Source organism: Bradyrhizobium sp. BLXBL-03, from assembly GCF_051853015.1.
GTDB classification, from domain to species: domain Bacteria; phylum Pseudomonadota; class Alphaproteobacteria; order Rhizobiales; family Xanthobacteraceae; genus Bradyrhizobium; species Bradyrhizobium manausense.
Genome location: NZ_CP182470.1, coordinates 2648788 through 3559584, shown reverse-complemented (window position 1 = coordinate 3559584; position 910797 = coordinate 2648788). Strand labels below are relative to the sequence as shown.

Here is a 910797-nt window from a genome sequence, read left to right as displayed (position 1 = left end):
GTGATCGTCGACAGCCAAGTGTCCATTCCCAACGTCTCCATGATATTCGTCATCCCAGTGATCGTCGCGGGCGTCGGTCTCGGCTTGGGTCCTTCGCTTTGCTCGGCGATACTCGGCGCTTTGGCCTTCAACTTCTTCCTCACTGAACCTCGCTACTCGCTGACCGTCGACGACCCCGCGAACGTCTGGGCGATCGGGCTGCTGTTCGTGGTCGGTCTTATCACGAGTGGCGTCGCGTTTACCTCAGGGCGGAGAGCGACCGAAGCGGCGCTGCTGAGGCGGCAGGCGACGGTTCTGCAGGGCTACAGCCGGGACGTCGCAGCGGCCGACGGCGTCGACGCGATCCTCGCGATCTCGTCCCAGGCTCTGGCTGCGCTTTTCCAAGTTCCGGCGGTCGTGATGCTTGTCAGGCAGGGCAGCGTGGCGTCCATCAAGCGAGTTGGCAACCTAGCTCCGAAGGAGGCCGAACTGGACGCGGCACTTTCGTCGCTGGAGACTGGATCCGCCGCGCCCAGCGGCGTCTATCCGAACCTCACCTCGCGATTTGATTTCTGGCCCGTGAGGACGCCCGAAGGCCAAAGCGCCGTCATCGGCCTCGCGTTCGACCGGGACGAACGTCCCTCGGAGCCGGACACGCCGGTCAAGATCGCAGCGGGTCTTCTGGCGCTGGCGCTCGATCGTCAAGACTGGCGGGATAGGGCCCCTCCGGATTAGCTCGGACGCTCTCAGGGAAGAATTCAGCGCTAAATGCCGCCGCAGACGGCCGGTGCCCAGATGCGATTGAGGCGCCTGAAAGAACGTCCCGCAGGCGTGCTGCAGGTCTCCGCACTCGCGAGCGAAGCTAGTCTAGATAGCTAGATCTCGCCGCTTCGCGTCGAAACGAGCCTGATCGATGCCGAGCCCTCTACGTGGCTGTTGATGTAGGTCCGAGCCGCCGAAATCAGATTGTCCACGGCGGCGCGGTCGTAGGAGGGATGCTTCGGATTGAGGTGTAGACCGGTCTCGATGATCATCACGTGAGTGATCCCCGCCGGCAAGACGTCGACGGCGAACGAGACGAAGGATACGTGCGGAGCTTTGAATGCCATGAGAGACGCTTTCAACGGTGACGAAAGAACGCGACGCCCCAGCCCAGCCCGAGGCAGCCCGCACCCAGCGAACCCAGGAGCACGCCCAGTTTGGCCGCAATCAGTGATTCCTGCTCGGGGAAGGCGAGCATCGAAATGAAGATCGACATGGTGAATCCGATTCCCGCCAGCAGTCCGACCAGGCAAACGCCGCTCCAGGTCACTTCGGGAGGAAGGCGACACCAACTCAGCTGCACGGCGGCCCAAGTCGCGCCGACCACGCCGAGCGGCTTTCCTGCGATCAAGGCGAGCGCCGTGCCGGCCACGATGGAAAGGCGGCCGCCTGACAGGTCGGTGCCGACCAAGCCGACGCCGGCATTCGCCAGCGCAAAAATCGGCATGACGCCATAAGCGACCCACGGATGCAGCACCATCTGCACCCGCGACACCGGCGGCAACATCTCGCGATGAGCATGGCGGAGATCCCGCAACGGCCGGGCCAGATGGCGCGGACCGCCCGCCTCCGCAGCATCTCCCCTTCGCAGCTGCCTCAAGACACGCGACAACACTTGCAGTGGAGGTTCTCGCATCGGAAGGGCGCGCGGGGGCGTCATCAGCCCCAGCAGCACGCCGGCAAGGGTCGGATGAATTCCTGCTACGGCAAACCCGATCCAGACCAGGAAGCCAGGAAACACATAAAGAGGCGCCGAACCGATCCCGATCCGCTGGAATCCTAAGACCGCGAGGACGCCGATCGACGAGATGGCGAAGCCCTCGACCTGAAGGTCGGCGCTGTAGAATCCAGCGATCACCGCCACCGCGATGACGTCGTCGATGATGGCCAAAGCGAGCAGGAAGACGCGCACGTTGCGCGGGATCTTTCGCCCGAGCAGAGCAAGGACACCGAGAGCGAACGCGATGTCGGTTGCAGTAGGCACGGCCCATCCCTGCCCCCTCTCCGGATCTGCGTTGAAGCCAAGATAAATAAGCGCCGGCACTAGGACCCCTCCGGTCGCCGCGATCAGGGGCAGGACGGCTTGGTCCACTCTGCTCAACCCGCCTTCCGAAGCCTCGCGCCGGATCTCCATCCCGACGACGAGGAAGAAGATGGTCATGAGACCGTCGTTGACCAGGAAGTGCAGCGACTTGGAAAAGTTCAGCGTCCCAAGGCCGACCGTTAGCTGAAGTTCCCAGAAGGCGTGATAGCCCTGGGCGAACGGAGAGTTTGCCCAGACGAGTGCGGCGGCCGCGACAATCAGCAGCACGGCGCCGCTCACTGCCTCCACATGGAGAAAACGCTGGAGGGAATCGAAGGCCCGATCGGCAAGGCGCTGGGCTCGGGGAAGTTCGTTCAGAATCGGGCTGTCGGTCACTGGGCACGCATGCTCCGCGTGGCGGCCCGACCATCGCTAAGACCTGTCGCCGCTTTATGCGGCGATCACCCGGCTGCGGTTATACTTAGCGAGTGCGGTAATTCAATCCGTATCGGGCGACGGCATTTAGACGCATGCACAGAATTGAGAGCAACCTCTCCGGAACTCTCTGTCAGACGCCGGGTTTCGCCGTGCCAGCGTGGGTCTTCCTCGCCACCTGGCCGAGGTCGATCCCGGCACGATAATGCTGAACAGGACGACGGCTGGGGCTGGCGCTGCTGCAGGTGACCGCTCGCAAAGTCACTCTGCCGGTTTGGGCGGAGCAGACCGCTTTCGAGCTCAAGGAGTCCCTCGAGAAGCGCGGCTATGGCTGGACGACGGCAGCGACGGGCGACCCAAGCCCTGGTTCAGGGATGTAGACGAGCCCGCCAAGAGACGACGAGATCGCGTTCATGCGGACCCAAATCTGCAGGACGTCGAGCCCAGCGTGCGGAGCTCACTGCCTTCACCCGTCATCTGAGGGGCCCCGCTCATTAAGGGCCGAGCCGCTTCTCAACCCGCTTGCGGCTGTTGCCGACCTTCTTGACGCTTTCTTCACGGCTGACGCCGAGCGACCGGTCTTTTTCGCTTCATACCGGACTTCGTGTCCGATCCCTTGGCCACGCGGGCGCGGTCCTGCTTGCGTCCACGCGCGGTCTGCTTCTTCGCTGCGGCCATCGGGCCTCCTCAAGGGGAATATTGATGACGATGCAACGCCGCAAGGAATCGAGGGTTCCCAGCTCCGCCTGCACCTTCAATGGCCGCAAGAAGTATGAATGATGGGCTCCCATCCGTCGAGCAAAGGCCCGCCCCAGGCTATGACACCCTCATCCCATCTCGACGCGTGCTCGCGGTACATCGAAGCCATTGAGGGCTCCATTCGACGATCTCGTCATTGAGACCGTCGTGAACGCGACACGGCGTGACGGGGCGAACGTGTCCATGGATTTCATGCCGTATGCCCGGGATCGACCTCCTTCGGCGTCTTCTTCTTCCGCTGTGGCGTCATCTTCGCGGGGCTTTCCTTTCCAGGTACGCCGCGAGGACCGAGCTCTTCACGCTGGATGTCATCCTCGGACCGTTCGGGCTCCACGCCGTTGATCGGCTTCTCGGGCATCATTCCATCCGAGCCTTGTCTTTGAGGTCGCGGATCCGGATCTCGGCTTCCTCCTTCGAGGTCACGATCTCCGATTCATCCGGCACCCGTGCGATCGCGCTGAGCCTCTTGAGCTCGGCGAGTTGTTCCGCTGTGGGCTTTTCCATTTTCATTCCTCCACCGCCTGCGCGACGGCCTTGTCATCGAGCACGTCCAGCAGCTGGTTTATGGTCTGCTCGCAATTCCTGGGACCGGGCTCGACATACCGGGCCGGAATGCCCTGCGCCTCTGCGACGGCTTTCATAACTCGCTTTTCCGGATCCATGACCGGTACTCCACATACTCAAGGGAAAACGCCGCTATGAACGGCGCGTTCCTTTGCTCAGGCCCTTGAACGAGCTGGCCCGCAGCAGACCTTCGGAGGTGATGTCGCGATACTCGATCTCAGCGTAGAACCTGGGTTCGACCCACGTGGCCTTCGGCTTTCTGATGGACTTGGTGAGCTTCTGCTTCGGGCTTGCGACGGTGTCGAGCGCCTCTTGCCCAGATACAGCGCGGCCACGCCGGATGGATCCTTGATGAAGCCGACCACGGGAAACTTACCCCTCTGAACGACCTTGATCTTCTGCCAGGCTTCAACGCGATCTGAACGGTATGGCGCATCCACGCGCTTGGAGACGATGCCCTCATAGTTCAGCTTGCTGGCGGCGACGAACAGCGCCTGCCCGTCCCCTTCATGGTGTTGGCTGAACAAGATGGGCTCCTCGAGCTTTGCTCCTCGATCAGCTCCTTGAGCAGTCTCTTCCGCTCTATCAGCGGCTCCTTGCGCAAATCCTTGCCGTCCAGCCACAACAGATCGAATGCGAAGTAGATCAGGCGGTCCTGATCGCCTCTGCCGAGGTCTGCCTGCAGCTCGGAGAAATTGGTGCGGCTCTCATAAATGACGACGACCTCGCCGTCGACGATGGCCTGACCTTCGATATCGAAGGCCTCAGCAATCCTCGAAACTTGCTGATCCAGTTGTAACCTTTGCGGGTATAGGCGCGACGATCGTCGCCATCGATCCTTAGCTGGATGCGATATCTCCCTTATTCCGGCGCCCCCCGTGAAGCGTGCGATCACTCGATATGTACGGCAGAAATGCTAGCGCATCATCGACGAGCCAGAGATTGTGCTCGAAATCGCTTGTGTTGACGCTGTCCGAAAATCTGCGAAATACCAAATCATGTATCGCATCCTCCGGCGCGTGCTTGCCGTCACCTTGGAATTTCCTCGCCGACTCGACCAGTGAAATGATGTTGCGCCGATAAATGACATACTCGGCCAGCGCTTCCTTCTTGCCTGCATCGATGGTGTCAACGATCTGCTTTATAGTCGCTTCGTAGTTCTCGGCGTTGCTCGATGCCGCAACAATCTTCCTTGTTAAATCCGCACCGGCACGGAATCTTTCTATCGTCAAGTCAGATACAAATTCTTCCGACGACCAGTTGTTGGGCTTTGTAGCGACATACTCCAGCACAGATTTCCCTTTAAGACCTAGCCGGAGAATTGGATTTTCACGAAGAGCTTCACTTACATCGGCGGATTGATCGGACTTGATCTTGTCAATCTGTGCATGCTCTTCCTTCTGGATTACGTCGCTTACGAGCGAAACGATCTGTTCGACCACCTTAGGCCCAAGATTAATGCCGGTACGGGCATTTAGGCGATTGGAGCAGATCGGGTTTGTGGAAGGCAAAAACCTGATCGTAGATCGCTTTGCTACCGACGGACAGCCCGAACGATATGCTGAAGTTGCTCGCAGCATGTTGTTACGAAAGCCTGACGTTATGGCGCTTTGGTTTGATCATCAATTCATCCTTCAGGCCGCGAAAGAAACAACCACAATTCCGATTATTGCGACATTCGGCGATCCAGTCGCTGCTGGGATTGTGCAAAATCTGGCCCGACCCGAGCGTAACATTACCGGCGTTTCGCTGGATGCCGGAATCGAGATGCAAGGGAAGCATCTCGACCTTCTTCGGCAAGCCGTCCCTACGGCAGAGCGCGTTGCCTATCTCTCAAACCGTGCAGAATGGGAAGGTGCATGGGGACAGGCTGTGAAGGACGCGGGCAAGCGGTCGGGAGTTTCAATTATCGGCGCGCCTTTGGATCGCTCGGCACAAGAACCGGATTATAGGCATGCCTTTGAAATGATGGCGCAGCAAAAGGTTGATGCACTTATGGCAAACGGCCTTCCTCCCAACTCCGAACACCGAGAACTGATTTAGAATTGATAGTCAAGCATCGCTTGCCATCCATAACGTGGTGGACGGATATTGCCGACAGCACAGGAGTCCTTTTGGCTTATGCGCCAGATTATCCATATTACTTCGGTGTCTGGGCGGAGGAAGTAGGCAAGGCCCTAAACGGCGTGGCTCCTAGGGATATCCCTATTCAGCAGGCGACGAAGCTCACGCTTATGGTCAATCTAAAGACTGCAAAGGCAATTGGTGTGGATATACCCGTGGGTTTCCTTCACACGGCTGATGTTGTGATCGAATGATCAAGCGAGCGTGCCGCGCGTGTAACAGGCCGAAAGGCGCCGGACATCATTACGCCAACCGATCAATAGTGCATGCCGTAACCACAGATAGGACCAAGTCAACAACTTATCCGATTCATGACCCGCCGCGTACACGGGCAATTGCACGCAACACAAGGGCAGCCGGTAGAGCTGCCTTTTTTATTGGAGTGATGATGACTGACTATTTCAATCCCCGACACCACCTGCGAGCCAATTGGGACCGCGTAAACGGCAAGGAAGCCGTTCGAACGCGCCCCATGGACCCGGTCTTAGCGAATGCGATCAAGAACCCGCGCGAATGCCGAAGTCATATGGTGGCGGGGAGGGCGACTACGAACCCGCAAAACAGTTCGCGGCGTCGATACGTTCGTCAAGCTGAACCGCAACGGCGACAAGCGAACAATCCTAGCTGCGACGTCGTAGCGTGTTGGCGGTTGGTTCGACGCAGATTCATTTCAACAATTTATTGAGAACAAGTCGGGTCGCACAAGCGGCCCGTGAAAGGCAATTTCCAAATGGAAGGCGATATCGTTCGCAGAGTAACAATCACTGCGACCGGCGAAGGTATCGACAGTACAACAAATTCTGTCGAGTCCCTTAGCGATGCAATTTCGAAAGTTGGTCCGAGTGCGGACCTATACCAAATCGTCTTTGAAGCCATTGCGAAATCTTCCTGTATTGTCCAACTATGCAACTGCGCCTGAGCGCTATGCGTTTTCGGAAAGGGCGAACCGCCCTATGCTCGTGTCCGAGTGGCAGCCGTAGCGCCGGGGACGAAGAGAATCTATGGTGACTACATGAAGCGTAGCCCGGCCCAGCGCGAACTAATCAACTGCCACGACTGCGGCGGCCCGGTCTCTTTTTCTGCTCTCGCTTGCCCAGCCTGCGGTTCGCGCGAGCCTGCAGGGCCATACGTTCAGAGCCGCGCTGAACGGCGGCGTCATCGCGCCGAGGAGAAGAACGATCAGACGTTATTAGCCATGGCGGTGCTGTGCTGCGGGATTGGGTTCTTCTACGGCAGCCTAATGGTTGGTCCGTGGGGAGCCATAGGGTACGGGCTCATCGGCGCGATTATTGGTGTCCCGGCAGGCTTTATCGTCAACGTCAGTCGACGGCTGTTCGGCTGAGCCGTTCACCGTCCTTTCGGCCGGCTTGGGGGAACGGCGTCCGACCAGATGCCAAAGCTGACAATTCCGCTTTGTTCTTGTCGGCTAAATTGCGCAATCCCCTCAGCCGGCACCAGCGCGCGATGCGCATCCCTCAGCTCGAAGTCTTCGTTAGGCTGCCGTGCTGCAGATGCTCGACGTCCGTGCCGTCGATATTGACCCATGCATGCTTCGACCGCTCGAACACCGATTTGATCGGCGCCGGGAAATTGGGGTCAGCGATTGCACCAACGGCAACGCCTATCATCGACGGTAATTTGTCCGGCTTCCAAAAGACCGTTGAGCCGCAATCGGAACAAAAATAGCACCGGACCCTGCCGCCGCTCTCGCCGGCGCGAACATATTCCTTCGGCGCTCCTGAGATCTTGACCCGTTCGACCGGATAGAAAGCACCAACGCCGAACGGCGCGCCGGTCCGCCGCTGGCATTCGAGACAGTGACAGGCCGCGACCAGGTTGGTCGGTCCCGGAAGCGACAGCGCAAGCGCGCCGCAGCTGCATCTGGCGTCGATCATAGACTCCACTCCTTGCATTCATTGCTTCGATGTCCGCTTAAGCCGCGGCGATGATGGCCGGGCGTCAGGCGCGCTCAGCTGGCGGGCAACTCATCCAGCCGCCAGAGCCCGAGGCTCTTGTCGCGCCAGCCGCCACCGCCCTCGCCGCAGCGCTCGTTGATCAATTCGCGCGGCGGCGGCCAGCCGAACGGCGGCTTCGTCATGTTGAGCGCCCGCCAATCGCCGTCCTCGCAATCGCTGTTATCGTCCCATTCCGGAAAGGTCGTGACCAGTAGGAATTGCGCGCCGCTGGCGCGAAAGCAGGATATAGCGCGCGCGATGTTCTGAAAGCTCAGATGCACGAGACAGTCGCGGCACAGGATCACCTCGCAGCGCGGCAGGGAATCGCGCGTAATGTCGGCGACGAGAAAACGGCCGCGCAACTCGCCTCGCGCGACGCGGGCGCCGTTGGCTGCGATCAGCGATGGCACGATATCGATGCCGATATAGTCGACATCGAGCTGCATGCTCCCGATCCAGCCGGCATCCCCGCAGGGCGCATCGAGCAGCGAACGCGCGCCCAGCCGATGCAGCAGGCCAGGCAGAGCATCGCCGATCGCCGCGGTGGCAGGATCTTCCGACCCGAGGCCCGAGACCGAGGTCGCAGCTCCCCACAAATTGGTCCGCGCGATCCTCTCAAAACGCGCGGCGAGGTCGAGACCTGCAAAATTCTCACGGTCGGCAACGAACCGCTCATGGGCGAGCACAGCGGGACGATGGGAGATCATCGGATGGGACTCGCGTCAAGATTCCGTCGCAAGCATACTATAGGGGCACGGCATTCAATCCGAAATCTCCCGCGAGCGAGTTCGCTGATGATCACCCGACGAACCGCTGCAGCCGGCCTCGTCACCCTGCTAGCGCCCATCGCCGCACGCGGCACTCCCGGCGAAGAGCTCAATGTCACCTCCGGCGGGGACAGCCTCTCCGTGTCGCGCTATGCGGCGGCCGGATCGGACAGGCGTCCCGCCGTGATCGCGCTGCACGGCGCCCGCGGCATCGAGCTCAGGACGCGCGCCTATGAGCGATATGCGGGTTCGCTGACGGCGCGGGGTATCGACACCTATTTTCTCCGCTACATGACGACAGCCGACATGGCTGCGTTGACGTCGACCTCACACGAGGTCCGTGAGGCCTATGAAACGAAGCGGTTCGACGGCTGGGCCGACACGGTCGCCGCCACCGTGACTGATGTCCTCGGCCGATCCGACAGTTCGGGACGCATCGGCCTCCTCGGCTTCTCGCTCGGCAGCTACATCGCCGCCGAAGCGGCCGCGCGTGACAGGCGCATCGCAGCCCTCGCGGTGCTCTATGGCGGCATGCCTCACGCCATGGCCACGAAGATCAAGCACCTGCCGCCGCTGATCGTGCTGCACGGCGAGGCCGACAAGAACGTCCCGATCGAGGAAGGCCGGCAGCTGGTTGCGCTCGGCAAGTTGGCCGGCGCCGACACCGAATTCGTGCCCTATCCCGGCAGAGCCCACGGCTTTGATTTCTCGGACACAGACCCGATGACTCGGGATGCGATCGATCGGGTCACGAAATTCTTCCAGGCACGGCTCGCCACCTGACCGCTTCAGGGTGGCTTCAGCTACCCATGATGTGGATGTTCTTCGCAGGAAAAGCGCGGGGACGGCGAGCGACCACAGATTGGATCAACAGTCTGAATGAGGTAGCATGCGCACCGCATGCCTTCCTACACCAACCGAGAAAACGCCAAAATCATCGCCGGAGCCGTCACGGCCGTCGTCGCAACGTTCTTCCTTTTCGCGATCGCGATGGCGTTCCTGCTGCCGCAATAGGAGCAGCGGCGCGCCGGCGGCGCGGGGCCGCCGGCCGTGGTCGCGCGGGATCAGGCCGCGCGCACCGTCCGCAGGAATTTGCCGACTTCGTCCTTCAGGCGGGTGCTGTCCGTCGCCAGCATCTTCGCGGTCGAGAGCACCTGCGAGGAGGCCGAACCGGTCTCAGCGGCGCCGCGCTGCACGTCGGTGATGTTGGCCGAGACCTGCTGGGTGCCGTGAGCGGCCTGCTGAACGTTGCGCGAGATCTCCTGGGTCGCGGCGCCCTGCTCCTCGACGGCGGCGGCAATGGTCGAGGACACTTCAGACAGCCGCTCGATGGTTGCGGAGATATCGCGGATCGCCGTCACGGAGTCCTGGGTGGCGGTCTGGATGCCGGAGATCTGCTGGCTGATCTCGCCGGTCGCCTTCGCAGTCTGCTCGGCGAGCGTTTTCACCTCGGAGGCGACGACGGCAAAGCCGCGGCCGGCCTCGCCTGCCCGTGCCGCCTCGATGGTGGCGTTCAGCGCCAACAGGTTAGTCTGGCCGGCAATGGTGTTGATCAGCTCGACGACGTCGCCGATGCGCGTGGCGGCAATGGAGAGCTCGCTGACGCGTTCGGTGGTGGTGCGCGCCTGGTTGACAGCTTCGCTCGCCATCCGTGCGGATTCCTGCACCTGCCGGCTGATCTCGTTGACCGAGGACGACAATTCCTCCGTGGCGGTCGCAACCGATTGAACGTTGCCCGTGGCCTCGCCCGAGGCGACCGCGACCACCGAGGTCAACTCCTGGGCGCGCTGCGCCGTCGTAGCGAGCGTCGAGGACGAGGCTTCGAGCTCGGTGGAAGCGGAGCCGACGGTATCGATGATCTCGCCGACCGCGCGCTCGAAGCCATCGGCGAGGTTGAACATGTCACGGCGGCGCTGCTCGGCGGCCTGTTGCTCGGCTTCCACCTGCGCGGCCTTGAGGCGCTCGACCTCGATCGCGTTGGTCTTGAACACCTCGACGGTCTTGGCCATCTCGCAGCCGCCTTCAAATACCCGGTTCCTGCGCCGGAACTGTCCCAGCGGCCGCATTGGAACCGGAGGAAATTAACATTTGATAATAAGCGTCGTGAATGAGGTTACGGAAAAATACCCAATCGCGCCTGGTCGTAAGCCCTGCGTAAGCTTGAGCCTCCTTTCAAGGCGTTCCGCGGGCTAGCGAACGGGCATCCGCGCCAGCACTAGTGATCCGGGGAGGCCTCCCGGCAGTCATCTGGTCGGACATGGGCACGCACGAGATCCTCGACGAACGCAATCACCTGCGCCCGCTTCTCGGGCGGCAGCGACAGGAAGGCGCGCACAAGGCGCAAGCCCTGCACTTCGCCCGACGGGTCAGCGCTGGAATCCATCCGCCTAATGTCAGGCGATTGGGAAAAATATGCAACCCCCGGTCAACCTTCTTGATTCGGTGCCCCGGCTTTGGTGGAATGGGTCAAACAGGGTGGTGGATCATGAAGTGGATCAGGGAGCGCGACGCTCTGATCGCGCAGACGCTGGCCTTCGTGCAATCGGTTGCTGGCAAGAAGGACGATTTCCGTCAGCCGGATACCGCTGCAGCTGCTCCGGTCCTGGCAACGGAGAGCGTTTCCGTCCGGGCCACGACCGTGACGCCTGAACAGGCGCAGGCCGATCCGCCCCCGCAGATCAACCCTCCGGCGCCCCAGCCCCTGCTCACCCCCGCACCGCGAATGGGTAGCGACTTCCGCAGCGAGATGCAGACCCGCATCGCCAATTTCAGGAAGCATCAGGAGCGGTTCGAGCGCGAACGCGAGGAATATTGTGTGGCGACACTGACCAAGCTCCGCGCCGCCATCCGCGATACCGACGCGTCTCCGACGGCTCGCAAGTAGGATCGGACCGCCCGCCTACAACCAGGACCACACCAGCCAAAGATTGGCTGCGCAGGCGCCGATCAGTGCCAGCGTCAGTGGCAGGAGCAGGTGCCCACAGCAGGTTTTAAGGTCGGTCGTCATGGCCGGAAACATCCGCTGATTCCGCCAAACGAGTCCCAAGGTTTCTTTTTTGGAGGATTCAGGACTCGTTAAGGACTCAGGTCCCGCCTTGCATCCAAGTACCCATCGCCGATCACGGGCCCGTGATAGCTCAGGAACCGGCCGCGCCCGTAAGCCGTTAACGCGTTTTCCGGGAGCGGGAAGCATGCCCTACGCCCTGTTCTGCAACGACAGCCAGATCAGCAAGGCCTATCCTGATGAAGCCGACGTCTGGAAGCTCGCGCAACGTAGCGGGCTGGTCGTGGACGTCGGGACCGACGACGAGCGGCCCGGTCCGCGCCGGGTGCTCGACAACGACTACGAGATCAAATCCTGCCGGGCCGCCCAAGGCGAGGATCCCGCCAAGAACAAGGCGGACGCGGAGCGGGAATCCAGGATGGAGCTTCAGCTCGGTTCGTGAGCCCCGGCTAAGACGTGCTTCGGTGCAAAGCGCGCTTCAGGGTGTCGCGATCGCCAGCGATGCCTGCTCACCGGCGAGCGACACGCAAGCCTTGCGGCGATGCAGCCCGCGGATTGCTCCGGTAACCTTCAGCACCTTGCCGGAGGGACAGGAGGCGTCTTTCACGAAGGCGACCTCGTAAGGTGCCAACATCAGAGGCTCGGACTTGAGGATTGTTTGGGCAGCGCAGGGGAGCGCGGCGAAGCAAGCGACGACCACCACCGACGCCAAGATACGCATGTTCGTCATCCCACCAGCCCGGTTATTGCTCTAATCCGCGTACCGGAGCACGAGTTCCGTAAGTCGCAAAAATTATTTTTGCTTTACCCGATGCCCGTGACACGCGAGAGAAGCGCCCGCAAGACCGTTGGCTTGCAAATGACGCGCCAGATGGTTCACACAATGAAAACAACAGGCGCCGACAAACAAAAGGCCGGCGGAAAGCCGGCCTTTGTCGGATCGTGATCGTGGTTGCTCCGGGCGGCTCAGTAGCGCGAGGCCGGGCCACCCCAGCCGAAGCGGTAGTTCACACCGACCTTGACGGTATGCTCGTCGTCCCGGCCGCGGACGCCGACGACGTCGGCCGGACCTGAGGTGATCGTCGTGCTACCGAAATTGTAATACTGGTACTCGGCCTTGGCCGACCAGTTCGGCGCGAACATGTATTCGAGGCCGGTGCCGACGGTGTAGCCGTCCTTGCTGTTGCCGCTGGCGGTGAAGGGCTGCGGCACGCCGGCGACGTTGACGCCGAGGCCGCCATTGCGCCAGGCGTAGCCGCCCTTGGCATAAAGCAGGGCCGGGCCCCAGGTGTAGCCGAGGCGGCCCGTCACCGACCCGATCTGGTCCGTGTTCGATGTCACCTGCGTCCCGAGCGGGAACGTGACACCCTTGTTGTTGGTCGGCAGCCAGGAATATTGGGCCTCGACACCCACCACCCAATTGGGCGCAAACTGGTAGTCGAAGCCGCCCTGCACGCCACCCAGGAAGCGGGCGTCGCTCGACTGGAAGGTGGTGTCGCCTGCGAAGGCGCCGCCGACGTGGCCTCCAATATAGAAGCCGGTCCAGTTGTAGATCACCTGCGGCGGCGTGTAGGCCGGAGCCTTGGTGTAGGGGCGCGGCTGCATGTCTGCAGCGGCCGCCGGTGCGGCCATCGCCAGCAGAGCTGCTGCGCCCAGCAAAAACCTCTTCATGATCATCCCCGTTCTTTCAAATTCGACCCTCGGGAAACAACGTGGCGTGAATTTGGTTGCTTCGCGGCGATGCCGGAACGTTGATCGCTCGTTACTGTGACGGGACGGCAACATCGCGATTTTGTTCCGTCACGTCCGCTTGCCGCGACCGATTTTCGTTCGCGCAAAACTTGCCGTAACGATTTGTCGCAAGGCAAACCCGCCCCGTTCAAAGCTCGCCAAAATGTGATCCAGCAGCTCCGGCAGCTCTTGATCTAGCAGTCCGCGATGAAGGCGGGCTTTGCGCTACCGCGTCATCTTTTCCAGTTCTGGAAAGGGTGCGTAAACCGCGCCGGCGCAGAGCTCGCTGGCGCGATCGACGACACGGTCGGCCCTGCCATTGACATAGACGACGGCGCGCTCGCGCATGGCCTTGTAGCTGCCGTCAGTCTCCCGCGGCGTGAAGTGCAGGCAGCTGATGTAGAATTGCCGTCCACCGATCTCACGCAGCACCGGATCCGCCATGCTGGCGTCGCGCACGCCGACGGGATTGTTGAGATAGGCGTGAATCAGAGCGAGTGCATCGCCGCGAAAATTGTCGGGAAACGGCTGCGGGCCGCCGGCCTGGGCCCCTTCCATCAGGGACGGACGGTCACCATCGCCAAAGCAGGCCGCGAGCGCCAGAGGCAGCAACAGGACCATCGCGCGTTTCGCCAATTGCCCCAAGGTATCAAATTCTCCAGTCAGTCGGTTCGGCAGACGTTCTAGCCCCAAGGTTGCGCAAAGGGAATTCGCTTCCGCAAACGGCGCACCGGCCCGCCGTCAGCACCTCGCGCTATGACGCGAAGCATGACGAACGGGCCGGGCCTGAACTCCGCGCGAGACGACGGGGCAACGCCAGGGACGCCGCCTCGCTGGGGTCAGTCGTTAGCTGCGCTTCTCGGTCGTCACCGGCTTGGTGAGGCCCGACTGCGTCTTCAGCGACTTCTTGGCCGACAGATGCTTGTGGTGATGACGATGCGTGCGCACGGTCTTGTGCTCGTCCGGCGTGACCGCGGCGTTGGCGTTCATCGCCTTGGTCTTGGTATCGACCTTGGCAGGCGACTTGATGTCGGCAGTCTTGTCAGCCGTCTTGGCATCGGCCTTGACGCCGGCGTCGGGCTTGGCAGCGGGGGTCGAGACCTTGCTCTGGGTCCGGTCCGCCTTGATCACCGGGGCAGTCGCGGTGGTCTTGGCGGCATCCTTGGCGAAGGCCGGAGCGGCGATGACGGAAGCTGCGAGCAAGGCTGCGGAAATGGTCTTCAACATGGTGGTCTCCTCTTGGAAGGATCTTGAGGCGGCGCCCTCTCGCCAACTCTTCGATCATGGGGGAGAGCCTAGACGGCGCGCGCTGAACCCGTTCTGAAGCGCGTAGCAGGCTTCCGTTCATCTGGATGACAAGTTTGTCATCTTGCGGCCGCCGAACCGCCCAGAGGCGGCAGGGAATGTTTTTGCCGCCCGGGTGTTCCGGTCTTTAGGCAATCGTGTAGGATCGCCACGTTCCATTCGGGAGAACTTAGATGCGCAGACTCGCAACGCTTCTTGTGCCGGGACTTGTCGCCATGAGCTTGGCGGCCGGACCGGCTCTGACCAGCGCCTATGCCGCCGGCAGTGACGAGCCCTCCTCGCCGCCGAAGTCCGATACATCGACCAAGAAGGGCAAGAAGAAGAGCTCTTCCGTCAGCGATCCGAAATTCCTCGCGGCGTACCGGACCGCGTACACCACGATCTACGAAAAGCACGACTATACGGATGCGATCGGCCAACTGAAGCAGCTCAAGCGTGACGACGTCGCCGACGTCGCCAACCTGATCGGCTACTCCTATCGCAAGCTCGGCGACTACCAGTCGTCGAAGCTCTATTATGAGATCGCGCTGAAGGACGATCCGAACCACGTCCGCACCTGGCAGTATTACGGCCTCTGGCAGCTCGAGCAGGGTAACCGCGAACAGGCGCAGTATCACCTGAACAAGATCGCCTCGCTCGCCGGCACCGACAGCTCCGAATATCGCTCGCTAGCTGCCGCGCTCGACAAGCCGACCGGCGCGACGCTCGTCTACTGAGAGATCGCATCTTCTGAGGACGCGAACGGGCACAACCTTCCAGGTTGTGCCCGTTCTGCGGCTAACCTTCGCACACCCATCCTCCCTCACAAACCGGTAGAGTAATGGACACGTGGCTGCGATCCGCGATCGACTACATCGGCTCCTGGATCGAATTCCAACAGACGACCTTCCAGCAGCCAGGCGTCCTGCTCGCCTTCGCCCATCGCGGCGAGGTCGTCGCCGAGCATGCATTTGGGCTTGCCAATCTCGATACCGGCGAGAAGCTCACCCCGCGCCATCGCTTCCGCATCGCTTCGCACTCCAAGAGCTTTACCTCGGCGGGCATCATGAAGCTGCGCGAGCAGCGCAAGCTCCGGCTCGACGATCCCGTCGGCCAGTATGTCGGCGGTCTGCATCCGCGCGTCGCCGAGACGACGATTGCGCAGGTGCTCTCGCACAGCGCCGGGCTGACGCGGGACGGCGTCGATTCCGGCCAGTTCATCGACAGCCGCCCCTATCTCAACGCCAAAGAGCTGCTCGCCGAGCTGAAGCAGCCGACCGCGATCGAGCCAGGCACGCGTTTCAAATATTCCAACCACGGCTTTGCCCTGATGGGCCTCCTCATCGAAGCCGTGACGAAGGAGCCTTACTCCGCCTGGATCAAGCGCGAGATCATCGAGCCTGCGGGCCTTCGCGAGACCGAGCCGAATACGCCGCTTCCCAGGGGCGCGCTGTTCGCGCGCGGCCATACGCGCAAGCTGCCGCTGGGCGAACGCTGCGTCATCCCGGGCGACAATCCGGCCCATGCATTGGCGTCAGCCGCGGGCTTCGTTGCCACCGCCGCGGACACCGCGCGATTCTTTGCCCAGCTTGCCCCCAACGCGAAGAAAAGCGTTCTGTCGGTCGCGAGCCGCCGCGAGATGACGCGGCATCATTGGCGCGTGCCGCAGAGCTTCGAGGCCTATTACGGCCTCGGCGTCAACGCCGGCAAGACCGACGGATGGGACTGGTTCGGCCACGGCGGTGGCTTCCAGGGCTATATCTCGCGGACCTGCTCAATTCCCGAATGCGAGCTCGCGATCAGCATTTTCAGCAATTCCATCGACGGCGCCGCACCGTTCTGGATGGACGGCGCGATGCAGATCCTGCGCGTCTTCAAAACACGTGGCGCACCCGATCGAGGCGTGCGCGACTGGACCGGCCGCTGGTGGACGATCTGGGGCGCGACAGACTTCGTGCCGGCCGGCAATCGCGTGCTGGTCGCCAACCCGCAGTTCAACAATCCCTTCATGGACGCCGGCGAGATCGAGGTCACTGGCCGCGATACCGGCAAGCTCGTCTGGGCAGCCGGCTATTCCAGCCATGGTGAGCCGGTGCGTCGCGATCGCGACAAGCGCGGCAAGATCCGCGACGTCTGGCTTGGCGGAGCAAACCTCAAACCCGGAAGCGTCGTGGCGCGCGAGATCGCGCGGCGCTATCCGCCGCGGAAACGACGGCCTACTCCCTGACCAACGCCTCGACCTCGCCGCGAAGCGCCTGCCGCGAGCCGTCGCGCGAATAGAACATGTGACCGCCGGGATAGACGACGAATTTCACGCGCGCTGTCGCGAAGGCCGGCAATTGGTCGAGCGCCCGCTTCGTACCGAAATAGGGCGTCGCGAGATCGAACAGACCGTGCGCGACCAGCACGTTCAGCTTCGCATCGGTGGCGAGAATCTGGCGCAGCTCCGACAGCGATTGCGGTGGGTTGATGCCGCCGCCAAAGTCCCAGTTGTGCTCGACCGAGCCATTGAGGACTTCATAAGAGCCGTCGGGCCGCCAGTTGAGTTTTTGCGTGAGCACATCGACCGCGGCGCTCGTCAGCGGCGCCTGCAGCGCATCGCCGGAAGGGTCGCCAAAGCGCGAGCTGCCCGAATCCGGATACGGATCGAGACCACGCACCGAGCCGTCGTAGCGCCCGGTCACCATGCCGTTCTTGCGATCGAGCTCGCGACGGAATTCGCCGACATCGAAGCGGCCGGCGAGCCTGCGGCTTACTGCCTGGTCGATGCCGGTGAGTTCGGCAACCTTGTCGGCGAGGCGATTGGTGGCTTCCTTGTCCGCCTCGCCCTTGACGAGATCAGCCAGAAACTCGCCGCGCGCATAGGCCTCCACGTCGGCGAGATCAGCGCGCTTGACCGGTCCCTTGGCTTCGCGCGCCACCGCCACGTAGCTCGGCAAGCTCGCGACATATTGCAACAGGCTGGTGCCGGCGAACTCGCGGAAATCGAGCAGCGGTGACACCAGGATCAAGCCTCTGACGCCCACGCCATGCTGAATCTGCAACTGACGCACGACCTTCGGCCCGCGAATACCGCCATAGCTTTCGCCCGCGACATATTTCGGCGAGGTCAGCCGGTTGTGCTTTTCGAGCCAACGGCGAATGACGAGCGCGATCGAGTTGACATCCCCGTCGACCGAGTAGAACCGCTTGCGCGCATCCTCATCGCTCGCGATGACGCGGCTGTAGCCGGTACCGACAGGATCGATGAAGACGAGATCAGTAAAGTCGAGCCAGGTCTCCGCGTTCGGTTTCACCTCGGGCGAGGCCGACGGCGACAGCCCCTCGCCGTCAAGCGGCAGCCGCCATGGCCCGACCGCGCCGAACTGGAGCCACGCCGAGGATGCGCCGGGCCCGCCGTTGAAGAGGAACGTCACCGGACGCGTGGCGCGGTCGGCGCCGTCGAGCTCGTAAGAGGTGACGGCGACGTCGGCGAGCGGCTCGCGCTTCTCATTGAAGACCCGGATCGAGCCGGCGGTCGCGGCGAAGTTGAGGGTTCGGCCCGGCAGATCGAGGGTCTGTTTGGTGGTCGAGTCATCCGGGAGGCGACGATCGGAAGCCGCTGGCGAAGCCTGCGCCGCATTTTGTGCATTGCCGCCGCGCCCAGTCTTCTGTCCGGCGGGCGTTGACGCCTCGTTGCGTGGCTGCGGCGGATCGTCCGCCCGCGCCGGGACCGCGAGCGCGAAAGCAACGACCGCAAGCACCAGCCCCGCACGGCGCTGCATGGACAAGCTCATAAACATGATTGTTCTCCCTGCCCCCGCTCGCTGCTTTCAATCCCGGAAATAGCCGCCAATTGCGACGGTTTGGGGGATCGGAGCCCCTGGATTGGCTTTCCGGGGCCGATGAAGTCGGCTTTTGCCCTCAGACGGGACGTCCGGTCAGCCTCCCGCGTTTGCCTTGCCAACCGGTCATCCTCGACAATACGGGCCCAGGTCGTATAGACGACCTCGGCGGACCTTTCTCGAGCCAGCGGCACCTGCCTGGAAGCCATGACCAAGCCATCGCGATACGAACGGATCGCCTTCGTCGCCAGCCCGGGCAGCGAGGCCGCGGCCGCCTTCCACCAGCTTACGGCGCAATACGGCAATTGCGATCCTGACGAGGCCGACGTCGTGGTCGCGCTTGGCGGCGACGGGCTGATGCTTCAGACGCTGCACCACCACATGCGCTCCGGCAAGCCGATCTACGGCATGCACCGCGGCACGGTCGGCTTCCTGATGAACGAGTACTCGACGCATGATCTGCGCGCGCGGCTTGAGGCGGCGCATGAATCCGAGATCAATCCGCTGCTGATGCGCGCGACCGACGTCAACGACCGCGTCCATCTGCACCACGCCATCAACGAGGTCTACCTGTTCCGGCAGACCTCCCAGGCGGCGCGCCTGCGCATCCTGATCGACGAGCGCGAGCGCATGCCCGAGCTGATCGCCGACGGCATCATCGTTGCGACGCCGGCGGGCTCGACGGCCTACAATCTCTCCGCCCAAGGCCCGATCCTGCCGATCAATGCGGCGCTGCTGGCACTGACGCCGATCAGCGCCTTCCGGCCCCGGCGCTGGCGCGGCGCCCTGCTCCCCAACACCGCCTATGTCGTGATCGAGGTGCTGGAGGACGACAAGCGCCCGGTCGCGGCGGTCGCCGACCATGAGGAGGTGCGCAGGGTCCGGCGCGTCGAAGTCCTGTCCGACAAATCCATCTCGATGCGCATGCTGTTCGACCCCGGCCACAGCCTGGAAGAGCGCATCTTGCGCGAGCAGTTCGGCTATTGAGGCCCCCTCCCGGGCGCCCGATGGCAACGCTTCGTTAACCCGAGCCACGATATGGTTAACGAAGGTTGACCGCTTTGGCCCGGGCGTCATGTTCCGCATCGACTTCAACAAGCTGCGCTTTCTCGTCTGCGACGACAATCCCCATATGCGCCGCATCCTGCGGACGCTGCTGCATTCATTCGGCGCCCGCGAGGTCTATGAGGCCGAGGACGGCGCCACTGCGCTGGAAATGTACAGCCACTACGTGCCCGACATCGTCATCACCGACTGGGCGATGCCGATCTTCGACGGGCTCGAGCTGGCACAGATGATCCGGCAGCCCGAATCCAAGGGCAATCCCTACGCACCGATCATCATGCTGACGGGGCATTCCGAGAAGCGCCGCGTCACGGTCGCGCGCGATGCCGGCGTCACCGAATTCCTCGCCAAGCCGATATCGGCCAAGGGCCTCTACCAGCGCATCCTCAACGTCGTCGCCAGCCCCCGGCCCTTCATCAAGACCAAGACCTATTTCGGCCCCGACCGGCGCCGCAACACCAATTCCGCCTATATGGGTCCGGAGCGCCGTGTCGGCGAAAAGCACGAGGTGCTCCAGCAGCCCTCACTGCTCGACAAGGCCCGCTCCACCATCTAGCGCAACGTCTCATCAGGCGAGGCAGGCATCATGGCGAAGAACAGCGCAAAGGACATCGAGGTCAAGGCCTTTGCCACGCATCAATTGATCACGCAGCCCAATCCGCTGCGCAAAGTCCTGCGTCGGGTCGAGGAAAAGGACATGGATGATCCGATCGGCCGCGCCGAGCAGGCGCTGGCCGGTTTATCCGGCGAGTTCAAGAGCTGGATGACGACCGAGGTCAACCGTCTCTCGACTGCCTACGTCGCAATTCGTAACGACGGCTTCAGCAAGGAACGACGCGACGAACTGTTCCACGCCGCGCATGATATCAAGGGCGACGCGGCGACGTTCGGTTTTCCGGCCGCGGCGGGAGTTGCCGAGAGCCTGTGTCGCATCATCGAGCATGCCCCGGACCTCGAGAAGGTTCCGGCCGAGCTGTTCACGCACCATATCAACGCCATCCTCGCCATCGTGCACGAGAACACCAGGCTCGACAGCATCAGCGTCTCCGCCGAGCTCAGCCGCCGTCTGCGCAAGGTAGCCGACGACTATCTCACAGACGTCAACCGCGACCGCCCCGAGCATCTCGAGGTGATCCTGGCGCCGAGCATCGTGCCGGTGGAGTAGTACGCGCTCATCATTATGAAGATTGTAGTATCGTAGGGTGGGCAAAGCGAAGCGTGCCCACCAAACTTGATTGTACGGATAAAAATGGTGGGCACGGCGCTATGCGCCTTTGCCCACCCTACGGCATCTCGTTACGCCGCGATCAAATCGTCATACATCGGATCAATCGCGTCCTCTGCGACCAGCTCGTCACAGAACAGCCTCGCCTCTTCGCGCGCTGATTCGGTGGCGAAGCGGCGCAGCAGGACCATCAGCGGCTCGGTGGCGCCGCGGTCGCTCTCGCAATGGGTGAGCACGCGCTCGACCATGCGCCGGCGCAAGCGCGCCGCGGTGTCGTCGGTATCGACATAGCCCTGCTCGTGGCAGGCATCGAGCGCGACCTGAAATGCAGCGAAGGTTGCTTCCGGCAACCCGGCACGACGGAGCAGCGCATGCAGGCTGTTGCCGCCGCGATCGTGCAGCAGAGCCGAGACGCGCGCCAGCGGCAGGTCGGCGAGCTCGGCCAGCGCTGCATCAAACAGGTCGAGATTGCTCGACAGCAGCGCGCGCAGGATCAGGCCCGCGGTGAGCTGGCCGGTGACGCGCAGGTGCTTCACCAGGCCCTGCATGTCATCGCCGCGCGAGCGCGCCGCGATGTTGATGGTGGAGCGGTCACGGGCCTCGATCGTCATGCGCTCGGCGCGATCGGCGCTCAGCCAGTTGCGCGCGACGACGAACTGGGCCAGCGTATCGGAGAGTTTTGCCACCAGCGCGGCGCGCGTTGCGGCCGGAATATCATCCAGCACCAGCATCGCCTCGCGGATCGCGGCGAGATGGCCGTGGCGCTCGACGATGCGCGTCCAGGAGAACGGGGCGAGCTCGGCATGGGGATTTTCGATCAGCTCGAGGGCCGCAGCCGCGCAGCCGACCTCGGCGATGGCGGCGCAGACCGAGACCGGCAGGTTGATGCGGCGGGCGACCGCGCACTGCACCTCGTCATTGCCGGTCGCGACGATGTCGACGAGATCGGCATCGATCAGCAGCGGCGAATGTTCGAGCACGGGGAGCGCCACGGTCGGCTGGTCCGCCGACAATGCCCGCACGATCGACGCCGGAGCGTCCGTGCTGCGCGCAAAAGCCTCGGCCATCGCCTGCCGCACCAGCGGCGAAGGATCGTCGAGCAGCATCAAGAGCGCGCCTTCAGCGGCGACGCGGTCGTCATGGGAAAGATCTGAGATGAGCCAGGCCCGGGCCAACGCCCGCGTTGCCTCCGCCCGCTCACCGGCGGGCGCGGTCCTGATCCAATTGATGAACTGCCGAACAATCATGTTGCTTCCGGCTTACGCAACGAAAAACGAAGCGGTGACTGGATGTCGCCTGCAACACAAAATAAACCACGACGCTTAACAAAGCGTTCACCATAACTCGCTGGTTTTATTGATGATTTGTTAAGGGCTGAAACTCGCCGAGCGGGCGCGGCCGCGCTAGCTGGAGTATGCGCCGCTGCGATCGCTGAAGAGATCGAGCGGTTGCGGGGGGCGCACGTCCGGTGTTGCCGAGGCGACTGACGTGAGCGAGGCGTTGTTGCCCCACAATTTCTGCACCGTCGTCGAGACCGGCTGCGTCGCATCGCCGGGCTGATAGATCGAGCGGAAAGCCGGCGTGACCGGCGTGTTGTCGGCGACGCTGGCTGCCGATGTTGCGCTCACCGGTGTCACGCCGCGCGCCTCCGGAAAGGTCTGGAGATAGGCGGCACTGTTGACCATCGGCTGCACGCCATTGGCGGCGGCGACCTGCGCGGTCGAGGGCGTGTCGCCATACATCGCCATCGCGCTGCGCGTCGATTTCGCGTTCGAAGCGCTGGCGTAGCGCGCATTCAGCACCGAATAGACTTCAGAGACGCTGCGCGCGCGGCCGTCCCTGGCGTAAAAGATCGAGCGGTTGGCGGATGCCGCATTGGGAAAGAGCCGCGCACCGACCGCTTGTGGATTGTCTTCGGCATTGGCGATCAGTTTCGCCGCGCCGCCGACACCCATGAAATGCGCCATGTAGAGCTCGCTGTCGGATGGCCTGCGGCCGAGCAGACCGGTGAGCTTGAAGCTGTTCGACTGCGTCAGCGCCGCCGCCATGCTGGATGCGGCCTCTGGATCGTCACGCAGCTTCATGATCGAGCGCTTCATGAAGGGATCGTCGACGGTGTAGCTGCCCGACGAAGTCTTGGTAATGGCATCGGCATAGTTGCCATAGCCGAGCTGGGGACCCGCCTCCTTCACCGTGCCGAGCCAGGTCTGATCGATGAACTGATAGAGGCCGTGGGCGGATGACGTGGTGGCGCCAGCCGATGGATCGAAATCCGATTCCATCTTGGCTGTGGTCAGCATGTATTCGAAGCTGACGCCGGTCTGGTTCGAGCCCTGCTTGATCGCACCAGCGACACGCTTCAAGCCGTCGCTCGCGGCTATCTGCGTGGCACTGGAATTGTCGACCGACATGATGTAGCGCCCGCCCCGCGCGGCGTTTGAGCGGCGCCGGCAATTCGGACGCCCGATCGTCCCACCGTGGGACATGTATGGTTAATGCGGGGTTAATTCCGGAGGCACCGTCATTCCGGGGCATCGCGCAGCGATGAACCCAGAATCTCGAGATTCCGGGTTCGCCCCTTCGGTGCGCCCCGGAATGACGGGAGGCTATTTCTTGTAGACCGCGTTCGGATCGAACAGCCTGTCCGCCTCGACGAACACCAGCTTTGCGCCCCCGCCTTCGGCCTCGACCTTGCGATAGAAGCAGGACCTTCGGCCGGTGTGACAGGCCGCGCCGATCTGCTCGACGCGAATCCAGACCGCGTCCTGGTCGCAATCGGTGCGGATCTCGACCACGCGCTGGGTCTGACCCGAGGTCTCACCTTTCCGCCACAAGGCATTGCGCGAACGGCTGAAGTACCAGGCTTCACCGGTGGCAATGGTCTTGCGCAACGCCTCCTCATTCATATGCGCGACCATCAGGACGTCGCCGGTGGCGATGTCCGTCGCCACGCAGGTCACGAGGCCATTCGCATCGAACTTGGGCAGGAAAGCCAGGCCTTCCTCGATCTCATGGGAGTGAGCTGACACGACAAATCTCGCCAGTTGTTCGCGAGGTCAGCGCGTCATGCCTCGCACCATGGACAGGAACCGGGCCTGCTCCGCAGGATTGTCGCGGAACATGCCGGTGTAGCGGCTGGTGAAGGTCGAGGCGCCATGCTTGGCGACGCCTCGCACCGACATGCAGGTATGCTCGGCCTCGATCAGGACGGCAACGCCGCGCGGTTTCAGGATCTCGTCGATCGCGGCTGCGATCTGCGCCGTCAGATGTTCCTGGGTCTGGAGCCGGCGGGCGAAGATGTCGGTCAGGCGGGCAAGCTTGGACAGTCCGACGACGCGCTCCACCGGCGTATAGGCGATGTGCGCCTTGCCGTAGAACGGCATCATGTGATGCTCGCACTGCGAGGTGAACTCGATGTCCCGCACCAGCACGAAGTCGTCATAGCCGGCGGTCTCGCCGAAGGTGCGATCGAGCACCTCGGCCGGGCACTGGTGATAGCCCTGATAGAGCTCGTCGAAAGCCTCGACCACGCGGCGCGGCGTGTCGAGCAGGCCCTCACGCCCGGTGTTCTCGCCGATATAGGCGAGCAGCGTCTTCACCGCCGCTTCCGCCTCGGCACGCGCGGGGCGCGGCTGGTCGGCGCGGACAGCGGCCGCGAGGAATTCAGCGGGGTCAAGCTCGGCCGGCCGGCTCTCGGGCTGCCGGTCGGAAGGCTTGTTCGGGCGGATGGATTTGATCGTTGCGTCCATGTCTACTCCGTTCGACGGCCTTGCGGCCGGAGTGTCACCGGCAGACGGGGCGGACAAGCCGCCGGACGCCTGAAGAGAGCGGTTTTGACGAAAAAGGCCACTCGGCACAACGCCGGCTGAGCGGATATGGATCACCGCCGACGCACCGCCGGACTGTTTTTCCGCCAGTTCCGCCCCTATATAAGACCCTGGACCGCGCCAGCCAAGGCCGATCCGGCAGGTAAGTGTTGGACTCCATCACATGCTGAACGACATCTACAATAAACGGATTATCGAGCTGGCCGGTAATATTCCGCGCCTCGGACGGTTGCCGGACCCCGATGCCACCGCGACCGCCCATTCCAAGCTGTGCGGCTCGACCGTGAAGATCGACCTCAAGATGGAGGGCGACACCGTCACCGACTTCGCGCATGACGTGAAGGCGTGCGCGCTGGGACAGGCCTCTTCATCCATCATGGCAAGTCACGTGGTCGGCTCGACTGCGAGCGAACTCCGTGAGTTACGCGAAACCGTTCGCAAGATGCTCAAGGAGAACGGCGCTCCTCCTGAAGGCAAATGGGAAGAGATTAAATTCCTCGAGCCGGTCCGTGACTACAAGGCGCGTCATGCCTCGACGCTCCTCACCTTCGATGCCGTGGTCGATGCGATCGGCCAAATCGAGGCCAAGGCGAAGCACCCGGCCACTGTGCAAGCCTGATACTGAGGCTCTTACTTCTGCGGCGCCGCGGCCGGCGTCGCCACGCCCCCAGTCGGGACCAGCGCTTCCGCCGTCTTGGTCGACTTGGCAGGCTCCGGTTCCTCGCCGAACCTTGCCTGCGTCTTTGGCGCAAGGTCCGCCATTGCAGGCGCAGCAACGTCCACATGCGGCAGGACGTCGGACACCAGATCGGTCGTGACGAGATTGGTCAGCTTCAGCTCAGACGCATCGAGCTCATGCAGATCTTCCCACGGCGGCACGTTCAGAGCGAGCGACAGCAGATCCCCCGCCCCGCCCATGTCGAAGGTGTATTTGGCGAGCCGGCCGATGTCGCGTTCCACGATCATCAAATCCTGCGCGCTGTAGCTTGCTGCCTTGGCGTCGTCGGCGCGATCGCCCATCCAGATCTGATGGACGCGGACATGGGCCGCATCAGGCACGTAGCGCTTCTTGCCGGCCAGCAGCAGGAACACGCACATGGATTCGCAATAGGCCTCCGAGGCGATCCTCGGACGGGCGCCCTTCCCGCCGCCGTTCTGCTGCGTGATCCCAACGGTGGTCAGGAGACCGAGATTGCGGAAGCGCCGGCCCAGCGTGATCGCGTCGTTGACAGAACCGCCGCTGGAGTCGAGCACCACTGTAGCGCCGCCGAGCTGCCGGCCGCGGGCGAAATCGTCAAAGTCCTTCGGAGTATCTGCGGTGATAATGCCGACCGCGCTGACCCAGCCGCGGCAATTGGGCTCGCAGGCAACCCAGCCAAACTTCATCGGCAGCTTGCGCTCTTCGAGCGAGGCGCCAGCGCTGGCCGGCGAGCCAAGGGTCGCGATGGCCCCCGACAACACGACGCCACAAGCGGCGGTTCCCACCAGCAACCAGCCACGAAGATTGAATGACTTCAGAACTTTCAAACTGGTTCCTTCCCCAAGCCCCAAGGCGATTCAGGCAAGCCCCGTATCGATGTTCCCGCGAGTCTACACATGGACGTCACAAAAATGGTATCCGGGGGAATACAGATCGTCCATAGGTACTTGCTGCACTGCTCCCTGAAAGCAGGCAAAATATGGCGCGCGTACAACAGCTCGCTGTTCCCTGCGCTGGAACCGAGCATTGGTGCGCACAGGACGTCGGCACATCGCACATGAAGCACTCAGCCTGCGAGCATTGTTCCGCACCCGTTGCCCAAGCCCTGCGGCTGCCGCGCAGATTCGGTCGCGCGCTGATCTGGCTCTACCGGCATACGCTGTCGCCGCTGGTCGGCTATAACTGCCGACACCTGCCGACCTGCTCCGTATACGGCGACGAAGCCATCGAGCGCTTCGGACTCTGGGCCGGTGGTTGGATGACAATCGCCCGGCTGTTGCGCTGCAATCCCTTCGGCACATCAGGCATCGACAACGTGCCTCTCGCTGCCCCGCAAAGCGCACGCTGGTATTTGCCGTGGCGCTACGGCCGCTGGCGCGGCGTCAACGCCCCGTAACCATACTGCGGTGCTTCACGCATCGCTGCCCTGAGCGGAACCGGAACTTCCCCCTAGCGTTGTCGTGATGCTCCCGCGGGAGGAAACAACAATGCGCTGGAAAATCAGCCGTCATTTTCATTTCAGGCCTGGTCTGCATCTTAGCTTCAATCCCAGGGATCACGATCCGCGTACCGTCGACATGATCGCGATCGTCGCATTGCTCGTGCTGGTCATCGGCTCCGGGTGGTATCTGGCAACATCTCTTGCAACGCCGCCAAGCACCACGGCATTCATCGTGCCCAGCCAGAGCGTGCACTGGTAGCTAACGAAACCAGAAAAAGCGTCCGGGCGGCGGTGGAATCGGCTCGGGCGGACGCGGCCGCTTCGGGCGCAGCGGCTTCGGCTGCGGCTCGGCGAACGAGGACGTCTCCGCGGCAGGCAGCGCATCGCCCCCCGCGACCTTCACCGACAGCAGCAAATTCGACTCGTGCATGCGCCAGCGATAGCCGACGCCGAAGTCGATGGGCTGCGCGCGCGTGAACAATTCGGCGTAACGCTCCTGATAGCGGCCGGGGAATTCGTTGATCGGACCGAGATAGCGGCCGAACGGGAAAAAGCGCCATTGCCGCGGATTGTAGTTGGCGAGCGGAATGCCGGAATCGTCCTGGATGATGGTCGCGCTGTTGGCAAGCAGCCAGTCCCGCGCGACGGTGAAGTTGCCGGAGTGCAGCAGATAGGACGCGCTCTTGATCAGGCTGTTGCCCGGGCCGAGTGTCTCGCAGAATTTCAGGAAGCCTGCGGCGCGTGCCCCAGGATTGGAGAGATCCGTCGAGAAATAATACAGCGTGCGCGCTTCCCCGTCGCTGCCGGCAAATGTGATGCGGACGCCGCGCGTGGCGCTCGGCCCAGGATTGTCATTGCCGACGTGTACTCCGCCCTTGTCGTCGAGCGCGACCATCTCGACGTTGCGGATGATTTTGCCGGAGCGCGCCAGGAAAACGTAGAGGATCGGCAAGGTGCCGTTGACCTGATTGGTGTGCAGGTCGACCTTCATCTGCTTGGTGATGAAGAAGGAAAAGCTCAGGATCGAACCGAGCGAGCGCTCGACATTGTACACCGCGGCGTCGACCGAGCCGCGCGACAGCCTGCTCAAATCAGGCACCGCGCCAACAGGTTCGAGCGCGCCCAGCACATAGGTGCTGGCCTTGGAATAGAAGGCGTTGGCGTAAAGGAAATCCGGCCCACTGAACAAATAGAACATCGTCGGCCGCGGCGCGGCGAGATTGACGTCGGCCCAGCTCCGGATCTTCGATAGTTGCCGCTGCTCGAGCTGGGCGAAGGCGCCGTCGAAGAATTTTGCGTGATGCTGCCAGGATGGGTCCCTGGTCAGCGCCATCAGCGGCGAATCCGCCGAAGGCTGCATGCCCGCGAGGAAGCGCGCGGTGTCGTCATAGGTGACCTCGGCCGCACGCACGGACGAGATGGTCGCGGCCAGCAGGGCAAGAGCGACGGCCGCAAATCTCATGGGTCGAAACATGTCTATTCGCGATTGTGTGAATTGGCTGCGGCGACCGGCCGCCTGCGGAAAACAGCATAAATCAACAGGCCCGCGAGCATGACGAGCATCCCCGATAGCGACTGCACGGGCCGCTCGGTCAGGAGGTAGTACATCATGAACGCGGTCACGAGCAGGAAAATGAGCGGCGTGAACGGGTATCCCCAGGCGCGGTAAGGCCGCGGCAAATCAGGATCGGTGATGCGCAGCTTGATGACGCCGGCCACCGTGAAGAACGAGCAGAACAAGAGCGCGAACTGGATGAAGTCGAGCACGGCCTCGAAGCTGCGCGTGAACAGCAGCAGGTTGGCGACCGCGAGCTGAAACAGGATGGCGTAGGCAGGCGCGCCTCTCACCGATCGCTTCGAGAACACGCGCAGCGCGGGAATGTCCTCCCCCATCGTCATCATCACGCGCGGGCCGATCCACATCATCGCGCTGATCGAGGAGATCAGGCCGACGCAGATCATTGCCCCGACGATGCGGCCGCCAAGCGCGCCGAAGATAGCGCTGCCGGCGACGCTTGCGACATCGAGCTGGCCCGCCAGCGCGCTGATCGGCGTCGCATGAAGGAACACCGCATTGAGCGCGACATACAGCACCAGGACGATCAGCGTACCCGCAAGCAGCGCGCGCGGAAGGCTCTGCTGCGGCGTGTTCATCTCGCCGATGATGTAGGTTGCGGCATTCCAGCCGGAGAACGAGTACATCACGAAGACGAGCCCGATCGCGAAAGGCGCGCTCACGATATGGGCGAGATCGCCAGCGTGCGGAGCAAAGGAGATCGGCTGCGGCGTACCGATGACGAAGCCGGCGATCAGGAAAGCGATGATCAGCACGACCTTGAGAATGGTCGAGATCAACTGAAAGGTCGACGAATGCCTCACGCCGGTCAGTTGCACGATCGAGACCAGCCAGACGACGCCGATGGCAAGGGGGATCGGCGGAAGATCCGGCATCACCGACTTGGCGTATTCGCCAAACGCCATGGCCGCGAGCGCCACGGGCGCTGCGAAGCCGACCGTCGCCGAGACCCAGCCGGCAAGGAAACCGAAGGCCGGGTGATAGGCGCGACCGAGGAAATTGTACTCGCCGCTCGAGCGCGGAAACATCGCGCCCAGCTCGCTGTAGGAAAACACGCCGCACAGCGCGACGATGCCGCCGACCGTCCATAGCGCGAGGATGGAGAAACCCGAGGGGATATCCTTGACCTGGAAGCCGAGGCTGGTGAAGACGCCCACCCCGATCATGTCCGCAACCACGATCGCGGTTGCGACCAGAACGGAAACGCCGGAGCCGCCGGTCAGTCGCCCGCTCCAGGGCGCAGTTCCCGCATCTGATGCCGTCATCTGGTCCTTGAGCCTCAGGCGTCGAGCCTCGTTGGAGGCATCGTGCAGATTGGTTCAGTCAATTCAAGCAGGGTTAACAAGGGTTAAATGAGGCGGCCAAAATCGGTAACCAGCCACCTTCTCTCCCCGCTTTGGCCCAACAAACCCGCAGTCCGCCGCGCTGATGCGCCTGTCTCTCCCACAATCGCGACACGATTGCGTGGCAATTTTCGGTCATTCCGGAGGTGGGGAAGTTTCTCCGGACGCTTAACGTCGCCTAAACGCCAGTCGGCTCAATGGTCTTAAAGATTGCTGATGGTTCGTGACTTGGATGGGGTCATGCTTGGGGTCATGGGTGGATGGTCGGGGCCGTTCCTGAATTGAGGGCAGACATGCGCGCTGACCGGACCTGGGGGTCCGGGGCGCGCGGTCGCGCGCTTCGGATCGCCCTGACCTCAGGCTTGGTGCCCCTGTCGCTCACGCTGGTTCAATGCGGTCAGTCGCCCAATCCGACAGCGCTTGCGGCAAGCTCGCAGGCCAACGTCCAGGTCGTTGCGAAGACCAACCCGCAGGCCGCCAATCAGCGCGTCGCAAGCGGCGACACGTTCGAGGATCGCTTCCCTGCCCCGCAGTTCAAAGAGCGCTTTCCCTCGGCGAGCGAGAGTTTCCTGCAGCGGCAGATGTCGGACTTCTCGCCCAAGCGCGCTGTCCGGCAGCAGCCGGAGCAGGCGCCCTACAAGGTCGCCTCGCTCGCGCCGCAGGTCCCCTTTCAGCGTCCGCCGCGCCAGGATCTGACGACCCTCGTCAGCATGAAGACCTCGGCCTTCCCCTATTTCGGCAACAACCCCGCCTCCGACGCGCCCTTCCTCAACATCTCCAAGGGCGACCGTCGCGGCCATCGCAGCTATTCGGGCCGCGTGTTCTGGCAGGACGAGACCTACAACGACAGCCGCGTGCTGGTGCACGTCCCCGAACATTTCGACGTACGCAAGCCTGGCGTGATCGTGGTGTTCTTCCACGGCAACGGCGCGACGCTCGAGCGCGACGTGCGCGACCGCCAGCTGGTGCCGCAGCAAATCACCGATTCCGGCGCCAACGCCGTGCTGCTGGCGCCGCAGATGGCCGTCGATGCCGCCGATTCCAGCGCCGGAAAATTCTGGCAGCCCGGCGGCCTCAAACGCTTCATGGAAGAATCGGCGAGCCACCTCGCGCAGCTGACCGGCGATCCCAACAGCGCGCGCGCCTTCGCCAACATGCCGATCGTGATCGTCGGCTATAGCGGCGGCTTCCTGCCGACCGCGTGGAGCCTCGAGGTCGGCGGCATCAGCGATCGCGTCCGCGGCGTCGTGCTGCTCGATGCGGTCTATGGCGAAATGGACAAGTTCGCGTCCTGGATCGAGAGCCACCGCTCCGGCTTCTTCGTCAGCTCCTACACCCACTACACGGCAAGGCGCGACCGCGAGCTGATGAGCGTGCTCAAGCAAAAGGGTATCGGTGTCTCCGAGGACATGGACGGCCCCTTGCGTCCGGGCAGCGTCGTGTTCGTCGAAACCGGAGAGGGCATCACCCATCGCGACTACGTCAACCGCGCGTGGACGCAATACCCGCTCAAGGACGTCTTGGTGAAGATGTCGGCAACGCCGGCGCTGGCACTGGCGCGCGTTGCGGCTGCCAGCTCATCGGCACCGAGCCGCTAGCCCGGACACGAGCGACCGGGCGCTCAGCTCTTCGGTAGCTTCGGAATGCTCTCGGCAAAGCCGTTGAAGCAGGCCAGCCGCTCGTCCTCTTCCTTGAAGAATTTGCAATCGGCGTAGCCCTTGGCCTTGGGCGGCTTCGGCTTGGGCGCGGGCGGGATGATGGCGTCGTAGCAATTGAGCCGGTCCTTTGTGCCATCATCCACGTCGAGGCAGGCCTGGAGCCGCGCCGCGACCGATTGCGGCTTGCCCTTCGCTGCCGCAGCAGCGGCCGGCTTGGCAGCCGCTTCCTTGGTCCCACCCTTGGTCCCCTTGGGCTTGACCTGCACCAGCGGCTTGTCCCCCACCATCGGTGGCTTGTCGGTTTGCGCAAGTGCGGAGGCTGAATAGAGCACCGCGGCAATCGCCAGAATCATCCTCATTTCAGTCAACTCTCTTTGGTCCCCACCTCTGGCCTTCTAGCGCCCTCCCGCGCCGTTTGCCAAGCGCCTTGCGCAAGGCAAACACAGCCATCAGACCGAGGCCACAGCGGCCGGCCGGGGCCGGCTCAGGACCACCAGGACCAGCGCCAGGACGACAAGACCGACCGCCACGAAGCCTGTGCTGTGCAGCAGGTCGCGGGCAAACAACAGCCCGCCGACGGCGGAGCCGATGGCCTGGCCGATATAGAGGACCGACGTATTGAGCGCGACGGTTGCGGGCGCGAGCGGCGGGGCGGCGGCGACCAGGCGCACCTGCTGCATCGAATTGGTCGAGGCAAAGCCCAGCCCCCAGATCGCAACCGCGGTCGCCATCAACACCAGGCTGCCCGCGCCAATCGCCCACCCCGAGATGCCCGCCAGCAACAGGCACGTGAACAGCAATGACGTCCGATAAGGGCCCCAGGTATCGACGATGCGGCTCGCCACCACGACGCCGAGGAAGCCGCACACACCGTAGATGCCGAACACGAGGCCAATCGCGTCCGGGCTTGCGTCGGTCAGCTTCTTGAGCAGCGGGCCCATGAAGGTGAACACCGCGAACTGTCCGGACATTTGCAGCATCGTGATCAAAAGCAGCAGCAGGATAGACCTGTTGCGGCCAACCTCGCTCCACGTCCTCAGGTCGACCGGCGCACCCTTCAGGCCGGCCGGCAGCCGCACCAGCAGCATCAGGAAGCTCACACATCCGAGCGCGCCGATCGTGCCGTAGGCGGCGCGCCAGCCATAGCGACTGGCGATGAAGGTGATCAGCGGCAGGCCGACGGCGGCCGCAAGCGACCAGCCGAGGAAGAGATAGGCGATCGTGCTGCCACGCCGCTCCGCCGGCACGATCAGCGCCGCCGTGCCAGCGGCCTGCGGCGTGTACAGCGCGCCGACGGCGAGCATCACCAGGCGGATGAGGAGGAGGCTCGTGTAGTCGGGTGCAAAGGCCGAGGCGAGATTGCCAAGGGCCAGCACCGCAAGCGTGGTCGTGAGCAGCATCCGCCGTTCGATGCGGCTGGTCAGCCACGCCGTCAGCGGCGAGCCGATGCACAGCGTGATCGCACCATAAGTGATGAGCAGCCCGGCGGCGTGGATGCTGATGCCGAGCCCGGTCGACATCTCCGGCAGCATCCCCGCAGGAGCCAGCACCGAGCAGCCGGTCACGAGATTGCCAAGCATCAGGGCGGTTGCCGTAAAACGGCCGGCGCGGGGAGTTTCCATGCAGCTGCATGTAGAGCGGCTGGCGGCCCGTTAAAGGGCGCGGCTCGAAATAGTTGACGCGCCGCCTCCGCTTTTGCGCGCCACTTTCTTGGAAATGCCGGATTGCACGGGCCGAATCGCCTGTTATATCGCTCGTTCCCGCTTACCTGCGCTCGTTCGCAGGAGTGAGCCTCAGGAGAAAAGCAATGTCCGACCAGCCCAAATCCGAATCCGGCTTCCAATATTCCCTCAGCAATCTGAAGCCCGTGTCCCCCGCAGCCAAAGTCACCCTCACCTTCCCCGACGGCGCCCAGCGCCAATATGACAAGAGCATCACCGGCCTCGACATCGCCAAGGGCATCTCGCCCTCGCTCGCCAAGCGCACCGTGGCGATGATGCTCGACGGCGTGCTCGCCGATCTCAACGACCCCATCGAGGCCGATGCCAAGCTCAGGCTGATCTCGCGCGACGAGCCGGAGGCGCTGGAGCTGATCCGCCACGACTGCGCCCACGTGCTCGCTGAAGCCGTGCAGACGCTGTGGCCGGGCACGCAGGTGACCATCGGCCCCGTGATCGAGAACGGCTTCTATTACGACTTCTTCCGCAATGAGCCGTTCACGCCGGAAGACTTTGCCGCGATCGAGAAAAAGATGCGCGAGATCATCGCGCGCGACAAGCCTTTCACGAAAGAGGTTTGGGATCGCGAGAAAACCAAGCAGGTGTTCCGCGACAAGGGCGAGGCCTTCAAGGTCGAGTTGGTCGACGCCATTCCCGGCCACGAGCCGATCAAGATCTACTACCAGGGCGACTGGTTCGATCTCTGCCGCGGCCCGCACATGACCTCGACCGGCAAGGTCGGAGGCGCCTTCAAGCTGATGAAGGTGGCCGGCGCCTATTGGCGCGGCGACAGCAACAACCCGATGCTGACCCGCATCTATGGCACGGCCTTCGCCAAGCAGGAGGACCTCGACGCTTATCTCAAGCAGATCGAGGAAGCCGAGAAGCGCGACCATCGCAAGCTCGGACGCGAGCTCGACCTCTTCCATTTCCAGGAGGAAGGTCCCGGCGTCGTGTTCTGGCACCCCAAGGGCTGGACGATTTTCCAGCAGCTGATCGCCTATATGCGCCGCCGCCTGACCGGCGATTACAGCGAGGTCAACGCGCCGCAGATCCTCGACAAGGTGCTGTGGGAGACCTCTGGCCATTGGGGCTGGTACCGCGAGAACATGTTCGCGGCGCAGTCGGCCGGCGACGAGGCCGAGGACAAGCGCTGGTTCGCGCTGAAGCCGATGAACTGCCCCGGCCACGTCCAGATCTTCAAGCATGGCCTGAAGAGCTACCGCGACCTGCCCTTGCGCCTCGCCGAGTTCGGCGTGGTGCATCGCTATGAGCCGTCCGGCGCCATGCACGGGCTGATGCGCGTGCGCGGCTTCACCCAGGACGATGCGCACATCTTCTGCACCGAGGACCAGCTCGCCGAGGAATGCCTGAAGATCAACGATCTGATCCTGTCGACCTATGCCGATTTCGGCTTCACCGGCGATCTCACGGTCAAGCTCTCGACGCGGCCGGAAAAGCGCGTCGGCACGGATGCGATGTGGGATCACGCCGAGCGCGTGATGGCGACGGTGCTGCGCGAGATCCAGGCGCAGAACAACCACATCAAGACCGAGATCAACCCGGGCGAAGGCGCCTTCTACGGGCCGAAGTTCGAGTACGTGCTGCGCGACGCCATCGGGCGCGACTGGCAGTGCGGTACCACGCAGGTCGACTTCAACCTGCCGGAACGCTTCGGTGCGTTCTACATCGACCATGACGGCGGCAAGAAACCGCCTGTCATGGTGCACCGCGCAATCTGCGGCTCGATGGAGCGCTATATCGGCATCCTGATCGAGCACTATGCCGGCAACTTCCCGCTCTGGCTCTCGCCGGTGCAGGCCGTCGTCACCACCATCACCTCGGAAGGCGATGAATACGCCAAGGTGGTGCTGGAGCAGGCGCGACGCGCCGGGTTGCGGGTCGAGATCGACCTGCGCAACGAAAAGATCAACTACAAGGTCCGCGAGCATTCGCTGGCCAAGATTCCGGCGCTGCTCGTGGTCGGCAAGAAGGAGGCCGAGACGCATTCGGTCTCGGTCCGCCGGCTTGGCAGCGACGGCCAGAAGGTGATGACGACGGAGGAGGCAATCGCCGCCCTCGTCGACGAGGCCACCCCGCCTGACGTCCGGCGGGCGCGCGGCGCGGTCTGATCGTTGAAATCGGTCTAAAATCGCTTTCGGTTGCGGGCGTGCATGCCTATCTCGGCATGGCACGCCCGTCGTCCATCCGAAGAGGCCATCGCAATGCCTGATGCCATCGAACTCCTGAAAACCCGCCGCTCGGTCAAGCCGCGCGAGATGACCGGCCCCGGCCCCTCGCCGGCCGAGCTCGAGACCATTCTCACGATCGGCGCGCGCGTGCCTGATCACGGCAAGCTCACGCCCTGGCGCTTCATCATTTTCGAGGGCGATGCGCGCCAGCGCGCCGGCGAGGTGATCGCAAGAGTCTTCGCCCGCAAGAATCCCGGCGCCCCCGCAGCCGATATCGAGACCGAACGCAAGCGCCTGACCGATGCGCCGCTGGTGATCGGGATCGTCAGCTTCACCAAGCCGCATCCCAAGGTGCCGGCGTGGGAGCAGGAGCTGTCGGCGGGCGCCAGCGCCATGAACATCGTCACGGCCGCCACCGCGCTTGGCTACGGCGCGGCCTGGCTGACCGGCTGGTTCGCCTTCGATCGCGACGTGCTTGACGGACTCGGCCTCAAGGCGGACGAGAAACTCGCAGGCCTCGTGCATATCGGCAAACCGACCAAGCCGAGCGAGGATCGCCCGCGCCCGGTCCTTTCCGAAATCGTGACCCGTTTCTAATCGGAGTTTTATTGACGCCCCTGATGTCTTGCGGCTTGCTCCCGGCGAGGGAGGAAGCCCGGATGAAGCGTCGTGAATTTCTGGTCGGGGCCGCGATGCTGGCCGGCACGATGGCGCAGAGCCGCGCTGGCGACGTCCCCGCTCCCGCGCCCGACAGGCTGCGAGGCATCACCGCATTCTTCGAAAACGAGGTGACCAGCGGCCGCTTGGCGGGCGCGATCGTGCTGATCCAGCAGCACGGCAAGCCTGTCTATTTCAAGATGTTCGGCGTGCGCGACGTCAGGACCCGGCTGTCGATGACGCCGGACACGATCTTCGCTGTCCATTCGATGACCAAGCCGATCACCAGCCTGGCGGCAATGATGCTGATCGACGAGGGCAAGCTGGCGCTCACCGATCCCGTGTCGAAATACATCCCGCTCTTCGCTGCCACCAAGGTGGGAATGGAAATCACCAAGCCCGATGGCTCGATGGCGCTCGAGGTGGTGCCGCCGCTCCATGCGGTGACCATCAGGGATTTGATGCGGCACACCTCGGGCATCACCTACGATTATATCGGCGGCAGATGGGTCGAGCTCGCCTACAAGGCGGCGCATATCTTCGAAGGCCCCTTCAACAACCGGGAATTCGCCGACCGTATCGCCCGGCTGCCGCTGGCGCGCCAACCGGGGACGCTGTGGCGCTACGGTCATTCGACCGACGTGCTCGGGGCCGTCATCGAGATCATCACCGGGCAGACGCTGTACGATGCGCTGAAGCAGCGCATCTTCGATCCGCTCGGCATGACCAGCACCAAATTCCTGCTGTCGACACAAGACGAGATCGAGCGGTTGGCCCGACCGCTGCCGAGCGACCAGATCCTGCTCGATGGCGAGCGCGAACGCCTCGACCATCCGGAATGGCAATCCGGCGGCGGCGGCCTGCTCTCGACCATCACTGACTATCAACGCTTCGCGCAAATGCTGCTCAAGGGCGGCGAGCTCGGCGGCAAGCGCTGCCTCAGCCCGGCCGCCTTCAAGGCCATGACGAGTGATCAGATCGGGCCCGGCTCCGGCGTGGAACGCGACTATTTCTATTTCCCCGGCGATGGCTTCGGTTATGGCTACGGCCTTGCGGTCCGAACCGACCCCGGCAACGCCAAGCCGCCGCCGGCGGGCTCGATCGGCGAATTGAAATGGGACTCGGGCAGCGGCACCTATTTCGGCGTCGATCCCAAGCTCGATATGGTCTACCTCCTGATGCAGCAGACCCAGAACGAACGCGGCCGCATCACGCCCGCCTTCAAGGAACTGGTCTATGGCAGCTTTCCCCCCGAGCTAAGCCGCCCGTGAGGCGCACTTATCGAACTTCCGGCTTCCATGGGCACGCGATTGAAGTTTGGTGCGAAACTCTCTCCACATCGTCATTGCGAGCGCAGCGACTTGTCCGCCGAAGCCTTGGCGAAGGCGGAAGCAATCCAGAGTCTTTCCGCGGAGGGATTTCTGGATTGCTTCGCTGCGCTCGCAATGACGGCGTGTGCGGAAGCATGGTCGCTTCATCAATTTGTATCTTCATCGCAGACACACTTTCGCATCCTCGCGGCTCATCTCGCCCGAGTTCTGCTTGTCGCCTCACCCTCAAATGAAAGAGGGCGCAGGGAAGACCGGGTGCCCGACTGGCACCCGCGGTCCACTGTGCGATAGTCTGCGCTACAAGAGGCTGCACAGCGGCATACAGGTGAAGCCGAAACATCCGGCCTTCCCTGCGCAGTGGTTGGAACGGCTTATGTCGTGATCTCCCCGGGGAGCGATGCACTATTGCCCCCGTCGTCTCGCAGATGGCTGATGCAAGGACCCGGTCGGGTCACACGCATCACCACGAGACTTGGCGCACAGGCTCCGGGCGCCAGGACCACACGATTTTGCCGTACGCGGCAATCACACCGGTCGTTTGCGCGATGCCTTCGCTCACGGTTGCCCGCCCTGCAAAGCCTGATCGCGCCGATGTGGCCTGCGCCCACCGCCGTCCGGCCCGCGTCGTGACGATCGCGATACGCCCCTCTTCCATGGGCCGGGTTGCGCGATACATACGCCATTTCCGAATTTCGGTAAAGGGGAATATTCTTGCATGCAGATATTGCCCCACGCCTTGGGTGTTTTGCCCGCCAGGCAACGCAAGAGATTGTAAATGCGTAGGGTGGTTAGCCCTGCGATTGCGCGAAGCGTAATCGCCCGGCGTAACCCACCTCTTCTGCGTCCCGCGGAGACGAAAGTGGTGGGTTACGCCCTCCAGATACGCTTCGCGTATCTGCAGGGCTAACCCACCCTACAAGATCGGGCCCCTAATCCTCGCTCGACGCCGCCGAGCGGTTGCGCAAATAGGCCTGCGACAGCAGGAAAAATAGGGCGCGCTCGCCGTGATATTTGGCTGACGGACGCGTGCGCTCGAAGCCACCGGCAAAAACCTTGCCGGACTGGTCGCAGACCTGCCACCGCCAACCGAGCCGTTTGCGCCTGGTGAGGATCACTTCGAACATGCCGACGCGCTTGGTCCCCTGCTCCTTGCCGGCCACGCAGCCTACCCGAGGCCGCGCCGGCGTCCCCATTGGACGGATGCCCGACATATAACCCAGCAGGACGGAAAGCGAATGAAATTGATTATCGGAAATGCGTATCTTGCAAAGGTGTGACGACGTCGCGGTGAGGCTGGAATAAGCCGATGCCGCCGGTGTTTCCAAATCCTTCGACGGAGCTTGGTAGCGCTTACAGCGGTATGCAAAGCGAAACACAGTGGGGAATGTCTAGTAAGCAAACGCTCACCGGACGTTCGCAACAAATGTTAGGTCCGTCTCGCGTCTGGAGATGCGCTGGATGAGAAGCGCGGTGCGATGTTGCGGAGGCCGCAACTACCGCGCCACGACCTCGACCTCGCCGTCGACGCCGTTGACGACGTTGAAGCCGCGCTCGTAGACCTTGCCCTCGTTCTTGGCGATGGCGCGGTATTCGCCTTCGGAGAGCACGACGCGCGGGAAGGCGCCGATTGATTCCTTGATGACGTCGCCGCCGGGCGTCAGCACCGACCAGGCGGTGTTGGCGAGCGCCTCGCCGCCCTTGTCGCTGACGAGCTTGAGCGTGATCACGGCAGCGCGGTGGGTGATGGTGACGTCGGTGAGCTTGCCGGTCTGGACGCGGATGTCCGAGCGCACCACCGAATTGGCGTCCCCGTAATTGGAGATGATGTAGTAGGTGCCTTCCGGGATCAGCACGACGTCGCCGGCGGCGACGTTCGGCACCAACGCGGCGCGCTCGCCGGATTCGAACTGGCTGCCCTTGTAGATCGCAAACGAGATCTGGTTCTGCGGAATGCGGCTGGTGCCGACGCGGCCCTCGATGCGCAGGCCCCCGGCCGGCAGCACGAAGGACTCGCGGTCCGTCTCGGCCTTCAGGCTGACGGTGCGCACCGCGCTGACGAGGCCGAAGGCGACGTGCACGACGTAATTGCCGGGCGGCAGCACGATGCTGGGGGTGGCGCTGCGGTCCTCCTTGATCAGCCTGAAGGTGCCGTTCTCGTCGGGACGGTCGGAAAAGACGCGCCAGACCAGGCCGCCGTTGATCGCCGGAGAATCCTTGCCGTATCTCGCGGTCAGCGACAGCACACCCTGGCCCGGCACGGCCGCGCTGAGCGGCGCGGACGGCGGCACGGTCGACACCGCCGGTGGCGGCATGCTCGGCGTATTCGGCTGGGTCAGGGTCGGCGGCAGGCTCGGGGGACCGGCGCCGGGACCGGACGGCGGGGCGAGGCTGACGGCGCCGCCGGGATCGGGCACCGAGGCTGGCGGCACTGGCGGCGGACGATCGGAGAAAAGCTGCGCCCGCGCAGCGTTTTGGCCCGAGGTAACGAGGCACGCGGCCACGGATGCGGCAAAGACAAGCGCCGGCAGCAGCCTGCCGCCGCGCCGCCATCTGATGATGCCGTCACCCCCTGGAGTCATGCTTCCTGCTTTTCACCGAAAACGCGGCAAATTCAAGCCTCTGAAATCCCATGGATTACGGTTCTGTGGAACCCGGTTGACGCCTGCGTGATTAGATCTCAGGCAACGGGCTCTCGCCACACTCCTGCCCCCTGCGTCCCGAACGCTATAAACCATGCTTTGCCCTGTTTCTGGCGAAGCGGAAGCGCGGCGCCTACTCTGGAGTGAGGAAGGCCCGGAGTAGGAGAGTTTCGGTGCTGGATATGTTGAGAGGTCGGGGTGTGAACGGCGCAAATGGCGAGAAAGTCGGTCTCGGCAGTATCCGCCGGCCCGTTATCGGTCTTGCCCTCGGCGGCGGCGCGGCGCGCGGTTTTGCCCATATCGGTATCATGAGAACGCTGCTGGCCAACGGCATCGTGCCCGATGTCGTGGTCGGCACCTCGATCGGCGCCGCGGTCGGCGGCGCCTATGCGGCCGACCGGCTCGACGCGCTGGAAGACTGGGCCCGCAGCCTGCAGGGCGTGCGCAACATCCTCGGCTATCTCGACATCCGCCTCAACGGCTCGGGTCTGATCGGCGGCGAGAAGCTTGCAAGCCGGCTGGAGCAATCGATCGGCCAAACCCTGATCGAGGACCTGCCGATGAAATATGCCTCGGTCGCGACCGAGGTCCGGACCGGCCATGAGATCTGGCTGACACGCGGCCGTCTGGTCGAGGCGATGCGCGCCTCGTATGCGTTGCCCGGCATCTTCGCGCCCGTGATGGTCGGCGATCGCTGGCTGGTGGACGGCGCGCTGGTGAACCCGGTGCCGGTGTCAGCGGCGCGGGCGCTCGGCGCCGAAATCGTCATCGCGGTCAATCTGTCCACCGACATCTTCACCCATTCGACGACGATCCATGCGCATGGGGCGATGCCCGTGCCTGTCGCCAGCCCTGTCACTGAAGAGACCCCCGCCAAGCGGCGTTTTCCGCGCATCTTCTCGGCGGAGAGAACCGTCAAGCGCGAGTTTTTCGGCACTGCCGGCCGTCCAGGCATCTCGTCGGTCATGATCGATGCCTTCAACATCATGCAGGACCGCATCACCCGGGCGCGGCTCGCCGGCGATCCGCCGGATTTTCTGATCACGCCGCGGGTCGGCCAGTTCGGCTGGTTCGACTTTCATCGTGCCGAGGACCTGATCGCGCTCGGCGCGCGCGCCGCCGAGCGCGCGCTCGAACAGATCCAGGAAACGATCCAGGTGCTGGCGCCCGCGCCCGAAGGCGCCGCGCCGAAAGCGGTCGAATAAGACCCGACGCGCGTTGAGATCAGGGATCGTCATCGCGCTTCAGGTTATTGTTTGAGCATGATCTTTTCGGAAAACCGCTGCGCACTTTTCCGGATCAAGCTCCTCAAGCCGTCTTGATGTAGTCGCGCAGGGCTTCCTGTTCGGACTCGTATTCGCGCACGCGCCATTTGACGACGTCGCCGATCGAGATCAGCCCGACAACCTTGCCGTTGTCGACGACCGGCAAGTGGCGGAACTTGCCTGTGGTCATCATCTCCATCAGCTCGGCGACCGTGTCGGTCTCCTTGCAGGTCACGACCTTGCGCGTCATGACCTGGGAGACCGGCTCGTCCAGCACGCCGGCACCGCGCTCGCCGAGCACGCGCACGATGTCGCGCTCGGACAGGATGCCCTCGAGCCGGCTCTGGTCCATCACCAGCACCGCGCCGATCTTCTTCTCGCCGAGCAGCTTGACGGCGGCGGCGAGCTTGGCGTCGGGCGCGACGCTCATGATCTGGTGGCCCTTGGTATTGAGAATGGAACGTACCGTCATTGTTGCCTCCCTGAATCGGATCCGTCCGCTTTGCGCGGTCCGGACTTGTTCGCGAGTCTTCAACTAACAGTTTCAGCGCCGGTTGCAGGCTCGAGCGCTTTGCGAAGTGCAGCCTCCATCAGCTTGCTGCTTCGGGACATTCTTCCCGCAAATGATGGATGAATTCGGGCTGCGCCGCAAGCGCCGCTTCAAATACCGTCTGAAATGTCCTGTGATGACGCATCCGCAGCATCATGGCTTCGCACGCGCGGCACCGGATCGAACAGCGTGAACAGCAACAAGCCTGCGAAGAAGCCGCCGATATGCGCTTCCCAGGCGACACCTGCGCTGTCGCCTTCGACGCCGATCCCGCCGACGCCGAAGATGATGTTGAGGGCGAACCAAACGGCGAGGAAGCCGACGATCCGTCGATCGCGCAGCGCCCGAAACAGCGGCAGCGCCGGAACTTTTGCGGCGGTATCGGCGTCCGAACGGCTGAACGACAGGAAGCTGCCGCGCACGAAGGCGAAGCGGATCGCCGCCGCCATGGCGCCCGAGACCGAGGCCGAGGCGCCGATCATCGGCACCACCGCATGCTCGTGGGTGACGAGATGGGCAAGCGCGCCGGCCGCCGCCGTCACCGCCAGGAACACGAAGAAGCGCAAAGCCCCGAAGCGCCGCGCCAGCGCGCTGCCGAACGGCAGCAGCCACAACACGTTGAAGGCGAGATGGGTGAGATTGGCGTGCAGCAGCGAATAGGTGACGAAGGTCCAGACCTTGGCGCCGGCGCCGCCCTCGAACTGCAGATTGACCAGCGAGGAATCGTAGCGCTTCGGAATGAAGCCGAAGACGTCGATAGTCCAGTTCTCCAGCTCCGGCGGCAGCAGCACCCGCAGATGGATCAGCGCCAGCAGGGCGACATAGGCCGTCAGCGGCCACGGCAGGGTCAGGATCGGCTCGCGCGGGGCCTCTTCGACGACGACCTGATGGTCCGGCGGGGGTTGTGACGGGGAATCCAAGGCGGTTTCGCTTTCAGGCGCGATCGAGGCAGCGGGCTTCTCGAAGCAAGGGATCTGGAGATAGTCGCCTTTACCGGCCTTGCGCAAGTGCACGAAAGGAAAAGGCAGGGCCCTGGGAAAGCCCTGCCTGTCCGTGTCGGCCTTCCGATGCGACGGGAGAGCAAGGTGTATCCCCACCCCTCCCCGCGGCCAGTGACCAAACTGTTTGACGCCCGTGTACAGGCCTCACCGAGAACCTGGAGAAAGCGGCGAGGCTTGCGACCGGGATCACCATAGCAGGCGTGCCCGACAGGCAAAGCGCATAGTTAATTTAACGTTAACGGCGCAAAGGCAGCGCTGGCGATGCCAAAAACGCGTCCGCGGCATGGACGCTGCAATTCCCCTCCTGCACAACATCAAAGGGATCTCAGGTGCGCTGAAGCGGGACAGCTTTGTCCCATGAGGTTGCGCCGAGGGTAAGCGTCGAACATGAAACATCCATCGAGCCGCGCATTCTTCGCATATTGGGACAACAAGCGCGGCAGCGCGCGTGCCCCTGCCCGGGCCGATATCGACCCGGCCGCGGTGCGCGAGCTGCTCGGCGACATCTTCGTGCTGTCTTGTGAGCAAAAACTCGGCTTTCCGTTCCGCGTCGCCGGCACGCGGGTCTGCGCGCTGGCCGGCCGCGATCTCAAGGACCAGGGCTTTGCCGCGCTGTTCACCGACGCGAGCCGCAGCGAGATCGAGGAGATCACGACCATTGTCGCCGACGAGACCTTAGGCGCGATCGCAGGTCTCACCGCGCAGCGCGAGGACGGCAGCAAGGCGCATCTCGAGCTGCTGCTGCTGCCCTTCAACGCCCGCCCGCATACGCCTGTCAGCGTGACCGGCGTGCTCGCGCCGTTCGACGATGAATGCGGCGCGCTCGGCCCGTTCACCGTCACCTCCTGGCGCTACCTGCACCAGCCGGAGAAACTGCTGCCGCGCGCGATCCGCAAACTGCAGATCGCCCGCGGATTGATGGTGTATGAGGGGCTAAGGTAGAGCAACGATCGCGCCGTGCGCGCAGCGTGTGAAAACGGCCTGACGATCGTTCTGAATCAGATGACGATCGGAGACGAAGGCTCAAGGCCCAAGGCTTGCGATCGATCAACGGAACCTTACCTGCTAGGATACGTTTGTCTGTTTCGCCGCGCGAGTATCTGCGCGGCAACGCGGCTCGGCTGAGACGATGCGTTTCCCAGCCGCTTCCGTCGAGGGATAATCACCCGTGATGGAGCGCGCGACCAGAGTTGGTAATCGCCTGCTAGCTGCGTTACCGCCAGCCGATTTTGCTTTGCTTGCGCCGCATTTGCGGAAAGTACCGCTCCAGCACGACGAAGTCCTGGTTCGATCGGGCGACCGGATCGATCACATCTACTTCCCCTGTAGCGGCGCAATCGCCCTCATCATGGAGCTGCCGAACGGACAGACCGCCGCAACCGCCGTGGTCGGCAACGACGCCGCCATCGGCCTCATGACGGCGCTAGGGCCGCTCCGCTCACCCATGACCGCGGTCGTGCGCGTCGCCGGCGCGGCGTTGCAGATATCACCCACGCGATTTCAGACGGCGCTCGAACGCAGCCCCGCTCTCAGAGGTTTGGTTCAGCTTCTCTCCAGGGCGCTGATGACGCAAATCCAGCATGTCGCAGCCTGCAACGCGCTGCACTCCGTCGAAGCCCGCCTAGCCCGCTGGCTGCTTCACATCCACGATCGGACCGATGGCGGTGACGTCCTGCCCTTGACGCAAGAGACGCTGTCCGAATTGCTCGGCGTCCGGCGTACCACGGTCACGCACGTCATTGGGGCCCTTCGGACGTCAAGGGCGCTGAAATCCAGCCGGCGCGGTCAACTCGAGATCGACAGGCGGCGCCTCGAAGTCGTCGCATGCGAGTGCTACAAGGTGATGAGCCGCAGGATCGACCGGATCGTTTCGCAGGATGCCTTGAAGGTGCTTCACGCCGCGCCGCCGCCGAACGATTCCCTGCCGCCGGACGTCCCGTTCGCCAAGGCCGACTCGTAGACCCAGGCTTCCTTGGCGAACCACTCGTGCGTCGCCGCGCACATCTTGCAATAGGTCCGCGAAAAGAACACTGCAGTGCACCGAAACCTTTCGCGATCCATCTCGATGCCCGTCGAAATGACCCTTCCCGTTTCCGGGCACTTGATCACCACCATACCCATCCCGATTTCCTCCAGCTTGGCATCACCTCGACTATGAGGGGGCCGCAACCGGCTGGATGGCATCTTTTCTTGCGAAGACGCTCACCCAGCCGGTCCGCGCGGCCAACCGCTTCGATTCAAGCAGCGCTACGCAATACGCGATCCAAGCTCTGCTTGATCGGCTCAGCCGTTTCGGTCGCAACCCTCTGGGCGAGGTGCCATAGCTCGCGATTCTGGGCCGAAGCCGTTTCAAGCATCTTGCGGCTATGAGCGGTGGAGAGATCTACGAGATCGGCAAACGACCTCGCATCGACAAGCTGGGAAAAAAATTCCAGCGTGGACGTGGTGTTGGCGTGGGATATCTCGATGACCTTGGTGCGGTAGTCGGCGGCCCGCTGGGCGTTGGTCGAGCAGGCATCGCAGAGAGCTGCGGTCATCTCCTCCGAGGTCGACTTGATCTGCGCAAAATTTGCCTGGGCCCGTGATGCGCCCTGTTCGGCGAGATTGCCGAAGATCGTCTGCATGTTGAAGAACGGGACGCCGAACTGGAGCTTTGCACTTGCGTCGGTTCCTCCGTTTTGCAGAGCAGCATTCGTTTCGGCGTTCAGATTGGCATCACTCACGGGCTTTCATCCTTTCAAGCGAAACTAGATAACGGATTTAAGACTCCCCGACGCGTCCAGGTGCTTGCTGCACCAGGACACCAGTACCCTTGCTCTCATGTTGGTGGGATGCCACTGCGGATGGACCGCCGTCGCCCCCCTGCTGAAGCCAACTATGGCCAACAACAGTGGAAGCTTCGGTTCGCTTTCAGACTCTTCGCTTGATTTTATTCGAATCATGCGGCGAAGCGGCGCATCACCGCATCGCGCCTCTTTGAAGTTGCTGCAATCGCATGCGCCAACTTGAGATCGGCGCAAGCTTGCGCCGGACATCGCCCGCACAAGCGATGCCCGGCCGCGTCATCGATCCATCACGGCATCGCCAGATGCCAGGCGCCATTCAGAAAGCCGTCGCCGGTGACGTCGCCGGGCTTGGTGTCCTTGGCGAAGGTGTAGAGCGGCTTGCCCTTGTACGCCCACTGCTTCGAGCCGTCGTCGCGGGTGATGATGGTGTAGCCATCGCCGGGCGTGTCGTTGGCCTCGGCCTTCAGCGCCGGCCAATTCGTCGCACAGGGGCCGTTGCAGGCCGACTTGCCGTCCATGTCCTTGTCGAACGTGTAGAGTGACATGCCCTTGGCGTCGGTGAGCACGCTGCCTTTGTCGGTCTTGCCGGTCTTGGTCGGCGGCGCGGCGAGCGCCGCAGAGGCGAGCGCGAGCGTTGCCGCGAACGCGAGCACGAGGCGGATCGAGGATGTCGTCATGGTGTCTCCTGTCATGCAGATGGCTTGCACGAGGTAGGACGCCGCGGCCCGCGCACTATTCCTCGAAAGCGGGCCAAGATATTTTTGGCTGCGCGCATCAAGGCGGCGGAATAAATTGCGGTTGACGATACGGAGCACACAGATGAGCAAGCCTCGATGGCGCCGCGCGCACGCCACCGATCTCGCAGCGATCAGTGCGATCGCGGCGCGGATCCATCCCGATCTGCCCGAGCGGCCGGAGGTGCTCGCGGAAAAGATGCGGCTCTGTCCGGATGGCTGCCGCGTGCTCGCCGCAGGCGACGGGATCGCGGGCTATGGCCTGGCGCATCCCTGGATGCAGCAACAGATCCCGCCGCTCGACGGTTTCCTCGGCCAATTGCCTGAACATGCCGACTGTCTCTACATACACGACGTCGCCGTGCTGCCCGACGCCCGCGGCGGCGTGGCGCGCGGCTATGTCGCCGACATTGAACAGCTCGCGCGATCATCCGGCATCACGATGCTTGCGCTGGTCTCGGTCTACGATACGCGCGTGCTGTGGGAGCGTCTCGGCTTCCACGCCGTCGGACCGGATGCGGCCTTGCGCGACAAACTGACGTCCTACGGCGCGGGCGCAACCTACATGCTGCGCGAGCTTGCCGAGCAGCCGCCCCTCCCCGCACGCGGCCTCACGCGGGCGTGAAGCCAACCCTCGAACTGGTTTCGATCAGCCTCCGTCGAAGGATCGAGCGAGCCGTTCCGGTCTCGCCGAACCGAGGCTGGAGATTTCCGATGAAACTCACATTGCCCAAACTTGCTTTGACAGCGTTCGTTGCCACGACCGCGTTCACTGCAACCAGCGCCCATGCGGTGCAATTCCATACCTATCGCTGCGACGTCGATTTCTTCGGAGGCTGCGGCATCATCCCGCTGCCGGACCCACCGCCCGCCCGGCGTCACGTCGTTCGGGTCGACCGCGATACGTCGCCGACCTACATGAAGCAGATCGACCCGCGCTACAGCTCCTCCATGCGTGATGCCGGCGGCGGAGGTGGTGGCGGTGGAGGCGGAGGTGGCGGCGGGGGTGGCGGCGGCCGCTGAGCCCACGGCCAACTTTTCAGACGATGTCGCCGGTGCAATCCGGCGGCATCTCGCTGCCTGCGCCATCGGCGGCCGCTCAGCCGCGGCGCTTCTTCTTGTTCTTCTTGCCCGACGCGCCCGGCCATTCGGTGACCGACGGCGCGTATTTGGCGTCACCGGATTTGTTTCCGAATGTCTTGTTCTTCTTCCCGAATGCCGGCTTGCCGGATTTGCCGCCGTCGTGCGGCTTTGCGTGAGGCTTTGCGTACGGCCTCCCCTGGTGCTTCGCGTCAGGCTTTCCCCGCGGCCTGTCGTGCTGCTTCGGCTCACCCACGTTCCAGGGATCGTCGCTGCGGCGAACGACATGAGCATCGTCACCGTCATCGCGCTGCGGAGCGCGTGGGCGCTTCTCCCCTGCTGCCGCCGCCTGCGGCGCCGCCGTCACCAGCTCGATGCGGATGCTGTCTTCCTTGTCCGGTCGCTTGACCTTGGCTGCAAAACTTTCCGCGACGCGCTCGGAGATCTCGAACTCGGTGGTGGTGTCGCTGATCTTGATCGCGCCGATGTCGCGCTTGTCAATGCCGCCTCGGCGGCAGATCATCGGCAGCAGCCAGCGCGCCTCCGCATTCTTGCGGCGGCCGATGGCAGCGCGGAACCAAACCGTCGGCTCCGTCATTTCATGTTTTGATGACCCTTTCGCCGATTTGGCGCGAGGGCGCTCGGAGCGATCGTCGCCGCGCGGGGCGCGATCGTCGCGGCTGCGATGCTCGCGCCGTCCGCGCTCCTCGCCGGGATCGATGATGTCCTCAGGAGACGGCAGCCGGGCGCGATAGAGCCGCGCAAGCGCGGCGGCGATATCCTCCGCCGACCGCTCGGCCAGCAGAGCCTTCGCCAGCTCCAGATCGTCTGATGTCGTCTCCTCGGTGAACAACACCTCCTTCATGCGCTCATGATCGAGCTTGCGGATTTCATCCGCCTGCGGCGCCGTGCCCCAGACCGCCTCGGTGCCCGAGAGATTGAGCAGCAACTCTGCACGACGCCGTCGTGCCGGCGGCACCAGCAGCACGCTTGTGCCCTTGCGGCCCGCGCGACCGGTGCGGCCCGAGCGATGCTGCATCACCTCGGGGTCGTTCGGCAAATCGGCGTGAATGACGAGATCGAGGCTCGGCAGGTCGATGCCGCGCGCAGCGACGTCGGTCGCGACGCAAACGCGGGCGCGACCGTCCCGGAGCGACTGGAGCGCCAAAGTGCGCTCGTTCTGCGTCAACTCGCCCGACAGCGCGACCACGGAGAAGCCGCGCTCAAGCAGTGCCGCCTGCAAATGCCTGACCGCATCGCGCGTGTTGCAGAACACCAGCGCGCTCGGTGCCTCGTAGAAGCGCAGCACGTTGACGGCCGCATGCTCGACATCACCGGGAGCGACCCGGATGGCACGGTACTCGATGTCGGCGTGACCGCCCTCGTCGCCCGCGACCTCGATGCGAAATGCGTCCTGCTGGTACTGTTTCGCCAGCGCCACGATGCCGCGCGGGAAGGTCGCCGAGAACAGCAGCGTGCGCCGCGTCTCCGGGGTGGTCTCGAGGATGAACTCCATGTCCTCGCGGAAGCCGAGATTGAGCATCTCGTCGGCCTCGTCGAGCACGACGACCTTCAATTCGGAGGTGTCGAGGCGGTTGCGCCTGAGATGATCGCACAGGCGGCCGGGCGTGCCGACCACGATGTGGGCGCCGGCGGCGAGTTCGCGCTGCTCGCGGCGCGGATCCATGCCACCGACGCAGGAGACGACACGCGCCCCGGCATGCTGGTAGAGCCAGGTCAGCTCGCGCTGGACCTGCAAGGCGAGCTCGCGGGTCGGCGCGACGATCAGGGCCAGAGGCGCCGCGGCCTGCGCGAACCGCTCGGCATCGCCCAGAAGGTCCCTGGCCATGGCCAGCCCGTACGCAACGGTCTTGCCCGAGCCTGTTTGCGCCGACACCAGGAGGTCGCGGCCGACAGCATCCTCGCCGAGTACGGCGAGCTGGACAGGTGTCGGTGAATCATAATTGCGCTCGGCCAAAGCACGGGCGAGCGGCGGGGTCAGGGCCGGAAAAGACACGGAATGGAAAACCTTGGTTGGTCCGGGCGCGGAACGGAAGAGCCGAGGGACCTTGACGCTGCAATCACTGCAGAAGGCCCGATCACACCCTTGATGATTTCGATTTGGACGCTCTTTACGCCAGAAGCTGTCAAATCACCATGGCTTTGATGCATGGCATTGGCGACAGGGTGAACAGGTGCGGGATGCTGGCCCTGCCCCAAACGCGATTTCGGGCCGGAATGGCGGACTTTTGCGCCCATCTCGCTTAAATTGCCGACGTTTGGACGTACCGGAATTGGACGCATGGCCTCGTCGGACGAACGCCAGTGCGGCGAATGCACGCTTTGCTGCAAAGTGATGGCTATCGAGGCGCTCGCCAAGCCGGCAGGCAGCTGGTGCGCGCATTGCAATCCCGGCCGCGGTTGCATGATCTACGTCGAACGGCCTACCGAATGCGGCAGCTTCGGTTGCCTCTGGCTCATCAACGACCTGCTCGACGAGCGCTGGAAGCCGAGCCGCTCCAAGCTGGTTCTGACCACCTCGGAGGACGGCATCGAGATCCGCTGCGACCCCGGCGCGCCCCATGCGTGGCGCAGGGAGCCCTACGCCAGCGAGATCCGCGCCTGGGCCGAGGAAGGCGAGCGCGACGACATGACGGTCGTCGTCATCGTCGGCCAGCGCATGATCTTGATCACGCCGGAGCGCGAATTCGATCTCGGCATCGTCGGACCGGATGACCGCATCGTGCGCGAGCTGGAGGGCGCGAAGGTCGTGGGCGCAACGGTGGTGAAGGAGCTTAACGCCGCCTCAGATTCCGTCGACGATTGACCGATGCATGCCCACTGGTCCCTACGGCATAGCAAGCGCGGCCCTAGTCCCTTGATGTCACGGGCCTGCCGAAGCTTTCGGCCAGCCTTGCTCTGGCCCGCGCGACACAGTCTTTGGCCGCCAGACTTAAGGCGCGGATCGCGCGCCAGGCTTCGGTCGCCTGCAGCCATGCCTTCATCTCGGTGAACTTGCCGTAAACCCACGCGAACGCCGGGATCCGCATCAGCTTGTCGCGCGTCAGGTGAAACAGGCGCTCGACCAGCACAAGCTTGAGCAGCTCGCAGCCGACGAACGCCGCCACGCCGCTCAGGAACTGACCTGTTGCAACGAGGTAAGCCGCCACCGGCTTGATCGGCTCCAGAATGAGCACGGGCACGGAAAACAGCGCCAGCGACGGATAAGGCGGCAGCGATCTGATCCAGGCGCGGAGCCGCTTGAACTCGAAATGCCGGGCAATCCAGCGCGAGATCGGCATCGCCACGGCCATAAACACCGCATCCACCAGGAAGTAGACGGCGGCCAGGACGTAGGTGATGGGTTCCAGGATTCGCTTCACGATATACTCTCCCGCAAACTCAAAGCCGGAACCCGGGCTTAAGTTTCACGCCCAAGTGGATCATTCGCGGATTCTCTATGGAGCTTTTGCGGCATTCGGTTCAATCCACCTCAGATTTCGGCGAAGATTTCCAGCAGATTGCCGTCGGGATCCCTGAAAAACAACGTGCGATGTCCGAACGGCTGGTTCGTCGGCGGCGACAGCAGCGTCACGCCCTGCCGCACGAACTCCTCGGCGCAGGCATCGACCTCCGCCGGAGAGACCTTGAAAGCCAGTTGCAGCGAAGCACTGCCCACCGGCGTCGGCACGTCTCCGGCGGTACGGCTCGGCCGCGCCAATGCGAGCGTGTTGCTGCCGATCCCGTATTCGATCCAGTTCGGCGACAACTCGCGCAACAGCGACAGAGCGAGCACGTCCTCGTAGAAACGGCGCATCGTGTCCATGTCGCGCACGAAGATGACGGTGTAGTCGATCGCGCGGATGGCGCTAAAGGGGGAACGGGCGCGGCTTGGTTGTTCGTTTGTCATCGCAGCTTTCATTTCAAATTCTGACCCGTAGCCCGCATCGAGCAAGGGAATGCGGGACCGGCGGACCCCGGATTACGCTTCGCTCCATCCGGGCTACGAGATTTCTTACTCCACCAATTCCGGCCACGGCACGATGGTCGACTTCACCGTCTTCATCGCCATCGCATCCTTTACGGCTCGCGCGACGCCCGCTTCCGTGAACGGATAGATCGTCTGCATCTTCAGCCAGGGATATTTATCGCGGGTGCGGTAGAGCATGTCGACGCCGAGCGGCAGATCGTTGCCGGTAAAGCCCCAGGAGCCGAGCACGTTGAGGTCCTTGGTGCAGATGCGATGCCAGGAGGTCTCGATCGAGCCGGCGTCGGTGAACTGGCCCATCTCGACATAGGTGCCGCCGTCGCGCAGCATCTCGATGCCTTCGGGGCCGGCAGAGGGATGGCCCGAGCAATCCATCACGAGATCAGCGCCGAAGCCGCCGACGATGTCGCGGACGCGCGCGATGCGCTGTTGCGGAGATGTGATCTCTTCGATGTTCACGGTCGCCTCCGCGCCGAACTCGCGCGCGAGCTTGAGCCGCGGCTCCTCCGGCGCGCCGACGCAGATGACGCGCCCTGCTCCCATCTCCTTCGCCGCTGCGACCGCCAGAATGCCGATCGGACCCGAGCCCTGGATCACCACCGTGTCGGCCCAGCTAAAGCCGCCGGCGCGGCTGGCGCGGTTGAACGCGCGGATGCAGGAGGTCAGCGGCTCCGACAGCGCGCCTGATCGCAGCGACATGTCGTCGGGCAGCTTGTAGATCTTGGTGCCCGGCAGCATGTCGAGATCGACATAGACATATTCAGCCCAGCCGCCCCACAGATGCGGCGCCTTGTCGAAGCCGAGATAGCGGCCGTAATAAACCGGCGTCAGGCATTTGTTGGCCGTTTGCGGATAGTGAATGCAGTAATAGCAGCGGCCGCACGGCATCAGCGGCGGAATCATCACCTTCGAGCCGACCTTGAGCGGCTTGCTCATGAAGTCCTCGGTAAATTCATCGCCGCATTCGACAATGACACCGCCGAGCTCGTGGCCGAGCGTGAACGGCCATGGCAGCGGCTTCGGCCAATGACCTTTCAGGATGTGCAGATCCGTGCCGCAGACACCACACGCCCCGATCTTGATCAGCGCACCCTTGCGGCCCACCTTCGGCCACGGCACGGACTTGATCACGGGCTCCGAGCCTGGTCCTGCGTGGGTGCAGACGCGGATTGAATCCATGGCTGTTTCCTCGCGGCCCGCTTGTGTTGAATAATGGAGCGGGCTCGGACAGAGCGTATGTGAGGTTCGGCGAGATGCCAACCGCGGCAACGGTCGTAGCCCGCATGAAGCGCAGCGTAATGCGGGAGCAGCGACCCCGGATTGCGCTACGCTCCATCCGGGCTACGGCGTTGCTACAAGCACCGCCGTCATCCTGAGGTGCTCTCCTTGCGATGCGTCAGGATCGCAAGGGGAGCCTCGAAGGGGCCACGGCCGCCCGCAATTCATTCTTCGAGGCTCGCTTCGCTCGCACCTCAGGATGACGGTTGAGCACGCGGCGGCATTGCATGGCTGATGTTCGAGAACGCGTAAGTATCTTGAGCACCAGTCGCCGGACGTGTAACTCCCCAACAGTCCCGACCCGTGGTGCCCGCTTGAACCCCCTTCCCCAAAATCCCATGGCCGCGTCCGGATCGTTCGCGGCGATGAAGTCCGTGCCGTACCGGCTGCAGTTCATCGCCTATGTGCTGGCGATGATGGCTGACAATATCGAGCACGTGATCAGCTATTGGGTGGTCTTCCAGAAATTCCACTCGCCGACGCTGGGCGGCTTTGCCGTGCTGTCGCACTGGCTGCCGTTCCTCTTGTTCTCGGTCGTGGTCGGCGGGCTCGCCGACCGGTTCGATCCGCGCCGCATCATCCAGTGCGGCATGCAGTTGTTCATATTGGCATCAAGTGGTTGGGGCTTCTTCTTCATCACCGACACGATCCAGATGTGGCACGCGATGCTGCTGCTGGTGATCCATGGCTGCGCCGGCGTGCTCTGGCAGACGCCGAACCAGCTGCTGCTGTACGATCTCGTCGGTCCTGCGGACCTTCCGAGCGCGGTGCGGCTGAACGCGATGGCGCGCTATCTCGGCATTCTGGTCGGCCCCGCGGTCGGCGGAATCATCATGCTGACGCTCGGCCCCTCGCACGGCATCATCTTCAACACGCTGTTCTATCTGCCGATGCTGCTGTGGCTGTTCAGGGCGCCGGTGCGCGACGGCAGCGTTGCCGTGCGGCGCTACGCCGTGCGCGGCCTCGCCGACATCCTGCTGACCATCCGCGCCATCGGCAGCCGGCCGGTGCTGACGGCGATGACATCGCTTGCCGGCCTCACCTCCTTCATGATCGGCAACGCCTATCACGCGCAGATGCCGGGCTTTGCCGGCGATCTCGGCCATGGCGATCCCGGCGTGTCCTACAGCGTGCTGCTCGCGGCCGATGCCGGCGGTGCATTGCTCGCCGGCATTGCGCTGGAATCCTGGGGACGCCTCAAGGGCACGGCGCGCACCGCGATCATGCTGGCGATGCTCTGGAGCGTGGCGCTGCTCGGCTTTGCCTCCGTGCGGATCTATCCGGTCGCGATCGTGCTGCTGTTCTGCGCCGGCTTCTTCGAGCTGTCGTTCAACACCATGGCGCAGGCCCTGGTGCAGCTGAATGCGCCCTCCGACATCCGCGGCCGGGTCGTCGGTCTTTATAATATGGCGGGACTTGGCATGCGGGCGTTCAGCGGCATCACCGTCGGCGTCTTTGGTGCGGCGATCGGGATTCACTGGTCGCTGGGCCTTTCGGCCGCAGTGTTGCTGGCCGTGCTTTGCCTGCTTTATGGGCGTGCGACCAGGACAGCCTAGGGGGCAGCCGGTGGGGCCGCCGGGGACCAGGCCGCCGCTGATATGGTTTTTTGAACGCATTGTGCCGCTCCGTCATCGCCGCGCCAAATCATAACGTGGCATTAACCCTATGCACCTTAGGGTCGTGTCGGACTCCGCCCGGGCGGGGGCTCGGGTAGTGAAAATGGCGTTGGCGAACAAAAAATTTCTTCCGGCCGCCGAGGAACGTCGGCGTTTCCAGCGGGTGAAGGTGCACCTGCTCGGCCGTTACATGCTGCCGGATCGCCGTGAATTCCCCTGCCAGGTGATCAACATGTCTCCGGGGGGCCTTGCGCTGCTCGCGCCCGGCATCGGCAATGTCGGCGACCGCGTGGTCGCCTATCTCGACCATATCGGCCGGGTCGAGGGAAAGATCACGCGGATCATCGACAACGGCTTCGCCATGACGGTGGGCGCGACGCCGCGCAAGCGCGACAAGCTCGCAGCCCAGCTGACCTGGCTGGCCAATCGCGACATCCTCAACCTGCCGGAAGACCGCCGCCACGACCGTATCGTGCCGCGCAACCCGATCGCCGTGCTGACGCTCGAGGACGGCACCAAGATGACCTGCCGCATCATCGACCTGTCGCTGTCGGGCGCGGCGATTGCGGCTGAGAACCGTCCGCCGCTGAAATCGACCGTCCTGCTCGGCCGGGTCCAGGGCCGCGTGGTGCGAAACCTCGAGGACGGCTTCGCGCTCGAGTTCATGCACGAGCAGCCGATCGAGACACTCGAAGAGAGCGTTACCGCGCGGTAAAGCGCGACGGCATAAAGACCCCCGTTTTTCCCGCTCCGAAGGCGGTCTCTGCGATGCAGACGCCGCCTTTTTCGCGTCTCGCTGCCCGCTGCAGGCGGTTAACGCCCGGCCTGTCCCCCCGCTCAAGCCGCGGTTCCCTCAGGGTTTCCGCGTTAATTGCTACAATTTGAATCAATTGCAGTATTCTCAAATTTTAGTCGAGATCTATTCAAGTATAGAGCGAATTCGCTGCCGGTTTTACTTGAATTCGTCTCGACTTGACTTGGTCGACTTAGCGGCAACGCAAAAGCTCCGTGCGAAATGTGGTCCCAACAAGAAACGGGGGCCGCAATGTTGGATTTCAGGGGACAGGGAAAGGCATTGGCGCTCGGCGCCATGCTGTTCGGAATGAGCGCGGCGGTGCAGGCCGGCGAAAGCCGCCTGCTTTACGCGAGCCTCGGCGACACCACGCGCGCGCCGATCGGCTGGGTCGAGTTTTGTGCAGAGAACGCCGCTCAGTGTCAGGGCGGACCGACGCAACCACGCGACATCGTGATGTCGCAGGCCGCGTGGCGCGACCTGACCAAGGTCAATCGCTGGGTCAACGAGACGATCAAGCCTCTGACCGACGAGGAGCACTGGGGCGTCGTCGAGAAATGGTCGTTGCCGACCGACGGCTACGGCGACTGTGAGGATTACGTGCTGTTGAAGCGCAAGATGCTGATGGATGCCGGCTGGCCGCGCGAGGCCCTGCTCATCACCGTCGTGCGAGACAAGAAGGGCGAAGGACACGCGGTGCTGACGGTAAAGACCGACAAGGGCGAGTTCGTTCTCGACAATCAGAACGAGAACGTCGTCGCCTGGACGGAGACCGGCTACCGCTTCGTCAAGCGCCAGTCGCAAAGCGATCCCAACGTCTGGGTCTCGCTTGGCGATACCAAGCCGGCGGTCTCGACCGCCAGCGCAAGAGACCAGTAGTTCGATCATTACAGCCAAACAAACGAGTTACGCGACCCGGTCACATCCCCACCCCTCCCCGTCCCAGACCGGTTCGCGCGCGGCCAGGCTTCCCCCAAAGCCTGGCCGCAACTTTTTAGGACGCGGTTGTCAGCGCGGCAGGATGTTCTTGTAGATCCTGCCGTCCTTCATGATCACCACGAAGCTCTTCGCGGGATCCTCGACGAGGCTGATGTTGTCGAGCGGATTGCCGTCGACCAGCAGAAGATCGGCAAGCGCCCCCTCTTCGACCACGCCGAGCTTGCCGGGATAAGGATTGCGTGGGCCGGACAGGCTCAGCAGTTCCGCATTGCTCGACGTCGCCATGGCCAGCGCTTCCGCTGGGGTGTACCAGCGCGTCAGCGCGGCCAGCATCGAACCCTGCTTTTCAGCGAGCGCCTGCGAGAACAGGACGTCAGTGCCGAATGCAGTCTTGATGTGATATTTCTTTGCCAGCTCATAGACACGGTCCGTGCCGGCAACCACCTGCCGCAGCTTGTCCTGCTCCGACGGCCCGAGCCCGGCTCCCAACGACATATCCAGGAACGGCTGGGTGCTGAGCCAGATTCCCTTCTCCGCAATCAGCTTCGCACTCGCTTCGTCCATGAGATGGCCGTGCTCGATGCATCTGACCCCCGCCGCGATCGAGCGCTGGATCGCGACCGGCGTATAGGCGTGCGTGGCAACATAAGTGCCCCAATTGTCGGCAGCCTCCACGGCGGCGCGCAGCTCGGGCTCGGTGAAGGTCGAGACGTCGAGCGGACTGAAGGGTGAGGCCACACCGCCGCCCGCGGTGAGCTTAACCTGCGAGGCGCCCTGCATCAGCTGCTCGCGCGCGCGCACGCGCACTTCGTCCGGGCTATCGGCGACCATGCTGCCGCCGATCCGCTCCATGCGGCTGAGCATGCCGCCGAGGGTGCGCGGCAGGTCGGAGAGCTGGCGGAAGTCGCCATGGCCGCCGGTGATGGTGATGATCGCCCCCGACGGATAGATGCGCGGTCCGGCGACGAGATCCTCGTCGATAGCCTGCTTGAGGCCGAAGGTCGGTCCACCCATGTCGCGTATGGTGGTGAAGCCGCGCATCAGCGTTGCGGTCGCCTCGCTGGCGGCGAGCAGGTTGTTGTAGCCGATATCGCCGGCAAGCGCCGCCATCGGCGTCGGGCGCACCAGCATCGCGTGCCAATGCGCATCGATCAGTCCCGGCATCAGCACCCGGCCGCCGCCGTCGACGACCTGGCCAGCGGCCGCGATCTCGGCGGTCGAGATCTTCTCGATCTTGCCGTTCCTGACGAGGACATTGGATGGCGCCGAGAGCGTCGCGTTCTTGCCGTCGAAGATCTTGACGTTGCGGAACAGGACGGCATTGTCCTGCTGTGCCGGCGCAGGCGATGCGGTGCAGACGAGCGTTGCGAGCAGAGCCGTGAAGCCGGCTAGCCTGGACAATCCCGACATGTTCGATCTCCCGGTGGGGTGCCGCTGTACGGCCGCCGCGACAGCTCGCCAGGCCGCCGTACCGTTCCGCTCTTCGACGGCCGAATGCGACGCCATTGCACCAGCTCCGCAGAGCGGATGGGCTATTGCCGAAGCAGCTCCAGAACCCGTTGCGCGGACGAGAGTTGACGCCCGCCACCGGACGGAGTCAATTTACAACTATAGGGCGATTTAGTATTGCAGCCATACGAGTCCAAAGGAGATGCGATGGCAGAAACATCTCTCGGGAAAGTTCAGCACATGAGTAAGCGAGACTGCCTTGCTTGCATCGAATTCTGATCAAAACCGAGCAACGCAGTTGACCTATGATCACACGCAAGATTGCAACCGGTCACGGACAGTCGTGCGTAACGAAAAATCTTCGTTGCCTTGACCGAGCAATGCGGCTCGCCTACGCGCCGAGCACGTCGGCAAGCCGCAACTCGTCCGCGGCGGGGTCCTTCAGGAACAGCTCGGCCTCGATCTCGTTCAGGTGCGACAGCATCCGCATGCACGCGGCCTGCTTGTCGCGCCTGTGGATCGCAGTGACGATCTCGGCATGATGATCGGTGCCGCAGGCGGGCGTATCGTGACGGCGATAGAGCAGGATGATCAGCGAGGAGCGCGCGATCAGTTCTTTCAGGAAGCCGAGATAGATGCTGTGGCCGCTCATCTCGGCGATGAGCCGATGAAAGTCGCCGGAGAGCCGGACCGAGGCGCGCGCATCACCGCGCAGCTCCGCTTCACGCTCCTCAGCAAGGTGCTGCTGAAGGCGCTCGATCCACGCGGGAGAAACGGCATCAACGGCGTGATCGACGATGGTGGGCTCGATCAGGCGGCGCGCCTCGAACACCTCGCGGGCATCCCCAGGCGTCGGGCGGGCAACGAATGCGCCGCGGTTCTTCTCGATGTTGACGATGCCCTCATGCGCGAGCTGCTGCAGCGCGGTGCGGACCAGCGTCCGGCTCGCGCCATAGATCTCGCCGATCTCATCCTCGCCGAGCTTGGTGCCCGGCAGCAGGCGATGCTCGAGGATCGCCGCGGTCACACCCTCCCTGATCCGGCTGACGCGATCGCTCGCGTCGGGCGCATCGGGTTTCGGGCGGGATTTGGCGGCCATCAGCTCGAAGTGTTGGGTTTGAGGACGCGATCGGCGTTTGGTCTTCGATGGTAATCGACGAGCTGTATCCAATCACAGGCGAAACTTTATACAATCCTCGCCCATTTTGTGTGCATGCTCCTGCCGACCCGAGGCGGCGCACAAACACGCTGGATTCGATCTAACGATCTGACTCCACTGCACAGTTTTCGAATTCGTCGATTTTGGCGCTGTTGGCACGGACCTTGCGGAGAGAGGCGGAGCACCGCCCTCCTCTCGGACACGCCATGGCCACTCCTGCCGCTCTCGAACTGGTTGCCGTCACCAAGCGCTATGACGCGACGGTAGCGGTCGACAATGTCAATCTGAAAATCCCGGCCGGCACCTATTGCTGCCTGCTCGGTCCGTCCGGCTGCGGCAAAACCTCGACGCTACGCATGATCGCCGGTCATGAAGCAGTCAGCGAGGGCGACATCATCCTCGGCCCGCAGAACGTCACGGATCTCGAGCCTGCCAAGCGGGGCACGGCCATGATGTTCCAGTCCTACGCATTGTTTCCGCACCTCACTGTGCTCGACAATGTTGCGTTTGCCCTGAAAATGCGCGGCATCGACAAGCCGACGCGCCACAAGCGTGCCGGCGAGCTGCTCGAACTCGTCGCGATGAGCCCCTATGCCAGCCGCCTGCCGGCCCAGCTCTCCGGCGGCCAGCAGCAGCGCGTGGCGCTCGCGCGAGCGCTGATCACCGAGCCGCAGATCCTGCTGCTCGACGAGCCGCTGTCCGCGCTCGATCCGTTCCTGCGGGTCAGGATGCGCGGCGAGCTGAAACGGCTGCAGCGCGAGCTCGGCATCAGCTTCATCCAGGTCACCCACGGCCAGGAAGAGGCGATGGCCCTCGCCGACCACATCGTGGTGATGAACCAGGGCAAGATCGAGCAGCAGGGCACGGCCCGTGACATCTTCCACCGTCCCCGCACCGAATTCGTGGCGCGCTTCATCGGCGGCCACAACGTCCTCAGCGACGCCGGCAAGCTCATCGCCGTGCGCGCCGATCAGCTCGGCATCGTGCCGTTCGTTGACGGCGCATTCGGCGCGCCGGCGCTGCTGACCCAGACCGAGTACCAGGGCTCCTATGTTGCCGTCTCGCTCACGCTCGACGACGGCACCGCCCTGTTCTCCCATCTTCCCGAGTCCACCTTCGACGTCCATCCGTTCCGGCCGGGCGATCGCGTGCTGGCCACCTGGGATCCCGCCAAGGCGCAACGTCTGCAATAGCGCCGTCATTTTAGAAAATGCGCAACACAGAGGAGTGACTGGAATGACAGAGACGACCAAGAAGACAGGCGTCAGCCGCCGCACGCTACTCAAGGGCACCGCGGGTCTCGCGGGCCTCGCCGCTGGCTCCGGCGCCATCACCGGCTTCCCCTACGTGATGTCGGCCGAGCCGAAGGTGCTGCGCTATCTCGGCACTGCCGTGAACGAGGGCGACGACATCTCCAAGCAGTGCCTGAAGGACACCGGCATCAAGATCGAATACATCACCGCGACGACCGACGACGTCACCAAGCGCGTGATGACCCAGCCGAATTCCTTCGACGTGCTGGACACCGAATATTTCTCGCTGAAGAAGCTGGTGCCGTCGGGCAACATCCTTGCCCTCGACGCCAAGAAGATCAAGGAATTCGACAACATCACCCCCGTCTTCACCAAGGGCGAGACGCCCGGCGGCAAGAAGATCGGCGGTCAGGGCACCGCGCCCTGGAAGGTGCTCTATCTCGAAGGCAAGGACTCCAAGACGTTCTCCAAGACGGCGACCGAGTTCGTCACGCTGATCCCGACGGTCTACAACGCCGACACGCTCGGCATCCGTCCCGACCTGATCAAGCGCCCGATCTCCTCGTGGTCGGAGCTGCTCAATCCCGAGTTCAAGGGCAAGGCCTCGATCCTCAACATCCCCTCGATCGGCATCATGGATGCCGCAATGGTCGTGGAAGCCACCGGCAAGTACAAATATGCCGACAAGGGCAACATGACCAAGGAAGAGATCGATCTCACCATGAAGGTGATGACCGAAGCGAAGAAGGCCGGCCAGTTCCGCGCGTTCTGGAAGGACTTCAACGAGAGCGTCAACCTGATGGCCTCGGGTGAGACCGTCATTCAGTCGATGTGGTCGCCGGCGGTGACCAAGGTGCGCTCGATGGGCATCCCCTGCACCTTCCAGCCCCTCAAGGAAGGCTATCGCTCCTGGGCGTCCGGCTTCTGCGTCTCCAAGGGCGTGTCGGGCGACAAGCTCGACTGGGCCTATGAGTTCGTCAACTGGTTCCTGTCCGGCTATGCCGGCGCGTATCTCAACCGCCAGGGCTACTACTCGGCCGTGCTCTCGACCGCGAAGGCCAACATGGAGCCCTACGAGTGGGCCTACTGGATGGAAGGCAAGCCCGCCGAGAAGGACATCAAGGCGCCCGACGGCTCGCTGCTGGAGAAGGCCGGTGCCGTGCGTGACGGCGGCTCCTATGAGGACCGCATGGGCGGCGTCGCCTGCTGGAACGCGGTGATGGACGAAAACGACTACATGGTCCGCAAGTGGAACGAGTTCATCGCCGCGTGATGGATACGTCAGAAGACATCCTGCAACAGGCATCCCCGGACCTCGTCCGGGGATCCCAGACGAGGCGCGCGGCGAAATCCGCGCGCTTGTCGCCGTCTTTCGTCTCCTGGCTCCAGGCCGGGCCGATGATGCTGGTGTTTCTCGCCTTCTTCCTGATCCCGCTGGTCTTCGTCGTCATCGTCTCGTTCTGGGACTACAACGAATATCAATTGCTGCCGGCCTTCTCCGGCCGCGGCTACACCGACACCTTCGAAGGCTGCATCGCGCAGCTCCCGGATCTCTGCACGATCGCAAAAACCTATCTGAAGACGCTGAAGCTCTGTTTCCTGGTCTGGGCCATCACGCTCTTCATCGGCTTCTGGGTCGCCTATTTCCTCGCCTTCCATGTCAAGTCGAAGACCTGGCAGATGGGACTGTCGCTGCTCTGCACGATCCCGTTCTGGACCTCCAACGTCATTCGCATGATCGCCTGGATCCCGCTGCTCGGGCGCAATGGCCTCGTCAACTCCGGCCTGATGAAGACCGGCCTGATCAACCAGCCGCTGGAATGGCTGCTGTTCTCCGAATTCTCGGTGGTGCTGGCGCTGGTCCACCTCTTCACCTTCTTCATGGTGGTGCCGATCTTCAATTCGATGGTCCGCATCGACAAATCGCTGATCGAGGCGGCCTACGACGCCGGCGCCTCCGGCCTCCAGACGCTGGTCAACGTCATCATTCCGCTGGCCAAGCCCGGCATCGTGATCGGCTCGATCTTCGTCATCACCATCGTGATGGGCGACTTCATCACCATCGGCGTGATGGGCGGACAGCAGATCGCCGCCGCCGGCAAGATCATCGAGACCCGGGTCAACGCGTTGCAATTCCCGGCTGCGGCCGCCAATGCCGTGATCCTGCTCGTCATCACCTTCCTGATCATCACCATGATGTCGCGCATCGTCGACATCAAGAAGGAGCTGTAGGCGATGAAGGAAGGACGCCCGCGCTCATTCTACGTGCTTGCAATCTTCTTCGCGGCCTATGTGCTGTTTCTCTACGGCCCGATGATCGCGATCTACGTGCTGTCGTTCCAGGGGCCGCAAGGCGGCCTCACCTTCCCGATGAACGGCGTGTCGACCTACTGGCTGACAAAGCTGTTCCAGGGCACCGGCATCGTCGATCTCGGCGCGGCCTTCCGCCGCTCGCTGCTGCTTGGCGTCATCGTGATGGCCGTCACCGTCGTGCTGTCGGTTGCTGCCGGCATGGCCTTCCGCAGGAAGTTCAAGGCGCAGAGCATTCTGTTCTACTCGGCGATCGCGAGCCTGATCGTGCCCTCGATCATCACCTCGCTCGGAATCTCATTGGAGTTCCGCATCATCGACGATCTGATCAAGGCGCATTGGAACGGGAATTTCGAGACCTCGATGGGCCTGCTCACCTCGGGTCTCGGTGCGCACCTGACCTGGACGCTGCCGTTTGGTCTCTTGATCATGTTCGCGATCTTCAACCGCTTCGATCCCAGGCTCGAGGAAGCGGCGCGCGATCTCGGCGCGACGCCGTGGCAGGCCTTCCGTCATGTCGTGCTGCCGATCATCCTGCCGTCCGTGATCGGCATCGGCCTGTTCGGCTTCACGCTGTCCTGGGACGAGCTGGCGCGCTCCAGCCAGGCGATCGGGGCGGTCAATACATTGCCGCTCGACCTCCAGGGCCTCACCACGACGGTGACGAACCCGGATATCTATGCGCTCGGCACCATCATCTCCGCGGTGTCCTTCGCGGTGATCACGCTTGCGCTGTGCACCATCCACATGCTCAACAAGCGCCAGGCGGCCAAGGGGTCGGACGCCGGCAAGGGACTTGTCTAACTGCAATGCGACTGCACGTCGTCAATCCCAACACCACGGCGACGATGACGGCGAAGATCGCCGCGGCGGCGCGCGCCATCGCACTGCCCGATACGGTGATCGACGCGCGCCAGCCCGCGATGGGGCCGGTTTCGATTGAGGGATTCTACGACGAGGCTTTCGCGGTGCCCGGCATGCTCGGTTGCATCCGCGAGGCCGATTGCGACGGCGCGGATGCGCACATCATCGCCTGCTTCGACGACACCGGCCTCGATGCCGCACGTGCCGTGGCGAAAGCGCCGGTGATCGGCATCGGCGAAGCCGGCTTTCACATGGCGAGCCTGGTCGCGGCACGCTTTGCCGTGGTGACGACGCTTGGCGTCTCCATCGTGCCGATCGAACATAATTTGCGGAAATACGGCCTGGCCGAGCGCTGTGCCCGCGTCCGTGCCGCCGAAGTCCCGGTGCTCGCGCTCGAGGAGCGCAATACAGAGGCGCTCGGCAAGATTTCCGCGGAGATCACGGCAGCGATCCGCGACGACCGCGCCGAGGCCATCGTGCTCGGCTGCGCCGGCATGGCCGATCTTGCGGCAGAACTCGCCGGCACCCACGGCCTGCCCGTGGTTGATGGCGTTGCCGCCGCAGTGACGCTGGCGGAAGGACTGGTCCGGCTCGGGCTCGCGACATCCCGGCTTGGGCCTTACGCGGCGCCGCGCGCGAAGGCATACTCAGGCCCGTTTGCACCGTTTCAGCCCTGAGCGTCTGCTGCGCACTGACGGCGCGGACCTTCGACGGTGTACCGCGTTCATCGTCTATCGCATGACGATCCAGCCGTCGTTGAAGGCAGCCCGTCCTTAAGCGCTGCCGAAGCTCCAGCGGATCCTCGGTTTTTCCTCAAGTGGCCACCTTTTTGTCCCAATTGTTGCTGAAAAGTAACACTTTCGGACGCCCCGGCCGCCTTGTTCTGAGTTCTTGTGCTGCCGCTCTTCGCCACTCACCAAGTTTCAATTTGGGTCTTGTCAGCGATGATCGATCTCGCAGAGGACACACCGTCCACACCCCTTCTTCGTCTTGGCGCCCAGCCGATCGCGTTGACGGCTGCCGCGCTGCTGCTCCTGATCGCCGGCGTCACCTCGATCGCGATCTGGCGCGCCTATACCGGCGCTGCGCCTGAGACCGACCGCGTGGTCGCCTCGCGGCAGCTTCAGGTGCGCGCGGCGCAGGCGTCCGAACAACTGGTCGAGAAGACCAAAGGACTGGAGGCGACTCAGCAGGAATCGATCGATCAACTCCAGGTCGTGCAGGACCAGCTCCAGAGCATGAAGAAGCTGCTCGCCTCGCAGCAGGCCGACACCAAGCGCCTGTCGGATCAGGTCACCAGTCTGAACGAGTCCATCGACGGGCTGCGGCAATCCTTTGCCAGCGTCCGGTCCACCGAGGCCGACACGCCGTCGGTTACTCCGAGGAAACCGGCGCGCCACCGCGTCCATGCCAGCGCCCGCAAACGCGCGAGGGGCTGATTAGATCCCGCGTCGCGACCCTTTATTTTCTCCGGATGTGAAATGGATCACATTTGTCGGTGTGATTCCGGGCCATGTTCGGCTCTACCGGATGGCGTGAGCCGATTTCAATATCCGGGGCTGGCAAGGTCGTTGACGGTATACTGCGTCAACGGCCTTGTTTTTTGATCCGAGGTAATTTGGTGCCTCGGCCAGGCAGCGCCCTCATAGCAGCTGCTTCTATTCACAGACTTGAACACGGCGGACGCGCCAGCCCCATTGCGTCATCACGCCCTGCGGCACCAGGTAGCACTGCGCACCGTAGTCTTCGTAGCCGACGCCGTAGTATTCGCCATAGTACGGGTAGCCATAGCCATAAGCGCCATAATAGCCGGCACCCGCAATGCCAGCGCCGATCGCGACACCCGGCCAGAAGCCGCCGCCGTGCCAACCATGGCCCCAGCCTCCGTGGCCCCAGCCGCCACCACCCCAATGGCCGCCGCCACCGAAACCGCCACGCGCCTGCGCCGCCTGGGGCGCTGCGAGACCAACCGCCGCGATGGCCAGTGCGGCCACGATCAACTTGCGCAACATCAACTCACCCTCCGCGTGGAAACGCTCCACACTGCAAAACAGGAGCAAGCTAATGTCACTTGATCGTCGATGACAGCAGGACCGGCTCACTTCCGCGCGAGCGTCAGCAGCCGCGGCAGATGCTCTTCATCTTCTTGTCAAGCAGGCGGTTCTCGGCGCTTACCGTGGCATCGGCGTCGGGGTTCGTGCCCGAGGCTGCGCCGGTGGTGACACCCGGCGCGGCGTTCGCGCCGGAGGATTGCGCCGTACCCAGACTGTTGGTGCCGGGCGGCGGCGCCGGCGCATTGGCGACACCGCCGGTCGATCCGGTCGCACCGCCGGTGGTCTGTGCGAACGAGACAGCGGGGAGGCCGATGATGACGACGACCAACATCTTGATCGAAGCGCTTGCGGACGTCTGGGCCATTGGAAAATCTCCCTGCCCGATCAACGGTTGCAGCAAAAACAGGTTCCGGAACAAATCCCGTCACATCAGCTTGAAACTCGACCGCGCAGCGACCAAGGCGGCGGCGCGCGAGACTGTGAGAGGCAAAATCATGATGACGGATCGCGATCCCTTTGCAGAAGGCGAGCGCGCGGCGCGCGAAAACATTCCGGCCGAAGCCAACCCTTACACCGACGGCAGCGACGAGCACGCCTTGTGGGCAGCCGGGCATGAGAAGGTCGCCGGCACAATCGAAGCGCGGGAATCCGAGGGAAACTGACGCTCCTCCGGACGGCCGCTAAGCGGCGGCGCGGCCGTCGTTCAGGTCGATCTCATAGGCGATCCGAAGCCCGGATCAGCCGATCCGCTTCAGCCCCTTCTGGAAGCGCGGGCCGTTGGCGACATAGAATCTTGCGGCGTTGCCCATCTTCTGCACCTGGGCATCGTCGAGCGTGCGGATGACGCGCGCCGGCGAGCCGATGATCAGCGAGCGTTCGGGGAACTCCTTGCCCTCGGTGATGACGGAGCCGGCGCCGACGATGCTGTTGCGGCCGATCCTGGCGCCGTTCATGACGATCGAGCCCATGCCGATCAGCGCGCCTTCCTCGACGGTGCAGCCGTGCAGGATGACGTTGTGGCCGACGGTGCAGTTCCTGCCGATGACGAGCGGAAAGCCGAGGTCGGTGTGGCAGGTCGAGCCGTCCTGCACATTGGCGCCCTCGCCGATCTCGATCCACTCATTGTCGCCGCGCAGCACCGCGCCGAACCAGACGCTCGCGCCCGGCTTCAGGCGCACCTTGCCGATCACGGTCGCGGTTTCCGCGATGAAGTAGTTGCCGTCGGAGGGAAGATCGGGCGCCTGCCCGTCGAGCTCGTAGATCGCCATGGAGGTCTCCTGTCACGTCGACCCAAGCCATAGCGAAACGACGCCGTGGAGGCAAAGGCCTGCCGCGCAGCCCTGCAAGGCGTCAGCCAATGACGCCGGTCGCGCGCAGCGTCATCAGGAAGAAGGTGCCGCTCATCATGCTCCAGAAGCAGGCGATGACGGTCGCCATCATCACGAACTCGAAGCGGCGGCTTTCGAGCCGCATGCCGCGCAGCGTATTGCGCATGATGATGAAGGGCGCCGCGAACACCAGGAACGGCACGGCCGCAAACGTCTTCGGCGCCACGCCCTCCTGCAGCAATCCGAAGCCTGCGGGGCGCTGCGACAGCGCCTGGTAACCATTGGCGAGCGCGCCCGCGAGCGCAAAGCCGATGCAGATCGAGAAGAAGGTGTTGAGAGCTTCAGGTGTCATCGGAACAGTCCGCCCATACGCAACGCGAGGACCCTTCCTGTGACAAATAGTGCCGGTTAACGCTACATTATCCTTAAGCGAAGGTTAACGCCGCCGCCCGGCCTGCGCAGAGCCCCCGCCGCTCCCGGCAGCCCGGAGCCTTCCGTCAAATCGCCGCCACGTGGCATATTCGCCGGTGATTCGTCGGCCATCGGCCGACCGGCCCCGGATCCCTTTGCGCGACCTCATGACGGTGTTTTCGGCAACCTCCCCACGCTCTTCCAGGACGAATGCCAAGATGAGCGCCAAGATGAGTGCAAAGGCGCGTGCCCGGACCCATCTCGTCCCGCTCGCGCTCACCGGTGTGTTCGCCGCGAGCGCGATCGGGCTGGTGGCCTATCTGTTGTGGCCGACCTGGAGCACGGGCGGCACTGACGCGCCGGACAAGCTGCCCGTCAGCGTCGGCGGCACGCTGTTCAACCTGCCGATCTCCGCGATCCGGATGAAGATCCAGCGGCACTCCGGACCGCAGGAGCGCATCGACCTCGACTTCCTCTATCCCTCGCTGGAGGCACCGAGCGGGCCGACGCATGTCACCGCTGATACCGTCGACACGGCGATGCAGCCGATCGACCGCATCTTCCTGTCGATCGCGGCGCATCACGATGCGCTCTCGCCCGAGCAGCGGACGACGACGATCTATCCGCGCTATCTCGACCCGTCAGCGAGGATGCCGGACGACGGGTTGACGATGCGCTCCTTCCGCAGCGACACGCCCTATGACGGCGAGGATCTGTATTCCGCTGGCTCCCCCGCACTCACCGCGCGATGCATGCACGATGCAGCCACGCCCGGCATGTGCCTGTCCGAGCGCCGAGTCGGCGGCGCCGACCTCACCTTCCGCTTTCCGCGCAGCTGGCTGTCGCAATGGCGCGGCGTTGCGGAAGCGATGGACAAGCTGACCGCGCAGCTGCGCGGGCCGAAGGGCTGAGCGCGGCCGCCGCGACACGAACTCGAAAACAACCCCATGCACAGTAGCCAGGCGGCTGTCCCCGGCTTCTGATTTTCAATATTTCGCATTTTTCGAAATTTCCCTTGACGCCGTCGCCCGAAACAGGGCATGATGGGCATCATGGAGAAATTGATTTCGATGGCGCGGTGACCGGCAATGTGACTGATGTCACAGACCGCAAATTGCATTTCGCCATGCTGCGGATAATCTGAGACTATTGCATTCGGGGGCTGGAATGCAGATTCGGCTGTTCGGTTGGTTAATTGCTGCGGCTTGGCTTGCGACCTCGTTTGGGACCGGCTCTGCGCTGGCCGCCGAAAAACGCGTCGCGCTGGTGATCGGCAATTCGGCCTACAAGAGCGCCCCGCGGCTCACCAACCCGGTGAACGATGCCACCCTGGTCGGTGGCATGTTCAAGACGGCCGGCTTCGACAATGCCGATGTCAGGCTCGACCTCAACGCCTCCGACATGCGCAGGGCGCTGCGCGAGTTCGCGAGCCGGACCCGCGATGCCGACGTTGCCGTCATCTACTATGCGGGGCACGGCATCGAGCTCGACGGCACCAACTACCTGATCCCCACCGACGCCGCCTTGGAGACCGATACCGACGTCCTTGATGAGGCCTTCCCGCTCGACCGGGTGCTGTTTGCGATCGAGCCGGCCAAGCAACTGCGCCTCGTCATCCTGGATGCCTGCCGCGACAATCCCTTCGCCAAGACCATGAAGCGGACGGTCGCCTCGCGCGCGATCGGCCGCGGCCTTGCCAAGGTCGAACCGACCAGCCCGAACACCATGATCGCGTTCGCGGCGAAGGCGGGCTCGACCGCCTCGGACGGTGATGCGAAGAACAGCCCGTTTGCCACCGCGCTGGTCGAACGCCTGCCGACGCCCGGGCTCGATCTGGGCAAGGCCTTTCGATTCGTGCGCGACGACGTGCTCAAGGCCACCGGCAACAAGCAGGAGCCCTTTGTCTATGGCTCGCTCGGCGGCGATGACGTGTCGCTCGTTCCGGCGAAGCCGATCGCGGCTGGACCGCAGGCAAATCCCGACAGCGAAATCCGGCGCGACTACGAACTGGCCCTTCAGATCGGTACCCGCGACGTATGGTCCTCTTTCATCAACCGCTACCCAAGCGGCTTCTATACCGACCTTGCCAAGGGCCAATTGAGCAAGATTGTCGCCGAAGAAACCCGGGCCGCCGCCGCGGAAAAGGCGAGGCAAGCCGAGGACGAGAAGTCTCGGCTTGCCGCCGAGCGGGCCAAGAAAGCCGAACAGGACAAGGCCGCTGCGACCGCTAAGGCCGCCGAGGACGCACGGCTAGCGGCGGAGAAGGCCAAGCAGATCGAAGAGGCCAAGGCGGCCGCAGCGGAACAGCGCAGAAAGGATGCCGAGGCGGCCGTTGCCAAGGCACTGGCCGACAAGCAGGCCGCCGAGAAGGCGCTCGCCGACAAGATCGCGAGCGAAAAGGCCGCTGCCGAGCTGGCCGCGAGGCAGGCTGCGGAGAAGGCGCAGCGCGACGGCGAGCAGAAGGTCGCGGCCGTGGCCCCAACCCAATCGCCCTCCTCTCTCTCGCCGCAAGAGACCGCAAAACTGATTCAGTCCGAGCTGCGTCGGGTCGGCTGCCTCGCGGCCGCGGCCGATGGCGACTGGAATGCGTCGTCGCAGCGCTCGCTGACGCTGTTCAACAAATATGCCGGGACGAAGTTCGATGCCAAGCTCGCGAGCTTCGAGGCGCTCGACGCCATCAAGGCCAAGCCGGGCCGGGTCTGCCCGCTGGTGTGCGATCACGGCTTCAAGGCCGATGGCGATGCTTGCGTGAAGATCGCGTGCCGTGCCGGCTATCGCGTCAATAACGATAACGAGTGCGAGAAGGTGCCGGATAAGAAGCCCGTGGCAACGCGCGATGATGCCAAGCCGCGGGACGATGAGAGAAAAAAGAGCGAGGCCACACCCGCTAAGCCGCAGGCAACCGGGCAGATCTACTGTGGCCAGGGTGGTTGCAGGCCGGTCCGGCCCGGCTGTCACCTCGAAGTCCTAGGTGGGCCTGCGGTCCTCGCTCGGGGCTCCAACAATGCAGGCGGCGCTGCCGGTTCCAGCGTCGAAGTTTGCAATTGAGAACGAGGGCTGCAATGGGCGCGCTCCGGTTTCTTGGTTTGCTCGTCCTCTCTGCCTGGCTCGGGTGCGGCTCGGCGCACGCCGAGAAGCGCGTCGCGCTCGTCATCGGCAATTCGGCCTACAAGAACGTGGCGAAGCTCGCGAATCCTGCGAACGATGCCGCTCTGGTCGGCGGCATGTTCAAGAAAGCCGGCTTCGATGCGATCGACGTCAAGCTCGACCTGAACGTCGTCGACATGCGCAAGGCGCTGCGCGAATTCGGCAGCAAGGCCCGCGAGGCCGACGTCGCGGTGGTCTACTACGCCGGCCATGGCATCGAGCTCGACGGCACCAATTATCTGATCCCGACCGATGCCGCCTTGGAGACCGATACCGACGTCCTTGATGAGGCCTTCCCGCTCGACCGGGTGCTGTTTGCGATCGAGCCGGCCAAGCAACTGCGCCTCGTCATCCTGGATGCCTGCCGCGACAATCCCTTCGCCAAGACCATGAAGCGGACGGTCGCCTCGCGCGCGATCGGCCGCGGCCTTGCCAAGGTCGAACCGACCAGCCCGAACACCATGATCGCGTTCGCGGCGAAGGCGGGCTCGACCGCCTCGGACGGTGATGCGAAGAACAGCCCGTTTGCCACCGCGCTGGTCGAACGCCTGCCGACGCCCGGGCTCGATCTGGGCAAGGCCTTTCGATTCGTGCGCGACGACGTGCTCAAGGCCACCGGCAACAAGCAGGAGCCCTTTGTCTATGGCTCGCTCGGCGGCGATGACGTGTCGCTCGTTCCGGCGAAGCCGGTCGCGGCTGGACCGCAGGCAAATCCCGACAGCGAAATCCGGCGCGACTACGAACTGGCCCTTCAGATCGGTACCCGCGACGTATGGTCCTCTTTCATCAACCGCTACCCAAGCGGCTTCTATACCGACCTTGCCAAGGGCCAATTGAGCAAGATTGTCGCCGAAGAAACCCGGGCCGCCGCCGCGGAAAAGGCGAGGCAAGCCGAGGACGAGAAGTCTCGGCTTGCCGCCGAGCGGGCCAAGAAAGCCGAACAGGACAAGGCCGCTGCGGCCGCTAAGGCCGCCGAGGACGCACGGCTAGCGGCGGAGAAGGCCAAGCAAATCGAAGAGGCCAAGGCGGCCGCAGCGGAACAGCGCAGAAAGGATGCCGAGGCGGCCGTTGCCAAGGCACTGGCCGACAAGCAGGCCGCCGAGAAGGCGCTCGCCGACAAGATCGCGAGCGAAAAGGCCGCTGCCGAGCTGGCCGCGAGGCAGGCTGCGGAGAAGGCGCAGCGCGACGGCGAGCAGAAGGTCGCGGCCGTGGCCCCAACCCAATCGCCCTCCTCTCTCTCGCCGCAAGAGACCGCAAAACTGGTTCAGTCCGAGCTGCGTCGGGTCGGCTGCCTCGCGGCCGCGGCCGATGGCGACTGGAATGCGTCGTCGCAGCGCTCGCTGACGCTGTTCAACAAATATGCCGGAACGACGTTCGATGCCAAGCAGGCGAGCCTCAACGCGCTCGATGCCATCAAGGCAAAGTCCGGCCGCGTCTGCCCGCTGGTGTGCGACCACGGCTTCAAGGCCGATGGCGATGCTTGCGTGAAGATCGCGTGCCGTGCCGGCTATCGCGTCAACGACGGCAATGAATGCGAGAAGGTGCAGGACAAGAAGCCAATCGCGACACGCGAGGACGCCAAGCCGAGGGACGCTGATCGCAAGCAAAAGGAGAGCGCACCGACCGCCCCGCAAGCGAAATCTTCCGGTCAGATGTACTGCGGACCAGCAGGATGCCGTCCAGTCAGGAGCGGATGCAGATTGGAAGAGGACCGACTTGGCCGTAACACTGCACTAAGTTCTGGCCGCATGCTTGAGGTATGCAACTGATGGCCGGCCTTGTCGAGCCGGACACGGCATGGAGCCTGCTTGATACGCTTCCTGGTGAAGACGGCCGTGACCGATATGAGCGATGCAACTGCCAACATGCCACCACGCCGAGCTGCTTGGACGCGAATGGCTCGGCTTCGACGACGCCGGGCAAGCGTTGATCCGCTTTCAGGCGCAGGTCGCGTTCACCAACAGGCACGGCACCATTCAGGGCGGATTCCTGGCGGCGATGCTGGACTCCGCGACCGGAGTTTGCGCTCTTGCAAAGCTCTCGCCTGACCTGACCGTGGTCACCAGCAGTCTGGATACGCGCTTCCACGGCGCGGCTGCGCATTCTGGCAAGGAAATAGGCTATGGGGCCGCAGAGCCCACGGCTTCAGATCTATCATCCGTCATTGCGAGCGCAGCGAAGCAATCCAGAATCCCTCCGCGGAAAGACTCTGGATTGCTTCGCTGCGCTCGCAATGACGATGTGGAGAAAGCGTGTGCCCCCGAACACCATCAGCGCGTCTACGCGCGTCTTCGACGCGCTATGGCAGCGTCCCTACGACGGTGCGCTGCAGAGCCGGGGCTGGGGACGGGGATAGTGGGACTCGCAGAGAGTCCCCCTCACCTGAAATCCGCGCTGCGCGCGCATTTCGACCCCTCCCCGCATCCGCCTTCGCCCGAAGGCGGGCTTCGGCGGACAAGAGCGGGGCGAGGTGAAGGAACAACGACTATTCCTGGTCGACCAGATCGTCCTCGAGGATCGCCATCTGGAACTGGAACGAGCGATCATCGTCCTCGTCGTCGACGAAGAGGACGCCGATGAACTCTTCGCCGATATAGACCTCGGCGGAATCGTCCTTCTTCGGCCGCGGCACGACGCGGATCTTGGGATTGCCGAATACGCGCTTCAGATACGCGTCCAGCTTTCTGACTTCTTTGACGTCCACGGCAAGTCTCCGATCGAAATTGGTCGGCCGCGTTTTAGGACGAGACGCGGCGAACCGCCAGCATGAATTGCCAAAGAATGTGGGGACGAAAGGGCCGGCGAATCCGACCCTCAGGAAACGCAGGCTTAAAGTCCCATCGCGTTGATCATCTGGTCCATGGTCCGCGACGGCTCGGCGCAGCCGGCCTCGCCGACGATCTTGGCCGGCACGCCGGCGACCGTGACGTTGTGCGGCACGGGCTTGACCACGACGGAGCCTGCCGCAATGCGCGCGCAATGGCCGATCTCGATATTGCCGAGGATCTTTGCGCCGGCGCCGATCAGCACGCCATGACGAATCTTCGGGTGACGGTCCTCGTTCTCCTTGCCGGTGCCGCCGAGCGTGACGCCGTGCAGGATCGAGACGTCGTCCTCGATCACAGCCGTCTCGCCGCAGACGAAGCCGGTGGCATGGTCGAGGAAGATGCCGCGGCCGATGCGCGCGGCTGGATTGATGTCGGTCTGGAACACCGCGGAGGCGCGGCTCTGCAGATAATATGCAAAGTCCTTGCGGCCCTTCAGATAGAGCCAGTGCGCCAGGCGATGGGTCTGGATCGCATGAAAGCCCTTGAAGTAGAGCAAGGGATCGATGAAGCGCGAGGTCGCGGGATCGCGGTCGTAGACGGCGACGAGATCGGCGCGGAAGGCGTTGCCCAAATCAGGGTCCTCGCGCAGGGCCTCGTCATAGGTCTGGCGCACCAGGTCGCCCGACAGCGCCGAATGATCGAGCCGGTCGGCGAGACGGTGGATCACGGAATCCTCGAGGCGGCTGTGATGCAGCACGGTCGAGTAGATGAAGGTCGCAAGCTCGGGCTCGCGGTGGACGATGTCCTCTGCCTCGCCACGGATCCGGTCCCAGATTGGATCGAGCGAAGCGAGCTTTCCTCCCGGATTGACCTGATGCACTGCCATGATTTTCTCTTTGGGATCTGCTGTTCGAATAGGCTGGTTTTGTTGGCCTTATAGCACAGTGTAGGCGACAAAGTCCTGACGGGCTTGCCTGAGAGTGAACTGCGCCTTGCTTCGCGGAAGCACGCCAACGCATTGAAACACAACAGATTCTTCTGGTGCCCCCAGGCCGCAAGGTCGGCTTGAAATGGTCAGAGTCTTGCCAAATTCAAGCCTGACGGCGTCAAACTATTGGTGAATTTCGTCCCGACCCTCATCGCGGGCATGGTCCTGACGACCACGGAGCCGTTTTGAGCATCATCACCGAACAATCGCGCGCACGCGCCGCAGGGACGCTTTGGCTGCGGCTGGCGGCGGTGGCTCTGCCCCTGCTCATGATCGCGCCGGCGTTCTGGAACGGCTATCCGCTGTTGCAATGGGATACCGGCGGCTATCTGGCGCGCTGGTACGAGGGCTATCTCGTCCCCAGCCGCTCGACTGTGTTCGGCCTCTATCTCCACTATGGCGAGAGCTTCGGATTCTGGATCAACCTTGCGATCCAGTCGCTGGTCACATTGTGGCTGTTGCAACTTACCTTGCGCGTCCTCTCGATGATGCAGACGGCCCGCTTCGTCGCCATCAGCCTGCTGCTGATCGTGTCGACGGCGCTGCCCTGGCTCGCCAGCATGCTGCTCACCGACATCTTCGCCGGGCTGTCGGTGCTGTCGCTGTTTCTGCTGATCGTCGGCGGCAGCCGCATCTCGGGGTTCGAGAAGGCCGCGCTGTTCGTCTTCACCGCTTTTGCGGCCGCAACCCATAGCGCCACGCTCGGCGTGCTGCTCGGGCTCTGCGCCGTCGGCTGGATGGTGCGGCCGCTTCTTGGGCCCCGTCTGCCGATGTCAGGTCTTGCCCAGGCGAGCCTGACCATCGTCGCGGGCAGCCTGATGCTGATCGCGGCCAACCACGCGCTATCAGGCAAATGGGCCTGGACGCCCGGCGGCACCGGCGTCGCCTTCGGCCGCATGATGCAGGACGGCATCGTTGCGCGCTTCCTCAACGACCATTGCCCGCGCGAACACTTCAAGCTCTGTCCCTATCGCAACGAATTGCCTGATACCGCCGACGAATTCCTGTGGGGCAAGAGCATGTTCAACACGCTCGGCCGCTTCGACGGGCTGGGCGACGAGATGGGCACCATCGTCGAGCGATCGCTCGCCGACTATCCGGCCTGGCAGCTAGGCGCCGCGCTGCGGGCGATGGGCCGGCAATTGCTGCATGTGGCGACCGGCGAAGGCGCCAGTGTGTGGATCCCGCACACCTACGGCATCATCGAGCGCTATATCCCGGCGCAGGTCGCGCCGATGCGGGCGGCGCGCCAGCAGAACTGGGAGCTCGATTTCGACACCATCAACCGGCTGCACGTGCCCGTCGCGCTGGTCTCGATGCTGGGGCTGCTCGCGCTGCTGGGACACGCGCTCGCCTGTCGCCGGCTCGACGACCTGACGCTGCTGGCGGCGACCGTGACGCTGGCCCTGCTCGGCAACGCCTTCATCTGCGGCGTGATCTCGGGGCCGCACGATCGCTACGGCGCCCGCATGGTCTGGCTTGCGACCTTCGTGGTGCTGATGGCGCTGTTTCGCGCATTCGGCGACGAGGAGACGTCACCCTCGGCGTGACAGGAAATCCAGCACGCCCGATTTGTAGACCTTGTCGCCGACCGCGCGCATGTGATCGCGGCCGGGAATATCAAGCACTTCCGATCCCGGGATGATCGCACCTAACGCGCTGGCAGAACCCGCAACGTCATCGGTCGAGCCGACCGCGATCAGCACGGGCACGTCGATCCGTGCGGCCTCTTGCCTCGTCATGAGATCGCGCGTGCCACGCAGGCAGGCGGCCAGCGCCACGCGGTCGGAGCGGGTCTGGTCCGCAAACGCACGAAAGGTGCGGCCGACGGGATCGCTGACGTCGTCGAGCGAGGGCGCCTCCAGCGCCTTGGCGACGTTCTCGCCAGGACCTGTGCCCTCGATCAGGCCGCCGATGCCGATGCCACCGAGGATCGCCGAGCGCAGGCGCTGCGGCTCATTGAGGCCGAGCCAGGCCGTCATCCGCCCGCCCATCGAATAGCCCATGATGTCGGCCTGCGGGATGGCGAGATGATCCATCAGCGCCAGCACGTCGCCGGCCATGGTCGGAATCGAATATTGCGCGGGATCGTAGAGCTTGGCGCTCTCGCCATGGCCGCGATTGTCCAGCGCAATGACCCGGCGGCCGTTCTTGCGCAGCTCCGAGACCCAGGTCGGATAGACCCAATTCACGTTCTTGCTGGAGGCAAAGCCGTGCACCAGGATGATCGGGTCGCCCTCGCCTTCGTCGAGATAGGCAATTTCAACGGCGCCGTTGTGAAAGCTCGGCATCAGCAGGTCCACAATGTTGCAGGGGAAGTTCGATCTTAGGCGGTCGGGACCGCGCTGGCCAGAGCAGCCTCGGCTGCAATCTGCGCCCGGCGAAGCCGCCGGGCCCTCTTCCGATCGCACCATGCCTGCGTCAGGCGCTCCGTGGTCGCCTTGATCGAGGATATTAGGCCGAACAGCGTCAGCGCCGCGCCGAACAGCCACAGCGTCAGATCGAACGCGCCGCCGACGAGCAGCAATGCACCACGCCCCAGCACCTTCATGATCGCGCGCGTCTTGCCGCCCTGCGCTTCCGCCAGCCGCGCCGCGCGCGCGACATCCTTGGGCCCTTCGGCGATGCGCAAGCTCTCCATGGCACCGCGCGTGCCTGATTTCTCGGCGACGCGCGTGACGTCCTTGCCGAGCCGGACCAGCGCACCGGCCTTCTCGACGCGGAATGCGGCCTTGATTGCGCTCACGGTCTCACCCGGGCGGAACACCGAACCCTTGGCGACCGCGTTCTGCAGCATCGGTGCGTCGACCACCTCGCGCGCGGACCGGCCGGCCCATGCGGCGAGACCCTCGCCGAGCCGCCCGACCTTGCGGGCATCCTTCACCAGCGTCAGCCCGGCACGAACGGGCGCGGCGCCGCCGGCGGACACGTAGGTCACGGCGGTGACCGCAAGACCTGCGGTGGCAAGCCCGAGCACCAGGCGATCGGTATCCTCACCCATCGCAAGATGCTTGCCCTCGCGCACGACGTCCCTGATATCGCCGATCACGAAAAGATCGCCCGCGACCGTCCCTGACAGGCTCGCGACATCATCGGCATTGCCGGTGACGAGACCGCTGGCGAAGCGCTTGGCGAAATGCGAGGTGGAATTCTCGATCTTGACCGCGTCGCTGACCCTGCTCAGCACATCGTCGGGCAGCGCGATGTTGCGATCACGCGCGAGCGCGACAAAGCTGTCGGCGAGATCGGCATCACCAGCCCTCAGCGCAGCCTCGATATTGTCCTGAACCAGGCGATCGTTATGCGCGAGGGCCTCATCGAGCTTGAGCTCGGACAGCGCCGCGGGATCATCCTGTGCGGCGAGAATGGCGCCGGCCTGCCGTGCATGCGGTGCTACCTGCGCGAGCACAAGGCTGCATGCAGCAATTCCTGCCAATGCGGAGCTGATTCGCAGCCACTTCATGCTGAAAGCCGGGACATTGGCAGAATCATTTTGCGCCTGACGGTTCGTCTTTCGTCGCAATTTCGCGTGTCCGAGAGAGATAGTATGCCAAAATTGCGACACAACGTCCCCGACGAAAGAAGGGCTTCTCTGAGGCGACAAGATTGTGTCGAATTTGCATGAGCAAATGAGCATGGGGCAATTGCGAACCTTTCGGTTCCGTCGGGCTAGCAATCACTTGCACCCATCAGTATGGTCCGCGGCGTCGATAATATGCCGCGTCACTGCTGATTGTGTCTGCCGCCATTGCCACTCCAGGATGAACTACGATGTCCGACCATGTCGTCCCGCACTTCCATAACGATGCCGGTGTCCCCGTCATCGAGATCGGCTCGCAAGAGTTCATGTGCGTCGGCGCCAACCCTCCGTTCGATCATCCGCACGTGTTCCTGGACCTCGGCAACGACAACGAGATCATCTGCCCGTATTGCTCGACGCTGTACCGCTTCGCCGCCGACCTGAAGGCAGGCGAAGCCCGCCCGCCCGAATGCGTCTTGAAGGACAAGGTGGCCTGACCGCTTCCTTCGGTCAGGGGTGGCCCTCCCGCGAACGATCGTCATTGCCGGTGCCGGGATCGGAGGATTGACGGCTGCGCTTGCGCTCGCTGAGCGCGGGTTTCGCATCGTCGTGCTGGAAAAGGCCGAGCGGCTCGAGGAGGTCGGTGCGGGCCTGCAGCTCTCCCCCAATGCCAGCCGCGTGCTGGTCGAGCTTGGTCTCGCCGACCGGCTCAAGCTGCGCGCCGTGGTTCCGGAAGCGGTCTCGATCATGAGCGCGCGCGCCGGCGGCGAGCTGTTGCGGATGCCACTCGGCGAAGCAGCATCAGCGCGCGCCGGGGCCCCCTATTGGGTGGTGCACCGCGCCGACCTGCAATCGGCGCTCGCGGGTGCTGTCGCCGATCATCCCGATATCGATCTGAAGCTGGGCGCGACCTTCGAGGATGTCGCCCCCCACGCCAAGGGACTGACGGTCGTGCATCGCAGCGGCACCATCAGGCGCAGCGATCTTGCCAGCGCGCTGATCGGCGCCGACGGCATCTGGTCGACGGTGCGCCAGCATCTGTTTCCCGAGGTGCAGCCGCGCTTCGCCGGGCTAATCGCCTGGCGCGGCACGCTGGATGCCACGCAATTGCCGAAGGATTTTACGGCGCGGCGGGTGCAGCTCTGGATGGGCGCGAATGCGCATCTGGTCGCTTACCCCATCGCGGGCGGCCGCCAGCTCAACGTGGTGGCGGTGCTGCCGGGCACCTGGAACAGGCCTGGCTGGAGCACGCCGGGCGATCCCTTCGAGCTGATGGAGGCCTTCGCCGCGCCGCGCTGGCCGGCGACGGCGCGGATGATGCTGGCCACCGTCGACAGCTGGCGCAAATGGGCGCTGTTCGGCGTGCCCGACGGATGCCCCTGGAGCCGGGGCCCGGTCGCGCTGCTCGGCGATGCCGTGCATGCGATGCTGCCATTTGCCGCGCAGGGAGCCGGCATGGCGATCGAGGATGCGGCCGTGCTCGCCCGGCATCTGAGCCTCGAGGGCGCCGAGGACGCGGGCAGCGTCGCCGCAGCGCTGACGCAATATGGCGAGGCGCGTCAGGCCCGTGTCAGGAAAGTGCAGCGGACCGCGCGGCAGCAGGGCCGCATCTATCATCTGGGCGGTGCCTTCGCGCTCGCGCGTGATCTCGTGATCCGCGCGCTGGGACCCGAGCGCATGCTGGCGCGGCAGGACTGGATCTACCGCTGGCGTCCGTGATGCGAACGCCGCGGCACGTTAGCGCTTCGGCGCGGGCTTGATGTCCGGCCGCTGAGGTGCGGTGGTCGCCGGCGTCATATTGGGCGGCGTTTCCCGGCACCGGTTGCGGCGCCAGGCGTCTTCGGCCAGCTGCGCCGAGCCGCGGACCGCGACGTAGTCATTGCGATAGGCCAGCTCGGACACCACAGCGCCACCGGTCCCGGTCTCGGCCTTGTCCATCAGCCTCTGCAAATCCGCGGTACGGGTGGCGAGCAACTTGCGCTCCGCCTCGAGCTGCTTGCAGTCGTACAATTCGTATTTGGCGGGATCGGCGAAGGCCGGAGCGATGGTCTCGCTCATGCCGGCACAGCCTGATAGCGCGAAGCCGGCCACGACCAGCGCGGCAACCGCGCAGGGCGCGCGCAAGGAAGAGAAAGGCGAAGCAGGCATGGGTCGCAAAATAGTCCTTCGTGAATTGAGAATGCCTAAAGCAGGGCCAGATGTCCGGATTGAGGCTTTGCCTTGTGCCCCGGCTCGCTCAAGGAAGCCCCCTGTGCGGCCGAAGCGCCAATTCCAGACGGCTGGACGGGGCTTAAATGTTTGATCTCGTTGGATCAAGCGGCATGGCGGAATTGGTGGACGCAAGGGATTTAAAATTCAGCACGATCCGAAAACAGCCCGGCACATTGTCGGCGCAGCCGGCACCGATCTCGCCCTAGCACCCCGTCTTTAGAACGTGCCCGATTTCGATTGGTGTGCAGTCCTCTTTGCTCGCAGCCCTGATCTCGATCACCACCAAACACGTAACCAGGGCGAAGAGAGCCACGCCCACAACAAACACTTTCATTGCATTCCAAATCCTGCATTCCGGCGCGGCTTCTGCCGCAACCCTTGGGCGAGCGCCATCCTGCCGCTGGTACGGTGGTAAACGAGCCGCATCACGTTGACGTGTATTCGACGCGCAGGCCGTACGCCAAACAGGGGACGACGCTACCTATCGGGACTTCGACGCTCGCCAATCAAACCGGCACAACGACAAGGCGCAGCTCTACGCGTTCGACTGCCTGGCGCTTGATTGCTGGCGCGCAACGTCGGCCTGCGCGGGCAGACCAATTTCGACAGCAGTGCGCTATCGCGCCCGCAAGAACAGCAAATGGGTGAACCTGTGTCTAACCGGAGGGTTTTTCCGTCGAACGGGTTGCCCTCCGCGCCGAAACATCGTTATAGATCAATCATGCGGGCATGGCGGAATTGGTAGACGCAAGGGACTTAAAATCCCTCGGCGCGCAAGCGCTGTGCCGGTTCGATTCCGGCTGCCCGCACCACCTGCTCCGGCTTTGCCGGCTGCGCCTGCAGCATGATCCAGAAGCACACGAGCGCGATTCCCAGCTGATCAAAGCCATCTATGAAGACATAACCCGTGATCGACGCCAGCGCCGGGAGGCCGATCGCGATCGTCAGGACCACGGCAAGCCCGACCGTGGGAAGATCGACAACGAGAATGGCGGCGTAGAGCGCGACATCGAAGAAGGCATATTCCTTCAGCCGCGGCGCGCAGAGGTAGAGCGCATACATCGCCAGCACGACGAGGCGCATGGCCGCGACGGGATGCTCAATCAGCCAGCGGTCGAACCCCTTCAAGGCTGATCTTGCGTCGGCCGGCCGGCGCGCAGCAACCATGCGCCAGACCGTAACGGCGAACGGCGCGATCACGAGCGCCACCGCAGCGAAGCCATAAAGCAAGGCGACGACCAGCTTGCTGCCGACGAGTCCGAGATGGTCCGCGAGAGTGAGCGCGAGGAACAGGAGCGACGGATTGACGTCGTTACCTGGCGAATGTTGCCCCGGGATCTGGCCGGAGATCGCGCTCAGCCAGCTCGGAAACAGGTTCGCGTAAAACACCGCCGAGATCAGAATCGGCAGCGCGAACGCGCCGGCCGCAACCGCAATCAGCAACAGCTTGCGCGAACGCCGCAGCGGCAAGAGATAGAGCGCAGCGAGGATCGGACAGTAGACCAGCTTGAACGAGGTCAAAAGGCCGAGCAGCGCAGCCCCGGCAAATTGCAGCAGCAAGCTCTTGTTCCCCTGCCCGTTGCAGCGGGCCGGACGCAGCAACAGCGCCAACGCCACCGAGGTCAGCAGGCCGCTCAGAATCGCAAAATTGCCGGTCGCCAGAATCCATTCCAGCCCAACGAATCCGCCCAGCACGAAGATGAGCCGTAACGCGCTATCGCGGAGGCTTCGGCGGCTCCCGCCGAGGCCGGGCAACGCCAACGCGCACAGGATGGCAAGAACGACATAGATGGCCTTGTAGTGGGCAACCAGGACGCCGCCGGCACAGAGCGGACGAAACGCGTCCAGCGTCACGGGCAGATAGGGATAGGAATACTTCGTGTCCTTGAGGTTCTTGATGAAATAGGGATCAAGCCCGGCGATATACGCATCGACGGCGGCGCAGTTCACCCGCGCGTCCCAGCCGAAGGTCTCGTCCATGCCGAGATAGATCGCGGTGGCGGCAGCAACCAGCATGGCCGTGATCACGATGAGGCGGGTCAGCCAGTTCGCGCCTGGCGCGCCTGTCGCATGTGGCCGCCCCGTGGCGGCGATGGATGTAGCACCGCCGCTGTTCATGGCACCAACTCTTCCCGATCGTCGCGCGCCGGCATGCCGTGAAAATCGAACAGCATGGTCCAAAAGCAAACCAGCGCGATGGCGAGCAGAGCGAAGCTGCCCTCGAACGCAATGCCGGCAATCGATGCCAGCGCGGGGATGGCTATGGCGACGGTCAAGACCATGGCGAGCGCCGGCGTCGAAAGATCGACGACGAGGACGGCAAGATAGAGCGCCAGCTCGAAGAAGGCATATTCCTTGATGCGCGGCGAGCACAGATAGAGCGCGAACATCGCAAGCACGGTGACGCGCATGGCCGCTTGCGGGTGATTGATCAGCCAGCGGTCCAGCTCTGCCAGGAATGATGCTCTCACGGCGGCAATTCCAATCCCGAGCGCGCGCAGCAACACCAGGACAAACGGTGCGATCACGAGCGCGCATGCGGCAAGCGCGTAGATCGCGAACTCGATCGGCCTATCGTCCGCGAGCCCGATATGGTCCATGAGTTTCCGCGCAACCAGAAGCAGCGATGGATTGATCTCCTCCAGATGGACCGAATGCTGGTTCGGAATCTGTCCCTTAATCGCGAGCAGCCAGCTCGCGAACAGCTCCGGATAGAACACCACCGAGATCAGGATCGGTAGCACGAAACCGAAGCCGGCCACCGCGAGAAGAGCGAGTTTCCGGGCCCGTCGCAGCGGCAGGAAGTAAACTGCAGCCAGGACGGGGCAGAACACCAGCTTGAACGACATGACAAGACCGAGCAGCGCAGCGCCGGCGGCGCGCATCTTGAAGCGCCTGTTGTCACCCACTCCCGCATGGAGCAACAGCGCCAGCGCGACCGCCGTCAAGACGCCGCCCAGAACCGCAAAATTGCCGGAAGCCAGCACCCATTCGAAACCAACGAATGCACCGAGCGCACAGAGGACCTTGAGGCCGACATCGCGCAAACAGGCACGCGAGCTGCGTAGTCCAGGAAGGAGCAAGCCGCAGAGCGCCGCGAGGACCAGATAGAGGCCCCTGTAGTGATCGACCAGAAGGCCGCCTGCGCAGAACGGACGGAACGCGTCGAGGGTCGCCGGGAGATAGGGATAGGAGTAGGAGGTGCCCTTCAGGTTCTTGACGAAATAGGGGTCGAGCCCCGCGACATGCGCATCGACTGCCGCACAATTGACGCGGGCGTCCCAGCCGTAGCCCGTACCCAGCGCCGTGTCGTTGGCAAGATTGTAGAGCGCCAGCAGGGTGACGATCGCGATCAGCGAACCAAGCCAGACATTCCGCTTCGCCGCCGTGTCGGCCGACGGTCCGAACCATCGTGTCGCACCTGTGACGTCGGACACCGCAAAACCTGTCTGCTGCTCGAGTTCTCCGGCGCCTGATCCGGCGTCCAGTCAGCACACAGTGGACAGCATAGTGTTGCCGATTCATCTCCCCAGACGGTTGTCGCCGCTGTTATGGTGAATCCCTGGTTTCCAACTTCGGCAGCGGACGGCAGCTCAATCTGAGGCTGGTCCATCGCGATCTCGATTATGTCGAGACCGCCGGCCTGATGGAGCTGGACCTCGTCGAGCGGGCCCGGCGCCCGCGCTGACGCCGGCCGCAGCCACCCGCGCCGTCTTCACCATTTATTGTCCGTCTGGTTGTCAGTTTCCCTGCCCGCCGGACAGCCATCCCAAAACATGGGTTGTGCGACGCAGCATGGGCTTTAGATATGGCCTCTGAAATCAGAGGTGAACTGCTTGTCCGACGTCAATGCCGACGAATGGGTGTCCTCGGGACACCGTCCGATGGGTTTTCCCGAATTTGTCATCGTGATCGCGTCCATCATGGCGCTGAATCCGCTCGCGATGGACATGATGCTGCCCGCGCTGCCCAATATCGGGGCCGCCTTCAGCATTCCCAACGCCAACCATCTCCAGCTCGTGCTGTCGACCTTCCTGATCGGCTTCGGCGCCGGCCAGTTCATCATGGGCCCGCTGTCGGACCGGTTCGGACGCCGGCCGGTGCTGCTCGGCGGCATGGCTGTTTATGCGGTGGCGAGCGTGCTGGCGGTGGCCGCACCCACCTTCGAGACACTGTTGCTGGCCCGCGCGCTCCAGGGGCTCGGCACTTCGGCGACACGCGTGATCGCGACCTCGATCGTGCGTGACTGCTATGCCGGCCGCCGCATGGCCAGCGTGATGTCGCTTGCGATGATGATCTTCATCGCCGTGCCCGTGATCGCACCATCGTTCGGACAGGCGGTGCTGCTCATGACGCATTGGCGCGGCATCTTCGTCGTGCTGATGCTGTACGGCGTCATCGCGCTGGCATGGAGCGTGTGGCGGCTTCCGGAGACGCTGCCCGAGACGGAGCGCAGGTCGCTCGCCCCTGCCGACGTGCTCTCGGCGTTCCGCCAGACCGTCACCAACCGCCAGACCATCGGCTATGCGGCGGCGGCCGGCAGCGTCATGGGCGCGCTGTTCGCTTTCGTGTTTTCCGCGCAGCAGGTCTTCACCGGCATCTATCATCTCGGCCATTACTTCCCGCTCGCCTTCGCCACGATCGCGGCCGGCACCGCCGTTGCAGGGTTTCTCAATTCCAAGCTGGTCGGGCGGCTCGGCATGCGCGTGATCTCGCACGGCGCGCTCTCGCTCTATGCTGCGGTCGCGGGCGTCATGCTGCTGACCGAGATTCTCGGCGTGCTGCCGCTGCCCCTGTTCATGGTGCTGTCGGCGCTGATGATGTTCTCGTTCGGCATGATGGTTGCCAATTTCACCGCGCTCGCGATGGAGCCGCAGGGCCACATCGCCGGGACCGCCTCCTCGCTCTACGGCTCGATCACGACGCTGATCGGCATCGCAGTCGGCACCGCGATCGGCCAGAGCTTTGACGGCACGTTGCTGCCGTTCTCGACCGGCTTCTTCCTGTCGACGCTCGCCGCGCTCGCGATCGTGCTCGTCGTGGAGAAGGGACGGCTGTTCAAGCCGCATCATCGCCCGATCGTGTGAGGAACTTCGAAGCCGTCTCGATGTTGTCCTGCAGCAATTCGAGAGGCTTCAATGGAACTGGAACAGCATGACGAACGTCACGAGTCGAACCGGGAGCACACCGCACCCGTGGCGTCGCCCGCTGAACAAGCCGCAGTCGACCCGCCCTTCGCCAGCGAGGGGCTCGAGCAGGTCCGCGACAGCCACTGCTGAGAGGCTCTAGTCGGGACTGCGCTTGCTCGCACCAAACTCCTCTGCGGAAATCTCGGGCGGTGCCTCACCGCTCGCGCGTGGCGGCACCATCAACACGACCACATCCCGAGACAGGCCGGGCCGGCCCCACAGCGAGGCCTGCACGGTGAACTCCCGCCGGACGAAGGTCCCGGCGCGCGAGGACACCCATTCCATCCAGCGACCGCAATAATCCTGGCCCTTGAAGCAGAGTGCGGCCCAGCCGCGATCCAGCGTCGTCTTGCGCGGCAGCCCCCAATCGTACTGATGCTCGAACGGCCGCGCGTAGTGCGGATGATCGGGACTGTAAAAGGCTGTGGCGAAGGCGAGTGAATCGTCGCCATTGACGGCCCTGAGCGATTCGCCGGTCAGCTCGTGCCATTGCCGGGTGAGCTCGCTTGCGGCTTGCGCGTAAAGATTCCGCGCCTCCTCGTAGCCGTTGACATTGCGATAGGCGGCATGGATGGGAGCCGCGACCAGGACGGCGACCAACGCGACACCTGCAACAATGACCGTGACGTTGACGGTGTAGAAGCGCTCAATCGGGTAGCGGGCGCCGCAGACGATGAGCACGACGAACAGGAACAGCCCCTGCAAAGCCCATAGCGACGGCAGATCGGTGCCCATCGCGAGCGAGGTCGGCACCGGCAGAGCGATGGTGCCGATGGCGACGTAGAACAGCAACCGAAGGCCGGAGCTCATCGCAACGAAGTCGGCCGGAAACTGCTTCAGGCGCGTGCCTGATATCAGCACCCAGATCACGGCCGCAACGCTGATGGCCGCGATCAGCCCAAGCAGGAAATTCTTCACTTCATCGATCGAACTGAGGGCATTGCCGTTGGCATGGGCCAGCGCGTAGTCGAAGGTCGACGCCCCCGTGGTCGCAAGCCAGTAGATGTGCGGCGACAGCACCGCGAACCCTGTCGCGACCGAGATCCAGGGCGAGGCCGAGGTGAGATAGTCGCGACGCGCCGGGTGCGCGAGCGCAGCCAATGCAAAGCTCGCGACCAGGAAGATCGAGTAATACTTGCCGACCATGGCGAGCGCCGTGGCGCATCCGGCCGCGACCGCCCAGAACACGGACCGTGTTTCGAACGCGCGCAGGAAACACCATGTAGCCAGCGGCCAGGTCGCCAGCAGCACGGCGTTGGCGTTGAAGCGCTGGGCGTGGAATTGATAGGCCGGCGTCAGCATCAACAGCAGCAGCACCAGGATGCGCTTGTGCCCGGTGACGAATTGCCGCGCGATACAGTCGACGAAGAACAGCGCGAGCCCGGCATTCACCATCGCCATCAGCTGCAGCGACACGTCGCTGACCGGGAAGATCAAGGTCCAGCTTGCGGCGACCCATCCCATCAACGGCGGATGCTTGTGATAGCCGAAGGCGAAATTCCGCCCCAGCGTCCAGGCCTCGAGCGTATCCGGGTGCAGGCCGCCACCGGCATAGGCGATGGCAAGATAAAGCGTCCAGCTTGCGACGAAGCACGCAATGAGAAGCGGCACGGCCCAACCCGCCTCCACACCATCGAGCCAGCGCAGCAATGGGCGCCGCCAGCGCGCCGGCGCGCGATCCGATCGTTCGGCCATCGCCTGGAATGCAAAATCGATCGGCACGAGACTCAAATCAAAAGGAAGCAAGCAGTATTGGGCGGCAAATCACTTACTTCATATTGGAAACAAATAGCAACAATTGGAAATGGGGAAGAGTTAAAGGCGCTGCTTTAAGCGATGGCTCTCGCCGAAGGCGTACGGCAAAAGACGTGTAACGGCAAAAGACAACGGCGCCGCTCATGACAGCGGCGCCGCGTGTTGATGGGATGAAGGTGCAGGACGCGCCTCATCCCTTGCCTACGTTACTCCGACTTGTCGATGTTCCAGAACACCGGCGTTGCCGGACCGTCGAGCACGCCGGACAGCGACTTCCGCCAGGCGCTCGGCGCCAGATACTGGCCGAGCGGAATGTAGATCACCTGGTCATAGGCTTCCTTCTGGATCTCGGTCGCGATCTTCTTCTGATCGTCGAGCGAGGCAGCGTGGACGAAGTCGTTTTTGAGCTGCTCGATCTTGGCGTCCTCCGCCCAACCGAACCAGCCGCCCTTCTTGCCCTGGCCGCCGATCGAGAGATTGGAGATCGGGTTGGACACGTCGGCGCTGACCCAGTTGGTGAAGAACATGTTCCAGCCGCCCTCCTTCGGGGGCTTCTGGCTTGCCCGGCGGCTCACCACCGTCTGCCAGTCGGTCGCCTGCGCATCGACCTTGAAGCCGGCTTCGCGGAGCAGCTGCACCGCGACCGTCGGCTGCGCCTTCAGCGTCACGACGTCGCCGGGCACCATGACGACGACGGGTGTGCCGTCATAACCGGATTCAGCGAGCAGCTTCTTGGCTTCCGCCATGCCGTTGCCCTTGACCAGCGATTCCGAGCCGACATCGGTCGCGAACGGCGTGTCGCAGATGAAGAAGGCGCCGCAGATCTTGTAATATTTGGGATTGCCGACGAGCGCGTCGAGCACGTCCTTCTGGTTCATCGCCAGCAGCGCGGCGCGGCGGATCTTCGGATTGTCGAAGGGCGGATAGAGGAAGTTCATGCGGCCGAGCGTCTGATAGCCGAACTTGTTCAGCGTCTCGACCTTGAGGTCGGGATTGCCTTCAAGCACGGGCAAGAGATCCCACGGCGGCACTTCCATGAAATCGATGTCGCCCGATTGCAGCGCGTTCACCGCGGTCTGCGGGTCCGGCATGGTGATCCATTCGACCCGGTCGACCTTCACCACCTTGCCGCCAGCGGTCCAGCTCGCCGGCTCCTTGCGCGGCACGTAATCCGGATTCTTCTCGTAGACGGCCTTTACGCCGGGCTGGAATTCGCCCTGCACGAACTTGAACGGGCCGGAGCCGATCTGCTCGGGGATCTGCTTGTCCGGAGGCGTCTCGGCGAGCCGCTTCGGCATCATGAACGGCACGCGCGAGGACGGCTTGCCGATCGACTCGAGAACGAGACCGTAGGGCTCCTTCAGCTTCAGCGTGATGGTCTTGGCATCGGTCGCCTCGATGCTGGCGGTGAAATCCATCAGCTTCTGGCCCATGCCGTCGACGGCGGCCCAGCGCTTCAGCGAGGCGACGCAGTCTTCCGCCGTCACCGGCGTGCCGTCATGCCACTTCAGGCCGTCGCGCAGCGTGAAGGTGTAGGTGAGCTTGTCGTCGGAGATCTTCCAGTCCGCCATCTGCGGCTGGATCTTGAAGTTCGCATCCGTCGTGATCAGCGTGTCGTAAACCATGTAGCCATGGTCACGCGTGATGTAGGCGGTGGTGAAGATCGGATCGATGATGCGCAGATCCGAATGCATCACCGCGGTGATGGTCTTGCCGGCCGCAAGCACTGGCGAGGCCAGTGCGGTCGAAAGCGCGAGGACCGACAGCGCAAGCTTGGAGGCGAACGCGCGACGCCCCATGCGCATCAAGTGGAACATATAAAGTTTCTCCTGACGTGAAACTGTTCAAAGGCGGATTATTGGTTGAGCATTCGGTGCGTTCTTTAGGCGAACTAACCTCATGCAATGCCTTTGTCTTTTCGAGACTTGCAGACAGTCTTGAGCGCGTCAATCCGGTTTCGGTGCAGGCCCTTGCGGCGCAGCTGCGGGCTCCACAAAGACCGGATTGGCTCTACAACTCAACTCCGCCAGTCCTGCCTGCTCGTCTCGCCTGCACCTTGCAATGAGCGTTCCATCTTTCGAAGCCTGAGAGACATCAAGATGAATCCAGCCAATCTTCCCTTCGATTCCGAGGCCATGCTCGAGGGCCTGCGCACCTGGGTGGAATGCGAGAGCCCGACCTGGGATGCGAGCGCGGTGAACCGCATGCTCGATATCGCGGCGCGCGATATGGCGATCATGGGTGCGACCATCGAACGCATCGCCGGCCGTCAGGGCTTCGGCGGCGCCGTTCGCGCGCGTTTTCCCCATCCGAGGCAGGGCGAGCCGGGCATCCTGATCGCCGGACACATGGATACGGTCCACCCGGTCGGCACCATCGAGAAGTTGAAGTGGCGGCGCGAGGGCAACCGCTGCTACGGCCCCGGCATCTTCGACATGAAGGGCGGCAACTACCTGTCGCTGGAAGCGATCCGGCAGCTGGCGCGCGCGTCGTTCACCACGCCGCTGCCGATCACCATCCTGTTCACGCCGGACGAGGAAGTCGGCACGCCCTCGACACGCGACCTCATCGAGGCGGAAGCCGCGCGCAACAAATATGTGCTGGTGCCCGAGCCCGGCCGCGCCGACAACGGCGTCACCACCGGACGTTACGCCATCGCGCGCTTCAATCTGGAAGCGACCGGACGGCCGAGCCATGCCGGCGCGACCTTGTCGGCCGGACGTTCCGCCATCCGCGAGATGGCGCGGCAGATTCTTGCGATCGACGCGATGACGACCGAGGACTGCACCTTCTCGGTCGGCATCGTGCATGGCGGGCAATGGGTGAATTGCGTTGCCACGACCGCCACCGGCGAAGCGCTGTCGATGGCCAAGCGCCAGGCCGATCTCGACCGCGGCGTCGAACGCATGCTGGCGCTGTCGGGCACCACCAATGACGTCACCTTCAAGGTGACGCGCGGCGTGACGCGGCCGGTGTGGGAGCCGGATGCCGGCACCCTGGCGCTGTATGAAAAGGCGCGCGGCATCGCCAAATCTCTCGGCGCGGAGCTACCCCATGCGAGTTCCGGCGGCGGATCCGACGGTAACTTCACCGGCGCGATGGGCATTCCGACGCTCGACGGGCTTGGCGTGCGCGGCGGCAATGCCCACACGCTGGAGGAGTATATCGAGGTCGAGAGCCTGGTTGATCGCGGCCGGTTGATGGCGGGACTGCTGGCGACGCTGGAGTGATCCAGACGCCGTCCTGTAGGGTGGGCAAAGGCGCGCTTGCGCCGTGCCCACCATCGGTCTCCAATCGAAAAAGGTCGTGGGCACGCTCCGCTTTGCCCACCCTACGGGACCAGCGTCAAACACGTGGCCGCACTGCGAAATCTGTGGCCTTGATGGCACGGGAATTGCTGAAATGTTAGGCTGATGGCAGAACGGGCCATGACCGTTGCCGACGATTTGACTCTCATCTGACGGATCCAACTTGCTCGGATATCTCCTTCGCCGAATCTTCGCCGCCGTGCCCGTGATGGGCGTCGTCGCGCTTTTCGTGTTCCTGCTGCTGCGGCTGACGCCCGGCGATCCCGCCGCGATCCTCGCCGGCGACAATGCGACGCCGGAGCGGCTGGAGCGCATCCGCACCTCGCTCGGCCTCAACGAGCCCCTGATCGTGCAGTTCATCACCTGGGTGAACAAGCTGCTGCATGGCGATCTCGGCACCTCGCTGATCTCCAACCTGCCTGTCATGAAGATGATCGGCCAGCGCGTCGAGCCGTCGATCTCGATCGCGCTGTCGACCATCATCCTCGCCGTCATCGTCGCAGTGCCGCTCGGCGTCATCGCAGCCTGGAAGCACGGCACCTGGATCGACCGCTTCGTGATGGGTCTGTCGGTGCTCGGCTTCTCGGTGCCGGTGTTCGTGGTCGGCTATCTCCTGATCGAAGTCTTCGCGATCGACCTGCGCTGGGTGCCGGTGCAGGGCTTCAAGAGCATCAGCGCGGGATTCGGGCCGTTCTTCGAGCGCATCATCCTGCCGACCTGCGCGCTCTCCTTCATCTACATCGCGCTGATCGCGCGCATGACGCGCGCGGCCATGCTCGATGTGCTGGGCGAAGACTATGTGCGCACGGCGCGCGCCAAGGGCATCAACGAGGTCGCGGTGATGCTGCGGCACGCGTTGCGCAACGCCGCCGTGCCCGTGATCACCGTGATCGGCACCGGCTTTGCGCTGCTGATCTCCGGCGTCGTCGTCACCGAGAGCGTGTTCAACATTCCCGGCATCGGCCGCCTCACCGTCGATGCGGTGCTGGCGCGCGACTATCCGGTGATCCAGGCGATGATCCTGCTGACCTCGCTGATCTACGTCGTCGTCAACCTGCTGATCGACGTCGCCTACACGCTGCTCGATCCTCGCATCCGCTACTAAGGCTAAGGACAAGAACAACGATGACGGTCGATAGCCTTCCGCAGTCCTCGATTCCGATCACGTCGCCGCTGCGGCCGCGCCTCGGATTCCTCACCTCGACGCCGATCATCGCGACGGCCACGATCTGCCTTGCGCTGATCGTGCTGATCTCGATCCTGGCGCCGCTGATCGCGCCGCATGATCCGATCCAGCTTGCGCCCTCGCTGCGCCTCAAGCCGGCGTCGGCGCAATTCCTGCTCGGCACCGATGCCTATGGCCGCGACCTGCTGTCGCGCGTCATCTATGGCGGCCGCATCTCGCTCCTGATCGGGATCGGCTCGGCGATCCTCTCGATCGCCATCGGGCTCGCGATCGGTCTCGTCTCCGGCTTCTTCAAGCTGGTCGATTCCGTGATGATGCGCGTCATGGATGGCCTGATGGCGATGCCGAGCATCCTGCTCGCGATCGCCGTGGTCTCGCTGTCGGGCGCGAGCATCTGGACCGTGCTGGTCGCGATCACCATCCCCGAGATCCCGCGCGTCGCACGCCTGGTGCGCTCGGTCGTGCTGTCCGCGCGCGAGGAGCCCTATGTGGAGGCCGCGATCTCGGTCGGCTCGTCCTTGCCGAAAATCATGTGGCGGCATCTGATGCCGAACACGATCGCGCCGCTGATCGTCCAGGGCACCTATGTCTGCGCCTCCGCCATCCTCACCGAGGCCATCCTCTCTTTCCTCGGCGCCGGCATCTCGCCGGAGACGCCGACCTGGGGCAACATCATGGCCGAGGGCCGGCAGTACTTTCAGCTCAAGCCGACGCTGATCTTCTGGCCGGGCCTTTTGCTCTCGATCGCCATCCTCAGCATCAATTTGATCGGCGACGCCGCCCGCGACGCCCTCGATCCCCGCATGAAGCAGCGGGAGGGGAAGTGATGGGAATGACGCTGTCATTCCGGGGCGCGACGAAGTCGCGAACCCGGAATCCATTTCACCTCTTGAGTTGCGGCCCGATGGATTCCGGGTTCGCGCTACGCGCGCCCCGGAATGACGGCGGAGAGAAATGACGTGACCAACACCATCCTCGACATCAACAATCTCGTCGTCTCCGTCGGCAAGAAAACGGGCGGGCCGAAGATCATCGACGGCATCTCGATAAAGGTCCACGAAGGCGAGACGCTGTGCCTCGTCGGCGAAAGCGGCTCGGGCAAGTCGGTGACCTCGCTCACCACGATGGGCCTGCTGCCGAAGGGCACGCTGGTTCCATCAGGCGGCAGCGTGAAGCTCGTCGGCGAGGAAATCCTCACCGCGACCGATCGCCGCCTGCGTCAGCTGCGCGCCACCAAGATGGCGATGATCTTCCAGGAGCCGATGACCGCGCTCAATCCTGTCGTGCCGGTCGGCCGCCAGATCGACGAGGTGCTGCGCGCCCACACCAGGCTCGACGCCAGGGCACGCAAGCGGCGCATCCTCGACATGATGGAGCAGGTCCACCTGCCCCAGGTCGAGCGCATCTTCGCCTCCTACCCGCACCGGCTCTCCGGCGGCCAGCGCCAGCGCATCATGATTGCGATGGCGCTGGTGCTGGAACCGAAGCTGCTGATTGCGGACGAGCCGACCACCGCGCTCGACGTCACCACGCAGAAGCAGATCCTGTCGCTGATCCGCGAGCTGCAGCGCGATCACGGCACCGCGGTGCTGTTCATCACCCATGACATGGGCGTGGTCGCTGAGATCGCCGACCGCGTCGCGGTGATGCGGCAGGGCCGGCTGGTCGAGACCGGCCCGCTCGACACCGTGCTGCGCAATCCCACGATGGAATACACCCGCAATTTGCTGGCCTCCGTGCCGAGCCTGGTGCCACGGCCGCCGCGTGAGGACAGCCGTGAGCCCGTCGTGCTCGAGGCCAACGATCTCAGCAAGGTCTACAAGGAGCGCGCCTTCTTCGGCAAAGGCCGCGAGGTCGTCGCCGCCGACAAGGTGACGCTGACGCTGCGCAAGGGTCGCACCCTCGGCATCGTCGGCGAGAGCGGCTCGGGCAAGTCGACGGTGGCGCGCTGCATCGTCCGCCTGATCGACCCGACCTCGGGCGGCGTGCGCCTCGCCGGCCGCGAGATCTCCGACATCTCGCGCCGGCTGCTGCAGCCGCACCGGCAGAAGATCCAGATCGTGTTCCAGGATCCTTATCGCTCGCTCAATCCACGCGTCAGCGTCGGCGAGAGCATCGCGGAAGGCCCGATCAATTACGGCGTCTCGCATGCGAACGCCATGAAGCGTGCCCGCGAGCTGCTCGAGCTGGTCGGCCTCCCCGCCGACGCCGTCTCGCGCTATCCGCACCAATTCTCCGGCGGCCAGCGCCAGCGCATCGCGATTGCGCGGGCGCTTGCGCTCGACCCTGACGTGCTGGTCGCGGATGAAGCGGTCTCCGCGCTCGACGTCTCGGTGCAGGCCCAGGTGCTGGACCTGCTCGACGAGATCCAGAAGCGGCTCGGCATCGCCATCCTGTTCATCACCCATGATTTGCGCGTCGCCGCGCAAATCTGCGACGAGGTCGTGGTGATGCAGCATGGCCGCGTGGTCGAACAGGGTCCTGCCGCAGAGGTGCTGACGCATCCGCAGGAGGCCTACACCAGGGCACTGCTGGATGCCGCCCCGGGCCGCCACTGGGATTTTGCGAATTTCCGGCCGGTGTCGGAGGGCGTGGGAGCGAGCGCCTAAACTCTCTCCCCGCGTCATTGCGAGCGCAGCGAAGCAATCCAGACGGTTTCCGCAGAGCGATCCTGGATTGCTTCGCTGCGCTCGCAATGACGGTGTGCGCGGCAAGCATTCCCAAAACAGCTTGAGCCCATGCGTGGCGCGATTGTCTCGTTGCTTGCCCTTGCCGCGAAGGCGGGGCTAACGTCGCGCGCTTCCACTCGCTGACGGAAAAGGACCACATGCCCACCATCGACCGCATCGACGGCTATGCCGACGAACTGACCGCTATCAGGCGCGACCTCCACGCCCATCCCGAGATCGGCTTCGAGGAGGTGCGGACGTCCGGCATCGTCGCCGACAAGCTGGCAAGCTGGGGCATCGAGGTGCATCGCGGTCTCGGCGGCACCGGCGTGATCGGCGTCATCAAGGGCAAGGGTTCGGGCAGCAAGCGCATTGGCCTGCGCGCCGACATGGACGCGCTGCCGATGGAAGAGAACACCAATCTGAAATGGAGCTCGAAAATCCCCGGCCGTTTCCACGGCTGCGGCCATGACGGCCACACCACCATGCTGCTCGGCACCGCGCGCTATCTCGCCGAGACACGGAATTTCGACGGCACCGTGCACCTGATCTTCCAGCCGGCCGAGGAAGGCCTCGGCGGCGCCCGCGCCATGATCAAGGACGGCCTGTTCGAGAAGTTTCCGTGCGACGAGCTCTACGGCCTGCACAACGCGCCCGATCTCAACCACGGCGAGATCGCGATCCTGCCGGGCCCGGCCATGGCCAGCGCCGATTTCTTCGATCTCCGCATCACCGGCTATGGCGCGCATGGCGCGATGCCCGAGCGCTCCAAGGACGCGGTGATCATCGCGACCACGCTGGCGCAGGCGATCCAGACCATCGTCAGCCGCAACGTCGAGCCGCTCCAGGCCGCCGTCGTGTCGATCACCCAGATCCATGCCGGCTCCGCCTACAACGTCATTCCCGGCGATGCGCATCTGTGCGGCACCATCCGCACCTTCTCGAAGGAAGTCCGCACTCTCGTCAGCGAACGCATCCGCACCATCTGCGCCGGCATCGCCAGCGCCTATAATTGCGTGATCGACGTCGACATCCGCGACACCTTCAACGTGCTGGTCAACCAGGTCGAGCAGTCCAAGGTGGTCGAGGAGGTCGCGCGCACCGTGGTCGACCCCGCCAAGGTGATCACCCGCAGCCAGCCGAAGATGGGCAGCGAGGATTTTGCCGACATGCTGGAGACCATTCCCGGCGCCTATTTCTGGGTCGGCCATGACGGCTCCGTGCCCGTGCACAATCCCGGCTTCGTGCTCGACGACAAGATCCTGCCGATCGGCGCCAGCATGTTCGCCCGGATCGTCGAAACGCGCATGCCGGTCGGTTAGCAATGCAGAAGAAGAGTGCTGAGGATGCGATCACCTCGCTGCACGATCTCTCCGCGGTCGATCTGATCGCGGGCTATCGGGCAAAACAATTCTCGCCAAGCGAGGTGCTGGAGGATCTGCTCGCGCATGTCGCTGCGTGGGAGCCGCATCTGAAGGCGCTCTATGCGTTCGATCCTGACAGCGCGCGCGAGGCCGCAAAAGCCTCGACCGCGCGCTGGACCGGAGGCGAGCCGTCAGGCCCGCTCGACGGCGTGCCTGTCACGATCAAGGACAACATCGCGACCAAGGGCGTGCCGGTGCCGCTGGGCGCTGCGAGCGTCAAGCTGGTGCCGGCCGAGAAGGACGCGCCGCCCGCCGCGCGCTTGCGTGAGGCAGGCAGCATCATCTTCGCCAAGACCACCATGCCCGATTACGGCATGCTGTCTTCGGGGCTCTCTTCGTTCCATGCGCTGGCGCGCAATCCCTGGGACCTCTCCAAGAATCCGGGCGGCTCCAGCGCGGGCGCAGGTGCGGCCGCCGCAGCGGGCTATGGCCCCCTGCATCTCGGCACCGATATCGGCGGCTCGGTGCGGTTACCCGCCGCTTGGTGTGGCCTTGTCGGGTTGAAGCCGAGCTTTGGCCGCGTGCCGATCGATCCCCCCTATGTCGGCCGCGTCGCCGGCCCGATGACCCGCACGGTCGATGATTGCGCGCTGATGATGAGCGTGATCGCCAAGCCCGATCGGCGCGACGGCATGAGCCTGCCGGCGGAGCCGCTGAACTGGAAGGGACTTGAGAAGTCGCCGCGCAAATTGCGCATCGGCCTGATGCTCGATGCCGGCGTCGGCCTGCCGGCGGAAAGGGCCGTCCGCGAGGTCGCGGTGACGGCCGCAAAGGCATTCGAATCCGCAGGCAGCGTCGTCACCGAGGTCAACGGCATCTTGACGCGCGAGATGCTCGACGGCCTCGACAATTTCTGGCGCGCGCGGATGTGGGACGATCTGTCGAAACTGACGCCGGCCGACCAGGCAAAGGTGCTGCCCTACATTTTCAAATGGGGCGCTTCAGGCGCAAAGCTATCGGGCGTCGATGTTGTCAGAGGCTTCAACCAGACCATGGCGATCCGCGCGGCGGCGTCAAAACTGTTCTGCGAGCTCGACTATGTGATTTCGCCGACGGCGCCGAACGTGAACTACCCGGCTGACTGGGCCTCGCCCACCAACGATCCGATGCGGCCGTTCGAACACATCGCCTTTACCGTGCCGTGGAATATGTCGGAGAACCCGGCCCTCACCATCAATGGCGGCTTCGACGCCAGCGGTTTTCCCATCGGCGTGCAGATCGTCGGCCGCCGCTTCGACGATATCGGCGTGCTCGGCCTGGCCAAGGCGTTCGAAGGCCTGCGCGGCCCTCAGAGGCCGTGGCCGAGGCCGCCGGCGAAGTAGCGACACGCACGTAGCGCCTCAGCACAACTCGTCATGCGCGGGCTCGACCCGCGCATCCATCGTCATCAAAAAAGATGGATTGCCGGGTCAAGCCCGGCAATGACAGAATTGATTCAAGAACGACAGGAAGGAAACCATCGATGGCGTATCAGACGATCAAATACGAGGTCGCCGAGCAGATCCTCACCATCACGCTGAACCGGCCCGACAAGCTCAACGCCTTCAACGCACAGATGCAAGGAGAGCTGATCGACGCGTTCGACGCCGCCGACAAGGACGACAATGTCCGTGCCATCATCGTCACAGGCGCCGGTCGCGGCTTTTGCGCGGGTGCGGATCTGTCGTCGGGCGCCGATACATTCGATCGCGACGCGCGGCGCGGACCGGTCAAGCGTTTCGCGGACGGTAGGGTCGATTACAGCGACCCGCAGGTGCGCGACGGCGGCGGCCAGGTGACGTTGCGCATCTTCAAGTGCCTCAAGCCCGTGATCGCCGCGGTGAACGGTCCCGCGGTCGGCATTGGCGTCACCATGCAGCTCGCGATGGACATCCGCATCGCATCCGAGGCCGCGCGCTTCGGCTTCGTGTTCTCCCAGCGCGGCATTGTGCCGGAGGCGGCCTCGAGCTGGTTCCTGCCGCGCATCGTCGGCATCTCGCAGGCGCTGGAATGGTGCTATTCGGGCCGCGTCTTCCCGGCCCAGGAGGCCCTCGCCGGTCGCCTCGTCAGCAAGGTCGTGGCGCCCGACGATCTCCTGCCGACCGCCCGCGCGCTCGCCAAGGAATTTTGCGCCAAGACCGCGCCGGTGTCGGTCGCGCTGATCCGCCAGATGATGTGGCGCATGATGGGCGCGGACGATCCCATGGAAGCGCACAAGATCGACAGCCGCGGCATCTATGCCCGCGGCCGCTCGGACGATGTGAGGGAAGGCGTGGTGTCGTTCTTGGAGAAGCGGCCGGCGCAGTTCAAGAACAAGGTGTCGAGCGACATGCCGGATTATTTCCCGTGGTGGACGGAACGGGAGTACAAGTGACGCGAAGCGTCATCCCGGGGCGATGCGAAGCATTGAACCCGGGATCTCGAGATTCCGGGTTCGCCCTTCGGGCGCCCCGGAATGACAGTGATGAAGGTCAATCCATCACCAGCGCCACCCGCCCGATCGCCTTGCGGTCGAGCAACAGCCGCATCGCCTTGGCGCAATCCTCCAGCGGCAGGCGGTGCGAGATGTTGGGGCGCAGCTTGCCCTCCTCCGCCCATTCCAGCAGCGCCCTCAGCCTGATCTCGCCAAGCTCCGGGTTTTTCCGCACGGCTTCACCCGCGCGGACGCCGAGCACGCTGGCGCCCTTGATCAGCAGGAGATTGGTCTTGGCCGAACCGATGCCGCCGGTAAAGCCGATCACCAGGAGCCGTGCGCCCCAGGCCATGCAGCGCATCGAGTCTTCAAAGACCTGACCGCCGACGGGATCGAACACGACATCGGCACCGCGGCCGTCGGTGATGCGCTTGACGGCATCGCGAAACGGCTCGCGATCGTAGCGGACGAGATGATCGGCGCCGCGCGATTTCGCAATCGCCAGCTTCTCGTCGCTGGACGCCGTCGCGATCACGGTTGCGCCCAGCATCTTGCCGATCTCGACGGCGGCAAGGCCGACGCCGCCGCCGGCGCCATGCACCAGCAGCACCTCGCCCCGCTCGACCCGGCCGCGGTCGATCAGCGCGTGATAGGCGGTGCCATGGCCGGCGAGATAGGTCGCGGCTTCCGCGTAGTCGAACGTCGACGGCATGGGCGTGAGTTGCGAACGCGTCACCACCGCTTCGTCCGTGAAAGCACCGTAACGCATCTTCACGATAACCTTGTCGCCGATGGAGACGCCCCTCGCCTCCGCGCCGACCTCGGTCACATCGCCGGCAGCTTCCACGCCGGGCGTGAACGGCAGCTCGGGCTTGAGCTGATACTCGCCCGCTGTCATCAGCACATCAGGAAAGTTCAGACCCGCAGCGCGGATCGCGACGCGCACCTCGCCCGGCTTCAGGGCGCGCGATGGAAACTCTTCCAGTCGCAACGTTTCGGGCGCGCCGAGCGTGCGGCAGACCACAGTGCGCACCATCAGGCCGCGCTCGCCTTGCTGCGCAGCAGCGCCTCCCGGATCAGCGGCAGGCGGTCGTTGCCGAAGTACATGTCGGTCCTGTTGACAAAAATGGTCGGCGAGCCGAACCCGCCGCGGGCGACGACCTCCTCGGTGTTGGCCTTGAGCTGATCCTTGATCGCCTGCTCGGAGATGCCGGCAAAGAATTTCTGCTCGTCGATGCCGACTTTCCTGCAGATCTCGGCGAGCACCGCGTCCTGCGAGATGTCCTTGTCGCTGCCCCAATAGGCCTCGAACACTGATGTCGCGAACGGCACCATGTCTTTTCCGAGCCAGATGCAGCCCCGCATCGCCTTCACACTGTTTACTGGGAACACCGTCGGCGGCATCTTGATCGAGAGCCCCGCCGAGCGCGCCCAGTCGGCGAGATCCTTCTTCATGTAGCGCGCCTTCAGCGGCACCGGCTTCTCCCGTTGCGCGTAGACGCTGGGGTTGACCGTGTTGAAGATGCCGCCGACCAGGATCGGTCTCCAGGTGATCTCGGCCCCAAGCTCCTTCACAAGCGGCTGGATGTTATGGAAGGCGAGATAGGTCCAGGGGCTGGAACAGTCGAAGAAGAATTCGATCATGGCGCGTTTCCTTGTGTCTTGTCGCGCTCCATCCTCGTCATTGCGAGCGAAGCGAAGCAATCCAGAATCCTTCCGCGGAACCAGTCTGGATTGCTTCGTCGCAGGGGCTCCTCGCAATGACGGGGAGAGAGCGGTGGAATAGAGGGCGACTTTTGTTGTTCTGTACCTCGACGTTAAGACATGGCAGGAAGGGGCGCAACAACCCGCCGGGAGGGCCGCCATGCTGTTTCCAACCACGATCGCCGGCTCCTTGCCGAAGCCGGAATGGCTCGCCGAGCCCAACATGCTCTGGGCGCCCTGGAAATCTGGCGGCGACGAGCTGCTACGTGCCAAGCGCGATGCGACGCTGATCTGGCTCAAGGTCCAGGAGGACGCCGGCATCGACATCGTCACCGAGGGCGAGCAGGCCCGGCAGCATTTCGTGCACGGCTTCCTGGAGAAGATCGAAGGCATCGACTTCGCCCACAAGGTCGAGATGGGCATCCGCAAGGATCGCTACAAGGCGATGGTGCCGCAGGTGGTCGCGCCGCTGCGGCTCAAGGGGCGGGTGCACGACTTCGAGGCGCGCGTGGCGCGGACGCACACCCAGAAGAAGCTGAAATTCACCCTGCCCGGTCCAATGACGATCATCGATACCATTGCGGACCGTTACTATGGCCACCGCGTCAAGATGGCCTTCGCCTTTGCCGAGCTCTTGAACGAGGAGGCCAAGGCGCTTGCCGCCGACGGCGTCGATCTCGTGCAGTTCGACGAGCCGGCTTTCAACGTCTACATGGACGAGGTCAACGATTGGGGGATCAAGGCGCTGGAGCGCGCCGCGCAAGGGCTCACCTGCACCACCGCCGTGCACATCTGCTACGGCTACGGCATCAAGGCCAACACGGACTGGAAGCAGACGCTGGGCAGCCAGTGGCGGCAGTACGAGCAGATCTTTCCGGCGATCGACGCCAGCCCGATCCAGCAAGTCGCAATCGAGTGCCGCAATTCCAAAGTGCCGCTCGACCTGCTGGCGCTCCTGACGAACAAGATCGTGCAGGCCGGCGTCATCGACGTCGCCAGCGATACGGTGGAGACCGCCGAGGACGTCGTACAAGTGATCGACGCTGTCTCGAAATTCGTGCCCAAGAGCAACATCATGGCCACCACCAATTGCGGCATGGCGCCGATGCGGCGCGAGATCGCCGAAGCCAAGCTGATGGCGCTCGGCGCCGGCGCGGCGCTGGCGCGCGAGAAGCTGGGGTGATGACGAGGATTCGACGCTAGAGCATGATCCGGAAAAGTGTGAAGCGGTTTTCCGAAAAGATCATGCTCAAACAAAGAGCTAAAGCGCGATGACGATTCAACCCAATCTCATCGCGCTTTAGGCCTGCGCTGAGGGGTGCAGCACCGGTCGATAGCCGGCGTGCAGCGTGCGGAGTGTCGACGGCGGCGTGAGCAGCATTGCGTCGTCGGCGAAATGCTCCGCCGCAGAGTATCCCGCCGGCGACCACTTTAGCGCCCTGCCCTGCGTGACGAGATAGCTGGCCTCGCTTTGCTGAACCATCGCGCCCTCGGGCAATTGGTCGAGCGGCACCAGCAGGGCGTGCAGCCGCTTCCTGCCGTGATCGAGCCGCTCGTGGTGCAGCACGGCGTCGATGTCGTGCATGCGGACATCGTGCACACGGTTGCCCTTCTCCCATGCGCCGCGAAAGCGATTGGCATCGTCGCGGCGGCAATAGAAGCAGGGGCGATGCCCGGCGGCGAGCGCGGTAGCCTCGTCGAGAAAGAACAGCTCGGTCCAGCTGCGCTGCGCCATCACCTCGCGGCGGCGGCCGCGGAATTCGCAGGTGCAGGTCAGCCAGGCCGGCGACGACCAGCGCTTCTTCAAAAGCGTCTTGGTCGCGGGATCATGGATGATGCCGCGATTGCCGGTGAACATTCCGCGGTGTGGCGTTGCGATGATGTCGCCGGTCGGCGTGACGCGGTTTTGCAGGGGCATGGTCCCACCGCGCGTCATTGCGAGCGAAGCGAAGCAATCCAGAGATGCGTCCACGGAAGCAGTCTGGATTGCTTCGCTTCGCTCGCAATGACGGGGATGGTCACGCCGCACCGTCGCGAAGCGGGGGGTGATAGGACAGCGCGGTGTCCCAGGGGAAGAAGATCCAGGTGTCCTGCGAGACCTCAGTGATGAAGGTGTCGACCAGCGGACGGCCCTTCGGCTTGGCGTAGACGGTGGCAAAATGCGCATCCGGCAGCATTTCGCGAACCAGCTTGCCGGTCTTGCCGGTGTCGACGAGGTCATCGACAATCAACAGCCCCTTGCCGGTGCCGCCGCCAAGCTTCATCGCCTGTTCGGAAATGCCCTTGAGGACCTGGAGATCGCCCTGCTTGTCATGGTCGTAGCTGGCGATGCAGACCGTATCGATCACGCGCACGCCTAGCTCGCGCGCCACAATCGCCGCCGGCACCAGGCCACCGCGGGTGATCGCGATCACCGCGTGGAACGGCCCGACCTCGTTGAGCCGCCAGGTCAGTGCCCGGCAATCCCGGTGGAACTGGTCCCACGACACTGGAAAGGGCCTGCCTGCCCGCTCCTGCGCGCTCAGTTCCGGTGCTTCACCAGCCATCGTCGTCTCCTGCTTTGGTCTGCCGGCATTTGCTACCGGGCGGCGTTCAATCCCGCCAGCATTTCCTTCACCGCCGCCATCGCTGCGGCGAGCTTATCCGCATCGCGCGAACGCACCACCAGATTGGTGTTGGGCTTCTGCTCCTCGTCCATGAAGGGATAGCTGCCGATGATGGTGTCGGGGTGGGCGGCGGCGATGGCCCTTAAGGGGCTGCCGATATCGCCCTCCCGCGCGTTGGCGCGGACCGATTCGGACAGCATGCGGACACCGGATTTTAATTTGGGTGAGACGATGTCCATCATCGCCTGCATGATCGAGGGCACCCCGGCCATGACGATGACATTGCCGATCTTGAAGCCGGGCGCGAGGATGGTCGCGCTCTGGATCAGCTCGGCGCCATCGGGGATGCGGGCCATGCGCAGCCGGGCTTCGTTGAGGTCCTGCTCGCTCCAGCGCTCCCTGAAACGGGCGACCACTTCGGGGTGGTGGTCAATGCCGACACCGAACGCCTTGGCGACGCTGTCGGCGGTGATGTCGTCGTGGGTCGGCCCGATGCCGCCGGTGGTGAAGACATAAGTGTAGCGATGCCGCAGTGCATTCAGAGCTGCGATGATATCGTCCTCGTCGTCGGAGACGATCCGCACTTCCTTCAGGTCGATGCCGATATTGGTCAGGTATTCGGCGATGAAGCCGATATTCTTGTCCTTGGTTCGGCCGGACAGGATTTCATCCCCGATGACCAGAATGCCCGCCGTGACGATCTCGCTCATGCCTTAAGTCCCTCACCTGTAGTCCCGAATTTGCCGGGGTAACGCGTTGAAGTCACGCGCTTTTGCTGCCGAAATAAGCAGTCCTCAGCCATTTTTTCAGGCAGGCCGCCGACTAGCCCCGGCAAATGCCCTCTCTCAATGCTTATCGCGCTGGCCCGCCCCTTGCTACCACCTGAAAGTCATGCACTCTTGCCGCATGGCCAGGACGTTGCGGTCTTCACCAAGGCCAGACGACCTGCCACATGGCGCAACGCCTTGCGGAGACAAGTCGGGATCTATGGCAGTCGCGTTTGATGAAATGAATATTCCCGGCGGGGACCTTCGCCCCGCCTATCAGGAGCTGGCGCGCTGGCTCAAGGAGACGCCTCCCGAGGCGCTCGAATATCGCCGCCAGGAGGCCGAGCTCCTGTTCCGCCGGATCGGCATCACCTTCGCCGTCTACGGGGACTCCGAATCCACCGAGCGCCTGATCCCGTTCGACGTGATCCCGCGCATCATGTCCGGCAGGGAATGGACGGTGCTGGAAAAGGGACTGAAGCAGCGCGTCAAGGCGCTGAACATGTTCCTGCGCGACATCTATCACGGCCGCGACATCCTTCGCGCCGAGGTCGTGCCCGAGGATCTGATCTTCCAGAATCCGGTCTTCCGTCCGGAGATGAACGGCCAGCAGGTGCCGCACGACGTCTACGTGCACATCGCCGGCATCGACATCGTCCGGGTCGACGCCGAAGACTTCATCGTGCTTGAGGACAATGCGCGCACGCCCTCGGGTGTGTCCTACATGCTGGAAAACCGCGAGATCATGATGCGGCTGTTTCCGGATCTGTTCGCCCGCCACAGGGTGGCGCCGGTCGAGCGTTATCCGGATGAGCTGCTCGCCGCGCTGCGCTCGGTCGCACCGCACAGCGCTTCGAGCGAGCCGACGGTCGCGCTGCTCACGCCGGGCGTCTACAACTCCGCCTATTACGAGCACTCCTTCCTTGCCGACAAGCTCGGCGTCGAGCTCGTCGAAGGCCGCGACCTCGTCGTCAGGAACAACGAAGTGTTCATGCGGACGACGGAAGGGCTGAAGCGGGTCGACGTGATCTACCGGCGCGTCGACGACGATTTCATCGACCCCCTCACCTTCCGCCCGGACTCCGTTCTCGGCGTACCTGGATTGATGTCGGCCTACGCGGCCGGCAACATCACGCTCGCCAACGCGGTCGGCACCGGCATCGCCGACGACAAGGCGATCTACTCCTACATGCCCGACATCGTGAAATTCTATCTCGGCGAGGAGCCGATCCTGAAGAACGTGCCGACCTGGCGCTGCCGCGAGCCGAAAGATCTGGCCTATGTGCTGGACAATCTCAGCGAGCTCGTCGTCAAGGAGGTGCACGGCTCAGGCGGCTACGGCATGCTGATCGGCCCCGCCGCCACCAAGGCGACGATCGAGGCCTTCCGCGAGAAGCTGAAGCGCGAGCCGGAAGGCTTTATCGCGCAGCCGACGTTGGCGCTCTCGACCTGCCCGACCTGCACGGCCTCCGGCCTTGCCCCGCGTCATGTCGACCTTCGCCCCTTCGTGCTGACCGGCAGCAAGAGCACGACCATCGTGCCGGGCGGGCTGACACGTGTGGCGCTGAAGGAAGGCTCGCTCGTAGTGAATTCGAGCCAGGGCGGCGGTACCAAAGACACCTGGATTCTGGACGAGTAGAGAGATGCTGTCGCGTACCGCCGAAAACCTCTATTGGCTCGCCCGCTATGTCGAACGGGCCGAATATCTCGCACGCACCATCGATGCGACCCTGCGCGTCACCGCGCTTCCCGCCACCTATATCGGCAAGACCAACGAATGGGATTCCGCGCTGCTCACCGCCGGCGTCGCGGAGAGCTTCTATCAGACCCATGAGGAAGCCAACGAGCACAACGTCGTCGACTACCTCTCGTTCTCGGCCGACAACCCCTCTTCGATCAGGAACTGCATCGAGGCGGCGCGGCTGAATTCGCGCTCGGTGCGCACGGCGCTGACCAGCGAGATGTGGGACACCATCAACTCGGCCTGGATCGAGTTGCAGGAGGTCTGGAGCAAGGGCACCTCGACCCGCGAAGAGCTCGCAAAGTTCCTGCGCTTCGTGCAGGAGACCTCGCTGCGCTTCGACGGCTCGGCCTACCGGACGATGCTGCGCAACGACGCCTACTGGTTCTCCCGCCTCGGCCTGCATCTGGAGCGCGCCGACAACACCGCGCGCATTCTCGACGTGAAGTATCACGTGCTGCTGCCGGAGGAGGAGCATGTCGGCGGTCCGCTCGACTTTTATCAGTGGAGCTCGATCCTGCGCTCGGTCTCGGCGCTAACGGCCTATCACTGGGTCTATCGCGAGACGCTGAAGCCGTGGCTGGTCGCGGACCTGCTCATCCTCAACGGCACGCTGCCGCGCTCGCTGGCGAGCTGCTACGAGAATCTCGTGCGCAATCTCGACCAGATCGGCGTCGCCTATGGCCGCCAGGGCCCGGCCCAGCGCCACGCCCGCGGCATCCGCAACCGGCTCGAACACAGCAACATGAACGACATTTTCCAGCATGGCGTGCATGAATTCATTCAGGAATTCATCGCGGACAATTCCAGGCTGGGCGAAATCATCACGAAGCAGTATTTGATTTGACATACGCCGTCATTCCGGGGCGCCCGAAGGGCGAACCCGGAATCTCGAGATTCCGGGTTCGGTGCTGCGCACCGCCCCGGAATGACGCAAGAAAAACGGTCCACCATGCGCCTGCGAATCCAGCACACCACGACCTATCGCTACGAGCCGGCGGCGACGAGCGTGATCCAGATCCTGCGCATGACCCCGTGCAGCCATGACGGGCAATATGTGGCGGAATGGCAGATCGACGTCTCCACCGACACCAAGCTCGACATGCACGAGGACGCGTTCGGCAACGTCACCCATGTGCTGTCCTGCGGGCCCGTCAGCGACATCCAGATCACCGCCGAAGGTCTGATCGAAACCCACGATACCGGCGGGGTGCTGCGCGGTGCCGACGAGCGCTTTCCCACCGACATGTTCCTGCGCACCACCGACCTGACGACCGTCAATCCGGCGATGGCGGCGGTCGCGCGTCAGTTGCGCAGCGAGGCCGAGAGCGACACGCTCGGCTTCCTGCACACGCTGATGAGCGAGATCAGCGATCACATGACTTTCGACGAGGATCCGACCAACAGCGGCACCTCGGCCGCCGAAGCATTCACGCTGAAGCGCGGCGTCTGCCAGGATTATGCGCATATCTTCATCGCCTGCGCCCGCACCGGCGGGGTGCCGGCGCGCTTCGTGTCCGGGCATTTCCTGCGCTCCGACGGCACCGTGCATCAGGACGCCGGCCACGCCTGGGCTGAAGCCTATGTTCCTGATCTCGGCTGGGTCGGCTTCGATCCCGCCAACAGCATCTGCACGACCGACGCCCATGTCCGCGTCGCAATCGGGCTCGACTATCTCGGCGCGGCCCCCGTGCGCGGCACCCGTTACGGCGGCGGCGCGGAGACGCTGACCGTCGCAGTCAAGGTCGAGCAGGCCGGCCGCGGCGGGCAGTCGCAATCACAGTCGCAGCGGCAGGGATAGATTGTCATTCCGGGGCGATGCGATGCATCGAACCCGGAATCCATCGGGCCGCGGAGTTAGAGGAGAGATGGATTCCGGATTTCGCGCTTACGTGCGCCCCGGAATGACAGCCATCCCCGGGGAATCGGGGGTTGGAGCGGGCGGCGAAATTGGCTAGTAAGTCCGCGCAAACGCGTTCGGGGACTGGAAATGACCTATTGCTGCGGAATCCTGGTTCGGGACGGTCTGGTGATGATCGCCGACACCCGCACCAATGCCGGCCTCGACAATGTCTCGACCTTCCGCAAGCTGCATATCTTCTCCAAGCCCGGCGACCGCATCATGGCGATCGCCAGTGCCGGCAACCTCGCCATCAGCCAGTCGGTGCTGTCCACGCTGACCGAAGGCCTCGAAGACCCCAACACGGGCGAGATCGAGACGCTGATGAACGCGCCGACCATGTTCCAGGCCGCCCAGCGTATCGGCCGGGCGATCCGGGCCGTGCACGCGACCGAAGGGCCGGCGCTGAAGTCCGAGGACGTCTCCTTCGACGTCTCCTTCCTGTTCGGCGGCCAGATCAAGGGCGCGCGCATGCGCCTGTTCATGGTCTACACCGCCGGCAATTTCATCGAATGCACCACCGACACGCCCTACTTGCAGATCGGCGAGCACAAATACGGCAAGCCGGTGCTTGACCGCGCCATGCATTACGACGTCGAGCTCTACGAGGCGCTGAAGACCGGCCTGATCTCGATGGATTCGACCATGCGCTCGAATCTCGGCGTCGGCCTTCCCATCGACGTGCTGGTGGTGCGCACGGACGCCTGCGAGGCCGATCTCAACCACCGCATCGAGGCGGGCGAGCCCTATTTCCACGACCTGCGCTCGCGCTGGTCGGCGGCCTTGCGCGCCGCGCACCAGAACATTCCGCGGCCGCCTTACAAGAACGAAAAAGAACCCAAAACCTGACAACAGAAAGAAAAGGCAGGAAACGATGAGTGAAGCAAAAAAGATCGCCCTGGTGACGGGCGCAGGCACCGGTGTCGGACGCGCGGCGGCACTGGCGCTGATGAACACCGGCTTCACCGTGGTGCTCGCCGGCCGCCGCCTGGAGATGCTTGAGGAGACCGCCAAGCTCGGCCCCGCGGGCAAGAGCCTCTGCGTCACCGCCGACATGACCAAGCCTGACTCCATCGCCGCGCTGTTCGACAAGGTGAAGGCGACCTACGGCCGCCTCGACGTGCTGTTCAACAATGCCGGCATGGGCGCACCCGCCGTCAATTTCGAGGACCTCAGCCTCGAGCAGTGGCAGGCGGTGGTGAACACCAACCTCACCGGTCCGTTCCTGTGCACCCAGCACGCCTTCCGCATCATGAAGGACCAGAGCCCGCGGGGCGGCCGCATCATCAACAACGGCTCGATCTCGGCGCATGCACCGCGGCCGTTCTCGGCGGCCTACACCTCGACCAAGCACGCCATCACCGGTCTCACCAAGGCCAGCAACCTCGACGGCCGCATGTATGACATCGCGGTCGGCCAGGTCGACATCGGCAATGCCGCGACGCCGATGACGGATCGCATGGTCAACGGCCCCGGCGTGCTGCAGCCGGACGGCACCACCAAGCACGAGCCGCGCATGGACGCGAAGGCGGTCGGCGATGCCGTCGCCTACATGGCCGGCCTGCCGCTCGACGCCAACGTGCTGTTCATGACCGTCATGGCGACCAAGATGCCGTTCGTCGGGCGGGGCTAGCGCCAAACTGCGAAAACAACCCCATGCACAGTAGACGCCGGAAGGCGTCTCCTGCCGGGGTGACGCGACGCAAGTCCGCGCGCTATCTCAACAATCGTCGTTGCGGGCGCTCAAACATCCGCCCGCGCCGCACGGATTGATCGGCCGACCTGCTGCAAGGCCTCGAAGGCTGCGAAGCGCTTCTCGTTCCAGCCTGCCAGGGCTGCGTGGGGCGTATGTATTTCTCCCAGAGCCGACATCGCCTCCATCGCCTCGGCAACGCTCACGTGATCGCCGGACGCAACCGCCCCCAGCATCGCGGAGCCGAGCAACACGGGCTCGGGGGATGCCGAAGCAGCAACGGTCAAGCCGGTCGTATCGGCGAGCACCTGCCGCACCAGGCGGCTCTGGGCCGCGCCTCCGCTGACGACGATCGTATCGATGGCGATGCCTTTGTCCTGCTGGGCGCGCACGATCTGCCTCGCGCCGTAACCAAGGCCGCACAGGCCGGCAAGATAGAGGGCGAGCAAGCTCTCCAGGTCCGCGCGCATATCCAGTCCAGCGATCAGCGCGCGCGCATCGGGATCGGCGAAGGGCGCGCGGTTGCCGAGAAATTCCGGCACGACATGAAGTTCGCCGACCAATTCCTTGATCATCCCCGCGCCGCCGCGCACCTCCACTTCCGAAGCGAGCCAGTCGGAGGGCAACCGCTGATCCCGACCTGCCGCCTCTGAGGCCTGCGCGGAATAGGGATGCATCTGGATGAGATGGTCAATGGCTGCACCGGCGACTGACTGTCCGCCCTCATTGAGCCATAGGCGCGGCACCATGGCCGAGAAATAAGGCCCCCAAACGCCGGGAACGAACGTCGGCTCCGTCGTTGTTGTCATGGTGCAGGCGGACGTTCCGAACACGTAGGCCATCCGCGTGAGTACCGTCCCGGCAGCTCCGCGGGCGCCTACCGTGCCGACACCGCCGGCATGGGCGTCGATGAGACCTGCCGCAACTGATGTGCCCGACGTCAGGCCAAGGTCGCTCGCGGCCTCCGCCGTCAGGCCGGCGCCGAGCCGTGTCCCGCCGGGCACGATCTCGGTGCCGATCCGACGAAACTGCTCGTCTGCCAGCGAGCCGAGCCCGATCGCACGAAAGAAGTTGGCGTCCCAGCGGTTTTCGTGGCCGAGATAAGTCCACTTGCACGTGACGGTACAGGTGGAGCGAGCAAGGCTCCCGGTTGCGCGCCAGGTCAGGAAATCGGTCAGGTCCAGAAACTGCCAGGCGTCCGCAAAGCTGCGCGGCATGTTCTCGGCAAGCCATAGCAGTTTCGGCGTCTCCATCTCGGGTGAGATCGTCCCCCCGACATAGTCCAAAACTTTCGCGCCAGTGCGGTTGATCCGGCGCGCTTGATCGACGGCGCGGTGGTCCATCCATACGATGATATTGCGGGCCGGATCGCCGGACGGACCCACGGCAAGCGGCGCGCCGCCACTGCCTAGCACCACCAGCGAGCAGGTCGCGTCAAAACCAATTCCGGCAATACTGTCAGGCGCGATGCCGGCCTTTCCGACCGCGCCGCGCACGCTGCGGCATACGGCGCGCCAGACGTCCTCGCTCGATTGCTCGACAATATCGCCAGCCTCGCGCCAAAGCGTGATGTCGGCCCTGTCGGTGGCGACAAGCCTGCCGGAGCGATCAAAGATTCCGGCTCGCGCACTGCCCGTGCCGACGTCGATACCCAGAAAATGACGCGTCATCGCGGAGACCCTCACCATGAAGCAACGTTCGGATCGCAGATGCGGAAGCGCTATAGATCGTTGCTCTGCGGCAGGATCACGAGGTCGCGGATCGTGACGTTTCTCGGACGGGTCAACATGAAGAGCACCGCCTGCGCTACTTCCGTGGGCTGGATGAGGCCCCCTGCCGCCATCTCTGCGTCGAGCTTCTCCTTTGGCCAGTCGCTGATGAGCGCGGTCACGACCGGGCCCGGCGCCACGGCGCCGACGCGCAGGCCATATTTCGCGACCTGCCGACGCACGGTATGGACAAAGGCCTGCACGGCATGTTTCGAGGCGGTGTAGATCGGCTCCCAGACGACGGGAACGAGACCGGCGATCGAACTGGTGACGATGATGTCACCGCTCTTGCGCTCTACCATGTGCGGCAGCACCGCGTGGATGGAACGAAACAGCGCGTTGACGTTGAGGTTGAGCATGCGGTCCCACGCCTCGGGGTCGCCGCCAAGCACCTCGCCGCCGACATAGGTACCGGCATTGGCATGGAAGATGTCGAGCCGGCCCGCTTTTTCCAGCACTTGCGGCATCATGCATGCCATGCTCGCATGATCAGTGAGGTCGATACGCAGCGGGATCGCGTTCTCGCCAAGCTCGGAACAGACCTTGTTCAGCGCCTCCTCTGCCCGATCGACCAGCACGACACGCGCACCAGATTCGATCATCGTCCTGGCGCATTCGAGACCGATGCCAGAGGCGGCACCGGTGATGGCGGCAACTTTTCCTGCAAGTTCCTGGCCCACGGTCGGTCCTCTTGTTGGAGTTTGTTTAGGCTCGGCCATGGGAGACACGCGAGCGTCGTGCGAGCGAGTCGACGATGACCGCAACGGCTAGCACGGCGCCGGTGATCATGTACCGGAGCGACGAAGAGAGATCGAGCAGCGTGAGGCCGCTGGCAATCGACTGGATGACGATGATGCCGAGCAGTGCGGAATAGGCGCTGCCGCGCCCCCCAAACAGGCTGGTGCCGCCGATGACCGCGGCTGCGATGGCGTTGAGGTTCACGTCGCCCGTACCAGCCTGCTGGCTGGACGATGCGAGCCTGGCGGCGGCGAGGATACCGCCGGCGGCCGCGAGCGTGGAGCACAGCATGAAGGCGCTTGCATAGATCCGGCGAACATTGATGCCGGCACGACGGGCGGCCTCGCGATTGCCTCCGACCGCGCTCATCGAGCGGCCCCATTTGGTCCGCTTCAGCGCGTAGTTCATGACCACGCACAAGCCGACGAACAGGCCGAACATCCACGGGACGCCACGCGCGAGATTGAGATAGTAGACGATGAATTCGAGCACGATGATGACAAGCGCAGCCTTGAGCAGGAGGTGGCCGAGCGTGCTTGCAGACAGTCCCGCCGCGCGCCTGCGCGCGGCCATGCGGTAGCCGGCCGCGAACACGACCACGCCGGCAAGTGCCGCCAGCGTGTAGGATACGATCGGCGGCATGACCAGCATCTGCCCGAAATTGACCAGCGGCGATCCATAGGGAAGGTTGATCGAGCCGGACGAGCCGAGCAGATAGAGTTGCAGGCCGAGCCATGCCAACAGGCCTGACAGCGTCGAGACGAAGCTCGGCATACCCAGCCGATTGAACAGGAAGGCATAGAGGGCGCCGATCGAGGCGCCCAGCACCAGCGCCGTGATAACAGCCACCGCCACGGGCCAATCCTGGTTGACCCAGAGCACGCCGATCAACGCAGAGGAGAAGCCGCTCACCGAGCCGACAGAGAGGTCGATCTCGCCGACCATCAGGATACAAACGATGCCGAGCGAGATGACGCCTACGGTCGAGCAATCGAACAGCAGATTGACCAGATTGTCAGGCGCCAGGAAGACCGGGTTGAGGCTCTGGAATGCGGTGCAGATGATCAAGAGGCCGACCACCACCGGCAGAGAGCCGAGGTCGCCCGATCGCACGCGGTCGACAAAGGCGCCGATCGTGCCGCGGAGCGTATCAGCATGCGCGACGCGCTCGTCGCGACGGTCCAGCAACCGCGCGGTCGAGACCCGTTGCGTGTCGTCGGTCATATCAGCACCTCCCGCGACGGCTCCGCGCCGCGTCGGCTGGCACGCCGGGAGACCGAATTCTCGTCGGCCCCCGTGATGGCCGTGACGAGATCCTGGTTGGACACATCGGGTCCGAACTCGCCGTTGTTGCGGCCGAGGCGCAGCACCACGATGCGGTCGGCAACGGCGCGCACGTCCTCCATGTTGTGACTGATCACGATGACACCGAGGCCGCGGGCGCGCACGCGCTCGATCAGGTCGAGCACCTCTGCGGTCTGCGCGACACCGAGCGCTGCGGTCGGCTCGTCGAGCAGAATGAGCTTCGGCTCGGTCAGCAGCGAGCGCGCGATCGCCACGGTCTGGCGCTGCCCGCCAGACAGCGACGCGACCGGTTCGCGCACGCTCGGAATGCGGGCCGACAATTCGTTGAGCAACGTCCAGGCCCGGATCTCCATGGACACCTCATCGAGCCTGACAGGATTGAGCTCGCGGCCGAGGAAGATATTGGCGACCACGTCGAGGTTCTCGCAGAGCGCCAGATCCTGGAAGACGGTGGCGATGCCAAGGCCGAGCGCCGTGGCCGGATCGGACAGGACGACCTGTTCGCCATCGAAGTCGATCGTCCCAGACGTAGGCTGGTGCACGCCGGCCAGAATCTTCACCAGCGTGGACTTCCCGGCGCCGTTGTCACCGACAAGCGCCACGACCTCGCCGGCATGGACGTCGAGGTCGACATCGGCAAGGGCAGACACCGCGCCGAAATTCTTCGAAATGCCGCGAAGCCTCAGCACCAGTTTGCCTGGCCCCTCCTGCGGGTGGTCGACATCCGGAATCGTGGACATGTCCGCTTACGCTTTCTCTTCGTTCGTCCCGGCCGCATTGAGCGGCCGGGACGCTGCTTCGCTCACTGCGTGATGCCGAGCTTCTTGCATCCGGCTGCATATCGGCCGGTGCAGAGCTGATCGGCGGTCTGGATCTTCTTGTCGATGATCTCCGCCTTCAGGTTCTGCTCGGTCACGACAGCCGGAATGAACAACTTTGATGGCGTATTAAAGAGCGTGGTTTCCGGCTTGGGCGTGCCGCCCGAGAGGAACTCCACCGCCGCCTGGGCCGCGGCGGCTGCAACGATCTCGCTGGGCTTGGAGATCGTGTTGTACTGATCGCCGGCGATGATGAGCTGAAGCGCGGCGATCGTCGCATCGTTGCCCGTCACCGGTGGCACCGGCTCGACACCGGCGGCCTTGAGCGCGGCAATCGCGCCACCGCCCGTACCGTCGTTGGCAGCGACGACGCCAAGGATCTTCTTGCCGAAGCGGGTGACCTGGCCGCTTGCCCATTGCTGCGCCTTGGGCGGCGCCCAGTCGGGCGTGTCGTATTCGGCGAGGATCGGATAGCCGCTGTTGTCCAGGCCCGCGTGGATGCCCTTCTTGATGAGCCCCGCGGCGGCATCGGTAGGCGATCCGTTGATCTGGAGCACGCCCTCACCTTCCTTCGGCGTGACCTTGGCGTCCTTCAGATGCTTGACCAGCGATTCCGAGATGGCCTTGCCGATGCCTTCATTGTCGAAGGAGACGTAGAAGTCGGCCTTGGCGTCCGGGATCGGGCGATCATAGGCGATCACCTTGATGCCCTGGGACTGTGCCATCTTCACCAGCGAAGCGGCGGCGGCCGAGTCGACCGGATCGAGCACGATCACCTTGGCGCCCTGCGAGATCACCGAGTTGAACTGCTGTTGCTGGCGCGCGGCGTCCGCACTGGCATTCTGGTAGACGACCTTGCAGCTGGCGCAGAGCTTCTTCATCTCGGCAGCAAAGCCTGGATAGTCGTGCTGTTCGTAGCGGGTTGAGGCCTGGTCGGGCATCAGGAACGCGACGGTCGCATCCTTCACCTCCGCGGCACGCGAGGACATGGCCGTTGCGCCGAGTAGCGACAGGGCGAGAGCGGCCGAGCAAATAGTCTTGAGCGAGGGCTTTGTCATTCGGACTTCCCTTTCGGAAACTGGGTGTTAAAGTGCTGCTCGTTGATGTCTTGGAGACAAGCCATCCCTGCTTCCGCAGCCGGATGAGAACGGCGGTCAGCGCCGATAGCCTCCGAAGCCACGCGGAATTTTCGGACAGACGATCTCCTTCGCAGGCCGCCATCGGCGCGCCCGCGTCATTCTTCCCGTAATCGTCCTCCTCCCTTGCTCCTCCCGGTTAGGCGGCGCGTGCCGCGTTGATGTTGTCCGCCAGCAACCGCCTGAAGCGCGAAGGCGGCATGCCCTTCTCGGCCAGGAACTGGCGATTGAAATTGGAGAGATTGTTGAAGCCGACCTGGAAGCAGATGTCGGTGATGGACGCGTGTTCGTCGCTCATCAGGATCTGGCAGGCGAGATTGATGCGGAGCCGCTTAACATATTGCACCAGCGACATCCCCGTGTGGCGGCGGAACGAGCGAGAGAACGCGCTTTGCGACTGGCCCGCGATCGCGGCGAGATCGGCTTCGCTGAACGGCTGCGTGAGGTTCTCGCGGATGAAGGCGAGCGCCTTGTTCATCCCCGCCGACATGTAGCCGGACGGATCGGGCAAATAGTTCGGGCTGGACAGCGGCAGTGCACCACGGGCGCGCGAGAGCGTCCCCAGGATCATCATGAAAAGTTCGATCCGGCGCACGCCCTTCGCCGCCACGATCTCCTCCATCAGCGGGGCAAGCTCCTTGCTCGTGCTGCCGGCAAAAAGGACGCCGCGCCGGGAGGATTCCAGCAGCGCGCCGAGACCCGACAGCTCAGGCATCAGCCTCATCGTGTCGCCGATGAATTCTTCGCTGAACTGGATGATGCGTCCGCGCAGCGGGATGGTCATGTCCGCCGGCAGGTCGCTCACCCAATTATGCGGCAAGTTGGGTCCCGTGAGCACGAGGTTGCCCGGCTCGAACTGGCCGATGAAATCGCCAACGAAGTAGCGACCGCTGGTCGCGACGACCTGATGGATTTCGTATTCCGGATGAAAGTGCCACCTGACCGTGTGGAAGGGATACCCGTGCGACCAAGCCTTGAACGACTCGCCGCGCCGTATCTGGACGACTTCCAGGTCTGGTTCCATATCCGTTCCCTCCTGGGCCGGCCCGGTTTGTAAACGTCTGGGCTCGACCCGATGGCTGAATTTGGCTCAGCTCTCTCTATTGCTCGAAACCGTATCGGGTGACCGCCGCTGCCGCCACCACGATTCAGATGCTGAACCGATACTCTTTTGACATTCGTTCGGTGGGCGCTGCAATATGCCTTCAGGCTCCGACGGGCTTCCCTACTCCAGGTTCTCCACCTTCCGCAGACTCGGAAACAGCTTCATCCAGAGCAGCGCCACGGCAACCGTGCAGACGCCGCCGAGCACGGCCGCCGGCATGGCGCCGAACAGTGCTGCCGTCAGGCCGCTCTCGAACTGGCCGAGCTGGTTCGAGGCGTTGATGAACAGGAAGTTGACGGCGCCGACGCGGCCGCGCATCTCGTCGGGGGTCGCCAGTTGCACCAGCGAGAAGCGGATCACGACGCTGATCGTGTCGGCAGCGCCGAGGATCGCGAGCGACAACACCGACAGCCACATCCAGGACGACAGCGCGAACACGATCGTGGCGATGCCGAACACGATCACCGCCTGGAACATGCGCAGGCCGACATGCCTGGAGATGGCGTGGCGCGCCAGCACCATGGTCATCAGCAGCGCGCCGACCGCGGGCGCAGCCCGGAGCACGCCGAGCCCGACCGGGCCGGTCTGGAGGATGTCGCGGGCATAGATCGGCAACAGCGCGGTGACGCCGCCGAACAGCACGGCGAACAGGTCGAGCGAGATGGTGCCGAGGATCGCCGGATTGCTCCTGATAAAGCGGACGCCGGCAAAGATATTGTCCTCATCCGTTCCTTGCCTGGCGACCGCCTGCGGACGCGGCTGGATGAAGCCGGTCAGGATCATCCCGAAGATCCAGAACAGCAGCATCATTGTGTAGGCGAGATGCGGTGCGATGGCGTAGGCAAAGCCGCCGAGCGCAGGCCCGGTGATGGTCGCGACCTGAGCCGCCCCGCTCGCGACCGCCGTCGCACGCTGGAGCGAGCCCTGCGGCGCGATCAGCGGCAGCAGCGCCGCGGTGGTCGGGCTCTCGAAGGCGCCGGCAATGCCGAGCACGAAGGTCGCGATGAAGATCTGCACTTCGCTGACCGCGCCGAGATAGGTGATGACAGCGAGATAGAGCGCGGTGGCGGCCTCCACGAGCTGGCAGAGCTGGACCACGCGCTTGCGCTCGAAACGGTCGGCGGCATGGCCGGCGACGAACACCAAAAGCGCGGTGGGCGCGAATTGCACCAGCCCGACCATGCCGAGGTCGAAGGCCGAGCCGGTGAGATCATAGATCTGCCAGCCGATCGCGACCGCCGCGATCTGGCTGGAGAAGCGCGACAGGCTGCGGGCGAGCAGGAAGAACAGGAAGGCGGGATGGCGGAGGAGCTCACCGGCGGTGGCCGGCGGACTGACGGATCCTGACTGCTCTGGCATCGCCTGTTCGGTCACGCGCGGATGATCGGCCCTTGATATCGACGCGCCGGGGGTGGCTGACCGGGACCCGGATGTCAACAGCAGGACGGCCCGCACCATTCCCGGCATTGCGTTTGCAACGCAGGCGCGGCCATAATGATTGAGGGTTTGGGGACATCATGCTGCGGCTGCAATCGACACTCGGCGTTTTCGCATTGCTGCTGATCGCCTTCGCACTCGCGGAGAATCGCCGCGCGGTCTCGTTGCGCCAGGCGCTGATCGGCCTCGTCGTCACCTTCGTCACCGCGATCGTGCTTTTGAAGGTACCTTTGGTGGCGCACGCTTTCGGGGCCATCAACGACGCGGTCGGCGCCATCTCGGCGGCCTCGCGCGCCGGCTCCTCCTTCGTGTTCGGCTATGTCGGCGGCGGCACCCTGCCCTTCGAGCTGAAGGTGCCGGGCGCCGATTTCATCCTGGCGTTCCAGGCGCTGCCGATCGTGCTGGTCATGAGCGTGCTGACGACGCTGCTGTTCTACTGGCGGGTGCTGCCGCCTGTTGTGCGCGGCATGGCCTGGCTGCTGGAGCGCACGCTGGGCGTCGGCGGCGCGGTCGGGCTCTCCACCGCCGCCAACATCTTCCTCGGCATGGTCGAGGCGCCGCTGTTTGTGCGGCCGTATCTTTCGCAGATGTCGCGCAGCGAATTGTTTCTGGTGATGACCGGCGGCATGGCCGGCATCGCCGGCACCGTGCTGGTGCTCTATGCGACGCTGCTTGCGCCTCTCATTCCTGACGCAGCCGCGCATTTCGTCATCGCCTCCGTGCTGGGCGCGCCGGCCGCAATCCTGGTCAGCCTGATCATGATCCCTGAGACGTCGGACAAGCGCACCGGCGGCGCGCTTGAGGATCCGGAGATGGCGGTCTCCGGCACCATGGATGCGATCGTGAAGGGCACCAGCGCCGGCATCGAGCTGTTGATCAACATCGTCGCGATGCTGCTGGTGCTGGTGGCGCTGGTCTATCTCGCCAATGCGGTGCTGGGGCTATTGCCTGCCGTGGGGGGCGCCGCGATCTCGCTGCAGCGGGTGCTGGGATTGATCATGGCGCCGGTGTGCTGGCTGATGGGACTGCCCTGGGACCAGGCGATCACCGCCGGCAGCCTGATGGGCACCAAGACCGTGCTCAACGAGCTCGTCGCCTATGTCGACTTCTCGAAGCTGCCGCCCGACACGCTCGATCCGCGCTCGCGCCTGATCATGCTCTATGCGATGTGCGGCTTCGCCAATTTCGCCAGCCTCGGCATCATGATCGGCGGCCTCGGCGTGATGGCGCCGGAACGGCGCGAGGAGATCAACGCGCTGGGGTTGAAGTCGATCGTATCGGGGACGCTGACGACGTGCCTGATGGGGGCGATCGTCGGGGTGTTGACGTGATGCCGTAGCCCGGATGGAGCGGAGCGCAATCCGGGAACGTATCTCCGTTGCAGGCACCCCGGATTTCGCTTCGCTCCATCCGGGCTACGAACCTACGAACTACCCTTTCTCACCGCACAATTTCGACTGCTCCAGGAGCCGTCGCACGTCACCCAGCTTGGCGCGGCACACCTCGGCCGCCTGGCCTTCGCCTCGGTGGTCCGTCCCCGCGCGAGCAGCAATTGCGCCAGCAAGGCCCGCGCCACCGATCGCACCGGACCGCCCGCCACATCCGACGCAGCGAGCGACATCGCGGTTTGCACTTCCGCCTCGGCGGCACTGAGGCTGTTCCGTTCAGCGAAGTAAATCGCACGGAACAGGTGAGCGCGCGGGTCGTTCGGATAGCGGTTGACGAAATCAGCGGAACGGCCGGCCATCTCGCGCGTGCCCGCCGGCATTTCCGAGGCGCGGATATACTGCCCGGCATCGGCCATGTAGGACCGATAGTGAATGGCGGCGAAGCCGGCGCAAATCAGGGATCCCACAAATCCTCCGAGCAACACCATGCCAGCGCTTCGCGGCAGGCTGTCATAGGACCAGAAAGCGATCCACGGCGTGATGGCAAGCGCGCCACCGGCTACCGCACCGCCTGCATGCGTAATAGTTGACGTTGCCGGAGGCGCCAAAGGCCAGCGGCAGCAGTGCCGGAAAACCGAAGAAGAGCGACGTCTTCAGTCGCGACATCGTCGTCTCGGCGTCCGCCTCGGGCTCGAAGCTCGCAACGAACAGCGCGGCGATGAGCCCGGTAATGGCGCCTGACGCGCCGACGGCTGGGTTTCGCGGATCGGGGGCTTTTTAAGGATCGCCGCGATGCCGTAGCCCGGATGGAGCGCAGCGCAATCCGGGACCAGCTTCGCTGCGGAGAGGCTTTCCCGGATTTCGCTCCGCTCCATCCGGGCTACGAAGCAAGCTTTCTCCGCCGTCATTGCCGCGTGGAGAGAGAGTGCCTACGCCTTCAGCTCCACCGTCTTGAACTCCGCAGGCAGGATCACTTCCAGCAGCTCCACATCGTCGGAATAATCCAAAATCATGTGCTTGATCTTCGGCGGCTGGGTCCAGGCGCTGCCTTGCTGCATCATCGTCTCGCCTTGCCCATCCATGTAGGTCTTCACCCAGCCCTTGAGCACATAGACCATCTGGAAGTCGACGTCATGGAAGTGCAGTTTCGACACCTCGGCGGGATCGCAGGGGCCTTGCAGGCGGATCACGTGCGCTTGCGCGAGGCCGTGGGTCGCGTTGGCGATGCCGAGATCGCGGTACTTGGCGTAGGCGCGCAGGCCGTCGGCTTTGAAATCTTCCTCGCGGTGATGGCTGATGGCGATGCGCTGCTTGGGGCGGGCGGGTTTTTTCGCAGCGGCCGTGCGGGCTTTTGATTTCACCACCTTGCGCGCGGAAGATCGTGCGGCGGACTTGGCGGCGCTTCGTTTCTTCCCCACAGTCTGGGCTGCGCTGCGCGATTTTGTTGTCTTGGCCATGGGTGGCCTCCCGTTGTTGTTATGACGAGAGGCTAGCATGGAACAAGTTTCGTAGGGTGGGCAAAGCGAAGCGTGCCCACGTTCTGCATGCGATCACGGAGAGAGATGGTGGGCACGGCGCGCGAAGGGCGCGCTTTTGCCCACCCTACAAGAGCGGTGCTCTATCTCAATTCAACCGGAACACGCCGTCCACGGCGCGCAGCTCGGCCGGCTTGATCAGCTTGGAGTGCGCGACGGTCACCGAATGCAGCGGGCCGTCGAGCTTCTCGGTCCAGAACGCCAGGAAATCGGTCAGCGCCGGGAATTTCGGGAACATGTCGTAGTTCTGCCAGACGTAAGTCTGGAGCAATGACGGATGATCCGGCATCCGGTAGAGAATTTGGGCCGTTGTCAGCCCGTAGCCCAGCATCTGTTTCCTGAAGTCCTCGGAAACGCCCCCAACGCGCAGTCCCATGCCAAACCTCCTTTGCAGGAGCGCATACAGGGGGTGGCTTGATCCGTGCCCCGGGAGCCACCCGGAAACGATGCGCTCACATGAGAGAAATGTGACGCAAACTGACAATCCATCTCAAGCCCAAAAGTTTAACAAGCTGTTGAAATTCAATGCGTTAGCAGCAGAGCGGGCACCGTGCTAATACGGTCACCGCGGCACCCTCGAAGGTGCTCCGAAATCGGTTAACGATGGGAAAGGTTTCTGGCACTTGGGCCTTCAGAGTGCCGAATTTTCTGCTAGAAGCCCTTGCCCCCGCAAAATTCCTGTCCTATTTCAGCTGCACCTGTGCTGGCACTCGCTGGCGCAGACTGCTAACATCTTGAAATCCTCAACTCGTGCAAATGCTTAGGAGGACTGCATGAAATTCCGTCCGCTTCACGACCGCGTCGTGGTCAAGCGCATCGACGCAGAAGAGAAGACCGCCGGCGGCATCATCATTCCCGACACTGCCAAGGAAAAGCCCTCCCAGGGTGAAGTCGTCGCCGTCGGCCCGGGTGGCCGCGATGAGGCCGGCAAGCTGGTTCCGATCGACCTGAAGGTCGGCGACCGCGTGCTGTTCGGCAAGTGGTCCGGCACCGAAGTCAAGATCGACGGCCAGGACCTGCTGATCATGAAGGAGAGCGACGTGATGGGCGTTCTCGAAGTCACCGAGTCCAAGAAGAAGGCGGCTTAAGAGCCCCTCTCCTCCCTCCAATCAACATTCCTAAGGAAAATTCCAGATGGCAGCCAAAGAAGTCAAATTCGCGGTTGAAGCGCGCGACAAGATGCTGCGCGGCGTCGACGTTCTCGCCAACGCGGTGAAGGTCACGCTCGGCCCGAAGGGCCGCAACGTCGTGCTCGACAAGTCGTTCGGCGCTCCCCGCATCACCAAGGACGGCGTCACCGTCGCCAAGGAGATCGAGCTCGAGGACAAGTTCGAGAACATGGGCGCGCAGATGGTGCGCGAAGTCGCCTCCAAGTCCGCTGACGCGGCCGGCGACGGCACCACCACCGCCACCGTGCTGGCCCAGGCGATCGTGAAGGAAGGCGCCAAGTCGGTTGCCGCCGGCATGAACCCGATGGACCTCAAGCGCGGTATCGACCTCGCGGTCGAGGCCGTGGTTGCGGACCTGCAGAAGAACTCCAAGAAGGTCACCTCGAACGACGAGATCGCCCAGGTCGGCACCATCTCGGCGAACGGCGACCAGGAGATCGGCAAGTTCCTCTCCGACGCCATGAAGAAGGTCGGCAACGAGGGTGTCATCACCGTCGAGGAAGCCAAGTCGCTCGAGACCGAGCTCGACGTCGTCGAGGGCATGCAGTTCGATCGCGGCTACATCTCGCCCTACTTCGTCACCAACGCCGACAAGATGCGCGTTGAGATGGACGACGCCTACATCCTCATCAACGAGAAGAAGCTCTCCTCGCTGAACGAGCTGCTGCCGCTGCTCGAGGCCGTGGTGCAGACCGGCAAGCCGCTGGTCATCGTCGCCGAAGACGTCGAAGGTGAAGCGCTCGCAACCCTGGTCGTGAACCGTCTGCGCGGCGGCCTGAAGGTCGCGGCCGTCAAGGCTCCGGGCTTCGGCGATCGCCGCAAGGCCATGCTGCAGGACATCGCGATCCTGACCGGCGGCCAGGCGATCTCGGAAGACCTCGGCATCAAGCTCGAGAACGTCACGCTCAACATGCTCGGTCGCGCCAAGAAGGTGATGATCGACAAGGAGAACACCACGATCGTCAACGGCGCCGGCAAGAAGGCCGACATCGAGGCGCGCGTGGCCCAGATCAAGGCGCAGATCGAGGAGACCACCTCGGACTACGACCGTGAGAAGCTCCAGGAGCGTCTCGCCAAGCTCGCTGGTGGCGTCGCGGTGATCCGCGTCGGCGGCGCGACCGAGGTCGAGGTGAAGGAGCGCAAGGATCGCGTTGATGACGCGATGCATGCGACCCGCGCGGCTGTCGAGGAAGGCATCGTCCCGGGTGGCGGCGTCGCCCTGCTCCGTGCTTCCGAGCAGCTCAAGGGCCTGCGCACCAAGAACGACGACCAGAAGACCGGCGTCGAGATCGTGCGCAAGGCGCTGTCGGCTCCCGCTCGCCAGATCGCGATCAACGCCGGTGAAGACGGCTCGGTGATCGTCGGCAAGATCCTGGAGAACAAGGCCTACAATTACGGCTTCGATTCCCAGACCGGCGAATATGCCGACCTCGTCAAGAAGGGCATCATCGACCCGACCAAGGTGGTCCGTACCGCGATCCAGAACGCCGCCTCGGTGGCCGCGCTCCTGATCACCACGGAAGCCATGGTCGCCGAGCTGCCCAAGAAGGGCGGCGCCGGCCCCGCAATGCCCCCGGGCGGCGGCATGGGCGGCATGGACTTCTAAGGTCCACCCACCTCAAGGACTTGCGAAACCCCGGCAGCGATGCCGGGGTTTTTGTTTTGGCCGTAGCCCGGATGGAGCGCAGCGCAAACGGTGTCCCGGATTTCGCTGCGCTCCATCCGGGCTACAACGAACCCTCCTATTGCACCTTCCCCAGCCGCTCGGCGCGCAGTTCGCCGCTGGAATCGAGCGACCAGAAGATCCGCGTCACCTTGCCGATGAGATTGTCCATCGGGACGAAGCCCATCACCGACTTGAAGCGGCTGTCGGTGGAGTTGTCCCTGTTGTCGCCGAGTGCGAAGAAATGGCCCGGCGGGACGGTGTAGAGCTCGGTGTTGTCGGCGTAGCCGTTGTCGACGCAGTCATAGGTGATGTAGCTCACCCCGTTCGGCATCGTCTCGCGCCAGCGCTTGACCCTGGTGCCGGTGTCGCCGCCGCAGGCGGAGCCTGCCGCGACATCTTTCAGCGCGACGCGCGTCACCTGGATGTCGTTGAGGAAGAGTTGTCCATGCCGCATCTGGATGCGATCGCCGGGCAATCCGACAACGCGTTTGACATAGTCGATCTCATTGTCCTTCGGCGACCGGAAGACGACGATGTCGCCATAGGCAGGATCAGCAGCGCCGACGCGGCCGGAGATAAAGGATGGCGTGAAAGGAAACGAATAGCGGCCGTAGCCATAGGCATATTTCGCCGCGAAGACGTAGTCGCCAACCACCAGCGTCGGGGCCATCGAGCCGGACGGAATGTTGAGGGCTGGAACAGCACGTAGCGAAACAGGATCAGCGGCGACCACAGCACGGGCACGAGCAGGATCAGGATGATAATCGCTTTCCATTCGCGAGGTCTGGCCCTTGGCCGGACGGTGTCCTGAAGCGTGGTCATCGCATTCCCTGCCCGAGATTGTCGTCGCCACGGATTGCGCAACCTGTAGGCGCGCACAATCCCTGACCCGTCCGACTTGGTCGTCCCGCTGCCGGGCTGCGTTCGAAGCGGCCGCCGGCCGCCGATCAACTCTGCGCCATCTCCTGAAAACACGCCCGCACCCAGTCGATCGTCACGCGCGTTGCGGCGTCGCGCTTGAGGTGGTTTTGCACCAGCAGCCAGACGTCGCGCCGCTTCGGCAGCAGGCTGGCGCGCAGGCGGCGATCGCCGAGCAGGTCCGCGCAGACATATTCCGGCAACACGCCGGCGGCCCGATGCGCGCGGATCAGATTGCGGATGACCCGGACGTTGTCGGTGACGCAGCGCGCGCGGGCCTTCTTCGTGCGCAGGAATTGCATCTCGGGAATGGCGCCGAGCTCGTCCGGATAGGTGCATAGCATCGGCTCGCCTTCGGTCGCGGCAGGCTCGAAATAATAGAGCTTGATGTCCCCGAGCCTGGAGATCGCAAAGTCGCCCTTGTCGGGCTTGCGCAGTCGGATGGCGAGATCGGCTTCCCAGCGCGAGAACCTGACGTTCTCGCTGGAGGTGAGGAATTGCAGCGTGAGGCCCGGATTGGCGCGCAGGAAGTCGCTCGCGCGCGGCGACAACACCGTCTCGGCGACCGTGTTGGTGGAGGCGATGCGCAGGCGCCCGACCGGCCCTTCCAGGCTCTCGCTGAGGCGGCCGATCTCGGCCGCATGCGCGGCCATCGCCTCGACATGCGCCAGCACCGCCTCGCAGCTCCGCGTCGGCCTGCGCACGCCGTCGGCGGCCTCGAACAGGCGCAGGCCGAGCGCTCGCTCGATCCGCGACAGCCTGCGCCCGACCGTGGTCTCGTCGATGCGCAGCCGCGCGCTGGCGCCGGCATAGGTGCCCTCGTCCCTGACGGCGGCGATGATGCGCAGATCGTCCCAGTTCATGAGGCGAAGGTATATCGGCCGGGAGGCGCCTGCAATATCGCAGCCACCGGCTGCAATATCCCTGCATATCGGCAGGCGGCTCCGGCGTTATGCTGGCCCGGCCTTTCGCCCTGGAGATTGCCTGACCATGACGACCGCAAAGACCCTGCTCGAGCTCGCCGGCGCCGACCTCACCCCGCCACGCCTTGCCGATGCCGCGCTGGTGCTGATCGACATCCAGAACGAATATCTTGCAGGCCCCCTCGCCCTGCCCGACGCCAAGCCCGCGATCGCGCGGGCGGCTGCGCTGCTGGCACGGGCACGCGAGGCTGGCGGGGCGATCATCCACATCGCCCATCGCGGCAAGGCCGGCAGCCTGTTCGATCGCGGCAGCGAGCGCGGTGCCATCGTCGCCGAGCTCACGCCTCGTGCCGGAGAGCTGGTGATCGAGAAGGAGCTGCCCAATGCGTTTGCCGGCACCGATCTTAGGTCGCGTCTTGCCGCAACCGACAGGAAGAACATCGTGCTGGCCGGCTTCATGACGCATATGTGCGTCAGCTCCACGGCGCGCGCCGCGCTCGATCTCGGCTTTCGCACCACCATCGATGCCGATGCCTGCGGCACGCGCGACCTGCCTGATGGGCGCGGCGGCACGCTGGACGCGCGCACCATCCACGAGGTTGCGCTCGCCGAGCTTTCCGACCGCTTCGCGATCATCGCGCGCGGCGATGCGCTGAGATAACGGAGCAACATGATGCTGCAACTCTATTTCTCGCCGATGGCCTGCTCGCTTGCGAGCCGTATCGCGCTGATGGAGGCAGGTCTCGAGGCGCGCTATCACCAGGTGCATCTTGCGACCAAGACGATCGCGGACGGCGAGCGCGATTTTCGCGGCATCTCCGCAAAGGGCGCCGTGCCCGTGCTGGTGCTGGAGAACGGCGAGCGGCTGACCGAGAGCGCGGCGGTGCTGCAATACATCGCTGACCTCAGGCCCGAGCGCGGCCTTGCGCCGCGGCCGGGAGATCTGGATCGCTACCGCCTGCAGGAATGGCTGAGCTTCGTCGGCACCGAGATCCACAAGGCGTTCCTGTTTCCGACCTTCTGGTACAAGGACGACGGCTCGCTCGCCAAGCCGCGCGCGCGGATCAGCCAGACGCTGTCGGTGCCATCAGCGCATCTGGCGGACCGCGAATTCCTCGTGGGCAACAGATTCACTGTCGCGGACGCGCATCTTGCCTGGGCTCTGCTGCTGCTTCGCCCCGCCGGCGTCGACGTCGCGCAATGGCCCTCGCTCGCTGGATATCTCGAACGCATGCAGGCACGGCCCGTGATGCGAGAGGCGATCGCCATCGAGATGGCATTGCGCAAGTCCGTCCCGGTCGATGCGGCGTAGAGGTCACTCTGGAAGCAGAAAATCAAAAAGGGCCGCAGCGAGCGGCCCTTTTGCATGATCTCGAATTGACCAGGCCTAGTCGACCCGCGCCAGCACCGCCAGCTTGCGGATCCCCTTGTTGCGATAGGCGTCGAGGAACGCGTAATAGTCCTTGAACGAGACGCAGCCGTTGGAATCGCCGTTCGGCCCGAGCATGAAGGTGTGTGCCAGCAGGCCGTCGCGGCCGTAGATCGCGCTCTCGCCGCCGATCGGCGTGAGACGCAGCGCGGGCACGCCATGGAACAGCGCCTCGCGCGGCTTCAGCGTGTAGATGTGCGGCGGGGTGACGCCGCGCATGCGCACGCGCTGCGAGTGCGGATCGTCGAGGTTGGAGCCGAGGCCGGAATGCGCCTCGAGCCTGGAGCCATCGGGCAGGTAGACCGTCTTGGCGGTGATGTCGTAGACCGCGGTGTCGCGATCATAGGGCGGGGCACCGCCGAACATCGGGTTCTGCTCCTTCGGCGCAATCGCCGAGGTCACGCTGGCATCGGCCGAAGCGTAGGCGAGCAGGCCGCCGGAGGACTCGCGCTTGCCCCACAGCTTCTCCACCATCGACTGGCGCGGGCCAGTGATCGACATCACCGCAGCCTTGGCGCGATCGGCAAACGACTTTGGCTTGGCTTCCGGCGCCGGCACGATCTGGGCCGGATCGGCGGAGGCGAGTTGCACCGGCGCGTCCGAGCGCTTGCCCTTCGCGACGTCAGCGACCTTGTCAGCGACCCGCTCAGCCACCCTGGCGGGGTTGAGCGGCTTCAGCACTTCCGCGACCTTCGCGACAACGGTCGGCTTCGGCGTGGCTTCCGCGACCTGAGCCGCAGGTGCGGCGCTCGCCGCGTTCGATTCGACACCCTGCGTCGCCGCGGCGGCAAAGCGCTCGTTGAACTGTTCGCGTGAAATCGGTTTGGCCACCTGCAGCCGGTCGGGCAGCAGTGCAAAGGTTTCCCTGATGGCCTCGCCCGCCTCGCGCAGCGCCACCTTGGGCGCGCGCTTGACCACGGGCTCGTCGTAACCGGCGCTGCCGACGGTCGGATAGACGCTGGCGGCGAAGATGTTGTTGTAGACGGTCCAGCCGGCAAGCAAGACGCAGCCGGCCACGGCCGCGCCAAGCAGGTTTTGGGTGGTCATTTTCCGGGAAGGCTTCCGATAGGAATTTTTCTGCTTCCGTGCCGCGTAACTCGGCGCAGCGATACTCGTACTCATTCGCCTTGCGTCCAGGACGGTGTCACTCAGTCCCCCTTCGAAGCGCCGCTGGTCACGTTCCGGAACCAGCATCTCGCAGAGGGTCGGAGCGTCATTAAGGCGACTTTTAGTTAAATGCAGATTAAGTTCAGGCGGTTGTAGGGCAGCTCGTTAACGCTGTGCCATTTTGAGAAAAAGGCCCGCGGAACTACGGACTTAGGCGACACTGTTAACCATAATTCTCGGCCGGTTCAGCACACTCAGAGGGCCTCGCCGACCGCACCTTTGGACCCACCAACCAAGTCATTTTCGTGGTCATCCATGTCCGCAAGATAGCGGGCAAGCGTTGCGCGAGGCTGATGCCTGGCGGCGTCATTTCACCTCACGCCGCCGACGTCGCTGGGTGCCCTGACCGAAAGTTGATCGCCCCAATCTGGAAATGGCCGCGGCGGCAAAATAGCTACACGCTCCGGCACTTTTCAGCAGCCTCTGCGCATGATACGGTACCGTATCAACATCGCCTTGAACTGTGCCGAGCACGTCAAACGGAGGCTGGCATGAGTGGGTTTTCGCGCGCGGGGTGTTGCGCCCTGGCGTGGTCGTTGCTGTTGATCGGATCTGCGACCGCACAGCCTGCCACGGACGTGGGCTGCACCGCGTCACCCTCCGCCGCCGGCACGCAAGTGTGGCGTTGCGACAACGGCATCACGATCGTTGCAGAAAACGGCGCGAGATTTGAACTGAAGGACGTCAACCGCGACGGACATATAGACACCGTCGAGTTGAGCGGCAAAGCGCTGCTGGTCGAGGTGCCCAGGAAACCCGGCGGCAATCCCTTCAAGGTGCTGACGCCGCAAGCGATCGCCGCGGTGCGCGGCACCAAATGGGCGGTCGATGTCGCAGAGACCAAGACCTCCGTGTTCGTCGCCAATGGCCGTGTTGGTGTGACCCGGAGGGTGGCGCGCGGACGCGGCGCCGTGCTAGGTCCCGGCGAAGGCGTCGACGTGGAAGCGAGCGGTCCGCTGACTGTCAAGACTTGGGGCCAGCCGCGCGTCGATGCGCTAATGGCGAGATTGGGTCAATAAGGCCCGTACACATCAATAAGACCCGCGCACGAGCGCGGAAAGACAGATTGTAGTACGACGTAATGAATAGACGTTTTCAGATCCTGCTCGCCCTTGTCCTTGCGGCCCTGTGGGGCGGCGGCATTTTTGCCGCTCACACCTACGGCCATCTCGCCTTTCTCGATCGGCTCGAGGCGACGCTGACAGACCTGCGCACGCTTGCGCGCGGCGTGCAGGCCCCGCCCGATCTCGTCACCATCGTCGCCATCGACGACACCGTGGTGAAGCGCGGCGGCACCTATCCGCTGCCGCGGGCCGATCTGGCGCGCGTGGTCGACGCCATTGTGCAGTTCAAGCCGAAGGTCATCGCCATCGATCTGCTGCTGGTCGATCGCAGCGCTGCGATCGGCGACGCCACGCTGGCGCACACGCTCGCAACCGGTCCCATGGTGCTCGCGGCCGCGGCGATCTTCCCGAACGAGAGCGAAACCGTTGGCCCCGGCAGCGCCGGACCGCTCGCCATCCTGCCCCAGGCCGAGCGCTTCCTGTTGCCGTTGCCTGCTTTCGCCGATCACGCCGATGTCGGCATCGTCAACGTCGCGACCGGGCAATCCGGCTCGCCGCTCTCGGTGCCGATGCTGTTCCGGACCGGCGACAAGGTCGAACTGTCGTTGCCGCTGCGGGTCGCCAGCCGCGCGCTCGACAAGAAGCTGACGATCGCGCCCGATCGTCTCACGCTCGGCGATCGCGTCGTGCCTGTAGACAGCGACTTTTCGCTGCCTATCACTTACTACGGCCCGCGCCGAACCATCCGCACCGTCAGCGCGCAGAGCATTTTCGACGGCACGCTCGATCGCAAGGCGGTCGAGAACCGGATCGTCGTGATCGGCGCCGCGGTTGCCGGCGGCGGCGACTTCTTCCCGACGCCGTTCGATTCCCTGATGCCCGGCGTCGAAGTCATCTCGACCGCGATCACGCATCTCGTCGCCGGCGACAGCATCGTGCGCGACCGCAAGGTTCACATCGCCGACGCGCTCACAGCGATCCTGCTGCCGATGCTGCTGATCGGCCTGCTGGCGTGGCGGCGCAGCGCGCTCGGCTTCGTCGCCGCAGCCGCCGTGATGATCGGCTGGGCCGGGCTCAATCTGTTCGCGTTCACGCATGGCGTCTGGCTCGACGCTGCGACCACGCTCGCGGCCGCGATCCCGCCGGTCGCGGTGTTCATCGGCGTGCAGACCTGGGCGGGAGCCCGCCGCACGCAATACCTTGCCGCCAGGAGCCGGTCGCTGGCGCAATTGCAGGCGCCGGCGGTGCAGGAATGGCTCGCGCGCGATCCCGATTTCCTGGCCAAGCCGGTCCGGCAGGATGCGGCCGTCGTCTTCATCGATCTGTCGGATTTCACTGCACTGAGCCAACAGCTCGATCCGGACCAGCTTCAGGACGTTCTGAAGGCGTTTCACGCGCTGATCGACAAGGCCGCGGTCGATTGCGGCGGCATGATCACGAGCTTCCTCGGCGACGGCGCCATGATCCTGTTCGGCCTGCCGCGCGCAATGCCTGACGATGCGGCGCGCGCGCTGAAATGCGCGATCGACCTGCATCGCGGCGTCGCGCGCTGGATCGCATCGCTGCCGCCTGCGATCGGTGCCCGGCTCGGCTTCAAGATCGGCGCGCATTGCGGTCCGATCGTCGCCTCGCGGCTCGGCGAGAGCCATCAGCACATCACGGCCAATGGCGACACCGTCAATCTCGCGAGCCGGCTGATGGAGGTTGCCGCGCAAAACGGCGCGCGGCTCGCCGTGACCGATAAGCTGCTGGACGCTGCCGACTTCCACGGCGCACCCGACGGCGTGCTGTCCGGTCCCCTGCTGACGCAGGTCCGCGGCCGTTCCGGCGTCGTGACCGTCTGGTTCTGGCGCGACCAGCACAGGCCGAGCCAGGCCGCCACACGGGCCGAGATGATCGACTGAACTCCGCTGTCGTTCCGGCGAAGGCCGGGACGACAACGTAGAGAGTAGCCTGCTAGGGCCTGCGCCTGAGCACGCCGAGGCCGCCGAGCAGGCCGCGCGACATCAGCTCGCGGAAGCTGTCATTGACGAGGACCTCATCGACCTGGTCCGAGATCAATTTCGCCTCGGCCCCGGTCATGACGTTCGACGTGAACGCACCGCCCTGCTTCATCGCGTTGAGCACATCCTTGACCAGCGGCGCCCCACCCGACGGAATCTCCGGCGGCTGCCAATCCAGACCCTCGATGACGAAGAGGCCGCCCGGCTTCAGCGCGGGAAACAGCACGCCGAGCGTCAGGTGCTGATGCACCGAGGCGTGCGAGCCGTCGTCGATGATGATGTCGAGCGGCTTCTCCTTGCGCGCGAGCTCTTCCAGCATGCCGCGGTCGCCCTGGTCGAGGCGATGGATCCTGACGCGCGGATGCGAGAACCAGCTGAAATCCTCGATGTCGACGCCGATGATCTCGGCGTTCGGGAAGTAGTCCAGCCACATCTGCAGCGACGGCACCTGATCCCGGGCGCAGCCTTCGACCCGGCCGCGGCACAGGCCGATTTCAAGGATCCTGATAGGCTCGAGCGCCTTCGACCGGAACAGCTCGTGATAGACGCGCGTGTAGTGATGGGCCACATCGCCCTTGCAGGCCGCGCCCTTGTCCGAGTCGTATTTCGCCGCGAGCTGCGTCAGCCAGTTCGGCTCGAGCACCAGCTTCTTGAGATAGCCCGCAACGCTCTCTTCGGGGACGGCATCGAAGCGCAAGCCCCGCTCGGCCCACATCCTGCCCCAGAGATGGACACCGGTCACGCGCGGGTCGCTCAGTAACTCGAAGCCCGCACGGCTTTCGGCGGCGAACAGCTCCACCTCGCGCCGGTCGATCGCGTTGAAGCTCGTCGGCGGCAGGATCGACGATTGAAGCTCCTCGCCGCCTGCGACGAGCAGATATTCGCTGAGCAGCAACGGTCCCACCGCGCCATATTCGACGCGATTCTCGCTGAACATCCGCTGCAGCGACAGCGCATAGAGGTTGGCCATGTGAACCGAGCCCCTGGGCGCGCGCATCGCATCGCCGACGCAGACATGCCCGTTCTCGACGCCGGACCATTGCGTGGAGAACACGTGCTCCCTGCCGAAATCCAGCGGCTTGACCAGGACGATGTCCGTGTCGAGCCACCAGCCGCCGAGCTCGTAAAGAACGGCATAGCGGAAGATGTCGCTGAAATAGCGGATATCGCTGTTCAGGACGGCATGCTGGTAGATCGCAGCAGGCACGAGGCTTGCCGCATCCACCACCATCACCCCTGAAGGCACGCGCGCCTGCATCGCGGCGACGTTGTCATAGGTGTAAAGCCTGACCGGATGGCCCTGGCGGACCATCGACTGCAGCGACAGGCGCGACATATCACTCAGCGGCGCGTTCGACCAGAAGCAGTGAATCGGATCGCGCGCTTCACCCGATCTCGCGCGGGTTCGAAGATGCGGATTGAACTCCGCCGTCAGGGCATTCCATTCGTTGCGGGGAACGGAACCGCACTCGCCGAGGAACGGCAGTTTCTGATAGGCCCGCGCGATCAGGAAGCAGAGGCTCGCCTGATCGGCTTGCCCCATCCTGCTCAAGGCGTTGCCGAAATTCTCCCAGATCGACGGATCGACGGGATCGAGCGCCACCGCACGCTGAAACGCCTCGAACGCCTGCGCCTGCATCCCCTTGCCCAGCAGCGCCGTTCCGAACGTCGCAAGATAGGTCGCCTTCATCTCGCTCGTGAGCGCACGGCCGGCCCAGTTGATGGCGGCATCGTAGTCGCCGTTGAGCAGAGCGACGCCGGCCATCAGATGAAGCAGGCCGGCATGGTTCGCGTCCGAAGCAAGGCCTTCCCGACAACGGGCCGCGGCCTGCTCGAGCTCGCCTGACTTCAGATGTCGAAGGCAGATCTGGTAAACTTCATCGCGCGTCAGCAACGACGGCCCCGTCGAAGTCTCATCAGCCCTTGCGAGAGTGCCATCGTGATAATTCATGGAGAACCTTCCGGATCATGGGACAGCGGGCAGCAACCCGCTTCCCAAATCCTGGGAAGCTCGCCGCATCTCGACTATCCCGCTCGTAGCTTGTTCGAAGCTTGCCTGAAGCTTGACACCGCCTTCGCTTCGCCGCGCCCGCGCGTGGCGAATCAAATGGGCCGTTGATAAGCGTGAGATCGGGCGTCCGATGGCGCATCGAACCAGGGGAAAGAGAGCCCATGAACAGTCGGCTGGATGTCCATGTCGCCGCCTACGAGGGCAAAAGCGTCTACGATTTCGACAACGAGATTTCGTTGACCTGGTATCCGAAGCGCATTGCTCGTGTCGTCAAGGATCCGGGCGCCGTCCTGGACCTCGGGCTGGGACACGGCTTCGCCACCGAACTCTTTTCGGACTGCTGCGAGCGTCATGTGGTTCTTGAAGGCTCCCCCGCAGTCATCCAAAACTTCAAGCTGCGGTTCCCGGAGAACAGAAGCGAGGTCATCGAAACCTACTTCGAGGAGTTCGAGACGGACGAACAATTCGACCTCATTGTCATGGGGTTCATTCTCGAACATGTCGACGACCCCCTTCTGATCTTGAACCGTTTCAGGAACTTTCTGGCCCCCACGGGCAAACTCTTTGTGGCGGTCCCCAACGCCGAGGTCATGAACCGAAGGCTCGGACATCTTGCCGGAATGCTGCCGGATATGGAGGCTCTTTCGGAGAACGATCTGGTTCTTGGGCACCAGCGGTACTTTACGGTCGGCTCCCTCACCAAGCTGGTGACCGAAGCCGGCTACAAAATAGAGAGAATGGAAGGCATCTATCTCAAGCCCTTCGCGACTAGCCAGCTCCTGTCGTTGCATCTCGACACCAAGATCATCCAAGCCTTGTGCGAGATGGGCGTTGACTACCCGGAGCTGTCCTGCGGGCTGCTGGCGCAGCTCACGCCAGACGGTTCGGCGCGATCATGAGGGTGTTGATCGTAGGCCGAACCTCGGCATGCGCGCAGGCGCTGATCCCGCTGCTTCGTGAACGGTACGACGTGCTGACGGCCGGGCGCAGCGGTTGCGATGTCGAGCTGGACCTATGTTCGAACGATGTACAGATTCCCGGCGGGATCGACTGCGTGGTGAATATGGCGGCCGCCTTCGGCGGCAAAGAATTGCCCGACACGCTGCAAGCCATGAATGTCAACGTGCTCGGCCTGATGAAGCTCTGTCACGCCAGCTCCAGGGCCAACGCGAAGCACTTGGTGCATATCTCAAGCATTTTCTCGGATCTCGCCAACGATTCTCCCTTCTCCGGAGCTTACGCCCTTTCAAAAAGGCATTCCGAGGACGTTGCGCGGTTCTGCGGCAGAGAGCTTCGGCTGCCTGTCGCGGTACTCAAACCCTCCCAGATCTATGGCGTGGGAGAGTCGTTTCGAAAACATCAGCCTTTCCTCTACACCATGATGGACAAGGCCGAGAGAAACGAAGACATCGACATCTTCGGCTCGAATGACCCTCTGAGAAACTTCATTCACGCTGACGACGTGGCCAAGATTCTCTCGGCCGTCATTGCGATGCGGATCGAGGGCATCTATCGCTGCGTGAATCCCGACAACGTCAGATATTCGCAGATTGCGGCGGCGGCGATTACGGCTTTTGAAAGCAAGAGCAAGGTCAGGTTCCTGAGGGATAAGCCCGACATCCCGGACAACGGCTTTTCTTGCGACGACACGTTGTTCCGGATGATCGATTATCTTCCCCGCATATCCACCGAGCAAGGCATGCAGATGGAAGCGGCTCATCGAAGGCTGGCATCGTGACGACAGTCCTGGTTTCCGGCGCCGCCGGAATCGTCGGCTACGGAATCCTGCGCTCCCTCAGACTGTCGAAGCGACCGATGACGCTCATCGGCACCTCGATCTATGCCGACTCGGTCGCGCCGGGATTTTGCGACATCTTTGAGATCGTCCCCAGGACCGATGCGCCTGACTACATCGACCGGCTTGCCGCGCTGCTGCGCAAACATCGGGTCGACGTCGCATTCCCCGGCATCGATGCCGACATGTACAAATGGGCAGATCACGTCGCCGAACTTGAAGCGACCGGAACCAGGGTCGTTCTCAATTCGCGCGAGCTGATTTCCCTCTGCTCCGACAAATGGGCCTTCTACCAGCGGCAGCAGGAATTGATGCCGCGCTACGCGATCCCGAGCTATCTGGACATCGACTTCGATGTCCTCAAGGCGAATTGCGGCTTGCCATTCCTGCTGAAACCTCGCCGCGGCTTTGGCTCCAAGGGCATCGTGACGGTCGAGACTGCGGAGCAGCTTGCCAGGATTGCTCCCGCGACAAAGACAATTTTGATGGCCCAACCCATCGTCGGACGAGACGACGAGGAATTTACCGTGTCCGCGTTCTGCGACGGACAAGGGGGCTTTTCCGCCTGCATGGCGCTTCGCCGAAAACTCTCCAAGGATGGATTCACGGAAAAGGCCGAGGTCGTCGACCACGCCGAGTTCTCCGACGCGATCCGGGATCTGAGCAAGGCGTTTTCGCCAATCGGGCCAACCAATATCCAGTTCCGCAAGACTGACACGGGCCTGAAGCTGCTCGAGATCAATCCGAGGATTTCGTCATCGACGTCGATCCGCGCCGCCTTTGGCTACAACGAGGCGCTCATGGCGGTCGACATGGCCATCGAGCAACGACTGCCGGTGCAACCAGACATCAAGCGCGGCAGAGCCGTCCGCTATACCGAGGATTTCATCTTCCATGACCATAGCGTTCATCTCTGACATCCACGGAAATTTCGAGGCGCTGAAAGCGGTTCTTGCCGAGATCGACCGCATGCGCGTCGAGGAGATCGTCTGCGTGGGCGACGTGGTCGGCTATTATTCCCAGGTGAACGAATGCTGCGATGAGCTGAGAAGGCGCGGCATCCCAAGCGTTCTCGGCAACCATGACTGGTATCTCGGCTACGGTGGGTTCTGCACCAGATCCAGGAGCGTGAACGAGTGTCTGGTCTATCAGCGTAAGGTCATCACGTCCGAAAACGTGAACTGGCTGAGGGCCTTTCACCTGCAAATGCAAATGGACACTGTCCGGATCGTCCACGCCGGCTGGAGCGATCCGATCGACGAGTACCTGACCAATCCGAGCGAGGACTATTTCGCGCGCCTGTCCGGCACACATTTCGTAAGCGGTCATACCCACGTGCAAAGCATCCACCGCTTCGGCGGAAAGACCTATTGCAACCCGGGATCCGTCGGACAGCCGCGCGACGGCGATCCACGAGCCGCGTTCGCAACCTTCGACGGCGAGACCTTCGCGCTGCACCGGGTCGCGTACGACATGCAAAAGGTCTTTGACCGGATGGAGGCCGCGGGATTCCACGACTACTACTATGGCGGACTGAAGACTGGCGCGAAGAATCTCAGGCGGCTCGCAGATTGACCCTCGCGAACCCGGCGTTGTCCGCTCCTCTCATCAACATGAAAACGTGCGAGCACAAATCATGACATCAAACGACCTAGAGGACGCGCAGAACTTTACCTATGCTGCCCGGGACGAAGTGGCCGCTTACAGCCGGCTGCAGGAGCTGATGAAGACCTCGCCGCTGCCTCCGCGTGAATTCCACGCAAATCTCGGCCTGTTCCTCAATCGCCCGTCGCTGGCGCGCATCCTCTTCATGCATGACCTTTATTCGATGACCCTGCGCACCCATGGCGTCATCATGGAATTCGGCGTTCGCTGGGGCCAGAACATGGCGCTGTTCACGACCATGCGCCACATCTACGAACCCTACAACATGAGCCGCAAGGTTGTTGGCTTCGATACGTTCGAGGGCTTCCCGTCGGTGGCGCCCCAGGACGGCGATTTCGACGGGCTGAAGGTCGGCGGGCTCAGCGTCACGCCCAATTACGAAGACGTGCTGGCAGACATCCTGTCGGCGCAGGAGAAACTCGCACCGCGCAGCCACCTCCGCAAGTTCGAGCTAGTCAAAGGCGACGTGACCAAGACCCTTCCCGCGTATCTTGAGAAGCACCCCGAGACGATCATCTCGCTGGCCTATTTCGATCTCGATCTCTACGAACCGACCAAGAGATGCCTCGAGCTCATTCGCCCCTATCTGGCGAAGAACAGCATCGTCGGGTTTGACGAGCTGGTCCTCGCCGAGAATCCGGGCGAAACCCTGGCGCTGCGCGAAGCATGGGGCACCCAGGGCTATCGCATCTGCCGCAGCACGATCTCGCCGCAGCAGAGTTACGTCGTGTTCGAATGAGGCGTCGATCTCGACGCCTGGTCGTTTCGGATCGACGCACCTTGACGGCCTACGCGTCCTGTTCAACCAGATCGTAATTTTCGGCGATGATCTCGCTCAACTTCGACACCGGGTTGAACATCAAGAGATCGACGATCGACAGATATGGCACATGGGGCTGCCCGAACTGCTCATAGGGAAACGGCCTGGATCGCAGCGCCCTGAATTCGATCCCGCGGGCCCTGAAAGCATCGGCATCATAGAGCTCCAGGCCGCCGATCGCGTTGATGTACTTTTGCGTGCCTTCCGCTTCGCACAATGCGAGCACCCTGTCCTGGAACTTGAGGGAATGATCGATCGGCACCTCGGACGAAATCTTGAAGGCGGTCTTCAAACCGAGATGCGCGCAGGTCATCCGCAGCGAATTGAAGAGATAGCGAAATAGATTTGGATCTTGAAAGCCGACAATCTCTTCCAGAAGCGGGAAGGTCTGCTTGAAGAAGGGAGCGGTTCTATAGGCTCCCCGCCATTGATGAAGCAGCTTTGGACGGTCGAACTCGGCCGCCAACTCCCTGTCGCGGATATCAAGCGCGTCCGAGGCCTTCTTCAACGGCAGCGAGAACAACGCGTCTTTGCCGTTGACCAGCATCCGGTTGCGATTGACCCAGCCCTTTTTTACATATTTGACGTTATCATAGACGATGAAGAGATCGACCGCACCGATGAGCTGATAGTAGCCGATATAGGGCAGAAAATACGGCTGCATGATCGCGAGTTTCATCGTGTGACGCCCTGCTGGCCCCAAACGCGCGCATCGTGGGTATAGGTCGTCGACGTCGCATTGTTGTTGCGCGGCACCACAAGCGGCGCGAAACAGGCGTACGCCTGCATGAAGCGATAGACGCTGTTTCCCATCCCGTCCAACCCGGTCGTCCGCAGCATGCGATTGCCGAGCGCCTCGATTTGGACCGGCCGATTATCCATCGGATAGCACAGCTCCAGGAGCCTGGTCGCCCCGGCCGGAGATATCAGGTTTCCGGCTGGCCCGAAGCAAGTGTTCAGCCGGAGCGCGGCAACCTGGGAATTCGCGCTCTGGAAAGCGGCATCACTCCGGTCGTCCGGATGCGCAGGCCGAAAGACCATCATCGACTTCATGCCCTGCGCGAGCTCGAGATCGAGCACTGAATCCGTGTTGCAACCAAGCACCAGGAGGTCCCAGTTTCCAAGAGTCGGAAGCAAATTCTCCAGACGCGCGATGATGTCGTGGCGGATGGTACAATCGTCCTCGAAGACAAGGGCGGGCTCGTTCTGCCCGGCGATCCAGTTCAATATCCGCCACAGCGAAGCGGCACCGCCAACGGCTCCCCTGGTGAACTGCGAACCGGGCGCAACAAGCCGCATCGCCATCACCTCCTGATCGGTCAGCTCCAGGCCATTCGTCGCGGGGAAACGCTCGAAGGCGATTCCGCAGTCTGCATTCCGCTTCACGAAGTTTTCGAATTTCTCTGGATGGCGATCGAGATTGATGACGAAGTTCTTCATTTGCCAAAAAGCCCGTTAGCGGATGGACGCCGGAGAGCGCCACTAGAATATTGATTCGCCAGCCGCGGCTAGTGCAAACGCGCCTGTCAATCGCGGACCCCGTCGCGCACGAATGCTCCACACAAGTCTCGACCTATATCGATAGGCCGTCACAAACTTGCATCGACAATCAGGACTCGAGATGACTGCCGCAGTCCCGCTTGAATCTCTCACGCCGCTGGCCCTGAGCCCGCTTCATATCGTGCGTCCCAGCTTTCCGAGAACCGAACAGTTCTTGGCCGCTTTCGAGACAGCGCTGGAGACCGGCCAGGTCACGAACAATTCCCGCTGGGTCGTCGAATTCGAGAGGCGCTTGAGCGAGTATCTGGGCGTCCCGACGCTGGTTTTCTGCAACGGCCAGATCGGGATGATGACCATGCTGAGGGCCGCGGGGATCACCGGCGGCGAAGTGATCGTGCCGTCGTACACGTTCAGCGCAACACCGCATGCCATCAAATGGGTCGGCGCCGAACCGGTCTTTGCCGATATTCTCGACGACCAGACCATGCGTCTCGACCCTGATGATGTCGAGCGCAGGATCACGGAGCGAACCGTCGCCATCCTCGCCGTCGACGCTTATGGGATCCCCAGCGATTATGCTTCGCTCGCCGGGATAGCCGAACGCCACAAGCTGAAATTTCTGGTCGATAGCGCCCCCTCCTTCGGAACGCGCATCAACGGGCAGCTGGTGGGAGGGTGCGCGGACGCGCAGATGTTCAGCTTCCACGCCACCAAGGCCTTCGCGACGATGGAAGGCGGTTGCGTCTGCAGCCACGATGCGGACTTGCTCGCGCGCGTCAAGGCGATGCGGAACTTCGGGCAAGTTGACGGCGCTGATTGTCACGAGCCGGGCCTGAACGGGAAAATGCTGGAGATAGCGGCCCTCATCGGCCTCGAGCAACTCAAGACGTTCGAGCAGGCCATTGCGACACGCCGACAGGCTGTCGAGCGCATGCGGACCGGGCTTTCCAAGATTCCAGGTTTGCGCGTGGGGCGAGAGCCAGCAGGCGCGCAAACGAACTGGCTCTATCTTCCTGTCGTCGTCGACGCCAGTGAGTTCGAGCTCGACCGGGATGCGCTGGCGTCGGCGCTCGAGACGCACAATGTGTTCGTCCGCAAATATTACAGCCCGCCCTGCCACCACATGACGGCCTACACGACGCAGAGGGACGTGAATTTGCCGGTGACGGAAAGGGTCGCTTACAACGTCATCGCGCTTCCGGTCTACAACGACATGACCGACGAAGAATGCGATCTCGTCGTTTCCGCCATCCGGTACGCGCGCCAACAGGCGCAAAACAGACCGAAGCCTTAGTCGCAGAGCAGCAACCGACCCGAGACCCTCAAGAACAAAGAAGTCTAGGACATGCAGAAAGTTCTCGTCACTGGAGCCGGAGGCTATATCGGCATTCCTCTGTGCCAGATGCTGGCGCAAAAGGGCTATTCGGTGACTGCGCTCGATCGATGCTTTTTCGGACGAGATCGATTCACGCAGGCGGCTTCTCACCCGAATATCAAGATGCTCGTCGACGACATCCGCACCGTCGACCCCCAGCGGTTCGAGGGGATGGACGCCGTCATCGATCTGGCCGGACTGAGCAACGACGCCTCTGCCGAAATCGACCCCGAGCTGACGGTCTCGATCAATCACCAGGGCGGCGTTCGCCTGGCTCGCGCGGCCAAGCGGGCCGGCGTGCGCCGCTATGTCTATTCGAGCTCGGCGTCGGTCTACGGCCACGGCCAGGAAGTGTCGCTCAACGAGCACGCCGTCTGTCGCCCGCAGACGCTTTATGCCGAAAGCAAGCTTCACGTCGAGGACGAGCTGCGCAAGCTGCAAAGCGACACGTTCGAAACGGTCATTTTGCGCAACAGCACGGTGTTCGGCCTGGCTCCGCGCATGCGCTTCGATCTCGCCATCAACGTCATGACCCTCCGCGCCTGGAAGGAGCGGGTGATCTACGTCATGGGAGGCGGCGAGCAGTGGCGGCCGTTCATCCACGTTCATGATGTCTGCCGCGCCCTCATGATGGGCATCGAGAGCGAAGCGTCGGTCGTATCAGGTGAAACGTTCAACGTCGGCAGTGACGATCTCAACTACCAGATCAAGCAGCTCGCGAACTTCGTCAAGGACATCATTCCGAATATCGTCACCCACACGATCCCAGATGCGACGGACAAGCGAACCTATAATTTGTCCTTTGCCAAGATCATCCAGCGCCTGAAATTCGATCCATCCTCCCGCGTCCATGAAGGCATCGTGGAGATCAAGCAGGCGCTGGAGCGGGGCACGGTCAGTGGCGACGATCCCACCACCCATACGCTGGGATGGTACCGGTCCCTGATCGACTGGGAAAAGCGGATCAAGGAGTTGTCGTTCAACGGCAAGATCTTGTGATCGCTCAGGGCACAAGTTCAGGCGGCGGCGAGCGGTCGAGCACGTCGCCCTTAGGCCGCTCAAGCAGATCGATACCATAGGTCTCGACCACGAGCGGCCCGCGCTTGCGCTGCAGCTCGGCGACACGCGTCACGTGCGTGAAGAGATCGTTGAGGAAGGGATGGCCTCCGGGCCTGATCTCGTCGACATAGAGCAGCTTGCCCGCGAGCAGCTTCGGATCGGGCTCGGGCATGTTGACCCAGCGAATGCGCTGGTTCTGCTGCACCACGCAAGCCCCGCGCGGCAGATAGAAGGCGAGCCAGCCCGTGGTGCCGTAGTCAGGCGTGAGCACGCAGGTTGCGCCATTGCGGACGCGTTCGGCTTCGATATTGGCTGCAAGCTCGCGCCAGCCGACGCCGACGCTGCGCACGGTCGCGTCGCGGCGATAGCCTGAAAGCCAGCCGGTATTGGCCTGCAGGATCAGCGCGGCAAACATCACGATGCCAACAGGGGCGGCCCAGCGCAGGCAGAAATCCACCAGGCGGCGCGCCCGCGGCTTCCACTGTGCAAGGCTGGCGGCGGCCGCGGCGGCGACAATGAACGGCGGATAAACCGGCGCAAACCAGTTGGCCTCGACGCGGGCATGGAGCGAATGCCAGACGAAATAGACCACAATGGTCCAGAACATCGTCTCGATCAGCACGCGCGAGGCCAGCGCGCCGGCCCGGCGCCAGGTCAGCGCATGCAGACCCATCGCACCGAGGATGAAGACCAGTGGCGTTGCGAAAGCGATCTGGGTCGGGATCAACTCGGCAATGAAGACCGGGCGGAAATCCTCGATCCTGGCGCGCCCGAGCTGCTTGACGAACGAGACCCAATGATGATCCGCATTCCACAGGATCACCGGTGAGAACAGCGCCAGCGCGACGAGGCCGCCGAGATAGGGCCAGGGCGAGAGGAACCAGCGCCGCAGCTTCGGCACCGCCGCAAGCCAGATCAGGATCGCAGCACCGAAGAACATCGCGGTGTACTTTGACAGCAGCGCCGCGCCGACGGCAGCGCCGACTGCCAGCCACCAGGCACCGCGGCCGGTCTCGAGCACCTTGGCGAGGAAGAACAGCACGAAGCTCGAGGCAACCAGCAGCGGCGCATCCGGCGTCACGATCAGCGTGCCGACCGAGGCCATCATGGTGACGTTGAGCAGGATGGCGCTGGTCGCCGCCACGCGCGCACCGCCAAACAGGATCGCGGCGGTGCGATAGATCGCATAGCTCATCGGCAGCGCGAGCAGGATCGAGACCAGGCGGACGCCCAACTCGGTATCGCCGGCGATCATGGTGCCGGCGCGGATCACGTAAGCCACCATCGGCGGGTGGTCGTAATACCCCCCCGCGAGGTTCTTCGACCACATCCAGTAATAGGCTTCGTCGAAGGTGATCGGGGTATACGCGGCCGCAACCAGCCGCAGGGCGACCAGCGCAAGGATCACCAGCGCCGTGTTGCGGACGATCCGCGCGTCAGCCCCGCCCATAGCGGCGCACTATTTCTTGCGCCAGACGAACAGTCCGGACATCGCATAGTTCCACACCACGCCCATCAGTGCGCCGGCAAGGCCCGCCAACCACCAGATCGGCTCCTGATCGTAGACCGAGAAGGCGACGCCGACATTGGCGAGCAGGCCGACGCTGCAGACGATGTAGAACATGATCAGGCCGCGCAGGATCGCAAAACCCTTCAGCCGCTGGTCGCGATAGGTGAGGAAGTTGTTCATGATGAAATTGCTGGTCATGGCGACGATCGCGCCGGCGGCCTGCGCCTCCGCGAACGACACCTTGATCAGCTGAAGCGCGATGAACAGCGTGGCCAGATGCACGATGAGGCCGATGCCGCCGACCATCGCGAACAGGATGAAGCGCAGCGAGACGATGTCGTTGGTCAGCTTTGCCAGGACGAGGCCAAGGAAGTCCAGCGCGACCATCGAATCGAGCTTGCTCTCGCCGTGCTGGCGGGCGCCGAAGGTGTAGGGAATTTCGACGGCGCGCAAATTGCCGTGCGCGGTGGCAACGAGGTCGAGCAGGATCTTGAAGCCGTGCACCGACAGTTTCGGCGCCAATTGCTCGAAACGGTCGCGGCGGACCATGAAGAAGCCGCTCATGGGATCGGCGATCTCGACCCGGAGCATCTTCCTGGCGACTTCGGTCGCCAGCGCGCTGGCGCCGGCGCGCTTTTTGTTGAAACCTTCGCTCTTGTAACCCTCGATGTAGCGGCTGCCGACGACGAGGTCGGCCTTGTCGCTTGCGAGCAGCAGCAACATCTTCGGCAGCTGCGTCTCGTCGTGCTGGAGGTCGGCATCGATCACGGCCGCATAAGGCGCGCTCGAGGCCAGGATGCCCTCGATGCAGGCGCCGGAGAGGCCGCGGCGGCCGATACGGCGGATGCAGCGCACGCGGCTGTCTTTCTGCGCCAGCTCGCGCACGACGTCCCAGGTGCCATCGGGCGAATTGTCGTCGACGAACACGACCTCCCAGGCGACGTTAACGAGCGTCGCCTCCAGGCGCCGGTACAGCACGGTGACGTTGTCGCGCTCGTTGAAGGTCGGGACGATAACCGACAGTTCGGGCCCCTCTTGGGCCTGGCTGTGGGCGTCCGGTCTGATCGCTTCATTCATGACGGCATGCGTATATCCGCCGCGTCCAGCGATGCCAAGTTCTTGGGCTACGAGTTCTTGGGCTACAAGCCGAGGTTTTTCAGGGAAACCGCCCCAAAGGGGCCCAAAAATGCCAACGACCCCGGAACGGCGGACCGCGCGTACATCCGGCGCACGCCCAAGCTATTCCAAGGTCGTCCCAGCGCCGGAGCTTTTGGCTCAACGTCGCCGTTAGGGGCTAGATGGGAACGGAAAAGCCTGATTTCAAGAGGCCGAACCCGCCCTTTTTCAGGCCATCATTGATTCGGGACTTCCCGGATCACTGGGCCCCGAGGCGCGGGGGCCACAGGGGCCGCAGGCGCCATGGCGGCGGGGGCCTCGACCTTGGCCGGCTTCGGAGGCTTGCCGTACTGGCCGATCGGCCCGAAGACGACGGCGACCGCCAGCACGACTGCGGCGACGATCGCGCCAAAAATGCCACCGACCGACTCAGACGACATACCAACCCATCCCCGTTCCAGATGAGCCCTGTCATATCACGGATGAATGCACGGTCGGAAGGGCCAGGGGGCGAGTTGCGAATAGCGAATGGCGAGTAGCGAATGAAGTAAACCAGGCCTTCCCGCCCTATTCGTCATTGGCCATTCGCCACACCCCTACTTCGCCGGCGGCCGGTGCTTGACGTAAGCAGTCACGATGTCCCTCTGCGCCGACTCCACCGCCCTGTTCGCGGTCGCGAGATGGGCGCCGGAATCGATATCAGGATATTGCGTGGTGAGATAATCGAGCAGCGCGACCCGGTAATATTGCCGCTCCGATGGACAGGCCCCCGCAACAGAGCGGCCGAACTCCTGCTCCGACAGGCCCTGATTGGAGTCGCGCGAATACTCGCGCGCCAGGCAATGCCAGTAATCGTCGCGGCCCTGCATCGCGAGCTTCTGTGCGCCCTTCGCATCGTCATCATCCGCCCTCACGGAATGTGTGGCAGCAGATGTCATCATGACGAGCGCCGCTCCCAGCATCAGCATCCGCATCTTGTTCTCCTTTTTGTGCAGATCGCGGGGCAAGCTTAGACGGGATGCAACAACTGGCCAATCACTTCTGGTTTGAATAGGATGCAGCTCTCCCCTTCCCGTCGAGCGAGATCCTCCCGTGGCCAAAGCAAAAACCGCGACCAAAAAATCCGGCAACATCTACATCGGCATCGGCGGCTGGACCTTCGAGCCCTGGCGCGGCGTGTTCTATCCGGAGAAGCTGACGCAGGCGAAGGAGCTGTCCTACGCCGCCTCGAAGCTGACCTCGATCGAGATCAACGGCACCTATTACGGCTCGCAGAAGCCGGAGAGCTTTCGCAAATGGGCGAGCGAAGTGCCTGAGGGCTTTGTATTCTCGGTGAAGGGGCCGCGCTTTGCCACCAACCGCCGCGTGCTGGCCGAGGCCGGCGATTCGATCAAGCGCTTCTATGATTCCGGCGTGCTGGAACTCGGCGACCATCTCGGCCCCGCGCTGTGGCAGTTCGCGCCGACCAAGAAATTCGACGGCGCCGATTTCGGCAAGTTTCTGGAGCTGCTGCCGCGCAAGCTCGAGGGGCGCGCGCTGCGCCACGTGGTGGAAGTGCGCCATGACAGTTTTTGCACGCCTGACTTCATCGCCCTGATCCGCGAGTTCGAGACGCCCGCGGTGTTTGCCGAACACGGCAAATACCCCGCGATTGCCGATGTCGCCGGCGATTTCGTCTACGCCCGGCTTCAAAAGGGCAATGACGAGATCAAGACCTGCTATCCACCGAAGCAGCTCGACGCCTGGGCCGCACGCTTCAAGGCCTGGGCCCAGGGAAGTGAACCCGACGACCTGCCGAAAGTTGACAAGACCAAGCCGAAAAAGGAACCGCGCGACGTGTTCGCCTATGTCATCCACGAGGGCAAGGTACGCGCGCCGCACGGCGCCATGGAACTGATCGCGCGGGTGAGTTGAGGAGCCTCCATGGCCAAGGCGAGGAAGCTCTTCACCATCGGCTACGAGCAAACGCCGCCGAAGGCCGTGCTGGATGAGCTCGAGCAGGCCGGCGTCAAGCTCGTGGTCGACGTGCGCGCGGTGACGTCGTCACGGCGGCCGGGCTTTTCCAAGAAGCAGCTCGCCGCAGGCCTCGATGAGCGCGGCATCGCCTATGTGCATCTTGCCGCATTGGGCACGCCAAAGGAAGGCCGCCTCGCTGCGCGCAGTGGCCAGTACGATGTGCTGGAGAAAATCTTCTCGAAGCACCTGAAGACGCCGGAGGCGAAAGAGCAGATGGATGAGCTCTCGGCCCTCGTGAAGAAGGCCGGCCCGGTCTGCCTGCTGTGCTATGAGCGCGACCACGCCCATTGCCACCGCCAGATGATCGCGGAGATCATCGAGGAACGCGACGGGGTTGCGGTGAAGAATTTGGCAGGGCGGCAGGTGTAGCAGCAGTTGTAGTCCGTAGCCCGGATGGAGCGAAGCGCAATCCGGGACCTTCGTTCCGCGCCGGCAGTCCCCGGATTACGCTTCGCTCCATCCGGGCTACGAAGGTCCTACCCCTCCCCCGCCAGGTTGAACGTCCCCTCCATCATCTGCACGCAGGCACCGCCGACATGGGCGGAGACGATCTTGCCGTCGCGCTTGACGACGCGCGTCTGCAGGATGCTGGGGCGACCCATGTCAAAGCCCTGGCCGACGGTGAGCTTCAACTCGCCGTCCCCGACAGGATCGAGATCGGCGAACAGCGCGGCTGCGGCGACCGTTGCGCTGCCGGTGGCGGGATCTTCGGCGAGACCGCCGGCGCCGCGCATGAACATGCGCGCCTGCCGCTCGCACGGCGCCTCCGAGGCGGGCACATCACGCGTGTAGAACCACACCGAGCGGGCGTCGTCGCGCGGCAAGATCCTGCCGAACGCGGCCGCGTCGGGCCTTGCCCGCTTGAGCGCCTCACGCGACACCACCTCGGCCACCAGAAACGGCGTTCCGACGCCAACGACTTGCGGTGCATGATGTTCGATCCTGATGTCGTCGGCCGCGAGCGAGATGCAGGCCGCAACATCAGCGGCGGACACTTCCGCCCATCGGGACAGCGGCTGCGGCGCGGTCAGCTCGGTGCCGATGACCCGCCCCTGCTCGCGAAAAATATCGATCGGCACGAGGCCGGCCTTCTCCTCGAACCGCAAACGCGACTTCGGCTCCCTCGCAAGGCTCGCCAGCACGAAGGAGGTGCCGACATTGGGATGCCCCGCGAACGGCATCTCCCTCACCGGCGTGAAAATGCGAACCTCGGCGTCGTTATCCCGGTCGCGCGGCGGCAGCACGAAGGTCGTCTCGGAATAATTGAACTCGGTCGCGATCGCCTGCATCTGCTGCGTCGAGAGCCCGGCAGCATCGAGCACCACGGCGAGCTGGTTGCCGCCGAAGGCGCGATCGGTGAACACGTCGACAGTGATGTAGCGGCGCTGCATGGTGCTTCCTCACGCTAATGGCGGCGGCAACCCGCGCCGCTTCGCGCAACACTCTACAAACCGCCGACATCGTCCGTCATGCCCTAAAATAGAGAGCAATCGGAGCAATCGCGCTCGCGCCTCAGAAGCGGAAAAGGGGTCGCGGCGATGCCAGCACCTGCGCGCGCTCGCGCTCGTCGACGATGAGCGTGTCGAGAAATTGCCGGTTCTTGGCGTAAGTCTGCGTCGCCTCGAACTGCGTGTGCGGCCAGTCGCTGCCCCACAGCAGGCGATCGAGGCCGTAGGCATTGCGAAGCAGCGGATAGGCCTCCTTGGCAAAGCTCTCGCCTGCCGCGCCGTTGCGATACGGCGCAGAGATCTTGACCCACACGTTCTTCGTCGCCCCTAGCTTCAGCACGGATTGGAAGCCGGGATCCGCGACGCCGGCCTTGGGATCCGGCAGGGCAAAGTGATCGAGCACGACGGTGACGCCGAGCTCGAGCAGACGCGGAGTGAGCACGGCGAGATCGGACGCGTTGCGCTGGATCTCGACCTGCCAGCCCATCGCCTTCACGTTGGCGAGCAGTCCCTTCCATTCGCTTGCCGAAAGATCAGGCAAGGGCTGGCCGACGAGATTGAGGCGGATGCCGACCACGCCGGCCCGATCGAGTTCACGCAGTTCTTCGGCGGGCACGGCAGGATCGACGACGGCAATGCCGCGCAGGCGGCCGGCCGTCTGCTTGAGGCAATCGACGAGATAGGAATTGTCGGTGCCAAGGAAGCTCGGCTGCACCAGCACGCCATTGCTGATGCCGTTGTGGTCGAGCTGTTCCAGATACAGCGACAGCGGCGCGTCGTAGTCGGGCGCATAGCGCCGGCCCGGCGCGAGCTTCAGTCCGTGGTGGAAGACATGGGCGTGGGTGTCGATCACAGGCATCGTCGCCTCACCTGCCGCTTTGCCCGCAGCCGCGATGGCCGCCAGGGCTGCGGCGCCCGCGCTGAATTGGCGGCGCGTCATGCCGCGATCGGTTATCTTCATGTTGATTACCCCTCATTCCCGTCAAACGCGCGCGGCCGCAGTCTGCTCGAACACCTTGCCGCGGGTTTCGGGCAGCAGCAGAACCGCGATCAGCACCAGCGAATAGGCGAACGCGGCGTCGATGCCGATCGCGGGCCCAAGGCCGATGTGATCGCTGAGAAAGCCGACCAGGAAGGGGAACGCGGCGGAGACCACGCGGCCGAAATTGTAGCAGAAGCCGACACCGGTGCCGCGGACGCCGGCCGGATAGAGTTCGCTGAACAGCGCCGCCATGCTCGCTGGGATGCCGGCCGAGAAGAAGCCGAGCGGAAAGCCGAGCACCAGCATCTGGCCGTTTGTCAGCGGCGCAAAGATATAGACCAGCACGGTGGCGATGCAGGCGCTGGCGAAGAACGCCACGTTCGCGCGGCGGCCGATCCGGTCGCTGACGATCCCGCTGGCGACGCAGCCGCAGAAGAAGGCGATGATGATGACAGCGAGATATCCGCTGGACCCGAGCACCGAGAGGTGCCGCACTTCGCGCAAGTAAGTCGGCAGGAACGTCGTCAGCGCGGCATAGCCGCCATGGGCGCCGATGCCGAACAGACCGCCGACCAGGGTCGAGCGCAGCACGTCGCGGTGGAAGATGCCGGCGAGCGTCGCGAAGAATGGCGCCTCTGCGTCCCGGGCGACAGCGCGCGGCGGCTCCTTCAGCCCGCGGCGGATGAAGACGATGAGCAGCGCCGGCAACAATCCGATCGCGAACAGGATCCGCCAGGCGATATCGGCCGGCGCATAGGTGAACACCAGCGCGGACAGCAGCACGGCCGCGCCCCAGCCCACGGCCCAGGCGCTCTGCACCGTGCCCAGCGCCTTGCCCCGATGCTCGGGGCGGATGATCTCGGCCATCAGCACCGCGCCGCAGGCCCATTCAGCGCCGAAGCCGAGGCCCTGAATCGCCTTGAGCACCAGGAGCTGGGTGTAGCTCATCGCGAATGCTGATGCGAAGGTCGCAAGCGCGAAGGTCGCGACCGTGATCTGGAGCGCCTTGACGCGACCGAACCGATCGCCGAGCGCGCCGCCGAGCCAGCCGCCGAACGCGCCGAAGAACAGGGTGACCGAGCCGAGCAGGCCCGCATCGGCCTTGCTGATGCCGAAGGCGGCGATCAGCGCGGGAATGGCAAGACCGAACATCTGGACGTCGAGCGCATCCAGCGCCCAGCCGCCAAAGCTTGCCCAGAAGGTGCGCCGCTCCAGCGGCGAGCTTTCACTGTACCAGTTCGACATGTTTCCTACCCCTGTACGCGTTTATTGCTTGGTGTCGTTGAAGGCCGCCATCACCGGATCTCGGCGTGGTAGCGGAAGCGATCCGCCGGCCCGCGCGAGCGGCGCCATTCGATCGGCCGCCGTTCCAGATCGAGTGCGAGGCGCTCGATCACGATCAGCGGTGCGTGCGCCTCGAGGCGCAACAGCCGGGCCTGCATTTCGTTGGCTGTCTCGACCGTCAAAACTTCTTCGGCGGAAACCACGACCTCGCCGCAGCGCTCTTCGTAGAGCGGATACAGCAGGTCGCCGAACTCGGCGGTGTCGATTTCGAGAATTGGCGCAAAGCGCGATTGCTGAAGCCAGATTTCCTCGGCGAGCAGCGGCACATCATCGAGCAGCCGCAGGCGCGACAGGCTGATCACGGGTTCGCCGACGGGAATGCGCAGCGCTGAGGCGACCGCCGTCGTCGCTGGCACGCTCTTGCGCCTGAGGATGCGGCTCTTCGGCACCCGCCGCTCGCCGCTTTGGGACTGGAAACGGAAGAAGCGGAACAGCGAGGAGTTGAAGCGGGCGCGGCGCACGAAGGTGCCGCGGCCCTGCTGCCGCTCCAGCACGGCATCCGCGACGAGTTGGTCGATCGCCTTGCGCACCGTGCCGATGGCGACGCCGTAATGCGCCGCCAACTCGGCCTCCGATGGGATGGGCTCGCCCGGCCGCCATTCATTGCGGTTGATCCGCGCGGCGAGGTCGTCGCGCAGGCGCTGGTAGCGTGGCAGGCGGTCGTCGCGCGGGGCCGGATTCATATAGTCATATAGATGACTAGATGAGATAGGAGTCAAGCGCTACTAAAATACCGCATGCAGCAGATACGAAGCCGGGCTGGATATTTCAGCACACGCCTGCAAAGAAACGCGAGCGATCCCCTCACCCCAATTGAAACACGACGACCGGCTGTTCATAGCCGCGCACCGTGACCTCGCCGAGCGCGACCGCATCCTCGCCGTCTTCACCCAGCGCCTCGCGCACGGACGCTGAAATCAGGAGCTGCGAACCAAACTCTTTATTGAGCGCCTCGAGCCGCGATGCGAAGTTCACGGTGTCGCCGATCACGGTATATTCCTTGCGCCTGGGCGATCCGATATTGCCCGCGACGACCTCGCCGAAATGGATGCCGATGCCGATGCGCAGCGGCCAGCTCGTCTGCGCGTTGATGTGATCCATCGCGGTCAGCATGTCGCGGCCTGCGGCGACCGCACGATGCGCGGCATCGGAGGCCTCGAGCGGCGCGCCGAACAGCGCGAGGAATCCGTCGCCCAGAAACTTGTTCACGATGCCGCCATGGCGGTCGAGAATATCGACCAGCACGGCGAAAGCGCCGTCGAGCCGGTCGACGACCTCCTGCGGGGTGCGCGACTGGGCGCCGGCGGTGAAGCCGCGGAAATCGACGAACATCACGGCGACGCGCCTGATATCGCCGGCGACGCTGGTCCCCTCCGCCATCAGCCGCTCGACCACCTGCGGCGAGACGTGCTGGCCGAACAGGTTGGTCACCCGGTCGCGCGCGGTCGCCGCCGCGATGCTCGCGCCAAATTGCCGCCGCAACTGCGCGCCGACGGAGCCCGCGAGCACGCCGCAGAGCAGGATGACGGCGCTGCGCACGGTGTGGAAGTAGATCAAGGGTTCGCCCGCGGCGTTCGCCGAATCGAAATACAGCGCGACCGCCAGCAGTTCGCTTGCTGCGACAAATCCCGTGAAGGTGGACAGCCAGAAATCGAGCCGCAGCGTCGAAAGAATGACGAAGATGAAATAGACGAACGGCAGCACGAAGCCGAGCGCGGGCCCAGCGCCCATGCTGCGGATCTGCAGGATCAGGATCAACGTCGGCAGCGACGTTTCGATGAAGGCCCCGATATAGCGCCTGACCACCGGCAGGTCGCGATCGAGCTTGAGGTTTCGCCTGATCTGGCTGTGGACCCAGACCTCAAACAGCAGGAAGCCTGCAACAAGGACATATTCGCGGACCATGCCGTCCGTCCCGCGCCAGATCCGGTTCGCGATGGCAGGGTCGATCAGGAAAGTCGCCGTGAGCAACACCAGCATGACGAGGCCCGTGGCGATCAGCGCCTGCACCCGCAAGAGCTCGGTCCGCAGCACTTCGCGCGTCAGCTCGCGCTCGAACTCCTCCGACAAGACGGCCCTCTGCCGGGCTCTTAAGAAGCTAACCATTATTCCCCCGGGTCATTCCGGGGCGATGCGACAGCATCGAACCCGGAATCTCGAGATTCCGGGTTCACGCTTCGCGTGCCCCGGAATGACCTCAGCTATTGTGCCTCAATCCAGCGTGCGGCGGAAGCGCGTCACGGCGATGGTCATGGCGACCAGCATCAAGATGGCCAGCGCCAACGTATCGAACCGCAGGTTCGGCATGGTGGCGCCCTTCAGCATGATGGCGCGGACGATGCGAATGTAGTGCGTCAGCGGCAGGCATTCGCCGATATATTGGGCCCAGGCCGGCATCCCCGCGAACGGGAACATGAAGCCGGACAAGAGAATGCTCGGCAGGAAGAACATGAATGACATCTGGATTGCCTGCAGTTGATTCTGCGCGATGGTGGAGAACGTGTAGCCGATCGCGAGATTTGCAGCGATGAAAAGGGTCGAAAGTCCCGCCAGAAGGAACAGATTGCCGAGCACCGGCACGCCGAACAGGAACACTCCGATATTGACGATCAGGAAGGCCTGGACGAAGCCGACCAGGATGTAGGGAACGATCTTGCCGATCATCACCTCGACCGGCTTGATCGGCATCGACAGGAGGCTCTCCATGGTGCCGCGTTCAATCTCGCGCGTCACCGACAGCGCCGTGAAGATCAGCATCGTCATGGTGAGAATGGTGCCGACAAGTCCCGGCACGATGTTGAGCCGCGATTCCGCCGCCGGATTGTAGCGCGCATGGGCGCGGATCTCGAACGGCATCGCCGGGGGATCGCCGATATAGAGATCGTGCGCGAGTGCGGTCTGCACGATCATGCCGAGCGAGCCGAGTGCGGAGCTTGCGGCGACCGGATCGGTCGCGTCGGCTGCAACCAGCAGCGCCGGCTTGTCGCCGCGCCGCACCGCGCGCTCGAAGCCTCGCGGGATCTCGACGCCGAACAGCACCTTGCCGGACTTCAGCAAATTGTCGAACTCGTCGACGTCGTGCACTTCGTAGACGAAGCGAAAATAGGCGGTATTCTCCAACGCCTTCAGGATCGAACGGGCAAGGTCCGAGTCCTCCTGCAGCAGCACCGCGCTCGGCAGATGGTGCGGCGTGGTGTTGATGGCATAGCCGAACAGGAGAAGCTGCATCACCGGGATGGCTATGATCATCGCGAACGAGACGCGGTCCCGCCGAAGCTGAATGAACTCCTTGGCCATCATGGCATAGGAGCGACGCCAGAAGCCGAAGCGGTCGCGGATCTCCCGTGCGGGGCCGGTTGTCTGGACAGCGCTCATTGGAAATTGTCCTTGGAGCGGCCCATCAACTCGATGAAGACGTCCTCCAGCGAGGGCGCCGATTTCTGCCAGTGCAGCTCACCTTTCTCGCGCCACGGCGCGATGCTGGCTTCGAGGGCGGCGATGTCGCGGCCCGAGACGTGCAGCGAGGTGCCGAACGGCGCCACCATGTCGATCCCGGGCTTGCCGGCAAGCTGGGCCGCGAGGCCGTTCAACTCGCCGGTGACAGTGTAGGTCACTAGCGCGGACTTCGCGATCACCTCGTCGACCGTGCCGTGCGTCAGGAGGTGGCCATAGGCGATATAGGCGATCTCGTGGCACCGTTCGGCCTCGTCCATGTAATGGGTCGAGACCAGCACGGTGAGGCCACCGGCGGCGAGCGCATGGATCTCGTTCCAGAAATCGCGCCGCGCCTTCGGATCGACGCCGGCGGTCGGCTCATCGAGCAGCAGCAATTCCGGATTGGGCAGCGTGCAGGCTCCCAATGCAAGGCGCTGCTTCCAGCCGCCGGAGAGCTCGCCTGCGAGCTGCTCCTCGCGGCCCGAGAGGCCGAGCCGCTTGATCATGTCGCGCGCAGCCCCGCGCGCGTCGTCAAGGCCATAAAGCCGCGCAACGAATTCGAGGTTCTCGCGCACGGAGAGATCCTGGTAGAGGCTGAAGCGTTGCGTCATGTAGCCGACCTTGCGCTTGATCTTTTCGGCATCGCGCAGGATGTCGTAGCCGAGACAGGTGCCTTCGCCGCTGTCGGGCGTCAGCAGGCCGCAGAGGATGCGGATGGTCGTGGTCTTGCCCGAGCCGTTCGGCCCGAGGAAGCCGTAGATCGAGCCGCGCTTCACCTGCATCGACAGGTCGTGCACGACCTCGCGGCCGCCAAACGACTTGGTCAGGCCCTTGACGTCGATCGCGATGTCGTTCGCATCGTTCATCGCTTGTCCGCCACCGGAGTTTTCGGGTTGAGATAGACGTCGATCGGCTGCCCTACCCGCAAGGCATCGGGTCGCGACGGCCGCGCCTGGATCAGATAGACGAGCTTGTTGCGCTCTTCGAGGCTGTAGATCACGGGCGGGGTGTACTCGGCCGTGGTCGCGATGAAGTAGATCTTGGCGGTGAGATCGGCCGCGCAATTGTCGCAGGCGATGCGCACCGTGTCGCCGATCGACAGCTTCGGCAGCTCCGTTTCCGGCACGAAGAAGCGCAGCTTCATGTTGCCGGGCGGCATGATCGAGAGCACCGGCCGCTGCGCCGCCACCATCTCCCCTTCGCGGAAATAGATCTGCTGGATGGTGCCTGCAACAGGCGCAAAACCCTTGCGGCGCGCTAGTCGCGTCTCCGAGGTTGCCACCCGCGCTTCCGCGACACGCAGCGACGACACGGCGGAATCGAGATTGGCTTGCGTGCCCGAACCGGTCTTGCTCAGCGAGGCTGCGCGATCATAGGTCTGCTGCGCATTGGCCAGTGTCGCCTTGTTCTGGTTGAGATCAGCGAGCTGGAGATCATCATCGACGGAATAGAGCTGCTCGCCGACCCTGACCTCGTCACCCTCCCGGACGTTCAGCTTCGTTACCCGCCCGGCCTCATCCGGGCTGACATAGATCATGTCGGCCTCGACCCAGCCCTGGAAACCGGGATCGCGCTTCTCCTTGCAGCCGGCAAGTCCGGTTGCGAGCACGGTGGCCAATGCGATTGCAAAAATCCTTTGCGACGACGTCATGTCGTCCTCCGCTCACCAAAAATCAAATCGAGATGGACGCGCAGCATGTCCTGCGCGTCGAGCGGCGCGTGCCGCGCAAACAGGCTTTGCCAGATCACCGCGATCATCGCCGGCGCGATCAGGATCTGCGGATAGCGCGCAAGCTTTGCCTGTTGGATCTCGCCACGGGCAATGCCGAGCTCGATCAGCGCGCGCATGCCGGCCATCCCCCGCGAGACCACCTCGCGGTAGTAGAAGTCCGCCACCGCCGGAAAGCGGGGCCCCTCTGCCACGATCAGGCGGACGAGATCGCCGCGCCTTGTGCCGATCACCTCTTTGAGAAAATTGCCGGCAAAGGTTTCGATCAGATCGCGCACCGAGCCCGTCGGCGGCGGCAGCGCGTTCAGCTTCGCCACCACCGGGACGATCACGGTGCGCACCAGCTCCTCGAACATCGATTCCTTGTCCTTGAAGTGCAGGTAGATCGTGCCCTTCGCCACGCCGGCGCGCCTGGCGATGTCGTCGAGCCGCGTCGCGGCAAAGCCGCGCGTGATGAACTCCTCCATCGCCGCCGCGACGATCGCATCGCGCCGCTCCGCCGCGCGCGTGGCCCGGTTCGACACCGGCGCGGCTTCGTCGCCGGCTTCCGCATTGCGCGTCTCTGTTTTGGCCGTAGCCGCTTTGCTGAACTTCTTTGTCATGCTGTATTTATGACTGACTAGTCAGTCAATGTCAATGAGACTTGGGCCATTCCCCGGCACAACGAATTAGTATTGACTAATGCATTAGCGCCCGCTAATTGATTGACATGATCGAAGCCGCCCCCCATCCCGTCACCGCCGTGATGCGCGCCCTCGCCGATCCGACCCGACGCGCGGTGTTCGAGCGGGTGTTCGACAGCAAGGAGATCAGCGTCGCCGAGCTGACGCGCGGCAGCGGGGTGACGCAGGGCGCGATCTCGCAACATCTGAAATCGCTGAAGCAGGCGGGCCTCGTCGCCGAGCGCGCCGAAGGCCGCAACGTCTATTACCGCGCTGCGCCGCAAGGACTCGAACCGCTTGTGACCTGGATCGATCATTACGGTGTCTTCTGGCGCGAGCGCCTCCAGAACCTGCGTGACCTCTTGAAGGAGATCGACCCGTGAATGCAGCCGCGTTGAAAGCCGAAACCAAAGATATCGTGATGGACGAGGTGCTCCCTCACGCGCCGGAGACGGTCTGGAAGGTGCTGACATCCGCCCAGTTGATCGCGCGCTGGCTGATGCCGCCGACCGGCTTCGAGGCTGTCGAAGGCAATGTCTTCACCTACCAGACCAAGCCGGGCGGCCACTGGGACGGCGTCATCCATTGCCGCGTTCTGGAAGTCGTCCCTAACAGGCGTCTGGTCTACGCCTGGAAGGGCGGCGACGAGCGTAACGTTGGCTACGGCGCGCCGCTCGACACTGTCGTGACCTGGTCCCTCACCCCCGTCGAAGCCGGCACGCGCATTCAGCTGGTTCATGCCGGCTTCGTCATGCCGAGGAACGACAGTGCTTACACCGTCATGAGTGGCGGCTGGAAGAAGGTGATCCGGCAGCTCGACGAAATCAGCGGCGAAGACAGTTGAGGAGTTATTGCGATGACCAAGCCCTATACCGGCGGCTGCGCCTGCGGCGCGATCCGCTATTCTGTCGTCGGCGAGCCCATGTTCTCCAATCATTGCCAATGCCGGGACTGCCAGCGCGAAAGCGGCACCGGCCACGGCTCCTACGCCACCTTCCCGCGCGCCGGCGTCACGGTGACGGGCAAGGCCAAGACATGGGACATGACCGGCGACAGCGGCAACGTGAAGACGCGCGCCTTCTGCCCTGAATGCGGCGTCGCTGTCTACATGACCTTCAAGGCCATGCCAGACATCTTCACCATCCGCGCCACCAGCCTCGACGAGCCCACCCGCTACAAGCCGCAAGCGGTCACCTACGCCGTGCGTGCGTATGACTGGGATCCTCTCGATTCCGGCCTGACGAAATTCGAGAGGATGCCGCCCGGTTGAGGCGCTCGAACACGCTTTAGCCAAAGTCGAGCACCATGCGGCCCTCGATCTTGCCGGCCTTCATCCGCTCGAACACGTCGTTGATTTGCGAAAGCGGCACTTTCGTCACCTCGGCTTTCACCTTGCCGTCGGCAGCGAACGCAATGGCCTCGTCGAGATCCCTGCGGGTCCCGACGATGGAGCCGCGCACGGTGATGCGCTTGAGCACGACATCGAAGATCGGCGTCGGGAATTCGCCCGGCGGCAGGCCGACGAGGCTGACGGTGCCCTTCCGCCGCACCAGCTTCAGCGCCTGCGCGAACGCGGCAGTCGACACCGCCGTGACCAGCACGCCGTGAGCCCCTCCGCCGGTCGCCGTCAGCACCTTGTCCACGGCGTCTTTTGCGAGCGCGTTGACCGCAAGATCGGCGCCAGTCTCGCGCGCGAGCTTCAGCTTGTCCTCGGCGATATCGACGGCCGCGACCTTGAGCCCCATCGCCTTGGCGTACTGGATCGCGACATGGCCGAGCCCGCCGACGCCCGAGATCGCAACCCACTCCCCGGGTCGCGCGTCCGTCTCCTTCAATCCCTTGTAGGTGGTGACGCCGGCGCAGAGGATCGGCGCGACGGCCGCGAAATCGATCGTCGGCGGCAGCTTCGCCGCGAAGGCCGCCGAGGCGATGACATATTCGGCAAAGCCGCCATTCACGCTGTAGCCGGTGTTGTGCTGATGCTCGCACAGCGTCTCCCAGCCGGTCTCGCAATATTCGCAACTCATGCAGGCGTCGTGCAGCCAGGCGACGCCGACGGCATCGCCGACCTTCAGATTTTTGACGCCGGGCCCGAGCGCCGCGATGATGCCGGCGGCTTCATGGCCGGGAATGAACGGCGGCACCGGCTTGACCGGCCAGTCGCCCGAAGCGGCGTGCAGGTCGGTGTGGCAAACGCCGCAGGCCTTTACCTTGACCAGGACTTCACCGGGACCGGGCTGCGGTACCGGTACATCCTCAATCAACAGCGGCTTGCCGAATTGTTTGACAACAGCGGCTTTCATGGTCGGCATTGCTCTGCTCCATTGCATGACGCAAGTAGACTAGCAATGCCGCACAGCTCTCACTTGATTGGAGTCAAACAACGCAGGTTTATTGGTCGCGCTGCGGAGCGCAGAGCGCGCGTGGCAGCGCAGAGCGCGCCTGGCAGCGAAGAGCGCGCCTGGCAGCGCAGAGCGCAGAGCGCGCTTGGCGTCAGCTATGGAACTTCAATCCGTCGACGATCTTATCGATCAGCTTCCGCTCGGCGCGCATTGCGATGCCGACGAGATTGAGATCGCCGCGCGCGACCGCCCTCACGACTTCGCGATTGGCGGCATCATGCGTGGTCTTGAACATGTCCTCGGTATAGACCGCCGGCGTGACGTTGCGCGTGAGTGCGCGATCGAGTGCGCGCGACAACGCCGGACCATCCGCACCATAGATCAGGATCGGCTGGCCGATCAGCGCAAGATACTTCGTGCTTGAAGCGTCCTCATAGGCCTCGCCGATGCACTCCGGAAAGGCAGCCGCGACGCCGCTTGTCAGGAACGACGCAACATTGAGCTTCTGCCAGGCCTGGAGGTCGTTGCGAATGACAACGGCGATCTTGGTATCGAACTGCATGAATTCTCCCCGCGCACATCCAAGCATCTGGCAAGCGTCTGGAAAGAAAAGAAAATCCCGAGCGCTGCGACTGCTGATGAAATGTAACGCGAATTCTCCGAGCGATCACAGCGCAGAAATTTCAATGCGGGATGCGATCGGCTATGCTTCTCTCCGCCGGTCAAGTCGGATATACGTCGATGCCCAGTCACTGAACTGACATAAAGCTACCAATGTCCGAAACCGGCGCCATCAAGCGAGCACTCGAACCGGTGCGGCGTCTCGCCGGGTCAAACAACCAGCACGTTGCAATCAAGGACGCCCGGGCTTCCGCTGCGGAACAAAAACCTGGTTCCAAAATCTCCGACATCGAGCCCCCGCGCAGTGAACCACGTCCCGCCGGCCTGCCGGCCGAGGATATCGGCGCCGAAGCGACGACGCCGGATGTCTCTTCGCCCCGCGATGTTGCGCCTCACGCGAGCGAAATCGAACTCAAGCTGCTCGTGGCTTCCGATCGTCTGGCGGATTTCAACAATGCGCCGATCATCGCAGCGAATGCGCGCAACAAGGGGACGCGCAAGCATCTCAAGGCTGTCTACTACGATACGCCCAAGCGCGCGCTTCGGCGTGACGGATTCAGCTTCAGGGTGCGCCAAAGCGGCACGCGATTCACGCAGACCGTGAAAACGGAATCCAGCAACGATCCGCTGCGACGTGGCGAGTGGGAGGCAGCCGTGCCGTCGATGGCGCCCGACATCGCGCTGGCCATGCCGCTGGTGTCGGACAAGCTGCGCACTGAGCTGGAGCGTCACCCGGTCGAAGCCGTCTTCAGCAGCGACATCCACCGGCATCAGCGCCTCATCGACTTGCCGTCGGGCACGGTCGAACTCGCCTTTGATCATGGCCATCTGACCGCAGGCGATCGCTCGTTGCCGGTCAGCGAGATCGAGCTGGAGCTCAGGAGCGGCAGCCCGTCCGCGATCTGGGAGCTCGCACTGCGGCTCGCCGAGCATGGTTCCGTGAAACCGTCGATCCGGACAAAATCGGCGCGCGGATTTGACCTCGCGGTCGATGCGCCGCCGCGGACCCCGAAGCCGCCTAAGCTTCGTCCCGATCCATCGATCGCCCTCGACGACGCCTTCGCCGAGATCCTGCGATCCTGTCTGTTGCATTTGCTCCAGTCGTTGCCCCCAGCCGAGGACGGTCGCAACCCCGAGGGGATGCACCAGCTTCGCGTCGCGCTGCGCCGCCTGCGCTCCGCGCTCGACCTGATGCGGTCGGTGGTATCGCTTGCCAAGCTCGACCTGATGCGCGCTGAAGCAAAATGGCTTGCGGGACGTCTCGCCGGCGCGCGTGACTGGGACGTGTTCCGGCAGGAGACGTTGCGAACCGTCGCGGACGGCTGTCCGTCGGTCACCGGCTTCGACACGCTCGGCGCGCTCGCAGACGAACGTCGCGCAGCCTGTTACGATGCGGCCCGCCTCGCCCTCGCCGACCGACGCTGCCAGTATTTCGTGATCCGGCTCGGCGCCTTTATCGAAGCGCGCGGCTGGCGCAGCGACGTTGCTCCCGAAGGCCTGGCGCGACTGGCGGAGCCGGCGATCAACTTCGCACGCAACATCCTGTCGGCGCAGCATGCCAAGGTGCTGAAGCGCGGCCGCAGATTCAAATCGCTCACGACCGAGCAACGGCACCGCGTCCGCCTCGCCGCGAAGAAGCTGCGCTACTTCGCCGACTTCCTGCTGCCGCTCTGCGGGCACGGCAAATCCGCAAAGCGCTTCTCGCGCAAGCTCGCGGATCTGCAGCAGGAGCTCGGAATCTACAACGACATGGCGACGACGTCGTCGCTGCTCGCCGACGTCAATGCCGGCGCGATCGGTAGCAGCATGGCCGCGGCGGCGATCACGGGCTGGCAGGCCCATGCGACGGTCGGCGTCGAAGCGCGGCTGCTAAAGGCCTGGTCGGAATTCGCTGGAGCCAAGGTGCCCTGGTCAGTGGACGCGGCGGAGCAGCCGATCAAGCTGGTACAAACCAGCGCGGGCTGGCTGCGCTAACGGCAGTTCGACCCTTGATTAGCCTTTGGCGTCGCACGCCCAGGCCCGGATCACGCATTCCTTGCCGCCATATTTGTAGCATTCGCGGGTCGCGGCATTGAGCGAGGCCGAGATCTTCGGCTTCACGGCGTAGCCATAGGCGCCACAGGGATTGGTCATGTCGACTGACATGGCCGCACAGGCCCGCCTCATCGTCACTGTCGTGCATTCGCCCTTGCACTGCTTTTGAGCGGCGGCACGTGCCTCGTGCTCGGCGCCGTAATCATAGGCCTGGCCATACGCGCCGCACTTGCCAACGGCAAGGGCGCCGGCCGCATGAGCCTCGGTTATATGACGGGCGCCGGCGACACAGACCGACAGCGCAAAGAAAAACATCGCGCAACGGCGCGCGACGACGGTCGTAACCATGGAAAAAAACCCTCACCCCCAAGGCAAGCGGCGGCAACTCTAAGCGGCGGTCGTTTCCAGATGGTGAATGGGTGGTTGAAAGCATAACGGAATAGTGACGCCGCCTAACACACTTTATAGTAGTAATTTTTCATAGCGTTATTTAAGGTCGTATAGCGTCAAGCAGACAGGCAGGGAAACGCTCATGCGTCCAATCAATTCAATGCTGTTCGGAATCGCTGCGGCGGCCTGTCTGATCGGACCCCTGCCTGCGCGTGCGCAGTCGGTGAACTGGACCTGGACCAACCAGTATGGCTCGACCCTGGCCATCACCAGCTTCAACCAGAACACGGGCGCGATCGCGGGGACCTACACCAACAATGCAGCGAGCAGTTGCGATGAAGGCAAGCCCCAGGGCGTGACCGGCTGGCTGGCCTAAGGCAATACGGGCACCGCGATCAGCTTCTCGGTGAATTACCTCGGCTGCGGGTCGACCACCGTCTGGACCGGACGGCTCAACAACTCGGCCGGATTCCAGGGACTGTGGTATCTGTCCCTCGGCGAGGCCGTCGCATGGAACGGCATCAGCGCGGGCGCCGACACCTTCACCTTCAGCAGCGGCGACAAGACCCTGCTGACGAAGAGCGGCGTCGATATGAAGGCCGCCAGCGAGAAGCTGTCGAACACCAAGAAATAGGCAAGCAGGGACCCGCAGGGTGGATTAGCGAAGCGTAATCCACCAATGTGTCATCGCAGAAAAGGAAGTGGCGGGTTACGCCAGCGGACCGCGCTTCGCGCAGCCGCTGTCTAACCCACCCTACGAGACTGTGAATCTTTTGTACCGCCTGTCGGGCGAATGTGATTCTCTAGGCAGACTGATCTGCTGGAGAGGATGATGGCTGACGAGGGACTTTTTGGCGAATTGCCGGATCAGTCGGCGCCACGAACCGAAGCGGTGCCGCGGGGTGCACCTCGGCTGCGCGAGCCCGTGCGCAATCAGGTCGAATTGCGGGCGGTCGATATCGACAGCCTGATCGGGCAGGATCATCTGGCCCGGGTGATCTGGGCTTATGTCGAGGGGCTCGAGCTGAGCGAGCTGGAAGATCGGGTTAAGGCACGGGAAAACAGGCCGGGCCATCCGGCGCCATCACCCCGGCTGCTGCTGGCGCTTTGGCTGTACGCCACGAGCGATGGCGTTGGCAGCGCGCGGGCGTTGGATCGGCTCTGCGACAGTCACGACGTCTACCGCTGGCTCTGCGGCGGCGTGTCTTTGAACTATCACACACTGTCGGATTTCCGGGTCGGCTGCGCGGACCTGCTGGACCGTTTGCTGGTCGAACATCTGGTGGCTCTGAATGAGGCAGGGCTGATTGATCTGGAGAAGCTGACCCAGGACGGGGTGCGGATACGGGCGAATGCGGGGGCCGGCTCGTTCCGGCGGGAGGCAACGCTCGACCGGCAGATGGCCCAAGCGAAGGCTGTGGTGGAAGAGCTCAAGCGCGAGGTCGATGCGGATCCGGAAGCCAGCAACCGGCGTATCAGGGCGGCCAGAGAGCGCGCGGCACGCGAACGCAGTGAGCGGGTGCAGGCTGCGCAGAGGGCTTTGGACGAGATCAAGCGGAAGCGCAAGCAACTCGACGAAAAAGGCGGCAATGGCAAAAAGCCGAAGGAGCCCCGGGCCTCCACCACCGACCCCCAGGCAAGGGTGATGAAGATGGCAGATGCCGGCTTCCGCCCCGCCTACAATGTGCAGGTGGCCAGCGCGGCCGGCGAACTGATCGTGGTCACGGTCGACATCGACAACAACGGATCAGATCGCGGCTTGATGCGGCCGATGCTGGAGCGAACGCGCACTCGGCTGAAGCGCTTGCCACGTCGCTACCTCGCCGATGGCGGGTTCTGCAGCGGCGAGGACATCGAATGGGCGCACGGTGAAGGCGTCGAGGTCTACTGTCCTCCGCCCAACTCCAGGAGCGGTGTCGATCCCTTTTTACCTCGGAGCAGCGACGGTCCTGGCGTCGCGGCCTGGCGGGCTCGCATGGCCAGCGAAGCCGGCAAGGCACAGTACAAAGCCCGCACGATCTGCGAATGCATCCATGCCCGGTGGCGGAACTGGGACCTCAGGCAATTGACCGTGCGCGGCATCGAGAAGGTCCGTGCCGTCGTGCTCTGGTACGCCCTCACCAACAACATCCTGCAAGGACACCAACTGGCAAAAGCATAGACAGCACAGCCATCCCCCGGCGGTTCGACATCGACGGCCCCCGACATCAGCGCGGGCGCTACCCACTCTTTAATATCGAATGCGGAAATGACTCACAGGCTCTACGAAGTTACAGCACCTTCAACCGCGCCTTGCCGCTTCCAGAGCCTGCGGCGTGTCGATGTCGAGGAAGGCACGCTCGCCGTCGACGGGCACTTCGGCGACCGCCTCGGTGTGTTTTGCGATCAAATGCCGCGCGCCGACGTCGCCGTCGAGCGTCATCAATTCCTTGAAGAAGCGACGCGACCACAGCACGGGATTGCCGCGGCGGCCTTCGCTGACGGGCACGACGATCAGATTGCCACGATCAGGCGCAAAGCTGTCGATCAGGCGATCGATCAGGCCGGCATCGATCAGCGGCATGTCGCCGAGGCAAATTACGGCGCCGTCGCTGGCGTCGGGCACGGCCGCAATGCCTGCTTTCACGGAGCTCGCGATGCCGCCGGCGAAATCAGGGTTCTTGACGAACCTTACGTTTAGGCCTTGCAGCGCCTGCTCGACCAGCTCGGTCTGATGTCCGGTGACGACGATCACCTCGGATGCTTTGGAGGCCAGCGCCTGTTCGGTGGCGATCCGCACCAGCTTCTTGCCGTCGAGCTCGGCGAGCAGCTTGTTCGGCCCGCCCATGCGGGTGGAGCGGCCGGCCGCGAGCACGATGGCCGCGACCTGGCTGTTGCCCTCGATCTCGGGCTTTGCGCGCGGCTGCGGCCGCGTCACGATCTCCATCAGCAGGCCGCCGACTCCCATGCCCATCAGCTCGGAGCGTGTCACCTTGATGCCGGCGAGCAGACGCATCAGCACCCAGTCGAATCCGTTCTCCACCGGCGAGCGCGCGCAGCCCGGCGCGCCCAGCACCGGCACGCTGCCGGCGCGCGCGATCAGCAGCAGATTGCCGGGATCGACCGGCATGCCGAAATGTTCGATCTCGCCGCCGATTCCGGTGACGGCAGCCGGAATCACATCGCGGCGGTCGGCAATTGCGGAAGCACCAAACACGATCACGAGCTCGGCGCCAAGCGCGAGCAATTCCTTGATCGCCGCCGACAGCGCGCGCTCATCGTGCGGAACCCGCCGTTCGGCGACGATGCTGGCACCGGCCGGCGCTAGGCGCTCGGCGGTGACGCGCAAGGTCTTGTCGACCACCTTGGACGACAAGCCCGGCAGCAGCGTCGAGACCACGCCGACACGCTTGATGACATAGGGCGCGATTTTCAGCACGTCCTTGCCGGCCGCCTTCACCGCGGCATCGCGCAAGCCGCCTTCGACACCGAACGGGATGATCTTCACCGTGCCGACCATCTCGCCTTCGACCACCGGCTTGTAGGCGGCGAGCGTGGCAAAGGTGATGGCCTCGTCGACATTGTTGATGCGGTCGACCGCGGCGCGGTCGATGACCAGCACGCCCGGCCGCGCGGCGAACAAATTGGCGCGGCCGGTAAAGGCGCGCTCGACATGGATGCCCTCGCCGCCGATGGCAAGCGCGATGCTGGCGGCCGCGACGTCCTCGGAAACGTCGCCTTCCTCCATGCGCACCACCACGATGTCCTTGATGCCGGCGCGCTCCAGCTGCTCGACCTCGGCAGGCCCGATCGTCGTGCCTTTCTTCAGCACCAGCGGTCCCTGGCGCAGGGTGTGGACGGTCACCCCGCCGATCGCATCCCTGGGGCTCGCGGGGCCGAACTTCATGCCGCTTCTTCTTTTTCCTTGGGCGGCAGCCGCAGCACCGCCGTGATCTCGGCCATGATCGCCACCGCGATCTCGGAGGGCGAGACCGCGCCGATCGCAAGGCCAATGGGCGCGTGGATGCGCGCGATGTCGCTTTCCTTGGCGCCCTGCGCCCGCAGCCGGTCAGCGCGCTTGGCATGCGTCTTTCGCGAGCCCAGCGCGCCGATATAGAAGCAGTTGCGCTCAAACGCATGCAGCAGCGCGGGGTCGTCGATCTTGGGATCGTGCGTCACTGCGACGAAGGCGGTGTAGGCATCGACATTGAGCGGCGGCAGCGCGGTCTCGGGCCATTCGGCGACCAGCGGAATGTCGGGGAAGCGCTCGGGGCTGGCAAAGGCCGTGCGCGGATCGACAACGGTGACGTCATAACCGAGCGAGCGCGCCAGCGGCGCCAGCGCCTGGCTGATATGGACCGCGCCAATGATGACGAGCTTCGCAGTCGGCGCGTAGACGTTGAGGAACAGTTTTTTACCGCCGGCCTCGACATTGGCGCTCTTGCCCATGCGAAGCTGCTTGTCCAATTCAGTACGCAGCGGGTCCTTGGCGAAGTCTGCCGCCTTCACCAAGCGCTGCTCGCCGCTCTCGGTGTCGGTCACCAAAATCACCGGCCGGCGCGCGGCGCGCTCGGCATTGAGTTCGTGCAGAATTGAGAGCTTCACGGTCAGCCGACCTTCTCGACGAAGACGCGGATGGTGCCGCCGCAGGACAGACCGACATTCCAGGCGGTCTCGTCGGCGACGCCGAACTCCAGCATCTTCGGCTTGCCGCTCTCGATCACATCCATGGCCTCGGTGACCACGGCGCCCTCGACGCAGCCGCCGGAGACGGAGCCCAGGAACGTGCCCTCGTCATTGATGACAAGGCTCGAGCCCGCCGGGCGCGGGGCCGAACCCCAGGTTTCGACAACGGTGGCCAGCGCGACGCCGCGCCCGGCCTTCTGCCAGTCCTCCGCCGCCTTCAGGATGTCCTCGTCGCGATCGAGCATGGCTAGCCTCTCAAGCTGCGGAACGGATCAGGCTGCGGTGATGCGGCGGCAGCGGCCGGGAGAGCGTCGTGATCAGCTCCTGGATCGAGCTCAAATTATGTACCGGGCGGAATTCGTCAACGTGCGGGAGCATCATTTTAATTCCCTGGGCCTTGGCCTCGAAGCCCCCGAACCGAAGCAGCGGGTTGAGCCAGATCAGCCGCCGGCAGGAGCGGTGCAGCCGGTCCATCTCGAAGGCCAGCCTGGAGTCGGCCTCCCGCTCCAGCCCGTCGGAGATCAGCAGGACGATCGCGCCCTGGCTCAGCACCCGCCGTGCCCATAATTTGTTGAAGTTATGCAGCGAGGCCGAGATCCTCGTTCCGCCGGCCCAGTCCTCGACTGCCGCCGAGCAGCTCGCCAGCGCCTCGTCGGGATCGCGCTGGCGCAGCGCGCGGGTCACATTGGTCAGGCGGGTGCCGAACAGGAACACCGAGACGCGCTTGCGCGCATCGCCGATGGCATGCAGGAAATGCAGGAACAGGCGGGTGTACTCGCTCATCGAGCCGGAGATGTCGAGCAGGGCCACGATCGGGGCCGGTTTCTCGATCCGCCCGAGGCGATGGATGTCGATGATATCGCCGCCGGTGCGCAACGACGCCCGCAGCGTTCGGCGCATGTCGAGCCGCAGGCCACGCGGATCGGGCAGATAGCGGCGCGTCAAAAGCTCCGCCTGCGGCAGGTGCATCATTTCGATGGCGCGGAGCGCCTCTGCGATCTCGGCCGCACTCATTTGCGCAAAATCCTTCTTCTGAAGGATCTCCTTGTCGGAGACCGACAGGCGCAGATCCTGCTCCTGGTGCTGCGGCGTCTCGGTCATGTGCGGCTGCGACATCGCCTCCTGGACGCGGCGCGAGCCGGCCTGGGGCTTCTTCTTGGCCTGCTCCGGCAGCGGCACCGAATCGAGCAGGTGCTTCCACTCTTCCGAGGCGCGGAAAAACAGGTTGAAAGCCTGCTTGAAGATCAGCGCATGCTCATGGCGCTTGACGAAGATCGCCTCCAGCGTGGTGAAGACGTCGGCGCGGTTGCCGATGTCGATCACCTGCAGCGCGCTCATGGCATCGATCACCGCGCCGGGGCCGACCGGCATTCCGGCCGCGCGCAGCGCGCGCGCAAAGCCGACGATGTTGTCGGCGAACTGCTCGGTCTGCTCCGGGGCAAGATGGTTGATGGCCATGCTGGTACTCATCTTCTCGTCATTCCGGGGCGCGAGTGAAACGAGCGAACCCGGAATCTCGAGGTTCCGGGTTCGATGCTTCGCATCGCCCCGGAACGACGACGACTAATTCTCGCTCGTCGCTTCCTTCAGCACCTTCTGCAGGGTGTCGCCCTGCATCCGCGTGATGTCGTCCTGGTATTTGAGCAGCGCGCCCAGCGTGTCGCCGACCACTTGCGGGGTCAGCGAGCGGGCATCGAGCTCGGACAAGGCGGTGGCCCAGTCGATGGTCTCGGCGACACCGGGCGACTTGTAGAAATCCTGGTTGCGCAGCGCCTGCACGAAGCGGACGACCTGCTGCGAGAGCTTGACCGAGATACCGGGCACGCGCGTCTTGACGATCGCAAGCTCGCGCTCCGCGGCGGGATAGTCGACCCAGTGATAGAGACAGCGCCGCTTCAGCGCATCGTGAATTTCGCGGGTGCGATTGGAGGTGATGATGACGATCGGCGGATGCGGCGCCTTCACGGTGCCGAATTCGGGGATCGTCACCTGGAAGTCGCTGAGGATTTCCAGGAGATAGGCCTCGAACGCCTCATCGGCGCGGTCGAGCTCGTCGATCAGCAGCACCGGCGGTCCGGCAACGTCAGGCTCCAGCGCCTGCAGCAGCGGCCGCTTGATCATGTAGCGGTCGGCGAAGATGTCGCTCGACAGCTGCTCGCGATCGGTGTCGCCGGCGGCTTCCGCCATCCGGATCGCGATCATCTGCGCGGCGCTGTTCCACTCATAGACTGCGGAGGAGACGTCGAGGCCCTCGTAGCACTGCAGGCGGATCAGCTTCCGCCCCAGCGCCGCCGAGAGCACTTTTGCGATCTCGGTCTTGCCGACGCCGGCCTCGCCTTCCAGGAACAGCGGCCGGCCCATGCGCAGCGACAGATACGTCACCGTCGCCAGCGACCGCTCGGCCAGATAGCCGCGCGAGGTCAAGAGTTCGAGCATCGCATCGACCGATGCCGGCAGGGTCGCTGAAGTCATGAAAGTGCCAGTCTCGTTACGCCCTCGCTAACGGGCAAGTATCGCGCCAAGGCGTGAGGTCCACTCACTCCTTGGCATTGGCCGCGTCGACGGCTCGCCGTGTCAGCACGCCGATCAGATGCGCGCGGTATTCGGCGCTGCCGTGGATGTCGCTGTTGAGCCCTTCCGCCGGCACGTCGATGCCTTCAAGCACCTTGGACGAGAACCGCTTTTTCAGTGCTTCCTCGAACGCATCGACGCGGAACACGCCGTCCGAACCAGCACCGGTGACGGCGACGCGCACGTCAGACGGACGCCGCGCCACGAACACGCCGACCAGCGCGTAGCGCGAGGCCTGGTTGCGGAACTTGATATAGGCGGCCTTCTTCGGCAGCGGGAACATCACCTTGGTGATGATCTCGTCGGCTTCCAGCGCGGTCGAGAACAGGCCCTGGAAAAACTCCTCGGCCTTGAGGCGGCGCTTGTTGGTGACGATGGTGGCGCCGAGCGCGAGCACCGCGGCCGGATAGTCCGCCGTCGGATCGTTGTTGGCGAGCGAGCCGCCGATCGTGCCCTTGTGGCGCACCGCGGGATCGCCGATCTGGCCGGCGAGATTGGCGAGCGCCGGAATGGCTTCACCGACGACAGCCGACGTCGCGACCTCGGCATGCCTGGCGGTGGCGCCGATCACCAGCGAACGGCCCTTCATCTCGATCGTGTTCAGCCCCTCGATATGGGAGAGGTCGACCAGATGCGGCGGGCTTGCGAGCCGCTGCTTCATGACCGGAATCAGCGTGTGACCGCCGGCGATCAGCTTGGCGTCCTCGTTCTTCACCAGGAGATTGGCGGCCTGCCGGACGGTGCCGGGGCGGTGGTATTTGAATTCGTACATGGGGGTATCCTGGGGGTGTCCTGATCGCGGAGGGCGCGCGGTTACGCGAGATCGGATTTCGCCATCGCCTTCGCGCCGGCGGCGATCGAGGCGACGATATTCTGGTAGCCGGTGCAGCGGCAGAGATTGCCTTCCAGCTCTTCCCTGATGGTATGGTCGTCGAGCTCGTGGCCCTTGCGATGGACGATGTCGATCGCGGTCATGATCATGCCGGGCGTACAGAAGCCGCATTGCAGGCCATGGTGCTCGCGGAAGGCTTCCTGCATCGGATGCAGCGGCGCGCCGTCGGCGGCCAATCCCTCGATCGTCTTGACCTCGTGGCCGTCGGCCATCACGGCGAGCGTCGTGCAGGACTTCACGGCCTTGCCGTCGAGATGCACGACGCAGGCGCCGCACTGCGAGGTGTCGCAGCCGACATGGGTGCCGGTCAGGCGCAGATTCTCGCGCAGGAACTGCACGAGGAGCGTCCGCGGGTCGACATTGCCGGTAACAGGATTGCCGTTCACGATGAGGGAGATTTTTGCCATAAGCACTCTCTGTCAGCGCCCCGACGGGTCCCGTCGAAGCGGTTCTTTCTTATAATTATTCCAACCCATCATATGGGCCATTATGGCCGGGGGCAACATTGCCCCAAGCGCAAGGTGCCATGACGGAAAGCGAGGGCGATCAGCCCTGTACCGCCTTGGCGAAATTCGCGAAAAACTCGTCGGCCAGCTTCTTGGCGGTGCCGTTGATCAGGCGCTGCCCGAGCTGCGCCAACTTGCCGCCGATCTGCGCCTCGACGTCATAGGAGAGCAGCGTGCCGCCATCCTTCTCCGCGAGCTTCACTGCGGCGCCGCCCTTGGCAAAGCCGGCCACCCCGCCCTCGCCCTCGCCCGAGATCTTGTAGCCGTTCGGCGGGTCGAGATCGGAGAGCATCACCTTGCCCTTGAAGCGCGCCGAGACCGGACCGACCTTCATTTTTGCCGTTGCACGGTAGCCGCCGTCCTCGGTCTTCTCCAGCTCCTCGCAGCCGGGGATGCAGGCCTTCAGCACCGCGGGATCGTTGAGCTTCTCCCATACGGCCTCGCGCGGCGCCGCAAGCTGGACTTCGCCGTTCATTGTCATGGCCATGGGGCGCCTCCGGGGTCGCAAAAGGTGGGATGCTCAAGTAACGCAGGGAGACCGCAAAGAAAAGGGTCACCCATGGTCACGTGGAATGCATATTCGCACCTGCAAAAAGTCTTGTGCCGATCGTCAGGGATTGGCAGAGCCTGATCATGATGATTAGGTCTCTTTACCGGACTTGCGCAACATGAGCACAGCCCTCTCCCCCCTGCTTGCGCCGATGCTGTCGAGCGCAGCCATGCGCGCCGTCTGCGACGACCGGACCACGCTGCAGAACATGCTCGATTTCGAGGCAGCCCTGGCCCGGGCCGAGGCCGCCACCGGTGTGATTCCCGCATCCGCAGTGGGCCCGATCGAAACGGCCTGCAAGGCCGATGCCTTCGACATGACCGCGCTGGCCATGGCTGCGACCCGGTCGGGCAATCTCGCGATCCCGCTGGTCAAGATGCTGACCGCCAATGTCGGCAAGGCTGACGTGGAGGCCGCGCGCTACGTGCATTGGGGCGCGACCAGCCAGGACGTCATCGACACCGCGACCATGCTGGGCTTGCGCGCCGCCATCGATGCGCTGGATGCCGACCTCAGCCGCGCCATCAAGGGCTTCGCCGCACTCGCGCGCGCCCATCGCAACACCGCGATGGTGGCGCGGACCTGGCTCCAGCACGCCCTGCCGATGCCGTTCGGATTGAAGGCCGCTGAATATGCCTCGAGCCTCGCCCGTGCCCGCTGCCGTCTGCGGCGGCTCCGCCGCGAGGGTCTCGCCCTGCAATTCGGCGGCGCCGCCGGCACGCTCGCAGCCCTCGGCGACAACGGCCTCGCAGTCGCCGAACGATTGGCGCAGGAGCTCAGCCTGCCGCTGCCCGAGGCGCCCTGGCACACCCATCGCGACCGCATCGCCGAAGCTGCATCAACCTTCGCGATCCTCGCCGGAAGCTGCGGCAAGATCGCGCGCGACGTCTCGCTGATGATGCAGACCGATGTCGGCGAAGCCTTCGAGCCCGCCGGCGAAGGCCGCGGCGGCTCCTCGACCATGCCGCACAAGCGCAACCCGGTCGCGGCCGCAAGCGCGCTCGGCTGCGCGACCATGGCCCCGCAGCTCACCGCTACGATTCTGGCCGCGCAAGTGCAGGACCACGAGCGCAGCGCCGGGCCCTGGCATGCGGAATGGCCGACACTGCCGCAATTGATGCTGGTCACCTCGGGCGCGCTCGCCGCGATCGTCGACATCGCCGAAGGCCTCGAGGTCGATGCCGCGCGCATGCGCAGCAATCTCGATACGACGCACGGGCTGATCATGGCGGAAGCCGTCACCTTTGCGCTCGCCGACAAGATCGGCAAGAGCGATGCGCATCATCTGATCGAGGCCGCGAGCAAGCGCGCGGTCGCCGAGAAGAAACACCTGCGCGACATCCTCTCCACCGATTCGCAGGTCACCGCGCATCTGATGCCGGAAAAAATTGCGGCATTGTTCGAGCCGATGGCCTATCAAGGTGCGTCACAGGCCCTGATCGATCGCCTGCTCGCTTCGTTGGATCTCTCCTGATGTCATTGCCAGGCTTGACCCGGCAATCCATCATCCAGGATAGATTCACCTTCTAGATGGATGCGCGGCTCAAGCCCGCGCATGACAAGGAACATGCAATGCCGATGATCGATGCCGACGGTTGCCTGATCAACGTCTCTGTCGAGGGCCGTGACGGCGGGCCGACCCTGATGCTCTCCAACTCGCTCGGCTGCACGCTGCAGATGTGGGAGCCGCAGATGAAGGCGCTGACGCAGGTGTTCCGCGTCATCCGCTACGACCGCCGCGGTCATGGCAAGTCCAACGTCCCGCCCGCCCCCTATACGATGGAGCGCTTCGGCCGCGACGTGCTCGCGATCCTCGACGACCTCAACATCGAGAAGGTACATTGGTGCGGCCTGTCGATGGGCGGCATGGTCGGGCAATGGCTCGGCGCCAACGCGCCGGAAAGATTCGGCAAGATCATCCTCGCCAACACCTCCTGCTACTATGCCGAGCCGACCAGATGGCTGGAGCGCATCGACGCCGTGAAGAAGGGCGGCATCGCGGCGGTCGCCGATGGCGTGATCGCGGGCTGGCTGACGCAGGATTTCCGCGAGCGCGAGCCCGAGATCACCGCCAGGATGAAGGCGATGCTGCTTGCGACCCCCGTCGAAGGGTATCTGGCCTGCTGCGAGGCGCTGTCGACGCTCGACCAGCGCGCGCTGCTGCCCAAGATCAAGAGCCCGACGCTGGTGATCGCCGGCCGCCACGATCAGGCCACTCCGATCTCCGCGGGCGAGCTGATCCGCTCGAGTATTCCAGGCGCCAGCATGACCATCATCGACGCCGCCCACATTTCCAATGTCGAGCAGCCGCACGCGTTCACCGACGCGGTGGTAGGATTCTTGACGCAGCGTTAGCAACAACCGTCATTGCGAGCGCAGCGAAGCAATCCAGAAATTCCTCCGCGGTGACAGACTGGATTGCTTCGCTACGCTCACAATGACGGAGAGGAGGACAGCATGGACGACCAGAAGCGCCGCGATGCCGGCATGACCGTACGCCGCAAGGTGCTGGGCAATGCCTGGGTCGACAAATCGATCGCGAACCGCAACGCCTTCAACACCGATTTCCAGGACATGATCACGCGCTATGCCTGGGGCGAGATCTGGACCCGGCCGCATTTCGACGAGCGGACGCGGCGCGTGCTTGTGATCGGCACCATGGTCGCGCTCGGACAATGGGATGAATTCCGCCTGCACGTGCGCGCGGCGCTGGCCGAGGGCGGCTTCACCCCCGACGACATCAAGGAAATCCTGCTGCAGCAGGCGATCTATTGCGGCGTCCCGGCGGCGAACCACGCCGTCAAGGAAGCCTCAGCGATTGTGCAGGAGCTCGGCCTTATCAAAGGCTAGCGCCGCGGTATCCGGAACGGCAACCGTCTTCGGCGCTCCGTCCGGCCGCTCGATCAGCAGCACGATCGCGGCGCCAAGCAGCAGCAGCAGCTCCGTGGCGTGCAACCGAAGGGCGGCCATCTCGCCGACCTTGGAGGCCATGACCATGCTTGCGAACGAGATCAGGCTGCCGATTGCGAGCGCAATGCCGAGCGCCTCGTCGCTGGCCCCGCTCCTGCGGGTGCGCGGAATGACCAGAAGCGCAAGATAGATCGCAAAGAACGCCACCACGGTCAGCCGTCCCAGCGCCAGCAGCCAGGCGGCGCGCACCGTGCTCAGGCCGGACATCTGCAGTTGGTCGCTGAGGAACAGCGCCACCGCGACGCTCGGCCGCTCGTAGAGACCATGCACCGGCGCGACCATGATGTTGAAGGCGACCATCGTCCAGGCCGGGATGAAATAAGCCGCCAGCAGCGCGCCGTTGACCGAGCCGATCCGCCAATTTTTGAACATGCCGCTTCCCGCTTCGTCTACTCGCCTTCGAGGTAAGGCTTTGCCGGGAGCTAACTCGCACCGGACTGCGGCGGCAATTTAAACCCTTTGTTTACCTTAACTGGCCTGTTGACGGGCCGTCGTTCCGGGATGGTGGGTGAGCACCACACCTCAGGTGCGCGATTGCGCACCGGGGAACCTGGAGATCGCGGGCTCGGCTGTTCGAGCGCCCCGGAATGACGCCAGACGAAAAAAAGGCCCCGCCTCTCGGCGGGACCACGTTGCGCTACTCCCTGGGGGTCAATCCAGTCTGTTGTCCTGCTTGCCGCCCTGCTGCTGGCCGGGCTTGTCGCCCTGGCGCATCGGATCGTGCTGCTGCTGCTGTCCGGGTTTCTGGCCGCCGCCCTGCTGCTGCCCTGGTTGCTGGCCCGGGCGCTGCTGGCCGGGGCTTTGGTTCTGCTGGCCCGGATTCTGGTTCTGCTGCTTCGTCATGGGGGAAAGCTCCCTTGTTGGACGTCAGTTGAGAGATAACCGCCGGTGTGGATTTTGGTTGCCTTGCGGAACCGGTTCCTCGCAGGTGCGGAACCGGGAGCCGGCATCCGAAGCCGAAATCAACTCTGTACAAGCCCTTATGCCCGGGCATCCCCAGTTGCAGCCGCCAGTTCCCTCCTGTTACAAAACGGGGAGAAGACGGGGCTGCCGGGGCCCGAGAAGAAACCAAGCAACTCTCTCGAATAGCTCCCTTTCAATGTCAGGTTCGGTAGCGGCAGCCCATGGATTATTTCGCCCAGCAGCTCATCAACGGCCTCGTGCTCGGTTCCATCTACGGTCTGATCGCGATCGGCTACACGATGGTCTACGGCATCGTCGGCATGATCAATTTCGCCCATGGCGACATCTTCATGATCGGCGGCTTCATCGCACTGATCACTTTCCTGCTCCTGGTCTCGCTCGGTCTGACTGCGATCCCGCTGATCCTGCTGCTCGTCCTGCTGGTCGCGATGGCGGTCACCGCACTCTATGGCTGGACGGTCGAGCGCATCGCCTATCGGCCGCTGCGGCACTCCTTCCGGCTCGCACCGATGCTGTCGGCGATCGGCATGTCCTTCGTGCTGACGAACTATTCGCAAGTCGCGCAGGGCGCCCGCGTCAAGCCCGTGCCGCCGATCATCACGGGCGGCTACACGCTGCATGAAGGCGCCGAGGGGTTTGCGGTGCAGCTCTCCAACATGCAGATCATGGTCGTGCTGGTCACCATCGTGCTGCTGGCCATGTTCACCTGGCTGGTCTCGCGGACACGGCTCGGCCGCGACATGCGGGCCTGCGAGCAGGACCAGACCATGGCGGCGCTGCTCGGCGTCGACGTCGATCGAACCATTTCCATGACTTTCGTGATCGGCGCGGCGCTCGCCTCGGTCGCGGGTATGATGTACCTGCTCTATTACGGCCAGGTCGATTTCAACATGGGCTTCGTCGCGGGCATCAAGGCCTTCACCGCGGCCGTGCTGGGCGGCATCGGCTCGCTGCCCGGCGCGGTGCTGGGCGGGCTCGCGATCGGCCTGATCGAGACCTTCTGGTCGGCCTATTTCTCGGTGGAGTACAAGGACGTCGCCGCCTTCTCGATCCTGATCATCGTCCTGATCTTCATGCCGACCGGCCTGCTTGGCCGGCCCGAAGTCGAAAAAGTCTGACGGGCCCTCGCGTGACAGCTCTTTCAACCGAAACTATGCAGGCCAGCCGCACGGCGGGCATTCCGTTCATTCTGAAAAAAGCTTTCCTCAGCGCATGCGTTGCGCTGGTGCTGTTCTCGCTGATGATCGGCATCCGCACTGAGGCCGGCCCCGACGGGCAGCTGACCTGGTGGACGCGTTTCGGCGATCTCGCCTCCATCGTCGGCCTCGTGTTCGGCGGCTCCATCATCATTGAGCTGCTGCGGCAATGGCTCGGACCGATCGGCGCGGAAAAGCTCGTGCCAGCGCCGGTCCAGCGCGGCCTGTCACTGGCGGGCCGCTTCCTGGGTCCGGCTCTGCTCGTCTTCACCCTGCTCGTGCCCGTCATCTTCTACAATCAGCGCTATATCCTCGACCTCGCCATCCTCGTGCTCACCTATGTGATGCTCGGCTGGGGCCTGAACGTCGTGGTCGGGCTCGCCGGCCTGCTCGACCTCGGCTATGTCGCCTTCTACGCGGTGGGTGCCTATTCCTATGCGCTGCTTGCCACCAATTTCGGCTGGTCGTTCTGGGTCTGCCTGCCGCTCGCCGGCATGCTCGCCGCGATCTGGGGGGTCATGCTCGGCTTTCCGGTGCTGCGGCTGCGCGGCGACTATCTCGCCATCGTGACCCTCGCTTTCGGCGAGATCATCCGGCTCGTCATCCTCAACTGGCAGAGTCTGACCGGCGGACCCAACGGCGTATCCGGCATTCCCCGCCCCACCTTGTTCGGCATTCCGCTCGACAACAGCGATGACGGGCTCGCCGCCAAGCTCGGTATCGACTACTCGCCGACCCATCGCATCGTCTTCCTGTTCTATCTGATCCTGGCGCTCGCGCTGCTCACCAATTGGGTGACGATCCGCCTGCGGCGCCTGCCGATCGGCCGCGCCTGGGAAGCGCTGCGCGAGGACGAGGTCGCCTGCCGTGCGCTCGGCATCAACACCACGACCACCAAGCTCACGGCCTTCGCCACCGGCGCGATGTTCGGCGGCTTTGCCGGTGCGTTCTTCGCAACACGCCAGGGCTTCATCAGCCCGGAATCGTTCACCTTCCAGGAATCGGCGCTGGTGCTCGCCATCGTCGTGCTCGGCGGCATGGGCTCGCAGCTCGGCGTCGCGCTCGCCGCCCTCACCATGATCGGCGGCTTCGAGCTGTTCCGCGGCCTCGAGACCTACCGCATGCTGGTGTTCGGCATGGCGATGGTGCTGATCATGATCTGGCGGCCGCGTGGCATCATCGGCCATCGCGCGCCGACCGTATATCTGACCAAGGCGCAGGCGATCTCCTCCGACCTCGTCAAGGAGGGCCACGGATGAGCGGCGAACCAATTCTCAGTGTCGACGGGCTCACCATGCGCTTCGGGGGCATCGTCGCCGTGCACGACCTGTCGTTTGCAGCCGAACGGAAGCAGATCACCGCGCTGATCGGACCGAACGGCGCGGGCAAGACCACGGTCTTCAACTGCATCACGGGCTTCTACAAGCCGACCGGCGGTACCATTCGTCTCACCCAGGACGACGGCAGGCAGACCGCGCTGGAGCGGCTGAACGATTTCCGCATCGCCAAGCAGGCCAAGGTCGCGCGCACCTTCCAGAACATCCGCCTGTTTCCCGGCATGACGGCACTCGAGAACCTGATGGTGGCGCAGCACAACACCTTGATGCTCGCATCGGGCTTCACGGTTCTCGGCCTGATCGGGGTCCCCACCTATCGCGACGCCGAAAAGCGCGCGATCGCGCTCGCGACCGACTGGCTCAAACGGATCAACCTGCTCGACCGCGCCGACGATGCCGCAGGCAACCTCGCCTATGGCGACCAGCGCCGGCTCGAGATCGCGCGCGCGATGTGCACCGAGCCCGCCCTGCTTTGCCTGGACGAACCCGCCGCCGGCCTCAATGCACGCGAGAGCGCCGCGCTGAGCGAGCTGTTGCAGTCGATCCGCGGCGAGCTCGGCACCTCGATCCTGCTCATCGAGCACGATATGTCGGTGGTGATGGAGATCTCGGACCACATCGTGGTGATGGACCATGGCGTGAAGATCGCGCAAGGAACGCCGCGGGAGGTGCGCGACGACCCGAAGGTGATCGCCGCCTATCTTGGCACCGACGAGGAAGAGGCTGCGGCCGTGATGGAGAGCGGATCGTGACGGCTGCCACCCCCTTGCTCGCGATCCGCGGCTTGCGCGCCGCCTACGGCAAGATCGAGGCTCTCAAGGGCGTCGATGTCGAGATCAATGCCGGCGAGATCGTCGCGCTGATCGGCGCCAACGGCGCCGGCAAGTCGACGCTGATGATGACGATCTTCGGCAAGCCGCGCGCCCGCGCCGGCCAGATCCTGTTCGACGGCAAGGACATCTCCGCTGTCCCCACCCATCAGATCGCGCATTTGCGCATTGCTCAGTCGCCGGAGGGCCGCCGCATCTTCCCGCGCATGAGCGTCGCGGAAAACCTGCAGATGGGCGCCGACGTCACCGACAGCACGGAGGCGGAGCGAGAAAGCACCCGGGAGCGCGTGTTCGCACTATTCCCCCGGTTGAAGGAACGCGTCATGCAGCGCGGCGGAACCCTGTCGGGCGGCGAGCAGCAGATGCTGGCGATCGGCCGGGCGCTGATGAGCCGCCCGCGCCTGCTGCTGCTCGATGAACCCTCGCTGGGGCTCGCGCCCCTCATCGCGCGGCAGATCTTCGATGCGATCCGCGCCCTGAACCGCCAGGACGGCCTCACCGTCCTCATCGTCGAGCAGAACGCCAACCATGCACTGAAACTCGCCCACCGCGGCTATGTCATGGTCAACGGCCTGATCACCCTGGCCGGAACCGGCGCCGAGTTGCTGCAGCGCCCCGAGATTCGCGCGGCCTACCTGGAAGGCGGCCGGCACGCCTGACGGCCCTGGCGCGCCCGCCGAATACGGCGAGATATCTTTGCAACTGCCCGTATTTTGCCGGTGACTTCTCGAAAAATTCATTGAACAATGGCGCCGGTTTGAACCGGGCTTGCCCGGCAACTCCCACAGACGATCACCCGCGAGGTATCTCATGAAATCACTGAAACTCATCGGTCTGGCATTCGGCGCTTCCGTTGCGCTGTCAACGGCGGCGTTCGCAGACGACCTCACCATTGCAGTCGCGGGCCCGATGACCGGCACCGAATCCGCCTTCGGCCGCCAGATGAAGAACGGCGCCGACCTGGCGGTGGCCGACCTCAATGCCGCCGGCGGCGTTGCCGGCAAGAAGCTGGTCCTCGATGCCGAGGACGATGCCTGCGATCCCAAGCAAGCCCGCTCGGTTGCCGAAAAGATCGCGGGCGCGAAGATCCCGTTCGTCGCCGGCCACTTCTGCTCGTCGTCGTCGATCCCGGCTTCGGAAGCCTATGCCGACGGTAACGTCCTCCAGATCACACCCGCCTCGACCAACCCGCTGTTCACCGAGCGCAAGCTCTGGAACGTGGCGCGCGTCTGCGGCCGAGACGATCAACAGGGCCTGATCGCCGCGCAGTACATCGCGAAGAACTTCAAGGGCAAGAACGTCGCGATTCTCAACGACAAGACCACCTACGGCAAGGGTCTGGCGGATGAGACCAAGAAGGCGCTCAACAAAGCCGGCATTACCGAGAAGCTCAATGAGTCCTACAACAAGGGCGACAAGGACTTCAACGCGATCGTCTCGCGCCTGAAGAAGGAGAACATCGACCTCGTCTATGTCGGCGGCTATCATCAGGAGGCAGGCCTGATCCTGCGCCAGATGCGCGACCAGGGCATGAAGACGATCCTGATGTCGGGCGACGCGCTGGCCGACAAGGAATACGCCTCGATCACGGGCCCGGCCGGCGAAGGCACGCTGTTCACCTTCGGTCCCGATCCGCGCAACAAGCCGAGCGCGAAGAAGATCGTCGAGGCCTTCAAGGCCAAGGGCATCGATCCGGAAGGTTACACGCTCTACACTATGCCGCGATGCAGGTCTGGTCGCAGGCGGTCAAGAAGGCCGGCACCACCGATGCCAAGAAGGTCATGGAGACCATCAAGGCCGGCAAGTGGGACACGGTGCTTGGGCCGCTCGAATATGACGCCAAGGGCGACATCAAGCAGATCGACTATGTCGTCTACAAGTGGGACGCCAAGGGCGGCTACGCCGAGCTCAACGCCAACGGCACGTAAGACAGGGCGCCTGGACTTTTAACAGCTTGACGTCAACGCCCCGGTTCGCCGGGGCGTTTTGTTTTCGCAAGCCGGTCAAACGGCAGCAGACAATTCGCCGCCAGCCGCTGTCTGCGCCTTCCGGAGCGCTTGCAGCAGACCGTTCGGCCGAAACGGCTTTTGCACGCAGATCACGCCGGCGAGACCCGGCGCCTCACTGATGAAATCCAGTGTCGTCATCCCCGATACCGCCACAATCGGAAATCCGGGAACACGCTCGCGAATGGCGGCCATGACCTCGATACCGCTGATGTCGGTCAGGAAGATGTCGACAATGGCCGCGTCGAAAGCCTCTTCGCCAAAGGTCTTGAGGCCAGCCACACCGCTCTCGGCTTCAACCACGTCAAATTGGTTGACCCGAAGGACGATCGAGACCATGGCGCGGACGTCCTTCTGGTCATCCACAACAAGGACACGGGGCATGGGAACAACTCCCGGATTCGCATCATTAATTGGTTCAATTCAAACGGCGACGCACGGCAAGGCAGTATGACCCCGTCCAGTAAAGCCAACCTTACCGATTTCCTATTCCGATTCCCCGTCCGAGTTAAGTAAGCTGTAACCCTCGGTTGAGTCGTGGGCATATCCCCTCGGGACACGCGTCCAGAGCGGGTTACCATGGAGGCCAGGGCCGAGACGCCAGGGCCAGTACCCGAGGCGGCCGGCCGATCAAGTCACGTGGACTACCCATGCTGTCCCTACGAGAGGTCAACGTGCACGCCAGAAACGACCGAAGCACATTCCTTTCGACCTTGCCGGCCATGCAGAGCGATCGCACCGCAGCGTTGGCGATCGTCGGGATCTCCGCGATCCTGTTCGCGCTGGCTGTCCCCTTCGCGGGGACTCCCCTGGTCCAGATGCCGGCCTTCGTGGCCAGCTACCAGTCGGCGCTGGCCGTCAGCGATATCATTACCGCTGTTCTGCTGCTGTCGCAATTCTCGGTCCTGCGCAGCCGCGCGTTGCTGCTGCTGTCGACAGGGTATCTGTTCACCGCAGCGGCGGCGGTGACACACGCCCTCACCTTCCCCGGACTGTTCGCGCCGACGGGATTGCTGGGCGCCGGCACCCAGACCACGGTCTGGCTCTACATGATCTGGCACAGTGGATTCCCGTTGTTCGTGCTGGCCTATGGCTGGTTGAAGGACGGCAACGGCGGCAACAAGATCGAGGGACCGACGCAGCGGTCGATCGTGGTCGCCGTGCTCGGCGTCATTGTCGCGATGATCGTCATCGGTTGGATCGTCACGGCGCGGCACGATTTGCTGCCGGTCCTGCTGAGGGACGGCCGCTACACCACCGCCATGATCGGCGTGGTGTCTTTTGTCTGGTCCTTGAGCTTCGCGGCGCTGATCACGCTCTGGCTCCGCAGGCCGCATACGGTGATCGACATCTGGCTGATGGTCACGATGTGCGCCTGGCTGTTCGACATCGCGCTGTCGGCGATCGTCAATGTCGCCCGCTACGACCTCGGCTTCTACGCCGGCCGCATCTACGGCCTATTCGCCGCGAGCTTCGTGCTCGCCGTGCTCCTGATCGAGAACGTCCGCCTGCAGGCGAGCACGATGGGCCTTGTCGGCCGGCTGCGCGAGCAATCGGCCTTCGAGCGCGACTATTACGGCAAGCGTCTCGCGCTCTATGGCGCCGTGGTCGAATCCTCCAACGATGCCATCATCACCGAATCGCTCGACGGCCGCATCACGGGCTGGAACAGAGCTGCCGAGCGTCTGTTCGGCTATTCAGCCAATGAAGCCATCGGCCGATCGATTGATCTCGTGGTGCCGGAGGACCGTAGGGCCGAAGCCAGGGGTCTTCTCAACCGCATCAGCAGCAACGAGTCGATCGCCCAGCACGAGACCGTTCGCATCCACAAGGACGGCCGGCAGATCGACGTCGTCCTGAACGTCTCGCCGCTGCGATCCGACAATGGCGAGATCATCGGCGCCTCCAAGATTGCCCACGACATCACTGAGGAGAAGCAGGCGCGGGAGAAGCTGCGCCGCGAGATCGAGGAGCGCGAGCGCATCTTCGAGACCTCGCAGGACCTGATCCTGGTCACCGACGGGTACGGTAATTTCATCCAGGTCAGCCCGAGCGTGAAGGACATTCTCGGCTTCAACCCGGAGGACATGATCGGGCACAGCGCGATCGAATTCATCCATCCCGACGATCTGGACAGGACGCGCGAAGAGATGCGCGCTGCGCGGCGCGGTCAGACCAAGCGCAGCTTCGAGGCGCGCTATTACCACTATGACGGGCACGAGGTCTCGCTGAACTGGGTCGGAAACTGGTCGGAGCCCGTCAAGCGCCATTTCTTCATCGGCCGCGACCTCACCGACAAGCAAGCCGCAGAAGCCCAGCTGCGGCAGGTCCAGAAGATGGATTCCATCGGCCAGCTGACCGGCGGCGTCGCCCACGACTTCAACAACGTGCTCACCGTCATCACCGGCACGATCGGCATTTTGTCGGATGCGGTCGCCGACCGGCCCGAGCTTGCCGCCATCACCAAGCTGATCGACGACGCCGCCGAGCGCGGTGCGCAGCTGACCAAGCATCTGCTCGCCTTCGCCCGCAAACAGCCGCTCCAGCCCCGCGAGATCGACGTCAATGCGCTGGTGCTGGAGGCCGCAAAGCTGCTGCATCCGACGCTCGGCGAGCAGATCACGATCATGCCGCAGCTTACCGAAGACGCCTGGCCTACTCTGGTCGATCCAGGCCAGCTTTCGACTGCGATCCTCAATCTCGCCCTGAACGCGCGCGACGCCATGCCCGATGGCGGCACCCTGGTGCTGGAGACCCGCAACATCTTCCTCGACGACGGCTACGCCAGCATGAATCCCGATGTCGTCGCCGGCAATTACGTGATGATCGCGGTCAGCGACACCGGCTCGGGCATTCCGGCCGCGCTGCTCGAGCGGGTGTTCGATCCGTTCTTCACCACCAAGGAGGTCGGCAAGGGCACGGGCCTTGGCCTCAGCATGGTGTTCGGCTTCGTCAAGCAGTCCGGCGGCCACATCAATATCTACAGCGAGGAAGGCCACGGCACGAGCGTGAAGATCTACCTGCCGCGGTCCACCGGCATGCAGGAGACCGAGTACGAACAGCCTCAGAACGTGCCCATCACCGGCGGTAACGAGAAGGTCCTGATCGTCGAGGACGACGCGCTGGTGCGGCAATATGTCGTGACCCAGGTCAAGAGCCTCGGCTATGCCGCGCTCGAGGCCGCCAACGCCGCCGAAGCCCTGGTCATCATCGATGCCGACAAGGACATCGACCTGCTCTTCACCGACATCATCATGCCCGGCAACATGAACGGCCGCCAGCTCGCCGATGAGGCGACACGGCGGCGACCGCAGCTGAAGACGCTGTTCACCTCGGGCTACACGGAAAACGCCATCGTCCATCACGGCCGGCTCGATTCCGGCGTGCTGCTGCTGGCCAAGCCTTACCGCAAGTCGGAGCTCGCCAAGATGCTCAGGACCGCGCTCGCGAGTTGAGCCCGCCGCTCGCGTACGCTATCGCTGGGACCGTGCCAGCTGCATGGGAGTGCCGTCCTTGAAAAACCTGCTCACCGATATTGCCGGCGTCCGCGTCGGTCATGCCGATGACGCAAAACTTGCCTCGGGCGCAACGGCCATCGTGTTCGATCAGCCGGCGGTCGCGGCGATCGACATCCGCGGCGGCGGACCCGGCACGCGCGAGGACGCGCTGCTTGGCCTCGCCAATACCGTCGAGCGCGTCGACGCGATCGCGCTGTCCGGCGGCTCTGCCTTCGGCATCGAGACCGGCGGCGGCATCCAGGCCTGGCTTGCCGAGCAGGGCCGTGGCTTCCGCGTCCGCGAGGCCCTGATCCCGATCGTGCCGGGCGCCATCCTGTTCGATCTGCTCAACGGCGGCGACAAGGCCTGGGGCCGCTTCGCGCCCTATCGCGATCTCGGCTATGCCGCAGCCGCCTCAGCCGGGAGCGAGTTTGCGCTCGGCAGCGTCGGCGCCGGCTTTGGCGCCACCACAGCGACGTTCAAGGGCGGCCTCGGCTCGGCATCCGCCGTCACCAGCAGCGGCGTCAAGGTCGCGGCGCTCATCGCCGTCAACGCCGTCGGCAGCGCCACGGTCGGCGACGGACCCTGGTTCTGGGCGGCGCCGTTCGAGCTTGGCGGCGAGTTCGGTGGCCGCGGATGGCCCGACAAGTTCACCGACGACATGCTCAAGCTGCGCATCAAGGGCGGCCCCGCCGCAACCGAGCGCGAGAACACCACCATCGGCGCCGTCGTCACCGATGCAGTGCTGAGCAAGCCCCAGGCCAAGCGGTTGGCGATGATTGCGCATACCGGCTTTGCGCGTGCGATCTATCCGGTGCATGCTCCGACCGATGGTGACGTGCTGCTCGCCGCCGCAACCTGCGCAAAGCCGATTGATCCGATCGTCGGCCTCACCGAGCTCGGCATGGTCGCCGCCAATGTGGTTGCCCGCGCCATCGCCCGCGGCGTCTACAACGCGACCGCGCTGCCGTTCCCGGGCGCGCAGCCCGCGTGGAAGGATCGGTTCGGAGTGTAACGAGAGCGCCTCTCTCCCCACGTCGGGTGGCATCGCCCGGCGAAGACCGGGCGATGCATTATTCCAAAGACGATTGCGATTGAATGAGAGGCCGCGGCGTACTGGATGCCCCGGCCCCGGCTCCGCTAGGCTACGCCGGGCCTACAAGGAGCTCGGCCGGCGAAGCTTCAGCGAAGACGGCAAGCCGGGGCATGACAGCGGATGCGCCCCTTACACGCTCATGGACATCGACGAAGCCGCGGAACCGGCCGCGGTCTGGGCCTGGCGCTGCATCATCTGGCCGAACCAGTCATAGGGCGAATTGGCGCTGGAGGCGCCCGGCACCACTGTCGTCATCTTGAAACCGTCAGCATAGGTGACGGTTGTGGTGGTCGAGCCGTCGGCGGCGGTCGTGGTGGTCGAGGTCGACCCGCCGCTCGGCGATGACGAGGAATCCGAGCCGTTGCCCGACGCACCGCCCGAGCCGCTCGGCGCGTGCGCATGGTGGTGGCCGCCATGATGGCCGGCGCCCTTCAGCGCCTTGGACATCTCGTCCAGGCTGACGCCGCCGTCCGAATTGGTATCGAGCTTGGAGAACACGTCGTCGGCCTGCGCCAGATTGGTGCCGCCGGCGCCGAGCGCGTTCTCGAACTCCGATTGGGTGATCTTGCCGTCGCCATTGGCGTCGATCTGCGAGAACAGGTCCTTCAGCGCTGCGTCGCGGCTGGTCGAAGTCGCGTTGCCCGTGCTGGCGGACTGGTCCGTCGACTGGCTTTGCGCGGCGAACAGCGCATTCATCGTCTCCGGCGAGATCTGCGGATAATGGCCAGGATTCGCCGACGGAGCTGCATTGCTTGACGTGCTGCTGGTGCTGCTGTCGATCACGAATGGGTTGGCCGCGCCTTGCGACGAGCCAGTCTGCGGCGTCGAGGACGATTTCGAGCTCGTCAGCGATTGAATGGCATCAAGCGCAGTCGAGACGGCACCAAGCGCAAACAACATTGCACAACTCCAAACCATGCGGCATGCCGCGGCCAATGTTCTGGCCGTGAGGTCAGCAAGCGACGTGCCAGCGCGAAAAGCTCAATGAAATCCATATCCGCCGGGCTTTGCGGGGTGCGGGAACATCGGCAATTCATGCCCGCTGGCGGCAGAAATTTCCGCCCACAGGAAGCTCAACCTCCCTGCATTGCCCGGCCGGGAGGCCCATGTTAGGCGAGGCCAACACCCCCCATGCCGCCCCGGGAAACAGCGCCATGATTCAAGCCTTCGCCCCCCGCCCCCTGGCCATCGCGCCCTCGATCCTGGCCTCGGATTTCTCGAAGCTCGGCGAGGAGGTCCGCGCGGTGGATGCTGCCGGCGCCGACTGGATCCATCTCGACGTGATGGACGGGCACTTCGTGCCCAACATCTCCTACGGCCCTGACATCATCAAGGCGATGCGCCCGCACACCAGGAAGGTGTTCGATGCGCATCTGATGATCTCGCCCTGCGATCCCTATCTGGAGGCCTTCGCCAAGGCCGGCTGTGACCACATCACCGTGCATGCCGAGGCAGGTCCGCATTTGCACCGCTCGCTCCAGGCCATTCGGGCGCTCGGCAAGAAGGCGGGCGTCTCGCTCAATCCGGGCACGCCGATCAGCGTGCTCGAATACGTGCTCGACCTGGTCGATCTCGTGCTGGTGATGTCGGTCAATCCCGGCTTCGGCGGCCAGGCCTTCATCCCCTCCGCCATCGGCAAGATCCGCGACATTCGTGCGATGACGGCGGGGCGTCCGATCGATATCGAGGTCGATGGCGGTGTCGGCCCCGATGTCGCCGGCGCGCTTGCGGCCGCCGGCGCCAACGCCTTCGTCGCCGGCACGTCCGTGTTCAAGGGCGGCACGCAGGATGCGTACAAGAACAATATTGCAGCGATCCGCAACGCGGCGCTCGCGGCGCGCGGCGAGGCGATCTGACCGGCGCTACGCCCGCAAAACTGCGGCCTTTACGGGCATTGCGACGCGCAATGACTAAAATTGCAACCTAAATCCGTACTCCTCCGGACTTCCCTGATTCGTGCAAATCATCGCTAGTGATTCCTGCCTGATTTGACAGGAGCACATCATGACGACGACCCTGGTTTGGACTGGCGTGGCGTTGTGGATCGGTTTTTGTGCGTTCGTTGTGTTCGGCCCATCGGCCGGACCGGTGCAGGTCCCGGCGCGTTCGACCCGCGTCATCGGTCGCCGCCGCTATCCGGGCTGACGCCATGCAGATCGCCCTCGTGAAGCGTCAGCCGAAACGCAGGTGCCGCATCCCGCGCCGCCCGCATCCGAACCTCGACTATTTCTTCGGTCGGCTCGAACGCACCGAAGGCAAGATGCGCGACGATCCGGGCGCCGAGACTGTAGACCTGGACCACTCGTTCCGGTCACCGCGCCGGCATTGAAATCCTTTTCCGGACTCAACCAATGAAACCGCACTGCCCGAACTGCCTGAAGGAAATGACCAAGGCGTCCGCGTCGCGTAACCTCTTCAACTGCGAGCCCTGCCGCGAGATCATTCAGTACTTCGGCGGCAGCGCGGATCACGGCGAGGCCGGCCCGCACTTCACCTGGCCGATCCGTCGCAAGCGTTCGATGCACACCGCGCACGCGGCGTGAATCTTTCCTAGCCCCACACCACGCCGGCGTCCGGTTTGGCAACAGCCATGCGCGGCGGCCGCACCACGGTAACGGTGCAGGTCGCCTCCGCCGCCACCTTGGCCGAGACGCTGCCAAGCAGCGTGCGCCTGAACGAGCTCTGCCGCGCGCCGATGACGACATGGTCGACCTGGTTGACCTCGGCGAATTCCAGCAGCGCCGTGGCGGGATCGACCGCCTCCAGCACGTGAACCGACAGCCGGCTTTCATCCAGCTTCAGCGGCGTCGCCCAATGCCGGAGCGCGACCAGGCGGTCGATATGCTTGTTGGAGCCCAGCTCGTCCAGCGTCTTGTCGATGGCGATGCGGTTGAGCTTCAGCACATTGACGCAGGCAAGCCGAGCTGACGGCAGCGTCGCGAGAATGCGCTCCGTGGTCACACGCAGCGCCTCGTTCAGCTCCGGCTCACCTTCCACCGTGTCAAGCGCGACCGCGAGGATCGGGCTCGAGGCAATCTGCTCGGCAACATCCGCCTTCGCCCGCGGCTGCATGGCGTCCTGGTTGAACCGGCGCCGCCAGGCCACGCTCAAGGGATCGCGCTTGATCCGCTCCGACCGCGCAGTCAGCCTGACCTGGTTCGGATGGGCGAGATCGAAAGCGAGCTGGGTCGCGGTCGGGTAGCGCCGGACCGGCTCGATCTCGAGACACCGCAGCACCACTTCCTGGAGCCAGGGCGGATAGTCGGCGCGCAAGCTTCGCGGCGGATGCGGATCGCGCCACAGCCTCCGCCGCATCGCGCGCAGTGTCTCGCCCTCCCCGAACGGGCGTTCGCCGGTCGTGAAGAAGTACAGCAGCACACCGAGCGAAAACAGGTCGCTGCGCGGATCGTCGCGCACACCCAGCAGCCGTTCCGGCGCCATGTAGGGCGCTGTGCCGTAAGGCAGACGAAACTCCGCCTGCAGCAGGTCGGGCAGATGATCGTGGTGCGACAGGCCGTAGTCGATCAGCACGGCCTCGCCGCTCTCGCGGAACATGACGCTGCTTGGCTTGATGTCGTGATGGATCACGCTCTGCCGATGCAGATCGGCGAGCGCAGCCGCGATCTTGGCAACCAGCAGCCGCGCCTCCTCGTAAGGTAGCGGCAGATCGGGCAGCCGCTTGTAGAGCGTTGTGCCCGGAATGCGCTCGATCACGGCATAGGCCTGGCGGGCAAAATCGCCGGTGCCATAGCAGTGCGGCACGTGCGGGCCGGCCAGCCGCGGCAGGATCATCATCTCCATCTCGAACGAAACGATCGCCGCGGGGTCCTCGCCTTCCGACGCCCGCGGGACCTTCATCAGCAGCGGCACCTCGATGCCGGGACGGGTGACGGTCCACAGCGTCGCCATGCCGCCGGCATGGACGCATTCGCCGATCGTGTAGCCGTCGATGACAGCGCCTGATTTGACCAGGGATTTGGGCATCGGCCTCTAGCGCCCCTGCGACAGCCGATCGGCGAGCCAGGGCGGCAGGCCGTTCTCGCGGATCTTGCTTGCCGCGCTCGCGATGTCATAGGGCACACGGCAATAGGTGATCTGGCACGAGACCGTGTCGAACAGCACGAAAGATGCCGACGGATCGCCATCGCGCGGCTGGCCGACCGAGCCGAGCACGGCGAGCCATTGCCGGCCGCGCAGGAGCTGCACCGGCACATCGGTCTTGGGCACGAAGCTCGTCATCTTCGCCGTCACCGACATCGAATAGAGCGCGGGCCGATGAATGTGGCCGCAGAACGTAACGTGAGCCGGCGTTGCGATCAGGCTCCTGGCGGCATCCGCCGTCGAGCGGACATAATGCCAGCGCTTGGGGCTCGAGGCTTCCGAATGCACGAACAGCCGATCGCTGTCGTCCACCAGCATCGGCAGTTCGGCCAGGAACCGCCGCTGTGCCGCATCGAGCCGCCCGCGCGTCCACTCGATCGCGATCTGCGCCTCGTTGTTCATGTTCTCGGTGGTGGTGTTGACGGCTTCGTCATGGTTGCCGCGCACGGCCACGGCACCATGGGCGACCAGATCCATGGCGGTGTCCACGACCCATTCCGGGTCGGCGCCATAGCCGACGAAATCGCCGAGCAGGATGAACCGCTCCGCAGCCCTGGCGCGGGCCACCTTCAGGCACGCCTCGAACGCCTGCCGGTTGCCGTGGATATCCGAGAAGACAGCGAGAAGCACGCACCCTCCACCCTGGTCGTCTTATTGGAAGCCGATAAAGCCAATTTGAGGGAGGTCAACAAGATGCGCCAGCGCAAGGCGGTTGACCAGCTCCACGCGGCCGCAATGGTGAAGAGCCTATTGCTCGTCCTTGGGCGGCATCCGAGGTGGCGGCAACGGCGTGAAGACGGCGCCTTGCGCGCCCGATGGCGGGGCATTGAACTCCCCGGTCGAGGAATCGCCGCCGTTGGTCTCGAGGATGGCCTTGGGCGTCACATACTCCCTGACCATGTCGACCAAGCTGCCCTCGCCGCCGCCAAAGTCCGCCGCACGCCCGCCTTGCGGATGGCCCGCCGCGATCTCGTTCTCCGCCGCATGGGTCTTGTCGGCCAGGGTTTCGTTGTAGGGGACGCGGAAGGCCCGTGGAATGCCGCTCGGACGATGATCCGCATCGAGTTCCTCCACCCAAAGATAGATCGAACCGGGATCGCCCTCCAGCGAATGCGGCTCGACGATCCGCGCCGCCAGCAGCTTGAAGGACGCAGGGAGCCTGTCCGTGCTGGCCCAGCCGAGCAACCCGCGCATGTCCGTGAAGCTGACGACGTAGAAGGCGCTGGTCACGACGACGGCGACCGCCTTCAGCGACCAGTGCAGCCGTGCATAGACCAGCACGACCAGCAGCAGCGCGCCGATCACGGCATAGGCGACCGACAGCGAGAGGATGACCGTCTGCTGATTACTCACGGCGCACCCTTACCCGCGTGTTCGGGTCGATATCGGCGCCATTGCGCCAGGTGCTGCGGAAGGTCTCCATCAGCGATTTCGGCCGCTGGCTCACATCGATAACCTTGCCCTCGGCATCGAGCCGGAACCGCACCGCGGTCTTCTCGTCACCGGTGTGGTCGAGCGTGAACTTGTTGTCGAAGACCACCTGCGCGGTCGGATTGAGCTTCTGCACCTTCACATTGGCCGTCACGGGCTCGCCGGTCGTGGCCACGAAGTGCGAGACGTTGACGGTGTATTCGCCGGGGACGATTCCGCGCAGCGTGACGATCTCCTCACGGATGGGGGAAGCGATCTTCCTACCATTGACCATGATGAAGTCGTTGGCCCCGCCCCGGTCGTCGCGGTCGAGCGTGAGGAAGCCGGCCTCCCGGTGGCGATACCAGGCGATGTTGCCGGCGGGATCCTGCACGAACAGGTCGAGATCGTCAGGATGATTGTCCGGCCAATCCAGCGTGATCATGAACTCGGCCTTGGAGTCGATCTTGCCGTCCTTGGCATCGGGAGAGACCGCAAGCAGCGCGAGGAAGAACAGGAAGGCGACCACCTGAAGCGCCTTGAACAGCATCACGCCCAGGGGATCGAACGGTTCCTCGCGCGGATAGAGGCCGAAATCATCCATCATGCGTTCCAGCACCTTTACGCTCGAGAACCGGCGTCACATAGGTCTCGGTCAGCACCACCGCATCCGAGAACACCCGCTGGGTCGCGGCATCGAGCATGTAGTACTGGATCCGGACCAGGATGGAGCCGACGAGGCCCGCGAGCGTCGTGTACATCGCGACCGCCATGCCGTCGCTCATCAGTCCCATCGAGGAGCGCATCGCGACCTTGTCGGCGGCGTCCAGTCCCGCGATCGGCGCCAGCATGATGATGAAGCCGATGATGGTGCCGAGCAGGCCGAGCTTCATCAGCGTGTCGGAGACGAACGCACCGAACCCGTTGGAGCCGCGCAGGCGGTCCGCGAGCGTCCGCAGCAGCAGCGTCTGGTCGACCGGACGGTAATCCTGCGCCGCCGCTTTCGTCACCAGGCTTTCGATGTGATCGCGCACCAGCCCGCGCGGCAGCGCGGTGGCGCGCGCATCGAGCACCTTGCTGCCCTCGGGCGCCGCCAGCACCGCGCGGCAGCGCCGGGCCGCCGCACCTTCACGGGCAATCGCTCGCGTGCGCAGGAAGCAGTGACCGCAGGTGACGAGATAGAGCGCCGCGATCACGCTCGAAATGTAGGTCCGGTCTGATGTGAGCATCAGATGGATCAGGCCGAAACGCCACAGCAGCACCACGGCGAAGATCGACAGTCCCGTGAAGATCATCCAGAACAGCAGAGCGCTGCGCTCGGATGGGTCGGCAGTCGAGCCCGCGATCGGTCCAATCGTCATCGAACTCATGCTGCACCGCTCCTCACCTTGCAGGGATTGGCCTGCGACGTTTCCACCCCGATCAGATCAAAGCCGCCGCTGCAGGTCCAAAGAGCGATGCCCAATCGGGCTTAGGAAATTTGCCCGAGCTGCAATCGCGCCCAATCCCTGCAATTGGCAAGGCGCGGCGGCGTTGTTAGGCTGAGCTTATCAAACTTTGGGGTGATCGCATGCGCCCCGTGCTTCAGAACTGTCCAGAACTACCACTATCTGATCAAGACCAAGACCGGCGCGCGCACGGACGCGCAGCTGGTGCCGCTTGCCGCGGCTTGCGAGTTGACGCGGATTTAGCAGCGGCCCTGCCGCAATGCCTCGAATGAGATGAAATTTCTCATTCTGCCAAGCGGATAGGAACGGAGGCTATTGTGTTCCAGTTAGCAGGGTGAAGGAGTAGAAGTCATGAGTAAGGGTCATCACAAGGCAGTCGCCCATCCCCCCGTCATCACGGTGGGCGATCTCATCGACGAACTCTGCCGCCTCCCCGATACCGCCGTGGTCCACTTCCGCTGTCCTGCCCTCGATCAGGAACTGACATTCGAGCGCCTTCGAAAGCGATCGAAGGACGACGTCGAAATCGCGATCAGCGCCTATCCGGAGAGTCCACCGGTCGTCCCATCGTCCGACGGCGCTTTCCGCGCACGTACGTCCACGCCATCGGTCCGCAATGGCGTCATTCTCAACAAGGTTAGAAGTTGATTGGCCGGCGCGTGTATCGAACGGCCACCGCGGTCTAGCAGGCCTTCAACCCGCGCAGCAGCAGCGCGAGGGTGGCGTCCACGCGCGCCGGCAGATCGGCATCCTTCCACTCGTCGGCATGGGCTGGATGATGGAAGCGGCAGGTCGCGTCGAACAGCGCGCGCGCCGTCGTCTTGACGTCGTCCACGGCGAACTCGCCCTGCTTGACACCGTCGGCCAGTATCGCCGCGATCTGGTCGATCATGGTGTCCTTGTGGCACTTGACGGCCGCGCACGCTTCGCGCGCCAGCGTCAGATAGGTCTCGAACATCTCGGGGTCCTCGAGCACACGGGAGCGCTTGGCCGCGAACAGCGTGCGCAGCCAGCGGTCGAGCCTGTCGGGCGCCGGCCCCTGCTCATTGGCGATCGCCAGCAGCGGCGCGTCGATCCGGTCGAGCCAGCGTTTGGCGACGGCCTCGCGCAGCGAAGCCTTGCTTGGGAAGTGGCGATAGACGCTGCCGTGGCTCACATCGAGCGCACGGGCAACGTCGACCACGGTGGCCTTGGCAAGTCCGTAGCGCCGCAACACGTCCTCGGTCACTTCGAGGATTCGCTCCGGCGTCAAGACAACAGCTTCGTTCATGCCAGCACCATGTTCCCGTTCAGGGTCCAGTTCCCCGGCGAAGGATGCTTACCGAAGCGCCCTTGACCGGTCGTTTCGGAAAGCTCTCGCCCTAATGAGGCAGTTTTGCAGCTTGCGCCGCGATCTGGCGCGCAACCAGCAAATTGAGCCAATGCCCAATCGTGCCGGTGAAGTTGATGATTTCGGTCGTCATTGTCGTAAGTCTCCATTCGTCCGCGGTTCCCACCCATTACGCGCCCCGATCCGCAGGCATTTCGGACCTCAGGCTCCGGGAAGGGAATAACCGCGGGACGCCCAACCGGAGCGTCCGGGAACGGATATACATGTCTCGCTGACAGATTTCAATATCTGTCAGTCAAAGATCCGTGAATGACAGTTAATTTTTGAGGGAGGCCCGCCTTTCGCCCTGCCCTTGCGGCGGGCTACGCTGCGCTGATTGGCCCCACCAAGAAGAAACGGACCCAACACTCATGCCCATCGTCAACCGCATCGCCGCCCTCTCCGACGAAATGGCCGCCTGGCGCCATGACTTTCACGAGAACCCGGAGCTGCTTTACGAGGTCCACCGCACGGCTGGCATTGTCGCCGACAAATTGCGCGAGTTCGGCTGCGACGAGGTGGTGACGGGCATCGGCCGCACCGGGGTCGTCGGCGTGATCCGTGGTCGCAAGTCCGCCTCAGGCAAGGCCATCGGCCTGCGCGCCGACATGGACGCGCTGCCGATCATGGAAACCGCCGAGGTGCCCTACGCCTCGAAGATCCCGGGCAAAATGCACGCCTGCGGTCACGACGGCCACACCGCGATGCTGCTGGGCGCGGCAAAGTACCTCGCCGAGACGCGCAATTTCGACGGCACTGCGGTCATGATCTTCCAGCCCGCCGAGGAAGGCGGCGGCGGCGGCAAGGCCATGGTCGAGGACGGGCTGATGACGCGCTGGAACATCGACCAGGTCTACGGCATGCACAACATGCCGGGTCTCGCCGAAGGCCATTTCGCCACCACGCCGGGCCCGATGCTCGCCTCCTCCGACAACATCCAGATCACCGTTCGCGGCAAGGGCGGCCATGCCGGCGCCACCCCGCACCAGGCCATCGACAGCGTCCTGATCGGCTCGCAGATCGTGGGCGCGCTGCAATCGATCGTCGCCCGCAACGTCAATCCGCTGCAGTCGGCGGTGGTCTCGATCACGCAATTCCACGCCGGCACCGCTTTCAACATCATCCCGGAGACCGCCGAGCTCTGCGGCACCGTGCGCACGCTCGATCCCGAGGTGCGCGATCTCGTCGAGCGCCGGATCGGCGAAGTCGCCGACAGCGTCGCTCGCGCCTATGGCGGCTCGGCGGAGACGAAGTACACGCGGATGTATCCGGTGACCTTCAATCATGCGCGCGAGGCCGGCATCGCCGCCGACGTCGCCCGCGACATCGTCGGCGCCGAGCGCGTCAACGACAAGCTCATCCCGATGATGGGCGCGGAGGATTTCTCCTTCATGCTGCAAGAGCGCCCCGGCGCCATGGTGCTGGTGGGCATGGGCGAGAGCCCTGCGTGCCACCACCCGGCCTACGTCTTCAACGACAACATCCTCGGCCACGGCGCCTCATTCTGGGTGCGCCTGATTGAAACCGCGATGCCGGCGTAAAACGTCTGCCGCGTGGGCGAGGCTACACCTGTACCACCTCGTGCCGCATCACGAACGGCGCGAGCAGCGTGTGCACCTCGCCGGCGACGCTGTCGCGCTGGTCGGCCGGCAAGCCCGTCAGTGTCACCGTCGCGATCGAGCCGTGGCTGCCATGGGCGCCGACTTTCACCTTGCAGTCGATACCGCGCTCGACGAGTGGCCGCAGCACGTTGGTGAACACGCGCTGCGCCGCGTCCCAGCGCAATTGTGGCTTGAAGACCTTGCCGACGCCGGTCACCGGCATCGGGTCGATCGGAATGACCTGGACCGGAACGGCGGCGCGCTCCGGCGTGCGCTCGCGCACCCACGCTTCGAGCTCGCCCGGCTCGACGGACGCGCCGGGCTTCAACTGCACGTAACCGACCGGCAGCTCGCCGGCATAGGCATCGGGCTGACCGACCACCGCGGCAAAGCCGACGGCGGGATGGCGGAACATGATCTCCTCGATCGGAGCCGGATCGATATTGTGACCGCCACGGATGACGAGGTCCTTGGCGCGCCCGGTGATCCAGAGATAACCGGCGGCGTCCAACCGGCCGAGGTCGCCGGAATTGACCCAGATCTTGTCAACGAAGGCGCCATTGTTGTGGGCCTCATTGAGATAGCCGCCGAACACGCCGGGGCCGGCCATGATGACGACGCCGATCTCGTCCACCTTGCAGTCGCGGATCAAATTGCCGTCGGCATCCAGCTGCACAATACGCACGCGGGAATACGGCATGGGAAGGCCGACCGAGCCGAGCCGGATCGGCCGTGACGGATAGGCCAGCGTATGCACGCTCGAGGTCTCTGTCATGCCGTAGACTTCGACGACCGGCAGCTTGAGTTTGTCCTGGATCGCAGATCCCACCGCGACAGGGATCGCCGAGCCGCCGCCGGCGGCATATTTCAAACTGGAGATGTCGGCATTTCCCGGCGGCACCGCGAGTGTTGCGGCGAGCACCGTCGGCACGCTGGACAGGGCCTCAGGCCTGAAGCGCTCGACCAGGCCCCAGATGTTCTTCACGGCGTTGGGATTACGCCAGCCGCTCGGCGACAGCACGACCAGCGAGCCGCCGGCTGACAGTGTTCCGAGGACCTGCGTCAGTGATCCGCCGACATGAAACAGCGGCATGCCAAACAGCAGGTTGGCGCCGGGCTTCGCTTTCAGCAGCAGGTTCAGCGCCCAGGCCTGATAGACTTGGTTGGCATGGGTGTGCCGCACCAGCTTTGGCGTGCCTGTCGTGCCGCCGGTGTGGAAATAGGCGGCGATGTCGCTGCCGAGAATCTTGCGCCCGCTGACAAGCCGGTCCGCCGGCTGCTGCTTGACCAGATCGTTGAACGCAAAGATGCCCTTGTCCGGATCGCCGCCGCCAGCCACCTGCACGATCGCCTTGAGGTGCTTGAGCTGCGGGCGGATCTGCTCGACCTTCTGCCAGATGTCGGTACCCGGCATCGGCCCAAGCGCCACCAGGATCTTCGTGTTCGCCGCTTCCAGGATTTCCGCGATCTGATGCGGCTCGAGCAGCGGGTTGACGGGATTGGCGATGCCCGCGGCTTCGGCCCCGAACAGCGTCACGAAGGCATCGGGCAACAGCGGCAACATGAACGAGATCACATCGCCCTTCTCCGCACCGAGCGCGTGAAACATGTTGGCCGCCTGCGTGACCCGCGCGATGAAATCGCGGTAGGTGACCACGACAGCCGGGTCGGCAGGATCGGCATTTTGCAGAAACTGGATCACCGCGCCGTCGGGGTTGCGTGCGGCCCCAAGCCTGATGGCGTCATAGGTGCTCTCGGCCGCGACCCGGTCGGCATAAGGGACCTGCTCGAAGGCCCGGACCTCCTCGTCCGTCAAGAACTCCGGATAGTTGTCGCCAATAAGCCGATCGAGCGTGTGGATGCCCGCCATGGAATTCCGTCCTCCCTCAGGTCGTCCCTCGCCGCCTGTCTTTTGACATTTGGTGCGGCGGGTCCTCCCGGCCGATTGGCCGGCCGGGCGGGACTACAATGATGGATGATTTGGCCTTCGTCCATCGCCGACCGGCTACGGCGATAGACCTCGCCCGAGCGGTTTTTGAACCTTCCTGGCCGATCCAGGTACCAAGATCAGGCACTGGACTCTTCTGCCAGCGTCCCGCCGATGGACTTGAGGTGATGATGACCACGCCCCTGCGGGACCGCGCCACACGGCTGATCCTCGCCTTCGCCTTGGCGTCGATGATCGTCCCGCCGCGCGCGGCGCTCGCCGATAGCCAGCTCGACAAGATGCGCGCCAAGCTCGCGGCCTTCGTCGTCGACAAGATGGAAAAGCTGGGCGGGTCTCGGATCATCTACAAGGTGGACGGCGACGCCCTGCGCGAGAGCGTTGTCACCGATCTGCGCGACGACGTCTACAAGGCCTTGCACGACGGCCATATCGCCTTCTCCAATCTCGCGATCCGTGACGGTGGCGTCGATGTGAAGATCGCCGACGCCAAGGCACGCGACCAGCTTGCACGCAAGCTCGCCGCGGCCGCGGACGGACTGCCGTCGCATGCCATTTCCGTGACCGATAGTGGCGACGGAGCCGTCCGGCTCGCGCCGACCGATGCCGCATCCGCGGCACGGCTGCATGAGCTCGTCGAAGATTCCATCGCCATGATCGAGCAGCGCCTCAAGGACGCCGGCATCAAGCTTGTCAGCGCCGTCCCTGACGGGACTGACCGCATTCGCATCTTCCTGCCCGGCGTCACCGATCCCGAGCCCATCACCGCGATCTTCGCCCGGAGGGTCAAGGTCAGCCTCCGCCAGGTCGATGTATCGATGCCGCCGGAGCAGGCGCAATCCGGCAAGCCGCCCGAGGGCACGGAGGTCTTGCTCGGGTTCAAGGACAAGCGGCCCTATTTGGTCGCCAAGGAAAGCACGCTCGACGGCGAGGACATCAGCGATGCCGCGCCAAGCTTCGCCGCCGGGACGAAGGATTCGGTTGTCTCCTTCCGCTTCAACGGACGCGGCGCGCGGCGTTTTGCCCATCTCACGGAAGAGAATATCGGCAAGCCCATCGCCATCGCGCTTGACGACACGGTGATCTCCGCCCCCGTGATCCGCGAGCCCATCACCGGCGGCTCGGTTCAGATCTCGGGCAATTTCACCCTGGAGGAGGCCAACAGCGTCGCCATGCAGCTGCGCGCCGGCTCGCTGCCCGGGCACCTGACCCTCGTCGAGCAGCAGGTCGTCCAGCCTGGCGTCAAGCCATAGGCCCACCTTCTGTCCCTTTTGGCGCCCAGCGCCACTTCCGGACGCTGAAGTCCACCGGGGCCGTCCCCGAATCACGGGGGCGGCCGGACCATGCGCGCAACGAACGGGCAATTGCCGAAACGACGGTTCGGGCTAAAATTTGCCTGTTGCGGAACGGCGACCGAAGGTTTCATTCAAGCGGTCGTCGTTCCATTTCGGCTATAGGTGTCGAGCCTACCGCCCAGGACTGAAGGCCTTACGCAGGGATAGTACCATGCCGTCCGGCAGCGCAGACGTCTCCTCGATCCTTGACCGCATTCTCGATGCGGCCACGGACAATCTCAGGATCGCGAAGATCCTGGTCCAGATGGGCCTTGACCCCAACAACGTCACCTGGGACGCGATCTTCAACCGGCTGCTCGAGATCTTCGTCCACAACATCACGCTGGCCAATCTATTTGCGACGATCGGCGCCGGATTCTTCGTCGCCACCCTCCTGATGCGGACGATGGTGCCCTTGCGCGTCGCCAACATGATCGGCTGCGCCTTCTTCGCCATTTTCGGCGCGCTCTCCGCCAATGTCTCGACGTTCCTGCTCTATCTCCTGATGCTTCCGATCAACGCCCTCCGACTTCGTCAGATGCTCAAGCTGGTCAAGAAAGCGCGGCACGCCGCCGAAGGCGACATGTCGATCGAGTGGCTCAAGCCATTCATGACCGAGCGCAAATATCGGCGCGGCGACACCCTGTTCAAGCTCGGCGATCCGGCCCAGGAGATGCTTCTCACCGTGACCGGCAAGTTCCTGGTCAAGGAGATCGGCGTCGAGATCGGGCCCGGCGCGCTGATGGGAGAGCTCGGCTTCCTCACGCCCGACAACCGCCGCACCGGAACGATCGAATGCATCGAAGACGGCCAGGTGCTCACGATCACCTATGACCGCCTGCTCGAGATCTACTTCCAGGATCCGCAGTTCGGTTATTATTTCCTGGTGCTGACCAGCCAGCGCCTGCTGCAGAACATCGATCGCCTGCAGAAGCAGCTGGCCGCAGCGCGGACGGCGACCACGAACAAGATCGCCTGATCGTCCGCTCAGCTGAGCAGCAGCGCCATGCCGGGGTCGCCCTTCTCCATCGCCCGACGATAGGCCGGACGCGCACTGACGCGGCCGAGATATTCGACCACGTTCGGACAACGCTGGAGATCATAGGGCTGGAAATAACGCATCGTGGTGAGCGTGAAGACCGTCATGATATCGGCCGTGGTGAAGTTGCTGCCTGCCAGATATTCGGCTTCGCGCATGCGCGCGTCGACAAGGTCGAAGGCACGGTCGACACGCGCCCTGATCGCGACCAGCATCGGATTGTCGGGAGTGAGCTTGAGCCGGTTCAGCAGCATCAGCCGGCCCATGCCGGCCTGCAAGGTGCCGTTGGCAAAGTGAAACCAGTACAGGAACTGCGCGAAGTGGGGATCATCGGCGCGGAGCACGAGGCGGCCGTTGCCATATTTGGCGATGATGTAGTCGACGACGGCGCCGGATTCGGCCAGCACCAGATCGCCGTCGGTGATCACGGGCGCAGCGCCAATCGGATGCAGCGCCTTGTAGTCGGGCGGCGCCAGCATGGTGACGGAATCGCGCGCATAGCACTTCAGCTCATATGGGATCGCGAGCTCCTCGCAGAGCCAGACGATGCGTTCGGATTGCGATTTGCCGAGGTGGTGGACGGTGAGCATAGCGTCTCCTGAAGAGATGAAGCAAAACTGGCGCCACATCCTACCCTGTCATTGCGACCGCAGCGAAGCAATCCGGACTGCCGCCGCCGTGGCTGACGCGGCTGCGATCTTCTGCCAGCGCAAGGACTCGGCCGGCAGCGCCGGGGTCGCGTTGACGACGCGCCGGCCAATCGCAACACCGTGAGCAGCAGGATCACGTAGCCGATATCGGCGTGGATCGAGCGGTAGAAGAACTTGTCGGCGCGCGCCGGGATGTGATTCACCCACCAGCCGAAGCCGATCGTGCCGATGATCGCCAGCGCCAGGCCCCAGTGAAACCACCGGGCAACATTCCCAGTGTTTCTGATCATGTCGGCTCCCGAAAACTTACGGATATCCCAATCGCAGCGCAGCACGGCTGATAGCGGGTCCAGGCGGCAGAGGTGAAATTGAATCGTTCCAAACTCTCCGCCGGCCGCCCCCGCCGCAAAACCGCCCCAAAAACCGAATGGTAACCATGGGGTCTTAAGGTAGCGACGTGACCAATTCCCCGACGATCCTGGTATTCGATTCCGGTCTTGGCGGCCTCACCGTGCTGCGTGAGGTAGTGGCGGCGCGCCCGGATGCGCATTATACCTACGTCGCCGACGACGCCTTTTTCCCCTATGGCCATCACAGCGAGGACGAGATCATCGCCCGCGTCGTGCCGCTGATGGGGGAGCTGATTGCCACGCACAAGCCCGACCTGGTGGTGATCGCATGCAACACCATGTCCGTTTCAGTCATGAGCCATTTGCGCGCCGCTTATCGCGTGCCGTTCGTCGGCACGGTGCCGGCGATCAAGCCGGCCTGCGCGCAGTCGAAGACCCGCCGCGTCTCCGTGCTCGGTACGAAAGCGACCGTCAAACGCGAGTACACCCAAGCGCTGATCCGGGATCACAGCCAAGGCTGCGAGGTGACGCTGGTCGGTTCGCCCGAACTCGCCACGCTCGCCGAGGCTGCGCTCAGCGGCACCACAGTCGACGACAGCGATATTTTCGCTGAGCTGAAACCTTGCTTCGTCGGAAACCCCGAGGATACGACTGCGCGCACCGACACGATCGTGCTGGCCTGCACTCATTATCCGCTGCTGCTCGACCGGATGGAGCGGCTGGCGCCCTGGCCGGTCCAATGGATTGATCCGGCGCCTGCGATCGCCCGCCGCGTTTCCGACCTTCTCGGCCCGTACGGCTGCGGCATCGCGCAGACGGGCGCTGAGATGATTTTCACCTCGAACCGCGCGCATGGCCTTTCCGCCACGCTGACACCGTTCTTCGGCGGGCGCGCGGTCGCCTGACTTTGCGCCCCGGCGGCGTGCTGCTAGGCTTCGCGCATCGTTACCCACGCGCAGGTCTTCACATGTCGGTCCCCGCAAAGCCGCTCAATCGCGTTCGCCAGATGTGGAGCGAAGGCCGCCCCGCCTTCGGCGCGATCGCAACGATCCCGAGCGTGCAGATGGTGCAGATCATGGCGCGCTCGCTCGACTGGATCATCGTGGATCTCGAGCACGGCCCGATCGGCCTCACCGAAGCGCATGCCATGATCGCCGCGACGACGGGCACGCCGTGCACGCCGCTGGTGCGGATCGCCGCGAACGAGCCGTGGCTGGCCAAAGCACCGATGGATATCGGCGCCTTCGGTATCAATTTCCCGATGATCACCAATCGCGACGAGGCCGAGAAAGCGGTGCGCAGCGTGCGCTATCCGCCGCGCGGCGACCGGCTCTGGGGGCCGTTCCACGCGCCGTTCCGCTGGGGCCAGTCAATGCCTGACTACATGGCCTCAGCCGATGACGAGATGATCTGCATGATCACGATCGAGCATGTCGATGCCGTCAACCGCATCGACGAGATCATGGCGACCCCAGGCATCGATGTCGCGGTGATCGGCCCCGGCGATCTTGCCACGTCCATCAACAAGCGTGGTCAGATGGACGATCCGGAATTGCTGGCGCTGATCGCGCGGGCCGAGGCCGGCATCCTCAAAAGCGGCGTGCCGATCGGCGGCGTGGCGCGCACCGCCGACCAGGCCAACCGGCTCATTGACCGCGGCTACCGCGCCATCGCACTCGGCTTCGACTGGTCGCTGTTCCAGCGCGGCATCATGGCGGCGTTCGACGGGATCAGGCGCTGAACCGCCCGCCGCTTGCCGGGGCCCGGGGTAGGCCGAGCCAGACGGAACAATGCTCAAGAAATGCTCGTTCTCGCCTTCAGCCGTCGCGGCGTGCTAGAGCAGGCGGCGCGCGGGGCCCCCCCGCCGCCAGTCCCATGTGAGTCCGCGGGAACCGAAGGAACGATGCGCGGTCAACCCAAGAACATTTCCCTGCCGCGTCGCCTGATTATCGACCTGATGCACGCCTCGAGGGGCGTGCCGTTCGTGTCGCTCTCCCGCGCGCTCAATATCCGCCCCCTGCTGGACGCCCGCGCGGGCGCGAGGGCGCCGGCCGGCTGGGCGGCCATGTTCGTCAAGGCGTTCGCCCTGGTGGCAAGGGATGAGCCGGTGCTGCGCACCGTCTACGCCAAATGGCCCTGGCCGACGCTCTATGAGCTCCCCAATAGCGTGGCGTCGGTGGCGATCGCCCGGCTCGAGAATGGCGAGGAATGCGTCATGCCGCAGCGGATCGCGGCGCCAGAGGCGATGACGCTGGTCGCGATCGATACCGAGATCCGGCGCGCCAAGACGGCCCCGGTCGCTGATATCCCCATGTTCCGCAAGGTCATGCGGGTCACCGGGCTACCGCTGCCGCTGCGGCGCCTGTTCTGGGCGGTGGGCCTGAATTTCGGCCGGCAGCGCGGCAATTGGTTCGGCAGCTTCGCGGTCAGCTCGGTGGCCGCCTATGGCGGCGGCGAGCTTCATCCCATCACACCCGGCCCGTTCATCGTCAGCTACGGCCTTGTCGAGCCGGACCAGACCATCCATGTCGTAATCCGCTGGGACCACCGGGTGACGGACGCTGCCCCCATCGCCCGGGTCCTGACCCGGCTGGAACAGGTCCTGAACACTGAAATTGCTGCGGAATTGCGCGCGGCGGGCGCCAAGCCGATCCGGGCGGTTGGGACTTAAGGCCCGTCATTCCGGGGCGGTGCGTAGCACCGAACCCGGAATCTCGAGATTCCGGGGTCGATGCTTGCGCATCGTCCCGGAATGACGGCGTTGAGAATTGACAGAACGGCCCAAACTCCCCTAAAAGCCGCCTGCTCGCGGGCCGGTTTCGGCCCGCGAAGCGTTTCGCGACCCGTGGTCTGGTCCCTTAAGCTTTGGGGATCGGACCTGTCGGTGCCGGGATCATCCGGGCACACAGGAGGGCGCGTTTCCTCAAACCATGCAACCGAAGAGGACGCGATGACTAAGCGCAGTGAGGCGAAGTATAAGATCGATCGCCGTATGGGCCAGAACATCTGGGGCCGCCCGAAGAGCCCCGTGAACCGCCGCGAGTACGGCCCCGGCCAGCACGGCCAGCGCCGCAAGGGCAAGCTCTCGGACTTCGGCGTGCAGCTGCGCGCCAAGCAGAAGCTGAAGGGCTACTACGCCAACATCTCTGAGCGCCAGTTCCACGGCATCTATGTCGAGGCCAGCCGCCTCAAGGGCGACACCGGCGAGAACCTGATCGGCCTGCTGGAGCGTCGTCTCGACGCGGTCGTGTATCGCGCCAAGTTCGTCTCGACGATCTTCGCCGCGCGCCAGTTCATCAACCACGGCCACATCAAGGTGAACGGCCGCAAGGTCAACATCTCGAGCTACCAGGTCAAGGTCGGCGACGTCGTCGAGGTCAAGGAAGCCTCCAAGCAGCTCGCCCACGTTCTCGAAGCCAGCCAGCTCCCCGAGCGCGACACCCCCGACTATCTCGAAGTCGACCACGGCAAGATGACCGCGAAGTACGTGCGCATCCCCGCCCTCTCCGACGTGCCGTTCCCGGTGCAGATGGAGCCCCATCTGGTCGTCGAATTCTATTCGCGCTAAGATTTGAATGTCGAAAGGCCCCGGTTCGCCGGGGCCTTTTTGCTTAAGAGCCACATTTCAGTGGCCGCATCGCTTGAGGAGCCGTCGCATGCTCTACACCCCTCCCCCCGTCGATCCCAAGGCGCCCCCGGTGCGCATCAATCTGCTCTCGGATACGCAAACCAGGCCGACGGCTGCGATGCGCGAGGCGATGGCGCGGGCCGAAGTCGGCGACGAGCAGGTCGGCGACGATCCGACCGTGAATGCGCTGTGCGAGCGCGTCGCCGCGCTGATGGGTAAGGAAGCGGCGGTCTACCTGCCGTCAGGGACGATGTGCAACGTCACCGCGACGCTGGTGCATTGCCGCCCCGGCGACGAGATCCTGGCGCACGAGACCGCGCACATCATCGCCCGCGAAGGCGGCGCGCATGCCGCGATCGGCGGCTTCCAGGTCACGCAGCTCAAGGGCCCCGACGGCCAGTTCACGCCGGAGACGTTCCGCAAAGCCCTGCATCCGCGCACGCGCTACCAGCCGACGCAGCGGGTCGTCAGCGTCGAGCAGACCGCCAATATCGGCGGCGGCACGATCTGGAAGAAGGCCGCGCTCGACGAGATCGTCGCGATCGCCAAACAGCACGGCCTTGTGACGCATATGGACGGCGCGCGCCTGCTGAACGCGACAGTGGCAAGCGGCATCTCGCCGCGCGACATGACCGCGGGCTGGGATTCGGCCTGGATCGATTTCTCCAAGGGCCTCGGCGCACCGATCGGCGGCGTGCTCGCCGGCACCCGCGAATTCATCGACGCGGTCTGGCAGTGGAAGCAGCGCCTTGGCGGCTCGATGCGGCAGGCCGGAATCTGCGCGGCCGCCTGTATCTACGCGCTCGACCATCACGTCGAGCGCCTCGCCGACGACCACGCCAATGCGCGTGCGCTCGCGCGCGGCCTGTCGCAGATCGCCGGCATCGAGGTGCAGGAGCCCGAAACCAACCTCGTGTTCTTCAAGCCCGACGGCGCCGGCATCCCCGGCGACAAGATGGTCGCGGCCCTCAGGCAGCGCGGCGTGACGCTCGCGATGATGGACGGCCGCATCCGCGCCTGCACCCATCTCGACGTCGATGCGGCGATGATCGAGGAAGCCATCGGCTACGTGCGCGAGATCGTGCGCGCGGCGTGAGGCCTGGTTGGCCCCGTAGCCCCGTAGCCCGGATGGAGCGCAGCGAAATCCGGGACAGTGTTGCAGCGGCGAGAGTTCCCGGATTGCGCTGCGCTCCATCCGGGCTAGGGCAGCGGCGAAACGATCGCCGCCCCATCGCCCGATAGATTAGTGGTCTTCAGAGAGCGAGCGCCGCGACGAGCGCGCGGCACGCGCGCATGTCAATTCTCCATGGCCTCATAGACCAAAAGCTTCAATGTCCGTTGGATGCGCTGGCGCTCGGTCGGGGTCTGCTCCAGCAGCACAAAGAACATGTCCTGCTTGCGATCGACCACCAGATAGCAACCGCTGGCGCCGTCCCACTTCAACTCGCCGAGATCGCCGGGCGGCGGCGGCTTGGCATTACCGGGATCGGTGCGCACGGCAAACCCAAGTCCCATGCCAAAACCGTCACCGGGGAAATAGAAGTAGTCCCGCTCAACGCCGGAGTCCTTGCCGGCATGGTCCGATGCCATCAGCTCGAACGTCTTCGGGCTGAGATAGGTCTTGCCTTCGAACGTTCCTCCATCGACCAGCATCTGCGCAAAGCGCGAAAAGTCCGCCATGGTCGAGACCATGCCGCCGCTGGCGGATTCCCACTTCTGGCGAACCTCAGTCCTGTACTCGCGGCCGACCCGGAAATTGCTGTCGTTCGGCAGCGGCTGGGCGAGCCGTTTCAGCCTCTCCGGTTCGGTGACGAAGAAGCCTGTATCGGTCATGCCGAGCGGATCGAGCAGCTTTTCCTTCTCGAGTTCGAACAATGTCTTTCCGGACACGATCTCCATGATCCGCGCCAGAATGTCGGTGGAATGGCCGTACTGCCAGAGCGCGCCGGGTTGATTGTGCAGCGGCAGCTTGGCGATCCGCTCGGCAAACTCGGCGAGATCGAATTCGCCCGCGTAGATGTTGGCGTCGCGATAGGCCTTGCGAACCAGACTGTCGCCGTAGAAGCCGTAGGTGATCCCGGAGGTATGGCGCATCAGGTCGAGAATGGTAATGGGCCGGACCAGTGGCACCAGCTCGAGCGTCTTGGTGCCGTCTTCGGCCTTCTTCTCCTCACCGACCTTCACATTTGCAAAGGAGGGAATGTATTTCGAGACGGGATCGTCGAGCTTGATCTTTCCGTCCTGGATCAATTGCATCGCCACAACGGAGGTGATCACCTTGGTCAGCGACGACAGGCGGAAGATGGTCTTGTCGGTGATCGGCGCCTTGCTGACCACGTCCTGCACGCCGAAGGCTTCGTGATAGACGGGCTTGCCGTGCTGCTGGATCAGCACGGTCGCGCCGGCGATCTTGCCGGTCGCGACCTCGTTCTTGAAGAACTCGCTGACCTTGGCGAGCTTGTCCTGATTGAAATGTGCGCCGGCCGGAATCTCGTAGGTGCCCTCCGCGCGTGCCGACATCGTCCCAAACGAGACAAGCGCACCGCAGGCCAATGCAAATCGTATAAAACGTGAAATCATATCCCCTCCCCGGAACATGGCTGGCGGAGTGTACCGACCGCGTCGTCAGGCACAAGGGCTGCCGTGCCGGGCCAGGACGTCCGCATGCAGGGCGGCGCTTGCCTCCGAGAAGCAGCAAAATATGACGTGGCCGACTGAGGGTGCGGCCGGCAGGGCTTCAATGGTTGTTTCGATCGCAATCTTCGCGGCCCGGTCGGCAGGAAAGCGGTAAATGCCGGTCGAAATCGCGGGGAAGGCCGCCGACGACAGCTCGTGCTGGCCGCACAGTTCCATTGAGCGGCGATAGCAGGAGGCGAGCAGATCGTCCTCGCCCAGCGTACCGCCGATCCAGACCGGTCCCACGGTGTGAATCACGTGCGCGGCCTTGAGCCGGTAGCCTTTGGTGATCTTCGCATCGCCCGTCTTGCAACCGTGGAGCATGCGGCATTCGGCCACCAGCTCCGGGCCGGCCGCGCGATGAATCGCACCATCGACGCCGCCCCCACCAAGAAGAGACGAGTTGGCGGCGTTGACGATGGCGTCAACGCCGAGGGTCGTAATGTCGGCGACGATGATTTCGAGCTGGACGCCGCCGATCCGACGCGTCAGCACTGTCACGGATCAGGCCGCGACGACGACGCCCTTCTCGGAGAAGAGCTGCTGCAATTCGCCGGCCTGGAACATCTCACGCACGATATCGCAGCCGCCGATGAACTCGCCCTTCACATAGAGCTGCGGGATCGTCGGCCAGTTCGAATATTCCTTGATGCCGTTACGCAGCTCGGCGGATTCGAGCACGTTGAGGCCCTTATAACCGACGCCGATGTGGTCGAGGATCTGCACGACCTGGCCCGAGAAACCGCACTGCGGAAATTGCGGCGTCCCCTTCATGAACAGAACCACGTCGTTCGACTTCACTTCGTTGTCGATGAATTCCGCGATGCTCATATCCGTGTCCTTCTGGGGCAGAGCCCTCATTTATCAATCCGGGCCGGCTCAGCCGAGTTAACCCGATACCTGCCTATATATGTAGCCCAAACCGTTGTGCATCCAAAGTAAAATGGCAAAGAGCAGTCCCTGGACATCAGGCCAGGGCGGCCCCGGCGCCATTGCATGATGACACGAATATCATCACCGGGGAGGACTTTCATACCGTAACGGAGCCCCTATCTAGGACGAACCTTGGTTTTGGAACCTGGGTGCGCCAACAACGTTCTCTTGTCCTGTCTGGAGAAAAACGTGACGAAACAAGCCTCCGCTACGGCCGATCAGCCGCTTTCGTCACCCCCGGCCACCCCTGATGGCCTCGCGCAGGCGCTGGAGAGCGCGTTTCTGGCCGTTCGTGCCGAGACTGAGCGGCGCGCCGCTCCGCTCTCACCCGAGGACCAGCAGATCCAATCCATGCCGGACGCGAGCCCGGCGAAATGGCATCGGGCCCATACCACCTGGTTCTGGGAGCAGTTTCTGCTCGGCGAGCACGCGCCCGGGTACCGCCCCTTCCATCCCGACTTCGCCTTCCTGTTCAATTCCTATTACGTCAGCGCCGGCCCGCGCCACGCCCGCAATCATCGCGGCGACATCACGCGGCCCAGCGCCACCGAGGTCGGTGCCTATCGCAGCTATGTCGATGCCGCGATCGTCCAATTCTTCCGCAAGGCCGGCGAGGACAAGCTCCGCAAGATCGCGCCCCTGGTCGAAGTCGGGCTGAACCATGAGCAGCAACATCAGGAGTTGATGTACACCGACATCCTGCACGCCTTCGCGCAGAACCCGGTCTATCCGACTTACGACAAGGACTGGCGGTTTCCGGCCGGGACGCGCGCTGGCGAGGACTGGCTGACGCTCACCGAAGGCATCCACACCGTCGGCCATGTCGACGACAGCTTTCATTTCGACAACGAGAAGCCGGCGCATCGCGCGCTGGTCGGCCCGGTCAAGATCGCCCGCAATCTCGTCACCAACCGCGAATGGCTCGCCTTCATGCGCGACGGCGGCTACCGGCGTGCGACGCTGTGGCTGATGGACGGCTTCGCCGCGGCCAGCAAGGAAGACTGGCAGGCTCCGGGCCATTGGCGCGAGGCCGATGGCGGATGGCAGGTGATGACGCTCGCCGGCCTCAAGCCGGTCGATCCCGACGCGCCGGTCTGCCACGTCAGCTATTACGAGGCCGATGCGTTTGCGCGCTGGGGCGGAAAACATCTACCGACCGAGATGGAATGGGAGGTCGCGGCGCGCGCGGGCCAGCTCAACGATGCCTTCGGCATCGTCTGGCAATGGACGCGGTCGTCGTATTCGCCCTACCCCGGCTACCGCGCCGTCGAAGGCGCGCTCGGTGAGTACAACGGCAAGTTCATGGTCAACCAACTGGTCCTGCGCGGCTCCTCGCTGGCGACACCTGACGGTCACAGCCGCGTCACATACCGCAACTTCTTCTATCCGCACCACCGCTGGCAATTCACGGGGTTGCGGCTCGCCGACTACGACTAGTTCTCATCCGACGACGAATACGCGCCGGACAGCGCGTTCAGGAGAGTATCATGAATGTGCACGCCAGCGCTTTGGCCGAAGCCCATCTCCCCGACGAGCAGACGACCGCATTCGCCCGCGAGGCGATCGAGCAGCTCTCGCAACAGCCGAAAAAACTGTCGCCGAAGTATTTTTACGACGCGACCGGATCGGAGCTGTTCGAGGCGATCACGCGTCTGCCGGAATATTATCCGACGCGCACCGAGCTATCGATCCTGAAGGAGCGCGGCAGCGAGATCGCGAAGATCATCCCCGAGAATGCCGCCCTGGTCGAGTTCGGCGCAGGCTCCACCACAAAAGTCCGCCTGCTGCTGAACCAGGCCAAATTCGCCGCCTATGTTCCGGTCGACATCTCCGGCGATTTCCTGCAGGCGCAGGCCAATGGCCTGAAGCGCGACTTTCCCTCGCTCGGCATCTATCCGGTGGCCGCCGACTTCACCACGCCGTTCGAGCTGCCGAAGGCGGTCGCATCAATGCCGAAGGTCGGCTTCTTCCCGGGCTCGACCATCGGCAATTTCGAGCCGCATGAAGCCCAGGCGTTCCTGAAGAGCGCCCGCCAGATTCTTGGCCAGGGCGCGCAGATGATCATCGGCGCCGACCTGGAGAAAGAGGAGCGCCTGCTTCACGCCGCCTATAATGATGCGGCCGGCATCACCGCGCGGTTCAATCTCAACGTGCTGGTGCGGATCAATCGCGAGCTCGGCGGCAATTTCGACCTCTCGGCGTTCACCCATGGCGCGATCTACAATCACGACCGGCACCGCATCGAGATGCATCTGATCAGCAAGAAGAGCCAGACCGTGCGCCTGCTCGGCACCAGCTTCTCGTTCCGGCCCGGCGAGAGCATTCACACCGAGAACAGCTACAAATACAGCCTGGAGCGGTTCGCCGCGCTGGCGCGAGGCGCCGGCTGGCGCGTGCGCGAGAGCTGGACCGATGCGGCGAAGATGTTCTCGGTGCACGCGCTGGAGGTCGCGGAGTAAAGCTGCGGCGCCTCAACGCTCCTCGGCCTCTTCCACCTTCGCCCCGAGCGACACCGATTCCCACACCGCGACCACGATCATGATCACGCTGGTCGCGACCGACAGCCAGAGCGGCGACAGGTCCGCCGCGAACCACCACAGCGCCAGCAGCAGGATGATGCCGACGCCGTGGGAGAGCTGGAGGAAGCCGCGGATCGAGTGCTTGAACAGAATGGTGCCGACCAGAAACACCAGGGGACCGCCGATCGTGCTGACGATGGTGCGGACATCGGGATGCCCGGCGGGGTGCTTCAGCACCAGCTCGTCCGAGACCGCGGTGAGGATGATGCCGGCGACGATCGGCATGTGCAGATAGGTGTAGGCAAGCCGCGCCACCCGGCCGGATTCGGCCGCTTTCGAGATCACCTCGGAGCCGGCTTCGGCGCCCTTGTGGAAATAGATCCACCACATCGCGATGCTCCCGACCAGGCACGTGACGAAAGCCAGGATATTGTCCGCGCTCCAAGTCAGCTCGGCGAAGGTCGCGCCATTGACGACGACGGCCTCGCCGAGTGCGATGATGATGAAGCCGGCACAGCGCTCGGCCATGTGGCCGCCCTCGACGGCCCAGGCCTCGACCGACGAGAAGCCGAGCTTGGGGACCCAGAAGCGGACCGCGGGCGAGACGTATTCGATTCCGAGCGCCACGATCCAGAACCACAGCCTCTCCTCGCCATGGGCAAGACCGCCCAGGATCCAGAACACCGCAGAGCCGCAGAGCCAGACCAGAATGCGGATCGCATTGTGCCGCACGGCGGTACGATGGCGAGGAGTCGCAAACAGCCAGAACGCGGTACGTCCAACCTGCATGGCCGCATAGGCGATGGCAAACCACAGGCCGCGGCCATCGAAGGCGGTCGGGATCGTGGTCGACAGCACGAGGCCGCCCAGCATCATCAGGAAGATCACGATGCGGACCGGCGTCAGGTCGGGGTTGAGCCAGTTGGTGACCCAGGCCGTGTAGACCCACACCCACCACACCGCCAGGAACAGCAGCGTGACCTCGACCGCGCCAAGCGGCGTGAAGTGGTTCAGCAGCGTGTGCGAAACCTGCGTGACGGCGAAGACAAAAACCAGGTCGAAGAACAGCTCGGCATTGGTGACACGGCTCGGCTGGTTCGGCACGATGACGCGAAACATCGCGCCGCGCGGATTGTCCGCAGCCATCAGCGTCCCCGTCGCGCGATCAGGTCAGGTGCAGTCTATTCAAGCACTTGGTACGCCGGTTTGCAGCGCCAGCGCATGCAGCACGCCGCCCATCTGGCCCTGCAGGGACCGATAGACGATCTGGTGCTGCTGGACGCGGGACTTGCCGCGGAAGGATTCCGAGATCACGGTCGCGGCATAGTGGTCGCCATCACCGGCGAGGTCACGGATGGTCACCTCGGCATCGGGGATCGCTGCCTTGATCATCGCCTCGATATCGTGGGCGTCCATGGGCATTCGGGTCTTGCTCCTTATGTCGGCTTACAGCGTGACGGCTTGCAGCCTTGGCGTCGAATCATTTGCCGGGGTCCGGATCCGCAAAGCCGAACTTGCCGGCAGGACCAAACTTAGCGTGAACGGCCTTCTACGTCACGCTTTCCGGCACTATATCCCTGATCCCATCAGGATAAAGGCACGACAAAGTGCCGCGCGCGGCAGATTGATCGAAAAGGCGTGAAATCATGAAGCTTCCAGGCCCCGACCACCCCATCACCATCACCCAAAATCCCCGCCGCGTCCGCGTGACGGCGGGCGACATCGTGATCGCCGAGAGCACCAAGGCCCTGACGCTGAAGGAGGCCAGATATCCGGCAGTGCAATATCTGCCGCGCGAAGACGCCAACATGGCGCTGCTGGAGCGCTCCGAGCGCACCACCCACTGCCCTTACAAGGGGGACGCCAGCTATTACAGCATCAAGGCCGACGGCAAGACGCTCGACAACGCCATCTGGACCTACGAGACGCCCTTCCCCGCGATGGCGGAGATTACGGGCCATCTCGCTTTCTATCCGGACAAGGTGAAGATCGAGGAAGTGGGGTAGCGGTTTGGTGGCGTCATTCCGGGGCGCGTCATAGACGCGAGCCCGGAATCTAGAGATTCCGGGGTCGATGCTTCGCATCGCCCCGGAATGACTCCTGTAGCTACGCCCTGAACACCGTAAGCCCGAGTATCAGCAGCACCAGGAAGATCACGACGAAGACGTAGAACAGGAAGCGGGCGATGTCGGCGGAGGCGGCAGAGATGCCGGTGAAGCCGAGAACACCGGCTACGATCGAGATCAGCAGGAATATCAGGGCCCATTTCAGGATCGTCATCGCCAGCTCCGCAAGATTGGTGACCGCAATCGGCGGCCGCTCACCGTTTCGGGAACGCTAACTGCGTTGCGCGGAACTGGTTCCTAAGGCACGATGGAAGAATGTCGCGGCGCAAACTGCGCTTGCTGAATCGGGGTCCCGGCGCTAGGTCCGGCCGGGACGGAAACGCGACTGGGGCTGCCATGATGACCATGTCAACTTCTGCGACGATCGGCGCGGAAACGTATGCCGAGCCGAAGGCCAAGACGCGGAATTTATCGCTCGATCGCGCTCGCACCTTTCTGACGCTGGTGGTGCTGCTGCACCATGCCGTTATCCCCTACACCTATTTCGGTCATACCGACCCGAAGTTCTTCTTCGGCTTCGACATGATCGTGCTGGCGACCGACAGCTTCTTCATGGCGATGTTCTTCTTCCTGTCGGGCCTGTTCGCCTGGTCGGGAATCGCTCGCAAGGGGCCGGCGAGTTATCTGGCCGACCGTATTCGCCGGCTCGGCATCCCGTTCGTGATCTGCGCGTTCACGGTCATTCCGATCGCCTACTACGCCATCTCTCTGCGGAATGATCCCGAGATCGGCTTTTCACAGTTCTGGTGGACGACGATCACGAAGGGCCCGTGGCCATCAGGGCCGATCTGGTTTCTCTGGGTCTTGTTCGCCTTCGACCTGATCGCATGCCTGCTGTACAGTCTGCGGCCCAACCTGCTCGACCCGATCAACCGCCTGTCGGTGCGCGGACGGCGGCGACCCGCGGAATTCTTCGCGGTCATGCTGGCCGTGAGCGCCGCGTTCTACGTCCCCGGGCTGATGTATTTCGGACCCAGCAGCTGGTTCGAGTTCGGGCCGTTTTCGGTCCAGCACGGGCGCGTGATGCTCTATGCGACCTATTTCTTTTTCGGTGCCGGCATCGGCGCTGCCAATATGGATCGCGGGCTGCTCTCGGCTGAGGGCCGGATGGCGAAAGTGAGCTGGGAATGGCTGGTGCTGGCCATCGTTCCGTATTGCCTGCTGTGGACGCTGATCTTCATCAAGCGAGAGATCCTCGGCAATCCGTCACCGCTGCCGAACTGGTATGAAGGACTTTACGCGGCCAACGTCACCGTCTTCAGCGTGGCCATCATGTTTCTGATCCTGGCCTTCTTCCAGCGGTTCAAGCAATCCGGTTCGGCCAGACTGCTCGATCCGATGCAGCGGGACGCCTTTGGCATGTTTTTGGTGCACTACCCGATCGCGCTTTGGCTGCAATACTGGCTGTTCGACTATGACCTGCCAGCGATCGTCAAGGCGATGGTGGGATTCGTGCTGACAGTCGCCTTCAGTTGGGCGCTGACGCGCGCCTTGCGCCAAATCCCCGGGGCATCGAAGGTGCTGTGACCTTGTAGCCCGGATGGAGCGCAGCGCAATCCGGGTCTTGCCACAAACGACGATGGTCCCGGATTACGCTGCGCTCCATCCGGGCTACGGGTCCGAGGCTAGGATGGCGGTCTCAGGCCGCCTTCCCGCCCATATACTCCGGCAGCCAGCGCTCGAACGAGGCGCGCAGCGCATCGATCGTGACAGGCGTCTCTCCCGAGATCGCGATCGCATCGCCGCCGGTGGTGCCGATACGCACGCAAGGCACCTCGCAGCCGCGCATCTTGGCGAGCACGCGGCCGGCTTCGGTTTCCGGCACGGTGACGAGATAGCGCGCCTGGTCCTCGCCGAACCAATAGGCCTGCGAAACCAGCGAGGTCGGCGCTGCCAGCAGCTTTGCGCCGATGCCGCCCGCCATCGCCATTTCGGCCAGCGCAATCAGGAGCCCACCGTCGGAGAGGTCGTGCACCGCGGTCGCGGTGCCCGCATGGATCATGCCGCGCACGCAGTCGCCGTTGCGCTTCTCGGCAGCAAGGTCGACCGGCGGCGGCGCGCCCTCCTCGCGACCGCAGATGTCGCGCAAATAAACGGATTGGCCGAGCCAACCATGGGTTTCGCCAACCAGCAGGATCGCCTCGCCCTCGGCCTTGAACGCCAGCGAGGCCGATTTGGTGAAATCGTCGAGCAGGCCGACGCCGCCGATCGAGGGCGTCGGCAGGATCGCGCGGCCATTGGTCTCGTTGTAGAGCGAGACGTTGCCCGAGACGACCGGGAAGTCGAGCGTGCGGCAGGCTTCCGAGATGCCCTTCAGGCAGCCGACGAACTGCCCCATGATCTCGGGCCGCTCAGGATTGCCGAAGTTGAGATTGTCGGTGATCGCGAGCGGCTTGCCGCCGACCGCGGTGATGTTGCGCCAGGCTTCCGCCACCGCCTGCTTGCCGCCTTCGAACGGGTCGGCCTCGCAATAGCGCGGCGTGACGTCGACGGTCAGCGCCAGCCCCTTCGGCCCGTCCTGCACGCGCACGACGGCGGCATCGCCGCCGGGACGCTGCATGGTGTTGCCGAGAATGACGTGGTCATACTGCTCCCAGACCCAGCGCTTGCTGCACATGTCCGGTGTGCCGATCAGCTTCTCCAGGGCGGCACCAAGCGCCATCGGCGCCGGCACCTCGCGCGCATGCACGACCGGCAGCGCCGCGGACGGCACATGCGGCCGGTCATAGACCGGCGCCTCGTCGCCGAGCTCCTTGATCGGCAGATCGGCCATGACGTCGCCGCCATGCTTGACCACGAAGCGCTTGCTCGGAGTCGTGTAGCCGACCACGGCGAAGTCGAGGCCCCACTTCCTGAAGATGGCCTCGGCTTCCTTTTCCTTCTCGGGCTTGAGCACCATGAGCATGCGCTCCTGGCTTTCCGAGAGCATCATCTCGTAGGCGCTCATGCCGGTCTCGCGGGTCGGCACCACGTCGAGATCGAGATCGACGCCGAGGTCGCCCTTGGCGCCCATTTCCACTGCCGAGCAGGTCAGGCCCGCGGCGCCCATGTCCTGGATCGCGATGACGCAGCCCTTCTCCATGATCTCGAGGCAGGCTTCCAGCAGCAGCTTCTCGGCGAAGGGATCGCCGACCTGCACGGTCGGGCGCTTCTCCTCGGACTTGTCGTCGAACTCGGCCGAGGCCATCGAGGCGCCGTGGATGCCGTCGCGGCCGGTCTTGGAGCCGAGATAGACGATCGGCATGTTCACGCCGGAGGCTGCCGCATAGAAGATCTTGTCGGCGTCGGCGAGGCCCACGGCCATGGCGTTGACGAGGATGTTGCCGTCATAGCGGGTGTGGAAGCGGACCTGGCCGCCGACGGTCGGCACGCCGAAGGAATTGCCGTAGCCGCCGACACCGGCGACCACGCCGGAGACGAGATGCCGGGTCCTGGCGTGCTCGGGCGCACCGAAGCTCAGCGCGTTGAGGCAGGCGATCGGGCGCGCGCCCATGGTGAAGACGTCGCGCAGGATGCCGCCGACGCCGGTGGTCGCGCCTTGATAGGGCTCGATATAGCTCGGGTGGTTGTGGCTCTCCATCTTGAAGACCACGGCCTGGCCGTCGCCGATGTCGATCACGCCGGCATTCTCGCCGGGGCCCTGGATCACCCACGGCGCCTTGGTCGGCAGGCCGCGCAGATGGATGCGCGAGGATTTGTACGAGCAGTGCTCGTTCCACATCGCCGAGAAGATGCCGAGCTCGGTGAAGGTCGGCTCCCGCCCGATCAGCTTCAGGATGCGCTCATACTCGTCGGGCTTGAGCCCGTGGGCGGCAACCAGTTCGGGGGTGATCTTGGGTTCGTTCTTCATGGCTTCAGGAGCTTTCGGCGGCGGTTTGGCCGTTCTTAGGAAGATCGGACGGCTTCGAAAAGCCCTTTATGGCGCATTTTCCCGCTGTCCCACGTTTTGGAGGGCGGGCGTCGCGGGAACAACAATTGCACGGCGTGGACGGATCGGATTTAAGGGCTAAAGACCCGCAATTGAAGGCCCATTTCCTTGCACGAATTGACCAAAACGCCCCCGCCCCACCGTCCCGACCTCCATGTCGCGACCGAGGGGGAATTCGCGGGCTGGCAGACCTGGATCCGCGACAGCTTTGAGAATCATATCGGCCCCTTCTGGCACCGCTTTGAGGCGGACGGCCGGGTCCGCTGCGCCTTCCGGGTCGAGAAAAAGCACCTCAACGGCTCCCAGAACGTCCATGGCGGCTGCTTCATGGCGTTCGCCGATTACTGCCTGTTCGCGATCGGCCGCCACGCGCTCCAGGGCAAGGGCGTGACCGTCAATTTCGCCTGCGAATTCCTCGATGCCGGCCATGAGGGCGAACTGATCGAGTGCACCGGCGAGGTCACCCGTGCCGGCGGCTCGCTGATCTTTCTGCGCGGGGAGATGATATCAGGGGAACGCCGCCTGTTCACCTTCTCCGGCACGATCAAGCGGGTGAAGCGGAAGCCGGCAGCGCCGCGGTGACCGTGCCGGCGGCAACGGCAACTGCGCTCGCGCGGACTGCTATTGCTTGGCGTCGTCCGCCAGCATCTTGCGGTACTTCTCGACGTCGCGCGTCACGAGCTTCTGAAGCATCTCGGGGGTGTGCTCGTCGGAGTCAGGTGCGACGGTCGAGAGGTCCGCAAAGCGCTTCTTCACCGCCTCGGTTTCCACCGCGGTGCGCGCCGCCGCATTCAACCTGGCGATGATATCAGGCGGCGTGCCCTTGGGCGCGAACAGGCCGTTCCAGCCCTGCGCCTCGAATTCGGGCAGGCCCGCTTCAGTTGACGTCGGCAGATCGGGCAGCGTGGCAAGCCGCACCGTCGAGCCGACCACGAGCCCCTTCACCAGCTTCTCGTTGATCGACTGCGACACCGAGGCGGCCGCATCGCAGACCCCGTCGATCTGGCTGCCGATCGCGTCCGTCAGCGCGGGCGAAGCGCCGCGATAGCCGACCAGCGTCGCGTCGATCCCCGCCGCCGTGACAAAACTCTTGCAGATAAGGTAGTTCGACGAACCGACCCCGGCATGGCCGAGATTGATCTTGCCCGGATTGGCCTTGGCGTAGGCGATGAACTCCTTCAAATTCGTCGCAGGGAAATCCTTGCGGAGTGCGATGATGCCGAAGGTCTTGGCCACCATCGCGATCGGCGCGAACGATTCGGGTGTAAACGGCAGCTTGGGATAGATCGTGTAGGTCGCAGCATTCGTGCCGGCGTTGCCGATGGCAATGGTGTAGCCGTCAGGCTCGGCGCGGGAGGCGCGCGCCAGCGCGGTCGAGCCACGGCGCCCGCGACATTCTCGATCACGATGGAGTGGCCGAGCGCCACGCTCATCTGCTCGGCGACGGTGCGCGCGATCACGTCCGACGTGCCGCCGGCCGCGAACGGCACGATCATGGTGATCGGACGCTTCGGAAAATCCTGCGCGAATGCCGCAGGCGTGAGCGCGAGCGCCGCAATCGCGGCGAGCGCACGCTTCACCATCACAGCAATCACGCGGCCTTTTCCAGATGCGCCGTGAGGCCTGCAAACAGCCCGCGGCCGTCGGTGCAGCCCATGATGTCTTCGACGTGGTTTTCCGGATGCGGCATCATGCCGAGCACGTTGCCCTTGTCGTTGAGAAGGCCGGCAATGGAATGCGCCGCACCGTTGATGTTGTTGGCCTCGTCGACCACGCCATCAGCCGAGCAGTAACGATAGAGCACCCGCCCCTCGCCCTCGATGCGCTTGATGGTCTCTTCATCCGCCTCGTAATTGCCCTCGCCGTGGGCGACCGGCACGCGGATGACCTGGCCGGCATTGTAGCCGCGCGTAAACGGCGTGTCGGAACGCTCGACGCGCAGATGCACGTCCTTGCAGATGAATTTCAGCCGCGCATTGCGCATCAGCACGCCCGGCAGCAGGCCGGACTCGCAGAGGATCTGGAAGCCGTTGCAGACGCCGAGCACGAGGCCGCCCTTGGCCGCATAGTCGCGCACCGCATCCATCACCGGCGCCCGCGCCGCGATCGCGCCACAGCGCAAGTAATCGCCGTAGGAGAAGCCGCCTGGCACGACGACGAGGTCGGTGCCCGCAGGCAGCGAGGTCTCGGCATGCCACACCATCGCCGGCTCATGGCCCGAGATCAGCCTCAACGCCCGCGCCATGTCGCGCTCGCGGTTGATGCCGGGGAAGACGAGGATGGCGGCTTTCATGCTTCGGGTTCCGACGATGGCTGGAATCGGTGGCCTGGCGGCCAATTCGTCAGGAGACATAGCCATTTGACGGGAATTTTACCAGTGCTAGCCTTGCGCAATGGCCTTGTACACAGGCCATAGCCAGGGCGGGTGAGCCCAACGATTTGCCCGGGATCGATGCCATGAATGTCCCGTCACGGCCCACCTCTGCTGCCGAACCAGTGCCCACCGAGGGCGTCGTCGCTGCCGGCGCCTATGTCGACGGCCGGCGCGTCGCCAATATCGCCATCAGCGAGGCCTCGAGCTGGCGGGCCAAGCCCGGCCACGTGGTCTGGATCGGATTGCACGAGCCCGACATGGCGCTGCTTGCCGCCGTGCAGAAGCAGTTCGACCTGCACGAACTCGCCATCGAAGACGCCAACCACGCCCATCAGCGGCCGAAGATCGAGCAATATGGCGAGGCCCTGTTCATCGTCGCGCGCACAGCGCAACTGATCGAGGGCCGGATCGCCTTCGGCGAGACCCACATCTTCGTCGGCGAAGGCTATCTGGTCTCGGTGCGTCATGGCCCTTCGACGTCCTACACACCGGTGCGCGAGCGCTGCGAAAGCTGTCCGCGGGCGCTCGCCCGCGGCGAGGACTACATCCTCTATGCGATCCTCGATTTCATCGTCGACAATTACTCGCCCGTGCTCGAGAGCATTCACGACGAGGTCGAGGGCATCGAGGACGACGTGCTCTCCAAGCCGATCACCAAGGCGCAGATCGAGCGCCTCTACATGCTCCGCCGCGACCTCTTGCGGCTTCGCAACGCGATCGGGCCTTTGGTCGAAGTCTGCCGCCGGCTGGAGCATGACGAGCTGTCGATGGTGCGGCAGGCCATGCAACCGCTGTTCCGCGACGTCACCGACCACGTCCGCAACATCCAGGAGCGCATCGATTCCATGCGCGAGGTGCTGGCCTTCGCGTTCGAGGCGAGCCTTTTGGTCGGCCAGGCGCAGGAGACGGCGGTGTCGAAGAAGCTCGCCTCATGGCTTGCGATCCTCGCCGTCCCCACTGCCGTCGCCGGCATCTACGGGATGAACTTCAAATACATCCCCGAGCTGCAATGGGAGTACAGCTACTTCGTCGTCATGGGGCTGATGGCGCTCGCCTGCGCCGGCCTGTACTGGCGCTTCCGCCGCGTCGGCTGGCTGTGAGGCGAGCAGCTTGGTAGCCCGGTAGCCCGGATGGAGCCAACGGGTCGGCGCGAAGCGCCGCCCGATGACAGGCTCCGCGCAATCCGGGGGCTCCATCGCCGATAGCCCCGGATTTCGCTTCGCTGCATCCGGGCTACGGGTGCAGCATCACTCAGACGATCTCGACGCGGTAGTTCTCGATCACGGTATTCGCCAGCAGCTTGTCGGCGGCGTCCTTCAGCGCTGCTTGGGCCTTGGCCTTGTCGGCGCCGGCGAGCTCGATGTCGAACACCTTGCCCTGGCGGACGCTGGCGACGCCGTCGATGCCGAGCGACTTCAGCGCGCCTTCGATGGCCTTGCCCTGCGGATCGAGGATGCCCGTCTTCAGGGTAACGGTAACACGTGCCTTCACGTCGATATTCCTCTTAGCTCTTCACCAGCACGGGACCCGTGCCCTGCGGACGTTCGTTCTCCATGAGAATGCCGAGGCGCTTTGCCACTTCCGTGTAAGCCTCGAGCAGGCCGCCGAGATCCCTGCGGAAACGGTCCTTGTCGAGCTTCTCGTTCGACTTGATGTCCCACAGGCGGCAGCTGTCCGGCGAGATCTCGTCGGCGACGATGATGCGCATCATCTCGTTCTCGAACAGGCGCCCGCACTCCATCTTGAAGTCGACGAGGCGGATGCCGATGCCGAGGAAAAGGCCGGTGAGGAAATCGTTGACGCGGATGGCGAGCGCCATGATGTCGTCGATCTCCTGGGGCGTGGCCCAGCCGAACGCGGTGATGTGCTCTTCCGACACCATGGGGTCGTTGAGCTGGTCGTTCTTGTAGTAGAACTCGATGATCGAACGGGGCAGCTGGGTGCCCTCCTCGATGCCGAGGCGCTGCGACAGCGAGCCGGCGGCGACGTTCCGCACCACCACTTCCAGCGGCACGATCTCGACCTCGCGAATCAACTGCTCGCGCATGTTGAGGCGGCGGATGAAGTGGGTCGGCACCCCGATGTCGTTGAGGTGCTGAAACAGGTACTCCGAGATCCGGTTGTTGAGGACGCCCTTGCCCTCGATCACCTGATGCTTTTTCGCGTTGAACGCGGTGGCGTCGTCCTTGAAGTGCTGGATCAGGGTACCGGGCTCGGGACCTTCGTAAAGAACCTTTGCCTTGCCTTCATAAATGCGACGCCGACGGCTCATTGGGATGTACCGTGTTTTGTTGAAATCCATGTATTTGGTGTGCTCCGGTTACCAGGTTACGACCCACAGCGGAGCTGCCGTGAACGGCTGGGAACCCATCTATAACCCAAGGAAAACCTGAGGAAACAGAACGGGAACCAAGCCTTCAGGCAACCTATCCGATTGGCTGTCTCAGCACAATCGATCCGGCCCATCCGACGCTGACTTATACCGCCTTGCCTGCGGCTTTACGGCTCGTTGTTTCGCCGATCCTGCCCTTTATCTAGGCATGCGCAGGGCCCCTCGCAACGAGGGCCGCCTCGAATCGCTGGCTGGGTGACGGCCACGGTCCGGGCGGCGAAATTGGCCATGATCTTGCGCAGGACGTCGCGCCGGGATGAGCGATCTGGTCGCGGTCGCGGCGGCCGAAGTGAAGGCCGGCAAGTAAGCTTAACAGCGAGCGGCGGGCTGCTGGTCCTCCCGGGCTTGCAGCCGGCCCCCGGCGGTGCCAAATGGGCGGCATGTCTCAGGATCACATCTCCAACGTCCTCGCCCAACGCTACGCCTCGCCTGCCATGCGCGCCATCTGGAGCGGCGAAGGCAAGGTGCGCCTCGAACGCGACTACTGGATCGCCGTGCTGAAAGGCCAGCGCGACCTTGGTATCCCGGTGCCAGATGGCGTGATCGAGGCTTATGAGCGCGTCAAGGACCAGGTCGACCTCGACTCCATCATGCGGCGCGAGCGCATCACCCGCCACGACGTCAAGGCCCGGATCGAGGAGTTCTGCGATCTCGCCGGTCACGAGCACCTGCACAAGGGCATGACCAGCCGCGACCTCACCGAGAATGTCGAGCAGCTCCAGGTCTATCGCGGGCTCCAGCTGATCGAGACCAAGAGCATCGCCGCCCTCATTCGCTTTGCCAAGCACGCCAAGCACTTCCGCGACATGCCGTTCACGGCGCGCACGCACAACGTCGCCGCACAGGTCACCACGCTCGGCAAGCGCATCGCCATGTTCGGCGAGGAGATGCTGGTGGCGCATCAGAGCCTCGTCAGCGTGCTCGACAGCTATCCCGCGCGCGGCCTGAAGGGCGCCGTCGGCACCAGGCTCGACCAGATCACTTTGTTCAACGGCGATGCCGGCAAGGCGCGCGCGCTCGAGCAGCGCATTCTCGTCCATCTCGGCCTGCCCAGGAATTTTGACGCAGTCGGCCAGGTCTATCCGCGCAGCCTCGACTTCCGCGCCGTCAGCGTGTTGACCGAGCTTGCCAGCGGTCCCGGCAATTTCGCCAAGACGCTGCGCCTGATGGCGGGCCATGAGCTCGCCAGCGAAGGCTTTGCCAAGGGCCAGGTCGGCTCGTCCGCGATGCCGCACAAGATGAACAGCCGCTCCTGCGAGCGCATCAACGGCCTGCATGTGGTGCTGAAGGGCTATCTCGCGATGGCCGCAGGGCTCGCCGGCGACCAGTGGAACGAAGGCGACGTCTCCTGCTCCGTGGTCCGCCGCGTCATGCTGCCCGATGCGTTCCTGGCCATGGACGGCCTGCTCGAGACCCTGCTCTCGGTGCTCGACCAGATGGAAATTTTCGACGCCGTCGTCGCCACCGAGCTCAACCGCTATCTGCCCTTCCTCCTCACCACCACGGTGATGATGGAAGCGGTGAAGAAGGGCGCGGGCCGCGAAGGCGCGCATGAGGCGATCAAGGAGCACGCGGTCGCGGCCATCAGAGACCTGCGCACCGGCAAGGTCGTGCAGAACGATCTGCTCAAGCGTCTCGCCGCCGACCAGCGCCTCGGCCTCAGCGAAGCCGAGCTCGCCCGCGTGCTCGAGCACGGCCGCGGCAATTCCGGCGACGCCGGCGCCCAGGTCGACTATTTCGCCGAGCAGGTCGACGCACTGGCCAAGGCAAAGCCTGAAGCCGCCAAGTACATGCCGGGTTCGATTCTCTAGCGAATAGTGAGTAGCGAGTAGCGAATGGTTGGAGTCCATTCGCCACTCGCAATTCGCCACTCGCCCCCTCAACCCTCCTTGAACCCGTACTCCGGCACGTTGCCGCTGGCGCCGTAATATTTGTACGGCAGGAACTTGCCTGACATCGTGATCTTGACGCGATCGCCCTTCGGGTTGGCGACGCGCTCGATGCCCATGTCGAAATCGATCGCCGACATGATGCCATCGCCGAACTCTTCCTCGATCAACGCCTTCCAGGCCGGACCATTCACCATCACCATCTCGTAGAAGCGGTAGATCAAGGGATCGGTCGGCGGCATCGTCGTGCCGGTGCCGCGCATCGGCACCTCGTTGAGCATCGCGATCTCGGCCTTCGACAGGCCGAACAGCTCGCCGGCGTTCGCGGCCTGCGGCTTGGTCAATTTCATCTGGCCCATGATCGCGCCGACGATCAGCACCTCGGAATAGCCGCCGATCTTCTCGCAGATGTGCTTCCAGCTCCAGCCCTTCTCGCGCTTGATGTCGAGCAGTTTTTCGGTGAGGTCTTCGCGTTTCATGTCGGTCTCCTTGTTAGGCGCTCAATCCGGGATTGGTCCCGGGTGTCCGGATCTGTCGTTGCTGCTCTTCACTGCCCGAGGCGATCGTCAGTCCGGGCTTGCCGATGTGCACGGTCGGCACGTTGCGCGGATCGTGATCAGGCTGCTCGGCCACAAAGGTCTTGCTGCGCGTCACCAGGAAATCGATGATGTGGTTGCGCAGCGCGTAATAGAGCGGATGGCGGTGCAGGTCGGTGCGGGCACGATCCCTCGGCAACGGGTTCTCGACGACCTCTGCCAGCATTGCACCCGGGCCATTGGTCATCAGGAAAATCTTGTCGGCGAGATAGATCGCCTCGTCGACGTCGTGGGTGATCATGAATGCGGTCTGCCCGGTCTGAAGGCAAATCCGCCGCACCTCGTCCTGGAGCGTGCCGCGCGTCAGCGCATCGAGCGCCGAGAACGGCTCGTCCATCAGCATCATCTTCGGCGTGATCGACAGCGCTCGCGCGATGCCGACGCGCTGCTTCATGCCGCCGGAGAGTTCGGACGGTCGCTTGTGTTCCGAACCCGTCAGGCCGACGAGATCGATAAAGGTCTGGGCATGCGTCTTGACCTTGGCGCGGTCCCAGCTCCGCCATTTCGAGCTCACGGCATAGGCGACGTTGCCGAGCACGGTCCGCCACGGCAGCAGCGCGTGGCTCTGGAAGATCACGGCGCGGTCGAGGCTGGTGCCCGATATCGCCTGCCCATCGACGATGACGGCACCTTCGCTCGGCGCATCCAGGCCGGCGAGGATGTTGAGCACTGTGGTCTTGCCGCAGCCGGAATGGCCGATCACGCAAGCGAACTCGCCGCGCGCCATCGACAGCCAGAGATTTTCGAAGATCGTCGTCGTGGCACCGCCCGAGCCTGGATAGCGCTTCGCGATGCCTTCGATGGAGATGAATTTGTCGGTCACAGCCTACTCCGGAAACGTAACCATGCGCGTGAAGCGCGCAAGGATCTGGTCGAGCAGCATGCCGACGATTCCGATCAGGAGGATCGCGATGATCACGTTGGTGATCGAGAGATTGTTCCACTCGTTCCACACGAAGTAACCGATGCCGGTGCCGCCGACGAGCATCTCGGCGGCGACAATGACGAGCCAGGCAATGCCGATCGAGATGCGCATGCCGGTCAGGATGGTCGGCGCCGCCGCCGGCAGGATCACCGTGAAGGCCCGCCTGATGGTGCCGACCTCCAGCGTGCGCGCCACGTTGATCCATTCCTTGCGCACGCTCGCGACACCGAAGACGGTGTTGAGCAGCATCGGCCAGATCGAGCAGATGAAGATGACGAAGATCGCGGAGATCGAGGAATCCTTGATGGTGTAGAGCGCAAGCGGCATCCAGGCGAGCGGCGAGATCGGCTTCAGCACCTGGATGAACGGGTCGAGTGCCCGGCTCAGCAGTGGCGACATGCCGATCAGGAATCCGAGCGGAATGGCGACGAGCACCGCCATCAGGTAGCCGGTACCGACGCGCGCGATGGAATAGGCGAGTTGGATGCCGAGCCCCTTGTCGTTCGGCCCGTTGTCGTAAAACGGCCGCTTGAGGTGCTCCCACAGCTTGGCGCCGACGTCGAGCGGGCCGGGCATCGCCGACTTTCCTTGTGTCGCCGTCAGGCCCATCAGCTTGGCGTATTCAGGGCTCATGGTTGCAACGGATGCCGTCGATCGTGTGGCGAGGTGCCAGATGCCGAGGAACGCAGCCAGCAGCGCGATCGAGACGAGGCCGGCGCGGAGGCGGAGGTAGGATGTCATCGTGCAAGCCCTCTCCCCACGTCGTCCCGGCCTAGTGCGCATGATCACGATGCCTTCCTGATCTTGAAGCTCGCGACGTAATCCTCCGGCTTTGCCGGATCGAAATTCTTGCCCATCACCGCGAACGATTTGTAGCTGCTCCCCGGCGGCGTAAGCCCCATCTCGGTCATCAGCTTCTTTGTGTCTGTCGCCAGATACACCTGCTCGGCCACCGCCTTGTAGTCGACATCGCCCTTGATCTGGCCCCAGCGCTTCATCTGCGTCAGCATCCACACCGCGAAGGACTGCCAGGGGAAAGGATCGAAATCGACGCGCTTTGCGTCGGTCTTCACCCCGCCGAGACCGTCGGCATAGGTGCCGGTCAGCACCTGTTCCAGCACCGTCACCGGCGCGTTGATGTAGTTGGCGGGTGCGATGGCTTCGGCGATCTGCTTGCGGTTCTCCGCCTTCGACGCGTAAGCGGTGGCATCGACGATGGCTCGCGTCAGCGCCGCAAAGCTGTTCGGCGCCGTCGTGATGAACTCGCGGCTGGCGGCAAAGCTGCAGCAGGGATGGCCGTCCCAGATCTCCTTCGACAGCAAATGCATGAAGCCGACGCCGTCATAGATTGCGCGCTGGCAGACATTGTCGGGCGCGAGGAAGCCGTCGATGTTGTCGGCGCGGAGGTTGGCGACCATCTCCGGCGGCGGCACCGAGCGAAGTTGCACGTCGGTATCAGGATCGAGCCCGTGCTCGGCGAGATAATAGCGCAACAGGTAATTGTGCATGGAATAGTCGAAGGGGATCGCGAACTTCAGCCCCTTCCAATCCTTCGGGTCGCGCTTGTCCTTGTGCTTGGTCGCGAGCACGATGCCCTGCCCGTTGATGTTCTCGATCGCGGGCACGGCAAAGGGAATGGCGTTGGCACCAAGGCCGAGCGAGATCGCAATCGGCATCGGCGCCAGCATGTGTGCGGCGTCGTATTCCTTGTTGATGGTCTTGTCGCGGATCACGGCCCAGCCGGCGGTCTTGACCACCTCGACGTTGAGACCGTGCTTTGAATAGAAGCCGAGCGGCGCCGCCATGATGATGGGCGTCGCGCAGGTGATCGGGATGAAGCCGACCTTGAGGTCCTTCTTCTCGGGCGCACCGGTGTCGGCGAACAGCTCCGTTGCGGTCTTCAGCGGGAAGAATTGCGACAGTGCGGCAAGCGCGGTGGAGGCGCCGACCGATTTCAGGAAGGCGCGCCGCGCCGCATCCTGCGGAAACATCGCGCGCATCACCGCAGACGCAACGACACCCTCGTAGCGCTTCTCCTCGCTCTCGACCGGGTCGCAAGCCAGCGCTGCCGCCTGCTCGTGCTCTGCCGCGGAACGATGCTGGCCACAGGCGCAACCGGCCCGAAGCTTGCGATCGGGATCAAACGGGTTGTCGAAAATGGACATCGGACCTCCTGCGCATCATTGCGAGCAAGAGTTTAGCAAGGAGCATGCCATGCCCTCGGCAGCGGCCAGCACCTTGATAACGCAGCGGTTTTCCCCTGACTTGGTCATTACGAAAACTCGTGATAAACGAGATTTCGTAGTACAATTACGAGATTTCGCAATGGCAACGACGCCAATGCTCGCCCACGATGATGTGGCTCCAGCCATCGACCCACGCGTCGCAGCCTTCGAATCTTCGGTCGAAGCCACGCTGCTGGTCGATCCCTATGGCGATGAGATCATCGATGCCAATCCGGCCGCCTGCGCCCTGCTCGGCTATGACCGCGCGCTGCTGCGACAGACCAGAGCCAGCACCCTCCACGCCGGCGAGCTTCCGGCCCTCACCGTGTTCACCCAGGCCGTGCTTCACAAGGGCGCTTATTGGACCACGTCGCTCACCCCGCGCCATGCCACCGGGCAAACGCTCAGGCTAGAATATGCCGGCTGCCTGCTGCCCCATGACGGCCGCACGCTGCTGCTGCTGACGCTGACCGATCTCGAAGCGCGCCGCCGCCGCAATGTCGATGCCGCCGCCGAAGATCACATGCGCAGCGGCATCGCCACCTGGCAGCGGGTCGAGCGCGTGTTCCAGGACATCGAGCGCGAGAACCAGCTGATCCTGCGCGCCGCCGGCGAAGGCATCTATGGCGTCAATGCCGAAGGCAAGACCACCTTCGTGAACCCCGCGGCCGAGCGGATGCTGGGCTGGACGGCCGAGGAGCTGGTCGGCAAGGAGATCCATCCGATCGTCCACCACACCCATCACGACGGTCGGCACTATCACAACCATGATTGCCCGATCTATGCGGCGTTCCGCGACGGTGCCGTGCACCAGGTCGACGGCGAGGTGTTCTGGCGCAAGGACGGCTCGCCGGCCTGGGTCGAATACACCTCGACGCCCATTCGCGACCGCGGCGTCGTGGTCGGGGCGGTTGTGGTGTTTCGCGATGTCAGCCAGCGCCGCGAGGCCGACGAGAAGCTGCACGCCGCGCTCACCGAAGTGGATCGCCTGCGCGAACGGCTGGAGCTGGAGAACGCCTATCTCCAGGAGGAAATCCGCATCGAGACCAATCCGCGCGGCATCATCGGTCAAAGCGAGGCGATCCAGAAGACGCTGCGCCAGGTCAAGCTGGTGGCACCGACCACGGCCGCGGTGATGATCACCGGCGAGTCCGGCACCGGCAAGGAGCTGATCGCGCGCGCCATCCATGAGGATTCCACGCGCAGCGACCGGCCGCTGATCCGCGTCAACTGTGCGGCGATCCCGCGCGAATTGTTCGAGAGCGAGTTCTTCGGCCATGTCCGCGGCGCCTTCACCGGCGCGACGCGCGACCGCATCGGCCGCTTCGAGCTCGCCGATGGCGGCACGCTGTTCCTCGACGAGGTCGGCGAGATCCCGCTGGAATTGCAGGGCAAGCTGCTGCGGGTGTTGCAGGAGGGAAATTTCGAGCGCGTCGGGCAGGAGCGCACGCGCACGGTCGACGTCCGCGTCATCGCCGCGACCAACCGCGATCTCAAGCAGGAGGTCCAGCGCGGCCGTTTCCGCGAGGACCTCTATTTCCGCCTCAACGTATTCCCGATCGAGACCGTCCCCTTGCGTGATCGGCGCGAGGACATTCCGCTGCTCGCCCAGCATTTTCTCAACCGCGAGGGCAAGGCGCTGAAGTCGAATTTGCGCCTGTCGGAGGGCGATGCGCGGCGGCTCGCCCGCTACGACTGGCCCGGCAATGTCCGCGAATTGCAGAACGTGATCGAGCGCGCCGCGATCCTGTCGCAGAACGGCCGCCTGCGCATCGATTTGCCTGATGCCTCGGGCACACAAGCTGCGACCGGCACCGCGCGCCAGAAGGCCGAGGCACGGCCGGCCGTCATGACATCATCCGAAATGCGCGACCACGAGCGCGCCAACATTCTGGCCGCGCTAGAGGCCTGCGCTGGAAAAGTGTTCGGCCCTGGCGGCGCAGCCGAGATGCTGGACATCAAGCCGACCACGCTGGCCTCGCGGATCAAGGCGCTGGGCATCGCGCCTCGTCCGCGGAAGTGACGGCGCGTTCATAGGGTGGATTAGCCCCGCAGATGCGCGATGCGCATCTGCGGGGCGTACCAACTTCGCCCCCGCATGAGCTCAGGCAGGGTGGATTACGCCTTCGGCTAATCCACCCTGCGAACCGCCAGCTAACTCATCCGCCCTACGGGCTGCGCTTCGCGATGAAGGTGCCGTTCGGCTGGTGGTACACGAGTTCCTCGATCGCACCGGACGGGCCGCGGCGGAATTCGGTGCGATAGCCGTCGAGCTGAACGATGCCGAACGTCGCGCCCTGGTAGGGCCGCAACCGGTAGAGCGGCACGAACGGAATTTTCAGCGTCAGCTCGCCCTCGGCATCCTCGGTGACCACGTGGGTCTGATCGCCGCGAACATATTCGCCGACGCAGGCCGACCGGAACACAGGGTCGATACATTCGCCGGCGGCGGCGCGCGTGAAGACGATATCCGGCACGAGCGCCTCGAGTTGGGCCGAGAGGCTAGCAATGTTGCCGTCGCGGTCGGTTGCAAAGCTAATCACGAGATCGTCCGGATTGAGCTCTCCGAAAACGTAAGGCAGCTGGAACGAATCGTAATGCCGGTGCACGAGCTTCGCCTTGGTGCCGCGCCAGGCCCAATGCAGGCTGTCGCCGTCTTGGGTGATGACCACCCGGCCATAGGCCGGGTGCTCATAGGCGCCGCAAAAATCCGCGAGATCATGGCTGGGCTTCGTGTTCGGCTTGCGCGCCGTGGGCTTCGCCGCCTCGTCGCTTTTCTGCTGCGCCAGCGCCTTGCGGCGCATGTCGCGCAGGCGGTCCAGCCACGGCACGGGTTCGTTGCCGGCAAGATGATCGTGAACGCGGTTGATCAGGATGCTGGACACCGGGTTGGCGCCGGTGTTGGTGAAGACGGCGACGCCGGTGTTTTGTGCCGGCATGAGGCGCATCAGCGTGCTCCAGCCGAGCCAGCCGCCGGAATGTCCGACCACGCGCTCGCCGCGGTAGGTGGTGTTGTTGAAGCCCAGCCCGTAATGCGAATGGCCGAACTCCTCCCACTCAGCAGCGCTTGCGAAGACGAGCGGCGATTGCATCTCCCGGACCCGCGTGGACGACAGCAGGCGCTCGCCGGCGAACTCGCCTTCGGCCAGCAAGAATTTCATCCAGTTGGCAAGGGCGGCAACCGAGGTGACGATGGCGCCGGCGCCCGTCGTGGTGATGGGAAAGAATTTGCTGCGCGAGCGCACGTCGCCGCGTTCCACCAGATAGGGAACGGCGGCGTCGGTGGCAGCGGCGTGCTCCTCGGCCGAAAAGCCGACCGGCATCCGCAATTTGTCGGTCAGCCGGGTGCGGATGAAATCTTCATAGCTCTGACCACTGATGCGCTCGACGACAAGGCCGGCGACATTGTAGGCGAGATTGTTGTATTGAAATTCGGTGCGGATGTCCCGGGCCGGCTCGAGGTAACGCAGCGCCGTCATCATCTCGTTGCGTGAGAGATCGGCTGGAATCCAAATCCAGTCGTGGCGGGGCAGGCCGGAATGATGGCTGAGCAGATCGCGCACGGTGACGCGCTCGGTCGCGATCGCGTCATGCAGGCGGAATTCGGGAATGACGTCGCGGACCGGCTTGGTCCAGTCGAGCCGTCCCTCGTCCACCAGCAGCGCCAGCGCCGTGGCGGTGAACGTCTTGGTGATCGAGCAGATCAGGAACTGCGTCTCCGGCGTCGCGGGCAGCCCGGACTCGACGTCGCGCTGGCCCCATGCCCTGAGCAGCACCGTCTCGCCGTCCTGCACGACGGCGAGCGTCACCGCCGGCACCTGCCACTCCGCCATCGCCTCCGCGGCCAGCGCGTCGAGCCCGGGGATGAGGGTTGTGATGGTCGTATCGCTTTGGGCAGATCGACTGGACATGTCACATTCCCTCTTCCGCTCGCCGCCACAACCGCTGGATGACGACGCGCAATGTTACGAACCGTAGCATTGGCGACCGACCGATTGCAAGCTGTAGGCGAAACGACGCGAGTCATCGCTTCCGCCTTCGCTCGTCGAACGTAGGTCGGATTGGCGGCCGTAGTCTGTGCCTTTCTTTTGGCGCAGATCGTTACCCTCGCTACAAGGGAGGTCTCGTAGGGTGGGCAAAGGCGCCCTTGCGCCGTGCCCACGATCTCTCAATGATGGATGGAAGCCGTGGGCACGCTTTCGCTTTGCCCACCCTCCGAGACCTTGCCCAGCCTACGCGCTCTGCTCGACCATCCCCTGCAGTCGCACCAGCTCCGCCTCGAGATCCCGCTCCACATCGGCGGCCCGGATCTCCAGCACGCGGTAATCCCGCGCCTCCAGCCACGCCCGCCGCGACGCGCGATCAGCGGCAATTGTGTCGCTTTCGCCCGGATTGACCAGCTCGATCGCGATCCGGTGCGGGAATGATACGAAGTCCGGGATGTGGCGGCCGACCGGCGTCTGGCGCTTGAACTGGCCTGCGAAGCGGCGGTCGCGGGTCAGTGCCTGCCAGAGCAGTCGCTCCGCATCGGTCGGGTTGCGCCGGAGCAGGCGTGCAAGGCCGCGCACGGTCGAGCCGCTGTCGGGCGCCCCGCCAGCCTGCCCGTGCTCGGCCAATAGCGCGCGCAGGCGCGTCGCCTGCTCGCCGTCGAGCACGCCGCCCTTGGCCGGGCCCTTGCGCCCTTCCGCGATCGCCATCACAACACCGTGGAGCGTGTGCATGTCCTGCTTGGTCGGCTCCATGCGGGTGAAGATGTTGCGCAGGTTCACCAGCATGGTGTCGCGCTTCTCGGCCGGGCGCAGGAATTCGACCTTGTCGAGCTCGCGCACGAGATTGTCGAAGAAGGCGTTGATCTGGTGCTGAGAGGCGCGCTCGGAACGTTCAGGCATGCTGTGAGGCAGCTCGCCCGCCGTCATCAGCTTGAACCATTCATAGCCGACCAGCAGCACCGCCTGGGCGAGGTTGAGCGAGGCAAAGCCCGGATTGACCGGGAAGGTGATGATGCGGTTGGAGAGCCCGACCTCCTCGTTGGTCAGCCCCCAGCGTTCGCGGCCGAACAGGATACCGCACCTGCCGCCGGTCGCGACATGCCCGGCGATCTCGCTGGCTGCCGACTCCGGCCCGACCACGGGCTTGGCCTGGTCGTGTGGGCGCGCGGTGGTGGCGAACAAGAGGTCGAGGTCCGCAACCGCCTGCTCGACGGTGTCGAACAGTTCGACCTTTTCCAGGATGTGGTCGGCGCCGGCAGCTGCCCGCTGCGCGGCGATGTTGGGCCAGCCGTCACGTGGGTTGACGATGCGCAAGGCACCCAGCGCGAAATTGCCCATGGCGCGCGCGGCCATGCCGATGTTTTCACCGAGCTGCGGCTCGACCAGGATGACGATGGGACCGTCGAGGGAAAGGCCCGTCTTGCTCTTGTCAGTCCCCGACATCTGGCTTCGCTTTCACAACTGTCTCAAGGCCTTGGCAAGGCCCGCTTAGGAAATGATTCAAGGCGGCAACCGGCGGGCCGGCGCTGCCCGCCTGTCGTTTGCCTGTCCTAATAAAATTCTCAAGGGAAATAACGGCTTGGATTCGACTTTTGAATCTCGCTTGAAACCTCACCCCCGCCCCGGGGCCCCGCTCCCCGTCTGTGGAAGCTGGATGGGCTAAAAGTGCATAATCGCTTGGCTTTCGCCCGCCGCGATCCAGTGCTAAGAGGCGGCGGATATTCACGCTGGCGCCAATGGCGCCGTTCCCAAGAGGGCTTCCCCGATCATGGCAAAAATCAAGGTATCCAATCCCGTCGTCGAGCTCGATGGCGACGAGATGACCCGGATCATCTGGCAGTACATCAAGGACAAGCTGATCAACCCGTTCCTGGATGTCGAGCTGCTCTATTTCGACCTGGGCATGGAGTACCGCGACAAGACCAACGATCAGGTGACCATCGACGCCGCCGAGGCGATCAAGAAGGTCGGCGTCGGCGTCAAGTGCGCCACCATCACCCCTGACGAGGCCCGGGTGAAGGAGTTTGGCCTCAAGCAGATGTGGAAGTCGCCGAACGGCACCATCCGCAACATCCTCGGCGGCGTGATCTTCCGCGAGCCGATCATCTGCAAGAACGTGCCGCGCCTGGTTCCGGGCTGGACCAAGCCGATCATCATCGGCCGCCACGCCTATGGCGACCAGTACCGCGCCACCGACATCAAATTCCCCGGCAAGGGCACCCTCTCGCTGAAGTTCGTCGGCGAGGACGGCACCGTGATCGAGAAGGAGGTGTTCAAGGCTCCGGGCGCCGGCGTCGCCATGGAGATGTACAACCTCGACGACAGCATCATCGACTTCGCCCGCGCCTCGTTCAACTATGGCCTCTTGCGCGGCTATCCGGTGTACCTGTCGACCAAGAACACCATTCTCAAGGTCTATGACGGCCGCTTCAAGGACATCTTCCAGGAGATCTTCGACAAGGAGTTCAAGAAGGAGTTCGACGCCAAGGGCCTGACGTATGAGCACCGCCTGATCGACGACATGGTGGCCTCGGCGCTGAAATGGTCCGGCGGCTATGTCTGGGCCTGTAAGAACTACGACGGCGACGTGCAGTCCGACACGGTCGCGCAGGGCTACGGCTCGCTCGGTCTGATGACCTCGGTGCTGCTCACCCCGGACGGCAAGACCGTCGAGGCCGAAGCCGCCCACGGCACCGTCACCCGCCACTACCGCGAGCACCAGAAGGGCAAGGAGACCTCGACCAACTCGATCGCGTCGATCTTCGCCTGGACGCGCGGCCTCGCCCACCGCGCCAAGCTCGACAACAACCCTGAGCTGGCGAAGTTCGCCTCGACGCTGGAGAAGGTCTGCGTCGACACCGTCGAGGAAGGCTACATGACCAAGGACCTCGCGCTGCTGGTCGGCGCCGACCAGCGCTGGCTCTCGACCACCGGCTTCCTCGACAAGGTCGCTGACAATCTGGTGAAGGCACTGGCGGCGTAAGCTGCCCTGCGCATTATTTTCGCCCGATCGGGGTTAGACATCATGATGGGCCGCGCGCAGGCGCCGCCCATTCGTTTTGACACCATCGGGCGGAGGTCTCTCATGTCGATCACCAATTTCGCCGTCGCCTGCCTGCTGCTCGCCATGGCCGGGCCGGCCGCCGCGGAGACGCTGCCAGATGCCATCGCCGCTCCCGGTGAAACCGTCGTGCTCAGCGTCCACGCCGAAGGCGCGCAGGTCTATGAGTGCAAGCCGGGCACCGACGGCAAGCTCGCCTGGACCTTCCGCGAGCCGGTCGCGACACTGCTCTCCGAGGGCAAGACCATCGGCCGCCACTATGCCGGCCCGAACTGGGAGCTCGCCGACGGCAGCGCCGTGGCCGGCAAGGCCATCGGCAACGCGCCGGGCGCGACGGCTGCCGATATCCCCTGGCTGAAGCTGGAGATCGCCTCCCGCCGCGGCAGCGGCGCGCTGACGCCGGTGACGACAGTCCAGCGCATCAACACCCATGGCGGCAAGCTCGACGGGACCTGCGACAAGGCCGGCGAGTTCAGAAGCGCGCCCTACTCGGCCGACTACATTTTCCTGAAGAAAGGCTGACCGCTCAGCGGTCGGTCCCCTCGCGCTCGGCCTGCGCCAGCTCCGTCGCCGCGAGATCGCCGGTCTCCTCGAGCCGCGCTTTCGCGGTGGTGTGGACATGGGCGGCGAGCGTCGGCATGCGCTCGATCAGGGCGTGAAAATGCTGCGCGTCCAGCACCAGCAGCCGCGTCTTGCGCGTCGCGGTCACCGTGCCGCTGCGTTTTGTTTTGTGCAGCAGCGCGATCTCGCCGAAGAAGGTGCCGTCGGCGAGCCTGACATGCTGGTTCGGCAGCGTGATCTCGACCTCGCCCGCGGTGATGAAATACATCGACGAGGCGGGATCCCCCCGTCGCACCAATATCTCGCCCTGCTCGATGGTGCGGGCGCGCAAGAGCCGCATGATATCGGCGATCTCGGCGGCCGACAGATGCGAGAACAGCGGCACCCGCGCCAGCATGCCCCAGGTGACGACGAAGTCGCGCCGCTTCACCTCTTCGGCAAAGGCGGTCGAGATGATCGCGACCGGCAGCGCGATCATGGCAAAACCCGAGATGATCGCGAACACCGAGATAAATTTTCCAAGCGCAGTCACCGGCACGACGTCGCCATAGCCGACGGTGCCGAGCGTCACGATCGCCCACCACATCGCATCCGGAATGGTGCCGAGCTTGGTCGGCTGCACGTCGCGCTCGATGGCATAAAGCAGCGAGGCGAAGGTCAGCACCACGCCGATCAGGATGACGACGCAGCCTATCAGCGCGCGCCGCTCGGCATGCACAGCCGCGAGCAGCGAGCGCATCGCCGGCGAATACCGTATCAGCTTGAAGAACGGCAGCACGCCAAGCGCGGCCAGCGTCGCGTGGCGCCCCATCACCAGCACGATTGCAGCGGGCAGGAACGCCATGAGGTCGATGATGCCGAGCGCCGAGAAGGCGTAGCCGAGCCGGTCTGACAGCGCCGAGCCCTTGCGCGGCGTGTGGCCCGCGACCGTCCACAGCCGCGCCGCATATTCCAGCGCGAACACGATCACGGCCAGAATCTTGATCGCCGAAAAGAGCGTGCCGTACCGCGCGTCCAGCTCCGGCACCGAGGCGAGGATCATCGCGACCACGTCGAGCACGATGACGCTGATGACCAGCTGGATGAAGCGCGACCCGACCGAGTAGGCCAGGGGATCGTGCTCCAGCAATTCGTAGAGGCGATCCCTTAGGTTCGGATCGCGAAGCCCACGTCCTCGCGGAACGAGGCGCATGGCTTCACGCAGCCCCCATCGCTTTTTCGATCGCCGCGAGCGCCTCGGTCGTCTTGGCGCCGTCGGGGCCGCCGGCTTGCGCCATGTCGGGACGGCCGCCGCCGCCCTTGCCGCCGAGCGCCTCGGAGGCGACGCGCACGAGGTTCACCGCGTTGAAGCGCGCAGTGAGATCGGCAGTGACGCCGACCACGACCCCCGCCTTGCCGTCCTCGGTGACGCCGACGATGGCGACCACGCCGGAACCGATCTGCTTCTTGGCCTCATCGGCGAGGCTCTTGAGATCCTTCATCTCGATGCCCTCGACCGCGCGCGCCATCAGCTTGACGCCACCGACCTCACGCACGCCGGAGGCTGCGCCGCCACCGGCCGCCGCGCCGCCGCCCATCGCCAGCTTCTTGCGGGCATCGGACAGCTCGCGCTCGAGCTTCTTGCGCTCCTCCATCAGCGCGGTGATGCGCGCCGGAACGTCGTCGAGCGAGGTGCGCAGCTCATTCGCCGCGGTCTTCGCCAGCGCCATGGTGTCGTTGGCATGCTTGCGGGCGTAATTGCCGGTCAGCGCCTCGATGCGGCGCACACCGGAGGCGACCGCGCTCTCGCCGGTCAGCGTGATCAGGCCGATATCGCCGGTGCGCCGCACATGGGTGCCGCCGCAGAGCTCGACCGACCAGCCGAGCGCATTGGCGCCGCGCTCGCGCGCGGTCTTGCCCATCGAGACGACACGCACCTCGTCGCCATACTTCTCGCCGAACAGCGCACGCGCCCCGGCCTCGCGGGCCTCGTCCACGCCCATCACGCGCGTCGTGACCTCGTCATTCTCAAGCACCACGTCGTTGGCGATGTCCTCGACGCGGGCAAGTTCTTCCGGCGTGATCGGCTTCGGATGCACGAAGTCGAAGCGCAAACGATCAGGCGCGACCATCGAGCCGCGCTGGGCGATGTGATCGCCGAGCACCTGGCGCAGCGCCTCGTGAATGAGATGCGTCGCCGAGTGATGCGCGCGGATCGACGAGCGCCGCGCATGATCCACCTCGAGCTGCAGCGCCGTGCCGACCTTCAACTCGCCGCCCTCTACGGTGCCGACATGCACGAAGAAATCGCCGAGCTTCTTCTGCGTGTCGGTGACGCGGAATTTGATCCCGCCCTCGCCCGTGAGCACGCCGGTGTCGCCGACCTGGCCGCCCGATTCCGCGTAGAACGGCGTCTGGTTCAGCACGATCGCGCCCGTCTCGCCAGCCTTGAGGCTGGCAACTTCAGCGCCGTCCTTCACCAGCGCCGAGACCACGCCTTCCGCGCTCTCGGTCTCGTAGCCCAGAAATTCGGTCGCCCCGAGCTTCTCGCGCAACGGGAACCAGATCGCCTCGCTCGCCGCCTCGCCCGATCCCTTCCACGACTCGCGCGCCTTGGCCTTCTGCCGCTCCATCGCGTCGGTGAACGCGGCCTGGTCGACGCCGATGCCGCGCGACTTCAGCGCGTCCTGCGTCAGGTCGAGCGGGAAGCCATAGGTGTCGTACAGCGTGAAGGCGACGTCGCCGTCGAACATGTCGCCCTTCTTCAGGGACGCGCTCTTCTCGTCGAGAATCGCCAAGCCGCGCGAAAGAGTCTTGCGGAAGCGCGTCTCTTCCAGCCGCAGCGTTTCCTCGATCAAATTCTCCGCGCGCATCAAATCAGGATAGGCCTGGCCCATCTCGCGCACCAGCGCCCAGACCAGGCGATGCATCAGCGGCTCTTTCGCCCCGAGCAGCTGCGCATGGCGCATGGCGCGGCGCATGATCCGGCGCAGCACATACCCGCGGCCTTCATTGGAAGGCAGCACGCCATCTGCGACCAGGAAGGCCGAGGAGCGCAAATGGTCGGCGATGACGCGGAACGAGGCCGCGTTCTGCTCGGTCGGCCCGCTGCCCAGCGCCGACGACGTCGCGTCGATCAGATGGCGGAACAAATCGGTCTCGAACACGCTGTCGACGCCCTGCAGGATGCAGGCCATGCGCTCCAGGCCCATGCCGGTGTCGATCGAGGGGCGCGGCAGATTCACGCGCTCCTCCTTCGTCACCTGCTCATATTGCATGAACACCAGGTTCCAGAATTCGAGGAAGCGGTCGCCATCCTCTTCCGGCGAACCGGGAGGGCCGCCCCAGATATGGTCGCCGCGGTCGATGAAGATTTCCGAGCACGGGCCGCAGGGGCCGGTGTCGCCCATCGCCCAGAAATTGTCCGAGGTCGGGATGCGGATGATGCGGTCGTCGGAGAAGCCGGCGATCTTCTTCCACAGCCCGTGCGCCTCGTCGTCGGTGTGGTAGACGGTGACGAGCAGCTTGTCCTTCTTCAGGCCGAAATCCTTGGTGATGAGCTTCCAGGCCAGCTCGATCGCGCGCTCCTTGAAATAGTCGCCGAACGAGAAATTGCCGAGCATCTCGAAGAAGGTGAGATGGCGTGCGGTATAGCCGACATTGTCGAGGTCGTTGTGCTTGCCGCCGGCGCGCACGCATTTCTGCGACGTGGTGGCGCGCTGGTAAGGCCGCTTCTCGACGCCGGTGAAGACGTTCTTGAACTGCACCATGCCGGCATTGGTGAACATCAACGTCGGATCGTTGCGCGGCACCAATGGCGAGGACGACACGATCTCGTGGCCGTTCTCGGCAAAGAAGTTCAGAAAGGTCGACCTGATCTCGTTGACGCCGCTCATGTTCATCCAATCGGGTGTGCTGGAGCATGATCCGGAAAAGTGTGAAGCGGTTTTCCGGAAAGATCATGCTCAAACAAGGAGCTAAAGCGCGATGACTCTCGGCGCGCTTTAGGACCCGCCAATTTGCCATCCAAACCTGGCGATTTGGGCTGATATCTGCGGGCCAAAGCGCTTTTAGACAAGGCCAGCTTTCCTGTCCAGAAACTGTGCAGAGAGATCAGAGGGTTGCCGCAGTCGCGTCATCCCCCTGCAATCCCGTTGAAAGCCGATAGTCCTGCGTTGACAGGCTTGGCTGGCCTGTGGTCTTTACCCATCTATATCGTACGGCCACGTCGGGAGAGACCGGCATTGGGTGCCGGCGCCGAAGGAGCAACCGCCCCGGAAACTCTCAGGCAAAAGGACCGCGTGGCTTTGACGACATCTGGAAAGAGGCGCTGGCGGGCTTAGGACCCGGATAGCGTCCGCCGACGGGATAATACTCTCAGGCACAGCGACAGATGGGGCTTCGACTGGTTTGTCCCGGGGAATCGTCCCCGGGGAACCGCCGAGGGCCCCCGTGATGTCCGTGCGTGACGACAAAGACTCCCTGAAACGTACCCCTCTTTACGACCTGCACCTGTCCCTTGGCGGCAAGATGGTGCCGTTTGCGGGCTATGACATGCCCGTGCAGTACCCCGCGGGGGTGCTGAAAGAGCACCTCCATACCCGCAATTCCGCCGGCCTGTTCGACGTCTCCCATATGGGCCAGATCGCCCTCCGGCCAAAGTCGGGCAAGGTCGAGGACGCCGCCCGCGCGCTGGAGCGGCTGGTGCCGCAGGACATCGTGGCGATCGCACCTGGCCGCCAGCGCTACGCCCAGTTCACCAATGCGGACGGCGGCATTCTCGATGATCTCATGGTCGCCAATTTCGGCGACCATTTGTTCCTGGTGGTCAACGCCGCCTGCAAGGCCGAGGACGAGGCGCATCTGCGCGCGCATCTCTCCGACACCTGTGTCATCGATTCGCTGGCCGATCGCGCGCTGATTGCGTTGCAGGGCCCGAAGGCGGAGTCGGCGCTGACGAAATCATGTGCAGCAGCGCCGGCCATGAAGTTCATGGATGCCGGCCCGCATATTGTCGCCGGCCTCGCCTGTTTCGTCTCGCGCTCCGGCTACACCGGCGAGGACGGGTTCGAGATTTCAGTGCCTGCGGCGGATGCCGGGCGCCTCGCCAAAACGCTGCTCGAAAACCCCGATGTGATGCCGATCGGCCTTGGCGCCCGCGACAGCTTGCGGCTGGAAGCGGGGCTCTGCCTCTACGGCCACGACATCGACACTGCGACGACGCCGGTCGAAGCCGCGCTGGAATGGTCGGTGCAGAAGAGCCGCCGCAGCGGCGGCGCGCGCGCCGGCGGCTTTCCCGGCGCTGAAAAGATCCTTGCGCATTTCGATCACGGCGCATCCCGCCGCCGGGTCGGCCTGCGGCCCGAGGGCCGCGCGCCCGTGCGCGAGGGCGCACTGTTGTTTGCCGGTAGCGAAGGTGGCGAGCCGATTGGAAAGGTCACTTCGGGCGGCTTCGGCCCGAGCCTGAACGCGCCTGTTGCGATGGGCTACGTGCCCACGCGTCTGAGCGCGCTCGACACAAAGCTCTTTGCGGAAGTGCGCGGGCAACGCCTCCCGCTCGCCGTCGCCGCCATGCCCTTCGTGAAAAACACCTACAAACGCTGAGGACTAAGACAATGACCACGACGCTGTACACCTCCGACCATGAATGGCTCGCGATCGACGGCGATGTCGCCACCGTCGGCATCACCGATTACGCGCAGTCCCAGCTCGGCGACGTCGTGTTCGTCGAATTGCCCAAGGTCGGCCGCAGCCTGAAGAAGGCGGAAGCCGCCGCCGTCGTGGAATCGGTCAAGGCCGCCTCCGACGTCTACGCGCCGATCTCGGGCGAGGTGGTCGAGACCAACGACGCGCTCGCCGCCGAACCCGCGCTGGTGAACTCGGACGCGCAGACCAAGGCGTGGTTCTTCAAGATGAAGATTGCCGACAAGAGCGAACTCGGCGGCCTGATGGATGAAGCCGCCTACAAGGCACACACGGCGTGAGATGAAGCGCGATCTTTCCACATCGTCATGGCCGGGCTTGTCCCGGCCATCCACGACCTTCTCACGGCGCGAAGAACGTGGATGCCCGGGACATAGGCGAGCGAAGCGACGCCGTCCTTCGGACGGCTATGCCCGGGCATGACGGCAACGACAGATGACCTAAAGCGAGGACCCATGATGACCGCGCACCGCAAATCCAATGGCGACACCGCCAGTTTCGTCCGCCGCCACATCGGCCCCTCCGCGCGCGATGTCGCCGCAATGCTCGAGACGGTCGGCGCGAAGAGCGTCGACGCGTTGATGTCGGAAACGCTGCCGGCCGCGATCCGGCAGGCCGCCCCGCTCGATCTCGGCAAGCCGCTCAGCGAGACCGAGGCGATCGCGCATATGGCCGAGCTCGCCCGCCAGAACCAGGTCTTCACCTCGCTGATCGGCCAGGGCTATTCCGGCACGATTTTGCCCGCGGTGATCCAGCGCAACATCCTGGAGAATCCGGCCTGGTACACCGCCTACACGCCCTATCAGCCCGAGATCAGCCAGGGCCGGCTGGAGGCGCTGTTCAACTTCCAGACCATGATCTGCGACTTGACTGGCCTCGACGTCGCCAACGCCTCGCTGCTCGATGAGGCCACCGCCGCCGCCGAAGCCATGGCGCTCGCGGAGCGGCACTCGAGGGTCGAGGCGAAAGCTTTCTTCGTCGACAAGGACGTGCATCCGCAGACGCTCGCCGTGATGCGCACCCGCGCCGAGCCGCTCGGCTGGAATCTGGTCGTCGGCGATCCCCTCACCGATCTCGACAAGGCGGACGTGCTGGGTGCGCTGCTGCAATATCCGGGAACCTCGGGCGCATTGCGCGACCTCAGGCCGGCGATCGCAGCGCTGAAGGCCAAGGGCGCGCTTGCGATCGTCGCCGCCGATCTGCTGGCGCTGACGCTGATTGCTTCGCCCGGCGAATTAGGGGCCGACATCGCGATCGGTTCGGCCCAGCGCTTCGGTGTGCCGATGGGCTATGGCGGACCGCACGCGGCCTATATGGCGGTGCGCGATGCGCTGAAGCGCTCGCTGCCCGGCCGCATCGTCGGCCTCTCCGTCGACTCCCGCGGCGCCCCCGCCTATCGCCTCGCGCTGCAGACCCGCGAGCAGCACATCCGCCGCGAGAAGGCGACCTCCAACATCTGCACCGCGCAGGTGCTGCTCGCCGTGATCGCCGCGATGTATGCGGTCTATCACGGCCCCGAGGGCCTTGCGCAGATCGCGCGCAATGTGCATCGCCGCGCCGCCGTGCTCGCGGCCGGCTTGCGCAAGCTCGGCTTTGCGCCCGAGAGCGAAGCTTTCTTCGACACGTTGAGCGTCGATGCCGGCGCCAAGCGCGCCGAAATCATTGCGCGCGCGACCGCCGAGAAGATCAATCTGGGCATCGGCGATACCGCGCTTCGCATTGCGCTCGACGAGACCACGACATCAGCAACGGTCGAAGCCGTCTGGCGCGCCTTCGGCGGCACGCTGTCCTATGCCGAGATCGACGCCACCACGCGCGAAGCTCTGCCGGAAGCGCTGAAGCGCGCCACCGCGTTCCTCACCCATCCGGTGTTCCACGCGCATCGCTCGGAAACCGAGATGCTGCGCTACATGCGCAAGCTCTCAGATCGCGACCTCGCCCTCGACCGCGCGATGATCCCGCTGGGATCCTGCACCATGAAGCTGAACGCGACCACTGAGATGATGCCGTTGACCTGGCCGGAGTTCGGCTCGCTGCATCCGTTCGCCCCGCGCGAGCAGGCGGCCGGCTATCACGCGCTGTTTGCACGGCTGGAGAAGTGGCTGTGCGACATCACCGGCTATGACGCGATCTCGCTGCAGCCGAACTCCGGCGCGCAAGGCGAATATGCCGGGCTGCTGGCGATCCGCGGCTATCATGCGGCGCGCGGGGAGAGCCATCGCAAGATCTGCCTGATCCCCTCCTCCGCCCACGGCACCAACCCGGCCTCGGCCGCGATGGTCGGCATGGACGTGGTGGTTGTGTCTTGCGAGAAGAACGGCGACGTCGACGTCAATGATCTCCGTGCCAAGGCGGAGAAACACTCGAACGATCTCGCCGCTGTGATGATCACCTATCCCTCGACCCACGGCGTGTTCGAGGAGCATATCCGCGAGATCTGCGACATCGTCCATGGCCATGGCGGCCAGGTGTATCTCGACGGCGCCAACCTCAATGCGCAGGTCGGCCTTAGCAGGCCCGGCGATTACGGCGCCGATGTCAGCCACCTCAATCTGCACAAGACCTTCTGCATCCCGCATGGCGGCGGCGGCCCCGGCATGGGCCCGATCGGCGTGAAGGCGCATCTCGCGCCGTTCCTCCCGGGTCACCCGGCAACCAAGGCGGATGCTGCGGTCGGCCCGGTCTCGGCCGCGCCGTTCGGCTCGGCCTCGATCCTGACCATCTCCTACATCTACATCCTGATGATGGGCGGCGAAGGATTGAAGCGCGCCACCGAGGTCGCGATCCTCAATGCCAATTACATCGCCGCACGCCTCGATGCGCATTTCCCGGTGCTCTACAAGAACGAGAAGGGCCGCGTCGCGCATGAGTGCATCGTCGATCCCCGCCCGCTGAAGACGACCTCGGGCGTCACCGTCGACGACATCGCAAAGCGCCTGATCGATTACGGCTTCCATGCGCCGACCATGAGCTTCCCGGTGCCGGGCACGCTGATGATCGAGCCGACCGAGTCGGAATCCAAGGCCGAGCTGGATCGTTTTTGCGATGCCATGATCGCGATCCGAAAAGAGATCGCCGAGGTCGAGGCCGGCCGCTTCAAGATCGAAGCCTCGCCCTTGCGCCACGCTCCGCACACCGTGCACGACATCGCCGACGATGCGTGGGCTCGTGCCTACACCCGCAGCGAAGGCTGCTTCCCCGACGGCGTCTCGCGCACCGACAAATATTGGTGCCCGGTGGGCCGCGTCGACAACGTCTATGGCGACCGCAATCTGGTGTGCTCCTGCCCGCCGGTGAGCGACTACGCGCAAGCTGCGGAGTAAGCCACAACGGCGGTCTCGTAGGGTGGGCAAAGCGAAACCGTGCCCACCACCACCCGCCACGTTGGAAGATGGTGGGCACGGCGCAAGTGCGCCTTTGCCCACCCTACGGCACTGAATGCGCTTCTAGGGCGCCACCAGCGAACGGGTCTCTCCATCGCACCGCCACAGCCGTTCATTTGTGAGCAGCGTACCGCCCCACCAGCGCCTGATCGGGTTGTGACGGCGAAAATCTCCCGGCCGCCAACGCACAAAAGAAACGGGCACTGACGACGTCGGCAACTCAACGTCCTCAGCGCCCGCTCCTCGCGAAAACTTTTCGCTTTAAGGCTTACTCGTCCGCCGGCTCCTCGCCGTCGGCGTCGCTCTCGGGCGTGCCGGCCAAAATCTGCTCCGAGATCAAGCCGGAGTTCTGGCGGATCGCGGTCTCGATCTTGGCGGTGATGTCCGGGTTGGACTTCAGGAACGCCTTCGAGTTCTCACGGCCCTGGCCGAGGCGCTGGCTGTCATAAGAGAACCAGGCGCCGGACTTTTCGACGATACCGGCTTTGACGCCGAGATCGAGGATCTCGCCCATCTTGGAGACGCCCTCGCCGTACATGATGTCGAACTCGACCTGCTTGAAGGGGGGCGCCAGCTTGTTCTTCACCACCTTCACACGCGTCGTATTGCCGACCACTTCGTCGCGCTCCTTGATCGCGCCGATGCGGCGGATGTCGAGGCGGACCGAGGCGTAGAACTTCAGCGCGTTGCCGCCGGTCGTGGTTTCCGGCGAGCCGTACATCACACCGATCTTCATGCGGATCTGGTTGATGAAGATCACCATGGTGTTTGACTTGTTGATCGAGGCCGTCAGCTTGCGCAACGCCTGGCTCATCAACCGCGCTTGAAGACCCGGCAGCGCATCGCCCATCTCGCCTTCGAGCTCAGCCTTTGGCACCAGCGCCGCGACCGAATCGACCACCAGCACGTCCACCGCGCCCGAGCGCACCAGCGTGTCGCAGATTTCCAGCGCCTGCTCGCCGGTGTCGGGCTGGGAGATCAAGAGCTCGTCGATGTTGACCCCGAGCTTGCGGGCATAGACCGGGTCGAGCGCGTGCTCGGCGTCGATGAAGGCGCAGATGCCGCCCTTCTTCTGGGCTTCCGCCACCGTGTGCAGCGCCAGCGTGGTTTTTCCTGAGGATTCCGGCCCGTAGATCTCGACGATGCGCCCCTTGGGCAGGCCGCCGATGCCGAGCGCGATATCGAGCCCGAGCGAGCCTGACGACACTGCCTCGATGTCCATCGAACGGTCGTTCTTGCCGAGCTTCATCACCGAGCCCTTGCCGAACTGACGCTCGATCTGGGAGAGCGCGGCAGCCAGAGCTTTACTCTTGTCCATGGAAGATCCTTCGACGATACGCAGGGCAGTGGTGGACATTGGGTCGTGCTCCTTATGGCGAGGATTCGGGTGCGGGACAAACGATTGGCGCGGCGGATCGTCGATAAAAACAATGTACACTATTTGTTCTAGGTTCGCAATATGTTCTTTGCAGATTTGGCGGGGGCTGCCCGTATTAGGACAGCGCCAGATTTGGGGCTGCCCTCATCCGCCTTGGCGAATGTCGGGAATCGAAAGGGGCCACCTCGCGGTGGCCCCTTGCCGGTTGCAATAATTGTTCGGGATCAAATTCCAGCCCCGGCCCACGTATTTCTACCGAGATCGTGGAGGATGTGAAGTCCGTTAAACTGCGGTGTTCCGGCAGGGGAACGTTGGATGTCCTTATTTCCCGAAATGAGCTTTCGGCGCTCTTCTGACACATGATGTGTATCAAAGACGGAAGAGCCGTTCTGCCGTCATAATTTCGCAATGCTTCGGCACAGAACTTTTCTGTGGCCGCGGGCGTTTCCTGGAGAACGGCGCTGCCACAGTCGGGGATCGGGTCATGACGGAAGATGCGCACCACGATGCGAACAGGCGCAATCAGCTGCGCGCGGCCGCGCTCGAGGAGATGCTGAAGTTCGAGCGCAGGGAAAGCGAGTTCCGCAAGAAGGACCGCGAGGAGCGCGCCGCCGATCTGCATCTGCCCCTGGACGAGATCAAGGTGCACTAACGATAAAGGCCACGCGAAACGAGTCGCTGCCTACTGTGCATGGGGTTGTTTTCGCAGCTATGGCGGCGCGTGCCGCTCGGTCCCTACATCAGCGCCAGTAGCACGATGCCGATCACCAACACCACGAAGCCAGCCGCCGTCGCGGCGGCGAATGACCGCTCAACCTTGTCCATGATGCCACCCCGCTATCGGCGCGCCACGTATCCCCCATGGCTTCGCCGTGCGCGGAAAGTGTCGCCAACGCTTGTGTCTGAAGTTGTGCGCGGAGATGTCTGAATTGGGACGCGACTGCTCCAGCGTCGGTTTGCCCGGTGGACCAACAGTGAGCCTCCAACCCAGTCGCCGATCCATTCTGTCAGGCTGTCGTAAGCTGAGCGGGCTACGGTCATTTGGCTATGGTGTTGCAGCCCAGCACCTCAGCCTCCAATAACCTTCTACCCGCCCGGCTCTCCCCTGGCGGGTTTTTTTTCGCGCGTGAGCGCATGTCGCGCGCTTCCGTGGTTCTCCTGCCATGAACAGAGTTCCTGGTCGTAAGGCTGATGACCTGGCAGGCGGGTGCGCGGCCTTGAATCGCGGTACCAGCTCCGCATGCAACGCGACCGTCGGCCTCCAGTTTCGGAATCTGATTTCGCATGCTTCGAGCTGCGCGCGCTTTCAGGATCTTCGTGAATTTTCCTCCACTTAACGCAAATTTCGCTTGTCGGCGGAATATTCTCACGCCCAACATGTTTGCGCACATGGATAGGTGAATCGTGGAGGTGACCATGAATCACAGGGGCGTAGAGTTCACGGTTGCAAAGACGGCGATCCCGGGTGTGTGGCAATGGCAGTTCCGGATCGGCGACGAGACCAAGACAGGTAAGACCGAGACGAAGATCGACCTCTTGGCCATCCGTCGGGTGCAGTTACGCATCGATCGGGAACTGAAGGCGATCGGGCAAGACGGCGTGAACCGGCCGGGTTGACCGAAACCGAGACGACTAGTCCGCGCTGGGCAACCGCCGCATGGTGAATTCGATGTCGCCGCCGGGCAATTCGCGCCAGGTTTCGACCTCGCTCATGTAACCGGCTTTCGGATAGCGCGCGAAAAAGGCCTGCGCCCTTGCTCTTGCCGCGGCGCGCGGCAGGGTGAAGCTCTCGCGCAGATAGCCGTCGCCGGCCGGTTCGCTCGCTCTGGCGGCCGGTTTGCGCCGGCGCGCCATCCGCTCGGCGAGGTCCCGCGGACGATCCGCCATGTCCTGCCTCCTCAACGCTACACTGCGAAGGATGTAGGATCGCTACCAGGCAAAGGCGAGTCCCGCCGGAGGCGCCAACCGCCTCCGGGAGCGCGGTCAGTTGGCGGCCGTCCCGGCCTTGGGCTTCTTGGGCGCGCTGGTGACGGCCGAAGTCTTCGGCGCGGGCTGCTTCGGCGGGTCGGCGCGCATCCCGCCCCAGGGATCGTTGGACGCCTTGGCATCCGGAATCTTCTTCAGCGTTTCCTTGTAGGCCTTCTCACGCGCAGCATCCGCAGCCTTCTCATCATCGGTCTTGGGCGGGCCATCAGCCATCAGATTGATATGGGGTGCCGCCCCATCCTGCGCGAAGGCCGGTCCAGCCACCAGCGCCAGCACCGCCGCCATACGGAAAAGCTTCATCACTCACTCCTTGATCGTGGATGGAGGGCGGATACCACACCCTGCCCCTCTGCGCAGCGCCGGGCCCCGCTTCAGCCCGCTAGAGCCGATCCGACCTGCACGATTTCGGCTCATGGAGCCAGTCGTCCCAAATCGGACCGCATTTGGTGCAGCCGTTCAGCGCCAGGCCGAGCGCGGCCAAGCAAAATATCAGGACACATCGACGCAACATCGTCCACCCGCTCCCAAGCATGGCATCATATCGGGCGAAGTCAGGCATTTTCAAGCCGACCGCAGCAGTGACGTCACCGCGCCCAAGCGCGCAGAGTGGACGAAACATCGGGCAACACAGGAGGAAACGAACGCAATGCCATCACAGCCTGAAGCCGAGTTCGGCATCGCCGAGGCCAGACGCATCCTCGGCGAGGTCTTTGCGCCCTGGGTCCAGGATCTCAACCTCTCCGTCGAGCGCATCGAGCACACGCCACCGGCCGATGTGCCGGACTGGCAGCCTGGCGCGCTGCTCCGCATGCCGTTCTCGGAGAAGCTATGCCGCAACGGGGGCGTTGTCTGCGGCCAGGCCTTGATGGCGCTGGCCGACACCGCGATGGTGATCGCGAACCTCGCCGCCAACAAGGGCTATCGTCCGATGACGACGGTGGACCAGACCACGCATTTCATGCGCGCGGTCGCCTCGTCGGATGTGCTGGCGGATGCGCGCGTGGTGCGACTGGGACGCACCATGAGCTTCGGTCGCGTCACCCTGCTCTCCGCCAGCGACAACAAGCAGGTCGCGATGGTGTCGAGCGCGTTCGCGATGCTGCCGGGCTGAGCATCATCCGAAACGAAGAGAGCCGCGTGCGCGCAAGGCGCACCGCGGCTCTCCGTGCCAATGATATCGAAGCGAGAGCCGAGGCGCGATCGCAATCACGCCTCGGCCCGCTCGCTTCAAGAATTACTTCAAGGATTACTTGCCGAGAATTTCGTCGGCCGCGGTGACGACGCTGACGGTCGGATTCTTTCCGCAATAGGCTCCGAACTTCTTGGCGTTTTCGATGAAGACCTCGGTGTCGATGATGGCGTTGTCCTCGTCGCCCTTGTACCAGCCGTCCATCCAGGTCAGCACGACGGCGATGTTGTCCTCGCCGCTCTCGAGGAACTGCTTGCAGGTCATGGTCGAGAGATCCCACTTGACGGCGTGGGCCGGCATCGATGTCAAAGAGAGCGCTGCGGCGAACAAAAGGAAAAGCTTGGTCTTCATTCGGAATCTCCATGGGCGCGTAACGCCATAAAGGAAAGGCTTGCGGGATAAACACGGCGGAGTAACTCGCCGCCTCAACGTCGTAAACGAAATCTTAAGCGCCCTGCAAGTAGCGCCAGTATTGAGTTTAGATCAACGCAATTTCTATGCGCTATTTCACAATCGTCACTATGGACCAACGCGGATGATCGAGAAGCGTGCAACGCAACGTCATCGGGTTTTCAAGGGTGGTACGGTCACCTTTGAAGGCAGCGGCCTGGCTTGCACGGTGCGCAACATCTCGGACCGCGGTGCCGCGATCGACCTTGAAAATCCTGGTTTATTGCCGCCCTCGTTCACGCTGTCGATTTCATGCGACAATTTCGTGCGGCATTGCCGCGCGGTGTGGCGAAACGGCAGGCGTGTCGGCCTCGCCTTCGTGCAATAGCGCGCAGGATGTGAATGACGGTTCGCACGACCCGCACGCAAGCATCAATTTGTGATCCGGACTTCGCCGGGCCATTCCAGCGGCATCGAGCGCGATCACCTAGCTGAAGGGCAAGGCCTGAACCGCCGGGGTCTCTACCCCAGCTTGGGCCTTTCGTCGGCCTCGTTCGAATGGCGCTGGCCGCCGCCCATCTGCGCCTGCGACGAATCATAGCTAACGCGGCGCACCCCAGCCCTTCAGCAAATGTTGATCGGGCAGGACTTCGTTCCGTTCGAATTCGCGCCTATCTGTTGGCCCGCGGGGGACCTTCACGAATGTTGCGGATTGTTGCTCATGTGCCGCTGCTTGCCTGCGTGCTCGCGCTCGGTGCGTGCGGCTTTGCCGACAGCCGCGCGCCAGTGCCCGAGTTCATGCGCATCAAGGAGGCCGAACAGCCGCCGCCCGAGCCGCCGCCGGATGTCAAGCGCGTGGTCCGCGAGCAGATTGACGTGGTCTTTCTCAACACATCCTATCCGCGCGAGGTACAGGTCGCCCTGCCCCATCACGAGGTCCGCGGATCGGGCTGGACGGCCTGCGTCCGCGCGAACCTCACCTCCGCCACCGGCTCGGCACTGGGCACCCAGACCTACATCGTCACGATATCGGGCGGGAAGATCATCGACCGGCGGCGCGCGGAAGCAGATGATATCTGCGGGTCGGAAGCCTACCAGCCGATCTAGCGAAACTTCACGCCGCACGACAATCCGGTTCCGGGAAAAACCTGAAATTCAGCCGGAACGATCGCGGTCTCTCATTCTTGTTACCGCCGAGGGCAGTTTCGGAGGAGGACAGGATGAGGATGATCACGATTGCACTGCTGGCCGGTGTCGGCGCTCTGGCGGCGGGGAGCGGCGCGAAGGCTGCGGATCTCTATACGACCAGCGAATACACCAGCCCCGATCTCATTCAGGAGGTCCGGCTCGTCTGCGATGACGCCGGCAATTGCTACCGCACCCACGGCGGCGCTCGCGTGATCGTGCGCGACTCCTACGCGCGCATGCCGCGCGAACGCTATTACGAGCGCCGCACCTACCGTGATTGGGATGACGGCCCGCGCGCCGGCGTCGGCATTCGCGCGCCCGGTGTCAGCGTGGGCGTCGGAGTCGGCGACGATCGCTGGTAAGCAGCGCAATAGGACGGGACGGGACCGGGCGAACAACTTCGCCCGGTCTGTTCGCTCGACTTGACGCCGGATCGGATCAGGCAGCGACCATCTGCTGCTGAAATTGTTCATATGCGGCGATCGCATCCGCAGCATACATCAGCGATGGCCCGCCGCCCATATAGACGGCCATGCCCAGCACTTCCTCGATCTCTTCGCGTGACGCAGCGAGCTTAACCAGCGCTTCGGCGTGAAAGCCGATGCAGCCGTCGCAATGGGCGGCAACACCGAGCGCAAGCGCAATCAGTTCCTTGGTCTTCTTGTCCAGCGCGCCGTCACGCGTGGCCGCCTGGGCGAGCGCGGCAAATCCCTTCATCGTGTCGGGAATGTCGTTGCGGAGCTTTTTCATATTGGCGGAGATCTGCCTGGTGATCGCGGGATAATTCTTGTCCATGACGCTACTCTCTGTTGATTTCAGGTTTCGAGCGGATCGGCTGGCGTGGCGTAGCGCGTCAGCGACGGCAAATGAGCGATGAAGCGGGCGAGCACCATGCCGGCACACATCGCCGCGACGAAGATGAAGGCAGACGCCGAGCCGAAACCGAGCGCGGTCAATGCCGGCCCGGGGCAGAAGCCTGCCATTCCCCAGCCAATGCCGAAGATGGCGGGACCCGCGACAATTCTGGGATCGATATCGGTCCGCGTCGGCACATAGAAGCGAGCGGCAAAAAACGGCCGCGCACGCTTCAGGACGCGATTGAATCCGACGAAGGTCACTGCGACCGCACCGGCCATCACGAACGCAAGGCTCCCGTCCCACGTCCCCGCGGGGATCCCGCCGACGTCCAAAAAATTCAAGACCTTTGCCGGGTTCGCCATGCCGGACACGATGAGACCAAGCCCGAAGACGAGGCCGATCGCGAATTGAACGAGAATGGCCATCGTCTCAGCTCCAGTGCCGTATCACGAAAACAGTGGCCATGCCGGCCGCCATGAAGGTCGCGGTCGCCACCAGCGAGCGCACCGAGAGTCGCGACAGGCCGCAGACACCATGGCCGGACGTACAGCCGCTGCCCCACACCGACCCGAAGCCGGTCAGCAGCCCCGCAACGATCAGCGCCGGCACCCCCGCGGCGATCGTTTGCTCCGGCAGACTTCCGGTCACGAGCCGCACCACCAAGGGTGCAGCAATGAGGCCGGCAACGAAAGCGAGCCGGCCGGCGAACTCACGGTCTTCGTAGGGCGGGAACAACCGCGCCGCGATGCCGCTGACGCCGGCGATCCGTCCCGTCGCCCACATCAAGAGCACGGCGGACAGACCGATCAGCGCGCCGCCCAGCAGCGAGGCGACCGGCGTGAAATGGGTGACGCTCATTTTGATCCTCCGGAATCGGTGTGAGCCCTATGGCATGGGCACAGGATATCTCTTAATTCCGTTGCTTCTTATTTTCGAATATACTAATATATAGCGCAGCCATGGCACGCAAGCCCCGAAATCAGGAATTGGTCGCTTTGGAGGAGAAGGCTGACGAGGCCTCCCGCCTCCTCACCGCCATGGGCAATCCGAAGCGGCTCCTGGTTCTTTGCAACATGCTGGACGGCGAGAAATCCGTCGGTGAGCTCGCCGACATCGCCGGCCTTTCCTCGGCGGCACTATCCCAACATCTCGGAAAGATGCGCGCTTTGAGCCTGGTCAAAACCAGGCGGGAGGGACAGACGATATATTACAGCCTTGCGAGCCGGGAAGCACGCCTGGTGCTGGAGACATTGTACCGCCTCTTCTGCGCACCGGACTGAGGCGTTTCGCAAACGCGACGCGGGGAGGCTGCCATGACTGACGATACCTTCATCGAAGGGCCTCTCTACGAAAAGCGCAAGAAGGTCTATCCGCAATCGGTGCACGGCCTGTTCCGCCGCATTAAATGGGCGATCCTCTGCGTCACGCTCGGAACCTACTACTTGCTACCGTTCGTGCGCTGGAATCGCGGGTCCGGCCTGCCTGACCAGGCCGTGCTGATCGACCTTCCGCATCGCCGCTTCTATTTCTTCTTCATCGAGCTGTGGCCGCAGGAGGTCTATTATTTCACCGGTCTCCTCATCATCGCGGCAATGACGCTGTTCCTGATGAATGCCCTCGCCGGCCGGCTGTGGTGCGGCTACATGTGCCCGCAGACGGTGTGGACCGACCTGTTCTACGCCGTCGAGCGCTGGGTTGAGGGCGACCGGCGCGAGCGCATGCAAGGTGACAAGCGCTACTGGTCGCTCGCTCACATCCGCAAGGTCGCGCTGAAGCACTTTCTCTGGATCATGATCGCCTGGTGGACTGGCGGCGCCTGGGTTCTGTATTTCGCCGACGCTCCGACGCTGGTGAAGGATCTCGCCACCTTCCAGGCCCCGTTCGTCGCCTATCTCTGGATCGGCATCCTGACCGCAACGACCTACCTCTTCGCCGGGCATGCCCGCGAGCAGGTCTGCATCTATATGTGCCCATGGCCGCGCATCCAGGCGGCGCTGACCGACGAGTGGGCCCTCAACGTCACCTATCGTCGCGACCGCGGCGAACCGCGCATGTCAGTGAAGAAGGCCGAAGCCGCTCGCGCCCATGGCGATCTCGCCGGTGACTGTGTCGACTGCCACCAATGCATCAATGTGTGCCCCACCGGAGTCGATATCCGCCACGGCATCCAGCTCGGCTGCATTCAGTGCGGCCTGTGCATCGACGCCTGCGATAACGTCATGCGTGAGATTGGCCGGCCTACGGGCCTGATCGGCTACGACACCGACATCAACATGCAGCGCCGCCGCGACGGCAAGGCGCCGATCTACCGCTTGATCCGCGCGCGCACTCTGATCTATGCCGCAGCCATCGCCGTCGTCGGGAGCGTCATGCTCTATACCCTCGCCACGCGCGCAACGATGGACGTCAACGTGCTGCATGAGCGCAATCCGCTGTTCGTTCAGCTCTCGGATGGCGGTGTGCGCAATGACTACACCGTGCGCATCCTCAACAAGGGCGCAGCGCGATCGTTCGCACTCGATGTTTCGGGTTTGCCGGGCGCGACCGTTCGCGTCGCCGGCATCGCAGCCGGCCCCGATCACAGGCCGGTCATCGAGGTCGGGCAGGATCAGACCCGCGAGATCCGCCTGTCGGTGCAGGTCGACCCGGCCCACCTAGCGCAGACCTCGCGCGACATCGATATCGCCATTACGGACACCGCCGATGGCGGCCGCGCAAGCGCTCGCGATCACTTCATACCCCGCGACCAGTGACACTGACGCCCTCGGCGCGACCCTCGATGGTGAATGAGAGGTTAACAATACCGCTCGAATTGAACGCGTTTCCCAACGGTATTTTCCAATCTTTGCGCTAAGCATGACCTCTAACGCCGGCTGAGCCAGCGTGAACGGGGACGACGTGACGTGGTCGACATCGCGCACCAGGCTGCGATCAATCCGGCATCGGCAGAGGATGCAACGGCTGCGCTCGTCCCGCTCACAGCCATCGAGCCCGGCCAGTGGCGCGCGCTTGCGCAGCGGGCGGTCGAGCCGAACGGCTATTATTTGCCCGCTTGGGAGCTCGCCGTCAGCGCAACCGCGCGCGGCCGTATCGGTGCCTCGGCCTTGCCCGTACGCGCCGGCGCCTCGAGGCGACTGATCGGCTTGATGCCGGTGGTCTCGCTCTGGCGGGCCTGCAAGATCCCCCTGCCCGCACTGGTGAACGCGCATCCCTATGGCACGCTGTGCAGTCCGCTGATCGACCGCGACGTCCCGGCCGAGGCCGCGACAGGCCTACTGCAGCGGGCACGCGAAGCTGGTGCGCATGCGCTGGTTCTGCGCGACGTTGCGCTTGATGGCGCCGCGATGGGCGCGATCAAGGAAGCGCTCGGCCGGGCCGGCCTGAGGCCGCGCGTGCTCGGCTCCCATGTCCGTGCCAGTCTCGATGCAACACAGGATGGCGACAGGCTGCTGCACGCGGCGCTCGGTGCCAAGCGGCTCAAGGAGCTGCGCCGGCAGCGTCGTCGCCTGGCCGAACATGGCGCGATCAGCTTCGACGTCGCGCGCAAGGTCGAGGAGATCGGGCCCGCGCTCGAAATTTTCCTGCAACTCGAGGCCAGCGGCTGGAAGGGCAAGCGCGGCACCGCTCTGCTTCAGGACACGGGCGATGCGGCCTTCATCCGCCGCGCCGTCCCTGCGCTTGCCGAGACCGCGCAATGCGAGATCGTCAGCTTGCGCGCCGGGACAATTCCGGTGGCGGCCGGCATCGTGCTGCGCCACCAGGACCGCGCCTTCTTCTTCAAGCTCGGCATCGACGAGCGCTTCGCAAAATATTCACCGGGCGTGCAGCTCACGCTCGATCTGACTCGTCATCTCTGCGCAGATCCGACCATCGCAAGTGCGGATTCGACCGCGAGCGCCGACCATCCCATGATCAACCCGATCTGGCGCGACCGCCTTGCGATTGGCGACGTGCTGATCCCGCTGCGACGACATGGTCCGATGGTGCCGCTCATTCATGCGGCGCTCAGCACACGCAGCTATGCGCGCGAGGTCGCGCGCCGCGCGGTCCATCTGCTCCGCAACCGAGCCGACGCTACTCCGCCGCCTGCGCGTTGATCTCCGCCGACACCTGGCGAATGGCGCGGGCGAGCAGGTTCGGATCCTGCGCGCCGGAAACGGCGTATTTCTGCGCGAAGACATAGGTCGGCACGCCGGAGATGCCCTTGTCGGCGGCCTCCTGCGCATCGGCCGACACACGCGCGACGTCCTCGTCGGTGGCAAGGCGCTTGCACACGTCGTCGGCATCGAGGCCGACATCGGCGGCCGCCTGGATCAGGACGTTCACATCGGTGAGATCGCCGCCATCGCGGAAATACAGCTCCATCAGCCGCTGCTTCATTTCCGGCGCCTTGCCGATCGCCTCCGCCCACAGGATCAGGCGATGGCAATCGGTCGTGTTGGGCTGACGTGCGACCAGCTCGGGCTTGTAGACGAGGCCCTCTTCGCTTGCCGCAGCGACGACGCGCCCCGCTATGCCCTTATAGGCCTCGACCGAGCCGAATTTGGTGGTGAGATAATCCTCGCGGCTGATGCCCTCGCGCGGCACCCAGGGATTGAGAAAGAACGGACGGAAGTTCAGCTTGACCGGAACGTCGGGCACAAGCGCGAGCGCGCTCTCGATCCGGTGCTTGCCGATATAGCACCAGGGGCACACCACGTCGGAGACGACATCGATCTGGAGCGGTTTGAGGGTGCTCATGAGCGCCTCCTTGGGCGGTGCGGGTTTGCTCCAAGATAAGCCGAACCCGCCCCGAGGCAAGGGTCACGCATGAAGGCAACTAGGTCATGGCCGCGGCCATCTGCCTGAGCCGCTCCGCGGTGCGCTCGTCTGCCGGGAAGAACGTCTCCAGCGCCAGCTCCGACAGGGTAATGTCGACGGGCGTACCGAACACCATGGTGGTGGAGAAGAAACTTAGTATCTCTCCATTCTGGCGCAGCTTGAAGGGAATGGCGACATTGTCGCCGGACAGCGGCCCCGAGCGCGCCGGAATGGGATAGCTCTTGAGGTCGTGATAGAGCTTGATGAGCTCGGGATCGGCCGTCGCCTCGCATTGCCGGTGCAAACGCTCGAGCAGATGCGCGCACCATTCCGCGAGATTGACCGTGCGTGGCGCCAGTCCCTCCGGATGAAAGGCGAGCCGGAGCACGTTGAGAGGCTGCGCCAGCAGCCGCTCCGGAACGCCGGCGAGCAGCGGCGCCACCATGCGGTTGGCGGAGACCAGGTTCCAGTGCCGGTCATAGGCCAGCGCCGGATTTGGCTCATGCGCCTTCAGGACGAGGTCGATCGCCTGGCGGGCTGATTTCAAGGCGGGATCCTCCAGCGAGCGCTGCGGAAAGGCCGGCGCAAAGCCTGCGGCGACCAGCAGCACGTTACGTTCGCGCAAGGGCACATCGAGGCGCTCGGCGAGCCGCAGCACCATGTCGCGCGAGGGCGCGGCGCGGCCGGTTTCGACGAAGCTCAGATGCCGCGCCGAAATCTCCGCCTCGCTGGCGAGGTCGAGCTGGCTCATGCGGCGGCGCTGCCGCCATTCGCGCAAATGATCACCGATATGGATCGGCTGGCTGGATTCGGCGCGTGCCGTGGATGCATGTGCGTTCATGGTCCAAAACCTACCATGCGTATTTCACCCGTTCCATTACCCGCGAGGTAATCGAATTGGGCCGCCGGCCAGCGCATCTTCCCGAGCACAGGAGAATGACCATGATCGCGCTGCTGCTCTACCGCACCCTTGCAGACCACCTTCTTCCCTGGGCGATGACGCTCGCGACCCGGATGCTGGCGCGCAGCCTCAACATGCCGGAGCCGCTGGTGCATTCGACCGGCGACTATGTCGTCGCACATGTCACGGCCTTCGAGCACAGCGTCGGCAGGAGCCTCTGCCCGTCCCGCCTCGCCCGCCTGCTCCGCGCCTGGTGGCGCTGCAGGCATTGAGTTCCCCAAGCCACCCCAACCTAGGAGACTTCTGATGATCGACGCATCCACCTTCCTGCGCCGCGCCCTGCTCGCCGACGCCGTCTTCAGCGGCGTCGCCGCACTCGGCTTCACTTTTGGTGCAGGCGCATTTGCCACCCTGTTCAACCTGCCCGAGGCGCTGCTGCGCGAAACCGGTCTGTTCCTGATCGCCTACACCGCGCTGGTCGGCTGGCTCGCCTCGCGCACAGCGGTCCTGAGGCCGCTGGTGTTGCTGGTCGTGGTCGGCAACGCCGCCTGGACAGTCGGCAGCATCGCGCTCTTGTTCTCGGGCGCGGTGTCGCCGAACCTTCTCGGCGAACTCATGGTCGTGGCGCAGGCGATCGCGACCGGCGTGTTCGCCGAGCTGCAATATCTGGGGCTGCGCAAGAGCGGCGGTGCAGTGGCGGCGTGAAGCGCTCGTGTCCCGCACGCGCTGCAACGTGCGATGCCGTAGGGTGGGCAAAGGCGCAAGGCGCCGTGCCCACCACTCCGGTTGTCGTGGGCACGCTTCGCTTTGCCCACCCTACGATATCCGCGCGTGTGGCAAGCTGCTCCCCGCCGTACGTCGTGTCGATCGGGAAACGCCCTTGAAGGCGCGGCTCGACAGGGTGTTTTGCCCGACGGGCTGGCAGCTCACGTAAATGTCCTCGCCACTGCGGATGGAGCAGTTGCAGCCTGAGGACCAATCAGGGGAACTGATGTGAGAGCCAGCCGCCCGGCGGTAACTACGCCTTCGCGCGGCCGACCTTGCCGGCAAAATGCTTGCCGTTCAGCTTCTTCTTTTTCGCCGCGGTGGTTTTTGCACCGGCCTTCTGCGCCTTGCGCTCCGCGCGCGCCTTCACCTTGGCGCGTTCGGCCCGGGCTTCGGCGCGCTGCTTCTTGCGTTTGTTTTCGCAGGACGGGCACTTGCAGCCGATCGGCTTCAAATAGGCTTTGAAATAATCGGTGCCGTAATCGTAATTGATCTCGTCGCCCGGCTCGATGTTCTTGATGGCGCGGATGTACACTTTCCGCTCGCGCGGGCGCACGTCGGATTCGGCGTTGGGCCGGCAGGAATGGTTGATATAGCGCGCGAGGTTCTTGCGCACCGAGCCGTCGATGGTCCAGCGGTTGTTGAGCTCGAACAGATATTTGTTCTCGATCTCGTCGTGCTCAGGGATGCGGGAGTCCAGGATCGGACCGAAATAACGGATGATCCTTGTGCCCTTCTTGATCGGCATGGTGGCGAAGAGGCCAAGTCCGGTCTTGGAACGGCCGACGCGATAGGCTTTGCGGGGAGCGATGACTGGCATGATCAGGTGTCAAGAGGACGCGGACGAGGCTGCTTGAGCCCGAGCGAAGCCGCTCTTCTAGAACGATTCCGCCCCGCTGTCAGGCCTATCCCTGTATCGTTTGATGCTTGCCCACAGTGAACAATGTGCAGCGCCGCGAGTTCCGTGGCATCGAACGTTTCGCTCGATCAGGTGCCTGAGGGCATCCTGGCAGCCACCGTCGACTTCAGGATCGCTTCCAGAAGCTGCTCTGCCGTGGTGCCTGCGGGCAGCCGCTCCAGGATATCCTCGAGCCGCCCGTCCAGCAGCAGCATGGTGAAACCATGCACCATCGACCAGGCCCGCGCGATCGCGGCACCCTGCTCGATAGTCAGGGCGTTGCCGCTGATCGGCTCCTGCCGCATCGCGCTGATGGCATTGGCAAGCCCGGCAAAGGAGGATTCCGCAGCCTCGTGCAACGAGGGCCTCGAATAGTCGAGCCGCTCGGTGCGGAACATCAACCCGTACATGCCGGGATGCGCCTGGGCATAGGCAACATAGGCTTTTGGCCGCGCCAGGGCCCGCTCCAGCGGCGAGGTGGCCGTATCGCAAGCCGAGGCCATCGCTGCATTGAACTGGCGAAAGCCGATCGCCGCGAGCTCGCTGACGAGGCCGGTGAGATCTCCGAAATGATGGGTCGGCGCGGCATGCGAGACGCCGGCCTCGCGCGCCACCGCGCGCAGCGTCAGGCCGGCGAGCCCATCGCGCTCCAGCACCCGTTCGGCCGCCTGCAGCAGTGCCTCGCGCAAGGCGCCATGATGATACGGCGTCTCGGTCTTCGCTGCTGCCGGGCGGCGCGCGGCACGAGATGCCTGTGATGTCCGTTGGGGGCTGCGCGGCCTACGTGCCGTTCCGCCCTTGGTGTCGCCCCTGGTATCGCTCTTGGCCATTTGCAAGCTATATGACGCAATATTGACAGTGTAAAGATTTCACTTGACGGAAGCCGCGCCTGGCTCTATGCATCTTTACGATGTAAAGATAGCGAGGGATACGCCGTGCATCATGACGTGACCGCCGAGCGCCGCAACAATATCGCTCCCATCCCGTTCGAGGCGGACGCGCCTTTTCTCAAGATCGTCGGCGAATTGCCGCGCGAGCTGAACGGCACGCTCTATCGCAACGGGCCCAATCCGCAGTTCGATTCCCCCGGCGCCCACTGGTTCGTCGGCGACGGCATGCTGCACGCCTTCCATCTGGAGGAGGGACGCGCCTCCTACCGCAATCGCTGGGTCCGCACCCCGAAATGGCTCGCCGAGCACGATGCCGGCCGCGCGCTGTTCGGCGGCTTTGGACGCAGGTTGCCGGATGCGCCCACGAACCTGACCGACGGCGGCGTCGCCAACACCAACATCATCTTCCATGCCGGCAAGCTGCTCGCGCTTGAAGAAGGACATCTGCCGACCGAGATCGAGCCGGGCACGCTGGCGACGCGCGGCTATTGCAATTACCAGAGCCGCATTGCCGGCCCTTTCACCGCGCATCCGAAGGTCGATCCTGTCACGGGCGAGCTGGTGTTCTTCGGCTACAATGCGGCGGGCCCGCTGACCCCTGCCCTCTCCTACGGATCGATCGACGCGGGCGGCAAGGTCACGCGCTTCGAGCGCTTCGAGACGCCCTATGCCAGCATGGTGCACGACTTCATCGTCACCGAACATCACGTGCTGTTTCCGATCCTGCCCCTCACCGGCAGCACGGAGCGCGCGATGAGCGGCAAGCCGCCCTATGCCTGGGAGCCCGAGAAAGGCGCCTATGTCGGCGTGATGAAGCGCAACGGCACGGCAAAGGACATCGTCTGGTTCCGCGCCCAGGCCTGCTACGTCTTCCACGTCATGAACGCGTGGGAGGACGGCGACCGCATCATCGCCGACGTCATGCAATTCGAGCAAGCGCCGCTGTTTCCCCATCCCGATGGACGGCCGACGGATCCGGAGAAATCGCGCGCCCGCCACTGCCGCTGGAGCTTCGACCTCTCTGGCGATACCGACCGCTTTCAGCAAACTTATCTGGACGATCTCACTGGCGAATTTCCGCGCATTGACGATCGGCGCGCCGGCTTGAAGAGCCGTCACGGCTGGTACGCCTGCGCCAATCCGCGTCTGCCGATGTTCGGCGCGCTATCGGGCATCGTTCATGTCGACGGTGCCGGCAAGCGGCTCGGGCAGTATCTGCTCCCGGCGGGCGACACCGTCTCCGAGCCTGTGTTCGTCGAACGATCGAGGGATGCTGCGGAAGGCGACGGCTGGCTGCTGGCGGTGGTCTGGCGCGCACGGGAGAACCGCAGCGACCTCGCCGTGTTCAACGCCACCGACATCGAGGCCGGCCCCGCCGCGCTGGTGCAGCTCGGCCATCGCGTGCCCGACGGCTTCCACGGCAATTGGGTGGGAGCGGATTAGCGCACCGGCCTGTCATTCCGGGGCACGCGAAGCGTGAACCCGGAATCCATTTCGCCACATAACTTGCCGCCCGATGGATTCTCAGGTGCGCAATTGCGCACCGCAGTTCGACGCTTCGCGCCGCCCGGAATGACGGGTAGAGGAGATCTCGCATGCATATGCCTTCGATCACCGCGAACTATCTCGCCATCCTCGCGCTGATCTACGCCGCACTCGCGCTGCAAGTCATTCGGCTGCGATGGAGCAGCAGGGCCGCCTTTGACGATGGCGGCAACGAAAACCTGCGCAGCGCGATCCGGGCCCATGGCAATTTCATGGAATACGTCCCCATCATCACGCTGATGGTCGCGCTGCTCGAAATGTCAGGCGCATCGGCCTTGCGCATTCACGTATTGATGGGCGTGCTTCTGCTGTCGCGGCTGCTGCATCCGCTCGGCATGTACGCAAAGCCGGGCTCGCGCAAATTCACGATCTGCCGCGGCGGCAGCATCTACCTGACCATCGGCGTTCTGATCGCCTCCGCGCTGACCATCCTGTCGCGCCTCCCCTGGGCCGCCATGGCGGAGGAGATGTCAGAACAAGCCATTGCGACAATTGAGTTTTTACAGGTCATTCACGTCATTTTGACACTGTAAAGATTTTGCTTGACCCGGCGCCGGCGCTGAACTATCAATCTTGACACCGTAAAGATTGGTGCGACCGAGGCGACCATGACGATCTTCCTGATCCTTGCCCCCTATGGCGTCTACACTTTCCTGATGTTCATGACGTCGGCCACGATCAGCGTGTTCGCGGGCTCCGCGATCTGTCTCGCCACGATCGCGATCGATGTTGCCCGCGGCCGCTCGGTGAAAATCCTGGCCGCGGGCTCGGCGATCCTGTTCGCCGGCATCGGCCTCTTCCTCGTGCTGCACCCCACGCTCGGCACGCTCGGCGTCAAGCTCTCGGTCGATATCGGCATCTTCGTCATCTCGCTCGGCTCGATGCTGGCGCGCCGGCCCTTCACGCTGCAATACGCGATCGAGTCCGTTCCGGCCGAGACGGCGGCAATGCCCGGCTTCCTCACCGCCAACTACGTCATCACCGCGGCATGGACCGTGGCCGCGCTGCTGATGATGGCCGCCAACATCGCGCTGCTCTACTTCCCGGGCCTGCCGGTGTGGTCGGGCCTCGCGGTCGCCTTCGCCGCCCGCAACAGCGCGATCTATTTTACCAAATGGTATCCCGAATATCGTCAGATCAAGTATGGTGCGCAGGCCGCCGCGCTGCCGGAAGCCCCGTGAGACAGGACCGACGATGAAGGACGTATTCGCCCGCCTCGCCTCCGACTTCCTTTCGGCTATCGTCTTCCTGGTGATCTATCTGATCACCGACAACGTCATCGTGGCGACGTCGGTGGCGGTCGCCGGCGCGATCGCCCAGGTGATCTTTGCCCGCGTCAAGGGGCGCGAGCTCGGCTACATGACCTATGCGAGCGTCGCGCTCGTCGTCGTGCTCGGCACGGTGACGCTGCTGACCAACGATCCCCGCTTCATGCTGGCCAAGCCCGCGATCGCGCATTTTGCGATCGGCGCGATCATGCTCAAGCGCGGCTGGATGCTGCGCTACATGCCGCCGATGGTGGTCGAGACCGCGCCGGATTATGTCACCGCTGCGGGCTATGCCTGGGCCGCGCTGATGTTCGCCCTCGGTGCCGGCACGATCATCGTCGCCTCGACCGGCGATCTGAAGCTGTGGGCGTTCTATATCTCGGTGATCGCGGGCGGCGCCAAGGTTTTGGCCTTTGCCGTGCAGTACGTGGTGTTTCGGCTCGTCGTCACCAATCGCCGCCGCGCCGCCGCCCGCGCCTGATTGCCGCTGACACGACGTTAGGCGCGCGAGCCGAGTTGCGCTATAGGCTCGGCCCGGGACTGGTTGCGGATCGTCGCAACCGGCCGCGACAATGTTCGGGAGACGCGAATGGCCGTGGACGGCAACTGGAATCTGACCATGACGACGCCGATGGGCGAGCGCCAAGCAACGCTGAGCCTGAAGCAAGGCGGCGGCACGCTCACGGGCACGCTGGACGCGGACGGCAATACCGCCGAGATTTTTGACGGCACCGTCAGCGGCGACAACGTCTCCTGGAAAGTCTCGATCACCAATCCGATGCCGCTGACGCTCGAATTCACCGGCACGGTCTCCGGCGACAGCATCAACGGCGAGATGGGCATCGGCCCGATGGGCAGTTTCCCGTTCACCGGAGCACGGGCGTAGAGCTACTCCACCTGCCTGTCATTCCGGGATGCATGCGCAGCATGCAGGCCCGGAATCCATTCTTCCACCAACATTGAAGCCCGATGGATTCTCAGATGCGCAATTGCGCATCATAGCTCGCGCCAAGAGGCGCGCCCCGGAATGACGGCGCCAGAGTGCCGCCTCAGCCCAGATTCAACTCCTTGAAGAAGTCGTTCCCCTTGTCATCGATGATTGTGAACGCCGGGAAGTCGACGACCTCGATGCGCCAGATCGCTTCCATGCCGAGCTCGGGATATTCGAGCACCTCGACCTTCTTGATGCAGTGCTCGGCGAGGTTCGCCGCCGCGCCGCCGATCGAGCCGAGATAGAAGCCGCCATATTTTTTACAAGCTTCGCGCACGGCAGGTGCGCGGTTGCCCTTTGCGACCATTACCATCGAGCCGCCGGCGGCCTGGAACTGGTCGACGAAGGAATCCATGCGGCCCGCCGTGGTCGGACCGAACGCACCGGAGGCGTAGCCCTCGGGCGTTTTGGCCGGGCCGGCGTAGTAGACCGGATGGTTCTTGAAATAGTCGGGTAGCGGCTCGCCCTTCTCCAGCCGCTCGCGCAGCTTGGCGTGTGCAGAGTCGCGCGCGACGATCATGGTGCCGGTCATCGAGACCCGCGTCTTGATCGGATATTTCGAGAACGTCGCCAAAATGTCCTTCATAGGCTGGTTGAGGTCGATCTTGACCACCTCGCCGCCGAGCGCCTCTTCGACCTCAGGCAGGTACTGCGCCGGATTATGCTCGAGCTCCTCGAGATAGACGCCGTCTTTGGTGATCTTGCCGAGCACCTGGCGGTCGGCCGAGCAGGACACGCCAAGCCCGATCGGCAGCGAGGCACCGTGGCGCGGCATGCGGATAACTCGCACGTCGTGGCAGAAATATTTTCCGCCGAACTGCGCGCCGACTCCGAGCGACTGCGTCATCTTGTGGATTTCGTTCTCCATCTCGACGTCGCGGAAGGCGTTGCCATCGGGCGAGCCGTGGGTCGGCAGCGCATCGAGATAACGGGCGGAGGCGAGCTTCACCGTCTTCATGCAGAGCTCGGCCGAGGTGCCGCCGATCACGATGGCGAGGTGATAAGGCGGGCACGCGGCGGTGCCGAGCGTCAGGATCTTCTCCTTCAGGAAAGCCAGCAACCGGTCCTTGGTCAGCACCGAGGGCGTGGCCTGGAACAGAAAGCTCTTGTTGGCGGAGCCGCCGCCCTTCGCCATGAACATGAATTTGTAGGCGTCGTCGCCCTCGGCATAGATCTCGCACTGCGCCGGCATGTTGTTGGCGGTGTTCTTCTCCTCATACATCGACAAGGGAGCAACCTGCGAGTAGCGCAGGTTACGGCGCAAATAGGCATCGCGCGCGCCTTCCGACAGCGCCGCCTCGTCCTCACCGTCGGTGATGACGTTGCAGCCCTTCTTGCCCATGATGATCGCAGTGCCGGTGTCCTGGCACATCGGCAGCACGCCGCCGGCGGCGATGTTGGCGTTCTTCAGAAAATCCAGTGCGACGAACTTGTCGTTCGGGCTGGCCTCGCCGTCCTCCAGGATGGCGCGGAGCTGCTTCAGATGGCCCGGGCGCAAATAATGATTGATGTCGCCGAAAGCCGCCTCCGACAGCGCCCGCAGCGCCTCGCGCGAGACTACCAGCATGTCCTTGCCCAAGACCTTCTCGACCCTGACGCCCTCGGACGAAATCTTCTTGTAGGGCGTCTCGTCCTTGCCCAGCGGAAACAGCGGGGTGTGCTTGTAGGGCGGGACGGGCTTGGACTGGTCGGGGAAGGCGGTGGGAGCGTTCATGGGGCGATCTCGGGTTTTGCAGCCCTGGCGGGCCTCTCAGCATGGAAGCGTTCTAAGCTTTTTTGCCACAAAGGGAAGGCGTCCTGGCGCGGCCGGGGCATCCCGATTCGGTGCTTTATTTGGGTGCCATGACGGCCATTTTTGCCGCCTGCCTGCAATAGCTGGAGTTGTGCCCGGTCGAGCCGGGTTGCACCCCTTGCGCTTCGCGCGCGGCGACGGTTGAATGCGCGCCCTCAAGGGGCTTTTCATCATGATTTCCAGACTGCACGTCCGCGGCGCGATTATTGCCGCCACTGCAATCACCGGCCTTGTGACCCTGCCTGCGCCTGCGCGCGCCGACCAGTGCGACGACATCGCCAAGCAGCTTGCCGGCGGCATCGACGGGCTGAAGGTCAACTTCAAGGCCGCCAACATCATCTACCTCACCCATCCCGCGGCGAAGGAGCTGTCGCTCGGCTGCCGTTCTCAGGGACAGGCCTATTCCAACGAGCTCTACGCCAAGGGCGACCGCAAGCCGACGCCGCAGTTCTATGATCTCGTGGCCTCCGCGGCCGCGATCATCTTCACAGTGACCAAGGACGACACCACGACCGGCGCCACGCGCTGCCTGAAGCGCATGGGCCTGCTCCGCGGCGACAAGATCACCATGCGCTACAAGCGCCTCAACATGGAATGCACCCGCACCAAGACGGAAGCCGCGATCGCGATCACGCGGCCCAAGGACGAGTAGGCCGGGCTGCCTTCACTCCTTCCCCGAGTGCAGAGGGCATCGCGACGCTGCCCACCACGTACTCCGTCATTGCGAGCGCAGCGAAGCAATCCAGCGTCTTTCCACGGAGGGATTCTGGATTGCTTCGCTGCGCTCGCAATGACGAGGAGAGGCCACTGGCTCGCCGGGACATCGGGACGATTGGCGCGAGAAAACGTCATTCAACCCACCAGATCCCTTCGCATTTTAACGATTGGCTTGACGGACCATTCGTCCCTCGCAGGGCAGGGTCATCAGGTTCAATCTGTGAGGATCCGTGGATGAGCGTTTCCAGCGTTGCGCCGCCGCCTGTCACGATCGTGGTCCCGAGCTACGACACGACCAAGCAGCCGGACGACCAGACCAAGACCCAGGACAACGACCCGACCTACCAGCCGACGCCGCCGGCGCCGCTGCCGCCGGGTCAGGGCACCCGGATCGATCAGCTCGCCTGATCGAGCTTTTCTGCAATGGATCGCCCGGTCCCGACGACCGGGCCTTTCGCGTGCCCGGCCGCAACTTTGCCGGATAGCGCGACCTAGGCGTCCAGCTCGCGATAGCGCCGGAAGATGCCCTGCTCGTTGAAGGGAATGCGGCGATCGCTGGCGAGATAGGCCTTGATGTTCGGCCGTGCGGCGACGCGGTCATGCAGGCCGACGAGACCAGGGATATTCTTCTCGAACGCTTTCATGCGCCTGGGAAAGGCATAGCGCAGTCCGGCGACGATCTGGAACAGCGAGAGATCGACGTAAGTCAAGCGTCGACCGGTGACATGGGCACCGCCGTTGCTGTCGAGAAGCCCTTCGAAATAGCCGAGATATTTCGGCACGCGCTCGTCCCAGAACGCGGCCGTGCGCTTCTTGGCCGGCGGTTTCTGGTCCTCATAGTAGAGCGATGGCCCGAGCGGATGATGGGTGTCGTGGATCTCCACCACGAAATCGGCGATGGTGAGCTGAAGCTGGTGCACCCAGAGTTTACCCGCTTCCGTCTTCGGCGCGAGCCCATGTCGCGCGCCGAGATAGAGCAGGATGTTGGCGGTCTGGCCGATGACGAGCTTGCCCGCTTTCAGGAACGGCGGCGCAAAGGGCGGCGTGCCCTTGCGGGCCTCCATCATCTTCATCATGGCGCCGCTGCCGCGCGGGCCGCGTGCGACGTCGACGTAGGCCGCACCCGCCTCCTCCAGCGCCAGCCGCACATATTCGCCGCGGCCCTGGATCTCGGGCCAGTAATAGAGCTCGTATTTCATGGGAGGGGTCCGTGAGCGTGGGAGCGACGGGCCCAATGTAGCATGCGGTCGGATGTTCCGTCAGGATGAGACGGCGCCGCCTTGCTGACACTCCAACACGCCGGTCCCCGAACGTCGTGTCGATTAATTGCTTCCCGAGATCGTGGCGCCGGGCGAGCATGCCAACATAGGCCGATCCTCAAGCGACCGGCCGGGAGGACGCGGGAGTCTGTGGCGGGACCGTTCAGGGCGGTCTCCGCGGTCGCATCGGGGCTGCCGCCGGGCGCGGCACGAGGGAGATCGTCATGCACTGGAACACCGTCCGCCCAATCGCAGCACTTGCGCTTTGGTGCCTTGCCATCAGTCCAGGCTGCGCCTCGGCCGCGGAATTGCTCAAAGCCCGGCTTGCGCAAAACCTCGGACCGATCTCCGGCCTTGCGATCGTCGCCAAATCGAAGGGAATCTTCGAAAAGAACGGACTGGACGTCACGGTCGCGAACTTCACGTCCGGCAAGCAATGCCTGGACACCGTGATCGGAGGCGGCGCCGACATCGCGACGACGGCCGAGGCGCCGGTCACCGCTGCAGCGATGGCTGGCCAGCCCATCGCCTTCGTCGCCGGCATGGAATATTCCGACCTCAAGACGGTCGTCACGGCCAAGGCCGCCATCAAGACCAGGGCGGATCTTCGCGACAAGCGAATCGGATTCACCGCCGGCACCGGCAGCGAGGTTTACACGGCGACCTTGCTGAAATCGGCGGGATTGACGGCCAAGGATGTCACCCTCGTCAACCTGCGGCCGCAGGAGATGCTGCCGGCGCTCGCAGCCGGAAGCATCGATGCGATCGACACCTGGGAGCCCCACATCGCCAACGCGAAGAAGGCCCTGGGCGAAGCCGTCGCCGAGCTCGATACTTCAGGCACTTATTCCGAGACGTTCAACATCGTCGTCATGAGGCCTTATCTGGACGCCAACCCCGCGCTGATCGAGAAGTTCATCGCCGCACTGATCGATGCGGAGGTCTGGATGAAGGCACATCCGGATGACGCGATCACGGTCGTGGCGGACGCCGTCGGCATGAAGCGGGACGAGCTCGCCCCGATCTGGACCGATTATGTTTACCGGGTGCGTCTCGACGACCGGCTGGTCGAGATTCTCAAGACCCACTCCGCATGGCGCCTCGAGAGCGGCAACCATCCTCCGGGCGCTGTGATGCCCGACTTCAGCAAGGTCGTCGTCAGCGAGCCGCTGAAAAAAATGGCCCCCGAACGGGTCACTCTTTCGTGGAAATAGGCACCCGCACAGCCATGCAGGATGGCACGTCAGCGCCACAGCGGATTGCTGTTCGCAGTAGCGGCCGCAACCGGCGGCCGGATTCAGCCCGTCTTCGCCGCCTCAATATTCTGGTCGGGGCGCTGTCGCTGCCGCTGTTCGTCGGCCTCTGGGAATTGGCGTCCCGCTCCGGGGCCGTCAACATGGTGCTGTTTCCGCCGCCGACGGTGGTTGCCGCGGCCGTGCTCGAGTGGATACGAAGCGGACAATTCCTCGTCGATCTCACGGCCAGCCTCTATCGCGTCACCACGGGCTTCATGGTGGGCGGCGCCCTCGGCATCCTGTTCGGCATCCTCACCGGCCAATTCCCGGTCATGTCGAGCCTGCTGTCCCCGCTCTTCCATATCCTGCGGCCAATTCCGCCGATTGCTTTCGTGCCGATCGTCATTCTCTGGTTCGGCCTGTCGGAGGCCGGCAAACTCTTCCTCGTCGTATGGGGCGTGTTCTTCACGGTCTGGCTTTCGACCCATATCGGCGTGCAGAAGGTCGACCGCGGCCTGATCCGGGCGGCCTTGATGCTCGGCACGCCGCGGCGGCAGATGCTGCAGGAGATCGTGCTGCTGGGCGCGCTGCCCTACATCGTGGTGGGCTTGCGCACCGCTGTCAGCATCTCCTTTTACACGCTGGTCGCGGCCGAGCTTGCCGGCACTTTCGCCGGCATCGTCTACAGGATCGAGATTGCGCAGCAGAACATGCAGACGGGCCAGGTCATGGGCGGGCTCGCCGCGCTCGGGTTGATTTCGTTCATTGCCGACCGGCTGTTTGCGGTTCTTGCCGAACGTACCGTCTGGTGGCGCTGATGTCGGGATCTCGATCGATCGTGAAACTGGCGCTGGCAAGCTCACCGGCCTCCGTGGACTCGGCTCGGAAGCAACCGGCCATTCAAGTCTCGAACCTGAGCATCGTGTTCGACACCCATCGCGGGCAGACCGTCGCGGTGGATCGCGTGTCCTTTGACGTCGCGCCTGGCGAATTCGTCTGCGTCGTGGGGCCCTCCGGCTGCGGCAAATCGACGGTGCTCAACACGATCGCCGGACTGGAAGTGCCTTATGAAGGCGACATCCTGGTGGAAGGCTCGCCTGTTGGCGGCCCGCGGCCCGATGTCGGCATGGTGTTCCAGCAGCCGCATCTTTTCCCCTGGAAGTCGGTCCGCAGGAACATCGCGCACGGCCCCAGGATGCATCGCAAGTCCAGGAAGGAAGCGAATGCCATCGCCGACGATCTGATCGCGATGATCGGTCTCAAGCGTTTCGCCGACGCTTATCCGAACACGCTGTCCGGCGGCATGCAACAGCGCGTGGCGATCGCGCGGGCGCTGGCCAACCAGCCCCGCGTGCTGCTGATGGACGAACCCTTCGGGGCCCTCGACGCGCAGACCCGGGCGGTGATGCAAGACAATCTGCTGGAGCTGCGCGACCGGATCAAGGCGACAATCGTGTTCGTCACGCATGACATCGATGAAGCCATCGTGCTCGCCGACCGCGTTCTCATCATGAGCGCGGGACCTGGCCGCATCCTGCGCGAGGTCGCGGTCAAGCTGCCGCGTCCGCGGTCGAGCACGATCATGGTCGAACCATCATATCTTTCCCTCAAGAAGGATTGTCTCGACGTCATCCGCGCCGAAGGAGCGCGGGCGTTCAATCAGTCGGACTCGAACTGATCGCCTCGACCTCGAAAATCGAGAGGAGAATCGCATTGCGCTGGCATGGTTCTTGAATCGTCGACGCCGGGTCTCATGGTGGAGCCGGCGATGCACAGGGCGAACAGCGCGATAGCGGCAGGTGTGATGCTGGCCGAGTCGGACGACCTCGTCAGGCCGCTGCCTGGCCTGCTCGATGGCCTCAACCGGGCCGATCGCAATCGCCTGCGTGCGATCGGACGCGAGAAGACGCTGGAAGCCGGCCAACTGGTCTGGTCTCAGGGCGACGCACAGGTCGGGATCTACCTGATCAGCGAGGGGCGCATCCGCAGCTATTATGCGGCGCCGTCAGGGCGCGAGGTCACCCTCGCCTACTGGTTCCCCGGCAACTTCGTCGGCGGCCCCGACATGTTCGGAACGGGCCCACATATGTGGACGTCGGTTGCGGCCGAACGCAGCCAGCTGACGTTCATGCCCGGCCCGGCGCTGCGGCGGCTTGCGCTGGAATCGGCGGCGATCGCCGTCGCCTTGCTGGATGCCCTGGCGTTCAAGGCGCGATGCTATTCGGCGATGGCCCAGATGCTTGGGACGCGCTCGGTGACCGAGCGGCTGCACAGCCTGCTGATCTTCCTGTCGCACGTCTACGGCGTGAAGCGCGACAACGAGATCGTCGTCGGCATGCCGTTTACCCACGGCGATCTCGCCAATCTCATCGGGTCCACCCGCCAATGGGTGACCGTGCAGCTCGCGCGGCTCCAGGAGGAAGGCGTGATCCGGTACGACAGATCCGTGATTTCGATCCTGGATCTTTCGATGCTCGCGCAGGAGATGGAATAATCTCCGCCTTTCAGGCGCTGGGCTTCAATGCGAACGCCGCTCGGTCTGCACCAGCCTCGAATCGCCGCGCCAGTCCGATCAGCGCGCGATCGTGCCAGGCCGGCGCCAGCAGGGTCACGCCCATCGGCATGCCATCAGGCAATGTCGCATTCGGAACCGCTACGCCGCAGAGATCAAGCAGATTGGCAAAGTACGAATAGTAGCCGAGGTGATTGTTGAGGGTGATCGGATCGACCAGCATCTCCTCCAGCGTGAAGGGCCGCGGTGCGGTCGGGACCACCAGTGCATCGATCCCCGCAAAGATCGCCTCGGCGTCGCGGCGCAGCCGGTGCAAACGGTGAATCGCGCCGAACGTGTCGATCGCCGAATAGCCGGCGGCTGAAGCCAGCACGGTCCTGGTGACATCGAGCAGGGAGCCGGACTCGATGTCCAGGAGCGCAGCGATTGCCGAGTGCCGCTCGGCGACCCAAGGTCCGCTGAACATCAACTCCCCGGCCTGCCGGAACGGGGTGAAGTCCACCTCAACAGCCGTTCCGCCGATCTCGGTGAAACGCGCGCAGGCGCGCTGATAGAGCTCGCCGCATTCCGGCATGCCGAAGCATTCGAGATCGGCGGATGCAATGCGGCCGAACCGGAACGATGACAACGATCCTCCCGCGAAGGAAAACGCCCTTGGTCGGCGGCTGTAGGGATCTTCGAAGTCGAATCCTTCGATGATGTCGAGGATCGCCTCGCCATCGCTGACGGTATTGCAGAACACCGAAACGCAATCGATCGTCGGGCAATTCGGCACCAGCCCGCGTGACGACACAAGCCCAACGGTCGGCTTGATTCCGACGATGTTGTTGAAACCGGCGGGGATGCGGCCGGACCCGCCGGTGTCGGTGCCGAGCGCGAACGCCACGTGCCCTGCCGCCACGGCGACCGCAGACCCGGAACTTGAGCCGCCCGAAACATAGCGCGCGTCGGCGACCGACGCGCAGGGGCCATAGGGGGAACGCGCGCCGGACAAGCCTGTGGCGAACTGATCGAGATTGGTCTTTCCGAGGCAAATTGCGCCGGCCGCGCTGAGGCGTTCGACGCTGCGCGCGGAATGCCACGGCGTGTAGCTGAACGCCGGGCAGGCGGCGGTGGTCGGCATTCCCTCGACGTCGATATTGTCCTTCACGCCAAAGGGAATGCCGAGCAGCGGAAGATGTTCACCCGTCCGCGCGCGCGCCACGAGCTTGCGGCATGCTTCGAGCGCCTCCTCGCGCGGGCGGACATAGATCCAGCAATTGCGGTCGCGCTCGGCCTCGATCCGGTCATAGGCAGCTTCAATCGCCTCCAACGGCAAGGACGAATTTCTGGCGGGGTTGTCGTGATGTGTCCTGGAGTGCGCGACGGACTGGCTCACCGAATATCTCCTTCTGCACCTGGCTGGCGCGAAGTTGCGGGAGCTCGGCGCAGGCAACAAGCAATTAAGTGCTTCCCGCAAAATGCTCGGCCGTATCAGGGCATCGGCGGCTCAACGAAAAAGGGCGCCGTGCTTGAGGCACGACGCCCTCGTTTGTTGCTCTGCGTGCGATCAGTTGGTCTGCTGGATCGCCGACAATTCCCAGGGGCTGCCCGGGCGGCGCGCGAAGGTCCAGACTTCGGTGACCTCGCCAGGCTGCTCACTGCCGGCGACGATCGCGCCGGTGTTGCGGTCGACCGTCTTGTCGGTGAGCGAAAAGCGCATCGCCACGGTCGCGTAATCAGTCTCGCCTTCACGCCAGGCTTCCGCGAGGTCGCCCTGCAACAGCTTGACGTTGGTCACCTTGTTGACGACGTTGCGCGCGCGGTTCTGGGCAAGGTCCTGCTCGAAATAGGAGACCATTTCCGGCGTCGCGAGCGTGTGCAGCTTTGCAACGTCCTCGTTCGACCACGCCGACTGGATGTCGCCGAGCAGGCGCTCGAACGCCTCATAATCAGCAGGCTTGATCTCGAGCGGCGCTTTGTTGGCGCCGAAGCCGCCGCCCAGACCAGAGCCAAGACCGCCACCAAGACCGCCACCGAGACCGCTGCGATAGCTCGTCTGCGGTCCCGCACCGGCATAGGCCGCCTGCGGCGAATTGCGGCGCTGCCACCAGGACATCGCCAGCCGCACCACGAACACGACGAGCACGATCTGGATGATCAGGCCCAGGAACGAGGACAGGCCGCCGAGACCGCCGAACAGGCCGCCACCGAACAGCATGCCGAGCAACCCGGCGCCGAGGAAGCCGGCCGCAAGACCACCCAGGAAGCCGCCGCCGCGGTTGAAAAAGCCGCCGCGCGAAGGCGCGGTTGTGCTCATACCCGCGCCCGGCTGGCTATAGGTGCGGTTGAATTGCGAGGTCGAGCCCGGCGCGGTCGTGGTCGACGGCGGGGCCGAGAAGGTCCGCGAACCGCGCGAACCCGACGAGAAGCCGCCGCCGACGCGGGCGTCAGCGGACGAGATCGCCAGCGCCGTCGGCAGCGCGAGCGCCAGAACGACGGCAATCGTCTTCACGAGACTGCGGGACCATTGCGAGAAATTCATGTTCGTTTCCCAAATCCCCGGCATGGGGACGTGCCAGTAACATGGGCAGACTTCACCAAAAAGGAAGCCGGTTTCGGAACCCGCGGCTGCGGCCCTCGGTCGCGGGGACACGGTAAAAGTCCATATTTGACGGGGGGTTGGCCGGATACAGGCGGGAACTGTGGTCGCGGGTTACCGGCGGGGAAATTCCGCTCCCTCCCCGTCATTGCGAGGAGCCCTTGCGACGAAGCAATCCAGAATTCCTCCGCGGTAGCAGTCTGGATTGCTTCGCGGAGCCTGTCATCGGGCCGCGCTTCGCGCGGACCCGGTGGCTCGCAATGACGGAGTCTGAGCCGTCTCCGCCCCTACCTCACTCATCCCTGCTTCGTCATCGTCTCCTTCACCGCCGCCACGAGCTGGCTGAGCGTAAACGGCTTTGGCAGGAAGTCGAACTGCTGGCCCTCGGGCAGGCTCTTCTCGAAAGCGTCTTCAGCGTAGCCGGAGACGAAGATGAAGCGGATATCCGGGTTCTTCTCCCGCATCGCCTTGAGCAGCGTCGGCCCATCCATTTCCGGCATGACGACGTCGGAGACGACGAGATCGATCGCGCCGCTCTGCTCGTCCAGCACCTCCATCGCCTCGACGCCGTTCTCGGCCTCGACCACGGTATAGCCGCGCGAGCGCAGGCCGCGAGCGTTCAGCGCGCGCAGACCCTCTTCGTCCTCGACCAGCAGAATGGTGCCCTGCCCGGTGAGATCGGTGCGAGGCTTGCTCTCCACAGCGGCGGACGCAGCGTCCTTGGCAGCGCCGTTGGCCGCAGCGGCGACAACGGCGGGCTGCTCAACCGGCACCTCAGCCTCGGCGTGGTGACGCGGCAGGAAGATGTGGAACGAGGTGCCCTGCCCCGGCTCGGAATCGACGTAGATGAAGCCGCCGGTCTGCTTGACAATGCCGTAGACGGTTGAAAGGCCAAGGCCAGTGCCCTTGCCGACTTCCTTGGTCGAGAAGAACGGCTCGAAGATCTTGTCCCTGATATCAGCGGGAATGCCGGTGCCGGTGTCGGCAACTTCAATCCGCACATAATCCGCCGCCGGCATGCCCTTGTAGGCGAGCTTGCCCGCCTCTTCCGTCGCGACGTTGGCGGTACGGATGATCAGCTTGCCGCCGTCGGGCATGGCATCGCGCGCGTTCACCGCGAGATTGACGATGACCTGCTCGAACTGGGAGACGTCGACCTTGACCGGCCATAGGTCGCGGCCGTGGATCAGGTCGAGCTTGACCTTCTCGCCGATCAGCCGGCGCAGCAGCATGGTGAGATCGGACAGCGCATCGCCGAGATCGAGCACCTGCGGCCGCAGCGTCTGCCGCCGCGAGAAGGCGAGCAGCTGCCGCACCAGGGTCGCAGCCCGCGTCGCGTTCTGCTTGATCTGCATGATGTCCTGGAACGACGGATCGGTCGGCTTGTGCGCGTTCAGCAGGAAGTCGTTCGCCATCATGATGGCGGAGAGCACGTTGTTGAAGTCGTGAGCGATGCCGCCGGCGAGTTGGCCGACCGTCTCCATCTTCTGCGACTGGTTGATCTGATTCTCCAGCGCACGCCGCTCGGTGGTCTCGAGCATGTGCACGATCGCGGCTTCCGCATCGTTCTCGGCGGCATCGACGGGCGTGACGAAGAACTGGCCCCAGCGCTCCTTCGGTCCTTCCAACGCCACCTCGACCGGCGCGATGTCGGCCTGGTTTTCGGCCGCTTGATTGATGGCTGCAATCAAAAGGTGCCGATCGCGCGCATTGACCGCACGGAAGATCGACTTGGAGGCGCTGTCGAGCCCGAGGCCCTGCGCGAGCTTGGCGTAGCGCGCATTCGCGCGCACGACGTTGCCGCCGCGATCCACGGTGGCGATCGCCATCGGCGTGTGGTCGAAGAAGCGCATGAAGCGCACTTCGGCCGCACGATCAGGATCGCTGCGCTCGTCACGGGCGCGGCTGATGACGAGCGTGCGCGAGGGTCCCGGCGCGCCGTCGGCGCCGAAGGCGAGCTTGTGATAGAGCCGGACCGGCATGGTCTTGCCGGTGCGCATGCGCAGATCGATGTCGAAGACCTCGGTCTTCACCTCGCCCGGCACCGCCACGATCGAAGACAGCAGCGAAGCGCCGTCGCCCGAGACGATGTCGGCGAGCTTCAGGCCGCCCGAGCCGATCTCGGCGAGATCATAGTCGAGCCAGTTGGCCAGCGTCGCGTTGACATAAGCGAGCTCGCCGGCGGGATTGACCGAGAAGAAGCCGCACGGCGCGTGATCGAGATATTCGATCGCGTGCTGGAGTTCCTGGAACACGTCTTCCTGGCGCTCGCGGTCGCGGGTGATGTCGGCGATCGACCACACCGCATATTTGGCCTCGCGCTTGCCGGTGCCGAGCGGACGCACCCGCATGCGCAGCCAGCGCCCGTGGCTGCCGTCCTGGCCGGAAATGCGCACCTCTTCCTGCTGCCGTTTTCCTTCGCGGGCGGCTTTCAGCAGGCGGAACACGGCTTCGGAAACGTCAGGATTGCCGATGAAGACGCGCTCCACGGGGCGCACGTCCTGCGGGCCGGCGGCGCCGGTCAGCGTCAGATAGGCCGCGTTGGAATAGACCACATGGCCGCGCGGATCGGTCACGGCCAGGCCGTCGAAGGCATGGTCGGAGATGCGGCCGATGATGGGATCGTCGAGATTGCGGTCGGCGAAGCGGATGATGCCGGCGGCGAAGGCGAACAGGTTGAACAGGCCGATCATCGCCAGCACGGCGAGGATGCCGAGAATGTAGGGCTGCGCCTGCGCACGCCCGAGCGTCATCAGGCCGACGGCGACCACGACGAGGCCGGTGGCAACCAGCAGCACCAGCGCAATGCTGCCCGAGCGCGGCGACGGCTCATGCGCCGCAACGGGCTCGCGTGACAGATTGTGGTCGGTCTCGGCGGTCATTTCACGCTAGGGCAGCCTGTCGGCAGAGAATCAACGCGCCACAGGGCACGTCGGGTCCTCCCTGCCTGAATCGGACCCGCGGACGCAAGGGCGACAGGGGCGAAAGGTACGCTGATTCCCAGTTTACAGCCATTTCCGGTACTTTTCCGGGGTTTTATTGCCGCGCGGCACTGAAACCGCGCTTCAGCCGGATGACATAGCCGATGACTTCGGCGACCGCATGGTAGTGCTCGACGGGGATTTCCTTGTCGATTTCTGCGGTCGCATAGAGCGCGCGGGCCAGTGGCACGTTCTCGACGATCGGGATGTCGTGCTCGCGCGCGATCTCCCGGATCTTGAACGCGAGGTTGTCGACGCCCTTGGCGACGCAGATCGGCGCCGACATGCCGCGTTCGTAGGATAGCGCCACCGAATAGTGGGTCGGGTTCGTGATGATCACCGACGCCTTGGGAACCGCCGCCATCATGCGCTTCTTGGAGCGCTGCTGCCGCAATTGCCGGAGCTTGCCCTTGATGTGCGGGTCGCCTTCGGACTGCTTGAACTCTTCCTTGATCTCCTGCAGCGACATCTTCTGCCGCTGGAACCAGCTGCGATACTGGAAGAAATAATCCCCGATGGCGATGATCGCGAGCGCTGCGACCACCGCGCCGAGCAGATGGACGGTCAGGCCGGTGGAGGCGCCCAACATGGCCATCGGATCAAGCTTGACCATCGCCTCCATGCGGTGCCGCTCCGGCCACAGGATCGTGGTCATGACCACACCGAGCACGACCAGCTTGCCGATGCCCTTGAGAAAATTCACCCCCGCCTGCTTGCCGAAGATGCGCTTGAAGCCGGCAGCCGGCGAGAGCTTGCTGAATTTGGGAATGAGGGATTCGGTCGACCACACCAGCCTGTGCTGCAGCATGTTGCCGGCAATCGCCGCGATCACCAGCATCAAGAGCGGCACGCCGACCGCAGCCAGCACCGCGACCTCGATCTGCTGCATCAGCGCGAGCAGATTGCCGGAATCGGTTTTGATCATCCAGGAATTGGCGAGCAGATTGCGCAGCGGCGTCAGCAGGCCGCTGCCGACCGAGCCCGAGAAGGTCGAGACCACCAGCGTGCCGCCCGCGATCATGAACCAGGTGTTGATCTCCTGGCTTTTGGCGACGTCGCCGCGTTCGAGCGCCTGGTCGAGGCGCTTTTGCGTCGGGTCTTCTGTTTGACTCTCTGGATCGTTGTCTTCGGCCATCGATCACCCGTCACTTGAGCGGCAGCATCTGGTGCATGACGCCGATGAAGTAGTCGAGATAGGTGCCCATCATCGCCGTGAGCACCACGGCCAGCACCATGAAGCCCGCGAAGATCGACAGCGGCACGCCGACGAAATAGACCTGCATCTGCGGCATCAGGCGCGCCAGCACCCCAAGTCCGATGTTGAAGACGAGGCCGAACACCAGGAACGGCCCCGACAACTGCAGGCCGAGCAGGAACGCGGCGGAGAAGGCGCGCGTCGCCAGCGAGGCGACGTCGCCGCTCGAGACGGTCTCGCCCGGGGCAAAGATCGAATAGCTGTCGTTCAGCGCCGCGATCACCAGATGATGGCTGTCGGTGGCGAACAGCAAGGTCACGCCCAGCATGGTGAGGAAGTTGCCGACAAGAACGCCCTGCTGCCCCTGGGTCGGATCGACCGAGGTGACGAAGCCAAGTCCCATCTGCTGCGCGATCACCGCGCCCGCGACCTGGAGCGCCGCGAGCGTCACGCGCGCGGTGGCGCCGAGCACGATGCCGATCACGATCTCATGCAGCATCAGGACCAGCATCGGCGCGAGCGAGCCCATGTCGACCTGATAGGCGTTGCGATGCAGCGGCAGGATGATCAGCGTGAGCAGCAGCGCAATCGACAGCTTCACCCGCGTCGGGATGTTGGTCTCGCCGAGCCCCGGCAGCAGCATCACCATCGCGCCGACCCGGGCGAAAGCGAGCATGAAGGCCGCGGCAAGTGCCGGCAGCAGCGAGACGTCGATGCGCATGGTGAGCGCATTGTGCCTCAGCCACCGATGATTCGCGACGAGATCCGCAGCATGTGGGAATGCAGCGCGTCGGCCATGAACGGCAGCGCCAATAGCATTGTGGCAAAGATGGCCAGGATCTTCGGCACATAGACCAGCGTCTGCTCCTGGATCTGCGTCAGCGCCTGGAACAGCGACACGATCACGCCGACCACCAGCCCGACCACCATCAGCGGCGAGGACACGATCACGATGGTCCAGATCGCATCGCGGGCGACGTCGAGGGTCTCGGGTCCGGTCATTTACAGAATTCCTCTATTCATTCCTCGCCTCCCCACCGCCATCCCGGGCGATACGAAGACCTATCCCCTCGTCATTGCGAGCGAAGCGAAGCAATCCAGACTGGCGCGTGCGGAACGACTCTGGATTGCTTCGCTACGCTCGCAATGACGGCTGGGCGAGCGCCAGCTCCAGAAATCAGATCGGCATCTTCATGATGTCTTCATACGCCGCGATCACGCGGTCGCGGACGGAGACCAGCGTGGACACCGCGACATCGGTGTCGGCGACCGCCGTCACCACGTCCATGACGTTGGCCTTGCCGTTGGCCATCGCCACGGTCTGCGCGTCGGACTTGCGGCCGGATTCCATGACGCTGCCGACGGCGTCTTTCAGCAGCGCGGCAAAGGACTGCCCGTTCGGCTCGCTGCCCTTGCCCGCGCCGGTATTTTCCAGCACACGCGCAAGATTGGCGTAGGCGTTGGCCGCGATTGTCGGTGTTGCCATGGCTTAAAATTTCCTGTTCAGGCCTTGAGGATGTCGAGCGTGCGCTGGATCATCCGGCGCGTTGCACTGATGATGTTGACATTGGCCTCGTAGGACCGCTGCGCATCGCGCATGTCGGTCATCTCGACCACCGAATTCACATTGGGATATTTGACGTTGCCGCTGGCGTCCGCCGCCGGATTTGTCGGCTCGTATTTGACGCGAAAGTCGGACTGGTCGGGCTTGATCCTGCCAAGCGTGACCACCTGCGCGTCGAGCGTGCGGTCGAGCGCGGAGGAGAACGTCGGCACCTTGCGCCGATAGGGATCGCCGCCCGCGGTGGCCGAGGTCGAATCCGCATTCGCGATGTTCTCGGAGATCACCCGCATGCGCCCGGCCTGGGCCCGCAGGCCCGAGGTCGCGATCGCCATCGAGCGGGCAAAGTCACTGCTGTCGTTGGCCATGATCTAGCTCCTCTGGTTCTCTATCTTTGAGCATGATCTTTTTGGAAAACCGCTTCACACTTTTCCGAGATCATGCTCTAGCCTTTGCCGATCGCGGTCTTCAGAAGATGCAGGCTCTTCGAGTAGAGCGAGGTCACCGCCGCGTAGTCCATCTGGTTGTTGGCGGACTTCATCATCTCCTCTTCGAGATTGACGGCGTTGCCTGCGGGGCGGGTCTCGAAACCCGCGTTCTTGTTCTGGTCGAAGCTCGAGGCCGCCCCCGACGGCGTCATGTGGGAGGCGCTGGTGACGGTCATGGCCAGGGTCCCCATCGAGCCTGTGGTGGCTCCGTTCTTGTCGAACTTCGGCTCGACCAGCTCGCGTGGCCGGAAATTGGGGGTGTCGGAATTGGAGACGTTCTCGGACAGGACGCGCTGGCGTTCCTGGTGCCACTGCATCTTGGTGCGAAGCGCCGACAACACCGGTAGATCGTTGATGGACATCGTCGCGGCTCCTTCCGCCTCTTGCGGACCCTGAGATCCGAAGCTAGGCAGAATTTGCCGCGTGTATGGTTAACAGGTGGTTAAGGCACGGCGGATCCATGTTTCCGATTGAGACATGTAATCCCGCCCCCTGATTCGACCCGTTCCAAAAGCCGCATTAACCCAACCGCTTGGCGACGCATGCGCAGGCCAAGAAGTCGTTTTGGATCGGGCGATTCATGGGTTATTAAGAGTTGGGGACGGCAGAACTTGCCGCGGGACGTTAAGAAATCACAGGTTTGGGGCATCGCAGGCCGATGGTCGGGATCCGACTATAGGCAGGACAGAAGCGCCATTTACCGGGGACAGGTATGAACGGTAGTCCTATCACCTTCATCGTCGCGTTCATCGTCGTTCTGGCGTTGATCGGCGTCGCGGCGTGGCTGGTCCGCCGATTCGCGACCACCCGGCTCGGCGCCAACACCCAGCGCGGCAGGATGCCCCGGCTCGCCGTGATCGACGCGGCCGCGGTCGACGGCCGCCGGCGCCTGGTGCTGGTCCGCCGTGACAATGTCGAGCATCTCCTGATGATCGGGGGCCCCACCGACATCGTCGTCGAACCGAATATCGTGCGCGCCGCCGCGGGCCGTGACCAGATTCCGCAGCGTCCCAGCGCCGCCGAGCCGCCGCGCCTCGCTCCGATGCCCGATGCCGGCAGCTGGGCCGACGAGGCGCCGCGCCCCGAAGTGCTCGACCATCCCGAACCGCAGATGCCCGAGCCGCCGCCCCGGCCCGCGCGTCCGTCGTTCGCCGACGAGGTCCGCCGGCCGGCGCCTGCACTGGCCGAGCGCCGCAGTGAGCCGCAGCTCGGCGGCTTCCCGCCTGAACCGATGCCGCGTCCCGAGCGTGAGTCTCGTCACGAGCCGATGCCGCGCGTTGCACGCAACGAACCGCCGCTGATGCCGCGCCCGCCGCGCCAGAGCGATCCGGCGAAAATGCCGCCGGTGCGCGCCGAGCGTGCAGCTGCGCCGCCACCTCCTCCCCCGATACCGCAGGCCGCTCCCCCCGTTCCGCCGCCCGCCCCCGCTGCCGCCGCGCCGTCGAGCGCCGAGCAGAATCTCGCCGAGATGGCCCAGCGCCTCGAGGCTGCCTTGCGCCGTCCGGCCGGCGAGCCCATCGCCCCGCCGGTGGCACCGGATGCGCCTGCGCCGCGCGCTGCCCGCGCCGAGCCGCCCGTACCTCCGGCTCCGCCGGCAAGGCCGGCTCAGGAGAAGACCAGCTTTGAAAATCTCGAAGACGAGATGGCCTCGCTGCTCGGCCGTCCGAAGCCGTCTTCGTGAGGCTGCCGTCCTTCCCGCGTAGAGTATTCTTTTTTTCTGTCCTGATCGCCGCGACGTCGCTCGCAAGCCCTGCGCATGCGCAGGACATCAGCATCAATCTCGGCGGCGGGGCTGGCGGTGGCGGCGTCACCGAGCGTGCGATCCAGCTGATCGCGCTGCTCACGGTGCTGTCGATCGCCCCGTCGATCCTGATCATGATGACGTCGTTCACGCGCATCGTGGTCGTGCTGTCGCTGCTGCGCACCGCGATGGGCACGGCGACCGCGCCGCCGAACTCCGTGATCCTGGCGCTGGCGATGTTCCTCACCTTCTTCGTGATGGGACCAGTGCTGCAGAAATCCTACGACGACGGCATCCGCCCGCTGGTCGCCAACCAGATCAGCGTCGAGGACGCGTTCCAGCGCGCCTCCGTTCCGTTGCGCGGCTTCATGCAGAAGAACGTGCGCGAGAAGGATTTGAAGCTGTTTCTCGATCTCTCCGGCGAGCCGCCACCGGCGACGCCCGACGACCTCGCGCTGCGCATCCTGGTCCCGGCCTTCATGATCTCCGAGCTGAAGCGCGCCTTCGAGATCGGCTTCCTGCTGTTCCTCCCCTTCCTGATCATCGACCTCGTCGTCGCCTCGGTGCTGATGTCGATGGGCATGATGATGCTGCCGCCCGCGACGATCTCGCTGCCGTTCAAGCTGATCTTCTTCGTGCTGGTCGACGGCTGGTCGCTGGTGGCGGGGAGCCTGGTGCAGAGTTACGGGGGATAGTGGGCGCCGGGCGCAACATGTGGCGCATCCACCCGGCGCCAATGATTGCCACCGACCTTTGCCCGTCATTGCGAGGAGCCCTTGCGACGAAGCAATCCAGACTGCCTCCGCGGAAAGATTCTGGATTGCTTCGCTGCGCTCGCAATGACGAGTGTGTGGCGACGCCTCGGGCCGCGCGTCGCGCGGAGCGACGCTCCTACTTCACGTCGTATTGCTTGCTGAGGTGATCGCCGATCTGCACCAGCATCGCGACGCTTTCGGGGAAGCCGGGCTTGTCGCGTGTGGCCTGGTCGGCGTCGGCCCGGAACTCCCAGCTGTCGCCGTCGCGGACAACAGAGATGACGAGGCTGTCAGGACCGTTGGCATGGACCTTCAATTCGGCCCGCGCCATGGCGATGAGTTCGGCTTCGGTCTTGGCAGGCTTGCTCATATCGTCGCTCTCCCGGCATGAAGGTGGGCAGGTTGCCGCCTCGGCCGGCACCTGTCGAGAGGCCAGAAGTAGCAGAATTTCTACCGCGTCATCTTGATCTGCCGCACGACGGGGATCGTCGGCAGCGAGCCGGTATGCTCGGTCTCGTCCTTGGCCTGCGGCGACGCCGGCGCGCGGGCGGTCGCGTCGGGGAAGCGCTGCTTCATCTCGCGCAGGAAACCGTCGAGCGTGTCGACGCTTGCGGCGAGTTTTGCGATTTCGGCGAATTCGGCGCTGGAGGCGGCGGCCGGCTTGCTGGCGATGTCGAAGGCGATCCGGTCGGCGCTCTCGCTCATCAAGGGCGCGTATTTCTCGCGGAAACGCGACAGTCCGATCGAATCGTCGGCAAGCGCATAGCCGACGGCGGCGCGGATGATGTCGCTCTTCTCGACCGCGTTGAGCGGCTTGAAGTCGCGGAAGCGATCGCCGTAATAGAGCTCGATCTGCTCGGCAGACTCGCGCCAGCGCCGCGCCGCCCAGAAAATATCCGACCGCAGCCGCAGCACTTCACGCCCCGATACGTTGGAAACGATGTCGAGCGCGAGGTCATGCCGGCCGACGTCGCTCTGCGCCCGCGCCTCGAGCAGCAGGCGCTGCTGCCGCAGCTCGCCGGAGAGGTCGCTGATGCGGCTGGCGCGCAGCGCCGTGATCGCCATGTCCGGCTTGCGGTTGGCGAGATAGATCATGGCAAGGCGCGCGGCGACCTGCGCGCGTGCTGCGCCTTCGAGGCGATGGTCGACCTGGTATTGCAGGAGCTCGGCGGCCTGGTCGAGCAGGTCGATCGAAGCGAGACGATCGGCAAGACGGCGGATCAGCTCGTCGCCGCGGCGGCCGATCGGCGTCAGCTCGCGAAACTCGTAGAACATTCCGAGCGCCTCGACCGGCGGCAGTTCATCGCCTTTGGGCCCCAGGAAGATCTGCGTAAACAGGTCCGACGCCAGATCCTGCGCCTGGCGCGAAGCTTCCGAGTTCGGCTGCATCTTCGTCGCGGTGCGCGCCGCGGTGAGCGCGTCGCGGTAGCGCCCGTTCTCCGAATAGAGCTGCGATAGCATCTGCAGCGTCTTGACCTCGATCGAGTCGCCGCGCCAAGTCATCGACAGCGTCTCTAGCTCCTTTAGCGCCTCTTCCTTGCCGATCTCGTCGCGCTTCTGGCGCAATGCGACCTCGAGCTGCTTGGCTTCGGCGGCGGCCTGCCGATCGGCCGAGGCAACCGCGAATTTATAGTCGTCGAGTGCGTCCTTGTCGTGCCCGAGCGCTTCGGCGAGCCGGCCGCGCAGCACCGCAAAGCCAGGCGCCGCCTCCGGCGGCACGCCGACCACTTCGATCTCGCCGCGGCGCTTGGAGGCGCCGGCATAGTCCTTGACCTCGAGCGAGGCGCGCATCGCATCCATCGTCACGATGCGCTGGACGTCCAGCGGCAGCGAAGCGATGGCGAATTCGACGTTCTTGAATTTTTCGCGGGCGTCCGCCCATTTGCCCTGGCGCGCATAAGCGAGCGCCTTCCAGAGCTGGGAATCGTGGCTGTTGCCGATCACGGGGTTGGCGAGATCCTTCAGGCCCTGGGTCGTGCGCCCGATCAGGATGCTCGCGATCGCGTGGATGATCAGCGCGCTGCTCTCCTCCTTGTTGAGCGGATCCGAAAGCATCACCTCGGTCACGGACTTGGCTTCGTAATACATCGCGCGCGACATGTAGAACTGGGCGAGATCGAGCCGCGGCAGCGAGCGCTGCGCCGGCTCGACGGCCGAGATCGCCGTGATCAGATCGCTCTGGCGCGTCCAGAAATCTTCCGACTGGCCCTTGCGCCAGCTCTCGGGACTGAAGACCGGCCGCACCGCAGTCGGTGCGCGCTCCGCAGAGACGTCGACCGGCGACAGCGTCAGGCCGCCCTTCTTGCCGAGAATGACCTTGTCCTGTCCGACCTCGACGCCGACATCGTCGGAATTCGGCCGGATCGCGATGCCGTGCGCGGATTCCAGCAGCGAGAGATCGACGAGATCCTGTCGCTTGATGAAGCCGCGGACCGGCCGCTGCGCGGTGACGACGTAGAGCATGTCACCGGCGTCAGGGTCGGTAAGCTTGTGCAGCTGGCCTGGATTGGCAAAGGGGATGGCGATGTTGGCGAGTGCGGGATCGGTGATGTTGCGAGACATCATCAGCGGCAACGGCGGCGCCTGGATCTTGTCGGCGAGCGTCAGCAGCCAGTTGGTCTCCTTGCCGACCTCCTCGCTGGTCAGCGAATAGACCAGCGGACGGGTGAGACGGATTCGCACCGCCTGTCCCCTCTCGAGTGGCATGCGGCTGACCTCGCCGATCATCGCACCACCCCGGGCGCGGATCGCTTCGACATCGATGGGCTTTGGCGAGTCGAACACCAGCCACACCGTGTCGCCGCGGCGGAACGCTGCGGCCGGCGTTGCAACGGAAAGCGGGAACGCCACGCGCAAGCCGTCGCTGTCGCGCCGCGCATCGACGCTGGCAACAGGGGGCGGCGAGCCGGCTTGCGCCTCGACCGGAGCCGGTTTGGGCGCGTCCTTTGCTGCTTCCTTGACCGTCTCCTTGGGCTGTTCCTTGACCGGCTCCTTCGCGGATTCCTGCGCGACCTCTTTAGGCGCTTCGGCAGCCATTGGCTTGGCAGGCGCAGCGGCTTCCATCGCGGGCGGCGCGGGCTTGGGCGCGTCCGTGACATGGGGAGCTTCGGTCGAGTTGACGGCAGCAGCAGGTTTCGGCGCTTCGGCTGCCGGCATCGCGGCAGGCGCTTCGGGCTTCACTTCGATCTTGGCTTCGCGCGCGATCACCTCCGAGGTCGGCGGCTTGATCTCGCTATGAGCCTCCTGCGGCTTGGCGGCCGCCGGCTTTTCAGCCGCCGGCGCCGGTCCGTGACTGCCGGCCTCAGCCTTTGCGATCGCGGCCTCCGCCGTCGCCGCGGTCTTGCCCTTGTCGGGCTGGAAGGCGATGTCGACGACATAGTTCTTGTCGTCGCGGAAGGAGTGCACGTCGGAATCGCCGATCAGCGCGATCTCGACGCTGGTCGTATCGATGTCAGCCTTCTGCTTGATCGAAGCGACGTTCGGCGGCGCGGCGACGATGGCATCGGCGAGATCGAAGTTGAGATTGGCATTGAAGACGAGCGTGAGCTTCTGCTCATTGAGCACGGAGGAGACGCCGACGCCGTCGGGCATCTCGAACACGAAGCGCACGAAGGTCGGCTGTACCGAGGCGCGCACGCGGATCGGCGGACGCTTCTTGCTTTCGGCTGCGGCGCGCTGGGCGCGCAGTGCGCGCTCGGCAACACGGGCGCGCTCGGCGAGCTCCTTCACCACATCCATCGGCAGGCTCGGTGGCGGGCCCTTCCATCCCTCCGGCAGCAGGTCGATGAAGGTGCGCTCGCCCGCATTCATGGTGTTGACGGTGACGCGCCGCGCCAGCGACAGCCTGATGGCGCTGCCATCAGGGTCGCGACGCGCGGAGTTGATATAGTCGGGCGCGCCCTCCGGCACGCGATCGACGGGAACGTCGACCGGGCGGTCGAAGCGGATGACGAGAATGGAGCCGGCGGTCGTCACCTCGGAGGGAACATCCTCGCCGAGCTTGATGACGAGACGGGCAAAGCCGCCACCGGCCGAGAAAGTCGCCTCGCCCCGGATCGGATCGGCGGCGCGGGCAAAAGAATTAAAAATGACCAGCGCGCAGGCGCCCAGCAAGACGGCCTTGCGGACATGGCGCGACAGCCCCAGCGCCAGGGCGCGGCCTCGCGACACAAATCCAGCGGCAGCCTCTCGCGCCATTGGCGGCATTTCTTCCGGTTCGACGGGTCCACGCCGGCGCTAAGGCCGGCCCATGCCCTCGAATGTAGGTTTTGCCAATTAAGGACTTCTTAAGTATGAGCCCTCAATTCGGCTTTTGCGTCGGCTTGCCGTCGATCTTGGGGAGATCCCCGGCGGAAGCAGCCTGATCCCCGCCGCCATTGGCACGGCGCGCCATCTCGACCGTCAGCCGCTCGGCGGCTTCCGACGACATCAGTCCCAGGATGTCGGACATCTTGCGGGGGGCGATCGCCGAGGCGATCTCGATCAGCACGCTCATCTCGAGCCGGTCGAACACCCGCGCGGCGTCCTTGGGCTTCATGCCTTCATACATGGTCACGAGGCCCTTGAGGCGCTGGGCCTCAGCGGCCTTCTGCTCGGCCTGGGTCGCGCTGATGCGGGACTCCACGGCCTTCATTTCCTCGACCTTGCCTTCGATGCGCTTTTCGGCCGACTTCAACAGGCTCTCGCGGATGTCGATCTCGCGCTGGCGGGCCTCGATCTCCTGGCGGCGCGATTGCAGCCGTTCCAGGATCGCCCGCTCCGAGGCCGAGACCTGCGGCTGGGCTTCGTCCATGTTGACCGAAGTGCCCTCGGGCTTGCTCTCGGGTGCGGCCGGCTTCGGCGCTTCCTTCGGCTCGCCATGCGTCGAGCCGGTGATGTCAGGGTCCTCTCGCCCGGTCGGGAAGTTCAAATTCTGCTGTGCCCAGGACTTCTTCAACGTGTTCGGCTGGTAGTCGAACACGTAGCCGCCATTGATTACGAGCCCCGCCACTTTCAGCGTGGCGAGACCTGCGACCGCAACCAGCACGACCGGAATGACGCGGATGTTACGAAAGGACTTCATACCCTGACTTTATGCGGCGATACCGTTGGACCTGCGGCGCTCCGAGAAGGCTTCAGCGGCGGCGGCCACCGCTTTCGCGGGCGACGGCTTGGCGACGGGGGCAGCGGCAGCTTCCGGATTGGTCACGGGGCGCGCCGCGATGGCGATCTTGGAGAGGCGGCGCACCACATGGTCGGCTTCGCCGAGCTGCTTGTAGAGCTGGTCGGACATTTGCGTCGCGGCCGCGAGCTGGCTGCCGAGATTCTCGTTGACGTCGCGCACGGCGAGCTTGAGCCCGCCGATCGCGCGTTCGGCGATCTCGGTCGCGGTGATCAGCTCTGCGATCACGGCCTTCAGCGAATGCTCGTCCGCCTTCAGCCGCGTCAGCCGCTTGTTGAGCAGGATGCAGTAGCCGATCGTGAGCATCAGCAGGATGGCCACCAGCGTCTCGATCGCCATTCCTAGGGAGTGGTTCATGGGGCCTCCATCAGCTTATTCTGTTCGTCCACCTTCTCGAACATCGCAAGTGTCGTACTTGGCTTGCGCAGGGGTTTCGTCACGCGGATCGCAACGCGCTCTCCGACCCGGCCCATGCGTCCTTCGGTGATGGTGACGTCGCCGCAGCGCACGGTGACGTTGGCATCCGCGCGCATGTCCAGCGGCAGCGTGTCGCCGACCTTGAGCCGCATCAGCTGCTTGAGCGGAATCTCGGCCTCGTAGAGCACGGCATCGACGGAAATCTCGGCCTGGGCGATCTCGGTGGCGAAATGGCCTTCCCAGATCGGATCACGGCCGAACTTTTCGCCCATGAACATCTGGAGCAGAACGGGCCGGATCGGTTCGATGGTCGCGTAGGGAAGCAACAGCTCGATGTTGCCGCCGCGGTCTTCCATGTCGATGCGCAGGCGCACCAGGATCGCGGCGTTGGCGGGACGGCTGATCGCGGCGAAGCGCGGATTGGTCTCGAGCCGGTCGATCGTGAAGGTCACCGGCGACAGTGGCCGGAACGCCTGCTCGGCATCGGTCAGCACCACCTCGACCAGGCGCTTGACCAGCTCGGTCTCGATCGTGGTGTAGGGCCGGCCCTCGATGCGCAGCTGGCTCGAGCCGCGGCGGCCGCCGAGCAGCACGTCGATCATCGAGTAGATCAGGCTGGAATCCACCGTCGCCATGCCGAAGTTTTCCCACTCCTCGGCCTTGAACACCGAGAGCACGGCAGGCAGCGGGATCGAGTTCATGTAATCGCCGAAGCGCACCGAGGTGATGCGGTCGAGCGAGACTTCGACGTTGTCGGAGGTGAAATTGCGCAAGGAGGTCGTCAACAGCCGCACCAGGCGGTCGAAGACGATTTCGAGCATCGGCAGACGCTCGTAGGAGACCATCGCCGAATCGATGATCGCGCGAATGCCGCTGTGATCGTCGAGCGTGACGTCGCCGACGGTGAAGCCGAGCAGATTGTCGATCTCCTCCTGCGACAGCACCCGCTCGCCGGAATTCTTGCCGTTGCCGAGATCGCGGCTGCCGTCCTCGACCATGGCCGCCCATTGCAGGGCCATGGTCTCCGAGAGTTCGTTTTCGGCAGCGGCCTTCGCGGCCTCCGCGGGATCCTCGGAATCGAGCGACGCCTCCCATTGGGCGGCAATCGCATCCTGGTCCATCTGCTCGTTGCCGGCCATGACGCTAGCCTGTACCCTTCCGCTGCATCCTCACTGGAGCACGACTTCCTTGAACAGCACCGCGCTGACCTGGATCGGCGCGACCGCGGCGTTGACGCGCTTGGTCAGCTCTTCCTTGAGGCGGAAGATGCCGGCGGAGCCATTGAGGTCGGAGGAGCGGAGCTCGCGCACATAGGTCTGGAAGATGTCGGTGACCCGCGGCATCGACGGCTTGATCGCCTCGATCTGCTTCTCTTCCTTCAGCTCGAGCACGATCTTGAGCTTGAGATATTGCACGCGCTCGCCGGGCGCGCCGGCGAGGTTGACCATCATGTCCGGCACTTCGACGAAGGCCGGCGGCTTGGGCGGCGGCGCGACCTCGGCATGGTGCTCGTCGTCGCCATGACGGAAGAACAGGAACCAGGTGGCGGCACCGCCGCCGAGCACGACCAGCACGCCGACGATGATCAGGATCAGCTTGAACTTGCTCTTGGGGGCAGCGGCTTCCGCGCCTTCGGCGGCTGCGCCGCCTTCCGCTTCATTCTCTGCCATGATCGTCCGGGCCCGCTCATCTCATAAAGGGTCGAAAGGGCGAAGCCTCCTGGCAGACAGTGACGCGATACAAATGCCCCAGCGCAAAGCGCTCCTCTCACACGCAAACGCTACGGTAATAATGGTTAACGGAACCTTTCAATCGGCCCTCCGCTAGGAAAAATCTGCCGGGCAAACATGGCTAACAGAACCTTTCTGCCCCCTGCTTTCTCGGCCGAAAAATAAGCAAGCAACTGTAATTGCACATCTTTGCGACTTGGCACGGCTTTCGCTGAGAGAGGGGCGAGACCGGATGGTTTGGGAGAACCCGACGGCCTCGTTCACGGGATCGGCCAAGGCGCTTGGGAGAGCGAGATGGCAGGTCTCACGCAAGGGGAGATTGACCGATGCAGAATGCGCTTCTGATCGGATTGTCACGGCAGATGACGTTGGAGCGGCAGATGGATGTCATCGCCAACAACGTCGCCAACGTCAACACCAACGGCTTCAAGGCCGACCATTCGCTGTTCGAGGAGTATCTCCGCTCGAACGCGCATGAGGACAATTTCATCGGCTCCGACCGCCGGGTCTCCTATGTGCAGGACCGCGGCACCTATCGCGACGTCGGCCAGGGCCCGATGGAGGCGACCAGCAACCCGCTCGACATGGCGATCAGCGGCAACGCCTTCTTCGCCGTGCAGGCCAACGGCGCCGAGCGCTACACCCGCGACGGCAAGTTCGCGCTCAGCAGCACCGGCCAGCTCATGACCTCGGACGGCAACCTCGTGCTCGGCACCGCCGGCCCGATCGTGTTCCAGCCGACCGACCACGACATTAACGTCGCCCCCGACGGCACCGTGACGGTGCTCGAGGGCACGGCCAAGACCGACACGATCCGCGGCAAGATCCGCATGGTGACGTTCGACGATCCGGCCAAGCTGACCAAGCTCGGCGCCAATCTCTATGACACAGGCTCCGCGACCCAGCAGCCCGACGCCAAGTCCACCCTGCAGCAGGGCTACATCGAGAAGTCGAACGTGAATTCGGTCGGCGAGATGAGCCGCATGGTCGAGGTGATGCGCAGCTACACCGCCATCGCCAACCTGCTCCAGCAGCAGAGCGACCTCCACAAATCGGCGATCGAAAAGCTCGCCGACGTTCCGGCCTGATTGGGAGAGAACTGACATGCAGGCGCTTCACACCGCAGCGACCGGAATGGCGGCACAGGAACTGAACGTTCAGGTGATCTCCAACAACATCGCCAATTTGCGCACCACCGGCTTCAAGAAACAGACCGCGGCGTTCGAGGACCTGATCTACGAGCACGTCCGCCGCGTCGGCGCCCAGGCCTCGGACCAGGGCACCATCCTGCCCGTCGGCGTCGACATCGGTGGCGGCGTCAAGACCGTCGGCACGCCGCGCAGCATGACGCAAGGCACGCTGTCGCAGACCGGCAACGACCTCGATCTCGCCATCTCGGGCGAAGGCTTCTTCAAGATCCTGATGCCCGACGGCACCTTCCAGTACACCCGCGACGGCACGTTCCAGATGGACAATCAGGGCCGCGTCGTCACCGCCGGCGGCAACCCGGTGCAGCCGACCATCACGATTCCGAACAACGCCTCGGGCATCACCGTCAACGAGCAGGGCCAGGTGACCGTGACGCTGCCGGGCTCGTCGACCAACACCGTTCTCGGCCAGATCGGCTTGACCCGTTTCATCAACAAGGCGGGCTTGCAGCCGGTCGGCAGCAACCAGTTCATTGAGACGACGTCGTCAGGCACGCCGCAGGACGGCATCGCGAATTCGGAAGGCTACGGCAAGATCACCCAGGGCAGCCTCGAGCAGGCCAATGTCGACGTCGTCTCGGAAATGAGCGACCTGATCGCCGCGCAGCGCGCCTATGAGATGAACGCCAAGGTGATCAGCGCCGCCGACCAGATGATGCAATCGACCACGGCGCTGTTCCGCTGAGGTGATGATGATGATCCGCACCGCACTTGTCACAATCTCCGCCATGCTCGTGCTGGCCCTGCCGGCGCAGGCCGCCGACGACGGCATCACCGCGCCGAAACTGCGCGCCAGCGTCACGGTCAGCTCGGACGTGGTGCGGGTCGGCGACCTCATCGACAATGCCGGTTCGGCCGCGCAGGTTCCGGTCTATCGCTCGCCCGATCTCGGCACCACCGGCGCGCTGCCGGTCGCCCAGGTCCTGAGCGTGCTCCGCGCCAAGCAGGTGATCGGCGTGATGACCGGCGACATCAAGGAAGTCCAGGTCACCCGGCTTGCCCGCACGCTCGCCAACAAGGACCTCGAAAACGCGGTCACTTCCGCGCTCGAGCGTCGCTTCGGCCTGGGCGACGCCGCCAACATCACCGTCACCTTCGACCGTGGCATTTCCGACATCAGGCTGGAAGCCTCCAACACTGGCACGCTGCAGCCGGTTGCGACCCGCTACGATGCTCGCGGCGGCCGCTTCGACATCTCGTTCGAGATCAACAACGACAGCAACCCGGCGCCGACCAAGCTGCGCCTGACCGGCACCGCGATCGAGACCATCGAGGTCGCTGTCCTGACCCGCGACGTCGATCGCACCGAGATGCTGAAATCCTCCGATGTCGCGCTGGAGCGACGGCCCAAGGCCGAAGTGACGGGTGAGCCCGCGCAGCGCGACCGCGCCATCGGCATGCAGCTGCGCCGGCCGATGCGCGCCGGCACGCCGATCCGCATCGCCGACATCGCCAAGCCCGAATTCGTGTCGCGCGACCAGAGCGTCACCGTGATCTACCAGGTCCCGGGGATCTACCTCACCACCCGCGGCAAGGCGATCGAGGGCGGCGCCGAGGGCGACACCGTGAGCGTCCTCAATCTGCAGACCAAGCGCACGCTGACCGGTGTCGTCACCGGCCGCGGCCAGGTGACCGTGCAGGGCGCCAGCCAGTCCGCGCCGATGGAACCTGCGGTCGAACACACCTCCTCGCTCAAGCGGGACGAAGCGCCCGCCCCTGTCGACACCGCAGCCCTCCTCCGCAACCTGGTCCAGGCGCCGAATTCGCCGGCCCGGATCGCAGATGCCCAGATCCCGCAAGCTCGCGCCTCGCAAGCACAAGCAAAGTAAGAGTTCGTCATGTCCGCTTTCAGTTCGGCTTCCCGTCTTCGTCGCATCGCGATCTCTGCACTGTTGCTGACAGCGAGCGCGCTGGGCGGCTGCTCCTCGATCGACCGCCTGTCCCAGATCGGCGAGCAACCGAAGCTGTCGGCGATCGACAATCCGACGACGCAGCCCGGCTACAAGCCGGTGCAGATGCCGATGCCCAAGCCGGAAGTCGCCTCCTACAATCCGAACTCGCTGTGGCGCAACGGCAGCCGCGCCTTCTTCAAGGACCAGCGCGCCCATCAGGTCGGCGACCTCCTGACCGTGACCGTGAACATCACCGACAAGGCCAATATCGAGAACGACACCCAGCGCAGCCGCAGCAACAAGGAAGATTCGGGCATTACCGATTTCATCGGCGCCAAGACGATCACGCAGGCCAACAAGATCCTGCCCGGCCGCATTCTCACCGCCGACTCCACCGCGTCCAGCGAGGGCAAGGGAAGCGTCGACCGCAAGGAAGCCTTGCAGACCAACGTCGCCGCCGTCGTGACGCAGGTGCTGCCGAATGGCAACCTGGTGGTCGAGGGCAAGCAGGAGATCCGCGTCAACTACGAGATCCGCGAACTCATCGTCGCCGGCATCGTCCGCCCCGAAGACATCCAGAGCGACAACACCATCGATTCCACCAAGATCGCACAGGCCCGCATCGCCTATGGCGGCCGCGGCCAGATCATGGATGTGCAGCAGCCGCGTTACGGCCAGCAAGTCATGGACGTGCTGCTGCCCTTTTAAGCTTCTCCCGAGCTCCCACATCGTGCTCGCGAACCTAGGCGCGAACGACGATGTACGACGCGGCCCTCGCTAGCTCCCCTGGCGAGGGCCGCATGTATTTTTGGTTGTGATGCCTTGAGGCCAAGGGTCGAGTCCGCGCAATCGTAGCGACGCCGCAACCTCAATTTCCGTCATTGCGAGCGTAGCGAAGCAATCCAGACTGTCGCGGTGCAAAGACTCTGGATTGATTCGTCGCAAGGGCTCCTCGCAATGACGGCGGAGAGAGATCAGCTAAACTCCGCCTCCACCGCGCCAAGCCCATCCAGTTCCATCCGCACCTTGTCGCCGGCTTTCAGCCACAGCGTCTTCACCAGGCTCCCCGTCAACACGAGCTGTCCGGCATGCAAGCCCTTGCCTTCGGCGGCGAGATGGTTGGCGAGCCAGGCGAGTGCGTTGTGGGGATGGCCGAGCACGTCGGCGCCGGTGCCGTGGCTGACTTCCTCGCCGTTGACGATGGCGCGACCCTTGACGGCTTTCAGGTCCGGCACCGACGAGCGCGGGACGGCGGGGCCCAGCACGCAGCCGGCGGCGAAGAAATCGTCGGCAATCAGCGTCGGCGCGCCCATCGTCTCCCACTTCACATAGCGGTCGTCGACGATCTCGATGGCGGGATGGTAGGCCTCGACGGCCTCACCGACCCATTCCGCCGTGAACGGCGCCTCGCCGGCGGCAAGGTTCCGCTTCAAGCGCACGGCGATCTCGCATTCGACGCCGACGCGGACATAGTCGGAAGCCGCGAGCTTGACGCCGCTGTCGTGCACGCCCTTCTGGAACACGCCGCCGCCGCAGGGGTGCGGGATGCCGATGTACTCCTGCATCACCTGGCTGGTACAGCCGATCTTGTAGCCGACCAGCGGACCTGCATGCGGCAGCAAGAGATCATGCAGCGCGCGCTGGACCTGATAGCCCTCGGCCTCGTCACCAGGCGGATGTTCTAGCGCCGCGAGTGGCGCATGGTTCCGGCGCGCCAGCGCGATCGCCTTTGCGGCTTCGAGTATCTTGTCCATCGGCGCCGCCTCTCCCACGCTACGCAAATCAAGGGCGGCAGTGGAGCATCCCCGCCCGGGCCTGACAAGCGCGGCCGGCGTGCGGCCTCAAGCCTTGACGAGGCCGAGCCGGATCAGGCTTTCGGCAGTGGCGAGGATCGCCGCGTCGGATGCCGACGAAACCGGCCCCGCCGCTGCTGCCGGCGTTTAAGGAAATTTTGAGCTGGTCCGGGCTTTATGGGGATGCGCGCCTTGCCGCGTCGCAGAAAGCCTGATTGCAGCGAAACTTGATGCTGCTGGCTCAGCTTCACAGCATCCGGGCCGATCCCGTTGATGCGACTCGCAAAACCGCCCGCACCTGAAGTGAAGGCTGTTTCTCATGTGAACTCACGTGAGCTCGCAAGAGTGGACTCCAGGTCATTGATCGCGATTCACTTTTCGCGATCGCGCCCACACCTCGAGGCGCTTGGCGGCAAGCGACAGGCAAAACGCTGATCATGGCGCCAAACGGCGCCTTGCGTCCCAAAAACAAAGAGCCGCATCGCTGCGGCTCGGACTCTATTCGTCGCGATAGACCTTCTCGCGTTTCTCGTGGCGCTCCTGCGCTTCCACCGAGAGCGTCGCGATGGGCCGGGCTTCGAGCCGCTTCAACGAGATCGGCTCGCCGGTATCCTCGCAATAACCGTAGGTGTTGTCCTCGATGCGCTGGAGCGCGGCGTCGATCTTGGCGATCAACTTGCGCTGGCGGTCGCGGGCGCGGAGTTCGATGGCGCGGTCGGTTTCGGACGATGCCCGATCGGCAAGATCGGGGTGGTTCACGTTCTCCTCCTGCAGGGCTTGCAGGGTGAGCTTGGACTCTTTGAGGATCTCATCCTTCCAGGCGAGGAGCTTCAAACGGAAGTACTCCTTCTGCCGGTCGTTCATGAAAGGCTCTTTTTCGGTCGGTCGGTAGTTTTTCAACTTTTCCAAGGGCGGCCTATCTTCTTAAGCAACGACTCAAGAACGGAACGGGGTCCGTTGAGCCGGGGCTTATATAGCTACCACTTGTGACAGACAATATTTCCTTAATGGCGCGGTTACCGCCCCCAAGCCCTTGCACAGGAAGGTTTATCCGGCAGAAGCCCGGGGGCGGCCAAAAGCCTAGTACCCGACCGTAAAACGCTGCCTCTGATGGGCCGGCTTCTCGATCTCGTCGGCGAGCGCGATCGCGTAGTCGGCGAAGCTGATCCAGCTCTTGCCGTTCGCATCTGCGAGAAGCTGGTCGGTGCCGAGCCGGAACTTGCCCGTCCGCGCCTCCTCGACGAACAGTGCCGAGGGCGAGATGAAGGTCCAGTTCAGCTCCTTTTCCTGCCGCAACAGGTCGAGGAACGCAGACCCCGCCTCTGCCTCGGCCTTGTATTGAGCCGGAAAGCCGGGAGTTGTGACCAGTTTGACGCCGGGAGCGACCTCAAGGCTTCCGGCGCCGCCGACAACCAGATAGCGTCCGACGCCGGAAGCCTTGGCCGCGCCAATCAGCTTGTGCGGGTCGCTCGCCAGGAAGTGCACGGAACTCACCGCAACGTCGTGGCCGCTCCAGAGTTTCGTCAGAGCGGCCTGGTCGAGCACGTCTCCCTTGGTCGGGGTGACGTTCGGCAGGCCTGCAATCTTCTCCGGATTCCGGGCAATGGCGGTGACCGTGTGCCCCCGGCGGGACAGTTCCTTGGTGATCTCCGACCCGGCCCGGCCCGAGGCGCCGGCAACTGCGATTTTCATGAAAGGCTCCTTTGCGCCTGAAGTAACTATCAGTGACTAGATATCGCAAAGAATGCTAGTGTTAAGAGCGCACTTTGTGCTTACCTGATTACGCAGGAGTAACCGGAACAATAGATGCGAGCCAAGCGCGAGAAACCGAGATGAAACCCAATGTCTATGCCGCCGAGTGCCCAACACGCCAAATTCTCGATCGTGTCGGCGACAAATGGGCCGTGCTGATCCTGTTGCTGCTGCGCGAGGAGCCGATGCGCTTCAATCAGTTGCGCCGCACGATTGAGGGGATTTCTCAGAAGATGCTGAGCCAGGTTCTCAAGTCGCTGGAACGCGACGGCCTGCTCAAGCGCCGAGCCATCGCGACCGTGCCGGTCACGGTCGAATATTCGATCACGCAGCTCGGCGTGACGCTCGCCGCCGCTGTCGATCCGCTGCGCGATTGGGCCGAGGAGAATCTGAAAGACGTGCTCGCCGCCCAGCGCCGCTACGACGCGCAGCAGAAGGAGGAAGCGGCGTAGCGACTGCGCGTGGAAGACTCATAGGGGTCCCGTCATCCTGAGGTGCGAGCGGCGCGATGCGAAGCATCGCGCCGGGAGCCTCGAAGGACGAACGGCCGAGACGCATCAGCGGGGCCGTCGCCCTTCGAGGGCCGCTGAAGAAGCGGCCGCCTCAGGGTGACGGATCACGTTCTTAAGCCTGCCTGACTAGCCCTGCCCGGCCTTGGCCAGCTCGACCTCGACCCGCAGCTCGATCTCGGCCAGCACGGAATCCAGGCCAGGATCGCCGGAGGACGATTTCAAATTCGCCGCCGCATCACGCAACCGCATCACGGTCGACTTGTCGAGATTGCCCGACAACAATCCCATCTTGAGGTCGTCGAGCACGTCGAGCGCGGTCTTGCCGCGGGCGACCGAACGCTTGCGGCGCTCGATCGGATCTTCCTCGATACCTTGCAGCGCGAGCAGCCCGTCGATGTTGGCGGTGGCTTTCGGCGCAGCCGCGCTCCGCGTCTCCTGCGCCGATGAGGTGTCCGGCAACACGAAGGTGCCGGAGCTCGTCCGCCTGGCCTGGCTGGCCGGCGTCCCAAGCGTGGTGCCATTCGGTCCGTAGATGCGCATCGAAGCAATCCGGGTGATCGATGCGCCACATTCGCCGCATTATGGTTAACGAGGCGTAAACGGCCCGGCAAAATCTGCCGACACGCGGCAGTTTCGCTCCTTAGCGGCAACAGCCGCTGACATCGGAGCAAACAAATTTACTCAACCTATTCAACCATCTAGGCCCTCTGCACCGCGTTGGCACAACGCTCGCAAGGACAGCGTCGGACCAGCTCGTCATGGGAGTGTCGCAGGTGGTCCGAGACGTGAGGAGGCTTTTCGGAAGGCCTTAGGGAGCACAGGATGCCAGGGGTTCGTTGGGTGAGGATTTTTGGGGTGGCCTTTGCCGCGCTGTCAGCGCTGGCGCTATCGGCCGCGTCCGCAAACGCGACCTCGCGCATCAAGGACCTCGCCAATATCGAAGGCGTGCGGCAGAACCAGCTCATCGGCTACGGCCTCGTGGTCGGCCTCAACGGCACCGGCGACACCCTCAACAACATCCCCTTCACCAAGCAGTCGCTGCAAGCGATGCTGGAACGCATGGGCGTCAACATCCGCGGCGCCACGATCCGGACCGGCAACGTCGCCGCCGTGATGGTGACCGGCAACCTGCCGGCCTTCGCCACGCAGGGCACGCGCATGGACGTCACCGTCTCCGCCCTTGGCGATGCCAAGGATCTGCGCGGCGGCACCCTGCTCGTCACCCCCCTGTTAGGTGCCGACGGCAATGTCTATGCGGTCGCGCAGGGCTCGCTCGCGATCTCCGGCTTCCAGGCCGAGGGCGAAGCGGCGAAAATCGTGCGCGGTGTCCCGACCGTCGGGCGCATCGCCAACGGCGCCATCATCGAGCGCGAGATCGAGTTCGCGCTCAATCGCCTGCCGAATGTCCGGCTCGCGCTGCGCAACGCCGACTTCACCACGGCCAAGCGCATTGCCGCGGCGATCAACGACTATCTCGGCGTCAAGAGTGCCGAGCCGATCGATCCGTCGACGGTGCAGCTGACGATCCCACCCGAGTTCAAGGGCAACGTCGTCGCCTTCCTGACCGAGATCGAGCAGCTCCAGGTCGATCCCGATCTTGCCGCCAAGATCATCATCGACGAGCGCTCCGGCATCATCGTGATGGGCCGCGACGTCCGCGTCGCCACCGTCGCGGTCGCGCAGGGCAATCTCACGGTGACGATTTCCGAGAGCCCGCAAGTGAGCCAGCCCAACCCGCTGTCGCGGGGGCGGACCGTGGTGACGCCGCGCTCCAGCGTCGGCGTCACCGAGGACGGCAAGAAGTTTGCCGTCGTCAAGGACGGCGTCTCGCTGCAACAGCTCGTCGACGGCCTCAACGGCCTCGGCATCGGCCCGCGCGACCTCATCAGCATCCTGCAGGCGATCAAGGCCGCCGGCGCGATCGAAGCCGACATCGAGGTGATGTGATGCAGACCGGCACGATCAACACCGCGCGTCTCGCCACCGCTGCTGTTTCCTCGAACCCCGCCTTCGCGGTGGAAAGCCGCAACGGCCGGCCCGACTTCGAGCTCGCCGCAGCGCTCCAGAAGGTCTCGCCGCAGCAGCAGGCCAAGGCGCAGAAGACCGCCACCGATTTCGAAGGCATGTTCCTCAACAGCATGTTCGCGCAGATGACTTCAGGCCTGAAGGGCGAAGGTCCGTTCGGCGACACGCCCGGCACCGGCGTATGGCGCTCGATGCTGACCGAGCAATATTCCAAGAACTTTGCCAGCGCCGGCGGCGTCGGCGTCGCGCGCGACGTCTACCGTACCCTGATCATGCAGCAGGCCAAAACCACTCTTCGTACGGCATAAGGTCAAACGAGATGAACCACTTCAACGCGTCACGTCAGCCGATGCCAGCGCAGCGCCCGAACAACACGCCCGGCAGCGCCGAGGCGCGCAAGCTCGCCGAAGATCTGATGGATGCGATGAACGCCCTGCTCGGCCTGATCGAGCGCGAGACCGAACTGGTCCGCGCCGGCAAGGTCCGCGAGGCGATGACGATGGAAGGCAAGAAGCAGGAGCTGTCGAAGCGCTATGTCGCCGCCGTCGGCCAGTTGAAAGCGAACCAGGACAAGCTTGCAAAATCGGCGCCCGAGCTGCTATCGACACTGCACCGGCACCACGACGCCTTCCGCGCCATGCTCCAGGTCAACCTTACCGTGCTCGCGACCGCGCATGCGGTCTCGGAAAGCGTCGTGCGCGGCGTCAACGCCGAGATCCAGAAGCGCAATGTGCCGAACACCTATACCGCAGCAGGCCGCCGCGCCGCGCCGGGGCCCCGTCACATCACTCCGCTCGCGGTTAGTCGCACGCTCTAGGCACACACCAAAACCGCTTCAAATTTTACGAAAAACCGCGCGGCAAAAGCGTCGCGCGGTTAGGCACGTTTGCTAACCGGGTCTTCAATCCTGGTGTTCCATGGTTGCGCATTGAGAGGGGTTGGGATTTGACTCACGCAAGGCAACCAGGAGGCTGCCATGAGTACAGATTTCAGCATCCGGCCGGTGGGGATCCCGGCCCCCGTGCAGTTCGTAACGACGTCGAATTCGGCGGCGAACGATGCCGTGCAAACCGATCTGCCGCTGAGCCAGACGGTCGCCGCGAGCGACACGAGCGCGCCCGCGAGCAATGATCTGCAGAGCAATGCGAACATCTCGCGTCAGGTCGTGTTCGACCAGGCCGCTGCATCCATGGTCTTCCAGGTCGTCAACGAAAAGACCGAGGCAGTGGTCACTCAATTTCCCGACGAGGCGATCCTGCGCCGGCGAGCCTATTTCCACGCACTGGATTTGAAGTCGGAGCCCACGCGCCCGCTCAACACGGACCTCAGCGCTTAATCGGCCACTCATTTGTCGAGCGTGGCCGGGCTCGTTCCGTCACGGCCGGCCGGACAGACCGGCGGCGATGTTGCGGTTGATCTCGATCAGCGGGCGGAAGTGATCGAACTGCGGGCTCATCTGCAGCGCCGCGGTCTGGCTCAGCACGAACACGCTGATATTGGCGATCTTCTGCCGGACCTCGAGCGGCTGCGGGTTGTTGTCGCGCATCGCCTCGCTGAGGAAGATGGTCCAGAGCTTGCGATTGAACAACAGCGCCTGCGTGGTCTGCTCGCTGAACGGATCAGCGGCGTTGACGGCATCCTGGAGCTTGTTGGCAGCCTTCAGCAGAGTCTGCGCTTCGATGTCGCGAGGAGATGCGGTGGTGGTTGCGACACGCGCGTAGGCCGAGGCAGCGGAATTCGACATCAATCACACCTTGGAAGCTTCCTAGTCCGTTGAACGGACTTAAGGATTTCTTTCCCAACCCTATGCAGCAGCGCTTAAGATTTGCTTACATGTGCGCTTGGAAGGACTCCGGATTATTACGGGTCACGAGTGCTTCATGAGCGCGATGATAGTTGCGCAAGATGCAAGCTGTAAATCTCCACTGCATCATGCGCATCGATCGCAGCTAATCCCGTCTTAGCGAACTCCCTCAAAACAACGGCGGAGCATTAGCCCCGCCGCGCCGTCTCAAACTTCGTATTTGCGCTTTCGAACTAGCGGAGCAGTTGCAGCACGCTCTGCTGCGACTGGTTGGCCAGCGACAACGCGGAGACCGCGATCGACTGGCGAGTCGACAGCGCCTGGCTGTTGGCCGCCTCCTCGTTGGTGTCGGCGAGCGTCAGGTTGGACGAGCCGGTCTGCAGCACGTTGATCAGGTTCTTGGAGAAGTCCTGGCGCACCTGCACGATCGAGAGATTGGAGCCGAGCGCGGACGCTTCCGAGCGCAGAGTGCTCGAGGCCGCGTTGAGACTGGTGAGTACCCTGTTGGTGGCCCCGTTATCGATGAAGTCGATGCCGCTGACGAGGTTGCTCAGGCCCAGGCCGGCCGCGTTGAACACACACCGTTGATATTGAGCGTGGAGCTGCCGGTTTCGTTGAAGATGAGCTTGAGCGTATCGCCATTCAGCAGGTTGACGCCGTTGAACGAGGAGTCCTGCGACGTCGTGTCGATCTGGGCCAGGATATTGTTGAACTGGCTGACGAGATTCGAACGCGCGGTTTGCGCGACCGGGTCCTGAATCGGCGGCTGCGCGGTCGTGAAAGAGGCCACGCCGGTGATCGTGCCGCCGACCACGCCGCCGGCCGTGTTTGAGCCGAGCGTCGAGGAGGCGTACTCGTTGACGGTGGTGATCGTGAGCAGCCCGTTGGCGTCGACCGTCGCAGTCAGGTGGTTGGCCTGAAGCTGAGCGTTCAATTGATCGAGCGTCTTGACGGTACCATGGGTGCCGTCGCCGAACGTGACGTTGACGGGTGTCCCGCCGTTGAACGAGGTGAAGGTCAGCGTCTTGCCCGAGATGCTGCCCGTTCCCGGCGCGCGGGTCGCAGTGAAGGCGGTGCGGTGCCCGTGGATCCGGTCAGTCCGAATGCGGAGAGGGCATTTCCCGTCCCGGTGATCGACAGATCCGCCGAGGTGCCGGTTGAGAGCTTGAGTGCACCGTTAACGACCGACGACAGCGACGAGCCGCTCGCCGCAACCACCGCGCCGCCGCTGATCGTACCTGCCCCAGTCGCCAGGTCGATTGCATTTAGCGTGTCCTGGATGTTGCCACCCTGAAGATACACCACCGTGTTGCCGGTCGTGTTGTCGGTCACGAGATTGCCGATCTTGGTGGACCCCGCCGGCGCGGCGGCCGGCACGACGGCGTTCTTGAAGCTGATGGTCTTGCCGTCCACGTTGAGCGTGGAACCGTCCTGGACGAGGCTCCCCAGCGTCGCCGACGTGGTCAGACGAGTCTTCGTGACGGTCGTGTTGCCGGAACCCGTCGCGGTCGTCAGACCAAGTGCGTTCAGAAGATCGGACTTCCCGGTGATGCTGAGGTCGGAGCCCGTGCCAGTCGTGAGGGTCAGAACGCCGCCGGCGATGGCCGCGTTTGTGCCGGACGAGTTGGATAGTGTGGCAAGGCCTGCCGAGATGGCCGCCTTCTGCACGCCGCTCGCCAGGTCGATTGCATTCATCACGTCCTGAACGGTGGCGGTCGGAGTGCCAGGCGTGCCCATGTAAATGGTCGAATTGCCGTTCCCGTCGGTGACCATGTTTCCGTTGAGGCCCGAGCCTGCGGGAACTGCACCGGCCGCAGGCGTTGGACCGGCGCGGAAAGTGATCGTCTTGCCGTCCACCACCAACACGTCACCGTCTGCCGGCGCGCCATTTGCGGCGATGGTGCTCGCAGCTGCCGGCGAGCCGTACAGGAACAGCCCGGGGGCGAGACTTGCGGCCGTCCCGGCACCGTTCGGAGCCGCAGCTCCGACCAGAGACTGCGAAATGCCGCCCAGCGTCGTCGCCGTCGTGATCGGGGTCGTGCCGCCGGCGGTGCCGTTGGTAACGACATTGCCGGTCGCGGTTGCGTTCGTATAGCTGGTGGTGCCGCGCAGATCCGCCGGCGTCGCACCGGGAATCGTGGTCGAGATGTTCGACTTGGTCGAATAGCCCACCGTGGTCTGCAGCGCCTGGTTGGCGATCGATTTGGCGCTGTCGATGAGCTTCTGCAGCGAGGTGATGCCGGTATTCGCGGCCTGCAGCACCTGCACACCGTTGTTGATGCCATCGAGCAGGTTGCTGATGTCGCTCGCCCGGTTGTCCAGCCCCTGCGCGGTGAAGAAGTTGGTCGGGTTATCGAGCGCGGTGTTGACCTTCTTGCCGGTCGACAAACGCGACTGGGTGGTGGCGAGCAGATCGGCCGTGGATTGCAGCGACAACAGGTTCTGGCGAACTGACGCCGAGAGAACGATGTTGGACATTGGCGGTCTTCCTCTTGAACCGGATACGAATCGGGCTCGCCGATCTGGAACGTGCTTTGGTGGAGTCTTAGGGGCTGTCCTTTAAAGTATGGTTAACGGCGACTTAAGGGATAGGGTTAATGCGGGGTTGACGGCTCGCAGGCCCTCCAGAACGACAAAAAAGGCGGCGGGGCCGAAGCCCCGCCGCCCTATTTTATTCTGCGATATCAGCTGCTTATTAACGGAGCAGCTGGAGCACGCTCTGCTGCGAAGTATTGGCCAGGGAGAGCGCGGAGACCGCGATCGACTGGCGGGTCGACAGCGCCTGGCTGTTGGCCGCTTCCTCGTTGGTGTCAGCCAGCGTCAGGTTGGACGAGCCGGTCTGCAGCACGTTGATCAGGTTCTTGTTGAAGTCCTGACGCACCTGCACCACCGAGAGGTTCGAACCGAGGGTCGAGGCTTCCGACCGCAGCGTGCTCGAAGCCGCATTCAAGCTGGTGAGCACCCTGTTAGTCGCGGCGTTGTCGATGAAGTCTGTGCCCTGCACGAGGCCTGCCAGACCCAGACCCTTCGAGTTGAAGGTCACGCCGGTGATGTTCAGGTTGGACTTGCCGGTTTCGTCGAACACCAGCTTGAGCTGGTCGCCGTTCAGCAGGTTCACGCCGTTGAAGGACGAGTCGACCGAGGTCGTGTCGATCTGCGACATGATGTTGTTGTATTGGGAAACCAGGTTCGAACGAGTAGCCTGAGCAACCGCATCGACCGTCGGTGTGGTCGCATTCGTCCACGTCAGGGCCGTAGTAATCGTGCCGCCGATCGCGCCACCGGCGACAGCCGAGCCGATCGTCGACGATGCATAGTCGTTGATCACGGAGACGGTGAGCAGGCCGTTGGCGTCGATCGTGGCCGTCAGGTTGTTCGCCTGAAGCTGCGTGTTGAGCTGATCGAGCGTCTTGACCGTGCCGCCGGTGCCGTCGCCGAAGGTGACGTTGACCGCCGTGCCGCCGTTGAAGGAGGCGAAGGTCAAGGTCTTGCCGGAGATGCTGCCGGGAGCTGCGGCGCGGCTCGCCGTGAACGCCGTGCCCGTTCCGGTCGAGCCCGTGAGGCCGAGCGCAGACAACGCGTTCCCCGAACCGGTGATGTTCAGTCCGAGTTCGCACCGGTGGAGATGTGCAGTGCACCGGCAACCAGCGAAGAGGCCGTCTGACCGGTCGCGGTGGTCAGCGTCGCCGTACCGCCGGAGTTGGACGCGGTCTGCACGCCGGTGGCGAGATCGATCGCGGTCAGCACGTCCGCGACCGTACCCTTGTTGAGGTAGACCGTGGAGTTGCCGCTGCTGTCGGTGACCACGTTGCCGGTCACGCCCGAGCCGCTCGCAACCTGCGCAGCGGCCGGGGTTCCACCGTTCTTGAAGGTGATGACCTTGCCGTTGACGTTCAGGGTCGAGCCGTCCTGCACGAAGGTGCCGAGGCTGCCGCCCGCGGTAACACGAGCCGCAGTGACCGTGGCACTGCCCGTGCCGGTCGCGGTGGTCAGGCCGAGCGCCTTCAGGATGTCGGCCTTACCCGACACGCTCAGATCGGCACCGGTCGAGCTCTTGAGGAGCAGCGCGCCCGAGCCGTTGACGCTCGAGGCCGTCTGGCCGGAGTTCAATGTCAACGTACCAGCGACGTTGCTCTGCGCGCCACTGGCAACATCGATTGCAGTCAGCACGTCGCCGATCGAGGCCTTCGTCGTGGAGCCGAGATAGACGAGCGAGTTGCCGTTTGCATCGGTGAACACGTTGCCGGTGGTCACGCCGGCCGAAGCAGCGACCTGGGTGTAGCCGGTCGGCGCCGTGGTCGGAGCGTCGCCCGAGGCGAAGGTGATGGTCTTGCCGTCGACGGTGAGGGTATCGCCCGCGACAACACCGGCGTTGGCGTCGCCCGCAGCTGCACCGTTCAGGAGCTTGGCTGCAGTGGTCGCCGCGTTGATCGCCGAGCCGGTAAAGGTGGCAACTGCTGCGCTGCCGAGCGTGGTCGTCGAGGTCGCCGCCGTGGCGCCACCGGCGGCGCCGGTGAACAACACGTTGGAGAGCGCAGTCGCGCTCGAATAAGTCGTGGTGCCGCGCAGGTCGGACGCGGTCGCGCCGGCAATCGTGGTCGAGACGTTCGACTTGGTCGAATAGCCGACGGTGGTCTGCAGCGCCTGGTTGGCGATCGACTTGGCGGAGTCCAGCAACTTCGACAGCGAGGTGATGCCGGTGTTGGCGGCCTGGAGCACCTGCACGCCATTGGCGATGCCATCGAGCAAATTGTTGATGTCGCTGGCGCGGTTGTCGAGCGACTGTGCGGTGAAGAAGTTGGTGGGGTTGTCCAGAGCCGAGTTCACCTTCTTGCCGGTCGACAGGCGCGACTGGGTGGTGGCGAGAAGATCGGCGGTGGACTGGAGAGAGAGCAGGTTCTGGCGAACCGACGCAGAGAGAACGATACCGGACATGACTCTTACCCTTCTGGTTTACGCGTCTTCGTTCGATCGCTTCGGATCGAGTGACGGGCACAGCCTGATGGAACATGGCTAACAAAGGGTGAAACCTGCTTGCGAGCCGTAAGCGCCGGTTCACCATAAGGCCGTGCGAGCGCGCCGAGATCGGTGACGATCGATCTGAAACTCTTCAGGTTTTTTCGGCGTTTGCTCGCCGTTAACCATAACCAACGGTTACTTTTTCAGTCTCGCCAGATCACCTCTCGATCGCTCCAGCAAAAAGAAAGCGGCGGGGCCGAAGCCCCGCCGCCATGACTTGCTTGCGATGTCGTCAGCTATTAGCGGAGCAGCTGGAGCACGCTCTGCTGCGACTGGTTGGCAAGCGACAGCGCGGAGACCGCGATCGACTGGCGGGTCGACAGCGCCTGGCTGTTGGCCGCTTCCTCGTTGGTGTCGGCCAGCGTCAGGTTGGACGAGCCGGTCTGCAGCACGTTGATCAGGTTCTTGTTGAAGTCCTGACGCACCTGCACCACCGAGAGGTTCGAACCGAGGGTGGAAGCCTCCGAACGCAACGTGCTCGACGCCGTGTTCAGATTGGCCAGCACCTTGTTGGTGGCCGAGTTGTCGATGAAGTCTGTGCCCTGCACGAGGCCGGCCAGACCCAGACCCTTCGAGTTGAAGGTCACGCCGGTGATGTTCAGGTTGGACTTGCCGGTTTCGTCGAACACCAGCTTGAGCTGGTCACCGTTCAGCAGGTTGACGCCGTTGAAGGACGCGTCCAGCGAGGTCGTGTCGATCTGCGTCAGGATGTTGTTGTACTGGGACACCAGGTTGGTACGGGTGGCCTGGGCAACAGCATCAGCAACCGGCGCAGTCGGGTTCGTGAAGGTCAGCGCCGTGGTGATCGTGCCGCCGATGGTACCGCCAGCGGCGGCAGATCCAATCGTCGACGAGGCGTAGTCGTTGGTCGCGGCGATCGTGAGCGTGCCGTTCGCATCGATCGTGGCCGTCAGGTTGTTGGCCTGAAGCTGCGTGTTGAGCTGATCGAGCGTCTTGACCGTGCCGCCAGTGCCGTCGCCGAAGGTGACGTTGACCGCCGTGCCGCCGTTGAAGGAGGTGAAGGTCAAGGTCTTGCCGGAAACGCCGCCGGAGGCCGCGCTGCGGCTCGCCGTGAACGCCGTGCCCGTGCCGGTCGCACCGGTGAGGCCCAGCGTGGACAGCGCGTTCCCCGTGCCCGTGATGTTCAGATCCGAGTTCGCACCGGTGGAGATGTGCAGCGCACCGGCAACCAGCGAAGAGGCCGTCTGACCGGTCGCGGTGGTCAGCGTCGCCGTACCGCCGGAGTTGGACGTGGTCTGCACGCCGGTGGCGAGGTCGATCGCGGTCAGCACGTCCGCGACCGTACCCTTGTTGAGGTAGACCGTGGAGTTGCCGCTGCCGTCGGTGACCACGTTGCCGGTCACGCCCGAGCCGCTCGCAACCTGCGCAGCGGCCGGGGTTCCACCGTTCTTGAAGGTGATGACCTTGCCGTTGACGTTCAGGGTCGAGCCGTCCTGCACGAAGGTGCCGAGGCTGCCGCCCGCGGTAACACGAGCCGCAGTGACCGTGGCACTGCCCGTGCCGGTCGCGGTGGTCAGGCCGAGCGCCTTCAGGATGTCGGCCTTACCCGACACGCTCAGATCGGCACCGGTCGAGCTCTTGAGGAGCAGCGCGCCCGAGCCGTTGACGCTCGAGGCCGTCTGGCCGGAGTTCAATGTCAACGTACCAGCGACGTTGCTCTGCGCGCCACTGGCAACATCGATTGCAGTCAGCACGTCGCCGATCGAGGCCTTCGTCGTGGAGCCGAGATAGACGAGCGAGTTGCCGTTTGCATCGGTGAACACGTTGCCGGTGGTCACGCCGGCCGAAGCAGCGACCTGGGTGTAGCCGGTCGGCGCCGTGGTCGGAGCGTCGCCCGAGGCGAAGGTGATGGTCTTGCCGTCGACGGTGAGGGTATCGCCCGCGACAACACCGGCGTTGGCGTCGCCCGCAGCTGCACCGTTCAGGAGCTTGGCTGCAGTGGTCGCCGCGTTGATCGCCGAGCCGGTAAAGGTGGCAACTGCTGCGCTGCCGAGCGTGGTCGTCGAGGTCGCCGCCGTGGCGCCACCGGCGGCGCCGGTGAACAACACGTTGGAGAGCGCAGTCGCGCTCGAATAAGTCGTGGTGCCGCGCAGGTCGGACGCGGTCGCGCCGGCAATCGTGGTCGAGACGTTCGACTTGGTCGAATAGCCGACGGTGGTCTGCAGCGCCTGGTTGGCGATCGACTTGGCGGAGTCGAGCAGCTTCTGCAGCGAGGTGATGCCGGTGTTGGCGGCCTGGAGCACCTGCACGCCGTTGGCGATGCCATCGAGCAAATTGTTGATGTCGCTGGCGCGGTTGTCGAGCGACTGTGCCGTGAAGAAGTTGGTGGGGTTGTCCAGAGCCGAGTTCACCTTCTTGCCGGTCGACAGACGCGACTGGGTGGTGGCGAGAAGATCGGCGGTAGACTGGAGGGAGAGCAGGTTCTGGCGAACCGAAGAGGAGAGGACGATACCGGACATACTGTTACCTTTCTGGTAGCTACGCGTCCTGTTTGACCGACATTGATCAAACGACCGGCGGACGGTGCCTCCGAGCCTCTAACAATCCGTGAAATGAAACCGGTGGTTTCTCCGCGTCGGACGGAAACGCCTCGCCGCAAAGGTTCTGACCGGCGTCGTCGCAGTGGCGCAACGCATTGGCGCCGCTTGATTTTTCGGCTGCCGCGAAAATGTTAACGACTCGTTAACCACATTCAGCAAGGATTGGACCCAAATCAGGGCGGGCAGCCGTTATTCGGGAAGGGTGCGCCGCTCGTTACTAAAGCGTTGATGGAGAACAGGCATGGCCCTCAAGGTCGAGCTCAGACCGCACGAACGCATCATCGTCGGGAACTGCGTCATCACCAACACCGACCAGCGCGCCCGCCTTCTGATCGACGGCGACAACGTGCCGATCCTGCGTGAGCGCGACATCCTCACGCCCGAGACCGCCGATACCCCGGCCAAGCTCGTCTATCTGGCGGTCCAGCTCATGTACATCTCGCCGGACCCGCAGACCCAGCACGGCACCTATTTCAACCTGGTACGCGACATCGTCACCGCCGTACCGAGCTCCTGGCCGATCATCGAGGGCATCAACAACAACATCCTGAACGGCGACCTCTACAGGGCGCTGAAGGACGCTCGCAAGCTGATCGCCTATGAAGAGAAGCTGCGCGACCAATACAACGCTGCGCATCCCGAGGGTCACGTCAGCACGGCGGCCTGATCTCCGCAAGAAGTTCGCGCAAACGACAACGGCCCCGGATCATCTCCGGGGCCGTTGTCGTTTCAGCTGATCACGAACACCGCGCCGCGAGCGGCGGCGCCTCGACCTCGATCAATCCGCCGGTCCGCTGCATACCGAACCTGATCACGGCCGCCACCAGCGCATCGATATCGCTCTCGGCGGTACGATGATTGACGATCGCGGCGCGGATCGCGAACCTGCCGTCCAAAATCGTGCTCGATGGCGCAGCGATGCCGGATTCCTGGACATCGGCGACGATCTCGCGATTGACCGCATCTGCGGCGCGGTAGCGGAAGCAGACGATATTGAGATTGACGGGCGCCAGCAGCTCGAGCCGAGGCTCGGCGAGAACACACGTCTCCAGATATCTTGCGAGCGCACAGCTTCGCGCGATCACCTCGCCAAGTCGGTCAGTGCCGAACGTCTTCAGCGTGAACCACGTCTTCAGCGCACGGAAGCCGCGCGACAGATCGGGGCCGAGATCGCAAGGCCAGACAGTGCCGGCCGCAAGCCCCCTCGCCTCGCGGCTCAGATAGGCCGCCGGCTGCGCAAACGCCTGCCTGTGACGTTCGCCGTCGCGCACCAGCAGGAAGCCGGCGTCGTAAGGCACCTGTCCCCATTTGTGGAAGTCGAGTGCGATCGAATCCGCAAGCGCGATGCCATCAAGCAACGGCGCGAGTTCCGGCGACAGGATCGCGAGCGCACCGAAGGCGCCGTCGACGTGAAACCAGATGCCTTCCTCGCGACACAGCTCCGCGATCGCCCTGAGATCGTCGATCGCACCGATGTCGACAGTGCCGGCCGACGCCGTGACCAGGAACGGCTTGAAACCGACTTCGCGATCAACAGCAATCCGTGCGCGCAGAGCAGCGACATCGATCCGATGATCGGCATCGACTTCGATCTTGCGCAGCGCATCGGTGCCGAAGCCGGCAATGTCCATGGCGCGAGAGATGCAGCCATGCGCGGCCTTCGACGCGTAGGCCGTGAGCAGCGCACCGTCGCTGCCGATGCCGTGCTGCCGTGCCAGCGTGCCGAGCGCATTCGTGCGCGCCACCAGCACCGCCATCAGATTGGCCACCGACGTGCCGGTGACGAAGATGCCGCTCGCACCTTGCGGAAAGCCAAACAGGCCGCGCATCCACTCCACGATCTGGCGCTCGACCTCGATCGGCATGTGATCGCGCCCGCCGAGATTGGCGTTGAGGCCAGCTGCAAGCATCTCCGCGACCATGCCAACGGCGGTGCCGCCGCCGTGCACCCAGCCCATGAAGCCGGGATGAACGTTGCCCGTCGCGTAAGGGGCGACGTGCTCGGAGAACTCGCGATAGACGTCAGCGAGATCGGTTGCCTCGCGCGGCACGTCGGTTCGAATGGCCGCACGGACCTCGTTGGGGATCGGCTGCCAGACCGGCCGCGCGCGGACATTGGCAATGTCGTCGATCGCCTCGTCCAGCATACGATGGGCGAGGTCGCGAAACGCGCTCCAGTCCTGTGGATCGAGCGACCCGTTCGTGGCGCCGGCCTTCGGATGGCGGATGATCTCGTTCATGCTGCGCTTCCCACGCCCGCCGTTGCGGTCCCCTCGGCATGCCGCGACAGCATCGCTGTGAATGCGGCAAAGATCTTGCGCATCTGCGGCGGCTTGTATGGAAACACGGCAGGCGAATCCATGTTGTGCACGACGGCGGTGTTGTCGGCTTCGAACACCAACAGCTCGCCTTTCTGATTCTCGGCGCAATCGACGATGAAGTAATCGAGCCCGACGCGCCGGCTCATTTCGTCAAGCGCGGATCTGTGGCGCGCCGCGAAAGCGCGATCGAAGTCCTGCATGAAGATGGCCTCTTCAGCCCGCTTCTCTTCGCTGAACGCCATGTAGGCGTTGAGATACCAGATGTCCCAGCGATCGGCGATCGCCATGTGGCAGGCATAGGGCTTGCCGTCGACCACGGTGAGCCGGATTTTTCGATAGAGCCCGTCGGGGCTCACGTAGTTGACAAAACGCGCCACGAAGAAGTCCTGCTCCTGTCGCTCGGCGAGATAGGCCGCGAGCGCGGCGGCATCGTCGAGCTTGGCAAGTCCAACGCCGGCATGCGTACCGCGCGGCCGCGCAATCATCGGAAAGTGCAACTCGCCCGTGATCTCCGAGCAGGCAATCCGGCCTTCCGCCAGAGCGGTCAATTGTGCACGGGTCGCATGGGCGGTCACGGGAATGTCGAGACCGGGAATACCGGCGAGCAGCCGGAATAATTTGTCGCGATCGAGATTGCCGATCAGCTCGGGGCGATTGAGCAACGGCCGCGGCCAGTTCGGCGCAGCCTTTGCGATCAGCGCAAGCGCTTCGCGGCATTCCTCGGAATCGGATGCGACCACGATGGCAACGTCGTGCTCGGGCAGCGTTTCCGGCAGGCCTTTGTCCTTGGTCACATAAAGCGTCAGGAGCTCGATGTCGGAACCTTCGAGCAGGAATTCGATCGGCGTGTTGCCGCCCATGTCGATGTCCGCTGCCAGAGCCAGCACGCGCAGACCCGGCTTCGGTGCAGCGGTAGGAGTCCGAAACAGCTGGTGGAACGAGAGCACCTCGGACTGGATGACGAGCCCGGCTTCCTTTTCCCCCATCAGCTGGGCGATCAGGGACAGATCCAGGCCCTCGCCAGCCTGCGCCGTCCCTTCGGCAATTCGCGCCAGCAGATGCTCGCGCAGCGGGTGCAGGTCGACACCCTCGAAGGCCTGGCGCGTTAAATGCGCAAAGCCGATACGGTCGGCATAGTCGGGCGCGGCAAGCGGATGCAACATTTCACACCTATACGGGCTACGCCGGCACAGCGGCGGTACGGTCAAGCAGCAGCTCGATCTTCACCAGGACGTGGGCGATGCGATCGAGAATGTGCTGCACATTACGTTGCGCTTGCGCGCTGTCGGCCGACCAGGCCTCGGTGACGTCTCGCGCGCCGACACAGAGCCGCAACGCAGCCTGCGGCGCACCGTCCGGCTGCTGCAGCCGCACCGGCTGGCCGACGAGGCAGCGTTGCGCCGCGACCTGCCGGTCCGCGGCGCTGCCGCCGATGTCATCGTTCATGGCGCGCGCGAGCGCGCGATGGACGGTGCTGGTATCCGAGATCGACACCGGCCTATTGTGGCGCACCAGGGTGAACGGAAAGATCGATCGCTGCATAAATTCTTCATCATCGGCATCGGCAGTGCCGACGGGTTGCGGGACGGCACGCAGCGACGGCGACAGCGCGATCATGCTGTCGATGCCGGCTGCCAGCTCGGCCATCGCCTTGGTGCGGAAGGCGCCGGGCACAGCATAATAGGTGCCGATCTCGGCCAGGGCCGCTTCCCAGCGCAGCCATTGACCGAAATTCGGACGGCGTTCGAAGCGCGAGCGCAGCGCCGTCCACGCCATCGGCCAGTCACAGCGGCCGGCATAATCGAAGAAATCAGGCGCGATCCGGTCGATCCGGTCGAGCGCCCGCGACAATCCCTTCGGCAGCAGCAGCGCGCCGCTGAAGGCGGGGCCGCCCAAGAACTTGGAGCCTGTTATCAGCACCATGTAGCCGCGATCGAGATAGAGGCGCAGCCGGCGGCGGCCGAGTCGCGCCTGGCAGGCATCGACGACGATCTGAACCTCGCGCGGCCAGCGCCGCGCGATCTCGTTGAGACAGGCGAAACTTGGCGCGCGCCAGCCGAACTTTGACGAATCCATGATGTGCAACAGAACGCGCCTGCCTTGCGCGAGGCTGGCTTCGATTGCACGGATGACAGCATCATCCGCGTCAGGACGCATGGCGAAGCCGGAAGCGGCGTCAAGCAGCGGCACCGCGATCGTGTCGCCGGCAAGGCCCGAGATCGCCGCGTCCTTGCGCACCGCAACGCCACTCGCCGTCACCGTGCTGAAATGGTGCCCGCGCGCGGTATGAACAGTGCCGCTGCCGGTCTGGTCGGCACCCACCACGATCGTCACCGGCGGCGCGCCGAGCACCGCGTGGGCAAGGAACAGAGCGTGCAGCTGGGAATCCGTACCCGATGGCGAGAACACGACATCGACGCTCGGCGCGAGCAGGAAGTGCCCGCGCAGCTCCTCGCGCATGTCCTCGCAGCGCCGGTCGAAGGCGATCTCGACCTCGTCGAACAGCGATTTGTGGACCAGTTCCTCGCGCGCCAGCGCGGCGCGGTCATAGGCTCCTTGCGAGATCGTCGATGCGGTCGAAGAGGCGAAATTCCAGATTTCGGGCTCAGGCGAGGATCCGCAGCCATAGGCGTTGACGCACTGTTTCGAGTCAAGCGCCAGCCGCCCGTCACCGCCGGAGACGAGCAGCGTATCCAGCGGTGTGAACAGATCGCGCAGACGATAGCGCGAGCCGCGCTCGGATGCGCGCGCGATGTCTGACGGGCGGGATGCGCCGACGCTCATCCCGACAAGCTCACGCCGCGTCGGCCGCCGCAGGCACGGCAGCGAATTGCGAGGCGATGTCGCCGTGGAACACCGAGGGACCAACATGATCGAGCGAGCTCTGGATGTCGGCCCAGATCTCGCCACCGATATCGGTCCAGCGCTTGCAGAAGGCGAAGTCCTCGGAGAGGTAAGTGCCGCTCGCCGGATCGATCATGCATTCGAACAGCGCGAACCGGTTCCGGCTCGCGGCCAGCGTATCGTGCGAATGCTCGCGGAAGAACTGCAGATTGGCGTAGTCAGGATGGCGGCACATCGCCTCCAGCGCCTGGCGGCGGATCATGAGGAAGCCGGTGCCCGCATAGCGCACGCGGGTAAAACCGTTGACCACCACGATGCGATCGGGGTCCTCGATCTCGAGCACATAATCGAGCGAGGCCGCCGTCACGTCGGTCCGGCCGGCCTGGATCGCCCGCCTCGCCTTGTCCCAGTTGACCCGCTTGATCGGATAGCAGCCGGCAACAACGTCGGCGCCGCATTCGATCAGCCGGAACACCTGCTCGGCTTTGAAGCCGATGTCGGCGTCGATGAACAGAAAATGCGTGGCCTGAGGGTCGTCCAGGAACATCGCGACCAGATTGGCCCGTGCGCGCGTGATCAGCGCATCGCCGTCCCGCAACAGCACCTTGAGCCCGAGGTTGGACATGCCGTGCACGGCGCGCTGGAGCGCGAAGATGGAGCTCGCATAGATGCTCGAAACCTGCCCGCCGAAGCAGGGCGTCGCCACCACCAATTGCATCTTGTCCGACATTGACGGCTCCGCCCGCTCCAATCCTCTCCAAGAGGTAAACAGGCATGGTTAACGGCGCCTTAATGCGCCGTTACAGGAACTTGACCAGCGAGAGCTCCGCGAGCTTGGCGGTCGTCTGGTAGGACGCCTGTAGCGCGTTCTGGAGCGACAGGATCTCGCTCGCGACCTGGTCGGGCGAAGCCGATTCCGCCTGGTCGACGATGGTCTGGAGTTGCGCCTTGGCCTGGGTCTGGCGCGTGGTCGCATCCTTCATCGTGTTCTGGGCCATCGCGATGTCGGTCTGGATGTCCTCGATCTTCTGTTGCCCCGGCTGCGGCGTCAGAGCCTGCGTGGTGCGCAACGCCAACGCGGCCACCTGCCCGCCCGCATACTGCCCGGTCGGCGAGGTCGAGAACGTGCCGAACACGGCGATCGCCTGCAACTGCTTGCGGATCGCGGTCTCGTCGGCCTGCGCGCCATATTGCACCGTGACGGAATCGTCCACCCGCGCCACTGCGGTCGAGCGCGCCGATCCCGGCCCGTCATTGCCGGTGTACCATTTCACTGTGGTGGCCGAGCCGTTCACCAGCGTCGTCGCCGAGCCTGATGGCGAAGAGCCGACGCGCAGCGGGGCCTTTGCAGCCGTGACCGGGGAGGTCGTGAAGCCGAGCGCCGCGAACGCCGCGCTGTTTGAGCTCGTGATGTTGAGGCTGCCGGGATCGTCCGTGTTGATCGTGATCACGCCGCCATGGATGGTCGACGGCTTCGTGGTGCCGGTGAGCTGATCGATCTTGCTGAGGAGAGTTGCGACGTTGTCGGTAATGTTGATCTGGTTTGGCCCGCTGGCGCCCGAGGCGACAAAAGTCAGCGTCTGACCATTCACCGTGATGGTGTCGGCAGGCGGCCCCGCCTGGAACGCCGATTGGAGGACTTCCGGGCCGCCCGGGGTCGCCGTGCCGCTCAGCACGGTTGAACCGGTGATCGGAGGCGTCGACGGCGTGTTGACGCCTCGCATCACGCTGCTGAGACCGAGCGCCGTGGCCGCCGGGCCGGCGGTGACCGTCACGTCTGTGGCGGTGCCGGTCGCGATCTGGGTATTGCCGCTGGCGCTCAGGGTCACGTTGGCGGGGGGGATGCCGGCGGCCGTCGCGATCGCATTCAAGATGTCGGACACTTTCGCGGTGCTGCCCGACGCCAATCCGATCGTGGTATTGCCGCTGGCCGTCGTGACCGTGGTGACGTTGGGGTCGAAGGTGATCGTTTGGGCGCCGCTCGCGCCGGTGATGGTCAAAGTAGTACCGGTCGGAGCGTTGGCGAGCGCGCTGAGAACGGCCCCGTTGAGATGGGGTGTCGCCGAAGCATCGAGCGACGTCGTCGTTGTGGCAGCCGCCGATGCGCTGTCCTGCAACGCGACCGACCCCGTCCCGGTCGTCGAGGTATAGGGTGAGACCAGATTGCCGAGGGCCGCACCATTCGCGGTGGCGGATCCCGCCGTATTGAAGAAGTTGTCGCCGGCGGCGACGGCCGATGCGGCCACCAGCGAGGTGCCCGCCAGCTTCTTGATTGCGGTGTTCAGCGCGGTGTTGAGGTTCGCCGAGGTGATGGCCGGGTTGGATGGGACCGCTGGAATGATATTGGGATTGCCGGGATCGATCGCAAAGCTCCCGACCGGCGTCGGCGTCGCAGTGGACGCGGTCAGGTCGATCTGCTCGGTCGAACCATCGGGCAGCGTGAACTGCACGCTGAGCTTGTCGCCATTCTTTGGATTGACGCCATTGAGATTGACCGAGAACGATACCGGCGAGCCGCTCGGGCCGGTGACGGTCGCGCCCGTCAGCGTCGAGGACACCGCCGCGATCTTCAGCCCGAACGGCGACGTCGGCGAATCCTCCTGCACCTGGATCGCGCCGGATGGCAACGTCGACTGCACCAGCCGTCCCATGCCGTTGGCGCCGAGATCGGCGGCCTGGCGCTCTGCCATGACGGTCTTCAGGCCCGCTTGCATCGTGGTGCCATTGATGATGTCGCCGGCATTGGCGACGGATTGCGTGTTGTAGGCGGTCCCGGAGAACAGGTAGCGGTTGCCCGACTGCGTGTTGAGGACGCCGACCATCGAGCCGAACTGCGCGGCCGCCGTGTTCTGCGCCACCGTCTGGCCGTTGACGTTGAGATCCTGCGAGGTGCCGGCCGAGCCTGTCTGCACCGTGTTGCGGATCGTCGTCAGCGACTGCAGCGCGGTGTTGGCGAGATTGATGTTGACGTTGACGTTGGTGATCGTGTCGGTATAGGCGGCAATGTTCGAAAGCTGCGCGCGCGAGGCGATCGCAAAGCCTTCGTTGGTGCCCATGCCGGAATAGTTCTGCGACAGCTTGCCGGTCGAGAGCTGCGTCGACAGGTCGGTGAGCTGCTGGTTGATATTGCGGATCTGCGCGCCGAGGACTGACGAGCCGTAATTGATGCTGCTGATCGACATGTTTCAGAGCCCTACTGATTACCCTTGAGCCTGGATCAACGTGTTCATCATGCTCTGCACCACCGACATCACGTGGGCGTTGGCGGCATAGGCATTCTGGAGCTGGATCAGGTTCGACATCTCCGAGTCCAGATTGACGCTGGAGGTCGAGTTGAACTTGGCCTGCAGCGTCGAGACCACGACGCTCTGGCCCTGCTGCAGCTGGGTCGCCTGGGTCGAGGCGTTGGCCTGCACGCTCAGGAACTGCTGGAGGTAGTTCGAAACGCTGCCGGTGAACGGCTGGCTGGCCGAGCCGAGACCGGTCTGCGGCGAATAGGAGTACACCGCGCTGGTGAGCTGCGAGTACAGATAGTCCGAGCGCGTGGTGTCACCGGTGGGCGTCAGCGGCGAGGTGCTGTAGATCGACAGCCGGGTCGGGTCAGCGGTGAGCTGCGTGTTCACGGCGATGCGGCCGGCAAGGCCGGTCATCTGCAAGCCCGTCCCCGTGATTGCGCCGGTGTAGAGCGCCTGGCCACCGTCGGTGAACAGCGGCAGCTGCGGACCGCCCGAGGTCAGCGAGGAGACCGTCTTGCTGCTCGACGCCGCAGTGACCTTGGCGAGGCCGCTGTTGTCGTCAGTGACGCGCAGCGTCGTCGCGGTCGCCGGCGACGGCGCTGCGGAGAACGACAAATGCGAGCCCGACAGCGCGGTGTTGAGCGCGGAGGCGATCGCGCCCATGCCGCTGGAAAAATCGACGCCGATCTGCACCGGATTGGCATTGGTGGCGTTCTGGAGCGGCAGCGCCGTCGGATCGGTCACGTTCACCAGCGTCACCTGGCGCTGGGTGTTGGTGGAGTCGGTATAGGTGATGTTGACGGTGTTGCCCGGCAGCGCGCCGGCAAGATCAATGTCGAAGCCGGCGGGCGGGCCGGAGACGGGAGTGCCCGCCGTGGTCTTGTCCGACAACGCGCTCGACATCGTCGCGGCGAGCTGGTCGACCTGGTTCTGCGCCTGCACCAGCGTCTGGTCGCGCAGCTTCAAATCGGCCGCGATCTGGCCGGAGGAAACGACGTTGTTGCCGGCGACGTCGATGGAGGAGCCGTTCGGCAGCTTGATGGCGAGCGCGCCAACGCCTGATTTGGCGGGATCAATATTATAGAGCGATGTCGCACTCAGCGCGCCCACGGACGCGAACGAGAATTGCGAGGCGAGGCCCGCACCGACCAGCTGGATGCCTGTCGTGGTGTAGATATTGGCCTGGTTCGATCCGTCGGTGGTGACGCGGACGTCGACATATTTCGACAGGCTATTGATGGCCTGGTCGCGCTGGTCCATCAGGTTTGCCGCTGACGGATCGGTCGGCGCCAGGCCTTGCAGCTTGATGTTGATGTCGGCGATCTGGTTCAACGCCGCATTGGCGGCTTGCGAGGAGGTGCTGAGATCCTGCTCGACGTTCGAACGCAGCGACTGGATGCCCTTGGTGGTGACATTGAGCTGCGTCGCCAGCGCCTGCGCGGCGCCGAGCGCAACGCGCTGTGCCGACGAAGAGCCCGCATTGGTCGAGAGCGCCTGGAGCGAGGAGGTGAAATCGTTCAGCGCGTTTTCGAGCGTGCCGCTGTTGCCGGGCGTGCCATACACACTCTGAAGCTGCTTCAGAATGTTGGCCATCTGGTCGGCATAGCCGCTACCGCCGGTCTCGGTGCGCAGCTGGTTCTGCACATAGCTGTCGATGTCGCGGCTGACGCCTGTCGTCTTCGCCGTGGCGCCGAAGTCACCGGTGGAGACTTCGATCTGGTTCGGCGTCTGGGCGACGTAACCCGGCGTCTGCGAGTTTGCGACGTTCGACGAGACGATCGAGAGCGCGGCCTGGTTGGCACGCAGGCCGCTCATCGCACTGGCAAGGGCTGAACTCAAACCCATCTTACTTGCCGCCTTTGGTTACGTTGGGCGCCGATCAGCGCAACACGTTGAGGAGATCCTGGACCATCGAATTCGCCGTCGTGATCACCTTGGTGTTGGCCGAATAGGCCTGCTGGGTCACGATCAGCTTGGTGAACTCGTCCGCGATGTCGGTGTTGGATCCCTCCAGCGACGAGCCGCTGATGGTGCCCGAGGCGCCGTCGATCGCCGGACCCGACTGGTCCGTCGCCGCGTAGGCGCCGCCGTCGAGCGCCTTGAGGTAGTTGGTGCCGTTGAAGTGCGACAACGACACCTGGGCGAGGTCGAGGTTCTGGCCGTTGGAGAAGGTGCCGACCACAAGGCCGTTATTGTTGACGGCGACCGAGCGGAGCTGGCCGGCGGCGTAGCCGTTCTGCGTGATGGTGTTGATGGTCACCGCGCCACTGGTCGAGGCATATTGCGTCAGCCCGCCGGAGGAGATGTTGAAGGCGACCGAGCCGAGCGATTGACCACCGACGCTGACATTCGGGATTGTGATGCCGGAGCCGCTCGGCGACGTCAGCGAGCCGTCGGCGGCGAAGGTGAACGCCTGCCCGGTATTGACCCAGCCGACCGCCGTACCGGTGGCGTTCGGGTCGGTCTGGTAGAACAGGTTCCAGCTGTCGGAATGACCGGGCCCCAGCGAGGCGCTATCCGTTTTGGCCCAGCGCAATTGCAGGTTCACCGGCGTGCCGGCGGCGTTGTAGGCCGTCACCGCACCGCCGCTGATCGATTCCTTGGTGAATGTCGCGATATCGTTGCCGATCACGCCGCCGGTTCCTGCGGTGCCACCTCCGTTGCGATTCTTGGTGATGGTCGAGGTGAAGCCGAGCGCGGCGAAGGCGGCGCTGTTGGAGCTCGACACCGACAGGTTCGAAACGGTGCCGGTGTTCAGCGTGATCACGCCACCGGCGCTGACCGATGATCCCGACGCACCGGAGAGAGCGTCAATCTTTCCGAGCAGGGTCGTAATGTTGTCGGTGACGTTGATCTGGTTCGCGCCGGCCGCGCCCGACGCCATGAAGGTCAGCGTCTGACCGTCGACCGTGATCGTGTCGCCCGCAATAAACCCCGATGTGAGCACCTCGGCGCCGCCGGCGGTCGCGGTGCCGCTCAGCACCGTGGCACCGGTGATCGCTGGAGAGGACAACACGTTGCCGCCGCGCGTCACGCTGCTGAGGCCGAGCGCGGTCGCCGCCGTACCACTGCCGACCGCCACGTCGGTGGTCGTGCCTGTCGAGATCTGAATGTTGCCGCTCGCCGTCAGGGTCGCCGTGACACCGGCGCCGCCTGCGGTTTGAATCGCGGTCAGGATACTCTGAACCGTCGCCGTCGTGCCGGCGCCGAGACCGATCGTGGTGTTGCTGCCCGCCGTGGTGACGGTGGCGCCGCCGTTGAAGGTGATGGTGTTGCCGTTGATGGTCAGCGTCTGGCCGCTCAGCGCGGTGAGGATGCTGGAGGCGAGATGGGTGCCCACCGTGTTGTCGAGCGACGTGGAGGTCGATGCAACCGCGGCCGAATTGTTCTGGAGCGCAACCGTCCCCGTCCCCGTCGTCGACGAGTACGGCGATCGCAAATTGCCGGTTGCGGCTGCGCCGGATACCGTCGCGTTGGTATAGGGTGCGGGCGGCGTGCCGACCGGCAGCGGGTTCGCGGCGAAATCCGATGGGTTGATACCGCCGGCTGCCAGAAGAGTACCGGTCGCTGCGGTCGAGCTCGCCACCGTGTTCGGCACGCTCGGCAAGTTGGCGGCGTACTGGATTGAGGTGGTTGCCTGCGCCGGGATGAAGTTGTTCTGGAATTTCAGGACGCTCGCAACGTTGCCCTGCGGGTTGCCGGTCTTCGGATCGACCGTGACGCCCATCAGATAGTAGCCGGCGCCGTTGACGAGGTTGCCGTTGGCGTTGAGCTGGAAGTCGCCGCGCCGTGTGTAATAGGTCACGCCGCTGAACTGCGGCAGGTTGTCGACGATGCTGGTGGCTTTCTGGATGGAGAAGAAGCCGTCACCGGTGATCGCCATGTTGGTGGCGACGCTGGAGGACGAGATCGTGCCCTGGGTGGTGATGGTGGCCTTGGCGTTGGCCGTCACCCCGCCCGCGACCTGCTTGCTCGGGACCGAGGCGTCGGGAATGAGATCGACAAAGCTGGTGCCGATGCCCTTGTAACCGGTGGTGGACGAGTTCGCGATGTTGCCCGAGATGTTCTGAAGCGCGTAGGACTGCGCCTGCAGGCCACCCACCGAGGTGTTCATTGCATCGAAGATACCCATAACTTTGTCTCCAAATCCGGTCTCGGCGGCCGGTCGACCATGGCCGCAGTCGAAGGAGACAGTCGCAAGGCCTATGCCAATGAGGGTATCTTCACAAAATCAATGACTTAAATAGAGATGCCCCGGTCGATGGACCGGGGCATAATTGCCGGACCGGCAACAATTGCCGGGGCTAAAGTCGTTCCGGAGCGATGCGTCAGCATCGAATCCGGAACCTCGAGATTCCGGGTTCGGTCCTGCGGACCGCCCCGGAATGACGAGGAGAAAGCCCTATGTCGCCGACGGCGTCGCCGGGTGGAAAACCAGTCCGAAACCGTCGATGCAATAGCGCAGTCCGGTCGGCTTCGGACCGTCGTCGAAGACGTGGCCGAGATGGCCGCCGCAACGCCGGCAATGCACCTCGGTGCGCACCATGCCGAAGCTGCGGTCCTCGGTCTTGCCGACATTGCCCTCGATCGGCTGGTAGAAGCTCGGCCAACCCGTGCCGCTCTCGAACTTGGTCTCCGAGCTAAACAGCGGCAGGTCGCAGCCGGCGCAGGCGAAGACGCCCTTGCGGTGCTCATTCAGCAGCGGGCTGGAGCCCGGGCGCTCGGTGCCTTCCTTGCGCAGGATCTCATATTGCTGCGGCGTCAATTGCGCACGCCACTCGGCGTCGGTCTTCTCGATCTCGAACTTTTGCGCGGCCTTCTCTCCGGCCTGCGCCGGTGTTGTCCTCAGCCAGCGGAAGGCCGAAAGGCCAAACAGGCCGGCGACTGTCGTTAGCAGGATGCGGCGGTCAAACATCTCATTCTCCGTACGGGAGCGTCTACGCCCTGAGCTACGGGCTCTGACGGACAATGTTACACGTCCAGTCGGGATTTTTCGCGCCCTTATTGCGAGACGCCCTGCTCCCGCGCGGCCGGTTCCGCCCCCTCCGTAGCAGGCGGTTGCGGTGGCGCTGGAGCCAGTCGCGGCCGAACCCCGGGCGGCTGGCGGGGCGGACCGGTGCCGGCGGCCCGGTTGGCCTCGGCGAGGCGCGCCTCGCGCTGCCTATCCTTCACCCGCGCCCGCTCGCGGTAGCGGGCCAGCGTCCCCGCGGCCGCGGAACTCGCCCTGCCCCAGAGGCCGACCAGCTGCCCTGCGACCCGCCCCGTCGTGCCGCCAGCCCAGACCAGCTCGAACGGCGAAAACAGCTTCCAGCGCTCCTCCCCCCACAGAATGCTGCGCGCGATCAGTTGCCCGGCCATGGCCGACGTGTTCATGCCCTGGCGGCCGAACCCGCTCGCCACCCACAGACCTTTGCGCAGCTGCCCGATCTGCGGCATGCCGTGCACGGTCTGGCCGGTGGCGCCGCCGAATGTCTCCGATATCTCGACATTGCCGAGCTCGGGGAAGATCGACCGGATCCGACGCTTGACGCTGCCTGCAAAACGCTGCGGTCGGGCGGCCCAGGTGGTCTCCGGGCTCTCCCACATCAGGCGGTCGCCATCGACGATGCGGAAATGATCGACGCCGTCGTCATCCATCACCGATCCCTTGAAGCCGATGATGTCATGCACGCGCTCGCCGAGCGGCGCGGTGATGCCGGCATAGCGCGAGACCGGCAGCAGCGTATCCGACAGCCGCCGCAATGGCGCACCGAGATGAATGTTGCCGGCCAGCACGATGTGGGAGGCGCGCAGCCGCGCCGAAGGCGTGACGATGCGCTTGCGGATGCCGGAATGATCGATGCTGACGACCGGCGTATCCTCGAAGATGCGCGCACCGGCGCGCCGCGCCAGCGCGGCGAGACCATGCACATATTTGCGGCCGTCGACCTGGAACGCTTTGGGATAATAGACCCCGTGGAAGTAGCGATCGGTCTTGAGCGCCGCGCGCACGCGATCGACCTGCCAGCCTTCGACCTCGGTATCGAAATCCTCGTACAGCATCTGGAGCCGGCTGATCAGCCGGTCGCCGGCATCGACGTTGGAGACCTCGAGCACGCCCTCGGTGAGGCCGATATCAGGCATGTTCTCTTCGGTAGCGTTGGCCCGGACGAGCTCGGCGCCCTCCTTCGAGAGCGCCCACAGCTCACTGGCATCCTCGAAGCCGATGCGCTCGATCAGATCGGTGAGCGGCAGCGCGAAGCCCGGCATCACGGTGCCGAGCTGGTTGCCGGAGGCGTTCCAGCCGATGTGACGGCCCTCGAGCACCGCGACGCTGGCCCCCAGCCGTGCCGCCTCGAGGGCCACGGAAAGGCCGGCAAGCCCTGCCCCGATCACGCAAATATCGGCATCGAGATCGAACGACAGCCGGGCACGCTCGCGAAGGCCGGCTTCTTCCTGGGACGCGCTTGTGAAAGTCTCGCTCATGTCGTTTTCTTAGAGCATGATCCGGAAAAGTGCGCAGCGGTTTTCCGACAAGATCATGCTCCAAACAACAACTTGATACCGAGCAGGCGCTTGTCACCTTGTCCTCAACAGGCACCTGTAGATTATCCTGGACGTGGAACGATTCGAGAATGCCATGCGCCGTTTGATGCTGCTGCGTCACGCCAAGACCGAGACCGACGCGCCAAGCGGCCGCGACCAGGACCGCCGGCTCGACCATCGCGGCCAGCGCGACGCCGCCGAGATGGGCGACTGGATGGCCACCCATCCGCCGGTCCCCGAGACCGTGCTGGTGTCGCACGCCGTCCGCGCTAGGCAGACCTGGGACCTCGCCTGGGAAGCGATGAAAGACCGCGTCGCAGCGCCGCGGGTTGAGGTTCTGCCGGAACTCTATGGCGCCGATCCCGCGCAGATTCTCGAAACCATTCGCACTGCAACGATCCCGGCCAATCCCAAGCGGCTCCTGCTGGTCGGGCACAATCCCGGCATGCACGAGGCGGCGCTGATGCTCACGGGCAGCGGCGACAAGGCCAGTGCCAAGGCGCTCACCGACAATCTGCCCACGGCGGGGCTTGCGATCCTCGACTTTGACGTCAAGGATTGGGGCGACGTGGCCTACCGCCGCGGCAAACTGGTGCTGTTCGTCAGCCCCAAGCTGCTTCGACTGGGATGATCGCGCGACGTACCGGGACAACGTGCTGACCGGAAGATTTGGAGGCGCAGATGTTCAAGTCCATTCTCGTGCCCATCGACCTCGCCGACACCGATCTGGCAAAGCCTGCGATCGCGACCGCGACGACGCTGTCGCAGAACTGGAGCGGATCGGTCCGGCTGCTCAACGTGCTGCCGATGACGCCGGTGATGCTGGCCGAATATGTCCCTGCCGACTTCGACGAACAGCAGCGCCAGACCTCCGAAGAGGCGCTCGCCATCGTCGCCCGCGAATCCGGCATCGACCCCGCCCACATCTCCACCGTGGTGCGCCAGGGCGGCATCTATCACGAGATCCTGGAGGAAGCCGCGCAGATGAAGGCCGACCTGATCGTCATGACCTCGCACCGGCCGGCGATGCGCACCTATTTTCTCGGCTCCAATGCCGGGCATGTGGTGCGTTATGCCAAATGCTCCGTGCTGGTGGTGCGGCACTAAAACATTCCGACGTAGCCCGGATGGAGCGCAGCGCAATCCGGGACCCGTCCATCGATCGGCAAGAATCCGGATTACGCTACGCTCCATCCGGACTACTCAAGGTACTGAGCTCGGAGCCGGGTCTAAACCCTTACCAAGCCGTTATTGCGAGCGCCGCGAAGCAATCCAGACTTGTCTCAGCCGATGGGCTCTGGATTGCTTCGCTGCGCTCGCAATGACGGGGATGATGCAGGTGTGCCCAAAACACACACTCGTGCCCCGACGTGGCGCAGCACGGAGTGATGCGCTGCAGAGCCGGGGCCCATGTATCAGCGCACCGCGTCGCCGCCTGGGTCCCGGCTCTGCGCGGCAGCGCAAGAACGCTGCAGCGCGTCCGGGACGCAGGCGAGCAAGATCACAGAAACCGGGTCAGCTCGGCCTTGAACTGCCCGTACACGGCGTCCTCGATCTGGCTGCGGTTGATGCCGATGTCGCGCAGGGCGCGGTCGTCGAGCTCGTTCAGCGTCTTGACGGCGGAGCGGCGTTCCAGGCGGTCGAACAGCGCGTAGGCAGCATTGACGAGCGTGGCAAAAAATCCGCTCGAGGTGGATGGGCGTAAGCTCCGCCCGGCAGTTTGCGAGATCGTGGTCATGTTTCTTCTCCGGCCATTGGTCCTACGCGGCGAAGCGCATGCCGTTGGCGCAAACGCTGGAAGCGCCTGCACCTCATGTGCCGTCGGATTGCTCTCGCTCCCCTCGGCTCCATCGCGGACCTTGATGGAACTTAAATGCTCCAGTACATTTCTCGGAGCAACAAAAACATTGCTCTCGGTGCAATAATGTCCAAGTTCGAGTACGTGAAGCTTGCGGATGCCATTGCCGCAGATATCGCTAAGGGGACGTTAAGACCCGGCGACCGGCTGCCGCCGCAGCGCAATTTTGCCTATGATCGCGGCATTGCCGTTTCGACAGCCAGCCGCGTCTATACGGAGCTGCTGCGCCGTGGGCTCGTGGTCGGCGAGGTCGGTCGCGGCACCTTCATCTCCGGCGACATCAGGCGCGAGGTCGAGACCATCGCCGAGCCGGCCGACGCGCGGATCAATTTCGAGGTCAATTATCCGTTATTGCCGCAGCAATGGGCGATGATCGCCAAGAGCCTCGCCGGGCTCGAGCGCGTCGATACGCTGGAAGCCGTGCTGCGCTCATCGACCAGCACCGGCACCAAGAGCGCGCGCGTTGCGGCCGCCGCCTATCTCGCCCGCAAGGATTTTGCGCCACAGGCCGAGCAGATCCTCTTCACCGCCAACGGCAAGCAATCGCTCGCCGCCGCGCTGGCAGCGCTGGTGCCGACCGGCGGCCGCTGCGGCGTCGAAGCGCTGAGCTACCCTTACGTCAAGAGCATCGCCGCGCGGCTCGGCATCACGCTGGTGCCGATTCCGATGGACGAATTCGGCGCGCGGCCCGATGCGATCCAGAAGGCGCATCGCGAAGCGCATCTGTCGGCGCTGTATCTGCAGCCGATCATCCAGAATCCGCTCGGCGTCACCATGAACGCGACGCGGCGCGCCGACATCATGCGCATCGCCGAGAAGCTCGATCTCACCATCATCGAGGACACCGTCTACGGCTTTCTTGCCGACGATACCCCGCTTGCAGCGCTCGGGCCGGACCGCTGCATCGTGCTCGACAGCCTCTCGAAGAAGGTTGCACCGGGCCTGGCGCTCGGCATCCTGGTTGCGCCGCCGCACTTGCGCGAAAGCATGATGAGCGCGGTGCGCACCGGCGGCTGGATCGCCTCCGGCCACGCACTCGCCGCCGGACAACGGTTGATGGCCGACGGCACCGTCGCCGAGCTGACGCGGCTGAAGCGCATCGACGCGGCGCGGCGCCAGCAGACCGCGGCACGACTGCTCGCCGGCTACCAGCTTTCGGCCGATCCGCGCTCCTATCATCTGTGGCTGACGCTGCCGCCGCATTGGCGCTCGCAGACCTTCGTCGCCGCGGCGGCCCGGCGCGGCATTGCATTGACGCCGTCCTCGACCTTCGCGGTCGCGCACGGCCATGCACCGAATGCGGTGCGACTCGCGCTTGCCCCGCCCTCGTTCGAGCAGCTCGATTCCGGCCTGCGTACGATCGTGTCGCTGCTCGGCACCAAGGAAGAGGATTTCGACTCGACCGAGTAATCCCGCCCCGTCAGGGCTCCGGCCATTGCGCGATAAAGCCCTGCGCCTTGTACGGCTCGATCTTGTCCCATTCGTGCAGGACACGGCGGCGAAATTCGGCATCGACATGCCAGAGCGTGCGCGGCGTGGCAAAGCTGTCGACCGTGAGCAGCAGCTTGGTCACCTCGGGCCAATGCCGGTGCAATGTCATCGGATAGCGCCGCGCCGTCCAGGTGTTGCCGAGACAGATCACGCTGCGGATGTTGCGCAGGCCCAGCGCCGCATCGATGATCGGCAGCGAGAAGATCACGTTCTCGCCGGTGTTCATCGCGCGGTGCTCCTCCAGGATCCGGTCCGCCGGAATGCCCGCTGCGACCATCGCCGCCTTGATGATGGCGCACTCGGATTGCTCCGAGCCCGGGGTGACCCCGCCGCTGACAATCGACCAGCGGTAAAAGCCTTCGCGCCACAGCCGCGCGGCGGTTTCGACGCGCAGCGCAACATCCTCGCGGGTGCCGAACAGAAACAAGAGATCGGCCGGCACAAGCGGCGTGTCGATCAGATGGATGCGATTGATCTCGGCGATCTCGTCCGCCGTCGGCAGGCGCGTGCTGCGATTCATTGACGTCATCGCGGCACGATGCGGGAAGCGCGCGCGACAGCGAAGTCAATTTTGATTGCGGCGCATTGCAGACGTCAGAGCATGATCCGGAAAAGTGTGAAGCGGTTTTCCGGAAAGATCATGCTCAAACAAAGAGCTAAAGCGCGACGACGATTCAACCCAATCTCGTCGCGCTTTAGGGCAGCAAGGAGCGAGGCAGTTGATCAAAACTGTAGCTGCGCGGCCGGTTGCGCCGGACGAAGCCGCCGACCTGCCAGACGAACAGCGCCGCAAAGCCGAGGATGAACAGCACGCCGGCAAACTCGCCGATCAGCAGTGCGCGGATCAACAGCCCGGCCATGGCCAGGGCCAGCAGCGCCAGGAAGGCCAGCACGGCGGCATAGGTCTTGCAGCCGAGGCCGGCGGTCAGCTCGACCCGGCTGCCGGCCTTCGCCATCCGCGCGTGCAGCGCGACGATGAAGTCGCGAAAGCCATTGTCCTGCGGCGCCATCAGCGCCGCGGTCTGCCAGCTCGTCGACAGGATCGCGATGCGACCGCCCTTGGCATGGCTGAGATCGGCGCGAAAGCGGTGCTGCTGCATCGAGACCGGGCGGAACGACAGCCTGATGGCACTGATCTCGTCATAGCGCCAGAGGCCGGAGCGGCCGGCGATGTGCCAGGACAATCCTTCGTCCGTCAGCTCGAAGCGATGCGCCGAACCGATCAGCGACGCCTTGTAGGCGTAGCTCGTGACCGATCCGCCCTGCCCGTCCGACATCTGCATCACCCGATCCGCCTGCGATCCGCTTGCACGATCGCCCTTCCCCATCCTACAAGCGAGGCATGGCTGAGACGATCTATTTTCCGCGCCGCCTGATTCTCGGGGCTGCTGCGATCGCGGGCGTACTGCTTGCGCTCGCGGTCCACATGCTGGGTGCGCGCTACGGGCTCGACCTCGGCGGCCTCTGGCGCTCCGACCCGCACGAGTTCATGCCGACGGGTGCTGCGATCGCCTGGTGGCTGATCGCGACGGTCGGATTTTCCGGCGGCTATTTCACGGCGACGTTGATGCAGAGCGCCGTCTCCGGTCAGATCCCGCAGCGGATGCGCCAGTTCCTGATCGTGGTCGGCGTGCTGCTGCTCGCCGGCGCCGGGCAAGCGGCCTCGGCGCCGAGCCCGCTTCCGACCGTCTCCGGCGTGCTCGCGGGCCTCGCGGCGCTGTGTCTCGGTGCCGTGATGGCCTTCTGCGGCGCGCATTTCGCGCTGCGCGGCGGCAAGCCCAACTAAGCCGAAGCGCGCAGCCGCGGCCGATCCAGCATCATCCCGACTTCGCAGGCGGGCCGCGGCTGGCTGAACAGATAGCCCTGCGCCTGGGTGCAGCCCTCGCGCCGGAGCAGCTCGAGCTGCGCGTCGTTTTCGACCCCCTCCGCCGTGGTGACGATGCCGAGGCTGCGGCCAAGGCCGGTGACGGCGCGGATGATCGCGACGGAATCCTCGCGCGTGGCAAGCTCGGACACGAAGGAGCGGTCGATTTTGATCTTGTCGAAGGGAAAGCTGCGCAAATAGCTCAGCGAGGAATAGCCCGTGCCGAAATCGTCGAGCGAGATCCGCACGCCCATGGCGCGCAAATCGTGCAGCGTGGTCAGCGTCGCCTCGCTGTTCTGGAGCAGTACGGATTCGGTGATCTCGAGCTCGAGGCGACGCGCTGCGAGCCCCGAATTCCTCAGCGCCTCCGTCACCGATGCAATCAGGTTCGGACTCTTGAACTGGACCGGCGACAAATTGACGGCGACGCCGATATCATCCGGCCAGGTCGCGGCATCCGCACAGGCACGGTGCAGCACGAGCTCGCCGAGCTGGACGATGAGGCCGGTCTCCTCCGCGAGCGGAATGAAGTTGATGGGCGAGATCAGGCCGCGCTCCGGATGATTCCAGCGCAACAGCGCTTCGAAGGCGACAACGCGATCGCTGACGACGTCGCGGATCGGCTGATAATACGGCTGGAACTCATCGCGCTGCAGCGCCGCGCGCATATCCATGTCCAGCAGGCGCCGGGCCTGCGCGCGCGCATCCATGCCGGTTTCGAAGAAGCGATAGGTGCCGCGGCCGTCGGCCTTGGCGCGATACAGCGCCAGGTCGGCGTTTTTCAGCAGCTCATCCGGATTGCTGCCGTCCTGCGGCGACAATGAGATGCCGATCGAGACGCCGATCACGATCTGATGGTCCGCGATCTCGTAGGGCGCGGAGATCACCTCGACGATGCGTCTTGCGAGCGCCCGCGCTGCAGCCTCCTCCAATCGGCCGATCTGGACCACGGCGAACTCGTCGCCACCGAGACGGGCCACGGTGTCGTGCTCGCCGACCGTCGCCTTCAGCCTTTGGCCGACTTGCTTCAGCAGCGCATCGCCAATGGGATGGCCGAGCGCATCGTTGATATCCTTGAAGTGATCGAGGTCGAGACAGAACACCGCGAGCTGGTCGTTCGCGGCCGCCCGGCGCAGTCCCTGCTCGAGCTGCTCGTGGAACAGCACGCGGTTCGCCAGATTGGTCAGCGCGTCATGGCGCGCCATGTGCGAGATCTTGGCCTGCGCGTCCAGCCATTCGGTGATGTCCTCGAAGGTTGCGACCCAACCGCCGCCCCGCATCGGCTGGTTGACGACGCGGATCGAGCGCTCGAACCGGCGAACGACATCCGTCGTTGTCCATCCCTCCCGGGCATCCTCGACGAGGCGCGCGAAGAATTGTTCGGCATCACCGTTCCACTGGCCCTTGGCCGCCTCCTCGCGGAGAATATCGAGCAGGAGGCGGCCGGTCAGCTGCATGTCGGAGCGGCGGAGCATCGCCGCGTAACGTTCGTTGAACAGGATGATCTTGCCGTCGGCATCGAACATGCACAGGCCCTGCGACATGTTCTCGAGAGCCGTGTCGAGCACGATCTGCTGGCGCCCGATCTCGCCCTTGGCGCGACGGTCGAGCACGGCGGCCGTGAGCGCGATAGCGATGATGGCAACGGCCGCGCTGGCGGTCATGATGGACAACGATGCCGGCGGGATCGCAAGGCCGCTGATTGTAAGCGTCGGATCGGGCGTCAACTGCAGTGCGCCCATCGCGGTGAAATGGTGTGAGACGATGGCAGCGGTGAGCAGGATCGTGGCGCCCAACGCGTTGGACAGGCTGTCGCTCCGCCCGGCGACGAACAGGGCGGACGATCCAAGGACAATGCCCAGCAGAATCGATACCGCGACGGTGCCGGCGGTCCAACCGACATGGGCAGGAATCTCGAACGCCATCATGCCGGTGTAATGCATGGCTGCCACGCCGCCACCCACGACAGCGCCACCAAGCGCGACCAGAGCGCCGCGCCTCGTCGAAACCGAAATACTGAGACCGATGAAGGTGACCGCAATCGCAAAGATCAGCGAAAGGATCGTCACGGGGATGTTGTAGGCGCCACCGGCGCCGGGCCCGTAGGCCTGCATCGCGATGAAATGGGTTGCCCAGATGCCGCAACCCGTCACGACAGCATCGAGCGTGATCCACACGAGGCGAGCACCGCCATTCGCCGCTCGCGCCCGATGAAAAAGACTGATTGCCGCCGCGCTTGCCAGCAGGCACACGGCGCCGCCGAGTGCGACCAGACGCCAATCATGCTGGTCCGTGAGACAAAACAGAACTTGATACATCGCCGGCCCCTGTTCCATCAGGCACTACAGCCGGCAGAGATGGACAGTCGGTAACCGGCGCGGCGCCGGTTGCCGGATTGGTGAATAGAGAATGTGTGTGGCCCCTCACATTTCCCGCTCCTGCGCGATGACGCCAAGGCCGATCACGTAGGCGGCCAGCAGCAGCACCGCAGCCGATATGATTAGCGATTGGTGAAGGCCGGTCATGAACGCGCGATCGGATGCCACCAGCGAGCCGAACAGCGCAACGCCAAGGACGCTGCCGGTTTGCCGTGTCGCGTTGAGGACGCCCGCAGCGACACCCGAGCGCGCCTTCTCGACGCTGCCGAGCGAGCTCGAGGTCAGCGGCGGCACCAGGAGGCCAAGCCCGCCGCTGATCGCGATCATCTGCACAAAGATCGCAGGGTAGCTCGTTCCGGCCTCGATCCAAACCAGGCCAAGACAGCCGAGCGCAGAGATGCAGGCACCTGCCACGATGGTCGGGCACGGGCCGATACGTTCGGCCAGGCGCGGCGCCAGCAGATTGACCGGGAGCACCGCTCCCATCATCGGCACGAAGGCGAGCCCGGTCCACCAGGCCGATAGACCGTTGATGCGCTGGAAGTAGAGGCTCAGCACGAAGATCAGACCATAGATCGCGACGTTGACGAGCAGGCCAACGATCGTGGTCAGGCTAAACAGCCGATGACTGAACAGAGACAGTGGCAGCATTGGCTGCTCGGTGCTGGCCTCGCGCCAGACAAATAGCGCTGCGAGGACGGCGGAAGTGACGAAGGCGGCGATCACCGCCGGATGGCCCCATCCAAGCGCGCCAGCTTCGATGATTGCACCGGCGAGCGCGCCCAAGGCTCCGATCGCAGCAAGCTGACCGGGTAGATCGATCTCGCGTGAGCGCGCGCGCGTGGTCTCGGTGGCATAGCGCCAGCTCAGCCACAGGCCTGCAAGGCCGATCGGCAGATTGACGAGGAAGATCGCGCGCCACCCGACCAGCGTGATCAGCGCGCCAGCGACGAAGGGACCGGCCGTCAGCGCCAGGCTCGCACCTGCCGCCCAGACCGCAACGGCCCGACCGCGCGCAAGATCGTCCGTGTAAGCGTGATTGAGCAGCGCCAGCGAATTCGGCACCAGGATCGCCGCCGCCAGTCCCTGCACCAGTCGCGCGCCGATCAGCACGATGGCGTTGGGCGACAGCGCACAGGCCAGCGAAGCGGCCGTGAAGATCGCGAACCCCGCCATGAAGATGCGCTTGGCGCCGATGCGATCGCCGAGTGCGCCTGATGTCAGGATGAAGGCGGCAAAAGCGATGGTGTAGGCGCTGACCACCCATTGCAGCTCCGCGACGCCGCCGCCGAGCGTCTTGCCCATGGCGTCGAGCGCCGTGTTGACGATGGTGACGTCGAGCTGCACGACGCCATAGCCGAGGCTCATCGCAGCCAGCGTCAGCGAGGTTGCAAGGCGCGATGCGGTGCGCGGGGCACCACCCGCGTCGAAGGTTTCATGTTTGACGGTGTTGGCTCGCATGCTGCCATCTCGGTTGCAGCCCCATGCGAACTCTACGCCGCGCTCCCGTTGTCATGTTTCGACAACGACCGAATGATGTACACCCGAAACGCAAGCGCCGCGCGGGAGAACCGCGCGGCGCTCTTGAGGGCTACTCCGGCTTAGCTCGCCGCTCGCAAGTTCACCTTGCTCTCGGCCAGCGTGGTCAACTTTTTGTCGGTTGCCTTCTCTTCCTCGAGCGTCTTGGCAAGCACGGCGGCGCAGTCACTGCGGCCGAGCTGCTTGGCCCAGGCGATCAAACTGCCATAGCGGACGATCTCGTAATGCTCGGCGGCTTGTGCCGCGTTGATCAGGGCCGCATCGAGCACTGCCTTGTCGGCGACCTCGCCCGCGGTTTCCTCCGCCTCTTCGATGATGCCGTCGATGGCCGGGCAATCGACCGCCTTCACCGAAACGCCGTGCATCTTGAACACTTCCTCGAGCCGTGTGACGTGCTGCCTGGTTTCTTCAAGGTGCGTCAAAAAGCCCTGCTTCAGCTGCGGATCTGTGGCCTTATCTGCCATTTTCGGCAGCGCTTTGGTGAGTTGCTGCTCGGCGTAATAGATGTCCTGCAGCTGATGCACGAACAGGTCGTTCATGGTCTTGATGTCTTTGGTGAACAGTCCCATCGTTCCAATCCTCGAGAAGTCTTGGGGAACACGACAGCGTCGGCTTGAACAAAAGCCGCGATTTCGCCGTGTTCGATTGCTGATGGAGCCCTAACCGGTGCGCAGCGCCGTCGTTCCAAAAAAGTCTGCGTCGTTTGCGCCGGAACAATGCTTGCGAGCGCAGGATTTGAGACCATTTGCAAACACGGGCGCAGTCGAGGCGTGGCCCTCGACTCATATGCCTAACGCGCCGGCCATGTGAACCACGTATGACAAAACGGCGGGTCCGGCCCAGAACCTGTTGTTGTCAAGGGCTGCACAAGTCGGTGTTTTTGCCTTAAATGGGCTACATCATGCCTAGTGATCCACGCCCGCCTCGGGCAAGTGATCGCAACCGACCGGCCAATCTCTGGCCCGGCCGGCCTTGCCCCCCGCCGGGAGGATGAATGCACGGACTGCTGCCCGCGCTGAAACGCGGCTTCAAGAGATGGATCGGCTGGCGACGGCTGGGGGTTGCCGCGAGCGTGATGATCATCGCCTTCGCGGTTACGACGCTCGTGCGGACCCTCAAGGGCATCGATACCGGCGTCATCCTGACCGCATTGGCCGATATTCCCCGCGGACATATCGGGCTCGCCGCGATCTGCGTTTTCTTCGCGTTCTGTACGCTGACCTTCTACGACTTTTTTGCACTGCGAACGATTGGCAAGAAACACGTGCCGTATCGCATCGCAGCGCTGTCGAGCTTTACGTCCTATTCGATCGGCCACAACATCGGTGCCACGGTATTTACCGGCGGTGCGATCCGCTTCCGAATTTATTCGGATTACGGGCTGAACGCGATCGACGTCGCCAAGATCTGCTTCCTCTCCGGCCTGACCTTCTGGCTCGGTAACATTTTTGTGCTGTCGATCGGCATGGCCATCCATCCGGATGCGGCGTCCTACATGGACCAGCTGCCATCGTCGATCAACCGGCTGATCGCGTGCGGCGGCCTCGCCTCGATCGCCGCCTATCTGATCTGGCTCAGCGTGGGCGAGAAACGCCGCGAACTCGGCCAGAAGGGCTGGAAGGTGGTGCTGCCGTCGGCGCCGCTGACGCTGGTCCAGATCCTGATCGGCGTGGTCGATCTCGGCTTCTGTGCCTTCGCGATGTACCTGCTGATTCCGGCTGATCCGCCGATCGACTTCCTGTCGCTTGCGGTGGTGTTTATCCTGGCGACGCTGCTGGGCTTCGCCAGCCACGCACCCGGCTCGATCGGCGTGTTCGACGCCGCCATGCTGGTGGCGCTGCCCGAATTCGGCCGCGAGCAACTGCTCGCGACCCTGCTGGTCTTCCGTATCCTCTATTTCGTGATTCCGTTCGGTCTCGCCATTTCCATTATGGGCACAAGGGAGCTCTGGATGAACGTGGTGCGGCCCTGGCAGGAACGGCGACGACTGGCGGAAGCTTGCGCGCAGGCCAACCTGCCCAAGGAGGTGACGCCGATGGAGCGCGAACGGTTGGTGCGCCAGGCCAGCAAACGGTAAAGTCGGCCAGCGGCCGCGCCGGAAGCCCGCAAAGGCCACAGCGAGAGGATTGCAGGCCAGGGACTATGCTCTCTTATTTCCGCCTCAACTTTGCCGTTGAAGACGCGGGCCATGATCCCAGTTTCCCCTCGCCGTTTCCTTGCGGGTGCCCTGCTTTTGGCCGGGCTCCTCACCGTTCTGCCGCTTCAGCGCGTCCTCGCGCAGGATGCCGGCGCCATGCAGATCAATTGGGAGGTCCGCAACCGCTTCCGACTGTTCCGCGAGGAACGCGACTTCCTGCTGCATGTCGAAAATGCTCGTAACCGCAGCATTCTCGCCGCCGAGCAGTCGCTGGAGCTGCAAAGCGAAGGCCGTGGCTGGGCCCGCAACATGGTCAATCGGCTCTGCATCGATTTGCAGGGCCGGGTCAACCAGCCCTGCACCCGTGACAACGTCAAAGAGAACTACCTCACCCCGGTCGACCACCCCATCACCGTGCGCCTGGCCGGCGCGGTGCCGGTCGGCGCCACCTGCGCCTGGTCGTTCGACGACGGTGACGGGCCGCAATCCTCCACCTTCGACTGCGCCGAACCGGTCAATCTGCGGGTCCGCTACGGCAAGCAGACGGTCGCAACCGTCGACGTCTCTTCCGGCTCCGATCCGACCCGGCGCCTTCAGACCGAGATCCAGGTCCGCGACATCTTCATCGCCGGCCTTGGCGACAGCATCGCCTCCGGCGAGGGCAATCCGGACCGGGCGCTGGCGCTGTCGGACGAGGGCTTCTGCTTCCGCTCCTATCTCGGCACCGGCGGCGGACAGTATTACCGGCCGAGCCGCGCCGGCTTCAAGGGCGGACGCGCCTGCGAGGCGCCGGATACGCTCGCCAACTGGCAGCGCTATGGCGCGCTCTGGTTCAACTCGCCGTGCCACCGCTCGCTCTACAGCTACCAGGCCCGCACCGCGCTCGCGCTGGCGGTGCGCTACACCCATATCGCCGTCACCTATCTGCCGCTCGCCTGCACCGGCGCCAGCATCAGCGACGGGCTGCTCGGCTCGCAGCGCGCCCGCGAGTGCCCGCCCGGCAAGTCCGGCGTCTGCAACACCAGCGTGAATGCGCAGGTCGCCGAATTGCGCGAGGCACTGACCGCCGCGAAGAAGCGTCAGCCGGATCGCAATCTCGATCTGGTGCTGCTCTCGATCGGCGCCAACGACGTCTACTTCTCCGGCCTGGTCGCCGACGTCATCGTCGACACCGCGACCGAACGTGCCCTGTTCCGCCGCTCCGGCGTGATGGCGAGCGTCGACGATTCCCGTGACGCGCTCCAGCGCGAGCTGCCGCAGAATTTCGTCCGCTTACGCGAGGCGCTGAAGCCGCTGCTCGGCGGCGATCTCTCGCACGTGGTCTATGTCTCCTACGCCAATCCGGCGCTCGCCGACGGCGGCGTGCCCTGTCGCGGCGGCCGCAGCGGCTTCGACATCCACCCCGCTTTCAGCGCCGATCCGCAGCGCCTCGCCCGCGTCTCGACCTTCGTCGACACCGAGTTCCTGCCGCAGTTGAAGGGGCTGGCCACCTGCACGCAGGGTGCGCTGTGCCGCGATCCCGAGGCCGACCGCATGACCTTTGTCGATTCCCACCAGGCCGCGTTTGCCGATCACGGCTTCTGCGCGCATGCCGGAGGCGATCCCGAATTCGACCGCACCTGCTTTGCCGAGAACGGACAGAGCTTCAATCCGGACATCGTGTCGGCGGCGAGCCAGCCGATGCTGTGCGGCCGCGGCGCCTCGGAGTATCGCGCCTATCTACCGCGCGCCCGCTGGATCCGCGATGCCAATGACAGCTATTTCGCAGCGATGACCTATCCGCAAGGATTGCCGGCGGCGAGCCAGCCGAATGACATCCACGACGCGACCTGGGGCGTGCTCTCGGCGGTTTACGGCGGCGCCGTGCATCCGAGCGCCGAAGGCCACGCCGCGATGGCGGATGCCACGCTGCCCGCCGCAAGCGCCGTGCTTGGCCTGGACGCGGTGCCGCCGGGTGTCACGCGCGGATTGCTGCCGCCGCTGCTGGGCGGTACGCAGCAGTAGAAGCAAAGCAATCTCCCACCGCGCCGTGTTGCGAACTCGCACTCTCCACATACGCGGTGTCATCGCCCGCAGGCGGGCGATCGAGTACTCCACGGCAGGCTGATTGAATCGAGGAGCTGCGGGATTCCCCGCCTGCCGCCTACGCTAAAGCTTCGGCGCCCCTGGACCTCAACGGCGGCGAAGCCTTGGCGTAGCCGGGTCGCGGGGAACGACAGTGGTGTGCGTGACGCAAGCTCGTCACCCTCAACATCGCGCCTGCATTTTGGCAATTTCACGCTCGTTTCCACTCCCCGTCGTTCCATCAATTCAAAACCGGCATCAATCGATACCCCCTTCAACTTGGACACTTTCCCACGCGCGCCTCTAGGAGTCGCCGTGAGGAAACATTTCAAGTTCTAAGGAGCGCCTGATGAGCGCAGTGGTGTCCACAACGGACGTGAAGAGGTCTCGCGTCAGGCTATTCATCGTGACCATGCTGTTCCTGGTCACCACGGTCAATTACGCCGACCGCGCCACGCTCTCGATCGCAGGTCCCGCCCTCTCCAAGGAACTTCATCTCGATCCGGTCGCCATGGGCTGGATCTTCTCGGCCTTCGGCTGGTCCTATGTCGTCGCCCAGGTGCCGGGTGGCTGGCTGCTTGACCGCTACGGCTCGCGCCTCGTCTACGCCTTCAGCATCATCGTCTGGTCGCTGTTCACGATGATGCAGGGCTGGGTCGGATTCCTCAGCGCCGGCGCCGCCGTCGCCGTGCTGTTCGCGCTTCGCCTCCTGGTCGGCGTCGCGGAGGCGCCGTCCTTCCCCGCCAATGCCCGCATCGTCGCGGCCTGGTTTCCCGGCAACGAGCGCGGCACCGCGTCGGCGTTCTTCAACTCAGGGCAATATTTCGCGACAGTGATCTTCGCGCCGCTGATGGGTTGGATCGCCCATGATTACGGCTGGCGCTACGTATTCTTCGTGATGGGCGGTCTCGGCGTGATCATGGGCCTGGTCTGGGTCAAGACCGTGTACGGACCGAAGGAGCACCCCGGCATCAACGAGGCCGAGTTCGACTACATCAGAGATGGCGGCGCGCTGGTCGATCTCGATGCGCCCAAGGACGATCTGAAGCGGGCACGCGCGCCCGAGGCCGGCTCCGGCTGGGACCACATCCGCCAGCTGCTCTCCAACCGCATGATGCTCGGCGTCTATCTCGGCCAGTACTGCATCAACACGTTGACCTATTTCTTCCTGACCTGGTTCCCGGTCTATCTCGTCAAGGAGCGCGGCCTGTCGATCCTGCAAGCCGGCTTCGTCGCGACGCTGCCGGCGCTGTGCGGCTTCATCGGCGGCGTCCTCGGCGGCATCATCTCCGATGCGATCCTGCGCCGGACCGGCTCGCTGACCATGGCGCGCAAGATTCCGATCGTCGGCGGCATGCTGCTGTCGATGTCGATCATCGCCTGCAACTATGTCGACGGCCAGGCGCTGGTGGTCGGTTTCATGGCGCTCGCCTTCTTCGGCAAGGGCATCGGCGCGCTCGGCTGGGCTGTCGTCTCCGACACCTCGCCGAAGGAAGCCGGCGGCGTCTCCGGCGGCCTGTTCAACACTTTCGGCAATCTCTCCTCGATCACCACGCCGATCGTGATCGGCTACATCCTCGCCGCGACCGGCTCCTTCAACGGCGCGCTGGTGTTCGTCGGCGCCAACGCGCTGGTGGCGGCGTTCGCCTATCTCGTCATCGTCGGCAAGATCGAGCGGGTGACGCTCAAACGTTCCTCCTGAGGGCTCCCATGGGAGCTTGACCAGGCAACTCAACGGCGGCCCTCAAAAGCCGCCGTCTTTGTTTTTGGAGGTGATCGATGCTAGAAGTGCCGGGGAAACGCCTTATTCATCTAAGGCATGTATCGATGTTCGACCTCAACCAGCTCCGCTGTTTCGTCACGGTGGCGGAGGAACTGCATTTCGGCCGCGCCGCCGCGCGACTGAACATGACCCAGCCGCCGCTGTCCCGGCAGATCCAGGTGCTGGAGCACATCATCGATGCGCCGCTCCTGGAGCGCACCAGCCGGTCGGTGCGCCTGACCCCGGCGGGCCGCAGCTTCCTGCCCGAGGCACGCCGTATCCTGAAGCTTGCCGAAAGCGCCTCGCAAGTGGCTCGCCGCATCGCGCTCGGCAAGACCGGCTCGGTCAAGATCGGCTTCACCGCCGCCGCCGCCTACGGCTTCCTGCCTGAGCTGATCGCGGCCTGCCGGGCCAGGCTGCCGGAGGTCGACTTCTCGCTGAAGGAGATGGTTTCCGGTGACCAGTTCGAGGCCCTCACCTCGGGCCAGATCGATGCCGGCCTGCTGCGGCCGCCGATCGCGCGGCCCGAGCTTGCCAGCCGCCGCGTCGTCGCCGAGCCCCTGCTCGCCGCCATTCCGAAGAAGCATCCGCTGGCCAATGCCGAGAACATCACCATCAAGGACTTCGACGACCAGCCCTTCGTGATGTATTCGCCCTATGAAAGCCGCTACTTCCACGACCTCTTGGTTGCGCTGTTCACCCGCGCCGACATTCTGCCGCGCTATGTCCAGCACCTCAGCCAGATCCATTCGATCCTGGCGATGGTGCGCGCCGGCCTTGGCCTTGCCATCGTGCCGGCCGCGGCCGCCGGCCTCAAGATCTCCGACGTGCGGCTGCGGCCGCTGAAGCTGCGCAACCGCGTCCCGGTCGAGCTCTTCATGGTCTGGCGCCGCGACGACGAGAACCCGCTGCTGTCGGCGCTGGTCAAAATCGCCAGCGAATTATCGTCCGCGGAGATCGTGGAGGATTGATGCTCAATCCGCATCGGTCGATATAGGCTTTGGCTTGGACGCGCATCGAACGGTCTCCTAAACAGCGGCCCATGGACGCGTGCCTCAGTGCCTCAGTGAGCGTCCCGGACACACACGAGAGCAGGGAGCAGCGCCCCGTGAGCAAGATGACCCCGCAGGAAATGGCCCAGAAGATCGGATCGGGCCTCCTGTCCTTCCCCGTCACGCCGTTCAAGGCGGACTACTCCTTCGACGAAGCGACCTACCGCGCCAACATGGACTGGTTGTGCGGCTACGAGGTTGCAGGCCTGTTCGCCGCCGGCGGCACCGGCGAGTTCTTCTCGCTGACCCCGACCGAGGTTCCTGAGGTGGTCAAGGTCGCCGTCGACGAGACCAAGGGCCGCGTGCCCGTGCTCGCCGGCACGGGTTATGGCACCGCCATCGCCCGCGAGATCGCTGTTGGCGCGGAAAAAGCCGGCGCGGATGGCCTCTTGCTGCTGCCGCCCTACCTCACCCATTCCGAGCAGGACGGCCTTGCCGCCCATGTCGAGGCCATCTGCGCCGCCGTGAAGATCGGCGTCATCGTCTACAACAGAGACAACGCCATCCTGCAGCCCGACACGCTCGCTCGCCTCGCCGAGCGTTGCCCGAACCTCGTCGGCTACAAGGACGGTATCGGCGACATCGAGCTGATGACCCGCGTCTACACCAAGCTCGGCGATCGCCTGACCTATGTCGGCGGCCTGCCGACCGCTGAAACCTTCGCACTGCCCTATCTCGACATGGGCGTGACGACCTATTCTTCGGCCGTGTTCAATTTCGTGCCGGAGTTCGCCACCAATTTCTACGCCGCCGTGCGCAAGCGCGATCATGCGACCATCCACGCCGGGCTGAAGGATTTCATCCTGCCGCTGATCGCGATCCGCAACCGCAAGAAGGGCTATGCGGTCTCGATCATCAAGGCCGGCATGAAGGTGATCGGCCGCGATTCCGGCCCGGTCCGTCCGCCACTGACCGACCTGACCGAGCAGGAGATGGCGGAACTGACCGCGCTGGTGAAGAATCTGCCCGCCATCCCATCGTCACAACAGGCTGCAGAATAACAGGCAACAATAGGGAGAAGCGCGCGATGGCCCAGACGGATATATCTGGCGCACCGATTGTCACGGCGATGCAGGTGATTCCGGTCGCCGGCCGCGACAGCATGCTCCTCAATCTGAGCGGCGCGCATGCACCGTTCTTCACCCGCAACATCGTCATCCTCACCGACAATGCCGGCCATACCGGCGTCGGCGAGGTGCCGGGCGGGCAAAAGATCTGGCAGACACTGCAGGACGCCCGCGAACTCGTGATCGGCAAGACCGTCGGCGCAATGAACAACATCCTCGCCGATATCAGAACCACCTTCGCCGACCGCGACGCCGACGGCCGCGGCAAGCAGACGTTTGACCTGCGCGTGATGATCCACGCCGTCACCGCCGTTGAATCCGCCCTGCTCGATTTGCTCGGCCAGCACCTCAATCTGCCGGTCGCAGCTCTGCTCGGCGAAGGCCAGCAGCGGAGCAGCGTCGAGACGCTCGGCTATCTCTTCTTTGTCGGCGATATCAGCAAATCCAAGCTCGACTACGTCAAGGGCGAGACCGGCAAGGCGGAATGGTTCAACCTCCGCCATCAGGAGGCGATGACGCCTGAGACGGTCGTCCGGCTCGCGGAGGCCACGCAGGACCATTACGGCTTCGCCGACTTCAAGCTGAAGGGCGGCGTGCTGCGCGGCGAGCAGGAGATCGAGGCGGTCACCGCCATCGCCAAGCGCTTCCCCAACGCCCGCGTCACGCTCGACCCGAACGGCGCCTGGTCACTCGATGAGGCCATCAGCCTCTGCAAGAACATGCACGGCATCCTCGCCTATGCCGAGGACCCCTGCGGTGCCGAGGCCGGCTTCTCCGGCCGCGAGATCATGGCCGAGTTCCGCCGCGCAACCAGCCTGCCGACTGCGACCAACATGATCGCGACTGACTGGCGCCAGCTCAGCCATGCGCTACGCCTCGGCGCGGTGGACATTCCGCTCGCCGATCCCCATTTCTGGACCATGCAAGGCTCCGTGCGCGTCGCCCAGACCTGCCGTGACAACGGTCTGACCTGGGGCTCGCACTCCAACAACCACTTCGACATTTCGCTCGCCATGTTCACCCATGTCGGCGCCGCCGCCCCCGGCAAGGTCACCGCGATCGACACCCACTGGATCTGGCAGGATGGCCAGGCGCTGACCAAGGAGCCGTTGCTGATCCGCGGCGGCAAGATCGCGGTTCCGGATCGTCCGGGCCTCGGCATCGAGATCGACCGGGCGGCCATCGAGGCCGCGCATGAGCTCTACAAGAAGCATGGACTCGGTGCCCGCGATGACGCTATTGCCATGCAGGATTTGATCCCGGGCTGGACCTTTGACGACAAGCGTCCCTGCCTCGTTCGCTAAGAAACTGAGGCATGGTCCCGGAAAAGTGGGTACCGGTTTTCCGACCTGGATCATGCCCCCTTAAATGACTTGGAGGACTGTATGACTGCGATCCTGAAAAACTTCATCGGCGGCGAGTGGGTCGATGGCTCCGGCGTCACCAGGAATATCAACCCCTCCAACACCAATGATCTCGTCGGCGAATATGCCAAGGCCGACAAGGCGCAGACCGAGAAGGCGATCGCCGCCGCGAAGGCCGCTTTCCCGGGTTGGGCGCAGTCGACGCCGCAGGTGCGCTACGACGCGCTGAACAAGATTTCCACCGAGATCCTCGCTCGCAAGGAAGAGCTTGGCCGCCTGCTCGCCCGCGAGGAAGGCAAGACGCTCCCCGAGGGCATTGGCGAGGTCGCCCGGGCCGGCCAGATCTTCGCGTTCTTCGCCGGCGAGGCCCTGCGCCTGATCGGCGAGAAGGGCGCCTCGGTGCGTCCCGGTCTCGATGTCGAGATCACCCGCGAGCCGGTCGGCGTCGTCGGCATGATCACGCCCTGGAATTTCCCGATCGCCATTCCCGCCTGGAAGATCGCGCCCGCGCTCTGCTATGGCAACACGGTCGTGTTCAAGCCGGCCGAGCTGGTGCCCGGCTCGGGCCACGCGCTCGCCGAGATCATCACCCGCTCCGGCATCCCCGCCGGCGTCTTCAACCTCGTGGTCGGCTCCGGCTCCGTCGTCGGCCAGACCCTGCTTGAGCATCCGGATGTCGCAGCGATCTCCTTCACCGGATCGGTGCAGACGGGCCGCAAGATCGCGCAGGCCTGCGTGCTCTCGAACCCGATGAAGAAATTCCAGCTCGAGATGGGCGGCAAGAATCCGCTGGTCGTGCTTGACGACGCCGATCTGAAGACCGCCGTCGAGGTCGCCGTCAATGGCGCCTATTTCTCGACCGGCCAGCGCTGCACCGCCTCGTCGCGCCTGATCGTGACCGAAGGCATTCATGATCGCTTCGTCGCCGCGGTGGCCGAACGTCTGAACAGCCTGTCGGTCGACGATGCGCTCAAGGCCGGCGTGCATATCGGCCCGGTGGTCGACCAGAGCCAGCTCGACCAGGACCTGCGCTACATCAAGATCGGCCAGGACGAAGGTGCCAAGCTCGCCTTCGGCGGCGAGCTGCTCAAGCGCGAGAACCCCGGCCATTACCTGCAGCCGGCGCTGTTCACCGAAGCCAGCAACAACATGCGCATCGCGCGTGAGGAAATCTTCGGGCCGGTCGCCGCCGTCATCCGCGCCAAGAACTACGAGGAGGCGCTTGCGTTCTCCAACGATACCGAGTTCGGCCTCGCTTCCGGCATCTGCACCACCAGCCTGAAATACGCCTCGCACTACAAGCGCAACAGCGAGTCCGGCATGGTGATGGTCAATCTGCCGACCGCCGGCGTCGACTATCACGTGCCGTTCGGCGGCCGGAAGGGCTCGAGCTACGGCCCCCGCGAGCAGGGCTCCTATGCGCGCGAGTTCTACACGACGGTGAAGACGGCCTATACCTATCCAGGTTGAGACCTCGATCGTAGGGTGGGTTAGCGCAGCGTAACCCACCTCTTCAACTTCCGCGGAGAGAGACAGTGGTGGGTTACGCCGAGTGATTGCGCTTCGCGCAATCACGGGGCTTGCCCACCCTACAAATCCGGAGTCCTTCATGGACCAGCACGTCGCAGCGAAAGAGCAGCCCCGCTACATCAAGCTCAACGCGCGCGACAATGTCGCGATCGTGGTCAATGATTTCGGGCTTCCTGCCGGCTCTCGCTTTGCCTGCGGACTGACGCTGCGCGCCTTTGTGCCGCAAGGACACAAGACGGCCCTGGTCGACATCGCCCAAGATGAGCCGATCATCCGCTATGGTGAGGTGATCGGCTACGCGCTGTCGCCGATCCTGGCCGGCGAATGGGTCGATGAAGCCCGCATCCGCATGCCGGAGGCCCCTGCCCTCGACAAGCTCGAGATTTCGACCGCCGTCCCCGCGCCGCTGCCGCCGCTCGAAGGCTTCACCTTCGAGGGATACCGCAATGCGGACGGCTCGGTCGGCACCAAGAACATCCTCGGCATCTCTTCCTCCGTACAATGTGTCAAGGGCACGATGGAATACGCGGTAAAGCGCATCCGCGCCGAGCTGCTGCCGAAGTACCCTGGTGTCGACGACGTCGTGCCGCTGACCCACGCCTATGGCTGCGGCGTCGCCATCACCGCGCCGGATGCGGTCGTGCCGATCCGCACGCTGCAAAACCTCGCGCTGAACCCGAATTTCGGCGGCGAGATCCTTGTCGTTGGCCTCGGCTGCGAAAAGCTTGCACCCGAACGGCTGGTGCCGGAGGGCGTGAACGATGCCATCGTCCGCATGCAGGACGAGGCCTTCGACGGTTTTGGCGCCATCGTCGACGCGATCATGACCCAGGCCGAGGCGCGGCTGAAGGTGCTCAATTCCCGCAAGCGCGAGACCTGTCCCGCTTCCGACCTCGTCATCGGCCTGCAATGCGGCGGCAGCGATGCCTTCTCCGGCGTCACCGCCAATCCTGCCGTCGGCTTCGCCGCCGACCTCTTGGTGCGCGCCGGCGCCACCGTGATGTTCTCCGAGGTCACCGAGGTGCGCGACGCCATCCAGCTGCTCACCCGCCGCGCCATCAACGAGGATGTCGGCCGCGCGCTGGTGCGCGAGATGGCCTGGTACGATTCTTATCTCGCCCGTGGTGGCGCCGATCGCAGCGCCAACACCACGCCCGGCAACAAGAAGGGCGGCCTCGCCAACATCGTCGAAAAATCTTTGGGCTCGATCGTCAAGTCCGGTTCGTCAGCCATCACCGGCGTGCTCTCGCCCGGCCAGAAGGCGACGCAGAAAGGCATGCTGTTCGCGGCAACGCCGGCGTCCGACTTCATCTGCGGCACGCTCCAGCTTGCCTCGGGCATGACGCTGCAAGTGTTCACCACCGGCCGCGGCACGCCTTACGGCCTGGCCGCCGCGCCCGTGATCAAGGTCGCGACCCGCACTGAGCTTGCGCGGCGCTGGAAGGACCTGATCGATTTCGACGCCGGCGGCATCGCCACCGGCGCCAAGACCATCGAGGAAACCGGCTGGGACCTGTTCCGCCTGATCCTCGATGTCGCCTCCGGCCGCACCAAACCGTGGTCGGATCGCTGGGGCATCCACAACGATCTGACGCTGTTCAATCCAGCGCCGGTGACGTGAACCGGCGCCATCCGGTGAAACCGGCCTGAAACAAAGGCGCGAAAAGCTTCGCCTTCGCTTCATGATGGTCGCGCCACGCAACCAAATAACTCCATCATGGAACACGAATGTTCGCACACAAGCGAACCTCTCGCCGCACTGCCGCGACCAAATCTGCGATTGTCATTTTCTCACGGAGATTTCGAAATGCGTATTCTCTTGATGATTGCCGTGACCGGCGCGATGATTGCGAGCACGGCCAGCGCATTTGCCGGCGAACTCCCCTCCTACGAAGTGAAGTCGTTTCCGATCTCGGCGGTGCAAGTGCAGGTGCTCGGCGGCGCCGGTGTGGAGGAACAGTCGACCGCGCCCACGATGATCGTCGCCGGAATGCCCGCCTCGCCCGTACAGATGTCGGTCCTGACACCACGCGTGAAGCGGCTCGCCAGCACGACCTCCGACAGCGAAGCGCGCTAGATCATCCGCAATTCGCAGCGCTCGCATCCCGTGCGGGCGCTGCAAGCATTTTCAGGTCATGCTGCCCGGCATGAAGCACCGCACATGCGGGTGGCCGTCGAGATAATGCTTCCACACCATGGTGCGGCCGATCTTGTTCGGCTCGGTGATCACGGCGCCATCGGGAACGATGACCCACTCGTCGTCGAGATGGACACGGTAGTGTCCCTTGTCGGACTCCCAGTCCACATCGGCGACCACATAGCCGTCGGCGTCCGAGCAGCACAACCCATACTCGCTGCGCAGGCTCTCGAACCACGGCTTGAGCGGTGAGTTGGCATAGCGGCCGTCATCGCGCGCGAGCGCCGATGTTGCCAGCAGCAGGAGCAGTCCAGGCACCATCGCCGGACACGATCTTGCAAGTCTCATATGGTCTTCTCGCGGATCGAATTGCGCCACGAGGCACAGACGAGGCCGCTCACGCCTTTTGAACAGGCGCGAAACGACGACTCGTTCCCCCAAGCGGCTTTGCGACAGCTATGCAAATCCGGCGCCAGGGCGCATTCCGGGGAACTACTGGCGCAGTCGTAGGCGGCATTGGCCTTTCGACGAATGCGCTCGCCTGCAGAAATAGCAGTGCTGTGTGAGGCGGCGGCCGCAACGGCCGCGCGGCAGCCTACTTCTTCGCCGCCGGCGCCATCATCATCGCACCGCCCTTCTTGGTCGCGGACGGCGGTGTCTTTGCGGCGGCGGCTTGCGCGGGAAGATATTTGGCGATGATCGCGGGATCGACCTCGGCCAGATTGGCATCAGGCAGGCGCTGCCAGGTCTCGTCCTTGCCGAACAGCGAAATGCCGAGGAAACCACGCATGGTCAGCGTTTGCCCGTCCGGGCTGACAGTCATCTTGGCTTTCCAGATGTTGCCGTCACGCGGATTGACGACGTTGCCGCCCTCATATTTCAGCCCATCGCGCTTCATGTCGCGAATGAAGGAGAGCCCGAGCACCGGCTGATTCTTGCGATCGTCAGTGCATTTCGCGCAGACCTCGTTCGGATCATCGCCGGGACGGGGAAAGGTCTTGGCGATGACGCCTTCGAAGATGCCGTTGTGATCGACGAAGAGAAACCAGCCCACCGGCCTGCCGTCTTCGACCTTCTGCCAGAGCCCCGCTGCGGTCGGCTGCTGAGCCGGCACTTGCGCCGCAGCCGGCTTCGCCGCGCCTATCGACAGGGCGAGGGCGAGCGTCAGAAGCGAGAGCAGCCGAAAGCTCGAAAAAGGATTCCGCATCATCATCACCTTGCTAAGCCAAACACCTTGCTCGTCAAGACCGGATTGGCCGCAGACTACGGCGATTTCGCGAACGATTCCAGCACCAGAACCATGGGACGCTACGCGCCCGACACCGGCGCCACTAATTGACACCAAGCTTCTTTTGCAGGCTGGAGGAGGAGGTCGTGTACTGGAACACGAGCCGCTTCTCCGGATAGACATAACGGTGGGCTTTTTGCGACATCAGTGCGCCTTCATGGAAACCGCACAGGATCAGCTTGATCTTGCCGGGATAGGTGTTGATGTCGCCGATCGCGAAGATGCCTGACACGTTGGTCTCGAACGCACTGGTCTCGACCGGCACCAGATTATTCTCCAGCGCGATGCCCCAGTTCGCAACCGGACCGAGCTTCATGGTCAATCCGAAGAACGGCAGCATGGTGTCGCAGGCGATCTCGCTGACATTGTTGTCGTTGCCCTTGACCGTGGCGCCGGTCAGCTGGCCGTCAGCACCTGACAGCGCGGTGACCTGGCCGAGCCGCAAATCCATCTTGCCGGCGGCAACCAGCGCGCGCATCTGCTCGACGCTGTGGGGCGCGGCGCGAAAATCGTCGCGACGATGCAGCAGCGTGATGCGCTTCGCGAGCGGATGCAGATTGAGCGTCCAGTCGAGCGCGGAATCGCCGCCGCCGACGATCAGCACGTTCTTGTCGCGGAAGGTTTCCATCTTGCGCACGGCGTAGTGCACCGAGGTGCCTTCATAAGCTTCGATCCCCGGCACCGGCGGACGCTTGGGCTGGAACGAGCCGCCGCCGGCCGCGATCACCACCACCTTGCATTCGAACACCTTGCCGGTGTCGGTGGTGCAGCGAAACAAGGGATCGCCGATCTTCTCGACCGTCTCGACCATCTCGCCGAGATGGAAGGTCGGGTGGAACGGCTTGATCTGCTCCATCAGCGCGTCGGTGAGCCCCTGCCCCGAAACCTGCGGAATGCCGGGAATGTCGTAGATCGGTTTTTCCGGATAGAGCTCGGCGCACTGGCCGCCGACCTTGTCGAGGATGTCGACGAAATGCGCCTTCATGTCGAGAAGGCCAAGCTCGAAGGCGGCGAACAGACCGCAGGGGCCGGCGCCAATAATCAGCACATCGGTTTTGATCATGTCGCTCATGTCGTCTCTTTATCGGTCGTTATCGGTTGGACGGCGCCCGGCGGGCAGAGGTGACCCCGCCTGTCTAGCCAACGGGGATGGATCAGGGAAGGCATAAAAGCGGGAGGGCCCCGCAGGCACACCCACTTGCCGGGCCAAGATAACTGGGCTGTAACGAGGCTGGATTTGACGGAGATCATCAGGTGAACGCACCAAGCCGCCTCGACACGACGCCGCGCCTGGAAGACTTCCCTTTTCGCCTCAGCGACAATGTCCGCTTCGGCGATCTCGACCCGAACCAGCACGTCAACAACGCGGTCTATGCCACCTATTTCGAGACCGGCCGCGTCACCTTGATGAAGCTTCCCGAATACGGGCTGACCCCGCCGGGCTTCGCCTGGATCATGGTGCGGCTCGACATGCATTTTCGCGCCGAGCTGCACTGGCCGGGCACGATCGAGCTCGGCCTCGGCGTGGTCAAGCTAGGACGCACGTCGGTGACCTTCGAGCAGGTCGTGTTCTCGAATGGAACGTGCATCGCATCGGCGACGTCGGTCGGCGTCCTGCTCGACGAGGCGACGCGGCGGCCGGCGCCGCTGACTGCGGAGGTGGTCGAGAAATTCAAGCCCTGGCACAAGCGCGGCATCGAAGTCGCGCCGCCGGCCGCTTAGCGCATGATCCGGACCCGCAGGGCCGCGTTAGCGCAAAGCGCGTAGCGGTTTTCCGGAAAGATCATGCGCTCTTAAAGAGGAAGATCAGGCCTGACGTTCCGGCGTCGACACCACGAGCCCGTCGAGGTCGTCGGAGACCTTGATCTGACACGACAGGCGCGAGTTCGGGCGCACGTCGAAGCCGAAGTCGAGCATGTCCTCTTCCATCGGCGTCGGGCTGCCGACCTTCTCGCGCCAGGCTTCATCGACATAGACATGGCAGGTCGCGCAGGCGCACGCGCCGCCGCACTCGGCTTCGATGCCGGGAATGCTGTTGCGGATGGCGGCTTCCATCACGGTCGCGCCGTTCTCAATTTCCACCGTGCGGGTTTCGCCCTTGTGGTCGACAAAGTGAATTTTGGCCATGTGTTCTCGTGCTGCCGCGATCTGGGGGAAAAAGGAGGTCTGGGCTGTCCTATAACGGGTCGCTCAGGGCCGCGCCATAGCGTTTTCAAGCGAAGTGGGGACCTGTTCGCCGGAGAGAAAGAGCGCCGAAACAAAGCACTGCGGTGAGCAGACCAGGGCCCTTTGGAGACCCCGGCTTTAGTGCTTGAGGATCGTCGCGATCGCGGCACGAACCTCGGCCACCGCCTCTTTCAGGGCAGCAAAGGCCCTCGGCGGGTTGTCGCCGGTCCTGATCGCCGTCTCGAGGCCGGCCGCCGCATCGGCGACCGCGAACGCGCCGATCCCGCGTGCCGAGCCTTTGAGCTTGTGTGCCAGCGCGCCGGTCTCGGCCGGCAGCGAGGCCATAGCCGCGATCAGGCGGACCGCCTGCTCGGCAAACATCGCCAGCACCTCTTGCTCAAGCTCGGCATCGCCCAGCGTCATGCGCGAGAGGTGGTTGAGGTCGAGCGGGCTGTCGATGGGCGCAAGCGGGGGCGAGGGCATCCAGTCCATCCGTTGCAGTTCAGGCGTCATGGCGCAGGCCCCGGCATCACGCGATGATCCGCCGGTCCGGCGGATCTCGCAACCGAAGCACGGAAATGGTTAACAAAGTGTTTGGGTCGTTTTACTCAAATCCGCCCGTTTCTTGACGAAAAGTTGCCGCAATCCGCGGAGTCCAGTGGAGAATTTCATTTAGGCCTAAGGTGTTACGGCCCATTCCTGTTAACGATGATTAAGAATGTCTTAATCGCGGGCATTTCATTCGCGACGCTCTGCCAATAGGATGTTGCGGAAATTGGCGGACAAGCCGTCCGGGTGGGGACGGCTTAGAGATCCGCGCAAGCGGCATGATCCGGTCTGTGGGCTTGCGCCGCGCGCAGGGCTCGCGGGGGACGCGTACAAGTAAGTAACGAGGGCTCGGACTGAACATGGCCAATACTCCCAAAAAGGTCAAAGACCCCACAGAAGTTGCGCTTTCTGCGATCCAGGAAGCCCTCAACATCAGCGACACGGCTGCCGACACCAGCCGGAACGCATCGATGCGCAACGAAACGGTGCCGCCGGTCGCACCTCCCGCGCCGCCCGTGTTCGACGATCCGGCCTTCGAGCCGCGGCCCGCCGCCGATGAACGCGCCGTGTTCGATTCCATCGAGGAACCGCGGACCTCGCGCCGCGCCGCCAATGATGACCGCGAGACCATAGGCCAGTTGCTGCAGTCGCTGCAGACGGGCCGCCCTGCCCGCAACATCTACACCGGCGCCACCATCTTCACCGTGGTCTGGCTTGCAGCCTGCGCCGCGCTGACGGTCGGCTTCCTGCCCTCGATTCGGGCCGCCATGGGCGAGAGCGGCGGCGTGCTGGCGATCGCCGGCCTCGCCACCATGTTCTTTGCGCCGATCATGCTGTTCTATTTCCTCGCGAGCCTGGTCTGGCGCGGCCAGCAGATGAGCCAAGTCGCGCAAGCGATGGCGCAGGTCGCGATCCGCTTCTCCGAGCCAGAAGGCTCGGCCTCCGATTCCATGGTTACCGTCGGCCAGGCCATCCGCCGCGAGGTCGCGGCGATGGGCGACGGCATCGAGCGCGCCATCGCGCGTGCCGGCGAACTTGAGACCCTTGTCGCCAACGAGGTCGCCGCACTCGAGCGCGCCTATTCCGACAACGAGGTGCGCATCCGCGCCCTGCTGCAGGACATCGCCCACCAGCGTGACAACCTGGTCGGCCAGGCCGAGCAGGTCCGCAGCGCCATTTCCGGCGTGCAGATCGACCTCCGCCACGACATCGCGCTGATCTCGGATGCGATCGCTTCGCGCGTCGACGAGGTCGCCAAATCCATCACCGGCGCGCTGGAAGAGCGCGGCGCCCACATCACCGGCGCGCTGAGCCATGCCGGCGACAACATGATCCTGGCGCTCGGCGAGCGCGGCGGCGACCTGCTCGACCGCCTCGAGGAGGCCAGCGCCGAGACCACGCGCGCGGTGCTCGACGCCAGCGAGCGGCTGACCACCAGCCTCAACTTCAAGACCGGCCACGTCCACGACGAGTTCGTCGACCTCGCCGACCGCGTCCACGAGATGCTGAACGAGCGCATCGACCGCATCACCGGCGAGTTCGAGCAGCGTTCCGCCGCGATTGTCGACGGCATCTCCGAGCGCACCGAGCTGGTGCACGACAGCCTCAAGAACTCGTCGGACTCGCTGCTGCTCGAACTCGAGCTGCGCTCCAACGATCTTTCGGCCAAGATCGACGACGCCGGCAACCGCCTCGCCGGCCAGATCATGACCTCCGGCGACAAGGCGAGCGAAGCGCTCGAGGCCACGGTCAACACCCTCGTCGCCAAGGTCGTCAGCCAGACCGAGACCGCGCACGATTCGCTGTCGCTGCAGATGAGCGCGTTCGACGAGCTGGTGAAGAACCAGGGTACCGAACTGGTCGAGAGGTTCGCCCGCGATTCCGGCACGCTGGGCGCCCTGATCACCCGCCACATCTCCGAGTTCGACCGCACCGTGAAGACCTTCGGCGGCGAGATCGTCGAGCGCATGGGTCAGCGCACGCAGGACATTCATGACTCGCTGAAGACCTATGTCGAGAATTTCGACGCCCAATTCACCGCCAACGGCGGCGAGATCACGGCCATTCTCGACCAGCGCCTGGTGCAGTTCGAGACCACGATCGGCGAGCGCGTGTCCAATCTCGACGCCTCGCTGAACGGCAAGATCGCCAGCCTCGACGGCACGATCGAAGGCCAAATCAAGACCTTCGACGAACAGCTCGGCGGCCGCGTCGGCGCGCTCGAGCAGTCGTTCGATGCCCGCGCGAAGTCCGTCACCGAGACCATCGACGGCCGTCTCAACGCGCTGTCCACGACGCTGACCGACGGTGCGACGCAGGCGATCCAGTCGATCGATGCGCGATTGACCAACCTCACGACGACGCTCACCGGCGGCGCGGCGCAGGCGCTCGAATCCATCGACTCACGCCTGATCAACCTCACGACGACGCTGACCGACGGCGCATCGCAAACCATCCAGACAATCGACAGCCGCCTGACCCATCTCACCACCACGCTCACCGGCGGCGCGTCGCAGGCCCTCGAGACCATCGACACCCGCCTCACCTATCTGAACACCGCCCTGACAAACGGCGCCTCGCAGGCCCTGCAGTCCATCGATGTGCGCCTCGGCCTCCTGACATCCACGCTCACCGACGGCACCGCACAGGCGATCGAGGCGGTCGATCACCGCATCACCAGCGTTGCCGACCTCATCGACGGCCGCAGCATGCATCTGACCGATACGGTCACGGCGCGCTTCCAGGACATCCAGCAGGCGATCGAGACCAAGGTCGGTTCGGTCGCGAGCGACATCGACGTCCGCGTGGCGCAATTCGAGGATCTGCTCGGCTCGCGGGTCGAGGCCGTCGCCGGCCGCATCGAGAGCAGCGGCCGCCAGGCCAGCGAGGACATGATGTCCCGCGCCGAGATGATCTCGACCGCGATCCGCTCGCATGTCGAGGATGCCGAGCGCTCGCTCACCAACCTCGTGGTCAACACCAGCGAGACGATCCAGACCGGTGCGCGCACCGCGCAGCAGTCCCTGATGACGGTCTCCTCCGACGTCAACGCCCAGCTCAAGATGACCTCGGCCGAGGTCGAGCGCGCGCTGACTGCGGTCGGCACCGGTGCTGCGAACTCGATCCTGACCAGCGCCCGCGAAGCGCAGTCGTCGCTGGTTGCAGCCTCAGGCGATGCCTCCAACCAGATCAAGGGCCTCGCGGCCGACGTCGAGCGCACGCTGTCGGCAGCCGGCTCGGCGACCGCGGCCTCGATCCTGGCCGGCGCCCGCGAGGTGCAGACCACGCTCGTCACGGCGTCCTCGGACGCGGCCAACCACGTCAAGACGCTCACCGCCGAGGTACAGCGCTCGCTCTCGATGGCCGGCACCTCGACGGCGGAATCGATCACCGCGGGTGCCCGCGATGCGCAGAGCACGCTGATCGCGGCCTCGACCGAGACCGCCAACCAGATCAAGGCGCTGTCCTCCGACGTGCAGCGCTCGCTCTCGATGGCGGGCACCGCGACGGCCGAGACCATCATGACGGGTGCGCGCGAAGCCCAGAGCACGCTCGTCGCCGGATCTGCGGACGCGGCAAACCAGGTCAAGGCCCTCACAGCCGACGTGCAGCGCTCGCTTTCCATGGCCGGCACTTCGACGGCGGAGAGCATTCTGGCTGGCGCCCGCGAAGCTCAAAGCACGCTCGTGAATGCGTCCTCGGAGGCCGCAAGTCAGGTCAAGTCGCTCGCGGTCGAAGTGCATCGTTCGCTGTCGCAGGTCGGCCAGACGACCGCCGAAACCATCACGGCCAGCGCCCGCGACGCCCAGAGCACCCTGCTCTCCGTCTCGGCCGAACAGACCAGCCAGGTCCGCTCGCTCGCCGCCGAGATGCAGCGCGCGCTGGCAACCGCGGGCGGCGCCACCATCGAAGCGCTCACCAGCGGCGTGCGCGAGGCCCAGGGCACGCTGATCTCGGCCTCGACCGACGCCGCGACCCAGATCAAGTCGCTGACGACGGATATCGAACGCACGCTGACCGCGGTCGGCGCCGACACCGCCTCGACCATCCTGAGCAGCGCGCGTGAGGCCCAGATCTCGCTGACCTCGACCTCTGCGGACGCCGCAAGCCAGATCCGCACGATCTCGACCGAGATCGAGCGCGCGCTCAGCACGGCCACGGCGAACGCGACCAACGACATCCAGACCAGCGCGCTCAATGCCCAGAACGCGCTGATCTCTGCCTCCAACGAGGCGAGCTCGCGTGTCAAGTCGAGCTCGGCCGACGTCGAGCGTTCGGTGCTCGCCGCCAGCTCGAGCTTCGGCCAGGCCATGACCGGCAAGACCGACGAGATCGTCACCTATGTGCAGCAGCAGGCCGACCGCCTCTCCAACATGATCGACGCCAAGCGCGGCTCGCTCGTGGACGCGATCGGCTCGAAGACCAGCCAGCTCACGCTCGACATCGACCGGGTCACCTCCGACGCGCTGAAGTCGATCGAGACGCGCGGCCAGGCCTTCTCGCAGAGCATGATGGGCAACGGCAACGAAGTCGCCCGCACCATCAACGCGGCGAGCGAGATCGCGACCAGCGCCGTCGGCAAGTCGCTCAAGGACCTCGAAACAGCCTCGCGCGCGGCGATCGACCAGTCGCGCCAGGTCTCCATCGCTGCGGTCACCGAGATGCAGGAGACCAGCAAGATCCTGCGCACCGACACGGTCGCCCTGTTCGAGCGTCTGCGCGAAGGCAACATCCTGCTCCAGGAGGTGCTGACCGGTGCGCACGACAACCTCAACTCGCTGGAGCGGGCGCTGGTGACGCGCGTCGCCGACTTCGTCTCGGCGATGAACGATGTCACCTCGCGCAACGGCGCGGCGACGCAGAACCTGGAAGACCAGCTCAATGTCTTCAATACGAAGACCACCCGGGCGCTGCAGGATCTCGGCGAGCTGTCGACCCAGTTCGACAAGCACGGCCAGGCGCTGGTCGAGGCCGCACAGGTGGTCGAGCAGAGCAACAAGAACACCACCGCCTCGCTTGCCGAACGCAAGGCGGCGCTGGAATCGCTGGTCACCACCATCGACCTGCGCACCGCCGATCTCGACCAGCGCCTGTCGCGCTTCACCGGGCTGCTCGATGAGTCGCTCGCTGCGGCCGAAGAGCGCGCCCGCGACATCGCGCGCGTGGTCGCCGAGACCGCCGGCGCAGGCTCGGCCGCGATCACCCGCCAGTTCGAGGCGGTGCGCGCGGCGTCCGAAGAGGAGCATCGCCAGACCATCGAGGCCATGCACGACATCTACCGCCAGACCACCGACGAGGCGGATGCGATGTTCAAGCAGTCGACCGAGAAGTTCGGCAACCTGGTCGCCAGCATGAAGCAGATGGCGTTCGAGATGCACAACGAGCTCGAAGCCACCCGTAACGAGCTGCGCCGCGGCGTGCTCGAGATGCCGCAGGAGGCCGCCGAGAGCACCGCGCAGATGCGCAAGGTGATCGTCGACCAGATCGAGGCGCTCGCCGAGCTCAACCGCATCGTGGCCCAGCACGGCCGCGGCCTCGACGTCACCACGGCGGGCCGCGCCTCCGTCGCCGTCCAGCGCCAGGAAGAGCCGGTGATGGCAAGCGTGGGCGGTCGTGGCACCGAGACCCGCATGCGCGACACCGGCAGCGCCTCGACGCTGCCGCCGCCGGACCTCGGCATGCCCGCCGCCTCGCGTCGCACCGAGGCCCCCCCGGTCGCCCCTGGTGGCAACGACCAGGGCCGCGACGGCTGGCTGTCGGATCTCTTGAACCGCACGGACGCGGGCCAGGCGGCTTCGACCGGTCGTGAGGCCCCGCGCGGCCGCCAGGCTGCCCCCGCTCCGCAGCCGCAGGCCCCGCAGGCGAGCAGCAATCCGCTGGAATCGCTGTCGCTCGACATCGGCCGGCTGATGGACCGCAACCTCGCCGCCGAGATGTGGGACCGCTACCAGCGCGGCGAGAACAAGGCCTTCACCAAGCGCCTGTACACGCCCGCCGGCCAGAAGGCCTTCGACGAGGTCGCCCGCAAATATCGCGCCGACCGCAACTTCAAGGGCACGGTCGACCGCTACATCGGTGAGTTCGAACGCCTGCTCGACGAAGTCGCCCGCGACGGTCGCGGCCCGCAGGAGCTGCGCAGCCACCTGACCTCGGAGACGGGCCTGGTCTACACCCTGCTCGCACATGCGGCGGGGCGGTTGGGATAAAGCGGCGAGGCTTAAGCGCGATGAGATTAGGTTCAATCGTCATCGCGCTTTAGCTCTTTGTTTGAGCATGATCTTTTCGGAAAACCGCTCCGCACTTTTCCGGATCATGCTTTAGCGACTATGAATGAGAACGGAGGCAGTACCGCCTCCGTTTTGTTTTTTGACCTTGCGAGATCAGGCCCCGCCGGGCTGCCTGAACGACAGCCGCTCGGCGAGGACCGCAGCCTGGGTCCGCGAGCCGACACCGAGCTTGCGCAGGATCGTGGAGACGTGACCCTTCACGGTCTGCTCGGCGATATCGAGCTCGCCGGCGATCTGCTTGTTGAGCTTGCCCTCGACGATCATCGTGAGAATGCGCAGCTGCTGCGCCGACAGCGAGGCCATGCGGGCGGCAAGCTCGACATCGGCGCTCTGGATCGAGCCGCGGCCGCCGACATTGGGGGGCATCCAGATTTCGCCGGCCAGGATCTTCGTGATCGCCTCTGCCATCTCGGGCAGGCTGAGCGATTTCGGGATGTAGCCGGATGCGCCATAGGCGATGGCGCGACGGATCGTGGCCGCGTCCTGCCGCGCCGAGATGATCGCAACCGGCACCATCGGAAATTGCGCCGACAGGATGAATAGCGCGGCAAATCCCTGGATCCCCGGCATCGTCAGGTCCCATAGGATGAGGTCGATCTCGTCCGATTGCGCCGAGAGCACGCTCACCGCCTCGTCGAGGGACTGGCAGGCTATGATGTCGAGGTCGGGCAGCACGGTCGACAGCGCGCTGCGGAGCGCAGCCTGCACCAGCGGATGATCATCGCCGATAAGGATGCGCATGGTCACAATGATGAGGCTCCCTGTTGGGTCCCGAACTGCCGGCTCAAGGCCTCACCCCCGAGGAAGCGACGCAGCGCCGCGGTCTTGAGCGGCTTGGACAGTACCTCGCAGCCACGTGCCTTCGCCGCTGTCCGGACGGCCTCGCTGCGATCTCCGGTGACGACCAGCGCGCAGGCGCCGCGGCCCGATCTCTGCCTGAGATCGTCGAGAAAGTCCAAGCCGGTACGCTCGCCATCAAGATGATAATCGACCAGCACGACGTCGGGCGGGCTTGCCGCGGCCGCCGCCATCGCGTTGGCGGCATCGGTTGCGACCAGGACGCGATGACCCCAGCCGCCGAGCAGCGCCGTCAGACCATCGAGGATCGTTGCATTATTGTCCAGGCACAGGATCGTCAGCGCACGCTCCGTCACATCAGGCGCCGCGTCGGCCGATTTGCGCTGGAGCGACGTTCCCGGCCCGTGCGCGAGCGGCACCGTGACGGCAAAGCAGGAGCCGTGTCCGGGGCGCGAACGGAGGTCGACGGGATGACTGAGCAGCCGCGAGATGCGATCGACGATCGCGAGCCCTAGGCCCAGCCCTTTCTCCGATCCCGGTGCCAGGCGTTGGAACTCCTCAAAAATGCGCTTCTGATCCGCCGCGGCGATGCCGATCCCGGTATCCCAGACCTCGATGCGCAAGTCGCCGCCGCGTCGCCGGCAGCCAAGCAGGATGCGTCCCTTGAAAGTCTCCTTGGGCGTGTAGCGTAGCGCATTCGAGAGCAGGTTCTGCAAGATCCGTCGGAGCAAATGCGGATCGCTGCGCACAGCGAGCCGGCAATCGACGACGCGGAGGACGAGCCCACGCTCGCGCGCCATCGCGGAGAATTCCACGTTCAGCTGCACGAGCAGATCCGCGATCGGAAAGTCGATCGGCTCGGCACGAACGGCACCGGCATCATAAGAGGAGATGTCGAGCAGCCGATCGAGGACATGCTCGGTCGAGCGCAGCGCCGTGATGGCGCTACCGGCGAGAGTTCGCTCCTTCCCCGCGGCACCAGCGTGCGAAGAAGCATGGAGGCTCTCGTCAAGCGCGGACAGGAACAGACGCGCCGCGTTCAGCGGTTGCAGCAGATCGTGGCTGGCCGCCGCCAAGAAGCGGGTCTTGCCGAGATTGGCCTGCTCGGCCTCCGCCTTGGCCTGCTCAAGCGCCTCGGTCCGCTCGCGGACACGCAGTTCGAGATGCTCGTTGGCGCGCCGCAACGCTTCCGCAGCGCGGTGACGCTCGGTCACGTCGGTGTAGGTCGAGACATAACCGCCCTCTGCGGCGCGATTGTAGACAATCTCGAGCACCGTGCCGTCCGGCCGCTTGCGCTCGTACAGATAGGGCCAGCTCTGGGTCGCGACGTCGCGATTGACCAGGAGCGCAGCGAATTCGGACGCGGCGTATTCGCCGCGCTCGACATTGAAGGCAATGAGCTCGGACAGCGGAAGGCCGACGCGCACGAAATCCGGCGGCAGGTCGAGCAGCGCGATAAACCGCCCGTTCCAGGCCGTGATGTTGAAATCGGCGTCGAACGCGCAGATGCCCTGTGGCACGCTTTCGAGCGTGCTTTGCAGCAGGCTGCGATTGAAGCGGAGGGCTTCTGAAGCCTCGTCAAGCATCGCCATCGCCGCCCGCCGCGACAGCGAGTGCCCTTCCAGCGAGGCTGCAATCACCACGCGCGCCGACGCAGCACCGATCGCGCCAGCGAGAAGATTCTCGGTGAAGCGGATCGAGTCGAGATCGACGAAGTCGGACGGATCGAGGCGCGGCCCGGTGCCCGCCATACGCGATGTGAGATAGCCGTCAAAAGCCGCCTCGCCGCGCTCCGCACCGACAAAGCGCCGGGCGAGCGCGCGGAGATCCTCGAGCCGGACCACCACGCGCGATGACAGTTTTGGCACCGTGTCGCGGACGACACCGTCGGCAAATGCCGCAGCCTGATTGCGCTCGACGGTGGTTTGCCGCCCCAGCAGCGAAAACGCAACGAAGCAGATGATGTTGGCGGCAAGGCTCCACAGCGTCGCGTGCGAGATCGGATCGAGCCCGCCGAGGTCGAACAGTGCGTTCGGCTTGAGGAAAGCGAGCTGCCACGGGCCGTGGCTAACGATCTCCTCGAAGGCGGGCCATAGCGGTGCGGCCGAGGGAAGCAGCAGCGTATAAGCCCAGATCAGGAATCCGGCGGCGATTCCCATCGAGGCACCGATCTTGTTGGCACGCCGCCAGAACAGGCCACCGACGAACGCTGGACCGAATTGCGCGACTGCGACGAACGACAACAGGCCGATGACGGTGAGCGGATAGGCCTGGTTGACCAGGCGGTGCATCAGGTAGGCCAGCAGCAGAATGCAGAGGATCGAGAGCCTGCGCACCGTCATCAGCACCGAAGTCACCGGCCGGCTTTGGGCGCGCAGGCCGAAGAAGCGCGAGCGCAGCAACAGCGGCATGATGACGTCGTTGCAGAGCATGGTGCTCAGAGCGACGGAAGTCATGATCACCATGCCGGTGGCGGCCGACAGTCCACCCAGGAAGGCGATCAGGCTGATGGTGCCCGCATCCGCTGCGATCGGCAGCGAGATGACGTAGGTGTCGGGGTCCGTCATCGCACCGAACCTTGCAAGGCCGGCGGCCGCGATCGGCAGGATCAGCAGGCTGAACAGCGCAAGATAGGCTGGATAAAGCCACGCTGCGGTGCGCGTATGGCCAGGGCTCTCGTTCTCGACGACGACGACGTGGAACGCCTGCGGCAGACAAAGGAAGGCAATCGCCGAGATGATGATCGTCGAGGGCCAGACCGGCTGGGCGGGATCGAAGGCGAGGATCCCAGCCAATTGCGGATCCGAAGAGAACTGCGACAGCAGCGCGGCTGGTCCTCCTGAGAGCCCAAACAGCACGAACACGCGACGACAAGGAAGGCGATCAGCTTGACCACGCTCTCGAACGCAATCGCCAGCATCAAGCCGCGATGATGCTCGCTGGCATGGACGTGGCGAACGCCGAACACGATTGCGAACAGCGCCATCGACGCCGCGACGCCGAAGGCCGAGTCCTGCCAGAACCGCAGCGCCTCGCCGCTGGCGCGCTCAGGCTGTAGGATCAGATAGTCAAAGCTCTTGCCGACGGCCTTGAGCTGAAGCGCAATATAGGGAAGCACTCCGAGCAGCGAGGCCAGCGTCACGAAGGCGGCGAGTACTTGGCTCTTGCCGTAGCGTGCGGCGATGAAGTCGGCAATCGAGGTGACGTTCTGGGCCTTCGCAATGGCGATCAACTTGCCGAGCAACTTCTGGCCGAACAGCAGCACCAGCGTCGGACCGATATAGATCGTGGCGAAGTCCAGCCCGCTGGTGGCGGCGCGGCCGACCGACCCGTAGAAGCTCCATGAGGTGTTGTAGACCGCAAGCGTCAGGCAATAGCTGATCGCCGCCGCCCAGGACTTTGGCGAGACCAGCGGTCCGTCCGAGCTCCGCCGATCGCCCCACCAGGCAATCAGGAACAGCGTAGTCACATAACCGGCCGCGACCGCGAGAACGAACCACGCCTGCAAGATATCCTCACTCCAGACCGATCCGCCCACTCATGAGGGCTCGGAACGCGGGCGGATACTAAAGCGTTTTCAATCGCATGGAAGGCACTTTGGATCGGCGGCCGGCTGTCCAGCCGCCGATCCAGTCTTGACGTCAGGCCGCCTCGCGCGACAAGCGAGCCTGCGGAAGGCCCTTGAGCACGAGGTTGACTACGACCGCGACCACGATGTTGAGCACGAGCGCCAGCAGACCGGTGTAGATCGCGACCTTGCCGGCGCCGAAGTCCATGCCGTGCAGCGGCTTCAGCCCATCCGACCAGGCCAGCCACGATCCGCCCGCAAGGCCGACGGCCCAGCCGGCCAAGAGCGCCGTGCTCGAGAACCAGGTCAGATAGAGACCGAACACCAGCGCCGGCAGCGTCTGCAGGATCCAGAGGCCTCCAAGCAGTTGCAGGTCGAGCGCAAACTGCGTCGGCATCAACAGGATGGCGAGCAGCGCGCCGACCTTTACCAGCATGGAGGTGATCTTGGCGACCTTGGCTTCACCTGCCGGCGTCACCTTCGGATCGACCCACACCTTCCAGAAGTTGCGGGTGAACAGATTGGCCGCGCCAATGCTCATGACAGCTGCCGGCACCAAGGCACCGACCGCGATCGCCGCGAAGGCAAAGCCTGCGAACCAGCTCGGGAACAGCGTCTTGAACAGCTCCGGCACGACGTCATTGTTGCTCGCAAGCTTCAGCCCTGCCGCGTGGCCCATGTAGCCGAGAAGCGCCAGCAGGCCGAGCAGCAACGTGTAGGCCGGCAGCAGCATCGCATTCTTGCGAATGGTGTTGCCGCCTGACGAGGCGAAGATGCCGGTCAGCGTGTGCGGATACATGAAGGCGGCGAGCGCCGAGCCGAGCGCCAGCGAGGCGTAGGGCACGATCTGCGCCGGCGACAGCAGGATGCCGCCCGAGCCCTTGGCCGCAAAGGCTGCATCCGCCGCGGTGAAGATCGCGCCGTAGCCGCCGAGCTTGGACGGCACGATCGCGATCGCGGCGATCACCACGATGTAGATCATGATGTCCTTGACGAAGGCGATCAGCGCAGGCGCGCGCAGGCCCGACGAATAGGTGTAGAGCGCCAGCACCAGGAAGGCCAGGACGAGCGGCACCTCGCCGCTCAGCCCGAGCGCCTTGATCGCGACTTCCATGCCGATGAGTTGGAGCGCGATGTAGGGCATCGTCGCCAGCACGCCGGTCGCCGCAACGGCAAGCTCGAGCCCGCGTGAGCCGTAGGCACCGCGAACCACATCGCCCGCGGTGACGTAGCCGCGCTCCTTGGCGATCTTCCACAGCACCGGCATCACCGCGAACACGAAGGGATAGACGATGATGGTGTAGGGCAGCGCGAAGAAGCCATAGGCGCCGACCGCATAGACGAGCGCGGGAACGGCGATGACGGTGTAGGCGGTGTAGAAATCGCCGCCGACCAGGAACCAGGTGATCCAGGTCCCGAACTTGCGGCCGCCGAGGCCCCACTCGTCGAGGTGAGCTAGCGTCTCAGGCTTGCGCCAGCGCGCAGCGACGAAGCCCATGCCGGTGACGAGGATGAACAATACGAGGAAAACGGCGAACGCCGCGCTATCGACATTAGCCAGCACGACGCACGCTCCTGTAGACGATGTAGGTGAGCAGCGAGGTCAGCGGCACCCAGGCGAGCTGGTACCAGTAGAAGAACGGGAAACCGAACAGATAGGGCTCCCGGATATTGTAGAACGGCACGATCATCAGGCCGATGAACGGCAACAACAGCAGCAGACGTATCACGCTCTCTCCTCCCTATGAGTGAAGTCGACGCGCTTTTCGTGAAGCGCGCCTTGAGCGCGATATAGCGGAGATCACCGCCAGCCCCTCCCCCTACCTTGGCGCGGCCAGCCCCCATACTTTCGTATGGGCGCGGCGGCCGATAGGTCGCCACTGCAAGAAGCCCGCGACAAAATTGCGTCGCAATTTTGCGCAGGCGATGAAGTAATGACGGAGTAGGGAGACGCCTATTGCCGCTTGCGCTCGTTCGCCGGTGCCGGCTTCGGCGGCTCGGCCGGAGGCGGCGCTGCGGCTGGTGCGCTGTTGCTGGCGCCGAACAGCACGCGGGTCGGGTTGCGATCGAAATTGTTCACGGCACGGCTGATGTCGCCGAGGGTGCGGCGACCGTCGGTCATCAGCGCACCGGAGCGCTTGTCGAAATCCTCGGCCAGTTCGCGGATCGACTTCACCGTCAGGAACAGCTCGCCGCCATCCTTGCCGCCGGCAAGCGTATTGAGGCCGAGCATGAGGTTGTCGGCCTTCAGCATCACGCCGTCGACCTTGGCCATTACGCCATCGATCTTCTCAGAATTGCGCGCGAGCGAGTTGGTGAAGGTCTCGAGATTCTTCAGCGAGTTCTTCACCGACTCCTGATTGTCGGCGACGATCTTGTTGATGTTCTGCAGCGTGCCGCGGATCGCCTCGGTGACGTCCTGGAGCTTGTTCGGATCCGCTGTCAGCGTCGGAATGCCGTCCTCGTCGAGCGGCGGCGGCGGCGCGGCCTCCTCGCCGCCCTTGAGCGAGATCGCGGCGACGCCGGTCAGGCCCTGGAATTCGAGGCCGACCAGGGTGTCCTTGCGCAGCGGCGTGTTGTTCTCGATCATGGCGAGTGCGACAACCCGCCGCGGATTGTCGAGCTTCACCGAGACCACCTCGCCGACCCGGATACCGTTGAAATTGACGCTGCCGCCGTTGCGCAGGCCTGCCGCCGGGCCCTCGAACACGACACGGAAGGGGCTGCGCTGCTTGGTGGTGTGCAGCGACTGGAACCAGAGCACGAAGCCGATCGCAGCCGCGATCACCGCCAGCGTGAAGGATCCGATCAACACATAATTCGCCCGCGTTTCCATCAGGTGCTCCGGCTACTCAACTCATCACTGCGCGGGCGCGCTTGCCATGGAAATACTGCCTCAGCCAGGGATGCTGCGAGGCCTGCATGTCGGCAATCGACCCTGCCGCAATGATCTTACCGTTCCCTAAAACGGCGATGCGGTCGCAAGCTGTGTAAAGGCTGTCGAGGTCGTGGGTTACCATGAAAACGGTCAGCCCCAAAGTCCGCTGCAGCGTCCTGACCAGCTCGTCGAAGTCGCCGGCGCCGATCGGATCGAGGCCCGAGGTCGGCTCGTCGAGGAAAACGAGATCAGGGTCGAGCGACAATGCGCGGGCGAGCGCGACGCGCTTGATCATGCCGCCGGACAGTTCCGAGGGGAAACGCTCGGCCACCTCAGACTTGAGGCCGACCATCGCGAGCTTGGCCATGGTGATCTCGTCCATCAGCCGCTGCGAGACACGCAAATACTCGCGCATCGGAAACTGGATGTTCTGCCTGACGGTGAGCGAGGAGAACAGCGCGCCTTGCTGGAACAGCACGCCCCAGCGCCGCTCGACATTGCGGCGCTGCGCGGTGTTGGAGGAATCGAGGTCGACGCCGAACACTTCGATGGAGCCCGCGATCTTCGGTACGAGGCCAACGATGGTCCGTGTCAGCACCGACTTGCCCGCGCCTGAAGGACCGACAAAGCCGAGAATCTCGCCGCGCTTGACGTCGAGGTTGAGCCCGTCGAGCACGCGCGTTGCGCCGAACTGCACGGTGATGTCGCGGACGCGGATGATGGGGTTTTGAATCGCGCTTTGCGTGTCTTGCGCCATCGTCACATCCCGATCGAGGCGAAGAAGATGGCGAACACGCCGTCCATCACGATGACGAAGAAGATGCCCTTCACCACCGAGGCCGTGGTGTGCTGTCCGAGCGATTCCGCGCTGCCCTGCACCGCGAGGCCCTCGACGCAGGCGACGATGCCGATCACCGCGGCCATCACGGGCGCCTTGACGATGCCGACGATGAAATGATCGATCGAGATGGCATCGCGCAGGCGCAGCAGAAACGCTTCGGGATCGACGCCGCCATAGAGCCAGGCGACGAGGCCGCCGCCGTAGAGCGCGGCCATGGCGCCCAGGAAGGCGAGGATCGGCAGCGCCAGCACCAAGGCCAGCATGCGTGGCAGCACCAGCACCTCGATCGGATCGAAGCCCATGGTGCGCAGCGCGTCGATCTCCTCGCGCATCTTCATCGAGCCGAGCTCGGCGGTGTAGGCGCTGCCCGAGCGGCCCGCGACCATGATCGCGACCAGGAGCACGCCGATCTCGCGCAGCACCAGGACGCCGAGCATGTCGACGACGAAGATGTCGGCGCCGAAGCGGCGGAAATGGAAGATGCCTTGCTGGGCGATGATGCAGCCGATCAGGAAGGTGATCAGCACGATGATCGGCACCGCGCGCCAGCAGACCTGCTCCATGTGGTGCACGGTCGAGGTCAGGCGGAGCGAGCGGGGATGGATCAGCACATGAACGCCCGCCGCAAGCACGGCGCCCAGCATGTCGATCAGGCCGGCAAAGGTGCCGCCGACACCGGCTACGGCGCGGCCGATCTGCTCCAGCATGCCGGTGATGGTGATCCTCGACGTCTCGGCCACGGGGCTCGCACGGACCCGGCGCACCTCGTCGACGAGGCTCGAATAGTTGGCGGAGAGCCCCGCGATCTGCGCCTCGACGGCGCCTTTCGTCAGGCTGCGGCGGAGCCGCTCGATCAGCCAGGCCCCGAAGGTGTCGAGCTTGGCAACCTCGGAGACGTCGATGAAGATGTTTTGCGGGCTGCCGGCGAGCTTCTCGGCATCTGCGACCATCCGCTCCAGGGCCGGCGCGAAGCTCGCGGTCCAGGTCCCGGTGGCGCAGAGGGCCAGCGCATTGCCTTTGGCAATCCGTTCCAGCTTCGGATCGCCGCTCAAGGTGTCCGCTCCCATACGACCAGGGCGGAGGAAATCAGATTGTTGCGCACACGCCCGTACCCGGAAAAGGTATCCCCATTTGGTTAATATTAGTTGCTAGAGGTAACCGCCAGGTTCAGATTTCGCCAGAGTTCAAAATGACTTCCAGCAAAGTTCCTGCCTTTGCCGCGCGAATCGAGCGGTTTCCGATCGCCGGCAGTTTCACCATCAGCCGGGGCGCCAAGACGGAAGCGGTGACCGTGGTGGCCGAAGTGAGCCAGAACGGCCTCGTCGGCCGCGGCGAATGCGTGCCCTATCCGCGCTATGGCGAGACCCCGGAGGCAGCCCTTGCGGCCATCGAGGCCATGCGGGCGCCCGTGGCGGGCGGGCTGACGCGGCAGGCCCTCCAGGCCGCCATGCCGCCGGGAGCCGCCCGCAATGCGCTGGATTGCGCCCTGATCGACTTCGAGGCCAAGGCGGCCGGCCAGCGGGCCTGGAACCTGCTGGACCGCCCGGAGCCGGGGATGCGCACCACCGCCTATACGATCTCGCTGGGCACGCCCGAGGCCATGGCGGCGGCAACCGCCAAGGCGGCGCACCGGCCACTATTGAAGATCAAGCTCGGCGGCGACGGCGATGCGGAGCGGATCGCGGCGGTGCGCAAGGCCGCTTCCGAATCCGAGCTGATCGTCGATGCCAACGAATCCTGGACCGAGGCCAATCTGGAGGCCAACCTCGCGGCCTGCGCTGCCGTCGGCGTCACCATGGTGGAGCAGCCGCTGCCGGCGGGCAAGGACGAGGCGCTGGCGCGGATCAAGCGGCCGCTCGCGGTCTGCGCCGACGAGAGCGTGCATGACCGCAGCTCGTTGGCACCGCTCCGCGCGCGCTACGACGCGGTGAACATCAAGCTCGACAAGACCGGCGGCCTCACCGAAGCGCTCGCCATGGCCGATGCGGCGCAGGCACTCGGCTTCGAGATCATGATCGGCTGCATGGTCGCGACCTCGCTCTCGATGGCGCCTGCCATGCTGGTGACGCCGCAAGCGCGCTTCGTCGATCTCGATGGTCCCCTGCTGCTCGCCCGCGACCGCGATCATGGGCTTCGTTACGACGGCAGCCTGGTCTATCCGCCTGATGCCGCATTGTGGGGCTGATCCTTCAGCCGATGCCGCGCCGACCAGATCAGAAGCGCGCCGGCCGCGGCCATCCCCGCCATGACGTAGTACAGCCCCTCGCCATAGCGTGCGTAGATCGCGCCTGAGATGATCGACGTCGCCGAGCTCAACAACCCGGTGGTCGCCGCGTAGTATCCCTGTGCCCGCGCCATTTGACGGGGCGGCACGTGATGCACCAGGAGAGTCATCACGCCAACCTGAGTCAGGCCGAAGCTCAGGCCATGTCCGAGCTGCGCGATCGCAAGCAGGCCGATCGGCGGCTCATGCGCGGTGATCGACCAGCGCATCACCGCACTCAAGCCTCCGATCACCACCAGCAGCGCGGGATGCAACGAAAAGCGCGGCGACACCGCGAAGACGACAATCTCGGCACACACGCCGAGCGCCCACAGCCCCGCGATGGTCAATCCGCCAAGACCATGGCTCTGCCAGTTGATCGAGGCGAACGTGTAGTAGGCGACGTGGCTGGACTGGATCAGCGCGGACGAGACGATGATGGCGAGGAAGCCCGCGTCGCGCAGCAGAGGCCTGCCGCCCTCCGCCACCCCAGACGTTCGCGGCACCTCCTCCAGCGGCTGCAGCGAAAGCCCTGTCAAGGCCGAGATCGTCGCCATGGCGACAATGATCCAGATCAGCTGGCGCGCTGCAATCAATTCGATCAACAGTCCGCAGGCGAGCGCACCGAGGATGAACGCGACCGATCCCCAGAGTCGCACGGGTCCATAGTCGAATTTGTAGCGGGCGACGCCGCGCAAGGCGTAGGCATCGGTGAGCGGCGTCAGCGGAGTCCAGCAGCAACAGGTCACGATGTAGAGCACCAGCACCGGCAAGGGCTGCTGCTGGGTGCCGACCAGCATAAAGAGAAGCGCGGTGGCGGACGCCGTCAGGATCATCGCGCCGCGCAATGCGCGGCGCCGTTCGGCAAGGCCGGTCACGAGGGGCAGCGTCGTGAAGCGCGTGACGGCGGGGACGGCGCTGATGATTCCGATCCAGCCCGGCTCGATGCCGATGGCCTTCAACCACACCGTGAAGAACGGCAGATGGGTGCCCAGGACACCGTAGGACGTGCCGTAGAACAGCGCGAGACTCACGGCGAATCGCCGCTTGACCGCCGCTGGCGTGGGGATTTGTGATTCGCTCTGCATCAAACCAATTGCGATTCGGTCGATATCGTGGTGATCGTTACAGTAACGCGCACTGATTTGCGCGACGAGATTGTCATGGCCAACGAAGCATTCGCCCTCTCGCCCATGTCTGCCCGCGCGGCCGAGCCGAACGAGCAGGATTACGACGCGATCCGCGAAGCCTTCATGGAAACGGCGCGCGGCCGCTGGTTCCTCGGCGAATACGCCAAGCGCAACCGCAACGCCGACACAAGCATGGTGCTCGATGCGGTCGCGAAAATCGAAGAAGCCCTTGCGGCACAGCGACAACCCGTCGTCGAGGATCGCCTGCCGGAAGCGCTGGTCGCGATCCGCCGCGCGGTCGAGGACGCGGAAGGCGCCGTCGCCAAGGCGTTCGATCCCGCTGCGATCGAAACGAGCCTTGCGCCTGTGACGCGCGGCGTACGCATCATCAAGGAGATCTCCTGGCGCTGGCGCGAGATCGGCGCCGACGGGCGAATCTGCGACCTGATTGATTCGCAGCTCGCCTCGATCGAAGCGGCCTGCGCCCAGGTGTCGGGGATCGATCCGCGCGGCGACCTCAAGGCCGCCTTCGATCTGCTCAGGGACCGGATCGAGCAGACGGACGCTGGGGGCGCTGCTGCACAGCAGGCGACGGCGCGACCTGCGCCCGAGCAGCCGGCGCCGACGGCGGCTGAGGCACCTGTTGACGAAGCGCGACCGGCGAGGGCGAGCGAACCACCCGTGGCTCTTATGGAGATGCCGCAGGAGATCGCTCCCGAGCCCGAGGCAGTCGCCGACATCAGTGGCATCGCCGAGGACGCGATGACGGACGTCGCGATCGCGCCCGAGATCGTTGAAAGCCACGCTCCCGCCGTCGAGGAGAGCTTCGCCGCGGTCGAGGACAACCTCGCCGGTCCCGCAGACGTCGCCGAGATCACCGACGAATTCTCCCTTCACGCGGCCGCTGAGGCCGAGGACGACGCCATCCTCGACGCCATCGCGCTGGAGATGGCCGCGCCCGATCCGGAGTTCGACGCGATCGTCGAGCCCATGGAGATGGGTGCAGCAGTTCCCGAGCCGATGCCGGAGCAGATGCCCGCGGAGATCGCGGAACCGGTCGCCGAGCAGCCGCCGATCGCGCCCCATATTGAGGAGCCCGAGGTCGAGGAGCCCGTCGTCGAGGCGCCGATCGCGATGGAATCGCTCGCGCGCTTGACCGATGCCATCGCGGAAGCCGCCGCCGAAGTGATGGAGCAGCCGGCCCCCGCCATGGCGGCCGCAGCATTCTCTGGCGGAGCCCCCAGCGCAACGCTGCCGTTGCCGTCGCCCCTGCCCGAGCCCTCGCTCGGCGCCACCATCCTCGCCAGCGGCATCGTGCAGAAGCCCCGCCCCGCCGCCAACGACGCGCTCGCCCCGATCCGCCGCATGACCCAGGCCGAGAAGATCGCGTTCTTCTCGTAGCGGCGTTTGACGCACCCCTGCACCACTGCCGTAGGGTGGGCAAAGCGAAGCGTGCCCACGCATTGTCCGTGATCGAAAGAGATGGTGGGCACGGCGCTTCGCGCCTTTGCCCACCCTACAATTTCCAAGCACTTGGCGAGTAGCTGAGACCAGCGTGATCTAGATCACGCCCCGTCCAGGGTGATCGCGATCACGGACCACGCCTTCGAACGCGACCTAGTCTCCTCGCAACCAATCTCGCATCGAGATGAGTGCCAAAGGAGCACGCCATGTTCCGCCTGAAATCCGCCGTGATGACTGTTGGCCTGCTGGGAAGCCTGTTCGGCTTCGCCTGCGGGCCTGTTTCTGCGCAAGTTGCCCCCGTCACGCCCGCCCCGACCACGCTGCAAGGCCCGGAGCAGCGGGTGGCGCTGGTGATCGGCAATTCGAACTACCAGAACGCGCCGCAGCTTGCGAACCCCGACAATGACGCCCAGTCGATGGCGCAATTCCTCAACTCCGCCGGCTTCGAGGTGATCTCCGCCACCGATCTCGGCCAGAACGACATGCTGCGCGTGGTGCAGGATTTCTCCGCGAAAGTGTCCGCGCGCGGACCGAACACGGTGGCAATGGTCTATTACGCCGGTCACGGCGTGCAGCTTGCCGGCGAGAACTATCTCGTCCCCGTCGATGCGAAAGTCTCGAACCAGACCGATCTCGTCAACGACTCCGTTCGCCTCGTCGACGTGATGTCGACGCTGGAGACGATCCCGAGCCGGATGCGCATCGTCGTTCTCGACGCCTGCCGCGACAACCCGTTCCCCAACGTGAACGACGCCGGCCGGGGCCTTGCCATCGTCGATGCGCCGAACGGCTCGATTGTCGGCTATTCGACCGCGCCGGGCGCCGAAGCCCTCGACGGCACGGGCGGCCACAGCCCCTATACGCAGGCCTTCCTGAACGTCGCGCGCGAGCCCAACGTGCCGATCGAGCAGCTGTTCAAGCGCGTGCGGCTCGCGGTGAACCAGACGACCAGCGGTGCGCAGGTCCCCTGGGAGAGCTCCTCGCTGACCTCCGACTTCACCTTCTTCGGCGACACGGCCGTGGCCGCGAGCCGTGCGCCGGTGCATGCGCCGGTGGTGCAGATGGCCTCCAACCTGCCGAGCCGCTCGGCACGCCAGGCCTATGATTACGTGCTGTCCGAGGGCAAGCCGGAATATTATCAGGAGTTCGTCGCGATGTATCCGCACGACCCGCTATGCGATCACATCCGCTGGCTGCTGGCGAACCTGCTGATCTCGCAGGCCTGGCACGAAGCGGTGCTCGCGAACTCGCCGATCGGCTACCAGACCTTCTACAGCCACTACAGCAACAGCCCCTATGCACAAGCCGCGCTGAAGCTCGAGGCGCAGCCCAAAATTATCCCGCTGCTGCAGGCGACGAAGTTCCTGGCTCCGCAGAACATTGCCCCGACCTTGAAGATCGGCAATCTCGGTCAGCCCAAATACATGCCGCTGATCCAGCAGCAGGGCAATGGCGGCTCGCCGACGAACGGCAACCTGCCGATCGTGCAGAAGCCGGTCGATGGCAGAGTGATCAGCAAGATCGTCACCCTGCCGGCGCCGACCAAGACCACGACGAACAATACTCCCATCGGCAAGATCGTGACCCTGCCGGTGACCAACACCACGCCGAACACCGGCAACAACAATGCCGGCCCGGCGGGCAAGATCGTGAGCATGCCGGTGAATATCGGCAAGGGTGGTTCGACAGTTGACGTCAAGAGCACCGACGTGAAGCCGACGAATGTTCAGCCTCAGAATCAGCCGATCCGCGTCAACAACGGCAACACCGGCATCGTGAAGCTCAACAACAACCCGGTGAACAAGGTGCAGGTGCAGAACGGCCAGGTGAACAACCGCCCGCAGTTCAATGCGATCGGCAACGGCGGCGGCAACAACAACTTCCGCCAGTCGATGAACCAGTCGCCCGCGATGAACGGCGGCAACAACCACCGCGGCTTCATGCATTGATCGCGATCAGGGAAACGACAAAGGGGCAGAGCGGCAACGCTCTGCCCCTTCTTCCTGTCAACAAGTGCGAAAAGTATGTGAGGCTAGCTTCACCTCTCCCCTCGGGAGAGGTGATCTGAGTTCCCTCGCTCGCACCGTTCAATCGGAATCAAGCCACCAGCTCGGCGAACAGATCCGCATCGACATTGCCGCCCGAGAGCACGATGACGACGCTCTTGCCGGCGACATCGAGACGTCCCGCCAGCAGCGCGGCAAGGCCGACCGCGCCGCCCGGCTCGACCACGAGCTTCAGCTCGTGATAGGCGAAGGCAACCGCCGCGCCGACTTCCTTGTCCGACGCGGTCACGCCGCGCGCCAGCAGCTTGCTGTTGATCGCAAAGGTCATCTCACCGGGGATCAGCGCCATCAGCGCATCGCAGATGGTGCGGCCGGCGGGCGGGTGCGGCTCGCGATGGCCTGCGGTCAGCGAGATGCCGTGATCGTCGAACGCTTCCGGCTCGGCCACCACGATCTGGGCCTGCGGATAGCGCGCCTTCACGGCGGTGGCGACGCCCGCGATCAGGCCGCCGCCGGAAGCCGGCGCCACCACGATATCGGGTGAGAGGCCGAGCGCTGCCATGTCCTCCGCGATCTCGCGGCCGGCGGTGCCCTGGCCGGCAATCACGAAGGGATCGTCATAGGGCCGCACCAGCGTCGCGCCGCGCTTCTCGGCGATGCCGCGCGAGATCGCCTCGCGGTCGTCGTTGTAGCGGTCGTACAGCACGACCTCGGCGCCATAGGATTTGGTGCGCTCGCGCTTCGACAGCGGCGCGTCCGCCGGCATCACGATGGTCGCGTGCATGTCGAGGATTTTTGCCGCCGCCGCCACGCCCTGGGCGTGGTTGCCGGAGGAGAATGCGACGACGCCGCCGGCGCGCTTGTCCTGCGGGATCGAGTACACCTTGTTGAAGGCGCCGCGGAACTTGAAGGAGCCGGTGCGCTGGAGCATCTCCGGCTTCAGGAACACTTTTGCACCGACGCGCTCGTTGAGCACCGGAAAAGACAACAGCGGGGTGCGGACGGCGAAGGGCGCGAGCACGCGCGCTGCGGCGTCGATATCGGCGGGGCCGATCGGAAGGGGCTGTTCGGACATGGCGGGATGTTATCGCGCCCGGCGCGGCACGGGCAAGACACCTCCGCGCGAGGATTTTTCCCCAAAGCGTTTTCGAGCGAAGTGGGTACCGCTTCGCGTGAAGAAAACGCGTCAAAACAAGAATCTAGGCCACGAAGCGCGGCTGTTCCGCCCTGTCCAGGCCCGGCAGCACGGCGCCGACGGCGCGGATGCTGTCGATGAAGGCCCGCGCCGAGGCCTCCCAGGTGTAGGCGGCGGCAAATTCGACGCAGGCCTGCCTGGAGATCTCGAGTGCGGCAAAACAGGCGTTGCGCAGATCATGGTCCAGCGCGCCGACCGGCGCATCGCCGATGACGTCGCGCGGACCCTTGACCGGGAAGGCCGCCACCGGCAGGCCGCTCGCCAGCGCCTCGAGCAGGACCAGGCCGAACGTATCGGTCTTGCTCGGAAACACGAAGACGTCGGCCGCCGCATAGATGCCGGCCAGTTCCTCGCCGTGCTTTTCCCCGAGGAAAATCGCCTCGGGATAGGCTTGCTCCAACGCGTTGCGCGCCGGGCCGTCACCGACGATCACCTTGGTGCCGGGCAGATCGAGATCGAGGAACGCTTCGAGATTCTTCTCAACCGCGACGCGGCCGACCGAGAGGAATATCGGCGCCGGCAGGCAGAGATCGACAGCGCGAGGATGGAACAGATGGGTGTCAACGCCGCGCGGCCACAGCACGACATTGTCGAAACCGCGCTCGTCGAGCTCCCGCGCCAGCGCCGGCGTCGCCGCCATCACGGCCCGGCTCGGGCTATGGAATCGGCGCAGCGCCCGCCAGATCAGCGAACCCGGCACCGGCACGCGGGCGCGGACATATTCAGGAAAGCGGGTATGGAAGCTGGTCGTGAACGGCAGCTTGCGCTGGCGGCAATAGCGGCGGACCATCAGGCCGATCGGCCCCTCCGTCGCGATATGGATGCTGTCGGGCCGCGCGTCCTCGATCAGCTTTGCAATGCGGGCCGGGCGCGGCATTGCCAGCCGAACGTCGCGATAGCTCGGCATCGCGAAGGTGCGGAACGATTGCGGCGTCAGGAACGTGAACTCGAGGTCGAGCGATTTGGCGGCATCAGCGAGCTTGGTCAGCGTCCGAACCACACCGTTGACTTGCGGGTGCCAGGCATCGGTCGCGACCAGGATGCGCATCAAGCTGCCCTTGCTGCCACTTGCTGCACTTGTGCGGGTTTCTGCAGATGATCCGCCCAGGTGATGATCTCGAAATGGCCGTCGTCGTGCTCGACCAGCGCGGTGCAGCTTTCGACCCAGTCGCCGCAATTCATGTAGCGGATGCCGTTCTCGTCGCGGATCACGGCATAGTGGATGTGGCCGCAGATCACGCCGTCGGCGTCATGGCGCCGCGCTTCGGCCGAGAGCGCCTGCTCGAACGCGCCGATATAATTGACCGCGTTCTTGACCTTCTGCTTGGCCCATTGCGACAGCGACCAATAGGGCACGCCGAACAGGCGGCGGAAGAAGTTGACGAAGCGATTCATCTGGATCGCGAAATCGTAGGCCTTGTCGCCGAGATGGGCGAGCCAACGCGCGTTCTGCACCACGAGGTCGAAGATGTCGCCGTGGATGACGAGATAGCGCTTGCCGTCCACGCCGGCGTGCACCGTGTTCTCGACGACGTCGATACCGCCGAAATGCGTGCCATAATAGTTGCGCAGGAACTCGTCGTGATTGCCGGGCACGTAAATGATCTTGGCGCCCTTGCGCGCCTTGCGCAGCAGCTTCTGCACCAGGTCGTTGTGCGATTGCGGCCAGTGCCAACTCGATTTCAGCGCCCAGCCGTCGACGATGTCGCCGACGAGATAGATCGTATCGGCGTCATGGTAGCGCAGGAAGTCCAGCAAAAGATCGGCCTGAGAGCCGCGGGCTCCGAGATGAACGTCGGAGATGAACAACGTGCGAAAGCGCCGCTCCGGGCTCTCGTCACTCACATCGTAACTTCCCATGCGCCAGCCTGTAACCGTGTCCCGTGACAGGGGGATGACCGATTGAACCCTTGAGGCCCCTCAAATACGAATCGAACCTTGCCTCGCCCTCCGCGCGAATATCAGTCGCATGCGACAATCAGGCGACATGGTCGGGCAATGATGGCCCGCAAGACCGCAGACCCCCCGGCCTCATTGGTTAATATCGGGACAGACGGCGCCAGCAGGACCCCGGCGTCAGTAAAACTTGTGGAAATGATGGATCGGCCCGTGGCCATGACCGACGCTGAAACGGTCGGCAGACCCGATCGCCGCGCTGATCCAGCCTTTGGCGTTGCGTACCGCCGTCGCGAGATCCTCGCCCTTGGCGAGGCCCGCCGCCACCGCTGACGACAGCGAACAGCCGGTGCCGTGGGTGTTGCGGGTGGCGACGCGCGGTGCGGCGAGCGCCAGCGTGGTGTCCGCAGCGACGAGATAATCGGTGCTCTCCGCGCCCTCGCCGTGCCCGCCCTTGATCAGAACCGCGCGGCAGCCAAGCGACAGCAGGCGGCGTCCCTGGCTTTCGATCTCGGCCTCGCTTCGCGCGATCGGTTCTTCGAGCAGCGCGGCCGCCTCCGGCAAATTGGGCGTGATCACGGATGCGAGCGGCATCAGTTTTGCGCGCAACGCCGTGACGGCCTCTGCGGCGAGCAGGCGGTCGCCTGATGTTGCGACCATCACGGGATCGAGCACGACATGGCGAGGCTTCCAGCGCGCCAGCGCAGCAGCGATCGCATCGATGCTCGCGGCCTGCGCCACCATGCCGATCTTCACCGCGGCGACATCGAGATCGGAAAACACGGCATCGATCTGCGCTGTGACGAACGCTGCCGGCACCGCGTGAATGCCGGTGACGCCCTTGGTGTTCTGTGCCGTGAGCGCCGTGATTGCGGATGCGCCGTAGACGCCGAGCGCAGCAAAGGTCTTCAGGTCGGCCTGAATCCCGGCCCCGCCGCTCGAATCCGAGCCGGCAATGGTGAGCGCCACGGGCGTCGTCATCGCATATTCCTGCTCGAAAAGGACATTGGCCATCGCCTGTCCTAGCGCGCCGGCGCAGCCCCAGCAAGCCGGCGAATCAGGCGGAGCCGGCGCTGCGCGGGATTGTCGTCCCGTAAGCGTGCATATCCTGAGAAAATATGACCATGGCATCGACCGGCCTTGGCGCCCGAGTGTGCAAATGACACGTTAGTGAGTGGATTCGTTCAGCGACGCCAAATTGCGGTCCGGCTTCGGCCGCAATCCTCTCGGGAAGAAATCATGTGGGCCTTTTTTCAACGTCTGCTCGATTCGTCGACGCTTTCACCGCACGGCATCTGCCTGTTGTGGGAGCCCGAGCTGATCTGGCTCCACGTCGCCTCCGACGCCGTCATCGCCGCCGCCTATTTCTCGATCCCGTTCGCCCTCACCATTCTCGTCACCAAGCGGCGCGACCTCCAGTTCGGCTGGGTCTACTGGGCGTTCGCGATCTTCATCATGGCCTGCGGCCTGACGCATGTGCTGTCGATCTACACGCTCTGGGTTCCGATCTACGGCATTGAGGGCATGGTCAAGGCGGTCACGGCCGCGGCCTCTATCTTCACCGCCGGTGCACTATGGCCGCTGCTGCCGAAGATCCTGACGATCCCCTCCCCGTTCGAGCTGCAAAAGGTCCAGGCAGCGCTCGAGGAGGAAGAGATCAAGAGCCGGGACGCGGCGCTGCTGCTCAAACAGGTGGGGGAGGCCCAGCGCGCGATGCGCGAAAGCATGACGCGACTCACCGCTGTCGTGGAGACTGCGGTCGACGGCGTCATCCTGTTCGACGCGCAAGCCCGCATTCTCCTGTTCAACCCTGCCTGCGAGCGGCTGTTCGGCTATCGCGCCGACGAGATCATGAATTGCGACATCGGCATGCTGATGTCCAATGAGGAAAGGCCCTCCTCCGCAGCTCATGCGCGGCGTTTCGCAACCGGCGAAGCCGTCGGCCTGCGCAAGGATGGCTCAACGTTTCCGATGAACCTCTCGGTGGGCCAGGCATGGCAGGATGGCGAGCTGATCCACGTCGGCATCATCCACGATCTGACCACGCGCAAGCTCACCGAGCAGCAGCTCCAGCAGGCACAGAAGATGGAGACGGTCGGCCAGCTCTCGGGCGGCATCGCCCACGACTTCAACAATCTCCTCACCGTCATCATCGGCAACGCCGAGCATCTCAGCGAGCAGCTCAAGGCGCGGCCCGATCTGCGGCAATTTGCCGACGACATCTGCGAATCAGGCGAACGCGGTGCGGAACTGACGCAGCGGCTGCTGGCGTTCAGTCGCCGCCAATTGCTCCAGCCGCGTGCGATCGATTGCGGCGAGCTGATCCTGTCCATGCTGAAACTGCTCAAGCGCACCTTGCGCGAGAACATCGAGATCAGGACGACGGTCGGTCCCGGCACCATCCAGGCCTTTGCGGACCGCGCCCAGCTCGAATCCGCCGTGCTGAACCTTGCGCTCAACGCGCAGGACGCGATGCCGTCAGGCGGACATCTGACGCTGAGCACGGAGATCGCCGCGATCGACGACGACTATCGCGCCCTTCACCCGGAGGTCGCATCCGGAAGCTATGCGCTGATCTCGGTCACCGACGACGGCGAAGGCATGCCGCCTGAGGTCATCGAGCGCGCGTTCGAGCCGTTCTTCACCACCAAGGAGGTCGGCAAGGGTTCCGGCCTCGGGCTGAGCATGGTCTATGGCTTTGCCAAGCAATCCGACGGCCATGTCTCAATCTATAGCGAACAGGGCCTGGGGACGACGGTCCGGATCTACCTGCCCCGCCCCGGCGGCGGACAAGGGCTGGCCGACATGCCCGAGACTGACGAGGCTGCGCCGCGCGGCCGTGAGACCATCCTGATCGCGGAGGACGATCCGTTCGTACGCTCCTCGGTGATCCAGCGGGTGGAGGCGCTGGGCTATCGCGTCGTCGCCGCCGTCAATGGCAAGGAGGCCTTGCACCGGCTGCGCGCGGATCCGGGCATCGACATGCTATTCACTGACATCGTCATGCCCGGCGGCATGAGCGGCTGGGAGCTCGCCGAGCAGGCCCGGCGTATCAGGCCCGGCCTGCCGGTGCTGTTCACCTCGGGCTATGCGCTGGAGACCCTGGTCGAGCAGGGCCGCGCGCAGGCTGAGGCCGTGGTCCTGACCAAGCCCTATCGCAAGGCCGAACTGGCCCAGCGGCTCAGGGATGCCTTCGCAGCAGCGGTGGTGGCGTCGTAAACCCCGGACGGCTCTCTGGCGGTCGGCCGGCCCGCTTGCTAAATCGCGCCGGTTTTGGCCTATTAGCCGCCAAGACATGTCTTCGGAGTTGACTGCAATGGTTCCTTTCTTTGTCCAGATCAAATGCAAGCTTGGTCAGTCCTACACGGTGGCCAATGCGCTCGCCGAAGCCGAGATCGCCTCCGAGATCTACTCTACCGCCGGCCAATACGATTTGCTGGTGAAGTTCTATGTCGACAAGGACACCGACATCGGCCACTTCGTGAACGAGAAGGTTCAGGTGCTGCCCGGCATCCAGGACACGCTCACCATCATCACCTTCAAGGCGTTCGGCACCGGCTAGAGCATGATCCGGAAAAGTGTGAAGCGGTTTTCCCTCGCGACATCAGCGGAACGCGTTTGCGCGGAGATCATGCTCAAACAAAGAGCTAAAGCGCGATGACGATTCAACCCGATCTCATCGCGCTTTAGCCGCACGCGCTCAGCCGCCGCCCTCCTTGCGCTTGGGCGGCGTCGGGCCATCGACCGGGGGCAGCGACTTCAGGTACGCCGCCATCGCGGCGCGATCCTCCGGCTGCAACTGCGCGAGGTTCTTGATCACCGGCCGCATCGCGCCCGATGCGCTGTCACCCTCGGGCATGTCGCCGGTCTCGAGGAAGTCGGCGATATCCTTCTCGCTCCAGCTACCTAAGCCCTTCTGCGTGATGTTCGGCACCCAGCCCTCGCCTTCGGGATTGGGACCGCCGGCAAAGCGCTGCGAGCTGATGACGCCGCCGAGAACATTGCGCGGACTGTGGCATTCGGCGCAATGGCCAAAACCATTCACGAGGTAGGCGCCGCGATTCCACTGCGCGGAGCGCGTTGCGTCAGGCAAGAACGGCCTGACATCCATGAACAGCAATTTCCAGATGCCGACATTGCGGCGGATATTGAAGGGAAACGGCAGTTCGTGGTCGCGCACGCGACCCGAGACCGGCGGCAGCGTCTTCAGATAGGCAAAGAGATCGCGGACATCGTCGACCTCAGCAAGATGATAGGACGTGTAGGGAAATGCCGGGAAGTAGTGCCTGCCCTCGGGCGAAATGCCGCGCATCACCGCATTGACGAAATCAGCCTCGCTCCAGCGGCCGATGCCGTCGGTGGGGTCAGGCGAAATGTTCGGCGCATAGAACGTCCCGAACGGCGAGCCCAGCGCGAGCCCACCGCCGAGCTTCAAGCGATCCGGCTGGTTGGGCACGGCATGGCAGGAGGAGCAGCCGCCCGCATTGAACAACTCCTGCCCATTGGCGAGATCAGGCTTGCGCGTCGGCGCCGGCAACGCCAAGGCGCTCGGCGCGGTCAGCCACCAATAGACGGCAAAGGCTGCGACAGCAGCGATCAAAGTAACGTAAATTGTTCGTCGCAGCATGAAGAATCCCGTTGAGCTCAAGCGTATTTACGGGTCATCCCGCCGCAGCTCCAGCCACGAATAATTTAGATGGTGTGACTGTAATCCGGGAATAAAATCGCAGTCGCACTGTTTGCAAGGTGACAGCAATCGGGCGTCAACAGGGAGAGACCCATGAACAAAGCGCTTTTTGCCACGCTGGCACTCGGAGCTGCCGTCGCATTCGCAGGCCCGGCCAGCGCGGAGAAGCTGAAGGCGACACTGGACGGGAAGTCCGAAGTGCCCGCCACCACCACCAGTGGCACCGGCACCGCCGATATCGACTATGACGCCCCAACGAAAAAGCTGTCCTGGAAGGTGACCTATTCCGGCCTCTCCGGCCCCGCCACTGCCGCTCATTTCCACGGCCCTGCCGAGGTCGGCAAGAACGCCGGCGTCGCGATCCCGATCCCGGGCATCGCCAACAGCCCGGCCGAAGGTTCGGCGACGCTGACCGACGCGCAGGCCTCCGATCTCCTGTCCGGCAAGCTCTACGTCAACATTCACACCGCGGCCAACCCGGGCGGCGAAATCCGCGGCCAGGTGACGAAGTAGAAATCATCAAGACCTCATCGTTGAAGGCCGGGCGCGAGCGTCCGGCCTTTTGATTCCGAAACGACAGGTGATGCCCGTGCACTCAAGCCGCACTCAGCGCATGCTCGAGATCGGCGATCAGATCGGACGGATTTTCGATGCCGATCGACAGGCGGATGGTGCAATCGAGCACGCCGATCTTGCGGCGGATATCGGCGGGAACGCCGGAATGAGTCATCGTCGCCGGCAGGCTCGCCAGCGATTCCGTGCCGCCGAGGCTGACCGCGAGCTTGAGGATCTGCAAGCCGTTGAGAAACTTCTCCGCCGCCGCCTGGCCGCCGACGATGTCGAACGAGAACGTCGATCCCGCGCCTGAGCATTGCCGCGCGAACACGCGCCCCGAGGGCGAGGTCTCCTCGTAATGGCCGAGATAATGAACCTTCGCCACCTTGGCGTGATCGCGCAGGAAATCCGCGACGAGACGCGCATTGCTGTTGGCCTTCTCCATGCGCAGGCTGAGGGTCTCGAGCGAGCGGTTGATCATCCAGCAGGAATGCGGATCGAGCTGGGTGCCGATGGCACCGCGCAGCGCCTTGATGCCCTTCATCACCGCCTTGGTGCCGAGGGCTGCGCCCGCGATCAGATCGGAATGGCCGCCGACATATTTGGTGAGCGAGTACAGCGAGATGTCGGCGCCATGCTCGATCGGCCGCTGAAACACCGGGCCGAGCAGCGTGTTGTCGCAGGCGATGATCGGCGTGGTGCCCTGGGCCTTGCCGATGCTGTCGGCGACGCGGCGCATCAGCGCGATGTCGACGAGCCCATTGGTCGGGTTGGCCGGCGTCTCGACCAGGATCATCGAAACCCGCCCTCGACGCATGGCCTCCTCCGCGGCCTGGTTGACCACCGCCTCATCGACGCCGTCGGCAAAGCCGACCGCGCCGATCGAGAAGCGCGACAGTGTGTTCGTCAGCAGGGTTTCGGTGCCGCCATAGAGCGGCTGCGAGTGGAGAATGACATCGCCCGGGCGGACGAACGCCAAAATCGTCGTCGAGATCGCCGCCATGCCCGAGGAGAACAGCGCGCAGCTCTCGGTCCGCTCATAGACCGCGAGCCTGTCCTCGACAATCTCGCTGTTGGGATGGTTGAAGCGCGAATAGACGAGCCCGGCGCCCATCCCCTCCGGCGGCTCGCGCCGGCCGGCGACGTAGTCGAAGAAGTCCTGCCCGTCCTCGGCCGTTTTGAACACAAAGGTCGAGGTCAGGAACACCGGCGGCTTGATGGCGCCTTCCGACAGCTGCGGATCATAGCCATAGGTCAGCATCAGCGTTTCCGGATGCAGCATATGGTTGCCGATATGGGTTTTCGACGGGAACGGTTTTGCCATGGCCTGTCTCGCTGTTGCCTGCGATCGCCGCCCGCGGCGCAACTCTCGATAGCGTCAGGCATCAACGCCGCGGCGGCGCGAGCAAACATAGTCCTTCTGACGGCCATGCGTCAGGGCAAGCGGACAGAATTTGGCGATGTGATCGAAAAAGGCGCGAGCCCAGTAGCCCGGATGGAGCGCAGCGCAATCCGGGACAGGGCTATCCGCATCGACGGCTGCCCCGGATTTCGCTTTCGCTCCATCCGGGCTACGAAGTCAGCGAGCTGCTCGCCTTACTTCAGCTTCAGCCGATACGTCTCGTGGCAATCATTGCAGCGGTCGTTGATGGTGGTGTAGGCCGCCTTGAGGCTGGCGACATTGTGGATCTTGCCCTTGACGTCGGCGATCGCCTTCTGCACCGGCGGGATTTTTGATTCGAAATCAGCCTTCTGCTGCCACACCTTTGGCGACGAACCATAGGTGGCGTTGACCACGTCCTGCTTGGGGTTGACCTCGAAGGTCTTGGCAATCTTGGCGACGTCCGTCTCCAGGCTGGCGATTGCCTCGTCGACTTGCTTCTGGTTGTAGGGAATGTCGCCCTTCGTCATCTTGAGGATCACGCCGTACATGCTCTTGGCCTGCGAGCGCATCAGATTGTCCTGCTGGACGGCGACCTCCTGCTGCGCCATCACGGCGCCTGCACCCAGAAACAGGGTGCCCGCGACAACAAACATTCGTTTCATGAGTCTTCTTCTCCGGCTCGCAAGTCGGTTGGGGGAACAGGCCATTGATGGTTAGAACCCGGCCGCGGGCGATTATTCCCACCGCGAGCCGGGCGCGACGCCTTACAGGCTGTGGCGGCGGTGGTGCTCGTTGATCGCGATCCACACCCGCTCCGGCGTGGCCGGCATGTCGATGTGATCGATCTTGTATTCGCGCCAGAGCGCATCGACGATGGCGTTGACCACGGCCGGGCAGGACCCGATCGCGCCGGCCTCGCCCGCGCCCTTCACACCCATCGGATTGGTCGTGCAGGGAATGTTGTGGGTCTCGAACACGAAGGACGGGCCGTCCGCCGCGCGCGGCAGCGCGTAGTCCATGTAAGTCGCGGTGATGAGCTGGCCATCGGTCGCGCCATAGACCACCTGCTCCATCAGCGCCTGGCCGATGCCCTGCATGGCGCCGCCATGCACCTGGCCCGCCAGCAGCAGCGGATTCAGCGTCTTGCCGAAATCGTCGACGATCACGTAGTTGACGATTCTGATGATGCCGGTGGCCGGATCGATCTCGACCTCCGCCAGATGCGTGCCGTTCGGGTAGGTGCCGTCAGCGCTGGCGAAGGTCGCGCTGCCATTCAGCTTCGACGGATCGACGCCGGGCCGCTTGGCGAGATCCGCGAACGAGATCGAGCGGTCGGTACCGGCGATCTTGATGATGCCGTCGGTGATCTCGAGGTCACCGGCGCTGGCTTCCAGCGCCTGCGCCGCGATCTCCTTGAGCTTTTGCCCGAGCTCGCGCGTGGCGCGCTCGACGCTGACGCCGCCTGATGGAATCGAGGCCGAGCCGCCGGTGCCGAGGCCCGTGGCGATCTCTGCCGTGTCGCCCTGGCGGACGTGGACGCGCTCCGGCGCAACGCCGAACTGCTCGGCGACGATCTGCGCATAGGCGGTCTGGTGGCCCTGCCCGCTCGACTGCGTGCCGATCAGGACGGTGACGTCGCCATTGGGGTCGAGCCGCACATTGGCGGTCTCCTCGCCCATCACGCCGCAGATCTCGACATAGCTCGCAAGGCCAATGCCGCGGATCAGCCCGTGCTTCTTCGCCGCCTTGGCGCGTTTTCCGAATTCCTTCCACTCGCCGATTTCCATCGCGCGCTTCAGATGCGCAGCGAAATCGCCTGAGTCGTAGACCTTGCCGGTCGCGGTCTTGTAGGGCAGCGCCTTCGGCGGGATGAAGTTCTTGCGACGAATCGCATCCGGCGTCATCTCGAGCTTGCGCGCACAGGCATCGACCAGGCGTTCGATGACGTAGGCGGCCTCAGGCCGGCCCGCGCCGCGATAGGCATCGACCGGCACGCTGTGGGTGAAGATGGTGCGCACCCGGCAGTGGAAAGCCTGGATGTCATAGAGGCCCGGCAGCATGCCGGCGCCGCCGTGCGGGATATAAGGCCCGAAGGTCGACAGATACGCGCCCATGTCGCCCATCAGGTCGCAATCCATCGCCAGGAACTTGCCGTCTTCAGTCAGCGCCATCTTGGCGGTGGTGACGTTGTCGCGGCCCTGCGCATCGCCCATGAAGTGCTCGGAGCGATCGGCCGACCATTTGACGGCCTTCTTCAGCTTGCGCGCGGCGACCGCCATCAACGCGTATTCGCGGTACGGGAACAGCTTGGTGCCAAAGCCGCCGCCGACGTCGGGGCAGATCACCCGCATCTTGTCGGTGGGGATGTTCAGCACGTTCTGGCAGAGGATGTCGCGCAGACGGTGGCTGCCCTGGCTGCCGACCGTCAGGGTCAGATGATCGGCCTTGGCGTCGTATTCGCAGACCGCCGCGCGCGTCTCCATGAAGCTCGCAACCACGCGCGGATTGACGATGGAGATTTCGGCAACCGTATGCGCCTTGGCGAAGGCGGCTTCAGTCGCTTTCTTGTCGCCGATCGAGACGTCGAACAGCACATTGCCCGGCTTGTCCGGCCAGACCTGCGGCGCGCCTTTCTTGACGGCGTTGACGACGCCGGTCACCGCCGGCAGCGGGCTCCATTTGACCTCGATCGCCTCGATCGCGTCGCGGGCCTGGTCGATGGTCTCGGCAACCACGAAAGCGACGGCGTCGCCGACATGCCGCACCTCGTCCTTGGCCAGGATCGGGTAAGGCGGGCCGGTGAACGGATCGGTCTCCAGATTGAACAGGCAGGGCAGATTGCCGAGATCGCCGACCTCGGCCGCGGTGAGAATCAGTGCGACCCCAGGCAGCGTCCGGGCGCGGCTCGCATCGATGGTGAACTTGGCATGGGCATGCGGCGAGCGCAGCACCAGGCACCGCAGCGCAGCCTGCGGCGTGTAATCGTCGGTATAGCGGCCCTTGCCGCGGATCAGCGCGTCGTCCTCCTTGCGCAGCACGCTTTGGCCTACGCCGAATTTGATGGGGGCTGCCATTGTCTTGTCCCGTCCTATGGTTGTTTTGCCGGCATATTGCCGTGGAAAAAGAGGCAGTGCAAACGGGTTTAGGCAGGCGGGCCCCGCGAAAAAACGACCCGTGCCTTGCGCCTCAGAGCGGGATCGGACGGAACGGCCGCAGTGCAGTCATTTCCCTGTGGGAGTCAGGCCCCAATGGAAGCCGGGCTGTCGGGGCCGGCGCTAGCGCTGAATTTCCTCATCATCAGGTAATGGTCATAGGTGGCATCACCGATGCGAATGACACTGGGATCGGTGCCATAGATCTCGAAACCATTTCGCTGATAAGTCTTGATGGCAGCAACCGCCGTCGATCCCACGGCAAGGTGCACCTGCTCGACACGCGCCTCGGCTCGGGCAAGAAGCTCCTTGACGAGCCGATTTCCGACACCCTTGCCGCGTTCGTTCTCCCGCACATAGACCGAGAAGATATGTCCCCTATGCTGCGATTTCCTGTATCGCGAGACATAGAAGCCCGCCACTCCGATCAGACCCTCACAGCCAAACGCGCCAAGGATCGTCTCGCCGAGCCATTGGCGATAGGCCACCATCATCACCTCGCCGCCTTCGTCCTCTTCAGGAGAACCAAACGTCTGAGGATGCGCCCGAATTGCCTCCGCGCGAATCTCGCGAAGGCTTTCCAGATCATCGACAGTCAATCGCCGGATTTCACAATCCGCCTGAGGAATGACCGTATTTGAGACCATGATATCGGCCTTTCTCTTGTCTTGGCGCGGGATGGTCATTCACATCCCACGGCCGCTCCATAGATACTTCGTGCTATCCCTCAGATTATCGATGGCACGCTGAGGCGAGAGGTAGTCGACCTCGCCGCGCGTCAGGCCGATATCCATCAGCTCCCTGTCGCTCAGATCCTGCAAGGCAGGCTGCGGGTTCTGGCGCCGCGCCAGAAACGCAAGCCAGGCTCGCTTGAGCAGACCGAGGAGGCCAGGCGTCGATGCGGCCGTTGGTCCGGCAGCATCCAGCACAGCGCCGTCCAGCGCAGACGCAGACGCCTTGAGGCGCTCCGCCAACGCCTGGTCGATCGCGCTCTTTGCCTGGACGATCGAGAGCGTGAGGCCGCGCCTTGCGGCCTCGCCCTCAATTCCCGGCGAGATATCCGTGAGTTGTGGTGGCATCGTATGCTCCTGCTGTTGTGCCGGCAGGGAGCGTGGCCAAACAAAAGGCCCCGTCCGATGCCGGCGGGGCCTGGTGGAAGAGATGTCGTCGTCGAATTGCTAGCGCACGACTCCTTCCACGGCCCAACCGAAGCGGGTCATGTTCCAGAACTTGATTTGGCGCGAGCATTTCATCATGAGCAGCCAATAGCACGACAACCGCGCATAATCAAGAGATGTGCGGAGGCTGACTGCACCCTGGAGGCGAACCCTTCCCGCGACGACTTCCGAGCCTCTGCTGACGTGCCCCAAATTTGCCGATTGGCGCAGAACCAGCACACAGGCATTGGTCGTTGGCCGCACCGGCCGTCAACCCGATGGCCGCATCAAGGTCGAGTTTCGGCTTTGGGACGTCTCCAGCGGCAAGCAACTTACGGGCTGGCGGTATATCGGCAGTCCCGGCGATGTCAGCGGCGTCGGCCATTTGATTTCCGGCGAAATCTACCAGAGCATCACGAACGAGAAACATACATTTGAGCAGAGCTTTGCAGGATGCGCATTTGGTTTTCTTTATTTGCAGGCATCATCATTTTGGTCGGTGCATCTCTGCGATCTGGCGCAGAACAACTTCAAGCGCTCACTCCATGCACAATCAGGCTTCCTTTCCGCGGCTACACGCCGCGGAAAAAAGATCGCCGGACGATCAGACGGCCGCTCTCCTGTTAAGAAGTTCAGCTGAGGTCATGAAGGATTCCGGCCATGGACAAGATCAGCGCGATCAACGTCCAGACCAGGGGGCTATTCAGAAACGGCGACACCTGAGCCTCCGAATTCGGCGGGAAAATCCTTCAGTTTCGGCAGGCCGTCCCTGATCGGCAACACCGTCTCGGAATAATTGACGTGCACGCCCGGCGCGAACTTCAGCGTCGGCAATGTGGCTGCGTAGACGTCGACGAGCCCAAGCGGCGGATGGTCGCACATGAGATGCCCCCCGCAGCCCTTGCAGTATTGCCGATGGCTGAGCTCCGATTGTGCGTAGGTGGCGACGAATTCGGCGCCCTTGGTCACCCGCACGTTCTGCGGCTTCCACAATGTGAATGCGTTCACTGGGGCGGCCGACCAGGAGCGGCACGACGAGCAATGGCAATATCCCATGGCTTCCGGTGCTCCCTCCGCTTCGATTTCAACCGCGCCGCAAAAGCATTTGCCGCTGTAAATCGTCATGATGTCGATCTCCTTGATCTGATCTGTTGAACGTCTGAAGCTTCGGACCTATTTCGCGAATCTTGCCTGGATTTCAGCGAGGCCAGCTTCATAGACGCCGAGCAATGCTTCGCTCGCGGCCTTCTCCTGCCCTGGCTCGGGCGTATAGGAGCCATTCCAGGTAATGGTGGAAGCGCCATTGGCTTTCGAGGTCACCTTGATCGTTGCGGTGTAGTTCGAGACGGGCAGCGGGCTCGTCAGGAACTTGTAGGAGTAGCTGTACTCGGCCTCATTCCGGGCGACTTGCGTCTCGACGAAAGCGGCTTTTCCGTCCTTCGTGACGAGAATGCGCGTTGATGGCGCCTTGCCGTCCTCGATGCACTGACCCACCGGGGGCAGCCAATCCTTGATCGCGCAGAACGGCCCGATCAGCGACCAGACGTCCCGGGCAGCCGCCTTCACGTCAACGCTGCGGCTGATCGTGGCCACAGCGGCGGATGCTGTGCCCGAGTGGAGCAACACCGTGCCGAACATCGCAACGCTCGCCATGGAGAGCCTGGGCCTGCAGAAAATCCTTGTCATCGTAATTACCCTGTCATTGTGAATTGATGCCATGAGGCTCTCGGCCGGCGCGTCGCGACGGTCCTTCAAGCCCGGTGGAGCGGTCCAAATCCGCATGCTGAGAGGTAGCAAGGGCCCTCTGCATGCCACTAGTTCACGAACTGAATCGATGCCGGTACAGATTTTGAACTGGAAGCCCCTGCGAATTCCGCAGTACGTTCGCAAATGGTCCACCAGGAGAGAGAACATGGCTGCTGGCAGCTACAAGCAGTTCTGTCCCGTCGCGATGGCCGCCGAGGTTCTGTGTACACGCTGGACTGTGGTGCTGCTGCGGGAGCTGATGGCCGGCTCGACGCGCTTCAATGATCTGCGACGTGGTGTTCCCCGGATGTCGCCCGCGCTGCTATCGCAGCGGCTCAAGGATCTCGAGTCGGCGGGGATTGTCGCGCGGGAAGCATTGGCTTCGGAGCCTGGCCTCTATGAATATCGGCTGACCCCGGCGGGACGTGAACTCACTCCCATCGTCGAAGGATTTGGAATCTGGGGCCAACGCCGGATCAAGGCCGACCTGTCGCTCCAGCACCTCGACGTTCAACTGCTGATGTGGGATATGCGGCGAAATCTGAATCCGACGCCGATGCCCAGGCGGCGAAACATCATCCAGTTCGTCTATCCCGAGCTTTCAGCGACCCAACGACACTGGTGGCTGATCGTCGATCCCGAGGAAGGCGTCGACCTGTGCTCGGTCGATCCCGGATTTGACGTCGACCTCTATGTTTCCGTCGATCTGCGCAGCATGACTGCTATCTGGATGGGGCTCGACACCGTCCGTGCGGCCGTGGACAGTCGCCGAATGATTCTGACCGGCGATCGGCAAATCGCATCCTCGATGCAAACTTGGCTTGGTCTCAGCCCGTTCGCCAAGGAGAGAAAACTGGCGAGTTGAATGCCGACCATTCGCTCGGGTCTAGCCGCGTACCAGCGAGACCAGCCAGCGGCGCCCGAACAGAACGAGGATCGCGAGCGCGTAGACGATCGTGCCGCCGACGGCGAGCAGGACCAGCGTCACTTCATCGTGAAAGCGCATCGCGCCCAGCGCAGATCCGGTGAATCGCGCGATCAGCCAGAAGGCGGCCGCAAGGATGATTCCGGTCAGCAGGAATCTGCCGAGCGACATCAGCCACGCCCGATCCAGCACGAGAAAACCGCGCCGCACGGCGAAGAACAGCACCAGCAAGAGATTGGTCCAGACGCCGACGGCGGTCGCGAGCGCCAGGCCGATCTGAGCCAGCGATCCCATCAGGGCGACCTTCAGTGCGACGTTGACGGCGATGCCGGTCAGCGAAGCGCGCACCGGCGTCGCCGTATCCTTGCGGGCGTAGAAGGTCGCGACCGCGCTGCGGATCAGCACGAAGGGGATCAGGCCGATCGCATACGCAGCGAGCGTGCCGCCCGCTGCAATCGCGTCAGATTTGGAGAACGCGCCGCGGGCGAACAGCGCACGCATGATCTCGTCGGGCACGGTGAGGAACGCCGCGACGAACGGGATCGAGAACAGCAGCGTGAAATCGAAGGCGCGGCGCTGCGCCTTCATCGCGCCGTCATGGTCGTTGGCCGTGATGCGTTTTGACATTTCCGGCAGTAGCACCGTGCCGATGGCGATGCCAATGACGCCGATCGGCAATTGATTGAGACGGTCGGCGTAGTACAGCGCCGACAGCGCGCCTGCCGGCAGGAAGGTCCCGATGATGGTGTCGGCGAACAGCGCGATCTGCGTCCCCATCGAGCCCAATGTGGCCGGCCCGAGCGCCTTGAAGAAGCTGCGGACGTCTTCGTCGAGCCTCAGCGGCGCGAAGCGCGGCAGACCGCCATGGCGAGCGAGATCGCCGGCGAGCAGGAAATATTGCAGGAAGCCCGAGATGAGGACGCCCCAGGCCGCAGCATGGCCGGCGGTCGGAAACCAGACGGCGACCGCAAGCGTCATCATCATCGCGACGTTGAGGAAGATCGACGCGGCGGCGGCACTGGCAAAGCGCTGCATCACGTTCAGCATACCGCCATAGAGCGTCACCAGCGTGATCAGCAGCAGATAGGGAAAGGTGATCCGGGTTAGTTCGATCGCGAGCTTGCGCTGCTCGGCGTCCTCCGAAAAGCCCGGCGCCAGAATGCTCATGGCCTGAGGCATGAACAGCCAGGCGACGATCAGCAGCACAACTTGAGAGGCCAGCAGCAGCGTGAAGATGCGGTCGGCGAAAAGGTGTGCCGCCGCCTCCCCCTTCTCGCCATGGACATGTGCATAAGCCGGCACCCAGGCAGCGTTGAAGGCACCCTCGGCGAAGATTGCGCGGAAATGATTGGGCAGTCGCAGCGCCACGAAAAAGGCGTCGGCCACAGGGCCGGCGCCAAGGATCGCCGCGAGCATGATGTCGCGGGCAAACCCCGTCAGCCGCGAGAGCAGCGTATAACCCCCAACCGTGAAGATGCGTCCGAGCATGCGGACTGTTCTAGAGCATGGCGCGATTAGGTCTAGATGCAAACCGCAATGGAAGTGCGCCCCCTCCCCTGCTTGCGGGGGAGGGTTGGGGAGAGGGTGTCTCGACAACGAAGACTCCCCCAGAGGAGAGAACCCTCACCCGCGCCTTCGGCGCGACCTCTCCCGCAAGCGAGAGAGGTGAAGCAAAAAAATCACCCCGCGAGCGCGCCGCAGACGGCAGCGATGATTCGCTCCTGATCGGCTTCGGTCAAATAAGCGTGCATCGGCAGGCTGATGACGTCTTGCGACAGGCTCTCGCAGGCAGGCAGGCCGCCCTCGGCGACCGGATATTGCTTGTAGGCGGACTGCTGATGCATCGACTTGCCGTAATAGACCGCGGTCGGCACGCCCTGTGCCTTCAGCGCGGCGGCGAAGCCGTCGCGGTCGGTGCCTTCAGGCAGGCGGATGGTGTACTGCGCCCAGACCGAGGTATTGCCCGGCGCCAGACGCGGCACGGTGACCACATTGGAGAGGCCGCGCGCGTAGCGCTCGGCGACCTTGTTGCGAGCGGCGATCTCGTCGTCAAAGATCTTCAGCTTCTCGATCAGGATCGCGGCCTGCATGGTGTCGAGCCGGCCGGTGAGGCCGAGGCGGATATTGTCGTATTTGTCGACGCCCTGCCCATGCACGCGGATGCTGCGCAGCGTCGCCGCGAGCTCGTCGTCATCGGTCAGAATCGCGCCGCCGTCGCCGAAGCAGCCGAGTGGCTTTGCCGGAAAGAAACTGGTCGTGGTGGCGAGCCCGAAGGTGCCGAGCTTGCGACCCTTGTAGCTTGCGCCAAAACCTTGCGCGGCGTCATCGATGATGAAGAGGCCTTCGGACGCGGCGATCTCGGCGATGGCATCGTGGTCGGCCGGCTGTCCGAACAGATCGACCGGAATCACCGCCACAGGTTTCAAGCCGGCCTTGCGCGCGGCCGCAATGCCGCGCTTGAGCGATTCCGGATCCATGTTGAAGGTCGTCTCATCGACGTCGACATAAACAGGCGTCGCGCCGGTCCGTGCCGCCGGCGAGGCGGTCGCAATGAAGGTGAAGGACGGACACAGCACGGCATCGCCGGGCCCGACGCGCTTTGCCATCAGCACCATCAGCAGCGCATCGGTGCCGTTGGAGCACGCCACCACGTGCTTGGCGCCGCAATAAGCCGCAAGCTGCTTCTCGAGCTCGAAGACCTCGGGACCGTTGACGAATTGGCAATGGTCCATCACGCGCTTGACCGCCGCATCGAGCGAGGCGCCGAGCCGCACGCGCTGCGAGGCGACGTCGATGAAGGGAATCGGTTCGGAACGAAGATGCTGGTTCATGGCCTGGTTCTTGGCGCCTTCTTGCCTGGTCGACATGGAGGGATTTAGCCGGCGACGCGGCGCGGGCCCTTGCGGGCGGGCGACGTCGCTGCGGGCCGCGATGGCGTCTCGAGGCACTGCGTCGCGATCTCGAGGCTGGCGACGCCTTCGTCGCCGGTGACCGCAGGGGTCTCGCCGTTGCGAACGGCCTTGAGGAAGGCGATCAGCTCGGCTCGCAGCGGCTCGTCATGGCCGACAGGCAGATGCCGCATCGAATAGCTGCCGTCAGGCTTGAAGCCGAAGCATTCGGTGACCTGGCGCGTCAGAAGATCGCCCATCACGTATTTGCCGCGGGTCGCGACCGTGACGCTGCGCGCCTTGAACGGCGTCAGCCAGTTGGTGTTGATGTGGGCAAGCACGCCATTGGCGGTGCGGAACTGGAGCAGCGCGATGTCCTCGCGCTCGGCGACCGCGCTCGACAGCTGCGGCTGCACCTCGACGATGTCGGATTCGGTGAACCAGCGGATCAGATCGATGTCGTGTACGGCAAGGTCGATGACGACGCCGACATTGGACATGCGCGGAGGGAATGGGCCGACGCGGGTGATCGCGATGGAGAGAATGTCCTCGCCCGCGATCGCCTGCTTGACCGCGGCAACGGCCGGATTGAAGCGCTCGACATGGCCGACCATCAGCGTGACGCCGGCCTTTTGCGCGGCGGCGACGATCTCGCGACCCTCTTCCACCGTGGAGGCGATCGGCTTCTCGACCAGCACGTGGATATTCCTGGCGATGCAGGCCAGCGCGACTTCGTGATGCAGATGCGTCGGCGCCGCGATGGTGACGGCATCGACGCCCTCGGCGAGGAGCTGGTCGAGCGTCTCGAAGCTGTTGCAATTGGCGAGCTCCGTCGCGCGCGCCCGATGCGCGGGTGAAGGATCGACCACGCCGACCAGGGTGACGCCGGGCAGACCGGCGAGCACTCGCGCATGGTTGCTGCCCATCACACCGGCGCCGATGACACCGACGCGCAGGCCGGCCTTTGCCGGCTGTGATCCCATGGAACTCATCTGAGCAAACCCCGATTCAGCGCAAATCCCCGGGCTGCTTCTAGCACGGGCGCCACAGATGTGGCGAATGCCGGGCAAATTGGCCGGACACGATTTGATTCAAAAAGTTACACGTTCTCCGGGCCTTAGCCGCCGAAAGCGGGCTTTTGGGGCCCGGATCGCGTGATTCGGAGTTCGCTGGTTACGACCTTTGATAGTCGTCTTCAATCCGGATGATGTCGTCTTCCCCGAGATAGGACCCGGTCTGGACCTCGATCAGTTCCAGCATGATTTTACCGGGGTTCTCCATCCGGTGCACCGCGCCCATCGGGATGTAGATGGACTCGTTCTCATGCACCGTCTTCACCGTCTCGTTGACGGTGACGCGGGCGGCACCGCGGACCACGATCCAGTGCTCGGCGCGATGGTGATGCTTCTGCAGCGACAGCCGTCCGCCCGGCTTCACCACGATGCGCTTGACCTGGTGGCGCTCGCCATTGTCGACCGACTGATAGCTGCCCCAGGGGCGGTGCACCTTGAGATGCTCCTCGGTGACCTTGGGCGCGACCGCCTTCAGCTTGGTGATCAGGCGCTTCAGCCCGTTGGCGTCCTGCTGGCGCGAGACCAGCACGGCATCCGCGGTCGCGACCACGACGAGATCGTCGACGCCTTCGAGCGCCACCAGCGCATGATCGGTCGTGACGTTGCAGTTGCGCGAATCCTCGAACACGGCGGTGCCGTGCGCCGCATTGCCTTGCGCATCCTTGTCGGACAATTCCCACACCGCGCGCCAGGAGCCGACATCGGACCAGCCGCACGACACCGGCACCACGGCCGCGCGCGAGGTCTTTTCCATCACGGCATAGTCGATCGAGATCGCCTTGGCCGCACCAAAGGCCTGCGGCTCCAGCGTCACGAAGCCGAGATCGCGACCGGCATTGTTCACCGCGGCGGACACCGCATCCACGCTCGCCGCATCGAGCTTGCGATATTCGTCGAGCAAGAGGCTTGCGGGAAACATGAAGTTGCCGCTGTTCCAGAGATAGCCGGAATTGACGTAATCCGAAGCCTTCACCGCATCCGGCTTCTCGACGAAGCGCGCGACCGCATGCACCTCGCCTGAGATCACCTCACCCGGGCTGATATAGCCGTATTCTGTCGCCGGCCGCTCCGGCTTGACGCCGAAGGTGACGATGCGTCCCGTGCTCGCAGCGCTGAGGCCCTCGCGGCATGCCGCGATGAAGGCGGCATTGTCCCGCACCACATGGTCGGCGGCGAGCGCCAGCACGATCGCTTCACTGGTGCGGTTTTGCGCGAATGCCGCGCCGGCGGCGATCGCAGGACCGGAGTCGCGGCGCATCGGCTCGAGGATCACGTCGGCCTCGATGCCGATCTCGGCGAGCTGCTCCAGCACCATGAAGCGGTACGCCGCATTGGTGATGACAACAGGCCGGTCGAACAGCGACGCATCGGAGACCCGCAGCAGCGTGTCCTGGAAGGTCGAGCGCGGGCCGAACAGCGGCAGGAACTGTTTTGGCCGCACCTCGCGCGAAGCCGGCCACAGCCGCGTGCCGGCACCACCGCACATGATCAGGGGGATAATGCGTTTGTCCATCGTCGTTTCAAACCTTGTAGTGGTCGCGATACCAGGTGACAAAATTGTGGACCCCGTGCTCGATCGGCGTTGACGGTGCAAAGCCGGTGTCGCGCATCAAATCCTCGACATCCGCGAACGTTTCCACCACATCTCCCGGCTGCATCGGCAGCAATTCTTTGATCGCCGTCCGGCCCAGCTCCCGCTCCAGAAGCCCGACGACATGCATCAGCTCTTCGGGGCGGTGATTTCCGACATTGTAGGTTCGAGAGGGCGCATTTGCGGCAGCCGGATTGTCCGCAGGCACAAGATCGATCAGTTTGGACACGACACGGGTCACGTCGTCGATATAGGTGAAGTCGCGGCGCATCCCGCCATGGTTGAAGAGCCGGATCGGCTTGCCGGCCAGGATGGCGTTTACGAACAGAAACATGGCCATATCAGGCCGTCCCCACGGGCCGTAGATGGTAAAAAACCGCAAGGCCGTGACCGGCAGCCGGTACAGATGGCTGTAGGACTGCGCCATCACCTCGTTCGCCTTCTTGGTGGCGGCGTAAAAGCTCACGGGATGATCGGTCCGGTCCTGCACGGAAAACGGCAGTTTCGTGTTCGCGCCGTAAACGGAGGATGACGAGGCGTAGACGAGATGACGACAGCCATTGTTCCGACAGCCCTCCAGCACGTTGAGAAAGCCCTGGAGGTTGGAATCGACGTAACTGTGAGGCTGGTCGATCGAGTAGCGGACGCCGGCCTGGGCCGCCAGATGCACAACTTTGGCAAATCGATGTCGCGCAAACAACGCCGCCATCGCCTCGCGATCGGCAAGATCGACCTGCACGAAGGAAAAGCCGGCCTCGCTCCGCAGCAGCGCCAGCCTCGCCTGCTTCAGCGCCGGATCGTAATAGGTGTTGAGATTATCCAATCCGACGACAGGCCTGCCCTCGGCCAGGAGCTGCCGGGCGAGGTGAAAGCCGATGAAGCCCGCGGCTCCCGTGACCAAAATCGCCTGATCCGTCATCCTGTTCCCAAGGTAATCCGCGAAGGCAAATCCGAGGACATGCTTCGCCACACTGGCCATGCCAGTCTCTTTAGACGGCGTCCCAAGGGGGCCGCAATAGCCAGCCATTTTAACAGTAAAGACCCCCCGCAAGGGCTTAAGAGCCATTGCAAGAGAGCCTCAAGAGAGCTTCAAGAGGGCTATTGCAAGATCGGCGCCAAAACCATACCAAAGCGGCCGAATTCGGCGCCTGGCGTCGGGTGACCTCAACCTTCGCCAACCCAGTTCATGCGGACGAGATGCGCCGAATCCTGCTGTCGACGGCCAAAATCCTGATCTCCGCGGCCCTGCTCTATCTGGCATTGCGCAAGGTCGATCTGACCGAGCTGGTCTCGCGCTTCACCGTATCCAGCCTGCTCTGGTTCGGCCTGGCGATTGCGGTGACATTCCTGCAGATCTTCATCGGCGTGTTGCGCTGGCGCGATGTCAGCGCCGCATGCGGCGCGCCGCTCGAGCTCACCCGCGCCATGCGCTACAACGTGATCGGCTCCTTCTTCAACCAGACCCTGCCCTCCGCGATCGGCGGCGACGCGGTCCGGCTGTGGCTGGTCGCGCGCGCCGGCGCCGGATGGCGTGCGGCGACCTATTCGATCTTCGTCGATCGCGCGATTGGCCTGATTGCGCTCGCGATTCTCATCGGCGCGAGCCTGCCCTGGAGCTTCCAGCTCATCACCGATCCGAACGGGCGTTCGGCGCTGCTGCTGATCGATCTTGCGGCCCTCGCCGGCGGCCTCGGCTTCCTGGTCTTCGGCGCGCTGAAATGGCGCTGGCTGAAGACCTGGTGGGCGACCCATCACCTCCACGCCTGTGCCGTGATCGCCAATCGCGTGATCTTCAGCCGCAGGCACGGACTTCCCATCGCCATCCTGTCCTTCGTCATCCACGCGCTCGCCGCCGTCATCGCCTGGTGCGTGGTGCAGTCGATCGCCGCGCCAGTCAGCTTCGGCCAGGTCTTCCTGCTGGTGCCGCCGGTCATGCTAATCACCTTGATGCCGATCTCGATCGCCGGCTGGGGTGTGCGCGAGGCGACCATGGGGCTCGCCTTCGGCTTTGCCGGGCTCGCCGCCAATGAGGGCGTCAACGTCTCGCTGCTGTTCGGCGCGGTCTCGTTCACCGTCGGCGCGGTCGGTGGCCTCGTCTGGATCCTCAGCGCGGAGAAGGCCGCGCAGGGCTCGGCGCCGATCGGAGTGCCGGAGTGAGCCTGGCCGCGATGCCCGCGCTGCTTGCCGTCGCGATCGCCGCGCTGATGTCGGCGCTGATCACCTGGATCAGCCGTCCGCTGCTCCAGCGCTATGCGTTGGCGCGGCCGAACGCGCGCTCCTCGCATCGAATTCCGACCCCGCAAGGCGCGGGCATCGCGGTCATCGCCGCGACGCTGCTGGTCGCATTGCCGTGGGCCGCCTGGGCCAACGTTGCGATCCCGCTGGCGCTCGTCATTGCAACGGTCGTGATCGCAATCGTCGGGTTCGCCGACGACATCGTGTCGCTGCCGGTGCTGGTGCGGCTCGCGCTGCAAGCCGCCTGCGTTGGTGCCGTGGTGTTCACCGCGCCCGAGACTGCGCGTGTCGTGTCGGCGCTGCCGCTCTCGTTGGAGCGCGGGCTCATCCTGCTCGCCGGTGTCTGGTTCGTGAATCTCGTCAATTTCATGGACGGGCTCGACCTGATGACGGTTGCCGAGGTGGTGCCAGTCACCGCCGCGCTACTGTTGCTCGGATTGCTTGGCGATTTGTCCTGGCCGGCGGTGCTGATCGCAACGGCGCTCTGCGGCGCCATGCTCGGCTTTGCACCGTTCAACAAGCCGGTTGCAAGAGTGTTTCTGGGCGATGTCGGCAGCCTGCCGATCGGCCTTCTGCTCGGCTGGTGCCTGCTTGAGCTCGCCTGGAGCGGACAAATCGCGGCGGCGCTGCTGCTGCCGGCCTATTACCTTGCGGATTCCACCATCACGCTGTTCCGGCGCATCGCAAGACGCGAGCAGTTCTGGTCGGCGCACCGCGCGCATTTCTACCAGCGTGCCACCGACAACGGCTTCACCGTCCTCCGGATCATTGGTGAGGTGTTCCTGGTCAATCTCGTGCTCGCGGCGCTCGCCGTCCTCACCGTTCGCTCAGGCTCGGCAATGGTCACGCTGCTGGCGCTGTTGGCGGGCGCGCTCACGGTCACCTTCGAGCTGCGGCGGTTCTCCCGCCCTCAGTCATCCTGAGCTGTCAGCGCCAGCCGCAGGCCCTCGTCGAGCGACACATCCGGCTGCCAGCCGGTCGCAATTGCCTTGGAAATATCGAGTTCGAGGGAGCCGATCAAGCTGTCATGTGTGTCCTGACGGCCGAGCACGACGAGCAGCGAGCTCAACAATTTCGGCGACATTCCGAACAGACGCGGTCTCTTGCCAGACGCCTTGGCCAGACGCTCAATGAATTCCGGCGTCGAGACCTGCTCCTTGTCGGCCACCAGGAACACATCGAAATTGCTTGCCGAGTCGGGATTGCCGAGCCGGCGCAAGATGAAGGACGAGAGATTTTGCACAGCCAAGAAGGCGCGGTGGTTGCGGATCGCCGCAAAGGGCAGCGGCAATCCAAGGTTCACCGCGCGCGTCAGCAGCGCAAAATTGCCTTTGGCACCCGCGCCATAGACCAGGGGCGGCCTGATCACCGAGATCTTCATGTCGCTCTCGCGCGACAGCGTCCTCAGGCCTGCCTCAGCCGCGGCCTTGGACATGCCGTAAAGGCCGCGCGGCGTTAGGATTTCGTCCTCGCTGAACGGAGCCCGGCCCTCGTTGCTGCGGCCATGGACGAGAACTGTGCTGACGAAGATGAATTGGCGCACGCCCGCCTTGGCCGCGGAACGCGCCAGGTGCAGCGTGCCCGCAATGTTGACGTCGCGGTAGAGCTGGACGGCATGCTCCTCGTGCTTGTGATGCACGCGCGCTGCGAGATGGAGGACGGCGTCGACGCCGTCCAGCACCTGTGTCCAATCGGTATCGGGACCGATCGATTTGATCACGATCTCGTCGTCCATGCCGATAGGCCCGCGGACCGCACGACGAACCGACCATCCCTCGCGCATGAGCGCGGGCGCGACGTGACGGCCGACGAAGCCGCTCGCCCCCGTGACCAGCACGATCCGTTTTTGCGCGCTCATTGTTGCTCCGAAAGAACAGGGTTGCGCAACAACTCGTCGATCACACCGGCATAGGCGTTCATCGCAACGCCGCGATCGAATCGCGCTGCGGCCTTCACAGCCCGCGCCGCCATGGCGCCGTCATTCGAGCGCGACGCTACCCGGATCGCGTCTGTGAGCTGATCGGCACGGCCCGGTGTCACGACCCAGCCGAGCCCATTCTCCACCACCGTCAGGGCCGCCTCGGCTTCGGGCTCGGACACCAGCACGACCGGGCGGCCGACCGCCAGCAGATTATAGAAACGGCTCGGCACCGACACCCCGGCCACATCCTTCCGGTACGGGATGATCCAGAGGTCGGCAGCGGCCAGGAATGCCTCGAGCTCGCCATCCGCCACGCGTGCCACGAAGGTGACATTTGATAGGTTGGCATCCCTCTGCAACTGCTTCAGCCGCTCGAAGCCAATGCCCCAGCCCGAGAGGAGGAAACCAATCTCCGGCTCGTCCTTCATCAGGCGCGCCGCCTCGAACACGATCTCCGGATCGTGGGTGAAGCCGAGATTGCCTGATAGGCCGACGATGAAGCGCGCCGCAAGCGCTTTGCGGAACGGATTGTCCGATGTCGCCGGCCGCACCGCCGGCACCAACGTCGCCCAGTTCGGGATGAAGCGGATCTTGTTCCGCGTCATGCCGGAATAGCTGAGCAGCGGCCGCTCGGCGTCGCGGCCGATGGTGATGACGGCATTGAGCGCGCGGAACATCAGGCTGTTGGCCGCGCGCATCACGCCGGCCACGATCGAGCGCGGCTTCAAGAGGCCCGCCATCACCAGCACGTCGGGAAAGAGGTCGTGCATGATCAGCGCCGAGCGCGCGCCCTTCAGCCGCGCCGCCGCCGCGACCGCATAAGGCAGCATGAACGGCGCCGTGACGGTGAGCACGACATCGCCGCGCCGCAAGCACCGGAGCAGTGCGATGAAGATGCGCAGCACGAACAGCAGCTCGGACAGGCCGCGCCGGACCAGCGCCGCCTTTCCCGCGATCTGATTCTTGACCGCAACGACGCGCGGCCTGCCCGGACCGGTCTGGGAGGCCGGCACCGCGCCGAGCGAGCCCGACAGCACCACGACCTCGTGCTCGGCGGCGAGGCGGCAGGCGATCTCGGCCATGATCGCGGCCGTCGTGCTCGGATCCGGCGGATAATGCTGGCTCGCGACGACGATCTTGCCGACCATTTTGTCTCCGGTCTTGTCCTGCGGCTGCATGGTCAGGCCGCGGTCGACCCGAATTCGGGGACGGCATCCTTCAGGATGGTCCTGATCGTCGCGCGATCGTCGCGGGCGATCGCCTGGTCGAGCGCCGCAATCCATTTGCGCAGGGTCTGCATCGGCGGCTCGTTCGGCTGCGCGGCCATGATGCCGGCAACGCCGATCTCGCGGGTCGGCTCTTCGGACGCAAACAGGATCTCGTTCAGGCGTTCGCCCGGCCGCATCCCCGTGAACACGATCTCGATGTCGTAACCGGGCTGCAGGCCGGAGAGACGGATCATGCGCTCGGCGAGATCGACGATCTTCACCGGCTGACCCATATTGAGCACGTAGACCGAGACGTCACGACTTGCCGTGCCGAGCGCGTGCGTGGCAGCCGTAACGACGAGATCGCAGGCCTCGCGGATTGTCATGAAGTAGCGGACCATGTCGGGATGCGTCACCGTCACCGGGCCGCCTGCCTCGATCTGGGCCTTGAACTTAGGCACCACCGAACCGTTCGAGGCCAGTACATTGCCGAACCGGACCGAAATCAGCCGCATCGGCGGCTTGGCGCCGGCGCCACCTGCCGCAAGGTCATGATCGAGCGCCTGGCAGTACATCTCCGCGAAACGCTTGGTGAGGCCCAGCATCGACACCGGCTCGATCGCCTTGTCGGTCGAGATCATCACCATGGCCTCGGCGCCGGCGGCAAGCGCCGCATCGGCGACGTTGATCGAGCCGAAGATGTTGGTCTTGACGCCCTCGCTCCAGTCGCGCTCGAGGATCGGCACGTGCTTGAGGGCAGCCGCGTGGAACACGATGTCGGGCTTGAACTCGGCCATCAGGCGCATGATGCGCTCGCGGTCGCGGATATCGGCGATCCGACCCTGGATCGCAGCCCCGGTGTCGTGCGCGGCGAGCGCCTCGGTGACAGCGTAGAGCGCCGGCTCCGAATTCTCCAGGATCAGGAGGCGCGCGGCGCCGAAGGCGACGACGCGCTCGCAGATCTCCGAGCCGATCGAGCCGCCGCCGCCGGTGACGATCACCGCCTTGCCCCGAATCAGGGCTTCCAGGCGCGCATAGTCGATCTTCTCGCTCGGCCGCAGCAGGAGGTCCTCGACTGCGACGGCGGTGAGCCGCGGCCTGTCGCCGCTCTCGAGCGAGGGCATGCGATTGACCATCACCCCCAATTTGCGCGCCCGCATCAGGATGGATTCCGGATGCGCCTCCGGCTCGAAAGCCGACGGCGTCATGACGAGGCGCGCGATCGGCTTGTTGCGCTTGGCGAAGTCGGCGATGACGTCCTCGACATCATCGATGCCGCCCAGCACCGGAACGTTGCGGATGAACTGGCCGCGATCCGAGCTCGACGGCGACAGCACGCCGACCGGCCAGATCCGCTTGATCGCCCCGCTCTCGATGCCGCGCAACAGGACTTCGGCATCCGCAGCGCGGCCGATCAGCAGCGTCGGCGCGGCATCCCCCGCGCGGGCGTGACGCCGCACCCGCGTGTAGCGGAAGTAGCGGTAAGCCATGCGCAGCGCGCTGAGGAAGGCGATCTCGAGGAACCAGTAGAGGACGATGGTCACCTTGCCGAGGAAGAAGGCGCCGCGAACGTTGGGAGCAACGAAGATGTAGTCGAGCACCAGCAGCGCGACCGTCAGCACGGACGCGACGCGGATGATGTTCAGCGCATCCGGCAGCGAGATGAAGCGCCATTTCGTCGTGGTCAGGTTGAAGACGAAGAACACGACCACGCTGAAGGCGAGGAAGTAGGGCAGGATCTGGAACAGCAGCGGCAGGCGGTCGTAGAAGCCGTCGCCGCCCTCGAAGCGCAGATAGAAGGCTGCGAACAGCGCCGCCGTGGTCGCCAGCAGGTCGTGGAGCGCGATCATGAAATTGCGCAAGGTAAGATGCGAAAGACGCGTCATCCGCCGACCGATGAATATCCCGTTAAGTGCAACCTGCCCGCGCTGATAGCCCATCTGGACAAGAGTTGCCAGCCGCGCGAACGCTTAGGAACCCGCTGCCCCCACCTTGGCCGCCCGCTGTTGTTCCCGGATCACCATGCCGCCAGCGACGCCGACGCCGATGACGTACATCCAGCCCTCGTGGAAGTCGAACAGATGGGAGTTGAACAGCGATGTGAAGATGTTCTGCACCACGACCAAGAGGCCGATCCAACAGGCGAGTCCGTCGCCGCGAAACAGCAGCAGATGCAGGATCCAGATCGCTAAGAGAACGGCGATTCCGATGACGCCCCATTGCACCGCCACGTTGAGCGTCTGGTTATGCGGATTGCCGATCACCTCGGCCGAAGCCCGGTAGCCGCTTCCCGTCTTCGCCTGCTCGAACAATCCGCGCGTCGAGCCCGTGCCGTGGCCCTTGATCGGCGCCTCTGCGAAGAAGCCGAGGGATTTCCGCCAGAATTCGAGCCGCAGGCCCATCGAGGTCGGCTCGCCCTTTTCCACGTAGCGCGTGTAGTCGCTGACAAAGGTGTCAGTGGTCTTGCGCAATTGCGGCGAGGCCTGCCAGGCGATCGCGGCGCCGGCGAGCAGCGCGACGGAGATGATCGCGATGTGGCGCCATCGCAAATGAAGCAGCGCGAACACGCCGAACATGATCGGAATGGTGACGAGCGCGGTGCGCGACACCACCACGAAGACCATGTTGACGAAGAAGCTCAGCGCCAGCGCGGTCAGCAGCGCGGCGAGCCGGTAGCGCTTCTGGCGCAGCAGCAGCACGATCGGATAGGCGAGCGCGACCGCGCAGAGCGCGAACTCCTGGCTCTGGTCGATGTAGTTCTTGACGAAGATGCCGCGCTCGAGGTGATCGGCCTTGAGCGTCAGATCGGGATAGAAGGCGACCAGCCACGACATCACCGACAGCAGCGCGCAGGACACCAGGAAGGCGATGAACATCCAGTGCCCGCGCGGCGAACGCTGGAAATGATAGAGCAGCACGGGCAACACGAGCAGCTTGACGGTCGGACCAACGGCATAAAGGCGCGCGCCCCAGGCCGCGTCCGACCACAGCGTTCCCGCCAGCGCGAGCAGGAACAGCCCGATCGGCGCCGCACAGATCGGGCGCGTCAGCGATTGCAGGAACGCCTTCCAGTCGAGGAACGGCACCATGCAGATCAGGAACGCGGCGTTAAAGATCGCCGTAAGCGAGGTCGACCACGGCAGCGAGGCCACCGTGAGGATGGCGAACAGGTCGGCGGTCTCGCCCCACGCTGTCGGGCTGTGGACCCGCCGCCACAGCATCTGGGCGGTCGTCTCCCGCGCAAGTGTCGTCACTTGATCTCTCCACGCGCGCGCTGGACCAGCGCCGTCGTGCTGAAGCCCTGGAGGATGTCGACCAGCACGACCACCCCGCCCGCACCCTCGACGACCTCGTGACCGACCACCTGCTCGCGGGTGTAGTCGCCGCCCTTGACCAGCACGCTCGGCGTAATCCGCCTGATCAGGTCGATCGGCGTGTCCTCCTCGAAGACGACGACGAGATCGACGGCCTCGAGCGCGGCCAGCACCTCCGCGCGCGCCCGCTCGTCCTGGACCGGCCGATCCGCGCCCTTCAGCCGTTGCACCGAGGCGTCGCTGTTCAGCCCGACGATGAGACGGTCGCAGGCGGCGCGCGCCGCGGTCAGCACCTTGACGTGACCGGGATGCAGGATGTCGAAGCAACCATTGGTGAAGCCGATCCGCAGCCCCTCCCGCTTCCATTCGGCGAGCTGGGCCTCGAGCTGACCTTGCGCGCTGACGACCTTCTCCTCGGCCGCCAGTGTCGCGTGCGGGAGGATCTTCCGGCGCAGCTCGCCGGCGCTGACGCTGGCGGTGCCCTGCTTGCCGACCGCGACCGCTGCCGCGGCGCTGGCAATGCGCAGCGCCGTGTCCCAGTCCGCGCCCGCTGCGATCGAGACTGCGAGCGCGGCGGCGACGGTGTCGCCGGCGCCGGAGACGTCGCGCACCTTCACCGGGAAAGCTGGAACGTGGATCGCCTCGCCATGACGCGGCACCAGTGTCATGCCGTGCTCGCCCTGCGTGACTAGAATGGCCTCGCAATCGGCCAGCCGCATCACGTCCTCGCTGGCATCGACGATGCTCTGTGGCGTGTCGGCGCGGCTGCGGGTGGCTTCCGCAAATTCCTTGCGATTGGGCGTCAGCAGCGTCGCGCCGCGATAGATCGCCCAGTTCAGGCTCTTGGGATCGACGATCACGGGCTTGCCGGCTTGTCGCGCGGCATCAATCGTATGGCGGATCACGCGCGCGGTCAGCACGCCCTTGGCGTAGTCGGACAGGAGCACGATATCGGCGCGCGCGATCTGCGGCAGGATCGCCCCGATCAGCCTGGTCTCGACCTCATCGGAGGCGGCTTGCGCCTGCTCCCAATCCGCGCGCAGCATATGCGTGGAAAAATGCTCGGAGACGAAGCGGACTTTTCTCGTGGTCGGCCGTGACGGGTCACACACCAGCGCACTTTCGATCCCGGCATAGTCTGCCAGCGCGGAGGCGAGCTGCCTGCCGGCCTCGTCCTCGCCGACAAGGCCGACGAAAATACAGCTCGCACCGAGCGAAGCGATATTGCGCGCGACGTTGCCTGCGCCGCCGATATGGATCTCGCTGCGCTGGGCCGCGATGACGGGTGTCGGCGCTTCCGGTGAGATCCGCGACACCTCGCCATAGACGAACTCGTCCAGCATGATGTCGCCGATGCACAGCACCGTGCGGCCTGAGATGGCTTGCGCGAGGGCATCGAAATCGAGAATGGGCGTCGCCATGATCAACAAAGCCTCAGCGGAAACGGTCGGGCCGGTCGAGATAATCCCCGACATAGGCTTTCACCGCGTCCTCAAGCATCGTGAAGCCGCCGTTGTAACCGGCACGGTGGAGACGATCGACCTTGCTCTCGGTGAAGTACTGGTAGCTGCCGCGAATCTGCTCGGGCATGTCCATGTATTCGATGTTGGGCCTGATGCCGAGCGCGGCATAGGCAGCTAACATTAGCTCCCGGAAGCTGCGCGCCTTGCCGGTGCCGACATTGAAGAGGCCCGACACTGAGGGCGTCGCCAGCAGCCACAGGATGACGCGCACGACGTCGTCGACATAGATGAAATCGCGCCGCTGCTCGCCGTCGGCGATGCCGTCGCGATGCGACTTGAACAGCTGCACCACGCGGCCCGCCTTGACGTCGTCGAAGCGGCGCGCCAGCACGCTCATCATCGCGCCCTTGTGGTATTCGTTGGGGCCGAACACGTTGAAGAATTTCAGGCCGGCCCATTGCGGCGGCAATTTCTCGCCGCGCGCGATGCGCTCGGCAACCGCAATATCGAACAGATGCTTGCTCCAGCCGTAGAGATTCATCGGCCGCAGCTTCTTCAACGCAGCCAGCGAGGCATCGTCGTCAAAACCTTCCGCACCGTCGCCATAGGTCGCGGCCGATGACGCGTAGATCAGCGGCACCGCAGCCGCCGTGCACCAGTCCAAGAGGCGCATCGAGAAGCGGAAATTGGTCTCGATCACGAGATCGCCGTCGGTCGCGGTGGTCTCGGAAATCGCCCCGAGATGGATCACGACATCCAGCTTGCGGCCCTTCAGCCAGTCAGCGAGCTCGGCCGGCGGCACGATATCCACAAGCTGCCGCTTGGCGAGGTTGCGCCACTTGCCGTCGCTGCCGAGGAGATCGCAGACCACGACGTCGCTGCGGCCGGAATCGTTCAGCGCAGCCACGACATTCGATCCGATAAAACCGGCCCCGCCGGTCACCAGCAACATTCCAACCACCCTGCCCGATCTTGTACGTCCCGATACCTGCCGTAGCGCATCATCCGCCAAAGTGTAAGCATTTTGGGCCGCCCCTTTTGGAGTAGCGCATTTGCCGCCTTTACCTGTCGGCCCGGAGCGGCTAACCGAACCGCCGTCTGGAGCATTGCGGTCCAAATAACGAATGAATATTGATTCGCATCTTGGCGGGAATGGGGAACGCGGCGACACGCGCCCGATTCTGATCGTCCCCTACATGTGGATCGGCGATTTCGTCCGGAATCATACCGTGGTCCGGGTCCTGAAGGAGCGATGGCCGAACCGGCCGGTCGATCTCCTCACCACCACCCTTTGCGCCCCCCTGGTCGACTACATGCCCGGCGTGCGCGCGGGAATCGTCTGGGACCTGCCCCGCAGCCGCCTGGCGCCACGCCGCCAGTTTGGCCTCGCCAAGCTTCTGCGCGAGCGGAACTACGGCACGGCCCTGGTGCTGCCGCGCACCTGGAAGGCAGCCATTGCGCCGACCCTGGCCGGCATCCCCGAACGGGTCGGCTGGGTCGGCGAGTTCAGGTTCGGATTGATCAACCGCTGGCGCTGGGGCGAGAGCAAGCTCCCCCGCTTCATCGATGAGAACGCCGCCCTGGCCCAGCCCGACGGCGCGCCGCTGCCGCCGGAATGGCCGGTGCCCCAATTGCGGGTTCCGCCTGAGGAGATCGCCCGCTGGCGCCAGGCCAACGGCCTCAGCGCCGGCGCGGCCGTGGCGCTCGCCCCCGGTTCGGTCGGAGTCTCCAAGCGTTGGACCTGGTATCCCGAGGCGGCCCGGCTGCTGGTCGAGCGCGGCCTCGAAGTCTGGGTGGTCGGCGGCCCCGCGGAAAAGGGTCTCGCCCAGGAGATCGTGACCGCTGGCGGCCCGGGGGTGCGGGACCTCACCGGTAACGACTTACGCAACGGCGTCCTCGCCATGGCCGCGGCCGGCGTCGCCATCTCCAACGATTCCGGCCTGATGCATATCGCGGCCGCGCTGGGCACGCCCACCATGGGCATTTTTGGCCCGACCAGCCCATATCTCTGGGCGCCATTGAACGGCCTTGCCGCGACCGTGGTCCAGAACAAAAGCGTCCTCTCGTGCCAGCCCTGCCAGAGCACGGTCTGCAAGATGAATGACCACCGCTGCATGCGGGATATTGCGGCCGAAGAGGTGGTGGCGATTGCGCAGCGGGTGCTGGGTGAGGCTGCAGCACGCGCGACGACCTGAGTGGCGCCACCGTGCATGGCGCTTGACCTAACATATGTTGCTTACACCTTCGGGAAGGCTTGGCATCCTCTCGCTTTCCGGGGGATACAGCCGATGGACGAGGACTTCATCAAAGAACGCGCTCAAGACATCCGCGAGCTCGCGACGAAAGCGGACCCGTTCACCAGAAAACGCCTGCTCGATCTCGCTGACACCTACGAGCGCAGGCTTCACCCGGCGCCCCATGCCGCGCCAAGACTCGCAGGTCGACATTCGCAGCCGCAGATGAAGCGCTAGCCATGCCCAAGGAGAAGGAGCGCGAGAGCCAGCGTGTTTCGTTCGAGCGGCCGCTGCCGGCGCAGATGATGGCGATCGACGGCACCTGGCGTCGCCCCTGCCTGGTCAAGGACGTATCGGAGGGCGACGCAACGCTTCGCGTCGAGACATCGATTGAGGGTCTGGCCCTGACCGAGTTTTTCCTTCTGCTCTCCTCGACCGGACTTGCCTATCGGCGTTGCCAGCTCGACCGCGTCAACGGCGACGAGCTCGAGGTCAGCTTCCTGCGTCAGAAGGCCCGGAAGAAGTCGAGCCGCGAGACGACGGCTTGATGAAGGCGTGACCATTGGGTTCGCCGAATTCAGTGACCAGCCGGCACTCCCCGAAATGTCGTTGGTGAGTTTGGGATGATGCCAATCTACACCTGTTTTGCCCGACGCTTCAAGCAAAATTCGTAAAATCCGCATTCTGGCCGTATGCCCCTGGCAAGCCGTTGATTCGGCTGGGACGGGCTACTGTGCATGGGGTTGTTTTCGCGTTTCGGAAAACAGCTCAGAGCAGCGGCCGATAGACCTCGCCAATCCGGGCCGCCTCGGCTTCGAGGCTGAATTTCTCGAGCACCCGTGCCCGACCGCGCTCGCCCATCGCGGTTGCCAGAGCCACATCCCGCATCAGCGGCTCGAGCGCGGCCGCCAGCGCCTCCGCATCACCTGTCGGGATCAGCACGCCGCTCACGCCGTCCTCGACCACCAGCGTCGCGGCTCCTGCGCGCGCGGCAACCAGCGCGCTGCCGGCGGCCATCGCTTCGATCAGCGTCAGGCCAAAACCTTCATTGCGCGAGGTGAAGGCGTAGATCGTCAGCCGCTGGTACCAGCGCTGCACCTCGTCGATCGGCAGCTCGCCCGTCATGACGATGCGCGATTGCAGGTTTGCCGCCTCGATGCGCTGCTTCAGATCGTTGGCAAACGGTGTCTGCTCGGCCGTGACCTGACCGACGATCACGGCAGTGAAGTCAGGATAGCGCGGCAGCAGCCGGCACATCGCATCGACGAACACGTCGGTGCCCTTCTGCGCCCGGACGCGACCGAAGCAGCCGATGGCGTAACGGCCCGGCAAGCCGCTTTCCGCGAACGCCGCGGCGCGATCGACCGGGGGCGCGTAGACGTCGGTGTCGACGCCGTGCGGGATCACCGTCGATGGCACTTTCAGAAACGAGGCGGAGATGTCTGATGTCGCGATGATCGCGTCCATCCGGCGGATCAGCCAGCGCGTGATCCAGGTGTGGTGGCGCTGCCCCGCCGAGGTGAAGACCAGCTTGAGCGGCCAGCCCAGTGCGCGCAGCGCAACGCCTGCGATCATCTCGTTGTTGCGCCGCGCGTGCCAGATCACAGGCCGCTTGCGGCGCCACAGTTTCAGGACATCACCGACGGCGAGCCGCACAATCCCCTCCGGCGCATCCGAGCCGAACCAGCCAGCGCGATAGAGCTTTGCCAGAAGCGGCGCCACCATCCGGTTGGTCGCGGTGACTCCGGAATAGCGCCTGTGCAGATTTGGCACGATCACGTCGAGATCGTCAGGGGAATTCGCCACGTCACGCTCCGTTGGTGGGTCCCCTATACGCAACATTAAGCATAGTGACCAGTTCAGGGCTGCCGAAACCCCCTCTTCACCGCGCAAACGTTAACTTGGCGCGCTGATCGAGGACGGGTGAGATCATGACTGTGCTAGTCACCGGCGGTGCCGGCTATATCGGAAGTCACACGGTTCTGGCGCTGGCGGAAGCCGGCGAGGACGTCGTCGTGATCGACGATCTCTCCACCGGTTTCTCCGCCTATCTGCCCGAGGGCGTGCCGCTGTTCATCGGCGATGCGGGCGATGAGAATTTGCTCGAGGGCGTGATCGCCCAGCACGACATCGAGAGCATCATCCATTTCGCCGGCTCGGTGGTCGTGCCGGATTCGATGCGCGATCCGCTCGGCTACTACCGCAACAACTTCACCACCACGCGCAATCTGCTCAACGTCGCAGTCAAGCGCGGCATCAGTCGGTTCATCTTCTCCTCGACCGCCGCCGTCTACGGCAATCCGGATCAGGTGCCCGTGCCCGAGCACGCGCCGACGCGGCCGCTGTCGCCTTACGGCTCGTCGAAGCTGATGACCGAGATCATGCTGCACGATGTCGCCGCCGCCTACGGCATGCAGTACGTGACCTTGCGCTACTTCAACGTCGCCGGCGCCGATCCGCAGGCGCGCATTGGCCTTGCCACCGTCGGCGCCACGCATCTGCTCAAGATCGCGGTCGAGGCCGCGACCGGCCAGCGCGCCAAGATCGACGTGTTCGGCACCGACTATCCGACCCCGGACGGCAGCTGCATTCGCGACTTCATCCACGTCACCGACCTGTCGCAGGCGCATCACTCTGCGCTGACCTATTTGCGCAACGGCGGCGCCTCGACGACGCTGAATTGCGGCTATGGCCGCGGCTATTCGGTGCTGGAGACCATCGACGCCGTGCGCCGGGTGTCGGGCCGCAGCTTCGCCGTGCAATACGCCCCGCGCCGGCCCGGCGATATCATGACTATGGTCGCCGACACCGGCCGTATCCGCGGCCTGCTCGACTGGAGGCCGCAATACGAAGACCTCGAGACCATCGCGGCCCACGCGCTGGCCTGGGAGGACAAGCTGTTCCGGGAGCGCCACGGCGAGCTCCGCCACGCCGTCTCGGCCTAAATCACATCCTGTGCAAGCCCTTAATTGGGCTTGAAAAGCGGAGCTTTAGCGGGCACAGAGGCCATTCGATCCCTGACGCGCGGGCAGGCTTTTCCCAGCGCCGTCAATGGACACCGGATGGCCCAGTTTCCAAAGAAAATCACCGACGATCCCTATGCGGCGATGGTCCTCATTCGCCGCCTGGTCATGGAACAGGGGGTCGTCTACTGGCGGCGCTACCTCGTTGCCTTCACGCTGATGGCGGCTGCCGCGGGTGCGACCGCGGGGGCGACCTATGTGCTCGGCCAGGTCATCAACCAGGCCTATGTCGACAAGAACATCCCGGGCATCGCGATGTTCTCCGCCATCACGGTGATCCTGCTGTTCATCAAGGGCGTGGCGACCTACGGCCACATGGTGATCCTGACCAAGATCAGCAATGCCATCCTCGCCACCAACCAGCGCCAGCTGTTCGCAAAGCTGATGCGCGAGAGCATCGGCTTCTTCTCCGAACGGCATTCGTCCGAATTCCTGGCGCGGCTCACGGCCGGCGCCAAATCGATTACCGACGTGCTCAACATGCTGGTCAACGCCATCGGGCGCGACCTCATGATGCTGCTCGCCATGATCGGCGTGATGGTGTGGCAGGACCCGCTGATGTCGTTGATCGGCCTCGTCGCGGTGCCGCCGGCGATGCTGGTGCTGCGCAAGCTGGTCAAGCGCATCAAGGGCCTCGCCTTCAACCAGTTCACCGGCACCGCCGACATCATGGAGACGATGCAGGAGTCGCTGCAAGGCATCCGCACCGTCAAGGCGTTCACGCTCGAAGACGCGATGCAGAAGCGCATCGACGAGAACATCGCGATCGTCGAGCGCAACGCCAACAAGATGGCCCGCGTCGCCAACCGCTCCAATCCGCTGATGGAGATGCTCGGCGGCTTCGCCGTCGCCGGCTGCCTGCTGTACGGCGGCTACAGCGTGGTCGCGCTCAACGCCACGCCAGGCGCGTTCTTCTCGTTCATGACCGCGTTCCTGATGGCGACCGAGCCGGCCAAGCGGCTGGCGCGGCTGAACATCGACCTCAACAGCCAGCTCGTCGGCGCGCGCATGTTGCTCGAGGTGGTCGACAGCCCGGCGAGCGAGCATTCCGACGACGACAAGCCGGCGCTGAAGCTCACCGACGCGCGGATCGAGCTGCGCGACGTCAGCTTCTCCTATCGCTCGGGCGAGACAGTGCTCAACCGCATGAGCTTCACGGCCGAGCCCGGCAAGGTCACCGCGCTGGTCGGGCCCTCCGGCGGCGGCAAGTCGACCGTGCTGGCGCTGCTCCTGCGCTTCTACGAGGTAACGCAAGGCGACATCTTGATCGACGGCCAGTCGATCGGCGCGGTCTCGCGCAAATCGCTGCGGGCCCAGACCGCCTATGTCGGCCAGGATGTCTATCTGTTCCGCGACACCATCCGCAACAACATCGCCTTCGGCAAGCCGGGCGCAAGCGAGGACGAGATCATCGAGGCCGCGAAGGCCGCTTGCGCGCATGATTTCATCACGAGCTTCCCGCTCGGCTATGATACGCCGGTCGGCGAGCACGGCACCCAGCTCTCCGGCGGCCAACGCCAGCGCATTGCGGTGGCGCGCGCGCTGATCAAGAATGCGCCGATCATTCTGCTCGATGAAGCAACCGCCGCGCTGGATTCCGAGTCCGAGCGCCAAGTGCAGGAGGCGATCGAGCATCTTTGTCAGAACCGCACCACCATCGTAATCGCGCATCGCCTGCACACCATCATGCACGCAGACAGCATCCTGGTGGTCGAGGGCGGCGAGATCGTCGAGCAAGGCCGGCATGACGAGTTGCTGCGCCGCTCCGGGCGCTACGCCTCGTTCTTCCGCCTGCAACATCACGACGCCGGCGCTCTGGCGCCGATCAGCGCCACCGCCTAGAGTTCCCTCCACCTCAAGAGCAGCGAGACCGCCTCATGAACGCCGCCTCCTACGTGATCCCGCTTCCGCCCCAGGCTTCGCTTCCCGTAGTCGGCGAGAGCGGCCGTTATCCGGTGCGTCGCATCTGGTGCGTCGGCCGCAACTATCTCGAACACATCCGTGAGATGGGCAATGACGAGCGCGCGCCGCCGTTCTTCTTCGCCAAACACGCCGACATGCTGGTGCCCGATGGCGCCACCATCCCCTATCCGCCGCTGACCAAGGATCTGCATCACGAGGTCGAGCTCGTGGTCGCGATGAAGAGCGGCGGACTGAACATCCCCGCCGACAAGGCGCTCGACCATGTCTACGGCTACGCCGTCGGCATCGACCTGACGCGCCGCGATCTCCAGATCGCCTCGCGCAAGAAGGAGCGCCCGTGGGAGATCGGAAAGTCGTTCGATGGTTCGGCGCCCTGCTCCGCGGTGCAGCCGGCGTCGAAGATCGGCCATCCCTCCAAGGGCAAGATCTGGCTCACCGTCAATGGCAAGGAAGCGCAGAAGGGCGACCTCACCGAGCTGATCTGGAACGTGCCGGAGATCATCTGGCAGCTCTCGCAGCAGGTGAAGCTCGCCGCCGGCGACATCATCATGACGGGCACGCCGGCCGGCGTGTCGCAGCTCCAGCCCGGCGACAAGCTCGAATGCGGCGTCGACGGCGTCGGCACGCTGAAGGTCTCGATCGGCCAGCCGGAGTAAGCCTCCAATAGCCCGAAATCAAAAAGGCCCCGGACCAGTCCGGGGCCTTTTCTGTTTCGACGTCTACCAGGCCTTCACCGGCCGATTGGCGTGGCTTGCCTGCGGCACACCGCGATTGAGCGACATGTGCGAATGCACGCACAGCCACCCATCGCCATTCCTTGAAAACACCATGGTGGCCCGGCCCGGCCGCACAAACGCGCTGCCATCGGGATGATAGCCCGTGCTCGTCCATGGCGCGATCACGGTCACCATCTCGCGATCGCGTGACGCCAGTATAGCGGTCTTATCGAGAACGAAACGGAAGCCGGTCGTCCTGGGCCAGACGTTATTCCATTGCGTCGTGACCCATTGGTCGAGGCCCGGGATGACATCGTTGTGCGTGCCGAAGGCAAGCACGTCAGGGTGAAAGAGCGGCCGCGCCGAGGCATAGTCGACCTCGCGGACATAGCCGGCGAATGTTTCCAGCCAGCCGTGGAAGAACTCCACGACATCGGCGCTCGCCGTCGGCAAGGGCTCCATGGCCATTCAACGCAGCGCCGAAAACACGATGAGTCCGAGCACCAACGCTGTCAGCGAATATTTCAGCGTGTAGTAGACGTTGCGGTTCCACTCCTTGACCTTGCGGCTGCCGAGATGGATCTCGTAGAGCTTGCCGAACACCTTGTTGAGCGCGCCGACATGCTCGCCATCGACGTTCTGGGTCGCCGACGCCTTGACGATGTGATGGCTGACCCAGCGGTTGATCGCGGTCATGAAGCCGTACTTCATCGGGCGCTCGACGTCGCAGAACAGGATGATGCGATTGACGTCGGTCGCATTCTCGGCGCTATGGATGAAGGTTTCGTCGAACATGAAGGCTTCGCCATCACGCCAGACACATTCGACGCCGTCGACGAGGATGCGGCACTTGTTCGAGTTCGGCGTGACGAGGCCGAGGTGGTAGCGGAGCGAGCCCGCGAAGGGATCGCGGTGGGCACCGAGCTTGCCGCCCGGCGGCAGCATCGCAAACATCGCACCATGCACGCTCGGGATCGACTTGAGCAGCTCCACCGTCTTCGGACACAGCGCGTTCGCCGAAGGCAGGAAGTCGTCGTACCATTTCAGGTAAAACCGCTTCCAGCCGCTCTTGAAGAACGAATAGAAGCCCCAGTCATTGTTCTTGGCAGCGGCGCGGATGAAGCCCTCGTCGAACAGGCGCACCGCCTCGTCGCGGATGGTCTCCCAGTTCTCGCTGAGCGGCTTCAGCTCTGGAAACTGCTCGACCGAGATCACCGGCTTGTTCGGCACCGCCGAGCCCGCATACATCAGCACATTGTAGGGCGCGAGGTAGGTCGAGTGATCGCCGAGCTGGCGCGCAAAGCGCAGCCGCTGTTTGCCGCGGAAGTGAACGTAAATCGTCGATGCCACAAGCACGTACAGAATGACAAGTTGCGGCGCAAAAAGCTGTTTCAGCATTTCCCCAATCCCGAGTGACCCAGCCGGGGTGTCGTGTAACCCGCGGGGCCCCCGGCGGCAAGATACTCACCGGGGGTTGCGGTCACGCTCGGGAGAGGTTCGGGATGAAACCGGGGCGAAAACGGACCGAAACCAGCCGAATCACGCCCGAGACAGCGCCTGCAGACCTTTGAAAGTCAGGCGCTTGGGATCGGTGACGCCGGCAAGATAGAGCCGGCGGATGAATGCAATGACGGCGTCGCGGTCACAATCGGTCAGCGCCACAACGGCGTCGACCGCGATCTTCTGGGCTTCCATTGGGCTCACCTCGGTCTTGCGAGTAACCCCGGCCGAGAGAGGCTAGGACCCATCCGTTAAATCGGCGTTAACCGTTCGGGAACCATCGCCGATTTAGCCGGGCGGCCGTATACGCAAAACAACGCATTGGCAGTCGCGGCGTGGCCGCGATCTCTAGCGCGCACCGAGACTCTTCTTGAGCAGTGCAAACTGCTTCCTGAGCCGGGGGACTGCGAAGTCGGTGAAGGCCCGCACCTTCGGCACCGAGAGGCGCCCCTGCGGACAGATCAGGTGAACCGGCATCTCGGGGTCCTCGTCGCCAGCAAGCACGATCTCGAGCTCGCCGCGCGCGACCTGCTCGGCGACCTGATAGGAGTACATCCGCGCCACGCCGCGCCCGGCGACGGCGGAAGCCACGGCGGCATAGGTGCTGCTGACGGTGAGACGCGGAGTGAACCGGACCGTGCGGGCTGCTGACGGGTTTTTCGGGGGCTTAAAGGTCCATGAATTGGGAAGATGGGCCATCGCCACGATCTGATGCTTGGTAAGGTCGCCGGGTTCTTCGATCCGCGGATGTTGCATGAGATAGCGCGGAGCTGCCACGACGACACGGCGGACCTCGCCGATCCGCGTCGCCACCATCGCCGAGTCCGCGAGCGGACCGATCCGAAGCGCGACATCCACGCCTTCGTCGATGAGATTGACCGCGCGGTCGAACAGCAGGAGCTTCGCCGACACGGTCGGATAGGCGTCCAGAAACGCATCCAGGATCGGTCGCAGCACCATCTCGCCTGACACCACCGGAGCGGTGATCGTCAGCAGGCCGCGCGGCGCGGTGCGCGGGCCAGCTGCGATGTCGTCGGCTTCTTCCAGCTCGACCAGCACGCGGCGGCAGACCGCGACATAGCGCTCGCCCTCCTCGCTCAGCTTGATTGATCGCGTGGTCCGATGCAGCAGCTCGGCGCCGACCCGCTCTTCCAGAAAGGCGATGGCGCGGCTGACCGCCGCCGGCGAACGACCGAGCTTTCGCCCCGCGGCGGCAAGGCTGCCCTCATCCACCGCAAGGACGAACACCTTCATTGCATCCAGACGATCCATGCTTTCCCGCGGTCCTCCTGAAATCCCCGGCAAGCTAGGCGTTTGCCCCAACCCCGACAACTGCCGCGAGGCGCCGGCGCGGCATTCGTACGCGCCGCGAAAGAGTGTCTGCCGGACAGCGCGTATTCGCAGCCGGGCCGAGGCGGCGTACCTCGACGGGCAAGCCAGCCAGTGCTGGCACGGATCAACAACAGGAGCCCGTCATGGGTATCGAGCAGAAGGTTGCCATCATCACCGGTGCATCGCAGGGCATCGGCGCCGCCCTGGTCCAGGGTTTTCGCGATCGCAATTATCGCGTGGTCGCCACGGCGAGGTCGATCAAGCCGTCAGGCGACGACGATATCCTCGCCGTCGCCGGCGACATCGCCGACCGCAAGACGGCCGAGCGCGTGGTTGCGCAGGCCCTCGCGCGCTTCGGGCGCGTCGACACGCTTGTCAACAACGCCGGCATCTTCGTCGCCAAGCCCTTCACGCAATACACGGCCGAGGACTACGCGGCCGTGATGGGGACCAACGTCGCCGGCTTCTTCAACATCACCCAGCTCGCGATCGCCGAGATGGAGAAGCAGGGATCGGGCCATGTCGTCCAAATCACAACCACGCTCGTCGATCATGCCAATTCGAACGTGCCCTCAGTGCTGGCCTCGCTCAGCAAGGGTGGGCTGAACGCCGCGACCAGGTCGCTCGCGATCGAATACGCCAGCCGCGGCATCCGTGTGAACGCGGTGGCGCCGGGGATCATCAAGTCGCCGATGCACCCGATTTCGACGCACGCCCAATACGGCGCGATGCACCCGGTCGGCCACATGGGCGAGATGTCCGACATCGTTGATGCCGTGCTCTATCTGGAGGGTGCGTCCTTCGTCACCGGCGAGATCCTGCATGTCGACGGCGGCCAGATCGCCGGCCATTGAGCCCGCCCACGAGGATGACAATGACCGAACTCAATGCAAATCCTGGACGCCACGCCCGGCCGCATCAGCGGCCGAACGCGGCGTCAGAGCCGACCTGGCGATATGCCGTCGCCGGCCTCTCCGCATCGCTGGTCGGGCTTGGCCTTGCCCGCTTCTCCTACACGCCGCTGATCCCGGCGCTGATCGCAGCAAAGTGGTTCAGCGCTTCCGAGGTGGTCTATCTGGGCGCTGCGAACCTTGCCGGCTACCTCGCCGGCGCGCTCGCAGCGCGAGCAGTCGCCGCCCGCATCGGCGCAGTCCGCGCGCTGCGGGCGATGATGCTGCTTGCAACCCTCTCCTTCTTTGCCAGCTCTGCGCCGGTGTCGTTCATCTGGTTCTTCGCCTGGCGCTTCCTGTCAGGTCTCACCGGCGGGATCATCATGGTGCTGGCTGCTTCCGTTATTCTTCCGCGCACCTCGCCCCGCCGGCGCGGCATCGTCGGCGGCGTGATCTTTGCCGGCGTTGGCCTCGGCGTTGCCGCATCGGGCACGCTGGCGCCGCTGCTCCTGCAACAAGGCTTGCAGCAGAGCTGGTATGGGCTTGGCGCGCTCTCGGCCGTGCTCACTGCGACGAGTTGGTGGAGCTGGCCTGGCGAGGCCAATTCCCATGTCGCACCCTTGCACCAGGCGAAGCAGCATCACGCCTCGCCTGCCGCCCGTGCACTGCTGATCCAGTACGGCCTCAATGCCGTGGCGCTGGTCCCGCACATGGTCTTCATGGTGGACTTCGTCGCGCGGGGCCTCGGCGAAGGCATCGCAGCGGGATCGCGCTATTGGGTGCTCTACGGCCTAGGCGCGATCGTCGGCCCGCTCGTCACCGGCCATCTCGGCGACCGCTCCGGATTCGGACCGGCCTTACGCGCTGCGTTCCTGATTGAAGCGGCGGCCGTACTGCTTCCGACCATCAGCACCGCACCGGTTTCGTTGATCGTATCGAGTGTGGTGATCGGGGGCTTCACGCCGGGCATCGTGCCGCTGGTGCTCGGCCGCATCCATGAGCTCGTCCCGCACTCCGGCGAGCAGCAGCGCTCGACGTGGAGCCACGCCACCACCAGCTTTGCGCTGTTCCAGGCGGCCGCAGCTTACGGCTTCTCCTGGATCTATGCGCAGACCGGCGGCGACTATCTCGTCCTGTTCGCTCTCGGCGGTGGCGCCGTGGTGCTGGCGCTCGCGATCGATCTCGGGGTCGCCCCGGTCGTCCCGCACAGATCCTGAGCGCGATGATGGCAGGCGAGCGGCATTACCTGGCGCTGGGCTTGGTCATCCTTTGAGCAACTGACCTCAGCAACTCGGTTTGCTCGAGGACCAACTCACATTGTTTTCGCGCATGCGTGGCCGACAGCTCCACCAACTCCGCCAGCGTTTTTGCGCGGCCCAGCTCCTGAGCATACTCCAGGGTCGCGCCCGCATTGACTTTCATCAGTTCGAGCACGACGGCGCGCCACTCAGCTGCCGTTCCAATCGCGTCGATGATCTCGCTTCCCACGATGGCCGTTCCATTGGCCTCCGATGTCACACCGACCAGCCGTGACTTTGCGAGGTCATTGGCGTAGTTGAACGTAGCGCTCATGCCGTCCAAGGTGCGGGCTTGATACGCCTTGGCCATATCGACAATGAGATCAGTGGTGGTACTGCCCGGAGGTTGAGGACTTGCAAGGGCGACGCCGGCTTTTCCTTGTACCGGAACGGTCATCGGAGCAGGCTCTTCTTGCACGATCTGCGGCGCATCTTGGGCGACGGCGACCGAGCCCGGCGGCATGGCCAGACCCTCATCGACCGCACGGCTCACTTCCGCCGCCAATTCCAGCAGCGAGCGACGCCCGGCGCGTGCAACTTCAGCAGGCCGCTTTGAGCGTGCCTTTCCCATGATCATCCAACTCTTCCAAGTGCCCCGCGATCCAACCCCACAAACTGCCAATTTCGTCCGAAGCTTTGCCCGCGGGTGCGAACTCAGTGACGCCCAACCCCGCTCCGAGCGCATCCTGGTGATCGTTACGCTGCGCAATAAACGGGAGCGCAAGCGCACCGATCGAGCTCAGCGATGTCGCAGCTTCGCTCAGCCGGCAGCCCCGCGTCGGCGTCTGATTGAGGATGAAGGCAAAGCGGCGGTTGAGCCTGCGAATGGCGATCAGCGTAGGGATTGCGGCTTCGATATCGGCCGGGCTCGGGCGCGCCGGGATGAGACAGAGATCGGCGCAGGCGATGACGCGCATCGCCAGGCTGTTGGTCGTCGCAGCTGTGTCGATGATGGCGAGCCAGACCCCTTCGGCGCTCAGGCCCGCGATCAACGGTTCGATCTCGGCAGGATCGGTAACGCGCTCGACGCAAGGATAGGGATTCTCGCGGCGCGCTTTCCATTTCGAGATCGTACCTTGCGCGTCCGCCTCAATAAGAGCGACGCGCTCGGCGCGCTGCATTGCTGCCACCGCCAGTCCAACGGACAGCGTACTCTTGCCGCTTCCGCCTTTTTGCGTGACCAGGGCAAGGACGTGCATGTCCTGCGCTCCCTAAGGACGGCAACGACGTGGAACTCGGGTGCTGTCGGAAACGAACCTGTTGCAGCGCAAGATACTACCACAAGTTCGCGATTCGTCTCAAGCGAACGCGAGACCATCCCGCTATCCTGCGTGGCACGATCAGGAATACCGCATCACGCCGTCGTCGATTTTGCCGAAGCGCAAGGAAACGATGTCGAGCGCATAGTTCTGATACAGCCGCCACGGTCGCTTCGAGCCCTGCTTTGGCATTTTTGCGACAGAGCGCTGCACATAGCCCGAGGTAAAATCCAGCGACGGCTGTGCGGTGATATCAGGATCGTCATTGTGCGGCATGGCTTGCCGGAAATTGTGCCGGTCCATGTAGTTGATGAGCCGGCAGACATATTCACAAGTGAGATCGCATTTCAGCGTCCAGGACGCATTGGTGTAGCCGAAGGCCGACGCCATGTTGGGCACGTCTGCATACATCATGCCCTTGTAGGTGAGAGTTTTGGCAAAATCGATGGGACGGCCATCGACGCTGACCTCGAGGCCCCCGACGACCTGGAGCACCAGGCCCGTCGCGGTCACGATGATGTCGGCGGCAAGCTCGCTGCCGTCCTTGAGGCGGATGCCATCGTGCGTAAAGCTGTCGATCTCCTTGGTGACCACGGCGGCGCGCTTCTCGCGGATCGCCTTGAAAAGATCGCCGTCCGGCACGAGGCAGAGCCGCTGGTCCCAGGGATTGTAGCGCGGCGTGAAATGGGTTGCGATGTCGTAATCCGGCCCGAGCGCGGCTCTCACGCCCGTCAGGATCAAGTCCTTCACCTTCGCCGGCTTGCGCCGGCTGAGCTGGAAGAAGAACATCCCCCACATCACGTTGCGCCAGCGGATCAAATGATAGGCCAGCCGCGCCGGCAAGTTGCGGCCCAGTTTGTTGGCGAGGGGATCCTGCGCCGGACGCGACACCACATAGGTCGGCGAGCGCTGCAGCATGGTGACCTGCGCCGCCGTCTTGGCAAGCTCCGGCACCAGCGTCACCGCGGTCGCGCCGGAACCGATCACGACGACGCGCTTGCCGGCGCAGTCGATATCCTCGGTCCATTTCTGCGGATGCACGATCCGGCCGGCGAAGTCAGCAGCGCCCGCGAATTCTGGCGTGTAGCCCGCTTCGTATTTGTAGTAGCCCGCGCACAGAAACAGGAAATTGCAGGTGAAGCGCACGAGCTCCGCCGCGCCCTCGCCTCCCGCGCGCTCGGCCTCGATGGTCCAGCGCGCGTCGCTGGTCGACCACGCCGCGCGCTTGACGCGATGATGGAAGCGGATGTGCTTGTCGATACCGTTCTCGACCGCGGTCTCGCGCACATAGCTCAGGATCTGCGGCCCGTCGGCGATCGCCTTCGGATCGGTCCACGGCTTGAAGGAATAGCCGAGCGTGAACATGTCGCTGTCGGAGCGGATGCCGGGATAGCGGAACAGGTCCCAGGTGCCGCCGATGCATTCGCGCCCCTCCAGAATGACGTAGCTCTTGCCCGGGCACTTGCTCTGAAGATGATAGCCCGCGCCAATGCCTGATAGCCCTGCCCCGACGATCAGCACGTCGAAATGTTCTTGTTGCATGGTTTCCTCCGCCGCGCGAGGATTGTCCGCTCGACACCGCTGGGCGTCAATCGGCAATCGGGGCGAGCGGAAGCCGCCAAACGGGTCGAATTCCACCAGCCGAAACAACAAAGCCCCGGATCGCTCCGGGGCTTCGCGTTGTTGATCGACAGGCCTGCCGCTCAGTAGCGGTAGTGATCGCTCTTGTACGGGCCTTCCGGCTTGACGCCGATATAGTCGGCCTGGTCCTTGCGCAGTTCGGTGAGCTTGACGCCGATCTTGGCGAGGTGGAGACGCGCGACCTTCTCGTCGAGCGTCTTCGGCAGCACGTAGACTTCCTTCTTGTATTTGCCGTCCTTGTTGTTGGCGAACAGCTCGATCTGCGCCAGCGTCTGGTTGGTGAAAGACGCCGACATCACGAACGACGGATGGCCCATCGCGTTGCCGAGGTTCACGAGGCGGCCTTCCGACAGGAGGATGATGCGGTGCTTGTCCGGGAATTCGATCTCGTCGACCTGCGGCTTGATGTTGGTCCACTTCAGATTGCGCAGACCAGCGATCTGGATCTCGTTGTCGAAGTGACCGATGTTGCAGACGATGGCGCGATCCTTCATCGCGCGCATGTGGTCGATGGTGATGATGTCCTTGTTGCCGGTCGCGGTGACGAAGATGTCGGCGCGGGGCGCGGCGTCTTCCATGGTCGTGACCTCGTAGCCTTCCATCGCGGCCTGCAGCGCGCAGATCGGATCGACTTCCGACACCATCACGCGGCAGCCGGCCTGGCGCAGCGAGGCCGCCGAGCCCTTGCCGACGTCACCGAAGCCCGCGACCATCGCAACCTTGCCCGACATCATCACGTCGGTGCCGCGGCGGATGCCGTCGACCAGCGATTCACGGCAGCCATAGAGGTTGTCGAACTTCGACTTGGTGACGCTGTCGTTGACGTTGATGGCGGGCCACAGCAGCGTGCCGGCCTTCTGCATGTCGTAGAGACGATGCACGCCCGTGGTGGTCTCTTCCGAAACGCCCTTGATGCTCTCCGCGATCGCGGCGAAGTAGCCCTTCGGCTTCTCCTTCAGCTGCTTCTTCAGAAGCGCGAAGAAGACTTCCTCTTCTTCCGAGCCCGGCTTGTCCAGGAACGCGGTGTCGCCCTTCTCGGCGCGCAGACCGAGATGGACGTACATGGTGGCGTCGCCGCCGTCATCGAGGATCATGTTCGGATGACCGCCGCCATGCCAGTCGAACAGTTTTGCGGTGTAGTCCCAGTAATCCTTGAGCGTTTCGCCCTTGACGGCGAAGACGGGAATGCCGGCGGCCGCGATCGCCGCGGCGGCATGGTCCTGCGTCGAATAGATGTTGCAGGAGACCCAGCGGATATCGGCGCCGAGCGCTGCCAGCGTCTCGATCAGGACGCCGGTCTGGATCGTCATGTGCAGGGAGCCGGCGATGCGCGCGCCCTTCAAAGGCTGTTTGGGGCCGAACTCCTCGCGGGTGGCCATCAAGCCGGGCATCTCGGTCTCGGCGAGCGAGAGCTCCTTGCGGCCGAACTCGGCGAGCGAAATGTCCTTGACGATGTAATCGGTGAAGCCGGGCTTCGCGTTCATTGGGGGTTCCTGTCTGTTTGGCTCGTCATTCCGGGTTCGCCGCTGTGGCGGCGCCCCGGAACGACGCAAGAGAACTAGAGCGCGCGCTTCAGCTGCTCGACGAGGTCGGTCTTCTCCCAGGAGAAGCCGCCCTCGTTGTCGGGCGTGCGGCCGAAATGGCCGTAGGCCGAGGTGCGCGCGTAGATCGGGCGATTGAGGTCGAGATGGCTGCGGATGCCGCGCGGGGTCAGGTCCATCGCCTTGGCGGCGGCCTTCTCGAGCTGATCCTCCGACACCTTACCGGTGCCGTGGGTGTCGATGTAGATCGACAGCGGACGCGCCACGCCGATGGCGTAGGCGAGCTGCAGCGTGCAGCGATCGGCAAGACCGGCGGCGACGATGTTCTTGGCGACGTAGCGCGCGGCATAAGCGGCCGAACGATCGACCTTGGTCGGATCCTTGCCGGAGAACGCGCCGCCGCCGTGCGGGGCGGCGCCGCCATAGGTGTCGACGATGATCTTGCGGCCGGTCAGGCCGGAATCGCCATCGGGACCGCCGATGTAGAACTTGCCGGTCGGGTTGATGTGCCAGATGGTCTTCGGCGTGATCCAGTCCTTCGGCAGGGCGTCGCGCACATAGGGCTCGACGATCTCGCGGACCTGGTTCGAGGTGAGGTCCGGAACCAGGTGCTGGTGCGAGACCACGATCTCGCGCACGCCGACCGGCTTGCCGTTCTCGTACTGCACCGTGACCTGGCTCTTGGAGTCGGGGCCGAGCACCTTCTCCTTGCCGGAGTGGCGGGCTTCCGAGATCAGGCGGAGGATCTTGTGGGCGTAGAAGATCGGCGCCGGCATCAGATCGGGCGTCTCGTTGGTGGCGTAACCGAACATGATGCCCTGGTCGCCCGCGCCCTCTTCCTTGACCTCGCCCGGCTGCAGCGCATCGACGCCCTGCGCGATGTCGGCCGACTGCGGGTGCAGGAGGATCTCGATGTCGCAGGTCTTCCAGTGGAAGCCTTCCTGCTCGTAGCCGATGTCCTTGATCGCGCCGCGCACGACGCTTTCGATCTGCTCGTTGGTGACCGACTTCGGACCGCGAGTCTCACCGGCGATCACCACCTTGTTGGTGGTCGCCAGCGTCTCGCAGGCGGCACGGATCTGCCAGGGATCGATGCCGGCTTTCGGCCCTTCGCGGTAGAACAGGTCGACGATTTCATCCGAGATCCGGTCACAAACCTTGTCCGGATGGCCTTCGGAGACGGACTCGCTGGTGAAGAGATAGGACGCGCGCATCAAGAAACCCCTTGTTCCACCGCTACCGGCGGACGTTTGCGATGTTTACAGTTGGATTATGTCAATCACGCCGGCGCGAGATGACGTAGGATTCGTCAAGAAACCAGAGCCCGTTGTACTTCCGCAGCACATCTCTGGCGGCATCCAGAGTGCGGCCGTTTTGAGTCATATCTGTCAACCGGTCGTCCTCAATCTGAGCGACATACACCGCCGCATTCCACGCTGCAAAGGCCGTCGAGGTCCCGATGGTACCCGTCACCTCGTTGGGCAGCGCTTCCATATCATACCTGAAGATCGAACGGTTGTCCGCGTAAGCATTAAAATTTAGGTCGCGGCCCAACGATCCGAGTTCATACTTAACGGCGCGCAATAGCTCATGACGGCTCACCGAGAAAGGGTTTTCTCCGGGCCAGATGGCCTGGATCATTTCCATGCCGGGATCGTGGCCATGAGAGTGGATTCCGATCAGGCGGCCGCCCGGTCGCAACGCCCGCGCCAGTGGTGCAATGATCCGCTTGGCCCGAAAATTGACCGAGGACAGGGCCCGGTATGGCTGGGATGCGATCACGAGGTCGAAATTGGCCTCGGTCTGCCCCGGCCGGGGAATGGTCGAATCGAGCAGGAATCGATGGTCGTCGCGGTAGAGCACGAGCACGACCGGCCGCTCGTAGAGCGGCATCGCGGTACGCGGGCTGATCGCCGCACGCCAATTCTGCTCCAGGAACGGCCGTAGCTCGGCGATCTGCTGCTCGAACTCGCCGGACGAGGCCCCCCTCAGCGGGACCTCATGCCAGACGGTGGCCGCGGCTGCAGCAGGCGAGGCCGGCGTCAGCCACGGCGCCTCCGAATAGAACATGTTGGTGAAGACGAAAACCGATGCCGGATGCTCGAAAATGCGGTCCGGCACCTTCTCTAGCGTCAGCCGCAGATCCTCGAGACTAAGCTCCTTGCCGGCAACATAGAACGGCATATGCGGGTAGCGCTGATGCGTGGCGCGCAGCACGCGCGCCAGCACCGTGCCGTCGCCGACACCGGCATCGAAAATGCGCAGCGCCGGCGGGCGCGGATGGATGGTGGACAGCTCCAGCGCCACCCGGTCGGCGATCACCCGCTTTTCGCTGCAGGTGTGGACGAACAGCAGATATTTCTGCCGGTTCTCGAAGAAGCGGAAATTGCCGCGCGGATCGCGCTTCTCCGGGGGGACCTGGAGCCCCCGCGGCGGCGGCAGGCCACCGGTCGTCGACGCCGCGATATAGGCCTGAATCCGCTCCAGCGTGTCGATGGTGATGCGCTTGCCCTCGCGCAGGCGCTGCACGAGCTTCCCATCGTTCACGGCCCGCCGGCCAAACGTCGATTCCGCCATGTCCGCCTTGCGGCAGAACTCGGTGATTTGGCTCAGGATTTCGTCGTTCTTCATCGATGGGAAGGCGGTGGGCAGAAAAGTTGGGACTAACCTCGTAGCAAATTCTGCCCACCGAGGGAATACCGCTGCCTGCGTTACCCCACAGGCGATGACATGCGCGTGAACCCCGACCGGCTGCCGGACAACAAACAAGCACGTCTCCTCGAGGAAACACCCCATGAGCCGCCTGCTCGTCGTGCTCGCTTTGCTCGCCGCGACCCTTTGGTCGGCGCCCTGCTCCGCCCAGTCGCGCAGCCAGCTGGGGCCGCTCTGCACCACCGAGACCACGCCGGCGGACCAGATGGTCGACGCCTGCACCAAGATCATCGCCCTGAAGGTCTTCAAGGGCGGGCAGCTCGCGACCGTCTATTTCTGGCGCGCGGTGGGCTGGAACAAGAAAGGCGACTACGCCAAGGTCATTGCCGACACCAGCGAGGCGATCCGGCTGCAGCCGAGCCAGGCGGTCTACAATCTCAGGGGCTCGGCCTATTTCGACAAGGGCGACTACGACATCGCGATCGCCGATTTCGATGATGCGCTAAAGCTCGGCCCGCCAAGTGGCATCATCTTCCACAACCGCGGCAATGCCTGGCGCGGCAAGGGCGACTACGCCAAGGCGATCGCCGACTACGACATGGCGACCAAGGCGGATCCCAGGTCGGCGTTCTCATTCCAGAATCGTGGCATCTCCAAGGAGGCGCTCGGCGATCTGGACGGTGCGCTCGCCGACCTCAATCAGGCGATCCGGATCGACCCGACGCTGCCGCAGCCGCTGATCCAGCGCACCGCGATCTGGCGCGCCAGGGGCGATCTGGATCGCGCGATCGCCGATGGCAGCGAGGCGATCCGGCTGGCCAAGGACAAGCCCCCAGCCAACATCATGACGCCGCCGAACAGCGTGCTGATCTCCGGCTATGCCCATCGCGCGCTCGCCTATGAGGCCAAGGGCGACTACGCGCATGCCCGCGAGGACTACAACGCGTCACTGGCGATCACGGCCTCCGACGCCGGCAGCAAGGCGGTCCAGGCGACCGCAAAGGTGCGGCTGTCGCTGGTGAGCGACGCAGCCGCGCCGATGCCGCGCGACGCGCCACCGCCGGCGACGCAACCGGCGGCAGCGCCAGCCCCGCAGCAGACGGGCGCGGCACCGGCGCCTTCTCCTGCGCCCTCGCCTGCACCGGCCGTTCGCGGCAGCCGCATGGCACTCGTCATCGGCAACGGGGCCTATGCTCATGTGAAGGCGCTGCCCAATCCGCCCAACGACGCGCGCGCGGTCGCAAAGAGCCTGCGCGACATCGGCTTCACGGTATCGGAGGGCGTCGACCTCGACCGCGCCGCGATGCAGAAGATGACGCGCGACTTCCTACGCGAGGCCGCGCGGGCGCAGGTGGCCCTCGTCTACTATGCCGGCCACGGCGTGCAGATCGACGGCCGCAACTATCTCATTCCCGTCGATGTCGCGCTGAAGCCGGGCAGCAGCATGACCGAGGCCATGATCGACATGGACACGATCATGGCGGGGCTGGACGACCAGGTTCGCACCAACATTTTGATCTTCGATGCCTGCCGCAACAACCCGATGGCGCAGCAAGTCGCAAGCGCCGGCAGCAGTCGCGGCATCGAGGGCGCGTCGGGCCTCGCCGCACCGTCCAGTCTCGGATCCGGTGCGACGCTGGGGGCCGGCACGCTGATCGCGTTCGCAACCGCGCCGGGACAGGTCGCGCTCGATGGCGAAGGCGCCAACTCGCCCTTCTCCGCGGCGCTGTCCCGTCATCTCGGCACGCCGGGCCTCGAAGTGCAGCAGATGCTGACGCGGGTGCGGGCCGAGGTGGTGTCGGCCACGAAGAACAAGCAGGTGCCGTGGTCGAACTCGTCGCTGCTGGGCGAGGTCTATCTGGCGGAGAAGTGACGACGCGCCTCCGCGTCGTCATCCCGGGATGGTGCGCAAGCACCAGACCCGGGATCTCGAGATTCTCAGGTGCGCAATTGCGCACCATAGTTCGCGCCAAGCGCGCCCCGGAATGACACTCGCCGTCAGTTGCCCCACACTTCCTTCGCGATCTCGACCGCAAGGCTCAGCTTGGCCCACTGCTCTTCCTCGGAGAGGATGTTGCCCTCTTCGGTCGAGGCAAAGCCGCACTGCGGCGACAGCGCGAGCTGCTCCAGCGGCGCGAACTTGGCGGCCTCTTCAAGTCGACGCTTGATGTCGTCCTTTTTCTCGAGCTCGCCGAACTTCGAGGTGATGACGCCGACCACGACGACCTTGTTGCCCCTGGGCAGGAAGCGCAGCGGCTCGAAGCCGCCGGCGCGGTCGGAATCGTACTCCAGGAAATAGCCGTCGTAATTGGTGCCGGCGAGCAGGGTCTCGGCCACGGGCTCGTAGCCACCCGAGGAAATCCAGGTCGAGCGGAAATTGCCGCGACAGACATGCGTCGTCACCACCATGTCGGCAGGCTTCTCGGCCAGTGCATAGTTGATGATGCGGGCGTAGATCTGCTGGAGGCCGTCCGGATTGTCGCCGCGCTCACGCGCCTTCTGCAATTCGTCCTGCGAGCAGAGATAAGCCCAGACGGTGTCGTCGAACTGCAGATAGCGGCAGCCCGCGTCGTAAAATGCCTTCACGGCCTTGCGGTAGGTCTTGCCGAGATCCTCGTAGAAGGGCTCGAGATCGGGATAGACGTCCTTGGAGATCGACTTGCGGCCGCCGCGGAAGTGCAGCACGGCTGGCGAGGGGATCGTCATCTTGGCGGTGACGTGGGCCTGGTCGGCAACCTTCTTCAGGAAGCGGAAATGGTCGAGCATCGGGTGATTGTCGGGGAAATCGAGCTTGTCGATCACGCGCACCGCGTCGTGACGGGTCTGCACGCCCGCGAACTGGATGCCGGTATCGGGGTGGAACAGCTCGCAGCCGGTGAGCTTGGCCAGGAAGTCGAAATGCCACCAGGAGCGGCGGAATTCGCCATCGGTTGCGAGCTTCAGGCCGATCGAGGCCTGCTTGTGCACGACCTTCTCGATCTCCATGTCCTCGATCTTGCGCAGATCGTCGGCCGAGATCTCGCCCTTCTCGAGTTTCGCGCGTGCGTCCTTGATCTTGGCAGGGCGCAGAAGGCTGCCGACCTCGTCGGCACGGAAGGGGGCTTTGGTTCGCTGCATTCTTGAACTCCCGAGGATTTTCTAGTGAGCCGCCGCCCCAGCGACACCGAGGTGACGCTCCAGGACCGACGGGTCGGCCTTCAGGGCGGCGCTCGGGGCGTCGTGGACGATCGTTCCGCGCTCCAATATCACAACACGGTCGGCGAGCCCCAGAATCTTTTGCGCGTTCTGCTCGACGATGATCGAGCAGATGCCGCCGGCCCGGGTGATGGTCCCGATCGCCCTCAGCAGCTCCTCGACGATGATGGGGGCGAGGCCCTCGGTCGGCTCGTCCAGCAGCAGGACCTTCGGGTTGAGGGTCAGCGCGCGGCCGATCGCCAGCATCTGCTGCTCGCCGCCGGAGAGCTGGTTGCCGAAATTGCTGCGGCGTTCCTTCAGCCGCGGGAACATCTCGTAGACCTTCTCGACGGTCCAGGGACCGGGCTGGGCCACCGCGGTCATGTTCTCCTCCACCGTCAGCGAGCGGAAGATGTTGCGCTCCTGCGGCACCCAGCCGATGCCGGCACGCGCCCGCTGGTCAGGCCGCAAGCTCGTGACGTCGGTGCCGGCGAGCGCGATCGAGCCCCAGAAGCGACGGGTGACGCCGACGATGGAGTTGATCAGCGTGGTCTTGCCGGTGCCATTACGTCCCAGCAGCGCCAGCACCTGCCCCTCGGCGAGGCCCAGCGACATGTTGGGCAGCACCACCGCCTCGCCATAGCCGGCGCGCAGGGACTCGATTGCGAGCAGGTCAGACATTGACCGCCTCCTCGCCGAGATAGACCGCCTTCACCTGCGGATCGCGCGCGACCTGCTCGGGCGCCCCTTCGGTCAGCAGCGCGCCGGAGACCAGCACCGAGATGCGGTCGGCAAAGGAGAACACGAGGTCCATGTCGTGCTCGATCAGCAGCACCGTGACGTCGCGCGGCAGGCTGCCGACGACAGCGAGAATGTCGTGGCGCTCGCTCTCCGGCACGCCGGCCGCGGGCTCGTCGAGCAGCAGCACGCGCGGCTTGGCAGCGATCGCGACCGCGATCTCGAGCAGGCGCTGCTTGCCGTAGGGCAGCGTCACGGTCTGCTCGTTCATGACGTCGAGCAGGTGGAAGCGCCTCAGGAGATCGGCGATCTCGCCGTTGACGTCGCTGCGCGTGCCCATCCGCCGCCACCAGTCGCCGCCATGGCCGAGGCGCTCGGAGACGGCAAGGCCGATGGTCTCGAGCGGGGTGAGATCGGGATAGAGCTGGTTGATCTGGAAGGTGCGCGACAGGCCGCGCAGCACGCGCTTGTGCACCGGCAGATCGGTGATGTCCTGGCCTTCGAGCAGGATGCGACCCGAATTCGGCTTGAGCACGCCGGTGAGCTGGTTGATCACCGTGGTCTTGCCGGCGCCGTTCGGGCCAATCAGCGCGTGGCGGGCGCCCTGCTCGATCCTGAGCGACAGGTCGCGCGTGACACGCAGACCGCCAAAGGTCTTTTCGAGATTCTTGGTTTCGAGCGCGATAGTCATGCGTCGCTCTCCGGCACTGTCACGACCGCCTTGCGTCCCGCAATCTGCTTGATCAGCAAATTGGGCAGGAACAGCACGCCGTAATGCAGCCGCTGCCGGCCGACCAGCACGATCACGACCAGCACGAGCCCGATCCAGAACTGCCAATATTGCGGGGTGATGGTGGAGAACACTTCCTGGAGCATGCGGAAGATCACGGCGCCGATCAGCCCGCCATAGAGATAGCCGGTGCCGCCGATGACGAGCACCAGCATCAGGTCGGCGGAGCGGTCGAAGGCGAACACGTCGAGCGAGGCGATCGCGGTGGTCTGGGTGAACAGCGCGCCCGCAATGCCGGCGTAGAACGCCGCAAGTGTATAGATCGCGATCAGGCGGCGGTTGACGGGGATGCCGATGGCAGCTGCCCGCAGCGGGTTGTTCTTGATCGCCCGCAACGACAGGCCGAACGGCGAATGCACGATGCGCCGGGCCAGCAGGAACAGCACGAACAGCACGGCCAGCGAATAGAAGAAGCCGGCCTTGCCGAACATGTCGAACGGGATCTCGCCAAGGATCGGCTGCATCTCGATACCCTGCAGGCCGTCGGTGCCGCCGGTGATGTTGGAGAAGCGTTCGGCGAGCGCCTCCAGCAGCAGCGCGATGCCGAGCGTCACCATCAGGCGCGTCAAGTCGGCGCCGCGGATCACCAGGAAGCTGGTGGCAAAGCCGAGCACCATCGCGGCAAGGCCCGCCGCGATCAGCGCCAGCACCGGCTCGTTGATGATGCCATGAAGCGCAAGAAGTCCTGCAGCATAGGCGCCGACGCCGAAGAAGGCGGCGTGGCCGAGCGAGACGATGCCGGCATAGCCGAGGATGAGATCGAGCGAGATCGCAAACAGCGCCAGCCGCAGGATGTCGGTCATGATCAGATAACGCGAGGGAAACAGAAAGCCGCAGGCGAGCACGACGAGCCAGAAGACGGCCTCGCCATAGTGCCAGCGCGCCTGCCGCTGGGCGTGATAACCGACGTCGGACGAAGCGCTCATCGGCAAGCTCAACGCGCGGCCGTGCGGCCGAACAGGCCGTTCGGGCGCCAGATCAGGATCACGATCATCATGGTGTAGATCACGAAGGGTCCCATCTTCGGCACGTAATATTTGCCGGCGACGTCGCCGATGCCGAGCAGCAGCGAGGCCAGGAACGGGCCTGTTATCGAGGAGGAGCCGCCGACGGTGACCACGATCAGGAAGTAGATCATGAATTTCAGCGGGAAATACGGATCGAGTCCGAGGATCTCGGCGCTGAGCGCGCCGCCAAGGCCGGCAAGCCCGCAGCCGAAAGCAAAGGTGAAGGCGAACACCTGCGGCACGTTGATGCCGAGACCGCTCGCGGCACGGGGATCATCGACGGCGGCGCGCAGACGGCTGCCGAAACGCGTCTTGGCCAGCACCATCTGCAGGCTGATGGTCAGCAGGCCGCAAATCACGATGATCATCAGCCGGTAGCGGCCAATGCCGACGCCGAATAGGTCGAACTGGCCCTGCAGCGCGGCCGGCAGGTTGATAAAGACACGGGAGGAGCCCTGGATGTAGTCCACGGCCGCGACCGACATGAATGCGAGCCCGATCGTAAACAGCACCTGATCGAGATGGCTACGCGCATAGAGGTGGCGATAGAGCGTGCGCTCGAGCACGATGCCGATCACCGCGGACGAGACGAAGGCGAGCGGCAGGGCCGCGAAGAACGGCCAGCCATGCTGGTTCACCAGCAGCATGCAGACATAACCGCCGGCCATGGCGAAGGCGCCATGGGCGAGATTGACGAAGTTCATCAGACCCAGCGTGACCGCAAGCCCGCAGGCGAGCACGAACAGCAGCATGCCGTAGGCCACGCCATCGAACAGGTTGGTGAGGATTGAGGTCATCGCGCGTCGAATATCATCTCAGATGTGGCCAGGTGCCGTGCTGCGCTCCCTCTCCCGCTTGCGGGAGAGGGTTGGGGAGAGGGTGCCTCCGCAAAGGGACAGTCCGCTAGTGGAAAGAACCCTCACCCGACGCTTCGCGATAGCCGAGGCTTCGCCTCGGCGTCTCTTGAAGTACGGCCGCCGAAGGGGGCCTATGCTCTCCCGCAAGCGGGAGAGGTGAAGCAAGCGCGTCACTTCTTGGTCTTGCCGAGATCCTTGACGGCCTCGAAGACCTGGAACTCGACATTGTAGAGCTCGCCGTCAGACTTCGACCTTGCGACCCTGCGGATATAGATATTCTGGACGATGTCGCGGGTCTCCGGATCGATCGAGATCGGGCCACGCGGGCTCTCCCATTTCTGGCCCTTCATGGCTTCGACCAGCTTGGTGCCGTCGGTGTCGCCACCCGTCTTCTTCAGTGCCTCGTAGATCAGGTGAATGCCGTCATAGCCGCTGACCGCCATGAAGCCGGGACGGCTGTTGAAGGCCTTCTTGTACGCCGCCACGAAGTCCTTGTTCATCTGCGAGGGATGGGCCGCGGAATAGAGATGTGCGGTCACGGTGCCGATCACGGCGTCGCCCATGTTGTTGAGGAGATCGTCGTCGGTGACGTCGCCCGGCCCGATCACCTTGATGCCGGCCTTGTCGAGGCCGCGCTCGGCATATTGCTTCATGAAATTGCCGCCCTGACCCGCCGGCACGAACACGAAGATCGCGTCGGGCTTGGCGTCCTTCATGCGCTGGAGGAACGGCGCGAAATCAGGATTTTGCAGGGGCACCTTGACCTCTTCGACCACCTCGCCGCCACCGGCAGTGAAATTCTGCTTGAAGAAGTTCAGCGCATCGTTGCCCGGCGCGTAGTCGGAGGTCAGCGTCGCCACCTTCTTGATGCCGTTCTGCACGGCCCAGTCGCCGATAATGGTGGAGGATTGCGCAAGCGTGAAGCTCGTGCGCACGATGTAAGGCGAGCGCTCGGTGATGATGGAGGTGCCCGCCGCCATCACGATTTCCGGAATCTTCGCTTGCGTTGCAAGCGGCGCCGCGGCGAGCGCCGCCGGCGTGACGCCGAAGCCGGCGATCAAGTTGACCTTGTCGTTGACGATCAGCTCCTGCGCGGCGGTCTTGGTCTTGTCCGGGATCGCCGCATCGTCCTTGACGATGATCTCGACCTTCTTGCCGGCGACGGTGTCGCCGTTCTGCTGCATGTAGAGCTTGATCGCGTTCTCGATCTGCTTGCCGGTCGAGGCCTGGCCGCCGGTCATCGGCAGGATCAGGCCGATCTTGACGGTGTCTTCCGCCCTGGCCGGCGAGAGGCCCGCAAGGCCCGCGATGGCGGCAATGGCAGCCGCCCGAGAAAACGTCTTGTGTTCGAACATCAGATGTCCCTCCCCTTCATTCCTGCGATGGACCGAGTGCCCCGATCCTTGCCTCACTTTAGCCCGCGCATGCGCGATATCGCGCGCCACATGGCGTCTTTCGGGCCGTCATTGTCAATCGGACGTTTGGCGACCATTCGGCGCAACGCCCGCGCGTTCGGTTAACCAAGATTGGAAGCGATGTCGCGGTCAGGTCGGGGTAACCCGAGCCCCCGAGTTCGGTCCATTTCATTTGTACGATTGTACAAATGAAATGGAGCTGTCAACGAAAAAGCCCTCGCGCCGGCCAAGCAGATTGCCGCGAGCCGACGGCTGCAGTCTAGGAATGCGTCCGCCGGCGTGGATGGAGAATTTCGTCTTTCACTTGGAGAATCCGGACATCGGGGAAAGCCGATCCGCCGATACCATCAAGGTGTTATGATACCTATCTCGAATAAGCCTATTTTACCTTGTTGAAGGCTACGGTTCCGGCAGCGCCGCTCGTCCGGCGCCCGGTCCCTCGTCCCGATTGCTGCACCCGACCATGTCCAGACGTTTCCGTTTCATCGTCTCCCTGCTCGCGCTCGCCGCGGGCCTGTCCGGCTGCGGCACGGTCAACGAAAAGCTCTCGGCCGGCATGGGCGACTACATCCCGCAATGGGCCGGCGGCCTGCCGGCGGATGCCCCGCCCCGGCCGGGCACGCCGCAATACGACGCCTACATGAAGGAACGCGAGCGCAAGCGGCTGATGCCGGCGGCGGATCGCGACAAGGAAGAGCAGGCGCAGAAGGGCGCGACCGGATCCACGTCGGGCGAGGCGGTGCACTGAGGTGGCGAATGGCGAATAGGGAGTGCGAATATGCCCCCTTTTCTATTCGCTACCCGCCACTCACCATTCGCTAATCCACGAACACCACGGTCTTGCGGCCGTTGAGGATGACGCGGTCGTCGAGGTGATAGCGGATCGCGCGCGCGAGCACGCGGCGTTCGATGTCGCGGCCCTTGCGAACGAGATCCTCAGGCGTGTCGCGATGACTGATGCGCTCGACGTCCTGGTCGATGATCGGGCCTTCGTCGAGGTCGCGCGTGACGTAATGGGCGGTGGCGCCGATCAGCTTCACGCCGCGCTCATGGGCCTGGTGATAGGGCTTGGCGCCCTTGAAGCCCGGCAGGAACGAGTGATGGATGTTGATGCAGCGTCCGGACAGTTTTGCCGACAGATCATCCGACAGGATCTGCATGTAGCGGGCGAGCACCACGAGATCGGTCCCGGTCCTGGCGACGAGATCGAGGATCTGGGCCTCCTGCTCGCGCTTGGTCTCCTTGGTGACTGGCAGATAATGGAACGGTATCTCGCCGAAATCGAGCCCGGCATAGACCTCGCGCGGGTGGTTGGAGACGATCGCGGCCAGGCTCATCGGCAATTCGCCGGTGCGCCAGCGGTAGAGGATGTCGACCAGGCAATGGTCGGACTTCGACACCAGCAGCATCACCTTGCGATGCGCGGCGCGGTCGCGCATCAGCCACTCCATGCCGAAACGCTCGGCGATCGCGGCAAAGCCGGTCTGCAGCGCCGCCAGTTCCACGGCGAGATCAGCCGCGGTGAACACCACGCGCATGAAGAATTTCTTGGTCTCGACGTCGTCGAACTGCTGGGCGTCGAGAATGTTCTGTCCGGAGTTCGCCAGGAAGGTCGACACCGCCGAGACGATGCCGGGACGATCCGGGCAGGACAGGGTCAGAACGTATTGATGATCGGGCATGGCTGTTGAAGAGATGGCTCTTGACGAAAGATTGGGCAGCGGCGCGGAACGACCCGCGATTTGCGCCCTGCTCTAGCACTGTGGCTGGCCTTGCGCCAATCCCGACGACGGAGTCAGGATGAACGGACGATTGCGAAATTGGACTGACCGGAGCACGCCCATGGCCGACCGCTTGAACGGCACCCGCATCCTGATCCTGGAGACCCGCGAGGAGGCGCAGTTCTCGAAGCTCCTGGCCGAGCAGGGCGCCGAGGTCGTGCAATGCCCGATGTTCACCATTCAGGATGCGCCGGACCCGGCCCCGGTCGAAGCCTGGATCCACCGCGCCATCGACAAGCCGTTTGACGACCTCGTGCTGATGACCGGTGAAGGCCTGCGGCGGATCATGAAGCTCGCGCGCACGCGCGGGCTCGACCAGGCCTTTGTCGCGGCACTGGCCAAATCGCGAAAATTTACCCGCGGGCCGAAACCCGGCAAGGCGCTGCGTGAAATCGCGCTCGAGGCGCAGCAGACCACCGAGAAGCCGACCACCGAAGGCGTGATCGAGATGCTGGGCAAGCTCGACTTGAAGGGGCACCGCCTCGGCCTCCAGCTCTATCCGGACAAGGACCACAGCGCGCTGACCGGCGCACTCGCGGCGCAAGGTGCGGAGGTCGATACGGTGCTGCCTTACGTCTACGACTCCAAAGCCGCGGACGGCAATATCGTCGCCGCCATCGACGAGATGGCGGAGGGACGCATCGACTCCATCGCGCTGACAAATCTTGGCCAGGTCCGCCGGCTGATCGAGGCGGCCAAGGCGCATGGCAGCGAAGCGAAGCTGCGCGCGGGGTTTGAGCGGACCTTGATCGCCTCAGTCGGACCGGCCGTCTCCGGCGAACTCGCCGCGCATGGTTTGCGCACCGACGTTTCGCCGGCCGATGAGGCCTTCTTCATGCGCCCGCTGATCTCGGCGATGGCAGCGGCGTTGGCGGAAAGGCAGCCGAGGACGGCGAGCTGACCTTCCTTGCCTAGCTTGCCACCTGCGAGGCGGCCGACATCAGTTCCTGATGGCTCGGCGCGCCGAACATGCGCCGGCCGCCATCCGGAACCTCGGTGAACGTCCAGCGCACGATCCCTTCCCGATCGAGCAGGAATTGGCCGAACAATTGGCCTGTGCCGCCTGCCGCCATGCGCTGGTCGGCTTCGGTCATCTCATAGCCGTCCTTGTTGTTGAGGTACTCGGCGGCCGCCGGACGCGCCATCGGCCCAGGCAATTCGCCGGGCATATCGACTGGTGGCATGCTCATGAGCACATCCATGCCGACCTTGCGCGGCCAATCGGTCTCGTTTTCCGTGAACTCGAGATTGGGCAAACCGAACGCTCGATGCGAGACCCTCTCGGGGTCGGAGGCAGCGAGCAAGTTCGGCAGGGGATGATAGCGGAAGTAGAGCCGCGCCCGGTCGGCCGGCGTATTGACGATCGTGAGACTTTCAATGCCCCTTCCGCGCAGCGCACCGTCGAGCTGGGCCTGCGCCGCGATGTGGCGCCGGCAGAATGGGCAGTGCAGGCCCCGAAACAAGCCGACCAATATCGGACGATGCCCGCGGTAATCCTCGAGCGCGATCTTCCCTTCGCGTGTGATGGCCTCCAGCACGACGTTCGGTGCGCGATCACCCGGTTGCAGCGGTCCATCGACATGACGATCTGACATGGTTGAACTCCCTCACATTGGCTAGTCAAGAAACGGCAGTACGATCAGCCCAGCAGGATCGAGCCCATGCCGCTCACAGACATCATGGGCCAGCGCGAAATAACGCTCGGCCTCCGGCAGGTCGCCTCGATCAAGATTCAAAGTCGCAAGACCATCATAGCATGGAAAGAGCTGCTGCGGCTCACCGGTCTCACTCGCGACCTCGATGGCCTCGTGGTAGCAGCGCACGGCAAGGTCAGGCCGGAAATGGCACTGATGGATCTGCCCGAGCACGATCAAAGGAACCGGGAGATGCTCGCGCTGATCGAGCGCACGGTCGATCTCGATCGCCTTTTCGGCAGCCGGCACCCCCTCATCGGTGCATCTGTCCGTGAAGGTGCAACAGGCGACGGAAAAGTTGGCGAGAAGGCGCGCCTGGAAGCCGAGATCGCCGATGCGATGAGCGACATCGAGCCCACGCCGGCATACGTCGATGGCTTGCGCCGGGTCGATGATCGTGTAGAGCACTCCGAGGTTGGTGTAGCCGCGGCACGCCACATTGAGGAGGCCGGCGGCTTCGGCAGACGCGACACTTTGCTCCACCTCATGCACTGCATCCTGGTGTCGCCCAAGCCGCGCCAGCGCAACCCCTTTGGTATTGAGCGCCTCCGCAATGGCGCGCGCCGCCTCGATGCCGGCCTGACCGTCCGCGTCCACCGACACAGAGCGCGCGTGACCGAGCGCCTCGTCGGCCCATCGCGCGGCAGCGACGTGATCACCCACGCGAAACGCGAGGCGGCCGCGCTCCTGCAGGAGGTGTGCCCACTCGATCGGCGCGTCGACCCCCGCAAGCCGCTCTGCCGCCTCGGCATAGTGCGCCTCCGCGTTGACGCGCTTGCCGGCGTCCCACAACAATCGGCCGAGATTGCGAAGAATTCGCGCCTCGCCGACGCGGTCCTCTGCCGCGCGGTATCGCTCCAGCGCGCATCGATAATGCTCCTCGGCCGTGCTTCGGCGGCCAGCCACGCGACAGAGGTCGGCAATGCGCTCGTGCAGGACGAGGCGTTCCGGCTCCCATTCGCTGCCGGTCGACAGTACTTCGAGCGACTGCTGGTAGAATCGAAGGGCATCGTCATTGGCGTAGCTTGCGCGTGCGCGATCGCCGGCGGCGCGCAGATAGCGCGCCCCTTTCGGCCTGCTCGCGCTCAGACTGAAGTGATGTCCGAGCAGTATGAGATCTTCGAGGCGCTCCGGCTCATCACCATAAAGCCGTTCCAGCGCGGCACCAATCCGTTCATGAAGCTCGATCCGGCGCTGCAGGAGCAGGTTTTGATAAATCACATCCTGAAGCATGGTTTGCGTAAAACGGTAGGTCCGCAGGGAAATCGAGTTCGAGCCCGCGATCTCCTCGATGATCTCAACCTCGCACAGAAGTTCGAGCCCTGCATCAACCCTTGCCGGATCGGTTGCCGCAGCGCCGAGAACAGCCGCATCAAAGCGCGGGCCGATCACCGCTGCCTCCTGTGCCAGGCGGCGCACCTGGTGCGGCAAGCGGTCGAGGCGCGCTAGCAATAAAGCCTGGATGCTCGCCGGAATGTCCGCGGCGGCTTCATCCGACTTCACCCGCCATAGCGCGCCGTCACGCTCCAGGGCGCCGGCTTCGATCAGGCCGCGGATGATCTCCTCGAGGAAAAGCGGATTGCCGCCGGCGCGATCGAGGATACGACTGAACAGGCGTCCCGGCGGTTCACGCCAACCGTGAACGAAATAGGCCGCGAGCAATCTTTGTCCGTCAACCTCGCCAAGTTGGGGTAGCCGAAGGGTTGCGTGACTGATTTTGCTCGAACCGAACTGGTCCAGTTCCAGCGTCGGCCGATGCGTGAACAGCAGCATCAGCCGCGTCCGCTCTAAACGGTCCATCAGGAACCGCAACGCTTCAAGGGACACCGCGTCGGCCCAGTGCAGGTCCTCGACGACAATCAGCAGCGGCGACAGTGCCAGGCGGCGTTCAAAGATGGTGCGGATCGCGAAGAATATCTGCCGGCGGAGCTGTTCGGGCTCGACGTGCCTCAGCACGGCACCGGGGTCGCCGAGGCCGAGCACGTGCAGATAGAGGGGCATCAGGCGGTGGGCCTCGTCCGTCGCGAGGCCAAGCTCCGACAGCGCTTGCGCGACTTTCGCCTCTGCCTCCGCGGCGCCGGCCTTCTGCGCGATGCCATAGGCGCTGCGCAGCACTGCGGCGAGCGTGCCATAGGATTGTTCGCCGAGCGGCGAGCAGGCCGCCTGCCGGATCGCCACGCCTGCGAAGCGATCGTCATCGCGGATGCGGGCTACGAATTCGCTGACCAGGCGGGTTTTCCCGATGCCGGCTTCGCCGACCAGGCGCACCAGTTGAGCCGCGCCGCCGCACGCCAGATCAAGGCTGCCGATCATGCGCGCAAGCTCTGCGTCGCGGCCGATCACCGGCGCATTGAGGCCCAGCGCGTCGAGGCCTCGTGCCGCACGCGGCGTCTCGAGCGGCTCCTTCAGACGATGGATCAGAACGCTGCCCATCCTGCCCTTGAGCGAGACCTCGCCAAGCGAGTCGTAGGAGAACGCGTGCCGCGTCAGGCGGTGGGTCAACGGGCCGACCAGCACCTCGCCCGGCGCCGCCATCGACTGCAGTCGCTGGGCGGTATTCACGGTGTCGCCGGTCACCGAATAGGATTTGGCAGCGCCCACACCGAGCCCGCCCGCGACGACGTGCCCGGTGTTGATGCCGACATGGAGCAGCAGGGGTGAGCCGGCATATGCCTTTGCGCGTTCGCTGAGACGCGCCGTCCGGCCGATCATATCGAGGGCAGCGCGGACCGCCCGCTCCGGGTCGTCCTCGTGTGCGGCCGGTGCACCGAACAGAGCAAGCAGCGCATCGCCGATGAATTTGTCCACGAAGCCGCCGAAGCTTTGCACCGCGGCCGTCAACTCCTCGAACAATTCGTTCTGAAGGGTCTGCATAACCTCCGGATCGAGCCGCTCGCTCATTGCAGTAAAGCCGCTGAGATCGGCAAACAGCACGGTGATGGTGCGGCGGTTCGCTTCGCTCTCGACCTCGCCCGAGAGAGGTCGAAATGCGGCTTGAGCTTCGGCCGTCGGCGCGAGCGGCGGAGAGGAGGACCGGATCGGCACCGTCCTCGGGCTCGCCCGCGCCGATGCCTGCCCGCTGCCCGCGGAGACCTCACAGACGAGGACGCCGCACTTCGGGCAATAGGCGAAATCCGGCGCGCATGGAAAGCCGCAGCCAGGGCATGCGTTCGGCTGCTTCGTGCCGCACTTCGGGCAGAAGGCAAAGCCGGCCTGGACCTCGAAACCGCAACCCGAGCACGTCATGGCTCAAGACCTCGCGTAAGCCGCGATGGTGTGATCTGGTGGCCCTGCGAGGATGGGCCTCAGGATGCAAACCAGAATGGGCTTTGCATGCCGGAAGAGCAAGCGGTGGCTAGTCCGTGGGGCCGTATTGGCCGGACAACCGATGCCGCTGGCGCGTTGGTGCACCGCACGTCGTCGCCAAACATGGTGGCATGCGGTAGCGCCAATTGACAGCCGGGGCGCCGGGGCTACCCTGCCGAACAGAACAACAAATAATAAGGACCGGGAATCGCCGTGAAACCCGTCAACGCATCTTGAGCACACCCACAGGACCTTCCGCGCTCGCACCATTCCGGATCCGCAACTATCGCTTTCAGTGGCCGTCGGACCTGCTCACCTCCTGGGCATTCGAGATTGAGACGCTGGTGCTCGGCTGGTACATCCTGGTCGAGACCGGGTCTGTACTGCTGCTCACCATTCTCGCCTCGCTGCAATATGTGGGAACGCTGATTGCTCCGGTGCTCGGTATGGTCGGCGATCGCATGGGTCACCGCGATCTGCTAGTACTGCTGCGCCTCACCTATACGGTGCTTGCCTCGACCATCATGGTGCTGGCGCTGACCGGGAATCTGGCGCCGCTCAAGGTGATGGTCATCGTGACGATCATGGGCCTCATCCGCTCCTCGGATCTCGGCCTGCGCAGCGCGCTGCTCGCCGACATCATGCCGGCCGAGCTGCTGGTGGGGGCGATTAGCCTGTCGCGCACGACCCAGGATAGCGCGCGCATCGCTGGCGCGCTGACGGGAGCCGGACTGTTCGCGACCTTCGGCATCGGCAAGGTCTATATGGTGATCGCCTGCCTCTATGTCGTCGCCGCCATTCTCATGTCTTGCCTGACCCGCCCCGCAAAGTCCGCCGAGCATCGAGCGTTCGAGAGCCATTCGGGCTCGCGGCTGCTGCGCGATCTCAAGGAAGGCCTTGTCTATTCCTGGAACGGTCCGGCCATGCTGGCCGCGCTTTGCGTCGCATTCCTGGCCAATCTGACCGCCTTTCCGCTGACGAATGGATTGCTGCCCTATATCGCGCGGGACATCTTTCATACCGACCAGACCGGCCTCGGTTATCTCTCGGCGAGCTTCGCGCTGGGCTCGCTGATCGGCTCCATCACACTCAGCCTGATCAGCGGCCTGCGCATTGCCCGGCTCCTGATCGGCGCGACACTGGCCTGGTACACGCTGCTGCTGGTGTTTGTCGAAATCCGGACTATACCCGTGGCGATGGCCTGTCTCGTGCTGGCCGGCATCGCCCAGAGCATGTCGATGATCTCGGCGGCCGTGATCCTGATGCGCACAGCCAGCGCGCATCTGCGCGGCCGCGTGATGGGCGTGCGCATGATGGTGATCTACGGCCTGCCGATCGGATTGCTCTGTGCCGGCAGCCTGATCGATGTCATCGGCTTTTCTGCAACGGGCTCGTTTTACGCCGCTGCCGGCTTCATCGCGATGCTGGCCATCGCCATCCGCTGGCGCGCCGACCTCTGGCCGGCGCACGCGCCCGCCAATGCGCGTTAGTCCCCGTATCCACGCAGCCGCTCAACATTGAGGATGGTGACACCGCCATATTCGAGCCGCAGCAGTCCCTCCTTCTCGAGCCGGTTCAATGCGCGGTTGGCATTCTGGCGCGACATGCCGGAGAGCGCCCCGATCTCCTCCTGGGTGATCTCCAGATGCGCGGTCGATTCCGGATAAAGGATCGGGTTGAACAGCGAGGCAATGCTGCGGGCAAGGCGGGAGGTCGCATCGAGCGTGCGGTTGACCTCGAGCATCCCGATGAACTGGCCGAGCCGCTCGTTGAGCTGGCGTACTAGGAAACGGTTAAAGCCGACGCTGTTCTCGAACAGCCACATGAAGGCCGAGCGTTCCATCAGCGCCACGCGGCTGTCGCGCAGCGCGACCACGTCGTAGCGGCGCAATTCGTTCTTGAGCACGCTGCCTTCGCCGAACCAGGCGCCTGCGGTCAGCCCTGCAAGGCTGGTCTCCTTGCCGTCGCGCGACACCCCACCCATGCGGGCAAGGCCGCTCACCATGCCGGCCCAATAGTCGAATTTGTCACCGCGCATGAACACGGTCTCGCCGGTGCCGTAGGACCGCTCCGTGATCCCGGCGCGGGCGACCTCGGTCTCCGCCGGCGAGAGCTCGCGCGACCAGGCTGCGACGCGCCTCAGTTGATCCTCTGAAATCATGATCGCGAGGCCAGCCGCACCGTTTAGTCACTCCATCCTTCTGCTGCATTGCAGCATGATCATTCCGACCACCATCCGACGAAAGATGTAAGCCGCGGCCGCCCGAAAAAACTTTGTCGCAGAATTGTCAGGCCGGAGACATTTCAAAATAGCGCTTTCCCCTATTGAGAACCACCTCGGGCGATGCGGCTTTTGATCCCAAACGGGACAAGAGCGGCGCGGCTCCGGTCGGGACCATCTGCTGCATGGCCTCACCGGCAAGGCCGTATTAGGATCGCCCGGTACGAACCGACGAAGAGCGCCGCAGAATGCGCCATCACCGGGAGGGATTTGTTTGGTGGCTACCAGTCTCGAAGTGCGCGGCGTGTCCTTGCGGTTCGGCGGCGTTCGCGCGCTGACCGACGTCAGCTTCGCCATCAACGAGGGCGAACTGTTCTCGATCATCGGCCCCAATGGGGCCGGCAAGACCTCGATCGTGAACTGTATTTCCGGCCGCTACAAGCCGACCGAAGGCCAGCTGTTCTACCAAGGCCGCGACATCACGGGGCTGACGCCGAATGCGCGCCCCAAGCTCGGCATCGGCCGCACCTTCCAGAACCTGGCGCTGTTCCACCACATGAGCGTGCTCGACAACATCATGGTCGGCCGCCATCACCTCCTGAAGAATAACTTCCTCACCGGCTCGCTATACTGGCTCACCGGCGCGCGCAAGGAAGAGCTTGAACACCGCCGCAAGGTCGAGGAGATCATCGACTTCCTTGACCTGCAGTCGGTGCGCAAGGCGACCGCCGGCACCCTCCCCTACGGCCTGCGCAAGCGCGTCGAGCTCGCCCGCGCCATGGCGCTGGAGCCGCGCCTCATCCTCCTCGACGAGCCGATGGCCGGCATGAACTTCGAAGAAAAGGAGGACATGGCCCGCTACATCGTCGACCTCAACGAGGAGTTCGGCATGACCGTGGTGATGATCGAGCACGACATGGGCGTGGTGATGGATATCTCCCATCGCGTCATGGTGCTGGATTTCGGCCGCAAGATCGCTGAGGGCGATCCGGCCGCCGTGCTCGCCGATCCCCACGTCAAGCGCGCCTATCTTGGCGAGGAGGACGAGGCGCTCGTCGACCCAGACGATGCCCCGCCGGCGCAGGAGAGCGCGGCATGATGGATTACGCAGCCCGCGTCGCCCAGGCCGACACTTATCCGAAGATGCTCCGGCTCAACGCGAAGGAGCACGGCAACGAGATCGCGCTCCGCGAAAAGGATCTCGGCCTCTGGCGCCCGTTCACCTGGAACGATTACGAGACCCGGGTGCGCGATTTCGCTCTTGGCCTCGTCGAGCTGGGGCTTGGTCGCGGTGACGTCATCGGCATCATCGGTGATAACCGGCCGGATTGGGTCGCCGCGGAAGTGGCGACCCATGCGATCGGCGGATTGAGCCTCGGGCTCTATCGCGACGTCCTGAATGAAGAAGCCTCTTATCTGCTCAATTATGGCGAAGCGCAGCTCGTCTTCGCCGAGGACGAGGAGCAGGTCGACAAGCTGCTGGCGCTGGCCGAACGCGTGCCCAAGCTCAGGCACATCATCTACTCCGATCCGCGCGGCATGCGGAAGTATGACGACCCGCGGCTGATGTCGGCGGAGAAGTTCGCCGAGCTCGGCCGCGCTCGCGCGACCCGCGAGCCGGAGCTTTACGATCGCCTGGTCGATGCCACCAAGGGCGAGGACGTCGCCATCCTCTGCACGACGTCAGGCACGACCTCGCATCCAAAGCTCGCGATGCTCGCCGCCGGCCGCGTGCTCGGCCATTGCGCGACCTATCTCGCTTTCGACCCGAAGGGGCCGGACGACGAATATGTCTCGGTGCTGCCGCTGCCCTGGATCATGGAACAGGTCTATGTGCTCGGTAAAGGCCTGCTTTGCCGGATGAAGATCAACTTCGTCGAAGAGCCCGATACGATGATGAACGATCTGCGCGAGATCGCGCCGACATTCGTGCTCTTTGCCCCCAGGGTCTGGGAAGCGATCGCCGCCGATGTCCGCGCCAAGGTCATGGATGCGACGCCCTTCAAGCAGCGCCTGTTCGACATCGGTATGAACAGCGGACTTGCCGCGCTCGAACAGGGCAAGCGCTCCGGCTTCGCCGACGCGGTCCTGTTCCGCGCGCTGCGCGACCGGCTCGGCTTCACCCGCCTGCGCTCGGCGGCCACCGGCGGCGCGGCCCTCGGGCCCGATACCTTCAAGTTCTTCCAGGCGATGGGCGTGCCGCTGCGCACACTCTACGGCCAGACGGAGTTGCTCGGCGCCTACACGCTGCATCCCGAAGGCAAGGTCGACCCCGACACCACGGGCGTGCCTATGGCCGACACCATCGAGATCCGCATCGACAATGCCGACATCCACGGCGTCGGCGAGATCGTGGTGCGACACCCCAACATGTTCCTGGGCTACTACAAGAACCCGGAAGCGAGCGTCGCCGATATCAGGGACGGCTGGATGCTGTCGGGCGATGCCGGCTATTTCAACGCAAACCATCAGCTCGTCGTCATCGACCGCATCAAGGATCTCGCCGAGACCTCGCGCGGCGAGCGCTTCTCGCCGCAATTCATCGAGAACAAGCTGAAATTCTCGCCCTATATCGCCGAGGCCGTGGTGCTCGGCGCCGGACGTGACGCGCTCGCGGCAATGATCTGCATCCGCTATTCCATCATCTCGAAATGGGCGGAGAAGAACCGCCTCTCCTTCACCACCTACAGCGACCTCGCCTCGCGCCCCGAGGTCTACGCTCTGCTCCAGAAGGAGGTCGAGACCGTCAACGCCACGCTGCCGCCGGCGCAACGCATCTCGCGCTTCCTGCTGCTCTACAAGGAGCTGGATGCCGACGACGGCGAGCTCACCCGCACAAGAAAGGTGCGCCGCGGCGTCATCAACGAGAAATACGCTGAAATCATCGACGCGATCTACCGCGGCGATCCCGACATCCCCGTCGACACCGTGATTCGCTTCCAGGACGGCACCACGCAACGCGTGCGCACCACGCTGCGCGTGGTGGATCTGGGCGGGCATGGTCCCTTGGCGGAGGCCGCCGAGTGAATTCACTTCCAGCCCAGCCCGCCGCTATCCTTCGCCTCTCCCCGCTTGCGGCAAGGCTTTGCTACACGCACTGCGTCATTGCGAGCGCAGCGAAGCAATCCGGACTGTCTGCGCGGCAAGATGCTGGATTGCTTCGCTGCGCTCGCAATGACGATGAGAGTGCGGCAGGAGACCATAAATGAACACCGCCTTCCTCATCCAGCTCCTGGTCAACGGTCTCGTGGTCGGCACGCTCTACGGCGTGGTCGCGATGTCGTTCGTGCTGATCTACAAGGCGACGCAGGTCGTCAATTTCGCGCAAGGTGAATTGCTGCTGGTCGGCGCCTGGGTGTGCTGGGCGCTGCTCGCCAAGTACCAGGTGCCGTTCTGGATCGGCATGCCGATCACGCTGGTGTTCATGTTCGTGTTCGGCATCGCGATCCAGGTCCTGATCCTGCGTCCGATGATCGGCGAGCCAATCATCTCGGTGATCATGGTGACGATCGGCCTCTCCACCGTGCTCCAGGCGACGCTGAAATGGATGTTCGGCGTCAATCCGCAGCCGTTCCCGCGCGTGTTCGAGAGCCAGTCCGTCGGACTGTTCGGCCTCCAGATCCAGACCGTCTATGTCATGAGCCTCGTCGTCTCGCTCGCAATGATGATCGGCATGGCCTGGTTCTTCCGCGCCTCGAAGTACGGCCTTGCGATGCGCGCCACGGCGTTCAATCAGCAAGTCGCGCAGTCGCTCGGCATTTCCGTCAAGAGCGTGTTCGCGATGGCCTGGGCGATCTCGGCCACCGTCTCGGCGGTCGCAGGGGTCGTCGTCGCCGTGGTGAACGGCGTGTCCTCGGGCCTTGCCGCCTACGGCATCAAAGTGTTTCCGGCGGCGATCCTCGGCGGGCTCGATTCCGTCGGCGGCGCGGTGCTCGGCGGCATCATCATCGGCCTGCTCGAGAACGTCGCGCAATATGTTGACAGCCAGTACCTGCACTGGGGCAATCTCTACGAGATCGCACCCTTCTATGTCCTCATCATCGTGCTGATGATCAAGCCTTACGGCCTGTTCGGCACCCACGACATCGAGCGGATCTGACCCATGGCCGGCCCTGCCCTCATCCCTGCTGGTGATTTCCGCACCTCCTACGCGGCCGACACCACGATCTTCCCGACCACGACCAGCCGCAACTTCGCGATTCTTGGCGTGCTGCTGCTCTGCCTCGTGCCGCAGGTCCTCGGCGGATACTGGCTCAGCATCCTGATCCAGATCGGCATCTTCTCGATCGCGGCGCTGGGCCTCAACATCCTGGTCGGCTTCACCGGGCAGATCTCGATCGGGCACGCCGCCTTCTTCCTGCTCGGCGCCTTCACCTCGGCCTATCTCTCCAACAACGCGCCGATTCCGGTGTTCTTCGCGATCCCGCTCGCCGGTGTCGTCACCGCGATGGTCGGCTTGATCTTCGGCATCCCCGCGGCCCGATTGAAGGGACTCTACCTCGTCATCGCGACCCTGGCCGCGCAATACATCCTGCTCGACTTCTTCTCCCGCGCGGAATGGTTTTCGGGCGGCTCGGTACCTGCGAGCGCCGAGCCGTTCTCGATTCTGGGCTACACGCTGCGCGGCGACAGGCAGTATTTCTACGTCGTGCTGGCCTATGTGCTGGCGAGCTACATCCTCGTCACCAACCTGATGCGCACGCGCGACGGCCGCGCGCTGGTGGCGATCCGCGACCACTATCTCTCCGCCGAGATCATGGGCATCAACCTCACCAAATACCGCACGCTGTCGTTCGGTCTCGCCGCCTTCTTCGCCGGCATCGCCGGCGCGCTCTACGCGCACTACCAGCTCGTCGTCTCCCAGGAAGGGTTCGGCATCGAGCGCTCGATCCTGTTCCTCGCCATGATCATAATCGGCGGCACCGGCTCGATCATGGGCACGCTGATGGGCACCGCCTTCGTGGTGCTGCTGCCGGAATCCATGGAATTCATCAGCCTGCACTTGAAGGGCGGTGCGATCGACAAGGCGCTGTCGCTCAACAACAACGTCACCTTCCTGCGCGAGATCGCGATCGGGGTGATCATCATCGCATTCCTGATGTTCGAGCCTGACGGGCTCGCGCATCGCTGGCGGCAGATCAAGGCGTACTGGAAACTCTACCCGTTCTCGCATTGAGCACGGGCAACTTCACTTAAACAATAAACAGGAGGAACCGACCCATGAAGTTGATGAAGTCTCTTTTGAGCACCGCATCGCTCGCGCTCGCGATTGCCGCATACTCCGCGGGCGCACAGGCGCAGATCGCGATCGGGCATCTCGCCGATTATTCCGGCGGCACCTCCGACGTCGGCACGCCGTTCGGACAGGCCGTCGCCGACACCTTCGCCTGGGTCAACAAGAACGGCGGCATCGGCGGCAAGCAGGTCAACCTCGACACCAACGACTATGGCTACCAGGTGCCCCGCGCGATCGCGCTCTACAAGAAATGGTCGGCACCGGACGGCAAGGTCGCCGCGATCATGGGCTGGGGCACCGCCGACACCGAAGCGCTGACCGGCTTCCTCGCCCAGGACAAGATCCCCGACATGTCGGGCTCTTATGCCGCGGCGCTGACCGATCCCGAAGGCACCAGCGGCAAGGCCAAGCCCGCGCCCTATAATTTCTTCTACGGCCCGAGCTATTCGGACTCGCTGCGCGCGATGCTGATGTGGGCGGCCGAGGACTGGAAGGCCAAGGGCAAGCCCGGCAAGCCGAAATTCGTGCACATGGGCGCCAACCACCCCTATCCGAACGCGCCGAAGGCCGCCGGCGAAGCGATGGCGCAGGAGCTCGGCTTCGAGGTGCTGCCGCCACTGGTGTTCGCACTCGCCCCGGGCGACTACAGCGCACAGTGCCTGAGCCTGAAATCCTCGGGCGCCAACTACGCCTATCTCGGCAACACCGCGGCCTCCAACATCTCGGTGATGAAGGCCTGCAAGACTGCGGGCGTCGAGATCCAGTTCCTCGGCAATGTCTGGGGCATGGACGAGAACGCCGCCAAGACGGCCGGCGACGCCGCCGATGGCGTGATCTTCCCGCTGCGCACCGCCGTAAGCTGGAACGGCGATGCGCCCGGCATGAAGACGCTGATGGAGATTTCCAAGATGTCGGACCCCACCGGCAAGGTCTATCGGCCGGTGCACTACGTCGCGGCGGTCTGCTCGGCACTCTACATGAAGGAGGCAGTCGACTGGGCCGCCAAGAACGGCGGCGCCACCGGCGAGAACGTCGCCAAGGGCTTTTATCAGAAGAAGGATTGGGTGCCGGCAGGGATGGAAGGCGTCTGCAATCCCTCGACCTGGACCGACAAGGACCATCGCGGCACGCTCAAGGTCGATCTCTATCGCACCAAGATATCAGGCGCGACCGACGCCGATCTCAACGACCTCATGGCCAAGGGCACGATCAAGCTCGAAAAGGTCAAGACGGTCGAGCTGCCGCGCAAGCCGGAATTGCTGGGGTGGTGAGCCTCGCCGTCTCCACACCCACGACTGTCATCCCCCGCGAAAGCGGGGGATCCAGTACGCCGCGGCTCCTCGAGGAACCTCAGGCGTCTCTGGAATACTGGGTCACCCGCCTTCGCGGGTGACGACACCGAGAAAGCAACTGACCATGAGTGAAACGGCTCACATCGAGCGCCCCTCGCCCAGCATCGTCCCCGCACCGCCCCTCCTCGCCGTGCGCAACATCGAGGTCGTCTATGACGACGTCATCCTGGTGCTGCGCGGCCTCAGCCTCGACGTGCCCAAGGGCGCCATCGTGGCGCTGCTCGGGGCCAACGGCGCCGGCAAGTCGACGACGCTGAAAGCGATATCGGGTCTGCTCAAGACCGAGGATGGCGAGGTCACGCGCGGCCAGATCCTGTTCGAGGGCGAGCCCATCGCCGGCATCGATCCCGACAAGATCGTCCGCCGCGGCATTTTCCAGGTGATGGAGGGCCGGCGCATCGTCGCCGACATGACGTCGCTGGAAAACCTCAGGCTTGGCGCCTTCACCCGCAGGGACCGCGAGGTCGACGCCGATCTCGACATGGTCTTCAATTATTTCCCGCGCCTGAAAGAGCGCACGGGCCTTGCCGGCTATCTCTCCGGCGGCGAGCAGCAGATGCTGGCCATCGGCCGCGCGCTTATGGCACGCCCGAAGATGATCCTGATGGACGAGCCGTCGATGGGCCTGTCGCCGCTGCTGGTGAAGGAGGTGTTCTCCATCATCCAGAAGATCAACCGCGACCTCGGCGTCACCATCCTGCTGGTCGAGCAGAACGCGCGCGCCGCGCTGTCGGTGGCGAGCCACGGCTATATCATGGAGCAGGGCAAGGTCGTGCTCGACGGCACCGCCGAGGAATTGCGCGACAACGAGGACGTCAAGGAATTCTATCTTGGCGGCGCCGGCGACCAGCGCAAGAGCTTCAAGAATCTCAAGAGCTTCAAGCGGCGCAAGCGCTGGCTGTGACAAAGCGTTTTCGAGCGAAGTGGGAACCGGTTCGCGTGAAGAAAAGGCGTCAACACGAAAGAGTCTCAACCGAGCACCTGCTCTGCTTCCATGATCGCACAGAGAACATGATAGAACGAGGACGCAGGAATGGTGTCGATCAGCGATTTGCCGTCGCCGTCGAACTGGTCGTACCAGCCGCCGCGCACGGGATGGCTGAGATAATGTCGTTCGAGCCGCACCAGCGCCGCGCGCGCTTCCTCCGCCGCGCCCGCCTCGCCGGACTCGGCCTGCGCGATCCACGCTTTCGCAATCTCGGTTTGCGGCCACAGCCGGCGCGTCGCGCGACGGATGTTGCCGGCATCGTCACCCTCATCGACGAGACAGCCGGTGGCCGCATCGCGATAGCGCAGCGCGGTCGCGAGCAACTCGGCGCGCCGTTGGCCGGTCGGACAGCCCGTGATGCGCTCAAACCCTTTCAGCAGCCAGACCCACTCCGCCTGGTGGCCGGCCTCGACGCTGACCGGCTCGATCTTCGACCAATCCTCCTCGAAATATTCCCCGAGCACGCACCTGCGCTTGTCGTAGAGATTGGCAAGGAAGAGCGCGAAGAATTCGCCGGCTCTGTTCTGGAACGACAGATCGTGAGTGGCGTCGAAACACGCGATCATCGCCTCGAACAGATGCATGTGCGGGTTCTGCCGGCGCGGCAGCGAGACCGGCAGGCCTTCGTGCACGCCGCCGTGCGGCGAGCGCAGATGGCCGTCGAGGAAAGCAAGCAGCGCGTCGATCTCGGCGCGGACCTGCGCGTCCTGGTCGAGCGAATAGACAGTCGCCAGCGCAAACAGGATGAAGGCGTGATCATAGGCATCTCGCCGCGCATCCAGCACCGCGCCATCAGGCGTCAGCCGGTGCACATAGCCGGGCTTGCCGTCGGGCGCCTTCGCTTTTGCCAAGAGGTGTTCGAGTCCCTTCAGCGCGATGGCGCGGCCTTGCGGATACCACCCCATCTGCGCCGCCTTGGCGTAGCAATAGATTTGCCGCGCCTGCACGAACACGCGACGCGGCGCGGCCGCGTCGGCTGTGCCGTCGCGGTGCAGGCGGTCGATGAAACCGCCGGTCTGATGATCCCAGCCAACGGTCGACCACAGCGGGATCGCATCCTCGATCATGCGGCGCTTCAGGCGCGCGACGACCTCAGCCGTCTCCTCCACCGGAATAATGCTCTCGTCCGCCATCGCGTTCTCTCCACGCCCAACCAATGGCCGTCTGATACCCATGCGAGCGGCGGCGTGCAACGGATGCCAACCCGGAAAGATCTGCCATGACCGCCCATTACGACGCCCTCGAGACGCGCGAGCATGCGGCGCGCGAGGCCGATTTGTTCACCCGCCTGCTGGACGTGCTGCGCAGCGCCATGGCCGCACCGGCCTATGCCGAGCGTTTCAAGGGCATCGATCCCGCCACCGTGACCTCCAGGACGGCGCTGGCGCGCCTGCCGGTGCTGCGCAAATCGGAACTGCCGGGCCTGCACAAGGCCTCCCAGCCCTTCGGCGGCTTCGTGGCGGCGGCCCCGGGATCGTTCGCGCGTCTGTTCACCTCCCCGGGCCCGATCTTCGAGCCGGAGGGACGGCAGGCCGACCCCTGGCGCGGTGCCCGAGCGCTGTTCGCCGCCGGGTTCCGCCCCGAGGACATCGTGCTCAACACATTCAGCTACCACCTCACCCCTGGCGGCTTTATCTTCGATTCCTCCGCACGCGCGCTTGGTTGCGCCGTGATCCCGGCCGGTCCCGGCAATACCGAGCAGCAATTCGAGCTGATCGAGGCCTACAGGCCCATTGGCTACAGCGGCACGCCTGATTTCCTGAAGATCCTGCTCGATGCAGCAGCGACAGCTGGCCGCGACGTCTCCTCGATCAAGCGCGCACTGGTCTCGGGCGCAGCATTCCCGCCCTCGCTCCAGGCAGAGATCAAGGCGCGCGGCATCGACGCCTACCAAGCGTTCGGCACGGCCGATCTCGGCCTCATCGCATTTGAGACCGAGGCGCGCGACGGCATGGTCGTCAACGAGGATCTGATCATGGAGATCGTCAAACCGGGCACCGGCGACCCGGTGGCGCCGGGCGATGTCGGCGAGATCGTGGTGACATCACTTGATCCGCATCATCCCTGGATTCGGCTGGCGCTCGGCGACCTCACCGCTTCCCTATCAGGTACGAGCCCGTGCGGGCGCACCAATATGCGGATCAAGGGCTGGATGGGCCGCGCCGACCAGACCACCAAGGTCAAAGGCATGTTCGTCCGCCCCGAGCAGATCGCCGAGATCGGCAGGCGCCATCCCGTGCTTGGAAAGCTGCGCCTTGTCGTCACCCGCCAGGGCGAGACCGACGCGATGACGCTGAAGGCTGAGGCGGGTGCATCAGACGATGCGCTGCGTGAAGAGGTCGCCAGCAGCCTGCGCGCCGTGACCAAGCTCGGCGGCGCAGTCGAGCTGGTCAGCCCAGGGGCGCTGCCGAACGACGGCAAGGTGATTGCGGACGAGCGCTGAGGCTCTCGAAAACCGCGCCGCCAGCTGATGATACTCCCAGCCGGCCGCGATTGAACATCAGGGCGCGGCTGCCTTCTCGATCGTGATGACGACCTAAATCACGGCGCTGTTTACCTCATGGAGGCGCCCAAGCGCGGGCGATGGACAGAGCGCGCTGCCAATCTTGCCCGCCTGTCAGCGCAGTAATTCCTGCAACCGTGGTCCCGTCAGGAATTTCGCCGCCGCCTCTCGCCGAACCCCTATGATCTGCCTGATCGGCGCCGGAAAAACAAGGCGAAAGCGCGGATCGGGCATCAGTGCGAGCGTGATCTGTGACGCACCCGCTTCCAAGTCCGCCGTTATCGCCAACCCATCATCTCCCAGTAGACGCGGCTCAACAACCGCGGAGCCGAGTTGGATGTGCTGAACGCGCTTGGTTATCGACCTACCAGCAAGAACGACGAGATATTTTCCCGCCTGCGGCGCGACAACCGGAAGCGAGAGGACGGGGTCGGCGTAGGACGCTGCGCCAAAAGAAAGCCGATCGGGATCCGGCTTGGCCAAGCTTTGCCAAAGCATGCCGCCGTCTGCGTCATAGATCGGCCTCATGCCCAGAGCCGCGGCTCGTTCAGCGAGGTAGCTATCTTGCCGACCACGAAAGAATGCAAGCAAATTTATGTTGTAGAGTGAAAGTACGTCGAACCCGGCATTAGCAAAGATCAGGTTCGGCCCGATTTCCCTTGGCGTTTCGTCGCACAGCCGCAACGACGTGTGCGCGTCGAGATGTTGATAGGCAGGGAAAAGGCTGCAGAACACGGCAACTCGATCCGCATAGAGATCCCTCCACATGATGTATCGCGGATCGGGAATAAAGCTTGGAAATCGTGAAACAGCGAGGAGCAAGCCGTTTCTGTAGGCTTGCTGCGGATACTCGTATTCCGGTGGCAAGAGCAGACGGCTCCCTGTCGGCAATTCCGCTGTTTGAGTCCGAACACGGTCCAGCAGCGCCGAAGCTCCCTCTGGCAACGGAATTGCGCGACCAAGATATGTGAAGGCTCCTACCGATTTGCCAACCAGATCTGGCAATGTGCCCGCCGTCGCCCACAGATTGCGGAGCACGCCCAGCATGAGAAGGGGCAATAGCGCAACAATTGCGATCCTGCGGCTGGCTGACGGCTGAATGATCAGGATGAAACCAGAGACGACCGCCAATGGGAGAATGGCGTTGGTTAGAAAACGGTATTCATGGCTCTGAAACCCAAAGATCTTGCCGTAACCCATCCCGATCGAGACGATCAACATTACGGCAATCCAGATTAAGGCATCGGAACGCTTGAGCCGTGACGCGTTCAGGAAAACGAGCACGGCACAAAGGATGTAACCGAGATGGAACAGAACGAATTCAGTTTTGGGCAAAGGCGAATCGTAGGACTGGAATGCACCGCCCTGCAATCCGAGCTGCCAGACCTGAAGCAGATAGGGAGACGCAACGGCCAGGGCTGCAAAACCATAAACGGCGGCAAAGCTCAGACTTCTCAAATCAGTCAGCGAGATGATAAAGCAAAAGAACCAATAAACCGCGAAGTTAACCATCGATACGCCGGTTCTCTGGCTCACAAGAGCGATACCAGTTGTAAGCACCAGCATTGCCGCAATTCTCAAGAGGGCATTGATCGGTCGCCCCTCTCTGATACGGGCTGCGATCGTAGCGGACGCGACGTAGACACTTGCCGTCGTCGCGACCTGCAGAAAGGTCAGCGTGTGGGCGAGACAGCAGACGCCAAGCAACGCTCCTGCGAACAAAGTCAGCAACACTCCGCCTTGTCGTCTGGCGCAATAGAGCGCTGCGAGCGATGGAAGAAACATGCCCCAACCGAAATCTTGCGAAGAGGCAATGCCGATCGCTTGCGCTGGCGGTATCAACGTTTCGGTGGGCGCGTGCAGCCCCGAGAACGGTTCAAGCAAAGCATAGAGATAGTGAACGAACGGGGTTTCGGCCGACGCAAGGGCAAGAACGGCTGACAGCAACGCAACTCCCCGGTCGCCTACAACTGCGCGGACGGAGAAGTAGGTGCCAAGAAACATGAATGCGATCAGAAACGGAACGTAAATCAGGGCCTGAGTTGAATAGGTTGGAAGGCCAGTCGCCCACGCAACCGCATTTATCAGCCAGTCGGATAGAAAGTTATAGTAGGTCGGGAACTCGCCGGAGTAGGCGTCCGTCACGAGGGCGACGCCATGAAAACGACCATACAGAGAGAGCGAAACCGACTCGATCTGGCCCACGGTGTCTACTTGTCCGTGCCACAGATCCACGAACTGACGGCTAGCGAAAACGCCGATGAGGCTGATCAGGCAAAGTAAGACCAGAGCGGGATGACGATTGTCACGGTTGGCTTGCATGCCCATTATTCGCCTGTCTGTAATTCTCTAGTATACAAAGGATTTTGCTCTTCCACGTCCACGACCTCGACGTACGAGGAATCCTATTGGAAGAAGCCGGATTTGTGTGCCAGCGCGGGTCAGCGTGCCCCTACATCCGCGTTGTTCGATTGCCCGTTGCCTGTTGGGAGCACCGGATGTTCTTTGCTTTCCCGGTGCCCTTCGCGAACGACGCCATTGGCCCGTTCAGCCAGGATCGGACCGATCCATTCCCGATGGCTTCGACAGCCGATAGGGCCCGAGATACAGCACGTCCAGACCGGAGCAAAAATAGGTATGCAGAGCTTCCAACGGTGCATTCACCGTCGGCTGCTCGTTGATGTTGAGGCTCGTGTTGATCAGCACGGGCAGCGATGTTGCTTTCGCGAACTCGCCGATCAGGCGGCTGTAGAGCGAATTGCTATCGGCGTGGACGCTCTGGATGCGTGCGGTGTTGTCGACGTGAACGACTGCGGGCATGGTCTCGGCGACCTTCTCGTTGACCGGGAAGGTCACGACCATGAAGGGCGCGTCGAAGGCGTCGTCGAAATAGTCGGCCTGGCGCTCGTACAGTACCGACGGGCAAAATGGGCGGAACTCCTCGCGATATTTGATCGTGAGGTTGATGCGGTCCTTCATGCTGGCCTGGCGCGGATCGGCGAGGATCGAGCGATTGCCGAGGGCGCGCGGGCCGTATTCCATGCGTCCCTGGAACCAACCCACCGTCTTTTGCTCCGCCAGATCGGTGACGCAGCGCGCCACGGGATCGTCGAGCAATTCGAAGCGGGCGCCGATCTTGTCTAGCGTCTCCCGGATCGTATCGTTGGAATATTCCGGGCCCCAATAGGCGTGGGTCAGCGGCGCGATGGCGTGGCCGGCCTCGGCGCATTTCATCATCGCGGCGCCCAGAGCCACGCCCGCATCGTGCGGCACCGGCGGTACGTAGAGACGCTTTACGGACGGCTCCGCCGCAATCTCCATGTTCATCTTGCAGTTCAGCCCGACGCCGCCTGCGATGCAGACGTCACCGCAACCTGTCTCGGCGATCGCTGACCTGATCACCTCGGTGGTGACAATCTCAAGCTGCTTCTGGCCGCTGGCCGCGATGTTTGTCATGCGTTGGTCGAGCGGCGCGCCGCGCAGGCGCCGCGGCCCGAGGATCTTCTCCATCTTCTCGGTGAAGATGCGCTCCTGCCGCGTCGAGAAATCGCTGGTGAAAATGTCCGCATCGCGCCGGCGCTTGTCGAGCTCCGGATCGAGCTCGTAATTGATGCCATTCGGGCGCAGCAGCTTGGCGAACTTGTCGAGATATTCGGGGCTGCCGTAGGAGGACAGACCCATGACCTTGTACTCGTCATTGGTCATCTGATAGCCGAGATACTGGGTCAGCATCCCGTAATAAAGACCGAGACTGTTGTGGCGGCCGAACCGCGTCAGCACGCGAAAGTCGTTGCCGCGCGCATGTGCGACGAGGCCGGAGCTGGAGTCGCCGGAGAAATCGAAGCACGCAACCGTCGCCTCCGGGAAGCCGGATCCATAGAACGAGCTCGCGGCATGACAGATGTGATGGTCGTAGAGCTCGATCCTGGGACTATGGCCAAACTGATATTTGAAGTACTCGGTCAGGCGCTGCGTGTAGTTTGTGTAGGTCTTCAGCGGCGAGCAGATCCAGTCGACGTCGCGCATGGTAATACCGGCCTGCTTGAGGCAGAAGCCGATCGCGCCGCGCGGTAGCTCGCCCCGCGCGTGCTTGGCCAGCGTGAAGCGCTCCTCCTCGGCGGCCGCGATCAACTCACCATCGCGCAGCAGGACGGCGGCGCCGTCATGATGGCCGTGCTTGATGCCGGAGCTGATCCCAATTACGTACATTCGTGCATACCTCCGTCTGGCCTTCTATAGAAACTGAGGGCAATGTAAATCGCGGATCACTGTCGCAGCGCCACGTCCGCCCGCAATCGGCACCCACGACAACCGCCATACCGTCAGCTGCCGCAATCGCCCAGATCTGCATAGCTACGGCACGGCTGGCGGGCAACCGCTTGCTTCTAGCGAGGTCAGAGTCCGCCGAAAAGGGGCGGAATCATCCCATAGCATGGGAAAAATTTCGAGATCGGCTTCTCGCTACCATCGACACGACGACGCCCCGAGCTATGAACCTGCGGTGTCGTCGATGCCAAAATAACCAGCGTCACTCACGCGGACAGTCGATCTTGCGCGCGACGGTCGGGGCCCCCAGGACGATTACCGTTGTCAGTTTCGATTTGGCAGCCCTCAAGCAGAGCTGGATGTCCGTCGTTGGGGCAGAGCTAGCATCAGGTGCATAAACGGGAGGAGAATAAAGGCCGCATTTGAGAGCAGATGGAGTGAGACCCTTTAGCAGCGGCACGCCGATTATCGCGGAAACAAAAAAGGGATCGCCGCGGCAATCCTCATAAGTGCTCCAGTAGGCCGAATTGTCGGGAGGTACGAATACGGCGGCATGGCGATCCTGCGCCAGCCCTACGGACAATAATGTCTGCTTCGCCTGCGCTCCGGATGTCCGCTTTACGTCGTCCGCCAGCGCTGCGCGCGCGGGATGGCCAGGAGCCAGGAGTTCAAGAAGGCCTTGCCATGTCTTTATGTCCGTGCCGACACCTTCTCCGTTCAACGTCCGCACTCGCGTTCGGAGGTCTTCGAACTGGAGCGCAACCTTCTTGAGGCTACTCCTCTTTTCGCCGGTAGCCAGCGCCACGAGAACGATAGCCGGAATGACAATGCCAGGCGTCAGAAGGCGAAGCCCGCGTTCACCAAAAATGACCGGGCCGTAGGCGCTTACAAATACGATGCAACCCCATGTCCCTACATTTACGAAATAGTAGGCGGTATCGTAGATGTCGAGCAGCAGGGCCGGCAGAAGACAACCGACCATGATGATGACAAACGTCTCCGCGATTTTCCTATCGCGCGCAGAGCCCGATAACCATACCTTCGCTGCAGCACATAGTAGCACGAGATGTGCCGCGATGTTCGGCCATGCGCCGCGCGGATAATCCACGACGAAACGAATGGGGCTAAACCCGCGAGAATATGAGCCTGCATCCGGCGAAAAGATCGCGGCGAGCGGCGCGACGAGCAGGAGAATTGGCAGAGCCAGCTTGATCAGGGCCCGAAGTGTCAAGCCCTGCTGCCGCCAGAGCAAAAAACCGGTACCACCCCAAAATATAACACCTACGGAAACCTTTGAGAGCTGGATCAGGATTCCGGTGATGACGAGTCCCGAGATCTGTAAGCTGGGACGCAACCGAAACTCGTCCGCGGCAATTTCTGCCAACAACGGCAACGCGAGCAAAAGCAGGATGATCGACACAAAGTAAGACTCTGAGACGAGATAGGACGTCCATCCCCAAAGGTCGGCGGCGAACAGGAGCAAAAGTGGAACCAACGTGATGAGCGCGCCATCGTCCGATCCGGTTTTCCGTGGCCGCAGCAGGTGGACCGCCAACGCCAGACTGAAAAGCAACATCGGAATAGCAACGATCTGAGCGCCGATATAATAGACGTCGAGCGTGGGGACACGAAGCCATATGCCGAGACAGCCCAGCCATATGTGTGAGAGCACATGGTATTTGATCGGAGTTAGCCCATCGAGCCCGAAGCTCAGAGCGCCATACTTGAGCAGCATGTTGGCGATCGCAGCGTGGAAGAGCGTGTCGAGATGCTGGGTACCGACCACGGCCTGCTCCGGCGTAAGAACAGTCGCATAGCCCTTTGAATTCACCACGAAAAAATAACCAACGCCGGCGACACAGCCGCATGTCAGCGCCAGCATGAATCGACTGCCCGGCATATCGCGGGCGGCTATGACCTGTCGCGCTCCGAATGCCACCAGTCCTAACAGCAAGGGGTAGGCGACGATGTCGGTCGCTGCTCCGATCAACCAGGCCAGACATGGCAGGAAAATCACCGCGAGCGTGGACAGGAGCACCGGAGCATAGCCACTGCGCCGCTGTTCGACGCATCTGATGGTCAGGACGGTTGCGCAGGATATGATCGCGGCAGCCAGCAGGAACGCCTTGACGAAGACGGACCAATGAGGGCCGCCCAACGGCATGCGCACGACGGCGCACATGACCGCCGAAACCGCCGACATGCTCCACCCGAAAACAGCCGAGAAGTAAATGGGACTCGAGGTCAGCGTGATGTGCGACTCGTCTCCACCAAGCTTCGAAGCCGACGCCTCGATCAACCGTTGAGTGATCAGCACGTTCGCGAGCCCATTCCTCATCTTCGCCGCGAGCGCCAGCCGGCGTAGCGCATGAACGCTGCCTTGCTCAGTACCGTCTTATGGGTTTGCAGCCGTTGCAGCAATCGCTCAGTCCGGGACAGCTTGATGCCGAAGTCGTCGGCCAATGCATTGAACTGCAGCAAGCTCAAACGATAGAGCTTGCCGGTCGCATTGCCCCCCGAGTATCGATTGTGAATGAGCTGTCGCGGCAAATGAAACAGTGAACCATGCTCGGCGCATTTGGCCGAATGATACACGTCCGCGAGGTAGCTGAAATGTTCGGGATAGGTGATGGCACCTCCTGCTGACCGGCGGTGTAGCAGCGGAATACCGAATAGATTCCTGCCCGAGATAATCGAGGCCTTCAGCGTGGCGGCTGTGTCGAAGCGGCCGACGCGGTCGAAGCGCCGTGCCGCCAGCGTCCTACCCAGGCCATCGATGTAAAGCATGTCGCAATACACCGACACGACGTCAGGCGCATCCATCATTACCTTGAACGCGCTGCTCAGTGCATCAGGCGCGCCGAGGCGGTCGTCACTGCAAAGAAACATGTAATAATCGGCAGTGACCAACTCGCCAAGGCGATTGATGTTGTTCATCATCCCCTGGTTCTCACGATTGCGGTGAACCACGAGGCGAGGCTCGGTCGAGGCTGCGTTTGCCAGCCATTCCGACGTCCCATCGGTGCTTGCATTGTCGCTGACAATCACCTCGACGTCGACATCCTGCTGCATCAAAACGGATGCAACAGCGTCAGGCAGGAAGCGAATATCGTTGTAGACCGGAATATAGACCTGAATAGTCTTGTTTGATCCAGGCATCGCTAAACGATCTCAAGCTCAGGTACGGCGAACACGATTTTGGTGCCTTGCTCACGACGTGCCGCGAACAGCCGCAACAATTCTTCCCGGAGATTCCACGGCAACACCAGCACGAAGTCCGGGCATTCACTGTCGAGAATGCTCGGCGCAAAAACCGGTACATGGACACCCGGGATGAGCAGTTCCTGCTTGCTGGGATTACTATCGACGGTGAACGGCAGCAGGTGCCTTGTAATCCGCGCGTGATTCAGCAGCGTGGTCGCCTTTGCGGGCGCACCGAAGCCGGCAACCTTGCGTCCTGAGCGACGCGCGTCGATAAGGAAGCGGCGTAGATCATCGCTGATGCGATCGATGCGATCCCGAAAGGCGGCGGCGCCCAAAATTGCCGCAGAGAAATCGGTGCGCTCACGCGACAGCGTCTCGGACAGCTGCCGAGACTGCGCAAAGGACGCCGCCTCGCGGCAGACGTACAAGCGTATCGAGCCTCCGTGCGTCGGCAGAAAGTCGACGTCATAAACGCGAAGACCGTGCCGGTTGAAAAGCTCCACCGCAGCGCGGACAGTATAGTAGCTGTAATGTTCGTGGTAAAATGAATCGAATTGCGAGTTCTTGATCAGCGAAAGAAAGTAGTGCACCTCAACTGTTAGCGCACTCTCGCCCTGCAAGAGCCGGGCAAAGCCTGCAGCGAAGTCATTCAGGTCGGGAACATGCGCAAATACGTTGTTCGCCACCATCAATTTGGGTTTCAGCCCACCGGCTGCGAGCCGCTCAGCGGTTTCTAATCCGAAAAACGCGGTCTCGGTCGGGATGCCCTTCTGACGTGCCGCGTTGGCAACATTTTCCGATGGCTCGACGCCAAATACCTGCATCCCCCGGTTCTTGAAGAAATTCAGGAGATAACCGTCGTTGGAGGCAACTTCGGCGACGACATCTCCTTCCTGCAGGGAAAAGCGTCGAATGGCCTCATCGGCGAAGGCCTCGCAATGCGCCAGCCATGAATTAGAGAAGGATGAGAAATAAGCGTAGTTGCCGTGGAAGTGAGTATCGGCCGGCAGGTCTTCCGCGAGCTGGACCAAATGGCATGCCTCACAAGCCATGACTCGCAGTGGATAGAATCTTTCACCCGCAGCGACGTCCTGCGGACGCAGCAGCGCATTGGAGATCGGCATCGCGCCAAAATCGATGATTTCCTGGCGCAGTTCCGCGCCGCAGGAGCGGCAATGGCTAGATCGAAGTACGGACGGGGGCAAGTCGATGCTCAATCTGTTGTTGGCAAAGCTCGTATGGGTCGCTGCCGGAATGGACGGCTTTATACCAGGATATGCTTTCAATGACCGCCTCGCGGGAGGACATGCGAGGCTGCCATCCCAAGACGTCGACCGCTTTGCGGGAGTCGAGCTGCAAGAGCTTGCTTTCCTTCATTGCACTATTGGCGGCGACGACGTTCCAGCTGAAGCGCTCGGGCCAGATCTCGGCAATCCAGCTGCAGACCTCCGAGACCGCCGCGCTTGGTTGATCGGGCAGCGGGCCGAAATTGTACGCAGCGTCGTTGGGATCAGCGATTATCTGCTTTTGTCGGGCGCCAGTTTCGATCAGCATTAGGTAGCCGACCAGAGCATCGAGCACAAACTGCCAAGGCCGGGTCGATGACGGGCTTCGAACGCTCAATGGAGTGTGGCTAAAAGCGGCGCGAACGGCGTCCGGGATCAGGCGGTCGTGGGCCCAGTCGCCACCGCCGACGATGTTGCCGGCCCGCGCCACCAGAGAAATCACGCCATTAGGCTGCTGATAGGAGGCGCGATAGGCGGCGATGACCGCCTCGGTGGCAGCCTTGCTCGCGCTATAGGGATCGTGGCCGCCCAAGCGGTCGCTCTCGATGAAATGCCGCCCAAGCTCTTGGTTATGATAAACCTTGTCGGTCGTCGTGGTCAGAACTGTTTGCACCGATTTCTGCGCACGTAATGCTTCGAACAGATTGACGGTGCCCATCACATTCGTGTCGAAGGTGACGGCAGGGAATCGATATGCGAAGCGGACCAGCGACTGGGCGGCGAGATGGATGACGATTTCGGGCCGCTCTGCATCCACGATGGCCTGGATCTGCTTTAAATCCCGCAAATCGGCCACGTGATGAGCTTCGATGCGTTTTGCCAGCCCAGCCTGTTCAAACAGGCTCGGGTTTTCGGCCTCAAGCGACACCCCTGCAACGCGCGCTCCGAGCCTGCGGAGCAACATGGTCATCCACGCGCCCTTGAAGCCCGTGTGCCCCGTCAGCAGTATCTTTTTCCCGTTCCAGAAGCGGCGATCCAGAACCTCACCGGCTTCGGTCATGACTTCCACATGCGCCAGGCGGCCCGATCTTCCGCCCACAACTGCTCGAGCAATTGCATCTCGCGAAAGGTGTCCATGCATTGCCAAAAACCGCTGTGTCGATACACGCTGACCTGGTTTTCCCGGGACAGCGTTTCGAGCACAGACGTTTCGAGAGGATCGTTGCCGTCACTCGCGAGCATTTCGAACGCCGACCGCTCGAAAACCATGAAGCCACCGTTGATCCAGCCGGACCCCACTTGCGGCTTCTCGACGAAGCTGCGCACGGTATCCCCCTCGAGATCGAGTTCGCCGAACCTTGAAGACGGTCGGACCGCTGTGACCGTCACCAGCCTGCCCGAAGCGAAATGATGCTCGAGCAGGCGATCAACATCGATGTCGGCCACGCCGTCGCCATAGGTCAGAAAGAAGCGCTCGCCGTCGAGAACGCCAAGCGCGCGTTTCACGCGCGTTCCCGTTAAGGTCTCGATACCGGTATCAATCAAGGACACTCGCCAGTTCTCCACCCGCTCCGGTGAGCCGAGGTGTTCGACGTGATTGTCGGCCAGGTGGACGCGATAGCTGCCGGTGTTCGATCGATAGTTCAGGAAGTAGTTCTTGATGATTTCGGCCTTGTAGCCCAGGCAAAGATGGAAATCGTTGCAGCCGAAATGATTGTAAATCCGCATGATGTGCCAGAGGATCGGGCGCCCCCCGATGGTTACCATCGGCTTCGGTTTGAACTCGGTCTCCTCGCGCAGGCGCGTACCCTGTCCGCCACAGAGGATTATAACCCCAAGGTCACTGCTCTTCCCCGAACGCTTCATCGATCCTCCTATGAAGGCATACCTTGACGTCAAAGGCAGTCCTCTATAACCATTTCCCCGGTCGCTCAAGCAAAACGCGCATTTTTGGGCACGGTCCCGGGGGGACTCGCAAGGCCGGATTGATCCAAGGGTGACATGAACGGCGCCAATCGCAACGCTGTACTGATTGGACACTCGGGTTTTCTCGGTACTGCGCTAAGAGCCGCAATCGAGGCGCGGTCAGGAACTCGCGTCGAGCTTGCGACCGGTGGCTTCGTCAGCCAAGTACTGGAAGGAAACGGGCATCAAGCCGTTTCATCGTTGCTCGTACCTGGCGTCGCGCAGGATTGGATTTGCGCGGCAGGCATAGTCGATCCAGGCGCCGATCCCGCCATTATCGAGGCCATCAACGTCGAGTTTCCACGGCGCCTTTATGCTCTTCTGGGCAACTTGGCACCGCCAGGCAGGGTACGCTTGGTGACGATCGGATCGGTGCTCGAAAGTCATGGTGCGCTGGCGTCATCCAATGCCTATCTGGCGTCCAAGTCCCGTATGTTTGAGGCCCTCTCCGGTGCAGGCAACGCATTGCACTGGCACCATATCCGGCTGCACACGCTCTATGGTGGAAGCAAGAGGCCCCATCCCTTCATGTTCGCCGGTCAGATGTTCGAAGCGCTTCTTCGGAAGGAGCGGTTCAGGATGAGCGGCGGAACGCAGCTGCGCGAATATCATCATGTCCAGGATATCGCGGAGAGCATCTGCTCGTTTCTCTCCGGGGGCGGTCGGGATAGAATGATCGAATTGAGCTCCGCGGAGCCGATCCGCCTGCGTGACCTCGCCTCTGCCGTCTTCAAATACTTCAACGAAATTGATCTGCTGGAAATCGGTTCCAAGATCCATTCTCATGGCGAAGTGTTCGAAAGCATCTATCAGCGCAGCCCTTATCTTGCCGCGAGTCGCGATCCGATTGAGGGAGTCATTTGCTGGTTCAAGAAGCTGAACGTGGTGAGGTCGTGATGGCCGGTCTGGTCTCCATTATTGTTCCAGCCCTGAACGAGGAAGGGAACATCGAACCCTTGTTCAAGCGGCTATCCGCGCTGGCCCGGCGCATCCGCGAAGAGTTCGATATGGCAACCGAGATCGTGGCCAACGACAATTGCTCTGCCGACAAGACGCTTGAAGAGCTCAAGCAGCAGGCGCTTCAGATCGATCCCGGCGTACTCACCATTCGCATCTTTCGCTTCTCGCGCAATATTGGATTCCAGAAGTCTATTCTCGTCGGTTACCACAAGGCACGAGGCAATGCGGTCGCGCAAATCGATGCCGATATGCAGGATCCGCCCGAGCTTCTGCTCGAGTTCCTTGGGAAATGGAAAGAGGGGTATCACATTGTCTATGGTGTGCGGCGGCGCCCCGAGGAAGATCTGCCGACGAAAACCGCGCGGATGGCTTTTTATCGTCTCATAAATCATCTGAGCGATGATGCCCTGCCGCACGACGCCGGTGATTTCCGTCTACTGGACCGACAAGTCGTGGACGTGGTCTGCGCATTGCACGACAATGATCCCTATCTGCGCGGCACGATCGCCAGTCTTGGCCTGAAGCAGATCGGAATAACATACGAGCGCTCGTCGAGAGCACATGGGCAATCGAAATTCGGTCTTTCACAGCTCTTCAAATTGGCAATCGACGGCATCACCAATCACACTACCATTCCGTTGCGGCTCTCAAGCTATCTGGGGCTGTTGCTGGTGGCTGCAGCAAGCGTGCTGGTGTGTGTCTATCTATTCGCCTGGATCACAAGCGACAGGCCAATGCCGCTCGGATTCATGACACTGGCACTGCTTCAGCTAGGAACGATGGCCACCGTGTCGTTTCTATTTGCAATTCAGGGATTCTACGTGCAGCGGATCTACAATCAGGTCAAGGATAAGCCACTGGCCATTATCGAGCACTCGATTCAGCAAGGGACCGATGGCGGTGCCACAGCCGTGAGCGGCCAACCGATCGAGGTTCTCTGGACCGGAAACCATGACAGGCCTCATTATGGCAGGTCTTAGCCGAGAGGTAACGTGATGATCCATTGGCCCGCCGGCCCCAATGACAAGCACGCATCCGATCGACCCGATCCTGTCTTCGTTCTTCAGAACCGGCTCTGATGGGTCGCATTTCGGAGCAAGCCAGCATGGATACAACCAAGCCATCGCGTATTCTCTACACCAAACCCTCCATTACCGAGCTGGAAGTCCGATACGCTACGGACGCCGCCGCAAATGGTTGGGGCGAGCGCTGCTATGACTACATCAATCGCTTCGAAGCCGCCTTTAAGGCCCACCTAGGCACATCGTATGCGATTGCTACGTCCAGCTGTACCGGCGCGCTGCATATGGGGATGGCAGCGCTTGGGATTGGCCCCGGCGACGAAGTCATCATGGCCGACACCAATTGGATCGCGTCAGCCGCGCCGATCATTCATCTCGGCGCCAAGCCGGTGTTTGTCGATATCCGACCGGACAGCTGGTGCATTGATCCCGATCTGGTAGAGGCTGCGATTACGCCGAAGACGAAAGCTATCCTGGCCGTCCATCTTTACGGCAACCTGTGCGACATGGACCGCCTCCTCGTGATTGGCGAGAAACACGGCATTCCCGTGATCGAGGACGCTGCGGAAGCGATCGGCTCCATATATTTCGGCAAACGCGCAGGCAGCATGGGCGCCTTCGGGGCGTTCTCCTTTCACGGCACGAAGACGGTTACAACTGGCGAGGGCGGCATGTTCGTGACGAACGACGGCGCGCTTTACGAGCGGGTGCTGACGCTCTCAAACCACGGCAGATCGCGCACGCAATCCAAACAGTTTTGGCCCGATACCGTCGGATTCAAATACAAGATGTCAAACGTGCAGGCCGCCATGGGTTGCGCTCAGATGGAGCGTATTGCCGAGTTGACCGGTCGCAAGCAGCAGATCTTCCACTATTACCGTGACCGCCTGCAGGGTCTGCCCGGTGTGCGGATGAACCCGGAGCCAACCAACATCATCAACGGCGCCTGGATGCCCACCGTTGTGTTCGACCCATCGAGCGGAGTCACACGCGAGAAGCTGGTTGCGGCGTTCGCGGCGAACAATATCGACGCCCGCGTGTTTTTCCATCCTCTGTCGTCACTGTCGATGTTCGACGACGTGCCGGACAACAGACATGCGCACGACATCCCCCACCGTGCGATCAACCTGCCGAGCTATCATGACATGACGCCAGAGGACCAGGATCGCGTGATTGCGGTGGCGCGCGGAATGTTGCGAGAGGAGTGAGACATTGATCAAGCTCTTGCTGTTTGCCGATGGCCATGTCGGCTCTGAAGTTGCCCTCTGGCTTGTTGCCCATCATAGGAGCGATATTGCGCTGGTGGTCACCACGAACGACAACGATATCGCTGCGAGTGCCCGCAATGCGCAGCTGCGCACGCTGGTGTTTGAGTCCTCCGAGCAGGTCTCGCGCTTTGCCGCAAGCGAAGGACTCACCTTCGATCTAGGTCTGCTTGCGTGGTGGCCGAAACTCATCCGGCAGCCGCTGCTCCGGCTGCCACGACGCGGCTTTATCAATACCCACCCTAGTCTGCTGCCTTACGGCAGGGGCAAACACTACAATTTCTGGTCGATCGTCGATCGCGTGCCCTTCGGCGTTAGCCTGCACATGGTCGACGAAGGGGTGGACAGCGGCGATATCGTCGCGCAGCTCGAAATTCCCTACGATTGGGAAGATACCGGCGAATCGCTGTACCGCAAGGCGACGGATGCGATGTTGACGCTGGTTCAGGAAACCTATCCCCGGCTCCGCAGCCTGGATTTCGAGACACGGCAGCAGAACCTGGCGATCGGCACGTTCCACCGCGGATACGAGCTGGAGCCGGCGAGCTCGATCATTTTGGACCAGACCTGCGAGGCGCGCGATCTGCTGAACCGGATCCGCGCCCGTACGTTTCCAGGCTATCCCGCATGCACTTTCACAGACGGCGGTGACGTGTATGAAGTCCGCGTCGATATCAAAAGGAAGTCGCGATGAGCGAGCATGAGAAGTTCAAGCGCGAATGCGCCGATGAGATTGCCCTGATGGGCACCGATCCCGAGCTTGCCGCTGCGACGAGATCGTGGATGGATCGCGCCAATCGTGCAAAATATTCCTACCATTTTGAATGGATGGGACGTCCCGTCATCCAATATCCGCAGGACGTCCTTGCCCTCCAGGAGATCATCTGGTCGGTCAAGCCTGATCTTGTTATCGAAACCGGCATCGCCCACGGCGGCTCGCTGGTTTTATCCGCGTCGCTATTGGAGCTGAACGCGATTTCGGGCGGACCGCAAGATGCGCAAGTGCTGGGCATCGACATCGATATCCGCGCGCACAACCGCGCGGCGATTGAAGCCCATCCGTTGGCACGACGAATATCCATGATCCAGAGTTCTAGCGTCGCACCCGAAGTGGTTTCTGCGGTCAAAGCGAGGGCTGCCGGCAAACGCAGCGTGCTCGTGATCCTCGACAGCAACCACACGCACGACCACGTGCTTGCCGAGCTGGAGGCCTACGCAGACCTGACGACGGTTGGAAGCTACTGTATCGTGTTTGATACCGTCATCGAGGATATGCCGGAGGACGCCTTCGCTGATCGTCCCTGGAGCAGAGGCAACAATGCAAAGACTGCGGCGTGGGATTTCCTTGCACGTCATCCGGAGTTTGAAATCGACAAAAGCATCCAGCACAAGCTGCTGATCACCGTGGCCCCAGACGGGTACCTCAAGCGGATTCGCTGAGCTCCAAACGGCCGGATGGCGGCCCACCGCCACTGTCAGCATACCGATCCTCGATCGCCAGAACGCGTGGCGCAGAAGAGTCGCGATTTTCGCTTAGCCTGCGTCGCGCCACGTCTTCAATGTCGGCAGCGAGCGATCCTTCGCTGAAATGACGATCGGCTCGAATGGCCAGCTGATTTCGAGATCGGGATCATTCCAGACGATGCCTGCCGCCGATTCTGGAACGAAAGGATCGGCCATCTGATAGAGCAGCTCCGTTTCGTCCACCAGGGTCATGAACCCGTGCGCGAAGCCGGCGGGGACATAGAGGCTAATTCCGTTCTCCTCGCTCAAATGCACTGCATGCCACCGGCCATAGCTGGCTGAACCAGCGCGAACATCGGCGATGACATCATAGGCTTGGCCGCGAACGCAACGAATCAGCTTGGTTTCACCGTGGGGGTCGCGCTGCAAGTGTAGTCCGCGGAGGGTACCGCCGCGCAGATTAAACGAGGTCGAACACTGCAGACTGCAATCTTTCAAGCCCTGAGCCAGAAATGTTTCCCGGCAGTAGGTCCGCGCGAAGTAGCCCCGCTCGTCGACGTGACGATCCGGACGGATCAGGAGCGCACCATCAAGTGTCAGTCGTTCGAATATCATCGGGCTGGCCCTCACTTCAACAACGGTTGTCATTCTTCAACTTGGGCGGCGCAATAGGTTCGCTATCAAGAGCTGTATTAGTAAATTGGGTTACAGCCCCACCATTCGCGGAAAGCCCGATCGGGAAACCTTAATCAAAAGGTGGCGCTAGAACCACAGATTTGCTACCTGCCTTAGAGTTCAGCGCTGTTTCGCGAATTCGAAGAGCGGGCTTTAGAACCAGTTTTGACGCCAGGACGAGGAACGTGACCCGCTGCAATCAACCTAACCTTGTTTGGGCTTGCCTGTTTGCTCTCATTTGTCTCTTCATCTACATCTTCGCCGGGCCGCAAATCGCGGACTTCTGGCACGGCAACCCCGATACCGTTCGACACATTGAATCGGTCTCCCTATCGCTCTACGGACGTTTCCACGGCGCCGCCCTTGTGACCGACGCGTATTCGGGAGAATTTCCGACTTACTACAATTTTCTCTCCGACTGGCTGATCAATCTAATTGCTCATGTGACTGGCCTTCCTCCTTTTGAGGCACAGGCGGTAATTTATGTTCCGCTTCTCTTAACGCTGCTGTTTCTCGGAGCCTACTTGTCCATGCGCGCGCTCGACATCGAGCGTGGCGTTGGGTTGTTCATGGCCCTGCTGGTGGTCGGAGCTGGAGAAACGCCATTCGTCCACTACCTCTATCCTGTTCTCGCGCCTTTTTCCGGCGTGTCACAGGCGAGCGGCAACTTGATTCCGCCTGCGGAGAGCATGGGAGTAGCGTCCTCTCAGGATTTCGGATGGACGTTGTTTCTTCCAGTGCTAGCATCTCTTTACTGCGCGAAGAGAGGTGACCGCGCAATCGTTACCTTTTTCGCCGGCGCTCTGCTCGGCATGGCCTGCCTTGCCCACACACTCACCTTTCTTCAGCTCGCGACCACCGTAAGCGTCTACGTCGCCGCCGACGGGATCGCCAGTCTGATCCGGGCCGGACGAATTGGTAACGCCACGGCTCGGGCCAGCTTGATCCTCATCGTCCTGATCTTGATGATCGTGCGAGGCGAGATGGTCGGGCTCTCCATGCTCAGCTTCGTGATATTCTGGTCCACTTGTTTCCTGACCTCCTTGGTGGATGCGCGCAGTATGCGATTCACCGCCGTTTATGGCGTCGGCGCGGCAATCGTGGCGTCGCCATATGCGCTTCAAATTTGGCAGCTGTCGCTTCAAGCCGGACGCTTTGAGGAGGTCGACTCCTACGCCAGGGTCCCGACGACTGAATTTATCCTGTTTCATCTCGTCTATATCGCGTCAGTTGTGATCGTCCTTCTGAACGCTCGCAAGCTTGGCGGGCCGGACAGGCTGATCTGGTTGTCCGTCATGTTGCTCGTCTCCGTGGGCATGGGGCTCGGAACGTTCGGACTCAACAGCCATGCCTACCGATTTTGGACCAACGCCATTATCCCGTTTGCCCTATTTGCTGGCTTTTCGCTTGCCGTTCGATCCTCACTAAGCCGCAAGATTGTGATTGGCCTGGTCGTACCGCTTTTGCTGATCGGGGTTGTCAGGAATTTGTGGGTCGTGCGTTATCCGTTACCTCAGGCAATCAGCCAAACAGTCGGCTCCGTCGAGAGCTACAGCGGAGCACGTTCCTTGCCGCCGGGGGCATCGGCATTTCTCGATCAGCTTCGAGAACAGACCGCCTTGCTTCCGTCTGGCAGCCGGTTGCTTGTTCCCCCGGAATACGACTACCCGCAGCAAGCTTACAGAAATGGCTTGATGTTGGCGGTATCGAGCGTTCCCAGCTTCGTACCAGACCCGCGCTATATTATGTGGCATGATCTTTACGCGGATCGTGTCGCCGTCTTCTGCAGTCTGTTTCCCGCCTATCCGCAATTCGACATGCACACGAAGGCAAAACTCTGTGACGAGACGCCGAAACAACTTGCTCCGGGGCACCTCGACCTGATCGACGCCTACGCCGCTACCGATGTGCTGGCGCTCTATCGCATCAAACTGCTTGCCCTGCTTCAAGGCCCTCCGGCCGATACGATGGTTGAGCAAGCCAAGCGGCTCGGCCTGAAACTGATCTACGACCGAGGCGGCAGCATGCTTTGGGACACCACTTCCCGGTCGGATCCTGACAGAATTGGCTTCGGCGCGGCGACATATCGTGAGCCCAACTTTTCGATCGCAATGGTGGCGCCTCAGGCGGGACGCTACATCGTCGTTTTGGCCGGAAAAGCAATTGCGACCACCGTTCGTCAACTCCGGTCGGACTATGCACCGGTTGAAATTCATACGCTTGGAGCAGATGCCATCTCTGCAACAATGGATTTGCCAGCTGGATCATCTGAGATGACGCTCACCTTGACGCCCGATAGCCGCTTCCGGAGTGTGTTTCCCACTCCGATCCGATTGATCGTGGGGGTCAAACAAGAGGTCGCCGAGAAGGTAATCACCGGCCCGTCCCTCCAACAATTGTTGCGGTGACAATTCATAGCCACGAGCAGCGAGACGCCGGGGGCCTTGGCGCGGCATGGCCGGCCTGACATTACGCCGGTGCCGTCCCTCTACACCCTAATACCGGCGGGTTGCTCAACCGTGCGTGGCACGATAGGGATTCTCGCAACAGCCAGTTCTGGTCTCTGACCAAGGCGCACCCTGAATCGGGTTGCATTTTGCTGCCTCCGCGGGATCCCGCGGTTCCAGACCGAACGATCGACAATTTTGACCCGAACGGGCTCAGCATGGCTTTGAATCAACCCTTTGGTGCGCGAGAAACTTGCATCATCTGTCCCCCTGCCGTATCTAACGAAATCAACCGCTCGCCGCCCCCGGTAAGGGCCGGAATTACCTGCACTTTTTGGACCCGAAACCTTGGCGGACAAGAGCCACGTCACCATCGCGGAGACCGAAACGATTGAGGAAGCCTTCCGGCGCCTGAATGCGAATATGCTCGGCATTCTCTTTGCGCAGGACGCGGGCGGGCGAATTGTCGGCGCGGTAACCGACGGCGACATCCGTCGACGGATGCTGACAGGCGTCACGATCCGCGACCAGGTGGCAGCCTGTGTCAACCGCAACTTCGTCTGGGCGCGCTCCGGAGGACCGCGCGAGCAGATCCTCAAACTGCTCGATCAGCGTGTGCACGTGGTTCCGATCCTCGACGCCCAAAATCGGCTGGTCGACGTATTCAGCCGCGAGTTGTTCAACCTGTCGGAGGAGAGCGAGGTTTTCGCGCGCGCCCGCTCGCCGGTCCGCATCTCCTTCTCCGGCGGGGGCACCGACCTCACGCACTATTTCGTGGCGAATGATGGCGGTGCGGTGATCAACGCCACGATCAAGATCTACGCCCACGCAACACTGAGGCGCCGCAGCGATACTCGCATCCGAATCTATTCGCACGACTTCCGCCGCACGGTCGAGGCTGGCGATCTCGTCGAGCTCGGGACCGGCGGTGATCTTGCACTGATCAAGTCGGTGGTGCGCCTGATCAAGCCGGCTTATGGGTTCGAGCTCGAAGTCTCCGCAGATTTTCCGGTCGGCTCCGGCCTCGGCGGCTCGGCGGTGGTCTCGTCGGCCATCATCGGTTGCTTCAACGAATTCCGTTCGGACCAATGGGATCGCCACGAGATCGCGGAGATGGCATTCCAGGCCGAACGGCTGATGCTGAACATCCCCGGCGGCTGGCAGGATCAATACGCCACCGTGTTCGGTGGCTTCAACTACATGGAGTTCTCCTCCGACCAGAACACCATCGTGCCGTTGCGCCTCGACCCCAACATCATCGCCGAGCTCGAGGAGAGCCTGGTGCTCTGCTACACCGGTTCCGGCCACGACTCTGGTGCGATCCATCGTGACCAGAAGGCGCACCACGAGACGACCGACGCAATAGCCGCCGCCGGCAAGCAGAAGGAGGTCACGCGCGAGATTCGCAAGCATCTCCTTCGCGGCCAACTCCTCAATTGCGGCCGGCTGATCGACGAAGCCTGGCAGGCCAAGCGCAAGTTCAGCTCCAAAATTTCATCAAACGAGCTCGATGAGATCTATGACTTTGCCAAGTCCCACGGCGCCGTCGGCGGCAAGCTGCTGGGTGCCGGCGGCGGCGGCTACTTCCTGTTTTTCGTGCGCCCATTCGAGCGCTATCCGCTCATCTCCGCGCTGGAACAAAGGGGTCTTCGCTGCGCGCGCGTAATGTTCGAGGAAAGCGGCCTGAGGACATGGAAATCGCGCTTTCCTTCCCGCGCGGCCGATGAATGAGACGAGACCGTTGATGACTTTGTCCGACAAGACTGCTGCTACGATCCGCATCGGCGATCGCCTCGTCGGAGACGGTGCACCCTGCTATGTGATCGCCGAAGTCGGCAACAACCACAATGGCGATTTCGATCGCGCCATCGCACTGATCGATGCGGCGATCGCGGCCGGCGCCGATTGCGCCAAGTTCCAGATGCGCAAGCTCGACGAGGTCTACCGCGCCTCCTCACTTTCCGGAAAGGACGACGACCTCGCGGTCGAATACACGCTCGACCTGTTGCGCCGCTTCGAGCTCACTACCGAGCAGCAGAAGAAGATCGCCGACTATTGTGCCTCGAAAGGCATCGAGTATCTCTGCACGCCATGGGACGCCCGGAGTGTCGCGGTGCTCGAAGGTTTTGGCGTCTCCGCCTACAAGGTCGCCTCCGCCGACCTCACCAATCTTCCCCTGCTCGCCAAGCTCGCCGCGACCGGCAAGACATTGATCGTCTCGACCGGCATGAGCACGACCGAGGAGATCAAGACCGCCGCGAGCTTCCTCGACGAACGCAAGGCAGGCTACGTGCTGCTGCATTGCCAGAGCACCTATCCGGCCGCGCTTCACAACATCCATCTGCGCTTCATGGAGACGCTGCGCGAGATCCACCCGCTCGTCGGCTATTCCGGCCATGAGCGCGGCACAGCGGTCTCGACCGCGGCAGTCGCTCTCGGCGCCGCCGTGATCGAACGCCACATCACGCTAGACCGCGAGATGGAAGGCCCCGATCATGCCGCGAGCCTGGAGCCGGAGGAGTTCAAGGCCCTCGTCACCGGTATCCGCGAGGTGGAGGCGGCGCGCGGCGAGAAGCTCGCCGAGCGCGCGCTCAGCCAGGGCGAGCTCATCAACCGCGAGAACCTCGCCAAGAGCCTGGTCGCGGCGCGCGACATCGAACCAGGCACGGTGATCTCCGACGACGACATCGCCGTGAAGAGCCCCGGCCAGGGCCTGTCGCCCCTGAAAATGCCGGCGCTTATCGGCAAGACGCTGAAGCGGAGGATGGCGGCCGACGACTATTTCTTCCAGAACGACCTCGACGAGGGCGCTGCGAAGGCGCGGCGCTATCGTTTCGACCGGCCCTGGGGCGTGCCGGTGCGCTATCACGACACCGAGCGCTTTCTCGAGATCTGCGAGCCTGACATCATCGAATTCCATCTCAGCTACAGCGACATGGAGCGCGATCCGGCGGCCTATCTGTCCGGCACCTACGATCTTGGCTTCGTGGTGCATGCACCGGAGCTGTTTGCCGGGTCCAAGCTGATGGACCTCGCAACGCCGGACGAGGCGCTGCGACGCTATTCGCTGGAGCAGACGCAGGCGGTGATCGACATCACGCGCGGCCTGAAAAAATTCTTTCCCAAGACGAAGCGCCCGCCGATCGTCGCTAATATCGGCGGCTTCACCATGGACGAGCCGCTGCCGCCGGACGAGAAGGCCGAGCGCTATCGCATCTTCGCGCAGAGCCTGAAGGAGCTCGACATGGACGGCGTCGAGCTGACGCCGCAGACCATGGCGCCGTTCCCGTGGCATTTCGGCGGCCAGCGCCACCAGAACATTTTTATCTTCCCCGAGGAGTCGTCCGCATTCTGCGCAAAACACGACCTGCGCATGTGCGTGGATATCTCGCACACAAAGCTCGCCGCCAACCATTTCGGCTTCGATTTCGCGCAAGGTCTCGCCCAACTCGGGCCGCACACCGCGCATCTGCATTTCGGCGACGCCAAGGGGCTCGACGGCGAAGGCTTGCAGGTCGGCGAAGGCGAGATCGACTTCGACGAGGTCGGACGGGTGTTGCGCAAGCATGCTCCCACCGCGTCCTTCATTCCCGAGATCTGGCAGGGCCACAAGAACATGGGTGAAGGCTTCTGGACCGCGCTCGAACGGCTCGAGGGGCACATCTGATGCCGCGCAAGACGCTGGCCGTGATCGCCGCGCGCGGCGGCTCCAAGGGCATCCCGCACAAGAACCTGCTCGACATCTGCGGCAAGCCGCTGATCGCCTGGACCGTCGAGCAGGCGCGCGCGGCACGTGGCGTCGATGTGGTGGCGGTGTCCTCCGACAGCGACAGGATTCTGCAAGCGGCCGAGGCCGCCGGCGCGGTCGGCGTGCGGCGTCCGGACGACATTTCGGGCGACCTCGCCTCCTCCGAATCCGCCTGGCTGAACGCGCTCGACGCCATCGATGAAAAGTTGGGCCGGTTCGAGCGCATCGTCGCGCTTCAGGCAACATCGCCGATCCGCGAACCCAGCGACATCGAGCAGGCGCTCGACACGTTCGATCGCGAGCATCTCGACAGTCTGCTCTCGGTTTGCGAGGTCGAGGATTATTTCAACTGGCGCATCGGCCAAAGCGGTCCGGAGCCGATCAACTACGACTATCGCAACCGCCGCATGCGGCAGCAGATCGAGAAGCGCTACCTGGAAAACGGCTCGTTCTACGTCCTGATCCCCTCACTCCTGCGCGAACAGAACAATCGTCTTGGTGGCAAGATCGGTTTTCACGTGATGGAGCGTCACAAGATGTTTCAGATCGACCGCCCGGAAGACGTCAAGCTCTGTGCCGCCATCATGCGCAGTTACGGCTATGCCTGATCTCAGCGCCTTCTCCCTCGCGGACAAGATCGCCGTCGTCACCGGCGCCTCGCGCGGTATTGGCGCGGCGATCGCTGAGGGCCTGAATCACGCCGGCGCCACGGTGTTCGGCCTCAGCCGCTCGGGAAGCGCGCCGCAGGGCGTGACCGCCATGGCCTGCGATCTCTCCGACGATGGCGCGATCTCGCGCGCTTTTGCCACCATCGCCGCACAAGGCGGACGCATCGACGCGCTGGTCAACGCGGCCGGCATAAGCCTTCCGGCCCAAAGCGCCGAAAGCGAGCTCGCGCGCTTTCGTGCCACCGTCGCGACCGACCTCACGGGCGTCTACGCCACCATCCTGGCCGCCTATCCGCTGCTGAAGAACGCGGGAGCAGCTGCGATCATCAACGTCACCAGCATCAATTCGATCCGCGGCTTTCCCGGCAATCCCGGCTACGTCGCGGCGAAGGCTGGGCTCGCCGGCCTGACGCGCGCGCTCGCCGGCGACTATGCGCCCGACGGCATCCGCGTCAACGCGCTGGCGCCAGGCTATGTCGCAACCGAGATGACCGCGAAGAGCTTTGCCGACCCTGTTATGCACGAGGAGCGGCGCCGCCACACCATGCTCGGCCGCTGGGGACAGCCGGCCGACATGGTCGGAGCCGCCATCTTCCTCGCCTCGGACGCATCAGCCTATGTGACCGGCCAGGAAATTTTCGTCGACGGCGGCTGGATCGCCAAAGGCCTTGCCATCAGCACGGATAACAAATCGTGACCGCAACGCTGCAACGCATCGGCTTCATGCAGGGGCGCCTGTCGGCTCTCGTCGACGGCAAGATCCAGGCCTTCCCCTGGAGCGAATGGCGCGAGGAATTTCCCCGCGCGAAAGCGCTTGGCCTGACGCGGATGGAATGGACCATCGACCAGGACCGGCTGCGGGAGAATCCGCTCACGACCGAAGCCGGCCAGAGCGAGATCGTCACACTGGCGCGCGCCAACGGCCTGCGCATTCAAAGCCTCACCGGCGATTGCTTCATGCAGGCGCCGTTCTGGAAGGCCGATGGCACCGCGCGCGATGCGCTCGTTGCCGATCTCGATCTCCTGATTGTGGCCTGCAGCCGGATCGGCATCGAATTCGTCGTGATCCCGCTGGTGGACAACGGCAAGATCGAGCGTGACGGCGAGAGCGATACGCTCAAGCGCGTGCTGATCGCGCGCCGCGATCAGCTCGCAAGGCAGAACGTCAAGGTCGTCTTCGAATCCGACCTTCCGCCGCGCGAGCTCGCCCGTTTCATGGAGGCCTTTCCGGCCGACACATTCGGCATCAATTACGACAGCGGCAACAGCGCCTCGCTCGGCTATGACAGCACTGAAGAGATCGAGGCCTATGCGCCGCGGATCCTCAATGTGCACATCAAGGATCGCCTTCGCGGCGGCACCACGGTGCCGCTTGGCACCGGCAACGCCGATCTCGCCAAGACGATCCGGCTGATCGAGCGGTCCGGCTACAAGGGACAATACATCCTGCAAACCGCGCGCGCCGCGGACGGCGACCATTCTGGCGCGCTGGCAAGGTATCGCGACATGACAGTGGGCTGGATCGAGGACGCTGCGCAATGAAGCTCGGGCTCGACGATCGCGTCGCCCTCGTCACCGGCGCGAGCCGCGGCATCGGCCTTGCCATAGCCGCAGGCCTTGCCGCGGAGGGCGCCAGGGTCGCGCTGGCGGCACGCGGCGCCGATGGCCTGAATGCGGCGCGCGCCGTGGTCGGCCCGGACAGTTCGGTTCACATCGCTGACGTCACCGATCCGGCCGCTGCCGCGGCTCTTATGCAGGACGTCGAAAGGCAGTGGGGCCGGCTCGACATCCTTGTCTGCAATGTCGGCAGTGGAGCCTCCGTGCCGCCGGGCAAGGAAACCGCGGCGGAATGGTCGCGGGTCATGGGCCTCAATTTCTTCGCGACGACCAACACTATCGAAGCGGCCCGGCCGCTGATGGCGCGCGGCAGCGCCGACCGCGCCATCGTCTGCATCTCCTCGATCGCCGGCATGGCGGCGCTTGGCGCGCCGGTCACCTATTATGCCGCGAAGGCGGCATTGAACGCGACGGTACGCGGCCTGGCGCGGCCGCTGGCGCTGGAGGGGATCCGCATCAATGCCGTCGCCCCCGGCAACATTCTGAGCCCGGATGGCACCTGGGCGCGCAAGATCGCCGAAAACAAGCAGACCGTCGACGACATGCTTCAACGCGAAGTGGCGCTGCGGCGGCTCGGCCGGCCGGAAGAGATCGCCGACCTCGTCGCGTTTCTCGCCTCGCCTCGCGCCGCCTTCATCACCGGCAGCGTGATGGTGGCCGACGGTGGCCAGTTGCGCAGCTGAACAGGAGCCTTCCGATGGCAAGCCCCTCCTCACGTTATGACCTGACCGGACGCACCGCGCTCGTGACCGGCGCCGGCGGCCTGCTCGGGCGACAGCATGTCGCTGCGCTGTCCGAGGCGGGCGCGCGCGTCGTCGTCACCGAAATCGGCCTAGCGAAGGCCGAGGCAGCTATCGCTGCGCTGAAGCAGAGCACGCCCTCCGTCGATCTGATCGCGCTTGCGCTCAACGTCACCTCGCAGGACTCGGTGCGCGCCGCCAGCGAAGAGCTTGCGGGCCGCGGCGTCACCGTCGACATTCTCGTCAATAACGCCGCCATCGATCCGAAGGTGACGTCGAGCCCCGGCGTCATGCACTCCTCGCGCTTCGAAGCGTTCCCGGTGCCGCAATGGCAGACCGAGATCGCCGTCGGCCTGACCGGCGCGATGCTGTGCGCGCAGGAGTTCGGCGGCCAGATGGCCAGGCGCGGCCGCGGCGTGATCCTCAACATCGCCTCCGATCTCGGCGTGATCGCGCCTGACCAGCGGCTCTACCGCCAGCCGCATGTAACGCGCGAAGAGGAACAGCCGGTGAAGCCCGTGACCTACTCAGTGATCAAGCACGGGCTGATCGGATTGACGAAATATCTGGCGACGTACTGGGCCGACCACGGCGTGCGCGTCAACGCGATCTCGCCGGGCGGTGTCTTCAACAACCAGGATCCCGCCTTCGTGGAACGTCTCACCCGCCTGATTCCGATGGGCCGCATGGCTGATGTCGACGAGTATCGGGCCGCAGTCCAGTTCCTGTGCTCGGATGCCTCGAGCTACATGACCGGACAGAACCTCGTCATGGACGGCGGCAGAAGCGTGTGGTAACCAGCGCCATTCCTCCTTTCCTGCAAACGACGGTCCGACGCAAGAGCGAACATGTTCAACGAAAAGTCCATTCTGATCACCGGAGGCACCGGATCGTTCGGGAAGAAGTTTGTCGGCTGCCTCCTGAAGAACTTCAAGCCGCGTCGCGTCGTGGTCTATTCGCGCGACGAGCTAAAGCAGTACGAGATGCAGCAGGACTTCGATCAACCCGAGATGCGCTATTTCATCGGCGACGTGCGAGACGGCGAGCGCCTGCGCACGGCCATGAAGGGGATCGACTTCGTCGTCCATGCGGCTGCGTTGAAGCAGGTGCCGGCCGCCGAATACAATCCCATGGAGTGCATCAAGACCAACGTTCATGGCGCGGAGAACGTGATCCAGGCGGCGCTGGAGGCGGATATCGAGAAGGTGATTGCGCTGTCGACGGACAAGGCCGCGCAGCCGATCAATCTCTACGGCGCAACCAAGCTCGCCTCCGACAAGCTGTTCATCGCCGCCAACAACATGGCGGGCGGCCATCGCACTTCCTTTGGCGTGGTTCGCTACGGCAATGTCGTCGGCTCGCGTGGCTCGATCGTGCCGCTGTTCAACAAGCTGATCGCGGAAGGTGCGGACCATTTGCCCATCACCGATCCGCGGATGACGCGGTTCTGGATTTCGTTGCAGCAGGGCGTCGACTTCGTCATCAAGAGCTTTGAGCGCATGTCGGGTGGCGAGATCTTCGTTCCGATGATCCCTTCGGTGCGCATCCCTGATCTCGCAGCGGCAATGGCCCCGACGCTGCCAACCCGGGTGATCGGCATCCGTCCGGGCGAAAAGCTCCATGAGGTCATGTGCCCGACCGACGACTCGCATCTGACGCTGAAGTTCCATGATCACTTCGTGATCAAGCCGACGATCAAGTTCTTCCGGCGCGACGTGGACTACCTCTCGAACCAGATCGGCGAGCGTGGCGAGCCGGTGCCTGACGGATTCGAGTATAATTCCGGCAGGAACGACCACTTCCTGAACGCTGCCGAGATTCGAGAATTCAACAAGATTGCCATCCAATGATTCCCTACGGGCGTCAGGACATTTCCGCCGAGGACATCGACGCGGTCACGCAGGTGCTGCGGTCGGACTGGCTCACCCAGGGACAGGCAGGCCCGCGCTTCGAGCAGGCGCTGGCCGGATATTGTGGCGTGGCCCACGGCATTGCCGTGTCGAACGCAACCGCCGCGCTTCACATCGCCTGCCTCGCGCTCGACCTTGGACCCGGCGACATTCTGTGGACGGTGCCTAACACATTCGTAGCCTCCGCCAATTGCGCGCTCTATTGCGGCGCGCACGTCGACTTCGTCGACATTGATCCGCGGACCTACAACATGTGCGTCGCGGCATTGGCCGAAAAGCTCGTGCAGGCAGATGCAGCGGGCCGCTTGCCGAAGGTCGTGGTGCCCGTGCATTTCGCCGGGCAATCCTGCGAGATGGTCGAGATCCACGCGCTCGCCGATCGCTATGGCTTTCGTATCATCGAAGACGCCTCGCACGCTGTCGGCGCCGACTACCGGGGACGCAAGGTCGGCGCCGGCGATCGCAGCGACGTCACGGTGTTCAGCTTCCATCCGGTCAAGATCATCACGACCGGCGAAGGCGGCATGCTGATGACCAATGCGCCGAAGCTCGCCGAACGGCTCTCCTATCTACGCACCCACGGCATCGTTCGCCCCGTACAGGCGCCCGCGCCGGCCGACGAACGGCGCTCCAACGAGGACCAGCAGGGTCCCTGGATGTACGAGCAGATCGAGCTCGGGCTGAACTACCGCATGACGGACATCCAGGCAGCGCTCGGCACCAGCCAGCTCGGTCGCCTCGATGCTTTCGTCGCACGCCGGCGCGAGCTCGCGGCACGCTACGATACTCTGCTTGCGAAGCTGCCGGTGACCTGCCCGTGGCAACATCCTGACACGAATTCGGCCTGGCATCTCTACGTGATCCGGCTGCGGCGCAACGAGATCAAGCTCAGCCGGCGCCAGGTATTCGAGGCGCTGCGCGCCGCCGGCATCGGCGTCAACGTGCACTACATTCCCGTGCACACCCAGCCCTATTATCAGCGCCTGGGCTTCAAGGTCGGCATGTTCCCGGAGGCCGAGAGCTACTACCAGGACGCCATCACGCTGCCGCTGTTCTCGAAGATGACGGACGCCGAGCAGGACACCGTCGTCGCGGCGCTTGCGAAGATCCTCTCGTGAAGATCGCGGTCATCCCGGCACGCGGCGGAAGCAAGCGGATTCCCCGCAAGAACATCCGCCCGTTCTGCGGCAGGCCCATTATCTCCTACCCGATCGATGCTGCACGCGAGAGCGGCCTGTTCGACGAGATCATCGTGTCCACGGACGACGAGGAGATCGCTGCCGTAGCGCGCCAGCTCGGCGCAACGACGCCCTTCGTGCGGCCGAAGGAGATCTCCGACGATTTCACCGGCACCAATGCGGTCGTCAAGCACGCCGTCACGTGGTTCACCGAACGTGGCAGCGAGATCTGCCACGCCTGCTGCATCTATGCCACCGCTCCGCTGATCCAGTCGCGCTATCTGCGCGAGGGCTATGATGCCCTGATCGGCTCGGACGCGGCCTTCGCCTTTTCGGTAACGAGCTACGCATTTCCGATCCAGCGGGCCGTGCGCATCACCACGTCGGGGCGGGTCGACTCCTTCTATCCTGAACACCGCCTGACCCGCTCTCAGGACCTCGAGCCGGCCTACCACGACGCCGGCCAATTCTACTGGGGAACGGCCGCCGCGTTTCTCGACAACGTACCGCTGTTTTCCGAGCAATCGATCGGCATCGTCCTGCCGCGGATGTATGTGCAGGACATCGATACGCTCGAGGACTGGGAACAGGCGGAATACATGTTCCGCGCGATCAGCCGCGGCTAGAGCATGAGCCTCACGAACCGGCTTGCTTCAGGTGCACGATGACGAGGCCCGTGACATCGCTCACCATCACGCGTCCGATATTTGTCCATGAAGTTTATATCGAGCGGAATGCTAAGCACGCAACCGAAGCTTGGTTTTAGCTGCTTGAGCCGGACGTCCCGAGGCGGACCGCACCTCTAGGACGTCGGTGGGGCCTTGAGCAGCGGACGAAGGAACATCGCCAAATCGCCCTCCCTGTACAAGTACCCCGGCAGCCCCGCGGCGAGCGCCGCTTCGACGTCGCGATCATTGTCACCGACGAGCAGGCTGCCCTCAGCCTGCACCGGCCATGCTTTCATGCAATCGAGGATCATACCCGGCGCAGGCTTGCGCCGGTCGCTGACGCGCCGAAACGCCTCGACCGTGCCCTCCTCATGATACGGACAATATTGGTAGTCATCGATGTGAGCGCCGACCGCCGCGAGTTCGCTGGTCATCCACTCATGCAGCCGGTGAACGTCGTCGACACCGTAATAGCCGCGCGCAACCCCCGACTGATTGGTGACGACGAAAGCGTAGTAGCCGAGATCGTTGCAGAGCTTGATGGCCTCGCGTGCACCGTCGACCCACTCGAAGTCCTCGATCCGGTGCACATAGGCCGTGTCGACGTTTAGTACGCCGTCACGATCGAAGAACACTGCAGGGCGGCGCAGCCTCGCGGGAATTTCGTGCTGGACCCGCTCGAAGTCCGATGGAATGCCGATGTCGATGAAGAAGCCGTCGTAGAGATCCGCCTCGAGTTGTCCCTCGGCGACCAGCCTCGGAAACACCTGCTGCTCGAGCGAGCATGGCAGTTCATCGATGTATCGGAGGATGGCCCGATCGATACAGTAGACGCCCGTATTGATCGGGCCGTTCGGCTGGGCACCGGCAGCGAGAAAGCTTTTGACGCGGCTCCCTTCGAGCAGAACGCGGCCATAGCGATCTCCTGCCTGGTCCCGCTTGAGCGCCATATGAACGATCGCGGAGGAGGTCTGCGCGCGCAGGGCGAGATCCAGCAGGTTGAAATCGAACCAGGAGTCGCCGTTCAGAAGAAAGAAGCGATCCTGCAGCGCTCCGGCAGCATGCTTCAACGCGCCGCCGGTACCGCACGGCGACGGCTCGCACACGACCGTCACCGAGGCACCGCGCCAGCGCTTGCCATGATAGGCCTCGACGACGGCCTCAGCGCGATGGCCGGCGAGCAGCACGATCTCCTCGATGATCGGGTAGCGCGTCAACTCGTCGAGCAGATAGTCGAGAAAAGGCCTGCCGCGGACCTCGAGCAGCGGCTTGGGAACAAACCGCGTTCGCTCGCCGAGCCGTGTCCCGAGACCTCCGACCAGGATTACGGCCTGTCTCAACATAATTCGCGCTGCGCTCCTAATCCGCGCGGGCTGGGCCCGGCATGCGGATCATGCCGTACAGGAGCAGGGCCAGCAATGCAATCGCTCCGGCAAAGATCGCATGTCGGACCGGCCGAGGCGATGACTGGGCAGTTGTCACATCGTCGCTCAAGGACGCCGGGTAGGTCTTCGTGGGCCCCAACCTGCTCGCCAGTGCGCGTCGCTCTACTTTCGCGGCAGCCAGTCTTTCTTCGTTTCTCGTCGCCAGATCCAGCAGCCACAAGCGCCGCAACGCCAGCGCCGCTGGGTCGCCGGATGCCGAAGGCGCGATCGAATCGCTCGTCGCCAGGGATTCCCGAATTCGCGTCAGGCTGGCAATGTTTGCATCTGCCAAAGCAAGTTGGGCGTCGAGTTCCGAGACCAGAGGAGCGCGCAGCCTCTCCTGTTCCTTGTTCAGCTGGTTGACGCCAGCCTCCAATGCATCGCGGGCCTGCGTCTCGCTCGCCGCCGTCACGACGAGCGTCAATGAATCGGCTGTATTCGGACGTGCGTTGAAGCTCTCCAGGATAAGACTCCGGCCCCGGTCGTCGCGGCCCACCGCCGGGCCTGCGGCATCCAGAGCCTGGGTCAGGAACGTCCGCAGGTTCATCTGGATGGCCGTCGCCTGTGGTGTCATCAGATCCGCGCCATCGACGCGAGCCAGGCGAACACCGGCCGTTGCACTGTAGGTCGCCGGCATCATTTGACTGACGAGAAATACGGCGAACATCGCAGCCAGCGTACCCAACGCAATCGTGCTTAGCCGCTTCCGGATCGAGCGAGCGAGAAACGTGGACAGTCCGCCGACATATTCGGCGACTGATATTCGCGGCTGTACCTCACTCATACTGCAGCTCCTTCTGGTCACGCACGATAGGGCGGTCGCGAACCGACGCCGCACCCGCGATCAAACTCCGGCGCCACCTGTCCTCTAGAACATACGCGAAAACGACAGCGGCGATCTTTATTATAAATGTGAGCTGTATAAACGAATTGACCATCCCGGATACGAGGAAGATCGAAATCGCATACAAGATCGGGGTCAGGAAAACGCACGTGACGTAACGCTCCTCCACGAGGCAGCGCGTCAGCAAGAACATGAATTCGGAAAACAGTATGGCCGAGATGGCGACGAGACAGAAACCCTCGACCGGACCTCCCAGCTCGAAAAGGACTTCGGGCCAACCGCCGGTGTAAGCCGATCCTTGCTGAAGAATGAAATGGGCACGCTCAAGCGGCAATCCCATTTCCATCAGGAACTGCATGGTCGAGTTCCGGTTCGGATTAAATGGGGCCACGAACAACTTGAAGACTGCAAGACCGCCATCCCAGTCGTTGCGCAGAAAGACGCGCTCGTAAGTCATCCACCACATCTCGCCTTGCTGGACCAAGATGCGCTGGACGAGTTTGGTTTCGACGGCGCCCACTTCACTGCCGCGAACGACCACATAGGAATAGATCAGCGCAAGTCCGACCAGAATGACAAAGCCGAGCGCCGGCAACCAGATGCTGCGCAACAATTTCGGCAGGGAGATTTGACCGGTGAACTGCCTGCCGAGCAGCACGGCCCCCATCGGTATCATGAAGAACGAGACGTAGAGATAAAACGACGAAAAGCGATGCCCGACCACAAACAGGTACAGCATCAATGCGGCAAACAGTGCGCCAAATCGCCTGTCCAGAGGTTTGCCGTGGAGCGCGGGCAGTGACAGGAGAACGCCGAGCTGAAATGCCAGCATCGGTCCCCATTCCAATAGAAGCTGATGCAAGAGGCCGCCGTATAGGCGGGCATAGTCGAACCGCTCGAGCCCCGCGAACAGCGGAACATGCCCGCGGACGAGCAGCTCAACCCAGAGCGCAAGTACGAACAACCCGGCAACGCAAAAGGCCAGGTCAGTCAAATTCCAATTGCCCGGCTTCAGCAAGGCAGAGAGGCGGATGACGGATTTGTCCGAAAGCGCACGCAGGCGTTGCGGGCGAAAGGAGAAGAGTAATGCGGCGATGACGAGCCCATGTGACGCCGCGACCGGCAGCACGGCGAGACCCGGACCGATCTCTCTTTCCAGTTGCTCGGAGTAGATCGGCCCGAGCACGTCAATGTAGAGAACGGAGAGAAGGCGCCAGGCAAATGCAAAGAAGAAAAAGAATACGACGAGCAGGAGTCCGGGCCGGCTTATCGCGATGCGTCCCATGGCTGCGAGCACGAGGCCAGCCGTGGTGACGCAAAGCATTGCTGGTAACAAGCCCTCCAAGCTCCACCAAGAGACCTGCATCTCTTCCCCGTCCTACCCAAGCGCCCCTTCGAAACCCGGGCAAGCTCCCGATCAGTCTGAAGCGCCTAGCGGCTCCCAAGCATACAACAATCCATCATTGTGCAGCGTGGGCGCGAAATTCATGCGTTGCCTCGCGGTCACACGAATGCGGCCCTTGCGATCCAATTCGTCTAGCAGTGTCCACAGCCGCGTTTGATAGTCCATGGATCGAATGTAGATCCGACTGGCGATATCCCGCGGATCGGAAAGGTCCAACATATCGACCGCAGGCTCGATGTTGATGACGCGCGCCGGTCGTGCCTTCAGGATATGATCCACCACGGACTCGACCGCGTGGGGAATCTGCTCGATGCAGAAATAGGTCAGGATCGTCCCGCCCGTGAGTTCCCTAAAAGCGGGATCGGCAGAATCGGTCAGGTCGATGCGACCGAAGCTGATCCGATCATCGAGGCCAAAATGGCCGGCGATCTGCCGGCCAGCCTCGATCCCGTTCGGGGCGATGTCGAGACCGCGCAGCCTGGTCCAGCGCGGGTCGATGCACAGCGAGAATAGATTGTATCCAAAGCCTGAGCCGAGCTCGACGAGCGAGGTCGCTTCGCCGGCGTGTCGCGCGACCAATTGCGAGAGCGCACCCAGCCGATATCGATAGTAATCGCTCGTAGAAATCCGGACGATCTGGCCATCGACCTTGGCGAGGCGCGGCGCCTCGTTACGGCCAACCAGAAAATCCTCGATCGAACGCTCGCGAAGCCAGGCACGCTCGGATAAGATCCGCCCCCACTCCCCGGAATTGTATTCGGCATCGACGATGTCGTGCGTTCGCCTGACATTCTTGAACGCGATCCGGCGAAGGCTACGCGCGATGTCGACGGCATAGGCTCTCGACAGCTCCAACCGCGAAGCAGGCTTGAGATCAGGGCTAAACGTCACCAAACGCTCTTTCGAAGATCGTTCATGAGATCGGAGTGCCTACCATCACAGGCCAAGGAGGAGCTTCTCGAAGGCCGTCGTGTTCGGTGTCGGGAAGAATGGCCGGTTCTTGGCACCGGGGAACATTCGCGGAAAGGAGAAAAATGTCGCGGTGTAGAGCAGCCGCCCATGCCCCGGGCCCATTCGGCTCCCCATGTGCAGGCATCTGGTCGTATCCACCATGAAGGACGCAAGCCGCGGTGCCTTCATGACCTTGATATCGCTGCGCGGGACCTTGTTGAACACCTGCTCGTCCGGGAAATGACTCCCGAGAAGAGGATAACCGAACCTGTCCGTCGACTGCTTCGGCAGGAACGTGAACGGACCGTCGGCATCGTCCTCGACGTCGGTCAGATAGCTGAAGAACTTGATCACCCTGACGTCGTCATGATCACGATGCCAAAGCTGTGACGAGGCCAGACTCTCACCGGTGTAGCGGGAGTAAGACAACAGCACATAGTCAAGCCATGGAATCTCACCGAGCGCGGTCGCGATGACGTTGACGACCGATCTCTGCATCGCATAGCGAACGAAGATGTTGTCCGCACTGAGCTGGCCGTTCTGCATCTCCGCATCAAGCAGACGCACCCAGAACTTCTTCCAGGTCGAACTCTGCTTTGCCTCGAGCCCCTCGATATCCTTCAGCCTCACCTTCCCCGCATCCGCGAAGGCCTGCTGGATCGACGGGTCCATCAGCTCGGTGACGACTGCATAACCGTCCCGGTTCAAGTCCTCGGCCTTGGTTTTCTCCAGCGCAGACACGGTCAGGAGCTCGGCCTGGCGCCGCCGTTCCTGCTTCTCGCTCAGATGCCAGGTGCTAACGCCCGTCTTGACCGCCCATCGGAGCGGCGAACGGTTCACGTGCCAAAGCGCCCTGGACATCAATCCCATTTTGCCGCCCCCGACCCTGCCGGATTTAAAATTCGCGCTGTTCCCAAAGGGGTTCAGTCAGCCGGTTTGGCCTTAGCAAATCCACCAAACCCGAGCAACTGCAGAGTGTCAGTCCGGAACTTCACGACGCCATGGGGCGCAGGCTCCATCAGCGCTGCGTCATCGCACGTGCGAACTTGCCGACCATTGCCCGATCGCTGCGCGACAGTATCAGGCCGATGCTCAGTGCCCATGCGGCGATGCATGCAATTGACCCCACGATGAACAAGGCCGGCAGGGTCGTCGGTGTGGCGTACATCTTGTAGCCGGCCGCCATCGCCGCGAGGATCGCTGCGACCACCACTTGCCTGCCGAGCTGCTGCCAGAACAGCGAATTCGGCAGGCTCATGAAAGACAGCATGCGGTGGGCGATCACCGGTGCAAAGACGATGTAGGATATTACCCAGCCAAGGATGAAGGCACGCTCGTGCAACCAGGCCGCCGTGAGCGCGGTGACGATGTATTGCGTCAGCACCTGCAAATAAAGGAAACGCGTGTTGATCCGAAGAAAATCCGACCGGACCATCAACGCGGTTTGCCCCGCCCCCAACATGGCGGTTACAGCAGGAACGAACAGCGCCGAGGCAAGCCATGGCCATTGATCCGCATGCTGCGGGCCGACCCACACCTTCAAGATTTCTTCGGAGAACAGTCCGACGACGACGAGGATCGGGATGATGATCGCGGCCGGCAGAACCAGACCGTTCCGCCCGAGCAATTGCAGCCGCCGAATGTCGGTTTTCTCATCGAGATGAGTGGAGATGGGAAGGATCGCCGAGTAGAGAGGACTCATCGTGGTTTTCAGAAACCGCGGCAGCCGCGTGAGCAGGTCAAAGGCCCCGACTTCGACAGGACCGTACAATGCGCCAATCATCAACGGAATGATGGATTGCTGCAGGGTGCCCGCTATCCTGTTGTTGAACATAAGCCAACAGCGATAAGCGACGTCGTGCCGGCTCGCAGGCGTCCAGTAACTGAAACGCATCGGAGTGCCACGTACCGCAATGTAGATCACCAACGCCAGCACAAGGTACTTTACAACCATAGCACCAAGATACGCATAGGCGATCCATTCAAAGGCAGCGCTTTGCCAAAAGGCGAAATAGATCGAGCCAACGTACAGGACGCTGCTCCCGACTTCCGTCAACCGAAGCCAGCTATATTCCTCGAAGCCTTTAAGCGCGCCTTCTGCCACCAGACCGGCGAAGGCGATCGGCAAGACAAGCGCGGTGATCCGGAGGATCGACACGAAGGCCTGCGCCTGCTCCGGCGCCACCTTGAAAACGAGGGCAAGGCTGGTTGCGGCAAGCCACAGCACGACGCCCGAGGCGACCCCGGCAACAAGCGCGATCAGGGTCAGGAGCGATATCTTTTCGCCGGCCGCTGCCCAATCCCCAAGCCGCCCGCGAGCGATCGCCTGGGTCGCGACCTCCGACACGCCGAAATCGATGAGGACCAGAAAGCCGCTCGGAAGAAAGCCTCGCACCAGGACGATCAGGCCAAGAACAGCCAGTCCGTAGGACTTCGCGATCAACCCGACCGCAAACAGTCCCAGCACACCGGCAAGGCCGTAGGCGACGGCCGAGATCGCTGTGTTATGCAGAAAGCGGCGCAGCACGGGTCAGTTCAATTCCGCGAGCTGCAGGCTCGCTCCGCTCATCATTCGCTTCATCTGGACGTTCGTGGGCGGCTGCGCGACAAAGCGGCGGCGGTCCACCGAAGCCGCATCGAGGCGCTGCAATATCGAATTCACGGTATCGACACCGAACGCCTTGCCGTCCCGGCGACGCTTGCTTTCGGCGGAGCTGTAGGCACGACGCAGGAACGAACTTGTCCTGTGGCCCAACCTTCGACGAACCGCACCGGCTACCAACCCGCGCAAGGAAGGCCGCGGCAACGCATGCGTAGGCGCTTCGCCCCGCCGGGCAGCAGAGATTGTCGCGAGCACCGCCTCGGACACGCGGGCAGAGCTCGCACCGTCCACGGCGGTATAGAGGTCGCTGAGAATTTCGCGGCGAAACGTTGCGGTCTCGGCTGGCAGCGGCGGCATGCGGCCCTCGAGCCCCTGCCGGACCAGCTCGAGCATTTCGGCCTCCTTTGCCGCGCCGCGACTGACCTTTGTCGCTGCATCGAGGCGCAGCGCCGGCGTGTTGAACCATTCCATGCTCAACGGCTCGACGTTCAGCATGGTCGCTTCGATCGCGGTGGAGCAGTTCTGATGGATAAGCAGACTCGCACCGCTGATCCATTCGAGCGACGTTCCGCTCTGAATGACCTTGGCGTTCGGCAGAGCGGCAAATGCATCATACGAGCCGATATTCTCGAATGGATGCGGCCGCAGGACGAACTGCACGTCGGAAAAGTGCTGCGCGAGCTTGATGGCCATGTCCAGAGTGCTGCGGTAGGCATGGGCGCCATCGGCGATGAACTGCCGGGCGAATTCGCGCGAAAAGCCCGCTTTGACCATCGACTCTTCCTCGTGAGAGGTGCTGCCGGAGAAGCGCGGGTTTACTGTCGGGAAATTCGTGTTGATGAGAACGTAGCCCGAGCCAATGGACGGCTTCGGCAACGCCGCGCGCCAGGGAGGCGCGCAGAAATCATAGCGCGGACAACCGGTGGCGTGCAGCAGATTCGCCGCGACCGTGCCCTGCCGGAGGAACGCTGCGTACTGCGATTGACCCCAGACGCAGTAAAGGTCGATAAGATCGGGACAGCCCGCACTCTTCACCATGTTGGCAAACTGGTCCGCGTTCTTGCCCCCAATTCCTTCCGTATCGAGAACGCCGACAAGGATTCCGGCGCTCTTGTAGGACTTGATCAGGTCGGCATTGTTGGGACGCGTATAGTTCACCAGCACGAGATCAGGCCGCAGCGCCGGAACGTCGAAACCCTGCTCGTACATCGGCACGAGCGTGGCGCGCACGCCGCGCGTTGACAGCTGCCGTGCGAGCAGCACCAGCCCTTCGAGGTCGCGAAGCGGATTATCGACGACCAGACAGACGTGCGGCTGATCAGCCACGGTCGCTCCTCGCCATGCCCTGCGGCGTCGGAGCGGCGTCATCCGCGGACGAGAGCAGATCCCAGCTCATCGGGGTTCCTCGGAGAACCGCGCGCCCGACACGTTTGCCGAGCAAAGTCTCGAAATATTTCGGTGGCAGGCCCAGGCCGGGCCGGATGATGCGCAGGTTTTGCTCGGTCAACACGTCACCAGGGGCGAGATCCTCGGCCACATACAGCGAACGGCGGAACACGAGCGACTTGCTCTCCTTCTCGGTCAAACCATAATAAACCTGTCCAAGAGCAAGCCAGGCCCGCTTGGTCTCGACTACGAGGGCCGCCATCTCCTCGGGCTCCATCGAAAAGGTGGAATCGACGCCGCCATCGGCGCGGGCAAGCGTAAAATGCTTCTCGATCACGCTCGCCCCGAGCGCAACACTGGCGATCGACGCGCCGATCCCGAACGTATGATCGGAAAGCCCGACCTCGCAGCCGAACAGCGCCCGCATATGGGGAATCGTCAGCAGGTTGGTGTCGGAGGGCGTCGCCGGATATGTGCTCGTGCACTTCAGCAGGACGAGCTGCTTGCAGCCCGCCGCTCTCGCCGCCCGCACCGTCTCGTCGAGATCGGCCACCGTGGCCATGCCCGTCGAGATAATCATGGGCTTGCCGGTGGCCGCGACCTTGCGAATGAGCGGCAGATCGGTGTTCTCGAACGATGCGATCTTGTAGCAGGCTACGTCCAGGCCTTCGAGAAAATCGACGGCGGTGGCATCGAACGGGGTCGAGAACGGAATCATGCCGAGCGACCGCGCGCGGTCGAAGATCGGTCCGTGCCATTCCCAGGGCGTGTAGGCCTGCTGGTAAAGCTCGTGCAGCGAACGGCCCTTCCACAGGCTGTCGGGATCATCGATGAAGAACTCGTCGCGCGCGAGCGCGAGCGTCATCGTGTCGGCCGTATAGGTCTGCAGCTTGAGGGCGTGGGCCCCGGCCTTGGCGGCCGCATCGACGATCGCCAGCGCCCGCTCGAGCGACTGATTGTGATTGCCGGACATCTCGGCAATGATGAATGGCTCGTGAGACTGGCCGATCGCCCGCCCGGAGATGGTCATCGTGTCAGTCATCGTTTGCTCCAACCTTTTCAAGGCGCACCGTATAGCGGTAGCCGCGAAGATCGAAGAACGCGGGAAAGCGCTCAGGATCGGCCACGCGGAGGAGATCGAATTGCTCGCCGAGCGGTTTGCCGGGATCGAGCCTCGAATCATCCGGGGAACGGCGTGGGTAGTAGGTCGGCGCCCGGTCATCCTGAGGCGCAGGCGCCCTCACCCCGATGCTCGCCAGCGCCTCGCTCATGAGATCGAGCTCGATCGCAAACAGCTTAGCATTGATCTCATCGTATAATTCGTGGCCTTCGAGGATCATGTGGCGCTGCGCCCATATGGCCCCGGTGTCGACCTGATCCTCGGCCTCCAAGAGGGAAACGACAATATCGCTCTTCCCCTCGAGGATCTGCCAGATGTGGGGAGACCAGCCGCGTCCCTGCGGAAGGTCGCTCGCATGAATGACAAGGGTCTTACCGTATCGCGCGCGATCTTTTGCCGAGATGATCTCATGACATGAAATCAGGAACAGGATGTCGCCGCCCGAAAGCTCGGCCTTCTTCTGCACGAGCTCGATCGCGTGGGCAGCGCCGTTGACCTGCCCCCAATGCTGAAGATGCGGGTAGATCGGATGCGACAAGCTGGAACAGAGTATCGAGATCTTCATCTTCAATCGACAGACAGGACCACGGAATTCCCAAGTTGAGCCCAGCGTTTAGCACAAAAGTCCGGCTGCGCACCAAATAGCTGCCCCGATGGAGCGGGAACCTGGAGCTTCTCAAAACCGTCCCAGCCGGAAGGATTTTGCCCCCGAAATCAACGACCTACCGCATCGAGGCTGCAACCCGGCTCCGACCCTCGCCATCGACGAGCGCAAAGGCGGCCTCCCCCAGCGCTCTGACCCGGCCCGAATCGTCCAGTAGTCTCCGAACCGCACCGGCAAGCGCGTCGGCGGTTAGAGATGCGGCTGTTCCGAGATAGACCACCGCCCCCTTGTCAGCCAGCGCCGTCAACGCGCCCACCTGATTGGCCGCAATATCGACGACAACGGCCGGCAAACCCAGACAGCAACGCTCCCAGCTCATCACGCCGCCGGCGCCGATTGAAAGATCGGCCCGTCGCATCAGCTCGGCTATGTTATTTGCACCCCGGTGCACCACCGCCCGCGGCAATCCGCTGCAAAGGCGCGCGATCGATTCGACATGCGGATTGCTCATACCGATGACAATGTCCACCGCGATCGAGGGAACCGCGAGGCTCGTGAGCGCCTGCACTGCCTTGGCAGTCTCATTGGTCGGATCGGATCCGCCATAGCAAACCAGTATGCGGTGAACCTCGCCGGTGCGGCCCTTCAACAGGCGACGCTGTGCCGCGAAATCCGGCCGAAGCAACGCGTAGCGCGGCCCGAGAAGCTGCGTACAATCCTTTGACAACCTGCCGCGATAGCGCGTGTCCAACTGTCGAACAAGGTTCTGATCGAGAAGGATATCGCAGTCATGCGCCCGATCGGCGAGATCGTCGATTGCAAGAATTCGCAAGCCCTCGCGGCGACATGCTGTCTCCCAACGAGCATCGAGGGCATAGTGGTCGACAATCAGCCAATCGACAGAGCCGCGCTCATCCATGGCCCTGGACGTCTGATCCGCGTCATTTTGCCATGTCGTCGGCAGCCAGGCGGCATAGGGGCCCCCATCACCGTTGGGCCCGGAGCTCCGCACATCCGGATCGGGTAGAAGCTGCATGTCATGTCCGTCGCGCTCTACCAGCCAAGCCAATCCGGCCGCGTGACCGCGCATCAAAAAGCACGACCTCGCGCCGCGCACGGCGAGCGCGCCGGCCAGCGTGAGACATCGTGTCAGATGGCCCATTCCCATCTCGACCGCGGCGTCGACGCGAAAGATTACCCGATCATTTTTCATCAATTCGAGCCAGCGTGTCCTGCGCGGCAGGAGCTTTCGTTCCAATGGGCCGTCCACTACCACAATTCCGGCGGCGAAACTTCCCCTAATCCAACTTGAGCTATCGCGATGACTTCTATATTGCGGGAGCAGCAACCGAGCCAGCCGCCCCGATAATGAGCTTCTCCGAGACGATCCTGATCACGACGCTCGCGGAATACCAGACCCGGTTCTGGATTCCGGTGGCACAGCGGTTGCGCGCGGCCGGCAACGAGGTCGAGCTGCTCGCCTTCGACGATCGCAGCGCCGAGATGTCGCTTGCCGAAGGCGTGCCGGTCACCAACATGTACCGTGAGGGCCTCAAGACCGGTCCCGCACCCGAGCAGCGACAGGCATTCGACGTGCGGATCGAAGCCTATGGCCTCGATGGCTCCAACTTCCTGTTTAGCCACGAACGCTTCACCTTCGGCATCCGCGATACCGCCGCGCTGCGCCGGCGTTTCATGATCTATGCCAACGCCATGGAAGCACTGCTCGACCGGCTCGAGGCCCAAGGCAGGAGTGCCGTGCTGGTGCAGGAGCTCGGCGGCTTCCTCTCGGTGATCGCCAGCTTCTACGCCGCCAAGCGTCGTGGCATTCGCAACTGGTTCATCGAGCCGTCGTTCTTCCGCGGACGGATGTACTTCACGCCGGACAGCTTCGCCGCGCCGCAGGTGATGGCAAAGCCCGCCGACACGATCTCGCCCGAGGTGCGCGCCTATCTGGACAACACGCTCAAGCAGCAGGCCATCGTCATCCCCAAGAAGGATCAGCATCACTATTCGGCGGCCTTCAAGAAGGTGCTCAATTTGCGCAACTCGCGCCGCCTTGCCGAAAAGTTGTGGGACCAGTTCGCGCTCGGCAAGCACCAGGAGTTCGGGCACAATTTGCGCCATGCCCGCGTGCACGCCGCAATGGCCGTCAACGCGACCCGGCTGAAGAAGCTCTATCGTCCGCTTCCCGACACGCGCTTCGTCTACTATCCCTTCCACGTACCGGCCGACATGGCGCTAACGCTGCGCTCGCCTGACTATCTCGACCAGGTCGCGACCGTCGATTTCCTGCTGCGCACGATTCCGGATTCGCATGTGCTGGTGGCGAAGGAACATCCCGCCCAGATCGGCGCGATCTCGGCCGAGCGCCTGTTCGAGCTCGCGCGGCGCTTCGACAATTTCGTGCTGCTGCCGCCGCAGACCAACAACTACACCGTGCTGAATCGCGCCGATGCGATCATCTCCGTCAACAGCAAGTCCGGCGCAGAAGCGCTGCTGCTCGGCAAGCCGGTCGTGGTGATGGGCGATGCCTTCTACAGCTCCTGCCCGCTGATCACCACCGCGGATCGCCTGCGCGACGTGCCCGCGCGGCTGCGTCAGGCGCTTGCCGCCGGCGCGTTCGACCCGGCCGCGACGGCGCCCTATTTCGAGGCGGCCTGGCGGCGGTCATTCCCAGGCGAGCTCTACATCAGCGATCCCAAGCTGCTCGACACATTCGCAGCCTCGTTGCGCGCAGCGGTCATCGAGACCGCGGCCGTGGATTGAACGGATCACGCGATGCCCCTCGTCTCCGTCATCATGCCGTCCTGGAATGTCGAGCGCTTCATCGAGGAGACCATCCATTCGGTGCAGGCGCAGACTTTTGCCGATTGGGAACTCCTCATCGCAGACGACTGCTCGACCGATCGCACGCCCGCAATCATCGCAGAGATCGGCAAGCGCGACCCCAGGGTCAAGCTGATCCGGATGCCGAGGAATGGCGGTCCGGCACTGGCGCGTCAGGCCTCGATCGATCAGGCGCAAGGCCGCTACCTCGCCTTTCTCGACAGCGACGATCTGTGGCTGCCCGCCAAGCTCGAACGCCAGCTCTCCTTTGCTCGCGAAAAGCGGGCCGCGCTGAGCTACACCGCGTTCCGCCGCATCGACGAGGCCAACACCATGTCCGGCCGCCTGATCGAGGTGCCGGCGTCACTGAGCTACAACCAGCTCCTGAAGAACACCTCGATCGCGACCTTGACGGCTTTGGTCGACCGCGAGATTTCAGGCCCCGTCGCAATGACGGACGAGGGCTATGACGATTTCTGCCTGTGGCTCTCCATCCTCAGGCGCGGTCACCTTGCCCACGGACTCAACGAGGATCTGGCGCGCTACCGCGTCAGGGGCTCCTCGGTCTCCAGCAGGCCGATGCGATCGGCCAAATGGGTCTGGAACATCTACCGCAACGTCGAGAAGCTGCCGCTCGTCAAATCGGCCTGGTGCTTCGGCCATTGGGGCGCGCGGGCCTGGCTGAAGCGGCGGGAATTCTAGTCAGCTATGCGATCCCGCTGATTCACCACACATCATATTTGATCCGTCAGTCTCCCGATATGCGAGGCGCAATGACCTTTGCGAGCCATTGAACCTCGCGGGCTCAGATGGTCCTGATCGATGTAAAGCGCCGTCTCTTGGTCGTCGGTGAGCAGGCACCCGGCGGGCGGGCACGCGGTCTCCTTAATCGGTACATAACTCACGCGCGGATCGAAGTTGCTGGCGGGCCAGTTCGACGGATTCAGGATCGATGTCAATGCCTGTGTAGCTACCGTGATCACACAGCACAGTGGCATAACTGCCGTGGCCAACACCGATTTCCAGGATGGGGGCGCTCACGTAAGTCGAGAACGAATCGAGGATCCAGGAAATGTAGTTCTTCGCGTCCGCCTTCGCGGAGGAATAGGTCTCCGCACCCATGGGAGACGTGGCTGTCTCAAGAGCAACCTCGTTCATCATTCAATCTCAACTAGAGGAGCAGGTCGCTGCTTACCGCAATAAGGTCGCCGCGCTAAGCCTGCGCCCGGTTCCGGTTAGGGCGCACGTCATGTTGTCATGCTCATCGAGGTTTCTGTCACGCCTGGTCCGAAGAGCTTTGATCCCAAATCATTCGTTCGGGATCCATCCGGAGCCAGCCACCCTGGTCCGCTGGTCGTTGACGGCACTGCAAGCCGCCGTCAATGCGTCGTTCGACTGCGTCAATTCGGGCAAGGCCTGCTATCGGAAATTCTCGACAAATGAGGTATTTTAATGCCTATCAACAGGTGAGGGTTGGCGATCTCGTTCGTTCTCGCTACCACTCAGCTTCTTCCGGACGCCATCCCGAGATCACCCTGGAACCGATCATGCCGTTTGAAAGCTACAAGACGAGCCGCATCCTCGTGACCGGAGGCGCCGGCTTCATCGGTTCGCATCTCTGCGAGCGGCTGCTCGCGACCGGCGCCGAAGTGGTATCGGCGGACAATTACTTCACGGGCAGCCGGCGCAACATCGCCCATCTGATCGCAAACCCGCTGTTCGAGGCCGTCAGGCACGACGTCACCTTCCCGCTCTACATCGAGGTCGACGCGATCTTCAACCTGGCCTGCCCGGCTTCCCCGATCCACTACCAGCGCGACCCCGTGCAGACCACCAAGACCTCGGTGCATGGCGCCATCAACATGCTGGGCCTCGCCAAGCGGCTCAAGGCGCGGATCTTCCAGGCCTCGACCAGCGAGGTCTATGGCGATCCCCTGATCCATCCCCAGACCGAGGATTACTGGGGCAACGTCAACCCGATCGGCATCCGTTCCTGCTACGACGAGGGCAAGCGCTGCGCCGAGACGCTGTTCTTCGACTATTGGCGCCAGCACGGCCTGCCGATCAAGGTCGCGCGCATCTTCAACACCTACGGTCCGCGCATGCAGCCCAATGACGGACGCGTGGTGTCGTCCTTCGTCGTCCAGGCGCTCAGGGGCGAGCCGATCACAGTATTCGGCGATGGCGGCCAGACCCGCTCGTTCTGTTACGTCGACGATCTCGTCGAGGCCATCATGCGGCTGATGGCGACGAACGAGGATGTCACCGGCCCGATCAACCTCGGCAACAATTCCGAGTTCACGATCCGCGAGCTCGCCGAGAAGGTCATCAAGCTCACCGGCTCGCGCTCCAAGCTCGAATTCAAGCCGCTGCCGCAGGACGACCCGCGGCAGCGCCAGCCCGACCTCACCAAGGCGAAGGCGACACTAAACTGGGAGCCGAAGGTCGCGCTCGAGGACGGCCTGAAGGAAACGATCGCCTATTTCAAGCACTCCCTTGAAATCGCCTGATCCCCCTCGTAACCTGCTTCCACCGCGAGTTCGTCCGCCAAATGAGTGAACGTAGCGGCATGAGCAAGGATGCGCGAGGCCGACTGGAGTCGAAGTGGACGATCGCGATCCTTGTCCTGCTGCACTCCGCGCTCACCTGCCTGTCGCTGATCAAGGTCGCGGCCCATCAATCTAATATTCATTTCAGCGACGACCGCGTCGTCTTAGCGGTCGCAGTCGCGGCCGCCTTCTCTCTCGTATCGCTGCTGTTTGCTGTCGCCCGCTTCAGCTTTGGCTATTTCGTCGGATTCTTTCTCTACACTATGATCCTGGGCTTCCTGTGGATCGACGTTTTCTCGGAATACGACTATCCGCACCTGCTTGCAGGTATCTCGGCGGCACTGTCGCTTCTGCTCTTTCTGGTGCCCGTGCTGTTCATTAACGCGCCACTCCGCCCCGTTGTCGTCCTGTCGAAGGCGGACTTCGAGCGTCTTCTCACGCTGATCCTGGTCGTCTCGGCTGCCACCATCGCCGTCGGTGCGGCCTACAATTTTCGCCTGGTCTCTCTCGCGCACATCTACGACTATCGCAATGAACTCGAGATTCCCCGGGCAGTCCAATATCTCACGGGCGGCGTCTCCAGCACGTTATTGCCATTTGCGTTCGCCTGTTACTGGTTGCTCGGATATCGATGGCGGGTGGCGCTCGTCCTGGTTCTGCTTCTGCTGTTCTATCCGATCACCCTGACCAAATTCGCCTTCTTCACGCCGATCTGGATCATCGCACTCGCCGTCATCTCACGAATGTTCGCGGCGAGGACTTCCGCGCTCCTGACGCTTTCGCTTCCAATGCTGGCCGGCGTCATCCTGATATCGATCAGCAGCGCGACCTTCTATCAAACGGCCCTCTATCCGATCGCGGACGCAAGCCGCATCCGGATCTTCGACATCATCAACATCCGGATGATCGCGACGGCATCGAGCGCGCTCGATTTCTACAACGACTTTTTCGCTCACCATCCGCTGACCTGGTTCTGTCAGATATCCTTTCTGAAGACGGCGATACATTGCTCCTACCAGGAGCCGCTGGCGATCGTGATGCAGAACACCTACGGCACCGGCAATCTGAATGCGTCGCTGTTTGCGACCGAAGGTATCGCTTCGGTCGGCCTGTATCTTGCGCCACTGACCGCTCTGGCATCGGGATTGGTGCTCGCGCTCGGCAACCGCACGTCCGCGGGGCTTTCGCCACGCTTCGTCCTGATGTCATCTGGCGTGCTACCGCACGTGCTGCTCAACGTGCCACTGTCCGTTGCCATGCTGACTCACGGCACCATTCTGCTGTTCTTACTCTGGTACGTGATGCCCCGCAGTCTGTTTGAACGGAAGTCGTGACGCCGTGCGCATCCTGATCCTCAACGCCGATTATCCGCGCTTCCTCTCCTGGCTGTACCGGCGCCATCCCGGCCTCGAGAACGAGCCCTATGCAACGCAGATGGCGGCGCGGAACGCCAGCCTGTTCGGCGTCGCCGATTTCTATTCGCGTAATTTCGCGAAGGCAGGCCACGTCGCCGCCGATATACACGTCAACAATCCCTGGATGCGGACCGCCTGGGCAAAAGAGCATGGTCTCCCCATCACAGCACCGCAACCAACCGGCGCGCTCGCCGCGCGCGATGCCATTCCCGGCTGGTTGCAGCGCGCGGTGGCGCCTTTCAAGCCGGTGCTGCGGCCGCTGGCGCGCAAGGTCGGGCTCAGCCCGCGCCTCGATGCGGAAGCGGAACAGGTGCTGCTGGCGCACATCGAGGACTTCAAACCGGATCTCGTTCTCAACCAGGACCTGTTTCACGTCGACACCCGCTTGGCGCGCCGCATCAAGGGGATTGGCCGCCCGATCCTGATCGGCCAGGTCGGCGTCTCGCCCTCGCGCGGCGAGGACTGGTCGGTCTACGATCTCATGATCTCGCAGATGGGAGCCGTGGTCGATTTCTTCCGCGCCCACGGCGCGCGCGCCGAAGTGGTCCATCTCGCCTTCGAGCCAGAGATCCTCGATGTGTTGCCTCCGCCGCCGTCGCAAAGCTACGACGTCACCTTCGTCGGAGCCGTGTCGGCCGATCACCAGGCTCGCGTCGCGCAGCTCGAGGCGGTGGCGCGGCGTTACGATCTCAAACTGTTCGGCAGCGGCCTGCACACGCTTCCCGCCTCCTCGCCCTTGCATCGCTGCTACCAGGGCGAGGTCTGGGGCGTGGAGATGTACCAGGCACTTCGCGCCTCGCGCGTCACGCTGAATTCGCATATCGATATGGCCGGCCGCGAAGCCGGCAATGCACGGCTGTTCGAGGCGACCGGCGTCGGCGCATTCCTTCTGACCGACTACAAGGACAACCTCCACACCCTGTTCTCCGAGCGCGAGGTCGCGGCCTGGCGCACGGTCGAGGACTGCCTTCCGATGATCGAGTGCTATCTCGCTGACGAGGCCGCGCGCCTGTCCATCGTGAAGGCGGGACAGGCCAGAACGCTCGCCGCCCACACCTTCCGCCGCCGCGTCGAAGAAATCCTCGCCTTCGCCGGCTAAAGACCGAAGCGAGGGCCGCTTCGGCTGCCGTTTGCGGTACACCCTTGACGGTCCCGGCCAAAATGGCCAAAGTGCTGGAAACTGACGCTATGTCACTCTAATTACAGCGATTTTTGTTGAGGCTTGGAATGGAACACGTCGAACATGTTCGATTCGGCGATCAGCTCTATGCGATCATCGTCCGCGCCTCGTTTCGCGAGCCGGGTATCCACTTCTTTTCCTCGCCGGAATTGTCGCAGCAGCTGGCCTATATGAGCCATCCTAAGGGCAAGAGCATCGAACCGCATCGCCACAACAAGGTGACGCGGGAGGTGCACTACACCCAGGAAGTGCTGCTGATCCAGAAGGGCAAGCTGCAGGTCGACTTCTACACTACGGACGAAAAATATCTGGAAAGCCGCGTGCTCGGTGCCGGCGACATCATCCTCTTGTGCAGCGGCGCCCACGGCTTCCACGTGCTCGAGCCGCTCGAGATGTTCGAGATCAAGCAAGGCCCCTATTCCGGCGAGAACGACAAGACCCGGTTTCCCGAGGCCGCCCCGTCCGACATCCGGATCAAGGGCCCCAATCAGTGACCAAGCCTGTGAGCGCGCCGTTCATTCCCGTCAACACGCCGCTGCTCGACGGCAACGAGGCCGACTATCTCGCCGAATGCATTCGCACGGGGTGGATCTCCTCGGAAGGACCGTTCATCAAGCGCTTCGAGGAGGCAATGGCGGAAGCGGCCGGGCGACGCCACGGCATCGCGGTGACCAACGGCTCGGTCGCGCTCGACATCACCGTCCATGCCCTCGCCCTCGAAGAGGGCTCCGAGGTCATCCTCCCGACCTTCACGATCATCAGCTGCGCTGCGGCCGTGGTGCGCGCAGGTCTCGTGCCCGTCGGCGTCGACTGCGATGCTGCGACCTGGAATATGACGGTGGAGGGAGTCGAGGCCGCGATCACGCCGCGCACGCGTGCGATCATGCTGGTGCACATCTACGGCCTGCCGGTCGATCTCGAACCGATCCTCGCGCTTGCCCGCAAGCATGATCTGAAGGTGATCGAGGACGCCGCCGAGATGCACGGGCAGACCTATCGCGGCGCGCCCTGCGGCAGCTTCGGCGATGTCTCGACCTTCAGCTTCTATCCCAACAAGCATGTCACCACAGGCGAAGGCGGCATGATCCTCACCGACGACGATGCGCTCGCCGACCGGCTGCAAGGCTATCGCAATCTCTGCTTCCAACCGCAGCAGCGCTTCATCCATGAGGAGTTCGGCTGGAACGCACGCATGACCAATTTGCAGGCGGCGCTCGGCGTCGCCCAGGTCGAACGTCTGTCGCGCACGGTCGAGCTGAAGCGCCGGATCGGCCGGCTCTACGACGAGCATCTCGGGGGCCTCAACAACATCCGCCGTCCGGTCGCCCGTACCGCCTATGCCGACAACATCTACTGGGTCTACGGGGTCGTGCTCGGCGACGACGTCCCGTTCGATGCCAAGGAGGCCATGCGCCGCCTCGGCGAAAAAGGCATTGGCACCCGGCCGTTCTTCTGGTGCATGCACGAGCAGCCGGTGCTGCGCAAAATGGGCCTGATGCGCGACGCGAGCCATCCGAACGCGGAATACATCGCCCGGCGCGGCTTCTACCTGCCGAGCGGGCTCGGCTTGACCGACGACGAGATCGCGCGCTCCGCAGAAGCGTTCAAGGAGATTCTGGCGTGACTGTCTTCGCCGACTACGCGCCCTGGTACGACCTGCTATATCAGGACAAGGACTACACGGCGGAGACGTCGTTTGTCGAAGCGCGCCTGCGCGATCACGGCGTCTCCTCGGGCAGACTGCTCGATCTCGGCTGCGGCACAGGCCTGCACGCGGTCGCGTTCGCCCGCCACGGCTGGCACGTCGCCGGAATCGACCTCAGCCACGAGATGATCGCAAGTGCCAAGGCGCGCGCCGCGCAGGCCGGACTCTCTATTCCATTCCGGCAAGGTAATGCCTGCGAGACTGGCCCCGAGCGCGACTTCGATGCAGTGGTGTCGCTGTTTCACGTCGCAAGCTACCAGACCAGCCGTGAGGCACTGACCGCGATGTTCCGCACGGCGCACGCCGCGCTGAAGCCTGGCGGCGTGTTCTTCTTCGATTATTGGTACGGCGGCGCCGTGCTGGCGCAGGGCGTCGAGACCCGCGTCAAGGTGATCGAGCAGAAACCGCTGCGGCTCACCCGCATCGCGCAGTCCGACCATGACGAGCAGGCGGCGACCGTCACTGTGAACTACACGCTGTTCTGCGAGGACACGGATCGTGCCACGATCCGCCGCGTCGATGAGGCGCACCACATGCGCTACTGGTTTCCATTCGAGATCGACGCGGCGCTCGCGGCGAACGGGTTTCAGCCCGCCAGCCATGCCGCATGGCTGACGCAGGGCGCGCCGAGCTCGAAGATTTGGGCGGCTTATGCGGTCGCCAGAAAGAGCGAAAAGCCGTGAGAGCGCTGCGGCTCGCGGTCATGCTGGAGCAGGCGCTCGAGGTCGGCGGCGGCTTTCAGCAACCGCTCAACGACATGCTCTGGCTGCGCGACTGGGCGGCCGAATCCGGCAACGAGATCGTGGTCTACTCACCCTATCCGAAGACGCTGGAGATCCTGAAGGAGTTTGGCGTCACGGCCCGCCTGCTCAAGTTCGGCGCGCTCGACCACGCCTACCTGTTTCTCAAATATTGCGGGCCGTTCGACCTCGTCCAGATTGCCCTGGAGCTGAAATCGGCTTTTGAGCGCGCGCTGATCCGCGACGGCATCGACGTTGTGCATTTCACCTCAACCTCGAAGCGGCACCTGCTGCTCAACCAGCTTCCGTTCATCATCACGATCTTCGACGGCTGCCACCGCGACGCGCCGGAGTTTCCCGAAGTGAGGAGCTTCGGCGAATTCGAGCGCCGCGAGATATTGTTCGGACTCGCCAGCACCAAGGCGGCGGTGGTGATCGTGAACGCACCTTCGCTGATCGACGATCTCTCCCGCCGCTATGCCATGGAGCGGAATCGCGCGGTCTGCATCCCGTTCTCTCCGTCGACCTATGTCACAAAGTCTGCACCGGATGCCGCTACCGACGGGGTTGTGCTGGCGAAATACCGGCTCCAGCCGGGCTATTTGTTCTATCCCGCTCAATTCTGGCCGCACAAGAATCACATGACGTTGCTCGCCGCGCTCGCGCACCTGCGCAAACGGGGGGTCACCGAACGGCTGGTGCTGTGCGGCTCGGATCGCGGCGGCCGCGACAAGATCAAAGCGGCGATCCGCACTTTCGGATTGTCGGATCAGGTCTCGATCGTCGGCTTCGTCGAGTCCGCCGAGCTCGGCGCGCTCTATCGCGGCGCCTCGGCGCTGGTGATGCCGAGCTATTTCGGCCCGACCAATCTGCCGCCGATGGAGGCCTGGGCAGTCGGCACGCCCGTGATCTACCCCGAGGCATTCAAGGCGCAGGGCGGCGATGCCGCGATCCTGTTCGACTATGACGACCCGCATTCACTCGCCAACGCCATCGTCAGTCTCCGCACCGAGGGCACGCGCGAGCGCCTGGCAGCGGCCGGACAACAGCGGCTCGCGCAGTTTACCCAGGAGACCAAGGCCGGCCACCGCGAGTTCGCCCGCCATCTCGAACGGTTGAAGCATCGGCTGGCGCTGACGGCGCGCTAAGACGTCAGCTAGGGCATGATCCGGAAAAGTGTACAGCGGACTTCCGGAAAGATCGTGCGCAAACAGTAACCTAAAGCGCGATGACGATTCATCCTAATCTCACCGCGCTTTAGGCTGGCACCAGCTCCCGCAGGCGCTCGCGGAGCGCCTTGTTCAGAAGCGGACTCGCGAGGGCGCCAATTACGATCAGCCAGGCCACGCATTCCGCGATGAAATGCGCGGGCCCGCTCCCCGGCACGAGCGCGGTGATCGCCATTCCGATCAGCCAGCCGAACGCCACGATCGCGACGGCCATCGCGGACAGAAACGCAATGTGCCTGAACGGCCGGCGCAGGGTCTGTCGCATGATCATCCATCCGAGCAGGCCGAACTGAATCAGGATGTCGCTCGCGACCACCGCGAACGCGGCGCCGAGCGGTCCGAGCCGCGGGATCAGCACGAGCGAGAGAGCCAGGAAGACGACGAGCTGAAGCCCTTTGGTCCGGATCAGAAGCTCGCCGCGATTGCTGTGACTGGCAAAGACCAGCGCCAGCAGAGACGGCGCGACCGCGGCCGAGCCCAGCAGCAGCGTCACCGCAAGCGGACCGTCATAGGGAATGCTGCCATGGGTCCACAGTGCGAAGAAGTCGGGCCAGAACGGCAGCATGCCCGAAACGACGAGGCAGGCGAGCCCCGTCACGAAAACCGATCCATAGGCGTAGTGGCGGCGCAGCCGCTCGATGTCGCCGATCGCATAGTCGTGGCCGAGCTCGGCGCCGAACGGCAGGGTGACCAGGAGACAGAGGCCGCGTACGAGGCCCGCTATCACGCGCATCAACCCCCATTGCGCCACCGCGACCCGGTCGGTGACGAGGGCGGAGACCAGCAGGACCGGAACGTTGAAGAGCGCGAGCTCGGTGATGTTGGCCACCGCAAAGGGCAGCGCGCGACCGAGCTGTCCGACGCTCCAGCGCCATGATAGCGCGATGAAAGCCGGCTTTCCGGCACCGCGCAGGAACGGAAATAGACTTGGTGCATCAAAAGCCACGACGAAGACCGTGAACAGCAACTGCGCCGACACGCAGGCGACCGCCACCGCGAACAGGCTTCCGAACTTGAAAAGCGCGACAAGCTGCGCGATCTGGCCGAGCAGCAATGCGGCGTTTTGCAGCCAGATGATCCGGCCATATTGGCCCCGCACGCGATAGAGACCGGCGGCGAGGTTGGCGGGCAGGCTGAGCAGCATGCCGAGCGTCATCACCAGCATCGCGGCATCGAAGGCCGGCGTTGCGTGAAAGCCAAGCACCGACGAGGGCGGCGCGAGATAGATGGCCGCGCACAACAGCACGCCGAGACCTGCGACGATGGCAAGATAGATCCGCAGCATCGCGCGATAGAAGCTCGCCGTGCGCCCGTCGCAATCGGCGCAGGACCTGAAGACCAGAAACCGGTTGATCGCGCGAAGCTGCAATCCCGCATCGGCCACGACGACGAGGCCGCCCGCGGCAAAGATCGCGAGCCAGGCCGCAAGGACGTCGCCGCTCCAGACGTGCAGGAACGCCGGGACTAGGAGCAATTGCTGGGTCAGCCCCAGCCCCATCTGCACCAGGTTTGCCGACCAGCCGTGAATGAGCCGTCGGGCCCGCCCGGCATCGCCGATAGCACTCGGACCGTCGGCCTTGCCGGGCGCGTCAGTCTGCGTGTAGATCAAGCCGCATCCTTCCCGGCGATTAGGGCGTTGAAGTCGCGTCTTAAGGCGGTTGAACGGCTTAGGCAATGGCGTCCGAATTCGTCCCCATTACGTCGGCTGACCAAGCGCTCAGAGCCCAATCAATCGCTATTCTGCGATCGCCCTACCTGAACGTCACCTCGAGCGGCTGGACCGAGGTCAGCGACCAGCCGCCAAGCGACTCACTTTGCTGATGCAGACGACCTTCCCTCGACCAGCATCAGCGGCGGCACCGCTGCGAGCGGCTTCGGCGACGGCAGGTGGCCCTCTTCGACCGGGGCGGCTGCGACCGCGCGCGGCGCCGGCCGGCCGCATGGCCGAGAAGATCGGGCGCTTCCGGATTACGGTCGGCGCCTACTTGATCAGAGGATCGCCGCGGGGCGCCGTGCGAATACCTTTGCCACCGTCCGCAAAAAGCTCGCTCGCTCTAGGTCACGGCAGCAGGTCGTGACCAGCCAAGTTTACCAGATGATTGAGGTGGGCCGAAAGGAGATCTGCGAGATTGCCGTCGGCGTGGGTCACGGCCTCCTGCAGCAGCTTGGATGGGCCGAACGAAGGCACGCTTGCCCCCTCGCTGCCTGTGTTCAGAAGCTCGCCTTGAGAAGCTCCGGAGAAGACATGGTCCCCCAATAGAGTCGCATTAGAAACGTGCTCAAGGTTGTTGGATTCGAAACCGAACTTAAAGGAGTCGCTGGCGATCGTTGCAACTGATGAGCCGGCAGCGGAACCGCTGCTTGCTGGGATCCCAATAGCTCCATCGCTATTCAAATCTTGATGGAATGTGGGCTCAAACGATTGTAGCGCCGTGCTCGTTCCGGAAACAAAACTGAGGAGGTTTGTGACGTAATTGCCATTCGAGTCGGTGCTCCAGATGTTGTACTGGCCTGTGCTCGCATTCTTCCAGGCCACATCATAGCCACTACCGGTCTGCTCTGCCCCAATCGGCGCCCAGCCATTCCACATGCCGACCGTGACGGGCGCGCCCGAAAACATGAGCTCGGGTCCGGTTCCGCCTGCCACGGGATTAAGGAGATAGCTGTTTCCAACCTGCACCAAGCCCGTCGAGCCGGCCGTCTCGATCGCTATCGACGGTGCACCAATCAAACCGTCGCCATTGAGATCCTGATGGAACGTGGTCTCATACGATTGTAGTGCCGCGCTCGTCCCGGGAGCGAAACTGAGGAGGTTTGTGACGTAATTGCCATTCGAGTCGGTGCTCCAGATGTTGTACTGGCTTGTGCTCGCATTCTTCCATGCCACATCATAGCCACTACCGGTCTGCTCTGCCCCGATCGGCGCCCAACCCGTCCACATCCCGACCGTGACCGGCGCGCCCGAAAACATGAGCTCGGGCCCGGTTCCGCCCGCCACGGGATTGAGAAAATAGTTGCTTCCGGCTTGCACCAAGCTCGTTGAGCCGGCCGTCTCGATCGCTATCGACGGTGCACCAATCACACCGTCGCCATTGAGATCCTGATGGAACGTGGTCTCATACGATTGTAGTGCCGCGCTCGTCCCGGGAGCGAAACTGAGGAGGTTTGTGACGTAATTGCCATTCGAGTCGGTGCTCCAGATGTTGTACTGGCCTGTGCTCGCATTCTTCCATGCCACATCATAGCCACTACCGGTCTGCTCTGCCCCGATCGGCGCCCAACCCGTCCACATCCCGACCGTGACCGGCGCGCCCGAAAACATGAGCTCGGGGCCAAGTCCGCCCGCTACAGGATTGAGGAGATAGTTATTCCCAACTTGGACCAAGCTCGTTGAGCCCACTGACTCGATCGCTATCGTTGGCGCACCAATTACACCGTCGCCATTCAGGTCCTGGTGGAAGAGTGGTTCATACGATTCCAGCGCAGCGTTAGTACCCGAGACAAAACTCAATAGATTCGTGACGTAATTGCCATTCGAGTCGGTGCTCCACATGTTGTACTGGCCTGTGCTCGCATTCTTCCAGGCCACATCGTACCCACCACCAGTTTGCTCCGCCCCGATTGGGGCCCAGCCCGCCCACATGCCGCTCGTAACCGCGGCCCCCCCATACTTCAACATCGGTCCGGTGCCGCTGCTGATGCTGTCAAGGAAATAATTGGCGCCGACCTGGACCAGGCTTGTAGCGCCAGCCTGCTCGATCACCACGGGACTGTTGTTCGTCAGATGAAAGCCGAGCGCGTCCAGCTGCTTCAGATCGATAGCCGTGAGGCCTTGATAAGTGGTACCGGTATAGAACTCGTTGAACGGGTCGTTGGGTCCTTGCACGCCGCTGTTGAGGAAGTCGCTCGGGTCGGAGCTCTGGCCGTAGTCAGCGAGCTTGGTCGTCCCATTGTCGAGCGAGAAATACGCCGCGGGCGCGGTGGCGCCGCCCTGGAACAAATGGACGCCCGGGCTCGTGAATCGGAATAGATCGAAGACGTCCGGCGCCGATCCATAGGGCACCCGGCCCATTGCGTGTGTGAGCTCGTGAAGCGCCACTCCGACCAGCAGGTTAGGATTGATGTCCGTGGAGAAGTTCGCGCTTGCGTCGTCCGTCGTGGTGTCGTTAGCGCTGATGACGCCCCAAAGCTTGAGCTGCGCATTCCAGACCGCGACATTCGACTGTCCCTGAATCGTGGCTCCCGTCGGCAGGCTGTTGAACGTGATGTCGCCGGCGCTCGCGTTGTTGACGAGTTCGGAGCGCACCCACGAGTAGCTTTTGTAATATCCGGAATCCGGGCCAGCTGCCGCACCTCCTCCGGTCCCGCTAAAGTCGATGTTAATGTTGACGGTGATCTTGTCGGTGATGTTGGCGGCCAGGATGGCAACCGCCTGCTGCAAACCGTCCTTGAAGCTTGTCGGTGCGGCCTGGGCCGCCGCATCGAGGACCAAGTTGATCGCAATGCCGCCTGAGGTGACCGACATGACGGAACCGGACGTCGAGCCACCCGTCGAGCCACCAGATGTCGCCGGAATATAGCTTCCTTGAATGCTGTTGCCGGCGACCGTGTAAAATGGATCGTCAGAGAGCAGCTCGTCCCGAGGAGATGTCGTCATCGTGTTGCCTCGAGCTGATCTTCGTGGACTGTTCCGCAAGGCGAGCCATGGGCTGTCGCAGCTCTGGGCGCCGGCTCCATCTTGCTTGGGGCACCAAGGATTGGTCCCACGCGTTAATTTGTGGTTTCGCCGGAACCCATAAGGTCAATCGCCGGCAAAAATACTCTTTTGTTTTGTCCACAAGCCCCTGCGATTCAACCCGGGCAACTACCGGCCAAGAGCGATACATTTTGAACAAAACCTCCAATTCTGCGGCAGGGCGCCTCTGGGCTGCCTTGGCCATTGAATTCCCGGTCAAATTGACCGATCAAAGCGAGTAACCGCGCCTCGCTTTTCCCACCCAGTATACCCTTTCCGCGTGCCTCGGAAGCCCTGTCGCGCTTCACCGTGCTCGATCTGAACCGCGTAGGCTCCCGGTCCACCTGCGTGAGGCAACTCGCCTATTGTGGTGCGATCAAGGTCGACGCGCTGACCGAGGATGCGAGCAGCCGGCGATCGGCTGTCGTACGGGAACGCACCGTGCGGGCGGGACGCTATTCAACGGGTGAACTTGCGGGTTCAACCTTCCGCTGCAGTGAGTAAAGTCCCTTGCAACCGCGACTGGCCGCGGCGCTCCCGAGGCAATGGGCCTCGCCATCAACCCGTTCCGCCGGCTTCACTCCCTCGTCGTGTTGCAACGCACCGAAATGTTGCCCAATGGCCACGCTTATTGAAATTGCAAAGGAAACGGGCGGGGACTTTAGGCAGATTTGACGCCCGTTCATTGCAGCCCGTTCCCACGCCATGGGATCATCGCTTCAGGGCGCCGCTGCCGGCTCGCCCCGATGGCGCTCGTTTGCTTTAGCGATTTGTGAAGGGCCGATGGCTAATTCGATCATGGCGCCCGTACGGATGGATGGCCGGCTGCGCGCCGTCATCACGCATTCGCTGGCGACCCTGTGGCGACCGCGGCGCTTGGCGTCATAGCCGCGCATGCGGTCGACGGCACCTGGACGGGCGCCAGCAGCGACTGGACCGCTCCGACCAACTGGTCGAGCCTCACCGTGCCGGACGGAACCGCAACCTTCGGCAACACCGGAAGCGCCGCCGTCGACAACAACAACGGCATCGTCGCCATCGGTACAATCCTGTTCAACGGCACCGCTCAGCCCTATTCGGTCACCGTCGGTAAGCCGTTCACCGTCAACGGGACAGGCATTATCAACAATTCCGGCAATACCCAGAATTTCGGAGTCACCTCCGGCAACAATCTGGTGTTTCAGCAAAGCAGCACCGCGAGCGGCGGCACCGGCGCAGTGACGATCACCACCAACGGTGGCGGCATCACGAGCTTCACCGGCACGAGCAGCGGCGGCAACGCGCGCTTCGTCACCAATATCGGCGGCACGGTCATCATCTCCGGCCTGACCAATGGCGGCACGACGACGGGCTCGATCGAAGGCGCGGGCAATTACGTACTCGGCGCCAACACGCTGACCACCGGCAGCCTCAACACCTCGACCCTGGTCGACGGCTCGATCTCCGGCACCGGCGGCAGCCTGACCAAGGTCGGCACCGGCACGCTGACCCTGACCGGCGGCAACACCTACACCGGCGCGACGACGGTCTCGGCCGGAACGCTGGCGCTGTCGGGCTTCGGCAACATCTCGTCATCGAGCGTCGTGACCGCGAATGCGATCTTCGATATTTCCGGGATGAATCCGGGAATTTCCGCCGTGATCACCACGGTCGCCGGCAATTCGAGCGGCGCGGTCAACATGGGCAACACGAACCTGATTATCACGAGCGGCTCGACCGAGCTCGCCGGCATGATCCAGGGCGCGGACGGGCTCGAGGTCTTCGGCGGAACGCAGACGCTGTCCGGCGTGAACACCTATACCAACGCGACGCAGATCGACGCGGGTGCGACGCTGGCTCTGAAAGGCAGCGGATCGATCGCGAGCTCGGCCAGCGTCACGTTCACGCCCGGCTCGGGCGGGACATTCGACATCTCGCAGACGACCTCCGGCGCGTCGGTGAACGCGCTGCTTTCCGCCACTGGCGGCAGCTTCGTTTCGCTGGGATCCAGGACGCTGACAATCACCACGGGCAGTCTTTACGGTGGCGTAATTCAGGACGGCGGGAGCGCTGGCGGCACCGGCGGCAACCTCGTCATCGCGAGCGGCGCCACGCAGCAGCTCTACGGCGTCAACACCTATACCGGCACCACGACCATCGCGGCCGGTGGCGAGCTGGATCTCGCCAATGGCGGCAGCGACGGCAGCATCGCCACCTCGCGCAATGTCATCGTCAACGGCGTGTTCGACATCTCGGCCCTGGCCGCCGGCACGTCGATCAAATCGCTGTCGGGCACCGATGCCACCGCACGCGTCAATCTCGGCGCCAACACGCTGACGATCACGAGCGGCAACGGCAGCTTCGCCGGCATCATCGCCGACGGCGGCGCCGGCGGCGGCCTCACCCTGCCCGGCGGCACGGAAATCCTGACCGGCGCCAGCACCTATACCGGCGCGACCACTGTCAACGGCGGCAGGCTGGAGGTCGACGGCTCGATCGTCAGCGCGACCACCGTCAATGCCGGAGGCACGCTCGCCGGCGGCAGCACGTTCGCAGGCTCCGGCGCGGTCGGCAATGTCACCGTCAATGGCAGCACGCTCGCACCGGGCAGCACCGCCAATCCGTTCGCGCCGCTGACGGTCACTGGCAGCCTGAGCTTCACCGCCGCCTCGACCTATCTGGTGCAAGTCTCCTCCAGCACTGCCAGCCTCACCAACGTCGCGGGCGCGGCCACGCTCGGCAGCGCGAGGGTGAGTGCGATCTTCGGCGCCGGCAGCATCAAGAAGCAGTATACGATCCTGACCGCAGCCGGCGGCCTCGGCAGCACCACCTTCAATCCGGCCGTCACCTCCAACATATCGACGATCAACGCGACGCTGAGCTACAACGCCAACAACGTCTTCCTCAACATCGGCGTCAACTTCACGCCTGCGAGCGGCGGCCTCAACACCAATCAGCAGAACGTCGCGAGCGCGCTGACGAACTTCTTCAACACGACCGGCAGCATCCCGACGGCCTTCGCCGCGCTGACGCCTTCAGGGCTGACCACCGCCTCGGGCGAGCTCGGCACCGGCATCATCCAGTCCGCGATCAATGCCGACGGCCAGTTCCTCAACCTGATGCTCGATCCGACCATCGCGGGCCGCTCGAGCGGCTTCACCAAGGCGGGCAGCGTCGCGCAATTCGCCGAGAGCGATGACACTGAAGCTTATGCCTCAATGCGCCCGGCCACTGCGCGCGAGCGCGAGGCCTTTGCGATGGCGACCAAGGCGCCGCTGCTGTGGTCGCAGCCGGTCAATCGCTGGAGCGTCTGGACGGCCGGCTATGGCGGCTCGGCCCAGGTCGGCGGCAATGCCGCGATCGGCTCGCAGGACCTCACGGCGCGGGTCTGGGGCGGCGCGGCCGGTGCCGACTACAGGGTTTCGATGGATACGCTGGTCGGCTTTGCGCTTGGCGGCGGCGGGCTGAACTACTCGCTTGCCAATGCGATGGGCACGGGCTCGGCCGACCTGTTCCAGGCCGGTGTCTACGGCCGGCACAATTTCGGCCCGGCCTATCTTTCCGCCGCGCTCGCCTATGGCCGGCACGACGTCACCACCAACCGCACCGTGATCGGCGCCGACCGGCTCCAGGGCCGCTTCAAGGCCGATACCTTCTCCGCGCGCTTCGAGGGCGGCTATCGCTTCGCCACGCCGCTGGTCGGCATCACGCCCTACGCGGCCGTCCAGGTCACGAACGTCAACCTGCCCAACTATTCCGAAGTCAGCCTCAGTGGCGGCGGCCTGTTTGCGCTGAATTACGCCTCGCAATCGCTGACCGATAGCCGCTCCGAGCTCGGCCTGCGCACCGACAAATCCTATGCGATGCAGAACGGTGTGCTGACCTTGCGCGGCCGCACCGCCTGGGCGCAGACTACAATCCGAGCCGCGCCGTCACGGCGCTGTTCCAGACGCTGCCCGGCACCAGCTTCGTCGTCAACGGCGCCAGGGTCGACGCCGATTCCGCGCTGGTGAGCGCCAGCGCCGAGATGAAATGGCTGAACGGCTTCTCGATCGCCGGCACCTTCGACGGCGAGTTCTCCGGCAACGTCACCAGCTATTCCGGCAAGGGCGTGTTCAAGTACAGCTGGTGAGTTACCTTCCGACTTCCTGGGCGGCTGGCCCGGCTAAAGCCTGGGGCACGCACGCTGAATTGGCGTGACCGCGCAGGCGCGCGGCCCCCGACGTCTACTGTGCATGGGGTTGTTTTCGACTTTTTGCCTGGCCCCGGCCGATGTGACGGAATCCAGAGCGCGGGCTTCGATGAGGAGCGTGCGCAGAGGCTCGTTCCACGAGATGTTCTCAAACTCGGCGCATGGCTGGCTGCGCCAGCCGACGTTTGCCGCATGATCTTTCGGCATTATGGTGGGCGCGCAGTTTGTTCCCGGAGCCATCCCATATGCCCTTTCCTCACGCTTCCGAAGCCCTGTCGCGCTTCACCGTGCTCGACCTGACCCGCGTCCGCTCCGGGCCGACCTGCGTGCGTCAGCTCGCGGATTGGGGCGCCACAGTGATCAAGATCGACGCGCTGACGGAAGATGCCGGCGGCGAGCAGCCGGGGGGACCGCGGCGCGGCTCCGACTTCCAGAACTTGCACCGCAACAAGCGGGCGATGACGCTGAACCTGAAGGACGAGCGCGGGCTTGCCGTGTTCAAGCGCCTCGCGGCCAAGGCCGACGTCGTGGTTGAGAATTTCCGGCCAGACGTGAAGAAGAAGCTCGGCATCGACTATGAGAGCCTCGCCGCGATCAACCCGCGCATTGTCTATGGCAGCATCTCCGGCTTCGGCCAGGATGGCCCCTATCACAAGCGGCCTGGCTTTGATCAGATCGCGCAGGGCATGGGCGGGCTGATGTCGATCACGGGCGCGCCGGGAGAAGGCCCGATGCGGGTCGGCATTCCCGTCGCCGACCTCACCGCGGGCCTGTTCTGCGCCATGGGCATTCTCACCGCGCTGCTCGAGCGCGAGGTCTCCGGCAAGGGCCAATGGGTGCAGACCTCGCTGCTGCAGGCCCAAATCTTCATGCTCGACTTCCAGGCGGCACGCTGGCTCATGGAAAAGGAAGTGGCAAAACAGGCCGGCAACAATCATCCGACCAGCATCCCGACCGGCGTGTTCAAGACCTCGGACGGTTACATCAACATCGCGACGACAGGCGGACGGATCTGGGAGCGCTGCGCGCAAGCGATCGGCGCGCCCGAGCTCTACAGCCACCCCGACTATGCGACCGCCCCTGCACGTTCCGCGAACCGCGACGCGCTCAACGCCGAGATTGAGAAGCGCACCGTGACCAAGTCGACCGAGACCTGGGTGCGCGAACTCAACGACGCCGGCGTACCCTGCGGGCCGATCTACGCTATCGACCAGATGTTCGAGGACGAACAGGTCAAGCATCTCGGCATCGCGCAGGATGTGCCCAATGACGAGGGCCGCCACATCCGTCTGGTCGGCCAGCCGGTCGCGCTGTCGCGTACGCCAAGCAAGATGGTGGCACGCCCGCCGGAGTACGGCGAGCAGACCGATGAGGTGCTGAAGGAATTCGACTTCAGCGCCGACGAGATCGCCGCCCTCAGGGCCGCCAACGTCGTGTGAGCGAAGGCCGGCCCGCACAGGCACCCACCATAAGAAAAGCCCCGGAAAACCGGGGCTTTTCCAATCCGAAACTGCCTGCCGATCAGTACTTGGCGACGACCGGGCCGGCCGTGAACTGGTAGTTGAACCCAGCGCGCAGAATATGGTCGTGGAAGCGGACGTCGATGTCGTTCCCTGTTCCACTGAAGTAGGTCTTGGTGCCGAGATCGACATAGAGATATTCGAGCTTCGCTGACCAGTTGGGAGCGAACTTCTTCTCGAGGCCAGCGCCGAGCGTCCAGCCGACCCGCGTCTGGCTCTCCGACACCGTCGCACCGGTGGCCGATATGGGACCACCGATCGGTGTGTTGCTGTTGCCGTCGAACCGCTGAATCGTAACCGTCGGCGTGGTCGCGAACTTGACCTCGCCGACCGCCAGACCGCCGGTGGCATAGAGCAGCAAGCTCGGATCGACAAGGAAGCCGCCGCGTCCACGGAAGGTTGCGAACCAGGGGAAATCGGTGCTGGTGGCCGAGGACTGCGTGATACCGAAACTGCCGATTCGGATCGTCCCAAACGTGTCGTTCGACCGGCCGCGCTCGCCGGTGCCTTGGATGTCGGCCTCAACCCCGACGACCCATCTCCGGTCCACCTGCCAGTTATAACCGACCTGGGCGCCGCCGAGGCCGCCATCCACGTTGTGCTTGACCGTGGCTATGGATCCCGCAGGAAAAAACCCGCCGATGTCAGCTGTCGCGCTCGATCTGCCCCAGCTATAGCCGCCGTTCAATCCAGCGTAGAATCCCGTCCAATTGTATCCAGGATCGACGATCGGGGGCGCCTTCACATATGGCTTCGCTGCCAGGTCGGCCGCCATGGCGTGCGTCGTAAGCAACGAGGCCGCCGCCAATCCCATCACAATCCGCTTCATACTCGCCCCCGCGATCAAAATAAAAGCTGCAATCTGGGTGGAACCATACGCGTTTCGAACAGGCGCCGCTGTCGCGCGGCAGCAACATTTGGAAATAATCGGTCAGCATCAGGACTTGGACCAGGACGTCATGGATGGACCAAGCCATTGATATTACGTCGATTGGTCCCGAACTCACTCTGCCGCGATTTTCGCCCGCCCCCTCCATCCGACGCGGGCGAGCAGACCGTCAAGGAGGGGCCAAAACAGCAGAATGATCGCTAGCGTCGTAAGCGAACCGACCAGACCGTTCGACCAGAACACTCCGAGGTTCCCGCCGGCGCCGATCATCGACAGGCGGAAGGCGTCTTCAGCGCGGTTGCCGAGCACGAGCGCCAGCGTGAACGGCGCCAAGGGAATACCGATCTTCTTGAAGACGTAGCCGACAACACCAAAGCCGAGCATCAGCCAGATGTCGAACATCGCGTTCTGGATCGCGTAGGCGCCGATGGCGCAGGACACCACGATCATCGGCGCGATGGCTGCGAACGGCACGCGCAGGATCGAGGCGAAGATCGGCACCGTCGTTAGCACCAGCACGAGGCCGACGACATTGCCCAGATACATCGAGGCGATCAGGCCCCAGACGAAATCCTTGTGCTCGACGAACAGCAGCGGGCCCGGATTGAGCCCCCACACCATCAAACCGCCGAGCAGGATCGCAGCGGTGCCGGAGCCGGGAATGCCGAGCGCCAGCATCGGCAGCAGCGCCGAGGTGCCGGAGGCATGTGCCGCCGTCTCCGGCGCGAACACGCCTTCGATGCGGCCCTTGCCAAAACTCTCGGGATCCTTGGCGAAACGTTTTGCCAGATTGTAGCCCATGAAGGACGCAGCGATCGCGCCGCCCGGCGTGATGCCGAGCCAGCAGCCGATGAAAGAGGAGCGCAACAACGTCACCCAGTATTTCGGCAGGTCCTTCCACACGCTCAGCACCACGCGCAGCGAGATGCTCGCCGCGTGACCGCGCAGCGCCAGCCGTTCCTCCATCGTCAGCAGAATCTCGCTGATGCCGAACAGGCCGATGACGGCGACCAGGAAGTTGATGCCGCGCAAGAGCTCGGCCGAACCGAACGTCATGCGCAGCTGGCCTGACACCGTGTCCATGCCGACGCCGGCGAGCAGAAGGCCGAGCGACATCGAAATGACGGTCTTGTGCCTGGCTTCGCGGCCCAATCCGACGAAGGAGCAGAACGTCAACAGATACACCGCGAAGAACTCGGGCGGACCGAACTTCAGCGCAAAGGACGAGATCATCGGCGCAAGGAAGGTCATCAGCAGCACTGCGACCAGCGAGCCGATGAAGGAGGACGTGAACGCCGCGGTCAGCGCCTCGGCCGCCCGGCCCTGCTGCGCCATCGGATAGCCGTCGAACGTGGTCGCGACCGACCAGGCTTCGCCGGGAATGTTGAACAGGATCGAGGTGATGGCGCCGCCGAACAAAGCACCCCAATAGATGCTGGACAGCATCACGATCGCCGAGGTCGGATCCATCGTGAAGGTCAGCGGCAACAGGATGGCGACGCCGTTCGGCCCGCCAAGGCCGGGCAGCACGCCGACAAAGATGCCGAGCACGAGGCCGAGCATCATCAGCACGAGCGTCTTCCACGTCAGCAGGACGGCGAAGCCGTGAAGCAGGAGACCAAGAGCTTCCATCGCGCAAGTCCGCCTAGTAGCCGAAGGCCGCTTCGAGCGGGCCCTTCGGCATGATGACGTCGAAGGCGACGTCGAAGGTGACGAACATGATCGCCGTGAACACGAGGGCGGTGAGCAGCGACTTCCAAAGCGCGATCTTGCCGATCGCCCGCATGAAGCCGGCGATCAAAAGGAAGCTCGCGACATAGAGGCCGAGGAACTGCGTCACCAGGCAGAACAGCAGCGTCGGCACGAACACCGCCAGCACACGGCGCGCCTGTGCGCGCGTGACGAAGGTTTCGGATATCGTGCGCCGCGCCAGCAACGCGACGATCAGGCCATAGAAGCTAGCGCCGCCGAGGACGAGGGAGAGATAGAACGGGAAATAGCCAGGCTCCGGCCCGGTCGAATCCCAGGATGCACCGGTGCGCCAATTGTCGTAGCCGAGGATGGCGGCGAGCGCGAGCAGCAGCAGCCAGACGATCAGTTCGACGGTGCTGGTCGGCGTGACGGACGGGGAGTTCTCTTCAGGCGCGGTTGGATCGTCGACGACGATTTCAAGATCGGTTTGGGACATGCTCTGCCAGATCAAGTTGCGCCGTCGTCATCCGTGAAGGCGGATGATCCAGTACGCCGTGCAGAAGCCGTCTTTCGTCGCATTCTGTGCCATACTGGATGCCCCGCCTTCGCAGAGCATGAGGTGGGGGTGTGATTACTTCGCGACGAAACCGGCTTCCGTCATCAGCGATTTGTTCTGGGCGTCGTCCTCCTCGAGGAAGTGCACCATGTCCTTGCCGGTGAGGAAGATCGGCTTCAACGCCTGCTTCTCCATGTATTCCCTGTATTCGGTGGTCTGCGTCACCTTGTGGAACAGCTCGACATAGAACGCCTGCTGTTCCGGCGTAACCTTGCCTGGCAGGAACATTGCGCGCAGCATCAGGTACTGGACGTCGACGCCCTCCTCCTTGCAGGTCGGGATATCGGCCCAGGACTGCGTGTCCGTGACCTTGGTGGTGTAGGAGATGCGCTCCTTGTCGAACACGCAGAGCGGACGCACCTGGCCGGCGCGCCAGACTTCGAGATTTTCGGATGGATTGTTGACGTTGGATTCGGTGTGGTTGCCGACGAGCTGCGTGGCAGCCTCTCCGCCGGACTTATAGGGCAGATAGGAGAACTTCGCGCCGGTCTTCTGCTCAAGGAACACGGTCAGCACGTGATCCTCGCGCTTGGACCCGGTGCCGCCCATCTTGAACGGCGAGCTCGCTGCCTTCGCAGCCGCGATGAACTCCTTCACCGTCTTGGGACCGGCGGCATTGTCCCACAGCACGAACTGGTCGAGCGCGATCACCGAGACCGGGGTCAGCTCGCGCCAGTTGAACGGGATCTTGGTCGAGAGCGGCAGCATGTAGATCAGCGAATAGGCGATCAGCACCTTGTTCGGGTCGCCCTCGCTGGACTTCATGTACATCAGCGCTTCCGCGCCCGACGCCCCGCCCTTGAGCGAAACCACCATCGGCTGCTTCATCAGATTGTTCTTCTGGATCGCGGCCTGCATCATCCGCGCCATCTGGTCAGAGGCGCCGCCCGCGCCTGCCGCCACCACGATCTCGACGGGTTTGGTCGGTTCCCAGCCGGCGACGGCCGGCGCACTGAACAACAAGGCCGTCGCAGCCCCGACGGCTTTCACTGGAATACGCACGAGTATCGTCCCCTGACTATTATTGGCTTTGTGATGCCGGGAAATTTATCGAAGCATTATGCGGGTAAGGGTTTCGAGTTCAAGCCGGCGGACATTGGGTCACATATGACTTTCGGCTGACGAAGCACGCGCTACCTGCCCTTCCAGTTCGGCGTGCGCTTGTTGAGGAAGGCGTCCATGCCCTCGCGAAAATCTTCGCTCATATAAGCCTTGAGGATCAGGTCCTCGCCCTGTTCGCGCGACAGCGTCGGACGGATGCGACGCACCGCCTCCTTGGTCGTTTCCAGCGTCAGCGGCGCATGGCTCGCGACGAGCTTTGCGGTTTCATCCGCGCGGCGCTGAAGAGTCTCGACGTCAGGCACGATTTCGGTCAGGAGGCCGAGCGCGAGCGCTTCCTGCGCCTCGACCAAGCGCGCCCTGAAGATCAGATCTTTGGTGCGCGCAGGTCCGACCAGCGCGACGACGCGGCTGATGTTCGACATCGACAGGCAGTTGCCGAGCGTGCGTGCGATCGGAAAGCCCATGCGCGTCGTTTCGGTGCCGATGCGCAGATCGCAGCAGGCCGCGATGCCGGCACCGCCGCCGGTGCAGGCGCCCGCAATGGCCGCGATCACGGGGACGCGGCACTGTTCGAGCGTGCCGAGCACGCGGTCGATCCGCGCTTCGTAGTCGAGCGCATCCTGCGCCGTCTTGAAGGCTCGGAATTGCGAGATGTCGGTGCCCGAGGCGAACGCCTTGTCGCCGGCGCCGGTGAGGATCAGCGCCTTGATCGAACGATCGGCGTTGATCTCCTGGCAGATCTCCGCCATGCGGTCATACATGGCGAAGGTCATGGCGTTGCGCGCCTGGGGCCGGTTGAAGGTGATCCGCGCGATGCCGTCCGTGACGGAGTAGAGCAGGTCTTCGTTGGCAGTCGCAGGTAGGTTCATCGCGCTATCACTTTCCAAGTTAGTTCAGGCCACTTGGGCCTTGGCCATCGGCACCGCGTCACGTCCCTTCAGGACGTCCATGGCTGCCAGCACGCCGCCGCTCCGATGCGGAATCTCTGCAAGATCGAGGCCCATCTCGACGCCGGCGAGCGTGCCCATCAGCATCAGGTCGTTGAAATGACCGATATGGCCGATGCGGAACACCTTGCCCTTGACCTTGTTGAGGCCGGTGCCGAGCGACATGTCGAAGTTTTCCAACACCACCTTGCGGAAGGCGTCGGCATCAAAGCCGTCAGGCACACGCACGCCGGTCAGCGCCGGCGAATGCGCGGCGGGATCGACGCACTGCGTCTCCAGGCCCCACACCTTCGCCGCCGCGCGCGTCGCCGCGCTGTGGCGCTTGTGGCGAGCCCAGACGTTCTCGAGGCCTTCTTCCTCGAGCATCTTCACCGCTTCGCGCAGGCCGTAGAGCAGATTGGTGGCGGGCGTATAGGGGAAGGTGCCGAGCTTGTTGAAGCTGATCACTTCCTGCCAGTCCCAATAGGAGCGCATGCCGGGATTGGCTTTGGCGACGTTGAGCGCCTTCTCCGAGACGGCGTTGAAGCCGAGACCGGGCGGCAGCATCAGGCCCTTCTGCGAGCCGGCGACCGAGACGTCGATACCCCAGGCGTCGTGCTCATATTCCATTGAGCCGAGGCCGGAAATGGTGTCGACCATCAGCAATGCCGGATGCTTGACGCGATCCAGCAGCTTGCGCACTTCGAGCGGCGGCGTGACGCAGCCGGTCGAGGTCTCGTTATGAACCACACAGACCGCCTTGATCGCGTGCTGCTTGTCGGCCGTAAGGCGCTTCTCGATCTCGGCGAGGTCGGCACCATGGCGCCAGTCGCTCGGGATGAAGTCGACCTCGAGCTTGAACTTGTCGGCGATGCCGCGCCACAGCACGGCGAACTGGCCCGTCTCGCACATCAGCACCTTGTCGCCGGGCGCGAACACATTGACCATCGCCGCCTCCCAGGCGCCGGTGCCGGACGAGGGGAAGATGATCACAGGCTGCTTGGTGCGGAACACCCGCTGCATCGAGGCGAGGACCGCAAAACCGAGCTCGGCGAACTCCGGACCGCGATGGTCCAGCGTCGGCATGTCCATCGCCCGCAGCACGCGGTCGGGCACGTTGGTCGGTCCTGGAATCTGTAAGAAATGCCTTCCAGTATGCACGGTCATAGGCGTCCTTCCCGGTCTTTGAGGCTGTCTAGCTCGAGCGTGGCCCGCATTGAGGGCTCCGGCGAGCCGCTCGCATATCACTATTCGCCGGGCTTGTCCCTCCCGCGGCGGGGTCCGTCAATGCACAAGAAGCAGGGGTCGCTTGCCAAGGGCCCTGCCGGAAGGCAAGACGGTGCCCGCGAACAGGCGAGAGCGGATCATGGCGACGGAAGTGGCTGGAAAATCACCGGAATCGGTCCAAACGGAGCGTCTGGCGGCACGTCTTGCCCGGGACATCACCGGCGACGTCCTGTTCGATCGCTTTAGCCGGGGCCGCTACGCCACCGACGCCTCATTCTACCAGATTATGCCCATGGGCGTGATCGTGCCCAAAACCATAAACGAGGCCTTGCTGTCGCTGGCAATCGCCCGCGATGAGGGGGTGAAGGTCACCCCACGCGGCGGCGGCACCTCGCAATGCGGCCAGACCGTCAATGACGGGCTCGTGGTCGATCTCTCAAAGCACCTCAACAAGATCCTGTCGCTCGACGTCGCCAGCCGCACCTGCGTGGTCGAGCCAGGGATCGTGCTCGACGATCTCAACCGCCAGCTCAAGAAGCACGGCCTATGGTTTCCGGTCGACGTCTCCACCGCCTCACGCGCCACCATCGGCGGCATGGCCGGCAATAATTCCTGCGGCGGCCGCTCGCTTCGCTACGGCACCATGCGCGACAACACGCTGTCGATGGAGGCAGCGCTCGCCGACGGCACGCTGAGCCGTTTTGGCGAGGTGTCGCGCGATCTCTCCGACGTAAATGCCAGCGACAATTTGCGCGCCCTCGTCCGCGACATGCTCGATCTCGGTGCGCGCGAAGCCGACGAGATCGCCGCGCGCTTTCCCAAGGTGCAGCGCCGCGTCGGCGGCTACAATCTGGATGCCCTGGTGCCGCGCAACGCGCCCAACAACATGGCGCATCTGCTGGTGGGCTCCGAAGGCACCCTCGCCTTCACCACCAAGGTCGAGCTGAAGCTGTGGCCCGTCATCCGCAACAAGGCGCTCGGGGTCTGCCATTTCGGCAGCTTCTACGAAGCGATGGATGCGGCCCAGCATCTCGTCAAGCTGAAGCCGATCGCAGTCGAGCTGGTCGATCGCACCATGATCGCACTCGGCCGTGACATCGCGATGTTCCAGCCGATCATCAATGCCGCAATCAAGGGCGACCCCGACGCCGTGCTGGTGGTCGAGTTTGCGGAAGAGGATCAGGCTGACAACCTTCTGCGTCTCAAGCAGCTCACCGAGCTGATGGGCGATCTCGGCTTCGGCTGGAATAACGACACGCGCAAATGGGGCGGCGTGGTTGAGATAACCGAGCCGGCATCGCAGAGCGGCATCGCCGATTTCCGCGCCGCCGGCCTCAACGTCATGATGTCGATGAAGCAGGAGGGCAAGCCGGTCTCCTTCGTCGAGGACTGCGCCGTGCCGCTGCCGCACCTCGCCGATTACACGGCGCGGTTGAACGAGGTGTTTGCGAAGCACGGCACCAGCGGCACGATGTATGCCCACGCCTCCGAGGGCTGCCTGCATGTGCGTCCGGTGCTGAACCTCAAGCTGGAGAAGGACGTCAAGACGATGCGCGCCATTGCCGAGGAGGCCTTCGCGCTGGTGCGCGAATACAAGGGCTCGCATTCCGGCGAGCACGGCGACGGCCTGGTCCGCTCGGAATTCCACGAGAGCATGTTCGGGACACGCCTCGTCGCAGACTTCCGTGAGGTGAAGAGGCGCTTCGACCCTGAAGGCGTGCTCAATCCCGGCAAGATCGTCGACCCGCCCAGGATGGACGACCGCTCCCTCTTCCGCTTCAAGCCCGACTATCGCGTCGGCGAGCTGAAGACCAAGCTCGACTGGTCCGCCTGGCCCGGCGCCGGCGGCGGTTTCCAGGGCGCGGTCGAGATGTGCAACAACAACGGCGCCTGCCGCAAGCTCGAGGGCGGCGTGATGTGCCCGTCCTATCGCGCCACGCGCAACGAGAAGGACGCCACGCGCGGCCGCGCCAACAGCTTGCGGCTCGCGATCTCAGGCCAACTGGGTCCCGATGCGCTTGCCTCCGACGAGATGATGGAGACGCTAAAGCTCTGTGTCTCCTGCAAGGCCTGCCGCTACGAATGTCCTGTTGGCGTCGACATGGCCAAGATGAAGATCGAGGCGCTGGCGGCGCGCGCAGCTTCCCACGGCCTCACCTTGCGCGATCGCCTCGTCGGCTATCTGCCGCGCTATGCCGGCCTCGCCGCGCGCTTCGCGCCGCTGGCGAATTTGCGCAACCACAGTCCGCTGCTTCGAAAGCTGTTCGAGCGCTTCGCCGGCATCAGTGCCCGCCGCTCCCTGCCCGCGTTCCGCAGCGACATCTTCGTGTCGCCCGCCGAAACGGCCGGGCCGGAGGGCGGCCGCGAGGTCGTTCTTTTCGCCGACACCTTCAATCGCATTTATGAGCGCGAAAACCTCGACGCCGCGCTGCGTGTGCTGACGGCCGGCGGCTATCGCGTGCATCTGCCGAAACCCACCGGCGGCAGCCGCCCGCTCTGCTGCGGCCGCACTTTCCTCTCCGCTGGTCTGGTCGATCAAGCGAGGTCCGAGCTGGACCGTCTGGTCGCTGCTTTCGCGCCCTTTGCCGCGCGCGGTGTGCCGATCGTCGGTCTCGAGCCGAGCTGCCTGCTTACATTGCGCGACGAGCTCGCCTCACTGCGCAAGGACAACGACGCCAAGGCCGTCGGTGCCCATGCGCTCACTTTCGAGGAGTTTCTGGCGCGCGAGGCCGAGGCTGGGAGGTTGCAACTGCCGCTCGGGACTGTCGCCGAGAGGGCCATGGTCCACGGCCATTGCCATCAAAAATCTTTCGGCGCCTTCAAGCCGGTCGAGCAGGTGCTGCGGCTCGTTCCAGGTCTGAAGGTCGAGACCATCGAGTCGAGCTGCTGCGGCATGGCCGGTGCGTTCGGCTATGGCGCCGACACCTACGATGCCTCGATCGAGATGGCCGAGCTGTCGCTGCTGCCGGCTGTGCGGAAGGCCGATCCCTCCACCCTCGTCGTCGCCGACGGCACCTCCTGCCGCCACCAGATCCACGACGGCGCTGGCCGCGAGGCGCTTCACGTCGCCCGCGTGCTGACGATGAGCCTCGACCGCGCCGACACCAATTCCACGTCTCCAGCTGCAAAGGAACCCAGCCATGGCTGATCTCACGCTCGACACCGCTCGAAAAATCCTCGATGCCGCGTTCGCCAAGGCGAGTGAACTCAAGCTCAAGCCGCTCGTCGTCACCGTCCTCGACGCACGCGGCGTGCTCAAGATCGCCGCGGCACAGGACGGCACCAGCCTGATGCGTGCCGAGATCGCCCACGGCAAGGCCTATGGCGCGCTCGCCATGGGCCTCGGCTCGCGCGCCCTATTCCAGCGCGCGCAGGAGCAGCCTTATTTCATCGACGCCATGAACACGATCGCCAAGGGCGCGCTGGTGCCGGTCCCCGGCGGCGTGCTGATCATGGACGGCACGACGTTGCTTGGGGCGGTGGGCATCTCCGGCGATACGTCCGACAATGACGAGGCCTGCGCCGTGGCGGGAATCCAGGCGGCGGGGCTCAAGGCCAACGCGGGTTAGGACTTGCTCAGGGGGTGACAACTAGAAGCACGGCTGGCCCGGGGAATCGAGCAACTGCAGGGGCTCGAGCCCCCGACGCCAGGATTATGATGCGAGGCCTGAGGGCTCTCACGCGTTAAGCGGTTTTCTTTCAAGGGATTTTCCCGGGGAAACAGGCGTAAGCGCCCGACGAAAAACTTCTGCCAAGGAAATCGACCGTCCAGCGTTTGTACGGGACGCTCCGATTTCCAGGGCATACTTCGAGAAATCGTGACGCGGCAAGCAAATTCACGATGGCCGCGCTGGCGACGCCCAGGACGACAAGAGAATACTGGAAGAATCAGGCGCCATAGAGGGATCGGATGTCCGGACATCGTCATGGCGTCCCTGAAGTCGTGGAGCTGATGCAGCGCTTTGTGACGGAGGGCAAGGTCAGGTGCTGGGGCATCTCGACGCTCTCGCCGGAAGATGCGCTTGCGCTGCTCGCCGCGGCCGGCGTCGGTGCTTTCAGGTTAAGTGCAACATGCTTGGATTGGCGCGCGATCGATACCGGATTACCCTGTCAGGCGGCATGGCGAGGCATTGGCATTATCGCCCCTACCCCGCGCGCCTCGGGATTTCTGGCCGGAGACGCCGGCGCGGACACCGTTCTTTCCCGCCAACGACCACCGCAGCAGATGGCCACGCGATCGGATCGTCACCTGGATGGTGGCTGCCCAAGTGTCGATGTCGACAGCGTCGATCTGGCTGATAGGCCCCAAAATCGCGTTGCGTTGGCGCTGCGATTTTGCCTCTCGAGGACGGAGTTGCCAGGGTAATTCCAGGCATGCTAACGCGGAGCGAAGTTCTGGCCAGCGTTGCGGCTTGCGAACAGGGGCAGCTTGGGCGAGATGCTATGCTGAGCATCGAAGGCCTCTACCGCCGTTACGAAGCTCGGTTGCGGGCCTGACGTCTGGCGCAATCTTGCGGGGCATCGCAAGTTTCTTTTGCGCCGACTTCTGGTGAGGTCTGGCTGTCGGGCGCGATATTTTCAGAACGCGACGCCTGACGCGGAGTGGTGCACGAAGTTGGGAGTGGTCTTGGCCTCGACCATTGTAAAGCCGATATCAGAACCGCGTCCGGTGGCATCAGCGGTCCACGGGAGCTTGAACATGTTGTCCAACGCCCTGAGTTGGGCGTGGCTCGACACGGTCTGCCAGTATCGGCGCTCTAGGATCGGTCCTCTGTGGGAGACCCTCAACGTTCTGGTGATGTTGTTGGGCCTGAGCGCCGTCTCTTCGGCGATCTTTGGCAGCAGTGTCTCCGACATTATCGCCTATGTCGGCGTCGGAATCATCGTTTGGTCGGCCATATCAGCGCTTATCGTCGAAGGAGGCGGCGTCTTCGTCAGACATGCCGGATATCTCAGCAATTCGACACTCGGTCTCGGTCTCTATGTCGGACGAACCGTTTTCAAGATCATGATCACCTTCGGGCATCACGCGATCATTTATGTGGTGGGGGTCGTGTTCGCACTCGTGCCGCTCGGTCCGACCAGCCTGCTCGCGATCCCTGGGATCGTCCTGCTCTTCGTCAACGGCTTCTGGGTCGTGATGGTGCTCGGCTTCATCTGCGCGCGATACCGGGACGTTGAGCTGATCGTGCGAAACTTGATGCAACTTGCTTTTTTCGTGACGCCGGTATTCTGGAACTACCGACAAATCACCAGCAACCGGCAGTTTCTCGTCGAATACAATGTGCTTTTCTATTTCATCGAGATCATTCGCGATCCGCTGCTCGGCCAGGTTCCGCCGCTCTGGCACTATCTGACGGTTCTCGGGTTCACCGTGGCCGGCTATGGGCTCGCTTTTTTCGTTTACCGACGGATGCGCGGTCACCTCGCATTCTGCGTCTAGCGCATGTCCGGAGAAGTGGGCACATCGGCTTTCCGATAAGATCATGCTCGAACAGCAAAAATTATCATGAGAAACGGCTAGTCCATGACTCACGTGCGTCTGAAGAACGTCAACGTCAGCATACCCATCTACGATAGCCATGCGCTCCGCCTGATCCGCATGCCGTCATTCAGCAATGTCCGGGTAGGCTCCGACTCGGCAAGCCGGTTCAACGGCGTCATCGTCATTCATGCCCTGAAGAATCTCTCGCTAGAGCTGGAGGAGGGGGACCGGGTCTGCCTGGTCGGCCACAACGGCGCGGGAAAAACCACCTTGTTGCGGCTGGTGGCTGGTATCTACCCGGCGTCGACCGGTTCGGTGGATGTGAAGGGGAGCACGTTCACACTGCTCAGCGGCAGCATTGCGTTGAATTCCGATGCTACTGGCTACGAGAACATCAGGCTGATCGCAAATCTATACAACTGGTCCAGCGAAAAATATCAGGACCTCGTGCAAGACATCGAGGAGTTCACCGAGCTCGGTGTCTATCTCTCGTTACCCACGCGCATCTATTCTGCAGGCATGCAGGCGCGGCTCGCGTTCGCGCTTGCGACCGCCCAGAACCCGGACATCCTCTTGATCGACGAAGGCATCGGCGCGGGCGATGCGCACTTCCAGGAGAAGGCGCGCGAGCGTGTGAATCAGTTCGTCAGCCGTGCACGGATCCTGATGATGGCGTCACATTCGAAAGAGCTGTGCAGGCTGATTTGCACAAAGGCGCTAGTCCTATCCAAGGGCGAGAGGGTCTTCTTTGGCGGCGTTGACGAAGGCTTCGCCGTCTACGATCAGATGAGTTGAACTTCTGTCACAAGTCGACTCGACGTCATGCTAATTTAGAACGTGAAGTAGATGAGTTCGCTCGCGCGATTCTGGATGAGCTATTCCGCGCCAGAACGGTTGTTGCGGCCGCTTGGGATCGAAAACCCGAAGAAATCGATTTGGAGGCTGTATCTTGGAGCCCTCGGTACGAAGGTGTTGTTCGACGAAACGCGCGAGGTCGCGGCCTGGCACTCGGTCGAGGATTGCGTCACTGCGATCGAGCGCTACCTGTGCGATGGAAGCGCGCCTGCGCGGAGATCGCCCGGACCGGGCAGCAAAGGACCATGGGGAGCCACGAGCACGGCGACGGCCTGGTGCGCTCGGTGCCGCCACGAATGTCCTGTTGGCGTCGACATGGCCAAGATGAAGATCGAGGCGCTGGCCGCACGCGCAGCTTCCCACGGCCTCACCTTGCGCGATCGCCTGGTCGGCTATCTGCCGCGCTATGCCGGCCTTGCCGCGCGCTTCGCGCCGCTGGCGAATTTGCGCAACCACAGTCCGCTGCTTCGAAAGCTGTTCGAGCGCTTCGCCGGCATCAGTGCCCGCCGCTCCCTGCCCGCGTTCCGCAGCGATGTATTCGTGCCGCCCGCTGAAAGCGTTGGGCCGGAGACCGGCCGCGAAGTCGTTCTCTTCGCCGACACTTTCAATCGCATCTACGAGCGCGAAAACCTCGACGCCGCCCTGCGCGTGCTGACGGCCGGCGGCTATCGCGTGCACATGCCCAAGTCCGCCAGCGGGAGCCGCCCGCCCTGCTGCGGCCGCACCTTCCTCTCCGCCGGTCTCGTCGACGAAGCCCGGTCCGAGCTCGACCGTCTGGTCGCGACTTTCGCGCCGTTTGCGACCAGTGGAGTGCCGATCGTCGGCCTCGAGCCGAGCTGTCTGCTGACGCTGCGCGACGAGCTGGCTTCGCTGCGCAAGGATAACGACGCCAATGCTGTCGGCGCGCACGCGCTGACCTTCGAGGAGTTTTTGGTGCGCGAGGCCGAAGCCGGCCGGCTGCAATTGCCGCTCGGCAGCGTCGCCGACAGGGCCGTGGTCCACGGCCATTGCCATCAAAAATCTTTCGGTGCCTTCAAACCTGTCGAGCAGGTGTTGCGGCTCGTTCCAGGTCTGAAGGTCGAGACCATCGAGTCGAGCTGCTGCGGCATGGCCGGTGCGTTCGGCTATGGCGCCGACACCTACGATGCCTCGATCGAGATGGCCGAGCTGTCGCTGCTGCCGGCTGTGCGGAAGGCCGATCCCTCCACCCTCGTCGTCGCCGACGGCACCTCCTGCCGCCACCAGATCCACGACGGCGCTAGCCGCGAGGCGCTTCACGTCGCCCGCGTGCTGGCGATGAGCCTCGACCGCGCCGACACCAATTCCACGTCTCCAGCTGCAAAGGAACCCAGCCATGGCTGATCTCACGCTCGACACCGCTCGAAAAATCCTCGACGCCGCGTTCGCCAAGGCGAGTGAACTCAAGCTCAAGCCGCTCGTCGTCACCGTCCTCGACGCGCGCGGCGTGCTTAAGATTGCCGCGGCTCAGGACGGCACCAGCCTGATGCGTGCCGAGATCGCCCACGGCAAGGCCTATGGCGCGCTCGCCATGGGCCTCGGCTCGCGCGCCCTGTTCCAGCGCGCGCAGGAGCAGCCTTATTTCATCGACGCCATGAACACGATCGCCAAGGGCGCGCTGGTGCCGGTCCCCGGCGGCGTGCTGATCATGGACGGCACGACGTTGCTTGGGGCGGTGGGCATCTCCGGCGATACGTCCGACAATGACGAGGCCTGCGCCGTGGCGGGAATCCAGGCCGCCGGCCTCAGGGCCAACGCGGGGTAGCCCTATCACTCTACTGAAGGGGTACGCATTTTATATAGTCGCAGACACGGCCCTCGCGGGATTGTCGGGGTCGAGTGCCTGGTCCGTTACATCGTCAAACCCACTATTTAAGAAGCCGTCCTTTCCTACACGTCCCGCGCTGAAAGCTGCGTATATCCATTGACGCAATGACTCGGCCGTGATTCGATTCAAGGCACTGGCCGCAACAGGCCAGCCAAGCGGCCCGCACAGATGCAGCAACACCTGCGCGAGCCTAACCCTCAACATGGAGAGAGACCCATGTCTCAGGCTGATTCTGCCTATACCACGAGTCGTTTACTCTTTCCCGCCGGCCCGGCCGTTCGGCGCCGGCAGTTCGTCACCGGTGGCGCCGCCATCCTGGCCGGGGTCATCACTCCCTCATGGGCTGAAAGCGTCGGTGTTTCGACCGCGCCCGACCCAATCCTCGATGCCATCGAAGGCCACCGCCGAGTCTTTGAGGAACTTGGGCGCCTGCTCGCCGAGCAGGATGCTGCCGAGCGCGAGCTGCGCCGTGCGCCGTGCGGCAGGCGGGCCGAGCTGGAGGCCAAGTTAAGCGGCCTTTGCGAGGCTGAAGGCGCACTCGGTCGGGCTGAGATGAAGGCCTCGCGTCAGCTCGCCGGCACCGTGCCAGGAAGCCTCAAAGGAGCGGCCGCAGCGTTAAGGTACGTGCGTGAGTGTTACGAAGTCGGCCAGTCCCCCCTTTACGAGCAGGATGGCTACCGGCTGCTGCTGCTCTCGACTGAACGCGCGATTTGTGCGGCCATTGGTCTCGCTATTCCGCCTCGTGGTGGTGATTCTCGATAGCGATTGCGCACCTTCCTACGAGTGAGATGTGGAAACGAAGTCTTGGTGGAACCACCAAGGCCCCGCCAGACGGAGGCGGTGGGAACGGATCTCCGACCTACGACGACCGTGCCACATCTCGGCTCTATAAGAAGCAGAGGAACCCACGACGCCAGCGGCCAAAATCTGACGCCTGGTACCCGACCGCAAATCATCTGGGATGGCCCTGAGACCGAGATCGAGGCGGCCGACAGCTTCGGCAGGAGGGCGCAGCCGATCGCTTCACCCGAGCCATTGCGATGCGCCTGACGGGTTCTCCCATTGCCCGCGTTGGCGGGACAGGAACCTGGGTGTCAAACGGCGCGGGTGGGACGATTGCGAACCCTAGAGCGGATGGGGGTAGCAGCAGAGGCCGAGCCGGCTCGTTGGCGACTCGATGTTGAACTTGAGCCAAAGCCCAGACGGATGGGGCAGCGGTGACATCATCAAGTCTGTGTCGCGGCTGCGAGTCGGAGAGCAGCGATTGGGCTTTTAGCCGCCGTAAACGTGGCGCTTCGGCCCTTTCGATTGGCGCGTGACGCCTATTTTGACCGCGTGACGCGACGCCGCGGCTTCCATTTGTCGGACAAAGCGTTGACGGCGGCCTCGATCGCCTTCCGGTCGACAACGTTGGGATCAAACTGCACCGGATCCCAGAGGCGCATTTATTCGTGCTCCGGATGGGCGGCATCGCCAATGGCATCGAGGTATTCGGCATAGCCTGGCGCACCGCCTATTCCGGACGAGAACGACCGGCGGCATCGAGCAAGAATGGAAGACCGTCTGTCGACGTATTATCGAACCACTTTTCGAGCTTGATCACATGATCAAAGCTGTCGCCAAGGTCACAGCGATAATGGATCCTCTTGGCGCCGGTTTCGCGAAGGATATCGGAGAGCCGTGCCCCTTGCGGGCATCGATCTGCTGGGGGCCAAAATCACTGCCGGCATCGGGGATTCCCCAACGTTGTTTGGCATCGGCGCCGATTGGCTCTGCGGTAGCACAAGCGGTAACCAGCGTCATGAACGCAGCTATGAATGCGAACCGCTGCACTTCCCATTCCCCGAACTACGTCGACTCCACCCTGACAATAATGACAGGTGCCACTCTGATTCCAGGGGGCTAAATAGCAAAGATGTCACAACGCTACTTCTTTCATATCCGGAATGGCAACTTCGTATCGGTGGACGACGAGGGAATGGATTTCGCGACACCGCGCGAGGCCAACATTTACGGGGCACGCGTCGCCTTCGAAATCGGCACCGACGACCGGGACTATGATGACGCTGAACTAACAGTCGTTGACAGAAAGGGCCGCGAAATCGGGCGCCATCGCATTCAACGTCACTTGCCGCATTGAAGCTACATAGCGTCTATTTGAGCAGCTAACAGGTGTAGTCAGGCAAGTTGGCGTCTGGCTGTCGCGTCGGCATGTACCAGACGCGGTGACCTAGCCATCCAAGATGAGCGACGAATCGCCGCAAGCTTCCATAAGGCGCGACAAGTTTTCCTAGAGGCCATCATGATTCAACTTATTACCGAACGGTCCTACGCCCACCTTGCGGAAACTCCCATCGCGGTGCACCAACTACGCTATCGAGCTTTCAAGGAGTGGTTCGACTGGGATGTCCATACGAGCGGAGAGATGGAGGTTGATAGTTTTGATGCGCTTCATCCTGCCTACCTGGTGCAATTGGGGACCAACGATCGGATAGAGGGCTGCGTTCGCCTGGTTCCTTCTGTGGGGCCTACGATGGTGCGCGATACGTTTTCCGTTCTCCTCGCAGTTCACGACGCACCATCAGAGCGCTCGATTTGGGAAAGTAGACGATTCACGCTTGACCTCACGACCGATACTGCAAAGGGAGAGAACGGTGTCGCTCGAGCAACATATGAATTGTTCGCGGGCATGATCGAGTTCGGGCTCTCGCGACGACTTACCGATATCCTCACCATAACCGATGCTCGAATGAAACGAATCCTAAGACGCGCCGGCTGGCCGTTCCGACGCTTAAGCAACCTGCCCCGTCTCGGAAGCACCTTGCCGGTCGCAGTTTATCTCGAGATATCCACCGAGGCGCTGGCCAGGATCCGTAACGGTGATGGTTTCGAAGGCCCTGTCCTTTGGGAGCCAGTTGTTCTCGCGGTCGCCTGACGAAATTCAGGCCAATGACGCCGGGAACTCGCCCACCTCAAAAATTGTGAGAAGCGCGACAATGGACAAGCCACGCATGTCTCGCGAGCTCGCTGTCGATTTGCAGCAACTGCGGTTTGCGATCGCAGCCGCTGATTACGGGAGCCTTCGGCAAGCCGCCGCGGTATTCTCCATTCCACACTCGATCCTGAGCCGATCTATTCGTCAGTTCGAACACCGGATCGGTACTACCGTATTCGAGCGCTCAGGCCGAGGGGTGCAGCCAACGCCGGCTGGGCGACGCATTCTGAGAATGGCTAGATTGATTCTAGAGCAAATCGATGTGCTGGTCGCAACAGCAAAGTCGAATGGGCGAGGTGAAGCTGGCCGTCTCTCGATCGGATTTTGCACCTCAATTTCCGCTGGAAATCTGCGAGCGACGCTGACCGAATTCAAGAACCGACATCCTCGAATCGAACTCGCGACGATCGAGCGCTCGCGAACACGTCTCGCAACGTCGCTGCGAAATGGCACGGCGGATGTTCTCATTGTGACTGGTGACGTGCCGCTGCCGGACAATAACATTCGCCCGCTTTGGAGTGAGCGGGTCCTCCTTTCTCTGCCGGAAGATCATGCATTGGCGGCACGAGAAGTGGTTTACTGGACGGACCTCCGAAACGAGACTGTCCTATTAAGCCAGCACGATCCCGGACGCGAACTTGAGGATCTTGTGATATCGAGGCTTGTTTCTCCCGCGGAACGACCAAAGATCGAACATCATGACGTTAGCCGAGGTATCATCAAGAGCCTTATCAGCATGAGGCTCGGAATCGGGTTAGTACTAGAATCAGATATCGGCGCGAGCTTCGCTGGTTTGGTCTATCGCGAATTGCGCGATGGGACGGGGCCGACACGCGTTGGCTTTTCGGCACATTGGCGAGAAGATAACGACAATCCCGCACTCGTCAATTTTCTCAAACTCTTGGCTGAACGCTATCCGTCGCCGGCTCGCGATTGAGAGGCGCGCCGCAGCTTCGCGAAGCCGCGATCGGTTGCCATGAACCGCGCCAGCATCGGCGCGATAAGCTTGCCCGGATCGCTGATGGGCTGACCGGATTCGCCTGCAAGCGCTTTCGCGTACGCAAGCAGATCTCTATGCACGGAAGCCGGCAATTCAACACTGACCTTGACTGGTCTCTCGTCTGGAAGTGCCCCAATCTTAAGCTTGGTCATTTCACCCTCTGTATGGCTCGAGAACGAGATCGCGATTTACGATAACGCGCACCGGAAATCCCGGACGGATGGTCAGCGTCGGCTGAATACTGAGACTGCGCCGAACCACCTGCTGTCCGGTTTGGTTCAGTGTGTCGGAGGCGCCGTGTCGCAACGCCTGGATGATGGCGCTGTCGTTGCTATTCGTGTCGGAACCTGAACCTAGCTCTGTCCCGACAGCCAGGAACGTCGATAGCGCAGCGGCCTTGAATAGCTCGCCCCAGTGATTGTCGACCTGGTCTTCGAGACCTGCATAGCCTGCGGTATCAGCCCCAGGCTGTCGCTCGAGAACGATGGAACGTCCATTCGGCATGATCAGCCGAGTCCAAACGAGCAGGACGCGGGACTGGCCGAAAGTGACCTGACTATCGTAGATTCCGATCAGACGCGCTCCCTGGGCGGTCGCAGCATCGGTCCATTTGCCTGCGGGTCCCTTCGGCGATTCCTGGAGCCGTACGAACATCGAGCGGCCCGGGGTATTGTGAACATCGCCGACCACCCAGTACCGCCCCGCCCGCTTGCCGTGGGAGAGATAGTGTCGACATACCGCCTCCGCCTCGCGCGCGAGACGGCGTGCCAATTCGGAAGCCCTGCGAGACATCACGCGGCCTCCCGCTCACTGACGCGCGCCACCGGATAGATGTCGAGCACCCTTGTTGATATCCTGACGCCGCTTGCATCCGTGGCCACGAACATCAGCAGCTTCCAGGATATAATCTCTCCAAAGAGGCCGTAAGCGCGGAGGCGATCGCGCATCGCGGCGATGAATCCCGATAGCGCGATGCGATATGCGCCCATCATCCGGATGCGGCGAAGATGGAGCCCCTTGGCGTAGACGGCGCTGTCGATCGCGGCAGAAAACGCCACCCGTCCCCGCTCCCGGAGGCGAACAAAGGCCTCGTGCCACGCCGGGTTATCCGGAGCAAAACGCACGCCAGCGATGGCGACGAGGCGCCCACCGTCGCAAAGACGCGGAAGTGAAGAGGCAATGTGCCGAAGAGCGGCATCCGCCATCCGTCGATCGACATTAACCACCACGGAGAACGGCAGGTTCATCAGAACGACGCTCGGCACGACGTTCGCGTCGAGATGATGATCGATTGCCGTCCCGCAGATGTCATAGGCTGTCTTCCAGCTCCATGCGCCGGCCGCGTCCGAGGCGCCGAAGGCCGCTTCCATGGCGCTTCGCAGGACGGCGGCATCGATGCGACGGCCGCGTTCGAGATCAGTCAATATCTGTCGGGCGACCTTGAGAGCGGCAGAGGTGAGAGTGGGAGCGGCACGCATTGAGAGCGGCGCGGCGGCAGCGCCGCCCGCGAGAGATTCAGTCATGACGGGATTTCTCGGGAGAGCAGGAACGGGTCGAACCGCCCAGCGCTCTCCTTAAGACCAGGGCGATTCAAACCCTTCCCGGCCCAGCTCTCCCTCTCAGTGCTCGCCCATTAAAATGGAGACCGGCGCTACACACTGGCCCCCAAGCAACTGCGAGACGGCAAGAGCCATCCCGCGCTGTGTCACTCAGCCGCGTCGAGCTGTTGCGGGCCATCGTCGCCGGCGTTCTCCCGATCCTCATCGTCGGCGAGGAATTCGGGCAGCGGGCCCGCTTCCCCCTTCTGCTCCACCGGCGCCGCGTTGCGATCGACGAGACGCAGCGGCTCCGGCAACCAGCCTGCACTATCGAGAAGACGCTCGGCCTCCTTGGCCATGTCGGCCTTTTTCAAGTGGTCGGTCAGTTGCGCGGAAGATTCGCCTCATGCTTCCCGCACAAGGACCCGCGAGCCTCTCCTGCAGCCCATAGCCCATCCGGCAAAACCTTCACGACACTCTTACACTCACCTTATAAGCGAGAGAGTCCGGAAAATGCGATGCGCCCGCCTTCCGCCCGATTCTTCATGAGAGTTGGTCTTGAGAGGCCTCGGGAAGCAAGATCAGGTGTGCGCCATTGGCGCATCACCTTGAAGCAATGGCACCCGGAGAGCGTGAGCATAGCGACCCGAAGGGACACGCGGGTCCGAGTGCAGCGATGAGACCGGTTAAGAGGGCACCCGGGAACGGGGCAGTGATAGCGATCGCCGCAGGCGGGCCCCTTTTCCGAGTGCCCCCGGCGAAGAGCTCCGCGAGTCCTTGCGCGAGGGATCAACGCCGGATGGCCGAGACGCAAAGCGGCTCGGTTCACGAGAGCCCGCTGCGGCGAACGCCGCACGCGCTCAAACGGAAGAGGCGGAACTGAATTTTCCTCGCAACCGCGACAGATCACAGGCTAGCTCACCCACGCAGCGACGCCGTCTGCCGTCGGATTCGGATGTGCTTGCCATTCCGACAATTGGAGCTCCTAACCCGGCTTTCCGGGCGAGTTTAACGACAGATTGTCGGAATAAGGGCTCATGGCTAAAGGGAGTCAGGTGCCTCTCGACCAGCGGGCACACACCACCCTGCCGAAGAGCATCCAGAGCAGATGACCACCTGTTGAGCTGTCTTGCGGTCGATTTCGATCATACTTTCCCTAGCAGCTCTCAAGCTAAGCGTCCGCTTTCGCCGCTTGGTTCCGAGCGCTTCACCGGTCCGATCTAGTCGCTCGTACATTCCAACCCAATTTCGCTCCAGGCCAGCCGATTGCCGCACCAGCTATCGTCGTCCCTTGTTTCTCAGTCAATTTTCGGGTTCGGATTCGAGCAGTTTGTCGGCTAGAGCTAATCGGGCCCTTGCATGGCGCACACCGAGACAGACAATTGCGCATCATTACGCATGCACCAGCAAGCGACGATTGCGAGAATCATGAACGCTTAGACTGTGACGATTTATATAGGCGGATGGAGACTAATGGCATCCCGCGTTGCACTTCCTGCTCGTTACCCACCAGTCGGCACATGGCCCGCAGTTATGCGGGCGGATATGGTCGCAGCCTATTTAGATTACCGCGACACGGCCGAACTTGCACGCGCGGTAGCCCGCGGGGAAGCTCCTCGCCCGAGCTGTTATCATGGAACTGGTCGCTCACGACAGCCAGTTTGGTCGAGAGCGGCCATTGATCACTTTGCCTCACTGCACGGGACCACGATCACGGATAATTCAGACGGACAAGACTTGGCGTCGCTCGTATGAAGATGCCTCATGCCACACCGATACTTCCTCGTTACTGTCGGCGAAAGGCATTGAAGCGTGGCGGCTGGGCATACTTTTTCGAGCCGCCCACCTGGGCGCGAAAACAAGGCTGCACCATCTCATCCGAAGCCCTGGGCGAGGATCTTGCGGTGGCTCAAGACCGAGTCAAGAATGTCCTGTTACCCGCTTTTGACAGCTGGCGTTCCGGGGGCCTAACCGACATGTCTCCGGCTTCGCCTGTATCTGGCACTTTCGATTGGCTCGTATGGATTTTCAAAACGCACCAGAAGTGGAAAGAAGTCGATCACAAAACGCAGCGACTCTACGATCAAGGATTGGCACTCTTCGCTAATCACGAGCTGAAGGATGGCAGTCGGGCGGGCTCGAAACAGATTTCAACCTTCACCAGAGGATTTGTTGACGCCGTCTATGCGAAGTTGCTGGTCGTAGAACGCAAGGAAGTGGACGGCAACACCGTCAAGCGCGAACGTCGGCGCTTCGCAAATGCGGCCATGACGGCTTGCAGACGCGCTTGGTTTGTTGGCCAGCGCGCCCACGAGGCAAAGGTCCCCGAAATTAACCCATTCTCCCGAATGGGTCTAAAGTCTCGGGCCCCTGGCCAACCAGCGCGGGAAACGCCCACTGCTAACTGGGACGAGCTTGTCGCGTTTAGGCGCGCAGCCAAGAAACTAGGGTTTCATTCGATCGGGACAGCCGCTTTGCTCAGCTGGGAGTGGCTACAGCGCGAAGAACATGTGTTCGGAGCCTTCGAAATAGCGCACTATCGCCCGGAGGGACGGCCAGATAGCGTGAGGATTGTACATCCAAAGAATGGCGAAGAAGCATGGTGGCCTCTCTTCGACGAAAGTGGCACGCCGCTTTTCCCTGAGCTAATGACAGAGCTCGACGCTATCAAAGCAAGGGGGATTTCCGGATTGCTTTTCCGGCGCGATCATCCCCATCGAAGATCGAGCATTCAGCTCCCATGGATTACCCAACGCAAAGATCTGCGTTATCTCCGCTTCGTGGTCAAGAAGATCATCTCCGCAGCGGGGCTTCGCGACGAGCTTTCCTTCACATCATTTCGCCACGGCGGCTTTACCGAGGGTGCCGACAGCGACCTCACGGACGCTGAGTTGCGCACCGCCGGCCGCCATCGCTCAAAGTATCAATTGCCAACTTATGCCAAGCGCACCCGGAAGCAGCTGATTACGGCTTCTAAAAAGCGTCGCTCGCAGCGCTCTGGAACAACTCTCTTGGACGATCCGCTCGTGGGCAGAACGAGGTAAGGGGTATGGCCTTCTGCCGCATTAGATCTACCGCCCCGTCCAGACCGGCTTCCGCTTTTCGCTGAATGCCTTCAGCCCCTCCTTGGCGTCCTCGGTCATCGCGAGCAGCGCGATCTGGCTTTCGGTGTAGGCGATGCTCTCGTCGAATGACATCGCGGCGATGGCGCGCATGGCATATTTGCCGCGGCGGATTGCGGTCGGCGATTTGTCGACGATGCGGCTGATCAGCCAGTCGACCTTGGCATCGAGCTCCGCCGCGGGCACAACATAGTTGAGTAGACCCGCGTCCTTTGCCGCCTTCGCATCGAACGGCTCGCCGGTCAGCGCCCATTCGTTGACGAGGCGACGCGGCGCGATCTCCTGCAACAGACTCAGCACCTGCATCGGAAACACGCCGACTTTCACCTCCGGCAGGCCGAAGATGACATGATCCGCCGCAACCGCCATGTCGGTCATGCATAAGAGGCCCATGCCGCCCGCCATGCAGACCCCGCCGACGCGCGCGATCGCCGGCTTGGTCGCGTCCTGCGACAGGCGCAACAGATCGGCGTAGTCGACATTGGGCCGGGAATAATCCATCGCGAAAGCCGCGCCGGAATTCTGCAAATCGGCGCCGGCGCAAAACGCCTTGTCGCCCGCGCCGGTCAGCACGATGACGCGAACGTCCTTGTCGTCATGCGCGTCGCGATAACCGCGCGCGATGCCGGCGATCACATCACCGTTCAGCGCATTTCGCTTCTCCGGCCGGTTGATGGTGATCCAGAACGCCTGGCCGCGCTTCTCGGTGATGACGGCTGTGGTGTCGGTCATGACGCTTGATCCTTGCTCCTGGTTGCGGCCATTTGCGGCAGCTTCGGCGTGCGGTGCAAGGGCAATCTGTCAGGCCGCACCGCCTTAGCGCCTCGACGCAAATTGCGCGCTCAGGCCGCAGCCGCTTTCCTGATCCAGACCTTGTTGTCGTGGAACGCCGCGCCGCCGATCGGCGCGATCGTATCGGCACCGGTCAGCATGTTGATGCCGCGGCCACCGATATGGTTCTTGTTCGGATGCACGGATTCGGCGATCAGCACGCCGCGCCGTACGCCATCGAAGAGCGACGCAATCAGCGTGGTCTCGCCGCGTGTGTTCCCCAGCGTCACGGCATCGCCGTCCGCGATGTCAAGCGCGGCGGCATCCAAGGGGTGGATCATCACGCTCGCTTTGCCCTCGCGCGCCTGCGAGGACGGAGTCTCGTTGAAGGTGGTGTTGAGGAAGCTGCGCGACGGGCTGGTCGCAAGCCGGAACGGATGAGCCTGATCGGTGTGCTCGATCACGGCCCAATGGTCCGGCAGGGAGGGCATCTTGTCGAAATCGCCCATGGTCTGGCCGAACGGCGGATGCGCCCAATCGGCCTTGAAGTGAAATTTCTTGTCGGGATGCGCGAAGCCGTCGAGATAATGCGAGGTGCGAAAATCCGGCTGCAGATCGCGCCAGAGATCGGCCTCGAGGGTGCCGATGTCGCCGTGGTTGCTCAGCCTCAAGGTCGTGTCGATCAACTCGCGCGGCGTCATCCCGAAGCCCGGATGCTCCGCGCCAAGCCGCGGCGCCAGCGCCTGCAACACCTCATGGTTGGAGCGGCACTCGCCGGGCGGATCGATCAGCTTGGGTCCGACCGAGATGTGCTGGTGGCCGCCGCCGTAATAGAGGTCGTCATGCTCCATGAACATCGTCGCCGGCAGCACAATGTCGGCCATCAGCGCCGTCTCGGTCATGAACTGCTCATGCACCGCGACGAACAGATCCTCGCGCGCAAAGCCCTGCCGTACCAGCGCCTGCTCCGGCGCCACCGTCATCGGATTGGTGTTCTGGATCAGCATCGCCTTGACCGAACCCTTGCCAAGCAAAGCCTCGGCATCGCCGGTAAGGATGCGACCGATCTGCGACTGGTCGAGCGCGCGAACCGTCTTGTCGAGGGCGTCATGGCCCTCGATGATGGATTCGTTGAAGTGCCAAAGCGCGTAATTGTTGAAGAAGGCACCGCCGCCTTCATACTGCCAGGCGCCGGTTAGAGCGGGAATGCAGTTCGCCGCATGCATCTGTGTCGCGCCGTTGCGCGAACGCGTGAAGCCATAGCCGAGGCGAAAAAAGGTCCGCTTGGTCTCACCGACGGCCTTGGCGAAGGCTGCGATCTCGGCCACCGGCACGCCGCAGATCGCGGAGGCCCATTCCGGCGTGCGCGACTTCAAATGCGCTTCGAGCTCGGCGGGGCAGTCTGTGTACTTGTCCATATAGGCGCGGTCGGCGTAGCCGTCACGGAACAGCACATGCATCACGCCGCAGGCGAACGCGCCATCGGTGCCGGGCCGCAGCAGGATCTTGATGTCGGCCTGCTTCATGGTCTCGTTATCGTAGATGTCGACGGCTGCGATCCTCGCGCCGCGCTCCTTTCGCGCACGCGCGGCATGCGTCATCACGTTGACCTGGGTGTTGACGGGATTGGTGCCCCAGATCACGATGAGATCGGACAGCGCCATCTCGCGCGGATCGACGCCAGCGATCTTACCGGTACCGATCGCAAAACCGATGCGCCCGACATTGGCGCAGATGGTCTGGTAGAAGCGCGAATATTTTTTCACATGGGTGAGGCGATTGAGGCCGTCGCGCATCACCAGGCCCATCGTGCCGGCGTAGTAGTAGGGCCAGATCGACTCCGCGCCGAACTCGCGCTCGGCCTGGTTGAAGCGATCGGCGATCTCGTCGAGCGCCTCGTCCCAGGAGATCCGTGCGAACTGGCCGGAGCCCTTCGGTCCAGTCCGGCGCATCGGATACATCACCCTTTCAGGATGATGGATGCGCTCGGCATACCGGGCGACCTTGGCGCAGACGACGCCGGCCGTATAGGTCTGTTTCTTCGAACCACGAACCCGGCCGATGCTGCGGCCTTCCACCACCTCGACATCGAGCGCGCAGGCCGATGGGCAATCATGCGGACAGGTGGAGTGGCGGATCTCGATCTTGGCGTGCTGGTTCATGGGCAATTCCGTAACATCAAAAATCCCGTGAGCCGAGGGCATTTATCCGGCAGTGCCCATGCAAAATGGTCAAAGCCCGCGCCCGGCCTGTTCCTGCCGCGACCGCGAAATGCCCTGCAGTCACACCGAAAACGGGTCGATATTCCCGATCAAATCAACTTTGTGAGGCGTCGACAGTCCACCTCCGCTCCCTCTACAGTACCATCAAACAAAAGCGAGTTCAGGGAGGTGGGTGTGACGGCCCGACACATTTCGCTGGCGCTGGCCGCCGGCCTGCTCGCCGCATTCTTCGCAAGCCCGGCCCCGGCGCAGGATTATCCCGCCCACGCGGTCCGCATCGTCGTGCCCTTCGGCGCGGGTGGACCGGCTGACGTCGCAGCCCGGCTGATCGGCCAGGCGCTGCAGGAGCGCTTCGGCCAGCCCTTTGTGGTCGAGAACCGCACCGGCGCGGGCGGCGTCATCGGCACCGTCGAGGCCGCGAAGTCGCCGGCCGACGGCTACACCTTGCTGATGATGTCCAACACCCAGACCGCGAATGAATCGCTGCTGACGGCCGAGCAGCGCAAATACGATCTGATGCGCGATCTCGCACCGATCGCGCCGGTGAACTCTTCCGATCTCGTCATTGTGGTGAACCCGCAAGTCCCGGTGCAGACGCTTGCCGAGTTCATCGCGCTCGCCAAGGCGCAGCCCGGCAAGTTGAACTACGCCTCATCAGGCCAAGGCACGCCCTATCACATGGCCGGCGAGCTGTTCAAAGCCATGGCCGGCACCGACGTCGTCCACGTCCCCTACCGCAACAGCGGCGAGGCCCGCAGCGGCGTGATCGGCGGCCAGGTCCAGATGATGATCGACGCGGTGCCGGCGATGGCACCGAACATTGGCGAGAACCAGGTCCGCGCACTCGCGACCACTGGCCAGCAGCGCTCCGCGGTGCTGCCGAACGTGCCGACCGCCGGCGAGCCCGGCCTTCCCGGCTACGAAGCGACGATCTGGCTCGGCCTGATGGCCCCAGCAGGCACGCCCAAGGCCGTCATCGAGAAGCTCAACTCAGCCGTGAACGCAATGGTGAAGCGGCCCGATATCGTCAAGCTCTGGAAGGAGCAAGGTGCCGTGCCAATGTCGATGACAGCAGAGGAGTTCGCAAAATTCCTGCGCGGCGACATCGCGAAATGGGCCGATGTCGTCAAGAAGTTCAACAAGTCCTGAGGCTAGCAGGTCATGCCCACCGTTCAATTTCAGCTCAACGGCGCGACGGTGGCAGTCGATGCCGATCCGGACCAGACGCTGCTCGACGTGCTGCGTGGCCCGCTTGGCATCACCGGTGCGCATTTCGGCTGCGGCGCGGGCCAATGCGGAGCCTGTTGCGTGATGGTCGACGGCCGGGCGATGCCATCCTGCGACATGCCGATGTGGTCCGTGGCTGACAGGGACGTCGTCACGTTGGAGGGCCTCGGCACGGCCGAGCAACCGCATCCGCTACAGCGCGCCTTCATCTCCGAACAGGCGATGCAATGCGGCTATTGCGTCCCGGGCATCCTGATCAGCGCGGCGGCGCTGCTGAACGACAATCCATCGCCGACGGAAGCGGAGGTCAGAGCGGCGCTCGATCGCAATTTGTGTCGCTGCGGGTCGCATAACCGCATGGTCCGCGCCGTGCTGCGCGCGGCATCGGAGATGGCGACATCATGAGCGCGCCGCCTCCCGACCCGAAACTGCCGCAGAGCCTTGCGGCCAACCCAAGACTGTCGTCCTGGGTGCGGTTCACCGCCGAAGGCCGCGTCGCGATCTCACCCGGCAAGGTCGAAATCGGCCAGGGCATCGTCACGGCGCTGGCGCAAATCGCGGCGGACGAGCTCGACGTCGAGATCGGCCGTATCGAGATGATCCGCGCCTCGACGGCCGCGAGCCCGAACGAAGGCGTCACCTCCGGCAGCCTGTCGATCCAGCAATCCGGCCGCGCGCTGCGCCACGTCTGCGCCGAGGTGCGCCTGCACTTTCTCGCAGCAGCGTCGGAACGCCTCGGCGTCGATCCGGCGCTGCTCGGTGTCGAGGATGGCATGATCTACGGCCCCGGCAATGTCGCGACCAGCTATTGGGAGCTTGCAGGCGACGTCTCGCTCGATCACGATGCGACGACGGGCGCTGTCGTCAAGTCCGCCGCTGCGCGCAGCGTCGCCGGGCATTCCATCCACCGCGTCGACATTCCCGACAAGGTGTTCGCGCGACCGCGCTTCATCCATGATCATGCTCTGCCCGAGCTGGTGCACGGGCGCGCGCTGCGGCCGAACGTCTCGGGCGCCAGGTTGATCGGGCTGGACGAGGAGCGCGCACGCAGCGTTTCCGGACTCGTCGCGATCGTCCGTGACGGCGGCTTTGCCGGCGTCGTCGCCGACAGCGAGGCTGCGGCTGAAGCCGCGCTGAAAGCCCTGCGCAAGGGCGCGACATGGTCGCCGGGGGAGCCGCTCCCGGATGAGAACGATCTGGCTGGTTTCCTGAGACGCCAACCGATCGAGACAACAATCATCGACACCAGGACGGCGGCTGCGACAAAAGCTGCACGTACGCTCCGCCGGCAATATACCCGCCCATACATCGCGCATGCCTCGATCGCGCCGTCCTGCGCGATGGCGCGTTGGGACGGCGACCGTGTCCACGTCTGGACGCACAGCCAGGGCGTCTATCTACTCCGCGCTGACCTCGCGATCGTGCTCAAGCTGCCGGCCGAGAACATCGTCGTCGAGCACATGGAAGGCGCCGGCTGCTATGGGCACAATGCCGCCGACGACGTCGCGCTCGATGCCGCGCTGCTGGCAAGAGCCGCCAGTGGCCGTCCGGTGCGGGTGCAGTGGTCGCGCCACGACGAGATGTTCCACGCGCCGTTTGGTGCCGCGATGGCCATCGAGATCGAAGCCGATCTCGATGCCGACAACGAGATCGTCGGCTGGCGCCATGCGATCTGGAGCAATGGCCATACAGCACGGCCTGGACGCGCGGCCCAGCCCGCACTGTTGGCGGCAAGCGAGATCGCCAATCCCTATCCACGCCTGATCTCCACAAATCCGCCGCCCGCCAATGGTGGCGGCGGGGATCGCAACTCCGTCCCGCTCTACGACTTTCCGGCCTGGACCATTACCAGCCATCGCCTGCTGACCATGCCGGTGCGCACCTCGGCGCTGCGGACCCTCGGCGCGCAGGGTAACCTGTTCGCGATCGAATCCCTGCTCGACGAGATCGCGGTCCTGCGCGGCGAAGACCCGATCGCATTCCGCCTGCGACATCTCCGCGACGAGCGGGCCCGTGAGGTCATCCGCGCCGTCGCACGTCGCGCAGGCTGGAAACCGCAGAAGCAATCCGGCATCGGCTACGGCGTCGGCTTTGCCCGCTACAAGAACACCGGCGCTTATTGCGCGGCGATTGCCGAGATCGAGGGCGCCGACGATATCCGCGTGAGACGGCTGACGCTTGCGATCGACGTCGGCGAGGCCATCAATCCTGATGGCGTCATCAACCAGATCGAAGGCGGCGCGATCCAGGCGACGAGCTGGGTGCTGAAGGAGCGCGTCCGCTTCGATCCGACCCACATTACCTCGACCTCGTGGGCGGACTACCCGATCCTCTCCTTCAGCGAGGTCCCGGCCGTGGATGTCGAGATCATCCAGCGGCCGGACATCGAGCCGGCCGGCGCCGGCGAGGCCGCACACGGCCCGGTGACGGCAGCGATCGCGAACGCGGTTCACGATTGCCTCGGCGTGCGCGCGCGCGACCTTCCGATTACGCGCGACAGGATCATCGCGGCCATGGAGCTTGCATCGTGACGACAGTGAACATTTTGAGCGGCGGTGCGGCGCAGGGGCTGGTGCGCGGCCTTGCCGAGGCTTTCAAGGCACAGACCGGCTTTGGCATCGACGGCGAATTCGGCGCGGTCGGCGTGATGGCCGATAAGCTGCGCGCAAGCACACCTGCGGACCTCGTGATCCTGACACAGGCTCTGCTTGCTAAGCTCGCCGCGGAGAAGCTTGTGGCGCCCTCCTCGATCTCCGATGTCGGCCGGGTCGAGACCGCGTTGGCGGTCCGCAGCCGCGACCCCAAGGTGACCGTGAAGACGGAGGCCGATTTGCGCGACGTCCTGCGGTCCGCAGACGCCATCTACGTTCCTGATACCAAGGCCTCCACCGCGGGCCAACACGTTGCAAAAGTGCTGGATCAGCTCGGCATCGCCTATGAGGTCACGTCGCGCCTGAGGATATTTCCGAACGGCGCAACGGCGATGCGCGAGCTGGCGACGTCCACCGCCGCGCGGCCGATCGGATGCACGCAGGCGACCGAGATCATCGCGACCGACGGCATTGCGCTATCGGGTCCGCTGCCGCCGGGATGCGAGCTGGTGACGATGTACACGGCCGGCATCGCCGCGCAGGCGGTGCATCCGAAGGAAGCGGCGGCGCTGATCGCGCTGCTGACCGGCGCAGACCAGAAAGATCTGCGCCAGCGCATGGGTTTTGCGAGCTAGAAACGGAGCTTATTTGTGCAGCTGGGTGAGACCGGTCGGCGGCCCGTCGATCCCGGTCCAGCCGCCGTCGACGAACAGCGTGCTGCCGCTGACATAGCTCGCGGCATCCGAGGCGAGATAGGCAACGGCCGTGGCGACTTCGTCGGCGCTGCTCCAGCGGTTGAACACGGTGTGGCCGGCATAGAGATTGTAGATGTTGGGCCGCTGCTTGAACGGGCTGGTCAGCGCAGTCTCGACGATGCTCGGTGCAATCGCGTTGACGCGCACGCCGGCATCGCCGACCTCGGAGGCAAAGCCCTTCACCAGCAAACCGATCGCCGCCTTGGTCGAGCCGTAGATCCCAAGGCCCGGCTCGATGGTCACCGCACGCACCGAGGAGCAGGCAATGATGCTGCCGCCCTTCTGCTCGACCATGATGCGACCGAATGCCTGGAAGAACCAGACGGTGCCCTTAATGTTGAGGTTGAGCACGCGGTCGAGATCCTCCTCAGTGTAGTCGAGGATGGTCTTGCGGATGTTGAGCCCGGGCGTCGTCACCGCGATGTCGAGCCGGGAAAATTTCTGCATCACGAACTTGGCGAGCGCATTGACGTCAATAGCGCTCGAAGCATCGCAGTTTGCCGCCTCGGCCCAGCCACCCCTGTCGCGAATGCCCGCAGCCGTCGCCTCTGCCGCGTCAAGCGCGCGATCGGCGCAGACCACGCGGGCGCCGAGCCCCGCCATCGCCTCGGCCGACGATTTGCCGATGCCTGATGCGGCGCCAAGCACCACGGCGGTCTTGCCGGTGAGATCAAAGAGCTTGCGATAATCAATCACGGACAGATTCTCCCTGTTGCTGTGACGCAAACTATCGCAAGCGCGGTTCGCCGGCCAATGCCGGCGGACGCACGACAGCTATCCTTTGTACCCCATCAGCAGACGAGGCAGCCACAGCGAGAAGGCCGGGACGTAGGTCACGAACATCAGCGCGGCGATCAGGGCCGCGTAGAACGGCAGGATGGTGCGCATCACCGCGCCTACCGAGATGCCGCCAATGGCGCAGCCGACGAATTGCGTGGTTCCGACCGGCGGAGTGTTCAGCCCCAGGGCGCAGTTGATCAGCATCAGCATGCCGAACTGCACCGGATCCATGCCCGCCTTCATCGCGATCGGCAGGAAGATCGGGGTGCAGATCAGGATGGTCGCCGCCATGTCCATGAAGGTGCCAAGCAGGAACAGGATGATGTTGATGAGCAGCAAGATCATCCAGGGCTGCGTGGACACTTTGCCCATCAGGTCGCCTGCGAAATCGGCGACTTCATAGAGGCCCATCAGGTACTGGAACATGGTGGAGACGCCGATCAACAGCAGCACCACGCCCGTGGTCTTCACCGCCTTGGCCGCCGCATGCAGGAAGTTATTCCAGGTCATGGTTCGGTAGATGAAGAACGTCAGCACGATCGTATAGGTGACAGCGACGGCGGCGGATTCAGTTGCCGTGAAAACCCCCGACAAGATACCCGTCAGGATGATGCCGACGATCAGAAGGCCGGGCAAAGCGGCCGCAAACGAGCGGACCACCTCGGTCCAGCCGGGGAACTTGCCGGCGGGATAGCCGCGCTTCACTGCAACCGCGTAGGCGGCGACCAGCATACAAATCATCAGCACCAGCGCCGGCAGCAGGCCCGCTGCGATCAGCGCCCCAATCGAGACCTTGCCGCCGGCGGCGAGCGCATAAATGATCATGTTGTGACTGGTCGGCATCAAGGCGCCGACGAGCGAGGCATGCGTGGTAACGTTGACGGCATAGTCGGTGTCGAAGCCCTCCTTCTTCATCATCGGGATCATCACCGCGCCCATCGCCGACACGTCGGCCACGGGCGAGCCGGAGACACCGCCGAACAGCGTGCAGGCGACCACGTTCGACATGCCGAGGCCGCCGCGGATATGACCGACGAGATTTTTGGCGAGCTGCACGATCTTGTCGGCAACGCCGCCATGGAGCATCAACTCACCGCTGAAGACGAAGAACGGAATGGCAAGGAACGAGAAGATATTCATTCCCGACATCATCTGCTGGAAGATGACGGCGACGGGCAGGCCTTCGTAGAGAATGGTGCAGATCGCCGAGAGGCCGATCGCGAAGGCGACCGGTACGCCCAGAACCAGAAAGCCGAAGAACGTGGCGCCGAGAATAATCAGTTCCATGAGGGGACGACCTCTTCGCCGCGCAGGAGAGCGATGATGTGCTCGATTGAAAAGGAGACAATCAGGATGCCGGAGGCGACCAGCGGCACGTAGCGAACGACCTCAGGGAAACCGAGATTGGGGATATGCACCGTCCCGACCGACGCGCCGAGGATCCAGCCGTTGTAGGCCATGGCAACACCGAACAGAGCCACCAGGACGTGGATCAGGAGCTCGACCTTCTCTCGCAGGTAATCCGGAAGCATCACCAAGAGACTGTCCATGCCGATATGTCCGGCATCGCGCACGCCGACGGCGGCGCCGATCAGCGTGACATAGAGGATCAGGACGAGCGCGAGGTTTTCGGTCCAGGTTGGGCTGGAGTTGAGCACGTAGCGTCCGAACACCTGGTAGAACACGATGGTGACGATGACGAGCAACCCGCTCACGGACAGATACATGCCTGCACGGGCAATAGGCGCATTGATCCGCGACAGCAAACTGGTGGACGGACGGCCCGCCTCCTGCTCATTGTCTGCAACGTGTGGGTCTGTCATCCCGCCCCTCCTTGTCAGGATCCGGCGCCGCGCAGGCGCAGCGCCGGATCTGGTCCCCTCGTGCTTTTACTTGGTGTCCTGGATGCGCTTGACGAGGCTCTGGAGCTTCTCGTCACCGGCGAACTTCTGGTACACCGGCTTCATCGCGTCGACAAACTCCTGCTTGTTCGCGACAGTGACGACCTGAACGCCGGCGGCTTCGACGGTCTTGCGGGACGCCTGCTCGCGCTCGTCCCAGAGCTTGCGCATGACCGGCACCGATTCCTTCGCCGCCTTGCGGACCATCGCCTGATCCTCCTTGCTCAGCGTATCCCAGACTTTCTTGGACATCACGAGGACCTCAGGCGCCAGCGAGTGCTCGGTGACGTTATAGAATTTGGCAGCCTCAAAATGACGCGAGGACTCGTAGGAGGGCCAGTTGTTCTCGGCAGCGTCGACCAGGCCGGTCTTGAGCGCGGTGTAGACCTCGCCATACGGCATCGGTGTCGGATTGGCGCCGAGGCTCTGGATCATGCCGACCCAGAGGTCCGATTGCTGGACGCGAATCTTCAGGCCCTTGACGTCGGCCAGCGACTTGATCGGTGCCTTGACGGTGTAAATCGAACGGGCGCCGCTGTCATAGTAAGCGAGGCCGATCAACCCCGCAGGCTCCATGGCCGCAAGGATCTCGTCGCCGATCGGCCCGTCGAGAACGGTGCGCATATGCTGCGTGTCGCGGAAGACGAAGGGCAGGCACAGGGCGACGGTTTCCGGCACGAAGTTGTTCAACGGCGATGCGTTGATCCGCATCATGTCGAGCGCGCCGATCTTGAGCTGCTCGATGGTGTCCTTCTCGGAGCCCAAGGCCCCGTTCGGAAATACCTTGACGCCGAGCTTGCCGCCGCTCGCGGTCGCAAGCTGCTTGCCCATGAACTTGACGGCTTCGACGGTCGGATAGTCGGCCGGATGGACGTCGGCCGAGCGGAAATCGCGTGCAGTCGCGAACGGCGCCGAGACAGCCAGTGTAGCGGCTGCGATGATACCGATGAGTGTCTTCATCTGGGCTTTCCTCCTGAGTTGATTATGTCGTCGTTGGGCTGGTGCTACAGACCGCCTTGCGTCGCTCCACTTCAGGTGTGAAGTCAAGCGCTACAACTGCACCACCTTCGTAGGATAGCGCGGCGGGGTCGAGTAAATCTGGCTGGTTAACGATCTCTGCCCGCGACCGTGCGGTGCTCATCGCGCCCGCTCCTGCGGGGGACCCGTGCGTCAGGTGCCGGCTCCCCGGCAATCGGGCCGCGCCGTCGGCCAATGCTGGATGCGCGGTAACGATGCTCATCGTATCCATAGACGTTCCTCTGCTTTGTGCTCGACCGCTATTGGTTGCGGCTTGGAGTTTGGGCGAGACGATCGCCTCGTCTACTATGAACGCGCCCCATCGGCGTAATTTCGCCAACGTCGTCCCTAGGGCGGGCGACATTCTGAGTCCAAGCCAAATGCGGCATCGATCGATGCTGGACTTGCATTGATCCGCCAGGCGGCACCCGGCGGGACAATCGGAACATAATTCTTCTTTTACGAAATACCCCGCGCCCGGCGGCAGTCGGGATCATCGACGGCTAGACCGCAAAATCACTCGCCGTCGAGGCCGCTCTCGGCCAGCTCGCGCAGTGCATCGGTGTCGAGCACAACGATGGCGCCATGCTCAAGGCGGACCCAGTTGCGGCCCGCCCATGCGCGCAATTGTTTGTTGATGCTCTCGCGCGTCATCCCCACCATTTCACTGATCTCTTGCTGGGTGATCGCGAGGGTGCCACTGCCGGAATCGAGCTTGCGCTCCTCGGTGAGACCGAGCAATGCGCTCGCGAGCCGGCCCGGCAGATTCTGCAGGATCACCTGCTCGACCTGTTGGCTGGTCCAGCGCAGCCGCGCGCAGAGCAATTCGATGAATTTCATTGCCAGCGCCGGCTGACTCTTCACGAAGGGGAGGAAGTCGCGGCGATCGATGATGTAGAGTTCGCAATTGGTGTTGGCAGTCGCATCGGCCGACCGTGGCGCACCATCGAGCACTGCGATCTCACCGAAGATCTCTCCCGGACCGATCAGGTTGAGAATGGCATTTCGGCCATCGGGCGACGAGGAAGAAATTTTCACTGTTCCCGTGATCACCGCGAACAGATTGTTTCCGGGGTCGCCCTTCGCGGCGATCGTCGCGCCGCGCTTGACCGTGGTGTGCTTGGCATAGCGGCACAGTTGATCGAGCGCGTCCGGCTCAAGATCCGCGAAGATCGGATGCTTGCGCAGGACCGACAATTTGTTACCCGACGAGTGCCGGGGGTCGCCGGTCTTGTCCTGAGGCACGCCGGGACTCCTAAGACTGCGAGCGCTGGAGTTCCTGCGTAGTCAGTGTTGCCCGTCTTTTCAACCGGAAAGCACGGGACAGTTTGAGGCAAGTGCTGTTAAAATGTCGCGGTAGCGCCACCAATCCGCACCCGCAGGGTGCGTGGATGCAATGCAGACCATGCAGAGTTGCAGAGAAGGCGGATTGCGATCAGGCCGGGGTCACGGCGGAATGGCGGATAGCTGCCGCGGAAGGCGCATCAAAATGATCTTGGGAACTTCAGCGCTTTGTGTCCGAACCGAGCCTGCGAGCACTCGTCTGTCGGTCCGCCCAAGCCAGCGCCCAGGCAAATGCCACAAAGACGGCCACCACGGCCATGGTCACAAGCAGCGCGTCAGTCGGCATCATCCCCTCCCGGACCTTGTTGTGGGGGCATTATTGGCGAAGCGCGACTGCCGTCATTGATCCGGATCAAAAATCAGCGAGGGCCAGGTCGTGTCGGGATTCAGGCCGCGGCCAAGGCTTCGATCCGGGCGGGGTCGCGCAGGCTGATTCCGCCATGGATGATCTCGATCGCACCGTGCCGTTCCAGCTTTGTGAAGGTGCGGCTGACGGTTTCGATGGTCAGGCCAAGGTAGTCCGCAATGTCCTGCCGGCTCATCGGCAAGGGGACAGTATTCGACGAGCCCTTCAGCGGGACCAGTCGCTCCCGCCAGCCGAGCAGAAAAGTCGCGACCTTTTCATCTGCCGAGCGACGGCCGAGCAGGACCATGTGGTCACGCGCCTGGCTCAGCTCTCGAATCGCCAGCTCGTTGATGCGCTTGAGCAGATGCGGCCGGTCCTCCATGAAGCGGCCAAAAGCTGTCTTGGCGAATTGGCACACGGTCACCGTACCAATCGCATCGGCCGAAAAATTGTGGCGGCCGGACAGATTCATCCCGAGGAAATCGCCGGGCAAAGCGAAGCCCACGATCTGCCGGCGACCGTCAGGCAGCAGCTTGTAGAGCCGCATCACGCCTTCGAGGAGGTTGTAGAACGAGGTCGTAATATCCTCCTCGGAAAACACCGTCTCTCCCGCTCCGAAATGAACGCGGCGCCCGAGATGCTCGAACTCCCCGAGCTCGGCCGGGTCCAGCGACGCACAAACCGCGATGCCGCGGACCGCGCAGTCGCTGCAAAAATGATCGTTTGGCTCAATCATCGTCACGGAAGCCTTCATCCATCGCCCAGGCGTCATCGAATCTCCGCGACCGACAGAAACCGCGCCAAGTGCATTTTACTGCACCCCGCCAAAGCCGATTGACCCAGATCAAATTTGACGCGCATCCCCGCCCTACTCTGCGCCGAGAATTCAACGGGACCGATTTCCATGCTGCACGCCGCGCTGCGCTACGGCCTGATTGGGCTGCTCCTGATCACTCCCGCGCTCGCCGCGCAAACCGCCGAACAACGCGGCAAGGCCTATGCGCGCGCCAATTGCGCGCGCTGCCACGCGATCGACCGTCGTTCCGAAAGCCCGCTCAAGATCGCACCGCCGTTCAGAACCTTGCACCGGCGCTACGCGATCGATTCCCTCGAGGAAGCACTCGCTGAAGGTATCTATACCGGCCACGCCGACATGCCCGCTTTCGAGCTCGAGCCCGACCAGATCCACGACCTCCTGTCCTATCTCAAGACGCTCGAGTAGCTTTGGAAGCATCACACCGCCTGGACCGTCCAGCCAATCAGCTCCCTGGCAATGCGTGCGAACGCTGCGTCGAACGCTGTGACCGCGGCGGCCGGCTCGACCTTGTCGAGCTTCTCGCTGGTCTCGACCAGGCGGGATGCGATTACCTTGCCATTCTTGGCGACGATCCGTGCCGACAGTCCAATCTCGACCCGCGGCTCGCCGTCCGTGGCAATGCGGAAACGCCTGATGTCGATCAGAAGCTGATATTCCGCCTGCCCCAATTCTGTCGTTCGCAACGGGGCGTGCGCAATATCGTAATTCTCGAAGCTGTCGATCAGCCGCGCCTGCACCAGCTTTGGAATGCTGTCGGCCCAGAGGAAGTCGGCGAAGCCTTTGATATCGCCAACCGGCGAGAACAGCATGCGCTGGGTCTGTAGCATCGCGACAGCGGTCGGCTCGGGAATGGCCAGCGATGCCGAGAGCATCTTGCCGGCACCTCCGAGATCTTGTGGCGTGCGGAGATCATAGGTGATCTTCTGTGCAGGCGCGCCGCCGCCGGTCATTTTCTCGAGGCCCGCCAGGATGCCGTCCATCTTACCCGTGTTGCGCGCAAGGCCATCCGAGAACGTCTTGAAATTGGCGATGGTGTCCTTGAGTGGGCCGGAATTGTCCTCGAGCACGGAATCGACGCGTCGCAGCGCCTCGCGCGCCGCCTGCGTCATGCTCTGGCCCGCGCCGGCCTCGGCGATCAAAGTCAGGGGTTCGCCGGGCTTCGCGGCGACCATGCCGCCCTCCAGCGTCACCACCGGCACGCCCGTCAGCCCCTGGAAATCGAGCCCGACCTTGGTGTCGGCGCGCACCGGCGTTGCCGAAGCGACCGAGATCGTCGCGTTGACGAAGCGCGGATTGTCGGGTGCAAGGCCAAGCTGGGTTACCTCACCGACGCGGATACCGTTGAACAGGACGCCGGCGCCGACCAGAAGACCAGGCACCGGCCCCTGGAATTGCACATGATAGGTCGTGCGCGGCCCAATGCCACCGCTGTTGTTCAGCCAATAGACGAACCCGAATACCGCGAGGATCGCAGCCAGCACGAAGGTGCCGATCAGCACGTAGGGAGCGCGGGTTTCCATGTATCATCTCATCTGTGGTTGCAGCATCTGCGAGCGCTTGCCGTGGAAATAGGCCCGCACCCAGGGATGCTCGGATTGCAGCAGGTCGCGCATCGGCCCGATAGCCACGATCTTGCCGTCGGCAAGCGCGGCGACGCGGTCGCAGACCGTGGTAAGGCTCGCGAGATCATGGGTGACCATGAAGACAGTGAGCCCGAGGGTCTTTTGCAACGTCCGGATCAGCGCATCGAAATCGCCCGCTGCGATCGGGTCGAGGCCGGACGTCGGCTCGTCGAGGAAGAGGATCGGTGGATCGAGCGCGAGCGCGCGCGCCAGCGCCACGCGTTTGGTCATTCCGCCCGACAGTTCGGATGGATATTTGTCGCCATCCTGCGCGCGTAGCCCAACCATCTCGAGCTTGGCGATCGCGATCTCGTCCATCAGCTCCTGTGACAACACGAGATTTTCGCGAAGCGGAAATTGTACATTCTGCCTGACGGTCAGCGAAGAGAACAGCGCGCCCTGCTGGAACAGAATGCCCCATGTCGCTGCGCGGCTGCGATCATGGGGGGCACCAATCGTCTGCCCCATGACTTCGATGGTGCCGCTGCGACGCGGGATAAGACCGATGATGGTACGCATCAGCACCGACTTGCCGCCGCCAGATGCGCCCACCAGTCCAAGAATCTCGCCGCAGCGGACATCGAGCGATAGATGGTCGAGCACGGTCTGACGGCCGAAACCAACGACGAGGTCACGGACCCGGATCGCGAACTCTGCTTGCGGCTCGGGCATCGTCACATTCCGATCGACGCGAAGAAGATCGCGAACAGGCCGTCCAGCACGATCACCAGGAAGATCGACTTGACCACCGACGTGGTCGTCTGTCGACCAAGGGATTCCGCGCTACCCTTCACGCGCAATCCTTCGCTGCAGGCGACGATCCCGATGACTAGGGCCATGAACGGCGCTTTCAGGATCCCGACCTCGAAATGGGTGACGGAAATGGCTTCATGCAGCCGCGCGATGTAGATCGCAGGCCCCATGTCGCCGTAGAATTGCGCAACCAGACCGCCGCCATAGAGCGCGGCCATCGATCCAATGAAGGCGAGAATGGGCAGCGCGATGACGAGGGCGGCCACGCGCGGCAAGATCAGGACGTCGACGGGATCTAGCCCCATGGTGGAGAGCGCGTCGATCTCTTCACGCATTTTCATCGAGCCAAGCTCGGCCGTATAGGCGCTTCCCGAACGTCCAGCGACCATGATGGCGACGATCAGCACGCCAAGCTCGCGTAAGACGAGGATGCCGACCATGTCGACGGTGTAGGACTCCGCACCGAACCTGCGGAAATGAAAGAAGCCCTGCTGGGCAATGATGGCGCCGATCAGGAAGGTGATCAGTATGACGATTGGAATCGCCTGCAACCCGATCCGGTTGAGCTGATAGACCAGCGACGTCAGCCGCAGCGAGTGGGGCCGCCGCAAGACGCCGGCCACCGCCATGAACAGGGCGCCCAGCATTTGCAGAAAAATCGCGATATCTTCACGCGCACCGATCGTGGCCTTGCCGAGGTCGTTCAGCCTGAGCAGAACCGGGTTGGAGGCGGCCGCCGGCGGCGGCGTGTGACGATTGACCTGCCGCACCTCCTCCAGCAGGCCACTGAAATGATCGGCCACGCCCATGATCTCGGCTGGCCTGCCGGATGAGGCGGCTTTGCGCGACAACTTCTCCAGGATCCAGGCCCCGAGCGTATCGAGCGCGCTGATTCCCGACATGTCCAGCGACACGGCTCTTGATCGATCGACCTCTGCGTCGACCGAGCGGGACAAAGTCTCGAGCGTCGTCACATTCGCCGCGATCCAGGGCCCTTCCGGGCGCAATTTCAGCACATCGCCAGACGACGTCGCCAGCAACAGCGGTTCTGGGTTCACGCTTCCACCTCGTCGGGACGATTTGGTCCCATTGAGCTGCTATTTCTAGGCCAGCATGTGGCGGCGGGTTTGACCTGTCTCAAGACTGCGACCACGCGCGCCGCTTGACGCAAATCAAGCACGGGCGCACCGGCGCGACTTAGGTTTTGCTCCATTCAATGGAGGCATCAAATCCATGTTCGACAGCGACAGGGTGAGCGAAGAACTGCGGACGTTGAAGGTGGACGTTACCCGGCTGCTGAGCACGGCTGGCGAGGGGATGTTCGAGAGTTCGAAGGACCGTGCCGAGATTCTCGCCGATCAGATCAAGGCCGCGCTGGCCGAACTCGGCGAAACCGTCAGCGAAGATCAAGAGCAGCTCCATGACCTCATCACGGGACGCCCGGTCGCCTCGCTCGCGTCCGCTTTTGCGCTCGGCGTGGTGGTCGGCTTCATGCTGCGGAGGCACTAGGTGAATAGCGAGAAAGTGATCAAGCATCTGCGCGCCTTGTGGCGCACCGACAGGATCATCGCGGATATCCGGCTGCGCCACCTGCTGGTCGGACTTGGCCTGCGGGCCTTCGCCGCGCTGATCGCCGCATTCGGTCTCTTGATGCTGGAGCTGTCGGCCTATTTCGGCCTGGTCCAGATCTGGAGCGCGACCGCCGCGGCGGCGGTCCTCGGAGCGATCAATTTCGCCATCGCGGCGGTTCTGTTCATCGTCGCCGGGCGCCCGCCATCCGGCCGCGACATTGAGCTCGCCAATGAGATCCACGGCACATCGATCGAGGCGCTTCAGGTCGAAGCCCGCGCGTTTCAGGCCGAATTGACCGGCGCGGTCCATCATCCGCTGAGCACGATCGTGCCGGTGCTGGTGCCGCTCATCGCGATCATCGTCAGGAACATGCGGAAGACCACCAGAGAGAGCGCACCGGACGCAAGTTCCGAAGCGCGTTCGTAGCGAGCCACGTCAGAGCTTCAGCCGGACGTCGCAGAGGTCAGGCTCGGTCGGATCTGGCTTGATCTCGAAGCCGAGCTGCCGGCACATCTCGAGCATCACAACGTTCTCCTTGAGCACGTCGCCCGAGATGGTCTTGAGGCCTTCCGATCTGGCATAGTCGATGATCAGCTGCATCAGGGCCCAACCGAGGCCCCTGCCCTTGAGGTCGGAGCGCAGCAGGATCGCGTATTCGCCTCTCTCGTAGATCGAGTCCGAGTGCAACCGCACCACTCCGACCATCTCATTACTGTCGTCGAACGCAATGAACGCCATGGCCCGCGCATAGTCGAGCTGGGTCAGGCGCGCGATGAACTCGTGGGTGAACTCCTTCATCGGCGCGAAGAAGCGGAGGCGAAGATCGTGCGGCGTGACGTGACGCAGGAATTCGTGGATGGTCGGTTCGTCCTCGGGGCGCAGGGGACGCACCGAGATGCGCCAGCCATCCTTGAGCGTAAAGCGACGCTCCCATTGCGACGGATAGGCACGGACGGCGAAATTTGCAGGCCCGGAGCCCGCGAATTTCCGCTGCGGCGGCCCCACGGCCACGCGGGCGTCGACCGCCGTTACGCCGGTTTCGTCGGCGAGCAGCGGGTTGATATCGAGCTCACGGATCTCGGGAATGTCCGCCGCCATCTGCGCCAGCTTGACCAAGACCAAAGGGACGGCGTCCTGCTTGACGGCCGGCACGTCCCGATAGGCGCGCAGCAACCGCGACACGCGCGTGCGCTCAATCAGATCACGGGCAAGCTGTAAATCAAGCGGCGGCAGCGCCAGAGCCTTGTCATTGATGATCTCAACCGCCGTCCCGCCGCGGCCGAACACGACGACGGTGCCGAACGTCGGATCATCAGCGAGACCCATAATCAGCTCTCGCGCCTTGGCCTTGACCACCATTGCCTGCACAATGATGCCATCGATGCGGGCTTCGGGCCGCAACCTCTTCGCCCGCGCGAGAATCTCGGCGGCAGCCGCGCGTACCGCGGCCGGCGTCGTCAGATTGAGCACGACACCGCCGACGTCAGACTTGTGCACGATGTCGCGCGACAGAATCTTGAGCACGACGGTGGCGCCCCGTGCGAATATCTCATCCGAGCAGGCGACCGCCTGCTCGACATCTTCGGCCGTGTAGGTCGGCACCATGGCGATATCATAACACCCAAGCAGATGCTTGATCTCGACAGGCTCCAGCCATTTGCGCCCGTCGGCGATGACCGCCGTGACGATCTGCTTCGCGGCCGCAACGTCGGGCACGAAAGTGTCGGGCATCGCCGGGGGAACCTGGCTCAGCTCGTCGACCACCTCGCGATGTCGGACCATGTGCATGAAGCCGCGCACGGCATCATCTTCAGTCGGATAGTTCGGAATGCCGGCGGCGGATAGCGTCGCGATGATCTCCTGATCAGCCCCGACCCAGGCCGCAAGCACAGGCTTGGCCCAACTGCGGTGCTTCTCGCGATATTTTCCGATGAGCTCGGTCACGGTCGTCGCGATCTGGGCGGCCGATGCGATCGCGGTCTGCACGTTGAGCACCAGGACCGCGTCATTGCCGGGATCGTCGAGCAGCACCTCCAGCGCAGCGGCGTAACGCGGCGCGTCGGCGTCGCCGACGATGTCGACGGGATTTGCGCCGGACCAGGTCGGCGGCAGCACCGCGTCGAGCCTCTGGCGCGCTTCCGGTGTCATGGGCGCGGGAACTCCGCCAAGGTCCGCGAGCCGATCAATCGCGAGGACGCCGATGCCACCACCATTGGTCAGAATCGCAAGGCGCTTTCCCGACGGCGACCCGACCCGGCCCAGGGTCTCGGCACAATCGAACAGCTCGCGCAGATCCGATACCCGAAGGACGCCGGCGCGGCGGAAGGCCGCATCATAGACCGCGTCGGCGCCAGCGAGCGCACCTGTATGCGTGGCAGCCGCCTTCGCCCCCTGCGCCATGCGGCCGGACTTCACGACGACGACCGGCTTCACACGCGCCGCGGCGCGCGCCGCCGACATGAATTTCCGAGCGTCCTTGATGGCCTCGATGTAGAGCAGGATCGCCCGCGTCTTATGGTCCATCGCGAAATAGTCGAGCAGATCCGCGATGTCGACGTCAATCTGATCACCGATGGTGACGATGCCCGAGAAGCCTACGCCGCGCTGCGCTGCCCAGTCCACCATGCCGGCTGCGATTGCGCCCGATTGCGAGATCAGCGCGAGGTTGCCTGCCGCCGGCATGTGCGCCGCGAAGGTCGCATTGAGGCTTGTGCCAGGCATCATGATGCCGAGACAGTTGGGTCCGATCAGCCGCATGCCGTATTTGCGGGCGGCGACGATGGTGGCTTCTTCGAGCGAGCCCGGTCCCTGGCCAAGCCCCGCCGAAACGATCAGAGCCCCGGCCGAGCCAAGACGGCCGGCCTGATCGATGATGTCGGGAATCTCGCGTGCCGGCGCGGTGACGACGATGAGCTCAGGCACGAAGGACAATTGCGCCAGGCTGGCTACGGCGGTCATGCCGTCGATCTCCGCATGGCGCAGGTTCACCAAGCCGAACGGCCCCTTGAACTCCGCCTTGCGAATGTTCTCCAGGACCGCACGCCCGACGGAAACCGGGCGGGAGCTTGCGCCGACCAGCGCAACTGACTGGGGCGACAACAGATTTTTCAGGCGGTAAGTCGACATGATCACAATCGTCCGATCGGGCAACGGGTCCGACAGAAGCTAGGCCCGACAGGATATGAGTTGAAACGCACCTAGTGTGACATCATCACCCAGCATGGTGGCTGGCCGATGACGGTCTTGGTCACGCCACCCCAGACGGTCTCGTTCAGGCGCGAGTGATGATAGCCGCCCATGACGATGGCGTCGACCGCGTGGGATTGTGCCCAGCTCCCGAGCACCTTGCCGATCGAACTCCCGTCGCCCTTCACCGTTTCGAAGGACGCATAAATCCCGTGTTCCCTGAGATGATGGACGAGACTGTCGCCGGATTGCGCAATCGCTTCGTCCTGATCGTCTGCCACGGTGACGACGTGTACCACGGTTGCCGCTTGCAGGATCGGCAATGCGTCGCCGACAGCGCGTGCGGCGCGCGCCGAGTGGTCCCAGGCAATCATGACATTCTCGAATTCCGGCCGTAACGTCGCCGCGTGCTCTTCCGGACACAGCAGCAGCGGCCGCCCGGATTGGAACAGAAACGTTTCAACAAGGTTTTCGGTTCGGCTGTCGTGCGGCTTCACAGGAATCAATGCGAGGTCGCTGAAACGCGCATGTTCGGCCAAGGTCGATGCGATCTGGTCCGGCGGCACCCTGCCCGATCGGCTTTGGGCTCGAATGCCGACGCGCGAGGCCGCGTTGGTGAATGCATTCGAGAGCTGCTGCATATCGGCCGCCTCGCGCACATGGCCGAATTCGGCGGACTCCGGGTCATCGGGGAACATCACCTTCGGCCGCACGAAGGCGTCTTCCTCGAGCGCTAGCCCGGTGATCCTGGCGCCGAGATCGGCGGCAACGGCGACGCACTTCTCGATCGCGGCCAACGTGGGGGCGCGCGGCTCGCCAAAAAGCGGCAGAAAGACATCCTTGATGGGCATCGGGATTCTCCTTGGCGACCAAAATAGGTTGCTTTTCGTTAGTCCCCTTGATTCTCGTCAAGCCGGGGGAACTCCGCCGGTCAGGCAGCGGCGGACGTTGACCGAGGTCAAGGACTGGCCACTCCGTCATTCTATGGATATCCAATCGGAGCGGTTCGCCCCGGAGAGACTTATGCGTGCAATGGTGTTGCCGGCCCCACGGGCGCGACTCCGAATGGAGGAGCGGCCTGACCCCGTCCCCGGTAATGGCCAGATCCGGGTGAAGATCAGCGCTTGCGGGGTGTGCCGGACCGACCTGCACGTCGTCGACGCCGAGTTGCCTGGTATTCGTTATCCGATTGTGCCTGGCCATGAGATCATTGGCCGGGTCGACCTCGTCGGCCCCAATGTTACAACACATGCGCCTGGTGATCGGGTCGGCATTCCCTGGCTCGGCTCTACGTGCGGAATCTGTCGATTCTGCCGGGACGGCATGGAAAACCTCTGCGACACTCCACTGTTCACCGGCTACACGCGCGACGGCGGCTACGCGACGCACACCATCGCCGACGCGCGCTACGCGTTTCCACTGGACGAAGGCAGCAATGACGTGGAGATCGCTCCTCTGCTGTGCGCTGGGCTGATCGGCTGGCGCTCGCTGGTACTGGCTGGCCCTGCAGAGAGGCTCGGTCTCTATGGTTTTGGTGCGGCAGGCCATATCATCGCGCAAGTCGCGGTCTGGCAGAGACGATCTGTCTATGCATTCACGCGGCGCGGCGATGATGCCGCACAAACCCTCGCGCGACGTCTTGGTGCGGTCTGGGCGGGGGCGTCTGACGAGACGCCCGCCGAACCGCTCGACGCCGCGATCATTTACGCACCAGCCGGCGAACTCGTTCCGGCCGCGTTGCGCGCGGTTCGAAAAGGCGGACGCGTCGTGTGCGCCGGCATCCACATGACCGACATTCCGAGCTTCCCATATAGTTTGCTCTGGGAGGAACGGCAGCTGGTCTCGGTTGCCAATCTGACCCGGCAAGATGGCCTGGATTTTCTCAGGATCGCACCGCAGGCCGGCGTGCGCACCGAGACGACGGCATTTCCGCTGGATCAAGCCAACGACGTCCTCAGCATGCTACGGAACGGCCAGATTCTGGGTGCGGCCGTCCTGACGCCCTGACGGTGCTTCGAATGCCTGCCTCGACGAAAGATCAAACAACCATCCAGGAACGGATCTTCCAAGTGCTGGCTGGGCATGCAGGGGTGACGCGGATCGATACGCACGGCGCCTCGGTCTTTCTCGACGGCGATCGCGCGTTAAAGATCAAACGAGCCGTGCGATTTCCCTTCCTCGACTATTCGACGCTCGAGAAGCGCAAGGCGGCCTGCGAGGAGGAAATCCGGATCAACCGGCCATTGGCGCCGCAGATCTATCACGGGGTCATCGCGATCACCGAGGAGCCCGACGGTTCGGTGGCGGTCGACGGCCGTGGACGACCGATCGAGTATGCGGTCGACATGTCGCGCTTCGACGAAAACCGAACGCTGGACCATCTGGCCAAGGCCGGTCCGCTGGATGCAGACCTCTCCATGGCCGTCGCCGCGGCGATCGCAGCTTCGCACACCGCGACATCGCCCGCCAACCGGGAAGAGTGGGTCTCTTCGATCCCCGCGCTGATCGATGGCAACAGCGACGGCCTGCGAAGCGACAACCATTTCGACGCGGCAGCGATCGAACAATTCGGCAAAGCTTCGCACGAGGCATTTGTGCGCGTACGTCCCCTGCTCGAGGAACGCCATCGTCAGGGCTTCGTACGGCGCTGCCATGGCGATCTGCATCTCGCCAATATCGTGCTGATCGACCAGCGCCCCGTGCTGTTCGACGCCATCGAATTCGACGCACGGATGGCAACGGTCGACGTGCTCTACGACCTGGCATTCACGCTGATGGACCTGCTCCGTCACGACCAGCCCGTTGCCGCCAACGCCGTCTTGAACGGGTATCTTGCCGCGACACCGCCCGGAAATCTGGACGCGCTTGCCGCCTTGCCGTTGTTCATGTCGATCCGGGCTGCAATCCGCGCCCAGGTAGCCGTGGCGCGGTTGAAGCGCCCGCATGCCAGCGAGCCCGATATCCTCGATGATGCTCGCCGCTATTTCGACCTTGCGCGTAAGCTGATCCAGCCTGCCGCTCCCCGCCTGATCGCGGTGGGCGGACTGTCTGGCACCGGCAAGTCAGTTCTAGCGCGCGCACTCGCGCCGACCATCGCGCCGCAGCCGGGGGCCGTCGTGTTGCGGAGCGACGTCATTCGCAAGCAGATGTTCGGGGTCGCCGAGACGGAGCGGCTGCCGCCATCTGCCTATACGCCCGAGCTTGCCGAACGGGTCTACGCAACACTGACCGGGCACACCCGCCGCATATTGGCGCAGGGCCATTCCGTGGTCGTCGACGGCGTATTTGCCCGCGACTTCGAAAGAGACGCCTTCGCCAAGCTAGCCCGGGATTGCCACGTGCCTTTCACCGGCCTTTTCCTGGTCGCCGACCTGGCGACACGGCAGGCCCGAATCGGTGGTCGCAGCAGTGATGCATCGGATGCCACGCAACAGGTTGCCGCGTTGCAAGAGCATTATAATATCGGCCACATCGGTTGGGCGACCATCGATGCGTCCGGAACGCAAGCGCAGACGCTCCAGAGCTGCCGGGACGCGATCGCTAAGGATAGCAAGGCAATCTGATTGGCGCGGGCTAGGATGGCGCGACCCACCAGGAGTTCGAAGGCGACCGCCGGTGCGAAGCCGGCGGCAAGCAATACGCTGCCCGGCCGCCTGAGCCCCGGCATGGCCTGCGACACAGCCTTCCGGATCATCGCGCGCCGTCACCTCGCAGCCGTCCTTGCCCAGCACGACGGCACCTGCCGTGGCGATCCGGACGCACTGCACGAGATCCGAATCGCGCTGACCCATTTGCGGACTGCAATTCGCTTCTTTTTGCCTATGGTCGACGATGCGTTGCGCCCCGAAGTCTGGGCCGAGTTGAAGTGGCTGAATAGTCAGCTCGGCATGGTGCGTGACCTCGACGTCGCCATTGAACGCATCACGTCCGAGGCCGGCGGCGAGCTCGCCGTCATCGCAGAACTCCAGCATTGGGAGGAGAAGCGCGCCGAAAGCCATCGTCTGCTGGCCCGTGCGCTGCAGTCGGCACGGTATCGTCGGCTGGTCGAACAGACCTCGAACTGGATCGAGAGCGGCCCCTGGTCGACGCGCCGTAGCAAAGTGGCCATCCGACTACGGCGCTGCCCGCTCGCCGACCACGCGACGGCACAGCTGACCGAATGGGAAAGGACGCTGCTCAGGAAGGCCAAAAGGCTGCACAAGCTTGATGTCGAGAAGCGGCACAAGCTGCGGATTCTCAACAAGCGGCTGACCTATTCGATCGAGTCGCTCGAGGATCTGTTCGCAGGCACGTCACAGACGAAGCAGAAGTCGATCCTCAAGCAATTGCGCAAGGCGCAAAAGTCCCTCGGACAGCTGAACGACGATGCGCGCGGCCAGACACTGGCCGCGTCGTTGAACGAGGCCGTTCCCGAAGCCGGCATCCGCTTTCTCGACCGCGACCGGGAGAAGAAACTGTTGCAGACTGCTTCGACCGCGTATCGCAAGTTGAACAAGGCCAAGCCCTTCCGGTCCTCCGATCTGACGCCGGGCGCAGAGCCTGAGGACTAGGTGCGGATGTAGTCGCCGGGAGCATCGGGCAGGCCGCTGAGATCGCCATATCCGATCCGCGGCGGATCACAGAGCGCGCCGGATCTCGCGACGAGCCACCGGATCCACTCCGGCCACCACGATCCCTCGACATGGGGCGCCAGCTTCAGCCATTCATCCGGGCCGACATAGGGCGCGTCTGCAGCCTTGGTCATCACCTGATAGCTGTGCCCGGGCTCGTCGGGCGGCGCGACGACGCCTGCGTTGTGGCCGCCACTAGTCAATAGAAAGGTCAGATCAGCATCGACCTGATAGTGGAGCTTGTGCACAGATCGCCACGGCGCCACGTGATCGGTGATCGTACCGACCGCGAACATCGGCGCATGAATGTCGGAGAGCGAGATGCTCCGCCCTTCCACAAGGTAACGTCCTTCGGCGAGATCGTTGTCAAGGAACAGCTTACGCAGATATTCCGAATGCATGCGATAGGGTAATCGCGTTGCGTCCGCGTTCCAAGCCATCAGATCGCTCGGCGGCGCCGCGTCGCCCATCAGGTAGTCGCGAGACAGCCGCGACCAGATCAGGTCGTTGGAACGGAGCAGCGCGAACGCGGCGGCCATCTGTGCCGTATCCAGATAGCCTCGCTGCGACATCACGTCCTCAAGGAAGGCGACTTGGCTCTCATTGATGAAGAGCGTCAGCTCGCCGGCTTCGGTGAAGTCGGTCTGCGCCGCCAGAAGCGTGATGGTGCCCAGGCGATCATCGCCGTCGCGCGCCATTGCAGCGGCAGCAATGGACAGCAAAGTGCCGCCAAGACAATAACCGAGCGCATGGGCCTTCTGCCCGGGCAGGATTCGGCCAATCGCATCCAGCGCGGCCATCACCCCCAGCTTGCGGTAGTCGTCAAACGCAACATTCCGATCTCTGGCGTCCGGATTGCGCCAGGAAATTGCAAACACGGTAAAGCCCTGTTCGGTGAGAAATTTGACCAGCGAATTCTGCGGCGACAGATCGAGAATGTAGTATTTCATGATCCAGGCCGGCACGACCAGGATCGGCTCCGGCCGCACTCTTGCCGTCGTCGGATGATACTGGATTAATTCGATCAGCGCATTGCGGTAGACGACCTTGCCAGGCGACGCCGCAACCGTCTGCCCGACGACGAACTGGTCATTTGTAGCGGGCTTTGCTTCCAAGAGCATCCGCATGAGATCGCCGCACCAATTCTGCCAGCCAAAGACAAAATTCTCTCCGCCGCTTTGAAACGCCTTCTCCAACACCTCTGGGTTTGTTGCGGCGAAATTCGACGGCGCAAGCATGTCCAGCACCTGGCGCATCGAGAATTCGACGATGGCTTCGTTCGCATGCGAGACGCCTCGCACGCCCGTCGTGGCATCGTGCCACCAGCGCTCGCCGAGCAAAAACGCCTGCGCAAGAAGATTGAAGGGCGGCGCTTCCCATTGCGGCTCCCCGAAACGACGGTCCCGCTTCTCCGGCCGGATTACCGACCAGGGTGCTAGCCCCGCTGCCGTCGCGTGCGTAGCTGCTTCCAGCAACCGGCTGCTATCACGAATGACCTTGTTGGCGATCTCCATCCGTCGCTGCGGCGCCCAAGCGAGATGGGAACTCCAATCGAGCCAGGCCAGCATCAAGGCGGTCGGCGAAAGCCCGCCCGTGAACCGCGCCAGCATCGCATGGAACATGCGGTCTAGAGGATAGCATTCCGATGCCGGCTCGGTGGTCGACGTCTCGCCGGTTGAATTTGTGCTTGTCGCAGACGAGGCGGCGCCAACAACCGGCTCGACGGATGACGCTGGCAGCACCGGCTCTGCCGTCCGAGGAAGGGTCTGTACGATGCTCATGGGCAAGGATTCTCGTGCGCTTCTGCTGATTGCGCAGCAGGATACGGCTTCCCGCCCGGGAAACGTTGAGCTGCATCAATTGCAGAGGTTGATCACAATCGCTCAGCCATTGACGTACCGAACTCATGACTTGACATGCGTCAAACCATACCGCCGGGCACGATCTAGATTTCAGCTATTAAAATTTGACAAGCTAGCGGAGCATTCCATGCGCGCCCACCAGATCATGACCCGGTCGGTTATCTCGGTCACACCCGATACCAGCATCGTCGAAGCGGCCAACATCATGTTGAAGCGTCATGTCAGCGGCCTTACCGTAGTCGACGACGGTGGCAAGCTGGTCGGCGTGGTCTCGGAGGGCGACTTCATCCGCCGAAGCGAGATCGGTACCGGGCGCAAACGCGGACGCTGGTTGCAGTTCATCCTTGGGCCCGGCAAGTCGGCTAGTGACTTCGTCCACGAGCACGGCCGCAAGGTTTCCGAAGTGATGACCGCATCGCCCGTAACCATCACCGAGGATACTGCGCTCGCCGAGATCGTCGAGCTGATGGAACAGAACAACGTGAAGCGCCTGCCGGTGATCCGCGGCGACAAGGTCGTCGGTATCGTGTCGCGCGCCAACCTGCTGCAGGCAGTGGCTGGCCTCGCCCGCGAGGTGCCGGATCCGACTGCCGACGACGATCACATCCGCGGTCGCATCATCGATGCCATGGAGAAGAACGACTGGTGCCCGTTCGGGCTGAACGTCATCGTGCGCGATGGTATCGTTCACTTGAGCGGCGTCATCACCGAGGAGCGGGCGCGACAGGCAGCGGTCGTCGCCGCCGAGAACGTCGAGGGCGTCAAAAAGGTGCACGACCATCTCTGCTGGGTCGACACCATGTCAGGCGTCTATCTGAACTCGCCCGAGGATGACGATCTCGCCAAAGCAAGCTGAGTCGGGAACTTGCGCGCGAGATACTCAGCGGGGAATGACGGCGGTAGCCTCGATCTCGACGCGCGCCGCCTTCTCGACCAGACGCACGACCTGGACCAGCGCCATCGCTGGATAGTGCGCACCGAAGATTGCGCGATAGATCTTGCCGAGCTCCTTCAGATTTGTCAGGTATTCCTCCATGTCGACGACGTACCAGGTCAAGCGCACCAGATGCTCGGGCCGCGCACCGGCCTCGGCCAAAATCTCGGCAATGTTGGTCAGGGTCTGGCGCACCTGCGCTAGAAACCCGGCGGCGAGACGCTCCTGGGCATCCCAACCGATTACACCACCCGTGACCACAATGCGTCCCTCGACGGCCATGCCGTTGGCATAACCCTTCGGCATCGGCCAGCCGGAGGGATGGAGCACCTGCGCCCTGGGGCTGGCATCATCCTCGGCAGCAGTTGGTAGCACTGCAAGCTGCGGGCCTTTCGGCGTTGTCACGGACAATTCTTGATCCTTTATCTCATTCTGCCGCGACGCCCGAGGACGTAGCAGCCGCCTGCGCCAGTTGTCGCAAGGCGAAGCGCTTCAATTTGCCGGTCTCGGTCTTCGGCAGCTGTGTCACGAACTCGATCGCGCGCGGGTACTTGTACGGCGCGATCTCGCGTTTGACATGTTCCTGCAACTCGGCCGCGAGCTTTGCATCCGGCGTCACGCCGGGGGCGGCTATGACATAGGCCTTCACGATCATTCCGCGCGCCTCGTCCGGCGCACCGACGACCCCGCACTCGGCAACCGCAGGATGCGTGAGCAACGCCGCTTCCACATCCGTGCCCGCGATATTATAACCGGCTGACACGATCATGTCGTCAGAGCGCGACTGGTACCAGAAGTAGCCGTCGGTATCCATCAAATAGGTGTCACCGGTGATGTTCCACCCGTTCTGGACGTATTTGCGTTGTCGCTCGTCGGCGAGATAACGGCAGCCGGTCGGCCCGCGCACGGCGAGCTTCCCTATCGTGCCTGGCGGCAACTCGTTGCCATCGTCATCGACGATCTTTGCCTCATAGCCGGGAACGGGCTTGCCGGTGGCGCCGGGACGAATCTCGTCCTCGGTCGCGCTGATGAAGATGTGAAGCAGCTCAGTCGAGCCGATGCCGTCCATCAGCTTGATGCCGGTCGCTTTCAGCCAGGCGTCGAATGTCGGCTTGGGCAACGTCTCGCCGGCGGAGACGCACTTTCGCAGTGAAGAGATGTCGCGGCCTGCAAGCTTGCCGATCATGGCGCGGTAAGCCGTCGGCGCCGTGAAGCAGACCGTGATCTTGTACTTTTCGATCGCCGAAAGGATGTCATCGGGCGTCGTCTTCTCCAGCACAACAAACGACGCGCCGATATGCATCGGGAACAGTACGCCACCGAAACCGAAGGTGAACGCAAGCGGCGCTGAGCCGACGAACCGATCCCTCTGCTCGGCCCGCAAGATGTTGCGTGCATAGCCGTCACACACCGCCAGCATGTCGCGGTGGAAATGCATGGTGCCCTTAGGATCGCCGGTCGTGCCCGACGTAAAGGCTATAAGACAGATATCATCGGCTGCAGTATCAACCGCCGTGAACTCAGCGCTGGCATCCGCGATCAGCGCCTCTAGCGAGTCGGGGGCGCCATTACCCCAATAGACCACATGCTTGAGATCTGGTGCGGCCAGCTTCGCCTTCTCCATCTCATCGGCAAGCTTTCCGTCACAGAGCGCGAGCGCGATCTCCGCCTTCTGAATCGGATAGGATAGCTCCTTGGCGCGCAGCAACGGCATTGTCGCCACGCAGATGCCGCCGGCCTTGATCACTGCGAGATAGGTCGCGACCATCATCGGACTGTTGGCGGAGCGCAGCAGCACGCGCCCGCCGGTGACGAGTCCGAGTTTGCCGACCAGCACATTGGCGATGCGGTTCACGAGCGCCTGCAACTCGCGATAGGTGTAGCTGACGGCGGGACTGATGACACAGGGCGCATCCCCGTGCCCCTGCTCGACCCAGCGATCGAGGAAATAGCTGACGCAGTTCAATCGCGCCGGATAGTGCAGCTCCGGACGCGTGAAGATGAACTCCGGCCAGAGCTCAGACGGCGGCAGATGCTGCCGCGCAAACCTATCGACATGGGCGGTTGTGGCGTCGCCGTCATGCGAGCCCGAGACTTGAACCTTGGCAGCGTTGGCCATCGCACGCTCCTTTGCGCATGGAAAGCACCCGGCAGTACCATCTGTAAAACATTTTATGCTTAAAACAATTTTGCGCAATAGCGGATTTTGGACATCCCTCCATTTTCGTGCGGCAAAGCGAAATGGGCGGACGCGCCGGCCGGTGGACTTAAGGCTTGCGACGCACAGCAGATTTCTGCGCCGACGCCTTGGTCTTGGCCAGCAGCCGCATCAGCTCGCGCACATCCTTGGGCGTCAGGTCGGCAAAGAGATCGGCGATCCAGGCCTCGTGTTCCGAGGCCATCCTGCGAAACTCGGCACGACCAAGCTTGGTGAGGCGGATCACCTGGACGCGGCGGTCAGTCTCCGAGGTGCGGCGGTCGAGATGGCCGGATTCCACGAGGCGTTCGACCAGGCCAGTGACATTGCCATTGGACACCATCATGCGCTTTGAGACGTCCGACAGCGTCATGCCGTCGGGCGCCTTGTCGAGCTGCGCCATCAGATCGAAACGCGGAAGAGTGACGTCGAACCGCTGCCGCAGCCGGCCGCGGACCTCGCCCTCGATCAGGGTCGTGCAGGTGAGCAGACGCAACCACAGCCGGAGCTCTTCGGCATGGTCCTCCGGAGTCTCGACGGCCTTGGTCTCGGAATCGAGCATTTTGATGCAATCACTCGCGGCCGGCATTGGCGCCGGCCCGGATTCCCCAACGTTTTGAGCTTCAAATAAATCGACGCCGGCCGCAAGCCCAAAGCTGCAACAATCGATCGCACACGAATTTCTTTAGGCTTCAAATAATTGGCGCGCCGTTTGCATGCGCCGCTGCCCACACGATGGCGGCGCCTGAGCTTGGCTTGCCGCGAGCGCCGTCGTCGGCATAAGCTTGGCTCGGAGTACGCAGCTTGCAGCTGCAGGCGCAATCGTTACGGGGGATCAATCATGAAGTCGCAACTGACCTTGGCCGCAGCCGCATTTCTTCTCGGCACTGCGATGAGCCCGGCGCTCGCGCAGGAGAAGATCAAGCTAGGTGTGGTCGTGACCCTCTCCGGACCCGCCGCAGCCCTTGGTCAGCAAGTTCGCGACGGCTTTGCGCTGGCGGTGAAGGATCTCGGCAGCAAGATGGGGGGCCGCGACGTCGAAGTGGTCGTGGTCGACGACGAACTCAAACCCGATGCGGCTGTGACCAAGGTGAAGGGCCTGCTTGAGCGCGACAAGGTCGACTTCGTGGTCGGACCGATCTTCTCTAACATCCTCCAGGCGATCCACCGACCGGTCACGGAATCCAAGACTTATCTGATCAGCCCCAATGCGGGTCCGTCGACCTTTGCAGGCAAAGACTGCAACCCGTTCTTCTATGTGACGTCCTATCAGAATGACCAGGTTCACGAGATCCTCGGCAAGGTCGCGCAGGATCGCGGCTACAAGCGGATGTATCTGATGGTGCCGAACTATCAGGCGGGCAAGGATTCGGTCGCCGGCTTCAAGCTCGACTACAAGGGCGAGATCGTCGAAGAATCCTACATGCCGCTCAACACGCTGGACTTCCAACCGGAGCTGTCCAAAATTGCGTCGCAGAAGCCTGATGCGCTCTTCACGTTCATGCCGGGCGGCCTCGGCGTCAACCTCGTCAAGCAGTACAAGCAGGCCGGGCTCGCCGACAGCATCCCCGTGCTCTCGGCCTTCACGGTGGATGAATCCACCCTGCCGGCGCAGCAAGATGCGGCCGTTGGCATGTTCGGCGGCGCGAACTGGGCACCCAATCTCGACAATCCCCAGAACAAGAAGTTCGTGGCCGCTTACGAGGCCGCCTATAACAGCGTGCCTGGTACCTATGCCATGCAGGGGTATGACGCAGCAATGCTGATCGACAGCGCGGTCAAGGGAGCGAAGGGCGACCTCTCCAACAAGGATGCCGTTGGGGCTGCCCTGAAGAAGGCAGACTTCACGTCGCTGCGCGGTTCGTTCAAGTTCAACACCAATGGCTATCCGATCCAGGATTTTTACCTGACCAAGGTGGCCAAGCGTCCGGACGGCAAGTTCCAGACCGAGATCGTCCAGAAGGTTTTCGAGAATTACGGGGACCGTTACGCCAAGGATTGCAAGCCGGCGAACTAAAGCCGCACGTCGCGTCAAGGGAGGAATACGATGAAGAGCGAAATCACTGGCATCACGCGGGCTAACGAGGGTATCCAGGGCATTTCCTGGAACATCCTGGGCCAGACCTATGTGCCGAAGAGCAACAGCGAGAACAGCTTCTCCTGGCACGCGACGTTGCCACCTGGCACATTCGTGCCGCCGCACATCCATCCCGACCAGGACGAATATCTCTACATGCTGGAGGGCAAGCTCGACTTCGTGCTTGGCAATTCAGAGGCGCAAGCAACGCCCGGTGACCTGATCCGTCTCGGTATGGGCGTGCCGCACGGCATCTTCAACAAGTCGGACCAAACCGCAAAAGTACTGTTCTGGGTGTCGCCGACCAAAAAGCTGTTCGACCTGTTCTGGGGCCTTCACAACATGAAGGAGCAGAAGCCGGAGGACGTTGTGGCGATGGCCGCCGAGTACAACATCCATTTTCTGCCCCCACCTCCCGGCGCCGGCTAGCAGCAACTTCAGGCACGCACCGCCGCGAGTCCCGGGACCGCGGCGAAGCCCGCCTTGGTGGCATAGCCACGCACGATCGCCTCGCGCTGGGAATAGCTCAGGACGTTGTCGATATTGTCGAAGCCGTCGGGCGCGAGCTGCTCGACGGCGTCGATGACGCCCTCGGGGCCGCCACGGCGATTGGAGCGAACAATGTCTGCCGTCATCGGCAGGCGTTTCTTCTCGTATTCCATCAACGCCTGGCGCGGATGCTCGGCGCGGATAAGCGCGTCGGCGAGGCAGCGCGCATCGAGGATCGCCTGCGAGGCGCCGTTGGAGCCGACCGGATACATGGGATGCGCAGCATCGCCGAGCAGGGTGACGCGCCCGGACGACCAATATGGCAATGGATCGCGGTCGCAGGTCGGGTATTCGTAGAATTCGGGCGTCGCCGAGATCAGGCTCTTCACGTCGATGTAGGGCACCGAGAAGCGCGCGACATGCGGCATCAGCTCCTCACGCCGGCCCGGCCTTGACCAGTCTTCCTTGCGTGGCGGCGGCGCATTGCCCTCACCCACTTTCACCAGTACCGCCCAATTGGTGAGGCGGCTCGCCGGGCTCGATCCCTCCGCTATCGGATAGACGACCACCTTGGCATTGAGGCCACCGGCTACAATCATCGATTTTCCGGTGAGGAACAGCGGCCAATCGCGCGCACCGCGCCAGAGCATCAGGCCGTTCCAGCAGGGCGGCCCTTCGTTTGGGAACAGCGTGTCGCGGACGCGCGAATGAATGCCGTCGGCGCCAATGAGGATATCGCCACGCGCGGTGTGGATGTGCGAGCCCGCACGATCGAAGAAGTAAGCCGTCACGCCGCCTTCGTCCTGCGTGAACGCGCCGAGCCGGCAACCGGTGTGAATTGCTTCCGGACCGAGCCGCTCCTCGACGGCGCGATGGATGACGCCCTGGAGGCGGCCGCGATGGATCGAGAATTGCGGCACGTCGTGCCCGGCATCGATGCCTCGGGCTTCGCGCCAGACCTCCTGGCCATGGCGGTTGAGGTAGTAGAGCTGGTCAGTACGGATCGCGACGTCGTCGAGCTTTTGCAGCAGACCAAGGCCGGCAAGCTCACGCATGGCATGCGGCAGCGTGTTGATGCCGACGCCGAGCTCGCGGATCGTATCGGATTGCTCGAAGATCTCACACCCCATGCCGCGAGCCCGCAACATCAAAGCCGTGGTGAGACCACCGATACCGCCACCGACGATAATCGCCTTCATCGCCCTCAACTCCACACGATACACAGGCAACCGGGTTAGCGTCGCACGGCCGGTCACCCCGCCGCAAGCGGCTTTGTCGTCTCCGCCTCGATCTCGGCCCGGGTCTTGGGCTTAGCCTTAATTGCGGCCGAAACCGCCGCTCAGTCGCCCCTGAAGACCGGCTTGACCTTGGTGGCAAAGGCATGAAAAGCGCGCTCGAAATCGGCCGTCGTCATGCACAGGGCCTGGGCAACGGCCTCCGCTTCGATAGCCTCCTCGACCGACATCGCCCATTCCATCGCCAGCATGCGCTTGGTCATGGTGTTGCCGAAGGTCGGCCCTTCCGCGACCTGCTTGGCCAGCAGCTGCGCCTGGGCCAGCACCTGCTCAGGCGTGACAATGCGGCTGAAGAAGCCCCAGCGCTCGCCCTCTTCCGCGGTCATGAACCGGCCGGTGTACAGAAGCTCGGAGGCGCGGGACTGGCCGATGATCCGCGGCAGGATCGCGCAGGCGCCCATGTCACAGCCGGCAAGACCGACCTTGTTGAACAGGAACGCCACCTTGGCTCCGCTCGCAGCGAGCCGCATGTCCGACGCCATGGCAATGATCGCGCCGGCACCGGCGCAAATGCCTTCGACCGCGGCCACGATCGGCTGCGGGCAGGCCCGCATCGCCTTGACCAGATCACCTGTCATCCGTGTGAAGGCGGTCAGCCCCTTTGTATCCATCTTCACCAGCGGGCCGATGATCTCGAACACGTCGCCGCCAGACGAGAAATTACCGCCCGCGCCGGTGACGACGATGGATTTCACCGCGTCGTCAAACGCGCACGCACGAAAGAAATCTGTCAGCTCGCGATAACTCTCGAATGTCAGTGGATTCTTCCGCTCCGGACGGTTGAGCGTCACGGTGGCAACGCCCTCGACAACGGCTAGCAGGAAGTGTTGCGGCGAATAGTCCGCGAGCGGCACGGTGACGGGATTGGCTGGTCTGCTCATGCGATCTCCTTGGCTTCCTTGTTCCGCACCTGCGCCACGACGCTAGATTTCGCCCCCAGCGACCGCGATCGCCTGCCCGGTGATCGCGCCGGCGTTCTTGCTGCACAACCAGAGCACGGCATTCGCCACTTCCTGCGGCGTGATCAGACGCCCCTGCGGATTGTGCTTCGCGAGCTCGGCGATCGCCTGCTCGCGGGTTCGCCCGGTCTTCTTCATGATGTTGTCGATGCTGCCGGCGACGAGATCCGTGTCGGTGAAGCCAGGGCAGACAGCATTCACGGTCACGCTGCTGCCGGCGATCTCCAGCGCAAGCGAGCGTACAAGACCGACCACAGCGTGCTTTGCCGCCGTGTACGCACTCACATATGCATAACCCTTGAGGCCGGCCGTCGATGCAATCGCCACGATGCGTCCATAGGGACGGTCCTTCATGTCGGGCAACACAGCGCTAATGGCATGGACAACGCCCATGAAATTGACATCCATCATACGCGCAAAAAGGGCACTGTCGGATTTCGCGAACGGCGCCGATTCGGCGCTGCCGGCATTCGCGATCAGGATATCGATCGGCTTTCGCGCGTTCGCCGCGGCGATGGCGACCCTCATCGCAGCTTCGTCCGAGACGTCTGCAACGGCGGAATGATGCGCGGCACCGGCTTTGATCGTTTCCTCGAGAGACGCAGCATTCCGGCCAAGCACGGTCACCGTGGCGCCGGCGCCGACAAGAGCCGCGGCAATCGCCCGGCCGATGCCGCGACCGCCTCCGGTCACCAGCGCGTGCGGCGAATGCGGCAATCCGGACATGCGCTTGCTCCCTCAAGATCTGCCAATCGTTCCCCCGATATATTTTAACCTTCAAGCTTTTGCAACGAAAGCGCCGATTGATGCTGCGCATGCCATTACGCGGAAGAGCGGCCCGAAAATTGCTTTAAGTATAAAATTATTGCTTCCCATCCGCGACAGGCCTGTTAGCATCGCGGGGTCAAGCCAAAGGATGTCGCGTGTCGCAGCCTTCGCCAATGATAACAAAGGACGGACGCTTCGCCTATGAAGCCGCGGGCGATCCGGGCGCAACACCCCTGATTTTCCTGCATGGCATCGGCGGTGCGGCGCGGGCTTGGCGGCAGCAGCTTGCGACATTCGGTGATCGTTTCCGCGTGATCGCGTGGGACATGCCGGGCTATGGCGGGTCGGCGCCGCTCGCCAGCGTCAGTATCGCTGCCCTGGCCGAAGCGCTCCAGCAATTCATCGAGCAGCTCGGTGTGACAAAGCCCATTCTGGTCGGCCATTCGATCGGCGGTATGATCGTCCAGAAATGGCTCGTCCACGCGCCAAAACTTGCGCGCGCGGTGGTTCTGGCACAGACAAGCCCGGCCTTCGGTAAGGCCGACGGCGATTGGCAAAAGTCGTTCATCGCGGCGCGGCTGGGCCCGCTTGATCGCGGCGAGACAATGAAATCGCTGGCACCTTCGTTGGTGAAGGAGCTCGTCGGTGACGATCCTGATCCCAGGGGAATGGAGCTTGCGCGCGAGTGCATGGGAAGCGTACCGGAGGCGAGCTATCGCGCCATGATGCTGGCGTTAGTCGGTTTCGATCAACGCAGCACGCTCAAAGATATATGCGTTCCGACGCTGTTGCTTTCCGGTTCCAAAGACAACAACGCACCGGCGCCGATGATGGCGAAGATGGCGAGCTATATTCCTTCGGCGGAATACATCGAACTTGCTGGCGTCGGACATCTCGCCAATCTTGAGCGGCCTGACGCCTTCGATAGAACCCTTAGGGGCTTCGTCGATTCCGTTGCCGCCAAACACGGATGATTGCACCATGACCATGCAGGTCAGCAAGACGATCGGCGCGACCGACAAGGTCGCACTGGATGCACCGATCTTCGATCCCGTGGCGTTCCGGCTGAGCGACGAGCAGGCGAGCATAATTACGCGAGCGCGTGAGATCGGCCAGAGCGTGTTCGCCGGCCGTGCCGCGGCCTACGATCGCGAGGCGATCTTTCCGACCGAGAACTATCGCGACCTGCATCGCGTCGGCCTGCTTGGCATCGCCGTGCCTAAAAAGCATGGCGGGCTGGGCGCCAATTATCAAACCTACGCGCTGGCCGCTGCGGAGATCGGCCGTTATTGTGGCGCAACCGCCCTCACCTGGAACATGCATGTCTGCTCCACGCTGTGGTCGGGGCCTTTGGCCGATGATCTCGACATGGATGCAGAGACCCGCGCGGAGCACGAGCGCCGACGGGCGGTTCACTACAAACGCATCGTCGAAGACGGCGCGATCTATTCGCAACCCTTCTCGGAAGGCGGCGCGGCCGCCGCCGGCGGCGTTGCATTCGGCACGGAAGCAAAGCCTGTCGAAGGTGGCTGGATCGTCAACGGCAAGAAGATATTTGCATCGCTGTCAGGCCATGCTGACTATTACGGCGTGCTCTGCACCGAGATTGCGGAAGGCGAGAAGGCCTCGCGCCGCAACACACTCTATCTAGCGATCGCCGCGGCGTCGGACGGCGTCTCCGTCGTCGGCGATTGGGATCCGCTGGGCATGCGCGGAACGGTCTCGCGCACGCTGCTATTCAAGGATGTGTTCGTGCCGGAGGATGCTGCGCTGATGCCGCGCGGCGTCTATTTCCAGGCGGCGATGCGCTGGCCACACATGTTCCTGACGCTCTCGCCGACCTATATGGGCCTGGCCCAAGCCGCCTATGATTTCACTGTGCGCTATTTGCGCGGCGAGGTGCCGGGCATGCCGGCGGTTAAGCGGCGGATGTATCCGACCAAGCAGATCGCGGTGGCGCAAATGCAGATCAAGCTGGAACAGATCAAGGCGATCTGGTTCCAGGCCGTCACGGAGGCGCGCGCCAATCCCAGTAAGGAGCAGGTGCTGCGCGCCTATGCAGCGCAATATTCGGTGATGGAAGGCGCCAATGAACTCGCTGCGCTCGCGATCCGCACCTGCGGCGGTCAGGCCATGCTGCGCTCGTTGCCGCTGGAGCGGATCTATCGCGACAGCCGGTGCGGCTCGCTGATGCTGCCCTGGACGGCCGAGCTCTGCCTCGACCGGATCGGCCGCGAGGCGCTGTACGAGACTGGCGAGACGGACGATTAACTTGGATCTCTGCAGTCTGATCGATCGCAATGCGGCGTTCGCGCCAGACAAAACCGCCATCGCCTTCGAGCGGCAGCGGCTGGACTACGCGACGCTCGCCCGTCGGATTGAACGGACCGCCACGGCCCTGAAGCAGGAGTTCGGTGTCGGGCGCGGCGACCGCGTCGCGATCCTGAGCCTGAATCGGCCGGACTATCTGGTCCTGCTCTACGCCTGTGCTCGTCTAGGCGCGATGCTGGTGCCGCTGAACTGGCGGTTGGCGGTCGCCGAGCAGCTGTTCATCCTGACCGATTCTGGCGCCAAAGTGCTGGTGCTCGAGCAGGCATTTGAAGGCGTTCTTCCCGAGGTCGCGCCCGGAACAGCCGTCGTCGGCTTCGATTTTACGCCGCCCCGCGGCAGGAGCTACGAAAACTTGCTGGCTGCCAGCAAGGGAAGCGCACGCAATCCGCACACCGATCTCTCCAGCCCACTGCTGATCGTCTACACCTCAGGAACGACCGGACGGCCAAAGGGCGCGGTGCTGCGCCAGGAGGGGCTGTTCTGGAACGGCGTCATGAGCCAGCACATGCACAACATGACGTCGGACGATCATGTGCTGACGGTGCTGCCCTTCTTTCACGTCGGCGGCCTCAACATCCAGACGACGGCAGCGCTCCAGCTTGGTGCGACCGTTACGATCCACGCGCGCTTCACACCGGATACGGCGCTTGCGGCCATTGAACGGGAGCGGCCGACCCTGACGGTCATGGTGCCCACGATCCTCCAAGCCGTTAGTGAGCATCCCGCCTGGGCCACCACCGATCTCTCGTCGCTCAAAGCCGTTGCCACCGGGTCGACCATCGTCCCGCCGCACCTGATCGAGCGCTTCGTCGCACGCGGTGTGCCGGTGCTGCAGGTTTACGGCTCGACGGAAACCTCTCCCATCGCAATCTATACGCGCCTCGGCGGCGACCTGTCTCGGACAGGATCGACCGGACTAGCCGGCCTGTGCTGCGAAGCGAAGGTGATCGATCAGGCCGGCAATGAGACGCCGGCCGGCACGCCCGGAGAGATCGCAGTACGCGGCCCCAACGTGTTCTTCGAATATTGGGGCAATGCCGAGGCCACGCGCGAGGCGCTGCGCGACGGCTGGTATCGCACCGGCGATGTCGGCCTGTGCGACGCCGACGGCTATTTCTGGGTCCGCGACCGCAAGAAGAACATGATCATTTCCGGCGGCGAGAACATCTATCCAGCCGAAGTCGAGCGCGTCCTGCTGGAACACCCCGATGTCAGCGAATGCGCCGTGATCGGCCGGCCGGACCCACGCTGGGACGAGGTGCCCATCGCTTATGTCATCCGACGATCCGGCTGCCGTCTCGAAGCAGACGAGCTGAAAGCGCACGTTCAGACACAGCTTGCCCGCTACAAGGTTCCCCGCGACATCATTTTCGTTGCCGATTTGCCGCGTACGGCGCTCGGCAAGGTTCAGCATTTTCTGCTGAAACAGCTTGATGCGCAGTCGCGCGCGCAAGGAGAAGCATCTTGAAGATCGCAGTTCTGGGTGGGGGAAACGGCTCTTTCGCGGCCGCGGGCGATTTTGCTCTGTCGGGGCATCAGGTCCGGCTCTGGCGTCGCGACGCAGCGCAGGTCGAAGCACACCGTGCCGCGGGATCTCGCATCCTGGTGAAGGATCACAATGGCCGCCACGACGTGAAGTTGGCGCTGGTGACTACCGACATCGCCGAAGCCGTCAATAGCGTCGATCTGATCCTGTGTCCCGCCCCCGCATTCGCTCAGCCGGATATCGGCCGGCTCCTCGCGCCGCATCTGCGTGACGGCCAGGTGGTGTTCCTGCCACCCGGGACATTCGGCTCGATGATCTTCGCGCAAGCCGCACAGGAGGCTGGCAATCGCGCCAAAGCGAGCTTCGCCGAAACCGGCACACTGCCATGGCTCACCCGCAAGCACGGGCCATTCGAAGTCGCAATCACCATCCGCGCCAAGCGGCTGCCGGTCGGCGTATTCCCTCTCGATCGGGCCCCGCATGCGCTTGAGATCATCGGCCGCGCCTTCCCTGACGTGATCGAGCCATGCGGTGATGCGCTCTCCGGCGCGCTGATGAATGCGGGCTGCATCATTCATCCACCTTTGATTGTCATGAACGCGGGCCCGATCGAGCATTTCGAGCGCTGGGACATCCACAAGGAGGGCACCCAAGCCGCGATCCGGCGCGTGACTGACGCGCTCGACGCCGAGCGGATCGCCGTGCGCGAGGCGCTGGGATATGGCGCCCCGCATTTTCCCCTCGCTCATCACTACGCGCGGGAAGGCGAGATCTGGATGTATGGCCGCGGCTCACATGACCGGCTGACTGATTCCGGCGACTGGCGCGAGCGGATCGTACTGACCGATCACCGCTACATGCGCGAGGATTTGCGGCTGGGGCTGTCGCTGCTGGTGTCCGTCGCGGGGGTTGCGGCAGCCGCCACGCCGCTTGCCAAGGCATTCCTGGCTATCGGCGGCGCCATCTGTGGCGAGGACTTTACGCAAGGCGGCCGAACATTGCAGACCTTGGGGCTTGGCAAGCTTCACCGAGCTGAATTGCAGACGCTGCTTCGTGAAGGATTCTAGCCGATGACCAGCCGCGCCAAGATCGCCTGTCTCGGAGCCGGTCGCATGGGGCGCGGCATTGCCGTCGCGTTTGCCTATGCGGGACACACGGTCACGATGATCGACATCAAGACCCGCTCGGCAGAGGAATTTGCCAGGCTGGAGGCCGATGCACTCGGAGAGATCAGAAAGACGTTCGCAAGCCTGTCCAAGCTGGGACTGCTGACCGAGGCGGACGTTGATCCGCTGATCGCGAGAGTCTCGGTGGTGTCGGCCAGCCAGAGCGGCCCTGCCCTTTCCGAGGCGGGAATCATTTTCGAAGGGGTTCCTGAGATCGTCGAGCTCAAGCGCGACGTGCTGGGGGCGGCTTCACGGCAGATCGGTCCGGACACAATCATTGCTTCCACGACGTCAACCATCCTCGTCGACGATCTGTCGGATGCCATCGTGAATCCACGCCGCTTCCTCAACGTGCACTGGCTAAATCCGGCCTATCTGATCCCGCTGGTCGAGGTGTCGCCCGGGAAGGCAACCGACCCAGCCATCATCAACGCGGTCAAGACGTTGCTCGAAGGCATCGGCAAGGTGCCGGTGGTCTGTGCGGCGACGCCCGGCTTTATCGTTCCGCGCATCCAGGCGCTGGCCATGAACGAAGCCGCCCGCATGGTCGAGGAAGGCGTCGCGAGCGCCGAAGAAATCGACAAGGCGATCCGCTATGGTTTCGGCTTTCGCTATGCCGTGCTCGGGCTGCTCGAATTCATCGACTGGGGCGGCGGGGATATTCTGTACTACGCCAGCCGATATCTCGAAGGCGCGCTCGGCAGCGACCGCTATCGCGCGCCAGGGGTCATTTCGCGCAACATGCGTGAAGGCCGGATCGGCCTGCGCACCGGTGCAGGCTTCCTCGATTATTCAGGGATGGACGTAGACGCATATCGCGCAAAACGGCTCCAGGCCATGGTCGACCTGCTCCGGCATTTCGACCTGGCTCGTCCGCCTGTGCTCGACCGCAACTAGCCGAAGACGTCCTGAAGGACACCCTCCAGAACGACCGCGACGCCATCGAGCTCGATGGTCGTTCCCATCATCGGCAAGTCGAAATGGCCTGCAGTGTAACGTCCGGCGAATTCGTTCGCGCCGGTCGAGAACAGGAAGTTGCCCGAGACGGCGCGGATCTCCGTGCCATTGGTGTCACGCTGGTCGTACATCGAGAGGGCCTCGTAGCGCGCAGCCGGATTCATGCCGAAGCCGACATGCGACACGGCATAGGCCTCCCGATCCCCCCAGGCGGCGAGATAGGCGCGCATCAGCGCGGCATCGGTGCCCTCGCCCTCCAGCTCGACGACGTAATCGTCCTTCAAGGTCATTTTGACCGGCGACGTCAAATAGCGCTTGAAGGTGAGGTTGATATCGCCGGGCGCCATGACCAGCGTGCCGTTGATCGTCCCGCTCTTCGGAAAGCTCACAACGATGCCGCCTGGCCAATGCGCCAGCGTACCCGGCTTGTCCGTCCACCCCCAGACGCCGACCGTGGAAGCGCCCACCATGTCCACATCGAGCGCCGTGCCGGCTTTAGAGGTGACCCGCATTCGCTTAGTTCCCCGCAGCATCTTTGCGGCCGCACGAACGCGCTTCTCGAGCGCGGGGTCCGGCACCATGCGCTCCAGCGCCTCGGGATGCTCGTTGGAGATCACCAGGATGCGCGCGCCGGCCTTCAGGATTTCCGGTGTTTCCACCGCGTGCATCAGGCCCTCGATGGTGCAGTCCACCACGAAGCCAGCCTGCTGGAGCGCGCTGATGACAGGACCCAACCGCTGGATCGCCTCGCTCGCCCCCGTCGAGCGAACCGGAACGACATTTCGATTGCGCGGCGTCGGCATCACGACATGAAAAGGCCGCGCGCCCATCCGCAACAGCGCCAGCTCCGCCAAATGCACGTTCAATGCCCGCGACTGAGTTTCCGAGAGGATCGCCGCGGTGTCGCCGGACTTGACGGCGCAACGCTCAAAGATCTCGCAAAATGCGTCGATCCATTTTGCCTCGATGCGATCAGCCAGCATGGTTCACTCCCGGTCTTCTGGTTTCTTTTTCGTCAGGTCACGCTTCGGGGAAGCCTCGCAAGAGATACGACCGTACCGCACCCAACAACGCGTTGAGGATCAACCCAAGCAATGAGATGGTGATCAGCGGCACGAACATGTCAACGGCCTGAAATGTTCGCGCTGCCGTGACAAGCGCATGGCCAAGCCCGTCCGTCGACGTGATCATCTCGGCCAGAAACACCACGATGCAGGAAATGACAAGGCCTATCCGGCATCCAGTCAGGATCGCCGGCATCGCCGCCGGCAAAACGACTTTGAACAGGATCTCATAGCGCGGCGTTCCTGCCGCCATGGCCGACCAGATAAGCTTTTGCTCCACCGTCGACGCCCCGTAATAGGTGGAAAGCAAGATCGGAAAGAGGGCGTCCGCAGTCACCAGCGTGATCTTCGATCCGTGACCGAAGCCAAGCAACAGTAATAGCGCTGGATAGAGCGCGACCTTCGGCAATGGCGCAAGCACCCGCACGATCGGCCGAACCAAGGCGTTCATCGCGGGACTGGCAGCAGCTGCAATCCCAATGCTGACGCCGAGCACGACTGCAATAGCAAATCCGGCGAACAACCGGACCAGGGTCGCCGCGATTTCCTGCTGAAAAGTCCAGGTCTCAAGCTGCTGGACCAGTCGGCCGAAGACCAAACCTGGCGGCGGCAGCAACACGGCGGGCGCGACGCCGAACGACACCAAACTTTGCCAGAGCGCGATCACGAGCACGATTGGTGCGACCCCCAAGAGGATGTTCGTTGAGAGGAAACGCGACATCATGAGAAGCTCAGCGGCAAGTCGAACTGAGGCTCGGACCAGCGCACAAGCCTTGCGCGGACGCGCTCGAAGACCGCATCAAGGCAGATGCCCATCGCGCCGACGATGATGATCATCGCATAGACCGTGTCGTATTGGCCCATATCGAGCGCGTTGAACAGGATATTGCCGGCGCCCGATTGGCGCGCGATCATCTCGCTGGTAATCATGGTAATCAGCGCAAGCACCAGGCCAGTGCGGCATCCAGTCAGAATCTCAGGCAGCGCTGCGGGCAGCACAATCCGGACCAAGCGCTGCAACGGCGAAAGTCCCATCGCCGCACCCGACCACAGCATCTTCTCTTCCACGGCCTTCGCCCCCTCAAAGCTGTGATAGATCACCGGCAGGCTGACGCCGAGAAAGATCACCAGGGTTTTGGTGATGTCACCGACACCGAGCCACAGCATGATGATCGGCATCAAGGCCGCTTTCGGCACCGGATAGATTACCATCAGCAGTGGATTAAAAAAGGCTGCGACGGCCCGGCTACGGCCCATCAACAGGCCTAGGGGCATCGAGACCAGTACCGCGATGCTGAACCCGATCGCCATGCGACGGAGCGAGGCCAGGATATTGATCAGGGATTCCCTGTCGCCGAGGATATCCGGGATTGCGCGGATCGCCTCGATCGCCGTTGGAAAGCTGTCGCTCTTCAGCACAAGCGAGGCAACCTGCCACACTGCCAGCAATCCGATGCAGGCCAGGGCCGGCGCAGCACGTTTGGCCATGGTAGTCGAGGAGATCACGAGGGCGAGCCGGCTTCGTCGCTTTCGTCGAACATGCGTTCGATGTCAACGACGTATTTCTGATAGCGCGGATCGAGCAACAGCTCGTTGCGGCGCCGCGGTCGTGGCAGGTCGATATCGATGACTTGCCGGATGCGGCCGGGTGACTTCGACATCATCACGACCTTATCCGAGAGAAAGACGGCTTCATCGACCGAGTGGGTGACAAACAGCACCGTCTTGCGGTCGCGCTCCCAGATATTGAGGAGATCATTCTGCAGGCGCGTACGCGTATGCGCATCAAGTGCACCGAACGGCTCGTCCATCAACAGGACTTCCGGATGATAGGCCAGCGTCCGGGCCAGCGCGACGCGCTGCTTCATACCGCCCGACAGCTCCTTCGGGTAAAAGTTCTCATAGCCCTTGAGGCCGACCATTTCGATCAGCGCGCGGCTCTGCGCTTCGGCTTCGTTGGTTCGCGCGCCCTGCTGGCGCGGCCCATACATCACGTTGCCGAGAACGGTCTTCCAGGGAAACAGCGCGAACTCCTGGAAGACCGGTCCACGATCCGGACCCGGGCCCGTGATCGCCTGTCCTTTCATCTTCGCCGCGCCGCTACTTGGGTTGACGAAACCACCGACGATGTAAAGCAGCGTCGACTTGCCACAGCCGGAGGGACCGAGGATGGAGACGAATGCACCTTCGTCAATCGTCAAGGAGATGTCCGATAGCGCCAAATGATCCTTGCGCGCCGAGGTCTGGAAAACCTGGGAGACGCGTTCGATCTCGATGATCGCAGAAGCCGGTTGCTGTAACGTCACCGGTCGCACCCATTCGGTTGATCTTGAAGGCACTACCTTCATCCCGCCTCTCGCCTCACTCACCCGCGAACGTCACGCAGCCGATCTGCCGAATGGCCTTCAACAGCGGAACGAGCTTAGCAAGAAACTTGCCACTCAGTCGAACCACGGCCACTCCACCGGGCCCTCATGCGTGACTGCTCCGTCCGGGGCCTGACCGACCAGACGCGCATATTTTGCAAGCGCACCCGCTCGATGACGCGGCGGAGGTTGCTTCCAATCGCGTCGGCGTGCAGCGAGTTCCTGCTCACCGACCAGCAGGTCCATGCGGCGGCCAGCGGCATCGATCCGGATCTTGTCGCCGTCGCGGACCAGCGCCAGCGGGCCACCAACAAACGCTTCCGGCGAGACATACCCGATGCACATGCCGCGCGTGGCACCGGAAAACCGCCCATCCGTGATCAGGGCGACCTTCTCGCCCATGCCCTGGCCGTAGATCAACGCAGTGACGCCAAGCATCTCACGCATGCCGGGACCGCCGACCGGCCCCTCGTTGCGGATTACCAGGACCTCGCCGGCCTTGTAACTGCGGTCGCGAACCGCTTCGACACAGGCTTCCTCATCCTCGAAGACACGCGCCGCACCCTCGAAGAGTTGGCTCTTCAGACCTGCCACCTTGATGACGGCGCCATCGGGACAGAGATTGCCCTTGAGCACCGCAACGCCGCCGTCAGACATGATCGGCGCGCGGGCCGCGTAAACGACCTCCCCGTCGGGCGCATTGGCCGCGCCATTTTCTTCCGCGAGCGTACGTCCCGTGATCGTCAGGCAGCTGCCATCAATATGCCCGCTCTGGATCAATTCGCGGATTATCACGGCTGCACCACCGACGTCGTAAACATCCTTGGCGGTATGTTTGCCCCCTGGCCGCAAGTTTCCGATCAGGGGCGTCCTGGCAAAGACCTCGCCAACATCATCGATCGTGAAACGAATACCTGCCTCGTTCGCAATCGCCGGCAGATGCAGAGCGGCGTTGGTCGATCCGCCCGTCGCGGCGACGATCGCCGCGCCGTTCTCCAACGATTTCCGCGTCACGATGTCGCGCGGCAGCGGTCCACCACGCTCCAGCATTTCCATGATCAGCCGCCCGGCGCGACGCGAGATCTGCGCCCGCTCGGCATAGACGCCGGGCACCATCGACACGTTGGGGATAGTCAAGCCCATCGCCTCCGACACCATCCCCATGGTGTTCGCAGTAAACTGGCCAGCGCAGGCACCAATGGTCGGCAGGCACGCGCGCTCGATCCGCTCGAGCGTCGCGGCGTCGATCTCTCCAGTCATAAAGCTGCCGACGGCTTCGTAGGAGTCGAGCACCGTCAGCGTCCGCCCGTCCACGCGGCCCGGCAACGAGCTGCCGCCATAAATGAAGATGGAAGGCACATTGCAACGAACCATGCCCATCATCACGCCCGGAAGCGTCTTGTCGCATCCGCCATACCCGATCAGTGCATCATAAGCGAGACCGTGGACGACAGCCTCAATCGAGTCGGCGATCAGCTCGCGCGAAAACAAGGAGAACTTCATCCCCTCGTGATTCATGCTGATCCCGTCGGACACCGAGACGGTTGAGAATTCACGCGGCGTGCCGCCAGCCTCCTCGATCCCGGTCTTGGCGGCAGCCACTTGAAAGTCATGGGTCATGTTGCAGGGCGTCTGCTCGCCCTTCATGCTGACAATGCCCACCATTGGCTTGGCGATGGCGGCATCATCCAGACCCATCGCGCGCATAAAGGCGCGATGCGGAGCGCGGTCGAGCCCGTCAGTGGTGATCCGTGATCGCAACTTCTTCATGCTTGCACTGTCTCGATGCACTGCCCCACACATGGCGGGACATTGCGACTTCGCTGATCCTGCAAACGACCTCTGGCCTATTGCAGCGGCGCGACGATGGTCGCGTGCTTGAACTGCGCGACATCCAGTTTTGGCAGCATTCCTGTGTCCGCATAGATGTCGAGCATCTTCTGGATCGCGGGGAAATTCGGCGCAGCGCCGGGATCGCGACCGAAATCGTTGTCCTTGAGCAGGTAGGTCTCGAGCACCGGAATGGGCGCTTTCAGGACTTCATTGACGACCTTCAAGGTTTCTTCACGGTTCGCCAGTGCCTTCTTCATGCCTGAAGTGATATCGCGAACATAGGCCTTCACCAGGTCCGGATTCTTGTCGACGAAATCGGCGCGGCAGGCTTCCAAGATGTGCACGATGTTCGGCATGGCCTGCGACAGTGAGAACAGCTTTCTTGTGCCGCCCTTTGCCTCCGCACGTGCCGCAAACGGCTGGTTCATGTTGACCGCATCGACCCGGCCCTGGCGCAGCGCATCCTCGGAGACGGCAAAACCGACCTCGACCAGCTTGATGTCCTTGGCAGGATCAACCCCGTTCTGCTTCAAAAGCAGGTTGAACGGGCCTTGCGTGCCGCCGCCGATCACGGAAATGCCGACGGTCTTGCCCTTAAGGTCCGCAATCGTCTTGATCGGCGAGTCATCCATCACCGCCCAGTAGACCGAGAAGCCACCGGGCTTCTCGAAGACGTGCTGGGCCACGATGTAGGCCTTGAGGTTGCCGCCGACCACGCCGTTGGCCAGCGACAGTGGCGCCTGCGTCGCACAATCGAGAGCGCCGGCCGCCAAAGCCTGCGTCATCGGTGCGGTGCCCTGAAACTGGGTCCACTCGATGTTGTAGGTCTTGCCGATATCCGGGAATTCGGCCGGCCTTCGCATCATCCAGTATTTGGATTCCTCGGCCGGGATGGTCCAGCCCACGCGGATCGTCTGCTGCGCCCATGAGGGGCTCGCGCCCGCGATCATGGCCGCCACAGTTCCTGCCGCCAGCATCCACCTCGAAACTGCCCGCATCGTGCCCACTCCGTTGCTCCGGCGCCGATGAGCGCCACCCAACCCGACCGATTCAAATGTTTCATGGTTCAAACAATCAGGCAAGCCATGCAAGTCGCCCCGGTTTCGCTGCGGGATGCGTCATGTATGGTTCGGCCAGGGTCGTGCGCCGCTGCGCTGCGGCAAGAGGAAGCAACCTATGGCTGATGCGAGCAAGACAAACCCGCAACGCGTCGAAAGGCTCGGCTATCTGGGCCTGGGACTGATGGGAACGCCAATGACCCGTCGGCTGCTCAAAGCCGGCTTTCACGTCAGCGTCTGGAACCGTTCGGAGGGCAAGGTAGCACCGCTTGTCGAGGCTGGCGCCAATCGCGCGAGCACGCCGTGTGAACTATTGGCGAACTCCGACATCCTCTTCATGTGCGTGACGGATGCCGCTGCTGTCGAAGAGATAATCTTCGGGCCGGAGGGCCTTGCCGGGGCTCCCGGCGCAGGCAAGCTCGTGGTCGATTTCTCGTCGATCCATCCTGACGCCGCTCGCGATCTTGCGGCGCGGTTGAAAGCTGCGAACGGCGCAAGCTGGATCGATGCGCCTGTGTCCGGCGGCACCAAGGGCGCCGAAGAGGGCACGCTTGCCATCATGGCGGGAGGAGAGGCTGAAGACATCGAGCGGGCACGGCCCTATGTGCTGACCATGGCGCGCAGATTTACCCACATGGGTCCGACCGGCGCCGGCCAGACCACGAAACTCTGCAACCAGGTGATCGTCGGATGCGCGATGGCCGTGCTTGCGGAGGCAACGCGCCTTGCCTCGAACGCCGGGATTGACGCGAGCAGGCTTCCCGAAGCACTCGCGGGCGGCTTTGCGGATTCGATCCCGCTTCAACTCTTTGTGCCGCGCATGGTCCGGGCCATTCACTCGCCACCGCTCGGGCACATCGCGACGATGCTCAAGGACCTCGATACGGTCGCCGATGTCGCGCAGGCGACGTCGACGCCGGTGCCGATGGCGACGCTTGCCGGGCAGATCTTCAGGCTGGCTAAAGCGGCACGCGGTGCAGACGCGGACGCACTCGAAATTTACAAGCTTTCGGCCACGGAACGTTGAACTAATCCGCGTCCCTGAATCGCACTACGGCTACTTCTTGTGCGCGTCATCGGCCAAGAATCGGCCGTAAGTCCCTCGCACGAACAGCAGAGGCTCTCGTGCGTTGTAAGCATAGGCCTCGACGGCACCGAGAAAGATCACGTGATCGCCGCCATAATAGCGGTTGACGGATCGGCACTGAAAACTCGCCACACTCTCGGCCAGCACGGGCGCATTGCCGAGACCCGGTGTCCAGTTCACGCCCGCGAACTTGTCTTCGGACGACTTGGCAAACTTGTTTGCGAGCGCTTGCTGCGAGATGCCCAGCACATGCACCGTGAAATGGCTGGCGTTCTGAAACACGGTCAGGCTCGATGAATAAACGCCGAGGCTCCAGAGGACCAAGGGGGGATTCAAGGAAACCGACGCGAACGAATTACAGGTGATGCCATACGGCTTTCCATCGGCAGCCGTTGCTGTGATGATCGTGACGCCCGTCCCGTAGGTGCCGAGCGCGTTGCGGAAATCACGCGGGTCGATCGGCGAGTTGTCGCTTGCGAACTCGTTGGCGGGATCAGCGGCGGCCGGATGCTTTGGCTGGTCATTCATCGGCCGGCCTCACAAGGTGAGATTCTCGGACGGCAGGCCGAGCGCCACGCGTCCATAGTTAGTTCCGGCTGCATCGAAATTGAATGCGAGGTGCGAATTGATCGCGTGAGCATCGCGGAATTGCCGCTGTAGCACGCCCGTCGTGAACAGGCCGCGCGCCCCGCTCGCCGCGAACAACATCGAGACTGCATCGGTACATAGATTGACCGAGAACGCACCGTCGCGTCGATATCTGGTCTTGGTGACCATATCGGGCGTGCGGTTGCGCCGTGCGTCCTCCATCGCCTCGGTGCAGGCCGAGCGCATGATGAGGCGCGCGGCATCGATCTTGGCCGAAGCTTCCGCGATCTTGATTTGCGTGCTCTGGAAGTCGCTCAGCTTGGCGCGGTTGTACGTCGATATGCGGTGACGCGCGACCTCCGCATAATCGTCCAGGCACGCCTGTGCATTGCCGAGCGCGACGCCCGAGAGAACATAGGGAAACAGCGAGAAGACCGGAAGCGCGTATAGCGGATTGGGGTTCACCCTGCTGCCGGGCGTCGCGCCGCCCGCGAGATCCCCCACCGCGACGGTCATATGATCGGGCACAAAGGCATCCCTGACCTCGACATCCGACGACCCTGTGCCGCGCAGTCCGGCAACATTCCAGGTATCGAGGATCGTGTAGTCAGCCTTGGGCAATAGAAAGATGCGGTATTCGATCCCGTCAGCCTCGTCGTCGGACGAAACGACGCTCGCAAGCATGTTCCATGCGCAGGAGCCGACACCCGACGAAAACGGCCAGCTTCCGCGCAGCCGGTATCCGCCTTCGACCTTCCTGGCACGGCCGGCAGGGAAGATGAACGATGACGCGATCAGCACGTCCGGATCTCGGCCCCAGACCAGATCCTGCGCACGCTGCTCGAACATGCCGAGCATCCAGTGGTGACTCGCCAGATTAGCCAGATTCCAGGCGACCGATGCGTCGGCCTGCCCCAGCAACTCGGCACAATCGATCAGGGCAACATAATCGAGCTCGGCGCCGCCGATACGCTTCGGCTGAAGCATCCGGAACAGGCCGGCTTCATGCAGGTCGCGCTCGGTCTCCGGCGGCAGGTGCCGCAGCTCCTCGGTTCGAACCGCACGTTCCCGCAATTGCGGCACGAGCGCCCGCGCCTTGGCAATCATCGCCGCATAAGCTCGTTCGCCGGAGTCTGTCGCCCCCGACTGACCCATGTTCGGCTCCTGACCAGGCACCATTCGCGTCCCTCGCTCTCATGCATTTATGAGGCTGGAACCCTGCCAAATCAAGCTGTTGCTGCGCTCAGTCCGATGTGGTCTTACGCAACCCGAATGCGCCTTTTTCGGCCAATGCCGCAATCCGCTTCGCGTCGTAACCAAGCGTCTCGCGCATGACGCCCTCGGTGTGCTCGCCCAACAGCGGCGCCGCCACAGGATCAACTGCCGGCGTCAAGCTCATGCTGATGGGCGGCTCGATATTCGGCACCCACTGCGCGGTACGATGAGGGATCCGGCTCAGGCGCGCGCGTTCGCGCGCTTCGGGCGCATTGAACCCTTCCTCGACCGTTCGGAGATAGCCGACCGGAATATTGGCCAGCTTCATCTTCGCCATCCAGTTCTCGAGCGTGTCGCTTGCGAAGACCTCGGCGATGGCGGCACGCAGGAGCTCCTTGTTCTCAGACCTTGCTTTGCGGGTGGCAAACTGCGGCGCGTTAATGAGATCCGGGCGGTTCAGCACCTCGACCACCAGCCGTCGATACAGCCGATCATTGGCGCACGCCATGTAGAGCGGACCATCGGATGCCTCGTAGACACCAACAGTGGGAGACCCGGCCGGCGAATTGCCGAACCGCCCAGGATTCTCGCCGTTGATCAGATAGGCCATCCCATAGAAGCCCGTCATCCCCATGGCGACGTCGAACAGCGCGACCTCGACATGCTGCCCACGGCCGAGCCGGTCCCGCGCCAACAGCGCCAGCAGAATGGCATTGCAGGCTGCCATCCCCGTCGCCATGTCGACAATCGGCGGCCCAGTACGAACCGCCGGGCCATCCGCGAACCCGTTGAGCGACATGAAGCCGCTCTCGGCTTGCGTGATAGGGTCAAAACCCGGGCGTGAAGCAAATGGTCCGGTGCGCCCGTAAGCGGAGATCGAGCAATAGACCAGCCGCGGGTTAAGCGGCGCGACGGCCTCGTAATCCAGGCCGAACTTCTTCATGACGCCGCTCGAAAAATTCTCCACGACTACGTCCGCCTTGCGGATCAGATCCAGCGCTATCTCGCGCGCCTCCGCCACGGCGAGATCGAGCGCGATACCGGCCTTGTTGCGGTTCAGGCTGAGATAGGCTGCGCTTTCGCCGCCGACCTCGGCATGCTCATAGGCGCGCGTGTCGTCGCCGCCATCGGGGTTCTCGATCTTGATGACGCGCGCCCCGAAATCGGCCAGTGTCTGTGTGCAGGCGGGGCCGGCAACCACGCGCGTGAAATCGACAACCAGCAGGCCATCAAGCGCGGTTGGTCCTCCCGCCCCCCGCGGCGGGCGTTCCGGCAATTGAGGCTTGGTGGACATCCCGGGGCTCCCTTACATCGACTTATGTTCGCCGATTTTCTGTACGCGAATTTAAAGCCCGGGAGAGCAATCTCCGCAAGTGCTTCAGTCGCAAGGCTTCAATACACAAATGGGATCCAGCAGGTGTGACGTCTGAAATCGACGTGCCGCGTCGGCCGCATCGTCGCCCCGATAGACAAGCCGCCACACTCCCCGGTCAGAATCCGGCGTCACCGCAGTGTCGAAGAACTTCGCCGATGCAATTCAGCGAGCCTATCGTCAGGTGTCGACGATAGTATTTTTGTACATAGCATGATTCATCGAATCGATTCGGTCGTGCGGCGGGGCGCCGCCCACGAGGAGCTCACTTGCTAAGCATGACCTCCACTCCGAGCCAGACAGCTCCCATCAGACCAGTGGCAATCACCGTAATAACGGCCTTCACAGTATAGCTGTGGGCCTGCTCCACGCTTTTTCGCCACCGCCGAAGGTGCTGGAAGTTCGCCCTTATCTCCGACCCTTTCGAATCAACCTTGCCAACTCAGTGAGCGAGTGCCATCGCGCTAAAGATGCAATGAGAGACAGCAATCCAATGACTTGTCGATTCCATTCAGCGCCTAGAACATTCTCCTTGCAATGAGGATGTTTGCTAGCTCTGGCTGACAGCTGAGACTGGTTTCCTCAGCTTGTAGATGTGGTAGATGTCCGAAGCGGGCGTGTTCGCGGAGGCTCTTCCCGCGTATACCTCCTGCACCGCCCAGCCCTCTTGGCGCAGACCATCTACGAGACCGAATTTCTCGTCCCACTCTTGTAGCGCCAACAGATATTCCGGGTTGAATGATCGGGCGATGTCGGCGATCGCCTTTGACCTTAGCTTCCCGGCACTTGGGTATGTTAGCTGCTTGTGAAATTCTATCGCGGCCGGCGTCTTGAGTCCCACAAGGTCGACTAGCTGAGCATGCCCCGCGTACGCGACATAGCCAGCGTCATGTACTAATATTTTCGGTCGATCAGGCAAATTTTCATTGATCCATCGCACGGCGTCGGAAAGGCTTTTCTGATGTCCTGTTATGTGTGTCCAATAGTCAGAAAGTTGCCATCCAAAGCCTAACGGCAGAAAGAAAATTGAAATCCAGATAAGTCGGAGCGTTTTTGTGCGAGCCGCCGAACTAAGTCCGCACGCAACGCCGAAGAGTATAATGGGTACAAATATGTAGAGATATCGACTTCCGTTATGGGCGAGCCCACTCGGGAACTTCCAGAAATACGAGCCGATGAAAATGGCCGCAAACATTGCCAGCATGATACCGGCGGAGCGCGGCCGTATGTAACGAACGCAGAGAAAGAGTGGGAAGCAGGCCACCGCCGCTCGAGCCATCGCTAACGCCACGAAGAGCAATTTGTTCGGCCAATCTGCGTAACTGTCTGCGAAGTAGTACGTCTTGGCGCCGACAGTGCTAGGAACCAAGGAGCCCGTGTCGAACCAGTACCACACCAGGAACGGAACAGCGCCTAAAAGCAAAGTCGTGCATGCCGCGATCTTGAAACGGCAGGTACCGCTCTCAAGAAGCAAAATGGACATCGATCCGACAGACAGAAGTGTAAGCTCCGGCCGAATAAATGGCATGATCCCGCAAAGAAGGGAGATCCAGATCGTTCGTCTCTTGTCTGTAAGTAGCTTGATGTTCCAAGCCACTGCAGCCATCGCGAGCCCCGTGTCCATTCCATTCAAGAGCTGAAACAGCGTACCCGCAAAGATCAAGCCGCCAACAGAGATTAGCATTGCCTCCGACCGGTGGCACCCAACGTTGATGCTGGCGAAAAATAGACCGAGCACATATAGGGCGCCGCACGATGCGCCGAGCACGTACAATGCGACAGTATCGGAGAACACTACTTTCTCAATAGCCAGCAGCAGAACGAGGTGTACACCGCTCGTTGCTCCCACGAGAGCGGGAACTCCGAGGTAATTCTCATCGTGACCGTCGTGAATAACCTGCGCATTGTGTAAGTTGATGAAGGCGTCATCCGTAGGGAAGACAGCTCCTCCGACAACCAAATAGACCACAGCGAAAACCGCAGCCGTCGCGAACACGAAGGCTGCAATGGTCCATCGGACCTTTAGGATCAGCTCCAAAATCGAGCTACCTTCTTCTAGTGGATAGGAAATCATTGCCAGAAGACAATAAGGCTTTCCTAACGGGGCCAGTAATTCGACCCGATGACCCGACGCCCGAGCAACAGCACCTCGCACCTCAACGTGGAGGACCGGATATCCTTAAGGTGGGGGTATCGCGGTCGAGGGCTTGTCCCACCCCCTGACCCGGAGCAAGGTACAATGGCTACCATTGGATTGCTTATCCGCATCTTGGATTACGAAGGCCTTTCAATGCCAGAACCGGGGTCTTCGTAGACGTGGCGTTCATCCGCAGCCCTAGCCAGACGGACGCCGGCATCACCCTAAGACGGTAGAGCGGGCGCGAATTGCTCCCGTTGAGCTCTTCTCCGTTGGGCCCGCAAATCGCATTGCATTCCTCAAGGTGGCTCGTTTGTTCCTAGGTTCCCACGCGGCGAGAGTTGCTCAACCCAGATTTGCCTTCCGGCCGCCCATTCACCAGCGGCATGTAAATAACCCGACAGCTACGGCCGGGCTGGGACCGACTGCTGTGTGCTCACCGACAAGGGCCGTTATCGAATTTGGAACACGACTTCTCGCCTTTGCTCAACGCGAGGCCGAGCGCGGCCACGTGTGAACCCAGGCCGTAGTCGAGCTTCCTGGTCGCGAGGTTGGGTCTCCGCGGATTCGCTCGGATCTCGACGCACTCGCCCCAGCGTTAGGCCAGAAAGTAGAGCGGAGCGTAGCCCGATCAACAGCATTTCGAACGTCGGGTCGTGAGGTTTATAGCGATAAATCCCGCGCGGGCTGAACTAAACTATTTCCATGATGCCATCTGCCAGTGTTTTGGCAGACGGGTCAAAGGTCGTTTAGGCTAAACCGAAGGCGGCTCCGGCGCGAGACGGGGGGCTTGGTGCGCCTGGAGCCGCCATTCGCAGACGGCCAATCGGCGGTACGCCGGCACGAGACCAAATCCGGGCTCGAACTGAAGGTTCCTAACATCCCCGCGGCCCGAACTTGCGCGCTTGCCCGAGGTCAAGGACGACTCCCGATCGTAGCGCGAAAAAGCGGCATTAGGCCTTGTTCAATCCGGCGCCGCGATCGATTACGGCCGCTTCGCCCTTGGCGGTGAGCTCGTAGGTGTCGCCGTCCTTCTGCACGTAGCCGTCGGCAATGAGCCGAAACAGCCGCTCGTGCCGGTCATCGCTATCGCCGAAGGCGATGGACTGACCGATGTCGCAGAGCAGGGCAATATCAGAATCTGTCAGCACAGCTCCTCCGGATCATACAAATTCCGAAGTCGCGCCCGGTTCCTGAGAGAGGCGAGGCCTGTGTGCTGGTCGCGCTTCCAGTCTTCATGCCGGCGCAGCGAAGCGCGATGACGTTGCGAACTTAAACCGCGAACGATTTGTCGCACACGTCTTGCGGCGCGTCTCGGTCCGGAACCCGCAAGGCGCGGCGTGCATTTTATCGCAGGAGGTCAATCATCCATGAATCGTCGTCGACGACGACGCCGAAGTTCTCGACGTCGACACCGGACGGGCTCATGCGGACACTCCGATCAGGACGGCGGCATCAAAAAAGCTCGTGCCGGATGTTTTCCACGCGCTGAACCGACCTCTTTCGATGACGCCATCATGCCAGTGTTTTGCCCGACGGGTCAAGCCACATTTTGGCTAAACCGAAAACGGCTCCGGTGCAGGACGGGGGCTTTGTGCGCCGGAGCCGCCATTCCAGCCGGCCAATCGGCGGTATGCCGGCACGATATCAAATCCGGCCTGGAACTGAAGGTTCCTAAACCGCCCTTGCGGGTCCAAACTTGCGCGCGCCGCGTTGCCAGCTGTCGCACTTCACGACGCCCGCGGGCCGGCCGGATCAGCCGACGGCAAGCGCGATCGGATCGCCCGCGACTAATCGACATCACGCCTTGTTCAGCGCCGCGATCGATCACGGCCGCTTCACCCTTGGGGGTGCGCTCGTAGGTGTCGCCATTCTTGTGCGCGTAGCTGAAGTCGATGGACTGGTCGATGTCGCAGAGCATGGCGATGTCAGCGTCTGTCAACATGCACTCCTCCGGACCATACAAATGCCGCCGCCGCAGTCCGTTCCTCCTGAGCGCGCAGGCGGACATCGTTTGACAATAAATGACCCGCGGCGAATTGCTCCGCGCGGGCTGAGCCGAACTCCTTCGATGATGCCATGGTGCCAGTGTTTTGCCCGACGGGTCAAGCGAACGATCCGGTAACCAAGCGCGTTGGTCGCGCAGGAGGACCGGCCATGACATCCACTGCTGCACCCAGGACGTCGCGAGATCGGCCGGGGCAGAAGCCGTGCATCGACAAGGAACGCGAAACGCAGGAGGCCGACATCGAACACGCGGGCGAGATTGACACGAACCGCGATCTCGCGCACGGCGAGGGTGGAACCATCGATCTGCCCACCAGGCCCGGCGATCTGTCGCAGGACGATTAGGCGCAGCTCCTCCTCCCAACTTGATATGTGGTGCACAACGGGCTTGCTTCAAGCTCCCGTCCCCGGTGTACCCCCGCGCCTCAAACCGCCGAGAGAGAGGGGTCACCACATGCCTGTCCTGCTACCGACGCCTCGCCCGCGCGCCCGCACGTCGCCAACATCAGACCATGCCGTCGTGATCGCCGGCGGCGGGCCGACCGGATTGATGTTGGCGGCGGAGCTGGCGCTCGCCGGATGCGATGTCGCGATTCTCGAGCGCCGCGCCAGCCAGAACCTCACCGGCACGCGCGCGGGCGGCCTGCACGCGCGCAGCATCGAGATCCTCGATCAGCGCGGCGTTGCCGATCGCTTCCTGCGCGAAGGGACGATCACGCAGCTCGCGGGCTTTGCCTGGACGCGGTTCGACATCAGCGATCTGCCCACGCCTCACCCTTACGGGCTTGCGCTGCGGCAGAGCCACATCGAGCGCATCCTCGCTGATTGGGTCGAGCAGCTCGGAGTTTCCATCTATCGGGGCCGCGAGGTAACAAGCCTGGTGCAGGACTTAACCGGCGTCGACGTGACGCTCGCCAGCGGCGAGAGCCTGCGCGCGGATTATCTGGTCGGCTGCGACGGCGGGCGCAGCCTGGTCCGAAAGGCGGCGGGCCTCACTTTTGCCGGCACGGATCCGACGCTCAGCAATCTCATGGCCGAGGTCGAGATACATGAGGTGCCGCAATGGGGCCTGCGTCACGATGGCCTCGGCTTTCACGGTCTCAGCAAGACGGAGAACGGACGCGTGCTGGTCGTCATAACGGAAGCAACACTCGATCGTAGCGGCGAGCCTTCTTTGCGCGATCTGAGCGAGGGGCTGATCGCCGTGTACGGCACGGACTTCGGCGTCCACAATCCGTCCTGGATCTCGCGCTTCACCGATGCGGCACGCCAGGCCGTCAGATATCGCAAAGAACGCGTGCTGCTCGCCGGCGATGCCGCGCACATCCATCATTCCATCGGCGGACAGGGCCTCAACACCGGCTTGCAGGATGCCGTCAATCTCGGCTGGAAGCTGGCGCAGGTGGTGAAGGGCATTTCGCCCGACCGCCTGCTGGACAGCTATCACGCCGAACGCCATCCCGTGGCTGCGCGCGTCTTGCGCAACACCAGGGCGCAGATCGCCCTGCTCCGCCGCAACGACGACGGCCGCAAGGCCGCGCTCGAAATCGTCTCAGAGCTGCTCGCAATGGAGGAGCCCCGCAAGCGCTATGGCGCAATGATGAGCGGGCTCGATATCAGCTATGATCTCGGCGGCGCGCATCCCTTGCTCGGCCGCCGCATGCCCGATCTGGCGTTGACCGTCGCGGGGCGGCCGATGCGGCTGTTCACGCTGCTGCACGATGGGCGCGGCTTCCTACTCGATTTCGGCAGTCCTGTCAGGCTGGACATCTCGCCCTGGGCCGATCGTGTCCCACGTATCGATGCCATTTACGACGGCGCATGGGAGCTCCCTTGCATCGGAGCGATTGCCGCACCGACAGCGGTGCTGGTGCGGCCCGACGGGCATGTGGCGTGGGTGGGCGAGGAGAGCGGAGGCGGACTCGCGGAGGCGCTCACGACCTGGTTCGGCGCAGCGTAGGATCATTGCAGCAGCCAAAACAGCAAGCCCGGCGGGCTTGCTGTTTTGTTCAAAAGTGCACTTTGGATTCAGCCGTCGCGTAAAATGAGTAAGTGGCTCAAAGGCTGCAAATAGCGCTTGAAAACAGCACGAAGATTTCTCGGCCGACCTATCAAATGATGAGGACTCCTTGCAAGACGGGTCGTACGGTTAACCATCACCGCAAGGCCCCCGGCAGATATCGGTGATGAGAACGCCCGATCGCGCTCCCGCCTTCTCGAACATGGGAGCATCGCCATGTTGAAGCGGCGTCGTTTCAAGCAGACCAAGACACTTCACCAGAGGCTTCAAGAGGAAGCCGCGCAATTGCGCGAGCAGGCGCGCGCGCTCGCGCCGGGACGTCGCCGCGAGATGCTGCTGCGCCGCGCGCGGCAGGACGAGACGGCGATGCAGATCGAGGCCTGGCTGCATTCGCCCGGCCTGAGGGCGCCGACATGAGCGAGCATATCGCGCCTATCTGGCCGGCGAAGACGGCGGCTTCTGTCTATGCCGCGCGCGACAGCTGCGCCGTCTGCCCGATCCGCGCTTCCAGCAAGGCGATCGAGGTCCGTAAATTGTCGCGGCGCTCCCGCATATTCAACGCCAGCATCGAATAAGTGGGGCTGCGAGGATCGGCATTGCCGGCATTGCGCTCCTCCTCGGCAATATCGCCGTCCAGCATCTGGATCCGCCAGTGCAGGTCGGAGATCAGGGCATGGAGCTGCAGGGACGCGGTCGCTTCAAAACGGGACGTTGACTGCATGTGATCGCCTCAATCTGAAACGGCCCGAAGGGCCGGGCCGGATTAAGACGTCTCATAGCAAGAGGGATGCCAGCCCTTGGAAGAGACCCGAAAGGTCAAGCTTGCCTCATTCCTCGGCCAGCTTCCGCTCGATATAGGCGTCAACCGTCTCGGCGAACGAGCGCTGCACGCCAACCGAAGTGACATGAAGCTCGAGCGCGTCCTGCTGGAGCACGCGCAGGCCGCGCCGACGTGCGCAGACCGGGGCCATGGCGAGGTAGTCGTCGATGGCATCGGTCGCCAGCGGGATGCCTTTCGGATCTCCCCGCGCGATCAGCAAACGCAGAAAGCTCAGGCAATCGGCCAGACCCGGCATGGGTTCGCCTTCAGCCTTGCCGCGATTTCGGCTTGGGCTTGCTGACGGGCTGGGTATGAGTCCCGAACAGGGCCAGCAGCAACGCGACTTCTTCCTTCGAACCGATCTGGATCATGAGTTGTCTCCTTATCGCTCCGTTGGTCGGGCCTATCAGCGATCGAGTTCAGGACGATCTGGTTTCAGGATTGTTTCAGGACGGTTTCGTCGTTAGAGCATGATCCGGACCCGAAGGGCCGCGTTCGCGCAAAGTGTGAAGGGGGTTTTCCCTCGCGACATCAGCGGAACGCGTTTGCGCGGAGATCATGCTCAAACAACGCGGCGATGTCCTGTCTTCAGCTGCCCGGCTGCCAGCCGACGATCGCACCGACCAGGCACAGCAGCGCGCCGCCGGCCGTGCCGACCATCTGCATCCAATAGCGGATCGGCATGGTGTCGCGGTAAAACTCCTGCCGCGACCATCTCGACCAATCCCACCAGTCGTCGCTGACGAACAGGATCTTGCGCTCGACATAGCCGTACCAGGCCTTGCGGACGCAGTAGATGCCGAGCCCGAACGCAGCAAGACGATAGAGCAGATCAAGAGCGGGGCTCATGCCAGCATCCGGCCAAAGATAACAGTCACCAAGGCAACATCTCTGCCTGTCTTGGTGTCGCCGGAGGCGATGCGGGTTCAATCGGGCGGCTGCCCCCAATCCAAGGATGAAGTCATTTCGCCCGCTCACTGGAAAGGCGGGTAGCTTGCCCGTAGCTGCGGCAGCCATGGGTCGGCAGGCAAAAAGCTCCCGCCTTCGGAGTCTAAGGGAAGAACGGAGGGAACGTTGCCGCCCCCAACGCTACTAGAGGCACCCGAAGGCGGGGCCGCAAAGGGCTTAAGTTTACCAACGGAGGACGACTGCAATATTTTCGCCGGCCTCCACCGCAAACGATACCAAGCCTCACGGAAGACCTCAAGATCGGACCGGTGCCGTACTCATCCGGATACTGGCAATTTAGCTTCGACATCGGAACTGAGTGGTGAGATGCCGAGTTTTCCCGGCACTTGATGAGGAACAAACGACGCGCCCCCCGGGAGGGTGGTTGGCCCCGGCTTTTGCAAAAGCCGGGGCCTCTTCATTTGGAAAGCTGTTTAGGAACGATATCGCTACTACCAAGTTTTCCCGGTGCCCTTCCCCAAAGGGTGACCCCAAGTCGGCCCCAGCTCCATCGCCCCCACTACGTGAGCTGGGGCCTTTTTAGGCACCCCGCAGAGTTTGAAAGCGCGCGAACTTGTGTTCGACCTCTTCTCCCACCTCCAGCCGATTGCCTGGTGATGTGCTCAGCCGCAAGCAGCTTTAGGGCGAGCGTAGGGGAATGCCTCAGGGCTGCAGCAGTGAGAGGAGCCTTTGGCGGTCTTGATCGCGCAGGCGCTGAGCTTCACGCAGCCGTTCCAGCTCCCTTTCAGCAGCCGAAGTATTCTCGCCTTCCTTTTTCAAGTCGAGCACCAGCCGCTCCTGTTCTGCAAGCTGTCGCTCTCCTGCCACCACGTCGCGCTCAACGCGGCTCAACTCATCATAGATCGAGGTTCTGTCCATCGAAGTGCTCCTCAGTGCAAGATCAACCCCGATCCGGATTTCACCGTTCCCTTTCTTATTGCCAAATTTCCCCGATGCTTTGCCGCGAGGTCGGAAGACGAAAAAACGACTCCTTGGAACGCCGCGTCATGGTAATGATTGAGCAAAGAGCGAACTCTTCGGAGGAAGACAGCGATGCGTTCGATTTTGGCCTTGAGCGTCCTGCTGAGCCTGTGCGGCATCGCGAACGCGGCAAGCGTGCATCACGGGCACCACCGGCACGCGGCGGTTCGTCCCCATCACCACATGTACCCGTCAGGCTTTGCCTATGCGCCGCGGCAATATTATCGGTCCGCCAACCCCTGTGACAGGCCAGAACCATATTACGGCGCTTGCCAGGGTTACGCGCCCGGCGAAAAGCAGCAATTTCTCGAGAGCGTGCTCAACCCTTATTAGCTGAGAGCCGCAAGTGAGAAACTCGTAGCGCCGCTTCTCTAACGGTGACCTAGTCTCACTGGAACGAATCAATCTTTAATCGAATGCACCCTTGCGGATTCGGCGAGACGAAATCTCTTCGCGCCATGTTGGCACATGTCCGTTCTCGCGTGAGGGAGCCATGTACTACATCGCAGGCTTATTGCTTGGGCTGTCGGGACTGTTCTATTCGGCCGGCCATCACGAGCTCGGCTCGTTCGGGGCTTATGTATGCCGCTATGGCGGCCTGTTCTGCGACAGCCCGGCAGTCGTCTTCACCGGCGCGGCGCTCTCCGCCGCCTGGGGCATGTTCGTCAGCATCAAGTAGGGATCGCGGGTCGCACCGCGAGCTCCTTGCGGACGGCGGCCGCCGAATTCCCCACCTTGTCGACGGCCTGTTGCAGCTCCTCCCTGGAGACGCCGAGCGCATGGCTCCAGTACTTGACCTCCCAGGCCTCGTGCATGTTGATCTTGCTGCGATCCGGCTGCTCGCGCTTCGTCAGGCGATCCATTGCGACGTCCTCCTCGGAAAAGAAGAACGTCGCCACGCCCGCCACGTTCCGAAGCAGAGCTGGGTGAAAATTCGTACAGCCAATGTAATTCGGAAAATCAGCTCAGACGTCGGCCGCTGTAGGCCCGCCGCCAACGAAACCTGCGACCGACTTGATAAATGTTAGTCGCGGGTGCGGTTGGGCTCGCCGCACTTAACATTTGTTGGATTTGCCTCTTTCGCTAACGCATCGTCCACAATGTTGAGAGGCGGGAGCGGCATGATTTAACCTTTGTTGTCAACAGCACGCCGGAGTCTATGCTTTTTGGCCGTCACGCGCTCAGTCGCGTGGGGGAATCGAGTGCCGTGACAAGCGACATGATCTGGGCGCCGCTGTTTCAGCGCCTGAAAACGACGACCGGCGCGGACGACAGGGATTTGGAAGCACTCGCGGCGCTGCCGTTCACGCTCCGCACCTTTCGGGAAAACCAAGCCGTGCTGCGCGACGGCGAACAGCCGAGCGAATGCTGCCTGATCGCCGACGGCTTCTGCTTCCGCTCCAAGACGATCGTGGACGGCAGGCGCCAGATCCTCTCGATCCACATTCCCGGCGACCTGCCGAACCTGCAGAACCTCCACTTCCCCACCGTCGACCACGACCTGATCGCGCTGTCCGATTGCACGCTGGCCTTCATCGCCCACAAGGCGCTGAACGACCTCATCAGCCAGCGATCCGGTGTCGGCGACATGTTCTGGCGCGACACGCTGGTGGATGCCGCGGTGTCGCGGGAATGGATCGTCAATGTCGGCCAGCGCGCGACTCACAACCGGCTTGCCCATCTGATCGTCGAGTTGCGCGAACGGCTGCGCCTGATCGGCCGCGTGATCGACAATACCTTCGAAATCCCGTTGACGCAGGAGCAGTTCGGCGAAGCCATGGGCGTGACGAGCGTGCACACCAACCGCATCCTGCGCGAACTACGAATCGACGGCGTGCTGGAGCTCCAGCGCGGCACGGTGCGGATCCTCAACGAGCACAAGCTGCAGGAGCTCGCCCAGTTCGACGGCCGCTATCTGCAGATGTCGCCGTCGTCCTAGAAGCATGCTCCGGAGAAAGTTGCGGACCGCCGCAAGCGGGCGTCATGCCCTGTTCTTGACGTGGAGGTAGACCAGCCAGAACCGGGCCATGGAACTTTCCGGCCATGATCGAGCTTAAACCTTGAATTCGCAATTTCCGGAAGGTGTGCCCTGTCGAACCGATCCAAACTTCAAGCCTCCGCGCGCGATAGCGCCGTCGCTCCGACAAAGGCGGCGCCGACGCTGCTGCAACGGCTTGGGCCGGGCCTGATCACGGGAGCGGCCGACGACGATCCGTCGGGCATCGCCACCTATTCCCAGGCCGGCGCGCAGTTCGGCTATGGTCTGCTCTGGACGGTGTTCCTGACCACGCCGTTCATGATCGCCATTCAGCTGGTCAGCGCGCAGATCGGTCGGGTCACCGGCAAGGGACTCGCGGCGAATGTAAAAGAGCTCGCTCCGCGCTGGATCGTGATGGCGCTTGTGGGTCTGCTCGTTGCCGCGAACACCTTCAACATCGCCGCCGACATCGCCGCGATGGCGGAGGCGCTCTCGCTGGTCGTCGGCGGGCTCAATCACGAGCATGCGTTGATCTTCGCGGCCGGCTCGACCCTGCTCCAGGTCTTCCTGCCCTATCGCCGCTACTCCCCGGTGCTGAAATTCCTGACATTGACGCTGTTCGCCTATGTCGCGACCGCCTTCACGGTGGAGATTCCGTGGAGCAAAGCGCTGCTGTCGGCGGTATGGCCGAAGGCGAATGTCAGCGCCGATTATTTCATGATGGTGGTCGCAGTGCTCGGCACCACCATCAGCCCCTATCTGTTTTTCTGGCAGGCCTCCCAGGAGGTGGAGGAAATGAACCTCGGCATGCGCGACCGACCGCTCCGCGAGGAGACACGACGTGCCAGCGACCATCCCGAGCTCACGCGCATCAGGGTCGATACGACGCTCGGCATGCTGCTGTCGAACGGCATCGCCTTCTTCATCATCCTGACCACGGCCTCGGTGCTGAACGCCAACGGCGTCACCAACATCAACTCGGCGACGGAAGCGGCCGAAGCGCTGCGGCCGCTCGCCGGCGACTTCACCTTCGCGCTGTTCGCGCTCGGCATCATCGGCACGGGCCTGCTGGCAATTCCGGTGCTGGCTGGCTCGGCGGCTTATGGCGTGGCGGAAATCTTCGGCTGGCGCGCGACGCTGGAGGCAAGGCCGGAGAAGGCGGTCGGCTTCTATACCATCATCGCGGCCGCGACCATCATCGGCTTCGGGCTCGGCTTTACCGGGATCGACTCGATCCACATGCTGGTGTGGAGCGCCGTGCTCAACGGCATCGTCGCGGTCCCCATCATGGCGATGATGATGGTGATCGTCTCGAGCAGGGCCGTCATGGGCCGCTTCAAGGCGAGACGCTGGCTGGTCGTGCTGGGCTGGCTCGGCACCGCCCTGATGGCGCTGGCCGTCCTCGCCCTGCTCGCCTCGTCGGTGATAGGCTAGACCGGCGAGAGCGCCGCCGATATCTGCGAGGCGATGATGAAGGCCGCAATCACGGCCGGCACACTGATGAACCGCAAGAACTGGTCGACTGAAAGCATTGTTGTCTCCCCAAAGACAAAGCGCCCTCGCTCGCGCGCGCTACTCCACCCCTTGCGCGACGTTCTGATCGGCTGTGAGCAACCGATCGGAAATGGCGGCCCCCCCTCATCGTGAGGAGCGCCGGAACCGAAATCATGGCTAAGAACTGCATGCGTCCTTGATCGGGTCCGATTGTGGCCAAAAAAGTCAGGGCTTGGCGCATTTCGGGACCATCCCAAGAAACATCATTCCCACTGGATTCTACGGGCCTCCTGCCAGAAGGCTCAAACTTCGATGGCTGGGCAAGCATTTGCGGGCTTCACCGCACTCGGCCGTTAGCCTAACAATTGTGGCTGGGCCCGAGCTTGCGACCGGGACCACAAAACCAATAGCGCCCTTGCCGGGCGACAGGGAGCGACATGGCAAAATCATCAAAAGCAACAAGTCTCGAGATCCTTGCCTGTGATGCAGGCTGGAGAAACTATCACTTCGTCAAGGTGACGACGGAAGACGGCGTCGTCGGCTGGAGCGAGTTCGACGAGGGTTTTGGCTCGCCCGGCGTCGGTGCGGCGATCCAGCGCCTGTCGGCGCGCGTGATCGGCCAGAATGTCTTCGAGCATGAGCGTATCCATGCCGAGCTGTTTGCCGCCACCCGCCCTGCCGCCGGCGGCGTTGTGGCGCAGGCGCTGGGCGCGATCGAGAATGCGTTGCTTGATGCCAAGGCCAAGTGCCTGGGCGTGCCCTGCTATGAGCTTCTCGGCGGCAAGATCCGCGACCGCGTCAGGGTCTATTGGTCCCACTGCGCCACTTGGCGGATCAATCATCCCTCCTGGTACAAGCCGCCGATCGAAAATCTCGACGGCGTCAAGGCCATGGGGCGTGAGGTGCGCGAGAAGAAATTCACCGCGCTAAAGACCAACATCTTTTCCTATGACGACGGCAAACCCACGGGCTGGCGGCCCGGCTTCGGCTCGCCCTTTGCGCCCGAGATCAATGTCGACCGCAAGATCCTGCGCGACCTGCGCATGCATCTCGAGGCAATACGCGACGGCGCGGGCCCTGATGTCGACATCTTGCTCGACTGCAATTTCAACGCCAAGACTGAAGGCTATTTGAAGATCCTGCGGGAGATCGCCGATCTCGACATGTTCTGGATCGAGATCGACAGCTTTAATCCGGAGGCCCTCGGCTACATCCGCCGGCAGAGCCCGCATCCGATCTCATCCTGCGAAACGCTGCTCGGCCTGCGCGAATTCCTGCCCTATTTCCGCGAGCAGGCAATGGACGTCGCCATCATCGACACGCCCTGGAATGGTGTGTGGCAGTCGATGAAGATCGCCTCAGCGGCGGAAGCCTTCGAGGTCAACGTCGCGCCGCATAATTTCTACGGGCACCTCTGCTCGATGATGAACGCGCATTTCTGCGCGGCGGTGCCGAACCTGCGCATCATGGAGATCGACATCGACCGCCTCGCCTGGGATCGCGAACTGTTCACGCATGAACCGGACATCCAGAACGGCCATCTGATCATTCCTGATAGGCCCGGCTGGGGCACCGAGCCCAACGAGGAGGCGCTTCGCGCGCATCCGCCAAAGACGACAGGCGGGCTCCTCAGTTACGGCCGCAAGAGCTGACCGCCAGGTCATGATCCGGAAAAGTGTGAAGCGGTTTTCCGAAAAGATCATGCTCAAACAAAGAGCTAAAGCGCGATGACGATTCGTCCTAATCGCATCTCGCTTTAAGGTGTCACCGGATTGACGGTCGGGGATGTCTTCGGCCCCGGCCGTTCCGGTTCGACTGGCGATTTCGGTTCGGTCGGAAGCACCTTGGCGCCCGCCGCGCGGGCGGCTTCGCCTGTGGTCGCATACATCGCGACATAAGCCGGCTGGGTCTTGGCGCGACTCCACGGCCCGTGGTCAACGATCAGCATCGCAGCAATCGTCACAGCGGCCACGATCATCGCGATCACGCCGGGGTGCCGAAGTGCTATTGAGAGGGAATTTGCGAAGCGAGCTGTGGCCATCGGAAAAACTGCACCTTTTCTCTCGTGGATCAACGCAAAGCGGGCCCGACGAGTTCCGGTATCGGATCGGCAAGTTCCGAGCCAATGCGAGGGGAACTCACAGGCAACTCTGCTCAACGCTTGACGTCGGGCCGCGCGTCGCCAACAAATTTGTCGCGGTTTGGCATTTTGATCGCTGCGAGCGACTTGGCATCGAGCGTGGCATCATCTCGCACCAATCCGTTCAAGCTTAGGATGTAGGCCGACACTGCGTACACGTCTTCATTGCTGAGCGATTGCGGCGCGTTCTGCGGCATCGCGCGGCGAATATAGTCGAACAATGTTGGCGAATAAGGCCAGTAACTCCCGACCGTCCGGATCGGCCTTGGTGTCCCGATTGTGCCTTGTCCGCCAACGAGTCTGTCGCCAATAGCGCCCTCGCCCTTCTCGCCGTGGCACGAGGCGCATTGTTGAGCGAATATATCCCGTCCCTGGCTGACCGAACCGCGGCCTGCCGGCAGATTGCTGCCGTCACGTCCGACGTCGATATTCCAGCCCGCAATCTCCGCTGCGGTGGCCTGCCGCCCAATGCCATAGGTGCTTTGCGCCTGCGCGCTGCTCGCCCAGATCAAGAATACGAGAACAACGCCGCAGATCTCACGCCAGCGCATTGGTCACCTCCCCGTCGGCACTGATGCGCCAGGGCCAGATTGCATTGTTGTGGTAGAAATAGTTCTCGCCGCGTACTGCGAGCAGCTCGGCGAGCGTCGGCTGCACATAGCCGGTCTCGTCGACCGCACGGCTCTGGATCACCGCCGGCTTGCCGTCCCATCGCCAGGGCAAGCGGAAGCGCGTGAGCGCGCGCGTCAGCACCGGCTCCTGCACCAGCGCATCCTGCCAACTCCTGCCGTCATCGACCGACACCTCGACTCGCCGGATCTTGCCGTGGCCGCTCCAGGCGATTCCGGTAATTTCGTGGAAGCCCGTTGCGTTGAGGCGCTGACCACCCGAGGGACGGGTGATGATCGACTTCGCCTCCATGTAGAAAGAGAACTCACGCGCCGTGCCATCAGGCAGAAGATCGGTGTATTTCGAGGTCTCTTCGCGCGAGTAAGCGGGCTCCGCCGTCACGTGCAGGCGTCGCAGCCATTTCACATTCATATTGCCTTCGAAGCCGGGCAAAAGCAGCCGCAACGGATAACCCTGCTGCGGCCGGAGCCGCTCGCCGTTCTGGCTGTAGACGAGCATGGCGTCCTCGAGGCATTTCTCGATGGGGATGCTGCGGGTCAGCGCGGCGGCGTCGGCGCCTTCGGCGATGATCCATTTGGCTTCCGGCTTCAGCCCGGCCTCCTGAAGCACCAGTTTCAGGCTCACGCCGGTCCATTCCGCACAACTTAGCAGACCCACGAGGTCCGATGCGGTTTTGCCATAAGGCTTGGTGTAACCGGGATTGCCGGAGCATTCGAGAAAGTGGATGCGCGATTCCGACGGAAAACGCCTGAGATCATCCATGGTAAAGATCAGAGGGCGCTCGACGAGGCCGTGAAGCATCAAGCGATGTTGTGCCGGATCGATGGTCGGCACACCGCCGTGGTGGCGCTCGTAGAACAGCCCGTTCGGCGTGATGATGCCATCGAGATCCTGCAACGGCGTGCGGCCGGACGCGGAGATGTACTGTTTGAGGTTCTTCGAGATGTTCTTGACCACGCCCTTCTCGAACGGCGACGGCGCACCATAGGGCTGGCGCCCCATGGGATCGCCGGGCGCCTTCATCCAATCGGGCACGTTGGGCGGAAGGTTGTCCGTCTCCGCCGCCGTCGACGCACCAGCTCCAAGGACAACGCCGCCCGCCGCGGCGCCGCCACTTTGCAGGAAGCGTCGGCGTGTGGTCCCGATGGGTTTGTCGCTTGTGTGGATCTTGTTGCTCATGGCGGGCCCTCTGCTGAAGCTCGGCCCGCATGAAACCTGCCGCGAAGCGCGTTTGCAATTAGCGCGCATTTCAAAAGCAGGCGATCTCGATCAAGACTGGTCCAGTTTCACCGGCCGTGACAGCAGTTCCATTCCGTGCAGCGCACAAACGGTGCGTGCGTCACTCGCCCGGCGCGATTGCGTTGCTGGGCGTCGGCCGATCGGTGATCTGCTGGCCGAACAGGCTGCCAATCAGTTCGACCGCGGTGCGCGCGGTGCGCCCGCGCTCGTCCAGGAACGGGTTGAGCTCGACGATGTCGACAGATCCCACAACCCCGGAATCATGCAGCAACTCCATGATCAGATGCGCCTCGCGATAGGTCGCGCCTCCCGGCACCGTGGTGCCGACGCCGGGCGCGACGCAGGGATCGAGAAAATCGACATCGAAGCTGACATGCAGCACGCCGTTGTCCGCCTTGACGCGCTCGATCACGCGCCGGATCAGCACTGCAACGCCGAACTCGTCGATCTGACGCATGTCGACGACCCTGATCCGGCGGGCGCGCATCAGCTCCTTTTCGAGCTTGTCGATTGAACGCGCGCCGAACAGATCGAGCCTGCCAGGATCAATCGAGGCGCGTGCATCATCGCCCAGGAGGCCATCGAGGCCTGCCTCGCCGCACAGGAACGCGGCCGACATGCCGTGCATGTTGGCTGTAATCGTCGTCTCGGGCGTGTTGTAGTCGGCATGCGCGTCGAGCCAAAGCACGAACAGATCGCGTCCATGCTCCCGCCAATGGCGCGCCATGGCGTTGACCGATCCCATCGACAAGGTGTGATCGCCTCCCAGGAAGATTGGCAATGCGCCAGTTTGCGCGATTTCATAGCCGCGACGGCTGAGCACACGCGTCCAGCGCTGGATTTCGCGGTAATGATTGGCCTTTGCCGGCGGCCTGTCGGCGAGATCCCTGATCTCGGCCACCGAGAGATCGCCATAGTCGACGACTTCGAAATCCAGGCTTTCGAGCAGGGTTGCAAGGCCGGCGGTCCGCAGCGCGGCGGGGCCCATCAAGGTGCCGCGCTGCGAGGCGCCCATGTCGATGGGCGCGCCCAGCAACGCGATGCGCCGGGCTCGATCCGTGATGGTTCGATCGGTCACGGCAATCTCCTGAGGTCAGCAAGGCTGCACTAGCGTAACAGAGATTCGCATCCGGCGTTTCACGGGGGAGCCGGAACAAATTCCCGCGCGCGGCATTTTCCCACCAAGGCCGGTACCCGCCGTTCAAGACGGCGCCTGTCGCGGATAGCCAAAGGCCCTCGGGCCCGCTGTTCAAAACGAGCGCACGCGCGGATAGCCAAAGGTACCGGTCTCCGTCCTTCCGTCAGGTTCTGGAGGTCGCGAGCTTGAGCACGGACATACCGCAGCCCAATCCCCAGCCCGGCATGGCCGAGCGCGCCATCGATGCAGCGACCGACGTGTCGCACACCATCGGCGAGGTCGCAGGAGGCCTGCATGCCGCCGTCGATCGCCTCACTTACGCGATCGACGAAGCGCGAAAGCCGGGCCGGCCGCTTTCAACGGTGGCGGCGATCACGCGCGAGGCCCCCCTGGCCAGCCTGTTCGTCGCATTCCTCTTTGGCGTCGCAATCGCGCGCCGGCGCTGACGATCGGTTCAGGCGGCGCTGACGGCTTCGAGCTCGGCCGCCAAGAAGGTCTTTTCGAACGCGTCGGCAGGCATCGGGCGACCGAAGAAATAGCCTTGCCCTTCTTCGCAGCCCATACCGACCAGGAAGTCGGCCGTAGCGCGGTTCTCGATTCCTTCGGCAACAACCGTCAAGCCGAGCTGCTTGCTGAGGCCGATGGTCGAGCCGACAATGGCGGCATCGTCGGAATCGGCGAGCAGATCGATCACAAAAGAGCGGTCAATCTTGAGCCCGTCGAGGGGAAATTTCTTCAGATAGCTCAGGCTTGCATAGCCCGTTCCGAAATCGTCGAACAGAATGCGTACGCCGAGTTGCTGGATGCGCTTGAACATGTCGAGCACCCGGACCTCGTCGTGCAGCAGGACATCCTCGGTAACTTCGATCTCGAGCAGCGAGGGAGTAAGTCCCGTCGTTCTCAGCAGCTCCGCAACGGAATGCGCAAGATCGCCGGAGTGGAGCTGCGATGGCGAGAGATTGATTGCGACGCGGACCGCATTTCCCGACAATTCCCACGCGCGCGCCTGCCGGGCGGCGGTCTCCATCACCCAGCCCGCGATCCGCTCGGACAGCGCCGAGGTGTTGACCACCGGCATGAACTCGCCCGGCGAGACGTAGCCGCGCATCGGGTGACGCCAGCGGATCAACGCTTCGGCTCCGACCAGGCTGCCGTCGATCAGGCGGACCTGGGGTTGATAGAACAGCTCGAACTCGCCGCGATCCGCCGCAAGCGCCAGTTCGCTCTCCAGCGTCAGCCGGCTTTCCAGCTCCTGCCTGATCGCGCTTTCGAAGATCACATGGCCTCCGCGCCGCGTCAGCTTCGCCTTGGTGAGCGCAAGGTGGGCGTTGCTAAGGAGATCGTCCGCATTCTGTCCCCCGTCGGGATAGACGGCAACACCCATGCTGATCCTGACGCGGTGCTGGCGCGTACCCGTTGCGAGCGGCGCATCGAACGCGCGCACAATCCGCTCGGCGAACGCGGCCACAGGCTCGCCAACGGTGGCGCAATCCGGCGCAATCGCGAACTCGTCACCGCTGAGCCTTGCGACGAGCGCCTTGCCGTCGACTTCGGTCCGCAGGCGCTCGGCCACCGCCCGCAGCACGAGGTCGCCGGCTGCGTGTCCGAGCATGTCGTTGATCTGCTGGAACCCATCGAGTCCGAGCACGAGCAATGCGACCTCGGAGGACCGCCGCTCCGCAGCAGCGATTAGACCGACGAGGCCGGCGTGCAGCGTGTTGCGGTTGGCAAGTCCGGTCAGCGCATCGTATTCGGCGAGATATCTGACACGTTCGGCCTCGCGCTTGCGCACCGAGATGTCGCGCAAGATCGCGCCATACTGGAAGCCGTCCGTTCCCTGCCAGCCCGAAAAGCTCGCCTCGACCGGAAAGGTTTCGCCGTTCTTGCGGCGTCCTTCGAACTCGACGACCACGGCGCCGCCGGGGACCAGCAACGCCTGCCGCGCCGCGTCTCGGATCGCGAAGCCCTTCGCACCGGCTTCCGCCGGAATCGCGCAAAGCGTTTCGAACGGGTGACCGATGATTTCGGTCGGCATATAGCCAAAGATCGCGCTTGCACCGGGATTCCAGACCGTGATCCGATGATGTTCATCGGTGCAGACCAGACCATCGCCGAGCGACATCGCGATACGGTGGAACCGACTTTCGGCGATACGTCCCAAGAGGCTGCGGAAGTCGATCTCGTCCAGCGCGATGGCGGCCAGATAGGCGATGATCGCGATGTGGAAGAGCGAGGTGTCGATGATGAGCGGCCAACGCTGCTGCACCAGGACCGCAGTCAGTTCGATACTGGCGCCGGCTGCAACCAGGATGGCGACGCGGGCGCCGGGCGCAACACGGCGCCAGGAATACATCATCAGTAGACAGATCACGGCAAGGCCGACAATCATGCCGACATCGGACGTCCAGCGCAGCATACGGTTCTGAAGGACCGATTCTGCCGCCAATGCCTGGAGCACAGGTCCCGCGATGATGCGGCCGTTGGGAACGCTGAACCGGTCCCCCAATTCGAACGCGGTAGCACCGACGATGACCTTCTTGTCCCTGAGCTTATCGAGCGCCGCGGCGTCACCCCGCAGCACGTCGACATAAGAAACAACCGGAATAGATCCTGCCCGAATGCTGAAGTCGATCAGGAAAGGCGGACGCCGGTCGACGTTCTGCCCGGCCAAGACGACCGCCATCGACGGCATCTGCGCATCGCCGAGTTTCTCTCCGACCGGGTAGCGGCGAACCAGCCCATCAGATTCAACCGCGACATTGACGACGGCCGGCCATGACTGTCTGCTGAACGGCTTGAGGGGACGATTGATGTGAACCGCACCGCCATTTGGCGTGGGCTGCTTGAAGGACGGCAGGATCGTCGAGCCGCCGACCTTCCGAAGCGCGGTGAGGAACGAATCGTCGGAGGCTGGATCCGAGGGCGTACTGAAATCAATGTCGAAGGCTATATCCTGTGCGCCGGCGGCCTCCAGCCTGTGCAGGAGGTCGGCGTGCAGGCTGCGCGGCCAGGGCCATACGCCGATCTGATCGATCGAGGGGGCATCGATGGCCACCACGACGACGCTACCGGTGGCGGAACGCGACTGCCAGGCGAAGCGCAGATCGGTGAGCGCGTTGCGCAGCGCGCCGTGCCATCCCGTGGACAGCACGACCGCCAGCGCGATCACGACAAGAATATGCGGCCGATAGCGTTTCACCCGATCCTCCCGCGCCCCCGCTCTCGCGGCGGGCGCGCCCCCCATCGCCCCTAGGAAATCGCCTTAGTGATGGTGACCATTCCCGTTGCCGTTGCCATTGCTGCCGTTACCACCACCGTTTCCGTTGCCGTTACCGTTGTTGCCCTTACCGTTGCCGGTGGCAGCATTGTTGTTGGCAGCACTGTTATCGTCGCCTTTGCCGGATTTGTTCTTGCCGTTGGACGATCCACTGTTGCCGGGCGCGTCGCTGGTCGACCCGGCACTGGTCGCAACATTGGTTGTCGCGCTTGACGACGTAGACGAGCCGCCGGCCGCGGATCCACTGCCGCTGACGGTGATCGCCGAGACGCTCGAGCTGTTGGCGGTCGTGGTCGTCGTGCTCGACTTGCCATCGCTCCACACCGTGTCAGTGCTGGCGTTCGCATTGCGCACCCGTCCCGGTGCGACGGCACTATGGGCGAGCCCGTGCGTGACCTTGTGGAAGTTCAGCTTGACCTCGCCGAGCGAGCTCGAGATCCGCACGACGCCAGGCTTGGGCGCGTGAGTTCCGCTTGCCTGATGCGAATGCATCGGCGCGCCTGCGACCTTGATCCCTTTCTCGATCTTGCCAAGCGCATGGATGGCATGGCCATTGGCCGCATCGCGGGGCGCCGACAGACCCGACTTCGGCACGGGGACCCGATCGATCGTCGACGCACGCGGCTTGCCGTGCTCGATCGGATTGAGTGTGCCGGAGCCACTCAGGCTGAGCCCGGGCTTGCCATGCGCGAAGGCGGTGGCCACCTGGCCGGGCATCACCTGGGCGATCTGGCCGGTCTTGAAATCAGACACTTCAACCTGCCCGCGGAGCACGCCGACCTTGGTGCTGCCTGCGCCCACCGTGACGCTGAAATGCGTTCCCTTGACCACGGCGGCGAGGTAGGGCGTCTCGACCTCGAAATGCTTGACGTTGCGCTTCTCGACCTCGAGCAGGATCGAGCCCGCCTGCTGGATGATGGTGGTCGAAAGACCCTCCTTCTTCTCGGCCGGCACGCCGACCACCGAGTTGGGAGAGATCAGGATCGTCTCCTCACCGCGAACGAGCAGGACGCGCCCGTTCCGGCCGGTGCGGATGGTATCCCCCGGCTTCAGTGTCTCTTCCTGGTTCAGCGAGACCTGCTGCGCGCCACTGGTCGCGAGCCAGACCTCGCCCGATGACTTGCTGACCGACCAGACGCCGTCATCCGCGGCGGATGCGACGGATGTGGCTCCCAGGACCAGCGCTACCATCACGGCGCACCGCATTCCAATTCGGACAAGCATAATGACCCTCAGCCGGAGTTACTGCCGAGCCTTCTGCGTATCCGAGATCACTCAAGATTAGCTTAGCGGTAATCCGGGAGTCCGGCGGCCGCATTAACGGATCATTGACCATAAAAAACTAAGAAAAATCATGCAGCTACTGAATCCTTACCGGAACCAGGCGACTTCTCCGTCAAACTACGCAGGACGATCCAGGCATAGCGCCGTGGGACGGCACCTCGCTGCCGCCTTGGTCCTCCTATGGTCGACATTTGCGGGAATCCCCCAATCACTCGCGCAGCAGGCGAACCAGCCGGGATTTAATCCTCTTCAGCCTGAGAAATACTTTGAAAACCAAACCAAGCAGGAATCCCTCGGCCGTCCGCCGGTGAAGCTGCCGTCGGTCGGCGGGCCCAATACCGGCGGGGATACCAAGCCGCAGTTCGTGCTGCGCGACATCGACGTGACCGGCGCCCGGGCCATCCCCCATGATCGCATCGCCGCAGTCTACCGGACCTATCTCGGCAAGCAGATCTCGCAAGCTGACCTCGCGACGATCGCCGGCGCGATCAGCGATCTCTACCGGGTCCAAGGCTTCCATCTGAGCCGGGCGATCGTGCCGGCGCAGGACATTGCCGACGGCCGCGTCCGGATCCAAGTCATCGAAGGCTCGATCGTCGAGGCCGAGCTGAAAGGCGATGGTGCCGAGCAGTTCGGCGTGAGGCCAATGCTCGGGCCGATTCTAGCCGAACAACCGTCGCGCCTGGCAACGCTCGAACGCCAGCTCTACCTCGTCAACGGCCGGCCGGGCGTGCGCATCGCCGACACCTCGCTGGAGGAGATCGGCGGCACGACCGGCCGCTTCCGCCTCACCGTCTATCTGAAGACCTGGCATGTCTTCACCTCGTTCGGCCTGGACAATTTTGGCTCGTCGTCGGTCGGTCCGTGGCAGACCTACGCGACGGGCGCGTTCAACTCCTACCTCGCGCCCGGTGACACTCTCGCCGTCAACCTGTCGACCATTGCCAACGACCCGCGCGAACTCGGCTTCTCTCGGCTGTCCTATGACGCCCCGGTCGGCGTCGACGGCGTTCGGCTCGGTGGATCGGTGCTGTACAGCGCAGTCAGGCCTGGGGATGCGCGGCGCCTCGCCAGTGACATCACCACGACCGAGGCGTTCGAGTTGCATGCCAGCATTATCCCGCTCCAATCCCAATCGTCCACGCTGACCCTGACTGCGGCGACGACCTTCAGCAATGTGTCGGAGCACGATCTGTACGGTCCCTGGTACAACGACCACATCAGAGCCGCGAGCCTCACTGCCGACTACCGGCTGCAAGATGGCTTCGGCGGCACAAACTACGCGACGATGACGTTTCGCCAGGGCCTCGATGTCTTCGGCGCATCGCATGTCGACGACGATCTGTTGTCGCGCGATGGTGCCACCTCGAACTTCTCGGTGCTGAACTTCTGGCTTACACGCTACCAGACGCTCAACGACGCATGGTCGCTCAAGCTGTCTGGGGCGAGCCAGACCGCGTCACGCCCCCTGTTCACTTCGCAGCAATTCTATCTCGGCGGTGCAGCCTTCGGCCGCGGCTATGGCGCGGCCGAGATCAGCGGCGATAACGGTCTTGCCGGCTCGCTCGAGGTGCGTTTCGACCAGAAGCTCAATTTTCGCTACTGGAACGGCTACCAGCTCTACGCTTTTGGCGACGCCGGCACCGTCTGGAACGACGGCTACCGGCTGAGCGACGGCCTGTCGCTGACATCGGCCGGTGCAGGCGTACGGTTCTTCCTGGCGCAGGATCTCCAGGCGGATTTCGGCGTGGCGGTGCCTTTGAGCTACCGCGCGCCGGACAATGAACGGCGCAGCCCGCGCTTCCTGTTCACCCTGTCGAGTGCGTTCCGGCTCTGCCCCGAACGCGGCAGAAATGGCTGCCTTTAGCCGCGTGGCCCTTGTCTTGATGTGGCCTTTTTGCGGTCGTCCTCACAGACTTGCCTAAATTTAATCCCGCAATCTGGTCACGATCGCTCGATCCGGCCGTTTTCAATAGCCATGTTCAGTCAAAAGTGATTGAGACGGAACTCATGAAAAGGGTGTTTGCAATTCTGGCTTTTCTCTGTGTCCTCGCGGCGGGCCAGTACGTTATCGTCAGCAAATTCGCGATCCGGCATGAGATGCTGTCCTTGTTTGACGCCGCGCGTCAGCGGCCGATCTCGGTCGAGATCGCGGTGCGGCGCGACTACGAGACCAAGGCCAATCTCGGTCTTTGGAAGCTTCCGGTCGCCATCATCAGCAACGGCAACACGGTCAAGGCCACCGAATATTCCTTCCTTGCCAACGTCCTTGCGGCGCGTGGCTATCTGGTCGCCAGCATCCAGCAGGATCTGCCGAGCGATCCGCCCCTGATGACCCATGTCGGCCAGAAATATGTCGGCCGCCGCGAGGTCTATATCCGCTGCGAGGCCAACATCCTCTTCGTGCTGAATACATTGAAGGGGCGGCAGGAGAATGCCGACTACGACCACATCACGCTCGTCGGTCATTCCAACGGCGGCGACGTCTCCATGTATGTCGCGCAGCAGCATCCCGAACTGGTGTCGAAGGTGATTACGCTCGACAATCTCAGGGTGCCGTTCGTCCTCAACGACCGCATGAAGATTCTGTCGTTCCGCTCCAAGGATCCGCATTTCCTGACCGACCCCGGCGTGCTGCCGACGCCGGAAGAGGCCAAGGCGCGGGGCATCGACATTGTCCATACCGGGGCTCAACACACCGAGATGAGCGATCGTGGGCCCGACTCGGTCAAGGAGAAGATCCAGACGACACTTGACCGCTTCCTGCGGGACAGTGCCAGCAGCGCGCTCGCGCCTGCCGATACCACCGCCCCGATGATCATGAACCCCGGCGACTATTAGCCGGGACGCTTTGCGGCAGATCAACGCAACTCCATGCCGGCCGGGATAAATGGCCATGCAGCATTGGAGAGGCACGTGTTACACCATACCGAAAGGCTTGATGCGACCAGGCTCGACATGGAGAGCCTTGGCCTCCCTCCGGCGAGGGCGCCCGCGCCCATGCGCCATTTCTATCGCTTGGCCCGCAGGCTGTTCCGCTCGATCATCGCACGTATCGACCTCTCACAATTTCCGGGATCATGCTGCGGCTGAGTAGTCGGTCCGCAAGCGAATGTAGGCAGGTGACGAGATGCGCGCAGCAGCAAGACGAATTTGGCTCCTGCTAGCGACAGCCGCGAGTTTGGCTATATCGCCCGTTCTGGCGGCCGACGCCAATCACGGCGCCGATCTTGCCCGACGCTGGTGCGCAAGCTGCCACCTCGTGACGAACAGCCAGGCTCAGGCCAGCGTCGACGTGCCCTCCTTCGCATCGGTTGCGCGCAAGCCTGATTTCAGCCCGGAGAGGCTCGCGTTCTTCCTGCTTGACCCCCATCCGAAGATGCCGAACTTTCCCTTGAGCCGGACCGAAGCCGCCGACATCGCGGCCTATATCGGATCGCTGCGCCAGTAGCTGGCTCGCTCCAAACGCTCAAAAATGCAAATCCCTGCCGGAGGAGCCGACAGGGATCAGCAGAAAGGACGATGGACGGCGGATGAGCTTCATCCGGTGGCCCATCGTGGACCTGCATGGGAATTGAAATGCGCATCAATCCGATGAGCAAGATCAATTTGTGAGCAGACTTTCCAAGATCAGGATTTGCCAGATCAGGATTTGCCCTTGCCCGGCTGCATGAAGTTGCCGGTCATCTGGCGCATGTGATCGCCGGCGTTAGTGAACTGGCTGCGCAGGAACTCGGACTGGATCCGCATCGCCTCCTGAAGATCGGTCGCGTGAACCAGCTTGCGAGCATGCTCGAATGCCGCCTTCATATTCTGCTCGGTGAAGGCGAGCGCCTGCTTGGAGACATCAGCGCCCGCGCCGGGAACCGACGACATTGATTTGGTGGCGGCATCGAAAAACATGCCGAATGCCTTCTCGGCCTGGTCAATCGTCTTCTCCGCCAGGTCGCGCAGTTCAGCCGGAACTTCGAGCTTCGGTTCGATCATGGTCGTACTCCTCCCTCTTTTTCCTGTCTGATTATCACATTTGCCGCGCCGCCTTCCAGCGGCCATGCTTCAGCAGGGGCCGTCACCTGGCGGTCCATCGCCGGCCGGGAGGACGGACAGAGCGTATTGCCGGCGCCCGGCCAAAGCTCAGGACAAGGGATGGTCGGGGAGCGTTTCGTCGGTGACAAGATCCTCGATGAGCTTGATGACCTCAAAGCGCTGGCGGGGGGCAAGCTTGAGAAAGGCGCGCAGGAGGCGGAGGCTCTCGACCGTGCCGGTCGCGGGTGCACCGAGCTTGAGATGCAGTTCAGCCGCGAAATTGAGGTTCTTCATCTCGCACCTATCACAGGATCGGTCCTTCGGTTCGGGCGTCGTAAGCCGGATCGAGGACCTGATCTCGTCACCGAACGCCACGGCGACGACGAACTCTAGGTCGGAGTACCCGGCAGGCTGGCGTGCTGAGCAGATCTCAACAAGGTTGCAATTATGTCAAGGAACAACCCGTCGGGCAAGCCAAACCGTGAGACTTAGCGATGCTTCGTCGACAGCGTGCCACGGCAATTCCGGATAACAGGAATACTCACCGCAGTCACCCACCTGCGTCAAGAAGCAGCATCATCACCACAAGGCTCCGACCGCTGTCAATTCGACCAACGTTTCGCATCGTTTCTGACATGCGCGGAAACTGGCAAAACCCGGACTAGCGCTTCTTCAGCGTATACACGTAATAGTTGAGCCCGATTTCGGCGGTTGTATCGTCGACGAAATGAAGGTCGATTTCGCAGCCGGTCTCCAGTGTCCTGATATGGGTCCCCATGAAGCCGAGCGAAACGGCAAGCGCCTTGGGATCGACCGTCTTGTCCGCGCTGTACATCTCGTCGAATGCGCCCTGGAAGAGCATGTCTGGACCATAATCCGTCACCTTGTAGTGCGGCTTGACGCAGGAAAATGGACGCGGACCGGAGATTTCCCCGGTCTTGAGAGCCACTGTCTTGCCCATCAGCCGCGCGCGCTCGGCATCGTCAGGCTTGCGATGCGGATCGGCCCAAGGCGCAAGCACGGCCGCCGTGAAGGCCCAGTTTCCGACAAAAAACGGATCGGCGGCCACGGCGGAGCCAGCCATGCCAAGCGATGCGAACAAACAGGCAATATGGGTGGGTTTCATGCGGCAAGCCCCCTTCACGTCTTGGACTCATCGCCCCGCATCAGGGTTCATCACGATCCGATATTTCTCGCTCCGTGAACCGTCGTTCAAGAACGTGCGACCAAGCGGTTGCGAAACGGCCACGCAGATCACGGGCGCCATGGCTGATGAACGATTTTGATTCGGGCGCACTCAGCACCAAAGGACGACGGCATGCTTTCTCGCTGCGATCTCATCAAGGGCGCCGCGGTTGCGCTTCTTACTCTCTCGACTCAGGGCGCGTGGGCGCAGGAGACCAAAATGAACCTGTTCAAGATCGTCACCGTCAAGGACGAGATCATCATCGGGCTGTCGCCTGACGAACTCCAGGCGCTTGGCGGCAGTGACGCAAGCGCGGTTTCGCACGCTCTGGCGCAGAAGGGCGACCTCACCGTCTGGCAGTACAACGTGCATCGCGGGCAGAACGGTGAAATGCAGCAAGCCCCCACGGCCAAAATCGGGCTTTTGGCCAACGCTTCGCTCCGCGTCGAGCCCTACACCACGCCCTACCAGATCATGCCGCATCCGTGACGCGAGATCGGGACGGCCGGCGGTAAAGCCGCCGGCCCATCCTTCAGCGGCGCCGCGCTGAGGCATCTGTCGCAAAACCGTAGACCAGGGCCAGCCGGTCGAGGCATTCGCGAAAACGCCGGGCGAAATAGTCGTTCCAGCGCTGGGTGCGGACAGCGCGCCGCTGCCCGATCTGATCCATGGTCAGGCCGAGCACGAGCACATCATGCACCAGCGCGGCGCCGTCGGTGCCAAGCTCGCGTTCGACCCGGTTCAGCCGTAGTACGGCCTGGCGCTGACGCTCGGTCAGGGGCTCGCGAGAGCGCGTGCCGTCGACAAATTCGCGGGTCGGATCCATGGCCTGCGGGCCCCGCTCTGCCCCCTCCCAGTCGTTCTGGTAAGCGCGACCACCTCGATATTGCGCCTCATCGATCTGGTGATGCGAGTGCAGTCGGCCGAGCGGATCATTGCGAATCGACCGCATCGCCACGATCTTCTCGTCGGAATCAAGCGCGAGCGGGTTGTCGACCTCTGCCTCCATCACCTCGGCATTGAACGGCAGGTCACGCGAGCGCCGGTCGTGAAGTTCGGTCAATCTGTAAGACTTGTTGCGTTTGGCACGAGCCACTTGGAAATTCCTTGCCAATTGACGTGAAAATGGAACGGTCGCGCGCGGGTCAGGCGGCGGAGACGAGCCTCAGCACGACGGCAGCAGCCGTACGGGCCGCGCCGGGACCGCGCGTCAGACGCGCATGCGGCGCGCAATAGCTCGAGCCGGGTTGACGTGCGTGACCGCAGAAGCTGATCTCCTCCCCCTCCTTGTCGCCGCCATAGGGGTAGCGGCAATCGCCTCGTTCGAGCTCGTGCAGCGTGATCAGGCGCGGCTCGATGCCGACGCAACGCAGTTTGACGGGTTGGGCAGGTTTCAAGGCCGATGGCGGCGGCAGGTTCAGGCCAGGTGGCACGGCACGAGGCGGTGTGCGCGGAGCGGGCTCACCCGGCAGGGAAGGCACGATCGACGGACTTATCATTCGTTCAGGCGTGGCGAGCCCAAGCCCGAGCCGCTTGGCGCGACCGATCACGGCGTTGCGGGTGTAAGCCGTTCCAAACCTTGCGTTAATCCGTCTTCCGATCTCCCCATATGACAGTCCCTTGAAGAAATAGTCGCAAAGCGCGTCGGAATGCTCCGACGACCAACGGCCCGGTTCCATGCTGCTGTCCTGTGATGCGCCCCGATCCCACGATCCGGAGGCGAAACACACCTTCCGTTATTCCGAAGGTGAAGTCAAGCCTTAATTTCTGATATTCATAATTGCATTAATTCCGAATTTCGGATTACAAGGGGCTGAGCGGTGGGCAATCGAGGGAATCACCATGTTGGACGTTGCGATGATCGAGCGGGGCCTGGAAAAGACGGGCAAGAGCAAAGGCGGGCTGGCTGCGGCGATGGGCGTACGCCCGGGTGCCGTGTCGGAAATCCTCGGCGGTGAACGCCTGGTGAAGGCCTCGGAAATCATTCCGATCATGGAATATCTTGAGCTGAACCTCGCGCCGATCATGGGTCGCGTCGGGGCCGGCGCCGTGATCGAGCCCGACGTCGAGCAGGTTCCGCCGGAAGGGCTCGGCGACATCGCGCTGCCCTTCCCGATCATGGAGGAGACCGTCGCGTTCGAGATCGTCGGCGATTCGATGCTGCCCAAATATCAAAGCGGCGACGTGATCGTTGTCTACAAGGACCAGCGTCACCCGTTATCGAGCTTTTACGGCGAAGAGGCCGTGGTCCGACTCAAGACCGGCGAGCGCTATCTGAAGACCATCGAGCGGGGCAAATCACCGTCCGTCGTCAACCTCACCAGCTTCAACGCCAAGCCGATCGTCGGCGTCAAGCTGGATTGGGTCGGAGAGATCTGCCTCTCGATGCCGAAAGGCCAGCTCGAGCGGTTGCGCGCCAAATCGGCCCGCTCGCGCAAGAAGGGTCGGTAAGCGAAGGTTTTCCGATTCTCGGAAGTAAATCTTGACTTCCTTCTTATTTTCAGAAATTCTTTCTGCCGCGCCCCGATCATCGAGGCGCGGCAGGATCGTTTGATGCAGTATTTCGTCGTGATGATCGATTGCGGACGCCGCGGTCTCGAGGCGGTGGTCGATCCTGAAATCACCAGGCGCGAGGTCATCTCCCGCGTCAGCCCCGGCGAATATCAGAACATTTTGTTCATCCACGAAGTCGCGGACGATTGCGTCGACGACGTGACCGAAGCCATTTTGGCCGAGGCCGCCCTCCCCGAAATCCCGCCTGAAGACCTTGATCTCCAGGCCAGCCGCCATGACCACGCTCGCGACCTGCGCAAGCACGAAAAAGCGTGATGCAGGCTGAAACAACCTGTGTCACGGCTCAACCCAAGCTCACACCGTCAGAACGGTCGATCCCGTGGTCTTGCGCGCGGCAAGGTCGGCATGCGCCTTGGCGGCATCCTTCAGCGCATAGGTCTGGTGCACTTCGATCTTGACCGCTCCGGACTTGACGACGTCGAACAGCTCGTTCGCCATGGCGACCAGGTTCTCGCGCTTGGCAGCGTAGGTGAACAATGTCGGCCGGGTAACGTAGAGCGAGCCCTTCTGCGCCAGCAGACCAAGATTGAGCGGCTCGACCGCGCCTGAGGACGCACCGAACAGCGCAGCGACGCCAAGCGGCGCGAGGCAGTCCAGCGACTTCAGGAACGTGTCCTTGCCGACGGAATCGTAGACCACCGGCACCTTCTTGCCGCCGGTGATCTCGTCGACGCGCTTCACGAAATCCTCGCGCGTATAGATGATGACGTGGTCGCAGCCATGCGCCTTGGCGAGTTTCGCCTTCTCGTCGCTGCTGACGGTGCCGATCACGGTTGCGCCGAGATGCTTCGCCCATTGGCTCAGGATCAGACCAACGCCGCCGGCGGCGGCATGCAGCAGAATGGTATCGCCGGCCTTCACCCGGTAGGTCTGCCGGATCAGATATTGCGTGGTCAGCCCCTTCAGCATCATCGCCGCCGCGGTCTTGTCGTCGACGCCGTCTGGCAGCTTCAACAGCCGGTCGGCCGGGATCAGCCGCTCCTCGGAATAGGCGCCGAGCGGTGAGGCGCCGTAGGCGACGCGATCGCCCGGTTTCAGATCGGTAACGCCGGGGCCGACCTCCTCCACGACGCCAGCCGCCTCGCTGCCGAGCCCGCTCGGCAATTGCACCGGATACACACCCGAGCGGTTATAGATGTCGACGAAGTTGAGGCCCACGGCAGTGTGGCGGATGCGCGCCTCTCCCGGGCCAGGCTTGCCGACACTGACCTCCTCCCAAACCAGGACTTCCGGACCACCGGTCTTGTGAAAACGAATGGCGTGAGTCATGGGCGTTGCTCCCTTATCGTTGCGTTGATGGTCCGAGAAAAAGCGGATCGGCCGCAGAAATAGGCATTTGGTCCGCCCGTTACAGTATAGAAGACGTAACAAGAATGTCACAGTGAACGACAAACCCTCGCCGTTCCGCCTCTGTTCGAGAAAGTTGATGAGGGTCTCGGAGCGACCGGCAGTAGCTTCTGCGCGGGGTTTGGTGGTCGCCTGCGAAGGAGAGCCGAGATGCCAGCTTATGTACAGCATCATCAGGACATCGAAATCGCGCCTGTGATTTGCCCGACATGCATGGGGTTCCTGCCGATGTATGTGCGCGAGGTCGAGCCGCACTGGAGCCTTGCCAAGATTGACTTCGTCTATGAATGCGCCGATTGCGGCGCCGAGGTCAGGCAGACCATCCGCAAGCCGGAGCTGCTGCGGCACTGATCGCACGATCAGCTGCCCCTAAGTATTTGCGCTGAACGGAAAAAGCGCCGCTCAGCGCGGGTCAGGCCGTCCCAAACGAGGCTTGTTCTTTGCCGGGAACGCAGGCAGAACAAGCTTCAAGCAAGACATTTGGGAGCGCCATTTCGTGGCTGATCAGAACGCCTCGACCTCGATCGAGGCAGTGGAGAGCGGCCTTGCCGCGCAAGGCTATATCGCGAGCCGGCAGATCGCGACAGCCGTCTACCTGTCGCAGCAGATCGACAAGCCGATCCTGGTCGAAGGCCCCGCGGGCGTCGGCAAGACCGAGCTCGCCAAGGCAATCGCCGCCTGGCGCGGCAAGAAGATGATCCGCCTGCAATGCTACGAAGGCCTCGACGAGGCCAAGGCGCTCTACGAGTGGAAATACGCCAAGCAGCTGCTCTACACCCAGATCCTCAAGGACAAGCTCGGCGAGGTCCTCGGCGGCGCGCAAACGCTGCATGCCGCGCTCGATCAGCTCCATGATTTCGGCGACGTGTTCTTCTCCAAGGAATTCGTCGAGCCGCGCCCCCTGCTCCAGGCACTGGAACAGCCGGGCGGTTGTGTACTGCTGATCGACGAGATCGACAAATCGGACGCCGAATTCGAATCGCTGCTGCTGGAGATCCTCTCCGACTTCCAGGTCACGATCCCCGAGCTCGGCACCGTCTCGGCGATCACACCGCCGACCGTGATCCTCACCTCCAACAGCGAGCGCGATCTCGGCGACGCCCTGAAGCGGCGCTGCCTGCATCTGCATATCGGCTTCCCCGAGCAGCGGCTGGAAGAGCGCATCGTCGAGAGCCGTGTGCCCGGCATCTCGCAGACGCTGCGCCGGCAAATGGTCGGCTTCATCCACGAGATCCGCTCGCTCGATCTGAAGAAACTGCCCTCGGTCAGCGAGACCATCGACTGGGCCCGCGTCCTGGTGCTGCTCCAGGCATCCGAGCTCGACACCGATATCGTCAAGGACACGCTCAACGTCCTCCTGAAATATGAGGCCGATATCGAGGCGGCATCGCCGCAAGTGACGACCTTCATCGCCAAGGCAGCCCGGTCCAACGTCTTCGGTTGACGCCGATGCGCGAGAACCTCCATCGTTTCTTTCGGGCGGCGCGGGGCGCCGGCGTCCATGTTTCGCCCGCCGAAAGCATCGATGCAATGCGTGCGGTCGCGCAGGTCGGCATCACCGAACGCACCATCCTGCGCGACGCCCTGCTGCTGACGCTGGCCAAATCGCAGGACGAGAAGCTCGCGCTCGGCGACTGCTTTGATCTGTTCTTCAGCCAGCCCGAGCCGCCGCAGGATCTGCCCGAAGCCAACGACAATGACGAGGATTCGCAGGACGCGGATCAATCGCCCTCTGCAAATGCGGCCAGCAAAGCGGGCGGTGGTCAGCCGCAGCAAGGATTGGGCCCGCTCGCCGAGATGCTGCTCTCGCAGGATCGCAACGCGATATCAGCTGCGATCGCCAGCGCCTCCGGTGCGGCCTCGCTCTCCGACATCCGCTACTCAACACAGCGCGGCATCTTCTCAAGCCGCATCCTCGACGCCATGGGCCTTCAGCGCCTGCGCGACGATCTTGACGAGCTGACCGGGACCAATCCCGCGCTGGCTGAGCGCCTGCGCGCCGCGCTCGAGGCCTTGCGCGAGGCGGTGCGCGACACCGTCTCGCAGGGTCTTGCGCTCTATGCCCGCGAAGAGGCTGAAAACCTCCGCAACGAAATCCTGCGCAATGCGCCTCTTGCCCGCATCGAGCGGCGCCAGGTGGCGGAGATGCGTGCCCTCATCCACCAGATCGCGCGTCGCCTGCGCGAGCGCTATTCGAAGCCGCGCAAGCGTCAGCGTCGCGGTCATCTCGACGTGCGCCGCACGCTCCGCCGCAACGCCGCCTGGGGTGGCGTGCCGTTCCTCACCGCATGGAAGCGCAAGCATCGCGACCGGCCGAAGATCGTAGCACTGTGTGACGTCTCCGGCTCCGTCGCACAGGTCTCCGATTTCTTCCTGCTCCTGATCCACTCACTGCACGAAGTTGTGGACGACGTCCGCTCCTTTGCATTCTCGTCGCATCTGATCGAGGTCAGCGAGATCCTGGAGAAGAAGTCGCCGGAAGAGGCGATGGCCGAGATCATGTCCAAGGTCGGATTCGGCTCGTCCGACTACGGTTCGTCGCTGGTCGATTTCGAAAAAGACTTCATGAGCGCGCTGACGCCCCAGACCACCGTGATCGTGCTCGGCGATGCCCGCAGCAACAATCTCGATCCGCGCGCGGACATCCTGCGCCGCATCTCCGAACGCTCGAAGCGGTTGGTCTGGCTCAACCCCGAAGGACGACTCGCCTGGGGCTTTGGCGATTCCGAGATGCCGCGTTATGCGACATTTTGCAGCGTGGTGCGGCAATGCGCCACCGCGCAGCAGCTCGAGCGCGCAGTCTCCGATATCGTTGCCACTTATCAGTAAGTCTCGTCAGTTAAGTCTTGTCAGTAAGGCTTGAGCTCGCGGCGAACGTCAGTTTCGTGCAAGCTCTGCGTGAGCGACATTACACTCGCGAAAGTGAGAGGCAATTTCGTCGAGCGCACGCTGTTCCCATTCCTGGGCTTGCGCCAGCCAGAAAACCCGACGCTCAAAATCGAGCGCCGCGCGCTCCCGGCACAGGGATTCCTGACCGCGAATTTCGACCAGCCTGTTCATGCACTCACACTCCCTCTGCGTGAAGCCATTCCCAGCGAACCAGCCTAACAGAGTCACGAACCCAGCGCCTCACCCTTTCTGGGCCTATCGCGACGCAGAATGAGACAGCAACGCTTCCCGTGCACTGCCCCCGTCGCAACGCAGCATCAAATCAAGATCATCAATTAGTGATCGGCGATCGGGACGATCGTCTCATCTGGCCGATCTTAACTATTGTGGCGCAACAGACTGCGGCAATTCGTGAAGAAGAGTTCTAAACAGCTCACCGAATTCCCGACTCATTGTCGTCGCATCATCTTCATGCCGCGCGGCTAACAGGGGCGCGCGAACGTGACTATCGCTTGAGGCAACATGAGCAACGACGTCGACTTTGATCTTTCACCGGACCAGTGGGAGGCGCTGAGAGCGCTCCGCAACCCGGAGCCGAGCGGTCGCCTCGCGAAGGCTTATCTGCTCGAAGGTCTCGCCAAGCTTGGCCTCGTCGACGTCAATGACGGAGTGCCTGCGATGACGCCAGCCGGACGCAAGGTGCTGGTGCGCGGATCATGCCGGTTGCTGGATCTGGCGGCGTAACGCGCATATCAAAAAATCTGGGCTGTCACGATCGCGTAGGCGATGAACACAACGCCCAGTCCCCACACCATGGCCGGAATCTGTGACCGCCGGCCGACCGTTACTTCCAGTGCGATGTAGCTCAGTGTCCCCAAGGCCATTCCGTTGATGAGGTTGTTGGTCAGCACGGTGACCAGCAGCGTGAGAACGATCGGTATCGCGTTGCCGAGATCGGTCATGTCGATGCGAGCGAGGCCCTGCATCATCAGCACCCCAACCAGCACCAGCGCAGGTGCGGTTGCTTGCGATGGGATGATGACAAAGATCGGCCAGAAGAACAGCGCCAGGAAGAAGAACCCGGCCACGGTCAGCGACGTCAGGCCGGTGCGGCCGCCGGCCTGCACGCCGGTGATCGATTCGATATACGCCGTCACCACCGACGTGCCGAGCAGCGGGCCGACGATGGACGCCGTCGCATCGGTCGCAAAGGCCGCGGTAGCATTCGGGATCGAGCCGTCCGGCTTGCGCAGATTGGCAGCGCCCGTCACGCCGATCAGCGTGCCCAGCGTCGAAAAGAATTCGGCACACAGGAAATAAAACAGCAGCGGCAGTGCCACGACGAAATGGCTGAAGAGATAGCCGACATCGAGCGCCATGAAGGTGCTGGTCGGCCAGCGCGGCCATGACATGATCGCTGATGGCATCGACGTCACCATCTTGCCATTGGCGCCCGGAACGAAGAAGCCGATCACGGTGAGCAACACGATCGACAGGATCAGCGCCGCCGGGACCCGGCGGACCACCAGCACCGGCGTGAGCAGGAGGCCGAACAGCGTCAGCAGCACGGGCGGGCTGCGCAGCGATCCCATGGCGATGTAGGTCGACGGATTCTGGACGACGAATCCGGCGCCTCGCAGCGCAATAAACACGATGAGAGTGCCGACCGCCGCCTGGATGCCGATCTTCAGCGCTTCCGGCACGTCCTTTGCGACCTTCTCGCGCAGCTTCGACAGGCTGAGGATCAGGAACAGCACGCCGGTGAAAGCGACCATGGCGAGCGCGCCCTGCCAGGGCATGCCCATCTGCTTGACGATGACATAGGTGAAGATGACATTCGATCCCATCGCGGGCGCGACCGCGAGCGGCAGGTTGGCCCACAGTCCCATCATCACCGAACCGAAGATCGCGGCCAGCGCCGTGGCGCTGACGAGATCGGCGCGATCCATACCGGCGTTGGACATGATCGCGGGATTCACGGCGATGATATAAGCCATGGCCGCGAAGGTGGTCGCTCCGGCCATCGTCTCGCGCCCGACACTCGTACCACGCTCGGTGAGGCGGAAGGCCCGATCGATCAGCCCGGCAGCTGCCCCTGGCGCCGGCGCTGCAGAAGCAGCTTGCGGCTTCGTCATCTCGTCCATCCCAGTCCTCCTACCAGACCACCGGGTGCGCTTCGCCCGTCTGCACATTGATGAAACCGAGCGGCGCCTGCTCGCACGGCGCCACCAGGACCCAGCTCCATGGCGCACAAGTCAGCGTTGCAAACATGAGCCTTTCAGGAAATCCCGGATACCAGCGCGGCCGGAATGTTGGCTCGTACATCCAGTCGACCTTACGGCCTTCCGCATAAAGCGCCTGCATCTCGGCATCGAGCGCCTGCGCCGAGCGGCAGCTCATCAGCCCGCCGACCTCGAAGCGTACGGTGGCGACGAGCTTCCCCTCGCGCACCAGCGCCCATCCGCCCTGAAGCTCGACCAGCGCGTTCACCGCCTTTGCCATCGCCGCGTCGGACGAGCCGACCACCCAGATATTGTGCTTGTCGTGCGCCACCGAGCAGGCGAGCGCCGTTTCCGGCGTGCGCGGTCCGCAGCCGCGCCAAAACATCTTGGCGACACGACCGTCGCCGGAAAAGCGGTCGATGATGGCGAATTTGGTAATGGCTTCGCTCTCGTCGCGCTGCACGGCCCCGCCTCGCACCGGCAGGTCGAGCGTGTAGAACTCCGGATGCCAATGGAAGGGGCGGATCACCGCCGCTTTCATCGTGGCACGGCCGGGGTCAGCCCGCAGCTCGAAATCCTCGGGCTTGATCGTGCGCTTGATGTTGACCGTCTTGGTCGCCCACTCCGGCCATTCGATCCTAGGCACCTCGCCGAGATAGCGCTTGCCTTCGGACACCTGCGCGCCGTCGGCCCACACTTCGGCGATCGTCAGCTTGGCGACATCCGACAGCAGCACGACGTCGCCGAAGCGCCCCGGCGCCAGACTGCCGACGAACGGCGTAAGGCGCATGTGCCGCGCCGGGTTGATGGTGAGGCACTGGATTGCGACCTCAGGCGCAAGGCCGGCCTCGATCGCGACCCGCGCATTGTGATCGCTGGCGCCGAGTTCGAGCGTGTGACTGGCACTGCGGTCGTCAGTGGTGAAGGCGACCTGCGACCAATCCTGCAAACCCTTCGCAAGCAGCCATTTGACGATCTCGTCCATGGCATAGACGCGCAGCTCGACAAACAGGCCCCGCGTGAGCTTGTCCCAGGTCTCCTCCGGCGTCTGCACCTCGTGATCAGATGCAAGCCCGGCCGCGGCAAAGGCGTTGATGGAGGGCAGATCCCGCAGGCCGGACGCGTGACCTTCGACGACGCCGCGCGCCGCAAACGTCGCCTCGATCATGCCCCAAAGCCGCTTGTAGGACGGGTTGTCCGGATTCCACACAGCCGGCCAGTCCATGACTTCGTCGAGCCCTGTGACCATCAGGCTTTCGGCCATGAAGCGCGCCTGCTCATCGCGGCCGTACCAGCCGCCGCCCCATTCATATGCGGTCGGTGGCACCGCCGAACCGGGCTGCGGAAAGATCTTGAGCGGCGAGCCGCGGCGACGTGCCTCGAACCAGAATTCGAGATTGCGCGCGCCGTTGACGTTGGAGAATTCGTGGCTCGCCTCGCAGGTCCAGGTATTGCCATGGGGCAGCACCAGCGCCGCTTCCCATTCCGGCGTCAGATGCGAGCTTTCGATGTGCTTGTGCACCTCGCCAAAGCCGGGCACGGCCGCGAGATCCGGCCGATGCACACGCTCGCCAACCTCGCCGGGATAGCTTCCGGCCGGCCCGACCCAGGCGATGCGCCGGGCCTTGAAGACGATCTCCTGGTCCTCGCACCAGGTGCGGCTGTGCACGTCTAGCAACTTGCCAACCCGCAAGGCGCGATCGGCGGGACGGCGACCGAGCGCCGTCAGCACCAGATCCTGACGAATGCGAACCTCGTCAGGCGCGTTGATCATGAGATCGTCGGGTAACGCATTCATGGCCTGCCTCACTTTATGCCGGCACTTTCGCAGCTGCGGTCCGCTTGCGCGGCGATTTGCCGGACCTGCCACCGCGCGCGGCGGCGGCATCGCGCTGACGGACGTCCTTCAAAAGGGTCGTGAGCGCCCATTCGATCGCGTCGGCGATCTCGGCGCTCGTCATGCCGAAATCCTCGCGCATCGCATTCCAGGCCAGCACGTTGTTGAGATAGGACGCGAGCGCCTCGGCCTGGCGGACCTCCTTCGGGGGGAGATGCCGCACCAGCGGCGCCATCGCCTTGCGATGCTGGTCGATCAGGTGCCGCCGGAAGCCGGCGCGCACCCGGCGGCCCGCCCTCGTCATCGCGATGGCGCGCGCCAGATGCGGATGACGGTCGAACCGCTTGCACAGCTTGCGGAAGATCTCGGGCAGTTCGTCCGGCGAGGTGAAGGGAATGTAGCTGAAGACGTTGTCCTCGATCCATTCGCCGGCCGCGGCAAACAGCTCCGCACGGGTCTTGAAGTGCCGATAGATGGTACGCTCGGCCACTTTGGCACGCTTGGCCACGGCGGCCATGGAAATGTCGTCGGCCTCTTCATCCTCCAAAGTCTCGACAAACGCCGCAACGATGCGCTGGCGCGTCATCTCGGCATATTCGTCGCGAAGGCTTGCCCCATGTCGTTCGACTGTACTCATGTCATAAGCCTGACACCAGTCGATTTGCAGGGTCAAGCCGAGACTTGAGGCACGCGGCGCCGCAACAATGGGCGCCGGCCTGCTCCCGGAGGCCAGCGGCCTGCGCGAGCACGACCACCGCCTGCCGCCTGAAAAATGGACTTTTGCCCGCCGCGAAAATCGGATTTGCTCCGCCGACAAACGGCGCGGGCAACGACGCCGCGCCAGACACGCAAGGGAGCTGGTCATGAACGGGCTTGGCGGACTGAACAAATCTCCCAATGGCGTGGTCATTGGGCTCGTGCAATTGCAGCTGCCGAACGTCGTGACCCGCGTCGATCTTGCCCGGCAGACCGAGCGCATCGTCTGGATGGTCGGCAAGGCCCGCCGCAACCTCTCCACCATGGATCTGGTGGTGTTCCCCGAATACTCGCTGCACGGCCTTTCGATGGACACCAATCCCGAGATCATGTGCCGGCTGGACGGGCCGGAGGTCGCGGCGTTCAAGCAGGCCTGCATCGACAACAGGATCTGGGGCTGCTTCTCCATCATGGAGTTCAACCCGCACGGCAATCCCTACAATTCCGGCCTGATCATCGACGACCACGGCGAGATCAAGCTCTATTATCGCAAGCTTCATCCCTGGATTCCGGTCGAACCGTGGGAGCCGGGCGACATTGGCATTCCCGTGACCGAGGGGCCGAAAGGCGCCAAGATCGCGCTGATCATCTGCCATGACGGCATGTTCCCGGAGATGGCGCGGGAATGCGCCTACAAGGGTGCCGAGATCATGATCCGCACCGCCGGCTATACCGCGCCGATCCGCGACGCCTGGCGCTTCACCAATCAGGCCAATTCGTTCCAGAACCTGATGGTCACGGCAAACGTCTGCATGTGCGGCTCGGACGGCTCGTTCGATTCCATGGGCGAAGGCATGATCGTCAATTTCGACGGCAGCGTGCTGGCGCACGGCACCACCGGCCGCGCCGACGAGATCATCACCGCCGAGGTGCGACCCGACCTCGTGCGCGAGGCCCGCATCAATTGGGGCGTCGAGAACAACATCTACCAGCTCTGGCACCGCGGCTATGTCGCGGTGAAGGGCGGCGCGATGGACTGCCCCTACACCTTTATGCAAGACATGGTTGCAGGCAGCTATCGCCTGCCGTGGGAAGATCAGGTCAAGGTCACCGACGGCGCCTCCTGTGGCTTCCCGGCGCCGACGCGGATGTTCGGCAGGACGGCCAAAGCCGCGGAATGAACGGTTTTCCGGCCGAAACCGCGACGATCTGGCACGGTTGTTGCTCCTTTTGACGCTCAAGTTGCGTCAAACCGGGGAAATCCATCATGTCGACCATTACCGCGGCACCCACCGCCGAGCCCAAGCCGCTCTATACGTCCCTATTCGTCCAGGTCCTGGCCGCACTGGTCCTGGGCATCATCCTCGGCGTGGCCGCTCCGGACTTTGCCATCGGTCTGAAGATCCTCAGCGACGCCTTCCTGAAGCTGATCTCGATGATCGTGGCGCCGATCGTATTCTGCGTGGTTGTGCATGGCATTGCCGGCGCCGGTGACCTCAAGAAGGTCGGCCGGGTCGGCGTCAAGGCGCTGCTGTATTTCGAGGTCATGACGACGGTCGCGCTCGTGGTCGGCCTGTTGCTCGCCTACATCTTCGGTCCCGGCCACGGCATGAACATCGATCCCTCGACGCTCGATGCCAAGGCGCTCAACACCTACGCCGACAACGCCCACAAGCTGGCGGGCGGCGGCATCGGTGCATTCCTGATGAACGTGATCCCGACCACCTCGTTCGACGCGCTGTCGCGCAACGACGTGCTCCAGGTGCTGTTCTTCGCCGTGCTGTTCGGTGTCGGCCTGGCGCTCGTCGGCGGAGAGAAGGGTGCGCTCGTCACTTCGGTGATCGACGCTGCCTCCACGGTGCTGTTCCGCGTCATGGGACTGATCGTTCGCGTTGCCCCGCTCGGTGTGCTCGGCGCGGTCGCCTACACCGTCGGCAAATATGGCGTCGGCTCGCTGAAGCAGCTGGTTTCGCTGGTGATGCTGTTCTACATCTCGGTCGGCATCTTCGTGCTCGGCGTGCTCGGCAGCGTGATGGCGCTCGCCGGCATCAATATCCTCAAGTTCCTGTCCTACCTGCGCGAGGAATTGACCATCGTGCTCGCGACCGCCTCTTCCGATGCGGTGCTGCCGCAGATCATGAAGAAGCTGGAGCGCATGGGCGTGAAGGATTCCGTGGTCGGCCTCGTCATCCCGACCGGCTATTCCTTCAACCTCGACGCCTTCTCGATCTATCTCACGCTCGCCGTCGTCTTTATCGCGCAGGCCACCAACACACCGCTGTCCTTCGGCGATCTCCTGCTGGTGCTGGGCGTCTCCCTGATCACGTCGAAGGGCGCGCACGGCGTCCCGGGCTCGGCGATCGTGATCCTTGCCGCGACGCTGAACGCGGTGCCGAGCATTCCGGCGATCGGTCTCGTGCTGGTGCTGTCGGTCGACTGGTTCATCGGCATGGCCCGCGCAGTCGGCAACCTCATCGGCAATTGCGTCGCGACCGTGGTCGTCGCCGCCTGGGAAGGCGACCTCGACCGCGCCAAGGCGGCCATGGTTCTCGAGGGTGGCGAGTTGGTGGACGTGACAGCGGGATAGTGCGGCGGTTCAGTCGTTCCACTGGAGGAGCGGCGTTCCGTACGCCCTCCTCCACACCGACAGGAAGCGCGGGAACCAGGAGTGCGCCACCGCGCCCTTATAGGCCCAGGTGCGATACTTCAGCCCCTGCTCCGAGATCAGCTCCTGATACCCGCCGTGCACCTCGGTCGCGGTGCGGATGTCTTTCAAGATCCCCTGCGCGCAGGCGCGATAGGTATTGCTCCCCGAGAACTCGTCAAAGTCCAGCATGCGATCGGCGAACTCGACGTTGAACGTCGGCCACGACGAGCGACCCTGATAGGCCGGTGCCGCAATCTTGTGGATCATCTTGTTCCGCGGATTATCCGCCGACACCAGGAAGTGAAACGTGCTGGGGATGCGGAAGCGAGGCTCGGCGAGGATCAGATTCGTCGTTGCCGCGAACAGCGCACGCTCGCTCGGATCGGTCATATCCCAGAAGCCGCGATGCACGCTGACGAAATCCAGCGCGACCATGGAGGCCGGCGCGCCCGCCGGGCCATCCAGCGAATGCCTGATGTAGCCGTCCTTGCCGAACAGGCGGAGCAGCCCTTTCTTGTACTCTGCAAGGTCGCGCCCGAGCAGCCGCTTCAGCTCATTTTCATCGACGATGCCGAGTTGCACGCCCCACACGAACGTCGTGTAGACGCAGGCATTGGTAACAAAGCGCCGGCGCTCGGCGCGGGTGTCGGTTGCCGCCGAACGAGGGCCGCTGGCGTCGCAGAGCAGATATCTGGCGCCGTCAGCATCGAACGGCTCGAGCTCGCGCGCGAGTTTCAGGATCCCACGCTTAAGATCGCCGCCATATTCGACCAGCAGCAGGCGACCGGCATGCGCGCATTGCGACATCGCCAGATAGGACGACGCCCGCCTCTCGGCCGAGAGCATCTGCTGCAGACCAGCCATAATGCCGAGCAACGTATCCGAGGGACGCGAGAAGTAGTTCACGCCGAGATATCGGCCGCGCCCCGCCGGAACGATTGTCGTCGTGACGACGTCGGCGCGAACTGCCTGCAGCAACAAGCGCACGCTCTTCTCGAGCAGGCGGGCCCGACGCACCGCATCCTGCGCGTCCATGATGGTCTCGGGGTCGAGGACGTCAGGATAGAACCAGGCAAAGTCGCGCGGATAATAGGCGGAGGCGTGCGGAGCACCTGTGACGAGGAAAGCCTCGGTCACCGAAAAAGCGCTGTCCATCGAGTGCCGATAGAGGTCCTCGATCGCCGACAGTGAATGCTGCGACTTTCTCATGAAGCGGTCGCCGAGAAAATTCACCGCCTGAAGCGCGTTGGCGACCAAGGTCGCAGCCGCGCCCTGGTAAAACCGGTTCTCTTGCCGGCTTGAAAAGGAAATGTCGCTGTTCATTTGTCTAAGTCGGCTGACGCCTGGTGAAGTTGCGCCATTTTACACTTCTCTGATTCGTGTCTCTACCCGGTGACTTCCGGGCCTACGCCGAGCGCGGCTTGAAATGCTCGATCACCCGCAGCAAGACCCGCGCGCCCGCATCGGCGTCAGCCAGCTCGACATGCTCGTCGGGATGATGGCTGATGCCGCCGCGGCAGCGAACGAAGATCATGCCGACATCGGCGATGTCGATCATTGCCATGCCGTCATGCCCCGCTCCGCTCGGCAGCTCGAAGGTGGAAAGACCTTCGGCTGCGATCGCCTGCGCGATCTGATCCTTCAGCCAGGGCGCGCAAGGGACAGTGCGGTTCTCATGGGTGACATCGAGCTGAAGCGCCAGTTGCCGGCGCTTGGCGATCGCCTCGATCTGGCGGACCACGTCGACGACCGCGCGCTTGCGATGCATGTCGGTCGGCGCGCGCATGTCGATGGTGAAGGATACCTCACCCGGAATGACATTGGTCGCGCCGGGCCTCGCCTGGATGTAGCCGACAGTGCCGACCAGCCCGTCCTCGTCGGTGCGGCAGAACTGCTCGATGGCGCCGATGCATTCGGCCGCGCCCGTAAGTGCGTCACGGCGCAGCGCCATGGGCACGGTGCCGGCGTGACCGGCCATGCCAGTCAACCGTGCCGCCAGCCGTGTCGCGCCCGCAATCGCGCTGACGACGCCGACAGGGAGATTCCGGGCTTCCAGCACCGGCCCCTGCTCGATGTGCAATTCCAGGTAGGCCAGCAGCTCGCGCCGGGCGCGCGCCGCCGCGCCGATATGGTCAGGGTCGAGGCCAAATGTGATGAGCGCATCGCGCATCGACACGCCGTCCCGGTCGCGCGTGTTCAAAACGCTCTCGTCGAACGTGCCGGCCATTGCACGACTGCCGAGCAGGGTGGAGGCGAAGCGCACGCCTTCCTCGTCGGCAAAGCCGACCACCTCGATCGCGAACGGCAGACGCTTGCCCCGGCGGTTGAGGTCGGCGACACAGACAATTGCCGTGATCACACCGAGCGGCCCGTCCCATTTGCCGGCATCGCGCACCGTGTCGTAATGCGAGCCGAGCATCAGGCAGGGCGCCCCCGGCTGTTCGCCGTCATAGCGGCCGCAAACATTGCCGATCGCGTCGAGATGCGCGCTCATGCCGGCCTCGCGCATCCAGCCGAGAATGACGTCCGAGGCCGCGCGCAGCTCCTTCGTGAGAAAGATGCGGGTGAGCTTGTCGCCGTCTTCCGAGATCGCCGCGAGCTCGTTGACCCGACGCACGATCTCTTCGCCGAGCGACGCATTCTGAACGGCGTTACCAGCACCCATCTCGGTCAAGCTTTCCATCCTGGAGACCGCGAGGGGCGGTCGCAGGTCAATCGATACAAGTTCGGTGCCAGCGAATTCAGACCAGCGCCGTCGCGAGTCAGCCGTGTGGTTAGCATGAATGTGGACGATCAGCCGGCCGCCTGCAGTCCTCCATCCGCGCGACGGACGGTCTAAGATTGCTTAACTCCATTGCATACAATCAGAAAATACTGCCCATAATTTAATCCCACACCATCCTGATCAAAATTTGCACATTTGATATATATCATATTCTGCAAGTAGTTACGTCGACATGCATACCCCTTAACCTCTGGCACGAAGCTTGCGACACCCCATCCCGGGCTCCGCCAGACCGGCGCAGCCGCGAGATTGAGGCGGTCAATCCGCCAAGGGGAGCAAGCAATGGATTTTGGCAGGATTTCACGACGTCATTTGTTGCAGGGCGGTGCCGCCCTCACCCTCGGCGCAGCGGCCGGCGCCCGCCCGGCCTTTGCGGCCGAGACCACGATCGGCTTCATCTATGTCGGCTCGCGCGACGACTACGGCTACAACCAGGCCCACGCGCAGGGCGCAGCGGCGCTGAAGAAGATTCCGGGCCTCAAGGTCGTCGAGGAAGAGAAAGTGCCCGAGACCGACGCGGTCGAGAAGACGATGGAGTCCATGATCAACCTCGATGGCGCCACCCTGCTCTTCCCGACCTCGTTCGGTTACTACAATCCGCACATGATCAAGATGGCCACCAAGTACCCGAAGCTGCGCTTCGAGCACTGCGGCGGCCTCTGGACCGACAAGGACCCGAAGAACGCCGGCAGCTATTTCGGCTATATCGACGAAGCCCAGTACATCTCGGGCATCGTCGCCGGCCTGACGTCGAAGAGCGGCAAGCTCGGCTTCGTCGCGGCCAAGCCGATCCCGCAGGTGCTGCGCAACATCAATGCCTTTACGCTCGGTGCGAAGTCCGTCAATCCGAAGGCCACCACGCAAGTGATCTTCACCGGGGACTGGTCGATGCCAGTCAAGGAGGCAGAAGCCACCAACAGCCTGATCGACCAGGGTGTGGACGTGCTGACCTGTCACGTCGACGGCCCCAAAACCATGGTCGAGAACGCCGCGCGACGCGGCGCTTTCGTCTGCGGCTATCACACCAACCAGTCGGCGCTGGCGCCCAAGGCCTATCTCACCGGCGCGGAGTGGAACTGGGAAGCGCTCTATCCGAAGTTCGTCAAGATGATCGCCGCCGGCGAGGGCATCCCGAACTTCTACCGCGGCGGCCTGAAGGAAGAGATCGTCAAGACCTCGCCCTATGGTGAAGCCGTCTCGGCCGAGGCGCGCAAGGCGGCAGACGAGGCCAAGGCCAAATTCCTGTCCGCGGAAGGCTTTGCCATCTTCAAGGGCGGGCTCGTCGACAACAAGGGCAAGACCGTCATTCCGGCCGGCACCGATCGCGGCCAGAAGGACCCTGAGCTTGAGAAGATGGACTATCTCGTCGAAGGCGTGATCGGAGCGACTTCGTGACATCAGAAACAGCGGATTCTGCCGAGGCGGTCGGGACAATTACCCCGACCGCCGACGCCGGCTTTCTGCAACGCCACGGCGGCACGATCGAGTATGTCCTGATCCCCGGCGCGGCGCTGGCCGGCGCGCTCGTGGTCTTCGGCATCTTCGTCATGATGTCCGGCAAGAATCCGCTGGATCTTTATTTCTATATGTATCAGGGCGCCTTCGGCACCTGGTTCTCCTGGCAGAATACGCTGACGCGCGCTGCGCCCCTCATTCTCACCGCGCTTTGCACCGCGCTGCCGGCGCAGCTTGGGATGGTCATCATCGGCGGCGAGGGCGCGCTGTTAATCGGCGCGCTGTCGGCGACCAGCGCAGCACTGCTGCTTCAGGGCATGCCGCCGCTCGTCGTGCAGATCGCAATGGTGATCGCCGGCGTGATCGGCGGCGGCTTGTGGATCATGCTCGCCGGCGCCTTGAGGCAATATCGCGGCGTCAACGAGACGATCTCGAGCTTGCTGCTCGTCTACATCGCGCTCGCGATCCTCAATCATCTGGTCGAAGGCATGATGCGGGATCCCGCAAGCCTCAACAAGCCGTCGACCCGCGAGATCGGCGCTGCCAACATGATCGGCTCCATCCCGGGCACCGACGTGCATTGGGGTCTCATCTTCGGACTGATCGCCGCGGTAGCGGCCTATATCCTGATCTATCACACCGTGTTCGGCTTTGCCGCGCGCGTTGCCGGCGGCAACATCCGCGCCGCGAAAATCGTCGGCCTTGGCGTCAGCAAGCTGATCCTGACTATCTGCTTCCTCGCCGGCGGCGCCGCGGGTCTTGCCGGCATGGTCGAGGTGGCCGCCGTGCAGGGCCGCACCAACGCCAATCTCGCCGCCGGTTACGGCTTCACCGGCATCCTGGTCGCCTTCCTGGCGCGGCAGAACCCGCTCGCCATTATTCCCGTCGCGATCCTGCTCGGCGGCATCAGCGCCAGCGGCGGCCTGTTGCAGCGCCGTCTCGGATTGCCCGACGCGTCCGTGCTGGTGCTTCAGGGCATCATCTTCGTCTTCGTGCTGGCCAGTGATGCGCTTTACGGCCGCATTTCATTCCTGAAGGGCAAGTCCTGATGGCTGATGGATCGATCGGACTCTGGACCGTCCCACTCGCCGTGCTCGGCGGCGCAATTCGCGTCTCGACGCCCTTCCTGTTCGTGAGCTTGGGGGAATGCATCACCGAGCGTTCGGGCCGCATCAATCTCGGCCTCGAAGGCACGCTGGTGATGGGCGCGATGAGCGCCTACGGCATCTCTTACCTGACGGGATCGCCCTGGCTCGGCGTGCTCGCCGCTGGCATCACCGGCGCCTTGCTTGGCGCGCTGCATGCCGGCATCTGCTCATTGCCGCGCGTCAACGACGTCGCGGTCGGCATCGCCTTGATGCTGTTCGGCACCGGTCTTGCCTTCTATCTCGGCAAGCCGCTGATCGAGCCCACCGCGCCGCGCCTGCCTGCGATCGATTTCGGCTGGTGGAGCGACATCCCCCAAGTCCGCGCCGCGCTGCGCATCAACGTGCTGTTCCTGATCGGCGTGGTGCTGGCGCCGATCCTCTATTGGGCCTTCCGCATCACGCGCTGGGGCCTGCTCATCCGCACCGCCGGCGAAAGCTCGGACGCCGCGCGCGCGATGGGCCATTCCGTGCTGCTGATCCGTCTGCGCGCCACCATGGTCGGGGGCTTCCTCGCCGGCATCGGCGGCTCCTTTCTGTCATTGTTCTATCCCGGGAGCTGGAACGAGGGCCTCTCCTCAGGCCAGGGCATCACCGCGGTCGCACTGGTGATATTCGCGCGCTGGGATCCCCTGCTCTGCCTCTGGGCCTCGCTCGCCTTCGGCGGCGCGGCGGCGCTCGGGCCGGCGCTGCAATCGGTCGGCGTCACCTCTGGCTATCACCTCTTCAACGCAGCGCCCTACATTCTGACGCTGGCGATCATGATCATCACCTGCTCGCCGAAACGCACGCTGACCGGAGCCCCGGCTGAATTGTCGATCACCCGCTAGAGAGCGAAATCATGCCCGAGCGCACCATCAAGTCCGAGCCCTACGCCTGGCCCTACAACGGGGATCTCCGCCCACAAAACACTGCGCTCATCATCATCGACATGCAGACCGATTTCTGCGGCGTCGGAGGCTATGTCGACAAGATGGGCTACGATCTGTCGCTGACGCGGGCGCCGATCGAGCCGATCAAGAAGCTGCTCAGCGTCATGCGCAAGCAGGGCTTCCACATCATCCATACCCGCGAAGGCCACCGCCCCGACCTCTCCGACCTTCCCGCCAACAAGCGCTGGCGTTCGCGCCAGATCGGCGCCGGCATCGGCGATCCCGGCCCGTGCGGCCGCATCCTGGTGCGCGGCGAGCCCGGCTGGGACATCATTGAGGAGCTGGCGCCACTGCCTGGCGAGCCCATCATCGACAAGCCAGGCAAAGGCTCGTTCTGCGCCACCGATCTGGAGCTGATCCTGCGCGTGCGCGGCATTGAAAATATCGTGCTGACCGGAATCACCACCGACGTCTGCGTCCACACCACCATGCGCGAGGCCAACGACCGCGGCTTCGAATGCGTGCTGCTGCACGATTGCTGCGGCGCGACCGACAAGAGCAACCACGACCACGCGCTGAAGATGATCAAGATGCAGGGCGGCGTATTCGGTGCGGTCTCGACCTCGGACGCCTTCATCGGAGCGATTTCGTGATCATTGGCGAGCCGCCTCCGCCGTCAGGCGCCTTCGGCGTCGATGCCCTCGCCATGACCATGCGCTTCGGCGACTTCCTGGCCCTGGACAATGTCGAGCTGAAGGTACGGCCGGGCTCATTCCACGCGCTGCTGGGCGAGAACGGCGCCGGCAAGTCCACGCTCGTCAAATGCATTATGGGCTACTATCACGCGACGGAGGGCGACATCCTCGTCGGCGGCCGCGAGCAGGCGATTGCCAATCCGAAGGATGCTCACGCGCTCGGCCTCGGCATGGTCTACCAGCACTTCACGCTGGTGCCGGCGATGACGGTTGCCGAAAACCTCGTGCTGGCCCGCGATGACGTGCCGGCCGTGGTGAACTGGCCGAAGGAGATGAAGGAGCTCGAGGCGTTCCTGGCGCGCATGCCCTTCAAGGTGCCTCTCGCCGCAAAGGTCTCCGACATCTCGGCCGGCGAACGGCAGAAATGCGAGATCCTCAAGCAGCTGTATCTGAAGCGCCGTTTCCTGATCCTGGACGAGCCGACCTCGGTGCTGACGCCGGCGGAAGCCGACGAGGTGCTCGGCATGCTCCGCGACATGGTCGTCAAGGGCGAGCTGACGATCCTGATGATCACGCACAAGTTCCGAGAGGTCATGGCCTTCGCCGACGAGGTCACGATCCTGCGCCGCGGTAAACTCGCCGGCGCCGGCAAAGTATCCGAACTGACGCCGGATGCAATGGCCCGCACCATGATCGGCGCCGAGGAGCTGACCGTTCAGCCGCCACGCACCGGCGAAGCCGGCAAGGCGCGCCTGGAGCTGGAAAAGCTTCGCGCGTTCGACGATGCCGGCGCCATGGCCGTGCAGGACGTCTCCCTCACTGTGCGCGCCGGCGAGATCGTCGGCATCGCCGGCGTCTCCGGCAACGGCCAGCGCCAGCTCGTCGAAGTTCTGGCCGGCCAGCGCGAGGCGGAGGGCGGCGAAATCCGCGTCGCCGGCGATCCCTATCACGCCAGCCGCGAGGAGATGCGGCGCCACAAAATGTCGCTCCTGCCCGAGGAGCCGCTCAAGAACGCCTGTGTCGGCGGCATGAGCGTTGCCGACAACATCGCCTTCCGCGAGTTCGACCGTGCACCTTTTGCCAGCGGCGGCTGGTGGCTCAACCGCGGCGCTTTCCGCGACGATGCCAAGAAGAAGATCCGCAAGTACAAGATCAAGACGCGCACGCCGGAGACGCCGATCTCGGCGCTCTCAGGCGGCAATGTGCAGCGCGCCGTGCTCGCCCGCGAGCTTGCGAGCGATGTCGAGGTGCTGATTGCGGCCAATCCCTGCTTCGGCCTCGACTTCGCGGCCGTGGCGCAGATCCACGCCGAGATCATGGCCGCACGTAACCGTGGCGCGGCGGTATTGCTGGTGAGCGAAGACCTCGACGAATTGCTCGAACTCTCGGACCGGCTGGTGGTAATGTTCCACGGCGAATTCGTGTATGAAGCACGGACGAGCGAGGCCGATCTCACCGAGGTCGGCCGGCACATGGCGGGGCACTGACTGCGGAGGCGCGATGGACGGCACAAGCGAACGCGACGAGCAGTTCCTGCGCCTGTCCTTCGCGGTGGCGAGCCGGTCCCTCACCCATGGCAACCATCCCTTCGGCTGCATCGTCGTCGGCGCCGATGGCAAGGTGCTGATCGAGACCGAGAACGGCTACATGCCTGACCATGACGGCACTGCGCATGCCGAGCGCCTCGCAGCCACGCAAGCCTGCCGCACGCTCCCTCGCGAGGTGCTGGCAGCCGCGACGCTGTATTCCTCAGCCGAACCCTGCGCGATGTGTTCGGGGGCGATCTACTGGGCCGGCATCGGCCGCGTGGTCTACGGCCTTAGCGAACGCCGCTTGCGCGGCATCACTGGCAACCACCCGGAGAACCCGACGCTCGACCTGCCTTGCCGCGACGTCTTTGCGAGCGGCCAGCGACCGACCGAGGTGATTGGCCCGCTCCTGGAAGACGAGGCCGCAGCACTGCACAACGGCATTTGGACGAAGTAGGCGCAACAACATTCGATTTCGTAGGGTGGGCAAAGGCGCGTTCGCGCCGTGCCCACCATCTCTCTCGGTCGCAAAAATGCGTGGGCACGCTTCGCTTTGCCCACCCTACGGCAGTTGTGCCTCCGCGTCTCAAAGGCAGAATGGCGCCGCACATTCCTGCGCGACGCCATCCTAACCCTGAAACCTCGGCCGATCAGAACTTCACAGTGACACCGCCGTAGACCGTGGACTCGGTGCAGCTGTGGGTGCTCTGGCCGGTCGCGGCGACCGTGCAAACGCCGGGCATGGCGTTGTGGTCGAGGCCGAACTTGTTCTGCCAGTAGCGATAGGCGACCCAGAGGTCGACGAAGTGCGAGTACTTGTCACCGAAGGCCGCCTTCGACGCGTCGAAGGTCAGACGGATCGGTTCGCTGTTCAGCTCGGACTTCGAAGCGGTCGAGAACCGGCCGATGCCTGAGAGCGCGGGCAGACCGTTCGAGTCGCCCTTCGGGCCATACCAGCCGGCGCGGCCGCTGATCGACCAGAACTGCATGTTCGGCGGCAGGAAGCCGAGGTCCATATAGTAGTTGATTTCGACCGCCCAGGTCGCACGGTAGCTGACGTTGCCGTCCGAGTTGCAGGTCACGCCCGCGACACCAGGGCCGAACAGGCCGCACTGCGTGAAGGCGTTATGGTTCGAGAACTCCCAATACACCAATGGCGCGACGTCGACGTATCCCTTGTAGGGAAGGTCGAAGGCGAACTGCAGACCACCGACAACGTCGCGCTTTGCGGGCGCCAGGAAGTTGTTTTCGGTGTTCGCGTCCATGCCGACTTCGAACGAGATGTTGTGCAGCGGGCCCATGGTGAAGGCCTTGGTGTTGAACAACTCGTTCCAGCCGAAGGTCGAACGGAACAGGCCATAGATCTCGGTGGCGCCGGCGCAGTTGCTGGCGGTGCCGTTGATGCTCACGCCCGGCGCGACACACGGCGATGCCGGATCGTTATGACCCGACTTGAACATCGAGATCGTGAAGAAGTTGGTGCCGTAGGCCCAGAGGTCGAAGTGCGTGAACGAGTAGACTTGTTTGGCGGTGGTGCCGTTGATGCTGCCATCCGGCCGAGTGCTCCACATGCCGGGGTCGGTACCCTTCGGCATCCAGGAGAACGACACGCGGTCATCGATCACCAGGAAAAACGGAAGGTCAGGCGCCTTCTTGGCCGCCTTGACCGGCAGATCTGCCGCGTGAGCCCAGCCACCGATGGCCAGCGTAGCAAGTGACAGCGCCGATGCTGCAACTGCCTTGAAGCGAAACGACATCCTGAATACCCCCAAGTTTGGACACGTAAAATGAACGTCCCTTGGGGGACACTTGCGCCGAACTCCCGAGGTGAGAAGCCTCAACTTTTTTCAAGGCATGCCGCATGTTTCGGCAGCAAACGACGATTCACCGCGGAAAATCTGAGGGTTCTCGCGTGACCTTGCCGCGCGGAATCGACAACGCAATGCCGAACATTCCCGATTGATTTCGTTTGCGTTTCACCTCGACCGCGCAATGCAAATGCTGGTGCTCGCAACGGCCGTCACGACGATCCCGCATTGCATACGCGTGCTGGCGCGATTTTGATCAACGTCACATCGAGCCTGCCCAGCGGGTTCCGATTTGGTTTAAACCGTCACAAATTTGCAACAGGCCTTCTGCAGGGCCGCGACGCAACGGCCCCGGGCTCTCACCTATGGCCCCGCGAATCGCGCGACTCGCGACACCGTCCCGCTGCCGAAGCGTTAAGCAAGGGATGACGCTTTTTCACACCTTACGCGGCGGTTCAAACTAGCCCACTATTGAGGCACTGCATCCCATGCAAGCGCATCAACGCATGTTAGATCCGACGCCTAACAGCCTGCATTCCGGCGAGTCCCCGTTGCTCAAGACGGTCGGGCTGACCAAGCGCTATGGCGAGTTCCTCGCCAACGATTCCATCGACATCGACGTCTGGCCTAGGGAAATCCACGCCCTGCTTGGCGAGAACGGCGCCGGCAAATCGACGCTGGTGAAGGCGATCTACGGGCTGATCCAGCCCTCTGCCGGCGAAATCCGCTGGCAGGGCGAACCAATCGTGCTGTCCGGCCCCTCTGAGGCGCGCAGCCGCGGCATCGGCATGGTGTTCCAGCACTTTTCGCTGTTCGACAACCTCACCGTCGCTGAGAACGTCGCCCTTGGCCTCGACGGCAAGGAATCGTTCAAGGACATGTCGGCGCGGCTCGAGCAGGTATCCAGAACCTACGGACTGCCGCTCGATCCCAGACGGGAGGTCTGGCAATTGTCCGTCGGCGAGCGCCAGCGCATCGAGATCGTTCGCGCGCTGATGCAGGATCCAAAATTCCTGATTCTGGATGAGCCGACCGCCGTGCTGACGCCGCAGGAGGCGGACCAGCTCTTTGTCGTGCTGGAACGGCTCAAGGCCGAGGGCCGCGCCATCCTCTATATCAGCCACAAGCTCGAGGAGGTGAAGCGGCTCTGCGACACCGCCACGATCCTGCGCGGCGGCAAGAAGATCCAGACCTGCAATCCCAGGCAGGAGACCGCCGCCTCGCTCGCGCGCATGATGGTTGGCGGCGAGATCAAGGAAGTGAAGGCCGCCGCCGGGCGGCGGACGACGATCCCACGGCTCGTCGTCAACGATCTCTCGCTCGCGCCCGACGAGGCGCACGGGGTCCGGCTCGAACACATCTCGTTCGAATTGAAGGGCGGCGAAATCCTCGGCATCGCCGGCGTCGCCGGCAACGGCCAGGACGAATTGTTTGCCGCCCTGTCCGGCGAGCGATTGTCGAAAGATCCGGGGACGATCGTGATCGAAGGCATCGCTGCCGGCCACCTTTCGATCACCAAGCGTCGCAAGCTTGGCGCCGCCTTCGTGCCCGAAGAGAGGCTCGGCCACGGCACTGCGCCGCGCATGAAACTGTCGGAGAACGCGCTGCTGACGGGCCATGCCGCCAGCGGAATGGTCCATCACGGCTTCATCGACACCGCGGCCACGCTGAAGACGGTGGACAAGGCGACCGAGACGTTTGACGTCCGCAAGGCAAAGCGCGACCCGGAAGCCGCATCCCTCTCCGGCGGTAATCTGCAGAAATTCATTGTCGGCCGGGAGATCCTGCGCAACCCTGCAGTGCTGGTGGTGAGCCAGCCGACCTGGGGCGTCGACGCTGGAGCTGCCGCCGTCATCCGCCAGGCGTTGCTTGACCTGGCGACCGCAGGCGCCGCGGTGCTGGTGACCAGCCAGGATCTCGACGAGCTCGCCGAAATCGCCGACCGTATCGCCGTGATGTTCCACGGCCGCTTGTCTGCTCCGCTGGCAGCAAGCGAGGCGACGCGCGAGAAGCTCGGCCTGTTGATGGGCGGCAGCACCCTGGAGCCGAAGGAGGCCGCGCATGCAGTTGGTGCTTGAGAAGCGCGCCGAGCGCTCCAACACGATCGCGCTGGTCTCGCCGCTGATCGCGATCGGCCTGACGATCGTGACCATGACCATCCTGTTCGCGATTCTTGGCAAGAATCCGGTCCTCGCCCTGCACGCTTATTTCATCGCGCCTCTGACCGACGGCTATTCGCTTCAGGAGATCGCCGTGAAGGCGACGCCGCTGGTGATGATCGCGATCGGGCTGTCGCTCTGCTACCTCGCCAATGCCTGGAACATCGGCGCTGAGGGGCAATTCCTGATCGGCGCGGTTGCTGGAAGCTGGATTGCGGTCAAGACGCAAGGCACCGACGCCGGCGCCTGGGTGCTGCCGGCCATGCTCGTGCTGGCCGCTGCCGCTGGCGCGCTCTATGCGCTGATCCCGGCAATCTGCAAGGTGAAGTTCGGTGCTAGTGAAATCCTGACCAGCCTGATGCTGGTCTATGTCGCCGACCTCCTGATGGACTATCTCGTCCGCGGGCCCTGGCGCGACCCGAAGGGTTTCAATTTCCCGACCACGGCGGAGTTCGATCCCGTCGCGACGGTGCCGCTGCTGATCGAAGGCGGCCGGCTGCATTTCGGCTCGATCATTGCACTGCTGGTCGTGGCAGCCGCAGCAATCCTGCTTGGACGCACCATCAAGGGATTCGAGATCCGCGTGGTCGGTGCTGCGCCGCGCGCGGCGCGGTTCGGCGGCTTCAACGCCAACCAGCTGATCATCCTGACCTTCGCGGTGTCCGGCGCGCTGGCCGGCCTTGCCGGCATCATCGAAGTCGCAGGTCCCGTCGGACACCTCCAACCCGGCATCTCGCCGGGCTATGGTTTCACCGCGATTATCGTCGCGTTCCTCGGCCGGCTGAACCCGATTGGAATATTAATTGCAGGCCTGTTTCTCGCGCTCACCTTTATCGGCGGCGAGCAGGCGCAGATCGCAATGAAGATCCCGTTGGACGTCACCAAGGTGTTCCAGGGCATCCTGCTCTTCTACGTGCTCGCCTGCGATTCTCTCATTCTCTACCGCTTCAAGCTGGTCTTCCCGAACCGACAGGTGACCCGTGGAGCTGGTTGAAGCCATCATCCTGTCGGTGCTCGCCGCCTCGACACCGCTCCTGATCGCAGCAACCGGCGAGCTCGTCACCGAGCGGTCCGGCGTGCTTAATCTCGGCGTCGAGGGCATGATGATTGTCGGCGCGGCCTGCGGCTTTGGCGGCGCCTGGTTGACCGGATCGATTCTGATCGGCGCGCTGTTCGGCATCATCGCGGGAGTGCTGATGTCACTGATCTTCGCGCTGATGGCACTCGGGCTCGCTGTCAACCAGGTCGCAACAGGGTTGGCGTTGACCATCCTCGGCATCGGCCTCTCCGGCCTCATCGGTGCAGGCTTCGTCGGCGAACGGCTCACGCCGGCCGCACATTTATACATTCCTGGCCTCACCGACATTCCTTTGGTCGGCCGCGTCCTGTTCGGCGAGGACGCCTTCGTCTATTTCTCGATCGCGCTCATCGTCGGCGTCTGGTGGTTCCTGTATCGCACACGCGCGGGATTGATCCTGCGCGCCTGCGGCGACAATCATATCTCGGCACACGCGCTTGGCTATCCCGTGCTGCGAATCCGCACCCTCGCCGTGATGTTCGGCGGCGCCTGCGCAGGTCTTGCCGGCGCCTATCTGCCGCTTGCCTATACGCCGTTCTTCATTCCCGGCATGACTGCGGGCCGCGGCTGGATCGCACTCGCGCTGGTCGTGTTCGCATCCTGGCGGCCGGGTCGGCTCGTGGTCGGCGCTTACCTGTTCGGTGCAGTGACGATCCTGCAACTGCATGCGCAAGGCTGGGGCGTCGGCATTCCTTCGCAATTCATGTCTGCACTGCCGTATCTGGCGACGGTCATCGTGCTGGTCCTGCTCTCCCGCGCGCGAACCGGCGGCTCGACCGCGCCGGCCGCGCTCGGCATCGTGTTCGTGCCTGACCGCTAGCGTTTTGGTTTCCGCAGTGTGCGCGATGGGGCGCGCACGCTGCGGATCGTGGCTATCCCCTGATGTTTGGAGATTGATGATGAGGAAATCACTTCTTGCGCTGGCTGCCGGCCTTCTGCTTGCCGGGAGCGTCAGTGCAGCTTCCGCCGCCGATAAGCTGAAAGTCGGCTTCATTTACCTCGGCCCGATCGGCGATCTCGGCTGGACCTACCAGCACGATCAAGCGCGCCTGGCGCTCGAGAAGGAGCTTGGCGACAAGATCGAGACCACTTATCTCGAAAATGTCCCTGAAGGTCCCGACGCCGAACGCGCCATCGAGCAGCTCGTCCGCGCCGGCAACAAGCTGATCTTCACGACATCGTTCGGCTACATGGATCCGACGCTGAAGGTCGCCAAGAAATATCCGAACGTGCATTTCGAGCACGCGACCGGCTATAAGCGCGACAAAAATATGTCGACCTATTCTTCCAGGTGGTATCAGGGCCGTTACATTCAAGGGCTGATCGCGGCCAAGATGTCGAAGTCGGGCGTGCTCGGTTATATCGGTTCGTTCCCGATCCCCGAGGTCGTCTCCGGCATCAACGCGACGATGATCGCGGCGCAGAGCATCAACCCCAACATCAAGGTCAAGATCATCTGGGCCAACACCTGGTTCGACCCGGGCAAGGAAGCCGACGCCGCCAAGGCGCTGATCGACCAGGGCGCCGACGTGATCATGCAGCACACGGACTCGCCCGCCGCGATGCAGATCGCCAGCGAACGTGGCAAGCTCGCCTTCGGCCAGGATTCCGAGATGATCAAGTTCGGTCCCAAGACCCAGCTGACCTCGATCCTCGACACCTGGGCCCCCTACTACATCGCCCGCGTCAAGGCCGAGCTCGACGGCACCTGGAAGTCGGAAGACACCTGGGGCGGTCTCGACAGCCACATGTTCGCGATGGCGCCGTATACCAATATGCCCGACGACGTGAAAAAGATCGCCGAGGATGCCCAGGCGGCGATCACCGCCGGCAAACTGCACCCGTTCAAATGCCCGGTCATTGGGCAGGACGGCAAGGAGATCGACTGCAAGGGCGGCGCCAATCTCGATGACGGCCAGATCCTCGGCATGAATTTCTACGTCAAGGGCATCGACGACAAGCTGCCGGGCAAGTAGCACGCTTCTTGCATCGCCTAAATCACCTGCTCCTCCCGGAGGAGGTTCGGAGGGGGTGGCCAGAAGCACCCGGCACTTGTGGCCGCCCCCTCTTTCTATCCTAGCCCGCCTGCATCGCCCGCGCCGCGGCGCTGTGCCGGCGGATCAGGTCCGGAACGTCCAGTCCCGGGATCGCGCCGTCGATCACGGCCCAGTTCCCCGCCACCATCACCCTGTCAGCCCGATGCGCGCCGCACAGCACCGGCGCGGCCAGGGCATCGCCGTGGCCGGAGAAACGCAGCTCGTCGAGCTTGAACAGCGCAAGGTCGGCGGCCTTGCCGACGGCGATCTCGCCGAGTTCCGGGCGGCCGACGCAGGCTGCCGAGCCTTGGGTGGCCCAGCGCAGCGCATCCTTGTGGCTGACCTTGGTCACGCCATAGCGCGCCCGCTGCAGCAGGAACGCCGCGCGCACCTCCTGCATCAGGTTCGACCCATCATTGGAGGCCGAACCGTCGACGCCAATGCCGATCCCGACCCCGGCCTCCTCCATCTCGCACACCGGACAGCAGCCGGAGGCCAGCAGCTGGTTGCTGCACGCGCAATGGCTGATGGTCGTCTTGGCCTTGCCGAGCCGCTTCATCTCGTCGGCGTTGAAAAAGATGCCGTGCGCGAGCCAGGTGCGCGCATTGAGCCAGCCGCATTGCTCGAGATAGTCGAGCGGGCGGCAGCCATACATCTGCTGGCAGAATTTGTTCTCGTCCTCGGTCTCGGCGAGATGGGTGTGCAGGCGCACGTCGAGCTTGTCGGCGAGATCGGCGGTGGCGCGCATCAAGGACGTCGTCACCGAAAACGGCGAGCACGGCGCAAGCGCAATCTGCACCATCGCATCCGCGCCGCGCTGGTGATGCTTGGCCACCACGCGAGCACTGTCGGCCAGGATGGTGTCCTCGTCCTGCACGACGCTGTCAGGCGGTAGGCCGCCGTCGCGTTGCGACAGGTTCATCGAGCCACGCGTCAGCAGCACACGGACGCCGAGCCGCCTTGCGACGCCGACCTCGATATCGACGGACTCCTCGAGCCCTTTCGGGAAGACATAGTGATGATCCGTCGTCGTCGTGCAGCCCGAGAGCAGCAGTTCCGACATCGCCACGGTGACGCCGAGCTCGAGCGCCTCGGGCGTCATCTTCGCCCACACCGGATAGAGCGCCTGCAGCCAGGGAAACAGCTCGCGATCCATTGCCGCCGGCAGCGCCCGCGTCAGCGTCTGATAAAAATGATGATGGGTGTTGATGAGGCCTGGCAGCACGACATGCTCGCTCGCATCGAACACCGTGACACCGGCAGTCGCCGGTGTTCCGCCTGAAGGCACGAGTTCGACGATACGACCATCCTTAACGACGACCCCGCGGCCAGCGCCGTCAGCGAGAATGGCCTGGGGATCCCTGATCCAGATCGGCTTTGCGTCGCTCATGTCTCCATTTCTCCTCGCCCTCGTTAACGAATCGCCTGCAAGGCAAAGGCCATTCCGAGTGCGTTATTGCTGCGACTGGTTGTTGCTACTTGGCGCTGGTCTTGCAAGAATTTACCTCGACACAAATCATCCGGCGCAGGCGTTCTCGCAAGTCATGGACTTGAATACCATCACAGCGGTTTCCCGTCCGCAAACGCGCTCCGAACTGCCCGTTTGGACGCCAGGTGATGCTTGGCTCGCGGGCGGTACCTGGCTGTTCTCCGAGCCGCAGATCCACCTCACGCGGCTGATCGATCTCGCCGATCTGAAATGGCCGGCACTGACGATCACCGACAGCCATCTCAGCATCGCAGCCACCTGCACCATCTCGCAACTCGACGCGTTCACCTGTCCGCCTGACTGGCTCGCGGCCCCACTGATCAGCCAATGCTGTCGCGCCTTCCTCGCCTCGTTCAAGATCTGGAAAACGGCGACGGTCGGCGGCAATCTCTGTATGTCGCTGCCGGCGGGACCGATGATCTCGCTCACATCCGCACTCGACGGCGTTTGCACCATCTGGAAGGCCGGCGGCGGCGAGCAGAGGATTCCCGTCGCCGACTTCGTCACCGGCAACCAGCGCAATCGCCTGTCGCCGGGCGACCTGTTGCGGCAGATCGACATTCCGCTTCCTGCCCTGAAGCGTCGCTCCGCGTTACGCCAGATCTCGCTCGCACCGGTCGGCCGCTCCGCGGCCCTGCTGATCGGAAGCCTCGATGGCAATGGCGCGTTGAAGCTGACGGTAACAGCATCGACCGTGCGCCCGTTCCAGATATCGTTTCCCGGGCCGACCGATGCGAGCACGCTTCGCACCGCGATCTCCGAGGAGATTCCCGACGATCTCTATCACACCGACATTCATGGCAAGCCGCTTTGGCGCAAGCACATGACGCTGCGGCTCGCCGAGGAGATTCGTGCCGAACTGCTGGGTGCAACGCCGTCATGAGCTTCGAGATCAACGGCACGACATTTCCGCAAATGCCGCGCGCCGGCCAATGCCTGCGCACGTTTTTGCGCGAGCTTGGCCAGTTCGGAGTGAAAAAAGGCTGCGACGCCGGCGATTGCGGGGCCTGCACCGTGCTGCTCGACGGCGAGCCGGTGCACAGCTGCCTGATCCCCGCGTTCCGCGCGGAGGGACGCGCCATCACCACGATCGAAGGGCTCGGCGGCGAGGACGGAACGCATCCGATGCAGCAGGCTTTTCTCGACGCGCAAGCGTTCCAGTGCGGCTTCTGCACCGCCGGCATGATCTTGACCTGCGCCTCGTTGAACCAGGCGCAACGTACCGACCTTGGCGCAGCGCTGAAGGGCAATATCTGTCGCTGCACGGGCTATCGCGCGATCGAGGACGCGATCCACGGCAAATGCAATGTCGAGGCGCACGTCGAGGCCGGCGGCGCCTTCGGCCACAGCCTGCCGGCGCCTGCAGGGCCGGACGTCGTCCGCGGCAAGGCGCGCTACACGTTCGACACCGAGATCGAGAGCCTGCTGCACATCAAGCTGCTGCGCTCGCCGCATGCCCATGCCCGGATCGTGTCGATCGACAAGTCGGCGGCGATTGCCGTTCCGGGCGTGCACGCCATCCTGACGCATGAGGATGCGCCAATGGTGCTGACATCGACGGCACGGCATGAGAAGGATTGGATGGATCCCGAGGATACCCTCATCCTCGACGACGTCGTCCGCTTCATCGGCCAGAGGGTCGCGGCGGTGGTGGCCGAGAGTGAAGGCGTGGCCGAGGAGGCCTGCCGGCGACTGAACGTCACGTACGAGATTCTGCCCGCGCTGATCGATCCGGAGCAGGCGATGATGCCGGGCGCGCCGCTCGTTCACCCTGATAGGACCAGCGCCAACCGCGTTGCCGACGCGCAACGCAACCTGGTCGCCGAGATTCATGGCGAGTTCGGCGATGTCGCCTCCGCACTCGCCACCTCCGCCGTGACGTACGAGGCCACGTTCCACAGCCATCGCGTGCAGCATGCGGCGCTGGAGACCCATGGCGGCCTCGCCTGGCTCGACGAAGCAGGCGTGCTCAACGTCCGCAGTTCGACGCAGGTGCCGTTCCTGACCCGGCGCGCGCTGTCGGACATCTTTAGGCTTCCGATGGACAAGGTCCGCGTGTTCTGCGAGCGGGTCGGCGGCGGCTTTGGCGGCAAGCAGGAGATGTTCGTCGAGGATATCCTGGCGCTGGCCGCGCTGAAGACGGGACGCGCCGTCAAGCTCGAGCTCACCCGCGAGGAACAGTTCATCGCGACCTCGACACGGCATCCGATGCGGGTCCACATCAAGGCCGGCGCAGATGCTCATGGCAAGCTCACCGCGCTCCAGCTCGACGTGCTCTCCAATACCGGCGCTTACGGCAATCACGGCCCCTCCGTGATGTTCCATGCGGTGAACGAGTCGATCGCCGTCTATAACTGCCCGAACAAGCGCGTCGATGGCTTCGTCGTCTACACCAATACGGTGCCCGCCGGCGCATTTCGCGGCTATGGCCTGCCGCAGTCGGTGATCGCGGTGGAAGCCGCGATCGACGAACTGGCCAGGCAACTCGGCATCAGCCCTTACGACATGCGCCGCCGCAATATCCTCAGGCCCGGCGATCCCATGCTGTCGCCGCCTGAGTCCGAATATCATGACGTATTCTACGGCTCCTACGGGCTCGACCAATGCATCGACCTCGTCGAACGCGCCATGCTGGCGCATCAGCCGCAGCCCGAGCTGTCGCCGGACTGGCTGACCGGCGACGGCATCGCTCTGACCATGATCGACACCGCACCACCCGCCGGGCACATCGCCGATGCCATGATCGCGCTCAACGAGGATGGCGGCTTCGATCTCACCGTCGGTACCGCCGAGTTCGGCAACGGCACCAGCACGGTGCACCGGCAGATCGCCGCGACTGTCCTGGCGACCACCGTCGACCGGATCCGCCTGCGCCAATCCGATACCGCCCATGGCGGCCACGACACCGGCGCCTATGGCAGCACCGGCACCTTCGTTGCCGGCAAGGCGACGCAGGCCGCCGCGGCGCAGCTTGCCGCCGAACTGAAGGCGGCCGCCGCTGGCGCATGGCTTTGCGATGTCGCGAGCTGCACGCTCGAGGACGAATTCGTCGTCAGCGGCGTGCGCCGGATGTCCTTTGCCGAGATCGCGAAGCTCGCGCGCGAGGCGGGTCGTCCGCTCGCAGCGCGAGGCAATTCCGAGGGAACGCCACGCTCGGTCGGGTTCAACGTCCAGGGCTTTCGCGTCGCCGTGAACAAGGGCACCGGCGAGATCAGGATTCTCCGGAGCGTGCAGGCCGCCGATGCCGGAATCGTCGCCAACCCGATGCAATGCCGCGGCCAGGTCGAGGGCGGCGTCGCGCAAGCCCTCGGTGCTGCGCTCTACGAGGAGATGGTGATCGACGCGGAGGGGCGCGTCACCAATCCCAAATTCCGTGACTACCATCTGCCGTCCTTCGCGGACGTGCCGCGCACGGAGGTGTTGTTCGCCGAGACATCCGATACGATCGGGCCGCTGGGCGCGAAGTCGATGAGCGAGAGCCCGTACAATCCGGTCGCCGCCGCCCTCGGCAACGCCATCGCCGATGCCACCGGCATCCGCTTCACCGCGCCGCCGTTCAAGCCGGACCGGCTGTTTCCAGCCCTGCACGACAAGTTCGGCGACTAGCTGCCGCGATAGGTCGAATAGCTCCACGGCGTGACCAGCAGCGGCACGTGGTAGTGCGCCTCCGGCTCGCTGATCGCAAAGCGTAGCGGGATCTCGTCGAGGAACGGCGGATCTGACAGCGGCACGTTGCGCTCGGCGTAATACTTTCCGACGTTGAAGCGGAGCTCGTAGCGGCCGATCGGCAGCGGGCGACCGCCGATCAGCGGCTGGTCAGTGCGGCCGTCGGCGTTGGTGACGGTGCGCGCGATGATACGGTTCTCGCCGAGCGCAGCGAGCTCGACCAGCTCCACGGGAATCCCCGGCGCTGGCTTGCCGGCGTGATTGTCCAGCACATGAGTCGAGAGCCGGCCGTGCACCTTCAGTCTGTCGTCGGCGATGACCAGCTGATCGAGCCGCAGCGCCGAGATGCGGCCGATCTCCTCAATCGCGCGACGCGTCTCGGTCTTGGCGATATTGCGCAGCCGCGTCTCGAAGTCGCGCAGCACCGAATCCTTGGTGTGACGTCGCACGCAGACGATATAGGGGAAGCCAAACTTTTCGCGGTAAGCGTTGTTGACGCGCTCGAACGCCGAATATTCGGCCTCCGACAGCCGATCGAGGCCGGCGCTGTTCTGCTCATCGGTCGATTCCGCCGTCAGGCCCGCCGCGCGCTGGGTCTTGTTGGCCAAGTCAGGATGCGCGCGGATCAACGCCAGCTGCACGTCGGGTTCGGCCGCCTGGATTGCCGCGATCAGCGCGGCGTGCAACTGATTGATGCCGGCGAACGGCCGCTGCGCCGCGATTTGCTCGGCAATCCACGGCGAATATTCGACGACATTGGCGAGCGCGGCGACGAACTCGGCCTTGCTTGCGGTGTTGAGATCGGCGAGCGGGATTTGCGCCATCACATCTCTACCGGATCTCGAACGCGTCGGCCGCGAGATGCGCGTGCTTGTTGTGCCAATGCTGCGCGATCTGCAGCCGCGTCGGCACCCAGACGCGATCGTGCTTGCCGACATAATCGAGGAAGCGGATCAGGCCTGCGGCACGGCCCGGCCGGCCGGCGAGGCGGCAGTGCAGTCCCACCGACATCATCTTCGGCGCGGTCTCGCCTTCGGCGTAGAGCACGTCGAAGGCGTCCTTCAGATAGGTGAAGAACTGCTCGCCTTCGGCAAACCCTTGCGGGTTGATGAAGCGCATGTCGTTGGCGTCGAGCGTATAGGGAATCATGAGCTGCTTGCCGTTCGCGCCCTTGACCCAATAGGGCAGATCGTCGGCATAGGAGTCGCAGAGATAGAGGAAGCCGCCCTCCTCCATCAGCAGACGGTTGGTGTTGATCGAGGAGCGCCCGGTGTACCAGCCGAGCGGCCGCGATCCGACCGCCTCGGTGTGAACGCGGATGGACTCGGCGATCTCGGCGCGCTCCTGCGCCTCGGTCATGTCCTTGTGCTCGATCCATTTCAGGCTGTGGCTTGCGATGTCCCAGCCTGATTCCTTCATCGCCGCGACGATCTCGGGATTGCGCTTCAGCGCAGTGGACACCCCGAACACGGTGGTCGGCCATTTGCGCTCGCCAAACAGGCGCCACAAGCGCCAGAAGCCGGCGCGCGAGCCATATTCGAACATGGATTCGATATTGGCGTGGCGCTGGCCCGGCCAGGGCTGCGCGCCCAGCACGTCGGACAGGAACGCTTCCGAGGCGCGGTCGCCGTGCAAGACGTTGTTCTCGCCGCCCTCCTCGAAATTGACAACGAACTGCACCGCGACCCGGGCGTTGCCGGGCCACTCTGGATGCGGCGGGTTGCGACCGTAACCGCGGAGATCGCGCGGGTAGCTGTTGTCAGTCACTCAGACTTCCTCGAAGCGGATCGGCAGCGCACCCTTCCACAGCACGCTCTTGCCCAGCGGTGCCAGGTTCTCCAGCCCCGAAGTCACGGTGATGAAGTGATTGCCGGCGAGCTGGCCCATCTTGCTGGCGAAATGCACGCCGCCATAGGCGAGCAGGATCTCGGTCTCGCTGATGCCGCCGGGATAGAGGATGATCTGGCCCGGGGCAGGATAGCTGGTGTGGTTCTCGTAGCCGACACCGAAGTCGAGATCGCCGAGCGGCATCCAGACGCCTTCGCCGCTCCAGCGCACATGGATGATGTGGCTCTCGAACGGCAGCGCCTTGCGGAACGCCGCGACGGTCTTGGGTGCGGCCTGCTCTTCGAAGCGGGCATCGAAGGTGAAATCGCCGGCGCGGATAACGAGTTTGCTCATCTCATCTCTCTGGGTCGAGGGCCAAGGGATCGGAGGGGAGGCCCACGGGGAACTTGCACGCAAAGAGCATTCCAGCGGGCTTCGCGCAAGGGCGTGAGGGCCGTTACCTGCGGTCGTAGGACCAGCCGAAAATGCCACTCCGCCGTACCTCCGGCTCGGGCTCTGCAGCGGCGGCGGCGGCCGGCGCCGCCTCCTTCAGTTCCGCCTGGGGCGGTGGCGGAGACGGCGCCGGCAGGTTCTCGCATTTCATGGAATAGACCAGCTTGCCGTCGGCGGTGCGTCCGATCGGAGTGCAGGGGTCGGGATGCGCCGCAGCGGCTTTGGGAGCGGGTTTGACCTGCGCCACCGCCGGCGAGGCGATCAAAAGCAGGACCAGCAGATATTTCGACATCATTGTCGCGCCTGAAACCTTCATTGCTCCCATTCAACCGGATTGCGCCAGCCAAGTCCATCCGCACCCGCCAGGCGACTGCCGAATATTTAGCCGGGACCAAAAAATTCGCTCGCCCCATCGTGAACCCGGCCAGGGTGATATCAGGCCGGAGGCATCGCCATGTCATGCGAGACGACGATGACATTTCTCACGACCGGGACGTCGTCACGGGAGAAACATCCATGCGAAAGACTCTTGCCATTCTCGGCGCCACGCTGATCACCGCCATCACCATCCAGACCGCCGCCGCGAACGACCGTCAGCACGTTCGCAAGGCACGACCTGCCCCCATCACCCAGTCGGTGCGCGACTCCAATGCAGCCATGTGGCCGTCGCAGCCGTCTGAACCCGACTGGTCGCGCTACGCCAATGGCGCAATGTCGGCACCGGCGGGACGGTGAGACGGAAGGTATAGAGCGCTCTCGTGTTCCGGACGCGCTGCAGCGCGTAGCGTTGCTGCGCAGAGCCGGGACCCACGCGACACGGATTGCTCGGAGATGTGGGCCCCGGCTCTGCAGCGCACCGTCGAAGAGACGCTGCGCTGCGTCCGGGGCACGAGAGAGTATGAGGCGCCCACATCGCTTCTCCAATTGAAGCTGTCATTCCCCGCGACCCGGCTATGCCAAGGCTTCGCCGGGGTTGAGGTCCAGGGCAGCCGAAGCTTTTAGCGTAGGCGGCAGGCGGGGAATCCAGTACGCCGCGCCTTCTCGGCTCAATCATTGCTGTCTCTGAGTCCTGGATCGCCCGGTCCTAGTGCGCAATTGCGCACTGGCCGGGCGATGACAGCGAGTGTGTAGACGCAGTATGAGGGCACGGCATCGCTCTTCCGTTCGCAGGTGTCGTAGGGTGGGAAAGGCGCCAAGCGCCGTGCCCACCATGTGCTTGTGGTGGGCACGCTTCGCTTTGCCTACCTACGATAGCGTCGCCTGTGGCAAGCAGCGCTCCAATCGCAGACACGCCTTCGCCTCCTCGCGGCTCATTTCGCCCAAGCTTTGCTTGATCTCTCCACCCTCTCAATCAAGAGGCGCAGGGAAGACCGGGTGCCGACCTCGCACCCGCGGTCTGCTGCGCGAAAATGTAGCGCAAGAAGATCGCACAGCAGCATACAGGTGAAGTCCAACACACGGCCTTCCCTGCGCAGGGGTTCTCAGGCAGCAAAAAATGTAATAATAACAACATTATGGGACCGGTGTGTCCTCCGTTGTGTCCCGATTTGATCAGGGTCTTGGACGATATGGAGAGTTTCTGAGACCTATTGGAAGGTGCTGGATAACGACGCCTTACCATTCAATGTCCGGGCCGCGGTCACCATTCGGTGCAAAGTATAGTTCCCAAAGCTTGAGCAATGACCTGATGCATGGAAAAGAGCGTCTTAAGACGTTGATAGAACGGATCGGCCATGAGCACGTCGAGCTGCGGTTGCAAACTGAACGTGAGCACGAGGCACAGCTGTTCGGCCAAGGGACGCTAATCTTTAATCTCGAGAACTTATATTTGGCGCCGTTTGTTATCGAGTTTGGCCTCAAGCTCACGGGTCTTTATGGCGTTGCGCGGCGAAATGCCGAGCGTGTTCTCATCAAGAGAAATTTGATCCGCTCCGCATCTTTGCCTCGAAGCTTTGATGGTTTCACAATGCTCCACGTGAGCGATCTACACGGCGACACTAGTCTCGGTGCGATGGGTCATTTGGCTGATATCACTCGGGACCTTGTGTACGACATCTGTGTGTTAACGGGCGACTATCGCGGAAAGACCTATGGGTCATTCGAGAAGAGCCTGGAAGCTATCGCTCCGGTTATGGCAAGCCTAAAGCAACCAATTTTCGCGGTGCTCGGCAATCACGATAGCATTTTGATGACGCCTGCGCTCGAAGCGATGGGCGCAAAGGTGTTGTTCAATGAAACCGAGGTAATTGCGCGGGGAAATGATCAAATCTACCTTGCCGGAATTGATGACGCGCATTTCTATCGCGTTGGCGATATTGGCAAGGCGGCCCATGCAATTCCAGTCAACACCTACTCAATACTCCTCTCGCACACGCCGGAAGTCTACCGTGAGGCCGCACACAGAGGCTTCGACTTGATGCTAAGCGGACATACGCACGGAGGTCAACTCTGCCTGCCCTACGGGGTTCCGATCAAGCTCGAAGCAAAGTTGCCGCGGCGGCTGGGTAGCGGCGCGTGGCGATATGGTCATATGGCCGGCTACACTTCGACAGGGGCTGGCACCAGCCTCCTGCCGGTCCGGCTCAACTGTCCAGCCGAAGTCACCTTGCATACACTACGGCAAGGATGAGGTTGGTAGAGAACTCTTAACAGTCAACGTGGACTGAACCGGACCCTGTGGCTGGCTGTCCCAAATACATTCACATTTGCCGCCCTGATATAGCCGGACCATCCGGTCTGTTTCAGGGGGCAATCATCGATGTCCGCAGCACCAAGGGATTGGCGCATGCCGGGCAAGGTAAAGGTGGGGACCCCGTGATCCGCAATACGGCCTCCGGACGATGGCCGGACTAGCGGGCTCGCGCTAGTTGTGGTTATTGAGATCCTATGGCTGGGAAACTGATTTCGACCGGCGGGCGCACGCTGCGGCTGTTGAAGCTCGTCTTTGCGCTGCTCTGCTTGACCATACTGGTGACCAACATCCGCACGACGTCGGGTTGGAACGAAGCGCGCGGCGTCTACGATGACGTGTGCTACCTTCGGCAGGCGCACTTGTTTCAGCGCTTTGGCGTCAGTGGCTTGGACACAAACAGCTCGCGTGACGACGACGGCTTCTTCCAGGCCAAATTGAAAGAGATCGGGTATTCCGATTGGCGAGACCCGACCCGGTGGCCTTGCCACACCCCGATGTCAGACAACAAGATGGTCGTTCAATACCCACCCGGAACCGGGTTCTTGCTGGCCCTGTTTCCCGACGGCCATCAGGTGGTGCCACTCTACGTTGCCGCCACCCTGATCGTTTGTTGCTTTGCCCTCCTAGCCATTTTTTCAGCTCAATGGATTCCTGCGGTGCTTGCAGCCGGAGCGTTCGGGACTCTGGCCCTGGTGCTGATGATCAATCCTACGAAGGCCAGCTACTCGATCGCGCCGACGATGGCGATTTGTGCACTCGCAGGGTTCTTAACCGCACGATGGATGGCAGAGGAGCGCGATAATAACCTGTTGGCGATGGTCATCGGCTTGCTGCTCGGATTGTCGGTCAATCTTAGATTGGCCAACCTGTTCCTTGGATCGGGTTATTTCCTAGTCCTTGGAATCTCGTTGCTGCGCTCGCGCAAACCCAGCGCCTTCGCACAGACCATGGGATTTGGGATTGCGTTCGTGCTCGGCATGGCCCCAACATTGATTGCAAACGCCATTAACGCAGGTAGCCCCTTTGCGACGACGTACGGTACCGCCGACGTGATCGCCCCAGCGTTCGACCTCGGCGTCCTCGGCGAATATGCAAGAGATATTCAATCCGTGCTGATCCTGCTTGCTGTGAGCTGGATCACATGGCTATTGCGGACGGATGAGAACGGCGTCCGAAGGGTCGCACTCCTCGTGGCGGGCAATCTCGCCATCAATCTCTTGTTTTTTCTAAGCCACCCGATCTTTACTCCCTACTACATTGTGCCGATTGCGATGCTTTCGCTTTGGAGCGTGTGCTTTGCTGGACTGATCCTCTCTGCAAAAGCTGCCGCGCCGACGCCTGTCTCGCTAGAAGCCGCAAGCCTCAAAGCACTTCCGTAAATGACATCTCCGCCCTTCCGCATCGCCGTTCTAGTGCCCTGCTATAACGAGGAAGCAACGATCGCGACGGTCGTTACTGACTTCCGCAAGGCTCTGCCTTCGGCAGAAGTCTACGTCTATGACAACAATTCAAGCGACCACACGGCCAGCGCCGCCCGCGACGCGGGAGCCAATGTCCGCAGTGAGTATCGGCAGGGCAAAGGCAACGTGGTGCGCCGCATGTTCGCCGATATCGATGCCGACGTATATGTGCTTGTGGACGGTGATGCCACCTACGACGCGCCAAGCGCGCCACGCATGATCGAAAAGCTGATCGACGACCATCTTGACATGGTCGCCGGTTTCCGAGTCGATCAGTCCGACGCTGCATATCGACGAGGCCATCGCGCTGGCAACAGGATGCTGACAAGCGTTCTCTCATCGACTTTTGGTCACACGTTCAAGGATATCCTCTCGGGTTATCGCGTGTTTTCGCGCCGGTTCGTGAAGTCCTTTCCGGTTCTATCCGACGGATTCGAGATCGAGACAGAGCTTGTTGTCTACGCACTGGAATTGTCGCTACCGGTTGCCGAGGTGCCGACGCCCTACTACGCTCGCCCGGAAGGGTCCTTCTCCAAGCTCAACACGTGGCGTGACGGCTTTCGTATCCTCGGCACCATGTTGCGGCTCTACCGCTCGGAGAGGCCGTTGCGCTTTTTCACGGCCATCGGGATCGTTCTTGCGCTCGCTTCAGTCATTCTGGCCATTCCAATTTTGATCACCTTCATTGAGACCGGATTGGTGCCGCGCCTGCCAACGGCTGTGCTGTCGATGGGATTAATGATCATGGCGATGTTGTCCGTGTCATCCGGTCTGGTGCTCGACACCGTAACGCGGGGACGGCGAGAGATGAAGATGCTGGCCTATCTTTCGCAGCCGGACCTCTCGACGTATCGATCACCACCATGAAATTCGCCGCCGCCAACCGGCGCGCTCGATAGGCCGGGAATGGGGCCTATTGGGACCGAGCCCTTTCGGCGGCCATCGCCGTCCTCTTCGCCAGAGTTTCAGAAGCGCTTGTTTCGGCGGGGCTTTTTCATTTGTAGAGCATCGAGAAAAAGAGCTTGCAGCATGGACCACACGGTTTTGCCGTATGCGCGTTCGCCTGGTGCCGCAGGGGCTTTCGGCAGTGTGCACACGCGCCGAAAGCCTGTTGGCACGACGAACGAACAGCGCCGCTCATCCACACGCGGTCTCGGGCTCACAGGGACTACCCGCTCTGCCCGCACCCTCTCGTGCCGACGCTGCCGTGTCCACCGCATCCCCGGCTCGCAAACGTGACGACTACGATCGCCCCTCAAGGTGAGCCGGGATGGGCCATACATACGCTATTTCCGAATTTCGGTAAAGTGGAATATTTTTGCGCACGTGGATTGACAGAGGGCGACACGCCGGCCTCTCCGTGTCATTCGGGGGCGCGCCTCTTGGCGCGAGCCCGGAATCCATTTCACAGCGTGACTTGGGCCCGATGGATTCCGGGCTCGATGCTGCGCATCGCCCCGGAATGACGATGGGGAGAGTCCGTGGCCATATCAATACGGATCGTAGTAGTAGCGCGGTCCACCATAGTAGCCATAGCCTGGACCATAATAGCGCGGGCCGCCATAGTAATAATTGTCGTAGTATTCCTGGCGCCGGCTCTCGGCGATCGCGCCTCCGATCAAACCGGCCGCGGCGCCCATGAATGCAAGGCCCGCAGCGCTCGGCCCGCGCCGGTAATAGCGATGACGGCGCGCGGCGCTGAAATCGGTCGCGTCGGATGAGCCCTGCCCGGCCATGGCGGCGGGCGGACCCTTGGCTGGACCCTTGGCCGCTGCCGGCGATCCGGCAGCCGACGGCGAGACGGACGCGACGGCCAGAGCAAGACCGGCGAAGGCGGCCAGTACAGTGCTGCGGCCATTTCTCAATTTCACCGACCTGTCACTCATCTTCGCGTCCTCTGCTCTCGCCAAAAAGGCGATATGGAAACACGATATAATGCGCAAGGCACTGCAATGGTTTCGTGATCGCGGCAATCTGCCACGCTTTGACCGATAGTACGCCTCTAGGCCCTGTAGCTCCAGTACCTCCGCACCGCATCGCCCGCGGCCTGGAGGTCAAAACGCTGGTCGGGCGCGAGTTGCTGCACGATCAAACTGAACATGTCGTTCAAGATCGAGCGCTTCTCGCCGAAATAGGAATGGCGCAGTCCGACCAGGCTGGTATCGACCAGCGAGGCATCGATGGTGTCGACGCCGTCGACGATCGTCAGCGCCTCGCCAGCCTCGCCCGCCCGGGGATAGCCATGCACGAATTTCGAGGCCAGCAGCGCCACGTCACGCGACGAGGCATAGAGCGTGACGCGCGCCGCGCAGCCTTTGAATTTTGCCGCGAGCTGAACAAAACGGTCGCGGTCGATATCAGGCGCGGCAAAGACGATCTGACCGAGCTTTGCGGCATCGGCCGGCAACCGCCAGGACGTCACGCCTTCGAGCGTGTTGATCACGGCGCGGTTGCCCATGCTGTGAGCGATGACGTGGACCTTGCCGGCACCGATCTCGCCGAGCGCGAGCTGGAGAAACGCCTCGAAATGATCGCGCGACCAGTCGATCGTGCTCTCATCTACGGTGTACTTCCTGGTGTCCGCCGCCGACGCCCAGCTATAGAGCAGCGTCCTGCCGGCGAATTTCAGATCCACGGCAAGCTGCCCGGCGCGCCGCGCCGCGTCTTCAAATGTGACGTTGTAACCATGTACGAAGATCAGGACGTCGTGCAAATCCGCCGCCGCAAGCGAATCCTTCAAGGTGGTGACGAAGGCGTCCCTGCCCAGCGCGCCCACCGACTTGAGGATGACATGCTTTTCCGGATTGGCCGAGAATTCGAGGTGCCACCAGCTCGGACTGGTGAGCTCGCCGAGGTCGCGGCCACGCGTGGGCACGCTGACCTCGGCGATCCCGAATGACGGCGTCCCGCGCGCAGCGCCAAAATAGCGCGCGGGCGTGTCGTCGCCGCGGGCGCGGTCGGTGCCGTAGAACACGGGGATGGTGACGATTCCGGTCGCCTCATCCGTGGTCGACTCGACGATATCAGGGACGACAAGCGGCGAGACCCGGCCGCGGCGGGTCACGGTCTCGGTGGCGGGCGCGGGCGCCGCCGTGTCTTCCATCACATGCGCGACGAGCTCCGTAGCGGGCGCCTCTGCGAGCAGCCGCGCGAGCAGCAGGTCGAGCGACTGGCGAAGCCTGGCCGGATCCTCGCCCTTGCCGGCGCGACCGGCCAATTCCTGCAATTCGTCGGCGTAAGGGGGCCATTTGTCGGCCAGCAGATCCTTCAGCCGGGGCCCGAGTTCGAGCAAGGCAAGCAACAGGCGAAGCGTGTCCGACATCGCACGTCCCTCGTCGCTGGATGCGGCCGGGGGCCAGCCCCGCCGCCGGTCCCTAGCCTAGAGGTTGTGAACGATCTGGCAAGTCCGCCCGGCGTGCCGGCCTCGACTTGCCAGCCTCAACTTGCCAGCCTCAACTTGCCTTGGCGCGATCAGGACAATGCACCCAGTACGCCGCGCGTGGCCTTGTCGATCTCCTCGACATAGCGGCGGCGGGCGGTGGTCTCGGTCAGGAAGCCGACCACCTTGCGGCTGTCGGTGGAATCGACCACCGCCAGCATTTCGGCCTCGGCCTCGTCGAACACCGCCATGGCCGACTTCACGTTCATTTCCGGGATCAGCACGATCTCGGTCAGCCGCGCAAGCTCGATGATCTGGATGTCGTCGGCGATGGTGTCGAGGTCGCTGGAGAACAAATCGGGCAGCAGGACCAGGCCGACATATTCGTCGGCGTTGTTGACGACGACGACGCCCGGGCGCGATCCCAGCGGAAATTCGCTGCGGGTAGCGGCGATGGTGGTGCTCGAGGGCACCTTGGCGACGTCGGAGCGCATCAGACGCTCGACGGTGAGGTTGCGCAGCCAGCCGACGTCATTGGCGCTGCGGATGGTCTCGCCGCGCAGATGCAGGCGCCAAGTCGAGAAGGAGTGGCCGAACATGAAGCGGACGCAGATCGAGGTGACGATGCAGCCGGCCAGCACCACGGCGGTGACGTCGACATTGCGGGTCATCTCGAGCACGAGGAACGACATGGTCAGCGGACCGCCGACGATGGCAACGCCCAGCGTCGCCATGCCCGTCAGCATCGCCACCAGCGGATCGATCGCGAAGTTCGGGCTGATCAAGAGCAGCACCGCGGCGAAGAACTTTCCGATCAGGCTGCCGACGAACAGCGAGGCGAAGAACAGACCGCCGCGGAAGCCCGAGGCCAGCGAGATCAGGCAGGCTGTCACCTTCAGCCCGATGATGATCGCGACCAGGCCGATCGTCATGTCGTGAAAGAGGTCGAGCACCATGGCGCCGTGGCCGGCCGCGAGCACCTGCGGCGTGACCAGGGCGAAGCTGCCGACGATGAGGCCGCCGAACACCGGGCGCAGCCAGACCGGCAGCCATTTGAACAGCCGCTCGAACATCGGCGAGGAGCGCATCACGGCAATGCCGACGCCGCTGGTGATGAGTGCGAGCCCGATCAACGCCAGATATTGCTCGACGCCGACGGCGCTGACCTTCGGTATTTCGATGGAGTACGGCGCGCCGCCGAGCCATTGCGCAGTGAGCGCGCCGGCGAGCGAGGCCGCCAGGATCGGCGCGGCGCTGCCGACCGAATAGACGCCGACGATCAGCTCGCAGGCGTAGAACGCGCCGGTGATCGGCGCGCCGAAGGCCGCGGCGATCGCAGCGGCGGCGCCGCAGCCGACGATCAGGCGAAGATCGTTACGGCGGAGATTGAAGAATTTGCCGAACAGGGAGGCGATGCCCGAGCCGATCTGGGTGTAGCCGGCCTCGAGGCCGACAGAGGCGCCACAGCCGTTCGAGATCAGCGTCTGGCTCGACACCACCACGCTGTCGCGCATCGACAGATTGCCGCCGCGCAGCGCGTTGGCCTCGATCGGGTCGACCGCGCTCGAGATCTTCAGCCGCCGTCGCCACCATTCCATGATGCCGAGGATGAGGCCGCCGAGCGCCGGCGCGATCATCGCCGCCCACGGATTGATATAGGCGTTGGCGGAGAGGCGTACGTCGATCGGAATGCCGTAGATCACGACATGGGCGATCTGCGCGATCACGGCCATCAGGGTCACGATCGCACCGGCCAGCGTGCCGATGACGAGCGCGAGCGGGATCAGGTAGAATTCGTTGCTGCGCAACAGCGCGCGCAGCCGGACCATCGTGCGGTTGGTCCCCTTGCCGTCGACGAAATATCTGATCCGCGCGAACACCGCTTGCGAGCCCTACCCTTCCGACAGGCCGTAGCCGGCCATGCGCTGACGGACCCGCTCGATCTCGGCGCTCGAGAGCAGCGGCGGTTTACCGATCTGGAGGCAGCCGTGATATTGCCGCGCCAGCGTCTCGACCTCGACGGCGAGCCACATCGCCTTGTCGAGCGTCTGGCCGATCGCGATCATGCCGTGATGGTCCAGCAGGCAGGCGAGCCGCCCCTCCAGGGCGCACACGGCGTGCTTGGACAATTCCACCGTCCCGAAAGTGGCATAGGGCGCGCAGCGGATGCTGTCGCCGCCGGCCGCCGCGATCATGTAGTGCACCGGCGGGATCTCCATGCCCATGATCGCCAGGATGGTGCAATAGGTCGGATGGGCGTGCACGACGGCGTTGACCTCAGTGCGCGCTTTCAGGATGTCCAGATGGAAGCGCCACTCGCTGGACGGCTTCTGGCCAGGTGCATGCGAGCCGTCCATCGCCATGAAGACGATCTGGTCCGGCGTCATGGTGTCATAGGGCAGGCTGGTGGGCGTGATCAGGAGCCCCTCGCCATGCCGCACGCTGATATTGCCTGAGGTGCCCTGGTTGATGCCGAGCGCATTCATGCGGCGGCAGGCGTCGATGATGGCCTGTCTCTTTGCGAGTTCGTCCGCTGTCATCGACATCCCGATTTCATCTCGACCTTCTTGACGATTTTCTTGGTGATCTTCTTGGCGATGGTCTCTTGTTAGACCCGAAGTACGTCAAAGCAATATGGCAGTGCAAGCGAAAGCGGCCCTTGTCGGGCGCCGGATTGCCGACGCGCCCGCGCTGGTCATGAATTTATTGTAAAATCAACAGATTAACAGTTCGTCGCGGGGCTGCGACAGGCCGGCCCGGACAGCCGCAATGTCGTTGATCACGAATTGCACCGAATAGGCCACCAGCAGCATGCCGAGCACCGGCGAGAGCACTGCATTTCCGGTGCGCCCGGGCCTGCGCGCGCAGCAGCGTCACGAAGGCGGACAGGGCGAAGTCGAGCATGGCTTGGCGTCCGGGTGGGCATCGACGGCCAGCCCTAGCGGCTCGCGCAGGCCTTCGCGAGGAACATTTGCCTGCCCCGGCTCTTGATCGCGAGAGGATTGAGGAAGGACGAGCCTTCCATGTCGCCTCATGAGGAGGACCTATGGCGAAGAAAGCAAAGAAACGTGCACCCGCGAAAAAGGCCGCATCGCGCCGCCCGCGTCGGGTGCCCAAGATGCTGAGCGACCTTTTCCTGGAAACGCTGAAAGACATCTATTACGCGGAGAACAAGATCATCAAGACGCTGCCGAAGATGGCCAAGGCCGCGCATTCGAAGGACCTTGCGGCCGCCTTCAACAAGCACCTGCGGGAGACGCAGGGCCAGGTCAAACGGCTGGAGCAGATCTTCGGGATGCTGGACAAGCCCGCGCGCGGCAAGCCGTGCGAGGCGATCAACGGCATCACCGACGAGGGCGCCGAGATCATGAAGGACTTCAAGAACGCCCCTGCCCTCGACGCCGGCCTGCTTGCCGCGGCGCAGGCCGTCGAGCACTACGAGATCTCCCGATACGGCACACTTCGCACCTGGGCCGAGGAGCTCGGCATGCCCGAGGCGGCAAGGCTGCTGCAGGATACGCTCGACGAGGAAGAGGCGACCGACCACACCCTGACCGAGCTCGCCACGTCGGTCATCAACCTCGAAGCGGAGGCCGAATACCGCGAAGCCGCCTGATCTCGACCACCCGCCCAATTGTTGCCTCCGGCGCCGCGGAACATCTTTCGCGGCGCCGATGCGCCTGAGCGAAGGGCCTGGCGCAAGGGCTTGGCGCAAGAGCCTGCTCCCGTTCGAGAGGCAGGCATGCCGCTAACGCGCGATGCTGGAATTTGCGGGAACCATCACCATATCCCCGTTTTCCAACCGCAGCGCCTTCTTCCGAGTTTTGCCATGCAACCCAAGAATCCCTTTGACTGGATGCTGTCCGAGGCCCTCGACCAGCTGACCCGCGGCGAACGCATGCGGCAGCAGTTCGGCCGTCAGGACGCCTGCTGGGAGCCGCCGATCGACGTGCTCGAGACCGAGCATGAGCTTCTGATCCTGGTCGCGCTCCCCGGCGTCAATCCGGACAATGTCGAGACGGTCATCCATGACGGGGTGCTGGTCATTTCGGGCCAGCGCACGCTGCCGCCGGAACTTCGCAACGCCCGCATCCACCGGCTCGAGCTGCCGCAGGGACGCTTTGAGCGCCGCATTGCATTGCCCCTTGGCCGCTACGCCATCAGCCGCTTCGTGATGGACGGCTGCGTCGCGCTGCGCCTCGCCAAATCCTGAGGTCGATCATGGCCACCGAACAGATGAATACCGCACAGACCAATCCTGACGTGAAGATCCCCGAAGACGCCCTGATCATCATCCCCGTCCGCGAGATGGTGCTGTTCCCCGGCGCCATCGCGCCGATCGCGATCGCGCGGCCGAAATCCGTCGCCGCCGCCCAGCAGGCGCTGCGCGAGCAGCGGCCGGTCGGCATCGTGCTGCAGCGCAGCCCCGAGATCGACGAGCCCGGCCCCGATGATCTCTACAAGGTCGCGACCATCGCCAACATCGTGCGCTACATCACCGCACCCGACGGCACACATCACATCGTCTGCCAGGGCGTGCAGCGCGCGCGTATCCTCGACTTCCTGCCGGGGACGCCGTTCCTGGCTGCGCGTTTCCAGCAGATCCCCGAGCCGACCACGACCTCACCCGAGATCGAGGCACGGGCGCTGAACCTGCAGCGCCAGGCCATCGAGGCGATCGAGCTGCTGCCGCAGGCCCCGCCCGAGCTGGTCGCGATGTTCCAAGCGACCAGTGCGCCCGGCGCGCTGGCGGACCTGGCGACGTCGTTCATGGACATCAAGCCACAGGACAAGCAGGAGGTGCTGGAGACCATCGACCTCTCCTTGCGCGTCGAGAAGGTGTCGAAGCACCTGGCCGAACGGCTGGAGGTGCTGCGCATCTCCAACGAAATCGGCCAGAAGACCCGCGCCTCGTTCGACGAGCGGCAGCGCGAGGCGATCCTGCGCGAGCAGATGGCGACGATTCAGCGGCAACTGGGCGAAGGCGACGGCAAGGCCGCCGAAGTCGCCGAGCTGACGGCTGCGATTGCCAAGGCGCACATGCCGCCGGAGGCGGAGGCGCATGCCAAGAAGGAGCTGCGCCGCTACGAGCGCATGCCCGAGGCGGCCGGTGAAGCCGGCATGGTGCGCACCTACCTCGACTGGCTGATCGAGCTGCCCTGGGCGCTGCCCGCGGAGAAGCCGATCGACATCAAGGAAGCACGTCGTATCCTGGATTCGGATCACTATGGCCTGGAGAAGATCAAGAGCCGGATCATCGAATATCTGGCGGTGCGCAAGCTCGCGCCGCAGGGCAAGGCGCCGATCCTCTGCTTCGTCGGCCCGCCTGGCGTCGGCAAGACCTCGCTCGGCCAGTCCATCGCCCGCGCGATGGATCGTCCCTTCGTGCGCGTCAGCCTGGGCGGCGTGCATGACGAGGCCGAGATCCGCGGCCACCGGCGCACCTATATCGGCGCGTTGCCGGGCAACATCATCCAGGGCATCAAGAAGGCGGGCGCCCGCAACTGCGTCATGATGCTGGACGAGATCGACAAGATGGGCCGTGGCGTGCAGGGCGACCCCTCCGCCGCGATGCTGGAGGTGCTCGACCCCGAGCAGAACGGAACGTTCCGGGACAATTATCTGGGCGTGCCCTTCGACCTGTCGCGTGTCGTCTTCATCGCGACCGCCAACATGCTGGACCAGATTCCGGGTCCGCTGCTGGACCGCATGGAGCTGATCAGCCTCGCCGGTTACACCGAGGACGAGAAGCTGGAAATCGCGCGGCGCTATCTGGTGCGGCGGCAGCTGGAGGCCAACGGCCTCTCGCCCGACCAGGCCGAGATCGAGCCGGAGGCCTTGAAGCTGATCGTCAAGGGTTACACGCGCGAGGCCGGCGTGCGTAACCTCGAGCGCGAGATCGGCAAGGTGTTCCGCCATGCGGCGGTGCAGATTGCCGAAGGCACGACCGCAAAGGTCGTGGTCACGGCAAAGGACATCGCGGCCATACTGGGCCAGCCGCGCTTCGAGGGCGAGATCGCACTGCGCACCAGCGTTCCGGGCGTGGCCACCGGCCTGGCCTGGACGCCTGTCGGCGGCGACATCCTGTTCATCGAGGCCACGCGGGTGCCCGGCAAGGGCGCGATGATCCTGACCGGCCAGCTCGGCGAAGTCATGCGCGAGAGCGTGCAGGCTGCGCTGACGCTGGTGAAGAGCAGAGCCAGCCAGCTCGGCATCGATCCCTCGGTGTTCGAGAAGAGCGACATCCACGTTCACGTGCCTGCGGGGGCAACCCCGAAGGACGGACCGAGCGCGGGCGTTGCGATGTTCACGGCCCTGACGTCGCTGCTCACCAATCGCACGGTGCGGAGCGACACGGCCATGACCGGCGAGATCTCGCTGCGCGGCCTGGTGCTGCCGGTCGGCGGCATCAAGGAGAAGGTGGTGGCTGCGGCCGCGGCCGGCTTGAAGCGGGTGATGCTGCCAGCGCGCAACAAGCGAGATTACGACGACATCCCGAAGAGCGCGCGGGACAATCTCGAATTCATCTGGCTGGAACGTGTCGACGAGGCCATCGCCGCCGCGCTCGAGCCGGCGGAAGTCGGCGCGAAGGTCGAAGCGGCGGAGTGAATGCGATGAAGAAACTGCTGGAAGACGCTAAGCGATCGCGGACAACGCAGAAGCTGCGCCAGCTGCTGGGTCGAGCCATCGACCGGGTGCGCGATGCGCTTTCTGGACCCGAGCCGCGGCTTCAGCCGATCCCGGTCCGGGTGAAGCGCCGCAAGGGTTGAGCCCTCCGTCTCAGGCCCTCGCGGCTGCCCCAAGTCAAAAGGCCCCCTTATCGAGGGGGCCTTTGCGTTATCAGGCCACGGCGTCCTTGGCCGCCTTGACCGGGCGGGCGCGGACGATCTTCCGGGCCGGCTTGGCCTTGAACATCATCTCTTCGCCCGTGAACGGGTTGGTGCCCTTGCGCGCCTTGGTCGCGGGCTTCTTGATGACCACGAACTTGGCGAAGCCCGGCACCAGGAACAGGCCGTTCTTCTTGAGCTCCTTGTGGCCGACGTCGGTCAGCGTCTCCATGACGCTCTTGACGTCGCGCTTGGAAAGCTCAGTGGCGGTCGCAATCTTTTCGATCAACTGCGATTTGGACATTTGGGCTGGCATCGTGTCTCCTCTGATTCGTTGCCGGTTGCATATTAGACCAACCGGCGAAGGCCTGTAGCCTTCTGCACAGTTTTGTCGCGGTTTTACGGGCTTTTTTGGCCCCCTGAGACAAAAAACCCTGCATTTTAGCGGCTTCCAGAGCGGATGGCGCCTCGCGCAGCGGTTTTTGCCTTGTTTCAAAGGCCCGCAAGCTGCCTTGCTAAAGCTGATTCGATGCTTTCGACAAGCGACGACCGGCCTCTTTGTGAGAGGAGAAGCACGATCCACCCTGAAAAATAAGGCTTGATCGTCGCCCTGCGACGTTTTTCCCTGCTTTTTACGGGGCCGCGGCGTGCTAGACGCGCTCGATGATGATGGCCGGCGCCATGCCGCCGGCCGCGCACATGGTGACGAGACCGCGCTTGAGGTCGCGCCGTTCGAGTTCGTCGAGCACGGTGCCGATCAGAATCGATCCGGTCGCGCCGATGGGATGACCGAGTGCGATCGAGCCGCCATTGACATTGACCTTGGCGCGGTCGAGCTTGAGATCCCTGATATATTTTTCGGTCACCACCGCAAAGGCCTCGTTGATCTCGAACAGGTCGATGTCGTCGATGGTGAGTCCGGCCTTCGCCAGCACCTTCTTCGTCGCCGGCACCGGCGCGTTCAGCATCAAGGTCGGGGAGTCCCCCATATTGGCCATCGCCACCACGCGAGCGCGGGCTTTAAGGCCGTGCGCTCTAGCGTAAGACGGCGATGCGAGCAGGATCGCGGCGGCGCCGTCAACAACGCCAGACGAGTTACCGGCGTGGTGCACGAAGTTGATGTCGAGATCGGGATATTTTTGCAGGATCAGGCCGCGATAGGTCGTGCCCATGTCGTCCAGCGCATAGTCGGCGATCGCGGGGAACGCCGGCTTCAGGGCAGCCAGCCCTTCCATCGTCGTCCGCGGCCGCGGATATTCTTCATGGTCGAGGGCGAGGCTGCCGTCCTCGCGATGCACGGGCACGAGGCTCTTCTTGAAATGGTCGCCGGCAATCGCCTGCGCGGCGCGCTTCTGGCTTTCGAGGCCAAGCGCGTCGACGTCCTGCCGGGTGATGCCTTCCAGCGTCGCGATCGCATCGGCGCAGACGCCCTGATGCGACTGCGGATGTCTGGCGCGAAGCCGCAGATTGCCGGAGTCCATCATCATCGGACCGCCGCCGCGGCGCCCCTCCATCGACATCATCTCGCAGCCGCCGGCGATGACGAGATCTTCCGCGCCCGCCATGATCGAGCTCGCCGCCATGTTGACGCTGGTGATGCCGGAACCGCAGAAGCGATCCAGCGTCACGGCGCTGGCCCGCACGTCATAACCGGCATCCAGCGCCGACATGCGGCCGAGATCGCCGCTTTGCGTTGCCACCTGCGCGCTGCAGCCCCAGACGATGTCGTCGACATCGGCGGTGTTGATCCCGGTGCGATCGGCCAGCGCGCGCAGCACGGTGGCACCTAATTGCTGCGGATGAATGCCTGAGAGAGCTCCCTTGCCGGCCTTGCCGACGCCGCGCGGGGTGCGGCAGGCATCGATGATCAGCGCGTCGGTCATGGACGTTGTCCTCTTGTTATGCGTGTTGAGGACGGTTTTGAATCACGGGGGAGGCGGAGTCAATGCGAGGTGTTTACGCGCCTCACGCGCATTTTCCGCGACACGAAAGCATCCGCGACGTCATGGCCGGGCTTGTCCCGGCCATCCACGCCTTGCAACGCGGCACAAAGAACGTGGAGGCCCGGGCATGACGGCCTTCTGCATTTTTGATCCCATCACGCCCCCGCCGCGTTCCTCGCGATCACGTTGCGGTAGAAGCTCGCGCTGAGTTTTGGCGTTCGCACCTGGGTGTCGAAATTGACGTGGTAGAGCCCGAAGCGCTTGTTGAGGCCGAACACCCATTCAAAATTGTCGAGCAGGCTCCAGAGGAAATAACCGCGCACCGGCACGCCTTCCGCGGTGGCACGCTGAAGCTGGGCCAGATAGTTGCGCAAGTACATGATGCGGTCGGTGTCGTAGATCTTGCCGTCGGGCGTGACCTGATCCTCGCCGGAGGCACCGTTCTCGGTGATATAGATCGCATCGGTCTTCCAGATCTTTGCCGCGAGCTTCGGCACCCAGTAGATCGTCTCGGGGCCGACGCGGAGCCAATCCGAATTCATGTGCGGAAAGGATTTCGGGATCGGCAGCGGCATGAAGCCCGCGCCCTGGTCGGAGGCGACGATATAATGCTGCGGCGCGTAGATGTTGAGGCCGAGGAAGTCGACCGGTGAGCCGATGACCTTCAACTCCGCGTCGGTGTATTTCGGCGCATCGGCGCCTGCATATTTCAGGAACGCGTCGGTGTAACGGCCCGTCATGATGACGTTGAGATAGCCGGCGTTCAACTCACGCAGCGCGATCTCGGTGGCGCGGACGTTCTCGGGCGTGTCGATCGCGGGAATGCAGGCATCGATGTTCTCGGCAGGTCCGACGCGCGTGCCGCGGCGGCCATGGGCGCGCACCGCCTGCACGGCGAGACCATGCGCGAGTGCGCTGTTGTGCCTGATCTGGTTCACGTCGGCCTGCGGCAGCGTCAGGCCGGGCGCATCGATGCCGATGCCGTAGCCGAAATAGACGAAGCGGCCGCTCTCGTTCAGCGTGAACACGTTCCTGACGCGATCGGTCAGATGCTCGGCGACATAGGCCGAATAGTCGCCGAAGATCTTGCAGGTCTCGGTCGACCGCCAGCCGCCGAAGCGATCCTGCAATGATTGCGGCAGGTCCCAGTGATAAAGCGTCAGCCACGGCTCGATGCCGTTCTTCAGGAGCTCGTCGATCAGGCGATTGTAGAAGTCGAGTCCCCTGGGGTTCGGCTTGCCGTCGCCATCGGGAAACACCCGCGGCCAGGCCACCGAGAAGCGATAGGCCTTGCAGCCGAGCTCCTTGATCAGTGCGATGTCGTCCTTGTAGCGATGATAATGCTCAACGGCACGATCGCCATTGGTGCCGTCCTCGATCTTGCCGGGGATGCGGACGAACTTGTCCCAGATCGAGCCCCCTCGCCCGTCCTCCTCGACCGCACCCTCGACCTGATAGGACGAGGTCGCCGTACCCCAGAGGAAGCCCGGCGGAAAACTACTCCCGCTGCGCGGCGCCGCTGCCGGCTTGGCCTCGACCATTGCAAGGGGACTTGCGATTGCTGCTGCGGAGAGTCCCGCGACTTTCGCGAACTGGCGACGCGAGACCTTGTCCGACATTGATGCTGCCCCGAAAAGATTGATGCGGCGGCACCATGCCGGGGTGCAGGCGGTTTGAGAAGCGCCGGCGCCGAGATTTGTGGATGCGGAACTGCGCTGTCCCGACCCGCGATATCAAAGCAGGCGCGATGGCTTCCGCGCTCAGGGCGAGCGCCTCGGCAGCTTTGGCAGCCTGGCGGGATTGAACGCCGGGACCTCCTCGGTCCGTTCGGGCGCGGCCGGCTGTTCCGCCAGAATGAGCGTTCCCTGGAGGACGACTCCCCTCGCCTGCGCGGCCGTCGCCGTGTAGGTCGCGATCTTGCCGGGGCACGTGCCCTCGATGTCCAGCGTAAGTTCATCATAGACGCCGAACACCGTGTCACGTCCTTCGGTGTGACGCTTCGTCGACACGGTCGCGGTGAAACGGTCGCCATCGATTTGCAGGGAGCCGTGATACGTCATCAGGCTGTCGCGGCCCCAGATCTGGCCATCGGCGACATGGACAATGCCGGTGCCCTGGTCGAATGGCGTCTTGTACCACGCCGCGTAGGTCCCGTCCCTCAGCATGGGCCGTCTCCCCTCGTCTCGCTACGCCAATTCATCCGCACGATCAGCGCTAAAGCCCGGTTAATGAGCCGGCCCGTACGAATCCGGTCCCTCTGGCCTCAAGTTCCCTGGACATGTTCAGGAGGATGAACGCCGGAGAGGCGAACTTCGAGGGGACTTCGCGCGAATAACGCCCGCTGTTGCACGCTCGACGTGCTTTTGCTACGGTTGAGGTACGCGCCTCATTTCACCTCATGGGCCGGCCGGTGACCCCGCCCCTGCCGCAAAGTTGCGGATTGGCGGCCGACCTGTGCGTCCAATGAGGGGGATGAGGCATGTGCCCGGTTCGGGCTGAAGCAGAGTTGGCCTTCATGAAGGGCCGACCGCCAAAGGGGAGGATGATAATGAAGCGTCTCTTGCTCGCAGGTGTATCCGTCGCGTTCGCGATGTCTCTGGGTCTCGGCTCGGTCGATGCGGCCGACAAGAAGGTTCTGGCCTTCGTCGTCAACGGCGCGTCCGACTTCTGGAAGATCGCGGAAGCCGGCGTGAAGAAAGCCCAGGGCGAGCTGCCCAACTACAATCTTCAGCTCAAATATCCGGAACAGGCCGCCGCGGCCGTCCAGCAGCGCATGATGGACGACCTCGTCGCCGCCGGTGCCGCCGGCATCATGGTCAGCGCGGTCGATCCGAAGAACCAGGTCGAGCATCTCAACAAGATCGCTTCGCAGACGCTGCTGTTCACCACCGACAGCGACGCGCCGAACTCGAAGCGCATCGCCTATATCGGCTCGTCCAACGTCGACCTCGGCAAGGACGCCGGCAAGCTGATGCTGAAGGCGCTGCCGAACGGCGGCAAGTGCGTCGGCTTCGTCGGCCTGCCCGGCGCCGACAACGCCCGCGAGCGCATCGAGGGCGTCAAGGAGACCATCAAGGGCTCCAAGGTCGAGCTGGTCGACGTTCGCGGCGACGAGATCGATCAGACCCGCGCCAAACGTAACGTCGAGGACATCCTCGCCGCCATGCCCGACGTGAGCTGCCTGGTCGGCTTCTATTCCTACAACACCCCGCGCATTTATGAGGTGCTGAAGGAGGCCGGCAAGCTCGGCAAGATCCAGATCATCGGCTTCGACGAGGATCCGATCACGCTGGGCGGCGTCAAGGAAGGCGCCATCGCCGGCACCGTCGTGCAGCAGCCGTTCGAGTGGGGCTACCAAGGCATGAAGCTGATGGCGAAGTACATCGAGGGCGACAAGTCCGGCGTACCCGCGGGCGGCATCATCATCGTGCCCGGCAAGGTCATCGACAAGAGCAATGTCGACGACTTCATGGCCTCGATGAAGGCGATGCTCAAGAAGTAGGAGACGCGCGGGCGTTGCCCGCAGCCTTCAATGACTGAGCCGTTTCTCGAACTCGTCGACATCAGCAAGAGCTATCCCGGCGTGGTCGCACTCGACCACGTCGGCCTTGCCGTGTCGCCGGGCGAGGTGATCGCGCTGATCGGCGAGAACGGCGCCGGCAAGTCGACCTTGATGAAGGTGCTCGGCGGCGTGGTCGAGCCGAGTGGCGGCCGCATCCGCGTCGACGGCGTCGAGCGCAGCGCGCTGACGGTGGCCGAGGCGATCGCCGCGGGCATTGCCTTCGTGCATCAGGAGCTCAACCTGTTCGACAATCTCGACGTTGCCGGCAACGTCTTCATCGGCCGCGAGCCCGTGCATGGCGGGCCGCTGCGGCTGATCGACCGCAAGGCGCTCTACGCCAGGACGCAGCCGCTGCTCGACCGCTTAGGGGCCGATTTCGCGCCGGACGCGCCTCTCGCCGAGCTATCGCTGGCCCAGCGCCAGCTCGTCGAGATCATGAAGGCGCTGTCGCTCGATGCGCGCCTTGTGATCATGGACGAGCCGACATCGAGCCTGACCCTTTCCGAGACCGACCGCCTGATGCGGGTCATCGCGGCCCTGAAGGCGCACGGCGTCAGCATCATCTTCATCACCCATCGCCTCAACGAGGTGATGCAATGCGCCGACCGCGCGGTGGTGTTGCGCGACGGACGCATGGTCGGCTCGCTGACCCGTGCCGAGCTGTCGCCGGCCGCGATGATCCGCCTGATGATCGGGCGCGACCTCAAATCGCTCTATGTGCCGCCGGCCGCCCCGCCCGGCGAAGCCGTGCTCGACATCGTCGAGGCCGTGACCGACACCTATCCGGAGCGCACGGTGAGCCTTTCGGTTCGCCGCGGCGAGATTTTGGGGCTGGCCGGCCTCGTCGGCTCCGGCCGGACCGAGCTGGCGCGCGCTATTTTCGGCGTCGATCCGCTCCGCCGCGGCGCGATCAAGCTGAACGGCGAAGCCATCCGCGTGACCAACCCGCGCGCGGCGATCGACCATGGCATCTACCTGATCCCGGAGGACCGCAAGGGCTGCGGGCTGCTGCTCGACATGTCGATCGCCGAGAACATTTCGCTGCCGGATCTGGCGTCCTATCTGCGCTTCCTCCTGGTGAACACCGCGCAGGAGACCAAGAACGCGCGGATCCAGCGCGAGCAGCTCAAGATCCGCGCGCCTGACGTTGCAACCGCTGTCGGCTCGCTGTCCGGCGGCAATCAGCAGAAGGTCGTGCTGGCCAAATGGCTGTCGATGCGGCCCAAGGTGCTGATCTTCGACGAGCCGACGCGCGGCGTCGACGTCGGTGCCAAGCAGGAGATCTACGAGATGCTGCGCCGGCTGACCGACGCCGGCGTCGCGATCCTGATGATTTCGAGCGACATGGAAGAGGTGATCGGGGTCAGCGACCGGATCGCCGTCATGCACGAGGGCGCGATCTCGGGGTTCCTCGATCGCAGCCAGTTCAGCGAGCACAACGTGCTTCAATTGGCCGTCGGCCACGCGGTTTGAGATGAGGGTGCCTTGAACAAGAAAGATCTGAGCCTGCTGGTCCTGATCCTCGTCGTCGGCGCGGTGGTGGCCTTCATCAATCCGCGTTTCCTCTACGTCGGCAATCTCTCCAACACGCTGAACCAGGTCGGGATGTTCGGCATCTTCTCGATCGCGGAAGCCTTCGTCATCATCATCGGCGGGATCGAGCTCTCGGTCGGATCGGTGATCGCCCTGCTCGGCGTTCTCTTCATCGATCTCATCGTCAATCACGACGTCAACTGGATGCTCGCCGTTGCCGCGATCATCGCGAGCGGCCTCGTGATCGGCCTCGTGCACGGCGTGCTGGTGACGCGGATGCATATCCAGCCGTTCGTGGTGACGCTGTGCGGGCTTCTGATCTATCGCGGCGCGGCGCGCTATTACACCGAGGACGCGACCGCCGGCTTCGGTTTCGGCGCCAGCTTCCCGACGCTGGAATGGCTGACCGCGGGCCGCACCAATGTGCTCGGCTTTCCGGTCCCGCACAGCATCGTGGCGCTGATCGTCGTCGCTGTCGTTGCGTGGGTGCTGCTGCACCGCTCGGTGTTCGGCCGCTATCTCTATGCCGTCGGCAAGAACGAGGAGGCCGCGCGCTATTCGGGCATCCGCTCCGAGCGCGTGATGGTTTCGGCCTATGTCATCTGCGGCGGGCTGACCGCGTTCGCTGCGATCCTGTTCGCGATGTACACCCGCTCGATCTCGCCGGCCGTGCACGGCTCGTTCTACGAGCTCTATGCCATCGCCGCGGCCGTGCTCGGCGGCTGCTCCTTGCGCGGCGGCGAAGGCTCGATCGTCGGCGTCGTGCTCGGCACCGTGCTGCTGCAGGTGCTGCAGAACCTGGTCAATCTCCTGGGCATCCCGAGCTCGCTGAATTTCGCCGTGATGGGCGCGGTGATCCTGATCGGCGTGCTCGCCGACCAGTACCTGGTCCAGCGCCGGCAGCGCGTCAGCGCGGCCAAGGGCCGGACCCAGGCAAGCCTCACGGCGGCCCCGCTCGAGGGGTGACGGCGGCGTGAGCCGAAAACAACCCCATGCACAGTAGCCGGGGATAGCGAAATCAATGGCTTGATGCGCCATGCGATCGGGATGACCAATCATCGCGCATGAGCTCGTTGTTCGAGCACAAGATTTCCGAAAAACAGAATACCGTTTGCTCCGTCGGGCAAAACAGGCGTATGCTGGCATCATCAGGGACTGCGGGTCCCGATCATGTTCTACCGTCCCTCCGCAAGCCCCGCGAGCGTCATCGCTGCTCTGAGTTCATGCACCGTCGCCGTTCCCGCGCCGGCAGCCCGGAACGCCAGAGGGGCCGGATTCAGCGGAAGCCGCGTCACGTTGGCCGGGCCGCGCGGCGGCTCGTATATCATCGCCTGGCTTGCGCCGAATGGCATCCGGTCGAGCTGCCGAATGGCGCTGCGCATCTCGCGGAGTCCGGCATTCAGAGGCATGGCAAGGGGCGGCTGATCGGACCAGACGCCGAGCGCGCGGGCCGCATCCGGCAACCCGGCTCCAGTCTGCCAGGGATGACCGACGGGCTGCGCCGTATCCTTCAGAATCTGGAACAGCCGTTCGACCCGGTGGGCATCCTTGGCGATGAAGGTGCCCTTGAAGTCGGCGTGGTCGGCGAGGATCAAGGCTGCAAGCGCGGCAACGTGAGCCGCTGCGAGCGAGGTGCCGTCGCAGACGGCGTAGCCGCCCGGCGACTGGCAGGCAATGACTGCAACACCGGGCGAGCACAGGTCGAGTTCGGGCCCGCGGCAGGAAAACGGCGGTACGAACAACCCCCCCGCCGCCGCAGTGGCAGCTGCGGCCTGCGCCGCCTGCGGACTGTCTTCCGGGAAGCTTCCCATCCGTCCGACAGCACCGACTGCCATGACATGCGGGGAACAGGCCGGAAACAGTACGCCCGCTCCGGAGTTGCCGGCAGCGGCGATGATGCTGACGCCTTGCTGCTTGGCCATGGCAATGCGCTGCTCGACCAGCACGGAGCCGCGCTCACAACCGACTCCGACGAACGCCACGTCGATACTGTTTTGCAGGCAGTAATCGAGCGCCGCGATCAGGTCGCTGCAGCGGGCATCAGTTGGAAGCTTGTAAACATGCAGCTCGCTGTCCGGGGCATAGCCACGGATACCGTGATCTGCCTGTGCAGCCGCACGGATGATGCCCGCGCAAGGCGTGCCGTGGCCAGTGACGTCATTGGACCACGAGCGTTCGTCGCCACCCCTGGCATCGATACCGTGATTGATGTCAGCCAATTGCTTGTGGCTGGTCGCCACGCCGCCGTCGATGAGAGCGACCTTGACGTCAGCGCCGCGGCATTGGTTCGGAATCTGATCGAAGCGCATCGCTTCGCCGCCCCAATCCAGCCCGCCAGGTAGTTGCAACGGTTTCAGGGTGAGGGTATTCACCGCATCGGCCTCGATATTGGGCTGCTGTTGCCACACGCCCCAATGGCCGGAGCGCGGGCTCACGAATACGGCGGCGATCGTTTCCGGCACTTCGTCCTGCAGCGTCAGAACGACGCTGCCATCCCCATCCGTTCGTCCCTGCACTGACGCCTGCTCGCCGACGAGCTGCACAACTGCTTGTTCGACCGGCGCACCTGCTTCGCCGAGGACCCGGATGGTCACCTTCAAGTCCGGCCCGAGTGCGGTCATCGTCGTGGCCGCCGGGATGAAAGAGGAGGCCGGGCGGACAAAGGATGCAGCTCTCAGATGGCTATCCGGCTCGATGATCAGGCTGCCGGCCGTGGAGCGGCGCAAGGCGGCGGCGGCTTCGTCAGGCATGCGCACGATCGCAATTGGCGGACCACTGACGCCGCGCTGGTCATGGGTCCACAGGATGTTGCCGAACTGGTTGAGTTGTTCGGCCAGCGTTTGAGCGCTGACACCGGGGCCCGCTGGGGCGATCATGTATTGAGTGCTGCGCACTGCTTTACGTCGATTGTCGCTTGAGGTCGGTCGCGCATCATCTGGGCTTATTGCCATGGCGTCGCCTCCTTCGATTTCAGTGGATGGAAGATTGCGTGCGATCCATCGAAGCCTGTCGCAGCACCGGAAGGCGGGGATCGGCTGCGCGGGCGGCTTCGATCGCGCGATAGGCGAAATAGATCAGGTTGAAGGCCTGTGCAAAATCCCGCTCGGTAAACTTATTGGCTGCCTGGGTGACGACCGAGACGCAGTTTTCGAGGCCCGCATGCTGTGCCGCGTTGGCCTCCAGATAGGCAGAGAGCGAACGTAATGATTCTGCGATCATGTCCCCGATCATGCTTTCCGCGGCCTGATGATCGAGCACCGGGTTCGGCATCGGGAAGCTGCCGGGCACGGTTCGGAACGGCTGCTCGAACCCTTGAGACTGCAGGCGCAGGAGCAGCGGCATCAAATTGCTGAGCAGGCCCACGAGCTGCTGAATGTCTGAGGAGTGGCGCTGTGACGATGCAGCGGAGGGATTGGAATCCGACATGAGGGTTCTCCTTCGAGGATGCGCTGCGCGACCGCCGCTTTTGGCGGCGGTCGCGCCTTACTGCGCAGTCAGATCATCCGCTGCTGGCCGTAGGCCTGAAGGTTACCGATGACCTGCGGAATGACGCCGATCAGCTGGCGGGTGATGTCGGCGACATCCTGCTGCGTCAGTTGCCGCTGCTGGCCAAAGCTGGTCTGAGCACCGCCGAATGCCGCCTGGAACTGCGGTGCGCCGAACTGGGTGCCCCACATCTGCGTGGGCTGAGTTTGCGTTGGATAGCCGAGGCCAAATTGACCGAGGCCTCCGAATTGCCCCTGACCGGGACCGCCATGCATGGCCGAATGCTGCATTTGGGGCTGGCTTTGCAGCATTCCCACGATCTGCGGCACGATGGGCAGGATCTGCCGCACGACCTCGCTCACATCTTGCGGACTTAGCTGCCGCGGCGCCTGGCCGTAGGCCGCATAGCCTATGCTGGCGAACGGGTTCTGAGCTTGCGCGAGAATCTGAGGCAGCGCCGGTATCAATTGCCGCACGACCTCACTCACGTCCTGCTGCGACAGCTGGCGCTGTTGTCCGCCCCATTGCTGGCCCCAGCCCGTTTGCCCGCCCCAGCCGGGGCCATATCCAAACGCGCCAAAGGTCGGCTGACCGCCGAACTGACCATGTTGCTGTCCATAGGCCGCCTGGCCCAATCCAAGGCCGCCGCCTCCATATTGCTGGCCGCCTTGCGATGCTCCCAAGCCCCATTGTTGCGGCCCGAATTGTCCGAATGGCGAACCATGCGCGAGGTTCTGTTGCAGGGTATCGTAATAGGTCATCGCTTGCCTCCTTGCGATGGTTGGTGCCCTCAGCCCAAAACCCTTCCAAAAATCCTTCCCTTCCAAAAATCCTTCCAAGAATCCTGCGAAGGCCGGTCGCAGACGCGACCTCTTCGCCGGCAATAGCGATCCGTCGCGCCGGTGCGACGGCGCTGGACCTTCGAGTTCAAATGTCTGGTACGGATGTCTCAGCCGCAAGCAATGTCGCCCGCATGGAAGGCGCGAGTTGCGTCCCCCACTAAGTGACAAGCCGACGGTAGGAAATTTTAGAGCGGCAAAATGAAGCCGTCGAGAGATGTGGAGCGGATTTTCCTCACCGGCATGGTGGCCGACGATGTATCGCTTATGTCTTACGTCCGCTCATACGCTAGGCAATTACGCTGGTGTCTCCCCGGTACTGTAATGAGCAGAGACGCGAAAAACGTACTCACGCCAAAATAGTTTCGCGAAAGCGCGGCGATATTTTGGCAGCAATCAAACTCCGCAAAAATTTCAAGCCGGGATTTTCGTCAGTACTCTTTGCCTGGTCAACGAGCCTTCCGATGTGCATCGGCATCAACTTCAGCGACTGCAGCGATGACGATTCAACGCGCTTTAGTACGCGAGGTTGAGCAAGGTGCCGACGCGCTCGAAGGTGGCGGGATGGCTGCGCAGCAAGCGTGCCGGATCATTCACAAATGCGGACGTGCGACTTGGCGCAGAGCCAGTGTGATGGCGCTCGAGCTTGTCGAGCGCGGCGATGAGCGCTCGCGAGTCGCCGGTGAGCTCGAGCGCCGTTGCATCCGCATCCATTTCACGCACGCGCGACAGCGCAAGTCCGAGCAGCTGGCCGAGAGCCGGGGCTGCGCTCAGCAGCGTCGCCAATGGCTGGCTTGATGTCATGCCAGTGAGATGATGGCTGCTTCGCAGCCGCGCGAGACCGGCGAGCGAGGTCCACTCGATCGCGCGTCGCAACGCCGTCGCCCAGCCCATCGTCCAGGCGTCATTGTTGCGGATATGAGCGACTTCGTGGGCCAATATCCCGGCAACTTCGTCGCGCGTCATGCCGCGCAGCAGGCCTTCGGTCAGCACGATGGCGCTGCGTTCCGGTCCACCAAGCGCATAGGCATTCATGTCGCGCGGTGCCGGCAGGCAATAGAGATCCGGCAATCGCACGAGGCCGGCCCGGCTGCAAACCCTTGTCAGAATGGCGAACAGGTCCGGCACCTCGGCGTGGGACAGCAGGTGGGCGCCGAACCAGCGATACATGTTCTCGCGCGAGATGATCGTTTCGTCGGGACGGGGCGTGCTTCCCATGAGCGCCCGCTGCATTCCCTCGGCCCCACCGACGATCCAGCCGCACACGGCGAGCAGCAACGTCATTGAAAGGATCGCCAATTGGGATGATTGATGGTTCGCAGCCTGATGGGCGTGCCGCCGATGCCGCAACCGCCACTGGTCTTTCGGGCTCAGCTCGATCCTGCATCGCAGGAAGATGCCCGGCTCTCCCGACAGCCAATGCATTTCCACGCTGACGGTAGGGCCGCACCGCAAAACGCGCAGCATCTCTCGCGGTGCATGTCGCACCAAAGCGAACGAAATGCCCGGTGTGAAGCCGACAACGACATCATGGCCGTGCCGATCACCACGCAACGCTATCGGGCTTACGCCAGCGTTAATCACCGTTGTCCCCCTTGTACACTGTCCCCTTGTGCACGCTCAAAGCGAAAGAATATGGGTCTCACAGTGCGCCGTCATGCCAGTTTCATGCCGAAGTCCCGGTATCCACAAGGTCTGCCCGGGTGAAAGCGTCACAGGAACCGGGGCCCCTGTTCAAGATAAACGATGGTTTGGTCATGCGCTTCGGATGCTACTGCGGCGGCGGTCGCCGCTGGTGACGGCATAGGACGGTCACGAGCCCGGGCCATCCCCCTGTCCAGCGATTTGTGAGCGCGCGCACCGGCAAGCTCGGCAACGAACAAAAGGATGCCAGAGAGGATGATGAGGACGGGCGGATGTATGAGTAAACGCCCTAGAACGTCACCCGCATCCCCGCATAGAACGCGCGCGGCCTTGCCGGGCTCAGCGAGCGCGGGTCGGTGAAGGGGTTGCCGCCGTTCGTGAAGTTCGGGAGCGCGCCGGTGTCGAAGAACTGGCCGTAGGTCGCGTATCTGACGTCGAAGACATTGTCGACCTTGCCGTAGAGCTGGACGTTCTTGGTGACCTGGTAGGAGGTGTGCAGGTTGAACACCGTGTAGGACGGCAGCTTGGAATATTGGTTGGATTCGTCGCCGACGAGGTATTGGCTGGAGACAAACAGTGCGTTGCCGCCGACTTTCCACTCGTCGGTGATGGCGTAATCGACGCCGAGCTTGACGCGGTGGCGCGGGATCGCGGGGATCTGGTTGCCTGGCAAGACCTGGATATGGCCCTCCGCATCGGCGAACGGGCTGTTGGAGCCGAGCGTCAATGGGTCGAGGAAGCGGGCATCGATGAAGGTGTAGCTCGCCTGGAACTGAAGCGCCTGCGACTTGATGTCGACCTCGGCCTCCAGCCCCTGCCGCCGTGTCCGGCCGACATTGCTGAAATAGCCGAAGCCGGTTCGATCAGGGACGGGGACGGCCAGGATGTCGTCATAGTTGTTGGCGCGGAAGCCGCCGATCTTCCAGCCGAGCGTGCCGATGTTCAGCTCCCTGGTGCCGCGCAAGCCCGCTTCGACCGTCTTGGACACGACCTGCTTCAACGGCGGGTCGGAGACCAGAAACGCTGCGATCAGACAGGGATTGTGCGGATCGGCGCAGCCGAGCTCGAGCGGCGTCGGCACGCGGTTGGCCTCGGAATAGCCGGCATAGGCGGTCAGCTCCGACGTGATCTTGTAGGTGCCGCCGATCACCGGATTGAATCTTGTGTAGGTGGTGTCGCCGTTGAGCGCTGTGCCGAGCTGGTCCTCCAGCGAGATGCGCGCCACGTTGAAGCGGGCGCCCCCTGTGATCGCGAAGGCATCCGTGACGTTGAACGTATCGGTCGCATAGAGGCCGTTATATTGATTGACCGTCCGCAGCGAGACGGGACCGGCAAGCCCGGTCGCGATCGTGCCTGATGGCCCGAGGAAGACGCCGCTACCAGTCACGACATAGTTCTCTCCGATCGAGCCGATCTCCGCCATGGCATCGTAGCGCGTGGTGCTGGCATCGTAGCTGGTGCCGATCACGAAGCGGTTCTCGTGCCCGAACAATTGATCGGTGTTGGTGGCCTGCCCCGAGACGCCGAAGCTGGTCGAGCGGATCGAGCTGCGGTCGATCTCGCCGAGGATCGTGCCCGGCGCGAAGGGATTGCCAAGCTGCATGCCGCTGGTGCCGTTGGCGGGCGTCGCACCGTCGCCGAAACACAGCAGCGTCGCGTCCGCCGTGCACTCGCCGACATTGGTGGGATTGCCATCGACGATCTTCTGCTCGTACCGGCGTACATGCGCGGTGCCTTCAAGCGTCCAAGTCGGCGTCGCGTCGGCCTTGGCCGTCAGGTTGAGATAGCCGACGCGGTTGGAAGTGGTCTGCGGTGTGGTGTAGGTCGCGCCCCAGTAATTATTGAGCAGCTCGGCTGGAACGGTGGCATTGGCGCCGAAATCGTTCTTGGCGGCTCCCACATTGACGTGGAATTCGGCCTCGCCCTTGATGTAGCCGACATCGCCATAGAAGCGCCGCACGTCGGATTGGGAGAAGTTGCGGAAACCGTTGTCGTGCAGGCCTTCGAGCGCGGCATAGACACCATAGTTCTGGTCGACCTGCTTGCCCCATTGTGCCGAGCCCTGGATGCGGCCGAACGAGCCGCCCATCACATCGAGCTCTGCGCCTTGATAGGTGAAGCCGTCCTTCATTTGCAGATTGATCGCGCCCCCGAGCGCGTTGAGGCCGAAGGCGGGATTGTTGGTCACCAGCGTCGCCGACCTGATCGCTGCGGTCGGGATCAGGTCCCAGTTGACGGCGTCCGAGAACGCTTCATTGATGCGCACGCCGTTCTGGTACACGGCGAGGCCTTGCGGCGTGCCCGTCACGGGCGAGGCGATAAAGCCGCGAAACTCGACACTGGGCTGGAACGGGTTGCCCGTGACCTCGCTGATGCTGACGCCCGCGATGTTGTCGCGCAGCGCATCGGTGACGTTGAGCGAGCCGGTGCGCTTGATCTGGCCCGCGTCAACCGCGTTGATCGCCGACGGAACCTTGTCGACCTCGAGACCCCTGCCGCTGCCGGGCGCTGTCGGATAGACGTAGATCCTGCCACTACTCCTTGGTTTGCCTGCGTTCGCAGCTGTCCGCGCGACGCGGCGCGGCGGCGCGCGACGCGCGACCGGCTGCGGCGCCACCACCTCGACCGCCGGCAGATTCTGGACGTTGGTCTCCTCGTCCTGCGCGGCGCGCGCGTCGGTCGCGAGAACGAATCCCGACATCAGACCTGATGAGACCGAGGCCACCAAGAGACCTCGCGTGTGTCCAGCCCAGCGCATTCCCATCGTTCCACCCGTAACCACCGGCTGTTTTCATGTTCGCCTGATGGTTTGAGACGAGTGTAATCGGCGGCACCTGATGCACTAGCCACAAAAGGTCGTAGGCTATCCGCACCCGTTTTCCCGACGGAATCGGGAATTATTCCCGATCGGGAATTTTCCTGCTTGAACCGGGCGCGATCAGGCCGCCGCGGTTGGAACCAATGCTTCCACAGTGACGCCACCCTCGCCTGAGGCCACGTTGAGCGTGCCACCGAGCGCCAGAATGCGCTCGCGCATGCCGACAAGGCCGAAGCCGAGCTTCTGGCCAGGCTCCATGCCGCGGCCGTTGTCGCTGACCCGCACACGCGCGCAGCAGCGACCATCGCGGCCCGGCTGCTCCGCGGGCTCGATCACTACGACGATCGCAGTCGCGCCGGCGTGGCGGAACGCGTTGGTGAGCGCCTCCTGCACGACGCGATAGATGGTGAGGTCGGCCGTCTCACCGGTGGCGCCGAGCGCGGGTGAGATCGTGGTTTCGATGGTGACGTCGGGATGCGACTCCCGCCACAGCCGCGACAGCGATTCCAACGCCTTGCCGAGGCCAAGCTCGGCAAGGCCGACCGGCCGCAACCGCTCCAGAACGCGGCGCGTGAACTGCTGCAGCGCGTTGATCTGTTCCAGCAGCGCGCTACCGTGTTTTCTCACGGCGTCAGCACTCGGCGCGCGTCCGTCGGCCAGCTTCGCCAGTGCACTGGCATGGGCGCGCAGCGAGAACAGATAAGGCCCGAACTCGTCATGCAGCTCGCGCGCGATCTCCTTGCGCTCGACGTCCTGGAGCGACACCGCGCGCTCGGCAAGGCGCCGCTTGTCCTCGACCGCCTCGCCGAGTGTCGCCGCCAGATGATTGAGCCTGGTGCAGATCGCAGCCAACTCAGGCGCGCCACCGGGCGCAACGCGTGCACCGTAGTCGCCGCCCTCGAGCTCGCCCATGGTCTGCGCCAGGGACTGGAGCGGCGCAAGCGCCCGGCCGACAACTGTCATCATCACCAGGAACAGCACCAGCGCGATCACCGAGCCGACCTCGAGCTGGGTGACGATGGCGTCCCAGATCTCGGCGATCTCGTCATTGGGATGCGAGGTGATCACCAGCGAGCCCGGCTTGCCATGAACCGTAACAGGCACGCTGACGGCGGTTTGCTCGGGATGAACCAGGCTGACGAACCAGGCCGGCGGCCCCGACGAATCGTCATCGGCATCGGGCCGCGGTGGTGTCAGCGGGTTACCGCCGGCATCGCGAAGCGCGATGCTGACATGACGCAGACGGTTCAGATCGTGCGCGATCCGGTTCAGCCTCGCATCGGGATCCGGCGCCTCGTCGAGATCGGCAACGATCATCTCGATGAATTCGCGCGCCAGCCGGATCACGCTCTGGTCCTCGGCCTGCACGCGCGGCCCCGCTTCCGCGACCTGGCGGGCGATGTTGACCGCGAGCCCGAGGGCAAGCAGCAGCGCCAGCAGAAGGTTGATGCGCCCGCGCAAGGAAAGATTTTGCCACATTGCTTTCGCCCGTACCCGCTGCGGATCGCTCGCGCCTGCCCAATAGCGTTGACAGGGGCGAAGCGCCCGATATCTAATCGGAAGCGTACAGCAATCCCGGCCGGGTTGCATGGGCCGACAAGCTTCTCGTTCGGCATCATGCGGCGCGAAATCGCGAAACTCACGCGAAAACGCGAAACCGAAGAGTCCGGTGCTGTCGCGGGGAACGCCTATGCGCATTCTGATCGTCGACGATCATCCCATTGTCGCCTCCGGCTGCCGCGCCGTGCTGGCCGACGAAGGCGAGATCGAGATCCTGGAGGCCGCCGACGCCGAGGATGGCGAGAGCGTCTTCATCGTCGAGCGCCCCGACCTCTGCATCATCGACATCAATTTGCCGACCGTCTCCGGCTTCGAGCTGGCGCGCCGCATCCTCGCCCACGCGCCGGATGCCCGCATCATCATGTTCAGCATGAACGACGACCCCGCCTTCGCCGCGCGCGCGATCGAATGCGGCGCCAGGGGCTACGTCTCCAAGACCGGCGATCCCGATGATCTCGTCGAGGCGATCCGCGCCGTCGGCGCTGGCGGAACTTACTTGCCGAGTGAGATCGCGCGCAGCATCGCCTTCGCGGGGCCCGCACTGGCGCAGAGCCCGCTGTCGAAGCTGAACGCGCGCGAGATGGAGATCTTGCGGCTGCTCAGCGCCGGAAAAAGCCTGTCGGAAATCGCCTGGCTGGTGCAATCGTCCTACAAGACGGTCGCCAACACCTCCTCGATCATGCGCCAGAAGCTGGGGGTGAAGACCTCGGTCGAGCTGGTACGGCTGGCGATCGACAGCGGCGTCGCCTGAACGCGCGCCACAAACTTTGGTCACACACGCATTGCATTCTCGATGTGGCGAGATGCCACGGAGCCATCAGGCATGACGATCCAGACTGTCTCGACCAATAAGTCCCATGGCGGCGTGCAGGGCGTGTATCGCCATGCAAGTATGGCGACCGGAACCGATATGGTGTTCTCGGTCTATGTTCCCCCGCATGCCGAAGGCGCCAAGCTGCCCGTCGTCTGGTATCTCTCCGGCCTCACCTGCACCCATGCCAACGTCACCGAGAAGGGCGAATTCCGCAAAGCCTGCGCTGAGCTCGGCCTGATCTTCGTCGCCCCTGATACCTCGCCGCGCGGCCCGGACGTACCTGGCGATCCGAACAGTGCCTATGATTTCGGCCTGGGCGCCGGCTTCTATGTCGATGCGACGGAGGCACCGTTCGCGCGCAACTATCGGATGTGGAGCTATGTCACCGACGAATTGCCGAAGGTCGTGGCGGGACATTTTCCCGTCGATGCCAAGCGGCAATCGATCATGGGCCATTCCATGGGCGGCCACGGCGCGCTGACGGTAGCGCTGCGCAATCCACACCGCTACCGCGCCGCCAGCGCCTTCGCCCCGATCGTGGCGCCATCACAGGTGCCGTGGGGTATCAAGGCGCTGAGCTTCTATCTCGGTCCGAACAAGGAGGCCTGGCGCAGCCATGACACCGTGGCGCTGATCGAGGACGGCGCAAAGTTTTCCGGCTTCCTGGTCGATGTCGGCGAGGCCGACAATTTCCTGAAACAGCAGCTCAAGCCCGAGCTGCTGCAGGCCGTTTGCACCAAGGCCAACATCCCGCTGACGCTGCGGCGGCAGCCGGGCTATGACCACAGCTATTATTTCATCTCGACCTTCATGAGCGACCATCTGCATTGGCATGCGGAGCGGCTGAAGGGGTGAGCTTCTTCCTTCTCCCTTGTGGGTATATCTCCGCAACCGCAGTATTGTAGGGTGCCTACGATTTGTCTCGAATCATTGATCGATCGTGGGCACGGCGCAAGTGCGCCTTTGCCCACCCTACGATCTGTCTCCACAGCGTCATGGCCGGGCTTGTCCCGGCCATCCACGATTTGCCACGCAGCACAAAGAACGTGGATGCCCGGGACAAGCCCGGGCATGACGGCCGGGGAGAGGCGAAGACCTCACGGCCTTCCGTAATTCGGCGCGAGCAGGCGGTTGCGGATCAGATAGCTCATCGTGCGCGTCCAGGATTCATCGGTGTTGCCGCGCATGTCGGCGCTGGCGGCCGTGATCATGTTGCCGGTCTTCACGTCACGTAGGTAAATGTTGAGATTGATGATCAGGTTCGAGACCTTCTGCACCATGCCTGTGATCTCGAGGTCGGCGCCCAATTGTCCGGCAAGCTTGAGGTCGCAGCCGCCGCAGGCCTGCAGATTGCTGTGACGGGCCGCATCCCTGACCGGCGCGATATCGAGCACCTGAAACTTGCCTGACTCTGCCAGCGCCTTGCGAAGCTGCTCGCTGATGCGATCGAGCCGCGCCTCTTCCGGCTTGGAGCCGTAGAACTCGCCGGGCAGGCTGGTGTCGATCAGCTCAAAATCGAACACGGCAAGTTTTGGCGGATCGGCGGCTGCCTGCGACCCCATCAGCAGCAAAGCTGCGAAATATATCAGCGCTCGCATGATCGTGATTCCAAGCCTCGTGTTGCGACGACCAAATGCGGGGTTGCAAGCCCGGCCAAATCGGTCATGCTTGAACAGAAACAATTCTCCACCGGCGGTCAAGCCGGGGAGGAGGTTGCGGAGGAAGCATGATCCGATGGTTGCTCGGCCCGATCGGCCTGTGTCTGGCAGCGGCGCAAGCGGTCGCGGCCGACCCCGTGACGATCGGCGTCGGCTATCTCGGTTTAGCCGGCACCAGATCGACGCTGTCGCTGGTCGAGCAGCCGGCCGAGAATGACGGCGTTGCCGGCGCCAAGCTCGCGATCGAGGACAACAACACGACAGGCAAATTCCTCGGCCAGCGCTTCGCGCTCGAGGAGCACCGCATCAGGGAGGGCGAAGATCCGGTCCAGGCTGCTACCGCGCTGGCCGAACACAACGGTTTCATTGTCGCCGCCCTGCCGGCCGATGCGCTGTTGAAAGTCGCCGACGCCTTGCGCGATCGCGGCACGCTGCTGTTCAACGCCGGCGCCATCGACGAGCGGCTGCGCGAGGCCGATTGCCGCGGCAATGTGATCCACACCGCGCCGACGCGCGCGATGTTGGCAGATGCGCTCGGCCAATATCTGGTGTGGAAGAAATGGTCGCGCTGGCTGCTCGTGGTCGGCTCGCATGACGAGGACAAGCTCTATGCCGATGCGCTGCGGCGCGCGGCCGCACGGTTCGGCGCCAAGATCGTGCAGGAGCGCACATTTGAAGACACCGGCGGCGCGCGGCGCACGGATAGCGGCGTCACGCTGATCCAGCGGCAGATGCCGGTGTTCACGCAACAGGCGCCTGCCTATGACGTGCTTGTCGCCGCTGACGAAAGCGAGGTGTTCGCCGCCTATCTGCCCTACCGTACCTGGGATCCCCGTCCCGTCGCCGGCTCGGCCGGCCTCGTGCCGCGCAGCTGGGATGCGGCGCAGGACCAATGGGGCGCGACGCAGATGCAGAACCGCTTCATCAAGCTGAACGCGCGCCGCATGACCGCGCTCGACATGCAGGCCTGGACCGCGGTGCGCATGATTGGCGAAGCGACCTCGCGGACCAATTCCGGCGACGTCAAGAAGGTCACCGACTTCATCAAGGGACCGAATTTCGAGGTCGCCGCGTTCAAGGGCACAAGGCTGACACTGCGCGACTGGAATCTGCAGCTGCGGCAGCCGATCCTGCTGGTCGACGGCCGCATGGTGGTGTCGGTGTCGCCGCAGGAAGGGTTTCTGCACCAGGTCTCCGAGCTCGACACGCTCGGCTACGATCGCCCGGAGAGCAAATGCAAGCTGAAATGAGGATGCGGATGTTGCGTGCGGGATTGCTGTCCGGACTGGTGCTGGCGGCAGCGCCCGCGCACGCCTTCATCGCCTATGTCTCGAACGAGAAAAGCAACACGGTATCTGTCATCGACACCGACAGCTGGACCGTCACAAAAACCATCAAGGTCGGCCAGCGCCCGCGCGGCATCGAGTTCACGCGCGACGGCAAGTTCGTGATGGTGGCGGTCGGCGACGACGACACTATCCAGCTGATCGACGCAAGGACGCAAGCGGTGGTGGACACCCTGCCCTCCGGCCCCGACCCTGAATTGTTCACCCAGGATGCCGCCGGCAAGACGCTCTATGTCGCCAACGAGAACGACAACACGGTGACGGTGATCGACCTCGAGAAGCGCGCCCGCCTCGGCGATATCCAGGTCGGCGTCGAGCCCGAAGGCATGACCATCAGCCCTGATGGCAAGACCCTGATCAACACATCCGAGACGACCAACATGGCGCATTTCATCGACACGGCCTCGCGCCAGATCGTCGCCAACGTGCTGGTGGATGCGCGGCCGCGCTTTGCCTGTTACAAGCGCGACGCTTCCGAATTATGGGTGTCCTCCGAGATCGGTGGTACCGTCTCGATCGTCGATCCCGGGAAGCACGAGGTGATCGGCAAGGTCACATTCGAAATTCCGGGCCTGCGGAAGGAGGCAATCCAGCCCGTTGGGATCGGCATGACCAAGGATGATAAAACAGCGTTCGTCGCGCTCGGGCCCGCCAACCGCGTCGCCGTGGTCGACACCGCAACGCGCAATGTCACAAAATATCTCCTGGTCGGCCAGCGCGTCTGGCACATGGCCTTCACGCCGGACGAGAAATATTTGCTCACCACCAACGGCGTCTCCAACGACGTCTCCGTCATCGACGTCGCCGCGCAAAAGGTGATCAAGACCATTCAGGTGGGCGAACTGCCCTGGGGCATCACGATCGCGCCAGGGATCGCGCCAGGGATCGCGCCATGACCAGCCCCGCTCCTGTTGCCGAACCGCGCCAGACGCCACGGCCCAATCCCGCCGCGGTGCCGGCGCTGTCGATCGACGGTGTCAGCCATGCCTACGGCCAGCGCCGGGCGCTGATGGACGTCTCCTTCAACGTCCAGCCGGCGAGCTTCACCGCCCTGCTCGGGCTCAACGGCGCCGGCAAGAGCACGCTGTTCTCGCTGATCACGCGGCTGTTCGGCATTCAATCGGGGCGCATCGGCATCTTCGGCCATGACATCAGCAAGAGCCCCGGCGAGGCGCTGCGCCTGCTCGGCGTCGTGTTCCAGCCGCGCACGCTCGATCTCGACCTCTCGCTGACGCAGAACCTGCTCTATCACGCGGCGCTCCACGGCATCATCAGGCGCGAGGCGGCGGCGCGCAGCGCCGAGCTGCTCGCGCGCATTGGCCTCAGCGAGCGTGCCGGCAGCAAGGTGCGCGATCTCTCCGGCGGCCAGATGCGGCGGCTGGAGATCGCCCGCGCGCTGCTGCACCGGCCGCGCCTGCTGCTGCTGGACGAGCCGACCGTCGGATTGGATGTCAAGGCGCGGGCCGACATCATCAGCCATGTTCGTCAGCTCGTGACCGAGCAAGGCATCGGCGTGCTCTGGGCCACGCATCTGTTCGACGAGATCATGCCGGGTGACGACCTCGTCGTGCTGCACCAGGGCAAGGTGCTGGCGCAGGGGCCGATGAACCGCGTCATCACCGAGGCCGGCGCGCAGGACGTCAACACCGCCTTCATGCGCCTGACGGGCGCGCAAGTGATGCCGGGAGGCGGTGCATGAGCAGCATCACCACGCGCGAGGCGCCGCGCGGCTTCTCGTTACAGGAGTACATGACCTGCCTCACCGGCATTGTCTGGCGCGAGGGCCTGCGCTTCCTGCATCAGCGCGAGCGTTTCGTCTCGGCCTTGGTGCGGCCGCTGGTATGGCTGTTCATCTTCGCTGCCGGCTTCCGCCAGGTGCTCGGCATCTCCATCATCCCGCCCTACGAGACCTACATCCTCTACGAGGTCTTCATCGCGCCCGGGCTGATGGCGATGATCCAGCTGTTCAACGGCATGCAGTCCTCGCTCTCGATGGTCTATGACCGCGAGATGGGAAATATGCGCACGCTGCTGGTGAGCCCGTTGCCGCGCGGCTTCCTGTTGTTCTGCAAGCTGCTCGCGGGCACGGCGGTATCGCTGCTCCAGGTCTATGCGTTCCTGATCATCGCCTGGTTCTGGGATATCACCCCGCCTCCGATCGGGTACCTCACCGTGCTGCCGGCGCTGATCCTGTCAGGGCTGATGCTGGGCTCGCTGGGTATGCTGATCTCCTCCGGCATCAAGCAGCTCGAGAACTTTGCCGGCGTGATGAACTTCGTCATCTTCCCGATGTTCTTTGCTTCATCCGCGCTCTACCCGCTCTGGCGGGTGCAGGAGGGCAGCCCCTATCTCTCCTATGTCTGCCAGGCCAACCCGTTCACCCATGCGGTGGAGCTGATCCGCTTCGCGCTGTATGGACAGATCAACTGGATCTCGCTCGCCGTGGTCGGAGCTTGCACAATCGTCTTCATGACGGCAGCGATTTTCGCCTATGATCCCTCGCGCGGACTGGCGCGGCGCGGGCCTGCAGGAGGCGAAGGATGATGGTTCGAGCCCTTGCCTTGGCGGCCCTTGCGTTCGCGGTCTCCACGGCGGCGCGCGCCGCCGATCCGCGCTATCCCAACTGGCCCTGTGCGCAGGCCAAGGTTCCGGAGATTTCGCTGGCCGCGGTCTGGGCCGGTCCGGAGCTAGGCGACGCCGAGAGCAAGTGGAAGGACGACAGCAAGGTCAGTGCGCTGGTCGCCAAGCTCGCGGCGCGCAAGACGCCGCTGGACGAGGCCGAGAAGTCGGTGAAGGAGTTCCTGGCCGGCGCCGCCGACAAGACCGCGAACGCAAAGCTGCTGTTCGCCGGCCTGTTCGACACGCTCAACGCCCAGCGTTCCCAGGTCATGAGCGGGCTTGAACGCGTCAGCCGCAAGCAGCGCGAGGCCGCCGACAAGATCCGCGAGGAGACCATCCAGCTCCAGGCACTCCAGGACGCAACGCCCCGCGACGACGCCAAGGTCGACGCCATGAGCAACCAGCTGATCTGGGAGACCCGCATTTTCGAGGACCGCCGCAAGGTGGTGCGCTTCGTCTGCGAGGTTCCGACCGCGATCGATCAGCGTCTGTTCGCGCTCGGCCGGGTGATCCAGCAGGAAATGGAATAGCGCGAGCCTTATAACGTCAATCCTGCTGACGGCTTTCATAAAAGTTCCCGCGATATCAGTGCGATCCTTAATGTTTGCCGCGCTATCTGCCGGAACCAAATCGATCTAGGATGGCTTGTCCCGTGAATCAAACGCCGGAGGCCTCGATGGGAACAGCAAAATTCATTTTCGCAGGCGCTGCGGCCATCACCGTGCTCGCATCAAGTGCCTTTGCTGACGACAAGACCGGAATGGTCACCAGCATCAACAGGCTCAACAATACGATCTCGATCCAGGAGATGCAGAAGGGCACGGTCGGCGGCAGTGCCGGCGGCGCCGGCGCGCTTCAACAGTACAAAGCCAAGGATGCTGCGATGCTGGATGCCGTCCATGCCGGCGACAGGGTGACGTTCACCGCGACCGACACCGACGGGGCGAGCACGCTGACGAAGTTGCAGAAGCAGTAGAGCGACGCTCCTACCCACGCCGTCATTGGGAGCCAACGGGTCCGCGCGAAGCGCGGCCCCGTTGGTTCGCAATGACGGGGAGAGAGCCGGGCCTACTGTTCAGGCCGCGGCTCCGGCTGCGCGTCCTCCATCGGCAATCTCGCGTGCTCCCAGCCGTCGGTGCCGTCAGGATACCAGGCAACGTTGGCATAGCCGTAGGCCAGCGCGCGCTTGGCGGCGTTCCAGGACATCCAGCAATCGGCGAGGCAATAGATCACCAGCAACGCGGCCTTGTCGCCGTGCGAGGCCTGCGCAAGGCCACGCTGGAAATAATCATCCATCGCAGGCGGCAGCGCGCCGTAGCCGGTGTCGGGCAGCCAGATGCTGCCCGGGATATTTTTCCGCGGCGTATCGCGCCACACCGTGCCCGCGGGAAGGCTCTTCGGCTTCGGTGCACGCGGCAGCACATCGACGAAAGCACCGCTCTTCGCCCGCCAGATCGTCTCGGCATCCGCCGTCGTCAGCACGCGCGCGCCTTCCAGCGTCGCCGGCACCGGCGCGCGGTAATTGTCGGTGCGATAGCCCTCCGGCTCGAACGGCTCCTGCTGCCGGGCCTGACCTTGCTGCGCCGACACCTGCTGCGCCAACACTTGCTGCACCAACACTTGCGCCACCAGCGCGGCGGCGACGAGCGCAGCGGCAAGGGGCCCTCTCATGGCGTCTTCTTGGCCGCCTCCACGCCGAGCGGCCTGTCATTCTCGTCGAGCAGAGGCACTCCGAAGTCGAGCAGGATCTTGTTGATCTCGCCCTGGTTCTCCTGGATCAGCTTGTTGAGCTGCCGCTTCCAGTTCTGATCCGCGGCGCGCACGCCCATGCCGATGCGATAGACCAGTTTTGGCCCTGAGCTTTCCTTCACCAGCGGCGTCACGTGTAGCGAGCCGGCCTTCTTGGCGTAGTACCCCGCCATCGGCCCCCACAGCACGCCGGCATCGATCTTCCCCGAGGTGAGATCGTCGATCATGGCCTGCGCCGAATTGTCGTAGCGTGTGTCGATCATCAACGGATAGGGTTTGGCGTCGCTCATCAGCCCGGCAATCGCCATGTTGGTCGCCGGCGGCGTCCCGGCGATGATACCGACATGCTTGCCCTTCAGCCTGGGATCTTCGAGCGTGTCGACATCCTCGAGCCCGCTGCCCTCTTTCGCAACCAGCGCATAGGTGGTGCGGTAATAGGGATTGGTGCCCTGCACGATGTCGTCGCCCTGCGGGAAGCCCATGATGACGTCGCAACGATGCGCACCCAGCGTCATGCGCACGAAGCCTGTGGCTTGCGGGAAGAAGACGTAGTCGAGCTTCTTGCCGAGCTTGTCGGCGAACAGCTCGGCGAGCTTGTTCTCGATGCCCTCGCCCTTCTCGTTGGAGAACGGCATGTTGCGCGGATCGGCACAAACCCGCAGCACCTTGGGATCGACCAGCTCGAACGAGAGATCGCCACCATCGCTCGTCTGCGCGCGGGCAACGCCGCCGATCGCACAAGATGCCGCCATCACGCACAGTGAAACCAACCAGCGACGATGTCGTCCGGCCTCCATCGCGCTTCCTCCTCATTTCCCTCGAATGCTATCCATGCAAGGCAGGACGCACGCTCTTTGTTGCCAACTTGGTGTTGGCTCGTTGTGTTGCAGTGCAATGAGGCCAATCCTGAACTGAGGCGGAAAAGTGTCGCAGCTCGTTTCAAAGATCGCAGCCCTGTCTCTGCTTGGACTCGCGACGCTAGCACGCACTGGGGCAGCCGAATTGCCTGTAAGCGAAGTCGCGACCGGAATCTTCGTGCACTCCGGGACCATCGCCCTGATGACCCGTGAGAACGAAGGCGATATCGCCAATGTCGGCTTCATTGTCGGCGAGGACGCAGTGGCCGTGATCGACACCGGCGGCAGCCTGCGCGAAGGCGAGGCGCTGCTGGCGGCGGTACGGGCCCACACCAGGAAACCGATCCGCTATGTCATCAACACCCACGGCCATCCCGACCATGTGTTCGGCAATGCCGCCTTTCTCGCCGACGGGACCAGCTTCGTCGGCCACAGCAAGCTGCCGCAGGCGCTGGCGAGGCGCGGCCCCTATTATCTCGACAATTTCAGGCGCATCATGGGTGGGGAACTGATCGATCCCGTGAAGATCGTGCCGCCGACCTTGCTGGTGAAGGACACCATGACGCTCGATCTCGGATCGCGCCTGATAACCTTGCGGGCGTGGCCAGCCGCGCACAGCGACAACGATCTGACCGTGTTCGACGAAACCACGAAGACGTTGTTCGCCGGCGACCTCGTCTTTCTCCGCCACGTCCCGGTGATGGACGGCAGCCTTCGTGGCTGGCTTGCGTTGCTGAAGCAGTTGGAGGCCATTTCGGCGGTCCGCGTCATTCCCGGTCACGGCCCTGTGAGCGATTGGCCTGCCGCCCTGTCAGACGAGCGGCGTTATCTCACGACGCTGCTGTCGGACGTCCGTACCTCGAACAAGACGGGCGAGCCGATCCGGACCGCGGCCGAGAAGGCCGCCGCGACGGAGCGGTCGCATTGGGAACTGTTCGACGATTACAACGCCCGCAACGCAACCGCAGCATTTTCTGAAATTGAATGGGAGTAGTGGGCGCGCTACCTTCGCCCTGATATTCGCCTCGTCCGCATAGGACCTTGATCATGATGGGATTCATACGCCGCCTGCCGCTGATCGCCGCGCTCACAGGCATCGCCTTTGCGCTGCCTGTGAGCGCCGACGAGGCTTACGATCCCTGGCCCGGCCTGGTGCAGGATATCTTCAACAACCGTCCGATCAACGACGGCACTGAGGTCATCGCCGTCGAGATGCCCTATCGCGCCGAGGATGCAGCGATCGTGCCGGTGACCTTGCGCAGCAAGCTGTCGCCCGCTGACAGCCGCCGCATCCGCTCGATCACGCTGGTGATCGACCGCAACCCGGCGCCGATGGCCGCGAAGTTTGAGCTTGGCGCAGATGCCAATGTCAGCGAAATCTCCACGCGCGTGCGCGTCAACAACTACACCGATGTGCATGCGGTCGCCGAACTTAGCGACGGCCAGCTCTACGTCTCCAAGACCTATGTGAAGGCCTCAGGCGGCTGCTCGGCGCCGGCGGGGAAAAACGCGGAGGAAGCCCAGAACCACCTCGGCCAGATGCGCTACCGGCAATTCGCGCGCGAGGACCTGCCTGCGAGTCGCATCCGTGAGGCCCAGATCATGATCGGCCATCCCAACAATTCCGGCCTGCAGATGGATCAGGTCACCCAGCTCTATATCCCCGCTTTCTTCATCAACCAGCTGAAGCTGACGCAGGATGGCAGCCCGGTGCTGTCGATGGAAGGCGGCATCTCGATCTCGGAAGATCCCAATCTGCGCTTCACCTATGTCTCCAACGGCGCCAAGCGATTCCGCGCGGAGGCCAAGGACACGGACGGACACGTGTTCCGGAACGAGTGGGACGTGGAGAAGTCCGGGACGTAGTCCTTGTTTCCCTCTGTCATTCCGAGGCGGCTCAAAGAGCCGAACTATGGTGCGCAATTGCGCACCTGAGAATCTCGAGATTCCGGGTTCGGTCCTTCGGACCGCCCCGGAATGACAGGGCTAAATCAGAAGCACCTCACCTCGGCCTCGGCCTGCGCCCTGCGCAAATCATTCACGGCCGCATTCGCCTGCTCGGAGGTCCGGAACTGGGTACCGAGATTGCCGCGAACCTGGGACATGCTGAGCGCGGTCTCTGCAGTGACATAGCGTTCATAGGGGACGATCGAGGCGACCACGTCGATCGAGCAGGAGCATTGCTCGATCGCCTGCCGCGTCTCGCCATTGGCTTTCATGCAGCCATAGACATATTCCGCGCGCGCTGAGGTGGGATAATCATTGGCCTCCTCGGCTCGCACCGCATAGCCGGTCGCCGCGAGCATAGCTATAGCGGCGACAACAGGTCGTAAACGTCCCGCAAAGTTCATGAGCATCCTCCCGGCTGGTTGCGATGGAAGCTATGCTATGCCTATTGTCCTGAGAAGCACTCTATCCGAGGAAATGGCTCACAAGGTGATGAGAGTTCTGGCACGAACAATAGTGCTGGCGATGATGCTGGCGCTGGGCACGGCGGCCCACGCCGCTGATGTCATCCGCCTTGCGGTGCAGAAGACCGGAACGTTCTCCTGGGAACTGGCGACGATCCGCGCGGCCGGGCTCGACAAGGAGGCCGACCTGTCGCTTGAGGTCACCGAGCTTGCGAGCCCCGAGGCCGGCAAGATTGCGATGCGTGCCGGCAATGCCGACATCATGCTGTCGGATTGGCTCTGGGTGTCGCGCGAGCGCGCGCTCGGCGCCAAGCTGACCTTCTATCCCTATTCCAGTGCGCTCGGCGCCGTGATGGTGCCCGCATCCTCGCCGATCAAGACGCTGGCCGATCTGAGGGGACGCAAACTCGGCGTCGGCGGCGGCCCGATCGACAAGAGCTGGCTGCTGCTGCAGGCGCGGATGAAGCAGGACGGCATCGACCTCAAGTCGGATGCGGCCATCGTCTATGGCGCGCCGCCCCTGATCGCCGCCAAGGCGCTCGACGGCGAGATGGATGCGAGCGTGAATTTCTGGAATTTCTGCGCCCAGCTCGAGGCAAAAGGTTTCCGCCGCCTCGCCGGCATCGAGGACATCCTGCCGAACCTCGGCGCCAAGGGCGCGGTCTCTGCGGTCGGCTATGTGTTCGATGAGGGCTGGGCCGCCAGCCATCGCGACGCCGTGGCGCGCTTCCTCGCCATGACCCGCAAGGCCAAGCAGCTTCTGGTCACCTCCGATGCGGCCTGGGACAAGATCGCCCCGCTCACCGGCGCGAGCGATCCGGCCATGCTGAAAACGTATCGCGACCGCTATCGCGACGGCATTCCGCGCCGGAGCATCAGTGACGAGGAGGCGGATGCGCGCGTGCTTTATCGCGTGCTGGCCGAGACCGGCGGCCGTGACCTGGTCGGGCCGGCGGCCGAGCTCGATCCCGGCACGTTCTACCACGCCGTCCCCGGAGACTGAGGTGCTGCGCCTTCTGTCGATTGCCCTGCTGCTTGCGATCTGGTGGACAGCCGCGCTGTTCGTCGGCGGTGCAAAACTGCCCTCCCCGCCTGTCGTGCTCCACGTCATCATCGCGGAAGCGGCGTCCGGCGCGCTGTTCCTGCATCTCGGCGCCACGCTTGCGCGCGTTGCGCTCGCCTTCGTGCTCGCGATGTCGGTCGGCAGTGCCATCGGCTATCTGATGGGACGGGTGACGCTCGCGGACCGCCTCGGCGATCCCTGGCTGATCCTGCTGCTCAACCTGCCAGCGCTGGTGGTGATCGTGCTGGCCTATATCTGGGCCGGGCTCACAGAGGCCGCGGCCATCGCAGCGATTGCCATCAATAAGCTGCCGACCGCGGTGGTCACCTTGCGCGAAGGCACGCGCGCACTCGACCGTTCGCTCGACGAGATGGCGAGCGTCTTTGCGATGCCGCGCTGGCGCGCCTTCCGTCATGTCGTACTGCCGCAGCTTGCCCCCTATATCGCGGCCTCCGCCCGCTCCGGCCTGTCGCTGGTCTGGAAGATCGTGCTGGTCGCCGAGCTGTTGGGACGGCCGAACGGCGTCGGCTTCGAGATCGGCGTCGCCTTCCAGCTGTTCGACACGCCGCGCCTGCTCGCCTATTCCCTGACCTTCGCCGCGGTCGTGCTCGTGATCGAGACGGCGCTGGTGCAGCCGTTCGAGGCCCGCGCAACGCGGTGGCGACCCCGTGCGGCTTGAGGTCGACATCACAGGCAAGACCTATCGGAGCGCTGCGGGTGGACCGCACCAGGTGTTGGCGCCGATCAAATTCGCGATTCAGTTCGGCGAGGTCGGCGTGCTCGTCGGCCCCTCAGGCTGCGGCAAGAGCACGATGCTGCGCATCATCCTCGGGCTCGACCGCGACTTCGACGGCCATGTCGCGCGCCCGCCGGAGGCGCGGATCGGCATGGTGTTCCAGGAGCCGCGGCTATTGCCGTGGCGCTCGGTCGAGCAGAATGTGCGGTTGGCAGCGCCCGACGTCACCGATGGCAAGCTGTCGGAGCTGTTCAGGATCCTCGAGCTGGAAGCGCATCGCAGTCACTTTCCAGGCGAATTGTCGCTGGGCCTTGCCCGCCGCGTCGCGCTCGCCCGTGCGTTCGCAGTCGAGCCCGATCTGCTGGTGCTCGACGAACCGCTCGCCTCGCTCGACGACGCCCTCGCCGGACGCCTGCGCGACGAGATCGCGACGCTGGTGGCGAGCCGTCCCGTGATGACGCTGCTCGTCACCCACAGCCTCGAAGATGCCATCCGTCTCGGCGACCGCCTGTTCTTCCTGTCGCCCCGCCCCGCACGCATCGTGCAGGAGGTGCCGATCGCGATTCCGCGCGCGAAACGGAACGAAGTTGAGCTCGCCAGGATCAGGGCGGAGATCAGGGCGGAGCTTGCGGCGTTGGAGCTTGAAACGAAATGAGAACTCGTGATCAACTAAGTCCAACGAGATTGTCGTGGGAGGTCACCGTGCGCCGCCAGCTGATTGCGACAGGCATCCTGTTGATTGCGATGACGGGCGCCACGCTCGCTCAGACCAAGGACAAGGGCAAGGGCATTCGGCTCTGGAATTTGACCAGCGAGACGATCTCCGGCTTCCAGCTCGCGGCATCAGGCAAGACCGACTGGGGCCCGAACCAGTGCCTGAACGACAAGGACAAGGAGGTCGACCACGACGAGCGGCTGCGCATCACCGGCATCGAGCCCGGCCGCTACGACGCCAAGGTGAGCTATCCCAATTCGCGGCAATGCATCGTGCGCGACATCGAGATCAAAGCCGACGCAGTGTTCTCGATCTCCGACAAGGATTTGAAGGATTGCACCAAGTAACGTTCGCGCGTCACGCCTTGTCATGCGTATGCGGAAATTCGCAGCGCCAGCGCACCGCCTGCCATTTCGGGTGATCACCGATCCATTGCGCGATATAGGGCGGCGCGGCCATAGAGCATTGCGCCGGCGAGCCGCCAAAATTGAACACCAGATGCTGCTCCTCGCAGGTCGCAGGCGAGAGCACCACACACACAGTCACCACCAGGTCGATCGGATTCATGCCGGGATCCTCGCGCGGGAGCGATTGAGACTAGCACAAAGGGCTACGTTTCCCGCAGCTGGAAGTTTCAAACGCGCGTGAGGACAAGCGGGGAACCTCTCCTGCTAGAAGTTGATCCCGAACACGATCCGCGCCTGGTGGCGCTCGAAATTGACGAGATCGAGATTGGCCCCGGATCCCGCCGGACGGCCCCAGGCCTGCATGCTCCAGCTCAGGGTCAGCCGCGATTGCTCCGAGAGCTGGACATAGGCCGTCGGTCCGACGAACAGGGCCTGGCCTGCGAACTCGCCAAGGCCAATACCTTCATATTGGCGGAAGTAGCGCAGCTCTCCTCCGAGCAGGAAATCCGGCCGCACACGCACCATGCCGGCGAAGGCGGCGCCGATGGTCGAGCTCCGCTCCGACAGGCCTGACACCTCGAAGCGCGCCCATTCCGGCTGGTAGATCAGATTGAGCGCGCCGATCACGAAGTTCGGAATCAGCTCGCGATCGAAGGCGAGCGTGAAATTGGTGCCGTACATCCGCCCCTTCGCGCCGCTGACCTCGTCGATGCGATCGCCATGGGTCTCGGCGGCGATGGTCATCCCGAAGGGGGCGTTCTCACGGCCGAGCAGGCGATAACGCAAATCGAGCGAGAGGCCCTGGAAATTGAACTGGCGGCGGTCATCGATGTCGGGGACGCCGGTGATGTCATGCAGCGTCACGGTGCCGCCGACCTCGACGCGAAAATTCGGCAGCGGCACGATCTCTAGCTCGACCTCGTGCTCGAGGGCGCGATAGGTACCAGCGCCCTTGCCGAAGCGTCCCGTCGTCTGGGTCTGGAATTCGCGCTCGCCCTGATTGCCGACATCGCTGCCGATCATGAAGCCGAAGATGTGCTCGGTATCAAAGCCCTCTTCGGCGCTCACACCTGCTGGCGCGAACGCGACGATGCACGCAACTGCAGTCCTGAATGTGGAAGCCCCCAAGCGCATGCAGAACACTACCACGGCTTCGAGGGCATCTGCCATCGAAGCCGCGGCAGGTTTGTCAGTCTTACTTGCGCGCTGCGCAGGCGTACATGTTGATTTCCATGCCGACCGGCACTTCCACGATCTTCGGAGCTTTCCAGGCCATTCGGGGTCTCCCCAGGTATTGAGCCAAGTATTGAGCGCGACATCGCGCCGGGCAAAACCTAGGGCTGCCTCAGGCACAGCGCAAGTCTGGAATCGGACCGCGAACACGGCGAAGTATCGAATAACACGCGCAAATTTCGCTCTCGGACAAACCGCCTTCGCTCCCAGTCAAGCGCTGACGACCTCAGCGCAGCAATCGCAGCAAGGCGCGACCCGCTGGCGAATTCAGCTCCTTGGCGTCGAGCGTGCCGTCCTTGTCGGGATTTGCTGCGTTGAAGCGCTGCTCCACGACGGCGAGATATTCATCGAGCGTCAGCGTGCCGTCGTGATCGGGGTCGGCAGCGGCGAGTTCTTTCGCCGTTAGCCGTCCGCGCAGTTCGCGCGCATCGAGCGTCCCGTCATGGTCCGGATCGAGCTTGGCAAACAGCGCGGTTGCAGCCTTTTTCACCTCGGCCAGATCGAGCGTGCCGTCATTGTCGGTGTCGAACATCTTGACAGCGCTAGCGGATGCCGACCAGGCCGGACCCGACACCACGGCAAACGTGAACGCAAGCGCAACTGAGCGACGCGATATCATTTTGACCTCCCTCGCCATGCCCCGACTCGCCGGGGATCGCGACAGCATAAATCCGCAAGCCGGCCCCCGGTTCAAGTCGGGAATTGCAACCCGCACACCGCACAACCGGTGGACCGGTCCGCGCGCCCGCTCATTGCGGGCCCTTGCATCATGCCGCGGAATTTTTTCAGCGTCTACGCGCAAGTCGGAGTCATCAGTCAGGTTTCCGTCAGGTGACCGATCTCCTGCGTCCAACATATCGGCAGCGCAGTTTCGACTTTCGTATTGACGTGTTTTGCTTTCGGGCGGAGTGTTGCAATCGCAGCGTCAAAAGACGCGCATATTGGGAGGAACGGATGAAACGCCTTGCGATGGCCGCGAGCCTCGTCATATCCGCATGCTCGGTTGCGAGCGCACAGACGACCGATCAACTGGTCAAGGGTGCAACCGATACGTCGAACGTTCTCAATTACGGGATGGGCTACAATCTTCAGCGCTTCTCGACGCTGAACCAGATCAACAAAGACACCGTCAAGAATCTCGTCCCGGTCTGGAATTACTCCCTCAACGACGATCGCAGTGAGGAATCGCAGCCGCTGGTCTACCAGGGCGTGATCTACGTCACCTCGCACAACGCGACCATGGCGGTCGAGGCCAAGACCGGCAAGCAGATCTGGAAATCCAAGATCGAATATCCGGCCGAGACACCGCGCATCGTCTGCTGCGGCATCATCAATCGCGGCGCGGCGCTGTTCGACGGCAAGCTGTTCCGCACCACGCTCGATGCCAACGTCATCGCGCTCGACATCAAGGACGGCAAGGAGCTGTGGCGGCAGAAAGCGGCCGACATCAAGGAAGGCTACTCGATGACGGTGGCTCCGCTGGTTGCGGACGGTGTCGTCATCACCGGCATTTCCGGCGCCGAATTCGGCACCCGCGGCTTCATCGACGGCTGGGATCCGGCGACGGGCAAGCACCTCTGGCGCACCCACTCGATCCCCTCGCCGGACGAGCCCGGCGGCGACACCTGGAAGGGCGACACCTGGAAGCTCGGCGGCGGCTCGACCTGGATCACGGGGTCCTATGATCCCGAGCTGAACACGGTCTATTGGGGCATCGGCAACCCCGGCCCGTTCAATTCGGCCGTGCGCCCCGGCGACAATCTCTACACCTGCTCCGTGCTGGCGATGGATCCCAAGACCGGCAAGATCAAGTGGCACTACCAGTTCTCGCCGAACAACCCGTTCGACTATGACTCGGTGGCCGAGATGGTCCTCGCCGACATGAATGTCGAGGGCAAGCCGACCAAGGTGCTGATGGATGCCAACCGCAACGGCTTCTTCTACGTGCTCGATCGCACTAACGGAAAGCTGCTCGCTGCCAATCCATATGTGAAGGTGAATTGGGCGACCGGCGTCGACATGAAGACAGGCCGTCCGATCGAGACCGACGTCGTCAAGGATGCCCGTGACGGCAAGAAGGTCACGGTCTATCCGTCGATCCTCGGCGGCAAGAACTGGGAGCCGATGTCGTTCAACCCGCAGACGGGCCTTGCCTACGCCAACACGCTCGCCTTCGGCGGCAGGTACAAATCGGAGCCGGTCACCTTCAAACAGGGTGAATGGTATCTCGGCATGGACCTGACCGATCCCTGGGAATGGGGTGACGGCGCGCGCGGCCATCTGAAGGCGATCGATCCGATGACCGGCAAGGCGAAGTGGGAGGCGGCCAGCGACATCCCGCGCTTCTCCGGCGTGCTGTCGACCGCGGGGGGCGTCGTCTTCACCGGCGCGCTGACCGGCGAGTTCGAGGCCTTCGACGCCGACAGCGGCAAGAAACTCTGGCAGTTCCAGACCGGCTCCGGCATCGAGGGACAGCCGGTGACCTGGCAGCAGGACGGCGTACAGTACGTCGCCGTCACGAGCGGCTATGGCGGCGTCTACTCGCTGTTCTCCGGCGACGAGCGGCTGGCCAAGGTGCCGCCCGGCGGCTCGCTCTGGGTCTTTGCGGTGAAGCAGTAACGGCAAGACCCGTTGAAGGACACAGCTCACAGGACGGTGGCGAGGATCGCCACCGTCGCGGTACTGACGGTCGCGCTTGCGGCGACCGTCCGTGCCGCGGATGATTCGAACGGCAATCCGCTGCAGGCGCAGATCGACCACGGCAAGTCGACCTATGCCGAAAAATGCTCGCACTGCCACGGCCCCAACCTGATGAACTCCGGCACCATCACGCCGGACCTGCGCGCCTTCCCTGACGACAGGACGCGCTTCGTCACCACCGTGAAGAACGGCAAGAACAACAAGATGCCGCCCTGGGGCGATATCTTGAGCGACGATGACATCGGCAATCTCTGGGCCTTCATTTCGAGCCGGAGGAAGCCATGAGACACCGGCTAGCGGCGCTCGCGCTAATGACGATCATCGCGGCTGCGGCGACGGCAGCCTCGACGTCAGCTCGGGCCGCCGATCCCCTCTCCATCTGTCTCGACGAGGACCACCCGCCGCTCTCGGCGCATCACAAGGGCAGGCCGGACTCAGGCTTCGACGTGCTGCTGGCGCAGGCGATCGCGGACCGGATGGGACGGCCGCTCAAAATCCAATGGTTCGAGAGCAAACTGGATGAGGATTCGAGCCCGCAGCTCGAGGCCAACGCACTACTGTCCGACGGGCGCTGCTCCCTGATCGGCGGCTACGCGCTGACGACGGACTCGCTCGTCAAGCCGGGCGTGCCAACGGCGCGCCTGCCGGATTTTGCCGGCGCCACGCGCGACGACCGCCGCCGCCGCGTCACACTCGGCGTGCTGGCGCCGAGCAAACCTTACCTCTATTCGCCGATGACCGTCGTCCTCGGCCCGAAGGCGCGCGAGCGCAAGATTGCTGACATCGGCGATCTCGCCGGGCTTCGCCTCGCGATCGAGAGCGGCTCTCTCGGCGATGCCATCCTGATGACGTTCGACAGGGGACGGCTGATCGACAACATTACCCATCTCGTCCCCGGCCGCGACGACCTTCTGGGCGCGCTCAATCGCGGCGATTACGACGCGACCCTGATCGACCTGGCCCGCTACGACGCCCATCGCGCCGCGCATCCTGATACGGCCATCGCCGCCTCCGGCTATTATTATCCGATCGGCGCCAATCGCGGCTATGTCGGACTTGGCAGCGATCCCAACTTGATCGAGGCCGTCAACAAGGCTCTGTCCGATCTTGCCGCCGAGGGCAGGATTGCCGAACTCGGCAAGCAGGCCGGCCTGACGTATCTGCCGCCACGCGAGCCGGCGATCCTCGGCGATGTCTGGACGAAGATCATTCAGCGGTGAGGTGGCCGCCGCGCGTGCCACCACGTCAGGTGTCATGCCCCGGCTTGACCGGGGCATCCAGTACCCCGCGGCCTATGGACTCAATCACACCCTCTCTGGAATACTGGATCGCCCCGGTCGAGCCGGGCGATGACGGGGGGATGTGGTGCGGCCGTCGCTCCACACGCAGAAAGGCCGAGCGCATGAAACCCGATGCTGTCGCCGTCGCAGCCCTGGTCATCCTGCTTTTTCCGATGGGCTATTTCCTGCTGGCCTCGCCCGCATTCCTGCTGGTGAAGCTGGACATTCCGCCCGTCACGCAGCTGCTGCGCGGGATGTTCAACATCCAATTCAGAATGATGGCTGTGACAGGCGTCCTTGCGACCGTGGCTTTCCTCGTCGCGGGTCGGCCGCTTTTCGCCACCGGCATCGGCTTGATCGCGGCTCTCGCGATCCGGGGACGCGGTTGGTTCATGCAACGGATGGACGAAGAGCTCAGCGCCAGGGATGCCGGCGACACCGAGGCCGTGCGCCGACTACGCCGGTTGCATTGGAGCGGAATGCTCTGCAACGCAATGCTGGTCGCGGCGCTCGTGACCAGCATTCCCTACGTCGCCATGTCGAGTTGAGCAAGCCGGCCTATGTCTCGCCCGCTGCGATGGCACCTTGCTGCGCCTTGTGGATCGATGACGGCACCACGCCGAAATATTTCCGGAATACGCGGCTGAAATGCGATGAGCTGGAGAAGCCCCAGGAGAATGCGACGTCGGTGATGGTCTTGCCGCAGTGGGCTTCGAGCTCCTGACGGCAGTTCTGCAGGCGCGCCTGCCAGATGTAGTCGCTCACCGTGGTGCCGCGCTCCGAGAACAGCATGTGCAGATAGCGCTTGGAACAGCCGAGCTCGGCGGAAATCTGGTCGATGCACAGATCGGGATCGCGCAGATGCTCGCGGATGAAAAATTGGGCACGCACATACATCGCCTCGGGCCCGACCCGATCGAACATCGTGTCGGCTTCGCGCAGCGGCAGCAGCAGCAGGTCGATCAGCGAATCGGCAACGCCGACCGCGGTGTTGGCCGACAGCTTCGCCGCCTCGTCGAACGTGGCATGGACGAAATCATGGGCGATCCGCCCGGTACCCGTCTTCGCCGACAGCTTGCAGGCCTGCATGCGCTGTGACGGGAAGCCGCGATCGCGCAAAAGCGCTTTGGGCACGATCACCACGTCGTGGCGCGTGAAGGCGGGGCTGACGATCAAATGCGGACAGGAGACGTCATAGGCGATGATGTCGCCCGGGTTCAGCTCGATATGGCGGCCTTCCTGCTCGAAGTAGGACACGCCATAGGTCTGGAAGTGAATCTTGATGTACGGGTGTTCGTTGGCCTTGGCCCGCGCGAACGTGTGCGCGATGCGATGCTGGCTGACTTCGATCTGACAGAGCTTCAGCCGCGAGACCGTCGTGTAGTCGATGCGTCCTTCGAGCGAGGATGCCTCCAGCGGATCGACATCGAAATGACCACACAGATTCGTCAATCCGTCGACCCAACTCTGGATCTGCCGCTTGGGCGTCAGTCCCGTCGTCGAGAGCGTGTGAATTGTGTCGGACATTAATCCAGCCACTGGTGATACCCGGAGATCCCATGCGAATCGCGGCCAGCGCCTGCTGAAGCCCTCAGCCTTGATTGCGTGACGTTTACCTCAAATTTGGGCGGTCTTTTGAAACGAGCGCCACGTTCCATCGCCACCCTTGACGGTTAATCCTCCGCCTTAGTTGCACCGCCGTCAAGGGGAACCTGAGCGTTGAACAGGGCACTGCATCGCACCGAAGCCGCTGAATTCGCTACCGCAAAATCAAAAACTTTGCGTTCGTGCGCTGTCGAGCAAAGCGGGTTCACTCTTGGGCAAGTTTCCCGTTGGCGAAGTCGTTAGGAATTGCGGCAGGAACAAAAAGAACGGGCCGCTCCTGCACGTGGACCCGTAGCTCTCATAGGAGGAGGAGACAGCACGGCATCGTTTCTGGTCCCTAACGTGACCGCCCTGCACGAGCAGACGCCGGACGAGAAGCCCGGTGATGAAGCAAATGCTTCGGAAACAATAAACGAGACCAACGGAGGAAATGACTATGCGCAAGGTGCTACTGGCGACCTTTCTTGGCTCCGCGGCGGCTCTCGCCGTCGGGAACGCGTCGGCCAATGACGAGCTGAACAAGATGTCGCAGAACCCGAAGGACTGGGTGATGCCGACCGGCGACTACGCCAACAGCCGCTACTCCAAGCTCAATCAGATCAACGCACAAAATGTCGGAAAGCTCCAGGTCGCCTGGACCTTCTCGACCGGCGTGCTGCGCGGCCACGAAGGCGGGCCGCTGATCATCGGCAACATCATGTATGTCCATACGCCCTTCCCGAACAAGGTCTACGCCCTTGACCTTTCCAACGAGAACAAGATCGTCTGGAAGTACGAGCCGAAGCAGGATCCGAACGTGATCCCGGTGATGTGCTGCGACACGGTCAACCGCGGCCTCGCATTCGGCGACGGCAAGATCTTCCTGCACCAGGCCGACACGACCCTCGTCGCGCTCGACGCCAAGACCGGTCAGGTCGCATGGACCGCCAAGAACGGCGACCCGAGCAAGGGCGAGACCGGAACCTCGGCCCCGATGGTTGTCAAGGACAAGGTGCTGATCGGTATCTCCGGCGGCGAGTTCGGCGTTCAGGCTCACATGAGCGCCTACGACATCAAGACCGGCAAGCTGGCCTGGCGCGGCTATTCCGAAGGCCCTGATGACCAGATCCTGGTCAACGACAGCACCACCGCACTCGGCAAGCCCGTCGGCAAGGATTCGAGCCTGAAGACCTGGCAAGGCGATCAGTGGAAGATCGGCGGCGGCGCCACTTGGGGCTGGATTTCCTACGACCCCGAGCTGAACCTGATCTACTACGGATCGGGCAACCCCTCGACCTGGAATCCGAAGCAGCGCCCCGGCGACAACAAATGGTCGATGACGATCTGGGCACGTAACCCGGATACCGGCGTTGCGAAATGGGTCTATCAGATGACGCCCCATGACGAATGGGACTATGACGGCGTCAACGAGATGATCCTCTCGGATCAGTCGATCAACGGCCAGGCCCGCAAGCTGCTGACGCATTTCGACCGTAACGGCCTCGGCTATACGCTCGATCGCGCAACCGGCGAGCTCCTGGTCGCCGAGAAGTACGATCCGAAGGTGAACTGGACCTCCGGCGTCGACATGGACAAGAACTCGCCGACCTATGGTCGTCCGAAGGTGCTCGACGCAGCTTCGACCGACAAGGCGGGTGAGGACCACAACGTGAAGGGCATCTGCCCGGCCGCGCTCGGCACCAAGGACGAGCAGCCGGCAGCCTACTCGCCGGACACGCAGCTGTTCTACGTTCCGACCAACCACGTCTGCATGGACTACGAACCGTTCAAGGTGAGCTACACCGCGGGCCAGCCCTATGTGGGTGCGACGCTCTCGATGTATCCGCCGCAGGGCGATACCAACATGGGTAACTTCATCGCCTGGGACGGCAAGACCGGCAAGATCGTGTGGTCGAACAAGGAGCAGTTCTCGGTCTGGTCGGGTGCGCTCGCAACCGCCGGCGGCGTGGTGTTCTACGGCACGCTCGAAGGCTATTTGAAGGCGGTCGACGCCAAGACCGGCAAGGAGCTCTACAAGTTCAAGACTCCCTCCGGCATCATCGGCAACGTCACCACCTATGAGAACGGCGGCAAGCAGTATGTCGCAGTGCTCTCCGGCGTCGGTGGCTGGGCCGGTATCGGTCTGGCCGCAGGTCTGACTGATCCGACCGCGGGCCTCGGCGCGGTTGGTGGCTACGCGGCTCTCAGCAACTACACGGCACTCGGCGGCACGCTGACCGTGTTCTCGCTGCCCAACTAGCCTCTGTTCAGTATCGCTCCGGCGCGTGGATCAATTTCCACGCGCCGGCTCGTCTCCACCGGATGCCTTCGAGGAACATCTCTTGCGTAGAATCTGCTCTGTCATTGCTCTGATGATCTTCGTTGCGTCCGGGGGAATTGCTGTCGCGGACGGCTCGGGCGATCCGGCCGCCGTCAAGCAGAACGAAACTGGCGAATGGCTCGATAAGGACGGGAATCCGACCTTCAAGGTCAACGGCGACTCCGTCGACTGGTATACTTATTCCGGATACCGCCGCTATCACTCGGACTGTCACGTGTGCCATGGCCCTGACGGCATGGGCTCGACCTATGCGCCCGCACTGAGGGATTCGCTCAAGACGATGAGCTATGGCGATTTTCTCGGCGTTGTCGCCTCCGGCCGCAAGAACATCTCGACCGCTTCGGAGAACGTCATGCCGGCCTTCGGCGATAACCCCAACGTCGCCTGCTACATGGACGATCTCTACGTCTATCTGCGCGCCCGCTCCAACGACGCCTGGGGCCGTGCCCGTCCCGGCAAGCATGAGGACAAGAACGACGCCTATACCAAAAATGAAGACTCGTGCATGGGCAAGAAGTGAACGTTTGCAGCCGATCTGAGACTTACGTCTTGGCATCCTGCGAGAATTTGAGGAGTCACCGATGAAGACACGTGCCGCCGTCGCTTTCGAAGCCAAAAAACCGCTCGAAATCGTCGAGGTCGATCTGGAGGGGCCGAAGACCGGCGAAGTCCTGGTCGAGATCAAGGCGACGGGCATCTGCCATACCGACGCCTATACGCTCGACGGTTTCGACAGCGAAGGGATATTCCCGTCGATCCTCGGTCACGAGGGCGCCGGCATCATCCGCGAGATTGGAGCAGGCGTGACCTCGGTGAAGCCGGGCGATCATGTCATTCCGCTCTACACGCCGGAATGCCGGCAGTGCAAAAGCTGCCTGAGCCAGAAGACCAATCTCTGCACCGCGATCCGCGCGACGCAAGGCAAGGGCGTGATGCCTGATGGCACCAGCCGCTTCTCCTACAAGGGCAAGCCGATCTACCACTATATGGGCTGCTCGACCTTCTCCAACTTCACGGTGCTGCCGGAGATCGCGGTGGCGAAGATCCGCGAGGACGCGCCGTTCGACAAGAGCTGCTACATCGGCTGCGGCGTCACCACCGGCGTCGGCGCCGTGGTGAACACCGCGAAGGTTACGCCCGGTTCCAACGTCGTCGTGTTCGGCCTCGGCGGTATCGGGCTGAACGTGATCCAGGGCGCCAAGATGGCCGGCGCCGACAAGATCATCGGCGTCGACATCAACGACTCCAAGGAGGAATGGGGCCGCCGGTTCGGCATGACCGACTTCGTCAATCCGAAAAAGCTCACCGGCGACATCGTCCCGCATCTCGTCACCCTCACCGACGGCGGTGCCGACTACACCTTCGACTGCACCGGCAACACCACAGTGATGCGCCAGGCGCTGGAAGCCTGCCATCGCGGCTGGGGCACCTCGATCATCATTGGCGTTGCCGAAGCCGGCAAGGAGATCGCCACCCGTCCGTTCCAGCTCGTCACCGGCCGCAACTGGCGCGGCACCGCCTTCGGCGGCGCCCGCGGCCGCACTGACGTGCCGAAGATCGTCGACTGGTACATGAACGGAAAGATCCAGATCGATCCGATGATCACCCACACGCTCAAGCTCGAAGACATCAACAGGGGCTTCGACCTGATGCATGAGGGCAAATCGATTCGTTCCGTCGTCGTGTTCTAGCTCAAGCGTCACCCCAAGGAGGATCGACCCATGACTGTTGCACTCCACCCATCGATCGATAACGGCGTCAAACTAGGTACCGGGCACTTTGCCGGCGGCACGCTCGTCTGCAAATGCAGCGATCATCAGGTCAAGGTCGGCGTCAAGGGCGACGTCGCCCACAACCATGCCTGCGGCTGCACCAAGTGCTGGAAGCCGCAGGGCGCGACCTTCTCGGTCGTCGCCGTGGTGCCGCGCCAGAACGTCACCGTGCTCGAGAACGGCGACAAGCTCCAGGTGGTGGATCCCTCCGCGGTGATCCAACGCCACGCCTGCAAGGCCTGCGGCACGCACATGTACGGCCGCATCGAGAACAAGAACCACCCGTTCTATGGTCTCGACTTTATCCATCCCGAGCTGTTCCAGGAGCAGGGCTGGCAGGCGCCGCAATTCGCCGCCTTCGTCTCCTCTGTCATCGAATCCGGCGTAAAGCCCGAGCAGATGGCCGGCATTCGGTCGCGGCTGAAGGAAATCGGGCTCGAGCCCTATGACTGCCTGTCGCCGGCACTGATGGATGCGATCGCCACCCACGTGGCGAAGGCCAAGGCCGCCTGACAAGGCCACCTGACGATATCCCTTCCGCTCGCTGGTCCGCCAGCGAGCGGGATGGGTGCGGCTCTCGGATGATCGCGGTCATCCTGCCACCAGCGCTTGTGCATGCGCGCGTTCCGCTCCCTCAGTCCTGGTCTCTGAATGACTGCGCGGTGCCGCCCTCTTCGGTCTTGAAGTCAGCGCGGCCCTGCGATTCTCCCTCCCTCGACTGAGGACGACTGCTTCGTCCGCGCAGTCCCTCTGGCGGACGAAGCTTTTTTCACTCTTCGATTTTGCGATCGCCGTCGCGCGAGCCGTTGCCGCGCCCTGCTTTTGACAAACCCCGATGCAATCTGTTCACGTCAATGATACCCGGCCGTGAACGCCGGTCCGGCGCGTTTCCTGCTACGGTCGTGTCGCCACGATGCCGCACGAGTTCAATCAAACAAGAACAAAACAGGAGGTATCGAGCACTTCAGGACATTACGATTCGCATTCTAGCTTCCTGCCGGGACCTGCCCATGTGGGATGACGACCCGGAATGCGGTCACACGACGCTACGGACATTGCGCCGACCGAAACCGGCAATGTCGAAATCAGCAAGCTTATGAAGAGCGAGGGACGATCATGATCAAGGTGAAGATTAACGGCCAGGAACAGAGCTGGGACGGCGACCCGGATCTCCCATTACTCTGGTTCCTGCGCGACGAAGCCGGGCTTACCGGCACCAAATTCGGCTGCGGCCAGGCGCTGTGCGGCGCCTGCACCGTCATCGTCGACAAGGAGGCGGTGCGCTCCTGCATCACCTCGATCAACGACGTCGCGGGGCGCGAGGTCACCACGATCGAGGGGCTGCATCCGAGCGGAGATCATCCCGTCCAGAAGGCGTGGCGCCAGGTCAACGTCCCCCAATGCGGCTTCTGCCAGGCCGGCCAGATCATGCAGGCCGCGGCCCTGCTGATGGAAAATCCCAAGCCATCGCATGACCAGATCCGCGAGGCGATGTCGGGCAACATCTGCCGCTGCGGCTGCTACCAGCGTATCGAAAACGCCGTCCACCTCGCGTCGACGGGAGTGTGACATGAATTTCATCGACAATCCCGGCAAGCTCCGTGGCTTCGAAAAGAACATCAAGGTCGAGAAGGTCTCGCGCCGCAGCATCCTGAAGGGGCTCGGCATCACCGGCGGCTTCGTGCTCGCCGCACCCGTGATGACGCGCCAGGCCTTTGCCTATGAGACCGGCGCCGGCAACATGCCGCATGGCGTTGTCGTCGATCCGCGCGTCTTCGTCGCTGTCGCGCCTGACGGCACCGTCACCATCCTCGCTCACCGCTCCGAGATGGGCACCGGCGTGCGCACCAGCCTGCCGCTGATCGTGGCCGAGGAGATGGAGGCCGACTGGTCCAAGGTCAAGGTCGAGCAGGCCCATGGTGACGAGGTCAAGTTCGGCAACCAGGATACTGACGGTTCACGCAGCACGCGGCACTATCTGATCCCGATGCGCCAGATCGGTGCCTCTGCCCGCATCATGCTGGAGCAGGCCGCGGCCAAGCGCTGGAACGTGCCGGCGACCGAGGTCAAGGCGGTCAATCACGAGGTCGTCCACAGCACCAGCGGACGCAAGCTCGGCTTTGGCGAGCTGGCTGCCGATGCCGCCAAGGAATCGGTGCCGGCTGTCGAAGGCCTCAAGCTGAAAGCCCCGCGGGATTTCCGCTATCTCGGCAAGGGCCAGGTCAGCATCGTCGATCTCCACGACATCACCACTGGCAAGGCCCGCTACGGCGCCGACGTTCGGCTACCAGGCATGAAATACGCCGTGATCGCGCGCCCGCCGGTCACCGGCGGCAAGCTCACGTCATTCGATCCGGACGCGGCGCTGAAAGTCCCCGGCGTCGAGAAGGTGCTGAAGGTTCAAGGCTGGCCGTGGCCGTCGAAATTCCAGCCGCTCGGCGGCGTCGCGGTGATCGCGCGCAACACCGGCGCCGCGATCAAGGGCCGCGACGCGCTGAAGCTGGTCTGGGATGACGGCGCCAACGGCAAATACGACTCGGTCGCCTACCGCAAGGAGCTCGAGGAGGCCGCGCGCAAGCCGGGCCTCGTCGTGCGCCAGGAGGGTGACGCTGACGCCGCGTTGAAAACCGCCGCCAAGGTCGTAACAGGCGAATATTATCTGCCGCATCTCGCCCATGCCAGCATGGAGCCGCCGGTCGCGGTCGCCGACGTCAAGGGCGACAAGGCGGAGATCTGGGCGCCGGTGCAGAGCCCCGGCGGCACCCGCGAGGATGTCGCCAAGACCCTCGGCATCCCCGAGGCCAATGTCACCGTCAATGTCACGCTGCTCGGCGGCGGCTTCGGCCGCAAGTCGAAATGCGACTTTGCGCTGGAGGCTGCGCTGTTGTCGAAGGAGCTCGGCGTACCGGTGAAGGTGCAATGGACGCGCGAGGACGACCTCCATCACGACTTCTTGCACACCGTCTCGGTGGAGCGGATCGAGGCCGGCCTCGACAAGGACGGCAAGGTGATCGCCTGGCGTCACCGCAGCGTGGCGCCGACCATCGCCTCGACCTTCGCGGCGGGTGCCAACCATGCGGCGTCGTTCGAGCTTGGCATGGGTCTCGTCGACATGCCGTTCGAGATCGCCAACATCTCCTGCGAGAATCCGGAAGCTGCGGCGTTCACTCGCATCGGCTGGTTCCGATCGGTCTCGAACATCCCGCGCGCCTTCGCGGTGCAGTCCATGGTCGGCGAGATCGCCAATGCGACCGGCCGCGACCAGAAGGAGACGCTGCTCGCGCTGATCGGCAGCCCGCGCATCGTCAAGCCCAATGTCAAGGACCTCTGGAACTACGGCGAGCCCTATGACAGCTACCCGATCGACACCGCGCGCCTGCGCAAGGTGGTCGAGCTGGTTGCCGAGAAGGGCGAATGGGGCCGCCAGGTCCCGAAGGGCCACGGGCTCGGCATCGCCGTGCACCGCAGCTTCGTCAGCTATATCGCGACCATCGTCGAGGTGGCCGTCGACGAGAAGGGCAAGCTGACGGTGCCGCGGGTCGACACCGCGATCGACTGCGGCACCTATGTCAACCCGGAGCGCATCGCCTCGCAGATCGAGGGCGCCGCGATCATGGGCCTGAGCCTCGCCAAATATGGCGCTGTCACCTTCAAGGACGGCAAGGTGGAGCAGAAGAATTTTGACGACTTCCAGGTCATCAGGATGGATGAATCCCCTGCCGTGACCAACGTCCACATCGTGCCGCCGGGACCTGACACGCCGCCGAGCGGCGTCGGCGAGCCCGGCGTACCGCCGTTCGCGCCGGCGCTGATGAACGCGATCTTCGCGGCGACCGGTAAGCGCATCCGCGCGCTTCCGATCGGCAAGCAACTGGAGGCGTAACGGAACAGAAGCGGCCTCGGGCCGTTTCTCATCGATCTGACACGGAGCAGATCGATGACCAACATTCCAAGGGCGCTCGCAGTCTCGGTGCTGTCGAGCGCCTTTCTTTTGACCGCTGCGGCAGCGTTCGCGCAGAACAACGCCACCACGCCGCCGACCACGGCGACGCGCCCGACCGCGCCGGACCAGAGCTCGCTGCCCAACTCCAGCGCCCCACCCGCCTCGACCACCCAGACGACCGGGCAGACGCCCAGCGACCCGAAGGTCCGGGAGATGAATCAGAAAGCCAAGGATAAGGTCGAGCGCGAGGGGAAGTAGCTCCGAGCCCGCGCAAAATGCGGCGGACGTTGCCGTCCGCCGCATTTGCCCCCTTGTCGCTCCGCGTCTCTCGATCCGCCTGCGGAGCTTATTTGTTCAGCGCGAACACCCAGATCACGCCGCCTTGCGGCACGTTGGACTCGATGCCGATATTGTTGGTCGCGAGCGCGTCCTGGATGCGCTGCGCGTCGACGCCCCAGCCCGACTGGATCGCGATGTATTGCGTGCCGTCGATCTCGTAGGACATCGGCATGCCCATGATGCCGGAGTTGGTCTTCTGCTCCCACAACAATTCGCCGGTCTTGGCGTTGAAGGCGCGGAAGTTGCGGTCGTTGGTGCCGCCGGCGAAGACGAGATCGCCTGCGGTGGCCGTGACCGATCCGAACATCTGCGACTTCGGGAAGTCGTGCTGCCACACCTTCTTGCCGGTTGCGGGATCCCAGGCCTGGAGCTCGCCGAAATGATCGGCGCCGGGCTTGGCCTTCAGGCCGATGTCTTCCGGCTTGGTGCCGAGCCAGAGCTCGCCGGGCTTGAGCGGGATCTTCTCGCCGGTGAAGCCGCCGCAGAAATTCTCGTTGGCTGGCACGTAGACGAGGCCGGTCTTCTGGCTGTAGGCCGCCGAGGGCCAGTCCTTGCCGCCCCACAGCGACGGGCAGAACTCGACGCGCTTGCCGACGACGGGCTTGTGCGCGGGATCGACGATCGGCTTGCCGTTCTCATCGATCCCCTTCCAGACGTCGGTGGAAACGAACGGCCAGCCGGCGACATAGTTGATCTTGGTGGGCGTGCGCTCGAGCACCCAGAAGATGGCATCGCGACCCGGGTGGATCAGGCTCTTGATGCTGCGGCCGTCGCGCTGGAGATCGACCAGCATCGGCGCATCGACCTCGTCCCAGTCCCAGGAATCGTTCTGGTGGTACTGGTGATAGGTCTTGATCTTGCCGTTGTTGGGATCGAGCGCGAGCACCGACGATGTATAGAGATTGTCGCCGGGGTGCATCTCGCCGGGCCATGGCGCGGCGTTGCCGACGCCCCAATAGATGGTCTTGGTATCCTTGTCGTAGGTGCCGGTCATCCAGGCCGAGCCGCCACCGTTCTTCCAGTCGTCGCCCTGCCAGGTGTCGTGGCCGGGCTCGCCTTCACCCGGAATGGTGAAGGTGCGCCACAGCTCCTTGCCGGTCTTGGCATCGTAGGCGGCGACATAGCCGCGCACGCCGAACTCGCCGCCGGAGCCGCCGACGATGACCTTGCCGTCGACGATCAGCGGCATCAGGGTCATATACTGGCCCTTCTTGTAGTCCTGCACCTTGGTGTCCCACACCACCTTGCCGGTCTTGGCATCGAGCGCGACGACGTGGTCGTCGGTGGTGGCGAGATAGAGCTTGTCCTCCCACAGGCCGACGCCGCGGCTGGTCGGATGCAGCTGGAACAGATCGTCGGGGAGCTGGCGCTTGTAGCGCCAGTATTCGTCGCCGGTCTTCGCGTTCAGCGCGATGACCTGGCCCATGGGGGTTGCCACGAACATCACGCCATTGTTGACGATCGGCGGCGCCTCATGGCCTTCGACCACGCCGGTGGCGAATGTCCAGACCGGCGTCAGGTTTTTCACATTCGAGGTGTTGATCTGGTCGAGCGGGCTATAGCCCTGTCCGTCATAAGTGCGGCGATAGAGCATCCAATTGCCGGGTTCCGGATTTTCCAGGCGTTGCTGGGTGACGGGCGCGTAATTCTCGATCGGGCCGGCGATGGCGGCGGTCGAGACGACACATGTGAAGGCGACGAAGCCCGACAAAAACCACTGCCTTGTGCTCATGGGCGTTTCCCCTATTGAATTCTTGTGAATTGAATTTTTTGTCGTTCGTCTCGTCGCCCGCTCGTTGGCGGGCGCGACCTGTTGTGGCGCGCGGGCGCGACCCGCGGCGTGTCATCCGGGCTGCGCGCCACCTACCTTTCCGACGAAGGGAGCGGCGACGGTGAGCGAACCTTCGCTCAACGACAGCGGCAGTGCCGCGAGGCGTCGCGGCGCGGGTCCGAACACGACCTGGGCGCCCTGGCGTGGATCATATTCGGAGTTGTGGCAGGGACACTTGAAGACGGTCATGTCGCCTCCCCGATCCGCCTTCACCCATTCGGAAACCGGACAGGCGGCATGCGCGCACACCGCCGAATAGGCAACAATACCGTCGGCTGCGCGTGCGCGCGTGGTCTCATCGAGCTCGTTCGGATCGAGCTTCACGACAAGAATCTCGTTCAGGCGTGAGCCGCTGCGGACCACAGAGGTCTTTGGATCCTTCGGCCAGGCGCGAACCGGAGGACCGCCCAGCTTGAGATCGTCCGGCTTGACGGGCTGACCTTCGTTGTCGCCTTCGGAGAGAACGAGCAGATCGCCCTTCTGCGGCCGCTCGTCTGAACCGGGCGGATCCTCGCCCGCGCGCACCGGTGCGGAACAGCCAAGAGACGCGGTGGTGGCAAGCGCACCGAGCAGCAGCGTTCGACGCGTTTGCTCCGCGCAAGATTCAGGTTCCGCAATGTTGTCGGAGGATGACGATGCGATGTTGGATGATGCATTCGACATGCACGCTAGCAGGCGCTGGAACTCTGCCAAAATGAAGGCGAAGAATTGGCGCCGCAGTGCATCAATAAGGCTTTGCTCGCTTTGAGCGAACACGATTGTACGCATTCAAAAGCATTTTGCCGTTGCAACATCATGCCACGTGACCGGCATGACGATTTTGCAGATCAGACCGATGATGCGGGAATTGGTGCAACGCGCCGTGAGCCGCGCGATGCAACTGCGATTCAACTGTACGTCGATCGAGCAGGCATTCTGTATTTCAGGACCTAAGCACGTGGCGCGGCGCGGCGATGCGACCGGCGATCGTCGCCGAAGCCATCTCAAAGCTGTCGGCGATACGACGTGCCCTGTCGATGAACAGGCCGGCTGCCGGCGGCGGGCAGACCTCGCGCGCGGTCTGCTCGAACAGGTCGAGCCAGCGGTCGAAATGATCGCCGACAAGGCTCAGCGGCATATGCGCCCGCATCGGCGAGCCGTGGTAGCGACCGCTCATCAGCACCACCGAGGACCAGAAGTCCTTGAGCTTGGCGAGATGCTCGTCCCAATTCTGCACGATCGCGAAGACAGGCCCGAGCAATGCGTCCTCACGCACGCGGCCGTAGAAACGGGTCACGAACTCCCCGATCATCTCCTCGGTGATCCCGGTGCGCTCGATCGCATCCTGGGTCAAGAGGTTCCGCCGCGCGGCCGCCGCTTCGCGCTCGGCCTTCAGTCGATCCGACATTGTCTTTTGTTTTCCGTTTCGTTGTTCCCGCGATCCGCGTTCCCGCGATCCGCCCGCTCGACATTGTCAGGCCAATTGCGCGCGACGTCTTTGTCCCAGCGCAAATTGCGGGGTTGAGCGGCGGGGATTTCGGCCTGGCGCCTGCTCCTCGACATTATCGTAGGCGGGCAAAGGCGCACTTGCGCCGTACCCACCATCTCTCTCCATCGCGACAAATACCTGGGCACGCTTCCGCCTTCGCTCTTCGTGCTACGGCGGACAAGTCGCTTTGCCCACCCTGCGGCACCGTCCTTGCTGCGATCACAGAATCACGCGCCGTAGCTGTAAAAGCCCTGCCCGGACTTGCGGCCGAGATGGCCGGCATCGACCATTTCCCTGAGCAAGGGCGCCGGACGATATTTGGGATCGTTGAAGCCCTTATAAAAGACCTCCATCACCGACAGCATGGTGTCGAGGCCGACGAGATCCGCCAGCGCCAGTGGCCCGATCGGATGGTTGCAGCCGAGCTTCATGCCGGCATCGATTTCTTCGGCGGTCGCGATGCCCTCCTGGAGCGCGAAGATCGCCTCGTTGATCATCGGGCACAGGATGCGGTTGACGGCGAAGCCGGGGCTGTTCTTCGCGGTGATGGCCACCTTGCCGACGCGCTGGGCGAAGTCGAGCGCCTTGGCGTGGGTGTCGTCGGAGGTCTGCAGGCCGCGGATGAGTTCCAGCAGCTGCATGACCGGAACCGGGTTGAAGAAATGCATGCCGATGAATCGATCCGGGCGATCGGTCGCGGCGGCAAGCTTGGTGATCGAGATCGACGAGGTGTTGGTCGCAACCAGCGTGCGCGGCGACAGCGTGGCGCAGAGGTCCTTCAGGATCTTGACCTTCAGCTCTTCGTTTTCGGTCGCGGCCTCGATGACGAGATCACAATCGGCTAGCTTGGCCCGATCAGTGGTGCCGGTGATGCGCTTGAGCGTCGCCTCGCGATCGGCCGCCGAGATCTTCTCTTTCTTGACCAGGCGCTCGAGGCTGCCGCCGACGGTCGAGATGCCGCGGTTCACCGCCGCATCGGAGATATCGACCATCACGACCGACAGCCCGGCCGCGGCGCAGACCTGGGCGATGCCGTTGCCCATGGTGCCTGCTCCGATGATGCCAACGGTATTGATCATGGAATGTCCTCTCGTTAAACGGGCCCGGCCTGTGGGGGCGCGCCCGGTTGGATGAATTTCGAGCCGCGGCGCCTCACCTGCTGCACCGCATCCAGCCTCTTCCTTAGCGCATCCGGGGCGAGAATAAAGCCGCCTTTCCTCCTCGACGAGGCATGATTTCGCGGTCTCGCGGCCCGATCGGCCCGAGTTTTTGCAGCCGGTTTCGCCCCCTGGAATTGCCGAGGGCGCAGGAAAGGCAGGGCGCTCGTGAGCGCGCCTAGAATTTCAGCGTGGTCCGCAGCCCGAACACCGATGCGTTTCGCAGCGCCTTGCCGGCGAGCGGGCCGGACGGCAGCGTTGCACCGCCGCCGGGATGAATGATGTACTGGAAATTCGGCTGAACCGTCCAGCCATCCCTGATTTGATATTGATAGACGGCGGTGAGTAATCCTTCAAAACTGCGGACCGGCCAATCCGGCGCGACAAGGGCCCGATAGTCCGCGTCGAGCGCCTGGGCGCGCTTCGACACATGGGCGTAGCCCACAGCGATCCCGAACTTGTCGTCCGGACGCCGCCCGTCGAGACCGACGAACTCGACGCCACTATCGGCATAGAGATCAATCAGGTTGCGATCGGCCGGCGCGCCGGAGGCGCGAACAAAGACGCCGATGCCGCGATCGTCACTGTGAGGCACGCGATAGAGCTGCTGCTCGAAGACGGCCCAGCCGCCGATATCGCCGGACAGCAACATCGGCGCGCCGCTGCTCGCGGGCGCTGCGAGCGATACACCGTTGGACGCAAATCGCTGATCGGCGAATGCGCCCAAATGACGCCAGCCCCCGAACTTGATCTGGCCCGTGAGGTCTGGATCCCCCTTCTTGTTGTTCCAGGCGTACTGAATCTGGCCCAGAAGCAGTGGCGGATCGTTGACGCGGAAATTGACGCCGTAGCGATTGCGTTGCTGGGGATCCCCCGGCCCGGGCCCCGCCTGGTCGCCGTCGAAAATTCCGCCGAGGAGGGTGAGCTGGTCGGTGACGTTGACGAGAAGCCGCGCGCCCATCGCAGCCAGCGGTGGCGACGGGCCACCGCTCGGCAGGTCGAGCGAGGTGATCGCCGGCCAGCCCATCGAGGCGTTGGTGAGGACGTCGGTGTATCTGGTGTTGAAGAATTCGCTGTCCGCCGCGAGCTGGCCGAGCTTCAGCGAGACCTTCTTCTCCCCCCACTGCTTCTCGAAATAGGCCTCGTAGAGCCGGGTCGATGGCAGCGCCTCGATCCCGCTCACGACGAAGAAATTCTGCAGATTGTCGCGCGACAGGCCGCCCCCGTGGATCTGGAACATGTTGGCGTGAAAGGTCAGCTTGTCGAGGCCGGCAAGCTTGTCGAGGTCCGCATCGACGGCGAGATTCAGACGACCCTCGTAGATCGCGCCCTGCTTGACGCCGCCGGAGGTGTTGCCCAGCACCTCTCCGATGTAAGTCGCCGCGAACTTCACCCCATATTTCTGCAGCGGGTTCGGCAACAGGCCGAGGGTTTTCTCCTCAACCGTACTCTCGCCCGTATCCGGATCGGCCGGCTTGTCGTCGTCGGTCTTCTTGTCTTCCTGGGCTAAGGCCTGAACGCCCGCCAGCAGATATCCGCCAGCCACGATGGCTGCGAGAATTCGCAAAGCTGCGCTTGATGTCGATCGAGATCCGCTCATGCATGATGAGTGGGACACGTTCGAGACACAGATTCAAGAACAACCTCTTCAGGGAACCTTACCATCCGTGTGGGAGTGTTCAAAAGTATACGCTCGTGCACGAGTGTGCCGCGATCGGTGGCGTCCGAGACAAGTCGTCCGAATTTCAATTGACATTTGTTATTATTTCAATAATCGTTGAAATATGGAAACGACAGATGCCGTCACGGCGCTCGCCGCGCTGGCGCAGGACAATCGTCTCGATGTCTACCGTTTGCTGGTTCAGGCCGGCCCCGACGGCATGACCGCAGGTGCGATCGCCGAAGCGCTGGATCTCGCGCCAAACACGTTGACGTTTCACTTCGACCGGCTGCGCATGGCCGGCCTTGCGACGGTGCGGCGCGAGGGGCGCTCGATGATCTATGCGGCGCGGTTCGAGACCATGAACGCGCTGGTCGGCTTCCTCACGGAAAACTGCTGCGGCGGCGTGTCATGCGCACCCGCTCCGTCTTCGAAACCCGCGCGAAAGCGCAGCAAGACTCCAGCCTGAAAGGACAGACCATGAAGCGCCTGCACGTTCACGTCTCCGTCGACGACGTTGCGCACAAGCAGACATTGGCCTGCTGTTGAGGGTTTCGGCGATGGACGTGATAATCTACCACAACCCCGCCTGCGGCACCTCGCGCAACACGCTAGCCATGATCAGGCAAGCCGGGATCGAGCCGCACGTGATCGAATATCTCAAGACGCCGCCGTCGCGCGCGTTGCTGCGGCAGCTCGTCGTACGCATGGGCCTTTCGGTGCGCGAGCTGCTGCGCGAAAAGGGCACGCCCTATGCCGAGCTTGGCCTGGACAACGCTGACCTGACCGACGACCAGCTGCTCGACGCCATGATGGCGCATCCGATCCTGATCAACCGGCCGATCGTGGTGACGCCGATGGGCGTAAAACTCTGTCGGCCCTCCGAGGAGGTGCTGGAGCTTCTACCGCCTCAGCACGGCGAATTCGTCAAGGAAGACGGCGAGCGTATCAGGCTGGACCGCGGCGCCTGATGACGCCGGGTCTTGCACAGCGCGCATTTGCCGAATGGCTGGGAACGGCGTTCCTGCTCGCCGCGGTGGTCGGCTCGGGCATCATGGCCCAGAAGCTTGCCGGCGGAAACGTGGCGCTGGCGCTGCTCTGCAATACGCTTCCCACCGGCGCCATCCTTATCGTGCTGATCCTGATGTTTGCGCCCATCTCGGGCGCGCATTTCAATCCGGCGGTAACGCTGGCCTTGGCCCTGCGGGGCGAGACGGGCTGGATTGATGCGGCGATCTATATCGCTGCTCAGATATCGGGCGCGATCATCGGCGTGTGGATCGCGCATCTGATGTTCGGGCTTGCCGTCCTTCAGATTTCGCTGACGGAGCGCAGCGGCGCGGGACAATGGCTCGCCGAGGCCGTCGCAACCTTCGGCCTGCTGCTGACGATCTTTGGCGTCGCATCGAAAGCCTCGGCTGCCGTTCCCTATGCGGTCGGCCTCTACATCACATCGGCCTATTGGTTCACGGCCTCGACATCATTCGCCAATCCCGCCGTCACCATCGCCCGATCGCTGTCCGATACGTTTGCAGGCATCGCGCCGCATGGCGTGCCAGCCTTCATTTCCGCGCAGCTCATCGGGGCGATCCTCGCCCTTCCGCTTGCAAGCTGGCTGTGGGGCGGAGCAAGCGCAAAGCGCGCGGCGTGAATGATTGGAGTTTCCAAACCGCTCGTGCCGGGTATTCTGTGACTGATCGCATGAATGTCAGGGACCAGCGTGACGCAACCTCGCAGCCGCAATATCGACCACTGCACCCGGCCCTGAGGCATCAGGCCCGATGAACGATTTCGCGCGATCCATCGTTGCCGCATTCACGCTGATCGGTGAAGGCGATCCCGAGCTTCTCGGCATCGTCGCACTGTCGGTGCGCGTCAGCCTGACAGCCGGCATGATCGCGCTGCTGATCGGTGCGCCGTTCGGCGCTTTGCTGGCGATCACGCGCTTTCGCGGCCGACAGGTCATTATCGTGCTGACCAACGCGCTGCTCGGCCTGCCGCCGGTCGTGGTCGGGCTCGCGCTTTATCTTCTGCTGTCGCGCTCCGGCCCGCTCGGCGCTGCCGGCCTGCTATTCACGCCCACAGCCATGGTGATCGCGCAGACGCTGCTGGCAACGCCAATCGTGGTTGCGCTGGTGCACCGGCCCGCAAGCCTGCTATGGGCCGAATATGGCGACCTCGCGCGGATCGACGGGCTCTCGACGCTGCGCAGCATCGGCCTGTTGTTCGCGCTCGGCCGGACCTCGCTGCTGACGGCCTTCCTCGCCGCGTTCGGACGTGCCATCGCCGAGGTCGGCGCCATCATCATCGTCGGCGGCAACATAAGCGGCTTTACCCGCACGATGACGACGGCGATTGCGCTGGAGACCAGCAAGGGCGACCTGCCTCTGGCGCTCGGCCTAGGCTTGATCCTGCTCGCGCTCAGCGTCGCCGTGTCGACCGTTGCCTTCCTGCTAGTGGGACGCGTTGGGGAAAAATAGCTGCTCGCCGCCGACCTTGTATCCGGCGATCGCATCCTGTCCCCTCGGCGAGATCAGCCAGTCGATAAAGGCCTGCCCGTCCTTGGCCTTGACGTTGGGATGCTTGTCCGGGTTGACCAGCATGACGCCGTATTGGTTGAACAGCCGCTTGTCGCCCTCGGTCAGGATCGCAAGCTCGCCTCTGTTCTTGAACGACAGCCAGGTGCCGCGGTCTGAGAGCAGATAGGCATTCGACGAGGATGCCATGTTCAGCGCCGGGCCCATGCCCTGACCGATCTCGCGATACCAGCTGTCCTTGCCGGTGGCCGGCTCGATGCCCGCTTCTTTCCACAGCCGCAGCTCGGCGGCATGCGTGCCGGACTTGTCGCCGCGCGAGATGAACGTGGCTTTCGCAGCTGCGATCTTGCGCAGCGCGTCGGCGACGTCCTTGTCGCCCGCGATCCTTGCGGGGTCGCCGTTCGGGCCGACGATGATGAAATCATTGTACATGACGTCGAAGCGCTTCACGCCGTGCCCTTCCGACATGAACTTGTCTTCGGCCGACCTGTCATGGACGAACACCACATCGGCATCGCCGCGCCGGCCGATATCGAGCGCCTGGCCGGTGCCGACCGCAACGACCTTCACCTGGATTCCCTCCGCCCTCGTAAACAGCGGCAGCAGATAACTGAACAAGCCGGACTGCTCCGTCGACGTCGTCGAGGCCACGGTGATGCTGCCGGCCTGCGCCCATGCGCATGTCGACCAGATCAGAGCCGCTGCGACGGCGGCAAGCTTCTTCATGACATCGTCCTCACTTGCAGATGATCCCCATTAACCGGAGAGGATGACGCCGGAAAGCCCGACATTGGGCTCCTGCGGCACATCCTTCGAGACGCCCGCCTCCGGCGGCCCCTCAGGATGAGGGCGGAGTGCCTGGCAGCAGCGTTGGCGGGCGCTTCACGCCTGCCTCACGACGGTTGAACCTCGCGTGATCAGTGCCGCGATCACGTAGCAGCGCGGAATATCGCACGTTCCGAACGATCCCTAGGGATAGAACAGTTTGGAGTCTCCCATGGCAAAGACGAACATCATCGCCGCCTTCCGGATCATGGTGTCGCTCGCGATCGCGGGCCCGGCGCAGGCCTGGCCCGGACAGTCCTCAAGCATCGACTGCGCCTGGGGCGGCGAAGCCACGGACTGTGAAGCACTGACCATGGCGCCGCTCCGCAAGCATGCGCTGGCGCATCCGCACGGCCGCAAAGCGGCGCACGCTGTCATGCCGTTTGCGTCGTCGCATCTGCCGGATCACGACGCGGATCCGCTTGCATCGATGCATTTCGAATGAACGGAATGGCGTGCGGGGCTGTGCAGATGTTCTGCAATTGGTCCCGCCTCAATTGACAGGGGTGTGACGGCCGGGGCAGTTTTTCACATTGCTGGCGAATCAGCTGAAGCCCACGGCCCTGAGTACCACTTGGACAACTCCCAGTGCTTTCGAGACTGATATCGTTGCTAAGCCGCATTCCCGCGGTGAAATGGGCCTTCAACCGGCTTCGGCCCGCGCCGCAGGGCGGCAGCATCGAGTTGACGCCGAGCGCTGCGGATGAGCAGCCGATCGTTACCGCAATCGATGAAGCCGCTCCGACCGTCGAGACGAACGTCAGCGAGGATCCATCCCTGCAGACGTTGGCCGAAGCCGCGCCCGAACCCATCAGCAGCGATCCGCCGGTGGAACTCGTAGCGAGCATTGAGCTCGACGTCGTGGAAGAGGCCTCATCCGCCGAGGTCGAAGCCGTCGATGCTCCCGAGCCTGTCGTCAGCAGCGACCTGCCCGTAGAATTGCTGGCGCACGCCGAACCCGAACCCGTAGAAGAGGCGCAGACCTCATCCGCCGAAGTCGAAGCGATCGAACCGCGAGAGCCTGTCATCAGCAGCGATGCATCGTCGGACGATGATGCGGAGGTTGCGTCCGATGTTGCAGAGCAGGTCTTTATGTCTCCGGTCGAGGTCGAGACCGTTCCGGTCGAGGCCTCCGAGCCGATCGTTGAACACGACCCCGTATCCATCGCTTCCGAGGAGATCGAAGCCGTCGACGCGACGCCCGCCGTCGTGGTCGACATCGCGGCGCCTGCCGTCACCGAGGTCAGGATCGACAACGAGCCCGCTCGTGACGTCGTGATGGAGATCGAGCCGCTCGTCGCAGCCGATCCCGCACCCATCGCGGCCGACGTCGCTGAGAAGACGATCGCCGACGCACCCGTCGTCGCCGCAGAGGTCGAGCCGCCTCCGGCGCCGGCTGCGAAGAAGCCTCGCGCGAAGGTCGTCGAGCCTGCCGATCGCGCCGCGCTGATCCGGCAACGTTGGGCCGAGACCGGCATCAGGATGTGGAATCCGCGGCTGCACAGCACCGGCGATGCAACGCTCAACATCCAGGGCCGCATCGGACTGCTGCCGCCCGAGCCGGGCGGGACCATGCCACGCTACGACAAGCTCGAATTCAAGATGCTCGGCGGGCAGATCGTGTGCGAAGGCGTCATTGTCGAGGCGCCCGTGCAGGCCGGCCAGCGCAGCTTTACCCGGCTCGCCGAACCGCGCAGGGCCGATCGCAGCCGTGAGCCAGTGCGGGAACGCCAGGCCGCGCTCGCCTGAACCTTACGAAGCGATTGCGCGACGAGCATCGGAGATGCGGTGCGCGCTCACGGGATCGGGTAGTCCTTCCAGAGCCATTCTAGCGCCGAGGGCAGCGTTTGCGCGATGGTGGGACGATCGACGTGCTTGGCGTTGCGTACGAACAGGAACTGGTAGTGATAGCCCTTCTCCGCCAGCACTTTCGCCATCAATTCATTAGATAAAGTCCAGTCGTGCATGCCGTCGGGAATGGTGGGATTGGGATAGAATAGATCCTGATCGCCGCCAAAGAACCAGAAGCGGATCGGCTTGATCGGCGCGGCAACGATCAGCGGCACGCCGGGCGGATCGGCCGGCGTCAGCACGCCCGCCTTCGAAATGAGATTGGGCGTGGCCGGCCCGGCCCAGGCGCTATGATATTCCCAGGCGCCACCGCGCAGTGACGGATCATGCGGCCATTGCTGATTGACCATAGTCGGCGAAAACGCCAGCACGCGTTGATATCGATCGGGATAGAACCAGGCCATGGTGAAGGCCGCAGCACCGCTCGAGCTCAGGCCCATAGTGGCGCGCCCGTCGGGATTCTTCGTCAGCCTAACGTCCGCGTTCTTCTCGACCAGCGGCAGCACCTCGCGCTCGATGAAATCCGTGTAGGTGCCCGACACTGCATCGTATTCGCGGCCGCGCTGGCTGCCCTGCGCATCCTGCCCGCCATTGCCAACCTGGATCGCGATCATCGGCGGCACCCGGCGCTGGGCGATCAGATTGTCGAGCGTGGTGGCGAGATCCTTGTACGCATTGGAGCCGCCGTCGCCGACCACGATGAACGGCGCCTCGGTGCCGCGCACATATTGCGCTGGAACATAGACGTCGATGGTGCGCGACCAGATGCCGGGATGGCTGGTGGTGACGATCATGTTCGACTTGTCATCGGGCGCGGTCACGGTCGTCATAATCGAGGAGTTGGTGCAGCCGGCGACGTCGTCACGGATCAGGCCCGGATTGTAGACGGTGCTCTCTTTCGACGAGAGCGTGAAGGACTTTGTCGTACCGCGCGGCACGCCCTCCTTCGCGATGGTCTCGGGCGCGGGATTGTGGGTGGGGCCGATGATGAAATTGCCCTCGGCGCCGGGCGACGGCAGCGTCCCATCAGGCAGCTCGGTCGCGCGAGGGTAGTTGGGATTGGAGGGATCGCGCGTCGGCGGCGCGGTCTTAAAATCGAGACCGGTGGTGTCGATGAAGAAGGGCGCGACCTTATCGGTGGTGTTGGCGCCCTGCGGCACGGCCATGTTCTGGGTCACGCAGGCTGGCTGCGCGAAGCCGATCGAAGCGTAGGAGACGACGGAAATCAGCGTCCCCGCGAGGACGGAGAATGATCTGGTCATGTAAGCTCCCGGTGCTGACGGGTCTTGCTGGGCCCGTCTTGAAGGAAAGTATGGCCGGCCCCTCGCATATGGTCAACGCGATGAGGTGTTCGTCAAGCTGACCGCTGCGCTCCAGGCCCCGAGTAAACGACAGCGCGCCGCGGTCGGTCGGCGATAATCGCCGCGACATCGGCCCGCGCCGCGTGGCCGAATACGCCATGGTTAGCAGACCGTAGCCGCTATCGATGTCGGACGATCCGTCACGCCAGACGCGGGTCGCTTTCGCCGCGCATCCTTAATATCGCCTGACCAATGCACGCGCCCTGCCGGTCGGAAAGGGACACGCAACCAGAACGAGAGTTCCCGAAAGGAACCAATCTAACGCGCTCTTTACCCCGACCGTGCAAGATCATCTTCGTTTTTGAAGGGTTTTGGGGCGCGTATTGCTATGCCTGCCGTCGATTTGAAAGGCTATTTCGCCCGCCGCGACGAGGCTGTTTCGCGTGTCTGACGACCCGGGCCTGACGCGCGCGTAGTTCGACGCTTTCTCCGAGCAGATCCCGCTGCTCTACTTCATCCTGATCAGCAACACGATCGCGGTGGCCTATAATACGTCAACGTCGCCCCGGACTGGCTGACGATGATCGTGCCGAGCCTGCTGACCGTGCTCGCCGCGCTTCGGACCGTGTGGTGGCTGCGCCAGCGCCATCTCCTGCGCAGCGATGCCGACATCCTGCGCAATCTGCGCGCCACCAATTGGATGGCCCTGCCGATCGGCGCCGGCTTCACCGCCTGGTCGTTCGCGCTCTACCCCTACGGCGATCCCTTCGCCAAGAGCCAGGTCGCCTTCTACATGGCGGTGACCGTGATCGGCTGCATCTTCTCGCTGATGCATCTGCGCTCGGCAGGGTTGATCGTGACGCTCGTCGTTGACGTACCCTATGTGCTGTTCTTCTGGGCCACGGGCGAACCGACGCTGAAGGCGATCGCGGTCAAAAACCTCCTGGTCTCCGGCGCCATGGTGACGGTGCTGTTCATCTATTATCACGACTTCGCCGATCTCGTCGCCAGCCGCAAATCGCTGCTGGTGCAGCAGGCGGCGACGCAGGAGCTGTCGGACGAGAACTTCCGTCTCGCCAATCTGGATTCCCTCACGGAGCTGCCGAACCGCCGCTGCTTCTTCGCCGAGCTGTCGAGCGCCTTCAGTGACGCCGAGCGCAGGCACGTGAGCGTTGCGGTCGGCATCATCGACCTCGACGGCTTCAAGCCGATCGACGACAATTACGGCCATTCGGTCGGCGACCGCGTGTTGATCGAGGCCGGCCGTCGCATCCGCGATGTCTGCGAAGGCTTCGGCCCGCAGCGGGTGGAGTTCGCCCGCCTCGGCGGCGACGAGTTCGGTCTCGTCGTCTGCGGCGACACCGAGGATGCCGACCTCGAGCGGCTCGGCGAACGCATCTGCGAGCTGGTCAAGCTGCCCTACCAGCTCGACACCGCCCATACCGGCCTGTCGTGCTCGATCGGCTTTGCACTCTACCCGCGCTCGGCGCCGACGGCGAAAGCGCTGTATGAATGCGCCGATTATTCGCTCTATCACGCCAAGCGTCATCTGCGCGGCCGTACCGTGATCTTCTCGAGCGAGCACGAGGCCGAGATCCGCAGCCGCGGCGTGATCGAGACCCTGCTGCGCACGGCCGATTTCAGCGCCGAGATGGACCTGGTGTTCCAGCCGATCGTCGACGCCATGAGCGAGCATACCGCGGGCTTCGAGGCGCTGGCGCGCTGGCAGAGTCCCCGCCTCGGCCGGGTCTCGCCGGCCGACTTCATCCCCGCCGCCGAGCGCATCGGCCTGATCCGGCCGCTGACGCAGGCGCTGCTGGTGCGCGCGCTCGCGGCCGCCGGGACCTGGCCGGACCATACCCGTCTGTCGTTCAACCTCTCGGCCCACGACATCTGCTCGCCCGACGGCATCCTGCCGCTGATGGCCATCATCGAGAACAGCGGCGTGCCGCCGCGCCGGCTCGACTTCGAGATCACCGAGACCGCCGTGGCCTTCGACTTCGCGCGCGCTGAACAGTCGATCGCGGCGCTGAAGGCGATGGGCTGCGGCATTTCGCTGGATGATTTCGGCACCGGCTATTCCTCGCTGAGCCACGTGCATCGCCTGCCGCTGGACAAGCTCAAGATCGACCGCAGCTTCGTCGCCGACATCAACGACAATCCCGTGAGCCACAAGATCATCAAATCGCTGACCGGCCTGTGCGACGACATGGAGATCGCCTGCGTGGTCGAGGGTGTCGAAACCCGCGCCCAACTCGATGCCTCGCGCCGCCTCGGCTGCGACTTCGTGCAGGGCTGTTACTTCGCAAAGCCCATGCCGGGCGCGGCGATCGGGGACTATCTCGCCAACGAGCGCGAGCGGCTGGACCATCGCGCAACCAAGGTCGTGGCCTGAGGCAGATTGGCCCCTTGGCTACTTCGAAAGGCTTGGCAGATCGAGCCCCTTGTCACGGGCGCAATCGATCGCGATGTCGTAGCCCGCATCCGCATGGCGCATGACGCCGGAGGCCGGATCGTTCCAGAGCACGCGCTCGATGCGTTTGGCGGCCTCCGGCGTGCCGTCGGCGACGATCACCATGCCGGCGTGCTGGGAATAGCCGATGCCGACGCCGCCGCCGTGATGCAGCGACACCCAGGTGGCGCCGCTGGCGCAATTCAAGAGCGCGTTGAGCAGCGGCCAGTCGGACACCGCGTCCGAGCCGTCCTTCATCGCCTCGGTCTCGCGGTTGGGGCTTGCCACCGAGCCGCTGTCGAGATGATCGCGGCCGATCACGACAGGCGCCTTCAACTCGCCGCGCGCGACCATCTCGTTGAAGGCAAGGCCCAGGCGATGACGATCGCCGAGCCCGACCCAGCAGATCCGCGCCGGCAGGCCCTGGAACTTGATGCGCGCCTTGGCCATGTCGAGCCAATTGTGCAGATGCTTGTCGTCGGGCATCAGCTCTTTCACTTTGGCATCTGTCCTGAAGATGTCGTCAGGGTCGCCTGACAGCGCGGCCCAGCGGAACGGCCCGACGCCGCGGCAGAACAGCGGGCGGATATAGGCGGGCACGAAGCCCGGGAAATCGAACGCGTTTGTCAGGCCCATGTCCTGCGCCATCTGGCGGATGTTGTTGCCATAGTCGAGCGTCGGAATGCCCTGCGCATGGAAATCCAGCATGGCCTGGACATGCTCGACCATCGAGGCTTTTGAGGCGCGTTCCACGCCCTTCGGATCGGAGGCGCGCTTGGCCTCCCAATCGGCAAGCGTCCAGCCCTTCGGCAGATAGCCGTTGATCGGATCGTGCGCGCTGGTCTGGTCGGTGACGATGTCGGGCTTGACGCCGCGGCGGACCAGCTCCGGGAATATCTCGGCGGCATTGCCGAGCAGACCGACCGAGACGGCCTTCTTCGTCTTTGCGGCGTCCGCCATGAGTGCGAGCGCTTCGTCGAGCGTCGCCGCCTGGCGATCGAGATAGCCGGTGCGCAGCCGCATCTCGATTCGGCTCGGCTGGCATTCGACCGCGAGCATCGAGGCGCCGGCCATGGTCGCCGCCAGCGGCTGCGCGCCGCCCATGCCGCCGAGGCCGGCGGTCAAGATCCATTTGCCCGCAAGGCTGCCGCCATAATGGCGACGACCGACCTCGACGAAGGTCTCGTAGGTGCCCTGCACAATGCCCTGGCTGCCGATATAGATCCAGGAGCCCGCGGTCATCTGGCCGTACATCATCAGGCCCTGGCGATCGAGCTCGTTGAAATGATCGAGCGTCGCCCAATGTGGCACGATGTTGGAGTTCGCGATCAGCACGCGCGGCGCATCGGCATGGGTGCGGAAGATGCCGACCGGCTTGCCGGATTGCACCAGCAGGGTCTGGTCGTTCTCGAGCTTGCGCAGCGCGGCCGTGATGCGGTCAAAACTCTCCCAGTCGCGCGCGGCGCGGCCGATGCCGCCATAGACGACGAGCTCGCTCGGGCGCTCGGCGACATCAGGATCGAGATTGTTCATGAGCATGCGCAGCGGTGCTTCCGTCAGCCAGCTCTTGGCGCTGATCTCGCTACCGCGGGGAGCGCGAATGGTGCGGTCGTTGTCCAGTCGGCGGTTCATGCGGAACACCCCTTAGTCGAGTCTTGGAAACGGATCAGATGAGAGCGCAGTGAGCGCGATGGCTGGCAGCGCATCGGCCTCGATGAACGCCGCGGCCTTGGCGAGATCGCCGGCCATGTAGCGGTCGGCGCCGAGCGCGGGCACCTGCTCGCGAAGCTTGTCGATGACCGCCACAAGCGGCGCGCTGGTCGCGTGCGGCGCGCGCAGCGTGATGCCCTGGGCGGCGACCAGAAGCTCGATGCCGAGGATGGAGGCGAGATTGTCGGCCATGTCCGACAGTCGTCGCGCGGCATGCGCGGCCATCGAAACGTGGTCTTCCTGGTTGGCGCTGGTTGGCGTCGAATCGATCGAGCAGGCTGCGGCACGCTGCTTGTTCTCGGCATAGAGCGCGGCCGCCGTGACCTCGGCGATCATGAAGCCGGAATTGATGCCGGGATCCGGGGTGAGGAATGGCGGCAGGCCGAAATTGAGCGCGGGATCGACCAGGGTTGCGATGCGTCGTTCGCTGATCGCGCCGATCTCCGACAGCGCCAGCGCGATCGTATCGGCGGCGAAGGCGACCGGCTCGGCGTGGAAATTTCCTCCTGAGACGATCTCACCGGTCTCGACCAGCACCAAGGGATTGTCGGTCACCGCGTTGGCCTCGACGATCAGCGTGCGCGCAGCCTGCGTGATCAGATCGAGCGCGGCGCCGGCGACCTGCGGCTGGCAGCGCAGGCAATAGGGATCCTGCACGCGCTCGTCGCCTTCGAGATGCGACAGGCGGATGTCGCTGCCGTCGAGCAGCGCCGTCAGCGTCGCGGCCGCAGCGATCTGGCCGGGAAGACCGCGCAGCGCCTGGATCTCGGGGCGGAACGGCGCGGTCGAGGCCATGGCGGCATCGACCGACAGCGCACCGGTGACCAGTGCCGCTCGGGCGAGACGAAATGCACGCAGCACGCCGGCGATGGCATAAGCAGTCGAGAATTGCGTGCCATTGATCAGCGCGAGGCCCTCCTTGGGGCCGAGCGTCAGTGGCACAAGGCCGGCGGCAGCGAGTGCCTCGCCCCCTGACATTATCTTGCCGTCGACGATCGCCTGCCCCTCGCCGATCATCACGGCGGTCATATGCGCAAGCGGCGCGAGATCGCCGGAGGCGCCGACCGAGCCCTGTTGTGGCACCAGCGGATAGACGCCTCGCGCCAGCATGGCCTGCAATTGCTCGATCACCTCGCCGCGCACGCCGGAGGCTCCGCGCCCGAGTGAGACGATTTTCAGCACCATCATCAGCCGCACGATCGGCCCCGGAGTTGCAGGGCCGATCCCACAGCAATGCGAAACAATGAGATTGCGCTGGAGCAGCGCGGTCTGATCAGGCGGAATCCGCTTCGAAGCCAGCTTGCCGAAACCGGTGTTGATGCCATAGACGGGCGTCGTAGCCTCAGCCGCCTTTGCAACGATCTTCGCCGCCGCCGCGACGCGCGGCCAGAATGAGGGATCGAGCACGACGGGCGCTCCCGCAAACACGCGCGCGAGATCATCGAGCCTGACCTCTCCGGGTTTGACGACGATCGCGGCGTTCGGCTCCGTCATTGCCCCCTCCACACCCGCCGGTGCAGCGGATTGAATCCGATGCGGTAGACCAGCTCGGCGGGCCGCTCGATGTCCCAGATCGCGAGGTCGCACCATTTGCCGGCTTCGAGCGTGCCGGTCTCATGGAGCACGCCGAGCGCACGCGCGCCTTCGCGGGTGACGCCGGCGAGGCATTCGGCGACGGTCATCCGGAACAGCGTGGCGCCCATGTTCATGGCGAGCAGCAGCGAGGTCAGCGGCGAGCTGCCGGGATTGCTGTCGGTCGCAAGCGCCATGGCAACGCCGTGCTTGCGGAACGCCTCCACCGGCGGCTTTTGCGTCTCGCGGATGAAGTAGAACGCCCCAGGCAGGAGGACGGCGACCGTTCCGGCCTTCGCCATCGCGGCAGCGCCGGCTTCGTCGGTATGCTCGAGATGATCGGCCGACAAAGCGGCGAATTTGGCAGCGAGCGCAGCGCCGCCGAGATTCGAGAGTTGATCGGCGTGCAACTTCACCGGCAGACCCAGCCCTCGCGCCGCCTCGAATACCCGCGCCGTCTGCTCGGCCGAGAACGCGATCCCCTCCATGAAAGCATCGACGGCATCGGCGAGGCCTGCCGTTGCGACGGCCGGCAGCATCTCCCTGCAGACGCGATCGATGTAGCGATCCTTGTCACCATCGGCCTCCACCGGCAGCGCGTGCGCGCCGAGAAACGATGTGCAGATCGTAACTTTCCGCCGGCGGCCGAGGCTGCGCGCAGCAGAAAGCTGGCGCATCTCGGTCTCCGTATCGAGGCCATAGCCGGACTTGATCTCAACCGTGGTCGCGCCCTCGCCGATCAATGCATCCAGCCGCGGCAATGCGCTCGCGACAAGCTCGGCCTCACTCGCCTTGCGAGTCGCGGCGACCGTCGAGACGATGCCTCCGCCGGCGCGCGCGATCTCCTCGTAGCTTGCGCCCTTCAGGCGCAGTTCGAATTCATGCGCGCGGTTGCCGCCGTAGACCAGATGGGTGTGGCAATCGACGAGGCCCGGCGTGATCCAGCGCCCCTCGCAGTCGATCCACTGGATGGCGTCGGCATCGCCGGGAAAATCCGCCGCTGCGCCGGCATAGACGATGCGGCCGTCGCGTATCGCGATGACGCCTTGCTCGATCTCGCCGAGATCGGGACGATCCGCCCGCATGGTCGCGAGCCGGGCGTTATGCCAGATCCGGTCGAAGCGCTCTGCCATGCCACTGTCCCTTCGCGAAGTCCCTGCGCCCTGGGATGCTTGACTTATATGTCTAGACATATAATCGTAAGGCGGTTCTGTCCAGCCGGCGTGTAATCAATCATGACCCGACTGCATTTCGCCTCCGCGCTCCTGCCCTCGGGCTGGGCCAATGACGTGCAGGTGGTGGTCACCGCCGGCGCGATCGCGGCGGTGACGCCCGATGTGGCGCCTGCCGCGGGCGACGAGCGCCATGCCATCGCGCTTCCGGGACTGGCGAGCCTGCACAGCCACGCGTTTCAACGCGGCATGGCGGGACTCGCGGAGCTGCGCGGCGATTCCACCGACACGTTCTGGACTTGGCGCGAGACGATGTATCGTTTCGCGCTGGCGATGACGCCGGACGACGTCGCCGATGTCGCCACGCTGCTTTATGTGGAGATGCTGGAGCAGGGGTTTACGCGGGTCGGCGAATTCCATTATCTGCATCACGATCGCGACGGCTCGCACTACGCCGATCCCGCCGAAATGGCGGCACGCATTGCAGCGGCCGCCGAGGCCTCAGGCATTGGCCTGACGCTGCTGCCGAGTTTTTATGCGCATGGCTCGTTCGGCGGCGCGGCGCCGCACGACGGCCAGCGCCGCTTCATCAACTCGGTCGATCAGTTCGCCAAGCTGATGGCTGCATCACGCAAGGTGATCAGCAAATTGCCAGGCGCCAATATCGGCATCGCGCCGCACAGCCTGCGCGCGGTGGCGCCGGATGAGCTCTCCGCAATCATCGCGCTTGCCGAAGCCGGCCCGGTGCACATTCATGCCGCCGAGCAGGTGAAAGAGGTCGAGGATTGCCTGGCCTGGGCGGGCCAGCGGCCCGTCCAATGGCTGCTGGAGCACGCACCGGTCGACCAGCGCTGGTGCCTCATTCACGCCACGCACATGACGGACGAGGAAGTCAGCGCATTCGCCAGCACCGGCGCGGTCGCGGGCCTCTGCCCCGTGACCGAAGCAAGCCTCGGCGACGGCATCTTTCCGGCGCGGGAATTTCTCGACGCCGGTGGTTCGTTCGGCGTCGGCACCGATTCCAACGTGCTGGTCGGTGTCGCTGACGAGCTGCGTCAGCTCGAATACGGCCAGCGGCTCAAACATCGCGCGCGCAACGTACTTTCGGGCGGCGCCGGCCGCTCGACCGGCCGGACGCTGTTCGATGATGCCCTTGCGGGCGGCGCGCAGGCGCTGGCGCAGCCGGTTGCAGGCCTCGCACCCGGCGCTCGCGCAGACATCGTTACGCTCGACGCCGCGCATCCTTCGCTGGCGGGACGCGGCGGCGATGCGACCATCGACGGCTGGATCTTTGCGAGCGGCAACGCTGCGATCGATTGCGTCTGGGCCGGCGGCAACAAGGTTGTCGAAGGCGGACGACACAAATTGCGCCAGACTGCGCGCGAGCGGTTCAACGCGGCGGTGCGGAGGCTCGTCGCATGAGCCTTGCCGCCGACGCATCCGACAAGCCGACACTCTACAAGCGCATCCGTGCCGATATCGAAAAGCGCATCCTGACCGGCGAATGGCCGCCCGGCCATCGCATTCCGTTTGAGCACGAGCTGGTGGCGCGCTACGGCTGCTCGCGCATGACTGTCAACAAGGCGCTGTCGGAACTGGCGCAGGCCGATCTGATCGAGCGGCGGCGGCGGGCTGGCTCCTTCGTTCGCCGGCCGCAGCATCAATCGGCTGTGTTGAAGATCGCCGACATCCGCGCCGAGATCACCGCGCTCGGTCGCGGTTACGGCTATGAGCTGATCAGCCGCAAGCTACGCGCGGCAACTGCTGCGGATCGCGAAAGGCTCGGCATCAAGAAGGCCGGCAAGGTGGTCGCGATCTCCTGCCGCCACAGCGCCGACAACGTGCCGTTTGCGGTCGAGGACAGGCTGATCGATCTGTCATCCGTGCCATCTGCCGCGACCGCGGATTTCTCGCGCGAGCCGCCCGGCTCGTGGCTGCTGCATCATGTCCCCTGGACGGAGGCCGAGCATACGATCAGCGCCATCGTTGCCGACGATCGCACGGCCGAGGCGCTCGACATTGCGGTCGGCGCGCCCTGCCTCGTCATCGACCGCTATACCTGGCGCAGCGCGCGCACGATCACCGCAGTGCGCCTGCTCTATCCCGGTGACTCTCACCGCCTTGTCGCGCGATTCAAGGGAGGTTGAGCAAACGATGTCGGCACAAATCGTGCAACGCTTCGACAGAGATCAACAGGACGTCAAACCATCTGGGCAAGAGGACGACAATCATGCGTAGTTCGACAGTTTTTGCGACAATCATTGCTCTCGCGGCCGCCGCGCCCGCGTTCGCCGACGACGTCAAGGTCGGCATCGGCATCTCCGGATGGACCGGCTTTGCGCCGCTGACCCTGGCGAAGGAAGCCGGCATCTTCAAGAAAAACGGCCTCGACGTCACCATCAAGAAGATCCCGCAGAAGGACCGTCACCTCGCCATCGCCTCCGGCGACGTGCAGTGCGCGGCAACCACGGTCGAAACCTGGATCTCCTGGAACGCCAACGGCGTTGCGACCAAGCAGATCTTCCAGCTCGACAAGAGCTATGGCGCCGACGGCATGGCCGTGCGCAACGACATCGCGTCAATCAAGGAGCTCAAGGGCAAGACGGTCGCAGCTTCGGCACCGGGCACCTCGCCCTATTTCGCGCTGGCCTGGATGCTGAAGAAGAACGGCCTCACGGTGAAGGACGTCACCGTTGTCAACCTCGAGCCGGCCGCCGCCGCGCAGGCCTTCGTCTCCGGCCAGAACGATGCCGCGATGACCTATGAGCCTTATTTGTCGACGGTGCGCGCCGCGCCGGACAAGGGCAAGATCATCGCGACCACCTTGGACTATCCGATCGTGATGGACACGTTCGGCTGCACGCCGAAATTCCTCAGCGAGAACCCAAAGGCGGCGCAGGCGCTGGCCGACAGCTATTTCGAATCGCTCGAGATGATCGCCAAGGACCAGGCCAAGTCCTATGAGATCATGGGCGCCGACGTGAAACAGACCGGCGAGCAGTTCGGCAACTCGGCAAAATATCTGCGCTGGCAGGACAAGGCCGCGAACCAGAAATTCTTCGCCGGCGATTTCCTCGCCTTCAACAAGGATGCCGCCGACCTTCTGCTCGAAATCGGCATCATCAAGTCGGCGCCGAAGGTCGAGGACCTCTTCGACGCCAGCTTCATCAAGTAAGACTTTCCCGATTGCCGGTTCCGCGGAGACGCGGGACCGGCTCGACCATTCGGATCAACTATCGATGCGTCCCCTGGATTCCGTGACATCGAAGCAGCGCGTGGCCTATGGCCTCGCTTTCTTCGTGCTGTTCGTCGCCCTCTGGTCGTGGGCAACCTTCGGCGGCCATGTATCGAAGACGTTTCTCGCCAACCCGCTCACCATGGTGCAGGAAGGCTACGACCTGCTGGTTAAGCAAGGTTTTGTATTCGACATCGGCATGACGATCTGGCGCGTCGTCGGCGGGTTCGCGCTGGCTGCGATCATCGCGGTGCCGCTCGGCGTGCTGATGGGCGCCTACAAGCCGATCGAAGCCTTCCTCGAGCCCTTCGTCTCCTTTGCGCGCTATCTGCCCGCCTCGGCCTTCATTCCCCTCCTCATCCTGTGGGCCGGCATCGGCGAGTTGCAGAAGCTGCTCGTCATCTTCATCGGCTCGGTGTTCCAGGTTATCCTGATGGTCGCCGTCACCGTCGGCGCGACGCGGCGCGATCTGGTGGAAGCCGCCTATACGCTCGGCGCCGGCGACCGCGGCATCATCCGCCGCGTGCTGTTGCCCTCCTCCGCCCCTGAAATCGCCGAGATCCTGCGGCTGGTGCTGGGCTGGGCCTGGACCTACGTCATCGTCGCCGAGCTGATCGGCTCGTCCTCCGGCATCGGCCACATGATCACCGACAGCCAGGCGCTGCTCAATACCGGCCAGATCATCTTCGGCATCATCGTGATCGGCCTGATCGGCCTGCTCTCGGACTTCATGTTCAAGGCGTTCAACGCCTGGCTGTTTCCGTGGAGGCTGGCATGACGATCCTCAAGGTCGAGCAGGTCTCGCGCACCTTCCCGGCGCGCCACGGCAATGCGCCGACCCGCGCGCTGGAGCCGACCGACCTCACCATCGGCAACAACGACTTCGTCACCATCCTCGGCCCTTCGGGCTGCGGCAAGTCCACCTTGCTGCGCATCGTCGCCGGCCTCGACCGTCCGACCAGTGGGCGCGTTACGCTCGACGGCCGCGAAGTCACCGGCCCCGGCGCGGATCGCGGCATGGTGTTCCAGTCCTACACGCTGTTTCCCTGGCTCACCGTGCGCGAGAACATCGCCTTTGGCCTGCGCGAACGCGGCGTGCCGGAAGGCGAGCGCAACAAGGTGGCCGACGCCTTCATCCGCCGGGTGGGGCTATCAGGCTTCGAGAACCACTGGCCCAAGCAGCTCTCCGGCGGCATGCAGCAGCGCACGGCGATCGCGCGCGCGCTTGCCAACGATCCAAAAATCCTGCTGCTCGACGAGCCCTTCGGTGCGCTTGATAACCAGACCCGCGCCCTGATGCAGGAAATGCTGCTCGGCATCTGGGAACGCGACCAGAAGACCGTGCTGTTCGTGACGCACGACATCGAGGAAGGGATCTTCCTCGGCAGCCGCGTCATCGTCATGAGCGCCCGTCCCGGACGCATCAAGGCCGAGATCGGCGTGGACCTGCCGCATCCGCGCTCCTACAAGATCAAGACCACGCCGGAATTCGTCCAGCTCAAGGAACGGCTGGTCGAGGAAATCCGCACCGAGGCGCTGAAGGTTGCCGAACATGCCTGACACCCCTCCGCACGCCAATGGCGAGCGCGTCCTCGCCGATCTCAATGCGCTGCGTGCGCTGGGCATCTACAAGACCGGCGTCCACAAGCCGACCTTCTCCGAGCCGCATAAGCAATCGCTGGACTGGCTGCTGCGGAAACTGCCCGAGGCCGGTCTCACCGGCGGGATCGATGGTATCGGCAACATCATCAGCACCAGCGCAAAACCCGGACCGAAGCTGCTCGCCGGATCGCACCTGGAAAGCCAGAACTATGCCGGCTGGCTCGATGGGCCGCTCGGTGTCGTTTATGCGCTCGAAGCGGCGCGCGTGCTCAATTCCGATCCTTCCGTGAAAGGCGCGGTCGAAGTGGCCGCATGGTGCGATGAAGAGGGCCATTTTGGCAGCTTCCTCGGCTCGCGCTCTTATGTCGGTCAGGTCAGCGAGACCGAGATCGACGCGGCGCGCGACCGCACCAACGGCCGCACCATGCGCGATGCGCTGGCCGACATGGGGCTGGCTGGACGTCCGCGCATGACCGCCGAACCGGGGCGGCACGTCGGCTATCTCGAAGCACATATCGAGCAGGGCGACACGCTCGAGAGCGGCAAGCTCGCGATCGGCGTCGTGACCTCCATCGTCGGCATCTGGCAATATCGCATCACTTTCACCGGCGAGCAGAACCACGCCGGCACCACGCGTATGGCGGTGCGAAAAGACGCAGGGCTCGCGCTGGCAAAATTCTGCGTGGCGATCGACGAGCGCTTTCCAGCCGCGTGCGGGCCGCGCACGGTATGGACCACCGGCCGCATCACGCTCGATCCAGGCGCGCCGAGCATCATCCCCGGCGGCGCGGAGATGCTGTTCCAGATCCGCGACGACGATCCCTCCGTCATCGCGCGGCTTGAGCAGTTGCTGAAGACCATGGCGGATGAGGCGATAGCCAAGGGCCCTTGCATCGTCAGCGTGGAGAAAATCCGCACCGGCGCCCCCGCCCTGATGAACACCGGCATTCAGGACGCGATCGAGGGCGCGAGCAAGGCGCTTGCCGGGGGACGATCGCTGCGCATGCCGAGCGGCGCCGGCCACGATGCGCAGATGCTGGCGACCGTCATGCCAGCCGGCATGCTGTTCGTCCCGTCGATCGGCGGCATCAGCCATCACTGGACCGAAAACACCGCCGATGCCGACATCGTCACCGGCGCGCAGGTTTTCGTCGACGCATGCCGGCGGATCCTGGCCGGACTGCGCTAAAGCGCTCCCGAATCAGCGACGGCCCGCCCCCGCGCCTTGATGGACGAGGGCGCCAGCTTCGCACCAGCATCGCACCGGAAACTCTCTCAACCGGGCGCACCGGCCGCGCCCGGTGGACCCCGCAAGCACGGCTGACCGCGAACTGACGGCACGAGAGGATTCTGCCGGCCGCCGGCTCAAGAGAGGTTCAGCCATTCACATGTCTTCAAACGTTCAAATGTCTCCAGAGGTCGCAATTTCGTTCCTGTCTCACCTGCAGGCCAAATTGTACGAGATTGCCACGAGAGATCTTGAACAGAACCACGAGGCGGATCGTTATGGACCCGAACCCAGGCGAACGCTGGGCCCCGATCTCCAAAAGCATCAGAGCAGGCTCGAGGCCATCGCGCGATTGAAGAACTCGAAGACGCTTCCTCTGGCCTTGCTGGATACCTATCAGTTGCTGCAGGACGACTATTCCAGGGACGTCCTGCTGGAGTTGTACCTTCAACGCGTGATCGGGCACGACCTCGTCAAGATCTTCCGAAACTCGCCGAAATACTGGCAGGAACGGAGCCTGGCACGCAGCCTGCAAACGAACCGCCTGCCTGCGAAAAAAATCAGGAATATGAACTTCGAGTTGACTCATTTCGATCTGAAGGAGATCGGCTACGATCTCAATCTGTTTTCCGCTCCCATCGGGATCGACGCCACCTTCCTGAAAACGCAGTACGAGTACAGCGGGGTCAAGCCGGCGATCGCAGCGAAGACCGGGGATGTCGTCATCGAGGCCGGAAGCTGCTACGGCGATACGAGCCTGTATTTTGCATCGAAGGTGGGCCCCACGGGGAAGGTCATCGGATTTGAATTCATACCTGACAATCTCGATATCCTGCGTCAGAACCTCGAACTGAATCCCAGATATCGGTCAAATATCGAGATCATCGAGCGACCGGTATGGGAGTCATCCGACAAGATTCTCTATATGCTGAACAATGGTCCGGGGAGCCAGGTTTCCGAACGCCACCTCTCCCACGGCGCGACCGAAATCAGAACCGTCTCCATCGACGATGTGGTTCGCGACAGAAATCTGCCGCGTGTCGATTTCATCAAAATGGACATCGAGGGCGCCGAGCTTTCCGCGCTCAAGGGCGCCGTGCGCACGCTCGATCGGTTCAAACCGACATTGGCGATTTGCGTCTATCACAAGCCCAATGACTGGGTCGAACTTCCCCTCTTCATCAGTTCCTTGAACCTTGGCTACAAGATGTGGCTGGATCATTTTACGATCTACCCCGAGGAAACCGTGCTGTTCTGCAGGGCTGCCTGAAGCAGGCTGGAAGGCGAGTTCACCCTCTATCGACCACGCACTGTGCACCATCGATGACATACGCCGCGTGACGAAAATCCCTGATGGTGGCGAGCTTGTCGGCGGACCAGTTCAGCAGCACGAAATATTTGGGCCGCCCGTTCGGCACATTCGGATCGAACACCAGGATCGCTGGACGTCCCTCGACCTGCCCCGCCTCTAGGTGCCAATCGCTGACCTTCGAATAATTGCCGAAATAGCGCGACACCTCAGCCTTGCCTTTCAGTCGGGTGCGGTTGACGAGCTCGAGCCTGACGTCGTCGGCGATCATGGCGCGGATCGCGTCGAAGTCGCGGGCATTGAAATGGCTGACATAGGCGTTGAGCCGCGTCCGGTCGGCCTTCGACAGGCCCGGCTGCGGCACATCGTCAGGCTCCTCGGCGAACTCACGCAGCTGCGTGCGCCCGCGATGCAGCGCGGCCTTTACCGCGGGCATGCTGAAATCCATGATGTCGCAGACCTCGGAAAGCGAGCAGCCGAGCACGTCCATCAGGATCACGCTGGAGCGCTGCGCCACCGGCAGCCGCATGAAAGTCCGCAGGCTGGTCGCGGCGATCTGGCGGCTTTCGACATCGTCAAGCTGGCCGGCGATCATGTCCACCTCCTCAGCCGAGTGCAGCGCCGCCTGCCGGTTGCGGCGACGCAGGAAATCCAGCGCCGTGTTGTGCGCGATGCGGAACAGCCAACCTTGCGGATTGACGACGGGCGAGACCGATGGCAGCGCGTCGATCGCCTTGATCAGCGCATCCTGCAGCACGTCCTCGCCGTCGATGACTGAGCCGACCATGCGGGCGCAGTAGCGATGCAGCTTCGGCCGCATCCGCGCCAGCAGGGCCTCGATATCGACGGTGGCCAGCGGGTCTGGCGCCATTGCTCCTCCGCCTCGCCTGGTCAGGACTGGTCCAGCATACGATAATTGCCGACGATCCTCACATCACGAACCAGCGGCGGCTCCGCGCAGCGGTCCCGGATGCCGTCCTGGAACGCCTGAAACGCCTTCAGCTTCGGGATCGGGCTTGATCCGTCCTCGGCCGCGGCCTCGACGAGATGGATGAAGGTGTCGTCCTCCAGCCGCAGCGTGAGATAGCGCACGCCATCGGGGCTGGCCGCCTTCAACTCCGCAAATACGGCCGAGACCAGCTCGGCGTTCCGATCGGCCAGCTCCGGCTTGGCCTTGTATCTGATCAACGTCCTTCGCATCGCGCGCTCCTCAGCTATTCACCTGGTTGCTCGTCGCGCCATCGTCCACAGTAGCAATACTTTCCCGGAAGGCCGATGCCGCGTCACCCCCCCAGGACGTTTGACGACCGCTCAAGGATTCGGTCCGCAAAAGATTATTTCCGGGACGTACCCATTCCCCCGGCGAGTGGCCGCTGGTGGTGACGGGATTGCTGATGCAGGCGGTCGGCCTCGGCTGGATCGCGGAGATCGCGAGTCCCGCCGTAACCTACTCCGCTCTGGTGGCGCCGCTGGTGCTGGCCGGCGTCGTCGGGACTGATCGCCAAGCCGACAGAATGATCGGATCAGTCCAGCTTGATCCAGACCCCCTTCGTGTTCAGGTACTCGTCGAGCTGTTCAGTGCCGCCCTCACGGCCATACCCGCTCATCTTGTAGCCGCCGAAGGGCAATGCAGGATCGATGGCGTGGTAGGTGTTCACCCAGACCGAGCCTGCGCGCAGGCTGCGCGAGACGATGTGGGCCTTGCTCACGTCGCGCGTGAAGACACCGGCCGCAAGCCCATATGGCGTCGCATTGGCCCGTTCCACGGCTTAATCGAGCGTGTCGAACGGCAGCGCGGAGATGACAGGACCAAAGATTTCGTCACGAGCGATCTGCATGGTGTCGGAGACGCCGGCGAACACCGTCGGCTCGACGAAGTTGCCCTTGGCGAGGTTTCCTTCCTTCAACCGCCTGCCACCGGCCACGACCTTCGCGCCCTCGTCGCGTCCGCTGCGCAGGAAGCCTTCAACCTTGTCGAGCTGCCGCTCGGAAACGAGGGGGCCGATGTCCGTCGAGGGATCGGCGCCATCGCCAATTTTCAGGGCCGAGGCAAACTTGCCCAGCCGTTCGACCAGTTCGTCGTGAATGGCCCGCTCGACGAACAGCCGCGAGCCGGCGATGCAGATCTGGCCTGAATTTGCGAATGCCGCCATTGCGGCAATCGGAACGGCCTTGTCGAGGTCGGCATCGGCGCAGACGATGACGGGTGACTTTCCGCCAAGCTCGAGCGACACCCGCTTGAGGTTGCCGGCAGAGGCACGAATGATGGCCTGCCCGGTTGCCGTGGAGCCCGTGAAGACGATCTTGTCGACGCCTTGATGTTCGGCCAGAGGCGCACCGGCCTCAGGCCCGGTCCCTGTCACGACGTTGACGACACCGGGCGGCACGCCTGCCTCGTTCATCAAATCCGCGATCAGGAGCGGCGTCAGCGGGGCCTCTTCGGAGGGCTTGAGCACGATCGTACAGCCGGTCGCCAGCGCAGGTCCGATCTTCCAGACCGACGCCGCCGTGGGCGCGTTCCAGGGAATGATCGCGCCGACCACGCCGACGGGCTCCTTCCGCGTGAACGAGACGATGTCGCCTGGAAGCGAATTGTCGATCGTCTGCCCGTGAATCGCGGTCGCCATGCCGGCGTAATATCTCAGCATGCCGAGCACGCGGAGCTTGTTCGCCCGCGTCCTCACGATCGGCATGCCCATGTCCGCCGTGTCGGACTGGCTGATCTCCTCCCAATGCTTCTCAAACAGATCGGCGATGCGCAGGAGCAGCGCCTGCCGCTCGAACGGCTTGAAGCGGCTCCATGGTCCAACGAAGGCCCGACGCGCGGCGGCGACCGCGATGTCGATGTCGACGGCATCGCCACGCGGGACATGGCCGATCACTTCGCCCGTTGCCGGGTTGCGCGTCTCGAAGACTTTCCCCGAGCGCGCCTCGACCCACGTGCCATCAACGAACATCTTGCGAGTTCGGCCGTCTACGGGAAATCGGATCTCGGTCTTTGTCATTCGCTCAGTCTTTCCTGTCTCAACGCTCATTCTCTGGCCTGGGCTGCCGGCCTCGCGGCGAAGCAGCCGTGCCGGGTCCGAAATATAGGCTCGGCCATGGCCGCCTTCGACCACGGCTGCGGTGGCAGAGCGGACGCCGTCTGCGCGCTTTGGAGGCGCCGGAGCCGTTCGTCTGGTCGTAACCGATATGCTTTAGCGCATTGGCGACGAAGAATGGAACGGTGCCGACGTCGCCCGTCACCAGGGCCGGAACAGGCACATCGATCATTGAGAAAGACTGGCACCCCGTTCAGGATTACTGCGGTGACACGGGACGCATTTGGCTAGACCTGCACCGAGGTCAGCTTTTTCAGGCAGCGCAGCGCAAACGATGAGCGGCTGTGGCGAATGCCTGGAATGCGATAGAGCTTCTCGCGCAGAAAGCGTTCGTAGCCGGCGGTGCTTTCGACCGCCACCTTCACGACGTAGTCGTAGTCGCCGGTGGTGAGATAGGCTTCGATCACCTCCGGCAAGCTCGTCAGCAACTGGCCGAAACGCTCGAGCATCTCCTCATCGTGGCGATCGAGCGTCAGCTCTATGATAACCGTCTCGGGCAGGCCGAGCTTGTCCTGATTGAGCAGCGCAACGTAGCCATCGATGTAGCCCTGCGTTTCCAGACGCTTCAGCCTGTTCCAGCACGGCGTGGTGGAGAGCCCGATTCTTTCGGCGAGTTGCGCCGTGGTCAGGCGTGCATCCTGCTGCAGGGCGCGCAGGATCTTGCGATCGATCTCGTCGAGCCGAAGCGCATCCTTGCGCGGTGCCTTGACCGGCCTTGTGGCACGCCTGGCTGCCATACCGAGAACTTCTTTCTCGATTTTCCAACAATATGTAGAAATTTCCTCCTACCCATCCATGGTATACCGAGATTAATGGAACGACAATCCTGACGTTTGGCAGTACCGTTTCCTAAAAGCATGAGACCAACGCGGTGTTTTTGCTCGAACTCCAGACCAGCGATATGCACGCCGCACTCGGCCGCCTGCTCGACCAGACGCGTGTCGCGGGACTTCGGCTCGCGGCCGTCAGCGCACGGGCGGACGCGAGCGAATGCCGCATCTCGGCTTCCATAGACATCGATGATCGCGACGCTGTCGACCGGATCGCTCGCCGCGTCGGCGCGTTGTTCTGCATCGATGCGATCGAGGTGAGAGGTGAAAGCCAATGCCCGACTCGGACCTCACACATGACACTATGAGCCCGCGGCGCGATATGGCTCCATCTGCCGCGCCTGCGCCACTGAAGCTGCACGTGCCCGAGCCGGCAGTGCGCCCGGGCGGCACGCCCGATTTCTCGAACATCCGCATCCCGCGCGCCGGCCAGGTCGATCGTCCCAGCGTCGACGTCGATCCCGAGGCCATCCGCGATCTCGCCTTCTCCGTCATCCGTGTGCTCAATCGCGACAGCGAAGCGGTGGGGCCCTGGGCCGGGGCGCTCTCGGACAGTGAATTGCTCGAGGGCCTGCGCCACATGATGACGCTGCGTGCGTTCGATGCGCGCATGCAAATGGCGCAGCGCCAGGGCAAGACCTCGTTCTATATGCAGCATATGGGCGAAGAGGCGGTGAGCTGCGCCTTCCGCAAGGCGCTTCTTCCGGGCGACATGAATTTTCCGACCTATCGCCAGGCGGGGCTCTTGATCGCCGGTGGCTACTCGCTGGTCGAGATGGCCTGCCAGATCTACTCCAACACGCACGATCCCCTGAAGGGGCGCCAATTGCCCGTGATGTATTCCTCCAGGGAACACGGCTTCTTCTCGATCTCGGGCAATCTCGCCACCCAGTACATCCAGGCGGTCGGCTGGGCGATGGCGTCCGCCATCAAGAACGACACCAAGATCGCCGTTGGCTGGATCGGCGACGGCGCAACCGCAGAATCGGACTTCCATGCCGCGTTGGTGTTCGCTTCGACATATCGCGCGCCGGTCGTGCTCAACATCGTCAACAATCAATGGGCCATCTCGACCTTCCAGGGGATCGCGCGCGGTGGCTCCGGCACGTTCGCCGCGCGCGGTCTCGGCTTCGGCATTCCGGCGCTGCGCGTCGACGGCAACGACTACCTCGCAGTCCATGCGGTCGCAAAATGGGCTTGCGAGCGCGCACGCCGCAATCTGGGCCCGACCCTGATCGAACACGTCACCTACCGCGTCGGCGCTCACTCCACCTCCGATGACCCGGCAGGCTATCGGCCGAAGACGGAATCCGACGCATGGCCGCTCGGAGATCCCGTGATCCGGCTGAAGAACCATCTGATCGTTCGCGGTGCCTGGTCGGAGGAGCGGCACAAGCAGACGGAGGCCGAGATCCTCGACACCGTAATCTCGGCGCAGAAGGAGGCCGAAAGCTACGGCACGCTCCATTCCGAGCAGCGGCCTACGGCACGCGACATGTTCGAGGGCGTGTTCGCCGAGATGCCTCCGCATCTGCGCCGCCAGCGCCAGGAAGCCGGAGTCTGAACCATGACACGCCGGACCATGATCGAGGCCATCAGGGATGCCATGGACGTGATGATGTCGCGCGACGACGGTGTCGTCGTGTTCGGCGAGGATGTCGGCTATTTCGGCGGCGTGTTTCGCGCCAGCCAGGGACTGCAGGCGAAATACGGAACGAGCCGCTGCTTCGATACCCCGATCAGCGAGCTCGGCATCGTCGGCATCGCGGTAGGCATGGCGGCCTACGGATTGAAGCCCTGCGTCGAGATTCAGTTCGCCGACTACATGTATCCTGCCTACGACCAGATCGTCTCGGAGGCTGCACGGCTGCGCTATCGCTCCAACGGCCAGTTCACCTGCCCGCTTGTGGTTCGCATGCCGACCGGCGGCGGCATCTTTGGCGGGCAAACGCACAGCCAGAGCCCGGAAGCGCTGTTCACCCACGTCTGCGGTATCAAGACCGTCGTGCCGTCGAACCCGCGCGACGCCAAGGGTCTGCTGATCTCGGCCATCGAGGATCCCGATCCCGTCATCTTTCTCGAGCCGAAGCGTCTCTATAACGGTCCGTTCGACGGCCACCATGACCGGCCGGTGACGCCGTGGTCGAAGCACGATCTAGGCGAAGTCGACGACGGCCATTTTGCAATTCCGCTCGGCAGCGCCGCGATCCGCAGAAAGGGCAACGCCGTCACCATCCTCGCCTACGGGACGATGGTTCATGTCGCCGAGACCGCCGCGAACGAAACCGGTATCGACGCCGAGATCATCGATCTTCGCTCACTGCTGCCGCTCGATCTGGATACCATCGAAGCCTCGGTGAAGAAGACCGGACGCTGCGTGATCGTGCATGAGGCAACGCTTACCTCCGGCTTCGGGGCCGAGCTCTGTGCGCTGGTCCAGACGCGATGCTTCTATCATCTTGAAGCTCCCATCCTGCGCGTCGCCGGCTGGGATACGCCCTACCCGCACGCGCAGGAATGGGACTACTTCCCTGGCCCGGCGCGCATTGGCCGCGCGCTGATCGAAACGATGGAGGCCTGAGATGGCCGAGCGCGTGGTCAGGCTGCCGGACGTCGGCGAAGGCATTGCGGAAGCCGAACTGGTGGAATGGCATGTGAAGGTCGGCGATGTCGTTCGTGAGGACGCCGTGCTCGGCGCCGTCATGACCGACAAGGCGACCGTCGAAATCCCCTCGCCGGCTGACGGACGCGTCACCTGGCTCGCCGGCAATGTAGGCGATCTTCTCGCCATCGGCTCGGACTTCGTGCGCATGGAAGTCGATGGCGCGAGCGAGCGGGTGCCGGAGGCGGCAAAACCGGCATCGCCGGCAGCAAGCGCTCTGGCCCAAAAGGGGGATCACGGCGCAACCACCCCGCGCGCGCCGGTGGGTGCACAGAAATCGAAGCCCTCCGCTGCACCACTCCATCACGGGGCCGAACGGCCTTTGGCCGCTCCTGCCGTCCGGCTCCGTGCGCGCGAAGCTGGCGTCGACCTGCGGCAGATCCGCGGCACCGGTCCGGCTGGGCGGATCACTCACGACGATCTCGACGCTCTTCTCTTGCGCGGCCGCGCTGGAACGCCAGCGACGCCGCACCAGGCCCAAACTGCTGTCACCGACATCAAGATCGTCGGCTTGCGGCGCAAGATCGCCGAGAAGATGTCGATTGCGAACGCGCGCATCCCGCACATCACCTATGTCGAGGAGGTCGATGTCACGGCGCTCGAGGATTTGCGCGTGAAGGTCAACGGCCGCAAGCTGCCGGACAAGCCGAAGCTGACATTGCTGCCGTTGCTGATGCGCGCGATGGTGCGCGCGATCGCCGAGCTGCCGCATCTCAATTCCCATTTCGACGATGAGGCAGGGATTGTGCACCAGCACGCCGGCGTTCATATCGGAATCGCCACCCAGACCCCGACCGGCCTGATGGTCCCCGTCGTCAGGCATGCCGAAGCGCGCGACCTCTGGGGTTGCGCCAGTGAGATCGCCCGGCTTGCGGAAGCCGCCCGAAACGGCAGCGCCACCCGCGACGAACTCACCGGCTCAACCATCACCATCACATCGCTCGGCGCCCTCGGCGGGCTGGCGACGACGCCCATCATCAATCACCCGGAGGTCGCGATCGTCGGCGTCAACCGGATCGCGATCCGGCCGCACTGGGACGGTTCGGCTTTCGTACCGCGCCAGATGATGAACCTGTCGTCCAGCTTCGATCATCGGGTGATCGATGGTTTCGATGCCGCTCAGTTCGTACAGCGCATCAAGCTGCTTTTGGAGACGCCGGCGATGATCTTCATTGACTGAAAAAGCGATGACCGAGATTACCTGCAAGCTTCTCGTCATCGGCGCCGGCCCCGGCGGCTACACCTGCGCGATCCGTGCCGGCCAGCTCGGCATCGATACGATCGTCATCGAAGCCGAAAGGCCGGGTGGCACCTGCCTCAATGTCGGCTGCATTCCCTCGAAGGCCCTGATCCACGCGGCCGACCAGTATGAAACGATTGCGATTGCCGCCGGGGGCAAGAGCGCGCTCGGAATTTCGACTGCAAGGCCGTCGCTCGACTTCGCCAAGACCATCGCCTGGAAAGACGGCATCGTCAGGCGCTTGAACGGCGGCGTGGCTGGCCTGCTCAAGAAAGCCGGCGTCAGGCTGATTGCCGGGCACGCTCGCTTTCGCGACGGCAAGTCGATCGAGGTCAAAACGCAATCCGGCTCGCAGATGATTCATGCCGAAGCGGTGGTGATCGCGACGGGGTCTGAGCCGATTGCGATTCCGACTCTGCCGTTCGGAGGTCGCGTGATCTCCTCCACCGAGGCCCTTGCGCTGACCGAGATTCCGGACAGGCTGATCGTGGTCGGCGGCGGCTATATCGGTTTGGAGCTCGGCACGGCGTTCGCAAAGATGGGCGCGGCCGTCACGGTCGTCGAGGCCGCTCCACGCATTCTGCCGCAATATGATGCCGAACTGAGCGCGCCTGTGGGAAGGCGCCTCGCCGCGCTCGGGGTCGGCGTTCTGACAGGCGCGAAGGCGAAAGCTCTCGTTTCGGACGGCAGAGCGCTCGCGGTCGAGACCGCCGACGGCCAGCAGACGACCCTCGATGCCGACAAGATTCTGGTGACGGTGGGCCGCAGGCCTGTAACATCAGGATTCGGCCTCGAGACGCTCGATCTCGACATGAACGGATCTTTCATCCGGATTGACGACCAATGCCGTTCTTCGATGCGCGGCGTCTTCGCCATCGGCGACGTCACGGGCGAGCCGATGCTGGCGCATCGCGCCATGGCGCAAGGCGAGATGGTCGCAGAGATCGCCGCCGGCCGTCACCGCGCCTGGGACAGGGTTTCGATCCCGGCGATCTGCTTCACCGATCCCGAGATCGTCACGGTCGGCTTGTCGCCGAGCGAGGCAAGCGGTCAGAGCTTCGACATCAAGACGGACCGCTTTCCGTTCAAGGCCAACGGCCGCGCACTGACGCTGGAGCGCGAGGACGGCTTCATCCGGACCGTGGCGCGGGCGGACAATCATGTTCTGCTTGGCATCCAGGGCGTCGGAGCCGGTATCGCCGAGCTCTCTGCGGCCTTCAGCCTGGCACTGGAAATGGGCGCGCGGCTCGAGGACGTCGCCTTCACCATTCACGCGCATCCAACCCAAAGCGAGGCCTTCCATGAGGCTGCTCTGAAGTTGCTGGGCCACGCAATTCACATCTGAAACATCGAGGGAGAAGCCGTGAGCCGGAGAGGGGACCGACAGCTACGTGCTCGGCAAGATCAACGTCAACTCAGTCTTCCCGATCCCGGATGGCGCGCCGGCAGAGCTGCGCAGATGAGAATCTGTTCTCCGGCCCCGGCGCGCAGTCACGCGGCAACTTCGATCGGTGCCTTCGCGCCGGTCATGAAGGCAACCGCATCCGACATCGTGTAGGCCTTGGGATCGATCACCGTGAGCCGCCGACCGAGTCGATGAATATGGATGCGATCGGCTATCTCGAACACGTGCGGCATGTTGTGGCTGATCAGGACCACCGAAACGCCACGCCGCCGCACATCGAGGATCAGTTCCAGCACCCGACGCGATTCCTTGACGCCGAGCGCCGCAGTCGGTTCGTCCATGATGACGACGCGCGAGCCGAAGGCCGCAGCCCTCGCAACCGCCACACCCTGGCGCTGACCGCCCGACAAGGTTTCGACCCGCTGATTGATACTTTGCACGGTCATAAGACCAAGCTCGGTGAGCTTCTCGCGGGCGATGCGCTGCATGGCCTTGCGATCGAGCATGCGGCAGATCGTTCCGAGCGGCCCGGCCCGGCGCAGTTCGCGGCCGAGGAACATATTGTCGGCGATCGATAGGCTGGGCGACAGAGCAAGCGTCTGGTAAACCGTCTCGATGCCGGCCGCCTGAGCGTCGAGCGGCGAACGAAATGCGACTGTCTTGCCGGCGAGTTTGATCTCGCCTGAGTCCGGAACCAGTGCGCCCGAGAGCGCGCGGATCAGCGATGACTTTCCGGCACCATTGTCTCCGATCACGGCCAAGATCTCGCCCGGATAGAGATCGAAGTCGGCATGATCGAGCGCCGTCACGCGGCCATAGCGCTTGTTGAGGCCGCGTGCCTGAAGGAGCGGAGTTGTACCGGGAACGTTCGATCCTGTGCTCATGCCGACACCTTGCGAATCCATTGATCAAGCGCCACTGCGATGATGATCAGCCAGCCGACGGCGAATTCTTGCCAGAGCACGTCGACATCGGACAACGCGAGCCCGTTGCGAAATACGCCGACGATCAGCGCGCCGATCAGCGTGCCGATAATCGAACCACGCCCGCCGAACAGACTAGCGCCACCGACGACCACCGCAGTGATGCTGTCCAGATTGGCTGTCTGGCCGGCCTGCGGGCTGATCGAGCCAATGCGTCCGATCAATGCCCAGGCACCAAGCGCGCAAATCACGCCGGCGATCACATAGACACTGAAGAGAATGCGGTCGGTCCGGATGCCGGAAAGCCGCGCCGCATCGGGATCGTCGCCCACCGCATAGAGATGGCGCCCGAAGGCGGTGCGATTCAACACGAACCAGATCAACGCCACGAGGCCGAGCATGAAGAAGGAGCCATAAGTGAAGCGGGCGCCAAGAATGTTGACCGGCGTTCCCAGGGCCTGCAGCAGCGGGGCGATTTTCGCGACCTCCTGCGAACGGATGGTCTCGGACGCCGAATACCAAAGATTGAGCGCGAAGAAGATCGACCACGTCCCGAGCGTCACGATGAAAGGCGGCAGCTTGAGTCGGGTCACGAGCGTACCGTTGATCACGCCGCAGCCGGCACCTGCGGCAACGCCGACAACGAGCGCGATGGGAGCCGGCAGTCCCATGGTGACCGCGAGCTTGCCCATGATGACGGAGCACAGCACCATGATGGCCCCAACCGAGAGATCGATGCCGGCGGTGATCACGATCAACGTCTGCGCCGCCCCGATGATACCGATGATCGTGACCTGCTGGATGATCAGCGAGAGGTTGAACATCGACAGAAAACGCGAGCCGACGGTGAAGCCGAACGCCGCAACGCTGAGCAGCAGCACGATCGCCGGCACTGCTGTCGGATTGGCGTGCAGGAAATGCTGAAGCTTCTGCAGCGGCGATCGCGCACGAACCTCGAACTCGGCGGCGCGACTCTCGCCCTTGTCGAGCATGAGCTCGAAAGCCTGGGCAACCGGGCGGCTACTGCCGATATCGGTCATGACCATTTTCCTCGTTGCATGCGGGGATCTGCCCGTCCGATCGCGGAAGGGTTTCCGGCTTTTGGCGCCCGTCTCGCGGGCGCCAATCCTTGGGGGCGACGACAATTCAGAGCTGCGATCAGCCCCAGCACTTCTTCAAGGCAGCAGCGCTGTCGATCGACGGCATTTCGCCAACAGGCTTGTCGGTGACGAGTTCGACGCCGGTATTGACGAAGTCGAGACCGGGCGACGCCTTCGGCTTGCCACCGCCAGTGGCAAAGGTCTTCACCGCCTCAACGCCCTTCGCCGCCATCAGCAGCGGGAATTGCATGGAGGTGGCGCCGATGACGCCGTCCTTCACGTTGCGCACGCCAGGGCAACCGCCGTCGACCGAAACGATAAGGACGTCCTTGTCGCGGCCAACCGAGCGCAACGCCTCGTAAGCTCCCGCCGCCGCAGGCTCGTTGATGGTATAGACGAGCGAGATGTCCGGATTCTTCTGGAGCAGATTCTCCATCGCCTTGCGGCCGCCTTCCTCGCTGCCGAGCGTCACATCGTGACCGACAATGCGAGCATCCTTCTCGTCACCGATCTTGGCGGGGTTGCCGAGATCAATGCCAAAGCCTTTCAGAAAGCCCTGATCGCGCGCGACATCGACCGAGATCTGATTCACGTTGAGGTCGAGCAGCGCAATCTTCGCCGATGCCGCCTTGGCGCCCAGCGTCTTGGCAGCCCATTGGCCGATCATTTCACCTGCCAGGAAATTGTCGGTGGCGAACGTTGCATCAGCCGCATTCGCCGGATCGAGCGGGGTGTCGAGGGCGATGACCAGAATGCCCGCCGCCCGCGCCTTCTCGACAGCGGGCACGACCGCGCGGGAGTCGTTTGGTGTGATCAGGATGCCCTTCGCACCGGCGGCGATCAGGTTCTCGATAGCCGCGACCTGGCTCTCATTGTCGCCGTCCACCTTTCCGGCAAACGAGCGGAGCTCGACATCATTCGCCTTGGCCGCCTCGTCGGCGCCGGCCTTCATCTTCACGAAGAACGGGTTGGTGTTGGTCTTGGTGATGAGGCCCACGATCGGCTTGTCGGCCGCGAAACTGCTGGTGGCGCCCAGAGCCAGCGCGAACGCTGTGAATAGTCCGAGTGACTGACGCATCAATTCCCTCCTCGTTAGTCGTCTTGTTGGCCTGCACGGTTTCGACCGCGTGGTGGGGCATCCTAGAGAGCGCAAAACGACCTTGTCAATAAATAAATCATGCCGACTTATTAATTGACACGCATTGCCAACTGCGGTCATTGTAACGGCCGACTGCCGGGAACGGCCAATCGACCTGTCGCGAGGACGGATTCCCCGGATTGTGAGGAGCCAAAGATGGAAGAAACAGCCGCGGTTGCTGGAACTACGGTGGCCTTCCCCGGCGACAGCCGCGGCACCACTCAAACCGGCGTGAGACTGTACAACGAGCGCCTGATCCTCTCCCTCATTCGGCGCCATCGTAGTCTCGCCAAGGTCGAGATCGCGCGCCTCACCGGGCTTTCGACTCAAACCACGACGGTGATCATCAATCGGTTGGAAGCCGACGGACTGCTCCGTGCAGGCGAACCGCAGCGAGGCCGCATCGGCCAACCGTCGGTCCCCTATTCGCTCAATCCGGACGGCGCGTTTGGACTGGGGCTCATGATCGGCCGTCGCAGCTCCGATCTGGTGTTGATGGATTTCGCCGCCGGCATCCGCGCCAGACGACGCGTGATCTACTCCTTCCCGGCCCCCGAAGAGATCATGGCATTTGCCGAACGCGAGATGCCTGGTCTTCTCGCCGAATTGCCAGAAGCCCAGCACGACAGGATCAGCGGCATTGGCGTCGCGATGCCATTTGAGCTGTGGAATTGGGAAGCTGACCTGCAGACGCCACCCGGCGCGCTCGGCAAATGGCGTGACTTCAATGTTGCTGCCGAACTGTCGCGCCGTTTCGCCCCTTGGCCGGTGCGCGTCAGCAACGACGCGACTTCGGCATGCGCAGCCGAACTCACCTTCGGTGCTGGCGCGGCGTATCGGGATTTTGCCTATTTCTACATTGGCGCCTTCATCGGCGGCGGCATCGTTCTGAACGGCAGCCTCTTCCCGGGACGCAGCAGCAATGCCGGCGCGCTCGGTTCCATGCCGATCATGCGGCGGGAGGAAAATGGTGAGGCAAGCCTTCAGCAATTGATCCGCACCGCTTCCATCTATCAGCTCGAGCGCCGACTGATCGCCGCTGGCCGACCGGGCACCGACATCTGGCTCTCGCCCGACGACTGGTCGAGCTTCGAGGAACCGCTGGAAGCGTGGGTTTCCGAGGCGGCCGCAGCGCTGGCGCAGGCGATCACCGCCCTGCTCGCAGTGATCGACTTTGAAGCCGTCATCATCGACGGTGCCTTTCCGGTCGATGTGCGCCATCGCCTCGTCGAGCGCACAAAGGAACATTGGGCCGGTATGGACCGGCAGGGCCTCACCGACGCTGTCGTGGTGGAGGGCTCGATCGGGCGCGACGCGCGCGCGATCGGCGGCGCGGCGCTGCCGTTGCTCGCGGCGTTCGCTCGCGACCACGACGTGCTCTTCAAGGATTGAGCATGTTCGTCCTGATGAACGAGGGTCACGCATCATGATTCTTGTCTGTGGCGAAGCCCTGATCGATCTGTTTGTGAGGGCGCACGGCGGGTCCGCGATGTCGACCCATGCCGTTGCTGGCGGGTCGCCCTTCAATGTTGCTGTTGGTCTCGCCCGGCTCGGGGTTCGAACGGCCTTCCTGAGTGGCATTTCGCGCGATCATTTCGGCACGTTCCTCGCGGACAGGCTCGCTCGCGAGGGCGTGGACGGCAGCTTTCTCGTGCGAAGCGACCGGCCGTCCCCGATCTCGATCGTGGCGACGACCGGTGACGGCCAGCCAAACTATACTTTCCACGGCGAAGGCGCGGCAGATCGCTCGCTGAGACTTGCCCATCTCCCCCGCACGCTGCCGGACGATATTCAGGCCCTGACCTTTGGCTCTTATTCCATGGCTGTCGACCCGGTCGGCTCCACGTTTGCCGCGCTCGCTGAGCGAGAGCATGGCCGCCGCGTCATCAGCGTCGATCCGAACGTGCGACCGACCGTCGTCGGCGACATGAAAAGCTGGGCCGTCGCCGCGGAACGCTTCTACCGGACGGCTACGATGATCAAGGCGAGCGACGAGGATGTCCGCATTGCGTGGGGCGGTCGTGCCTCGATTGCCGATGCAGCCGCCTACTGGCTCGCGTGCGGGGCGCATCTGGTGGTCGTGACCGAGGGAGCAAAGGGCGCAACCGCCTTTTCGACCACTGGCAGCGTCTCGGTGCCCGGTCGTTTCACGGTCGTGCGCGACACCGTGGGCGCCGGCGATACATTCCACGCCGCGCTGCTTGCGCAGCTTGCGAAAACCGGCCGGCTCCGTCCCGAGGCCATTGCGGAACTCGACCCTCCGGCAATCCGCGAGTTGCTCGCTTACGCGACGGCTGCCGCTGCCATCACGGTGTCCCGCGATGGAGCCGACCTGCCGACCGCCGCCGACATCGATGCGAGTACGGAGCCATGCCATGCTTGACAGAGTGACGGACACAACGCGGCACATCAAAGAGGCTCGAATTGAAGAGGGGGCGGGCATGACAAGCCGCGTCATCCCGGTGGCCCCCTTTGTGCTGACCGTTTTCGGCGTGACAGGCGATCTCGCACGCCGCAAGCTGTTGCCGGCGCTGTTTCGCCGCGATTTCGCCGGCCAGTTGCCGGATGACGCGACCATTCTCGGCGTCGCGCGCGGTGCAATGTCGCGCGATGACTTCCTCGCCATGGTGCGCGAGGCGATCGTGCAACATGTGCCGGCATCGGAAACGACGGGAGCGGAACTCGATCGCTTCCTGGCCCGCATCTCCTACATGGCTGCCGACGCGGAAGGCGAGCATGGCTGGACCGAACTGGCGGCGGCGCTATCGGCCTATGCCGACCGCATCCAGGTGCACTATCTGGCGACGGCACCGCATCTGTTCGGGCCGATCTGCGAAAGGCTCGGTCACTACGGTCTTTCGAAGGGCGATTCCCGCATCGTCATCGAGAAGCCGATCGGCAAGGATCTCGAATCCGCAATCCGATTCAATCAAACCGTCGGGAAGATTTTTCCGGAGGAACGCGTCTATCGGATCGATCACTATCTCGGCAAGGAGACGGTGCAGAACTTGATGGCGCTGCGGTTCGCCAACGCGCTGTTCGAACCGCTGTGGAATGCCGCCCACATCGACCATGTGCAGATCACGGTCGCCGAATCCATCGGCGTGGAGGAACGCGGCCCCTACTACGACAAGTCCGGCGCGCTGCGCGACATGGTTCAGAATCATCTTCTGCAGCTGCTCTGTCTGGTGGCGATGGAGCCGCCACATTCGCTCGAGGCGGATGCCGTGCGCGACGAGAAGCTCAAGATCCTGAAGTCGCTCGAACGGATCGACGAAACGAACGCTGCATTCCTGACCGTACCGGGCCAATACCGCGCCGGCGCATGCAATGGCATCGCCGTGCCCGGCTACGCGGAAGAGATCGCAGATCGCCCAAGCTCGACGGAGACGTTCGTTGCGCTCAAGGCGGCCGTTGCAAATTGGCGCTGGACCGGCGTTCCCTTCTACCTGCGCACCGGAAAGCGGCTGCAACAACGCAGCTCCGAGATCGTCGTGACCTTCCGCAAGGTCCCACATTCGATTTTCAATTCGAATTCGGGAAAGGCGTTGCAGACGCGGCTCGTGATCCGTCTGCAGCCCGACGAGGGAATCAAGCTCTGGCTGATGATCAAGGAGCCCGGACCGGGCGGCATGCGGTTGCAATATGTCCCTCTCGACATGAGCTTTGCGGAAGCATTCGACGTCTCCGTGCCGGACGCTTACGAGCGGCTGTTGATGGATGTGGTCCGTGGCGATGCGACCTTGTTCATGCGCCGGGACGAAGTGGAAGCGGCATGGCGCTGGATCGACCCGATCCGTCAGGCGTGGAGCCGGATGAATGAAATCCCGCGTCCCTACGTTGCCGGCAGCTGGGGCCCCTCCGCCGCCGTCGCGCTGATCGAACGCGACGGCCGGACATGGATGGAGGACGGTCCGTGACCACGGAGCAGCTTGTTGCCGATGCCAGGTCCGCAGTCAGGAGGCGTGTATGACGATCGAAGCAAAGGTCAATGCGCGGGTGGCCGAAGTGACGGACCGCATCATCAGGCGCAGTCACGACGGCCGGGCACGCTATCTCGACCGCATTGCTGACGCGGCGAGCACGCCGGTCCGCCGGCGGCTGGGATGCGCCAACCAGGCCCACGCCTTCGCGGCTTGCGGCGGGCACGACAAGAAGCTGATGCAGGACGGTCACGTCCCCAGCCTCGGAATTGTCACGGCCTACAACGATATGCTCTCGGCGCATCAGCCCTACGAGCGTTTCCCTGAACTTATCCGACGGAGCGCGCGCGCAGCCGGCGGGGTCGCCCAGGTCGCGGGCGGCGTACCGGCGATGTGCGACGGCATCACCCAGGGCGAAGCGGGAATGGAGCTCTCGCTGTTCTCGCGCGAGGTCATCGCCTTGTCCACCGCGGTCGCGCTGTCGCATCAAACCTTCGACACCGCGGTGTTTCTCGGCATCTGCGACAAGATAGTGCCGGGCCTCGTGATCGGTGCATTGTCGTTCGGGCATCTGCCCGCGGTCTTCATTCCATCCGGTCCGATGACCTCGGGCCTCGCCAACGACGCAAAAGCAAAAATCCGGCAGGCTTACGCGGAAGGAAAGGTCGGCCGCGACGCCTTGCTGGAAGCCGAGGCGCAGGCCTATCACGGCGCGGGGACGTGCACGTTTTACGGCACCGCCAATACCAACCAGATGCTGATGGAGATCATGGGCCTGCAGCTGCCGGGCGCATCCTTCGTGAACCCGAACACGCCCTTGCGCGATGCGCTCACCTGTGCCGCCACCGAACGCGCATTGGACATCACATCGCTCGGCAATCAGTACATCCCGATCGGTCGCGTGCTCGACGAGCGCGCCTTCGTCAACGGCATCGTGGGGCTGCACGCCACCGGCGGCTCGACCAATCTGACGCTGCACCTGGTTGCCATGGGCGCGGCGGCCGGCCTCACACTGACCTGGGACGATTTCGCCGACCTTGCGGAGGTGACGCCGCTGATCGCGCGGATCTATCCCAACGGCTCCGCAGATGTGAATCATTTCCATGCCGCCGGCGGCATGAGCTTCCTGATCCGGGAATTGCTTGCTGCCGGGCTCCTGCACCGCGACGCCCTGACCGTCTGCGGCGCCGGGCTCGATGCGTACCTGCAAGAGCCGCGGCTCGATGTCGAGGGAAGGCTGACGTGGTGCGATGGACCGGCCGCAAGCGGCGATACCACCGTGCTGCGGGGGATCTCTGACCCGTTCCAAACGACAGGCGGCCTCCGGGTTCTGAACGGCAACCTCGGGCGCGCCGTCATCAAGACCTCTGCAGTGGCGCCGCAGCGCCATGTGATCGAAGCGCCGGCTCGCGTGTTCCATTGCCAGGAGGATCTGCAACGGAGCTTCGCTGCGGGCGAGCTCACGAGTGATTTGATTGCGGTGGTGCGCTTCCAGGGCCCCAAGGCAAACGGAATGCCGGAGCTGCACAAGCTGATGCCGCTCCTTGGCGTTCTTCAGGACCGCGGGCTGAAAGTGGCACTTGTGACCGACGGGCGGCTTTCGGGCGCGTCGGGCAAGGTTCCCACAGCGATTCACGTGACGCCTGAAGCGGCTGACGGCGGTGCGATTGCGCGGATTCGCGACGGCGACGTCATCAGGCTCGACGCTGTCACCGGCCGGCTTGACGTGCTCGTCGCCCCGGGCGAGTGGGCCGCGCGAGCCTGCGCGCAAGCCGATCTCTCCGCGGCGCATACAGGGATTGGCCGCGAGCTCTTCGGTTTCTTCCGCGAGCGCGTCAGCTGCGCAGATCGCGGCGCAAGCGTTTTTGTGACGTGAATGCAAAAGGGGGCCGGCGCAGTTGAGATCGGTTTGCATGGATAACTCGTTGCCGGGCGCGATTTGCCTTCTTGCCTGATGATGGCTCCATCCGGCTCGCAGCGCCGCGCTCATGGCCCGACGCTCTCGCGGCGTGTTTTCACCCGAGCTTTGCCTTGTCATTTCATTCTCTTGCTGCCCTCAAAACCAAGAGCAACTGGGGTCGGAGTAGACCGGCGATCAGACGGGCTCAAGGCTGGTGCTGGCGCACCCCCGCCTTCGGCGGCTGACGGCCTTGACTCCGTCTGCACGCCGGTCTTTGGACTTGGCATGCGCTCGGCCGAGATCCGAGCGCGAGAAGGCGCGCTCGTCAGGTCATCCTGTATCTTTTCGGATCCCACGTCTCGCCGCGAGCGATCATGGTGTTGGGGATGACGATCAGCTTGCGCATGCAGGCGACGATCGCGACCTTTGGCGGCTTGCCCTTGGCAACCAGGCGTTCATAGAAGGCCTTGAACACCGGATTGTTCAGCGTCGCGGCGCCGATGCAGGGCATGTAGAGGGCGTTCCGCACCCAGCGGCGGCACCCTTGATGCAGCGTTCACCTCAACGTTTGCGGCTATCGTCGTCATAAGGAGCAACGCCCACCAACGCGGCGGCAACTTCGTCGCTCACCTGCCCCAGCTCCGGCAGCCCTCCAAGCAGCGCCATTGCGGTCCCCTCAGCAAAGCCTGGTACGCTCTGGATGATCTCGGCGCGTTTGGCAAAGTCCGGCGCTGACCCACTGGGAAGAAGCAGCAACCGCTAACAATTCATAGCCTGCAAAAAAGCCCCGGCGAGCCGGGGCTTTGGTTTGCGCAGACTGGGGCGATCAGTATCTCGCCGCGACCGGGGCGCCGTAGCCGCCGAAGCGATAGTTCAAGCGCACGGTGACCATATCCACGTCTTGGCTGACCCGGTCGTTGAGTACTGCCGCAAGACGCGGATCGACCACGGAGAAGGAGTTATTTGCGTGCCCCATCCACAAGTGGTCGTATTCAACACCGACCGACCAGTTAGGCGTGAAGCCATACTCGAAGCCAACACCCAAGGTGCCGCCCCAGCGCGTGCTATCCGCCGAGACCAGACCGATCCCAGTGGTGTTGTCGAATATAGTCAAGCGATTGCCGGTCACAGCCGCGCCGCCCTTCACATAGAGCAGCGCCGAATTCCAAGCCCAACCGAGTTGGCCGGTGAAGAGACCGATCGCGTCAGTCTTTGCCGTGGTTGAGAGCGTCGGATCGAGCAGGCTCACGCGCGTGTTCTTGAGGTCGGCCCAATCGCCTTGAGCTTCCAATCCGAATACAAACTGATTGGTTTGCCAGCGATAGCCAATTTGTCCACCGGCCAGGCCCCCTGACCGATCACCGCACCCGCTCGCGAACGTGCCCGCAGCAGTGACAAAATCCACGCAACTGTGGCTTTGACCCCAACCGCCGTTGGCACCGATGTAGAAACCGGTCCAGTCGTAAATCGGAGCAACCACAGGCGGCGGTGCCTTGGTGTACGGACGGGCCGCCAGATCAGCCGCCGACGCGGGGGCGGATAGACCCACGGCCATCATCCCGGCCGCGACAATCAGAAGCTTTTTCATTACGAGAATCTCCCCAGAAAGACGTTCAAAAAAGTCACGAGGCAGGAATCAATGCTACCCGGTTCGCCTGAAGGTTGATGTAGCTAAGCCGCAACACCCGGCTCGGATATTTAGCGGCAAATTCTTTCAATCAATTAAGCATTTACAGGGAACCGAATGCACTTCAACGTGCATTACGCGTAGAAGAGAGATCAGCGACCCTCGAGAGGGTCCTGTAGATCGCGCGTACCGCGCGAAAAGGCCGAACACATGGCTGCTCCGACCAACCCTGCTGCGTGAAGATTCTTCTTGCCAGCCCGGAGCCGTCCACACATGGCCCATCGCTGCCGCATCCAACGGATGAGAATATGTCTGTGTGGCGATTTTGGCACTCCTCTGAATTAATAGCCGCACGCCATTGCTCCCGATTCCAGATTCAGGCTTCTTAATCGAGCCGCAATTGCCTCGATGGGGACCAACGTGCACGGCGAAGCCGGATGCATCGTTTGCTGCCAAGCCAGAGCGCTGAAAGCGCTTTTTCCGGTCGCTGAAGGATGCGAGCTAAAGCTCTATGAATGTGCTAGCTGCGCTAGCCGGATGTGGCTGATTACTAGAGCATCGATCCCAAAGCGCGGGAAGAAAGAATCGCAGCCTATGACCATCGACGCTGCACTAGAAGCCGCTGCTTTCGGAGTACGATTGCCGAGTGACCTATCACCCGGCAATAGGGATCGTGTCGACCCTTTGGCAGGGTAAGCAGCGATAGGCATAAACAGCCGGCAAACCTGCAATCTTTGGGAGTGTCGCAAGGTACTCCATGGGACGCCTGCATTGCTTGCAAATAAGAACCGGTGGATTGGCCCGCCTCATTCAAATGCCCTTAAAAAGCGGGAACCGTAGGGTTTTGGAATTCCGAGCGCATCCCCGGTCTAATACTGACGATTATCGAAATTCGGCGGTGGGCCGCCGACGAACGTCCTAACCAGATTGCAACGGCGCGCTCGACGGTGGTCACGAAGCCTTTGTCGAAATTGACAAGTCCTCCCCCCGCCGTGCAAGCAAGCCATAGAGGGCTGGGGGCGTAGAGGATGGGATGGATCGCGGATTGGCTTCGCCGACCTGATGTCGGAATGAAGCCTCGGAACGGCGCACAGGTGGACTTGCAACCGCTGTCGGAGCGCGGCGGACGTTGGCTCAAAGCCAACCTATTTCACTTCCCCGGAGCGGTGTGGTCACGCAAGCGCGGATGTGTCGAGCTGTCAGAGGGTGACGTCATCGCGCTGCATCTCGTAGTGGAGCGCATCACATCGGTGGAACTGAGGGTTCGGTTTTATGGACGGCTCCGACGTTGGGACGGCATGTCGCCGGTCTGGACGTTGCTGGTGCGGGGGAAGCGCAGCGCACCGCTTCAAATGAACGAGGCCGCCAACTGAGGGCTGTTATCGCATCTGGGACAGAACTTCATCGTCAGGCAATTTCGCGCAGTGGCAACGCGAGCTGCACGGCGAAGGGTCTGGTCGCGTTGGCCTTGATGAAGGCTTGGAGCGCCGGGGAAGCCGGGTGGGCGTCGTCGGCCGCCCGTTCGGCTAGTTCGTCCGCGATCTCCGCTGTGGCGTCTCGCGACCAACCCTCAACGGCATTGAACACCACGATCCGCAATGGATAGGCGTACTGTCCGGACAAGATGTCGCGCAGCACGATCTCTCGATCGGTGTCCGCCTCGTCGGTCTCCCGCCAAGCGCAGCCGGCACGGGCGCCGAAGTCCTCCAACACTAGATAGATATCTCGATCGAGACGGTCGGACGGCACGATCGACGGCGCGCTACGCATGACGCAACTCCGGAACTGTTGACGATCAACCGAGACCGGTCGTTCTAAGTTCCCGTCAATGCCGTCCGGCGTCAAGCTCATCCCGAGCCGCCCGCGCAACCTCTCGCGCCTCTATCAGCGCCCCTGCGTGATGTGCCGCACAGCGACTACCAACGGGGTCGTCTAATCTTGACCAACAAGTTGAGGGGCTGCCCCTTAACGGCGACCACATCGCACAACCGGGAGAGGGACCATGATCGACAACAACCACGAACTGACAATTGTGAACTCGACGCCGTGAACGGGGGCCTTTTCAAGGAAATCGCTGCCAAAATCATCGAGATCGTTAAGAGCCGCGGAACCCCATCGCAAGGCGGCCAAAACGATCCGGCCCAGATGTTCCAGCAAGTATTGCAGCAGCTGACGCAATAAGGCTGTGGCTGATCTGTACCTCATCCGGGTCGCCGCGCTGTTCGATTGCAGACCGGGCACGGCCCGTCGAGAGCGCCGCACGGGCTTGGTCGGCTCTCGCTGCTCCAGAATGGCCGGCCGGAACGGGTCTCGCAAATCACACCACTGACAGAACTTCATCGATTGATCGCTTCCAGCTCATCCCGAGCAGTACGCGCTACCGTCCGCGCCGTCTCCAGCGCGACATCGCGCTTCAGCGCTTCGGGCCGCAGGCGCCGACTAGGAAGTTCATCCCAGTAGAAGTAGCGGCTCGGCCGACCATCGCCGTACCGCACCTCGAAGCTGCCGCAGTCGGGCACAGCCTCGTGCTTTATGAGGCGGATCGAAGTGATCTTCGACGCTTGCATGCCACTCATCAAAGCAGCGATGCAAGTAGCTCGCAAATTAATCCATAGTGGGTCGCATCATCGGCGAGCTACTGGCGGTCGTGGGTGTTGAAACGAGCAGCCGTGCATTCTCTCGACCACCGATCTACTCGCCTTCGATCACCCTGTCCTTTGTGGACCGCAAGCTGCGAACGTAATAACCCCGCCGCTGAACAGCCGATTTGATCTCATCGCTCACCTTCAGAATTCTTCGTCTACTCTTGCGCCACCTCTTGCCGGAGTAAGCTGCCGGGATCGGCGAGCCCAATTCTAAAACGAGCAAGTCGCTCGTCCCGTTGCGACGATAGACATCAAACACGTTCCGCCCCCGCGATCTTTTAATTTGAACCAAGAATGGAATGCGCTTTGGTCGTGTCAATGGACCAGCTTAGAACCTAGGATGATCGCGCAGGTTGCAGCGTCCCAGCAACATGTGCTGCTTGTGAATTGCGGGGAAAATGCCCGGGCATTAACACGTTCAACTTAGCTTTCTGTTTGGATGTTGTCCAAATGCCACGTCAACGCACCAATTCTGGTCTCGATCAATACGAGCTTGCGGTCGATGAGATCGTCGCCGCTTGTGACGGTGATCTGCGCGGCGCACTGAGAGCGCTGATGCTGCTGAATGAGCAATTGGAGCAGCGATTGGTTCTGATGAGTGAGGTCCGTTCTCCACATCAGCGGCTGCATTAGGCGGAAGTTCGCCAACACTCCGGGCATAGCAGATGACCCGAGTTGCGTTTTCACATACGCAAATGGCTGATCGTCCTTAAGATCTTTTGCAGTGTCTCAGTAATCTGACCTTCGCGCCCATCATCCGCAAGAAGCTGCTGTAGCTCGCTTATGTTGTCGTCGAGGGCCATCGAGAGCAATGCGCTTTGTTGTTGTACTAGCGGGTCGAGCCCGACCCTGGCCAATTTGCGGATCAACAAATCATAAGCATCTCGCATATCCGCAACGTTTACTGTTCTCCATTCGTGGTCGATAGTTGCTTCTGTTGCACAGTGCGCGATGCAATCCAACATCGCCGATGTAAAGCTTCGCATATCCATTTTGCACAATGCCCCGTCCTACCGCGAACCTATAACCGCAGGTTGAGGGTTTCTCTTTGTCTTGGCGCTAACAAACCGAACGCCAACGCGTGTCCCGTCAACCCAAATCAGTTCGCACCGTCGAAATGCCAGTCCCGTAGACGATAGCACCAGAAAGAATTCCTGTGCCTTCAGCGGCTCGACCGAGCCCGCTACCTCAAGCTGGGCACCCGTTGTTGAAGCGTCAAGGAGGATGCAGCTTCGCTGCCATGTCCCATCTACGCCCATGATCCTGACAGTATGCTTGTGGTCAAACCGGACGCGTTCCGATCTTCGTTTGCTTCCAAGCATTTGCAATTCTCAAGCAATTATCCATCCTTGAAGGAGTGCAGCGCCTCCTCGCGCGCCGCTTCCGTAAACACTTGAGCCTCGCAACGAGCACAATGGATTGAAATAGAACCTTGCGAGCGTTAGGCGCAGGACCGCTACGAGCGCAGCTCCGAACTGCTGAGTTTGAAATGACCCTTGCCGGAAACTGGTGCTCCGGCAGTCCCCTTGAACGACTAATTTCGGTGAACGGAGTTTCACACAAAACATTTAAGAGAAAGTTATGCGATTGCATCACGAGATCGCGCGCCGTCAGAGTTGCATACAGAAATGTGCACTGCCGCCTCCCGTAAGCTGCGGCATTAAGGGATGAGACTGATCTTAATTGAGCGGATCGTTACTAGTGGTGATGCTGCGGAGGTCGCACATGAAATGTAGGGACCTATCTACTCGATTTCGCTCACCACCTCATTTGTGGACCGCAAGCTCCGAACGTAATAAGCTCGTCGCTGAACGACCAACTTGATCTCATCGCTCACCTTCAGAATTCTTCTGCTCTTGCGCCATCTTTTGCCGGAGCACGCTGCTGGACGCCCGTTCGATGATCCGATCATGCCCCGGAGGGGCACTGGCTGTGGACGCTGCGGGATGCTGACCAGACCGTTCGCTGCCACAGCGGGGGTGACCCGTCGTAAACGATTTTATAGGTCGCTTCTGCTAGGTCTTCTGGCTTTCACCGGCAAAGCCACCGGGCAAAAGATTGCAATGACCTCAAAAATCGATTGTGAGCTAACGCACTTGGCTCGCGAAATCGCAAATAGGCAACGATATATCGAGGACCAAGTAGCGCTGGCCGATGTCCTGGAGCGTGATGGACACGAGGTCCTCGACCATGGGAAGGCCATCGCGAAGGACCGCTCAGACTTGGCTCTGCAGATCGCACGGCAGTTCCGTCTCTTGGAGGAAGTTGCGAGCCAGGAGCCGTCGATGGACGCATGAGGGGGGCATGAAGGAGCGTCGAGAGATAGAGCGCACGAATGTCGACGAAGTCGCTTACATTTCGGGTGACGGCGCCAGCTTACGTTGCCGCGCGTTCAACATCTCGGAAAAAGGAGCGGCGATTGAGCTTCCGACGAAGCAACAGATGATGCCCGACTTCAAGCTGATGTTGGAAAAGGATCGTATTGTTAGACATTGCCTTTTAGTCTGGTCGAGTGGCAATCGGATCGGCGTCATCTTCACGGGTGATCCGTTGGATGGGGCAGACTTCGCGCGAGCGAGTGAACCTTGATACCGCGCCTCAGCGACGGAGAGGGTGAGCATTTGGCGCACTCCATGAGCCGCCTCTAGCTCGTCCTTCGGGCTCGGCGTCAGGGTACCGGGCTCGGCGTGTCCAAGGTGGCGCACGGCGCGCTTGTGCTGTATGCGCTTGGACTGATTATAGACACCAGTCGCCTGTGGCACGGTCTCACCGTCGTCCTTGGTCACGGCGTGGTCGAGGCACTTGGCAATTGCAGCCTCTGAGAAAACGCTTCACCAGCATCAATCGTATTGCCGCTCGATGTTGGGAAACATCGTCTCCGCCGAAACTCGCAGCATATCGAGTAGCATTCGCGCCTCTTGGAGCTGATGCCCCAGTTTGTGTTTATTGTCGCTTGGAGGGCAGTCCTCGATCAGCGCACGGGCGTGCTGCAGTGAGAGATCGAGCAGAATTATCGCGCGGCGAATATGGTGAGCGGTCTCGACCGCGTGCTTAGAAGCGGATTTCGGAAATGGCACAACATTGCTCATGGAAGAAACCACCAATGCAATTTGCCGGAAGTATAATGTGCCGCTACGCTTTTAAGGCGATTGCAATTTTCCTGTGTCCTTTTGTGCAGTGTTTTGTGAGCGGCCTTAACCGACCGTTAACCATAGATTAAGGCATTTGGCTTCGCACACCCGGACGACCTTTCTGAAAACCTTTGACCCCGGCGTCGATCCTCAAACCGGCGCCGGGTTCATTGGTGGCGGCGTCCGCGACACACCAGTCAATGATAAAGGTTCCGGCGCAGTGCCTTCGTAACCGTCCGGTGAGGGCCGCGGGATGATCGCGTGGCGCGGTGGCCCGATCAGGCCGCAGACTGAACGGGGGTTCTGTTCCAATCCCAAGGCAGCAGCTCATTGAGCTGACCTTGAGGGGTGCTGGCGATGCGGGCCAAGACGTCCGCCAGCCAGGCTTGCGGATCGACGTCATTGAGCTTTGCCGTCATGATTAGCGTCGCCATGGTGGCGGCGCGGTCGGCACCACGTTCGGAGCCGGCGAAGAGCCATGACTTGCGGCCGAGGGCAAAGCCGCGCAGCGCGCGCTCCGCCGCATTGTTTGTCAGGCAGATCCGCCCATCATCGATGAAGCGAGCAAACCGGTCCCAGCGGCGCAGCATGTAGTCGATTGGCTTGGCGACTGCGGACGAGTTTGACAGCCGGGCACGCTGCTCGCGGAGCCATGCTTCCAATGCCGTCAAAGGCGGAGCGCTTTGCTCCTTGCGCATGCGCAGACGCTCTTCGGCGCTTTGGCCGTTGATGCTGCGCTCAATATCGAACAGCGCATCGAAGCGCTTGACCGCCTCCAGGGCAATCGGCGAGATCGCTGCGGCATTCTTGTCGCGCCTCGCATTGGCCGCGATGTCCGCCAGCTCGAAGAACTGGCGCCTGGCGTGGGCCCAACAGAGTGCGGACGTGATCGGCCCCTGCGCGCGCGAGGCGTCATACAGCTCGTTGTAGCCGCTATAGGCGTCGGCCTGCAGGATGCCGGAGAAGCTTTGGAGATGCCGTGTGGGATGCTCCTGCCGCCGGTCGCGCGAGGCGTAATAGAGCGCGGCCGGCGGCGCCCGTCCGCCAAACGGCCGATCGTCGCGAACGTAGGTCCAGATATGTCCCTTGACCGTCTGGCCCTTGGCCAGGATCGGCACCGTGGTGTCATCGCCATGCAGTCGCTCGGCGGAGAGGACGTGATGCTCGATCAGCCGATAAAGCGGCTGCAGGGCCACCGCACAGGCGCCGACCTGGTCAGCCAGTGTCGACAGACTCAGATCGATGCCCTCCCGGGCGTAGCGCTCGCTCTGCCGATTCAAGGGCTGATGCTGGCCGAACTTCTCGAACAGGATCATGGCCAGCAGGTTCGGCCCGGCAAAGCCGCGCGGCGTCACGTGGAAGGGGGCTGGCGGCTGGGTGATCGTCTCGCAGTCCCGGCACGAGAACTTCTCGCGCACCGTCTGGATCACCTTCCACTGCCGGGGAACGACCTCCAGCGTCTCGGTAATGTCTTCGCCCAGCTTTGATAGCTTCGATGAGCCACAGCAAGGGCAGCTCTGCGGTGCGGCGATCACGACCCGCTCGCGCGGTAAATGTTCGGGGAACGGTTTGCGCGACGGACGCTTGCGCTGGAAGGATTGTACCGTCTGTGTCTTGGCCGCCGCCCTCTCGGCCGCCAGCTCGTCTTCGGTTGCGGTTGCTTCCAACTCTTCGAGCTCGAGCTCCATCTGCTCCAAGAGCCGTGCCTTGCGCTCCGAGCGGCTGCCGTAAATCTGGCGACGCAGCTTCTCGATCTCGAGCTTGAGGTAACTGATCAGGGCCTCGGCCGCCTTCGCGTCGGCAGCTTCTGCTTTGGCGCTCGCCGCAACCGCTTCCGCTTCCAGGCGCGCGGCGCGCTCCGCGAGGATCATCGCATGCGCGGCGGCCAGATCGGTGGGGAGCGATTCAGATGTGGTCACGATGTTGATGGAATCACATCCATCACGATCCGCAAGCTCAAAGCCTCATCCGACCGACGTCGGTCGCCACGTCTCCTGTGGGTGCCGCCAGTCGATTCCGGACAAGAGATAACCGAGCTGCGCCGACGAGATCGTCACCACACCCTCGGTCGGGCTCGGCCAGATGAAGCGGCCGCGCTCAAGGCGTTTTGTGAACAGGCAGGCGCCCTGGCCGTCATGCCAGATCACCTTCAGCAGGTTGCCACGGCGACCGCGAAAGCAAAACAGGTGGCCGCCCAGCGGGTCGCGATGCAAGATCTCCTGAACCTGCAACGCCAGCGACGGAAAGCCCTTCCGCATGTCGGTATGGCCGGTCGCAAGCCATACCCGCACGCCGGCCGGCAACGGGATCATCGCGGCCGTCCATCAGTCAGCGCCGCCACGACTGCGCTTAGCGTCGCCGCGTCAACCGCACCGGTGATCCGCATCCGAGCGCCGGCAGCGAACTCAATCTCGATCGCACCGCAACTTCCCGAGGGCGCCGTCAACGGTTGCCGGTCTGGCGCCATGGAGACTGCCGCAAAACGGACCTCATCGTCCTGCCGCTGCATCGGCTCGGGCCCGCAAGCGAGGACGCCGGTCCGCGCCTGCCGCCGCCAAGCCGTAACCAAATTGCGGTGAACGTCATGTCGTCGAGCAACTTCGACAACACTCGCCCCAGGAGCCAGACTCTCCTCCACGATCCGAAGCTTCTCGGCACTCGTCCACCGCCGTCGCCGCTCAGGACCGGACAGAACCGTAACCGTCGTCACGTTTGCTCATTTGCTTGCGAATTAATGCGCAAACCATCTCACGCCCGTACCCGATCCGGGAAGGCGGCCTCCACCGGAGGCGTACGTGCCTTCAGCAGTTCTCTCGGATTCATGGGCATGCGGACAATGGGTTTGCCAGCCTTCGAGCACGGTGTCGTCGTCGGGATCGCCGATGCGGCGGAGGGTGAGCATGCGGCTCAGGTCTTGTAAATTGTGCGCATTTCCTAACATTTGTTAGGAACCATGATCCCGTCTCCGCGTCGTCCGGCCAAGCCAACTGCGGTGGGGAGAACTGCAATTCATGGAGCAAATGCCGATAGTGCTTGTCGTCGAGGATGACGAACTGCTTCAGGGCGTGGTCAAGGATGCATTGTCAGAGGGCGGCTTTGACTTCATGACCTGCGCCTCCGGCGAGGAGGCAGTAACAGTGCTCCACAGCGGCGTCACAACGTACAGGGCGCTAGTGACCGACATCAACCTCAAAGGCCGAATGAGTGGGTGGGAGGTCGCGCGAAACGCCCGCCAAGCCGATCCTGATCTCGCCGTCGTCTACATGACTGGCGCAGCGGCTGACGATTGGCCGGCTGAAGGCGTGCCGGGAAGCATCCTGCTACAGAAGCCCTTCGCTCCCGCCCAACTGGTCACCGCGGTGTCTCAGCTTCTCAACAAGGGATCGCCGTCTTCAAGCTGAGAAAATATCGGGAGCAAATGTACATACAGCTATAAAAAGGCCTCAGCTCCGGGGCTGGCGAGAGCTGAGGCCTTTTGCTGCGGTCTCACTGTGTCGAGGCGCGATGTCCGAAAAACATGAATTTGGGTCCGGCGGTTTTGTTCCCCGCAACTGGGGGCCTTAGTTCATCTTGCGGCGGAAGCTGTCTGCGATTTTCCGCTGCTCTTCGATGTCCTCGCGGACCATCTGTCGCAACTCATCGATGGACAGCGGTTTCGGGCTGGCGACCGGCTTCTCCGGCAATTCTTTGTTCGCCATGGCTAATCATCCCAAATGAGCCGCTTGCATTCGGTACAACGATAGACGACGGCCGTTCCACCCAGCTCAGTGTCTTGCAGACGTAGATATATGCTTATCGTATCTGCCCCATGATCCGCGCAGGCGATCTTTTGCTTCGGCTTCGCGCCCTCTGGTGTTTCCATGCCTTGCGTGTCTTCGATGACAGGCGGGAGCGCTCGTCTGCCTCACAACGACGCCCGAGATCGTTGCCAGTGTAAGACACCATACAACAAATGTTGTGCGCTTATCATTTAAGCAGGTTAAACACGCTAGAGTGGCAAGCGGCACTGGAGCGTTGCTGCTGCTGGAGCGTGGTGGACCAGCGGAAGGGCCGCCAACGGCGGCCCGGAAGTCGTTCAATATGGGAACACTCCATAGCTGCGAAACTGAAATTACGTTCGCAACGGCCACTCTCTCGGTTCGGCAGCTTGCGCTGATCGGGATCAATGCGCCGGGCTCGCCTCCGACCGAATTCGTCAGAGAAGAGAGGCGTTCACCTTAGAGCGCACCTGGTGACAAAAGTCTTCCAGCAGCTTTTGTGTAGCCTCTAAGTTTGAAACCAGCCGCTCGGCATGCTTCCTTCCACTTACAACGTTAGCATGATCAAGGCTCATCTTAGGTGCTCAAGGGAGCGCAGCCGGTCTACACCATCGCTCTAGACCTGAAGATGCAGTTTCAAGAACTCAAACCGGCTGACAGCGTGCCTTCATTAAAACAAAAATCTGGAATCGCCCTTTTCAGCAAGCAGAATCATCGATTAGTCTACCGAGGTGATCTAAGCTTCTCGGGGGCGAAGGAGCATGGAAGAAGAGTCGCGACCTGCACCATCGTGCTCGCGCTTCGATGCAGTCGAAATTTCGTGTTTGAAATGTAAAGCCTCAAAAATGCGGCTCGTCCTTATTGAGCCTCATAGCAATGCGTTGGAAGAACGTCGCTACGTGTGCGAGTTCTGCGGCCACAGCGAGAGTTATCTCATCCGTCCTTCCGACTTTCGCCAAGATTGTTGAGCAGGCGCGTCTCCTGGGCGGGCTGGGTGGTGAGCGCTCTTGGAAACATCGTCGGATCACCGCGCTCTGTGCGAGCTAACCGCGTTTTGCAAGCCGGACACTCATAGGTCCGACGCTCCTGCCGGGCTGCTAGAGGATCTACTTCAATCAACATCATTTCGATGTTGCAAGCCGCGCAGCTCGGAACTGTCATGATCAATCTTCAGCCATTTATCGTGCGGACGACTTCTTACGCGAAATGCATCCGTTGGCAACTCGCAAGTTTCGTCTCAGGAAGCTCACCCTTCTGGACGCACCATCCACAGCTCAGGCCATTCCAAACGTCTATTTGAACGGCGGAATCATATTTTAGTCTTGCCGACCGGATCGCCAAATCCGTTCGAATTGATCTCCCGCAGCAAATGGCAAAAAAAGAAGCGACGGTCCGCGCAAGCGAAAATCTCAGGCAGGACCTCGGGCAAGGTTATCATCATCGAAGGCTGGTCCAAGTAGCTCTGAAAGCAACAAGCCGTCGCGCCTAGATGTGAGGCTTCCCGGCCATCAACTGAGTTGGCTTATCCTGAAGTCACTTGGGGAGACCGGCCACGTGCCAAGAGGTTTCACGCTGGCTGTCGTGCCGGACAGACTAAGCTGGCACGCTGTCGTCGGGAGCCGCAGCCGCAGGTTCATGACTCCAGAATTTGTGAGGCGGCTCAATAAGATCGAACTGAAGCTACGATCCGAGCACGCATTCGGGGACTAGTACGTGGCTCTGCGACTTTGAAATGCCGAGCAACGCCTATCGTTCTCAGCGCGACGGCGTGGCAGCTTCGCCGGAGACGGAAGCGCGCCCTCCCAACATTGAGCGGCGCCCGCCGTTGGTACGGCGGGCAGCTTGCTCGACCTTTCCAAAAACGTTCGGGTATCGCGCCCTGACGAGCGGGCGTCGTCAGCTACCTCGCGGCCAGTACATGGCAAACAGCGCGCGTTTCGCGATCATAATGATGCGGGCGTTTGAGGACTGTTGCACAACGACGGACCAATCTCTGCTGTTCAGCGGGCTCCAAAGAGGCGATGGCCGCACCGACATTGGCAGAGTTCAGCCCAGCCAAACCGGAGTTACTGCTCCCATTGGCGAAACCGTTGTTTGCCGGGCCAGGAGTTCCTGAGGCTCCGGGGCCTATTCCAACTGTTCCAAGTCCGCCGACGCTATGGCCAACGTTACTTGCGCCGCCAGTACCGAGACCCGCTCCCGTGCCACCACTCAGTCCGGCAACGCCTGCGCCAGTTCCTACTCCAGCTCCGCCTCCGCCAATTCCCAACCCTCCGCCAGCTCCCACGCCGCCGACGCCAGCACCTGCTCCAGCTCCAACGCCAGCAGTACCTACTCCGGCGCCTGCCGCTGCGCCGACACCACCAAGTCCGGCACCACCACCTACACCCGCGCCATCACTGCCAACTCCGGCGCCAGCGCCCGCGCCGATCCCACCAACACCCGCACCCACTCCAGCACCGACGCCACCGCTACCTACTCCCGCACCAGCACCTACACCGCCGACGCCGCCAACCCCGGCGCCCACACCGGCGCCGACTTGGGCATGCACAATTGATACTGCTGCGGACAATGCAACGCAGACCGTGACCGCATAGAAAAACTTCGTTCGCATATGCACCTCCATGGACTCGGGGCGTCTTTGAAAGGACGCTTCCAACAGGATGTCTGTTCGGAGGGAAGCTGTGATTTGTGCGTCCGTTCCCGCGAAAGCTGCAAGGCGGTTAATGGGACGCAAAGAGCATTATGGGGATTAGAAAGATCGACCTGCGGATCAGCGCCCCGCATGTGGTTCACAGCCAATCCTTGGCTCCCTTTCGGGAAGACATTCAATACGATCTGAGGGAACATTCTCAATTTCACAACGTTAGGTTATTCCAACCCGCTTCCTGAACAACTTCGCATCACATGTTCCAGTCCGCCGCCAAATTCGAGCTCAAGAGAAGCTTTGCAGCGCGGCAGCAGAGTATCGGCGCATCGTGGTTGAATTCCAAGTTCGTTCAGCTTCAACCCATGGGATCGCTCACCGCGATCCATGACCGCGGCCTGCGCCCATGCCATCAGAGACCTTCAACAAGCTTGCCATTTTCGTAGACGGGCCGAATCTGCACGCAACAGCCAGAGCGCTCGGCGTCGATATCGACTTCAAGCGCCTTCTGGCTCATTTCCAAACCTTTGGCACGCTTGTGCGGGCATTCTACTACACTATCTTCCACGACCAGGAGTTCTCCTCAGTTCGTCCGCTTGTCGATTGGCTAGACTATAACGGCTTCACTGTAGTGACCAAGGAAGCCAAGGAGTTCACCGACAGCAGTCGTCATCGCAAAGTACGAGGCAAGTTGGCAGTCGAACTTGCCGTCGCTGCTGCGCAACTCGCCAAGCATCTTGACGAGGTCATCCTGCTTTCGGGAGACAGCGATTTCCGTTCCCTTGTTGCATCGCTTCAGCGCCGAGGAGTGCGCGTCACGGTCGTATCTTCCCTTGCATGTCAGCCGCCGATGATCGCTGATGATTTACGCAGGCAGGCCGACGCATTCATTGATCTCAGGGAATTGCAAGACAGGCTATGCCGCGCTCCCGTTAAACATTTTGCTCGAAGTGGAAGGCGCTCTCAGAGTAGGGTGATGCCTATTCGGCCAAATAAGAACCGCGCGCCAGAGTTCTGAGACCTGCAGGTTACGAAACCAACGTCCTGCTTTCTCGTTGTTGGTGTGAGTCGAGCAAAGGAGGCGCTTGTGGTTCGTCTGCTTATTGCGATCCTTTGCGCGCATGTGAGCTTGGCGGTAAGCGGCGCGTCGGCTACTGAGATTGACGGGGAATACATAGTCGTTCGAGACCCTCTCACGCATAAGTGCCGGGTAAGCGAAGCGACCGGCCTAGCTCCTTCGAACCGCGTGGACGAAAGGATCAGTTACCCGACGCGGAGAGACGCTGAAATCGGACTGTCCGTGATGAAACCCTGTATGCTGGCGTCGCAACACGCCGCTTCCCGCACGGCTGGAACTTTGCCGAAATAAGTTTCGATGCGTGACACCGGAGAAACGACGGCTGCAGACACGGGTCGGCGACGAAGTACTCAGACCAGCGCCTGCGGCGTAGCCCCAATATCCCTCGATCGAGGATCAGGCCAGTAGAAGCACGCCGGGCAGCAGCAGAAAATATCCTGGCGCGCCCGTCTGCATTTGGAGCGCGATCTGCAGGACGGCGCACACGATCATGATGCAAGCTGAGATCGCGTAACTTAGGACGACTGGTAGCGAGTGCTGCACAACGAGTGGATAGAGCCTGTTCATGGAGTTGAAAACCGTGGGCAGGGCCCGTTCCCCTCGCCGCTGCAGCAATTCCGGGCGGCGGTCCCAGGGTTGGACCGTCGTGCGGGACAACCGTTGGCCTGGCTCATCGAGACTGGAAACTACCGCCTATCCCGCTAAACGACGGTCGTGACATAGCCGAGAGTCGCCGGCTTCCCGGATTGCCTTGGTTCGCTCGTTCACAGCTGGTGCGAGGCGAGCCGCCGCGCCGAATTGCCACCCGCCAGCGGCCCTGAATTCACGCCTTCTTTTGCAGCGGGGCCGAACTAGCAGCCTCGAAGGATTCGACGGTAGTGGCGCACGTAATCCTCAGCCATCCTCCTCGCGGTAAAGCGCTCCTCAAACCTTGCTCTGACGTGCCGCCGATCGATGCTCGAAACTCTTCGGACCGCCTCAATCGCTTGACTCTCGTCGTCGACGATGAAGCCGGTGATCCCTTCGTCGATGACCTCGGGGACTGACCCGGATCGGTAGGCGATGACGGGTGTGCCGCACGCCATCGCCTCGATCATGACCAAGCCGAACGGTTCGGGCCAACGGATGGGGAAGAGCAACGCGGCAGCCTCTGCAAGGAAGGGCTGCTTAGTCGTGTCATTCACCTCCCCGACCAGCTCGACCTGCTGCTTGTCGACATGGGGCTCGATATGCTCCCGAAAATAGCCGGTTTCTGCTCGCGGGACTTTCGCCGCGATGCGGATGGGCATCCCAACTGCCCGGGCAATGCGAATTGCTTCCTCGGGCCCCTTTTCGGCCGTCAGCCGTCCGAGAAACGCCAAGTACTTGCCGGGCTTAAAAGACGGAAGAAATTGGCCCGCCGGCAGGCCGTGGTAGATCGTGCCGCACCAGTTGGCGTCGGCCAATGGTCCGCGCTGGTGATCGGATATGGAAACGAAGCACGCTCTAGGAAACTCCCTGACGACGGCCGGCAAGTCGGGCAGATCCAACCGTCCGTGCAAGGTCGTCACGAAGGGGATGCCCGACCTGGTGAGCGTCGGCAGATGCAGCCAGTCGATGTGGGCATGGACAATGTCGAACTCCTTAGCCCGGCGCGATACCGCTTCCAACAGAACGGCGAGTGCCGCATTAGGATCTGTGCGAGACCGTCCGAGCCGCAGCGCGCGTGGCCATACCGGATGCAGCATGCCGCGCGTCTTTGAATCTCCGCTGGCAAACAGCGTCACCTCGTGTCCGAGCTCGACGAGCTCGTCGACCAGCCAGGCGACGACTCGCTCAGTGCCGCCGTAGAGTTTAGGGGGCACGCTCTCTGCGAGCGGGGCAATCTGGGCTATTCTCATTGAAGTTGTCCAAGAAGAGCCGGCTCGGCCTACTGTCCCTTGTTCTTGCCGCGCTGCCATTCCGCGTTGAGCATGACGGCTACTCGATCCTAAACCAGCGGTATCCGTAACCATCAATCTCGATAGCGGCATCCGTTCCGGCTTTCGACTGATAGATCCTGTTGCCGAATAGATCGATCAGCTTCCGTCCAGCCGGCAGCTCGGCAACGGCGGTGCTGCATTTCTCCTGCGACAGGTTGTGCAGCACGAATACAGCTTTGCCCTGCCAGACAAAGTGCTCGACCAGGACGGACGGGCAATCGCTGCGGGGGATTGTCAACTCGCCCCAACCGATTTCCGGGCAGGACTGACGCATCTCAACCAGACGCCGTAGCCAGTTGAACAGCGAATCCGGGTCACGCTGTTGCGCGGCCGCATTCACCTTGGCGGGGGCATAATCGCCGTCATAGATGATATGATGAAGCAACCGAGCTGCTGGCGGCGCCGAGAAGCCGGCATCTTTGGCGTCGGTCCATTGCATGCACGTCCGCACGGGCCAGCGCTCCGGCAGCGAGAGATCGTCACCCATGCCCAGCTCGTCCCCATAATAGATGACCGGGGTGCCGGGAAGGCTGAACATCAGACTAAATGCGAGCTCGATGCGCCGGCGATCATTTTCGAACATAGACGCAAGCCGTCGGCGAATCCCGCGCCCGTATAGTTGCATTTTGCGCGTCGGCGCGAATGCCGCGTAGACTTCCTCGCGCTCTTCCGGCGTCAGGCGCCCCAAGTCCAGCTCGTCGTGGTTGCGCAGGAACTGAGCCCATTGCGCGAACTGCGGCAGCCGGGGCAGCGCCGACAGGCAGCGCTGAAGCGGCTCCGCACTCTCGCGCGCAAGTGCGAGGAATAGGTGCTGGTTCAGCAGGAAAGCGAACATCAAGTGGATCCGCGATCCGTCACCGAAGTAATGGTTGAACTCGGAGGGCGGAACATTAGCCTCAGCCAAAAGGACTGCATCCCCTTTTCGCCAGGAGAGGAAATTACGCAAATCGGCAAAGAATTCATATCGCCGCGTCGCCGGACGATCGGGCCGGACCTCCTCCACGACGAACGGGGCGGCGTCGATGCGGAATCCGGAGACGCCGAGTTCGAGCCAAAAGCCGAGTATCTTGAAGATTTCCTCCCGGACGGCTGGGCAGGCGATGTTGAGATCAGGCTGGTGCTGGTAGAAGCGGTGATAGTACCAGGCTCGTGCGCAGAGATCGTAAGTCCAGACGCTTAGCTGAAACCCGGGAAAGACCACCCCTTCGGTGCTGTTTTCCGGCTCTGTATCCGACCACACGTAATAATCGCGGTAGGGGGATGAAGGATCGCAGCGGGCCTGCTGAAACCAGGGATGCCGGTCCGACGTATGGTTGATCGGAAGGTCGACGATCAGCCTCATTCCGCGCAATCTTGCTTGATGGCTGAATTCGACGAAGTCTCCGAGGGAGCCGTGGGCCGGGGCTACATTGTAGTAATCCGTGACATCATAGCCGTGATCGAGGCCGGGACTTGGATAGAAGGGCAGCAGCCACAAGCAGTTCGCGCCGAGCTGCGCGATATGATCAAGCTGCTCCGCGAGCCCCTTGAAATCGCCGATGCCGTCTCCGTTGCCGTCCTTGTAGGTCGCCACGTTGAGGCTGTAGATAACGGCGTTCTTGTACCAAAGGTCGAGCATCCAGACATCCGAAGGGCGGCGGGCGCACCACCCGGGACAGTCTGGGCGGGGTTGAACAACTTCTCCAACTCCGGGAAGATGTGGAAGTTTCGTCCGGGATTTCGGTCGAGCAGCGTAAACTCAACTCAAGGGTTGATCGGGGCCGCGATTTAGGTCCTGGGCCCACGGGGAGTTTCGGCAATTAATCGGAACTCACGTTGCGGCGTTTCGCCGGCGAATTTCACCCGTAGCAAAGGGCGGGCGCCGATTGCTGCTGGTGCACGGGCTATCCGTCCCAGCTAGGGCTCGTTTTCCCTCGGCCTGTCGAGATCCCGCAGACGCTCGATCAACGATTCCAGAAAACCCGGCAGCTGCGGATCCGGCACGACGTTCGAACGAAGGCGGTCTCCGATCTCCTGAACGATCGCAAGGGTGTGGCGGTGATCCAGATCGACTGAATTTTCCATGGCGCAACCTGACGGAAAAACTTCGGCAAGACCAAATAGTTTCGCCGCGCGGGTGCTTTCAGCCGAACTCGCTACAGGCGGCGGGACGCCCTCCGCGGTGATCCACCCAAGAGGTAGGGAACGCACCGCTCGCCGTCGTTACCAGGAACGCAATCTCCGACGCGCAATTGAATTGCGCGGAGGAATTCAATGGCTCGAACAGAAACGTCGGAAGGCAAATGGAGCGTCGCTGCGGCGCTCGGGCTGATGGCGGTCGCGCTGGTGTGGGACCGCATCGTTCCGCCCGAGCATGTCGTCCACTCCGACGAGGGCGGCAAGTTCCCTGAGGACGGAGAAGCTGAACGGGACGCCACGCCTGCGGAAACGGCGACCGAAGGCGGAGATCGCGGACGCAATGCCACCTCGCCCGCCGACATCCCGGCAAGAGGATGGAAGGATATCCTCTGGCGCGTCTACGGCAACATCGGCGACCACCGAATCCTCGCCTTGGCTGCCGGCATAACCTACTACACCCTGCTGGCAATATTCCCCGCAATCGCCGCGCTTGTCGCCATCTACGGGCTCTTCGCGGATCCCAGCACCATCGCGAAGCACCTCGATGATGTCGCCGGCTTCATTCCGGGCGGGGCCGTCGACGTCGTCCGCGAGCAGCTCACGCGTGTCGCGACGAAGAGCAACCGAACCCTCGGCTTGGCGTTCTCGACTGGCCTTGTCATCTCGTTGTGGAGCGCGAATGCCGCGATGAAATCGCTCTTCGACACTCTGAATATCGTGTACGGCGAGCAGGAGAAGCGTGGCTTCTTCAAACTGAACGCGATCTCGCTAGGATTCACGCTCGGCGGCATCGTCTTCGTTCTCGCGGCGCTCGGCGGAGTCGTCGTCATTCCTGTAGTGCTGCAGTACGTCGGCCTCTCGAACAACGCCGACCTGCTGATCCGCGTCGGACGCTGGCCTGCCCTCTTCGTGGCGCTCGCGTTTGCCCTCTCCTGCATCTATCGCTTCGGACCCAGCCGCGAAGCGCCCCAATGGAAATGGATCACTTGGGGCAGCGCCGCCGCGACGCTGCTTTGGCTCGCCGCATCGGGCCTGTTCTCGTTCTACGTGGCGAACTTCGGCACCTTCAACCAGACCTACGGGTCCTTGGGAGCCGTCATTGGCTTCATGACCTGGCTTTGGATTTCCGCGATCGTGATCCTGCTGGGGGCAGAGCTGGACGCGGAGATGGAGCACCAGACCGCGCGCGACACCACGACCGGAAGACCCAAGCCGCTCGGTGTAAGGGGCGCCAAGATGGCGGATACGTTAGGAGCGGCGAGATCTTGAACCGCCGCGCCGTGCGAGGCTGACGTCATGAACCGCTCCTATCTCATCCAGATCCTCGTGCCAAAGCAGACCGGCGAGGGCCACCCTGTTTCCAAGGAATGGTTCGAGGCTTTCTTGCAGGAGCTGACGGACAAGTTCGGCGGGGCGACAAGCTTTGTTCGATCTGCTTGACTACCTGATCCGAAATCGAGAGCGCGCCGTCAGCAAAGACGATCTCATCAACGCCGCACCTCGGTAGGCTTGACAAGGCTGTGGACCGTTTGCGGATGGCTATCGGGATTGCTCCCAACAATGAGCTCCCCTACTTCTATCTAGCCGCGGCTTTGGCTCTTCAGAACAGTAAAACGGAAGCGGGGCAGGCCAGCGAACTGGGGAGGCGGCTGGCTCCCATCTTTCGCATCGGTAAGTGCCGCGCTGAAGTCCAAAGCGATAATCTAGTCTTCTTACAGCAGCGAAATCGAATTTATGAAGGCATGGTAAGGGCCGGCGTCCCAGAGTGATGTCATTTCACAAGACTAGGCCTCTTCGGCGTTTTCGCGCTCCTGGAGATCTTGAGCGATCTGGTCGACCGACGTTTCATTCGCCAGTTCGTCGTCCCGGCAGTCCTCGTCATTAATACCCAGGCGCCCGGCAATTTTCTGCAATATTCTCAACGACCGTGTTGCCTCGCGTTCAGCGAGGAACGGGGATGAATCAAGGGCATGGTCGGGGAAAAAACCGTTCACGGCAATCCAGCACACCACGGCGATGCATTGCAGGACGATAAACTGTACGGTGCCGACGAAGGACCCGATGGCATGAAAAACGCGGTGATGGGGAGCAAGTTTCTCTTCCTCCCGCTTTTCGAGCATCAAAATAGTATCAATATTTTTTACTGATTCTCGAGGTGGCGCAGAAAGCGGCAACATCAGCTTGCCACCTGCTCGGCGGCACGTCGCGCTGACTTTCGCGTTCGGTCAAGTGTCTCATCGCCAACCTTCTCGGCCAGCGCGCGCTCTTCGCATTTTGAGCGAAGCTAAGTTCGCCGCATGATCGTCCGGCCTTGTCGACGTTGCCGGAAGCATGCAGGCGAGACGAACCTGACAGCGCCGTTCGTCCGCGCGCGGTTACGGGCTCACAGGGACTACCCGCCCTGCCCGCACCTCTCGCGCCCAACGCTGGCCGCGTCCACCGCAAGCCCAGCTTGTGAAAGTGACGACGTACGATCGCCCCTCAAGGATGAGCCGGGACGGCGCGAAAACATACGCAATTTCCGAATTTCGGTAAAGTGAAATATTTTTGGGGTTGACGAAAGGCGAAACAGGAGCGGTTGGTCGCAAGAGACGGCACCGCTACAGTCCTCGCGCAGATTCGCCGCTAACGTTGTTCCGATCGAAACAGCGAAGAAGCCTGCTCTGCGAACTCTTACGCCGCTTCCCTGAGGTCGTAGAAATTCGTGCGTAACTCTCTCGGTCCCATTGCTGCCGGCGACAATGTTGGACCCGCGCATGATCGCGCCATCGAACCGCGGCGCCGGCGAACGTCAAATTGTCGACTACCGGTGGCTCGGAGCGGGGGCCAGCTGCTGGGAGTCGTGGGTGCAAAAAAACCCCAGCTTCACAAAGGATGGTGAGCTGGGGCAAGTGCACCTTCTCGCCCAGGATCACGAACCTGGGCTATCGGGAAAACGTGGCAATCGGTCCGTCGTTCCTCGCGGTCGCGAAGGTTGAAGCCCCGCAACAAGGTATGTTGTTGTGAATTACGGGGAAAATGCCCCCTTAGTGACACGAGCTACTTAGGTTTCTGTTTGGATGTTGTTCGCATCTCACGCCAACGCACCAACTCTGCTCTTGATCAATACGAGCTTGCGGTCGATGAGATCGTTGCAGCTTGTGACGGTGATTGGCGCGGCGCGCTCAGAGCGCTGATGCTGCTGAATGAGCGGCTGGAGCTGAGATTGGAGCAGATGAGTGGGGTTCATCCTCCTCACCAGCGGCTGCATTAGTACGCAGGATGGGTTGAGCCTTTGCGAAACGCCGTGTCTCGGCATCCCGGGCCAAAGATTTGTGAATTTGCGCCAATGATCGAGCAGTCGCGGGAGCCGGGCCGGCTCAGATCCCTGCCCCGCGCGTTACTCCCGCGGCCTCCGATCGCTGCGTGCGGGCTCGTCGTAGCCCTTGCGGCGGCTGTAGAACATCAGGGCCGTCAGGCCGCTGCCGATCACAAACATCAGGACGACAGCAACTCCAAGGATGACATTGCGGTAAAGCGGCATTGGTGAGGTGGCTTGCCACACCGACGCGCAGTACCAGACGGCCAGAACAAGAAGAGCTACCAGAGCCGCAGAAAGGAGCCAATGCCTGGTGTTGTGCACAATTGCCTCCGTCATAGGAACTCGGGACCCGAACAAGCTCCGCGACAAATCTGCCGCCGCCGGGATGTGAGACTTTCGCGGCGGCGTTGCTAAACCCACCGCCAGCCGCAATGACGACGACCGCGATGCCACCAGCAAACCCAGCGACGGCGCCGGCGCGGCGGCGGGCGGCCCCAGCCGGGAGCAGGTCCCCAGCCAGGTCCCCAGCCGGGACCCGGTCCCCACTGCGCCTGGGTCAGGAGATCCGACCGCCCGGCGGCCTTGGCAAGATCGGCAGCCATCGGCATCGCTTCTGCGGCCTCAATGAAACGAACCCCAATCGCGCCGATCGCTGCGGCGGCAACGGCGTTCCGGGCAAAGCCGAGGAAAGCTCGACGGTTGGGAGTGTCCATCATCTTTCTCCTCTTGTTACGCAGTGCTTCGCGCAGCGTGAAGCGCGTAGAGCAGCCAGGCGAGGCCGTGCGAGATCAGATCGACGCCCAGCAGGAAGCCGAGCGCCCAGGCGCTGATGGTGGGAAAGCCAAACAGGATGAGCAGCGCGGCAAGGACTGCGAAGAGACCGGAGACCAACATCATCCAGCCGTTCTGCCGCCAATACGCGAAACTAAGCACGCATCTGATGACACCCGATGCGAACAGCACGGCGCCGAGGAAATAGGTCAGGATCAGGGCGCCCGCAGCCGGCTGAGTCAGAAGCACGAGTCCGAGGGCGACATAGAGTGCACCGAGCAGGATCTGCCACAGGAAGCCGCCCCACCCCCTGGTCCAGAAGGCATGGACGATCTCGAACGCACCCGCCGCAATCGCCGCCAGCCCGATCAGCTTCACGCTGATGACAGTCGCGAGCACCACGTCGGCAAGCACCGCGACGCCGGCGCCGATCATCACGATGCCGAGGAGAACGCAGACCCACAGTGGCGGAGGACCCAGCGCTTCGATGCCGGACCGGCTGTCGTAGACCGTCATGCCATCCTCCTGGACCGCGATCATCTGCCTGGCATGGTAACTTCGCCCCCGCAGCCTCGGCATCCGACGAAACCCTGAGCAGGGAAGCGGGAAATCCAACCGTCGTCACCCCCTGTCGCGCACTATCGCCGGCCGCGTGGACCCAATGTCAGATTGGTGACGCCGGCCGCGAGATTGAGCCCGATCGATCGCTCGATCGACAGTGGCTGCAACATGATACTTCGGCGCGAACCGCCAATCAGAACGTTGGCTCCGAGGCCCGGTCCAAGAGCGATGGCGCCGCTCGCTCCCACATAGTTCCCGCGCAAGGTGGCGGGGCCGATCCGGGAATTCCTGGCGACGACGCCCCAGGACAAGGTGCCGGCCGAGGTCACGCCAAGGTCGAGACCGATGCGCCTGATGCGTCCCTCATAGATATAGGGTTGACCTGTCCTGCGCGCGTAGAACACGCAGCGCAGCGCTTGCGCCGATCCAAGGACCAGCCCCACCCGCGGCTCACTGAAGCACAACAGCCTGCCGACCCGGAATGCCTCGGCGCGGGCGGGCAAGGCGGTGCATATCAAAGCGAACGCACCGATGAAAACGAGCCGCATTGTTCGCATTCAAGCCTCCCTGTGGTTGTTGATGGATCTCGTCGCTGGCCGTCGGTCCTGGCGAAGCCAGAACGTGATGCCGAGCCCGATCAGCAGCACGGCACCCAGCAGGAAGAAGAAGACCGACTGCTTCAGCCAGGATATCGCCGGGACGGCCAAGCCCATCGCAAGGCCGAGGAAGGAGATTTGCAGCGACAGAAGGCTGACGCCCGCCAGAAACGTGCCGAGTGCGAGCAAGGTCAGCAGGACGAGGCCGGTTGCCGGTGTGGGAAGCAATTGCTGCACGCCCGACACCAGCATGATGTTCATGGTGACCAGGACGGCAACCCAATGCAGCGCCTGGGTCCAGATCAATCGGAGCTGGGCCTCCTTGCCCTCCGCCTCCGGCCATTTGGTGACGACGCAGACGACGCCGATGGACAGCGCCAGGAATTCCCAATAGCCGACAAGAGGCTGGTGGGACACGTTGGTATAGGCGACGCCCGCGATGGCGAGCACCAGCGCCACGACATAGGGCAATTGCTGCCACAGGAAGTGAGCCATCCCCGAACGCGGTGCGGGGCTCTCCGTGCCATCGTTCCGTTCGACTTCGACGTCGCTCATGGTCATCCACTTACGAATGTTTCGCGTTCAACCTTTTCTTGCAACGTCCGCCTGGGATCATCCTCAAGCCAGTCCTCGACGTAGAACCGGATGATCGCAACCCGCCCGACGGCGACCGCGGGCATGGCGAGCGCGATGCCCATGAAGCCGAACATCGCGCCCAGCAGGACGATCGCAACCAAGGTCCAGGCAGGAGGAATTTCGACAGCCTGGCGCTGGATCAACGGGCCGATGACATAGCCTTCCACCGACTGGATGATGGTGTAGACCACGATGGCCCAGATCAGCAGTGAGGCGCCGAGCGGCATTGCCACGAGCGCAATCGGAATCGCGGCCAGGATCGGCCCGAGATACGGGATGAAATTGGACAGGCCCGCCTGCAATCCCAGCACGAACGGACCTGGCAGCCCGATCAGATAGAGCGCGATCCACACGCACAGCGTCATGAGGATGATGCGGACCAATTGCCCGACGAACCACAGCCGCATGACGGCGCCCATCTCGTCCATGACGGCGCTCGCCCGCGCGCGATACGACCGCTTCATCAGCATGACCAGGCTGTCGCGATGGCTGATCGGATCAAACGCGAACAGGATTCCGAGGAACAGGATCACGAGAGCGCCGGTCAAGAGGCTCGATGCGCCGCCAAGCACGATCTGGGCATGGCTGATCAACCTGCCCTGGTCGGAGAAAAGCCATTGCGAGAAATTCCGGCCGCCTTCCGGCCCAAGCAGCTCCACGCCGTACGACAGCAGTTGCGCCTGGACGATGTCGAGTTGGGTGTCCATCACCTTGATCAAGTTCCGCGTCTGCTCCGGCAGCTTGCCCGCGCCCCAGTCGAGGCCGAACCCCGCGATGGCCGATAGCAGCAACAGCACCAGCGTCAGCCGCCAGGCACGATTGAGCGGGATGACCGGCGCCAGCGCCCGCGCTGACGCATCGAGAAACGCCGCGCACAGCACACCCGCGAAGATGAGCAGCAGGCTGGAGACCGTCTGCCAGACCAGGAACAGCGCGACGCCGGCGGCGAGCAGGCTCAGTCCCGTCCCCAGCATGCTGCGCGGTCCGGCATCGCGGCTCGGTTCGTCGCCTCGTGCGACTTGGTCGTCTCTCTCGCCTGGACTCGCATCGTTCATGGGTCGACCGATTCTGCAGGTCTTACTGCGGCGTCTGGACCTGGCTGCGGACGCGGCGGCTGCCAAAGTGCGGATGCTTGCCGCCGCGATGACGCCAGTACCGGTGCTTGGTCGGGGTCATGCTGGTATTGGGCGTCGTTGCAGCGGATGCGGGAGGCGCGTTCGACTGGGCAAAGGACAGGGTCGGCGGTGCGGCCACCGCCGCCATTCCGATCAGGATCAGGGCGCCGAAGAGTGTGATTTTCATGTTCGCCTCCAAATGATCAGAGGTGGCTCAATTCAGATCGAGATGGCTCCGGTCGCGAGTGCATAGATGCCGGCGCAGGCGGCGATCGCGATCGCTGCAAACAGAACGGCCTCAAGCGGTGTGAAGGTCGCTTCCTTGCGTTCGCGCTTCGCCAGAAAGAACAGCAACGTGCCGGGCGCATACAGAATCGACGACAGCAGCAGAAACTTGGGCCCGCCGGCGTAGATCATGCCGATCGCGTAAAGCGTCGCGATCATCGCGCGGATCCAATCGACGATGCGCGCCCGCTCGAAGGCCTTGTAGGTCTCGCCGCGCGAAGCCAGTTTCAGGCCATAGGCCGCGACCAGGAAGTACGGAACCAGCGTCATGGCGCTGGTCATCTTCAGGGCGAGCGTGAAGGCGTATTCGGCAAACCAGGTCACGAGCAGGAAGAGCTGGATGACGCAATTGGTGAGCCAGAGCGCACCGGAGGGAACGTCGTGCGCGTTTACGCGGGCGAGAAACGAAGGCATGGTGCGATTGACGGCCGCAGAATGCAGCACCTCGGCCGCTAGCAGCGACCATGAAAGATAGTTGCCGAGGATCGAGATCAGCAATCCGACGCTGATGAACACGCCGCCCCAGCGACCAACCATCGCTTCCATGACGCCCGCCATCGACGGCGTCGGGAGGCCCGCCAGCTGTTGTCGCGGCAGCACGCCATACGACAGCAGCGTCACCAGGACGAGAAGGCAAAGAACGGTCAGAAAGCCGACGACAGTTGCGAAGCCGATGTCGGCGCGGTTCTGGGCATAGCGGGAATATACGCTTGCCCCCTCGATCCCGACGAAGACAAATACCGTCAGCAGCATCGTGCTGCGGACCTGGGTGAACACATCGGAAGCATCCGGCGCTTGCGTTCCCCAGAAATTCCCGGTGAACACATCGCCGTCGAGGGTGATCGCGGCCACGACGATGAACAGGAATATCGGGATGACCTTGGCGTAGGTCGCCACGGTGTTGAGCGCGGTCGCGCCCTTGATGCCGCGCAACACCAGCACGTGCACGCTCCACAGGAGCACGGTTGCGGAAGCAATGGCGATCGGTGTCGAGCCGTCGCCGAACACCGGGAAGAATATTCCCAGCGTCGCCTTGATCAGGATGAGGCAGGCGACGTCGGCAAGACAGCAGCCGATCCAGTAGCCGACGGCCGAGGCGAACCCGATATACTCCCCGAATCCAGCCTTGGCATAAGCGTAGATGCCGGCATCAAGGTCGGGCTTGCGCTGTGACAGCGATTGGAACACCTGCGCCAGCATGAGCATGCCCGTGCCTGCGATCGCCCAGGCGATGATCGCTCCGAATGCGCCGGTGGCTCGTCCGAACGATGCCGGCAATGCAAAGATGCCGGAGCCGACCATCGACCCGATCACAAGGGCGATGAGGGCGTTGCGGGAGAGCTTCTGGTTGGCCTCGTTGGTCGAAGGAGCCATGAGGACGGCCTTCCAAATCCGGGACGAAGCCGGCACCGATGGCGGCCGATCCCGGTGACGAGCCTAGAGGCACCTCTCACCTTCGGACATCAGGGATTCTCTGTAGGAGCAAGAGCAGGAAATCGGCCCGTGCCGGAGCCTAGCCAGCCGCCTTCAGGGCTTGATCAGATTCTTGGCGGCGGGTGCAGCCGGGCCCTCATCGCCACCGCTTGACGGCGATCCGGGAAGAGCGGCGCGCGCTACGAAGACGACACCGGCGCGGAAGAACTCGCCGGCCTTCGCGAGCTCGGCGGCGATCCGCTGGGCATGCAGAACGGCTGCGTCGTGATTGGCATGGTCGCATCCGATGCCATCGGGACAAAGACCGTATTTGTCGACGATATGGAAGAAGAAACGCATGCCGCAGAATTAAGCCGGATCACGGCCGGCTTCCAAGTGACAAAGCCGTAAGAGGCCTACGCCAAAGGGATGAGAAGCGGCGCCAGATTGCGCAATCGTCATGCGCGGGATGGTGCCGTGAAGGCGGGGTTGCAGGGGTTTTCGCCAGGGGCACTCGGGTGATTGTCCGATGTCGTCGCCTGGTCCTGGAGGGTAGCGTGGCTCTAGCTCCGCGAGTTCAGGAGGAGGCAGGCGATGTCAAACCTCGGCCAGAACCTTTCGACATCAGGCGCGATCGGCCGCGGCACGGCTGCGGTGGACGCCGGATTGCGCAACTATATGATGCGCATCTACAACTACATGGCCGCGGGTGTCGGCCTCACCGCCGTCGCCGCGTGGCTGACCCACCAGCTCACCGGCCCGGCGCTGCTGCAAAGTCCCTTGATGTGGGTGTTTATCCTGGCGCCGCTGGCGCTGGTGTTCTTCATCGGCACGCGCATCAATACGCTCTCGGCATCAACGGCGCGCCTGCTGTTCTTCGTCTATGCAGCGCTGGTCGGCGTGTCGCTCTCGACCTTGTTCCACATCTATACCAGCGCTTCGATCACCCGCGTATTCTTCATCTCCGCCGCAACGTTCGGGGCGCTCAGCGTGTTTGGCTACACAACGCGGCGCGACCTCTCCGGCCTCGGCACCTTCCTGTTCATGGGGCTCATTGGCGTCATCATCGCCAGCCTGGTCAACATCTTCCTGCGGTCAACCGGGCTCGACTGGCTGATTTCGATCGTAGGCGTCGGCGTCTTTGCCGGGCTTACGGCCTACGACACGCAGCGGATCAAAGCGATGTACGATGCCGGTGACGATGAGACTTCGGCAGGCCGCAAGTCGGTCATTTCAGCGCTGTCGCTCTATCTCAACTTCATCAACCTGTTCATGATGATGCTACGCCTGCTCGGCGGCCGGCGCTGAACGGCCAAAGGCGGCCGTTTCAGGCCGCCGGCCGCTCCGCGGCAGCGCTTGCGAGCGCGTCGCGCAGTGCCTGTTCCTTGGCGTCGTCCAGCGACGTCTTCAGCACCGTCCCGCCGGCCTCCTTGATCTCCTTCAGCACCTTGTCGGCCGTCATGTTCTTGATCAGGACGAACAACGCGGCGTTGCCGGTGTGGAGTGAGCCGGCCAGCTGCTTCATGAAGGCGTCATCGATGCCGAAATCGGACAATGCACCGCCAAGTGCGCCGGATGCCGCGCCGATCGCGACACCGAGGATCGGATTGAGGAAGATCACGCCGATCAGAAGACCCCAGAAGCTTCCGGTCATCGCGCCCATCGCGGTGGTGTTGACGAGTTGATTGAGCTTGATGCCGCCGGACTCCGTTTTCACGGCGATCACGGCGTCGCTTATCGTGATCAGATACTCTTTCTGCAGTTTGAGGAGACGCTGACGTACCTCCTCGGCTTTCGCTTCGGACGGATACACGATCGCGACGAGATCGGACATTGAGACCTCCGTTTCCATTCCGCTCAGGACCGACTGGCCCCGACTGCACAGCACGACATCCAGGATAGAGCGTGAGCCGCCACCCCGGCATCCGACAAAACCCGAGGTGCGAAGGATGTTTTTCCGATCCGGGCAGGCGTTCAATCCGCTCCAAACATCGAAGCGGCGAGCAGCACCGTCACGGCGAGCATGCAGATGCCGGCCGCTGGCCATTGACGGAGGACATGATCGCCTCGCTCGACAAGGCTGCGAAGCTGCAGACAGGCGCGCCGAACATGACTCCGATTGCGCCAACCGTATTCTGGGGACCGATGGCCGTTGCAATCATGGGCGGCCTGCTGGTTGCGACCTCCTGACCTTGGTCCTGCTGCCGACAATGTACGTGGCCTGTTTCGGCGAGAAGGAACGCACCGGCGCTCCCGCATCGGCGCCGTCTTGAGCCGTCGTTTCCGGCGAGGGAAATCCCGGCCCTGCCCTGGGTGATCACCCGATATTCCAGGCTCTGCCCAAGGCGCATGGTGCAACGACCGGGCAAGTCAATCGACCGGGATGTAGCGCACTCCTCGTGTCGCGAGGTCTCCCCATGACTGGGACGCCGTCAATCCAAAAACTCTCTCTGTTCGCATTGACCGCGATGGTGGTCGGCTCGATGGTCGGCTCGGGCATCTTCTCCTTGCCCCGCACCTTCGGCATCGCCACCGGCCCGTTCGGCGCCATCTTTGCCTGGTGCATCGCCAGTGGCGGCATGTACACCCTCGCGCGCGTGTTCCAGGCGCTGGCCGAGCGGAAGCCCGAGCTCGATGCCGGCGTCTACGCCTATGCCAAGGCGGGGTTTGGCGACTATCCCGGCTTCTTATCGGCATTTGGCTACTGGATCGGCAGCTGCATCGGCAACGTATCCTACTGGGTCCTGATCAAGTCGACTCTGGGCGCTTTCTTCCCGGTCTTCGGGGAAGGTAACACGGTGACCGCGATTGTCGTCGCCTCGATCGGAATCTGGCTCTTCCACTTCATGATCCTGCGCGGCGTGCAGCAGGCGGCCGCAATCAACACGGTCGTCACCATCGCCAAGATCGTGCCGATCCTGGTCTTCATCGTCATTCTCGCGGTCGCGTTCAAATACGACATGTTCCGCGCCAATTTCTGGGGCGGCGAAGGCATGCCGGACAAGGGTCTGTTCGACCAGATCCGTGCGACCATGCTGGTCACGGTGTTCGTGTTTCTGGGGATCGAGGGCGCCAGCGTCTATTCACGCTACGCCAAGGAGCGATCTCACGTCGGCGCGGCGACGATTTTGGGCTTTGTGATCGTCACCAGTCTCATGGTGCTCGTCACCATGCTGCCTTACGCGGTGCTTCCCCGCGCGGACATCGCCGAGATGCGGCAGCCGTCCATGGCGACGGTGCTCGAGGCGGTGGTCGGGCATTGGGGCGCCGTCTTCGTCAGCATCGGGCTCCTCGTCTCGGTGCTCGGAGCCTATCTTGCATGGTCCCTGATCTGTGCCGAGGTGCTTTCGGCGGCCGGCCGGACCAGGGACATGCCAGCCCTGTTCGGAACGGAGAATGCGAACAAGGTCCCGGCCGCGGCGCTGTGGCTGACGAATGTGATCGTCCAGCTCTTCGTCATCAGCACCTATTGGTCGCAGGATGCGTTCGCGTTGATGCTTAATCTGACAAGCGTGATGTCACTGATTCCATTCTTCCTGGTCGCGGCCTACGGGCTTCGGCTCGTCAGGCGGGGCGAGACCTATGAGAAGAGCGGCAGTGAGCGCACACGCGACACGATCTTCGCCGGCATCGCCCTCATCTACACGCTGTTCCTGATCTACTCTGCCGGGATGAAGTTTCTGCTGCTGTCCCTGATCCTCTACGCGCCTGGGACGGCACTGTACTTCTGGGCGCGCCTGGAACGGAAGGCGAAGGTCTTCACAGCTGTCGAGTGGGGCATCTTCATCGCAGCCGCCGTCGGCGCGGCTGTCGGAATCCACGGATTGGCCACTGGCTACATTACGATCTAGGCAGCAAAACTCGCGGGAGCTCCCATGGCAAATCAGACGTCGGCCACTTCGATTCGCTTTGGTGTCCATTCGGAGGTCGGGCAGTTGAGGAAGGTCCTGGTCTGCTCGCCCGGCCGCGCGCATCAGCGCCTGACGCCGTCGAATTGCGACACCCTGCTGTTTGACGATGTGTTATGGGTGGAAAATGCGAAGCGCGATCATTTCGACTTCGTGCAGAAGATGCGCGACCGCGGCGTCGACGTCGTCGAGATGCACAATCTGCTGGCGGAGACGGTCGCGATCCCCGAGGCCAGGAAGTGGATTCTCGACAACCAGGTCGTTCCCGATCAGGTCGGCCTTGGCCTCGTCGACGAGCTTCGCTCCTACCTCGAAGGCCTCAAGCCGCGCGACCTTGCGGAAACCCTGATCGGCGGCGTGTCGACCCATGATTTCCCGGACGCACATGGCGGTGAGACGCTCAAGCTGGTCCGTGAAGCGGCAGGCATGACCGAGTATCTGCTGCCGCCATTGCCGAACACGCTGTACACACGGGATACGACCTGCTGGATCTACGGCGGGGTCACGCTCAACTCGCTCTATTGGCCTGCGCGCCACGAAGAGCCGATCCTCACGACGGCGATCTACAAGTTCCACCCGGATTTCGCCGGAAAGGTGAATGTCTGGTGGGGCGATCCGACCAGGGATCACGGACTGGCCACACTCGAAGGCGGCGACGTGATGCCGATCGGCAAGGGCAATGTGCTGATCGGCTTGAGCGAGCGCACCTCGCGTCAGGCGATCAGCCAGCTCGCTGCGGCGCTCTTCAAGCAGAAGGCGGCCGAACGCGTCATCGTCGCCGCCATGCCGAAGTTGCGCGCTGCGATGCATCTCGACACCGTGTTCACCTTCGCCGACCGCGATTGCGTGCTGCTTTATCCCGACATCGTCAACAACATCACGGCGTACTCCTATCGGCCGGCCGACAATGCCACCGGCATCGAACTACGGAAAGACGAGAAGCCGTTCGTGGAGGTCGTGGCCGAGGCGCTCGGCCTGAAGAGGCTGCGCGTCGTCGAGACGGGCGGCAACGCCTATATGCGCGAGCGAACGCAGTGGGACAGCGGAGCTAACCTGGTTTGCGCCTCACCAGGCGTCGTGTTCGCCTATGATCGCAACACCTATACCAACACGCTGCTGCGCAAGGAGGGGATCGAGGTCATCACCATCGTCGGCGCCGAGTTGGGTCGGGGCCGCGGAGGGGGACACTGCATGACCTGCCCGATCATCAGGGACGCGGTGGACTACTAGGCGGATCGCGTGGGGACCGGCCGTGGCCGGCGTGTCACGGCCGAGCGCCACTTCAGGCGAGATGGAACTCACGATCATCGAGTTCCGATCGTAGCAGCGAAGCGTGGGCCTCCGCCATGGTTCATGAAGGCCATCCGCAGCGCTTGCACATCTATTGCATCGTCTTTGAATCACTGTCCGACTTCGGCACAAACTGCATACTCGAACCTCGGGGCTTTCACAGATTCGAGAACTCGACCCTCCGGCAGGGCAACTTGTTTGTGTCCGCAACCTAACGGTGTATAACAGCGGAGCCCCGCGGGCGCGCGCATCCGTCCGCTTCGCCCAATTGGGCAAGGTAGGAGACGCTCGATATTGAGATTCGGTGTCGAGCGTCACCGGAGAAGTGAGTGCGTGCCGTGAAGCCACATCGCTCTTCCCCCACCGAGCTGGATCATCCGATCTTCAATTTGGCCTCCATCCAGGAGGATATCCAGCAGCGGATTGCTTCCGATCTGCACGATTCGACATGCCAGCATCTGATCGCTGCGAGCCTGGGCCTGATGCGGATCCGGCGGAGCCTTTGCGATCCGGCTGCGACCGAGCGGCTTTGCCAGGAGATCGACGCGTCGATCGACGAAGCGCTCAGGGAAATTCGCGCCTTTGCCTATTTGCTGCATCCGCAGAATCTGACGCTGGAGAGGCTGAAGGCCACGATCGAGCATTACGCGGATGGTTTCGCGGCGCGCACGTCGCTGCGGGTCACGACCAGAATCGCGCCGGAGGTCGATCTGCTGCCTTACGAAAAGCAGCGCTCGATCCTGCGAGTTGTACAGGAGGGCCTCACGAACGTGTTCCGTCACGCGAAGGCGACGGAAGTGGGTATCCTCCTTGATGTGGCCGAGAGCGAGCTTCGGCTGACGATCAGCGACAACGGGCGCGGGTTTCGAGCCGACCACGCCAGGCCAGGCGCGAGGGCGATATCAATCGGCGTCGGAATTCCCGCAATGAAAGCCAGACTTCATCAAATCGGAGGTTCGCTCGAGATCTACTCCGATACGACGGCGCACCGTTCCGGCACGATCCTTCGGGCGGTGTTTCCGCACGGTCTGACGCCGAACAGGCGCAACTCGCGCAAGGCCGGCACTGATACGAGGGGCAACGAGCACGCTGTGAGGAAACAAGAACACTGAACACCGATGGCAGGCGAGAATACAGCCATTCAAGCCGGGCCGCCGTGTGAATGACCCCGGAGTACTCAGACATGAAGCGTTTCCTTATCGCTGATGATCATGAAGCCGTGCGATCAGGTTTGCGGGCAGTGCTCGAGCAGCGAACGGATTGGGAAGTGGTCGCCGAAGTGAGCGACGGCAGCAAGGTGTTGAGCGCGGCAATCGAGAGTCAGCCGCATGTCGCGATCGTGGATTTTTCGATGCCGCGGATGACCGGCGTGGAGGTTGCGCGGCGGATCAGGGAATATCCGTTGCCGACGGAAGTCTTGATCTTCACGGTGCACAATTCCGGCCTGCTTGCGGAGCAGGCGTTCGAGGCCGGTGCACGCGCGTTCCTGGTCAAATCGGATGCAAACAGATTGCTTCTGGCAGCCGTCGAATCGCTTCTGGTGCATAGGCGGTTTTGCAGCGTGAGTTGCCCGAGTGGAGCGAACCGGACATCGTGCGGCAATGCCGACCAGTCCCACGGGCTCACTCCGCGCGAGCAGCTCGTCGTCAAGCTGGTTGCGGAAGGTTACAGCAACAAGAGCATCAGCGCGCTCCTGAACCTCAGTGTCAAGACGACGGAGGCGCATCGGGCGGCGGCCATGCGCAAGCTGGACGTGAATTCAACTGCCGGCCTGGTCCGATACGCCGTACGCGCCTCGCTGGTCGAGGCGTGAGGGCGCATTGGCCCCGGAGATGTCGCGAGCGAGGGCAGCTGAGTAACTTCGCAGAAGCATCTCAGGGTTTTGCAGGATAATCCTGCGACGTGCGATCGATAGGATCGTTCGACCTTGCCGCCGCCAGTCATCTGCTCGACTGTGGCGGGAACAACGAGAACGACGCCCGTGAAACGCATCTTGATTGCGGATGATCATGAAGTCGTGCGCTCCGGGCTGCGCGCAATCGTTGAAATGCAGCCGAACTGGATTGTTGCGGGCGAAGCGAGCAATGGCGAGCAGGCCATCGCGTTGGCATTGGAGGCGAGGCCGGACATCGTGATCGTCGACTACTCGATGCCGCTCATCAACGGTCTTGAGGTCAGTCGCCGTCTCAGGGCGCTCCGTCAGCGTATGGAAGTGTTGATCTTGACGATGCATGAGGACGAGGAGCTGCTGACGGAAGCGGTTCTGGCCGGCGTCCGCGGCTTTTTGTTCAAGTCGGATGCCAGGAAGCACCTCATTTTCGCGATCGAGGCGCTGCTCGACGGAAGACCCTATTTTACCAGCGCCCTTGTCGAGAAGCTCCTGCACGACTACCAGCTCAACAAGCAGGGCAAGTCGGGCATGCTGCTGACGTCGCGCGAGCAAAGCATCGTCCAATTGATCGCGGAAGGGCATACCAACAGATCCATCAGCGCCGTTCTGAAGCTGAGCGTGAAGACGGTCGAGACCCATCGCGCCTCGGCGATGCGCAAGCTCGGAATGTCGTCAACGGCCGAACTGGTCCGGTATGCGATCCGCAAGAAGCTGGTAGTGCCGTGACTATCCGTTTCTGTCTCAATCTCGAAAAACAACCCCATGCACAGTAGCCGACGCATTGGCGCCGCTGCGGTTTTTCGAATTTTACGAAAAAAACAGCTTGATCCGTCGGGCAAAACAGGGGCATGATGTCAGGATCAAGCAGCTGACCGTCAACCATGCGCCGGTTCACAAGCCCGGCTTGCATCCGACAACCGCGCTCGCCCTCTCCAGCGGGCCGAATGGCGCAGGCCTGCCCAGCAGATAGCCCTGCACCGAATCGATTCCTTGACCCCGCAAATAGGCAAGCTGCTCCATTGTTTCGACACCTTCCGCCGTGACCTCCACATCGAGGCCGCGGGCCAATGTCATGATGGATGCGACGACCGCCCTGCTCGCCGGCTTGCCCGGCAGCTCGCTCGTGAACGAGCGGTCGATCTTGAGCTTGTCGAACGGGAATGAGACGACCGAACCCAGCGAGGCATAGCCGACGCCGAAGTCATCCAGGGCAAAGGTTATTCCAAGGTCCTTCAACCGGCGAAACAACAGGAGATTCTCCTCTCTGTCCTGCAGCAGCATCGATTCCGTCACTTCGAGCTCGAGCCGATGCGGCGGAAGGCCGGTTTTCATCAGCACGCCGATGATGGAGTCGAACAGCAGCCCTCCCCGGAATTGAGCCGGAGACAAATTGACCGCAACCCTGAGCTCCGCGGGCCACGATGCGGCGTCTGCGCACGCCCTTTCCAGGGTCCACCGTCCCAATGCCTCCATCAGCCCGCTATCTTCGGCAACTCCGATGAACTCATCTGGATAAAGCAAGCCTCGCGTGGGATGGCGCCATCGCACCAGCGCTTCCGCGCTGCGCGGCCGCAGGGATTCGGCCTCGCAGATAGGTTGATAGTGGAGCTCGAACTCGCCGCGCGCAACCGAAGCCCGGAGCTCATTGACGAGCCGATTGCGGTCTTGCGCGCGGCTGCGCATTTCATCTTCAAAGACATGAAATCCGCTGCGCCCGTCCGATTTGACTCGATACAGAGCCAAGTCGGCCTTGTAGAGCAGCTCTGGAACCGTAACACCATGCAACGGTGCAATCGAGATGCCGATGCTGACGCCGACCGAGGCCTCCTGCGACTCTATCGAGAACGGTATGGCGATCGCCTGCAGCAGCTGGATCGCGAGCGCTTCGGTCTCTTTACGCTCGTCGGTGGAGCTGGACTGCACGATCGCGAATTCGTCACCGCCCAGGCGTGCGATCAGGGCAGTTTCTGGAACAACCGAGACAAGACGTCCGCTTAGCTGCTTGAGCAATGCATCGCCGGCGGCATGACCGAGCGTGTCATTCACATGCTTGAAGCCGTCGAGATCAAGCAGGTAAATGATCAGCTGCTGCCGTCTTGCCTGTGTCTGGGACAGCCGTTCCGAAAGATCGTCCAGGAGAGCTGCACGGTTCAGAAGACCGGTCAACGCGTCATGGCGGGCCGCATGACTGAGCTGCGCTTCGGCCTTCTTTCGGGCAGTAATATCGACCCGGATCGCCATGTAGGCAACCGGCTTCCCGTCAGGGCCAAGCTGGGGCGTGATCACGGTGTCGACCCAGTACAGCTCGCCACTTTTGGCCCTGTTGCACAGCTCGCCCCGCCAGACGCCTCCTCGGGCGAGGCAACGGTACATCTGGCGAAAAACCTGCGATGAATGAACCCCCGATTTCAGGACACGGTGGTTGCTTCCGACCAGCTCCTCCCTGGTGTACCCGCTGATCTCGCAAAACCGATCGTTGGCGTAGGTGATCGTGCCGCGGACGTCCGTGATCGCGACAATGACGGCCTGGTCGATGGCGTACTGCCTCTCGATCAGCTCCTGCCTCGCTTCTTCGGCCCGGACCATTGCGAGGCGAAGCTCGGTCACATCGCGGTGCCGTTCGACGAAGCCACCGTCCGACATCGGATGCATATCGAGCTCGACGAACGACCCGTCCTGCAATTCATAGGTGGTGCGGAACGCTTCGCGCCGACTTATGGCCGCCAGATAGGCGGCCAATTGGCCATTGGCCTTCGCTCCGGCCACCCGGGCATGGCGGCTTATGAGAACATCCTCGGCGGGGCGACCCGGCGAGACCTCCGAGGACGTCAGCGAATAGAGGCTGCGGTGCTGTTCATTGGCTATCACCAGCCTGGATCGCCAGTCGAAGACACACAGGCCATGAGAGCTGCTTTCGATGGCGGTGTGGAGCAGCTGCTCCCAGTTCACCTCGCGCTTCGGCGCGCGTCCGCCGACCCCGAAATCGATCGTTGGTTGAGTCATTGTGCCGCCAGACTTTTGAATATTGCGCTAGGCTGCTCGAATTTCGGCAAAGAACGTTTCCACCTCCGACCGAAGGGCCGTAGCCTACACCGAGAGCTCTTCGGAAGCGCCCAGGAGCCTTGCCGCTGTCTGCCGCGTTTCAGTGGCGGCTTGGCTTACCCCGGTGATATTGGTGGATACCTCCTGCGTGCCCTGGGCCGCCTGCTGGATATTTCGCGCAATCTCGGCGGTCGCAACGCCCTGCTCTTCCACGGCCGCCGCGACGGCGGTCGCAATCTCGCTGACGGAGCCGATGGTGCGGCCGATATCCTGAATCGCCGCTACCGCCTCCCTGGTTGCGCCCTGAATCGAGAGAATCTGCTCTCCGATTTCGCCAGTGGCCTTCGCCGTCTGCTCCGCCAAGGCTTTGACCTCGGAAGCAACGACAGCGAAGCCGCGCCCGGCCTCCCCGGCTCGCGCGGCTTCGATTGTGGCATTGAGAGCAAGCAAGTTGGTCTGTCCCGCGATTGTGCTGATCAGCTCAACCACGTCGCCGATCCGCTGCGCCGCCTTCGCAAGGCTCTGGACCGTGTCGCCGGACCGCGCGGATTGCTCGACCGCAATCCGGACGATCTTCGTCGAGTCGGACACCTGACGGCCGATCTCCTGAATCGATGAGGTCAGTTGCTCCGTGGATGCGGCAACCGCCTGTACATTCGTCGACGCTTCTTCCGAAGCTGCCGCCACCGCGCCGGACTGCTGGGTCGATTGCGAGGAGCTTGCCGCCAGGGCATTGGCTGCGCTCTGGAGACTGTCCGCCGAACCATCGACGGTGTCCAACACCCTTTTCATCCGGGAATCAAAGCTGCGGATCGCAGCGTGGACTTTCTCCTGCCGCCTTTCCCGCTCGGCAAGCATTGCCTCCTGGTAGACGGAGATGGCGATTTCCATGTCGAGCATCACGGCGCAATTCACCGCGCTCAGGATCTCGCAGAGACGCCTATGCCTCCAGCGATAGCGCCGCGTGGCGAGCGCCACGAGCTGGTTCAGGACAAAATTATATCCACCAATGTACCAACGTGGCTCCAGGCCGATCTTGTTGTGGACCATGCCGATGGCACGGACACCCTTCAGGTATTCGTCATCGAACCGCCCGTTGAACAGCCGCGCCCAATGCGTGCCCTGCGCTGATTTCAGCCTGGGAATATCATTCCCGATCAACGCGGCAAGCTGAGGCTCACTCGTCACGTGCCGGTAGAAGCCGTCCAGAATGTGCGGAACGGCCGGCTCGGCGATGGCCCAGAATTCCCGCAACAGCTCCCCCGTGCGGGGTGCAATTCCCATGAAGCGCAGTCTCGCCTGAGCTTGCTGATCGGAGGTGGCGCAGGCGGGCAGGTCCGTCATGGTCTGGTCCTTTCAAAAGTGACTGTGAAAAGAAATATGGGAATCCGGCACCGCACCAGCTCAGTCGACCAGCCGGTCGGAGTAGCTTGAAAGGGTGAGCGCCATGTCGACGGCTACGTATTTTTCGAGTGTGACGACGAGCGCCGCGATGACGAGGTCACTCGGCTCGTCGGGCAAGCCCCATAGCCGCGCGGCCGGAAGCTGAGTGCGCGTGTCGATTGCGAGATGTCGAATGATTTGCGTCATGATGCCTGCACGTCGCGCCGGAGCTCCACGTGCAGAACAATAATACCGACCGTGCTAACCCTTTGTTAGGCAAAATTGGCGGCTGCGAAGCGAATTGCGCGCCCATTGCCTGCGTCCGCGCACCTCGCTTCGGCAGTTCAGAGCCAAATTTGTGGCGATGGTCGTCGATCAGCAAACGCAACGACAAATCTTGCGGAATCAGCCCTGGTGACACGTCAAATTAGCGAGGACGCACACCCGGTTTTCCGGCCTCCGGAAACAAAAATTCGACACCGGCGCTCGCGAACGCGGCTTCGATCGCGGCAAGCGCCGGATCGTTGTGAGGCGGAGCGCCGTCCGCTTCTTCCAGTCGTCGAATGGTCGCACGCGTGATCCCCGCAGCGTGCGCCAAATCCTTGACCGACCACCGCACGAGCCCGCGCGCGGCCCTGATTTGCGCCCCCGTCACGCGGTGGGTACCGGCGCGCGCCGTATCGCGATCCAGATCAACACTGATCCCCAGCCACTCCTTGATATTGCCTGCATCATCCAGCAGCGGCTGGCCGGTGGAACGCTTCCATTTGAAAGTACCGTCGGCCTGGAGAAAGCGGTGCACGACGTCATAGCCACGCTTCTCCCGGCTCGCGGCCGCACAAACCCTGAGCATCTTCTCCTGATCATCGGGATGGACGAGTTGGAGCCAGCCAGATTCGGACGCAACGATCTGGCTGCCATGATCACAATTGACGACTTCGTGGATTCGACCGTCCGATTTGGCGATCCACACCACGGCTCCCGCAGCCTTGATCAGGGCACGGTACCGCTCGTCGGCAATCCGCAGCCGGTTGAGCTGATCCTCGCGGGCCGTGATATCGGTGCAGACGCCGATCGCCTTCTCCGCCGCCCCCTCCGGGTCAACAAAGACGATGATTTGACAGTAGATCCAGGCGATGTTGCCGCCGCGGCGAATGACGCGGAATTTCCGTCTGATGGTCGAGGCCTTCTGGATGACCCGCTCCACCTCGGCCTGCGCGCCTCGATCGTCCGGATGGGTCACCTGGAGGATGGCCGCAAAGGAAGGCGCTACCTTTCCCGGCTCGATGCCCAGAAGATCATGATACCCGCGAGACCAGTGCATCTCATCGGTACGTAGATTCCAGCTCCACAGTCCGCACCGCAGTTCACGCTCGATCAGACCGAAGCTTTCTTCGGTGCCTCTCTTCAAGAGGTCCAACATTTTTTTGCTCTTGATAGTCCAAAGACCTGACACTTAACGAAGTCAGGAACATTGTCCAGCGGTGCGCCGGCCTGGTAGAGCAAGGTTCTGGCGCGAATTTGCGCCAGAACACTCGGCAAGATCGGGAACGCCTTAGTGGTGTCGACGGCCGGTGTTTTTCGGAGCGTAGGCAAACGACTCGCTCTGGTAGGCGGGATCGCGCGTGCAGCTGCCACCGCGGCCGGAAATCATGGCAAGACACTGCTGCATGGTATCGTAGCCGCAGTCCCGCGGCGATCCCAAACCGTAGTCCAGGCGGCAATATTCGTAGCTCTTCGCGCTTGCTGGCTCCGCCCTAAACCAGAACGTCGCAGCGGCGAGTGCCGCCGCTGCGATGGTGCTCAAGGCGATGGTCTTGGTCATGTCTACACTCCGTGCTTTCGGTTCGGTGATGAAACCGACGGACAGTTAGCCGGGGCGAGCTTTCGGAAAAAGCAGATGCAGCGCGAAAGACTGTCTCGCGAATTGAGCCAATCCACTCGACCAGTCGGGCACAAAGCGCGAAGAAAGAGATGAATCCTGGAACCACTCGTCGCTACAGGCGCCGCTTCGCGCTATACGATCGCTTCTTCGGACAAGGCCGATTGCTCGGTGCGGATCTGCCGAACCTGCTCGATGACGAAATCCATCACCAGACGGGTGCGGGGCGCCAAATGCCGTCGTGACGGGTACACCAGGCTGAAGGGCAGTCCCGGCGAAGGATAGTCGCTCAAGAGACGGACCAGATCGCCTCGGCGGAGGTCATCGACCACCTGCACGAGCGGAAGAAAGGCAATGCCATATCCGACACGAGCCGCAAGATGGACCGCGGCGCCATCATTGGCGAGCATGCCGCCCGACACACGAACCTCCCGCGCGGTGTCCGGCCCTGCAAAGGCCCAGATGTCCGATCCCGGACCGATGTCGTGGATGATGCAGGCATGGCTTGCGAGTTCGGCCGGATTGCGCGGCTCGCCGTGCGCTGCGATGTAGCCGGGCGCCGCGACCACGACACGGGCCGCTATCCCGATCCGTCGTCCGACGAGGGACGCATCGACGATGTCCCCGACCCGCATGGCCAGGTCCAGGCGGTCTTCGATCATGTCGCCGAACCGGTCGTTTACAACAAGTTCGACCTTGAGGCCGGGATTGCTCGCCAGCAGCGCCGGCAGTCGCGGTGCGAGAAAATGGCTGGCCGCGACCATGATCCCGAGGCGAACCAGGCCCACGGGCGATGCGCTTTGTCGTCCAAGCGCAGCTTCGATGGTCTCGATGCCTTCGAGCACCGGGCGCGCGAGATCGAGCAGCATCTGTCCGTCGTCGGTCAGGCTGAGCTTGCGGGTCGTCCTGTGCAGCAGACGAACGCCGAAATGCTCCTCGAGAGCGGAGATCTGCCGCGCCACGGCCGCCTTGCTGACGTCGCGCTCGCGCGCCGCAGCCGAGAATGATCCGGTCTCGGTGACCCGCACCAGTACCGCCAGGGCGCTTACGATGTCCATGTCGCGTTCAGCCGGACTGCGCTCGTCAGATGCAACGTGCTCACGGCTAGTCGCAGACGAGATACCTGCCATGGCGTCTATAAACGTAGTAGCAGTCGCTACTCGAGTAGCCGCTCGAGCGCGCGCCGCCATAGGCGTACCCGGCATAGGCGCCGGCCGCGTATGCGCCGGCATAGCTCGCAGCGCGCGCTCCATATCCATATCCGTGCACACCGCCATAGCGATAGCCGGCACCGCCGATGTTGACCGCGGTGGTCCGCGCGGCGTTCACGAGGGTCGGCCCGCCGCCGGCACCTCGCGCGGCGAGATCGGCGCTCGGCCCCGCTGCCGGACCGAGGCGAGGACCGCCAAGTGCGGCGGGACCGGGACCTGCGAAGGCTGGAGGCGCTGCTGCAGCCATGGGTGGAAGGCCCGCGGGCGCCATCGGCGGCGGCGGCGGAAATTGCGCAAATGCCATGGACGGGGCGAGCGAACTCGCCGCGATCGTCGCAGCGAAAGCAAGGACTGAACGGGTCTTCGAGAGCATCATCATCTCCATTTTAGATTTGGGGCTCGAGCACAGGCTCGGGCGTGTCGTGCGTGGGCCTCTGTTCGGCCGGTGCTTCGTGCGCAACGGCTTCGTCGGCATGTGAAGGTGATTCATCCGCCTGGTCAGGATGAATCCTGAACCACGCGACATACAGGGCAGGCAGGAACAGCAGGGTCAGCAGCGTGCCGACGATGATGCCGCCCATCATGGCGTAGGCCATCGGACCCCAGAAAATCTCGCGCGCGATCGGAATGAGCGCGAGACTTGCGGCGGCAGCCGTGAGCAGGATCGGTCGCATGCGATGCTCGGTTGCTTCCACCACCGCCTCCCAGGCCGGCATCCCCTCCTTCTTCAGATCCTCGATCTGCACGATCAGGATCACGGAGTTTCGCACCAGGATGCCGATCAGGGCGAGCACGCCGAGGATGGCGACGAAGCCCAGCGGTGCACCGCTCGGCAGCATGGCCATGACGACGCCGATCAGCGCGAGCGGCGCAACGGCGAACACCAGGAACAGGCGCGAAAAGCTCTGCAACTGCACCATCAGCACGGTCGCCATGACGAACAGCATCAACGGCACGACCGCGATGATCGGCCCCTGGCTCTTGGCGCTCTCTTCCACCGAGCCTCCGATCTTGATCGCGTAACCCGCGGGCAGCTGCTTGGCAAATTCCGCCACCTTCGGCGCGAGCTGGTCGACGACCGTCTTCGGCTGCACATCGCTGACGACAGCGGCCTTGAGAGTAATCGTCGGAATCCGTGCGCGCCGCCAGATCGTGGGCTGCTCGAGCTCGTAGCGCAGATTGGCGACGGCGCCGAGCGGCACCGATTGGCCGCCGAGCCCGGGCATCTGCAAGTCGCGCAGTGTATCGATCGAGGCGCGTTCCGCTGCGGTCGCGCGGCCCGTGACATTGACGAGATAGATGCTGTCACGCACCTGGGTGACCGGCGTGCCCTGGAGCACCGAGTTCAGGGTGGTGGCGATATCTTCCGAGGTGACGCCGAGCTGGCGCGCCTTGTCCTGGAGCACATCGACCTTGACGACACGCGCGGGCTCCATCCAGTCGAACACCACGTTGCCGAGGTCAGGACTGCTGCTGACGACGCCGGCAAGCTTTTGCGCGAGGTCGCGGACCTCAGCGATATCGGGGCCGCTCAGGCGGTATTGCACCGGACGGCCGACGGGCGGGCCGACCTCGAGCAGCTTGACGTAGGTGTCGGTGCCCGGGAAGGTCTTCCGCAAATAGTCCTCGAACTGCGACTTGAGACGGTCGCGCGCGGCGATGCCGCCCTTGGTCACGATCACCTGCTGGCCGAACCAGGTGTTGGCGGTTTGAACATCGAACGACAGCACGAAGCGCGGCGCGCCGGTGCCGACATAGGTGGACCAATGCTCGACCGCATCGTTGCCCTGCAACTGCTCGCGCTCGAAGCGAGTCATCTGGGCGTTGGTGTCGGTGATCGAGGCATTCTGCGGCAGGTTCCAGTCGATGACGAGCTCGGCACGGTCGGACGACGGGAAGAACTGCTGCTGCACGAACTGCAAGCCGAACACAGCGAGCAGGAAGGCGCCGACCGTCACCGCAATGGTGCTCCAGCGGTGATGCATGCAGAACAAGAGCAGGCGCGCGAACAGCTGAGCTATCCGGCCCTTCTGCTCGTGGTGTCCCTTCATCCTGGCCGGCAGGATGGTGACGCCGAGCAGCGGGGTGAACAAGACGGCCACGATCCAGGAGACGATCAGAGATACCGCGATCACCACGAACAGGGTGAAGGTGAACTCGCCGGCATTGCTGCTGTTGAGCCCGATCGGGATGAACCCGGCCACGGTAACAAGCGTTCCCGTCAGCATCGGAAACGCGGTGGACGTATAGACGTGGGTGGCCGCCTTTTCGAGCGGATCGCCGATCTCGAGCCGCGCCACCATCATCTCGACCGCGATCATGGCATCGTCGACCAGGAGGCCAAGCGCGATGATCAGGGCGCCCAGCGAAATGCGCTGCAGCGAGATGCCGCAATAGGCCATCACCACGAAGGTGATCGCGAGCACGAGCGGAATGGCGATGGCGACCACGAGCCCCGCCCGCAAGCCCAGGCTCAGGAAGCTGATGCCGAGCACGATGATCACGGCCTCGAACAGCGCTTCGGTGAAGCCAGAGACCGCATGTTCGACCACGACGGGCTGGTCGGCAACGAGATGGACACCGACGCCGATCGGCAGGTCGGCGATGATCCCGGCCATCTCTTTCTTCAGCGCCTCGCCGAACTGGAGCAGGTTGGCACCGGACTTCATGCCGATCGCAAGTGCAATGGCGGGCTGACCATTGTATCTGAACAGCGTTGATGGTGGATCGGCATAGCCGCGCGTAATGGTCGCGACATCGGTCAACGGGAAGAAGCGGTCGTTGATGCGCAGATTAACCGCCTTCAGGCTCGCCTCAGAGGTGAACTGGCCGTTGACGCGGACGCTGATCCGCTCCGGCCCCTCCTGGAACACGCCTGATGGCGCCACCGCGTTCTGGCCTTGCAGCGAATTCATGATGGCGTGGACATCGAGGCCGAGCGCCGCGGTCTTGCGGGTGGAGAATTCGAGATAGATCACCTCGTCCTGCGCACCGAGAATGTCGACCTTGCCGACGTCCGGCACCGTCAGCACCTTGGCCCTGATATCCTCGACCTGGTCGCGCAGCTGTCGCTGGCTCAAGCCGTCGCTGGTGAAGGCATAGACGTTGCCGAACACGTCGCCGAAACGGTCGTTGAAGCCGGGCCCGATCACGCCTTGGGGAAAATCGCCCCTGATGTCAGCGATCATGTTGCGGACGCGCACCCAGGTCGGCTTGACGTCGGCGGCCTTGGTCGAATCGCGCAAGTAGACGAACACGGTGGTCTGGCCCGCGACCGTCACGCTCTTGGTGTAGTCGAGCGATTCCAGCTCCTCCAGCTTCTTCTCGATCCGGTCGGTGACCTGACGGGTCATCTCCTCGGGCGAGGCGCCCGGCCACTGCGCCTGGATCACCATGGTCTTGATGGTGAAATCAGGATCCTCCTGTCGCCCAAGCTGGAGATAGGCAAACAGGCCGGCCGCCATGAAGGCGATCATGAAATACCAGACGAGCGAGCGATGGCCGAGCGCCCAGTCGGAGAGGTTGAACGACTTCATGGCTGTTGATCCTGTTGGATGCGGACGTGCTGTCCCGGCTTGAGGCTGTGAACTCCGGCGGTGACGATTCGAGCGCCTGCGGCAAGCCCGCCGGTGACGCGGATGCCTGCCGGTTCGGCGACGCCGTCGATCTTCTGCAACGAGACGGTGCCGGTGGTTTGATCGACCACCCAGACGAATTCGGCACCGTCCTTGCTGAGCACCGCTGATGCGGGCAGGCGCAAGACCTTGCCCTGGTCCTTGCCGAGCCTGGCCGTGACCGTCGCGCCAAGGCGGAAGCTTTCGGGCGGATTCTCGAGCGCAATCCGAACGCGGCGCAGCCGCGTCAGCGCATCCGCCTGCGGCGCGATTTCACGGATCCTGCCCTCCACCTCGACGGCGGGAAGGAGCTGCAGGCTGACGGTGAAGGCGAGCCCGACCTCGAGCGGCACGGGAAAGTCTTCCCCGATATCGACGACCGCCTCGCGAATGTCCGGCCGCGCGACCGTCACGACGGTTTGACCGGGCGAGACCACCTGGCCCACTTCCGCACCAACGGCGGTGACGACGCCGCCGAAATCGGCCTTGATCTGGGCATAGCCGAGTTGCTCGATTGCTTTCGTCAGGCTCGCCTGCTCCTGTGCGACGCTCGCTTCGGCTCCGGCGCGCGCTTGCTCGGCATTGTCGAGTGTCTGTTTCGTGGTCGCCTCGCTGGTGATCAGCGTCCGTTGCCGCTCCTCCGTGGCCCTGGCCGTCGCAAGCTGCGCCTCAGCCTTCGCAAGCTGGGCTTTGGCGGCGCGAACGGCGAGATCGAGCGCGGTGGGATCGATCGTGCCGATGATTTGTCCTTCGCCGACGATGTCGCCAACATAGACCGGGCGCGAGGTCAGCCGTCCGAGCACGCGAAAGCCGAGGTTGGTCTTGTAGCGCGGCTCGACGATGCCGACGGCAATTGTGCTGTCGCCGCTATCAGGCTTGGCCAGCATCGAGAGCACGGGGCGCACGGGCTCCGGCGCGTTCGTCTCCTGCTGACACCCGGCGAGCAGCGAGGCCGCCGCGAGCGTGCCGGCAATCATCATGATCGGCCGCTTCATGACCGTCCTCCCGCTTCAGTAACCGACTGGCCAACGCTCAAGAGCTTGCCGCCGTCGACGACGACGCGCTCGCCGGGCTCGAGGCCAGCCTTGATCAGCACCTGTCCGGCCTCGTATGCGCCGACCGTGACCGGCTTCAGCGACGCCGTCTGCGTCCTGGGGTCGACGGTCCAGACGGCAGGCTTGCTGCCCGCGGACATCAGCGCGCTCCAGGGCAAGGCGATCTCGTTCTGAGGCTTCGCCTTGACCGTTCCGGCGACGGCGCTGCCCAATGTCATCGCGGCCGGCGGATTGTCGATGGACACCTTGACGCGGATCGTGGAGCTCTTCGCATCGATCACAGGTGAAATCTCTCTCACCTCGCCCGCAGCTGTCACATCGGGATCGGAGACGAGCGCCAGCGTGACGCGGCGGCTGTCGGTCTGGCCGAGGAAGGCGGATTCATAGACCTCGAAGACGGCATCCCGCTCCCCGTCCTGCGCGAGCGAGAACACGGGTTGCGCGGCCGGCACGACCTGGCCGACCTCGAGATTTCGCGCGGTCACGACGCCGTCGGCTTCGGCGCGCAGCACGGTATAGCCAAGCGCGTCCTGCGAGGTGCCGAGCTGCGCCCGGGCTGCTTCCAGCACGCCCACCGCCGTTCGCAGGCCCTCCTGGGCCTGATCGTAGACGGTGCGGGTGGTGAAGCCGCTCGCGATCAGCGCGCTCTGGCGCTCGAACGTTGCCTTCGCCACGCGCAGCTGAGCTTCGGCGGAGGCCACTGCCGCGGTCGCAGCATCCACGTCGGCCGCCTGCTCGGCCGGATCGAGCCGGGCGAGGACGTCGCCCTTGTTGACGTGAGCACCAACGTCCACGGTGCGAGCAACCACACGCCCGCTGACGCGGAAGGAAAGATCGGCACGGAAGCGGGCCTGGACCTCTCCCGTCAACGTGATGGCGCCTTGCCGGTCGCGCGGCTGCACAATCGTGGTCCGGACCAGCGTGGCCCGCGCGGCCGTCTGCGCCGCGTGATCATTGCAGCCGCTCAGTGCGATACTGATGAGCGCGCCCGCTGCGGCGAAAACCTTCACTGCACGCGGCGCCATGATCGGATGGGAGGATCGGCTGGTCATGGCGCGACCGTCGGATGGGACAGCGTCAAGAGCCCGGCGAGCGCATCCTGGGATCGGCGGGAAGCGAGCGCTGTGTCAGTCGAAGCGGTGGCTCGCGTGCGGCGCGGCGCCCTCATCTGGCGCGTCGCGATGGTCCAGTTTGCGTCGCGTTCGCGCTCGGTCAGCGGGAACGAGAGGACGATCGAGGTGAATTCGGTGCCAAAGCCCTGCTCGATCCGGCCGCCGAGCGCTCTGGCGATATCCCGCGCGATCCGCAATTCGCGGTCCGACGCCTCGCGCGCCGGGCGCGAGCCGTTGTCCAGGATCACGCAGTTCACCAGCGCGCCGGTCCGCGTCAGCTTGACCCTGATCTGCCCCGGTCTCGCCTCGAAGCAGGCATGCCGTGCCGCGTGCATCACGAGCTCGTGGACGATCAGCCCCAGATACCAGCAGCGCTCCGGCTGCAGCGCGAGGGACTGCGTCGCGAATGCCAGCTGAATGTTCATCCGGTCCAGCACCGCGCGCCGCATGCCACAACCCAGCTTGCGGACGTAAGTCGCGGCGTGGGTCAGCGTGTCGCCCGCGGGCATGGCCAGCGCACGATGCACATCGGAATAGCCCTGCAGCAGCTCGACCACGTCGCTCAGCGCGCATTTGGCTTCCGCTCCCTCGACCCGGATGGCCGCGGCGGAGACCAGGTCGATGGCGAAGGCAACGCCATTGCTGACCCTGTGGTGCAGCTCCCGCAGCAGCGTGCCTTCCTGCAAGCCGGGCGGTTCTCGGTTCAACGGAATCACGACATTCTCCTCATCTGGATCGAACGATCGGGCCAACGTCCACCTGCGCGGCCCGGATGGTCCGGAAGCGCTCGCCAGGCTGCCAAGCGGCTCCCGGCGAATAATAAACTATACCGTATATTTTCTTTTTCTTGCCTTTCTTCCCGGGCCATGTCAAGCGGGAAAGCGACACGCACAGACTCGTGATTTCGGAGGACCAACAATGAAGAAGACGAAGCGAGGCAGACCGCCCAAGGATTCGGCCGGCGACGCGCAGGCGCGCATCCTCGATGCCGCCCAGCAGCTGTTTCTGGAAAAGGGCTATCGCAGCGCCAGCATCGACGACATCTCCGAACTCGCGCCCGCGAGCAAGCCGACGATCTATGCCCACTTCCCCGGCAAGGAAGCGCTGTTCGCGGCGGTGGTGGCCCGCACGGTCGAGGGATTGACTGATTTCCAGGGATTCTCGCCGGAAGGCCGCACCATCGAGGACAAATTGATGAACCTCGGGACCGCAATCGTGGAACGGTTCGTGGAGGAATCGGTGGACTTGGTCCGCGCCACTATCGCTGAATCGCAGCGATTTCCCGAACTGAGCCGCAACGTTCATGACACCGCGCGCGATCGCTCTCAGGCCGCGGTGTCCCAGCTGCTGGACGACGCCACGCAGAAGCTCGCGCGCAACCCGAGAGGCCCTTTCAGCGCCAGGCGAAGCCGCGCCACCGCCCAGATCTTTCTCGACCTAATTCTGCTGCCGATGCTGTTCCGCTCGCTGGTCGGCGAGACGCCGAAGGACCTGAAGAGGGAGCTTCCCGGCTTCGTGCGCGAGCGCGTCGGATTCTTCCTGGCGGCCTGCGAGACGGACTGGTCGCACTAGAATTGCGGCCAGTCTTGTCTTCGGCGCGAGCGACGCTGCTTCAGCCGGCCCTGAGCTGCCCATGAGGTATCACCTTGGCCGGCTGCAACGATGGCGCGCGACGCAAAGCGCTCGTACAAAATCTCAACATTTCTTCGAAGCTTGGTCGCAGCACCACAGCGCCGACCTGCGATGGGTTGAGATGGACGTCCATGGCTTCCAGCAGGCAGCAGGTCAGCGCCATCGGGCTGCCGCCCTGCAGTTCGCCGCGTGCTTGCCCCGTGCCGATGATTGGTCGCACCAGCCCCCGGATCCTGTCGTGATAGGCGAGGACGACTGTCCAGTTCTGACGAGCAGCCAACGCCACCAGATCCTGCACGCGCCGGTGCTTCGCCGATCGACCTTCATTGCAGTCGGCAATCGCTTTCAGGATCGCCGCCAGGCGCTGCAGCGCCGGCCCCTGGGTCCGGGCCGCCTCAGCTGCAGCACTCACCGTCTCGTCGAGCAGCTCTGCGACCACAGCCTCTTCAATCGACCGCTTCGAGGGAAAGAAGCGGTAGACGTTGGCCGAGGACATCGACAGATGCTGCGCGATATCAGCAACGGTGGTCTTTTTGTGTCCTATCTCGCCATAGAGATGGATGGCGGCCTGCACGATCTTACAGCGGGCGGCGCTCGATCGACCTTCAATCCGGCTGCGCATGATGTCTCTCACTGCGCCGGAATGGTCATCAGCTCGCGGCGGCAGGCCTCGCCGAAATCGCGCAAAGGATCCATCTCCTCGATGAATTTCGGGAGATCGACGAATGTGCGATTTGGCGAGAGATACGTCTCGATGATCAAGTGCCCGGCTCTCTCGGCGGCCTGAACGACCTCGCTGCTCGACAATATCCGCATGCGCCCGACCAGCGTATAGAGGCTAACCAGTCGCGGGATTTCGGCCTGATCATTGACCAGGGCCTCGGCGTAGAGCCGTGACGCCTCCTCGATGAAGCAATGGTACAATTGTTCGCGCTTCGAAAACGAGCGGGCATGATGAAGCTCGCGACGTTTTCGGCGTCCGCTGAACCATCCGCTGACGATGGTCGAGAGCGCGCCGAACGCAGAGCCGCCGAAGGCAGCCAGGGCCGGTATGTACACCGTGCTCATGAGATCGCTCCTGTCTCCTGCCGCGATGCCGATGCAATTCAGGGTAGGAACCCCGCCGCACCGGTTGCGGCATCAATCCTTATCTGCCCCTGGCCGAACCGGTGCTGGCTTGGTCGAACACCGCCTTGCACGCTTCGCTCAGGTTCGATTTCCTCTGCCGCAGACAGGCTTCGACACCCGACGGGTCCGGAATGTAGGCGCTGCACAGACGAAAGGCGTCCGGCGCACAGGCCGCCCTCTGCCCCGCGGTGCCCTGGTTCTCCTGAGCTGATGCTGATGCGCTGCCAAGCGCAATCACGACCGCTGCGAACAATATTTGCGTCAATCTCGTCATGTCGGATCCTTTCTTTGCTCGAGGCTTCTGGTTGGGCGGAGCCTCACCGCCTTGATCCTGCACACGCGCTTGTGAGGTCCTCGTCTTGACAGCATTCGCCGCGCGTGATTTATATGAACTATACGGTGTATTTTATTAAGGAGACGGAGAATGTCAACCGTGCTGTTCGCATTGATGCGCGAAAATCCGCTGCCCGGACTTGCCGCCGCATCGCTGAACATCGTCGTCGCCATGTGCCTCGTGGCGCTGAGCCTGCTGCTCGGCATTACCATCGCGATGATCGCGTCGGCTCATTCGTTCAGCGAGCGCAAGCCCGGCACTATCAGGCTGGAGCGGAGGACGATCGGATGACGCCGGCCCTGCTGATCGCCCGGGACTGCATCATTTGCTGGGTCAACGCCTGGATAGCGCCGATCGAATATGTGTTCGACGTGATCGAGGCGGAGCTCGCGCGCAGAGGCGTTCCACCCGCCCAGTCCGACAATTTTACGCACGCCGCGTGAAACGATGCCGGGTGTCCCGACAATGCTGAACTTCATCGAAGTGTTTGACGTGATGGAAGTCGATCCGGACAGCGGCAAAGCCGTGTGGACCGGCGTCACCGGTACGCTGACGGCGCTGAAGCGTGATGGATTCGCGATGGATCCGAAAGCCGCAACCTATTGTCCGACCGATTGGCTCGACGAGCGCGGCTATCTCGACGCCGCGCTTGCGCGCCGGCATCCGCGCCCGTGGAGCATCTGAAGATGAGACTGTGTGATTCCACTGCCGGGAGCGAGCCGTCGTGAGCCGACGATCTGCCATGTTCATGCGCGCAAGGCAGCCGATCGATAGCGCGCTTCCTCTACGCGGCTATTTCCTGTCGGTGGGCGGAGCTCTGGTCTGCTTGTTATGGTTGGCGGACTGGGCGCTGCCGGCGCAACTGCCGGGTCGCTCTTCCGAGCCGAATCCCGCACGGCCTGAAATCCGCATCCACTCCGACGTGAAGGGACCGGAGCTGGTCACGATCGATACCAATCAGCCCCTGCCCGCGCCCTCCGACAAGGAGATCGTTGTCGCCCACGCGCCTGTTGCAGGCGACTGACCAACCCAATCGAGATTGATCCGATGTCCAAGAACCATTTGTTTGCAGCGATCGTGTGGTCCGCTGCGCTCGCCGCGACCGCAGCGGTCGCTGACGTGCAGAATTCCGCTGATGCAACCAAGCAGGCCGCGAGCGAGCAGAGCGATGCCGAAGAGGCAGCGATCCGCCGCGTGCTTTCGGAGTTCCGCACCACCCGCGTCCCGCTCAGCCAGGCGATGGCGATAGCGGAGCGCCTGCACAGCGGATCGAAGACGGCCGACATCAGCTTCGAGATCGCAGGCCCGCCCGTGTATCGCATCCGCACGCTCAGAAATGAGCGCGTCTGGGAAAATGCCATCGATGCAAAGACCGGAGACGTCACGGGCAAGGAGACGACATTTTCACTCAAGGAGCTCGATCGGGAAGATCTCGCCAAGATCGTCGCCCTGAAATGGATCAAGCAGGAATTGTCTGATGCCGTGCAGGTCGCCGAGAAGGCTGCAGGAGGCAACGCTCTTGCCGGCGGATTGATGCGACAAGACGGCAGGCTCAACTTCGTGGTCGTCGTCGCATCCGGGGACCACTTGAAGGAAGTGATGCTCGAGCCGCCCAAGATCAGAAGGCAGGCTTCGGGCGATCGTTGACACGGGCCTTCCCATCAATCCTCAAAGAGCAAACTCCATGAACTTCCAATCCCGGTCACAGCTTTCATCCGCACAGCGGCAATTGCCATTCGATTGCATCGCCCTGCTGTTGCAGGGCGGGGGTGCGCTCGGTGCCTATCAAGCCGGCGTCTATGAAGCCTTGGACGAAGCCAGCATTCAGCCCGATTGGGTCGCCGGCATTTCGATCGGCGCGATCAATGCCGCCATCATCGCCGGCAATCCACCGGAGTCCCGCGTCGACCGTTTGCGCGATTTCTGGACCCAGGTCACTTCGACGGCGCCGTGGGAGTGGTCCGCTCTCAGCGATTGGGCAAAGACCGACAGCACGCGCAACCTCATCAACCAGATGAGCGCCGGTCTTGCGGCCACGTGTGGCGCAACCGGCTTTTTCTCCGCCCGTCCCATCCTGCCCTGGCTGCAGCCCGGCGGAGCCAGCGATGCGACCAGCATCTATGACACGCGCGCGCTCAGGACCACGCTGGAGCGCCTGGTCGACTTCGATCGTCTCAACGCCGGGCTGACGCGCTTCAGTGCCGGCGCCGTCAACGTCCGAACCGGGAATTTCGTCTATTTCGACAACACGACACATACCATCCAGCCGGAGCACATCATGGCCAGCGGCGCGCTGCCGCCCGGCTTTCCGGCCGTCGAAATCGAGGGCGAGCACTACTGGGACGGCGGCCTCGTCTCCAACACGCCGCTGCAATGGGTGATCGAAACTGATGCGCCGCAGGACATGCTCGCGTTCCAGGTCGACCTCTGGAGCGCGCGCGGTCAACTTCCGCGCAACATGGCCGAAGTCGTCACGCGCCACAAGGAAATCCAGTATTCGAGCCGCACGCGCGCCAGCACCGACCAGTTCAAGCGGGTGCAGCGCCTGCGGCGCGCGCTGACGGATCTGCTCGGCCGGCTGCCGGAGGATCTCACCCAGCATGAGGACGTGAAGCTGCTCAGCACCGCGGTCTGCCGCAACGTCTACAACATCGTTCATCTGATCTATCGCGCGCGCAATCACGAAGGCCATTCCAAGGACTACGAGTTCTCGCGGCTGTCGATGCAAGACCATTGGCGCGCCGGCTATCACGATGCGCTACGCACACTGCGCCATCCCGAGGTACTCGCCCGGCCTACGAGCCCCGACGGGGTCTTCACCTTCGATCTCGAACATGACGGCCGCGAATAGCCCCAACCCATCGCCTGGAGAGAACATTGATGCGCGAGACTGATGTGAAACAACGCGCCTTCGCCATGCCGCTGACGAACCCGGCTTATCCGCCGGGGCCGTACCGGTTCGTCGATCGCGAATACCTGATCATCACCTATCGCACCGATCCAGCCAAGCTGCGAGCCGTGGTGCCGGAGCCGCTGGAGGTCGACGAGCGAGAGGCTCTCGTCAAATACGAGTTCATCCGCATGCCCGATTCCAATGGCTTCGGCGACTATACGGAAAGCGGGCAAGTCATTCCCGTCTGCTTCCGCGGACGCAAGGGCGGCTACACGCACTGCATGTTCCTCAACGACGAAGGACCCATTGCCGGCGGGCGCGAGCTATGGGGCTTCCCGAAAAAGCTCGCGCAGCCGACGTTGAGAACCGAGATCGATACCCTGATCGGCACGCTGGATTACGGCCCGCTGCGCGTCGCGACCGGGACGATGGGCTACAAGCACCGCGAGGCCGATCTGACGAAAGTCAAGGCAGCGCTCAGCGAGCCCAACTTCCTGCTCAAGATCATCCCGCACGTCGACGGCAGCCCGCGGATCTGCGAGCTCGTTCAATACCGGCTCGAGGATGTCGTGCTGAAGGGCGCCTGGACCGGGCCTGCGGCCCTCGCGTTGACGCCACATGCGCTGGCGCCCGTGGCCGAACTGCCGGTACTCGAGATCATCTCCGCCGTCCACATCCGCGCCGACCTCACGCTCGGCCTCGGAACGGTGGTGCATGACTATCTGCGGCAACAGGCGCGCGGCTCGATCCGAGCCGGTGAGAGGGCCCTGGTCTTTTGACGCCAATTGCGCGTCGCATCCGGGGCGATGCACAGATGCTGCGCGCACGTTACGAAGAAGCATACGAGATGGAAATTCTGGCATGTCTCCTGTCAAGCAAGCCAACCGGAACGAGACCAGGCACTGTCTCCAGCTCAACTTCGCGGAAGATAACCGTCATGCGAACGCCCTGCGCGTCTGCGAGGCGCTTTTCAGTGAGGATGTGCTGCCAGGCGATGCCAAGCTGATGGCCCCGAGCGACTTCTACGCGGCGATTGCCTCCGGACCATCTCGCACTCGGCCAACAGCCAGGGACGAAGAGGTAGCGTTGCTTCCCTTTCTCGCGGCCTGAGGGACCGCGCATCAAACGGCGAGGCAATTGACCCAAGTCAACACGAGCAAAGCCAGGCCCGGACATCATCCAGGTCGAACAGTCACGGAGACGATCATGTCAGAACAGAGCAGCATGCATTTTTACCTGAATTGGGCCAAGGAGCGCATCGACGAAATGGACGCCGCGCTCGCCTCGTTCGAGGTCAAGGCGGGCGAGGCCAAGGCGGAGTCCAAGGTCAAGGCCGAGCAGATCATCGCCGACCTGAAGAAGCGCCGCGACGAATTTCAGGTGCAGCTCAAGGCACAAGCCGAAGCCGGCGAGGCAGCCTGGGCACGCAACAAGACAGAGCTCGAAAAGCAGTGGAACGGCTTCGAGGCGCAGATGAAGGTTTACTTCGAGAGCGCCGGCAAGCAGCTCGGGCAGCAGCAGGCTACGTTCAAGGACATCGCCGCCGCGCAGGCGAAGGCCTGGCGCGAGGCGGCCGACAAGTTCCGCGAGGCGGCTGGCAAGGTCGCCGCAACGCATACCGGGGATTTCGATGCCGCCCTCAAGCAGATGAAATCCGATGCGTCAGAGGCCGAGGCACGTCTGCAGAAGCTGAAGCAGGCCGGCAGCGAGTCGTGGACGGTGCTGGGCGCAGCGCTCGCCGAGTCTCGCAAGGCGTTCGATCAGGCCAATCAGGCGGCTTGGAATGCGCTGAAGGGCTCTGGCGCGAGGTGAAACTCAATCACGGGCAGGCAAATCCCCCGGGACATCTGCACCTATCGGCCTGCGAATTTCGGACGGCCGACATTTCCAGACGCAGATATCTCGGGGCGGGCGCCCTGCGTTTCGGTATCAAACCGGCACGAGAGCTCCGCTTTCCGCCGCGCGCTTGACTGCGTCGATCACGCCGAGGGTTTTCAGCCCTTCGCGCCCGCTCACCACAGGCTTGGCCGTACCGCGGATAACCCCACAGAAATTGGCGATCTGCAGACCAAGCGGGTCTGCCTTCTCATAGCTCAACCGCTCGCGCTCGATCGGCGCCCACCAGCTCGCCTTGCTTGGGTGATGCCATAGGTCGAGTTGCGGAATGGCCAGCGATGCCCTCGTGCCGCCGATCTGGTAGCACGCCTCCTGCGTATGGGTGTAGGCCGGGTTCTCACCGGCGGTGAATTCCCAGCTCCAGGGCGACTGGATGGTATCCGAGACATTGACCGTTCCAAGCGCGCCGGAGGCGAAGTGCAGGATGATCACCGCGGTCTCCTCGACCGCGTTTCCGCGCAGCCGATTGGATTGCGCGGCTTGCACCGCGACGATATCCCCGCACAGGTACCGCAACAGGTCGACATCGTGGATGAGATTCAGGAAAACAGGCCCCGCCCCTTTTTCGCGGCGCCAGGCCACGTCGAAATAGTCGTCCGGCTTGATCAGCCAGAACATGCCATGCACCGAGACGATCTGGCCGAGCCGGCCGCTGTCGATCTCCGCCTTGGCGCGCCGGATCATCGGATTATGCCGGCGGTGATGGCCGGTGAGCAGCGGCACGCTCGCCCGCTCCGAGGCTTCGACCAGCCCCTGCGCAGCGACGATCTCATCCGCCAGCGGCTTCTCGATCAGCGCCGGGATGCCAGCCGCGATACAATCCATGCCGTTGGCCACGTGCATCTGGTTGGGGGTGGCGACAACCACCCCCTCCGGCCGATTTCCGAAGAGCATGTCCTGAAACGACGGAAACCAGTCCACCTTCAGCGATGCCGCCAGCTCTCGGGCCGCCGGCATCGGATCGACGATTGACGACAGCATCGCCTCCGGCCGCGCGAGAACGTGCTCGATGTGTCGCTTGCCGATGAGGCCCGCTCCCATGACCGAGAGGCGGACGGGTGCGCTCATGCGATGCTATCCCTTCGTCTCATCAAGCAGCTTGGCCACACGCCGCAAGCCGAGCAGGTACCCTTGAGTGCCGAAGCCTGCGATGACCCCATCGGCCCGTTTGGAGATAAACGAGTGGTGACGGAATTCCTCGCGCTTGTGCACGTTGGAAATATGCACCTCGATCACCGTGCCCTCGAACGTGTTCAAAGCATCCAGGATGGCGACCGACGTATGGGTGAAAGCTGCGGGATTCATCACGATTCCGGCAGCCGTCTCGCGCGCCTCGTGGATCCAGTCGATCAGTTCGTATTCCCGGTTGGATTGATGGAAGCGAAGCTCCAGCCCGAGCTCCTTGCCCAGCGCCCGACAGTCCCGCTCCACGTCCGCAAGCGTCTCGTGACCATAGATGTGGGGCTGGCGCTTGCCGAGCAAATTGAGATTTGGGCCGTTGAGGACGTAAACTAGACGACTCATAAGAGAACTCCGTTCAGTGATGGGCGAGGATTTCGCCAAGGAACTGCCTGGTGCGGGCATGCTGGGGATTGCGGAAGAACGCCTCGGGCTCGCCTTCTTCGATGATCTGCCCTTCAGCCATGAAGATGACCCGGTCGGCGACCTGGCGGGCAAAGCCCATCTCGTGGGTGACGCAAATCATGGTCATGCCGTCATTGGCGAGGCCGATCATCGTATCGAGCACCTCCTTGACCATCTCAGGGTCGAGCGCCGAGGTCGGTTCATCAAACAGCATGACCTTGGGCTGCATGCAGAGCGCGCGCGCGATCGCCACACGCTGTTGCTGTCCGCCCGAAAGCTGAGCCGGATATTTCTCGGCCTGGTCGCCGATGCGAACGCGCTCGAGATATTTTCGCGCGGTCGCTTCCGCCTCGGTCTTGCCGATGCGGCGCGCGCGGATGGGCGCGAGCATGCAGTTCTGCAGGACAGTCATATGCGGAAAGAGGTTGAAGCTCTGAAAGACCATGCCGACGTCCTGACGTACGACATCGATGGCCTTGATGCTGTCGTCAAGCCGATGACCGTTCACCACGATGCTGCCCTGCTCGATCGCCTCGAGACGGTTGATACAGCGGATCAGCGTCGATTTGCCTGAGCCAGACGGGCCGCAGAGCACGATCTTCTCGCCCTTGCGCACGATGAGATTGACATCACGGAGAGCCTGGTACCCGCCGTACCATTTCTGCACGCCCTTCATTTCGATCAGGATATCGTCCTGCATGGATTCGGCTCCGCTATCGGACGGCGGCCAACGCGGATCGCGCGTCGGCCGCTCGCGGGTGGCTACTGAACTGTGAAGGGAACGCCGGGGACCGAGTCCGGGAAGATCGGCACGGGCGCCTTCATCCATTTGGCGTAGAAGCTGGTCAGCTTGCCGTTCGACTTGATCTGGTCGATGAACTTGTTGGCCGTCTCGTTCCACTCCTTGTCCCCGAGGCGGGTGCAGGCCCCGTTATACAGAGCGGTGAAGTGAAGCTTGGGCTCGAACCCGAGCTCCGGCTTTGCGGCGTTCAGGCGCTGCGGGTAGAAGCTGTTCGCGCCGACGGCCTGCACCTGGCCCGAGAGCAGCGCCTGGATCGTGGCCGCATCATCATCAAACCTGCGGATTTCGGTGCCCGCCGGAGCATTGTTGGTGACCTGGGTGTCCTGCGTCGAGGACCGGGGAACGCCGATCACGAACTTGGCCATGTCGGCATTGCTGTTGATCGGGGTTGCCTGGGCCGCCACCAGCGTAATCTCGTTGGCGACATATGGCTTGGAATATTGCACCGCCTTTGCGCGCTCGGGCAGCATGGCCATGGTCGCGAACAGAATGTCGACGCGGCCCGTGGTCAGCGCCGGAATACGATTGGCCACCGCGAGCGGAACGAACTCGGCCTTCACGCCGAGATAGTCGGCGAAGGCGCGGCCCATGTCGGCGTCGATGCCATCCTGCTTTCCCGAGCTGTCGACATAGCCCCAGGGAGGATTGTCGCCCTGAATGCCGATGACGACGACGCCCTTCTTCTTCACATCGTCCAACGTGCCGGCCTGCGATTTGCCCGCGATGGCGACGGCCGCCAACGCCAGCAGCGCGGCTCCGAACTGGCGACGATTACGTGAAAACAACATAAGTATCTCCTCCTGGTGATGGCTGTTTGTGATTGAATAGGTGCGCCGTTGCTACCTTTGGCTGGCCAGGGCGAGCCTGGCCTCCATCCGGCTGCCCCACCATGACAGGGGCCAGCAGAGGATGAAATACATCGCGCCGACCACGCCGAACACGAGCAACGGCTGGAAAGTCTGGTTCGATACGATTTGACCGGCGCGGGCGAGTTCGATGAAACCGACGATGGCGGCGAGCGACGTGCCCTTGATGAGCTGCACGAGATAGCCGATCGTCGCGGGCAGCGAGATGCGGATTGCCTGTGGCAGCACGATGTCGCGCATGCGGGACGAATAGTGCAATCCGAGCGCCATCGCCGCCTCGGTCTGGCCACGCGGCACGGCCTCAATCGCGCCGCGCCAGATCTCGCCAAGGAACGCGGAGGCATTCACGGTGAAGCCGATCGCCACCGCGACGAAGGCGTCGAGCTTCAGCCCGGTGAGCGCCAAGCCATAATACACGACGAAAAGCTGCAGCAGCAGTGGCGTGCCCTGGAATATCCCGATGTAGATGCGGGTGGCCCATTCCACGCCCTTGTGACCACAGGTGCGCAGCAATGCGACGGCCAGCCCCGCCGTGCAGCCGCCAGCGAATGCGACCAGCGTCAGCAGCACCGTCCATTGCAGCCCACGCAGCAGGAAGCCGAACTCGGGAAGACCAAAATGCGGTGTCATGATCGCCCCCTCAGCGTGTCGGATAAGAGAAGAAGCGGTGAGAGATCGCCGCAAAGCCCAGCATCAACAGCCAGGAGATCGCGAGATAGAGGAAGGTGACGGAGAAATACACCTCGAAGCTACGGAAGGTATCGCTTTCGATGCGCTGGGCAACCGACGTCAATTCGTAGGCTGATACCGCCGAACAGATCGACGAGGTCAGCGTCAGCATGATGAACTGGCCCGTGAGCGAGGGGTAGATCGCGCGAAGCGCGGGCTTGAGCACAATGAACCGGAACACCTGTCCTTTGTGCAGTCCGAGCGCGTAGCCGGCCTCCACCTGCCCTTTATGAATGGACTGCACCCCGCCGCGGATGATCTCGATGGCATAGGCACCGCCATTGACACCGAGAGCGATAATGGCGGTCGCGGTTGGATTGAGCTTCAACCCGATCAGCGGCAGCGCGAAGAACAGAAAGAAGATCTGCACCAGGAAAGGCGTATTGCGCACGACCTCGACGAAGCCGATCACGACGGCCCGCAACCAGGCCGCTTTCGAATCGCGCGCCGCAACGCCGGCGACACCGATCACCATCGCGAGCGTCATGCCGGCGAGCGCCAGGCCCAATGTCCCCACGCACCCCCACAGCAGGGCGGGCATCGCATGCCAAACCACCGAGAAATCGAGCGTATAGCCCATTAAGCGTTTCCTCTCGGGCGTTGTGCGTGCCGCTCGCCCATCGGCCAGACATCACCCACCCAGGGATGCAAAAGTGGCGAAGAAGACGTCCGGATCAGGTGAGATGTCCGTGAACAGGCGAAATGCTTCGGTGCCCTGGAAGATCGCCATGCCACCACCGTCGACGGTGCGGCAGCCGCGGCTGCGTGCCGTGCGCAGCAGGGCGGTTTCCAGCGGGAAATAGACGATCTCGGCGACCCACAGATCGGGACGCAGCAGATCCGTCGGCAGCGGCGTGCCTGGATACTTGTCCATGCCGATCGGCGTCGCGTTGACGATTCCGTCGGCGGCAGCGACGTACGCGGCAACATCCTGGCCAGCCCTCAAGCGCCCCTCCGCAAATCGGGGAGACAAGCTATTTACCAAACTCTGCGCTTTGGCCAAGTCGACATCGACAATGGTCAGTTCCCGCACGCCGAGCTTCATGAGCGCGAACGCAACCGCCGCGCCCGCTCCGCCCGCGCCAAACTGGACGACCCGACCGAGCGGCGCACCCTGCATGTTGCGGCGAAAGTTCTCGGCAAAGCCGAACCAGTCGGTGTTGTGGCCGGTCATCCGACCGTTCCTGATGACCACGGTGTTCACGGCACCGAGCGCCTCGGCGTCGGGCGAAAGCTCGTCCAGGAGTGGGATGATGGCCTGCTTGCAGGGATGGGTCACGTTCAGCCCGTCAAAGCCCATCCGCTTTGCCGCCATCAGCAATTCCGGCAGCGCTTCGGCTCCAAGTTTCAACTCAGTCAAGTCAATCTTCTTGTAGAGATAGCGGATGCCGGCGGCGTCAGCAGCCGCTTCGTGCATGGGCGGAGTGCGCGACGCAGCAATGCCGCTGCCGATCAGGCCGACAAGGAAGCTGGGTTTGGGATGCATATTCGGTATCGCCCTTCAGCTCAAGGGGATGGTCAGTTCGGCGATGACCTGGGCCGTGCCCGGCCGAACGCCGCGCCACCAGGCAAAAGCTTCGGCGGCCTGCTCGACCAGCATGCCGACGCCGTCGGCCAGCTTGGCGACGCTTTCGGCGCGGGCCGCTTGCAGAAAGGGAGTCAGCCCCTTGCCGTAGGCAAGTTCGTAGGCCAGTTTTGCACCGCGGAAGACATTGCGCGGAAGCGGCGGCATTTCGCCGCGCAGGCTGGCCGACGTCGCGTTGACCACGACGTCATAGCCCTCGGCAAGGTCGGCCAGCTCAGCGTAGCCGCTGACCATCAGGGGGCCGCAGCCCGCAAACTCTTCGGCCAATGCGACCGCCTTCGACAGCGTTCGGTTGACGAGAACCAGCTCGGACGGCTCCTGGCGCAGGAACGGCAGCAGCGCGCCACGCGCCGCCCCTCCAGCCCCGAGCATCAGGACGCGCCGGCCGGCCATCGGGACGCCGAGATTGACCGTGATGTCCCGTACAAGGCCGATCCCGTCGAAATTCTCGCCAATGATCCGATCGCCGACGAACTTCAGGCAGTTTACGGCGCCAGCTCGGTCGGCGCTCTCTGAAAGCTCGTTTGCGTAGGCGAAGGCATCGAGCTTGAACGGCGCGGTGATGTTCAGCCCCTTGGCGCCCTCTGTCCGGAACTGATCAACCCGTTCGTTGAAGCCATTGAGGGGCCCCTCGATCGCCTCATAGACAAGGTCCTGTCCTGTCATCCTGGCGAAAGTGCCATGGATGAGAGGTGATTTGCTGAAGCCGATCGGATTGCCGATCACCGCATAACGGTCGCTCATCGCTCACTCCTGCACTGCGACTTCGTTGTAGAGCACGCCGTCACGCACCATCGCCTCAACGAGATCGGCCGACAGGCCCAGCGACTGTGCAATCCGGCGATTGTCCTGGCCCAGCAGCGGCGCCGGAGTACGCACCGTGGTGTCGCAATCGGAGAACCGGAACGGCAGGTTCGGCAACGTCACCTTGCCGAGCACGGGATGCTGCTGCTCGACCAGCATGCCGCGCGCCTGAATCTGCGGATCCTTCACGACCTCCTCGATGGTCTGCACGGGAGCCGACGGCACACCTGCTTCGTCGAGTGCGGCAAGACAGGCGTCCCGAGAGGGTTGCGACAGCGTCCAGCTGCGCACAATCTCCATCGCCTCGGCATAATGAGCGTTGCGCGCGGCAGGCGTGGTGAAGCGTTGGTCGGATGCCAAATTGTCTCCCCCGATCAGGCTCGCCAATCGTCGCCAAGCATCGTCGACCTGCGCAGCGATGACAAGATTGCCGTCCCTGGCCGGGAACACGCCGTAGACGGTCGAATCCGGCTGACCGCTGCCGGTCTGCTTCGGGAGGTCGGTACCGCCGGAGAGGAAGTAGCGCTGCACCGCATAGTCGTGCATCGAGACCATGCAGTCGTACAGCGCGAGATCGATATGCTGGCCGCGACCGGACGACGCGCGGCCGACCAGCGCGGCATTGATCGCAGCCACACCGTGAATGCCGGTATACATGTCGGCCAATGGCATCCGCAGCAGCGGCGGCGCTTCGCCGGGATTGCCCAGTTGCGCCAGAGCGCCCGACATCGCCTCTGCGATCAGGCCGAAGCCCGGACGATCGGCATAGGGACCGGTGTGGCCATAGGCAGAGACCGAGCAGTAGATCAGTTTGGGATTGCGCGCCGACAGCGCCTTGTAGCCGAGCCCGAGGCGATCGAGCGCGCCGGGACGATAGTTCTCGATGAAGACATCGGCCGTGTCGACCAGCTTCATCATCATGTCCAGACCGCGCTTGTCGCGCAGGTCGATGCACAGGCCCTGCTTGCCCATGTTCTGCTGCAGGAAGTAGCCGGATTGCCCGTCCTTGAAATAGCCATGGGCGCGACCCGCATCGCCTTGCTTGGGACGCTCCACCTTGATGACCTCAGCGCCCATCGCGGCGAGGCAACGCCCCATGAACGGGCCTGCCAGGAAATGGCTGTAGTCGATGACGCGAATGCCTTTGAGAGGCAGATCTTGTGCGGTCATGCCTGCTCTCCCGCGGCGTTGGTCTTCGGGCGCATCGGAATCATCAGACGGTGCTCGCCGAGCTGCACCACTTCGCCGCGCTGATTGATCAGCTCCGAGGGCAGCACCACGATGCCCCACCCTTCGCGCTTCGTGGCGCGCATCGAGCCAACGCGGAACTTGACGTGCACGGTGTCACCGAGCTTGATCGGCAGCTTGAAATCCCAGGTCCAGCCCAGCGACATTCCCGGAAGGAAGCGGTAGTCGGCGCGGGTCTTCAAACCGTCGGCCAGCGACAGGCCAAACAGCCCGTGCGCGACGCGCGTGCCGAAGGGCGTGGTCTTGGCGTATTCCTCGTCGACATGAACAGGCGTGAAATCGCCTGTCAACTCGGCATAGGCATTCACCATTGCTTCGGTGACCGTCACCGCGGGGGTGACGCATTCGTCGCCGACCTTGGCATCGTCCCAGTAGCGCTCATCGCTCATGTCGCGTGTTCCTTTAGGCCCGTGGATTGATCGCCAGCGCCGCTTCCACGGCACCCGCGCTGGCTTGCAAGATTTCGACGTTCAGCCCGCCCGGCAGCTCGAGCCAGTTCGGGCCGGCTGGCAGCGCTTTGGCGCCCCATGCAGCAGCACGGGCGAGCACACCTTCGTAGTCGTCGACCATGATGCCGAGATGGGCGAGACGCCCCTCCGGTCCGACGAAGTTCGGATCCTCGATGAGTTGCACGCTTCCGAGCACCCATACCTGGCGCGGGCGCGCGCCTTCGGCCGCTTGCTCGTCGCGGATACCGAGGCCAAGCACCTGGCGGAAGAAATCGACGTGGCGGTCGACATCCGGCACCCGGATGGCAACGTGTTCGACATAGGCGCGGGGGAGCGTCATCGCCTCAGGCCTTTCCAGGGTAGTCGGTGCGGGCATATTCCAGGCCCTTGACCAACGCGACGATGGTGGAATTCACGGGGGTCGGCATGTTGAGCTTGGCGCCCCAGCGCACGACCGAGCCGTGAATGTAATCGACCTCGGTCAGATTGCCCGATTGCAGGCTCTGCAGCATCGAGGTCTTGAACTCGGGCGGCAGCCCGGCAGACGCCATGGTCCACGCGCGGCGCGGATCGGTGATCGAAATCTTCACGCCTGCGGCCTGCGCCACCATGATGCCCTCGGAAATCGCCGCGAGCGCACACTCTTCCAGGACCGGCAGTGAATAGAGGCCGCCATAAGTCAGCCCGGTAACGGCGGTGATTCCTCCTCCGGCGACGTTGATGAACAGCTTGTCCCACATCGTCCCAAGGATGTTGTCGCTGAGCAGCGTGAGAATGCCGGCACGATTGAACGTCTCGGAAATCCGCTGTGCGCGTTCGGTCAAGCGTCCATCGAGCTCGCCGATGATGGTTTCCTTGCCGACCACTCCGGAGCGAACATGACCCGGGCCGAGCAGCACGCCGCCAACATAGGTCTTTCCTGCCATGACCCTGTTACGACCGACTTCCTCCGCAAGGATGTCTTCGTGGCCAAGGCCGTTCTGCAGCGACATCACGACCGTCTGCGGCCCGATGATCGGCGCGGCCGCCCGGATCGCATCCCGCGTGTGGTAGGACTTGACGAGGACGATGACGAGGTCCGCCACCCCACCGACCTCGGCCGCGGAGGTGCACGCGGTGACCTTTGCAATGCTCTCGACATCGCCTTCCAGCATGCGGAGGCCATGCGCATTGATCGCTTCGACGTGTGCACGGAACGGATCGATCAGGAAGACGTCTGCCCCGCCCCGCGCCAGCGTGCCGCCGATCGTCGAGCCCAAAGCCCCCGCTCCGACAAAGCAGATTCTCATCCGAACGCTTCTTCCTGCGCAACTTTTGGCGTTGGAAGCCCCGATAGCAGCCGGCGGAACATTTTGATATGCTATGGGACTTATATTGATTATTGTGAATCGCAATGACGCGTCGTGACCTGCCCCACACCAACCTGCTCGACCCCCGCCTGCTCAGGCTGTTCGACGCGCTGTTCACCACGGGCAGCGTCACCAAGGCGGCCGAGAGGCTGGGTCAAAGCCAGCCGACGGTGTCAATCTGGCTTGCCCGCCTGCGGCAGGAACTCGACGATCCGCTGTTCGTCCGTTCGCCGGAAGGAATGCTGCCCACGCCTCGGGCCGAGGCGCTTATCGGCACCGCAAGGCAGGCACTGGAAATGCTGCGGCGGCTGGCCGACCTGCGCACGGACTTCGATCCAGCCACCGCCAAACGGCGCTTCAGCATCTGCATGACGGACGCGAGCCATGTGACGCTGCTTCCTGCCATCCTCGCCCATGTTCGCCGCGTCGCGCCGGGCATCCGGATCGAGGCGGCGCAGATCGGCATGGATACGCCTCGCATGCTTCAGTCCGGCGAGGGCGATCTCGCGCTCGGCTACATCTCGGATCTTGATGCCGGCCATTTCCAGCAGGCGCTGTTTCCGCAGGATTGGGTCTGTTTGGCGAACGCGCATCATCCCCGCATCAAGGACCGCGTCACGCTCAAAGATTTCAGGTGTGAGGCTCACGTGCTCATTCGGTCCGGCACGGGGCATCAGCTGCTCGCTGACGCCTCCCGCGAACAGGGGATCGAGCGGGACATCGCGCTGGAGCTGCCGGGCTTTCTCGGCCTGCCCGCGATCGTCGGAACCACCGACCTGATCGCCACGCTGCCGCGCCACATCGGCGAAACCCTGGCACACTATTACGGGCTGCGCGTGCTCGCGTGCCCGCTACCAATCCCCAGCTTTACAGTCAAACAATACTGGCACGCCCGATTCCATCATGATCCCGCAAGCCAATGGTTGCGCGGGGTTTGCGCCGAGCTTTTCCAGCAACAGGAGGTCCGCGGCCTGCATCGCTCAAGCCGACCGCCGAGACGCAAGCCGACTTGACTGGCGGCCATCGTGCTGATCGCGGAATGGGTCGTCTAGCATGGGAATTGCATAGTTTCTGAGCAAAACGGATTGCCTTATGAACCTGATCAGTCTCGATATCCGTATGCTCAGATCGTTGATCTCGGTTGTCGAGACCGGCAGCATCACCGAGACTGCGCGCCGGCTCGGCCGCACTCAACCGGCCATCACCTTGCAGCTGCAGCGGCTGGAGGAGCTGACCGGCAAGCAGCTCTTTCTCCATGGCGGGCGCCGGCTCACGCTGACCGAGGATGGCACCACGGTCCTGACCTACGCCAAGTCCATCCTGCGGCTGCACGACGAGCTGATCTCGCAGCTGGCCTCGCAGGAGATCGAGGGCCAGGTCGTCCTCGGCACGCCGGATCTCTACGCGGCCTTCATGCTGCCGTCGATACTCAGCGTATTTCGCAAATCCTTTCCGCGTGTACAGGTCGAGCTCAACTGTGCGCTCTCGACGCCGCTGGTCGGCCTCGTCAAGCGCGGCGACGTCGACATCGCGCTCGTCACCCGCATGAATGATTTCACCGGCGGCCAGGTGGTCCGCCGCGAGCAGCTCGTCTGGATGACCGGCGAGCAATCCGCCGCGCATCAGGAACGGCCGATTCCGCTCGCTCTGCTGCCCCCGGGCAACATCTATCGCGACTACGCGATCGACACGCTCGAGCGCGCGAACCTGCGGTGGCGCGTCGCCTGCGTCAGCGAAAGTGTCGGCGGCCTGCAGGCCGCGGCCTTCGCTGGCATGGCCGTCACCGTGCTCGGCCGCAGCGCGCTGGTCCCGGCGATGCGCGAGATCGGATCCAGCGAGGGATTGCCGCCGCTGCCGAAGATCGAGCTGCTGCTCTACAAATCGAGCGGCGCCACCTCAAAGGCGGCGACCGCGCTGCATGACTACCTCGCGCATTATCTGCGTCTCGACGAAGAGCTCAGCGGTCGCGGCATTCCGATCGAGCTGTCCTGATCTCCCGCTCACGCGCGCGCGCTGACGGGTTTTTGTTCCCGACGCACCAGCGGCGGCCAGTAGCTCGACCATGGCTGCGCCTCTTCGAATGCGGCGGCAATTCGGAAGATCGTCGGCTCATCGAGCCAGTGCGCCACGATCTGCAGACCGATCGGTAGGCCGTCGCGATCAAAACCGCAGGGCAGCGTCGCCGCCGGGAGCCCCGACAGATTGATGGGCCAAGTGAAGGGTGACCAGCCGAGATGCGGATCGACTGCGACGCCGTCGATGTGGTCAACACCGAGCTGTCCGGCTCCAAACGCCGTCACGGCGACCGTCGGCGTGACCAGTGCGTCGATCCGCTCGAAGAGCTTCAGGAATGCGGCGCGTGCCTGCCCGCGGCGATAACCCGCTTCGACGTAGTCGGTCCCGCTGTAACGACGGCCGGCGCTGACGACCTCGCGGTAGTCGCTTTCCGAACCGGCAAGGTCGATGCTCGTTCTGCCCGCAACGGCCGCAGCCTGCTCCGTGAAGGCGATCGGCTTCAGCGTATGCTCCAATATTCCGGGGTCCAGTCCTGGACCATCCAGGCTCACCTTCGCGCCGCAGGATTCCAGGACGGCAAGCGCCTTGTCGAAGGCGACGCGCACGTCGGGGCTCACCGCAGCATAGCCGAGGTCGACGCTGGCGCCGATGCGAACCCCGTTCAAGGGGACGGCCTTGGCGTCGAAACGCCGCGGCGAAACCGGAAGGCTTGCCGGATCTCGCAGATCGTAGCCGGCGATGACCTCGAGCGCGAGCGCAGCGTCCGCGACCGTACGCGTGATCGGCCCGGTATGCGCGAGCGAGGCCCAGGATGGCGGCGAGAATCCCGGCGAGCGCGGCACGAGGCCGAATGTCGGCTTGAACCCGAACACGCCGCAGAAGGACGACGGCACCCGGATCGAGCCGACGCCGTCGGTGCCGATCGCGATCGGTCCGCAGCCGGCAGCAACAGCTGCCGCCGCGCCGCCGCTCGACCCGCCGCTGGTACGACCGGGATTCCAGGGATTGCGCGTAACGCCGGTGACCGGGCTGTCGGCCGTCAGCTTGTAGCCGGACTCGCACGTGGTTGTCTTGCAGGTGATGATCGCGCCTGATGCCTTCAGCGCCGAGACCACGGCGGCATCGGCGTCGGGCACGAACGCCGTGTTCATCGGCGAGCCGGCATAGGCGGGCACGCCCGCGACGAAGACGAGATCCTTGATCGTAACCGGCACGCCTGCAAGAGGTCCCCTGGCGTCGCCCGCCCGCATCTCCCTGGTGAGACGATCGGCCTCCGCCCTCGCCTGCTCATACATCGGCGTCACCACCGCATTGCAGGCTTCATCCGTGGCTTTGAGCGCGGCAATGGTGTCATCGACGACATCGCGCGGGGTGAATGCCTTGCGCCGATAGCCGGCCATGATCTCGGTTGCAGAAAGCGCGCCAAGGCCAGTCGGCGCCGGCGGGAACGCCGCTCGGCCGGAACCATCAATCATCATCAACCCTTAGAGAGCTAGCTGAGCGCCGCGTCGACGGCGCGCTTGGCCATCACCGTGACGAGATGCGCACGGTAATCGGCTTCGGCATGGATATCGGAGGTGAGGCCGTCGGTATTGATCTTGATCGCCGCAATCGCGGACGGATCGAAATTCTCCGACAACGCCGACTCCATCGGCGGCACGCGGAACACGCCCGGACCCGCGCCTGTTACGGCGACGCGGACGCCATCGGCGAATTTCGCGACGAACACGCCGACCAGCGCATAACGCGACGCCGGCGCCTTGAACTTTGCGTAACCCGCTTTCAGCGGCACCGGAAAACGGATCGCCGTGATGATCTCGCCCGGCTCGAGCGCCGTCTCGAACAGGCCCAGGAAGAACTTGTCGGCCGCGATCTCGCGCTTGCTGGTGATGATGGTGGCGCCGAGGCCGAGCACGCCGGCGGGATAGTCCGCCGCAGGATCGTTGTTGGCGACGGAACCGCCGATGGTGCCACGGCTGCGCACGGCGGGATCGCCGATCATCGAAGCCAATGCCGCAAGGCCCGGGATTTTCGTTTGCACCAATTTTGAGGCCGCCACCACCGCATGCGGCGTCATTGCGCCGATGGTGATCGTGGTGCCGTCGTCGGCAATGCCCTTGAGCGAGCCCAGCTTCGACAGATCGACAAGTGCCGCGGGACTCGCCAGCCGCTGCTTCAGCGTCGGGATCAGCGTCATGCCGCCGGCGACGAGCTTGCTGTCCTCGATCGAGATCAGCAGCTTGGCGGCATCCGGGATCCCATCGGGCTGGTGATAGGCGAATGGTTTCATTGTTGTCCTCCCTATTCCGCCGCAACCGGCAGCGACGCGTTTTGCAGCAGGCGCCAGATCCGGTTCGGCGTCGCCGGCATGTCCACGTGAGTCACGCCGAGATGCGACAGCGCGTCGACGACCGCGTTAATGACGGCGGCCGGCGAGCCGATGGTGCCGACCTCGCCGCAGCCCTTCACGCCCATCGGCGTGTGCGTGCAGAGCGTGGAGTGGGTCGCAACCTTCATCATCGGCAGATGATCGGCGCGCGGCATGCAGTAATCCATCAGCGAGCCCGACAATAGCTGGCCGGAGCCTTCGTCATAGACCGCGTTCTCGAACAGCGCCTGGCCGACGCCCTGGACAATGCCGCCGTGAAGCTGCCCCTCCACGATCATCGGGTTGATGACCGTCCCGACGTCATCGACCGCGGTGTAATTGACCAGCGTCACCGTGCCGGTCTCCGGATCGACCTCGACCTCGGCGATGTGGCAGCCGCCGGGATAGGTGAAGTTGACGGGGTCGTAATAGGCCTGCTCTTCGAGTCCCGGCTCCAGCACTTCGAGCGGATAATTGTGGGGCACGTAGGCGGCGCCTGCGATCTCCTCGAAGGTCTTCATGCGGTCGGTACCGGCGACGGAGAACTTTCCGCTTTCGAAGTGAATGTCGGCTTCCGCCGCCTCGAGCAGATGTGAGGCGATCTTCTTGCCCTTGGCGATCACCTTGTCGGTCGCCTTCGACAGCGCCGCGCCTCCGACCACGAGGGAGCGCGAGCCATAGGTGCCCATCCCGAACTGCACGCGATCGGTATCGCCGAACACGATATCGACATTCTCGAAGGCGACGCCGAGCTTGTCCGAGACGATCTGCGCAAAGGTCGTCTCGTGGCCCTGGCCGTGATTGTGGGTGCCGATCATGACCGTGACCTGGCCGGTCGGATGCACGCGTACGGTGGCGCTCTCGTAGAGGCCACCGCGCGCACCGAGGCGTCCGGCGAAGCGCGACGGCGCCAGGCCGCAAGCCTCGACATAGGTGGAGTAGCCGAGCCCGCGGAACCTGCCCTTGCGCGCGGAAGCCGCCTTGCGCGCACCGAAGCCCTTCACGTCGGCCGCGACCAATGCACCGTCGTGGCAGCCCATGGGATCGCCGGAATCGTACTGCACCAGAACAGGTGTCTGATAAGGATACGCCTCTTTCGGGATCATGTTGCGACGGCGGATCTCGACGCGGTCGATCCCCATCTCGCTCGCTGCAACATCGACGATGCGTTCCAGCACGAAGGTCGCCTCGGGCCGGCCCGCGCCGCGATAGGCGTCGACGGGGACGGTGTTGGTGAAGACCACCTTCACGTTGCAGTAGATCGCCGGCGTGGTGTAGACGCCGCTGAGCAGCGGACCGTAGAGATTGGTCGGAATGTTCGGCCCGAAGGTCGAGAGATAGCCGCCCATATTGGCAAGCGTGTTGACGCGGAAGGCGAGGAATTTTCCGTTTTCATCCAGCGCCAGCTCGGCCTCGGTGACGTGGTCGCGGCCGTGGCGATCGGAGACATAGCCCTCCGAGCGGCTCGCGACCCATTTCACCGGCCGCTTGACCCGCTTGGCGGCCCAGGTGATCACGGCCTCCTCGCCGTAATGGAACTGCTTGACGCCGAAGCCGCCGCCGACGTCGGGTGCGACCACGCGCAACTTGTGCTGCGGGATGTTCAGCACCAGCGCGCCCATCAGGAAGCGCACGACGTGCGGAAACTGGCTGGTGGTCCACAGCGTGAAACGGTCCGTGCCCGGCTCATACTCCGCGATCGCCGCGCGCGGCTCCATGGGATTGCCGATCAGGCGGTTGTTGACGAGGCTGAGCTTGGCGACATGCGCCGCTTTCCGGAACGCGGCCTCCACCGCGGCCTTGTCGCCGAGCTCCCAGTTGCAGCAGATGTTATCAGGCACGTCGTCGAACAGTTGCGGCGCACCGGGCCTGACGGCCTCGAGCACGCCGACCACGGACGGCAGCACCTCGTAATCGATCTTGAGCAGCTCGGCGCCCGCATTAGCCTGCTCCGGCGTCTCGGCAATCACGAAGGCGACCATGTCACCGACGAAGCGCACCTTGCCCTGCGCTAGCATCGGGAATGGCGGCTCCTTCATCGGCGTGCCCTTGGCGTCCGTGATACCCCAGCCGCAAGGCAGCGAACCCAGGCCGTCAGCCTTGACGTCGTCGCCGGTCAAGACCGCAATCACGCCAGGTGAGGCCAGCGCCGCGCTCTTGTCGATGCCTCGCAGCACCGCATGCCCGTGCGGCGAGCGTACGAACACGCCTGACGTCATGCCGGGGCGCTTGATGTCGGAGACGTAATTGCCGCGGCCGGTGAGGAAGCGCTGGTCTTCTTTCCGCTTCGGTGCAGCGCCGATGCCGATCACATTGCCCATGGTCACTCTCCCTTGGCGGCGTTCATGGCGGCAGCGCCTGCCATCACCGAGACGACGATGTTCTGGTAGCCGGTGCAGCGGCAGATGTTGCCTTCAAGGCCATGGCGGACGTCGGCCTCGGTCAGATCAGGTTTCTCGGTCGCGAGTGCGACCGCCGTCATCAACATGCCCGGCGTACAGAAGCCGCATTGCAGACCGTGATGCTCGCGGAATGCCTCCTGCATCGGATGCATCTGGTTCGAGCCGGGCGCACCTTGCAGGCCCTCGATGGTGAGCAGCGTCGCGCCGTCGAGCGCGGGCGCCAGCAGCGTGCAGCTCTTCACCGGAAGCCCATCGAGATGGACCACACAGGCGCCGCACTGGCTGGTATCGCAGCCGATATGGGTGCCCGTGAGATTGAGCTGTTCGCGCAGCAGCTCGGCAACGAGCGTCGCTGGCTCGACATCGACAGTGGTCGGCCGGCCGTTAAGTGTGAAGGATATCTGCACGGTCATACTCCTGTGCGCGACGGGGCTTTAGGCGAGTGGCAACGCGCTGCCGGTGGCCCATGTGGCCATCACGACATCGCCGACGGTGAAGGGATCTGCGAAGAAGGTCTTTTCCGGCACGTACGCGACGAACTCGTCATCGGGCACGGTGTCGAGCATGACCTTGACGAAATAGCCCTGGTATTCGATCGCGAGCACGCGGCTCGGCAGCGAGGTGGTAAAGCCCGGCGGCAAGTCCCTACCCGGCCTGACAAGTGCGACATCGTCGCGGCGCACTGCGATATCGACCTGGTCGCCGACGTTGACGGTGGGTCGTGCCTGGAGCGGCACCTCGATGCCGGAAGGTGCCGCGAGCGTGAAGCTGGCACCATTGACCTTCTCGACCCGGCCCGACAGCACATTCTGGCCACCCATGAACTCGGCGACATAGCGGTCGTGCGGATGGGCGTAGACATCGCGCGCGGCACCCGCCTGCTTGATCTTGCCCTGCTCCATCACCACCACGAGGTCAGCGAGCGCGATCGCTTCGAGCTGGGTGTGGGTGACATGGATGAAGGTGATGCCGAGCTCCTGCTGCATCCGCCGGAGCTCCTGGCGCATCTGGACGCGGAGCTGCTCGTCGAGCGCGGAGAGCGGCTCATCGAGCAGCAGCACGCGCGGCTCGGTGATGGCAGCGCGCGCCAGCGCGACACGCTGCTGCTGGCCGCCGGAGAGCTGCGCCGGCAGACGATCGGCGAACTGCGTCAGCCGCACCTTTTCGATCATGGCATCGGCCGCACGCAGGCGATCGGCCTTGGACTGGCCGCGGACACGCAAGGCAAAGGCGATGTTCTCGCGCACGGTCAGATGCGGGAACAGGGCGTAGGACTGGAACATCATCGCAGTGCGGCGCTGCACCGGCGCGAGCCCCACAACGTTCTGGCCGCCGATCACGATCTCGCCGGCTGTGGGGTCCTCGTGGCCGGCAATCATGCGCAGGATCGTGGTCTTGCCGCAGCCGGACGGGCCGATGAAGCAACAATAGGCACCGTCGTCGATCCTGAGATTGACGCCGTCGACCACGTTAGTCACGCCGTCAAAGCTCTTGCAGACACCCGCCAGTTCGATATCGCCGCGATCGTTCTTCATTCCTAACCCTTTGCCCGGCTGCCGCGCTTCTTCTGGATCAGTACGATGGTGCCGAGGCTTGCACCGATGACGATGAAGGAGACGATTGTGGTCACCGTGCCCAGCGCGTAGAGCGAGGGCGAGGTGACGTTCAGCGTCATGCTCCAGATCTCCAGCGGCAGCGTGTTCAGCGAGCCCGCGGTCTGGAGACTGCGTGCGAATTCGTCGTAGGACAGCGTGAAGCCGAACAAGGCCACCGCGACGAGGCCGGGCGCGAGCACCGGGATCATCACCAGCCGGACCGACTGCCAGCGGCTGGCGCCGAGATCATAGGCCGCCTCCTCCCAGACATGGTTGAAGCGCGACATCACCGCGAACATCACCAGCACCCCGAACGGCAGCGTCCAGGACAGTTGCGCGCCGAGCGCCGAGGTGTACCAGCTCGCGTTCAGCCCCAACGCCTGGAACAACAGACCCGTGCCGAGGCCGAGCACGAGGCCGGGCGCCACCAGGCTGCCGATCATCATGTAGAAGACGACGGTGTCGCCGCGGAAGCGCTTGCGGAAGCCGAGACCGGCCAAGAACGACACCACCACAGTGATGATCGTGACGATGACCGCGAGCTTGATCGAGCGGTCGAAAGAGCCCTTGACGTCTCCGGTCCGCACCTGGGTGAAGAGATCGACGAACCAGTGCAGCGATTGTCCCTTCATCGGGAACACGAGCCCGCCGCGGATGTCCTGGAACGACAGGATGTAGATGCAGAACATCGGGCCGTAGAGCGCGAACACGTAGGCCGCGAACAGCGTCGCCAGCACGTAGAAGGTCCAGGGACGGCCGCCCTTGCTCGGCGCGATGGCCTTGGTCGAAGCCGGCGCCATGGTCTTGGAGGTCTCGGTCTTGGGCATGTCGGCAAGAACCGCGCTCATCGCGTGATCTCCTGCCTGATGTCGACGGTGCGCAGGATCAGCGAGACGATCGCAACCAGCACCAATGTCAACAGCACGGCGCTTGCCGCTGCGTTCGGATATTGCAGCACGCCGACGTCTTCATAGAATGCGCTGACCACGGAAGCCGAGCCGCCGCCGGACATCACCTTGACCACGAAGAAGTCGCCCATCACGATCGAGACCACGAAGATGGTGCCGAGTGCGATGCCGCTCTTGGACATCGGCACCACGATCAGGCGCATGATGTCGAGGCGGCTGGCGCCGGCGTCGATCGCCGCCTCGATCAGCTTCTTGTCGATCCGCGCCATGGAATTGAAGATCGGCACGATCATGAAGATCGTGAGCTGATGGACATAGGCAATGACGACAGCGAGGTCGGAGAACAGCAGAATTTCCAGCGGCTGACGGATCACGCCCATGGCGAGCAGCACCTGGTTGATCAGGCCTTCCTTGCCGAGCAGCGGGATCCAGGAAATCATTCGGATGATGTTCGAGGTCCAGAACGGCACGGTGCAGAGCAGGAACAGGCCGATCGCCAGCAACTGGTTGCGGACGTGAAACACCAGGAAATAGGCGACGAAGAAGCCGATGATCAGCGTGAAGATCCAGGTCAGCGCCGTGAACTTGATGGTCGCCAGATACAACTTCAGCGTCAGCGCCGAATGCAGCACCTCGACATAGCTTGCCAGCGTGAAGCCGGGCGTCAGCCCGCCAAACCCATCGGTGGCAAAGAAGCTCGCGGCCAGCACGACCAGGATCGGCGCGACGAAGAACGGCACGAGCACCAGGACCAGCGGCGACACATAAAGCCAGCCGGCGAAATTGGCGCGTGATGGGGTTTGACTGGGCTGCATCTCGACAAACGCCTTCGGTCCTTGCCGCCGGCGCGTCGCCGCGCCGGCTCTCGCTTACGTCAGGGAAAGCAGGTTTCAGGCCACTTTGAAGTCGTTCCAGCGCTTGTTCATGTAAGCCGCCTCGTCCATCAGCGTGTTCCAGCACGAGATGTTCTTGACGCGGTCGAGGAACGAGCCGCCGTCACGCTTGGTGCCGGCCTTCTCCATCGCAACACCGTAGGGATCATTGACGACTTCAGGTGCGGGCTGGCCCTCGTACCAGAACGCCCATTCGGCCGGCGTGAGGAATTTCTTCGCGGTCGACGGCACCGGACTGTAATAGCCGTAGCGTGCGACGAAGCCGCCCTGCCAGCCGGACAGATACCAGTTGAGATATTCGTAGGCGGCGTCGAGCTTCTTGCCGGAAAGGTGCTTCATCAGGCCCATGCCGTTGCACCAGCCGCGATAACCTTCCTTGCCGTTCTTGACGTTCACGGGCGCGTAGACGCAGGGGATTTCCTTGACGCGCACCGCGGCGACTGCCGGCGACCACATCGACTGGATCACCACCTCGCCCGCGGCCATCAGCTGCACCGACTGGTCGAAGGTGGTCCAGGTCGCGCGAAACTGGCCCTGCTTCTTCAACTCGATCAGCTTGTTGCAGGTAAAGTCGATCTCCTCCTTGGTCATGTTGCCCTTGTTGCCGTACTTGATCAGCCCGGCACTCTCGAAGCAGAGCGCGGCGTCCATGATGCCGATCGCGGGCACGTCGAGGATCGCCGCCTTGCCCTTGAATTTAGGATCGATCAGGTCCTTCCACTCGGTCACTTCGTGGCCGACGAGGTCGGGACGATAGCCGATGGAGTCGGCGTTGTAGACCTGCGGCAGGAAGGTCGCCCATTCGGTGACGCCGTCGTTCAAATCGGTCGCATCAGGCTTGGCGATATACATGGCCTCATAGGGCGAGATGCCCTGGCGCGGGATCTTGTGGCCGTCGATCTCGCCCTTGGTGAAGATCGGCAGGATGTTGTCGAATTCCTTGATCTTCTTGACCTCGATGCCCTGGATGACGCCACGCTTGGCGGCGAGCTTGGCCTGCCAGCCCTCGAGGTCGGCGATGTCGACCGTATTAGGCTGGCTTATGAAGCGGTTGATGGCGGCTGAGGTGTCGAGGTTCTGCATCGTCACCTTGAAGCCGAGATCCTTGGCGGCCTGGTCGCCGATCGCCTTCACCACCGAATAGGAGACGCCGACATGGCGCAGCTCGATGTCCTTGATCTCCTGCGCCCAGATGGTCGGGAATCCGCGGATTGCGTCCGACCCCGCGGCTGCGCCCGCAACTGCAGCCGCACCCTTCAACAGCGTGCGCCGGCTCAGCTTTTTCGCAGACTTGACGTTAGCCTTGCCCCCCGTCTTGGCCCCCGTTCCCGCCGGATCGGAAGTGAACGTCCCCTTCGTCTCATCAGACATGGCAACCCTCGCTGGTTACGATGAACGCTTGCACCGATCGCCATTGATCGGCTGCGGATGTGATCCATGCGCGCGAGGCTAGGGGCGGGCATTTGCGAAGTAAAATTGGAAGTAAAAATTCGCGACATAAGCGCCGCTAATGGCTCAACTCTCTGCACGTCATCACGGCACGCGGCCCACGAAGGCAGCAGCGGTCGCGGGTCGTCGATCACTCGCTCGCTTGCCAATTACCGCGCCGATCCGTTCGCCGCGGCGGGCATCTGGGAGAAGGTCATGATCACGGGATTTCTGCAGCGACAGGGCCGAACGTGACACGTCCTTGAGCTGGGCTACGCGATCACCTCCTCGCCGCGTCACGCCTGAACGCGGATTCGCTTAAGCCGTCTCACACGCGAGCGACGAAACCGGATCGCCTGGCCGCAATTGCCAGTACACGACAAGGAGACAGAGCCCGCCGATCGCCGCCAGCGCGCCGCCGACGATCGAGAGAGCCGAGCCGAGAGTGCCCTGGAAGAATTGCGCGGCAACAACGGCGACCAGCGTCGGCGCGATCGCCGTTCCGGTAATACCGACCCAGGCGAAATGGACCGCCGTGATCTTGCCGATCGCAGCTCCAGGCGACAGATGCACGATCGTCGATGTGCCGATGGTGAACAGGCTCGCGGCCAGAAGATTGAAGACAGCGAGCAGCATCCAGACCGCAACGATGGACCCCGCGACCGGAACAAGGACTGCCGGTAGGAAGATCAGCGCCGAGATCCCCACACCCAGGGCCGGGATCGCCGGCAATCCGAACCGGCGATAGACGGCATCGACGAGAAAGCCGGCGATGAACTGGCTGGCTGTGCTGAGAAACAGGACGATGAGACCATAGGTCAGTCCGATCTCGCCGGCCGGAAGCTTCCACACGCGCCCGAGAAAGGCCGGTATCCAGGACGAGTACGCCACCGACAACATGATCGTTGCGGCATTCGCCAGAAACAGCGGGACGAAAACGAGCCAGCGATCGCGAACGGCTTCGAAGGCGTCCCTGAGCGCGATGGGTTGACCCGTTCCGACAGACCGCCTCGCCGGCTCCTTGAACGTGTAGACGAGCAAGGCGACCGGTAGCGCAATCGCGCCGCACATGATCAGCACGAGCTGCCATGAGCGAACGGTGATCCCCAGCAAGGGTAGCACGTAGCTTCCGCTCTCCCCCACGAAGTGAAGAATTGCGCCGCCGCCCAATAGCGCCAACCCGCCGCCGATGCTCGCGCCCATGGCCCAGATCGCGACGGCCCGCCCGCGAAACCGGGGATGGAAGGCGTCTCTGACCAGCGACATGCTCGAAGGTCCGCAGGTGGCTTCACCTGCTCCAACGCCGCAGCGGCCAAGAAAGAGGCCTGCATAGGTGGTGACGGAGCCGCAGAGCATCGTCGAGATGCCCCACACGGTCATGCCCATGGCCAGGACCCGCCGACGCGGGAAACGATCGACCAGCATGCCGACGAACCATCCGCCGACCGCGTAGGTGATGATGAAGGCCGCTCCGATCAGTAAGCTCATCAGCGTGTCTGAAATCTGCAGGTCGCGCTTGATCGGCTGCACCAGGAGCGGCAGTGCTGCGCGATCGATGAACGCAACAGCATTCACGAGACACAGGACGCCAACCAACCACCAATTACCGAGTTGAGGCCGCTCGACTTCTTGTTCGGTTTCCATGCGTTTCCTTCTCCCTGACGTCATTGCGCCCGTTTCACTTCGCTTGAGCGGCCATCTCGCGAACGACCGCGTTGAATTTCGAGGGAGCTTCAAGCTTGAGAATGTGACCGCAATCCTCGAATGGATACGATGTCGCCCGAGGTGCGGCGGCGAGGAGCCGTTCGGCGTGATCCTGCTGCGGCGCGACCTGATCGCGCGTGCCGGAGAGGATGGCGATCGGGCAGCGCACCGCGGAGATGATGTCGGGCGTGTAAACGGTGAACGTTGACCGGATCGCCTGTCGCCAACCCTCGGTCGTCATTGCGTCGCGCAGGCGCTCAACGTGCTGCCGGACCAGTGCCGGTGTGTCCGGTGTCAGCAGCCTGTCCGCGATGGTCGCACGCGGCACCGGGATGTTGACGTCCGCCGTACGAAGCCAGGCGTTGAGCTCGGCGGTACGCGTATCGCCGACGAGATGACCTCTGGCGACGTTGGGTGCCGATAGAACAAGGCTGCCGACCAGCGCGGGATATCGTCTGGCGAAAGCCGTCGCGACAACGCTTCCCCAGGAGCTGCCGACCAGCGCCGCCAGCCGGCGCACGCCGAGCGCACGCAGCAAACCTTCCACTGCGCTCGCGTAGTCGTCGATCTTTGCGTCCTGCCCCGGGATTGGTGAGCTTCCACCGAAGCCGGAGGCGTTCCAGGCGATCACGTGGAAATCGCGTGATAGCCCGGCGAACTGCGCGCGGTATCCTGCCGAACTGGAGCCCAGCCCGTGCAGCATCAGCACCGCAGCATTGCTCGGATTTCCGGCGGCGCGATATTCGATCTGGCCCTGCTGCCCGGAATAGATCGATGACGCGACATCGACCCGGGCGAGCACCGGCAGCTCCTGTCTGAGCAGCTCGGCATCGGCCGGAGACAAATCAGCCATCGCTCAAGCCCCGACCACGAGATCGAGCCGTCTGGCGTGCTCGGCAGAACGCTCAGCTTCGTAGCCAAGCCGGTGCGACAGATCCTTCGCCGCGTCGCGCAGGGCGCGGGCGAATGCGCCGTCGAGCTCGGCGCGGAATCGGCCCGCCTCACCCACCGCGGTCAGCGCCAGCACCGCGCGGCCATCCGCATCAAGCACGGGCGCGCTGAGGGCGTTGATGACCGTCTCGCTGCGATAGAAGGTCTCCAGCCCCTGCCTGGCGAGTCCCTGGCGGCGCACCTCCGCGAGGCGTTCGTGCCAATCGCTCTCCGCCCTCGCCAGGTCCTGACCCGGCAAGGCCGTCTCGGCAATTGCTTCGGGAGGAAGGTACGCAGCGAAGGCCAGACCAGTCGCCGTCGATGTCACCGGGAGGATCAACCCCACGGGAAGCGCTTCGCTCACCGGAGCGGATGCCGGCTCCCAATGGGTGATGGTCGGACCGTGGGCGCCCCAGACGGCGAGCGCCATCGTCTCGTCGAACCGCCTGACCAGACGCTCGATCGCACGCCTGCCGAGCCGCATCGCCGAGAGCTGGACCTGCCTGCGATCGGACGACAGCGTGCTGTCGGCCAGATCATGCGGATCCGCCAGCAGATACCGGCCATTGCCGAAGACGAGCGGCTTCCGCTCGGCTTGGTCGATCGCGACGACCTCACCGACATAGATCGTGTGGTCGCCGCCCGGCACCCGGGACACGACCCGACATTGCAGCCGGGCGCTGCAATCGCGAAGCAGCGGCACGCCGCCGGCGCCGAGATCGACCTCGATGCCGGCGAACTTCGCAGGCGAGGATTTCGCAAACCGCCTCGACAGCTCGATCTGGTCCTCAGCCAGGATATTCACGGCAAAGCGCTCGGCCTCAAAGAAGGCCGGATGGCTGCCGCTTTTCACGGCCTGGCTCCAGAGCACCAGCGGCGGATCGAGCGACACCGAGCTGAACGAATTGGCCGTCACGCCGTGGAATTGGCCGGCGCCATCGACCGTCGTGACAACAGTCACGCCCGTGACGAAGCTTGCGAGCACGCGCCTGAGGTCGCGGCTGTCGAACAAAGGAGCATCGGGCATTTCCACCTCCTCAGCGTTCATCCGTCCTTTTGCGTTTACGCGGCAACTGCTTCGGCCGATTCCACCGCCGGCATGACATGCTCGGCGAAGCGGCGGATCGAGGCCGCGGCCTCGGCGTGCGGCATGGTCCCGAACATGAAGCTTCCGATCACATAGTTCAGCCCACCCGACGCGACCTGGTCGGACAGGATTTGCGTCACCGTCCGGGCCGAGCCGGCAATCGCATGGCCGGATTCGACGAGTTGGTCGAACGCGGGCGGCAGCTTCGCATTCACGGGCTGCGTGCCGTGCTTGCGCCAGAGCTTGATGAAATTCTCGTAGAATGTCGGCCAGGCCTTCCGACCGAGCTCATGGGCCTCACGGTCGGTCTCGCCGACGATGATGTAGCGATTGACGCCGATGAGCGGCGAGCTGTCTTGCAAGCCAGCCGTGGCCATTTCCTCGCGATAGCGATCCGAAATCGCACGCACGCGCGAGACCTGCCCTCCGCAGACCACGTTCACGCCGTTGCGCGCCGGCCAGACCACGGAATCGGGCGAGCCAACCGCGTACCACATCGGCGGACGCGGCCGCTGCAGCGGCTTCATTTCCACCGTATAATCATTCAGGCTCCAGAACTCGCCCGTCGTCGTGACGGACTCCTGCGTAAAGCAGCGCTGGATCGTCTCAAAGGCCTCCGCATACATCTTCGCCGCCTTCGCGGAGTCGATCCCGATTGCGTCGAGCTCGTGCGGTGAGGCGCCGCGCCCGATCCCGAACTCGAACCGGCCGCCGCTCAGATGATCGAGCATGCAGATCTCTTCGTAGAGGCGCGCCGGATTGTAGGTCGGCAGCAGATAGACGAGCGGACATAGCCTCAGCCTCTCGGTGCGCTGCGACAGCGCGGCCATCCACACGCTGGGCGACGGCTTCGTGCTCAGCGGCGTGCCGTGATGCTCGCTCATGTGGAAGCAATGGAAGCCGAGACGATCGTAGAGTTCGGCGAGCTGAAGCCGGTTCTCGTACTGCTCCGCCAGCGGAAGGCCGGAACGGTCATTCTGGTCGAATACGCCGAATTTCATGATTGATCTCCTCGTTGGATTGATGTGCGCAGGCCGAGTCAAGCCGAGGGGCGGGGCCGGACATGAAGCTGAAACCGATTGCCTTCGGGGTCGGCGAAGGTTGCGACGCTGCCGTGCGCGCCCATGTCGCGGCTTGCCAGATGCCGGCCACCGAGCCGCTCGATCCTTGCTGCAACGGACGCAAGGTCGGCCGCGTCGAACACGATCACGCTGCCGCGCGCGTCCTTCGCCGCCTCAGCTGCCGAACTCAGTGCAAACGCAAGCGGCCCGGCCTTGAACTGGCACCATCTGTCGCGATCGCGAAACGACAGCGGCAGCTCCAGCGCCTCGGCGTAGAAGGCCTGCATGCGATCCATGTCGTTGACGACCGTGTAGACGCTGCTGATGGCACCAAGGGGCATCTCCTTTTCCTTCCTTTCCATGTATTCAATACTGTTGAATATATGCGCTATTGTTGTATCATGCTCCCCGTCTTCATTTGTGTCAATCTCGATTCCCTGAGCGGGTCGAAGGAAGCAGATCTGGAGAAGAAGCCGCGCCGAGGCATTCGGTCGGTCGAAATTGTCTTTCGGACTCCCGCGTTATGCAGGCGAGCCAGCAGGCCATGGCCTCGAAGGAAGATCGCGCCGCTGGCGGGCCTGACGACGAGCGCGGCACATCTGATCGAGCGGGAGTGGGACGCGGTGTTCGGCGGCAAGACCGAAAGCCGCGACTAACCGACCCGGCTTCTAGTTGGTGCCCCATCTCTTGAAGCTGCCCTTAGAGCAGTTCACGCGGCGGCTTGGAGCCTTTTCCGTTCCGATTGATCGGATCCTCGGGTACCCTATTCCAGCCGCGTCGGCGGAACTGCTGAAGTCGACGGATGGCTGCATGAGAGCGGAGATGAGCAGGCTCGATAAGCAGATGGATCCCTTCCACCCTGCCGGTCATCTGACGGCGGCGGATCGCGACCCTGAGAACCTAGGTGAGCAAGTCGACGCGGCCTCGTTCGTTGACGCGGCCCGAGAAGAAGCCGCCTCGTGGCCCGCGCATTTTGGGTCGGGCCAGGCGGCGACCGGCGTCACGGGCTCTACCAATTGGATCGACCGAGCAGGTCGCATCTGGCGACGCCATCTCCAGCGCGATCAACTCCCCCGGATGACCGGAGGGGCGATGGGAAACCTGGAGCGGTGGTTGATCGCACTGCTGAGCGTCGGCTTCGTCGTGAGTTGCGTCTGCGCGATCATTGTCTTCATGCAGGTCAACGCGCACAAATTGGAGATCGCAACACTGCAACGTGACATCATCGCGCTCAAGCTCCGCGTAGCCAGGCTCGATCAGATCGCAAGCACCAATGAGATACGCGAAAAGGCAAGCAGTGGAACACCCAAGCCGCCGTTGGAGACCCAACCTGACCAGGCCCCGCTCATCCTGTCACGTGAAGAGATTCAGCTTGTCCGAGACCATATCAAGCCCGCACCTGTTGCTGGCCCCGCGACTGAGACGATAAAGGTCGGCGATCCCGTCGCGGGAGAAACCGTTCCCTTTCCCTCTGCGATCACCGAGAAGGTGCGGAAACTGCTCGGCGCACGATTCTCCGTTCGCAATGGCGTTGTTGTCATCGTCCGCAGCGGCAGCCGTCGAGCTGACGCTGTGATCGGACCAAATTGACGAGAACTGGCCGCGATCGCAGGAGCCGATCGCCCCCTTACGGCTGATTGTTTGGCGGTCTTTCGATGAAGCGCCGGCTGCCGTTGAGAAGCTCGAGATTATTGGCGATGACCGGATTGCCTGGATCGAGCGAATAGGCCTTCTCAAACTTCCGCCGTGCTGCGCTCAGATTGCCGCGCATCATGTAGGAATATCCCTGATCATTCAGGATCTGAACCGTCTCGCCTCCCAGCCGGATCGCCTGGGCATAGGCCTGGTCGGCCAGGTCGAAACGACGCAGCTTGTCGTAGCTCGCCGCGAGCCCAATCCAGGCCGTGACGTCCTTGGGTGATTTCTCGACGGCATCCTTGAAATAGCGCTGCGAGAGTCCGTAACTGCCGCGATTGTAATGCTCCAGGCCCAGCCGCACAGGCTCGTCCGACGGATAGTACTTGACGTCGGTCGGCTCCTGCACGGGGTCCCCGCCCGGCGGGTCGACGGGAGCCACGATGGCGGCTTCCCTCGTTGTGTAGTCGCAACCCGCAAGTCCTGGCGCCAACCAGCAACAGGTCAGCAATACAATGGCACGTCGCATAAACCCTTGTCCCCCGCCCGGTTCAGCGCATTCACTGCACCAAGCGCAAATACCCGTGGCTCAACTCACTTACCAAAAAACCACTACCTGCTCCCTGCCGCTGGCCCGCCGACCGGCACTGAGATTCCCGACGAAGTTCCCGCTCCCAATCCTTCCACGCTGATGTTCTGGGTTGGAGCAGTCCGCACGCCCATCTGTTTCGTCGGATCGCCGTTGTCGGGAAGCTGATCCACAGGCTGTTTCGTGTTGCCATAGCGCGTCACGGCGGCGCCCACACGTCGCGCATCGTATGCGATCCGGCGATCGCCGACGTATCGCGGCCAGGGGTGGATGGTGTGGGTGACGGCATTCACCTGCTTGGCATCGCCGGCGCTCATCGTGATGGTGTCGGATCGCTGAAAATAGCGGTCCACCTCATCATGACCAGCGAGACCGTAACACCCCCCTAGGAGGAAGGGCGCGAACAGAGCCAGATACCTTATGGTCATCTCTCGCTTCCTCTAGTTGAGGGTTTTCACGACCGGCTGATCGACAGCAGCGGCCGGAGCCGCAACGGGCGCCCTGACTTCAGGAGCGATGATGTGCCCGTACGGACCCTTCACTTCGCCACCCGAATTGACGTAGTCATTGTAACGCTTGCGAACTTCCATCTGGCCGTTGAGGAAGAAGTCGACATCGTTCGCCGGCAGGCGGGAATCAAGCGGCGATGCCAATTGCTGACCGGGTGCCGCCGGTGCGACCAGGCGCGGGGTCACGATGATCACCAGATCGGTTTCCTCCTGCTGGTACGACTTGCTGCTGAAGAGGGTTCCAATCACCGGAACCGAGCCGATCCATGGCAATTGCGAAACATCCTGGCGATTACGGGTCTGGAGCAGGCCGGCAATGGCAAAGCTCTGGCCATCGCGTAGCTCGACCGTAGTCCTTGCGTCGCGACGGCTCAGCGCGGGAATGGTGGTGCCGGCAATTTGCACCGCATTCGTGAAATCTAGCTCACTGACGGACGGTTCAACGCGCAGATTGATCACGCCGCGTGACAGGACTGTGGGAACGAAACTAAGCTCAACACCGAACTTCTTGAATTCGATGGTCACGGTCGGCAAAGCGCCGGCAACCGCAGTCGAGGCAATCGGCACCGGAAATTCACCGCCCGCCAGGAATCGCGCTGCGTCGCCTGAAAGGGCGATCAAATTGGGCTCCGCCAACCGGCGAACCAATCCTTTGGTTTCCAGCGCAGAGATCAACAGGTCCACTGAGCCACCATTGCTGGTGCGGATGACGCTGGTCAACAAACTTCCGAACGGTTGAGGAGCTACAACATTCGCGGCGGTGTTTAGCAGCGATCCTGCCGTTGTGAGCAGCGGGAGGCTCCCCGTCGGAGGAGCACCAACAGCACTGCCGCCAGCACCGAGGGGGCCAGTGCTCGTATTAATGCCACCAATCGGGGATCGACCGGCGGCGGTCACGCGACCAAGCCCGGTATTGCCAACGTTGGTGCCATTGGCATTGGCGGCATACAGGTTCATGCCGAGCTCGCGACCGGCGTTGCGGTCTGCCTCGAGAAAGCGCACCTCAAGCATCACCTGCTGCGGTGCCGCGACGCTCATCGCGTTGACGATTGTCCCCCCTTTGCCAACCGTGCTGGTTGCGATCGCCATGGCCCGCTCGGCCGCAACCGCGTCCACCGCGGTGCCGCTAAGCACCACCTGCCCCTCGGAGGCCGACACGCGGATCCCCTGCCCGCCGGTGCTGGTCCGGATGTTCTGCTGTAGATTTCCGGTATCGATCACGACCTCGACGTCGAGAATCCCGATCTGCTTCATCGATGAGTCAAATAGTATGACATTTGTCGTACCAGTCTGCTTGCCCTGGACGTAGATCAGGTGATCGCTGAGCGACTTCACGTCGACGATGTCAGGCGAGCCGGCCACGATGGTCGCGAAGGCCGTGTCGACCTTGAACGTGCGCGACTTGTTGACGACGACCTTGACCCGCTGGACGTCATTCATTTCGCTGACGAAGACGCCGCCGGAGGATCCCCGCCGGTCTGCAGCCGTCGCGCGGTCTGCGGACGCAAAGGAGGCGAGCGCCGCACCAAGACCCATCACGCCGAAGGCGAGAAGCCTCCCTACAGCCCTACCCGAAACGCGATCACCACCCATTCGAGCCCCCACCAGCAATCCGCGGCATCCCCGCAAACCTGCGTGCTCGATGCCCCAGCAATTCTCCTCCGCGCACCACGTCGCAGAGCTTACAGTTTGTCCCACTACAATTCGTTACTACGTGCTTCCAAGATCATCCTCCCTCATATAGCCTCCTTGCAAGAAGAGACCCTGATCGCACAACCTCAAACAGCAAAGAAAACTTTGCAATGTTGCCAGCAAGCATCATTTTCTCTTCTTCCGTTGTCGAATCTTGAGGGCTCGACGCATGGAAGTGCCCTCGCACGCGCCGGCGCGCTGCGACGAATCGCGGGCAAAAACACGTAAGATATACTGCCATATTCAAGCCGAGTTGAGCTGAGCCCGTGCTCGGCATCGTCGCCGGTTCCCTCGGGGTGCCTCATGGGCTGATGCTCGGGAGAGCTAAAAGGGAATTTGCGTGGACGCGCTCGGCGCATTCAATTTTGTGCCCCATATCGGCATCAGCATTTTAAAGGCTGTTTGAGAAGCTGTAATGGTCAGATTGGTGGGGCTGGATCCAGCGGTCATTGTCGGCGTAAGGCCGCCGAAATACAGGAAAGGCGCAATATTCTGCCTCTGTGCGACAGGCAGGTAGGTATTGATATCGATACAGCCGGAGGGTGACGTGTTGTTGGTCACGTCAGGTGTGTAGCACCTGATCATCGTTGCCCGGGCGCCCGCGCTCGCGAGCGTCCGCAAGGATTGCAGGGTGATCGCATAGCGTCCGAGATCGAAGATGGCGAATATCAATGTGAAAAACGCTGTGAAGATGAGGACAAATTCGAACGCCGCGACACCACGATTGTCGAGCTTTCTCATCACAGCACCAAAGCTACAACTTGAGTGTAAGCGACGGGACCACACCCGTCAGTACTCAGGAAGCCGCCACCGCTCATGGTGAGTGTTTTGGCGATCACCTCAGAACACGTCGTGTTTGAACTTTGAGTCCCTCCGTTCCAGGTCACGTCGACATAAGGGAAATATGCCGCCCCACCTAGTGCGACCGTACCCCCGCCATTGATCGTGACAGCATTTTTGGACTTCGTCGGCGCCTGATCATCGATCAGAACGCCGTTGAGATCAGATGAGAAAGTGTTGGTGACGGGAGCAGAGAGCGTAACCGTGCCGCCGCTGATGGAAAGACTAGAATCCCCGAGCAATACGAAGGTTACGCCAAGACCCGTGCCAGCAGGCGGCCACTTTGTGCAGGCGTTGCAGGTGACCGTTCCGCCATTGATCTTTATTGTCGCATTATAAAAGATGTACGTGCCTGGAGCGAAATCTAACCAATCTCCGGTCGTCACCGTCAGGTTTCCGTACGCGCCAGTGGCAGGAGGAGCATTCGGGGACGCTCTATAACAAGTGTTAGTGCCGGCGGGCGGCGCTGGCGAGGTGGGACATGTGATTTTTGTTTCCGGATTGGAACTGCCGGTCCTGCTGTTGAACGCCTCGCTGTTCAGCTTGCTGAGCGGATTGGTTGCGTATGGCATAAAATAGTTGTGCGGCACGCCAGGATTGCTACAGGTGCTTGAAGGGGTACAGCCACTTGCACCGTAAACCGCCCATCCCGACCCCGTGAAAGTTGGTGTGCTGGCAAACTGAACAGTGGTGTCCGACGTCATCCCGCAGCCCGTTCCGTTGTTGCTGAGGTGACCACCAAGCTTGAGTGCGCCTGTGTCAGGCCCAAGTGCCAGTGCACATAGCTTTGTCGGGTTCTGGACCAAGGCAATGGCTTGGGCGGGGATGGTGACCGTTTTGAAACCCAGGACTGCTGCCAAGGAGGCCGGCTGTTGCTGCTTGACTATGGCGCGAACCGCGTTCCCCGTGCCTTTGGGTGGAGTTGTGAACGTGCCCGCATTGGAGTCGCCGACATAATCACCGACATCGATTTGCACGACCCGCGAGATTCCGCTCGGAAGGGTCGCCACACACTTGCTGTCAGGATAGGCCGTGCTGTCCTTTGGATTTGAGTTGCAAAACGCATTCTGCGCCGCGAATTCCCTTGCGCGATAATCCACCGATTGCGTATCGCAGGTCGCACCGGCGATCGTGCATGAAAGTCGCAATGCGCCCGAATAGGCCGCCGCATCCGCGGCGTTCTGTGCGTTCTTGTGAGTGACGTACCACGATCCGGCCTCGGCCCCAAGTGCGACCACTCCGATGAGCGGCACGAGAGCGATGACCGTTGCGAATGCGACCGAGCCTCGCCGTGAATGGAGCAGGTCACGCATGGAAACACCTATTGGAAGCGTTCTGAGTAGCGCAGCGTGTACGTACAAGACGGGCTACACAACACTGCTCGCCACACAATTGGGGTCAAAGTGACGGTTGTCGTGAATGTAAAATATTTCGGAGTAGCGATATTGCTCGACGAGCAGGCAACACGCGCGTCTCCGCATATCACCTGGATGTTGCCGATCGGATAACCGGCAACCGTTGTCTGTAGCCCCGGCCTCCAGCTCACCGTCCCGTCGGAACCCAGCGGATTGTAGTATTGCAAATATTGCCCGAAGCCACGCAGCGCCGACCAGGCCGAGCTAAACTGCAAGCCCGCGATGGCCACCTCGGCGAGCGACATCAGCAGGAACGCCACCAGCACAGGGTAAACGATCAATGTCTCAAGCGCGACGGCACCGCGTTGATCCACGAAGAGAGATTTCCTGTGGCTCATGAGCCTACCTCGACCAATACTCACCGCTCCGGTCATGGACCGGATCAACACCACTCACCAAACGTAAGGGATCACCCGCCAGCGCGAGGCCTCGTAACTCGAATATTCAGGGCAGTTGCGCCGAAGCAGGTCCTCTTCGTAATGAATTCGGCAAATCTGGACGCCGATATGCAGGACGAGCAGGATGGCGGTCAGCAGCGACGGGTTTTTCAGCACCACACCCAACACCGCGATTTCTTCCGCAAGGTAGAGCGGGTGCTTGATCCACCGATACGGACCCGTTTGCACCACGTTACGCGCCTGCGGCACCAAGCTGAATGACCTGCCAAGATGCCTGATGGTGACCAGCATCATGATCATGCCGATCAGTACGCAAGCGGTGGATGCCAGGTTTGGTAGCGCCTGGTCCGTCTTGCCGAAGAGCGCGATCGTCCATGGCATGTAAGTGCCGATGAAAGCCGCCATTCTCGGGAGAAGACCTTCCGCCTGCGCCTTTGCCGGCGGCCGTGTGATGGTCAGCAGCGCCAGCAGTACGTAGAAGACAGCGAGACAGAAACTCGACAGAAGCGACGGCCAAGGATCACCAGCCGACGAGCCAATCTTGATGGCGACGCCAAGAGCCAGCAACATGAACCACATGCCGCCGAACAGCTGCATCGTCCGATCGTAGGAAGAGGCTTTCGACAGGGCAACGGTGCTCATGGTTATTTACCGAAGCTGGCAAATGAACGTACGAGATGCAGAATGGGACTTCCTCCCAAAATCACGAACATGGCTGGGAGCAGGAACAGGACCATGGGAATGGTCAGCTTGGCGCCCAGCTTGTGTGCTCTTTCTTCGAGCTTGGTAATACGTTCTCGCCGGAGGTCGACGGCGATGCTCCGCAGCGCCTGGCCGACCGGCGTCCCGTATTGCAGACTTTGAGCGAGCATAGTCCCGAAGCGGCGCAGCCCATCCGAGGTAGCTCCCAGCTTCTCGAATGCCTCGCTGCGGCTGGGCAATATCCGGAGATCATCAAGAAGATTCCTCAAGACCCCGGCCATGGAGGGATTGGTCTCGCTCATTTCCTGCGCTACCCGTGCCAGCCCGCTCTCCAGGCCCATTCCCGCTTCGCTGCACACAACCAACAGATCGATCATGTCCGGCGTGCCCAGACGAATGGCCGCATCGAACCGCCGCTTCAGCATCCCCAGTATCAACCGCGGTCCCACGATTCCGACCGCCATGCCGATCAGCGTGAAGACCAGCACGTCCAGCAACGGCTTCCCCAGGAGCTGAGCGACCCCTCCGGCGATGATGGGGCACAAGAACATGCTGACGGCCTTGACACCGATCCAGGTCGGCAGGGCTCGACGATGATTGAAACCGGCTGATTGAAGAATCGCTCGTAGCTGATCCAGATTTTCCTCCGCGTAGAAGCGGCGGTAGCGCATGCCGAGCGACGAGAACCAACCCGTCATGTCTTGGAACGGCGCCGACCGTCCGGCAACGCCCATCACAGCGTTCGAGACGCGCACATCCAAAGCGCGAATGTGCATTTCGCGGATGATCAACACGCAGCTCGTAGCACCGGCTGCGAATGCGAGGGCCACCAGACCAAGGCCAAGAGTCATAGTGCCGTTTCCCGTCTGACCATCCAACTTATAACCAAGGCCCCGACAAGCACCGAGACCACCGCGTAAGCCAGCAGCTTGTTTCCAACCGGATCAGTGAACAACAGATCGACCGTTTGCGGATTGGCTGCGTATAGCGCCCCGCCTCCAAGCAAGGGCGAGATCGTCAGCGCCCGCGAGGAAAAGATCACCTCTCCCGCCAGCGCCTTGGCCCGCGCGGCCAGTGCAACGCGTTGCCTCACGGTATCTCCCAGGTTCTGTAAGGTCTCCGCAAGGCTACCACCCGACCTCAACTGAACCGCAAGGGTCACCGCGAACATCGCATATTCCGCCACTTGAGTTCGCCGATAGACACTTTGGACGGCGTCTCGGGAGGTCTTCCAAGATTCACCTCGTTGCATACGATGGCAAACTGCCCAGCCGTTGGCTGTGGCATGTCGCGCGCGAGGGCGCGAAAAGCTTCGTGGACAGGCAGACCCGATCGAACGGTGCTCGTCACGAGCTGGATCGCATCAGGCAGCTGTCGAAAAAGTTGCCTGCTGAAGCGACGTTGCTGCCATCCGAAGAGGCCTCGCACGACAACTATGGCGGCAATCGCCGCCGCGACGGACACGTAAAGAATGGAGAATCCCAGCAGGCGATTGGTGTACAGGATCGCTGCTGCTGTGATGGCACCGGCAAGCAACACATAGGCTGGATGCCAGGTGTGAGGTATCTCGCGATTGTAATTGGCCACGCGATGGAGCAACCGCGACGGAGAGCCGGCCTCCAGCCGGCGAATGGATGGTAGGTTGACTGGATGGGAAGCTGGCAGAGCAACCGCCAGCCGGCGATTGATGCGTCGCTCCCGAGCGTCGAGCCACAGCGAAATGGCTGCTGCGAAGATCGCGAGCACCAGAAACGATGCGATTACAGACTCCGGCATCATATTTGCCCCATTGCCTCGGCCCACGCTCCATCCAGCCCGTAATAGACAAGACGGCTCTTGAATTTCGGAGTTGCAAGGTTGCACCTGTAGGTGCCCGACAGGCGACCCTGCTCATCCTCCTCCTTGTATTCGAAGGCTGCGATGTCATTGGTGGTGATCACGTCCCCTTCGAGGCCGATGACCTCGCTGATCTGAACGATACGGCGCTGCCCGTCCCGCATGCGTTCGACCTGCACAATGAGATCGAGTGCAGCGACGATCTGAGCACGAATGGCCCGCGACGGCAGATTGACTTGTCCCATCTGCACCATGTTTTCGATGCGGGTCAGGGCGTCTCGGGTACTATTCGCATGGACCGTGGAGATCGAACCGTCGTGGCCGGTGTTCATTGCCTGCAGCATGTCGAAGGCTTCCGCGCTGCGAACTTCGCCAACGACGATCCGGTCGGGACGCATGCGCAGGGCGTTCACCAGCAGATCGCGTTGCGTCACCTGCCCTGTGCCCTCCAGACTGGGAGGCCGGGTCTCCAGGCTGATCACGTGCGGCTGCTGAAGCTGCAACTCTGCCGCATCCTCGATCGTGACGATGCGTTCGCTGTGATCGATGAATTGACTCATCGCGTTCAGGAGCGTCGTCTTGCCGGACCCGGTACCGCCGGAGACCAGAACATTGAGCCGAGACCGGGCGGCGATCTCCAGCAGTTTTCCGATGGCCGCGGTCATTGAGCCATTTTCGATCAATCCGGCGATATCCAAACGATGGCTTGGAAATTTCCGGATGGAGATGCACGGACTATGGACCGCCAGCGGCGGGAGAATGATGTTGACGCGGCTGCCATCCAGCAGGCGGCAGTCCACCATCGGGCTGGATTCGTCGACGCGCCGGCCGACCTGCGCGGCAATTTTCTGAGCGACGGAGGTGATGTGATCATTGTCGCGGAATCGCACCGCAATTCGTTCCAGCCTGCCGCTTCGCTCCACGTAGACGTTGCTGGGACCGTTCACCATGATATCGCTGATCGATTGATCGAGCAGCAGCGGACGAAGCGGCCCGTAGCCCGTCATGTCGTCGGCAATCTCGTCCGCAAGCTGAAGCTGCTCGCGCCCCGACAGCTCGAGCCGCTCCTGGTTGGCAATTTGATGGATGATTTCCTCGATCTGCCGCCGAAGAACTTCGCGCGAAACGGTTGCCGCCACCGCTGGCTCGATCTGCTCGATGACCCGTTCACGCAACGACTCCGGTATTATCGGGTGGTGGATCGGGGGGTCGTCGCGCCTGGACGCGGATGCGGGCCGGTTTGACATAGGTGGAGGCGCGCTTGGCGCAGATACAGCAACGTTGGGCATCGACGGAAGCGAGCCTGCCGCGGTACCAGGCAGCTCAGCCCCTAATGCAGCTACAAGAACGGACGCCTCTTCCTCACGTCTTCCAAATATTTTCATCGCAGATGTGCTGTGAGCACCCTCCTCCACCAGCTCTTCTGCTCGGCGCCGACACCGCTGATCTCCCGTACAATCGGTGCCAGGTGACGTCGCAATTTCCTGACGTGCTTCAGGGCGGGAATTCCCAGATTGAGCGCCTCGGTCATCCCCTTGCCGAGATCGGGAATGACGATGTCCGGCTCTGCGCCCATCGCTTTGACGACTGCCTCCCTGGGGAGTCCACCGGGACGACCGGCCCGGTTGAGCAAGGTAAAGACCCGATCTTTGCCGGCAATGTTGACGACGGCGGTGCGCAGCGCGTGGGCATTGCGAAGCCCCGTCACCTCGGCCTCGAGTAGCACCATCACGTGACGGGAAAGCTTAATCACCGGATAGATCGACGGGGGAAACGGCACGGGCACATCGACGACGATGTAGTTGAATCGTTGACGGAGCAGGCCCAGCACGTGTCGTACGCCGGCTTCCGTGATTTCGAGCTGCGCATCGAGATCTTCATCGGCCGAGACCAGACAGACCCGCTCGTTGACTTCGATTGCCGCCCGCTCGAGGAACAGTGTGTCGGCCCTCATCGGGTTCTCCAGGGCGATGCGCAGCCCCGCCCCGGGACGGACACCCAGCATCACGGCGGCTTCGCCGCCCTGCAGATGGAGGTCAAGCAGCGCGACCTTGGCCTTGGTGGTTTCGGCCAATTGCAGTGCCAGATTGATCGCGATGCTCGTGGCGCCGGCCCCGCCCTGCGCCCCACAGATCGAAACCACGTGACCGCCACGATCGATTTGGTTGGCGGCTACGTCGCCCAGCAGCTTGGGGCGCAACTGGTCCAGCACCAAATCGCGCGTGAGCGGCCGCGGCAGATACTCGGCCAGGCCCAGCTCCAGAAGCTCACGGTAGAAGGTGATTTCCCTGTTCTCGCCAATCACAGCTACGCGGACATCGGGCGGACAGACGCCGGCCAGCCTCTCCAGTTCAGTGAAGGGATCATCGATGCCGCTGATGTCCGTTACCAGCGCGCACAGGTCCGTGTCGGATTCCAGCATCCGTATCGCATTGCGGATGGTGCCGCGCCTGATCGAGAGGTTGGCGCCTTCGAGCCCCTTGCGCAGAGCCGCCGCGCTGATCTCATCATTCACGAAGCAAACGATGCGGTTACGTGCAACGATCGAGGTCGCTTCTTCGGGCGGAGTAGCTATGGCGATGTTCATCAACGTTTCTCCGGCAGCCTATTTGTGTAATCCATAGCCGTTGCGGTCTTTTGGATAACCTCGGGCGCTCCCTCGCAGCTGACGAGCGCGCCTTCGTCCTCTCTCCTGACTGTGTATTGCTTGACCTCGCGGCCCGAATGAACGACCACTGCCGTTCTCTGAGCCGCGATAGCATTCTGCCGGGCAAGTTCCGGCGACACATCGCAGCTCGACGTCGCGCCAGTGTCCGCCTGGTCCCACTGATCGACCGCCGCGCGCACGGCCAGCGACAGCGTTCCGAGCTGCTTTGCAACCGTGACCCTCTTGACCTGCTCCTGCGCAAGCTCAAGCGACACGGTTTGCGTTTGCTTCCCTGGCATGCCGCCGATGGGTCGCGCGCCCTGCACGATTTCCTGGTCAATGGCGATGACCCGAACATTGCGCAGAATGGTTTCGCTCAGGGCGCGCTTCACTGGATCGGCCTTCTCGAAGACCTGGGTCAGCACGACATCGACATGGTCGCCGGGCCTGATGAGCCACGAGACGCCCGACTCCTCGTCAACCTTGATGCTGATCGCACGGCTGTCCGGTGCGAGCACACTTGCGAGGAAACCCCGATCCCGCGGGCGCAGGATGTCCTGCAATGTGACAGGACTGCCCGCTTCGACGAACTTGCGGATTAGCGAGCCGGGAAGCCCGGCCCTGGACTCGGGCGTTTCCAGGATGGCCCCTTGTGGAACGCGCTCCGGCGGCACCGACTGAACCTTGAAATCCTCCTCGCGGACCAATGTGCCCTTCGGCAATGGATGTGCCGCTACAAAGTACCCCGCGGTTGGGGCTGGCGCCATTGCTGGTGCCGGCGCCGCCTCGGTGACCTGTACGGGTGCCGGAGGCTCCGCCTTCGGCAGGTTCATGTTATAGGCGATCAGCCCGAACGCAGTGGTTGCCAGCAGAAGCACCATGATGATCGACAGACGCAAGGCGGATGACATCTCACAATCCTTTGCTCAAAATCGTCCAAATACCCCCGCAGGCTATTGCAACCCCGTAGGGCAGCGGGGCGTGTCGCAAATGGCGCCAGCGTTCGATCGCGTAGACGCGGCGCGGGAGTGACGATCTGGCGGGCGCCAGTTTGGGATGAGGCAGGTGGCGCATCATCAGGTGCACCAGGGCAAGAACGCCGCCGGCCAGCGCAGTTATGGTCAGGAGCTGAATCTGGCCGGCCAGTGGAAACCCGATCGCCAGCGCAGTCAGCAATTTGACATCGCCGCCGCCAATTCCTCCCCGGGTGTAGAGGACGAACAGCAGCAGAAAGAGGATCGCGGCCGATATCAGCGACTCGGCAATTTGCATTGGATTGGGCAATTGACTGGCGATCCCGAGCGCCGCCAGCGCCAGACACATTTCATTTCGGATCAGGCGCGTCGCGACATCGATCGTTGCGACGTAGAGCAACAACAGGATTTCCAGTATTGAGGCGATGTATGAAATCGAGCTCATGAAAATGCATGCCTCGAAGAGGTGGAAGGCACACTGGGGATGCAGAAAGAACATTCGAGAGGGGGACACATTTCGATGCCCCCCTCTGGCGTCAAATCGCCGTTTCAGCCAGCGATGGCGGTGGCGAAGGCTGTGGTGATGGCGGTGATCCCTGTCGTCAGGGCGGCCCCGATCTGGCCGCCGGCGCCACCGCCGAACACGGCACCCACTGCGCCAACGATGCAAACCGCGACGATGATGTACTCGAATGACACCACGCCGTCCTGGTCCGTCCGCAGACGCTTCAACGCTTCCTTGGTCTCGATGAAATGATGCAACATAGGAACAATCCCTTGTTTCAAGATGAATTTGCAGACACCTCGGCAACTTCAGCGGCTGCGGATTTATGTCCAGCCCCGCCAGCGATAAACTATCCATTAAATATTTATTATCGTCAACATTTAATGTCTTAATGGCTGATTTGAATAATCCATCACAAAACGAGCCCGGCGCGACCATCCAAGAATCAACAAAAACGTTGTACTACAAAGACGATAGCTAACCCAGCAACCGCATCCTGGGCAGAGCACTGGCTGGAGTCGGCAAGAAGCACCGGATTATTACGGATGAGGATCGCTGTAATAATATTAATTGATGCTGCGCCGCGGCCGGCGTGCATCGAGCAAATTTCACGACGTGCTAAAAATGCAACTGGAGCGGGAATAGCTCAAGCCCGACGAGATGCCGGCTACTCGGAACCGGCGGGATGCATCAGGGCAGTCAGCAAGGCGTTAGGATCTCCATGCGAACCAGGTACCGCCTTGCAGTCGGCACCTTTAGCCATCTCCTCGCAACGCGTCAGACCAGATCCCCGTGGTAGCTGATCAGCGTTCCCATGTTCTTGTCTGCCTCGGTCTGGAAGCTCGCGGGATCGTACTGGCCCAACAAGCTGATATTGGCAGTATGGATTCCGTCAGTCACCGAAAGGATTCCGCCAGTGCCGGCCTGATTTGCGACATAACTTGTGGTCGTGCCGTCCCCGAATGAGACGTCGAGCAGATCCAGGTGGTCACCTTTGTTAAACCCGGACACGACACCGCTGAAGTCGAAGGAGTCATGGAGCACGATTGTCCCGGTGGCCGCGGCATCAAACGCAACATGCGCAGATGAAGCCGCTCCGAACTCGATCGTAGCCACGCCATCCATCAGTGCGGTGCCGCTGCCGCTTACGATGCCATTGAGAGTGATGCTGGCTCCATGCGCCCACAGCAGCCCCGAATTGTCCACGTTACTGTCGATGACCAGACCGCCGCTGCCGCTGGCCGCAATCGTTCCGGAATTGGCGATGATGTTGCTACCGGTGTCAATCTCGAGCGCGTTGGTGCCCGTGGCGTTGATCGTACCTTGGTTGACAAGGCTCAATGTCCCCTCGCCAAGCTGTCCGGCTCCCGAAATGGTGTTATCGATGTTGGTCAGCGTGACGTCGGAAACAGCTCCACTGATAGTATTCTCGCTATTGTCGGACAACAGCACCTGACCGCCACCTTCCAGCAAAATGCCGTGCCCGACAAGTTGGAGATCGGTCTCCGCGCCGGTCGAGTTCAACGAGATCGTGCCCGTATTATGGATGTTACCGGACAACGGCAGCATTGCGCCGTTGCCGATCGTCATTGTGGCGACGTTGTCGACGATGGGCTTAAAGTCGAACACGAAGTCGTCCGCTGCGAGCGAGGCGGCATCGACGCCATCCAAAGTGATCGTTTGACCCTCGGCCAGCGCAATGACCGCATAACCGTCATCGTCGGTAGACAGATGCGTCTGGACATCGGCGAAGGTCTTGAAGCTGGCGTGGCCGATCAGGTCGATCTGATCATGCGCAATGTCGAAATTATAGATGACGTCGTGGCCGATCGGCCGTGAGAATACAAGCAAATCGCTGCCATCTGAAGCCGTGAGATAGTCATTGCCGGAAATGGCGATGATGGGGGAGCCCGTTGCAAAAGCTTCAACATTGTCGGCGAATGTCTCGATGACAGCCGAGCCGTCCGGCTGCATCCAAGTCACGGTCACGTCAAGGTGCAGAGCGCCGGCGAAACTGACTGGCGATGTCACCATGAGCGAGCTGACGTCGGTCGTCTCGATCGTCCACTTGCCATCGGGGAGCAGCGTCCCACCATTGAGTGTCCAGCCGTCGGGCATGCTGGCCACAGTGACCGTCGCGAGTTGCCCCTCCTCGGCCGGCGAGTCGGTCAGACCCAGATTGATGGGCTGCCCCGATATGCCCGCAGGAGCAAGCGCCGTTCCAAACGCGAAGTCCGCCGCGCTGAAGGTACCGGTGATGCTGGCCAGAGTGGTCAGATTGTCCAAATCTGCAACGAGTATCGCGCCGCCCGCCACGCTCGGATTGGGATCGTAGTAGACTTGCGCGTGGCCCACTGTCGAATTGTGGAATACGAACAGGGCCCCAGTCGTGATATTCGAGTAACCGTTGATCGTTGATTGAACTGTTGCTGTCGTCACCGATGCGTCTGTTTTAATGCCGACTTCCGTGTTGGCGAGATTTATCGCAGCGTTGTTGCCCGTTCTGACGTTTTCAACATTCGTATCGACATCACCAATGACGAATCGCCCGGCGGTTACCGTGAATTCCAGCTTGTCGCCTGAGGTGCTGAAGTCGGTTATGTGGTCACCGGCGTCGGTGACGGCGAGATAGGCGAATGTATCGTTCCCACCGCCGCCCGTCAGCGTATCTGCGCCACCACCACCCACGATTCTGTCCGCGCCATTGCCGGCGCCACCGTTAATCGTGTCGTTGCTTGAACCGCCCTTGAGGATATCATCACCGCCGTTTCCCGAACTGCCCATGATGACAAACGATCCGGACGTGACTGCGCTGGCATCTACGACCAAGTCGCCGTTACCAGTGATGCCAGATCCGTCGATCGCGAGCGTTCCTCCGTTTTGGAATGTCGAAAGGAATGTCAAAGCATCCGTGTGATTTCCGCTGTTGCTGTCACTCAGACTTATTGTTTCGAAATTTGTCAGGCCAATGCTTCCTGTACCATCTCCGAAGGTGAATGGCCCCAAACCACCACCACTGACGACGAGAGTGTCCGTCCCGCTTCCCCCTGTCAGCATGTCGCCGTTGTTCAGCGTTAGGGGAGATTGCGTGCCGGTCACGGTATTGCTGCCCGATACAAAGAAGACCCTATCGGTGCCGGTCGTGAGAGCGAAGGGGCTGGGGCTCGTGACCGAAATTGTCACCGTATCGACATCGGTCAATGCACCACCCGCGCCGGTGTGGCCATTGTCGCTTGTTGTCACGGTCAGAGTGCTCGTTCCGGCAAAATTCGATGTCGGAACGTAGTTGACCGTCGAGGCCAGCGTCGAATTGATGGCGCTGACTGCTCCGGTCAGCGTCACCGTCGACGTTCCGCTGCCGCTGATCCCTGCGGTACCTCCTGAAACGGTCAAGGTGCCGTTGGTTACGGACAACGTGATCGTTTCGCTGGCGCCGTCCGCGTCGGCATCGAAGATGCTAAGTCCAGTGATCGCCTTTGTCGTGTTGACGTTTGTCGTCTGTGCTCCCGGAACCGTATTCACCGGCGCGTCGTTCACCGGGATGACCGCAACTGTCGAGCTCACGATATTGCTGGCGTGGCTGACCGTCTGGCCGTCGTCAACCTGGTAGCTGATGGTGCGGGTCGCGCCCGACGGATCGTCACCCGAGTTCGAGTAAGTCACGGAGCGCAGAGCCGCTTGGTAGTTCGCCACACTCGACGAACCCGTGAGGGTCAGCACCCCGGTGCTGGCGTTATAGCTGCCGGTGATGCCGCTCTGATTCGTAAAACCGAGCACATCCTGGCCGGAGGCGAAGTTACCTGTAATCGACACCGTCGCGCCGGTCAGATTCGTGTTGTCAACATCCGACACGATCAGCGCCGCATCGATAGCGGTCGCCGCCTGACCCTCGATATAGGACAGTGAACCGCCGTTGGCATTCAGCACCGGCGCATCATTGCTGCCAGTGATGGTCACCGTGACGGTGCCGGTGGCGGTGCCATCCTGGCTGCTGACGGTGAACTGGTCCTGCACCTGCTGGCCCGCGGTGAGCTCATTGTGCGCACCGTTGCCGCTGTAGCTCCAGGCGCCGTTGGCATCGATGGTGAAGTCGCCATAGGTGCCGTGGACGTTGCTCTGGGCCACGACATGGGCTTCGCCCGTATCCAGGTCGGTGATGCTCAGCTGGCCGCTGGTATTGAGCGCCGCCGCCGTATCGCCTTCGGTAACGGACTTCGCCTCGGAAGAGACCGTGGCCACATCGTTGCTTCCGGTGATGGTGACCGTAACGGTGCCGCTGGCGGTGCCGTCCTGGCTGGTGACCGTGAACTGGTCCTGCACCTGCTGGCCCGCGGTGAGCTCATTGTGAGCCCCGTTGCCGCTGTAGCTCCAAGCCCCGTTGGCATCGATGGTGAAGTCGCCATAGGTGCCGTGAACGTTGGTCTGGACGACGACATGGGCTTCGCCGGTATCGGGGTCTACAATCGTCAGCTGCCCGGAGGTGTTCAGCGCGGAGGCAATGTCGCCCTCCGTCACCGCCTTGGAGTCGGAGCTCACGGTCGCGTTGTCATTGGTCCCGGTGATGGTGACCGTGACGATGCCGGTGGCAGTGCCATCCTGGCTGGTGACGGTGAACTGGTCCTGCACCTGCTGGCCGGCGGTGAGCTCGTTGTGAGCGCCATTGCCGGTGTAGCTCCAGGCGCCGTTGGCATCGATCGTGAAGTCGCCATAGGTGCCGTGGACGTTGCTCTGGACCACGACATGGGCCTCGCCCGTATCGGGGTCGGTGATGCTGAGCTGACCGCTAGTGTTGAGCGCCGCCGCGGTGTCGCCCTCGCTGACGGACTTCGCCTCGGAAGAGACCGTGGCCGCATCGTTGGTCCCGGTGATCGTCACCGTCACGATGCCGCTCGCGGTGCCATCCTGGCTTGTGACGGTGAACTGGTCCTGCACCTGCTGGCCGGCGGTGAGCTCATTGTGAGCACCGTTGCCGGTGTAGCTCCAGGCGCCGTTGGCATCGATGGTGAAGTCGCCATAGGTGCCGTGGACGTTGCTCTGGGCCACGACATGGGCCTCGCCCGTGTCGGGGTCGGTGATGCTGAGCTGGCCACTAGTGTTGAGCGCCGCCGCCGTATCGCCTTCGGTGACGGACTTCGCCTCGGAAGAGACCGTGGCCGCATCGTTGCTGCCGGTGATGGTGACCGTGACGATGCCGCTGGCAGTGCCATCCTGGCTCACCACGGTAAACTGGTCCTGGACCTGCTGGCCCGCGGTGAGCTCATTGTGGGCGCCGTTGCCGGTGTAGCTCCAGGCCCCGTTGGCATCGATGGTGAAGTCGCCATAGGTCCCGTGGACGTTGGTCTGCGCCACGACATGGGCTTCGCCCGTATCGGGATCTACAATCGTCAGCTGGCCGGAGGTGTTCAGCGCGGAGGCAATGTCGCCCTCCGTCACCGCCTTGGAGTCGGAGCTCACGGTCGCGTTGTCATTGGTCCCGGTGATGGTGACCGTGACGATGCCGGTGGCAGTGCCATCCTGGCTTGTGACGGTGAACTGGTTCTGCACCTGCTGGCCGGCGGTGAGCTCATTGTGAGCGCCGTTGCCGGTGTAGCTCCAGGCGCCGTTGGCATCGATGGTGAAGTCGCCATAGGTCCCGTGAACGTTCGATTGCGCCACAACATGGGCTTCGCCCGTATCCAGGTCGGTGATGCTCAGCTGGCCGCTGGTGTTCAGCGCCGCCGCGGTGTCGCCCTCGCTGACGGACTTCGCCTCGGAAGAGACCGTGGCCGCATCGTTGGTCCCGGTGATCGTCACCGTCACGATGCCGCTCGCGGTGCCATCCTGGCTGGTGACCGTAAACTGGTCCTGGACCTGCTGCCCCGCGGTGAGCTCATTGTGCGCGCCGTTACCGGTGTAGCTCCAGGCCCCGTTGGCATCGATGGTGAAGTCGCCATAGGTGCCGTGGATGCTGCTCTGCGCCACGACATGGGCTTCGCCCGTGTCCGGGTCGGTGATGTTGAGCTGGCCGCTGGTGTTGAGCGCCGCCGCGGTGTCGCCCTCGGTGACCGCCTTCGAATCCGAGCTGACGGTTGCGGAGTCGTTGGTCCCGGTGATCGTCACCGTCACGGTGCCGGTCGCGGTGCCGTCCTGGCTGGTGACGGTGAACTGGTCCTGCACCTGCTGGCCCGCGGTGAGCTCATTGTGCGCACCGTTGCCGCTGTAGCTCCAGGCGCCGTTGGCATCGATGGTGAAGTCGCCATAGGTGCCGTGAACGTTGGTCTGGGCCACGACATGGGCTTCGCCCGTATCCAGGTCGGTGATGCTCAGCTGACCGCTGGTGTTCAGCGCCGCCGCGGTGTCGCCCTCGCTGACGGACTTCGCCTCGGAAGAGACCGTGGCCGCATCGTTGGTCCCGGTGATCGTCACCGTCACGATGCCGCTCGCGGTGCCATCCTGGCTGGTGACCGTAAACTGGTCCTGGACCTGCTGCCCCGCGGTGAGCTCATTGTGCGCGCCGTTACCGGTGTAGCTCCAGGCCCCGTTGGCATCGATGGTGAAGTCGCCATAGGTGCCGTGGATGCTGCTCTGCGCCACGACATGGGCTTCGCCCGTGTCCGGGTCGGTGATGTTGAGCTGGCCGCTGGTGTTGAGCGCCGCCGCGGTGTCGCCCTCGGTGACCGCCTTCGAATCCGAGCTGACGGTTGCGGAGTCGTTGGTCCCGGTGATGGTCACCGTCACGGTGCCGGTCGCGGTGCCGTCCTGGCTGGTGACGGTGAACTGGTCCTGCACCTGCTGGCCCGCGGTGAGCTCATTGTGCGCACCGTTGCCGCTGTAGCTCCAGGCGCCGTTGGCATCGATGGTGAAGTCGCCATAGGTGCCGTGAACGTTGGTCTGGGCCACGACATGGGCTTCGCCCGTATCCAGGTCGGTGATGCTCAGCTGACCGCTGGTGTTCAGCGCCGCCGCGGTGTCGCCCTCGCTGACGGACTTCGCCTCGGAAGAGACCGTGGCCGCATCGTTGCTGCCGGTGATGGTGACCGTGACGATGCCGCTGGCAGTGCCATCCTGGCTCACCACGGTAAACTGGTCCTGGACCTGCTGGCCGGCGGTGAGCTCATTGTGAGCACCGTTGCCGGTGTAGCTCCAGCCCCCGTTGGCATCGATGGTGAAGTCGCCATAGGTGCCGTGAACGTTGCTCTGGACGACGACATGGGCTTCGCCGGTGTCGGGATCTACAATCGTCAGCTGCCCGGAGGTGTTCAGCGCGGAGGCAATGTCACCCTCCGTCACCGCCTTGGAGTCGGAGCTCACGGTCGCCGCATCGTTGGTCCCGGTGATCGTCACCGTCACGATGCCAGTGGCCGTGCCGTCCTGGCTGGCGACGGTGAACTGGTCCTGCACCTGCTGGCCGGCGGTGAGCTCGTTGTGAGCGCCATTGCCGCTGTAGCTCCAGGCCCCGTTGGCATCGATGGTGAAGTCGCCATAGGTGCCGTGGACGTTGGTCTGGGCGACGACATGGGCTTCGCCCGTGTCCGGGTCGGTGATGTTGAGCTGGCCGCTGGTGAAGTCGCCATAGGTGCCGTGAACGTTGCTCTGGGCCACGACATGGGCCTCGCCCGTATCCGGGTCGGTGATGCTGAGCTGACCGCTAGTGTTGAGCGCCGCCGCGGTGTCGCCCTCGCTGACGGACTTCGCCTCGGAAGAGACCGTGGCCGCGTCATTGGTCCCGGTGATCGTCACCGTCACGATGCCGCTCGCGGTGCCATCCTGGCTGGTGACCGTGAACTGGTCCTGCACCTGCTGGCCCGCGGTGAGCTCATTGTGCTCGCCGTTGCCGGTGTAGCTCCAGGCCCCGTTGGTATCGATCGTGAAGTCGCCATAGGTGCCGTGGACGTCGCTCTGCGCCACAACATGGGCCTCGCCCGTGTCGGGGTCGGTGATGCTGAGCTGGCCACTAGTGTTGAGCGCCGCCGCCGTATCGCCTTCGGTGACGGACTTCGAATCCGAGCTCACTGTCGCGACATCATTGGTCCCGGTGATCGTCACCGTGACGGTGCCGGTGGCGGTGCCATCCTGGCTGGTGACCGTAAACTGGTCCTGGACCTGCTGCCCCGCGGTGAGCTCATTGTGCGCACCGTTGCCGGTGTAGCTCCAGGCCCCGTTGGCATCGATGGTGAAGTCGCCATAGGTGCCGTGCGCGTTGCTCTGGGCCACGACATGGGCTTCGCCGGTGTCGGGATCCACAATCGTCAGCTGCCCGGAGGCATTCAATGCGGCGGCAGTGTCGCCTTCCGTGACGGACTTCGAGTCCGAGCTCACGGTCGCCGCATCGTTGGTCCCGGTGATCGTCACCGTGACGGTGCCGCTGGCGGTGCCATCCTGGCTCACCACGGTGAACTGGTCCTGCACCTGCTGGCCGGCGGTGAGTTCATTGTGGGCGCCATTGCCGGTGTAGCTCCAGGCCCCATTGGCATCGATGGTGAAGTCGCCATAGGTGCCGTGGACGTTGCTCTGGGCCACAACATGGGATTCGCCCGTGTCGGGATCCACAATCGTCAGCTGGCCGCTCGTGTTGAGCGCGGAGGCGGCATTCCCCTCGGTGACGGACTTCGCCTCGGAAGAGACCGTGGCCGCATCGTTGGTCCCGGTGATGGTCACGGTCACCGTCTGGGTAGCTGTCGAGCCGTGGCCGTCATTGATCGTCACCACGAAGTTCTCGGTGACGATCTGGCCCGCAGCGAGGTATTGCGCAGCCGCGTTGTTCAAACTGTAGTGCCACTGCACCGCGCCGTTGGCGGCATTGGCCGCCTCGTTGACGGGGTCGAGCGAGAAAGTGCCGAGCGAAGTCGTGTTGGAAGAGGCTGCCGCGAACGAGGCGGAATGCGTGTCGCTGAGATCGGCGTCGTTGAAACTGATAGTGCCGGCCGCGCTCTGCGAATCCGAGAGATCCGGCGTGGCATTCGCGTCTTCCACCACCGAGCCGCTCTGCGGACTTGATGTCGCGAAGACCGAGTCGTTGGCGCCATTGAACTGGAGTGTCACCGTCGCCCAGCTGAGCGTGCCATTGCCCAGCTGGATCGCGTAGGTGAATGTGTCAGTCAGCGTTTGCCCGACCGCCAGCGCCTGAAGCTGAGCGTTGATGTCGCCCTTGTCGTAGTGAATGGTGCCGTCCGACTCGATCCAGATGCGGGCACCGAGCGCGCTGCGGTCTCGGGTTCCGGCCATGCCGGCTGCGTCAACGCTGTACACCACATCCCTGACCAGCAGATCAGCAGGTGCGTAGCTCTTGGTAGAGGCGGAGGCGCTCGTGCCGTCGTCCAGCGAGAACAGCGTCTTGGCCGCGCCCCCAAGGTCATTTGCCAGCACGTTCAAGATGAGAATGTTGCCGGCGTCTTCCGTAAACGAGAAAATGTCCGAGTTGGCTTGCGGAGTATTGCCGAACGAAACCGTGCTGCCGCCGCCCGTTGTCTGCGTCGCCATAGCTTAAATCCTCTGGGTGATGCGCCGCCCGCATTCACGGACCGGCACAAATTGCACAATGGCGCGGGGATAATCGGCCGTTGCCTTGCCTATGTTGCTGAAGAAAAATGCCAAGCTGCCCAGGGTGCCTACCGTCCCGCTCAGCGCTTCGAAAATGTGCAAAGAGAACACGTGCCGCTCAACTCTGCTCGAGGCCAGGGTCGCTCCGGGCCCGCGAGCGGATGTCGTGAAAACGGTCGCGCGCCCGACAGCCGCCATGTTTGCAAACCGCAAACTTGGCTGGATCGAAGGATCGCAGATTGACGGAGAAGAATTCGAGACTGCCCGAGCCCGGCCCAACATTGCTACAAAATGCGTGCACGTCATTCGCGACCCTCGTCTGTCAATGCAGAGCAGAGAGCGTCGCCGGAAAATCAATTCACGCAAACTGATAGCGCTCGCTCGGAGGGTGTTACGTCCACCAGCGACAATCGATCAACTGCTGCCAATTTGCGTGAAAAGATCTGGAGCGGTATCCCCCTGCCCATCGCGGTCGGTGCTTGGCCGGCCGCGTCTTGGCAATTATTGATTCTGCAATATTCGCGGCTTCAGAAGCGACGACCGCGATCAGGAAGCGCCACGGTCATTCGCCTCATTAAATCAATATCTATTTTAAATTAAAGCTTCTGTCCAATTATTTATTTATTCGGCTATTTTATTAATTAATGCATCAAATTAATGACAATGAGGCTTTTGCCGCACTCTTTGCGAGGACACCGGAATTCTTCGCTTGTCTCCCAGATGCACTCGGTCCGCGAGATGATCTTTGCTTCGCGGGGACGCGTCGCCAATCGGCCAGGCCGGGGTGCCTCACAACGCTTGAACCAACTCGGCGGCGGGACCGGCTGCCTGTTCAGGAGCGCGCGTTAGCTCCGACCTTCATTCGACGTTGCACTTCGGAACACCGCAACGAGCCGAGCGCCTTCCCAAAGCTCAACGTTCCGAACTGTGCACGATCTCGACCTCAGGCCGCCACTGGCGTTCGTCCGCGCTCGAACACGAAATCGCGATACCCCGCTTGCGCGGCGGCGGCACAATAGTCCGTGTACTTCGGAAATCCACCCGTGAAAAGCGTAAGCCCGAGCGGCTTGTCCTTGACGTTGGCGCCGAGATACCAGGTCTTCGCCTTGTTGAGCAGCGAGCGCCGCGCGAGCCGCGCGACGAGCTCCATCCAGCCGTCTTCCGCCGCCTTGGTCGGCTCGACGGTCGCAAGGCCCCGATCGACCATGTGCGTGATCAGGTTCGCGATCCAGTCGACGTCGTTCTCGCTGATCCTGACGATGTTGGCGAGCGCCGCCGGCCCGTTCGGGCCGGTGGTCATGAACAGGTTCGGAAAACCTTCCATCATCAGGCCGAGATACGACTTCGCCCCATACTTCCATTTATCGTTCACCTTGCCACCATGACGGCCGACAACGTCGAAGGCCGTCAGCGCACCGGTGAGCCCATCATAGCCGGTCGCGAGGATCAGCATGTCGAGCTCGGTTTCTCCGGCCTCCGTCCGCACACCCTTCTCGGTGATTTCGAGGATCGGTTCGGTGACGCAGTCCATCAGATGGACATTGGGCAGATTGAACGTCTCGTAATATTCGGTGTCGAGACACGGCCGCCGCGCGAAGATGGGATAGCCGCGGGGCTTGAGCTTTTCGGCGGTGACGGGGTCCTTGACGACCTCGCTGACCTTGCCGCGCACGAACTCGGCGACATGCTCATTGGCCTCCTCGTTGCTCAGAAGATCGGTGAAGGTCCCAAGCATCGCAAGGCCGCCGGCCTTCCAGGCGTCTTCCATGAGTTCGCGACGCCGTACCGGCGTCACGCTGAAGAAGGCGCGCGTGGTCCACGGACGCACGCCGCCGTTCGGGCTGTTACGGGCGGCCTCGCGGATCCCGGCGTAGTTGCGCTTGACCTCGGCTACGTAGTCCGGCTCCAGCGTCTGATTGCGCATGGGCATGGTGAAGCTTGGCGTGCGCTGGAAGACGAAGAGCTCGCCGGCCTTCCGGCCGACCTCCTGGACGATCTGGATGCCGGTCGACCCCGTGCCGATCACCCCGACGCGCTTGCCGGCGAAGCTGACCGGATGGTGCGGCCACTTGCCGGCGCGCAGCAACTCGCCCCTGTAGCGCGCAAGGCCCGGAATCTGGGGATCCATGGGGATCGACAACGGGCCTGTCGCCATCACGCAGTAAGTCGCCTCGACGGTCTCACCGCGATCGGTCGTCACCTTCCACAGCTTGCGTGTCTCGTCCCAGATCGCGCTGATGACGCGGGTGTTGAACTGATAGTGCTTGCGCAGGTCGAGCCGGTCAGCCACGAAGTTGAAATAGGCGAGAAGCTCCGGTTGTGACGCGAACTCCTCCGACCAGGTCCACTCCTGTTCGATCTCGGAACAGAACGAATAGCTGTAGTCGATACTCGGAAGGTCTACGCGCGCCCCGGGGTAGCGATTCCAGTACCACACCCCGCCGACATCGCCGCCCGCCTCGAATGCCCCGAGCTTGAGGCCCATCTCCCGGAACTTGTACACGGCGTACAAGCCGCCGAAGCCGGCGCCCACGACGACGACGTCCAGGCGTTGTGCGCCCACCTCACTGCTGCTCATCTCGGCATTTCCTCGCTTGCGCTATTGGTTCGATTGACGCGGCGATCGCGCTGACGTTGAAAACCATCTCATGAGTTCTGCGGCGCCACCACGGCTTTGAGGCCACGCAGGGTGAGTTTCACATCCATGAAAGACCCGGGCCTGCTCCGCCGTCTTCAATCGCTCGCGGTGCTCGCATCGCCGGCATCGCCGAACGAGGTCCAGCCGCCGTCGACATAGAGGATCGAGCCGTTGATGTAGGACGCTTCCGGCGAGGCCAGGAAATAAGCCGCGTTTGCGATCTCCGCCGGCTCGCCGAAGCGGCCGAGCGGAACGCGGCGGCGGATCCGCGCGCTGTCGATGCGCCCCGATTCCTGAAGCGCAGCCGCGCCCGGCGTGCGGACATAGCCTGGCGCAATGGTGGCGGTGCGCACGCCGGCAGGGCCGAGCTCAGCCGCCATGCACCGCGTCAGAATGTCGATGGCGGCCTTCGATGCGCCGTAGGCGTGGCGCGGCGCGAAAGGCAGGAATGTGTTGATCGATCCGAGATTGAGAATAACGCCGCCGCTCCCCGTCAGCTTGATTGCCTCTCGCGCGCAGAGAAAGGCGCCCACGAGATTGACCTCCAAGACCTTGTCGAGCTCCGCCGCGGACTGCGCGAGCGCCGGCACGAAACCGCCGGCCACCCCGGCATCGTTGACCAGCACGTCGACGCGACCGAAGCGCTGCCGGATCGTGGCAAACACCGCCAGCACCTCTTGTTCGGAGGAGACGTCCAAGACGAAGGCCATGTGTTTCGCGCCGAGCGCGCGCACGAGCTCGGCAGCGCGATCGCCATCCTTGTCGGCGACGACCACGGTATCGCCGGCGGACGCAAATCGTTGGACGATCGCCGCCCCGATGCCGTTGGCGCCGCCGGTCACCACCACGATACGCTCCTTCAGCGCCGGCCCGGGCTTTTTCAGTTCGGCGTCCGGCGCCCCCATGACCGGAGGATGCGCGTCGCCGGGCTGATTGAAGGATTGCCAGCCGCCGTCGACGGCAAGGACTGCGCCCGTGACATACCCTGCGTCCGGCGAAGCGAGGAAGCGCGCCGCTGCGGCGATCTCGTCCGGGCGTCCCATGCGCCCCAGTGGAACGCGCCGCCGGACCAGCTCGAGGTTCGCCTTGCCGGAGCGCTCCAACTCCGCAACCATGGGCGTGCGGACATAGCCCGGCGCCACCGCCACGACGCGAATGCCATGTTTTGCCCATTCGCAAGCGAGCGACCGCGTCGCCGAAATCAACCCCGCCTTGGACGCCGCATAGGCGTTGCGCTTGGGATTACCGAGGACGCCGGCCAGCGACGCGATGTTCACGATCACCCCGCCGTGCCCAGTCATGCGCCTCGCCGCCTCGCGCGCCAGCACGAAGGGGCCGCGCAGGTTGACGCTCAACGCCTTGCGAAACGAGGCGACGTCCGTGTCTGTCGTCGCCGCCATGGTCGGCCCGAGCGCGGCGTTGTTGACGAGAACGTCAATCCGTCCAAACCGCCGCTCGATCGCGGCGACGAGCTCCACAACCTCGTCTTCAGAAGCCACGTCGCAATAGAACGCCGCATGCTCGCCGCCGAGCGCAACCGTGATATCGCCGACGTCGGTGCCAGGCAGATCGACGGCCGCAATGACATCACCGTCCCGATGGAAGGCCTCGAGCAGCGCCCGGCCGACGCCACCGGCCGCTCCGGTGATGATGACAACGCGCCTTGCCTTTTGCATCGCCCACTTCCTTCGATGCGTTTACCTACATGCGCAGAGCGCGCGCATCGGCCAGAACTTCATAGATGGGATCCTCGGGGTGCCGCGTTCCGATCGGCGTCCGCGGGCCAAAACGCACCTCCTCGCCCTCGGTCGGCACGGCCTGCTCTTCCACCCAGTCAAACGTCACGATGCGCCGCGCGACCCGCCATTCCCCGCCGCGCTTCTCGAACAGGTCGCAGTAGCGCCCGGCCATCACGTACTGCCGTACGACGCCGTCCTTGCCGTGAGCGCGCTGCATGGCGAGGAAGTAGGTCTCAACCACGGCTCGCGTCGGGCCGACGAATTCGATCAGAAGGTTGCCGACCTGATGGACGTTGCGCGCGCCGCTCTTGAAGATCTCGCGGGCCCAAAGGAAGAAGCCCTCCACCGGCCCGGAATAGATGCCATGCTGATCGGTGGCGTCGGGCCAATAGGTGCCGCGCAGCGTGGCCTCATCGGCCCGGTCGACTCCGCGGCAATAGCGATAGATGCAATCGCGGATCGCCTCGCGGTCCAGGAGTTCGGTGAGCTTCGCTGTATCGATCGTCATATCTCTTCCCCCAGCCAGATTCGCCATGCTCAAGACCCGGATCTGCACGGGACCAGCAGCGCATCGAGCGGCATGACGCCCTCGCCGCGCGGCATCGCCAGAACCGGGTTGAGATCGATGCTCTCGATCAGTTCGGCATTGTCGGCAGCGAATTGCGACAGCCGCGACAGCATCTCCGCCAGTGCCTCGATATCGGTGGGCGGCGCACCGCGAACGCCCTCCAGCAGCGCAAACCCACGGATCTCGTGGATCATTCGCTGCGCCTCGGCAACGTCGAATGGCGCTGCGCGGAACGTCACATCCTTGAGCACCTCGACGAAAACGCCGCCGAGCCCGAACATGACCACAGGACCAAAGGTCGGATCGCGCACCACACCGGCAATGGTCTCCACGCCGCCCTTGATCATCGGTGAGGCGATGACGCCGTCAATCCGCGCAGCCGGCCGCTGGTCGCGCGCGCGGGCCAGAATGGTTCGCGCGGCATCGCGGGCCTCCGCCTCATTCCGCACTCCGACGATGACGCCGCCGATCTCGGTCTTGTGCGCGATGTCAGGGGAGCAGATCTTGACCACCGCCGGAAAGCCGATCGCCGCCGCGGCGGCGCCGGCGTCCTCGTCGGGCCGCACCAGCGCTTCCTTCGGAAACGCAATGCCGGCCGCCGCGCGCAACAGCGATTTCGCCTCGTGCTCGCTGAGCGCGCCGTCCGGTGGCGCGATGCGCATCGCGGCCGGCGAGGCCGGGCGCGTCGCTTTTGCCGCATCGAAGCTGCGGCGAAACCAGACCAGTGCCGCCAGCGCGTTCACCAGCGCCGAGCCATCCTCGAAGACCAGGAAACCGTCGTTCTCGTAGGCGCGAACGATCTCCGCCGGCGCCGACATGGACAGCGCCAGGACCCGGCCTTCATGTCCGGCTGTTGCGGTCCGCAGCGTCTGGCGCAGCTTGGCCGAGAAGGTGGGGCTGGCCGGTCCGCTGCCGAAAATGCCGGCGAAGAGGTGATAGCCGCCCTTCTCGAGCATCGCGGCGATATAGCTCGTCATCAGCGGCAGGTCGGTAAGCGCCTGCGCCGTCGCATCCACGGGATTGCGGGGCGATGCGTAAGGAAGCATCGCCTTCAATTCCTCCTGCGCCGCCTCAGGCATCGGTGCGACGTCGAGCCCGCACGCCGAAGCGTCATCGGCCATCTGAATGCCGAAGCCGCCTGACAGCGTGAAGATGCCGAACCTGTTGCCCGCGGGATAAAGCCCGCGCGCGCAGGCATAGGCCACGTCGAGGTGCTCGGCGGTGGTCCGCGCCCGATAGGCGCCATACTGCCGCAGCACCGCGTCGAACACGGCGTCCGATCCCGCCAGCGCCGCTGTGTGCGAACTCACAGCCTGCGCACCGACATCGGAGCGGCCGACCTTCAGGAAGACGATGGCCTTTTCCCGCGCGCGCGCGACCTCCAGCGCCTCGACGAATGTGTCGCGATCGCGAATGCCTTCCGCATAGGCCATCACGACCTTGACATCCGCCTGATCAATGACCCAGCGCAGCGCTTCGGCGACATCGATGTCGCACTCATTTCCCGTCGTGATCCACTGCCCGATGCCAAGGCCGCGCTGGCGCGCCAAGTGGGCGATATGCGAGCCGTAGGCCCCGCTCTGCGACACGACCGCGACCGGACCGGGCTCGACGAACGCGGCGTCGAGGATCGCCGAGAATGTCCCGTAATAGCCGATGCCGGCGTTGAACAATCCGAGGCAGTTCGGGCCGAGAACACGCATGCCGCTCTGGCGAGCGATGCCGGCGATCTCATCCTGCGCAAGACGCCCCTGCTCGCTTGCCTCGGCAAAACCCGCTGAAAACACCACGGCTGCGTTGACGCCGCGATCCGCGCAGTCCCTCAGCGCCTGGACCGTGCCTTGCGCCGGCACCGCGAGGATGGCGACATCAGGCACCTCCGGCAGCGCCGCGACGGAGCTGTAGGACCCGATGCCCTGGACGGTATCCCGCTTCGGGTTGACCGGGTAGACGGCGCCCTTGAAGCCGCCCTCGCGCAAGTACCTCAACGGGCGTCCACCGATGCGCGCGACATCGTCCGAGGCACCGATCAGGGCAACGGACCGCGGCTTGAAGAGCGGATCGAGCGAGGCTGGTTGCTGACGCATCAAGACGTGGTCCTGGTTGGGAAAGAGTTCGGCTGAACCCGGAATTGCGCTTCCGGCAGACCGGTAACGCCGAGACCCTCGATCGCGAACAGAAAGCCGCCGTCCGGGTGCCGCGAAACCGCGCGTCCCGATCCTGAATCCTTGATCGAGGTGACATAGAGCGTCGATAGATCCGGACCGCCGAAAGCGACCGATGAGGGCAAGTCGGTCGGCGCGTCGATCAGACGATCAAGCGTACCTTCCGGAGTAAACCGCGCGATTTTGCCCACCTGCACCAGCGCGACCCAAAGGCAGCCGTCGCAATCGACGGTCGCGCCGTCCGGCCCGGAATGATATGGCGCGGTGTCGATGACTATCCGGGGTTCTCGATCGGGCTTATCACCGGGCCCATAGCGATAGGCGCGGATTGCGCGGTCGAGACTGTCGGCAAAATACATCGTGCGGCCGTCGGGGCTGAAGCAAAGCGCATTCGAAATGCGAATGCCATCGGCAAGCACCGTATGCGCACCGGCAGCGTCAATGCGAAAGAGCTGCCCCAACGGCTCCGCATATACGCCCATGGTGCCGCAGAGAAACCGTCCCCAACGATCCACCTTGCCGTCATTGAAGCGCACGCGGATATCGCGAGGCTCGGGCAAGAACAGCGATGTCAGTGAGCCGGAGCCGAGATCGAGCTGGTAAATGCCGTCCACGAGCGCGACGACCAGCGCATCGCCTTGGACAAGCGCGACAGAGCCGATCATGGACGGGACATCCCAATGCCGCGTGTCACCCCTCGCTGGCTCATAGGCATGCACGCGACGCGCGACGCCATCGACCCAATACAGCCGTTGCCGCTCGGCATCCCAGAGCGGGCTTTCACCCAACTGGGCAGCTGTCGCCGATATCCGGCTCACTTGCAGCGCCATCAAGCAGTCCCGCTTATACTCTCTTGGTTCACTGGGTCTTGAGCAGATCGCAGGTGCTCTCCGAGGCTGGGCGCCAGGCGTCCTCGGCCGGAATGGTCGACGTGATCTCGTAGTAGTCATAAGGATATTTCGACTCCGCCGGCGCCTTGATGCGCGCGGCATAGAGCGGCCGCATCACCTGGCCGTCGGCACGGATGCTGACATTCTTCATCTCGAAATCGTTGATGGGCGTCGTCTTCATCTGCCGCACCACCGCTTCGCCGTCGTCGGTCTGCGTCGCGGCGACCGCCTTGAGATAGTGCGTGATCGCGCTGTAGGTGCTCGCTTGCGCCTCGTTCGGGACGCGGTCTTTGAATTCCGCCTGAAATCGCTTCGCAAAGGCGCGCGTCTCGTCCGTCATGTCCCAGTAGAAGGGCGTCGTCAGGCGCACGTTCTGCAGCGCCTGCAGGCCGATACTATGCGTCTGATTGAGCAACAGACCCAGCGGGGCAAGCTGCTGCTTCTGCGTCAACCCGAATTCCTGTGCCTGCTTCATGGCATTGGCGAAGTCCGATCCCGAATTGGCGAGCGCAATGACCTTTGCATCACTCGCCTGTGCCGTCAGCAGGAACGAGGAGAAATCCGAGGAATTGAGCGGGTGAAGCACGGAGCCGACGACCTTGCCGCCATCGGCCTTGATGAAGTTCGTCGTATCGGCCTGCCAGGCCTTGCCGAACGAATAGTCGACGGTGACGAAGAACCAGGTGTCGAGCCCTCGTGCGAGCAGCGATTTCACCGTCGCCTTGGGCAACGCATAGGTGTCCATCGTCCATTGCGTCGTCATCGGTGAGCATTTTTCGTTCGTGAACATTGAGGCCGCGGTTCCCGCCAGGAGATACGGCTTCTTCCGGTTCTTCATGATGTCCTGCACGCCCAGCGCGATCGAGGACGCCGAACAGCCGACAATCGCGTCCACCCTCTCGTTGTCCAGCCAGCGCAAGGCAATGGCCATCCCTATATCCGGCTTGTTCTGATCGTCGGCCACAACGAGCTCGATCTTCTTGCCGTTGATGGCGCCGCCAAAGTCGCTGATCGCGAGACGTGCGGCGACGACCGAACCCGGCCCGCAATTATCCGAATAAGGACCGGCCTGGTCGTTCATGATGCCGATCTTGATGACGTCCCCGGAAATCCCCTGCGCGCGGACCGGCGTTGCAGGGCACGAAATTGCGCTCAACAAGATCGCCACAGCGGCGACATAGCTAACCGAGAGTCTCATATGCTCCTCCTTACGGTCCGCGGCTCTTTTTGTTGTGGTGGGCCGCCAATGAACGATTGATGCGCACTCAAGAGAACGCGTAGGTAATTCCTCCGTCGACAAACAGCATGTCGCCGGTGATGAAGCTCGCCTCATCGCTGGCAAGAAACACGGCTGCGTTCGCCACGTCGCGCGGCTCGCCCAGACGGCCGATCGGCACGCGTGCGCGGCGCCGCTCCCAGGCTTCTTCGCTGACGACAAGATTGGCGCCGTCCGTCGGCGTCGGCCCGGGCGCGATCGCGTTGACACGAATCCGGCGCGGCCCGAACTCGGCCGCGGCGGATCGCGTCGCGCCCGCCACCGCGGCCTTCACTGCGCTGTACATCACGCCATTCGCCATCGCGAGCACGGCCGATGGCGATCCAATATTCACGATGGCTCCGCCCCCGGCCGCAGTCATTGGCTCGAGCACAGCCTGGTAACCCCAGATCACACCCTTCAGGCCGACATCGATCATCCGGCCGATCATCTCTTCGGTTTGCTGCTCCAGCGGCCCGTAGCGATTCCACATCGCGTTGTTGACCAGGATTGTCGGCGGACCAACGGTCCTGAGGAGACGATCGACTGCCGCAAAAACGTCGGCCCGCGATCCCGCATTGCCGACGATCGCTACGGCCTTGCCACCCTCCGAGACGATAGAGTGCGCCGCAACATCTGCGACTTCCGCCTTGAGATCGAGCACCCCGACTGCGGCGCCTTCATGCGCAAAGGCTTCTGCGATGGCGCGGCCGATGCCGCGCCCTGCGCCGGTGACGAGCGCCACGCGCCCCTGTAGCCTGCCGCTTCCCAATGACGTCCTCCAGCTCAGCGCCCGCGGCGTCGTATCGCGCCGTTGGACTTGACTGCGGGCAGCATGTCATGCGCTGTTGGAGCAAACCAAACATAATTCATATGCGAAGCTGACTTTCATATCCGTGAATTTTGCAGCGACGATGAGGACCCAGTGATGCAAGCGGCAGCAACGACGTCCGCAGCGGTACCGGGCGGGACATCCACCGTTAAGTCAGCGCTTCGCGCGCTCGAGATCCTTCAGTTCTTCATGAACGTCCGCCAGCCGCGCGCCATGTCGGAGATCGGGCTCGCGCTCGGCTATCCGCCGTCAAGCACGACGGTCCTGCTCAAGACCCTCGTCACCATGGGCTACCTGAATTACGACCGGCGAATGCGCGTCTATTTTCCAACACCCAAGGTGACGTCGCTCGGCGACTGGATTCCGCGTACTCTCTTCGGCGACAGCCGCACGCTCGAGGCCATGCACGACGTCCATGCGGCGACCGGCGAAACAGTCTCGATCGGCACGACGAACGACGTCTATCTGCAATACGTCAAGATCGTCCAATCAATCCACCCGCTCCGCTTCCATGTGGATGAGGGGACACTGCGCCCATTGACTCAGTCGGCGCTTGGCTGGCTCCTGATGTCGACGATGTCGGACGAGAAGGCCGACAACATCATTCGCCGTGCGAATATCGCCACCCCCAACGCATCGGATCGCGTGAAGCTGTCGGACATGATGGACCGCATTCGGAAGATCCGCGGCAAAGGATGGTGCTCGGCCGAAAACATTCCCATTCTCGGTGGCGGGACCATCTGCGTGCTGCTGCCCGTGACGATCCAAAACCAGCCGGTCGTACTCGGCCTCGGCGGCGCCGCCGAGCGTATCCGGCAGAACTTTGATCGTTACCTCGCCGTCCTTCAGCGCGCGGCGAAGTCGGTCAAGAAGGACAACGACCTCGAGCAGCCGGTCGACATCGATTTCTGACGCGGCAATCAACCGGGAAGTTGGAGCACTGCCTTGGCCAGGATATTGCGCTGAATCTCGTTGGAGCCGCCGAAGATCGCGGGCGCGCGGGAGTCGAGAAAGAGATTCATCGCATCGATGTCGACGTCTCCGGCGCCGAGATCGTCGGCAAATCTCGCCTCTTCGCCTGCGACAGTTAGCATTTCCTCCGTGATCCGCTGATAAAGCTCCGTCGTGAATATCTTGAGAGCGGAGACATCGGCGCCAAGTTCTCCGCCCGCACGCAGGACTTTCGCATAGCGCTCGAAGGCTGATCCGAGATCGTAGAGGTCTAGCCGCAACCGCGCGAAACGAGACAGAAACGCGGGATCCTCGAACGCGCCACGTGCTTCTGCAAGCCGCCGCAGACGTTCGAGCGCATATTCCGGCCGCGTCGGCGCGCCGAGAAAGATACGTTCGTGGCCGAGCACCGACTTCGCGACGGTCCAACCCTCGTGGATCTTGCCAACCAGGTTCTTCAGCGGCACACGCACGTTATCGAAGAAGACCTCGCAGAAATCTGTCTCGCCGCGCAGATTTTCGATCGGCCGGACACGAACGCCGGGCGAGGTCAAATCGAGCAAAAGAACGGTGATACCCTTCTGGCGTACCTTGGCGTCGCGCTCGGTACGGACGAGGACGAAGATCCAGTTGGCGCAATGGGCGAGCGTGGTCCAGATCTTCTGTCCGTTCACCACGAACACGTCGCCATCCAGCTCAGCGGATGTCCTGAGGCTCGCGAGATCAGATCCTGCATTGGGTTCGGAATAACCCTGACACCAGACGTACTCGCCGGACAGGATGCAAGGCAGGTAGTGAGCCTTCTGTTCCTCAGTGCCGTACTGAATCAGGAGCGGACCGACCAGGCCGATACCATGATCCGGAATGCGTGGACAGCCGAGACGTCCCCATTCCTCGACATAGATCATGTGCTTGGCCGCCGAGAGGCCCATGCCGCCATATTGCCGGGGCCAGGTGGGCGCCAGCCACCCCTTGGCGGCCAGCGCATGGTACCATTCGGCGACTTCGTTGAAGAGTGGACGCTGCTTGCGCATGTACCGGAGATGGGCGGGGCAGTTCTGGTCGACCCACGTACGAAAGACCGACCTGAACTCCTCGTCGGGAACCTCGTTCCAGTCGGGCGCCATCAAAGCACGTCCTTGAAAACGGGCGTGCGCTTCTCCATGAAAGCCCGCATCGCTTCCTTGGAATCCTCGTGCTGCGTCATCTCCACCGTGAGGTTCTGCTCGAAACGATAGCCGTCCTTCAGGCCCATCGTTTCGACCGTATTGATCGCGCGCTTGGCAAGCTTCAGCGCCATCGGGCTCTTCTTGGCGATCTCGGCCGCCATCCTCATGGCTGACGGCATCAGCTCTTCCCGGGGCAGGCAGTCCTCGATGATGCCACGGCGATAGAGCTCGGCCGCAGGCACCCGGTAACCGGTCAACACCATGCGGCGCGCCAGCGTATGCGGGATGATCCGCATCGTATGCCGCACCCCACCCATCAGCCCGACATCGATCTCCGGCAGGCCGAAGACCGCATTCTCGGACGCCAGGATGATGTCCGAGCAAAGCGCGAGGCCGAGGCCGGCTCCCAGCGCCGGGCCATTCACCGCCGCGATCACCGGCTTGTTGGATTCGATGATGCAGAAGCCTACCTCGCGAGCGCGCCGCAGATGCCGATAGGTGTCGCCCGGCACCGCGCCGACCTTGCCGCGCGATTTGATGTCGGCTCCCGCCGAAAAGGTCTTTCCGGCGCCGGTCAACACGATCACCCGCACCGACGGGGTCTCGTTCAGTTCGTCGAAGACCGCGATGAACTCCTCGACGAACTCCTTGGATTGTGCGTTCACCGGTGGCGCATCCATCGTTACAATCGCGATGTGATCCTTGATCTCGGTCTTGATCAGATTGTTGTCCATTAAGTCCTCCCGCGGCCATAGCCGCTTTCGCGTTCGACAAATTCCAGGCGCAGCTGTTCAGGTTGGCCCAGCATGGCATTGAGATTGATGGCGCGTTTCAGATAGAGCCCGATATCGCATTCGTCGGTGTAACCCATGGCACCATGAAGGTGCACCGCGCGCCGGCAGATCGAAAATGCGGCTTCGCCAGCGCGCGCCTTGGCCGCCAGCACCGCGAGCTCCGCCGCATCGTCATCCTTTGCTTGTAATGCATCGACCGCGTTGACCACGGCGGCAGCCGCAAAATCCGCCTCGATCCACATGTCGACAAGCCGATGCTGAATGGCCTGGAAGCTGGCGATCGGCTTGCCGAACTGCACGCGGTCGCTCGTGTAGGCAATGGTGAGCTCTAGCGCTTTCGACGCCACTCCGGTCAGCTCGGCGGCGAGTGCCAGACGCGTATGCCGGATGGCCCGCCGGAGCAGATCCTCGCAGCGGTTCGCGCGCGACAGCACGCGATCCGCCGGCACCGCACAATCGAAGAACGAGATGGTCGCAAGCGCACCGCCGTCAACTCCGGCCCGTTCCGAAATCGCCAAACCTGGCGCATCGGCAGCGACGCTGAGGAGTATGACGCCGTCGGCGCTCCGGGCGACCACAAGGAAGTCCGTTGCTGCACGCGCGGCATCGACGAAGCGCATCTCGCCCGACAGCAAGATGCTGCCATTGACGCTGCGTGCGGTCATCGGCTTCGCACCGGACGTCCATGCCGGTACGGCAATGATCTCGCCGCTGGTCATTCCAGCCGCAAGACGGCTGCGCTCCGCACCCGGCGAAGCTCCACCGACCAGCGTCGCAGCGAAGACGGAGGCTGCACCGGTCGGCTCGGCGATCAACGCTCGCCCCAGCGCCTCACTAAGCACGGTCTGCTCGCGCAGCCCGAGGCCCGCGCCACCGCATTCCTGCGGCAGCAACAATCCGATCCAGCCCGCTTCAGCCATCGCAGACCAGATCAGCGGGTCCATGGTGCCGCCGCGTCCGCGCCTCTCGCGCATTGCCTTTGCTCCCGGAAAGCGGCCGGCAAAGCCGGTGACGCTGTCGCTAAGCATCACGAGTGTACCATCGGGATCGTCGAGCATCAGTTTGGGCATGGTCTCTGCTTTTCTGTGGCACCTTTTTCAGCGGGCGCACAGCGGTGCGCCGGGCTCAGTTCGGCAACGCATGATCCTTGAACAGTTCGCGCAGCTTGGTCTTTTGCAGCTTTCCGGTTGCGGTGTGGGGCAACTCGTTCACGAAGACGACGTCGTCGGGCAACCACCATTTGGCGACGCGGACGGACATGTAGTCCAGGATGTCCGCGCGCGCGGGATCGGTGTCTGGCTTTCGGACCACGACCAGGAGCGGCCGCTCCTGCCACTTCGGGTGCGGCAGACCGATGACCGCTGCCTCCTGTACGGCCGGATGGGCAACCGCGACATTCTCGAGATCGATCGAGGAGATCCATTCGCCGCCGGACTTGATCACGTCCTTCGAGCGATCGGTGATCTGGATGTAGCCGTCGGGATCGATCGTCGCGACATCGCCAGTCGCGAACCAGCCTTCGGCATCCAACACTGCGCCGCCCTCCCCCTTGAAGTAGCCCGCGGCAACCCATGGGCCGCGCACCATCAGGTTTCCGGCGCTTGCGCCGTCATGCGGAAGCGGTGTTCCGTCTTCGTCGACGATCCTGAGCTCGACGCCATAGATCGCGCGCCCCTGCTTGCACTGAACCGATACCTGCTCGGTGACAGGCAGATCGCGATGAACCGGCAGCAGATTGCCGATCGAGCCGAGCGGGCTGGTCTCGCTCATTCCCCAGGCGTGGATGACGAATGTACCGAAGATGCTGCGGAACTTCTCGATGATGCTGCGCGGCGCGGCGGATCCCCCGACGACCACGCGATCGAGCTTGATCGCGGAGAGATCGAGCGCGGGATTTTCCTCGATGTACTTGAAGAGGCCGAGCCAGACGGTCGGCACGCCGAGCGAGAAGTTACAGCCTTCCTGCGCCGCCAGCTCGAAGATGCTCTTGCCATCCAGAGCGGGACCGGGCAGCACGACCTTGGCCCCACACATGGCAGCAGCATAGGGAATTCCCCAAGCATTCACGTGGAACAAGGGCACAACGAGAAGAACGCTGTCGCTACTGCACAGCTTGAGACCATCGTTCGCGCAGGCGACAAAGGAATGCAGGATGGTCGAGCGGTGACTGTAGAGCACCCCCTTGGGGTTGCCGGTCGTGCCGGATGTGTAGCAGAGCGATGATGCGGTGCGCTCGTCGAACACCGGCCAGTCCAGAATATCGTCTTCCGCCTCGACCAACGTCTCGTAAGAGAGACAACCGAGAGGCTGAGCCGGAAGATGCGCGCCGTCCGTCATCGCGACCAGATGCTCGACGGTGGTCAGATTCGGCCGCAGCTTGTGAACGAGATCCGCAAAGGTGATATCGAACAACAGAACCCGATTTTCGGCGTGGTTGATGATGTAATCGATCTGCTCCGGAAACAGGCGCGGATTGACGGTGTGCAGCACCGCGCCGATCCCGGATACGGCGAAATAGAGCTCCATGTGACGATGGGTGTTCCAGGCGAGCGTCGCAACGCGATCGCCTGGCCCGATGCCAAGTTTGATCAGCGCCCCTGCGAGTTTTGCGGCGCGCGAGCGGAGCCCGGCATAGTTGCTGCGATAGATCGTCCCCTCGCAGGTCTTGCTGACGATCTCCGCCTTGGGATGGTAATGCGCTGCATGCTCGATGAGACTCGAGATCAGTAACGGTCGATCCTGCATCAAGCCGAGCACTGACGCTTCCTCCGTAATCCTGCGGGGCGGCCATTGTTGATGTTGCTCGCCGCCGGCTCCGACATTTCTTGGTGGAGGTGTGCGCTGTCAAACGAAACGATCCGCGCGAGGTGAATTTCACATCCTTGAAAATGCGCTGATGGCGATCGTATCGCCTTTCGTCTGCGGCGCTCCCAGCGCCATCATGAGGCAAACCAGAGCGATCTCGCGGACCAAAATGACCATTTCGCAGCGTGCCGAAGGGCACGACGTTGCCGTAGCATCTCGCCAGGAATGATCGGCTCCGACCATCCCGCGACTCTAGTTTTGCGGGGTTCGAGTCCCTGGTCCGCTAGATAGCGAGACCCAATATTTCGGAAACCCTAATTGAGAGATAGCGACGGTAAAGAACATAACCGCTTACTGGTCGCACCACTGGGCTTATTCGACCGAACATGGGGCATTCGTCTTTGCACCACGTGACAATCAAAGCGCCGCCACAGTTGCAAAGCCGTGCTCTGCCGCCTGGAGAGCAGCGGCGATGTCGGCCTCGGTATGAGCGGCACAGAGGAACATGTTGTGCTTGGGATGGAAGTAAACGCCCCTAGCAAGCATCGCGCTGCAGAAGGCTGAACCCTTCCGGTAGTCCGGGTCCTCTTCAAACAAAAGGGTCGGCATTTGCACCGGCCCCGATTGGCGGATCGAAAGACCGAACTGGCGGGAACGCGTCTCGAGGCCATCACGCAGCGTTTGCCCGAGCTGCGCAAGGCGGGTCGGCACATCGTCCCTGTGCACGATCTTCAATGTCGCGACGGCAGCAGCCATGGCGACGGCGCCGGCCCAGAATGACCCCGTGACGAAGACCTGGGACGCAGCACGACGCAGCCAGTCGGCACCGGTCACAGCCGCCAGGGCATGACCATTGGCGATCGCCTTGCTCCAGGCAGATAAATCGGGCCGAACGCCAAGCCCTTCCCAGCTACCCGCGGCATTGAGGCGGAAGCCGGCGCGAACTTCGTCTATGATAAGCGCCGCCCCCTTGCTGTCACAGATGCGACGCGCCGCACGCGCGAACTCTAGGGTTGGAAGTTCCTGGTCAACCCCGAGATCATGGCGAAATGCCGAAATTAAAATTCCAGCAAGATCATCGCGCGCCGCGTCAGCCGCCGCCTCGAGACTCTCGACGTCGTTGAAAGTGAAATATCCGAGATGAGCGCGATCCTCCGCGGTCACGCCGAGAAGCGACGGTGAGCACCACGGCACGGCACCATGATAGGCCTTCTTGGCGACGAGGATCTTTCGCCGACCCGTTGCAGCCCTTGCGATCGTGACGCATGTCGTCGTCGCATCGGTACCGTTCTTCTGAAACTGGGTCCAATCGGCATGGCCCACCGTGTCGACGACGAGTTCAGCCAGCTCGACCATGATCTCGGCCGGACCGTTGAGGCAGTCGCCGTCGCGCCGTTGACGCTCGGCCGCTTCCTCCACCTCGGGATGATGGTGGCCGAGCAGGTTGGGACCCCAGCTGCACATGAAGTCCACGTAGCGGTGACCGTCGACATCCCAGAGCACGCCGCCCTCGCCGCGGCTGAAGAACTGCGGATACGTCTCCGGCAACTTGGCCGCGTGGAGATGTCCCCACATCCCGCCTGGCACGACCTTCTCGGCCCGCGCCCGCAGGGCAGCATCCCTTGTCCTGATCAGTTCCGGCATGCCTTCTCTTTCTCTCTCTTCTAATTTTGATATATCATATATTATGTTGTCGATGACAAGGGAATTGTTGCTTTACCGGCCCAGACCCGTAGACCCTCTTGTCGAGGCTAGGGTCCGGATTCCGACTCCGTATCGGCGCGGATTGCCGAAACGGCCCAGACCTTTCGGGGACCGAGAATGGCTGACGTTGACCAGAGACATGGTGAAGGCGGCGTGGGCCCGGTGGCTCGCGACAGCCTGACGAGCCTGGTCTACAACAATCTGCGTCAGGCGCTGATGGAAGGCCGGTTCTGGCCGGGCCATCGCTTCAAGATTCGCGACCTTGCCGCGACCATGAACGTGTCGGAGACACCGATCCGCGAAGCCCTGATGCAGCTCGTGCGCGGTCGTGCGCTCGAGATGCAGGCGGGACGCTCGATCATGGTCGCCCACATGACGGCGAAGCAATATATCGAGCTCAGAACCGTTAGGCTGTTTCTCGAAGGACTTGCCGCCGAGCACGCAACCACGCGCATCTCCGAAGCCGATATCGACAAGATGGAGGCCACTCACCGCGAGCTGATCAGCGCAGAGAAGGAGCGCAGATGGTCCGACGCGGTCCGCGCCAACTGGCAATTCCACCGCGGGCTCTATGATGGATCGGGTCTTCCCGAAGTGCTCGCCATCCTTGACGATATCTGGATGCGCAACGGACCCTTGTTGAATTTCCATTACCCGCACGCGCCCCCCACCTATCCAAACGAACATCAGCATCTGTCTGTTCTCAAGAATCTGCGGCAGCGCCGGCCGGACAAGGTTCGCGAGTCGATCCAGGCCGACATGATGGAGGGCGGCCAGAACCTCGTCCGGTTGCTGGAGAAGCATGGCGGCACGCGCTTCATGACTCCAGAGACGGCCATTGACGAGGACGTGGAGATTGAAGCGACGCAAACGCGCGCCGCACCGCCATCCAAAGCAGCGCGCGCGAAAGCCAAGCGCCGCTGACAACCGCTCACGCGGAACGGGGCGCAGTGAATTGATCGAGGATGTTGCGGGTGATCCGCTGCGTGAACGGGTCGCCGCGCTTCAGCCCCATCACCCATTCGCAGGTCGCCGCCGTCAGCACCTCGCCTTTGCCGCGGGTCATGTGCACCATCATGCCCGAGCCGTATTTGTAACGGGCCAATCCCTCGGGCGTGACCTCGCCGGTGATGCATTCCACCAGGCCTTCGAGGTCGCTACTGCGCACGTAATAGCGGAAGCCCTCACCTGGCGGCTCGTCCTCGGCCAGGACGGCCGGCGCCATCGCCAGGATCTGGATGGTCTCGGGCTGCCCCTCGGCCGGGACCGGAAAAGGAAGGCCGTTGCGGAACGTGTAGTCCAGCCCGTCGACCTCGTAGGCGAAGATGTGCTGCTTGTCGCCGAAGATATCGGCATAGTGCAGCCCTGTGCCGGCAAAGGCCCAATGCTCCGGGCGATAGACGGTAAAGCCTCTTTGGCCGCTCGGCGCGAAGCCGCCCCAGGATGCGTAGAGGCCGTGCGCGCCGTTCACGCCGACCGTCGAGGCGCCGGGCCAACGGACGTTGCGGTCTTCCCAGGCCGACGTCATCAGACGCGCACGGTCCGTGCCGACGACCGGGTCCTTGTGGATAGCCTTGAACTTGTAGCAGACTTGGCGCTTGCCATCTTCTTCGAGCCGGATCTGCCACAGGAAATTGGCGCCGAAGCGCGCGAGCCGCCCGCCGCCTTCCACATAGCGCTCGATCGCCTCCCGCATCTCCCACGTCCAATACTCGTCATGGCCGATGATGGTGACGCAAGGATAGGCGTCGAGCAGTTCGGGCCGGTAGTGAAGATCGGTCTGGGTGATCATATCGAGGGCGTAGCCTTCCTTCTGCGCCCAGTGCACGAAATGCCGGTCGAACTGGGCCCAGCCCGAGGCTGCGTAATACTGGCCAAAGCCGTTGGCGAAAGCCCACTCCTTCATCGGGTAGCGCGGCGCGTCACCCATCTCGGGTACAGGATCGGCGCAGATGCGCGGCGCACCTGATGGCAGCCAGACCACGCCGCGCGTCCACGGCCGCTGCAGCGACAACACCGGCGAGGGCTCGTCCCTGTCAGGACCTTCGACCCCGAAATAATGATTGGCACCGCCGAAATCATTGTACGCGGTCCAGGTGCCGGTCGGTAGGATCATCAGGATCTTCGCGCGCCGCGTCGCCTCGGTCGGGCGCACGACGAAGAAATGATGCTGGACGAAGCGGGCCCCGTTCGCTCGTTCGCACGACGAGACCACGCGATAGAATCCCGAGCGCAGATCCGGCGGCAATGTCCAGCGATGCGCGACGGGCCAGTTGCAGCCATTGCGATAGGCATCGGACGGCGTCGCCGTGAACACGCCGTCAAGCGCGTCGATCTCATGCACCATCTCGGGTTCGAGATCGTCGCGATAGATCTGCAGCCGCCAGGCCTTTGCCGTTGCGGAAGAGCGAAAGACGACTTCGTCGCCGGGGTCGTAAGACATTGCGTCGGTATAAGTGTAGACCTCCGCTACGGCAGGATCGCCGCGCGGCGCTTCGTACCAGGGCTGGCTGCCCCAGTGCTCGTCCGCATGCATCGGGCGCGCCTTGCGGGGAGCGACATTGAGGGCTCCCAATTCCGGGGCTTGAAAATCGCACTTGTCCGGCATGACAGCCTCCCTGGTTCGAGAACCATCTCTGGCGACGAGATGGCAATTCTTGTAGAGCCGAAGTCCAGTCAGCCCGCTAGGCTCTGGCAGGCATGATGAAAGGCCGTGGATCGAGAAACCGGTTCACGACGTTCAGGGTGATGGTGCTGATGTTGTTGTCATAGTTGTTGTGGCCCAACGACATGCCGTAGGTGATCGATCCCGTCGCAAAGACCGCGCCACCGTGGGCGGTCTCGAAGAACACCATGTCGGCGCGCACCAGGGCATTTTGCGTGCCGTCGAGACCATCGACCACGGTGCGAAATTCCTCGGGCGTCGGCAGCGCGCCCGCGCCCAATCCTTCCGACGTCGCGATCCGCAACGCATGCGGCGGAGTTCCGAGCTCGAGATCGTAGCGGTCGATTTCGCTCCCGACGGCGCCGTTGTAGCGAAATCCAAAATCACCGAACTTGTCGTGACGGCCTGTGCCCTCGAAGATGAACGCGACACGCGTATCCTCGCTTTCAGCCGTCCGCAGATAGTAGCCGCAGGTATCGTTGATCATGGCCGAGAACCCGACGCCGACGAGCTTTTGGGGTGCAAAGCCCGAATGCCGCCACAGTGAGCCCGGCTCGCCGGTGCCGGCAAGATGAACTTCGCCCGGCTCCGATTCCCAAGTGCGGGTTCCGGCCATGCCGCGGCGAACCTCGAGCGCGGCGGGCGCGGCCGGATGAAAGCCGCAGCGCCAATAGAATGCATTGCCCCCCATCGAGATGTGCCGCCCGCCGGCGTTCTGATACGCCATGATCGCGTTCATCATATTGAGGCTATAATACTCGGGATGGGTCGGAGTCATCATGACCCGGTAAGGCGCAAGTGCACGCGCGCCTTGCCGGTCAAGCTCGACATCCGTGATCAGATCGTAGGCGATGCCTTTCTCCTCGAGCCAGTCGAGGATGTGGGTGTCGTTGATCAAATTGAACCAGTAGCCGCGCGGGCGCATGTTCAGGATGGGTCGCAGCCAGGAGCTGTACGCTCGCCCCGAGCCGTCGACATGGCAATCATAGGTCGACTGGCCGATTTCCGGGTTCTCCTGCATGAAGACGTCATCTTGCGGCAACCACAGAACATGCTCCATCAACGTCTCGAAGTGGACTTGATAGAGACGCAACGCGCTGTTGGCATAGGCGAGATAAGTCGCAACCGAAGCGACCACGACGAGATCTGCGCGCCGCGACGTCTTGCCTGGTGTCACGAAGAAGGTGACGTAGCTCTCGCAGTCCCGGTCAGGATCGTCGCCCCCCCGGGTCAGCCGGAGCGCGTAGACGCCTGACCGCCAGTGGGCCGGCACATCGAGCGTGCAGGTGGTCTGCCACTCGCAATCGTAGATGTCGTCGCCGTGGAAATGAATCGCCGCATATTCCTGCGGCGACATCCGCCAGTCGTGGACGGATCCAGACCAGTGAAAGCCTGTCACACCTCTGCGCGGTAACTGGCGGAGGTTGCCGTGCAGGCCGTTCGGCGAAAGATCCCTGATCGACGTTGACGAGATTCCGTTCGAGAAGTCCCAGAAGGCGACAAGCCCGACATCACTTGCTCCCGTCCGCTGCCGGCCGCCGAAGACACGCAGCGCCTCTGCGTCCAGCGGACGCGAAAAGACACGAGGCGCCTCGATCTTGCCGTCGAAGTGCGAGGTATATTGGCGATCGCCGTTCAGATGGTGGGCCGCGATCAGGAACGGCAGTCCGGAGTCGAATGCAGCCACTTGCGGCAGGGCGAACGATTTCGAACAGGCGGCCGCCGGCCGAACGCCGTCTGCCGGAACGATCAGCGACACGGAGGCCGATCCCTGGGCAAGATCAAGCGCGCACGATACGAATGCCCAGACGCGCGGGCGCAGCTTGACGTCGAGGGCAAAGCGGGCTGGCGTACCGTTCGCTTGGCCCAGCACCAGGACCGGATGCCCCTCCTCGTCGAGCTCGAGCGCATAGCCGCGCGCCGAGCGCTCGCACCAATTTCCCATCACGGCTTTGGCATTATCCACGATCCGCGTCGGATACACGTAGGCTCCGAAACACCAGTGCCCGCCGGTCGGGACCAGTGCACCGTCGTGGTCAACGACAGCGTTGGATCCCGGGCGGATCGGCTGGTCGAGGCAGGCATGCTCTCCGTCAATGGGGCTCGTCATCACCTCATATTTGAAGCCCGGTCCGTTGGCATCGACATCGCCGCAGCGCAGCCTGAGCACCTCGACCTTCACGCTCGGCTGCTTGCTGCTCAGTTGGAAGCTCACGGCCTCGCCGGCGGGGACGCTGATGCGATCCGGATAGCCGAGATACTCGTTGGTCCTATAGATCACCGAAAACCCCCGCAGGCAGCGTCGTGCCCGTCATGTCCTGCCAACGCAGCTTGAACACATGCCACTCCGCTTCAGCGAGAGAGGTGAAGATGCGATCATCGACGAAAGGCATCGGATCGCCCCGGCGCTTGGGGATCCGTGACAGCCGCCAGGCCTTGCCGGGTTCGAGCACGATCAGGACCAGTCGCCCTTCCGGCCTGCCCCATCGCATCCGCGCCAACAGCTTGCGAAGTTCCGGGCTATGTACGCCGAGTGGACTTGCGCGGAACTCCTCGACGAGATCGAGCCGTCCGGGATCGATCTCGTAGCGCATCGCACCGGGGTCACTGGTGTGATCCATCGTACGTCCTCATCTTGCAAAGGCGAATGGCGTAGGCGGCTGCCGCGGATCAGCGGGTCAGCCAGGCCATCCACCGCTCCCGCAGCTCGTTACGATGTTCGCCGATCCAGGCGAAATCGGGCTTGACCAGCTTTTCGTAATTCTCCGGCGAAGTCGCGTAGAGATTGCGCTCCTCCGGCTTCAGCAGCTCGATGGCCGATTTGCTGGCCGTCGCATAGTTGACGGCGCGCATGAACGGCACATGCGCATCGGAGCTTGCATAGAAGAAGTCGAGATAGGCCATGGCGGCATTGAGGTCGGGCGCCCCCTTGAGAACAGCCATGTAACCGGTGTCGCGAATGGCCTGGTCCCAGGACATGGCGACCGGTACGCCCTCCTTCACGACGGCAAGCGCGCGGCCTGAGTAGCTCATGGCCATGACGACCTCGCGGCTGCGCATGATCTGTTGCACCTGATCGCCCGTCTTCCACCATACCGCGACATTGGGACGGATCTCGTCCAGCTTCTTGTAGGCGCGACCGATGTCCAGCGGGAAAAGCTGCTCCGGCTTGACGCCGTCGGCGAGCAGCGCGGCGACCGGCACCCACCAATCGCTGTCGCCGGTATCGGGCAGTCCTCGCGGCCCGGGAAACTGCTTGACGTCCCAGAAGTCCGCCCATGTCCTGGGCGCCTTGTCCTTGAACGTCTCGGTATTGTAGGTGATCAGCATGCCGCCGGTCGTGCGGGCGACACCGTAGGGCTGACAGGCGTCGGAGACACCAAACTTCTGGACGCTCGGCAATTTCGCGCAGTCGATCTTCTCGAGCAGGTCGGTGCGCCCCACCAGATCGGGACCTGTTGCCGTGACGATGTCGAACTCCACCTTGCCGGTTCGCTGCATCGCCTTGGCGCGCGCCCACTGGTCCGGGACCTCGATTGCGACCGGGACGATCTCGACATTCTTGGCCTTGTTGAAGGGATCGTAGAAATATTTCGCGAGGGTGTTGCCCATCAGACCACCGGTCGTGGCAATCACCAACTGGTCTTCCAGCTTTTCAGCCGCGGCCGGCAACGCTCCGCAAAGCGCCAAAGCAAGTACGAAAGCTGCCGACTTCCACATCCAACCTGTTCTCAACATCGACGGTCTCCTCTCTGGCTTCTCACCTGACGCTACCGGGTGACGCTGCGGGATCTGAGGACATGGGCCCCCAGCAGAATCAAAATGGACAAGACGATCAGCAGTGTCGCGATCGCGGGAATCACCGGCGTCAGGTTCTGCTCGATGTCTTCGAACATTCGGCGCGGCAGCGTCTTCTGGCGCACACCGGACAAAAAGAACGACACCACCGGTTCGTCGAAGGAGATGATGAAGGCAAACAGCGCGCTGCTGGCAAGGCTGGGCAGGACGAGTGGCAACGTGACCAGGCGGAAGGCCTGGAAGCGTGTCGCGCCGCAGCTCATGGCCGCCGCCTCCAGATTGGCATCGACCTTTGCCAAGGCCGCTGCCATCGTGAACACGACGAACGGCAGGGTGAGCACCGTATGCGCCAGCACGAAGCCGGGAATGGTGCCGGAGAGACCGATCGTTTGAAAAAACAGATAGAGGCCTACGGCAAGCGCGATATGCGGCACGATGATCGGCCCGATCAGGAGGATCTGGAAAGCCGTGACCAGCCGGCTGCGGCCGCGGATCATCGCATAGGTCGCGGCCGTGCCGATGACCGACGCACAAAGGGCAGTCAGCAAGGCCACCTGCACGCTGAGCCAGGTCGCGGCACGCCATTGCCTGCTGTCGAAATATTCCGAGTACCATTTCAGCGTGAAGCCGGACGGCGGAAATGCCAGATAGTCGTTCTGGCTGAACGACATCGGAATGACGATAACTAGCGGCACGATAATGAAGGCCAGCACGGCATAGACATAGGCCGCCAGCGCGAGCGATCCGCGGTCAGCAGGCGGCTTCACGAGGCATTCCCCATCAGACGGTCGAACCGGAGCGTCTTGCTGAAGATGATCGCCAGCAACGTCACGAATACCGTCAGCACCCCGACCAGAGCCGCAGCGAAGGGCCAATCGAGCACCTCACGGATCTGTTTCGAAACGAGCGTCGAGATCATCATCTCCTGCGGCGAGCCGAGCAGCGCGGGCGTAATGAAGAAGCCGAGCGCAGTGAGGAACACCAGCAGCGAGCCGGAGACGACGCCCGGCAGGCTCAAGGGAAGGATGACTTCCAGAAAGGTCCGCAGACGCGTCGCGCCGAGCACGGCGGCCGCACGCCCATAGTCGTCGGGAATGCTGCGCAATGCGCCGTAAATCGGCAGGATCATGAACGGCAAGAGCACATGGGTCATGGCGATGACCACCGCGCTCTGGGTATAAAGCAGCTTGAACGGCTGAGAGGCCAGACCGAGAGCCATCAACGTCGAATTGATCAGTCCGTTGCGCTGGAACAGAAAGGACCAGGCGGCGGTGCGCACGAGGACGCTCGACCAGAGCGGCAGGATGACACAGACCGCAACAAGCGCCGCGACCGTCCCCTTCGCCCGACTCATGTAATAGGCCACCGGGAAGCCGAGAACCACCGACAAAGCCGTCACCAGCGTCGCGGTCCAGAGCGTGCGCATCAGGACGCGCATGTGAACCGGATTTTCAACGACGCGCGCGTAGTTCTCCAAGGTCGGATGCGGCTCGAGGATGCTGATCACCAGGAGCTGCAGGATCGGATAGACGAAGACGAAGGCGATGATGGCGAAGAATGGCAGGAGCAGCAGCAGCGTCGACAGGCCGCTGAGCCGGCGACCGTCGGAATGCCAGAAATGCGATCGCCGCGCCTCCGTCATCGCCGGCTCCCTCGGTAAAGCAGCATTGCCTCCACGGGGACGGTAAAGGACGCGACGTCGCCCGGGGCCAAGGCGCTGAGCTGCGAAGCGCCAGGAATTCGCGCGCGCATCTCGGTGCCGTCAGGCAGACGACCGATCAAAAGCAGCGCCGCCCCAGCATAGACAATGTCGCTCAGCGTCACAGTGATGACTTGCCCGCCCGAACCAGCGCCAAGTTGCAGCCGCTCGGGCCTCACGGCCAGCAGCGCCGCTTCGCCGGCTGCAACCGGCTCGACGGCCGCCGTGGCCGGCAGGCGCCATGTTTCACCCCATGGCAGCGCCACCGAGACGTTGTCGCCGACGCTTTCGACGGTGACGCCGACGAAATTCATCTCGCCGATGAAGCCGGCGGTGAAGAGATTCGTCGGCCTTTCATAAAGCTGGCGCGCCGGCCCGATCTGCTGGATCTTGCCATCCTTCAGGACAGCGATCCGGTCGGCCATGGTCAGCGCCTCGCTTTGGTCGTGGGTAACGAAGATGACGGTGATGCCAAGCTCGGCATGCAGTCGCTTGATCTCGAGCTGCATGTCTTCGCGCAGGTTCTTGTCGAGCGCACTGAGCGGCTCATCCATCAACAGCACGCGCGGCTGATAGACGATCGCGCGCGCCAGCGCCACGCGTTGCTGTTGGCCGCCGGACAGCTCATTCGGACGACGATGGCCATAGCCCGCCAGACGCACGGTCGCGAGCGCGGCTTCGGCGCGCGCATGGCGTTCAGCCGCCCGCAGACCGCGCATCTTCAAGGGAAAGGCGACATTGTCGAGAATCGACATGTGGGGGAACAGCGTGTAGTTCTGGAACACCATTCCCAGGTTGCGCCGGTTCGAAGGGACATAGGTCAGGTCTTCGGAATCGACGTGAATGCTGCCGCTGGTCGGGAATTCGAATCCGGCAACGCTCATCAGGATCGTGGTCTTCCCGGAGCCGCTCGGTCCGAGCAGGGCGATAAATTCACCGGCAGCAATATCGATATCGACGCCATCGACGGCGGACACGGCGCCGAAACGCTTCTCGAGGCGACTGATGCGGATCGATGCACCCGACGCCGATTGTGTTGCCGATGCAATATTCACGGAGTCTCACGTCCCTTCCGTTTGCCTTCGATGCAGGGCGAGAGCCCTTGCACTTCAATTCTCAGTCGGGCTCCGCGGTTCGATATAATATTTGATATATCAGGCTATCGCGCAACGAACCGCGCGACAAGGGCCATCTGCGCATCGAGCATGGGCTTTCCGCCGACGGCCCTTGCGCCCTGCGCAGCCGCCGTTGCGAGCAGCCGCGTGATTGCAGGATTGACGATGATGTCGCTAACGGTGGCGCCCGGACCCACGCCTTCGATGTCCAGTGGGAGCGGATCATCCGGTTTCATGCCGAGCGACGTCGTATTGACGATGAGATCGAAGGTGCGCGCGTCCGCACGGCCGGCGCTGACCTTCGTTGCCGGATAGTGCGCAGCCACGGCAGCCGCAAGCGCGCGAGCCTTCTCCTCATTCCGGTTCATGATCGTGATTTCGCGCGCGCCGGCCTCTGCCAGGCCAAATGCGGTTGCGCGTCCTGCGCCACCGGCACCGACCTGGAGCACCTTCCGATCGCGAACCGCGACGTCATGCTGAGCCAGGCTGGCGATGAATCCCCGCGCATCGAGATTGTCGCCAACAAGGCGCCCTTCGACCGTCCGCTTGACGAAGTTGACCGCGCCGATGAGCCGTGCCGTCGGCGTGATCTCATCGAGGTGCTCGATCACGCAGGTCTTGTGCGGGATCGTTACGCCGAAACCAAAGACGTTGCGCATGAGCCTGATGCATGCAACGACCCGGCCGAGATCGCCTGAGAGGACATGGATCGGCGACACCGCAAGGTCGTCGCCGATCGATGCGAAATAGGCATTCATGACCGCACTCGCCCGCACATGATCGATCGGGTCGGCGAGCACGAACATGATCTTGGTCTTGCCGGTGATCTCCATGGAACTGTCCTTCTCAGGCCGGAAGAGCAGCGCGGCCGTAGCTGCCATAGCGCTCGACCACCCTCGCCATCTCGTCGTCCGCAAGGATCGCAGGCGCGCCGGCCTGACAGGCGAGCAGATACTGCCGGGCAAGGGTTTCGAGCTTCACGGTGAGGTCGAACGCCGCCTGCAGGTCTTTGCCGACGGCAATCATGCCGTGGTTCGCGAGCAGGCAGGCCTTGCGCTGTTTCAGCGCCGCGACGGCGCCATCGGCGAGAGCCCTGGTGCCGAATGTGGCGTAGGGCGCACAAGGCACGTCGTTTCCGCCAAAGCTGGCGATCATGTAGTGGAATGACGGAATTGGCTTTGCGAGGCAGGACAACGCGACGCAGCAGTCGGCATGGGTGTGAACCACCGCGTTCACGTGCGGATAGGCGTTCATGATCGCCAGATGCATGTGCCATTCACTGGAGGGCAAGCCGCCGCCGACCACCGTTCCGTCGCGCTTCAGATGGACGAGATCGTCAATCGTCGTGTTGCTGCCATTGCCGCCGGTCGGCGTGATGAGAACGTCGTCTCCGATACGACAGCTGACATTTCCGCTGCTGCCGTGGTTGAATCCCTCGGCCTCCAGGCGCGCCACAATATCCAGCACGGATTGTCTGAGTTCGCGCTCGTTCAATTGGCTCTCCCAGGATCCAGCATCACTTCGAGCGTGGTCGCGAACAGATCGACGGGGCCCAGCTTGCCAGACTTGAGACAAAGGGCCACCGGATCCTCGTCTTCGGTCACCGCAGTGCCGATGCCGGGTCCACCATAAGGACCGACCCGCAAACGTCTGATGCCGAGGTGCTCGACGATTGCACCAGACGTCTCGCCACCGGCCACGACGAAGCGCCGCACGCCGACACTGCGAAGAGAGACAGCGAGCCGGCCAAGAATGGCTTCGGCGAGTTGCGCCGAGCCTTCACGGCCGTATCGCTCCTGAGCCATCTTGACGGCCTCGGGCGCGCCCGAAGTGGCGAAACCGACGGGACCGCGATGCAGCCGTGGTCGTGCCCAGTCGAGCGCATCGCCAACCGTCGCCGCCACATCCCCGGCATTCAGGAGATCGATGCGGAGCACCGGATGACTCTTCTCGAATTCGGCGAGTTGCTCCAACGTCCGCTCGGCGCAACTCCCGGCGAGAACCACCCCGCCTCCGCCAACCGCGCGCAGGCAGGGCGGTCTCCTGGTGGCGCCGATGAGCCCCCGCGCCCTCCAGATGTGCGGATAGTGCTGCACGATGGTCGCATTGCCCGTCATCAGCTTCCAATCGCAGGTGAGCGCGGCAAGCGTATCGAGATCCCGATCGTAGATCGCGTCTGTTATGAAGTAGCGGATACCGTGAGCCGCCGCTTCCGCGATCGCGCGTCCGGCCGCCTCCGCGCCGGCACTGACCAGCGCATGCGCCAAAAGGCCAACCTTGGCCCGCGTTTGACGCTGTAGAACCCGAACCAGATCGGGATCGGTCATCGGCGTCAGCGGATCATGGCGTTTCGGCGAGTCCGAGATCAGCTCGGTCCCGAGAAAGAGATAGCCGTTATAGACAGTCCTTCGAAGGGCGGGAGAAGCCGGGCAAAAGGCAGTGTATTCGGCGCCGGTCAGCTGCATCAGCAGGTCGGCGACCGGGCCGATATTGCCCTGGTCGGTGGAATCGAACGTCGCACAATATTTGAAGAAGATTTGCCTGATGTCCCGCGCAAGCAACGCCCGTGCGGCCTTCTCTGTCAAGCTGACGGCCTCGCTCGCGGGGATCACCCGCGTCTTCTGCGCGATGACGATAGCCGGCACGTCGCCGCAGCTGCCGACGAGGGCGGGGTCGGTGACAAATCCGCATTCGATCCCGGCAGCGACCAGCATGGCGGCCGTCTCCATGCCTCCCGTCAGATCGTCCGCCACCACTCCGAAGATGAGCGTACTCATGCAGATCCCGCGCGTTTCGCGCCAACTGATACATGATATATCAAATACTGGCAACACCTCATACCGCGGACGGCGACTCCGGCCAGGTCCTGCTTGGCAGACTTCCGTTCGCAGCCCGTTGGTGATTGCACACGTCTCCTATCAGGGAACGGGAACCGCGCCGCGCAATCACGGTCCGCATCCGGACAACCCTCCGCGAGGTCACCGTCCTCGCTACCCACCTCTTTCTCTCGATTCATGAGCGCCAAGGGCAGACCCGCGCGATCGCCGGCCTAGTGGCGGTCGGCGATTTCAACGACTGGCCTTGGGTTAAATCCGTACGGCGCGCATTGGCCGACCGTTGCCCAGTGCGTACGCAGCTGCGAACATTTCCGTCATGGCTGCCAATGTCGAGCCGGGACAACGGGGCGTTGCAGATTCAGGGTCACAGGTTGGATTTCGGCGTCAACGATGAAGGTATATGCATCATCCTGCATCTACTGGACCAGTTGCACGGGTTTCAGCTGATGCTGGCGGCCAGCGCAGCGGCCTCCGGAAGAAGTTCAGCGGCAATTTCAAACGAGCGCAGTCGTGCCGTATGGTCGTAGATCTGGGCCGTCAAAATGAGCTCATCCGCCCGGGTCTCCGCGATGATCCGGACCAGCCCGCTTTGCACGGTGGCGGGGCTGCCCACGGTCGAATAAGCCAGCGACTCTTTAACCATCGCCCGCTCTGTGGGCGAGGAGCGCCGATCCATGTCGTCGACCGGCGGCGGCAGCGGTCCCGGTGAGCCCCGCCTCAAGTTGATGAACTGCTGCTGCAACGATGTGAATAGACGCTGCGCCTCCGCATCAGAATCGGCGGCAAAGACATTGACGCCTACCATGGCGTACGGCGCTTGCAGAAATTGCGACGGCTGAAACCGGGAGCGGTATATGCTCAGCGCGTTGAACAGCTCTCCCGGCGCAAAGTGGGACGCAAATGCAAATGGGAGCCCGAGCGCTGCGGCGAGTTGCGCGCTGTACGTGCTCGAACCCAAGAGCCAGACCGGCACCCTGAGTCCGGCGCCGGGAACGGCCCTCACCGCCTGACCAGGTTGCAACGGTCCGAGCAGCGCCATCAGTTCCATGACGTCGCGGGGGAAGCTTTCGGCGCCTGCCGCCAGGTCCCGCCGCAAAGCACGCGCCGTTCGCTGGTCCGTCCCGGGAGCGCGGCCGAGACCAAGATCGATGCGGCCCTCGTAAAGGGACTCAAGCGTCCCGAACTGCTCGGCAATGATCAGCGGCGCATGGTTCGGCAGCATGATGCCGCCCGAGCCCACCCGGATCGTCTTGGTGCCCCCGGCAATGTAGCCGATCACCACCGCAGTCGCAGCGCTTGCGATGCCCGGCATATTGTGATGCTCGGCCAGCCAGAAGCGCCTGTAATTCCAACGCTCGGTATGCTGGGCGAGATCGAGCGAGTTGCGGAAGGCCTGGGCGGCGTCGCTGCCTTCGTTGATCGGCGCAAGGTCCAGTACAGAAAAGGGAATCACAATCGCCTCCAGCTATTCAGCGCCCCGTCACTCCGGTCAGGTTCGTATTCAGCCATCGTTCGGCACAAACCATTCTCCGCCGATCGCTCGGTGGCCAATGAAATTTCAACCCGGCGCCATTGAACGCGCCGGTGCTCAGCCCGCGCCGTGCGCTAAACCTCATCGGCGGTGTAAGCTTCTCAGCGACCGAAAGCTTCCCAGAGCTCTGATCAACCACGCGCTACGGCTCTTATTTGGGGGGACCGCTGCTTCCCCTGGTGCTGTAGGCACGGGTGTCATTGGTCGGCTCAGGGGCCGCGGGAACCGGGCTTGCGTCGGGTTCTGCATATGCGCTTCGCGGTGTGTCGGAGGCCTGGTGCTCCCATCGTCGTCCGCCACTGGTCCCTTCCATCGCCCAAAGCATCAGAACAACGCCAACGCAAGCCATCGCGATCACGAAGATGATCGCATAGGGTACATCTCTGTTCATGCGGTGCTCCATTGGTATGGCGCTGAAAACGGCCTTATCGACCATAGCTGTCCGACGGCAATGCGCATGACCGCATGAAACGCTGCGGGTGTAGGTGAAAATCGTCGGCGAGGCATATACCGTCGCATGCGATGCGCTTGGGCGCGTTGACGATCGTCAAGGCCGCCGCCGAATTCGCAGCCGATAATGAGACAACGAGGACTGAAACAGTAGAGCAAGCAAGGGCGAGCGGCGAATGGTCCGATCCCCAGCGGCTTGCCAATCAATGAGGATGGACCATGAGTTTGAATGGCCTCGACGTTTTCGACGAAACGATACACAAGACAAACAGCTGGCTGAAGGAGATTGCACAACAGCTTGGCCTGGAGCGACGAGGTGCCTATCAAGTGCTGCGCGCCGTTCTTCACTGCCTCCGCGACCGCCTTACCGTGAACGAAGCTGCGGATCTCGGGGACCAGCTTCCGATGCTGGTTCGGGGCATCTACTATGAGGGGTGGCATCCTGCGGGAAAACCGGAGAAAATCCGTTCACTCGAGGACTTTCTCGACGCGATCACGTCCCGGCTACAGCCTCAGCAGCCCGTCGATACGGAAGACGCTGCACGAGCGGTGTTTCGAACCCTCGAGCATCAAGTTTCGGCGGGCGAGATTCGTCAAGTTATTGACAACCTGCCCAAGACGATCCGTGCGTTGTGGCCTCCGTTGAGTGAGGCTGCTGTGCGGTAAGCGGCCATCCAATGCTCGCATCACCTGACGGATGCTGAGGGCAGGCGTCGATAAGTCGAGGCCCCTCGCGAGTGAGGACCTCACATCAACCATTTTGGCTTGCCAACGATTCGGCTCAGTTGTGCTCTTCCAGTTGAGCGGCGCTGCCATGGACCGGACAGTTTGCGTCGGGAGCCGCAAGCATGCCAGCGGGCTCCAACTCCTCCGCCTTGGTCTCATGGCAGATCACGTGGCACGTGCAACCAAGCTGGATTGCTTCCGTGGTTCCCGGTGATGGCACAGAGTAGTGCAATGTGTGCGGTACGCGCATAATAGCCTCCGCTTCTTCGATCCTGCCGCAGCGGCGGTCTGCACCAGCTGACCGCTTCGATTTGTCCGCGCTACTGCGAAAAAGGCGCGAAGCTGTTGCACGACGGTCGGGCCGCTGAGCGATCAAACCGATTCCGTGGCGGCTACTTGCCGTTCGGCCGCCCGCTGGGCAAGCCGATCGTACTCCTCGGCAATCTTCAGCAGGCGTTCGCGCGAGTGTCTCATGCTGAATTGCTCCGCCTTGTCTCTCGTTCTCTCAGCGCGTTCTCGCCAATGTCGAGGGTCAAGCACATCTGTCATGCTCGGCATCTCCCTACTCCTTTTGTGGAGAATGGTCGTTTGGGGCACGTTACGGCTTAGCGAGCGGGTTTTACATGTCGCAACTACAAGCGGCAATTTGTTGAAACTACTTAACTGCCTTGTAAGCGAATCGTCACGGCGCGCGTGATTGCCGCCGCGTCCAGCAAGTATAGTAGATCGGTAACTGAAATCAGATCGCGATAGCTGCGTAGGTCACGGAATCTACAAGGAGCGCAGTCCAGATCACGTCATGCTGCCCGGCATGAAGCATCGAATCGTGATGCCCGACGGCCCCTTGATCGGCCACACCATCGCCCTGCCGGCCCGGTTCGGCTCGGTGAGCACGGCATCATCGGGGACCACGATCCATTCGTTGTCGATGCGGACACGAAAATGACCGTCTTTCGATTCCCAATCCGGGTCGGCAATCGCAAGACCGTCAGTAACCGAACAACATGGACCTTTGCCGGACTTGAGACTATCGAACCATGGCTTGAGGGGAGATAGCGAATAGCGGCCGTCGTCACGGGCTTGAGCGGTGCCGACTAGCAGCGCGACGAGAATGACAAGGCTCAATCGGCGGAAGAAAGTTTCCATGATTGCGTGCCGAGAGCTGTTAAGGTCGCGAGCTGTGAAGGCTATGAGGATCGCGCCTGATCGCGCCTGGCGGCTCGTGCTTTGAGCGAAGTTATATGATCCACCGGCGCCGGCCTTGATAACAATCAACCTCGAAGATCATTTCCGCGGCTGTGAAAATGAACTTTCGCGAAGGTATTGGTTACCCACTGCTCCCTTTGGTCTCGCAGCTCGCACGCCATAGCGATTTGGCCGTTAGCAAGCGCGTGTGCAGTTCCGTCGCGACAATGGCGCTCGCGAATGCAGACCCCCATTCGCTTTAGGTGTCCACAAGAGCTGGTTGAGGAAGCCATGCTTGCCGAACCCGGAGCAACGCCGACCTATCTGCAATGACGAGCGTCAATGCAACGAGCGCGATTGTAGCGTAGGTGCTGCAATAGAGTGCAACAATCAGCACCGGGAGCCAAGCAACTGAGCTTCGCAAAGGCAGCCCGGTTGGCAATCGAGGAGACGATATGGTGACCACAATGCAACGCGCATCCGGGACCGAGCGCGGAACTCCACCCTCTCTGATCGCAAGTGACCGCGTGGAAGGAACTGCGGTCTACGACGCACAAGGAAAGCGTATCGGAAAGGTCGAGCACCTCGTGATCGACAAATCCGGAGGTCGCGTCATCTACGCCGTCCTAAGTTTTGGAGGCTTTCTTAGTATCGGCGCGAACCACTACCCGATTCCCTGGCAGATGCTGGATTTCGATGAGGAGCTCGGCGGATACCGCGTGGGCATCACCGAACAGCAACTCAAGAACGCTCCGAAAACCGACCAAGGGGAAAGCTGGGAGCAAGCGAACCGCGACCGCGACGAAGAGGTCTATGCCTATTGGGAGCAACCCACACCAGACCAGACTTCGTCTCTCATATCTAGCGACCGCGTCGAAGGAATGCCGGTCTTTGACCTACACGGCAAGCGCATCGGCAAAGTCGAGCGCCTGATGATCGACAAGCTCACCGGCCAGATTGCCTACGCGATCCTGAGTTTCGGCGGCTTCCTCGGCATCGGCGAGGATCATTATCCGATACCCTGGTCGATGCTGACCTACAACGAAAAGCCCGATGGCTTCCAAGTCGAGATCACCGAAGAGGAGCTCAAGAACGCCCCGAAAATCGAACCAGGCGAGAACTGGGAGCAAACAACTCGAACCCGAAATCAGGACGTCTACGACTATTGGGAAGTCAGGTACTATTGGATTGTCGATTCCGATAATCCGTGAGCATTATCGTTGGCTATGCCCGGCTTTTGCGCCGCGGATCCAATGAAGTGTGAGGCGCTGATCCCGCTTTTGGGCAGGCTGCATCAGATCGCCCGGCACCGGTTGACCGTCGTCATGGTGGAACGAAACGCAGCTGCCTAGATTACCCAATCCCGAAGCGTGGGGGGAACCAACAGGAGATTCTCCCATGAGGATTAATTGGCTTTACACGACAGCGATGGCGTTGGTGATCGGCGCCGGCCCCGCCATTGCGCAATCGCCGGAAGGCACGCAGAAGCGCGAAGAGAGCCCCCGCGCCCAGTCACCAGCATCTCAGTCCAGGGAAATGGACCGTCCAGCCGCCCCGTCGAAGGAGATGGATCGCGGCAGCGCGGCTGATCGCATCAAGGAGCGCGCGCAGTCCGAGTCGAAGGGCGGCGCTAAGGACATGCAGCGCGGCGAGGCCCCGTCACCGACCGAGCGCAGCAAGGAGGCGCAGAAGCCGCAGGACCGCGACTCCAAGGAGCCGACCCGGGAGAGCCAGGATCAGCCCAACCGTGGCGAGCGCGCACCCTCGAGCACGGCGCAGCAGAAGGACCTGCAGCAGGGCCGCGATGCCAAGCCGGCGACCGACCAGAAGCAACAGGCTGAGGAAAAGCGGCGGGGCCGCGAAGGTCAAGCCAAGCAGGACCGCGCGCAGGACGCCACCCGGCCGGCCGATACGAAGCAGCAGCAGACCCAGCAGCAGATCGATCGCGATCGCAAGGAGCCACGCGATCAGGCCGTCCAGCCGCCCAAGTCCTCGCCGCAGCAGAGCTCGCGGCCGGCAGACAACACACAGACCCAGAGGACCGGCGAGGCGCCGGATCAATCGAACCGCCAGACTTCCTCGGGTGCGGTCAACGACGATCAGCGCAGGCAAGTCGTCGATCAGCTGCGGCGCGACAGGACTGCCACCAGCCAGAATCTCAATGTCCAGCTCAACGTGGGCACGCGGTTGCCGCGGGGCGTGCAGGCGCGTCGATTGCCGCCCGATATCGTGCGGATCATGCCGCAATATCGGGACTACGAGTACACGGTGATCGATAATCGCGTTGCCATTATCGATCCGCGGCGGCGCGAGGTCGTCGATATTCTGGACGACGGACCGGGTTACAGCAGGGCGGCCGCTTACAGCCGCGACCGTGTTGTCATCGACGACGACACGCGTAGGCGGTTCAGGGAAATGGTACGCAGCTCCTCGACGACGGTCGGCTCGACCTCGCCTTCAGCCGGCGGAGGCGGAACCTCCGCGTCAAACTGTCTGTCGCTACAGCCGGTGCCGGAAGAGCTGGCGCGCAACCATCCAGAGCTCGCCAACTACCGCTATCTCGCTATCGGCGACCAAGTGGTGCTGGTTGACCCGCAGCAGCAGAAAGTCGTCCAAGTGATCGACTAAGGCTGACTGTTCTCCCTCTCTCCGTTCTTCACGGGGAGAGGGTTGGGGTGAGAGGCTGCAGGTTTCCTGCGTCATTTCGGCCCAGCACGCGCGCATTGCGAATGCCAGAAAAATTCAGCACAGAAGGAGGCCTGCATGAAATTCCGTCCGCTCCATGATCGCGTCGTGGTCAAACGCATCGAAGCCGAAGAGAAGACGAAGGGCGGCATCATCATCCCCGACACTGCCAAGGAAAAGCCCTCCCAGGGCGAAATCACCGCCGTAGGCCCGGGTGGCCGCGATGAAGCCGGCAAGCTGATTCCCGTCGACCTCAAGGTGGGCGACCGCGTGCTGTTCGGCAAGTGGTCCGGCAATGAGGTCGTGCTCGACGGCCAGGATCTTCTGATCATGAAGGAGAGCGACATCATGGGCGTCCTCACCGACGTTCCCGCCGCCAAGAAGGGCGCTGCTTAGGCGCTCAGCCCGCTTCCTCATCCTGAGCAGCCCGCTCCCTCATCCTGAGCAGCCACTTTCTCGAAGAATCATGCCGCAAGCTCAATTCGCATCCTTCGAGAACCCGACGAGCCGCGCGGCCTTTTGGGGTCTGGCTATTGAGATGAGACCACTATGCCAGCCAGGAATTTAGATTCGGCGTTGCTGCCCGCGGACGGGATGCTTCGCGCCTTCGACATTCTCGCCAACGAAAGCCCCCGAAACTCAGGACCGCGTAGTCGAGGCGGAGCGCGGCTCGCGGTATTCCGGCAGCCGTCCCCGGCAGATGACGCGACAACATGCAAAGAAGGCGACAGCGCACTCCGATCCGCCACTTCCCGCTTAGCCGGCGACACTCTGGTTCTGAGGGCGCTCGTGAAGCGCTAATCGAACTCAAGCGAGATCCACGGAAAAATACTGCCGGCAGCTTGACAACGATCAAGGCTCGATCCGCGCGCCGCGCGGAGATTGGTGTGACAACCGAACTGACGCGCGCACGCGTGCTGGCTGCAATGGTCGCCGACACAAATGTGCGTCACCGACGCACTGGTGTCGTCGTCTGTTCAATCCCCATCGCTGGGACGCGCTCGAAAGAAACGGCTCGGATCCATCACAATCAAGGAGACCACCATGAATCGACTTTTCTATTCCGGCGCCTTGCTCCTCGCCATTCTCGGCAGTACCGCCGCCACTGCTCAGAACACAAACGACGCCACTCAAAGCAACAACCCTCACGGGACCCTGAACCCGGCGCAGCAACAGATGGTCAGCAACAGCCTCTCCAGCGCGCCATCGCAATCCGCGCCATCGGGCGCGCAGCCGCAAGTCGGTGACAAGGTTCCGGAGTCGATGTCCGCGCAATCAATGCCGCATGACGTTGCTGACCAAGTCCCCGAGGCGAAAGAACTGCTCTTTGTCAAACTGCCAGACCGTATCCTGCTCATCGACCCCGACACCAAGCTGATATCCGAAATTGTCAACGAGCCGGCCACCACAGGGTCGACGGCCGGTAACCAGGGTCGGTAGGACCACGAGTGCCTCGGCAACGGCCTGGCCCAACTTTGAAGGCGAAGGAGTTCTGATGAACATGCCTCACCTCCCGCTGCTCCTAGTAGCCACCTTGGGCGTCGCCACGCTTTCAATGCAGATCGACCGCGCAGCGGCTCAAGAGATCGGGCTGACGCCTTTGGAGGCGACGGAGGTCGCCAAAGGCTATAATGCCGAGGCACTCAAACTGCGGTCTGTCGTCGGTGACAAGCACGACAGGATAGGAAGAATCCGTGACTTCATCTTCGGCAAAGACGGCAATATCTATGTGGTCGTGGCGGTAGACGATTCGACTGGCCTGTTTGGCCATCTCGTGGCCATTCCACTCCGTCAATTCAAGCTCGACGATTCGGCCGAAGCCGTTCTGCCAGGCGCAAGCCGCACTGCGCTTGCAAAGCTGCCGGTTTATGGCGGGCCCTGACACCGCGGTGGTTGGTGCTCGGCGGATTGTGTTCGCTGATTTACGGGGCGCTCCCGATCGCTATGCCACTGATCGGTGTGGTCGTGCTCACGTGGTGGACGGGGCGCCTATGCGCTCGTATTCGGTATCTCCTTGATCATTCTGTTGCTCCAGCTCCGCCACAGGGATCAGCATGTAGTCACGCTCAATACAGTGGGAACTCCAGCATAGGTGACATTTTTATGACTTCCGCCACACGCAGGTCAGGTCGGCCGGATGGTCCGCCACAGGACCGTCTGGTCAGTAATGCCGAAAAGGCCAATGGCGAAGAATTACTGCAGGAAAGCTTGATCGAAAGCTTCCCGGCAAGCGACTCACCATGCTGGACCGCCTTGACGCGGGTCGGCCCGCCTGACCGAAAAGGCCACCATGTGAAGCGCCAAAAGAAGCGGCTTGGTCTCCCTCATAAAAAAGAGGCGGCCAACCAAGGCTGCCCTAGCCAGACCTACCCAAGGCCCCATTGATTACTTGCTTTGCCTCCTGAAATGCTGGCGAAACGCTAGTGGCTCGAATGTTCAAAGCCACCCAATCAATCTCCGGCAGTGTCGGGTCTGTTCGATAGATCGCGGCGTACCAAAGGGCGGGGTTGTACGTGACCTGGATTTCGTAGCCGCGAAAGGTTTGTTGTTCGGTATGCATGTGAACTCTCCAAAGCACCCGCTCAGAACATGGGGGTCTGGGCGGTGCTCCAAAAGGGCCAAGCAATAGAATTCAAGAAAGGCCAATCAACTAAACCGGGAACAAGAAAGGCAGTAGCCCGCAACGGGCTTTACTCCTCGTAGAAGATGAGGCGCTTGTTCGAATGTTGCTTGTCCAGGAGCAGCGTTAACGTTTACCGCCTACGATGCGCATAGACCCGTTCCAAGAAATGGAAATGCTAGGCGCATGGGCTTTCCTCCGAGACGCGAAATATACCACCAGCTTCGCATGCCTGCGGGCCGGCTGTACTCTGACAGTTATCATTGAAACGCCCGGGATAGGCCCCATTCTTGTTCAGTCCTCCGGTACAGCGCGAGTACTCTTCGTGAAAAATGAAGGCACATCGAGGCAGGATGTTCGTCGCATGGCGACAGCGATGGAAACGTCGCAATGGCCGCAGGTACGGCTATCCGGTACCGATCGATTGGAGACCTTTAGCGACGGCGTACTCTCAATAACGATCACGCTGCTCGTCGCCGAAATCGTCCGGCCCGAACATGCGCCCGGTCAACTCCTGAACAGGCTGGCCGAGCAATGGCCCAGCTACCTCGCTTTCCTCGCGTCATTCTTTTACACCGGAGTCATCTGGCTCAATCATCGCGCGGTGTTTGCCCGCGTGCGCTACTGCGACCGCGGCCTGCATCTTGCCAACCTATTTCTGCTGCTGACATCCGGGCTTATCCCGTTCCCGACCGCGATCCTTTCGTCCTCCATGCAGACCGGCAATGATTTTGATGCAAGGATTGCCGTCGTGCTCTATGCCGCCATCGCCGGCAGCATGTGCCTGGCGTGGCTCATCTTGTTTCACGTTTTGAGCATTCATCCATGGCTCGTCGAGCACCACATCGGCTCTGATTTTTTTCCCAAGGAGCGGTTGCGCGCCATCCTTGGCGTCGTCTGCTACACGGTGGCGGGCGTTGCGGGCCTGTCGGTGCCGAAGCTCGCTTTGGTCATCTTCCTGGCGCTGCCGATCTTCTACGGAATCACCAGCGAAGGCCTCACGGAGACCCGGATCCGCTTGCAGTTTGGCAAGGCCCAGCGCGAGGCTGCGATCAAGCGCGACGCAAACCGCGCCGGATAGCTGCTATGGTGTTTTGACTGCCTCTTCGTTCGCGGTGTGCGCCGCGCTATCCAGTCCTGCCACATCACCGGATCAGACCGGAGTTCCATCGCCCCATGCCAAGCCGGCAAGCAGGAACGCGATCTCCTCCTGAGGCGTGCCTGGCCGGCGTCAGACGGTTTCCAGTAAGATTCGCATTGCATCCTGATCATCCACTTAGCCTGTCGGCTAGGCCAAGTGGCTACGTTGACGCCCGTCAAGGTACGCAAGCGTCGGTCGCAGCATTAAACCTCTCGGGCAAAGGCGAGGCGAAGGGAGCGCAAGATGTCGAAGACGGTTGCGGACGTCCTGGTTGGCGCGCTCGAACAGATCGGCGTGAAACACATCTTCGGCTTGATTGGCGACTCGCTCAATCCGCTTGCTGATGCCGTGCGCCGCAGCAAGGTCGAATGGATCGGCGTCAGGCACGAGGAAGGCGCGGCGCTGGCGGCTGCGGGACAAGCAAAGTTAACCGGACAGCTCGCGGTGTGCGCGGGCACGACGGGTCCGGGCAGCAACCATCTTGTCGCCGGCCTCTATGAGGCTTGCCGCGATCACGCACCAGTGCTGGCGCTCTCGGGCGATATGCCGCGCAAATTCCATGGCACCGACTACATCCAGACCACCGAGCCCGATCTCCTGTTCCGGGACGTGTCGCTTTACACAGAAACGATTGCGACCCCGGCGCAGGCGGGTGCAGTGATCCATCAGGCGATCGCTGCGGCCTATGCAGGGCCTGGAGTCGCGCATCTGACGCTCCCGCAGGATGTGCTGGCCACGACGGCCGAGGGTGGGGTTGCCAGCATCGCCACCCTCCAGCCGCGGCCGGAGTTTGCGGCAAACGAGCAGGACGTCGCCGAGATGGCGCGCCGAATCGATGCCGTCGACCGCATCGTGATCATGTGCGGCGCCGGCTGTCGCGGTGCGACCGAAGAGTTGCGGAAGCTCTCGGACCGTCTCAAGGCGCCGCTGGTCCATTCGCTGCGCGGCAAAGAGTTGATGGCCTATGACGATCCCCGCTGGATGGGCGGACTCGGCATCATCGGAACCAAGCCGGTCTACGAAGCCGTGCAGGATTGTGAGCTCTTGCTGATGGTCGGTACCGACTATCCTTATTCCAACTTCCTGCCCGACAAAGATAAGGTGATACAGGTCGACGTGCGACCGCAAGTTCTGGGCAGGCGCGCGCCGACGACGCTTGGCGTCACCGGCTCTGCGCGGCCAACGCTGGCGCTGCTGCTCGGCAAGGTCGCCCCCAAAATTGATGGTCGTTTCTGGGACCGGGTTACGCGAGAACGACGCAAATGGGACGAGATGCTCGACAAGCAGGCTGACCTGCGCCGCAGCAAGGACAACCTTCATCCACAAGTGGTGGCGCGCGCAGTCAGCGATCTCGCCCACCCAGATGCGGTCTTCGCTCTGGACACCGGGCTGAATACGCTGTGGTCTGCCAACTGGATCCGTCAGACCGGCTCGCAGCGGATTCTCGGCTCCTTCAACAATGCTGCCGTCGGGACGGCCCTTGGGCACGCCAACGGCGTGCAGGCCCTGGAACGGTCGCGGCAAGTGATTGCGCTGATAGGCGACGGCGGCTTCAACATGCTGATGGGCGAATTCCTCACGGCAGTCCAACATAAGCTGGCGGTCAAGGTCGTCATCTACAACAATTCATCGCTCGGCCTAATCAGGCTCGAGGCCGAGAGCGTCGGTCTCGTGCCGTTCCGCCGGGCGATCGAATTTCCCAATCCGGATTTTGCCGCGCTGGCGCGGGCCTGCGGAGGGCACGGCTTCCTGGCAAAGACTCCGGCGGAACTGATGTCGGCACTGCCGGAGGCATTTGCCGCCGAAGGACCGGCAATCGTGGACGCCGCCGTGCTCGCTGACGAGATGCCGAACGTGCCCCATGTTGATTTGGAGCAGGTCGGGCACTTTGCGCTGGCCAAAATCAAGGAGGCGGTTCTCGCCGTAACGGGCGGCTAATGCGATCGAACACTCTTTGCATTGGTCATCTGTTCGAGCGGGACCGCCTGGTAGACGATTGTCAGTGAGGCCGACTCTCAGCGTGGCTAGCGTCGAGCCAGCGAGGCTGCCGTCAGCCCGATCACGACTGCCTTACATGCGGTTGCGATCGACGCGACCGAACCATAGTTCGAGGTGGCCGTTCGACACTCATGTCTACGGAGAGGTCCATGACCGGCACCAAGAGTCCACCGACGATCGAGACATCCAACCCGCGAGATGGCAAGCTCGCCAGATGGGCGATCATTTCCGTGCTGATCGCACTGCTCGTCGCGGCCTGTGTGCTCGGCTATCTCGGCTGGACCAGTACGGATATCCAGGTGCCGGAGTCCGGCTACGTCGCCCTGGTGATGGGCGTGGTGTTCTCGCTGGTAGTCGGCGTCGGCTTGATGACGCTGGTATTCTACAGCAGCCGCGGCGGCTATGACGAACCGGCAGCGCTGATCAAGCCGCTGGAGAGCGATGACGACGACGAGCGCGTGAGACCGAACTGAGACCGCGCAGGCAGCCAGCCGCGGACGGCGCGTAGCAGAAATTGAGCCTTGTCAACGCATGCGGCTCATCCTTCGGCTAAATTGCATTATGCGACTCCTCACGTCGCTTGCCCTTTCCCGGGCCCCGACTTGGACCGCCGGCGAAAGCCGCGCGGTCCTTCTTTTACCGAGTGCCGTTGACGACCATCATGGTCCTCCCGGCGAAGACTTTTACTATTTGCTAAAGCGAAAGGATCACGCCATGGCGACCCTGTCTGCGGCAACTGAGCGGGCTGAGTGCATCCAACTGGCTGATCTCAAGGACGCAGTCCAAGCTGACCTGCTGTCGATGGACCTGATCACCTCTTACGCGCTTGAACTCAAGCTGTGACGAACGCGATGATCAAGGACGTCATGCTCCGGCTGGACGGGACATCTGCCGATGACGCGCGCCTGGCCGCCGCCGCCCAGATTGCAGCACTGTTCGACGGCCATATCACCGGATTGTTTTTCAATATCGTTCGGGACGAACTTGAAGGCGGCGGCGCCGACCAAGCCGCGAAATCGAAAGAGGCCGCAAGGCAGGCCGGCGACGCCACTGAAGCCATGCTGTTCCAGCGTCTCACACGCTTGCAGCATTCAGCAAACTTACGTCGCTTCGACGTGCCCGGCGATCTTGATATGGCCGAGACCGCATTGCTGATGGCGCGCACCGCCGACACATTTGTAGCGCTCCGGCCGAACGATCGGTCGAATGAGCCGCATGACCTGATGGACAATTTGCTTTTCGGCACCGGACGCCATCTGTTTCTCGTTCCGGATGACTGGACGGGTTTGAAGCCCCTGGACAACGCGATCATCGCCTGGAACGGCAGCCGAGAGTCCGCGCGCGCCGTAGCGGAGGCCCTGCCCTTGTTGCAAGTTGCGAAAAAGGTTGGCGTGCTTGTAGTGGAAAGCGAGCGCCAAACCAGAGCGGATCCGCTGAAGGCCAACGACGCCGTACAACACCTCCGGCATCATGGCATCGATGCCGTCAAATATCGCGCGGTCGGCGAGGAAGACGATACGGCAGATATCCTGGTCGAAGAATGCCGCAGCCTCGGTGCGAACCTGTTAGTGATGGGCAGTTACGGTCACTCAGGCTTGCACGAATTGCTACCAGGCAGCACGACCACCCGGATTCTGCGCATCGCGCCGCTTCCCTTGCTCATCGCGCACTAGCTCCATCGCCGATCTTACGGCTCGACTCGCGATTGACGGCTGTCAAGGTTGGTTCGCGCGGCGCGTCATAGGGTGTCCCGACAGGAAAACCGATTGGAAATAGCTGGACGGCAGAAAGCCTAACGTGCTTTCGGCTTAGCTCGGGAACCTATTCATGGCCGCGATCGATCCAAAGGCGCTGATGTGGACCAGGGCATGTGAACTGATCGATCGCGCCGAGCGATTGCACCGCCAGTTCTTCCGTCCGACTGCGGAGTCAATCGGCGACGCAATTTGGGAACCGCCAGTCGATATTGTCGAGACAGAGTCCGATATCCTGGTCACCGTTGCTCTCCCCGGCGTTGACGAGAATGCCGTGGAGGTCTCGGTTGGAGCCGACAGCGTTCTCGTGGTGGGATTGCGGCGTCCGAGCGCGATCCCGCGCGGGAGCCTCGTTCATCGGCTCGAAATTCCCTATGGAAGGTTTGAACGGCAGATAAGTTTCACCGGCAGGCGGCTTCAGCTTAGTGAGTCCGAACTGGCCTTTGGCTGCCTCTCGCTGAGGTTCAACAAACAACCGTAGATGGAAGGACGGCTCCATGCCTGATGCGACCGGCAATTCGAGCGCCGCGGCCACTCAAAGCCATCCCGTCATTCCGGATGATGCTACGATCATCCTTCCCATCCGAAACACGTTGCTTTTTCCGGGCGTTGTGTTGCCGTTAACGATCGCCCGACCGTCCTCAATCGCGGCGGTGCAGGAAGCCGTTCGAGGCGCACGCAAGATCGGCCTGTTGCTGCAGGACGATCCCAATATCGACCAGCCGGAGCCGGAGCAACTGCGGCGCGTCGGCACCATTGCCGAGATATTACGCTATGTCACCTCGGAGCTAACCCACTACGTTATCTGCCGCGGACTACGACGATTCCGTGTGGGAGAATTTCTCACGGGCTATCCATTTCTGGTAGCGCGGGTCAAGGAGATCGGCGTATCGGAGGTGATCACACCCGAGATTGAAGCGCGGATGCATCTGCTCAAAACGCGCGCGCGCGAGGCGATTCAGCTGCTACCGAACCTGCCGCAAGAGATCGGCCCTGCGATCGAAAGCCTGGAGTCACCGTCCGCGCTCGCCGACTTCCTCGCCGGGATCATCGACATACCGGTCGCCGAAAAGCAGGATCTGCTCGAGACCTTCGACGTCACTCAGCTTCTTGACAAGCTGCTTGGGCTGCTAGCGAAGCGAATCCAGGTGCTGCAACTTTCGAAGCAAATCGGTGAACAAACCGAACAAACCCTGTCATCGCAACAGCGCGAGCACATTCTTCGCGAACAGCTTCGTCACATCCAGAAGGAGTTGGGCGACGACGACCCGAAATCCGCGGAATTGAAGGAGCTGGGAGAAAAAATCGACAAGGCCGGCATGCCAAAGAACGCTGAGGAGCAGGCCCGGCGGGAACTGAAGCGCCTTGAACGGCTACCCGAGATAGCCGCCGAGTATGGCATGGTGCGGAGCTATCTCGAATGGCTCGTGGAGTTGCCGTGGTCAAAGTGCGATCCCGAGCGCATTGATGTTGATGCAGCGCGACAGATCCTCGAAGAGGATCACTATGGCATCGAGAAGGTAAAACGTCGTATTCTGGAATATCTGGCAGTACGCAAGCTCAATCCGGAAGGCAAGAGTCCCATTCTTTGCTTCGTCGGCCCTCCCGGCGTCGGCAAGACGTCGCTCGGCCAGAGCATCGCGCGCGCAACCGATCGAAAGTTCGTGCGTCTCAGCCTCGGCGGCGTACACGACGAGAGTGAAATACGCGGACACCGCCGCACCTACGTGGGCGCATTGCCCGGCAACATCATCCAGTCGATCAACAAGGCCGGCACTCGCAACCCGGTCATGATGCTGGACGAGATGGACAAGTTGGGCGTTGGATTTCACGGCGATCCCGCCGCCGCACTGTTGGAAGTTCTCGATCCGGAACAAAACGCGACGTTCCGCGACAACTACCTTGCCGTTCCCTTCGACCTTTCGAAAGTCCTATTCATCGGCACCGGCAATGTGCTGGACAACATTCCTCCCGCGGTACGCGACCGGATGGAAGTCATCGAAATGCCAGGCTACATTGAGGACGAGAAGCTGGCGATCGCGAAACGCTATTTGATCAAACGTCAGTTGGCATCGGCCGGCCTCAGTGAGGGGCAATGCCAGATCGACGATGACGTCCTGCGGGCAGTCATCCGCGATTATACGCGCGAGGCCGGAGTGAGAAGCCTCGAGCGTCGGATCGGCGCGCTTTGTCGTCACGCCGCGATGCTGATTGCCGAGGGCAAATCGACGCGCGTCGTCATCGCGGTGGCGGATCTCCAGAGCATATTGGGACCGAAGCGGTACGAGCCGGAGACTGCCATGCGGACCAGCGTGCCCGGTGTGGCGACCGGGCTCGCTTGGACTCCTGCCGGAGGCGAAATACTGTTCGTCGAGGCGACCAGCATTCCCGGCCGCGGCAATCTGATCCTCACCGGTCAGCTTGGCGCGGTGATGAAGGAGAGCGCCCAGGCTGCACTGACGCTGGTGAAGTCGCGCGCCGTCGAATTCGGCATCGACGCAAAAAAGTTGCAGAAAGCCGACGTCCACGTTCACGTTCCGGCCGGCGCGATCCCGAAGGACGGTCCAAGCGCGGGCGTGGCAATGTTTATGGCGCTGACGTCGCTTCTGACGGGGCGCACAATCCGTAGCGACACGGCCATGACCGGCGAAATCTCGCTGCGCGGCCTGGTGCTTCCAATCGGCGGCGTGAAAGAGAAAGTGCTGGCGGCGATCCAAGCCGGTATCGCCACGGTCATGCTGCCGGCGCGCAACCGCAAGGACATCGAGGACGTGCCCGAAAAAGCGCGCAAACAGATTCGATTCGTCTGGCTTGAACAGGTCGACGAAGCTGTCGAAGCCGCCTTTGATCCTCCGCAAACCGACCAGCAGAATCTGCCCGGGATGACGCACGCGACCACGACGGAACGGCGGGCGGCGCGGTCCCGCTAACAGACCGGTCTGGCGGCCTGTGGCCGGGCATTTGCCCCGCAAATTTGCCTCGCAAAATTGACCGACGTCATCGTAGTGCCCGGCAATCTCGTCCATGCAGGTGAAAACCCCGCGAGATTGCCAATGCTTGATCAGACCCGCCATGCCTCGCTTCCTCGGCATCACACAATGCATGTCCCCCGCACGATGTTCGCCGCAGCCATCGACCGCTTCGGCGGACCGGAGGCGATCACCGGTCATGCTTTACGGGTGCCGCCGCTGGACGCGGATGAGGTCATGATCGCCGTCGACACCGCCGGCGTCGGCTCGTGGGATGCCGACGTTCGCGAAGGATACTATGCGCCCCGCAATCCGCATTTTCCGTTGGTGCTCGGCTACGACGGTTCCGGCATTGTCGCCGCCGTCGGATCGAGGGTGCGGCGGCTGAAGGTCGGCGACGAGGTCTATTCCTACAATTGGGAGAACCCGAAAGGCGGCTTCTATGCCGAATACGTCGCCGTGCCCGCCGACAAAGTCGCGCCGATCCCAAAGCGGCTTGACTTGCGGCACGCCGGCGCAATCCCGATCACAGGCTTGACTGCGCTGCAAGGCATTGACGACGCCCTGAAGCTGAAGAAGGGGGAGACCATTATCATTCACGCTGCGTCAGGCGGCGTCGGAACGCTTGCGGTGCAGTTCGCAAGACTCCGGGGTGCCCGAGTGCTTGCGACGGCATCCGGCCTCGAAGGCGTGGAACTGGTGCAGGAGCTGGGCGCCCATATGACTATCGACGGCAAGCGAGCCGACATCGACGACCAGGCGCGACGCTTCGCTCCCGATGGGGTCGACGCCATACTGGCACTCGCCGGTGGCGACGCGCTGGAAAAATGCATGAATGTGCTTCGGCCCGGCGGGCGGCTGGCGCACCCGAATGGTATTGAGCCGGCGCCGAAAAAGCGGCGCGGCCTGGAATTGATCCGTTACGACGGCATTTCCGGCGTTCGCGAGTTCGAACGTCTCAACGCGGCGGTGCAGGCTGCAAAACTGAAGGTCGTCATTGCCGAATGCTATTCCCTCGCCCACGCCTATAAGGCGCACGAGCGACTTGCCGAGGGACACGTGGTTGGCAAGATCGTCCTCTCGATACACGCCTCCTGACGCCAAGATGGTCTCTCTCGCTAACCGGCCCCTGTATCCGTCACCCACCGGCTTGCTATCCGTCAATGCAAGTGGCCGGCCGGGGAGAGATATTGTGCGTTCACAAGCGGAGTGACGAACATGGATACGGTACAAATCATTCTAGGTCTGCTGGTCCTGCTGTTGGTCGGTGGCGTTGCCTATTACGCCTCGCAGCATAGATCGCACGACCTGCGGCCGGCTCCCGCAACGCGGCGACAAGCCGAGTCGGGACGGCAATCTGATATTCATCGGGATTTTCAGCGCGTCTTTTCCATGACGAGCGCGCACGGGAAGGAGGGTCTGATCAAGCGCTGGATGGATCGGACCGGTTGCGACCGCACGGAAGCCATGCGGCTGGCAACGGAAGAGTGGCGACGGGATAACCGCTGAACGCCAGGTCTGTCTCCAAGTCAGATTGGCAGGAAGTCAGATTGGCAGGCCGCGCTGCGAATACGAGGACTGCGACCGGCTTCGGCATCTCCGACGAGCAGGTCATGCGGCGGCCGTGTGCCGCGCTGGCTTGGATGAGTGCATCGGCCGTGGCGGATCGCGGCGACGGCTTGCTCCTCGAATAACCATTTTGCCAAGGCAACTGCGTTTGGGAGCACGCGAACCTTGTAGGTGGCTACATTAAGGCCTGTGATAGTGTCTTCGGCAGTCGCGGCGGCTTCATCGACGGCATCTGAAATTTCGCTGCCAGCGGCAGGGTGCGATCTCTTTCCTAGTGCGCCATCAGCAGCGGGATCGGCGATTCATGCATCAAACTGTAGGTCACGCCGCCGAGCAGCCGCTCGAACAGGCGCTTATGGCTATATCCGCCCATGACAATAAGGTTCGCCTTCCGGCGCTCGGCCTCCGCCATCAATTGCGGGCCGACTTCGCTAGAGCGGCACGTAATGCGATGCAGACTGGCCTCGATTCCATGGTGCCGAAGATGATTGACGGCATCGATCCCCATCACGGCGTCCTCCTCGGTTGGCTTTTCGTCTGTCGCAACAATGATCCACACTTTTTCGGCCTTGTGTAGAAACGGCATCGCTTCGGCAAGCGCACGAGCGGCTTCCCGGCTCCCGTTCCAGGCGACCACAATACGGTCGAAAGCGATCTTCGGCCGCTCCGTCTCAGGAACGAGATAGACGTTCCTGCCGGAGCCGAACAGCACGCCTTCGACGAGTTGCTCCGGATCCATCGCGCCATTGGGACGAAGCGCCACGAAGGTGTCGGAGGAGCGCGCCTCTCGCGCGGCAATTCTGGCAACGTCGTCGGACAGCACGTCGAAGCGCCGGATCTCGACCGCCCCATCCAGCATACGCAGCCGCTTGGCTAGCGCATCCTCCATCGCGTCGCCAGTTTCACGCGCATGCTCGACAATCGCGGTGGTAGCCTCGCCCTCGATCGGCCCCGGCAATGGCAGAACGTTGAGGTATAACCCGATGACCGCACGGGTCTCGAGTTGGCGGGCTATATCGGCGACCGCTGCCAAGCGGATTTCGTCGGAGGCGCCGCCGTCCAGCCACACCATTACATCCCTGATCATTGCTCTCTCCTTCCTCACGACAGCCGTCGCGATGTTTGGCTACTCTGCCGTTCTCGTAGCTCGAGGAGCAGGCTGCATGCCGATACAATCGCCACAAACTTGCAGAACAGAACCGCCAAGGCCGACCAGCCGAACGCGGTGGGGCCCGATGGTATCGCAGGAGCGACGCACAGTGTCCCGAGCAGCATAGACACTTCCTTCGCTACTAGCATCGTAAGAAGTATGAACTCAGTAACCGCGTCAAGCATTGACCATCGTCAATGAACAGGGCCTCTCACGAGCGCCTCATGTCAATCGGCGCAGGCGTGTGGGGCACGGTGGCTAGCAATCCCACAGCCTGTAATGAACAAACATATAGAGCTAGCTTTTTTTGCTCGCCGAATGATGCGGACGAATTGAAGGCGACCAGGAGGCCAGGAAGTAGCGGTGTTAGTTTTCGCTAGGCTGCGATCAAACCAAGTTTGCCGCCTTGCGGCTTCGTTCCACCACGCTCTTCCAATGCAGCTCTGTCCATAATCTTGACCTTCCGCGTGCCCACCAGGGCAATAATGCCGCGCTGCTGCAGATCTGTGATGGCTCGACAGACCGTCTCGACCGAGACGGACAGGTATTCGGCAATGTCATACCGGGTGATCGGAAGTTCCACCTGTCCCTTTTGGTCGGACGCCCGCTTTTCCAGAGTCAGTAAAAACCAGCCGACTTTCTCAACGGCCGTGACACCCCCGAGAACCATCAGCTGATCCCTCGTTCGCCTAAGCGACTGGGACATAATCGCTCGCAATTCTCGCGCTAGCTCTCGGTCACGGTCGGCAAGCAGATCGACACGTTCAGCAGGATAGCTCGCAAGAACCGTGGGCCCAACGATCGCCTCGACCGTTTCCCCGCCTTGATCGTCAGAAACGAAGAAGAAGTCACACGGCAACATGAGTTCGAGAATTTGCCGCCGTCCGTCGGGCCGGATCGTGCTGCGACGAACTGCTCCCGCGATGAGGTAGCACCAGTGCCCGGCAGTTTCCGGACGGTACGGGATCTCCTGATCCCGATTGCATCGCAAAATCGTGGCAGACCCATCAAGTCGCCTCAACGCATGGGGCTGAACCGACAGCATTCGACGATAGTGATCTACAGTGTAGATTGTAACTTTCATAGGCGCCTCCTTCCTGCAAAGTTCTTAACCCGGCCGCTCCTTGTGTCCTCAGCAATGTTCACCGAGCGAGACTAACTATCGGTCCGCCTTAACAACCCGGAAATTGAGGAAATCTGCGTTAAGTAATAATACCTAACGCTGTCAGGCCCGAAGGACCGAGCAAAGCCCCGCGGGAAGACAAGGATGATCGAGCACATCGCATCCCTGCGCCGGCCGGCACCATCGAATAAGCGCCGCTCAATTGACAATACTCAGCGCCGCAGTGGCCGCGCCGAGCTATTCCCTCCACGTCGCAATCGGGAGAAAACGATGATCAACGTCAGCGATTTAAAAGAACCTATCTCCGACAGCTCGCAAGTGCTCGACGAAGCTGATCGCCATGGGATCGTTCGCGGTGATCGAAATTTCAAGCCGAACCGATCGGCAGCTTGGTCAGCCGACGCGCAATTGAGGCAGTAAGGAGACAACGACAATGAAATCCGACAGCGAAATCGAACGTGATGTCCGCGACGAGTTGAAATGGGATCCAGATCTCGACGCCTCCGACATCGCCGTTTCAGTCAAGGATGGCGTGGTGACCCTTGCGGGCTTCACCCATAGCTATGCCGACAGGCTCGAAGCGGAGTCGGCAGCAAAGCGCGTGGTCGGCGTCAAGGCTGTGGCGAATGACATCGAGGTTCGGCTGCCTTCGATCGATCAGCGCCCAGATCCGGATATAGCGCGAGATGCGATCGCGGCGCTGAAGCAGGAGTTACCGATCTCCCATGAGAAGATCAAGGCCGTCGTCAAGGACGGGTGGATCACATTGGAAGGGGCTGTCGAGTGGCAATATCAAAAGACGGCCGCTGAACACGCAGTGCGAAAGATCAAGGGCGTCAAGGGCGTGACCAACGTCATCACGGTCAAGCCGAATCTTGAGCCAACGGAAATCAAGCGCAAGATCATGGACGCCTTCAAGCGGAATGCGGAGGTCGATGCGGACCATATTTCCGTCGAAGCGAATGGCGGCGAGGTGGTCCTGAAAGGCACCGTTCGCTCCTGGATCGAACGCGAGGAAGCGGAGCGCGTTGCCTGGTCGGCACCCGGCGTCACCAGGGTCGACGATCGCATCGTGGTCAGCCCCTACTAAGCAATCGCCCGCGCGCTGACCGCGGGTCTCATGTCGCACGCAAATCA

At 63.3% G+C, this 910797-nt stretch carries 860 protein-coding genes, 1 tRNA gene, 21 pseudogenes and 1 riboswitch (1 of these 883 only partly in view); of the genes and pseudogenes, 403 read left to right on the top strand and 479 right to left on the bottom strand.

All coding sequences use genetic code 11. The features are described from left to right. Positions 1 to 714, top strand: the 3' portion of a protein-coding gene (locus ACNJX9_RS16985; RefSeq protein ID WP_439409613.1) for a DUF4118 domain-containing protein. The gene continues 123 nt to the left of window position 1, outside the view; 714 of the gene's 837 nt are visible here — the last part of the coding sequence; its start codon lies beyond the left edge, outside the window; the stop codon is at positions 712 to 714. Positions 715 to 854: 140 nt separating this feature from the next. On the opposite strand, the gene ACNJX9_RS16980 is transcribed toward ACNJX9_RS16985, so the two are convergent. The 9 genes and pseudogenes from ACNJX9_RS16980 to ACNJX9_RS16940 all read right to left on the bottom strand — a co-directional run bounded on the left by ACNJX9_RS16980 (position 855) and on the right by ACNJX9_RS16940 (position 5244). Continuing rightward, positions 855 to 1088: a hypothetical protein gene (locus tag ACNJX9_RS16980; RefSeq protein WP_439409612.1), complete on the bottom strand. Its 234-nt coding sequence runs from the start codon at positions 1086 to 1088 to the stop codon at positions 855 to 857. An 11-nt stretch (positions 1089 to 1099) separates the two neighbouring features. Next, positions 1100 to 2440, bottom strand: a complete 1341-nt coding sequence (gene nhaA, locus ACNJX9_RS16975; RefSeq protein WP_439409611.1) for a Na+/H+ antiporter NhaA — start codon at positions 2438 to 2440, stop codon at positions 1100 to 1102. A gap of 533 nt (positions 2441 to 2973) precedes the next feature. Beyond that, positions 2974 to 3157: pseudogene (locus ACNJX9_RS16970) on the bottom strand (DUF3606 domain-containing protein). A gap of 271 nt (positions 3158 to 3428) precedes the next feature. Continuing rightward, positions 3429 to 3596, bottom strand: a complete 168-nt coding sequence (locus tag ACNJX9_RS16965) for a hypothetical protein (protein ID WP_439409610.1) — start codon at positions 3594 to 3596, stop codon at positions 3429 to 3431. Then, complete coding sequence (locus tag ACNJX9_RS16960) at positions 3596 to 3742, bottom strand: hypothetical protein (RefSeq protein ID WP_156446776.1); 147 nt, start codon at positions 3740 to 3742, stop codon at positions 3596 to 3598. Before ACNJX9_RS16960 ends, ACNJX9_RS16965 begins: the two co-directional genes overlap by 1 nt. 2 nt (positions 3743 to 3744) lie before the next feature. Next, a complete protein-coding gene (locus ACNJX9_RS16955; protein WP_439409608.1) occupies positions 3745 to 3900 on the bottom strand; it encodes a hypothetical protein in 156 nt (51 codons plus the stop codon). A 34-nt stretch (positions 3901 to 3934) separates the two neighbouring features. After that, the gene (locus tag ACNJX9_RS16950; RefSeq protein ID WP_439410073.1) at positions 3935 to 4066 is read right to left on the bottom strand and encodes a hypothetical protein; all 132 of its coding nucleotides are present in this window, start codon (positions 4064 to 4066) and stop codon (positions 3935 to 3937) included. A 202-nt stretch (positions 4067 to 4268) separates the two neighbouring features. Further along, positions 4269 to 4697 carry an ATP-dependent DNA ligase gene (locus tag ACNJX9_RS16945; protein ID WP_439409607.1) on the bottom strand — a complete coding sequence of 143 codons (429 nt, stop codon included), beginning with the start codon at positions 4695 to 4697 and terminating at the stop codon, positions 4269 to 4271. Further along, positions 4642 to 5244 (bottom strand): hypothetical protein, encoded by a 603-nt coding sequence (locus ACNJX9_RS16940; protein ID WP_439409606.1) that lies wholly within the window; start codon positions 5242 to 5244, stop codon positions 4642 to 4644. The genes ACNJX9_RS16945 and ACNJX9_RS16940 overlap by 56 nt, the downstream gene beginning before the upstream one ends. 40 nt (positions 5245 to 5284) lie before the next feature. Here ACNJX9_RS16940 and ACNJX9_RS16935 point away from each other — a divergent pair, with 40 nt between their 5' ends. The 3 genes from ACNJX9_RS16935 (at position 5285) to ACNJX9_RS16925 (ending at position 7268) form a co-directional block, all read left to right on the top strand. Then, positions 5285 to 5845, top strand: coding sequence for an ABC transporter substrate binding protein (locus ACNJX9_RS16935; RefSeq protein ID WP_439409605.1), 561 nt, complete (start codon positions 5285 to 5287; stop codon positions 5843 to 5845). 71 nt (positions 5846 to 5916) lie between these two features. Next, complete coding sequence (locus tag ACNJX9_RS16930; RefSeq protein WP_439409603.1) at positions 5917 to 6120, top strand: hypothetical protein; 204 nt, start codon at positions 5917 to 5919, stop codon at positions 6118 to 6120. Positions 6121 to 6938: 818 nt separating this feature from the next. Then, positions 6939 to 7268, top strand: a complete 330-nt coding sequence (locus ACNJX9_RS16925) for a hypothetical protein (RefSeq protein ID WP_439409601.1) — start codon at positions 6939 to 6941, stop codon at positions 7266 to 7268. Positions 7269 to 7401: 133 nt separating this feature from the next. Here the strand turns inward: ACNJX9_RS16925 and ACNJX9_RS16920 are convergent, their stop codons facing one another. Both ACNJX9_RS16920 and ACNJX9_RS16915 read right to left on the bottom strand, forming a co-directional pair. After that, positions 7402 to 7821: a GFA family protein gene (locus tag ACNJX9_RS16920; RefSeq protein WP_439409600.1), complete on the bottom strand. Its 420-nt coding sequence runs from the start codon at positions 7819 to 7821 to the stop codon at positions 7402 to 7404. 74 nt (positions 7822 to 7895) lie between these two features. After that, positions 7896 to 8588: a class I SAM-dependent methyltransferase gene (locus ACNJX9_RS16915; RefSeq protein WP_439409599.1), complete on the bottom strand. Its 693-nt coding sequence runs from the start codon at positions 8586 to 8588 to the stop codon at positions 7896 to 7898. Positions 8589 to 8675: 87 nt separating this feature from the next. Between ACNJX9_RS16915 and ACNJX9_RS16910 the strand changes: the two genes are divergently transcribed. Then, the gene (locus ACNJX9_RS16910) at positions 8676 to 9431 is read left to right on the top strand and encodes a dienelactone hydrolase family protein (RefSeq protein ID WP_057745843.1); all 756 of its coding nucleotides are present in this window, start codon (positions 8676 to 8678) and stop codon (positions 9429 to 9431) included. A gap of 281 nt (positions 9432 to 9712) precedes the next feature. Here the strand turns inward: ACNJX9_RS16910 and ACNJX9_RS16905 are convergent. Then, positions 9713 to 10660 (bottom strand): annotated as a pseudogene (locus ACNJX9_RS16905) (methyl-accepting chemotaxis protein); the annotation flags it as partial. A 203-nt stretch (positions 10661 to 10863) separates the two neighbouring features. Then, positions 10864 to 11031 (bottom strand): hypothetical protein, encoded by a 168-nt coding sequence (locus ACNJX9_RS16900; protein WP_271599251.1) that lies wholly within the window; start codon positions 11029 to 11031, stop codon positions 10864 to 10866. A gap of 102 nt (positions 11032 to 11133) precedes the next feature. Here ACNJX9_RS16900 and ACNJX9_RS16895 point away from each other — a divergent pair, with 102 nt between their 5' ends. Then, complete coding sequence (locus ACNJX9_RS16895) at positions 11134 to 11532, top strand: hypothetical protein (RefSeq protein WP_439409597.1); 399 nt, start codon at positions 11134 to 11136, stop codon at positions 11530 to 11532. 307 nt (positions 11533 to 11839) lie between these two features. After that, complete coding sequence (locus tag ACNJX9_RS16890) at positions 11840 to 12094, top strand: hypothetical protein (RefSeq protein WP_439409595.1); 255 nt, start codon at positions 11840 to 11842, stop codon at positions 12092 to 12094. Between the two features lie 36 nt (positions 12095 to 12130). On the opposite strand, the gene ACNJX9_RS16885 is transcribed toward ACNJX9_RS16890, so the two are convergent. Next, positions 12131 to 12373, bottom strand: coding sequence for a DUF6719 family protein (locus ACNJX9_RS16885; RefSeq protein ID WP_057745935.1), 243 nt, complete (start codon positions 12371 to 12373; stop codon positions 12131 to 12133). Between ACNJX9_RS16885 and ACNJX9_RS16880 the strand changes: the two genes are divergently transcribed. Then, on the top strand, positions 12311 to 12598 hold the full coding sequence (locus ACNJX9_RS16880) for a hypothetical protein (protein WP_439410273.1): 288 nt from the start codon (positions 12311 to 12313) through the stop codon (positions 12596 to 12598). The genes ACNJX9_RS16885 and ACNJX9_RS16880 overlap by 63 nt on opposite strands. Positions 12599 to 12618: 20 nt before the next feature. Here the strand turns inward: ACNJX9_RS16880 and ACNJX9_RS16875 are convergent, their stop codons facing one another. The 3 genes from ACNJX9_RS16875 to ACNJX9_RS16865 all read right to left on the bottom strand — a co-directional run bounded on the left by ACNJX9_RS16875 (position 12619) and on the right by ACNJX9_RS16865 (position 14610). Continuing rightward, entirely contained in the window at positions 12619 to 13323 is a 705-nt protein-coding gene (locus ACNJX9_RS16875) for an outer membrane protein (protein ID WP_057745938.1), read from the bottom strand. A gap of 285 nt (positions 13324 to 13608) precedes the next feature. After that, the gene (locus tag ACNJX9_RS16870; protein ID WP_057745855.1) at positions 13609 to 14004 is read right to left on the bottom strand and encodes a hypothetical protein; all 396 of its coding nucleotides are present in this window, start codon (positions 14002 to 14004) and stop codon (positions 13609 to 13611) included. 225 nt (positions 14005 to 14229) lie between these two features. After that, positions 14230 to 14610, bottom strand: coding sequence for a His-rich protein BRANT (locus ACNJX9_RS16865; protein ID WP_439409593.1), 381 nt, complete (start codon positions 14608 to 14610; stop codon positions 14230 to 14232). Between the two features lie 251 nt (positions 14611 to 14861). Here ACNJX9_RS16865 and ACNJX9_RS16860 point away from each other — a divergent pair, with 251 nt between their 5' ends. Both ACNJX9_RS16860 and ACNJX9_RS16855 read left to right on the top strand, forming a co-directional pair. After that, positions 14862 to 15404 carry a tetratricopeptide repeat protein gene (locus ACNJX9_RS16860; RefSeq protein WP_439409592.1) on the top strand — a complete coding sequence of 181 codons (543 nt, stop codon included), beginning with the start codon at positions 14862 to 14864 and terminating at the stop codon, positions 15402 to 15404. A gap of 104 nt (positions 15405 to 15508) precedes the next feature. After that, entirely contained in the window at positions 15509 to 16894 is a 1386-nt protein-coding gene (locus ACNJX9_RS16855; RefSeq protein ID WP_439409591.1) for a serine hydrolase domain-containing protein, read from the top strand. Here the strand turns inward: ACNJX9_RS16855 and ACNJX9_RS16850 are convergent. Beyond that, positions 16884 to 18449, bottom strand: coding sequence for a S10 family peptidase (locus tag ACNJX9_RS16850; protein WP_057745870.1), 1566 nt, complete (start codon positions 18447 to 18449; stop codon positions 16884 to 16886). The two genes, ACNJX9_RS16855 and ACNJX9_RS16850, sit on opposite strands and share 11 nt — an antisense overlap. A 249-nt stretch (positions 18450 to 18698) precedes the next feature. Here ACNJX9_RS16850 and ACNJX9_RS16845 point away from each other — a divergent pair, with 249 nt between their 5' ends. The 3 genes from ACNJX9_RS16845 to ACNJX9_RS16835 all read left to right on the top strand — a co-directional run bounded on the left by ACNJX9_RS16845 (position 18699) and on the right by ACNJX9_RS16835 (position 20721). Beyond that, complete coding sequence (locus tag ACNJX9_RS16845; RefSeq protein WP_220002556.1) at positions 18699 to 19478, top strand: NAD kinase; 780 nt, start codon at positions 18699 to 18701, stop codon at positions 19476 to 19478. 88 nt (positions 19479 to 19566) lie between these two features. Next, the gene (locus ACNJX9_RS16840) at positions 19567 to 20112 is read left to right on the top strand and encodes a response regulator (protein ID WP_057745877.1); all 546 of its coding nucleotides are present in this window, start codon (positions 19567 to 19569) and stop codon (positions 20110 to 20112) included. Between the two features lie 30 nt (positions 20113 to 20142). Continuing rightward, positions 20143 to 20721: an Hpt domain-containing protein gene (locus tag ACNJX9_RS16835; RefSeq protein ID WP_439409590.1), complete on the top strand. Its 579-nt coding sequence runs from the start codon at positions 20143 to 20145 to the stop codon at positions 20719 to 20721. Between the two features lie 131 nt (positions 20722 to 20852). Here the strand turns inward: ACNJX9_RS16835 and ACNJX9_RS16830 are convergent, their stop codons facing one another. The 4 genes from ACNJX9_RS16830 to folE all read right to left on the bottom strand — a co-directional run bounded on the left by ACNJX9_RS16830 (position 20853) and on the right by folE (position 24530). Continuing rightward, positions 20853 to 22028 (bottom strand): DUF2336 domain-containing protein, encoded by a 1176-nt coding sequence (locus tag ACNJX9_RS16830; RefSeq protein WP_271619667.1) that lies wholly within the window; start codon positions 22026 to 22028, stop codon positions 20853 to 20855. Positions 22029 to 22184: 156 nt separating this feature from the next. Beyond that, complete coding sequence (locus ACNJX9_RS16825) at positions 22185 to 23192, bottom strand: lytic transglycosylase domain-containing protein (RefSeq protein WP_439409589.1); 1008 nt, start codon at positions 23190 to 23192, stop codon at positions 22185 to 22187. Positions 23193 to 23387: 195 nt separating this feature from the next. Next, positions 23388 to 23810: a phosphoribosyl-AMP cyclohydrolase gene (gene hisI, locus ACNJX9_RS16820; protein WP_057744238.1), complete on the bottom strand. Its 423-nt coding sequence runs from the start codon at positions 23808 to 23810 to the stop codon at positions 23388 to 23390. A 27-nt stretch (positions 23811 to 23837) separates the two neighbouring features. Next, on the bottom strand, positions 23838 to 24530 hold the full coding sequence (folE, locus tag ACNJX9_RS16815) for a GTP cyclohydrolase I FolE (protein WP_057744242.1): 693 nt from the start codon (positions 24528 to 24530) through the stop codon (positions 23838 to 23840). Between the two features lie 241 nt (positions 24531 to 24771). Here folE and ACNJX9_RS16810 point away from each other — a divergent pair, with 241 nt between their 5' ends. After that, positions 24772 to 25227, top strand: a complete 456-nt coding sequence (locus tag ACNJX9_RS16810; protein WP_439409588.1) for an iron-sulfur cluster assembly scaffold protein — start codon at positions 24772 to 24774, stop codon at positions 25225 to 25227. An 11-nt stretch (positions 25228 to 25238) separates the two neighbouring features. Here ACNJX9_RS16810 and ACNJX9_RS16805 read toward each other — a convergent pair whose 3' ends face one another. Continuing rightward, the gene (locus tag ACNJX9_RS16805) at positions 25239 to 26135 is read right to left on the bottom strand and encodes a hypothetical protein (protein ID WP_439409586.1); all 897 of its coding nucleotides are present in this window, start codon (positions 26133 to 26135) and stop codon (positions 25239 to 25241) included. 230 nt (positions 26136 to 26365) lie between these two features. Here ACNJX9_RS16805 and yidD point away from each other — a divergent pair, with 230 nt between their 5' ends. Next, positions 26366 to 26704, top strand: a complete 339-nt coding sequence (yidD, locus tag ACNJX9_RS16800) for a membrane protein insertion efficiency factor YidD (RefSeq protein WP_439409585.1) — start codon at positions 26366 to 26368, stop codon at positions 26702 to 26704. A 91-nt stretch (positions 26705 to 26795) separates the two neighbouring features. Then, positions 26796 to 27008: a hypothetical protein gene (locus tag ACNJX9_RS16795; protein ID WP_439409584.1), complete on the top strand. Its 213-nt coding sequence runs from the start codon at positions 26796 to 26798 to the stop codon at positions 27006 to 27008. On the opposite strand, the gene ACNJX9_RS16790 is transcribed toward ACNJX9_RS16795, so the two are convergent. Continuing rightward, positions 27009 to 28211, bottom strand: coding sequence for a hypothetical protein (locus ACNJX9_RS16790; protein WP_439409583.1), 1203 nt, complete (start codon positions 28209 to 28211; stop codon positions 27009 to 27011). It lies immediately after the preceding gene. Between the two features lie 14 nt (positions 28212 to 28225). After that, positions 28226 to 29590, bottom strand: a complete 1365-nt coding sequence (locus tag ACNJX9_RS16785; protein WP_439409581.1) for an APC family permease — start codon at positions 29588 to 29590, stop codon at positions 28226 to 28228. Positions 29591 to 29961: 371 nt separating this feature from the next. Between ACNJX9_RS16785 and ACNJX9_RS16780 the strand changes: the two genes are divergently transcribed. Continuing rightward, positions 29962 to 31266, top strand: a complete 1305-nt coding sequence (locus ACNJX9_RS16780) for an alpha/beta hydrolase (protein WP_439409580.1) — start codon at positions 29962 to 29964, stop codon at positions 31264 to 31266. 23 nt (positions 31267 to 31289) lie between these two features. Here ACNJX9_RS16780 and ACNJX9_RS16775 read toward each other — a convergent pair whose 3' ends face one another. Together ACNJX9_RS16775 and ACNJX9_RS16770 are read right to left on the bottom strand one after the other, a co-directional pair. Beyond that, positions 31290 to 31685: a hypothetical protein gene (locus tag ACNJX9_RS16775; RefSeq protein ID WP_439409578.1), complete on the bottom strand. Its 396-nt coding sequence runs from the start codon at positions 31683 to 31685 to the stop codon at positions 31290 to 31292. Between the two features lie 90 nt (positions 31686 to 31775). After that, positions 31776 to 32948 (bottom strand): MFS transporter, encoded by a 1173-nt coding sequence (locus ACNJX9_RS16770; protein WP_439409577.1) that lies wholly within the window; start codon positions 32946 to 32948, stop codon positions 31776 to 31778. 185 nt (positions 32949 to 33133) lie between these two features. On the opposite strand from ACNJX9_RS16770, the gene thrS reads away from it, so the two are divergent. The 3 genes from thrS to ACNJX9_RS16755 all read left to right on the top strand — a co-directional run bounded on the left by thrS (position 33134) and on the right by ACNJX9_RS16755 (position 37164). Next, positions 33134 to 35176 (top strand): threonine--tRNA ligase, encoded by a 2043-nt coding sequence (thrS, locus tag ACNJX9_RS16765; RefSeq protein WP_439409576.1) that lies wholly within the window; start codon positions 33134 to 33136, stop codon positions 35174 to 35176. Between the two features lie 93 nt (positions 35177 to 35269). Next, positions 35270 to 35833 (top strand): nitroreductase family protein, encoded by a 564-nt coding sequence (locus tag ACNJX9_RS16760; RefSeq protein ID WP_271619656.1) that lies wholly within the window; start codon positions 35270 to 35272, stop codon positions 35831 to 35833. A gap of 62 nt (positions 35834 to 35895) precedes the next feature. Next, positions 35896 to 37164, top strand: a complete 1269-nt coding sequence (locus ACNJX9_RS16755) for a serine hydrolase domain-containing protein (protein WP_439409575.1) — start codon at positions 35896 to 35898, stop codon at positions 37162 to 37164. A 989-nt stretch (positions 37165 to 38153) separates the two neighbouring features. Here ACNJX9_RS16755 and ACNJX9_RS16750 read toward each other — a convergent pair. Both ACNJX9_RS16750 and ACNJX9_RS16745 read right to left on the bottom strand, forming a co-directional pair. Further along, positions 38154 to 38549 (bottom strand): hypothetical protein, encoded by a 396-nt coding sequence (locus tag ACNJX9_RS16750; RefSeq protein ID WP_439409574.1) that lies wholly within the window; start codon positions 38547 to 38549, stop codon positions 38154 to 38156. Between the two features lie 168 nt (positions 38550 to 38717). Next, positions 38718 to 39803, bottom strand: a complete 1086-nt coding sequence (locus ACNJX9_RS16745; RefSeq protein WP_057744273.1) for a hypothetical protein — start codon at positions 39801 to 39803, stop codon at positions 38718 to 38720. Between the two features lie 233 nt (positions 39804 to 40036). Between ACNJX9_RS16745 and ACNJX9_RS16740 the strand changes: the two genes are divergently transcribed. Beyond that, complete coding sequence (locus tag ACNJX9_RS16740; RefSeq protein WP_439409573.1) at positions 40037 to 41068, top strand: patatin-like phospholipase family protein; 1032 nt, start codon at positions 40037 to 40039, stop codon at positions 41066 to 41068. Between the two features lie 103 nt (positions 41069 to 41171). Here ACNJX9_RS16740 and ACNJX9_RS16735 read toward each other — a convergent pair whose 3' ends face one another. After that, the gene (locus tag ACNJX9_RS16735; RefSeq protein WP_057744276.1) at positions 41172 to 41600 is read right to left on the bottom strand and encodes a CBS domain-containing protein; all 429 of its coding nucleotides are present in this window, start codon (positions 41598 to 41600) and stop codon (positions 41172 to 41174) included. Positions 41601 to 41788: 188 nt separating this feature from the next. After that, positions 41789 to 42598 carry a rhomboid family intramembrane serine protease gene (locus ACNJX9_RS16730; RefSeq protein WP_057744368.1) on the bottom strand — a complete coding sequence of 270 codons (810 nt, stop codon included), beginning with the start codon at positions 42596 to 42598 and terminating at the stop codon, positions 41789 to 41791. A 468-nt stretch (positions 42599 to 43066) separates the two neighbouring features. Here ACNJX9_RS16730 and ACNJX9_RS16725 point away from each other — a divergent pair, with 468 nt between their 5' ends. Together ACNJX9_RS16725 and ACNJX9_RS16720 are read left to right on the top strand one after the other, a co-directional pair. After that, positions 43067 to 43621 carry a PAS domain-containing protein gene (locus ACNJX9_RS16725; RefSeq protein WP_439409572.1) on the top strand — a complete coding sequence of 185 codons (555 nt, stop codon included), beginning with the start codon at positions 43067 to 43069 and terminating at the stop codon, positions 43619 to 43621. 340 nt (positions 43622 to 43961) lie between these two features. After that, positions 43962 to 44639 (top strand): Crp/Fnr family transcriptional regulator, encoded by a 678-nt coding sequence (locus ACNJX9_RS16720; RefSeq protein WP_439410072.1) that lies wholly within the window; start codon positions 43962 to 43964, stop codon positions 44637 to 44639. Between the two features lie 277 nt (positions 44640 to 44916). On the opposite strand, the gene ACNJX9_RS16715 is transcribed toward ACNJX9_RS16720, so the two are convergent. Further along, positions 44917 to 45303, bottom strand: coding sequence for a phasin (locus ACNJX9_RS16715; RefSeq protein ID WP_439409571.1), 387 nt, complete (start codon positions 45301 to 45303; stop codon positions 44917 to 44919). A 449-nt stretch (positions 45304 to 45752) separates the two neighbouring features. Continuing rightward, complete coding sequence (locus tag ACNJX9_RS16710) at positions 45753 to 46142, bottom strand: COG4315 family predicted lipoprotein (protein WP_439409570.1); 390 nt, start codon at positions 46140 to 46142, stop codon at positions 45753 to 45755. A gap of 142 nt (positions 46143 to 46284) precedes the next feature. Here ACNJX9_RS16710 and ACNJX9_RS16705 point away from each other — a divergent pair, with 142 nt between their 5' ends. After that, positions 46285 to 46824, top strand: coding sequence for a GNAT family N-acetyltransferase (locus ACNJX9_RS16705; protein WP_439409568.1), 540 nt, complete (start codon positions 46285 to 46287; stop codon positions 46822 to 46824). A gap of 89 nt (positions 46825 to 46913) precedes the next feature. Further along, positions 46914 to 47222 (top strand): hypothetical protein, encoded by a 309-nt coding sequence (locus ACNJX9_RS16700; RefSeq protein ID WP_057744288.1) that lies wholly within the window; start codon positions 46914 to 46916, stop codon positions 47220 to 47222. Between the two features lie 76 nt (positions 47223 to 47298). Here the strand turns inward: ACNJX9_RS16700 and ACNJX9_RS16695 are convergent, their stop codons facing one another. Continuing rightward, positions 47299 to 49296, bottom strand: a complete 1998-nt coding sequence (locus ACNJX9_RS16695; RefSeq protein ID WP_057744291.1) for a DEAD/DEAH box helicase — start codon at positions 49294 to 49296, stop codon at positions 47299 to 47301. Between the two features lie 285 nt (positions 49297 to 49581). Between ACNJX9_RS16695 and ACNJX9_RS16690 the strand changes: the two genes are divergently transcribed. Next, positions 49582 to 50106: a hypothetical protein gene (locus ACNJX9_RS16690; RefSeq protein WP_439409567.1), complete on the top strand. Its 525-nt coding sequence runs from the start codon at positions 49582 to 49584 to the stop codon at positions 50104 to 50106. A 43-nt stretch (positions 50107 to 50149) separates the two neighbouring features. On the opposite strand, the gene ACNJX9_RS16685 is transcribed toward ACNJX9_RS16690, so the two are convergent. The 3 genes from ACNJX9_RS16685 to ACNJX9_RS16675 form a co-directional block, all read right to left on the bottom strand. Further along, positions 50150 to 50662, bottom strand: a complete 513-nt coding sequence (locus tag ACNJX9_RS16685; RefSeq protein ID WP_057744299.1) for a hypothetical protein — start codon at positions 50660 to 50662, stop codon at positions 50150 to 50152. A 110-nt stretch (positions 50663 to 50772) separates the two neighbouring features. Continuing rightward, positions 50773 to 51201: a VOC family protein gene (locus tag ACNJX9_RS16680; RefSeq protein ID WP_439409566.1), complete on the bottom strand. Its 429-nt coding sequence runs from the start codon at positions 51199 to 51201 to the stop codon at positions 50773 to 50775. A 93-nt stretch (positions 51202 to 51294) separates the two neighbouring features. After that, positions 51295 to 52446 (bottom strand): zinc-binding dehydrogenase, encoded by a 1152-nt coding sequence (locus tag ACNJX9_RS16675; protein ID WP_439409565.1) that lies wholly within the window; start codon positions 52444 to 52446, stop codon positions 51295 to 51297. Between the two features lie 437 nt (positions 52447 to 52883). Here ACNJX9_RS16675 and ACNJX9_RS16670 point away from each other — a divergent pair, with 437 nt between their 5' ends. From ACNJX9_RS16670 to ACNJX9_RS16660, 3 genes are all read left to right on the top strand, one after another. Then, positions 52884 to 54101: an MFS transporter gene (locus tag ACNJX9_RS16670; protein ID WP_439409564.1), complete on the top strand. Its 1218-nt coding sequence runs from the start codon at positions 52884 to 52886 to the stop codon at positions 54099 to 54101. 163 nt (positions 54102 to 54264) lie between these two features. Continuing rightward, entirely contained in the window at positions 54265 to 54876 is a 612-nt protein-coding gene (locus ACNJX9_RS16665) for a PilZ domain-containing protein (protein WP_057744308.1), read from the top strand. A 330-nt stretch (positions 54877 to 55206) separates the two neighbouring features. Continuing rightward, positions 55207 to 55833: a transglutaminase-like cysteine peptidase gene (locus tag ACNJX9_RS16660; RefSeq protein ID WP_439409563.1), complete on the top strand. Its 627-nt coding sequence runs from the start codon at positions 55207 to 55209 to the stop codon at positions 55831 to 55833. Between the two features lie 129 nt (positions 55834 to 55962). Here ACNJX9_RS16660 and ACNJX9_RS16655 read toward each other — a convergent pair whose 3' ends face one another. Together ACNJX9_RS16655 and ACNJX9_RS16650 are read right to left on the bottom strand one after the other, a co-directional pair. Next, on the bottom strand, positions 55963 to 57303 hold the full coding sequence (locus ACNJX9_RS16655) for an amidohydrolase family protein (protein WP_439409562.1): 1341 nt from the start codon (positions 57301 to 57303) through the stop codon (positions 55963 to 55965). Between the two features lie 430 nt (positions 57304 to 57733). Beyond that, positions 57734 to 58441 (bottom strand): GntR family transcriptional regulator, encoded by a 708-nt coding sequence (locus ACNJX9_RS16650; RefSeq protein ID WP_439409561.1) that lies wholly within the window; start codon positions 58439 to 58441, stop codon positions 57734 to 57736. A 266-nt stretch (positions 58442 to 58707) separates the two neighbouring features. Between ACNJX9_RS16650 and ACNJX9_RS16645 the strand changes: the two genes are divergently transcribed. The 6 genes from ACNJX9_RS16645 to ACNJX9_RS16620 all read left to right on the top strand — a co-directional run bounded on the left by ACNJX9_RS16645 (position 58708) and on the right by ACNJX9_RS16620 (position 64367). Then, positions 58708 to 59694: an ABC transporter ATP-binding protein gene (locus tag ACNJX9_RS16645; protein ID WP_439409560.1), complete on the top strand. Its 987-nt coding sequence runs from the start codon at positions 58708 to 58710 to the stop codon at positions 59692 to 59694. 43 nt (positions 59695 to 59737) lie between these two features. Beyond that, positions 59738 to 61027 (top strand): ABC transporter substrate-binding protein, encoded by a 1290-nt coding sequence (locus tag ACNJX9_RS16640; protein ID WP_057744324.1) that lies wholly within the window; start codon positions 59738 to 59740, stop codon positions 61025 to 61027. After that, positions 61027 to 61986, top strand: a complete 960-nt coding sequence (locus ACNJX9_RS16635; protein WP_057744328.1) for an ABC transporter permease — start codon at positions 61027 to 61029, stop codon at positions 61984 to 61986. Before ACNJX9_RS16640 ends, ACNJX9_RS16635 begins: the two co-directional genes overlap by 1 nt. 3 nt (positions 61987 to 61989) lie before the next feature. After that, positions 61990 to 62868, top strand: a complete 879-nt coding sequence (locus ACNJX9_RS16630; RefSeq protein WP_057744331.1) for an ABC transporter permease — start codon at positions 61990 to 61992, stop codon at positions 62866 to 62868. A gap of 5 nt (positions 62869 to 62873) precedes the next feature. Further along, positions 62874 to 63605: an aspartate/glutamate racemase family protein gene (locus ACNJX9_RS16625; RefSeq protein ID WP_057744334.1), complete on the top strand. Its 732-nt coding sequence runs from the start codon at positions 62874 to 62876 to the stop codon at positions 63603 to 63605. A gap of 267 nt (positions 63606 to 63872) precedes the next feature. After that, a complete protein-coding gene (locus ACNJX9_RS16620) occupies positions 63873 to 64367 on the top strand; it encodes a hypothetical protein (RefSeq protein ID WP_057744338.1) in 495 nt (164 codons plus the stop codon). Positions 64368 to 64586: 219 nt separating this feature from the next. Here ACNJX9_RS16620 and ACNJX9_RS16615 read toward each other — a convergent pair whose 3' ends face one another. Next, positions 64587 to 64940, bottom strand: coding sequence for a hypothetical protein (locus ACNJX9_RS16615; RefSeq protein WP_439409559.1), 354 nt, complete (start codon positions 64938 to 64940; stop codon positions 64587 to 64589). A 103-nt stretch (positions 64941 to 65043) separates the two neighbouring features. Further along, the gene (locus ACNJX9_RS16610; RefSeq protein ID WP_439409558.1) at positions 65044 to 65346 is read right to left on the bottom strand and encodes a hypothetical protein; all 303 of its coding nucleotides are present in this window, start codon (positions 65344 to 65346) and stop codon (positions 65044 to 65046) included. Between ACNJX9_RS16610 and ACNJX9_RS16605 the strand changes: the two genes are divergently transcribed. After that, the gene (locus ACNJX9_RS16605) at positions 65297 to 65644 is read left to right on the top strand and encodes a hypothetical protein (RefSeq protein WP_439410272.1); all 348 of its coding nucleotides are present in this window, start codon (positions 65297 to 65299) and stop codon (positions 65642 to 65644) included. The two genes, ACNJX9_RS16610 and ACNJX9_RS16605, sit on opposite strands and share 50 nt — an antisense overlap. A 75-nt stretch (positions 65645 to 65719) precedes the next feature. Here the strand turns inward: ACNJX9_RS16605 and ACNJX9_RS16600 are convergent, their stop codons facing one another. Next, positions 65720 to 66250, bottom strand: coding sequence for a gamma carbonic anhydrase family protein (locus tag ACNJX9_RS16600; protein ID WP_057744353.1), 531 nt, complete (start codon positions 66248 to 66250; stop codon positions 65720 to 65722). A gap of 82 nt (positions 66251 to 66332) precedes the next feature. Further along, positions 66333 to 66662, bottom strand: coding sequence for a DUF6949 family protein (locus ACNJX9_RS16595; RefSeq protein WP_057744356.1), 330 nt, complete (start codon positions 66660 to 66662; stop codon positions 66333 to 66335). A 226-nt stretch (positions 66663 to 66888) separates the two neighbouring features. Here ACNJX9_RS16595 and ACNJX9_RS16590 point away from each other — a divergent pair, with 226 nt between their 5' ends. The 5 genes from ACNJX9_RS16590 to ACNJX9_RS16570 all read left to right on the top strand — a co-directional run bounded on the left by ACNJX9_RS16590 (position 66889) and on the right by ACNJX9_RS16570 (position 72448). Continuing rightward, a complete protein-coding gene (locus tag ACNJX9_RS16590) occupies positions 66889 to 67632 on the top strand; it encodes a hypothetical protein (protein WP_439409557.1) in 744 nt (247 codons plus the stop codon). Between the two features lie 104 nt (positions 67633 to 67736). Next, positions 67737 to 67865: a hypothetical protein gene (locus ACNJX9_RS16585; RefSeq protein ID WP_283809584.1), complete on the top strand. Its 129-nt coding sequence runs from the start codon at positions 67737 to 67739 to the stop codon at positions 67863 to 67865. Positions 67866 to 67888: 23 nt separating this feature from the next. After that, positions 67889 to 69769, top strand: a complete 1881-nt coding sequence (locus ACNJX9_RS16580; RefSeq protein ID WP_439409556.1) for a caspase family protein — start codon at positions 67889 to 67891, stop codon at positions 69767 to 69769. 14 nt (positions 69770 to 69783) lie between these two features. Beyond that, positions 69784 to 71637 carry a caspase family protein gene (locus ACNJX9_RS16575; RefSeq protein WP_439409554.1) on the top strand — a complete coding sequence of 618 codons (1854 nt, stop codon included), beginning with the start codon at positions 69784 to 69786 and terminating at the stop codon, positions 71635 to 71637. An 82-nt stretch (positions 71638 to 71719) separates the two neighbouring features. After that, positions 71720 to 72448, top strand: coding sequence for a PaaI family thioesterase (locus tag ACNJX9_RS16570; RefSeq protein WP_439409553.1), 729 nt, complete (start codon positions 71720 to 71722; stop codon positions 72446 to 72448). Here the strand turns inward: ACNJX9_RS16570 and ACNJX9_RS16565 are convergent. Continuing rightward, on the bottom strand, positions 72354 to 72572 hold the full coding sequence (locus ACNJX9_RS16565; RefSeq protein ID WP_007602550.1) for a DUF3126 family protein: 219 nt from the start codon (positions 72570 to 72572) through the stop codon (positions 72354 to 72356). The two genes, ACNJX9_RS16570 and ACNJX9_RS16565, sit on opposite strands and share 95 nt — an antisense overlap. A gap of 125 nt (positions 72573 to 72697) precedes the next feature. Beyond that, a complete protein-coding gene (gene cysE / locus ACNJX9_RS16560; RefSeq protein ID WP_057740949.1) occupies positions 72698 to 73522 on the bottom strand; it encodes a serine O-acetyltransferase in 825 nt (274 codons plus the stop codon). A 287-nt stretch (positions 73523 to 73809) separates the two neighbouring features. Between cysE and ACNJX9_RS16555 the strand changes: the two genes are divergently transcribed. Continuing rightward, positions 73810 to 75174: a hypothetical protein gene (locus ACNJX9_RS16555; protein WP_057740946.1), complete on the top strand. Its 1365-nt coding sequence runs from the start codon at positions 73810 to 73812 to the stop codon at positions 75172 to 75174. On the opposite strand, the gene ACNJX9_RS16550 is transcribed toward ACNJX9_RS16555, so the two are convergent. Then, positions 75160 to 75915 (bottom strand): alpha/beta fold hydrolase, encoded by a 756-nt coding sequence (locus tag ACNJX9_RS16550; RefSeq protein ID WP_271618005.1) that lies wholly within the window; start codon positions 75913 to 75915, stop codon positions 75160 to 75162. The genes ACNJX9_RS16555 and ACNJX9_RS16550 overlap by 15 nt on opposite strands. A 35-nt stretch (positions 75916 to 75950) precedes the next feature. Then, positions 75951 to 77087 carry a hypothetical protein gene (locus tag ACNJX9_RS16545; protein ID WP_057740944.1) on the bottom strand — a complete coding sequence of 379 codons (1137 nt, stop codon included), beginning with the start codon at positions 77085 to 77087 and terminating at the stop codon, positions 75951 to 75953. 308 nt (positions 77088 to 77395) lie between these two features. Between ACNJX9_RS16545 and ACNJX9_RS16540 the strand changes: the two genes are divergently transcribed. Together ACNJX9_RS16540 and ACNJX9_RS16535 are read left to right on the top strand one after the other, a co-directional pair. Continuing rightward, positions 77396 to 77641 (top strand): zinc-finger domain-containing protein, encoded by a 246-nt coding sequence (locus ACNJX9_RS16540; protein WP_007602543.1) that lies wholly within the window; start codon positions 77396 to 77398, stop codon positions 77639 to 77641. A 19-nt stretch (positions 77642 to 77660) separates the two neighbouring features. After that, positions 77661 to 78863: an FAD-dependent monooxygenase gene (locus ACNJX9_RS16535; protein ID WP_439409552.1), complete on the top strand. Its 1203-nt coding sequence runs from the start codon at positions 77661 to 77663 to the stop codon at positions 78861 to 78863. Between the two features lie 18 nt (positions 78864 to 78881). Here the strand turns inward: ACNJX9_RS16535 and ACNJX9_RS16530 are convergent, their stop codons facing one another. After that, positions 78882 to 79292 (bottom strand): twin-arginine translocation pathway signal, encoded by a 411-nt coding sequence (locus ACNJX9_RS16530; RefSeq protein WP_439409551.1) that lies wholly within the window; start codon positions 79290 to 79292, stop codon positions 78882 to 78884. Between the two features lie 786 nt (positions 79293 to 80078). Here ACNJX9_RS16530 and ACNJX9_RS16525 point away from each other — a divergent pair. Beyond that, positions 80079 to 80167 (top strand) — tRNA-Leu (locus ACNJX9_RS16525). A 451-nt stretch (positions 80168 to 80618) separates the two neighbouring features. Continuing rightward, positions 80619 to 81065 (top strand): hypothetical protein, encoded by a 447-nt coding sequence (locus tag ACNJX9_RS16520; protein WP_439409550.1) that lies wholly within the window; start codon positions 80619 to 80621, stop codon positions 81063 to 81065. A 404-nt stretch (positions 81066 to 81469) separates the two neighbouring features. Here the strand turns inward: ACNJX9_RS16520 and ACNJX9_RS16515 are convergent, their stop codons facing one another. Beyond that, entirely contained in the window at positions 81470 to 82792 is a 1323-nt protein-coding gene (locus ACNJX9_RS16515) for a hypothetical protein (protein WP_439409549.1), read from the bottom strand. 399 nt (positions 82793 to 83191) lie between these two features. Between ACNJX9_RS16515 and ACNJX9_RS16510 the strand changes: the two genes are divergently transcribed. Together ACNJX9_RS16510 and ACNJX9_RS16505 are read left to right on the top strand one after the other, a co-directional pair. After that, complete coding sequence (locus ACNJX9_RS16510) at positions 83192 to 84442, top strand: multidrug effflux MFS transporter (RefSeq protein WP_057740936.1); 1251 nt, start codon at positions 83192 to 83194, stop codon at positions 84440 to 84442. 51 nt (positions 84443 to 84493) lie between these two features. Further along, complete coding sequence (locus tag ACNJX9_RS16505; protein WP_271618012.1) at positions 84494 to 84634, top strand: hypothetical protein; 141 nt, start codon at positions 84494 to 84496, stop codon at positions 84632 to 84634. A 6-nt stretch (positions 84635 to 84640) separates the two neighbouring features. Here the strand turns inward: ACNJX9_RS16505 and ACNJX9_RS16500 are convergent, their stop codons facing one another. Together ACNJX9_RS16500 and ACNJX9_RS16495 are read right to left on the bottom strand one after the other, a co-directional pair. Continuing rightward, the gene (locus ACNJX9_RS16500; protein WP_439410071.1) at positions 84641 to 86239 is read right to left on the bottom strand and encodes a glycosyltransferase family 39 protein; all 1599 of its coding nucleotides are present in this window, start codon (positions 86237 to 86239) and stop codon (positions 84641 to 84643) included. 266 nt (positions 86240 to 86505) lie between these two features. Further along, complete coding sequence (locus ACNJX9_RS16495; protein ID WP_057740933.1) at positions 86506 to 88116, bottom strand: ABC transporter substrate-binding protein; 1611 nt, start codon at positions 88114 to 88116, stop codon at positions 86506 to 86508. Between the two features lie 282 nt (positions 88117 to 88398). On the opposite strand from ACNJX9_RS16495, the gene ACNJX9_RS16490 reads away from it, so the two are divergent. From ACNJX9_RS16490 to ACNJX9_RS16460, 7 genes are all read left to right on the top strand, one after another. Beyond that, positions 88399 to 89529, top strand: a complete 1131-nt coding sequence (locus ACNJX9_RS16490; RefSeq protein WP_057740931.1) for a M20/M25/M40 family metallo-hydrolase — start codon at positions 88399 to 88401, stop codon at positions 89527 to 89529. 241 nt (positions 89530 to 89770) lie between these two features. After that, on the top strand, positions 89771 to 90712 hold the full coding sequence (locus tag ACNJX9_RS16485) for an ABC transporter permease (RefSeq protein WP_220002625.1): 942 nt from the start codon (positions 89771 to 89773) through the stop codon (positions 90710 to 90712). Positions 90713 to 90732: 20 nt separating this feature from the next. Then, positions 90733 to 91620, top strand: coding sequence for an ABC transporter permease (locus ACNJX9_RS16480; RefSeq protein WP_057740926.1), 888 nt, complete (start codon positions 90733 to 90735; stop codon positions 91618 to 91620). 132 nt (positions 91621 to 91752) lie between these two features. Then, positions 91753 to 93402 carry an ABC transporter ATP-binding protein gene (locus ACNJX9_RS16475; protein WP_439409548.1) on the top strand — a complete coding sequence of 550 codons (1650 nt, stop codon included), beginning with the start codon at positions 91753 to 91755 and terminating at the stop codon, positions 93400 to 93402. A gap of 218 nt (positions 93403 to 93620) precedes the next feature. Further along, positions 93621 to 94784: a M20 aminoacylase family protein gene (locus ACNJX9_RS16470; protein ID WP_057740923.1), complete on the top strand. Its 1164-nt coding sequence runs from the start codon at positions 93621 to 93623 to the stop codon at positions 94782 to 94784. A gap of 2 nt (positions 94785 to 94786) precedes the next feature. Beyond that, positions 94787 to 96208: an amidase gene (locus ACNJX9_RS16465; protein WP_439409547.1), complete on the top strand. Its 1422-nt coding sequence runs from the start codon at positions 94787 to 94789 to the stop codon at positions 96206 to 96208. Positions 96209 to 96348: 140 nt separating this feature from the next. Then, positions 96349 to 97239: a crotonase/enoyl-CoA hydratase family protein gene (locus tag ACNJX9_RS16460; RefSeq protein ID WP_439409546.1), complete on the top strand. Its 891-nt coding sequence runs from the start codon at positions 96349 to 96351 to the stop codon at positions 97237 to 97239. A gap of 97 nt (positions 97240 to 97336) precedes the next feature. Here ACNJX9_RS16460 and ACNJX9_RS16455 read toward each other — a convergent pair whose 3' ends face one another. Then, the gene (locus ACNJX9_RS16455) at positions 97337 to 98314 is read right to left on the bottom strand and encodes an NADPH:quinone oxidoreductase family protein (protein WP_439409545.1); all 978 of its coding nucleotides are present in this window, start codon (positions 98312 to 98314) and stop codon (positions 97337 to 97339) included. Continuing rightward, positions 98314 to 98922: a 2-hydroxychromene-2-carboxylate isomerase gene (locus ACNJX9_RS16450; protein ID WP_439409544.1), complete on the bottom strand. Its 609-nt coding sequence runs from the start codon at positions 98920 to 98922 to the stop codon at positions 98314 to 98316. The genes ACNJX9_RS16455 and ACNJX9_RS16450 overlap by 1 nt, the downstream gene beginning before the upstream one ends. Positions 98923 to 99142: 220 nt before the next feature. On the opposite strand from ACNJX9_RS16450, the gene ACNJX9_RS16445 reads away from it, so the two are divergent. Beyond that, positions 99143 to 100165 carry a methionine synthase gene (locus ACNJX9_RS16445; RefSeq protein ID WP_439409543.1) on the top strand — a complete coding sequence of 341 codons (1023 nt, stop codon included), beginning with the start codon at positions 99143 to 99145 and terminating at the stop codon, positions 100163 to 100165. 117 nt (positions 100166 to 100282) lie between these two features. Here ACNJX9_RS16445 and ACNJX9_RS16440 read toward each other — a convergent pair whose 3' ends face one another. The 3 genes from ACNJX9_RS16440 to ACNJX9_RS16430 all read right to left on the bottom strand — a co-directional run bounded on the left by ACNJX9_RS16440 (position 100283) and on the right by ACNJX9_RS16430 (position 102298). Beyond that, entirely contained in the window at positions 100283 to 100900 is a 618-nt protein-coding gene (locus ACNJX9_RS16440; RefSeq protein WP_439409542.1) for a hypothetical protein, read from the bottom strand. Positions 100901 to 101000: 100 nt separating this feature from the next. After that, a complete protein-coding gene (gene gpt, locus ACNJX9_RS16435; RefSeq protein WP_057740910.1) occupies positions 101001 to 101528 on the bottom strand; it encodes a xanthine phosphoribosyltransferase in 528 nt (175 codons plus the stop codon). 32 nt (positions 101529 to 101560) lie between these two features. After that, on the bottom strand, positions 101561 to 102298 hold the full coding sequence (locus tag ACNJX9_RS16430) for a competence/damage-inducible protein A (protein WP_057740907.1): 738 nt from the start codon (positions 102296 to 102298) through the stop codon (positions 101561 to 101563). Positions 102299 to 102575: 277 nt separating this feature from the next. Between ACNJX9_RS16430 and ACNJX9_RS16425 the strand changes: the two genes are divergently transcribed. The 5 genes from ACNJX9_RS16425 (at position 102576) to ACNJX9_RS16405 (ending at position 107629) form a co-directional block, all read left to right on the top strand. Beyond that, positions 102576 to 103994, top strand: coding sequence for a circularly permuted type 2 ATP-grasp protein (locus tag ACNJX9_RS16425; RefSeq protein ID WP_057740905.1), 1419 nt, complete (start codon positions 102576 to 102578; stop codon positions 103992 to 103994). 4 nt (positions 103995 to 103998) lie between these two features. Then, a complete protein-coding gene (locus ACNJX9_RS16420) occupies positions 103999 to 104943 on the top strand; it encodes an alpha-E domain-containing protein (RefSeq protein ID WP_057740903.1) in 945 nt (314 codons plus the stop codon). 105 nt (positions 104944 to 105048) lie between these two features. Beyond that, complete coding sequence (locus ACNJX9_RS16415; RefSeq protein ID WP_057740957.1) at positions 105049 to 105897, top strand: transglutaminase family protein; 849 nt, start codon at positions 105049 to 105051, stop codon at positions 105895 to 105897. 189 nt (positions 105898 to 106086) lie between these two features. Further along, positions 106087 to 106845 (top strand): proteasome-type protease, encoded by a 759-nt coding sequence (locus tag ACNJX9_RS16410; protein ID WP_057740901.1) that lies wholly within the window; start codon positions 106087 to 106089, stop codon positions 106843 to 106845. A gap of 25 nt (positions 106846 to 106870) precedes the next feature. Beyond that, positions 106871 to 107629: an SDR family oxidoreductase gene (locus ACNJX9_RS16405; RefSeq protein ID WP_057740898.1), complete on the top strand. Its 759-nt coding sequence runs from the start codon at positions 106871 to 106873 to the stop codon at positions 107627 to 107629. Between the two features lie 110 nt (positions 107630 to 107739). Here ACNJX9_RS16405 and ACNJX9_RS16400 read toward each other — a convergent pair whose 3' ends face one another. The 7 genes from ACNJX9_RS16400 to ACNJX9_RS16370 form a co-directional block, all read right to left on the bottom strand. Beyond that, positions 107740 to 109359 (bottom strand): FGGY-family carbohydrate kinase, encoded by a 1620-nt coding sequence (locus ACNJX9_RS16400; protein ID WP_439409541.1) that lies wholly within the window; start codon positions 109357 to 109359, stop codon positions 107740 to 107742. Between the two features lie 50 nt (positions 109360 to 109409). After that, positions 109410 to 110138, bottom strand: coding sequence for an SDR family oxidoreductase (locus ACNJX9_RS16395; protein WP_057740896.1), 729 nt, complete (start codon positions 110136 to 110138; stop codon positions 109410 to 109412). Positions 110139 to 110163: 25 nt separating this feature from the next. Next, positions 110164 to 111420, bottom strand: a complete 1257-nt coding sequence (locus ACNJX9_RS16390) for a sugar ABC transporter permease (protein WP_439409540.1) — start codon at positions 111418 to 111420, stop codon at positions 110164 to 110166. After that, on the bottom strand, positions 111417 to 112241 hold the full coding sequence (locus ACNJX9_RS16385; RefSeq protein ID WP_057740892.1) for an ATP-binding cassette domain-containing protein: 825 nt from the start codon (positions 112239 to 112241) through the stop codon (positions 111417 to 111419). Before ACNJX9_RS16385 ends, ACNJX9_RS16390 begins: the two co-directional genes overlap by 4 nt. A gap of 62 nt (positions 112242 to 112303) precedes the next feature. Next, positions 112304 to 113377, bottom strand: a complete 1074-nt coding sequence (locus tag ACNJX9_RS16380; protein WP_057740890.1) for an ABC transporter substrate-binding protein — start codon at positions 113375 to 113377, stop codon at positions 112304 to 112306. Between the two features lie 217 nt (positions 113378 to 113594). After that, on the bottom strand, positions 113595 to 114479 hold the full coding sequence (locus ACNJX9_RS16375) for an AraC family transcriptional regulator (RefSeq protein ID WP_271618027.1): 885 nt from the start codon (positions 114477 to 114479) through the stop codon (positions 113595 to 113597). 201 nt (positions 114480 to 114680) lie between these two features. Further along, a complete protein-coding gene (locus tag ACNJX9_RS16370; RefSeq protein ID WP_439409539.1) occupies positions 114681 to 115919 on the bottom strand; it encodes an MFS transporter in 1239 nt (412 codons plus the stop codon). Positions 115920 to 116077: 158 nt separating this feature from the next. On the opposite strand from ACNJX9_RS16370, the gene ACNJX9_RS16365 reads away from it, so the two are divergent. Beyond that, positions 116078 to 117328, top strand: coding sequence for a NupC/NupG family nucleoside CNT transporter (locus ACNJX9_RS16365; RefSeq protein WP_439409538.1), 1251 nt, complete (start codon positions 116078 to 116080; stop codon positions 117326 to 117328). Positions 117329 to 117420: 92 nt separating this feature from the next. On the opposite strand, the gene ACNJX9_RS16360 is transcribed toward ACNJX9_RS16365, so the two are convergent. The 4 genes and pseudogenes from ACNJX9_RS16360 to ACNJX9_RS16345 all read right to left on the bottom strand — a co-directional run bounded on the left by ACNJX9_RS16360 (position 117421) and on the right by ACNJX9_RS16345 (position 119296). Beyond that, complete coding sequence (locus ACNJX9_RS16360; protein WP_439409537.1) at positions 117421 to 117852, bottom strand: hypothetical protein; 432 nt, start codon at positions 117850 to 117852, stop codon at positions 117421 to 117423. A 43-nt stretch (positions 117853 to 117895) separates the two neighbouring features. Next, positions 117896 to 118138 (bottom strand): annotated as a pseudogene (locus tag ACNJX9_RS16355) (hypothetical protein); the annotation flags it as partial. A 176-nt stretch (positions 118139 to 118314) separates the two neighbouring features. Continuing rightward, positions 118315 to 118842: a cupin domain-containing protein gene (locus ACNJX9_RS16350; RefSeq protein WP_057740884.1), complete on the bottom strand. Its 528-nt coding sequence runs from the start codon at positions 118840 to 118842 to the stop codon at positions 118315 to 118317. A gap of 166 nt (positions 118843 to 119008) precedes the next feature. After that, entirely contained in the window at positions 119009 to 119296 is a 288-nt protein-coding gene (locus ACNJX9_RS16345) for an usg protein (RefSeq protein WP_254132412.1), read from the bottom strand. A 397-nt stretch (positions 119297 to 119693) separates the two neighbouring features. Here ACNJX9_RS16345 and ACNJX9_RS16340 point away from each other — a divergent pair, with 397 nt between their 5' ends. Together ACNJX9_RS16340 and groL are read left to right on the top strand one after the other, a co-directional pair. After that, positions 119694 to 120008, top strand: a complete 315-nt coding sequence (locus ACNJX9_RS16340; RefSeq protein ID WP_057740880.1) for a co-chaperone GroES — start codon at positions 119694 to 119696, stop codon at positions 120006 to 120008. Positions 120009 to 120054: 46 nt separating this feature from the next. Beyond that, positions 120055 to 121695, top strand: coding sequence for a chaperonin GroEL (gene groL / locus ACNJX9_RS16335; protein ID WP_220002647.1), 1641 nt, complete (start codon positions 120055 to 120057; stop codon positions 121693 to 121695). Positions 121696 to 121831: 136 nt separating this feature from the next. On the opposite strand, the pseudogene lepB reads toward groL, so the two are convergent. Both lepB and ACNJX9_RS16325 read right to left on the bottom strand, forming a co-directional pair. Beyond that, positions 121832 to 122577, bottom strand: a pseudogene (gene lepB, locus ACNJX9_RS16330) (signal peptidase I). Positions 122578 to 122702: 125 nt separating this feature from the next. After that, on the bottom strand, positions 122703 to 123536 hold the full coding sequence (locus ACNJX9_RS16325; protein WP_057748755.1) for a LysR family transcriptional regulator: 834 nt from the start codon (positions 123534 to 123536) through the stop codon (positions 122703 to 122705). Between the two features lie 127 nt (positions 123537 to 123663). Here ACNJX9_RS16325 and ACNJX9_RS16320 point away from each other — a divergent pair, with 127 nt between their 5' ends. Both ACNJX9_RS16320 and ACNJX9_RS16315 read left to right on the top strand, forming a co-directional pair. Continuing rightward, complete coding sequence (locus ACNJX9_RS16320) at positions 123664 to 124257, top strand: cysteine hydrolase family protein (protein ID WP_439409536.1); 594 nt, start codon at positions 123664 to 123666, stop codon at positions 124255 to 124257. Positions 124258 to 124269: 12 nt separating this feature from the next. After that, on the top strand, positions 124270 to 124908 hold the full coding sequence (locus ACNJX9_RS16315; protein WP_439410070.1) for a glutathione binding-like protein: 639 nt from the start codon (positions 124270 to 124272) through the stop codon (positions 124906 to 124908). 75 nt (positions 124909 to 124983) lie between these two features. On the opposite strand, the gene ACNJX9_RS16310 is transcribed toward ACNJX9_RS16315, so the two are convergent. Next, a complete protein-coding gene (locus ACNJX9_RS16310) occupies positions 124984 to 126072 on the bottom strand; it encodes a DUF2778 domain-containing protein (protein WP_439409535.1) in 1089 nt (362 codons plus the stop codon). Positions 126073 to 126683: 611 nt separating this feature from the next. On the opposite strand from ACNJX9_RS16310, the gene ACNJX9_RS16305 reads away from it, so the two are divergent. Together ACNJX9_RS16305 and ACNJX9_RS16300 are read left to right on the top strand one after the other, a co-directional pair. After that, positions 126684 to 127211: a FecR domain-containing protein gene (locus tag ACNJX9_RS16305; protein ID WP_057748765.1), complete on the top strand. Its 528-nt coding sequence runs from the start codon at positions 126684 to 126686 to the stop codon at positions 127209 to 127211. Positions 127212 to 127273: 62 nt separating this feature from the next. Next, positions 127274 to 129160, top strand: a complete 1887-nt coding sequence (locus tag ACNJX9_RS16300) for a CHASE2 domain-containing protein (protein WP_439409534.1) — start codon at positions 127274 to 127276, stop codon at positions 129158 to 129160. Between the two features lie 52 nt (positions 129161 to 129212). On the opposite strand, the gene ACNJX9_RS16295 is transcribed toward ACNJX9_RS16300, so the two are convergent. Continuing rightward, positions 129213 to 131210: a glycosyltransferase gene (locus ACNJX9_RS16295; RefSeq protein WP_439409533.1), complete on the bottom strand. Its 1998-nt coding sequence runs from the start codon at positions 131208 to 131210 to the stop codon at positions 129213 to 129215. Positions 131211 to 131431: 221 nt separating this feature from the next. Between ACNJX9_RS16295 and ACNJX9_RS16290 the strand changes: the two genes are divergently transcribed. The 5 genes from ACNJX9_RS16290 to ACNJX9_RS16270 all read left to right on the top strand — a co-directional run bounded on the left by ACNJX9_RS16290 (position 131432) and on the right by ACNJX9_RS16270 (position 135469). Beyond that, entirely contained in the window at positions 131432 to 132169 is a 738-nt protein-coding gene (locus tag ACNJX9_RS16290) for a class I SAM-dependent methyltransferase (RefSeq protein ID WP_439409532.1), read from the top strand. After that, entirely contained in the window at positions 132166 to 133008 is an 843-nt protein-coding gene (locus ACNJX9_RS16285; RefSeq protein ID WP_439409531.1) for an NAD-dependent epimerase/dehydratase family protein, read from the top strand. The genes ACNJX9_RS16290 and ACNJX9_RS16285 overlap by 4 nt, the downstream gene beginning before the upstream one ends. Beyond that, positions 133005 to 133982 (top strand): ATP-grasp domain-containing protein, encoded by a 978-nt coding sequence (locus ACNJX9_RS16280; protein ID WP_439409530.1) that lies wholly within the window; start codon positions 133005 to 133007, stop codon positions 133980 to 133982. The genes ACNJX9_RS16285 and ACNJX9_RS16280 overlap by 4 nt, the downstream gene beginning before the upstream one ends. After that, positions 133960 to 134640, top strand: a complete 681-nt coding sequence (locus ACNJX9_RS16275; RefSeq protein WP_439409529.1) for a metallophosphoesterase family protein — start codon at positions 133960 to 133962, stop codon at positions 134638 to 134640. Before ACNJX9_RS16280 ends, ACNJX9_RS16275 begins: the two co-directional genes overlap by 23 nt. Positions 134641 to 134701: 61 nt before the next feature. Beyond that, positions 134702 to 135469 carry a hypothetical protein gene (locus tag ACNJX9_RS16270; RefSeq protein ID WP_439409528.1) on the top strand — a complete coding sequence of 256 codons (768 nt, stop codon included), beginning with the start codon at positions 134702 to 134704 and terminating at the stop codon, positions 135467 to 135469. A gap of 49 nt (positions 135470 to 135518) precedes the next feature. Here the strand turns inward: ACNJX9_RS16270 and ACNJX9_RS16265 are convergent, their stop codons facing one another. Both ACNJX9_RS16265 and ACNJX9_RS16260 read right to left on the bottom strand, forming a co-directional pair. Further along, entirely contained in the window at positions 135519 to 136229 is a 711-nt protein-coding gene (locus ACNJX9_RS16265; protein ID WP_439409527.1) for a WbqC family protein, read from the bottom strand. Then, positions 136226 to 136990 carry a glycosyltransferase family 25 protein gene (locus ACNJX9_RS16260; protein ID WP_439409526.1) on the bottom strand — a complete coding sequence of 255 codons (765 nt, stop codon included), beginning with the start codon at positions 136988 to 136990 and terminating at the stop codon, positions 136226 to 136228. The genes ACNJX9_RS16265 and ACNJX9_RS16260 overlap by 4 nt, the downstream gene beginning before the upstream one ends. 181 nt (positions 136991 to 137171) lie before the next feature. Between ACNJX9_RS16260 and ACNJX9_RS16255 the strand changes: the two genes are divergently transcribed. Continuing rightward, positions 137172 to 138344, top strand: a complete 1173-nt coding sequence (locus ACNJX9_RS16255) for a DegT/DnrJ/EryC1/StrS family aminotransferase (RefSeq protein ID WP_439409525.1) — start codon at positions 137172 to 137174, stop codon at positions 138342 to 138344. Between the two features lie 51 nt (positions 138345 to 138395). Continuing rightward, the gene (locus ACNJX9_RS16250; protein WP_439409524.1) at positions 138396 to 139424 is read left to right on the top strand and encodes an NAD-dependent epimerase/dehydratase family protein; all 1029 of its coding nucleotides are present in this window, start codon (positions 138396 to 138398) and stop codon (positions 139422 to 139424) included. 4 nt (positions 139425 to 139428) lie between these two features. On the opposite strand, the gene ACNJX9_RS16245 is transcribed toward ACNJX9_RS16250, so the two are convergent. From ACNJX9_RS16245 to ACNJX9_RS16230, 4 genes are all read right to left on the bottom strand, one after another. Further along, positions 139429 to 140934 (bottom strand): glycosyltransferase family 39 protein, encoded by a 1506-nt coding sequence (locus ACNJX9_RS16245; protein WP_439409523.1) that lies wholly within the window; start codon positions 140932 to 140934, stop codon positions 139429 to 139431. 9 nt (positions 140935 to 140943) lie between these two features. Beyond that, positions 140944 to 142071, bottom strand: coding sequence for a glycosyltransferase family 2 protein (locus tag ACNJX9_RS16240; protein ID WP_057748801.1), 1128 nt, complete (start codon positions 142069 to 142071; stop codon positions 140944 to 140946). Between the two features lie 275 nt (positions 142072 to 142346). After that, positions 142347 to 142550, bottom strand: a complete 204-nt coding sequence (locus tag ACNJX9_RS16235) for a hypothetical protein (protein ID WP_057748802.1) — start codon at positions 142548 to 142550, stop codon at positions 142347 to 142349. Between the two features lie 156 nt (positions 142551 to 142706). Beyond that, positions 142707 to 143084, bottom strand: a complete 378-nt coding sequence (locus ACNJX9_RS16230; RefSeq protein ID WP_271597035.1) for a hypothetical protein — start codon at positions 143082 to 143084, stop codon at positions 142707 to 142709. A 118-nt stretch (positions 143085 to 143202) separates the two neighbouring features. On the opposite strand from ACNJX9_RS16230, the gene ACNJX9_RS16225 reads away from it, so the two are divergent. Both ACNJX9_RS16225 and ACNJX9_RS16220 read left to right on the top strand, forming a co-directional pair. Next, a complete protein-coding gene (locus ACNJX9_RS16225) occupies positions 143203 to 144024 on the top strand; it encodes a DUF72 domain-containing protein (RefSeq protein WP_439409522.1) in 822 nt (273 codons plus the stop codon). A 9-nt stretch (positions 144025 to 144033) separates the two neighbouring features. Beyond that, a complete protein-coding gene (locus tag ACNJX9_RS16220) occupies positions 144034 to 144495 on the top strand; it encodes a DUF488 domain-containing protein (RefSeq protein WP_439409521.1) in 462 nt (153 codons plus the stop codon). 107 nt (positions 144496 to 144602) lie between these two features. On the opposite strand, the gene ACNJX9_RS16215 is transcribed toward ACNJX9_RS16220, so the two are convergent. From ACNJX9_RS16215 to ACNJX9_RS16175, 9 genes are all read right to left on the bottom strand, one after another. Continuing rightward, on the bottom strand, positions 144603 to 145517 hold the full coding sequence (locus tag ACNJX9_RS16215) for a PhzF family phenazine biosynthesis protein (protein ID WP_057748811.1): 915 nt from the start codon (positions 145515 to 145517) through the stop codon (positions 144603 to 144605). 121 nt (positions 145518 to 145638) lie between these two features. After that, the gene (locus tag ACNJX9_RS16210; protein WP_057748814.1) at positions 145639 to 146535 is read right to left on the bottom strand and encodes an amidohydrolase family protein; all 897 of its coding nucleotides are present in this window, start codon (positions 146533 to 146535) and stop codon (positions 145639 to 145641) included. Positions 146536 to 146556: 21 nt separating this feature from the next. Beyond that, positions 146557 to 147801 (bottom strand): MFS transporter, encoded by a 1245-nt coding sequence (locus tag ACNJX9_RS16205; protein ID WP_439409520.1) that lies wholly within the window; start codon positions 147799 to 147801, stop codon positions 146557 to 146559. 50 nt (positions 147802 to 147851) lie between these two features. Further along, complete coding sequence (locus ACNJX9_RS16200; protein WP_439409519.1) at positions 147852 to 148583, bottom strand: GntR family transcriptional regulator; 732 nt, start codon at positions 148581 to 148583, stop codon at positions 147852 to 147854. 121 nt (positions 148584 to 148704) lie between these two features. After that, positions 148705 to 150006, bottom strand: coding sequence for an adenylate/guanylate cyclase domain-containing protein (locus ACNJX9_RS16195; RefSeq protein WP_439409518.1), 1302 nt, complete (start codon positions 150004 to 150006; stop codon positions 148705 to 148707). Between the two features lie 105 nt (positions 150007 to 150111). Next, entirely contained in the window at positions 150112 to 151275 is a 1164-nt protein-coding gene (locus tag ACNJX9_RS16190; protein ID WP_439409517.1) for an ABC transporter permease, read from the bottom strand. Beyond that, positions 151272 to 152201: an ABC transporter ATP-binding protein gene (locus ACNJX9_RS16185; protein WP_439409516.1), complete on the bottom strand. Its 930-nt coding sequence runs from the start codon at positions 152199 to 152201 to the stop codon at positions 151272 to 151274. Before ACNJX9_RS16185 ends, ACNJX9_RS16190 begins: the two co-directional genes overlap by 4 nt. Then, positions 152198 to 152986 (bottom strand): HlyD family secretion protein, encoded by a 789-nt coding sequence (locus ACNJX9_RS16180; RefSeq protein ID WP_057748833.1) that lies wholly within the window; start codon positions 152984 to 152986, stop codon positions 152198 to 152200. Before ACNJX9_RS16180 ends, ACNJX9_RS16185 begins: the two co-directional genes overlap by 4 nt. Further along, positions 152983 to 153666 (bottom strand): TetR/AcrR family transcriptional regulator, encoded by a 684-nt coding sequence (locus tag ACNJX9_RS16175; RefSeq protein WP_439409515.1) that lies wholly within the window; start codon positions 153664 to 153666, stop codon positions 152983 to 152985. Before ACNJX9_RS16175 ends, ACNJX9_RS16180 begins: the two co-directional genes overlap by 4 nt. 107 nt (positions 153667 to 153773) lie before the next feature. Here ACNJX9_RS16175 and ACNJX9_RS16170 point away from each other — a divergent pair, with 107 nt between their 5' ends. The 3 genes from ACNJX9_RS16170 to ACNJX9_RS16160 are packed head-to-tail and all read left to right on the top strand — an operon-like array spanning position 153774 to position 154996. Then, entirely contained in the window at positions 153774 to 154109 is a 336-nt protein-coding gene (locus ACNJX9_RS16170) for an ArsR/SmtB family transcription factor (protein WP_439409514.1), read from the top strand. After that, the gene (locus ACNJX9_RS16165; protein ID WP_439409513.1) at positions 154106 to 154570 is read left to right on the top strand and encodes an SRPBCC family protein; all 465 of its coding nucleotides are present in this window, start codon (positions 154106 to 154108) and stop codon (positions 154568 to 154570) included. Before ACNJX9_RS16170 ends, ACNJX9_RS16165 begins: the two co-directional genes overlap by 4 nt. 12 nt (positions 154571 to 154582) lie before the next feature. Further along, positions 154583 to 154996: a GFA family protein gene (locus ACNJX9_RS16160; RefSeq protein ID WP_439409512.1), complete on the top strand. Its 414-nt coding sequence runs from the start codon at positions 154583 to 154585 to the stop codon at positions 154994 to 154996. Positions 154997 to 155012: 16 nt separating this feature from the next. On the opposite strand, the gene adhP is transcribed toward ACNJX9_RS16160, so the two are convergent. Further along, positions 155013 to 156038: an alcohol dehydrogenase AdhP gene (gene adhP, locus ACNJX9_RS16155; RefSeq protein ID WP_439409511.1), complete on the bottom strand. Its 1026-nt coding sequence runs from the start codon at positions 156036 to 156038 to the stop codon at positions 155013 to 155015. Between the two features lie 181 nt (positions 156039 to 156219). Then, complete coding sequence (locus tag ACNJX9_RS16150; RefSeq protein WP_271597047.1) at positions 156220 to 156630, bottom strand: DUF2000 family protein; 411 nt, start codon at positions 156628 to 156630, stop codon at positions 156220 to 156222. Between the two features lie 212 nt (positions 156631 to 156842). Between ACNJX9_RS16150 and ACNJX9_RS16145 the strand changes: the two genes are divergently transcribed. Beyond that, complete coding sequence (locus ACNJX9_RS16145) at positions 156843 to 158663, top strand: CYTH and CHAD domain-containing protein (protein ID WP_439409510.1); 1821 nt, start codon at positions 156843 to 156845, stop codon at positions 158661 to 158663. 18 nt (positions 158664 to 158681) lie between these two features. Here the strand turns inward: ACNJX9_RS16145 and ACNJX9_RS16140 are convergent, their stop codons facing one another. Beyond that, positions 158682 to 159071 carry a DUF4189 domain-containing protein gene (locus tag ACNJX9_RS16140; protein WP_057748850.1) on the bottom strand — a complete coding sequence of 130 codons (390 nt, stop codon included), beginning with the start codon at positions 159069 to 159071 and terminating at the stop codon, positions 158682 to 158684. Between the two features lie 184 nt (positions 159072 to 159255). Between ACNJX9_RS16140 and ACNJX9_RS16135 the strand changes: the two are divergent. Together ACNJX9_RS16135 and ACNJX9_RS16130 are read left to right on the top strand one after the other, a co-directional pair. Beyond that, positions 159256 to 159747, top strand: a pseudogene (locus tag ACNJX9_RS16135) (avidin/streptavidin family protein). Positions 159748 to 159942: 195 nt separating this feature from the next. After that, complete coding sequence (locus ACNJX9_RS16130; protein WP_439407697.1) at positions 159943 to 161274, top strand: IS1182 family transposase; 1332 nt, start codon at positions 159943 to 159945, stop codon at positions 161272 to 161274. Between the two features lie 120 nt (positions 161275 to 161394). Here ACNJX9_RS16130 and ACNJX9_RS16125 read toward each other — a convergent pair whose 3' ends face one another. The 8 genes from ACNJX9_RS16125 to ACNJX9_RS16090 form a co-directional block, all read right to left on the bottom strand. Further along, a complete protein-coding gene (locus tag ACNJX9_RS16125) occupies positions 161395 to 162999 on the bottom strand; it encodes an NTP transferase domain-containing protein (RefSeq protein ID WP_439409509.1) in 1605 nt (534 codons plus the stop codon). Beyond that, entirely contained in the window at positions 162996 to 163697 is a 702-nt protein-coding gene (locus ACNJX9_RS16120; RefSeq protein WP_057748862.1) for an XdhC family protein, read from the bottom strand. Before ACNJX9_RS16120 ends, ACNJX9_RS16125 begins: the two co-directional genes overlap by 4 nt. 2 nt (positions 163698 to 163699) lie before the next feature. Then, on the bottom strand, positions 163700 to 164023 hold the full coding sequence (locus tag ACNJX9_RS16115; protein ID WP_008564652.1) for an XdhC family protein: 324 nt from the start codon (positions 164021 to 164023) through the stop codon (positions 163700 to 163702). 10 nt (positions 164024 to 164033) lie between these two features. Continuing rightward, the gene (locus tag ACNJX9_RS16110) at positions 164034 to 165236 is read right to left on the bottom strand and encodes a vWA domain-containing protein (RefSeq protein WP_083514304.1); all 1203 of its coding nucleotides are present in this window, start codon (positions 165234 to 165236) and stop codon (positions 164034 to 164036) included. A 105-nt stretch (positions 165237 to 165341) separates the two neighbouring features. Continuing rightward, the gene (locus ACNJX9_RS16105) at positions 165342 to 166250 is read right to left on the bottom strand and encodes an AAA family ATPase (protein WP_057748868.1); all 909 of its coding nucleotides are present in this window, start codon (positions 166248 to 166250) and stop codon (positions 165342 to 165344) included. Positions 166251 to 166314: 64 nt separating this feature from the next. Then, positions 166315 to 167121: an FAD binding domain-containing protein gene (locus ACNJX9_RS16100; RefSeq protein ID WP_057748871.1), complete on the bottom strand. Its 807-nt coding sequence runs from the start codon at positions 167119 to 167121 to the stop codon at positions 166315 to 166317. A gap of 41 nt (positions 167122 to 167162) precedes the next feature. After that, a complete protein-coding gene (locus ACNJX9_RS16095) occupies positions 167163 to 167648 on the bottom strand; it encodes a (2Fe-2S)-binding protein (RefSeq protein WP_057748873.1) in 486 nt (161 codons plus the stop codon). A gap of 139 nt (positions 167649 to 167787) precedes the next feature. Then, complete coding sequence (locus ACNJX9_RS16090) at positions 167788 to 168234, bottom strand: SRPBCC family protein (protein WP_439409508.1); 447 nt, start codon at positions 168232 to 168234, stop codon at positions 167788 to 167790. A gap of 181 nt (positions 168235 to 168415) precedes the next feature. On the opposite strand from ACNJX9_RS16090, the gene ACNJX9_RS16085 reads away from it, so the two are divergent. The 3 genes from ACNJX9_RS16085 to ACNJX9_RS16075 all read left to right on the top strand — a co-directional run bounded on the left by ACNJX9_RS16085 (position 168416) and on the right by ACNJX9_RS16075 (position 171147). After that, on the top strand, positions 168416 to 169771 hold the full coding sequence (locus tag ACNJX9_RS16085; protein WP_439409507.1) for a 3-carboxy-cis,cis-muconate cycloisomerase: 1356 nt from the start codon (positions 168416 to 168418) through the stop codon (positions 169769 to 169771). Positions 169772 to 169869: 98 nt separating this feature from the next. Further along, complete coding sequence (gene pcaD / locus ACNJX9_RS16080) at positions 169870 to 170652, top strand: 3-oxoadipate enol-lactonase (protein ID WP_057748963.1); 783 nt, start codon at positions 169870 to 169872, stop codon at positions 170650 to 170652. Positions 170653 to 170754: 102 nt separating this feature from the next. After that, positions 170755 to 171147 carry a carboxymuconolactone decarboxylase family protein gene (locus ACNJX9_RS16075; protein ID WP_057748880.1) on the top strand — a complete coding sequence of 131 codons (393 nt, stop codon included), beginning with the start codon at positions 170755 to 170757 and terminating at the stop codon, positions 171145 to 171147. Here ACNJX9_RS16075 and ACNJX9_RS16070 read toward each other — a convergent pair. Together ACNJX9_RS16070 and ACNJX9_RS16065 are read right to left on the bottom strand one after the other, a co-directional pair. After that, complete coding sequence (locus ACNJX9_RS16070) at positions 171109 to 171639, bottom strand: hypothetical protein (RefSeq protein WP_057748882.1); 531 nt, start codon at positions 171637 to 171639, stop codon at positions 171109 to 171111. The genes ACNJX9_RS16075 and ACNJX9_RS16070 overlap by 39 nt on opposite strands. Positions 171640 to 171918: 279 nt before the next feature. Next, positions 171919 to 172110 (bottom strand): hypothetical protein, encoded by a 192-nt coding sequence (locus ACNJX9_RS16065; protein ID WP_057748885.1) that lies wholly within the window; start codon positions 172108 to 172110, stop codon positions 171919 to 171921. 281 nt (positions 172111 to 172391) lie between these two features. Between ACNJX9_RS16065 and ACNJX9_RS16060 the strand changes: the two genes are divergently transcribed. The 5 genes and pseudogenes from ACNJX9_RS16060 (at position 172392) to ACNJX9_RS16040 (ending at position 177482) form a co-directional block, all read left to right on the top strand. Beyond that, positions 172392 to 173309 (top strand): ABC transporter permease subunit, encoded by a 918-nt coding sequence (locus ACNJX9_RS16060; protein ID WP_057748888.1) that lies wholly within the window; start codon positions 172392 to 172394, stop codon positions 173307 to 173309. Between the two features lie 11 nt (positions 173310 to 173320). Beyond that, complete coding sequence (gene livM / locus ACNJX9_RS16055) at positions 173321 to 174646, top strand: high-affinity branched-chain amino acid ABC transporter permease LivM (RefSeq protein ID WP_057748891.1); 1326 nt, start codon at positions 173321 to 173323, stop codon at positions 174644 to 174646. Continuing rightward, positions 174643 to 175476 (top strand): ABC transporter ATP-binding protein, encoded by an 834-nt coding sequence (locus ACNJX9_RS16050; RefSeq protein WP_057748894.1) that lies wholly within the window; start codon positions 174643 to 174645, stop codon positions 175474 to 175476. Before livM ends, ACNJX9_RS16050 begins: the two co-directional genes overlap by 4 nt. Further along, the gene (locus ACNJX9_RS16045; protein WP_057748898.1) at positions 175473 to 176213 is read left to right on the top strand and encodes an ABC transporter ATP-binding protein; all 741 of its coding nucleotides are present in this window, start codon (positions 175473 to 175475) and stop codon (positions 176211 to 176213) included. Before ACNJX9_RS16050 ends, ACNJX9_RS16045 begins: the two co-directional genes overlap by 4 nt. Positions 176214 to 176364: 151 nt before the next feature. After that, positions 176365 to 177482, top strand: a pseudogene (locus tag ACNJX9_RS16040) (branched-chain amino acid ABC transporter substrate-binding protein). A 75-nt stretch (positions 177483 to 177557) separates the two neighbouring features. Here ACNJX9_RS16040 and ACNJX9_RS16035 read toward each other — a convergent pair. Then, a complete protein-coding gene (locus ACNJX9_RS16035) occupies positions 177558 to 177944 on the bottom strand; it encodes a response regulator (RefSeq protein WP_439409506.1) in 387 nt (128 codons plus the stop codon). A gap of 266 nt (positions 177945 to 178210) precedes the next feature. Between ACNJX9_RS16035 and ACNJX9_RS16030 the strand changes: the two genes are divergently transcribed. Continuing rightward, on the top strand, positions 178211 to 181015 hold the full coding sequence (locus ACNJX9_RS16030) for a PAS domain S-box protein (protein ID WP_439409505.1): 2805 nt from the start codon (positions 178211 to 178213) through the stop codon (positions 181013 to 181015). A gap of 58 nt (positions 181016 to 181073) precedes the next feature. Then, positions 181074 to 182072, top strand: coding sequence for a P1 family peptidase (locus ACNJX9_RS16025; protein ID WP_057748966.1), 999 nt, complete (start codon positions 181074 to 181076; stop codon positions 182070 to 182072). A gap of 210 nt (positions 182073 to 182282) precedes the next feature. On the opposite strand, the gene ACNJX9_RS16020 is transcribed toward ACNJX9_RS16025, so the two are convergent. Then, entirely contained in the window at positions 182283 to 183053 is a 771-nt protein-coding gene (locus ACNJX9_RS16020) for an EF-hand domain-containing protein (RefSeq protein ID WP_439409504.1), read from the bottom strand. Positions 183054 to 183307: 254 nt separating this feature from the next. Here ACNJX9_RS16020 and rpe point away from each other — a divergent pair, with 254 nt between their 5' ends. From rpe to ACNJX9_RS16000, 4 genes are all read left to right on the top strand, one after another. Then, the gene (gene rpe / locus ACNJX9_RS16015) at positions 183308 to 184009 is read left to right on the top strand and encodes a ribulose-phosphate 3-epimerase (protein WP_439409503.1); all 702 of its coding nucleotides are present in this window, start codon (positions 183308 to 183310) and stop codon (positions 184007 to 184009) included. A 148-nt stretch (positions 184010 to 184157) separates the two neighbouring features. Beyond that, on the top strand, positions 184158 to 184298 hold the full coding sequence (locus tag ACNJX9_RS16010) for a hypothetical protein (RefSeq protein ID WP_167353985.1): 141 nt from the start codon (positions 184158 to 184160) through the stop codon (positions 184296 to 184298). A 4-nt stretch (positions 184299 to 184302) separates the two neighbouring features. Beyond that, the gene (locus ACNJX9_RS16005) at positions 184303 to 184482 is read left to right on the top strand and encodes a hypothetical protein (RefSeq protein WP_057748912.1); all 180 of its coding nucleotides are present in this window, start codon (positions 184303 to 184305) and stop codon (positions 184480 to 184482) included. Between the two features lie 22 nt (positions 184483 to 184504). Continuing rightward, positions 184505 to 184696, top strand: a complete 192-nt coding sequence (locus ACNJX9_RS16000; protein ID WP_057748915.1) for a hypothetical protein — start codon at positions 184505 to 184507, stop codon at positions 184694 to 184696. Between the two features lie 7 nt (positions 184697 to 184703). On the opposite strand, the gene ACNJX9_RS15995 is transcribed toward ACNJX9_RS16000, so the two are convergent. From ACNJX9_RS15995 to ACNJX9_RS15975, 5 genes are all read right to left on the bottom strand, one after another. Beyond that, positions 184704 to 186137, bottom strand: coding sequence for a serine/threonine protein kinase (locus tag ACNJX9_RS15995; RefSeq protein ID WP_057748919.1), 1434 nt, complete (start codon positions 186135 to 186137; stop codon positions 184704 to 184706). A gap of 6 nt (positions 186138 to 186143) precedes the next feature. After that, the gene (locus tag ACNJX9_RS15990; protein WP_057748922.1) at positions 186144 to 186884 is read right to left on the bottom strand and encodes a metallophosphoesterase family protein; all 741 of its coding nucleotides are present in this window, start codon (positions 186882 to 186884) and stop codon (positions 186144 to 186146) included. Positions 186885 to 187001: 117 nt separating this feature from the next. Next, positions 187002 to 187607: a hypothetical protein gene (locus ACNJX9_RS15985; protein ID WP_439409502.1), complete on the bottom strand. Its 606-nt coding sequence runs from the start codon at positions 187605 to 187607 to the stop codon at positions 187002 to 187004. Continuing rightward, positions 187600 to 188271, bottom strand: a complete 672-nt coding sequence (locus ACNJX9_RS15980; RefSeq protein ID WP_439409501.1) for a hypothetical protein — start codon at positions 188269 to 188271, stop codon at positions 187600 to 187602. The genes ACNJX9_RS15985 and ACNJX9_RS15980 overlap by 8 nt, the downstream gene beginning before the upstream one ends. Next, entirely contained in the window at positions 188261 to 189034 is a 774-nt protein-coding gene (locus ACNJX9_RS15975) for a MotA/TolQ/ExbB proton channel family protein (RefSeq protein WP_439409500.1), read from the bottom strand. Before ACNJX9_RS15975 ends, ACNJX9_RS15980 begins: the two co-directional genes overlap by 11 nt. A gap of 216 nt (positions 189035 to 189250) precedes the next feature. Between ACNJX9_RS15975 and ACNJX9_RS15970 the strand changes: the two are divergent. Together ACNJX9_RS15970 and ACNJX9_RS15965 are read left to right on the top strand one after the other, a co-directional pair. Continuing rightward, positions 189251 to 189355 (top strand): annotated as a pseudogene (locus ACNJX9_RS15970) (DNA-binding response regulator); the annotation flags it as partial. A gap of 108 nt (positions 189356 to 189463) precedes the next feature. Beyond that, the gene (locus ACNJX9_RS15965) at positions 189464 to 189760 is read left to right on the top strand and encodes a hypothetical protein (RefSeq protein ID WP_057748930.1); all 297 of its coding nucleotides are present in this window, start codon (positions 189464 to 189466) and stop codon (positions 189758 to 189760) included. A gap of 34 nt (positions 189761 to 189794) precedes the next feature. Here ACNJX9_RS15965 and ACNJX9_RS15960 read toward each other — a convergent pair whose 3' ends face one another. Beyond that, the gene (locus tag ACNJX9_RS15960) at positions 189795 to 190382 is read right to left on the bottom strand and encodes a TetR family transcriptional regulator (RefSeq protein WP_057748933.1); all 588 of its coding nucleotides are present in this window, start codon (positions 190380 to 190382) and stop codon (positions 189795 to 189797) included. A gap of 470 nt (positions 190383 to 190852) precedes the next feature. On the opposite strand from ACNJX9_RS15960, the gene ACNJX9_RS15955 reads away from it, so the two are divergent. Continuing rightward, positions 190853 to 192022, top strand: coding sequence for a M20 aminoacylase family protein (locus ACNJX9_RS15955; protein WP_057748936.1), 1170 nt, complete (start codon positions 190853 to 190855; stop codon positions 192020 to 192022). A gap of 22 nt (positions 192023 to 192044) precedes the next feature. On the opposite strand, the gene ACNJX9_RS15950 is transcribed toward ACNJX9_RS15955, so the two are convergent. Beyond that, positions 192045 to 193952, bottom strand: a complete 1908-nt coding sequence (locus ACNJX9_RS15950) for an acyl-CoA synthetase (RefSeq protein WP_439409499.1) — start codon at positions 193950 to 193952, stop codon at positions 192045 to 192047. A gap of 248 nt (positions 193953 to 194200) precedes the next feature. Between ACNJX9_RS15950 and ACNJX9_RS15945 the strand changes: the two genes are divergently transcribed. Beyond that, positions 194201 to 195280: a SecDF P1 head subdomain-containing protein gene (locus ACNJX9_RS15945; RefSeq protein ID WP_439410069.1), complete on the top strand. Its 1080-nt coding sequence runs from the start codon at positions 194201 to 194203 to the stop codon at positions 195278 to 195280. A 253-nt stretch (positions 195281 to 195533) separates the two neighbouring features. Then, positions 195534 to 196340: a Crp/Fnr family transcriptional regulator gene (locus ACNJX9_RS15940; protein ID WP_057748943.1), complete on the top strand. Its 807-nt coding sequence runs from the start codon at positions 195534 to 195536 to the stop codon at positions 196338 to 196340. An 8-nt stretch (positions 196341 to 196348) separates the two neighbouring features. Here the strand turns inward: ACNJX9_RS15940 and ACNJX9_RS15935 are convergent, their stop codons facing one another. After that, positions 196349 to 196990 (bottom strand): glutathione S-transferase family protein, encoded by a 642-nt coding sequence (locus ACNJX9_RS15935; RefSeq protein WP_439409498.1) that lies wholly within the window; start codon positions 196988 to 196990, stop codon positions 196349 to 196351. 99 nt (positions 196991 to 197089) lie between these two features. After that, positions 197090 to 197340: pseudogene (locus ACNJX9_RS15930) on the bottom strand (cytochrome b); the annotation flags it as partial. Between the two features lie 167 nt (positions 197341 to 197507). On the opposite strand from ACNJX9_RS15930, the gene murI reads away from it, so the two are divergent. The 5 genes from murI (at position 197508) to ACNJX9_RS15905 (ending at position 202124) form a co-directional block, all read left to right on the top strand. Continuing rightward, the gene (gene murI / locus ACNJX9_RS15925; RefSeq protein WP_057747313.1) at positions 197508 to 198305 is read left to right on the top strand and encodes a glutamate racemase; all 798 of its coding nucleotides are present in this window, start codon (positions 197508 to 197510) and stop codon (positions 198303 to 198305) included. Between the two features lie 62 nt (positions 198306 to 198367). Continuing rightward, entirely contained in the window at positions 198368 to 199141 is a 774-nt protein-coding gene (locus tag ACNJX9_RS15920) for an HpcH/HpaI aldolase family protein (RefSeq protein ID WP_439409497.1), read from the top strand. 162 nt (positions 199142 to 199303) lie between these two features. Further along, complete coding sequence (locus ACNJX9_RS15915) at positions 199304 to 200071, top strand: acyltransferase (RefSeq protein ID WP_439409496.1); 768 nt, start codon at positions 199304 to 199306, stop codon at positions 200069 to 200071. Positions 200072 to 200350: 279 nt separating this feature from the next. After that, on the top strand, positions 200351 to 200968 hold the full coding sequence (gene rpsD / locus ACNJX9_RS15910) for a 30S ribosomal protein S4 (RefSeq protein ID WP_057747316.1): 618 nt from the start codon (positions 200351 to 200353) through the stop codon (positions 200966 to 200968). A gap of 88 nt (positions 200969 to 201056) precedes the next feature. Next, positions 201057 to 202124, top strand: coding sequence for a threonine aldolase family protein (locus ACNJX9_RS15905; RefSeq protein ID WP_439409495.1), 1068 nt, complete (start codon positions 201057 to 201059; stop codon positions 202122 to 202124). A 200-nt stretch (positions 202125 to 202324) separates the two neighbouring features. On the opposite strand, the gene ACNJX9_RS15900 is transcribed toward ACNJX9_RS15905, so the two are convergent. From ACNJX9_RS15900 to grxD, 3 genes are read right to left on the bottom strand one after another with little or no spacing between them, the layout of a single operon-like run. Beyond that, entirely contained in the window at positions 202325 to 203608 is a 1284-nt protein-coding gene (locus ACNJX9_RS15900; protein ID WP_439409494.1) for a serine hydrolase domain-containing protein, read from the bottom strand. 45 nt (positions 203609 to 203653) lie between these two features. Continuing rightward, positions 203654 to 204205 (bottom strand): O-acetyl-ADP-ribose deacetylase, encoded by a 552-nt coding sequence (locus ACNJX9_RS15895; RefSeq protein WP_439409493.1) that lies wholly within the window; start codon positions 204203 to 204205, stop codon positions 203654 to 203656. A 3-nt stretch (positions 204206 to 204208) separates the two neighbouring features. Next, entirely contained in the window at positions 204209 to 204535 is a 327-nt protein-coding gene (grxD, locus tag ACNJX9_RS15890) for a Grx4 family monothiol glutaredoxin (protein WP_018647423.1), read from the bottom strand. Between the two features lie 240 nt (positions 204536 to 204775). Between grxD and egtB the strand changes: the two genes are divergently transcribed. Both egtB and egtD read left to right on the top strand, forming a co-directional pair. Further along, on the top strand, positions 204776 to 206074 hold the full coding sequence (gene egtB / locus ACNJX9_RS15885) for an ergothioneine biosynthesis protein EgtB (protein ID WP_439410068.1): 1299 nt from the start codon (positions 204776 to 204778) through the stop codon (positions 206072 to 206074). 50 nt (positions 206075 to 206124) lie between these two features. After that, positions 206125 to 207096 carry an L-histidine N(alpha)-methyltransferase gene (egtD, locus tag ACNJX9_RS15880; RefSeq protein WP_439409492.1) on the top strand — a complete coding sequence of 324 codons (972 nt, stop codon included), beginning with the start codon at positions 206125 to 206127 and terminating at the stop codon, positions 207094 to 207096. Between the two features lie 12 nt (positions 207097 to 207108). Here egtD and ACNJX9_RS15875 read toward each other — a convergent pair whose 3' ends face one another. Together ACNJX9_RS15875 and ACNJX9_RS15870 are read right to left on the bottom strand one after the other, a co-directional pair. Then, positions 207109 to 208302 carry a low temperature requirement protein A gene (locus tag ACNJX9_RS15875; RefSeq protein ID WP_439409491.1) on the bottom strand — a complete coding sequence of 398 codons (1194 nt, stop codon included), beginning with the start codon at positions 208300 to 208302 and terminating at the stop codon, positions 207109 to 207111. A gap of 39 nt (positions 208303 to 208341) precedes the next feature. Next, a complete protein-coding gene (locus ACNJX9_RS15870; RefSeq protein WP_057747323.1) occupies positions 208342 to 208578 on the bottom strand; it encodes a BolA/IbaG family iron-sulfur metabolism protein in 237 nt (78 codons plus the stop codon). Between the two features lie 224 nt (positions 208579 to 208802). Between ACNJX9_RS15870 and ACNJX9_RS15865 the strand changes: the two genes are divergently transcribed. Then, complete coding sequence (locus tag ACNJX9_RS15865; protein WP_057747324.1) at positions 208803 to 209162, top strand: DUF427 domain-containing protein; 360 nt, start codon at positions 208803 to 208805, stop codon at positions 209160 to 209162. A gap of 100 nt (positions 209163 to 209262) precedes the next feature. On the opposite strand, the gene ACNJX9_RS15860 is transcribed toward ACNJX9_RS15865, so the two are convergent. Then, positions 209263 to 209436, bottom strand: a complete 174-nt coding sequence (locus tag ACNJX9_RS15860) for a DUF1328 domain-containing protein (protein WP_083514194.1) — start codon at positions 209434 to 209436, stop codon at positions 209263 to 209265. A 182-nt stretch (positions 209437 to 209618) separates the two neighbouring features. Here ACNJX9_RS15860 and ACNJX9_RS15855 point away from each other — a divergent pair, with 182 nt between their 5' ends. After that, positions 209619 to 210809 carry an acyltransferase family protein gene (locus tag ACNJX9_RS15855; RefSeq protein ID WP_439409490.1) on the top strand — a complete coding sequence of 397 codons (1191 nt, stop codon included), beginning with the start codon at positions 209619 to 209621 and terminating at the stop codon, positions 210807 to 210809. A 112-nt stretch (positions 210810 to 210921) separates the two neighbouring features. On the opposite strand, the gene purL is transcribed toward ACNJX9_RS15855, so the two are convergent. Then, the gene (gene purL, locus ACNJX9_RS15850; RefSeq protein ID WP_057747326.1) at positions 210922 to 213132 is read right to left on the bottom strand and encodes a phosphoribosylformylglycinamidine synthase subunit PurL; all 2211 of its coding nucleotides are present in this window, start codon (positions 213130 to 213132) and stop codon (positions 210922 to 210924) included. A 186-nt stretch (positions 213133 to 213318) separates the two neighbouring features. Between purL and ACNJX9_RS15845 the strand changes: the two genes are divergently transcribed. Continuing rightward, complete coding sequence (locus ACNJX9_RS15845) at positions 213319 to 213792, top strand: PaaI family thioesterase (protein ID WP_057747327.1); 474 nt, start codon at positions 213319 to 213321, stop codon at positions 213790 to 213792. Between the two features lie 39 nt (positions 213793 to 213831). Here the strand turns inward: ACNJX9_RS15845 and ACNJX9_RS15840 are convergent. Both ACNJX9_RS15840 and purQ read right to left on the bottom strand, forming a co-directional pair. Further along, positions 213832 to 214793, bottom strand: a pseudogene (locus ACNJX9_RS15840) (tripartite tricarboxylate transporter substrate binding protein BugD). A gap of 8 nt (positions 214794 to 214801) precedes the next feature. Continuing rightward, positions 214802 to 215503 (bottom strand): phosphoribosylformylglycinamidine synthase subunit PurQ, encoded by a 702-nt coding sequence (purQ, locus tag ACNJX9_RS15835; RefSeq protein WP_057747329.1) that lies wholly within the window; start codon positions 215501 to 215503, stop codon positions 214802 to 214804. A gap of 164 nt (positions 215504 to 215667) precedes the next feature. On the opposite strand from purQ, the gene ACNJX9_RS15830 reads away from it, so the two are divergent. Then, on the top strand, positions 215668 to 216684 hold the full coding sequence (locus ACNJX9_RS15830; RefSeq protein WP_439409489.1) for a magnesium and cobalt transport protein CorA: 1017 nt from the start codon (positions 215668 to 215670) through the stop codon (positions 216682 to 216684). Positions 216685 to 216835: 151 nt separating this feature from the next. Here the strand turns inward: ACNJX9_RS15830 and purS are convergent, their stop codons facing one another. Then, positions 216836 to 217075, bottom strand: a complete 240-nt coding sequence (gene purS / locus ACNJX9_RS15825; RefSeq protein WP_057747331.1) for a phosphoribosylformylglycinamidine synthase subunit PurS — start codon at positions 217073 to 217075, stop codon at positions 216836 to 216838. Between the two features lie 13 nt (positions 217076 to 217088). Then, entirely contained in the window at positions 217089 to 217856 is a 768-nt protein-coding gene (purC, locus tag ACNJX9_RS15820; protein ID WP_172782948.1) for a phosphoribosylaminoimidazolesuccinocarboxamide synthase, read from the bottom strand. A 491-nt stretch (positions 217857 to 218347) separates the two neighbouring features. On the opposite strand from purC, the gene purB reads away from it, so the two are divergent. Continuing rightward, positions 218348 to 219787, top strand: a complete 1440-nt coding sequence (purB, locus tag ACNJX9_RS15815; protein WP_439409488.1) for an adenylosuccinate lyase — start codon at positions 218348 to 218350, stop codon at positions 219785 to 219787. 68 nt (positions 219788 to 219855) lie between these two features. On the opposite strand, the gene cynS is transcribed toward purB, so the two are convergent. From cynS to ACNJX9_RS15795, 4 genes are read right to left on the bottom strand one after another with little or no spacing between them, the layout of a single operon-like run. Further along, positions 219856 to 220344 (bottom strand): cyanase, encoded by a 489-nt coding sequence (cynS, locus tag ACNJX9_RS15810; protein WP_439409487.1) that lies wholly within the window; start codon positions 220342 to 220344, stop codon positions 219856 to 219858. Between the two features lie 13 nt (positions 220345 to 220357). Next, positions 220358 to 221284, bottom strand: coding sequence for an ABC transporter ATP-binding protein (locus tag ACNJX9_RS15805; protein WP_439409486.1), 927 nt, complete (start codon positions 221282 to 221284; stop codon positions 220358 to 220360). A gap of 3 nt (positions 221285 to 221287) precedes the next feature. Continuing rightward, positions 221288 to 222127, bottom strand: coding sequence for a nitrate ABC transporter permease (gene ntrB / locus ACNJX9_RS15800; RefSeq protein WP_439409485.1), 840 nt, complete (start codon positions 222125 to 222127; stop codon positions 221288 to 221290). Between the two features lie 44 nt (positions 222128 to 222171). After that, on the bottom strand, positions 222172 to 223551 hold the full coding sequence (locus ACNJX9_RS15795) for a CmpA/NrtA family ABC transporter substrate-binding protein (protein WP_439409484.1): 1380 nt from the start codon (positions 223549 to 223551) through the stop codon (positions 222172 to 222174). A 160-nt stretch (positions 223552 to 223711) separates the two neighbouring features. On the opposite strand from ACNJX9_RS15795, the gene ACNJX9_RS15790 reads away from it, so the two are divergent. After that, complete coding sequence (locus ACNJX9_RS15790) at positions 223712 to 225634, top strand: sigma 54-interacting transcriptional regulator (protein WP_439409483.1); 1923 nt, start codon at positions 223712 to 223714, stop codon at positions 225632 to 225634. A 145-nt stretch (positions 225635 to 225779) separates the two neighbouring features. On the opposite strand, the gene ACNJX9_RS15785 is transcribed toward ACNJX9_RS15790, so the two are convergent. Both ACNJX9_RS15785 and ACNJX9_RS15780 read right to left on the bottom strand, forming a co-directional pair. Further along, positions 225780 to 227522, bottom strand: coding sequence for a serine hydrolase (locus tag ACNJX9_RS15785; protein ID WP_439409482.1), 1743 nt, complete (start codon positions 227520 to 227522; stop codon positions 225780 to 225782). Between the two features lie 321 nt (positions 227523 to 227843). Next, on the bottom strand, positions 227844 to 229043 hold the full coding sequence (locus ACNJX9_RS15780) for a TrmJ/YjtD family RNA methyltransferase (protein ID WP_439409481.1): 1200 nt from the start codon (positions 229041 to 229043) through the stop codon (positions 227844 to 227846). A 325-nt stretch (positions 229044 to 229368) separates the two neighbouring features. Between ACNJX9_RS15780 and ACNJX9_RS15775 the strand changes: the two genes are divergently transcribed. Further along, positions 229369 to 230583 carry an NADP-dependent isocitrate dehydrogenase gene (locus ACNJX9_RS15775; protein WP_057747340.1) on the top strand — a complete coding sequence of 405 codons (1215 nt, stop codon included), beginning with the start codon at positions 229369 to 229371 and terminating at the stop codon, positions 230581 to 230583. A 102-nt stretch (positions 230584 to 230685) separates the two neighbouring features. After that, a complete protein-coding gene (locus ACNJX9_RS15770; RefSeq protein ID WP_439409480.1) occupies positions 230686 to 231183 on the top strand; it encodes a DUF3455 domain-containing protein in 498 nt (165 codons plus the stop codon). 4 nt (positions 231184 to 231187) lie between these two features. Here the strand turns inward: ACNJX9_RS15770 and ACNJX9_RS15765 are convergent, their stop codons facing one another. Then, positions 231188 to 232414 (bottom strand): cyclic nucleotide-gated ion channel, encoded by a 1227-nt coding sequence (locus tag ACNJX9_RS15765; protein ID WP_057747341.1) that lies wholly within the window; start codon positions 232412 to 232414, stop codon positions 231188 to 231190. Positions 232415 to 232418: 4 nt separating this feature from the next. Further along, entirely contained in the window at positions 232419 to 235097 is a 2679-nt protein-coding gene (gene alaS / locus ACNJX9_RS15760) for an alanine--tRNA ligase (protein ID WP_439409479.1), read from the bottom strand. A 323-nt stretch (positions 235098 to 235420) separates the two neighbouring features. After that, positions 235421 to 235510, top strand: a riboswitch (glycine riboswitch). 146 nt (positions 235511 to 235656) lie between these two features. Here alaS and gcvT point away from each other — a divergent pair. The 3 genes from gcvT (at position 235657) to gcvP (ending at position 240227) form a co-directional block, all read left to right on the top strand. Then, positions 235657 to 236805 carry a glycine cleavage system aminomethyltransferase GcvT gene (gcvT, locus tag ACNJX9_RS15755; RefSeq protein WP_439409478.1) on the top strand — a complete coding sequence of 383 codons (1149 nt, stop codon included), beginning with the start codon at positions 235657 to 235659 and terminating at the stop codon, positions 236803 to 236805. Positions 236806 to 236816: 11 nt separating this feature from the next. Continuing rightward, positions 236817 to 237185: a glycine cleavage system protein GcvH gene (gene gcvH / locus ACNJX9_RS15750; protein ID WP_057747343.1), complete on the top strand. Its 369-nt coding sequence runs from the start codon at positions 236817 to 236819 to the stop codon at positions 237183 to 237185. 177 nt (positions 237186 to 237362) lie between these two features. Next, positions 237363 to 240227 carry an aminomethyl-transferring glycine dehydrogenase gene (gene gcvP / locus ACNJX9_RS15745; protein ID WP_439410067.1) on the top strand — a complete coding sequence of 955 codons (2865 nt, stop codon included), beginning with the start codon at positions 237363 to 237365 and terminating at the stop codon, positions 240225 to 240227. 328 nt (positions 240228 to 240555) lie between these two features. Here the strand turns inward: gcvP and recA are convergent, their stop codons facing one another. Beyond that, positions 240556 to 241644 (bottom strand): recombinase RecA, encoded by a 1089-nt coding sequence (recA, locus tag ACNJX9_RS15740; RefSeq protein WP_057747344.1) that lies wholly within the window; start codon positions 241642 to 241644, stop codon positions 240556 to 240558. Between the two features lie 505 nt (positions 241645 to 242149). Here recA and ACNJX9_RS15735 point away from each other — a divergent pair. Together ACNJX9_RS15735 and ACNJX9_RS15730 are read left to right on the top strand one after the other, a co-directional pair. Continuing rightward, complete coding sequence (locus ACNJX9_RS15735; protein WP_083514196.1) at positions 242150 to 242317, top strand: hypothetical protein; 168 nt, start codon at positions 242150 to 242152, stop codon at positions 242315 to 242317. 764 nt (positions 242318 to 243081) lie between these two features. Further along, complete coding sequence (locus ACNJX9_RS15730) at positions 243082 to 243282, top strand: hypothetical protein (protein WP_057747401.1); 201 nt, start codon at positions 243082 to 243084, stop codon at positions 243280 to 243282. A gap of 15 nt (positions 243283 to 243297) precedes the next feature. Here ACNJX9_RS15730 and ACNJX9_RS15725 read toward each other — a convergent pair whose 3' ends face one another. Together ACNJX9_RS15725 and ACNJX9_RS15720 are read right to left on the bottom strand one after the other, a co-directional pair. Then, the gene (locus ACNJX9_RS15725; protein ID WP_057747345.1) at positions 243298 to 243552 is read right to left on the bottom strand and encodes a hypothetical protein; all 255 of its coding nucleotides are present in this window, start codon (positions 243550 to 243552) and stop codon (positions 243298 to 243300) included. Between the two features lie 96 nt (positions 243553 to 243648). Then, positions 243649 to 243951: a hypothetical protein gene (locus tag ACNJX9_RS15720; RefSeq protein ID WP_271618090.1), complete on the bottom strand. Its 303-nt coding sequence runs from the start codon at positions 243949 to 243951 to the stop codon at positions 243649 to 243651. Positions 243952 to 244297: 346 nt separating this feature from the next. Between ACNJX9_RS15720 and ACNJX9_RS15715 the strand changes: the two genes are divergently transcribed. Then, positions 244298 to 244762 carry a PaaI family thioesterase gene (locus tag ACNJX9_RS15715; protein ID WP_057747402.1) on the top strand — a complete coding sequence of 155 codons (465 nt, stop codon included), beginning with the start codon at positions 244298 to 244300 and terminating at the stop codon, positions 244760 to 244762. 135 nt (positions 244763 to 244897) lie between these two features. On the opposite strand, the gene ACNJX9_RS15710 is transcribed toward ACNJX9_RS15715, so the two are convergent. Then, positions 244898 to 245191 carry an HdeA family protein gene (locus ACNJX9_RS15710; RefSeq protein WP_439409477.1) on the bottom strand — a complete coding sequence of 98 codons (294 nt, stop codon included), beginning with the start codon at positions 245189 to 245191 and terminating at the stop codon, positions 244898 to 244900. Positions 245192 to 245375: 184 nt separating this feature from the next. Between ACNJX9_RS15710 and ACNJX9_RS15705 the strand changes: the two genes are divergently transcribed. From ACNJX9_RS15705 to ACNJX9_RS15695, 3 genes are all read left to right on the top strand, one after another. Next, complete coding sequence (locus ACNJX9_RS15705) at positions 245376 to 245618, top strand: PilZ domain-containing protein (RefSeq protein ID WP_439409476.1); 243 nt, start codon at positions 245376 to 245378, stop codon at positions 245616 to 245618. A 314-nt stretch (positions 245619 to 245932) separates the two neighbouring features. Then, complete coding sequence (locus ACNJX9_RS15700; RefSeq protein WP_439409475.1) at positions 245933 to 246337, top strand: hypothetical protein; 405 nt, start codon at positions 245933 to 245935, stop codon at positions 246335 to 246337. A 113-nt stretch (positions 246338 to 246450) separates the two neighbouring features. Further along, positions 246451 to 246780, top strand: a complete 330-nt coding sequence (locus ACNJX9_RS15695; protein ID WP_057747350.1) for a hypothetical protein — start codon at positions 246451 to 246453, stop codon at positions 246778 to 246780. Between the two features lie 76 nt (positions 246781 to 246856). On the opposite strand, the gene ACNJX9_RS15690 is transcribed toward ACNJX9_RS15695, so the two are convergent. The 3 genes from ACNJX9_RS15690 to ACNJX9_RS15680 are packed head-to-tail and all read right to left on the bottom strand — an operon-like array spanning position 246857 to position 248134. Next, positions 246857 to 247213 carry a carboxymuconolactone decarboxylase family protein gene (locus ACNJX9_RS15690; RefSeq protein WP_057747351.1) on the bottom strand — a complete coding sequence of 119 codons (357 nt, stop codon included), beginning with the start codon at positions 247211 to 247213 and terminating at the stop codon, positions 246857 to 246859. Positions 247214 to 247233: 20 nt separating this feature from the next. After that, entirely contained in the window at positions 247234 to 247701 is a 468-nt protein-coding gene (locus ACNJX9_RS15685; RefSeq protein ID WP_439409474.1) for a DUF6691 family protein, read from the bottom strand. 4 nt (positions 247702 to 247705) lie between these two features. Next, positions 247706 to 248134 (bottom strand): YeeE/YedE family protein, encoded by a 429-nt coding sequence (locus tag ACNJX9_RS15680; RefSeq protein ID WP_057747353.1) that lies wholly within the window; start codon positions 248132 to 248134, stop codon positions 247706 to 247708. Positions 248135 to 248235: 101 nt separating this feature from the next. Between ACNJX9_RS15680 and ACNJX9_RS15675 the strand changes: the two genes are divergently transcribed. The 3 genes from ACNJX9_RS15675 (at position 248236) to ACNJX9_RS15665 (ending at position 251373) form a co-directional block, all read left to right on the top strand. Next, positions 248236 to 248556 carry an ArsR/SmtB family transcription factor gene (locus tag ACNJX9_RS15675; RefSeq protein WP_057747354.1) on the top strand — a complete coding sequence of 107 codons (321 nt, stop codon included), beginning with the start codon at positions 248236 to 248238 and terminating at the stop codon, positions 248554 to 248556. Positions 248557 to 248589: 33 nt separating this feature from the next. Further along, on the top strand, positions 248590 to 250029 hold the full coding sequence (gene ccoG / locus ACNJX9_RS15670; protein WP_057747355.1) for a cytochrome c oxidase accessory protein CcoG: 1440 nt from the start codon (positions 248590 to 248592) through the stop codon (positions 250027 to 250029). Positions 250030 to 250179: 150 nt separating this feature from the next. Further along, positions 250180 to 251373 (top strand): GNAT family N-acetyltransferase, encoded by a 1194-nt coding sequence (locus ACNJX9_RS15665; protein ID WP_057747356.1) that lies wholly within the window; start codon positions 250180 to 250182, stop codon positions 251371 to 251373. Here the strand turns inward: ACNJX9_RS15665 and ACNJX9_RS15660 are convergent. Together ACNJX9_RS15660 and ACNJX9_RS15655 are read right to left on the bottom strand one after the other, a co-directional pair. Next, positions 251351 to 252016, bottom strand: coding sequence for a DsbA family oxidoreductase (locus ACNJX9_RS15660; RefSeq protein ID WP_439409473.1), 666 nt, complete (start codon positions 252014 to 252016; stop codon positions 251351 to 251353). The genes ACNJX9_RS15665 and ACNJX9_RS15660 overlap by 23 nt on opposite strands. Before the next feature lie 79 nt (positions 252017 to 252095). Beyond that, positions 252096 to 252917, bottom strand: coding sequence for a helix-turn-helix domain-containing protein (locus ACNJX9_RS15655; RefSeq protein WP_057747358.1), 822 nt, complete (start codon positions 252915 to 252917; stop codon positions 252096 to 252098). Positions 252918 to 253018: 101 nt separating this feature from the next. Between ACNJX9_RS15655 and ACNJX9_RS15650 the strand changes: the two genes are divergently transcribed. Beyond that, complete coding sequence (locus tag ACNJX9_RS15650) at positions 253019 to 253249, top strand: hypothetical protein (protein WP_205668222.1); 231 nt, start codon at positions 253019 to 253021, stop codon at positions 253247 to 253249. Positions 253250 to 253283: 34 nt separating this feature from the next. Beyond that, complete coding sequence (locus tag ACNJX9_RS15645; protein WP_271599966.1) at positions 253284 to 253682, top strand: hypothetical protein; 399 nt, start codon at positions 253284 to 253286, stop codon at positions 253680 to 253682. 313 nt (positions 253683 to 253995) lie between these two features. On the opposite strand, the gene ACNJX9_RS15640 is transcribed toward ACNJX9_RS15645, so the two are convergent. Continuing rightward, positions 253996 to 254562 carry an SET domain-containing protein gene (locus ACNJX9_RS15640; RefSeq protein WP_057747361.1) on the bottom strand — a complete coding sequence of 189 codons (567 nt, stop codon included), beginning with the start codon at positions 254560 to 254562 and terminating at the stop codon, positions 253996 to 253998. Positions 254563 to 254729: 167 nt separating this feature from the next. Beyond that, positions 254730 to 255470, bottom strand: coding sequence for a TetR/AcrR family transcriptional regulator (locus tag ACNJX9_RS15635; protein WP_439409472.1), 741 nt, complete (start codon positions 255468 to 255470; stop codon positions 254730 to 254732). 105 nt (positions 255471 to 255575) lie between these two features. Here ACNJX9_RS15635 and ACNJX9_RS15630 point away from each other — a divergent pair, with 105 nt between their 5' ends. The 5 genes from ACNJX9_RS15630 to ACNJX9_RS15610 all read left to right on the top strand — a co-directional run bounded on the left by ACNJX9_RS15630 (position 255576) and on the right by ACNJX9_RS15610 (position 259229). After that, positions 255576 to 256973: a carotenoid oxygenase family protein gene (locus ACNJX9_RS15630; protein ID WP_439409471.1), complete on the top strand. Its 1398-nt coding sequence runs from the start codon at positions 255576 to 255578 to the stop codon at positions 256971 to 256973. A gap of 152 nt (positions 256974 to 257125) precedes the next feature. Further along, positions 257126 to 257608 (top strand): MAPEG family protein, encoded by a 483-nt coding sequence (locus ACNJX9_RS15625; RefSeq protein ID WP_439409470.1) that lies wholly within the window; start codon positions 257126 to 257128, stop codon positions 257606 to 257608. A gap of 75 nt (positions 257609 to 257683) precedes the next feature. Beyond that, positions 257684 to 258256, top strand: coding sequence for a hypothetical protein (locus ACNJX9_RS15620; RefSeq protein ID WP_057747365.1), 573 nt, complete (start codon positions 257684 to 257686; stop codon positions 258254 to 258256). A 13-nt stretch (positions 258257 to 258269) separates the two neighbouring features. Further along, a complete protein-coding gene (locus ACNJX9_RS15615; RefSeq protein WP_439409469.1) occupies positions 258270 to 258824 on the top strand; it encodes an inner membrane-spanning protein YciB in 555 nt (184 codons plus the stop codon). Positions 258825 to 258932: 108 nt separating this feature from the next. Further along, on the top strand, positions 258933 to 259229 hold the full coding sequence (locus ACNJX9_RS15610) for a hypothetical protein (RefSeq protein ID WP_057747366.1): 297 nt from the start codon (positions 258933 to 258935) through the stop codon (positions 259227 to 259229). A 163-nt stretch (positions 259230 to 259392) separates the two neighbouring features. Here the strand turns inward: ACNJX9_RS15610 and ACNJX9_RS15605 are convergent, their stop codons facing one another. Beyond that, entirely contained in the window at positions 259393 to 261048 is a 1656-nt protein-coding gene (locus ACNJX9_RS15605; RefSeq protein ID WP_439409468.1) for a fumarate hydratase, read from the bottom strand. A gap of 250 nt (positions 261049 to 261298) precedes the next feature. Between ACNJX9_RS15605 and ACNJX9_RS15600 the strand changes: the two genes are divergently transcribed. Beyond that, positions 261299 to 261778 carry a hypothetical protein gene (locus tag ACNJX9_RS15600; protein WP_439409467.1) on the top strand — a complete coding sequence of 160 codons (480 nt, stop codon included), beginning with the start codon at positions 261299 to 261301 and terminating at the stop codon, positions 261776 to 261778. Positions 261779 to 262077: 299 nt separating this feature from the next. Next, positions 262078 to 262251 carry a hypothetical protein gene (locus ACNJX9_RS15595; RefSeq protein WP_167353975.1) on the top strand — a complete coding sequence of 58 codons (174 nt, stop codon included), beginning with the start codon at positions 262078 to 262080 and terminating at the stop codon, positions 262249 to 262251. A gap of 83 nt (positions 262252 to 262334) precedes the next feature. On the opposite strand, the gene ACNJX9_RS15590 is transcribed toward ACNJX9_RS15595, so the two are convergent. Next, entirely contained in the window at positions 262335 to 263042 is a 708-nt protein-coding gene (locus ACNJX9_RS15590; RefSeq protein ID WP_439409466.1) for a glutathione S-transferase, read from the bottom strand. Positions 263043 to 263326: 284 nt separating this feature from the next. On the opposite strand from ACNJX9_RS15590, the gene ACNJX9_RS15585 reads away from it, so the two are divergent. The 4 genes from ACNJX9_RS15585 (at position 263327) to ACNJX9_RS15570 (ending at position 266831) form a co-directional block, all read left to right on the top strand. Further along, the gene (locus ACNJX9_RS15585) at positions 263327 to 264316 is read left to right on the top strand and encodes an ABC transporter substrate-binding protein (RefSeq protein WP_439409465.1); all 990 of its coding nucleotides are present in this window, start codon (positions 263327 to 263329) and stop codon (positions 264314 to 264316) included. Between the two features lie 14 nt (positions 264317 to 264330). Then, positions 264331 to 265155, top strand: a complete 825-nt coding sequence (locus tag ACNJX9_RS15580; RefSeq protein ID WP_205668223.1) for an ABC transporter permease — start codon at positions 264331 to 264333, stop codon at positions 265153 to 265155. Next, positions 265155 to 266015 carry an ABC transporter ATP-binding protein gene (locus tag ACNJX9_RS15575; protein ID WP_439409464.1) on the top strand — a complete coding sequence of 287 codons (861 nt, stop codon included), beginning with the start codon at positions 265155 to 265157 and terminating at the stop codon, positions 266013 to 266015. The genes ACNJX9_RS15580 and ACNJX9_RS15575 overlap by 1 nt, the downstream gene beginning before the upstream one ends. Positions 266016 to 266105: 90 nt before the next feature. Beyond that, positions 266106 to 266831 (top strand): Crp/Fnr family transcriptional regulator, encoded by a 726-nt coding sequence (locus tag ACNJX9_RS15570; protein ID WP_439409463.1) that lies wholly within the window; start codon positions 266106 to 266108, stop codon positions 266829 to 266831. 10 nt (positions 266832 to 266841) lie between these two features. Here ACNJX9_RS15570 and atzF read toward each other — a convergent pair whose 3' ends face one another. From atzF to flgB, 9 genes are all read right to left on the bottom strand, one after another. Continuing rightward, complete coding sequence (gene atzF / locus ACNJX9_RS15565) at positions 266842 to 268227, bottom strand: allophanate hydrolase (protein WP_439409462.1); 1386 nt, start codon at positions 268225 to 268227, stop codon at positions 266842 to 266844. A gap of 171 nt (positions 268228 to 268398) precedes the next feature. Beyond that, positions 268399 to 269397: a Tim44 domain-containing protein gene (locus ACNJX9_RS15560; protein ID WP_439409461.1), complete on the bottom strand. Its 999-nt coding sequence runs from the start codon at positions 269395 to 269397 to the stop codon at positions 268399 to 268401. Positions 269398 to 269726: 329 nt separating this feature from the next. Continuing rightward, the gene (cckA, locus tag ACNJX9_RS15555; RefSeq protein ID WP_057747372.1) at positions 269727 to 272312 is read right to left on the bottom strand and encodes a cell cycle histidine kinase CckA; all 2586 of its coding nucleotides are present in this window, start codon (positions 272310 to 272312) and stop codon (positions 269727 to 269729) included. A 154-nt stretch (positions 272313 to 272466) separates the two neighbouring features. Further along, positions 272467 to 273546 (bottom strand): flagellar biosynthesis protein FlhB, encoded by a 1080-nt coding sequence (gene flhB / locus ACNJX9_RS15550; RefSeq protein ID WP_057747373.1) that lies wholly within the window; start codon positions 273544 to 273546, stop codon positions 272467 to 272469. Positions 273547 to 273556: 10 nt separating this feature from the next. Further along, entirely contained in the window at positions 273557 to 274327 is a 771-nt protein-coding gene (gene fliR, locus ACNJX9_RS15545) for a flagellar biosynthetic protein FliR (RefSeq protein ID WP_057747374.1), read from the bottom strand. 17 nt (positions 274328 to 274344) lie between these two features. Next, a complete protein-coding gene (fliQ, locus tag ACNJX9_RS15540; protein WP_027534765.1) occupies positions 274345 to 274608 on the bottom strand; it encodes a flagellar biosynthesis protein FliQ in 264 nt (87 codons plus the stop codon). Positions 274609 to 274783: 175 nt separating this feature from the next. Next, positions 274784 to 275092 (bottom strand): flagellar hook-basal body complex protein FliE, encoded by a 309-nt coding sequence (fliE, locus tag ACNJX9_RS15535; protein WP_057747375.1) that lies wholly within the window; start codon positions 275090 to 275092, stop codon positions 274784 to 274786. A gap of 17 nt (positions 275093 to 275109) precedes the next feature. After that, a complete protein-coding gene (flgC, locus tag ACNJX9_RS15530; RefSeq protein ID WP_057747376.1) occupies positions 275110 to 275535 on the bottom strand; it encodes a flagellar basal body rod protein FlgC in 426 nt (141 codons plus the stop codon). A gap of 77 nt (positions 275536 to 275612) precedes the next feature. Continuing rightward, the gene (flgB, locus tag ACNJX9_RS15525) at positions 275613 to 276017 is read right to left on the bottom strand and encodes a flagellar basal body rod protein FlgB (RefSeq protein WP_057747377.1); all 405 of its coding nucleotides are present in this window, start codon (positions 276015 to 276017) and stop codon (positions 275613 to 275615) included. Positions 276018 to 276367: 350 nt separating this feature from the next. Between flgB and ACNJX9_RS15520 the strand changes: the two genes are divergently transcribed. Further along, a complete protein-coding gene (locus tag ACNJX9_RS15520) occupies positions 276368 to 277336 on the top strand; it encodes a flagellar biosynthetic protein FliO (protein WP_439409460.1) in 969 nt (322 codons plus the stop codon). Continuing rightward, positions 277333 to 278091 (top strand): flagellar type III secretion system pore protein FliP, encoded by a 759-nt coding sequence (gene fliP, locus ACNJX9_RS15515; protein WP_057747379.1) that lies wholly within the window; start codon positions 277333 to 277335, stop codon positions 278089 to 278091. The genes ACNJX9_RS15520 and fliP overlap by 4 nt, the downstream gene beginning before the upstream one ends. 196 nt (positions 278092 to 278287) lie before the next feature. Here fliP and ACNJX9_RS15510 read toward each other — a convergent pair whose 3' ends face one another. The 6 genes from ACNJX9_RS15510 to fliL form a co-directional block, all read right to left on the bottom strand. Continuing rightward, the gene (locus ACNJX9_RS15510) at positions 278288 to 278521 is read right to left on the bottom strand and encodes a hypothetical protein (RefSeq protein WP_057747380.1); all 234 of its coding nucleotides are present in this window, start codon (positions 278519 to 278521) and stop codon (positions 278288 to 278290) included. Positions 278522 to 278601: 80 nt separating this feature from the next. Further along, positions 278602 to 282348 carry a tetratricopeptide repeat protein gene (locus ACNJX9_RS15505; RefSeq protein ID WP_439409459.1) on the bottom strand — a complete coding sequence of 1249 codons (3747 nt, stop codon included), beginning with the start codon at positions 282346 to 282348 and terminating at the stop codon, positions 278602 to 278604. A 103-nt stretch (positions 282349 to 282451) separates the two neighbouring features. Further along, on the bottom strand, positions 282452 to 283213 hold the full coding sequence (locus ACNJX9_RS15500; RefSeq protein ID WP_057747381.1) for a MotE family protein: 762 nt from the start codon (positions 283211 to 283213) through the stop codon (positions 282452 to 282454). A gap of 9 nt (positions 283214 to 283222) precedes the next feature. Continuing rightward, complete coding sequence (locus ACNJX9_RS15495; RefSeq protein WP_057747382.1) at positions 283223 to 283669, bottom strand: DUF6468 domain-containing protein; 447 nt, start codon at positions 283667 to 283669, stop codon at positions 283223 to 283225. Continuing rightward, on the bottom strand, positions 283666 to 284868 hold the full coding sequence (gene fliM, locus ACNJX9_RS15490; RefSeq protein WP_057747383.1) for a flagellar motor switch protein FliM: 1203 nt from the start codon (positions 284866 to 284868) through the stop codon (positions 283666 to 283668). Before fliM ends, ACNJX9_RS15495 begins: the two co-directional genes overlap by 4 nt. Positions 284869 to 284898: 30 nt before the next feature. Continuing rightward, positions 284899 to 285399: a flagellar basal body-associated protein FliL gene (gene fliL / locus ACNJX9_RS15485; RefSeq protein WP_057747384.1), complete on the bottom strand. Its 501-nt coding sequence runs from the start codon at positions 285397 to 285399 to the stop codon at positions 284899 to 284901. Positions 285400 to 285785: 386 nt separating this feature from the next. Here fliL and flgF point away from each other — a divergent pair, with 386 nt between their 5' ends. Genes flgF through flgH form a run of 4 tightly spaced genes read left to right on the top strand, consistent with a single transcriptional unit; the run spans position 285786 to position 289267 of the window. Beyond that, entirely contained in the window at positions 285786 to 286547 is a 762-nt protein-coding gene (flgF, locus tag ACNJX9_RS15480; RefSeq protein WP_057747385.1) for a flagellar basal-body rod protein FlgF, read from the top strand. Positions 286548 to 286563: 16 nt separating this feature from the next. Next, complete coding sequence (gene flgG / locus ACNJX9_RS15475) at positions 286564 to 287352, top strand: flagellar basal-body rod protein FlgG (RefSeq protein ID WP_439409458.1); 789 nt, start codon at positions 286564 to 286566, stop codon at positions 287350 to 287352. Positions 287353 to 287362: 10 nt separating this feature from the next. Beyond that, positions 287363 to 288496 carry a flagellar basal body P-ring formation chaperone FlgA gene (gene flgA, locus ACNJX9_RS15470; protein WP_439410066.1) on the top strand — a complete coding sequence of 378 codons (1134 nt, stop codon included), beginning with the start codon at positions 287363 to 287365 and terminating at the stop codon, positions 288494 to 288496. A 9-nt stretch (positions 288497 to 288505) separates the two neighbouring features. Continuing rightward, the gene (gene flgH, locus ACNJX9_RS15465; protein ID WP_057747387.1) at positions 288506 to 289267 is read left to right on the top strand and encodes a flagellar basal body L-ring protein FlgH; all 762 of its coding nucleotides are present in this window, start codon (positions 288506 to 288508) and stop codon (positions 289265 to 289267) included. 266 nt (positions 289268 to 289533) lie between these two features. On the opposite strand, the gene ACNJX9_RS15460 is transcribed toward flgH, so the two are convergent. From ACNJX9_RS15460 to ACNJX9_RS15450, 3 genes are all read right to left on the bottom strand, one after another. Beyond that, on the bottom strand, positions 289534 to 290313 hold the full coding sequence (locus ACNJX9_RS15460; RefSeq protein ID WP_439409457.1) for a 2-keto-4-pentenoate hydratase: 780 nt from the start codon (positions 290311 to 290313) through the stop codon (positions 289534 to 289536). Between the two features lie 537 nt (positions 290314 to 290850). After that, a complete protein-coding gene (gene dksA / locus ACNJX9_RS15455; RefSeq protein WP_008554760.1) occupies positions 290851 to 291216 on the bottom strand; it encodes an RNA polymerase-binding protein DksA in 366 nt (121 codons plus the stop codon). Positions 291217 to 291432: 216 nt separating this feature from the next. Further along, complete coding sequence (locus tag ACNJX9_RS15450) at positions 291433 to 292044, bottom strand: NAD(P)-dependent oxidoreductase (RefSeq protein ID WP_057747389.1); 612 nt, start codon at positions 292042 to 292044, stop codon at positions 291433 to 291435. A 140-nt stretch (positions 292045 to 292184) separates the two neighbouring features. Here ACNJX9_RS15450 and ACNJX9_RS15445 point away from each other — a divergent pair, with 140 nt between their 5' ends. Further along, positions 292185 to 292556 (top strand): winged helix-turn-helix transcriptional regulator, encoded by a 372-nt coding sequence (locus tag ACNJX9_RS15445; protein WP_057747390.1) that lies wholly within the window; start codon positions 292185 to 292187, stop codon positions 292554 to 292556. Between the two features lie 186 nt (positions 292557 to 292742). On the opposite strand, the gene ACNJX9_RS15440 is transcribed toward ACNJX9_RS15445, so the two are convergent. After that, on the bottom strand, positions 292743 to 293156 hold the full coding sequence (locus ACNJX9_RS15440) for a flagellar assembly protein FliX (protein ID WP_057747391.1): 414 nt from the start codon (positions 293154 to 293156) through the stop codon (positions 292743 to 292745). Between the two features lie 282 nt (positions 293157 to 293438). Between ACNJX9_RS15440 and ACNJX9_RS15435 the strand changes: the two genes are divergently transcribed. From ACNJX9_RS15435 to ACNJX9_RS15420, 4 genes are all read left to right on the top strand, one after another. Further along, positions 293439 to 294563 carry a flagellar basal body P-ring protein FlgI gene (locus tag ACNJX9_RS15435; protein WP_057747392.1) on the top strand — a complete coding sequence of 375 codons (1125 nt, stop codon included), beginning with the start codon at positions 293439 to 293441 and terminating at the stop codon, positions 294561 to 294563. Further along, positions 294563 to 294949, top strand: coding sequence for a flagellar assembly peptidoglycan hydrolase FlgJ (gene flgJ, locus ACNJX9_RS15430; protein ID WP_057747393.1), 387 nt, complete (start codon positions 294563 to 294565; stop codon positions 294947 to 294949). The genes ACNJX9_RS15435 and flgJ overlap by 1 nt, the downstream gene beginning before the upstream one ends. An 11-nt stretch (positions 294950 to 294960) precedes the next feature. After that, positions 294961 to 295458, top strand: a complete 498-nt coding sequence (locus ACNJX9_RS15425) for a hypothetical protein (RefSeq protein WP_271618879.1) — start codon at positions 294961 to 294963, stop codon at positions 295456 to 295458. Positions 295459 to 295617: 159 nt separating this feature from the next. Next, on the top strand, positions 295618 to 295977 hold the full coding sequence (locus tag ACNJX9_RS15420; RefSeq protein WP_057747395.1) for a hypothetical protein: 360 nt from the start codon (positions 295618 to 295620) through the stop codon (positions 295975 to 295977). A 39-nt stretch (positions 295978 to 296016) separates the two neighbouring features. Here ACNJX9_RS15420 and flaF read toward each other — a convergent pair whose 3' ends face one another. From flaF to ACNJX9_RS15400, 4 genes and pseudogenes are all read right to left on the bottom strand, one after another. Next, on the bottom strand, positions 296017 to 296385 hold the full coding sequence (gene flaF / locus ACNJX9_RS15415) for a flagellar biosynthesis regulator FlaF (protein ID WP_220003020.1): 369 nt from the start codon (positions 296383 to 296385) through the stop codon (positions 296017 to 296019). A gap of 293 nt (positions 296386 to 296678) precedes the next feature. After that, positions 296679 to 298923 (bottom strand): annotated as a pseudogene (locus tag ACNJX9_RS15410) (DUF1522 domain-containing protein). Positions 298924 to 299140: 217 nt separating this feature from the next. Then, positions 299141 to 301380: pseudogene (locus ACNJX9_RS15405) on the bottom strand (DUF1522 domain-containing protein). A 323-nt stretch (positions 301381 to 301703) separates the two neighbouring features. Then, a complete protein-coding gene (locus tag ACNJX9_RS15400) occupies positions 301704 to 303944 on the bottom strand; it encodes a DUF1522 domain-containing protein (RefSeq protein WP_439409456.1) in 2241 nt (746 codons plus the stop codon). A 322-nt stretch (positions 303945 to 304266) separates the two neighbouring features. On the opposite strand from ACNJX9_RS15400, the gene flbT reads away from it, so the two are divergent. Next, a complete protein-coding gene (gene flbT / locus ACNJX9_RS15395; protein ID WP_237864948.1) occupies positions 304267 to 304692 on the top strand; it encodes a flagellar biosynthesis repressor FlbT in 426 nt (141 codons plus the stop codon). Positions 304693 to 304762: 70 nt separating this feature from the next. Here flbT and ACNJX9_RS15390 read toward each other — a convergent pair whose 3' ends face one another. From ACNJX9_RS15390 to ACNJX9_RS15350, 9 genes are all read right to left on the bottom strand, one after another. Further along, positions 304763 to 306265, bottom strand: a complete 1503-nt coding sequence (locus ACNJX9_RS15390; RefSeq protein ID WP_439409455.1) for a pyridoxal phosphate-dependent decarboxylase family protein — start codon at positions 306263 to 306265, stop codon at positions 304763 to 304765. Next, entirely contained in the window at positions 306262 to 307509 is a 1248-nt protein-coding gene (locus tag ACNJX9_RS15385; RefSeq protein WP_439409454.1) for a hypothetical protein, read from the bottom strand. Before ACNJX9_RS15385 ends, ACNJX9_RS15390 begins: the two co-directional genes overlap by 4 nt. 16 nt (positions 307510 to 307525) lie before the next feature. Then, positions 307526 to 309130 (bottom strand): hypothetical protein, encoded by a 1605-nt coding sequence (locus ACNJX9_RS15380; protein ID WP_439409453.1) that lies wholly within the window; start codon positions 309128 to 309130, stop codon positions 307526 to 307528. A gap of 10 nt (positions 309131 to 309140) precedes the next feature. Beyond that, positions 309141 to 309920, bottom strand: a complete 780-nt coding sequence (locus ACNJX9_RS15375; protein WP_057749133.1) for a hypothetical protein — start codon at positions 309918 to 309920, stop codon at positions 309141 to 309143. 70 nt (positions 309921 to 309990) lie between these two features. After that, a complete protein-coding gene (locus ACNJX9_RS15370; protein ID WP_439409452.1) occupies positions 309991 to 312372 on the bottom strand; it encodes a flagellar hook associated protein in 2382 nt (793 codons plus the stop codon). Positions 312373 to 312390: 18 nt separating this feature from the next. After that, positions 312391 to 314271, bottom strand: a complete 1881-nt coding sequence (gene flgK / locus ACNJX9_RS15365) for a flagellar hook-associated protein FlgK (RefSeq protein WP_439409451.1) — start codon at positions 314269 to 314271, stop codon at positions 312391 to 312393. A 34-nt stretch (positions 314272 to 314305) separates the two neighbouring features. Then, entirely contained in the window at positions 314306 to 316558 is a 2253-nt protein-coding gene (locus ACNJX9_RS15360) for a flagellar hook-basal body complex protein (protein WP_271599925.1), read from the bottom strand. A 270-nt stretch (positions 316559 to 316828) separates the two neighbouring features. Continuing rightward, positions 316829 to 317341: a peptide-methionine (R)-S-oxide reductase MsrB gene (msrB, locus tag ACNJX9_RS15355; protein WP_057749122.1), complete on the bottom strand. Its 513-nt coding sequence runs from the start codon at positions 317339 to 317341 to the stop codon at positions 316829 to 316831. An 86-nt stretch (positions 317342 to 317427) separates the two neighbouring features. Further along, on the bottom strand, positions 317428 to 318891 hold the full coding sequence (locus ACNJX9_RS15350; protein ID WP_439409450.1) for an NAD(P)/FAD-dependent oxidoreductase: 1464 nt from the start codon (positions 318889 to 318891) through the stop codon (positions 317428 to 317430). 154 nt (positions 318892 to 319045) lie between these two features. Here ACNJX9_RS15350 and ACNJX9_RS15345 point away from each other — a divergent pair, with 154 nt between their 5' ends. Beyond that, positions 319046 to 319582 (top strand): SixA phosphatase family protein, encoded by a 537-nt coding sequence (locus ACNJX9_RS15345; protein ID WP_057749116.1) that lies wholly within the window; start codon positions 319046 to 319048, stop codon positions 319580 to 319582. 50 nt (positions 319583 to 319632) lie between these two features. Beyond that, the gene (locus tag ACNJX9_RS15340) at positions 319633 to 320058 is read left to right on the top strand and encodes a universal stress protein (RefSeq protein ID WP_057749171.1); all 426 of its coding nucleotides are present in this window, start codon (positions 319633 to 319635) and stop codon (positions 320056 to 320058) included. A gap of 394 nt (positions 320059 to 320452) precedes the next feature. Here ACNJX9_RS15340 and ACNJX9_RS15335 read toward each other — a convergent pair whose 3' ends face one another. Beyond that, complete coding sequence (locus tag ACNJX9_RS15335; RefSeq protein WP_057749113.1) at positions 320453 to 320689, bottom strand: DUF1127 domain-containing protein; 237 nt, start codon at positions 320687 to 320689, stop codon at positions 320453 to 320455. A 186-nt stretch (positions 320690 to 320875) separates the two neighbouring features. Between ACNJX9_RS15335 and ACNJX9_RS15330 the strand changes: the two genes are divergently transcribed. Then, positions 320876 to 322219, top strand: a complete 1344-nt coding sequence (locus ACNJX9_RS15330; protein WP_439409449.1) for a PLP-dependent aminotransferase family protein — start codon at positions 320876 to 320878, stop codon at positions 322217 to 322219. Positions 322220 to 322229: 10 nt separating this feature from the next. Here ACNJX9_RS15330 and ACNJX9_RS15325 read toward each other — a convergent pair whose 3' ends face one another. Both ACNJX9_RS15325 and ACNJX9_RS15320 read right to left on the bottom strand, forming a co-directional pair. Continuing rightward, on the bottom strand, positions 322230 to 322829 hold the full coding sequence (locus tag ACNJX9_RS15325; protein ID WP_439409448.1) for a YdcF family protein: 600 nt from the start codon (positions 322827 to 322829) through the stop codon (positions 322230 to 322232). 166 nt (positions 322830 to 322995) lie between these two features. Continuing rightward, entirely contained in the window at positions 322996 to 323583 is a 588-nt protein-coding gene (locus ACNJX9_RS15320) for a hypothetical protein (protein WP_439409447.1), read from the bottom strand. Positions 323584 to 323642: 59 nt separating this feature from the next. Between ACNJX9_RS15320 and ACNJX9_RS15315 the strand changes: the two genes are divergently transcribed. Beyond that, a complete protein-coding gene (locus ACNJX9_RS15315) occupies positions 323643 to 324086 on the top strand; it encodes a hypothetical protein (RefSeq protein WP_271599916.1) in 444 nt (147 codons plus the stop codon). Here the strand turns inward: ACNJX9_RS15315 and ACNJX9_RS15310 are convergent. The 3 genes from ACNJX9_RS15310 to ACNJX9_RS15300 all read right to left on the bottom strand — a co-directional run bounded on the left by ACNJX9_RS15310 (position 324083) and on the right by ACNJX9_RS15300 (position 328650). Continuing rightward, a complete protein-coding gene (locus tag ACNJX9_RS15310; protein WP_439409446.1) occupies positions 324083 to 326482 on the bottom strand; it encodes a bifunctional diguanylate cyclase/phosphodiesterase in 2400 nt (799 codons plus the stop codon). The two genes, ACNJX9_RS15315 and ACNJX9_RS15310, sit on opposite strands and share 4 nt — an antisense overlap. Positions 326483 to 326587: 105 nt before the next feature. After that, positions 326588 to 328003, bottom strand: a complete 1416-nt coding sequence (locus ACNJX9_RS15305) for an MFS transporter (protein WP_439409445.1) — start codon at positions 328001 to 328003, stop codon at positions 326588 to 326590. 140 nt (positions 328004 to 328143) lie between these two features. Further along, positions 328144 to 328650, bottom strand: coding sequence for a YciE/YciF ferroxidase family protein (locus ACNJX9_RS15300; protein ID WP_057749098.1), 507 nt, complete (start codon positions 328648 to 328650; stop codon positions 328144 to 328146). 425 nt (positions 328651 to 329075) lie between these two features. On the opposite strand from ACNJX9_RS15300, the gene ACNJX9_RS15295 reads away from it, so the two are divergent. From ACNJX9_RS15295 to ACNJX9_RS15255, 9 genes are all read left to right on the top strand, one after another. Then, positions 329076 to 330158, top strand: coding sequence for a lysylphosphatidylglycerol synthase transmembrane domain-containing protein (locus ACNJX9_RS15295; RefSeq protein WP_057749096.1), 1083 nt, complete (start codon positions 329076 to 329078; stop codon positions 330156 to 330158). Between the two features lie 111 nt (positions 330159 to 330269). Beyond that, complete coding sequence (locus tag ACNJX9_RS15290; protein WP_057749093.1) at positions 330270 to 332222, top strand: hypothetical protein; 1953 nt, start codon at positions 330270 to 330272, stop codon at positions 332220 to 332222. A 409-nt stretch (positions 332223 to 332631) separates the two neighbouring features. Further along, complete coding sequence (locus ACNJX9_RS15285) at positions 332632 to 333984, top strand: MFS transporter (RefSeq protein WP_439409444.1); 1353 nt, start codon at positions 332632 to 332634, stop codon at positions 333982 to 333984. Positions 333985 to 334109: 125 nt separating this feature from the next. Next, entirely contained in the window at positions 334110 to 335015 is a 906-nt protein-coding gene (locus ACNJX9_RS15280; RefSeq protein WP_439409443.1) for a LysR substrate-binding domain-containing protein, read from the top strand. Positions 335016 to 335152: 137 nt separating this feature from the next. Continuing rightward, positions 335153 to 336097, top strand: coding sequence for a 5-dehydro-4-deoxyglucarate dehydratase (gene kdgD, locus ACNJX9_RS15275; RefSeq protein WP_439409442.1), 945 nt, complete (start codon positions 335153 to 335155; stop codon positions 336095 to 336097). Between the two features lie 26 nt (positions 336098 to 336123). Then, on the top strand, positions 336124 to 337467 hold the full coding sequence (gene gudD / locus ACNJX9_RS15270; RefSeq protein WP_439409441.1) for a glucarate dehydratase: 1344 nt from the start codon (positions 336124 to 336126) through the stop codon (positions 337465 to 337467). 81 nt (positions 337468 to 337548) lie between these two features. Beyond that, on the top strand, positions 337549 to 338997 hold the full coding sequence (locus ACNJX9_RS15265) for an aldehyde dehydrogenase family protein (protein WP_439409440.1): 1449 nt from the start codon (positions 337549 to 337551) through the stop codon (positions 338995 to 338997). Between the two features lie 139 nt (positions 338998 to 339136). Next, entirely contained in the window at positions 339137 to 340678 is a 1542-nt protein-coding gene (garD, locus tag ACNJX9_RS15260) for a galactarate dehydratase (protein WP_057749078.1), read from the top strand. A gap of 186 nt (positions 340679 to 340864) precedes the next feature. Beyond that, positions 340865 to 341134 carry a hypothetical protein gene (locus tag ACNJX9_RS15255; protein ID WP_439409439.1) on the top strand — a complete coding sequence of 90 codons (270 nt, stop codon included), beginning with the start codon at positions 340865 to 340867 and terminating at the stop codon, positions 341132 to 341134. Between the two features lie 51 nt (positions 341135 to 341185). Here the strand turns inward: ACNJX9_RS15255 and ACNJX9_RS15250 are convergent, their stop codons facing one another. The 3 genes from ACNJX9_RS15250 to ACNJX9_RS15240 all read right to left on the bottom strand — a co-directional run bounded on the left by ACNJX9_RS15250 (position 341186) and on the right by ACNJX9_RS15240 (position 343554). Beyond that, on the bottom strand, positions 341186 to 341542 hold the full coding sequence (locus tag ACNJX9_RS15250; RefSeq protein WP_439409438.1) for a hypothetical protein: 357 nt from the start codon (positions 341540 to 341542) through the stop codon (positions 341186 to 341188). 247 nt (positions 341543 to 341789) lie between these two features. Continuing rightward, the gene (locus ACNJX9_RS15245) at positions 341790 to 342401 is read right to left on the bottom strand and encodes a DUF2147 domain-containing protein (protein WP_439409437.1); all 612 of its coding nucleotides are present in this window, start codon (positions 342399 to 342401) and stop codon (positions 341790 to 341792) included. A gap of 124 nt (positions 342402 to 342525) precedes the next feature. After that, on the bottom strand, positions 342526 to 343554 hold the full coding sequence (locus tag ACNJX9_RS15240) for an NAD(P)/FAD-dependent oxidoreductase (RefSeq protein WP_439409436.1): 1029 nt from the start codon (positions 343552 to 343554) through the stop codon (positions 342526 to 342528). Between the two features lie 182 nt (positions 343555 to 343736). On the opposite strand from ACNJX9_RS15240, the gene ACNJX9_RS15235 reads away from it, so the two are divergent. After that, positions 343737 to 344204 carry an acyl-CoA thioesterase gene (locus ACNJX9_RS15235; protein WP_271619864.1) on the top strand — a complete coding sequence of 156 codons (468 nt, stop codon included), beginning with the start codon at positions 343737 to 343739 and terminating at the stop codon, positions 344202 to 344204. 84 nt (positions 344205 to 344288) lie between these two features. Here ACNJX9_RS15235 and ACNJX9_RS15230 read toward each other — a convergent pair whose 3' ends face one another. Beyond that, on the bottom strand, positions 344289 to 344609 hold the full coding sequence (locus ACNJX9_RS15230; RefSeq protein WP_271599898.1) for a 2Fe-2S iron-sulfur cluster-binding protein: 321 nt from the start codon (positions 344607 to 344609) through the stop codon (positions 344289 to 344291). Between the two features lie 177 nt (positions 344610 to 344786). Beyond that, positions 344787 to 345161: an Hpt domain-containing protein gene (locus ACNJX9_RS15225; RefSeq protein WP_083514317.1), complete on the bottom strand. Its 375-nt coding sequence runs from the start codon at positions 345159 to 345161 to the stop codon at positions 344787 to 344789. A 395-nt stretch (positions 345162 to 345556) separates the two neighbouring features. Here ACNJX9_RS15225 and ACNJX9_RS15220 point away from each other — a divergent pair, with 395 nt between their 5' ends. After that, entirely contained in the window at positions 345557 to 351403 is a 5847-nt protein-coding gene (locus ACNJX9_RS15220) for a negative regulator of septation ring formation (protein ID WP_439409435.1), read from the top strand. Positions 351404 to 351577: 174 nt separating this feature from the next. Here ACNJX9_RS15220 and ACNJX9_RS15215 read toward each other — a convergent pair whose 3' ends face one another. The 8 genes from ACNJX9_RS15215 to ACNJX9_RS15180 all read right to left on the bottom strand — a co-directional run bounded on the left by ACNJX9_RS15215 (position 351578) and on the right by ACNJX9_RS15180 (position 360621). Beyond that, on the bottom strand, positions 351578 to 352231 hold the full coding sequence (locus ACNJX9_RS15215; protein ID WP_057749064.1) for a response regulator: 654 nt from the start codon (positions 352229 to 352231) through the stop codon (positions 351578 to 351580). Further along, positions 352228 to 353868 carry a hybrid sensor histidine kinase/response regulator gene (locus tag ACNJX9_RS15210; protein ID WP_439410065.1) on the bottom strand — a complete coding sequence of 547 codons (1641 nt, stop codon included), beginning with the start codon at positions 353866 to 353868 and terminating at the stop codon, positions 352228 to 352230. The genes ACNJX9_RS15215 and ACNJX9_RS15210 overlap by 4 nt, the downstream gene beginning before the upstream one ends. A 1022-nt stretch (positions 353869 to 354890) precedes the next feature. Next, positions 354891 to 355790, bottom strand: a complete 900-nt coding sequence (locus ACNJX9_RS15205; protein WP_439409434.1) for a sodium:solute symporter family transporter — start codon at positions 355788 to 355790, stop codon at positions 354891 to 354893. Positions 355791 to 355923: 133 nt separating this feature from the next. Then, positions 355924 to 357414, bottom strand: coding sequence for a monocarboxylate uptake permease MctP (mctP, locus tag ACNJX9_RS15200; protein WP_439409433.1), 1491 nt, complete (start codon positions 357412 to 357414; stop codon positions 355924 to 355926). Further along, entirely contained in the window at positions 357404 to 357580 is a 177-nt protein-coding gene (locus tag ACNJX9_RS15195; protein WP_083514315.1) for a DUF3311 domain-containing protein, read from the bottom strand. Before ACNJX9_RS15195 ends, mctP begins: the two co-directional genes overlap by 11 nt. 224 nt (positions 357581 to 357804) lie before the next feature. Beyond that, positions 357805 to 358686 carry an MlaD family protein gene (locus tag ACNJX9_RS15190; protein ID WP_057749055.1) on the bottom strand — a complete coding sequence of 294 codons (882 nt, stop codon included), beginning with the start codon at positions 358684 to 358686 and terminating at the stop codon, positions 357805 to 357807. Between the two features lie 16 nt (positions 358687 to 358702). Further along, positions 358703 to 359485 (bottom strand): ABC transporter ATP-binding protein, encoded by a 783-nt coding sequence (locus ACNJX9_RS15185; RefSeq protein ID WP_439409432.1) that lies wholly within the window; start codon positions 359483 to 359485, stop codon positions 358703 to 358705. 2 nt (positions 359486 to 359487) lie between these two features. Continuing rightward, positions 359488 to 360621, bottom strand: coding sequence for an MlaE family ABC transporter permease (locus tag ACNJX9_RS15180; RefSeq protein ID WP_439409431.1), 1134 nt, complete (start codon positions 360619 to 360621; stop codon positions 359488 to 359490). Between the two features lie 137 nt (positions 360622 to 360758). Between ACNJX9_RS15180 and dgcA the strand changes: the two genes are divergently transcribed. Beyond that, a complete protein-coding gene (gene dgcA, locus ACNJX9_RS15175; protein ID WP_439409430.1) occupies positions 360759 to 361754 on the top strand; it encodes an N-acetyl-D-Glu racemase DgcA in 996 nt (331 codons plus the stop codon). On the opposite strand, the gene ACNJX9_RS15170 is transcribed toward dgcA, so the two are convergent. Next, complete coding sequence (locus ACNJX9_RS15170) at positions 361724 to 362920, bottom strand: MFS transporter (protein ID WP_439409429.1); 1197 nt, start codon at positions 362918 to 362920, stop codon at positions 361724 to 361726. The genes dgcA and ACNJX9_RS15170 overlap by 31 nt on opposite strands. 75 nt (positions 362921 to 362995) lie before the next feature. Between ACNJX9_RS15170 and ACNJX9_RS15165 the strand changes: the two genes are divergently transcribed. Beyond that, on the top strand, positions 362996 to 364363 hold the full coding sequence (locus ACNJX9_RS15165; RefSeq protein ID WP_439409428.1) for a hypothetical protein: 1368 nt from the start codon (positions 362996 to 362998) through the stop codon (positions 364361 to 364363). A 269-nt stretch (positions 364364 to 364632) separates the two neighbouring features. Beyond that, positions 364633 to 366375: a caspase family protein gene (locus ACNJX9_RS15160; RefSeq protein WP_439409427.1), complete on the top strand. Its 1743-nt coding sequence runs from the start codon at positions 364633 to 364635 to the stop codon at positions 366373 to 366375. A gap of 148 nt (positions 366376 to 366523) precedes the next feature. Here ACNJX9_RS15160 and ACNJX9_RS15155 read toward each other — a convergent pair whose 3' ends face one another. The 4 genes from ACNJX9_RS15155 to thiD all read right to left on the bottom strand — a co-directional run bounded on the left by ACNJX9_RS15155 (position 366524) and on the right by thiD (position 370504). Then, on the bottom strand, positions 366524 to 367507 hold the full coding sequence (locus ACNJX9_RS15155) for a threonine/serine dehydratase (protein ID WP_057749039.1): 984 nt from the start codon (positions 367505 to 367507) through the stop codon (positions 366524 to 366526). Positions 367508 to 367631: 124 nt separating this feature from the next. Next, positions 367632 to 368675 (bottom strand): glycosyltransferase family 4 protein, encoded by a 1044-nt coding sequence (locus ACNJX9_RS15150; RefSeq protein ID WP_439409426.1) that lies wholly within the window; start codon positions 368673 to 368675, stop codon positions 367632 to 367634. Further along, positions 368675 to 369487, bottom strand: a complete 813-nt coding sequence (locus tag ACNJX9_RS15145; protein WP_439409425.1) for a UDP-2,3-diacylglucosamine diphosphatase — start codon at positions 369485 to 369487, stop codon at positions 368675 to 368677. The genes ACNJX9_RS15150 and ACNJX9_RS15145 overlap by 1 nt, the downstream gene beginning before the upstream one ends. A gap of 216 nt (positions 369488 to 369703) precedes the next feature. Further along, complete coding sequence (gene thiD / locus ACNJX9_RS15140; protein WP_439410064.1) at positions 369704 to 370504, bottom strand: bifunctional hydroxymethylpyrimidine kinase/phosphomethylpyrimidine kinase; 801 nt, start codon at positions 370502 to 370504, stop codon at positions 369704 to 369706. A 258-nt stretch (positions 370505 to 370762) separates the two neighbouring features. Here thiD and ACNJX9_RS15135 point away from each other — a divergent pair, with 258 nt between their 5' ends. Together ACNJX9_RS15135 and ACNJX9_RS15130 are read left to right on the top strand one after the other, a co-directional pair. After that, the gene (locus ACNJX9_RS15135; protein WP_439409424.1) at positions 370763 to 372742 is read left to right on the top strand and encodes a PAS domain S-box protein; all 1980 of its coding nucleotides are present in this window, start codon (positions 370763 to 370765) and stop codon (positions 372740 to 372742) included. 97 nt (positions 372743 to 372839) lie between these two features. After that, positions 372840 to 373085, top strand: coding sequence for an Lrp/AsnC ligand binding domain-containing protein (locus ACNJX9_RS15130; RefSeq protein ID WP_018642903.1), 246 nt, complete (start codon positions 372840 to 372842; stop codon positions 373083 to 373085). Positions 373086 to 373223: 138 nt separating this feature from the next. Here ACNJX9_RS15130 and ACNJX9_RS15125 read toward each other — a convergent pair whose 3' ends face one another. After that, positions 373224 to 374150: a c-type cytochrome gene (locus ACNJX9_RS15125; protein WP_271599881.1), complete on the bottom strand. Its 927-nt coding sequence runs from the start codon at positions 374148 to 374150 to the stop codon at positions 373224 to 373226. Positions 374151 to 374303: 153 nt separating this feature from the next. On the opposite strand from ACNJX9_RS15125, the gene ACNJX9_RS15120 reads away from it, so the two are divergent. Further along, positions 374304 to 374723, top strand: a complete 420-nt coding sequence (locus tag ACNJX9_RS15120; protein ID WP_057749031.1) for a CHRD domain-containing protein — start codon at positions 374304 to 374306, stop codon at positions 374721 to 374723. Positions 374724 to 374805: 82 nt separating this feature from the next. On the opposite strand, the gene ACNJX9_RS15115 is transcribed toward ACNJX9_RS15120, so the two are convergent. The 5 genes from ACNJX9_RS15115 to ACNJX9_RS15095 form a co-directional block, all read right to left on the bottom strand. After that, a complete protein-coding gene (locus ACNJX9_RS15115) occupies positions 374806 to 376089 on the bottom strand; it encodes a cystathionine gamma-synthase family protein (RefSeq protein WP_439409423.1) in 1284 nt (427 codons plus the stop codon). Positions 376090 to 376361: 272 nt separating this feature from the next. Continuing rightward, positions 376362 to 376811: a cytochrome c gene (locus ACNJX9_RS15110; protein ID WP_439409422.1), complete on the bottom strand. Its 450-nt coding sequence runs from the start codon at positions 376809 to 376811 to the stop codon at positions 376362 to 376364. A 102-nt stretch (positions 376812 to 376913) separates the two neighbouring features. Next, positions 376914 to 379223 carry a xanthine dehydrogenase family protein molybdopterin-binding subunit gene (locus ACNJX9_RS15105; protein WP_057749022.1) on the bottom strand — a complete coding sequence of 770 codons (2310 nt, stop codon included), beginning with the start codon at positions 379221 to 379223 and terminating at the stop codon, positions 376914 to 376916. A 164-nt stretch (positions 379224 to 379387) separates the two neighbouring features. After that, positions 379388 to 379987: a GNAT family N-acetyltransferase gene (locus tag ACNJX9_RS15100; protein WP_439409421.1), complete on the bottom strand. Its 600-nt coding sequence runs from the start codon at positions 379985 to 379987 to the stop codon at positions 379388 to 379390. Further along, entirely contained in the window at positions 379988 to 380380 is a 393-nt protein-coding gene (locus ACNJX9_RS15095; protein WP_439409420.1) for a DUF1127 domain-containing protein, read from the bottom strand. It abuts the gene before it with no gap. 217 nt (positions 380381 to 380597) lie between these two features. On the opposite strand from ACNJX9_RS15095, the gene ACNJX9_RS15090 reads away from it, so the two are divergent. Next, on the top strand, positions 380598 to 381098 hold the full coding sequence (locus tag ACNJX9_RS15090; RefSeq protein ID WP_439409419.1) for a hypothetical protein: 501 nt from the start codon (positions 380598 to 380600) through the stop codon (positions 381096 to 381098). 59 nt (positions 381099 to 381157) lie between these two features. Here ACNJX9_RS15090 and ACNJX9_RS15085 read toward each other — a convergent pair whose 3' ends face one another. Beyond that, positions 381158 to 381583 (bottom strand): GFA family protein, encoded by a 426-nt coding sequence (locus ACNJX9_RS15085; protein ID WP_220003074.1) that lies wholly within the window; start codon positions 381581 to 381583, stop codon positions 381158 to 381160. Positions 381584 to 381631: 48 nt separating this feature from the next. Beyond that, positions 381632 to 382144, bottom strand: coding sequence for an SRPBCC family protein (locus ACNJX9_RS15080; protein ID WP_439409418.1), 513 nt, complete (start codon positions 382142 to 382144; stop codon positions 381632 to 381634). A gap of 226 nt (positions 382145 to 382370) precedes the next feature. Between ACNJX9_RS15080 and ACNJX9_RS15075 the strand changes: the two genes are divergently transcribed. Continuing rightward, complete coding sequence (locus ACNJX9_RS15075) at positions 382371 to 383069, top strand: winged helix-turn-helix transcriptional regulator (protein ID WP_439409417.1); 699 nt, start codon at positions 382371 to 382373, stop codon at positions 383067 to 383069. Between the two features lie 21 nt (positions 383070 to 383090). On the opposite strand, the gene murJ is transcribed toward ACNJX9_RS15075, so the two are convergent. The 5 genes from murJ to ACNJX9_RS15050 form a co-directional block, all read right to left on the bottom strand. Then, positions 383091 to 384617: a murein biosynthesis integral membrane protein MurJ gene (murJ, locus tag ACNJX9_RS15070; protein WP_439409416.1), complete on the bottom strand. Its 1527-nt coding sequence runs from the start codon at positions 384615 to 384617 to the stop codon at positions 383091 to 383093. A 191-nt stretch (positions 384618 to 384808) separates the two neighbouring features. Next, positions 384809 to 385996: a DegT/DnrJ/EryC1/StrS family aminotransferase gene (locus tag ACNJX9_RS15065; RefSeq protein WP_439409415.1), complete on the bottom strand. Its 1188-nt coding sequence runs from the start codon at positions 385994 to 385996 to the stop codon at positions 384809 to 384811. An 8-nt stretch (positions 385997 to 386004) separates the two neighbouring features. Beyond that, positions 386005 to 387009, bottom strand: coding sequence for a Gfo/Idh/MocA family oxidoreductase (locus tag ACNJX9_RS15060; RefSeq protein WP_439409414.1), 1005 nt, complete (start codon positions 387007 to 387009; stop codon positions 386005 to 386007). 181 nt (positions 387010 to 387190) lie between these two features. Next, positions 387191 to 388603, bottom strand: a complete 1413-nt coding sequence (locus ACNJX9_RS15055) for a mannose-1-phosphate guanylyltransferase/mannose-6-phosphate isomerase (RefSeq protein ID WP_439409413.1) — start codon at positions 388601 to 388603, stop codon at positions 387191 to 387193. 7 nt (positions 388604 to 388610) lie between these two features. Continuing rightward, entirely contained in the window at positions 388611 to 389600 is a 990-nt protein-coding gene (locus tag ACNJX9_RS15050; protein ID WP_439410063.1) for an SDR family NAD(P)-dependent oxidoreductase, read from the bottom strand. Positions 389601 to 389878: 278 nt separating this feature from the next. Between ACNJX9_RS15050 and ACNJX9_RS15045 the strand changes: the two genes are divergently transcribed. Together ACNJX9_RS15045 and ACNJX9_RS15040 are read left to right on the top strand one after the other, a co-directional pair. After that, positions 389879 to 390838 (top strand): lysylphosphatidylglycerol synthase transmembrane domain-containing protein, encoded by a 960-nt coding sequence (locus ACNJX9_RS15045; protein WP_057749774.1) that lies wholly within the window; start codon positions 389879 to 389881, stop codon positions 390836 to 390838. 11 nt (positions 390839 to 390849) lie between these two features. Further along, a complete protein-coding gene (locus ACNJX9_RS15040) occupies positions 390850 to 391839 on the top strand; it encodes an MraY family glycosyltransferase (RefSeq protein ID WP_439410062.1) in 990 nt (329 codons plus the stop codon). Here the strand turns inward: ACNJX9_RS15040 and ACNJX9_RS15035 are convergent. From ACNJX9_RS15035 to rfaD, 6 genes are all read right to left on the bottom strand, one after another. Beyond that, positions 391827 to 392774, bottom strand: coding sequence for an NAD-dependent epimerase/dehydratase family protein (locus tag ACNJX9_RS15035; protein WP_439409412.1), 948 nt, complete (start codon positions 392772 to 392774; stop codon positions 391827 to 391829). The two genes, ACNJX9_RS15040 and ACNJX9_RS15035, sit on opposite strands and share 13 nt — an antisense overlap. Next, on the bottom strand, positions 392771 to 393985 hold the full coding sequence (locus ACNJX9_RS15030) for a glycosyltransferase family 4 protein (protein ID WP_439409411.1): 1215 nt from the start codon (positions 393983 to 393985) through the stop codon (positions 392771 to 392773). The genes ACNJX9_RS15035 and ACNJX9_RS15030 overlap by 4 nt, the downstream gene beginning before the upstream one ends. A 32-nt stretch (positions 393986 to 394017) precedes the next feature. Beyond that, complete coding sequence (locus tag ACNJX9_RS15025) at positions 394018 to 395931, bottom strand: SDR family NAD(P)-dependent oxidoreductase (RefSeq protein WP_439409410.1); 1914 nt, start codon at positions 395929 to 395931, stop codon at positions 394018 to 394020. An 84-nt stretch (positions 395932 to 396015) separates the two neighbouring features. Next, positions 396016 to 397299 (bottom strand): O-antigen ligase family protein, encoded by a 1284-nt coding sequence (locus ACNJX9_RS15020; RefSeq protein ID WP_439409409.1) that lies wholly within the window; start codon positions 397297 to 397299, stop codon positions 396016 to 396018. Continuing rightward, positions 397296 to 398780, bottom strand: coding sequence for a D-glycero-beta-D-manno-heptose-7-phosphate kinase (gene rfaE1 / locus ACNJX9_RS15015; protein WP_439409408.1), 1485 nt, complete (start codon positions 398778 to 398780; stop codon positions 397296 to 397298). The genes ACNJX9_RS15020 and rfaE1 overlap by 4 nt, the downstream gene beginning before the upstream one ends. Before the next feature lie 13 nt (positions 398781 to 398793). Continuing rightward, entirely contained in the window at positions 398794 to 399774 is a 981-nt protein-coding gene (gene rfaD, locus ACNJX9_RS15010; RefSeq protein WP_439409407.1) for an ADP-glyceromanno-heptose 6-epimerase, read from the bottom strand. A gap of 172 nt (positions 399775 to 399946) precedes the next feature. Between rfaD and waaF the strand changes: the two genes are divergently transcribed. The 3 genes from waaF to ACNJX9_RS14995 all read left to right on the top strand — a co-directional run bounded on the left by waaF (position 399947) and on the right by ACNJX9_RS14995 (position 401604). Next, a complete protein-coding gene (gene waaF / locus ACNJX9_RS15005; RefSeq protein WP_439409406.1) occupies positions 399947 to 401017 on the top strand; it encodes a lipopolysaccharide heptosyltransferase II in 1071 nt (356 codons plus the stop codon). A 93-nt stretch (positions 401018 to 401110) separates the two neighbouring features. After that, positions 401111 to 401293 (top strand): hypothetical protein, encoded by a 183-nt coding sequence (locus ACNJX9_RS15000; RefSeq protein ID WP_439409405.1) that lies wholly within the window; start codon positions 401111 to 401113, stop codon positions 401291 to 401293. Between the two features lie 2 nt (positions 401294 to 401295). Then, on the top strand, positions 401296 to 401604 hold the full coding sequence (locus ACNJX9_RS14995; protein ID WP_271619899.1) for a hypothetical protein: 309 nt from the start codon (positions 401296 to 401298) through the stop codon (positions 401602 to 401604). Positions 401605 to 401824: 220 nt separating this feature from the next. On the opposite strand, the gene ACNJX9_RS14990 is transcribed toward ACNJX9_RS14995, so the two are convergent. Next, positions 401825 to 402862 (bottom strand): glycosyltransferase family 4 protein, encoded by a 1038-nt coding sequence (locus ACNJX9_RS14990; protein WP_439409404.1) that lies wholly within the window; start codon positions 402860 to 402862, stop codon positions 401825 to 401827. Positions 402863 to 402987: 125 nt separating this feature from the next. On the opposite strand from ACNJX9_RS14990, the gene galE reads away from it, so the two are divergent. From galE to ACNJX9_RS14975, 3 genes are all read left to right on the top strand, one after another. Then, positions 402988 to 404001, top strand: coding sequence for a UDP-glucose 4-epimerase GalE (galE, locus tag ACNJX9_RS14985; RefSeq protein ID WP_439409403.1), 1014 nt, complete (start codon positions 402988 to 402990; stop codon positions 403999 to 404001). Between the two features lie 117 nt (positions 404002 to 404118). Then, positions 404119 to 405921 (top strand): ABC transporter ATP-binding protein, encoded by a 1803-nt coding sequence (locus ACNJX9_RS14980; RefSeq protein ID WP_439409402.1) that lies wholly within the window; start codon positions 404119 to 404121, stop codon positions 405919 to 405921. 35 nt (positions 405922 to 405956) lie between these two features. Then, positions 405957 to 406658 carry a fumarylacetoacetate hydrolase family protein gene (locus tag ACNJX9_RS14975; RefSeq protein WP_439409401.1) on the top strand — a complete coding sequence of 234 codons (702 nt, stop codon included), beginning with the start codon at positions 405957 to 405959 and terminating at the stop codon, positions 406656 to 406658. 63 nt (positions 406659 to 406721) lie between these two features. Here ACNJX9_RS14975 and ACNJX9_RS14970 read toward each other — a convergent pair whose 3' ends face one another. From ACNJX9_RS14970 to ACNJX9_RS14955, 4 genes are all read right to left on the bottom strand, one after another. Then, positions 406722 to 407180, bottom strand: coding sequence for a YybH family protein (locus ACNJX9_RS14970; protein WP_439410061.1), 459 nt, complete (start codon positions 407178 to 407180; stop codon positions 406722 to 406724). A gap of 6 nt (positions 407181 to 407186) precedes the next feature. Next, positions 407187 to 408116: an aspartyl/asparaginyl beta-hydroxylase domain-containing protein gene (locus ACNJX9_RS14965; protein WP_271619904.1), complete on the bottom strand. Its 930-nt coding sequence runs from the start codon at positions 408114 to 408116 to the stop codon at positions 407187 to 407189. 141 nt (positions 408117 to 408257) lie between these two features. After that, positions 408258 to 408413 carry a hypothetical protein gene (locus tag ACNJX9_RS14960; RefSeq protein ID WP_014493894.1) on the bottom strand — a complete coding sequence of 52 codons (156 nt, stop codon included), beginning with the start codon at positions 408411 to 408413 and terminating at the stop codon, positions 408258 to 408260. 153 nt (positions 408414 to 408566) lie between these two features. Then, positions 408567 to 409490, bottom strand: coding sequence for a LysR family transcriptional regulator (locus ACNJX9_RS14955; RefSeq protein ID WP_439409400.1), 924 nt, complete (start codon positions 409488 to 409490; stop codon positions 408567 to 408569). A 203-nt stretch (positions 409491 to 409693) separates the two neighbouring features. Between ACNJX9_RS14955 and ACNJX9_RS14950 the strand changes: the two genes are divergently transcribed. Together ACNJX9_RS14950 and ACNJX9_RS14945 are read left to right on the top strand one after the other, a co-directional pair. Continuing rightward, a complete protein-coding gene (locus ACNJX9_RS14950) occupies positions 409694 to 410404 on the top strand; it encodes an SDR family NAD(P)-dependent oxidoreductase (RefSeq protein WP_439409399.1) in 711 nt (236 codons plus the stop codon). A gap of 20 nt (positions 410405 to 410424) precedes the next feature. Continuing rightward, positions 410425 to 411657, top strand: coding sequence for a YbfB/YjiJ family MFS transporter (locus tag ACNJX9_RS14945; RefSeq protein ID WP_439409398.1), 1233 nt, complete (start codon positions 410425 to 410427; stop codon positions 411655 to 411657). Positions 411658 to 411682: 25 nt separating this feature from the next. Here the strand turns inward: ACNJX9_RS14945 and ACNJX9_RS14940 are convergent, their stop codons facing one another. From ACNJX9_RS14940 to ACNJX9_RS14915, 6 genes are all read right to left on the bottom strand, one after another. Further along, positions 411683 to 412315: a phasin family protein gene (locus ACNJX9_RS14940; protein ID WP_439409397.1), complete on the bottom strand. Its 633-nt coding sequence runs from the start codon at positions 412313 to 412315 to the stop codon at positions 411683 to 411685. Then, the gene (locus ACNJX9_RS14935; RefSeq protein WP_439409396.1) at positions 412278 to 412937 is read right to left on the bottom strand and encodes a nucleotide-binding protein; all 660 of its coding nucleotides are present in this window, start codon (positions 412935 to 412937) and stop codon (positions 412278 to 412280) included. The genes ACNJX9_RS14940 and ACNJX9_RS14935 overlap by 38 nt, the downstream gene beginning before the upstream one ends. A gap of 141 nt (positions 412938 to 413078) precedes the next feature. After that, positions 413079 to 414539 (bottom strand): flavin-containing monooxygenase, encoded by a 1461-nt coding sequence (locus ACNJX9_RS14930; RefSeq protein WP_439409395.1) that lies wholly within the window; start codon positions 414537 to 414539, stop codon positions 413079 to 413081. A gap of 161 nt (positions 414540 to 414700) precedes the next feature. Beyond that, positions 414701 to 416122 carry an adenosylhomocysteinase gene (gene ahcY, locus ACNJX9_RS14925; protein ID WP_057749235.1) on the bottom strand — a complete coding sequence of 474 codons (1422 nt, stop codon included), beginning with the start codon at positions 416120 to 416122 and terminating at the stop codon, positions 414701 to 414703. A gap of 74 nt (positions 416123 to 416196) precedes the next feature. Beyond that, a complete protein-coding gene (gene metK, locus ACNJX9_RS14920; protein ID WP_439409394.1) occupies positions 416197 to 417393 on the bottom strand; it encodes a methionine adenosyltransferase in 1197 nt (398 codons plus the stop codon). Positions 417394 to 417454: 61 nt separating this feature from the next. Further along, positions 417455 to 418810, bottom strand: a complete 1356-nt coding sequence (locus ACNJX9_RS14915; RefSeq protein WP_057749242.1) for a hypothetical protein — start codon at positions 418808 to 418810, stop codon at positions 417455 to 417457. Positions 418811 to 418973: 163 nt separating this feature from the next. Here ACNJX9_RS14915 and ACNJX9_RS14910 point away from each other — a divergent pair, with 163 nt between their 5' ends. Then, positions 418974 to 420704, top strand: a complete 1731-nt coding sequence (locus ACNJX9_RS14910; RefSeq protein ID WP_439409393.1) for a caspase family protein — start codon at positions 418974 to 418976, stop codon at positions 420702 to 420704. A gap of 125 nt (positions 420705 to 420829) precedes the next feature. Here the strand turns inward: ACNJX9_RS14910 and ACNJX9_RS14905 are convergent, their stop codons facing one another. From ACNJX9_RS14905 to ACNJX9_RS14880, 6 genes are all read right to left on the bottom strand, one after another. Next, positions 420830 to 421948, bottom strand: a complete 1119-nt coding sequence (locus ACNJX9_RS14905; protein WP_057749248.1) for a cobalamin-independent methionine synthase II family protein — start codon at positions 421946 to 421948, stop codon at positions 420830 to 420832. A 21-nt stretch (positions 421949 to 421969) separates the two neighbouring features. Next, positions 421970 to 422686, bottom strand: a complete 717-nt coding sequence (locus ACNJX9_RS14900) for an ABC transporter ATP-binding protein (protein ID WP_439409392.1) — start codon at positions 422684 to 422686, stop codon at positions 421970 to 421972. Continuing rightward, positions 422679 to 423434, bottom strand: a complete 756-nt coding sequence (locus ACNJX9_RS14895; RefSeq protein WP_439409391.1) for an ABC transporter ATP-binding protein — start codon at positions 423432 to 423434, stop codon at positions 422679 to 422681. Before ACNJX9_RS14895 ends, ACNJX9_RS14900 begins: the two co-directional genes overlap by 8 nt. After that, positions 423431 to 424459 (bottom strand): branched-chain amino acid ABC transporter permease, encoded by a 1029-nt coding sequence (locus ACNJX9_RS14890; RefSeq protein ID WP_439409390.1) that lies wholly within the window; start codon positions 424457 to 424459, stop codon positions 423431 to 423433. The genes ACNJX9_RS14895 and ACNJX9_RS14890 overlap by 4 nt, the downstream gene beginning before the upstream one ends. Positions 424460 to 424467: 8 nt before the next feature. Next, on the bottom strand, positions 424468 to 425337 hold the full coding sequence (locus ACNJX9_RS14885) for a branched-chain amino acid ABC transporter permease (RefSeq protein ID WP_439409389.1): 870 nt from the start codon (positions 425335 to 425337) through the stop codon (positions 424468 to 424470). 230 nt (positions 425338 to 425567) lie between these two features. Then, positions 425568 to 426752 (bottom strand): ABC transporter substrate-binding protein, encoded by a 1185-nt coding sequence (locus tag ACNJX9_RS14880; RefSeq protein ID WP_439409388.1) that lies wholly within the window; start codon positions 426750 to 426752, stop codon positions 425568 to 425570. A gap of 523 nt (positions 426753 to 427275) precedes the next feature. Between ACNJX9_RS14880 and ACNJX9_RS14875 the strand changes: the two genes are divergently transcribed. Further along, the gene (locus ACNJX9_RS14875) at positions 427276 to 427560 is read left to right on the top strand and encodes a hypothetical protein (protein ID WP_220003142.1); all 285 of its coding nucleotides are present in this window, start codon (positions 427276 to 427278) and stop codon (positions 427558 to 427560) included. Positions 427561 to 427630: 70 nt separating this feature from the next. Here the strand turns inward: ACNJX9_RS14875 and purU are convergent, their stop codons facing one another. Further along, on the bottom strand, positions 427631 to 428494 hold the full coding sequence (purU, locus tag ACNJX9_RS14870) for a formyltetrahydrofolate deformylase (RefSeq protein WP_439409387.1): 864 nt from the start codon (positions 428492 to 428494) through the stop codon (positions 427631 to 427633). A 160-nt stretch (positions 428495 to 428654) separates the two neighbouring features. On the opposite strand from purU, the gene ACNJX9_RS14865 reads away from it, so the two are divergent. Next, on the top strand, positions 428655 to 429494 hold the full coding sequence (locus ACNJX9_RS14865) for a uroporphyrinogen-III synthase (RefSeq protein ID WP_439409386.1): 840 nt from the start codon (positions 428655 to 428657) through the stop codon (positions 429492 to 429494). 10 nt (positions 429495 to 429504) lie between these two features. Here the strand turns inward: ACNJX9_RS14865 and ACNJX9_RS14860 are convergent, their stop codons facing one another. After that, positions 429505 to 430188, bottom strand: a complete 684-nt coding sequence (locus ACNJX9_RS14860) for a redoxin domain-containing protein (protein WP_271599839.1) — start codon at positions 430186 to 430188, stop codon at positions 429505 to 429507. Between the two features lie 21 nt (positions 430189 to 430209). Next, a complete protein-coding gene (locus ACNJX9_RS14855) occupies positions 430210 to 433533 on the bottom strand; it encodes an adenylate/guanylate cyclase domain-containing protein (protein ID WP_439409385.1) in 3324 nt (1107 codons plus the stop codon). 293 nt (positions 433534 to 433826) lie between these two features. Between ACNJX9_RS14855 and ACNJX9_RS14850 the strand changes: the two genes are divergently transcribed. After that, positions 433827 to 435083, top strand: a complete 1257-nt coding sequence (locus ACNJX9_RS14850) for an MFS transporter (protein WP_439409384.1) — start codon at positions 433827 to 433829, stop codon at positions 435081 to 435083. On the opposite strand, the gene ACNJX9_RS14845 is transcribed toward ACNJX9_RS14850, so the two are convergent. Then, positions 435080 to 435754: a Crp/Fnr family transcriptional regulator gene (locus tag ACNJX9_RS14845; RefSeq protein WP_439409383.1), complete on the bottom strand. Its 675-nt coding sequence runs from the start codon at positions 435752 to 435754 to the stop codon at positions 435080 to 435082. The two genes, ACNJX9_RS14850 and ACNJX9_RS14845, sit on opposite strands and share 4 nt — an antisense overlap. A gap of 337 nt (positions 435755 to 436091) precedes the next feature. On the opposite strand from ACNJX9_RS14845, the gene ACNJX9_RS14840 reads away from it, so the two are divergent. The 6 genes from ACNJX9_RS14840 to ACNJX9_RS14815 all read left to right on the top strand — a co-directional run bounded on the left by ACNJX9_RS14840 (position 436092) and on the right by ACNJX9_RS14815 (position 443306). Then, positions 436092 to 436913 (top strand): ABC transporter ATP-binding protein, encoded by an 822-nt coding sequence (locus ACNJX9_RS14840; RefSeq protein ID WP_057749283.1) that lies wholly within the window; start codon positions 436092 to 436094, stop codon positions 436911 to 436913. Beyond that, positions 436910 to 438841: a long-chain fatty acid--CoA ligase gene (locus ACNJX9_RS14835; RefSeq protein ID WP_439409382.1), complete on the top strand. Its 1932-nt coding sequence runs from the start codon at positions 436910 to 436912 to the stop codon at positions 438839 to 438841. The genes ACNJX9_RS14840 and ACNJX9_RS14835 overlap by 4 nt, the downstream gene beginning before the upstream one ends. A gap of 178 nt (positions 438842 to 439019) precedes the next feature. After that, positions 439020 to 439913: a branched-chain amino acid ABC transporter permease gene (locus ACNJX9_RS14830; protein WP_057749289.1), complete on the top strand. Its 894-nt coding sequence runs from the start codon at positions 439020 to 439022 to the stop codon at positions 439911 to 439913. A 3-nt stretch (positions 439914 to 439916) separates the two neighbouring features. After that, a complete protein-coding gene (locus tag ACNJX9_RS14825; protein WP_439409381.1) occupies positions 439917 to 440990 on the top strand; it encodes a branched-chain amino acid ABC transporter permease in 1074 nt (357 codons plus the stop codon). Between the two features lie 44 nt (positions 440991 to 441034). Further along, positions 441035 to 442321 carry an ABC transporter substrate-binding protein gene (locus ACNJX9_RS14820; RefSeq protein ID WP_439409380.1) on the top strand — a complete coding sequence of 429 codons (1287 nt, stop codon included), beginning with the start codon at positions 441035 to 441037 and terminating at the stop codon, positions 442319 to 442321. A 145-nt stretch (positions 442322 to 442466) separates the two neighbouring features. Beyond that, a complete protein-coding gene (locus ACNJX9_RS14815; protein WP_057749298.1) occupies positions 442467 to 443306 on the top strand; it encodes an ABC transporter ATP-binding protein in 840 nt (279 codons plus the stop codon). A 65-nt stretch (positions 443307 to 443371) separates the two neighbouring features. Here the strand turns inward: ACNJX9_RS14815 and ACNJX9_RS14810 are convergent, their stop codons facing one another. Then, on the bottom strand, positions 443372 to 444523 hold the full coding sequence (locus tag ACNJX9_RS14810; RefSeq protein ID WP_439409379.1) for an AGE family epimerase/isomerase: 1152 nt from the start codon (positions 444521 to 444523) through the stop codon (positions 443372 to 443374). Between the two features lie 86 nt (positions 444524 to 444609). Here ACNJX9_RS14810 and ACNJX9_RS14805 point away from each other — a divergent pair, with 86 nt between their 5' ends. Further along, a complete protein-coding gene (locus ACNJX9_RS14805; protein WP_439409378.1) occupies positions 444610 to 445833 on the top strand; it encodes a phenylacetate--CoA ligase family protein in 1224 nt (407 codons plus the stop codon). Between the two features lie 174 nt (positions 445834 to 446007). On the opposite strand, the gene ACNJX9_RS14800 is transcribed toward ACNJX9_RS14805, so the two are convergent. The 7 genes from ACNJX9_RS14800 to rfbF form a co-directional block, all read right to left on the bottom strand. Beyond that, positions 446008 to 448221: a hypothetical protein gene (locus ACNJX9_RS14800; RefSeq protein WP_439409377.1), complete on the bottom strand. Its 2214-nt coding sequence runs from the start codon at positions 448219 to 448221 to the stop codon at positions 446008 to 446010. 219 nt (positions 448222 to 448440) lie between these two features. Continuing rightward, positions 448441 to 450102 carry a carbamoyltransferase family protein gene (locus ACNJX9_RS14795; protein WP_439409376.1) on the bottom strand — a complete coding sequence of 554 codons (1662 nt, stop codon included), beginning with the start codon at positions 450100 to 450102 and terminating at the stop codon, positions 448441 to 448443. 319 nt (positions 450103 to 450421) lie between these two features. Continuing rightward, the gene (locus ACNJX9_RS14790; protein ID WP_439409375.1) at positions 450422 to 452476 is read right to left on the bottom strand and encodes a hypothetical protein; all 2055 of its coding nucleotides are present in this window, start codon (positions 452474 to 452476) and stop codon (positions 450422 to 450424) included. Between the two features lie 17 nt (positions 452477 to 452493). Continuing rightward, on the bottom strand, positions 452494 to 453318 hold the full coding sequence (locus ACNJX9_RS14785) for a glycosyltransferase family A protein (protein WP_439409374.1): 825 nt from the start codon (positions 453316 to 453318) through the stop codon (positions 452494 to 452496). Positions 453319 to 453320: 2 nt separating this feature from the next. Continuing rightward, positions 453321 to 454649, bottom strand: coding sequence for a methyltransferase domain-containing protein (locus ACNJX9_RS14780; RefSeq protein ID WP_439409373.1), 1329 nt, complete (start codon positions 454647 to 454649; stop codon positions 453321 to 453323). Next, a complete protein-coding gene (rfbG, locus tag ACNJX9_RS14775; protein WP_439409372.1) occupies positions 454543 to 455649 on the bottom strand; it encodes a CDP-glucose 4,6-dehydratase in 1107 nt (368 codons plus the stop codon). Before rfbG ends, ACNJX9_RS14780 begins: the two co-directional genes overlap by 107 nt. Further along, positions 455646 to 456455 carry a glucose-1-phosphate cytidylyltransferase gene (gene rfbF / locus ACNJX9_RS14770; RefSeq protein ID WP_439409371.1) on the bottom strand — a complete coding sequence of 270 codons (810 nt, stop codon included), beginning with the start codon at positions 456453 to 456455 and terminating at the stop codon, positions 455646 to 455648. The genes rfbG and rfbF overlap by 4 nt, the downstream gene beginning before the upstream one ends. A gap of 135 nt (positions 456456 to 456590) precedes the next feature. Between rfbF and ACNJX9_RS14765 the strand changes: the two genes are divergently transcribed. The 5 genes from ACNJX9_RS14765 to ACNJX9_RS14745 all read left to right on the top strand — a co-directional run bounded on the left by ACNJX9_RS14765 (position 456591) and on the right by ACNJX9_RS14745 (position 461241). Next, positions 456591 to 457451: a hypothetical protein gene (locus ACNJX9_RS14765; RefSeq protein ID WP_439409370.1), complete on the top strand. Its 861-nt coding sequence runs from the start codon at positions 456591 to 456593 to the stop codon at positions 457449 to 457451. After that, on the top strand, positions 457451 to 458494 hold the full coding sequence (locus ACNJX9_RS14760) for a glycosyltransferase family 2 protein (protein ID WP_439409369.1): 1044 nt from the start codon (positions 457451 to 457453) through the stop codon (positions 458492 to 458494). The genes ACNJX9_RS14765 and ACNJX9_RS14760 overlap by 1 nt, the downstream gene beginning before the upstream one ends. A gap of 125 nt (positions 458495 to 458619) precedes the next feature. After that, entirely contained in the window at positions 458620 to 459744 is a 1125-nt protein-coding gene (locus ACNJX9_RS14755) for a DegT/DnrJ/EryC1/StrS family aminotransferase (RefSeq protein ID WP_439409368.1), read from the top strand. Positions 459745 to 459748: 4 nt separating this feature from the next. Beyond that, entirely contained in the window at positions 459749 to 460495 is a 747-nt protein-coding gene (locus tag ACNJX9_RS14750) for a formyltransferase family protein (RefSeq protein WP_439409367.1), read from the top strand. Further along, positions 460492 to 461241, top strand: coding sequence for a cephalosporin hydroxylase family protein (locus tag ACNJX9_RS14745; protein ID WP_439409366.1), 750 nt, complete (start codon positions 460492 to 460494; stop codon positions 461239 to 461241). Before ACNJX9_RS14750 ends, ACNJX9_RS14745 begins: the two co-directional genes overlap by 4 nt. Before the next feature lie 93 nt (positions 461242 to 461334). Here the strand turns inward: ACNJX9_RS14745 and rfbC are convergent, their stop codons facing one another. Further along, positions 461335 to 461913: a dTDP-4-dehydrorhamnose 3,5-epimerase gene (gene rfbC, locus ACNJX9_RS14740; protein WP_439409365.1), complete on the bottom strand. Its 579-nt coding sequence runs from the start codon at positions 461911 to 461913 to the stop codon at positions 461335 to 461337. A gap of 212 nt (positions 461914 to 462125) precedes the next feature. Here rfbC and ACNJX9_RS14735 point away from each other — a divergent pair, with 212 nt between their 5' ends. The 11 genes from ACNJX9_RS14735 (at position 462126) to pseF (ending at position 474874) form a co-directional block, all read left to right on the top strand. Next, positions 462126 to 464348: a hypothetical protein gene (locus ACNJX9_RS14735; RefSeq protein WP_439409364.1), complete on the top strand. Its 2223-nt coding sequence runs from the start codon at positions 462126 to 462128 to the stop codon at positions 464346 to 464348. 387 nt (positions 464349 to 464735) lie between these two features. Further along, positions 464736 to 466118, top strand: a complete 1383-nt coding sequence (locus ACNJX9_RS14730) for a GHMP family kinase ATP-binding protein (RefSeq protein WP_439409363.1) — start codon at positions 464736 to 464738, stop codon at positions 466116 to 466118. A gap of 13 nt (positions 466119 to 466131) precedes the next feature. Next, complete coding sequence (locus ACNJX9_RS14725) at positions 466132 to 468054, top strand: N-acetylneuraminate synthase family protein (protein WP_439409362.1); 1923 nt, start codon at positions 466132 to 466134, stop codon at positions 468052 to 468054. Further along, positions 468054 to 468743, top strand: a complete 690-nt coding sequence (locus ACNJX9_RS14720) for an acylneuraminate cytidylyltransferase family protein (RefSeq protein ID WP_439409361.1) — start codon at positions 468054 to 468056, stop codon at positions 468741 to 468743. Before ACNJX9_RS14725 ends, ACNJX9_RS14720 begins: the two co-directional genes overlap by 1 nt. Continuing rightward, complete coding sequence (locus tag ACNJX9_RS14715) at positions 468736 to 469500, top strand: SDR family oxidoreductase (RefSeq protein ID WP_439409360.1); 765 nt, start codon at positions 468736 to 468738, stop codon at positions 469498 to 469500. Before ACNJX9_RS14720 ends, ACNJX9_RS14715 begins: the two co-directional genes overlap by 8 nt. Further along, on the top strand, positions 469497 to 470345 hold the full coding sequence (locus ACNJX9_RS14710; protein WP_439409359.1) for a sugar phosphate isomerase/epimerase family protein: 849 nt from the start codon (positions 469497 to 469499) through the stop codon (positions 470343 to 470345). Before ACNJX9_RS14715 ends, ACNJX9_RS14710 begins: the two co-directional genes overlap by 4 nt. Further along, positions 470342 to 471103 carry an SDR family NAD(P)-dependent oxidoreductase gene (locus tag ACNJX9_RS14705; protein WP_439409358.1) on the top strand — a complete coding sequence of 254 codons (762 nt, stop codon included), beginning with the start codon at positions 470342 to 470344 and terminating at the stop codon, positions 471101 to 471103. The genes ACNJX9_RS14710 and ACNJX9_RS14705 overlap by 4 nt, the downstream gene beginning before the upstream one ends. A gap of 14 nt (positions 471104 to 471117) precedes the next feature. Beyond that, positions 471118 to 471957 (top strand): SDR family oxidoreductase, encoded by an 840-nt coding sequence (locus ACNJX9_RS14700; RefSeq protein WP_439409357.1) that lies wholly within the window; start codon positions 471118 to 471120, stop codon positions 471955 to 471957. A 51-nt stretch (positions 471958 to 472008) separates the two neighbouring features. Next, positions 472009 to 473010, top strand: coding sequence for a UDP-N-acetylglucosamine 4,6-dehydratase (inverting) (gene pseB, locus ACNJX9_RS14695; RefSeq protein ID WP_439409356.1), 1002 nt, complete (start codon positions 472009 to 472011; stop codon positions 473008 to 473010). Then, positions 473007 to 474188, top strand: coding sequence for a UDP-4-amino-4,6-dideoxy-N-acetyl-beta-L-altrosamine transaminase (pseC, locus tag ACNJX9_RS14690; protein WP_439409355.1), 1182 nt, complete (start codon positions 473007 to 473009; stop codon positions 474186 to 474188). The genes pseB and pseC overlap by 4 nt, the downstream gene beginning before the upstream one ends. Further along, positions 474185 to 474874, top strand: coding sequence for a pseudaminic acid cytidylyltransferase (gene pseF / locus ACNJX9_RS14685; protein ID WP_439409354.1), 690 nt, complete (start codon positions 474185 to 474187; stop codon positions 474872 to 474874). The genes pseC and pseF overlap by 4 nt, the downstream gene beginning before the upstream one ends. A gap of 176 nt (positions 474875 to 475050) precedes the next feature. Here pseF and ACNJX9_RS14680 read toward each other — a convergent pair whose 3' ends face one another. The 10 genes from ACNJX9_RS14680 to pseG all read right to left on the bottom strand — a co-directional run bounded on the left by ACNJX9_RS14680 (position 475051) and on the right by pseG (position 486510). Beyond that, positions 475051 to 476259 carry an HAD-IIIA family hydrolase gene (locus ACNJX9_RS14680; RefSeq protein WP_439409353.1) on the bottom strand — a complete coding sequence of 403 codons (1209 nt, stop codon included), beginning with the start codon at positions 476257 to 476259 and terminating at the stop codon, positions 475051 to 475053. 16 nt (positions 476260 to 476275) lie between these two features. Then, positions 476276 to 477124 (bottom strand): hypothetical protein, encoded by an 849-nt coding sequence (locus tag ACNJX9_RS14675; protein ID WP_439409352.1) that lies wholly within the window; start codon positions 477122 to 477124, stop codon positions 476276 to 476278. Continuing rightward, positions 477117 to 478550, bottom strand: coding sequence for a DUF6418 domain-containing protein (locus ACNJX9_RS14670; RefSeq protein WP_439409351.1), 1434 nt, complete (start codon positions 478548 to 478550; stop codon positions 477117 to 477119). The genes ACNJX9_RS14675 and ACNJX9_RS14670 overlap by 8 nt, the downstream gene beginning before the upstream one ends. A gap of 51 nt (positions 478551 to 478601) precedes the next feature. Further along, positions 478602 to 479480: a class I SAM-dependent methyltransferase gene (locus ACNJX9_RS14665; protein ID WP_439409350.1), complete on the bottom strand. Its 879-nt coding sequence runs from the start codon at positions 479478 to 479480 to the stop codon at positions 478602 to 478604. 45 nt (positions 479481 to 479525) lie between these two features. Further along, positions 479526 to 480401, bottom strand: a complete 876-nt coding sequence (locus tag ACNJX9_RS14660; RefSeq protein ID WP_439409349.1) for a hypothetical protein — start codon at positions 480399 to 480401, stop codon at positions 479526 to 479528. Positions 480402 to 480558: 157 nt separating this feature from the next. Beyond that, positions 480559 to 482067 (bottom strand): lipopolysaccharide biosynthesis protein, encoded by a 1509-nt coding sequence (locus ACNJX9_RS14655; RefSeq protein WP_439409348.1) that lies wholly within the window; start codon positions 482065 to 482067, stop codon positions 480559 to 480561. Between the two features lie 3 nt (positions 482068 to 482070). After that, entirely contained in the window at positions 482071 to 483468 is a 1398-nt protein-coding gene (locus ACNJX9_RS14650) for a surface carbohydrate biosynthesis protein (RefSeq protein ID WP_439409347.1), read from the bottom strand. Beyond that, entirely contained in the window at positions 483461 to 484570 is a 1110-nt protein-coding gene (gene pseI, locus ACNJX9_RS14645; protein WP_439409346.1) for a pseudaminic acid synthase, read from the bottom strand. The genes ACNJX9_RS14650 and pseI overlap by 8 nt, the downstream gene beginning before the upstream one ends. Beyond that, a complete protein-coding gene (locus ACNJX9_RS14640) occupies positions 484563 to 485213 on the bottom strand; it encodes a formyltransferase family protein (protein ID WP_439410060.1) in 651 nt (216 codons plus the stop codon). Before ACNJX9_RS14640 ends, pseI begins: the two co-directional genes overlap by 8 nt. Positions 485214 to 485370: 157 nt before the next feature. Continuing rightward, positions 485371 to 486510, bottom strand: a complete 1140-nt coding sequence (pseG, locus tag ACNJX9_RS14635) for a UDP-2,4-diacetamido-2,4,6-trideoxy-beta-L-altropyranose hydrolase (protein WP_439409345.1) — start codon at positions 486508 to 486510, stop codon at positions 485371 to 485373. Positions 486511 to 486620: 110 nt separating this feature from the next. Between pseG and ACNJX9_RS14630 the strand changes: the two genes are divergently transcribed. Beyond that, complete coding sequence (locus tag ACNJX9_RS14630) at positions 486621 to 488021, top strand: capsular polysaccharide export protein, LipB/KpsS family (RefSeq protein WP_439409344.1); 1401 nt, start codon at positions 486621 to 486623, stop codon at positions 488019 to 488021. Between the two features lie 12 nt (positions 488022 to 488033). Next, positions 488034 to 488783 carry a glycosyltransferase family 2 protein gene (locus ACNJX9_RS14625; RefSeq protein WP_439409343.1) on the top strand — a complete coding sequence of 250 codons (750 nt, stop codon included), beginning with the start codon at positions 488034 to 488036 and terminating at the stop codon, positions 488781 to 488783. 183 nt (positions 488784 to 488966) lie between these two features. Here the strand turns inward: ACNJX9_RS14625 and ACNJX9_RS14620 are convergent, their stop codons facing one another. Next, the gene (locus ACNJX9_RS14620; RefSeq protein ID WP_439409342.1) at positions 488967 to 489242 is read right to left on the bottom strand and encodes a methyltransferase domain-containing protein; all 276 of its coding nucleotides are present in this window, start codon (positions 489240 to 489242) and stop codon (positions 488967 to 488969) included. Between the two features lie 386 nt (positions 489243 to 489628). On the opposite strand from ACNJX9_RS14620, the gene ACNJX9_RS14615 reads away from it, so the two are divergent. The 7 genes from ACNJX9_RS14615 to ACNJX9_RS14585 all read left to right on the top strand — a co-directional run bounded on the left by ACNJX9_RS14615 (position 489629) and on the right by ACNJX9_RS14585 (position 496818). Next, positions 489629 to 490591, top strand: coding sequence for a UDP-glucuronic acid decarboxylase family protein (locus ACNJX9_RS14615; protein ID WP_439409341.1), 963 nt, complete (start codon positions 489629 to 489631; stop codon positions 490589 to 490591). 41 nt (positions 490592 to 490632) lie between these two features. Next, a complete protein-coding gene (locus ACNJX9_RS14610; RefSeq protein ID WP_439409340.1) occupies positions 490633 to 491964 on the top strand; it encodes a hypothetical protein in 1332 nt (443 codons plus the stop codon). A gap of 4 nt (positions 491965 to 491968) precedes the next feature. Further along, positions 491969 to 493144 (top strand): CgeB family protein, encoded by a 1176-nt coding sequence (locus ACNJX9_RS14605; RefSeq protein ID WP_439409339.1) that lies wholly within the window; start codon positions 491969 to 491971, stop codon positions 493142 to 493144. Between the two features lie 128 nt (positions 493145 to 493272). Further along, complete coding sequence (locus tag ACNJX9_RS14600; RefSeq protein ID WP_439409338.1) at positions 493273 to 493719, top strand: hypothetical protein; 447 nt, start codon at positions 493273 to 493275, stop codon at positions 493717 to 493719. Then, positions 493716 to 494849, top strand: coding sequence for a DegT/DnrJ/EryC1/StrS family aminotransferase (locus ACNJX9_RS14595; protein WP_439409337.1), 1134 nt, complete (start codon positions 493716 to 493718; stop codon positions 494847 to 494849). Before ACNJX9_RS14600 ends, ACNJX9_RS14595 begins: the two co-directional genes overlap by 4 nt. Then, a complete protein-coding gene (locus tag ACNJX9_RS14590) occupies positions 494846 to 495613 on the top strand; it encodes a class I SAM-dependent DNA methyltransferase (RefSeq protein ID WP_439409336.1) in 768 nt (255 codons plus the stop codon). The genes ACNJX9_RS14595 and ACNJX9_RS14590 overlap by 4 nt, the downstream gene beginning before the upstream one ends. Continuing rightward, positions 495610 to 496818: a glycosyltransferase family 4 protein gene (locus ACNJX9_RS14585; protein WP_439409335.1), complete on the top strand. Its 1209-nt coding sequence runs from the start codon at positions 495610 to 495612 to the stop codon at positions 496816 to 496818. The genes ACNJX9_RS14590 and ACNJX9_RS14585 overlap by 4 nt, the downstream gene beginning before the upstream one ends. 109 nt (positions 496819 to 496927) lie before the next feature. On the opposite strand, the gene ACNJX9_RS14580 is transcribed toward ACNJX9_RS14585, so the two are convergent. Beyond that, positions 496928 to 498508, bottom strand: a complete 1581-nt coding sequence (locus ACNJX9_RS14580) for a hypothetical protein (RefSeq protein WP_439409334.1) — start codon at positions 498506 to 498508, stop codon at positions 496928 to 496930. A gap of 450 nt (positions 498509 to 498958) precedes the next feature. Then, positions 498959 to 501556 (bottom strand): NF038122 family metalloprotease, encoded by a 2598-nt coding sequence (locus ACNJX9_RS14575; protein ID WP_439409333.1) that lies wholly within the window; start codon positions 501554 to 501556, stop codon positions 498959 to 498961. 345 nt (positions 501557 to 501901) lie between these two features. Here ACNJX9_RS14575 and ACNJX9_RS14570 point away from each other — a divergent pair. From ACNJX9_RS14570 to ACNJX9_RS14555, 4 genes and pseudogenes are all read left to right on the top strand, one after another. Beyond that, positions 501902 to 502051: pseudogene (locus ACNJX9_RS14570) on the top strand (CoA transferase); the annotation flags it as partial. Positions 502052 to 502494: 443 nt separating this feature from the next. Continuing rightward, on the top strand, positions 502495 to 505626 hold the full coding sequence (locus ACNJX9_RS14565; RefSeq protein WP_439409332.1) for an autotransporter outer membrane beta-barrel domain-containing protein: 3132 nt from the start codon (positions 502495 to 502497) through the stop codon (positions 505624 to 505626). Next, entirely contained in the window at positions 505623 to 505745 is a 123-nt protein-coding gene (locus tag ACNJX9_RS14560) for a hypothetical protein (protein ID WP_439409331.1), read from the top strand. The genes ACNJX9_RS14565 and ACNJX9_RS14560 overlap by 4 nt, the downstream gene beginning before the upstream one ends. Before the next feature lie 305 nt (positions 505746 to 506050). Then, positions 506051 to 507244: a CaiB/BaiF CoA transferase family protein gene (locus ACNJX9_RS14555; RefSeq protein ID WP_439409330.1), complete on the top strand. Its 1194-nt coding sequence runs from the start codon at positions 506051 to 506053 to the stop codon at positions 507242 to 507244. Between the two features lie 82 nt (positions 507245 to 507326). On the opposite strand, the gene ACNJX9_RS14550 is transcribed toward ACNJX9_RS14555, so the two are convergent. From ACNJX9_RS14550 to ACNJX9_RS14525, 6 genes are all read right to left on the bottom strand, one after another. Next, a complete protein-coding gene (locus ACNJX9_RS14550; protein ID WP_439410059.1) occupies positions 507327 to 508139 on the bottom strand; it encodes an outer membrane protein in 813 nt (270 codons plus the stop codon). Between the two features lie 189 nt (positions 508140 to 508328). Next, a complete protein-coding gene (locus tag ACNJX9_RS14545) occupies positions 508329 to 509846 on the bottom strand; it encodes a tripartite tricarboxylate transporter permease (RefSeq protein ID WP_439409329.1) in 1518 nt (505 codons plus the stop codon). Between the two features lie 13 nt (positions 509847 to 509859). Then, positions 509860 to 510402: a tripartite tricarboxylate transporter TctB family protein gene (locus tag ACNJX9_RS14540; protein ID WP_439409328.1), complete on the bottom strand. Its 543-nt coding sequence runs from the start codon at positions 510400 to 510402 to the stop codon at positions 509860 to 509862. Between the two features lie 135 nt (positions 510403 to 510537). Then, complete coding sequence (locus tag ACNJX9_RS14535; RefSeq protein WP_439409327.1) at positions 510538 to 511524, bottom strand: Bug family tripartite tricarboxylate transporter substrate binding protein; 987 nt, start codon at positions 511522 to 511524, stop codon at positions 510538 to 510540. Positions 511525 to 511655: 131 nt separating this feature from the next. After that, complete coding sequence (locus tag ACNJX9_RS14530) at positions 511656 to 512453, bottom strand: enoyl-CoA hydratase/isomerase family protein (RefSeq protein WP_271597329.1); 798 nt, start codon at positions 512451 to 512453, stop codon at positions 511656 to 511658. A gap of 24 nt (positions 512454 to 512477) precedes the next feature. Continuing rightward, positions 512478 to 513677, bottom strand: a complete 1200-nt coding sequence (locus ACNJX9_RS14525) for a pyridoxal-phosphate-dependent aminotransferase family protein (protein WP_439409326.1) — start codon at positions 513675 to 513677, stop codon at positions 512478 to 512480. Positions 513678 to 513876: 199 nt separating this feature from the next. On the opposite strand from ACNJX9_RS14525, the gene ACNJX9_RS14520 reads away from it, so the two are divergent. The 3 genes from ACNJX9_RS14520 to ACNJX9_RS14510 all read left to right on the top strand — a co-directional run bounded on the left by ACNJX9_RS14520 (position 513877) and on the right by ACNJX9_RS14510 (position 518103). Then, on the top strand, positions 513877 to 516885 hold the full coding sequence (locus ACNJX9_RS14520) for an FAD-binding and (Fe-S)-binding domain-containing protein (protein ID WP_439409325.1): 3009 nt from the start codon (positions 513877 to 513879) through the stop codon (positions 516883 to 516885). Beyond that, entirely contained in the window at positions 516878 to 517306 is a 429-nt protein-coding gene (locus ACNJX9_RS14515; protein WP_439409324.1) for a GlcG/HbpS family heme-binding protein, read from the top strand. Before ACNJX9_RS14520 ends, ACNJX9_RS14515 begins: the two co-directional genes overlap by 8 nt. Positions 517307 to 517647: 341 nt before the next feature. Beyond that, complete coding sequence (locus ACNJX9_RS14510) at positions 517648 to 518103, top strand: aldo/keto reductase (RefSeq protein WP_439409323.1); 456 nt, start codon at positions 517648 to 517650, stop codon at positions 518101 to 518103. Between the two features lie 212 nt (positions 518104 to 518315). Here ACNJX9_RS14510 and ACNJX9_RS14505 read toward each other — a convergent pair whose 3' ends face one another. Next, positions 518316 to 518438, bottom strand: a complete 123-nt coding sequence (locus tag ACNJX9_RS14505; RefSeq protein WP_439409322.1) for a hypothetical protein — start codon at positions 518436 to 518438, stop codon at positions 518316 to 518318. Here ACNJX9_RS14505 and ACNJX9_RS14500 point away from each other — a divergent pair. The 6 genes and pseudogenes from ACNJX9_RS14500 to ACNJX9_RS14475 all read left to right on the top strand — a co-directional run bounded on the left by ACNJX9_RS14500 (position 518437) and on the right by ACNJX9_RS14475 (position 523144). Beyond that, positions 518437 to 519180 carry an ABC transporter permease gene (locus ACNJX9_RS14500; RefSeq protein ID WP_439409321.1) on the top strand — a complete coding sequence of 248 codons (744 nt, stop codon included), beginning with the start codon at positions 518437 to 518439 and terminating at the stop codon, positions 519178 to 519180. The genes ACNJX9_RS14505 and ACNJX9_RS14500 overlap by 2 nt on opposite strands. Positions 519181 to 519264: 84 nt before the next feature. Further along, entirely contained in the window at positions 519265 to 520017 is a 753-nt protein-coding gene (locus tag ACNJX9_RS14495; protein ID WP_439409320.1) for an ABC transporter ATP-binding protein, read from the top strand. 336 nt (positions 520018 to 520353) lie between these two features. Further along, a pseudogene (locus ACNJX9_RS14490) lies at positions 520354 to 521439 on the top strand ((Fe-S)-binding protein); the annotation flags it as partial. Then, on the top strand, positions 521432 to 521860 hold the full coding sequence (locus ACNJX9_RS14485) for a GlcG/HbpS family heme-binding protein (RefSeq protein ID WP_439409319.1): 429 nt from the start codon (positions 521432 to 521434) through the stop codon (positions 521858 to 521860). The pseudogene ACNJX9_RS14490 and the gene ACNJX9_RS14485, both read left to right, overlap by 8 nt. Positions 521861 to 522139: 279 nt before the next feature. Next, the gene (locus ACNJX9_RS14480) at positions 522140 to 522685 is read left to right on the top strand and encodes a hypothetical protein (RefSeq protein WP_439409318.1); all 546 of its coding nucleotides are present in this window, start codon (positions 522140 to 522142) and stop codon (positions 522683 to 522685) included. A 372-nt stretch (positions 522686 to 523057) separates the two neighbouring features. Further along, positions 523058 to 523144 (top strand): hypothetical protein, encoded by an 87-nt coding sequence (locus tag ACNJX9_RS14475; RefSeq protein ID WP_439410058.1) that lies wholly within the window; start codon positions 523058 to 523060, stop codon positions 523142 to 523144. A 101-nt stretch (positions 523145 to 523245) separates the two neighbouring features. Here the strand turns inward: ACNJX9_RS14475 and ACNJX9_RS14470 are convergent, their stop codons facing one another. From ACNJX9_RS14470 to ACNJX9_RS14460, 3 genes are all read right to left on the bottom strand, one after another. Continuing rightward, positions 523246 to 523368, bottom strand: a complete 123-nt coding sequence (locus tag ACNJX9_RS14470) for a hypothetical protein (protein WP_439409317.1) — start codon at positions 523366 to 523368, stop codon at positions 523246 to 523248. Positions 523369 to 523436: 68 nt separating this feature from the next. Then, entirely contained in the window at positions 523437 to 523565 is a 129-nt protein-coding gene (locus ACNJX9_RS14465; protein WP_439410057.1) for a hypothetical protein, read from the bottom strand. Further along, complete coding sequence (locus ACNJX9_RS14460; protein ID WP_439409316.1) at positions 523523 to 523726, bottom strand: hypothetical protein; 204 nt, start codon at positions 523724 to 523726, stop codon at positions 523523 to 523525. Before ACNJX9_RS14460 ends, ACNJX9_RS14465 begins: the two co-directional genes overlap by 43 nt. 112 nt (positions 523727 to 523838) lie before the next feature. Between ACNJX9_RS14460 and ACNJX9_RS14455 the strand changes: the two genes are divergently transcribed. The 3 genes from ACNJX9_RS14455 (at position 523839) to ACNJX9_RS14445 (ending at position 525855) form a co-directional block, all read left to right on the top strand. Further along, positions 523839 to 524063 (top strand): DUF6894 family protein, encoded by a 225-nt coding sequence (locus tag ACNJX9_RS14455; RefSeq protein ID WP_271601334.1) that lies wholly within the window; start codon positions 523839 to 523841, stop codon positions 524061 to 524063. 162 nt (positions 524064 to 524225) lie between these two features. Next, positions 524226 to 524858, top strand: a complete 633-nt coding sequence (locus ACNJX9_RS14450) for an acyl-homoserine-lactone synthase (RefSeq protein ID WP_439409315.1) — start codon at positions 524226 to 524228, stop codon at positions 524856 to 524858. Between the two features lie 61 nt (positions 524859 to 524919). Next, positions 524920 to 525855, top strand: coding sequence for a LysR family transcriptional regulator (locus ACNJX9_RS14445; RefSeq protein WP_271601336.1), 936 nt, complete (start codon positions 524920 to 524922; stop codon positions 525853 to 525855). Here ACNJX9_RS14445 and ACNJX9_RS14440 read toward each other — a convergent pair. From ACNJX9_RS14440 to ACNJX9_RS14425, 4 genes and pseudogenes are all read right to left on the bottom strand, one after another. After that, on the bottom strand, positions 525831 to 526070 hold the full coding sequence (locus ACNJX9_RS14440; protein WP_439409314.1) for a DUF2274 domain-containing protein: 240 nt from the start codon (positions 526068 to 526070) through the stop codon (positions 525831 to 525833). The two genes, ACNJX9_RS14445 and ACNJX9_RS14440, sit on opposite strands and share 25 nt — an antisense overlap. A 1-nt stretch (position 526071) precedes the next feature. Continuing rightward, positions 526072 to 526509: pseudogene (locus ACNJX9_RS14435) on the bottom strand (TrbI/VirB10 family protein); the annotation flags it as partial. A 425-nt stretch (positions 526510 to 526934) separates the two neighbouring features. Then, positions 526935 to 527441 (bottom strand): annotated as a pseudogene (locus ACNJX9_RS14430) (hypothetical protein); the annotation flags it as partial. Positions 527442 to 527623: 182 nt separating this feature from the next. Beyond that, positions 527624 to 527860, bottom strand: a pseudogene (locus ACNJX9_RS14425) (DNA-binding protein); the annotation flags it as partial. Between the two features lie 1401 nt (positions 527861 to 529261). Here ACNJX9_RS14425 and ACNJX9_RS14420 point away from each other — a divergent pair. After that, positions 529262 to 530500 (top strand): hypothetical protein, encoded by a 1239-nt coding sequence (locus ACNJX9_RS14420; protein ID WP_439409313.1) that lies wholly within the window; start codon positions 529262 to 529264, stop codon positions 530498 to 530500. Between the two features lie 27 nt (positions 530501 to 530527). Here ACNJX9_RS14420 and ACNJX9_RS14415 read toward each other — a convergent pair whose 3' ends face one another. Together ACNJX9_RS14415 and ACNJX9_RS14410 are read right to left on the bottom strand one after the other, a co-directional pair. Continuing rightward, positions 530528 to 531310: an enoyl-CoA hydratase/isomerase family protein gene (locus ACNJX9_RS14415; protein ID WP_439409312.1), complete on the bottom strand. Its 783-nt coding sequence runs from the start codon at positions 531308 to 531310 to the stop codon at positions 530528 to 530530. Positions 531311 to 531420: 110 nt separating this feature from the next. Continuing rightward, positions 531421 to 533511: a molybdopterin oxidoreductase family protein gene (locus ACNJX9_RS14410; protein ID WP_439409311.1), complete on the bottom strand. Its 2091-nt coding sequence runs from the start codon at positions 533509 to 533511 to the stop codon at positions 531421 to 531423. 234 nt (positions 533512 to 533745) lie between these two features. Here ACNJX9_RS14410 and ACNJX9_RS14405 point away from each other — a divergent pair, with 234 nt between their 5' ends. Genes ACNJX9_RS14405 through ACNJX9_RS14390 form a run of 4 tightly spaced genes read left to right on the top strand, consistent with a single transcriptional unit; the run spans position 533746 to position 538024 of the window. After that, positions 533746 to 534720 (top strand): tripartite tricarboxylate transporter substrate binding protein, encoded by a 975-nt coding sequence (locus tag ACNJX9_RS14405; RefSeq protein ID WP_439409310.1) that lies wholly within the window; start codon positions 533746 to 533748, stop codon positions 534718 to 534720. Positions 534721 to 534732: 12 nt separating this feature from the next. Then, positions 534733 to 535203, top strand: coding sequence for a (2Fe-2S)-binding protein (locus tag ACNJX9_RS14400; RefSeq protein ID WP_439409309.1), 471 nt, complete (start codon positions 534733 to 534735; stop codon positions 535201 to 535203). Beyond that, positions 535200 to 537329, top strand: a complete 2130-nt coding sequence (locus ACNJX9_RS14395) for a molybdopterin cofactor-binding domain-containing protein (RefSeq protein WP_439409308.1) — start codon at positions 535200 to 535202, stop codon at positions 537327 to 537329. Before ACNJX9_RS14400 ends, ACNJX9_RS14395 begins: the two co-directional genes overlap by 4 nt. Continuing rightward, positions 537326 to 538024: a molybdate ABC transporter substrate-binding protein gene (locus ACNJX9_RS14390; protein ID WP_057749497.1), complete on the top strand. Its 699-nt coding sequence runs from the start codon at positions 537326 to 537328 to the stop codon at positions 538022 to 538024. Before ACNJX9_RS14395 ends, ACNJX9_RS14390 begins: the two co-directional genes overlap by 4 nt. Positions 538025 to 538033: 9 nt before the next feature. Here ACNJX9_RS14390 and ACNJX9_RS14385 read toward each other — a convergent pair whose 3' ends face one another. The 6 genes from ACNJX9_RS14385 to ACNJX9_RS14360 form a co-directional block, all read right to left on the bottom strand. Then, complete coding sequence (locus ACNJX9_RS14385) at positions 538034 to 538840, bottom strand: SDR family NAD(P)-dependent oxidoreductase (protein WP_439409307.1); 807 nt, start codon at positions 538838 to 538840, stop codon at positions 538034 to 538036. 78 nt (positions 538841 to 538918) lie between these two features. After that, complete coding sequence (locus tag ACNJX9_RS14380) at positions 538919 to 540211, bottom strand: TRAP transporter large permease (RefSeq protein ID WP_271601346.1); 1293 nt, start codon at positions 540209 to 540211, stop codon at positions 538919 to 538921. Next, positions 540202 to 540747 carry a TRAP transporter small permease gene (locus tag ACNJX9_RS14375; RefSeq protein ID WP_439409306.1) on the bottom strand — a complete coding sequence of 182 codons (546 nt, stop codon included), beginning with the start codon at positions 540745 to 540747 and terminating at the stop codon, positions 540202 to 540204. The genes ACNJX9_RS14380 and ACNJX9_RS14375 overlap by 10 nt, the downstream gene beginning before the upstream one ends. A 66-nt stretch (positions 540748 to 540813) precedes the next feature. Next, on the bottom strand, positions 540814 to 541785 hold the full coding sequence (locus tag ACNJX9_RS14370; RefSeq protein WP_057749505.1) for a TRAP transporter substrate-binding protein: 972 nt from the start codon (positions 541783 to 541785) through the stop codon (positions 540814 to 540816). Between the two features lie 573 nt (positions 541786 to 542358). Beyond that, positions 542359 to 543087, bottom strand: a complete 729-nt coding sequence (locus ACNJX9_RS14365) for a Crp/Fnr family transcriptional regulator (RefSeq protein ID WP_057749508.1) — start codon at positions 543085 to 543087, stop codon at positions 542359 to 542361. Between the two features lie 485 nt (positions 543088 to 543572). After that, positions 543573 to 544286 carry a Crp/Fnr family transcriptional regulator gene (locus ACNJX9_RS14360; protein ID WP_439410056.1) on the bottom strand — a complete coding sequence of 238 codons (714 nt, stop codon included), beginning with the start codon at positions 544284 to 544286 and terminating at the stop codon, positions 543573 to 543575. Between the two features lie 150 nt (positions 544287 to 544436). Here ACNJX9_RS14360 and ACNJX9_RS14355 point away from each other — a divergent pair, with 150 nt between their 5' ends. After that, a complete protein-coding gene (locus ACNJX9_RS14355) occupies positions 544437 to 544754 on the top strand; it encodes a c-type cytochrome (protein WP_057749514.1) in 318 nt (105 codons plus the stop codon). 11 nt (positions 544755 to 544765) lie between these two features. Here the strand turns inward: ACNJX9_RS14355 and ACNJX9_RS14350 are convergent, their stop codons facing one another. Genes ACNJX9_RS14350 through ACNJX9_RS14340 form a run of 3 tightly spaced genes read right to left on the bottom strand, consistent with a single transcriptional unit; the run spans position 544766 to position 547782 of the window. Further along, positions 544766 to 545869, bottom strand: a complete 1104-nt coding sequence (locus tag ACNJX9_RS14350) for an ABC-type transport auxiliary lipoprotein family protein (protein WP_439409305.1) — start codon at positions 545867 to 545869, stop codon at positions 544766 to 544768. 3 nt (positions 545870 to 545872) lie between these two features. Further along, the gene (locus ACNJX9_RS14345; protein WP_057749517.1) at positions 545873 to 546643 is read right to left on the bottom strand and encodes an ABC transporter ATP-binding protein; all 771 of its coding nucleotides are present in this window, start codon (positions 546641 to 546643) and stop codon (positions 545873 to 545875) included. A 2-nt stretch (positions 546644 to 546645) separates the two neighbouring features. Then, positions 546646 to 547782 carry an ABC transporter permease gene (locus tag ACNJX9_RS14340; protein WP_439409304.1) on the bottom strand — a complete coding sequence of 379 codons (1137 nt, stop codon included), beginning with the start codon at positions 547780 to 547782 and terminating at the stop codon, positions 546646 to 546648. A gap of 175 nt (positions 547783 to 547957) precedes the next feature. On the opposite strand from ACNJX9_RS14340, the gene ACNJX9_RS14335 reads away from it, so the two are divergent. Both ACNJX9_RS14335 and ACNJX9_RS14330 read left to right on the top strand, forming a co-directional pair. Then, on the top strand, positions 547958 to 548233 hold the full coding sequence (locus ACNJX9_RS14335) for a hypothetical protein (protein ID WP_439409303.1): 276 nt from the start codon (positions 547958 to 547960) through the stop codon (positions 548231 to 548233). Then, a complete protein-coding gene (locus ACNJX9_RS14330) occupies positions 548234 to 548722 on the top strand; it encodes a phage holin family protein (protein ID WP_439409302.1) in 489 nt (162 codons plus the stop codon). A gap of 9 nt (positions 548723 to 548731) precedes the next feature. Here the strand turns inward: ACNJX9_RS14330 and ACNJX9_RS14325 are convergent, their stop codons facing one another. Both ACNJX9_RS14325 and ACNJX9_RS14320 read right to left on the bottom strand, forming a co-directional pair. Further along, on the bottom strand, positions 548732 to 551422 hold the full coding sequence (locus ACNJX9_RS14325) for a bifunctional acetate--CoA ligase family protein/GNAT family N-acetyltransferase (protein ID WP_439409301.1): 2691 nt from the start codon (positions 551420 to 551422) through the stop codon (positions 548732 to 548734). A 71-nt stretch (positions 551423 to 551493) separates the two neighbouring features. Beyond that, positions 551494 to 552333, bottom strand: coding sequence for a universal stress protein (locus ACNJX9_RS14320; RefSeq protein WP_439409300.1), 840 nt, complete (start codon positions 552331 to 552333; stop codon positions 551494 to 551496). Between the two features lie 172 nt (positions 552334 to 552505). Here ACNJX9_RS14320 and ACNJX9_RS14315 point away from each other — a divergent pair, with 172 nt between their 5' ends. From ACNJX9_RS14315 to ACNJX9_RS14305, 3 genes are read left to right on the top strand one after another with little or no spacing between them, the layout of a single operon-like run. Continuing rightward, positions 552506 to 553489: a zinc-dependent alcohol dehydrogenase family protein gene (locus tag ACNJX9_RS14315; RefSeq protein WP_439409299.1), complete on the top strand. Its 984-nt coding sequence runs from the start codon at positions 552506 to 552508 to the stop codon at positions 553487 to 553489. Between the two features lie 11 nt (positions 553490 to 553500). After that, a complete protein-coding gene (locus ACNJX9_RS14310) occupies positions 553501 to 555045 on the top strand; it encodes an AAA family ATPase (RefSeq protein ID WP_439409298.1) in 1545 nt (514 codons plus the stop codon). Positions 555046 to 555060: 15 nt separating this feature from the next. After that, complete coding sequence (locus tag ACNJX9_RS14305; RefSeq protein WP_439409297.1) at positions 555061 to 556032, top strand: CHAD domain-containing protein; 972 nt, start codon at positions 555061 to 555063, stop codon at positions 556030 to 556032. On the opposite strand, the gene ACNJX9_RS14300 is transcribed toward ACNJX9_RS14305, so the two are convergent. Next, positions 556029 to 557702 (bottom strand): PHA/PHB synthase family protein, encoded by a 1674-nt coding sequence (locus tag ACNJX9_RS14300; protein ID WP_439409296.1) that lies wholly within the window; start codon positions 557700 to 557702, stop codon positions 556029 to 556031. The two genes, ACNJX9_RS14305 and ACNJX9_RS14300, sit on opposite strands and share 4 nt — an antisense overlap. A 379-nt stretch (positions 557703 to 558081) precedes the next feature. Between ACNJX9_RS14300 and ACNJX9_RS14295 the strand changes: the two genes are divergently transcribed. Beyond that, entirely contained in the window at positions 558082 to 558810 is a 729-nt protein-coding gene (locus ACNJX9_RS14295) for a CBS domain-containing protein (protein WP_057749547.1), read from the top strand. 24 nt (positions 558811 to 558834) lie between these two features. On the opposite strand, the gene ACNJX9_RS14290 is transcribed toward ACNJX9_RS14295, so the two are convergent. The 3 genes from ACNJX9_RS14290 to ACNJX9_RS14280 form a co-directional block, all read right to left on the bottom strand. Then, positions 558835 to 559293, bottom strand: a complete 459-nt coding sequence (locus tag ACNJX9_RS14290; RefSeq protein ID WP_057749800.1) for a RidA family protein — start codon at positions 559291 to 559293, stop codon at positions 558835 to 558837. A gap of 22 nt (positions 559294 to 559315) precedes the next feature. After that, positions 559316 to 561007: a benzoate-CoA ligase family protein gene (locus ACNJX9_RS14285; RefSeq protein WP_439409295.1), complete on the bottom strand. Its 1692-nt coding sequence runs from the start codon at positions 561005 to 561007 to the stop codon at positions 559316 to 559318. Between the two features lie 148 nt (positions 561008 to 561155). Then, positions 561156 to 561674, bottom strand: a complete 519-nt coding sequence (locus ACNJX9_RS14280) for a MarR family winged helix-turn-helix transcriptional regulator (RefSeq protein ID WP_439409294.1) — start codon at positions 561672 to 561674, stop codon at positions 561156 to 561158. 252 nt (positions 561675 to 561926) lie between these two features. Between ACNJX9_RS14280 and ACNJX9_RS14275 the strand changes: the two genes are divergently transcribed. Both ACNJX9_RS14275 and ACNJX9_RS14270 read left to right on the top strand, forming a co-directional pair. Then, a complete protein-coding gene (locus tag ACNJX9_RS14275; protein WP_439409293.1) occupies positions 561927 to 563102 on the top strand; it encodes an ABC transporter substrate-binding protein in 1176 nt (391 codons plus the stop codon). A 30-nt stretch (positions 563103 to 563132) separates the two neighbouring features. After that, positions 563133 to 563591: a cupin domain-containing protein gene (locus ACNJX9_RS14270; protein WP_057749561.1), complete on the top strand. Its 459-nt coding sequence runs from the start codon at positions 563133 to 563135 to the stop codon at positions 563589 to 563591. A gap of 8 nt (positions 563592 to 563599) precedes the next feature. On the opposite strand, the gene ACNJX9_RS14265 is transcribed toward ACNJX9_RS14270, so the two are convergent. From ACNJX9_RS14265 to ACNJX9_RS14255, 3 genes are all read right to left on the bottom strand, one after another. Continuing rightward, the gene (locus ACNJX9_RS14265) at positions 563600 to 564850 is read right to left on the bottom strand and encodes a flavin-dependent oxidoreductase (RefSeq protein WP_439409292.1); all 1251 of its coding nucleotides are present in this window, start codon (positions 564848 to 564850) and stop codon (positions 563600 to 563602) included. 140 nt (positions 564851 to 564990) lie between these two features. Further along, on the bottom strand, positions 564991 to 565827 hold the full coding sequence (locus ACNJX9_RS14260) for an enoyl-CoA hydratase family protein (RefSeq protein WP_271601364.1): 837 nt from the start codon (positions 565825 to 565827) through the stop codon (positions 564991 to 564993). A gap of 42 nt (positions 565828 to 565869) precedes the next feature. Next, positions 565870 to 566631, bottom strand: a complete 762-nt coding sequence (locus tag ACNJX9_RS14255; RefSeq protein WP_439409291.1) for an SDR family NAD(P)-dependent oxidoreductase — start codon at positions 566629 to 566631, stop codon at positions 565870 to 565872. A 197-nt stretch (positions 566632 to 566828) separates the two neighbouring features. Here ACNJX9_RS14255 and ACNJX9_RS14250 point away from each other — a divergent pair, with 197 nt between their 5' ends. From ACNJX9_RS14250 to ACNJX9_RS14230, 5 genes are read left to right on the top strand one after another with little or no spacing between them, the layout of a single operon-like run. Further along, positions 566829 to 567647 (top strand): alpha/beta fold hydrolase, encoded by an 819-nt coding sequence (locus ACNJX9_RS14250; protein ID WP_271601366.1) that lies wholly within the window; start codon positions 566829 to 566831, stop codon positions 567645 to 567647. Positions 567648 to 567654: 7 nt separating this feature from the next. After that, on the top strand, positions 567655 to 568944 hold the full coding sequence (locus ACNJX9_RS14245; protein ID WP_439409290.1) for an acyl-CoA dehydrogenase family protein: 1290 nt from the start codon (positions 567655 to 567657) through the stop codon (positions 568942 to 568944). A 1-nt stretch (position 568945) separates the two neighbouring features. Continuing rightward, the gene (locus ACNJX9_RS14240) at positions 568946 to 570472 is read left to right on the top strand and encodes a class I adenylate-forming enzyme family protein (RefSeq protein WP_271601368.1); all 1527 of its coding nucleotides are present in this window, start codon (positions 568946 to 568948) and stop codon (positions 570470 to 570472) included. Then, entirely contained in the window at positions 570469 to 571557 is a 1089-nt protein-coding gene (locus ACNJX9_RS14235) for an NAD/NADP octopine/nopaline dehydrogenase family protein (protein ID WP_439409289.1), read from the top strand. The genes ACNJX9_RS14240 and ACNJX9_RS14235 overlap by 4 nt, the downstream gene beginning before the upstream one ends. Before the next feature lie 3 nt (positions 571558 to 571560). After that, positions 571561 to 572553 (top strand): 3-hydroxybutyryl-CoA dehydrogenase, encoded by a 993-nt coding sequence (locus ACNJX9_RS14230; RefSeq protein WP_439409288.1) that lies wholly within the window; start codon positions 571561 to 571563, stop codon positions 572551 to 572553. On the opposite strand, the gene ACNJX9_RS14225 is transcribed toward ACNJX9_RS14230, so the two are convergent. The 6 genes from ACNJX9_RS14225 to ACNJX9_RS14200 all read right to left on the bottom strand — a co-directional run bounded on the left by ACNJX9_RS14225 (position 572550) and on the right by ACNJX9_RS14200 (position 578874). After that, positions 572550 to 573596, bottom strand: coding sequence for a hypothetical protein (locus ACNJX9_RS14225; RefSeq protein WP_057749590.1), 1047 nt, complete (start codon positions 573594 to 573596; stop codon positions 572550 to 572552). The genes ACNJX9_RS14230 and ACNJX9_RS14225 overlap by 4 nt on opposite strands. A gap of 37 nt (positions 573597 to 573633) precedes the next feature. Next, the gene (locus ACNJX9_RS14220) at positions 573634 to 574401 is read right to left on the bottom strand and encodes an ABC transporter permease (protein WP_439409287.1); all 768 of its coding nucleotides are present in this window, start codon (positions 574399 to 574401) and stop codon (positions 573634 to 573636) included. After that, complete coding sequence (locus ACNJX9_RS14215; protein WP_057749596.1) at positions 574398 to 575165, bottom strand: ABC transporter permease; 768 nt, start codon at positions 575163 to 575165, stop codon at positions 574398 to 574400. The genes ACNJX9_RS14220 and ACNJX9_RS14215 overlap by 4 nt, the downstream gene beginning before the upstream one ends. Positions 575166 to 575179: 14 nt before the next feature. Next, positions 575180 to 576025, bottom strand: a complete 846-nt coding sequence (locus ACNJX9_RS14210; protein ID WP_271601372.1) for an ABC transporter ATP-binding protein — start codon at positions 576023 to 576025, stop codon at positions 575180 to 575182. 93 nt (positions 576026 to 576118) lie between these two features. After that, complete coding sequence (ilvD, locus tag ACNJX9_RS14205) at positions 576119 to 577813, bottom strand: dihydroxy-acid dehydratase (protein WP_271601373.1); 1695 nt, start codon at positions 577811 to 577813, stop codon at positions 576119 to 576121. A 77-nt stretch (positions 577814 to 577890) separates the two neighbouring features. Then, positions 577891 to 578874: an ABC transporter substrate-binding protein gene (locus ACNJX9_RS14200; protein WP_057749606.1), complete on the bottom strand. Its 984-nt coding sequence runs from the start codon at positions 578872 to 578874 to the stop codon at positions 577891 to 577893. A 178-nt stretch (positions 578875 to 579052) separates the two neighbouring features. Here ACNJX9_RS14200 and ACNJX9_RS14195 point away from each other — a divergent pair, with 178 nt between their 5' ends. Further along, a complete protein-coding gene (locus ACNJX9_RS14195; protein WP_439409286.1) occupies positions 579053 to 579961 on the top strand; it encodes an NAD(P)-dependent oxidoreductase in 909 nt (302 codons plus the stop codon). A gap of 30 nt (positions 579962 to 579991) precedes the next feature. Here the strand turns inward: ACNJX9_RS14195 and ACNJX9_RS14190 are convergent, their stop codons facing one another. The 6 genes from ACNJX9_RS14190 to ACNJX9_RS14165 all read right to left on the bottom strand — a co-directional run bounded on the left by ACNJX9_RS14190 (position 579992) and on the right by ACNJX9_RS14165 (position 587278). Beyond that, a complete protein-coding gene (locus tag ACNJX9_RS14190) occupies positions 579992 to 580549 on the bottom strand; it encodes a flavin reductase family protein (protein ID WP_057749612.1) in 558 nt (185 codons plus the stop codon). A 9-nt stretch (positions 580550 to 580558) separates the two neighbouring features. Continuing rightward, positions 580559 to 581788 carry an acyl-CoA dehydrogenase family protein gene (locus ACNJX9_RS14185; protein ID WP_439409285.1) on the bottom strand — a complete coding sequence of 410 codons (1230 nt, stop codon included), beginning with the start codon at positions 581786 to 581788 and terminating at the stop codon, positions 580559 to 580561. A 64-nt stretch (positions 581789 to 581852) separates the two neighbouring features. Then, a complete protein-coding gene (locus tag ACNJX9_RS14180) occupies positions 581853 to 583118 on the bottom strand; it encodes a CaiB/BaiF CoA transferase family protein (RefSeq protein ID WP_439409284.1) in 1266 nt (421 codons plus the stop codon). A gap of 628 nt (positions 583119 to 583746) precedes the next feature. Continuing rightward, a complete protein-coding gene (locus tag ACNJX9_RS14175; protein ID WP_439409283.1) occupies positions 583747 to 585270 on the bottom strand; it encodes a hypothetical protein in 1524 nt (507 codons plus the stop codon). A gap of 1016 nt (positions 585271 to 586286) precedes the next feature. Further along, a complete protein-coding gene (locus tag ACNJX9_RS14170; protein ID WP_271601379.1) occupies positions 586287 to 586484 on the bottom strand; it encodes a hypothetical protein in 198 nt (65 codons plus the stop codon). 389 nt (positions 586485 to 586873) lie between these two features. After that, positions 586874 to 587278 carry a hypothetical protein gene (locus tag ACNJX9_RS14165; RefSeq protein WP_439409282.1) on the bottom strand — a complete coding sequence of 135 codons (405 nt, stop codon included), beginning with the start codon at positions 587276 to 587278 and terminating at the stop codon, positions 586874 to 586876. A gap of 212 nt (positions 587279 to 587490) precedes the next feature. On the opposite strand from ACNJX9_RS14165, the gene ACNJX9_RS14160 reads away from it, so the two are divergent. From ACNJX9_RS14160 to ACNJX9_RS14150, 3 genes are all read left to right on the top strand, one after another. Next, entirely contained in the window at positions 587491 to 587685 is a 195-nt protein-coding gene (locus tag ACNJX9_RS14160) for a hypothetical protein (RefSeq protein ID WP_439409281.1), read from the top strand. Positions 587686 to 587794: 109 nt separating this feature from the next. Then, on the top strand, positions 587795 to 589300 hold the full coding sequence (locus ACNJX9_RS14155) for an FAD-dependent monooxygenase (protein ID WP_439409280.1): 1506 nt from the start codon (positions 587795 to 587797) through the stop codon (positions 589298 to 589300). Between the two features lie 276 nt (positions 589301 to 589576). Then, positions 589577 to 589777, top strand: a complete 201-nt coding sequence (locus ACNJX9_RS14150; protein WP_271601383.1) for a hypothetical protein — start codon at positions 589577 to 589579, stop codon at positions 589775 to 589777. A 46-nt stretch (positions 589778 to 589823) separates the two neighbouring features. On the opposite strand, the gene ACNJX9_RS14145 is transcribed toward ACNJX9_RS14150, so the two are convergent. The 4 genes from ACNJX9_RS14145 to ACNJX9_RS14130 form a co-directional block, all read right to left on the bottom strand. Next, complete coding sequence (locus ACNJX9_RS14145) at positions 589824 to 590081, bottom strand: hypothetical protein (RefSeq protein WP_439409279.1); 258 nt, start codon at positions 590079 to 590081, stop codon at positions 589824 to 589826. Positions 590082 to 590187: 106 nt separating this feature from the next. Next, the gene (locus ACNJX9_RS14140) at positions 590188 to 590436 is read right to left on the bottom strand and encodes a hypothetical protein (protein ID WP_271601385.1); all 249 of its coding nucleotides are present in this window, start codon (positions 590434 to 590436) and stop codon (positions 590188 to 590190) included. Positions 590437 to 590768: 332 nt separating this feature from the next. After that, positions 590769 to 591029 (bottom strand): hypothetical protein, encoded by a 261-nt coding sequence (locus tag ACNJX9_RS14135; RefSeq protein WP_057749641.1) that lies wholly within the window; start codon positions 591027 to 591029, stop codon positions 590769 to 590771. Between the two features lie 762 nt (positions 591030 to 591791). Next, complete coding sequence (locus tag ACNJX9_RS14130) at positions 591792 to 592007, bottom strand: hypothetical protein (RefSeq protein WP_057749644.1); 216 nt, start codon at positions 592005 to 592007, stop codon at positions 591792 to 591794. Positions 592008 to 592181: 174 nt separating this feature from the next. Between ACNJX9_RS14130 and ACNJX9_RS14125 the strand changes: the two genes are divergently transcribed. Further along, positions 592182 to 592442, top strand: coding sequence for a hypothetical protein (locus ACNJX9_RS14125; RefSeq protein WP_439409278.1), 261 nt, complete (start codon positions 592182 to 592184; stop codon positions 592440 to 592442). A 160-nt stretch (positions 592443 to 592602) separates the two neighbouring features. Then, positions 592603 to 592788, top strand: a complete 186-nt coding sequence (locus tag ACNJX9_RS14120) for a hypothetical protein (protein ID WP_439409277.1) — start codon at positions 592603 to 592605, stop codon at positions 592786 to 592788. On the opposite strand, the gene ACNJX9_RS14115 is transcribed toward ACNJX9_RS14120, so the two are convergent. Next, on the bottom strand, positions 592781 to 592972 hold the full coding sequence (locus ACNJX9_RS14115; protein ID WP_271617462.1) for a DUF3606 domain-containing protein: 192 nt from the start codon (positions 592970 to 592972) through the stop codon (positions 592781 to 592783). The two genes, ACNJX9_RS14120 and ACNJX9_RS14115, sit on opposite strands and share 8 nt — an antisense overlap. Before the next feature lie 344 nt (positions 592973 to 593316). On the opposite strand from ACNJX9_RS14115, the gene ACNJX9_RS14110 reads away from it, so the two are divergent. The 3 genes from ACNJX9_RS14110 (at position 593317) to ACNJX9_RS14100 (ending at position 597233) form a co-directional block, all read left to right on the top strand. Next, on the top strand, positions 593317 to 594048 hold the full coding sequence (locus ACNJX9_RS14110) for a Crp/Fnr family transcriptional regulator (RefSeq protein WP_439409276.1): 732 nt from the start codon (positions 593317 to 593319) through the stop codon (positions 594046 to 594048). Positions 594049 to 594270: 222 nt separating this feature from the next. Next, on the top strand, positions 594271 to 595521 hold the full coding sequence (locus ACNJX9_RS14105) for an NRAMP family divalent metal transporter (RefSeq protein WP_439410055.1): 1251 nt from the start codon (positions 594271 to 594273) through the stop codon (positions 595519 to 595521). A 497-nt stretch (positions 595522 to 596018) separates the two neighbouring features. Continuing rightward, the gene (locus ACNJX9_RS14100) at positions 596019 to 597233 is read left to right on the top strand and encodes a mandelate racemase/muconate lactonizing enzyme family protein (protein ID WP_057749653.1); all 1215 of its coding nucleotides are present in this window, start codon (positions 596019 to 596021) and stop codon (positions 597231 to 597233) included. 104 nt (positions 597234 to 597337) lie between these two features. Here the strand turns inward: ACNJX9_RS14100 and ACNJX9_RS14095 are convergent, their stop codons facing one another. From ACNJX9_RS14095 to rocF, 4 genes are all read right to left on the bottom strand, one after another. After that, complete coding sequence (locus ACNJX9_RS14095; protein WP_439409275.1) at positions 597338 to 597622, bottom strand: hypothetical protein; 285 nt, start codon at positions 597620 to 597622, stop codon at positions 597338 to 597340. Positions 597623 to 597735: 113 nt separating this feature from the next. Further along, on the bottom strand, positions 597736 to 598272 hold the full coding sequence (locus tag ACNJX9_RS14090) for a c-type cytochrome (RefSeq protein WP_439409274.1): 537 nt from the start codon (positions 598270 to 598272) through the stop codon (positions 597736 to 597738). After that, positions 598259 to 599530, bottom strand: coding sequence for a sulfite dehydrogenase (soxC, locus tag ACNJX9_RS14085; protein WP_439409273.1), 1272 nt, complete (start codon positions 599528 to 599530; stop codon positions 598259 to 598261). Before soxC ends, ACNJX9_RS14090 begins: the two co-directional genes overlap by 14 nt. A 160-nt stretch (positions 599531 to 599690) precedes the next feature. Next, a complete protein-coding gene (gene rocF / locus ACNJX9_RS14080) occupies positions 599691 to 600668 on the bottom strand; it encodes an arginase (RefSeq protein ID WP_057749665.1) in 978 nt (325 codons plus the stop codon). 245 nt (positions 600669 to 600913) lie between these two features. Between rocF and ACNJX9_RS14075 the strand changes: the two genes are divergently transcribed. Continuing rightward, positions 600914 to 601174, top strand: a complete 261-nt coding sequence (locus ACNJX9_RS14075) for a hypothetical protein (protein ID WP_057749668.1) — start codon at positions 600914 to 600916, stop codon at positions 601172 to 601174. Positions 601175 to 601182: 8 nt separating this feature from the next. On the opposite strand, the gene ACNJX9_RS14070 is transcribed toward ACNJX9_RS14075, so the two are convergent. Together ACNJX9_RS14070 and ACNJX9_RS14065 are read right to left on the bottom strand one after the other, a co-directional pair. Continuing rightward, a complete protein-coding gene (locus ACNJX9_RS14070) occupies positions 601183 to 603927 on the bottom strand; it encodes an EAL domain-containing protein (protein ID WP_439409272.1) in 2745 nt (914 codons plus the stop codon). A gap of 63 nt (positions 603928 to 603990) precedes the next feature. Further along, positions 603991 to 605229, bottom strand: a complete 1239-nt coding sequence (locus tag ACNJX9_RS14065; protein ID WP_439409271.1) for a FecR family protein — start codon at positions 605227 to 605229, stop codon at positions 603991 to 603993. A gap of 130 nt (positions 605230 to 605359) precedes the next feature. Here ACNJX9_RS14065 and ACNJX9_RS14060 point away from each other — a divergent pair, with 130 nt between their 5' ends. The 3 genes from ACNJX9_RS14060 to ACNJX9_RS14050 all read left to right on the top strand — a co-directional run bounded on the left by ACNJX9_RS14060 (position 605360) and on the right by ACNJX9_RS14050 (position 608740). Further along, positions 605360 to 607156, top strand: a complete 1797-nt coding sequence (locus tag ACNJX9_RS14060; protein ID WP_439409270.1) for a ShlB/FhaC/HecB family hemolysin secretion/activation protein — start codon at positions 605360 to 605362, stop codon at positions 607154 to 607156. Positions 607157 to 607299: 143 nt separating this feature from the next. Next, positions 607300 to 608130, top strand: coding sequence for an alpha/beta fold hydrolase (locus ACNJX9_RS14055; RefSeq protein WP_271601399.1), 831 nt, complete (start codon positions 607300 to 607302; stop codon positions 608128 to 608130). 289 nt (positions 608131 to 608419) lie between these two features. Continuing rightward, positions 608420 to 608740, top strand: a complete 321-nt coding sequence (locus ACNJX9_RS14050) for a c-type cytochrome (RefSeq protein ID WP_271601400.1) — start codon at positions 608420 to 608422, stop codon at positions 608738 to 608740. A 194-nt stretch (positions 608741 to 608934) separates the two neighbouring features. Here the strand turns inward: ACNJX9_RS14050 and ACNJX9_RS14045 are convergent, their stop codons facing one another. The 3 genes from ACNJX9_RS14045 to ACNJX9_RS14035 all read right to left on the bottom strand — a co-directional run bounded on the left by ACNJX9_RS14045 (position 608935) and on the right by ACNJX9_RS14035 (position 610441). Further along, the gene (locus tag ACNJX9_RS14045; protein ID WP_057749686.1) at positions 608935 to 609276 is read right to left on the bottom strand and encodes a phasin; all 342 of its coding nucleotides are present in this window, start codon (positions 609274 to 609276) and stop codon (positions 608935 to 608937) included. A gap of 147 nt (positions 609277 to 609423) precedes the next feature. Further along, on the bottom strand, positions 609424 to 609609 hold the full coding sequence (locus tag ACNJX9_RS14040; RefSeq protein WP_057749689.1) for a hypothetical protein: 186 nt from the start codon (positions 609607 to 609609) through the stop codon (positions 609424 to 609426). A 367-nt stretch (positions 609610 to 609976) separates the two neighbouring features. Continuing rightward, entirely contained in the window at positions 609977 to 610441 is a 465-nt protein-coding gene (locus ACNJX9_RS14035; RefSeq protein WP_439409269.1) for a hypothetical protein, read from the bottom strand. Between the two features lie 192 nt (positions 610442 to 610633). Between ACNJX9_RS14035 and ACNJX9_RS14030 the strand changes: the two genes are divergently transcribed. Next, a complete protein-coding gene (locus ACNJX9_RS14030) occupies positions 610634 to 610990 on the top strand; it encodes a hypothetical protein (protein ID WP_439409268.1) in 357 nt (118 codons plus the stop codon). 43 nt (positions 610991 to 611033) lie between these two features. Here the strand turns inward: ACNJX9_RS14030 and ACNJX9_RS14025 are convergent, their stop codons facing one another. Both ACNJX9_RS14025 and ACNJX9_RS14020 read right to left on the bottom strand, forming a co-directional pair. Then, a complete protein-coding gene (locus ACNJX9_RS14025) occupies positions 611034 to 611597 on the bottom strand; it encodes a hypothetical protein (protein ID WP_057749698.1) in 564 nt (187 codons plus the stop codon). A 49-nt stretch (positions 611598 to 611646) separates the two neighbouring features. Next, entirely contained in the window at positions 611647 to 612180 is a 534-nt protein-coding gene (locus tag ACNJX9_RS14020; RefSeq protein WP_439409267.1) for a GcrA family cell cycle regulator, read from the bottom strand. 163 nt (positions 612181 to 612343) lie between these two features. On the opposite strand from ACNJX9_RS14020, the gene ACNJX9_RS14015 reads away from it, so the two are divergent. Together ACNJX9_RS14015 and ACNJX9_RS14010 are read left to right on the top strand one after the other, a co-directional pair. After that, entirely contained in the window at positions 612344 to 612952 is a 609-nt protein-coding gene (locus ACNJX9_RS14015; protein WP_271601405.1) for a S24 family peptidase, read from the top strand. A gap of 102 nt (positions 612953 to 613054) precedes the next feature. Then, the gene (locus ACNJX9_RS14010; protein ID WP_439409266.1) at positions 613055 to 613330 is read left to right on the top strand and encodes a hypothetical protein; all 276 of its coding nucleotides are present in this window, start codon (positions 613055 to 613057) and stop codon (positions 613328 to 613330) included. A gap of 39 nt (positions 613331 to 613369) precedes the next feature. On the opposite strand, the gene ACNJX9_RS14005 is transcribed toward ACNJX9_RS14010, so the two are convergent. Then, the gene (locus ACNJX9_RS14005; RefSeq protein ID WP_439409265.1) at positions 613370 to 614344 is read right to left on the bottom strand and encodes a quinone oxidoreductase family protein; all 975 of its coding nucleotides are present in this window, start codon (positions 614342 to 614344) and stop codon (positions 613370 to 613372) included. Between the two features lie 228 nt (positions 614345 to 614572). Between ACNJX9_RS14005 and ACNJX9_RS14000 the strand changes: the two genes are divergently transcribed. The 3 genes from ACNJX9_RS14000 to ACNJX9_RS13990 all read left to right on the top strand — a co-directional run bounded on the left by ACNJX9_RS14000 (position 614573) and on the right by ACNJX9_RS13990 (position 617251). Beyond that, positions 614573 to 614773 carry a hypothetical protein gene (locus ACNJX9_RS14000; RefSeq protein ID WP_057749711.1) on the top strand — a complete coding sequence of 67 codons (201 nt, stop codon included), beginning with the start codon at positions 614573 to 614575 and terminating at the stop codon, positions 614771 to 614773. A 145-nt stretch (positions 614774 to 614918) separates the two neighbouring features. After that, positions 614919 to 615866, top strand: a complete 948-nt coding sequence (locus ACNJX9_RS13995) for an AAA family ATPase (RefSeq protein ID WP_439409264.1) — start codon at positions 614919 to 614921, stop codon at positions 615864 to 615866. A gap of 5 nt (positions 615867 to 615871) precedes the next feature. Beyond that, on the top strand, positions 615872 to 617251 hold the full coding sequence (locus tag ACNJX9_RS13990; RefSeq protein ID WP_439409263.1) for a vWA domain-containing protein: 1380 nt from the start codon (positions 615872 to 615874) through the stop codon (positions 617249 to 617251). Positions 617252 to 617299: 48 nt separating this feature from the next. On the opposite strand, the gene ACNJX9_RS13985 is transcribed toward ACNJX9_RS13990, so the two are convergent. Further along, positions 617300 to 617482 carry a hypothetical protein gene (locus ACNJX9_RS13985; RefSeq protein ID WP_439409262.1) on the bottom strand — a complete coding sequence of 61 codons (183 nt, stop codon included), beginning with the start codon at positions 617480 to 617482 and terminating at the stop codon, positions 617300 to 617302. A gap of 351 nt (positions 617483 to 617833) precedes the next feature. Here ACNJX9_RS13985 and ACNJX9_RS13980 point away from each other — a divergent pair, with 351 nt between their 5' ends. After that, complete coding sequence (locus ACNJX9_RS13980) at positions 617834 to 618055, top strand: hypothetical protein (RefSeq protein WP_057749720.1); 222 nt, start codon at positions 617834 to 617836, stop codon at positions 618053 to 618055. 8 nt (positions 618056 to 618063) lie between these two features. On the opposite strand, the gene ACNJX9_RS13975 is transcribed toward ACNJX9_RS13980, so the two are convergent. From ACNJX9_RS13975 to ACNJX9_RS13965, 3 genes are read right to left on the bottom strand one after another with little or no spacing between them, the layout of a single operon-like run. Beyond that, a complete protein-coding gene (locus ACNJX9_RS13975; RefSeq protein WP_439409261.1) occupies positions 618064 to 619455 on the bottom strand; it encodes an NCS2 family permease in 1392 nt (463 codons plus the stop codon). A 10-nt stretch (positions 619456 to 619465) separates the two neighbouring features. After that, complete coding sequence (locus ACNJX9_RS13970) at positions 619466 to 621331, bottom strand: adenine deaminase (protein WP_439409260.1); 1866 nt, start codon at positions 621329 to 621331, stop codon at positions 619466 to 619468. Between the two features lie 13 nt (positions 621332 to 621344). Further along, on the bottom strand, positions 621345 to 622007 hold the full coding sequence (locus tag ACNJX9_RS13965) for a TetR/AcrR family transcriptional regulator (RefSeq protein ID WP_439409259.1): 663 nt from the start codon (positions 622005 to 622007) through the stop codon (positions 621345 to 621347). Positions 622008 to 622233: 226 nt separating this feature from the next. On the opposite strand from ACNJX9_RS13965, the gene ACNJX9_RS13960 reads away from it, so the two are divergent. Both ACNJX9_RS13960 and ACNJX9_RS13955 read left to right on the top strand, forming a co-directional pair. Beyond that, entirely contained in the window at positions 622234 to 623247 is a 1014-nt protein-coding gene (locus tag ACNJX9_RS13960) for a formamidase (protein WP_439409258.1), read from the top strand. A gap of 86 nt (positions 623248 to 623333) precedes the next feature. Further along, positions 623334 to 624653 carry a dicarboxylate/amino acid:cation symporter gene (locus tag ACNJX9_RS13955; protein WP_439409257.1) on the top strand — a complete coding sequence of 440 codons (1320 nt, stop codon included), beginning with the start codon at positions 623334 to 623336 and terminating at the stop codon, positions 624651 to 624653. A 9-nt stretch (positions 624654 to 624662) separates the two neighbouring features. Here the strand turns inward: ACNJX9_RS13955 and ACNJX9_RS13950 are convergent, their stop codons facing one another. Next, on the bottom strand, positions 624663 to 626036 hold the full coding sequence (locus tag ACNJX9_RS13950; RefSeq protein ID WP_439409256.1) for a hypothetical protein: 1374 nt from the start codon (positions 626034 to 626036) through the stop codon (positions 624663 to 624665). Positions 626037 to 626118: 82 nt separating this feature from the next. Further along, the gene (locus ACNJX9_RS13945; RefSeq protein ID WP_439410054.1) at positions 626119 to 627378 is read right to left on the bottom strand and encodes an allantoate amidohydrolase; all 1260 of its coding nucleotides are present in this window, start codon (positions 627376 to 627378) and stop codon (positions 626119 to 626121) included. Positions 627379 to 627780: 402 nt separating this feature from the next. Between ACNJX9_RS13945 and ACNJX9_RS13940 the strand changes: the two genes are divergently transcribed. Genes ACNJX9_RS13940 through ACNJX9_RS13915 form a run of 6 tightly spaced genes read left to right on the top strand, consistent with a single transcriptional unit; the run spans position 627781 to position 633651 of the window. Next, positions 627781 to 628893 (top strand): BMP family ABC transporter substrate-binding protein, encoded by a 1113-nt coding sequence (locus ACNJX9_RS13940; protein WP_439409255.1) that lies wholly within the window; start codon positions 627781 to 627783, stop codon positions 628891 to 628893. Beyond that, entirely contained in the window at positions 628890 to 630002 is a 1113-nt protein-coding gene (locus ACNJX9_RS13935; RefSeq protein WP_439409254.1) for an ABC transporter permease, read from the top strand. Before ACNJX9_RS13940 ends, ACNJX9_RS13935 begins: the two co-directional genes overlap by 4 nt. Continuing rightward, a complete protein-coding gene (locus tag ACNJX9_RS13930; protein WP_057749742.1) occupies positions 630002 to 630928 on the top strand; it encodes an ABC transporter permease in 927 nt (308 codons plus the stop codon). Before ACNJX9_RS13935 ends, ACNJX9_RS13930 begins: the two co-directional genes overlap by 1 nt. Positions 630929 to 630939: 11 nt before the next feature. Further along, positions 630940 to 631623 carry a biuret amidohydrolase gene (gene biuH, locus ACNJX9_RS13925; protein WP_271617486.1) on the top strand — a complete coding sequence of 228 codons (684 nt, stop codon included), beginning with the start codon at positions 630940 to 630942 and terminating at the stop codon, positions 631621 to 631623. After that, positions 631620 to 633152, top strand: a complete 1533-nt coding sequence (locus ACNJX9_RS13920; RefSeq protein WP_439409253.1) for an ABC transporter ATP-binding protein — start codon at positions 631620 to 631622, stop codon at positions 633150 to 633152. Before biuH ends, ACNJX9_RS13920 begins: the two co-directional genes overlap by 4 nt. Before the next feature lie 13 nt (positions 633153 to 633165). Next, positions 633166 to 633651 carry a nucleoside deaminase gene (locus ACNJX9_RS13915; protein WP_271617488.1) on the top strand — a complete coding sequence of 162 codons (486 nt, stop codon included), beginning with the start codon at positions 633166 to 633168 and terminating at the stop codon, positions 633649 to 633651. A gap of 193 nt (positions 633652 to 633844) precedes the next feature. Here ACNJX9_RS13915 and ACNJX9_RS13910 read toward each other — a convergent pair whose 3' ends face one another. Next, complete coding sequence (locus ACNJX9_RS13910; RefSeq protein WP_439409252.1) at positions 633845 to 634951, bottom strand: hypothetical protein; 1107 nt, start codon at positions 634949 to 634951, stop codon at positions 633845 to 633847. A gap of 557 nt (positions 634952 to 635508) precedes the next feature. On the opposite strand from ACNJX9_RS13910, the gene ACNJX9_RS13905 reads away from it, so the two are divergent. The 4 genes from ACNJX9_RS13905 to ACNJX9_RS13890 all read left to right on the top strand — a co-directional run bounded on the left by ACNJX9_RS13905 (position 635509) and on the right by ACNJX9_RS13890 (position 640215). Further along, a complete protein-coding gene (locus ACNJX9_RS13905) occupies positions 635509 to 637080 on the top strand; it encodes an ABC transporter ATP-binding protein (RefSeq protein WP_439409251.1) in 1572 nt (523 codons plus the stop codon). Continuing rightward, the gene (locus ACNJX9_RS13900; protein ID WP_439409250.1) at positions 637064 to 638155 is read left to right on the top strand and encodes an ABC transporter permease; all 1092 of its coding nucleotides are present in this window, start codon (positions 637064 to 637066) and stop codon (positions 638153 to 638155) included. The genes ACNJX9_RS13905 and ACNJX9_RS13900 overlap by 17 nt, the downstream gene beginning before the upstream one ends. Beyond that, positions 638142 to 639059: an ABC transporter permease gene (locus tag ACNJX9_RS13895; protein ID WP_220001027.1), complete on the top strand. Its 918-nt coding sequence runs from the start codon at positions 638142 to 638144 to the stop codon at positions 639057 to 639059. The genes ACNJX9_RS13900 and ACNJX9_RS13895 overlap by 14 nt, the downstream gene beginning before the upstream one ends. 79 nt (positions 639060 to 639138) lie before the next feature. Continuing rightward, positions 639139 to 640215 (top strand): BMP family ABC transporter substrate-binding protein, encoded by a 1077-nt coding sequence (locus ACNJX9_RS13890; RefSeq protein WP_439409249.1) that lies wholly within the window; start codon positions 639139 to 639141, stop codon positions 640213 to 640215. A gap of 100 nt (positions 640216 to 640315) precedes the next feature. On the opposite strand, the gene ACNJX9_RS13885 is transcribed toward ACNJX9_RS13890, so the two are convergent. Further along, positions 640316 to 641665 carry an 8-oxoguanine deaminase gene (locus ACNJX9_RS13885; protein WP_439409248.1) on the bottom strand — a complete coding sequence of 450 codons (1350 nt, stop codon included), beginning with the start codon at positions 641663 to 641665 and terminating at the stop codon, positions 640316 to 640318. Between the two features lie 154 nt (positions 641666 to 641819). Between ACNJX9_RS13885 and ACNJX9_RS13880 the strand changes: the two genes are divergently transcribed. Together ACNJX9_RS13880 and ACNJX9_RS13875 are read left to right on the top strand one after the other, a co-directional pair. Beyond that, positions 641820 to 642647, top strand: coding sequence for an FAD binding domain-containing protein (locus ACNJX9_RS13880; RefSeq protein ID WP_439409247.1), 828 nt, complete (start codon positions 641820 to 641822; stop codon positions 642645 to 642647). Then, positions 642644 to 645370 carry a molybdopterin-dependent oxidoreductase gene (locus ACNJX9_RS13875; RefSeq protein WP_439409246.1) on the top strand — a complete coding sequence of 909 codons (2727 nt, stop codon included), beginning with the start codon at positions 642644 to 642646 and terminating at the stop codon, positions 645368 to 645370. Before ACNJX9_RS13880 ends, ACNJX9_RS13875 begins: the two co-directional genes overlap by 4 nt. On the opposite strand, the gene uraD is transcribed toward ACNJX9_RS13875, so the two are convergent. The 4 genes from uraD to ACNJX9_RS13855 form a co-directional block, all read right to left on the bottom strand. Next, positions 645367 to 646254 (bottom strand): 2-oxo-4-hydroxy-4-carboxy-5-ureidoimidazoline decarboxylase, encoded by an 888-nt coding sequence (gene uraD / locus ACNJX9_RS13870; protein ID WP_439409245.1) that lies wholly within the window; start codon positions 646252 to 646254, stop codon positions 645367 to 645369. The genes ACNJX9_RS13875 and uraD overlap by 4 nt on opposite strands. Before the next feature lie 7 nt (positions 646255 to 646261). Then, positions 646262 to 647197: an allantoinase PuuE gene (gene puuE / locus ACNJX9_RS13865; protein ID WP_271601428.1), complete on the bottom strand. Its 936-nt coding sequence runs from the start codon at positions 647195 to 647197 to the stop codon at positions 646262 to 646264. After that, complete coding sequence (locus ACNJX9_RS13860) at positions 647198 to 647611, bottom strand: DUF3830 family protein (RefSeq protein WP_057750758.1); 414 nt, start codon at positions 647609 to 647611, stop codon at positions 647198 to 647200. A gap of 103 nt (positions 647612 to 647714) precedes the next feature. Then, positions 647715 to 648002: a hypothetical protein gene (locus ACNJX9_RS13855; RefSeq protein ID WP_439410053.1), complete on the bottom strand. Its 288-nt coding sequence runs from the start codon at positions 648000 to 648002 to the stop codon at positions 647715 to 647717. Positions 648003 to 648226: 224 nt separating this feature from the next. Between ACNJX9_RS13855 and ACNJX9_RS13850 the strand changes: the two genes are divergently transcribed. The 4 genes from ACNJX9_RS13850 to ACNJX9_RS13835 all read left to right on the top strand — a co-directional run bounded on the left by ACNJX9_RS13850 (position 648227) and on the right by ACNJX9_RS13835 (position 652729). Next, the gene (locus ACNJX9_RS13850; protein WP_271601429.1) at positions 648227 to 648445 is read left to right on the top strand and encodes a hypothetical protein; all 219 of its coding nucleotides are present in this window, start codon (positions 648227 to 648229) and stop codon (positions 648443 to 648445) included. A 937-nt stretch (positions 648446 to 649382) separates the two neighbouring features. After that, entirely contained in the window at positions 649383 to 650339 is a 957-nt protein-coding gene (locus tag ACNJX9_RS13845; RefSeq protein ID WP_439409244.1) for a metallophosphoesterase, read from the top strand. A gap of 257 nt (positions 650340 to 650596) precedes the next feature. Next, positions 650597 to 651781 (top strand): hypothetical protein, encoded by a 1185-nt coding sequence (locus tag ACNJX9_RS13840; RefSeq protein ID WP_439409243.1) that lies wholly within the window; start codon positions 650597 to 650599, stop codon positions 651779 to 651781. Beyond that, entirely contained in the window at positions 651782 to 652729 is a 948-nt protein-coding gene (locus ACNJX9_RS13835; RefSeq protein ID WP_057750770.1) for a glycosyltransferase family 2 protein, read from the top strand. Between the two features lie 623 nt (positions 652730 to 653352). Here ACNJX9_RS13835 and ACNJX9_RS13830 read toward each other — a convergent pair. From ACNJX9_RS13830 to ACNJX9_RS13815, 4 genes are all read right to left on the bottom strand, one after another. Next, complete coding sequence (locus ACNJX9_RS13830) at positions 653353 to 653748, bottom strand: hypothetical protein (RefSeq protein WP_439409242.1); 396 nt, start codon at positions 653746 to 653748, stop codon at positions 653353 to 653355. 116 nt (positions 653749 to 653864) lie between these two features. Next, positions 653865 to 655184 (bottom strand): alpha/beta hydrolase, encoded by a 1320-nt coding sequence (locus ACNJX9_RS13825; protein ID WP_439409241.1) that lies wholly within the window; start codon positions 655182 to 655184, stop codon positions 653865 to 653867. Positions 655185 to 655333: 149 nt separating this feature from the next. Beyond that, positions 655334 to 657121 carry a chloride channel protein gene (locus tag ACNJX9_RS13820; RefSeq protein WP_439409240.1) on the bottom strand — a complete coding sequence of 596 codons (1788 nt, stop codon included), beginning with the start codon at positions 657119 to 657121 and terminating at the stop codon, positions 655334 to 655336. Positions 657122 to 657133: 12 nt separating this feature from the next. Beyond that, the gene (locus tag ACNJX9_RS13815) at positions 657134 to 657787 is read right to left on the bottom strand and encodes an L-fuculose-phosphate aldolase (protein WP_439409239.1); all 654 of its coding nucleotides are present in this window, start codon (positions 657785 to 657787) and stop codon (positions 657134 to 657136) included. 500 nt (positions 657788 to 658287) lie between these two features. On the opposite strand from ACNJX9_RS13815, the gene ACNJX9_RS13810 reads away from it, so the two are divergent. The 4 genes from ACNJX9_RS13810 (at position 658288) to ACNJX9_RS13795 (ending at position 662011) form a co-directional block, all read left to right on the top strand. Beyond that, positions 658288 to 658857 carry a YciE/YciF ferroxidase family protein gene (locus ACNJX9_RS13810; protein ID WP_057750779.1) on the top strand — a complete coding sequence of 190 codons (570 nt, stop codon included), beginning with the start codon at positions 658288 to 658290 and terminating at the stop codon, positions 658855 to 658857. Between the two features lie 213 nt (positions 658858 to 659070). Further along, a complete protein-coding gene (locus ACNJX9_RS13805) occupies positions 659071 to 659454 on the top strand; it encodes an Hsp20/alpha crystallin family protein (protein ID WP_057751381.1) in 384 nt (127 codons plus the stop codon). Between the two features lie 8 nt (positions 659455 to 659462). After that, positions 659463 to 661850, top strand: coding sequence for an endopeptidase La (gene lon / locus ACNJX9_RS13800; RefSeq protein ID WP_439409238.1), 2388 nt, complete (start codon positions 659463 to 659465; stop codon positions 661848 to 661850). A 5-nt stretch (positions 661851 to 661855) separates the two neighbouring features. Next, positions 661856 to 662011 (top strand): hypothetical protein, encoded by a 156-nt coding sequence (locus tag ACNJX9_RS13795; RefSeq protein WP_271601438.1) that lies wholly within the window; start codon positions 661856 to 661858, stop codon positions 662009 to 662011. A 70-nt stretch (positions 662012 to 662081) separates the two neighbouring features. On the opposite strand, the gene ACNJX9_RS13790 is transcribed toward ACNJX9_RS13795, so the two are convergent. The 4 genes from ACNJX9_RS13790 to ACNJX9_RS13775 all read right to left on the bottom strand — a co-directional run bounded on the left by ACNJX9_RS13790 (position 662082) and on the right by ACNJX9_RS13775 (position 666176). Continuing rightward, on the bottom strand, positions 662082 to 662384 hold the full coding sequence (locus ACNJX9_RS13790) for an HU family DNA-binding protein (protein ID WP_008139488.1): 303 nt from the start codon (positions 662382 to 662384) through the stop codon (positions 662082 to 662084). A 334-nt stretch (positions 662385 to 662718) separates the two neighbouring features. Next, on the bottom strand, positions 662719 to 663951 hold the full coding sequence (locus tag ACNJX9_RS13785; protein ID WP_439409237.1) for an acetyl-CoA C-acetyltransferase: 1233 nt from the start codon (positions 663949 to 663951) through the stop codon (positions 662719 to 662721). 215 nt (positions 663952 to 664166) lie between these two features. Further along, positions 664167 to 665630 carry a GH1 family beta-glucosidase gene (locus ACNJX9_RS13780; RefSeq protein ID WP_439409236.1) on the bottom strand — a complete coding sequence of 488 codons (1464 nt, stop codon included), beginning with the start codon at positions 665628 to 665630 and terminating at the stop codon, positions 664167 to 664169. 141 nt (positions 665631 to 665771) lie between these two features. Beyond that, positions 665772 to 666176, bottom strand: coding sequence for a hypothetical protein (locus tag ACNJX9_RS13775; RefSeq protein ID WP_057750791.1), 405 nt, complete (start codon positions 666174 to 666176; stop codon positions 665772 to 665774). 383 nt (positions 666177 to 666559) lie between these two features. Between ACNJX9_RS13775 and ACNJX9_RS13770 the strand changes: the two genes are divergently transcribed. Genes ACNJX9_RS13770 through ACNJX9_RS13760 form a run of 3 tightly spaced genes read left to right on the top strand, consistent with a single transcriptional unit; the run spans position 666560 to position 670072 of the window. Further along, entirely contained in the window at positions 666560 to 667513 is a 954-nt protein-coding gene (locus ACNJX9_RS13770) for a sugar-binding protein (RefSeq protein WP_057750794.1), read from the top strand. A gap of 30 nt (positions 667514 to 667543) precedes the next feature. Beyond that, the gene (locus tag ACNJX9_RS13765; protein WP_439409235.1) at positions 667544 to 669046 is read left to right on the top strand and encodes a sugar ABC transporter ATP-binding protein; all 1503 of its coding nucleotides are present in this window, start codon (positions 667544 to 667546) and stop codon (positions 669044 to 669046) included. Positions 669047 to 669058: 12 nt separating this feature from the next. Further along, entirely contained in the window at positions 669059 to 670072 is a 1014-nt protein-coding gene (locus ACNJX9_RS13760) for an ABC transporter permease (RefSeq protein ID WP_439409234.1), read from the top strand. Positions 670073 to 670281: 209 nt separating this feature from the next. On the opposite strand, the gene ACNJX9_RS13755 is transcribed toward ACNJX9_RS13760, so the two are convergent. The 6 genes from ACNJX9_RS13755 to ACNJX9_RS13730 form a co-directional block, all read right to left on the bottom strand. Next, positions 670282 to 672057, bottom strand: coding sequence for a S8 family serine peptidase (locus ACNJX9_RS13755; RefSeq protein WP_439409233.1), 1776 nt, complete (start codon positions 672055 to 672057; stop codon positions 670282 to 670284). A 19-nt stretch (positions 672058 to 672076) separates the two neighbouring features. Continuing rightward, entirely contained in the window at positions 672077 to 672532 is a 456-nt protein-coding gene (locus tag ACNJX9_RS13750) for a hypothetical protein (RefSeq protein ID WP_057750803.1), read from the bottom strand. A gap of 68 nt (positions 672533 to 672600) precedes the next feature. Next, complete coding sequence (locus ACNJX9_RS13745) at positions 672601 to 673431, bottom strand: hypothetical protein (RefSeq protein ID WP_439409232.1); 831 nt, start codon at positions 673429 to 673431, stop codon at positions 672601 to 672603. Between the two features lie 516 nt (positions 673432 to 673947). Further along, positions 673948 to 674715: a M48 family metalloprotease gene (locus ACNJX9_RS13740; RefSeq protein ID WP_439409231.1), complete on the bottom strand. Its 768-nt coding sequence runs from the start codon at positions 674713 to 674715 to the stop codon at positions 673948 to 673950. A gap of 649 nt (positions 674716 to 675364) precedes the next feature. Next, the gene (locus tag ACNJX9_RS13735) at positions 675365 to 677833 is read right to left on the bottom strand and encodes a TonB-dependent receptor (RefSeq protein WP_439409230.1); all 2469 of its coding nucleotides are present in this window, start codon (positions 677831 to 677833) and stop codon (positions 675365 to 675367) included. 180 nt (positions 677834 to 678013) lie between these two features. Next, a complete protein-coding gene (locus tag ACNJX9_RS13730) occupies positions 678014 to 679372 on the bottom strand; it encodes a histidine kinase (protein WP_439409229.1) in 1359 nt (452 codons plus the stop codon). A 211-nt stretch (positions 679373 to 679583) separates the two neighbouring features. Here ACNJX9_RS13730 and ACNJX9_RS13725 point away from each other — a divergent pair, with 211 nt between their 5' ends. Beyond that, on the top strand, positions 679584 to 680204 hold the full coding sequence (locus tag ACNJX9_RS13725) for a response regulator (protein ID WP_439409228.1): 621 nt from the start codon (positions 679584 to 679586) through the stop codon (positions 680202 to 680204). 72 nt (positions 680205 to 680276) lie between these two features. Further along, the gene (gene fghA / locus ACNJX9_RS13720; RefSeq protein ID WP_439409227.1) at positions 680277 to 681122 is read left to right on the top strand and encodes an S-formylglutathione hydrolase; all 846 of its coding nucleotides are present in this window, start codon (positions 680277 to 680279) and stop codon (positions 681120 to 681122) included. Positions 681123 to 681364: 242 nt separating this feature from the next. On the opposite strand, the gene ACNJX9_RS13715 is transcribed toward fghA, so the two are convergent. After that, complete coding sequence (locus ACNJX9_RS13715; RefSeq protein WP_439409226.1) at positions 681365 to 681865, bottom strand: DUF3280 domain-containing protein; 501 nt, start codon at positions 681863 to 681865, stop codon at positions 681365 to 681367. 128 nt (positions 681866 to 681993) lie between these two features. Here ACNJX9_RS13715 and ACNJX9_RS13710 point away from each other — a divergent pair, with 128 nt between their 5' ends. The 6 genes from ACNJX9_RS13710 (at position 681994) to ACNJX9_RS13685 (ending at position 686866) form a co-directional block, all read left to right on the top strand. Beyond that, positions 681994 to 683175, top strand: coding sequence for an ABC transporter substrate-binding protein (locus ACNJX9_RS13710; protein ID WP_439409225.1), 1182 nt, complete (start codon positions 681994 to 681996; stop codon positions 683173 to 683175). Beyond that, positions 683160 to 684167 (top strand): YVTN family beta-propeller repeat protein, encoded by a 1008-nt coding sequence (locus tag ACNJX9_RS13705; protein WP_439409224.1) that lies wholly within the window; start codon positions 683160 to 683162, stop codon positions 684165 to 684167. Before ACNJX9_RS13710 ends, ACNJX9_RS13705 begins: the two co-directional genes overlap by 16 nt. Then, positions 684164 to 684970 carry an ABC transporter ATP-binding protein gene (locus ACNJX9_RS13700; RefSeq protein ID WP_439409223.1) on the top strand — a complete coding sequence of 269 codons (807 nt, stop codon included), beginning with the start codon at positions 684164 to 684166 and terminating at the stop codon, positions 684968 to 684970. Before ACNJX9_RS13705 ends, ACNJX9_RS13700 begins: the two co-directional genes overlap by 4 nt. Then, positions 684967 to 685815, top strand: coding sequence for an ABC transporter permease (locus tag ACNJX9_RS13695; protein ID WP_439409222.1), 849 nt, complete (start codon positions 684967 to 684969; stop codon positions 685813 to 685815). The genes ACNJX9_RS13700 and ACNJX9_RS13695 overlap by 4 nt, the downstream gene beginning before the upstream one ends. Then, on the top strand, positions 685812 to 686420 hold the full coding sequence (locus ACNJX9_RS13690) for a hypothetical protein (protein ID WP_439409221.1): 609 nt from the start codon (positions 685812 to 685814) through the stop codon (positions 686418 to 686420). The genes ACNJX9_RS13695 and ACNJX9_RS13690 overlap by 4 nt, the downstream gene beginning before the upstream one ends. 146 nt (positions 686421 to 686566) lie before the next feature. Next, complete coding sequence (locus tag ACNJX9_RS13685; RefSeq protein ID WP_439409220.1) at positions 686567 to 686866, top strand: copper-binding protein; 300 nt, start codon at positions 686567 to 686569, stop codon at positions 686864 to 686866. Between the two features lie 92 nt (positions 686867 to 686958). On the opposite strand, the gene ACNJX9_RS13680 is transcribed toward ACNJX9_RS13685, so the two are convergent. Continuing rightward, entirely contained in the window at positions 686959 to 687561 is a 603-nt protein-coding gene (locus ACNJX9_RS13680; RefSeq protein WP_439409219.1) for a PQQ-dependent catabolism-associated CXXCW motif protein, read from the bottom strand. Continuing rightward, positions 687558 to 688436 (bottom strand): substrate-binding domain-containing protein, encoded by an 879-nt coding sequence (locus tag ACNJX9_RS13675; protein ID WP_439409218.1) that lies wholly within the window; start codon positions 688434 to 688436, stop codon positions 687558 to 687560. The genes ACNJX9_RS13680 and ACNJX9_RS13675 overlap by 4 nt, the downstream gene beginning before the upstream one ends. Positions 688437 to 688563: 127 nt before the next feature. On the opposite strand from ACNJX9_RS13675, the gene ACNJX9_RS13670 reads away from it, so the two are divergent. Both ACNJX9_RS13670 and ACNJX9_RS13665 read left to right on the top strand, forming a co-directional pair. Then, on the top strand, positions 688564 to 689490 hold the full coding sequence (locus ACNJX9_RS13670; protein WP_439409217.1) for a quinoprotein relay system zinc metallohydrolase 2: 927 nt from the start codon (positions 688564 to 688566) through the stop codon (positions 689488 to 689490). Positions 689491 to 689543: 53 nt separating this feature from the next. Beyond that, a complete protein-coding gene (locus tag ACNJX9_RS13665; RefSeq protein ID WP_439409216.1) occupies positions 689544 to 690362 on the top strand; it encodes a quinoprotein dehydrogenase-associated SoxYZ-like carrier in 819 nt (272 codons plus the stop codon). A gap of 125 nt (positions 690363 to 690487) precedes the next feature. Here ACNJX9_RS13665 and ACNJX9_RS13660 read toward each other — a convergent pair whose 3' ends face one another. Beyond that, positions 690488 to 690847 carry a hypothetical protein gene (locus ACNJX9_RS13660; protein WP_439409215.1) on the bottom strand — a complete coding sequence of 120 codons (360 nt, stop codon included), beginning with the start codon at positions 690845 to 690847 and terminating at the stop codon, positions 690488 to 690490. A gap of 121 nt (positions 690848 to 690968) precedes the next feature. Between ACNJX9_RS13660 and ACNJX9_RS13655 the strand changes: the two genes are divergently transcribed. The 4 genes from ACNJX9_RS13655 to ACNJX9_RS13640 are packed head-to-tail and all read left to right on the top strand — an operon-like array spanning position 690969 to position 693768. Next, positions 690969 to 691910, top strand: coding sequence for an ABC transporter substrate-binding protein (locus tag ACNJX9_RS13655; protein ID WP_439410052.1), 942 nt, complete (start codon positions 690969 to 690971; stop codon positions 691908 to 691910). 1 nt (position 691911) lies between these two features. Then, complete coding sequence (locus ACNJX9_RS13650) at positions 691912 to 692649, top strand: ABC transporter permease (RefSeq protein WP_271601458.1); 738 nt, start codon at positions 691912 to 691914, stop codon at positions 692647 to 692649. Continuing rightward, positions 692639 to 693361, top strand: a complete 723-nt coding sequence (locus tag ACNJX9_RS13645) for an ABC transporter ATP-binding protein (RefSeq protein ID WP_439409214.1) — start codon at positions 692639 to 692641, stop codon at positions 693359 to 693361. The genes ACNJX9_RS13650 and ACNJX9_RS13645 overlap by 11 nt, the downstream gene beginning before the upstream one ends. A gap of 47 nt (positions 693362 to 693408) precedes the next feature. Further along, entirely contained in the window at positions 693409 to 693768 is a 360-nt protein-coding gene (locus tag ACNJX9_RS13640) for a hypothetical protein (RefSeq protein WP_439409213.1), read from the top strand. A 10-nt stretch (positions 693769 to 693778) separates the two neighbouring features. Here the strand turns inward: ACNJX9_RS13640 and ACNJX9_RS13635 are convergent, their stop codons facing one another. The 4 genes from ACNJX9_RS13635 to ACNJX9_RS13620 all read right to left on the bottom strand — a co-directional run bounded on the left by ACNJX9_RS13635 (position 693779) and on the right by ACNJX9_RS13620 (position 695680). Continuing rightward, positions 693779 to 693988: a hypothetical protein gene (locus ACNJX9_RS13635; protein ID WP_220001069.1), complete on the bottom strand. Its 210-nt coding sequence runs from the start codon at positions 693986 to 693988 to the stop codon at positions 693779 to 693781. A gap of 104 nt (positions 693989 to 694092) precedes the next feature. Further along, the gene (locus ACNJX9_RS13630) at positions 694093 to 694998 is read right to left on the bottom strand and encodes a hypothetical protein (protein ID WP_439409212.1); all 906 of its coding nucleotides are present in this window, start codon (positions 694996 to 694998) and stop codon (positions 694093 to 694095) included. A 25-nt stretch (positions 694999 to 695023) separates the two neighbouring features. After that, entirely contained in the window at positions 695024 to 695104 is an 81-nt protein-coding gene (gene pqqA, locus ACNJX9_RS13625) for a pyrroloquinoline quinone precursor peptide PqqA (protein WP_012029362.1), read from the bottom strand. 183 nt (positions 695105 to 695287) lie between these two features. Continuing rightward, positions 695288 to 695680 (bottom strand): EF-hand domain-containing protein, encoded by a 393-nt coding sequence (locus ACNJX9_RS13620; RefSeq protein ID WP_057751392.1) that lies wholly within the window; start codon positions 695678 to 695680, stop codon positions 695288 to 695290. 335 nt (positions 695681 to 696015) lie between these two features. Here ACNJX9_RS13620 and ACNJX9_RS13615 point away from each other — a divergent pair, with 335 nt between their 5' ends. From ACNJX9_RS13615 to ACNJX9_RS13600, 4 genes are all read left to right on the top strand, one after another. Next, positions 696016 to 697680: a methanol/ethanol family PQQ-dependent dehydrogenase gene (locus tag ACNJX9_RS13615; RefSeq protein ID WP_271601462.1), complete on the top strand. Its 1665-nt coding sequence runs from the start codon at positions 696016 to 696018 to the stop codon at positions 697678 to 697680. 12 nt (positions 697681 to 697692) lie between these two features. Beyond that, positions 697693 to 698046, top strand: a complete 354-nt coding sequence (locus ACNJX9_RS13610; RefSeq protein ID WP_057750876.1) for a c-type cytochrome — start codon at positions 697693 to 697695, stop codon at positions 698044 to 698046. After that, positions 698043 to 698981 carry a substrate-binding periplasmic protein gene (locus ACNJX9_RS13605; protein ID WP_439409211.1) on the top strand — a complete coding sequence of 313 codons (939 nt, stop codon included), beginning with the start codon at positions 698043 to 698045 and terminating at the stop codon, positions 698979 to 698981. The genes ACNJX9_RS13610 and ACNJX9_RS13605 overlap by 4 nt, the downstream gene beginning before the upstream one ends. Before the next feature lie 182 nt (positions 698982 to 699163). Then, a complete protein-coding gene (locus ACNJX9_RS13600) occupies positions 699164 to 699589 on the top strand; it encodes a hypothetical protein (protein ID WP_439410051.1) in 426 nt (141 codons plus the stop codon). A 10-nt stretch (positions 699590 to 699599) separates the two neighbouring features. On the opposite strand, the gene ACNJX9_RS13595 is transcribed toward ACNJX9_RS13600, so the two are convergent. Then, a complete protein-coding gene (locus ACNJX9_RS13595; RefSeq protein WP_439409210.1) occupies positions 699600 to 700568 on the bottom strand; it encodes a helix-turn-helix domain-containing protein in 969 nt (322 codons plus the stop codon). A gap of 514 nt (positions 700569 to 701082) precedes the next feature. Here ACNJX9_RS13595 and xoxF5 point away from each other — a divergent pair. The 7 genes from xoxF5 (at position 701083) to ACNJX9_RS13560 (ending at position 708939) form a co-directional block, all read left to right on the top strand. After that, on the top strand, positions 701083 to 702885 hold the full coding sequence (xoxF5, locus tag ACNJX9_RS13590; protein ID WP_220001075.1) for a lanthanide-dependent methanol dehydrogenase XoxF5: 1803 nt from the start codon (positions 701083 to 701085) through the stop codon (positions 702883 to 702885). 112 nt (positions 702886 to 702997) lie between these two features. Further along, positions 702998 to 703486: a c-type cytochrome, methanol metabolism-related gene (locus ACNJX9_RS13585; protein WP_057750890.1), complete on the top strand. Its 489-nt coding sequence runs from the start codon at positions 702998 to 703000 to the stop codon at positions 703484 to 703486. 61 nt (positions 703487 to 703547) lie between these two features. Next, on the top strand, positions 703548 to 704657 hold the full coding sequence (locus ACNJX9_RS13580; RefSeq protein WP_439409209.1) for an S-(hydroxymethyl)glutathione dehydrogenase/class III alcohol dehydrogenase: 1110 nt from the start codon (positions 703548 to 703550) through the stop codon (positions 704655 to 704657). Between the two features lie 30 nt (positions 704658 to 704687). Next, positions 704688 to 705251: an S-(hydroxymethyl)glutathione synthase gene (gfa, locus tag ACNJX9_RS13575; protein ID WP_271601466.1), complete on the top strand. Its 564-nt coding sequence runs from the start codon at positions 704688 to 704690 to the stop codon at positions 705249 to 705251. 603 nt (positions 705252 to 705854) lie between these two features. After that, positions 705855 to 706307, top strand: coding sequence for a (2Fe-2S)-binding protein (locus tag ACNJX9_RS13570; protein WP_439409208.1), 453 nt, complete (start codon positions 705855 to 705857; stop codon positions 706305 to 706307). A 1-nt stretch (position 706308) separates the two neighbouring features. After that, positions 706309 to 708621 (top strand): molybdopterin cofactor-binding domain-containing protein, encoded by a 2313-nt coding sequence (locus tag ACNJX9_RS13565; protein WP_439409207.1) that lies wholly within the window; start codon positions 706309 to 706311, stop codon positions 708619 to 708621. Between the two features lie 54 nt (positions 708622 to 708675). Next, on the top strand, positions 708676 to 708939 hold the full coding sequence (locus ACNJX9_RS13560) for a hypothetical protein (RefSeq protein WP_439409206.1): 264 nt from the start codon (positions 708676 to 708678) through the stop codon (positions 708937 to 708939). A gap of 88 nt (positions 708940 to 709027) precedes the next feature. Here ACNJX9_RS13560 and ACNJX9_RS13555 read toward each other — a convergent pair whose 3' ends face one another. From ACNJX9_RS13555 to ACNJX9_RS13535, 5 genes are all read right to left on the bottom strand, one after another. Next, entirely contained in the window at positions 709028 to 710752 is a 1725-nt protein-coding gene (locus ACNJX9_RS13555; RefSeq protein ID WP_439409205.1) for a methanol/ethanol family PQQ-dependent dehydrogenase, read from the bottom strand. A gap of 111 nt (positions 710753 to 710863) precedes the next feature. Continuing rightward, positions 710864 to 711514: a ubiquinol-cytochrome c reductase iron-sulfur subunit gene (locus ACNJX9_RS13550; protein WP_271601470.1), complete on the bottom strand. Its 651-nt coding sequence runs from the start codon at positions 711512 to 711514 to the stop codon at positions 710864 to 710866. Positions 711515 to 711773: 259 nt separating this feature from the next. Then, the gene (locus ACNJX9_RS13545) at positions 711774 to 712238 is read right to left on the bottom strand and encodes a group III truncated hemoglobin (protein ID WP_439409204.1); all 465 of its coding nucleotides are present in this window, start codon (positions 712236 to 712238) and stop codon (positions 711774 to 711776) included. Positions 712239 to 712546: 308 nt separating this feature from the next. After that, a complete protein-coding gene (locus ACNJX9_RS13540) occupies positions 712547 to 713398 on the bottom strand; it encodes a 3-hydroxybutyryl-CoA dehydrogenase (RefSeq protein ID WP_271601472.1) in 852 nt (283 codons plus the stop codon). Positions 713399 to 713654: 256 nt separating this feature from the next. Further along, complete coding sequence (locus ACNJX9_RS13535) at positions 713655 to 715043, bottom strand: carbohydrate porin (RefSeq protein ID WP_439409203.1); 1389 nt, start codon at positions 715041 to 715043, stop codon at positions 713655 to 713657. A 217-nt stretch (positions 715044 to 715260) separates the two neighbouring features. Here ACNJX9_RS13535 and ACNJX9_RS13530 point away from each other — a divergent pair, with 217 nt between their 5' ends. The 4 genes from ACNJX9_RS13530 (at position 715261) to ACNJX9_RS13515 (ending at position 717616) form a co-directional block, all read left to right on the top strand. After that, positions 715261 to 715605 carry an ArsR/SmtB family transcription factor gene (locus ACNJX9_RS13530; protein ID WP_439409202.1) on the top strand — a complete coding sequence of 115 codons (345 nt, stop codon included), beginning with the start codon at positions 715261 to 715263 and terminating at the stop codon, positions 715603 to 715605. A gap of 91 nt (positions 715606 to 715696) precedes the next feature. Continuing rightward, on the top strand, positions 715697 to 716107 hold the full coding sequence (gene arsC, locus ACNJX9_RS13525) for an arsenate reductase (glutaredoxin) (RefSeq protein ID WP_439409201.1): 411 nt from the start codon (positions 715697 to 715699) through the stop codon (positions 716105 to 716107). Continuing rightward, positions 716107 to 716787 (top strand): aquaporin, encoded by a 681-nt coding sequence (locus ACNJX9_RS13520; RefSeq protein ID WP_439409200.1) that lies wholly within the window; start codon positions 716107 to 716109, stop codon positions 716785 to 716787. Before arsC ends, ACNJX9_RS13520 begins: the two co-directional genes overlap by 1 nt. A gap of 130 nt (positions 716788 to 716917) precedes the next feature. Next, complete coding sequence (locus tag ACNJX9_RS13515; protein WP_271601477.1) at positions 716918 to 717616, top strand: ABC transporter permease; 699 nt, start codon at positions 716918 to 716920, stop codon at positions 717614 to 717616. Here the strand turns inward: ACNJX9_RS13515 and ACNJX9_RS13510 are convergent. After that, positions 717590 to 718399, bottom strand: a complete 810-nt coding sequence (locus ACNJX9_RS13510) for a substrate-binding domain-containing protein (protein WP_439409199.1) — start codon at positions 718397 to 718399, stop codon at positions 717590 to 717592. The genes ACNJX9_RS13515 and ACNJX9_RS13510 overlap by 27 nt on opposite strands. 271 nt (positions 718400 to 718670) lie before the next feature. On the opposite strand from ACNJX9_RS13510, the gene ACNJX9_RS13505 reads away from it, so the two are divergent. Both ACNJX9_RS13505 and ACNJX9_RS13500 read left to right on the top strand, forming a co-directional pair. Then, positions 718671 to 718943: a hypothetical protein gene (locus tag ACNJX9_RS13505; protein ID WP_439409198.1), complete on the top strand. Its 273-nt coding sequence runs from the start codon at positions 718671 to 718673 to the stop codon at positions 718941 to 718943. A gap of 164 nt (positions 718944 to 719107) precedes the next feature. Next, positions 719108 to 720247 carry a hypothetical protein gene (locus tag ACNJX9_RS13500; RefSeq protein ID WP_439409197.1) on the top strand — a complete coding sequence of 380 codons (1140 nt, stop codon included), beginning with the start codon at positions 719108 to 719110 and terminating at the stop codon, positions 720245 to 720247. A 47-nt stretch (positions 720248 to 720294) separates the two neighbouring features. Here the strand turns inward: ACNJX9_RS13500 and ACNJX9_RS13495 are convergent, their stop codons facing one another. Next, positions 720295 to 721611 carry an alpha/beta hydrolase gene (locus tag ACNJX9_RS13495; RefSeq protein ID WP_439409196.1) on the bottom strand — a complete coding sequence of 439 codons (1317 nt, stop codon included), beginning with the start codon at positions 721609 to 721611 and terminating at the stop codon, positions 720295 to 720297. Between the two features lie 427 nt (positions 721612 to 722038). Here ACNJX9_RS13495 and ACNJX9_RS13490 point away from each other — a divergent pair. After that, positions 722039 to 724045, top strand: a pseudogene (locus tag ACNJX9_RS13490) (putative bifunctional diguanylate cyclase/phosphodiesterase). 18 nt (positions 724046 to 724063) lie between these two features. Here ACNJX9_RS13490 and hutU read toward each other — a convergent pair. Genes hutU through hutI form a run of 3 tightly spaced genes read right to left on the bottom strand, consistent with a single transcriptional unit; the run spans position 724064 to position 728517 of the window. Then, the gene (gene hutU / locus ACNJX9_RS13485) at positions 724064 to 725734 is read right to left on the bottom strand and encodes a urocanate hydratase (protein WP_439409195.1); all 1671 of its coding nucleotides are present in this window, start codon (positions 725732 to 725734) and stop codon (positions 724064 to 724066) included. Positions 725735 to 725746: 12 nt separating this feature from the next. Then, a complete protein-coding gene (gene hutH, locus ACNJX9_RS13480) occupies positions 725747 to 727306 on the bottom strand; it encodes a histidine ammonia-lyase (RefSeq protein ID WP_439409194.1) in 1560 nt (519 codons plus the stop codon). Continuing rightward, positions 727303 to 728517 (bottom strand): imidazolonepropionase, encoded by a 1215-nt coding sequence (gene hutI / locus ACNJX9_RS13475; RefSeq protein ID WP_439409193.1) that lies wholly within the window; start codon positions 728515 to 728517, stop codon positions 727303 to 727305. The genes hutH and hutI overlap by 4 nt, the downstream gene beginning before the upstream one ends. Positions 728518 to 728619: 102 nt before the next feature. Between hutI and ACNJX9_RS13470 the strand changes: the two genes are divergently transcribed. From ACNJX9_RS13470 to ACNJX9_RS13440, 7 genes are all read left to right on the top strand, one after another. Then, complete coding sequence (locus ACNJX9_RS13470) at positions 728620 to 729978, top strand: formimidoylglutamate deiminase (RefSeq protein WP_439409192.1); 1359 nt, start codon at positions 728620 to 728622, stop codon at positions 729976 to 729978. Beyond that, the gene (gene hutC, locus ACNJX9_RS13465; RefSeq protein WP_439409191.1) at positions 729975 to 730703 is read left to right on the top strand and encodes a histidine utilization repressor; all 729 of its coding nucleotides are present in this window, start codon (positions 729975 to 729977) and stop codon (positions 730701 to 730703) included. Before ACNJX9_RS13470 ends, hutC begins: the two co-directional genes overlap by 4 nt. An 83-nt stretch (positions 730704 to 730786) precedes the next feature. Continuing rightward, positions 730787 to 731731, top strand: a complete 945-nt coding sequence (locus tag ACNJX9_RS13460) for an ABC transporter substrate-binding protein (protein WP_271601487.1) — start codon at positions 730787 to 730789, stop codon at positions 731729 to 731731. A gap of 64 nt (positions 731732 to 731795) precedes the next feature. Further along, positions 731796 to 732569, top strand: a complete 774-nt coding sequence (locus ACNJX9_RS13455) for an ABC transporter permease (protein WP_220001098.1) — start codon at positions 731796 to 731798, stop codon at positions 732567 to 732569. After that, positions 732566 to 733351 (top strand): ABC transporter ATP-binding protein, encoded by a 786-nt coding sequence (locus tag ACNJX9_RS13450; RefSeq protein WP_439409190.1) that lies wholly within the window; start codon positions 732566 to 732568, stop codon positions 733349 to 733351. The genes ACNJX9_RS13455 and ACNJX9_RS13450 overlap by 4 nt, the downstream gene beginning before the upstream one ends. After that, a complete protein-coding gene (locus ACNJX9_RS13445; RefSeq protein ID WP_439409189.1) occupies positions 733344 to 734582 on the top strand; it encodes a Zn-dependent hydrolase in 1239 nt (412 codons plus the stop codon). Before ACNJX9_RS13450 ends, ACNJX9_RS13445 begins: the two co-directional genes overlap by 8 nt. 265 nt (positions 734583 to 734847) lie before the next feature. Then, positions 734848 to 735891, top strand: a complete 1044-nt coding sequence (locus ACNJX9_RS13440; RefSeq protein WP_439409188.1) for an FkbM family methyltransferase — start codon at positions 734848 to 734850, stop codon at positions 735889 to 735891. Between the two features lie 19 nt (positions 735892 to 735910). On the opposite strand, the gene ACNJX9_RS13435 is transcribed toward ACNJX9_RS13440, so the two are convergent. The 4 genes and pseudogenes from ACNJX9_RS13435 to ACNJX9_RS13420 form a co-directional block, all read right to left on the bottom strand. After that, positions 735911 to 736801 carry a sigma-70 family RNA polymerase sigma factor gene (locus ACNJX9_RS13435; protein WP_439409187.1) on the bottom strand — a complete coding sequence of 297 codons (891 nt, stop codon included), beginning with the start codon at positions 736799 to 736801 and terminating at the stop codon, positions 735911 to 735913. Between the two features lie 20 nt (positions 736802 to 736821). Next, positions 736822 to 737130: a hypothetical protein gene (locus ACNJX9_RS13430; RefSeq protein WP_057750972.1), complete on the bottom strand. Its 309-nt coding sequence runs from the start codon at positions 737128 to 737130 to the stop codon at positions 736822 to 736824. A gap of 323 nt (positions 737131 to 737453) precedes the next feature. After that, positions 737454 to 738935: pseudogene (locus tag ACNJX9_RS13425) on the bottom strand (aldehyde dehydrogenase family protein). A gap of 323 nt (positions 738936 to 739258) precedes the next feature. Then, the gene (locus ACNJX9_RS13420; protein ID WP_439409186.1) at positions 739259 to 739768 is read right to left on the bottom strand and encodes an Lrp/AsnC family transcriptional regulator; all 510 of its coding nucleotides are present in this window, start codon (positions 739766 to 739768) and stop codon (positions 739259 to 739261) included. A gap of 134 nt (positions 739769 to 739902) precedes the next feature. On the opposite strand from ACNJX9_RS13420, the gene ACNJX9_RS13415 reads away from it, so the two are divergent. The 5 genes from ACNJX9_RS13415 to lpdA are packed head-to-tail and all read left to right on the top strand — an operon-like array spanning position 739903 to position 745108. Next, positions 739903 to 740169, top strand: coding sequence for a hypothetical protein (locus ACNJX9_RS13415; protein ID WP_439409185.1), 267 nt, complete (start codon positions 739903 to 739905; stop codon positions 740167 to 740169). 14 nt (positions 740170 to 740183) lie between these two features. Further along, complete coding sequence (locus ACNJX9_RS13410) at positions 740184 to 741425, top strand: 3-methyl-2-oxobutanoate dehydrogenase (2-methylpropanoyl-transferring) subunit alpha (RefSeq protein ID WP_439409184.1); 1242 nt, start codon at positions 740184 to 740186, stop codon at positions 741423 to 741425. Between the two features lie 3 nt (positions 741426 to 741428). After that, on the top strand, positions 741429 to 742442 hold the full coding sequence (locus ACNJX9_RS13405; RefSeq protein WP_439409183.1) for an alpha-ketoacid dehydrogenase subunit beta: 1014 nt from the start codon (positions 741429 to 741431) through the stop codon (positions 742440 to 742442). A 1-nt stretch (position 742443) separates the two neighbouring features. Next, on the top strand, positions 742444 to 743703 hold the full coding sequence (locus ACNJX9_RS13400) for a dihydrolipoamide acetyltransferase family protein (RefSeq protein WP_439409182.1): 1260 nt from the start codon (positions 742444 to 742446) through the stop codon (positions 743701 to 743703). 7 nt (positions 743704 to 743710) lie between these two features. Beyond that, positions 743711 to 745108 carry a dihydrolipoyl dehydrogenase gene (lpdA, locus tag ACNJX9_RS13395; protein ID WP_439409181.1) on the top strand — a complete coding sequence of 466 codons (1398 nt, stop codon included), beginning with the start codon at positions 743711 to 743713 and terminating at the stop codon, positions 745106 to 745108. A 146-nt stretch (positions 745109 to 745254) separates the two neighbouring features. On the opposite strand, the gene ACNJX9_RS13390 is transcribed toward lpdA, so the two are convergent. The 3 genes from ACNJX9_RS13390 to ACNJX9_RS13380 form a co-directional block, all read right to left on the bottom strand. Beyond that, positions 745255 to 746073: an ATP-binding cassette domain-containing protein gene (locus ACNJX9_RS13390; RefSeq protein ID WP_439409180.1), complete on the bottom strand. Its 819-nt coding sequence runs from the start codon at positions 746071 to 746073 to the stop codon at positions 745255 to 745257. Further along, positions 746049 to 747131: an ABC transporter permease gene (locus ACNJX9_RS13385; RefSeq protein ID WP_439409179.1), complete on the bottom strand. Its 1083-nt coding sequence runs from the start codon at positions 747129 to 747131 to the stop codon at positions 746049 to 746051. Before ACNJX9_RS13385 ends, ACNJX9_RS13390 begins: the two co-directional genes overlap by 25 nt. A 118-nt stretch (positions 747132 to 747249) precedes the next feature. Next, positions 747250 to 748269: a sugar ABC transporter substrate-binding protein gene (locus ACNJX9_RS13380; protein ID WP_057751000.1), complete on the bottom strand. Its 1020-nt coding sequence runs from the start codon at positions 748267 to 748269 to the stop codon at positions 747250 to 747252. 216 nt (positions 748270 to 748485) lie between these two features. Between ACNJX9_RS13380 and ACNJX9_RS13375 the strand changes: the two genes are divergently transcribed. Genes ACNJX9_RS13375 through edd form a run of 4 tightly spaced genes read left to right on the top strand, consistent with a single transcriptional unit; the run spans position 748486 to position 754128 of the window. Then, positions 748486 to 749721, top strand: coding sequence for an ROK family transcriptional regulator (locus ACNJX9_RS13375; protein ID WP_439409178.1), 1236 nt, complete (start codon positions 748486 to 748488; stop codon positions 749719 to 749721). 34 nt (positions 749722 to 749755) lie between these two features. Continuing rightward, positions 749756 to 750712, top strand: a complete 957-nt coding sequence (locus ACNJX9_RS13370) for a carbohydrate kinase family protein (protein ID WP_439409177.1) — start codon at positions 749756 to 749758, stop codon at positions 750710 to 750712. Positions 750713 to 750770: 58 nt separating this feature from the next. Continuing rightward, positions 750771 to 752249 carry a glucose-6-phosphate dehydrogenase gene (gene zwf / locus ACNJX9_RS13365; RefSeq protein WP_057751010.1) on the top strand — a complete coding sequence of 493 codons (1479 nt, stop codon included), beginning with the start codon at positions 750771 to 750773 and terminating at the stop codon, positions 752247 to 752249. A 49-nt stretch (positions 752250 to 752298) separates the two neighbouring features. Further along, entirely contained in the window at positions 752299 to 754128 is a 1830-nt protein-coding gene (edd, locus tag ACNJX9_RS13360) for a phosphogluconate dehydratase (RefSeq protein ID WP_439409176.1), read from the top strand. Positions 754129 to 754477: 349 nt separating this feature from the next. On the opposite strand, the gene ACNJX9_RS13355 is transcribed toward edd, so the two are convergent. Continuing rightward, positions 754478 to 754663, bottom strand: a complete 186-nt coding sequence (locus tag ACNJX9_RS13355) for a hypothetical protein (RefSeq protein WP_271601506.1) — start codon at positions 754661 to 754663, stop codon at positions 754478 to 754480. 315 nt (positions 754664 to 754978) lie between these two features. After that, complete coding sequence (locus ACNJX9_RS13350) at positions 754979 to 755740, bottom strand: outer membrane protein (protein WP_439409175.1); 762 nt, start codon at positions 755738 to 755740, stop codon at positions 754979 to 754981. A gap of 1109 nt (positions 755741 to 756849) precedes the next feature. Between ACNJX9_RS13350 and ACNJX9_RS13345 the strand changes: the two genes are divergently transcribed. Beyond that, on the top strand, positions 756850 to 757152 hold the full coding sequence (locus ACNJX9_RS13345) for a hypothetical protein (protein WP_439409174.1): 303 nt from the start codon (positions 756850 to 756852) through the stop codon (positions 757150 to 757152). 34 nt (positions 757153 to 757186) lie between these two features. Here ACNJX9_RS13345 and ACNJX9_RS13340 read toward each other — a convergent pair whose 3' ends face one another. Next, on the bottom strand, positions 757187 to 757549 hold the full coding sequence (locus tag ACNJX9_RS13340) for a hypothetical protein (RefSeq protein WP_271601511.1): 363 nt from the start codon (positions 757547 to 757549) through the stop codon (positions 757187 to 757189). 566 nt (positions 757550 to 758115) lie between these two features. Beyond that, a complete protein-coding gene (locus tag ACNJX9_RS13335; RefSeq protein ID WP_439409173.1) occupies positions 758116 to 758346 on the bottom strand; it encodes a hypothetical protein in 231 nt (76 codons plus the stop codon). A gap of 528 nt (positions 758347 to 758874) precedes the next feature. Between ACNJX9_RS13335 and ACNJX9_RS13330 the strand changes: the two genes are divergently transcribed. Beyond that, entirely contained in the window at positions 758875 to 759057 is a 183-nt protein-coding gene (locus ACNJX9_RS13330; RefSeq protein ID WP_271617550.1) for a hypothetical protein, read from the top strand. Between the two features lie 50 nt (positions 759058 to 759107). On the opposite strand, the gene ACNJX9_RS13325 is transcribed toward ACNJX9_RS13330, so the two are convergent. After that, a complete protein-coding gene (locus ACNJX9_RS13325) occupies positions 759108 to 759416 on the bottom strand; it encodes a hypothetical protein (RefSeq protein ID WP_439409172.1) in 309 nt (102 codons plus the stop codon). 18 nt (positions 759417 to 759434) lie between these two features. Then, positions 759435 to 759746, bottom strand: a complete 312-nt coding sequence (locus ACNJX9_RS13320; RefSeq protein ID WP_271617552.1) for a PilZ domain-containing protein — start codon at positions 759744 to 759746, stop codon at positions 759435 to 759437. A gap of 624 nt (positions 759747 to 760370) precedes the next feature. On the opposite strand from ACNJX9_RS13320, the gene ACNJX9_RS13315 reads away from it, so the two are divergent. Together ACNJX9_RS13315 and ACNJX9_RS13310 are read left to right on the top strand one after the other, a co-directional pair. Next, a complete protein-coding gene (locus ACNJX9_RS13315) occupies positions 760371 to 760721 on the top strand; it encodes a hypothetical protein (RefSeq protein WP_439409171.1) in 351 nt (116 codons plus the stop codon). Positions 760722 to 760728: 7 nt separating this feature from the next. Then, complete coding sequence (locus tag ACNJX9_RS13310; RefSeq protein WP_439409170.1) at positions 760729 to 761013, top strand: PilZ domain-containing protein; 285 nt, start codon at positions 760729 to 760731, stop codon at positions 761011 to 761013. A gap of 251 nt (positions 761014 to 761264) precedes the next feature. On the opposite strand, the gene ACNJX9_RS13305 is transcribed toward ACNJX9_RS13310, so the two are convergent. From ACNJX9_RS13305 to tnpA, 4 genes are all read right to left on the bottom strand, one after another. Continuing rightward, the gene (locus ACNJX9_RS13305; RefSeq protein ID WP_439409169.1) at positions 761265 to 761513 is read right to left on the bottom strand and encodes a hypothetical protein; all 249 of its coding nucleotides are present in this window, start codon (positions 761511 to 761513) and stop codon (positions 761265 to 761267) included. A 320-nt stretch (positions 761514 to 761833) separates the two neighbouring features. After that, on the bottom strand, positions 761834 to 763426 hold the full coding sequence (gene tnpC, locus ACNJX9_RS13300) for an IS66 family transposase (protein WP_057745442.1): 1593 nt from the start codon (positions 763424 to 763426) through the stop codon (positions 761834 to 761836). A 93-nt stretch (positions 763427 to 763519) separates the two neighbouring features. Beyond that, positions 763520 to 763867 carry an IS66 family insertion sequence element accessory protein TnpB gene (tnpB, locus tag ACNJX9_RS13295; protein WP_057745396.1) on the bottom strand — a complete coding sequence of 116 codons (348 nt, stop codon included), beginning with the start codon at positions 763865 to 763867 and terminating at the stop codon, positions 763520 to 763522. Beyond that, a complete protein-coding gene (gene tnpA, locus ACNJX9_RS13290) occupies positions 763864 to 764265 on the bottom strand; it encodes an IS66-like element accessory protein TnpA (protein ID WP_439404878.1) in 402 nt (133 codons plus the stop codon). Before tnpA ends, tnpB begins: the two co-directional genes overlap by 4 nt. A 301-nt stretch (positions 764266 to 764566) precedes the next feature. Here tnpA and ACNJX9_RS13285 point away from each other — a divergent pair, with 301 nt between their 5' ends. Further along, the gene (locus ACNJX9_RS13285; RefSeq protein ID WP_271617556.1) at positions 764567 to 764956 is read left to right on the top strand and encodes a response regulator; all 390 of its coding nucleotides are present in this window, start codon (positions 764567 to 764569) and stop codon (positions 764954 to 764956) included. A 159-nt stretch (positions 764957 to 765115) separates the two neighbouring features. On the opposite strand, the gene ACNJX9_RS13280 is transcribed toward ACNJX9_RS13285, so the two are convergent. Next, positions 765116 to 765253 (bottom strand): hypothetical protein, encoded by a 138-nt coding sequence (locus ACNJX9_RS13280; protein WP_271617557.1) that lies wholly within the window; start codon positions 765251 to 765253, stop codon positions 765116 to 765118. A 2218-nt stretch (positions 765254 to 767471) separates the two neighbouring features. On the opposite strand from ACNJX9_RS13280, the gene ACNJX9_RS13275 reads away from it, so the two are divergent. Together ACNJX9_RS13275 and ACNJX9_RS13270 are read left to right on the top strand one after the other, a co-directional pair. Continuing rightward, positions 767472 to 767870 carry a hypothetical protein gene (locus ACNJX9_RS13275; protein ID WP_439409168.1) on the top strand — a complete coding sequence of 133 codons (399 nt, stop codon included), beginning with the start codon at positions 767472 to 767474 and terminating at the stop codon, positions 767868 to 767870. A gap of 496 nt (positions 767871 to 768366) precedes the next feature. Continuing rightward, positions 768367 to 768978 (top strand): LabA-like NYN domain-containing protein, encoded by a 612-nt coding sequence (locus tag ACNJX9_RS13270; RefSeq protein ID WP_439409167.1) that lies wholly within the window; start codon positions 768367 to 768369, stop codon positions 768976 to 768978. Positions 768979 to 769889: 911 nt separating this feature from the next. On the opposite strand, the gene ACNJX9_RS13265 is transcribed toward ACNJX9_RS13270, so the two are convergent. Further along, positions 769890 to 770918 (bottom strand): glycosyltransferase family 4 protein, encoded by a 1029-nt coding sequence (locus tag ACNJX9_RS13265; RefSeq protein ID WP_439409166.1) that lies wholly within the window; start codon positions 770916 to 770918, stop codon positions 769890 to 769892. A gap of 79 nt (positions 770919 to 770997) precedes the next feature. Then, a complete protein-coding gene (locus ACNJX9_RS13260; RefSeq protein ID WP_439409165.1) occupies positions 770998 to 772617 on the bottom strand; it encodes an alpha-amylase family protein in 1620 nt (539 codons plus the stop codon). A 692-nt stretch (positions 772618 to 773309) separates the two neighbouring features. Here ACNJX9_RS13260 and ACNJX9_RS13255 point away from each other — a divergent pair. Together ACNJX9_RS13255 and ACNJX9_RS13250 are read left to right on the top strand one after the other, a co-directional pair. Next, entirely contained in the window at positions 773310 to 774386 is a 1077-nt protein-coding gene (locus tag ACNJX9_RS13255) for a YihY/virulence factor BrkB family protein (protein ID WP_439409164.1), read from the top strand. Between the two features lie 27 nt (positions 774387 to 774413). Beyond that, on the top strand, positions 774414 to 774557 hold the full coding sequence (locus ACNJX9_RS13250; protein ID WP_271617563.1) for a hypothetical protein: 144 nt from the start codon (positions 774414 to 774416) through the stop codon (positions 774555 to 774557). A 344-nt stretch (positions 774558 to 774901) separates the two neighbouring features. On the opposite strand, the gene ACNJX9_RS13245 is transcribed toward ACNJX9_RS13250, so the two are convergent. Then, entirely contained in the window at positions 774902 to 775294 is a 393-nt protein-coding gene (locus tag ACNJX9_RS13245; RefSeq protein WP_439409163.1) for a hypothetical protein, read from the bottom strand. Positions 775295 to 776172: 878 nt separating this feature from the next. Between ACNJX9_RS13245 and ACNJX9_RS13240 the strand changes: the two genes are divergently transcribed. Further along, positions 776173 to 776370 (top strand): hypothetical protein, encoded by a 198-nt coding sequence (locus tag ACNJX9_RS13240; protein ID WP_439409162.1) that lies wholly within the window; start codon positions 776173 to 776175, stop codon positions 776368 to 776370. Positions 776371 to 776496: 126 nt separating this feature from the next. Here the strand turns inward: ACNJX9_RS13240 and ACNJX9_RS13235 are convergent, their stop codons facing one another. From ACNJX9_RS13235 to ACNJX9_RS13195, 9 genes are all read right to left on the bottom strand, one after another. Further along, positions 776497 to 776754 carry a hypothetical protein gene (locus ACNJX9_RS13235; protein ID WP_439409161.1) on the bottom strand — a complete coding sequence of 86 codons (258 nt, stop codon included), beginning with the start codon at positions 776752 to 776754 and terminating at the stop codon, positions 776497 to 776499. Positions 776755 to 776828: 74 nt separating this feature from the next. Continuing rightward, on the bottom strand, positions 776829 to 777134 hold the full coding sequence (locus tag ACNJX9_RS13230) for a twin-arginine translocation signal domain-containing protein (protein ID WP_439409160.1): 306 nt from the start codon (positions 777132 to 777134) through the stop codon (positions 776829 to 776831). 13 nt (positions 777135 to 777147) lie between these two features. Further along, positions 777148 to 777705 (bottom strand): HdeD family acid-resistance protein, encoded by a 558-nt coding sequence (locus ACNJX9_RS13225; RefSeq protein ID WP_439409159.1) that lies wholly within the window; start codon positions 777703 to 777705, stop codon positions 777148 to 777150. A 122-nt stretch (positions 777706 to 777827) separates the two neighbouring features. After that, a complete protein-coding gene (locus ACNJX9_RS13220; protein ID WP_439409158.1) occupies positions 777828 to 778307 on the bottom strand; it encodes a DUF992 domain-containing protein in 480 nt (159 codons plus the stop codon). Next, the gene (locus ACNJX9_RS13215) at positions 778308 to 778901 is read right to left on the bottom strand and encodes a hypothetical protein (RefSeq protein WP_057751022.1); all 594 of its coding nucleotides are present in this window, start codon (positions 778899 to 778901) and stop codon (positions 778308 to 778310) included. A 2-nt stretch (positions 778902 to 778903) separates the two neighbouring features. Beyond that, positions 778904 to 779956, bottom strand: coding sequence for an AI-2E family transporter (locus tag ACNJX9_RS13210; RefSeq protein WP_439409157.1), 1053 nt, complete (start codon positions 779954 to 779956; stop codon positions 778904 to 778906). A gap of 103 nt (positions 779957 to 780059) precedes the next feature. Next, the gene (locus ACNJX9_RS13205) at positions 780060 to 780284 is read right to left on the bottom strand and encodes a hypothetical protein (protein WP_057751028.1); all 225 of its coding nucleotides are present in this window, start codon (positions 780282 to 780284) and stop codon (positions 780060 to 780062) included. Positions 780285 to 780316: 32 nt separating this feature from the next. After that, positions 780317 to 781756, bottom strand: coding sequence for a basic amino acid/polyamine antiporter (locus tag ACNJX9_RS13200; protein WP_439409156.1), 1440 nt, complete (start codon positions 781754 to 781756; stop codon positions 780317 to 780319). 153 nt (positions 781757 to 781909) lie between these two features. Continuing rightward, positions 781910 to 782155 carry a DUF6894 family protein gene (locus ACNJX9_RS13195; protein WP_439409155.1) on the bottom strand — a complete coding sequence of 82 codons (246 nt, stop codon included), beginning with the start codon at positions 782153 to 782155 and terminating at the stop codon, positions 781910 to 781912. A gap of 234 nt (positions 782156 to 782389) precedes the next feature. On the opposite strand from ACNJX9_RS13195, the gene ACNJX9_RS13190 reads away from it, so the two are divergent. After that, positions 782390 to 783103, top strand: a complete 714-nt coding sequence (locus ACNJX9_RS13190) for a Bax inhibitor-1/YccA family protein (RefSeq protein WP_439409154.1) — start codon at positions 782390 to 782392, stop codon at positions 783101 to 783103. A gap of 19 nt (positions 783104 to 783122) precedes the next feature. Here the strand turns inward: ACNJX9_RS13190 and ACNJX9_RS13185 are convergent, their stop codons facing one another. Then, positions 783123 to 783629 carry a DUF1269 domain-containing protein gene (locus ACNJX9_RS13185; protein ID WP_439409153.1) on the bottom strand — a complete coding sequence of 169 codons (507 nt, stop codon included), beginning with the start codon at positions 783627 to 783629 and terminating at the stop codon, positions 783123 to 783125. A 224-nt stretch (positions 783630 to 783853) separates the two neighbouring features. Here ACNJX9_RS13185 and ACNJX9_RS13180 point away from each other — a divergent pair, with 224 nt between their 5' ends. The 6 genes from ACNJX9_RS13180 to ACNJX9_RS13155 all read left to right on the top strand — a co-directional run bounded on the left by ACNJX9_RS13180 (position 783854) and on the right by ACNJX9_RS13155 (position 789610). Further along, positions 783854 to 783985 carry a hypothetical protein gene (locus ACNJX9_RS13180; protein WP_439410271.1) on the top strand — a complete coding sequence of 44 codons (132 nt, stop codon included), beginning with the start codon at positions 783854 to 783856 and terminating at the stop codon, positions 783983 to 783985. Between the two features lie 227 nt (positions 783986 to 784212). Next, positions 784213 to 785646, top strand: a complete 1434-nt coding sequence (locus ACNJX9_RS13175) for a basic amino acid/polyamine antiporter (protein WP_439409152.1) — start codon at positions 784213 to 784215, stop codon at positions 785644 to 785646. Between the two features lie 24 nt (positions 785647 to 785670). After that, complete coding sequence (gene arcA / locus ACNJX9_RS13170) at positions 785671 to 786933, top strand: arginine deiminase (protein WP_057751046.1); 1263 nt, start codon at positions 785671 to 785673, stop codon at positions 786931 to 786933. Between the two features lie 389 nt (positions 786934 to 787322). After that, a complete protein-coding gene (locus ACNJX9_RS13165; protein ID WP_439409151.1) occupies positions 787323 to 788105 on the top strand; it encodes a sensor histidine kinase in 783 nt (260 codons plus the stop codon). Positions 788106 to 788176: 71 nt separating this feature from the next. Then, the gene (locus ACNJX9_RS13160) at positions 788177 to 788806 is read left to right on the top strand and encodes a response regulator (RefSeq protein WP_439409150.1); all 630 of its coding nucleotides are present in this window, start codon (positions 788177 to 788179) and stop codon (positions 788804 to 788806) included. Positions 788807 to 788974: 168 nt separating this feature from the next. Next, positions 788975 to 789610 (top strand): response regulator, encoded by a 636-nt coding sequence (locus ACNJX9_RS13155; RefSeq protein ID WP_439409149.1) that lies wholly within the window; start codon positions 788975 to 788977, stop codon positions 789608 to 789610. A gap of 165 nt (positions 789611 to 789775) precedes the next feature. Here the strand turns inward: ACNJX9_RS13155 and ACNJX9_RS13150 are convergent, their stop codons facing one another. The 11 genes from ACNJX9_RS13150 to ACNJX9_RS13100 all read right to left on the bottom strand — a co-directional run bounded on the left by ACNJX9_RS13150 (position 789776) and on the right by ACNJX9_RS13100 (position 802869). Next, on the bottom strand, positions 789776 to 791887 hold the full coding sequence (locus ACNJX9_RS13150) for an EAL domain-containing protein (protein ID WP_439409148.1): 2112 nt from the start codon (positions 791885 to 791887) through the stop codon (positions 789776 to 789778). Positions 791888 to 791971: 84 nt separating this feature from the next. Beyond that, positions 791972 to 793270 carry a protoglobin domain-containing protein gene (locus tag ACNJX9_RS13145; RefSeq protein ID WP_439409147.1) on the bottom strand — a complete coding sequence of 433 codons (1299 nt, stop codon included), beginning with the start codon at positions 793268 to 793270 and terminating at the stop codon, positions 791972 to 791974. A 60-nt stretch (positions 793271 to 793330) separates the two neighbouring features. Beyond that, positions 793331 to 793516, bottom strand: coding sequence for a hypothetical protein (locus tag ACNJX9_RS13140; RefSeq protein ID WP_439409146.1), 186 nt, complete (start codon positions 793514 to 793516; stop codon positions 793331 to 793333). Between the two features lie 220 nt (positions 793517 to 793736). Next, positions 793737 to 794732 carry a PAS domain-containing protein gene (locus ACNJX9_RS13135; protein ID WP_439409145.1) on the bottom strand — a complete coding sequence of 332 codons (996 nt, stop codon included), beginning with the start codon at positions 794730 to 794732 and terminating at the stop codon, positions 793737 to 793739. 132 nt (positions 794733 to 794864) lie between these two features. Then, positions 794865 to 795134, bottom strand: coding sequence for a DUF3551 domain-containing protein (locus tag ACNJX9_RS13130; protein ID WP_439409144.1), 270 nt, complete (start codon positions 795132 to 795134; stop codon positions 794865 to 794867). 191 nt (positions 795135 to 795325) lie between these two features. Then, the gene (locus ACNJX9_RS13125; protein ID WP_439409143.1) at positions 795326 to 796249 is read right to left on the bottom strand and encodes a LysR family transcriptional regulator; all 924 of its coding nucleotides are present in this window, start codon (positions 796247 to 796249) and stop codon (positions 795326 to 795328) included. A 46-nt stretch (positions 796250 to 796295) separates the two neighbouring features. Next, complete coding sequence (locus ACNJX9_RS13120; protein WP_439409142.1) at positions 796296 to 796775, bottom strand: hypothetical protein; 480 nt, start codon at positions 796773 to 796775, stop codon at positions 796296 to 796298. 13 nt (positions 796776 to 796788) lie between these two features. Further along, on the bottom strand, positions 796789 to 799938 hold the full coding sequence (locus tag ACNJX9_RS13115) for an efflux RND transporter permease subunit (RefSeq protein ID WP_439409141.1): 3150 nt from the start codon (positions 799936 to 799938) through the stop codon (positions 796789 to 796791). Next, positions 799935 to 801011, bottom strand: coding sequence for an efflux RND transporter periplasmic adaptor subunit (locus ACNJX9_RS13110; RefSeq protein WP_439409140.1), 1077 nt, complete (start codon positions 801009 to 801011; stop codon positions 799935 to 799937). The genes ACNJX9_RS13115 and ACNJX9_RS13110 overlap by 4 nt, the downstream gene beginning before the upstream one ends. Next, positions 801008 to 802123, bottom strand: a complete 1116-nt coding sequence (locus tag ACNJX9_RS13105) for an efflux RND transporter periplasmic adaptor subunit (RefSeq protein WP_439409139.1) — start codon at positions 802121 to 802123, stop codon at positions 801008 to 801010. The genes ACNJX9_RS13110 and ACNJX9_RS13105 overlap by 4 nt, the downstream gene beginning before the upstream one ends. Further along, complete coding sequence (locus ACNJX9_RS13100) at positions 802120 to 802869, bottom strand: histidine kinase dimerization/phosphoacceptor domain -containing protein (protein WP_439409138.1); 750 nt, start codon at positions 802867 to 802869, stop codon at positions 802120 to 802122. Before ACNJX9_RS13100 ends, ACNJX9_RS13105 begins: the two co-directional genes overlap by 4 nt. Here ACNJX9_RS13100 and ACNJX9_RS13095 point away from each other — a divergent pair. After that, positions 802805 to 803755: a TetR/AcrR family transcriptional regulator gene (locus ACNJX9_RS13095; protein ID WP_439409137.1), complete on the top strand. Its 951-nt coding sequence runs from the start codon at positions 802805 to 802807 to the stop codon at positions 803753 to 803755. The genes ACNJX9_RS13100 and ACNJX9_RS13095 overlap by 65 nt on opposite strands. Before the next feature lie 40 nt (positions 803756 to 803795). Here ACNJX9_RS13095 and ACNJX9_RS13090 read toward each other — a convergent pair whose 3' ends face one another. After that, a complete protein-coding gene (locus tag ACNJX9_RS13090) occupies positions 803796 to 804437 on the bottom strand; it encodes a TetR/AcrR family transcriptional regulator (protein WP_439409136.1) in 642 nt (213 codons plus the stop codon). 8 nt (positions 804438 to 804445) lie between these two features. Next, positions 804446 to 804883 (bottom strand): hypothetical protein, encoded by a 438-nt coding sequence (locus ACNJX9_RS13085; RefSeq protein ID WP_057751084.1) that lies wholly within the window; start codon positions 804881 to 804883, stop codon positions 804446 to 804448. A 484-nt stretch (positions 804884 to 805367) separates the two neighbouring features. On the opposite strand from ACNJX9_RS13085, the gene ACNJX9_RS13080 reads away from it, so the two are divergent. From ACNJX9_RS13080 to ACNJX9_RS13040, 9 genes are all read left to right on the top strand, one after another. Further along, positions 805368 to 805568 (top strand): hypothetical protein, encoded by a 201-nt coding sequence (locus tag ACNJX9_RS13080; RefSeq protein WP_439409135.1) that lies wholly within the window; start codon positions 805368 to 805370, stop codon positions 805566 to 805568. Then, the gene (locus tag ACNJX9_RS13075; protein ID WP_167353992.1) at positions 805565 to 805720 is read left to right on the top strand and encodes a hypothetical protein; all 156 of its coding nucleotides are present in this window, start codon (positions 805565 to 805567) and stop codon (positions 805718 to 805720) included. Before ACNJX9_RS13080 ends, ACNJX9_RS13075 begins: the two co-directional genes overlap by 4 nt. Before the next feature lie 22 nt (positions 805721 to 805742). Continuing rightward, positions 805743 to 805961 (top strand): hypothetical protein, encoded by a 219-nt coding sequence (locus tag ACNJX9_RS13070; RefSeq protein ID WP_439409134.1) that lies wholly within the window; start codon positions 805743 to 805745, stop codon positions 805959 to 805961. Between the two features lie 58 nt (positions 805962 to 806019). Continuing rightward, positions 806020 to 806301, top strand: coding sequence for a hypothetical protein (locus ACNJX9_RS13065; protein ID WP_057751092.1), 282 nt, complete (start codon positions 806020 to 806022; stop codon positions 806299 to 806301). 23 nt (positions 806302 to 806324) lie between these two features. Then, positions 806325 to 806924, top strand: a complete 600-nt coding sequence (locus tag ACNJX9_RS13060) for a PepSY domain-containing protein (RefSeq protein WP_439409133.1) — start codon at positions 806325 to 806327, stop codon at positions 806922 to 806924. Between the two features lie 37 nt (positions 806925 to 806961). Further along, positions 806962 to 808128 (top strand): DUF3734 domain-containing protein, encoded by a 1167-nt coding sequence (locus ACNJX9_RS13055; RefSeq protein ID WP_439409132.1) that lies wholly within the window; start codon positions 806962 to 806964, stop codon positions 808126 to 808128. Between the two features lie 29 nt (positions 808129 to 808157). After that, positions 808158 to 808949: an acetoacetate decarboxylase gene (locus ACNJX9_RS13050; RefSeq protein ID WP_439409131.1), complete on the top strand. Its 792-nt coding sequence runs from the start codon at positions 808158 to 808160 to the stop codon at positions 808947 to 808949. Between the two features lie 82 nt (positions 808950 to 809031). Next, entirely contained in the window at positions 809032 to 809280 is a 249-nt protein-coding gene (locus ACNJX9_RS13045; RefSeq protein ID WP_157083620.1) for a hypothetical protein, read from the top strand. A 96-nt stretch (positions 809281 to 809376) separates the two neighbouring features. Beyond that, positions 809377 to 809982, top strand: a complete 606-nt coding sequence (locus tag ACNJX9_RS13040) for a hypothetical protein (RefSeq protein ID WP_057751107.1) — start codon at positions 809377 to 809379, stop codon at positions 809980 to 809982. Between the two features lie 117 nt (positions 809983 to 810099). Here the strand turns inward: ACNJX9_RS13040 and ACNJX9_RS13035 are convergent, their stop codons facing one another. The 12 genes from ACNJX9_RS13035 to ACNJX9_RS12980 all read right to left on the bottom strand — a co-directional run bounded on the left by ACNJX9_RS13035 (position 810100) and on the right by ACNJX9_RS12980 (position 819422). Then, entirely contained in the window at positions 810100 to 811134 is a 1035-nt protein-coding gene (locus ACNJX9_RS13035) for a Gfo/Idh/MocA family protein (RefSeq protein WP_439409130.1), read from the bottom strand. 6 nt (positions 811135 to 811140) lie between these two features. Continuing rightward, on the bottom strand, positions 811141 to 811590 hold the full coding sequence (gene aroQ / locus ACNJX9_RS13030; protein WP_057751113.1) for a type II 3-dehydroquinate dehydratase: 450 nt from the start codon (positions 811588 to 811590) through the stop codon (positions 811141 to 811143). Between the two features lie 13 nt (positions 811591 to 811603). Next, positions 811604 to 812350: an amino acid ABC transporter ATP-binding protein gene (locus ACNJX9_RS13025; RefSeq protein ID WP_439409129.1), complete on the bottom strand. Its 747-nt coding sequence runs from the start codon at positions 812348 to 812350 to the stop codon at positions 811604 to 811606. Positions 812351 to 812412: 62 nt separating this feature from the next. Further along, positions 812413 to 813240, bottom strand: coding sequence for a transporter substrate-binding domain-containing protein (locus tag ACNJX9_RS13020; protein ID WP_439409128.1), 828 nt, complete (start codon positions 813238 to 813240; stop codon positions 812413 to 812415). A gap of 51 nt (positions 813241 to 813291) precedes the next feature. Next, on the bottom strand, positions 813292 to 813948 hold the full coding sequence (locus ACNJX9_RS13015; RefSeq protein ID WP_057751119.1) for an amino acid ABC transporter permease: 657 nt from the start codon (positions 813946 to 813948) through the stop codon (positions 813292 to 813294). 10 nt (positions 813949 to 813958) lie between these two features. After that, positions 813959 to 814627, bottom strand: coding sequence for an amino acid ABC transporter permease (locus tag ACNJX9_RS13010; RefSeq protein WP_220001160.1), 669 nt, complete (start codon positions 814625 to 814627; stop codon positions 813959 to 813961). A gap of 51 nt (positions 814628 to 814678) precedes the next feature. Then, a complete protein-coding gene (locus tag ACNJX9_RS13005) occupies positions 814679 to 815533 on the bottom strand; it encodes a shikimate dehydrogenase (RefSeq protein WP_057751125.1) in 855 nt (284 codons plus the stop codon). Between the two features lie 15 nt (positions 815534 to 815548). Continuing rightward, positions 815549 to 816376: a shikimate dehydrogenase gene (gene aroE, locus ACNJX9_RS13000; RefSeq protein ID WP_439409127.1), complete on the bottom strand. Its 828-nt coding sequence runs from the start codon at positions 816374 to 816376 to the stop codon at positions 815549 to 815551. A gap of 3 nt (positions 816377 to 816379) precedes the next feature. Further along, positions 816380 to 817606, bottom strand: coding sequence for a CaiB/BaiF CoA transferase family protein (locus ACNJX9_RS12995; RefSeq protein WP_439409126.1), 1227 nt, complete (start codon positions 817604 to 817606; stop codon positions 816380 to 816382). Then, positions 817603 to 818073 (bottom strand): MaoC family dehydratase, encoded by a 471-nt coding sequence (locus ACNJX9_RS12990; RefSeq protein WP_057751134.1) that lies wholly within the window; start codon positions 818071 to 818073, stop codon positions 817603 to 817605. Before ACNJX9_RS12990 ends, ACNJX9_RS12995 begins: the two co-directional genes overlap by 4 nt. Before the next feature lie 13 nt (positions 818074 to 818086). Next, positions 818087 to 818473: a VOC family protein gene (locus ACNJX9_RS12985; RefSeq protein WP_439409125.1), complete on the bottom strand. Its 387-nt coding sequence runs from the start codon at positions 818471 to 818473 to the stop codon at positions 818087 to 818089. Between the two features lie 4 nt (positions 818474 to 818477). Next, the gene (locus ACNJX9_RS12980) at positions 818478 to 819422 is read right to left on the bottom strand and encodes a ketopantoate reductase family protein (protein WP_057751140.1); all 945 of its coding nucleotides are present in this window, start codon (positions 819420 to 819422) and stop codon (positions 818478 to 818480) included. A gap of 104 nt (positions 819423 to 819526) precedes the next feature. Between ACNJX9_RS12980 and ACNJX9_RS12975 the strand changes: the two genes are divergently transcribed. After that, entirely contained in the window at positions 819527 to 820495 is a 969-nt protein-coding gene (locus ACNJX9_RS12975; RefSeq protein ID WP_439409124.1) for a LysR family transcriptional regulator, read from the top strand. Between the two features lie 79 nt (positions 820496 to 820574). After that, positions 820575 to 821474 (top strand): LysR substrate-binding domain-containing protein, encoded by a 900-nt coding sequence (locus tag ACNJX9_RS12970; RefSeq protein WP_439409123.1) that lies wholly within the window; start codon positions 820575 to 820577, stop codon positions 821472 to 821474. Positions 821475 to 821482: 8 nt separating this feature from the next. Here the strand turns inward: ACNJX9_RS12970 and ACNJX9_RS12965 are convergent, their stop codons facing one another. The 8 genes from ACNJX9_RS12965 to ACNJX9_RS12930 all read right to left on the bottom strand — a co-directional run bounded on the left by ACNJX9_RS12965 (position 821483) and on the right by ACNJX9_RS12930 (position 831035). Beyond that, positions 821483 to 822973, bottom strand: coding sequence for an amidase (locus ACNJX9_RS12965; protein ID WP_439410050.1), 1491 nt, complete (start codon positions 822971 to 822973; stop codon positions 821483 to 821485). A gap of 17 nt (positions 822974 to 822990) precedes the next feature. Beyond that, a complete protein-coding gene (locus ACNJX9_RS12960; protein ID WP_439409122.1) occupies positions 822991 to 823788 on the bottom strand; it encodes an FAD binding domain-containing protein in 798 nt (265 codons plus the stop codon). 11 nt (positions 823789 to 823799) lie between these two features. Next, a complete protein-coding gene (locus ACNJX9_RS12955; protein ID WP_439409121.1) occupies positions 823800 to 826187 on the bottom strand; it encodes a xanthine dehydrogenase family protein molybdopterin-binding subunit in 2388 nt (795 codons plus the stop codon). A gap of 2 nt (positions 826188 to 826189) precedes the next feature. Continuing rightward, entirely contained in the window at positions 826190 to 826681 is a 492-nt protein-coding gene (locus ACNJX9_RS12950) for a (2Fe-2S)-binding protein (RefSeq protein WP_194479802.1), read from the bottom strand. A 21-nt stretch (positions 826682 to 826702) separates the two neighbouring features. Then, complete coding sequence (locus ACNJX9_RS12945; RefSeq protein WP_220001173.1) at positions 826703 to 827803, bottom strand: ABC transporter ATP-binding protein; 1101 nt, start codon at positions 827801 to 827803, stop codon at positions 826703 to 826705. 2 nt (positions 827804 to 827805) lie between these two features. Further along, positions 827806 to 828711, bottom strand: a complete 906-nt coding sequence (locus tag ACNJX9_RS12940; protein ID WP_439409120.1) for an ABC transporter permease — start codon at positions 828709 to 828711, stop codon at positions 827806 to 827808. Next, positions 828708 to 829586, bottom strand: a complete 879-nt coding sequence (locus ACNJX9_RS12935) for an ABC transporter permease (RefSeq protein ID WP_439409119.1) — start codon at positions 829584 to 829586, stop codon at positions 828708 to 828710. The genes ACNJX9_RS12940 and ACNJX9_RS12935 overlap by 4 nt, the downstream gene beginning before the upstream one ends. 75 nt (positions 829587 to 829661) lie before the next feature. Beyond that, the gene (locus tag ACNJX9_RS12930) at positions 829662 to 831035 is read right to left on the bottom strand and encodes an ABC transporter substrate-binding protein (RefSeq protein ID WP_057751162.1); all 1374 of its coding nucleotides are present in this window, start codon (positions 831033 to 831035) and stop codon (positions 829662 to 829664) included. Positions 831036 to 831269: 234 nt separating this feature from the next. Here ACNJX9_RS12930 and ACNJX9_RS12925 point away from each other — a divergent pair. Continuing rightward, positions 831270 to 831347, top strand: a pseudogene (locus tag ACNJX9_RS12925) (YciI family protein); the annotation flags it as partial. A 63-nt stretch (positions 831348 to 831410) separates the two neighbouring features. Here ACNJX9_RS12925 and ACNJX9_RS12920 read toward each other — a convergent pair. Genes ACNJX9_RS12920 through ACNJX9_RS12900 form a run of 5 tightly spaced genes read right to left on the bottom strand, consistent with a single transcriptional unit; the run spans position 831411 to position 836215 of the window. Continuing rightward, positions 831411 to 832736 carry an MFS transporter gene (locus tag ACNJX9_RS12920; RefSeq protein ID WP_439409118.1) on the bottom strand — a complete coding sequence of 442 codons (1326 nt, stop codon included), beginning with the start codon at positions 832734 to 832736 and terminating at the stop codon, positions 831411 to 831413. Between the two features lie 34 nt (positions 832737 to 832770). Further along, complete coding sequence (locus ACNJX9_RS12915; protein ID WP_439409117.1) at positions 832771 to 833649, bottom strand: alpha/beta fold hydrolase; 879 nt, start codon at positions 833647 to 833649, stop codon at positions 832771 to 832773. Between the two features lie 3 nt (positions 833650 to 833652). Further along, a complete protein-coding gene (locus ACNJX9_RS12910) occupies positions 833653 to 834753 on the bottom strand; it encodes a flavin reductase (RefSeq protein WP_439409116.1) in 1101 nt (366 codons plus the stop codon). 35 nt (positions 834754 to 834788) lie between these two features. After that, a complete protein-coding gene (locus ACNJX9_RS12905; RefSeq protein WP_439409115.1) occupies positions 834789 to 835814 on the bottom strand; it encodes an LLM class flavin-dependent oxidoreductase in 1026 nt (341 codons plus the stop codon). A 38-nt stretch (positions 835815 to 835852) separates the two neighbouring features. Next, complete coding sequence (locus tag ACNJX9_RS12900) at positions 835853 to 836215, bottom strand: VOC family protein (protein ID WP_439409114.1); 363 nt, start codon at positions 836213 to 836215, stop codon at positions 835853 to 835855. A gap of 60 nt (positions 836216 to 836275) precedes the next feature. On the opposite strand from ACNJX9_RS12900, the gene ACNJX9_RS12895 reads away from it, so the two are divergent. Both ACNJX9_RS12895 and ACNJX9_RS12890 read left to right on the top strand, forming a co-directional pair. Next, a complete protein-coding gene (locus ACNJX9_RS12895) occupies positions 836276 to 836530 on the top strand; it encodes a hypothetical protein (RefSeq protein ID WP_439409113.1) in 255 nt (84 codons plus the stop codon). Positions 836531 to 836696: 166 nt separating this feature from the next. Further along, positions 836697 to 837464 carry a hypothetical protein gene (locus ACNJX9_RS12890; RefSeq protein ID WP_439409112.1) on the top strand — a complete coding sequence of 256 codons (768 nt, stop codon included), beginning with the start codon at positions 836697 to 836699 and terminating at the stop codon, positions 837462 to 837464. Positions 837465 to 837501: 37 nt separating this feature from the next. On the opposite strand, the gene ACNJX9_RS12885 is transcribed toward ACNJX9_RS12890, so the two are convergent. The 23 genes from ACNJX9_RS12885 to ACNJX9_RS12775 all read right to left on the bottom strand — a co-directional run bounded on the left by ACNJX9_RS12885 (position 837502) and on the right by ACNJX9_RS12775 (position 869162). Further along, positions 837502 to 837951, bottom strand: coding sequence for a tetratricopeptide repeat protein (locus tag ACNJX9_RS12885; protein ID WP_439409111.1), 450 nt, complete (start codon positions 837949 to 837951; stop codon positions 837502 to 837504). Positions 837952 to 838121: 170 nt separating this feature from the next. Next, positions 838122 to 838526, bottom strand: a complete 405-nt coding sequence (locus ACNJX9_RS12880) for a hypothetical protein (protein WP_220001189.1) — start codon at positions 838524 to 838526, stop codon at positions 838122 to 838124. Between the two features lie 12 nt (positions 838527 to 838538). Beyond that, the gene (locus ACNJX9_RS12875) at positions 838539 to 840200 is read right to left on the bottom strand and encodes a type II and III secretion system protein family protein (RefSeq protein ID WP_439409110.1); all 1662 of its coding nucleotides are present in this window, start codon (positions 840198 to 840200) and stop codon (positions 838539 to 838541) included. Positions 840201 to 840623: 423 nt separating this feature from the next. Further along, positions 840624 to 841043, bottom strand: coding sequence for a TadE/TadG family type IV pilus assembly protein (locus ACNJX9_RS12870; protein WP_220001224.1), 420 nt, complete (start codon positions 841041 to 841043; stop codon positions 840624 to 840626). Next, entirely contained in the window at positions 841040 to 842452 is a 1413-nt protein-coding gene (locus ACNJX9_RS12865; protein ID WP_439409109.1) for a pilus assembly protein TadG-related protein, read from the bottom strand. Before ACNJX9_RS12865 ends, ACNJX9_RS12870 begins: the two co-directional genes overlap by 4 nt. A gap of 8 nt (positions 842453 to 842460) precedes the next feature. Beyond that, positions 842461 to 842892 (bottom strand): hypothetical protein, encoded by a 432-nt coding sequence (locus ACNJX9_RS12860; RefSeq protein ID WP_439409108.1) that lies wholly within the window; start codon positions 842890 to 842892, stop codon positions 842461 to 842463. Between the two features lie 54 nt (positions 842893 to 842946). Beyond that, positions 842947 to 843594: a methyltransferase family protein gene (locus tag ACNJX9_RS12855; protein ID WP_439409107.1), complete on the bottom strand. Its 648-nt coding sequence runs from the start codon at positions 843592 to 843594 to the stop codon at positions 842947 to 842949. A 2-nt stretch (positions 843595 to 843596) separates the two neighbouring features. Next, positions 843597 to 844505 (bottom strand): type II secretion system F family protein, encoded by a 909-nt coding sequence (locus tag ACNJX9_RS12850; RefSeq protein WP_439409106.1) that lies wholly within the window; start codon positions 844503 to 844505, stop codon positions 843597 to 843599. After that, entirely contained in the window at positions 844502 to 844906 is a 405-nt protein-coding gene (locus ACNJX9_RS12845) for a type II secretion system F family protein (protein WP_439409105.1), read from the bottom strand. The genes ACNJX9_RS12850 and ACNJX9_RS12845 overlap by 4 nt, the downstream gene beginning before the upstream one ends. Next, a complete protein-coding gene (locus ACNJX9_RS12840) occupies positions 844813 to 845433 on the bottom strand; it encodes a type II secretion system F family protein (protein ID WP_439410270.1) in 621 nt (206 codons plus the stop codon). The genes ACNJX9_RS12845 and ACNJX9_RS12840 overlap by 94 nt, the downstream gene beginning before the upstream one ends. Next, positions 845430 to 846875, bottom strand: coding sequence for a CpaF family protein (locus tag ACNJX9_RS12835; RefSeq protein WP_439409104.1), 1446 nt, complete (start codon positions 846873 to 846875; stop codon positions 845430 to 845432). Before ACNJX9_RS12835 ends, ACNJX9_RS12840 begins: the two co-directional genes overlap by 4 nt. Then, positions 846872 to 848077, bottom strand: coding sequence for an AAA family ATPase (locus ACNJX9_RS12830; protein WP_439409103.1), 1206 nt, complete (start codon positions 848075 to 848077; stop codon positions 846872 to 846874). The genes ACNJX9_RS12835 and ACNJX9_RS12830 overlap by 4 nt, the downstream gene beginning before the upstream one ends. Further along, complete coding sequence (gene cpaB, locus ACNJX9_RS12825) at positions 848077 to 849048, bottom strand: Flp pilus assembly protein CpaB (RefSeq protein ID WP_439409102.1); 972 nt, start codon at positions 849046 to 849048, stop codon at positions 848077 to 848079. The genes ACNJX9_RS12830 and cpaB overlap by 1 nt, the downstream gene beginning before the upstream one ends. Position 849049: 1 nt before the next feature. Beyond that, positions 849050 to 849556 carry an A24 family peptidase gene (locus tag ACNJX9_RS12820; RefSeq protein ID WP_439409101.1) on the bottom strand — a complete coding sequence of 169 codons (507 nt, stop codon included), beginning with the start codon at positions 849554 to 849556 and terminating at the stop codon, positions 849050 to 849052. A 104-nt stretch (positions 849557 to 849660) separates the two neighbouring features. Further along, positions 849661 to 849876 carry a hypothetical protein gene (locus tag ACNJX9_RS12815; RefSeq protein ID WP_018318137.1) on the bottom strand — a complete coding sequence of 72 codons (216 nt, stop codon included), beginning with the start codon at positions 849874 to 849876 and terminating at the stop codon, positions 849661 to 849663. 517 nt (positions 849877 to 850393) lie between these two features. Continuing rightward, on the bottom strand, positions 850394 to 859075 hold the full coding sequence (locus ACNJX9_RS12810) for a VCBS domain-containing protein (protein WP_439409100.1): 8682 nt from the start codon (positions 859073 to 859075) through the stop codon (positions 850394 to 850396). A 1003-nt stretch (positions 859076 to 860078) separates the two neighbouring features. Further along, the gene (locus tag ACNJX9_RS12805; RefSeq protein ID WP_439409099.1) at positions 860079 to 861713 is read right to left on the bottom strand and encodes a flavin-containing monooxygenase; all 1635 of its coding nucleotides are present in this window, start codon (positions 861711 to 861713) and stop codon (positions 860079 to 860081) included. A 155-nt stretch (positions 861714 to 861868) separates the two neighbouring features. Next, positions 861869 to 863449, bottom strand: coding sequence for a glucose 1-dehydrogenase (locus ACNJX9_RS12800; RefSeq protein ID WP_439409098.1), 1581 nt, complete (start codon positions 863447 to 863449; stop codon positions 861869 to 861871). A gap of 25 nt (positions 863450 to 863474) precedes the next feature. Then, positions 863475 to 864014 carry a nuclear transport factor 2 family protein gene (locus ACNJX9_RS12795; RefSeq protein ID WP_439410049.1) on the bottom strand — a complete coding sequence of 180 codons (540 nt, stop codon included), beginning with the start codon at positions 864012 to 864014 and terminating at the stop codon, positions 863475 to 863477. Between the two features lie 35 nt (positions 864015 to 864049). Then, on the bottom strand, positions 864050 to 866167 hold the full coding sequence (locus tag ACNJX9_RS12790) for an acetate--CoA ligase family protein (RefSeq protein WP_439409097.1): 2118 nt from the start codon (positions 866165 to 866167) through the stop codon (positions 864050 to 864052). Continuing rightward, positions 866167 to 867075: an SMP-30/gluconolactonase/LRE family protein gene (locus tag ACNJX9_RS12785; protein WP_439409096.1), complete on the bottom strand. Its 909-nt coding sequence runs from the start codon at positions 867073 to 867075 to the stop codon at positions 866167 to 866169. The genes ACNJX9_RS12790 and ACNJX9_RS12785 overlap by 1 nt, the downstream gene beginning before the upstream one ends. A 28-nt stretch (positions 867076 to 867103) precedes the next feature. Beyond that, the gene (locus ACNJX9_RS12780) at positions 867104 to 868333 is read right to left on the bottom strand and encodes an ABC transporter substrate-binding protein (protein WP_439409095.1); all 1230 of its coding nucleotides are present in this window, start codon (positions 868331 to 868333) and stop codon (positions 867104 to 867106) included. 67 nt (positions 868334 to 868400) lie between these two features. Next, positions 868401 to 869162 (bottom strand): SDR family NAD(P)-dependent oxidoreductase, encoded by a 762-nt coding sequence (locus ACNJX9_RS12775; protein WP_439409094.1) that lies wholly within the window; start codon positions 869160 to 869162, stop codon positions 868401 to 868403. Positions 869163 to 869318: 156 nt separating this feature from the next. Here ACNJX9_RS12775 and ACNJX9_RS12770 point away from each other — a divergent pair, with 156 nt between their 5' ends. Continuing rightward, on the top strand, positions 869319 to 870134 hold the full coding sequence (locus tag ACNJX9_RS12770) for an IclR family transcriptional regulator (protein ID WP_439409093.1): 816 nt from the start codon (positions 869319 to 869321) through the stop codon (positions 870132 to 870134). Between the two features lie 8 nt (positions 870135 to 870142). On the opposite strand, the gene ACNJX9_RS12765 is transcribed toward ACNJX9_RS12770, so the two are convergent. From ACNJX9_RS12765 to ACNJX9_RS12745, 5 genes are all read right to left on the bottom strand, one after another. Next, positions 870143 to 871300, bottom strand: coding sequence for an acyl-CoA dehydrogenase family protein (locus tag ACNJX9_RS12765; protein WP_439409092.1), 1158 nt, complete (start codon positions 871298 to 871300; stop codon positions 870143 to 870145). Beyond that, positions 871300 to 872076 (bottom strand): enoyl-CoA hydratase/isomerase family protein, encoded by a 777-nt coding sequence (locus tag ACNJX9_RS12760; protein WP_057751258.1) that lies wholly within the window; start codon positions 872074 to 872076, stop codon positions 871300 to 871302. The genes ACNJX9_RS12765 and ACNJX9_RS12760 overlap by 1 nt, the downstream gene beginning before the upstream one ends. Continuing rightward, positions 872076 to 873206 (bottom strand): acyl-CoA dehydrogenase family protein, encoded by a 1131-nt coding sequence (locus tag ACNJX9_RS12755; protein ID WP_439409091.1) that lies wholly within the window; start codon positions 873204 to 873206, stop codon positions 872076 to 872078. The genes ACNJX9_RS12760 and ACNJX9_RS12755 overlap by 1 nt, the downstream gene beginning before the upstream one ends. 55 nt (positions 873207 to 873261) lie before the next feature. Further along, the gene (locus tag ACNJX9_RS12750) at positions 873262 to 874893 is read right to left on the bottom strand and encodes a 3-(methylthio)propionyl-CoA ligase (RefSeq protein WP_439409090.1); all 1632 of its coding nucleotides are present in this window, start codon (positions 874891 to 874893) and stop codon (positions 873262 to 873264) included. A gap of 465 nt (positions 874894 to 875358) precedes the next feature. Continuing rightward, entirely contained in the window at positions 875359 to 876585 is a 1227-nt protein-coding gene (locus ACNJX9_RS12745; RefSeq protein ID WP_439409089.1) for an aminotransferase class III-fold pyridoxal phosphate-dependent enzyme, read from the bottom strand. Positions 876586 to 876762: 177 nt separating this feature from the next. On the opposite strand from ACNJX9_RS12745, the pseudogene ACNJX9_RS12740 reads away from it, so the two are divergent. Further along, positions 876763 to 877467, top strand: a pseudogene (locus ACNJX9_RS12740) (GntR family transcriptional regulator); the annotation flags it as partial. A gap of 109 nt (positions 877468 to 877576) precedes the next feature. Here the strand turns inward: ACNJX9_RS12740 and ACNJX9_RS12735 are convergent. The 11 genes from ACNJX9_RS12735 to ACNJX9_RS12685 form a co-directional block, all read right to left on the bottom strand. Then, complete coding sequence (locus ACNJX9_RS12735; protein ID WP_439409088.1) at positions 877577 to 879253, bottom strand: N,N-dimethylformamidase beta subunit family domain-containing protein; 1677 nt, start codon at positions 879251 to 879253, stop codon at positions 877577 to 877579. 76 nt (positions 879254 to 879329) lie between these two features. Continuing rightward, entirely contained in the window at positions 879330 to 881591 is a 2262-nt protein-coding gene (locus ACNJX9_RS12730) for a N,N-dimethylformamidase beta subunit family domain-containing protein (protein ID WP_439409087.1), read from the bottom strand. Next, on the bottom strand, positions 881581 to 881931 hold the full coding sequence (locus ACNJX9_RS12725; protein ID WP_439409086.1) for a hypothetical protein: 351 nt from the start codon (positions 881929 to 881931) through the stop codon (positions 881581 to 881583). The genes ACNJX9_RS12730 and ACNJX9_RS12725 overlap by 11 nt, the downstream gene beginning before the upstream one ends. A 49-nt stretch (positions 881932 to 881980) precedes the next feature. After that, positions 881981 to 883048, bottom strand: coding sequence for an ABC transporter substrate-binding protein (locus ACNJX9_RS12720; protein ID WP_439409085.1), 1068 nt, complete (start codon positions 883046 to 883048; stop codon positions 881981 to 881983). 32 nt (positions 883049 to 883080) lie between these two features. Then, on the bottom strand, positions 883081 to 883875 hold the full coding sequence (locus ACNJX9_RS12715; RefSeq protein WP_439409084.1) for an ABC transporter permease: 795 nt from the start codon (positions 883873 to 883875) through the stop codon (positions 883081 to 883083). Beyond that, on the bottom strand, positions 883872 to 884750 hold the full coding sequence (locus ACNJX9_RS12710; protein ID WP_439409083.1) for an ABC transporter permease: 879 nt from the start codon (positions 884748 to 884750) through the stop codon (positions 883872 to 883874). The genes ACNJX9_RS12715 and ACNJX9_RS12710 overlap by 4 nt, the downstream gene beginning before the upstream one ends. Further along, complete coding sequence (locus ACNJX9_RS12705; RefSeq protein ID WP_439410048.1) at positions 884747 to 885856, bottom strand: ABC transporter ATP-binding protein; 1110 nt, start codon at positions 885854 to 885856, stop codon at positions 884747 to 884749. The genes ACNJX9_RS12710 and ACNJX9_RS12705 overlap by 4 nt, the downstream gene beginning before the upstream one ends. Before the next feature lie 110 nt (positions 885857 to 885966). Then, complete coding sequence (locus tag ACNJX9_RS12700; RefSeq protein WP_439409082.1) at positions 885967 to 886803, bottom strand: shikimate dehydrogenase family protein; 837 nt, start codon at positions 886801 to 886803, stop codon at positions 885967 to 885969. Continuing rightward, positions 886769 to 887416 (bottom strand): class II aldolase/adducin family protein, encoded by a 648-nt coding sequence (locus ACNJX9_RS12695; RefSeq protein WP_439409081.1) that lies wholly within the window; start codon positions 887414 to 887416, stop codon positions 886769 to 886771. Before ACNJX9_RS12695 ends, ACNJX9_RS12700 begins: the two co-directional genes overlap by 35 nt. Continuing rightward, the gene (gene otnK / locus ACNJX9_RS12690; protein ID WP_439409080.1) at positions 887413 to 888699 is read right to left on the bottom strand and encodes a 3-oxo-tetronate kinase; all 1287 of its coding nucleotides are present in this window, start codon (positions 888697 to 888699) and stop codon (positions 887413 to 887415) included. The genes ACNJX9_RS12695 and otnK overlap by 4 nt, the downstream gene beginning before the upstream one ends. Before the next feature lie 499 nt (positions 888700 to 889198). Continuing rightward, positions 889199 to 890212, bottom strand: coding sequence for an LLM class flavin-dependent oxidoreductase (locus ACNJX9_RS12685; RefSeq protein WP_057751292.1), 1014 nt, complete (start codon positions 890210 to 890212; stop codon positions 889199 to 889201). Between the two features lie 747 nt (positions 890213 to 890959). Between ACNJX9_RS12685 and ACNJX9_RS12680 the strand changes: the two genes are divergently transcribed. Then, positions 890960 to 891406, top strand: a complete 447-nt coding sequence (locus ACNJX9_RS12680) for a DUF2267 domain-containing protein (RefSeq protein WP_439409079.1) — start codon at positions 890960 to 890962, stop codon at positions 891404 to 891406. 852 nt (positions 891407 to 892258) lie between these two features. Here the strand turns inward: ACNJX9_RS12680 and ACNJX9_RS12675 are convergent. Then, the gene (locus tag ACNJX9_RS12675) at positions 892259 to 892612 is read right to left on the bottom strand and encodes a hypothetical protein (protein ID WP_057751432.1); all 354 of its coding nucleotides are present in this window, start codon (positions 892610 to 892612) and stop codon (positions 892259 to 892261) included. A 494-nt stretch (positions 892613 to 893106) separates the two neighbouring features. Here ACNJX9_RS12675 and ACNJX9_RS12670 point away from each other — a divergent pair. From ACNJX9_RS12670 to ACNJX9_RS12600, 15 genes and pseudogenes are all read left to right on the top strand, one after another. Then, positions 893107 to 893478 (top strand): annotated as a pseudogene (locus ACNJX9_RS12670) (PRC-barrel domain-containing protein); the annotation flags it as partial. Between the two features lie 30 nt (positions 893479 to 893508). Then, positions 893509 to 893862 (top strand): PRC-barrel domain-containing protein, encoded by a 354-nt coding sequence (locus tag ACNJX9_RS12665; protein WP_283809610.1) that lies wholly within the window; start codon positions 893509 to 893511, stop codon positions 893860 to 893862. Between the two features lie 226 nt (positions 893863 to 894088). Beyond that, entirely contained in the window at positions 894089 to 895279 is a 1191-nt protein-coding gene (locus tag ACNJX9_RS12660) for a DUF1236 domain-containing protein (protein ID WP_439409078.1), read from the top strand. A 135-nt stretch (positions 895280 to 895414) separates the two neighbouring features. Continuing rightward, on the top strand, positions 895415 to 895732 hold the full coding sequence (locus tag ACNJX9_RS12655; protein WP_057751310.1) for a co-chaperone GroES: 318 nt from the start codon (positions 895415 to 895417) through the stop codon (positions 895730 to 895732). Between the two features lie 648 nt (positions 895733 to 896380). Further along, positions 896381 to 896776 carry a hypothetical protein gene (locus ACNJX9_RS12650; protein WP_439409077.1) on the top strand — a complete coding sequence of 132 codons (396 nt, stop codon included), beginning with the start codon at positions 896381 to 896383 and terminating at the stop codon, positions 896774 to 896776. Between the two features lie 55 nt (positions 896777 to 896831). Then, complete coding sequence (locus ACNJX9_RS12645; protein WP_439409076.1) at positions 896832 to 897218, top strand: PRC-barrel domain-containing protein; 387 nt, start codon at positions 896832 to 896834, stop codon at positions 897216 to 897218. Positions 897219 to 898320: 1102 nt separating this feature from the next. After that, positions 898321 to 899037, top strand: coding sequence for a TMEM175 family protein (locus ACNJX9_RS12640; protein WP_439409075.1), 717 nt, complete (start codon positions 898321 to 898323; stop codon positions 899035 to 899037). A gap of 303 nt (positions 899038 to 899340) precedes the next feature. Then, a complete protein-coding gene (locus ACNJX9_RS12635; protein WP_439409074.1) occupies positions 899341 to 901035 on the top strand; it encodes a thiamine pyrophosphate-dependent enzyme in 1695 nt (564 codons plus the stop codon). Positions 901036 to 901244: 209 nt separating this feature from the next. After that, positions 901245 to 901568: a hypothetical protein gene (locus ACNJX9_RS12630; protein ID WP_439409073.1), complete on the top strand. Its 324-nt coding sequence runs from the start codon at positions 901245 to 901247 to the stop codon at positions 901566 to 901568. Positions 901569 to 901809: 241 nt separating this feature from the next. After that, on the top strand, positions 901810 to 901938 hold the full coding sequence (locus tag ACNJX9_RS12625) for a hypothetical protein (RefSeq protein ID WP_439409072.1): 129 nt from the start codon (positions 901810 to 901812) through the stop codon (positions 901936 to 901938). 8 nt (positions 901939 to 901946) lie between these two features. Next, positions 901947 to 902768, top strand: a complete 822-nt coding sequence (locus ACNJX9_RS12620) for a universal stress protein (RefSeq protein ID WP_439409071.1) — start codon at positions 901947 to 901949, stop codon at positions 902766 to 902768. 154 nt (positions 902769 to 902922) lie between these two features. Next, positions 902923 to 903330 (top strand): Hsp20/alpha crystallin family protein, encoded by a 408-nt coding sequence (locus ACNJX9_RS12615; protein WP_439409070.1) that lies wholly within the window; start codon positions 902923 to 902925, stop codon positions 903328 to 903330. 16 nt (positions 903331 to 903346) lie between these two features. Next, positions 903347 to 905779: an endopeptidase La gene (lon, locus tag ACNJX9_RS12610; RefSeq protein WP_439409069.1), complete on the top strand. Its 2433-nt coding sequence runs from the start codon at positions 903347 to 903349 to the stop codon at positions 905777 to 905779. Positions 905780 to 905902: 123 nt separating this feature from the next. Further along, positions 905903 to 906916, top strand: a complete 1014-nt coding sequence (locus ACNJX9_RS12605) for an NADP-dependent oxidoreductase (RefSeq protein WP_439409068.1) — start codon at positions 905903 to 905905, stop codon at positions 906914 to 906916. Positions 906917 to 907036: 120 nt separating this feature from the next. Beyond that, on the top strand, positions 907037 to 907327 hold the full coding sequence (locus ACNJX9_RS12600; protein WP_439409067.1) for a hypothetical protein: 291 nt from the start codon (positions 907037 to 907039) through the stop codon (positions 907325 to 907327). A 331-nt stretch (positions 907328 to 907658) separates the two neighbouring features. Here the strand turns inward: ACNJX9_RS12600 and ACNJX9_RS12595 are convergent, their stop codons facing one another. Continuing rightward, complete coding sequence (locus tag ACNJX9_RS12595) at positions 907659 to 908474, bottom strand: universal stress protein (RefSeq protein ID WP_063958291.1); 816 nt, start codon at positions 908472 to 908474, stop codon at positions 907659 to 907661. Between the two features lie 439 nt (positions 908475 to 908913). Further along, entirely contained in the window at positions 908914 to 909621 is a 708-nt protein-coding gene (locus tag ACNJX9_RS12590) for a helix-turn-helix domain-containing protein (protein WP_083514416.1), read from the bottom strand. A gap of 183 nt (positions 909622 to 909804) precedes the next feature. On the opposite strand from ACNJX9_RS12590, the gene ACNJX9_RS12585 reads away from it, so the two are divergent. Then, complete coding sequence (locus ACNJX9_RS12585) at positions 909805 to 910080, top strand: hypothetical protein (RefSeq protein WP_439409066.1); 276 nt, start codon at positions 909805 to 909807, stop codon at positions 910078 to 910080. 13 nt (positions 910081 to 910093) lie between these two features. Further along, positions 910094 to 910750 (top strand): BON domain-containing protein, encoded by a 657-nt coding sequence (locus ACNJX9_RS12580; RefSeq protein ID WP_439409065.1) that lies wholly within the window; start codon positions 910094 to 910096, stop codon positions 910748 to 910750. Positions 910751 to 910797 lie beyond the last annotated feature (47 nt).

Coding starts and splice junctions, on each gene's coding strand:
- ACNJX9_RS15715 (WP_057747402.1), top strand. CDS start 244,298: ATGCCATCACAGCCTGAAGCCGAGTTCGGCATCGCCGAGGCCAGACGC.
- ACNJX9_RS13020 (WP_439409128.1), bottom strand. CDS start 813,240: ATGTTGTTTTCACGTAATCGTCGCCAGTTCGGAGCCGCGCTGCTGGCG.
- aroE (WP_439409127.1), bottom strand. CDS start 816,376: ATGAGCGACCGTTATGCGGTGATCGGCAATCCGATCGGCTTCAGCAAA.
- flgC (WP_057747376.1), bottom strand. CDS start 275,535: ATGGCCAACGACAGCAGTGACTTTGCCCGCTCGATGGCGATCGCGACC.
- ACNJX9_RS13705 (WP_439409224.1), top strand. CDS start 683,160: ATGCAAGCTGAAATGAGGATGCGGATGTTGCGTGCGGGATTGCTGTCC.
- flgA (WP_439410066.1), top strand. CDS start 287,363: ATGATCCGCACCGCACTTGTCACAATCTCCGCCATGCTCGTGCTGGCC.
- ACNJX9_RS12725 (WP_439409086.1), bottom strand. CDS start 881,931: ATGGATCACACCAGTGACCCCGGTGCGATGCGCTACGAGATCGATCCC.
- ACNJX9_RS15150 (WP_439409426.1), bottom strand. CDS start 368,675: ATGCGCATCCTGGTCGCGACCGATGCCTGGCACCCGCAAGTCAACGGT.
- ACNJX9_RS12765 (WP_439409092.1), bottom strand. CDS start 871,300: ATGGCGCCCGACTGGAACGAGGTTCCCGACGAGGAGTTCAGGTCGGTC.
- ACNJX9_RS14185 (WP_439409285.1), bottom strand. CDS start 581,788: ATGGTGCCTGGTCAGGAGCCGAACATGGGTCAGTCGGGGGCGACAGAC.
- ACNJX9_RS14525 (WP_439409326.1), bottom strand. CDS start 513,677: ATGACCGTGCATACTGGAAGGCATTTCTTACAGATTCCAGGACCGACC.
- ACNJX9_RS15050 (WP_439410063.1), bottom strand. CDS start 389,600: ATGACGGATCAGGCGATTTTGGTCACGGGAGCCGCGGGCTTCATCGGC.
- ACNJX9_RS13055 (WP_439409132.1), top strand. CDS start 806,962: ATGAACTTCCAATCCCGGTCACAGCTTTCATCCGCACAGCGGCAATTG.
- ACNJX9_RS16675 (WP_439409565.1), bottom strand. CDS start 52,446: ATGGATTCAATCCGCGTCTGCACCCACGCAGGACCAGGCTCGGAGCCC.
- ACNJX9_RS12780 (WP_439409095.1), bottom strand. CDS start 868,333: ATGAGACTCTCGGTTAGCTATGTCGCCGCTGTGGCGATCTTGTTGAGC.
- ACNJX9_RS15085 (WP_220003074.1), bottom strand. CDS start 381,583: ATGACGATTTACAGCGGCAAATGCTTTTGCGGCGCGGTTGAAATCGAA.
- ACNJX9_RS15380 (WP_439409453.1), bottom strand. CDS start 309,130: ATGAGCGTCGGCGCATCCCGCCCGTCAGACATCGCGCGCGCATCCGAG.
- ACNJX9_RS13390 (WP_439409180.1), bottom strand. CDS start 746,073: ATGGATTCGCAAGGTGTCGGCATGAGCACAGGATCGAACGTTCCCGGT.
- ACNJX9_RS16185 (WP_439409516.1), bottom strand. CDS start 152,201: ATGAACGATGCGAACGACATCGCGATCGACGTCAAGGGCCTGACCAAG.
- ACNJX9_RS15635 (WP_439409472.1), bottom strand. CDS start 255,470: ATGGCCAAGAGCGATACCAGGGGCGACACCAAGGGCGGAACGGCACGT.
- ACNJX9_RS12800 (WP_439409098.1), bottom strand. CDS start 863,449: ATGCAAAAGGCAAGGCGCGTTGTCATCATCACCGGAGCGGCCGGTGGC.
- arsC (WP_439409201.1), top strand. CDS start 715,697: ATGGACGTGATAATCTACCACAACCCCGCCTGCGGCACCTCGCGCAAC.
- ACNJX9_RS13085 (WP_057751084.1), bottom strand. CDS start 804,883: ATGAGCACGGTGTACATACCGGCCCTGGCTGCCTTCGGCGGCTCTGCG.
- ACNJX9_RS14745 (WP_439409366.1), top strand. CDS start 460,492: ATGAGCGAGCATGAGAAGTTCAAGCGCGAATGCGCCGATGAGATTGCC.
- ACNJX9_RS14530 (WP_271597329.1), bottom strand. CDS start 512,453: ATGAACCTACCTGCGACTGCCAACGAAGACCTGCTCTACTCCGTCACG.
- ACNJX9_RS16240 (WP_057748801.1), bottom strand. CDS start 142,071: ATGAATGAAGCGATCAGACCGGACGCCCACAGCCAGGCCCAAGAGGGG.
- ACNJX9_RS14310 (WP_439409298.1), top strand. CDS start 553,501: ATGCCTGCCTCGACGAAAGATCAAACAACCATCCAGGAACGGATCTTC.
- ACNJX9_RS15185 (WP_439409432.1), bottom strand. CDS start 359,485: ATGGCGCAAGACACGCAAAGCGCGATTCAAAACCCCATCATCCGCGTC.
- ACNJX9_RS16960 (WP_156446776.1), bottom strand. CDS start 3,742: ATGGAAAAGCCCACAGCGGAACAACTCGCCGAGCTCAAGAGGCTCAGC.
- ACNJX9_RS13220 (WP_439409158.1), bottom strand. CDS start 778,307: ATGCGAACAATGCGGCTCGTTTTCATCGGTGCGTTCGCTTTGATATGC.
- ACNJX9_RS13370 (WP_439409177.1), top strand. CDS start 749,756: ATGATTCTTGTCTGTGGCGAAGCCCTGATCGATCTGTTTGTGAGGGCG.
- zwf (WP_057751010.1), top strand. CDS start 750,771: ATGACAAGCCGCGTCATCCCGGTGGCCCCCTTTGTGCTGACCGTTTTC.
- purB (WP_439409488.1), top strand. CDS start 218,348: ATGGGCGGCATGTCTCAGGATCACATCTCCAACGTCCTCGCCCAACGC.
- thrS (WP_439409576.1), top strand. CDS start 33,134: ATGTCCGACCAGCCCAAATCCGAATCCGGCTTCCAATATTCCCTCAGC.
- ACNJX9_RS16660 (WP_439409563.1), top strand. CDS start 55,207: ATGTTGGATTTCAGGGGACAGGGAAAGGCATTGGCGCTCGGCGCCATG.
- galE (WP_439409403.1), top strand. CDS start 402,988: ATGACTGTGCTAGTCACCGGCGGTGCCGGCTATATCGGAAGTCACACG.
- ACNJX9_RS13205 (WP_057751028.1), bottom strand. CDS start 780,284: ATGAAAATCACACTCTTCGGCGCCCTGATCCTGATCGGAATGGCGGCG.
- ACNJX9_RS16300 (WP_439409534.1), top strand. CDS start 127,274: ATGAATAGACGTTTTCAGATCCTGCTCGCCCTTGTCCTTGCGGCCCTG.
- ACNJX9_RS15870 (WP_057747323.1), bottom strand. CDS start 208,578: ATGCCCATGGACGCCCACGATATCGAGGCGATGATCAAGGCAGCGATC.
- ACNJX9_RS14935 (WP_439409396.1), bottom strand. CDS start 412,937: ATGCACGTCCTTGCCCTGGTCACGCAAAAAGGCGGAAGCGGCAAGAGT.
- ACNJX9_RS13190 (WP_439409154.1), top strand. CDS start 782,390: ATGTCAAACCTCGGCCAGAACCTTTCGACATCAGGCGCGATCGGCCGC.
- ACNJX9_RS16235 (WP_057748802.1), bottom strand. CDS start 142,550: ATGTCGTCTGAGTCGGTCGGTGGCATTTTTGGCGCGATCGTCGCCGCA.
- ACNJX9_RS12650 (WP_439409077.1), top strand. CDS start 896,381: ATGAATCGACTTTTCTATTCCGGCGCCTTGCTCCTCGCCATTCTCGGC.
- ACNJX9_RS12600 (WP_439409067.1), top strand. CDS start 907,037: ATGGATACGGTACAAATCATTCTAGGTCTGCTGGTCCTGCTGTTGGTC.
- ACNJX9_RS16010 (WP_167353985.1), top strand. CDS start 184,158: ATGACGACGACCCTGGTTTGGACTGGCGTGGCGTTGTGGATCGGTTTT.
- ACNJX9_RS14995 (WP_271619899.1), top strand. CDS start 401,296: ATGCCCAAGGAGAAGGAGCGCGAGAGCCAGCGTGTTTCGTTCGAGCGG.
- ACNJX9_RS15135 (WP_439409424.1), top strand. CDS start 370,763: ATGTGGGCCTTTTTTCAACGTCTGCTCGATTCGTCGACGCTTTCACCG.
- ACNJX9_RS13755 (WP_439409233.1), bottom strand. CDS start 672,057: ATGGCAATAAGCCCAGATGATGCGCGACCGACCTCAAGCGACAATCGA.
- ACNJX9_RS16100 (WP_057748871.1), bottom strand. CDS start 167,121: ATGTACGAATTCAAATACCACCGCCCCGGCACCGTCCGGCAGGCCGCC.
- ACNJX9_RS15105 (WP_057749022.1), bottom strand. CDS start 379,223: ATGGCAGCCCCCATCAAATTCGGCGTAGGCCAAAGCGTGCTGCGCAAG.
- ACNJX9_RS16830 (WP_271619667.1), bottom strand. CDS start 22,028: ATGATTGTTCGGCAGTTCATCAATTGGATCAGGACCGCGCCCGCCGGT.
- ACNJX9_RS15785 (WP_439409482.1), bottom strand. CDS start 227,522: ATGTCCAGTCGATCTGCCCAAAGCGATACGACCATCACAACCCTCATC.
- ACNJX9_RS13120 (WP_439409142.1), bottom strand. CDS start 796,775: ATGCTCTCGAAGACCCGTTCAGTCCTTGCTTTCGCTGCGACGATCGCG.
- ACNJX9_RS16575 (WP_439409554.1), top strand. CDS start 69,784: ATGGGCGCGCTCCGGTTTCTTGGTTTGCTCGTCCTCTCTGCCTGGCTC.
- ACNJX9_RS13615 (WP_271601462.1), top strand. CDS start 696,016: ATGAAACGCCTTGCGATGGCCGCGAGCCTCGTCATATCCGCATGCTCG.
- ACNJX9_RS14845 (WP_439409383.1), bottom strand. CDS start 435,754: ATGATTTCAGAGGATCAACTGAGGCGCGTCGCAGCCTGGTCGCGCGAG.
- ACNJX9_RS12720 (WP_439409085.1), bottom strand. CDS start 883,048: ATGTTGAGAACAGGTTGGATGTGGAAGTCGGCAGCTTTCGTACTTGCT.
- garD (WP_057749078.1), top strand. CDS start 339,137: ATGGACCAGCACGTCGCAGCGAAAGAGCAGCCCCGCTACATCAAGCTC.
- ACNJX9_RS12855 (WP_439409107.1), bottom strand. CDS start 843,594: ATGAGCACCGTTGCCCTGTCGAAAGCCTCTTCCTACGATCGGACGATG.
- ACNJX9_RS13455 (WP_220001098.1), top strand. CDS start 731,796: ATGCGTCCCCTGGATTCCGTGACATCGAAGCAGCGCGTGGCCTATGGC.
- ACNJX9_RS16345 (WP_254132412.1), bottom strand. CDS start 119,296: ATGGGACTGCGCGTTGGGGGCGTTTCCGAGGACTTCAGGAAACAGATG.
- metK (WP_439409394.1), bottom strand. CDS start 417,393: ATGCGCGCGTCCTATCTCTTCACCAGCGAGTCCGTCTCCGAAGGCCAT.
- ACNJX9_RS13135 (WP_439409145.1), bottom strand. CDS start 794,732: ATGTTGGACCTCTTGAAGAGAGGCACCGAAGAAAGCTTCGGTCTGATC.
- ACNJX9_RS15520 (WP_439409460.1), top strand. CDS start 276,368: ATGAACGGTAGTCCTATCACCTTCATCGTCGCGTTCATCGTCGTTCTG.
- ACNJX9_RS15435 (WP_057747392.1), top strand. CDS start 293,439: ATGCCAGGGGTTCGTTGGGTGAGGATTTTTGGGGTGGCCTTTGCCGCG.
- ACNJX9_RS16440 (WP_439409542.1), bottom strand. CDS start 100,900: ATGCCCCTGCAAAACCGCGTCACGCCGACCGGCGACATCATCGCAACG.
- ACNJX9_RS14555 (WP_439409330.1), top strand. CDS start 506,051: ATGCCCTTTCCTCACGCTTCCGAAGCCCTGTCGCGCTTCACCGTGCTC.
- ACNJX9_RS14090 (WP_439409274.1), bottom strand. CDS start 598,272: ATGCGCTGGCGTGAGATCTGCGGCGTTGTTCTCGTATTCTTGATCTGG.
- ACNJX9_RS14880 (WP_439409388.1), bottom strand. CDS start 426,752: ATGTTCGAACACAAGACGTTTTCTCGGGCGGCTGCCATTGCCGCCATC.
- ACNJX9_RS16965 (WP_439409610.1), bottom strand. CDS start 3,596: ATGCCCGAGAAGCCGATCAACGGCGTGGAGCCCGAACGGTCCGAGGAT.
- ACNJX9_RS14795 (WP_439409376.1), bottom strand. CDS start 450,102: ATGTACGTAATTGGGATCAGCTCCGGCATCAAGCACGGCCATCATGAC.
- ACNJX9_RS14910 (WP_439409393.1), top strand. CDS start 418,974: ATGAGCCGCCTGCTCGTCGTGCTCGCTTTGCTCGCCGCGACCCTTTGG.
- ACNJX9_RS16310 (WP_439409535.1), bottom strand. CDS start 126,072: ATGACCACCCAAAACCTGCTTGGCGCGGCCGTGGCCGGCTGCGTCTTG.
- ACNJX9_RS13410 (WP_439409184.1), top strand. CDS start 740,184: ATGGCTCCATCTGCCGCGCCTGCGCCACTGAAGCTGCACGTGCCCGAG.
- ACNJX9_RS16615 (WP_439409559.1), bottom strand. CDS start 64,940: ATGTTGCGCAAGTTGATCGTGGCCGCACTGGCCATCGCGGCGGTTGGT.
- ACNJX9_RS14030 (WP_439409268.1), top strand. CDS start 610,634: ATGCTTTCTCGCTGCGATCTCATCAAGGGCGCCGCGGTTGCGCTTCTT.
- ACNJX9_RS13775 (WP_057750791.1), bottom strand. CDS start 666,176: ATGCTGAGGGACGGGACCTACGCGGCGTGGTACAAGACGCCATTCGAC.
- ACNJX9_RS15100 (WP_439409421.1), bottom strand. CDS start 379,987: ATGACCATCCCGCGCCAAGACAAGAGAAAGGCCGATATCATGGTCTCA.
- adhP (WP_439409511.1), bottom strand. CDS start 156,038: ATGCCGACCATGAAAGCCGCTGTTGTCAAACAATTCGGCAAGCCGCTG.
- ACNJX9_RS13095 (WP_439409137.1), top strand. CDS start 802,805: ATGGCGAAGGCAACGCCATTGCTGACCCTGTGGTGCAGCTCCCGCAGC.
- ACNJX9_RS15500 (WP_057747381.1), bottom strand. CDS start 283,213: ATGAAGTCCTTTCGTAACATCCGCGTCATTCCGGTCGTGCTGGTTGCG.
- uraD (WP_439409245.1), bottom strand. CDS start 646,254: ATGGCGCAAATCCCGCTCGCCGATCTCAACACCGCAAGCAAGGCCGAG.
- ACNJX9_RS14195 (WP_439409286.1), top strand. CDS start 579,053: ATGGCTGATGCGAGCAAGACAAACCCGCAACGCGTCGAAAGGCTCGGC.
- ACNJX9_RS14885 (WP_439409389.1), bottom strand. CDS start 425,337: ATGACCTCAATCCTCACCAACCTGTTCGATGGCGTGGCCTACGGCATG.
- ACNJX9_RS15595 (WP_167353975.1), top strand. CDS start 262,078: ATGAGCGTTTCCAGCGTTGCGCCGCCGCCTGTCACGATCGTGGTCCCG.
- ACNJX9_RS13805 (WP_057751381.1), top strand. CDS start 659,071: ATGCAACCCAAGAATCCCTTTGACTGGATGCTGTCCGAGGCCCTCGAC.
- ACNJX9_RS14480 (WP_439409318.1), top strand. CDS start 522,140: ATGTCTCAGGCTGATTCTGCCTATACCACGAGTCGTTTACTCTTTCCC.
- ACNJX9_RS14510 (WP_439409323.1), top strand. CDS start 517,648: ATGTCCGGACATCGTCATGGCGTCCCTGAAGTCGTGGAGCTGATGCAG.
- ACNJX9_RS14000 (WP_057749711.1), top strand. CDS start 614,573: ATGCCAGCTTATGTACAGCATCATCAGGACATCGAAATCGCGCCTGTG.
- ACNJX9_RS16725 (WP_439409572.1), top strand. CDS start 43,067: ATGAAACATCCATCGAGCCGCGCATTCTTCGCATATTGGGACAACAAG.
- ACNJX9_RS13385 (WP_439409179.1), bottom strand. CDS start 747,131: ATGACCGATATCGGCAGTAGCCGCCCGGTTGCCCAGGCTTTCGAGCTC.
- ACNJX9_RS13960 (WP_439409258.1), top strand. CDS start 622,234: ATGAACGGGCTTGGCGGACTGAACAAATCTCCCAATGGCGTGGTCATT.
- ACNJX9_RS12620 (WP_439409071.1), top strand. CDS start 901,947: ATGATCAAGGACGTCATGCTCCGGCTGGACGGGACATCTGCCGATGAC.
- ACNJX9_RS13040 (WP_057751107.1), top strand. CDS start 809,377: ATGTCAGAACAGAGCAGCATGCATTTTTACCTGAATTGGGCCAAGGAG.
- ACNJX9_RS14825 (WP_439409381.1), top strand. CDS start 439,917: ATGGCCGGCCCTGCCCTCATCCCTGCTGGTGATTTCCGCACCTCCTAC.
- ACNJX9_RS15065 (WP_439409415.1), bottom strand. CDS start 385,996: ATGTCGACCAGGCAAGAAGGCGCCAAGAACCAGGCCATGAACCAGCAT.
- pqqA (WP_012029362.1), bottom strand. CDS start 695,104: ATGGCCTGGAAAGCTCCGAAGATCGTGGAAGTGCCGGTCGGCATGGAA.
- ACNJX9_RS16915 (WP_439409599.1), bottom strand. CDS start 8,588: ATGATCTCCCATCGTCCCGCTGTGCTCGCCCATGAGCGGTTCGTTGCC.
- ACNJX9_RS13005 (WP_057751125.1), bottom strand. CDS start 815,533: ATGCATCCCAAACCCAGCTTCCTTGTCGGCCTGATCGGCAGCGGCATT.
- ACNJX9_RS12790 (WP_439409097.1), bottom strand. CDS start 866,167: ATGCGTCAGCAACCAGCCTCGCTCGATCCGCTCTTCAAGCCGCGGTCC.
- ACNJX9_RS16910 (WP_057745843.1), top strand. CDS start 8,676: ATGATCACCCGACGAACCGCTGCAGCCGGCCTCGTCACCCTGCTAGCG.
- ACNJX9_RS16605 (WP_439410272.1), top strand. CDS start 65,297: ATGACGACGACCAACATCTTGATCGAAGCGCTTGCGGACGTCTGGGCC.
- ACNJX9_RS14875 (WP_220003142.1), top strand. CDS start 427,276: ATGTCCAGACGTTTCCGTTTCATCGTCTCCCTGCTCGCGCTCGCCGCG.
- ACNJX9_RS14120 (WP_439409277.1), top strand. CDS start 592,603: ATGTACTACATCGCAGGCTTATTGCTTGGGCTGTCGGGACTGTTCTAT.
- ACNJX9_RS13620 (WP_057751392.1), bottom strand. CDS start 695,680: ATGATATCGCGTCGCTCAGTTGCGCTTGCGTTCACGTTTGCCGTGGTG.
- ACNJX9_RS16655 (WP_439409562.1), bottom strand. CDS start 57,303: ATGTCGGGATTGTCCAGGCTAGCCGGCTTCACGGCTCTGCTCGCAACG.
- ACNJX9_RS13065 (WP_057751092.1), top strand. CDS start 806,020: ATGTTCATGCGCGCAAGGCAGCCGATCGATAGCGCGCTTCCTCTACGC.
- ACNJX9_RS16610 (WP_439409558.1), bottom strand. CDS start 65,346: ATGGCCCAGACGTCCGCAAGCGCTTCGATCAAGATGTTGGTCGTCGTC.
- pcaD (WP_057748963.1), top strand. CDS start 169,870: ATGCCGATGATCGATGCCGACGGTTGCCTGATCAACGTCTCTGTCGAG.
- ACNJX9_RS13400 (WP_439409182.1), top strand. CDS start 742,444: ATGGCCGAGCGCGTGGTCAGGCTGCCGGACGTCGGCGAAGGCATTGCG.
- ACNJX9_RS15370 (WP_439409452.1), bottom strand. CDS start 312,372: ATGTCGATCAGCAGCATCAATTACGGCTCGTCAGTCCTCGGCGCGCAG.
- ACNJX9_RS16295 (WP_439409533.1), bottom strand. CDS start 131,210: ATGAATTATCACGATGGCACTCTCGCAAGGGCTGATGAGACTTCGACG.
- ACNJX9_RS13045 (WP_157083620.1), top strand. CDS start 809,032: ATGTCTCCTGTCAAGCAAGCCAACCGGAACGAGACCAGGCACTGTCTC.
- ACNJX9_RS14410 (WP_439409311.1), bottom strand. CDS start 533,511: ATGAACCAGCACGCCAAGATCGAGATCCGCCACTCCACCTGTCCGCAT.
- ACNJX9_RS16320 (WP_439409536.1), top strand. CDS start 123,664: ATGACGACCGCAAAGACCCTGCTCGAGCTCGCCGGCGCCGACCTCACC.
- ACNJX9_RS12760 (WP_057751258.1), bottom strand. CDS start 872,076: ATGGACAACAATCTGATCAAGACCGAGATCAAGGATCACATCGCGATT.
- ACNJX9_RS15570 (WP_439409463.1), top strand. CDS start 266,106: ATGCACAGGGCGAACAGCGCGATAGCGGCAGGTGTGATGCTGGCCGAG.
- ACNJX9_RS15045 (WP_057749774.1), top strand. CDS start 389,879: ATGCGCCGAATCCTGCTGTCGACGGCCAAAATCCTGATCTCCGCGGCC.
- ACNJX9_RS15225 (WP_083514317.1), bottom strand. CDS start 345,161: ATGACGCCTGAACTGCAACGGATGGACTGGATGCCCTCGCCCCCGCTT.
- ACNJX9_RS14115 (WP_271617462.1), bottom strand. CDS start 592,972: ATGGATCGCCTGACGAAGCGCGAGCAGCCGGATCGCAGCAAGATCAAC.
- ACNJX9_RS13245 (WP_439409163.1), bottom strand. CDS start 775,294: ATGTTGCCGCTTTCTGCGCCACCTCGAGAATCAGTAAAAAATATTGAT.
- ACNJX9_RS14160 (WP_439409281.1), top strand. CDS start 587,491: ATGACATCCACTGCTGCACCCAGGACGTCGCGAGATCGGCCGGGGCAG.
- ACNJX9_RS15315 (WP_271599916.1), top strand. CDS start 323,643: ATGGCTGAGACGATCTATTTTCCGCGCCGCCTGATTCTCGGGGCTGCT.
- ACNJX9_RS13015 (WP_057751119.1), bottom strand. CDS start 813,948: ATGACACCGCATTTTGGTCTTCCCGAGTTCGGCTTCCTGCTGCGTGGG.
- arcA (WP_057751046.1), top strand. CDS start 785,671: ATGGCAAATCAGACGTCGGCCACTTCGATTCGCTTTGGTGTCCATTCG.
- ACNJX9_RS15765 (WP_057747341.1), bottom strand. CDS start 232,414: ATGCGCCTCGTTCCGCGAGGACGTGGGCTTCGCGATCCGAACCTAAGG.
- ACNJX9_RS14460 (WP_439409316.1), bottom strand. CDS start 523,726: ATGACGCTGGTTACCGCTTGTGCTACCGCAGAGCCAATCGGCGCCGAT.
- ACNJX9_RS13765 (WP_439409235.1), top strand. CDS start 667,544: ATGACTGAGCCGTTTCTCGAACTCGTCGACATCAGCAAGAGCTATCCC.
- ACNJX9_RS15290 (WP_057749093.1), top strand. CDS start 330,270: ATGATCCCAGTTTCCCCTCGCCGTTTCCTTGCGGGTGCCCTGCTTTTG.
- ACNJX9_RS14865 (WP_439409386.1), top strand. CDS start 428,655: ATGGCCGACCGCTTGAACGGCACCCGCATCCTGATCCTGGAGACCCGC.
- ACNJX9_RS16735 (WP_057744276.1), bottom strand. CDS start 41,600: ATGACGGTACGTTCCATTCTCAATACCAAGGGCCACCAGATCATGAGC.
- ACNJX9_RS13375 (WP_439409178.1), top strand. CDS start 748,486: ATGGAAGAAACAGCCGCGGTTGCTGGAACTACGGTGGCCTTCCCCGGC.
- ACNJX9_RS15685 (WP_439409474.1), bottom strand. CDS start 247,701: ATGGCCATTCTCGTTCAATTCGCGATCGGCCTCGTCTTCGGGCTTGGT.
- ACNJX9_RS14450 (WP_439409315.1), top strand. CDS start 524,226: ATGATTCAACTTATTACCGAACGGTCCTACGCCCACCTTGCGGAAACT.
- ACNJX9_RS14700 (WP_439409357.1), top strand. CDS start 471,118: ATGGCAAGCCCCTCCTCACGTTATGACCTGACCGGACGCACCGCGCTC.
- ACNJX9_RS12815 (WP_018318137.1), bottom strand. CDS start 849,876: ATGTTGCATCATTTCATCGAGACCAAGGAAGCGTTGAAGCGTCTGCGG.
- ACNJX9_RS12655 (WP_057751310.1), top strand. CDS start 895,415: ATGAAATTCCGTCCGCTCCATGATCGCGTCGTGGTCAAACGCATCGAA.
- ACNJX9_RS15640 (WP_057747361.1), bottom strand. CDS start 254,562: ATGCCAGTCATCGCTCCCCGCAAAGCCTATCGCGTCGGCCGTTCCAAG.
- ACNJX9_RS12605 (WP_439409068.1), top strand. CDS start 905,903: ATGCTTGATCAGACCCGCCATGCCTCGCTTCCTCGGCATCACACAATG.
- ACNJX9_RS16870 (WP_057745855.1), bottom strand. CDS start 14,004: ATGGTCCTGTTGCTGCCTCTGGCGCTCGCGGCCTGCTTTGGCGATGGT.
- ACNJX9_RS15950 (WP_439409499.1), bottom strand. CDS start 193,952: ATGGCGGGCATCCACACGCTCGATCGGCTTATTGGCGACAACTATCCG.
- ACNJX9_RS16835 (WP_439409590.1), top strand. CDS start 20,143: ATGGCGAAGAACAGCGCAAAGGACATCGAGGTCAAGGCCTTTGCCACG.
- ACNJX9_RS14140 (WP_271601385.1), bottom strand. CDS start 590,436: ATGCCGGGTCTGGCCGATTGCCTGAGCTTTCTGCGTTTGCTGATCGCG.
- ACNJX9_RS13010 (WP_220001160.1), bottom strand. CDS start 814,627: ATGGGCTATACGCTCGATTTCTCGGTGGTTTGGCATGCGATGCCCGCC.
- ACNJX9_RS16035 (WP_439409506.1), bottom strand. CDS start 177,944: ATGCCCCGTGTCCTTGTTGTGGATGACCAGAAGGACGTCCGCGCCATG.
- ACNJX9_RS15960 (WP_057748933.1), bottom strand. CDS start 190,382: ATGAACGAAGCTGTTGTCTTGACGCCGGAGCGAATCCTCGAAGTGACC.
- ACNJX9_RS15080 (WP_439409418.1), bottom strand. CDS start 382,144: ATGACAAGGATTTTCTGCAGGCCCAGGCTCTCCATGGCGAGCGTTGCG.
- ACNJX9_RS15385 (WP_439409454.1), bottom strand. CDS start 307,509: ATGTTGCATCCGCTTGCCGCGCCCGACTATGCCGACCGTATCGGCTTT.
- ACNJX9_RS14495 (WP_439409320.1), top strand. CDS start 519,265: ATGACTCACGTGCGTCTGAAGAACGTCAACGTCAGCATACCCATCTAC.
- flgF (WP_057747385.1), top strand. CDS start 285,786: ATGCAGAATGCGCTTCTGATCGGATTGTCACGGCAGATGACGTTGGAG.
- ACNJX9_RS14100 (WP_057749653.1), top strand. CDS start 596,019: ATGGCAAAATCATCAAAAGCAACAAGTCTCGAGATCCTTGCCTGTGAT.
- ACNJX9_RS13695 (WP_439409222.1), top strand. CDS start 684,967: ATGAGCAGCATCACCACGCGCGAGGCGCCGCGCGGCTTCTCGTTACAG.
- ACNJX9_RS13855 (WP_439410053.1), bottom strand. CDS start 648,002: ATGTCGAAATATCTGCTGGTCCTGCTTTTGATCGCCTCGCCGGCGGTG.
- ACNJX9_RS14800 (WP_439409377.1), bottom strand. CDS start 448,221: ATGGGCATGCAAGCCAACCGTGACAATCGTCATCCCGCTCTGGTCTTA.
- ACNJX9_RS16425 (WP_057740905.1), top strand. CDS start 102,576: ATGGCAGTCGCGTTTGATGAAATGAATATTCCCGGCGGGGACCTTCGC.
- ACNJX9_RS15255 (WP_439409439.1), top strand. CDS start 340,865: ATGCGTATTCTCTTGATGATTGCCGTGACCGGCGCGATGATTGCGAGC.
- ACNJX9_RS16365 (WP_439409538.1), top strand. CDS start 116,078: ATGCTGCGGCTGCAATCGACACTCGGCGTTTTCGCATTGCTGCTGATC.
- ACNJX9_RS15340 (WP_057749171.1), top strand. CDS start 319,633: ATGTTCAAGTCCATTCTCGTGCCCATCGACCTCGCCGACACCGATCTG.
- waaF (WP_439409406.1), top strand. CDS start 399,947: ATGAATATTGATTCGCATCTTGGCGGGAATGGGGAACGCGGCGACACG.
- cynS (WP_439409487.1), bottom strand. CDS start 220,344: ATGAAACGCGAAGACCTCACCGAAAAACTGCTCGACATCAAGCGCGAG.
- msrB (WP_057749122.1), bottom strand. CDS start 317,341: ATGTTTGACCGCCGCATCCTGCTAACGACAGTCGCCGGCCTGTTTGGC.
- ACNJX9_RS16175 (WP_439409515.1), bottom strand. CDS start 153,666: ATGACAAAGAAGTTCAGCAAAGCGGCTACGGCCAAAACAGAGACGCGC.
- ACNJX9_RS15660 (WP_439409473.1), bottom strand. CDS start 252,016: ATGAGCACCCTCAAACCGCTCCAGATCGATGTCGTCTCCGACGTGGTG.
- ACNJX9_RS16375 (WP_271618027.1), bottom strand. CDS start 114,479: ATGGAACCAGACCTGGAAGTCGTCCAGATACGGCGCGGCGAGTCGTTC.
- yidD (WP_439409585.1), top strand. CDS start 26,366: ATGAAGCACTCAGCCTGCGAGCATTGTTCCGCACCCGTTGCCCAAGCC.
- ACNJX9_RS16620 (WP_057744338.1), top strand. CDS start 63,873: ATGATCGATCTCGCAGAGGACACACCGTCCACACCCCTTCTTCGTCTT.
- ACNJX9_RS13175 (WP_439409152.1), top strand. CDS start 784,213: ATGACTGGGACGCCGTCAATCCAAAAACTCTCTCTGTTCGCATTGACC.
- ACNJX9_RS13915 (WP_271617488.1), top strand. CDS start 633,166: ATGGACGGCACAAGCGAACGCGACGAGCAGTTCCTGCGCCTGTCCTTC.
- flaF (WP_220003020.1), bottom strand. CDS start 296,385: ATGTCGAATTCCGCTGCCTCGGCCTACGCGCGTGTCGCAACCACCACC.
- ACNJX9_RS14470 (WP_439409317.1), bottom strand. CDS start 523,368: ATGCGCCTCTGGGATCCGGTGCAGTTTGATCCCAACGTTGTCGACCGG.
- ACNJX9_RS12680 (WP_439409079.1), top strand. CDS start 890,960: ATGAGTTTGAATGGCCTCGACGTTTTCGACGAAACGATACACAAGACA.
- ACNJX9_RS12585 (WP_439409066.1), top strand. CDS start 909,805: ATGATCGAGCACATCGCATCCCTGCGCCGGCCGGCACCATCGAATAAG.
- ACNJX9_RS13180 (WP_439410271.1), top strand. CDS start 783,854: ATGATCGCCTCGCTCGACAAGGCTGCGAAGCTGCAGACAGGCGCGCCG.
- ACNJX9_RS16405 (WP_057740898.1), top strand. CDS start 106,871: ATGAGTGAAGCAAAAAAGATCGCCCTGGTGACGGGCGCAGGCACCGGT.
- ACNJX9_RS14610 (WP_439409340.1), top strand. CDS start 490,633: ATGAGTGAACGTAGCGGCATGAGCAAGGATGCGCGAGGCCGACTGGAG.
- soxC (WP_439409273.1), bottom strand. CDS start 599,530: ATGAGCAACAAGATCCACACAAGCGACAAACCCATCGGGACCACACGC.
- ACNJX9_RS13730 (WP_439409229.1), bottom strand. CDS start 679,372: ATGTGGCAAAATCTTTCCTTGCGCGGGCGCATCAACCTTCTGCTGGCG.
- ACNJX9_RS13875 (WP_439409246.1), top strand. CDS start 642,644: ATGAGCTTCGAGATCAACGGCACGACATTTCCGCAAATGCCGCGCGCC.
- ACNJX9_RS13990 (WP_439409263.1), top strand. CDS start 615,872: ATGCGCGAGAACCTCCATCGTTTCTTTCGGGCGGCGCGGGGCGCCGGC.
- ACNJX9_RS15560 (WP_439409461.1), bottom strand. CDS start 269,397: ATGCCGGGGATTTGGGAAACGAACATGAATTTCTCGCAATGGTCCCGC.
- ACNJX9_RS12915 (WP_439409117.1), bottom strand. CDS start 833,649: ATGGCTGATTTGTCTCCGGCCGATGCCGAGCTGCTCAGACAGGAGCTG.
- ACNJX9_RS16460 (WP_439409546.1), top strand. CDS start 96,349: ATGGCGTATCAGACGATCAAATACGAGGTCGCCGAGCAGATCCTCACC.
- ACNJX9_RS13075 (WP_167353992.1), top strand. CDS start 805,565: ATGACGCCGGCCCTGCTGATCGCCCGGGACTGCATCATTTGCTGGGTC.
- ACNJX9_RS16895 (WP_439409597.1), top strand. CDS start 11,134: ATGAAGTGGATCAGGGAGCGCGACGCTCTGATCGCGCAGACGCTGGCC.
- ACNJX9_RS15795 (WP_439409484.1), bottom strand. CDS start 223,551: ATGTCCATTTTCGACAACCCGTTTGATCCCGATCGCAAGCTTCGGGCC.
- ACNJX9_RS14505 (WP_439409322.1), bottom strand. CDS start 518,438: ATGTTCAAGCTCCCGTGGACCGCTGATGCCACCGGACGCGGTTCTGAT.
- ACNJX9_RS12960 (WP_439409122.1), bottom strand. CDS start 823,788: ATGAAACCATTCGCCTATCACCAGCCCGATGGGATCCCGGATGCCGCC.
- ACNJX9_RS14320 (WP_439409300.1), bottom strand. CDS start 552,333: ATGCCCATCAAGGATGTCTTTCTGCCGCTTTTTGGCGAGCCGCGCGCC.
- ACNJX9_RS13185 (WP_439409153.1), bottom strand. CDS start 783,629: ATGTCCGATCTCGTCGCGATCGTGTATCCGTCCGAAGCGAAAGCCGAG.
- ACNJX9_RS15615 (WP_439409469.1), top strand. CDS start 258,270: ATGAAGGACGTATTCGCCCGCCTCGCCTCCGACTTCCTTTCGGCTATC.
- ACNJX9_RS14005 (WP_439409265.1), bottom strand. CDS start 614,344: ATGACTCACGCCATTCGTTTTCACAAGACCGGTGGTCCGGAAGTCCTG.
- ACNJX9_RS14035 (WP_439409269.1), bottom strand. CDS start 610,441: ATGAAACCCACCCATATTGCCTGTTTGTTCGCATCGCTTGGCATGGCT.
- ACNJX9_RS13420 (WP_439409186.1), bottom strand. CDS start 739,768: ATGGCAGCCAGGCGTGCCACAAGGCCGGTCAAGGCACCGCGCAAGGAT.
- ACNJX9_RS14300 (WP_439409296.1), bottom strand. CDS start 557,702: ATGCTGGCGCGGTTCACGGGCGGGCTTTCGCCGACCGCCTTGATGCTG.
- ACNJX9_RS13435 (WP_439409187.1), bottom strand. CDS start 736,801: ATGGCGCCAGACCCGCTGGCCACCGTCGATATCGAGGCCCTGCTGGCG.
- ACNJX9_RS14050 (WP_271601400.1), top strand. CDS start 608,420: ATGCGCGCAGCAGCAAGACGAATTTGGCTCCTGCTAGCGACAGCCGCG.
- ACNJX9_RS15450 (WP_057747389.1), bottom strand. CDS start 292,044: ATGAAAATCGCAGTTGCCGGCGCCTCGGGCCGGGCCGGGTCGGAGATC.
- ACNJX9_RS12845 (WP_439409105.1), bottom strand. CDS start 844,906: ATGCAACGAGGTGAATCTTGGAAGACCTCCCGAGACGCCGTCCAAAGT.
- flgB (WP_057747377.1), bottom strand. CDS start 276,017: ATGTCCATCAACGATCTACCGGTGTTGTCGGCGCTTCGCACCAAGATG.
- ACNJX9_RS13985 (WP_439409262.1), bottom strand. CDS start 617,482: ATGAACAGGCTGGTCGAAATTCGCGGTCAGGAATCCCTGTGCCGGGAG.
- ACNJX9_RS13585 (WP_057750890.1), top strand. CDS start 702,998: ATGATCTTCGTTGCGTCCGGGGGAATTGCTGTCGCGGACGGCTCGGGC.
- ACNJX9_RS16065 (WP_057748885.1), bottom strand. CDS start 172,110: ATGACGAAGCAGCAGAACCAGAATCCGGGCCAGCAGAACCAAAGCCCC.
- ACNJX9_RS15040 (WP_439410062.1), top strand. CDS start 390,850: ATGCCCGCGCTGCTTGCCGTCGCGATCGCCGCGCTGATGTCGGCGCTG.
- ACNJX9_RS14720 (WP_439409361.1), top strand. CDS start 468,054: ATGCCGCGCAAGACGCTGGCCGTGATCGCCGCGCGCGGCGGCTCCAAG.
- purC (WP_172782948.1), bottom strand. CDS start 217,856: ATGAGCCGTCGGCGTCGCATTTATGAAGGCAAGGCAAAGGTTCTTTAC.
- ACNJX9_RS14630 (WP_439409344.1), top strand. CDS start 486,621: ATGAGCTTCTCCGAGACGATCCTGATCACGACGCTCGCGGAATACCAG.
- ACNJX9_RS14260 (WP_271601364.1), bottom strand. CDS start 565,827: ATGAGCAGACCAGCCAATCCCGTCACCGTGCCGCTCGCGGACTATTCG.
- ACNJX9_RS16770 (WP_439409577.1), bottom strand. CDS start 32,948: ATGGAAACTCCCCGCGCCGGCCGTTTTACGGCAACCGCCCTGATGCTT.
- ACNJX9_RS16060 (WP_057748888.1), top strand. CDS start 172,392: ATGGATTATTTCGCCCAGCAGCTCATCAACGGCCTCGTGCTCGGTTCC.
- ACNJX9_RS12700 (WP_439409082.1), bottom strand. CDS start 886,803: ATGGCAGCTACGGCCGCGCTGCTCTTCCGGCCTGAGAAGGACAGTTCC.
- purL (WP_057747326.1), bottom strand. CDS start 213,132: ATGAAGAACGAACCCAAGATCACCCCCGAACTGGTTGCCGCCCACGGG.
- ACNJX9_RS16245 (WP_439409523.1), bottom strand. CDS start 140,934: ATGGGCGGGGCTGACGCGCGGATCGTCCGCAACACGGCGCTGGTGATC.
- ACNJX9_RS12875 (WP_439409110.1), bottom strand. CDS start 840,200: ATGGGTGGTGATCGCGTTTCGGGTAGGGCTGTAGGGAGGCTTCTCGCC.
- ACNJX9_RS16875 (WP_057745938.1), bottom strand. CDS start 13,323: ATGAAGAGGTTTTTGCTGGGCGCAGCAGCTCTGCTGGCGATGGCCGCA.
- ACNJX9_RS16920 (WP_439409600.1), bottom strand. CDS start 7,821: ATGATCGACGCCAGATGCAGCTGCGGCGCGCTTGCGCTGTCGCTTCCG.
- ACNJX9_RS14225 (WP_057749590.1), bottom strand. CDS start 573,596: ATGCTGGCTGATCGCATCGAGGCAAAATGGATCGACGCATTTTGCGAG.
- ACNJX9_RS16085 (WP_439409507.1), top strand. CDS start 168,416: ATGAGCACAGCCCTCTCCCCCCTGCTTGCGCCGATGCTGTCGAGCGCA.
- ACNJX9_RS15875 (WP_439409491.1), bottom strand. CDS start 208,302: ATGGCTGCGGACAATCCGCGCGGCGCGATGTTTCGCGTCATCGTGCCG.
- ACNJX9_RS16415 (WP_057740957.1), top strand. CDS start 105,049: ATGCGCCTGCGAATCCAGCACACCACGACCTATCGCTACGAGCCGGCG.
- ACNJX9_RS13680 (WP_439409219.1), bottom strand. CDS start 687,561: ATGAGAGGGCCCCTTGCCGCTGCGCTCGTCGCCGCCGCGCTGGTGGCG.
- ACNJX9_RS16795 (WP_439409584.1), top strand. CDS start 26,796: ATGCGCTGGAAAATCAGCCGTCATTTTCATTTCAGGCCTGGTCTGCAT.
- ACNJX9_RS12580 (WP_439409065.1), top strand. CDS start 910,094: ATGAAATCCGACAGCGAAATCGAACGTGATGTCCGCGACGAGTTGAAA.
- ACNJX9_RS14755 (WP_439409368.1), top strand. CDS start 458,620: ATGGATACAACCAAGCCATCGCGTATTCTCTACACCAAACCCTCCATT.
- ACNJX9_RS13195 (WP_439409155.1), bottom strand. CDS start 782,155: ATGCGTTTCTTCTTCCATATCGTCGACAAATACGGTCTTTGTCCCGAT.
- aroQ (WP_057751113.1), bottom strand. CDS start 811,590: ATGAGTCGTCTAGTTTACGTCCTCAACGGCCCAAATCTCAATTTGCTC.
- ACNJX9_RS13980 (WP_057749720.1), top strand. CDS start 617,834: ATGAGCAACGACGTCGACTTTGATCTTTCACCGGACCAGTGGGAGGCG.
- ACNJX9_RS12625 (WP_439409072.1), top strand. CDS start 901,810: ATGGCGACCCTGTCTGCGGCAACTGAGCGGGCTGAGTGCATCCAACTG.
- ACNJX9_RS16105 (WP_057748868.1), bottom strand. CDS start 166,250: ATGACTTCAGCGACCCTGCCGGCATCGGTCGATGCGATGCTCGAACTC.
- ACNJX9_RS15030 (WP_439409411.1), bottom strand. CDS start 393,985: ATGGTCGGCAAGATCGTCGTCGCGAGCCAGCATTATCCGCCGGATCCG.
- gfa (WP_271601466.1), top strand. CDS start 704,688: ATGACTGTTGCACTCCACCCATCGATCGATAACGGCGTCAAACTAGGT.
- ACNJX9_RS14295 (WP_057749547.1), top strand. CDS start 558,082: ATGCGCGCCCACCAGATCATGACCCGGTCGGTTATCTCGGTCACACCC.
- ACNJX9_RS15115 (WP_439409423.1), bottom strand. CDS start 376,089: ATGGCAAAACCGTTCCCGTCGAAAACCCATATCGGCAACCATATGCTG.
- ACNJX9_RS15585 (WP_439409465.1), top strand. CDS start 263,327: ATGCACTGGAACACCGTCCGCCCAATCGCAGCACTTGCGCTTTGGTGC.
- ACNJX9_RS14345 (WP_057749517.1), bottom strand. CDS start 546,643: ATGCCCGAGCCGCAAGCAGAGTTCGCGATCCGGGTCCGTGACCTCGTC.
- ACNJX9_RS14785 (WP_439409374.1), bottom strand. CDS start 453,318: ATGCCTGGATCAAACAAGACTATTCAGGTCTATATTCCGGTCTACAAC.
- ACNJX9_RS12785 (WP_439409096.1), bottom strand. CDS start 867,075: ATGGCGCTGCAAGTGAGCCGGATATCGGCGACAGCTGCCCAGTTGGGT.
- ACNJX9_RS13700 (WP_439409223.1), top strand. CDS start 684,164: ATGACCAGCCCCGCTCCTGTTGCCGAACCGCGCCAGACGCCACGGCCC.
- ACNJX9_RS13685 (WP_439409220.1), top strand. CDS start 686,567: ATGGGAACAGCAAAATTCATTTTCGCAGGCGCTGCGGCCATCACCGTG.
- ACNJX9_RS16325 (WP_057748755.1), bottom strand. CDS start 123,536: ATGAACTGGGACGATCTGCGCATCATCGCCGCCGTCAGGGACGAGGGC.
- ACNJX9_RS16745 (WP_057744273.1), bottom strand. CDS start 39,803: ATGACTCCAGGGGGTGACGGCATCATCAGATGGCGGCGCGGCGGCAGG.
- ACNJX9_RS16455 (WP_439409545.1), bottom strand. CDS start 98,314: ATGGTGCGCACTGTGGTCTGCCGCACGCTCGGCGCGCCCGAAACGTTG.
- ACNJX9_RS13975 (WP_439409261.1), bottom strand. CDS start 619,455: ATGGACGAGATGACGAAGCCGCAAGCTGCTTCTGCAGCGCCGGCGCCA.
- purQ (WP_057747329.1), bottom strand. CDS start 215,503: ATGAAAGCCGCCATCCTCGTCTTCCCCGGCATCAACCGCGAGCGCGAC.
- ACNJX9_RS16595 (WP_057744356.1), bottom strand. CDS start 66,662: ATGACACCTGAAGCTCTCAACACCTTCTTCTCGATCTGCATCGGCTTT.
- ACNJX9_RS13830 (WP_439409242.1), bottom strand. CDS start 653,748: ATGAGTGACAGGTCGGTGAAATTGAGAAATGGCCGCAGCACTGTACTG.
- ACNJX9_RS13560 (WP_439409206.1), top strand. CDS start 708,676: ATGACCAACATTCCAAGGGCGCTCGCAGTCTCGGTGCTGTCGAGCGCC.
- ACNJX9_RS12950 (WP_194479802.1), bottom strand. CDS start 826,681: ATGACCGTGCAGATATCCTTCACACTTAACGGCCGGCCGACCACTGTC.
- ACNJX9_RS13710 (WP_439409225.1), top strand. CDS start 681,994: ATGATCCGATGGTTGCTCGGCCCGATCGGCCTGTGTCTGGCAGCGGCG.
- ACNJX9_RS13545 (WP_439409204.1), bottom strand. CDS start 712,238: ATGTCGGATCGACTGAAGGCCGAGCGCGAAGCGGCGGCCGCGCGGCGG.
- ACNJX9_RS15710 (WP_439409477.1), bottom strand. CDS start 245,191: ATGAAGACCAAGCTTTTCCTTTTGTTCGCCGCAGCGCTCTCTTTGACA.
- fliR (WP_057747374.1), bottom strand. CDS start 274,327: ATGCGCATCGACGTCTCGCTGCTGCCGGCACTTGCCGCGGCCTTCATG.
- ACNJX9_RS13690 (WP_439409221.1), top strand. CDS start 685,812: ATGATGGTTCGAGCCCTTGCCTTGGCGGCCCTTGCGTTCGCGGTCTCC.
- ACNJX9_RS13750 (WP_057750803.1), bottom strand. CDS start 672,532: ATGTCGGATTCCAATCCCTCCGCTGCATCGTCACAGCGCCACTCCTCA.
- ACNJX9_RS13110 (WP_439409140.1), bottom strand. CDS start 801,011: ATGAAGCGGCCGATCATGATGATTGCCGGCACGCTCGCGGCGGCCTCG.
- ACNJX9_RS16495 (WP_057740933.1), bottom strand. CDS start 88,116: ATGTTCCACTTGATGCGCATGGGGCGTCGCGCGTTCGCCTCCAAGCTT.
- ACNJX9_RS15120 (WP_057749031.1), top strand. CDS start 374,304: ATGAACAAAGCGCTTTTTGCCACGCTGGCACTCGGAGCTGCCGTCGCA.
- ACNJX9_RS16275 (WP_439409529.1), top strand. CDS start 133,960: ATGACCATAGCGTTCATCTCTGACATCCACGGAAATTTCGAGGCGCTG.
- ACNJX9_RS13510 (WP_439409199.1), bottom strand. CDS start 718,399: ATGAAGAAGCTTGCCGCCGTCGCAGCGGCTCTGATCTGGTCGACATGC.
- ACNJX9_RS12985 (WP_439409125.1), bottom strand. CDS start 818,473: ATGACGCTCCCCCGCGCCTATGTCGAACACGTTGCCATCCGGGTGCCG.
- rpsD (WP_057747316.1), top strand. CDS start 200,351: ATGACTAAGCGCAGTGAGGCGAAGTATAAGATCGATCGCCGTATGGGC.
- fliQ (WP_027534765.1), bottom strand. CDS start 274,608: ATGACCGGACCCGAGACCCTCGACGTCGCCCGCGATGCGATCTGGACC.
- ACNJX9_RS13210 (WP_439409157.1), bottom strand. CDS start 779,956: ATGCTGGGGACGGGACTGAGCCTGCTCGCCGCCGGCGTCGCGCTGTTC.
- ACNJX9_RS16755 (WP_439409575.1), top strand. CDS start 35,896: ATGAAGCGTCGTGAATTTCTGGTCGGGGCCGCGATGCTGGCCGGCACG.
- ACNJX9_RS14060 (WP_439409270.1), top strand. CDS start 605,360: ATGCAGCTACTGAATCCTTACCGGAACCAGGCGACTTCTCCGTCAAAC.
- ACNJX9_RS13145 (WP_439409147.1), bottom strand. CDS start 793,270: ATGACGGACCTGCCCGCCTGCGCCACCTCCGATCAGCAAGCTCAGGCG.
- ACNJX9_RS16600 (WP_057744353.1), bottom strand. CDS start 66,250: ATGGCGATCTACGAGCTCGACGGGCAGGCGCCCGATCTTCCCTCCGAC.
- ACNJX9_RS16900 (WP_271599251.1), bottom strand. CDS start 11,031: ATGGATTCCAGCGCTGACCCGTCGGGCGAAGTGCAGGGCTTGCGCCTT.
- fliM (WP_057747383.1), bottom strand. CDS start 284,868: ATGGCCGGCAACGAGCAGATGGACCAGGATGCGATTGCCGCCCAATGG.
- ACNJX9_RS16385 (WP_057740892.1), bottom strand. CDS start 112,241: ATGTCCACGATTCCGGATGTCGACCACCCGCAGGAGGGGCCAGGCAAA.
- murJ (WP_439409416.1), bottom strand. CDS start 384,617: ATGCTCGGACGCATCTTCACGGTTGGGGGTTATACGCTGCTCTCGCGG.
- ACNJX9_RS13340 (WP_271601511.1), bottom strand. CDS start 757,549: ATGCGTAGCGCGCCGTCGATCGTGCCGTCCGACCGTCTCGATCGAGAT.
- ACNJX9_RS16075 (WP_057748880.1), top strand. CDS start 170,755: ATGGACGACCAGAAGCGCCGCGATGCCGGCATGACCGTACGCCGCAAG.
- ACNJX9_RS16150 (WP_271597047.1), bottom strand. CDS start 156,630: ATGCAGTTCGATACCAAGATCGCCGTTGTCATTCGCAACGACCTCCAG.
- ACNJX9_RS13070 (WP_439409134.1), top strand. CDS start 805,743: ATGCTGAACTTCATCGAAGTGTTTGACGTGATGGAAGTCGATCCGGAC.
- ACNJX9_RS13105 (WP_439409139.1), bottom strand. CDS start 802,123: ATGACCAGCCGATCCTCCCATCCGATCATGGCGCCGCGTGCAGTGAAG.
- rfbG (WP_439409372.1), bottom strand. CDS start 455,649: ATGACCGAAGCCGGTGAGGTTCTGGATCGCCGCTTCTGGAACGGGAAA.
- ACNJX9_RS12710 (WP_439409083.1), bottom strand. CDS start 884,750: ATGACGGAGGCGCGGCGATCGCATTTCTGGCATTCCGACGGTCGCCGG.
- ACNJX9_RS16370 (WP_439409539.1), bottom strand. CDS start 115,919: ATGCCAGAGCAGTCAGGATCCGTCAGTCCGCCGGCCACCGCCGGTGAG.
- ACNJX9_RS15345 (WP_057749116.1), top strand. CDS start 319,046: ATGCGCCGTTTGATGCTGCTGCGTCACGCCAAGACCGAGACCGACGCG.
- ACNJX9_RS13630 (WP_439409212.1), bottom strand. CDS start 694,998: ATGGCAGATGCCCTCGAAGCCGTGGTAGTGTTCTGCATGCGCTTGGGG.
- pseB (WP_439409356.1), top strand. CDS start 472,009: ATGTTCAACGAAAAGTCCATTCTGATCACCGGAGGCACCGGATCGTTC.
- ACNJX9_RS13655 (WP_439410052.1), top strand. CDS start 690,969: ATGATGCTGGCGCTGGGCACGGCGGCCCACGCCGCTGATGTCATCCGC.
- ACNJX9_RS14680 (WP_439409353.1), bottom strand. CDS start 476,259: ATGTTGAGACAGGCCGTAATCCTGGTCGGAGGTCTCGGGACACGGCTC.
- ACNJX9_RS16845 (WP_220002556.1), top strand. CDS start 18,699: ATGACCAAGCCATCGCGATACGAACGGATCGCCTTCGTCGCCAGCCCG.
- recA (WP_057747344.1), bottom strand. CDS start 241,644: ATGTCCACCACTGCCCTGCGTATCGTCGAAGGATCTTCCATGGACAAG.
- ACNJX9_RS15075 (WP_439409417.1), top strand. CDS start 382,371: ATGGCTGCTGGCAGCTACAAGCAGTTCTGTCCCGTCGCGATGGCCGCC.
- rpe (WP_439409503.1), top strand. CDS start 183,308: ATGATTCAAGCCTTCGCCCCCCGCCCCCTGGCCATCGCGCCCTCGATC.
- ACNJX9_RS16215 (WP_057748811.1), bottom strand. CDS start 145,517: ATGCAGCGCCGCTACATCACTGTCGACGTGTTCACCGATCGCGCCTTC.
- ACNJX9_RS16590 (WP_439409557.1), top strand. CDS start 66,889: ATGACGGTGTTTTCGGCAACCTCCCCACGCTCTTCCAGGACGAATGCC.
- ACNJX9_RS13505 (WP_439409198.1), top strand. CDS start 718,671: ATGGCAAAGACGAACATCATCGCCGCCTTCCGGATCATGGTGTCGCTC.
- egtD (WP_439409492.1), top strand. CDS start 206,125: ATGAATGTGCACGCCAGCGCTTTGGCCGAAGCCCATCTCCCCGACGAG.
- ACNJX9_RS13225 (WP_439409159.1), bottom strand. CDS start 777,705: ATGACGGTCTACGACAGCCGGTCCGGCATCGAAGCGCTGGGTCCTCCG.
- ACNJX9_RS13850 (WP_271601429.1), top strand. CDS start 648,227: ATGCGAAAGACTCTTGCCATTCTCGGCGCCACGCTGATCACCGCCATC.
- ACNJX9_RS14200 (WP_057749606.1), bottom strand. CDS start 578,874: ATGCGGGCAGTTTCGAGGTGGATGCTGGCGGCAGGAACTGTGGCGGCC.
- ACNJX9_RS13130 (WP_439409144.1), bottom strand. CDS start 795,134: ATGACCAAGACCATCGCCTTGAGCACCATCGCAGCGGCGGCACTCGCC.
- ACNJX9_RS13200 (WP_439409156.1), bottom strand. CDS start 781,756: ATGGCTCCTTCGACCAACGAGGCCAACCAGAAGCTCTCCCGCAACGCC.
- ACNJX9_RS13950 (WP_439409256.1), bottom strand. CDS start 626,036: ATGAACAGCGACATTTCCTTTTCAAGCCGGCAAGAGAACCGGTTTTAC.
- lon (WP_439409238.1), top strand. CDS start 659,463: ATGGCCACCGAACAGATGAATACCGCACAGACCAATCCTGACGTGAAG.
- ACNJX9_RS14440 (WP_439409314.1), bottom strand. CDS start 526,070: ATGACCAAGCTTAAGATTGGGGCACTTCCAGACGAGAGACCAGTCAAG.
- ACNJX9_RS15240 (WP_439409436.1), bottom strand. CDS start 343,554: ATGAGCGACATGATCAAAACCGATGTGCTGATTATTGGCGCCGGCCCC.
- ACNJX9_RS12965 (WP_439410050.1), bottom strand. CDS start 822,973: ATGATTGATGGTTCCGGCCGAGCGGCGTTCCCGCCGGCGCCGACTGGC.
- ACNJX9_RS15055 (WP_439409413.1), bottom strand. CDS start 388,603: ATGGACAAACGCATTATCCCCCTGATCATGTGCGGTGGTGCCGGCACG.
- ACNJX9_RS16250 (WP_439409524.1), top strand. CDS start 138,396: ATGCAGAAAGTTCTCGTCACTGGAGCCGGAGGCTATATCGGCATTCCT.
- ACNJX9_RS14640 (WP_439410060.1), bottom strand. CDS start 485,213: ATGAAGATCTCGATACTCTGTTCCAGCTTGTCGCATCCGATCTACCCG.
- ACNJX9_RS14040 (WP_057749689.1), bottom strand. CDS start 609,609: ATGAAGAACCTCAATTTCGCGGCTGAACTGCATCTCAAGCTCGGTGCA.
- ACNJX9_RS16350 (WP_057740884.1), bottom strand. CDS start 118,842: ATGGCCAAGACAACAAAATCGCGCAGCGCAGCCCAGACTGTGGGGAAG.
- ACNJX9_RS16285 (WP_439409531.1), top strand. CDS start 132,166: ATGAGGGTGTTGATCGTAGGCCGAACCTCGGCATGCGCGCAGGCGCTG.
- ACNJX9_RS15735 (WP_083514196.1), top strand. CDS start 242,150: ATGACGGAAGATGCGCACCACGATGCGAACAGGCGCAATCAGCTGCGC.
- ACNJX9_RS14900 (WP_439409392.1), bottom strand. CDS start 422,686: ATGTCTGACCTGCTCGCAATCGAGTCCCTGCGCGCCGGCTATGGCGAG.
- ACNJX9_RS16260 (WP_439409526.1), bottom strand. CDS start 136,990: ATGAAGAACTTCGTCATCAATCTCGATCGCCATCCAGAGAAATTCGAA.
- ACNJX9_RS14860 (WP_271599839.1), bottom strand. CDS start 430,188: ATGTCAGATCGTCATGTCGATGGACCGCTGCAACCGGGTGATCGCGCA.
- ACNJX9_RS12990 (WP_057751134.1), bottom strand. CDS start 818,073: ATGAGCGATGAGCGCTACTGGGACGATGCCAAGGTCGGCGACGAATGC.
- ACNJX9_RS15170 (WP_439409429.1), bottom strand. CDS start 362,920: ATGCAGAGCGAATCACAAATCCCCACGCCAGCGGCGGTCAAGCGGCGA.
- folE (WP_057744242.1), bottom strand. CDS start 24,530: ATGGACGCAACGATCAAATCCATCCGCCCGAACAAGCCTTCCGACCGG.
- ACNJX9_RS15420 (WP_057747395.1), top strand. CDS start 295,618: ATGAGTACAGATTTCAGCATCCGGCCGGTGGGGATCCCGGCCCCCGTG.
- ACNJX9_RS14805 (WP_439409378.1), top strand. CDS start 444,610: ATGACCGCCCATTACGACGCCCTCGAGACGCGCGAGCATGCGGCGCGC.
- ACNJX9_RS12955 (WP_439409121.1), bottom strand. CDS start 826,187: ATGGGCAATGTGATCGGCATCGGCGCTGCACCGAAGCGGAAAGAAGAC.
- ACNJX9_RS12615 (WP_439409070.1), top strand. CDS start 902,923: ATGGCCGCGATCGATCCAAAGGCGCTGATGTGGACCAGGGCATGTGAA.
- ACNJX9_RS13725 (WP_439409228.1), top strand. CDS start 679,584: ATGCGCATTCTGATCGTCGACGATCATCCCATTGTCGCCTCCGGCTGC.
- ACNJX9_RS15190 (WP_057749055.1), bottom strand. CDS start 358,686: ATGGAAACGCGGGCGAATTATGTGTTGATCGGATCCTTCACGCTGGCG.
- ACNJX9_RS16230 (WP_271597035.1), bottom strand. CDS start 143,084: ATGCGGATGCTGATGCTGGGAGCGGCGCTCGTCATGATGACATCTGCT.
- ACNJX9_RS16420 (WP_057740903.1), top strand. CDS start 103,999: ATGCTGTCGCGTACCGCCGAAAACCTCTATTGGCTCGCCCGCTATGTC.
- ACNJX9_RS12835 (WP_439409104.1), bottom strand. CDS start 846,875: ATGAAAATATTTGGAAGACGTGAGGAAGAGGCGTCCGTTCTTGTAGCT.
- ACNJX9_RS14930 (WP_439409395.1), bottom strand. CDS start 414,539: ATGCAACAAGAACATTTCGACGTGCTGATCGTCGGGGCAGGGCTATCA.
- ACNJX9_RS15155 (WP_057749039.1), bottom strand. CDS start 367,507: ATGTCCGAACAGCCCCTTCCGATCGGCCCCGCCGATATCGACGCCGCA.
- hutC (WP_439409191.1), top strand. CDS start 729,975: ATGAGCCTTGCCGCCGACGCATCCGACAAGCCGACACTCTACAAGCGC.
- ACNJX9_RS13270 (WP_439409167.1), top strand. CDS start 768,367: ATGCCATCAGAGACCTTCAACAAGCTTGCCATTTTCGTAGACGGGCCG.
- ACNJX9_RS14760 (WP_439409369.1), top strand. CDS start 457,451: ATGGCCGGTCTGGTCTCCATTATTGTTCCAGCCCTGAACGAGGAAGGG.
- ACNJX9_RS13060 (WP_439409133.1), top strand. CDS start 806,325: ATGTCCAAGAACCATTTGTTTGCAGCGATCGTGTGGTCCGCTGCGCTC.
- ACNJX9_RS15980 (WP_439409501.1), bottom strand. CDS start 188,271: ATGATGGATGATTTCGGCCTCTATCCGCGCGAGGAACCGTTCGATCCC.
- ACNJX9_RS16005 (WP_057748912.1), top strand. CDS start 184,303: ATGCAGATCGCCCTCGTGAAGCGTCAGCCGAAACGCAGGTGCCGCATC.
- ACNJX9_RS14915 (WP_057749242.1), bottom strand. CDS start 418,810: ATGAAGAACGACGAAATCCTGAGCCAAATCACCGAGTTCTGCCGCAAG.
- ACNJX9_RS16885 (WP_057745935.1), bottom strand. CDS start 12,373: ATGCGTATCTTGGCGTCGGTGGTGGTCGTCGCTTGCTTCGCCGCGCTC.
- flgG (WP_439409458.1), top strand. CDS start 286,564: ATGCAGGCGCTTCACACCGCAGCGACCGGAATGGCGGCACAGGAACTG.
- ACNJX9_RS14815 (WP_057749298.1), top strand. CDS start 442,467: ATGAGTGAAACGGCTCACATCGAGCGCCCCTCGCCCAGCATCGTCCCC.
- ACNJX9_RS14830 (WP_057749289.1), top strand. CDS start 439,020: ATGAACACCGCCTTCCTCATCCAGCTCCTGGTCAACGGTCTCGTGGTC.
- ACNJX9_RS16115 (WP_008564652.1), bottom strand. CDS start 164,023: ATGCTCGATCGCGACGAGGACATCCTGAAGGCGGCGGAGGACTGGCAG.
- ACNJX9_RS12905 (WP_439409115.1), bottom strand. CDS start 835,814: ATGAAATTCGGCGTATTCGACCAGAATGACCGTTCCGGCCTTCCGCTG.
- ACNJX9_RS16470 (WP_057740923.1), top strand. CDS start 93,621: ATGCCCACCATCGACCGCATCGACGGCTATGCCGACGAACTGACCGCT.
- ACNJX9_RS16785 (WP_439409581.1), bottom strand. CDS start 29,590: ATGACGGCATCAGATGCGGGAACTGCGCCCTGGAGCGGGCGACTGACC.
- ACNJX9_RS13140 (WP_439409146.1), bottom strand. CDS start 793,516: ATGACGCAAATCATTCGACATCTCGCAATCGACACGCGCACTCAGCTT.
- ACNJX9_RS15445 (WP_057747390.1), top strand. CDS start 292,185: ATGAAACCCAATGTCTATGCCGCCGAGTGCCCAACACGCCAAATTCTC.
- ACNJX9_RS16810 (WP_439409588.1), top strand. CDS start 24,772: ATGCTGAACGACATCTACAATAAACGGATTATCGAGCTGGCCGGTAAT.
- ACNJX9_RS13565 (WP_439409207.1), top strand. CDS start 706,309: ATGAATTTCATCGACAATCCCGGCAAGCTCCGTGGCTTCGAAAAGAAC.
- ACNJX9_RS13885 (WP_439409248.1), bottom strand. CDS start 641,665: ATGAGCGACGCAAAGCCGATCTGGATCAGGGATCCCCAGGCCATTCTC.
- ACNJX9_RS15655 (WP_057747358.1), bottom strand. CDS start 252,917: ATGAACGCACATGCATCCACGGCACGCGCCGAATCCAGCCAGCCGATC.
- ACNJX9_RS14360 (WP_439410056.1), bottom strand. CDS start 544,286: ATGAAGGCTTCCGTGACGATGATTGAGCCAAACGATCATTTTTGCAGC.
- ACNJX9_RS14325 (WP_439409301.1), bottom strand. CDS start 551,422: ATGTCGACTTACCGCCTGAAAAATCTGTTGTCGCCCCAGTCAGTTGCG.
- ACNJX9_RS16850 (WP_057745870.1), bottom strand. CDS start 18,449: ATGTTTATGAGCTTGTCCATGCAGCGCCGTGCGGGGCTGGTGCTTGCG.
- ACNJX9_RS13025 (WP_439409129.1), bottom strand. CDS start 812,350: ATGCAGGACGATATCCTGATCGAAATGAAGGGCGTGCAGAAATGGTAC.
- ACNJX9_RS15920 (WP_439409497.1), top strand. CDS start 198,368: ATGTCGGTCCCCGCAAAGCCGCTCAATCGCGTTCGCCAGATGTGGAGC.
- ACNJX9_RS15125 (WP_271599881.1), bottom strand. CDS start 374,150: ATGCTGCGACGAACAATTTACGTTACTTTGATCGCTGCTGTCGCAGCC.
- ACNJX9_RS16710 (WP_439409570.1), bottom strand. CDS start 46,142: ATGACGACATCCTCGATCCGCCTCGTGCTCGCGTTCGCGGCAACGCTC.
- ACNJX9_RS16715 (WP_439409571.1), bottom strand. CDS start 45,303: ATGCAGACGATCTTCGGCAATCTCGCCGAACAGGGCGCATCACGGGCC.
- ACNJX9_RS13635 (WP_220001069.1), bottom strand. CDS start 693,988: ATGAATCCGATCGACCTGGTGGTGACTGTGTGTGTGGTGCTCTCGCCT.
- ACNJX9_RS14955 (WP_439409400.1), bottom strand. CDS start 409,490: ATGGATCGTCTGGATGCAATGAAGGTGTTCGTCCTTGCGGTGGATGAG.
- ACNJX9_RS16775 (WP_439409578.1), bottom strand. CDS start 31,685: ATGAGGATGATTCTGGCGATTGCCGCGGTGCTCTATTCAGCCTCCGCA.
- ACNJX9_RS16650 (WP_439409561.1), bottom strand. CDS start 58,441: ATGGCCGCCAAATCCCGCCCGAAACCCGATGCGCCCGACGCGAGCGAT.
- ACNJX9_RS15860 (WP_083514194.1), bottom strand. CDS start 209,436: ATGACGATCCTGAAATGGGCCCTGATATTCCTGCTGATCTCGATCGTA.
- ACNJX9_RS12935 (WP_439409119.1), bottom strand. CDS start 829,586: ATGCAGCCCAGTCAAACCCCATCACGCGCCAATTTCGCCGGCTGGCTT.
- ACNJX9_RS16505 (WP_271618012.1), top strand. CDS start 84,494: ATGGAACTGGAACAGCATGACGAACGTCACGAGTCGAACCGGGAGCAC.
- ACNJX9_RS12820 (WP_439409101.1), bottom strand. CDS start 849,556: ATGAGCTCGATTTCATACATCGCCTCAATACTGGAAATCCTGTTGTTG.
- ACNJX9_RS12840 (WP_439410270.1), bottom strand. CDS start 845,433: ATGATGCCGGAGTCTGTAATCGCATCGTTTCTGGTGCTCGCGATCTTC.
- lon (WP_439409069.1), top strand. CDS start 903,347: ATGCCTGATGCGACCGGCAATTCGAGCGCCGCGGCCACTCAAAGCCAT.
- ACNJX9_RS14220 (WP_439409287.1), bottom strand. CDS start 574,401: ATGATGTCGCGTTTCCTCTCAACGAACATCCTCTTGGGGGTCGCACCA.
- pseI (WP_439409346.1), bottom strand. CDS start 484,570: ATGACTGACACGATGACCATCTCCGGGCGGGCGATCGGCCAGTCTCAC.
- ACNJX9_RS15310 (WP_439409446.1), bottom strand. CDS start 326,482: ATGTATCAAGTTCTGTTTTGTCTCACGGACCAGCATGATTGGCGTCTG.
- ACNJX9_RS13890 (WP_439409249.1), top strand. CDS start 639,139: ATGAGGAAATCACTTCTTGCGCTGGCTGCCGGCCTTCTGCTTGCCGGG.
- ACNJX9_RS14965 (WP_271619904.1), bottom strand. CDS start 408,116: ATGCTGAAACAGCTTTTTGCGCCGCAACTTGTCATTCTGTACGTGCTT.
- ACNJX9_RS15590 (WP_439409466.1), bottom strand. CDS start 263,042: ATGAAATACGAGCTCTATTACTGGCCCGAGATCCAGGGCCGCGGCGAA.
- ACNJX9_RS13280 (WP_271617557.1), bottom strand. CDS start 765,253: ATGGCGAACAAAGAATTGCCGGAGAAGCCGGTCGCCAGCCCGAAACCG.
- dksA (WP_008554760.1), bottom strand. CDS start 291,216: ATGAACGACCGGCAGAAGGAGTACTTCCGTTTGAAGCTCCTCGCCTGG.
- ACNJX9_RS16480 (WP_057740926.1), top strand. CDS start 90,733: ATGACGGTCGATAGCCTTCCGCAGTCCTCGATTCCGATCACGTCGCCG.
- fliE (WP_057747375.1), bottom strand. CDS start 275,092: ATGGCAACACCGACAATCGCGGCCAACGCCTACGCCAATCTTGCGCGT.
- ACNJX9_RS15830 (WP_439409489.1), top strand. CDS start 215,668: ATGAATGTCCCGTCACGGCCCACCTCTGCTGCCGAACCAGTGCCCACC.
- ACNJX9_RS14275 (WP_439409293.1), top strand. CDS start 561,927: ATGAAGTCGCAACTGACCTTGGCCGCAGCCGCATTTCTTCTCGGCACT.
- ACNJX9_RS13675 (WP_439409218.1), bottom strand. CDS start 688,436: ATGGAGGCCGGACGACATCGTCGCTGGTTGGTTTCACTGTGCGTGATG.
- ACNJX9_RS13335 (WP_439409173.1), bottom strand. CDS start 758,346: ATGCAAGCGTCGAAGATCACTTCGATCCGCCTCATAAAGCACGAGGCT.
- ACNJX9_RS13880 (WP_439409247.1), top strand. CDS start 641,820: ATGGACTTGAATACCATCACAGCGGTTTCCCGTCCGCAAACGCGCTCC.
- ACNJX9_RS15915 (WP_439409496.1), top strand. CDS start 199,304: ATGCGCGGTCAACCCAAGAACATTTCCCTGCCGCGTCGCCTGATTATC.
- ACNJX9_RS15230 (WP_271599898.1), bottom strand. CDS start 344,609: ATGGCCAAAATTCACTTTGTCGACCACAAGGGCGAAACCCGCACGGTG.
- ACNJX9_RS12630 (WP_439409073.1), top strand. CDS start 901,245: ATGACCGGCACCAAGAGTCCACCGACGATCGAGACATCCAACCCGCGA.
- ACNJX9_RS13665 (WP_439409216.1), top strand. CDS start 689,544: ATGATGGGATTCATACGCCGCCTGCCGCTGATCGCCGCGCTCACAGGC.
- ACNJX9_RS16410 (WP_057740901.1), top strand. CDS start 106,087: ATGACCTATTGCTGCGGAATCCTGGTTCGGGACGGTCTGGTGATGATC.
- ccoG (WP_057747355.1), top strand. CDS start 248,590: ATGACTGACGATACCTTCATCGAAGGGCCTCTCTACGAAAAGCGCAAG.
- ACNJX9_RS16980 (WP_439409612.1), bottom strand. CDS start 1,088: ATGGCATTCAAAGCTCCGCACGTATCCTTCGTCTCGTTCGCCGTCGAC.
- ACNJX9_RS14705 (WP_439409358.1), top strand. CDS start 470,342: ATGAAGCTCGGGCTCGACGATCGCGTCGCCCTCGTCACCGGCGCGAGC.
- gudD (WP_439409441.1), top strand. CDS start 336,124: ATGGCCCAGACGGATATATCTGGCGCACCGATTGTCACGGCGATGCAG.
- ACNJX9_RS14975 (WP_439409401.1), top strand. CDS start 405,957: ATGAACGCCGCCTCCTACGTGATCCCGCTTCCGCCCCAGGCTTCGCTT.
- ACNJX9_RS14010 (WP_439409266.1), top strand. CDS start 613,055: ATGCAGTATTTCGTCGTGATGATCGATTGCGGACGCCGCGGTCTCGAG.
- ACNJX9_RS13780 (WP_439409236.1), bottom strand. CDS start 665,630: ATGTCGGACAAGGTCTCGCGTCGCCAGTTCGCGAAAGTCGCGGGACTC.
- ACNJX9_RS15305 (WP_439409445.1), bottom strand. CDS start 328,003: ATGCGAGCCAACACCGTCAAACATGAAACCTTCGACGCGGGTGGTGCC.
- ACNJX9_RS15300 (WP_057749098.1), bottom strand. CDS start 328,650: ATGGGACTGTTCACCAAAGACATCAAGACCATGAACGACCTGTTCGTG.
- ACNJX9_RS16705 (WP_439409568.1), top strand. CDS start 46,285: ATGAGCAAGCCTCGATGGCGCCGCGCGCACGCCACCGATCTCGCAGCG.
- ACNJX9_RS13660 (WP_439409215.1), bottom strand. CDS start 690,847: ATGAACTTTGCGGGACGTTTACGACCTGTTGTCGCCGCTATAGCTATG.
- ACNJX9_RS13355 (WP_271601506.1), bottom strand. CDS start 754,663: ATGCCCTGCATCGGCGCCGCGACGCTGAACAATCCGGTGTTCAAGGCC.
- ACNJX9_RS15955 (WP_057748936.1), top strand. CDS start 190,853: ATGCCCATCGTCAACCGCATCGCCGCCCTCTCCGACGAAATGGCCGCC.
- ACNJX9_RS16520 (WP_439409550.1), top strand. CDS start 80,619: ATGGTCCGCGAGAGTGAGCGCGAGGAACAGGAGCGACGGATTGACGTC.
- ACNJX9_RS14375 (WP_439409306.1), bottom strand. CDS start 540,747: ATGACAGACCCACACGTTGCAGACAATGAGCAGGAGGCGGGCCGTCCG.
- ACNJX9_RS12900 (WP_439409114.1), bottom strand. CDS start 836,215: ATGCCCCTTGGTGCCATCAGCAGCGTCTACACGGTCGTCAACGACATG.
- ACNJX9_RS16030 (WP_439409505.1), top strand. CDS start 178,211: ATGCTGTCCCTACGAGAGGTCAACGTGCACGCCAGAAACGACCGAAGC.
- ACNJX9_RS15335 (WP_057749113.1), bottom strand. CDS start 320,689: ATGACCACGATCTCGCAAACTGCCGGGCGGAGCTTACGCCCATCCACC.
- ACNJX9_RS13540 (WP_271601472.1), bottom strand. CDS start 713,398: ATGATCAATACCGTTGGCATCATCGGAGCAGGCACCATGGGCAACGGC.
- ACNJX9_RS15325 (WP_439409448.1), bottom strand. CDS start 322,829: ATGACGTCAATGAATCGCAGCACGCGCCTGCCGACGGCGGACGAGATC.
- ACNJX9_RS15160 (WP_439409427.1), top strand. CDS start 364,633: ATGTTCCGCCTGAAATCCGCCGTGATGACTGTTGGCCTGCTGGGAAGC.
- ACNJX9_RS13050 (WP_439409131.1), top strand. CDS start 808,158: ATGCGCGAGACTGATGTGAAACAACGCGCCTTCGCCATGCCGCTGACG.
- fliL (WP_057747384.1), bottom strand. CDS start 285,399: ATGGCAGAGAATGAAGCGGAAGGCGGCGCAGCCGCCGAAGGCGCGGAA.
- ACNJX9_RS12880 (WP_220001189.1), bottom strand. CDS start 838,526: ATGACCATAAGGTATCTGGCTCTGTTCGCGCCCTTCCTCCTAGGGGGG.
- ACNJX9_RS16265 (WP_439409527.1), bottom strand. CDS start 136,229: ATGAAACTCGCGATCATGCAGCCGTATTTTCTGCCCTATATCGGCTAC.
- ilvD (WP_271601373.1), bottom strand. CDS start 577,813: ATGAAGAAGTTGCGATCACGGATCACCACTGACGGGCTCGACCGCGCT.
- ACNJX9_RS16160 (WP_439409512.1), top strand. CDS start 154,583: ATGACCAAGCCCTATACCGGCGGCTGCGCCTGCGGCGCGATCCGCTAT.
- ACNJX9_RS16170 (WP_439409514.1), top strand. CDS start 153,774: ATGATCGAAGCCGCCCCCCATCCCGTCACCGCCGTGATGCGCGCCCTC.
- ACNJX9_RS16255 (WP_439409525.1), top strand. CDS start 137,172: ATGACTGCCGCAGTCCCGCTTGAATCTCTCACGCCGCTGGCCCTGAGC.
- ACNJX9_RS14045 (WP_057749686.1), bottom strand. CDS start 609,276: ATGATCGAACCGAAGCTCGAAGTTCCGGCTGAACTGCGCGACCTGGCG.
- ACNJX9_RS15965 (WP_057748930.1), top strand. CDS start 189,464: ATGAGTAAGGGTCATCACAAGGCAGTCGCCCATCCCCCCGTCATCACG.
- ACNJX9_RS14130 (WP_057749644.1), bottom strand. CDS start 592,007: ATGGACAGAACCTCGATCTATGATGAGTTGAGCCGCGTTGAGCGCGAC.
- ACNJX9_RS12890 (WP_439409112.1), top strand. CDS start 836,697: ATGAGCAGGCTCGATAAGCAGATGGATCCCTTCCACCCTGCCGGTCAT.
- ACNJX9_RS13515 (WP_271601477.1), top strand. CDS start 716,918: ATGAACGATTTCGCGCGATCCATCGTTGCCGCATTCACGCTGATCGGT.
- ACNJX9_RS15575 (WP_439409464.1), top strand. CDS start 265,155: ATGTCGGGATCTCGATCGATCGTGAAACTGGCGCTGGCAAGCTCACCG.
- ACNJX9_RS15095 (WP_439409420.1), bottom strand. CDS start 380,380: ATGCCACCACAACTCACGGATATCTCGCCGGGAATTGAGGGCGAGGCC.
- ACNJX9_RS15145 (WP_439409425.1), bottom strand. CDS start 369,487: ATGGGAAGTTACGATGTGAGTGACGAGAGCCCGGAGCGGCGCTTTCGC.
- ACNJX9_RS16670 (WP_439409564.1), top strand. CDS start 52,884: ATGGCCGCGTCCGGATCGTTCGCGGCGATGAAGTCCGTGCCGTACCGG.
- ACNJX9_RS16760 (WP_271619656.1), top strand. CDS start 35,270: ATGCCTGATGCCATCGAACTCCTGAAAACCCGCCGCTCGGTCAAGCCG.
- ACNJX9_RS13350 (WP_439409175.1), bottom strand. CDS start 755,740: ATGAAAAAGCTTCTGATTGTCGCGGCCGGGATGATGGCCGTGGGTCTA.
- ACNJX9_RS14625 (WP_439409343.1), top strand. CDS start 488,034: ATGCCCCTCGTCTCCGTCATCATGCCGTCCTGGAATGTCGAGCGCTTC.
- rfbC (WP_439409365.1), bottom strand. CDS start 461,913: ATGACAACCGTTGTTGAAGTGAGGGCCAGCCCGATGATATTCGAACGA.
- ACNJX9_RS15375 (WP_057749133.1), bottom strand. CDS start 309,920: ATGTCGGACAAGATGCAATTGGTGGTGGCGACGCCCTGCTTCGGCGGG.
- ACNJX9_RS13345 (WP_439409174.1), top strand. CDS start 756,850: ATGAAGCCTCGGAACGGCGCACAGGTGGACTTGCAACCGCTGTCGGAG.
- ACNJX9_RS14065 (WP_439409271.1), bottom strand. CDS start 605,229: ATGCTTGTCCGAATTGGAATGCGGTGCGCCGTGATGGTAGCGCTGGTC.
- ACNJX9_RS14380 (WP_271601346.1), bottom strand. CDS start 540,211: ATGGAACTGATTATTCTCGGCGCCACGTTCTTCGGCTTTCTGGTTCTG.
- ACNJX9_RS12910 (WP_439409116.1), bottom strand. CDS start 834,753: ATGCCCGATGCTCCTTTGTTCGACAGCCGCGACCTCAGGCGCGTGCTC.
- ACNJX9_RS14355 (WP_057749514.1), top strand. CDS start 544,437: ATGCTGCACGCCGCGCTGCGCTACGGCCTGATTGGGCTGCTCCTGATC.
- ACNJX9_RS13320 (WP_271617552.1), bottom strand. CDS start 759,746: ATGCTTGGAAGCAAACGAAGATCGGAACGCGTCCGGTTTGACCACAAG.
- gpt (WP_057740910.1), bottom strand. CDS start 101,528: ATGGCTGGTGAAGCACCGGAACTGAGCGCGCAGGAGCGGGCAGGCAGG.
- ACNJX9_RS12865 (WP_439409109.1), bottom strand. CDS start 842,452: ATGCGTGACCTGCTCCATTCACGGCGAGGCTCGGTCGCATTCGCAACG.
- ACNJX9_RS15705 (WP_439409476.1), top strand. CDS start 245,376: ATGATCGAGAAGCGTGCAACGCAACGTCATCGGGTTTTCAAGGGTGGT.
- ACNJX9_RS15510 (WP_057747380.1), bottom strand. CDS start 278,521: ATGAGCAAGCCTGCCAAGACCGAAGCCGAACTCATCGCCATGGCGCGG.
- ACNJX9_RS16955 (WP_439409608.1), bottom strand. CDS start 3,900: ATGGATCCGGAAAAGCGAGTTATGAAAGCCGTCGCAGAGGCGCAGGGC.
- ACNJX9_RS13080 (WP_439409135.1), top strand. CDS start 805,368: ATGTCAACCGTGCTGTTCGCATTGATGCGCGAAAATCCGCTGCCCGGA.
- ACNJX9_RS15245 (WP_439409437.1), bottom strand. CDS start 342,401: ATGCGGAATCCTTTTTCGAGCTTTCGGCTGCTCTCGCTTCTGACGCTC.
- ACNJX9_RS15495 (WP_057747382.1), bottom strand. CDS start 283,669: ATGAACCACTCCCTAGGAATGGCGATCGAGACGCTGGTGGCCATCCTG.
- ACNJX9_RS16580 (WP_439409556.1), top strand. CDS start 67,889: ATGCAGATTCGGCTGTTCGGTTGGTTAATTGCTGCGGCTTGGCTTGCG.
- ACNJX9_RS15700 (WP_439409475.1), top strand. CDS start 245,933: ATGTTGCGGATTGTTGCTCATGTGCCGCTGCTTGCCTGCGTGCTCGCG.
- ACNJX9_RS13325 (WP_439409172.1), bottom strand. CDS start 759,416: ATGGATATGCGAAGCTTTACATCGGCGATGTTGGATTGCATCGCGCAC.
- ACNJX9_RS16095 (WP_057748873.1), bottom strand. CDS start 167,648: ATGGCAAAAATCTCCCTCATCGTGAACGGCAATCCTGTTACCGGCAAT.
- flgJ (WP_057747393.1), top strand. CDS start 294,563: ATGCAGACCGGCACGATCAACACCGCGCGTCTCGCCACCGCTGCTGTT.
- ACNJX9_RS16140 (WP_057748850.1), bottom strand. CDS start 159,071: ATGGTTACGACCGTCGTCGCGCGCCGTTGCGCGATGTTTTTCTTTGCG.
- ACNJX9_RS15725 (WP_057747345.1), bottom strand. CDS start 243,552: ATGGCGGATCGTCCGCGGGACCTCGCCGAGCGGATGGCGCGCCGGCGC.
- ACNJX9_RS14715 (WP_439409360.1), top strand. CDS start 468,736: ATGCCTGATCTCAGCGCCTTCTCCCTCGCGGACAAGATCGCCGTCGTC.
- ACNJX9_RS14350 (WP_439409305.1), bottom strand. CDS start 545,869: ATGGAAACCCGCGCTCCCTACGTGCTGATCGGCACCTTCGTGCTGGCT.
- ACNJX9_RS16220 (WP_439409521.1), top strand. CDS start 144,034: ATGGCCAAGGCGAGGAAGCTCTTCACCATCGGCTACGAGCAAACGCCG.
- ACNJX9_RS16860 (WP_439409592.1), top strand. CDS start 14,862: ATGCGCAGACTCGCAACGCTTCTTGTGCCGGGACTTGTCGCCATGAGC.
- ACNJX9_RS12830 (WP_439409103.1), bottom strand. CDS start 848,077: ATGAACATCGCCATAGCTACTCCGCCCGAAGAAGCGACCTCGATCGTT.
- ACNJX9_RS16450 (WP_439409544.1), bottom strand. CDS start 98,922: ATGATCGAATTCTTCTTCGACTGTTCCAGCCCCTGGACCTATCTCGCC.
- ACNJX9_RS13785 (WP_439409237.1), bottom strand. CDS start 663,951: ATGACCGACGCGCTGATCATCGATGCCTGCCGCACCCCGCGCGGCGTC.
- ACNJX9_RS12645 (WP_439409076.1), top strand. CDS start 896,832: ATGAACATGCCTCACCTCCCGCTGCTCCTAGTAGCCACCTTGGGCGTC.
- ACNJX9_RS14210 (WP_271601372.1), bottom strand. CDS start 576,025: ATGAAGGTAGTGCCTTCAAGATCAACCGAATGGGTGCGACCGGTGACG.
- ACNJX9_RS14550 (WP_439410059.1), bottom strand. CDS start 508,139: ATGGGATTGGCGGCGGCCTCGTTGCTTACGACGCACGCCATGGCGGCC.
- ACNJX9_RS13930 (WP_057749742.1), top strand. CDS start 630,002: ATGGCTGATGGATCGATCGGACTCTGGACCGTCCCACTCGCCGTGCTC.
- ACNJX9_RS12860 (WP_439409108.1), bottom strand. CDS start 842,892: ATGAGCCACAGGAAATCTCTCTTCGTGGATCAACGCGGTGCCGTCGCG.
- dgcA (WP_439409430.1), top strand. CDS start 360,759: ATGACTTCCAGCAAAGTTCCTGCCTTTGCCGCGCGAATCGAGCGGTTT.
- gcvH (WP_057747343.1), top strand. CDS start 236,817: ATGACCACGACGCTGTACACCTCCGACCATGAATGGCTCGCGATCGAC.
- cysE (WP_057740949.1), bottom strand. CDS start 73,522: ATGGCAGTGCATCAGGTCAATCCGGGAGGAAAGCTCGCTTCGCTCGAT.
- ACNJX9_RS16780 (WP_439409580.1), top strand. CDS start 29,962: ATGCGCGCTGACCGGACCTGGGGGTCCGGGGCGCGCGGTCGCGCGCTT.
- ACNJX9_RS14415 (WP_439409312.1), bottom strand. CDS start 531,310: ATGACCGACACCACAGCCGTCATCACCGAGAAGCGCGGCCAGGCGTTC.
- ACNJX9_RS15425 (WP_271618879.1), top strand. CDS start 294,961: ATGAACCACTTCAACGCGTCACGTCAGCCGATGCCAGCGCAGCGCCCG.
- ACNJX9_RS16070 (WP_057748882.1), bottom strand. CDS start 171,639: ATGTTCAAAAATTGGCGGATCGGCTCGGTCAACGGCGCGCTGCTGGCG.
- ACNJX9_RS12850 (WP_439409106.1), bottom strand. CDS start 844,505: ATGACTCTTGGCCTTGGTCTGGTGGCCCTCGCATTCGCAGCCGGTGCT.
- ACNJX9_RS13735 (WP_439409230.1), bottom strand. CDS start 677,833: ATGCGCTGGGCTGGACACACGCGAGGTCTCTTGGTGGCCTCGGTCTCA.
- edd (WP_439409176.1), top strand. CDS start 752,299: ATGACGATCGAAGCAAAGGTCAATGCGCGGGTGGCCGAAGTGACGGAC.
- ACNJX9_RS15600 (WP_439409467.1), top strand. CDS start 261,299: ATGATTTCCAGACTGCACGTCCGCGGCGCGATTATTGCCGCCACTGCA.
- otnK (WP_439409080.1), bottom strand. CDS start 888,699: ATGAGTACGCTCATCTTCGGAGTGGTGGCGGACGATCTGACGGGAGGC.
- xoxF5 (WP_220001075.1), top strand. CDS start 701,083: ATGCGCAAGGTGCTACTGGCGACCTTTCTTGGCTCCGCGGCGGCTCTC.
- ACNJX9_RS14165 (WP_439409282.1), bottom strand. CDS start 587,278: ATGTTGACAGACGCTGACATCGCCATGCTCTGCGACATCGACCAGTCC.
- ACNJX9_RS16465 (WP_439409547.1), top strand. CDS start 94,787: ATGCAGAAGAAGAGTGCTGAGGATGCGATCACCTCGCTGCACGATCTC.
- ACNJX9_RS16635 (WP_057744328.1), top strand. CDS start 61,027: ATGGATACGTCAGAAGACATCCTGCAACAGGCATCCCCGGACCTCGTC.
- ntrB (WP_439409485.1), bottom strand. CDS start 222,127: ATGACATCCTACCTCCGCCTCCGCGCCGGCCTCGTCTCGATCGCGCTG.
- rfaE1 (WP_439409408.1), bottom strand. CDS start 398,780: ATGGCGACGCCCATTCTCGATTTCGATGCCCTCGCGCAAGCCATCTCA.
- ACNJX9_RS14615 (WP_439409341.1), top strand. CDS start 489,629: ATGCCGTTTGAAAGCTACAAGACGAGCCGCATCCTCGTGACCGGAGGC.
- ACNJX9_RS13315 (WP_439409171.1), top strand. CDS start 760,371: ATGCTGACCAGACCGTTCGCTGCCACAGCGGGGGTGACCCGTCGTAAA.
- ACNJX9_RS16195 (WP_439409518.1), bottom strand. CDS start 150,006: ATGGTTAGCTTCTTAAGAGCCCGGCAGAGGGCCGTCTTGTCGGAGGAG.
- ACNJX9_RS16130 (WP_439407697.1), top strand. CDS start 159,943: ATGATGGCTGACGAGGGACTTTTTGGCGAATTGCCGGATCAGTCGGCG.
- ACNJX9_RS14660 (WP_439409349.1), bottom strand. CDS start 480,401: ATGTCCAGGGCGCTTTGGCACGTGAACCGTTCGCCGCTCCGATGGGCG.
- ACNJX9_RS14230 (WP_439409288.1), top strand. CDS start 571,561: ATGACCAGCCGCGCCAAGATCGCCTGTCTCGGAGCCGGTCGCATGGGG.
- ACNJX9_RS14950 (WP_439409399.1), top strand. CDS start 409,694: ATGGGTATCGAGCAGAAGGTTGCCATCATCACCGGTGCATCGCAGGGC.
- ACNJX9_RS15730 (WP_057747401.1), top strand. CDS start 243,082: ATGAATCACAGGGGCGTAGAGTTCACGGTTGCAAAGACGGCGATCCCG.
- ACNJX9_RS13860 (WP_057750758.1), bottom strand. CDS start 647,611: ATGAGCAAACTCGTTATCCGCGCCGGCGATTTCACCTTCGATGCCCGC.
- ACNJX9_RS16855 (WP_439409591.1), top strand. CDS start 15,509: ATGGACACGTGGCTGCGATCCGCGATCGACTACATCGGCTCCTGGATC.
- ACNJX9_RS13605 (WP_439409211.1), top strand. CDS start 698,043: ATGAGACACCGGCTAGCGGCGCTCGCGCTAATGACGATCATCGCGGCT.
- ahcY (WP_057749235.1), bottom strand. CDS start 416,122: ATGAACGCGAAGCCCGGCTTCACCGATTACATCGTCAAGGACATTTCG.
- pseC (WP_439409355.1), top strand. CDS start 473,007: ATGATTCCCTACGGGCGTCAGGACATTTCCGCCGAGGACATCGACGCG.
- gcvT (WP_439409478.1), top strand. CDS start 235,657: ATGTCCGTGCGTGACGACAAAGACTCCCTGAAACGTACCCCTCTTTAC.
- tnpC (WP_057745442.1), bottom strand. CDS start 763,426: ATGATCCTCGCGGAGCGCGCCGCGCGCCTGGAAGCGGAAGCGGTTGCG.
- ACNJX9_RS14370 (WP_057749505.1), bottom strand. CDS start 541,785: ATGAAGACACTCATCGGTATCATCGCAGCCGCTACACTGGCTGTCTCG.
- ACNJX9_RS16690 (WP_439409567.1), top strand. CDS start 49,582: ATGGCCTCGTCGGACGAACGCCAGTGCGGCGAATGCACGCTTTGCTGC.
- ACNJX9_RS14500 (WP_439409321.1), top strand. CDS start 518,437: ATGTTGTCCAACGCCCTGAGTTGGGCGTGGCTCGACACGGTCTGCCAG.
- ACNJX9_RS16625 (WP_057744334.1), top strand. CDS start 62,874: ATGCGACTGCACGTCGTCAATCCCAACACCACGGCGACGATGACGGCG.
- ACNJX9_RS16490 (WP_057740931.1), top strand. CDS start 88,399: ATGAATCCAGCCAATCTTCCCTTCGATTCCGAGGCCATGCTCGAGGGC.
- flgK (WP_439409451.1), bottom strand. CDS start 314,271: ATGGGTTTGAGTTCAGCCCTTGCCAGTGCGATGAGCGGCCTGCGTGCC.
- ACNJX9_RS15645 (WP_271599966.1), top strand. CDS start 253,284: ATGATCGACGCATCCACCTTCCTGCGCCGCGCCCTGCTCGCCGACGCC.
- rfaD (WP_439409407.1), bottom strand. CDS start 399,774: ATGTTGCTGGTGACCGGCGGGGCCGGTTTTATCGGATCGAATGTCGTG.
- ACNJX9_RS15285 (WP_439409444.1), top strand. CDS start 332,632: ATGAGCGCAGTGGTGTCCACAACGGACGTGAAGAGGTCTCGCGTCAGG.
- ACNJX9_RS14725 (WP_439409362.1), top strand. CDS start 466,132: ATGACTTTGTCCGACAAGACTGCTGCTACGATCCGCATCGGCGATCGC.
- ACNJX9_RS16630 (WP_057744331.1), top strand. CDS start 61,990: ATGAAGGAAGGACGCCCGCGCTCATTCTACGTGCTTGCAATCTTCTTC.
- ACNJX9_RS15940 (WP_057748943.1), top strand. CDS start 195,534: ATGCCGTCCGGCAGCGCAGACGTCTCCTCGATCCTTGACCGCATTCTC.
- ACNJX9_RS15130 (WP_018642903.1), top strand. CDS start 372,840: ATGGTTCCTTTCTTTGTCCAGATCAAATGCAAGCTTGGTCAGTCCTAC.
- ACNJX9_RS13835 (WP_057750770.1), top strand. CDS start 651,782: ATGACATCTCCGCCCTTCCGCATCGCCGTTCTAGTGCCCTGCTATAAC.
- ACNJX9_RS14180 (WP_439409284.1), bottom strand. CDS start 583,118: ATGTCCACCAAGCCTCAATTGCCGGAACGCCCGCCGCGGGGGGCGGGA.
- ACNJX9_RS15400 (WP_439409456.1), bottom strand. CDS start 303,944: ATGTCCGGTATCGTCCTCTCCTCTTCGGTTCGCCAGAACCTGCTCTCC.
- ACNJX9_RS16500 (WP_439410071.1), bottom strand. CDS start 86,239: ATGGCCGAACGATCGGATCGCGCGCCGGCGCGCTGGCGGCGCCCATTG.
- ACNJX9_RS15025 (WP_439409410.1), bottom strand. CDS start 395,931: ATGACGCGTCTTTCGCATCTTACCTTGCGCAATTTCATGATCGCGCTC.
- ACNJX9_RS16530 (WP_439409551.1), bottom strand. CDS start 79,292: ATGCCTGCTTCGCCTTTCTCTTCCTTGCGCGCGCCCTGCGCGGTTGCC.
- ACNJX9_RS14940 (WP_439409397.1), bottom strand. CDS start 412,315: ATGATCATGGGAAAGGCACGCTCAAAGCGGCCTGCTGAAGTTGCACGC.
- ACNJX9_RS14335 (WP_439409303.1), top strand. CDS start 547,958: ATGTTCGACAGCGACAGGGTGAGCGAAGAACTGCGGACGTTGAAGGTG.
- ACNJX9_RS14280 (WP_439409294.1), bottom strand. CDS start 561,674: ATGCCGGCCGCGAGTGATTGCATCAAAATGCTCGATTCCGAGACCAAG.
- ACNJX9_RS16700 (WP_057744288.1), top strand. CDS start 46,914: ATGAAACTCACATTGCCCAAACTTGCTTTGACAGCGTTCGTTGCCACG.
- ACNJX9_RS15945 (WP_439410069.1), top strand. CDS start 194,201: ATGACCACGCCCCTGCGGGACCGCGCCACACGGCTGATCCTCGCCTTC.
- ACNJX9_RS14315 (WP_439409299.1), top strand. CDS start 552,506: ATGCGTGCAATGGTGTTGCCGGCCCCACGGGCGCGACTCCGAATGGAG.
- ACNJX9_RS16390 (WP_439409540.1), bottom strand. CDS start 111,420: ATGACCGACGACACGCAACGGGTCTCGACCGCGCGGTTGCTGGACCGT.
- ACNJX9_RS15320 (WP_439409447.1), bottom strand. CDS start 323,583: ATGCAGATGTCGGACGGGCAGGGCGGATCGGTCACGAGCTACGCCTAC.
- ACNJX9_RS16305 (WP_057748765.1), top strand. CDS start 126,684: ATGAGTGGGTTTTCGCGCGCGGGGTGTTGCGCCCTGGCGTGGTCGTTG.
- ACNJX9_RS12635 (WP_439409074.1), top strand. CDS start 899,341: ATGTCGAAGACGGTTGCGGACGTCCTGGTTGGCGCGCTCGAACAGATC.
- ACNJX9_RS15610 (WP_057747366.1), top strand. CDS start 258,933: ATGGCCGTGGACGGCAACTGGAATCTGACCATGACGACGCCGATGGGC.
- ACNJX9_RS12930 (WP_057751162.1), bottom strand. CDS start 831,035: ATGTCTGATGAGACGAAGGGGACGTTCACTTCCGATCCGGCGGGAACG.
- ACNJX9_RS16050 (WP_057748894.1), top strand. CDS start 174,643: ATGAGCGGCGAACCAATTCTCAGTGTCGACGGGCTCACCATGCGCTTC.
- ACNJX9_RS12735 (WP_439409088.1), bottom strand. CDS start 879,253: ATGCCGGACAAGTGCGATTTTCAAGCCCCGGAATTGGGAGCCCTCAAT.
- flbT (WP_237864948.1), top strand. CDS start 304,267: ATGGCCCTCAAGGTCGAGCTCAGACCGCACGAACGCATCATCGTCGGG.
- ACNJX9_RS14520 (WP_439409325.1), top strand. CDS start 513,877: ATGGCGACGGAAGTGGCTGGAAAATCACCGGAATCGGTCCAAACGGAG.
- ACNJX9_RS16640 (WP_057744324.1), top strand. CDS start 59,738: ATGACAGAGACGACCAAGAAGACAGGCGTCAGCCGCCGCACGCTACTC.
- ACNJX9_RS14215 (WP_057749596.1), bottom strand. CDS start 575,165: ATGGCCAAACGTGCTGCGCCGGCCCTGGCCTGCATCGGATTGCTGGCA.
- ACNJX9_RS12755 (WP_439409091.1), bottom strand. CDS start 873,206: ATGCCCAAACTGATGCTCGACGATCCCGATGGTACACTCGTGATGCTT.
- ACNJX9_RS15790 (WP_439409483.1), top strand. CDS start 223,712: ATGGCAACGACGCCAATGCTCGCCCACGATGATGTGGCTCCAGCCATC.
- ACNJX9_RS14145 (WP_439409279.1), bottom strand. CDS start 590,081: ATGCAGTCAACGTCCCGTTTTGAAGCGACCGCGTCCCTGCAGCTCCAT.
- ACNJX9_RS15035 (WP_439409412.1), bottom strand. CDS start 392,774: ATGAGCGCGCAAAAACGGATCGTGCTGGTCACGGGGGCGAGCGGCTTC.
- ACNJX9_RS13770 (WP_057750794.1), top strand. CDS start 666,560: ATGAAGCGTCTCTTGCTCGCAGGTGTATCCGTCGCGTTCGCGATGTCT.
- ACNJX9_RS16290 (WP_439409532.1), top strand. CDS start 131,432: ATGAACAGTCGGCTGGATGTCCATGTCGCCGCCTACGAGGGCAAAAGC.
- ACNJX9_RS12805 (WP_439409099.1), bottom strand. CDS start 861,713: ATGAGCAGCAGTGAGGTGGGCGCACAACGCCTGGACGTCGTCGTCGTG.
- ACNJX9_RS13160 (WP_439409150.1), top strand. CDS start 788,177: ATGAAGCGTTTCCTTATCGCTGATGATCATGAAGCCGTGCGATCAGGT.
- ACNJX9_RS14400 (WP_439409309.1), top strand. CDS start 534,733: ATGCCCACCGTTCAATTTCAGCTCAACGGCGCGACGGTGGCAGTCGAT.
- ACNJX9_RS12945 (WP_220001173.1), bottom strand. CDS start 827,803: ATGAAGAACGATCGCGGCGATATCGAACTGGCGGGTGTCTGCAAGAGC.
- ACNJX9_RS15580 (WP_205668223.1), top strand. CDS start 264,331: ATGCAGGATGGCACGTCAGCGCCACAGCGGATTGCTGTTCGCAGTAGC.
- ACNJX9_RS14575 (WP_439409333.1), bottom strand. CDS start 501,556: ATGACGACATCTCCTCGGGACGAGCTGCTCTCTGACGATCCATTTTAC.
- gcvP (WP_439410067.1), top strand. CDS start 237,363: ATGACCGCGCACCGCAAATCCAATGGCGACACCGCCAGTTTCGTCCGC.
- ACNJX9_RS16840 (WP_057745877.1), top strand. CDS start 19,567: ATGTTCCGCATCGACTTCAACAAGCTGCGCTTTCTCGTCTGCGACGAC.
- ACNJX9_RS12940 (WP_439409120.1), bottom strand. CDS start 828,711: ATGAGCGCGGTTCTTGCCGACATGCCCAAGACCGAGACCTCCAAGACC.
- ACNJX9_RS14905 (WP_057749248.1), bottom strand. CDS start 421,948: ATGCAGCGAACCAAAGCCCCCTTCCGTGCCGACGAGGTCGGCAGCCTT.
- ACNJX9_RS15360 (WP_271599925.1), bottom strand. CDS start 316,558: ATGGGTATCTTCGATGCAATGAACACCTCGGTGGGTGGCCTGCAGGCG.
- ACNJX9_RS14620 (WP_439409342.1), bottom strand. CDS start 489,242: ATGATGAACGAGGTTGCTCTTGAGACAGCCACGTCTCCCATGGGTGCG.
- ACNJX9_RS15905 (WP_439409495.1), top strand. CDS start 201,057: ATGCTCTACACCCCTCCCCCCGTCGATCCCAAGGCGCCCCCGGTGCGC.
- ACNJX9_RS13815 (WP_439409239.1), bottom strand. CDS start 657,787: ATGTCGATGACAGCGGACGAACTCGCAAAGAGACAGGCCATCATCGAC.
- ACNJX9_RS14515 (WP_439409324.1), top strand. CDS start 516,878: ATGGCTGATCTCACGCTCGACACCGCTCGAAAAATCCTCGATGCCGCG.
- ACNJX9_RS13255 (WP_439409164.1), top strand. CDS start 773,310: ATGGCGGTCGCGCTGGTGTGGGACCGCATCGTTCCGCCCGAGCATGTC.
- ACNJX9_RS12995 (WP_439409126.1), bottom strand. CDS start 817,606: ATGACCGCACAAGATCTGCCTCTCAAAGGCATTCGCGTCATCGACTAC.
- ACNJX9_RS14820 (WP_439409380.1), top strand. CDS start 441,035: ATGAAGTTGATGAAGTCTCTTTTGAGCACCGCATCGCTCGCGCTCGCG.
- hutU (WP_439409195.1), bottom strand. CDS start 725,734: ATGAACCGCCGACTGGACAACGACCGCACCATTCGCGCTCCCCGCGGT.
- ACNJX9_RS14125 (WP_439409278.1), top strand. CDS start 592,182: ATGCGTTCGATTTTGGCCTTGAGCGTCCTGCTGAGCCTGTGCGGCATC.
- ACNJX9_RS14305 (WP_439409297.1), top strand. CDS start 555,061: ATGGCGCGACCCACCAGGAGTTCGAAGGCGACCGCCGGTGCGAAGCCG.
- ACNJX9_RS13715 (WP_439409226.1), bottom strand. CDS start 681,865: ATGCGAGCGCTGATATATTTCGCAGCTTTGCTGCTGATGGGGTCGCAG.
- ACNJX9_RS12675 (WP_057751432.1), bottom strand. CDS start 892,612: ATGGAAACTTTCTTCCGCCGATTGAGCCTTGTCATTCTCGTCGCGCTG.
- ACNJX9_RS12970 (WP_439409123.1), top strand. CDS start 820,575: ATGAACCTGATCAGTCTCGATATCCGTATGCTCAGATCGTTGATCTCG.
- cpaB (WP_439409102.1), bottom strand. CDS start 849,048: ATGTCATCCGCCTTGCGTCTGTCGATCATCATGGTGCTTCTGCTGGCA.
- groL (WP_220002647.1), top strand. CDS start 120,055: ATGGCAGCCAAAGAAGTCAAATTCGCGGTTGAAGCGCGCGACAAGATG.
- ACNJX9_RS15060 (WP_439409414.1), bottom strand. CDS start 387,009: ATGAGTTCCATGGGATCACAGCCGGCAAAGGCCGGCCTGCGCGTCGGT.
- ACNJX9_RS15110 (WP_439409422.1), bottom strand. CDS start 376,811: ATGAAACGAATGTTTGTTGTCGCGGGCACCCTGTTTCTGGGTGCAGGC.
- ACNJX9_RS12595 (WP_063958291.1), bottom strand. CDS start 908,474: ATGATCAGGGATGTAATGGTGTGGCTGGACGGCGGCGCCTCCGACGAA.
- ACNJX9_RS16340 (WP_057740880.1), top strand. CDS start 119,694: ATGAAATTCCGTCCGCTTCACGACCGCGTCGTGGTCAAGCGCATCGAC.
- ACNJX9_RS14135 (WP_057749641.1), bottom strand. CDS start 591,029: ATGAGCCCCGCTCTTGATCTGCTCTATCGTCTTGCTGCGTTCGGGCTC.
- ACNJX9_RS15330 (WP_439409449.1), top strand. CDS start 320,876: ATGTCCAAGTTCGAGTACGTGAAGCTTGCGGATGCCATTGCCGCAGAT.
- ACNJX9_RS16430 (WP_057740907.1), bottom strand. CDS start 102,298: ATGAGCGAGATCGTCACGGCGGGCATTCTGGTCATCGGGGATGAAATC.
- ACNJX9_RS14270 (WP_057749561.1), top strand. CDS start 563,133: ATGAAGAGCGAAATCACTGGCATCACGCGGGCTAACGAGGGTATCCAG.
- ACNJX9_RS16270 (WP_439409528.1), top strand. CDS start 134,702: ATGACATCAAACGACCTAGAGGACGCGCAGAACTTTACCTATGCTGCC.
- ACNJX9_RS12770 (WP_439409093.1), top strand. CDS start 869,319: ATGCAAGCGGCAGCAACGACGTCCGCAGCGGTACCGGGCGGGACATCC.
- ACNJX9_RS12980 (WP_057751140.1), bottom strand. CDS start 819,422: ATGAGAATCTGCTTTGTCGGAGCGGGGGCTTTGGGCTCGACGATCGGC.
- ACNJX9_RS14765 (WP_439409370.1), top strand. CDS start 456,591: ATGAACGGCGCCAATCGCAACGCTGTACTGATTGGACACTCGGGTTTT.
- ACNJX9_RS14095 (WP_439409275.1), bottom strand. CDS start 597,622: ATGGCCACAGCTCGCTTCGCAAATTCCCTCTCAATAGCACTTCGGCAC.
- ACNJX9_RS13450 (WP_439409190.1), top strand. CDS start 732,566: ATGACGATCCTCAAGGTCGAGCAGGTCTCGCGCACCTTCCCGGCGCGC.
- ACNJX9_RS14670 (WP_439409351.1), bottom strand. CDS start 478,550: ATGCAGGTCTCTTGGTGGAGCTTGGAGGGCTTGTTACCAGCAATGCTT.
- ACNJX9_RS13235 (WP_439409161.1), bottom strand. CDS start 776,754: ATGACGGAGGCAATTGTGCACAACACCAGGCATTGGCTCCTTTCTGCG.
- ACNJX9_RS16890 (WP_439409595.1), top strand. CDS start 11,840: ATGCCCTACGCCCTGTTCTGCAACGACAGCCAGATCAGCAAGGCCTAT.
- ACNJX9_RS15295 (WP_057749096.1), top strand. CDS start 329,076: ATGCACGGACTGCTGCCCGCGCTGAAACGCGGCTTCAAGAGATGGATC.
- ACNJX9_RS14285 (WP_439409295.1), bottom strand. CDS start 561,007: ATGGCCAACGCTGCCAAGGTTCAAGTCTCGGGCTCGCATGACGGCGAC.
- ACNJX9_RS16020 (WP_439409504.1), bottom strand. CDS start 183,053: ATGTTGTTTGCGCTTGGTGCCGTCTCGACTGCGCTTGATGCCATTCAA.
- ACNJX9_RS12975 (WP_439409124.1), top strand. CDS start 819,527: ATGACGCGTCGTGACCTGCCCCACACCAACCTGCTCGACCCCCGCCTG.
- ACNJX9_RS14190 (WP_057749612.1), bottom strand. CDS start 580,549: ATGAATGACCAGCCAAAGCATCCGGCCGCCGCTGATCCCGCCAACGAG.
- ACNJX9_RS15165 (WP_439409428.1), top strand. CDS start 362,996: ATGGCCAACGAAGCATTCGCCCTCTCGCCCATGTCTGCCCGCGCGGCC.
- ACNJX9_RS15865 (WP_057747324.1), top strand. CDS start 208,803: ATGAAGCTTCCAGGCCCCGACCACCCCATCACCATCACCCAAAATCCC.
- ACNJX9_RS14395 (WP_439409308.1), top strand. CDS start 535,200: ATGAGCGCGCCGCCTCCCGACCCGAAACTGCCGCAGAGCCTTGCGGCC.
- ACNJX9_RS16205 (WP_439409520.1), bottom strand. CDS start 147,801: ATGTCGAACTGGTACAGTGAAAGCTCGCCGCTGGAGCGGCGCACCTTC.
- ACNJX9_RS15280 (WP_439409443.1), top strand. CDS start 334,110: ATGTTCGACCTCAACCAGCTCCGCTGTTTCGTCACGGTGGCGGAGGAA.
- ACNJX9_RS13840 (WP_439409243.1), top strand. CDS start 650,597: ATGGCTGGGAAACTGATTTCGACCGGCGGGCGCACGCTGCGGCTGTTG.
- ACNJX9_RS16570 (WP_439409553.1), top strand. CDS start 71,720: ATGCAACTGCCAACATGCCACCACGCCGAGCTGCTTGGACGCGAATGG.
- ACNJX9_RS14155 (WP_439409280.1), top strand. CDS start 587,795: ATGCCTGTCCTGCTACCGACGCCTCGCCCGCGCGCCCGCACGTCGCCA.
- ACNJX9_RS13150 (WP_439409148.1), bottom strand. CDS start 791,887: ATGACTCAACCAACGATCGATTTCGGGGTCGGCGGACGCGCGCCGAAG.
- ACNJX9_RS14810 (WP_439409379.1), bottom strand. CDS start 444,523: ATGGCGGACGAGAGCATTATTCCGGTGGAGGAGACGGCTGAGGTCGTC.
- grxD (WP_018647423.1), bottom strand. CDS start 204,535: ATGAGCATCGCGGAATTCATCGACAACGAAGTGAAGTCGAACGACGTG.
- ACNJX9_RS15780 (WP_439409481.1), bottom strand. CDS start 229,043: ATGTCGGGGACTGACAAGAGCAAGACGGGCCTTTCCCTCGACGGTCCC.
- ACNJX9_RS13405 (WP_439409183.1), top strand. CDS start 741,429: ATGACACGCCGGACCATGATCGAGGCCATCAGGGATGCCATGGACGTG.
- ACNJX9_RS13460 (WP_271601487.1), top strand. CDS start 730,787: ATGCGTAGTTCGACAGTTTTTGCGACAATCATTGCTCTCGCGGCCGCC.
- ACNJX9_RS13530 (WP_439409202.1), top strand. CDS start 715,261: ATGGAAACGACAGATGCCGTCACGGCGCTCGCCGCGCTGGCGCAGGAC.
- ACNJX9_RS15505 (WP_439409459.1), bottom strand. CDS start 282,348: ATGGCGCGAGAGGCTGCCGCTGGATTTGTGTCGCGAGGCCGCGCCCTG.
- ACNJX9_RS14245 (WP_439409290.1), top strand. CDS start 567,655: ATGACCATGCAGGTCAGCAAGACGATCGGCGCGACCGACAAGGTCGCA.
- ACNJX9_RS13970 (WP_439409260.1), bottom strand. CDS start 621,331: ATGAATGCGTTACCCGACGATCTCATGATCAACGCGCCTGACGAGGTT.
- ACNJX9_RS15690 (WP_057747351.1), bottom strand. CDS start 247,213: ATGGACAAGAATTATCCCGCGATCACCAGGCAGATCTCCGCCAATATG.
- flgH (WP_057747387.1), top strand. CDS start 288,506: ATGTCCGCTTTCAGTTCGGCTTCCCGTCTTCGTCGCATCGCGATCTCT.
- ACNJX9_RS16315 (WP_439410070.1), top strand. CDS start 124,270: ATGCTGCAACTCTATTTCTCGCCGATGGCCTGCTCGCTTGCGAGCCGT.
- ACNJX9_RS16645 (WP_439409560.1), top strand. CDS start 58,708: ATGGCCACTCCTGCCGCTCTCGAACTGGTTGCCGTCACCAAGCGCTAT.
- ACNJX9_RS12745 (WP_439409089.1), bottom strand. CDS start 876,585: ATGCCGGAACTGATCAGGACAAGGGATGCTGCCCTGCGGGCGCGGGCC.
- ACNJX9_RS13825 (WP_439409241.1), bottom strand. CDS start 655,184: ATGTCGGACACGCTTCGCCTGTTGCTTGCCTTGCTCGAACTCGGGCCC.
- ACNJX9_RS15390 (WP_439409455.1), bottom strand. CDS start 306,265: ATGAACGAGATCATCCGCCATCCGAAGGCCGGCGCCACGAACGGGTCG.
- ACNJX9_RS13810 (WP_057750779.1), top strand. CDS start 658,288: ATGGCGAAGAAAGCAAAGAAACGTGCACCCGCGAAAAAGGCCGCATCG.
- purU (WP_439409387.1), bottom strand. CDS start 428,494: ATGCCCGATCATCAATACGTTCTGACCCTGTCCTGCCCGGATCGTCCC.
- biuH (WP_271617486.1), top strand. CDS start 630,940: ATGCCCGAGCGCACCATCAAGTCCGAGCCCTACGCCTGGCCCTACAAC.
- ACNJX9_RS13310 (WP_439409170.1), top strand. CDS start 760,729: ATGAAGGAGCGTCGAGAGATAGAGCGCACGAATGTCGACGAAGTCGCT.
- hutH (WP_439409194.1), bottom strand. CDS start 727,306: ATGACGGAGCCGAACGCCGCGATCGTCGTCAAACCCGGAGAGGTCAGG.
- ACNJX9_RS15695 (WP_057747350.1), top strand. CDS start 246,451: ATGAGGATGATCACGATTGCACTGCTGGCCGGTGTCGGCGCTCTGGCG.
- ACNJX9_RS13580 (WP_439409209.1), top strand. CDS start 703,548: ATGAAGACACGTGCCGCCGTCGCTTTCGAAGCCAAAAAACCGCTCGAA.
- ACNJX9_RS16550 (WP_271618005.1), bottom strand. CDS start 75,915: ATGCCGAGCTTTCACAACGGCGCCGTTGAAATTGCCTATCTCGACGAA.
- ACNJX9_RS16145 (WP_439409510.1), top strand. CDS start 156,843: ATGTCCGAAACCGGCGCCATCAAGCGAGCACTCGAACCGGTGCGGCGT.
- ACNJX9_RS15720 (WP_271618090.1), bottom strand. CDS start 243,951: ATGAAGCTTTTCCGTATGGCGGCGGTGCTGGCGCTGGTGGCTGGACCG.
- ACNJX9_RS14675 (WP_439409352.1), bottom strand. CDS start 477,124: ATGAGTGAGGTACAGCCGCGAATATCAGTCGCCGAATATGTCGGCGGA.
- ACNJX9_RS15855 (WP_439409490.1), top strand. CDS start 209,619: ATGATGACCATGTCAACTTCTGCGACGATCGGCGCGGAAACGTATGCC.
- ACNJX9_RS16400 (WP_439409541.1), bottom strand. CDS start 109,359: ATGACGCGTCATTTTCTGGGTATCGACGTCGGCACGGGCAGTGCGCGA.
- thiD (WP_439410064.1), bottom strand. CDS start 370,504: ATGACGACGCCCGTGGCGCTCACCATTGCCGGCTCGGATTCGAGCGGC.
- ACNJX9_RS13740 (WP_439409231.1), bottom strand. CDS start 674,715: ATGACGTTGCTGCTCGCCGTGTGCGGCTGGATCGTCGGTGGGGCCGAG.
- ACNJX9_RS14265 (WP_439409292.1), bottom strand. CDS start 564,850: ATGAAGGCGATTATCGTCGGTGGCGGTATCGGTGGTCTCACCACGGCT.
- ACNJX9_RS14020 (WP_439409267.1), bottom strand. CDS start 612,180: ATGGAACCGGGCCGTTGGTCGTCGGAGCATTCCGACGCGCTTTGCGAC.
- ACNJX9_RS14970 (WP_439410061.1), bottom strand. CDS start 407,180: ATGGAGCCCTTGCCGACGGCGAGCGCCGATGTCGTGGAGTTCTTCCAC.
- ACNJX9_RS16825 (WP_439409589.1), bottom strand. CDS start 23,192: ATGTCGGTCGACAATTCCAGTGCCACGCAGATAGCCGCGAGCGACGGC.
- ACNJX9_RS14960 (WP_014493894.1), bottom strand. CDS start 408,413: ATGGAAGCCCAGAAGATCGCGGTCGACGCCGTTGTGGCGCTGACCGAT.
- ACNJX9_RS13125 (WP_439409143.1), bottom strand. CDS start 796,249: ATGGACATCGTAAGCGCCCTGGCGGTACTGGTGCGGGTCACCGAGACC.
- ACNJX9_RS13570 (WP_439409208.1), top strand. CDS start 705,855: ATGATCAAGGTGAAGATTAACGGCCAGGAACAGAGCTGGGACGGCGAC.
- ACNJX9_RS14255 (WP_439409291.1), bottom strand. CDS start 566,631: ATGTCCGGATTGCCGCATTCGCCGCACGCGCTGGTGACCGGAGGCGGT.
- ACNJX9_RS15460 (WP_439409457.1), bottom strand. CDS start 290,313: ATGGACAAGATACTCGAAGCCGCAAAGGCGATCGCGCTGGCGCGCCGG.
- ACNJX9_RS16380 (WP_057740890.1), bottom strand. CDS start 113,377: ATGACAAAGCCCTCGCTCAAGACTATTTGCTCGGCCGCTCTCGCCCTG.
- ACNJX9_RS15675 (WP_057747354.1), top strand. CDS start 248,236: ATGGCACGCAAGCCCCGAAATCAGGAATTGGTCGCTTTGGAGGAGAAG.
- ACNJX9_RS13600 (WP_439410051.1), top strand. CDS start 699,164: ATGAAACCCGATGCTGTCGCCGTCGCAGCCCTGGTCATCCTGCTTTTT.
- ACNJX9_RS14835 (WP_439409382.1), top strand. CDS start 436,910: ATGATGGATTACGCAGCCCGCGTCGCCCAGGCCGACACTTATCCGAAG.
- ACNJX9_RS14175 (WP_439409283.1), bottom strand. CDS start 585,270: ATGATTTCCTATCCACTAGAAGAAGGTAGCTCGATTTTGGAGCTGATC.
- ACNJX9_RS13900 (WP_439409250.1), top strand. CDS start 637,064: ATGCAGTTGGTGCTTGAGAAGCGCGCCGAGCGCTCCAACACGATCGCG.
- ACNJX9_RS16090 (WP_439409508.1), bottom strand. CDS start 168,234: ATGGCCATGACAATGAACGGCGAAGTCCAGCTTGCGGCGCCGCGCGAG.
- ACNJX9_RS12895 (WP_439409113.1), top strand. CDS start 836,276: ATGCTCCCCGTCTTCATTTGTGTCAATCTCGATTCCCTGAGCGGGTCG.
- ACNJX9_RS13965 (WP_439409259.1), bottom strand. CDS start 622,007: ATGAGTACAGTCGAACGACATGGGGCAAGCCTTCGCGACGAATATGCC.
- ACNJX9_RS13945 (WP_439410054.1), bottom strand. CDS start 627,378: ATGGGTGCTGGTAACGCCGTTCAGAATGCGTCGCTCGGCGAAGAGATC.
- ACNJX9_RS13115 (WP_439409141.1), bottom strand. CDS start 799,938: ATGAAGTCGTTCAACCTCTCCGACTGGGCGCTCGGCCATCGCTCGCTC.
- ACNJX9_RS16000 (WP_057748915.1), top strand. CDS start 184,505: ATGAAACCGCACTGCCCGAACTGCCTGAAGGAAATGACCAAGGCGTCC.
- ACNJX9_RS14445 (WP_271601336.1), top strand. CDS start 524,920: ATGGACAAGCCACGCATGTCTCGCGAGCTCGCTGTCGATTTGCAGCAA.
- ACNJX9_RS16125 (WP_439409509.1), bottom strand. CDS start 162,999: ATGAAGTTCGGCCCCGCGAGCCCCAGGGATGCGATCGGCGGGGTGACC.
- ACNJX9_RS15620 (WP_057747365.1), top strand. CDS start 257,684: ATGACGATCTTCCTGATCCTTGCCCCCTATGGCGTCTACACTTTCCTG.
- ACNJX9_RS14055 (WP_271601399.1), top strand. CDS start 607,300: ATGAAAAGGGTGTTTGCAATTCTGGCTTTTCTCTGTGTCCTCGCGGCG.
- ACNJX9_RS14980 (WP_439409402.1), top strand. CDS start 404,119: ATGGCCCAGTTTCCAAAGAAAATCACCGACGATCCCTATGCGGCGATG.
- ACNJX9_RS13265 (WP_439409166.1), bottom strand. CDS start 770,918: ATGAGAATAGCCCAGATTGCCCCGCTCGCAGAGAGCGTGCCCCCTAAA.
- ACNJX9_RS16540 (WP_007602543.1), top strand. CDS start 77,396: ATGTCCGACCATGTCGTCCCGCACTTCCATAACGATGCCGGTGTCCCC.
- ACNJX9_RS14895 (WP_439409391.1), bottom strand. CDS start 423,434: ATGACTATCGCGCTCGAAACCAAGAATCTCGAAAAGACCTTTGGCGGT.
- ACNJX9_RS13230 (WP_439409160.1), bottom strand. CDS start 777,134: ATGATGGACACTCCCAACCGTCGAGCTTTCCTCGGCTTTGCCCGGAAC.
- ACNJX9_RS13905 (WP_439409251.1), top strand. CDS start 635,509: ATGTTAGATCCGACGCCTAACAGCCTGCATTCCGGCGAGTCCCCGTTG.
- ACNJX9_RS15995 (WP_057748919.1), bottom strand. CDS start 186,137: ATGCCCAAATCCCTGGTCAAATCAGGCGCTGTCATCGACGGCTACACG.
- ACNJX9_RS15265 (WP_439409440.1), top strand. CDS start 337,549: ATGACTGCGATCCTGAAAAACTTCATCGGCGGCGAGTGGGTCGATGGC.
- ACNJX9_RS14540 (WP_439409328.1), bottom strand. CDS start 510,402: ATGTCCCAAACCGATCTTGAAATCGTCGTCGACGATCCAACCGCGCCT.
- ACNJX9_RS15680 (WP_057747353.1), bottom strand. CDS start 248,134: ATGAGCGTCACCCATTTCACGCCGGTCGCCTCGCTGCTGGGCGGCGCG.
- ACNJX9_RS16445 (WP_439409543.1), top strand. CDS start 99,143: ATGCTGTTTCCAACCACGATCGCCGGCTCCTTGCCGAAGCCGGAATGG.
- ACNJX9_RS13250 (WP_271617563.1), top strand. CDS start 774,414: ATGAACCGCTCCTATCTCATCCAGATCCTCGTGCCAAAGCAGACCGGC.
- ACNJX9_RS14545 (WP_439409329.1), bottom strand. CDS start 509,846: ATGGAAGCTCTTGGTCTCCTGCTTCACGGCTTCGCCGTCCTGCTGACG.
- ACNJX9_RS15975 (WP_439409500.1), bottom strand. CDS start 189,034: ATGAGTTCGATGACGATTGGACCGATCGCGGGCTCGACTGCCGACCCA.
- ACNJX9_RS16210 (WP_057748814.1), bottom strand. CDS start 146,535: ATGAAGATAACCGATCGCGGCATGACGCGCCGCCAATTCAGCGCGGGC.
- cckA (WP_057747372.1), bottom strand. CDS start 272,312: ATGACCGCCGAGACCGACCACAATCTGTCACGCGAGCCCGTTGCGGCG.
- ACNJX9_RS13215 (WP_057751022.1), bottom strand. CDS start 778,901: ATGAGCGACGTCGAAGTCGAACGGAACGATGGCACGGAGAGCCCCGCA.
- ACNJX9_RS15440 (WP_057747391.1), bottom strand. CDS start 293,156: ATGCGCATCTACGGACCGAATGGCACCACGCTTGGGACGCCGGCCAGC.
- ACNJX9_RS13260 (WP_439409165.1), bottom strand. CDS start 772,617: ATGCTCGACCTTTGGTACAAGAACGCCGTTATCTACAGCCTCAACGTG.
- ACNJX9_RS14150 (WP_271601383.1), top strand. CDS start 589,577: ATGTTGAAGCGGCGTCGTTTCAAGCAGACCAAGACACTTCACCAGAGG.
- ACNJX9_RS15770 (WP_439409480.1), top strand. CDS start 230,686: ATGTCGATCACCAATTTCGCCGTCGCCTGCCTGCTGCTCGCCATGGCC.
- flhB (WP_057747373.1), bottom strand. CDS start 273,546: ATGGCCGAAGACAACGATCCAGAGAGTCAAACAGAAGACCCGACGCAA.
- ACNJX9_RS14600 (WP_439409338.1), top strand. CDS start 493,273: ATGGAACACGTCGAACATGTTCGATTCGGCGATCAGCTCTATGCGATC.
- ACNJX9_RS16190 (WP_439409517.1), bottom strand. CDS start 151,275: ATGAGCGCTGTCCAGACAACCGGCCCCGCACGGGAGATCCGCGACCGC.
- ACNJX9_RS14455 (WP_271601334.1), top strand. CDS start 523,839: ATGTCACAACGCTACTTCTTTCATATCCGGAATGGCAACTTCGTATCG.
- ACNJX9_RS16180 (WP_057748833.1), bottom strand. CDS start 152,986: ATGACGTCGTCGCAAAGGATTTTTGCAATCGCATTGGCCACCGTGCTC.
- ACNJX9_RS14475 (WP_439410058.1), top strand. CDS start 523,058: ATGGGGGTAGCAGCAGAGGCCGAGCCGGCTCGTTGGCGACTCGATGTT.
- ACNJX9_RS13285 (WP_271617556.1), top strand. CDS start 764,567: ATGGAGCAAATGCCGATAGTGCTTGTCGTCGAGGATGACGAACTGCTT.
- ACNJX9_RS14890 (WP_439409390.1), bottom strand. CDS start 424,459: ATGAGCGCTTCGTCCGACGTCGGTTATCACGCCCAGCGGCAGGCGCGC.
- ACNJX9_RS13470 (WP_439409192.1), top strand. CDS start 728,620: ATGACCCGACTGCATTTCGCCTCCGCGCTCCTGCCCTCGGGCTGGGCC.
- tnpB (WP_057745396.1), bottom strand. CDS start 763,867: ATGATCCCGTTGCCGGCCGGCGTGCGGGTATGGCTTGCGACCGGCCAT.
- ACNJX9_RS13940 (WP_439409255.1), top strand. CDS start 627,781: ATGGATTTTGGCAGGATTTCACGACGTCATTTGTTGCAGGGCGGTGCC.
- ACNJX9_RS15220 (WP_439409435.1), top strand. CDS start 345,557: ATGGCCAATACTCCCAAAAAGGTCAAAGACCCCACAGAAGTTGCGCTT.
- ACNJX9_RS15650 (WP_205668222.1), top strand. CDS start 253,019: ATGATCGCGCTGCTGCTCTACCGCACCCTTGCAGACCACCTTCTTCCC.
- ACNJX9_RS13955 (WP_439409257.1), top strand. CDS start 623,334: ATGTCGACCATTACCGCGGCACCCACCGCCGAGCCCAAGCCGCTCTAT.
- ACNJX9_RS13495 (WP_439409196.1), bottom strand. CDS start 721,611: ATGACCAGATCATTCTCCGTCCTCGCGGGGACGCTGATTTCCGTCGTC.
- ACNJX9_RS13330 (WP_271617550.1), top strand. CDS start 758,875: ATGCCACGTCAACGCACCAATTCTGGTCTCGATCAATACGAGCTTGCG.
- ACNJX9_RS15775 (WP_057747340.1), top strand. CDS start 229,369: ATGGCAAAAATCAAGGTATCCAATCCCGTCGTCGAGCTCGATGGCGAC.
- ACNJX9_RS14945 (WP_439409398.1), top strand. CDS start 410,425: ATGACCGAACTCAATGCAAATCCTGGACGCCACGCCCGGCCGCATCAG.
- ACNJX9_RS16925 (WP_439409601.1), top strand. CDS start 6,939: ATGAAGCGTAGCCCGGCCCAGCGCGAACTAATCAACTGCCACGACTGC.
- ACNJX9_RS15210 (WP_439410065.1), bottom strand. CDS start 353,868: ATGCTTGACGAGGCTTCAGAAGCCCTCCGCTTCAATCGCAGCCTGCTG.
- ACNJX9_RS13035 (WP_439409130.1), bottom strand. CDS start 811,134: ATGAGCGCACCCGTCCGCCTCTCGGTCATGGGAGCGGGCCTCATCGGC.
- ACNJX9_RS12920 (WP_439409118.1), bottom strand. CDS start 832,736: ATGGAAACCGAACAAGAAGTCGAGCGGCCTCAACTCGGTAATTGGTGG.
- ACNJX9_RS13555 (WP_439409205.1), bottom strand. CDS start 710,752: ATGAGCACAAGGCAGTGGTTTTTGTCGGGCTTCGTCGCCTTCACATGT.
- ACNJX9_RS13795 (WP_271601438.1), top strand. CDS start 661,856: ATGAAGAAACTGCTGGAAGACGCTAAGCGATCGCGGACAACGCAGAAG.
- ACNJX9_RS13305 (WP_439409169.1), bottom strand. CDS start 761,513: ATGAGCAATGTTGTGCCATTTCCGAAATCCGCTTCTAAGCACGCGGTC.
- ACNJX9_RS12590 (WP_083514416.1), bottom strand. CDS start 909,621: ATGAAAGTTACAATCTACACTGTAGATCACTATCGTCGAATGCTGTCG.
- ACNJX9_RS14855 (WP_439409385.1), bottom strand. CDS start 433,533: ATGACGTGCTCGGGTTGCGGTTTCGAGGTCCAGGCCGGCTTTGCCTTC.
- ACNJX9_RS16865 (WP_439409593.1), bottom strand. CDS start 14,610: ATGTTGAAGACCATTTCCGCAGCCTTGCTCGCAGCTTCCGTCATCGCC.
- ACNJX9_RS16790 (WP_439409583.1), bottom strand. CDS start 28,211: ATGAGATTTGCGGCCGTCGCTCTTGCCCTGCTGGCCGCGACCATCTCG.
- ACNJX9_RS15605 (WP_439409468.1), bottom strand. CDS start 261,048: ATGAACGCTCCCACCGCCTTCCCCGACCAGTCCAAGCCCGTCCCGCCC.
- ACNJX9_RS13380 (WP_057751000.1), bottom strand. CDS start 748,269: ATGCGTCAGTCACTCGGACTATTCACAGCGTTCGCGCTGGCTCTGGGC.
- ACNJX9_RS15350 (WP_439409450.1), bottom strand. CDS start 318,891: ATGAGCGAGACTTTCACAAGCGCGTCCCAGGAAGAAGCCGGCCTTCGC.
- ACNJX9_RS13445 (WP_439409189.1), top strand. CDS start 733,344: ATGCCTGACACCCCTCCGCACGCCAATGGCGAGCGCGTCCTCGCCGAT.
- ACNJX9_RS16110 (WP_083514304.1), bottom strand. CDS start 165,236: ATGGCCATCAACCATCTTGCCCCGGAGCAGACCGAGCAGTTCGCCGAC.
- ACNJX9_RS15935 (WP_439409498.1), bottom strand. CDS start 196,990: ATGCTCACCGTCCACCACCTCGGCAAATCGCAATCCGAACGCATCGTC.
- ACNJX9_RS15250 (WP_439409438.1), bottom strand. CDS start 341,542: ATGAGACTTGCAAGATCGTGTCCGGCGATGGTGCCTGGACTGCTCCTG.
- ACNJX9_RS13275 (WP_439409168.1), top strand. CDS start 767,472: ATGGCCAACGTTACTTGCGCCGCCAGTACCGAGACCCGCTCCCGTGCC.
- ACNJX9_RS13430 (WP_057750972.1), bottom strand. CDS start 737,130: ATGCGAAGGACGTTGATCAGATACAAGGCCAAGCCGGAGCTGGCCGAT.
- ACNJX9_RS13550 (WP_271601470.1), bottom strand. CDS start 711,514: ATGTCGAATGCATCATCCAACATCGCATCGTCATCCTCCGACAACATT.
- ACNJX9_RS16545 (WP_057740944.1), bottom strand. CDS start 77,087: ATGAAGTGGCTGCGAATCAGCTCCGCATTGGCAGGAATTGCTGCATGC.
- ACNJX9_RS15900 (WP_439409494.1), bottom strand. CDS start 203,608: ATGATTTCACGTTTTATACGATTTGCATTGGCCTGCGGTGCGCTTGTC.
- ACNJX9_RS16665 (WP_057744308.1), top strand. CDS start 54,265: ATGGCGTTGGCGAACAAAAAATTTCTTCCGGCCGCCGAGGAACGTCGG.
- ACNJX9_RS13910 (WP_439409252.1), bottom strand. CDS start 634,951: ATGTCGTTTCGCTTCAAGGCAGTTGCAGCATCGGCGCTGTCACTTGCT.
- ACNJX9_RS12640 (WP_439409075.1), top strand. CDS start 898,321: ATGGCGACAGCGATGGAAACGTCGCAATGGCCGCAGGTACGGCTATCC.
- ACNJX9_RS12810 (WP_439409100.1), bottom strand. CDS start 859,075: ATGGCGACGCAGACAACGGGCGGCGGCAGCACGGTTTCGTTCGGCAAT.
- rfbF (WP_439409371.1), bottom strand. CDS start 456,455: ATGAAGCGTTCGGGGAAGAGCAGTGACCTTGGGGTTATAATCCTCTGT.
- ACNJX9_RS16680 (WP_439409566.1), bottom strand. CDS start 51,201: ATGAAAGCTGCGATGACAAACGAACAACCAAGCCGCGCCCGTTCCCCC.
- ACNJX9_RS13790 (WP_008139488.1), bottom strand. CDS start 662,384: ATGCCAGCCCAAATGTCCAAATCGCAGTTGATCGAAAAGATTGCGACC.
- alaS (WP_439409479.1), bottom strand. CDS start 235,097: ATGAGCGGCGTCAACGAGATCAGGTCGACCTTTCTGAACTTCTTTGCC.
- lpdA (WP_439409181.1), top strand. CDS start 743,711: ATGACCGAGATTACCTGCAAGCTTCTCGTCATCGGCGCCGGCCCCGGC.
- ACNJX9_RS13520 (WP_439409200.1), top strand. CDS start 716,107: ATGACGCCGGGTCTTGCACAGCGCGCATTTGCCGAATGGCTGGGAACG.
- ACNJX9_RS14485 (WP_439409319.1), top strand. CDS start 521,432: ATGGCTGATCTCACGCTCGACACCGCTCGAAAAATCCTCGACGCCGCG.
- hutI (WP_439409193.1), bottom strand. CDS start 728,517: ATGGCAGAGCGCTTCGACCGGATCTGGCATAACGCCCGGCTCGCGACC.
- ACNJX9_RS15000 (WP_439409405.1), top strand. CDS start 401,111: ATGGACGAGGACTTCATCAAAGAACGCGCTCAAGACATCCGCGAGCTC.
- ACNJX9_RS16200 (WP_439409519.1), bottom strand. CDS start 148,583: ATGAATCCGGCCCCGCGCGACGACCGCCTGCCACGCTACCAGCGCCTG.
- ACNJX9_RS14015 (WP_271601405.1), top strand. CDS start 612,344: ATGTTGGACGTTGCGATGATCGAGCGGGGCCTGGAAAAGACGGGCAAG.
- ACNJX9_RS13595 (WP_439409210.1), bottom strand. CDS start 700,568: ATGTCCGACACAATTCACACGCTCTCGACGACGGGACTGACGCCCAAG.
- fghA (WP_439409227.1), top strand. CDS start 680,277: ATGACGATCCAGACTGTCTCGACCAATAAGTCCCATGGCGGCGTGCAG.
- ACNJX9_RS15625 (WP_439409470.1), top strand. CDS start 257,126: ATGCATATGCCTTCGATCACCGCGAACTATCTCGCCATCCTCGCGCTG.
- ACNJX9_RS13090 (WP_439409136.1), bottom strand. CDS start 804,437: ATGCGCAGCCGGATTGAAGGTCGATCGAGCGCCGCCCGCTGTAAGATC.